Annotated in this window: 859 protein-coding genes, 2 tRNA genes, 7 pseudogenes and 1 riboswitch (1 of these 869 cut by a window edge); of the genes and pseudogenes, 375 read left to right on the forward strand and 493 right to left on the reverse strand. The window is 64.1% G+C overall.

Annotated elements, in window-relative coordinates:
- Window positions 1-49 precede the first annotated feature (49 nt).
- The 9 genes from XH89_RS25840 to XH89_RS25880 all read right to left on the reverse strand — a co-directional run bounded on the left by XH89_RS25840 (window position 50) and on the right by XH89_RS25880 (window position 8768).
- Window positions 50-532 (reverse strand): cytochrome c-type biogenesis protein, encoded by a 483-nt coding sequence (locus tag XH89_RS25840; RefSeq protein ID WP_194463192.1) that lies wholly within the window; start codon window positions 530-532, stop codon window positions 50-52.
- Between the two features lie 4 nt (window positions 533-536).
- The gene (locus XH89_RS25845) at window positions 537-2519 is read right to left on the reverse strand and encodes a heme lyase CcmF/NrfE family subunit (protein WP_194463193.1); all 1983 of its coding nucleotides are present in this window, start codon (window positions 2517-2519) and stop codon (window positions 537-539) included.
- Window positions 2516-3043, reverse strand: coding sequence for a cytochrome c maturation protein CcmE (gene ccmE, locus XH89_RS25850; RefSeq protein WP_194463194.1), 528 nt, complete (start codon window positions 3041-3043; stop codon window positions 2516-2518). The genes XH89_RS25845 and ccmE overlap by 4 nt, the downstream gene beginning before the upstream one ends.
- 37 nt (window positions 3044-3080) lie before the next feature.
- Window positions 3081-4193 carry a c-type cytochrome biogenesis protein CcmI gene (gene ccmI / locus XH89_RS25855; RefSeq protein ID WP_194463195.1) on the reverse strand — a complete coding sequence of 371 codons (1113 nt, stop codon included), beginning with the start codon at window positions 4191-4193 and terminating at the stop codon, window positions 3081-3083.
- Between the two features lie 130 nt (window positions 4194-4323).
- Window positions 4324-4593, reverse strand: coding sequence for a hypothetical protein (locus tag XH89_RS25860; protein WP_194463196.1), 270 nt, complete (start codon window positions 4591-4593; stop codon window positions 4324-4326).
- A gap of 100 nt (window positions 4594-4693) precedes the next feature.
- On the reverse strand, window positions 4694-6097 hold the full coding sequence (locus XH89_RS25865; protein ID WP_194463197.1) for a hypothetical protein: 1404 nt from the start codon (window positions 6095-6097) through the stop codon (window positions 4694-4696).
- A 148-nt stretch (window positions 6098-6245) separates the two neighbouring features.
- Entirely contained in the window at window positions 6246-7622 is a 1377-nt protein-coding gene (locus XH89_RS25870) for a sensor histidine kinase (RefSeq protein WP_194463198.1), read from the reverse strand.
- 106 nt (window positions 7623-7728) lie between these two features.
- Complete coding sequence (locus tag XH89_RS25875) at window positions 7729-8394, reverse strand: response regulator transcription factor (protein WP_063195961.1); 666 nt, start codon at window positions 8392-8394, stop codon at window positions 7729-7731.
- Between the two features lie 218 nt (window positions 8395-8612).
- Window positions 8613-8768, reverse strand: a complete 156-nt coding sequence (locus tag XH89_RS25880; RefSeq protein ID WP_194463199.1) for a hypothetical protein — start codon at window positions 8766-8768, stop codon at window positions 8613-8615.
- A 235-nt stretch (window positions 8769-9003) separates the two neighbouring features.
- On the opposite strand from XH89_RS25880, the gene XH89_RS25885 reads away from it, so the two are divergent.
- The 7 genes from XH89_RS25885 to XH89_RS25915 all read left to right on the forward strand — a co-directional run bounded on the left by XH89_RS25885 (window position 9004) and on the right by XH89_RS25915 (window position 15208).
- Window positions 9004-9990, forward strand: a complete 987-nt coding sequence (locus XH89_RS25885; protein WP_194463200.1) for a Ku protein — start codon at window positions 9004-9006, stop codon at window positions 9988-9990.
- A 58-nt stretch (window positions 9991-10048) separates the two neighbouring features.
- Window positions 10049-10285, forward strand: a complete 237-nt coding sequence (locus tag XH89_RS25890) for a hypothetical protein (RefSeq protein ID WP_194463201.1) — start codon at window positions 10049-10051, stop codon at window positions 10283-10285.
- 188 nt (window positions 10286-10473) lie between these two features.
- Window positions 10474-10656 (forward strand): hypothetical protein, encoded by a 183-nt coding sequence (locus XH89_RS25895; protein ID WP_194463202.1) that lies wholly within the window; start codon window positions 10474-10476, stop codon window positions 10654-10656.
- Between the two features lie 187 nt (window positions 10657-10843).
- Window positions 10844-11008 carry a Flp family type IVb pilin gene (locus tag XH89_RS25900; protein ID WP_194463203.1) on the forward strand — a complete coding sequence of 55 codons (165 nt, stop codon included), beginning with the start codon at window positions 10844-10846 and terminating at the stop codon, window positions 11006-11008.
- 149 nt (window positions 11009-11157) lie between these two features.
- On the forward strand, window positions 11158-12699 hold the full coding sequence (locus XH89_RS25905; RefSeq protein ID WP_194463204.1) for a thymidine phosphorylase family protein: 1542 nt from the start codon (window positions 11158-11160) through the stop codon (window positions 12697-12699).
- Window positions 12696-13616 (forward strand): ribose-phosphate diphosphokinase, encoded by a 921-nt coding sequence (locus tag XH89_RS25910; RefSeq protein WP_194463205.1) that lies wholly within the window; start codon window positions 12696-12698, stop codon window positions 13614-13616. Before XH89_RS25905 ends, XH89_RS25910 begins: the two co-directional genes overlap by 4 nt.
- A complete protein-coding gene (locus tag XH89_RS25915) occupies window positions 13613-15208 on the forward strand; it encodes an MBL fold metallo-hydrolase (RefSeq protein WP_194463206.1) in 1596 nt (531 codons plus the stop codon). The genes XH89_RS25910 and XH89_RS25915 overlap by 4 nt, the downstream gene beginning before the upstream one ends.
- Before the next feature lie 29 nt (window positions 15209-15237).
- Here XH89_RS25915 and XH89_RS25920 read toward each other — a convergent pair whose 3' ends face one another.
- Complete coding sequence (locus XH89_RS25920) at window positions 15238-17766, reverse strand: cation-translocating P-type ATPase (RefSeq protein ID WP_246767623.1); 2529 nt, start codon at window positions 17764-17766, stop codon at window positions 15238-15240.
- A 257-nt stretch (window positions 17767-18023) separates the two neighbouring features.
- Between XH89_RS25920 and XH89_RS25925 the strand changes: the two genes are divergently transcribed.
- The 3 genes from XH89_RS25925 to XH89_RS25935 all read left to right on the forward strand — a co-directional run bounded on the left by XH89_RS25925 (window position 18024) and on the right by XH89_RS25935 (window position 22263).
- On the forward strand, window positions 18024-18458 hold the full coding sequence (locus XH89_RS25925; RefSeq protein WP_371825176.1) for a hypothetical protein: 435 nt from the start codon (window positions 18024-18026) through the stop codon (window positions 18456-18458).
- Window positions 18459-18589: 131 nt separating this feature from the next.
- A complete protein-coding gene (locus XH89_RS25930; RefSeq protein ID WP_194463208.1) occupies window positions 18590-20224 on the forward strand; it encodes a thiamine pyrophosphate-requiring protein in 1635 nt (544 codons plus the stop codon).
- Window positions 20225-20319: 95 nt separating this feature from the next.
- Window positions 20320-22263 (forward strand): GAF domain-containing protein, encoded by a 1944-nt coding sequence (locus XH89_RS25935; RefSeq protein ID WP_194463209.1) that lies wholly within the window; start codon window positions 20320-20322, stop codon window positions 22261-22263.
- A 6-nt stretch (window positions 22264-22269) separates the two neighbouring features.
- On the opposite strand, the gene XH89_RS25940 is transcribed toward XH89_RS25935, so the two are convergent.
- Together XH89_RS25940 and XH89_RS25945 are read right to left on the reverse strand one after the other, a co-directional pair.
- Window positions 22270-23859: an MDR family MFS transporter gene (locus tag XH89_RS25940; RefSeq protein WP_194463210.1), complete on the reverse strand. Its 1590-nt coding sequence runs from the start codon at window positions 23857-23859 to the stop codon at window positions 22270-22272.
- Between the two features lie 161 nt (window positions 23860-24020).
- Window positions 24021-24536: a YcgN family cysteine cluster protein gene (locus XH89_RS25945; protein WP_194463211.1), complete on the reverse strand. Its 516-nt coding sequence runs from the start codon at window positions 24534-24536 to the stop codon at window positions 24021-24023.
- A gap of 295 nt (window positions 24537-24831) precedes the next feature.
- Between XH89_RS25945 and XH89_RS25950 the strand changes: the two genes are divergently transcribed.
- The 5 genes from XH89_RS25950 to XH89_RS25965 all read left to right on the forward strand — a co-directional run bounded on the left by XH89_RS25950 (window position 24832) and on the right by XH89_RS25965 (window position 29828).
- A complete protein-coding gene (locus XH89_RS25950) occupies window positions 24832-27120 on the forward strand; it encodes a transglycosylase domain-containing protein (RefSeq protein ID WP_194463212.1) in 2289 nt (762 codons plus the stop codon).
- A gap of 9 nt (window positions 27121-27129) precedes the next feature.
- A complete protein-coding gene (locus XH89_RS25955; protein WP_194463213.1) occupies window positions 27130-27708 on the forward strand; it encodes a DUF1214 domain-containing protein in 579 nt (192 codons plus the stop codon).
- The gene (locus XH89_RS25960; protein WP_194463214.1) at window positions 27705-28289 is read left to right on the forward strand and encodes a DUF1254 domain-containing protein; all 585 of its coding nucleotides are present in this window, start codon (window positions 27705-27707) and stop codon (window positions 28287-28289) included. The genes XH89_RS25955 and XH89_RS25960 overlap by 4 nt, the downstream gene beginning before the upstream one ends.
- Window positions 28290-28896: 607 nt before the next feature.
- Window positions 28897-29031, forward strand: coding sequence for a hypothetical protein (locus tag XH89_RS41915; RefSeq protein ID WP_256439997.1), 135 nt, complete (start codon window positions 28897-28899; stop codon window positions 29029-29031).
- Window positions 29032-29171: 140 nt separating this feature from the next.
- The gene (locus tag XH89_RS25965) at window positions 29172-29828 is read left to right on the forward strand and encodes a phosphoribosylanthranilate isomerase (protein WP_194463215.1); all 657 of its coding nucleotides are present in this window, start codon (window positions 29172-29174) and stop codon (window positions 29826-29828) included.
- 247 nt (window positions 29829-30075) lie between these two features.
- On the opposite strand, the gene XH89_RS25970 is transcribed toward XH89_RS25965, so the two are convergent.
- Both XH89_RS25970 and XH89_RS25975 read right to left on the reverse strand, forming a co-directional pair.
- The gene (locus XH89_RS25970; protein WP_246767624.1) at window positions 30076-30882 is read right to left on the reverse strand and encodes an extracellular solute-binding protein; all 807 of its coding nucleotides are present in this window, start codon (window positions 30880-30882) and stop codon (window positions 30076-30078) included.
- Between the two features lie 137 nt (window positions 30883-31019).
- Window positions 31020-32192: a TDT family transporter gene (locus tag XH89_RS25975; RefSeq protein ID WP_194463216.1), complete on the reverse strand. Its 1173-nt coding sequence runs from the start codon at window positions 32190-32192 to the stop codon at window positions 31020-31022.
- 319 nt (window positions 32193-32511) lie between these two features.
- On the opposite strand from XH89_RS25975, the gene XH89_RS25980 reads away from it, so the two are divergent.
- Complete coding sequence (locus XH89_RS25980; RefSeq protein WP_194463217.1) at window positions 32512-33429, forward strand: LysR family transcriptional regulator; 918 nt, start codon at window positions 32512-32514, stop codon at window positions 33427-33429.
- A gap of 251 nt (window positions 33430-33680) precedes the next feature.
- Window positions 33681-34688, forward strand: coding sequence for a methyltransferase (locus XH89_RS25985; protein WP_194463218.1), 1008 nt, complete (start codon window positions 33681-33683; stop codon window positions 34686-34688).
- A gap of 88 nt (window positions 34689-34776) precedes the next feature.
- Here the strand turns inward: XH89_RS25985 and XH89_RS25990 are convergent, their stop codons facing one another.
- The 3 genes from XH89_RS25990 to XH89_RS41395 all read right to left on the reverse strand — a co-directional run bounded on the left by XH89_RS25990 (window position 34777) and on the right by XH89_RS41395 (window position 36793).
- The gene (locus tag XH89_RS25990) at window positions 34777-36144 is read right to left on the reverse strand and encodes an NAD(P)-binding domain-containing protein (RefSeq protein ID WP_194463219.1); all 1368 of its coding nucleotides are present in this window, start codon (window positions 36142-36144) and stop codon (window positions 34777-34779) included.
- Between the two features lie 48 nt (window positions 36145-36192).
- Entirely contained in the window at window positions 36193-36510 is a 318-nt protein-coding gene (locus XH89_RS25995; RefSeq protein ID WP_128954971.1) for a helix-turn-helix transcriptional regulator, read from the reverse strand.
- 76 nt (window positions 36511-36586) lie between these two features.
- Window positions 36587-36793 carry a GDCCVxC domain-containing (seleno)protein gene (locus XH89_RS41395; RefSeq protein WP_246767625.1) on the reverse strand — a complete coding sequence of 69 codons (207 nt, stop codon included), beginning with the start codon at window positions 36791-36793 and terminating at the stop codon, window positions 36587-36589.
- A gap of 173 nt (window positions 36794-36966) precedes the next feature.
- On the opposite strand from XH89_RS41395, the gene XH89_RS26000 reads away from it, so the two are divergent.
- The 5 genes from XH89_RS26000 (at window position 36967) to arsC (ending at window position 40211) form a co-directional block, all read left to right on the forward strand.
- Entirely contained in the window at window positions 36967-37611 is a 645-nt protein-coding gene (locus XH89_RS26000) for a hypothetical protein (protein WP_194463220.1), read from the forward strand.
- A gap of 123 nt (window positions 37612-37734) precedes the next feature.
- Window positions 37735-38097 (forward strand): helix-turn-helix transcriptional regulator, encoded by a 363-nt coding sequence (locus XH89_RS26005; protein ID WP_194463221.1) that lies wholly within the window; start codon window positions 37735-37737, stop codon window positions 38095-38097.
- Complete coding sequence (locus XH89_RS26010; RefSeq protein WP_194463222.1) at window positions 38090-38617, forward strand: arsenate reductase ArsC; 528 nt, start codon at window positions 38090-38092, stop codon at window positions 38615-38617. The genes XH89_RS26005 and XH89_RS26010 overlap by 8 nt, the downstream gene beginning before the upstream one ends.
- 2 nt (window positions 38618-38619) lie before the next feature.
- Window positions 38620-39675, forward strand: coding sequence for an ACR3 family arsenite efflux transporter (gene arsB / locus XH89_RS26015; protein WP_194463223.1), 1056 nt, complete (start codon window positions 38620-38622; stop codon window positions 39673-39675).
- 134 nt (window positions 39676-39809) lie between these two features.
- Window positions 39810-40211: an arsenate reductase (glutaredoxin) gene (gene arsC, locus XH89_RS26020; protein ID WP_194463224.1), complete on the forward strand. Its 402-nt coding sequence runs from the start codon at window positions 39810-39812 to the stop codon at window positions 40209-40211.
- Window positions 40212-40456: 245 nt separating this feature from the next.
- Here arsC and XH89_RS26025 read toward each other — a convergent pair whose 3' ends face one another.
- The 10 genes from XH89_RS26025 to XH89_RS26070 form a co-directional block, all read right to left on the reverse strand.
- Window positions 40457-41347 carry a hypothetical protein gene (locus XH89_RS26025; RefSeq protein WP_246767626.1) on the reverse strand — a complete coding sequence of 297 codons (891 nt, stop codon included), beginning with the start codon at window positions 41345-41347 and terminating at the stop codon, window positions 40457-40459.
- A complete protein-coding gene (locus XH89_RS41400) occupies window positions 41295-42683 on the reverse strand; it encodes a hypothetical protein (RefSeq protein ID WP_246767627.1) in 1389 nt (462 codons plus the stop codon). Before XH89_RS41400 ends, XH89_RS26025 begins: the two co-directional genes overlap by 53 nt.
- Window positions 42684-42759: 76 nt before the next feature.
- Window positions 42760-43944 carry a chromate efflux transporter gene (gene chrA, locus XH89_RS26035; protein WP_194463225.1) on the reverse strand — a complete coding sequence of 395 codons (1185 nt, stop codon included), beginning with the start codon at window positions 43942-43944 and terminating at the stop codon, window positions 42760-42762.
- Between the two features lie 3 nt (window positions 43945-43947).
- The gene (locus XH89_RS26040; RefSeq protein ID WP_194463226.1) at window positions 43948-44379 is read right to left on the reverse strand and encodes a hypothetical protein; all 432 of its coding nucleotides are present in this window, start codon (window positions 44377-44379) and stop codon (window positions 43948-43950) included.
- Entirely contained in the window at window positions 44355-44531 is a 177-nt protein-coding gene (locus XH89_RS26045) for a hypothetical protein (protein ID WP_194463227.1), read from the reverse strand. Before XH89_RS26045 ends, XH89_RS26040 begins: the two co-directional genes overlap by 25 nt.
- A gap of 29 nt (window positions 44532-44560) precedes the next feature.
- On the reverse strand, window positions 44561-45157 hold the full coding sequence (locus XH89_RS26050; RefSeq protein ID WP_194463228.1) for a superoxide dismutase: 597 nt from the start codon (window positions 45155-45157) through the stop codon (window positions 44561-44563).
- 54 nt (window positions 45158-45211) lie between these two features.
- Window positions 45212-46156: a DUF1259 domain-containing protein gene (locus tag XH89_RS26055; protein ID WP_194463229.1), complete on the reverse strand. Its 945-nt coding sequence runs from the start codon at window positions 46154-46156 to the stop codon at window positions 45212-45214.
- A gap of 49 nt (window positions 46157-46205) precedes the next feature.
- A complete protein-coding gene (locus XH89_RS26060) occupies window positions 46206-46439 on the reverse strand; it encodes a PepSY domain-containing protein (protein WP_194463230.1) in 234 nt (77 codons plus the stop codon).
- A 33-nt stretch (window positions 46440-46472) separates the two neighbouring features.
- Window positions 46473-46640 carry a hypothetical protein gene (locus XH89_RS26065; RefSeq protein ID WP_194463231.1) on the reverse strand — a complete coding sequence of 56 codons (168 nt, stop codon included), beginning with the start codon at window positions 46638-46640 and terminating at the stop codon, window positions 46473-46475.
- Between the two features lie 521 nt (window positions 46641-47161).
- Window positions 47162-47788: a LysR family transcriptional regulator gene (locus tag XH89_RS26070; protein WP_194463232.1), complete on the reverse strand. Its 627-nt coding sequence runs from the start codon at window positions 47786-47788 to the stop codon at window positions 47162-47164.
- Between the two features lie 130 nt (window positions 47789-47918).
- Between XH89_RS26070 and XH89_RS26075 the strand changes: the two genes are divergently transcribed.
- A complete protein-coding gene (locus XH89_RS26075) occupies window positions 47919-48311 on the forward strand; it encodes a RidA family protein (protein WP_194463233.1) in 393 nt (130 codons plus the stop codon).
- A gap of 45 nt (window positions 48312-48356) precedes the next feature.
- Window positions 48357-49043 (forward strand): L-2-amino-thiazoline-4-carboxylic acid hydrolase, encoded by a 687-nt coding sequence (locus XH89_RS26080; RefSeq protein WP_194463234.1) that lies wholly within the window; start codon window positions 48357-48359, stop codon window positions 49041-49043.
- Between the two features lie 34 nt (window positions 49044-49077).
- Here XH89_RS26080 and XH89_RS26085 read toward each other — a convergent pair whose 3' ends face one another.
- Window positions 49078-49839, reverse strand: a complete 762-nt coding sequence (locus XH89_RS26085) for a hypothetical protein (RefSeq protein WP_194463235.1) — start codon at window positions 49837-49839, stop codon at window positions 49078-49080.
- A gap of 15 nt (window positions 49840-49854) precedes the next feature.
- Window positions 49855-50043, reverse strand: coding sequence for a hypothetical protein (locus XH89_RS26090; RefSeq protein ID WP_194463236.1), 189 nt, complete (start codon window positions 50041-50043; stop codon window positions 49855-49857).
- Window positions 50044-50297: 254 nt separating this feature from the next.
- On the opposite strand from XH89_RS26090, the gene XH89_RS26095 reads away from it, so the two are divergent.
- Window positions 50298-51278, forward strand: coding sequence for a DUF2336 domain-containing protein (locus tag XH89_RS26095; RefSeq protein ID WP_194463237.1), 981 nt, complete (start codon window positions 50298-50300; stop codon window positions 51276-51278).
- Between the two features lie 91 nt (window positions 51279-51369).
- Here XH89_RS26095 and XH89_RS26100 read toward each other — a convergent pair whose 3' ends face one another.
- From XH89_RS26100 to XH89_RS26115, 4 genes are all read right to left on the reverse strand, one after another.
- Window positions 51370-51714: a DUF1491 family protein gene (locus XH89_RS26100; RefSeq protein WP_194463238.1), complete on the reverse strand. Its 345-nt coding sequence runs from the start codon at window positions 51712-51714 to the stop codon at window positions 51370-51372.
- 52 nt (window positions 51715-51766) lie between these two features.
- Window positions 51767-51976: a hypothetical protein gene (locus XH89_RS26105; protein ID WP_194463239.1), complete on the reverse strand. Its 210-nt coding sequence runs from the start codon at window positions 51974-51976 to the stop codon at window positions 51767-51769.
- A gap of 155 nt (window positions 51977-52131) precedes the next feature.
- On the reverse strand, window positions 52132-52854 hold the full coding sequence (locus XH89_RS26110) for a peptidoglycan-binding domain-containing protein (protein ID WP_194463240.1): 723 nt from the start codon (window positions 52852-52854) through the stop codon (window positions 52132-52134).
- Window positions 52847-54691, reverse strand: coding sequence for a PAS domain-containing sensor histidine kinase (locus XH89_RS26115; protein ID WP_194463241.1), 1845 nt, complete (start codon window positions 54689-54691; stop codon window positions 52847-52849). The genes XH89_RS26110 and XH89_RS26115 overlap by 8 nt, the downstream gene beginning before the upstream one ends.
- Before the next feature lie 410 nt (window positions 54692-55101).
- Between XH89_RS26115 and XH89_RS26120 the strand changes: the two genes are divergently transcribed.
- The gene (locus XH89_RS26120) at window positions 55102-55545 is read left to right on the forward strand and encodes a DUF5330 domain-containing protein (RefSeq protein WP_194463242.1); all 444 of its coding nucleotides are present in this window, start codon (window positions 55102-55104) and stop codon (window positions 55543-55545) included.
- A gap of 238 nt (window positions 55546-55783) precedes the next feature.
- Window positions 55784-56212 carry a SufE family protein gene (locus XH89_RS26125; RefSeq protein WP_194463243.1) on the forward strand — a complete coding sequence of 143 codons (429 nt, stop codon included), beginning with the start codon at window positions 55784-55786 and terminating at the stop codon, window positions 56210-56212.
- Between the two features lie 4 nt (window positions 56213-56216).
- Here XH89_RS26125 and XH89_RS26130 read toward each other — a convergent pair whose 3' ends face one another.
- Together XH89_RS26130 and XH89_RS26135 are read right to left on the reverse strand one after the other, a co-directional pair.
- Window positions 56217-56636 (reverse strand): MucR family transcriptional regulator, encoded by a 420-nt coding sequence (locus XH89_RS26130; protein ID WP_194463244.1) that lies wholly within the window; start codon window positions 56634-56636, stop codon window positions 56217-56219.
- Between the two features lie 161 nt (window positions 56637-56797).
- Entirely contained in the window at window positions 56798-57667 is an 870-nt protein-coding gene (locus XH89_RS26135; RefSeq protein WP_194463245.1) for a DUF308 domain-containing protein, read from the reverse strand.
- A 312-nt stretch (window positions 57668-57979) separates the two neighbouring features.
- Between XH89_RS26135 and XH89_RS26140 the strand changes: the two genes are divergently transcribed.
- Together XH89_RS26140 and XH89_RS26145 are read left to right on the forward strand one after the other, a co-directional pair.
- The gene (locus XH89_RS26140) at window positions 57980-59629 is read left to right on the forward strand and encodes a glycosyltransferase family 39 protein (RefSeq protein ID WP_194463246.1); all 1650 of its coding nucleotides are present in this window, start codon (window positions 57980-57982) and stop codon (window positions 59627-59629) included.
- A gap of 193 nt (window positions 59630-59822) precedes the next feature.
- Window positions 59823-60602, forward strand: coding sequence for a class II aldolase/adducin family protein (locus XH89_RS26145; RefSeq protein ID WP_194463247.1), 780 nt, complete (start codon window positions 59823-59825; stop codon window positions 60600-60602).
- A 363-nt stretch (window positions 60603-60965) separates the two neighbouring features.
- On the opposite strand, the gene XH89_RS26150 is transcribed toward XH89_RS26145, so the two are convergent.
- From XH89_RS26150 to XH89_RS26160, 3 genes are all read right to left on the reverse strand, one after another.
- Window positions 60966-62360 carry a M20/M25/M40 family metallo-hydrolase gene (locus XH89_RS26150; protein ID WP_194463248.1) on the reverse strand — a complete coding sequence of 465 codons (1395 nt, stop codon included), beginning with the start codon at window positions 62358-62360 and terminating at the stop codon, window positions 60966-60968.
- Window positions 62361-62385: 25 nt separating this feature from the next.
- Window positions 62386-63714 carry a glycosyltransferase family 87 protein gene (locus XH89_RS26155; RefSeq protein ID WP_194463249.1) on the reverse strand — a complete coding sequence of 443 codons (1329 nt, stop codon included), beginning with the start codon at window positions 63712-63714 and terminating at the stop codon, window positions 62386-62388.
- A 160-nt stretch (window positions 63715-63874) separates the two neighbouring features.
- Entirely contained in the window at window positions 63875-65497 is a 1623-nt protein-coding gene (locus XH89_RS26160; RefSeq protein ID WP_194463250.1) for a helicase HerA-like domain-containing protein, read from the reverse strand.
- Between the two features lie 343 nt (window positions 65498-65840).
- Between XH89_RS26160 and XH89_RS26165 the strand changes: the two genes are divergently transcribed.
- The 11 genes from XH89_RS26165 to meaB all read left to right on the forward strand — a co-directional run bounded on the left by XH89_RS26165 (window position 65841) and on the right by meaB (window position 76356).
- On the forward strand, window positions 65841-66206 hold the full coding sequence (locus XH89_RS26165; protein ID WP_194468637.1) for a DUF2267 domain-containing protein: 366 nt from the start codon (window positions 65841-65843) through the stop codon (window positions 66204-66206).
- A gap of 24 nt (window positions 66207-66230) precedes the next feature.
- Window positions 66231-66638, forward strand: coding sequence for a DUF4332 domain-containing protein (locus tag XH89_RS26170; protein ID WP_194463251.1), 408 nt, complete (start codon window positions 66231-66233; stop codon window positions 66636-66638).
- Window positions 66639-66882: 244 nt separating this feature from the next.
- Window positions 66883-67743, forward strand: coding sequence for a dihydropteroate synthase (gene folP, locus XH89_RS26175; RefSeq protein WP_194463252.1), 861 nt, complete (start codon window positions 66883-66885; stop codon window positions 67741-67743).
- Window positions 67740-68108: a dihydroneopterin aldolase gene (folB, locus tag XH89_RS26180; RefSeq protein ID WP_027533885.1), complete on the forward strand. Its 369-nt coding sequence runs from the start codon at window positions 67740-67742 to the stop codon at window positions 68106-68108. The genes folP and folB overlap by 4 nt, the downstream gene beginning before the upstream one ends.
- Window position 68109: 1 nt before the next feature.
- Window positions 68110-68601: a 2-amino-4-hydroxy-6-hydroxymethyldihydropteridine diphosphokinase gene (gene folK, locus XH89_RS26185; RefSeq protein ID WP_194463253.1), complete on the forward strand. Its 492-nt coding sequence runs from the start codon at window positions 68110-68112 to the stop codon at window positions 68599-68601.
- A gap of 81 nt (window positions 68602-68682) precedes the next feature.
- Window positions 68683-70554, forward strand: coding sequence for a methylmalonyl-CoA mutase family protein (locus XH89_RS26190; RefSeq protein ID WP_194463254.1), 1872 nt, complete (start codon window positions 68683-68685; stop codon window positions 70552-70554).
- Entirely contained in the window at window positions 70551-71015 is a 465-nt protein-coding gene (locus XH89_RS26195; protein WP_194463255.1) for a GFA family protein, read from the forward strand. The genes XH89_RS26190 and XH89_RS26195 overlap by 4 nt, the downstream gene beginning before the upstream one ends.
- 21 nt (window positions 71016-71036) lie before the next feature.
- Complete coding sequence (scpA, locus tag XH89_RS26200) at window positions 71037-73193, forward strand: methylmalonyl-CoA mutase (protein ID WP_194463256.1); 2157 nt, start codon at window positions 71037-71039, stop codon at window positions 73191-73193.
- Window positions 73194-73415: 222 nt separating this feature from the next.
- Window positions 73416-74186, forward strand: a complete 771-nt coding sequence (locus tag XH89_RS26205; protein WP_246767913.1) for an RsiV family protein — start codon at window positions 73416-73418, stop codon at window positions 74184-74186.
- A gap of 107 nt (window positions 74187-74293) precedes the next feature.
- Window positions 74294-75280 carry a tripartite tricarboxylate transporter substrate binding protein gene (locus XH89_RS26210; protein ID WP_194463258.1) on the forward strand — a complete coding sequence of 329 codons (987 nt, stop codon included), beginning with the start codon at window positions 74294-74296 and terminating at the stop codon, window positions 75278-75280.
- Between the two features lie 86 nt (window positions 75281-75366).
- Window positions 75367-76356, forward strand: coding sequence for a methylmalonyl Co-A mutase-associated GTPase MeaB (gene meaB / locus XH89_RS26215; protein WP_194463259.1), 990 nt, complete (start codon window positions 75367-75369; stop codon window positions 76354-76356).
- A gap of 175 nt (window positions 76357-76531) precedes the next feature.
- On the opposite strand, the gene XH89_RS26220 is transcribed toward meaB, so the two are convergent.
- Window positions 76532-77434 carry a haloalkane dehalogenase gene (locus XH89_RS26220; RefSeq protein ID WP_194463260.1) on the reverse strand — a complete coding sequence of 301 codons (903 nt, stop codon included), beginning with the start codon at window positions 77432-77434 and terminating at the stop codon, window positions 76532-76534.
- A gap of 89 nt (window positions 77435-77523) precedes the next feature.
- Here XH89_RS26220 and XH89_RS26225 point away from each other — a divergent pair, with 89 nt between their 5' ends.
- From XH89_RS26225 to XH89_RS26235, 3 genes are all read left to right on the forward strand, one after another.
- Window positions 77524-78129, forward strand: a complete 606-nt coding sequence (locus XH89_RS26225; RefSeq protein ID WP_194463261.1) for a CGNR zinc finger domain-containing protein — start codon at window positions 77524-77526, stop codon at window positions 78127-78129.
- A gap of 82 nt (window positions 78130-78211) precedes the next feature.
- Window positions 78212-78871 carry a pyroglutamyl-peptidase I gene (locus XH89_RS26230; protein WP_194463262.1) on the forward strand — a complete coding sequence of 220 codons (660 nt, stop codon included), beginning with the start codon at window positions 78212-78214 and terminating at the stop codon, window positions 78869-78871.
- A gap of 95 nt (window positions 78872-78966) precedes the next feature.
- Complete coding sequence (locus XH89_RS26235; protein ID WP_194463263.1) at window positions 78967-80337, forward strand: TIGR03808 family TAT-translocated repetitive protein; 1371 nt, start codon at window positions 78967-78969, stop codon at window positions 80335-80337.
- Window positions 80338-80385: 48 nt separating this feature from the next.
- Here the strand turns inward: XH89_RS26235 and XH89_RS26240 are convergent, their stop codons facing one another.
- The 4 genes from XH89_RS26240 to XH89_RS26255 form a co-directional block, all read right to left on the reverse strand.
- A complete protein-coding gene (locus XH89_RS26240) occupies window positions 80386-81066 on the reverse strand; it encodes a TIGR03809 family protein (RefSeq protein WP_194463264.1) in 681 nt (226 codons plus the stop codon).
- A gap of 482 nt (window positions 81067-81548) precedes the next feature.
- Window positions 81549-83231 (reverse strand): S8 family serine peptidase, encoded by a 1683-nt coding sequence (locus XH89_RS26245; protein ID WP_194463265.1) that lies wholly within the window; start codon window positions 83229-83231, stop codon window positions 81549-81551.
- A gap of 16 nt (window positions 83232-83247) precedes the next feature.
- On the reverse strand, window positions 83248-83940 hold the full coding sequence (locus tag XH89_RS26250) for a hypothetical protein (protein WP_194463266.1): 693 nt from the start codon (window positions 83938-83940) through the stop codon (window positions 83248-83250).
- Window positions 83937-84506 carry a sigma-70 family RNA polymerase sigma factor gene (locus XH89_RS26255; RefSeq protein ID WP_164938793.1) on the reverse strand — a complete coding sequence of 190 codons (570 nt, stop codon included), beginning with the start codon at window positions 84504-84506 and terminating at the stop codon, window positions 83937-83939. Before XH89_RS26255 ends, XH89_RS26250 begins: the two co-directional genes overlap by 4 nt.
- Before the next feature lie 441 nt (window positions 84507-84947).
- Between XH89_RS26255 and XH89_RS26260 the strand changes: the two genes are divergently transcribed.
- Window positions 84948-86105 carry a GGDEF domain-containing protein gene (locus tag XH89_RS26260; RefSeq protein WP_194463267.1) on the forward strand — a complete coding sequence of 386 codons (1158 nt, stop codon included), beginning with the start codon at window positions 84948-84950 and terminating at the stop codon, window positions 86103-86105.
- A gap of 63 nt (window positions 86106-86168) precedes the next feature.
- Window positions 86169-87269 (forward strand): DUF2336 domain-containing protein, encoded by a 1101-nt coding sequence (locus tag XH89_RS26265; RefSeq protein ID WP_194463268.1) that lies wholly within the window; start codon window positions 86169-86171, stop codon window positions 87267-87269.
- Here XH89_RS26265 and XH89_RS26270 read toward each other — a convergent pair.
- Window positions 87266-87904, reverse strand: a complete 639-nt coding sequence (locus XH89_RS26270; protein ID WP_194463269.1) for an NrsF family protein — start codon at window positions 87902-87904, stop codon at window positions 87266-87268. The genes XH89_RS26265 and XH89_RS26270 overlap by 4 nt on opposite strands.
- Window positions 87904-88452 carry a sigma-70 family RNA polymerase sigma factor gene (locus tag XH89_RS26275; RefSeq protein ID WP_194463270.1) on the reverse strand — a complete coding sequence of 183 codons (549 nt, stop codon included), beginning with the start codon at window positions 88450-88452 and terminating at the stop codon, window positions 87904-87906. The genes XH89_RS26270 and XH89_RS26275 overlap by 1 nt, the downstream gene beginning before the upstream one ends.
- A 290-nt stretch (window positions 88453-88742) precedes the next feature.
- Between XH89_RS26275 and XH89_RS26280 the strand changes: the two genes are divergently transcribed.
- The 6 genes from XH89_RS26280 (at window position 88743) to XH89_RS26305 (ending at window position 94397) form a co-directional block, all read left to right on the forward strand.
- Window positions 88743-89426: a hypothetical protein gene (locus XH89_RS26280; protein WP_194463271.1), complete on the forward strand. Its 684-nt coding sequence runs from the start codon at window positions 88743-88745 to the stop codon at window positions 89424-89426.
- A 148-nt stretch (window positions 89427-89574) separates the two neighbouring features.
- Entirely contained in the window at window positions 89575-90354 is a 780-nt protein-coding gene (locus XH89_RS26285) for an enoyl-CoA hydratase (RefSeq protein ID WP_194463272.1), read from the forward strand.
- 187 nt (window positions 90355-90541) lie between these two features.
- A complete protein-coding gene (locus XH89_RS26290) occupies window positions 90542-91972 on the forward strand; it encodes a TolC family outer membrane protein (protein WP_371825177.1) in 1431 nt (476 codons plus the stop codon).
- A 25-nt stretch (window positions 91973-91997) separates the two neighbouring features.
- Window positions 91998-92552, forward strand: coding sequence for a hypothetical protein (locus XH89_RS26295; RefSeq protein WP_194463274.1), 555 nt, complete (start codon window positions 91998-92000; stop codon window positions 92550-92552).
- A 51-nt stretch (window positions 92553-92603) separates the two neighbouring features.
- Window positions 92604-93566 (forward strand): amidohydrolase family protein, encoded by a 963-nt coding sequence (locus XH89_RS26300; protein ID WP_194463275.1) that lies wholly within the window; start codon window positions 92604-92606, stop codon window positions 93564-93566.
- Window positions 93567-93767: 201 nt separating this feature from the next.
- Window positions 93768-94397, forward strand: a complete 630-nt coding sequence (locus tag XH89_RS26305) for a LysE family translocator (protein WP_194463276.1) — start codon at window positions 93768-93770, stop codon at window positions 94395-94397.
- Here the strand turns inward: XH89_RS26305 and XH89_RS26310 are convergent.
- The 3 genes from XH89_RS26310 to XH89_RS26320 all read right to left on the reverse strand — a co-directional run bounded on the left by XH89_RS26310 (window position 94394) and on the right by XH89_RS26320 (window position 100334).
- A complete protein-coding gene (locus XH89_RS26310) occupies window positions 94394-97510 on the reverse strand; it encodes an efflux RND transporter permease subunit (protein WP_194463277.1) in 3117 nt (1038 codons plus the stop codon). The two genes, XH89_RS26305 and XH89_RS26310, sit on opposite strands and share 4 nt — an antisense overlap.
- A 33-nt stretch (window positions 97511-97543) precedes the next feature.
- Complete coding sequence (locus XH89_RS26315) at window positions 97544-98788, reverse strand: efflux RND transporter periplasmic adaptor subunit (RefSeq protein WP_194463278.1); 1245 nt, start codon at window positions 98786-98788, stop codon at window positions 97544-97546.
- 151 nt (window positions 98789-98939) lie between these two features.
- Window positions 98940-100334, reverse strand: a complete 1395-nt coding sequence (locus XH89_RS26320) for a CoA transferase (protein WP_194463279.1) — start codon at window positions 100332-100334, stop codon at window positions 98940-98942.
- Window positions 100335-100391: 57 nt separating this feature from the next.
- On the opposite strand from XH89_RS26320, the gene XH89_RS26325 reads away from it, so the two are divergent.
- Both XH89_RS26325 and XH89_RS26330 read left to right on the forward strand, forming a co-directional pair.
- Window positions 100392-100679 carry a hypothetical protein gene (locus XH89_RS26325; RefSeq protein ID WP_194468638.1) on the forward strand — a complete coding sequence of 96 codons (288 nt, stop codon included), beginning with the start codon at window positions 100392-100394 and terminating at the stop codon, window positions 100677-100679.
- 180 nt (window positions 100680-100859) lie between these two features.
- Window positions 100860-101630, forward strand: coding sequence for an SDR family NAD(P)-dependent oxidoreductase (locus XH89_RS26330; RefSeq protein ID WP_194463280.1), 771 nt, complete (start codon window positions 100860-100862; stop codon window positions 101628-101630).
- 181 nt (window positions 101631-101811) lie between these two features.
- Here the strand turns inward: XH89_RS26330 and XH89_RS26335 are convergent, their stop codons facing one another.
- The 3 genes from XH89_RS26335 to XH89_RS26345 are packed head-to-tail and all read right to left on the reverse strand — an operon-like array spanning window position 101812 to window position 107559.
- Window positions 101812-105285, reverse strand: coding sequence for an error-prone DNA polymerase (locus tag XH89_RS26335; protein ID WP_194463281.1), 3474 nt, complete (start codon window positions 105283-105285; stop codon window positions 101812-101814).
- The gene (locus XH89_RS26340; protein ID WP_194463282.1) at window positions 105282-106874 is read right to left on the reverse strand and encodes a DNA polymerase Y family protein; all 1593 of its coding nucleotides are present in this window, start codon (window positions 106872-106874) and stop codon (window positions 105282-105284) included. Before XH89_RS26340 ends, XH89_RS26335 begins: the two co-directional genes overlap by 4 nt.
- Window positions 106771-107559 carry an ImuA family protein gene (locus XH89_RS26345; protein ID WP_194463283.1) on the reverse strand — a complete coding sequence of 263 codons (789 nt, stop codon included), beginning with the start codon at window positions 107557-107559 and terminating at the stop codon, window positions 106771-106773. Before XH89_RS26345 ends, XH89_RS26340 begins: the two co-directional genes overlap by 104 nt.
- A gap of 162 nt (window positions 107560-107721) precedes the next feature.
- Here XH89_RS26345 and XH89_RS26350 point away from each other — a divergent pair, with 162 nt between their 5' ends.
- The 3 genes from XH89_RS26350 to XH89_RS26360 all read left to right on the forward strand — a co-directional run bounded on the left by XH89_RS26350 (window position 107722) and on the right by XH89_RS26360 (window position 112143).
- Entirely contained in the window at window positions 107722-108957 is a 1236-nt protein-coding gene (locus XH89_RS26350; RefSeq protein ID WP_194463284.1) for a putative DNA modification/repair radical SAM protein, read from the forward strand.
- On the forward strand, window positions 108957-110396 hold the full coding sequence (locus XH89_RS26355) for a UdgX family uracil-DNA binding protein (protein WP_194463285.1): 1440 nt from the start codon (window positions 108957-108959) through the stop codon (window positions 110394-110396). Before XH89_RS26350 ends, XH89_RS26355 begins: the two co-directional genes overlap by 1 nt.
- Before the next feature lie 124 nt (window positions 110397-110520).
- Window positions 110521-112143: an inorganic phosphate transporter gene (locus XH89_RS26360; protein ID WP_194463286.1), complete on the forward strand. Its 1623-nt coding sequence runs from the start codon at window positions 110521-110523 to the stop codon at window positions 112141-112143.
- Between the two features lie 77 nt (window positions 112144-112220).
- Here XH89_RS26360 and XH89_RS26365 read toward each other — a convergent pair whose 3' ends face one another.
- The gene (locus tag XH89_RS26365) at window positions 112221-113393 is read right to left on the reverse strand and encodes a M20 aminoacylase family protein (protein ID WP_194463287.1); all 1173 of its coding nucleotides are present in this window, start codon (window positions 113391-113393) and stop codon (window positions 112221-112223) included.
- A gap of 176 nt (window positions 113394-113569) precedes the next feature.
- Between XH89_RS26365 and XH89_RS26370 the strand changes: the two genes are divergently transcribed.
- The gene (locus XH89_RS26370) at window positions 113570-115189 is read left to right on the forward strand and encodes a GMC family oxidoreductase (RefSeq protein WP_194463288.1); all 1620 of its coding nucleotides are present in this window, start codon (window positions 113570-113572) and stop codon (window positions 115187-115189) included.
- 93 nt (window positions 115190-115282) lie between these two features.
- On the opposite strand, the gene XH89_RS26375 is transcribed toward XH89_RS26370, so the two are convergent.
- From XH89_RS26375 to XH89_RS26385, 3 genes are read right to left on the reverse strand one after another with little or no spacing between them, the layout of a single operon-like run.
- Window positions 115283-116509 carry an ABC transporter permease gene (locus XH89_RS26375; protein ID WP_194463289.1) on the reverse strand — a complete coding sequence of 409 codons (1227 nt, stop codon included), beginning with the start codon at window positions 116507-116509 and terminating at the stop codon, window positions 115283-115285.
- Between the two features lie 22 nt (window positions 116510-116531).
- Complete coding sequence (locus XH89_RS26380; RefSeq protein WP_194463290.1) at window positions 116532-117239, reverse strand: ABC transporter ATP-binding protein; 708 nt, start codon at window positions 117237-117239, stop codon at window positions 116532-116534.
- 26 nt (window positions 117240-117265) lie between these two features.
- A complete protein-coding gene (locus XH89_RS26385) occupies window positions 117266-118480 on the reverse strand; it encodes an efflux RND transporter periplasmic adaptor subunit (protein WP_194463291.1) in 1215 nt (404 codons plus the stop codon).
- A 1006-nt stretch (window positions 118481-119486) separates the two neighbouring features.
- Between XH89_RS26385 and XH89_RS41920 the strand changes: the two genes are divergently transcribed.
- The 7 genes from XH89_RS41920 to XH89_RS26415 all read left to right on the forward strand — a co-directional run bounded on the left by XH89_RS41920 (window position 119487) and on the right by XH89_RS26415 (window position 123485).
- Window positions 119487-119609 (forward strand): hypothetical protein, encoded by a 123-nt coding sequence (locus tag XH89_RS41920; protein ID WP_256439998.1) that lies wholly within the window; start codon window positions 119487-119489, stop codon window positions 119607-119609.
- Between the two features lie 15 nt (window positions 119610-119624).
- A complete protein-coding gene (locus XH89_RS26390) occupies window positions 119625-120005 on the forward strand; it encodes a putative quinol monooxygenase (protein WP_371825178.1) in 381 nt (126 codons plus the stop codon).
- Between the two features lie 464 nt (window positions 120006-120469).
- Window positions 120470-121414, forward strand: coding sequence for a metallophosphoesterase (locus tag XH89_RS26395; RefSeq protein ID WP_194463292.1), 945 nt, complete (start codon window positions 120470-120472; stop codon window positions 121412-121414).
- Between the two features lie 13 nt (window positions 121415-121427).
- Window positions 121428-121757, forward strand: a complete 330-nt coding sequence (locus tag XH89_RS26400; RefSeq protein ID WP_194463293.1) for a cupredoxin family copper-binding protein — start codon at window positions 121428-121430, stop codon at window positions 121755-121757.
- A gap of 127 nt (window positions 121758-121884) precedes the next feature.
- Window positions 121885-122433, forward strand: coding sequence for a sigma-70 family RNA polymerase sigma factor (locus tag XH89_RS26405; protein ID WP_194463294.1), 549 nt, complete (start codon window positions 121885-121887; stop codon window positions 122431-122433).
- Window positions 122430-123194, forward strand: coding sequence for an anti-sigma factor (locus XH89_RS26410; RefSeq protein WP_194463295.1), 765 nt, complete (start codon window positions 122430-122432; stop codon window positions 123192-123194). Before XH89_RS26405 ends, XH89_RS26410 begins: the two co-directional genes overlap by 4 nt.
- A gap of 105 nt (window positions 123195-123299) precedes the next feature.
- Window positions 123300-123485 (forward strand): hypothetical protein, encoded by a 186-nt coding sequence (locus XH89_RS26415; protein WP_194463296.1) that lies wholly within the window; start codon window positions 123300-123302, stop codon window positions 123483-123485.
- Between the two features lie 46 nt (window positions 123486-123531).
- Here the strand turns inward: XH89_RS26415 and XH89_RS26420 are convergent, their stop codons facing one another.
- Together XH89_RS26420 and hpnO are read right to left on the reverse strand one after the other, a co-directional pair.
- Window positions 123532-123843, reverse strand: coding sequence for a hypothetical protein (locus tag XH89_RS26420; protein WP_194463297.1), 312 nt, complete (start codon window positions 123841-123843; stop codon window positions 123532-123534).
- A gap of 530 nt (window positions 123844-124373) precedes the next feature.
- Window positions 124374-125765: an aminobacteriohopanetriol synthase HpnO gene (gene hpnO / locus XH89_RS26425; RefSeq protein ID WP_194463298.1), complete on the reverse strand. Its 1392-nt coding sequence runs from the start codon at window positions 125763-125765 to the stop codon at window positions 124374-124376.
- A gap of 142 nt (window positions 125766-125907) precedes the next feature.
- Between hpnO and XH89_RS26430 the strand changes: the two genes are divergently transcribed.
- Entirely contained in the window at window positions 125908-126534 is a 627-nt protein-coding gene (locus XH89_RS26430) for a DUF2147 domain-containing protein (protein ID WP_194463299.1), read from the forward strand.
- On the opposite strand, the gene XH89_RS26435 is transcribed toward XH89_RS26430, so the two are convergent.
- Window positions 126502-129090: an MMPL family transporter gene (locus tag XH89_RS26435; RefSeq protein ID WP_194463300.1), complete on the reverse strand. Its 2589-nt coding sequence runs from the start codon at window positions 129088-129090 to the stop codon at window positions 126502-126504. The two genes, XH89_RS26430 and XH89_RS26435, sit on opposite strands and share 33 nt — an antisense overlap.
- Before the next feature lie 460 nt (window positions 129091-129550).
- Here XH89_RS26435 and ispH point away from each other — a divergent pair, with 460 nt between their 5' ends.
- Both ispH and hpnH read left to right on the forward strand, forming a co-directional pair.
- On the forward strand, window positions 129551-130477 hold the full coding sequence (gene ispH / locus XH89_RS26440; RefSeq protein ID WP_194468640.1) for a 4-hydroxy-3-methylbut-2-enyl diphosphate reductase: 927 nt from the start codon (window positions 129551-129553) through the stop codon (window positions 130475-130477).
- A 35-nt stretch (window positions 130478-130512) separates the two neighbouring features.
- Window positions 130513-131673: an adenosyl-hopene transferase HpnH gene (gene hpnH, locus XH89_RS26445; RefSeq protein ID WP_194463301.1), complete on the forward strand. Its 1161-nt coding sequence runs from the start codon at window positions 130513-130515 to the stop codon at window positions 131671-131673.
- Window positions 131674-132113: 440 nt separating this feature from the next.
- Here the strand turns inward: hpnH and XH89_RS26450 are convergent, their stop codons facing one another.
- The 4 genes from XH89_RS26450 to XH89_RS26465 all read right to left on the reverse strand — a co-directional run bounded on the left by XH89_RS26450 (window position 132114) and on the right by XH89_RS26465 (window position 137199).
- Window positions 132114-133460, reverse strand: coding sequence for a carbohydrate porin (locus tag XH89_RS26450; protein ID WP_194463302.1), 1347 nt, complete (start codon window positions 133458-133460; stop codon window positions 132114-132116).
- Between the two features lie 145 nt (window positions 133461-133605).
- Window positions 133606-134664: an ABC transporter permease gene (locus XH89_RS26455; RefSeq protein ID WP_194463303.1), complete on the reverse strand. Its 1059-nt coding sequence runs from the start codon at window positions 134662-134664 to the stop codon at window positions 133606-133608.
- Window positions 134661-136187: a sugar ABC transporter ATP-binding protein gene (locus XH89_RS26460; protein WP_194463304.1), complete on the reverse strand. Its 1527-nt coding sequence runs from the start codon at window positions 136185-136187 to the stop codon at window positions 134661-134663. Before XH89_RS26460 ends, XH89_RS26455 begins: the two co-directional genes overlap by 4 nt.
- Before the next feature lie 49 nt (window positions 136188-136236).
- Window positions 136237-137199 (reverse strand): sugar-binding protein, encoded by a 963-nt coding sequence (locus tag XH89_RS26465; protein WP_194463305.1) that lies wholly within the window; start codon window positions 137197-137199, stop codon window positions 136237-136239.
- 256 nt (window positions 137200-137455) lie between these two features.
- Between XH89_RS26465 and XH89_RS26470 the strand changes: the two genes are divergently transcribed.
- Window positions 137456-138724, forward strand: coding sequence for an ROK family protein (locus XH89_RS26470; RefSeq protein ID WP_194463306.1), 1269 nt, complete (start codon window positions 137456-137458; stop codon window positions 138722-138724).
- A 63-nt stretch (window positions 138725-138787) separates the two neighbouring features.
- Here the strand turns inward: XH89_RS26470 and XH89_RS26475 are convergent, their stop codons facing one another.
- The 6 genes from XH89_RS26475 to XH89_RS26500 all read right to left on the reverse strand — a co-directional run bounded on the left by XH89_RS26475 (window position 138788) and on the right by XH89_RS26500 (window position 144933).
- Complete coding sequence (locus XH89_RS26475) at window positions 138788-139537, reverse strand: phosphorylase (RefSeq protein WP_194463307.1); 750 nt, start codon at window positions 139535-139537, stop codon at window positions 138788-138790.
- Window positions 139534-141486, reverse strand: coding sequence for a squalene--hopene cyclase (gene shc, locus XH89_RS26480; RefSeq protein WP_194463308.1), 1953 nt, complete (start codon window positions 141484-141486; stop codon window positions 139534-139536). Before shc ends, XH89_RS26475 begins: the two co-directional genes overlap by 4 nt.
- A gap of 51 nt (window positions 141487-141537) precedes the next feature.
- Window positions 141538-142794, reverse strand: coding sequence for a hydroxysqualene dehydroxylase HpnE (gene hpnE, locus XH89_RS26485; protein WP_194463309.1), 1257 nt, complete (start codon window positions 142792-142794; stop codon window positions 141538-141540).
- Complete coding sequence (hpnD, locus tag XH89_RS26490; RefSeq protein WP_194463310.1) at window positions 142794-143633, reverse strand: presqualene diphosphate synthase HpnD; 840 nt, start codon at window positions 143631-143633, stop codon at window positions 142794-142796. The genes hpnE and hpnD overlap by 1 nt, the downstream gene beginning before the upstream one ends.
- Window positions 143623-144507 carry a squalene synthase HpnC gene (gene hpnC, locus XH89_RS26495; protein WP_194463311.1) on the reverse strand — a complete coding sequence of 295 codons (885 nt, stop codon included), beginning with the start codon at window positions 144505-144507 and terminating at the stop codon, window positions 143623-143625. The genes hpnD and hpnC overlap by 11 nt, the downstream gene beginning before the upstream one ends.
- A gap of 189 nt (window positions 144508-144696) precedes the next feature.
- Window positions 144697-144933, reverse strand: a complete 237-nt coding sequence (locus XH89_RS26500; protein WP_194463312.1) for a hypothetical protein — start codon at window positions 144931-144933, stop codon at window positions 144697-144699.
- Between the two features lie 458 nt (window positions 144934-145391).
- On the opposite strand from XH89_RS26500, the gene XH89_RS26505 reads away from it, so the two are divergent.
- Window positions 145392-145889: a hypothetical protein gene (locus XH89_RS26505; protein WP_194463313.1), complete on the forward strand. Its 498-nt coding sequence runs from the start codon at window positions 145392-145394 to the stop codon at window positions 145887-145889.
- A 195-nt stretch (window positions 145890-146084) separates the two neighbouring features.
- Here the strand turns inward: XH89_RS26505 and XH89_RS26510 are convergent, their stop codons facing one another.
- From XH89_RS26510 to XH89_RS26530, 5 genes are all read right to left on the reverse strand, one after another.
- Window positions 146085-146342, reverse strand: coding sequence for a bifunctional 2-polyprenyl-6-hydroxyphenol methylase/3-demethylubiquinol 3-O-methyltransferase UbiG (locus XH89_RS26510; protein WP_194463314.1), 258 nt, complete (start codon window positions 146340-146342; stop codon window positions 146085-146087).
- Between the two features lie 57 nt (window positions 146343-146399).
- Window positions 146400-148766: an RND family transporter gene (locus XH89_RS26515; protein ID WP_194463315.1), complete on the reverse strand. Its 2367-nt coding sequence runs from the start codon at window positions 148764-148766 to the stop codon at window positions 146400-146402.
- A gap of 205 nt (window positions 148767-148971) precedes the next feature.
- Complete coding sequence (gene eutC / locus XH89_RS26520; RefSeq protein WP_194463316.1) at window positions 148972-149757, reverse strand: ethanolamine ammonia-lyase subunit EutC; 786 nt, start codon at window positions 149755-149757, stop codon at window positions 148972-148974.
- Window positions 149754-151340: a B12-binding domain-containing radical SAM protein gene (locus XH89_RS26525; protein ID WP_194463317.1), complete on the reverse strand. Its 1587-nt coding sequence runs from the start codon at window positions 151338-151340 to the stop codon at window positions 149754-149756. The genes eutC and XH89_RS26525 overlap by 4 nt, the downstream gene beginning before the upstream one ends.
- 162 nt (window positions 151341-151502) lie before the next feature.
- Window positions 151503-152885 (reverse strand): ethanolamine ammonia-lyase subunit EutB, encoded by a 1383-nt coding sequence (locus XH89_RS26530; protein ID WP_194463318.1) that lies wholly within the window; start codon window positions 152883-152885, stop codon window positions 151503-151505.
- 308 nt (window positions 152886-153193) lie between these two features.
- Here XH89_RS26530 and XH89_RS26535 point away from each other — a divergent pair, with 308 nt between their 5' ends.
- A complete protein-coding gene (locus XH89_RS26535; RefSeq protein WP_194463319.1) occupies window positions 153194-154924 on the forward strand; it encodes a methyl-accepting chemotaxis protein in 1731 nt (576 codons plus the stop codon).
- A 59-nt stretch (window positions 154925-154983) separates the two neighbouring features.
- On the opposite strand, the gene XH89_RS26540 is transcribed toward XH89_RS26535, so the two are convergent.
- The 3 genes and pseudogenes from XH89_RS26540 to XH89_RS26550 all read right to left on the reverse strand — a co-directional run.
- Window positions 154984-156462: a hypothetical protein gene (locus XH89_RS26540; RefSeq protein WP_194463320.1), complete on the reverse strand. Its 1479-nt coding sequence runs from the start codon at window positions 156460-156462 to the stop codon at window positions 154984-154986.
- Between the two features lie 260 nt (window positions 156463-156722).
- A complete protein-coding gene (locus XH89_RS26545) occupies window positions 156723-157739 on the reverse strand; it encodes a zinc-dependent alcohol dehydrogenase family protein (protein ID WP_194463321.1) in 1017 nt (338 codons plus the stop codon).
- Window positions 157740-157761: 22 nt separating this feature from the next.
- Window positions 157762-158154: pseudogene (locus tag XH89_RS26550) on the reverse strand (cupin domain-containing protein); the annotation flags it as partial.
- A 145-nt stretch (window positions 158155-158299) separates the two neighbouring features.
- Here XH89_RS26550 and XH89_RS26555 point away from each other — a divergent pair.
- On the forward strand, window positions 158300-159208 hold the full coding sequence (locus XH89_RS26555; protein ID WP_194463323.1) for a LysR family transcriptional regulator: 909 nt from the start codon (window positions 158300-158302) through the stop codon (window positions 159206-159208).
- 291 nt (window positions 159209-159499) lie between these two features.
- Here the strand turns inward: XH89_RS26555 and XH89_RS26560 are convergent, their stop codons facing one another.
- From XH89_RS26560 to XH89_RS26570, 3 genes are all read right to left on the reverse strand, one after another.
- Window positions 159500-161065, reverse strand: a complete 1566-nt coding sequence (locus tag XH89_RS26560; RefSeq protein WP_194463324.1) for a cation/acetate symporter ActP — start codon at window positions 161063-161065, stop codon at window positions 159500-159502.
- Between the two features lie 9 nt (window positions 161066-161074).
- A complete protein-coding gene (locus tag XH89_RS26565; RefSeq protein ID WP_194463325.1) occupies window positions 161075-161368 on the reverse strand; it encodes a DUF485 domain-containing protein in 294 nt (97 codons plus the stop codon).
- A 95-nt stretch (window positions 161369-161463) separates the two neighbouring features.
- Entirely contained in the window at window positions 161464-162411 is a 948-nt protein-coding gene (locus tag XH89_RS26570) for a LysR family transcriptional regulator (RefSeq protein ID WP_194463326.1), read from the reverse strand.
- 166 nt (window positions 162412-162577) lie between these two features.
- On the opposite strand from XH89_RS26570, the gene XH89_RS26575 reads away from it, so the two are divergent.
- The gene (locus tag XH89_RS26575; RefSeq protein ID WP_194463327.1) at window positions 162578-163621 is read left to right on the forward strand and encodes a carbon-nitrogen hydrolase family protein; all 1044 of its coding nucleotides are present in this window, start codon (window positions 162578-162580) and stop codon (window positions 163619-163621) included.
- A 37-nt stretch (window positions 163622-163658) separates the two neighbouring features.
- Here the strand turns inward: XH89_RS26575 and XH89_RS26580 are convergent, their stop codons facing one another.
- From XH89_RS26580 to hpaR, 18 genes are all read right to left on the reverse strand, one after another.
- Window positions 163659-164150, reverse strand: coding sequence for a septal ring lytic transglycosylase RlpA family protein (locus XH89_RS26580; protein ID WP_194463328.1), 492 nt, complete (start codon window positions 164148-164150; stop codon window positions 163659-163661).
- A 348-nt stretch (window positions 164151-164498) separates the two neighbouring features.
- Window positions 164499-165725, reverse strand: a complete 1227-nt coding sequence (locus tag XH89_RS26585) for an acyl-CoA dehydrogenase family protein (RefSeq protein WP_194463329.1) — start codon at window positions 165723-165725, stop codon at window positions 164499-164501.
- 165 nt (window positions 165726-165890) lie between these two features.
- Window positions 165891-167102 carry an ABC transporter substrate-binding protein gene (locus XH89_RS26590; protein ID WP_194463330.1) on the reverse strand — a complete coding sequence of 404 codons (1212 nt, stop codon included), beginning with the start codon at window positions 167100-167102 and terminating at the stop codon, window positions 165891-165893.
- A gap of 112 nt (window positions 167103-167214) precedes the next feature.
- A complete protein-coding gene (locus tag XH89_RS26595) occupies window positions 167215-167439 on the reverse strand; it encodes a hypothetical protein (protein WP_194463331.1) in 225 nt (74 codons plus the stop codon).
- Between the two features lie 22 nt (window positions 167440-167461).
- Entirely contained in the window at window positions 167462-168037 is a 576-nt protein-coding gene (locus XH89_RS26600) for an HdeD family acid-resistance protein (RefSeq protein ID WP_194463332.1), read from the reverse strand.
- A 102-nt stretch (window positions 168038-168139) separates the two neighbouring features.
- On the reverse strand, window positions 168140-169663 hold the full coding sequence (locus XH89_RS26605) for an FAD-dependent oxidoreductase (protein ID WP_194463333.1): 1524 nt from the start codon (window positions 169661-169663) through the stop codon (window positions 168140-168142).
- A 32-nt stretch (window positions 169664-169695) separates the two neighbouring features.
- A complete protein-coding gene (gene folE, locus XH89_RS26610; protein ID WP_194463334.1) occupies window positions 169696-170322 on the reverse strand; it encodes a GTP cyclohydrolase I FolE in 627 nt (208 codons plus the stop codon).
- A gap of 111 nt (window positions 170323-170433) precedes the next feature.
- Window positions 170434-171339, reverse strand: coding sequence for an alpha/beta fold hydrolase (locus tag XH89_RS26615; RefSeq protein WP_194463335.1), 906 nt, complete (start codon window positions 171337-171339; stop codon window positions 170434-170436).
- A gap of 47 nt (window positions 171340-171386) precedes the next feature.
- Complete coding sequence (locus XH89_RS26620; RefSeq protein ID WP_194463336.1) at window positions 171387-172214, reverse strand: metal-dependent phosphohydrolase; 828 nt, start codon at window positions 172212-172214, stop codon at window positions 171387-171389.
- A 463-nt stretch (window positions 172215-172677) separates the two neighbouring features.
- Complete coding sequence (locus tag XH89_RS26625; RefSeq protein WP_194463337.1) at window positions 172678-173556, reverse strand: transglutaminase family protein; 879 nt, start codon at window positions 173554-173556, stop codon at window positions 172678-172680.
- Complete coding sequence (locus XH89_RS26630) at window positions 173553-176090, reverse strand: circularly permuted type 2 ATP-grasp protein (RefSeq protein ID WP_194463338.1); 2538 nt, start codon at window positions 176088-176090, stop codon at window positions 173553-173555. Before XH89_RS26630 ends, XH89_RS26625 begins: the two co-directional genes overlap by 4 nt.
- Before the next feature lie 27 nt (window positions 176091-176117).
- Entirely contained in the window at window positions 176118-179387 is a 3270-nt protein-coding gene (locus tag XH89_RS26635) for a DUF2126 domain-containing protein (RefSeq protein WP_194463339.1), read from the reverse strand.
- Between the two features lie 136 nt (window positions 179388-179523).
- Complete coding sequence (locus XH89_RS26640) at window positions 179524-180828, reverse strand: methyl-accepting chemotaxis protein (protein ID WP_194463340.1); 1305 nt, start codon at window positions 180826-180828, stop codon at window positions 179524-179526.
- Window positions 180806-181327 (reverse strand): PAS domain-containing protein, encoded by a 522-nt coding sequence (locus XH89_RS26645; RefSeq protein ID WP_194463341.1) that lies wholly within the window; start codon window positions 181325-181327, stop codon window positions 180806-180808. The genes XH89_RS26640 and XH89_RS26645 overlap by 23 nt, the downstream gene beginning before the upstream one ends.
- A 182-nt stretch (window positions 181328-181509) precedes the next feature.
- Entirely contained in the window at window positions 181510-183033 is a 1524-nt protein-coding gene (locus XH89_RS26650; RefSeq protein ID WP_194463342.1) for a UxaA family hydrolase, read from the reverse strand.
- 168 nt (window positions 183034-183201) lie between these two features.
- Window positions 183202-183978: an HpcH/HpaI aldolase/citrate lyase family protein gene (locus tag XH89_RS26655; protein WP_194463343.1), complete on the reverse strand. Its 777-nt coding sequence runs from the start codon at window positions 183976-183978 to the stop codon at window positions 183202-183204.
- Between the two features lie 114 nt (window positions 183979-184092).
- Window positions 184093-184308, reverse strand: a complete 216-nt coding sequence (locus XH89_RS26660; protein ID WP_194463344.1) for a hypothetical protein — start codon at window positions 184306-184308, stop codon at window positions 184093-184095.
- Window positions 184305-184823: a homoprotocatechuate degradation operon regulator HpaR gene (gene hpaR, locus XH89_RS26665; protein WP_194463345.1), complete on the reverse strand. Its 519-nt coding sequence runs from the start codon at window positions 184821-184823 to the stop codon at window positions 184305-184307. The genes XH89_RS26660 and hpaR overlap by 4 nt, the downstream gene beginning before the upstream one ends.
- A 126-nt stretch (window positions 184824-184949) precedes the next feature.
- Between hpaR and hpaH the strand changes: the two genes are divergently transcribed.
- Genes hpaH through XH89_RS26695 form a run of 6 tightly spaced genes read left to right on the forward strand, consistent with a single transcriptional unit; the run spans window position 184950 to window position 191250 of the window.
- A complete protein-coding gene (hpaH, locus tag XH89_RS26670) occupies window positions 184950-185756 on the forward strand; it encodes a 2-oxo-hept-4-ene-1,7-dioate hydratase (RefSeq protein ID WP_194463346.1) in 807 nt (268 codons plus the stop codon).
- 30 nt (window positions 185757-185786) lie between these two features.
- Window positions 185787-186185: a 5-carboxymethyl-2-hydroxymuconate Delta-isomerase gene (locus tag XH89_RS26675; RefSeq protein ID WP_194463347.1), complete on the forward strand. Its 399-nt coding sequence runs from the start codon at window positions 185787-185789 to the stop codon at window positions 186183-186185.
- On the forward strand, window positions 186178-187716 hold the full coding sequence (gene hpaE, locus XH89_RS26680) for a 5-carboxymethyl-2-hydroxymuconate semialdehyde dehydrogenase (protein ID WP_194463348.1): 1539 nt from the start codon (window positions 186178-186180) through the stop codon (window positions 187714-187716). The genes XH89_RS26675 and hpaE overlap by 8 nt, the downstream gene beginning before the upstream one ends.
- 26 nt (window positions 187717-187742) lie before the next feature.
- A complete protein-coding gene (hpaD, locus tag XH89_RS26685) occupies window positions 187743-188726 on the forward strand; it encodes a 3,4-dihydroxyphenylacetate 2,3-dioxygenase (protein WP_194463349.1) in 984 nt (327 codons plus the stop codon).
- A 3-nt stretch (window positions 188727-188729) separates the two neighbouring features.
- Complete coding sequence (locus XH89_RS26690; RefSeq protein ID WP_194463350.1) at window positions 188730-189599, forward strand: fumarylacetoacetate hydrolase family protein; 870 nt, start codon at window positions 188730-188732, stop codon at window positions 189597-189599.
- 25 nt (window positions 189600-189624) lie between these two features.
- Window positions 189625-191250 (forward strand): thiamine pyrophosphate-dependent enzyme, encoded by a 1626-nt coding sequence (locus XH89_RS26695; RefSeq protein ID WP_194463351.1) that lies wholly within the window; start codon window positions 189625-189627, stop codon window positions 191248-191250.
- Here XH89_RS26695 and XH89_RS26700 read toward each other — a convergent pair.
- From XH89_RS26700 to XH89_RS26710, 3 genes and pseudogenes are all read right to left on the reverse strand, one after another.
- Window positions 191228-192467, reverse strand: a pseudogene (locus XH89_RS26700) (MFS transporter). The gene XH89_RS26695 and the pseudogene XH89_RS26700 overlap by 23 nt on opposite strands.
- 52 nt (window positions 192468-192519) lie before the next feature.
- The gene (gene alkB / locus XH89_RS26705) at window positions 192520-193173 is read right to left on the reverse strand and encodes a DNA oxidative demethylase AlkB (protein WP_194463352.1); all 654 of its coding nucleotides are present in this window, start codon (window positions 193171-193173) and stop codon (window positions 192520-192522) included.
- 9 nt (window positions 193174-193182) lie between these two features.
- Complete coding sequence (locus XH89_RS26710; protein ID WP_194463353.1) at window positions 193183-193929, reverse strand: 2OG-Fe(II) oxygenase; 747 nt, start codon at window positions 193927-193929, stop codon at window positions 193183-193185.
- A gap of 300 nt (window positions 193930-194229) precedes the next feature.
- Between XH89_RS26710 and XH89_RS26715 the strand changes: the two genes are divergently transcribed.
- On the forward strand, window positions 194230-194955 hold the full coding sequence (locus XH89_RS26715; RefSeq protein ID WP_246767628.1) for a transglycosylase domain-containing protein: 726 nt from the start codon (window positions 194230-194232) through the stop codon (window positions 194953-194955).
- A 9-nt stretch (window positions 194956-194964) separates the two neighbouring features.
- Here the strand turns inward: XH89_RS26715 and XH89_RS26720 are convergent, their stop codons facing one another.
- Window positions 194965-195651 (reverse strand): DUF2848 domain-containing protein, encoded by a 687-nt coding sequence (locus XH89_RS26720; RefSeq protein ID WP_194463354.1) that lies wholly within the window; start codon window positions 195649-195651, stop codon window positions 194965-194967.
- Complete coding sequence (locus XH89_RS26725) at window positions 195644-196993, reverse strand: amidase (protein WP_194463355.1); 1350 nt, start codon at window positions 196991-196993, stop codon at window positions 195644-195646. Before XH89_RS26725 ends, XH89_RS26720 begins: the two co-directional genes overlap by 8 nt.
- A 176-nt stretch (window positions 196994-197169) precedes the next feature.
- On the opposite strand from XH89_RS26725, the gene XH89_RS26730 reads away from it, so the two are divergent.
- The 4 genes from XH89_RS26730 (at window position 197170) to XH89_RS26745 (ending at window position 200883) form a co-directional block, all read left to right on the forward strand.
- Complete coding sequence (locus tag XH89_RS26730; protein WP_194463356.1) at window positions 197170-197583, forward strand: Zn-ribbon domain-containing OB-fold protein; 414 nt, start codon at window positions 197170-197172, stop codon at window positions 197581-197583.
- Window positions 197584-197586: 3 nt separating this feature from the next.
- Window positions 197587-198726, forward strand: a complete 1140-nt coding sequence (locus tag XH89_RS26735) for a thiolase (protein WP_194463357.1) — start codon at window positions 197587-197589, stop codon at window positions 198724-198726.
- A 5-nt stretch (window positions 198727-198731) separates the two neighbouring features.
- Window positions 198732-199646, forward strand: coding sequence for an SDR family oxidoreductase (locus XH89_RS26740; protein WP_194463358.1), 915 nt, complete (start codon window positions 198732-198734; stop codon window positions 199644-199646).
- 115 nt (window positions 199647-199761) lie between these two features.
- On the forward strand, window positions 199762-200883 hold the full coding sequence (locus tag XH89_RS26745; protein ID WP_194463359.1) for an SMP-30/gluconolactonase/LRE family protein: 1122 nt from the start codon (window positions 199762-199764) through the stop codon (window positions 200881-200883).
- 124 nt (window positions 200884-201007) lie between these two features.
- Here the strand turns inward: XH89_RS26745 and ppc are convergent, their stop codons facing one another.
- From ppc to XH89_RS26785, 8 genes are all read right to left on the reverse strand, one after another.
- Entirely contained in the window at window positions 201008-203794 is a 2787-nt protein-coding gene (gene ppc / locus XH89_RS26750) for a phosphoenolpyruvate carboxylase (RefSeq protein ID WP_194463360.1), read from the reverse strand.
- 932 nt (window positions 203795-204726) lie between these two features.
- A complete protein-coding gene (locus tag XH89_RS26755; protein ID WP_210345228.1) occupies window positions 204727-205077 on the reverse strand; it encodes an NUDIX hydrolase in 351 nt (116 codons plus the stop codon).
- 187 nt (window positions 205078-205264) lie between these two features.
- On the reverse strand, window positions 205265-205762 hold the full coding sequence (locus XH89_RS26760) for a GNAT family N-acetyltransferase (RefSeq protein ID WP_194463362.1): 498 nt from the start codon (window positions 205760-205762) through the stop codon (window positions 205265-205267).
- Between the two features lie 44 nt (window positions 205763-205806).
- Window positions 205807-206406 (reverse strand): hypothetical protein, encoded by a 600-nt coding sequence (locus tag XH89_RS26765; RefSeq protein ID WP_194463363.1) that lies wholly within the window; start codon window positions 206404-206406, stop codon window positions 205807-205809.
- Between the two features lie 230 nt (window positions 206407-206636).
- On the reverse strand, window positions 206637-207041 hold the full coding sequence (locus tag XH89_RS26770) for a YccF domain-containing protein (RefSeq protein ID WP_194463364.1): 405 nt from the start codon (window positions 207039-207041) through the stop codon (window positions 206637-206639).
- A gap of 49 nt (window positions 207042-207090) precedes the next feature.
- Window positions 207091-208182 (reverse strand): rhomboid family intramembrane serine protease, encoded by a 1092-nt coding sequence (locus tag XH89_RS26775; protein WP_194463365.1) that lies wholly within the window; start codon window positions 208180-208182, stop codon window positions 207091-207093.
- 128 nt (window positions 208183-208310) lie between these two features.
- Window positions 208311-209855, reverse strand: a complete 1545-nt coding sequence (locus XH89_RS26780) for an acyl-CoA synthetase (RefSeq protein WP_194463366.1) — start codon at window positions 209853-209855, stop codon at window positions 208311-208313.
- A gap of 139 nt (window positions 209856-209994) precedes the next feature.
- On the reverse strand, window positions 209995-210804 hold the full coding sequence (locus tag XH89_RS26785) for a crotonase/enoyl-CoA hydratase family protein (RefSeq protein ID WP_194463367.1): 810 nt from the start codon (window positions 210802-210804) through the stop codon (window positions 209995-209997).
- Between the two features lie 104 nt (window positions 210805-210908).
- On the opposite strand from XH89_RS26785, the gene XH89_RS26790 reads away from it, so the two are divergent.
- Both XH89_RS26790 and XH89_RS26795 read left to right on the forward strand, forming a co-directional pair.
- Entirely contained in the window at window positions 210909-211781 is an 873-nt protein-coding gene (locus XH89_RS26790) for an SDR family oxidoreductase (protein WP_194463368.1), read from the forward strand.
- 249 nt (window positions 211782-212030) lie between these two features.
- Entirely contained in the window at window positions 212031-213608 is a 1578-nt protein-coding gene (locus tag XH89_RS26795; protein ID WP_194463369.1) for a fatty acid--CoA ligase, read from the forward strand.
- Between the two features lie 165 nt (window positions 213609-213773).
- Here XH89_RS26795 and XH89_RS26800 read toward each other — a convergent pair whose 3' ends face one another.
- Window positions 213774-215048 carry an acyl-CoA dehydrogenase family protein gene (locus XH89_RS26800; RefSeq protein WP_194463370.1) on the reverse strand — a complete coding sequence of 425 codons (1275 nt, stop codon included), beginning with the start codon at window positions 215046-215048 and terminating at the stop codon, window positions 213774-213776.
- A gap of 213 nt (window positions 215049-215261) precedes the next feature.
- Here XH89_RS26800 and XH89_RS26805 point away from each other — a divergent pair, with 213 nt between their 5' ends.
- Window positions 215262-216041: an enoyl-CoA hydratase-related protein gene (locus XH89_RS26805; protein ID WP_194463371.1), complete on the forward strand. Its 780-nt coding sequence runs from the start codon at window positions 215262-215264 to the stop codon at window positions 216039-216041.
- Window positions 216042-216206: 165 nt separating this feature from the next.
- On the opposite strand, the gene XH89_RS26810 is transcribed toward XH89_RS26805, so the two are convergent.
- From XH89_RS26810 to XH89_RS26820, 3 genes are read right to left on the reverse strand one after another with little or no spacing between them, the layout of a single operon-like run.
- Entirely contained in the window at window positions 216207-216584 is a 378-nt protein-coding gene (locus tag XH89_RS26810) for a DUF6285 domain-containing protein (RefSeq protein ID WP_194463372.1), read from the reverse strand.
- A gap of 2 nt (window positions 216585-216586) precedes the next feature.
- Window positions 216587-217573, reverse strand: coding sequence for a phosphotransferase family protein (locus XH89_RS26815; RefSeq protein ID WP_194463373.1), 987 nt, complete (start codon window positions 217571-217573; stop codon window positions 216587-216589).
- The gene (locus tag XH89_RS26820; RefSeq protein ID WP_194463374.1) at window positions 217570-218358 is read right to left on the reverse strand and encodes an enoyl-CoA hydratase/isomerase; all 789 of its coding nucleotides are present in this window, start codon (window positions 218356-218358) and stop codon (window positions 217570-217572) included. The genes XH89_RS26815 and XH89_RS26820 overlap by 4 nt, the downstream gene beginning before the upstream one ends.
- A gap of 166 nt (window positions 218359-218524) precedes the next feature.
- On the opposite strand from XH89_RS26820, the gene XH89_RS26825 reads away from it, so the two are divergent.
- From XH89_RS26825 to XH89_RS26835, 3 genes are all read left to right on the forward strand, one after another.
- Window positions 218525-219304: an SDR family NAD(P)-dependent oxidoreductase gene (locus XH89_RS26825; protein ID WP_194463375.1), complete on the forward strand. Its 780-nt coding sequence runs from the start codon at window positions 218525-218527 to the stop codon at window positions 219302-219304.
- 31 nt (window positions 219305-219335) lie between these two features.
- A complete protein-coding gene (locus XH89_RS26830; RefSeq protein ID WP_194463376.1) occupies window positions 219336-219716 on the forward strand; it encodes a VOC family protein in 381 nt (126 codons plus the stop codon).
- Window positions 219717-220018: 302 nt separating this feature from the next.
- Window positions 220019-221296, forward strand: coding sequence for an acyl-CoA dehydrogenase family protein (locus XH89_RS26835; protein WP_035709193.1), 1278 nt, complete (start codon window positions 220019-220021; stop codon window positions 221294-221296).
- Window positions 221297-221468: 172 nt separating this feature from the next.
- On the opposite strand, the gene yghU is transcribed toward XH89_RS26835, so the two are convergent.
- Window positions 221469-222350, reverse strand: a complete 882-nt coding sequence (gene yghU / locus XH89_RS26840; protein WP_194463377.1) for a glutathione-dependent disulfide-bond oxidoreductase — start codon at window positions 222348-222350, stop codon at window positions 221469-221471.
- A gap of 258 nt (window positions 222351-222608) precedes the next feature.
- Between yghU and XH89_RS26845 the strand changes: the two genes are divergently transcribed.
- Both XH89_RS26845 and XH89_RS26850 read left to right on the forward strand, forming a co-directional pair.
- Complete coding sequence (locus XH89_RS26845; RefSeq protein ID WP_194463378.1) at window positions 222609-223742, forward strand: nitronate monooxygenase; 1134 nt, start codon at window positions 222609-222611, stop codon at window positions 223740-223742.
- Between the two features lie 202 nt (window positions 223743-223944).
- Window positions 223945-225459, forward strand: coding sequence for an acetyl-CoA acetyltransferase (locus tag XH89_RS26850; RefSeq protein WP_194468642.1), 1515 nt, complete (start codon window positions 223945-223947; stop codon window positions 225457-225459).
- Window positions 225460-225562: 103 nt separating this feature from the next.
- On the opposite strand, the gene XH89_RS26855 is transcribed toward XH89_RS26850, so the two are convergent.
- The 6 genes from XH89_RS26855 to ltnD all read right to left on the reverse strand — a co-directional run bounded on the left by XH89_RS26855 (window position 225563) and on the right by ltnD (window position 235008).
- A complete protein-coding gene (locus XH89_RS26855; protein ID WP_194463379.1) occupies window positions 225563-226759 on the reverse strand; it encodes an efflux RND transporter periplasmic adaptor subunit in 1197 nt (398 codons plus the stop codon).
- Window positions 226746-229925 carry an efflux RND transporter permease subunit gene (locus XH89_RS26860; protein WP_194463380.1) on the reverse strand — a complete coding sequence of 1060 codons (3180 nt, stop codon included), beginning with the start codon at window positions 229923-229925 and terminating at the stop codon, window positions 226746-226748. Before XH89_RS26860 ends, XH89_RS26855 begins: the two co-directional genes overlap by 14 nt.
- Window positions 229926-230169: 244 nt before the next feature.
- Window positions 230170-231861 carry a methyl-accepting chemotaxis protein gene (locus XH89_RS26865; RefSeq protein WP_194463381.1) on the reverse strand — a complete coding sequence of 564 codons (1692 nt, stop codon included), beginning with the start codon at window positions 231859-231861 and terminating at the stop codon, window positions 230170-230172.
- 159 nt (window positions 231862-232020) lie between these two features.
- On the reverse strand, window positions 232021-233298 hold the full coding sequence (otnK, locus tag XH89_RS26870) for a 3-oxo-tetronate kinase (RefSeq protein ID WP_194463382.1): 1278 nt from the start codon (window positions 233296-233298) through the stop codon (window positions 232021-232023).
- Window positions 233295-234077: a 2-oxo-tetronate isomerase gene (gene otnI / locus XH89_RS26875; protein WP_194463383.1), complete on the reverse strand. Its 783-nt coding sequence runs from the start codon at window positions 234075-234077 to the stop codon at window positions 233295-233297. The genes otnK and otnI overlap by 4 nt, the downstream gene beginning before the upstream one ends.
- Before the next feature lie 13 nt (window positions 234078-234090).
- Window positions 234091-235008, reverse strand: a complete 918-nt coding sequence (gene ltnD, locus XH89_RS26880; protein ID WP_194463384.1) for an L-threonate dehydrogenase — start codon at window positions 235006-235008, stop codon at window positions 234091-234093.
- A gap of 105 nt (window positions 235009-235113) precedes the next feature.
- Here ltnD and XH89_RS26885 point away from each other — a divergent pair, with 105 nt between their 5' ends.
- Window positions 235114-235800 carry an aldolase gene (locus XH89_RS26885; protein ID WP_194463385.1) on the forward strand — a complete coding sequence of 229 codons (687 nt, stop codon included), beginning with the start codon at window positions 235114-235116 and terminating at the stop codon, window positions 235798-235800.
- Window positions 235801-235979: 179 nt separating this feature from the next.
- Here the strand turns inward: XH89_RS26885 and XH89_RS26890 are convergent, their stop codons facing one another.
- The 6 genes from XH89_RS26890 to XH89_RS26915 form a co-directional block, all read right to left on the reverse strand.
- Complete coding sequence (locus XH89_RS26890; protein WP_194463386.1) at window positions 235980-236684, reverse strand: ABC transporter ATP-binding protein; 705 nt, start codon at window positions 236682-236684, stop codon at window positions 235980-235982.
- Window positions 236668-237399 (reverse strand): ABC transporter ATP-binding protein, encoded by a 732-nt coding sequence (locus XH89_RS26895; RefSeq protein WP_194463387.1) that lies wholly within the window; start codon window positions 237397-237399, stop codon window positions 236668-236670. The genes XH89_RS26890 and XH89_RS26895 overlap by 17 nt, the downstream gene beginning before the upstream one ends.
- Window positions 237396-238379, reverse strand: a complete 984-nt coding sequence (locus XH89_RS26900) for a branched-chain amino acid ABC transporter permease (protein ID WP_194463388.1) — start codon at window positions 238377-238379, stop codon at window positions 237396-237398. Before XH89_RS26900 ends, XH89_RS26895 begins: the two co-directional genes overlap by 4 nt.
- Window positions 238379-239212, reverse strand: coding sequence for a branched-chain amino acid ABC transporter permease (locus XH89_RS26905; RefSeq protein ID WP_246767914.1), 834 nt, complete (start codon window positions 239210-239212; stop codon window positions 238379-238381). The genes XH89_RS26900 and XH89_RS26905 overlap by 1 nt, the downstream gene beginning before the upstream one ends.
- A 197-nt stretch (window positions 239213-239409) precedes the next feature.
- Window positions 239410-240654: an ABC transporter substrate-binding protein gene (locus XH89_RS26910; RefSeq protein WP_194463390.1), complete on the reverse strand. Its 1245-nt coding sequence runs from the start codon at window positions 240652-240654 to the stop codon at window positions 239410-239412.
- 90 nt (window positions 240655-240744) lie between these two features.
- The gene (locus XH89_RS26915) at window positions 240745-241560 is read right to left on the reverse strand and encodes a putative hydro-lyase (protein ID WP_194463391.1); all 816 of its coding nucleotides are present in this window, start codon (window positions 241558-241560) and stop codon (window positions 240745-240747) included.
- A gap of 119 nt (window positions 241561-241679) precedes the next feature.
- Between XH89_RS26915 and XH89_RS26920 the strand changes: the two genes are divergently transcribed.
- From XH89_RS26920 to XH89_RS26935, 4 genes are read left to right on the forward strand one after another with little or no spacing between them, the layout of a single operon-like run.
- A complete protein-coding gene (locus XH89_RS26920) occupies window positions 241680-242597 on the forward strand; it encodes a LysR family transcriptional regulator (RefSeq protein WP_194463392.1) in 918 nt (305 codons plus the stop codon).
- Between the two features lie 32 nt (window positions 242598-242629).
- Complete coding sequence (locus tag XH89_RS26925) at window positions 242630-243880, forward strand: Zn-dependent hydrolase (RefSeq protein ID WP_194463393.1); 1251 nt, start codon at window positions 242630-242632, stop codon at window positions 243878-243880.
- Window positions 243881-243892: 12 nt separating this feature from the next.
- Window positions 243893-244804, forward strand: coding sequence for an NAD(P)-dependent oxidoreductase (locus XH89_RS26930; RefSeq protein WP_194463394.1), 912 nt, complete (start codon window positions 243893-243895; stop codon window positions 244802-244804).
- Between the two features lie 11 nt (window positions 244805-244815).
- On the forward strand, window positions 244816-245889 hold the full coding sequence (locus tag XH89_RS26935) for a malate/lactate/ureidoglycolate dehydrogenase (RefSeq protein WP_194463395.1): 1074 nt from the start codon (window positions 244816-244818) through the stop codon (window positions 245887-245889).
- Between the two features lie 189 nt (window positions 245890-246078).
- Here the strand turns inward: XH89_RS26935 and XH89_RS26940 are convergent, their stop codons facing one another.
- Window positions 246079-247152 carry a tartrate dehydrogenase gene (locus XH89_RS26940; protein WP_194463396.1) on the reverse strand — a complete coding sequence of 358 codons (1074 nt, stop codon included), beginning with the start codon at window positions 247150-247152 and terminating at the stop codon, window positions 246079-246081.
- 156 nt (window positions 247153-247308) lie between these two features.
- On the opposite strand from XH89_RS26940, the gene XH89_RS26945 reads away from it, so the two are divergent.
- Window positions 247309-248085, forward strand: a complete 777-nt coding sequence (locus tag XH89_RS26945) for an SDR family oxidoreductase (protein ID WP_194463397.1) — start codon at window positions 247309-247311, stop codon at window positions 248083-248085.
- Between the two features lie 49 nt (window positions 248086-248134).
- Window positions 248135-249550 carry an amidase gene (locus XH89_RS26950; protein ID WP_194463398.1) on the forward strand — a complete coding sequence of 472 codons (1416 nt, stop codon included), beginning with the start codon at window positions 248135-248137 and terminating at the stop codon, window positions 249548-249550.
- A 147-nt stretch (window positions 249551-249697) separates the two neighbouring features.
- Here XH89_RS26950 and XH89_RS26955 read toward each other — a convergent pair whose 3' ends face one another.
- Window positions 249698-250801 (reverse strand): amino acid ABC transporter permease, encoded by a 1104-nt coding sequence (locus XH89_RS26955; protein ID WP_194463399.1) that lies wholly within the window; start codon window positions 250799-250801, stop codon window positions 249698-249700.
- A gap of 2 nt (window positions 250802-250803) precedes the next feature.
- Window positions 250804-251991, reverse strand: a complete 1188-nt coding sequence (locus XH89_RS26960) for an amino acid ABC transporter permease (RefSeq protein WP_194463400.1) — start codon at window positions 251989-251991, stop codon at window positions 250804-250806.
- Between the two features lie 87 nt (window positions 251992-252078).
- Here XH89_RS26960 and XH89_RS26965 point away from each other — a divergent pair, with 87 nt between their 5' ends.
- From XH89_RS26965 to XH89_RS26980, 4 genes are all read left to right on the forward strand, one after another.
- Window positions 252079-252951 carry a MurR/RpiR family transcriptional regulator gene (locus XH89_RS26965; RefSeq protein ID WP_194463401.1) on the forward strand — a complete coding sequence of 291 codons (873 nt, stop codon included), beginning with the start codon at window positions 252079-252081 and terminating at the stop codon, window positions 252949-252951.
- Window positions 252952-252955: 4 nt separating this feature from the next.
- Window positions 252956-254305, forward strand: coding sequence for an aspartate aminotransferase family protein (locus XH89_RS26970; protein ID WP_194463402.1), 1350 nt, complete (start codon window positions 252956-252958; stop codon window positions 254303-254305).
- A 12-nt stretch (window positions 254306-254317) separates the two neighbouring features.
- A complete protein-coding gene (locus XH89_RS26975) occupies window positions 254318-255331 on the forward strand; it encodes an amino acid ABC transporter substrate-binding protein (protein WP_194463403.1) in 1014 nt (337 codons plus the stop codon).
- 222 nt (window positions 255332-255553) lie between these two features.
- Window positions 255554-256204, forward strand: a complete 651-nt coding sequence (locus XH89_RS26980; protein WP_194463404.1) for an aspartate/glutamate racemase family protein — start codon at window positions 255554-255556, stop codon at window positions 256202-256204.
- 113 nt (window positions 256205-256317) lie between these two features.
- On the opposite strand, the gene XH89_RS26985 is transcribed toward XH89_RS26980, so the two are convergent.
- Window positions 256318-256965: a TetR/AcrR family transcriptional regulator gene (locus XH89_RS26985; RefSeq protein ID WP_194463405.1), complete on the reverse strand. Its 648-nt coding sequence runs from the start codon at window positions 256963-256965 to the stop codon at window positions 256318-256320.
- A gap of 156 nt (window positions 256966-257121) precedes the next feature.
- Between XH89_RS26985 and XH89_RS26990 the strand changes: the two genes are divergently transcribed.
- The 5 genes from XH89_RS26990 (at window position 257122) to XH89_RS27010 (ending at window position 261934) form a co-directional block, all read left to right on the forward strand.
- Complete coding sequence (locus tag XH89_RS26990; protein WP_194463406.1) at window positions 257122-257331, forward strand: ferredoxin; 210 nt, start codon at window positions 257122-257124, stop codon at window positions 257329-257331.
- 97 nt (window positions 257332-257428) lie between these two features.
- Window positions 257429-258652: a cytochrome P450 gene (locus XH89_RS26995; protein ID WP_194463407.1), complete on the forward strand. Its 1224-nt coding sequence runs from the start codon at window positions 257429-257431 to the stop codon at window positions 258650-258652.
- Window positions 258653-258684: 32 nt separating this feature from the next.
- The gene (locus XH89_RS27000) at window positions 258685-260007 is read left to right on the forward strand and encodes an MFS transporter (RefSeq protein ID WP_194463408.1); all 1323 of its coding nucleotides are present in this window, start codon (window positions 258685-258687) and stop codon (window positions 260005-260007) included.
- A gap of 18 nt (window positions 260008-260025) precedes the next feature.
- Window positions 260026-260685, forward strand: a complete 660-nt coding sequence (locus XH89_RS27005; RefSeq protein ID WP_194463409.1) for a sulfite oxidase-like oxidoreductase — start codon at window positions 260026-260028, stop codon at window positions 260683-260685.
- Window positions 260686-260710: 25 nt separating this feature from the next.
- A complete protein-coding gene (locus tag XH89_RS27010; RefSeq protein WP_194463410.1) occupies window positions 260711-261934 on the forward strand; it encodes a bifunctional alpha/beta hydrolase/OsmC family protein in 1224 nt (407 codons plus the stop codon).
- Here the strand turns inward: XH89_RS27010 and XH89_RS27015 are convergent.
- A complete protein-coding gene (locus XH89_RS27015) occupies window positions 261931-263361 on the reverse strand; it encodes a PLP-dependent aminotransferase family protein (protein ID WP_194468643.1) in 1431 nt (476 codons plus the stop codon). The genes XH89_RS27010 and XH89_RS27015 overlap by 4 nt on opposite strands.
- Window positions 263362-263461: 100 nt before the next feature.
- Between XH89_RS27015 and XH89_RS27020 the strand changes: the two genes are divergently transcribed.
- Window positions 263462-264379, forward strand: a complete 918-nt coding sequence (locus XH89_RS27020) for a DMT family transporter (RefSeq protein ID WP_246767629.1) — start codon at window positions 263462-263464, stop codon at window positions 264377-264379.
- Here XH89_RS27020 and XH89_RS27025 read toward each other — a convergent pair.
- The 16 genes from XH89_RS27025 to XH89_RS27100 form a co-directional block, all read right to left on the reverse strand.
- Window positions 264358-265413 carry a YeeE/YedE family protein gene (locus XH89_RS27025; protein ID WP_194463412.1) on the reverse strand — a complete coding sequence of 352 codons (1056 nt, stop codon included), beginning with the start codon at window positions 265411-265413 and terminating at the stop codon, window positions 264358-264360. The two genes, XH89_RS27020 and XH89_RS27025, sit on opposite strands and share 22 nt — an antisense overlap.
- Window positions 265414-265415: 2 nt before the next feature.
- Window positions 265416-266420 (reverse strand): zinc-binding alcohol dehydrogenase family protein, encoded by a 1005-nt coding sequence (locus XH89_RS27030; RefSeq protein ID WP_194463413.1) that lies wholly within the window; start codon window positions 266418-266420, stop codon window positions 265416-265418.
- 64 nt (window positions 266421-266484) lie between these two features.
- Entirely contained in the window at window positions 266485-267813 is a 1329-nt protein-coding gene (gene paaK / locus XH89_RS27035; RefSeq protein ID WP_194463414.1) for a phenylacetate--CoA ligase PaaK, read from the reverse strand.
- A gap of 33 nt (window positions 267814-267846) precedes the next feature.
- Complete coding sequence (gene paaI, locus XH89_RS27040) at window positions 267847-268296, reverse strand: hydroxyphenylacetyl-CoA thioesterase PaaI (protein WP_194463415.1); 450 nt, start codon at window positions 268294-268296, stop codon at window positions 267847-267849.
- Window positions 268297-268397: 101 nt separating this feature from the next.
- On the reverse strand, window positions 268398-269480 hold the full coding sequence (gene paaE / locus XH89_RS27045) for a 1,2-phenylacetyl-CoA epoxidase subunit PaaE (RefSeq protein ID WP_194463416.1): 1083 nt from the start codon (window positions 269478-269480) through the stop codon (window positions 268398-268400).
- 131 nt (window positions 269481-269611) lie between these two features.
- The gene (gene paaD / locus XH89_RS27050) at window positions 269612-270115 is read right to left on the reverse strand and encodes a 1,2-phenylacetyl-CoA epoxidase subunit PaaD (RefSeq protein ID WP_194463417.1); all 504 of its coding nucleotides are present in this window, start codon (window positions 270113-270115) and stop codon (window positions 269612-269614) included.
- Entirely contained in the window at window positions 270109-270885 is a 777-nt protein-coding gene (paaC, locus tag XH89_RS27055; protein WP_194463418.1) for a 1,2-phenylacetyl-CoA epoxidase subunit PaaC, read from the reverse strand. The genes paaD and paaC overlap by 7 nt, the downstream gene beginning before the upstream one ends.
- A complete protein-coding gene (gene paaB, locus XH89_RS27060) occupies window positions 270885-271172 on the reverse strand; it encodes a 1,2-phenylacetyl-CoA epoxidase subunit PaaB (protein ID WP_008136594.1) in 288 nt (95 codons plus the stop codon). The genes paaC and paaB overlap by 1 nt, the downstream gene beginning before the upstream one ends.
- A 10-nt stretch (window positions 271173-271182) precedes the next feature.
- Entirely contained in the window at window positions 271183-272175 is a 993-nt protein-coding gene (gene paaA, locus XH89_RS27065; protein WP_194463419.1) for a 1,2-phenylacetyl-CoA epoxidase subunit PaaA, read from the reverse strand.
- A gap of 77 nt (window positions 272176-272252) precedes the next feature.
- A complete protein-coding gene (gene paaX, locus XH89_RS27070) occupies window positions 272253-273119 on the reverse strand; it encodes a phenylacetic acid degradation operon negative regulatory protein PaaX (RefSeq protein WP_194463420.1) in 867 nt (288 codons plus the stop codon).
- A 278-nt stretch (window positions 273120-273397) separates the two neighbouring features.
- Window positions 273398-274168, reverse strand: a complete 771-nt coding sequence (locus XH89_RS27075; protein ID WP_194463421.1) for a triacylglycerol lipase — start codon at window positions 274166-274168, stop codon at window positions 273398-273400.
- Between the two features lie 201 nt (window positions 274169-274369).
- On the reverse strand, window positions 274370-275656 hold the full coding sequence (locus XH89_RS27080) for a DUF445 domain-containing protein (protein WP_194463422.1): 1287 nt from the start codon (window positions 275654-275656) through the stop codon (window positions 274370-274372).
- 186 nt (window positions 275657-275842) lie between these two features.
- Complete coding sequence (locus tag XH89_RS27085; protein WP_194463423.1) at window positions 275843-276298, reverse strand: phasin; 456 nt, start codon at window positions 276296-276298, stop codon at window positions 275843-275845.
- A gap of 255 nt (window positions 276299-276553) precedes the next feature.
- Window positions 276554-277147, reverse strand: coding sequence for a GNAT family N-acetyltransferase (locus tag XH89_RS27090; protein WP_194463424.1), 594 nt, complete (start codon window positions 277145-277147; stop codon window positions 276554-276556).
- Window positions 277144-278226 (reverse strand): alpha/beta hydrolase, encoded by a 1083-nt coding sequence (locus XH89_RS27095; protein ID WP_194463425.1) that lies wholly within the window; start codon window positions 278224-278226, stop codon window positions 277144-277146. Before XH89_RS27095 ends, XH89_RS27090 begins: the two co-directional genes overlap by 4 nt.
- Entirely contained in the window at window positions 278223-278603 is a 381-nt protein-coding gene (locus tag XH89_RS27100; RefSeq protein ID WP_194463426.1) for a hypothetical protein, read from the reverse strand. The genes XH89_RS27095 and XH89_RS27100 overlap by 4 nt, the downstream gene beginning before the upstream one ends.
- Before the next feature lie 130 nt (window positions 278604-278733).
- On the opposite strand from XH89_RS27100, the gene XH89_RS27105 reads away from it, so the two are divergent.
- The gene (locus XH89_RS27105) at window positions 278734-279693 is read left to right on the forward strand and encodes an alpha/beta fold hydrolase (protein WP_194463427.1); all 960 of its coding nucleotides are present in this window, start codon (window positions 278734-278736) and stop codon (window positions 279691-279693) included.
- Here XH89_RS27105 and XH89_RS27110 read toward each other — a convergent pair.
- The 6 genes from XH89_RS27110 to XH89_RS27135 form a co-directional block, all read right to left on the reverse strand.
- The gene (locus XH89_RS27110) at window positions 279690-280364 is read right to left on the reverse strand and encodes a spermidine synthase (protein ID WP_194463428.1); all 675 of its coding nucleotides are present in this window, start codon (window positions 280362-280364) and stop codon (window positions 279690-279692) included. The two genes, XH89_RS27105 and XH89_RS27110, sit on opposite strands and share 4 nt — an antisense overlap.
- A gap of 30 nt (window positions 280365-280394) precedes the next feature.
- Entirely contained in the window at window positions 280395-283628 is a 3234-nt protein-coding gene (locus XH89_RS27115) for a bifunctional cytochrome P450/NADPH--P450 reductase (protein WP_194463429.1), read from the reverse strand.
- Between the two features lie 149 nt (window positions 283629-283777).
- Window positions 283778-284773 (reverse strand): alpha/beta fold hydrolase, encoded by a 996-nt coding sequence (locus tag XH89_RS27120; RefSeq protein ID WP_194463430.1) that lies wholly within the window; start codon window positions 284771-284773, stop codon window positions 283778-283780.
- Between the two features lie 23 nt (window positions 284774-284796).
- Window positions 284797-286347 carry a wax ester/triacylglycerol synthase family O-acyltransferase gene (locus XH89_RS27125; protein ID WP_194463431.1) on the reverse strand — a complete coding sequence of 517 codons (1551 nt, stop codon included), beginning with the start codon at window positions 286345-286347 and terminating at the stop codon, window positions 284797-284799.
- A gap of 46 nt (window positions 286348-286393) precedes the next feature.
- The gene (locus tag XH89_RS27130) at window positions 286394-287194 is read right to left on the reverse strand and encodes an alpha/beta fold hydrolase (RefSeq protein WP_194463432.1); all 801 of its coding nucleotides are present in this window, start codon (window positions 287192-287194) and stop codon (window positions 286394-286396) included.
- Complete coding sequence (locus XH89_RS27135; protein WP_128953009.1) at window positions 287194-287451, reverse strand: DUF6489 family protein; 258 nt, start codon at window positions 287449-287451, stop codon at window positions 287194-287196. Before XH89_RS27135 ends, XH89_RS27130 begins: the two co-directional genes overlap by 1 nt.
- Window positions 287452-287812: 361 nt before the next feature.
- On the opposite strand from XH89_RS27135, the gene XH89_RS27140 reads away from it, so the two are divergent.
- The 12 genes from XH89_RS27140 (at window position 287813) to XH89_RS27195 (ending at window position 301689) form a co-directional block, all read left to right on the forward strand.
- The gene (locus tag XH89_RS27140) at window positions 287813-289414 is read left to right on the forward strand and encodes an ABC transporter substrate-binding protein (protein WP_194463433.1); all 1602 of its coding nucleotides are present in this window, start codon (window positions 287813-287815) and stop codon (window positions 289412-289414) included.
- Between the two features lie 100 nt (window positions 289415-289514).
- Window positions 289515-290495: an ABC transporter permease gene (locus tag XH89_RS27145; RefSeq protein WP_194463434.1), complete on the forward strand. Its 981-nt coding sequence runs from the start codon at window positions 289515-289517 to the stop codon at window positions 290493-290495.
- A 1-nt stretch (window position 290496) separates the two neighbouring features.
- Entirely contained in the window at window positions 290497-291459 is a 963-nt protein-coding gene (locus tag XH89_RS27150; protein WP_194463435.1) for an ABC transporter permease, read from the forward strand.
- A gap of 13 nt (window positions 291460-291472) precedes the next feature.
- Window positions 291473-292459, forward strand: coding sequence for an ABC transporter ATP-binding protein (locus XH89_RS27155; RefSeq protein ID WP_194463436.1), 987 nt, complete (start codon window positions 291473-291475; stop codon window positions 292457-292459).
- Window positions 292456-293445 (forward strand): ABC transporter ATP-binding protein, encoded by a 990-nt coding sequence (locus tag XH89_RS27160; RefSeq protein WP_194463437.1) that lies wholly within the window; start codon window positions 292456-292458, stop codon window positions 293443-293445. Before XH89_RS27155 ends, XH89_RS27160 begins: the two co-directional genes overlap by 4 nt.
- A gap of 82 nt (window positions 293446-293527) precedes the next feature.
- Entirely contained in the window at window positions 293528-295333 is a 1806-nt protein-coding gene (locus tag XH89_RS27165) for a gamma-glutamyltransferase family protein (RefSeq protein ID WP_194463438.1), read from the forward strand.
- A gap of 9 nt (window positions 295334-295342) precedes the next feature.
- Window positions 295343-296053 carry a DUF1028 domain-containing protein gene (locus XH89_RS27170; RefSeq protein WP_194463439.1) on the forward strand — a complete coding sequence of 237 codons (711 nt, stop codon included), beginning with the start codon at window positions 295343-295345 and terminating at the stop codon, window positions 296051-296053.
- The gene (locus XH89_RS27175; protein WP_194463440.1) at window positions 296050-297033 is read left to right on the forward strand and encodes an ABC transporter ATP-binding protein; all 984 of its coding nucleotides are present in this window, start codon (window positions 296050-296052) and stop codon (window positions 297031-297033) included. The genes XH89_RS27170 and XH89_RS27175 overlap by 4 nt, the downstream gene beginning before the upstream one ends.
- 175 nt (window positions 297034-297208) lie before the next feature.
- Window positions 297209-298318: an ABC transporter ATP-binding protein gene (locus tag XH89_RS27180; RefSeq protein ID WP_194463441.1), complete on the forward strand. Its 1110-nt coding sequence runs from the start codon at window positions 297209-297211 to the stop codon at window positions 298316-298318.
- Window positions 298319-298340: 22 nt separating this feature from the next.
- Complete coding sequence (locus XH89_RS27185; RefSeq protein ID WP_194463442.1) at window positions 298341-299849, forward strand: ABC transporter substrate-binding protein; 1509 nt, start codon at window positions 298341-298343, stop codon at window positions 299847-299849.
- Window positions 299850-299859: 10 nt separating this feature from the next.
- Window positions 299860-300801: an ABC transporter permease gene (locus XH89_RS27190; RefSeq protein WP_194463443.1), complete on the forward strand. Its 942-nt coding sequence runs from the start codon at window positions 299860-299862 to the stop codon at window positions 300799-300801.
- Window positions 300802-300804: 3 nt separating this feature from the next.
- Window positions 300805-301689: an ABC transporter permease gene (locus XH89_RS27195; protein ID WP_194463444.1), complete on the forward strand. Its 885-nt coding sequence runs from the start codon at window positions 300805-300807 to the stop codon at window positions 301687-301689.
- Here XH89_RS27195 and XH89_RS27200 read toward each other — a convergent pair.
- The 10 genes from XH89_RS27200 to XH89_RS27245 form a co-directional block, all read right to left on the reverse strand.
- Window positions 301686-302432: a hypothetical protein gene (locus XH89_RS27200; RefSeq protein ID WP_194463445.1), complete on the reverse strand. Its 747-nt coding sequence runs from the start codon at window positions 302430-302432 to the stop codon at window positions 301686-301688. The two genes, XH89_RS27195 and XH89_RS27200, sit on opposite strands and share 4 nt — an antisense overlap.
- Window positions 302433-302440: 8 nt before the next feature.
- Window positions 302441-303691 carry an adenylate/guanylate cyclase domain-containing protein gene (locus XH89_RS27205; RefSeq protein WP_194463446.1) on the reverse strand — a complete coding sequence of 417 codons (1251 nt, stop codon included), beginning with the start codon at window positions 303689-303691 and terminating at the stop codon, window positions 302441-302443.
- A complete protein-coding gene (locus XH89_RS27210) occupies window positions 303688-304077 on the reverse strand; it encodes a response regulator (protein WP_128967508.1) in 390 nt (129 codons plus the stop codon). Before XH89_RS27210 ends, XH89_RS27205 begins: the two co-directional genes overlap by 4 nt.
- Window positions 304074-306119 (reverse strand): ATP-binding protein, encoded by a 2046-nt coding sequence (locus XH89_RS27215; protein ID WP_194463447.1) that lies wholly within the window; start codon window positions 306117-306119, stop codon window positions 304074-304076. The genes XH89_RS27210 and XH89_RS27215 overlap by 4 nt, the downstream gene beginning before the upstream one ends.
- A gap of 54 nt (window positions 306120-306173) precedes the next feature.
- Window positions 306174-307154, reverse strand: coding sequence for an ABC transporter substrate-binding protein (locus tag XH89_RS27220; protein ID WP_194463448.1), 981 nt, complete (start codon window positions 307152-307154; stop codon window positions 306174-306176).
- Window positions 307155-307267: 113 nt separating this feature from the next.
- Window positions 307268-310363: a MexW/MexI family multidrug efflux RND transporter permease subunit gene (locus tag XH89_RS27225; protein WP_194463449.1), complete on the reverse strand. Its 3096-nt coding sequence runs from the start codon at window positions 310361-310363 to the stop codon at window positions 307268-307270.
- A gap of 68 nt (window positions 310364-310431) precedes the next feature.
- Window positions 310432-311625, reverse strand: a complete 1194-nt coding sequence (locus XH89_RS27230; RefSeq protein WP_194468644.1) for an efflux RND transporter periplasmic adaptor subunit — start codon at window positions 311623-311625, stop codon at window positions 310432-310434.
- A gap of 2 nt (window positions 311626-311627) precedes the next feature.
- Entirely contained in the window at window positions 311628-312329 is a 702-nt protein-coding gene (locus tag XH89_RS27235) for a TetR/AcrR family transcriptional regulator (RefSeq protein WP_194468645.1), read from the reverse strand.
- 145 nt (window positions 312330-312474) lie between these two features.
- A complete protein-coding gene (locus tag XH89_RS27240; protein WP_194463450.1) occupies window positions 312475-313065 on the reverse strand; it encodes a thiamine pyrophosphate-dependent enzyme in 591 nt (196 codons plus the stop codon).
- On the reverse strand, window positions 313062-313604 hold the full coding sequence (locus XH89_RS27245) for a phosphonopyruvate decarboxylase (RefSeq protein WP_194463451.1): 543 nt from the start codon (window positions 313602-313604) through the stop codon (window positions 313062-313064). Before XH89_RS27245 ends, XH89_RS27240 begins: the two co-directional genes overlap by 4 nt.
- 106 nt (window positions 313605-313710) lie before the next feature.
- Between XH89_RS27245 and XH89_RS27250 the strand changes: the two genes are divergently transcribed.
- The 3 genes from XH89_RS27250 to rocD all read left to right on the forward strand — a co-directional run bounded on the left by XH89_RS27250 (window position 313711) and on the right by rocD (window position 317073).
- A complete protein-coding gene (locus XH89_RS27250; RefSeq protein ID WP_194463452.1) occupies window positions 313711-314931 on the forward strand; it encodes a cytochrome P450 in 1221 nt (406 codons plus the stop codon).
- A gap of 6 nt (window positions 314932-314937) precedes the next feature.
- Window positions 314938-315615, forward strand: a complete 678-nt coding sequence (locus tag XH89_RS27255) for a potassium channel family protein (protein WP_194463453.1) — start codon at window positions 314938-314940, stop codon at window positions 315613-315615.
- Window positions 315616-315858: 243 nt separating this feature from the next.
- The gene (rocD, locus tag XH89_RS27260) at window positions 315859-317073 is read left to right on the forward strand and encodes an ornithine--oxo-acid transaminase (protein WP_194463454.1); all 1215 of its coding nucleotides are present in this window, start codon (window positions 315859-315861) and stop codon (window positions 317071-317073) included.
- 52 nt (window positions 317074-317125) lie between these two features.
- Here rocD and XH89_RS27265 read toward each other — a convergent pair whose 3' ends face one another.
- The 8 genes and pseudogenes from XH89_RS27265 to XH89_RS27300 form a co-directional block, all read right to left on the reverse strand.
- The gene (locus XH89_RS27265) at window positions 317126-317686 is read right to left on the reverse strand and encodes a YbhB/YbcL family Raf kinase inhibitor-like protein (protein ID WP_210345229.1); all 561 of its coding nucleotides are present in this window, start codon (window positions 317684-317686) and stop codon (window positions 317126-317128) included.
- A gap of 63 nt (window positions 317687-317749) precedes the next feature.
- Window positions 317750-319072 carry an MFS transporter gene (locus tag XH89_RS27270; protein WP_194463455.1) on the reverse strand — a complete coding sequence of 441 codons (1323 nt, stop codon included), beginning with the start codon at window positions 319070-319072 and terminating at the stop codon, window positions 317750-317752.
- 69 nt (window positions 319073-319141) lie between these two features.
- Window positions 319142-319909 carry an SDR family NAD(P)-dependent oxidoreductase gene (locus XH89_RS27275; RefSeq protein WP_194463456.1) on the reverse strand — a complete coding sequence of 256 codons (768 nt, stop codon included), beginning with the start codon at window positions 319907-319909 and terminating at the stop codon, window positions 319142-319144.
- Between the two features lie 28 nt (window positions 319910-319937).
- Window positions 319938-321113: a hypothetical protein gene (locus tag XH89_RS27280; RefSeq protein ID WP_194463457.1), complete on the reverse strand. Its 1176-nt coding sequence runs from the start codon at window positions 321111-321113 to the stop codon at window positions 319938-319940.
- A gap of 9 nt (window positions 321114-321122) precedes the next feature.
- Entirely contained in the window at window positions 321123-322064 is a 942-nt protein-coding gene (locus XH89_RS27285) for a fumarylacetoacetate hydrolase family protein (RefSeq protein ID WP_210345230.1), read from the reverse strand.
- Between the two features lie 122 nt (window positions 322065-322186).
- On the reverse strand, window positions 322187-323158 hold the full coding sequence (locus XH89_RS27290) for a LysR family transcriptional regulator (protein ID WP_194463458.1): 972 nt from the start codon (window positions 323156-323158) through the stop codon (window positions 322187-322189).
- A 189-nt stretch (window positions 323159-323347) separates the two neighbouring features.
- Window positions 323348-323765 (reverse strand): annotated as a pseudogene (locus tag XH89_RS27295) (sugar phosphate isomerase/epimerase family protein); the annotation flags it as partial.
- 314 nt (window positions 323766-324079) lie between these two features.
- Window positions 324080-325456: an FAD-binding oxidoreductase gene (locus XH89_RS27300; protein WP_194463459.1), complete on the reverse strand. Its 1377-nt coding sequence runs from the start codon at window positions 325454-325456 to the stop codon at window positions 324080-324082.
- Window positions 325457-325567: 111 nt separating this feature from the next.
- Here XH89_RS27300 and XH89_RS27305 point away from each other — a divergent pair, with 111 nt between their 5' ends.
- Window positions 325568-326479: a LysR substrate-binding domain-containing protein gene (locus XH89_RS27305; protein WP_194463460.1), complete on the forward strand. Its 912-nt coding sequence runs from the start codon at window positions 325568-325570 to the stop codon at window positions 326477-326479.
- 104 nt (window positions 326480-326583) lie between these two features.
- On the opposite strand, the gene XH89_RS42145 is transcribed toward XH89_RS27305, so the two are convergent.
- Together XH89_RS42145 and XH89_RS41410 are read right to left on the reverse strand one after the other, a co-directional pair.
- Window positions 326584-327039 (reverse strand): hypothetical protein, encoded by a 456-nt coding sequence (locus XH89_RS42145; RefSeq protein WP_371825179.1) that lies wholly within the window; start codon window positions 327037-327039, stop codon window positions 326584-326586.
- A 718-nt stretch (window positions 327040-327757) separates the two neighbouring features.
- Window positions 327758-327979: a hypothetical protein gene (locus XH89_RS41410; protein ID WP_246767630.1), complete on the reverse strand. Its 222-nt coding sequence runs from the start codon at window positions 327977-327979 to the stop codon at window positions 327758-327760.
- Here XH89_RS41410 and XH89_RS27315 point away from each other — a divergent pair.
- Window positions 327965-329158: a Spy/CpxP family protein refolding chaperone gene (locus XH89_RS27315; protein ID WP_246767631.1), complete on the forward strand. Its 1194-nt coding sequence runs from the start codon at window positions 327965-327967 to the stop codon at window positions 329156-329158. The two genes, XH89_RS41410 and XH89_RS27315, sit on opposite strands and share 15 nt — an antisense overlap.
- Before the next feature lie 852 nt (window positions 329159-330010).
- Here XH89_RS27315 and XH89_RS27320 read toward each other — a convergent pair.
- The 10 genes from XH89_RS27320 to XH89_RS27365 form a co-directional block, all read right to left on the reverse strand.
- Window positions 330011-330406, reverse strand: coding sequence for a cytochrome c family protein (locus tag XH89_RS27320; protein WP_246767632.1), 396 nt, complete (start codon window positions 330404-330406; stop codon window positions 330011-330013).
- A gap of 70 nt (window positions 330407-330476) precedes the next feature.
- The gene (locus XH89_RS27325) at window positions 330477-331340 is read right to left on the reverse strand and encodes a sugar phosphate isomerase/epimerase (protein WP_194463462.1); all 864 of its coding nucleotides are present in this window, start codon (window positions 331338-331340) and stop codon (window positions 330477-330479) included.
- Complete coding sequence (locus XH89_RS27330) at window positions 331340-332530, reverse strand: dihydrodipicolinate synthase family protein (RefSeq protein ID WP_194463463.1); 1191 nt, start codon at window positions 332528-332530, stop codon at window positions 331340-331342. The genes XH89_RS27325 and XH89_RS27330 overlap by 1 nt, the downstream gene beginning before the upstream one ends.
- A 123-nt stretch (window positions 332531-332653) precedes the next feature.
- A complete protein-coding gene (locus XH89_RS27335; RefSeq protein WP_194463464.1) occupies window positions 332654-333805 on the reverse strand; it encodes a Gfo/Idh/MocA family protein in 1152 nt (383 codons plus the stop codon).
- Entirely contained in the window at window positions 333802-335205 is a 1404-nt protein-coding gene (locus XH89_RS27340) for a hypothetical protein (protein WP_194463465.1), read from the reverse strand. The genes XH89_RS27335 and XH89_RS27340 overlap by 4 nt, the downstream gene beginning before the upstream one ends.
- Before the next feature lie 4 nt (window positions 335206-335209).
- A complete protein-coding gene (locus XH89_RS27345; protein WP_194463466.1) occupies window positions 335210-336058 on the reverse strand; it encodes an ABC transporter ATP-binding protein in 849 nt (282 codons plus the stop codon).
- Entirely contained in the window at window positions 336055-337047 is a 993-nt protein-coding gene (locus XH89_RS27350) for an ABC transporter substrate-binding protein (protein ID WP_194463467.1), read from the reverse strand. Before XH89_RS27350 ends, XH89_RS27345 begins: the two co-directional genes overlap by 4 nt.
- Window positions 337048-337099: 52 nt before the next feature.
- Entirely contained in the window at window positions 337100-337909 is an 810-nt protein-coding gene (locus tag XH89_RS27355) for an ABC transporter permease (protein ID WP_194463468.1), read from the reverse strand.
- A gap of 267 nt (window positions 337910-338176) precedes the next feature.
- The gene (locus XH89_RS27360; RefSeq protein ID WP_194468650.1) at window positions 338177-338836 is read right to left on the reverse strand and encodes a TetR/AcrR family transcriptional regulator; all 660 of its coding nucleotides are present in this window, start codon (window positions 338834-338836) and stop codon (window positions 338177-338179) included.
- 323 nt (window positions 338837-339159) lie between these two features.
- A complete protein-coding gene (locus tag XH89_RS27365; protein ID WP_194463469.1) occupies window positions 339160-340008 on the reverse strand; it encodes a VOC family protein in 849 nt (282 codons plus the stop codon).
- Window positions 340009-340219: 211 nt separating this feature from the next.
- On the opposite strand from XH89_RS27365, the gene XH89_RS27370 reads away from it, so the two are divergent.
- Both XH89_RS27370 and rbsK read left to right on the forward strand, forming a co-directional pair.
- The gene (locus XH89_RS27370) at window positions 340220-341113 is read left to right on the forward strand and encodes a sugar kinase (RefSeq protein WP_194463470.1); all 894 of its coding nucleotides are present in this window, start codon (window positions 340220-340222) and stop codon (window positions 341111-341113) included.
- A 75-nt stretch (window positions 341114-341188) separates the two neighbouring features.
- Window positions 341189-342103 carry a ribokinase gene (gene rbsK, locus XH89_RS27375; RefSeq protein ID WP_194463471.1) on the forward strand — a complete coding sequence of 305 codons (915 nt, stop codon included), beginning with the start codon at window positions 341189-341191 and terminating at the stop codon, window positions 342101-342103.
- Here rbsK and XH89_RS27380 read toward each other — a convergent pair whose 3' ends face one another.
- Entirely contained in the window at window positions 342104-343324 is a 1221-nt protein-coding gene (locus XH89_RS27380; protein WP_194463472.1) for an NAD(P)/FAD-dependent oxidoreductase, read from the reverse strand.
- A 242-nt stretch (window positions 343325-343566) separates the two neighbouring features.
- On the opposite strand from XH89_RS27380, the gene XH89_RS27385 reads away from it, so the two are divergent.
- Window positions 343567-344361: an enoyl-CoA hydratase/isomerase family protein gene (locus XH89_RS27385; RefSeq protein WP_194463473.1), complete on the forward strand. Its 795-nt coding sequence runs from the start codon at window positions 343567-343569 to the stop codon at window positions 344359-344361.
- Between the two features lie 4 nt (window positions 344362-344365).
- On the opposite strand, the gene XH89_RS27390 is transcribed toward XH89_RS27385, so the two are convergent.
- The 4 genes from XH89_RS27390 to XH89_RS27405 form a co-directional block, all read right to left on the reverse strand.
- Window positions 344366-345706, reverse strand: coding sequence for a TRAP transporter large permease (locus XH89_RS27390; protein ID WP_194463474.1), 1341 nt, complete (start codon window positions 345704-345706; stop codon window positions 344366-344368).
- The gene (locus XH89_RS27395; RefSeq protein ID WP_194463475.1) at window positions 345703-346281 is read right to left on the reverse strand and encodes a TRAP transporter small permease; all 579 of its coding nucleotides are present in this window, start codon (window positions 346279-346281) and stop codon (window positions 345703-345705) included. The genes XH89_RS27390 and XH89_RS27395 overlap by 4 nt, the downstream gene beginning before the upstream one ends.
- A gap of 174 nt (window positions 346282-346455) precedes the next feature.
- Entirely contained in the window at window positions 346456-347451 is a 996-nt protein-coding gene (locus tag XH89_RS27400; protein ID WP_194463476.1) for a TRAP transporter substrate-binding protein, read from the reverse strand.
- A 68-nt stretch (window positions 347452-347519) separates the two neighbouring features.
- Window positions 347520-349232, reverse strand: a complete 1713-nt coding sequence (locus XH89_RS27405; protein WP_194463477.1) for an IlvD/Edd family dehydratase — start codon at window positions 349230-349232, stop codon at window positions 347520-347522.
- Window positions 349233-349404: 172 nt separating this feature from the next.
- Here XH89_RS27405 and XH89_RS27410 point away from each other — a divergent pair, with 172 nt between their 5' ends.
- From XH89_RS27410 to XH89_RS27420, 3 genes are all read left to right on the forward strand, one after another.
- On the forward strand, window positions 349405-350091 hold the full coding sequence (locus XH89_RS27410) for a GntR family transcriptional regulator (RefSeq protein ID WP_194463478.1): 687 nt from the start codon (window positions 349405-349407) through the stop codon (window positions 350089-350091).
- A gap of 203 nt (window positions 350092-350294) precedes the next feature.
- On the forward strand, window positions 350295-350729 hold the full coding sequence (locus XH89_RS27415) for a hypothetical protein (protein ID WP_194463479.1): 435 nt from the start codon (window positions 350295-350297) through the stop codon (window positions 350727-350729).
- 138 nt (window positions 350730-350867) lie between these two features.
- On the forward strand, window positions 350868-351551 hold the full coding sequence (locus XH89_RS27420; protein WP_194463480.1) for a nitroreductase: 684 nt from the start codon (window positions 350868-350870) through the stop codon (window positions 351549-351551).
- Between the two features lie 34 nt (window positions 351552-351585).
- On the opposite strand, the gene XH89_RS27425 is transcribed toward XH89_RS27420, so the two are convergent.
- From XH89_RS27425 to XH89_RS27440, 4 genes are all read right to left on the reverse strand, one after another.
- On the reverse strand, window positions 351586-351996 hold the full coding sequence (locus XH89_RS27425; RefSeq protein ID WP_194463481.1) for a hypothetical protein: 411 nt from the start codon (window positions 351994-351996) through the stop codon (window positions 351586-351588).
- A 156-nt stretch (window positions 351997-352152) separates the two neighbouring features.
- Complete coding sequence (locus XH89_RS27430) at window positions 352153-352671, reverse strand: hypothetical protein (RefSeq protein WP_246767633.1); 519 nt, start codon at window positions 352669-352671, stop codon at window positions 352153-352155.
- A gap of 299 nt (window positions 352672-352970) precedes the next feature.
- Window positions 352971-353267 carry a hypothetical protein gene (locus XH89_RS27435; RefSeq protein ID WP_194463483.1) on the reverse strand — a complete coding sequence of 99 codons (297 nt, stop codon included), beginning with the start codon at window positions 353265-353267 and terminating at the stop codon, window positions 352971-352973.
- Between the two features lie 247 nt (window positions 353268-353514).
- Window positions 353515-354339, reverse strand: coding sequence for an NAD(P)-dependent oxidoreductase (locus tag XH89_RS27440; RefSeq protein WP_194463484.1), 825 nt, complete (start codon window positions 354337-354339; stop codon window positions 353515-353517).
- An 89-nt stretch (window positions 354340-354428) separates the two neighbouring features.
- Between XH89_RS27440 and XH89_RS27445 the strand changes: the two genes are divergently transcribed.
- Both XH89_RS27445 and XH89_RS27450 read left to right on the forward strand, forming a co-directional pair.
- Entirely contained in the window at window positions 354429-355406 is a 978-nt protein-coding gene (locus XH89_RS27445) for an SMP-30/gluconolactonase/LRE family protein (RefSeq protein WP_194463485.1), read from the forward strand.
- A 142-nt stretch (window positions 355407-355548) separates the two neighbouring features.
- The gene (locus XH89_RS27450) at window positions 355549-355974 is read left to right on the forward strand and encodes a DUF5071 domain-containing protein (protein ID WP_194463486.1); all 426 of its coding nucleotides are present in this window, start codon (window positions 355549-355551) and stop codon (window positions 355972-355974) included.
- A 175-nt stretch (window positions 355975-356149) separates the two neighbouring features.
- On the opposite strand, the gene XH89_RS27455 is transcribed toward XH89_RS27450, so the two are convergent.
- Together XH89_RS27455 and XH89_RS27460 are read right to left on the reverse strand one after the other, a co-directional pair.
- Complete coding sequence (locus tag XH89_RS27455; protein ID WP_194463487.1) at window positions 356150-357580, reverse strand: aldehyde dehydrogenase family protein; 1431 nt, start codon at window positions 357578-357580, stop codon at window positions 356150-356152.
- 330 nt (window positions 357581-357910) lie between these two features.
- The gene (locus tag XH89_RS27460) at window positions 357911-360274 is read right to left on the reverse strand and encodes a transketolase (RefSeq protein ID WP_194463488.1); all 2364 of its coding nucleotides are present in this window, start codon (window positions 360272-360274) and stop codon (window positions 357911-357913) included.
- Between the two features lie 136 nt (window positions 360275-360410).
- Between XH89_RS27460 and XH89_RS27465 the strand changes: the two genes are divergently transcribed.
- The gene (locus XH89_RS27465; protein WP_194463489.1) at window positions 360411-360872 is read left to right on the forward strand and encodes an Lrp/AsnC family transcriptional regulator; all 462 of its coding nucleotides are present in this window, start codon (window positions 360411-360413) and stop codon (window positions 360870-360872) included.
- Between the two features lie 159 nt (window positions 360873-361031).
- On the opposite strand, the gene XH89_RS27470 is transcribed toward XH89_RS27465, so the two are convergent.
- The 7 genes from XH89_RS27470 to XH89_RS27505 all read right to left on the reverse strand — a co-directional run bounded on the left by XH89_RS27470 (window position 361032) and on the right by XH89_RS27505 (window position 370374).
- Window positions 361032-362111, reverse strand: a complete 1080-nt coding sequence (locus tag XH89_RS27470) for a zinc-binding dehydrogenase (RefSeq protein WP_194463490.1) — start codon at window positions 362109-362111, stop codon at window positions 361032-361034.
- 59 nt (window positions 362112-362170) lie between these two features.
- Window positions 362171-363112, reverse strand: a complete 942-nt coding sequence (locus XH89_RS27475) for a DMT family transporter (RefSeq protein ID WP_194463491.1) — start codon at window positions 363110-363112, stop codon at window positions 362171-362173.
- Between the two features lie 187 nt (window positions 363113-363299).
- Window positions 363300-364139, reverse strand: coding sequence for an aldo/keto reductase (locus XH89_RS27480; protein WP_194463492.1), 840 nt, complete (start codon window positions 364137-364139; stop codon window positions 363300-363302).
- A gap of 353 nt (window positions 364140-364492) precedes the next feature.
- Entirely contained in the window at window positions 364493-367198 is a 2706-nt protein-coding gene (locus XH89_RS27490) for a nitrate reductase (RefSeq protein ID WP_194463494.1), read from the reverse strand.
- Window positions 367199-367212: 14 nt separating this feature from the next.
- The gene (locus XH89_RS27495) at window positions 367213-368430 is read right to left on the reverse strand and encodes an NAD(P)/FAD-dependent oxidoreductase (protein WP_194463495.1); all 1218 of its coding nucleotides are present in this window, start codon (window positions 368428-368430) and stop codon (window positions 367213-367215) included.
- 10 nt (window positions 368431-368440) lie between these two features.
- Window positions 368441-368869, reverse strand: a complete 429-nt coding sequence (locus XH89_RS27500) for a globin family protein (protein WP_194463496.1) — start codon at window positions 368867-368869, stop codon at window positions 368441-368443.
- A 122-nt stretch (window positions 368870-368991) separates the two neighbouring features.
- On the reverse strand, window positions 368992-370374 hold the full coding sequence (locus XH89_RS27505) for an MFS transporter (protein ID WP_194463497.1): 1383 nt from the start codon (window positions 370372-370374) through the stop codon (window positions 368992-368994).
- Between the two features lie 688 nt (window positions 370375-371062).
- On the opposite strand from XH89_RS27505, the gene XH89_RS27510 reads away from it, so the two are divergent.
- Together XH89_RS27510 and XH89_RS27515 are read left to right on the forward strand one after the other, a co-directional pair.
- Entirely contained in the window at window positions 371063-371902 is an 840-nt protein-coding gene (locus XH89_RS27510; protein ID WP_194463498.1) for a formate/nitrite transporter family protein, read from the forward strand.
- Between the two features lie 69 nt (window positions 371903-371971).
- Complete coding sequence (locus XH89_RS27515; protein ID WP_194463499.1) at window positions 371972-373705, forward strand: bifunctional protein-serine/threonine kinase/phosphatase; 1734 nt, start codon at window positions 371972-371974, stop codon at window positions 373703-373705.
- 17 nt (window positions 373706-373722) lie between these two features.
- Here the strand turns inward: XH89_RS27515 and XH89_RS27520 are convergent, their stop codons facing one another.
- Entirely contained in the window at window positions 373723-374640 is a 918-nt protein-coding gene (locus tag XH89_RS27520; RefSeq protein ID WP_194463500.1) for an intradiol ring-cleavage dioxygenase, read from the reverse strand.
- A 155-nt stretch (window positions 374641-374795) separates the two neighbouring features.
- On the opposite strand from XH89_RS27520, the gene XH89_RS27525 reads away from it, so the two are divergent.
- Window positions 374796-376070, forward strand: coding sequence for a serine hydrolase (locus tag XH89_RS27525; RefSeq protein WP_194463501.1), 1275 nt, complete (start codon window positions 374796-374798; stop codon window positions 376068-376070).
- Between the two features lie 156 nt (window positions 376071-376226).
- On the opposite strand, the gene XH89_RS27530 is transcribed toward XH89_RS27525, so the two are convergent.
- A complete protein-coding gene (locus tag XH89_RS27530) occupies window positions 376227-376460 on the reverse strand; it encodes a hypothetical protein (protein ID WP_194463502.1) in 234 nt (77 codons plus the stop codon).
- Between the two features lie 140 nt (window positions 376461-376600).
- On the opposite strand from XH89_RS27530, the gene XH89_RS27535 reads away from it, so the two are divergent.
- Together XH89_RS27535 and XH89_RS27540 are read left to right on the forward strand one after the other, a co-directional pair.
- A complete protein-coding gene (locus XH89_RS27535; RefSeq protein ID WP_194463503.1) occupies window positions 376601-376945 on the forward strand; it encodes a DUF1236 domain-containing protein in 345 nt (114 codons plus the stop codon).
- Between the two features lie 358 nt (window positions 376946-377303).
- The gene (locus tag XH89_RS27540; protein WP_194468651.1) at window positions 377304-378761 is read left to right on the forward strand and encodes a sensor histidine kinase; all 1458 of its coding nucleotides are present in this window, start codon (window positions 377304-377306) and stop codon (window positions 378759-378761) included.
- Window positions 378762-378818: 57 nt separating this feature from the next.
- On the opposite strand, the gene XH89_RS27545 is transcribed toward XH89_RS27540, so the two are convergent.
- The gene (locus XH89_RS27545; RefSeq protein WP_194463504.1) at window positions 378819-379550 is read right to left on the reverse strand and encodes a cytochrome c biogenesis CcdA family protein; all 732 of its coding nucleotides are present in this window, start codon (window positions 379548-379550) and stop codon (window positions 378819-378821) included.
- A gap of 207 nt (window positions 379551-379757) precedes the next feature.
- Window positions 379758-380024 carry a hypothetical protein gene (locus XH89_RS27550; protein WP_194463505.1) on the reverse strand — a complete coding sequence of 89 codons (267 nt, stop codon included), beginning with the start codon at window positions 380022-380024 and terminating at the stop codon, window positions 379758-379760.
- Between the two features lie 471 nt (window positions 380025-380495).
- Here XH89_RS27550 and XH89_RS27555 point away from each other — a divergent pair, with 471 nt between their 5' ends.
- From XH89_RS27555 to XH89_RS27580, 6 genes and pseudogenes are all read left to right on the forward strand, one after another.
- The gene (locus tag XH89_RS27555) at window positions 380496-381545 is read left to right on the forward strand and encodes a LysR family transcriptional regulator (RefSeq protein ID WP_194463506.1); all 1050 of its coding nucleotides are present in this window, start codon (window positions 380496-380498) and stop codon (window positions 381543-381545) included.
- A 29-nt stretch (window positions 381546-381574) separates the two neighbouring features.
- Window positions 381575-381946 carry a helix-turn-helix domain-containing protein gene (locus XH89_RS27560; RefSeq protein ID WP_020608151.1) on the forward strand — a complete coding sequence of 124 codons (372 nt, stop codon included), beginning with the start codon at window positions 381575-381577 and terminating at the stop codon, window positions 381944-381946.
- Between the two features lie 363 nt (window positions 381947-382309).
- Window positions 382310-383671 carry a murein L,D-transpeptidase gene (locus tag XH89_RS27565; protein WP_246767634.1) on the forward strand — a complete coding sequence of 454 codons (1362 nt, stop codon included), beginning with the start codon at window positions 382310-382312 and terminating at the stop codon, window positions 383669-383671.
- A 108-nt stretch (window positions 383672-383779) separates the two neighbouring features.
- Window positions 383780-384595, forward strand: a complete 816-nt coding sequence (locus XH89_RS27570; protein WP_194463507.1) for an enoyl-CoA hydratase — start codon at window positions 383780-383782, stop codon at window positions 384593-384595.
- A gap of 21 nt (window positions 384596-384616) precedes the next feature.
- Window positions 384617-385549, forward strand: a pseudogene (fusA, locus tag XH89_RS27575) (elongation factor G); the annotation flags it as partial.
- Window positions 385550-385679: 130 nt separating this feature from the next.
- Complete coding sequence (locus tag XH89_RS27580) at window positions 385680-385955, forward strand: hypothetical protein (protein ID WP_194463509.1); 276 nt, start codon at window positions 385680-385682, stop codon at window positions 385953-385955.
- Between the two features lie 44 nt (window positions 385956-385999).
- Here the strand turns inward: XH89_RS27580 and XH89_RS27585 are convergent, their stop codons facing one another.
- The 8 genes from XH89_RS27585 to XH89_RS27620 all read right to left on the reverse strand — a co-directional run bounded on the left by XH89_RS27585 (window position 386000) and on the right by XH89_RS27620 (window position 394990).
- The gene (locus XH89_RS27585) at window positions 386000-387079 is read right to left on the reverse strand and encodes an isocitrate/isopropylmalate dehydrogenase family protein (RefSeq protein WP_194463510.1); all 1080 of its coding nucleotides are present in this window, start codon (window positions 387077-387079) and stop codon (window positions 386000-386002) included.
- Window positions 387080-387199: 120 nt separating this feature from the next.
- A complete protein-coding gene (locus XH89_RS27590) occupies window positions 387200-388267 on the reverse strand; it encodes an alcohol dehydrogenase (protein ID WP_194463511.1) in 1068 nt (355 codons plus the stop codon).
- A 79-nt stretch (window positions 388268-388346) separates the two neighbouring features.
- A complete protein-coding gene (locus XH89_RS27595) occupies window positions 388347-389318 on the reverse strand; it encodes an ABC transporter ATP-binding protein (RefSeq protein WP_194463512.1) in 972 nt (323 codons plus the stop codon).
- Complete coding sequence (locus XH89_RS27600; RefSeq protein WP_194463513.1) at window positions 389315-390307, reverse strand: ABC transporter ATP-binding protein; 993 nt, start codon at window positions 390305-390307, stop codon at window positions 389315-389317. Before XH89_RS27600 ends, XH89_RS27595 begins: the two co-directional genes overlap by 4 nt.
- A complete protein-coding gene (locus XH89_RS27605) occupies window positions 390304-391173 on the reverse strand; it encodes an ABC transporter permease (protein ID WP_194463514.1) in 870 nt (289 codons plus the stop codon). Before XH89_RS27605 ends, XH89_RS27600 begins: the two co-directional genes overlap by 4 nt.
- Complete coding sequence (locus XH89_RS27610) at window positions 391160-392110, reverse strand: ABC transporter permease (RefSeq protein ID WP_194463515.1); 951 nt, start codon at window positions 392108-392110, stop codon at window positions 391160-391162. The genes XH89_RS27605 and XH89_RS27610 overlap by 14 nt, the downstream gene beginning before the upstream one ends.
- Before the next feature lie 7 nt (window positions 392111-392117).
- Window positions 392118-393662 carry an ABC transporter substrate-binding protein gene (locus XH89_RS27615; protein WP_194463516.1) on the reverse strand — a complete coding sequence of 515 codons (1545 nt, stop codon included), beginning with the start codon at window positions 393660-393662 and terminating at the stop codon, window positions 392118-392120.
- A 131-nt stretch (window positions 393663-393793) separates the two neighbouring features.
- Window positions 393794-394990 carry a CaiB/BaiF CoA-transferase family protein gene (locus XH89_RS27620; protein ID WP_194463517.1) on the reverse strand — a complete coding sequence of 399 codons (1197 nt, stop codon included), beginning with the start codon at window positions 394988-394990 and terminating at the stop codon, window positions 393794-393796.
- A 203-nt stretch (window positions 394991-395193) separates the two neighbouring features.
- Between XH89_RS27620 and glgA the strand changes: the two genes are divergently transcribed.
- Window positions 395194-396609, forward strand: coding sequence for a glycogen synthase GlgA (glgA, locus tag XH89_RS27625; RefSeq protein ID WP_194463518.1), 1416 nt, complete (start codon window positions 395194-395196; stop codon window positions 396607-396609).
- 175 nt (window positions 396610-396784) lie between these two features.
- On the opposite strand, the gene XH89_RS27630 is transcribed toward glgA, so the two are convergent.
- The 3 genes from XH89_RS27630 to XH89_RS27640 all read right to left on the reverse strand — a co-directional run bounded on the left by XH89_RS27630 (window position 396785) and on the right by XH89_RS27640 (window position 399864).
- Window positions 396785-397735 (reverse strand): oxygenase MpaB family protein, encoded by a 951-nt coding sequence (locus XH89_RS27630; RefSeq protein ID WP_194463519.1) that lies wholly within the window; start codon window positions 397733-397735, stop codon window positions 396785-396787.
- An 85-nt stretch (window positions 397736-397820) separates the two neighbouring features.
- The gene (locus XH89_RS27635) at window positions 397821-398969 is read right to left on the reverse strand and encodes a patatin-like phospholipase family protein (protein WP_194463520.1); all 1149 of its coding nucleotides are present in this window, start codon (window positions 398967-398969) and stop codon (window positions 397821-397823) included.
- Between the two features lie 70 nt (window positions 398970-399039).
- Complete coding sequence (locus tag XH89_RS27640; RefSeq protein ID WP_301267560.1) at window positions 399040-399864, reverse strand: 3-hydroxybutyrate dehydrogenase; 825 nt, start codon at window positions 399862-399864, stop codon at window positions 399040-399042.
- Between the two features lie 189 nt (window positions 399865-400053).
- Between XH89_RS27640 and XH89_RS27645 the strand changes: the two genes are divergently transcribed.
- Window positions 400054-400941 carry a LysR family transcriptional regulator gene (locus XH89_RS27645; RefSeq protein WP_194463521.1) on the forward strand — a complete coding sequence of 296 codons (888 nt, stop codon included), beginning with the start codon at window positions 400054-400056 and terminating at the stop codon, window positions 400939-400941.
- Between the two features lie 5 nt (window positions 400942-400946).
- Here the strand turns inward: XH89_RS27645 and XH89_RS27650 are convergent, their stop codons facing one another.
- Both XH89_RS27650 and XH89_RS27655 read right to left on the reverse strand, forming a co-directional pair.
- Complete coding sequence (locus XH89_RS27650; RefSeq protein ID WP_194463522.1) at window positions 400947-401663, reverse strand: peroxiredoxin-like family protein; 717 nt, start codon at window positions 401661-401663, stop codon at window positions 400947-400949.
- Window positions 401664-401745: 82 nt separating this feature from the next.
- Complete coding sequence (locus tag XH89_RS27655; protein ID WP_194463523.1) at window positions 401746-402030, reverse strand: hypothetical protein; 285 nt, start codon at window positions 402028-402030, stop codon at window positions 401746-401748.
- A 236-nt stretch (window positions 402031-402266) separates the two neighbouring features.
- On the opposite strand from XH89_RS27655, the gene XH89_RS27660 reads away from it, so the two are divergent.
- Together XH89_RS27660 and XH89_RS27665 are read left to right on the forward strand one after the other, a co-directional pair.
- Entirely contained in the window at window positions 402267-402749 is a 483-nt protein-coding gene (locus XH89_RS27660) for a cupin domain-containing protein (RefSeq protein WP_194463524.1), read from the forward strand.
- A 104-nt stretch (window positions 402750-402853) separates the two neighbouring features.
- Window positions 402854-404056, forward strand: coding sequence for an MFS transporter (locus tag XH89_RS27665; protein WP_194463525.1), 1203 nt, complete (start codon window positions 402854-402856; stop codon window positions 404054-404056).
- Here the strand turns inward: XH89_RS27665 and ccoS are convergent.
- The 10 genes from ccoS to XH89_RS27715 form a co-directional block, all read right to left on the reverse strand.
- Window positions 404053-404223, reverse strand: coding sequence for a cbb3-type cytochrome oxidase assembly protein CcoS (gene ccoS, locus XH89_RS27670; protein WP_194463526.1), 171 nt, complete (start codon window positions 404221-404223; stop codon window positions 404053-404055). The genes XH89_RS27665 and ccoS overlap by 4 nt on opposite strands.
- Window positions 404223-406412 carry a cation-translocating P-type ATPase gene (locus XH89_RS27675; protein WP_194463527.1) on the reverse strand — a complete coding sequence of 730 codons (2190 nt, stop codon included), beginning with the start codon at window positions 406410-406412 and terminating at the stop codon, window positions 404223-404225. Before XH89_RS27675 ends, ccoS begins: the two co-directional genes overlap by 1 nt.
- A 10-nt stretch (window positions 406413-406422) precedes the next feature.
- Window positions 406423-406908 (reverse strand): FixH family protein, encoded by a 486-nt coding sequence (locus tag XH89_RS27680; RefSeq protein ID WP_194463528.1) that lies wholly within the window; start codon window positions 406906-406908, stop codon window positions 406423-406425.
- A 15-nt stretch (window positions 406909-406923) separates the two neighbouring features.
- Window positions 406924-408390 (reverse strand): cytochrome c oxidase accessory protein CcoG, encoded by a 1467-nt coding sequence (gene ccoG / locus XH89_RS27685; RefSeq protein WP_194463529.1) that lies wholly within the window; start codon window positions 408388-408390, stop codon window positions 406924-406926.
- A 120-nt stretch (window positions 408391-408510) separates the two neighbouring features.
- Window positions 408511-409383, reverse strand: coding sequence for a cytochrome-c oxidase, cbb3-type subunit III (gene ccoP, locus XH89_RS27690; protein WP_194463530.1), 873 nt, complete (start codon window positions 409381-409383; stop codon window positions 408511-408513).
- Between the two features lie 6 nt (window positions 409384-409389).
- Window positions 409390-409554 (reverse strand): cbb3-type cytochrome c oxidase subunit 3, encoded by a 165-nt coding sequence (locus XH89_RS27695; protein WP_194463531.1) that lies wholly within the window; start codon window positions 409552-409554, stop codon window positions 409390-409392.
- 14 nt (window positions 409555-409568) lie between these two features.
- The gene (ccoO, locus tag XH89_RS27700; RefSeq protein ID WP_194463532.1) at window positions 409569-410303 is read right to left on the reverse strand and encodes a cytochrome-c oxidase, cbb3-type subunit II; all 735 of its coding nucleotides are present in this window, start codon (window positions 410301-410303) and stop codon (window positions 409569-409571) included.
- 10 nt (window positions 410304-410313) lie between these two features.
- The gene (gene ccoN / locus XH89_RS27705; protein WP_194463533.1) at window positions 410314-411963 is read right to left on the reverse strand and encodes a cytochrome-c oxidase, cbb3-type subunit I; all 1650 of its coding nucleotides are present in this window, start codon (window positions 411961-411963) and stop codon (window positions 410314-410316) included.
- 282 nt (window positions 411964-412245) lie between these two features.
- Window positions 412246-412671, reverse strand: a complete 426-nt coding sequence (locus XH89_RS27710; protein WP_194463534.1) for an HPP family protein — start codon at window positions 412669-412671, stop codon at window positions 412246-412248.
- Between the two features lie 61 nt (window positions 412672-412732).
- Window positions 412733-413563 carry a universal stress protein gene (locus tag XH89_RS27715; protein ID WP_194463535.1) on the reverse strand — a complete coding sequence of 277 codons (831 nt, stop codon included), beginning with the start codon at window positions 413561-413563 and terminating at the stop codon, window positions 412733-412735.
- Window positions 413564-413770: 207 nt separating this feature from the next.
- Here XH89_RS27715 and fixL point away from each other — a divergent pair, with 207 nt between their 5' ends.
- From fixL to XH89_RS27735, 4 genes are all read left to right on the forward strand, one after another.
- Window positions 413771-415288, forward strand: coding sequence for a sensor protein FixL (gene fixL, locus XH89_RS27720; protein WP_194463536.1), 1518 nt, complete (start codon window positions 413771-413773; stop codon window positions 415286-415288).
- A gap of 3 nt (window positions 415289-415291) precedes the next feature.
- Window positions 415292-415909, forward strand: coding sequence for a response regulator FixJ (fixJ, locus tag XH89_RS27725; protein WP_194463537.1), 618 nt, complete (start codon window positions 415292-415294; stop codon window positions 415907-415909).
- Window positions 415910-415952: 43 nt separating this feature from the next.
- Window positions 415953-416372 carry a response regulator gene (locus tag XH89_RS27730; protein WP_194463538.1) on the forward strand — a complete coding sequence of 140 codons (420 nt, stop codon included), beginning with the start codon at window positions 415953-415955 and terminating at the stop codon, window positions 416370-416372.
- A gap of 478 nt (window positions 416373-416850) precedes the next feature.
- The gene (locus XH89_RS27735; RefSeq protein ID WP_194463539.1) at window positions 416851-417549 is read left to right on the forward strand and encodes a helix-turn-helix domain-containing protein; all 699 of its coding nucleotides are present in this window, start codon (window positions 416851-416853) and stop codon (window positions 417547-417549) included.
- 40 nt (window positions 417550-417589) lie between these two features.
- Here XH89_RS27735 and XH89_RS27740 read toward each other — a convergent pair whose 3' ends face one another.
- From XH89_RS27740 to XH89_RS27755, 4 genes are read right to left on the reverse strand one after another with little or no spacing between them, the layout of a single operon-like run.
- Window positions 417590-418903, reverse strand: a complete 1314-nt coding sequence (locus XH89_RS27740) for an MFS transporter (RefSeq protein WP_194463540.1) — start codon at window positions 418901-418903, stop codon at window positions 417590-417592.
- Window positions 418904-418926: 23 nt separating this feature from the next.
- Complete coding sequence (locus XH89_RS27745; RefSeq protein WP_194463541.1) at window positions 418927-419448, reverse strand: PRC-barrel domain-containing protein; 522 nt, start codon at window positions 419446-419448, stop codon at window positions 418927-418929.
- Between the two features lie 20 nt (window positions 419449-419468).
- Complete coding sequence (locus XH89_RS27750) at window positions 419469-421673, reverse strand: amylo-alpha-1,6-glucosidase (RefSeq protein ID WP_194463542.1); 2205 nt, start codon at window positions 421671-421673, stop codon at window positions 419469-419471.
- 59 nt (window positions 421674-421732) lie between these two features.
- Entirely contained in the window at window positions 421733-423496 is a 1764-nt protein-coding gene (locus tag XH89_RS27755) for an ABC transporter ATP-binding protein (RefSeq protein WP_194463543.1), read from the reverse strand.
- Between the two features lie 283 nt (window positions 423497-423779).
- On the opposite strand from XH89_RS27755, the gene XH89_RS27760 reads away from it, so the two are divergent.
- Window positions 423780-424850, forward strand: a complete 1071-nt coding sequence (locus XH89_RS27760) for a glycosyltransferase family 4 protein (protein ID WP_194463544.1) — start codon at window positions 423780-423782, stop codon at window positions 424848-424850.
- A 174-nt stretch (window positions 424851-425024) separates the two neighbouring features.
- On the opposite strand, the gene XH89_RS27765 is transcribed toward XH89_RS27760, so the two are convergent.
- The 5 genes and pseudogenes from XH89_RS27765 to XH89_RS27780 form a co-directional block, all read right to left on the reverse strand.
- Complete coding sequence (locus XH89_RS27765; RefSeq protein WP_194463545.1) at window positions 425025-426956, reverse strand: alkyl/aryl-sulfatase; 1932 nt, start codon at window positions 426954-426956, stop codon at window positions 425025-425027.
- Window positions 426957-427066: 110 nt separating this feature from the next.
- Window positions 427067-428350, reverse strand: coding sequence for a TRAP transporter large permease (locus tag XH89_RS42150; RefSeq protein WP_367401024.1), 1284 nt, complete (start codon window positions 428348-428350; stop codon window positions 427067-427069).
- Window positions 428351-428641: 291 nt separating this feature from the next.
- A pseudogene (locus XH89_RS42155) lies at window positions 428642-428959 on the reverse strand (TRAP transporter small permease); the annotation flags it as partial.
- Window positions 428960-429195: 236 nt separating this feature from the next.
- On the reverse strand, window positions 429196-430209 hold the full coding sequence (locus tag XH89_RS27775; protein WP_194463547.1) for a DctP family TRAP transporter solute-binding subunit: 1014 nt from the start codon (window positions 430207-430209) through the stop codon (window positions 429196-429198).
- 200 nt (window positions 430210-430409) lie between these two features.
- Window positions 430410-431180: a methyltransferase domain-containing protein gene (locus tag XH89_RS27780; protein ID WP_194463548.1), complete on the reverse strand. Its 771-nt coding sequence runs from the start codon at window positions 431178-431180 to the stop codon at window positions 430410-430412.
- Window positions 431181-431322: 142 nt separating this feature from the next.
- On the opposite strand from XH89_RS27780, the gene XH89_RS27785 reads away from it, so the two are divergent.
- On the forward strand, window positions 431323-432066 hold the full coding sequence (locus tag XH89_RS27785) for an SDR family NAD(P)-dependent oxidoreductase (RefSeq protein WP_194463549.1): 744 nt from the start codon (window positions 431323-431325) through the stop codon (window positions 432064-432066).
- A gap of 224 nt (window positions 432067-432290) precedes the next feature.
- On the opposite strand, the gene XH89_RS27790 is transcribed toward XH89_RS27785, so the two are convergent.
- Window positions 432291-433352, reverse strand: a complete 1062-nt coding sequence (locus XH89_RS27790) for an isocitrate/isopropylmalate dehydrogenase family protein (protein ID WP_194463550.1) — start codon at window positions 433350-433352, stop codon at window positions 432291-432293.
- Between the two features lie 135 nt (window positions 433353-433487).
- Here XH89_RS27790 and XH89_RS27795 point away from each other — a divergent pair, with 135 nt between their 5' ends.
- Window positions 433488-434876, forward strand: coding sequence for an MFS transporter (locus XH89_RS27795; protein ID WP_194463551.1), 1389 nt, complete (start codon window positions 433488-433490; stop codon window positions 434874-434876).
- Window positions 434877-434884: 8 nt separating this feature from the next.
- On the opposite strand, the gene XH89_RS27800 is transcribed toward XH89_RS27795, so the two are convergent.
- Window positions 434885-437080 carry a hypothetical protein gene (locus XH89_RS27800; RefSeq protein WP_194463552.1) on the reverse strand — a complete coding sequence of 732 codons (2196 nt, stop codon included), beginning with the start codon at window positions 437078-437080 and terminating at the stop codon, window positions 434885-434887.
- A 120-nt stretch (window positions 437081-437200) separates the two neighbouring features.
- On the reverse strand, window positions 437201-438820 hold the full coding sequence (locus XH89_RS27805; RefSeq protein ID WP_194463553.1) for a B12-binding domain-containing radical SAM protein: 1620 nt from the start codon (window positions 438818-438820) through the stop codon (window positions 437201-437203).
- 324 nt (window positions 438821-439144) lie between these two features.
- Here XH89_RS27805 and XH89_RS27810 point away from each other — a divergent pair, with 324 nt between their 5' ends.
- From XH89_RS27810 to XH89_RS27855, 10 genes are all read left to right on the forward strand, one after another.
- Window positions 439145-439594, forward strand: a complete 450-nt coding sequence (locus tag XH89_RS27810) for a (2Fe-2S)-binding protein (protein ID WP_194463554.1) — start codon at window positions 439145-439147, stop codon at window positions 439592-439594.
- Window positions 439595-439606: 12 nt separating this feature from the next.
- Window positions 439607-441793, forward strand: a complete 2187-nt coding sequence (locus tag XH89_RS27815; protein WP_194463555.1) for a molybdopterin cofactor-binding domain-containing protein — start codon at window positions 439607-439609, stop codon at window positions 441791-441793.
- Window positions 441794-441849: 56 nt separating this feature from the next.
- Window positions 441850-443124, forward strand: coding sequence for an NAD(P)/FAD-dependent oxidoreductase (locus XH89_RS27820; RefSeq protein ID WP_194463556.1), 1275 nt, complete (start codon window positions 441850-441852; stop codon window positions 443122-443124).
- 22 nt (window positions 443125-443146) lie between these two features.
- Window positions 443147-443566 (forward strand): sulfur oxidation c-type cytochrome SoxX, encoded by a 420-nt coding sequence (gene soxX / locus XH89_RS27825; RefSeq protein WP_371825237.1) that lies wholly within the window; start codon window positions 443147-443149, stop codon window positions 443564-443566.
- A gap of 8 nt (window positions 443567-443574) precedes the next feature.
- Window positions 443575-444033, forward strand: a complete 459-nt coding sequence (locus XH89_RS27830) for a SoxY-related AACIE arm protein (RefSeq protein WP_194463558.1) — start codon at window positions 443575-443577, stop codon at window positions 444031-444033.
- Entirely contained in the window at window positions 444033-444350 is a 318-nt protein-coding gene (gene soxZ / locus XH89_RS27835; RefSeq protein WP_194463559.1) for a thiosulfate oxidation carrier complex protein SoxZ, read from the forward strand. Before XH89_RS27830 ends, soxZ begins: the two co-directional genes overlap by 1 nt.
- Window positions 444347-445126: a sulfur oxidation c-type cytochrome SoxA gene (soxA, locus tag XH89_RS27840; protein WP_194463560.1), complete on the forward strand. Its 780-nt coding sequence runs from the start codon at window positions 444347-444349 to the stop codon at window positions 445124-445126. The genes soxZ and soxA overlap by 4 nt, the downstream gene beginning before the upstream one ends.
- Before the next feature lie 78 nt (window positions 445127-445204).
- Complete coding sequence (locus XH89_RS27845) at window positions 445205-446530, forward strand: ABC transporter substrate-binding protein (RefSeq protein ID WP_194463561.1); 1326 nt, start codon at window positions 445205-445207, stop codon at window positions 446528-446530.
- Window positions 446527-447465, forward strand: a complete 939-nt coding sequence (locus XH89_RS27850; protein WP_194463562.1) for a carbohydrate ABC transporter permease — start codon at window positions 446527-446529, stop codon at window positions 447463-447465. The genes XH89_RS27845 and XH89_RS27850 overlap by 4 nt, the downstream gene beginning before the upstream one ends.
- On the forward strand, window positions 447462-448286 hold the full coding sequence (locus XH89_RS27855; protein ID WP_194463563.1) for a carbohydrate ABC transporter permease: 825 nt from the start codon (window positions 447462-447464) through the stop codon (window positions 448284-448286). The genes XH89_RS27850 and XH89_RS27855 overlap by 4 nt, the downstream gene beginning before the upstream one ends.
- A 58-nt stretch (window positions 448287-448344) precedes the next feature.
- On the opposite strand, the gene XH89_RS27860 is transcribed toward XH89_RS27855, so the two are convergent.
- The 3 genes from XH89_RS27860 to XH89_RS27870 form a co-directional block, all read right to left on the reverse strand.
- Complete coding sequence (locus tag XH89_RS27860) at window positions 448345-450012, reverse strand: regulator (protein WP_194463564.1); 1668 nt, start codon at window positions 450010-450012, stop codon at window positions 448345-448347.
- A 19-nt stretch (window positions 450013-450031) separates the two neighbouring features.
- The gene (locus XH89_RS27865) at window positions 450032-450721 is read right to left on the reverse strand and encodes a cysteine hydrolase family protein (RefSeq protein WP_194463565.1); all 690 of its coding nucleotides are present in this window, start codon (window positions 450719-450721) and stop codon (window positions 450032-450034) included.
- A 333-nt stretch (window positions 450722-451054) separates the two neighbouring features.
- On the reverse strand, window positions 451055-452008 hold the full coding sequence (locus tag XH89_RS27870; protein ID WP_194463566.1) for a hypothetical protein: 954 nt from the start codon (window positions 452006-452008) through the stop codon (window positions 451055-451057).
- A 162-nt stretch (window positions 452009-452170) separates the two neighbouring features.
- On the opposite strand from XH89_RS27870, the gene XH89_RS27875 reads away from it, so the two are divergent.
- On the forward strand, window positions 452171-455647 hold the full coding sequence (locus XH89_RS27875; RefSeq protein WP_194463567.1) for an indolepyruvate ferredoxin oxidoreductase family protein: 3477 nt from the start codon (window positions 452171-452173) through the stop codon (window positions 455645-455647).
- Window positions 455648-455757: 110 nt separating this feature from the next.
- Here the strand turns inward: XH89_RS27875 and XH89_RS27880 are convergent, their stop codons facing one another.
- The 4 genes from XH89_RS27880 to XH89_RS27895 form a co-directional block, all read right to left on the reverse strand.
- Complete coding sequence (locus XH89_RS27880) at window positions 455758-457482, reverse strand: FAD-dependent oxidoreductase (protein WP_194463568.1); 1725 nt, start codon at window positions 457480-457482, stop codon at window positions 455758-455760.
- Between the two features lie 58 nt (window positions 457483-457540).
- Window positions 457541-458560 carry a S1C family serine protease gene (locus XH89_RS27885; RefSeq protein ID WP_194463569.1) on the reverse strand — a complete coding sequence of 340 codons (1020 nt, stop codon included), beginning with the start codon at window positions 458558-458560 and terminating at the stop codon, window positions 457541-457543.
- Between the two features lie 91 nt (window positions 458561-458651).
- Window positions 458652-459101 (reverse strand): hypothetical protein, encoded by a 450-nt coding sequence (locus tag XH89_RS27890; RefSeq protein WP_194463570.1) that lies wholly within the window; start codon window positions 459099-459101, stop codon window positions 458652-458654.
- A gap of 7 nt (window positions 459102-459108) precedes the next feature.
- Window positions 459109-460707, reverse strand: coding sequence for a GMC family oxidoreductase (locus XH89_RS27895; protein ID WP_194463571.1), 1599 nt, complete (start codon window positions 460705-460707; stop codon window positions 459109-459111).
- A 200-nt stretch (window positions 460708-460907) separates the two neighbouring features.
- On the opposite strand from XH89_RS27895, the gene XH89_RS27900 reads away from it, so the two are divergent.
- On the forward strand, window positions 460908-461696 hold the full coding sequence (locus XH89_RS27900; protein ID WP_194463572.1) for a thermonuclease family protein: 789 nt from the start codon (window positions 460908-460910) through the stop codon (window positions 461694-461696).
- A 214-nt stretch (window positions 461697-461910) separates the two neighbouring features.
- On the opposite strand, the gene cyoD is transcribed toward XH89_RS27900, so the two are convergent.
- Genes cyoD through XH89_RS27920 form a run of 4 tightly spaced genes read right to left on the reverse strand, consistent with a single transcriptional unit; the run spans window position 461911 to window position 465761 of the window.
- Entirely contained in the window at window positions 461911-462300 is a 390-nt protein-coding gene (gene cyoD, locus XH89_RS27905) for a cytochrome o ubiquinol oxidase subunit IV (RefSeq protein ID WP_194463573.1), read from the reverse strand.
- Window positions 462297-462938, reverse strand: a complete 642-nt coding sequence (locus XH89_RS27910; protein WP_194463574.1) for a cytochrome (ubi)quinol oxidase subunit III — start codon at window positions 462936-462938, stop codon at window positions 462297-462299. Before XH89_RS27910 ends, cyoD begins: the two co-directional genes overlap by 4 nt.
- Complete coding sequence (gene cyoB, locus XH89_RS27915) at window positions 462938-464938, reverse strand: cytochrome o ubiquinol oxidase subunit I (protein ID WP_194463575.1); 2001 nt, start codon at window positions 464936-464938, stop codon at window positions 462938-462940. Before cyoB ends, XH89_RS27910 begins: the two co-directional genes overlap by 1 nt.
- The gene (locus XH89_RS27920) at window positions 464928-465761 is read right to left on the reverse strand and encodes a cytochrome ubiquinol oxidase subunit II (RefSeq protein ID WP_194463576.1); all 834 of its coding nucleotides are present in this window, start codon (window positions 465759-465761) and stop codon (window positions 464928-464930) included. The genes cyoB and XH89_RS27920 overlap by 11 nt, the downstream gene beginning before the upstream one ends.
- A gap of 222 nt (window positions 465762-465983) precedes the next feature.
- Between XH89_RS27920 and XH89_RS27925 the strand changes: the two genes are divergently transcribed.
- The 3 genes from XH89_RS27925 to XH89_RS27935 are packed head-to-tail and all read left to right on the forward strand — an operon-like array spanning window position 465984 to window position 468167.
- Window positions 465984-466796 (forward strand): SDR family NAD(P)-dependent oxidoreductase, encoded by an 813-nt coding sequence (locus tag XH89_RS27925; RefSeq protein WP_194463577.1) that lies wholly within the window; start codon window positions 465984-465986, stop codon window positions 466794-466796.
- Between the two features lie 14 nt (window positions 466797-466810).
- The gene (locus XH89_RS27930; protein WP_194463578.1) at window positions 466811-467365 is read left to right on the forward strand and encodes a carboxymuconolactone decarboxylase family protein; all 555 of its coding nucleotides are present in this window, start codon (window positions 466811-466813) and stop codon (window positions 467363-467365) included.
- A gap of 1 nt (window position 467366) precedes the next feature.
- Window positions 467367-468167: an SDR family NAD(P)-dependent oxidoreductase gene (locus XH89_RS27935; protein WP_194463579.1), complete on the forward strand. Its 801-nt coding sequence runs from the start codon at window positions 467367-467369 to the stop codon at window positions 468165-468167.
- Between the two features lie 33 nt (window positions 468168-468200).
- On the opposite strand, the gene XH89_RS27940 is transcribed toward XH89_RS27935, so the two are convergent.
- Window positions 468201-469505, reverse strand: a complete 1305-nt coding sequence (locus tag XH89_RS27940) for a sorbosone dehydrogenase family protein (protein WP_194468654.1) — start codon at window positions 469503-469505, stop codon at window positions 468201-468203.
- Between the two features lie 206 nt (window positions 469506-469711).
- Between XH89_RS27940 and XH89_RS27945 the strand changes: the two genes are divergently transcribed.
- The 7 genes from XH89_RS27945 to XH89_RS27975 all read left to right on the forward strand — a co-directional run bounded on the left by XH89_RS27945 (window position 469712) and on the right by XH89_RS27975 (window position 475055).
- Window positions 469712-470905, forward strand: coding sequence for a urate hydroxylase PuuD (locus tag XH89_RS27945; protein WP_194468655.1), 1194 nt, complete (start codon window positions 469712-469714; stop codon window positions 470903-470905).
- A gap of 147 nt (window positions 470906-471052) precedes the next feature.
- Window positions 471053-471910, forward strand: coding sequence for a VOC family protein (locus tag XH89_RS27950; protein WP_194463580.1), 858 nt, complete (start codon window positions 471053-471055; stop codon window positions 471908-471910).
- 80 nt (window positions 471911-471990) lie between these two features.
- Window positions 471991-472266: a hypothetical protein gene (locus XH89_RS27955; RefSeq protein WP_100179281.1), complete on the forward strand. Its 276-nt coding sequence runs from the start codon at window positions 471991-471993 to the stop codon at window positions 472264-472266.
- Window positions 472267-472445: 179 nt separating this feature from the next.
- Entirely contained in the window at window positions 472446-473405 is a 960-nt protein-coding gene (locus XH89_RS27960) for a lytic transglycosylase domain-containing protein (protein ID WP_194463581.1), read from the forward strand.
- 327 nt (window positions 473406-473732) lie between these two features.
- Entirely contained in the window at window positions 473733-474329 is a 597-nt protein-coding gene (locus tag XH89_RS27965; protein WP_194463582.1) for a hypothetical protein, read from the forward strand.
- Complete coding sequence (locus XH89_RS27970; RefSeq protein ID WP_194463583.1) at window positions 474326-474670, forward strand: HGGxSTG domain-containing protein; 345 nt, start codon at window positions 474326-474328, stop codon at window positions 474668-474670. The genes XH89_RS27965 and XH89_RS27970 overlap by 4 nt, the downstream gene beginning before the upstream one ends.
- Before the next feature lie 28 nt (window positions 474671-474698).
- The gene (locus tag XH89_RS27975; protein WP_194463584.1) at window positions 474699-475055 is read left to right on the forward strand and encodes a response regulator transcription factor; all 357 of its coding nucleotides are present in this window, start codon (window positions 474699-474701) and stop codon (window positions 475053-475055) included.
- A 216-nt stretch (window positions 475056-475271) separates the two neighbouring features.
- On the opposite strand, the gene XH89_RS27980 is transcribed toward XH89_RS27975, so the two are convergent.
- On the reverse strand, window positions 475272-476213 hold the full coding sequence (locus XH89_RS27980) for a LysR family transcriptional regulator (RefSeq protein WP_194463585.1): 942 nt from the start codon (window positions 476211-476213) through the stop codon (window positions 475272-475274).
- Between the two features lie 128 nt (window positions 476214-476341).
- On the opposite strand from XH89_RS27980, the gene XH89_RS27985 reads away from it, so the two are divergent.
- Together XH89_RS27985 and XH89_RS27990 are read left to right on the forward strand one after the other, a co-directional pair.
- A complete protein-coding gene (locus XH89_RS27985) occupies window positions 476342-477307 on the forward strand; it encodes a tripartite tricarboxylate transporter substrate binding protein (protein WP_194463586.1) in 966 nt (321 codons plus the stop codon).
- 8 nt (window positions 477308-477315) lie between these two features.
- The gene (locus XH89_RS27990; protein ID WP_194463587.1) at window positions 477316-478329 is read left to right on the forward strand and encodes a methyltransferase; all 1014 of its coding nucleotides are present in this window, start codon (window positions 477316-477318) and stop codon (window positions 478327-478329) included.
- Window positions 478330-478892: 563 nt separating this feature from the next.
- Here XH89_RS27990 and XH89_RS27995 read toward each other — a convergent pair.
- The 4 genes from XH89_RS27995 to XH89_RS28010 form a co-directional block, all read right to left on the reverse strand.
- Entirely contained in the window at window positions 478893-479429 is a 537-nt protein-coding gene (locus XH89_RS27995; RefSeq protein ID WP_194463588.1) for a hypothetical protein, read from the reverse strand.
- A gap of 150 nt (window positions 479430-479579) precedes the next feature.
- On the reverse strand, window positions 479580-479858 hold the full coding sequence (locus tag XH89_RS28000) for a hypothetical protein (RefSeq protein WP_194463589.1): 279 nt from the start codon (window positions 479856-479858) through the stop codon (window positions 479580-479582).
- 294 nt (window positions 479859-480152) lie between these two features.
- Window positions 480153-481202 (reverse strand): DUF4274 domain-containing protein, encoded by a 1050-nt coding sequence (locus XH89_RS28005; protein WP_194463590.1) that lies wholly within the window; start codon window positions 481200-481202, stop codon window positions 480153-480155.
- 201 nt (window positions 481203-481403) lie between these two features.
- Window positions 481404-481895: a hypothetical protein gene (locus tag XH89_RS28010; protein ID WP_210345232.1), complete on the reverse strand. Its 492-nt coding sequence runs from the start codon at window positions 481893-481895 to the stop codon at window positions 481404-481406.
- Window positions 481896-482198: 303 nt separating this feature from the next.
- Here XH89_RS28010 and XH89_RS28015 point away from each other — a divergent pair, with 303 nt between their 5' ends.
- The 3 genes from XH89_RS28015 to XH89_RS28025 all read left to right on the forward strand — a co-directional run bounded on the left by XH89_RS28015 (window position 482199) and on the right by XH89_RS28025 (window position 484508).
- Window positions 482199-482615 (forward strand): CBS domain-containing protein, encoded by a 417-nt coding sequence (locus XH89_RS28015; RefSeq protein ID WP_194463592.1) that lies wholly within the window; start codon window positions 482199-482201, stop codon window positions 482613-482615.
- A 148-nt stretch (window positions 482616-482763) separates the two neighbouring features.
- Complete coding sequence (locus tag XH89_RS28020; RefSeq protein ID WP_194463593.1) at window positions 482764-484269, forward strand: CYTH and CHAD domain-containing protein; 1506 nt, start codon at window positions 482764-482766, stop codon at window positions 484267-484269.
- Between the two features lie 26 nt (window positions 484270-484295).
- Window positions 484296-484508 carry an avidin/streptavidin family protein gene (locus XH89_RS28025; protein ID WP_194463594.1) on the forward strand — a complete coding sequence of 71 codons (213 nt, stop codon included), beginning with the start codon at window positions 484296-484298 and terminating at the stop codon, window positions 484506-484508.
- An 87-nt stretch (window positions 484509-484595) separates the two neighbouring features.
- On the opposite strand, the gene XH89_RS28030 is transcribed toward XH89_RS28025, so the two are convergent.
- Window positions 484596-486020: a TAXI family TRAP transporter solute-binding subunit gene (locus tag XH89_RS28030; protein ID WP_194468656.1), complete on the reverse strand. Its 1425-nt coding sequence runs from the start codon at window positions 486018-486020 to the stop codon at window positions 484596-484598.
- 270 nt (window positions 486021-486290) lie between these two features.
- Here XH89_RS28030 and XH89_RS28035 point away from each other — a divergent pair, with 270 nt between their 5' ends.
- The 4 genes from XH89_RS28035 (at window position 486291) to XH89_RS28050 (ending at window position 491362) form a co-directional block, all read left to right on the forward strand.
- Window positions 486291-487538, forward strand: coding sequence for an MFS transporter (locus tag XH89_RS28035; RefSeq protein ID WP_194463595.1), 1248 nt, complete (start codon window positions 486291-486293; stop codon window positions 487536-487538).
- A gap of 34 nt (window positions 487539-487572) precedes the next feature.
- On the forward strand, window positions 487573-488778 hold the full coding sequence (locus XH89_RS28040; RefSeq protein ID WP_194463596.1) for a M20/M25/M40 family metallo-hydrolase: 1206 nt from the start codon (window positions 487573-487575) through the stop codon (window positions 488776-488778).
- A 72-nt stretch (window positions 488779-488850) separates the two neighbouring features.
- On the forward strand, window positions 488851-489939 hold the full coding sequence (locus XH89_RS28045) for a mandelate racemase/muconate lactonizing enzyme family protein (RefSeq protein WP_194463597.1): 1089 nt from the start codon (window positions 488851-488853) through the stop codon (window positions 489937-489939).
- Window positions 489940-490213: 274 nt separating this feature from the next.
- Window positions 490214-491362, forward strand: coding sequence for an amidohydrolase (locus XH89_RS28050; protein ID WP_194463598.1), 1149 nt, complete (start codon window positions 490214-490216; stop codon window positions 491360-491362).
- A 37-nt stretch (window positions 491363-491399) separates the two neighbouring features.
- On the opposite strand, the gene XH89_RS28055 is transcribed toward XH89_RS28050, so the two are convergent.
- Window positions 491400-491579: a hypothetical protein gene (locus tag XH89_RS28055; RefSeq protein WP_194463599.1), complete on the reverse strand. Its 180-nt coding sequence runs from the start codon at window positions 491577-491579 to the stop codon at window positions 491400-491402.
- Window positions 491576-491800 (reverse strand): hypothetical protein, encoded by a 225-nt coding sequence (locus XH89_RS28060; protein WP_194463600.1) that lies wholly within the window; start codon window positions 491798-491800, stop codon window positions 491576-491578. Before XH89_RS28060 ends, XH89_RS28055 begins: the two co-directional genes overlap by 4 nt.
- Window positions 491801-492153: 353 nt before the next feature.
- Between XH89_RS28060 and XH89_RS28065 the strand changes: the two genes are divergently transcribed.
- The 5 genes from XH89_RS28065 to XH89_RS28085 all read left to right on the forward strand — a co-directional run bounded on the left by XH89_RS28065 (window position 492154) and on the right by XH89_RS28085 (window position 496524).
- Window positions 492154-492606 (forward strand): Hsp20 family protein, encoded by a 453-nt coding sequence (locus XH89_RS28065; RefSeq protein ID WP_194463601.1) that lies wholly within the window; start codon window positions 492154-492156, stop codon window positions 492604-492606.
- A gap of 100 nt (window positions 492607-492706) precedes the next feature.
- Entirely contained in the window at window positions 492707-493021 is a 315-nt protein-coding gene (locus XH89_RS28070) for a hypothetical protein (RefSeq protein WP_194463602.1), read from the forward strand.
- Between the two features lie 212 nt (window positions 493022-493233).
- Window positions 493234-494658: a sodium:solute symporter family protein gene (locus XH89_RS28075; protein ID WP_194463603.1), complete on the forward strand. Its 1425-nt coding sequence runs from the start codon at window positions 493234-493236 to the stop codon at window positions 494656-494658.
- Complete coding sequence (locus tag XH89_RS28080; protein WP_194463604.1) at window positions 494655-495839, forward strand: exo-alpha-sialidase; 1185 nt, start codon at window positions 494655-494657, stop codon at window positions 495837-495839. Before XH89_RS28075 ends, XH89_RS28080 begins: the two co-directional genes overlap by 4 nt.
- A gap of 4 nt (window positions 495840-495843) precedes the next feature.
- On the forward strand, window positions 495844-496524 hold the full coding sequence (locus tag XH89_RS28085; RefSeq protein WP_194463605.1) for an SDR family NAD(P)-dependent oxidoreductase: 681 nt from the start codon (window positions 495844-495846) through the stop codon (window positions 496522-496524).
- A gap of 69 nt (window positions 496525-496593) precedes the next feature.
- Here the strand turns inward: XH89_RS28085 and XH89_RS28090 are convergent, their stop codons facing one another.
- From XH89_RS28090 to XH89_RS28100, 3 genes are all read right to left on the reverse strand, one after another.
- A complete protein-coding gene (locus XH89_RS28090) occupies window positions 496594-496893 on the reverse strand; it encodes a hypothetical protein (protein ID WP_194463606.1) in 300 nt (99 codons plus the stop codon).
- Window positions 496894-497024: 131 nt separating this feature from the next.
- The gene (locus XH89_RS28095) at window positions 497025-500129 is read right to left on the reverse strand and encodes a DEAD/DEAH box helicase (RefSeq protein ID WP_194468657.1); all 3105 of its coding nucleotides are present in this window, start codon (window positions 500127-500129) and stop codon (window positions 497025-497027) included.
- Window positions 500130-500536: 407 nt separating this feature from the next.
- Window positions 500537-501724, reverse strand: coding sequence for a CaiB/BaiF CoA-transferase family protein (locus tag XH89_RS28100; protein WP_194463607.1), 1188 nt, complete (start codon window positions 501722-501724; stop codon window positions 500537-500539).
- A 172-nt stretch (window positions 501725-501896) separates the two neighbouring features.
- On the opposite strand from XH89_RS28100, the gene XH89_RS28105 reads away from it, so the two are divergent.
- Window positions 501897-502286 (forward strand): hypothetical protein, encoded by a 390-nt coding sequence (locus XH89_RS28105; RefSeq protein ID WP_194463608.1) that lies wholly within the window; start codon window positions 501897-501899, stop codon window positions 502284-502286.
- A 15-nt stretch (window positions 502287-502301) separates the two neighbouring features.
- On the opposite strand, the gene XH89_RS28110 is transcribed toward XH89_RS28105, so the two are convergent.
- Entirely contained in the window at window positions 502302-503174 is an 873-nt protein-coding gene (locus XH89_RS28110; RefSeq protein WP_194463609.1) for a dienelactone hydrolase family protein, read from the reverse strand.
- 264 nt (window positions 503175-503438) lie between these two features.
- On the opposite strand from XH89_RS28110, the gene XH89_RS28115 reads away from it, so the two are divergent.
- Window positions 503439-504326, forward strand: coding sequence for a VOC family protein (locus tag XH89_RS28115; RefSeq protein ID WP_194463610.1), 888 nt, complete (start codon window positions 503439-503441; stop codon window positions 504324-504326).
- A 127-nt stretch (window positions 504327-504453) separates the two neighbouring features.
- The gene (locus XH89_RS28120; protein ID WP_194463611.1) at window positions 504454-504681 is read left to right on the forward strand and encodes a hypothetical protein; all 228 of its coding nucleotides are present in this window, start codon (window positions 504454-504456) and stop codon (window positions 504679-504681) included.
- 111 nt (window positions 504682-504792) lie between these two features.
- Here XH89_RS28120 and XH89_RS28125 read toward each other — a convergent pair whose 3' ends face one another.
- The 3 genes from XH89_RS28125 to XH89_RS28135 are packed head-to-tail and all read right to left on the reverse strand — an operon-like array spanning window position 504793 to window position 511101.
- Window positions 504793-507687, reverse strand: a complete 2895-nt coding sequence (locus XH89_RS28125; protein WP_194463612.1) for an NHLP bacteriocin export ABC transporter permease/ATPase subunit — start codon at window positions 507685-507687, stop codon at window positions 504793-504795.
- Window positions 507684-509843 (reverse strand): NHLP family bacteriocin export ABC transporter peptidase/permease/ATPase subunit, encoded by a 2160-nt coding sequence (locus XH89_RS28130; RefSeq protein WP_194463613.1) that lies wholly within the window; start codon window positions 509841-509843, stop codon window positions 507684-507686. The genes XH89_RS28125 and XH89_RS28130 overlap by 4 nt, the downstream gene beginning before the upstream one ends.
- The gene (locus tag XH89_RS28135) at window positions 509836-511101 is read right to left on the reverse strand and encodes an NHLP bacteriocin system secretion protein (RefSeq protein WP_194463614.1); all 1266 of its coding nucleotides are present in this window, start codon (window positions 511099-511101) and stop codon (window positions 509836-509838) included. Before XH89_RS28135 ends, XH89_RS28130 begins: the two co-directional genes overlap by 8 nt.
- Before the next feature lie 56 nt (window positions 511102-511157).
- Between XH89_RS28135 and XH89_RS28140 the strand changes: the two genes are divergently transcribed.
- Entirely contained in the window at window positions 511158-511772 is a 615-nt protein-coding gene (locus XH89_RS28140; RefSeq protein ID WP_246767635.1) for a hypothetical protein, read from the forward strand.
- A 379-nt stretch (window positions 511773-512151) separates the two neighbouring features.
- On the opposite strand, the gene XH89_RS28145 is transcribed toward XH89_RS28140, so the two are convergent.
- From XH89_RS28145 to XH89_RS28195, 11 genes are all read right to left on the reverse strand, one after another.
- A complete protein-coding gene (locus XH89_RS28145; RefSeq protein ID WP_194463615.1) occupies window positions 512152-512367 on the reverse strand; it encodes a hypothetical protein in 216 nt (71 codons plus the stop codon).
- 164 nt (window positions 512368-512531) lie between these two features.
- Window positions 512532-514031: a tripartite tricarboxylate transporter permease gene (locus tag XH89_RS28150; protein ID WP_194463616.1), complete on the reverse strand. Its 1500-nt coding sequence runs from the start codon at window positions 514029-514031 to the stop codon at window positions 512532-512534.
- Window positions 514032-514044: 13 nt separating this feature from the next.
- Window positions 514045-514512, reverse strand: a complete 468-nt coding sequence (locus XH89_RS28155; RefSeq protein WP_210345233.1) for a tripartite tricarboxylate transporter TctB family protein — start codon at window positions 514510-514512, stop codon at window positions 514045-514047.
- The gene (locus XH89_RS28160) at window positions 514509-515303 is read right to left on the reverse strand and encodes a carboxymuconolactone decarboxylase family protein (RefSeq protein ID WP_194463617.1); all 795 of its coding nucleotides are present in this window, start codon (window positions 515301-515303) and stop codon (window positions 514509-514511) included. The genes XH89_RS28155 and XH89_RS28160 overlap by 4 nt, the downstream gene beginning before the upstream one ends.
- A 14-nt stretch (window positions 515304-515317) precedes the next feature.
- On the reverse strand, window positions 515318-516091 hold the full coding sequence (locus tag XH89_RS28165) for an SDR family NAD(P)-dependent oxidoreductase (RefSeq protein ID WP_194463618.1): 774 nt from the start codon (window positions 516089-516091) through the stop codon (window positions 515318-515320).
- Between the two features lie 11 nt (window positions 516092-516102).
- Window positions 516103-517122, reverse strand: coding sequence for an acyl-CoA dehydrogenase family protein (locus tag XH89_RS28170; protein ID WP_246767636.1), 1020 nt, complete (start codon window positions 517120-517122; stop codon window positions 516103-516105).
- Window positions 517123-517167: 45 nt separating this feature from the next.
- Window positions 517168-517944 (reverse strand): SDR family NAD(P)-dependent oxidoreductase, encoded by a 777-nt coding sequence (locus XH89_RS28175; RefSeq protein ID WP_194463620.1) that lies wholly within the window; start codon window positions 517942-517944, stop codon window positions 517168-517170.
- Entirely contained in the window at window positions 517944-519155 is a 1212-nt protein-coding gene (locus XH89_RS28180; RefSeq protein ID WP_194463621.1) for an acyl-CoA dehydrogenase, read from the reverse strand. The genes XH89_RS28175 and XH89_RS28180 overlap by 1 nt, the downstream gene beginning before the upstream one ends.
- Before the next feature lie 44 nt (window positions 519156-519199).
- The gene (locus XH89_RS28185) at window positions 519200-520417 is read right to left on the reverse strand and encodes an ABC transporter substrate-binding protein (RefSeq protein ID WP_194463622.1); all 1218 of its coding nucleotides are present in this window, start codon (window positions 520415-520417) and stop codon (window positions 519200-519202) included.
- Between the two features lie 57 nt (window positions 520418-520474).
- Entirely contained in the window at window positions 520475-522607 is a 2133-nt protein-coding gene (locus tag XH89_RS28190; protein WP_194463623.1) for an acetate--CoA ligase family protein, read from the reverse strand.
- A 1-nt stretch (window position 522608) separates the two neighbouring features.
- Entirely contained in the window at window positions 522609-523379 is a 771-nt protein-coding gene (locus XH89_RS28195) for an enoyl-CoA hydratase/isomerase family protein (RefSeq protein ID WP_194463624.1), read from the reverse strand.
- Window positions 523380-523554: 175 nt separating this feature from the next.
- Here XH89_RS28195 and XH89_RS28200 point away from each other — a divergent pair, with 175 nt between their 5' ends.
- Window positions 523555-524532 carry a tripartite tricarboxylate transporter substrate binding protein gene (locus XH89_RS28200; protein WP_194463625.1) on the forward strand — a complete coding sequence of 326 codons (978 nt, stop codon included), beginning with the start codon at window positions 523555-523557 and terminating at the stop codon, window positions 524530-524532.
- Window positions 524533-524543: 11 nt separating this feature from the next.
- Here the strand turns inward: XH89_RS28200 and XH89_RS28205 are convergent, their stop codons facing one another.
- Window positions 524544-525218, reverse strand: a complete 675-nt coding sequence (locus XH89_RS28205) for a TetR/AcrR family transcriptional regulator (protein ID WP_246767637.1) — start codon at window positions 525216-525218, stop codon at window positions 524544-524546.
- 98 nt (window positions 525219-525316) lie between these two features.
- On the opposite strand from XH89_RS28205, the gene XH89_RS28210 reads away from it, so the two are divergent.
- Window positions 525317-526201, forward strand: a complete 885-nt coding sequence (locus XH89_RS28210) for an SMP-30/gluconolactonase/LRE family protein (protein ID WP_194463626.1) — start codon at window positions 525317-525319, stop codon at window positions 526199-526201.
- Between the two features lie 8 nt (window positions 526202-526209).
- Here XH89_RS28210 and XH89_RS28215 read toward each other — a convergent pair whose 3' ends face one another.
- Entirely contained in the window at window positions 526210-527127 is a 918-nt protein-coding gene (locus tag XH89_RS28215) for a LysR family transcriptional regulator (RefSeq protein ID WP_194463627.1), read from the reverse strand.
- 120 nt (window positions 527128-527247) lie between these two features.
- Here XH89_RS28215 and XH89_RS28220 point away from each other — a divergent pair, with 120 nt between their 5' ends.
- The 3 genes from XH89_RS28220 to XH89_RS28230 are packed head-to-tail and all read left to right on the forward strand — an operon-like array spanning window position 527248 to window position 529245.
- Window positions 527248-528339 carry an LLM class flavin-dependent oxidoreductase gene (locus tag XH89_RS28220; protein ID WP_194463628.1) on the forward strand — a complete coding sequence of 364 codons (1092 nt, stop codon included), beginning with the start codon at window positions 527248-527250 and terminating at the stop codon, window positions 528337-528339.
- A 54-nt stretch (window positions 528340-528393) separates the two neighbouring features.
- Window positions 528394-528888: a flavin reductase family protein gene (locus XH89_RS28225; RefSeq protein WP_194463629.1), complete on the forward strand. Its 495-nt coding sequence runs from the start codon at window positions 528394-528396 to the stop codon at window positions 528886-528888.
- Window positions 528889-528945: 57 nt separating this feature from the next.
- Window positions 528946-529245: a hypothetical protein gene (locus tag XH89_RS28230; protein WP_194463630.1), complete on the forward strand. Its 300-nt coding sequence runs from the start codon at window positions 528946-528948 to the stop codon at window positions 529243-529245.
- On the opposite strand, the gene XH89_RS28235 is transcribed toward XH89_RS28230, so the two are convergent.
- Window positions 529224-529403 (reverse strand): hypothetical protein, encoded by a 180-nt coding sequence (locus XH89_RS28235; RefSeq protein ID WP_194463631.1) that lies wholly within the window; start codon window positions 529401-529403, stop codon window positions 529224-529226. The genes XH89_RS28230 and XH89_RS28235 overlap by 22 nt on opposite strands.
- Before the next feature lie 190 nt (window positions 529404-529593).
- Here XH89_RS28235 and XH89_RS28240 point away from each other — a divergent pair, with 190 nt between their 5' ends.
- The 12 genes from XH89_RS28240 to XH89_RS28295 all read left to right on the forward strand — a co-directional run bounded on the left by XH89_RS28240 (window position 529594) and on the right by XH89_RS28295 (window position 542530).
- Window positions 529594-530262: an NAD(P)H-binding protein gene (locus XH89_RS28240; RefSeq protein WP_194463632.1), complete on the forward strand. Its 669-nt coding sequence runs from the start codon at window positions 529594-529596 to the stop codon at window positions 530260-530262.
- 28 nt (window positions 530263-530290) lie between these two features.
- Window positions 530291-530749 carry a (2Fe-2S)-binding protein gene (locus XH89_RS28245; protein ID WP_194463633.1) on the forward strand — a complete coding sequence of 153 codons (459 nt, stop codon included), beginning with the start codon at window positions 530291-530293 and terminating at the stop codon, window positions 530747-530749.
- A 2-nt stretch (window positions 530750-530751) separates the two neighbouring features.
- The gene (locus tag XH89_RS28250) at window positions 530752-532995 is read left to right on the forward strand and encodes a molybdopterin cofactor-binding domain-containing protein (RefSeq protein WP_194463634.1); all 2244 of its coding nucleotides are present in this window, start codon (window positions 530752-530754) and stop codon (window positions 532993-532995) included.
- 93 nt (window positions 532996-533088) lie between these two features.
- On the forward strand, window positions 533089-533661 hold the full coding sequence (locus XH89_RS28255; RefSeq protein ID WP_194463635.1) for a TetR/AcrR family transcriptional regulator: 573 nt from the start codon (window positions 533089-533091) through the stop codon (window positions 533659-533661).
- Between the two features lie 88 nt (window positions 533662-533749).
- A complete protein-coding gene (locus XH89_RS28260; RefSeq protein WP_194463636.1) occupies window positions 533750-534577 on the forward strand; it encodes an SDR family oxidoreductase in 828 nt (275 codons plus the stop codon).
- Between the two features lie 81 nt (window positions 534578-534658).
- The gene (locus XH89_RS28265) at window positions 534659-535636 is read left to right on the forward strand and encodes a zinc-binding dehydrogenase (protein ID WP_194463637.1); all 978 of its coding nucleotides are present in this window, start codon (window positions 534659-534661) and stop codon (window positions 535634-535636) included.
- A 109-nt stretch (window positions 535637-535745) separates the two neighbouring features.
- Window positions 535746-536912, forward strand: a complete 1167-nt coding sequence (locus XH89_RS28270; RefSeq protein ID WP_194463638.1) for a trans-acting enoyl reductase family protein — start codon at window positions 535746-535748, stop codon at window positions 536910-536912.
- Window positions 536913-537029: 117 nt separating this feature from the next.
- A complete protein-coding gene (locus XH89_RS28275) occupies window positions 537030-537563 on the forward strand; it encodes a VOC family protein (RefSeq protein ID WP_194463639.1) in 534 nt (177 codons plus the stop codon).
- 10 nt (window positions 537564-537573) lie between these two features.
- On the forward strand, window positions 537574-538752 hold the full coding sequence (locus XH89_RS28280) for a carboxymuconolactone decarboxylase family protein (protein WP_194463640.1): 1179 nt from the start codon (window positions 537574-537576) through the stop codon (window positions 538750-538752).
- A 129-nt stretch (window positions 538753-538881) separates the two neighbouring features.
- Window positions 538882-539379, forward strand: coding sequence for a (2Fe-2S)-binding protein (locus tag XH89_RS28285; protein WP_194463641.1), 498 nt, complete (start codon window positions 538882-538884; stop codon window positions 539377-539379).
- Complete coding sequence (locus tag XH89_RS28290; RefSeq protein ID WP_194463642.1) at window positions 539376-540365, forward strand: xanthine dehydrogenase family protein subunit M; 990 nt, start codon at window positions 539376-539378, stop codon at window positions 540363-540365. The genes XH89_RS28285 and XH89_RS28290 overlap by 4 nt, the downstream gene beginning before the upstream one ends.
- A complete protein-coding gene (locus tag XH89_RS28295; RefSeq protein ID WP_194463643.1) occupies window positions 540362-542530 on the forward strand; it encodes a xanthine dehydrogenase family protein molybdopterin-binding subunit in 2169 nt (722 codons plus the stop codon). Before XH89_RS28290 ends, XH89_RS28295 begins: the two co-directional genes overlap by 4 nt.
- A gap of 166 nt (window positions 542531-542696) precedes the next feature.
- Here the strand turns inward: XH89_RS28295 and XH89_RS28300 are convergent, their stop codons facing one another.
- The 12 genes from XH89_RS28300 to XH89_RS28355 form a co-directional block, all read right to left on the reverse strand.
- Entirely contained in the window at window positions 542697-543740 is a 1044-nt protein-coding gene (locus XH89_RS28300) for a Gfo/Idh/MocA family protein (RefSeq protein WP_194463644.1), read from the reverse strand.
- Between the two features lie 6 nt (window positions 543741-543746).
- The gene (aroQ, locus tag XH89_RS28305; RefSeq protein ID WP_194468661.1) at window positions 543747-544196 is read right to left on the reverse strand and encodes a type II 3-dehydroquinate dehydratase; all 450 of its coding nucleotides are present in this window, start codon (window positions 544194-544196) and stop codon (window positions 543747-543749) included.
- 13 nt (window positions 544197-544209) lie between these two features.
- Complete coding sequence (locus tag XH89_RS28310) at window positions 544210-544956, reverse strand: amino acid ABC transporter ATP-binding protein (RefSeq protein ID WP_194463645.1); 747 nt, start codon at window positions 544954-544956, stop codon at window positions 544210-544212.
- 61 nt (window positions 544957-545017) lie between these two features.
- On the reverse strand, window positions 545018-545845 hold the full coding sequence (locus XH89_RS28315; protein ID WP_194463646.1) for a transporter substrate-binding domain-containing protein: 828 nt from the start codon (window positions 545843-545845) through the stop codon (window positions 545018-545020).
- 51 nt (window positions 545846-545896) lie between these two features.
- Complete coding sequence (locus XH89_RS28320) at window positions 545897-546553, reverse strand: amino acid ABC transporter permease (protein WP_194463647.1); 657 nt, start codon at window positions 546551-546553, stop codon at window positions 545897-545899.
- An 11-nt stretch (window positions 546554-546564) separates the two neighbouring features.
- On the reverse strand, window positions 546565-547233 hold the full coding sequence (locus XH89_RS28325) for an amino acid ABC transporter permease (RefSeq protein ID WP_194463648.1): 669 nt from the start codon (window positions 547231-547233) through the stop codon (window positions 546565-546567).
- Between the two features lie 51 nt (window positions 547234-547284).
- Window positions 547285-548139, reverse strand: coding sequence for a shikimate dehydrogenase (locus XH89_RS28330; protein ID WP_194463649.1), 855 nt, complete (start codon window positions 548137-548139; stop codon window positions 547285-547287).
- Between the two features lie 15 nt (window positions 548140-548154).
- Window positions 548155-548982, reverse strand: coding sequence for a shikimate dehydrogenase (aroE, locus tag XH89_RS28335; RefSeq protein ID WP_194463650.1), 828 nt, complete (start codon window positions 548980-548982; stop codon window positions 548155-548157).
- Window positions 548983-548985: 3 nt separating this feature from the next.
- Window positions 548986-550212, reverse strand: a complete 1227-nt coding sequence (locus XH89_RS28340; RefSeq protein ID WP_194463651.1) for a CaiB/BaiF CoA-transferase family protein — start codon at window positions 550210-550212, stop codon at window positions 548986-548988.
- A complete protein-coding gene (locus tag XH89_RS28345) occupies window positions 550209-550679 on the reverse strand; it encodes a MaoC/PaaZ C-terminal domain-containing protein (RefSeq protein WP_194463652.1) in 471 nt (156 codons plus the stop codon). Before XH89_RS28345 ends, XH89_RS28340 begins: the two co-directional genes overlap by 4 nt.
- 12 nt (window positions 550680-550691) lie before the next feature.
- Window positions 550692-551078, reverse strand: coding sequence for a VOC family protein (locus tag XH89_RS28350; protein ID WP_194463653.1), 387 nt, complete (start codon window positions 551076-551078; stop codon window positions 550692-550694).
- A 4-nt stretch (window positions 551079-551082) separates the two neighbouring features.
- A complete protein-coding gene (locus XH89_RS28355) occupies window positions 551083-552027 on the reverse strand; it encodes a ketopantoate reductase family protein (RefSeq protein ID WP_194463654.1) in 945 nt (314 codons plus the stop codon).
- Window positions 552028-552128: 101 nt separating this feature from the next.
- Here XH89_RS28355 and XH89_RS28360 point away from each other — a divergent pair, with 101 nt between their 5' ends.
- Window positions 552129-553109 carry a LysR family transcriptional regulator gene (locus XH89_RS28360; protein WP_194463655.1) on the forward strand — a complete coding sequence of 327 codons (981 nt, stop codon included), beginning with the start codon at window positions 552129-552131 and terminating at the stop codon, window positions 553107-553109.
- A 319-nt stretch (window positions 553110-553428) separates the two neighbouring features.
- Here the strand turns inward: XH89_RS28360 and XH89_RS28365 are convergent.
- A tRNA-Gln gene (locus XH89_RS28365) sits at window positions 553429-553503 on the reverse strand.
- Window positions 553504-553758: 255 nt separating this feature from the next.
- On the opposite strand from XH89_RS28365, the gene XH89_RS28370 reads away from it, so the two are divergent.
- Entirely contained in the window at window positions 553759-555537 is a 1779-nt protein-coding gene (locus tag XH89_RS28370) for an acyl-CoA dehydrogenase (RefSeq protein ID WP_194463656.1), read from the forward strand.
- 139 nt (window positions 555538-555676) lie between these two features.
- Here XH89_RS28370 and XH89_RS28375 read toward each other — a convergent pair whose 3' ends face one another.
- Window positions 555677-556921: an MFS transporter gene (locus tag XH89_RS28375; RefSeq protein ID WP_194463657.1), complete on the reverse strand. Its 1245-nt coding sequence runs from the start codon at window positions 556919-556921 to the stop codon at window positions 555677-555679.
- A gap of 278 nt (window positions 556922-557199) precedes the next feature.
- Here XH89_RS28375 and XH89_RS28380 point away from each other — a divergent pair, with 278 nt between their 5' ends.
- The 8 genes from XH89_RS28380 (at window position 557200) to XH89_RS28415 (ending at window position 566311) form a co-directional block, all read left to right on the forward strand.
- On the forward strand, window positions 557200-557958 hold the full coding sequence (locus XH89_RS28380; RefSeq protein WP_194463658.1) for an enoyl-CoA hydratase-related protein: 759 nt from the start codon (window positions 557200-557202) through the stop codon (window positions 557956-557958).
- A 155-nt stretch (window positions 557959-558113) separates the two neighbouring features.
- A complete protein-coding gene (locus XH89_RS28385) occupies window positions 558114-559778 on the forward strand; it encodes a bifunctional UDP-sugar hydrolase/5'-nucleotidase (RefSeq protein ID WP_194463659.1) in 1665 nt (554 codons plus the stop codon).
- Window positions 559779-559912: 134 nt separating this feature from the next.
- Complete coding sequence (locus XH89_RS28390; RefSeq protein ID WP_194463660.1) at window positions 559913-560842, forward strand: histone deacetylase family protein; 930 nt, start codon at window positions 559913-559915, stop codon at window positions 560840-560842.
- 74 nt (window positions 560843-560916) lie between these two features.
- Window positions 560917-561168, forward strand: coding sequence for an exodeoxyribonuclease VII small subunit (locus XH89_RS28395; RefSeq protein WP_100179247.1), 252 nt, complete (start codon window positions 560917-560919; stop codon window positions 561166-561168).
- Between the two features lie 587 nt (window positions 561169-561755).
- Window positions 561756-563684 carry a 1-deoxy-D-xylulose-5-phosphate synthase gene (dxs, locus tag XH89_RS28400; RefSeq protein WP_194463661.1) on the forward strand — a complete coding sequence of 643 codons (1929 nt, stop codon included), beginning with the start codon at window positions 561756-561758 and terminating at the stop codon, window positions 563682-563684.
- A 73-nt stretch (window positions 563685-563757) separates the two neighbouring features.
- A complete protein-coding gene (locus XH89_RS28405) occupies window positions 563758-564312 on the forward strand; it encodes a nucleoside 2-deoxyribosyltransferase (protein WP_194463662.1) in 555 nt (184 codons plus the stop codon).
- Between the two features lie 24 nt (window positions 564313-564336).
- The gene (locus XH89_RS28410; protein WP_194463663.1) at window positions 564337-565071 is read left to right on the forward strand and encodes a TlyA family RNA methyltransferase; all 735 of its coding nucleotides are present in this window, start codon (window positions 564337-564339) and stop codon (window positions 565069-565071) included.
- Window positions 565064-566311, forward strand: a complete 1248-nt coding sequence (locus XH89_RS28415; protein WP_194463664.1) for a class I SAM-dependent RNA methyltransferase — start codon at window positions 565064-565066, stop codon at window positions 566309-566311. The genes XH89_RS28410 and XH89_RS28415 overlap by 8 nt, the downstream gene beginning before the upstream one ends.
- Before the next feature lie 4 nt (window positions 566312-566315).
- Here the strand turns inward: XH89_RS28415 and XH89_RS28420 are convergent, their stop codons facing one another.
- Window positions 566316-566906: a hypothetical protein gene (locus tag XH89_RS28420; RefSeq protein ID WP_194463665.1), complete on the reverse strand. Its 591-nt coding sequence runs from the start codon at window positions 566904-566906 to the stop codon at window positions 566316-566318.
- 258 nt (window positions 566907-567164) lie between these two features.
- Between XH89_RS28420 and XH89_RS28425 the strand changes: the two genes are divergently transcribed.
- Window positions 567165-568223: a methyltransferase domain-containing protein gene (locus tag XH89_RS28425; RefSeq protein WP_194463666.1), complete on the forward strand. Its 1059-nt coding sequence runs from the start codon at window positions 567165-567167 to the stop codon at window positions 568221-568223.
- 238 nt (window positions 568224-568461) lie between these two features.
- Here the strand turns inward: XH89_RS28425 and XH89_RS28430 are convergent, their stop codons facing one another.
- Both XH89_RS28430 and XH89_RS28435 read right to left on the reverse strand, forming a co-directional pair.
- Entirely contained in the window at window positions 568462-568626 is a 165-nt protein-coding gene (locus XH89_RS28430) for a hypothetical protein (RefSeq protein WP_246767639.1), read from the reverse strand.
- A gap of 235 nt (window positions 568627-568861) precedes the next feature.
- Window positions 568862-569740, reverse strand: a complete 879-nt coding sequence (locus tag XH89_RS28435) for a DUF1194 domain-containing protein (RefSeq protein ID WP_194463667.1) — start codon at window positions 569738-569740, stop codon at window positions 568862-568864.
- Window positions 569741-569948: 208 nt separating this feature from the next.
- Window positions 569949-570027: riboswitch (Fluoride riboswitch) on the forward strand.
- Between the two features lie 117 nt (window positions 570028-570144).
- Here XH89_RS28435 and XH89_RS28440 point away from each other — a divergent pair.
- From XH89_RS28440 to clpS, 5 genes are read left to right on the forward strand one after another with little or no spacing between them, the layout of a single operon-like run.
- On the forward strand, window positions 570145-571353 hold the full coding sequence (locus tag XH89_RS28440; protein ID WP_246767640.1) for an MFS transporter: 1209 nt from the start codon (window positions 570145-570147) through the stop codon (window positions 571351-571353).
- A 16-nt stretch (window positions 571354-571369) separates the two neighbouring features.
- Window positions 571370-571759: a fluoride efflux transporter CrcB gene (gene crcB / locus XH89_RS28445; protein ID WP_371825180.1), complete on the forward strand. Its 390-nt coding sequence runs from the start codon at window positions 571370-571372 to the stop codon at window positions 571757-571759.
- A gap of 6 nt (window positions 571760-571765) precedes the next feature.
- The gene (gene crcB / locus XH89_RS28450; RefSeq protein ID WP_194463668.1) at window positions 571766-572197 is read left to right on the forward strand and encodes a fluoride efflux transporter CrcB; all 432 of its coding nucleotides are present in this window, start codon (window positions 571766-571768) and stop codon (window positions 572195-572197) included.
- Window positions 572198-572199: 2 nt separating this feature from the next.
- On the forward strand, window positions 572200-572541 hold the full coding sequence (locus tag XH89_RS28455) for a DUF190 domain-containing protein (RefSeq protein ID WP_194463669.1): 342 nt from the start codon (window positions 572200-572202) through the stop codon (window positions 572539-572541).
- Window positions 572542-572586: 45 nt separating this feature from the next.
- The gene (gene clpS, locus XH89_RS28460; RefSeq protein WP_194463670.1) at window positions 572587-572892 is read left to right on the forward strand and encodes an ATP-dependent Clp protease adapter ClpS; all 306 of its coding nucleotides are present in this window, start codon (window positions 572587-572589) and stop codon (window positions 572890-572892) included.
- Window positions 572893-572895: 3 nt separating this feature from the next.
- Here clpS and XH89_RS28465 read toward each other — a convergent pair whose 3' ends face one another.
- A complete protein-coding gene (locus XH89_RS28465) occupies window positions 572896-573849 on the reverse strand; it encodes a LysR family transcriptional regulator (protein WP_194463671.1) in 954 nt (317 codons plus the stop codon).
- Between the two features lie 115 nt (window positions 573850-573964).
- On the opposite strand from XH89_RS28465, the gene leuC reads away from it, so the two are divergent.
- The 3 genes from leuC to XH89_RS28480 are packed head-to-tail and all read left to right on the forward strand — an operon-like array spanning window position 573965 to window position 577327.
- Window positions 573965-575368: a 3-isopropylmalate dehydratase large subunit gene (gene leuC / locus XH89_RS28470; RefSeq protein ID WP_194463672.1), complete on the forward strand. Its 1404-nt coding sequence runs from the start codon at window positions 573965-573967 to the stop codon at window positions 575366-575368.
- Window positions 575365-575967 carry a 3-isopropylmalate dehydratase small subunit gene (gene leuD / locus XH89_RS28475; protein WP_194463673.1) on the forward strand — a complete coding sequence of 201 codons (603 nt, stop codon included), beginning with the start codon at window positions 575365-575367 and terminating at the stop codon, window positions 575965-575967. Before leuC ends, leuD begins: the two co-directional genes overlap by 4 nt.
- A 46-nt stretch (window positions 575968-576013) precedes the next feature.
- The gene (locus XH89_RS28480) at window positions 576014-577327 is read left to right on the forward strand and encodes a 2-hydroxycarboxylate transporter family protein (protein ID WP_194463674.1); all 1314 of its coding nucleotides are present in this window, start codon (window positions 576014-576016) and stop codon (window positions 577325-577327) included.
- Window positions 577328-577370: 43 nt separating this feature from the next.
- Here XH89_RS28480 and XH89_RS28485 read toward each other — a convergent pair whose 3' ends face one another.
- The 5 genes from XH89_RS28485 to fabI all read right to left on the reverse strand — a co-directional run bounded on the left by XH89_RS28485 (window position 577371) and on the right by fabI (window position 581820).
- Entirely contained in the window at window positions 577371-577769 is a 399-nt protein-coding gene (locus XH89_RS28485) for a hypothetical protein (RefSeq protein WP_194463675.1), read from the reverse strand.
- A 40-nt stretch (window positions 577770-577809) separates the two neighbouring features.
- Entirely contained in the window at window positions 577810-579000 is a 1191-nt protein-coding gene (locus XH89_RS28490; protein ID WP_194463676.1) for an adenylate/guanylate cyclase domain-containing protein, read from the reverse strand.
- A 104-nt stretch (window positions 579001-579104) separates the two neighbouring features.
- Window positions 579105-580193, reverse strand: coding sequence for a chorismate synthase (aroC, locus tag XH89_RS28495; protein ID WP_194463677.1), 1089 nt, complete (start codon window positions 580191-580193; stop codon window positions 579105-579107).
- A 193-nt stretch (window positions 580194-580386) separates the two neighbouring features.
- Window positions 580387-580986 carry a histidine phosphatase family protein gene (locus XH89_RS28500; RefSeq protein WP_194463678.1) on the reverse strand — a complete coding sequence of 200 codons (600 nt, stop codon included), beginning with the start codon at window positions 580984-580986 and terminating at the stop codon, window positions 580387-580389.
- 12 nt (window positions 580987-580998) lie between these two features.
- Window positions 580999-581820 carry an enoyl-ACP reductase FabI gene (gene fabI, locus XH89_RS28505; RefSeq protein ID WP_194463679.1) on the reverse strand — a complete coding sequence of 274 codons (822 nt, stop codon included), beginning with the start codon at window positions 581818-581820 and terminating at the stop codon, window positions 580999-581001.
- A gap of 172 nt (window positions 581821-581992) precedes the next feature.
- Between fabI and XH89_RS28510 the strand changes: the two genes are divergently transcribed.
- Complete coding sequence (locus XH89_RS28510; RefSeq protein ID WP_011085414.1) at window positions 581993-582481, forward strand: sigma-70 family RNA polymerase sigma factor; 489 nt, start codon at window positions 581993-581995, stop codon at window positions 582479-582481.
- A 106-nt stretch (window positions 582482-582587) separates the two neighbouring features.
- A complete protein-coding gene (locus XH89_RS28515) occupies window positions 582588-583361 on the forward strand; it encodes an anti-sigma factor (protein WP_194463680.1) in 774 nt (257 codons plus the stop codon).
- Window positions 583362-583683: 322 nt separating this feature from the next.
- Here XH89_RS28515 and XH89_RS28520 read toward each other — a convergent pair whose 3' ends face one another.
- Window positions 583684-584643 carry a DnaJ C-terminal domain-containing protein gene (locus tag XH89_RS28520; RefSeq protein WP_194463681.1) on the reverse strand — a complete coding sequence of 320 codons (960 nt, stop codon included), beginning with the start codon at window positions 584641-584643 and terminating at the stop codon, window positions 583684-583686.
- Between the two features lie 109 nt (window positions 584644-584752).
- Window positions 584753-585181 (reverse strand): RT0821/Lpp0805 family surface protein, encoded by a 429-nt coding sequence (locus tag XH89_RS28525; protein WP_246767641.1) that lies wholly within the window; start codon window positions 585179-585181, stop codon window positions 584753-584755.
- A gap of 92 nt (window positions 585182-585273) precedes the next feature.
- Here XH89_RS28525 and pdxH point away from each other — a divergent pair, with 92 nt between their 5' ends.
- The 3 genes from pdxH to XH89_RS28540 are packed head-to-tail and all read left to right on the forward strand — an operon-like array spanning window position 585274 to window position 587498.
- Window positions 585274-585915 carry a pyridoxamine 5'-phosphate oxidase gene (gene pdxH / locus XH89_RS28530; RefSeq protein WP_194463682.1) on the forward strand — a complete coding sequence of 214 codons (642 nt, stop codon included), beginning with the start codon at window positions 585274-585276 and terminating at the stop codon, window positions 585913-585915.
- A gap of 39 nt (window positions 585916-585954) precedes the next feature.
- Window positions 585955-586707, forward strand: a complete 753-nt coding sequence (locus XH89_RS28535; RefSeq protein ID WP_194463683.1) for an SDR family NAD(P)-dependent oxidoreductase — start codon at window positions 585955-585957, stop codon at window positions 586705-586707.
- A 20-nt stretch (window positions 586708-586727) separates the two neighbouring features.
- Entirely contained in the window at window positions 586728-587498 is a 771-nt protein-coding gene (locus XH89_RS28540) for a class I SAM-dependent methyltransferase (protein WP_194463684.1), read from the forward strand.
- A gap of 83 nt (window positions 587499-587581) precedes the next feature.
- Here XH89_RS28540 and XH89_RS28545 read toward each other — a convergent pair whose 3' ends face one another.
- Window positions 587582-587800, reverse strand: a complete 219-nt coding sequence (locus XH89_RS28545) for a hypothetical protein (RefSeq protein WP_194463685.1) — start codon at window positions 587798-587800, stop codon at window positions 587582-587584.
- Between the two features lie 207 nt (window positions 587801-588007).
- Entirely contained in the window at window positions 588008-588985 is a 978-nt protein-coding gene (locus XH89_RS28550; RefSeq protein WP_194463686.1) for a magnesium transporter CorA family protein, read from the reverse strand.
- 337 nt (window positions 588986-589322) lie between these two features.
- Between XH89_RS28550 and XH89_RS28555 the strand changes: the two genes are divergently transcribed.
- Window positions 589323-590000, forward strand: a complete 678-nt coding sequence (locus XH89_RS28555; protein ID WP_194463687.1) for a L,D-transpeptidase — start codon at window positions 589323-589325, stop codon at window positions 589998-590000.
- 35 nt (window positions 590001-590035) lie between these two features.
- On the opposite strand, the gene XH89_RS28560 is transcribed toward XH89_RS28555, so the two are convergent.
- Window positions 590036-591139, reverse strand: coding sequence for an extensin family protein (locus tag XH89_RS28560; protein WP_194463688.1), 1104 nt, complete (start codon window positions 591137-591139; stop codon window positions 590036-590038).
- A 65-nt stretch (window positions 591140-591204) separates the two neighbouring features.
- Between XH89_RS28560 and XH89_RS28565 the strand changes: the two genes are divergently transcribed.
- The 3 genes from XH89_RS28565 (at window position 591205) to XH89_RS28575 (ending at window position 595246) form a co-directional block, all read left to right on the forward strand.
- On the forward strand, window positions 591205-592833 hold the full coding sequence (locus tag XH89_RS28565) for a fatty-acid--CoA ligase (RefSeq protein ID WP_194463689.1): 1629 nt from the start codon (window positions 591205-591207) through the stop codon (window positions 592831-592833).
- Between the two features lie 171 nt (window positions 592834-593004).
- Window positions 593005-594192, forward strand: coding sequence for an ABC transporter substrate-binding protein (locus tag XH89_RS28570; RefSeq protein ID WP_371825238.1), 1188 nt, complete (start codon window positions 593005-593007; stop codon window positions 594190-594192).
- Between the two features lie 196 nt (window positions 594193-594388).
- Window positions 594389-595246: a DUF1499 domain-containing protein gene (locus tag XH89_RS28575; protein WP_194463691.1), complete on the forward strand. Its 858-nt coding sequence runs from the start codon at window positions 594389-594391 to the stop codon at window positions 595244-595246.
- A 7-nt stretch (window positions 595247-595253) separates the two neighbouring features.
- Here the strand turns inward: XH89_RS28575 and XH89_RS28580 are convergent, their stop codons facing one another.
- The 3 genes from XH89_RS28580 to ribB form a co-directional block, all read right to left on the reverse strand.
- Window positions 595254-596177: an MBL fold metallo-hydrolase gene (locus XH89_RS28580; RefSeq protein WP_194463692.1), complete on the reverse strand. Its 924-nt coding sequence runs from the start codon at window positions 596175-596177 to the stop codon at window positions 595254-595256.
- Between the two features lie 167 nt (window positions 596178-596344).
- Window positions 596345-597559 carry an acyl-CoA dehydrogenase gene (locus tag XH89_RS28585; protein WP_188100342.1) on the reverse strand — a complete coding sequence of 405 codons (1215 nt, stop codon included), beginning with the start codon at window positions 597557-597559 and terminating at the stop codon, window positions 596345-596347.
- A gap of 133 nt (window positions 597560-597692) precedes the next feature.
- Window positions 597693-598769 (reverse strand): 3,4-dihydroxy-2-butanone-4-phosphate synthase, encoded by a 1077-nt coding sequence (ribB, locus tag XH89_RS28590; RefSeq protein ID WP_194463693.1) that lies wholly within the window; start codon window positions 598767-598769, stop codon window positions 597693-597695.
- 272 nt (window positions 598770-599041) lie between these two features.
- On the opposite strand from ribB, the gene XH89_RS28595 reads away from it, so the two are divergent.
- Window positions 599042-599578, forward strand: a complete 537-nt coding sequence (locus XH89_RS28595; protein ID WP_371825181.1) for a DUF3124 domain-containing protein — start codon at window positions 599042-599044, stop codon at window positions 599576-599578.
- A 286-nt stretch (window positions 599579-599864) separates the two neighbouring features.
- Window positions 599865-601097, forward strand: a complete 1233-nt coding sequence (locus tag XH89_RS28600) for a PLP-dependent aminotransferase family protein (RefSeq protein WP_194463694.1) — start codon at window positions 599865-599867, stop codon at window positions 601095-601097.
- On the opposite strand, the gene XH89_RS28605 is transcribed toward XH89_RS28600, so the two are convergent.
- A complete protein-coding gene (locus tag XH89_RS28605) occupies window positions 601094-601369 on the reverse strand; it encodes a helix-turn-helix domain-containing protein (RefSeq protein WP_194463695.1) in 276 nt (91 codons plus the stop codon). The two genes, XH89_RS28600 and XH89_RS28605, sit on opposite strands and share 4 nt — an antisense overlap.
- Before the next feature lie 158 nt (window positions 601370-601527).
- Here XH89_RS28605 and XH89_RS28610 point away from each other — a divergent pair, with 158 nt between their 5' ends.
- Both XH89_RS28610 and XH89_RS28615 read left to right on the forward strand, forming a co-directional pair.
- Window positions 601528-601980, forward strand: a complete 453-nt coding sequence (locus XH89_RS28610; RefSeq protein ID WP_194463696.1) for a hypothetical protein — start codon at window positions 601528-601530, stop codon at window positions 601978-601980.
- A 184-nt stretch (window positions 601981-602164) separates the two neighbouring features.
- Window positions 602165-602386 carry a hypothetical protein gene (locus tag XH89_RS28615; RefSeq protein WP_194463697.1) on the forward strand — a complete coding sequence of 74 codons (222 nt, stop codon included), beginning with the start codon at window positions 602165-602167 and terminating at the stop codon, window positions 602384-602386.
- A gap of 230 nt (window positions 602387-602616) precedes the next feature.
- On the opposite strand, the gene XH89_RS28620 is transcribed toward XH89_RS28615, so the two are convergent.
- Entirely contained in the window at window positions 602617-603588 is a 972-nt protein-coding gene (locus XH89_RS28620; RefSeq protein WP_194463698.1) for an MBL fold metallo-hydrolase, read from the reverse strand.
- 210 nt (window positions 603589-603798) lie between these two features.
- The gene (locus XH89_RS28625) at window positions 603799-604242 is read right to left on the reverse strand and encodes a CBS domain-containing protein (protein ID WP_194463699.1); all 444 of its coding nucleotides are present in this window, start codon (window positions 604240-604242) and stop codon (window positions 603799-603801) included.
- A 285-nt stretch (window positions 604243-604527) separates the two neighbouring features.
- Here XH89_RS28625 and XH89_RS28630 point away from each other — a divergent pair, with 285 nt between their 5' ends.
- Window positions 604528-605991: a M20/M25/M40 family metallo-hydrolase gene (locus tag XH89_RS28630; protein ID WP_194463700.1), complete on the forward strand. Its 1464-nt coding sequence runs from the start codon at window positions 604528-604530 to the stop codon at window positions 605989-605991.
- Between the two features lie 144 nt (window positions 605992-606135).
- Here XH89_RS28630 and XH89_RS28635 read toward each other — a convergent pair whose 3' ends face one another.
- The gene (locus tag XH89_RS28635) at window positions 606136-606954 is read right to left on the reverse strand and encodes an aldo/keto reductase (protein ID WP_194463701.1); all 819 of its coding nucleotides are present in this window, start codon (window positions 606952-606954) and stop codon (window positions 606136-606138) included.
- Between the two features lie 258 nt (window positions 606955-607212).
- On the opposite strand from XH89_RS28635, the gene XH89_RS28640 reads away from it, so the two are divergent.
- Window positions 607213-607434, forward strand: coding sequence for a hypothetical protein (locus XH89_RS28640; protein ID WP_194463702.1), 222 nt, complete (start codon window positions 607213-607215; stop codon window positions 607432-607434).
- Here the strand turns inward: XH89_RS28640 and XH89_RS28645 are convergent.
- From XH89_RS28645 to XH89_RS28660, 4 genes are all read right to left on the reverse strand, one after another.
- The gene (locus XH89_RS28645) at window positions 607431-608996 is read right to left on the reverse strand and encodes an alkaline phosphatase (RefSeq protein WP_194463703.1); all 1566 of its coding nucleotides are present in this window, start codon (window positions 608994-608996) and stop codon (window positions 607431-607433) included. The genes XH89_RS28640 and XH89_RS28645 overlap by 4 nt on opposite strands.
- 317 nt (window positions 608997-609313) lie before the next feature.
- Window positions 609314-609733: a hypothetical protein gene (locus tag XH89_RS28650; RefSeq protein ID WP_194463704.1), complete on the reverse strand. Its 420-nt coding sequence runs from the start codon at window positions 609731-609733 to the stop codon at window positions 609314-609316.
- Between the two features lie 107 nt (window positions 609734-609840).
- Window positions 609841-610842 carry a nitronate monooxygenase family protein gene (locus XH89_RS28655; RefSeq protein ID WP_194463705.1) on the reverse strand — a complete coding sequence of 334 codons (1002 nt, stop codon included), beginning with the start codon at window positions 610840-610842 and terminating at the stop codon, window positions 609841-609843.
- 65 nt (window positions 610843-610907) lie between these two features.
- The gene (locus XH89_RS28660) at window positions 610908-611645 is read right to left on the reverse strand and encodes an SDR family oxidoreductase (protein ID WP_194463706.1); all 738 of its coding nucleotides are present in this window, start codon (window positions 611643-611645) and stop codon (window positions 610908-610910) included.
- Between the two features lie 152 nt (window positions 611646-611797).
- Here XH89_RS28660 and XH89_RS28665 point away from each other — a divergent pair, with 152 nt between their 5' ends.
- Window positions 611798-612262, forward strand: a complete 465-nt coding sequence (locus XH89_RS28665; protein ID WP_194463707.1) for a helix-turn-helix domain-containing protein — start codon at window positions 611798-611800, stop codon at window positions 612260-612262.
- A 219-nt stretch (window positions 612263-612481) separates the two neighbouring features.
- On the opposite strand, the gene XH89_RS28670 is transcribed toward XH89_RS28665, so the two are convergent.
- The 4 genes from XH89_RS28670 to XH89_RS28685 form a co-directional block, all read right to left on the reverse strand.
- Window positions 612482-614095, reverse strand: a complete 1614-nt coding sequence (locus XH89_RS28670) for a DHA2 family efflux MFS transporter permease subunit (protein ID WP_194463708.1) — start codon at window positions 614093-614095, stop codon at window positions 612482-612484.
- Entirely contained in the window at window positions 614092-615255 is a 1164-nt protein-coding gene (locus XH89_RS28675; protein ID WP_194463709.1) for an HlyD family secretion protein, read from the reverse strand. Before XH89_RS28675 ends, XH89_RS28670 begins: the two co-directional genes overlap by 4 nt.
- A gap of 177 nt (window positions 615256-615432) precedes the next feature.
- Window positions 615433-615591: a hypothetical protein gene (locus tag XH89_RS28680; RefSeq protein ID WP_194463710.1), complete on the reverse strand. Its 159-nt coding sequence runs from the start codon at window positions 615589-615591 to the stop codon at window positions 615433-615435.
- A 27-nt stretch (window positions 615592-615618) separates the two neighbouring features.
- Entirely contained in the window at window positions 615619-615993 is a 375-nt protein-coding gene (locus XH89_RS28685; RefSeq protein WP_194463711.1) for a PRC-barrel domain-containing protein, read from the reverse strand.
- A 136-nt stretch (window positions 615994-616129) separates the two neighbouring features.
- Here XH89_RS28685 and XH89_RS28690 point away from each other — a divergent pair, with 136 nt between their 5' ends.
- From XH89_RS28690 to XH89_RS28720, 7 genes are all read left to right on the forward strand, one after another.
- Complete coding sequence (locus tag XH89_RS28690; protein WP_194463712.1) at window positions 616130-617929, forward strand: thiamine pyrophosphate-requiring protein; 1800 nt, start codon at window positions 616130-616132, stop codon at window positions 617927-617929.
- An 8-nt stretch (window positions 617930-617937) separates the two neighbouring features.
- Window positions 617938-618165, forward strand: a complete 228-nt coding sequence (locus XH89_RS28695) for a hypothetical protein (RefSeq protein WP_194463713.1) — start codon at window positions 617938-617940, stop codon at window positions 618163-618165.
- An 80-nt stretch (window positions 618166-618245) separates the two neighbouring features.
- The gene (locus XH89_RS28700; RefSeq protein WP_194463714.1) at window positions 618246-618794 is read left to right on the forward strand and encodes a DUF4142 domain-containing protein; all 549 of its coding nucleotides are present in this window, start codon (window positions 618246-618248) and stop codon (window positions 618792-618794) included.
- 202 nt (window positions 618795-618996) lie between these two features.
- Window positions 618997-619887: an SDR family oxidoreductase gene (locus XH89_RS28705; RefSeq protein ID WP_194463715.1), complete on the forward strand. Its 891-nt coding sequence runs from the start codon at window positions 618997-618999 to the stop codon at window positions 619885-619887.
- A 78-nt stretch (window positions 619888-619965) separates the two neighbouring features.
- Window positions 619966-620550, forward strand: coding sequence for a phosphatase PAP2 family protein (locus tag XH89_RS28710; RefSeq protein WP_194463716.1), 585 nt, complete (start codon window positions 619966-619968; stop codon window positions 620548-620550).
- A complete protein-coding gene (locus XH89_RS28715) occupies window positions 620547-620894 on the forward strand; it encodes a DUF3147 family protein (RefSeq protein WP_194463717.1) in 348 nt (115 codons plus the stop codon). Before XH89_RS28710 ends, XH89_RS28715 begins: the two co-directional genes overlap by 4 nt.
- On the forward strand, window positions 620894-621370 hold the full coding sequence (locus XH89_RS28720) for a hypothetical protein (protein WP_194463718.1): 477 nt from the start codon (window positions 620894-620896) through the stop codon (window positions 621368-621370). Before XH89_RS28715 ends, XH89_RS28720 begins: the two co-directional genes overlap by 1 nt.
- Before the next feature lie 148 nt (window positions 621371-621518).
- Here the strand turns inward: XH89_RS28720 and XH89_RS28725 are convergent, their stop codons facing one another.
- Window positions 621519-621677: a hypothetical protein gene (locus tag XH89_RS28725; RefSeq protein ID WP_194463719.1), complete on the reverse strand. Its 159-nt coding sequence runs from the start codon at window positions 621675-621677 to the stop codon at window positions 621519-621521.
- A 159-nt stretch (window positions 621678-621836) separates the two neighbouring features.
- On the opposite strand from XH89_RS28725, the gene XH89_RS28730 reads away from it, so the two are divergent.
- Window positions 621837-622085, forward strand: a complete 249-nt coding sequence (locus XH89_RS28730; protein ID WP_194463720.1) for a hypothetical protein — start codon at window positions 621837-621839, stop codon at window positions 622083-622085.
- Between the two features lie 207 nt (window positions 622086-622292).
- Here XH89_RS28730 and XH89_RS28735 read toward each other — a convergent pair whose 3' ends face one another.
- Window positions 622293-622502: a hypothetical protein gene (locus XH89_RS28735; RefSeq protein ID WP_194463721.1), complete on the reverse strand. Its 210-nt coding sequence runs from the start codon at window positions 622500-622502 to the stop codon at window positions 622293-622295.
- A gap of 342 nt (window positions 622503-622844) precedes the next feature.
- The gene (locus XH89_RS28740; protein ID WP_194463722.1) at window positions 622845-623039 is read right to left on the reverse strand and encodes a hypothetical protein; all 195 of its coding nucleotides are present in this window, start codon (window positions 623037-623039) and stop codon (window positions 622845-622847) included.
- A 98-nt stretch (window positions 623040-623137) separates the two neighbouring features.
- Between XH89_RS28740 and XH89_RS28745 the strand changes: the two genes are divergently transcribed.
- On the forward strand, window positions 623138-623650 hold the full coding sequence (locus XH89_RS28745) for a DUF4142 domain-containing protein (protein ID WP_194463723.1): 513 nt from the start codon (window positions 623138-623140) through the stop codon (window positions 623648-623650).
- 5 nt (window positions 623651-623655) lie between these two features.
- Here XH89_RS28745 and XH89_RS28750 read toward each other — a convergent pair whose 3' ends face one another.
- Window positions 623656-623952 (reverse strand): hypothetical protein, encoded by a 297-nt coding sequence (locus XH89_RS28750; RefSeq protein ID WP_194463724.1) that lies wholly within the window; start codon window positions 623950-623952, stop codon window positions 623656-623658.
- Between the two features lie 294 nt (window positions 623953-624246).
- Between XH89_RS28750 and XH89_RS28755 the strand changes: the two genes are divergently transcribed.
- Together XH89_RS28755 and XH89_RS28760 are read left to right on the forward strand one after the other, a co-directional pair.
- A complete protein-coding gene (locus XH89_RS28755) occupies window positions 624247-630540 on the forward strand; it encodes a HAMP domain-containing protein (protein ID WP_194463725.1) in 6294 nt (2097 codons plus the stop codon).
- Window positions 630541-630554: 14 nt separating this feature from the next.
- Window positions 630555-632048 carry an HWE histidine kinase domain-containing protein gene (locus XH89_RS28760; RefSeq protein ID WP_194463726.1) on the forward strand — a complete coding sequence of 498 codons (1494 nt, stop codon included), beginning with the start codon at window positions 630555-630557 and terminating at the stop codon, window positions 632046-632048.
- On the opposite strand, the gene XH89_RS28765 is transcribed toward XH89_RS28760, so the two are convergent.
- Window positions 632045-632266 (reverse strand): hypothetical protein, encoded by a 222-nt coding sequence (locus tag XH89_RS28765; RefSeq protein ID WP_194463727.1) that lies wholly within the window; start codon window positions 632264-632266, stop codon window positions 632045-632047. The genes XH89_RS28760 and XH89_RS28765 overlap by 4 nt on opposite strands.
- Window positions 632267-632408: 142 nt before the next feature.
- Between XH89_RS28765 and XH89_RS28770 the strand changes: the two genes are divergently transcribed.
- Entirely contained in the window at window positions 632409-632678 is a 270-nt protein-coding gene (locus tag XH89_RS28770) for a hypothetical protein (protein ID WP_194468666.1), read from the forward strand.
- Between the two features lie 92 nt (window positions 632679-632770).
- A complete protein-coding gene (locus tag XH89_RS28775; RefSeq protein ID WP_194463728.1) occupies window positions 632771-633016 on the forward strand; it encodes a hypothetical protein in 246 nt (81 codons plus the stop codon).
- Between the two features lie 60 nt (window positions 633017-633076).
- Here the strand turns inward: XH89_RS28775 and XH89_RS28780 are convergent, their stop codons facing one another.
- Genes XH89_RS28780 through XH89_RS28790 form a run of 3 tightly spaced genes read right to left on the reverse strand, consistent with a single transcriptional unit; the run spans window position 633077 to window position 633778 of the window.
- Complete coding sequence (locus XH89_RS28780; protein WP_194463729.1) at window positions 633077-633277, reverse strand: hypothetical protein; 201 nt, start codon at window positions 633275-633277, stop codon at window positions 633077-633079.
- Between the two features lie 35 nt (window positions 633278-633312).
- Complete coding sequence (locus tag XH89_RS28785) at window positions 633313-633522, reverse strand: hypothetical protein (RefSeq protein ID WP_194463730.1); 210 nt, start codon at window positions 633520-633522, stop codon at window positions 633313-633315.
- Between the two features lie 34 nt (window positions 633523-633556).
- Complete coding sequence (locus tag XH89_RS28790; protein ID WP_194463731.1) at window positions 633557-633778, reverse strand: hypothetical protein; 222 nt, start codon at window positions 633776-633778, stop codon at window positions 633557-633559.
- Window positions 633779-633893: 115 nt separating this feature from the next.
- On the opposite strand from XH89_RS28790, the gene XH89_RS28795 reads away from it, so the two are divergent.
- The gene (locus XH89_RS28795; protein WP_194463732.1) at window positions 633894-634088 is read left to right on the forward strand and encodes a DUF3072 domain-containing protein; all 195 of its coding nucleotides are present in this window, start codon (window positions 633894-633896) and stop codon (window positions 634086-634088) included.
- Window positions 634089-634212: 124 nt separating this feature from the next.
- Window positions 634213-634482, forward strand: coding sequence for a DUF6496 domain-containing protein (locus XH89_RS28800; RefSeq protein WP_194463733.1), 270 nt, complete (start codon window positions 634213-634215; stop codon window positions 634480-634482).
- Between the two features lie 13 nt (window positions 634483-634495).
- Here XH89_RS28800 and XH89_RS28805 read toward each other — a convergent pair whose 3' ends face one another.
- Complete coding sequence (locus XH89_RS28805) at window positions 634496-634858, reverse strand: hypothetical protein (protein WP_246767642.1); 363 nt, start codon at window positions 634856-634858, stop codon at window positions 634496-634498.
- Window positions 634859-635134: 276 nt separating this feature from the next.
- Window positions 635135-636682, reverse strand: coding sequence for a Do family serine endopeptidase (locus XH89_RS28810; protein WP_194463734.1), 1548 nt, complete (start codon window positions 636680-636682; stop codon window positions 635135-635137).
- Window positions 636683-636892: 210 nt separating this feature from the next.
- Between XH89_RS28810 and XH89_RS28815 the strand changes: the two genes are divergently transcribed.
- Window positions 636893-637729, forward strand: coding sequence for a universal stress protein (locus tag XH89_RS28815; RefSeq protein ID WP_194463735.1), 837 nt, complete (start codon window positions 636893-636895; stop codon window positions 637727-637729).
- Window positions 637730-637752: 23 nt separating this feature from the next.
- Here the strand turns inward: XH89_RS28815 and XH89_RS28820 are convergent, their stop codons facing one another.
- The 11 genes from XH89_RS28820 to XH89_RS28870 all read right to left on the reverse strand — a co-directional run bounded on the left by XH89_RS28820 (window position 637753) and on the right by XH89_RS28870 (window position 650088).
- Window positions 637753-637965: a hypothetical protein gene (locus XH89_RS28820; protein WP_194463736.1), complete on the reverse strand. Its 213-nt coding sequence runs from the start codon at window positions 637963-637965 to the stop codon at window positions 637753-637755.
- 175 nt (window positions 637966-638140) lie between these two features.
- Complete coding sequence (locus XH89_RS28825; protein ID WP_246767917.1) at window positions 638141-640012, reverse strand: bifunctional diguanylate cyclase/phosphodiesterase; 1872 nt, start codon at window positions 640010-640012, stop codon at window positions 638141-638143.
- A gap of 2 nt (window positions 640013-640014) precedes the next feature.
- On the reverse strand, window positions 640015-641166 hold the full coding sequence (locus XH89_RS28830) for an FIST signal transduction protein (protein WP_194463738.1): 1152 nt from the start codon (window positions 641164-641166) through the stop codon (window positions 640015-640017).
- A 178-nt stretch (window positions 641167-641344) separates the two neighbouring features.
- Complete coding sequence (gene rpe / locus XH89_RS28835; protein ID WP_194463739.1) at window positions 641345-642082, reverse strand: ribulose-phosphate 3-epimerase; 738 nt, start codon at window positions 642080-642082, stop codon at window positions 641345-641347.
- The gene (gene cbbX / locus XH89_RS28840; protein WP_194463740.1) at window positions 642079-643011 is read right to left on the reverse strand and encodes a CbbX protein; all 933 of its coding nucleotides are present in this window, start codon (window positions 643009-643011) and stop codon (window positions 642079-642081) included. The genes rpe and cbbX overlap by 4 nt, the downstream gene beginning before the upstream one ends.
- Before the next feature lie 100 nt (window positions 643012-643111).
- Window positions 643112-643519 (reverse strand): ribulose bisphosphate carboxylase small subunit, encoded by a 408-nt coding sequence (locus XH89_RS28845; RefSeq protein WP_194463741.1) that lies wholly within the window; start codon window positions 643517-643519, stop codon window positions 643112-643114.
- Between the two features lie 11 nt (window positions 643520-643530).
- Window positions 643531-644991, reverse strand: a complete 1461-nt coding sequence (locus XH89_RS28850; RefSeq protein ID WP_194463742.1) for a form I ribulose bisphosphate carboxylase large subunit — start codon at window positions 644989-644991, stop codon at window positions 643531-643533.
- 33 nt (window positions 644992-645024) lie between these two features.
- Window positions 645025-646110, reverse strand: a complete 1086-nt coding sequence (gene fba / locus XH89_RS28855) for a class II fructose-bisphosphate aldolase (protein WP_194463743.1) — start codon at window positions 646108-646110, stop codon at window positions 645025-645027.
- A gap of 14 nt (window positions 646111-646124) precedes the next feature.
- Window positions 646125-648146 (reverse strand): transketolase, encoded by a 2022-nt coding sequence (tkt, locus tag XH89_RS28860; RefSeq protein ID WP_194463744.1) that lies wholly within the window; start codon window positions 648144-648146, stop codon window positions 646125-646127.
- Between the two features lie 16 nt (window positions 648147-648162).
- Window positions 648163-649038: a phosphoribulokinase gene (locus XH89_RS28865; protein WP_194463745.1), complete on the reverse strand. Its 876-nt coding sequence runs from the start codon at window positions 649036-649038 to the stop codon at window positions 648163-648165.
- Between the two features lie 12 nt (window positions 649039-649050).
- Window positions 649051-650088: a class 1 fructose-bisphosphatase gene (locus XH89_RS28870; protein ID WP_194463746.1), complete on the reverse strand. Its 1038-nt coding sequence runs from the start codon at window positions 650086-650088 to the stop codon at window positions 649051-649053.
- Window positions 650089-650207: 119 nt separating this feature from the next.
- Between XH89_RS28870 and XH89_RS28875 the strand changes: the two genes are divergently transcribed.
- A complete protein-coding gene (locus XH89_RS28875) occupies window positions 650208-651185 on the forward strand; it encodes a LysR family transcriptional regulator (protein ID WP_194463747.1) in 978 nt (325 codons plus the stop codon).
- Between the two features lie 232 nt (window positions 651186-651417).
- On the opposite strand, the gene XH89_RS28880 is transcribed toward XH89_RS28875, so the two are convergent.
- From XH89_RS28880 to XH89_RS28900, 5 genes are all read right to left on the reverse strand, one after another.
- Window positions 651418-651615 (reverse strand): hypothetical protein, encoded by a 198-nt coding sequence (locus tag XH89_RS28880; protein WP_194463748.1) that lies wholly within the window; start codon window positions 651613-651615, stop codon window positions 651418-651420.
- A 138-nt stretch (window positions 651616-651753) separates the two neighbouring features.
- Window positions 651754-652173 (reverse strand): DUF4118 domain-containing protein, encoded by a 420-nt coding sequence (locus tag XH89_RS28885; RefSeq protein ID WP_194463749.1) that lies wholly within the window; start codon window positions 652171-652173, stop codon window positions 651754-651756.
- A 137-nt stretch (window positions 652174-652310) separates the two neighbouring features.
- Window positions 652311-653504 carry an MFS transporter gene (locus tag XH89_RS28890; protein ID WP_194463750.1) on the reverse strand — a complete coding sequence of 398 codons (1194 nt, stop codon included), beginning with the start codon at window positions 653502-653504 and terminating at the stop codon, window positions 652311-652313.
- A gap of 67 nt (window positions 653505-653571) precedes the next feature.
- Window positions 653572-654126: a TetR/AcrR family transcriptional regulator gene (locus tag XH89_RS28895; protein WP_246767643.1), complete on the reverse strand. Its 555-nt coding sequence runs from the start codon at window positions 654124-654126 to the stop codon at window positions 653572-653574.
- A gap of 456 nt (window positions 654127-654582) precedes the next feature.
- Window positions 654583-655539 carry an N-carbamoyl-D-amino-acid hydrolase gene (locus XH89_RS28900; protein ID WP_194463752.1) on the reverse strand — a complete coding sequence of 319 codons (957 nt, stop codon included), beginning with the start codon at window positions 655537-655539 and terminating at the stop codon, window positions 654583-654585.
- Between the two features lie 243 nt (window positions 655540-655782).
- Here XH89_RS28900 and XH89_RS28905 point away from each other — a divergent pair, with 243 nt between their 5' ends.
- On the forward strand, window positions 655783-656007 hold the full coding sequence (locus tag XH89_RS28905) for a hypothetical protein (protein ID WP_194463753.1): 225 nt from the start codon (window positions 655783-655785) through the stop codon (window positions 656005-656007).
- Window positions 656008-656146: 139 nt separating this feature from the next.
- Here XH89_RS28905 and XH89_RS28910 read toward each other — a convergent pair whose 3' ends face one another.
- Complete coding sequence (locus XH89_RS28910; protein WP_194463754.1) at window positions 656147-660121, reverse strand: hypothetical protein; 3975 nt, start codon at window positions 660119-660121, stop codon at window positions 656147-656149.
- A 396-nt stretch (window positions 660122-660517) separates the two neighbouring features.
- Here XH89_RS28910 and XH89_RS28915 point away from each other — a divergent pair, with 396 nt between their 5' ends.
- Together XH89_RS28915 and XH89_RS28920 are read left to right on the forward strand one after the other, a co-directional pair.
- Window positions 660518-660682, forward strand: a complete 165-nt coding sequence (locus tag XH89_RS28915; RefSeq protein ID WP_194463755.1) for a hypothetical protein — start codon at window positions 660518-660520, stop codon at window positions 660680-660682.
- A gap of 191 nt (window positions 660683-660873) precedes the next feature.
- Window positions 660874-661197 carry a hypothetical protein gene (locus XH89_RS28920; RefSeq protein WP_194463756.1) on the forward strand — a complete coding sequence of 108 codons (324 nt, stop codon included), beginning with the start codon at window positions 660874-660876 and terminating at the stop codon, window positions 661195-661197.
- A gap of 186 nt (window positions 661198-661383) precedes the next feature.
- On the opposite strand, the gene XH89_RS28925 is transcribed toward XH89_RS28920, so the two are convergent.
- Window positions 661384-661460: transfer RNA gene (locus XH89_RS28925), tRNA-Pro, on the reverse strand.
- A 68-nt stretch (window positions 661461-661528) separates the two neighbouring features.
- Here XH89_RS28925 and XH89_RS28930 point away from each other — a divergent pair.
- The 6 genes from XH89_RS28930 to XH89_RS28955 all read left to right on the forward strand — a co-directional run bounded on the left by XH89_RS28930 (window position 661529) and on the right by XH89_RS28955 (window position 667476).
- On the forward strand, window positions 661529-662518 hold the full coding sequence (locus XH89_RS28930; RefSeq protein ID WP_194463757.1) for an L-threonylcarbamoyladenylate synthase: 990 nt from the start codon (window positions 661529-661531) through the stop codon (window positions 662516-662518).
- A gap of 17 nt (window positions 662519-662535) precedes the next feature.
- The gene (locus XH89_RS28935; protein ID WP_194463758.1) at window positions 662536-663963 is read left to right on the forward strand and encodes an FAD-binding oxidoreductase; all 1428 of its coding nucleotides are present in this window, start codon (window positions 662536-662538) and stop codon (window positions 663961-663963) included.
- A 2-nt stretch (window positions 663964-663965) separates the two neighbouring features.
- Window positions 663966-664397 (forward strand): GNAT family acetyltransferase, encoded by a 432-nt coding sequence (locus tag XH89_RS28940; protein ID WP_194463759.1) that lies wholly within the window; start codon window positions 663966-663968, stop codon window positions 664395-664397.
- Window positions 664398-664406: 9 nt separating this feature from the next.
- Complete coding sequence (locus XH89_RS28945; protein ID WP_194463760.1) at window positions 664407-664988, forward strand: NUDIX domain-containing protein; 582 nt, start codon at window positions 664407-664409, stop codon at window positions 664986-664988.
- 317 nt (window positions 664989-665305) lie between these two features.
- Window positions 665306-666247 (forward strand): glycine reductase, encoded by a 942-nt coding sequence (locus XH89_RS28950; protein WP_194463761.1) that lies wholly within the window; start codon window positions 665306-665308, stop codon window positions 666245-666247.
- Between the two features lie 35 nt (window positions 666248-666282).
- Window positions 666283-667476, forward strand: a complete 1194-nt coding sequence (locus XH89_RS28955; RefSeq protein ID WP_194463762.1) for a CaiB/BaiF CoA-transferase family protein — start codon at window positions 666283-666285, stop codon at window positions 667474-667476.
- Window positions 667477-667624: 148 nt separating this feature from the next.
- Here XH89_RS28955 and XH89_RS28960 read toward each other — a convergent pair whose 3' ends face one another.
- Window positions 667625-668185: a TetR family transcriptional regulator gene (locus XH89_RS28960; protein ID WP_194463763.1), complete on the reverse strand. Its 561-nt coding sequence runs from the start codon at window positions 668183-668185 to the stop codon at window positions 667625-667627.
- 105 nt (window positions 668186-668290) lie between these two features.
- Between XH89_RS28960 and XH89_RS28965 the strand changes: the two genes are divergently transcribed.
- Window positions 668291-668710: a Tautomerase enzyme gene (locus tag XH89_RS28965; protein WP_194463764.1), complete on the forward strand. Its 420-nt coding sequence runs from the start codon at window positions 668291-668293 to the stop codon at window positions 668708-668710.
- Window positions 668711-668776: 66 nt separating this feature from the next.
- Here XH89_RS28965 and XH89_RS28970 read toward each other — a convergent pair whose 3' ends face one another.
- Window positions 668777-669547, reverse strand: coding sequence for an SOS response-associated peptidase (locus XH89_RS28970; protein ID WP_194463765.1), 771 nt, complete (start codon window positions 669545-669547; stop codon window positions 668777-668779).
- A 63-nt stretch (window positions 669548-669610) separates the two neighbouring features.
- Between XH89_RS28970 and XH89_RS28975 the strand changes: the two genes are divergently transcribed.
- The 4 genes from XH89_RS28975 (at window position 669611) to XH89_RS28990 (ending at window position 671574) form a co-directional block, all read left to right on the forward strand.
- Complete coding sequence (locus XH89_RS28975; RefSeq protein ID WP_194463766.1) at window positions 669611-670108, forward strand: hypothetical protein; 498 nt, start codon at window positions 669611-669613, stop codon at window positions 670106-670108.
- A 17-nt stretch (window positions 670109-670125) separates the two neighbouring features.
- Window positions 670126-670560, forward strand: a complete 435-nt coding sequence (locus XH89_RS28980) for an NUDIX hydrolase (protein WP_194463767.1) — start codon at window positions 670126-670128, stop codon at window positions 670558-670560.
- 82 nt (window positions 670561-670642) lie between these two features.
- Window positions 670643-671020, forward strand: coding sequence for a TIGR02301 family protein (locus XH89_RS28985; protein WP_194463768.1), 378 nt, complete (start codon window positions 670643-670645; stop codon window positions 671018-671020).
- Window positions 671021-671307: 287 nt separating this feature from the next.
- Complete coding sequence (locus tag XH89_RS28990; RefSeq protein ID WP_092227477.1) at window positions 671308-671574, forward strand: hypothetical protein; 267 nt, start codon at window positions 671308-671310, stop codon at window positions 671572-671574.
- A gap of 44 nt (window positions 671575-671618) precedes the next feature.
- Here the strand turns inward: XH89_RS28990 and XH89_RS28995 are convergent, their stop codons facing one another.
- The 5 genes from XH89_RS28995 to XH89_RS29015 form a co-directional block, all read right to left on the reverse strand.
- On the reverse strand, window positions 671619-671939 hold the full coding sequence (locus tag XH89_RS28995) for a cupredoxin family copper-binding protein (RefSeq protein ID WP_194463769.1): 321 nt from the start codon (window positions 671937-671939) through the stop codon (window positions 671619-671621).
- 9 nt (window positions 671940-671948) lie between these two features.
- Window positions 671949-672482, reverse strand: a complete 534-nt coding sequence (locus XH89_RS29000) for a DUF4142 domain-containing protein (protein ID WP_194463770.1) — start codon at window positions 672480-672482, stop codon at window positions 671949-671951.
- Window positions 672483-672571: 89 nt separating this feature from the next.
- Entirely contained in the window at window positions 672572-673261 is a 690-nt protein-coding gene (locus XH89_RS29005) for an RNA polymerase sigma factor (protein ID WP_194463771.1), read from the reverse strand.
- A gap of 95 nt (window positions 673262-673356) precedes the next feature.
- The gene (locus tag XH89_RS29010; RefSeq protein WP_194463772.1) at window positions 673357-674226 is read right to left on the reverse strand and encodes a sulfurtransferase; all 870 of its coding nucleotides are present in this window, start codon (window positions 674224-674226) and stop codon (window positions 673357-673359) included.
- A 176-nt stretch (window positions 674227-674402) separates the two neighbouring features.
- Complete coding sequence (locus XH89_RS29015; RefSeq protein ID WP_194463773.1) at window positions 674403-675737, reverse strand: dihydroorotase; 1335 nt, start codon at window positions 675735-675737, stop codon at window positions 674403-674405.
- A gap of 101 nt (window positions 675738-675838) precedes the next feature.
- On the opposite strand from XH89_RS29015, the gene XH89_RS29020 reads away from it, so the two are divergent.
- The 6 genes from XH89_RS29020 to XH89_RS29045 all read left to right on the forward strand — a co-directional run bounded on the left by XH89_RS29020 (window position 675839) and on the right by XH89_RS29045 (window position 682343).
- Window positions 675839-676714, forward strand: a complete 876-nt coding sequence (locus tag XH89_RS29020; RefSeq protein ID WP_194463774.1) for a folate-binding protein YgfZ — start codon at window positions 675839-675841, stop codon at window positions 676712-676714.
- A complete protein-coding gene (locus XH89_RS29025; protein ID WP_194463775.1) occupies window positions 676711-677337 on the forward strand; it encodes a DNA-3-methyladenine glycosylase I in 627 nt (208 codons plus the stop codon). Before XH89_RS29020 ends, XH89_RS29025 begins: the two co-directional genes overlap by 4 nt.
- A complete protein-coding gene (locus tag XH89_RS29030; RefSeq protein WP_194463776.1) occupies window positions 677334-677948 on the forward strand; it encodes a YfbR-like 5'-deoxynucleotidase in 615 nt (204 codons plus the stop codon). Before XH89_RS29025 ends, XH89_RS29030 begins: the two co-directional genes overlap by 4 nt.
- A gap of 143 nt (window positions 677949-678091) precedes the next feature.
- Window positions 678092-678598 carry a tyrosine phosphatase family protein gene (locus XH89_RS29035; RefSeq protein ID WP_194463777.1) on the forward strand — a complete coding sequence of 169 codons (507 nt, stop codon included), beginning with the start codon at window positions 678092-678094 and terminating at the stop codon, window positions 678596-678598.
- A gap of 16 nt (window positions 678599-678614) precedes the next feature.
- Window positions 678615-679577, forward strand: a complete 963-nt coding sequence (locus tag XH89_RS29040) for an NAD regulator (RefSeq protein ID WP_194463778.1) — start codon at window positions 678615-678617, stop codon at window positions 679575-679577.
- A gap of 48 nt (window positions 679578-679625) precedes the next feature.
- Complete coding sequence (locus tag XH89_RS29045; protein ID WP_194463779.1) at window positions 679626-682343, forward strand: DUF2339 domain-containing protein; 2718 nt, start codon at window positions 679626-679628, stop codon at window positions 682341-682343.
- Between the two features lie 3 nt (window positions 682344-682346).
- On the opposite strand, the gene XH89_RS29050 is transcribed toward XH89_RS29045, so the two are convergent.
- Complete coding sequence (locus XH89_RS29050) at window positions 682347-684035, reverse strand: methyl-accepting chemotaxis protein (RefSeq protein ID WP_194463780.1); 1689 nt, start codon at window positions 684033-684035, stop codon at window positions 682347-682349.
- Between the two features lie 269 nt (window positions 684036-684304).
- Window positions 684305-684514, reverse strand: a pseudogene (locus XH89_RS41415) (methyl-accepting chemotaxis protein); the annotation flags it as partial.
- Window positions 684515-684554: 40 nt separating this feature from the next.
- Here XH89_RS41415 and XH89_RS41420 point away from each other — a divergent pair.
- The gene (locus XH89_RS41420) at window positions 684555-685004 is read left to right on the forward strand and encodes a hypothetical protein (protein WP_246767644.1); all 450 of its coding nucleotides are present in this window, start codon (window positions 684555-684557) and stop codon (window positions 685002-685004) included.
- A gap of 96 nt (window positions 685005-685100) precedes the next feature.
- Here the strand turns inward: XH89_RS41420 and XH89_RS29060 are convergent, their stop codons facing one another.
- The 5 genes from XH89_RS29060 to XH89_RS29080 all read right to left on the reverse strand — a co-directional run bounded on the left by XH89_RS29060 (window position 685101) and on the right by XH89_RS29080 (window position 690478).
- Window positions 685101-686843, reverse strand: coding sequence for a methyl-accepting chemotaxis protein (locus XH89_RS29060; protein WP_194463781.1), 1743 nt, complete (start codon window positions 686841-686843; stop codon window positions 685101-685103).
- Window positions 686844-687044: 201 nt separating this feature from the next.
- Window positions 687045-687311 (reverse strand): hypothetical protein, encoded by a 267-nt coding sequence (locus XH89_RS29065; protein WP_194463782.1) that lies wholly within the window; start codon window positions 687309-687311, stop codon window positions 687045-687047.
- 165 nt (window positions 687312-687476) lie between these two features.
- On the reverse strand, window positions 687477-688082 hold the full coding sequence (locus XH89_RS29070) for a hypothetical protein (protein WP_194463783.1): 606 nt from the start codon (window positions 688080-688082) through the stop codon (window positions 687477-687479).
- Window positions 688083-688195: 113 nt separating this feature from the next.
- Window positions 688196-689182, reverse strand: coding sequence for an MDR family oxidoreductase (locus XH89_RS29075; RefSeq protein WP_194463784.1), 987 nt, complete (start codon window positions 689180-689182; stop codon window positions 688196-688198).
- Between the two features lie 42 nt (window positions 689183-689224).
- Window positions 689225-690478: an MFS transporter gene (locus XH89_RS29080; protein WP_194463785.1), complete on the reverse strand. Its 1254-nt coding sequence runs from the start codon at window positions 690476-690478 to the stop codon at window positions 689225-689227.
- 329 nt (window positions 690479-690807) lie between these two features.
- On the opposite strand from XH89_RS29080, the gene nadA reads away from it, so the two are divergent.
- The 3 genes from nadA to nadC all read left to right on the forward strand — a co-directional run bounded on the left by nadA (window position 690808) and on the right by nadC (window position 694481).
- On the forward strand, window positions 690808-691911 hold the full coding sequence (nadA, locus tag XH89_RS29085) for a quinolinate synthase NadA (protein ID WP_194463786.1): 1104 nt from the start codon (window positions 690808-690810) through the stop codon (window positions 691909-691911).
- A gap of 70 nt (window positions 691912-691981) precedes the next feature.
- The gene (locus XH89_RS29090) at window positions 691982-693592 is read left to right on the forward strand and encodes an L-aspartate oxidase (RefSeq protein WP_194463787.1); all 1611 of its coding nucleotides are present in this window, start codon (window positions 691982-691984) and stop codon (window positions 693590-693592) included.
- A gap of 10 nt (window positions 693593-693602) precedes the next feature.
- A complete protein-coding gene (gene nadC / locus XH89_RS29095; RefSeq protein WP_194463788.1) occupies window positions 693603-694481 on the forward strand; it encodes a carboxylating nicotinate-nucleotide diphosphorylase in 879 nt (292 codons plus the stop codon).
- A 131-nt stretch (window positions 694482-694612) separates the two neighbouring features.
- On the opposite strand, the gene XH89_RS29100 is transcribed toward nadC, so the two are convergent.
- The 3 genes from XH89_RS29100 to XH89_RS29110 form a co-directional block, all read right to left on the reverse strand.
- Window positions 694613-696073, reverse strand: coding sequence for a cell wall hydrolase (locus tag XH89_RS29100; protein WP_194463789.1), 1461 nt, complete (start codon window positions 696071-696073; stop codon window positions 694613-694615).
- 527 nt (window positions 696074-696600) lie between these two features.
- On the reverse strand, window positions 696601-699564 hold the full coding sequence (gene ppdK, locus XH89_RS29105; RefSeq protein WP_194463790.1) for a pyruvate, phosphate dikinase: 2964 nt from the start codon (window positions 699562-699564) through the stop codon (window positions 696601-696603).
- A gap of 94 nt (window positions 699565-699658) precedes the next feature.
- Window positions 699659-699814: a DUF3096 domain-containing protein gene (locus XH89_RS29110; RefSeq protein WP_128953280.1), complete on the reverse strand. Its 156-nt coding sequence runs from the start codon at window positions 699812-699814 to the stop codon at window positions 699659-699661.
- 226 nt (window positions 699815-700040) lie between these two features.
- Between XH89_RS29110 and XH89_RS29115 the strand changes: the two genes are divergently transcribed.
- Entirely contained in the window at window positions 700041-700394 is a 354-nt protein-coding gene (locus XH89_RS29115; RefSeq protein ID WP_194463791.1) for a DUF1236 domain-containing protein, read from the forward strand.
- A 253-nt stretch (window positions 700395-700647) separates the two neighbouring features.
- Here the strand turns inward: XH89_RS29115 and glyS are convergent, their stop codons facing one another.
- From glyS to XH89_RS29145, 6 genes are all read right to left on the reverse strand, one after another.
- Window positions 700648-702747, reverse strand: a complete 2100-nt coding sequence (gene glyS, locus XH89_RS29120) for a glycine--tRNA ligase subunit beta (RefSeq protein WP_194463792.1) — start codon at window positions 702745-702747, stop codon at window positions 700648-700650.
- Entirely contained in the window at window positions 702747-703679 is a 933-nt protein-coding gene (locus XH89_RS29125; protein WP_194463793.1) for a glycine--tRNA ligase subunit alpha, read from the reverse strand. Before XH89_RS29125 ends, glyS begins: the two co-directional genes overlap by 1 nt.
- 213 nt (window positions 703680-703892) lie before the next feature.
- Window positions 703893-704084 (reverse strand): hypothetical protein, encoded by a 192-nt coding sequence (locus XH89_RS29130; protein WP_128953284.1) that lies wholly within the window; start codon window positions 704082-704084, stop codon window positions 703893-703895.
- 106 nt (window positions 704085-704190) lie between these two features.
- Window positions 704191-705099, reverse strand: a complete 909-nt coding sequence (locus XH89_RS29135; protein ID WP_194463794.1) for a S49 family peptidase — start codon at window positions 705097-705099, stop codon at window positions 704191-704193.
- A gap of 216 nt (window positions 705100-705315) precedes the next feature.
- On the reverse strand, window positions 705316-706083 hold the full coding sequence (locus XH89_RS29140) for a tRNA1(Val) (adenine(37)-N6)-methyltransferase (protein WP_194463795.1): 768 nt from the start codon (window positions 706081-706083) through the stop codon (window positions 705316-705318).
- Window positions 706076-706303 carry a DUF2007 domain-containing protein gene (locus XH89_RS29145; protein ID WP_194463796.1) on the reverse strand — a complete coding sequence of 76 codons (228 nt, stop codon included), beginning with the start codon at window positions 706301-706303 and terminating at the stop codon, window positions 706076-706078. Before XH89_RS29145 ends, XH89_RS29140 begins: the two co-directional genes overlap by 8 nt.
- 131 nt (window positions 706304-706434) lie before the next feature.
- Here XH89_RS29145 and XH89_RS29150 point away from each other — a divergent pair, with 131 nt between their 5' ends.
- The 5 genes from XH89_RS29150 to XH89_RS29170 all read left to right on the forward strand — a co-directional run bounded on the left by XH89_RS29150 (window position 706435) and on the right by XH89_RS29170 (window position 711235).
- Window positions 706435-707442, forward strand: a complete 1008-nt coding sequence (locus tag XH89_RS29150; protein WP_194463797.1) for a polyprenyl synthetase family protein — start codon at window positions 706435-706437, stop codon at window positions 707440-707442.
- Between the two features lie 447 nt (window positions 707443-707889).
- Window positions 707890-708405: a helix-turn-helix domain-containing protein gene (locus XH89_RS29155; protein ID WP_194468668.1), complete on the forward strand. Its 516-nt coding sequence runs from the start codon at window positions 707890-707892 to the stop codon at window positions 708403-708405.
- A gap of 1 nt (window position 708406) precedes the next feature.
- Window positions 708407-709669 carry a beta-ketoacyl-ACP synthase II gene (fabF, locus tag XH89_RS29160; RefSeq protein ID WP_194463798.1) on the forward strand — a complete coding sequence of 421 codons (1263 nt, stop codon included), beginning with the start codon at window positions 708407-708409 and terminating at the stop codon, window positions 709667-709669.
- A 44-nt stretch (window positions 709670-709713) separates the two neighbouring features.
- The gene (locus XH89_RS29165; RefSeq protein WP_194463799.1) at window positions 709714-710346 is read left to right on the forward strand and encodes a LysE family translocator; all 633 of its coding nucleotides are present in this window, start codon (window positions 709714-709716) and stop codon (window positions 710344-710346) included.
- Between the two features lie 13 nt (window positions 710347-710359).
- Entirely contained in the window at window positions 710360-711235 is an 876-nt protein-coding gene (locus XH89_RS29170; RefSeq protein ID WP_194463800.1) for an alpha/beta fold hydrolase, read from the forward strand.
- Window positions 711236-711251: 16 nt separating this feature from the next.
- Here XH89_RS29170 and XH89_RS29175 read toward each other — a convergent pair whose 3' ends face one another.
- The 4 genes from XH89_RS29175 to XH89_RS29190 all read right to left on the reverse strand — a co-directional run bounded on the left by XH89_RS29175 (window position 711252) and on the right by XH89_RS29190 (window position 717038).
- Complete coding sequence (locus tag XH89_RS29175) at window positions 711252-712148, reverse strand: PHB depolymerase family esterase (protein ID WP_246767645.1); 897 nt, start codon at window positions 712146-712148, stop codon at window positions 711252-711254.
- Window positions 712149-712363: 215 nt separating this feature from the next.
- Window positions 712364-713248 (reverse strand): 4-(cytidine 5'-diphospho)-2-C-methyl-D-erythritol kinase, encoded by an 885-nt coding sequence (locus XH89_RS29180; protein WP_194463802.1) that lies wholly within the window; start codon window positions 713246-713248, stop codon window positions 712364-712366.
- A gap of 24 nt (window positions 713249-713272) precedes the next feature.
- Complete coding sequence (locus tag XH89_RS29185; RefSeq protein ID WP_194463803.1) at window positions 713273-715069, reverse strand: tetratricopeptide repeat protein; 1797 nt, start codon at window positions 715067-715069, stop codon at window positions 713273-713275.
- Between the two features lie 307 nt (window positions 715070-715376).
- The gene (locus XH89_RS29190) at window positions 715377-717038 is read right to left on the reverse strand and encodes an electron transfer flavoprotein-ubiquinone oxidoreductase (RefSeq protein WP_194463804.1); all 1662 of its coding nucleotides are present in this window, start codon (window positions 717036-717038) and stop codon (window positions 715377-715379) included.
- A 136-nt stretch (window positions 717039-717174) separates the two neighbouring features.
- Between XH89_RS29190 and XH89_RS29195 the strand changes: the two genes are divergently transcribed.
- A complete protein-coding gene (locus XH89_RS29195) occupies window positions 717175-717984 on the forward strand; it encodes a uracil-DNA glycosylase family protein (RefSeq protein WP_194463805.1) in 810 nt (269 codons plus the stop codon).
- A 121-nt stretch (window positions 717985-718105) separates the two neighbouring features.
- Here the strand turns inward: XH89_RS29195 and XH89_RS29200 are convergent, their stop codons facing one another.
- The 4 genes from XH89_RS29200 to XH89_RS29215 all read right to left on the reverse strand — a co-directional run bounded on the left by XH89_RS29200 (window position 718106) and on the right by XH89_RS29215 (window position 722229).
- Window positions 718106-719614, reverse strand: a complete 1509-nt coding sequence (locus XH89_RS29200; protein WP_194463806.1) for a glycosyltransferase family 39 protein — start codon at window positions 719612-719614, stop codon at window positions 718106-718108.
- A gap of 99 nt (window positions 719615-719713) precedes the next feature.
- Window positions 719714-720499 carry a ribonuclease HII gene (locus tag XH89_RS29205; RefSeq protein WP_194463807.1) on the reverse strand — a complete coding sequence of 262 codons (786 nt, stop codon included), beginning with the start codon at window positions 720497-720499 and terminating at the stop codon, window positions 719714-719716.
- Window positions 720500-720575: 76 nt separating this feature from the next.
- Window positions 720576-721031, reverse strand: coding sequence for a VOC family protein (locus tag XH89_RS29210; RefSeq protein ID WP_194463808.1), 456 nt, complete (start codon window positions 721029-721031; stop codon window positions 720576-720578).
- Window positions 721032-721056: 25 nt separating this feature from the next.
- Window positions 721057-722229, reverse strand: coding sequence for a PA0069 family radical SAM protein (locus tag XH89_RS29215; RefSeq protein WP_194463809.1), 1173 nt, complete (start codon window positions 722227-722229; stop codon window positions 721057-721059).
- Between the two features lie 210 nt (window positions 722230-722439).
- On the opposite strand from XH89_RS29215, the gene XH89_RS29220 reads away from it, so the two are divergent.
- Genes XH89_RS29220 through XH89_RS29230 form a run of 3 tightly spaced genes read left to right on the forward strand, consistent with a single transcriptional unit; the run spans window position 722440 to window position 726198 of the window.
- The gene (locus XH89_RS29220; protein ID WP_194468669.1) at window positions 722440-724824 is read left to right on the forward strand and encodes a phosphoketolase; all 2385 of its coding nucleotides are present in this window, start codon (window positions 722440-722442) and stop codon (window positions 724822-724824) included.
- Window positions 724825-724828: 4 nt separating this feature from the next.
- Complete coding sequence (locus XH89_RS29225) at window positions 724829-726013, forward strand: acetate/propionate family kinase (RefSeq protein WP_194463810.1); 1185 nt, start codon at window positions 724829-724831, stop codon at window positions 726011-726013.
- 32 nt (window positions 726014-726045) lie between these two features.
- Window positions 726046-726198, forward strand: coding sequence for a hypothetical protein (locus XH89_RS29230; RefSeq protein ID WP_194468743.1), 153 nt, complete (start codon window positions 726046-726048; stop codon window positions 726196-726198).
- Here the strand turns inward: XH89_RS29230 and XH89_RS29235 are convergent.
- Window positions 726192-727031 carry an RMD1 family protein gene (locus XH89_RS29235; RefSeq protein ID WP_194463811.1) on the reverse strand — a complete coding sequence of 280 codons (840 nt, stop codon included), beginning with the start codon at window positions 727029-727031 and terminating at the stop codon, window positions 726192-726194. The two genes, XH89_RS29230 and XH89_RS29235, sit on opposite strands and share 7 nt — an antisense overlap.
- A 337-nt stretch (window positions 727032-727368) precedes the next feature.
- On the opposite strand from XH89_RS29235, the gene XH89_RS29240 reads away from it, so the two are divergent.
- Together XH89_RS29240 and XH89_RS29245 are read left to right on the forward strand one after the other, a co-directional pair.
- Complete coding sequence (locus tag XH89_RS29240; RefSeq protein WP_194463812.1) at window positions 727369-727944, forward strand: glycosyl transferase; 576 nt, start codon at window positions 727369-727371, stop codon at window positions 727942-727944.
- 64 nt (window positions 727945-728008) lie between these two features.
- A complete protein-coding gene (locus XH89_RS29245; protein WP_194463813.1) occupies window positions 728009-728938 on the forward strand; it encodes a helix-turn-helix domain-containing GNAT family N-acetyltransferase in 930 nt (309 codons plus the stop codon).
- A gap of 70 nt (window positions 728939-729008) precedes the next feature.
- Here XH89_RS29245 and moaB read toward each other — a convergent pair whose 3' ends face one another.
- A complete protein-coding gene (gene moaB, locus XH89_RS29250; RefSeq protein ID WP_194463814.1) occupies window positions 729009-729572 on the reverse strand; it encodes a molybdenum cofactor biosynthesis protein B in 564 nt (187 codons plus the stop codon).
- Window positions 729573-729735: 163 nt separating this feature from the next.
- On the reverse strand, window positions 729736-730680 hold the full coding sequence (locus tag XH89_RS29255; RefSeq protein WP_194463815.1) for a neutral zinc metallopeptidase: 945 nt from the start codon (window positions 730678-730680) through the stop codon (window positions 729736-729738).
- Between the two features lie 404 nt (window positions 730681-731084).
- Between XH89_RS29255 and XH89_RS29260 the strand changes: the two genes are divergently transcribed.
- Window positions 731085-732215 carry a site-specific DNA-methyltransferase gene (locus tag XH89_RS29260; protein ID WP_301267671.1) on the forward strand — a complete coding sequence of 377 codons (1131 nt, stop codon included), beginning with the start codon at window positions 731085-731087 and terminating at the stop codon, window positions 732213-732215.
- A 327-nt stretch (window positions 732216-732542) separates the two neighbouring features.
- Window positions 732543-733223: a glutathione S-transferase family protein gene (locus XH89_RS29265; protein ID WP_194463817.1), complete on the forward strand. Its 681-nt coding sequence runs from the start codon at window positions 732543-732545 to the stop codon at window positions 733221-733223.
- Window positions 733224-733354: 131 nt separating this feature from the next.
- Here the strand turns inward: XH89_RS29265 and XH89_RS29270 are convergent, their stop codons facing one another.
- A complete protein-coding gene (locus XH89_RS29270; RefSeq protein ID WP_194463818.1) occupies window positions 733355-733798 on the reverse strand; it encodes a nuclear transport factor 2 family protein in 444 nt (147 codons plus the stop codon).
- A gap of 91 nt (window positions 733799-733889) precedes the next feature.
- Here XH89_RS29270 and XH89_RS29275 point away from each other — a divergent pair, with 91 nt between their 5' ends.
- The gene (locus XH89_RS29275; protein ID WP_194463819.1) at window positions 733890-734813 is read left to right on the forward strand and encodes a LysR family transcriptional regulator; all 924 of its coding nucleotides are present in this window, start codon (window positions 733890-733892) and stop codon (window positions 734811-734813) included.
- Window positions 734814-735086: 273 nt separating this feature from the next.
- Here the strand turns inward: XH89_RS29275 and XH89_RS29280 are convergent, their stop codons facing one another.
- Complete coding sequence (locus tag XH89_RS29280) at window positions 735087-735707, reverse strand: glutathione S-transferase family protein (protein ID WP_194463820.1); 621 nt, start codon at window positions 735705-735707, stop codon at window positions 735087-735089.
- A 129-nt stretch (window positions 735708-735836) separates the two neighbouring features.
- On the opposite strand from XH89_RS29280, the gene XH89_RS29285 reads away from it, so the two are divergent.
- The gene (locus XH89_RS29285; RefSeq protein ID WP_194463821.1) at window positions 735837-737114 is read left to right on the forward strand and encodes a flavin-dependent oxidoreductase; all 1278 of its coding nucleotides are present in this window, start codon (window positions 735837-735839) and stop codon (window positions 737112-737114) included.
- A 180-nt stretch (window positions 737115-737294) separates the two neighbouring features.
- Here the strand turns inward: XH89_RS29285 and XH89_RS29290 are convergent, their stop codons facing one another.
- A complete protein-coding gene (locus tag XH89_RS29290) occupies window positions 737295-737714 on the reverse strand; it encodes a PaaI family thioesterase (RefSeq protein WP_194463822.1) in 420 nt (139 codons plus the stop codon).
- Between the two features lie 60 nt (window positions 737715-737774).
- Entirely contained in the window at window positions 737775-738884 is a 1110-nt protein-coding gene (gene mutY, locus XH89_RS29295) for an A/G-specific adenine glycosylase (RefSeq protein WP_194463823.1), read from the reverse strand.
- Between the two features lie 109 nt (window positions 738885-738993).
- Here mutY and XH89_RS29300 point away from each other — a divergent pair, with 109 nt between their 5' ends.
- The 9 genes from XH89_RS29300 (at window position 738994) to XH89_RS29340 (ending at window position 749066) form a co-directional block, all read left to right on the forward strand.
- Window positions 738994-739485, forward strand: a complete 492-nt coding sequence (locus XH89_RS29300; RefSeq protein ID WP_194463824.1) for a DUF721 domain-containing protein — start codon at window positions 738994-738996, stop codon at window positions 739483-739485.
- Window positions 739486-739622: 137 nt separating this feature from the next.
- A complete protein-coding gene (locus XH89_RS29305; protein ID WP_194463825.1) occupies window positions 739623-740279 on the forward strand; it encodes a DsbA family protein in 657 nt (218 codons plus the stop codon).
- Between the two features lie 216 nt (window positions 740280-740495).
- Window positions 740496-743960 carry a chromosome segregation protein SMC gene (gene smc, locus XH89_RS29310; protein WP_194463826.1) on the forward strand — a complete coding sequence of 1155 codons (3465 nt, stop codon included), beginning with the start codon at window positions 740496-740498 and terminating at the stop codon, window positions 743958-743960.
- Between the two features lie 57 nt (window positions 743961-744017).
- On the forward strand, window positions 744018-744995 hold the full coding sequence (locus tag XH89_RS29315; protein ID WP_194463827.1) for a small ribosomal subunit Rsm22 family protein: 978 nt from the start codon (window positions 744018-744020) through the stop codon (window positions 744993-744995).
- Window positions 744996-745130: 135 nt separating this feature from the next.
- Window positions 745131-745691 (forward strand): LemA family protein, encoded by a 561-nt coding sequence (locus XH89_RS29320; protein WP_194463828.1) that lies wholly within the window; start codon window positions 745131-745133, stop codon window positions 745689-745691.
- A gap of 37 nt (window positions 745692-745728) precedes the next feature.
- On the forward strand, window positions 745729-746958 hold the full coding sequence (locus XH89_RS29325) for a M48 family metallopeptidase (protein WP_194463829.1): 1230 nt from the start codon (window positions 745729-745731) through the stop codon (window positions 746956-746958).
- Window positions 746959-747165: 207 nt separating this feature from the next.
- The gene (locus XH89_RS29330) at window positions 747166-747918 is read left to right on the forward strand and encodes a hypothetical protein (protein ID WP_092298592.1); all 753 of its coding nucleotides are present in this window, start codon (window positions 747166-747168) and stop codon (window positions 747916-747918) included.
- A 62-nt stretch (window positions 747919-747980) separates the two neighbouring features.
- Window positions 747981-748649, forward strand: a complete 669-nt coding sequence (locus XH89_RS29335; RefSeq protein WP_194463830.1) for a hypothetical protein — start codon at window positions 747981-747983, stop codon at window positions 748647-748649.
- A gap of 84 nt (window positions 748650-748733) precedes the next feature.
- A complete protein-coding gene (locus tag XH89_RS29340) occupies window positions 748734-749066 on the forward strand; it encodes a GIY-YIG nuclease family protein (RefSeq protein ID WP_194463831.1) in 333 nt (110 codons plus the stop codon).
- 16 nt (window positions 749067-749082) lie between these two features.
- On the opposite strand, the gene XH89_RS29345 is transcribed toward XH89_RS29340, so the two are convergent.
- The 7 genes from XH89_RS29345 to petA all read right to left on the reverse strand — a co-directional run bounded on the left by XH89_RS29345 (window position 749083) and on the right by petA (window position 756872).
- On the reverse strand, window positions 749083-749622 hold the full coding sequence (locus XH89_RS29345) for an adenine phosphoribosyltransferase (protein WP_011085277.1): 540 nt from the start codon (window positions 749620-749622) through the stop codon (window positions 749083-749085).
- Window positions 749623-749741: 119 nt separating this feature from the next.
- A complete protein-coding gene (locus XH89_RS29350; protein ID WP_194463832.1) occupies window positions 749742-751907 on the reverse strand; it encodes an anthranilate synthase component I in 2166 nt (721 codons plus the stop codon).
- 230 nt (window positions 751908-752137) lie between these two features.
- The gene (locus tag XH89_RS29355) at window positions 752138-752743 is read right to left on the reverse strand and encodes a hypothetical protein (RefSeq protein ID WP_246767646.1); all 606 of its coding nucleotides are present in this window, start codon (window positions 752741-752743) and stop codon (window positions 752138-752140) included.
- Between the two features lie 86 nt (window positions 752744-752829).
- Window positions 752830-753255 carry a hypothetical protein gene (locus tag XH89_RS29360; protein ID WP_194463833.1) on the reverse strand — a complete coding sequence of 142 codons (426 nt, stop codon included), beginning with the start codon at window positions 753253-753255 and terminating at the stop codon, window positions 752830-752832.
- Window positions 753256-753371: 116 nt separating this feature from the next.
- A complete protein-coding gene (locus XH89_RS29365) occupies window positions 753372-754046 on the reverse strand; it encodes a dienelactone hydrolase family protein (RefSeq protein ID WP_194463834.1) in 675 nt (224 codons plus the stop codon).
- Between the two features lie 169 nt (window positions 754047-754215).
- Window positions 754216-756279 (reverse strand): cytochrome b/c1, encoded by a 2064-nt coding sequence (fbcH, locus tag XH89_RS29370; protein ID WP_194463835.1) that lies wholly within the window; start codon window positions 756277-756279, stop codon window positions 754216-754218.
- Window positions 756280-756341: 62 nt separating this feature from the next.
- A complete protein-coding gene (petA, locus tag XH89_RS29375) occupies window positions 756342-756872 on the reverse strand; it encodes a ubiquinol-cytochrome c reductase iron-sulfur subunit (RefSeq protein ID WP_194463836.1) in 531 nt (176 codons plus the stop codon).
- A gap of 279 nt (window positions 756873-757151) precedes the next feature.
- Between petA and XH89_RS29380 the strand changes: the two genes are divergently transcribed.
- From XH89_RS29380 to XH89_RS29400, 5 genes are read left to right on the forward strand one after another with little or no spacing between them, the layout of a single operon-like run.
- Entirely contained in the window at window positions 757152-757610 is a 459-nt protein-coding gene (locus XH89_RS29380; protein ID WP_194463837.1) for a tRNA (cytidine(34)-2'-O)-methyltransferase, read from the forward strand.
- Between the two features lie 19 nt (window positions 757611-757629).
- On the forward strand, window positions 757630-758262 hold the full coding sequence (queE, locus tag XH89_RS29385) for a 7-carboxy-7-deazaguanine synthase (RefSeq protein ID WP_194463838.1): 633 nt from the start codon (window positions 757630-757632) through the stop codon (window positions 758260-758262).
- Between the two features lie 14 nt (window positions 758263-758276).
- Complete coding sequence (locus XH89_RS29390; RefSeq protein ID WP_194463839.1) at window positions 758277-758642, forward strand: 6-carboxytetrahydropterin synthase; 366 nt, start codon at window positions 758277-758279, stop codon at window positions 758640-758642.
- A 4-nt stretch (window positions 758643-758646) separates the two neighbouring features.
- On the forward strand, window positions 758647-759546 hold the full coding sequence (gene hemF, locus XH89_RS29395; RefSeq protein WP_194463840.1) for an oxygen-dependent coproporphyrinogen oxidase: 900 nt from the start codon (window positions 758647-758649) through the stop codon (window positions 759544-759546).
- Window positions 759537-760277, forward strand: coding sequence for an HAD family hydrolase (locus XH89_RS29400; protein WP_194463841.1), 741 nt, complete (start codon window positions 759537-759539; stop codon window positions 760275-760277). The genes hemF and XH89_RS29400 overlap by 10 nt, the downstream gene beginning before the upstream one ends.
- Before the next feature lie 156 nt (window positions 760278-760433).
- Here XH89_RS29400 and XH89_RS29405 read toward each other — a convergent pair whose 3' ends face one another.
- The 3 genes from XH89_RS29405 to XH89_RS29415 are packed head-to-tail and all read right to left on the reverse strand — an operon-like array spanning window position 760434 to window position 762853.
- Entirely contained in the window at window positions 760434-760628 is a 195-nt protein-coding gene (locus XH89_RS29405) for a DUF2783 domain-containing protein (protein WP_194463842.1), read from the reverse strand.
- Complete coding sequence (locus XH89_RS29410) at window positions 760625-762286, reverse strand: FAD-dependent oxidoreductase (protein ID WP_194463843.1); 1662 nt, start codon at window positions 762284-762286, stop codon at window positions 760625-760627. Before XH89_RS29410 ends, XH89_RS29405 begins: the two co-directional genes overlap by 4 nt.
- 24 nt (window positions 762287-762310) lie before the next feature.
- Window positions 762311-762853, reverse strand: a complete 543-nt coding sequence (locus XH89_RS29415; RefSeq protein ID WP_194463844.1) for a VOC family protein — start codon at window positions 762851-762853, stop codon at window positions 762311-762313.
- 124 nt (window positions 762854-762977) lie between these two features.
- On the opposite strand from XH89_RS29415, the gene XH89_RS29420 reads away from it, so the two are divergent.
- Together XH89_RS29420 and gstA are read left to right on the forward strand one after the other, a co-directional pair.
- A complete protein-coding gene (locus tag XH89_RS29420) occupies window positions 762978-763469 on the forward strand; it encodes a MarR family winged helix-turn-helix transcriptional regulator (RefSeq protein WP_194463845.1) in 492 nt (163 codons plus the stop codon).
- A 173-nt stretch (window positions 763470-763642) separates the two neighbouring features.
- Entirely contained in the window at window positions 763643-764275 is a 633-nt protein-coding gene (gstA, locus tag XH89_RS29425) for a glutathione transferase GstA (RefSeq protein ID WP_194462122.1), read from the forward strand.
- Window positions 764276-764414: 139 nt separating this feature from the next.
- Here the strand turns inward: gstA and XH89_RS29430 are convergent, their stop codons facing one another.
- A complete protein-coding gene (locus tag XH89_RS29430) occupies window positions 764415-765386 on the reverse strand; it encodes a LysR family transcriptional regulator (RefSeq protein ID WP_194463846.1) in 972 nt (323 codons plus the stop codon).
- Window positions 765387-765486: 100 nt separating this feature from the next.
- Between XH89_RS29430 and XH89_RS29435 the strand changes: the two genes are divergently transcribed.
- The 4 genes and pseudogenes from XH89_RS29435 (at window position 765487) to XH89_RS29450 (ending at window position 770766) form a co-directional block, all read left to right on the forward strand.
- Window positions 765487-766740, forward strand: coding sequence for an NAD(P)/FAD-dependent oxidoreductase (locus XH89_RS29435; protein WP_194463847.1), 1254 nt, complete (start codon window positions 765487-765489; stop codon window positions 766738-766740).
- Window positions 766741-768787: 2047 nt separating this feature from the next.
- Window positions 768788-769419, forward strand: a pseudogene (locus XH89_RS29440) (tyrosine-type recombinase/integrase).
- Window positions 769420-769558: 139 nt separating this feature from the next.
- On the forward strand, window positions 769559-770131 hold the full coding sequence (locus XH89_RS29445) for a hypothetical protein (protein WP_194463848.1): 573 nt from the start codon (window positions 769559-769561) through the stop codon (window positions 770129-770131).
- Window positions 770132-770355: 224 nt separating this feature from the next.
- On the forward strand, window positions 770356-770766 hold the full coding sequence (locus tag XH89_RS29450) for a hypothetical protein (protein WP_194463849.1): 411 nt from the start codon (window positions 770356-770358) through the stop codon (window positions 770764-770766).
- Between the two features lie 146 nt (window positions 770767-770912).
- Here the strand turns inward: XH89_RS29450 and XH89_RS29455 are convergent, their stop codons facing one another.
- Together XH89_RS29455 and XH89_RS29460 are read right to left on the reverse strand one after the other, a co-directional pair.
- Window positions 770913-771146: a hypothetical protein gene (locus XH89_RS29455; protein WP_194463850.1), complete on the reverse strand. Its 234-nt coding sequence runs from the start codon at window positions 771144-771146 to the stop codon at window positions 770913-770915.
- A gap of 192 nt (window positions 771147-771338) precedes the next feature.
- A complete protein-coding gene (locus tag XH89_RS29460; protein WP_194463851.1) occupies window positions 771339-771515 on the reverse strand; it encodes a hypothetical protein in 177 nt (58 codons plus the stop codon).
- Window positions 771516-771832: 317 nt separating this feature from the next.
- Here XH89_RS29460 and hpaD (XH89_RS29465) point away from each other — a divergent pair, with 317 nt between their 5' ends.
- From hpaD (XH89_RS29465) to XH89_RS29475, 3 genes are read left to right on the forward strand one after another with little or no spacing between them, the layout of a single operon-like run.
- Window positions 771833-772678 carry a 3,4-dihydroxyphenylacetate 2,3-dioxygenase gene (hpaD, locus tag XH89_RS29465; RefSeq protein ID WP_194463852.1) on the forward strand — a complete coding sequence of 282 codons (846 nt, stop codon included), beginning with the start codon at window positions 771833-771835 and terminating at the stop codon, window positions 772676-772678.
- A gap of 9 nt (window positions 772679-772687) precedes the next feature.
- Window positions 772688-772852, forward strand: a complete 165-nt coding sequence (locus XH89_RS29470; RefSeq protein WP_194463853.1) for a hypothetical protein — start codon at window positions 772688-772690, stop codon at window positions 772850-772852.
- Between the two features lie 47 nt (window positions 772853-772899).
- Window positions 772900-773118 carry a YodC family protein gene (locus XH89_RS29475; protein ID WP_194463854.1) on the forward strand — a complete coding sequence of 73 codons (219 nt, stop codon included), beginning with the start codon at window positions 772900-772902 and terminating at the stop codon, window positions 773116-773118.
- Between the two features lie 29 nt (window positions 773119-773147).
- Here the strand turns inward: XH89_RS29475 and XH89_RS29480 are convergent, their stop codons facing one another.
- Both XH89_RS29480 and XH89_RS29485 read right to left on the reverse strand, forming a co-directional pair.
- Entirely contained in the window at window positions 773148-774221 is a 1074-nt protein-coding gene (locus XH89_RS29480) for a TauD/TfdA family dioxygenase (protein WP_194463855.1), read from the reverse strand.
- Between the two features lie 106 nt (window positions 774222-774327).
- Window positions 774328-776010: a cytochrome b5 domain-containing protein gene (locus tag XH89_RS29485; protein ID WP_194463856.1), complete on the reverse strand. Its 1683-nt coding sequence runs from the start codon at window positions 776008-776010 to the stop codon at window positions 774328-774330.
- Window positions 776011-776217: 207 nt separating this feature from the next.
- On the opposite strand from XH89_RS29485, the gene XH89_RS29490 reads away from it, so the two are divergent.
- The 3 genes from XH89_RS29490 (at window position 776218) to XH89_RS29500 (ending at window position 778098) form a co-directional block, all read left to right on the forward strand.
- Entirely contained in the window at window positions 776218-776922 is a 705-nt protein-coding gene (locus tag XH89_RS29490) for a YafY family protein (RefSeq protein ID WP_194463857.1), read from the forward strand.
- 51 nt (window positions 776923-776973) lie between these two features.
- Window positions 776974-777342, forward strand: a complete 369-nt coding sequence (locus XH89_RS29495) for a VOC family protein (RefSeq protein WP_194463858.1) — start codon at window positions 776974-776976, stop codon at window positions 777340-777342.
- 279 nt (window positions 777343-777621) lie between these two features.
- The gene (locus XH89_RS29500) at window positions 777622-778098 is read left to right on the forward strand and encodes a hypothetical protein (protein WP_194463859.1); all 477 of its coding nucleotides are present in this window, start codon (window positions 777622-777624) and stop codon (window positions 778096-778098) included.
- Between the two features lie 10 nt (window positions 778099-778108).
- Here the strand turns inward: XH89_RS29500 and XH89_RS29505 are convergent, their stop codons facing one another.
- Genes XH89_RS29505 through XH89_RS29525 form a run of 5 tightly spaced genes read right to left on the reverse strand, consistent with a single transcriptional unit; the run spans window position 778109 to window position 781697 of the window.
- Entirely contained in the window at window positions 778109-778879 is a 771-nt protein-coding gene (locus XH89_RS29505) for a sulfite exporter TauE/SafE family protein (RefSeq protein ID WP_194463860.1), read from the reverse strand.
- Entirely contained in the window at window positions 778876-780129 is a 1254-nt protein-coding gene (locus XH89_RS29510; RefSeq protein WP_194463861.1) for a CCA tRNA nucleotidyltransferase, read from the reverse strand. Before XH89_RS29510 ends, XH89_RS29505 begins: the two co-directional genes overlap by 4 nt.
- 22 nt (window positions 780130-780151) lie before the next feature.
- Window positions 780152-780415 carry a DUF6111 family protein gene (locus XH89_RS29515; protein ID WP_194463862.1) on the reverse strand — a complete coding sequence of 88 codons (264 nt, stop codon included), beginning with the start codon at window positions 780413-780415 and terminating at the stop codon, window positions 780152-780154.
- Window positions 780412-781080, reverse strand: a complete 669-nt coding sequence (locus tag XH89_RS29520) for a CoA pyrophosphatase (RefSeq protein ID WP_371825239.1) — start codon at window positions 781078-781080, stop codon at window positions 780412-780414. The genes XH89_RS29515 and XH89_RS29520 overlap by 4 nt, the downstream gene beginning before the upstream one ends.
- A 5-nt stretch (window positions 781081-781085) precedes the next feature.
- Window positions 781086-781697 (reverse strand): DUF1285 domain-containing protein, encoded by a 612-nt coding sequence (locus tag XH89_RS29525; RefSeq protein WP_194463864.1) that lies wholly within the window; start codon window positions 781695-781697, stop codon window positions 781086-781088.
- A 273-nt stretch (window positions 781698-781970) separates the two neighbouring features.
- Between XH89_RS29525 and XH89_RS29530 the strand changes: the two genes are divergently transcribed.
- The 6 genes from XH89_RS29530 (at window position 781971) to XH89_RS29555 (ending at window position 791768) form a co-directional block, all read left to right on the forward strand.
- Entirely contained in the window at window positions 781971-782969 is a 999-nt protein-coding gene (locus tag XH89_RS29530; protein ID WP_194463865.1) for a MoxR family ATPase, read from the forward strand.
- Window positions 782969-783913, forward strand: coding sequence for a DUF58 domain-containing protein (locus XH89_RS29535; RefSeq protein WP_194463866.1), 945 nt, complete (start codon window positions 782969-782971; stop codon window positions 783911-783913). Before XH89_RS29530 ends, XH89_RS29535 begins: the two co-directional genes overlap by 1 nt.
- Window positions 783910-786723, forward strand: a complete 2814-nt coding sequence (locus XH89_RS29540) for a DUF4159 domain-containing protein (protein ID WP_194463867.1) — start codon at window positions 783910-783912, stop codon at window positions 786721-786723. The genes XH89_RS29535 and XH89_RS29540 overlap by 4 nt, the downstream gene beginning before the upstream one ends.
- Window positions 786724-786730: 7 nt before the next feature.
- Window positions 786731-788794, forward strand: a complete 2064-nt coding sequence (locus XH89_RS29545) for a hypothetical protein (protein ID WP_194463868.1) — start codon at window positions 786731-786733, stop codon at window positions 788792-788794.
- 155 nt (window positions 788795-788949) lie between these two features.
- Window positions 788950-789360: a DUF2946 family protein gene (locus tag XH89_RS29550; RefSeq protein ID WP_194463869.1), complete on the forward strand. Its 411-nt coding sequence runs from the start codon at window positions 788950-788952 to the stop codon at window positions 789358-789360.
- A gap of 179 nt (window positions 789361-789539) precedes the next feature.
- Window positions 789540-791768, forward strand: coding sequence for a TonB-dependent receptor (locus tag XH89_RS29555; RefSeq protein ID WP_246767647.1), 2229 nt, complete (start codon window positions 789540-789542; stop codon window positions 791766-791768).
- A gap of 84 nt (window positions 791769-791852) precedes the next feature.
- Here the strand turns inward: XH89_RS29555 and XH89_RS29560 are convergent, their stop codons facing one another.
- Window positions 791853-794195 carry a bifunctional diguanylate cyclase/phosphodiesterase gene (locus tag XH89_RS29560; RefSeq protein WP_194463871.1) on the reverse strand — a complete coding sequence of 781 codons (2343 nt, stop codon included), beginning with the start codon at window positions 794193-794195 and terminating at the stop codon, window positions 791853-791855.
- 448 nt (window positions 794196-794643) lie between these two features.
- On the opposite strand from XH89_RS29560, the gene XH89_RS29565 reads away from it, so the two are divergent.
- Entirely contained in the window at window positions 794644-795987 is a 1344-nt protein-coding gene (locus XH89_RS29565) for a cytochrome C (protein ID WP_194463872.1), read from the forward strand.
- Between the two features lie 32 nt (window positions 795988-796019).
- The gene (locus tag XH89_RS29570; RefSeq protein WP_194463873.1) at window positions 796020-796349 is read left to right on the forward strand and encodes a plastocyanin/azurin family copper-binding protein; all 330 of its coding nucleotides are present in this window, start codon (window positions 796020-796022) and stop codon (window positions 796347-796349) included.
- 27 nt (window positions 796350-796376) lie between these two features.
- On the opposite strand, the gene XH89_RS29575 is transcribed toward XH89_RS29570, so the two are convergent.
- The 10 genes from XH89_RS29575 to XH89_RS29620 form a co-directional block, all read right to left on the reverse strand.
- On the reverse strand, window positions 796377-796760 hold the full coding sequence (locus XH89_RS29575) for a RidA family protein (RefSeq protein ID WP_194463874.1): 384 nt from the start codon (window positions 796758-796760) through the stop codon (window positions 796377-796379).
- A 24-nt stretch (window positions 796761-796784) separates the two neighbouring features.
- On the reverse strand, window positions 796785-798395 hold the full coding sequence (locus tag XH89_RS29580; RefSeq protein WP_194463875.1) for an amidohydrolase family protein: 1611 nt from the start codon (window positions 798393-798395) through the stop codon (window positions 796785-796787).
- 10 nt (window positions 798396-798405) lie between these two features.
- Complete coding sequence (locus XH89_RS29585) at window positions 798406-799725, reverse strand: MFS transporter (protein WP_194463876.1); 1320 nt, start codon at window positions 799723-799725, stop codon at window positions 798406-798408.
- Window positions 799726-799962: 237 nt separating this feature from the next.
- Complete coding sequence (locus XH89_RS29590) at window positions 799963-800733, reverse strand: IclR family transcriptional regulator (protein WP_194463877.1); 771 nt, start codon at window positions 800731-800733, stop codon at window positions 799963-799965.
- A gap of 68 nt (window positions 800734-800801) precedes the next feature.
- Window positions 800802-801554, reverse strand: coding sequence for a haloacid dehalogenase type II (locus XH89_RS29595; RefSeq protein WP_194463878.1), 753 nt, complete (start codon window positions 801552-801554; stop codon window positions 800802-800804).
- Window positions 801555-801718: 164 nt separating this feature from the next.
- Window positions 801719-802186 (reverse strand): hypothetical protein, encoded by a 468-nt coding sequence (locus tag XH89_RS29600; RefSeq protein WP_194463879.1) that lies wholly within the window; start codon window positions 802184-802186, stop codon window positions 801719-801721.
- Between the two features lie 20 nt (window positions 802187-802206).
- Complete coding sequence (locus XH89_RS29605; RefSeq protein WP_194463880.1) at window positions 802207-802722, reverse strand: GNAT family N-acetyltransferase; 516 nt, start codon at window positions 802720-802722, stop codon at window positions 802207-802209.
- A 113-nt stretch (window positions 802723-802835) separates the two neighbouring features.
- Entirely contained in the window at window positions 802836-803771 is a 936-nt protein-coding gene (locus tag XH89_RS29610) for a glycosyltransferase family 2 protein (protein WP_194463881.1), read from the reverse strand.
- Entirely contained in the window at window positions 803768-804919 is a 1152-nt protein-coding gene (locus XH89_RS29615; protein WP_194463882.1) for a hypothetical protein, read from the reverse strand. The genes XH89_RS29610 and XH89_RS29615 overlap by 4 nt, the downstream gene beginning before the upstream one ends.
- 47 nt (window positions 804920-804966) lie before the next feature.
- Window positions 804967-805458, reverse strand: a complete 492-nt coding sequence (locus tag XH89_RS29620; protein WP_194463883.1) for an NUDIX domain-containing protein — start codon at window positions 805456-805458, stop codon at window positions 804967-804969.
- A gap of 86 nt (window positions 805459-805544) precedes the next feature.
- On the opposite strand from XH89_RS29620, the gene XH89_RS29625 reads away from it, so the two are divergent.
- Window positions 805545-806426, forward strand: coding sequence for a metallophosphoesterase (locus tag XH89_RS29625; protein WP_194463884.1), 882 nt, complete (start codon window positions 805545-805547; stop codon window positions 806424-806426).
- 95 nt (window positions 806427-806521) lie between these two features.
- On the opposite strand, the gene XH89_RS29630 is transcribed toward XH89_RS29625, so the two are convergent.
- The 3 genes from XH89_RS29630 to XH89_RS29640 all read right to left on the reverse strand — a co-directional run bounded on the left by XH89_RS29630 (window position 806522) and on the right by XH89_RS29640 (window position 809138).
- Complete coding sequence (locus tag XH89_RS29630; RefSeq protein WP_194463885.1) at window positions 806522-807076, reverse strand: hypothetical protein; 555 nt, start codon at window positions 807074-807076, stop codon at window positions 806522-806524.
- Window positions 807077-807264: 188 nt separating this feature from the next.
- A complete protein-coding gene (locus XH89_RS29635) occupies window positions 807265-807474 on the reverse strand; it encodes a hypothetical protein (RefSeq protein ID WP_008560963.1) in 210 nt (69 codons plus the stop codon).
- Between the two features lie 29 nt (window positions 807475-807503).
- Window positions 807504-809138 (reverse strand): isocitrate lyase, encoded by a 1635-nt coding sequence (locus XH89_RS29640; RefSeq protein WP_194463886.1) that lies wholly within the window; start codon window positions 809136-809138, stop codon window positions 807504-807506.
- 233 nt (window positions 809139-809371) lie between these two features.
- Here XH89_RS29640 and XH89_RS29645 point away from each other — a divergent pair, with 233 nt between their 5' ends.
- Entirely contained in the window at window positions 809372-810817 is a 1446-nt protein-coding gene (locus tag XH89_RS29645; RefSeq protein WP_194463887.1) for a short-chain fatty acyl-CoA regulator family protein, read from the forward strand.
- 177 nt (window positions 810818-810994) lie between these two features.
- Here the strand turns inward: XH89_RS29645 and XH89_RS29650 are convergent, their stop codons facing one another.
- A complete protein-coding gene (locus tag XH89_RS29650) occupies window positions 810995-811288 on the reverse strand; it encodes an antibiotic biosynthesis monooxygenase (RefSeq protein WP_027575542.1) in 294 nt (97 codons plus the stop codon).
- A 230-nt stretch (window positions 811289-811518) separates the two neighbouring features.
- Here XH89_RS29650 and XH89_RS29655 point away from each other — a divergent pair, with 230 nt between their 5' ends.
- Together XH89_RS29655 and XH89_RS29660 are read left to right on the forward strand one after the other, a co-directional pair.
- Window positions 811519-812331, forward strand: coding sequence for a hypothetical protein (locus XH89_RS29655; protein ID WP_194463888.1), 813 nt, complete (start codon window positions 811519-811521; stop codon window positions 812329-812331).
- 176 nt (window positions 812332-812507) lie between these two features.
- Complete coding sequence (locus XH89_RS29660) at window positions 812508-812861, forward strand: hypothetical protein (RefSeq protein ID WP_194463889.1); 354 nt, start codon at window positions 812508-812510, stop codon at window positions 812859-812861.
- Here XH89_RS29660 and XH89_RS29665 read toward each other — a convergent pair whose 3' ends face one another.
- Window positions 812862-813503 carry a tetratricopeptide repeat protein gene (locus XH89_RS29665; RefSeq protein WP_194463890.1) on the reverse strand — a complete coding sequence of 214 codons (642 nt, stop codon included), beginning with the start codon at window positions 813501-813503 and terminating at the stop codon, window positions 812862-812864.
- 135 nt (window positions 813504-813638) lie between these two features.
- On the reverse strand, window positions 813639-814595 hold the full coding sequence (htpX, locus tag XH89_RS29670) for a zinc metalloprotease HtpX (protein ID WP_194463891.1): 957 nt from the start codon (window positions 814593-814595) through the stop codon (window positions 813639-813641).
- Window positions 814596-814778: 183 nt separating this feature from the next.
- Here htpX and XH89_RS29675 point away from each other — a divergent pair, with 183 nt between their 5' ends.
- The 3 genes from XH89_RS29675 (at window position 814779) to XH89_RS29685 (ending at window position 817972) form a co-directional block, all read left to right on the forward strand.
- Window positions 814779-816080, forward strand: coding sequence for a lytic murein transglycosylase (locus tag XH89_RS29675; RefSeq protein WP_194463892.1), 1302 nt, complete (start codon window positions 814779-814781; stop codon window positions 816078-816080).
- 109 nt (window positions 816081-816189) lie between these two features.
- Window positions 816190-816693, forward strand: coding sequence for a DUF1993 family protein (locus tag XH89_RS29680; RefSeq protein ID WP_194463893.1), 504 nt, complete (start codon window positions 816190-816192; stop codon window positions 816691-816693).
- A gap of 178 nt (window positions 816694-816871) precedes the next feature.
- Window positions 816872-817972, forward strand: a complete 1101-nt coding sequence (locus XH89_RS29685) for an alkene reductase (RefSeq protein WP_194463894.1) — start codon at window positions 816872-816874, stop codon at window positions 817970-817972.
- Window positions 817973-818096: 124 nt separating this feature from the next.
- On the opposite strand, the gene XH89_RS29690 is transcribed toward XH89_RS29685, so the two are convergent.
- The 8 genes from XH89_RS29690 to XH89_RS29725 are packed head-to-tail and all read right to left on the reverse strand — an operon-like array spanning window position 818097 to window position 828135.
- Entirely contained in the window at window positions 818097-819662 is a 1566-nt protein-coding gene (locus XH89_RS29690) for an aldehyde dehydrogenase family protein (protein ID WP_194463895.1), read from the reverse strand.
- Between the two features lie 28 nt (window positions 819663-819690).
- Window positions 819691-820848 (reverse strand): alpha-hydroxy acid oxidase, encoded by a 1158-nt coding sequence (locus XH89_RS29695; RefSeq protein WP_194463896.1) that lies wholly within the window; start codon window positions 820846-820848, stop codon window positions 819691-819693.
- A 7-nt stretch (window positions 820849-820855) separates the two neighbouring features.
- The gene (locus XH89_RS29700) at window positions 820856-821731 is read right to left on the reverse strand and encodes an IclR family transcriptional regulator (protein WP_194463897.1); all 876 of its coding nucleotides are present in this window, start codon (window positions 821729-821731) and stop codon (window positions 820856-820858) included.
- Between the two features lie 15 nt (window positions 821732-821746).
- Window positions 821747-822652 (reverse strand): 4-hydroxy-tetrahydrodipicolinate synthase, encoded by a 906-nt coding sequence (dapA, locus tag XH89_RS29705; RefSeq protein ID WP_194463898.1) that lies wholly within the window; start codon window positions 822650-822652, stop codon window positions 821747-821749.
- 33 nt (window positions 822653-822685) lie between these two features.
- Window positions 822686-824443 carry an ABC transporter permease subunit gene (locus XH89_RS29710; RefSeq protein ID WP_194468671.1) on the reverse strand — a complete coding sequence of 586 codons (1758 nt, stop codon included), beginning with the start codon at window positions 824441-824443 and terminating at the stop codon, window positions 822686-822688.
- Between the two features lie 11 nt (window positions 824444-824454).
- Complete coding sequence (locus XH89_RS29715; RefSeq protein WP_194463899.1) at window positions 824455-825543, reverse strand: ABC transporter ATP-binding protein; 1089 nt, start codon at window positions 825541-825543, stop codon at window positions 824455-824457.
- A 26-nt stretch (window positions 825544-825569) separates the two neighbouring features.
- Entirely contained in the window at window positions 825570-826655 is a 1086-nt protein-coding gene (locus tag XH89_RS29720) for an ABC transporter substrate-binding protein (protein WP_194463900.1), read from the reverse strand.
- 13 nt (window positions 826656-826668) lie between these two features.
- The gene (locus XH89_RS29725; protein ID WP_194463901.1) at window positions 826669-828135 is read right to left on the reverse strand and encodes an FAD-binding oxidoreductase; all 1467 of its coding nucleotides are present in this window, start codon (window positions 828133-828135) and stop codon (window positions 826669-826671) included.
- Window positions 828136-828429: 294 nt separating this feature from the next.
- On the opposite strand from XH89_RS29725, the gene XH89_RS29730 reads away from it, so the two are divergent.
- Window positions 828430-829236: a lipopolysaccharide assembly protein LapB gene (locus XH89_RS29730; protein WP_194463902.1), complete on the forward strand. Its 807-nt coding sequence runs from the start codon at window positions 828430-828432 to the stop codon at window positions 829234-829236.
- On the opposite strand, the gene XH89_RS29735 is transcribed toward XH89_RS29730, so the two are convergent.
- From XH89_RS29735 to glpD, 8 genes are all read right to left on the reverse strand, one after another.
- Window positions 829225-829935 carry a hypothetical protein gene (locus XH89_RS29735; protein WP_194463903.1) on the reverse strand — a complete coding sequence of 237 codons (711 nt, stop codon included), beginning with the start codon at window positions 829933-829935 and terminating at the stop codon, window positions 829225-829227. The two genes, XH89_RS29730 and XH89_RS29735, sit on opposite strands and share 12 nt — an antisense overlap.
- Window positions 829936-830103: 168 nt before the next feature.
- Entirely contained in the window at window positions 830104-831885 is a 1782-nt protein-coding gene (locus tag XH89_RS29740; protein WP_194463904.1) for an ABC transporter substrate-binding protein, read from the reverse strand.
- Between the two features lie 76 nt (window positions 831886-831961).
- A complete protein-coding gene (locus XH89_RS29745; protein ID WP_194463905.1) occupies window positions 831962-832291 on the reverse strand; it encodes a DUF2160 domain-containing protein in 330 nt (109 codons plus the stop codon).
- A 10-nt stretch (window positions 832292-832301) separates the two neighbouring features.
- Window positions 832302-833108, reverse strand: a complete 807-nt coding sequence (locus XH89_RS29750) for a carbohydrate ABC transporter permease (RefSeq protein WP_194463906.1) — start codon at window positions 833106-833108, stop codon at window positions 832302-832304.
- Window positions 833108-834082, reverse strand: coding sequence for a carbohydrate ABC transporter permease (locus XH89_RS29755; RefSeq protein ID WP_194463907.1), 975 nt, complete (start codon window positions 834080-834082; stop codon window positions 833108-833110). The genes XH89_RS29750 and XH89_RS29755 overlap by 1 nt, the downstream gene beginning before the upstream one ends.
- Window positions 834082-835167: an ABC transporter ATP-binding protein gene (locus tag XH89_RS29760; protein WP_194463908.1), complete on the reverse strand. Its 1086-nt coding sequence runs from the start codon at window positions 835165-835167 to the stop codon at window positions 834082-834084. The genes XH89_RS29755 and XH89_RS29760 overlap by 1 nt, the downstream gene beginning before the upstream one ends.
- 14 nt (window positions 835168-835181) lie before the next feature.
- Entirely contained in the window at window positions 835182-836258 is a 1077-nt protein-coding gene (locus XH89_RS29765) for an ABC transporter ATP-binding protein (protein WP_194463909.1), read from the reverse strand.
- Window positions 836255-837805 carry a glycerol-3-phosphate dehydrogenase gene (gene glpD / locus XH89_RS29770; protein WP_194463910.1) on the reverse strand — a complete coding sequence of 517 codons (1551 nt, stop codon included), beginning with the start codon at window positions 837803-837805 and terminating at the stop codon, window positions 836255-836257. The genes XH89_RS29765 and glpD overlap by 4 nt, the downstream gene beginning before the upstream one ends.
- Window positions 837806-838067: 262 nt before the next feature.
- On the opposite strand from glpD, the gene XH89_RS29775 reads away from it, so the two are divergent.
- Both XH89_RS29775 and XH89_RS29780 read left to right on the forward strand, forming a co-directional pair.
- Entirely contained in the window at window positions 838068-838319 is a 252-nt protein-coding gene (locus tag XH89_RS29775; protein ID WP_194463911.1) for a type II toxin-antitoxin system prevent-host-death family antitoxin, read from the forward strand.
- Window positions 838319-838735, forward strand: a complete 417-nt coding sequence (locus tag XH89_RS29780) for a type II toxin-antitoxin system VapC family toxin (protein ID WP_194463912.1) — start codon at window positions 838319-838321, stop codon at window positions 838733-838735. The genes XH89_RS29775 and XH89_RS29780 overlap by 1 nt, the downstream gene beginning before the upstream one ends.
- Window positions 838736-838739: 4 nt before the next feature.
- Here the strand turns inward: XH89_RS29780 and XH89_RS29785 are convergent, their stop codons facing one another.
- Entirely contained in the window at window positions 838740-839585 is an 846-nt protein-coding gene (locus XH89_RS29785; protein ID WP_194463913.1) for a DeoR/GlpR family DNA-binding transcription regulator, read from the reverse strand.
- A 119-nt stretch (window positions 839586-839704) separates the two neighbouring features.
- A complete protein-coding gene (locus XH89_RS29790; RefSeq protein ID WP_194463914.1) occupies window positions 839705-840379 on the reverse strand; it encodes an HAD family phosphatase in 675 nt (224 codons plus the stop codon).
- Window positions 840380-840532: 153 nt separating this feature from the next.
- Between XH89_RS29790 and XH89_RS29795 the strand changes: the two genes are divergently transcribed.
- Window positions 840533-840928: a nuclear transport factor 2 family protein gene (locus XH89_RS29795; RefSeq protein WP_194463915.1), complete on the forward strand. Its 396-nt coding sequence runs from the start codon at window positions 840533-840535 to the stop codon at window positions 840926-840928.
- Between the two features lie 271 nt (window positions 840929-841199).
- Here the strand turns inward: XH89_RS29795 and XH89_RS29800 are convergent, their stop codons facing one another.
- The 10 genes from XH89_RS29800 to XH89_RS29845 form a co-directional block, all read right to left on the reverse strand.
- Window positions 841200-841391 (reverse strand): hypothetical protein, encoded by a 192-nt coding sequence (locus XH89_RS29800; protein WP_194463916.1) that lies wholly within the window; start codon window positions 841389-841391, stop codon window positions 841200-841202.
- A 221-nt stretch (window positions 841392-841612) separates the two neighbouring features.
- A complete protein-coding gene (locus XH89_RS29805) occupies window positions 841613-842023 on the reverse strand; it encodes an acyl-CoA thioesterase (protein ID WP_194463917.1) in 411 nt (136 codons plus the stop codon).
- A gap of 7 nt (window positions 842024-842030) precedes the next feature.
- Window positions 842031-844127 carry a 3-hydroxyacyl-CoA dehydrogenase NAD-binding domain-containing protein gene (locus XH89_RS29810; RefSeq protein WP_194463918.1) on the reverse strand — a complete coding sequence of 699 codons (2097 nt, stop codon included), beginning with the start codon at window positions 844125-844127 and terminating at the stop codon, window positions 842031-842033.
- A gap of 2 nt (window positions 844128-844129) precedes the next feature.
- A complete protein-coding gene (locus XH89_RS29815) occupies window positions 844130-845413 on the reverse strand; it encodes an acetyl-CoA C-acetyltransferase (protein ID WP_194463919.1) in 1284 nt (427 codons plus the stop codon).
- Window positions 845413-847680 carry an acyl-CoA dehydrogenase gene (locus tag XH89_RS29820; protein ID WP_194463920.1) on the reverse strand — a complete coding sequence of 756 codons (2268 nt, stop codon included), beginning with the start codon at window positions 847678-847680 and terminating at the stop codon, window positions 845413-845415. The genes XH89_RS29815 and XH89_RS29820 overlap by 1 nt, the downstream gene beginning before the upstream one ends.
- Window positions 847681-847924: 244 nt before the next feature.
- Complete coding sequence (locus XH89_RS29825; RefSeq protein ID WP_194463921.1) at window positions 847925-848548, reverse strand: flavin reductase family protein; 624 nt, start codon at window positions 848546-848548, stop codon at window positions 847925-847927.
- A 183-nt stretch (window positions 848549-848731) separates the two neighbouring features.
- The gene (locus XH89_RS29830; protein WP_194463922.1) at window positions 848732-849331 is read right to left on the reverse strand and encodes a TetR/AcrR family transcriptional regulator; all 600 of its coding nucleotides are present in this window, start codon (window positions 849329-849331) and stop codon (window positions 848732-848734) included.
- Between the two features lie 33 nt (window positions 849332-849364).
- Window positions 849365-852502, reverse strand: a complete 3138-nt coding sequence (locus XH89_RS29835; RefSeq protein ID WP_194463923.1) for an efflux RND transporter permease subunit — start codon at window positions 852500-852502, stop codon at window positions 849365-849367.
- Between the two features lie 228 nt (window positions 852503-852730).
- A complete protein-coding gene (locus tag XH89_RS29840; RefSeq protein ID WP_194463924.1) occupies window positions 852731-853837 on the reverse strand; it encodes an efflux RND transporter periplasmic adaptor subunit in 1107 nt (368 codons plus the stop codon).
- 243 nt (window positions 853838-854080) lie between these two features.
- Entirely contained in the window at window positions 854081-855412 is a 1332-nt protein-coding gene (locus XH89_RS29845; protein WP_194463925.1) for an MFS transporter, read from the reverse strand.
- Between the two features lie 78 nt (window positions 855413-855490).
- Here XH89_RS29845 and XH89_RS29850 point away from each other — a divergent pair, with 78 nt between their 5' ends.
- Window positions 855491-855970 (forward strand): DUF2809 domain-containing protein, encoded by a 480-nt coding sequence (locus tag XH89_RS29850; RefSeq protein ID WP_194463926.1) that lies wholly within the window; start codon window positions 855491-855493, stop codon window positions 855968-855970.
- Window positions 855971-856016: 46 nt separating this feature from the next.
- Here XH89_RS29850 and XH89_RS29855 read toward each other — a convergent pair whose 3' ends face one another.
- The 3 genes from XH89_RS29855 to XH89_RS29865 all read right to left on the reverse strand — a co-directional run bounded on the left by XH89_RS29855 (window position 856017) and on the right by XH89_RS29865 (window position 857911).
- On the reverse strand, window positions 856017-857177 hold the full coding sequence (locus XH89_RS29855; RefSeq protein ID WP_194463927.1) for a winged helix-turn-helix domain-containing protein: 1161 nt from the start codon (window positions 857175-857177) through the stop codon (window positions 856017-856019).
- 117 nt (window positions 857178-857294) lie between these two features.
- Entirely contained in the window at window positions 857295-857543 is a 249-nt protein-coding gene (locus XH89_RS29860) for a hypothetical protein (protein ID WP_194463928.1), read from the reverse strand.
- 122 nt (window positions 857544-857665) lie between these two features.
- On the reverse strand, window positions 857666-857911 hold the full coding sequence (locus tag XH89_RS29865; RefSeq protein ID WP_194463929.1) for a hypothetical protein: 246 nt from the start codon (window positions 857909-857911) through the stop codon (window positions 857666-857668).
- 379 nt (window positions 857912-858290) lie between these two features.
- Here XH89_RS29865 and XH89_RS29870 point away from each other — a divergent pair, with 379 nt between their 5' ends.
- A complete protein-coding gene (locus XH89_RS29870) occupies window positions 858291-858932 on the forward strand; it encodes an OmpA family protein (protein ID WP_194463930.1) in 642 nt (213 codons plus the stop codon).
- Between the two features lie 63 nt (window positions 858933-858995).
- Here XH89_RS29870 and XH89_RS29875 read toward each other — a convergent pair whose 3' ends face one another.
- Complete coding sequence (locus tag XH89_RS29875; protein ID WP_246767649.1) at window positions 858996-860255, reverse strand: phospholipid carrier-dependent glycosyltransferase; 1260 nt, start codon at window positions 860253-860255, stop codon at window positions 858996-858998.
- Between the two features lie 216 nt (window positions 860256-860471).
- On the opposite strand from XH89_RS29875, the gene XH89_RS29880 reads away from it, so the two are divergent.
- Both XH89_RS29880 and XH89_RS29885 read left to right on the forward strand, forming a co-directional pair.
- Entirely contained in the window at window positions 860472-861173 is a 702-nt protein-coding gene (locus XH89_RS29880) for a FecR domain-containing protein (protein WP_194463931.1), read from the forward strand.
- A gap of 2 nt (window positions 861174-861175) precedes the next feature.
- Window positions 861176-862249: a hypothetical protein gene (locus tag XH89_RS29885; RefSeq protein WP_194463932.1), complete on the forward strand. Its 1074-nt coding sequence runs from the start codon at window positions 861176-861178 to the stop codon at window positions 862247-862249.
- 152 nt (window positions 862250-862401) lie between these two features.
- Here the strand turns inward: XH89_RS29885 and XH89_RS29890 are convergent, their stop codons facing one another.
- The 3 genes from XH89_RS29890 to XH89_RS29900 form a co-directional block, all read right to left on the reverse strand.
- Window positions 862402-862890, reverse strand: a complete 489-nt coding sequence (locus XH89_RS29890) for a VOC family protein (protein WP_194463933.1) — start codon at window positions 862888-862890, stop codon at window positions 862402-862404.
- 26 nt (window positions 862891-862916) lie between these two features.
- A complete protein-coding gene (locus XH89_RS29895) occupies window positions 862917-863345 on the reverse strand; it encodes a VOC family protein (RefSeq protein WP_194463934.1) in 429 nt (142 codons plus the stop codon).
- Window positions 863346-863474: 129 nt separating this feature from the next.
- Entirely contained in the window at window positions 863475-863990 is a 516-nt protein-coding gene (locus XH89_RS29900) for a cupin domain-containing protein (RefSeq protein ID WP_028134790.1), read from the reverse strand.
- 127 nt (window positions 863991-864117) lie between these two features.
- Between XH89_RS29900 and XH89_RS29905 the strand changes: the two genes are divergently transcribed.
- On the forward strand, window positions 864118-864336 hold the full coding sequence (locus XH89_RS29905) for a CsbD family protein (protein ID WP_194463935.1): 219 nt from the start codon (window positions 864118-864120) through the stop codon (window positions 864334-864336).
- A gap of 60 nt (window positions 864337-864396) precedes the next feature.
- Here the strand turns inward: XH89_RS29905 and XH89_RS29910 are convergent, their stop codons facing one another.
- The 5 genes from XH89_RS29910 to ggt all read right to left on the reverse strand — a co-directional run bounded on the left by XH89_RS29910 (window position 864397) and on the right by ggt (window position 870605).
- Window positions 864397-864861: an FKBP-type peptidyl-prolyl cis-trans isomerase gene (locus tag XH89_RS29910; RefSeq protein WP_194463936.1), complete on the reverse strand. Its 465-nt coding sequence runs from the start codon at window positions 864859-864861 to the stop codon at window positions 864397-864399.
- A 62-nt stretch (window positions 864862-864923) separates the two neighbouring features.
- Complete coding sequence (locus XH89_RS29915; protein WP_194463937.1) at window positions 864924-867215, reverse strand: xanthine dehydrogenase family protein molybdopterin-binding subunit; 2292 nt, start codon at window positions 867213-867215, stop codon at window positions 864924-864926.
- Window positions 867216-867217: 2 nt separating this feature from the next.
- A complete protein-coding gene (locus XH89_RS29920) occupies window positions 867218-868195 on the reverse strand; it encodes a xanthine dehydrogenase family protein subunit M (protein ID WP_246767650.1) in 978 nt (325 codons plus the stop codon).
- A gap of 42 nt (window positions 868196-868237) precedes the next feature.
- The gene (locus XH89_RS29925) at window positions 868238-868801 is read right to left on the reverse strand and encodes a (2Fe-2S)-binding protein (RefSeq protein ID WP_194468673.1); all 564 of its coding nucleotides are present in this window, start codon (window positions 868799-868801) and stop codon (window positions 868238-868240) included.
- Between the two features lie 217 nt (window positions 868802-869018).
- Window positions 869019-870605, reverse strand: a complete 1587-nt coding sequence (gene ggt / locus XH89_RS29930; RefSeq protein WP_194463939.1) for a gamma-glutamyltransferase — start codon at window positions 870603-870605, stop codon at window positions 869019-869021.
- Between the two features lie 185 nt (window positions 870606-870790).
- Here ggt and XH89_RS29935 point away from each other — a divergent pair, with 185 nt between their 5' ends.
- The gene (locus XH89_RS29935) at window positions 870791-871618 is read left to right on the forward strand and encodes a rhodanese-related sulfurtransferase (protein ID WP_194463940.1); all 828 of its coding nucleotides are present in this window, start codon (window positions 870791-870793) and stop codon (window positions 871616-871618) included.
- Complete coding sequence (locus tag XH89_RS29940) at window positions 871608-871826, forward strand: SlyX family protein (RefSeq protein ID WP_194463941.1); 219 nt, start codon at window positions 871608-871610, stop codon at window positions 871824-871826. The genes XH89_RS29935 and XH89_RS29940 overlap by 11 nt, the downstream gene beginning before the upstream one ends.
- A 6-nt stretch (window positions 871827-871832) precedes the next feature.
- On the opposite strand, the gene XH89_RS29945 is transcribed toward XH89_RS29940, so the two are convergent.
- Both XH89_RS29945 and XH89_RS29950 read right to left on the reverse strand, forming a co-directional pair.
- Window positions 871833-873734: a diguanylate cyclase gene (locus XH89_RS29945; protein WP_194463942.1), complete on the reverse strand. Its 1902-nt coding sequence runs from the start codon at window positions 873732-873734 to the stop codon at window positions 871833-871835.
- A 174-nt stretch (window positions 873735-873908) separates the two neighbouring features.
- The gene (locus XH89_RS29950; protein WP_194463943.1) at window positions 873909-874124 is read right to left on the reverse strand and encodes a hypothetical protein; all 216 of its coding nucleotides are present in this window, start codon (window positions 874122-874124) and stop codon (window positions 873909-873911) included.
- Window positions 874125-874234: 110 nt separating this feature from the next.
- Here XH89_RS29950 and hemE point away from each other — a divergent pair, with 110 nt between their 5' ends.
- The gene (hemE, locus tag XH89_RS29955; RefSeq protein WP_194463944.1) at window positions 874235-875269 is read left to right on the forward strand and encodes a uroporphyrinogen decarboxylase; all 1035 of its coding nucleotides are present in this window, start codon (window positions 874235-874237) and stop codon (window positions 875267-875269) included.
- A gap of 248 nt (window positions 875270-875517) precedes the next feature.
- Here hemE and ccoG (XH89_RS29960) read toward each other — a convergent pair whose 3' ends face one another.
- The 5 genes from ccoG (XH89_RS29960) to XH89_RS29980 all read right to left on the reverse strand — a co-directional run bounded on the left by ccoG (XH89_RS29960) (window position 875518) and on the right by XH89_RS29980 (window position 880049).
- Entirely contained in the window at window positions 875518-876942 is a 1425-nt protein-coding gene (gene ccoG, locus XH89_RS29960) for a cytochrome c oxidase accessory protein CcoG (protein ID WP_194463945.1), read from the reverse strand.
- Window positions 876943-876951: 9 nt separating this feature from the next.
- Complete coding sequence (locus XH89_RS29965) at window positions 876952-877266, reverse strand: metal-sulfur cluster assembly factor (protein ID WP_194463946.1); 315 nt, start codon at window positions 877264-877266, stop codon at window positions 876952-876954.
- A complete protein-coding gene (locus XH89_RS29970) occupies window positions 877263-877772 on the reverse strand; it encodes a DUF2249 domain-containing protein (RefSeq protein WP_194463947.1) in 510 nt (169 codons plus the stop codon). Before XH89_RS29970 ends, XH89_RS29965 begins: the two co-directional genes overlap by 4 nt.
- Window positions 877773-877782: 10 nt before the next feature.
- Window positions 877783-879120, reverse strand: a complete 1338-nt coding sequence (locus XH89_RS29975) for a hypothetical protein (RefSeq protein ID WP_194463948.1) — start codon at window positions 879118-879120, stop codon at window positions 877783-877785.
- A 167-nt stretch (window positions 879121-879287) separates the two neighbouring features.
- A complete protein-coding gene (locus XH89_RS29980; protein WP_246767652.1) occupies window positions 879288-880049 on the reverse strand; it encodes an FCD domain-containing protein in 762 nt (253 codons plus the stop codon).
- A gap of 221 nt (window positions 880050-880270) precedes the next feature.
- Here XH89_RS29980 and XH89_RS29985 point away from each other — a divergent pair, with 221 nt between their 5' ends.
- From XH89_RS29985 to XH89_RS30005, 5 genes are all read left to right on the forward strand, one after another.
- Window positions 880271-881917, forward strand: a complete 1647-nt coding sequence (locus XH89_RS29985) for an L-lactate permease (protein ID WP_194463949.1) — start codon at window positions 880271-880273, stop codon at window positions 881915-881917.
- Window positions 881918-881930: 13 nt separating this feature from the next.
- Window positions 881931-883085, forward strand: coding sequence for an alpha-hydroxy acid oxidase (locus XH89_RS29990; RefSeq protein ID WP_194463950.1), 1155 nt, complete (start codon window positions 881931-881933; stop codon window positions 883083-883085).
- A 151-nt stretch (window positions 883086-883236) separates the two neighbouring features.
- Window positions 883237-883470, forward strand: coding sequence for a hypothetical protein (locus tag XH89_RS29995; protein WP_194463951.1), 234 nt, complete (start codon window positions 883237-883239; stop codon window positions 883468-883470).
- Window positions 883471-883479: 9 nt separating this feature from the next.
- Window positions 883480-883722: a hypothetical protein gene (locus XH89_RS30000; protein ID WP_194463952.1), complete on the forward strand. Its 243-nt coding sequence runs from the start codon at window positions 883480-883482 to the stop codon at window positions 883720-883722.
- 249 nt (window positions 883723-883971) lie between these two features.
- Entirely contained in the window at window positions 883972-884958 is a 987-nt protein-coding gene (locus XH89_RS30005; RefSeq protein ID WP_194463953.1) for a metallophosphoesterase, read from the forward strand.
- On the opposite strand, the gene XH89_RS30010 is transcribed toward XH89_RS30005, so the two are convergent.
- From XH89_RS30010 to XH89_RS30025, 4 genes are all read right to left on the reverse strand, one after another.
- A complete protein-coding gene (locus tag XH89_RS30010; protein ID WP_194463954.1) occupies window positions 884927-885415 on the reverse strand; it encodes a CDP-archaeol synthase in 489 nt (162 codons plus the stop codon). The two genes, XH89_RS30005 and XH89_RS30010, sit on opposite strands and share 32 nt — an antisense overlap.
- A gap of 89 nt (window positions 885416-885504) precedes the next feature.
- Window positions 885505-886485 carry a hydroxymethylbilane synthase gene (hemC, locus tag XH89_RS30015; RefSeq protein WP_194463955.1) on the reverse strand — a complete coding sequence of 327 codons (981 nt, stop codon included), beginning with the start codon at window positions 886483-886485 and terminating at the stop codon, window positions 885505-885507.
- A gap of 12 nt (window positions 886486-886497) precedes the next feature.
- Window positions 886498-888123: a GMC family oxidoreductase gene (locus XH89_RS30020; protein WP_194463956.1), complete on the reverse strand. Its 1626-nt coding sequence runs from the start codon at window positions 888121-888123 to the stop codon at window positions 886498-886500.
- Window positions 888124-888175: 52 nt separating this feature from the next.
- A complete protein-coding gene (locus XH89_RS30025) occupies window positions 888176-888766 on the reverse strand; it encodes a TetR/AcrR family transcriptional regulator (protein ID WP_194463957.1) in 591 nt (196 codons plus the stop codon).
- Between the two features lie 100 nt (window positions 888767-888866).
- Between XH89_RS30025 and XH89_RS30030 the strand changes: the two genes are divergently transcribed.
- The 3 genes from XH89_RS30030 (at window position 888867) to XH89_RS30040 (ending at window position 891839) form a co-directional block, all read left to right on the forward strand.
- A complete protein-coding gene (locus XH89_RS30030; protein ID WP_194463958.1) occupies window positions 888867-889232 on the forward strand; it encodes a nuclear transport factor 2 family protein in 366 nt (121 codons plus the stop codon).
- A gap of 329 nt (window positions 889233-889561) precedes the next feature.
- Complete coding sequence (locus XH89_RS30035) at window positions 889562-891523, forward strand: bifunctional diguanylate cyclase/phosphodiesterase (protein WP_194463959.1); 1962 nt, start codon at window positions 889562-889564, stop codon at window positions 891521-891523.
- A gap of 70 nt (window positions 891524-891593) precedes the next feature.
- Complete coding sequence (locus XH89_RS30040) at window positions 891594-891839, forward strand: hypothetical protein (RefSeq protein WP_194463960.1); 246 nt, start codon at window positions 891594-891596, stop codon at window positions 891837-891839.
- A gap of 17 nt (window positions 891840-891856) precedes the next feature.
- Here XH89_RS30040 and XH89_RS30045 read toward each other — a convergent pair whose 3' ends face one another.
- The 4 genes from XH89_RS30045 to pgm form a co-directional block, all read right to left on the reverse strand.
- Window positions 891857-892837, reverse strand: coding sequence for a PDR/VanB family oxidoreductase (locus XH89_RS30045; protein ID WP_194463961.1), 981 nt, complete (start codon window positions 892835-892837; stop codon window positions 891857-891859).
- A gap of 10 nt (window positions 892838-892847) precedes the next feature.
- A complete protein-coding gene (locus XH89_RS30050; protein WP_194463962.1) occupies window positions 892848-893600 on the reverse strand; it encodes a GntR family transcriptional regulator in 753 nt (250 codons plus the stop codon).
- Window positions 893601-893603: 3 nt separating this feature from the next.
- Window positions 893604-894635, reverse strand: a complete 1032-nt coding sequence (locus XH89_RS30055; protein WP_371825240.1) for a Rieske 2Fe-2S domain-containing protein — start codon at window positions 894633-894635, stop codon at window positions 893604-893606.
- Window positions 894636-894920: 285 nt separating this feature from the next.
- Window positions 894921-896567 (reverse strand): phosphoglucomutase (alpha-D-glucose-1,6-bisphosphate-dependent), encoded by a 1647-nt coding sequence (pgm, locus tag XH89_RS30060; RefSeq protein ID WP_194463964.1) that lies wholly within the window; start codon window positions 896565-896567, stop codon window positions 894921-894923.
- A gap of 413 nt (window positions 896568-896980) precedes the next feature.
- Between pgm and XH89_RS30065 the strand changes: the two genes are divergently transcribed.
- The 3 genes from XH89_RS30065 (at window position 896981) to XH89_RS30075 (ending at window position 899602) form a co-directional block, all read left to right on the forward strand.
- Window positions 896981-897358 carry a cytochrome c family protein gene (locus XH89_RS30065; RefSeq protein ID WP_194463965.1) on the forward strand — a complete coding sequence of 126 codons (378 nt, stop codon included), beginning with the start codon at window positions 896981-896983 and terminating at the stop codon, window positions 897356-897358.
- Window positions 897359-897501: 143 nt separating this feature from the next.
- Window positions 897502-898659: an acyltransferase gene (locus XH89_RS30070; protein ID WP_194463966.1), complete on the forward strand. Its 1158-nt coding sequence runs from the start codon at window positions 897502-897504 to the stop codon at window positions 898657-898659.
- Between the two features lie 94 nt (window positions 898660-898753).
- The gene (locus XH89_RS30075) at window positions 898754-899602 is read left to right on the forward strand and encodes an MBL fold metallo-hydrolase (protein WP_194463967.1); all 849 of its coding nucleotides are present in this window, start codon (window positions 898754-898756) and stop codon (window positions 899600-899602) included.
- A 6-nt stretch (window positions 899603-899608) separates the two neighbouring features.
- Here XH89_RS30075 and XH89_RS30080 read toward each other — a convergent pair whose 3' ends face one another.
- The 9 genes from XH89_RS30080 to XH89_RS30120 all read right to left on the reverse strand — a co-directional run bounded on the left by XH89_RS30080 (window position 899609) and on the right by XH89_RS30120 (window position 909853).
- Window positions 899609-900499 carry an aldose 1-epimerase family protein gene (locus XH89_RS30080; protein WP_194463968.1) on the reverse strand — a complete coding sequence of 297 codons (891 nt, stop codon included), beginning with the start codon at window positions 900497-900499 and terminating at the stop codon, window positions 899609-899611.
- 233 nt (window positions 900500-900732) lie between these two features.
- Window positions 900733-902046 (reverse strand): UDP-glucose/GDP-mannose dehydrogenase family protein, encoded by a 1314-nt coding sequence (locus XH89_RS30085; RefSeq protein WP_194463969.1) that lies wholly within the window; start codon window positions 902044-902046, stop codon window positions 900733-900735.
- 186 nt (window positions 902047-902232) lie between these two features.
- Complete coding sequence (locus XH89_RS30090) at window positions 902233-903243, reverse strand: NAD-dependent epimerase (protein WP_194463970.1); 1011 nt, start codon at window positions 903241-903243, stop codon at window positions 902233-902235.
- A gap of 142 nt (window positions 903244-903385) precedes the next feature.
- On the reverse strand, window positions 903386-904006 hold the full coding sequence (locus XH89_RS30095; protein WP_194463971.1) for a hypothetical protein: 621 nt from the start codon (window positions 904004-904006) through the stop codon (window positions 903386-903388).
- A gap of 142 nt (window positions 904007-904148) precedes the next feature.
- Window positions 904149-906353, reverse strand: coding sequence for an AAA family ATPase (locus tag XH89_RS30100; RefSeq protein ID WP_194463972.1), 2205 nt, complete (start codon window positions 906351-906353; stop codon window positions 904149-904151).
- 9 nt (window positions 906354-906362) lie between these two features.
- A complete protein-coding gene (locus XH89_RS30105; RefSeq protein ID WP_194463973.1) occupies window positions 906363-906782 on the reverse strand; it encodes a hypothetical protein in 420 nt (139 codons plus the stop codon).
- Between the two features lie 247 nt (window positions 906783-907029).
- Window positions 907030-907650: a transglutaminase-like cysteine peptidase gene (locus XH89_RS30110; RefSeq protein ID WP_246767918.1), complete on the reverse strand. Its 621-nt coding sequence runs from the start codon at window positions 907648-907650 to the stop codon at window positions 907030-907032.
- 97 nt (window positions 907651-907747) lie between these two features.
- Complete coding sequence (locus tag XH89_RS30115; RefSeq protein WP_194463974.1) at window positions 907748-908380, reverse strand: hypothetical protein; 633 nt, start codon at window positions 908378-908380, stop codon at window positions 907748-907750.
- A gap of 78 nt (window positions 908381-908458) precedes the next feature.
- Window positions 908459-909853, reverse strand: a complete 1395-nt coding sequence (locus tag XH89_RS30120) for an O-antigen ligase (RefSeq protein WP_194463975.1) — start codon at window positions 909851-909853, stop codon at window positions 908459-908461.
- A gap of 119 nt (window positions 909854-909972) precedes the next feature.
- Between XH89_RS30120 and XH89_RS30125 the strand changes: the two genes are divergently transcribed.
- The 4 genes from XH89_RS30125 to epsC all read left to right on the forward strand — a co-directional run bounded on the left by XH89_RS30125 (window position 909973) and on the right by epsC (window position 914475).
- A complete protein-coding gene (locus tag XH89_RS30125) occupies window positions 909973-911298 on the forward strand; it encodes a hypothetical protein (protein WP_194463976.1) in 1326 nt (441 codons plus the stop codon).
- Window positions 911295-912407, forward strand: a complete 1113-nt coding sequence (locus tag XH89_RS30130) for an acyltransferase (protein ID WP_246767653.1) — start codon at window positions 911295-911297, stop codon at window positions 912405-912407. Before XH89_RS30125 ends, XH89_RS30130 begins: the two co-directional genes overlap by 4 nt.
- Window positions 912343-913797, forward strand: coding sequence for a lipopolysaccharide biosynthesis protein (locus tag XH89_RS30135; protein ID WP_194463977.1), 1455 nt, complete (start codon window positions 912343-912345; stop codon window positions 913795-913797). The genes XH89_RS30130 and XH89_RS30135 overlap by 65 nt, the downstream gene beginning before the upstream one ends.
- A 180-nt stretch (window positions 913798-913977) precedes the next feature.
- Window positions 913978-914475, forward strand: a complete 498-nt coding sequence (gene epsC, locus XH89_RS42000; protein ID WP_305853200.1) for a serine O-acetyltransferase EpsC — start codon at window positions 913978-913980, stop codon at window positions 914473-914475.
- A gap of 126 nt (window positions 914476-914601) precedes the next feature.
- Here epsC and XH89_RS42160 read toward each other — a convergent pair whose 3' ends face one another.
- Complete coding sequence (locus XH89_RS42160; RefSeq protein ID WP_371825182.1) at window positions 914602-914859, reverse strand: serine O-acetyltransferase; 258 nt, start codon at window positions 914857-914859, stop codon at window positions 914602-914604.
- Window positions 914860-916011: 1152 nt separating this feature from the next.
- On the opposite strand from XH89_RS42160, the gene XH89_RS30150 reads away from it, so the two are divergent.
- Window positions 916012-918560, forward strand: partial view of an RHS repeat protein gene (locus XH89_RS30150; protein WP_194463980.1) — the 5' portion only. It continues 817 nt past the right edge of the window; the window shows 2549 of its 3366 coding nt (coding positions 1-2549); its start codon is at window positions 916012-916014; the stop codon falls past the right edge of the window.

Genomic DNA, 918560 nt, shown 5'->3' on the forward strand with positions numbered 1-918560 from the left:
ACTTGAAGCGTCTAGGAAGACCTGAAGCGTCTAGGAAGACTTGACGCGTCTAGGACGACTTGGCTTCGTCCGACATCAACGCGGCGAGCCGGGCCTCTTCGTCCGGCGTCAGCGGCGGCGTCGGTACATCTGCACCGCTTCGAGAGCGGCGACGATTTTGCCGCCACAGCGCAAAGCCACCACCGGCCAGCAGCAGCGGCGCGAGCAACCACAACAGAATGGTCTGGCGTTCGAAGCGCGGCTTGAGCAGCACGAACTCGCCGTACCGCGCGACCAGGAAGTCGAGCACCTGCGAATTGCTGTCGCCGGCCGCGATCCGCTCCCGCACGAGGAGCCGCAGATCCCGCGCGAGCGGAGCGTCGGAATCGTCGATCGACTGGTTCTGACAGACCATGCAGCGCAGCTCGCGCGACAATTCGCGCGCGCGCGCCTCTTTCGCGGGGTCCGACATGATCTCGTCTGGCTGCACGGCATGCACCGCGGGCAAAGCCAGCAGCATCAGCGCGACGATCGCGGCCATCATGCGGCGCATCAGCTTACTCCGCCGGCTGCAGGCGTTGCTTGGCCCGCGCCGGCTTCGGCGCACCGACCCGCAGGCGCCGGTCGGACAGCGACAGCATGCCGCCGAACGCCATCAGCACCGGCCCCCACCAGATCATGAGCACCAGCGGCTTGTGATAGATGCGCACGGCGATGCCGCCGTCGGCGGTAACGTCGCCGAGCGAGATGTAGAGCTGGCTTGCGCCGCGGGTCAAAAGCGCAGCTTCCGTGGTCGAGGAGCCGCGTGTGGTGAAGCTGCGCTTCGACGGCGTCATGACGCTGAGCGCATCGCCATCGCGACTGACGTTAAATTGCGCGATCATCTCGCGGTAGTTCGGCCCCTGGCGCTCGAGCAGACCGTCGAGCTTCAACTCATAGCCAGCGACCTGCGCGACGTCGTTCGGCTTCATGGTCGCGATATATTCGCTGTTCCAGGTGGTCTCGCAGACGATCCCGATCAGCGCCACCCCGAGGCCGGCATGGGCAAACGCCGTGCCCCAGGCCGAGCGCGGCAGACCACGGGCACGGTGCAGCGTGGTCGCGAACGGCAGACGAAACAGTCCGGTTCGTTCCGCGACATCGGTCATGGCACCGACGATGACGAAGATACCAAGCCCGATGGCGAGCGGCGCCAGCGCGCTGCCGCCACGCGTCCAGGCCCAGACGAGGGCGACCACGACGAGACCCGCAACGCCCGCTGCAAGCAGGCGCTGGGTGACGCCGAGCAGATCGCCCCGTTTCCACGCCAGCATCGGCCCGAACGGCACCGCGAGCAGCAACAGCGCGAACAGCGGCACGAAGCTGAGATTGTAGAAGGGAGCACCGACCGACATCTTGAAGTCGGCGAGCACTTCCATCGCCAGCGGATAGAGCGTTCCGAACAGCACGACCGCACAGGCGACCGTCAGCAGCAGGTTGTTCAGCACCAGAGCGCCCTCGCGCGAAATCGGCGCGAACAGCCCGCCCTGCTTCAACGAGGTCGCACGTCCCGCGAACAGCGAGAGGCTGCCGCCGATGAAAAGGCAGAGGATCAGGAGGATGAAGACGCCGCGGGTCGGATCATTGGCAAAGGCGTGCACGGAGGTGATGACACCCGAGCGGACCAGGAAGGTGCCGAGCAGCGACAGCGAGAAAGTCAGGATCGACAGGAGAATGGTCCAGACCTTCAGCGCGTTGCGTTTCTCCATCACCAGCGCCGAATGCAACAGCGCAGTGCCGGCGAGCCACGGCATCAGCGAAGCGTTCTCGACCGGATCCCAGAACCACCAGCCGCCCCAGCCGAGTTCGTAATAGGCCCAGTAGGACCCCATCGCGATGCCGAGCGTCAGGAAGATCCAGGCCACCAGCGTCCACGGCCGCACCCAACGCGCCCAGGCCGCATCGATCCGTCCCTCGATCAGCGCCGCGATCGCGAAGGAGAACGAGATCGAGAAGCCGACATAGCCGAGATAGAGCATCGGCGGATGCACGGCGAGACCGATGTCCTGAAGCACAGGATTGAGGTCACGTCCCTCGATCGGCGGGTTGGCGATGCGCAGGAACGGGTTCGAGGTGACCAGGATGAAGAGATAGAACGCGCTCGCGATCCAGGCCTGGACGGCCAGCACATGCGCGCGCAGCGACAGCGGCAGGTTGTTGCCGAAGGCCGCGACCAGCCCGCCAAACAGCGCCAGGATCGACACCCAGAGCAGCATCGAGCCTTCATGGTTTCCCCACACGCCGGTGATCTTGTAGATCAGCGGCTTCATGGAGTGCGAATTTTCGTAGACGTTGGCGACGGAGAAATCCGAGTTCACGTGCAAGGTCACGAGCGCAATGAACGAGGCGCCGACGAACAGGAGCTGCGCCAGCGCGGTGGAGCGTGCCACGTTCATCAGCGCGGGATCGCGCAAGCGCGCGCCGATGACAGGCACGAAGGACTGGATCAGCGCCAGCGCGAGCGCCAGCACCAGCGCATAATGTCCGGCTTCCGCGATCACCGCACCGCTCCTTGCGAATTGCCCTGCGCCGTCGTCGCGGCCGGCTTTGCATCACCCGAAGGCTTGGGGCCACCGGAAGCTTGGGCGCCGTAATCATCCTTCCAGTGCCCTTGCTTCTTCAGGGCATCGGCGACGTCCTTGGGCATGTAGGTCTCGTCGTGCTTGGCAAGGACCGTGTCGGCCCTGAACACGCCGGCGGCATCGAGCGCACCTTCGGCGACGACGCCCTGCCCTTCACGGAACAGATCGGGCAGAATGCCCTTGTAGGCGACAGGGAGCTTGGCACCGCCGTCGGCGACCTCAAACGTCACCGCGAGATTTTCGCCGCGCTGGAGCGAGCCCGGCTGCACCAGGCCGCCGAGGCGAAAACGCTTGCCGGGCTGAACGTGCTTCTCGGCAACCATGGTCGGGGTCGAGAAGAACACGATGGAGTCGCGCAAGGCATTGAGCACCAGCGCGGCCGCGAGCGCGAGGACGGCGAGCGAGCCGCCGATGATGGTCATACGTCGCTGCTTGCGCGTCATGGCGTGTCCGTTCTCCGCTCATCTCGTTCGGCGACTGTCATCCGTCGAGTCCGAGATTCTTGAGGCCTTCGTTGAGCTGGCGCAGCCGCTCGGAATCATTGGCGACCGCCTGGCGGGCGTCGGTCGAGGCACCAACCGCCTTGTCGCGGTCGCCCATCACCAGATAGGCGCGCACCAGACGCAGCCAGCCGTCGACGTCACCACCGTTCTGCTTGAGGCGCGTGGCGAGACGTTCGACCATGCCGCGGATCATCGCGTTGCGATCGCCGTCATTCATCTCCTTGGAGGCCGCGATCGTCTCGTCCGACAATGCCGGCATCGAGCCGCCACCGCCGACCCGCGCGAGCGAGGTCTGCACCAGTGGTCGCCACGGTGCATTCGCCGGCGCTTTCGCGAGCAGCGCGCGCCAGATATTGGCCGCGTCGTCCTTGCGTCCGTCCTGCTCGGCGGCGAGCCCGAGGAAGTAGTTCGCCTTGGGATCGTCGGCGTTCAGAGCGTGTGCACGCTCGAACTCGGTCTTGGCTTCCGCCGTCACCACGCCGCCGGCAGCGGCTGCGATCGCTTCTCCGAGATCGGACCTTCGTTCCGCACTCTCACCGTTATAGGTGATCGAATTGCGATAGGCGCGCACCGCTTCGTCGAAGCGGCCGAGCCGCTCCAGCACCGGAGCAAGCACGTTCCAGCCGCGGCCATCGGTCGGGTTTTTCTCAAGGTGTTGCTGAACCTGCGCGACGAGGTTCTCGAGCGACTGCGCCATGCCGGAACCGGAGCCGCGCTCGCGCTGCGCCAGCGGAAAGTCGCGAAGCGCGGGCGAGCCGAGCGGAACGTAGACCGCAGTCGCCCCCAGAGGCAGGCCGACCAGCGCCAGCACTGCTGCCGCCCGGCGCCATTTCAGGCTCGACTTCGGCTCCTGCACCGGCTCGCTGCTATCAGCGGCGAGCAGCCTGCGGCCGATCTCGACGCGCGCAGCCTCGGCTTCCGGTGCCGCGATCAGCCCTGCGGCGAGATCGCGCTCGATCTCGGCCAGCTGGTCCTTGTAGACCGCGACCTCGCTGCCCTGAATTTGATCGCGTCCGTTACGGCCGAGCGGCCAGAGCACGGCGAATATCGCCGCGACGGTCATCAGCGCGAACACGAACCATATCGTCATCTGGCAAGCTTCCGGCAGCGCGTGAACCGCGCCCATGGGTGGCTTTACACCACGGCCGGACGATGCGGCAATTGACAATTGTCAATTCGGCGCGAGCGCACACGGACCGAAACAGTGAAAATCCAACGGCTTAGGCGATCTCGAAGTCCACGCTTTGAGCGGCGTCCTCGCCGTGCCCGTTGAGGGCCCTCAAGAAGTATGTTCCCGGCTCGATGACGTCGGGCAATCTGATGCGCAATGCCCCCACGGGAACAGGCGATGCAACCCTGGTGACGGTTTCAGGCAGCTGCCGACCGCTAGCTTTCGCGACCAGCACCACCTTCGCACCGACCATCAGCCGTTGATATTTGGCGACAATGACGCGGTTTTCAATTTCGATGGAGCTGATAACGGGTTTCATGCGCCCACAGATAGAAATGCCAAAAGCTTGCACCGGGACCGTAGGACCCGCAGCCGGGAGCGTCAACTACAAATTGTGATAACGAAAGGATGCGCTTGAATCAGCTAGCGCGCGTCGATTTGCGCTCGCCGGTCGCCGCGTTCTCCGCGGCGCGGCTCATCAGCGAGGCGTAATCGTCGCCGAACAGGACCTGGCAGAAGCGGATCGCAGCCTGCACCTGCTGCTGCCGGTAGGCGCGGACCTTGTGATCGGCGCCGCGCAACGACTGCACGACCTGCTCGGTCGAGCGTTCGACATATTGCTGAAGGTCGGAATAGGTGCGCAGCGTCACCTCGTTGATCGCCAGCTCGCTGGCGTAATTGCGGCAGGTGGCGACGAAGTCGATCAGCGCGACGGTTTCCTCGACCTCGGTGCTGTCGATCCGCGCCCCCGGCGGAATATCCTTCTCGGGGCGCTGGCGCAGGATGCGGCGGACGCGGCCGGGTACGCTGTCGATCTCCGATTGCAGCGCATTGGAGATGTCGGCCCGGATCGAGGTCAGCTGCTTGCCCCAGGCGGAATCGTTGCGCAGGTCGAGCTCGGTGCGCAGGCCGCGGACGCCGTCATGCAGCGCCTTGAGATTGTCCCCGACGGTCTCGAAATGACCGCGCTTGATGTCCATCCGCAAATTGGCGGCAACGCGGGATAGGTCGTGCAGGGCGATGGTAACGGCGACGCCAAAAGGTGTGGCCGCGACGCGGATCTCGTCGTCGGATGCTGCGATCTTGATCGCGAGGCGGATGATTTGCCACGGCGCAGTCATGCGCTGGACTACCACCGACAGCGCAAAGGGCAGCATCTGCGACGTCTGGAGCACGGGAATATTGAGCGCAGCAGTCACCGAGGCGATCTGGGGATCGCCGAACTGGCGCAGGAAGCGCGGCAGCTTTTCATTGAGGGTGCCGAGGGCCTCGCGGACGGTGAGCACCGCGCCGATCGAATAGAGATCCTCGATCACGTTGGGCGGACCGACGCGGGCGAGCGCCCGCGACTTGTCGCCGCCGCCCGGTCCCGTCAGCTCGAAGATGGCATCCGCTGCCACTGCCTGGAGCTTGAGGGCCAGCGCCTCGACCTGCCCCGCACTGTCCGAAGCCGGCATGCGCGCCAGCGCCGCCTCGAATTCGGCGATCTTGTCTGGAGCACCGTCGCGGCCGAGCCATTGCCAGATCGGCTGCAGCGAGGACCGGCGAATCTGTCCGACCCGGATCGGGGCGCCGGCCTCGACCAGAAACGGTTCCACGATCTGGAACAGCAGTCGCGACAGATCGTCAGTCCGCGGCGGGGGAGCGTCCTCGGCCTCGGTCTTGCGCACGATCTTGCGCAGCTGCTCGAGCACGAGGGTTGCCACGGCCGTGTCCTGGCCTCGCTCGAGCGCGCGCTCGAACTCCCGCATCAGCAGCGCCTGCGCCTGCGGCGGGAGCTGCGCGAGATATTCCCTCAGCCGCTCGATCGATGTCTGGCTCATGCGCCCGGGTAATGCACGGTAAAATGGCGGACGTAGGATGCGTCCTCACCGATCATAGGTGTAGGCGCCTTAAGAAGCCGTTGAGGAAGTTGTTCCGAAACCCCCCGGTTTCGCCCGGAAGCCAAAATAATCGTGTAAGATCAGAGAATTATATTCCTGGCAGCATGAGCTCAGCCCGCAGCCCCCCGATCGGCGCACGGCCGAGCGAGAGGCTGCCGCCATAGAGAGCAGCAAGGTCGGTCACGATCGACAGGCCAAGGCCCGAACCCGGCTTGGATTCGTCGAGCCGCTGGCCGCGCCGCGAGACCTGGGCGCGCTCGGCCTCCGAGAGGCCGCGCCCATCATCATCGACGATGAGCCGCAGCCGGGGGCCTGCCCCCGCCTGGGTCGGCCCCTCCACCAAGACCTCGATGAAGACGCGGGAGGCTGCCCATTTGCAGGCATTGTCGACGAGATTGCCGACCATCTCCTCCAGGTCCTGCCGCTCGCCCCGGAATTTCGCCGCAGGATCGGCCTTGGCCTCGACGACGATACCCCGGCCGCGGTGGATCTTCTCCATGGTCCGCCGCAGCGCTTCGATGGCGGGCGCGACCTCCGTCACGGTGCCGACGATCGAGACCCTGGCTGCGATACGGGCGCGCTCCAGATGATGGGCGAGCTGGTTACGCATCACGTCCGCCTGCTCCATCACCTTGGCTGCGAACGGATCGGCCGCGTGCGAGCCGGCCTCGTTGACGATGACCGAGAGCGGCGTCTTGATCGCGTGCGCGAGATTGCCGACATGGGTGCGGGCGCGCTCGACGATCTCCCTGTTGGCGTCGATCAGCGCGTTGGTCTCGCGCGCCAGCGGCGCGATCTCGACCGGGAATTCACCCTCGAGCCGTTCGGCCCGCCCGGAGCGGATGTCTGCGATGGATTCCGAGATCCGCTTGAGCGGGGCGAGACCGAAGCGGACCTGAAACACCGTCGTCAGCAGCAGCACGATGCCGAGCGCCGTGAAGGTACCGCCGAGGTAATAGTCGAAGCTGCGCGTTTCATCGAAAATCTCGGTGTCGTCGCCGGCGACGCTGACGAGGTATTTGCCGTCGGCGCCGAGATCGACCGGGCGCTCGACCATGCGCAGGTTCTGGCCCTCCGGCCCGTCGACATAGGCGAGGCGAATGCCGGCGGCGGTGAGCTCGGTGCCCTGGTCTTCCAGCTTCGGCAGCTTCTTGTCCCAGAGCGAACGCGACGAGCGGACCTCCGGCTTTTCGGTGTCGGTGCGCGTGATCTGCCAGTACCAGCCGGACAGCGGCAGCTCGAACAAGGGCTCACCGAGCGACTGGAACTGGCGATCCGGCGGCTCGTCGGGGGTGGCGACTTCGGCGATCAGGGTGCGCAGATAAAGGTTGAGCCGGCGGTCGAAGGCGCGCTCGGTCGCGTTCTTGTAGACCGATGACAGCACCACGCCGGTGATGGCCAGGATCACCACGAGCCAGGCGGTCGCCGACAGGAACAGTCGGTTGGCAAGCGAGCTGGCGGGCATCGGAATGATCCCGGGGGCGCGAGGTGGTGGCAAGGCGTCGGCGGTCATGTCAGGACCAAGGCCCGTGCCGGGCCGCCCGTCAAGCCAGGATCCTTCGAAAGGCGCCTCAAGCCGCCGGTGGGGTCAGGAGATAGCCGAGGCCACGAACGGTCTGGATGATGTCGACGTCGAGCTTCTTGCGGATGCGGCCGACGAAGACCTCGATCGTGTTGGAGTCGCGGTCAAAGTCCTGGTCGTAGAGATGCTCGACCAGCTCGGTGCGCGACACGACACGGCCCGAATGGTGCATCAGATAGGCCAGAAGCCGATATTCGTGCGAGGTCATCTTGACGGGGTTGCCGGAGACGCTGACGCGGCCGGTGCGGGTGTCGAGCGTGACGGGACCACAGCTCAATTCGCTCTGGGCATGGCCGGTCGAGCGGCGCAGCAGCGCGCGGATCCGCGCCAGCACCTCCTCCAGATGGAACGGCTTTGGCACGTAATCGTCGGCGCCGGCATCGAAACCCTGGACCTTGTCGCTCCAGCGGTCGCGCGCGGTCAGGATCAGCACCGGCATGGTGCGGCCGTTGCGGCGCCAGGCCTCCAGCACCGAGATGCCGTCCTTCTTCGGCAGGCCGATATCGAGCACCACGGCGTCATACGGTTCGTTGTCGCCGAGATAGTGCCCTTCCTCTCCGTCGAAGGCGCGGTCGACGACATAGCCGGCGTCCGTCAGCGCCTTGGTGAGCTGGCGATTGAGATCGGGGTCGTCCTCAACAACAAGCAGGCGCACGCTTCTCTCCAGAAATAGGCCGCATGAACACCGCCACAGATGAGCAATTCCGGCGTGAACTGAATATGAACGCCGGGAACCGGCCGCGTTACTTTTTGGTCATATACGATGTCTCGCGCGCCGGATACGACGGCGCCCGCCAGACCACCGGCCGGGCCGGGGTATGGCGGGCGCAATGTGCCGCGTGACGCTGTCCGCCCTTCCCGTCGATTCGGCCGTCAGGTCCGGAAGAACACGAACCAGATGACGGCAAGGATCAGGATCGCAAGGCCGGTCGAGATGGCGAGCAGAGCTGCCACCGACGGCCCCGGTTCGCCCTGGCGCGCCTCGGTCGCGGTTTCGACGATCTGATGGTCCTCGCGCGTGGTTGCCATGGTGACCTCAATCTCTGGACGTCGCCTCCCAAGGCCGCGACTCCTCGCGGCCTCGTGTCCTGGGCCAACGCTCGATCCGATTTGATGTTCCGGTTTTCGACCCACCGGATCGGGCCGCCCCGCACAGTCAGCGACTGGTTAACGCAGTTGCAAGATTCCGACCCAACCCGTGTATGATTCGGTGTTCCCCGATGGTATCCTCATAGGTCTGTCCCTGTTGCGTTTGGAGTAGCCCATGGCCCCCCGCGCCAATTGGAAGGGTTTTCTGCGTCTGTCGCTCGTGACCTGCCCGGTCGCGCTGTATCCGGCCACTTCGGATACCGAGAAGGTCTCGTTCAACCAGATCAACCGCAAGACCGGCCACCGGATCAAGTATCTGAAGGTCGACGCCGAGACCGGTGACGAGGTGACCTCCGAGGACATCGTCAAGGGCTACAAGGTCGACACCGACACCTACATCGAGGTCACCAAGGACGAGCTCGACGACATCGCGCTCGACTCCACGCACACGATCGAGATCGACGAGTTCGTGCCGAAGGCCGACATCGACATCCGCTACCTGATCCGCCCCTATTATCTCGTGCCCGACGGCAAGGTCGGCCACGACGCCTATGCGGTGATCCGCGAGACCATCCGCAGCATGGACAAGGTCGCGATCGGCCGCGTGGTGCTGACCAACCGCGAGCACATCATCGCGCTCGAGCCGCTCGAGAGCGGACTGATGGGCACGCTGCTGCGCTACCCTTACGAGGTCCGCAGCGAAAAGGAATATTTCGACGACATCCAGGACGTGAAGCTGACGAAGGATATGCTCGACCTCGCCAAGCACATCGTCGAGAAGAAGTCCGGCGCCTTCGAGCCCGAGCTGTTCGAGGATCATTACGAGACCGCGCTGATCGATCTCATCAACAAGAAGCGTTCGGGCGCGCCGATCGCCGCCAAGGCCGCACCAAAGAGCGGCGGCAACGTCATCAATCTGATGGACGCGCTGAAGAAGAGCCTCGCCAGTGAAAAGGACATGGCGCCCGCTGCGAAGGTCGCCAAGGACACGGCCAAGGAAACTGCAAAGGCCAAGAAGCCGAAGAAGCGCGTCGAAGGCCAGCGCGAGATGCTGCTGCCGATCGCCGGCAAGGGCGGCAAGGACGCAGCAGGCAAGCAGGCGGCCCCCAAGAAGGCCGACAAGCCGGTGCGTGCGACGACGCGCGCGAAGAAGGCCGGCTGACGGCATCGCATCGCCGATCGCGCCGTGACGCCTCCCCTCACCGATCGGGCGGACTGACATGCCCTGGTCGACGCCGTTCGACGACCCGATCGGCTTGCGCGGCGGCGCCAAGCTGCGCACGCTGCAAGAGGCCGCCGACTTCATCATGCAGCTGCCCGAGGCCGAGCAGCAGGAGCCGCGCTGGCAGACCGCGATCGAGATGCTGATCAATGCGGCAGAGGGCGGCGGCGGCTGGTTGATGTTCGCCCGCATCGGCATGCTGCGCGCGTTGAGCACGGATGCCCGACGTCGATGAGGCACCGATCTGCATGCTTGCCGGCCGGTTGACGAACAGCCTCAACAATCCGTTAAGCGGCCCGGTCACTATCGATGCCGCGATGCCATTTTGCCGCACCGGGTATTCCTACGGGACGGCAAATTAACCGTTGATTCCCGTTGCGCGCACCATGGTCCGTCGACCGGAGAACCAGGGGTCGCACGACCGTGCCACAGCAGAACGCCAGAAAGAATTACATCGGTATCGTGAGCGACACGACCGAGGAGCAGCGCATCGCCGACACGGGAATGCAGGCGCAGCCGCACGTCGTGAGCTATCTGGTCGGATGCCTCGCGGCCGCGCTGGGACGCCCCCGCAAGGGCACGCCGGGCCCCACCACCACGAGTTGAGCGCCGCCGGTTTCCGTCCATTTGAATTGGATAATGAAACCTTCGCTTAAGGGCTGTTACCTTAAGACACATCAAGCTGGCTCGGCCGCACCCGACTTTTATTGATGCGCGCAAGCGCCTCGTCGATCACTTTACGACTTTGATAACGCCGCGCGCCTACATTGGACCGGATGAAGAGGAGTTGGCGATGATTTTGCTCAGGTCTTTTCTTGCCGATGAGAATGCCGCCACCGCGATCGAGTACGGCCTCATCGCCGCTGGCATCGCACTCGCCATCGTCACCGTCGTGACCAACACAGGCAGCGTCCTGCTCAGCAACAAGTTCAACTCGATCAGCGCGGCAGCGAAGTAACGCCATCTCGTCATTGCGAGCCGGGGTCGCGGAAGGCGCCGCCCGGCGAGCCCGCAATGGGTCGCCGATCTCGCGGGCCATGATCTGAGTCAAGCGCGCCGGAACGGCGGCCGCTAAGCATAGCAGACCCAGCTTCCTGCGGTCCGCTCATGCATCCAGATCTCTCACGCTCCCAGCTCAAAATACGCCGTGTCCATCTCGATACGGGCCGCGAGAACGTCGTCGTCGTGTCGAGGCGCTCGAAGGCGCTGCGGGCGGACATCTTTCGGGGCTTCAGCCGCGTCGAGCTCAGTCTCGACGACAAGACGCTGCTGGCGACGCTCCTGATCACCGATGACGACGCGTTGGCGGCCCCGGACGAGATCGGCCTCTCCGAGCCTGCCTTCCGCCGCTTCGCCAAGCCGGTCGGCACCCTGGTCACGGTCGCACCGGCCGCGCCTCCGGAAAGCCTCGAAGCGGTACGCGCCAAGATTCGCGGCCAAACGCTCGACAAGGCGGAGATCGGCGCGATCATCAACGACCTCGCGCATTTTCGCTATTCCGACATGGAGATCGCCGCCTTCCTGATCGGCTCGGCGAGCTTCATCACCAGTGATGAGCTCCTCGCGCTCACCGGCGCCATGGCCCAGGTCGGCACCCAGCTGGTGTGGCCGGACCCGATCGTGGTCGACAAGCACTGCATCGGCGGCATTCCAGGCAACCGCACCTCGATGGTGGTGGTACCGATCGTAGCCGCTCACGGCCTGCCGATCCCGAAGACCTCCTCGCGCGCCATTACCTCGCCGGCCGGAACAGCCGACACGATGGAGGTGCTGGCCCGGGTCAATGTCGGCGTGGAGGAGATGAAGTCGATCGTCTCATCCTGCAACGGATGCCTGATCTGGGGCGGGCATGTGAACCTGTCGCCCGCCGACGACGTCCTGATCTCGGTCGAGCGCCCGCTCAGCCTGGACACCCGCGAGCAGATGGTCGCCTCCATCATGTCGAAGAAGATCGCCGCGGGATCGACGCATCTGTTGATCGACATCCCGGTCGGGCCGACCGCGAAAGTGACCACGGCCATCGACGCGATGCGGCTGCGAAAGCTGTTCGAATTCGTCGGCGACCGGTTCGGCCGCTCGGTCGAGGTGATCACGACCGACGGCCGCCAGCCGATCGGCAACGGCATCGGCCCCGTGCTCGAGGCCAACGACGTGATGGCGGTGCTCGGCAACGAAGCCGATGCGCCGCGTGATCTGCGCGAGAAGTCGCTGCGGCTCGCCGCCCATCTGCTCGAATACGACCCGAAGCTCCGCGGTGGCGCCGGCTATGCACGCGCGCGCGAGCTGCTCGAGAGCGGCGCGGCCCTGAAACAGATGCAGAAGATCATCGACGCTCAGGGGCCGTCGAAATGCAGCACCGAGCTCGGCCCCGGCAGTTTCGACATCAAGGCGGCACATGACGGCGTGGTATCGGCAATCGACTGCCTGCGATTGAACCGCCTCGCCCGCACCGCCGGTGCACCGCTCGACAAGGGCGCCGGCATCCGCCTTTTCAAGAAGATCGGTGACCGCGTCGAGCAAGGCGAGCCGCTCTATCGCGTCTACACGTTCGACGGGCCCGAGCATGACCTTGCCGTATCCGCCGCCCAGCAGGAGACCGGTTACGTCCTCAACGGTCATGAGGCGCTTCAGGGCAGGACGCAGTCGTGAAAACGATCGCGCTTCAAACCCTACCTTCGGCGACCGGCGCAGCGAAGCGGCTCGCGGCGCGGCTCGAACTCGCCTGCGACGAGATCGCCCTGCATCGCTTTCCGGACGGCGAGCTGCGCATCACCGTCGCGCCCGCGGCGGACACCACCATCCTCTATGCGCCGCTCGATCACCCCAATGACAAGCTGATCGCCCTGCTGCTTGCCGCGGAGGCGCTGCGGCGCGGCGGCGCCCGGCGGCTGGTGCTGGTCGCCCCCTATCTCTGCTACATGCGACAGGATATCGCGTTTCATCCAGGCGAAGCTATCAGCCAGCGCGCCACGGGGCGTCTGCTCGCGACGCTCGTGGACCGCGTCGTCACGGTGGACGCTCATTTGCACCGCACCTCCGACATCAGGTCCGTATTTCCCGATATCGAGGCGGAGAACCTGTCCGCGATGCCGGCGATCGCAGATGCACTTGCCGCTGGTGGCATCGATCCCGCCACCGTCGTGATCGGTCCCGACGCAGAGTCCGAGCCCTGGGTCGAGGATCTCGCGGCGCGACTGGGCCTGCAGCACACCGTCGCGCGCAAGACGCGGCATGGCGATCGCTCCGTGGACATCGATTTTGCCGATCCCATCCGGCTGCCGGGCCGGCCGGCGCTGATGGTCGACGACATCGTGTCGTCGGGGACGACGCTGATTGTCGCAGCAAGGGCGCTGCGGGCGATCGGCGCAACGGCTGTCGATGCCGTCGTGACGCATGCACTGTTTCCTGCCGCGATGATTGCCGCATTCACCGAGGCCGGGATCCGCTCGATCCGTTCGACCGACAGCGTGCCGCATCCGACCAACGCGATCACGCTCGAAGAGACGCTCGCGGCCGCCTTGTGGTCCGAACTCAGCACGACACATTCGCTGGAGACGACGAGATGAGTATCACCGTTCGCTTCTGCGGGGCTGCCCACACCGTGACCGGCTCCAGCTATCTGTTCCAGACTGCCGCAGGTGCCTTCCTGGTCGATTGCGGCCTGTTCCAGGGACCCAAGACCCTCAAGGAGCTCAACTACGGCGCCTTTCCTTTCCGCCCCGCCAATGTCCGGGCAGTGCTGCTCACGCATGCACATATCGATCACAGCGGATTGCTGCCAAAGCTCGTGCGCGAGGGATTTGCGGGGCCGATCCTGGCGACGCGGGGCACGATCGACCTCTGCTCCTACATGCTGCCGGACGCGGGCAGCATCCAGGAGTCCGAAGTCACGCAGCTCAACCGGCGCAACAAGGCCCGCGGCCGCAAGGAAGTGCAGCCGATCTACACGCAGGCGGATGCAGTGGCGTCGCTGCAATCATTTCGCGCGGTCGATTATGAACATTGGACCGACGTGATCCCGGGCGTCCGGGCGCGCTACTGGAACGCCGGCCATCTGCTCGGCTCCGCCTCGATCGAGCTCGAGATCGCCGAGCAAGGCTCGCCGCGTCCGCTTCGCGTGCTGCTTTCCGGCGACGTCGGCCCGGAAGCAAAGCTGCTGCAGCCCGATCCCGAAGCGCCGATAGACCTCGACTATGTGATCGCCGAATCCACCTATGGCGACCGCTTGCGAGCCGCTACGACCCCTACACTCCGCCGCCAGCATCTCGCTGCGGAGGTACGCGATGCGGCGGCAGCCGGAGGCGCGCTGCTGATCCCGGCCTTCGCGGTCGAGCGCACCCAGGAGTTGATCGTCGATCTCGTCGACCTGATGGAGCACGGCGAGATCCCGACCGCGCCGATCTTCCTCGATTCCCCGCTGGCGATCCGCGCGACCGAAGTGTTCCGCCGGCACGCAGCGAGCCTCGACCCGAGCGTCGACGCCGAACGCCTGCTCAACTCGCCGCATCTCAAATTCACCGAGACCGCCGACGAGAGCAAGGCGATCATGCGTCTCAGCGGATTTCACATCATCATCGCGGCCAGCGGCATGTGCGATGCCGGCCGCATCCGACATCACCTGAAACGCTGGCTCTGGAACGAGCGCGCGACCGTCCTGCTCGCCGGCTTCCAGGCCAACGGCACGCTCGGCCGCTTCCTGCAGGACGGCGCGAAGGCCGTGCGGATCCAGGGCGAGGAAATCCGGGTCGCAGCGCGGATCCGCATGATCGACGAATATTCCGGTCACGCCGATGGTGCCGGCATGGCCGGCTGGATCGCGGCGCGCCGCCCCATCGCCCGCGGGTTGTTCTTGGTCCACGGCGAGGAAAGCGCCATCGCGGGCCTGGCCGAACGCGTTGCCGAACGCATCATTCCGGCCGCCAAGGTCTACCAGCCGATCCTGGACGACATCTATGAGCTCACGGCTGCCGAACCGCGCATGATCGACGTCGATCATCGTCGGCGCCTCGCGCCGGAGGCCGTGACGCACCTCGACTGGCACAACGAGATGTCGGAGCTGACGCTCGACATCAACGACAGGCTTGCAGCGGCCGCCGACGACCGCGCCCGCGGCGTCATCATCCGACGCCTCCGCCGCGCCCTGAACGAGAAGGCATAAGGGTGCCCTACGCATCCGCGCCACGCGGCTCAAGCCGGCCATGAAGTCGGCGCCCGACGACGCAACGGGTATTTCGACAGTTCCAGCAAAATGAGACAGACGAGCGCGACCACGGCCGTGACGGCGAGATCATCCGTATGCAGCGGACCAAAGCGGAACAGGTCCGCCGCGGCCGGCCACACCAGGCTCAGAGTAAGCACTGACGTCACGAACATGACGATGACGACGAGCGTACGGTTCGGCCGGGTAAAGGCTTCGACCAGCGAGCTCGAGAACGAACGGTTGACGAAGATCAGGCTCACGATCACCAGCACCAGCGAGAAGAACGTCAGCGCACGGACCTCGTTCGCCGGCATGCCGTAGCTGTTCGCCGTCACCATCACGGCGCCAGTCAGGAGCAGCGCCAGGCTGCCCTGCAGCGCCGACCAGACCAGCAGCGATCTTGTCAACAGCGGCTCGTCCGGCGAACGCGGCGGCCGCCGCATCACGTCGCGCTCTTCGGTTTCGGCTTCGAATACCAATGAGCAGACGGGATCGATGATCATCTCGAGAAACGCGATGTGAACCGGGCCGAACAGCAGCGGCATTCCTGTGAGCAACGGCAACAGCGCAAGTCCGGCGATCGGAATATGGACCGCGAGGATGAAGCTCATCGCCTTGCGCAGATTGTCGTAGATCCGGCGGCCGAGCCGGATCGCCTTCACGATCGAGCCGAAATCGTCGTCGAGCAGAACGATCGAGGACGCTTCGCGCGCCACGTCGGTGCCGCGACCGCCCATGGCGATGCCGATATGGGCCGCCTTCAGCGAGGGGGCATCGTTGACGCCGTCGCCCGTCATCGCGACGATCTCACCAGCGTCCTTGAGCGCATTGACGATGCGCAGCTTCTGGGCCGGCGCTATTCGCGCGAATACGGCCCGTCCCCGGGCCGCGCCGGCGAGTTCGGCATCGGCCATGGCTTCGACATCAGCTCCTGTCATGACATGTTCGGGATTGAGGCCCGCCCGCGTCGCGATCGCCGATGCGGTTGCGGGATAATCGCCTGTTATCATGACCACGTGAATGCCTGCAGAGCGGCATTCGGAAATGGCGTCCTTGACTTCAGGCCGCGGAGGATCGGCAAAGCCGATCAAGCCGCAAAAGCGAAAAGGAAAACCGCATTGCGCCTCGGGAAGATCGGTCTCGGCCCAGTTCGCCCGCGCCACACCAAGCACACGCAGCCCTTCCCGCGCGAGCGCGTCGACGCGGGCCCGCAATTCAGCCAACTCTTCCGCGTTCATTCCGCACAGCATGCCGATCGTCTCGGGCGCGCCCTTCGCCGCGACAACGCAATCATCGTCCCTTCCGCACCACACGTTCGACATGGCAAGCAGGTCCGGACGCAAGCCGTAGCTCTGCACGAGCCGTCGTCCCGCACCGGCGTCAGAGGCGAGCGAATGCAGCGCCTTCTCCATGGGATCGAACGGCTCCCGCACACAGGCCAGCGCGCCGGTCTCGATCAACCGATTGAAAGCGGGCGCCGCGCGGGCCGCGGTATCAGGCGTGTGCTGCGTTCCGTCAGGCAGCACCAGGCGGGCAACGGTCATGCGGTTTTCCGTCAGCGTGCCGGTCTTGTCCGTGCAGAGCACGGTCGCGGCGCCCAGCGACTCGATGGCCGAGGCGCGCCGCGTCAACACGCGCGCCTGGGAGATGCGCCAGGCCCCCATGGCGAGGAACACCGTCAGGACGACAGGGAATTCCTCCGGAAGCATCGACATGCCGAGCGCGATGCCGGCAAGCACTCCCTCCAGCCAGCCGCCGCGATAGAGCCCATACAGAAGAACGGTCAATCCGATCACGAAGGCGCTGGCGACGGCAACCGTCGCCACCAGCCGCGTCGTCTGCTGTTGCAGGCGAGGCGCTTCCGTTACCAGCGAATGCAGCGATTGTCCGATCTTGCCGATCTCGCTTTGGACGCCGGTCGAGGTCACTTCAGCCATCCCGCTGCCGCGAACTACCATTGTGCCGGAGAACACGAACGGCTGGTCATCGCCGCCGGCATGCGGAGCCGGCAATTTTTCGGGTGACGGCGAGGCCTGTTTCCTGACCGGAACCGATTCCCCCGTCAGCAGCGATTCATCCAGCAGGAGATCGACGGATCGAAGGACCGTGGCGTCGGCGGCCACGCGATCCCCCTCCGAGAGGACGATCAGGTCGCCGCGGGCGACCTCGCGACCGGGAATGCGGATGCGCTCGCCGCCGCGAATGACCAGTGCGCGCGGGCTGGTCAGATCGCGCAACGAGTCGAGAACGCGTTCGGTGCGCGCCTCCTGCACGATCGTGATGACGATGGAGATCGATGCGAACACCAGAAGCAGCAGCGCCTCGCCAAGATCGCCCAGAACGAAATAAATCAGGCCGCCCGCCAGCAAGAGCAGCAGCATGGGCTCGCGCAGCACCTCGACGATGAGGCGCAGGATCGTCCGCCGGCCCGTACGGGGCAACTCGTTGAAGCCTTCGGCCTTCAGCCGGGCCTGTGCTTCGGACGCGGTCAGCCCCTGCATCGCCGGCGATCTCATGGAAGTTCCTAGGAGTCCTTGCACGATGAGGACACGTCATCTCATCACCACCGTCATCATGCCATGCTGCAACCAGCTGCCGGCTTGACGTGGGTCAAACGTTCCACGCGACAAAGCGACATCCCGCTCGGCCCACCCCCATTTCCGTCAACTTTGACGGCCATGTCACGGCTGATATTCTTGTCCACGCGGCTCGATGAGCCCTGGCTGTCAATCGTTGAAATAAGGCTATTTGAAAGATGCAGACGAGACGCAATTTGCTGCTGGCTCTCAGCCTCATCTTGATCGGCACCTGGTCACAGGATGGCGCGAGAGGACGGAACTCGGCCACGCCGCCGGTTTCGCTGGCGCCCCCCAATGCATCGCCGCCGCACGCGGTGGCCAAGAACGCCAAGCCCAGGAGGGAGCCGGCCCTGGTGACCAACGATAGCCGCGCGCCAGCGACGTCCGGCGGAGAGCCTCCGCTGCCTGTGATCGGGGGACCTGCCGTACCGAACCCGGCGGCCGATTACGATGGCTTCAGTGCCAGCACCGACGACAATGACGCACCGAGCCACGTGACGCCGCCTGCGAGGTCACGCGCCGCGAAGGGCTCCAATCGGGATACGACTGGCCTCGACGCGCAGTCATCGATCGATCAGGAAGACGAAGCGTTGAAGCGCAAGCTGACGATTTGCAGGAACTGCAAATAGGACGGGTGGCATCTCGCTGCATGGCTGACCTACCGCGGCGCTTGCCACCTCCGCTTTACGCTCTCTGTTTTTCCTGATCCTCTCTTCCCAATCGGCCGGAGCAACCGGCCTGCCTCAGGGAGAGAGACGCCATGAAGCTCGGCACCGCCATCGCGGAAATCATGCGGCGCGAGGGGATCGAGATCCTCTGCGGTTATCCCGTCAACCACCTGATCGAGCACGCAGCGAAGGTCGAGATCCGTCCCGTGATGGTGCGGCAGGAGCGCGTCGGCCTGCACATGGCGGACGCGATCTCGCGCGTCACATCGGGGCGCACGATCGGGGCGTTCTGCATGCAGCATGGCCCCGGCGCGGAGAACGCGATGGGCGGCGTCGCGCAATGCTTTGGCGAATCCGTGCCCGTGCTGGTGCTGCCGATGGGCTATCAGCGCCGGCTTGCGCATATCGAGCCGAACTTCAATTCCAGCGAGGCGATGAAGCCGTTTGCGAAATCGTCCGAACCGATCATCCTGGCCGCCGAGGTCGCCAACATCTTTCGACGCGCCTTCACCAAGCTGAAAAACGGCCGCGGCGGGCCTGTCATCGTGGAAATCCCCTCCGACATGTGGAACGAGGAGGTGCCGGAGCCGCTGAACTACACGCAGGTGCTGCGCACCCGCTACGGCGCCGACCCCGTGCATGTGAAGGAGGCAGCCGCCCTGCTCGTCAACGCCAAGCGTCCGGTGATCTATGCCGGCCAGGGCGTGCATTATGCGCAGGCCTGGCCGCAATTGAAGCGGCTGGCGGAACGACTGGCCATCCCCGTCACCACCAGTCTCGGCGGCAAATCGTCGTTCCCAGAGACGCATCCGCTCTCGCTCGGCTCGGGCGGCCTCGCCGTGCCGCGCGCGGTGCCGAAATTCCTGGCCGAGGCCGACGTCATCTTCGGCATCGGCTGCTCCTTCACCGAGACCAGCTTCGGCATCGCCATGCCGAAGGGCAAGACCATCATCCACTCGACGCTCGATCCAAACCATCTCAACAAGGATGTCGAGGCGAAGATCGGCCTCGTCGGGGATGCCGGCCTTGTGCTGGATGCGCTACTGGAAGAGGTCAACAAGACCGTCACCACGGATCGCGACGCGTCGGCCATCGCGGCCGAAATCGCGGCCTCGCACAAGGAGTGGCTGGCGAAGTGGATGCCAAAGCTCACCAGCAATGATGCGCCGCTCAATCCCTATCGCGTATTGTGGGACTTGCAGCACACCGTCGACATCGACACCACCATCATCACCCATGATGCCGGCAGCCCGCGCGACCAGCTCTCGCCGTTCTGGAAGGCGGTGACGCCCCTCTCCTATCTCGGCTGGGGCAAGACGACGCAACTCGGCTACGGCCTTGGCCTTGCCATGGGCGCCAAGCTGGCAAAGCCCGACAAGCTCTGCATCAATGTCTGGGGCGATGCGGCGATCGGCTTCACCGGCATGGATTTCGAGACCGCAGTGCGCGAGCGCATCCCGATCATGTCGATCCTGCTCAACAATTTCTCGATGGCGATCGAGTTGAAGGTGATGCCGATCTCGACCGAGAAGTATCGCTCGACCGACATTTCCGGCGACTATGCCGCAATGGCGCGCGCCTTCGGCGGCCATGGCGAGCGGGTGACCAGGCCCGAAGACATCATCCCCGCGATCAAGCGCGGCATCCAGAAGACCAGGGAAGGCGTGCCTGTGCTGCTGGAGTTCATCACCAGCAAGGAGACCGAGGTGTCGCGGCCCGGCACGTGAGGGGAGCGCGAGGCCGCGGACGCTGGCTCCGGCCGCAGGAGATGTGATAATCCGGCTCCGTGCCGCGCCTGTCGCGGCATCAGGCCGGATTGCGAATGATCACCCCTACCAACGAACTCGAACGGCAATTGCAGGCGGCCGCGGCCGAGAATGCTCGGCTGCGCGATCGGCAAAACGCCACCGCCGAGATTTTGCGGACCATCGCGGCGTCGCCATCGGATGCCCGGCCCGTGTTCGAGGCGATCGCATCGAGTTCCAAGCGCCTGCTCGGCGGCTTCTCCGCAACCGTGCTCCAGTTCATCGGCGACGAGCTGCACCTCGTGGCGTTCACGCCGGCCAGTCCGGAAGCGGACGAAGGGCTGAAGTCGTCGTTCCCGCGGCGAATCGAGGATTTTCCGACCTTTGCGCTGGTTCGCGGCGGTGAGACGATCCAGTTTCCCGATGCCGAGGCTGAAGACGTTCCGGAGCTGAACCGGAATCTGGCGCGGTTGCGCGGCTTCCGCAGCGTGCTGTTCATGCCATTGATGAATCGCGGCACTGCGGCCGGCATGATCAGCGTCACGCGCGCCGAGACGGGCGCGTTCGCTCCCGACCTGGTGCAGTTGCTTCAGACCTTTGCCGACCAGGCCGTGATCGCGATCGAGAATGCGAACCTGTTCAACGAAACGAAGGAGACGCTGGAGCGGCAGACGGCCACGGCAGACATCCTGAAAGTGATGGCGGCCTCGCCGTCCGACGTGCAGCCGGTGTTCGACGCCATCGCCGCGAACGCCAACCGCCTGATCGGCGGCTACTCCACCGCGGTGCTGCGCTATATCGACGGCGCCGCGCATCTTGCAGCGTTCACGCCTGGTGATCCCGAGGGCGACCGCGTGCTGCAGGCCTCGTTCCCGGTGCCATTCGCGCAGTTCCCGGCCTTCCAGCTCACGGCCAATGGTGAATCGGTGCAGCTGCCCGACGCCGAGCTCGAGCCGGCGGCACGCGGCGTCGCCCGCGCGCGCGGCTTTCGCAGCATGCTGTTCACGCCGCTGATGAGTGAGGGCGAAGCCAAAGGCGTTATCATCGCGACGCGGCGGACGACCGGTGCGTTCGCCGAACATCATGTGCGGCTGCTGCAGATGTTCGCCGACCAGGCAGTGATCGCCGTCAAGAATGTCAGCCTGTTCAACCAGGTTCAGACCCGCACCATCGAGCTCGCCAGGTCGCTCGACGATCTGCGCGCGGCACAGGACCGGCTGATCCAGACCGAGAAGCTGGCCTCGCTCGGCCAGCTCACCGCCGGCATCGCCCATGAGATCAAGAACCCGCTCAACTTCGTCAACAATTTCGCCGCGCTCTCCACCGAGCTGATGGACGAGCTGAGCGAGGCACTTGCGCCGATCCGCCTCGAAGACGATGTCCGCGGCGAGGTCGACGAGCTGACCGGGATGCTGAAGGACAATCTGCAGAAGGTCGTGCAACACGGCAAGCGTGCCGATTCCATCGTCAAGAACATGCTGCTGCATTCGCGCGAAGGCGGCGGCGAGCATCGCTTGAGCGAGGTCAACATGCTGGTCGAGGAGAGCCTCAACCTCGCCTATCACGGCGCGCGCGCCGAGCAGCCGCAATTCGACGTGACGCTGAAACGCGAGTTCGATCCGGCGGCAGGCTCCGCCGAAGTGTTCCCGCAGGAAATCACGCGGGTGCTCCTGAACCTGGTCTCCAACGGGTTTTACGCGGTGGCAAAGCGCCAGGCGCGTGCCGACGCCAGTTACGAGCCGATCGTGACCGCCACGACCCGCGACCGCGGCGATGCCATCGAGATCCGCATCCGCGACAACGGCACTGGCATTCCCGATGAGGTGAAGGCGAAGATGTTCAATCCGTTCTTCACCACCAAGCCGGCCGGCGAAGGCACCGGGCTCGGACTGTCGATGAGCCATGACATCGTCGTGAAGCAGCACGGCGGCACGATCGACGTCGCGACCGAGCCTGGCCAGTTCACGGAATTCACGATTGTGCTGCCGCGCAAGAGCGGCTTTGCGAATGGAAGCGGCTAGCGCTCCCTACTCCGCCATCTCGACAGGTTGCCCCGTGGAAGGACCGGCCAGCGGCCGCTCCTCCATCATGATCAGGCAGAGCGATGCGGTGGCCATCAACGCGGTCGCGGCCGCAAAGACGTAGCGGAAGGCATGCCGCATGTCTTCAGTGGGGATCGCGGGGATGCTGCCTGCGGCGTGATGCTCGCCTGCCAGCGGAATGTCGGCGCCGAGTGCGATCAGCAGGATCGCGGCGAAGGCCGCGACCGTGAACGAGGACATCAGCGAGCGGAAGAAGTTCATCGCGCCGGTGATGGTGCCGACCTGCGGACGGGCCACCGAATTCTGCAGCGAGACCACACAGACCGGGAAGGTGGTGCCGAGCCCGAGCGCAAACGCGGCCATCAGCGTCAGGAGTCCCCATAGCGGCAGCGTGGTGACCGTGAGGCCGAGCGCGCAGATCGCAGCCCACGACGTGCCGATGATGGCGACGCGCTTGTAGTGCCTGGCGCGCGCCATGGTGCGGCCGGCGATCGCGGCGCCGCATGTCGAGACCGCCGCAAGCGGAATCAGTGCAAGCCCCGCTTCGCTGGCGCTGAGATGGTAGACCGACTCGTAATAAAGCGGCAGCTGCACCGTGAGGCCGGTAATGGCGCCGAGGCCGCAGCCGCCGGCGGTCAGCGCGAATGGCGCGACCGAACCCGAGAGCAACGGCAGCGGCAGGAACGGCTCGTCGGCGCGGCGCGCATGCCACACAAAGGTGAGCACGAGCGCGACGGCGCCGCCAATCATGGCAAGAACGGTCGGCGACAGCCACGGATAGCGCGTGCCGCCCCAGGTCAGCACCAGCATGAACACGACGGCCGATGCCATCAGCAGCACGCCGCCGAGCCAGTCGACCTTGCGCTTGCGGTGGAACACCGGGATCTTCTTCATCTTCGGCAGCAGCAGCGCCAGCGCCGCGGCTGCGAGCGGCAGATTGATCCAGAAGATCATCGACCAATGCAGATGCTCGGCGAATACGCCGCCGATGACGGGCCCCAAAATGCCGCCGACCATCCAGACGCTGGAGAAATAGGCCTGGTACTGGCCGCGTTCGCGTGGGGAAACGACGTCGGAGATCACGGTCTGCACGACCGGCATGATGCCGCCGCCCCCCAGTCCCTGGAGACCGCGTGCCAGAATCAGCATCGGCATGCTCGGCGCGATCGCGCACAGGATCGAGCCGGCGATGAACAGGCTGAGCGAGGTGATGATCATGGCCTTGCGGCCGTAGATGTCGCTCAATGTCCCGAACACCGGCGCGACCGCGGTCGAGGCGAGCAGATAGGCGGTGATCACCCAGGACAGGTTCGAGACGTCCTGGAACTGGCGGCCGATGGTCGGCAGCGCCGTGGCCACGATGGTCTGGTCGAGGGCGGCCAGGAACATCGTCAGCATCAGGCTGATGACGATGGTTCGCACTTCATCTGACGATAGCGGCGCCGGTGGCGAGATCGGGGGCGCGTCGCTGACGCTGATGACCTCGCCCGGAAGGCGGGTCAATTCCTCGGCGATGTCGTCGGGCAATGTCTGGATATCGGCAGACCGGCTGCTCTGCCGTGTGAACTGGTTCATCTCGGGCTGTCAGATCGAGCGTGTTGCGGCGCAAAGCCGCGAAGGATTCGTTCTATGAACCCAATCTAGACAGCAAAGGTCTTCTCAGGCAGGCACCGCGGCGCATGGGTGCGTCCCGCACTGCGGTCATCCCGAACACGTGATCAGAAACGGCGGGCGGATCAGGCCTTGGGACGTCGCTTCAGGCGCGCCCGTTTCGGCAGCTGGCCCGGCCATTGCACCAGGTAGTGCTCCAGTTGGTCGTCCGGGATCTCCTCCTCGCTGCCCGCGACCCGGCCGCGCACGGAGACGCCGGCCTCGTGCACCGTGTTGGGGTCGCCGGAGACCAGAGGATGCCACCAATAGAGATCGCGGCCCTCGGCCACCAGCTTGTAGCCGCAGCTCGGCGGCAGCCATTTCAGGGTCCGGACCGTCGCGGGGGTCATGACCACGCAATCCGGAACGTAGTCGAACCGATTCGCGTAGTCCTTGCAGCCGGCCGAGCAGGAATCGAGCATCTTGCAGCTGACATCGGTGAAATAGATCTCGCCGGTATCCTCGTCTTCGAGCTTGTTCAGGCAGCAGCGGCCGCAGCCGTCGCACAGGCTCTCCCATTCGGCCCGCGACATATCCTCCATCTTCTTGGTTTTCCAGAAGAATCCATCCTGATCCGACGGTGATTTACGAGCTGCGGTCATGCGCCTGTTACTGATCCAAAGAGCTGCGGCCAACGCCATCTAGGGGGTAGCGTCGCAAAGCTGCAAGCAACGCCCTCGAAAGACCCGTAATGAACCGGGGTTCAATTAGGTCTGTTGTTCAAAATTGCGAGCCTGACCATTGGTTTATAGGCCCCGCTCGGCTAGAAGAACAGCAAGTCCGCCTGAGGTGCGCGAAACGGGCGCCTTGGGTTTGCCGCAACAATCCCGCAAGACGTCTCGATGCCGCCCCGGCCGGGTGCTTGAACGCTTTCGAAGCGAGCCTCAAGGGTTCTAGGTGGTCCAGAACACACCATCCAATTGGAAGAGCAGAGTCCGGAACTTCTTCCTGGACCTCGATGCGCGCATCGACTCCTCGCTGTTCTCCTCCGCCAAAGGCATCCGCGAGCTCTACGAGCGCTACTCGACCTTCATGGACCGCTTCTATGTCGGGCGGTGGAAGCGCTGGGTGTTCATCGAGCCGCTGTCGGAAGCCGCCACCATTGGCCTCGGCGGCATGGTGCTGATGCTGGTCCTCGCCATCCCCGCCTTCCGCGAGACCGCGGACGAGGACTGGCTGAAGAAGTCCGACCTCGCGGTGACGTTCCTCGACCGCTACGGCAACCCGATCGGCAGCCGCGGCATCAAGCACAACGATTCGATCCCGCTGGAAGATTTTCCTGACGTGCTGATCAAGGCGACGCTCGCCACCGAAGACCGCCGCTTCTACGACCATTTCGGCATCGACGTCGCCGGCACCGCTCGCGCCCTCGTCACCAACGCCCAGGCCGGCGGCGTCCGCCAGGGCGGCTCTTCGATCACGCAGCAGCTCGCCAAGAACCTGTTCCTGAGCAATGAGCGCACCATCGAGCGCAAGATCAACGAGGCCTTCCTCGCGGTCTGGCTGGAATGGCGCCTGACCAAGAACGAGATCCTCAAGCTCTATCTCGACCGCGCCTATATGGGCGGCGGCACCTTCGGCGTCGACGGCGCGGCACATTTCTACTTCAACAAGTCCGCGCGCGACGTGACGCTGGCGGAAGCCGCGATGCTCGCCGGCCTGTTCAAGGCGCCGACCAAATACGCGCCCCACATCAACCTGCCGGCGGCCCGCGCCCGCGCCAACGTCGTGCTCGACAACCTCGTCGATGCCGGCTTCATGACCGAGGGCCAGGTGTTCGGCGCCCGCCGCAACCCGGCCTTCGCGGTCGACCGGCGCGATGAGGCCTCGCCGAACTATTATCTCGACTACGCCTTCGACGAGATGCGCAAGCTGGTCGACACGTTCCCGAAATCCTACACCGAGCGCGTGTTCGTCGTTCGCCTCGCGATCGACACCAACGTGCAGAAGGCCGCGGAAGACGCCATCGAGAACCAGCTGCGCCAGTTCGGCCGCGACTATCACGCAACCCAGGCTGCGACCGTCGTCGCCGATCTCGACGGTGGCATCCGCGCCATGGTCGGCGGCCGCGATTACGGCGCGAGCCAGTTCAACCGCGCCACCGACGCCTATCGCCAGCCCGGCTCCTCGTTCAAGCCTTACGTCTACACCACCGCGCTGCTGAACGGGTTCACGCCGAACTCGGTCGTGGTCGACGGCCCGGTCTGCATCGGCAATTGGTGCCCGCAGAATTATGGCCACTCCTATTCCGGCTCGGTGACGCTGACGCAGGCGATCACGCGCTCGATCAACGTCGTCCCGGTCAAGCTGTCGATCGCGATCGGCCAGAAGGAACAGCCGAAAGCGCCGAACCCGGCCAAGATCGGCCGCGCCAAGATCGTCGAGGTCGCGCGCCGCTTCGGCATCAAGGCGCCGCTGCCCGACACGCCGTCGCTGCCGATCGGCTCGGACGAAGTCACCGTGCTCGAGCACGCCGTCGCCTATGCGACCTTCCCGAACCGCGGCAAGGCGGTGACGCCGCATTCGGTGCTGGAGGTGCGCACCGGCGCCGGCGATCTGGTCTGGCGCTGGGACCGCGACGGCCCCAAGCCGAGGCAGGCCATTCCTGCGAATATCGCCGCCGACATGGCCGGCATGATGAGCCACGTCGTCAGCGAAGGCACCGCGCGCCGCGCCGCGCTCGACGGCATTCCGACCGCCGGCAAGACCGGCACGACGAATGCGTATCGCGACGCCTGGTTCGTCGGCTACACCGGCAATTTCACCTGTGCGGTCTGGTACGGCAATGACGACTACTCGCCGACCAATCGCATGACCGGCGGCTCGCTGCCGGCGCAGACCTGGCACGACATCATGGTCGCCGCACATCAGGGCGTCGAGGTCAGGGAAATTCCCGGCGTTGGCATGGGCCAGAAGCTGCCGCCGCAGCCGAGGGATGCGCAAGCCAATGCGGCACCGAAGGTGCTGGAGACCAAGCCCGGTCCGCCGCCGGTGCTGACCAAGCGCGGCGCCGATATCCTGGTGCGCGTCGAGAAGATGCTCGACGAGGCCGCCAGGACCGCGACCAAATCGACCGACAACAACAGCCAGCCGGCCAAGCCGGCATCGTCGACGAGCGCGCTTGCCTTCCCGCAGAATTATGCGGCCGAGGAGAACGCCAATGCGTCCACCCCGCGCAAGAACTGATCTGATCCCGTGCGGCTGCTCCTGATCACATTGACGGCCCTCCTGCTCGCGACCGTGGTCGGCGTCGGCGCCACCTGGATGACGACGACGCGCGGCACCGAGATCGGCGCGCTGACCATCGGCGCCTGGACCGCGCGTCCGCGCACCGGCACCGCCGATGTCGATCCCTATTCGCGCGCCACCATCGTGCGCAACGGCGAGCTGCCGATCGGCACCGGCGACGGCGTCGCCTTCACCGCGACCACCGACGACAAGAAGAAGGCGCTCGACGGCCGCTGCGACGTCGTCGTCTCGGGCGTCACGCCGCCGGCCCGGTTCTGGACGCTGACGCTGTACGACCGCAAGGGCCACCTCGTTGCCAACTCGCTCCAGCGCTACGGCTTCACCAGCCAGGAGATCGTGCGCCAGTCCGACGGCACCTTCGAGATCCACATCGCCGCACGCTCGCGTGCCGGCAACTGGCTGCCGACCGGCGGCATCGAGCGCTATGCGCTGATGTTCCGTCTCTACGATACGCCGGTCGGGGTGGCGACGCGCACCAAGCGCGACGCGCCGATGCCCAATATCGCGACGGTGGGCTGCTCATGATCCGCCTGGTATTCACGATTGTTGCCGGTGTGGTGCTCGGCCTCGTGGTCCATCTCGTCAGCGTACTGGCGCTGCCGCGGATCGCAACGCAAGACGCCTATTCGCGGCTGACGCCGATGACCAAGCTCAACGGCGTGACGCAGCTACCGCTCGCCGATCCCAATACGTCGCCGATGCCGTTCATGGACCCGGCCTTTGCGCTCGCGATCTGCCGCTATGACCTTTCGGGCGGTCCGATCAAACTCACCGTGCCGGTGAGCCAGGCCTATACCTCGGTGTCGTTCTACACCCGCAACGAGATCGCCTATTACGCCATCAACGATCGCTCGGCCGGCAAGAAGGTGATCGAGCTCGACCTGATGACGGAAGCGCAGCACAACGCCCTGCCCGAGGACGAAGAGATCACCGCGGCCGACCGCCTGATCATCGATTCCCCGACGACGACAGGCCTGATCCTGATGAAGGCGCTGGCCGCCGAGCCCGGGCTGATGCCGCAGGCGCAAGGCTCATTGCAAGCTGCGACCTGCGCACCCCAGACCGAAGCGCCCGCCAAGGCCGAGACGCCGCGCGGCCGGCGCTGAAGCGCGGGCGTCGAGACGCCCTCAAAGCAACAGCTTCGAAAACAACCCCATGCGCAGTAGCGGGGGCATTGAAGCGACTGGCAATTTCGCGCGTTGCGCCCAAGCAGGCGCTTGCAGCGTCGACGCATCCCCCTGCCCGCCGCATTTTTCCGTTTTGACACGTCGGGCAAAACACTGGCAGAATGCCATCATCGAAAATTCACAGAGCCCGCGCGGAGCAATCCGTCGCGGGCTCTTTCATGTCGGAGCCACAGATTGCCAATCGTTGCTACGCCAAGATTGGGTTCAAGCCGGCCTGCGACGTGACATTTTTCCCGCGGCGTAACCACGGTCCGTAACGTCCGTTTCTGACCTCTTGGCCTGTCCATCGTCAAGACACAGCCTCGGCTATACGCCGTCTGTTTGCCGGATGTCCGGATGTGACCCTTGGCTGACCATCGCAACATGGTGTGCGATGCCAGCTTTTGAACCTCTGGCAGACATCCGCAATTGTTCCTGCCGCTGGTGATCTGTAGAAGTCAGGAGGCTACCGCCTCTTCTGGTGCGTTAGCCGGAACGAACGAGTAGAATGCGGCACTTTAGCGAGCCGGCCTTAGGTGATCGACGCATGGACGATGACGACCGTGATCCCAACATGTACCCACGCTGGATGGAGACAGTCGGACGCGTCATTTTCACCGTTCTGGTGATCCTCGCATTCGCCGTTCAGATTTTTATGCTTGTGCCTTCGCCGCACCGTTGAAGGCCGTCAGTTGGCGCCCATCGGCCGGAGCTGCCATGTCGCCTCATGGACGAAAAGCTGCTATCCCCCAAAACGGCCATTGACCCAAGACCAGGCCATCCTGTCTATTCACCTGAGTTGCTGGCAGCGGGTGTAAGACGATGCTGACGCAAATTTACGAAGTTGCGACCCCAGCGGAAGCTGAGGCGATATCGGCAATCGGCGTGGACCATGTCGGCGTACTCGTTGGCGATGGCGCCTTCCCTCGGGAGCTTCCGGTTCAGAAGGCGCGGGCCGTTATGAAGATGGTGCGGGCGCCGTCCGTACTTTCCGCGCTGTTTCTCTCGGCGGACGTCGCCCTTATCGAGCGAATGGCGGGGGAGCTTGATCCGCCCATCGTCCATCTTGGCGCATCGAGCGAATTGCTTACCCCTGATCGTGTCGTGGCGCTGCGAAAGTCTCTACCAAAGAGGAAATTCATGCGCAGCATACCTGTCACGGGACCTGATGCGGTAGGTGTGGCGCAAGCATATGATGGAGTTGTCGACTGGATCCTGCTTGATAGTCATCGCACAGGTGACGCGCAAATTGGCGCGCAGGGCGTGACGCATGACTGGAGCATCAGTCGACAGATAGTGGAGAGTATTCGTACTCCAGTGATACTTGCTGGCGGCCTCGGACCAGACAATGTCAAAGAAGCTATTCGCTCGGTGCGACCTGCCGGTGTCGATTCGAAAACAAGAACCGATCAGGAGGGTACTCACTCGAAAGACCTGGGGAAGGTAGAAGCCTTCTATCGCGCTGCAACGAGCGGTTAGATCGCACATCTCTTCTTGGCCCTTTCTTCTTCCCTTCTCCGACTCTCGTTTCAGGCCGGATGGCCGCTTTGTGCCAGAACCTGCCCAAGCGAAGGGAAGCAAGACCGGTGCGACGGTGACTCCAAGCGTCATGCCTTCGTGCTGCCTCGCTCAACTTGACCGAATGTCTGCGATCTCAGTACGGAGAGTATTTGCATAAAGGCGGGTACCTCGGAATGGGCACCCGCCTTCCCACTTGGTGCGGTTGCTACCGCACCCAGCCCTCGGTTTTCATAATTTCGGCACCACGAGAGCTGGTGAGGAAATCCAGGAATTGCTTGGCTTGCGGATCAGCGTCGCGCGCCAGCACCACGTTGACGTCACGCCAGATCGTGCGGTTGCTGGCCAACTTCACGATTTCTGCAACGTCCGCGTGGGTGATCGGCCAATCCGGCCAAGTGACCCATGCATCGGCGCCCTTCTCCACGAACATCTTGTAGCTTGGTCCGCTCCCTTTACCGAAACCTACGATGTTATTGCGAAAGCGCGCGATATCCGCGAGGTGACCTTCGCGACCGGCAACGTCCTCCCAGGTCCCCGTACCCGAGGTATTAGCAACACCAGCCCCTTCGGTGACGACTATTTTCATACCGTCCTTCAACAAGTCCTCGAAGCCACGGATGTGCTTCGGATTGCCCTTCTTAACCGCGATAATCGACGGGCGGAGATAAATTGGCGTGACGTCAGCCCAAGCGAAATCCTTGTAGGTCTCCAGTAACGCGGCGATGTCTTCCTCGGCAGTCCCCCACAGGATGTCGGCATCCGCCTGAGCTCTTTGCGACCAAGTCGGCTCGGGGCCGCCAACGACCTCGACCTTCACTCCGGTTTCCTTGGTGAACACTTCAGCGACCCTCTTAAAGGCTGTGTCCGGCCCGCCAGCTCCGTAGAGTCTGACGACGCCGTCACGCGCGTTATGGACGATCGTCGGGTCGGGAACCTCGTGGGCTGTGACTGGCGTCGCCAGAATGAAAGGCAACGCCAAAGCCAAAACTGCTTTCGTCTTGGAGCTAAGCACCGGATTCTCCTTTTCGAATGCTTGTGTCTTTATTTCACGAGATGCCGTTGTTACAGCGTTACCAAGGCTCCTGCGTCGATCGCGATGATCGAACTTTGGATGCAGAGGCCCGCCGCTCAATTCTGCAATCGCTTGCCTCAGACGACGTCGGCTTCGAACTTCGTCGTCCAGTGCGGGCGGCTCAGGCACGGGGCGTTGAACAGCGCCGTCGTGGCTGCACCATTGAGAGTTCGCGCTGCCACAATGATCCAGAACACGGTCAGGCAGATCGTCATGATGCCGGCACCGACAGAGAAGAGTGTAAGCCCTGTGACCCGATACAGCGCGAAAGTCGCGAGAGTGTAGACGGCAAGAGGGAAGGTGAAGCCCCACCAACCCAGATTGAATGGCAGCCCCTCGCGGAGATAACGCAGGGTCTTCAGCGCCGCGAGAGCGAGCCACCATGCTCCATAACCCCAGAGGACGATGCCACCGATGACACCGAGACCAAAAGCCGTGTCGCCGATATTCGCATGGCCGCTCGCCGCAAAGATCACCGGTGCGTCCGCACCCAGGAGCAGCAAACCCAGCGCACCCGTTCCTATCGGCCCGAGGGCAAGCCATGCGGAGGCACCCATATCGCGCTTCGGCAGCTTGTGCAGTGCCAACCGAAGGACCAGCAGCACAAGAATGCTCATCGCCAGCGGGACTGAGCAGGCCCAAAGCACATAACCCAGTACAAGAATGAGCAGCGCTTCAGGCATAACAAGATACGGCGCAAGCAAGCCCGCACTGGCGGCCGCGACTTCGCAAGCCACGATGGGCAGCAACCACACTGCCGTCAGTTTCTCGACGCTGTGTTCCTGACGCGTGAACATGAAGTACGGGATCGCGACCCCACAGACGACAGACATTGCTGCGTCGAGCCACCACAACGCGTGAGCAACCACTATCGCCTGGCCACCAATTAACGCCGGCCCGAACACGATAAAGCCGTTCACTATCGTCGCCAATCCCATCGGAATGGTGCCGAAGAACATCGACATCACGGGATGATCGAAGATGCGTTTCGCTTCGTCGAAAAAGAATATCCAGCGCGCAGTGTACAGCAGGCTGAATAGCGTGAAGAGCGCAATATTGAACAGCCAGAGTCCAACCGCCGCACCGTGCAAACCGGCGAGCGGCAAGGGAAACTGATTGAGAACCAGCGCGAGCGCTCCCGTTCCCATAGTTGCCGCGAACCAGTTCGGCGTAAAGTTTCGCACGATCTCGACGAAAGGTTTTGTGTTATCCACCCTTGTCGGCGCAAATTCTCTGTCAACGTATGTCATGGATACCCTCTCTGATTTGGGTACGGTCTCTTCGCGGCCCAGCGAACCGCAACAGCGATCAATGCGATGATTGTGAAGGCTGGCCCGAGGCCGATCGGCACCCGATCTGCTTGTCGGCGATCTTGAAAACTGCCAACCCACCTACAGGGATGGCTACATCAAGATCGAGATCGGCTTGACGTCGAGCGATGGTCATTGCGACCGCCTTTCGTTCCTGATTTGAAGCTCGTCAGAAACGTACGGCGCCTTGAATCATCATACCAATAGATGTTATTTCTATAATCAATCTTGTTTTTAGATTGATTGGAGAGTCAGGATCATGACGCTCGAACAACTTCGAATCTTCGTGGCGGTCGCCGAGCGACAGCACGTCACCCAGGCAGCACAAGCGCTCAATCTTGCCCAGTCCGCGGCGAGCCATGCCATCGCTGCCCTTGAGGCGCGTCACAATACGAAGCTCTTCGACCGGGTCGGGCGTCGCATTGAACTCACGGGAGCTGGAAGGATTTTTCTTGCCGAAGCAAGATCAATCCTGGCACAGGTCGAGAGGGCAGAGCTGACTTTGAGCGAGTTTGGCAATCTCGATCGAGGCACGCTTGCGGTTCAGGCCAGTCAAACCATCGCAAGTTACTGGCTGCCGCGGCACTTGGTCGCGTTTCGTCGTGCACATCCGCGCCTGGACGTCAGATTGACAGTTGGCAATACCGCCCAAGTTGCCGAAGCAGTTGAGGGTGGAGCTATCGAACTGGGCTTCGTCGAGGGAGTGATCGAAAGCAAGAAGCTGTTAAGCACTCGCGTCGCCCTAGATCAGATGGTCCTCGTTGTCGGCCACGAACATCGCTGGGCAACGGGCAAATCGCCAAGCGTGGCCGACCTTCTTGAAAGCGATTGGGTACTGCGCGAACCCGGATCGGGCACAAGGTCGGTGTTCGAGCAAGCCTTGGCACGCCTCGGAACCTCGCCGGATCGATTGCGCATTGCCATGGAGCTACCCTCCAATGAGGCAGTAAGAGCCGCCGTTGAAGCTGGACTTGGAGCTACGGCACTTTCCGCCTCTGTAGTGGCCTCAAGCATTGAAAGCGGCCTATTATACCCTGTCACTTTCAGGCTGCCGCAGCGAGAGTTTTACGTCATTCAGCATAGCCAACGTCATCGCAGCCGCGTTGCCGACGCACTGCTGAAGCTCCTTGCTCCGCCCGCCAAGCAGAAATCGGCTCGTATTGCTAAATCTCGATGACCAGAGACGGCGCTGGGATGAAGGTCAAAATACTCCGGATGAAGTCAAATAGTTCCTTGAAATGTGCGTGTGGGCTTGTGGCCCTTTTTGGCCTGTCCCGGCACTCGTCATGAGGTCGGGTGTGAGGGGCAGTCCCGACCTGGCTCGTATGAGGCTGAATCGCCGCTGATGCCCCAGAGCGGGCTTGGATAGATGACAAGGCGCTTCACGAAAGGCTAGTGTTCGGCGGTTCTTTCTGCAAGGGAGCGACCATGCCAGCGCAAAGTCCCGCCGTCGAACTCATGAAACTGATCGGCGGCTTTCAAGTCTCTCAAGCCATATCGGCGATGGCGGAGCTCGGCATCGCCGACGTGCTGAAGGGTGATGTCCTGGCGAGCAATGATATCGCCCGAGCGGTCAAATGTGATCCGCCATCTCTGTACCGCTTGCTGCATGCGCTGGCGTCAGCCGGTCTGTTGGAAGAACAGGCAGACCAGCGCTTCCGCCTAACGCCGGTCGGAGAGTGTCTGAGATCGGACTTCCCGGACTCACGGTCGGCGTGGGCGCGGTATGTTGGCCGCCCTTACGTTCGGCAATCATGGGGAAACCTCGCCGATTGCGTGAGGAGCGGAAAGAGCGCGTTCGAACTCTTGCACCAGGCAAATTTGTGGACGTGGCGCGGAGAAAGGCCCGAGGAAACCGCGATCTTCGACGCCGCAATGAGCGAGTTGTCTCGCTCGGGAGGCGCTGCAATTGCGTCCGCTCACGACTTCTCGGCCTACAAGGTGATCGTCGATATCGGTGGCGGACAGGGAGCGTTACTCGCCGCCATTCTCTCGCACCATCGAGATACTCGCGGTATCCTCTTTGACCTGCCGCATGTCATCGCCAAAGCACAAGATCTGCTGGCAGCGGCAAAGGTTGACGACCGCTGCGAGATCGTTGGCGGGGACGTGTTCAAGAGCGTCCCCGGAGGCGGCGATGCCTATGTCATCAAATCCGTCTTGATGGATGAGAGCGACGACAGCGTTGTTTCAATTCTTCGTCGCTGTCGCTCCGTTATGACACCCTCAGCGCGGATCATTGTAATTGAGCACCTCCTCACGCCGCCAAACCAGCCGGAGGTCAATTATAGCGACATGACCATGATGGTGATGACCGGCGGTCGCGAGCGCACACAACGTGAATTTGAAGCGTTGTTTGCCGCTTCAGGCCTGCGCCTGGAGCAAGCCGTGGCCACCCGCTCGCCTTTCACATTGCTAATCGGGACTCAAGCCTGAACCGCGCGACACGCCAGAGCTGCATAGCGAAGAAGACAACGCCGTCGCTGGCATCATACCGGGCACACGTTCTGCGAAAGGTTTGGCCTTACGAACAGCCACACCCTGAAGCGCCGGCCTTCCTGGCCGTTTCGTCGGCGGCACAGCAGGCCGAGGCATCTTGCTTCGCCGGGCCGCCGCAACAACCTGCGGCGCCTGATGTCTCGACGCCGCCGCGCGTGCAGACGCCGGTTTCCGGCAGCACCAGCTCGACCCGCGCCGCGGCCGCCTTGTCGCCGGCGATATCGGCGGCGATCGATCGGACCTGCTCATAGCCGGTCATCATCAGGAAGGTCGGCGCGCGGCCGTACGACTTCATGCCGGCGATGTAGAAACCGGGCTCGTCATGGGACAGCTCGCGTGCGCCGTGCGGACGCACGGTGCCGCAGCTGTGTTCGTTGGGATCGATCAGCGGCGCCAGTGCGACCGGCGCCTCGATGGCCGGATCGAGCCGCAGGCGCAGCTCGGACAGAAACGAAAAGTCGGGACGGAAGCCCGTCGACACGATCAGCTCGTCCACGACCACGCTGCGCGCACCGCAGCAGGCGCCGGCCGATATCTTGAGGCGGCCTTCGGAATCCGACAGATGCGTGACGCCGAACTCGGCCTCGACCCTGATTTTTCCGGACGCGACGAGCGCAGCAAAGGCACTGCCGAGCTCGCCGCGGGCCGCAAGCTTGTCGTTGCTGCCGCCGCCGAAAGCCTTGGCCGGATCGGCGCCGCGCAGCAGCCAGAGGACTTGCGTCCCTGCTACCTCGTCGGCGAGCCGCGCGAGATCGATCAACGTGCCGACCGCGGAATGGCCGGCGCCGAGCACCGCAACCGTCTTTCCGCCATATCGGGAACGCTGCACGCCCCGCACATCGGGCATGCCATAGGCGATGCGGTCACCGCGCTCCGCCTCGCCGATCGCCGGCAGGCCGTTGCTGCCGGCCGGATTGGGGGAGAACCATGTCCCCGAGGTATCGATCACGGCATCGGCGCGCAGAACCTCGGGCCCCTTGCCGTTCTGGTAGCGGATTTCGAAAGGCGCCTTCTCTCGCCCCCTCGTCTTCGCCTTGTCGAAACCGGCGCGGCTGATGGCCGTGACGCGGCTGGAGGTGCGGATCACCTCGCGTAGCGGCGTCCGCGTCGCCAGCGGCTCGAGGTATCCTTCCAGCAGTTCGCCGCCGGTCGGATAGGCCTGGGGATCAGGCGAATTCCACCCCATCGGCGCGAGCAGACGCGCGGCGGCCTTGTCGACGTTGTATTCCCACGGCGAAAACAGCTGAACGTGCTGCCACTGGCGGATCGCATGTCCCACCTCCGGCCCGGACTCCAGAACGACGGGCAACATGCCACGCTCCAGCACATGTGCGGCCGCGGCAAGACCAACAGGCCCTGCCCCGATGATGGCTACCGTCTTTCCGTCGCGCATTGTACTGCTCCCATCCTTCTAGAATCATCGAATAATCTGGCAAAAAAATCAGGCCGCGGACTGAGCGCCCCCGCATCCGACTTCGTCCGCACAGCACTCCGCCGCCAGGAAATCTACCAGCCCCCGCATCGCATCGAAGTTGGCGTGACACACCAGCGTCGTGGATTCGCGGACCTGACTGACGAGCCCGACTGCAACCAGAGACTTGATGTGATGAGACAGCGTCGATGCCGGGATCTTCAGCTTGTCCTGCAAGCGGCCGACCGGCATGCCGGAATGTCCCGCCCGGACAAGGGCGCGGTAAATCTGCAGCCGGGTGCGGTTACCCAAGGCTTCCAGCCGCGCTGCTGCATCATCGATCTTCATGGCATGTACGATGCGCCCATCCAGATCGGATGTCAACGATATTTCTAGAATGTTCGAAATATTAGGCTGGCTCAAGTCAGCCTTGGCAGCACTTTCCGTTTTGCTGGATTGAAGGACAAGGGATAGAGCCATAAGAGCAGTACACGCAGCAATCGCCGCTCTTGGGCTTGAGCCGGATCCCACATCCCTTGCAATCGTAGAAGAACTGGCAGGCGTCGGTCGGCATCGTCTCGACCGCCGCATGATAGCAGACTGGACAGGTAATGATGGACTGCACCTGCATGGACGGCTTCCGCGATCACCAAACACGGCCATTCTAACAGTTCGGGGCAAACGCGGCCAGTTCGGAAAGTCATATTGAGGAGAGCATACAAAGCTCCAAAACAACGATAGAACTGGTTTGATAGTTGTAATTGTCCGGAGTTTGCTGTCGCGACGAGCGCGCGTCCTGGCGGGTTGCTGGGTGCTTTGTATCGGATGCGGCGCCGGAGCATTTGCCGTCAGGAGGCCATCCTCGTCGGCCAAGGCGAAGACAAATCGCAAGATGACAGCGATGCCATGACAGGTGCAGAGACGACCATCGTGGCGGGCCTCGAAATTCCTTCGACCGACCCCTTCTTGCTGGCGGTGGTCCTGGGAGTGCATATCCCCCTGGGCCTGGCATGCGTTGCGACCGGCGCAATCGCGATGTTGAGCGAGAAGCGCCGCGGGCGCCATTCGAGGCTTGGAACGACCTATTTCTGGTCCCTGCTGGCGCTCCTCGCAACCGCGACATTGCTGTCGCTCATGCGCTGGGCCGAAAATTATCATTTGTTCGCTCTCGGCGCCTTGTCATTCACTTGCGCATGGATCGGGCGCACTGCGCTTCGACGCCACTGGCGTTACCGGGTCAGGCTCCATATCGCGGGGATGGGCCTGTCGTACCTCCTGATGCTGGTTGCCTTCTACGTCGACAACGGAAAGCAGCTTCCGGTTTGGCGCGACCTGCCTCATGTCCTGTACTGGCTTATCCCCTTGGCCATTGGTATTCCGCTGATCGTTCGCGCCCTTCTGTGGCCGCCGCTGGCGCCAGCCCGCCATGATCTTCATGTGACGCGGTAATTTACGATGCGCAGACCGATCGAGGTCCTCAAGCCAGTCCTGCCGAATGGTTCCTTCCGACGCGAAACGCGATCGCCGGATTCCCGATTGACGTCGCGCCCATAATTCCATAAGTCTGGATATATGGAAACCGAAGAAGCCGTCCTGGCGCTCGCCGCGCTGTCGCAATCGACCCGTCTGGAGGCGTTCCGGACGCTGGTCAGGCACGAACCCGACGGCCTTGCGGCCGGCGACCTCGCTCGTCTGCTCGAAGTGCCCCAGAACACGCTCTCGGCGCATCTTTCAATTCTCAGCCGTGCGCGCCTCGTGTCCTCCGAACGACAGAGTCGTTCGATCGTCTATCGCGCCAACCTCGCCGCATTTCGCGATGTCGCGGTTTTCCTGCTACGCGATTGCTGCGGCGGACGGCCTGAGGTCTGCGATCCCGTCGTCGACAGCCTGCAAGCCTGCTGCTCTCCCAAGCGAAAGGGGAAAGTCCGTGCCTGACCAGATGTACAACGTCCTGTTCCTGTGCACCGGAAATTCGGCGCGCTCGATCCTCGCCGAGTCCATTCTTCGCAAGGATGGCGCCGGCCGCTTCCGGTCATTCTCCGCCGGCAGCACGCCGAAAGACGCGGTGCATCCACTGGCACTGCGGACGCTGGAAAACATGGACTATCCCGCCGACGGGATGCGTTCGAAGAGCTGGCTAGAGTTCGCCGCGTCCGATGCGCCGGTGATGGATTTCGTCTTCACCGTTTGCGACAATGCGGCTGGCGAAGCTTGCCCGATCTGGCCGGGACAACCGATGACCGCACATTGGGGCATCGAGGATCCCGCCTCTGCCGAAGGCAGCGATCTGGAGAAGCAGGCGGCGTTCAATACCGCATTCCGCTACCTCAAAAACCGGATCGACACCTTCGTGAACCTGCCACTCAAAAGCATCGACAAGCTCTCGCTTGGCACTAGGCTTCGCGAGATCGGCCGCTCCGACGGGGCAACGTCCAACAGAAACGATGTGGCATAGGGATGGGCATCTTCGAACGATACCTTACCCTTTGGGTTGCGCTTTGCATCATCGTCGGCGTCGCCCTGGGGCACGTCATGCCCGGCTTTTTCGGCGCGGTCGCAGCTGCTGAGATCGCCAAGGTCAACTTGCCGGTGGCGATGCTGATCTGGCTCATGATTGTGCCGATGTTGCTGAAGATCGATTTCGGCTCATTGGGCGAGGTGCGGCAGCATTGGCGCGGCGTCGGCATCACTCTTTTCATCAACTGGGCGGTCAAGCCGTTCTCGATGGCGCTGCTGGGCTCGTTCTTCATCGGTCACCTGTTCGCGCCGTGGTTACCGGCTGGCCAGATTCCCTCGTACATTGCCGGCTTGATCCTGTTGGCGGCCGCGCCCTGCACCGCGATGGTGTTCGTGTGGTCTAATCTGTGCGAGGGGGAACCTCACTATACCCTGAGTCAGGTCGCGCTGAACGACGTGATCATGGTTTTCCTGTTCGCCCCGCTCGTGGGGCTGCTGCTCGGAGTTGCCTCGATCAGCGTCCCATGGAGCACGTTGCTGCTCTCCGTTCTGCTCTACATCGTGGTGCCGGTCATCGTCGCGCAATTGTGGCGTAAGGTGCTTCTGCGAGGCGGCACGGACGGCTTCGACCGCGTCATGCGCGTGCTGCAACCTCTTTCGCTTGTTGCTCTGCTCGCGACCTTGGTGTTGCTCTTCGCCTTCCAGGGTGAGCAGATCGTCCGGCAACCCGGCGTCATCGCCATCCTCGCCGTGCCCATTCTCGTCCAGGTTTATTTCAATGCGGGCTTGGCGTACTGGCTGAGCCGACGGTTTGGCGTGGCCTGGTGCGTCGCCGCCCCGGCCGCCCTCATCGGTGCAAGCAATTTCTTCGAACTGGCGGTCGCCGCCGCGATCAGCCTGTTCGGCCTCGAGTCCGGCGCCGCGCTGGCGACTGTGGTCGGTGTCCTCGTCGAGGTCCCGGTGATGCTGTCGGTCGTCCGCATCGTCAAGGCGACCCGGGGCTGGTACGAAGGTGGCGCGACGGAGCTTCCGACGGCCTTGAAGATCGGCCAATGAAGCCGGAACATTGAATCTCGCCATGACCGCTACGCCTTTGTTTTGGCGAAGATGACGAAACCGCCCCCCTGCTGATATGACCTGCTCGGCCGTGCCGACGAGTGCGGCCATGCTATTGTCGCGGAGACCCGATCATGAGCGTCACGATCTATCACAATCCCGACTGCGGCACCTCGCGCAACACGCTGGCAATGATCCGGCAGAGCGGCGAGGAACCTGTCGTCATTGAATACCTCAAGACGCCACCATCGCGCGAAACGCTCAAGCAACTGATCGCGGCGATGGGACTATCCGTCCGCGGATTGCTGCGCGAGAAGGGAACGCCGTACAAGGAACTCGGCCTCGCCGATCCCAGATGGTCCGATGACGAACTGATCGACCAGATGCTGGCGCATCCGATTCTGATCAATCGCCCGATCGTGGTGACGGCAAATGGCACGCGATTGTGCAGGCCCTCGGAGGCGGTCGTCGATCTCCTCGATCGCCCCGTCGGCCGGTTCGTGAAAGAGGATGGCGAGGTCGTCGAAGCGCGATAGACGCTTCAAACAGCGCCAGCACCGTCTTGCGGAAGGTCTCGTCGTCAATCTTCGAACAGCCGGAAACCAGACCACAGGCCGGCGACCATCTGCGCCGGCACCGATCTTCATCGGCGCAAGACAGGTACATCCATAGCTGTTCTCTCGAATGAGGCAGGCGAACACTTGGATGGATATCCATCTGATGAGAAGGTTGCGGATCCCCGGTGCCGCAATGCGCTACGGCCAAGGTCAGGACCGCCGAACTATCTCGGCAAGTCGGACGATCGTTCTCGATGCGAGCCATGCGCCTCGAGCAATGACAGCGGAAATCCGAACGTCAAACCGGCACGGATTTCATTCACCGGGTGGCCGTTCGTCAAGGCGTGACGAATGCCGATGTCGAAGCTGAGATCGTCGTTCACCCGGTAGATCAAGCCGGCAAGGCCGGATATCGTCGCCATCTTGCCGAAGTCGTTCTCGTAGAAGATTTCGGCGACGGGACGGACCGTCCAGGTCGACGGCCCCTCGAGAATGGCGCCCACGAAGACGTCGGCGTGATGATCGCGGGTCAACGCGGTTTCCGCGTTGAGGTGGATCGTTCCCCAATCCCAGCGCTCCGAGACAATGGCGGCGAAGCTTGCGCCCACGCCCGAAGCGCCGGTGCTGTCCGGCAGCAGCACGCCAAATTCGGTCGCAACGCTTGGGCCCGTCTTGTCCTGCAGGCTGCCGGGCACGACCACATGCTTGAGAAACGCGCCTGCCGCCGTCAAGGTGGTCGGTCCGGGCGGAGAAAGGGACGTCTGCCCCTGGCCTTCGAAGACGGCTTCCCAACCCTCGCTCAGGCCATAATTGACGACCCAGGCCGGCGCGATCAGGCTTGTCCCGCTCTCATCACGCAGACGCCCCGCCGGTTGCAGCTCGATCTCCATTTCCCCTTTCTTGGCGACGGCAGCATCGGTGCCGTCGAAGGGGCGATAGGCCGCCGCCGGAGTGGCGAAGCCGCACAGGGCGAACGCGACCATGGCGCAGCGCATGGGATCGCTCACGGATATCCGGCAACGTTGGCTGCGTCGAAACATGCGCCGCCTCCCGAAATCGATGTCAGGGCATTGGCTTGAACACCCAGATCGCCGCCGGGCCAGCCGGGCCCGCACGAACCGCCACGAGCAGGCGGTCGATCTCCGGTACGAAGAGAGAGGTTCGCGCGCCCGTTGCGGTCGGCAAGCGTCCTATCCTTCGATAGTCAGATCCATCGATCTCGAGGACATCGACGTAGCCCGCGCCGCAGCTCACATAAACCCGCTCGCGCTTGGCATCGACGAAGAGATCGTCGACGTCCCCGCAGGTTTCCGTCTTCGCAATCGGTTTGCCATCCAGCGAGAAGACGGCAAGCTCGGCGGGGCGGCGGTACGCCAGGAGAACGCGGCCACGGCTGCGATCGATCGTCATCGCGAAATTGCCACCCTTGTCCAAGGACCAGTTGGCAAGCTGCTTCCCGGAAGCGCCATCCACCACCGCAACCGCGCGCGCGTCAGGCAGATTTACAAAGATGCGCCCGCCGTCAGGCTCGATCTGGAAACTTTCCGGATGCGCCTTCAGCGGGATGTTCCGAACCTTGGCGCGGGCAGACGGGTCAAGCACGGCCAATCCACCATCACCATAGCCCACAACCACGCGCTTGGCCGCCGCGTCGATCCGGATGTTGTCTGCATCGCTGCCGAGTTCGATCCGCCCGATCGCCTTGTACGTGTCGGCTTCGAACAATTGCGCCGATCCATCGCGGGCATTGGCAACATAGAGGGTGTCGGTCGACGGCTCATAGGCGACGCCCTGGGGCTCGTTCAGTCCGGTCACCGTTCGGAGCAGGGTATGTGCGGCCAGGTCGACGACGCCGACGGTGTCGTTGCCAAGCTCGGCCACGAACAATCGCTGCCGTTTCAGATCGACGGCCATGTGATCGATGCGGCCACGCACATCGCCGAGCAAAATCTTCGCCTCGAGCTGGAGTGGCGCGGTGTCTTCGCCCGGTTGGGCCGCCGCCACCAGCGTCGGTATCAGCACGTCGATATGCGCGATAATCTGGTCGCGGGTCGCCTCATAATCATTGATACCCAAGGGAATGCCTGACCAGTAGGTCACATCGGCCCGCCCGCGTTGCTCGGCGGGGATCTGATCGAACGCCACCACCCTGCCCGCCGCGGCCGTGTCGTCCGCGGTCAGTTGTTGGGGCGTGTTGGCTGCTTCCAGACCGTCGAGCGCAAGACCGTCCTGCACCGCCACCGGCACCGTCCGATAAAGGTCGATGCCGCGCGAGACCGCTCGAAACGGCAAACCACGCTCCTGCGAGGCCTTGTTGAAATAGGCCGCCGCCATCTGACTGTTCACCACACCGTGGAGGCAGACGAAGACGATTGTCCCGGCTGCCGTCTTGGCCTCTGTCTTAGTCTCCGTCCTGGCTTCGTCCGCCGGCGCAGGCAGGATCGGGGTCATCAGGATCACGAGGAAGGCGACCGCGAGGTGAAGCCACGCGCGCGTCCGCCATCTCCGTGTCCGCAGCCTCGTCATCTCATTTCAGCCCGCTCAGCACCCATCCAGGCTGCAGGATCGGATAGGCAATCAGCCCGATCACGGCCGTGACCGCAATCAGCATGGGATTGCTGACCTTCCAGCGGAACAGCACCGCAAGCGATCCAAGTCCGACAAGCGCGGTCAGCCAGTCGCCGATCGCGATCTTGCCGAGCAGGAAGCATGCGCCAAGAATGGTCCCGATCGCCGCCGCATAGGCGCCCTTCACGAAACCCTGCACGTTCGGATTCTTGCGATGCCGCGCCAACAAGGGCGCAGCGATCAGAATGAACAGGAATGACGGAAGGAAGATGCCGATCGTGGCGGTGAGCGAGCCCCAGAACCCCGCCACCAGATAGCCGACAAAGGTCGCGGTGATCACGACCGGCCCGGGGCTCATCATGCCGATCGCGACGGCGACCAGGAATTCGCGCTCGTTGAGCCAGCCATATTGCTGCACCAGCCCCTGCTCGAGGAAGGGAACGATCACGAGGCCGCTGCCGAAGGTCAGCGATCCCGCCTTGAGGAAGAACAGCAATAGCTTGCCCAGCGTCGAACCGGTCGCGACCGGCGCGGCCGCGGGCGCAGCCGCCGGTATCACGGCGAGCTGGAGCGCGACGGGAGGCCGTTTGATGTTGCCGTAATAGATGATGCCGACGATGCCGGCGCCGATGAAGAGATAGGCGACCTCGGCTTGCAGGATGATCGTCACGGCCAGACACACCGCCGCGATCACCCATTGCAGCCAGTCTTCCATGCCGAGCTTGGCGAGCCGATAGCAGGAATGCAGGATCAGGGCGATCACGGCCGGGCTGACGCCGTAGAAGATGCCGGTGACCGGCTGCAGATCGCCGAGATAGACGTAGAGCGCGCCGAGGGCGGCAACAATCACGAAGTTGGGGAGGATGAAGGCCCAGCCGCCGGCCCACGCGCCCCAAAAGCCGCAACGCAGATAGGCAATGTAGATGCCGACCTGGATCGCCAGCGGCCCCGGCAGCGACTGGCAGATCGCGATGGCCTCACGCATCTGCTCCTTGCTGAGCCACTTCTTGCCATCGACCAGCTCGCGCTCCATCTGGCCGACCAGCGCCACCGGCCCGCCGAAGCCGAGAAACCCCAGTCGAAGGAAATAGCGCACGAGCTCGCCCATTCCGCCACGTTCACTTGTCGTCGTTGTCGTCGTCATCAATCATCCCCCGTTGCCGTAATATGCCGGCTGCAAAATGCCATCGAGCGAGCCGCCGAGCCCCATCGGGATCAACTCGACCTGCTCGCCGTTCAGCGATACCTGATAACAGCCGTCGTCGTTCTCTCCGAGATAAAGGCAAAGCTCGTCTTTCTCGACGACCCATTTGCCAACCTTCTTCACGCCCATCGCGAAACTTTGCAGCGTCCCATCCTTCTCGTAGACAAGGCGGTAGTGAACCTCGTCCGTAAGCTGCTTCCCGACAAATCGGATGCGAATTTCCGCCCCCGTGAGCTTGCGCGGATTTGCCGCCGCGACGGAGCCGGCGTCGAGGATCGCCGTCCCCCCGACGCCGGTCGCTAGCGCCGCGACGAGACTCTTCGCAAGCAGGCCGTTCAATCTCCCCATCCTCACTTCTTGCAGGCCTTCAGGCACATCTGATACTCGGTCTTGCAGGCCGGACCGGCGTAGTTCTTCATGCAGGCAGCGCGCTGTTCGGCGCAGACCTTGCAGGTCTGCGCTTGCGCTTCATGTTCGCCGCCCAGCAGGCCGGCCAGCACGGACATTGCGACAACCAGGTTTCTCATTTGCCACTTCCCCCTCACCTCATCTTCCCTCAGCTTTCCCTGGCATATTGATCGTAGAGCGTGGAGGCGTTGTCCCAGCGAATGGCCTCCATGTAGATGTCGACATAGCGGGCCGCCGCGGCACCGAAATCCATGTGATAGGCGTGCTCATACATATCGAGCACCAGCACCGGTCGGCCGCCGGCGAGCGTCGTCGTATGATCGGCGGCCCATTGATTGACGAGCCGCCCGTTGCGAGGGGAATAGGACAGGATCACCCACCCCGATCCGCCGCCCTCGGCCTTGCCCATCGCCGCGAACTCCGCCCGCCATCGCTCGATGCTGCCAAAGTCGCGCACGATCGCCTCGGCGAGCGCGCCGCCCGGCCGGCTCGCGCCGCCGAGGCCATCGAAATAGACCTCGTGCAGGATCATCGAGTTCATCGCGACCAGCTCCTCGCGCTTCAGCCCGTTGATCACGAAGTTCGGCGCCTTGGCGAAGTCCAGCTCGGCAAGCTGCGCGCTGATCGCGTTGAGCCGCTTCACCGCGCCGCCGTAATTGTTCTCGTAGTGGCTGACGAGAACCTTTTCGGAGATACCGCTGATCGATTTCGGATCGAACGGCAGCGGTTTGACCTGGTAGGACATTGTCTCGGCTCCTGTGCGTCGTCTGGCCTGTCGTCGGTCCTTGCGACCCTCGCCTCAACTCTTCGTGCTGGCCGTCTTGTCGAGCGCCGCCCGCAGGCCTTCGGCGAGCTTGACGGCATCGTCGTTTGCCCAGAAGTGCATGAAGAACAGCCGCGGCTGCTCGTCCAGCATGTGGCTGTGCAGCGCGGTCACCTCGATGCCGTGCGCCCGCAGCGCCGATATCACCGGGTTCACCTCATCGCCCGTCAGCACGAAGTCGCCCGTGATGGCGGCCTTGCCTCCTCCGGTCGGCTGGAAGTTGATACCGATCGCAACGCCCATCGCACCGACGGGAGTGAGCGGCATCCCCTCCTCCGTGATCGGGTCGCGCCGCTTCACGTTGAACTGGTACACGCCGCCATTCGCCTGGCCCTTCACGCCGATGATCTGGTCGAGCTTGGCCGTGTCGAGATCGACCGCAGGCGGCGGGCTCGCCGGTGCCGCTGTGGTGAGCGGGGTCTTGCTTTCGGCGAGCGCTGTGTGGATCGCCGAGGCGAGCTTGACGGGATCTCCGTGTCCGGCGACGTGCATGTAGAAGGTCGCCGGGGTGGCGCGCAGCAGATGATTGTGCACGGCGGTGATCTCGAGGCCGCTCGCGATCATCTTCGCCATCACCGGGTTGATCTCGGTTTCCAGCAACACAAGGTCACCCATGACCATGGCGCCGCCATGGGCGGGCTTGAACGCAACCCAGCCGCCGAGCGCCAGCGCCGGCTTGATCGTCACCCCGTCCAGAGTCACGGACAGATCCGTGCGGGGAAAACCATAGCGGTGGACATCGTCCGTGACGGCCGCCTTGCGGCCGAGCGTCTCGTCGACTTTCTGCCAGTCGATGCTCTCGGCCGCCTGGGCTGCCGAGACGAATGGCGCGGGCACATTCCGGCCGACCTTTTGGCCATTGGCGTTCAGGATGGCGACGCAGGCGGCTGCGCCGATCAATACAGCGGTCATCTTGCGCATCGGGTGCTTCCTTGGTGATTTCGGGATTGTGGGGTTGGAGCGGCCGATTTCAGTCCTGCTGCTTGATCTGGCCGGCGCTGTCGACGACGAGCCGGACTTGCTTGCCATCCTTGACGGCCTTCGCGGTGATGCCTTCGGCGGTCGATTTGACGTCACTGACCTGCACGTAGCCGGCTGCCTGTATCCGCGCGACAAGCTCCTCCTTGGTCAGGGCCTGCGCGGGTGACAGGCCGGCCGCGATCATCAGCAGCAGGGCCGCCGACGAGATGATTTGCTTCGGCATGATCGTTCTCCTGGTCTTGTCCCTGCCCCAGGTTCAGTGCCGCCCCACTCCTGAAAGTCGCGCGCGCTGCACAGCGCCGGGAATGAGTCGTGGATCGGCCGAGAAATTCTCGTCCAGGCGCGCATCGACGAGCGCCGGCGCGTTGGCCGCGCCGATCAGTGACGACTTGTCGGAGGAGGCTGATGTGTATGATGCTGACACGCTGCGCCCTTGGTGATCAGGACGCGATTCTTGGGCATGTCGCCTCACGGGGAGATCGCAATTCCCCGGAGCGGAACTAAAGGCCCTGATGGCGGGGCTGTCAACCCGCCCGTGCCGAAAGGTGCAAAGAATTCATCCGGGAATTCAGCGAAGAGACGTCACGAAGATTTTCTCGATCGCGTGGAACGAACGGGCAAACGTGAGCCAAGAGTTCCACCAGGCTGTCCGACCGGCCGCGTTCCCGGCGAGTTCATCCCGAACGGAGCTGCGCAAAGAACGATGGGCTGCCTCGGAACAACTTGATGTTTGTTAAGTTGGCCCCTCGCCATCGCAGCAAGGGCCGCATGATGCCTAAGGACGACTTGTCGACGAAGACGGAGCGGGCTCTCGTGACCGTCGCACTGAGCACAATGATGCTCATCATGTGCCTCGGATCGTTGCTGTACAGATAGTCCTTGCAGCTTGGCGGCCTTGCCGGCCTCCGACCCATGTCCATGAGTCCAAGGCGGCAGACGGCCGTATCAACTTCCGACGCCGCCGACCAGCCGTGGACGGCGATTGGCGTGCAGGCTCCCGGTTGCCCGGGCGCGCAGCCATGCGCGAAAACTGACGATCTCGGGACAATCCGCGGTGCCCTCAGGCGCGATCAGCCAATCACCGAGACCAGCTCCCTCGTCGATCCGGTCGCAGCGATAGCCGGGATGATGGCCGAGGCCGCGGGCGATCAGCGCGTCGACCTTGCCTTCGACCATCTCGTGCAGGCCGGCGGGCTGCAGCACGCGCAAACCGATCTCGGTGTGCTCGCTCCGAAACGCCGCCAGATCGAGGCGGCGCAAATCGAAACTGCCATGCACGCCCAATTGCAGCAGGACCGCACCTGCCGGCCGCAATTGCGACGTCGCATCCGCGATGCGGCGAAAGCCATCGGAGATCCCGGGCAGATAGGCCTGCCCTGCCGCGGTCAGGATGAGCTGCTTGTGCAGCCGCTCGAACAGCTGCACGCCGAGGCGCGCCTCCAGCGCCTTCACCTGCTGTCCTACGGCGGCGGGCGTCACGTGCAGTTCGTGCGCGGCCAGCTTGAAGCTGAGATGGCGTGCGGCGGCCTCGAAGGCGCGGAGCGCATTGAGTGGTGGAAGGGTGTAGGTCATCGCGGCGCGAGTTTGACACCGATGAACTGCGGTCTTGCAATAGATTTTCTTGCGCTGAACCGCAGGAATGATGCTTTGCGCCGCAGCGATATTGCCGGATACGGTCGGGACCGCAATCCGGAGACAAACCATGCCTGCCGCTCACATCGTCAGCCACAATCCCGTAGCGGTCCATCCTCCTGCCGGCGGTTACAGCCTGGGCCTGGAGATGACGCAACATCGCCGCCTGCTGTTCATCAGTGGCCAGGTGCCCGAGAGATCAGATGGCAGCGTGCCCGAAGGGTTTGAGGCGCAATGCGAGCAGGCCTGGCGCAACGTCATGGAAGTGCTCGCCGCAGCCCGCCTTGATGTCGCACACCTGGTCAAGGTCACCACGTTCCTGACCGACCGCAATCAAGTCGTGGCGAACCGCACCATTCGTCGCAGGATGCTCGGCGACCATCTGCCCGCGCTGACGGTCATGATCGCCGAGACGGTCGACAGCAAATGGCTGCTCGAGATCGAGGCGATCGCCGCCGAATGAGACCGGCTTCAACGACTTTGCATGACGCAGTGATGCGAGGATCCAATGACTGAAAGTGTCCATCCTTTCTACGAGATGTATCGCGATGCCATGGAGGCGGCGATGCGCCAGCGCCTCGACCTAGCCGAGCCGATGTTGCGCGAGCGCACGCATCTCACCGATATCGACGGGATCAAGCGGGAGGTGATGGACGAACTCGCCATCGTGCTCACCCAGATGCCCTATGTCGGCGGTGCCGCGAGCCGCATGAGCGAGGTCTTCATGCGTCTCACCGGCTTCATGGCCACCAGCCGCGTGCTGCGGCGACACGGCGTGCCGCTGCCTGACATCCGCGACATCGAGCGTGAGACTCACAAGGCGCAGTTGCTCACCGTTCCGGAGGCAGAACGTCTCGCCGCGGGAGATCAATTCATGTCGGCGGAAAACCAGGCCTTCCTGCGCGAGCAGGCGGCGGAAAGCACGACGGAAAGCCATCAGGCCGAATATCCGCAGGACTTCGTCTACGATTTCGTCGAGCCCGGACCGAATGACAGCTTTGAATTCGGCATCAATTACCGGGCATGCGGCTTCTGCAAGTTCGCGGGCCGCCACGGCGACAAGGAGATCCTGCCCAACATTTGCGGGCTCGATTTCGACGCCTATGCGACGCGCGGCATCCGTCTGGAACGGACGCAGACGCTGGCGGGAGGCGCCAGCCACTGCAACTTCCGCTTCTCGAAGATTACACCGTGACGCGTGACCAGAGCCTCGCCCGATCCGCGGTCGCTCACCCCTTCGAGACGACCGCGCGGCCGTAAGGAGACTGCGACTGGACCGGCGGATTGGCGGTCTGGGCCGCGAGTTCGCCGATCAGGCGATCGGCATCGGCGGCCATACCGTCGGGCGCCTGGATCACCAGCCGCTCCAGCGCCCAGCGATAGGACGAGACGCGCTGCTCGAGGGAGATCTGCACCCACTGGATGATCAGCGCGTTCTCCCGCATGCGTTCGACCGCGTCGGTCCTTTCCTGCGGCGAGAGCGCGGAGACCCGCGCCATGCTGGCGTCGCGCTTCTTGTCGAGATCGATGACGCGGATGGCGCTGGCGAAGAACGGCTCGAAGCGGGTGATGTCGTTGCGCACGTCCTCGATGAGCTGCGCATAGCGGGATGAATGCGAGCGGTGCGGCTCGTCGATCAGCGTGCGTCCGTACATGGTGCGGTCGAACACGATCTTCTGGTGCCAGGGCGAAGGGATCGCCTTGTAGTCGCCGAACACGCTCTTCCAGGCCGGGCGCGACAGCGGCGGCTCGATCATGGGATAGGCGAGATCGCGAAGCTGGCGCTCTTCGTCGGTCAGCTGGAATTGCGATGGCTTCAAACCGAGACTGCCGGTGGCCTCGATGCCGAGCCAGCGATGCATGTCGTCGCTGCGCATGTCGGCGCGAGTGCGGCCGAAATCACCGCCGCTGCAGGCGGCGAGCGAGGTGCCCAGGGCTGCGAGCAGGACGGCTGATAGGAGGGGCCTGATCTGGCGGATGACTTCCGGCATTGCAAAAGCCGTCGCTTAACGGCGACGACGACGGCGCCCCGGCGCTGTGCCCGCTTCCGGTCCGCGATCGCCGCTGGTTTCGTCCGCCGCGCGCTCGATGCGGATGACGGGAAGGATCAGAATCGTTCCCATGTCCGCGCGCGGTGTGACGTCCCCCGACGAGCCCACCCGGCGACCGGCCGGAAATTCGATGATGGTCCCCATGTCAGCTCTCTCAATTGCCGCGCGACCAAACGCGCCCCTGCAACATGGGAGTCATTAGGATCAGTTTATGGTTAACGGGGTGTAAACGTGGCCTTCGGACCGTAGCCGCACGGGCGCGCGCAGCCCGTCCCGCAGCGGCACGACATCAGTTGAATTGAGCGGGTTCGCTTCACACCTCGTTTTCCTTAACGAGGCTTTAAAGGAACCCTTGCTAGGCTGCCGGCAACAGTCTCTTCCGAGTTGCGTACGCCTCCATGACCAAGTCGCTGTTTCCCGGATTCGACGGGCTGATGACACTCTCCCGTCGCGAGGGCGTCGATGTTCGCCCCACCCTCCTGCGCGTGCTGACCGATCTGTATGTCCAGGCCAGCACGCACAGCGACGACGAGCAGCGGCAATTCATCGAGCTCGCGACGCGGCTGATCGACCAGGTCGACGACGCGACGCGCGCCGCCGTCAAGGCGCGGCTTGCGGTCTATCCGCAGACGCCCGTCCCGGTGTTGCAGAAGCTCGGGCTGGTCGCGGCCGAGGAAGGCCGCAGGGTGCCGCTTGCGCGCGAAATCCCGCAGCATCCCGCGTCCGCCCCCTCGCCTGCCCGCACGCCGACCGACGCGGAAGCGCGCATGGCCGCCAGCATGGCGATGCAGCCGAAGGAAGCGGCCGAGATCCACGACATGTTCTTCAGCGCGGATGCGAACCAGCGCGCGCTGATCCTGCACAATCTGGCGCAGACCCCGCTGAAGGCCGCGCCGCGGATTCCGACCGTGCGCGCCAAGCGCGCGATCCAGATCCTTGAAATGGCAGCGATCGCCGGCGATGTCGAGAACTTCGCCCTCGAACTCGGCGACAGCCTGATCCTGCCCTCGCGCGTCGCAGCGGAGATCGTCGACGACGCCGGCGGCGAGGCGCTCGCGGTGGCCGCGCGCGCGCTCGACATGCCGAGCCCGAACTTCCAGCGCATCCTGCTGTTCTTCAAGCCCGCGATCGGCAATTCCGTGAACGAGGTCTACCGGCTGTCGCGGCTGTATGACCGCCTCAGCGACCGCTCCGCGCTGGTGATGCTGGCGGCCTGGCGCGGCTCGACACTCGCCGTCACGCGCGCCAAATATCAGCCCTCGCTGCATGACAGCGAGCGGCAGCGCGCCCGCGGCGCGGCCGGCCAGTCGCGGCCGAGCGTGCAGCCTGGCTCGAGCCCGGCGGTGCGCACGGGCTCAGGTGGATCGTCGGAGCGCTAATGCCTCCACCTCGTCATTGCGAGCGCAGCGAAGCAATCCAGAGTCCCTCCGCGGAGGCGTCTGGATTGCTTCGTCGCAATGACGGTTGGAGCTACGTCTTCGCCAATTCGAGAAAGTGCCGTCCGGCGCGGTCTTCAGTCTCCACGATCCAGGCATCCGGGTCGAAGCGGAGCTCCTTGGTCAGGCGCTCTTCCACCGCAGACTCCGGCATCGGCTGCGGGGCGGCCGGCACGAAGAAGCGATCGACCGGACGGCCATCGTCATAAGAGGTCTGCGGCGCAGGCATGTAGAGCATCGCATTGCCATCGAGCAGCGACACCTTGACGAACACCGCGCCCGCCTCCTCCGCGCCGCGATGGCGCACGGCGCCGAACACGCCTTCGGTCTGGCAACGGCGCAAATAGGCCGAGACCCAGATGTTTGATTTCAAACGCATGAGCGCACGATAAGCCAGCGCGACGTGCGCCGCCAGTGTCAGCTCGGGATCGTCATGCCTTGCCGACGCCTTGCCCACCGCCAATCTGGCGCGCGACGAGGTATGACAGTGGCATTGCGAGCGCAAATCCCACAGCGACCGCGTACGGGATGTTCCTGATGGCGTCGGCGGCGAAGCTCGGTACCATCAGCACCACGATGAGACTGACGCCAGCCAGCACCGTGCCGAGCATGATCCAGACGAGAATCGAGACCTTGAACATGACGACCTCTCTGCCTTGATGAGATAGCTGATCATGTTCTCCGCGCGTTCCGGCGGTCATTGATCCCACGCAAATCGTCCCCGCGCGGCTGCAGGGCTGTCGTGCCGAGATGCGGTCTAAAGGATTGACCGGCGTCAATGACGGCGGATGCCGGATTATTCGACGGGATGGCCGATCGCGGCGGCAAGCTCGCGCAGCAGGCGGTCCGACACCTGGCCGGTGACGGGCATCTTGTGCTGGCGTTCGAAGGTCTGGATCGCCGACTGGGTCTCCCCGCTCATCGTGCCCGTGATCTTCAAATTGCCGTAGCCATATTCGGACAGCGCGCGCTGCACCCCGGCGAGGCGACGCGCCGCTGGGCTCTGTTGCACCGGGACTGGCGCCGGCGGACGCGCAACGGCTATCGCATTCGGGGCCGCCGCCGGTGTCGTGGACTTGATCACCAGATTGGTCATGGGATCGCCGGAGCGCGACGTCGAAGCCGTCGTCTCGGCGGGCTTCTCCGGCGCCTTCTCGGCCGGTTTCGGCTCGACGCGAAACTCGGTTGCCTTGGGTTCGAGCGGCGACGTATCGGCCCCAACGGGGCGCGGGCGCGGCATGGGATTGGACAACGACACCGACGACGGCGCGGGAAGATTGATCACGGTGCCGAACATCGGCGCCGGATGCCGGCCGGTCTGGAGGAACAGGGCGTTCGCAACTATGGCGCTGATGGCCGCGGCGGCAATGAAGCCGGCCACCGTGTCCTTCGGGCTGTGCAGGAGCACGCGCATCACGAGATTGCGCTCGGTCTCGACATCGACGACCGCGGCCTTGGCACTGCCCTTGGCGCCACGGCGGCGCGGAGCGGTTTCGTCGTTGGCAGACTTCTTAGGCACTTTTCTTCACCAGAGCGGGTTGGTCCTGAACGTCCTGACGGAGCACCGGGTTGAGTGTCGCGATCTTGCTCTCGGCCGGCTTTGCTTGCGGCGGCGTGTAGACGAGCGGCAGCTTGACCGTGACGGCGGTGCCCTCGCCAAGCTTGCTTTGTACCGTCAATTCGCCGAGATGCAACGCCACCAGGCTCTTCACGATCGAAAGACCGAGGCCCGTGCCTTCGTGGCGGCGCTCATAGGTCTTGCCGCACTGGAAGAACGGCGCGCCGATGCGCTTGAGATCGTCGGGCGCAATGCCGACGCCGGTGTCGCTGATGCGCAGCGTGAGCTGCGAGGCCGATGCCGAGGCCGACACCGTGACCTGGCCGCCGCGCTCGGTGAACTTGATGGCGTTGGCGACGAGATTGAGCACGATCTGCTTGAAGGCTCTGGGATCGCCGGTCATGACGGGCAGATCCTGAGGCGCGTCGGTGATGAGATCGATGCCGTTCTCACGCGCCTTCAGCGCCAGCAAATTGCAGCAATGCATCAGCGAGGCGCGCGGGGCGAACGGCTCCGAGGCGATCTCGAAATTGCCCGATTCCATCTTCGACATGTCGAGGATGCCGTTGACGACCGATAGCAGATGCTGGCCGGACGCATTGATCAGCTCGGCATATTCCTTGCGCTGGCTAGCCGCCAGCATCAGGGTCTGCTCCTGCGCGATCATCTCGGAGAAGCCGATGATGGCGTTGAGCGGCGTGCGCAGCTCGTGGCTCATGGTGGCGAGGAAGCGCGTCTTGGCGGCGTCGGCGGCCTCCGCTGCGCTCCTGGCCTGGTCGAGCGCCTGCTCCGACAGCTTGCGGTCGGTGATGTCGCGCATCACGCCGACGACTTCGGCCTCGTGCGGGGCATCGCCGTAAGGATTCTGGCGGCTCATATCCTGATCGAGCGGACGGCAGCGCATCTCGACCCAGATGAAATCGACCTGTCCGCGCTCGGAACCCGTGGGCTCGCGCCGCAGCCGGAATTCGACGCTGCGCACCTCGCCGCGCGCGGCATCGGAGAGCGCGGTGAGATAGGCCGGACGATCGGCGACATGGACGCGATCGAACAGGCCGTGGCCGAGCAGTTGCGCGACCGGCATGCCGAGCATGGGCTCGGCGGCCTGCGAGATGAACTGCACCGCGCCGTTGCGCTGATGCCGCGAGATCACGTCGCTCATGTTGCGCGCCAGGAGACGGTAGCGCTCCTCCTCGCGCGACAGCAGCGTGACGCTGGTGCGCGCGAGCGACTCGGCGCCGAAGGCAAGGCCCGCGGCATAGAGCGTCGCGGAGGCGACGCCGAACGCCATCATCACCCCGCGCCCGGTCGCGCTGAGCTCTCCAGCCGGCAGCCAACCGAGATGGCCGAGCAGGATCAACAGACCGGCGCAGGACAGTGCGAGCAACGAGGCGAAGGCCGTGACGCGGCGCGAGGCCGCCAGCGCGGCCTCCAGGGGAACCACGACCAGCCAGATCGCGGCGAACGATTCAATGCCGCCGGTCGTGCCGGCGACCGCCATGATCAGGCCGGCGAGCGCCAGTGACGACAGCACATGGGCACCTTCATAGCGGCCGGTGCGCGACAGGAACCAGGACAGCAGGATCGGCGCGATCAGCCAGGCAAAGGCCGCGACCTCGATCGCGCTCGGCGCGCCGCGCAGCACGAGATAGACGGGAAATGCGGCAAAGGCGGCCAGGCTTCCGAGAAGCCGCGGCGCCATGAAGGCCCGATGCCGCGCACGCGTCAGCGCATCGTAGCGCGCGGAGGGATGCAGCAGTGCATCGAGACAATCGCGGATGATACTCAAAACGGTCACGGGTCTCGCGCTTCGGCTCAATCGTCCATAGAAGACGCGCCGGAACGCCTCCTTATCGTTGAGCCACCGTGTCAGAGCGACCTTAAACGAGTGCTAAGGCGGATCGGGCTGCCGCCGAACACCGCGACATCGCGGACATTTTTAGGCGATTTGGAGAGGTCATCATCACAGATGGTGAACACAGGGTTTCACCGTCCCGCTCATGGTTTCAAATTGGTGGATATGCGGGGCCGGACAACCACGGCCGCCGAAATCAATCGAATATTTACGAGACCTCTTCCTGCGAAGATTTTTGCGTAAATTTTCCGCGAATTAAGCTCAAGGCAATGACTTGCGATTTATCGAGAGTTGCTAGGTCGAAACGCGCGCGGACGTCGCCGCGAGCTGGATCTAACGTACAGGTCGATCAGATGCGCTTTTTGCTTCGCATCATATTCTGGCTCGGGCTGGTGCTGGTGCTCCTGCCGCGGGACAAGACGCCCGAATCGGGGAAGCTGCCGAACATCGGCGCTGCCGACGCGGTGCAGGCTGCGACCGCGGCCGTCTCCGACATGAGCCAGTTCTGCAAGCGCCAGCCGGCGGCCTGCGAGGTCGGCGGCCAGGCCGCGACCATCATCGGCCAGCGGGCACAGGACGGCGCGCGCAAGATCTACCAGATCATCAACGACAAGAAAGACCAAATCACCGACGAGAAGAACGAGAAGAGCAATAAGAGCGACAAGAAGGCGCCCGACCATACCGGCTCGATTGCGATGGCCGGCGAAGGCGATGCCGCCGCAAGCGAAGCGCCGCGCGACACGCTGACCCAGGACGACCTCGCGCTGGAATGGCACGGGCCGGAAGCGGCGCATTAGGGCGAGGGCCCTCCGCCATGCAGCCAGAGTTTCGATTCCACCCAAGCTGGACGTTCGGCAGAATGCCCGGCTCCTGATGCTCGGCATCAATTATCGCTTCAACAACGGTCCCGTCGTGGCCAAGTATTGATTTGGACCAGGTATTGAATCTGGACGAGGCCCAAGATTGGGCCTTCGCCCTATCGATTTCGACCCGCCGCGCCCCTATATTGGCCCAAAGAGAGACCATGGGCCATCAATGACTTCGATCGACGACATCAGGGACAATTTCGAGCTTCTGGACGACTGGGACGACCGTTACCGGTACGTCATCGAGCTCGGCCGTACCCTGGAACCGATGCCCGAGGCGGAACATTCGGCCGAGAACAAGGTCAACGGCTGCGTCAGCCAGGTCTGGCTTCAGAAGCTGGTCGAACGCAGCAATGGCGCGCCGATCCTGAAATATCGTGGCGACAGCGATGCGCATATCGTGCGCGGGCTGGTCGCGATCGTGCTGGCGCTCTATTCCGGCCGCACGCCGCAGGAGATCCTCGATACCGACGCGATTTCCGTGTTCAACGAGTTCGGCTTCCGTGACCATCTGACGCCACAGCGCTCCAACGGCCTGCGCTCGATGGTGGAGCGCATCAAGACCGACGCGAAAGAGGCGCTCGCGGAAGCTTCGTGAGGAGCTACTTCCCCTTCTTCCGCTGCTGCTGTCCCAGGCCCATCTTCTTCGCCAGCTGCGAGCGCGCCACCGCGTAGTTCGGCGCGACCATGGGATAATCGGCAGGCAGGCCCCATTTCTCGCGATATTGCTCGGGCGTCATGTTGTACTGGGTGCGCAGATGGCGCTTCAGCGACTTGAAGCGCTTGCCGTCCTCCAGACACACCAGATAGTCCGGCGCGATCGACTTCTTCAGCGAGACGGCCGGCTTTGCCGGCTCGAGCGGCGCGGTTTCGGCACGGCCTGACGACACCCGCGTCAAGGCGCTATGCACCTGGCTGATCAGGTTCGGAATCTCGGCAGCCGGCGTCGGATTGTTGCCGACATAGGCCGACACGATGCTCGCCGTCAGCTCGATGAAATTCTTAGGCCCGGCATCCGACATGGGCGCGCCCTCTTTCCAATCTGCCCCGTCGCCGCATTGGCGACGGTGAAGTAATTTCTGTCAACAATACGTTTGGCCGAAATACGACGACTGGCGAATAGGAGCCGATTACTGATTCTGCCGACAACAGCGAGGAGACTTTACTTGAGCGCGGCCAGTCTTCAGCCGCGCTGGTCGAGATGGGCGCGCAGCTCGTCGATCGAGGCAAAGCGCATCATGCCTTCCGGCATCTGCGCCTCGATCGAGCCGTCGGAATAGAGCGAATAGGCCATGCCGTCGACGATGCCGGATTTCAGAACCGTCACCGGCGGCTGCTCGGGCTGTGGCGGCTCGGGCGGAGCAGATGCGGCAGGCTGCGGCACAGCGGGCTCGAAGGTCGACGACGGGCGTGGCGACGGACGACGCGCCGCGGGCGGCTCGGGCGGGCGCGCGCGGTCAGGTTTCGGCCAGGCGTCGTCGAAGCTCGCGTGCGGAACATCCGGCGCGGCCGGTCCCGCGGGCTCCGTGTGCGCTTGCGATGGCGCGCTCTCGGCGGCCTTGGTCCCCTTGGCCTCGGCGCGCTCGCGCTCCTTGCGCGAGCTCGAGGCGAACATCAAATTGCGCCGGCGCGGCGGCTCAGGCGCGGCGGGCGGCGGCGGAGCTGCCTCCGGCTCAGCTGGAGCCTCGGCGCGCGGGCGCACAGGCGCTTCGGCCTGCCATGGCGGCGCGGGCGGCGATGGCTGCGGATCGACCCGCGTCGCGGGAGCGGGCTCCGGCGCAAACGCACCTGATGCAGCAAGACCGGACGGCAACACCGGCCTGACGCGAACATCCGAAACTGTGGCCATCCCGGCCAGACGGCGGCTGATGGCTCGCAGCTCGAGCAGCACGAGATAGAGGCCAGCCAGTAACATTCCGGAGCAGACGCCAATCGTCCCACTCGTTATGAGCGTGCTGCCGAGGCTGAAATCCCTGATCGAATAGCCAAAAGCGATCGCAAGGAGGCCCGCCAAGACGGCGAAAATCCCTACGATCAACACAGCCAAGCTCATCGAACACACCCCCGGCCGCGCATCCATGCGCGACACCCGCTACGCCACGATACCGTCATCCTGCGTTCCTCGCCAACGACCAATTGCCGCCCCCGTTCCTAAGGGAAAGGATATCAGGGACTTATTCACATTCCCTTCAGCAACGGTCCGCTAGCTGTCATGTGCTCCCATGGGTTGGAAATTGCTGCGTCGCATCAGGAATTTAGCCATAATGCCCAATTACTTGGTAATGGAACTGCGCTATAGGGAGACCGGGGAACAGGCTCGCGCGCACCAGCAGGGTCAAGAGGGCATTCCGGGTCACCAATAGCCATGACATCCATCACGACTTCGGCGATCGACACGCCTCAGGGGCGCTCGGTTGAACGGACTTGCGACGACCTCGCCATGCTGGTGCTGGCTGCCGTCGCCGTCATCGCTGGCCTGACCTTCCGCGACTACGGACTCGGCTGGGACGACTACACCCATGCCGAATATGCCGACCTGCTGTTGCGCATGTACGGTTCCGGCTTCCGGGACACATCCGCCCTCTCCTTCGCCAACCTCTATATGTACGGCGGCGGCTTCGACATGGTCGCAGCGCTGCTGCACAAGATTCTTCCGCTCGAATTGTTCGAGACCCGGCGCCTGGTCGGCGCGATCGTCGGCGTGATCGGACTTGCGGTGACCTGGCGTCTCGGCCGCCGCGTCGGCGGACCGCTGGCCGGTCTTGGTGCGCTGTTGCTGCTGGCGCTCTGTCCGATCTTCTACGGCCACATGTTCATGAACCCGAAGGATGCGCCCTTCGCGGTTGCCATGATCATCCTGATGCTCGGCCTCGTCAGGCTCGCCGAGGAATATCCGCAGCCTTCACCGCGCACGATCCTGATCGTCGGCTTGGGTGCGGGCCTTTCGATCGGCTCGCGCATTCTCGGCGGATTGGCGCTGGTCTACGCGATGATCGGCTTCGTCCCGCTGTTCCTGGAGGAACTGCGCAACGAAGGTGCGCGCGAGGCCATCAGGCGTTTCGCCCATGTCGTCTACGTGCTGCTGCCCGGCCTCGTGCTCGGCTACCTCGTGATGGGCCTGATCTGGCCGTGGTCGATCATGCAGCCCGGCAATCCCTTCGAGGCTTTGACCTATTTCTCGCACTTCTTCGAGAAGCCGTGGAAGGAGATGTTCGACGGCGCGATCGTGTCCGTGCCCGACATGCCGTGGTCATATCTGCCGACGCTGTTCGCACTGCAGCTGCCCGAAGTGATGCTGGTGCTGATGGCCGGCGCCGTGGTCGGCACCCTCGTCATGGTGCTGCGCCGCGAGGCTCCGGCTCGCCGCAAGACCATCATGCTGATGCTGACGCTGGCTGCCACGCTGCCGCTCGCGATCGCGATGGTGAAGCGTCCGGCGCTCTACAACGGCATCCGCCACTTCGTCTTCGTGATCCCGCCGATGGCCGTGCTCGGCGGCGTTGCCTTCGCCTGGACCATGGAACGCCTGCGCACCAACCACCGCGCCTGGCAGCCGGCCGTGCTCGCACTGTTCTGCTTCGGCCTGGCGCTGCCGCTCGCCGAGATGATCCGGCTGCATCCCTATCAGTACACCCACTTCAATCACATCGCCGGCACGGTGCGCGGCGCCGACGACCGCTTCATGCTGGATTATTGGGGCCTTGCGCTGAAGCAGGCCTCGGACGAGCTGCGCGAGCAGCTCGTCGAGCGCCAGGAAGTGCCGCCGCGCAATCGCAAATGGAAGGTCGCGGTGTGTGGTCCGCAGCGCCCGGCCCAGGTCGCGCTCGGCCCCGACTTCACCATCGGCTGGGACTCCCATGCGGCCGATTTCGCCATGACGCTCGGCGAGTTCTACTGCAAGGGTCTCACCGCGCCCGTGATGGTCGAGATCAAGCGCGACGACGTCGTGTTCGCGCGCGTCTACGACATCCGGGGCCGCAGCATCTCCAGCCTGCTGTCGATCCCGGCGCCGTAACGATCGCTGCTTGATCGATCGGCCGCGCAGACGAGACGTCGTCCGGCGGCGCGTAGCCGGTTCTGAAATCCGGAACCTCGCAGCACGCCTCCATGCAGGCGACGCCGAACTGCCGCGCTTGGCGCGCCTTGCTGCCAGCCCCTTGCAAGACTAGGCTCCCTCCCCGCAACAACGAGGTTCGGAGAGATTTGCCATGTCGCCAGCGGAAGCCCGCCTGAAGGAAGTGCCGTCTGATATGACGGAGGCCGAGTGGCAGCAACGGGTCAATCTCGCCGCCTGCTATCGCCTCGTCGCGCTGTACGGCTGGGACGATCTGGTCGACACCCACATCTCCGCGCGCGTTCCCGGCCCCGACCATCACTTCCTGATCAATCCCTACGGGCTGATGTTCGACGAGATCACCGCCTCGAGCCTGGTCAAGGTCGACCTGCACGGCAACCAGCTCTCCGAGAGCGAGTACAGCATCAACCCGGCCGGCTTCACCATCCATTCGGCGATCCACGAGGTCCGCGAGGACGCGATCTGCGTCCTGCATCTCCACACGCTCGACGGCACCGCGGTGTCGAGCAGCGCCGAGGGCCTCCTGCCGCTCAACCAGACCGCCCAGCTGGTCACCCACGACCTCGCCTATCACGACTATGAAGGCATCGCGCTCGATCACGACGAGCGGCCGCGGCTGCAGAAGGATCTCGGCGACCACAACCACATGCTCCTGCGCAATCACGGCACGCTGACCGTCGGTCGCTCGGTCGCCTCCGCCTTCGAGCGCATGTATCACCTCGAGCGCGCCTGCTCGATGCAGGTGCGCACCCGCGCGCTGGGCACGCCCGTCTATCCGGTCGAGGAGATCGCGATCGAGAAGAACACCGAGCTGCTCGCCAACCGCGACAACGCCGAGCTGCGCGCGACCAACCTCGTGTGGCCGCCGCTGCTGCGCAAGCTCGACCGCGAGCTGCCGGGCTATCGGTCTTGAGATTTGCGCGAATTTGAGGTAGTATCTTCGTCGAACTACCTCTGCATGTTCTGGAATGAAACGCCGTCCAATCCCGGACGGCGTTTTTATTTTGGGGCGGTCACCCGTGCCTCCGCCGTCATTGCGAGGAGCTCGCGACAAAATTGCGAAGCAATTTTGCGCTGAAGCGACGAAGCAATCCAGAGTGTTCCCGCGGAGGGATTCTGGATTGCTTCGCTTCGCTCGCAATGACGAGGAGAGAGTCTTCGTAGGCTGGAGGTCTCGTAGGGTGGACAAAGTGGAGCGTGCCCACGTTCTTTCGCAATCATTGAGAGGTGGTGGGCACGGCGCTTTGCGCCTTTGCCCACCCTACCGCAGCTCGGCCTATTTCACCTCGGCCAGCGCCGCGAGGATCCTTGCCCAGGAGCGGATACCCTTCTGGAAGCTGCGCAGATCGTACTTCTCGTTCGGCGAATGGATGTTGTCGTCGTCGAGGCCGAAACCGACCAGCAGCGAGTCGAGGCCGAGCGCGCGCTTGAAATCGGCGACGATCGGGATCGAGGCGCCGGAGCCCATCAGCACGGTCTCCTTGCCCCATTCCTCAGTCAGCGCCTGCCTTGCCGCCGCAAGCGGCTTCATGTTCCAGTCGAGCGCCACGGCCGGTGCGGCGGAATGGTCGCCGAACTCGACCTTGCAGTCGCCGGGAATCCGGGCGGTGACATAGTCGCGGAAGGCTTTGCGGATCTTCTGGGGATCCTGCCCCTGAACCAGCCGGAACGAGACCTTGGCTGAGGCATGCGAGGGGATCACCGTCTTGGAGCCTTCGCCGATGTAGCCGCCCCAGATGCCGTTGACGTCGCAGGTCGGACGCGTGGAGGCCTGTTCGACCATGAGGCGTCCCCTCTCGCCGGCTGGAATCGACAGCCCGACCGGCTTGAGGAACGATTCCGGCGTGAAGTTGAGCTTCTTCCACTGCTCCAGGATTTCCGGCGGCGTGTCCTTCACGCCGTCATAGAAACCGGGAATGGTGATGTGGTTGTCGTCGTCGAACAGGCCGCCGAGAATCCTGGTCAGCACCCGGATCGGATTCATCGCCGTGCCGCCGAACACGCCGGAATGAAGGTCGCGGCTGGCAGCGGTGATCTTCACCTCTTCATAGAGCAGGCCGCGCAGCGCCGTGGTGATCGCCGGCGTTTCCGGGTCCCACATGCTGGTGTCGCAAACCAGCACGTAGTCGGCCTTGAACTCGTCCTTGTTGGCCTCGACGAACGGCACGAAGTTCTTGGAGCCAACCTCCTCCTCACCTTCGATCAGGAAGGTGATGTCGATCGGCAGCGAGCCCGTCACTTTCTTCCAGGCGCGGCAGGCCTCGACAAAGGTCATCACCTGGCCCTTGTCGTCCTCGGCGCCACGCGCGACGATGATCTTGCGGCCGTCGGCATGATCGGTCACGGCAGGCTCGAATGGCGGACGATGCCAGAGGTCGAGCGGATCGACTGGCTGCACGTCGTAATGGCCATAGAAGATCACATGCGGCCGTCCGCCCGCACCGGTCTTGCCGACGACGGCGGGATGGCCGGCAGTCGGTCTCACTTCGGTCGCGACGCCGAGGCTCGCGATGTCCCTGGCCAGATGCTCGGCCGCCGCCTTGCACTCGCCGGCAAAGGCCGGATCGGCGGAGATCGACTTGATCCGCAGCAGCGAGAACAGACGCTCAAGACTGTTGTCAAAGTCCTTGTCGATGTGGTCGAGCACGGATTGAAGCTGCGCGTTGGCCATGGTCGGATGTCCCGCTTTTCGAGTCTCAAGATGGCTGTGGTTTTAGCCCTGCCGCGGCGTCGGAGCTAGCCGCGTCAGGCGGATGCCTTATGTGCCAGGCGAGCGTAACGGCGAGAATCGCCGTGGCGAGGAGATTGTTGCCCCAGGCCTGGAAGGCGTTGGGAAACCAAGGCAGCGACAGCAGCATGAAAATGCCGGCAGCGCCGAGCGCGAGCCAGGTTCCCAGCCGCACCTTCGGCCTGATGTCGAAGGCAGCACGATGCATCAGCACCGTCATCGGCAGGAACAGCCACATGAAGTAATATTGTCGCGCCAGCGGCGAGGCCACCGTCATCAGGCAGAACAGAATGCCGAGCTCCTCGGCGTCCGAGCGCGCGGTTCGCTTGCGCGCCTGCGGCATGACAGCGACAAAGCCGAGCCCGAGCAAGACCGATATCGCGAGCACGATCCAGTTCGCAGTCCTGTAATCGACGTCGATGACATTCATCGTGCGTGGCGGCTTACTGGGATCTTCCAGATTGTAGTTGATCGGCCTGACCAGCCGGTGGGTCACCGCGATGAGGGACTGGTTGACCCACGACCAGTTCTGCTCATCGCGCTGGCCGAACCCCTTTTCCGAGCTCGAGCCGACCATGCCCTGGTACCAGGTGTTGAGCTCGGCGGCGTTGCGCGCGAAGCCGCGGATCGGCGCCGGCACGACATAGAGCAGGATGCCGATGAAAGCGATCATGCTCAGGACGGCCGTCCATTGCCTTCGCCAGACCAGATAAGGCAGCACCGCGATCGGAAACACCTTGATGGCGGTGGCGAGCGCGAACATGAAGCCGGCGAACCAGGACCGCTGATGCTGAAGGCACCAGATGCCGTAGAGCATGATCGCAAGCAGGACGAGGTTCGGCTGACCGAGATCGAACATGTCGAACACGAAGGTCACGGTGACGAACGCCGGCAGTGCTTCGAGCCACGGACCGGGCTTGCGGTCCGCGCCGGTCATCGCATTGGAGAGAATGCCCGTGTACCACCATGCCACCCCGTTCAGGATCGACAGCACGAGGTAGAGCGGGATCTTGCCGAACCAGCTCGGGATCGCCAGCAGGATCGCCGGCAGCGGCGGATAGATGAACTCGAACTGGTGATGGATGTCGCTGGGATAGAGCGGACCGCCATGCAGCACCTGCTGTCCGGCCCAGTACCACAGCGCGTAGTCCTTGGTCTTGCCGTGGCCGAAGATCTCCGGCCCGAGGACATCGGCGGTGAGAACGGCGCAGCAGAGCAGGAAAAGCAGATCGAGCGGCGCGCGCAGCGACGGAAGCCGCAATGCGCGAGGTTTAGCGGACGGAGTCGAGAGTGTCACATTATGTCCAATCGGAAACAAACTGCACGTAGCAGACCGACGGACGCTTGGAGAGTCCCCCCCCGACCCGAATTTGTAGTGTTGCGAGCGATCGCGTCCTGGCCTCGGCCGCCCCGCCCCAGGCTCGCGGGTGAATTTGCCTCAACTGGTGGCTGGCTGCCTATCTTCGCAGCAGTCCGCCAAGCGCGCCGCGGACGAGCGCGCGGCCGACCGAGCCGCCGAGCTGGCCGCCGACCGATTTGCCGAGATCGGCCACCACGCCACCGACCACCTTGTTGGTCACCGTGCGCGTGACGTCGCGCGCGATGCGCTGTCCCGTCGTCAGCCGGTTACGCCCGGTATTGGTGCCGAAGATGGTGCCGACGATCGAGCCGATCTGGCCGAGAATGCCGCCGCCGCTTGCTCCCGCCTGGCCGTCGGCCGTCACAACAGTGCCGGCGATGCGCTTCTGGAGGATCTCGTAGGCGGATTCGGCGTCGATCGCGGTGTCGTATTTGCCCTTGACCGGGCTTGCATCCATGATCGCCTTGCGCTCCTCCGGGCTGATCGGCCCGATACGCGCCGAGGGCGGGCGGATCATGACACGCTCGACCATCGCCGGGGTGCCGTTGCCTTCCAGAAACGACACCAGCGCCTCGCCCTTGCCGAGCTCCATGATCACCTTGGCGGTGTCGAGCTTCGGGTTGGGCCGGAAGGTCTGGGCGGCGGCGGCGACCGCCTTCTGGTCGCGCGGCGTGAAGGCGCGTAACGCATGCTGCACCCGGTTGCCCATCTGCCCGAGCACGCGGTCGGGCACGTCGATCGGGTTCTGCGTGACGAAATAGACGCCGACGCCCTTGGAGCGGATCAGGCGAACCACCTGCTCGATCTTGTCCATCAGTGCCTTCGGCGCGTCGTTGAACAACAGATGCGCCTCGTCGAAGAAGAACACCAGCTTGGGCTTGGGCAGGTCGCCGGCCTCGGGCAATTCCTCGAACAGCTCTGACAGCATCCACAGCAGGAATGTCGCGTAAAGCCGCGGGCTTTGCATCAGCTTGTCGGCGACCAGGATGTTGACCATGCCGCGGCCGTCGCGGTCGGTCTTCATGAAGTCCTTCAGGCTCAGCGCCGGCTCGCCGAAGAATTTGGCGCCGCCCTGGTTCTCCAGCACCAGGAGCTGGCGCTGGATGGTGCCGACGGTGGCCTTGGTGACGTTGCCGAAGCCCTGCGCCGCTTGCCGGATCGGTGCGAGCGGATCCTCCTCCGCGTCCGGCTCCTTCTTGCCGCTGTCGGGCACGATGGCGTCGAGCAACGCCCGCAGGTCCTTCATGTCGATCAACGTCAGGCCATTGTCGTCGGCAACGCGGAAGGCGACGTTGAGCACGCCCTCCTGCACGTCATTGAGATCGAGCATGCGCGCCAGCAGCAGCGGCCCCATCTCGGTGACGGTAGCCCGTACCGGATGGCCCTGCTCGCCAAACACGTCCCAGAACACCGTCGAGAACTGGTCCGGCTGGAACGTCAGTGCCATCTCGGTGGCGCGCTTGACGATGAAGTCTTTTGCCTCCCCGACCTCGGAAATGCCGGAGAGATCGCCCTTGATGTCGGCGGCGAACACCGGAACACCGGCCCGCGCAAATCCTTCCGCCATCACTTGCAGCGTGACCGTCTTGCCCGTTCCGGTCGCTCCCGTCACGAGGCCGTGGCGATTGGCGAGCGCCAGCGTCAGCCAGGCCTGCTCGTCTCCCTTGCCGACGAAAATCTTGTCGTCGGTATCGCCGAGCTTGTTGTCCTGCGCCGTCATCACTCTCTCTATCGTTTGTTTCGCGTATCGAACGCGAGCCCGCCAGTTCCGTAGTTTAATGCATGTCGCAAGTCGAATGAAACCGTTCAAGGCGCCGCCGAGCTGCGACATTGTCGGAGACGACGCGCGCGGCATGCTCCAAAAGTCGGAAGCGTACATTCGCACCGCGGCAATTTTTCACGGATTTGTTCTCCGCCCTTGCATCGCTGCAACACTTTTCGCGTCTTCGAGAATGAATCGGAACGTTGCGTGCGTTCATCGCTTGTATTTCACATCACACCGGCTCAAGATCGTTTTTCGAAAGAATACTCCGGCATGCAAACCGGCTGAGGGGCGGGCCAATATGGACGAGCTGATCGGGCGGCTGGCCACAAACGCCAGCATAGATAGTGCTGTCGCTGAAAAGACCGTCGGCATTATCCTGGGTTTCCTTCGCAGCGAAGGTCCGTCTGACAGCGTGCAGGCCCTGATCGACCAGATTCCGGGTGCAGAAAGGGCGATCGAAGCGTCCAGGAGCGGCGGAGGGCTGTCACGGCTGATGGGCGGCGGCCTGATGGCCGTCGGCACGCGCCTGATGGGCCTGGGACTTGGCATGTCCGACATCCAGACCATTGCTCGTGAACTTTTTCGCTTCGGTCGAGACAAAATCGGAGCGGATCAGATGGGCAAGATCATCGCAGGGACGCCAGGCCTCAGCCAATTCGCCTGAGCTGTCGTATTCATACCGAGCATCATGACATATCCGATTTCCGAGATTGAGGGCCTGCCGGCCTTTGCCGCCAACAAGCTGAAGGCGCACGGCATCCGCACCACCGACGCGCTGCTGGAAGCTGCAAGCACGGCGAAGGGCCGCAAGGCGCTCTCGACCAAGACCGGCATCAGCGAGCAACAGCTGCTGGAATGGGCCAACGTCTCCGACTATATGCGGATTCCCGGCATGGGCCGGGCCAAGGTCGGCCTGGTCCGCGCCGCCGGCGTCACGACGGTGCGCGAGCTCGCCTATCGGAATCCGGCAAGGCTGGCGCAGAGCATGCGCGAGGCGAACGACCGGAAGAAGCTCGTCCGCATCCTGCCGTCGGAGAAGTCAGTCGGCGACATTATCGCCAAGGCCAAGAAGCTGGCACCGAAGATCACGTATTGAGGGCAAGCTCTCTCCCGCATTCTTCCTTCACCGTCATCCTGGGGCGCGAGTGGCGCGATGCAAGGCATCGCGCCGGGAGCCTCGAAGGATGCACGGCCACGCTGCCGCAACACGGAGAGATGGGCCGTCGCCCTTCGAGGGCCGCTGAAGAAGCGGCCACCTCAGGGTGACGGTGATAGAGCAGCGCTCATACACCCCCAATCCCGCCTTGAATCCCCCCTCCCCGACCGCTAAAGCGGGCCGCATGAATGCCTCGCCCTCCCCATCCGTCCCGCCGGCCGGCTCGGCCGGGCCTGATGTGTTGCGGACGCTCGTGGGCCGGCCGTTGCCGGCGGTGATGGGCGTTCTCAACGTGACGCCGGATTCCTTTTCCGACGGCGGCGATTTCATCGCGCCGGACCAGGCGCTGGCGCGGGCGCGGGCGATGATCGCCGATGGCGTCGACATCATCGATATCGGCGCCGAATCCACCAGGCCCTACAAGGGCGCCCAGCCGGTCACGGCGGCTGACGAGCTGGCACGGCTCAAACCGGTGCTCTCAGACATCGTGGCGCTGGCCGTGCCGGTTTCGATCGACAGCATGAAGGCGGAAGTCGTCGCCTTCGCGCTCGACCAGGGCGCGGCGATCGCCAACGACGTCTGGGGATTGCAGCGCGACGCCCACATGGCGCCGCTGATTGCTGCGAGAGGCGTCCCCGTCATCGTCATGCACAACCGCGACAGCGTCGATTCCGCCATCGACATCGTCGCTGACATGAAGGCGTTCTTCCTGCGCTCGCTCGATATCGCCGCTAAGGCCGGTATCGCGCGCAGCAAGATCGTGCTCGATCCCGGCATCGGGTTCGGCAAGACCGCCGAGCAGAGCATGATCGCGCTGGCGCGCTTACACGAGCTCGACATGTTCGGCCTGCCGATCCTGGTCGGTGCCTCGCGAAAACGCTTCATCGCCTCGGTGTGGCCGTCGGAGCCGAAAGAGCGGCTCGCCGGCTCGATCGCTGCGCATCTGATCGCCGCGCAGAAGGGCGCGAAGATCATCCGGACCCATGACGTCGCCGAGACCTTGCAGGCCTTGCGGGTCGCACACGCAATCGAGAGCAAGCAATGACCGATACGATCTTCGTGACCGGCCTGTCGATCCATGCGCGCCATGGCGTGATGGATCACGAAACCGAAGTCGGCCAGCGTTTCGTCATCGACCTCGAGCTCTATACCGATCTGTCGGAGCCTTCGCGCAGCGACCGGCTCGCCGATACCGTCTCCTATGCCGACGTGGTGGCGACCACGACGGCGGCGTTCAAGAACACCAATTACAAGCTGCTGGAGCGCGCGGCGGGTGCCGTCGCCGACGCCATCCTGTCGCACTTTCCGCGCATCCGCGCCGTGAAAATCACCGTGCACAAGCCGCACGCCCCGATCGCCGCGATCTTCGACGATGTCGGCATCATGCTGACCCGCTCGCGGCATCCCTGACATGGCGAGCGTGCTGATCGCTCTCGGCGGCAATGTCGGCGATGTCCGCGCGACATTCAAAAAGGCGATCGCCCATATCTGCGGCATGGCACAGGCCACGGTGGTCGCACGCTCGTCGGATTACGCGACGCCGCCCTGGGGCGATGCGGACCAGGATCCCTTCGTCAATGCCTGCGTCGAGATCGAGACCGATCTTGATCCGCACGCGCTCTTGTTCGTCATGCAGAAGGTCGAACAGAAGTTCGGCCGCACGCGCGACAAGGATCGGCGTTGGGGGCCACGCACGCTCGACCTCGACATGATCGCCTATGACGACGTGTCGCTTCAGAAGCCTGATTTGACCCTGCCGCATCCGCGGCTGTTCGAGCGCGCCTTCGTGCTGGTACCGCTGGCCGAAATCGCAGCCGATCGCGTCATATCAGGCCATCGTGTGCGTGACGGCCTCGCCAGCGTCTCGACGCAAGGCATTGAGCGGCTTCCGGATACCGGTTAACCAAAAACGACCGTTTGCAGGGACGGTCCGGCGTGGCAAATTCGCCTGCGAATATCGAGATGTTCGGGAGCCTTTGGCCGTATGACCTCCGTGACTGACGATCTGCCGCTGGCGGCCGATTTTCCCAAGGCAACCGTCGAGGACTGGCGCAAGCTGGTCGACGGCGTGCTGAAGGGCGCGCCGTTCGAGAAGCTGGTCGGCAAGACCTATGACGGTCTCAAGATCGAGCCGCTCTATCCGCGCGCCAGGGGCGTTGCGCCGGTGGCGGGACGTGCGCCGGCGGCGCCGTGGCAGATCATGCAGCGGATCGACCATCCCGATGCGGCCGTGGCGAACGCACAGGCCTTGCAGGATCTGGAGAACGGGGCCACGGGGCTTGCGCTGGTATTCGCCGGCGGCAGTGGCAGCCACGGTTTCGGCCTGGAACCGACGGCCGGCGCAGTCGCGAAGGTGTTGAAGGACATTCACCTCGATGCGGGCATCGGCCTCGAGCTTCAGGTCGGCCCGCAATCGCGGATGGCTGCGATCCATGTAGCGGAATATTTGAAAAGCAAGGGCCTCGATCCCGCCGCCTGCGCTATCCGCTTCGGACTCGATCCGCTGGCCGGCTGTGCCGCGTGGGGCCACAGCCCTTATAGCTGGGACGAAATCGTTCCGGCGGTGACCGGCGGTATCAAGGGCCTCGCCGCGCTCGGTTTCAAGGGACCGTTCGCGTCGGCCGACGGGCGCGTGATCCACGACGCCGGCGGCTCCGAGGTGCAGGAGCTCGCTTTCGTGCTCGCCTGCGGCGTCGCTTATCTGCGCGCCATCGAAAGCGCCGGCGTTCCGCTGGAAGCCGCCCAAGGCATGGTCTATGCGCGGCTTGCCGCAGATGCTGACCAATTCCTGACCATGGCAAAGTTCCGCGCGCTGCGATTGCTATGGGCGCGCGTCGAGACCGCCTGCGGCCTGACGCCAAAGCCGCTGTTCATTGCCGCCGATACGGCCTGGCGCATGCTGACGCAGCGCGACCCCTATGTGAACATGCTGCGCGCGACCATCGCGACGTTCGCGGCAGGGCTCGCCGGCGCCAACGCGATCACGGTGCTGCCGCATACGCTGGCGCTCGGGCTGCCTGATCCGTTCGCGCGGCGTGTGGCACGCAACACGCAACTTCTGCTGCTGGAAGAAAGCAATCTTGCCAAGGTCAGCGATCCCGCGGCCGGATCCGGCGGCATCGAGACGCTCACGGCGCAGCTCTGCGAGGCCGCCTGGGCGCTGTTTCAGGAGAGCGAGAAAGCCGGCGGCGCCTTTGCTGCGCTTCAGCAGGGGCTGTTCCAGAGCAAGGTCGCGGCGGCGCGAAAGGCACGCGATGCCAACATCGCCAAGCGCCGCGACGTACTGACGGGCGCCAGCGAATTTCCAAACCTGCACGAGAGCGAGACGGCGGTGCTGAAGGCGACGCCGATCGCGCTGGCACCTTATGGCGAGCAGAAGTACAAGTTCGATCCACTGCCGCCGATCCGCCTTGCGCAGCCATTCGAGGCGCTGCGCGACAAATCCGACGCCGCGTTGAAGGCGCGTGGCAAACGGCCAAGCGTGTTCCTGGCCAATCTTGGCACCCCCGCCGATTTCACGGCGCGCGCGACCTTCGCCAAGAGCTTCTTCGAGGCCGGCGGCATCCAGGCCCTCGATAGCGATGGTTTTGCCGATCCCGCCAAGCTGGTGGCCGCCTTCAAGGCCTCCGGCGCCCCGCTCGTCTGTCTCTGTTCCAGCGACAAGGTCTACGCGGACCACGCCGAAGCCGCAGCGAAGGCCCTGCAAACCGCGGGCGCGCGACATATCTATCTGGCAGGCCGCCCCGGGGAAGCCGAGGCGGCTCTGCAGGCCGCTGGCGTTGCGGGCTTTGTCTTCGCCGGTGGCGATGCGCTTGCGACGCTGCAAGACGCTTATGTGCGGATGGAACAGGCATGACCGACGCCAGCAAACCCGTTCTCACCGGCGGCTGCCAGTGCGGCGCAGTGCGCTTCGCCGTCACGGCCACGCCGAACCGGGTTTCGATCTGCCACTGCCGGATGTGCCAGAAGGCGAGCGGCGCGCCGTTCGCCTCCTTTGCCGACATCAACCGCACGGATTTCGCCTGGACCAAGGGCAAGCCATCTGCGTTCCAATCCTCTACGATTGCGATGCGCGACTTTTGTGCGGCCTGCGGAACGCCGCTGAGCTTCCGGCGCATCGATGGCCCGCGCATCGAGATCATGACCGGCACCTTCGACCGGCCAGACCGGCTGGTGCCGACACGGCAATACGGAACTGAATCGCGCCTCGGCTGGGTGGTCGGAATCTCCAACCTGCCGAGCCAGACCACGCAGCAGAATTACGGACCGGAGAAGATGGCGACCATCGTCAGCCATCAGCATCCGGATCATGATTGAGCGTTTATGATGGTTGAAGCCATGAGCCGCATTCCCAATTTCGCCGATGTCGCCTTCGAGCGGACCGCCACCGCCGCGCCATCCGGCAGCGCCGAACCGTGGCTGACGCCTGAGGGCATCCTGGTGACGCCCGCTTACGGCGAGGCGGATATCGCCGGGCTCGATTTCCTCGAGACCTATCCGGGCATCGCGCCCTATCTGCGCGGCCCCTACCCGACCATGTATGTCAACCAGCCCTGGACGGTCCGGCAATATGCCGGCTTCTCCACGGCGGAGGATTCCAACGCGTTCTACCGCCGCAATCTCGCGGCCGGACAGAAGGGCCTTTCGGTCGCCTTCGATCTCGCCACCCATCGCGGCTATGACTCAGACCATCCGCGCGTCGGCGGCGACGTCGGCATGGCCGGCGTCGCCATCGATTCCATCTACGACATGCGCACGCTGTTTGCGGGCATTCCGCTCGACCAGATGAGCGTGTCGATGACCATGAACGGCGCGGTGCTGCCGATCCTCGCGCTCTATGTCGCCGCCGCCGAGGAACAGGGCGTGCCGCCGGAAAAGCTGTCGGGCACCATTCAGAACGACATTCTGAAAGAGTTCATGGTGCGCAACACCTACATCTATCCGCCCGCGCCCTCGATGCGGATCATCTCGGACATCTTCGCCTATACCTCGCAAAAGATGCCGAAATACAACTCTATTTCCATTTCCGGCTATCACATGCAGGAGGCCGGCGCGACGCAGGATCTCGAGCTCGCCTATACGCTCGCCGACGGCGTCGAATATCTGCGTGCAGGCTTGGCGGCCGGTCTCGACGTCGACCGCTTTGCGCCGCGCCTGTCGTTCTTCTGGGCGATCGGCATGAACTTCTTCATGGAGGTCGCCAAGCTGCGCGCCGCGCGGCTGCTCTGGGCGAAGCTGCTGAAACCCTTCAACACGAAGGACCCGCGCTCGCTGTCGCTGCGGACGCATTCGCAGACGTCAGGCTGGTCGCTGACCGCGCAGGACGTCTTCAACAACGTGATGCGCACCACCGTCGAGGCGATGGCGGCGACGCAGGGCCATACCCAATCGCTGCACACCAATGCGCTCGACGAGGCCTTGGCATTGCCGACCGATTTCTCGGCGCGCATCGCCCGCAACACCCAGCTGTTCCTGCAGCAGGAGAGCGGCACCACCCGCATCATCGATCCCTGGGGCGGCTCCTATTATGTCGAGCGCCTGACGCGTGACCTCGCCGCGAAGGCGTGGGGCCACATCCAGGAGGTCGAGGAGCTCGGCGGCATGGCGAAAGCCATCGAAGCCGGCGTGCCGAAACTGCGCATCGAGGAGGCCTCGGCCAAGACGCAAGCCCGCATCGATGCCGGCAAGCAGGCGGTGATCGGCGTCAACAAGTACAAGCCGGCAGACGAGACGCCGATCGACATCCTCAAGGTCGACAACACCAATGTCCGACGCTTGCAGATCGACAAGCTGACGCGACTGAAATCCGAACGCAATCAGACCGACGTCGACGCCGCGCTCGCCGCGATCACGCGCTCGGCCGGCGAAGGCAATGGTAACCTGCTCGCGCTTGCCATTGATGCCGCGCGCGCCAAGGCGACCGTCGGCGAGATTTCTGACGCGATGGAAAAGGTATTCGGCCGGCACCGCGCCGAGATCAAGTCGATCACCGGCGTCTACAAGCGGGAGGCGTCCAGCATGGGCAACCAGGTCGAGAAGGTTCAGGCGCTGATCGACGCCTTCGAGGAGGCGGAAGGTCGCCGCCCGCGCATCCTCGTCGCCAAGATCGGCCAGGACGGCCACGATCGCGGCCAGAAGGTGATCGCCTCGGCCTTCGCCGACATCGGCTTCGACGTCGACATCGGGCCGCTGTTTGCGACCGCCGACGAAGCCGCACGGCAGGCGGTCGAAAACGACGTGCACATTCTCGGCGTCTCCTCGCTCGCCGCCGCCCATCTCACCGCCGTGCCGGAATTGAAGGCCGCACTGAAGAAGCAGGGCCGCGAGGACATCATGATCATCGTCGGCGGCGTGGTGCCGCCGCAGGATTACGAGGCACTCTATGCCGCCGGCGCGGAAGCGATCTTCCCACCGGGCACCGTGATCGCCGATGCGGCCGAGGAGCTGATCCGCAAGCTGAATGCCCGGCTCGGGCATAGCGAGGCAGCGGAGTAAGTCTGCCGCCCCCGGACTTCCGGCATCAAACCCGCGGGCCTGCTGCCGCGACCAATCTTCACGCCCCAGTGTTCGCACCGCGCGTTCTGCGCCGGTTCATCTTGCGATCATTATGTTCATGCAGACATCCGAGCGCCGCAACGGCGGTCGTCGCGACGGCCGTCGGATACAGAGTTGATGGATATTGAAGTGACATATCATCGTGCAAATGTGCGGGCCGGATTGCTCGCGATCCTGTCTGCTGTCGCGACGATCGCCGTAGCCTCCCCCTCCCTCGCTGCCGACCCCAAGCCCGATGCCGTCGTCAAGAACAAGAACATCGACGCGCGCGTTTTTCTCGACGACAAGATCAAGGCCGATGCGACACTGGCCGCCGATTGCCTCGCCGAAGGCAAAAAGTGGCTCGACAAGAACGCAGGCGACGCCGCGGCCTCGCGCAAGCAGGATCCGCAATTCTTCAAGGAGGGCGGCTGGGATTTCGAGCGCAGATACTCGATCCGCTCCGTCGTTGCCGATCGCTATGTCAGCGTCCTGCGCGACGACTACATGGATACCCATGGCGCTCATCCCAATTCGGACGTGAACACGATCTTGTGGGACAAGTCCGAGAACAAACGGATTTCGATCCGCCCGTTCTTCACCGAGACCGCCGATAACGGCGCGACCATGAAAGCGATGGTGAAGGCCATCATCGCCTCGCTCAAGGTCGAGAAAAAGAAGCGCGACAGCAGCGAGACCGCGACCGAGGAATGGTTCAAGGGCCTCACGCCGAGCCTGCTCAAGATCGGCGCCGTGACGCTTGCGCCCTCGACCGAAACAGGCAGGAGCTCCGGTCTCACCTTCCACTACCCGCCCTATGCGGTCGGCCCTTACGCCGAGGGCCAATATGTCGCGTACGTTCCGTGGGAGACGCTGAAGCCCTATCTGACGCCGGAGGGCGCGCGAATCTTCGGCGGGACGCGGCCAAAGGGCGATGCGGAAGAGCCACAATAAGAGGCGGCTCTCGGCGCCGCGAGGCGGCCGCTTGCGACATACGCAAAGCCGCGTAACATGCAGCCTCATAATCAGCCCGATTCCCGAGGGCGCCGCCGGGAACATTAATGTCAGCAATTTCGCGCCGCGCTTTCGCGGCCTCTTCTGTGGCTGCCGCCACATCCGCTCTCCTCTCCCCAGCACGCGGCCAAGCCTATCCGGCGCGGCCGGTGACGGTGATCGTGCCCTGGGGTGCAGGTGGCGGCTCGGATGCGACTGCGCGCATCGTCGCGACGCTGCTGGAGAAGGAGCTCGGCCAGCCGTTCAACGTCGTCAATCGCACCGGCGGCTCCGGCGCTGTCGGCCACGCCGAGATCGCAGCCGCACCACCGGATGGCTATACCATCGGCATGCTGACGGTCGAAATCGCGATGCTGCATTGGCAGGCCCTGACGCAGCTGACGCCGCGAAGCTTCACGCCGCTGGCGCTGATGAACGAAGACCCGCCGGGCGTTCAGGTTTCCACATCCTCGTCGTACAAGACGGCGAAGGAGCTGATGGATGCCATCAAGCTGGCCCCCCCGGGGCGCTTCAAGGCCTCGGGCACGGGACAAGGCGGCATCTGGCATCTCGCCCTCGTGGGCTGGATGCGGGCGATGGGATTGCCGGCAAACCAGGTGGCATGGTCGGCATCGAATGGCGCAGCACCGGCCATGCAGGATCTCGTCGCCGGCAGTCTCGATCTCACCACCTGCTCGGTGCCGGAGGCGCGCGCCACCATCGAAGCCGGCCAGGCGCGCAGCCTTGCGATCATGGCGCAAACGCGCAATCCGGTTTTCCCTGATGTCCCGACGCTGAAGGAGACGCTGGGCGTCGATTATTCCACCAGCTCATGGCGCGGCATCGGCGCCCCCAGGGGCCTCGCTCCGCAGATCGCCGCCCGGCTGACCGCGGCCCTGAAGACGGTGTACGATTCCCCCGCCTTCAAGGACTTCATGACCGGACGCGGTCTTGGCACCGTGTGGCGCGATGCCAGCCAGTTCGAGACCTTCATGGACCAGGCGGATCGCCAGATGGGTCAGGCCATGCGGGCGGCCGGTTTTGCCAAGGCCTGATTTACCAAGGCCTGATTTACCAAGGCCTGACTTACCAAGGCCTGAGGGGCCCTCGCCTGCTTGCTCTCGTCGTTGTAAAGCAGGGCATGGTTGAGAAGAAGACTCCGCTGGACATTACCTCCCTCGCACGCGACTTGCGCGCAGGTCATCGCGCGGCGCTGGCGCGGGCCATCACGCTGGTCGAGAGCCGGCGCAGCGACCATCAGGCGTTGGCGCGCGAGCTGGTGCAGATGCTGCTGCCCGACACCGGCAAGGCGGTTCGCGTCGGTATCACCGGCTCGCCCGGCGTCGGCAAATCCACCACCATCGATGCGCTCGGCACCTATCTGATCGAGCAGGGCAACAAGGTCGCCGTGCTCGCCGTCGATCCGTCCTCCGCGCGCAGCGGCGGCTCGATCCTCGGCGACAAGACGCGGATGGCACGATTGTCGGCGTCCGACAATGCGTTCATCCGCCCCTCGCCGTCGTCGGGCACGCTCGGCGGCGTCGCCGCCAAGACGCGCGAGGCGATGCTTTTGTGCGAGGCGGCCGGCTTCGACGTCGTGCTGGTCGAGACCGTCGGCATCGGCCAGTCCGAGACAGCGGTCTGCGACATGACAGATTTCTTCCTCGCGTTGATGCTGCCCGGCGGCGGCGACGAGCTGCAAGGCATCAAGAAGGGCCTGGTCGAGCTGGCCGACATGATCGCGATCAACAAGGCCGATGGCGACAATCTCAAGCGCGCCAACGTCACCGCTGCCGACTATCGCAGCGCGCTGCATATCCTTAGCCCCCGATCCGAGCATTGGAATCCGCCTGTCGTCACCTATTCGGCGCTCGCCGGCACTGGCATCGCCGAGCTCTGGCAGAAGGTTTTGGATCACCGCAAGGCGATGAACGCATCCGGCGAATTTGCCGCGCGCCGGCGTTACCAGCAGATCAAATGGATGTGGTCGATGCTGGAGCAGCGCATGCTGGCGCGGCTGCGCAGCGAAGCCTCGGTGCGCAGCAAGGTCAGGAAGATCGAGGCTGAAGTCGCCGACGGGCATCTCACGCCGGCGCTCGCCGCCGAGCAGATCCTGGAGTTACTGCATTGAGGCCGCTTCACCTCCCCCGACGGGGAGAAGTGAAGCGAAGTCCGAGCTCTCGCGATCCAACGCGATCTCGTGACGGCCTAGAGCTCCGCTCCGATGGAATCGGAACGGGGCTCTAGATTCTTGTCTTGACGCGTTTTCTTGACGCGAACCGGTATCCACTTCGCCCGAAAACGCTCTAGCTGATCTGCCCGGCCAGCACCTTCGACACGAAACGCGCGGTCGCCTCGCCGACCTCCTGCGGCGCCTCCTCCTGCAGGAAGTGCGCCCCCTTCACCAGGACGGTCTCCTGATTGGGCCAGGCCCTGCAGAACTCGCGCTGTGCGCCGATCAGGAAGCCCGCCGGCTCGGCATCGATGAACAGTTTCGGAATCCGGTTCTTCGACATCCAATCCGCGTAGGCCTCGACGATCGCGACCACATCGGCAGGCTCGCCCTCAATCGGCAATTCGCGCGTCCAGGTCAGCATCGGCTGGCGGCTCGGACCGGGATTGCGGTAGTAGCGCCGATAGACCTCCAATGCGTCCGGCGCGATATGGCGCAGCGGCAGCAGATATTCGATGAACAGGTTCTTCTGCAGGATCAGGTCTTCGCCTCGCGGACTCCGTTGGCCCTGGAAGAAGGCGCGCGTCGCGTCCGGCCATTCGTCCCAGGAGTGGAACGGCCGAACGATGCCTTCCATGTAGACGATCGCCTTGACCCTCTCCGGGTGACGATGGGCCCAGTGAAAGCCGAGCGCCGAACCCCAGTCGTGCACGACAAGAATCACGTTCCGGCTCAGACCCATCGCATCGAACCAGGCATCGAGATAGCGCTGGTGATCGACGAAGCGATACGACCCATTCGGCGCGGCGCCCGAATTGCCCATGCCGACATAGTCCGGCGCGAGGCAGCGGCCATACGGCAGGAGATGGGGGATGATGCCGCGCCAGAGATAAGACGGCGTCGGATTGCCGTGCAGGAATACGATCGGGTCGCCCGTTCCGACGTCGACATAGGCCATCTCGGTATCCAGCACCTCGACGTATTTCCGGTAGGAGACTTCCTCGGTCGAGATCGGCGGACGATTGACGTGCAACATGATGAAACTCCATTTCCTGTCTTCGACACCAGTAAACTATCTATACAGGTTACTTGTTTCAACCAGTAAACAAGATTAAATGGTGTTCCATGTCCAGGGAATCACGCAAGTTCCACGTGCCGGACGCGCTGGCGAATCTCTACGATTTCGCCAACACGCTGGATCTGCGGCACTTCATCCATCACGGCGTCCAGCATAAGCAGGCGGACGAGCTGCAAGATCCGGCCGCGCTCGGCGAATGGATGCACCAGCATGGGCTGATCCAACGTGCCGTTGCGCCATCGCAGAAGACCTTCGAGGCGGCCTTGCGGCTGCGCGCCGCGATCCGCGACTACCTCAAATGCGAGCCGGCGGAGCGCCATCTCAAACAAGCCGTCACCACCCCGCTCAACGCCGCGATGGAGCCGCTTGCACTCAGTGTCGCCGCCATCGGCAAGGATGGTTTTGCACTCAGGCCTGTCACGAGCGATTCGCAAGCGGGCTTGTCGGCGATCGTCGCCGAATTGTATGACGCGGCGTCGGCCGGCACGCTCGCGCGGCTGAAGATGTGCGCCGCCGACGAGTGCCGGCGGGTGTTTTTCGATCGCTCGAAGCCCGGCACGCGGCGCTGGTGCCAATCCACCTTGTGCGGCAACCGCGAAAAGACGCGGACCTACCGCGAGCGCCACAGGGACGATCCCGCATCGGGGATCTGACGATCCGCGAGCTTGGAAGACGACTTATCCCGGTGTTTACTGGATGCCGGTGTCCCCGACAGGATCGAGAGGATCACATCCATTGTCCGACAAGCTCCGCGTTCTCCTCACCGGCTTCGGCCCGTTTCCCGGTGCGCCGCATAATCCGACCCAGCCGCTGGTCGCGCGGCTGGCGCAACTGCGCCGTCCCGCGCTCGATGATGTCGAGCTCTCGCGCCACATCTTTCCGGTGACCTATGCGGCGGTCGAGCGGCAATTGCCTGAGGTGCTCGCGAAAGTGCGGCCGGATGCGCTCTTGATGTTCGGCCTCGCCGCGCGCACACCTTACCTGCGCATCGAGAGCCGCGCACGCAACGCCGTCACGATGCTCTGGCCCGATGCCGCCAACACCCGCTCGAGCAAGCGCGGCATCGCCGGCCATGCCGACGCGATGAATTTCGGTCCTCACACCGCAAGACTGCTGCGCGCCGCGCGCCTCACCGGTATCGATGCGCGGCCCTCGCGCGATGCCGGTGCCTATCTCTGCAACTACTTGAGCTGGCGTGCGATCGAGAACGTCAGGGCCGGCGGACCGAAGCTGGCGGCGTTCATCCACATTCCCCTGCTCGCGCGCAGCGGCGCGGTGCGGCGCAAGGGCGCCCCGCGCATCACGCTGGAGGAACTGGTGGACGCGGGGGAAGCGATGCTGATGGAGCTGGTGGGTTTGGCAAGGAAGGGGCGGAATACGCCGGCCTTGCGGTAAACACTTAACCCTACCGCGAATAATCCCCACCGCCAAAGCCGCCCTGCGCTACCTAACTGTCGCGGACACTTCCCGCGTCCGCCGAAGGACGCGTCATGGACCTCAATCGCCGTCATCTCATCGGAGCTTCGACCGCCGGCATCGCGGGCGCGCTCGCCATGCCCGCGAACGCTGCGCGCGCGGCGCCGCTGACATCGCTGCTCGGACGCGATGCAACCCAATATGGCGTACGGCCCGGCAGCAGCGAAGACCAGACGCGGCTGCTCCAGCGCGCGATCGACGAAGCCTCGCGCGCGCAGATGCCGCTGGCGTTGCCGCCGGGACTCTACCGAACCGGGCTGCTGCGGCTGCCAAATGGCGCGCAGCTGATCGGCGTGCGCGGCGCGACGAAACTCGTCTTTACCGGCGGTGCCTCAGCGATCCAGAGCGAGGGCTCTGACGCAATCGGCCTCGCCGGCATCACCTTCGACGGCGGCGGCATTCCGCTGCCGACGCGGCGCGGGCTGATCCATGTGCTCGGCGGCCGCGACGTCCGCATCATCGATTGCGAGATCGCGTCCTCGGGCGACAGCGGCATCTGGCTCGAGCAGGTCTCGGGCGATATCTCCGGCAACATCTTTACCGACATCGCGGCAACCGCGGTGGTCTCGTTCGATGCCAGAGGCCTCAGCGTGTCGCGCAACACCATCATCGGCACCAACGACAACGGCATCGAGATCCTGCGCACCGCCATCGGCGACGACGGCACTGTAGTCGCCGACAATCGCATCGAGGACATCAAGGCCGGGCCCGGCGGCTCCGGCCAGTACGGCAACGCCATCAACGCCTTCCGCGCCAGCAACGTCATCGTGCGCGGCAACCGCATCAAAAATTGCGATTACTCCGCGGTGCGCGGCAATTCGGCTTCAAACATCCACATTTCGGGCAACAGCGTCAGCGACGTCCGCGAGGTCGCGCTTTACTCGGAGTTCTCATTCGAAGCCGCAGTGATTGCCAACAACACTGTCGATGGCGCCGCCGTCGGCGTCTCCGTCTGCAATTTCAATGAGGGCGGACGTATTGCGGTCGTTCAAGGCAATATCATCCGCAATCTGATCCCGAAGCGGCCGATCGGCACCGCGCCGGACGACGACGCCGGCGTCGGCATCTACATCGAGGCCGATACGTCCGTGACCGGCAATGTGATCGAGAATGCGCCGTCCTACGGCATCGTCGCCGGCTGGGGCAAATATCTGCGCGACGTCGTGATCTCGGGCAATGTGATCCGCAAGGCACTGGCCGGCGTCGGCGTCTCCGTCGTAGCAGGCGCCGGCACCGCCCTCGTCAACAACAACATGATCTCGGAAACCCCACGCGGCGCCGTGGTCGGCCTGGATCACGCGCGGGCGGTGACGTCGGATCTGTTGGCGGAAGGGGCGCAACGCTTCGCGCAGGTGATGATCGGCGTCAATGCCGTCCGGCAGTAGGTCCGCGGTCGGCGGCCCGGCCGCGGCGCGCCTCGGGAGCGTCGGCCCCTAGAACGAATTGCGCAGCAGCGGGTACTTTGCTTCGATGCCGTCGAGGCTGAAGGTGAATTCGACCACGCGCTCGGGGGCCGCGACGATTTCATCGGCAGGCGGCGAGAAGGTCTGAAGGAACGAGGCGATCGACGGTGCAGCCGGAGCGACTGGCGCGATGGGAGCCGCCGGCGCCGTCTTCCGGGCAATTGGCGCAGGCGGAGCTGCCGGCGCAATGCGAGCCGGCCGCGCGATCGGTGCAACGGGGGCGACCGGAGCTATCGGCGCCTCGACGATTTCGGCAAGCACGTCCGGCTTGGGCTCGAGCCTGACCGGAACGGACGTCTCGGGCGCGATGTGCACGGCCTTGGGCTGCAAGATCTGGGGCTGCACGGTCTGGGCCTGCTCGCGCGGAAACACGCGCGGCATCGTCGCCGGCGACCAGCCGAAGGCGGAGGTCACGCTTGCGGCGGCCGCGGCGACGTCTCCGCCAGTCGCAAGCGCGCGCCAGGTCTCGACCGCGCGCTTGGCTTCCTGGATGTTTTCGAGGAATGCGATTTCGCTGTGATAGCGGCGCCAGCGTCCGGTCTCGAACATTTCGGACAGATGCTCCAGCCGCTGTTCGGCGAGAGCGCACCAGCGTGCCGCAATGTCGCGACCTGCAGCCGCGGCACCAACCGACTCTTGGCGATGTGTCATGAACCAGCCCGTCTGGAGAAAAATACGGACGCGACGCAACGCACACGAATCAATTTAGAAGCGACATGAATATTTTGTGGAAAAGATTTGACTTGTCCAGCAACGACACGGCTCTCGTCATGAAATACCGTAGTCGTGCGGAGTTTTCAGGGGTTTGCGAGTCAAGCTCCGCGCAAGCATAGCGGGCTTGCCGCGTAACCGGCGCCGAGTCGTGACGACGATCGCCCCGCGGGCTCAACCGCAAGGTGATCTCAAACGACGCTTCAAGAAACCGGACCCCCAAAAAGGAAAAGACCCGTCCGGGGGGACAACCGGACGGGTCGAGCCATATGGGCGCTTGGGGTGGATGGGCGCTCGCGCCTGATATGACTGATGGGGAGGGATGACCGCTCCCACATCATTTGGTCGTGGCAGCTGGCTGAACGTTCAATCCGGCGTTCGATTATTTAACCATTGGCCGATGCGCAATCTTGACGCGGGCGCTATCGCGCCGCCGGCCTATCCGCCTGAGAAATCGTGGATTTATCGTCCGCGCTCGACAGCGAGGGCTGCTCGATTGCGCGGGCGCCGGGGTCGTCGCGGCGCGGCTGCGCATCTTCACGTTTAGTTGTAGCTGATACAGATGCGACCGGCGTCGCGTTGTTGGCGGGAACGGCCGTCACCGCGGCAAACGCATCCGCCTCGCCGTCGCCGTAGAGATCGTCACGCCCGGGCGAACCGAGGTCACGTGCCGTCTTCGCCAGCGTCATGCGCAGCGCTTCCGGCTTCAGGGCGTAGTTGCGCTCGAGCAGGAGCGCCGCAACGCCGGAGACGTAAGCCGCCGAGAACGAGGTGCCCGACGTCATCTGGTACTTGCCGTCAGGCGCCGGCAGGAAGATATCGACCCCGGGCGCAGCCAGCGCGATGTAATTGCCGCGGTTGGATGCGGCGAACAGCCTGTCCTGCTGGTCGGTCGCACTGACCGCGATCACATTGGGATTGGCGGCGGGATAGAGCGGCGGCGATTTGGGGCCGGCATTGCCGGCGGCCGCGATCAGCACCAATCCGCGCGCCGCGGTCGCCGCGATCGCGCGCTCGATCACCGCGTCCTTGGGACCGGCAAAGCTCATATTGACGATCTGGGCGCCGTGCTCGGCGGCATAATTGAGCGAGCGCAGGATGACGTAGGACGAGCTCTCGGCCCCGCCGGTGGTGCCGCCGAAGGCCCTGATGGCAATGATGCGCGCTTCCGGCGCGCTGCCCATCAGCTTGGCATGCGCCACGATCACCCCCGCAATGCCGGTGCCGTGAACATGGGCCCCCTCGCCGCTGCCGAGCGCATCGAAATTGTCGGCAATGGAATTGGCGAGCTCGGGATGCCTGGCGTCGATCCCGGAATCGATCACCGCGACTGTGACGTTGCTGCCGTGCGCCAGGGTATGCGCCTGCGGAAGGCGCAGCTTCGACAGCGCATATTGCGCCGGATCGCCTTCGGTCGGCACGGCCGGCTTCTGATCCTGAAGCACGTAGCGGAAGTTCGGCTGAAGCGAGCGCACGCTGGCGTCGGCCGCGAATTCGCGCCGCACCGTCTCGTACGGCCGCCCGTCGGTGATGCGGAACAGGCCAACCGTGGCCCCGATCAGCGGGAAATTCTCCGAAGAGACGCGGGTCAGGCCGTGACGTCGCGCAAGCTCGTCGGCTTCGGTCGCCGATAGCGCACTGTCGATCTCCGCGACGAATTCATTGGCGAAGCTGCGCGAGCCGATGGCGACAGGCAGGTTGTTGCCTCGTCCTTTGCCGGCGGTCTTCTTGGCCGATTTGCCGCCGCCGTCGCCGCCACCATTTGGCTGCCCCAGGCACTCGCCGTCGGCATCGCGATATGGGGCGGAGCACGCCGGATAGAGGTTCGGCGAGTAGTGCGCATAGGGCAGCACCGTCGTCGGCGCCAGCCGCGCCGAGATGTGAGGCGTCGGTGCCACGCGAGGGCCGTGATCGACGTTCATGGCTCGCGCCGCGATGTTCGGAGAGATTGTTGGCGTGCGCGAGGGAATGTTGATCGTGGGCGTGCGCATGATCGCCTGGGCGTGGGCGACCTCGATACCGAGGCAGGCGGCGAGCAGGAGCGCGGCTCCGGCCGACGAAGCATGGGCCCCGGCTCGCAATTTACTCTCGGACTTGCGCATCATTGCTGCGAAGGCGCGCTTAAGGCGCCGCCACGGCGAGGTTGACGAACTTCTCGCGCTGCATCCTGCCGAGCAGCGCGGCGAGTTCGTCCTGGCTCATCGCCTTGTCGAACTGGAGGCGGAACATGCCGCCCTTGGCATCGCCGATGATCGAGGCCTGGTAGCTGTCGAGCAGCGCGGTGATGTCGGCGACGCGCGCCTCGGGCGTGAAGCGCACCAGTGCCCGCGAAGGAGCCGCCGCCCCGAGATCACGCGTGATCGGCGCACCGGTCGAGAGCGATGCGGTCTGGAAGGTCGCGGTCTGGGTCTTCATCAGCACGGCGCCGATGATGCCAGCCTGGAGCAAGAGCGCGATGGCTCCCAAGCTCGCCGACCAGGCCAGCGTACGTGGCGAGAGGCTGGCGAAGAAGGTGGCGATACGTGCCGACAGCGGCAGCGAACCGGTCGCGCGCGCCGGCTCGGCGTCGATCGCGGCGAACAGCTTTTGCATCGCGCGCGCCGACGGAGCACCCAGGCTTTCGTTCAGGTGGATGGTCTCTTCATACTCGCCGCGGATCGTCGCATATTGCTTTGCGAGCGCCGGATCGCTGGCAAGCGCTTCCTCGACGCGGCGCGCATCGCGCGCGTTCAGCGTGCCGGCGGCGTGCCAGGGCAGCAGCATCTCGATCTCACTGGGCTCTTGCTCCAGCATCTTCTTGCTCAAAGCCATCATGGCCAGCCTCGCTCAATGCCGGCTGCCTTCAGCAGTTCGGCCAATTTCTTGCGCGCATAGAAGAGGCGCGTCTTCACCGTGTTTTCCGGGATCCCGACGATTTCGGCCACCTCTTCCACTGATTTCTCGTGGTAATAGACGAGGTCGACGATTTCCCGGTGGTCCGGCGAGAGGCCCGTCAGACACTCCCGCAACGCTTCACTGGTATCCTTCTTCTGCACCACCGTTTCCGGATCGTCGGATGAATCCTCGATCGCGTTGGCGGCTTCGTCGTCCAACTCAAAATCCTTTCTGCGCCGAAGCGCAGACAGGGCCTTGAATCGGGTGATTGCCAACAGCCAGGTGGAGACAGCGGACCGACCCTCGAACTTGCCGGCCTGACGCCAGACGTCGAGGAACACCTCGCTGATGAGGTCTTCCGCGGTCTGCTCGTCCCGCACGAGCCTGAGCCCGAACCTGTACACCCTGACATGGTGCCGCCCGTACAGCACCTGCATGGCGAGCCGGTCACCCTGGGCGATCCTGGCGATCAGGACCTCGTCCGTAGCCGCCTGTGTCACGCTCAAAGGCCGTCTCGCAAGGTTGGTCGGGTCGATGCGGCGGACGGTTCGACGGGAGGAGTGAAATTGTTCAACCTACCGCAGTCATACGGGGACCTGTGTGATCTACCCCACATACGCGCGATTTCCTTGTTCCGCCCGTGGCGGCTGGCTGCTTCGCTGCAGAACGGTAACATAATACGGAAACACTCTCTTCGGACTTGCCGTGGGCCGTCACAGGCAGCCCGCTCGAGCTCGGTCCATAACACGGCCCTGTGCACCTTATGTCGCACGGCGCCGGCTTTGGTCCGCGATATCGCCTGCGATGCCTAATTGGCTGCAAAATTCCGCGCCGCCGGAGCCCCTTACCCGCGCAACGTTCCCCTGGCGGATTCGGTTCATAAGGATACCAAACCTAAAGGCTTGCCACGTAGATTTTTTCGGCTGACATCCACCATTGGCGGGACCATGAGTACGGCCGCGACGTCCTTTCCGGAGAGGAGTGCCGCAGAGACCGCGGATATCGTCCTCACGCCCGAGGCGGCCGCGCGGGAGGTGCTGGCCCGTCGGATCCGCCAGCGCCGGCAGATGTATATCGGCCAGGTCGCGAGCTATTCGCTCGCCGCCTTCGTGCTGCTGCTCTACGCCTATGACGGCGTCATTGGCAGCAACGTTCCATCGCTGTTCTGGGTTGGCGGCCTTCTGATCATTGGCATCTTCGTGGTGATGTCGGAGGCCGGCGTCGGCGACAGGCACAACGACCATTATCTCACCGTCTTCCAGATCTCGGCGCATATGGCGCTGCAATTCGTGTTCCTGGTGTCGGTGCCGACGATCGGGATCGCCTTCATCAGCGTGCTGTTCCTGATCTTTGCATTCGGCACGCTGCGCATGAGCTCGGCCCAGGCGATGCTGACCTGGGCAATTGCGACCATCGCGCTCGCGGCCGTGTTCCTCGGCTCCAACCTGCCGATCGGCATGCCGGTCGCGACGCGGCTGCAGCGGACCGCCTCGATGCTGTGCTTCGTGCTGGTGATCGGCCAGTGCGCCTTTCTCGGCCTGTTCGGCGCAACGCTGCGCAAGATCCTGTACCGCCGCAGCATCGAGCTGAAGGCGGCCTATCGGCGGATCGAGGAGCTCGCCGAGCTCGACGAGCTGACCGGTTCCTACAACCGCCGCTGCATCATGCGGCTTCTCGACGCGGAGATGGAAAAGGCGCGGCAGTCGGCCACACCTTGCGCCATCGCGCTGATCGACCTCGACTGGTTCAAGCGCATCAACGATGCCTACGGCCATCCCGTCGGCGACGAGGTGCTGCGGACCTTCGCCATCACCATCTTCGCCAACATCCGGCCCGACGACCGCTTCGGCCGCTATGGCGGCGAGGAGTTTCTGCTGCTGCTGCCCGGCACCGCGATCGAGGCCGCATCGCGCATGCTCGACCGGCTGCGCAGCATCGTGGCCGAGCTCGACTGGAGCGCATTCTCGCCCGGCATGCACGTGACGATTTCCGCCGGCGTCGTGACGCTACGCGACATTGATACTGCAGATACGTTCCTCGCGCGCGCCGACAGCGCGCTGTATTCAGCCAAGGCGCAGGGGCGCAACCGCATTGCTACGAGTTGACCGATTCATTTGCTGCCGGCGCGAGAGAAGGTACCGCCGGTCCGAACGCTCCAGGACAGGGCCATGAGATCCAAATCCGCCAAGTCATCCGAGAATTTGCTCGAGGAATTGCAGAGCGCGCTCGCACACGGCACCGTCGCGCGCCGCGTCGAGACGCTGCGCCGCGTCACCGATCTCTTCGTGGGCAACGCGGTGGATTATTCCGACGACCATATCCGCGTGTTCGACGACGTCTTCCAATGCCTGATCGAGCAGATCGAGACCTCGGCGAAAGCGTTGCTCGCCGACCGGCTCGCGCCGATCGGAGCCGCCCCGCCCCAGATCATCCGCACGCTTGCGCTCGACGACGTCATCGAGGTCGCGGGTCCCGTGCTGTCGAAGTCCGAGCGGCTCGACGAGACGACCCTGATCGAGATCGCACGCAGCAAGAGCCAGGCCCATCTCAAGGCGATCTCGCTTCGACGGATGCTGTCGGAAGCGCTGACCGACGTGCTGGTGTCGCGCGGCAACGAAGACGTGGTGCAATCGACCGCAGCGAACCCGGGTGCACGGCTCTCCGAGGATACTCTCACGAACCTCGTCATTCGTGCCGAACGCGACGACGACCTTGCCGCCTGCATCGGCCTGCGGCCCGACCTGCCGCGGCATCATTATCTGAAGCTGGTCGCCAAGGCCTCCTTAAGCGTGCGCAGGAAGCTGGAGGCCGCCCACCCCGAACTGGCCGCCGAAGTATCGAGCGTCGTGCAGGAAGCGGCGCAGCGGGTTCGCACCGTCGCGATGACCCGGCAGACCGAAATGGCGCGCGCGCTGGTGAAGTCGCTTCACGATGACGGCCGCCTCAACGAACTCCAGATCACGACCTTCGCCGAGCAGGGCAAGTTCGACGAGACGAACGCCGGGCTCGCGGCGCTCGCCGGCGTCGCGGTCGAGACTGCCGAGAATATGATGATCGAGAACCGCACCGAGGGCGTGATGATCCTCGCCAAGGTGGCCGGCATGCAATGGTCGAGCGTGCGCGCGATCATCGCCATGCGCGAAAAACTGTCGGGTGGATCGCAGATCGACATGCTGTCGCTGCGCGATACCTACGAGGCCTTGCGCAGCTCCACCGCGCAGCAGGTGCTGCGCTTCCACCGCATGCAGAGCGCGACGTCGGCGGCTTAATACCTCAAAACCCTCGACCCGACCGCCGCGCCGATCGCGGTTACGAGCGCGGTCGCGATCGTGTACCAGGTCGCGACGAACAGCGGCGAATCGTCGGTGCAGTGCGAAGCGTAGAGCGTGGCGGCGAGCCCGGCCGACAGCAGGCCGGCGAGCGCACCGGCCAGCGCAGGACGCGACGGTGCGCCGTGGCGCAGACCGAACAATGCGCCCGCGAGCAGCGGCAGCGACATCGCGGGGATCGCCGACAGACACGCCCGCGAATTCTTGCCGACGAGCCGCATCGTCATCGGCATGGCCGGCGCCATCATCGCCTCGCTGCCGATCGCCACCGCAAGCAATCCGACGGGAAGCAGCAGCAGCCAGCCCCAGCCGCGCATCAGGGCCTCTGGCCGCGACAGATGCAGGCTGACGATGATCGCGGGGATCGCGAGCGACAGCGTGACCGCGAACTTCATGTCGAAGAACGGATTGTGCATGGCCGTCATCACGTCCGGTCGCACGCCCAGGAACGTCGCGAAAATCAGGATCGACAACGGCGCAGCGACCAGAAGTCCCGTGGTCAGCAGCGCACCGACCCGCGGAGCGCGATGGGCGTTGTCGGCCGCGAGCGTGCGAATGAGTTGGTCGGTATCCATCACGAGTGGTCCCGTAGTTTAGCGGTCAGGGCCGCAAGCCCCCGATGCAGCGCAACCCGCACCGCACCTTCGCTCATCGAGAATTTCGCCGCCGTATCCTTGATCGAGGCGGCCTCGACCGCGATCGACTGCAACACGTCGCGCTGGCGCTGCGGCAAGGTGCTCAGCTGCGCCGAAACCTCACCGGCCGAGGCGGTCTCCTGCGGCGTCTCGCCGGGCAGCGTTTCGGCGAAATCGTCGATGTTGACGAAGACGCGCCGGCCGCGGCGCCTGAGTGCATCGATCAGCTTGTTGCGCGCGATCGCGAACAGCCAGGGAGCGAAAGGCGCTTCGCTGTCCCAGGTGTGCCGCTTCAGATGCACCGCCAACAAAATCTCCTGCACGATATCCTCGGCCTGGTCGGGAGGCTGCCCGGCACGAGCCAGGCCGCGCCTCGCAGCAGCGCGCAATACCGGCGTGACCGCCTTCAACAGGCGATGATACGCCGCATCATCGCCCGCCATGGCCGACCGCATCAGGCCGGTCCATTCGTCCTCACGTCCGCGCACGCGCGCCCCTCACCATTGCAATTCGGCCGCTCTTTCAATTTGTTACGCAGCGACCCAGCCGATCACGAAGTCGTGATCTGCTCTGAGCCGCGGCCCGAAGCAGCCGCATCATTCCGCCACGGCTCTTAACACCGATCGGTCCCTGCCGCATCCGGCGGGCCGATGCGCCCGACCGGTTTGCCCCGGTTTTGCCCCGTGTGGCCCGAAGATTCCCATTTTTTGCCCCGCTGTCGTCATGCGCCAGGGTCTCTGTTCGCTCCCGGGACGGGCGAATTGGGGAGATCGTCAACATGATGAAAGCCAGCGGGCGCGCGGCATTGGTCGTTTTGGCCGGACTATTGCTGCTGTTTGGAGTGACGGCCCAAGCTGCACCAAACTCCGCCGCACCGACTTCTGCCGCAAGCACGAGCACGAGCTCGAGCAAACAGGCCGACGCGGGCAAGCAGCGGCACCGCGCGTCTCGCCACCACTCCGGCAGCAAGACGGCGCAGAAATCCGACGACAAGGCTGACACGGCAGACGTGACGCCGCAGGCCGACGAAACCAAGGCCGGCAAAGAGGCCAGCGCCGACGTCCCGGCCGCGAGCCAGATGCCGCCGGAAGTTGCCAATGCCAATGCGCAGCTCGCGCCCGCCGACACGCCGCCTGCGGCCGCGGCCTCCGCGATGACAGGCCGCGCCAACGACAACGTTCAGGCCGCAGCCGACAATAATGCGGCCCCGGCGGCCAATGCCGACAGCCAGGTGGTCGCGCCCGACCAGCTCAACGACCTCGATCGCGCTCTGCAACAGGATAACTCGCCTGCGCAGAAACCGGTGATCGCCGCAGCCGACCCACAGCCGCGCCCGGCGCCCGTCATGGCGAGCAGTCAGCCAAGCTCCGCCTGGGACCAAAGCTCCCTGATCGGCAAGATCTTCATTGGCGTCGGGACGCTGCTGACGCTGGCCTCTGCCGCGCGCATGTTCATGGCCTGATCTTGGTTCAATTCCCGGCCTGACGGCCCTTTCCGGGCGTGCGTTCTGCGCGCGCCCCGACTTCTCTTGGCCCCCTTGAATCCTGGCCCCTTGAAGCCCACCCCGCCAGCGGGCACATTGCCCGCCCAATCAAAAGTGTGGGTGGAGCATGAGCACGTTCGAACACATCATCGTCGAAAGCAAAGGCGCAGTCGGCATCGTCAAGCTGAACCGGCCGAAGATGCTCAACGCGCTCTCTTTCGGCGTCTTCCGCGAAATCGCCGCAGCCGTGGACGATCTCGAAGCCGATGACGCCATCGGCTGCATCGTCGTGACCGGCAGCGAGAAGGCGTTTGCCGCCGGCGCCGATATCAAGGAGATGCAGCCGAAGGGCTTCATCGACATGTTCTCCGAGGACTTTGCCGCCATCGGCGGCGATCGCATCGCACGCTGCCGCAAGCCGACCATTGCCGCGGTTGCCGGCTACGCGCTCGGCGGCGGCTGCGAGCTCGCCATGATGTGCGATTTCATCATCGCCGCCGACACCGCCAAATTCGGCCAGCCCGAGATCACGCTCGGCACCATCCCTGGCATCGGCGGCACCCAGCGCCTGACGCGCGCGATCGGCAAGTCCAAGGCGATGGATCTCTGCCTCACCGGCCGCATGATGGATGCGGCGGAAGCCGAGCGCAGCGGCCTTGTCAGCCGTATCGTACCCGCCGACAAGTTGATGGACGAGACCTTGGCCGCCGCCGAGAAGATCGCCACGATGTCGCGCCCCGCGGTCGCAATGGCCAAGGAAGCGGTCAATCGCGCCTTCGAGACGACGCTCGCCGAAGGCATGAGCGTCGAGCGCAACCTGTTCCACTCGACCTTCGCGCTCGAAGACCGCTCCGAGGGCATGGCCGCGTTCATCGAGAAGCGCAAACCCGTGAACAAGAACCGGTAAAGTCGACCGGCGGTAAGGCTGGTGTCAGACTACGCCCCTTCCTGCAGAACCCTGTGACGCGCCTGCAACAAGCACGGATTTCATGGGGGATTTCCCCGCGGCAGTTTGCCTGCGCGACCGACGCTGGGTAAACAGTTAAGAGAGCCGCCGTCGGCGGGGGCGGACAGCCGGGGTTTTGCGGGATTACATGATTGGGCGTGCCGCCAGAGCTGGTCGCGTGATGACGCGGCGTCGATCGGGCGCGGGTGCTGTCCTGGCGACATGGACCACGCTGGCGCTTGGTTGCGCCCTGCCCGTCACAGCCTCTGCGGAAGCCCTGCCGGAGGCACTGGTCAAGGCCTATCAGACCAATCCGCAACTAAACGCCGAGCGTGCAAGGCAGCGCGCCACCGACGAGAATGTGCCGCAGGCGCTGGCCGGCTATCGGCCGCAGATCGTGGCGAGCCTCAGCGCCGGCCTGCAAGCGGTGCGTAACCTGCTTCCTGGCAACACCATCCAGACTGCGACGCTGAAACCGTGGACCATCGGGGTCACGGTGTCGCAGACCCTGTTCAACGGCTTCCGGACCGCCAACAGCGTGCGGGTGGCGGAACTTCAGGTTCAGTCCGGCCGCGAAGCCCTGCGCAATGTCGGCCAGGGCGTGCTGCTTGACGCGGTGACCGCCTACACCAACGTGCTGGCGAACCAGTCGCTCGTGGAAGCCCAGCGCTCCAATGTCGCCTTCCTGCGCGAGACTCTCTCCATCACCCAGCGCCGCCTCAACGCCGGCGACGTCACTCCGACCGATACCGCCCAAGCCGAGGCGCGTCTCAACCGCGGCCTTGCCGACCTCAATGCCGCCGAGGTCGCGCTTGCGATTAGCCAGGCGACCTATGCCCAGGTGATCGGCAATGCGCCCTCTGCGCTTCGCCCCGCCGAAGTGGTCGATCGTTATCTGCCGAAGACTCGCGAGGATTCGATCGCGATGGCGATCCGCGAGCACCCGGCGGTGATGGCTGCGAGCTTCGACGTCGACGTCGCCTCGACCAATATCCGCGTCGCCGAAGGCGCGCTGCTGCCCAGCGCCAGCCTTCAGGGCAGCGCCAGCCGCAGCCGCGACAGCGACCAGACGCTCGGCACTTTCGCCACCGACCAGGCCTCGATCGTCGCCAACGTCACCGCGCCGATCTATGACGGCGGCCAGGCCGCCTCGCAGACGAGGCAGGCCAAGGAAGTCACGGCACAGAGCCGGCTCGTGCTCGACCAGATGCGCAACCAGGCCCGTACGGCGGCCGTCAGCGCCTGGGTGGCCAATGAAGGCGCCAAGATCGCGGTCTCGGCCTCGGAGTCCGAGGTGAAGGCAGCAACCGTCGCGCTCCAGGGCGTGCAGCGCGAGGCCGCCGGCGGACAACGCACGACGGTCGACGTTCTGAACTCGCAGGCCGATCTGATCCAGGCCCGCGCCCGCCTGATCGGCGCGCTCCGCGACCGCGTCATCGCCTCCTACACATTGCTCAGCGCCGTCGGCCATCTCGACGTCAAGACGCTGAGCCTGAACACGCCGGACTATCTGCCGGAGGTGCACTACCAGCAGGTCCGCGACGCCTGGCACGGGCTGCGCACGCCATCGGGGCAGTAATCTCCAAATCTTCGGGTCGATACCGATGAAGAGCCGCCGCATCCATCTGATGGGAGCTTCGGGCTCCGGCGTGACGACGCTCGGCCGCGCGCTGGCTGCGCGGCTGGCGCTGCCGCATCACGACAGCGATGATTATTTCTGGCTGCCGACCGCGCCGCCCTACCAGACGACGCGCCCTGCCGCCGATCGTCTGCGCCTGATGCGCGAGATGTTTCTGCCGCGGCTCGATTGGGTGCTGAGCGGAACCGTCACCGGCTGGGGCGACGGGCTCGTCCCATCGTTCGATCTCGTCGTCTTCGTGACCACGCCACGCGAGCTTCGCTTGCAGCGCTTGCGCGCCCGCGAAGCTGCCCATTTCGGTGCTGATGCCGTCGCACGGGGCGGCTGGCGTCATGACGAGACGGAGTCGTTCGTCGAATGGGCTTCACACTACGAAGCCGGCGATCGCGAAGGCCGCAGTCTTCCGAAAGACGAAGCATGGCTCGCAGGCCTGCCCTGCCCCATCGTCCGCATCGATGGCTCGCGTCCCATTTCCGACCTCGTCGAGCTGCTATGCAGCGAAGCACAGCGGCTGCCTTGATCATGTGATATTGTCTCCGCAACAATAGATGAGGCAACAGGGAGAGAAGCGATGCTCAACCGACGCAGTGTCCTGCTTGCCTCCCTCGCCGGCGGAGTAGCCATGACCACCAGAGCCCACGCCCGCGCGTCGCAACCCGCAACGCCGGTCAATTTTGACGTTCCGCCGCACGCCTGCGATTGTCACACCCACATCCACGGCGACGTCGAGAAATTTCCGTTCTTCCCGGGCCGCGTCTACACGCCCGAGCCGGCCTCGCCGGAAGAGATGGCCGCGCTGCACAAGGCACTGCATATCGAGCGCGTGGTGATTGTCACCCCAAGCGTCTACGGCACCGACAATTCCTCGACCCTGTTCGGCATGAAGGCGCGCGGCGCGAATGCACGCGGCGTCGCCGTGATCGACGACAAGACGACGGAAGCCCAGCTCGACGCGATGCAGCAGGAAGGCTTTCGCGGCATCCGTATCAACCTCGCCACAGGCGGCATCAGCGATCCCAATGTCGGCCGCACCCGCTTCATGGCTGCCGTCGAACGCATGAAGTCGCGCGGCTGGCATGTGCAGCTCTACACCACGCTGTCGATGATCTCGGCCATCAGGGATCTCGTGGAGGCCTCGACGGTTCCTGCCGTGTTCGACCATTTCGGCGGCCTCGAGGCCTCGCTCGGGGTCGAGCAGCCCGGATTTGCGGACCTCGTCGCACTGGTCAAATCCGGCAAGGCCTATGTGAAGATTTCCGGCGCCTACCGCTCCTCGAAGCTTGCGCCTGACTATCAGGACATGGTGCCTTATGCTCGCGCGCTCATCGCCGCGAACGCGGATCGCGTCGTCTGGGGTACCGATTGGCCGCACCCGGATTCGAGCCACGTCGAGGGACGGAAAGCCACCGACATCGCACCGCTCTACGCGATCGACGATGGCCGCCTGCTCAATCAGCTTCCGGTGTGGGCACCGGATGCCGATGTTCGCAAGAAGATCCTGGTCGACAATCCCACACAACTCTATGACTTTTGAGTCGCGGCGAATCCGATTGGGTTCAAGCAGAATGCGATCCGGTTCCATGCCGAGCCATGGCATTGTTGTCGCGAGAGCGTAGTGATCCTGACTCACACGATCGTGTTTGCTCGCTCATTTGCTTTTCAGCCTTCCGGTTGAGGCGAGGCGCCGAATTCGCGGCTACGCACACGCACAGATTTCATTTGTTCGTGCGGATGCATGCCCCTATCGCATTCTCTTGCCGCGCTTTTCTCCGGCATTGGAATTGGTTTCACCGTCGCAGCTCCGATCGGCCCCATGGGCCTGCTGTGCATTCAGCGCACATTGACCTCGGGCATGGCTACAGGCCTCGCCACCGGCTTCGGTGCGGCGACGGTGCACCTCACCTACAGCACCCTGGCAGTTTTGGGATTGGGCGCGCTGGCGCGGCCTTGGGTCGAGGCGAATGCCGTTGGCTTCGGCATCATCTCGGCGCTGACGCTGCTGTGGTTTGCGATTCGCACCCACCGCTGCTCCGTCGGACTTCAGAATTCCGGTGAAACCGACAGGGTGCATCTCGCGCGTGCCTATCTCAGCGCCATCGCGCTCGGGCTGACCAATCCGTTGACGGTGATCCTGTTTCTGGCCGCGCTGCATGCGTTCTCCACGCAGGCCGCAGCGGCTCCGCTGATCGCGGGCGTCTTCGTCGGCTCTGCGGTGTGGTGGATGATGCTCAGCACGATCGTCGCGACCGCGCGGTCCCGGCTGACCCCGCGGATGCTGTCACTGAGCACCCGCTTCGCCAGCCTGATGCCGCTCGGTCTCGGCGCCTCGATGCTGCTGCGGATCGCGCAACGCGCGTTGGGCTAGCGCGCCCGGCGCGAGAAGAAGGAGATCAGCACCGGCAGCGTCACCAGGATCACGACCGGCGCCAGCATCATGCCGGTGACGACGACGACCGCGAGCGGCTTCTGCACCTGCGAGCCGATGCCCTCCGAGAGCGCGGCCGGCAGCAGGCCCACGCCCGCGACCACGCAGGTCATCAGCACGGGCCGGAGCTGCAGCTCGCCGGTGCGCACCACCGCACTCATGCGATCCAAGCCCTCTTCGATCAGCTGGTTGAACTGCGAGAGGATGATAATGCCGTCCATCACGGCGATGCCGAACAGCGCGATGAAGCCGATCGCCGCCGAGACGCTGAAGGCGGTGCCGGAGATCAGAAGGCCGAGCACGCCGCCGAAGATCGCCATCGGGATCACGCTCATGGCGAGCAGCGTGTCGGTCATCGAGCCGAAATTGAACCAGAGCAGGATGCCGATCAGCGCCAGCGAGATCGGCACCACGATCGACAGCCGCCGGATCGCGTCCTGGAGATTGCCGAACTCGCCGACCCATTCCATGTGCGAGCCGGGCGGCAGCTGGACCTGGTCGGCGATCTTCTGCTGCGCCTCGCGGATGGCGCTGCCGAGATCGCGCTCACGTACCGAGAACTTGATCGGCAGATAGCGCTCCTGCTGCTCGCGATAGATATAGGCGGCGCCGGAGACGAGGCTGATCGTGGCGACTTCGCTCAAGGGAATCTGGGTGATCGAACCGTTCGGCCCCGGCGCGCCGATCCTGATATTCTGGATCGCCTCGGCGCTGCGGCGATACTCCGGCGCAAGACGAACGATGATCGGGAAGTGACGGTCGCTTCCAGGCTCGTAGAGATCGCCCGCAGTGTCGCCGCCGATCGCAACCTTGATGGTGGCGTTGATGTCGCCGGGGGCGAGCCCGTAGCGCGCGGCCTTGGCGCGATCGATGTCGATCTGCACGGTCGGCTGTCCGAGCGAGGTGAAGACCGCAAGGTCGGTGACGCCCTGTACCGTCGACAGCACAGACTTGATCTTGTTGGCGGTGTCGGTCAGCGCCTGGAGATCGTTGCCGAACAGCTTGATCGAGTTCTCGCCCTTCACGCCGGAGACCGCTTCGGAGACGTTGTCCTGCAGATATTGCGAGAAGTTGAATTCGACGCCGGGGAAGCGGTCGTCGAGCTGCTTGAGCAGCTGCGCGGTCAGCTCTTCCTTGTCGTGCGTGCCCGGCCACTCGCTCGCGGGCTTCAGTGGCGCGAAGAACTCGGCATTGAAGAACCCGGCGGCGTCGGTGCCGTCGTCCGGGCGGCCGTGCTGCGACACCACGGATTCGACCTCGGGTCGAGCGCGGATCAACTTGCGCATCTCGTTGACGTAGGAGTTGCCCTCCTGGAGCGAGATGGTGGGCGGCAGCGTGGCGCGGATCCAGAGATTGCCCTCTTCCAGCTTCGGCAGGAATTCGAGACCGAGCAGCCGGCCGAACACGAGGGTCATCACCACAAGGCCGACCGCGCCACCAAGCACGATGGCTCGGTTGGCGACGGCCCAGTTCAGCACCGGCATATAGAGCCGATGCAGGATCTGCATCACGCGGGTCTCGGTCTCCTCGACGTGCGCCGGCAGGATGATCGCGGATAGCGCAGGTGTGACGGTGAAGGTCGCGAGCAGGCCGCCGGCGAGCGCGTAGGCATAGGTGCGCGCCATCGGCCCGAAAATGTTGCCCTCGACGCCTGATAGTGTGAACAGCGGCAGGAAGGCCGCGATGATGATCGCGGCGGCAAAGAAGATCGAGCGCGAGACGTCGGCGGCGGCGCTGAGGATGGCGTGGCTCTTCATGCCGAACAGCGTCTCGTTCGACATATGCTCGGTTTCCGTCGTCGGCGTGGTCTGCGTCAGGCGGCGGAAGATCGCCTCCACCATGATGACGGTGGCGTCCACGATCAGGCCAAAATCGATGGCGCCGACCGAGAGCAGGTTGGCCGATTCCCCGCGCAGCACCAGGATGATCACGGCGAAGAACAGCGCGAACGGAATCGTGGCGCCGACGATCAGTGCGCTACGGAGATCGCCGAGGAAGATCCACTGCAGCAGCACGATCAAGAGGATGCCCACCACCATGTTGTGCAGCACGGTGTGGGTGGTGAGGTCGATCAGGTCCTTGCGGTCGTAAATGCGCTCGATCCGCACTCCCGGCGGCAGGATGGTCGAATTGTTGATCTGGGCGACCAACTGCTCGACACGACTGATGGTCGGCGTGCTCTGCTCGCCGCGGCGCATCAGCACGATGCCCTGTACGATGTCGTCGGCATCGTCGAGGCCGGCGATGCCGAGGCGCGGCTTCTGGCCGACGGTGACGGTGGCGACGTCCTTCACCAGCACCGGATTGCCATTGGTCTGCGCCACCATGGTGTTGGCGAGGTCGTCGATCGACTTGATCAGGCCGACGCCGCGGACCACGGCCGATTGCTGGCCGATATTGACGGTGTTGCCGCCGACATTGACGTTGGAGTTGCTGACGGCCTGCAGCAGCTGCGGCAGTGTCAGGCCATTGGCGACCAGCTTGTTGTTGTCGACCTGGAGCTCGTAGGTCTTGCTCTTGCCGCCCCAGCCGGTGACGTCGATCACGCCGGGCACGGCGCGGAAGCGGCGCTGGAGGATCCAGTCCTGGATGGTCTTGAGGTCGAGCACGCTGTAGTTGGGCGGGCCGACCAGGCGATAGCGGAAGATTTCGCCGATCGGGCTCAACGGCGAGATCTGCGGCTGCACGTTACCCGGCAGCGGCGCGAGTTGCGCCAGGCGGTTCAAGACCTGCTGCAACGCCTCTTCATAGGTGTAGGCAAACGAGAACTGGAGTTTGACGTCGGAGAGGCCGTAGAGCGAGATGGTGCGGATGGTCGTTAGGTTCTTCAGGCCGGCGACCTGGGTCTCGATCGGGATCGTGATGTAGCGCTCGATCTCTTCCGCCGACAGGCCCGGGCTCTGCGTGACGATGTCGACCATCGGCGGGGTCGGATCGGGATAGGCCTCGATGTTGAGCTGGTTGAACGCGATCAGGCCGCCGATGAACACGGCGACAAACATGCCGACCATCAGGAAGCGCCGGTTGACGGCAAGAGCGACGAGACGGTCCATTCAGGTTTTTCGCAGTTTCTTGGGGGTCGTCGATCAGCTGCCGGACGCCGCGCGGTCGATGAACAGGCTGCCTTTGACGACTATCTGTTCGTCGGGCTTCAGGTTGCTGGTCACCTCGACGAGGTTGCCATTGATGAGGCCGATCTTGATCTGACGGAGCTCGACCGACTTGTCTTCATGTGCGACCCAAATGCGGACCTGGTTGCCTTCGTAGATCAGCGACTGCTTGGGCACCGCAGGCGCCGCGCGATCGCCGGCCGAATAGATCGTGACGTTGGCGAACATTTCCGGCTTGAGCAGGCCGTCCTTGTTGTCGATGGTGGCGCGGACCAGCAGACGGCGGGTGCTGGGATCGATCGCGGCAGCGACGTAGTTGATCTTGGCGGTCAGCGGACGGCCCGGCAGCGCCATCACGTTGACGGTGATATCTTGCCCGACGCTGACCTGAGCAGCATCGCTCTCGCGCACGAAGGCGGTGAGCCAGACCGTGGAGAGATCGCCGATCACGAAGACCGGATCGCTGGCACCGGAATTGACGTATTGGCCGGGACCGATCTTGCGCTGCACGACCGTGCCCGCGATCGGCGCGTAGATCGTGATCTCCGGATTGATGGTGCTCTTGGTCTGGAACGCCTTGATGGTCTCGTCGGTGAAGCCGAGGATGCGCAGCTTGTTGTTTGCGGCCTCCAGCGCCGTCACCGCGGAGCGCATGTCGTTCTGCGCCTGGACCTGGATCGCTTCCGCCTGCTGATAGTCCTTGAGCGGGATGGCGCGGCCCTCGTAGAGATCCTTGGCACGCTTGTACTGGATGTCGGCAAGCTCAAGCGCAGACTTTGCCTTGTTCTGCGACGTCATCGCCGTGATGAAATCGTTCTGGGCCTGCACGGTATCGGCGGCTTCGATCGTGAACAGCGGTTGGCCCTGGGTCACGCTCTCGCCGGGCTTGGCGAGCAGCTTGGTCACCCGGCCTGCATAGGGCGAGAACACCGGCGTCGAGCGGTCCTCATCGACCGCGACCTTGCCTTCGGTGACGTATTCGGCGCGGAATGTCTTGGCCTTGACCGGCTCGATCGTCAATGTCGCCCATTCGGACGGCGTCGGCGTGAAATTCTGGGCGTTCTTGCGTGACTGGCTGGAGACTTCGGAGTTCTTCTTCTCCTTGGCGCCCGCGAACAGGACGCCGTAGGCACCGGCCCCGGCAAGCGCCAGTAAAACTACGGATGTAATCACCCGTCGCTTTGTAAGCACCTGCAATTTCTTGGTATTTTCAGCTACCATGGGGCCCGGTCATGTCTGCGACGATCTCGGCAGACAACTGCCTCATCGATCGCGCTAATAGTGCCGAATTGGGATTTCAGACAACCTAAAAAACGCAGGTCGTCCTTCGGTTTGCGTTAAAAATTTGCGACACGTCAGCTTCACGTCAGCTTCAGCGCGGCCATTGCGGCGGATGACTGCCGAGCGGCATCGCCGGGCGGCTCCAACGCGCCGGCGTCTTCGACAGCACGGCCGAATGGCGCACCGCCTTCAACGTGCCGAAGCCAGATGACATCGTTTCCATGAACGCTGCATGTACGGCCTCGCCCGTAAGATCCGGGGCGTTGAGGCCTCCATCGAGCCGGCCGAGATTCCATAGCCAGCGTCCGGTCTGCGCCAGCGACACGCGCACGTGCCAGCTGCCGCCTTCGCTTGCCTGGCGTGCCTTGGCCATCATCGCGCCGAACGCCATCAGATAGCCGGTGGCGTGGTCGAGCATCTGCGCCGGCAATTCCTTGGGACCATCGACGCCGGCGGCCTTTCCTTCCGCGTCGTTGAAGCCGGTCGTGGTCTGCACCAGCGAATCGAAGCCGCGGCGCTCGGCCCACGGGCCGGCATGGCCGTAAGCCGACAGCGTGACGTAGACGATGCCGGGATTGATCTCCGCGGCCACTTCCGGCGAGAAGCCGAGAGAGGCGAGCGCGCGCGGGCGATAGCCCTGCGAAAAGATATCAGCCTCTTTGAGCAATTCGCGCATCTGCGCCCTGCCCGCTTCGCTCTTCAACTCGATGAAGGTCGTGAGCTTGCCGCGGCCGGTGTCGATGGTGAGCCAGGGAATGGCCGGCAGGTCCGGCCCTGAGACGAGCAGCACATCCGCGCCGTGCGCCGCGAGCGTGCGGCCGGCGACGGGACCTGCGATCACGCGGGAGAGATCGAGCACGCGCAAACCTGAGAGTGGACGATCGCCTTCGGGCCAGGGTTTTGGTGCGGCATCGCCGATCTTCTCGATCGAGATCAGCGGCAATTCGGCAAGCGCGCGTGCCTGCGGCAGTGCGGACCATTCATCGTAGGAGCGCATCAGCGCAACGACACCGCCGGCACCATAGGCTTCGGTTTCAAATTTCTCGCCCTTCCATTGCATCAATGCGGCTTGCACCTTGTCGCGATCCGCCTCACTGACAAGCACGTTGCAGACGGCATCGCGATGATGCGGGAAGTTGGTGTGGCAGCGAACGAAACGGTCATCGCCAGTCTTGTAGACGCCGGCGATGGCGTCCCAGGCCGGCGGCGGCGGCTTGCCGTCGAGGCGAAGATAACGCTCGGAACGGCACTCGGAGACGGCATGGCGCATGTCGACGGCGACGTCCTGCGCCTCGCCGCTGCGCAGTCGCCAGAGCTCGGCAGCGGCAAGACCGGCGGCGGCGATCGTCGTCTGCCCGGCGACGGCGACGCGAAACGAGGATGGGATTTGCGGCTCCTCGCCGGTCAGCTGCACGCGTTCGAGCGCGGCGACATCGCCGCCGGCGGAAGTCCAGATATCCTTGAGGATGTCGATGGGGCTTTGCATGGCCGCAGCTCTCCCTTAGTTTTTTGAGACCATGTCATGAGCGTTGAAAGGATTGCAATGGCCGCCATCGATCCCCTCACCGCAGGCGCCGTATTGTTGGCAACGGCCGCCACCGACGCGGTTTATGTGATGTTCACTTCCGCCGTCGTCGCGCGTAAACGCGTTCCGGCCGCGAGCTGGAGCGCGGTCTGGTATCTGCTCTCGTCCTATGCCGTGATCAGCTACACCGAAAACGCCTTCTATGTGGCGTTTGCGGCGATCGGCTCCTGGATCGGCGCCTACGCCTCGCTGACCTTCCTGCACCGCCCGCCCGGCGGCCCGCCGGTGGGGGCTTCGCCGGAGTGAGGCGATTGCTCCTCTCTCCACGTCATTGCGAGCGCAGCGAAGCAATCCAGATTGTCTCCGCGGAAACAGCCTGGATTGCTTCGTCGCAAGAGCTCCTCGCAATGACGATGTTGGAGGCTTCTGCGCAGCTCCTGAAACCGCTACACTCCCAGGCGACCAACAAAAAGGAAACCCCAACCAATGGATCTCGGTCTCAAAGGGAAGAATGCCGTCGTGCTCGGCGGCACGCGCGGCATCGGGCGGGCGATTGCGGCAACGCTGGCCGGTGAAGGTGCCAATGTCGCGGTCTGCGCGCGCAATGCGGACCAGGTTGCGACGACCGTTGCCGAGCTGAAGGCTGGCGGCATCCGCGCCGCCGGCGGCACGGTTGACGTCACCGACGGCGCCGCGCTGAAGGCGTGGATCGAGGGCGCGGCCAGGGAGCTCGGTGGCATCGATCTGCTGTTCGCCAATGCGGGCGCCATGGCGCAGGGCCATGATCCCGCATCATGGGAGCAGAATTTCCGGCTCGACCTGCTCGGCGCCGTGCATGCATTCGACGCGGCGCGGCCCTTCCTCGAGGCCAGCGGCGCGAGCAGCGGCGATGCGGCCTTCGTCATCATCTCGTCGATCTCCGCGGCGCAGGCGGACACGGCCAGCTCCTACGGCCCGATCAAGGCCGCGCTGATCCACATGGCCAAGGGCCTCGCGCGTCAATATGCCAGGAAGAAGATCCGCGTGAATGTCGTCTCGCCCGGCACCGTCTATTTCAAGGGCGGCGTCTGGGAGATGATCGAGAAGAACATGCCCGAGCGTTACAACGACGCGATGAAGCGTAATCCGACGGGGCGGATGGCGACGCCACAGGAGATCGCGAACGCTGCGGTGTTTCTGGCAAGCCCGGTGTCGGGGTTCACGACGGGGTCGAATCTCGTGGTGGATGGGGCGATCTCGAACCGGGTGAATTTTTAAGGCGGGCAAGCTCCTGCCAATTCCGTCATCCTGAGGTGCGAGCCGCGCGGCGCAACGCGCCGTGCGGGGAGCCTCGAAGGATGAACGGCCGAGATGCAGCCGGGCCGTCGCCCTTCGAGGGCCGCTGAAGAAGCGGCCACCTCAGGGTGACGGGGAGAGATTTGCGCGCATAGACCAAGCCTCAATGGAAATCCCGCGACGGCGGCAGGATGCGGACGTTGCGGGGGTGGCGGATTTTTTGCGCCGGCATATCCGTGAGCGCGCGGGGGTCTTCGTTGAGCGGCTCGACCACAGTGGCGCCTGATGGCACCGGGTGCCTGCGGCTCAAGGCATCGTTGGCGAGACCGACCAGATCATGCGAGCGGTCGATCATGCGCTGGGCGATCAGGTGCGTCACCTTCTCCGGGCTGCTCTGGATATAGCCCTGCACCTCGATAAGACGCGCGCCCATCACTTCTTTCCGGTACTGCTCCATGATCTTGGGCCACACGACGACATTGGCGATGCCGGTTTCGTCCTCCAGCGTCATGAACACGACGCCGCTAGCGCTGCCCGGCCGCTGCCGCACCAGCACCACGCCGGCGCAGCGGACGCGGCGCCGTTCGTTCTCATGGCTGATCTCCTTGCAGGCGACGATACGCTCGCGCGAAAACATCTCGCGCAAGAATTCCATCGGATGGCCTTTGAGTGACAGCCGGATGGTCTGGTAGTCGGCGACGACCTGTTCGGGACGCGGCATCTCGGGGAGCGGCTTGGCATGCTCGTCCGGCTGCTCGCGCGCGATGGCTGCTTCGAACAGCGGCAGTGGCACGTCGTCGGGCAACCGCCGCACCTGCCACAACGCCTCGCGGCGGTCGAGCCCGAGCGAGCGGAACGCATCGGCATCCGCCAGCAGGATCAGCGCGCGCTTGGGCAGGCCGGTGTCGCGGGCGAAGTCTTCGAGCGAAGTGAAGGGCCGGCGGTTGCGGGCGGCGATGATGCGATCGGCCCAGTCGGTTGCTCCGTCATTCCGGGGCGACGCGCCAGCGTCGAGCTCTGATGCGCAATTGCGCATCTGAGAATCCAGACCCATACTCCCTATAGTGGCTATGGATTCCGGGCTCGCGCTACGCGCGCCCCGGAATGACGATTGGATGGTTTTCAGTCTCTCTTCATCCTCATCGAGCCAGTGAAAGCCGTCGATCTGGCGAAAGCCGAGGCGCACGGCGCAATATCTGTCGTCCGTATTCTCCAGCGTGTTCTGCGCAAAGCTGTAGGACACGTCGATTTCGCGCACCTTGACGCCATTCTTGCGGGCATCGCCGACAATCTGCGCTGGTGCGTAAAAGCCCATCGGCTGCGAATTCAAGAGGCCGCAGCAGAAGGCGTCGGGGTGATGATATTTCAGCCACGACGAGATATAGACGAGTTGCGCAAAGCTCGCGGCATGGCTCTCAGGAAAACCGTAGGAGCCGAAGCCCTTGATCTGGTCAAAGCAGCTTCTGGCGAAGTTTGCGTCATAGCCGCGCGCGACCATGTTGCCGATCAACTTCTCCTCGTACTGGCCGATGGTGCCGACATTGCGGAAGGTCGCCATCGAGCGGCGCAGGCCGTTGGCTTCCTCGGAGGTGAACTTCGCCGCCTCGATCGCGATGCGCATCGCCTGCTCCTGGAACAGGGGCACGCCCATCGTTTTGTGTAGCACCTTGTAGAGCTCGTCCTTGTCGCCATGGTCCGGCGACGGAGACGGATAGCTTACCTTCTCCAGACCATTCCGCCGCCTCAAGTAAGGATGCACCATGTCGCCCTGGATCGGACCCGGGCGCACGATCGCAACCTCGATGACGAGGTCGTAGAAGGTCCGCGGCTTCAGGCGCGGCAGCATGTTCATCTGCGCGCGGCTCTCGACCTGGAACACGCCAAGCGACTCGCCGGCGCACAGCATGTCGTAAACCTTGGGATCGTCCTGCGGTACGGTTGCCAGCACAAGGCGCTCGCCCTTGTGGTCCGCGATCAGATCAAAGCACTTGCGGATGCAGGTCAGCATGCCCAGCGCGAGCACGTCGACCTTCATCATGCTGAGCGCATCGACGTCGTCCTTGTCCCATTCGATGAAGGTGCGGTCGTCCATCGCGGCATTGCCGATCGGCACATAGGTGTCGAGCCGGTCCTGCGTCAGCACATAGCCGCCGACATGCTGGGAGAGATGACGCGGAAATTCGATCAGCTCGGTCGCCAGCTCGACCGCAAGGTTGATCATGGGATTCTTGGGATCGAGCCCGGCCTGCCGGACCTGCATGTCGTTGAGGCCCTTGCCCCAGCTGCCCCAGACGGTGTCAGCGAGCGCGGCGGTGACATCCTCGGTCAGGCCCAGCGCCTTGCCGACGTCGCGGATGGCGCTGCGCGGGCGATAATGGATCACGGTCGCGATGATCGCGGCGCGGTGGCGGCCGTAGCGGCGGTAGACATATTGCATCACTTCCTCGCGCCGCGAATGCTCGAAATCGACGTCGATGTCAGGCGGCTCCAGCCGCTCCTTGGAGATGAAGCGCTCAAACAACAGATCGACCTTGGTCGGATCGACCGAGGTGATGCCGAGCACGTAGCAGACGGCCGAATTCGCCGCCGATCCCCGCCCCTGGCACAGAATGTTCTGGCTGCGCGCGTAGTGGACAATGTCATGCACGGTGAGGAAGTAATGCGCGTATTTCAGCTCTGATATCAGCGCGAGCTCCTTCTTGAGCGTCGCGCGCAGTTTGTCGTCGATCTTGCCGCCGAAATATGTGTCGACGCCTGCCCAGGTCAGATCCTCCAGATGCCCTTGCGCGGTCTTGCCCGGCGGCACGGGCTCGTCCGGATACTGGTATTTGAGCTGGTCGAGCGAGAAGTCGATCCTGTCGGCAAAGCGCATGGTCTCAGCGATCGCATCGGGAAAGTCGCGAAACAGCCGCGACATTTCCCGCGGCGTCTTCAAGAACCGCTCGGCATTGGCCTCGAGCTTCCGCCCGATCGCCTCAATCGTGGTCTTTTCCCTGATGCAGGTGAGCACGTCCTGGAGGGGACGCCGGCCGGGATCGTGATAGAGCACCTCGTTGGTCGCGAGCAGCGACACTTTGGCTGTGGCGGCGAGATCGTCGAGCCGTGCCAGGCGGCGCCGATCGTCGCCGCGATAGATCAGGCTCGCCGCCAGCCACACGCCCTCGGCGCGGCTCGCCTTGAGTTTTGCGAGCGTATCCAGCACCTGCGCATCATCGAACCGACGCGGTAGCGTCAGGACAAGGAGCTGGCCTTCCGAAAACTCCAGAAGATCAGCGAATCTGAGATGGCATTCTCCTTTCTCGATCCGTGTGATGTCGTCGCCGCGCTTGCCCCGGGTCAAAAGCTGGCACAGCCGGCCATAGGCGGCCCGGTCGCGCGGATAGACGAAAATGTCGGGCGTACCGTCGATGAAGACGATACGCGCGCCGATCAGCAGTTTGGGCTTATGCAGCACCTTGTCATTATCGAGCTCGTTCCAGGCCCGTACCACGCCGGCCAGCGTGTTGTGATCGGCGATGCCGATCACGGGAATGCCGAGCTTGCTGGCCTGATGCACATAGGCGCGTGGATCCGAGCCACCGCGCAGGAAGGAGAAATTGGTGGTGATGCCGATCTCGGCATAAGCGGGCGTCGTCATGCGAAGAGACCGTGCACATACCAGTTGGGGGATGCGGGCTTGCCGTCGGCGTCGAACACCTCACCCTCGTAAAGACCATCGCGAAAAATCCAGAAACGCAGACCTTCGGCGTCCTCGATGCGGAAATAATCCCGCGTCAGCTGCTTGCCGTCCTGACGCCACCATTCCATCGCGATGCGCTCGGGTCCTTCCACCCGCACCACCGCATGTTTTGCGCGCCGCCAGGTGAATTGATGCGGCGGACCGTCAGGCACGGTCGCAAACGGCACCGTGACCGGCTCCGGCTTGTCGAACAGCCTGAGGGGCCGCAGCGGCGGCTCGCCCTCGGCACGATCTGGCCACTCGGCCTGCATGGCAGCAGTAAGATGATGCTGGGCAGGCGCAGCCAGCACCGCTTGTTCGGGGACATGTGTATCCTGCGGGAGATGCACGACGACGCGCTTTCCGCCGATGCGCGCGGCGATGCGGTCGATCAGCGCGGCAAGCTCGTCATTGTCGTGGACATGGGCATCGAGATCGCGCTGCTCCTGCACCACGATCTCGGTACGGCTTGCCGACAGCCGCACCATGTCGAAACCGAAACCGGGATCGAGGGGATCGGCGAGCGCATCAAGCCGCTCGCGAAACAGCCGGTCGATGACGGCGCTCCGCGTCACCGGACGCCCGGTCTCGACCGTGATCGCACGCACCACGCCGTCGGTGCGGAAGAACGCGGCTTCAAGACGACGCGCGCCCTTGCCCTGCTTCTCCATGGACGCGATCAACGTGTCGGCGAGCCGCGACAGCGTCATCGCGATCATGGTGTCGGTCGCGATCGGCTCGGCAAAGCGCTTTTCCACGATGTAATCGGGCAGCGGCTTGCGCGGGCTGATCGGCGCATCGCCCTGCCCCAGCGCATGCGCAAGCAGCGTGGAGAACCGCGCGCCGAACCGCGCCGTGATTTCGCCCGGCGAACGCGATGCGACATCGCCAATGGTCTTCAGACCGGCACGGCGCAGACCGGTGGTGATCGTCTCGTCCGCACCGAGCGCGGACACCGGAAACCGGTCGATCGCCGCCGCCTCCCCGCCATCGGCGACGATGCTGCCCGTGGCCTGCCGCGTCAGCGTGCGCGCGCAGACCGAGGTGCTGGCAATCGCCGCGCTGACGGCAAAGCCTTGCCGGCCGAGCGCGCGAACCAGCGTCTGCAACAGCGCGGCCTCGCCGCCGAACAGATGCGCGCAGCCGGTGATATCGAGGAACAATCCATGCGGCGGATCGAGCGCCACCAGCGGCGTGAAGCGGTCGCACCAGTCGGCGATGTCGCTGAGCGTTTTTGCATCGGCTACGACATCGGCGTCGAACACTTTTAAATCCGGACACATCGCTCGCGCGTTCGCAAGCGGCTGGCCGATGTACAGGCCGAGACGTTCGGCCGCCTCATCCAGCGCGTGGATCACCAGCGCATTGTTGTTCTTGATAACGACAATGCTTGGTTCATTGGTGTTACCCAGCCCGGCGCTGCTGAAGAACCGCTGGATCCGGTCGATGGGCAGGCGCGGCAGCCACAGGCTGAGGATACGCCGACGGTTCACTGAACTGGCACTCATCACACTTCCATTCCATGATCCACCGGCCGCACGGGCCATGACGATTGCGCAACAGCTCGACATCGAAGCGCGGCGCGCCCCAGGCGTCCCATGCCGAGCCCGGCGGTGAATGCGCCGCGCGCAGCATCCATCGCGTCTCCGCGGTCGACGGCAGCGGCTGTGCCGCCATCCGCAGCAACAGACCGGTGACGCCGGACGACTGCGCCGCCAGCGTCAGCTTGCGGCTTGCCACCAGATCGAACTGCTTGGTCTCGCCCCAGAGCTCGAGCACGACGGCGCCAAGCGCATCGCAGGCGAGCGCATCGGCCGAAGTGCGCAGCGCGCTCTCGACGTCGGCGGCACGCACCATCACCACGCGCCGCGGATCGAGGCCGAGCTCAGCGAGCCCGCTCATCGACAGCGCGCCGGTCTCCACTTCCGAGAAATCCTGTCGCACCCACAGCATCGGCCGCTGCGTCGTGACGCGGCCTGCAAGCCCGGTGACAAAACCCGTCGCGGCCGTGCCCTGGCGCCCTTCGCAAAACACCTCGTGGATCGCCGCGCGCGCAAGCCCACCCTTCAACGCGCGGTCGGCCTCGCTATGGCCGAGCGCGATGCGGTCGTGCTGATGCACGACCTGCGCCGTCTCGATCCGCTCGATCTGGCTGCGCAAGGTCGCAAGCGCGCTCATGCGTGCGCCGCTCATGCTCGCCGCTCCTTCAGAGGTGATTGCCGGAGGCTCTCAAAAAGAGAACCAGCGGCTGGCTCATTTGTTCATGATATGTTCTAATATAAAGCTAACGGGGCGCGAAGAGTCAACCGAATTGCGCTCAATCGGATTCATGAGCTGAATCAAAGGGATTCCAGGATGGACGTACAACGCAAGCTGGAGATCCTGGCGGATGCCGCCAAGTACGACGCCTCCTGCGCCTCCAGCGGCACCGAGAAGCGGGATTCCAGCGACGGCAAAGGCATGGGCTCGACCGCGCCGGGGATGGGCATCTGTCATTCCTACGCGCCGGACGGACGCTGCATCTCACTGCTCAAGGTGCTGCTGACCAACGCCTGCAATTACGATTGCCTCTATTGCGTCAACCGCGCTTCTTCCAACGTGCCGCGCGCCCGCTTCACCATCGACGAGGTGGTCAAGCTGACGCTCGACTTCTACCGGCGCAATTACATCGAAGGACTGTTTCTCTCCTCCGGAATCATCCGCAGCCCGGACTATACGATGGAGCAAGTGGTGAGCGTCGCGCGAAAGCTGCGCGAGGAGCATCACTTCCGCGGCTACATCCATCTCAAGACCATTCCGGAGGCCGACGACGCGCTGATTGCGGAAGCCGGCAGATATGCCGACCGTCTCTCCATCAATATCGAGATGCCTGACGAGACCAGTCTGCAGCAATTCGCGCCGGAGAAGGACGTGCGCGCGATCCGCCGCACCATGGGCCGGCTGCGGCTGAAGCTCGACGAGGCCGAGGAAGACCGAAGCACAAAGACGAAGGCCAAGCCGCAACGTTTTGCGCCCGCGGGCCAAAGCACGCAAATGATCGTTGGTGCCGACAGCGCAAACGATCACACCATTCTCCATACCAGTGCCAATCTCTACGGCTCCTACCGATTGCGGCGCGTCTACTATTCCGCCTTCAGCCCGATCCCGGATGCCAGCCGCGCGCTGCCTCTGGTCCAGCCGCCCTTGCTGCGCGAGCACCGGCTCTACCAAGCCGACTGGCTGATGCGCTTCTACGGTTTCGACGTCGGCGAGATCGTCGACGACAGTGCGATGCTGCCGCTCGACATCGATCCAAAGCTCGCCTGGGCGCTGCGTCATCGCGACCGTTTCCCGCTCGACGTCAACCGCGCCAGCCGCGAGGAGCTATTGCGCGTGCCGGGCTTCGGCACCAAGGCGGTCGAGCGCATCATCGCGACGCGCCGCACCACCACGATCCGCCTGTCCGATCTCGCGCGGCTGCACGTGCCGAAGCACAAGGCGCTGCCGTTCATCGTCCTCAGCGATCACCGCCCTACGCCGCACCACCTCGATGAAGCGCGATTGATCGAACGGTTCAAACCGAAAGCAATGCAACTGGGGTTCGGATTCTGATGCAGTACATCACTCTCGACACCGAAACCGATTTCGACGGCTGGCGCAAAGCCGCACGCAGCCTCGTGCTTCATCATGTGCAGCCCACCGACGTCACCTGGGCCGTGCGGGGCGGCGCTGCCGACTTGTTCGCGCCGCCCGCACCCTCTCCGATCCTCGAAGTGAACGACGGCACGTTCAATGTGTCGGCAAAATTCGTCGATCTCGCAAAATCAGCAATCCTGCATCGCGATGGCGAGCGGTTTGCGATTCTCTATCGTCTGCTCTGGCGGCTGAAGGACAATCACGATCTCATCGAGGTCGCGACGGACCCTGACGTCGCGCAGGTCATTGCGATGGCGCGCGCGGTCCACCGCGACGAGCACAAGATGCACGCCTTCGTGCGCTTTCGCGAGATCGGCAGGGAGCGCGCGGCGCATTACGTCGCCTGGTTCGAGCCGGAGCATCACATCGTCGAGCTCGCCGCTCCATTCTTCGCCAGGCGCTTTGCCGACATGCCCTGGTCGATCCTGACACCCGACCTCTGCGCGCATTGGGATGGCCACGCGCTGTCCTTCACTCCGGGCGTCGCCAAGAGCGAGGCACCGGGCGAAGACCGGCTGGAGGAAACCTGGCGATGCTACTACGCCAGCATTTTCAATCCGGCACGACTGAAGGTGAAGGCGATGCAGACGGAGATGCCGAAAAAATACTGGAGGAACCTGCCCGAGGCTTCGATCATTAAGCCCTTGATCGAGGACGCCGAGCGCATGACCGGCGCCATGATCGCCAATGCTGCAACCGACCCGCACAAGCCTCAGAAGCGGCCGGAGGCTCCGATGAAACGCAAGACCACAGCCAATGATCTCGAAGCGCTCCGCGAGGAAGCCGCGCATTGCCGCGCCTGCCATCTCTACAAGGACGCAACGCAGACGGTGTTCGGCGAGGGCCCGAAGGATGCCACCATCATGCTGGTCGGCGAACAGCCCGGCGACAAGGAAGATCTCGCCGGCCATCCCTTCGTCGGCCCGGCCGGGCAGATGCTCGACCGCGCGCTTCAAGAAGCCGGCGTCGACCGCACGAAGGTCTATGTCACCAACGCGGTGAAGCATTTCAAATTCGTGCCGCGCGGCAAGATCCGCCTGCACCAGAAGCCGACGACGCCGGAGATCAAGGCGTGCCGGCAATGGTACGAGCGGGAAGTTTCGGCAATCCAGCCCGAGCTGATCGTCGCGATGGGCGCGACTGCCGCCCAAAGCGTGTTCGGCAAGATCACGCCGATAGGCAAGACCCGCGGCCGGCTCATAGACCTTCCCGACGGACGCAAGGCTCTAGTGACGGTGCATCCGTCTTACCTGCTGCGACTGCCTGATCCTGAAGCCAAAGTGGTGGAATATCAGCGTTTTGTCGAAGACCTGAAGATCGCCGCCGCGTTGCAGAAGACCTCGCGCGCGGCCTGACGCGGCGCTGGATACTTGCAGCAAGCCGCGGAGAACTCGCGCCATTTCAAGTGCCTGCCTGTCATTTCAACCGCCTGTCACACGCCGCGCGCAAAATCGCGGCCTTGGGACAGGAGAATTTCCAATGAGTGACGTTGTTTTGCCGGGCTCCATCGAGCCCGCTTTGAGCAAGGGGCCCGACCTCAATCGCGGATTCCATCCGCTTACCGGTGTGATCTATATGGGCGTGATCGCCGCCGCATTGCTGTTCGTCGCCTACAGCATCTGGGTCGACGTCGATGCGACCGGCACGCAGGTCAAGACCTTTGCTCCCTTCCTCCTGCTCTTCGTCGCGCTTCTGATCGCGCTCGGCTTCGAGTTCGTGAACGGCTTCCACGACACCGCCAACGCGGTGGCGACCGTGATCTACACCCGCTCGCTGCCCGCTCATGTCGCCGTGGTGTGGTCCGGCATGTTCAATTTGTTCGGCGTGCTGCTGTCCTCCGGCGCCGTCGCATTCGGCATCGTCTCGCTGCTGCCGGTCGAGCTGATCCTCCAGGTCGGCTCCAGCGCTGGCTTCGCGATGGTGTTCGCGCTTTTGATCGCCGCCATCATCTGGAACGTCGGCACCTGGTATTTCGGCCTGCCGGCTTCGAGCTCGCACACGCTGATCGGCTCGATCATGGGCGTTGGCATCATGAATGCCGTCCTGCATGGCCGCGACGGCACCTCCGGCGTCGACTGGTCCCAGGCCACCAATATCGGCAAGGCGCTGCTACTGTCGCCGCTGTTCGGTTTCGCGCTCGCCGCCGGCCTGCTTCTGGTCCTGCGCACCGTGCTGCTGCGCGCCACGCCCGCTCTGTTCGGCGAGCCGAAGGGCGATCAGCCGCCGCCGTGGTGGATCCGCGGCATCCTGATCCTCACCTGCACGCTGGTGAGCTTCTTCCACGGCTCCAATGACGGTCAGAAGGGCATGGGCCTGATCATGCTGATCCTGATCGGCACCGTGCCGACCGCCTACGCGCTCAACCGCGCGCTGCCGGAGAGCCAGATCGCGGCGTTCACCCAGAACTCCGAGGCCGCCAGCAAGATCATCGAAGGCAAGGCCGCCGGCTACAGCGTGATCGGCAATCCGCGCCCCGCCGTGACCAACTATGTCGCGCGGCACGAGGTCAACGGCGGCACGTTCCCGTCGCTCGCCGTGCTCGTGCGCGACATCGCCAAGCAGGTGACCACCTACGGCTCGCTCTCCAAGGTGCCGGCCGAGCTCGTCGGCAACACCCGCAACGACATGTACCTCGTCTCGGAAGCGCTGCGCTTCCTGATGAAGGACAAGGAAGCCGAGCTCAGCGCCGCCGACGTCACCGTGCTCAACGCCTACAAGGGCTCGCTCGACAGCGCCACGAAGTTCATCCCCGGCTGGGTGAAGATCGCGGTCGCCATCGCGCTCGGGCTCGGCACCATGGTCGGCTGGAAGCGTATCGTCGTCACGGTCGGCGAGAAGATCGGCAAGACGCACCTGACCTACGCGCAAGGCGCGTGTGCCGAGATCACCGCGGCCGCCACCATCGCCGCCGCCGATGTTTACGGCCTGCCTGTCTCGACCACCCACGTGCTGTCGTCAGGCATCGCCGGCACCATGGCCGCCAACGGCTCGGGCCTGCAATGGGCGACGATCCGCAACATCGCCATGGCCTGGGTGCTGACCCTGCCGGCCGCGATGCTGATCTCGGGCGCGCTCTACTATCTGTTCTCGCACCTGTTCTGAGCCGCGAGACGGCGCACCAACAAAAAGGGCCCGTGCGGTGCACGGGCCCTTTGCATTTGTAGATCCGCTTCAACGCGTCATGACGCCGCGAGCTGTTCCTCGACCAGCTTGACCCAATAGGATGTGCCGAACACGATCGCCTCGTCGTTGAAATTGTAGGCGGGGTGATGCAGGCCGGCGCTGTCGCCGTTGCCGCAGAAGATGAACGCGCCGGGACGCGCTTCCAGCATGTAGGCAAAATCCTCGCCACCCATCAGCGGCGACATCTCGAGCACATTGGCCTCGCCCGCCACCTGCTTGGCAATGCGCGTTGCGATTTCGGTCTCCGCGGCGTGGTTGTTCACGACGGGATAACCGCGCTTGTAGTGCAGATCGATCTTGGCGCCGGTGATCTGGGCGACGCCCGCCACCACTTCGCGCACGCGCTTCTCGACCAGCTTGCGCACATCAGGCGTCAGCGTGCGGATCGTGCCCCTCAACGTCGCGGTTTGCGGAATGACGTTACGGGCGTTGCCGGCGTGGAATTCGCAGATCGAGATCACGGCCGATTCCAGCGGGTCGACGCTGCGCGCGACGATCGACTGCAGGGCGGTGATCAGCTGCGCGCCCACGAGAACGGAATCGACGCATTTGTGCGGACGCGCGGCATGGCCGCCGAGACCCTCGATGATGAAATCAACCTCGTCGGTCGACGCCATGATCGGGCCGGGCCGGATCGCGAACGAGCCGATCGGAATGCCGGGGCCATTGTGCATGCCGTAGACCTGGTCGATGCCGAAGCGCTCCATCATGCCGTCCTTGACCATCGCCGCGCCGCCGGCGCCGCCTTCCTCGGCCGGCTGGAAGATCACGACGGCCTCGCCGGCGAAGTTGCGGGTTTCGGCGAGATAGCGGGCAGCACCGAGCAGCATCGCGGTGTGGCCGTCATGGCCGCAGGCGTGCATCTTGCCCGGAGTCTTCGAGGCATAAGGCAGGTTGGTCTGCTCCTCGACGGGTAGCGCGTCCATGTCGGCGCGCAGACCGATCGCCTTCAGCCCCTCGCCGGCCGGCTTGTTGCCCTTGATCACGCCGACCACGCCGGTCTGGCCGATGCCGGTCACGACCTCGTCGCAGCCGAATTCGCGCAGACGGTCCGCCACGAATGCTGCAGTGCGGTGAACGTCATATAGCAGCTCCGGATGCTGGTGGATGTCCCGCCGCCAGGCCTGGATATCGGGTTGAAGGTCGGCGACACGGTTCACGATCGGCATGGAGGGTCTCAAGCTTTGTTGAAAATACAGGAGTGTCTACCATGCAAGCGCCAGTCCACCCAACGGCCTCTGGCCGGGGTCTAGCCTGCCCGTCCGGCATGGCCGGGCTTGTCCGGGTCGTCTCCGTCTGCCTATTAGGATGGCAGGTTCTAGAGACCATTCGGAGTGGAAGCAGAATGCCAAGGCGGCTCGAAGGTGAGTTTGACTATATTGTCGTGGGCGCCGGCACGGCCGGCTGCATCGTTGCCAACCGCCTATCGGCCGACCCCAAGAATCGAGTCCTCGTTCTCGAGGCCGGCGGGGACGACAACTGGATCTGGTTCCATATTCCGGTCGGCTATCTCTTCGCGATCGGCAATCCGCGCTCCGACTGGATGTTCAAGACCGAGGCCGAGCCCGGCCTGAACGGCCGGTCGCTCGCCTATCCGCGCGGCAAGGTAATCGGAGGCTGCTCGGCCATCAACGCCATGATCTCGATGCGCGGACAGGCCGCCGACTACGATCACTGGCGTCAACTCGGCATGACCGGCTGGGGCTATGATGACGTGCTGCCGCTGTTCAAGCGGCTGGAAGACCACTTCCTCGGCGCCAGCGAACATCATGGCGCCGGCGGCGGCTGGCGCATCGAGGCGCCACGGCTGTCCTGGGCCGTTCTCGACGCCGTTGGCGATGCCGCAGAAGAAATGGGCATCAAGCGCATTCCGGATTTCAACACCGGCGACAACGAAGGCACCAGCTATTTCCACGTCAATCAGAAGCGCGGACGGCGCTGGTCCTCGGCGCGCGGCTTCCTCAAGCCGGCGCTGAACCGCCCCAATTTGCGGCTCGAGAAGCACGTGCTGGTGGACCGTCTCATCATCGAGCAGGGCCGCGCCGTCGGCGTTCGCTTTAGCCAGAACGGCGAGGTCATCGAGGCGCGCGCCAAGCGCGAGGTGATCCTCTCGACCGGCGCGATCGGCTCGGTCCAGGTGCTGCATCGCTCCGGCATCGGTCCTGCCGACTGGCTATCGCCACTCGGCATCGACATCGTCATGGACAAGCCCGGCGTCGGCCGCAACCTGCAGGATCATCTGCAGCAGCGTGCGATCTACAAGGTCGAGGGCGTGCGCACGCTGAACGAAACCTATTACAATCTGTTCCGCCGCGGCCTGATGGGGCTCGACTACGCCTTCCGCCGCCGCGGTCCCCTCACCATGGCGCCCTCGCAGCTCGGCATCTTCACGCGCTCGGATGCGACACGCGCGCGTGCCAACATCCAGTTTCACGTGCAGCCGCTGTCGCTCGACAAGTTCGGCGATCCCCTGCACCGCTTCCCCGCCGTCACGGTCAGCGCCTGCAATCTCCAGCCGACCTCACGCGGCACCGTGCGGCTGCACGCGGCAACGCCTGACGAGAAGCCGATCATCGCGCCAAACTACCTGTCGACCGACGACGACCGTCAGGTCGCCGCCGACGCCATCCGAACCACGCGCCGCCTGATGCAGCAGAAGGCGCTGGCAAAGTACCGCCCCAGCGAATATCTGCCCGGCCCCAGCGTCGGCGACGACGATGCCTCGCTCGCAAAAGCCGCCGGCGACATCGGCACCACCATCTTTCATCCTGTTGGCACGGCGAAGATGGGCGCAGCGAGCGATCCAATGGCGGTGGTGGACGAACGTCTGCGTTTCTATGGCCTATCGGGTCTACGCATCGTCGACGCCTCGATCATGCCGACGATTACTTCTGGCAATACCAACACGCCCACCGCGATGATCGCCGAGAAGGGCGCGGTGATGATCCTGGAGGATGCGAAGTAGAGACCACGCGCCGCTATTCGACTTTCCGATCGCCGCGAACCGATCACCTCGATCATTCGTCGGTTACCTGCCTGAGACAGCCACGCTGAGCCACTACACAGATCTTAGGACGACGGCCGGGTCCAAACGCGCGGCCCGCTCCGCGGGCAGTAGACCGAAGACGGTCCCGGCAAGACTGGAGCAGCCGATCGCGATCAATGCCATCGCACCGTTGAACTCGATGGGCCAACCCAGCGCCGAAGGGACCACGCGCGCACACGCATAACCAACGATCAGTCCTAACAGACCGCCGATCGTGCAGAGGAGCACTGCTTCCAACAGGAACTGTTGACGGATGTCCCGTGGCCGGGCACCGAATGCCAGCCGAATACCGATTTCACCGATTCGTTCGGTCACCGACACGAGCATGATGTTCATCACTCCGATGCCGCCAACCAGCAGCGAGATTCCTGCAAGCGTGGACACCAGCAACGTGAACTGGCGAAAGGCCCGATCGCGGGTCTGGGCGACCTGAATGAGGTTCTGAATCCGGAAATCGTCGACCTTGCGCCCGACGATCTTGTGACGTTGTCTCAGGACGCGCGCAATCGCGGCTTCTGCCGCAGACATCGACTGGGCGGATTCGGTTTTCACCAATATCGAATGCACGGCGTCGGGATTGGCCTGGCTGCGTCCAATGGCGAAGATTCTCGCCGACGTCAGCGGAATGAACATGACGTCATCCTGGTCTCGGCCGGTGAAATCCTGCCCCTTCTCGGCGAGCGTCCCGATCACGAGATAGGACGAGCGTTCGATGCGAACGAAACGGCCAATCGGGTCCTTGCCTCGGAACAGCTCACGCGCGACGGTACGGCCAATGACGGCTACTTTTGCGGCCGACGCGACTTGATCGTCGTTGAACAGCTGCCCCTCTGCCAGCCTCCACCCGCGCGCTTCAAAGAAAACCGGCGTGATGCCGGCAACGAGCGTCGACCAGTTCAGGTCTCCGGATATCGTCGTCCTCTGCTCGCTGACGAATGGTGCGGCGACAACAACATCGGGCACCTCGCGGGCGACGGCGATTGCATCACCGGTCGTGAGCGAAAGGATGGTGCCCGCTTGCTGTCGTACGCCCTCCGCGAGTTGCGCGCCAGGTTGCACGAGCAGCAGATTTGATCCGAGCGAGCTGATCTGCCGCGAAATCTCGGCCCTGGCGCCCTCCGCCACCGCGACCACGATCAGGACCGCGGCGATACCGATGACGATACCGGTAACTGCGAGAACGGAGCGCAATATGTGCACACGCACCGACCGAGACGCCAGATGGATGTAACTGAACATTCGCATTGAGGCCTCATGCCGGTCAAAGCTCACGAAGTGCCATCACGTCTTGTTCCTGATTGCCGACAATTGTACCGTCCCGCAGCCTGATCGTGCGCCATGCGCACGCCGCAACCTCGGAATCGTGGGTTACGAGCACGATCGTGAGACCTGCGCGCCGCAGTTCACCAAGAAGCGCGAGAATAGCATCGCGCGTGATCGTATCCAGCGCCCCGGTCGGCTCGTCGGCCAGGAGAAGGTCGGGACCGTTGACGATCGCCCGCGCGACGGCTACGCGCTGCTGCTCGCCCCCCGAAAGCTGGGCCGGCACATGGTACATTCGGTCGGCCAGCCCCACCTGCTCGAGCGCAGCGCGTGCCCGAGCCATCGGATTCCGCAGCGGCTCGCGCCGATAGAACAGCGGCAAGCCGACGTTTTCGAGCGCGCTCAGCCGCGGCAGCAAGTTGAAGCTTTGAAAGATGAACCCGATGCGCCGGTTTCGCAGCTGGCTCAAGCGTCCCTTCGACTGAACGAAGACATCTTCGTCATCGAGAAGATAGCGCCCGCGCGATGGATGATCGAGACAGCCGAGGATCGAAAGCAGGGTCGATTTTCCCGATCCCGATGGGCCCATGATCGCAACGAACTCTCCGCGATCGATCTTCAGGCTTACATCCAGCAACGCGTGAACAGTTTGATCACCGCACCGGTGTTGCTTGTGGATATGATCGAGGGTGACGAGCGATCCCATGCGCCTACCGGCCAACCGGCTCCAATCTAGGGCTTGCTCCGATAACCGACGGCAACCTGTTCGCCTATTTTGACGTCTGGCGACCGGATCTCGGTAAGCGAGTCCCCGGTTGCCCCCAGCGACACTGTAGCTGGAGCCAACTGACCCGATTTCGAGCGGACCCAGATCACGCCCTGACCGGCGACGGCGTTGTTTCCCCCATCCCGGGTCGGGCGAAAACTCAGCGCGGCATTGGGGACAACCATCGCGTCCTGATTCTCCTGAACCAGGATGCGGACATCGGCAGTCATTCCCGGAAGCAGCAAATCGTCTGGATTGGGCGCCGAAATCATCACGGTATAGGTCACCACGTTTTGCACCGTCCGTGCTGCCTTCCGAATCTCGAGCACGCGCCCCTCGAATGCACGACCTGGATAGGAATCGACGCCAAAGAAAACACGTTGCCCGGTTCGCACTCCGCCGATATCGGCTTCGCTGACGAATGCATTGACACTCATGTCCGACAGATCACGGGCGATGGTAAAGAGCGTCGGCGCCTGGAGGCTCGCAGCCACCGTCTGGCCAAGCTCGACGCTGCGCCGAATGACGACCCCGTCGATCGGTGACTTGATGGTGCTTCGTTCGACGTCAAGTCGAGCACGTTCGAGGGAAGCACGGGCAGCCATGACTCCGGCCGTCCGTATCTGCTCGCGCGCCTTGGCCGCAGACAGTTCGGCTGCGAGCGATCGAGCCGCCATCTGTGCTCGCTCCGCATCGCGTTGGGAAACACTGCCATTTTTGCTGAGCGACGTCTTGATCTGAAGGTCTCGCAAGGCGTCATCGTAATGTGCTTGTGCACCCTCGATGCTCGCCTTCGCTTCCTCGTATTGTGCCTGGGCGACCGCGAGTGCGGCCTCCGCTTCCCTGAGCGCGACGTCGAAGGTGGCGCTGTCAAGCGCCGCAAGCGGTTCGCCGACCCGAACGCGGGAATTGTGGTCGGCCATCAGCTTGGCGACCTGGCCCGACAATTGTGAGCTGACCTCGACGGTGTCGACGGCTTCGAGCGTTCCGGCGGCCGTGACGTTCTGAACGACGTTATCGCGCGTGATGCTGGCGTAGCGCAGATTGTCGCGGTCCTCCCCGACCGCGGAGAGCGGACTGTTCGGCGCCCACAACGGATACGCAATGGCAATTGCGGCGCCTCCCATTGCTGCGCGCATCAGAAGGCGGCGAGGCAAGCCAGGTTGGTGGTCCCTGCGCATGATGATCTCGCCGCGCAATTTATACGGCGCTCAATGCCAAGACACGCATTACCATTTCCACGGCAGTACCACAGGCGGCGTGATCAGACCGAGAGCCTAAGATATGGTCACGCCGCGTCTCGTGCTCCCGCACGGAGCATCGCGTAAGCCTTCTCGCGTGGCGTCACGCTCAGAGAGCATAATTGCGCCAAGGCTACGGCATATGCAAGCAAGCCACGTCGTATTGGGAAACGGCAGCCGTGGAATTTGCGTTCGCTGTCGATGCTGTGCCCGGATTTCCCGCATAGACATTGCCTGCCTGCCCCACTGGATTGAAGGGTGACCCTGCCGCCGCATTAGCGTTCCCCGGCGTGTTAATGCCTGCACCACTCGTGGTGCAGCTAAACCCGTGATTAGAACCCTGCTGCCCTGTCGTGGGATTTTGAGCAGGTTTAGTGGGCGGGCCGGCGCCCAATACCACGCCCGCTGACTGAAGCAGAAGGCAGGCGCCGATTGCGAGAGTAGCTAACGCGTGTTTCATGTCTGCACTCCCTTTCAAGATTATGTAGCGTATTGAAGACAGTTGTTGGAGACATTGCGCAGAGCGTATCGGTCAATGCGCCACCATTGCCGTCCAGGCGGTTAAGCCCGACCGCTTCCAACAAGATGCTTGAATGCAACTGATCTCCAGTAGTTCCTATGTTTTAGCGCATCGAGGCTCAGATTCCCGAGTTAGTTTCTGACACGGACGTCAGATTCGGCGATTGCCGGGACATCAACACGCCACCCGCGATGATCGCCGAGAAGGATGCGGTGATGATCCTGGAGGATGCGAAATAGCGCGTCGTCGTTTTTGACTTCCCACGTCATCGACTATCCGTCCGCCTGCCGGTACGACGGACCAGATGCAGCGCGGACAAAGTCCGCACCTTCGACCGACGCAGGGAAGGAATCGCACAATGAATTCGTACGCGATGCCGGCAATCGCTTTCGCGCAGTGCCCGGAGCCCGCCGCGAAGGCAACGTCGTGGCCCTCTATTGGGAGATGTTGCCGACTGATGCAGAGACCGTTCTCGGCAAGGGTCTTGAGTTCGTGGTCGTCTCGGATACCGGAAAGATAGTCCAGGACTATCAGTCCTTTCCGGCCTGACGGATCTGCGAACATATGAAAGCGTCAGCCGGGCGCGCGGCTGATTGCGCTGCAATGACCAGCGCGACGAAGGTGGAGTGGATCGTGCCCGTGACATACGTCATCAAATTTCACGTTATCCCCGGCAAGCGGGAGGAGTTCTTGCAGCTCCTCTGCGATGTCCTGGATGCGATGAAAGTCGAGACCACATATCGCGAGGCGGTCCTACACCGGGATCCGGTATCGGAAAACACGTTCATGCTCTACGAGACGTGGGAGAGCCATGATGATGTCGCGAACGTGCAACTGCATCGCCCGTATCGCCGCGCCTGGCACGATGCGCTGCCGAGTATCCTTGCGAGCGAGCGCGAAATCGGCCTGTGGGAACCAATCAAGATAGATCGAAAGCGCACTTAGGAGACCGCGATGGCCGCGGGCGCGTCGTCGGCGCACCCGGCCTGCGTTCTGCTTGCATCTCGTTCGCAAGCTCGACCGTACGCTCGTCCGCTGGAAACAGCATCTCGAGCGCAAGCCCGGCCAAGGTGATGTCGGTCGCGGTGCCGAAGACGGTCACGGGCGTCGGCCATTGCGTGGTCCAGGAGGCATCCGCCGTAATTTTACGGGCCGTCCGGGAATATTCGGCCTAGACGACGGTTCCTCTCACTCGCCCGGGATGGAGTGCAGTGATGCGCTGCAGCTCGGGGGTCCAAACCGTGTCAACAGCATGGGCCCCGGCTTTGCGACGCACCGCCAACAGGCGCTGCGTTGCGGCCGGCCGACGTGCTTTCGCTCACGAAAACGTCATCGCGGTCCCGCGAATAAACCCACCCCTCCCTCAATCACCTCCCCGAAGCCCAATTCCGGGCCAAAGGAGACGTGCGATGAGCGGACACGACCATGGGGACGACGGCGTCAGCCGCCGCAAAGTCTTGGAATGCATGACCTGGGCCGGCACCGGGGTGCTCTGGACCATCACGGGCGGCGTGCCGCGCTCGCTCGGCATCATCGATTCCGCTGAGGCCGCGACCGCCGCCGCGCCCGGCATGACCTTCCTGCAAATCAGCGACAGCCATGTCGGCTTCGACAAGCCGGCCAACCCCAATGCACTGGGCACGCTGGAGGAAGCCGTCAACAAGATCAATGCGATGCCGGCCAAGCCGTCATTCATGATCCACACCGGCGACATCACCCATCTGTCCAAGGCCTCCGAGTTCGACAACGCCGACCGCATCATCTCGCAGTCCAAGCTGGACGTACATTACGTGCCGGGCGAGCACGACTTCCTCGATGAGGAAGTGAAGTTCTATCGCGAGCGTTACGGCCGCGGCACCAAGGGCCAGGGCTGGTACTCGTTCGATGCCGGTGGCGTGCACTTCATCGGCCTCGTCAACGTCGTCGACCTCAAGGCCGGCGGCCTCGGCAATCTCGGCACCGAGCAGCTCGCCTGGCTCGAGGACGATCTCCGCGGCAAGTCGAAATCCACGCCTATCGTCTTGTTTGCGCACATTCCGCTCTGGACCGTCTATCCCGAATGGGGCTGGGGCACCGAGGATGGCGGCCGGGCGCTCGAATACGTCAAGGGTTTCGGCTCGGTCACCGTGCTGAACGGCCACATCCACCAGGTGATGCAGAAGGTCGAAGGCAACGTCACCTTCCATACCGCACGTTCGACCGCCTTCCCGCAGCCCGCGCCGGGCGCCGCCCCCTCGCCCGGACCGATGAAGGTCGAGGACGCCAAGCTCCGCTCGATGCTCGGGGTCGCCAGCGTCAACTTCAAGCAGAACGAGCAGCGGCTCGCCATCATCGACACGCCGCTCCAGGGTTGAAGAGAAGCTGACCATGAAGACGCTCAATCGCCGCGACTTCTCCGTCGCTGTGGCCGCGGCCATCCTGCTGCCCATCACGACCGCCCGTGCCGACGACACGAACATGGAGGTGCATATCGACAATTTTGTCTTCCAGCCGGCGGAGCTCAAGATCAAGGTCGGCACGACCGTGACCTGGACCAACCGGGACGACATCCCCCACACGGTGGTGTCGGCCGGCAAGTTCCGGTCCAAGGCCCTGGACACTGACGACAAATTCACGTTCACCTTCACCGATGCGGGCGACTACAAGTATTTTTGTTCGTTGCACCCGCACATGACCGGGATGATCAAGGTTGAGTAACGTCTCCAACCAAGGCATCTCTGTCTTGCCCGGCCGGTGGTCCCACGCCGGCCGGGCTCGCGTGCCTTCGGGCAGGCCCAATGACGTAACGACGTACAAACCGCAGCAAGAGGCAAAGCGAGAGGCGATGCCCGTCAGCGACGATTTCCAGAAGGCGCAGCGCTTCCGCGAGGCGGCACTGCCCTATCTCGACGACGTCTACACGCTCGCACGCTATCTGCTGCGCGATGCCTCCGACGCTGAGGACGCAGTGCAGGAATGCTATCTGCGCGCACTGAAGCATTTCGACAGCTATCGCGGCCCGGCGATGAAGCCCTGGCTGTTCGCGATCCTGCGCAATGTCTGCAACGCCGAATATGCCAGACGCGCGCACTCGCACGCCGCAATCGAGGACACGCCCGGCGCCGCCGATCAGACCCCGATGTGGCAGGAGAACGAGGCGAGCCCGGAGACTGAAGTGCTGCGCAGTCGCGACGCCGGCACCATTCGCAAGATGATCGACGCGCTCGCCGAGCCGTTCAAGGAAACCTTCGTGCTGCGCGAAATCAACAACCTGTCCTACCGTGAAATTGCAGAAGCCATCGGCGCCCCCGTCGGCACCGTGATGTCCCGCCTCGCCCGCGCCCGCGCCATGCTGCGTGCGGCCTGGATGGCGGAAGAGGAGCATTCGAAATGACCTGCGACGAAGCAAAAATCCTGCTTCACGCGCTGCTCGACAATGAGCTCGATGCCGGCCACGCGCGCGAGGTCGAAGCCCATATCGCCACCTGCCCGGCCTGCACGGCCGAGTTCGCGGCACAGCGCGAGATGAAGCGCGTGCTGGCCGACACCAAGCTGCGCTACAGCGCGCCGGCGACCTTGCGCGCCCGTATCGAGGCGTCGATCCCGCAGGCGCGGCCGCAGCCGAGCCGGCGGTCCGTGCTGCGCGGTTTCGCCATGGGCTCGGCGGTCTCGGCGCTCGCTGCCACCGGCATCGTCGCCGTCGTGCTGCGTCAGGACGATCAGCAGCGCATCCTCTCGGAAGTCGTCTCCGCACATCTGCGCTCACTCCAGGCCGGCCATCTCATCGACGTCGTCTCAACCGACCAGCACACGGTCAAGCCCTGGTTCAACGGCAAGCTTGACGTCGCCCCGCCCGTGATCGACCTCACCGCGCAAGGCTTTACGCTGGTCGGCGGCCGGCTCGATTATGTCGATGCACGCGCCATCGGCGCGGTCGTCTACAAACGCCGGCAGCACATCATCAACCTGTTCGTGTCGCAGACCGCGAGCACCGAGCATCGGCCACCGAAGACGCAGACCATGCAGGGCTTCAACTGCCGCCGCTGGGGCGAGCGCGGCCTGAACTTCTGGGCCGTCAGCGACATCGGCGGCGACGAGCTCACCGAATTCGTCGACAAGTTCGAGGCGGCGATGAAGGCGAATGTGGAGGGGTAATTGCCGGCGCGGACGAAGCTCCGCGCCATGGTTCAGAGAAGTGACGCCTCTCACAGTCCTCGCGAGCGCAATTCGGCAGATTGCAGCTCCACAAGGAGGGCAGACATGGTTCTGTCACTGATTATCTGCGCCACGCTCCCGTCGATGTTCGCGGCGGGCTGCGCTGCATTGCTGGCCTTCAAGGAGCGCAAGCAATGGATTTGGTTCGCGCTCCTGTCCGTCATTGCCGGCTTCGCCGGCCTGATCACGCTCAATATGCTGCATATCTGGGACTACGCCGGGCGTTGCTGAGGCGCCACCAGCCGGGTCCGTCGCGACATATTTCGTTCGCGCCGCGTCAGCCAAGAAAACGCTGGACATCCAGCGTTGCTCCCACGACCACAAAAATCGCAAATACGGCCCAGACTGTTCCTGCAACGAGGCCGGCTATCTTGAGCCTTCTGAAGTTAGCAAGGTATTCCTCCGAGACGAGAGGATCATGCGGATCGTGAGTCCATCGAAAGGAAGCGCGGATCGCCGTCAATGGTCCGACGACACGCGGCCTTGGCACTGAAGCCCTGTACTCGCTGACGCAATGCTGCAAGTAGAAGATTGATGCCGCGCCTGCCAGAAAAAGAAGAAACCCGACAAGCTTGATTGTTGGTCCCATCGATCAATTGCTCCGCGCCGACACCACACTTCGGCTCGCCAAGACGCGAGACCGTGAACAAGCTCGAAGCAGCCTGACCAGGTCACTGCCCCACGCTAACGGACCTCGGATCTGCGCTGCCATTCGGATTCGAGCGGACAGCGTCGATAGAAAAAGTACTGGGTCTGGTCATCCGTCCTGCGGACGCCGAGCTCCGACGGCGAGACCAGCTTGTATCTGGGGTCTCCGAGGATCGTGGATTTGGGGGTCCATTCTTCGTCTGCCGAGCATCGTCGCAGACCGCAAAACCTGATCGCGTAGAGGCTCTCGGCCACACGATCGATCTGGAGACCAAATCGCTCGGCGCAATTCCGCTTCCACGTACCGGAGAGATCGCTCTGAGCCTGCGCGCCATGGCCTGCAGCCAATACCGCGAGTGCCAACATCGGCAATCCTGTAGACCGGATGGAGCGCAGCGCAATCCGGGGACGGCCTCGCCTGTCTTGAGAATCCCGGATTTCGCTCCGCTCCATCCGAGCCTACGGCACCGCCTACGCCGACCGCCGCACCGCGTTGTCCACCAGCGTCTTGCCGAGCGACCAGATCGCGCCGGGGACCTTGTGGCTTCCGGCGATGACGTCGTCGAACGCCTTCTCGATCCAGCTGCAGTCTTCCTCGGTGATGGTGAGCGGCGGCAGCAGCTTGATGGTGTGGCTGCCGTGGCCGGCGACCTGGGTCAGGATCTTGTGATCCTTGAACAGCGGCACCGTGATGAGCTGGCAGAACAGGCCCTTGTTGGCGGCCTCGAGCACGTTCCAGGACGCCCGCAGCCGTAGCGATTTCGGGGGCCCGAACTCGATGCCGATCATCAGGCCTTTGCCGCGGACTTCCTTCATCAGCTCGTAGCCGGGCACCATACGCGTGAGCGCAAGGCGAAGCTCGGCCCCGCGCTTGGCGGCAGCCTCGATCAGCTTCTCCGATTCCATCACGTCGAGCGTGGCGATGCCCGCGGCCATCGCGAGGTCGTTCTTGGAGAAGGTCGAACCGTGCACCACGGCGCGGTCCATCTGGTTAAAAATCTTGTCGAAGATGCTCTTGCGTGTCAGCACGGCGCCGACAGGCACGTGGCCGCCCGAGAGTGACTTCGACAGCAGCACCATGTCGGGCTCGACGTTCCAGTGCTCGACCGCGAGGAAGCGGCCGGTGCGGCCCATGCCGGTCTGGATCTCATCGGCGACGAACAGCGTGCCATACTTCTTGCAGAGCGCGGCCGCGCCCGGCAGGAACTCGTCGGAGGGCATGTTGACGCCCTTGCCCTGGATCGGCTCGACGACGAAGGCAGCGACCTCGCGCGAGGCCAGCGCCTTCTCCAGCGCGGCGAGATCGTTGAACGGAACTGCCGTGCAACCCGGCAGCAACGGCTCGAAGCCGGTGCGGAAGTTCGAATCACCGGTCAGCGACAGCGCGCCATAGGTCAGGCCGTGATAGCCGTGGGAGCAATAGACGATACCAGGACGGCCCGTGGCGCCGCGCGCGAACTTGATCGCGGCCTCGACGCATTCGGCACCGGAATTGGCGAAGAATGCCTTGTCGAGATAGGGAACGTATTTCAACAGCCGCTCGGCGAGCACGCCGGCGAGCGTCGAGACGTCGAACTGGACGAGATTGGGCAGATCTGCATCGAGCACGCTTTTCAGCGCCTCGCGCATGACCGGATGATTGCGCCCGATCGCGAACACGCCAAAACCGGACAAGAGGTCGAGATAGCGCGCGCCCTCGCGGTCGTAGAGGTACTGCCCCTGCCCCTTTTGGAAGCCGACGTCGTAGCCGATGGTCTTGAGAACCCGGACGAACTGCTCGTTCAGGTACCGATTATGCAGGGTGCTGCGCTGGGCCTGACGGTCCGCGAACAACTGGGACATGTCTGGATTTGGACTGTTCATCCGCTACATACTTCGGTTGAGGGCCGCTTCGTCAACTGAAAACGGTCAGCGAACGGAAAAGGATCTGTGCGGCCTTTTGCCCTTTTTCGGACCATCTTCGCAAGCACAGCTTTAGACCATGTTGCACTGCCGAGGAACACATATGCGTTTGGCCATTTACACCGGAATATTACTGGCAGGTGGTTACGCCGGCCTGACACCGGCGCTCGCCGCCGATCCGACCGGCGACTGGCGGGTCGCCGATGGCGTCGCCAATATCCGTGTCGCCCAATGCAATGGGAGCATGTGGGGCGCGGTCTCCTGGGAAAAGCAGCCGGGCGGCCGCGACGAGAACAACCCGGATGTCTCAAAAAAGAACAGGCCGACCCTGGGCATGGCGACCCTGATCAACATGAAGAAGGTGGCCGGCGCCGAGCAATGGGAAGGTCAGGTCTACAACGCCAAGGATGGTCAGATGTATAGTGCGACCATCACGCCTGCCGGCTCCGACCAGCTCGAGATCAAGGGCTGCGTGCTAGGCTTCCTGTGCGGCGGCGAGACCTGGACTCGCGTTGGTCCGCCGATCCCCCCGAGCACCGCCAATGCCATGGCCAAGGGCGGGCCAAAAACCACCGGAGCGGCGCCCAAGGCCGCGCCGAGTGCAGCAGCACCTGCACCGGCGGCCGCAGCCTCCAAGAGCGCCGTTGCGGCCAAGCCCGGTCAGAAAGGCGCCACTGACCCCGTCGGCGACATCTGCCTACTCCCTGAGATTGCGGGGTTTGCCCATTAGGGCGGGCTGAAACAGCAGCACTGCGGCAAGCGTCGTCACCAGCGAGAGTGCGAGCAGCTTGCCCATGCTGGATGTGCCGGGATGACTCGACAACCACAGGCTGCCGAACGCGGTCGCCGTGGTCAGCGCGCTGAAGAAGATCGCGCGGGTCAGGCTGGTCTGAAGCAGATTCGTCCTGCCGGAGCGCCATGCCACGACGTAATAGATCTTGAATGCCACGCCGACGCCGAGCAGCAGCGGGAACGCGACGATGTTGGCGAAGTTGAGCGGCAGGCCGATCAGCACGCAGATCTCGAGCGTCACCGCGCCCGCGACCAGCAGCGGCACCAGCGTCATCGCAACGTCGACCAGGCGGCGCAGCGTGATCCACAGCAACAGGCCGATCACCAGCAGCGCGTAGATGCCGGCATGGATGAACGCCCTCACCACGGTGTCGCCGGATTTCAGGATCGAAACCGGGCCACCGATGGCGGTCGGCTCGGCCTCGAGCACGGCTGCCGCAAACTTGCGCAGCGTATCGTTGTCGTTGGGATCGCCCTTCGGCTGAGCTTCGACGCGGATGATGCCGTCCTTGCTCTTCCAGGCGCTCACGAGATCGGGCGGCAGTGACTTCAGCATGACCGGCTCGGCCTGCATCGCATTCCTGAGCTGGTCGAACACGATCTTCATCGGCGTCACGAACACGTCCTGCGCCTTGTTGCGGGTCGCTTCATCCGAATTGGCGAGCTTCTCAAGCGCATCCGCGAGGCGGCGTGAGGCGACGGCGCCCGGGCCCTTGGCGTCCCCTGCGGTGCGGCGCAGATTTTCGACCGAGGATTTCAGCGATTCGACGTTCTCCTGATCCGTTGGCGCGGCGTCGATCTGATCCGGGTTGAGCGCAGGGTTCAGGATCTTGGCGCCCTGCGCGATCAGCTTCAGCTTCGGCTGCTGGTCCTCCGGCACGAAACTGTCGAGCGACATCACCCGCAGCACCTCCGGCACCTTCTCGAGCTTCGCCTCGACCTGCTTGGCCTGCTCTTCCGACGTGGTCATCACGTTGATGGCGTTGGCGCCGGTGTTGGGGTCCTTGCGCAGATCCAGGAAGGTCGCGATCGATTCCGCGTTGGGATTGCGCAGGTTCATCGGATTGAAGTCGAACTTCATGAAATAGAGCAGCGGCAGGCCGGCGACCGCGAGCAGCAGCGTGCCGCCGACGACCAGCACGCGGTGCTTCTCCAGGAAATGATCGAGCGGCGCCAGGAAGGCGTAGCCAACCGGCTCCTTCTCGCCGGGCGGGTTGAGCAGCTTCAGCAGCGCCGGCAGGACGGTGATCGAGGAGATGAACGCCACCAGCATGCCGACGCCGGCGATCTGGCCCAGCTCGGCGATGCCCTTGTAGTCGGTCGGGATGAAGCAGAGGAAGCCGGCCGCAGTCGCCATCGCAGCAAGTGACAACGGGATCGCGGAGCGCCTGGCAGCAAGCACCAGCGCCTTGCGGAGATCGTCAACCTTGTAACGCTCCGAGCGGTAGCGGACGCTGTACTGGATGCCGAAATCGACGCCGAGACCGACGAACAGCACCGCAAACGCGATCGACAGCAGATTGAGCGAGCCGACCATCATCAGGCCGGCGGCGGTGGTGATCGCAAGGCCAACGAAGAGATTGACGAACACGGCGAAGATGATCTTGGCCGAATGCAGCGCCAGCCACAGGATGAACAACACGACGAGAACGGTGCCGATACCGTTGACGAGGGCGCCTTCCTGGACGGTCGCGTATTCCTCGTTGGCGATCGGCACCGGCCCCGTCAGCCGGACCCGCGCCTGGTATTTTGTCGCAAAATCGAGATCGACCGCAGCCTTGCGGATCGCGTCGGTCGCGCCCTTGCCGGGCTCCAGCGCGTTGTAATCAAGGACCGGCTTGAACTCGATGAAGGCCCGCTTGTCCGAATCCTTCAGCGGCTCGTCGCTGACGAGCTCGCGCCAGGAGAAGCTGGCACTGCCCTTGTTGAGCACGGTCTCGACCGTCTGCGCGATCTGGTTGAAGGGCCGCTCGGTATTGTCGAGCTTGACCTGGCCGCGCTTGACGCCGGCAAGCCCGGTCTCCAGCGCGCCGGTCAGGCCGCGAATCGAAGGATCGCCGGCCATGATCTCGATCAGGGGGGCGGCGGATTCGAACTGGCCGGTGATCTTGCTGACCTCCTCGGTCGGCAGAAACAACAGGCCGTTCTTCTCGAAGAACTCGCCGGTGCCGAGTTGCTGCATCGACTGGAATTCGGTCTTGTTGTCCTTCAGCTTGGCAAACAGCGCGTCAGCAGCCGCGGTGGCCATCTCCGGCGTAGTGGCCTCGACGACTGCGAGAATCGTGGCGTCGCGGTCGAAGGCGCGGTCGAATTGCTGGTCGCGCTGGCGCCAGTCCAGATTCTGGGCAATCAATGAATTGATGTCGGTATTGATGGCGAAGTGCCGGGACGTGTAATAGCCCGCCCCCACCGCCAGCAGGAGCCCGAGAACGACGACAAGGGAGGCAAACCGGGTACAGGCCCTGACGATGGCAACGACTACGCTCTGCAGCACGTCTTTTCTTTCTAGTGTTAACAGCTTGCCGGAAACGCCCGCTGTTTAGCGGAGTTCCCGGGCGAAACCTATTGCCGTTTTGGGTCGTTCCCGCCGGAACAAGGTTCGAGGTAAACGGCGAAAAGACCATGGCAAAATCATGCGGGGCGGCCGGTATAGCCGCCGAGATGAGGCGGTAAAGTGACGAAGGGGTGCAACAAATGCCGCCGCCTTGCCTGCCTGAAAGGGCGGACTATAATACCCGCAATCGACCCCACCCCGGATCTCCGGCCCATTCCGCCTTTCCTTATTGCCGATTTTTTGACACAAAGTGCTGTGCCTGCATGCGCCGGGACCCGAACGGGGTGGTCGGTTACCCGCGGTCGCGAACCAATGGTGCGGATATTGCAACATGCACCCGTATCGGGGTGCCGCCGGGAACAATTGAGCGATTTGGTGCAACTTGCGTGACGGGCGTCCAATGGAAGTTTATCTAGCGCAGCCGCGCGGCTTTTGTGCGGGCGTGGTGCGCGCGATCGAGATCGTGGAGCGGGCGCTGGAGAAATACGGTCCGCCCGTCTACGTGCGCCACGAGATCGTGCATAACAAATACGTCGTCGAGAGCCTGAAGGCCAAAGGCGCCATCTTCGTCGAGGAGCTGTCCGAGGTTCCACCGAAGGCCGTGACCGTTTTCAGCGCCCATGGCGTCGCCCGCAGCGTCGAGGAGGAGGCTGCCGCGCGCGACCTTCCGGTGCTCAATGCCACCTGTCCCCTGGTCACGAAAGTTCACAATCAGGGGAAGCGCTACATCACCAAGGGCCGTACCCTGATCCTGATCGGCCATGCCGGCCACCCCGAGGTCGAGGGCACCATGGGCCAGGTTCCCGGCCCCGTTTTGCTGGTCCAGAGCGTCGAAGAGGCCAAGGCCCTGACGCTTCCGGCAGATACGCCAGTGGCCTACATCACCCAGACCACCCTGTCGGTCGACGACACCAGGGGCATTATTGAGGCTCTTCAAGCCAAATTTACAGATATTCAAGGCCCGGATATCCGGGATATCTGCTATGCGACACAGAACCGCCAATCTGCGGTAAGGGACTTGAGCAAGCTGGTCGACGTGATTTTGGTGGTGGGCGCTGCCAATAGCTCGAACTCGAACCGGCTCCGCGAGATCGGCACCGAGGCCGGTGTCGCGAGTTATCTGATCGCCGATGGCCGCGAGCTCAATCCGGAGTGGTTGAATGGTGCCAAGTCAGTCGGCCTCACGGCCGGCGCCTCGGCGCCCGAGGTGCTGGTGGATGACGTGATCGAAGCGCTGCGGCGGATCGGACCGGTGACGGTCTCGGTGCTCCCCGGCCGCGAGGAAAACATCGAATTCAGGCTTCCGGCCGAGCTGGCTGCAAGCTGACCTACCTGAATTTCAAGCCCAGAAAGAAACGTGTAATGGCAATCCCCTTCTTCAAGGAAATGCGTATCGGCGGCTATTTGCTCAAGCAGAAACTGCTTGGCCGCAAGCGCTATCCGCTCGTGCTGATGCTGGAGCCGCTGTTCCGCTGCAACCTCGCCTGCGTCGGTTGCGGCAAGATCGATTATCCCGATGCGATCCTCAACCGCCGCATGACGGCGCAGGAGTGCTGGGACGCCGCCGACGAGTGCGGCGCGCCGATGGTGGCTATCCCCGGCGGCGAGCCGCTGATCCACAAGGAGATCGGCGAGATCGTGCGCGGCCTCGTGGCGCGCAAGAAGTTCGTCTCGCTCTGCACCAACGCGCTGCTGCTCGAGAAGAAGCTCGATCTGTTCGAGCCCTCCCCGTACCTGTTCTTCTCCGTGCACCTCGACGGCCTGCGTGACCATCACGACAAGGCGGTGTCGCAAGTTGGCGTGTTCGACCGCGCCGTCTCCGCGATCAAGGCGGCCAAGGCGCGCGGCTTCACCGTCAACGTCAACGCCACCATCTTCGACGGCCACCCGGCCGAGGAGATCGCGAAGTTCCTCGACCTCACCGTCGAGCTCGGCGTCGGCGTCTCGATGTCGCCCGGCTACGCTTATGAGCGCGCGCCGGACCAGGAGCACTTCCTCAACCGCACCAAGACCAAGAAGCTGTTCCGCGACGTCTTTGCGCTCGGCAAGGGCAAGAAGTGGAATTTCATGCACTCCGGCCTGTTCCTCGACTTCCTCGCCGGCAACCAGTCCTACGAGTGCACGCCGTGGGGCATGCCCGCGCGCAACATCTTCGGTTGGCAGAAGCCCTGCTATTTGCTCGGTGAAGGCTACGCAAAAACCTTCAAGGAGCTGATGGACACCACCGACTGGGAGACCTACGGCACCGGCAAGTACGAGAAGTGCGCCGACTGTATGGCCCATTGCGGCTACGAGCCGACGGCCGCGACCGCAGCTCTCACCAACCCGCTGAAGGCGATGTGGGTGTCGCTGCGCGGCATCAAGACCTCAGGCCCGATGGCGCCGGAGATCGACATGTCGAAGCAGCGCCCGGCGCAGTACATCTTCTCCGAGCAGGTCCAGAAGAAGCTCTCCGAGATCCGCAAGGACGAAGCCGAGGCCGCAGCGGCGAAGGCCGCACGAAAGGCTTCGACGGCGGCGTAAGTCGCGCCAGTCGGCACGAACGAAAAAGGTCCGGTCGCCGATGGCGACCGGGCCTTTTCTTTGGTTCGCTCTCCCACAAAATGAAAAACAACCCCATGCACAGTAGAAGCGCGATTGCTCGACGGCATGGGGGCTACCCCGTTTAGGTCGTTGCAGCGTCGAGCAAATCAGCAGCAAACCGGCGAGGATCACGGATTTGCGGCGCGGGTTCGTTTTCGTAACCAGCCGCGCCGTCAGCCGACGCGATTCAAGGATGGCCGTCACTCGCCCTAACCTCACCTGATCTGCCGCTAGGCCACGCCTTGACCGACGCGAGCAGACGATCCCAAAGGCAGCCGCCGTTTAATGGTTGCTACGAACTGAAGCCCCCAAAACAAGGAGGCCCGATCGCCATCGCGATCGGGCCTCCTCTTCTGTTCAGCAGACGCGTTGTCGCCCGATCAGAAATGGACCTCGGTGCGCATGCCGAGAACCACGGCGTTGTCGGTCTTCACGCCTGCGGCGTTGAAGCCGCGCCCGCCGGGATTGATCACATATTGCGCGTCGAACTTGAGGTTCATCCAGCCGGTCGCCTGCCATCCGTACCAGACTTCGAGCGGCACTTCGTTGCCGCCGGCGTTGGGTCCGAGCGCGGCCGAATTCACGTGGGTGGTGCCCACGGCGAAGCCGACTTCGTCCATGGGACGCCAGGCGAACGTTCCGGTGTGCTTGAAGCCTCCGGCGATCTGGTAGTCCTGGTACGAGGTGCGATGATCCGCAACGGTGGTATTGAGGAAGGTGTACCAACCCACCGCACCCGGGCCGTCAACAGTCAACCGCTGCACGATCGACTCGTAGACGCCGTAGCGGCCGCGTTGATCGCCGAGATTTTGATCGGGAACGCCACCCGTGCCCGGGATGGTGGAGATGATACCCGGAAGGCCGCCGTCGATGGTCGAGGCGCTGTCATACCAGCCGCCAACTCTCCATGTCCCGTTCAGGGGGCCTTTGGGCGCCCAGACGAGCTCCACCGGCACCAGCACGCCGCTGGCGGGACTCGAGTGAGGGACGCCGGGCAGGAAGTAGACGGTCGGATCGTCCGTCGTCAGATAGTTCGGATTGGCGTCGTAGACGCCGACCGAAAGCGTGAATTCCGGAGCCACCTTGACGTGGGCGACGCCGCCCCACTGGCTCACCGGCCAGTTGTAGATGTAGCCACCCTGGATGTTGCCGGGCTGGCCGCCGCAGAAGGTCAGGTTGATGAACTCGCACAGGCCGAAGAAGAAGTCGGAGCCGACGGGAAGACGGCCGCCCTTGAGCTCGAGGCGGTTATCGAAAAGCATCTGCGAGTAGTAGAGCTGAGTGAGGCGCAGAATATTGCCGCGGCCGAACACTTCGTTGGTCAGCTGCAAGGCGGGAATGCCCGCCTCGGTATTCAGATTCTTGCCAAAGCGGTCGACCAGCGTGAGGCCGACGCTGCCGCCCTGGATGCCCGCGAGCTTGCCCATGTCGAACTTGGCGCCAAACCACAACTGGCCGGCATTGGCCGCGGTGTTCTTGCTTCCGCCCGAGAGGTTGCCGACAGCTTCGTCACCCAGCGTCAGGCCCAGCTCGATGCCCTGCTCCTTCAGCTTCGTCCTGCCGAGATCGCCGAACAGATATGGCCTCGTCCAGAAGTCGTCCTGCGCATAGGGAACAGGCGCAGCTTTCGTTGAAAAATCGGCCGCATGCACTGCGCCGCCCCATAGCGATGTCAACACGATCCCCACACCACACGCCGATGTGGTGTTTACAAACCTGCGCAGCATTTCTTTCGTCCTTCCGCCGTCTCAGGCTTTGTCACTCTTGCCTCACGTCCCCGCCAAGCCCTCGAGCCTGGAACGCGCTCCTTCCCCAGCACACGCAGCCGCACGCCCACAAAGCTGCCTTGTGTCAACTGGAGCCTGGATTCCGTCATGTCTGGTCGCCCGTCCTCACCGGCAGCGCGTCCACGCCGCGCGGTGCTGCGCCCTGCTGTCCTTCAGCTGTCGATCTCGGCGCCGTGCGAGCGAGGCCGGCCAGCGCCATCTTGCGCCGCCGTCGGGCCTGCAGCTGTTGATCCGCCAGCACGCCGATCAGAATCACCGTCCCCATCACCGCAAAGTTCAGGGAATTGGGGATGCCGAGAATATTCACAAGGTTCTGCAGTACCTGCAGCAGCGCCGTGCCCAGCACGATGCCGAGGATGGAGCCTTCGCCGCCGCGCAGGCTGCACCCGCCGAGGACGGCAGCCGCGATCGCGTAGAGCTCGTAGAAATTGCCGAAGGAGCTCGGAGACACCGAGTTCGTGTAGAACACGAACAGGACCGTCGAGACTCCGGCGAGCCCGCCGCTGATGATGTAGGCGGCGGCGATCACGAGATTGGTGTTGATGCCCGAGAAGCGCGCCGCCTCCTCGTTCTTGCCGACGGCATAAAGCCAGCGCCCGTAGACCGAGCGGTGAAGCAGCACGCCGAGGACGAGCGCAAGGACGATCAGAAGGATGAAGGTGTTCGGGATGCCCGCCACATTGCCGGAGGCAATGTTGCTCAGTGTCGCGGCCTCGTCGCCATAGCCGAAGCCGCGTGTCGAGTCCGTCGTGTAGTAGCGCGCGGCGCCGCGATAGATCAGCAGCCCGCACAGCGTCACGATGAACGGCTGCATCTTCAACCGGGTGACGAGGAAGCCCTGAATTCCTCCCAGCGCCAGCCCGCCGAGCAACACGGCCAGCAGCGCCAACGGCCAGGGAACCTCATACGTCGTCAGAAGGTCGATGAACACGACGCCGAGCAGCGCGAACATCGAGCCGAGCGAGAGGTCGATGCCGCCGGTGATGATCACGAGCCCCTCGCCGAGCGCGAACACACCGAACAGGCCGATCAGGTTGGCCATGTTCAGCAGGTTCACGACCGACAGGAAGGCCGGATTGATCGCCCCCGTGACGGCGGAAATCACCAGGAGCAGCAGGCCGAGGCCGAGTTCTTTCTTGTTCATGGCGCAGCCGCTTCCGCGGTCTCCAGCGCCTGGCCGATCGCAAGCTGCAAGACGTTGTATTCGCTGAACTGCCGGCGCTCCAGCACGCCGCTGACGCGCCCTTCATGCATCACCGCGATCCGGTCGGAGACGCCAATGACCTCCTCCATGTCGGAAGAAATCATCACGATCGCGACGCCCTGGTCGGCGAGCTCGCGCATCAAGGCGTAGATCTCGCTCTTGGCGCCGACGTCGACGCCACGGGTCGGCTCGTCGAAGAACATCACGCGCGGCCGCATGGAAAGCCACTTGCCCACCACGACCTTTTGCTGGTTGCCGCCGGAGAGCGTCACGGCCTCCACATCGATGCTCGGCACCTTGATGGAGAGGCGCCTCACCTGCGCTTTGGCGACTACGCGCTCGGCCGGACCGCTGACCAGCCACATCCGTGCGTAATCCAGGAGGCTGGCCAGCGTCACGTTCTCCCGGATCGACAGCTCCAGCACGAGCCCGGATTTCTTGCGGTCCTCCGGCATCAGATAGATGCCTTGCCTGATCGCGTCCCGCGGCGAAGCGACATCGACCGGCGCGTCGTCGATCCTGATCTCGCCGCCCAGCAGCGGATCGATGCCGAAAGCCGCGCGCGCCAGCGAGGTGCGGCCGGCGCCGACGAGCCCCGCCAGTCCGAGGATCTCGCCATGCCGCACGGAAAGATCGATCTGCCGGTCGGGGAAGGCCGACGTCACGAGGCCGACGATGTCGCAGCCGCCCGGCTGCGCCGGCCGCTTCGGCGGCGTGTGCAGCGCTTTCAGGTCGCGGCCGATCATCAGGCGGATCATCGCGGCGTGGCTCAGCTCGCCCCGCGCCAGCTCTCCCACCGTGCGCCCGTCGCGCAGCACCACGACGCGGTCGGCGCAGGTCATGATCTCGCCGAGCCGGTGAGAGATGTAGATCACGGCGATGCCGTGCGCCTTCAGATCGGCAATCACCTCCAGCAGCCGTTCAGTTTCCGAAATCGTCAGACTGGAGGTCGGCTCGTCCATGATGATCACACGAGCGTCGATCGAGAGCGCCTTGGCGATCTCCACCAACTGACGCTCGGCAATCGACAGATTGTCGACCGGCGTGTCCGGGGCGAAATCGGCACCCAGCCGTTCCAGCAGCGGCGTCACGCGGGCGCGCATCTCGGCATTATCCACCAGCTTCAGCGGACCGCCGACAAGCCGCTCGCGCCCGATGAAGACGTTGGCGGCGACGTCGAGGTTTTCGAACAGGTTCAGTTCCTGATGCACGAAGGCGATGCCGGCCTGCGTCGCCTCGTTGACCGTCAAACGGGCGTGGTCGGTGCCGCCGATGCGGATCACGCCCGCGCTCGGCGCGATCACGCCGCCGAGCACGCGCATCAGCGTGGATTTACCGGCGCCGTTCTCGCCGATCAGACCCAACACCTCGCCGCGATGCACACGCAGGCTGACGTCGTCGAGGGCCATGACCCCGGGATAGGACTTGCTGATCCCGGCGAGTTCGAACAGGATTTCCGCCATTCATCTCCTCCCGCAGGACGCCCGGCGGCCGTGCCGCCGGGCGCCGAAGTCACTTCTTCAGGAGGTCCTTCAGGTTTGCGGTGAATTCCGCGACGTTGGACTTGCTGATCACCTTGGTCGGCACGATCAGCTTGCCGTCCGCCGGGATCCAGGACTTGTCACCGTTCAGCGTCTTGATGATGTTGGTGGCGGAGAGATAGCCGAACTCGTAAGGCTGCTGCACCACCGTCGATTCGATCGTGCCGTCGGAAACGCCCCGCAGCGTGCGCTGGTCCTCGTCGAAGCCGACGATCTTCACCTTGCCGGCCTTGCCCGCCGCCTTGACCGCGTCATAGATCAGCGGCGTCTCGTAGCTCCAGAGGCCGGACAGCAGCGCAATGTCGGGATATTTGACGAGCACGTTCTCGATATTCGCCTTGGCCTTGGCGAAGTCGACCTGGTCGGTGTACACGTCGACCAGCTCGACCTTGGTGCCGGCGATCGCATCCTTGATGCCCTGCACCCGCTCGCGGGCATTGTCGGCATCCATCGTGCCGACGAACAGCGCGATCTTGCCACCGTTCGGCAGCGCCTTCTTGATCTCCTCGCCGGCTTGCCGCCCGGCCGCGACGTTGTCGGTGCCGATATAGGCGAGACGCTTGCTCTGCGGCGCATCGCTATCCGTCGTGATCAACACGGTCTTGGCCGCGACCTTGTTGAGCTCTTCGGTCGCGTGCGGCGCATCGTCGACCGAGATGGAGATGCCGGCAACGCCACGCACCAAGAGGTCGTCCAGCTCGCGTCGCTGGCCCGCCGCCGTGCCTTCGTTGGTGACGATCAATTCGATATTGTAGTCCGGGTGCTCCTTCTGTGCCTTTTCAAGCCCACGGCCGGCGATGGTCCAGAAGTCGGCCGCCACGTTGGTGACCAGCGCGATGGTCTTTTTCTGCTGGGCCTGCGCCATCCCCGTCGCCATCGAAAGCGCGGCGGTCGCGAGCAGCGGGATTAGCAATTTCTTCATTGATCCGTTCATGTAAACCTCCCTTTGGCCGCCCTGATGAGGGCTTCACAGCGCTTCTGCGCCTTATTTTATTTACACAGCGAAGAAATGTCGCAGCGCAAAAGCACCCAAAACGGGATGTACTGGCCGCTTCTTCAAGCGGAAATAGTACATGAGGTATGATATTAGTAAATATGGCCACTAACGACGCGTTCCCGACTGTGCCTTTTCAATCACATCTTCCTCACACGGGCTCATTAAATTCATCTCGCGAATTAAAAGGGGCAATATGACTGACCTGATTGAGCCGTCGAGACGCATGTCGACCCTGCTCCGCGGCTCGAACCGTGGCCGACTCGTCGACGTCCTGCGGCGCCAGGGGCCGCTGCCGCGTGTGGAGCTCGCCCGCAGCACGGGATTGAGTTTCCCGGCCGTTTCCGGCCTCACCTCGAAACTGATCGCGGAAGAGCTGCTGTGCGAGACCGAGGCGGCGACGGTCCCCTGGTCCGACGATGCCGACGAAGACGACGCCGAGGGGCTGAGCGGCCGCCGCCGCGGCCGGCCCGCGGTGCTGCTGACCCTGAACCCGGAGTTCGGGCGCATCATCGCGGTCTCGCTGCGCATGAATCTGATCGAAACATTGATCGCCGATTTCAGCGGTACCAGCCTCGCGCAGTCGCGGCTCGAGATCGCGACGCGCAGCCTCAATGCGGGCGCGTTATGCGATCTCGTGATCGCGCAGATCGATGCGATGCTGGAGGCGACGGCGACGCCGCGCCATCGGCTGCTCGGGATCGGGATCGCCCTGCAGGGTATCGTCAACGCCGACACGGGCCGGCATCTGTGGAGTCCGGCGCTCTCCATCACCGACATCGATCTGGCGAACCCGGTGCGCCTGGCCTTCGGCGCCGAAGTCGTGATGGCGAATGACGCTGTCGCGGTTGCGCTCGCTCTCTGCGCCGCGGAGCCGTCACTGGCGCAGGGCCTCTCGGCCACGATCATGGTCGGCCACGGCGTCGGCATGGGCGTCGTCGTCGACGGCGAAGCGCGCTGGGGCGCCGGCGCCAGCAGCGAGATCGGCCATATCAAGCTGGGATCGAACGGGCCGCAATGCCGCTGCGGCCAGCGCGGCTGCATCGAGGCCTATCTGGCCGACTATGCGCTCTACCGCGACGCCCGCACCTTTCTCGATCTGCCGCCGGCAGACTCGCAGCAGCCGTCCGAGGCGCAGATGGCCCTACTGCGCGAACGGGCACTCAGCGGCGACCCGCGCCTCGCGCACCTGTTCCAGCAGGCCGGCCGCGCGCTGGCCGAGGCGGTTGCGGCAACGATCTCCGTGCTGCGCCCGCATCATGTGATCCTCGCAGGGCCCGGCCTGCAGGCCTTCGACATGATGCGTCATGCGTATGAACAGCGGCTCGAGCAGGCGGTGTTGCCATGGCTGCTCAAGTCGACGGCCATTTATCTGCGTCCAAGCGAGTCGGCGGCGATTGTCGAGGGCATGATGCGGCGGACGCTGTTCGTCGTGGACCGAAACCGCATGGAAGCGACCGAGTGAAAACGCAAAAGGCCCGGTTGCCGATGGCGACCGGGCCTTTTTGTTGTCAGGTCGACGATCCGCTCAGATCGTTTCCGCCACCAGCGCCTCGCTGTCGACGAGCTCGGTGCCGATCAGGAAGTCGCGGCAGCCGCGAAGTGAGCGCAGCGCGCGGTTGAAGTCGATGCCGGTCGAGACCAGCGCGTGGAGCGTCGCCGGGTTGCGGACGATGCCGCGGAAGACTGCGGCGAGGTCGATCTGGCCGTTCGGCTTGATCGCGGCGCGGGCGAGCGCCGGCAGCGCGCGGTGGGCGGGGTCACTGATGACGCGGACCGCGGCGAACGGAAGGCCGGCCTCGGCGGCGTAGGCGGCCGCGATGTGGCTTTCCATGTCGACGGCGGAAGCGCCGGTCTCCGAATGCAGCGCCGCCTTGCAGGACGAGCCGGTGACCACTTCCTCGGCACCGGCCAGGGATCCGCGCACGACCCGGCGGCGGCCGGAGGTCAGCTTGTCGATGAGGTCGTCGCTGAGCGACAGGCCGGCGGCCCAGCGGGCGTCGCCCGAGAGCACCTCGGTCGCGACCACGACGTCGCCGGAGCGCAGCGTCGGGTCGAGCCCGCCGGCGACGCCGAACGAGATCACGCCACGGATCGTTTCAGGATCCACCACCGTCAGCAGCGCCCGCAACTGGGCCGGGCTGCTGGATGAACAGATGACCGCCATTCCGGGCCCAGCCGCAATGCGGGCCTCCTGCACCAGGCCAGTCACAATCAAGATCGGCCGCGGGTCGATGGCATTGCCCACGGTAAGATAGTCCCCCGTCCCCAAAGTCACATTCCGACCCCTACCACCCTGCTGTTGGTGTTCCGCAAGTTCCGATACCGCGCCAACGCCCACAGCGGAAAGAACTTTGGGTAACCATGATATCGTAGATAGAACACGCGGGGGAAGCCTGTGGCTGTATACCGCTGCTCGTCCCACAGTCCTTTTTCGTTCTGTGTTGCAATCAGGTACTCCACTCCGCGGGCGACGGCCGGGTGATCAACCTCGCCTGCCGCCATCAGGGCAAGCAAGGCCCATGCCGTTTGCGAGGCGGTCGAGGGGGCGGCTTCCCAGCCCTTGTAGTCGAGGCGGTAGCTGACCGCGTCCTCGCCCCAGCCGCCGTCCTTGTTCTGGATCGAGGCCAGCCAGGCCGCGGCCTTCCGGATCATCGGATCCTTGTGGTCGACGCCGGCCATGTTGAGGGCGCAGAGCACCGACCAGGTTCCATAGATGAAGTTCATGCCCCAGCGGCCGTACCAGGACCCCTCCGGGTGCTGGGTCTTGCGCAAATAGGCGATGCCGCCCGCGACCTGCTTGCTGGTCTTCTCGGTCTGGCCGAGCTGGGCCAGCATCGAGATGCAGCGCGCGGTGACGTCCTCGGTCGGCGGATCGAGCAGCGCGCCGTGGTCGGAGAACGGGATGTTGTTCAGGTAATATTCGAGGTTGTTGACGTCGAAGGCCGCCCAGCCGCCGTCGTCGCTCTGCATGCCCTCGATCCACTCCCGGCCGCGGTCGATCGCGGCATCGTAGCCGGTGGCGCCGTGCTCCCGGCGCATGCGGTCCATCGACATCACCACTACGGCGGTGTCGTCGAGATCGGGGTAATGGGCATTGTTGTACTGGAAGGCCCAGCCGCCCGGACGCACGTCCGGCCGCTTCGCCGCCCAATCGCCCTTCACCTCGAGCTCCTGCTTCGGGATCAGCCAGTCGAGGCCTTGCTTAGCCGCAGGCACGGCCTTGTCGCCGCCGGCCTCCAGCAGCGCGTGCGCGGTCAGCGTGGTGTCCCACACCGGCGAGACGCAGGGCTGGCAATAGGCCTCATCGCCGTTGAACACGAGCAGCTTGTCGATGCCCCGACGCGTGATCGCGCGCGGCGGGAAGTTCTCGTCCTTGCCGAGCGCGTCATACATCATGACGATGTTGGCCATGGGCGGATAGATCGCGCCCATGCCGTCCTCGCCGTTGAGGCGTTCCTCGATGAAGGCGAGCGCGGCATCGATCGCGCGCTTTCGCAAGCTCTTCGGGAACATCGGCTCGACCACGCGCAAGATCGCATCGAGCGCGCGGAACAGCACGAACCAGGCCATGCTCTGGTGCGGCGCCTTCGCCGTCATGCCGATCGAGTGCGGATCCTGCAGGAACAATTCGTCGATGCCGACGCCTAGCGGATTCCTCGCGCGCGGCTTCAGCGCGGCGATCACCATCAGCGGCACCATGGTGGTGCGCGCCCAGTAGGAGATCTTGTTGAGGTGGAATGGCGACCAGAACGGCAGCAGCACGATCTCGATCGGCAGCACCGGCACCGCGCGCCAGGTCACGACGCCGAAGGTTGCGAGCAGGAAGCGGGTGAAGACGTTGCTGTTGATCGCACCGCCGCGGGCGTGGATCGCCTCACGCGCACGCACCATGTGCGGCGCGTCCACGGAATCGCCGATCATCTTCAGCGCGAAATAGGCCTTCACGCTGGCGCTCATGTCGAACTCGCCGTCATGCACCAGCGGCCAGCCGCCGTGAGCGCCCTGGACGCGGCGCAGATAGTTGCCGATCTTGGCCTCGAGCGCGGTGTCGACGGGCTCGGCGAGATAATGGCGCAGCAGGATGTATTCCGCCGGAATGGTGCAGTCGGCCTCGAGCTCGAACACCCAATGCCCGTCGGATTGCTGGAAGCCGAGCACGCCCTGCGTGGCTGACGCAATGCTCGATTCCAAAGCTTCGCGGCTGGTCGCGTTCACGGAATCCATGGCGCTCGATTGCTCCTGATGTCGATTTGCAGATGACCGGGACATTGCCCGTCAGGACCGCTTTGCGGCCAGAACCAGATCGGCGGCGCGATCACCCGACCGCACCGATCCCTCGATCGTCGCTGGCAATCCCGTAGCAGTCCAGTCACCGGCGAGGAACAGGTTTTTCAGCGACGTGACCGGCCCTGGACGCAGGGCGTTCTGCGCCGGCGTTGCCGCAAATGTGGCACGGCGCTCGCGCACGATCTGCCAGGGTGGCAGCTCGCCGGAGACACCACCGGCCGCGCAGACGTCGTTCCAGATCGCCTGCGCCAGCTCCTCGCGCGGCATGTCGACGAGGCGGTCGCCATTGCTGATGGTGACGGATAAGCGGTTCGGGAAGGCGAACAGCCATTCCACGATGCCGCCGATCACGCCGAGGATCGGCGCCGATCCCGACGGCGGCTCAAAGCGGAAATGCGCATTGACGATGGCGCGGAATTCGGTCGGCCCCTTCAGGCCCGGCAGCAGGCTGGTCGCGGCGCGCGGCGGCACTGCCATCACGATCATGTCACCGGCAGCAAGCTGGATGACGTCCTCGCCGCCGAAATTCAGCGCAGTCACTTTGCCGTCAGCGGTGACGAACGAACGCAGCTCATGGCCGAGCTGAACGGTGTGGCCGCGCTCAGCCAAGAACGTCACCGCAGGCTCGATCAGCACGGCGCTGAGGCCGTCGCGCGCGATGAGCGGACGGCAGGCCTGCCCGCCCGCCAGCAGCGTCTCGCGCACGATCGCGCCGGCAAGCCCGGCCGAGCCTTCGGGCGGATCGACGTTGAGCGCCGCAAGCAGCAGCGGCTGCACCAGGCGATGATAGAGCGTGCCTTCGCAAGGAATGGACTTGCCGACCAGCGTCTCTTCCGACGCCCAGATCAGCGGCGCCAGCTTGAGGTAATCGGTGAGACCCGTATCAGGGACGCGGCGCCCCTCATCAAGCACCCAGGTCGGCCACCGGCCGGTGCCGAGATCGATCTGCCAGCGCTGCCCGGTCTTGATGTCGACGAAGGGAAACTGCGCGCTCTCGGGGCCGACCAGGCCGGCCTCGGTGCCGATCGCGCGCGCATAGGCGCGGGCGTGGCTGTTGCCCGACAGCAGCAGATGATTGCCGTTGTCGATGGTGAGATTGGTGGCGCCGTCGAAATAGGAGCGGCAGCGGCCGCCGGCCTGGTGGGTTGCCTCGTGCACGGCGACCTTGTAGCCGGCATTGGCGAGCCGCACAGCGGCGGAGAGGCCGGAAATTCCAGCGCCGATGATGTGAGCTGTGTTTTGCATCAGATGAAAGCGTAGCGGAACAGGATCGCGAAGCGTGTGATCTTCGACACACGCACCGGCTCGCGCGGTGCGGTGAAGCCGCGCGCGATCAGGAGGTCCAGAATGGCGTGGTAGTATTTCGACATGATCCGCGGCGCGCGCACCGCGCGGCGCTTGTTGCGGTTCATGATCTCGTCCGCCTTCTCGAAATGCGCTTTCGCGCGCTGCGTCAGTGGCATGCAGACCTTCGGCAGCGCGCGCTCGGCGATCACGCGGTTCGGATCGTTGGAGGTGATGCCGGCATGCAGCAGCGCCTCCCGCGGCAGATAGAGGCGGCCGAGGCCTGCGTCCTCGTCGATGTCGCGCAGGATGTTGGTGAGCTGGAGCGCGCGGCCGAGGTGGTAGGCAAGCAGGATGCCGTCCTCTTCCGGCAGGCCGAACACCCGCACCGACAAACGGCCCACGGCGCTGGCAACGCGGTCGCAATACAGATCGAGCGTCGCCATGTCGGGCGCGCGGATGTCCTGCGGCACGTCCATCTCCATGCCGTCGACGATGGCGAGGAAATCCTCGCGCTTCAGCCCGAAGGTCTTCACCGAGGCGACATAGTCCTTCAGCCGCGGCGGCGGATTGCCCTGGTAGAGCGCGTCGATGTCGTTGCGCCATTCCTGCAGCGCGGCGAGCCGCTGATCGCGCGGGCCGTCGGAATCGGCGATGTCGTCGACCTGGCGGCAGAAGCTGTAGATCTGGAACATCGCCTCGCGCTGGTCGCGCGGCAGGATCCGCATCGCAGCGTAGAAGGAGCTGTTCGATGCGGACGAGCCATAATTGGCGCTGGGCGCGGTCGCCTCAAGCGTCATGGGCAGTCCCCGGATTTGAGATGGCCTTGCGGCCGATCGCACGGCGGCCGAGTTCTCCGGCGATGCCGGCAAGGCTGAAAATGAGCAGTTCGAACTTGTTCAGATGCACGCGCTCGCGCAGCGGATCGCGCACCTTCAAGAGGCGCACGATACGGTCCGCATAAGCCTGGATCACCGCGACGTCGACGCCGAGGCGGACATCCCTGATCTCCGCAGCCAGCGACCTGCCCTCATTGAGCAGCGCTTCGTTGCGCACCGCGAGCGACTGCAGGCAGGCCAGCATCGCCGGCGGCGACTCGGTCAGCCCGAGCTGCTCGACCGAGGCGCCGCTTGCGGCAAGCGCGTCGCGCGGCAGATAGACGCGATTGAGCTCGCGGAAATCCTTGCCGCAATCCTGCAGATGGTTGTTGATCTGGAGGCCCGCGCAGAGCGCATCCGACGCCGCCCAGGTCGAGGTGCTCTCGCCATGAACGTCGAGCATGAAACGGCCGACCGGCATCGCCGAATAGCGGCAATAGTGAATGACCTCGTCCCAGCTCTCGTAGCGCAGCTTGGTCACGTCCATGCGGAACGCGATCAGCACGTCGAGCGCATGGCGCGGCGCCATGCCGCGCTCGGCCAGCGCACGCCGCAGCGCGACGGCCTCGGCCTGGGTGTCGCCCCTGCCGAGCAGTTCGGCCTCGAGCAGGTCGAGATAGCGAAGCTTTTCGTCCGCCGGCAGGGTCGCGTGGTCGGCGATGTCGTCGGCGGTCCGGACGAAGTTGTAGTAGGCCAGGATCAGCGCGCGATGACGCGGATGAATGATCCAGGACGCGACGGGAAAATTCTCGTCGCGGTCACCCTTGCCGGATCGCAATTCGCTCGCAGAGGTCATCGAGGGCTGATCAACAATCGTTTGGACAGAAAGGGCTTTTGCGCTCGCGGGCTCATGCCGGCGACGCCGCCGCGGCCCCCATATAGGGGAATACGGCCGCAAAACCAATCCTGTCTGTCGATGGCAGCCCTGCCGGATCCGGCCTGGAAAGGCGGCCCCGGGGCCGCCTTTGTGGGCCAGTGGCCGAGCTTACTGGTTGTGGTTCTTCAGGACCTGATCGCAGGCCTGCGAGATCTTGGCCCGGTTCTCCTTGAGGCAGGCCAGGATGGTGAAATCGCCCTGGTCGATAACCGGACGGCAGAACTTCTGCACATCGCGCGTGCAGGCCTTCTGCTCGGTGTCCGTGCCACGCCCTCCCTGCTGGGCGAACGCAGCCGTGGACAGGGTGGCCGACAGCACGGTGAGAGCGACAAGAAGCTTACGCATTGTATTCCTTCATTCTGACGGCAGAATCGCACCAATCCCGGACTGCACAGGGCGGACGACGGGAACAGATTGTTCTGATGGCATGGTGCCGCGGAAACGGCGCACCGGAGAAGCACAAGCGCTGGCAAATGCGGCCAAATTGGCGCCGTGCCACCAGATCCGGGCCTTCCCTGACCCTTCAGTGGCAGATGTAAGGGTTTGATACTACGTCATAATTCTAGCAACCGGTGTTTTACTGCAGACCTGTTGCAGAGCTGCATCTGTTCAACCGGCCATTTCGGCCAGAAACACATGGAAACACGCGGAAATCGGGGGGCTGCGGCCGTGGCGCAAGGCCGCCTGAACCGCCATCTCCGGCAGTCCGGCATTGAACCTGACACTGGCTCGAAACACTAAACTTTCGATGCGGCGAGACGTTCTTTCATGGAAGGACGTCGTTCCAAAACGGGATATTGATGATGAAATTCTTTGAGCGATCTGGACATGCGATCAAGGCGGCCGGCATTGGGGCTGCATTGCTCTTCTCGGTTTCCGCAAGCCACGCGCAGTCGTCCGGACCGTTCGCCGGTTTCGACGGAGCATGGACCGGCAGCGGCACGGTGTCGCTGTCCGACGGCTCGACCGAGCGCATCCGCTGCAAGGCTGATTACAAGGTCGCCGGCAGCGGTCTCGGCCTCAAGCAGGCCCTGCACTGCGCGTCCGACAGCTACAAGTTCGACCTCACCAGCGACGTGACGAGCCAGGGCGACCGCATCTCCGGCAATTGGAGCGAGTCGAACCGCAATATCTTCGGCAATTTGCAGGGCACCGCCGGCGGCGGCCAGATCGACGTGTTCGTCGAAGCCAACGGCTTCGCTGCCAATCTGTCGCTGCGCACCAATGGCTCCAAGCAGACGGTGCAGATCTCGTCCAAAGGTGAGATCCGCGGCGTCAACATCACCATGACGAAGAGCTGATCGCCCTCCCCGGCTTCGAGAGGGAATACGCCCCCGGTCTTCGCAAGCCGGGGGCTTTTTGCTGACATGGACCGCCGGGCCAAGAGCCCGGCTCAGTCCTTGCGCGCAACGCATTCGCATCGGCACCTGAAATAGACCGCGTCCGGATTGCGTCCCCAGGCATCCCCACCCGCAAACGCGGCCTCGATTTCGTCGTCAGTGGCGAGCGCCTTGGCCATGAGCTGTGGTCGCACCCGATTGCGCGGAGAGCTGCCGGGCCGCTGCGATCGCATGCGGCTCGATATCGACGCCGATCGCGGTGCCGACGATCTCCGCAAGCGCAGCCGTGATCGTTCCCGGCCCGCAGCCGATGTCGAGCAGCCTCATGCGAGGCGCCAGGAACGGGACGAAGAAGGCGGCCGCCTCGCCGCTCCGCTTCTGCTGAAACGCCGTGATCGAGCTGTCGTGCCGCATAAGGCCTCCGAACCGCAGCCAATGTGCTGCGATTCGGTGGCCGCCTGATGACCCCGGTCAGATCGCCGGCTTGTCGGAGCCCTGCAGCTTGCCGTGCAAATTGATCAGCCACATCGCCGTCGGCCGCAGGATGAAAAGGTCCGCGACCAGCGCCGCCACCATCGAGAAGGCGCTGAGCCAACCGAACAGCCGCAGCGACGGCAGATCCGAGAACACGGTGACGACGAGGCCGCAGGCCAGCACCACCGTGGTCAGGATCAGCGCCGGGCCGACCAGCACGGTCGCGCGTTCCACCGCGAGCGCCGAACCGACGCCCGGCTTGCTCTCCAAACGGAGACGATTGAGGAAGTGGATGGTTGCGGAGAGGCCGAGGCCGAACGAAACGGTGAGCGCGACGACGCTGGCGAACTGTAACCCCTCGCCCATCGCCCACAGCACCGTTCCCGACATCACCACCGGGAAGATGCCCGGCAGGATGCAGGCGAACATCACCACCCAGGAGCGGAAGGCAAGGCCGATGAAGATCGCCACCAGCGCGAATTCGACGGTGAGGCCGCGGTTCAGCTTCTCGATCATGCCGGCCGAGTTGCGCGCGGCGATGGCGGCAAGACCGGTAACGGCGACCTCGTAGCCGGGATGCTTCTTGCGCACGGCATCGAGCTCGCCGTCGAGCTTGTCGACGATCGGCAACAGCTGGCTGGAGTCCTTGTCCGGCACGCGGCCGGCCACGACCACCGCATCCTGCTCGGCGTCGATGAAACGCCGCACCAGATGCTCGGGGATGACGCCCACATATTCCTTCAGGGTCGCGACGTCGCTGCTGCCGGCCTTTTCCGCCAGCCAGCGGCGCAGCGTCTCCAGCGACCAGACGTTGCCGACGCCCGCCGCCTTCTCGACGGTCGCGTGCACGTCAGCGATGGTTTGCAGCGTCTCCGGCGAGTAGAGCGTTTCACCCTTGGGGAACGTGATCAGCACGTTGACCGGATTGGCGCCGGTCAGCTTGGCGTCGAGCCGGTTGCTGGCGGCCACTGCCTGGCGCTTGTCCGGCACCTGGTCGGCGAGCCGGTAACGCGGCTGAAGATTGGCGTAGACGATGCCGAGGCTGCCGACGAACAGCAGCGCGATCAGGCTGAACAGGCCGGGCCGGCCGACCATGCGCACGGCGATCCAGTAGCAGAAATTGCGCAGCGCCTGCACGCCGGCATCCGCGCTCTGGAACTTGACCGCAAAGACCTTCTCGTTGCGCACGAACAGCACGCCGAACACCGGCACCAGCGACAGCACCGTGATCAGCGCGATGATGGTGGCAGCGAGGCCCGCCTCGCCGAACTTGCGGATCAGGTCGGAGTCGGAGAACTGCAGCGCGATGAAGGAAATGCCGGCGGTGCCGTGCGTCAGCACGCAGGCGGGGCCCACCACCAGCACCGCATTCTTGAACGCGGTGAACTTGTCCTGCCCCGCGATCAGCCGGTCGCGCGCGGCGAAAGTCAGCTGCATCGAGTCCGAGAACGAGATCACCATGATGAGCGGCGTCATCACGTTCAGGAACATGTTGAGATTGAAATTGGCCCAGCCGAGCGCCCCGAGCGCGATCAGGATCGCGATCATCGGCGGGAACGCCGCCACCACCATGAAGGAGATCTTGCGGAAGAAGATGATGGCGATGATGCAGCCGGCGAGAATGCCGAGGATGTTGTAGGTGAGGCCATCGCGCTCGACCGCGTTGCGGATTTCGAGCTGCATCACCGGCACGCCGGAGAGCTGCACGCTGAGCCCGGTGTCGCCGAGATCCTCCTTCATCAGTGCGCGGATATCGCCGACGGTCTTGCCGAGCTTGCTGGAGGCGACCACCTCCGGATCGAGCGAGAGCACGATCAGTGCGAGCGTGCCGTCCTCGGACAACAGCTTGCCGCGGATGATCTCGTTGTTCTTGACCGTCTCGATGAACTGGTCATAGGCCGCGCCCTCGGGCAGCTCGGCCGGGAACAGCGCGGCCGGCAGCTTGCCCGGCGCCGGCGCCTGGCGCGCCGAGAACAGCGAGACCAGACCGCGCGTGCCCTCGACCAGCTGCATGTCGGTGATGAAATCGCGCAGCTTCTCGAGGTTATTCCGCGCCAGAAGCGTCTTGCCCTCGACGACGACGAGGACGTCGAATTCCTCGGCCGGGAACTTCTTCGTCACCTCTTCGTACTGGCGGAATTCGCGGGTGTTGGAGCGGAACAGCTGCGACAGCGAATCGTCGATCTTGATCCGCTCGATGCCGAACACGGCGCCGACGATCAGCGCGACCAAGATGATGCAGGAGACGATCGGCGCCCGGACAGCAATCAGCCCGAGGCGCTCCAGCCCGAAGGCGATGGAGGACGCAGGCCCCTGCTCGACCTTGTCGACATGAACCTCACTCTCGCTGTGCTTTTCGAGCATGCCTTGTCCAGTTCCTAAATCGGCTCTAGCTGTGAGCTTATTGCGCCCCGCGAACGGCTTGAAAACGCCATACCAATGGGAGGCTTGCCCGTTGAAAATGCGCGGAAAATCGCCGGCAGCGGTTTAGCAGGTCAAGCGCCCTTCTCGCAAGCACGCCGGGAGGCTCCGAATCGATCAAGATGCGGCGATTTTGCCGGAATGCCCGTCATTCCGGCAAAGCCGAGCCAATTCGACGCGGCGCGCGGTCGGCGCTCTCGTCCTTGAGCGTGACGCCGGTGACCTGGCGTGCCAGCCCCTCGCGGACCAGCCAGGCGATCTTGCAGGCCGCCTCGTCATAGCTCAACCCAGCCTTGTGGATATTCGACACGCAGTTGCGCTCGGCATCGGTCAGGCCGGGCTTCGGCGCGAAGGTCAGATAGGCTCCGAGGCTGTCCGGTGCTGATAGCCCCGGCCGCTCGCCGATCAGCACCAGAACCATGTGGGCGCCGAGGATGGCCCCGATCTCGTCGCCGAGCGCGACCCGCGCGCCTGAGGCGACGACGACATGGCCGATCGCGACGGCCTCACCCTCGCCGAGCAGCGGCAGCAGGCTTTGCAGCAGCGCGACGGCATGGGCATGGACCGCCGCGGCCGACAATCCGTCGCCGATGACGATCGCAAGCTGGCACGGTGCGCTGGCCCTCTCCGCCAGCGCCGCGGCAGAGCCGGCATCGAGCTGCCGTCCGAGATCGGGCCGGCGCAGATAATCCCCGCGATCGGGGGCCCGGCTGCTGACCTCGGTTGCGGCAAGGCCGAGCGCCCTCACCGCGACAGCCAGATGCGGCGCGTCGAAGGCGGCATGCACGGCATCGCGGGCGCGCGCATGGGCCAGCGTGAAATCGAGCAGCGGCTTTGTCGGCAGGCTCGCGCCACTGCGCCCGAGCGCGACGCGCGCAGGCGTGAACGACCTGAGATCGATGGTCGGGCGCGCCGGAACGGGCTTGTCGCTCATTCGGCGGGAACGGATGCTTCGCGCAGCCGGATCGAATAGTTCGAGGCGTTCTGCTTGCCGCTGGTGGCCGCGCGCGCAAAGGTGATGAGATGATGCGCGATCATGGTGCAGCCGATCAGCCCTTCGATGTCGCCGCGCTTGATGCGCCCCAGCGCAAACTTCCAGAACACGCGCCTGTAATTGCCGAGCACGCCCACCTTCCAGAAGATGTTGCGGAGCATGACCAGGCCGCGCCTGATATTCGGCCAGGTCTTCATCTCGTCCGGCACCGGCATCTTCAGGCGATTCACATAGACGTTGTCGCATTGATACTGGAAGCGGGCGTAGACCTTCTCGGGCTCGTAGGCGACGCTCATGGCGTGCTTCCAGGACGCGACGACCTCGTCATAGGGCAGCAGGAAATCGACGTTGGAATCGCGGCCGTCGTCATCGACCAGACGCCCTTCCTTTTCCAGACGGTCCCACAGCGGCGTCTTCGGCAGCGCCTGGAGCAGGTTGATCGTGAGCAGCGGAATGCGCGATTCCTCGACGAAGCCGAGCAGCGCCTCGGTCGTGTTCGGTTTGTCGGTATCGAGGCCCATGATGATGCCTGACACCACCTCCATGCCGTAGGAGTTGATGGTGCGCACGCCCTCCAGGATCGGGACCATCATGTTGTGGTCCTTGTGCATCGCCTTCAGCGCGTCGGGATCCGGCGTCTCGATGCCGCAGAAGATGGTGATGAAATAGGCCTCGCGCATCTTCTCGAGGATCTCAGGGCGTTTTGCGATGTTGAGCGTCGCCTCGCAGGCGAGCCGCATCACGTAGCCGGTCTTCTTCTGCCATTCGATCAGATGGGGCAGCAGATCCATCGCCGCCTTGCGATTGCCGATGAAATTGTCGTCGACGAAATAGACCGTGTCGGTCATGCCGCATTCGCGCAGGCGATCGAGCTCGGCGATGATCTGCTGCGGCGTCTTGATGCGCGGGTTGCGGCCGTACAGGCCCGGGATGTCGCAGAACTCGCACTGATAGGGACAGCCGCTGGAGTACTGGATACTGCCGAGGAAGTACCGTTTCACGTCCGCAAGTTCATAGGCCGGAATCGGAAACTCCGTCATCGGCACGCGGTCCTTGGTGGTCAGCACCACCTGACGCTCGGGACGCGAGGTATCGCGCGAAAGAATTGCGATCAGCTCGTTGGTGGCGTCGCCGAGCTCGCCGACATGGAGATAGTCGAACGACGGATAATAGTCCGGGCAGGCGCTGACTGAAGGACCGCCGAGCGCGACCGGCAGGTCGAACTCATGGGCGCGGCGGCAGATGTCGTTCATCTGCTGGCGCTGGATGTGCATGCCGCTGACGAACACGGCTTCCGCCCATTCGAACTCGTCCTTGGTCGTCGGGCGCAGATTCTCGTCGACGAATTTGACCTGCCATTCCCTAGGCAGATAGGCCGCGAGCAGCAACAGGCCCTGCGGCGGCATGAAGGCGCGGACGCCGTCCGTCAGCGGATAGGCGTGCTCGAAGGTGCCGAAGGACGACGTGTAGCGCGGGAAAACGCAGAGGATATGCCGGATCGTTCCGTTGCTTTCAGCGCGCATCGAACTTCCCCCAACCACGTTCCACTGATGGTACTGACGAGGTCACCAGACACATAGCGTAACGCTGCGACCGGATTTCCTCAATATTATGGCACCGAACTAATTCGTGAGACGCGCCAATGGTTTCCCGGGTTCACGCCGATGGGCGGAGGTTTTTTCGCACTACGCGATCAGCCGGGAGGCAAAATCGGGCAACAGGCCTGCGTCACCGGCAAGCCGGAAGTCGGCGCCGGCAATCCCCGTCTGCGCCAGCCAGTCGTCGAACTCTGGCGCGCGGGCCGAACCGAAGACGTCGCGGACATAGAGCGCGTCGTGGAACGAGGTGGACTGGTAGTTCAACATGACATCGTCGGCGCCCGGCACCCCCATGATGAAGGTGACGCCGGCAGCCGCGAGCAGCGTCAGGAGGTTGTCCATGTCGTCCTGGTCCGCCTCGGCATGGTTGGTGTAGCAGATGTCGACCCCGAGCGGCAGGCCGAGCAACTTGCCGCAGAAATGATCTTCCAGCCCCGCCCGGATGATCTCCTTGCCGTCGTAGAGATATTCCGGACCGATGAAGCCGACGACGCTGTTGACCAGCAATGGCGCATAGGCCCGTGCCACCGCATAGGCGCGCGCCTCGCAGGTCTGCTGGTCGACGCCGTGATGGGCGCCCGCCGACAGCGCCGAGCCCTGGCCGGTCTCGAAATACATCACGTTGTCGCCGACCGTGCCGCGCTTCTGAGATAGCCCGGCCGCCTGTGCCTCCTTCAGCATGGCAAGATCGATGCCGAAGCTGCGGTTGGCGGCCTCGGTGCCGGCGACCGACTGGAAGACGAGATCGACAGGCACGCCCTGCCCGATCAGCGACAGCGTCGTCGTGACATGAGTCAGCACGCAGCCCTGCGTCGGAATCTTCAGCCGCGCGATGATCTCGTCCAGAAGCCGCAGCAACTGGGCGATGACGGCCGGATCGTCGCTCGCCGGATTGATGCCGATGCAGGCGTCACCGGCCCCGAGCAGCAGGCCATCGAGAATTGAGGCGGTGATGCCCCTGGCATCGTCGAAGGGATGGTTGGGCTGGAGCCGCGTGCTCATCCGGCCCTTCAGGCCGATGGTGTTGCGGAAGGCGGTCGTGACCTCGCATTTCCGCGCCGCCAGGATCAGGTCCTGATTGCGCATCAGTTTTGACACCGCGGCTGCCATCTCCGGCGTGACGCCGGGCGCGAGCTTGCGCAGGACCTCCGGCGTGGCCGCGTCCGACAGCAGCCAGTCGCGGAAAGCTCCGACCGTCAACGAGGAGACCTGCGCAAACGCCCTGGCGTCATGGCCATCGATGACGAGGCGGGTGACCTCGTCGGCCTCGTAGGGGATGACCGCCTCGTTAAGGAATTGACTTAAGGGAACGTCCGCGAGCGCCATCCGTGCGGCAATCATCTGCTTGGCGCTGCCCGCGGCAATCCCGGCCAGCCGGTCGCCGGAACGCGGCGGCGTCGCCTTGGCGAGGAGGTCGCGCAGGTCGGGAAAGGTGTAGGTCGTGGCGTCGATGGCGTGGCGGTAGACCAAAGGCCCCTCCGGGGTTCATCGGCCAGTGGCCGAGTCCAGACGATCTTGAAGGCAATCCCGGCGGCAGGGAATAGGCGCTTGGCGGCCTTCCGTGCTTGCCGATGTCGGAACAAGCTGCGCAACCGCCTGACCGCGACCCGCCGGGAGCCGCTAAGGCTGAGGCAACGGGCTGAAATGACGCGTATTTCCGCGGAGGCCGGCTGCTGCCCGCGTTAACACCACATCCACCTTCGTTCTGCATAATTTTGCATCAGTTTTACATAACCGTGCTCACCGGCCGCCGCTGGCCGTTCCAGGCCCTGAACACCATGACATCAAACCGATCCGGGAATGCCGCCAGTCTGGCTGGGCGTTTCACACTGACCACCAAGCTCTACGCGATCTTCGCGCTATTCGCCGTGCTCACTGCGGCGATCGCGATTCTATCCGATTACAACAGCCGCCGCAGCGCCGATCTGACCAGCGCGATCGAGACGGCGAATGCGGCCGCACTGAACGTCGAGCGCGTCAACTCGCTGGTCTATGCGGTGGTGATGGAATCGCGCGGCGTCTACATGTCGACGGACCCGAAGGTCGTGAAGAAGTTCGGCGACGGGCTGCTGAAGTTCAACGATCAAATCCTGGGCGTGGTCAAAGGCTGGGAGAGCATCGTCAAGGCTGACGACGCCGAGCAATTCGCGACCTTCAAGAAGCGCATCGAGCAGTTCGTCGAGTTCCGCAAGGAGCTGGTGCGCCGCGGCGTCGAGATCAATGCCGCCGCGGGTCGCGAATGGGGCGACAACGACGCCAACCGCGCCGTACGCTCGGCGCTGAACAAGGATCTCGAGGCGCTGTCCAAGGTCTATGCCGAGCGCGCCAAGCAGATCGCGCAACAGACCGAGACCAACCGCACGCTGTCCTTTATCCTGACCTGCCTCGGCGGCGTGGCGCTGGCGCTGGTCGTGATCGGCATCATCATCATCGCCCGCTCGATCGCCCGGCCGCTCGCCGCGATCACGGCCACTATCAAGCAGGTCGCCGACGGCGCCGAGAATGTCGTGGTGCCGCACGCCGGCCGCGCCGACGAGATCGGGGCGCTGGCCCGCGCCATCGAAGTGTTCCAGGGCGCGATGGACCGCAACCGCAACCTCGCCTCGCAGGTCTCGCAGGACTCGGCCACGCGCGAAGAGCGCGCACACCACATCGAGCAATCCGTCGAGGCGTTTCGCGAAGCGATCGGCGCGATCATGCGTGGCCTCAGCGACAATGCCAGTGTCATGCGCGAGACCGCGCAGACTATCACCCGCGTCACGGCGGACGCGAACAGCCGCGCCGGCATGGCTGCCAATGCCACCGAGCGGGCATCGCACAATGTCACCGCGGTGGCGGGCGCGGCCGAGGAGCTGTCCACATCGGTCGAGGAGATCGGCCGCCAGGTGCGGCAGAGCGCGGGCGCGGTCGAGCAGACCGGCCAGCGTACCGAGAAGTCGATCGCCGAGATCGAGAGCCTCGCGGCCGCCACGCAGCGCATCGACGGCGTGCTGACCCTCATTCAGACGATCGCCGAGCAGACCAATTTGCTCGCGCTCAACGCCACCATCGAGGCTGCGCGGGCCGGTGACGCCGGCCGAGGCTTTGCCGTCGTCGCCCACGAGGTCAAGGCGCTGGCGGGACAGACCGCGAAGGCGACCGCCGACATCAGCGAGAACGTCGCGATGATCCAGTCATCCACCCGCAACGCGGTCGATGCGGTGCGCGAGATCGGCGGCGCGGTGCGCGAGATCAACGAGGTCACCACGGCGATTGCCGGTGCCATCGGCCAGCAGGACCAGGCCACGCGCGAGATCTCCTCCAATGCGCAGTCGGCAGCCCAGGGCAACGAGACGCTGGTCGCCAACATCACCTCGCTGCGCGATGCCATCGGCGAGACCGATACGGCGGCAGCGTCCGTGCTGACGGCGGCCAGCAGCCTGACCGCGACCGCGGACACGCTGTCGCGCGAGGTGGAAAAATTCTTCCAGAACCTGCGCGCAGACAACCGCCTCGCCAAGGCGGGATGACAGCACGTCCACCGGCCCTGCAGGGCCGGTGATGCCCCTCGTCGCGTTCGACGTGCCCGTCAACGCACCAGCGAAGGCGCCATCGCCGCCCTGCTCTTGGATTGATCGACGAAGATCCTGACGCGGCCGACGTCTTCAACTTCGCGGTAGCGACTGAGCTCCGCCTGGAGCTCGGGATCCGACTTGGCCCAGGCCAGCCAGTCGAACGGCATCGCATTCAGCAGAACGGTATCCACGAGGATCACGTCCGGCCGGCCGTCCCGCAGGTCCGCGAGCAAGTGCCGCCGCTCGAAATCGATGATGCCGTCCAGCTTTGCCCGCTCGCGTTGAGCGAGCTGCGGGTTCTTCTGCAGCAGTGTCGCGCCGGCCGCCAACACTTGCACGCAGGAATGGCCCACCCAGGTGCCGTTGATCCGGCGGACCAGCGGATGCCCCAACGCCACGTGATCGCCGATGGTGATCAGCCGCGGATGCGGTGCGAGGGCCTCGACGCGCTCGTCCAGCGCCGGAAACGGCCGCACCTCTATCGACAAGCAGGACACGACGAACATGATGAAGGCGAGAGCTCCGATCATGCCCGGCAACCGCAGGGTCTTGGTGCGGGCCAGCAGCAACGGCGCAGCGACCGCAAACATGCACAGTGCAAACGCCGTGTAGGTCCAGTGCTTGCCCTGGAGAACGAAGCTCGCGGCGCCGCCGACTGCCGCGGCCAGCCACGGCGTCGCATCACCGCCCAACTTGAAGTCGCGGGGCGCGAGCAGCCGCAAGAGCGCGATGGAAGCGGCCAGCACGATGACCGGGAATGGAAGCAGATCGCCGAGACTCATCCGCAACGGCAGATACGCGGCCGTGACCATCGGCGCATATGTCAGCAGGTAGTCGGGAAAGACGATGGCGAGGATCGCCCCGTAGCCGATGACGATTGCAGCCGCCGTCAATACTTCCGGAGAGAACAGCGGCCTCGGAGACCGTTGACGGAAGACGGCAAGGAGAACCGGAAGTCCGACGACGAGAGCAAGATGGGGCTTGATGCTCATGGCCAGCCCCGCGCCCAGTCCCGCCAGGACGGCAACCGGTCCAGGTGCAAGACCGCGCCAGCGGATTGCCGTGACGGCGACGAAAGGGGTCAGTGCAATGACGGCGATGTGTTCACGTTGTCCGAACACGCCGCTTGGAAGAATTGCGAACAGGAACGCGAGCAGGCACGTCGCAACGATCCTCTCTCCGGCTCCCAGCTCTGCCGCCGCAGCGGCACGATCGATCATCAGCAGCGCGACAACGATCTCGATCATGATCAGGACGATCACGATGATCTCGGGCGCCATGCCGGTCAGTCGCGCAAGCATCAACGCCGGCATATACAGATAGACCGACAGCGGCGGATTCAGTTCGAAAACGTCGACACCGAGCTTGGCGCCGTCCAGAACCTTCTCGCCTTCGGTCAGCAGGCAGCCCAGATCGGCGTTGAGGATGGCAGGTAGCTGAACGAGCAGCGCGATCGCGAGGATCGCCGCCACGATCGCCCAACGCAGCCTCATGCTGAGATGGTTTACCGGCATACCTAAGGCGTGACCGCTTGTTGTGATGCCGGCAGAAGCGCTCGTCCCGAGCGGAAGCGGTCTGATCTCTTTCAACTGGGTGAACCTGCCGTGGCGTCCTCGGGGCCACTCTCAGCCAGCAGTCGTTACTATTGTGCTACGATGATCGAATGCGTATGGCCCTTGGGTTCCCGGCTGCCCCCGGTCCGATCCGCCGCCGACGTGAATGAATCCGGGGCCTCCGGGAGCGTGCTCCGCCCTCACACCGTGAGCAGCGTCTTGATCGCGCGGCGCTGGTCCATCGCCTTGTAGCCTTCGGCGACCTGGTCGATCGGCAGCGTGAGGTCGAACACCTTGCCCGGCTGGATCCGGCCATTGAGCACCCGATCCATCAGATCGGGCAGGAACCGCCGCACCGGCGCCGGACCGCCCAGCATGCGCCGCTGCCCGAAGAACAACGCCTGGCCATCGAGGGTCACGCCATGGGGAACGCCGACATAGCCGATCGTGCCGCCGGGCCGCGTGCATTCGAGAGCCTGCGACATCGCTTCCTGCGTGCCCACGCATTCGAGCACCGAGTCGGCGCCGACGCCGCGGGTCAGCTCCTTGACGCGCGCAATGCCGTCTGCGCCGCGTTCGACGACGATATCGGTGGCGCCGAACGCCCGGGCGAGATCCTGCCGTGTCTTGTGGCGGCTCATGGCGATGATGCGCGCCGCGCCCATCTCTTTGGCGGCGAGCACGCCCATCAGGCCGACGGCGCCATCGCCGACGACCACGACGGTGGCGCCTTGCTTCACATTCGCAGCATCCGCCGCATACCAGCCGGTGCCGAGCACGTCGGAGGTCGCAAGCAGATGCGGGATGAGATCGCTCCCCGGCATCTCCCGCGTCGCGACCAGCGTGCCATCGGCGAGCGCCACGCGCGCGTAAGGCGCCTGCGCGCCTGACATGAACTCGCGCTGCTCGCATGAGGACTGGAAGCCGAACTTGCAGTGCGGACAGGTGTTGTCCGACAGGCAGAACGAGCCGACGACGAACTGACCGGGCCTGATGGTCCGCACCGCACTGCCGATTTCGACGACCACGCCGCAATATTCATGGCCCATATGTGTCGGCCCGTCCTGCGGTTGCAGGCCGCGATAGGGCCAGAGATCGGAACCGCAGATGCAGGTGGCCGACAGCTTGATGATGGCGTCAGTTGGGTGAATGATCTTCGGATCGCTGACGCTTTCGTAACGGATATCGCCGGGTCCGTGGAGAACGGTTGCTTTCATTGTCATGCTCCTTTGGCGGCGGGGCGCCGTACTGCTCGTCCGTCACCCGTTCCATCCATGTGACGGGGTTGCCGTCGAGCGATTCCTGAATCGCGATATGGCTCATGGCAGGCGTCGCAGACGCGCCATGCCAGTGCTTCTCGCCGGGTTCGAACGAGACCACGTCGCCCGGCCGGATGTGCTCGATGGGCCCGCCCCAACGCTGCACCTGGCCGAGGCCTGAGGTCACGATCAGCGTCTGGCCGAATGGATGGGTGTGCCACGCCGTGCGCGCACCGGGCTCGAAGGTGACGTGATTGCCGGCGACGCGAGAAGGATCTACCGCCGGAAACAAGGGATCGATACGGACCGTGCCGGTGAAATAGTCCGCCGGAGCCCGGGCCGAAGGCTGCGCGCCTGCTCGCCGGATTAGCATCTGTACCTCCTTGGCGCGGGCGATCCTGTCGTGTGCGAATGACCGGGGTCCATGCTCAGGGCCATACGTAGCGCCGCCTGCAGCGTTCGATTAGCCGATATAATTTGCTTGCATTAATCGATCTGGGCCATGAATAGTGACAACCATGGCAGCTCAGGATTTCAACGACCTGCTGGCTTTCCTGGCCGTCGCCCGCGAGCGCAGCTTCACCAGGGCCGCCGCGAAACTCGGCGTCGTACAGTCGACGCTCAGCCATACGATCAAGCGGCTGGAATCGCAGATGGGCCTGCGGCTTCTCACCCGCACGACCCGAAGCGTCGGCCTGACCGAGGCCGGCGAACGGCTCCGGCAATCCGTTGCGCCCCGCATCGATGAGATCGAGCGCGACATCGCCGCGTTGATGTCGCTGCGCGACAAGCCGTCCGGCACGATCCGGATCACGCTGTCAGAGCACGCCCTGACGAAGGCCGTCTGGCCGAAATTGGCCGAGGTCCTGAAGACGTATCCGGACATCAGGGTCGAGTTCGACATCGAGACGGCTTTTCGCAACATCGTCGAGGATGGCTTCGACGCGGGTATCCGCCTCGGCGAGAGCGTCGAGAAGGACATGATCGCGGTCCGCATCGGCCCGGATTGGCGGCTCGTCGCGATCGCCTCGCCCGCATATCTGAAAGAGCATCCGAAGCCGAAGCACCCGCAAGACCTCCTGCAGCACATCTGCATCAAGCGGCGCGCGGCAGCCGGCGGACACTATGTCTGGGAGTTCGCCAAGAACGGTCAGGACCTCAGGGTCCGCGTCGAGGGACAACTGACCTTCAATGAGTCCCACGCGATGATCGAGGCCGCCATCAAGGGCTTCGGCATTGCCTATGTCCCCGAAGACATGGTGACGCAGTACGTCCGGTCCGGCGAGCTCGTCATCGTGCTCGACGACTGGTCACCGACCTTCGACGGCTACTATATCTATTATCCAAGTTCGCGACAGAACTCGGCAGCCTTCAAGGTGATCGTCGACGCACTCCGGCATCACCAAGCGCGAAGAAAGCGCGGCTGACCCCGCTGATCCGCGCATCGACAACGAAAAGCCCCGGCACGCGGGCCGAGGCTTGCGATCCAGCTCGCGTACATCCGGCGAACCAATCGTCGAGGGGAAGACTAGCCGCCAATTTTGAACAGATGATGACGAGATTTAGCCCGACAAAATGTCGCGGCGGGCGGAACCGCATCACTCAATTGCGTCGCGAAGATGAGGATGGGTTGTCGGCTCGTCATGCCTTCATCATCCATCGGCGCGCCCGAGCCTGCAATGGGCGGTCGTATCCAGCGCCTTGGCCGGCGGCCCGGCCTAGTCCTGCCGCGCCGGGACCGGCTGCGCGTTTCCGAACAGGATGCGCTCCTGCATGGCCGCGAAGGTCGCATCCGCATTCGTCTCGGTCGTCAACAGCGAAACCACGATCGCAACAAGGAACGACAACGGCATGCAGATAATGGCCGGGTTGCGCAGCGACACGAACCACCAGGCGTTTTCGACCTGCGCCAGCGACTTGCCGAGGACGTCGACCTGGATGGTCGGCGACAGCACGATGAGCAGCAGCGAGCTCAGCGTTCCCACCAGAATGCTGGCTACTGCGGCCGAGGTCGTGAAGCGGCGCCAGGTGATGGCGAGAACGAGCGAGGGGAAGTTGGCCGCGCACGCCACCGAGAAGGCAAGTCCCGCCATGAAGGCCACATTCTGGCCTTCGAAGGCGACCCCGAGGACGACGGCGAGCAAGGAGATCAGGACGGTTGCGATGCGCGCGACCTTGAGCTGCTCGGTCTCGGAGGCGGTGCCGTTACGCACCACGTTGGTCCAGACGTCGTGGCACAGGGTGGCGACGCCGGACAAAGTGAGACCGGCAACGACTGCGAGCATCGTCGCGAACGCCACCGCGCAGATGAAGCCGAAGAAGGCGTTGCCGCCGACGGCGAGCGCAAGCAAGGGCGCCGCCATATTGCCGCCACCGCCCGCCTTGGTTACGGCCTCGGGGCCAACCAGCACCATCGCGCCGAAGCCAATGATGAACACCATGAGATGGAAGAAGCCGATCAGGCCTGTGGCATAGAGGATCGAGAGGCGCGCCGCTTTGGCGTCGCGCACTGTGTAGGCCCGCATCAACACATGCGGCATCGCGGCCGTCCCGAACATCAGGCCGAGGCCGAGCGAAACCGCATCCCATTGCCCGGAGACCACCCGCGAACCGGGCTGCAGCACTTTTGCTCCGTACTTCTGCGACGCAGCTGCAAACAGTTTCAACGGATTCATGTCGAAATGGGTCAGCACGAGGAAGGCGAGCAGCACGCCGCCCGCCATCAACAGCGCTGCCTTGACCACCTGCACCCAGGTGGTGGCAAGCATGCCGCCGAACAGCACGTAGACCAGCATGACGCTGCCGACCAGCACCACCGACCATGAGTAGGACAGGCCGAACAGCAGCTTGATCAGCGATCCCGTCGCGACCATCTGCGCGATCAGATAGAACAGGATCACCGCGAGCGTCCCGACCGCCGCCGCGACCCGCACCGGCCTTTGCCGCAAACGATAGGCCACCACGTCCGCGAAGGTGAAGCGGCCGACATTGCGCAAGGGCTCGACGATCAGGAACAGGATGATCGGCCAGCCGACCAGCCAGCCGATCGAGTAGATCATGCCGTCGAAACCGTTCGAGGTGACTATGCCGGCAATGCCAAGCAGCGCGCCGGCGCTGAGAAAGTCGCCGGCCAGCGCCCAACCGTTCTGCCAGGGCGTCACCTCGCCGCCGGCCGCGAAGAAATGTTCGGTCGTGCGCGTGCGCCGCGCCGCCCAGTAAGTGATCAGAAGGGTGAGCGCCATGAAGGCGAAGAAGAAACCGATCGAGATCGCGTTGCTGCCCATGTCGTCCCCCTATCGATCAAGATCGCGCAAGGCCGGGTCAAACACCCGGTTGGCCCACAGCACATAGACGAGACACAGCAGGAACGAGCTGACGATGACGAGCGGACCGAGCAGGATGCAGAGCGACAATCCCGGCCCCAGCAACTGGCCCAACAGCGGCTTGTCGAATGCAAACAGCGCCATGAACGTGAAGTAGATGACCATCATCGCGGCGCTCAGGGCGAGCGCGAAGTGGAGCCTCTGTTTCGCCAGCGCGCCGGCTTGCGCCCTCGCCTCAGTCGCCGTGTCAGTCCGTGCGTCCATGGGGACCCCGATGTTGCGCTGCCGGTCTAATGGGCGGGTCAAACGCCGCCGCCGGTTGTTCCAAGCAGCTTCGGGTGCGCTCGCAACAAAGGGAACTACGGATTTTTGCAATCTGCCGTGCGGATCTGCGGCATGGCTGACAGCCCCAGCTGCATGTCCGGGTCGTTCTTCAGCGTGTTGCGCAGAAACGCACGGACGGCGCGGATGCGCGGGGCGAACTGAAGATCGCTGTGCACATTCAGCCAGACCTCGCGGCTGGTCGCGGCAAGACCTGGCAGCACCGGAATGAGGTCCGGCCGGCCGGCGATGGCGAAGCTCGGCAACAGCACGATGCCGAGCCCGCCCGCGGCGGCGTTCATCTGCGCAATCATGCTGTTGGAATGGAAGGCGATACGAGGCTCCTCGACGACATCGTTGAGCCACCGCACCGAATCCACCTGGATCAGGTCCTCGATATAGGAGACGAACCAGTGCTGCTCGAGATCGCGCAGGCTTTCAGGCCTGCCGTGGCTGTCGAGATAGGCCCGGCTGGCATAGAGGCCCAGCCCGAATTTGCCGATCCTTTCCGAAATCAGGCCCGGCCCCGGCGGCTGAAAGAACGACACAAACAAATCAGCTTCGCGCTTGTGGACATAGACCGTCTGCGCCGAGGTCACGAGCTCGACGGTCAATTGCGGCATGGTCTTGCGCAAACCGCTGAAGCGTCGCGCCAGGTACAGCGAGGCAATGCCCTCCATCGTCGCCAGCCGGACTGTGCCAGCGAGCCCTTCGGTGTCGCCGATGCTGGCCTCTTCGTGAATGGCGATGATCGCGCTCTCGACCTTCTCGGCATGGCGCAGCAGCCGCTCGCCAATCTCGTTCAGCTTCAACCCGGTGCGGTGGCGCTCGAACACGGCCGTGCCGAGCGAGGCTTCCATCTGCGCGATGCGCCGGCTCACCGTCGAGTGATCGAGCCGCAACCGCTTGGCGGTCTGGCTGAGATTGCCGGCGCGAGCGGCGTGCAGGAAGACGCGCAAATCATCCCAGTTGAGCGTGTCGAACATCGCGGGCTCCTCGTGAATTCCGGCAGGCGGTGCAATTCCTGTTCCAGATGCGCCGACCGATCCTCTGCAACCGGGCTTGCGATAATTCCTATCTACAGGACCGAATGGACGATGATACCGGACCGGTCGATCAGGACGCCAGGAAGATTCACGTCAGGAAGATCCCATGCTCCCCCGTTTCAAGGCTGCCGCCGTCCACGCCGCACCCGTCTTTCTCGACCGCACTGCAACCACGGAGAAGGCCATCGCGATCATCCGCGAGGCTGCCAGAGCCGGCGCGGAGCTGATCGCCTTTCCCGAGACCTACATCCCGGCCTTTCCGGTCTGGGCCGCGCTCTGGGCGCCGATCGACAACCATGATCTGTTCGTTCGCATGGCCGAGCAATCGGTCCTGATCGACGGCCCGGAGGTCGCGCGGCTGCGCGCCGAAGCGCGGGCGCTAGGGGTGATCGTCTCGATCGGCATCAGCGAGCGCTCGTCGGTCAGCACCGGCGGATTGTGGAATTCGAACCTCTTGATCGGAGACGACGGCGAAATCCTGGTCCATCACCGGAAGCTGGTGCCGACGTTCTACGAGAAGCTGGTCTGGGCGTCGGGCGACGGCGCCGGTCTCAAGGTGGCGGACGGGCGGCTCGGCCGGATCGGCGGCCTGATCTGCGGCGAGAACACCAATCCGCTGGCCCGGTTTGCGCTGATGGCCCAGGGCGAGCAGGTGCACATCTCGAGCTGGCCGCCGATGTGGCCGACGCGTCGGCCGAGCGGCGGCGGCAATTTCAACAACGTTGCGGCCAACCGCATCCGCGCCAGCGCGCATTCGTTCGAAGCCAAGGCGTTCGGGATCATCACCGCCGGATATATGGATGCGCCGATGCGCGCCTTCCTGATCGCGCGGGATCCCACCGTCGCCGAAGTGATCGACCAGACGCCGCGCGCTGCGAGCTTCTTCGTCGATCCGACGGGTGAGGCCTTCGGCGACACGTTCCAGGACCAGGAAGGCATCGCCTACGCAGACATCGATCTCAACAGATGCGTCGAACCGAAGCAATTCCACGATGTCGTCGGCTACTATAACAGGTTTGATATTTTTGATCTCTCGATCGACCGGACGCGGCTTGTTCCGGCGTACTTTTCCGACGAGGCGGCACGGCCGCCAGCCGGGGCCGCGCTGCTATCGACCGATCAAGTCAAAGTCGTGGACGGAGCGCTGTGATCAACTCAACGCGTGCGCCGTCACACCGTCAGAATCGTCAGCCAACCGGCCCCGCCGTCCAATTGTCGCCGGCCAGCGGCCTGACCGTGACGTCGGGAAGCACGCCGCGCTCCATGCTGGGATCGAAATGGCGCATGGTCCGCTCGTTGAGATCGATGATACGTCCGGGCCTGAGCGGCCCCACGTCGTTGATCTTGACGATGACCTTCTTGCCGACGGCCTCGACCAGCGCGTATTTCGGCCGTGCGCCGAATTGAACCCCACCAAATTTCTGCCGCAAGCTCGTCTTGATGGCGGCTGTCCACACCTCTGGATCATATCGCTCGCCGGAGGCTGTTTTCGGTCCACCCTCCTCCTTGCCGGGCTTGAACGGATTATACGAGGAAGCTGCGCCAACGATCTTATCGCCACAGGCGGCGTCGACGAAAGCGCTTGAATGATCCCCAACTGTTTCACTTCGCGCAGCACTGACAGAAACGGCAAGCGCAACCAGGGCGCCGCACATCGCGGCGCTCGAGCGGAACTCCATTACAACTCCTTTGATTTTCCGTCCGGCTCCCGATGCCGCAGACGATGGGCAAGCGAACGCGTCAGCGTTTTCGAACTTGCGCCAATCTCTCGCGGATTCGTGCCACTCCGTGGCCGCGGAACCGTTGCGAGAACCTGAGCAGTTCCCGCGTCGTGTTTTTGTTGTCGCCGTCTAAGACAGAGAATGAGTCAGCAACATGACCCGCTGGGCCGACCCCCGGAGTCTTACGCGCCCAGCTGTGACGATAACTGCGCAATGCCCGTAAAAGCCGCAGTGACGTGACGCTTCAGAACATGGCGCGCCTCGTTGTCGCGCAACAGGCGGCTCTAAAGCGCGATGAGTTCAGCTCTAGCCTCCGCCGACGCCAACGACTCCACCGTGCTTGATCAGCTCCTTGCCCACCGCGGCAAGGTGCACCTGGTCCGGGCCGTCGCCGATGCGGATGAAGCGGGCATAGACATAGGCGCGTGCGAGGAACGTGTCCTGCGAGACGCCGGCGGCGCCGTGAATCTGGATGGCGCGGTCGATGACGCGGGCCGCCATGCTCGGCACCACGATCTTCGCGGCGGCGATCAGATCACGCGCGGCCTTGTTGCCTTCGCGGTCCATCTTGTCGGCGGCCTGCAGCGTGAGCAGCCGCGCCTGCGTGATCTCGCAGAAGGAATGCGCGATGTCCTCACGCACCGAGCCCTGCTCGGCGAGTGGCTTGCCGAAGGCTGTGCGCGACACCGAGCGCTGGCACATCAATTCCAGCGCACGCTGGGCACAGCCGATCAACCGCATGCAGTGATGGATGCGGCCGGGGCCGAGCCGGCCTTGCGCGATCTCGAAGCCGCGGCCCTCGCCGAGCAGCATGTTCTCGGCGGGAACGCGAACATTCTCATAGACGATCTCGGGATGGCCGACCGGCGCGTCGTCATAGCCGTAGGTGAGCATATCGCGGACGATGCGCACACCCGGCGTGTTCCGGGGCACCAGGATCATGGATTGCTGGCGATGGCGGTCGGGATCATCAGGGGCGGTCTTGCCCATCACGATCAGGATCTCGCAATCCTCGTTCATCGCGCCCGAGGTGAACCATTTGCGGCCGTTGATGACGTAGTCGTCGCCGTCGCGCCTGATCGCGCACTGGATATTGGTGGCGTCGCTCGAGGCGACCTGCGGCTCGGTCATCGAGAAGCCGGAGCGGATGCGCCCTTCCAGCAGCGGCTTCAGCCAGCGCTCCTGCTGCGCCTTGGTGCCGTAGTTCGCCAGCACCTCCATGTTGCCGACATCGGGCGCCGAGCAGTTGAACACCTCCGGCGCCCAGAGGATGCGGCCCATGATCTCCTTCACGGGGGCATATTCGAGATTGGTCAGGCCCGGTCCGTGCTCGCCTGACAGGAACAGGTTCCAGAGCCCCTGCTCCCGCGCCAGCCGCTTCAGATCCTGCAATATTTGCGGTGTCTTGTAGCGCGCGGCTTCCGGCTTCACCTGCTCGTAATAGAGCTCCTCGACCGGCTCGACATGCGCGCGCATGAACTGGCGGACGCGCTCTTGCAGCTCCAGCGAACGGGCGGAGTGTTGGAAGTCCATGGCGGTCTCTCCACAAGCACGAAGTATCGTAGGGTGGGCAAGCGAAACGTGCCCACCATCTCTCGCGAATCATGAATAGGTGGTGGGCACGGCGCAAGTGCGCCTTTGCCCACCCTACGATACCGGAGCCAGTGGAGAGCCCGGCGACCAGACTCGCCGCCTGCCTCACGTCCCCTTCAGCAACTCGCTCGCCACCACCCAGTCATTGCCGTCGAACTGCAGCATATAGCCGTCCTTGATCGGGCGGAAATCCTGCGGTGTGGTGTTGAGCGTGATACCGGGCAGCAGCAGCGACAGCGGCACGCTCTTCAGGTTCGAGGCCTGCGCCATGATGTTCTCGCGCGTCAGATCGTCCTTGCACTGCCTCAGCACCACCACCAGCGCTTCGGCGACCGTATAGCCGTAGAGCGCGGCGACGTTGTTGATGTCGGCATTGGGCAGGCGCCGCTTCATGAAGTCGATATAGGCCGACATTGCCGGATCGTCCTTCGGCTCGGCCGTGAACGGTTTGAGCGAGCCGAGCGACAGCACGCCCTTGCCGGCATCGAGGCCGGCCGGCGCCATCACGGTCGCCTTGTTGGCGCAGCCGCTCGCGAGGAAACGCGTCGGCTGCCAGCCGACCTCATGCGCCTTCCGGATCGCCTGCGCGCAGGCGCGCGGCGTCACGGAATAGATCATAAAGACGTCGGCCTTGGTGTTGGCGAGCGTCAGCACCTGGGAATCGACGGTGGGATCGGTGACCTCGAAGCTAGAGGCCATCGCGATCGCCTTGTCCGCGTCAGCACCGAGCGCTTCCTTGACGCCGCGAAAATACTCCTTGCCGGCATCGTCGTTCTGATAGAGCACGGCAAAGCGCGCGTTCGGATTCTTGGCGCGGGCATAGGCAACATCGATCGCGGCCTCGCTGGTGTAGTTCGGCGCCCAGGGCAGCGCCATCGACCATGGCATATTTGTGGGATCGTTCCATTTCGAAGCCGAGCTGATCAGAAAGAGCTGCGGCACCTTGTTGCTGTTGAGATATTTTGCGATCGCCGAGCTCGGCGCCGTGCCCATGGTCGCGAAGATGAAGGCAACGCCCTCGCCTTCGACCAGCCGCCGCGCGGCTTCCATCGTCTTCGGCGGCGAGAAGGCGTCGTCGAGCGAGAGCAGATTGAGCTTGCGGCCGTTGACGCCGCCCTTCTCGTTGACCTCGTCGAAATAGGCCGCGAGCACCCGCCCTGTGATGCCGAGCGGCGAGGCCGGCCCGCTATAGGGCATGGTGTTGCCGATCTTGATCTCGGTGTCGGAAACCCCTGGACCGTAGGATTTTTGTGCGGAGGCAGGCGCGGACAGACATGCGGCAGCCAGCGCTGCGGCCAGGACCAAAGCGGCTTTCATGGTTTCTCCCCGGAGCTTATCGTCCGCGCGAAGCGATTGCGTGGCGTGCTGCGTTTTGCCAGCGCGTCAGCTCAGCGAAGTTCCGCGGGATGGTCTTGCGTCGAGTTGCTGGTTACTCGGCGCCACGCTTCGATCCCGCATAGGAACGCCGCAACAGCGCGAACAGGCTGCCGCCGGTCGCCGCTCCCAGCAGGTAGACGACCAGGGTCTGGACCGCGAGCGGCAGGCTGAGATTCATCCTGAAGAAGGAGATCGTGACCGTCTCGAAATTCTGCGCGGCAAAGATCACCGTCGCGGCAGCGAACAGAACGATGACGGCGATGTAGAGCCAACGCATCGCGTTCCCCTTCCCGTCCCGCCTAGTGCCGCCGTTTCAGGCTGAAGCCCAGGCCCACCCAGCCCGCGCCCGCCATGATCAGGTCGATGCCGAGGAACAGGCCGAGGATGTAGACGCTGTTCACCGGCCAGCGCGCCACGATCAAGAGACCGAGCAGCAGCGTGATGGCGCCAGACAGCGCGACCCACACCCACGGGCTCTCGCGCTTCATGCTGAAGGCGAGAAACAGCCTGACGGCGCCCGACGCGATCAGCGATATGCCGAGAAACAGCGTCAGCAGGACTGCCGCGAACAGCGGATTATCGAAGGTGAGGATGCCGGCGATGACGTAGAGCACGCCGAGCAGCACCCAGACCAGGAACTTGCCCCAGCTCTTCATCTGGAAGGCGCCAATGATCTCGGCGCCTCCGGCAACGATCATCATCGCCCCGACCACGATCACGCTCGCCACCGTCGCCATCACCACGCTGCCGAGCGCGACGAAGCCGGCGATCAGGTAGACGACGCCAAGGGCGACAATCCAGCCCCATTTGCCATGCAGCGCCGCAATCCCGGAGCCCAGGCCGGGGTGGGAAGAGGTATCCGAAGCAGACGTCATGACGCATCTCCTGCATGTGATGCCCCAGAGCACATCTCAGGATAGCACGTGCCGGGACTACAGCCAGCAGAACAGCCCGACGGCCGCCAGCGTTGACGCAGATCAAGCGCGCGACCGCTCCATCTCGAGTTCGGCCTTGAGGTTGTCGAGATCGCGATAAATCGAGGCGACCGCAAGCACCCGGCCATCCTTGCGGTACTTCAGCAGGCAGTCCTTGTCCTTGATGCTGCCGTCGACGTCGATGTCGTCAAAGCTCTCGGCGTGGCCGACATAATTGATCGGCACGTCGTAATGCTGGCTCCAGAAGAACGGCACCGCGTCGAAGCGCTCGCGCCTGCCGAGCATGTTGCGCGCCGCGGTCTGGCCCTGCCGCTCCGCGACCACCCAGTGCTCGACGCGGATGGTCTGCCGCGAATGCGGATCGGGCCAGCGTGCGATGTCGCCGGCAGCGAAGATTCCGGCGACGCTGGTTTCGAGATATTCGCTGACGCTGACGCCGCGATCGGCCGCAAGCCCGGCGTGCTCGGCCAGCGCAAGGCACGGCTTGACGCCGATGCCGACCACGACGAGATCGGCCTCGATCACGGCGCCGCTCTTCAGCGTGGCGCGGATGCCGTCGAGCTTCTCCACGGTGTCCTTGAGGTGAAAGTTGACACCGTTCTCTTCGTGCAGCGCGCGAATGAAGTCGCCCATCTCGGGCCCGAGCACCTTCTGCATCGGCCGCTCCTCGGGCGCGACCACATGCACCTCGATCTTGCGCGCCCGCAAGGACGCCGCGACCTCGAGGCCGATGAAGCTGGCGCCGATCACCAGCGCGCGCTTGGCACTGCCTGCGGCCTTAATGATCGCGCGGCTGTCGGCGACGGAGCGCAGGGTATGGACGTGCGGCTGGTCGGCGCCTGATATCTGGAGCTTCACCGGCTCGGCGCCGGTGGCGAGCAGCAGGCGATCGAACGGAAGCCTGTCGCCATTGCCGAGCGTCACGCTGCGTGTCTTCGGGTCGATCGCCGAGACGTTGGTGTTGAGCCGCAGATCGATGCCGGCGTCCTGATAGTAATCCTCGCCCCGCAGCGGCAGCCAATCCTCCGGCGCGTTGCCGGCAAGGTAATCCTTGGAGAGATTGGGACGATCGACCGGCATCGCGCCGTCATTGCTAAGCATGGTGATGGCACCGGCAAAACCCTCGCGGCGCAGCGTTTCGGCCGCCGCAAAGCCGGCCGCACCGCCGCCGACGATGACGAATTTTTCCGGGGTCGACGCGCTGCGATGGGCTGTCGACGGTTTGGCCGCCTCGCGCTTGCGCGCAACGACGATCCTGTCCCGATCGCGCGTGACATCCCACGCCGCCAGCGCGTTCAGCGCCGGCGGACGCATTGCCTCGCCCGACTGCAGGGAGAAGCAGGCATGATGCCAGGGACAGCGGATGGTGTCGCCAACCACGAGCCCTTCGGCGAGCGGACCATGGTAATGGCTGCAAAGAGGCTCGATCGCAAAGATCTCGCTGCCGGCCTGTACCAGCAGGACATCCTCCCCGCCGACATGGCCGAGCAGCTTGCCGTCCTTGAACGCGCTCAGCGACACGCCCGTGGTCAGGTCGGGACCGCTCGGCTTCTTGTCGTCGGTCATAGTTGCCTCCTTGGCGTTGGCCCCCTATCGGATCAATCATCCGAATTGGCGAGCCCCAGCAGCTCCTGGCGCGTCAGCGCATTGTCGCGGAACACGCCCAGCATGCGGCTGGTGACGAGATCGGTCCCCGGCTTGTGCGCGCCGCGCGTGGTCATGCAGTGATGCGTCGCCTTGATGATGACGCCGACGCCTTCGGGCCTCAGCACATCATTGATCGTATTAGCGATCTGCGCGGTCATCTTCTCCTGGATCTGAAGCCGCTTGGCGTAGATGTCGACGAGACGCGCGAGCTTGGAGATGCCGACCACGCGTCCTTGCGGGATATAGGCGACCCAGGCGCGTCCGACGATCGGCGCCATATGGTGCTCGCAATGGCTCTCGAAGCGAACGCCGCGCAGCACGATCATTTCGTCATAGCCTTCGATCTCCTCGAAGGTCTTTTGCAGGATTTCGGTCGGATCCTGCGCATAGCCCGAGAAATATTCCTCAAAGGCGCGGGCGACGCGGTCCGGCGTCTCGCGCAGACCATCGCGCGCGGGGTCGTCGCCGGCCCAGCGGATCATGGTCCGGATCGCCTGCTCAACCTCCGCCCTGTCAGGCCGATCGCTCGGCGCCTGCGCGACCGCGACGCGTTCCAGCCTGCGCGCTTGTGACGTCATCGAAAACCTCCCCTGCAACGGACCGCACACGGAGGCGGCCCCACAGCTTGGACGGCTGCGGTCGGAAAAGGTTCCCAGGATCGGGAAAAATCGGAGGGGGGCCTCAGATCCTCATCGTGAGGCGCTGGATTCAGCGGCCTTGCGCACGTCGAGCACCGCCTGCGCCCACTCGGCCGGCCGCTCCTGCGGCAAATTATGGCCGGCGCCTGCGAACACGCGCAGCTCGAAAAAGCCCTCGAACTTGCTGGCGTGATGGGCAGTACCGGGAATGACGCCGTCGCTGTCGCCGTCGATCCCGATGGTGGGAACGCGCACCAGCGGCTGCGCAGCGAGCCTGGCCTCGATCGCGGCGTAAGCGGGATCGCCTTCGACCAGCGCGTAGCGGTGGCGATAGGAATGAATCACGACGTCGACGAAATCAGGATTGTCGAACGACACCGCGCTTCGATCGAAGGTTGCATCGTCGAAAGTCCATTTCGGCGACCACATCGACCAGAGCTGCCGGGCAAAGCCGCGGCGGTTGCGCTCCAGCGCACGGCGGCCGCGCTCGTTGTGGAAGAGATATTGGTACCACAGCGCGGCCTCGTGCGGCGGCGAGGCCGGCTCCATCGCGCGCGCGATGTTCTGGATGTTGTAGGAATTGCCGGAGACGAGCCCGACGACGCGCTCAGGATACAGCGCCGAGACCACGCAAGCCGCGCGGCCGCCCCAATCATAGCCGCCGACGACGGCCCGTTCGATTTTGAGCGCATCCATGAAGGCCAGGAGATCGGCGCCGAGCGCCGCCTGCTCGCCGGAGCGCAGCGTCTGAGCTGAGCGGAAGCGGGTCGGGCCGTAGCCGCGCAGCCACGGCACCAGCACGCGCGCACCGGCCTGCGCAAGAATCGGCGCGGTCTCGGCATAGGCATTCACGTCATAGGGAAAGCCGTGACCCATGATGCAGGGCCAGCCATCCGCTGCGCCGTATTCGCGATAGGCGATGTCGAGGACATCCGTGCTCACGGTTTTTTGTTGCATGTTTTGCTCACGGATCTGGAAAGGTCGCGGCCCGGATGGAGCGGGTGCTATTTCTGCGGCCCTGACAGCGAAATGTCGCGCTCGGCGCGGAAGACATTGCTGTAGAGATTGGCGATCCATTGCCGGCCGATCTCGGTCTTGTTGAGATAGCCGATCTCGGTCTGGATGTGCGGCGCGACGCTGTTCCAATAGAATTGTGGATAGCGGTTGACGATGTCGGCAGGCGAGTCGTAGCCGAGCTGGCGGTTGATGCCGACTTCCTCGAACTCGTAATAGAGCGCATTGGCCTTGCGCAGATAGTTGGGATCGCCGAGCTGGCCGATGAAGTCGGCGGCACGCAGGATCGAGGCGTCGTCGTCATAATCCTGGCCTTCCCGGGCAGGAAAGCGTGTCCCCTCGATGGCGCGGGCAATGCGTTCCGGATCGAGCCCGGGAATATGTTGCAGCCGCCGTGTCACATAGAGTTTCGAGCGGTCGACGTGATACATCATCAAGCTCGCATCCGACGCGCCGCGCGGCAGCGAGATCTTGGTGTTGGCGGCATCGATCACGAAGCCGTCGACGTCATCCTCCTCGAACAGGCCACGGACATAGCCGATATCGTGGGCGAGGCAGGCGATCAGGACATGGACGTAGTCCCCAGCGGACAGATGCGCATGGAGACTTCGGCCACAGAGGATGGAATGACCGGCCAGCGTCACCAGCATCGTATGCTCGATGTTGTGGTAGAGCGCATCGCTATTACCGATACATTCCATTGCGGTGCGGGTCGCGCTCTCGACGATACTGGCGGACGTTTCGTCGTACCGGCGGCGCATGAACGTTCCCAGCAACTTCTCCAGGGATTCGGCCGCTAGTCTCGGTAACGTGATCATGGATGCAGCCCCGTCTGTCGGTGGTGTCCCACGTCAACTCCCGACGTCTCGTCTCGCTTTCAACGCAGGTTCAGCATAGCCCAATCTGGGGCGGCTGGCCAAACTCGGGAACAAAAATACGTAAATATGTTGCGATGCCGCCCCGCAGCATCACAATTGCAGCTACCATTCGGCACACCTTCAGGATGGGTCGCGGCCCGGCCAATGGCCGACCGCAAAGCTTCGCCTATGGCTGCGCGAGCCGAGCGTGCACCGCAGTCGGACCACGACGCCTGCACCGCATTGCGGACAGGCGCGTCAATTCCCGTCGGAATAGGCCTTCCGGATCGAGGCCGCAATTACCGGCAAGACGTTCGAGACCGATCCGATCGCGAATGACTCGCAATGACCTGGAATGGGACGGATCAAAAGCTCGGGCGCGCGCAGGCCGCGAGATCGCCGCTACGCGTCGGACGAGCCGCCGTCACTCCACCAACAACACGTCCACGGCGACGCCGAGCTTCTGCTTCGGCGAACCGACGATGATGCCGTCGATCGGCGAGACGTCGGAGAAGTCGCGGCCGACCGCCAGCACGATGTGGTCGTTGGCGACCAAGAGGTCGTTGGTCGGATCGAAATCGATCCAGCCGAGTTCCACCCCGCACCACAGCGACACCCAGGCATGGGTGGCGTCGGCGCCCTGCAAGCGCGGCTGGCCCGGCGGCGGAATGGTGCGCAAGTAACCGCTGACATAGGCTGCGGGCAGGCCAAGCCCGCGAAGCCCTGCGATCATGACATGGGCAAAGTCCTGGCAGACGCCGTGGCGGTTGTCGAACACCTCGCCAAGCGGCGTCGAGATCACGGTGGCCTTGGGGTCGTAGCGAAACTCGGTGCGAATGCGGTGCATCAGATCGGCCGCGCCCTTGAGGATGCCCTCACCGGGCACAAAGCTCGATGCCGCGTAAGCGCTGACGGGACGCAGAACAGGCACCAGGGGGCTCGCAAAGACGTAGCCGACCGGCGAGGACGGCCCAAGGCTCGTGGCTTCGAAGGCGATATCTCGGACGCTCTCCCATGTCGGGCCGAGGGCGTCGCGCGCCGGCACCTGGCGCGACACCGAGACGCGCGAACGGGCATCGATGCGCAAGGTGCGATGCGCGGCGTCGATCACCACGCTCTCCGTCAGCGTGCCGAAGAAGTCGCGGCGAACATTGCGCTCGGACGGACGCGGCCTGATCTCGACCTTGTGCGAGATCAGCTCCTGACCGTTGCCGTTCTTCGGCTCGAGCCGCAGCGTGCAGCGGGCGAAGCTGACCGGGTTCTCATATTCGTAGGTGGTGACGTGCCTGATGTCGTAGATCACGCCAGCCCCGTCAGCTTTTCCGGCCGGCTCGCATTCGGACCATGCGGGAAGTAGTGCAGCCCGATCGCCTCGGCGAGATTGAGCAGATCCTGCTCCAGCGCGAACAGCGTCTTGACCTCGAGCTTCTCGGCCTCGGCCGTGGCGAGCATGGACTGCACCGCCACCGCAAGCCGCTGCGGCCGCTCGATCAGGCCGTGCTCCTTCAGGCTCGGCAAAGCCGCGATATGCTCGTTCAGGGTTGCGACCTGGAACGCCACCGAGCGCGGATTGTAGCTGTCGAGCACCGCAAGGTCGCGCACCGGCGCCAGGATCGGCGCCAGCAGGTAGCGCGAGCGATAGGTGATCTGGGAATCCACCAGCGTCAACAGGATATCGAGGTCTTCGTCGCCGGCCTCGTCATAGGCGAACTGCCGGGCAAAACGCGCCGTGTTGATGGCGCGCTCGGCGCGGCGTCCGATATCGAGAAAGCGCCATCCGGCGGCGCGGTTCATGTTCTCCTGCGCCAGCCCTGCGAAGCTCGCCAGTTCCTGCAAGGTCAGCTCGGCCGCGCTCAGCACGCTGTCGTCATCCTCGACCTCGTAGGAGAGCCGTTCCGCCATCTCGATGATGACCTGCCAGGCATCGGGCGACAACCGCTCGCGCAAGGAGGTCGCGGTGCGCTGCGCCGCGCGCACCAGCGACAGCGCCGAGCCGAAACGCGCCTCGCTCTGCAAGGCTTCGGCGACGATGCGCCCCGGCGCCGCGCGCGAGGTCTGCGAGATCGCGCCCCAGGTCACCAGCAGGCGCTGGATCCGCTCGGCCGATTGCTGCGAGGCCGCGGTACCCTTGTTGGGCCCGCTCGGCGAGCCCAATGCGCGCACCAGCCGCAGCGTCGCTTCGGCGCGTTCGAGATAGCGGCCGAGCCAGAACAGATTATCGGCGGCGCGGCTCGGCAGCACGCCAGCGATGCGGCGGATCCGCACCTTGTCGGTCGCCGGCAGCAGCGAGGCGGTCGAGACCTTCTTCTCCGAGACCACCCAGACGTCGGCGGCGCGCGCGCCGTCGCCCATCGACACCGCGCGCGCGTCCGGCTGCTCGGCGATCCGGCAGAAGCCGCCGGGCATGATGGCCCAGCCGTCCGGTGTCGCGGCCGCAAACACCCGCAGCACGAAGGGACGCGGCGTGAGCTGCCCGTGCTCCCACACCGGCATGGTGGAGAGCCGCACCACCTCCTGGCCGACATAATCCATGCCCCGCGCGCTAATGGCATCGATCAGGCGCTGGTGTCCCGCTGCGTCGAGCTCGCTCGCGAGCACCGGGCCCTTGCTCTCGAAGCCGGGCACGCCGCGCTGGTACGCGCCTTCGATCGCGACCTCGTCGAGCCGCGACAATATTTCGTCGCGCGCCGACTTCTGGCCGCACCACCAGGTCGCGATATGCGGCATCTTCAGCTCTTCGCCGAGCAGACGACGGCTGAGCGCCGGCAGGAAGCCGAGCAGTGCCCGCGCCTCCAGCACGCCCGAGCCCGGCATGTTGGCGACGACGACGCCGTCCTTGCGCAGCACGTCGATCAGGCCGGGCACGCCGAGATGCGAGGACGCATCGAGCTCGAGCGGATCGAGCGAGTTGGAATCGACGCGGCGCAGCAGCACGTCGAGCCGCTTCAGCCCGGCAACCGTGCGGATGTGGATGCGGTTGTCACTGACGGCGAGATCGTCGCCCTCGACCAGGAGGAAGCCGAGATAGCGCGCCAGCGTCGCGTGCTCGAAATAGGTCTCGCTGAAACTGCCGGGCGTGAGCACGCCGATCCGCGGCTCGTCGCGATCGGCACGCGCGCGCAGCGAGTCGCGGAACGCCTCGAAGAACGGCGCGACGCGCGGCACGTTCATGGACTTGTAGAGATCGGAGAAGGCGCGCGACAGCACCAGGCGGTTTTCCAGCGCGTAGCCGGCGCCCGACGGCGCCTGCGTACGGTCGCCGAGCACCCACCAGCGGCCGTCAGGCCCACGGCCGACGTCGGCGGCATAGATCGAGAGGTAGCGCCCGCCCGGCGGCGGCACGCCGCAGACGGCGCGTAGATATTCGGGACTGCCGGCGATCGCACCGGCGGGCAGCGCGCCCTCGGCGACCAGCCGCCCTTCGCCATAGATGTCGCGCAGCACGAGCTCCAACAGCTCGGCGCGCTGGGTGATGCCGGCGCAGAGCTGCTTCCAGTCGGCCTCGTCGATCAGGAGCGGAAGGTGGCTGAGCGACCACGGCCGGTCGGCGCTGTCGCCGGGTGCGCGATAGGTGACGCCGGCCTCGCGCAGATGGCGGTCGGCCATGCCGAAGCGCCGCTCGACCTCGTCAGGCGCGAGCGCGCCAAAAGCGTCGAAGAAGCGGCCCCAGACCGCGCGCGGGGCACCGTCGGGGCCCAGGAACTCGTCGGGGATACCAGGCAGGCGGCTGTAGTCGCGGACCCATTGCGCGAGGCGACGCTGGCCGTCTCGCTGGCTTTCGCGCTGTCCTGGCGCCTTAGCCCCCTTGTCGTCCTGTTCGGCCGCGCCCTCGCCCATGCGCCTCTCCCTGCCCCACCATCATACTCATTGCAGGAGCGGGGTCCGCAAGTCGAGGGTCAGCGGAAATTCACTTGTGCGTTCCTCGGGCGGCGGCTGCATCGGCCCCGGCGTATGGCCGTGGTCCTGGAAGCGCGCCAGCCGCCGCGCCTCGGCCTCGTAGGTATTGACCGGCTTGGTGTCGTAGTTGCGGCCGCCCGGATGGGCGACGTGATAGACGCAGCCGCCGAGCGAGCGGCCGTTCCAGCTGTCGATAAGGTCGAAGGTCAGCGGCGCATGGACCGGAATGGTCGGGTGCAGGCCGGAGGCCGGCTGCCAAGCCTTGAAGCGGACGCCGGCCACGGCCTCTCCCGAGCGACCGGTCGAGGTCATCGGCAGACGGCGGCCGTTGCAGGTGATGACGTGACGCCCCTCGACGAAACCGTCCGCCTTGACCTGGAGGCGCTCGACCGAACTATCGACATAGCGCACGGTGCCGCCGGCCGAGCCTTCTTCGCCGAGCACGTGCCAGGGCTCCAGCGCCTGCCGCAGCTCCATCGTCACACCGCCATGATGGACGCGGCCGAAGGCGGGGAAGCGGAATTCGAGCTGGGCCAGATACCATTCCGGCTCGAACGGATAGCCCGATGTCTTGAGCTCGGAGAGCACATCCTGGAAATCTTCCCAGATGAAATGCGGCAGCATGAAGCGGTCATGCAGCGCGGTGCCCCAGCGCACGAACTTGCCTTGCTGCGGCTCGCGCCAGAACTTTGCGATCAGCGCGCGGATCAGGAGCTGCTGCGCCAGCGACATGCGCGGATCCGGCGGCATTTCGAGCGCGCGGAACTCGACGAGGCCGAGCCGACCGGTCGGCCCGTCAGGCGAATAGAGCTTGTCGATGCAGATCTCGGCGCGGTGCGTGTTGCCGGTGATGTCGACCAGCAGATGCCGGAACAAGCGGTCCACCAGCCATAGCGGGGTCTGGTAGCCCGGCGGCGGCACATGCGACAGCGCGATCTCGAGCTCGTAAATGCTGTCGTGGCGCGCTTCGTCGATGCGCGGCGCCTGGCTGGTCGGGCCAATGAACAGGCCGGAGAAGAAATAGGACAGCGACGGATGCCGCTGCCAATAGAGCACGAGGCTCTTGAGCAGATCGGGCCGGCGCAGGAACGGCGAATCCTGCGGGCTCGAGCCGCCGATCACGACGTGATTGCCGCCGCCGGTGCCGGTGTGGCGGCCATCGACCAGGAAGCGGTTGGCGCCGAGACGCACCTTGCCCGCGTCCTCATAAAGGCCGGAGGTGATCTCGACCGCATCGCGCCAGCTCTGCGCCGGCTGGATGTTGACCTCGATGACACCGGGGTCCGGCGTCACCTTGACGACCTCGACGCGCGGATCGAACGGCGGCGCGTAGCCCTCGACATGGACCTGCAGCTGCATCTCCTCGGCCGTGGCTTCGAGTGCCGCGACCAGCTCGAGATAATCCTCGATGCGCTCGACCGGCGGCATGAAGGCGCAGATCACGCCGTCGCGCACCTCTACCGACATCGCGGTGCGGACCGGGATGGAGGTGTTGAGATGCTCGGGCGCAACGCGCGGCGGTGATTTCGGCCGCGCCGGCGGCGTGAACACCGGCAGCCTGTCGCGCGCCTCCATCGGATCCTGCTCGACGATGTAGGGATATTGATTGGGCGGCACGTAGCCGAGCGAGCCGATCGGCAGGCGCAGGCCGAGCGGTGAATCGCCCGGAGACAGGAACAGATGGCCGCGCCGGAGCTGCCAGCGCTCGCTGCGCCAGCGTGGCGGCGCGTTCCAGCGCTGCACCGGCAGCACGAAGCCGCGCGGAGTGCGGAGGCCCTGGTTGAAGACCCGCGCCATGCGTGCGCGCGCTTCCGGATCGGACAATTGCGAATTGGAGGGATCGACGTTAATCGGAAGCTCGGCTTCTTTCTGAAGCCAGTAGACGGTGTCCTCATAGGCCGGGATGATGTAGCCGGGATCAAGCCCGAGCCGCGCCGCCGTGCCTTCCATGAAGTCCTCGGCGTCCTCGGTCTGGGCGCGCCTGGGATTGTCGATCTTAGCAATGAGGTCGGCGTTCTTCCAGATCGGCACACCGTCCTTGCGCCAGTACAGGCCGAACGCCCAGCGCGGCAGGCTCTCGCCGGGATACCATTTGCCCTGGCCGTAATGCAGCAGGCCACCCGGCGCAAAGCGCGCGCGCAGGCGACGGATCAGATCGTCGCCGAGCGCGCGCTTGGTCGGGCCGACGGCTTCCGTATTCCATTCCGCCGCTTCGAGATCATCCACAGACACGAAGGTTGGCTCGCCACCCATGGTGAGGCGCACGTCCTGGCTTGCGAGATCGCCGTCGACCTGCTCGCCGAGATCGTTGAGCCGCACCCAGGATTCATCCGAGAACGGTTTTGTGATGCGCGGCGCCTCGCGGATGCGCTTCACGCTCATGTCGAAGGCGAACTCGACCTCGGCAAAGCCGGCACCGCCGGAGATCGGCGCGGCCGAGCGATAATGCGGCGTGGCGGCCACGGGGATATGCCCCTCACCCGCGAGCATGCCTGATGTCGCGTCGAACCCGATCCAGCCGGCGCCCGGCAGATAGACCTCGGCCCAGGCGTGCAGATCGGTGAAGTCGTTCTCGACCTCGGGCGGTCCCTCGATCGGATCGATGTCGGGGCGGATCTGGATGAGGTAGCCGGAGACGAAGCGGGCGGCGAGCCCGAGATGACGGAAGGTCTGGATCAATAGCCAGGCCGAGTCGCGGCACGAGCCGGCGCAAGACGTCAGCGTCTCCTCCGGCGTCTGCACGCCGGGCTCCATGCGGATGATGTAGCTGATCTTCTTCTGCAGCTCGCGATTGAGCTCGACCAGGAAGTTGACCGTGTTCGGCGCCTCGCGCGGGATCGAGGCCAGATATTTCGCGAACTCGGCATCGGGCTTGATGGTCTCGAGATACGGCGCGAGCTCGGTCTTGAGATCCCTGGGGTATTCGAACGGAAAGCTGTCCGCGTAAGGCTCGACGAAGAAGTCGAACGGGTTGACCGTCGTCATCTGCGCCGTGAAGTCGACCTCGAATTTCAGCTCGGTGGTCTTCTCCGGGAAGACGTAGCGGGCGAGCCAGTTGCCCTGTGGGTCCTGCTGCCAGTTCACGAAGTGATTGGCCGGGGTGACCTTGAGCGAATAGCTCATGACCGGCGTGCGCGTATGCGGCGCCGGCCGCAGGCGGATGGTCTGCGGTCCCAGGTCGATCGGGCGGTCGTATTTGTAGTGCGTGACGTGGTGTAATGCGACGTAGATCGACACGGGGTACGGTGCTCCAGCAGCTTTTTTGAGCAGAACACCTGATGTGAGTGCGATCAAGCACTAACAACGGGCAGACCGTGCCTATGCAAGGTGCGGGCCGAGTGTGTCCGGGTCGCTATCTGGTGCGCCGGAGGACCTACGCCGCCGAGGTCAGCCCCTGCAAAAACTGCGTCACCTCGCGGCGGAGCGTCTCGACTTCGCCGTGGACGCGCTCGGAGGCGCTGTTGACGCGAGCGGCGACGCGGCCGGTGTCGGCGGCGGCTTCGCTGATGCCGGTGACGTTGGAGGACATCTGCGAGGTGCCGGCCGAAGCCTCCTGGACGTTGCGAGCGATCTCGCGCGTCGCGGCCCCCTGCTGCTCGATCGAGGCCGCAATGCTGGCGGTGATGCTGTCGATCTCCGCGATGGTCTGCGCGATCGCCTCGACGGCCGTGACCGAATTGGTGGTCGATTGCTGCATCTCGCCGACCTTGGCGCTGATCTCTTCGGTGGCTTTCGCGGTCTGGTTGGCGAGACTCTTGACCTCGGAGGCCACGACCGCGAAGCCGCGACCGGCCTCGCCCGCCCGCGCCGCCTCGATGGTGGCGTTGAGCGCGAGCAGATTGGTCTGCTCGGCGATCTCGCTGATCAGTTTGACGACGTCGCCGATCCGCAGCGCGGCGTCCGCGAGGTTTCGTATCTCGCTGCCGGCGCGATTGGCTTCGTTCACGGCGCGACCCGTGCTCGCGGTCGAGCCGGAGACCTGACGGCCGATCTCGGCGATCGAGGATGCGAGCTGCTCGGCGGCACTGGCGACGGTCGCAACGTTACGCGAGGCTTGGTCGGAGGCGCTGAGCACGCCGGAAGTCTGCCGGCTGGTCTTCTCGGCCGCAGCCGCCATCTGGCCGGCATCGGATTCGAGATCGGTCGCCGCGCCCATCAGCGTGCCGGCAACGCCGTCGAGATGCGTGCCGAACTGTCTGGCGAGATCGGCGATCTCGACCACGCGGCGACCCAGGCTGTCGGTGCCGGAATTGATGACGGTGGCCGAACGGCGGAACGAGCCGGGCAGACCGCGGGCGAGGATCTTGCGGAAATACTTGCCGCGGCTGGCATAGTCCATCGACGCCGACGCCTCGCGGACGAAGGCATCGGTGATGTCGAGCATGTCGTTGACCGATTTCTGGATCGATCCGATCCGGCCGGCCTGTCGCTCACTGAGGACGCGTGCCTCGAGATCGCCGCACGAGGCCTTGCGGCACACCTCGGCCACCTCGTCGAGAGCGGCGGCGGTGCGTTGCTGGCCCCACGTCGCGTAGCCGAGCAGCACGACGGTCGCGCCAAGTAGTGCCGCGACGGAAATTCCGGTCACGCCGAGAAGCGAAAGGGCGACCGCAACGATAGCCAGAACACACGCGAGCGCGGTCGCTCCCTGCGCCTTAGAGAGAGAGCACAAATTCATCGTAGCCGACACCCTGTTGCTTCAATAGTCCGACCATCGCCTCGAAGCTCGCGCGCATGCCGTCCTTGGCATTGGCGTGCCGCGCTTCTTCGGCGCAAAGCGTCTTGTAGATCGGCTTGATGCGCTCGATCTGCACGCGATCGGGCTTGCGGCGGTTGGAGTGATAGCCGACGATACTGCCGCGCTCGTCGAAGGTCGGCGTGACGTGGGCGAAGACCCAATAGTGGCTGCCGTCCTTTGCCAGGTTGACGACGTAGGCGAAGATCTCCTGCCTGGACTGGAGCGTGTCCCAGAGCAGCTTGAAGACCGCGCGCGGCATGTCGGGATGCCGGATCAGGCTGTGGGGCGCGCCCATCAGTTCGGCATATGAATACTTCGCCATCCGGAGGAAGACGTCGTTGGCGTAGGTGATGCGGCCCTTGAGATCGGTCTTCGACACGATCAATTCCTCTTCACCGAGGAGGTTTTCCACGCCGGTCGGCCGTATCGCACGCGTCATCTTTGACGAATCCTGTCGAAGGGCGGCGCCCTCGAAGGAGTCGCCCGCATCACCTCACGATTACGGTGCGAAATGTTAATCCCGAGTGACCGCAGCAACTGCCGCGGTCATATGACACCTACGTATCACTACGTAGGTGTCGGCGTTCTGTCATTCCGGCAGCGAGGCGCCATCGCCGCCCGTTACATCGTCGCGCCCAGCACCCAGGGGGCGAACTCCGCACCACCGAAATCGAAGCTCTCGCTCTTGGTCGGCTGGCCGGAAGCAGTCTTCAGGATGAGATCGAAGATGCGCTCACCGCACTGCTGAACGCTCTCCTCGCCTTCGAGGATGGTGCCGCAATTGACGTCCATGTCCTCTTCCATGCGCTTGTACATGGGGGTGTTGGTGGCGAGCTTGATCGAGGGCGCTGGCTTGCAGCCGAACACGCTGCCGCGGCCGGTGGTGAAGCAGACCAGGTTGGCGCCGCCGGCGACCTGACCGGTCGCCGCGACCGGATCGTAACCAGGCGTATCCATGAACACGAAGCCGCGCTTAGTCACGGGCTCGGCATAGCGCAGCACCTCGACAAGATTGGTGGTGCCGGCCTTGGCCATGGCGCCGAGCGACTTTTCCAGAATGGTGGTAAGGCCGCCGGCCTTGTTGCCGGGGCTGGGATTGGCGTTCATCTCGGCGCCTTCGCGCGTCGTGTACTCGTCCCACCAGCGCATCAGATCGACGAGCTTCTCGCCGACCTCGCGGCTCACCGCGCGGCGCGTCAAGAGATGCTCGGCGCCATAGGTCTCCGGCGTCTCGGAGAGGATGACGGTGCCGCCGTGGCGGACGATGAGATCGCTGGCCGCGCCCAGCGCCGGATTGGCCGACACGCCGGAATAGCCGTCCGAGCCGCCGCATTGCAGGGCCACGGTGAGCTCGCTTGCCGGCACCGTTTCGCGCTTGACCTTGTTGGCGTCAGCGAGTGCCTCGCGCACGAAGGCGATGCCGGCTTCCACCGTCTTGCGGGTGCCGCCGACTTCCTGGATGTCCATCGCGCGCAGGCGGCCGGCGAGCTTCTGCTCTTCCATGAGCCCGCCGATCTGGTTCACCTCGCAGCCGAGGCCAAGCACGATGACATGGGAGAAATTGACGTGCCGCGCATAGCCACCCAGCGTGCGTCGGAGCAGCGCCAAGGGCTCGTTCTGCGTCATGCCGCAGCCGGTCTTGTGGGTCAGCGCGACCACGCCGTCGACATTGGGGAAGTCTGCCAGCGGATTGTCGCCGGTGAAGGGATTCTTCTTGAACACGTCGGCGACGAGGCTTGCGACATGCGCGCTGCAATTCACCGAAGTGAGGATGCCGATATAATTGCGCGTGGCGACGCGGCCGTCCGGACGACGAATGCCTTCGAAGGTTGCCGGCAGGTCGAAATTCGGCGTCGGCTTGGCGTCGGCGCAATAGGCATAGTCCTTGGCGAAGTCGCCCATGCCGCAGTTCTGCACGTGCACGTGCTGGCCCGGCGCGATCGCCTGCGTCGCAAAGCCGATGATCTGGCCGTAGCGGATCACCGGCTCGCCGACAGCGATCGGCTTGATCGCGACCTTGTGGCCGGAGGGAATGCGCTCGACCGTGGTCACGCCGTCGGCCACCAATGTTCCCGGCGGCAGGCTTGCGCGCGCGATCAGCACGCCATCAGCGGGGTGCAGGCGGATGACGGGGCTGATGGTCATGGGAGTCTCCTTGGGTCTTCAAAGTATCGTGCCCCGGACGCAGCGCAGCGTGAAACGGTGCGCTGCTGAGCCGGGGCCCAGTTGTTACATCATGTACTTCACTGCCTTCTGGGTCCCGGCTCTGCGGAGCGGCACTGCGTGCCGCACCGCGTCCGGGACACGGACAGCTTAGGCCTTGCCGCCCGACTCCTTGCGGGTCGCATTGACCTGCATCTTGGCGTAGGTGGTCATCAGGCCGACCTCGTTCGAGAGCGTCACCAGCTTGAAGCCCATGTTGATGGCGCGCGCAGCGCCTTCCGCGCCGCTGCAATGGATGCCGGGGTTGAGGCCGCGCTTGCCGCACTCCTTGATGATCTTCTCGTAGATCGCGAGGATCTCGGGTTCGGAGCGATCGAGCTTCGGCTCGAGGCCATAGGAGAAGCCGAGGTCGGACGGGCCGATATAGACGCCGTCGATGCCCTCGACGTCGAGGATCGCTTCCATGTTCTCGACCGCGGTCCTGGTCTCCATCATCGGCAGCAGGATGGTGTCGGCATTGGCGGTCTTCTGGTAGGAGCCCGCGGTGCCGTACATGCCGGCGCGGATCGGGCCGTTGGAACGGACGCCCTGCGGCGGATATTTCGAATAGGAGACGAGGTTCCTGGCTTCCTGCGGCGTGTTGACCATCGGGCAGATCACGCCATAGGCGCCGCCATCGAGCACCTTGCCGATGATGCCGGGCTCGTTCCAGGGCACGCGGACCATCGGGGTCACCGGGTGCTTGTCCATGGCCTGGAAGCACTGCACCATCGACAGATAGTCCTGCACGCCGTGCTGCATGTCGACGGTGACGCTGTCGAAGCCGCATTGCGCGATCATCTCGGCCGAGAAGCCGGAGGGGATAGCGAGCCACGCGTTGACCACGGCCTTGCCCGACTTCCAGATTTCCTTGACCTTGTTCGCCACGTTGCCTTCCTTCTTTGTTGTTTGAGCCTTCGTCACCATGACGAGCGCCGTGACAGCGCCAGCCGGTGTTACCGCCAAAGGGATCGCCGCACTACGCTCGCAATGGCGCAAGACCTATGCGCTCGCCCACGGGATACTGGTTTCAAGGACACCAACCTCGCGGGCGGCGGCCACTATCGCCGTCCGGCTGTCATCCGGCAAGAGGATGCCATTTCTGCTGCGCTTAGAAGCGGTTTTCGCCCCGGGATCGCGGGGAATCAGTACCTTTGACCGAAAAAAGCCGCGGATGTCCATCGCGGTTGTCGCGCGCTCGCGCATATCTGCCGTCATTCCCCGGTACCTGCCTCGTGGTCCGCACCAAGCCCCGCGAGACTCTGCTCCAGCTCTCCCAGCATCTCCTGCAACTCGGCGAGCTTGCGCGCGCCGAAACGCTGCGTGATCTCGGCATAGATCGCCTCTGAGGTCGGCGCCACGAAGGCCATCAGCCGCACGCCCTCCTTCGAGATCGAAACCATGCTCCGCCGCTGATCGGTCTTCGCCGTCTTGCGCTCGATCAGGTTGCGCGCCTCGAGATCGCGCAGGATGCGCGACAGGCTCGGTCCGAGGAGAAATGCGGTGCGCGCGAGTTCCGTGACCTCGGCCGCCTCGATCGCCGCAAGCGCGCGCAGGATGCGCCATTGCTGCTCGGTCAGGCCGTGCTCGCGCAGCGAGGGGCGGAATTGCCGCATCACCGCCTCGCGTGCCCTGAGCAGCGACATCGGCAGCGAGCGCGAAAAGTCGCGCATCGGCACCTGGCGCGCGGCAGGCGCACTTCCGTCGGTGGGATCAGCCGGTCTTTTCGCCATGTCAGCCTTTCAAAGTCGGCCCTGTCGGGCCGCAAAACGTTTGCAGTGCAGCAAGCTCGAATTGTGTTTGACGCATTCACTTAACATGTTAAGTATCTCCGGGCACCACGATTTGTAAGATCACGGATGGCGCTTTCCAAAGACGATATCCAAGCCTGCGCGAGGCGTCTGCACCAGGCGGAGAAGACCCGGACCCAGATCCGGCAGCTGTCGCAGGATTTTTCGGACATCAGCATCGCCGATGCCTACGCGATTCAGAAGGCCTGGGTCGACCTCAAGATCGCCGAGGGACGCCTCGTCAAAGGCCACAAGATCGGCCTGACCTCGAAGGCGATGCAGAGCGCGCTCAACATCGACGAGCCCGACTCCGGCGTGCTGCTCGACGACATGTTCTTTGCCGATGGAGGCCTGGTTCCGACCGAGCGCTTCATCGCCACGCGCGTCGAGGCCGAACTCGCCTTTGTCATGAGCAAGCGCCTTGCTGGCCCGGACTGCACCATGTTCGATGTGCTCAACGCCACCGACTTCGTGGTACCGGCGCTGGAGATTCTGGACACGCGGGTCGAGCGCGTCGATCCCACGACCAAGGCGACGCGAAAAATCTTCGACACCATCGCCGACAATGCGGCGAATGCCGGCATCGTGCTTGGTGGCCGTCCCATCCGCCCGCTCGACGCGGATCTGCGCTGGATCGGCGCGCTCTGTTTCAAGAACGGCCAGTTAGAGGAGACCGGCCTTGCCGCCGGCGTGCTCAATCATCCCGCGACATCAGTGGCCTGGCTCGCCAACAAGATCGCGCCGCTCGGCCTTGCGCTGGAGCCCGGCCAAATCGTGCTCGCCGGCTCCTTCATCCGTCCGATCGAGACCCGCAAGGGCGACACAATTCAAGCCGATTATGGCGCCTACGGCTCGGTCAGCTGCTACTTCGCCTAGAAAGCAGAAGAATACAGGGAGTGAAACCGGATGCCGCATTTCACCATCGAATATTCGGCCAATCTCGACAGCCGGCTCGACATCGGCGCGGTGTGCGAAGTGGTGCGCAAGGCGGCGGTCGAGACCGGCATCTTCCCGCTCGGCGGCATCCGCGTTCGCGCTATCCGCTGCGAGCACTATGCGATCGCAGATGCCCGCAACGACTACGGTTTCCTCGACATGGTGCTGCGCATCGGCGAGGGCCGCGATCTTCCGACGCGCCAGAAAGCCGGCGAACATGTCTTCCAGGCGCTCTCAAAGCATCTCGATCCCGTCTTCGCCGCCAGCAAGTTCGCCCTGTCGTTCGACATGCAGATCAACGACAAGGATACGAGCTGGAAGCGCAACAACATCCACGACGCATTGAAAGTGGAGGCTGCCCATGGATAAGCCCACGCCGAAAGCCGATGTGTTCCAGGCCAATCGCGACCGCGTCGCGCCGCTGCTGCAGAAGCTGAAAGCTGACGGCATCGGCCACATGATCGATGGCAAGATCGTGCCATCGATCTCGGGGCAGACATTCGAGACGAAGTCGCCAGTCGATGGCTCGGTACTCGCAAGAGTTGCCCGCGGCAATGCCGAGGACATCGATGCTGCCGCAACGGCAGCCGCCCTCGCCTTCAAATCCTGGCGCGACATGGGACCGGCGATGCGGCGCAAGCTGCTGCACCGGGTCGCCGACGCGATCGAGGACAATGCCGACGACATCGCCGTGCTCGAATGCATCGACACGGGACAAGCCTACCGCTTCATGGCCAAGGCCGCGATCCGTGCCGCCGAAAATTTCCGCTTCTTCGCCGACAAATGCGCCGAGGCGCGCGACGGCCTCAACACGCCGAGCGACGAGCACTGGAACATCTCGACGCGCGTGCCGATCGGCCCCGTCGGGGTGATCACGCCGTGGAACACGCCGTTCATGCTGTCGACGTGGAAGATCGCCCCTGCGCTGGCCGCCGGCTGCACCGTCGTCCACAAGCCGGCCGAATGGTCGCCGGTGACGGCCGCCATCCTGGCGCGGCTCGTCAAGGAAGCCGGCGTGCCCGACGGCGTGCTCAACACCGTGCACGGGTTCGGCGAAGAGGCTGGCAAGGCGCTGACCGAGCATCCCGCCATCAAGGCGATCGGCTTCGTCGGCGAGAGCGCCACGGGATCGGCCATCATGACCCAGGGCGCGCCGACCCTGAAGCGCGTGCATTTCGAGCTTGGCGGCAAAAATCCTGTCATCGTGTTCGACGATGCCGATCTCGACCGCGCGCTCGATGCCGTCGTGTTCATGATCTACTCGCTCAATGGCGAGCGCTGCACCTCGTCGAGCCGCCTGCTGATCCAGCAGAGCATCGCGGACAAATTCGTGGAGAAGCTGACAGCGCGGGTGAAGGCGCTGAAGGTCGGCCATCCCCTCGATCCCGCCACCGAGATCGGGCCGCTGATCCACGAACGGCACCTCGCAAAAGTCTGCTCCTATTTCGACGTCGCGCGGCGGGACGGTGCGACCATCGCGGTCGGCGGCAAAGCCTATGACGGCCCGGGCGGCGGCCATTATGTCGAGCCGACCTTGGTGACCGGCGCGAGCGGCAAGATGCGCGTAGCGCAGGAGGAAGTGTTCGGTCCCTTCCTCACCGTGCTCCCTTTCAAGGACGAAGCCGACGCCATCGAGATCGCCAACGATATCCGCTATGGCCTCACCGGCTATGTCTGGACCAACGATGTCGGCCGGAGCTTGCGCGTCGCCGATGCGCTGGAAGCCGGCATGGTCTGGCTCAACTCTGAGAACGTCCGTCATCTGCCAACGCCGTTCGGCGGCATGAAGGCTAGCGGCATCGGCCGCGACGGCGGCGACTACTCGTTCGACTTCTACATGGAAACCAAGCACGTTTCGCTGGCGCGGGGCACGCACAAGATTCAGAAACTGGGCATTTAGGGAAACGGGCCGAGAGGGGAAACGCAATGCCGGTACCGCAACACGTCTTCGAGCCGCCGTTCAACATCATCCGCTCCAGCCATGTCGTGCTCGACGTGACCGATCTGAAGCTGAGCCGCGAGTTCTACGAGACCACCGTCGGCCTGCATGTCGAGGATGCCGACGACAACGTGGTTTACCTGCGCGCCGCCGAAGAGCATCAGCATCACTCGCTGGTGCTGCGCAAAGCCGCGGCGCCGGCCTGCGCTCGACTCGGCTTCAAGGTTGGCAATGACGGCGACCTCGATAAGGCCGCGAAATTCCTTTCCGAGAATGGCCTCGCTTATGCGTTCGCCGACCAGCCGTTCCAGGGGCGCACCCTGCAATTCACCGATCCCTTCGGCTTCCAGATCGAGCTCTATGCGTCGATGGACCGGCGGCCGCATCTGCTACGCCGCTACGACCTCTACCGGGGATGCCACCCGCAGCGGCTCGACCATTTCAACGTCTTCGCGGCCGAGGTGCAAGATACCGTCGACTTCTATGCGCGGCTCGGCTTCCGCCTCACCGAATATGCCGAGGAGGACGGGCCGAACGGTCGGATAGCTGCGGCCTGGATGCATCGCAAGGGCAACGTCCACGATTTCGCGATCACCAACGGCAAGGGCCCGCGGCTGCATCACTTCGCCTACTGGACGCCGACGGCGATGAACATCATCCATCTCTGCGACGTCATGGCCTCGCAAGGCTTTGTGAAGAACATCGAGCGCGGTCCCGGACGCCACGGCATCTCGAATGCGTTCTTCCTCTACGTGCGCGACCCCGATGGCCACCGCCTGGAGCTCTACACCAGCGATTATTTCACCGGCGATCACGACCACGAGCCGCTGCGTTGGTCGCTGCGCGATCCGCGCCGCCAGACGCTGTGGGGCGCGCCGGCGCCGCGTTCCTGGTTCGAGCAGGGCTCGCCCTTCACGGGCCAGGCCGTGCGTGAGCCGAAATTCGTGGCCGACGTTCTGGTGGCGGATTAGGCGATGAAGCTCCCTCGCCTCGCCACCTATTCCGTCAAGGGTGAAGCCCGCTACGGCGCCGTTCTCGAGGGCGGCATCGTCGATCTCTCCGCGCGCTACGCCAAGGACTATCCAACGCTGCGCGAGGTGATCGCCGCCGGCAAGCTTGTGCCCCTTGCCGAGGAGGCCGCCAGCCGCACGCCGGTTCACGCGCTCGGCGAGATCACATGGCTGCCGCCGGTGCCCGCGCCGGAGAAGATCATCTGCATCGGCGTCAACTATCCCGATCGCAACGCCGAGTACAAGGACGGCCAGGAGGCGCCGAAATATCCGAGCATGTTCATGCGCTCGCCCCGCTCCTTCGTTGGCCACGACACGCCTCTGGTGCGCCCGCGCGCGTCCGCGCAGCTCGACTATGAGGGCGAGATCGTGCTGGTGATCGGCAAGCAGGGCCGGCACATCAAGGAGAGCGATGCCCTCGACCACATCGCCGCGCTCACGCTCTGCAACGAGGGTTCGGTGCGCGACTGGCTGCGCCACGCCAAGTTCAACGTCACGCAGGGCAAGAACTTTGATTCCAGCGGCAGCCTCGGACCATGGCTCGTGCCGTATGTCAAGGAAGCGCAGCTTGCCGACATCAGGCTGACCACGCACGTCAATGGCGAGCTCAGGCAGGACGAGCGCACCAGCCGGCTGATGTTTCCGTTCCGCTATCTCATCAGCTATATCTCGACCTTCGCAACGCTCGTGCCCGGCGACGTCATCGTCACGGGCACGCCGACCGGCGCTGGGGCGCGGTTCGATCCGCCGCGATACCTGAAGCCCGGCGACGTCATCGAAGTCGCGGCCGAGGGCATCGGCACTTTGCGCAACGGCGTCGTCGACGAAGCCTGAACAATAACACGAATGGAATGATGCAATGACCACCCTCACCGGCGGCGAAGCGATCGTAAGCGGGCTCGTCGCCCATGGCGTCGACACCGTGTTCGGCCTGCCAGGCGCGCAAGTTTACGGCCTGTTCGACGCCTTCCACCAGGCCCAGCTCAAGGTGATCGGCGCGCGGCACGAACAGGCCTGTGGCTATATGGCGTTCGGCTATGCGCGCTCCAGCGGCCGGCCCGGCGTATTCAGCGTGGTGCCCGGCCCCGGCGTGCTCAACGCCAGCGCGGCACTGTTGACCGCCTATGGCTGCAACGAGCCGGTGCTGTGCGTCACAGGCCAGGTGCCGACGCAGTTTCTGGGCAAGGGCCGCGGGCATCTGCACGAGATGCCGGACCAGCTCGCGACGCTGCGCACCTATGTGAAGTGGGCCGATAGAATCGAACATCCCGGCAATGCTCCGACCACCGTGGCGCGCGCCTTCCAGGAGATGACCTCTGGGCGGCGCGGCCCCGCCTCGGTCGAGATGCCATGGGACATCTTTACGCAACGGGCGGATACGGCCCCAGCGCAGGTGCTGGAGCCGCTGCCCGCGCCCTTACCCGATCCTGACATGATCAAGCAGGCGGCCGCGCTGATCAAGGCCAGCAAGGCGCCGATGATCTTCGTCGGGAGCGGTGCGATCGAGGCAGGCGAGGAAATCCTCGAGCTCGCCGAGATGATCGATGCGCCGGTCGTCGCCTTCCGCAGTGGCCGCGGCATCGTCTCCAATGCGCATGAGCTCGGCCTCACCATGGCTGCCGCCTACAAGCTGTGGCCGAACACCGACCTGATGATCGGCATCGGCACGCGCCTGGAATTGCCGACTATGTCGCGCTGGCCGTACCAGCCCGACGGCCTCAAGAGCATCCGCATCGATATCGATCCGGTCGAGATGCGGCGCTATCCATCGAACACGGCGATCGTCGCCGATGCCAAGGCCGCAACCGCCGATCTCACGGCTGCCGTGCGCAAGGCCGGCTACAGCAAGACCGCCGGCCGCCGCGCCGCGATCCGCGAAGCGACCACGAGCGCGCTGACGGAGATCCAGCGCGTCCAGCCACAGATGGCGTATCTCGACATTCTGCGTGAGGTCCTGCCGGCGAACGCGATCGTGACCGACGAACTGTCGCAGGTGGGTTTTGCCTCCTGGTACGGCTTTCCGATCTACCAGCCGCGCACCTTCATCACCTCAGGCTATCAGGGCACGCTCGGCTCTGGCTTCCCGACTGCGCTCGGGGCCAAGGTCGCCAATCCCGACAAGCCCGTGGTGGCAATCACCGGCGACGGCGGCTTCATGTTCGGCGTGCAGGAACTGTCGACCGCCGTGCAGTTCAACATCGGCGTGGTGACGCTGGTGTTCAACAACAACGCCTACGGTAATGTCCGTCGCGACCAGCGCGAGCGCTTCGACGGCCGCGTGGTCGCGTCGGATCTGGTCAACCCCGATTTCGTCAAGCTCGCGGAGTCCTTTGGCGTGGCGGCAGCGCGCGTCACCGCGCCGGATCAGTTCAAGGCGGCGATGGACAAGGCGCTCGCGCATGGCGGGCCGTATCTGATCTCGATCGAGGTGACCAGGGACTCCGAGGTGAGCCCTTGGGCGTTCATCCACCCGCCGAAGCCTTGAGGTGAATGCCGCCCTGTAGCCGCGCGGCCGCGATCGCCAGCAATCCGACGCCTGCAACCGCCCAGCAGGCGACCGGCGCCCAGTGCAGCAGCGGCGCGTATTCGGGGATCTTTTGCAGACCGCCGGCGACTGCCGCCATCCGCGCGAAGGTGCCTAGCGCCAGTGCGGAGAAGACGAGGCCCGTCACCTTGCCTTCCGCACCGGTCGAGCCGATCGCAAGCGCAGCCGAGATGGCGCTCATCAGCATGCAGCCCCACGCAGCTCCGGCGAGGAACTGCGCGGCAACAAGCGCGTTGAGGCTGCCGGCGAATTCCCCCGCGGCGATCGCGAGCGCACCGAACAGTCCCGCCGCCCCCATCACGATCAAGCCACCGCGATGCTTGACGACGAGGCTCGCCGGAAACATCGCGATATTGAAGCCGATCCAGAACACCGGCATCAGCCATGCCAGCTCATCGGGCTTGGCAAAGCGCAGATAGAGCGGCGCACTGTTCACGGCAAAGTGCAGCTGATAGCCGAGCGCCAGCGCGATCGTCGCGACGATGAAAATGATCGAAATCATGCCGAGCGGCTTTGCCGCCTGATCGGACGCCGGCGGCGCATCCTGCGCAACATCATGTTCGATCCGCGACAGCCCGAGCGCCGTGAGCAGCACCACCACGCTGGAGATCACGAACGGCAACCGCGCATCGTGCTCGCGCAGCACGACGCCGAGATAGGGCGAGATTGCGCCGGCGACGCCATATCCGAGCATCGCGACCGCCGCGAGAAACGGCACTTGCGGCTTGGCGCGGTATTTTCCGAGCAGGGTCAGCGGCGGCGCGCGCAGCGCCGACGAGGTGACCGCCCAGATCACGATCAATGCGATGAACCAGACTTGCGCGGCGCTGCCCGCTCCGGCAACGAAGGGCAGCGCGACAAACGCAGCGCAGGAGATCGCGGTCACCCCCCCCAACGAACAGGCCGAGCCTGCCGGCATAGGGCGCAAGTCTGTCGGCTGCGATCCCCATCGCGGTGTCGGCGATGGTGAAGATGGCCTGGTCCAGCATCAGGATGAGGATGACGGCGGATGGCGCGATGCCGACCTCGGCGGCGAGCCTTGGCAGGTAGATGACGTAGGTCGTCCAGCCCAGCGTGAACACCAGTTGCAGCACGGCCAGATAAAGGCCCGTGCGATTGGCCGTTCCGGCGTCCGTCGAGAGCTGAGCTGTCGTCATGTCGCCGCCTCCCCCGCTTGCAGCTTAGCCGAGCGAGGCCCGCGAGAAAACGTCAGCGCGTGCGGCGGAAGGTCAAATTGATCCTGATGCGGCCGAGCAGCGCATGCTCGCCGTCCGCGAGTGGCGCCACGCCGTGATAGGCGAGCCGTGATGGGCCGCCCCAGACCACGACATCGCCATGCACAAGCCGGAAGCGCCGAGGCTTGTCGCTGCGCGCCAGACCGCCGAACAGGAAGGTCGCGGGCAGGCCGAGCGAGACCGAGACGATCGGCGCCGAGTAATCCAGCTCGTCCTTGTCCTGATGCAGCGACAGCCGGGTGCCGGGCTCGTAGCGGTTGACCAGGCAGGCATCGGGGGCGAAGTCTTGAAAGCCGCCCTGCTCCGCGGCGCGGCGGGCCAGATCACGCAGCACCGGCGGCATCGCCGGCCACGGCGCGCCGGTTTTGGGATCGATGGGATCATAGCGATAGCCGGTGTGATCGGTGATCCAGCCGCGCTCACCGCAATTGGTCATCGCCACCGACATCAAATGGCCGCCGGGCGTGGTCATGCGGCGGAACGGCGATTGTGCCACGATGGCGCGAACGGCTTCGATCAGCTCGCGCTCGATCGCCCTGACGAAGCCGCGCAACAGCACGGCGCCGTCGGCGATCTCCTCGCGCGACGGCTGGGCCTCGGCAACGCTGTCGAACAGATCAGCCGTCAATGGCTCCGCTCATTTGGCATCATGAAAGATCACACCCACCGTATGGCGCTGGCCGGACCTGATCCGGCTGACACCATGACGGAGATTAACGCGGTAGGTGCCGCGTGTCCCCTGCACCGGCCGGTGATGCACAGCGAAGGCGACGGCGTCGCCCTGCATGAGGGGAACGACCTCAGCGCGGGATTGCATGCGCGGACGTTGTTCCGTCAGCACGAACTCGCCGCCGGTGAAGTCGCGCCCCGGCTCGGACAAGAGGATCGCGACCTGGAGCGGGAACACGTGCTCGCCGTAGAGATCCTGATGCAGACAGTTGAAATCGCCGGCCTCGTATTGCAGCAGCAACGGCGTCGGCCGCGCCTGCCCCGCCTCGTGACAGCGCTTCAGGAACGCCGCGTGGCTTGCGGGATAACGGATGTCGATCCCCATCGCCTCGTTCCAACTGTTAGCGACGCCTTGCAGATGCGCGTAGAGAGCCGGACGCAGCTCCGCGATCACATCGGGCAGCGGATAGGAGAAATATTTGTACTCGCCGCGGCCAAAGCCGTGGCGGCCCATGACGATGCGGCTGCGGAAGTGCGCATCGTCCGGATAGAGCGCAGAGATCGTGCGGCATTGGTCCGGCGTGAGCAGGCCCTTGAGGACGGCGCAGCCTTGGGAATCGAGCTCGGCCGTGATCTCAGGCCACGGGAGCATGTCGACATGGGTAGCGAGCTCAGTTCCAGCGTCGGATGCAGCAATACGTTTGGCGATGGCCATAGCGATATCCTATCCACATCGTCATTCCGGGGCGCGACGCACTCGCGAGCTATGATGCGCAATTGCGCATCTGAGAATCCATAACCACGATCGGGAGTATGGATTCCGGGCTCGCGCCAAGAGGCGCGCCCCGGAATGACGGAAGGTGGGTGTGGCAGATCGTGGCTCGAACGGCCACCCGATTTCCGTGAGGCCAACCCGCCCCAATTCCGTCCGGTTCCACCGCGAGGTTCAACGCACCCGTCCCGCTCCCTCAGCCTGCACCCGATGCGCAGATTTCTCGTCATTTCCGCCAAGACGGTGCTTGCCCTGGTCTCGCTCGCGGTCATAGGCCTGCTGGCCATCTCCGCCTGGCTGGTCTGGCACTACGGTTACAGCTTCGGACTTCCGACCGAAGCCCAGCTCGCAGCGGTTTCATCGACGGGCTCGGCGTGCAGGACCGATCCCGGGCGCACCACCATTCCCCTCGCCGATATGCCGCCCCTGCTCCGGGACGCCGTGATCGCCTATGAGCAGCCTGACTTCTACGATACCTGGTCGTTGAATCCGATCGCCGAGATCGCGTTGGGTCTGGGCACCGGCCGCGGCCCAAGACCGTTCGGAATCATACAATCTGTCGCGCACTGCCTAAGATTGCTTAATCCGGGGAATGACCGGCAGATCGATCCGATCGCCACGATCTACTTCATGCAGCGCGTCACCCGCAGCTTGTCCCGTAACAGGATCCTCGAGATCTATCTCAATGAAGGCTATCTGGGCCGCGATGCCTATGGCATGGCAGCCGGGGCGGAGGCCTATTTTGGCAAGCCGCTCGCGGACCTCGATATCGACGAAATCGCGTTCCTCATGACGCGCGCACGACGGCCATATCCCAGTCGAACATTCGATACGGACTCGCGAAACCACGCCATCGATCGGATGCAGACGGCCGGATTGATCAGCGATGCCCAGGCGGCAGCGGCCAAGAGCCGGCCGCTGCTCCTCAAGGACGTGCCAGGCGCGCAAGCCAGGCCGATCAACCAATGACGACGCCGGTCAGCCCCGCACCGGCAGCGTGACCACGTCGTAGCCGTGCTTGATCGTCCGCTTCAGCACCGGGTCTTCCAGCTCGAACTCGAAGCGCTCCGCGGGCCGGATGCCGCCCTTGGCAGCAAATGTGCCGCCGAACATGGCGCAGCCGTCGGGGAATTTGCCGCCCGCAAAGCCGCGCGCGATGAGGTCGTCGACCGGCAGCATCGCGTCCAGCGTGCCCTCCTGGTAGAGCACGCGCTCGCCCTTGATGGTGGCATAGGAACGCAGGATCATCTTGTCCCAATGGCCGACGACGTCTTCGAGCTCCCATAGCGTCGAGGCGATCGGCTTGTCGCACATCTGCTTGGACACCGTGACATTGTAGGCCTCGACCTTGCGGTCGGTGTGGTCGGAGCCGCAGCCGACGAAGACGCGGCCCTGCCAGCCGATCAGGACGAACTCGACCTCGCCCGAGGAATCGCCGCCGGTGCATTCGATGCTGTCTTCCTGCGTCAGCCGCCGCGCCGAGGCGCGGTAGTAGATCGGCGTCGAGGCCGGCGGGGCGATGCCCATCTCCTGCAGCTCGGCGATGTGCTTGTCGCGCGCGACGGGATCGCGACCGGTCCAGCCGGCGATAACCATCTGGTCGATCGCCAAGGTCAGCGGCGTGGTGGTGTCCTGAGCGTCGACGGTGAATGTGAGGTCAAACACGAATGACGGCCTCCATGCCGGCGGCAAGTTCAAAGATGCGGCGATCGGAGCCGCCCGCGCCCGCCAGCATCAGGCCGACGGGAACGTCGCCCTCGCGATGGGCGGGCAGCGAGATGGCGCAGCCGTCGATCATGTTGATCAGCGTGCAATTGCGCAGCGCGCGAAGGTTTTGCGTCGTGAAGGCCTTGTCGTCGGCGAGATCGGCGATCTTCGGCGGTGTGTTGGCGGTGGTCGGCAGCAGCAGCGCGTCATAGGGCGCGATGTGCGCATTGACGCGGGCGATCAGCGAGCGGCGCTCGTTGAGGAGATCGATGTAATCGGCCGCGCTCTGCGCCTCGCCGCGCATGATGCGGACCAACACGCGGGGGTCGTAGACATCGCCCTTGGAGGTGATGAGGTAACGGTGCCAGGCATAGCTCTCGGAAGCGGCAAAGCCGCCCTTGGCGTTCATCGGACCGATGTCGTGGAATTCCGCCATCTCGATGCGCTCGATGATGGCGCCGTGATCGGCGAGCGATTTCAGTGCGCGCTCGAAGGTCGCGGCAACCTCTGCATCGAGGTCGTCGAGCGCGATCGTGGTCGGCACGGCGAGCCGCGTGCCCTTCACCGGACGTGGCCTCGGCGCCGTGATCGGCTCGTTGGCGAGCACCGCATCGAGAATGGCACAACAGCTGACCGATCGCGCCAGGGGGCCGATACTGTCGAGCGAGAAGGACAGCGGCACCGAGCCGTCGAGCGGCACACGCCGCTGCGTCGGCTTGTAGCCAACGATGCCGTTATAGGCCGCGGGAATGCGGCAGGAGCCGCCGGTGTCGGTGCCGAGCGCACCATGCGCCATGCCGTCGAGCACGGAGACCGCAGCGCCCGAGGACGAGCCGCCGGGCACGTGGCCCTCGGCCCGGTTCCAGCCACCCTTCGGCGTGCCGTAATGCGGATTGATGCCGATGCCGGAATAGGCGAACTCGGTCATGTTGGTGCGCCCGATCACGACAAAGCCGGCCTTGCGCAGCCGCGCCACCGTCGCGGCATCCTGTTCGGCCGGCGAGGAATCGTCGAGCGCGCGGGAGCCGGCGCGCGTCACCTGGCCCTTGATGTCGAAGAGGTCCTTGATCGAGACCGGGATACCGGCATAGCGCGACGGCGCAGCCTTGGCCTTGCGCAAGCCGTCCATCGCGTCCGCCGCCGCGAGCGCAGCGTCCTTGTCGACATGGATGAAGGTGCGCTGGCCCTCGCCTGAGGGGTCGGCGATCCTGGCGATGCAGGCCTCGACCAGTTTTCGGGAGGTGGTGCGGCCGCTTTCGAGGTCCTCGGCGAGCTTCGCCAGTGTCGGGAAATCGGGCATGTCTGTCTCACGGAATATTGCGCGCGCAATCTATAGCGCCGGCGCAGTTCGACACAAGCATTGTGCGCATGATGGCATGCATGCTGCCGGCTGGACCGTTGACGCACGATAGCCGATTGTCGCATCAAGTTCGAAACAGGCGAGTGTAAAGCCTGTCCTTTGGGAGGTTTTCCGAGATGGCCGAACCGCAGCGCGCGCGACCAAAACCGACACCGGAAACCCAGCATTTCTGGGACGGCACGAAGGTAGGCGAATTGCGCCTGCAGCGCTGCGATGGCTGCGCGCATGTCTATTTTCCGCCGCGCCCGTTCTGTCCCTCCTGCGCCTCGCGCAAGGTCTCTGTCTTCAAGGCGAGCGGCAAGGGTTTCCTCTACAGCTACGTGATCAACCACCGCCCGGCCGCGCCGGGCTTCACGCCGCCTTACGCGATCGCCGTGGTCGAGCTCGACGAGGGGCCGCGGATGATGAGCAACATCATCGATTGCCCGCAAACGCCCGAAGCGCTCGAGCTCGACATGAAGCTCGAGGTCGCGTTCCAAGAGCTGGACGACAAGATCACCCTCCCCGTCTTCCGTCCGGCGAAGGGGTAGACCATGCGCAAGAACCAGGTTGCCGTCGTCGGCGCGGCCGAGACCACCGAGCTCGGAATCATCCCCAACGCCTCGCAGCTCCAGCTTCACGCGGATGCAGCACTCAATGCCATCGCCGATGCCGGACTGAAGCTCTCCGACATCGACGGCTTTGCCACGGCGGTCGAGACGCCGCAGCAGGTCTGCCACTATCTCGGCATCAAGCCGACCTGGGTGGACGGCACCTCGGTCGGCGGCTGCTCCTTCATGCTGCACGTCCGTCATGCCGCGGCGGCGATCGAGGCCGGCCTGTGCAAGACCGTGCTGATCACGCATGCCGAGAGCGGCAAGTCGATGATCGGCAAGGCGCCACGCTCGATCCCCGCCGACAGTCTGCAGGGCCAGTTCGAAGCGCCCTATGGCGTTTACGGCCCGCCCAGCATGTTCCCGATCCCCGTGCTGCGCTTCATGAAGACCTACGGCATCACGCACGAGCAGCTCGCCTCGGTCGCCGTCGTGCAGCGCGAATGGGCCGCCAAAAATCCGCGCGCGATGATGAAGGACCCGATCACGGTCGCCGACGTGCTCAACTCGCGCATGATCGCCTATCCGTTCCGGCTGCTGCAGTGCTGCCTCGTCACCGACGGCGGCGGCGCGCTGATCCTGACCTCGGCCGACCGCGCCAGGGATTTTCCGAAGAAGCCCGTCTACATCATGGGCACCGGCGAGAGCGTCGAGACGCCGATGGTGAGCCAGATGGAGACGTTCAATTCCTCGCGCGCCTTCAAGACCGCGGGCCCCCTCGCCTTCAAGGAGGCCGGCATCGCGCACAAGGATGTCGATCATCTCATGATCTACGATGCCTTTGCGCATCTGCCGCTGTTCGGCCTCGGCGACCTCGGCTTCATGCCGTACGAGGAAACTGGCAGGTTCATCGCCGACGGCAACACGCGGCCCGGCGGCAAGCTGCCGCTCAACACCAATGGCGGCGGGCTCTCCTACATGCATTCGGGCATGTACGGCATGTACGCGCTCCAGGAGAGCGTGCGGCAGATGCGCGGCATTGCGCCGGCGCAGGTGCCGAACGCGAAGATTTCGGTGTGCCACGGCGTCGGCGGCATGTTCGCCGCGTCAGGCACGATCGTGTTTACGAACGAGAGGTAATCGACATGAGCAAATCACTGCAGGACAAGGTCATCATCGTCACCGGCGCAGGCCGCGGCATCGGGCGCGAGATCGCGCTGCTGTGCGCGGCCGAGGGCGCCAAGGTCGTCGTCAACGATCCCGGCGGGGCCGCCGACGGCGCCGGTTCGAGCGCCACGCCCGCGGAGGAAGTGGTCGAGGAGATCAAGAAGCGCGGCGGCACGGCGGTTGCCAATTTCGAGTCTGTCGCGGAAGCGATCCCCGCCAGCAAGATCGTGAAGACCGCGACCGATGCCTTCGGCAAGCTCGACGGCGTCGTCAACAATGCCGGCATTTTGCGCGACATGATCTTCCACAAGATGAGCGTGGAGGCGTTCGAGGCCGTCATCAAGGTGCATCTGATGGGCTCGTTCTATGTCAGCCACGCCGCCGCGCGCATTTTCCGCGAGCAGGAGAGCGGCTCCTTCGTCCACTTCACCTCGACCTCCGGCCTGATCGGCAATTTTGGGCAAGCCAACTATGCCGCCGCCAAGCTCGGCATCGTCGGGCTATCGAAGTCTATCGCGCTCGACATGGGCCGCTTCAACGTCCGCTCGAACTGCGTCTCGCCGTTCGCCTGGACGCGCATGATCGGCACCATCCCGACCGAGACCGAGGCGGAGAAGGCGCGCGTCGAGAAGATCAAGCAAATGGGTCCGGAGAAGATCGCGCCGATCTGCGCCTATCTGCTCTCCGATGCCGCCAAGGACGTCAGCGGTCAGATCTTTGGCGCGCGCATGAACGAGCTGTTCCTGTTCAGCCAGAACCGTCCGCTGCGTTCGGTGCATCGAAGCGAAGGCTGGACCCCGCAATCGATCGCCGATCACGGCATGCCGGCGCTGAAGGGCTCGTTCTACAAGCTCGATCGCTCGGCCGACATCTTCCCGTGGGATCCCGTCTAGCCGTATTTTAGCAACCCTGTGCCGCGATCTCTGGTTGTCTCATCCAGAGATCGCCCCGCTTTATGCCTGAATGCGGGCGAATGGTGTCCTCCCAACACAATCTTGGGAGGAAACCATGACAAGAATACTGACCAACTCCAACGATACCTCTTCGGCAACAGAACCGGGCGGCCTCGGCCGCCGCGATATTTTGAAAGGCGCGGCAGTGCTTGCTGCGTCCACCGCCTTCGCCTCGCGCAGTGAGGCCCGCGATTACGGCGCCAATGCCGAGCCGCAACGCTATCCCGACCCCGACATCGTCGTCATCGATCCCAAACGCTTCAAGGCCAAGGTCGGCAACACGTCGATCAAACGGCTCTACACCGGCTGCCTGTGGGCGGAGGGACCTGCGTGGCATGCGCAGGGCCAATACCTCGTCTGGAGCGACATCCCGGCCAACCGGCAGCTGCGCTATCTCGACGACGACGGCCATATTTCAGAGCAGTTCCACAAGCCGTCGAACGAGGCCAACGGCAATTCGTTCGACACCGAGGGACGCCAGATCAGCGCCGAACGCACGCGCCTCGTCCGTTACGAGCATGACGGTTCGGTGACGACGCTGGCGGAACAGGCCGATGGCAAGCCGCTGAACGGCCCCAACGACATGGTCGTGCATCCCAACGACAAGTCGATCTGGTTCACCGATCCCGGCTATGGCGCGATCAGCATCTACGAGGGCAAGCTCGCCAATACTGGTTCGCTGCAGCCCTACCAGAAGGAAGCGGTCTATCGCCTCGACGCGCAGTCCGGCCAGCTGACGAAGGTCGCGGACGAGCCGTTCAAGCCGAACGGCATTGCGTTCTCGCACGACTACAAGAAGGTCTATGTCTGCGACACCGGCATCACACATTATCCGCAAGCCGAGAACGTGGTGTGGTCCTACGACCTCGACGGCCAGAAGCTGTCCAACCCGAAGCGGCTGATCGACATGAAGCTCGACGGCAAGTCAGGCTTTCCGGACGGCATGCGCGTCGACACTGAAGGCAATATCTGGGTCGGCGCCGGCTGGGTCGGACCGGGCTATGATGGCGTGCAGGTGTTTGCGTCGACCGATGGCGCACGCATCGGCCAGATCATGCTGCCCGAGACCTGCGCCAACCTCTGCTTCGGCGGCAAGAAGCGCAACCGCCTGTTCATGACCGCGAGCCAGTCACTATATTCGGTCTATGTGGAGACGCAGGGGGCGCATTTCTGTTGAGCAAGCGCCCTCCGCGTCATGGCCGGGCTTGTCCCGGCCATCTACGCCTTGACTCCTGCAAAGAACGTGGATGCCCGGGACAAGCCCGGGCATGACGACTGAGTGTGCCGCGCTTTCGCAGCCCTTACCCCGTATTCCGCAACCCCGCCGAGATGCCGTTGATCGTCAGCTGAATCCCGCGCAGCACCTGCTCGTCAGGGTTCTGCGCGCGATGCTCTCGGAGCAGCTCGACCTGCACGTGGTTGAGCGGATCGAGATAGGGGAAGCGGTGGCGCACGGAGCGCTCCAGTAGCGGATTGCCCTGCAGCAGGCGGTCCTGTCCCATGATGTCGAGCAACGTCTCGATGCAGGAATGCCATTCGCGGCGGATGCGGCCGAAGATTTTTTCGCGCAGGGCCTCATCCGGCACCAGCTCGGCATAGCGCGAAGCGATCGCGATCGAGCTTTTCGCCAGCACCATGTCCATGTTCGACAGCAGCATGCGGAAGAACGGCCATTCCTTGTAGAGCTCTTTCAGGAACGGCATGCCCTTGTCGGGATGCTCCGCGATCCATTGCTCGACCGCGCTGCCGAAGCCGTACCAGCCCGGCAGCATCAGACGACACTGCGCCCAGGAGAACACCCAGGGAATCGCGCGAAGATCCTCGATGGCGCGGGTCTTCTTGCGCGAGGCCGGCCGGCTGCCGATGTTGAGCGTCGCGATCTCGTTGATGACGGTCGAGGACCAGAAATAATCGACAAAGCCATCGGTCTCGTAGACAAGGCCGCGATAGGCCTTGAAAGCGAGGTTCGACAATTCGTCCATCGCCGTCAGATATTCGCGGCGCGGCGCGCTCTGGCTCGGCTGCAACAGGCTCGCATCCAGCGTCGCAGCGGCCAGGATTTCGAGATTGTTGCGGCCGACTTCGGCGTTGGAATATTTCGACGAGATGATCTCGCCCTGCTCGGTGATGCGGATCTGACCGTTCACCGCCCCGCCCGGCTGCGCGACGATGGCGTCATAGCTCGGGCCGCCGCCACGACCGACCGAACCGCCGCGGCCGTGGAACAGGCGCAGCCGCACATGGTGGCGCTCGAACACGCCGACGAGGCCGATCTCGGCCTTGTAGAGCTCCCAGCCCGAGGTGACGAAGCCGCCATCCTTGTTCGAGTCCGAATAGCCGAGCATGACCTCCTGCACGCTGCCGCGGCTGTCGACCAGGCGGCGGTAATCGTGCAGCGACAGCATGCGATCCATGATGCCCGATGACGCCTGTAGATCCTCGATGGTCTCGAACAGCGGCACGATGTTGATGGCGCTGCGCCCGGAGGGATGGACGAGACCGACCTCCTTCAGCAGCACCGCGACCTCGAGCATGTCGGACATGCCCTTGCACATCGAGATGATGCACTGGGGAATGGCGTCCGAGCCGAACATCGCATGCGCTTCCGCGGCGGCATGGAAGACGTTGAGCTCGCCCATGGTCTCGTCGCTGTATTTGACGAAGGGCGACACCAGCGCACGCGTCGAGCGCAACTCGTTGGTGAGCAGCGAAATGCGCGCGTCCTCACCGAGCGCGAGATAGGACATGCCGGGGTTGGCGGCGTCCATCAGCTCCGCGACGGTGCGCTCATGCACTGCCGAGTTCTGGCGGATGTCGAGCCGAGCCAGATGGAAGCCGAAGCAATCGACCGCCCGCCGCAGCAACCGCAGCCGGCCACGGGCGATGACGCGGGCATTGTTGGAGATCAGCGAGCGGTGCAGCACGTCGAGATCGGCCTGGAACTCCTTGACGCTCTCGTAAGGCGCGCCCTTGCCGACCGGCCGGCGCGTGATCTCGACCTCGAGCTTTTCGGCCGTGGCCGTGAGGCGCGCATAGATGCCGGAGACCGCAAGGCGATAAGGCTCGCCGCTCCGGTGCGGCGAGGTATCCGGCGAGCGCTCCGCCAGCGTGCGCAGCTCTTCCGAGACGTCGGCGAGATGCGCTGCGATCGACAGCTCGGAGCCGAGCACGTGAAGCTCGTTGAGATAGAACTGCATCACCCGGCTCGACTGCAGCCGCAACGTGCCGCGCATCACGTCGGCGGTGACGAAGGGGTTGCCGTCGCGGTCACCGCCGATCCAGCTTCCCATGCGCAGGAACGAGGCGAGCTCGCTGGCGGCCTGCTCGCCGCCCTCCTCCAGCTGGTCTTCCAGCACGTTGACCAGCCGCGGCACCTCGCGCAGGAAAGTGTAATCATAGAACGACAGGCCGTTGGCGACCTCGTCGAGCACGGTGAGCTTGGTCCGGCGCAAGAGATTGGTCTGCCACAGCGTCAGCACCTCGCGGCGGAGCTGCTCGTCGCTGGCCGCGGCCTCCTCGGCGGTCAAGGCAACCCGCTCGCGACGGTCGAGCAATGCCGCGACCTCCATCTCGCGGTCCATGGTGCTCTTGCGGCGGACTTCGGTCGGGTGCGCCGTCAGCACCGGGCTGACAAGCGCGCTCCTGAAGAAATTACGCAGCGCATCAGCGCCGATTCCCGCGACCCTGGCCTTGGCGAGCGTTTCCACCAGGACGCCGGAGCCGCCGCCCTTTCCGGCGCGCATCTGGCGGATGTTGTTCTGGTCCTCGGCGATGTTGGCGAGGTGGGAGAAATAGCTGAAGGCGCGGACGATCCGCACCGTTTCCGAGGTCGACATGCTGTCGAGGATCTGCTCGAGCTCGCGGCGGGCCAGCCTGTCCTCGTCGCGGTGGAACCGGATCGAGGTCTGCCTGATACGCTCGACCAGGTCGAACACGTCGGCCCCCTCCTGGTCGCGCACCGTGTCGCCCAGGATGCGCCCGAGCAGTCGGATGTCGTCGCGCAGCCGGGCGTCCGCCTCCAGAGCCTGGATGTCCTCAGGCCGGTTGGCGCGTTGATCGCTGGCGTCAGATACGGTCTGGAGGGACATGGCTCGCTCCCCTGTTCGAGCTCCCAACGGCTCCTCGGTCCCGCAGAGTGTGCGATATTTTTCTACCGCAGTGCAAGATGAACTTGGTGGCGGCGCGGTAACATCGCCGGTCATGGGCGGATATGCGTCCTCGGTCTCGCGGCGCGGGCGCCCGAGCTTTGCTGTCCGTTTCGCCCTCGTCGAGAAGAAAGGGCGCAGGGAAGGCCGGGCGCCGGCTGGCACCCAAGGTCCGCACGCGGAAAACGCACGCGGGGGTGACCACAGGTGATGCCGGGACATCCCGGCCTTCCCTGCGCAATGGTTTTACGGCTTATGGCGCGCTCTCCCCGGGGAGCGATGCACTATTGCCCCCGTCGCCTTGCGGATGATCGATGCGCGCGCCCGGTCGGGCCGCTTCACCACCGCAAGCCTTGACGCACAGACTCCGGGCGCCAGGACCACACGCTTTTGCCGTCCGCGGACGTCCCTCCCAGACGTCCGGAAGCTCGCGCGTGCTCGCTCCCGGGGGCCGAAAGAAACGCTGTGACCGCACCGTGTCGATCCCGCGGATCGCGATGGCTCACGGTTTCGCCCGCCCTGCCATCCCGTCACGCGCCGGCGCTGCCGCGTCCATCGCATCCCGGCCTACGTGTCGTGACGATCGCGAAACGCCCCTTTGGCGGGCTGGGATGTCTTGCGGTTTACCCGAAACGATAAATTCGGTCAATCAGAATATTTGGCACCCGGTCATTGACCTGCATGTAGTGTGATTTGCCGGTCGCGTATCGCGAGACATGGCGTGTGCGGCATCGCCTGGCCGTGCCTAGCATGGCAAGGGATGTCCTCATCGACTGCACAAGCCGCAACCCGAGAAAAGCACGCGCCCTGCATTCTGGTTTTGCCACCGACAGCCGGCGAAACGGACGAATGGAAATCAGGCCAACCCTCGTGCATTACGCTCCTATCGCCCGCAGCGCCTTGTAGCCGGCGGCAACTGAAGACATGGATTTTATTTCTCCGCTTTCGAGCGCTTCAACTAAGTCCTGCTGCGACAGCTGGACTACTTCGAGGCCTGACGCAGTTTCCAGCTCGTCAAGACATTGCTTTCCTCCCAGCACGCAACCGCTCGCGAGGAAGATATGCACGAGATTTGTATTCTTGCTGGAATCGTCAAAGCAGGTTCCTAAGCTCTCGATACTGCTCGACCAATAGCCTGTCTCTTCTTCAAGCTCCCGCGCTGCTGCCATCTCCGGCGATTCCGACTGGAAGGTACCAGCCGGAGATTCCAACGTGATTGACTGCACGCCATGCTTGTATTACCGAACGAGGACAAATTTACCCTCTGCGGTGAGCGGCACCGCAAGAGCCACATTGGCCCTTTCAGAGACAAAGTAGTCGTCAACAACGCGCCCATCAGGCAATCTAACGGTGTCTCGCCGCAGCCTGTACCATTAAAGGCGATTTCGCTCGACAATAGCGTCCAGGGCCGAATCACGAATCTTCCTCGCTCGGTGCATCGGCGGCTGAGTTGACTGGCCAGTTTCGGCTGCGCACCTCGAAGTAGGTTTTTCCCCCGCGTTGAAAGCCGGCGCCCTCGTAGAAGCGCAGGGTCGCCTCCCGCTTCGAGCCTGTCGCCAAATGGACTTTGTAACAATCGGCCCGCGCGGCAATATCGAGTGCGTGAGCGAGAACCCGTCGGCCAAGTCCCAGCTTACGATACTCAGCGTGAGTGACCACATTCTCGATCACCCCGTACGATCTACCGCCCCGAGAAAGGTTAGGCACGATTGCAAGAGTGCACGAAGATACAAGCAACTCTGCCGTTTGGGCCACGATCACCGTCATGAAGCCAGATGCAAGCAAAGTCATCCAAACCTGATTAGCTCTGGCCGCCTCCGGTGGAGGCTCATGCGGATGGAGGTGCTGATAAAGTTTCAACACCATAGGAAGATCGTCTTGCGTGGCAGATCGAATAATGGCTTCGTTCATTTAGTAAATCCATGGATCAAATAGACTAAGGGACTTTACCCTTATCAGCACGCCGCAAGGCGAAAGCGCGCCAATATCTCGGACTCCAGCGACGGGTACCTGGTCTCGCGCACAAGCAAGATTTCCGAAATCCGGATGTCGAGCGCGCTGGCGCTGACAAGAGAGTCGGGACGCCCGTGTTCGGCGACGTCCAGAGTTCCGTACCTGAAGAGCGAGGTGTGCGCGATGTTTGGCACGCTCACCGCTCTGGGCAACGCCAACTCGCTAACGATCATTCTCCGAAGTGTTTGAAGGCTCCCGCAGCTTGCCGTCATCAGCACGATCGCCGTATCGAGCGCCTTGACCGTATTGAGGCTCAGCGACACGGGTTGGGTCGATGCGCAAACTTGCAAAAGACCACGAGCCCATCCCTCTCGATTTCGCGCCCACGCCTCATCCGCTTCGAGTCCCATCCGCCAATGTAGAAGAGTTATCACAGTCAAGTGGATGGCCGGCTGCGGAACACGCCGCAGGCCCCCCACAGCGTTGTCCAACTTGTCCTGCATGGCCGAAATATGCCGAAGGGCGGCATCGGTAAATCGATATTGGAGGTGGTAGGCCGAACAAGGCTGGCCCCACATCGGATCAACGCGATAGCTCAGCATCGAATACCACTTCTGCTTCGGGCTAACAGGCGATCTATAACAGACCGTGCGTGGAAGGCCGCCTACCGAAATCCGGCCGTCAGAATTGCTTGGAAGATTCGGGTGTCGCTATTCTCCAAGGCTGCATCAGCCGGGCGGAAATAGATCAGCTTCGGGTCACATGCGCCAATGAAGATCAAGCGAGGCAACCTCCGCTCTGCCCCCGGAAAGCTGAAGCCTCCCAACGGAGCCTAAGCCGGCACGATCACCTTGCCGATCGGCCAGAGCGCGATGCCCGCAAGCTTCAGGTGGGCCCATGCGAAGGGGATGCCGATGATGGTGATCGCAAAGAGCACCGCCGTCAGCAGGTGGCCGAGCGCCAGCCACCAGCCGGCCAGCATGAGCCAGATGATGTTGCCCATCACCCCAAGCGGGCCGGTGCCGACATCGCTCATGCCGGTGACCTCCTCGCGGCTCACCGCGCGCGAGCCGAACGGCAGCAATGTGTAGATGGCGATGTTGAACGCCGCCCGGGCCCAAGGCAGGCCGATGATGGTGATGGCCATGATGAGTGAGGCCACCAGCCAGCCGAATGCCATCCAGGCACCGCCGATGAGAATCCAGATGATGTTAAGCAGGATGGAAACTGGGGACATGGGATGATCCGGAGGATTGATGAGCCCTCTTATAGCACGACCTCCGCGCTCATAGTCCATGACGCCTGTTGCGTTCAGCCCGCAGCGATGTGCCGACAAATCCGACATCCTCGATTCCGCGCGAAATCTCCTTCGCGCAGAGCCAAAGCGTCAGCGCAGCAACGCCGATCGCCGATAGCCCCGAGATGAGAACAGGATTGGGACAGAATATGACGAGAAGATTATCGAGTGGAACGGATCCGGTCGGCCAGCGCGGCGCGCAATAAGTTCCCAGAGCCCAGCCCAAAAGCATCACCGCGGCCGCGTTCGCTGCGGCCAGCACCGTCACGACGATCGCGAGACCCTTGGTCATGGAGAGCGCAAGATCAACCATCTTCACGACGGCACAAGCTGCGACCACAATTACGATGGCCAGGCCCCAGCCGGAAACTGCGGCGGCGATGGCCTGGGCCTGACCGCTCCAGGCCCAGAACGCAGCAACGCCGGCAAGCAGCGTCAGATTGACCTTCACGGCTTCCGGAAACTTGCAGCGGAGCACGTAAGGATTGGTCTTCTCGACGAGATCGAGCACCGCGCAGGCGATCAACCCGGCCGCAAACCCGCCGAGATGGACGCCCCAGTCGATCCGCGAATTGCCGAGCGCAAACGCAATGTTCAATCCGATATTGATCGCGAAGAAGTCGAACCTGACGTCGAGCTTGCCGAGGATCCACAGGCAGAGCAGCGCGCCCAGGATGCCCGACGTCGCACCGGACGCGCCGACCGTCAAATAGGGCGTGGCGTGGATGCCGTTGCCGATGATCGCGCCGAACACCATTGCGCAGAGATAGATGATGAGGAAGTAGGCCGGTCCGACCCGCCGCTCCAGATGCCCACCCCACAGCACGAGGCACAACATGTTCATGGTGAGATGGACGAAATTGACGTGCAGGAAGCCATAGGCGACCAGGCGCCAATATTCATGCCGCACGATGGCGTTCGAATACATGCCGCCGTAGCGATAGAGCATCTCCGCCGGCGCTGCGGGGCCTCCCGCCTGGATAAAGCAAAATCCCGACGCGAGGACGGTTATCGTCATCAGCGCGTAGACAGCGGCATGGGGGACTTCGAAGAAGCCGGGACTGGCACGGTATGAGGACATCGGCGATCGCAAGCGGCAGGAAACGGGACCGCAACCTAGCCGAGCCGATCGATGATTGCTACTCCTGCGTGTGACATTGGCATTTCCAGTGTCCCCGAAAGGCACAAGGCAATCCAGACAACAGTCCGTCAGATCTTGCGCCCCGCCTGTTCCCAATAGGGATCGCGCAGGCGGCGCTTGAAGATTTTTCCCGAATCTTCGCGCGGCAATCCGGTGCGGATCTCGATATGCTTCGGCACCTTGTAATCGGCGAGCGAGTTCTTCAGCCGCGCACGGATACCAGCTGCATCCAGCGTGATGCCTGCCTGCGGCTCCACTACCGCCATCAGCGCCTCGCCGAATTCGGCATCGGGGATGCCGAACACGGCGCAATCATGCACGCCTGATATGGCGTGCAGGACCGACTCGATCTCGGCCGGATAGATGTTGACGCCGCCCGAGATCACCATGTCGCGCTTGCGGTCGCAGATGAAGACGTAGCCGTCTTCGTCGATATAGCCGACATCACCCGAGGTGATGAAGCCATCGCGGTCGATCTCGGCGCGCTTCTCCGGCTTGTTGTGGTAGGTGAAATCAGCCACCCCGGCCATGCGGGAATAGATCTCGCCGATTTCCCCGACGCCGAGCACACGGCCGTCGTCGCCGATGAAGCGCAGCTCGGCGCCGGGTGAGATCTTGCCGACCGTACCCGGCTTCTTCAGCGCGTCCTCTGAGGTCGCGAACGTCACGGCACTCGATTCGGTCGAGCCGTAGAATTCATAGATCACCGGCCCCCACCATTCGATCATGGCGCGCTTGACGTCCGCCGGGCATGGCGCTGCAGCATGGATGATGTGGCGGAGCGAGGAGACATCGTACTTTTTGCGGACCTCCTCCGGCAGCTTCATCAGGCGGATGAACATGGTCGGCACCATGAAGATGGTGTCGATTTTGTACCGCGCGATCAACTCCAGAAACTCCTCCGCCTCGAAGCGTGGCATCAAGACCAGGGCGCCGCCGAGTTTTCCCGCGCGGATGCCGAACGAATTCGGCGCGGAATGATAGAGCGGCCCCGGCAGCAGCGCGCGGGCACCGGGCTTGAGGCCATAGATCATCGCCCGCATGCGCTCGCCGGCGGCCTGCTGGTCCGGCGTCGGCGCATTGCGGCGGACGCCCTTGGGATGGCCAGTGGTGCCTGACGTGTAGATCATGTTCATCGGCTGCGGCACGACCGGGCCGTCATAGGGCTCGAATTGCGCGAGCCAGGATTCGAAGTCGATCGCGAAGTCCGGCGCCTTGAGGCGATCGAGATCGATCTTGTAGGTCTTCAGGATCTCCGGCGGCGTCGGCACGCTGAGCACGGTGACGCCGTTGGGGATCGCATCGCGCAAGTCATGCAGCATGTCGGCATGGCCGATCAGTACGGAGGTGCCGGTGTCGCCAAGGATGTAATTGATCTCCTCCGGCTTGAAGTGCCAGTTGATCGGCACGCCATAGGCGCCGAGCCGCATCGCGGCGTAGGCCGCCTCGAGAAAGGCGATATCGTTGCGCATCAGCATGCAGACGCAATCCCCCTGCTTGACACCGATCTTGGCGAGACCTGACGCGATGCGATCGGCGCGGGCGGCGACATCGGTATGGGCCCGGCGGCGCTCGCCGGAGACGATGCCGAGGAAGTTGGACGTTTCACTCATTTTTTGTTCTTCTTTGTTGTTCAGCGACGGGCTTAGTTATTCGTCATCACCGGGCTTGTCCCGGTGATCCACGTTCTTGCTTCGCCGCCTGGATCAAGAACGTGGATGGCCGGGACAAGCCCGGCCATGACGGAGAGCCTCAATCCACATAGTTCGCCGCGCGCTTCTCCAGATTGGAGCGCACCGCTTCGGTCTGGTTCGGGCTGCCGATCAGCTTCTGCTGCTCGACCGACTCGGCAAGCAGCGCGGGCCCCGGATCGAGCGAGAGATTGTTCAGCAGTCGCTTCGCGGCGCGGATCGCATCGGGGCTCTTGCCGGCGATCTCGCGCGCGACTTCGAGCGCCGCAGCGCGCGGATCATCGCAGATGCGGGTGGCGAGGCCGTAAGCCATCGCCTCCTGCGCGGAGAAGATGCGCCCCGTGTAGGTCAGATCGCGCAGGATGTCGTCACGCACGAGCGAGGCCAGGATCGGCGTGCCCGCCATGTCAGGCACAAGGCCCCATTTGATTTCCATGATCGACATCCGCGCATCGGGGCTCAGGAAGCGCATATCGGCGCCCAGCGAGAGCTGGAAGCCGCCGCCGAAGGCAACGCCGTGCACGGCCGCAATCACCGGAACAGGAAGCTGGCGCCAGCCCCACACCGCCTGTTGCGGAAAATTCGCCTGGCCATGCGTACGCTTGGTCAGATCGCGATTTTCGCCACCCGGAATTCCGTTGCCGCCCTTCTCCTTCATGGCGGCAAAACGCCCCATGTCGAGACCGGCGCAGAAAGCGCGGCCCTCGCCCGACAGTACGACGACGCGCACGCCTTTTTCCTTCGAAAGCCGCTCGGTCGCCGCGACAAGGGCCTCGAACATGGCTTGATCGAGCGCATTCATCTTGTCGGCGCGCACCAAACGCACGTCGGCGACGCCTTCCGAGATCGAGATCGAGACGCGCTCTTCCATGGATCAATTCTCCCTGTTCTTGTTCGGTGCCGCTTTACAGAAAGCTGACGGCCGGATTTAGTCAATCGACCAATTAACTGACGATACGTACGGGAGAAACAGCCATGTTCAAGGAAAATCTTCTGGCTGGGCGGAGCATTCTCGTGACCGGCGGCGGCACCGGGCTCGGCAAATCGATGGCGGCGCGCTTCCTCCAGCTTGGCGCCGAGGTTCACATCTGCGGACGACGCAAGATCGTTTGCGACGAGACCGCGATTGAGCTGATGGGTGAGTATGGCGGCCGGGTCACCAGCCACGGCGTCGACATTCGCAACGCGCTCGCCGTCGAGGAAATGATCGAGACCATCTTTCGCGACGCGCCGCTGACCGATCTCATCAACAACGCGGCCGGCAATTTCATCTCGCGCACGGAGGAGCTGTCGCCACGTGGCTTCGATGCCGTCGCCAACATCGTCATGCACGGCACGTTCTATGTGACACAGGCTGTCGGCAAGCGCTGGATCGCCTTGAAGCAGCCGGGCAACGTCGTCTCGATCACCGTGACCTGGGTGCGCAACGGCTCGCCCTACGTCGTGCCGTCGGCGATGAGCAAGTCTGCAATCCACGCCATGACGATGTCGCTCGCGACCGAATGGGGCCGCCACGGCATCCGCCTCAACACCATCGCGCCGGGTGAGATCCCGACCGAGGGCATGAGCAAGCGCATCAAGCCGGGCGATGAGGCCGGCGCGCGCACCAAGGCGATGAACCCGATGGGCCGCGTCGGCACCATGGAGGAATTGCAGAACCTCGCGGTGTTCCTGATCTCCGGCGGCTGTGACTGGATCAATGGCGAGACCATCGCCATGGACGGCGCGCAGGCGCTCGCCATGGGCGGCAATTTCTACCAGCTCCGCGACTGGAGCGACGACGACTGGAAGACCGCGCGCGAGAGCATCATGGCGCAGAACGAGAAGGACCGGGCGAAGCGGGGGTGATCTCTTTGCAACGGAAGCTGCTCCGCACTCGATCGTCGTCCCGGCGAAAGCCGGGACCCATAGCCACCGAATTGGATTTGGCGAAGACTGGCAATGATCAGTCTTCGCTAAATTGCGTTTAGTGGTTATGGGTCCCGGCTTTTCGCCGGGACGACATTCGTGAAACGCTCGCGCCCCTCCTCTATCTTGTCTTCGCCCACGGATGACGCCACACTCCACCGCACAAAAACAAAACGCTACGGGAGAGACATGTCCACACAGCCATTGGCTGATCTCGCCGACATGGTGCGCGAGCGCGCGGCGAGCCGCGGCAACGCGATCGCTTTCGAGTTCGAGGGCCGCGTCACCAGCTTTGCCGAGTTCGACGTCAAGACCAACAAGGTCGCCAACGCGCTCTTCGCGATGGGCGTGACGAAAGGCGACCGCATCGCCTATCTCGGCAAGAACAGCGACCTCTATTTCGAGCTGCTGATGGGCGCGATGAAGGCCGGCGTGGTGATGGCGCCGGTGAACTGGCGGCTCGCCGGGCCCGAGGTCGCCTTTATCGTTTCGGATTGCGGGGCGCCGGTGCTGTTCGTCGGACCGGAATTCATCACGCTCGCTCGCCAGATCAGGGACCGGCTGCCCGGCGTGCGCACCATCATCACGACCGAAGGCGGCGCCCCGGAGTGGCAGGATTTTGCGGCCTGGCGCGATGCGCAGAGCGACGACGATCCCAGAGTGCCGGTTGACACCAAGGACATCGCGATCCAGCTCTACACGTCGGGCACGACGGGCAAGCCGAAGGGCGCGATGCTGAGCCACGCGAGCTTCCTCAACCTCGTGCAAACGGGCAATGCCGAGGACAAGCCGGAGTGGAACCGGTGGTCGACCGATGACGTCTCGCTGGTGGCAATGCCGATCTTCCATATCGGCGGCTCCGGCTGGGGCGTGATGGGGCTTTATCACGGTGCTCGCGGCGTCATCGCGCGCGAGTTCGATCCGACCAAGGTGCTGGATTTCTTCGAGCAGTCGGGCATCACAAAGCTGTTCATGGTGCCGGCGGCGATGCAATTCGTGGTGCGGCAGCCGCGCGCGAAGACGGTCGATTTCTCCCGGCTGAAATACATGCTGTACGGCGCCTCGCCGATTCCAGCGGCGCTGCTGAAGGAATGCATCGAGGTCTTCAAATGCGGCTTCGTGCAGATGTACGGCATGACCGAGACAACGGGCACCATCGTCGCGCTGCCGCCCGAGGATCATGTCGAGGGGCTGGAGCGGATGCGCTCGGCCGGCAAGGCGCTGCCGGGCGTCGAGCTCGCGATTTTGGATGTGGACGGCAAACCGCTGCCGCCGCGCCAGGTCGGCGAGATCGCGACGCGCTCGGGCTCCAATATGGCGGGTTACTGGAATTTGCCCGAAGCGACCGCCGCGACGCTGCGCGGCGATGGCTGGCTGCGCACCGGTGATGCCGGCTTCATGGACGAGGACGGCTATCTGTATATCCACGACCGCATCAAGGACATGATCATCTCCGGCGGTGAGAACATCTACCCCGCCGAAGTCGAGAGCGCGCTGTGCGATCACCCCGACGTCGCCGAAGCTGCCGTGATCGGCGTGCCCGACGATAAATGGGGCGAGGCGGTGAAGGCCGTCGTGGTGATGAAGCCCGGCAAACAGGCGAGCGCCACCGACATCATCAACTTCACCCGCGAGCGTATTGCCGGCTATAAGACGCCGAAGAGCGTGGAGTTCTTGCCGGCGCTGCCGCGCAATCCGAGCGGCAAGATTCTGCGGCGGCAGTTGCGCGAGCCGTATTGGGCGGGGAAGGATCGGCGGGTGAATTGATTCCGCTCTATCCGCGTCGTCGTCCCGGCGAAGGCCGGGACCCATAGCCACAAGATTGAGTTTGGCGAAAATTCGGAGTTGCCATCTCGCGCAACGACTCCTCCCTGGGGTGATGGGTCCCGGCCTTCGCCGGGACCACTCGGGGAGAGAGAGCGCGGCGCAAGCCTAATGCTTCCCCGGCCCCATATATCCAAACAGGAACCCCGCAACCTTGCGCATCTGGATCTCCTCGCTGCCTTCGGTGATGCGATAGCGGCGGTGGTGGCGGTAGATGTGCTCGAATGGCTTGTGGCGTGAGTAGCCCATGCCACCATGGACCTGCATGGCGCGGTCGGCGGATTCGCAGCAGAGGCGGTTTGCCCAGTAGTTGCACATCGAGACGCGGTCGGAGAGCGTGCGCTCGATCTGCTCCTCGGTGAGCTGGTCCATCTCCCAGGCGGTCTTGCGGATCAACAGACGCAGCATCTCGGCTTGCGTCGCGAGCTCCACCAGCGGGAACTGGATCGCCTGGTTCTCGGCGAGCGCCCTGCCGAACGGCTTTCGCTCGCGAGCGTATTTGACGCTCTCGTTGATGCAATAGACGGCGGCGCCGAGCGAGCTCGCGGCCTGGCGGATGCGGTTCTGATGGACAAAGCACTGCGCCAGCGACAGGCCGCGGCCGACCTCGCCAAACTGGGCATCCTCGGGCACGAACACGTCGGTGAAGCTGACGCGCGGATGGTCGGTCGGCATGTTGAAGGTCCACATATACTCTTCAACCTTCACGCCGTGGCTCTTGGCCGGCACCAGGAAGCAGGTGATACCGCGGGCATCGCCGTCATTGCCCGAGGTACGCGCGAACAGCGCGCAATGCGTTGCCACATGCATGCCTGTGGTCCACATCTTCTCGCCGTTGATGATCCAGCCCTTGACGTTGTCTCTGACAGCAGGCACCGCACGCGTCTCCATGTGGGTCGCGTCCGAGCCGTGATGCGGCTCGGTGAGGCCAAAGGTGATGCGGTACTTGCCCTTGATCGAGCCGTCGATCATCGCCTTCTGGTCGTCACGGCCGTAGCGGTCGAGCATGGTGACGACGGGGAAATTGCCGACGATCGAGTGCTCGTTCTGCAGGTCGTTGTGCAGGCCGAGCCCCTTTGCGGCAAAATGCTCGCGGATCACGGCCATCCAGAGGTTGGAGCCGTCCTTGCCGCCATATTGCTTGGGCACCGGAAAGCGCAGATGACCGGCGGCGTCCGCGAGATCCTTGGCCTTGCGCAGCAGCGCTTCCCATTCATGACGCGGCAGGCCGCCGTTCTCGAAATCGGTGCGCGCCCATTCGCGGCGATGATCGAAGAAGCGGATGTTGTCGTCGGCCTCCTCCAGCGGCTTGATCTTGCGCTCAATGAAGCGATCGAGTTCTCCGAGATAGGCGACGAGGTCGGCAGGCAATGAGAAATCCACAGGTTCTCTCCCGGATTGATCTTATCGTTTTGCGTTAAGGCGCTAGGCGCATTCTTGCTTGGCTCGATTAAGGTGAGAAGAGCACGCGCAAGTCAAGCAAGCCGAGGCGCGTGAGAGGCGCAAGGCGCACCCGCGCAATTCGATGGTGCCGTGACGCCGGCGCGCGGTAGTATGACGGCAATAGTCCCTGGGGAGAAAATGCGGGAGCGCGCGATGGAGCTGAAATTCTCAAAGGTGGAACGCAAAGGGCCGATCACGGTCGTCACGCTGTCGCGGCCCGAAGTCTACAACGCGCTGCACACCGACGCGCATTTCGAGTTGCAAAAGGTGTTTGATGATTTCGCTGCCGATCCCGAGCAATGGGTCGCAATCGTTACAGGCGCCGGCGACAAGGCGTTCTGTGCCGGCAATGATCTGAAGTGGCAGGCGGCGGGCGGCAAGCGCGGCTGGGACAAAGGCGGCTTTGCCGGCCTTACCGCGCGCTTCGACTGCGACAAGCCGATCGTTGCCGCGGTGAATGGCGTTGCCATGGGCGGCGGCTTTGAAATTGCGCTGGCCTGCGATCTCATCATTGCCTCCGAGAATGCGACCTTCGCCTTGCCCGAACCGCGCGTCGGTCTTGCTGCGCTCGCCGGCGGCCTGCACCGCCTGCCGCGCCAGATCGGTCTCAAGCGCGCCATGGGCATGATCCTCACCGCACGCCATGTCAGCGCCAAGGAGGGCCAAGAGCTCGGCTTCGTCAACGAGGTGGTGCCGCAGGGCGAGGCACTCGCCGGCGCGCTGCGCTGGGCAGAGATGATTACCAAGAACTCGCCGATGTCGATCCGCGCCTCGAAGCAGGCGATCCAGAAAGGGCTCGGCGTTTCGCTGGAGCAGGCGATCGAGGAGCAACGGGAATATCCCGCGGTGAAGGCGATGGTCGCCTCGCAGGACTATATCGAGGGCCCGAAGGCGTTCTCGGAGAAGCGGCCGCCGAAATGGGTGGGGAAGTAGGGCGCGCCATTTTCGGGGCACGCCTGCCTCGAGATCTCAGCCGTCATGCCCCGCGAAGGCGGGGCATCCAGTACGCCGCGGCTTCTCGATCAAACCACAGCCGTCTCGGAGTGCTGGATCGCCCGCCTTCGCGGGCGATGACAGCGAATATGGAGTAAGACGTCCCTACCCGTCTCGCCCCAGCTCCCGCTTGTAAGAGGCGTAGTTCGGCTGATCGACGGCGAGCTTGTCCATCGTGGTCGCCCATAAATGCTCTGCAAGGCCGGGCGTTGTGAGATCCACCTCACCCTTGGTTATACGATCGGCGAGCGTGCGGTTGAGCTCGGTCACCGAACCGTCCATGCCGAGCAGCGCACGCAACCGCTCTACTTCTCTCGCATCACTCCCCTCCTCCTGTGTCAGCTGGCGCGTCACGAGATCGAGGATGTTGATCGCCACCCGCAGCTTGAACGATTGATGGCCCGAGATCAGCGGCGTGATGTCGTTGCGGAGGAAATCGGCGACTGCCTTGGTCAGCTCGATCGGCGTCGGTTCGTCCTGCATGGTCAACTCCCGCGCGGCGCGATCAGCCGCAACAGATCAATCTCGGTCTCGGACGCGCGACGACCGATCATCGCACGCTCCATGGAATGATCAGGCCCTTCGCGAAAACGCTGCATCATGCCGCCACACATGATGCCCCAGCGCAGCGTGCCCATCACTTCCCAGAATTTGACGCGTGCCGGATCGACCTTCCGCCCCGCCGCCTCATAGCCCGCGAACAGCTCCTCGCGCGAACCAAAGCCGCCGACGGGCTTGTCGATCTCGCCAAAGCGCCAGGAGTTGACGCAGACCCACCCGAGATCCTCCATGGGATCGCCGAGATGAGCGAGCTCCCAGTCCAGCACGGCACGGACGCCGTCGGCGCCGATGATGAGATTGCCGTTGCGGAAATCGCCATGCACCAGCGTCACTTCAGTCGACGGCCCGGGATCGTGGTCGCGCAGCCAGCGCAGCGCCAGCTCGAATACGGGCTTTGGCCAATTCAGGCTGCGATAGTCGCGGTCGAACTCGGCGATCTCCTGTGTCGCCGACCTGCTGCGCAACACGGGCAATTTGTCCTGAGGCAGCTTGTGCAACTCGGCAAGCACGCCACCGATCTGCCGTGCGAGAAGCGGTCGCGCCGCCGCGAATTCGTCATCGCGAAGAATCTTGCGGGCGATGGTTTCGCCCTCGACCCGCTGCATGATGAAGCCGATGCCAAGATCCTCGTCCGGCGTCAGCACATGCAGCACCCGCGGTGACGGCACGCCCGCCTCGTAGGCGAGCTGCATCAGCTGCGCTTCAGCTGCGAGACCCGCTGCGCGCGTCGGCGCTGCGCCATACCCCTTCGGCGAGCGGCGCAGGATCGCGCCGATCAGGCCGTCGGGATGGGTGATATCGAAACGCCAGGTCTCCTGGCTGGCGCCGCCCGACAGCTTTGCCGCGCCGGTGACGCCGGTCGCGCCGGGACACCAGCGCTGGACGCTGCGGGAAAGCTCTGCCTCGATCATTTGCCTTTGAACTGTGCGGGCCGCTTTTCCAGGAACGCACCGACGCCCTCCCGGAAATCTTGCGTGTCGCCGGCGCGGAGCTGGCACTGGAATTCGAGATTGAGCTGGTCCTCGAAGGAGTTTTCGGGGCTATCCCAATAGAGCTTGCGGATCAGCGACAGCGCCACCGTCGGGCCGCTGGCCAGCTCACGCGCAAGCTTCATCGCTTCTTCCATCAGCACGCCATCGTCATACACGCGGTTGACGAGGCCCCATTCCAGCGCCTTCTCCGCCGGCAGCCGCTCGCCCATGAGCGACAGCTCGATCGAGCGCGCCTTGCCGATCAGACGCGGCAACAGCCAGGTCGAGCCGCAATCCGGCACAAGGCCGATGCGGCGGAAGGCTTGCAGGAAATAGGACGAACGCGCGCACAGGATCATGTCGCCGAGCAGCGCGAAGCTCATGCCGGCGCCTGCCGCCGGTCCGTTCACCGCCGTGATGATGGGACAGTGCAGATTGCGGATACGGCGCAGGAAGGGATGAAAGCCAGTCTCCAGCGTCAGGCCGGCCTTGGTCTTCTTCGACTGGTTGTTTCGCCCTTGCAGATTCGCACCGGTGCAGAACGCGCGCCCCGCGCCCGTCAGCACGACACAGCGCACTTCATCCTTCCTCTCCTCGATCGCATCGAGCGCCTCGGCGAGCCCACCCAGCATATCCACGGAGACCGCGTTCATCACCTCCTGATGGTCGAGCTTGAGGATCGCAACCGAACCATCGAGATCGAGCGTGACGTGTTTGAACTGCATGGTTTCCTCGTCAGTTGCAGCCTGCATCAATTTCGCAGACCGGAATTCGTTTTGCCGGGGCGCATATTTGATTTTTGGCGCGGTCTTGTCCATGGTGATCGGAGCATAGCAAGCAATCTTGTGCGCAGCGGCTGATGAGCCCCGTGCCAAGAACAGGAAACGCGCCATGAACCTTTTCGACCTCACCGGCCGCGTTGCCGTGATCACCGGCGGCAATGGCGGCATCGGGCTCGGCATCGCGCAGGCGCTCGTCGGCCAGGGCTGCAATGTCTCGATCTGGGGCCGCAATGCTGACAAGAACAAGGCTGCTGCCGCGAGCATGGCGGGGCTATCAGGCAAGGTCGACACCCGCGTCTGCGACGTCACCGATCCCGCTTCCGTGAATGCAGCTATGAAGGCAACGCTCGACGTTTTCGGCCGGGTCGATGGCTGCTTCGCCAATGCCGGTATCGGCGGCGGTGGCCGCAGGTCCTTCATCGAGCGCACCGAGGCGGAATGGCACACAATGTTTGCGACCAATCTCGACGGCGTGTTCCACGCCTTCCAAGCGGCCGCCAAGCACATGACCGATCGCGCCAATGCCGGCGATCCCTTCGGCCGGCTGGTCGCAACTTCGAGCCTCGCTTCGATCTTCGGCACCGCGCGCAACGAGCATTACGCCGCAACCAAGGCCGCCATCAACGCTCTGGTACGCGCGCTCGGCGTCGAGCTCGCCCGCCACGGCGTCACCGCGAATGCGATCCTGCCCGGCTGGATCAAGAGCGACATGACGGCGGGTCTGATGGGCAATGAAAAGTTCGTCGCCAACGTGATGCCGCGGATTCCGATGCGGCGCTTCGGCGAGGCATCCGATTTCGGCGGCATTGCCGTGTACCTGATGAGCAAGGCGTCGTCGTATCACACAGCGGATACGTTCGTGATCGACGGCGGCTATACCGCGTTTTAAGTCTGGTAATCAGAACAGGAAGGGGCAAACGATGTTCTCGCACGTCATGATTGGCACCAACGACCTCGACAAGGCCAAGGCCTTCTACGACAGCCTGCTGAGCACGCTCGAAGTGCGGCCGGCGCGGGTCGATGGCCACCGCATCTTCTACATCACCAAGACCGGCGTGTTCTCGGTGTCGAAGCCGATCAACGGCGAGCCGGCAACGTGTGCGAACGGCGGCACCATCGGCTTTGCTGCCAATTCGCCCGAGCAGGTCGAGGCCTGGCATGCGGCCGGCATCGCGGCCGGAGGAAAGCCGATCGAGGATCCGCCCGGCATGCGCGAGGGTTCGGGCGTCAAGCTCTACCTCGCCTATTTGCGCGATCTCGACGGCAACAAGATCTGTGCGATGCATCGGATGCCGAACTGATTCAGCCGCAACCACCGCTGTCATGCCCCGGCTTGACCGGGGCATCCAGTACGCCGCGGCCCATCGGGTTCTATCGCTGCGGCCTCTGGAATACTGGATCGCCCGGTCTTCGCCGGGCGATGACAGCGGAGAGTGAGGCGCGCACCCGCTGCCTCCTCCGCCGCCATTCAAACAACATTTCAAACGCCCTCGCGATATTCCATCGCATGGCATGGCGCGCGCGGGAAAATACGCGCTCGCACTTTCGTGGCGCTGCGACTATTCTCCCGGCCAATACGATCTCTGACGTCCCGGGAGGAACAATGACAAAGCACACCTATATTCCCCGCACCACCAACTACACGCTCAATCCCGGCGATGAGCTCAATGATCTCAGGATGTCGGACCAGGTCCGGCCGCTCTACGATCACGTCAAGAAGTTCATCCGCGACACCGTCGAGCCGATGTCGATCGAATTCGCCAAGGCCGGCGAAGGCAAGGAGGATCGCTGGAGCTTTACGCCGAAGCAGCTCGAGGTGCTGGAGAAGGCCAAGAACAAGGCCAAGCAGGAAGGCCTCTGGAACTTCTTCCTGCCCGATGACGAGACCGGCCAGGGCCTGAAGAATCTCGACTACGCCTATATCGCCGCCGAGCTCGGCAAGAGCCCGCTGGCCTCTGAGACCATGAACTGCTCGGCGCCCGACACCGGCAACATGGAGGTGCTGGAGCGCGTCGGCACCAAGGAGCAGAAGGAGAAGTGGCTGAAGCCGCTGCTCAACGGCGAGATCCGCTCCGCCTATGTCATGACCGAGCCGAACGTCGCCTCCTCCGATGCCAAGAACATCTCGACCACCGCAAAGCTCGTCGGCGACGAATGGGTCATCAACGGCGAGAAGTATTACATCTCCGGTCTCGGCGATCCCCGCTGCAAGATCCTCATCGTGATGGTGAAGACCAATCCCGACGCGGCGCCGAGCAAGCAGCAGTCGCAGATTCTGGTGCCGCGCGACACGCCCGGCGTCGAAGTGCTCGGGCCCATGTACGTGTTCGGTCAGGACCACGCGCCGCGCGGCCACATGCATATGCGCTTCAACAATGTGCGCGTGCCGAAGGAGAACATGCTGCTCGGCGAAGGCCGCGGCTTCGAGATCTCGCAGCTCCGCTTAGGGCCGGGCCGCATCCATCACTGCATGCGCACCATCGGCAAGGCCGAGAAGGCGCTCGATTTGATGGTGCAGCGTGGCCTCACCCGCGAAGCCTTCGGCAAGAAGATCGCCCATCTCGGCGGCAACATGCAGATCATCGCGCAGGCCCGCTGCGAGATCGAGGCGATGCGGCTGATGGTGCTGAAGGCCGCCAAGGCCATGGATGTGCTCGGCAACAAGGAAGCCCGCGTCTGGGTCTCCATGGTCAAGGCCATGGTGCCCGAGCGCGCCTGCAAGATCATCGATCAGGCAATCCAGATGCACGGCGCCACCGGCATCTCGCACTGGACCCCACTCGCGGAAATGTACCAGGACGTCCGGCACCTGCGCTTCGCCGATGGTCCGGACGAGGTACACTGGATGGTGGTCGGCCGCCACGAACTGAGCATGGCGTGAAGGTCTCTGCTCTTCCCACTCGGGAAGAGCCGTAGGGTGGGCAAAGGCGCGCACTTCGCGCGCCGTGCCCACCATCCTGCCTAGGCGAGAGGTGGTGGGCACGCTTCCGCCTTCGCTCTTCGAGTGAGCTACGGCGGACAAGTCGCTTTGCCCACCCTACGAGATCTGCGAGTTAGGCAGTCTTCGCGGCCTCAATCTTGTCCTGCGTCCTGGTCTCGAAGTCACTCGCGTCGTGCCGCTCGTGGAGCTGGCTGGCGGGATCGCCGGAGACGCGATTGACCATGCGGCCGCGCTTGACGGCGGGACGCTGCGCGATCTGGTCGGTCCAGCGCTGCACGTTCTTGTAATCCTGCACCGACAAGAATTCGCCGGCGCCGTAGACCAGCCCCTTGGCGAGCGCGCCGTACCAGGGCCACACGGCAATATCGGCGATGGTGTACTCCTTGCCCGCGAGATATTCGTGATCGGCGAGGCGACGGTCGAGCACATCGAGCTGACGCTTGGTCTCCATCGCGAAGCGGTCGATGGCGTATTCGATTTTGAACGGCGCGTAGGCGTAGAAGTGGCCGAAGCCGCCGCCGAGATAGGGCGCGCTGCCCATCTGCCAGAACAGCCAGGACATCGCCTCTGTGCGGGTCTTGATATCCTTGGGCAGGAAGGCACCGAACTTCTCGGCCAAATAGAACAGGATCGAGCCGGACTCGAACACCCGGATAGGCTCCGGACCCGAGCGATCCATCAGTGCCGGAATTTTCGAGTTCGGGTTGATGTCGACAAAACCGCTGCCGAACTGGTCGCCATTGCCTATTCTGATCAGCCAGGCGTCGTATTCGGCGCCCTTGTGGCCCAGCGCCAGAAGCTCCTCCAGCATCACCGTGACCTTCACCCCGTTCGGCGTCGCCAGGGAATAAAGCTGCAGCGGGTGCTTGCCGACGGGCAGCTCCTTGTCGTGGGTGGGGCCAGCGATCGGCCGGTTGATGCTGGCGAATTGGCCGCCATTCTCCTTGTCCCAGGTCCAGACTTTGGGCGGCACGTAAGCGGGGGCGTCGGTCATGCGAGGGCTCCGGCGGAAAGATGCGTGTGCATTAATTAGCCCGCGCATGGCCGATGGCAAGCCCCGCCCGCTCTGCGTCCGGCGCGGGCCTGAGGCCGGCGTCATGCATTCGGTGAACCTCGCTCGACAGCGCATCGGTGCGGCCGGGATGGCCCATCGCACCACGTGACGCCTGCACGCAAGATGCGCGCGGGAATCCGGCATGGCATCGCACATGACGATGGGCGCAGCCGCGTCGAGACCCGCCGGGAGAGAACCATGAAATCGCCGATCTGCGACATGCTGGGAATCGAGTTCCCCCTGCTCGCCTTCAGCCATTGCCGCGATGTGGTCGCGGCCGTGAGCCGCGCCGGCGGCTTCGGCGTGCTGGGCGCCACCGTGCACACACCTGACACGCTCGAACGGGAACTGAAATGGATCGACGATCACGTCGACGGCAAGCCCTACGGCATCGACGTGCTGATCCCGGAAAACATCTCCACCGCAGGCGAGAAGCACGTCACCTGGAAGAGCCTGGAAGCGCGCGTACCGCAGCAGCACCGCGCCTACACGCGCGACCTCCTGAAGAAATACGATATCGAGCTGACGACGACAGAGGTGGACGACAACCAGCCCCAACCGTTCGACGCCGAGACCGCGCTGGAGCTGCTAAAAGTCTCTTTCAATCATCCGATCCGCCTGATCGCGAATGCGCTCGGCGTGCCGCCGAAGGCGATGATCGAGATGGGCAGGAAACACAACGTGCCCGTCGCCGCGCTCGTCGGCGCCAAGGAGCACGCGCTGCGCCAGGTCGCGGCCGGCGTTGACATCCTCGTGGTGCAGGGCACCGAAGCCGGCGGCCATTGCGGCGAGGTCTCGACCATGGTGCTGGTGCCGGAGGTGATCAAGGCGATCAAGAAGGTCCGCGACGTGCCGGTGCTGGCGGCCGGTGGCATCATGACGGGCCGGCAGATGGCGGCCTGCATGGCGATGGGTGCGGCCGGCGCGTGGACCGGCTCGGTGTGGCTGGCGACGGTCGAATCGGAGACCAGCGAAATCTTTCGCGAGAAGATGATCGCGGCCTCATCGCGCGATGCGATCCGCTCGAAGGGGCGCACCGGCAAGCCGGCGCGGCAGCTGCGCTCGGTCTGGACCGATGCCTGGGATCGCGCGCCGGAAAGCCCCGGCGCGCTGCCGATGCCGCTGCAGAGCATCGTCAGCCGCGACGCCTTCCACGCGATCGACCGCGCGGCGGCCGCCGGCAACGCCAAGGCGCGCGACCTCGTCAGCTATTTCGTCGGCCAGGGTGTCGGATTGATCGACAGTGTGAAATCGGCCGGCGCCGTGGTGCAGGAGTTCAAGGAGGAGTTCGCCGAAGCCGTCGAGCACATGAACGCGCTGGTCGCGGAGTGAGCGCCGTGTGGCTGGATTCGAGTTCGCGGCCCATCCTTCGAGGCTTGCCCGACGGCGCGTTGCGCCGCCGACCTCGCACCTCAGGATGACGCTGTCCCCGTAGCCGTCATCCTGAGGTGCGAGCAGCACGGTGCGCAGCACCGCGCAGCGAGCCTCGAAGGACGACGGCGTGCTACGGATTTTGAGAGTGAAGCAAGAAGAAATGACCAAGACCAACATCCCCGAAGACCGCATCCCCGTCATCGTCGGCATCGGCGAGATCGTCGACCGCCCCAAGGAGATCGCCGAGGGCCTCGAGCCCCTCGACCTGCTCGAACAGGCCTTGCGGCGGGCCGAGGCTGACGCCGGCGCAAAGCTGCTTGGCGAGATCCGGTCGCTCGACGTCGTCAACTTCCTGAGCTGGCGCTATCGCGATCCGGAGAAGCTGCTGGCGCAGCGCCTCGGCGTCTCGCCGACGCATTGCTATTACGGCCCGGTCGGCGGTGAGAGCCCGATCCGCTACATCCACGAGGCGGCAAAGCGCATCGCGCGCGGGGAGTGCACCGTGGCGGCCGTCTGCGGCGCCGAAGCGCAATCGACTGCGACGAAAGCCGATCGCGCCGGCGTCAAGCTGCCATGGACGCCGTTCGCGCATGATGTGGCGGAGCCCAAGCGCGGCGCCGCGTTTCAGAAACCGCTCGCCGTGAAGCTCGGCGTGTTCCGTCCTGTCACGGTCTATCCGTTCTACGAAGCTGCCTCCTCCGCGCATTGGGGCCAGACGCCGCGCGAGGCGATGGCAGAATCGGGAACGCTGTGGTCGCGCTATTCGGACGCCGCCGCGCAAAATCCCAATGCCTGGCTGAAGCGGCGCTATGCCCCTGAGGAGATCACGACGCCGACGGCCGACAACCGGCTCATCGCCTGGCCCTACAACAAGCTGATGGTGGCCAACCCCAGCGTCAACATGGGCGCCGCGCTGTTGCTCACCAGCCTTGCCAAGGCGCGCGCGCTCGGCGTCGCGGACGACAGGCTGGTGTATCCGCTCGGCGGCGCGTCTGCCGAGGAGCCGCCTGATTACCTCTTGCGCGACCAGTTCTACGAGAGCCATCCGCAGAATGCGGTGCTGAAGGCCGCGATGAATCTCGCCGGCGGGGACGGAAAACAGTTCGACGCGATCGAGCTCTATAGCTGCTTCCCCTGCGTGCCAAAAATGGCGCGACGGACGCTGGGCCTTTCCGCCGACGTGCAGCCCACCGTAACCGGCGGCCTCACTTTCTTCGGTGCGCCGCTCAACACCTACATGACGCATGCGGCCTGCGCGATGGTGCGTCGGATTCGCGATGGCGCCGGACTTGGCCTGCTCTACGGCCAGGGCGGCTTCGTCACCAAGCATCATGCGTTGGTCGTCTCCAAGACGCCGCCGCGCGAGGCGCTGGCGCAGGAGACGAGCGTGCAAGGAGAGGCTGACCGCAACAAGCGCGCCGTTCCGGAATTCATCACGGAGATCTCGGGCAAGGGTAAGGTCGAGAGCTTTACGGTGCTCTATGGCCGTGGCGGCGATGTCGAGCACGGCGTGGTGATGCTGCGCACGGAGGATGGCCGGCGCACGCTGGCACGGATTCCGGCGAGCGATAGTGCAACGCTAGGGCATTTGCTGAACATGGATCGCACGCCGGTGGGCTCGCTCGGCGAGATCACGATGGCTGCGGATGGCGTGCCGGAGTGGCGGGTGGCGTAGCTCTTGTAGGGTGGGCAAAGCGAAGCGTGCCCACGTTTTGCTTATTTGATGAAAAGACGTGGGCACGGCGCAAGAGCGCCTTTGCCCCCCTACAAGACCGAACCTAGCTCTTCGGCGGCTGCTTCTCCGACGCGGTCGCCGGCTTGCCGCCGGCGCCGACGACGCGCACCTGATCGCCGTCGGACAGGCCGTCCGGCGGGGCGGTGATGATGCGGTCATCTGCTGCAATCCCCGAGGCAAGCTCGATCTCGCGGCCAAGATCACGGGCGATGGTCACGGTCTTGAACTGCACCTTGTCGTCGGCGCCTACGGTCGCGACGCGCAGGCCGCTGCCGTTGAAGATCAGGGCGCTGGCGGGAATGCTGAGCGGCGCGGAATCGCGCTGGAGGCTCAGCTTGACACTGGCATAGCCGCCCGGCATCAGCTCGCCGCTCGAATTGTCGAGGCCAAGCTGCATGCGCGTAGTCCCCGAGGCGACATCGACGGCCTGAGAGGACGCCTCCACCGTGGCCTGGAAAGTCCGGTTCGGATATTCCGGCAGCGAAATGGTGGCCTTGGCACCGAGCTTGATCGCCGGCACGTAGTTCTGTGGCACGTTGACGTAGACGCGCAGCTTGGTGATATCGGAAACCACGAACATCGCCGGGCCCGAGCTGCCGCCGGCGTTGATCAGCGCGCCGACGTCGGTGTCGCGCGCGGTCACCACGCCGTCGAACGGCGCGGTGATCTTCTTATAACCGGCGAGCGCCTCAAGCCGCTCGACATTGGCCTGGCCGGACTTGACGGCGGCGTTCTTGTTGGAGAGATCGGCGCTGCGTTCGTCGATTTCCTGCGCCGAGACGAAATTGGAGGCGACCAGCGTCTTGCGCCGGTTCAGCGTGGCTTCCGACAGCCTGGCGCTCGCCTGCTGGCTGGCGAGATCGGCGCGGGCCTGCAGAAGCTGCTGGTCGAGATCGGGCGCCTCGATCTCGGCGATCACCTGCCCTGCTTTGACGCGGGCGCCGATGTCCGCACTCCAGCCCTTGAGATAGCCGGAGACGCGCGCGAAGATCGGCGCGCGGTAATAGGCCTCGAGCCGGCCCGGCAGATCGATGGTGGCGTTCAGGGTCTTGGCGTTCGGCAGCGTCACCGCCACGCTTGGAATGGCCTGGTCGTCGGTCCATTCCTTCAGCTTGGAGTCCTGCTCCTCGCGAGCGCGGATGCCGGAGCCGACCACGAGGCCCGCCGCGATCAGCGCCGCCACGCCGAAAATGCCCAATTTCCGGTGCGACACCGGGGAGCGGGGTTCAGTGGGCAACATGCGGAGTCTCCAAAGGGGCGGCGGCTTTGGCGCCTTGTTTCTTGTGTACCATGCTGAACACCACAGGAACAAACATCAGCGTGGCGAAGGTTGCAAAGATCAGGCCGCCGATCACGGCGCGGCCGAGCGGCGCATTCTGCTCGCCGCCCTCCCCTAACCCCAATGCCATTGGCGCCATGCCGATGATCATGGCGAGCGCGGTCATCAGCACCGGGCGGAAGCGGACGAAGCCAGCCTCGAGCGCCGCCGCGATGGGGTCGCCGAGCTCCTCATAGCGCTCGCGTGCGAACGAGATCACGAGCACGCTGTTGGCGGTGGCGACGCCCATGCACATGATGGCGCCGGTCAGCGCCGGCACCGACAGCGTGGTCTGTGTCGTGAACAGCATCCAGACGATGCCGGCGAGCGCGGCCGGCAGCGCCGTGATGATCACGAAAGGATCGGACCAGGACTGGAAGTTCACGACGATCAGGAAGTAGATCAGCACGACGGCCCCTAACAGGCCGAACAAGAGACCCGTGAAGGCGCTATTCATGGTCTGCACCTGACCGAGCAGCACCACAGAGGAGCCTTTCGGCACCTCCTTGGCAGTATCGGCGATCAGCTGACGGATGTCGGCGGATACCGCACCGAGATCGCGGCCCGAGGTGGTCGCAAAGATCTGAACCATGGACTGGATATCGTATTGCGACACCACCGCGCTCGACACTGAACGCTTGATGTCGGCGATGCCGCCGAGGATCGGCGACTGCGAATTGCCTGATGCGGTAATCGGCAGTGTCTGCAGCGCGCTGAGCGAGTCGATCTGGTATTGCGGTGTCTGCATCACGATCGAATAGGACACGCCGTTGTCAGGGTTGAGATAGTAGGTCGGCGCGACCTGCGAGGAGCCAGCAAGATTGACCACAAGGCTGTTGGTGACGTCGCGCTCGGTCAGGCCGACATATTGCGCGCGGGTCCGGTCGACGTCGATGTTGAAGGTCGGGTTGCTCGGCGATTGCTGGATGCGTGCATCGGCAACACCCGGAATCCGGCGGACCTTGGCCAGCAGATCGTTGGCGTAAGCGAAGTTCGCGCCGAGATTGGCACCGCGGATCTGCAGGTCGATCGGCGCCGGCGCACCGAAATTCAGGATCTGGCTGACGATGTCGGCGGGCAGGAACGCGAAGCTGACGCCTGGAAACATGCGCGGCAATTGCTCGCGCAACACGCGCACATGCTCCTCGGTCGGCTTGTGGCCTTCCCTGAGCTTGATCTGGATGTCACCGTCCTGTGGACCGATCACACCGGTGTTGTTGTAGGTCATGTTGATGCCGGAAATCGGCATGCCGATATTGTCGGTCATGGTCTCGATCTCGCCCGGAATCAGCTTGCGCACCGCCTTCTGCACGTCGGCAAGCTGGTTGGCGGTCTCCTCGACGCGGGTGCCGACCTGGGTGCGGACATGCATCAGGATGTTGCCGGCATCGACCGCGGGGAAGAAGTTGCGGCCCAGGAACGGCACCAGCGCGAAGGACGCGCCGACCACGCAGAGGAAGCCGACGACGAACACCATGCGATGCGCCAGCGCGAGGCCCAGGAGGTTGTGATAGAAGCCGCGAATGCGCTCGAAACGCTTCTCGAAACCGCGCTGGAACCAGACGAGCGGATTGCGCGACTTCGGCGGCTCGCCCTCGTGATGGACATGCGCGTGCAGCAGATAGTTCGCCATGGTCGGCACCAGCGTGCGCGACAGGATGAACGACCACATCATCGCGAACATCACCGCTTCCGCCATCGGCACGAACAGGAAGCGCGCGACGCCGGTGAGGAAGAACATCGGCACGAACACGATGCAGATACAGAGCAGCGAGACGAAGGCCGGCGTCACGATCTGGTTGGCGCCGTCGAGGATCGACTGCTCGACCGGCTTGCCCTGCTCGAGATGGTAATTGATGTTCTCGATGGTCACCGTGGCGTCGTCGACGAGGATGCCGACCGCGAGCGCGAGACCGCCGAGCGTCATGATGTTCAGCGTCTCACCGATCGCCGACAGCATGATGATGGCGCCGAGCACGGAGAGCGGGATGGAGACCGCGATGATGACCGTCGATCGCCAGCTGCCGAGGAACAAAAGGATCATGACGCTGGTGAGCAGCGCTGCGATGACACCCTCGAAGGCGACGCCCTCGATCGCGCCGCGGACGAACACCGACTGGTCGCCGATGAAGCCGATCTTCAGCGCATCCGGCATCTGGTCCTTGACGTCGATCACCTTCTGCTTGATGCCGGCAATGATGTCGAGCGTCGAGGTCGCTCCCGCCTTCAGCACCATCATCAGCACCGAGCGGTTGCCGTCGACATGGACGATGTTGGTCTGCGGTGGATTGCCGTCCCTGACGGTTGCGACATCGCGGACATAGACCATCGCGCCGTTGACGGTCCTGATCGGCAAATTGCCGAGCTCGTCGATCTTCAGCGGCGAGTTGTTGAGCTGGATGTTGTACTCGAACTGGCCGATCTTCTGGGTGCCGACCGGCGTGATCAGGTTTTGCGCCGCCAGCGCATTGGCGACGTCCTGGCCCGATAGCCCGCGCGCCTGGAGCGCGGTCGGGTCGAGGTCGATCTGGACCTGGCGCAGCTTGCCGCCGAAGGGATACGGGATCGCGGCGCCCGGCACGGTGACCAGCGGCGTGCGGAGCTGGTTGATGCCGATGTCGGCAAGGTTCTGCTCGGTCAGGCCGTCACCGGACAGCGCGACCTGGATGATCGGCACGGTCGAAGCGGAGTAGTTTAGGATCAGGGGCGGCGTCGCGCCCGGCGGCATCTGCTTGATCAGCGTCTGCGAGATCGCGGTGACCTGCGCGTTCGCGGTGCGGATGTCGACGTTGGGCTGGAAGAAGATCTTGATGATACCAAAGCCGTTATAGGAATTGGCGGTGATGTGCTCGATGTCGTTGACGGTCGTCGTCAGCGCCCGCTGGAACGGCGTGGTGATGCGGCCGGACATCTGGTCGGGCGGCAGGCCCGTGTACTGCCAGACCACGCCGATGACGGGGATACGGATGTCCGGAAAGATGTCAGTCGGCGTCCGCAGTGCCGCCAGCGGTCCGATGATCAGAAGCAGGAGCGCCAGCACGACAAACGTGTAGGGCCGGCTCAGGGCAATGCGGACCAGAGCAATCATTCGTCAGGCAATTCCAAATACGGGGACACGGAACACGCCCCCGCGGTTCCTATTGCCATTTACCCGAACATCGCGGAAATGGCCAACGACAGCGTCTCACGCGCGGTCACTTCCCTGCTATCGCACTGCGAAATCGCATTCCAGATATGCAGCCTCGCGTTCGGAAGACCGCGGAGCGCGCCTCTTCAGCGCGCAAAAAAGCAGCGCCCGAAGGCGCCGCTTTCAAACCTGCACCGTCTTGGGCCTACGCTGCGCGAACCGAGCCCAAGAACTTGCTGACCTCGTTCTTCAACCGGCTCGAATCGTTGGACAGCATTTGCGCCGCCGACAGCACCTGAGAGGAGGCCGTGCCGGTCTCGGTCGCTCCGCGCTGCACGTCGGTGATGTTGGAAGAGACCTGCTGGGTGCCATGCGCGGCCTGCTGCACGTTGCGGGCGATCTCCTGGGTCGCTGCGCCCTGCTCTTCAACGGCCGCTGCAATCGCCGACGAGATCTCCGAGAGGCGCTCGATGGTCGAGGAGATTTCCTTGATCGCTCCGACGGAGTCATTGGTCGCAGCCTGGATGCCGGAGATCTGCTGACCGATCTCGTCAGTCGCCTTCGCGGTCTGCTCGGCGAGCGCCTTCACTTCGGAGGCGACCACGGCGAAGCCGCGACCGGCTTCACCGGCGCGCGCCGCCTCGATGGTGGCGTTCAGCGCCAGCAGGTTGGTCTGGCCGGCGATGGTATTGATCAGTTCGACGACATCGCCGATGCGCGAGGCGGCCTTGGACAGCTCGCTGACGCGCTCGGTGGTGGCGCGCGCCTGGACGACGGCGTCACCCGCCATCCGCGCCGATTCCTGCACCTGACGGCTGATCTCGCCTACCGACGACGCCATCTCCTCGGTCGCCGAAGCCACCGACTGCACGTTGGTCGAGGCTTCCTCCGAGGCTCCGGCAACGGTGGTCGCCAGCCTTTGGGAGCGGTCGGCGGTCGACGTCAGCGTCGAGGCGGAGGCCTCGAGCTGGGTCGAGGCCGACGACACGGTCTGAACGATTTCGCCGATCATCGTCTCGAATTCGCGGGTGATGTTGTCGACGCGGCGTCCCCGCTCGATCTTGGCCTCGGCGTCGGCCGCAGCAGCCTCGTCGGCAGCCTGCTTCGCGATCAGGGCTTCCTTGAAGACCTGAAGCACGTCGGCCATCGCGCCGATCTCGGTCTTCTCACCCCGGTGCGGGACCTCGGCGGAGAGGTCGCCGTGGCCCAGCGCCTGCATTGGCCGGGTGATCGAGTCGATGCCGGCTGAAACGTCCCGGACGAGGTAGAAGCCGACGCCGATGCCGGCCATCACGGCAGCACCGAGAATGATCGCGACCAGCATGAACGCGAAGGAATAGCTGTCATCGGCATCCCGGGCGGCCTGGTCGCCGCCCCTGGTGTTGAGCTCGATAGCTTTCGCCAGGACCTCGTCAGACTTCAGACCGATCTTGTTGACGGTCTTGGTGTTCAACTCATGTGCCGCGTGCGGGACCTTGCCAAACGCGTTGCGCGACAATTCCATGACGTCTTCGGCGCCCTTCTGATATTCGGCCCACAGTGTTGACCACTCCTCATAGAGCGCCCGCTCTTCCGGCGAAGTGATCATGGCCTCGTAGGTCTTTCGGGTTTTGCCCAGCGCCTCGGTCACAGTCGCCGCAGTCGTTTCAGCCGCCAACTTGTCATCCAGGGTCTCGGACAGCATGTGCTCGCGAAGGACGTTGCGATAGGTGATGACGCCAGCCCGCAGCTCGCCAAGCACGCGCACGCTGGGCATCCAGCTCGTGGTGATGTCGACGGTATTGGCGTTCATCGACCGCATCTTCATGACGGCGAGCAGGCCCATGCCGGTCATGGCAAGCAGCAGGAACGCCAAGACGCTGATGATCTTGGCGCGGATGGAGATCTTGGCGAGCATAATCAGGTCTCTCGTGCTGGCGCGGGCGTGCGTCCGGACGTCTTGGGAATCAACCAAAGGGAGCTGCGCCGGCATCCAGCCACAGGGCAGATGCAAGCGGTGACTCCGTACCGGTACGGAACCCGAAAGAGATGAACAGCGCGCTAAGATGCCCTGCGCTCAGTGCATGAGTCTCATCGCATCCGAGAAAAACTCCGGCCCGCCGAAGTTGCCGGACTTCAGCGCCAGCAACATCTCGCCGGCCGCAGCGCCTACCGCACGCAACACCGGGACGCCCGCGGCGATCTCCGCTCCGACGAGAAATCCGGGAATCTTCAGCCGATCAACGACCGCTCCGGATGTCTCACCACCTGCGACGATCAGCCGCCGCACGCCTGATTTCACGAGATTTTCGGCGATCTCGGCCATCATCTGCTCGATCGCGTGCCCGGCAGCGTCGCGGCCGTGGCGCGCCTGAAGCGCGGCAACGTCAGCCGGCGTCGCGCTCGACGCAATCAGCACAGGACCTTGGGCCAACCGCGGCGCCGCCCAGTCCAGCACGCGCTGCGTTTCATTTTCCCCCGTAAGAATACGGTCGGTGTCGAGATGCAACACCGGCATGACGCGTTCGGCGTTGGCGATCTGCTGCAGGGTGGCCTGCGAACAGCTGCCGGCGAGGCACGCCACCTGTCCGCCGACGGCGGCTCCCTGCTGGCTGCCGGCTGCGGCCGATTTGACCTTGCCGGTCGACACCAGCGCGCGGGCGAGCCCAAGGCCGATGCCGGAGGCGCCGACCGAGAGCCGGTGCTCCGCCGCCACAAGGCCGATGGTCTCGAGGTCGCGGTCGAACACGGCGTCGATGATCGCAGCGCCAATGCCCTTGGCCGAGAGTTCGGCAAGCCGGCTCCGCACGGCCTCCGACCCGCGCGAGAGTGTCGCGAGGTCGATAAGGCCGACCTGCGTCTTGCTCTGGCGCGCCAGAACACGCACCAGGTTGGAATCGTGCATCGGATTGAGCGGGTGGTCCTTCAGCGGGCTTTCGTTCAGCGGCACGGCGCCGACGAACAGATTGCCCTGATAGACAGTGCGGCCGGTCTCGGGAAAGGCCGGCGTCACCAGCACGACGGCCTCGCCGCAATCGGCGCGCAGCGCGTCCATGACAGGGCCGATATTGCCTGCATCGGTGGAATCGAAGGTCGAGCAGATCTTGAACAGCACATGGCGCGCGCCGCGGCCGCGCAGCCATGTCTCGGCCGCACGGGAGCGCGACACGGCAAGCCCCGCCTCGATCGAGCGGCTCTTCAGCGACACCACGACGGCATCGACCTCGGGCAGCGCCAGATCATCGGCGGGCACGCCGATGGTTTGCACCGTGCGCAGGCCCGCGCGCGTCAGCGTGTTGGCGAGATCGGAGGCGCCGGTGTAATCGTCGGCGATACAGCCCAATGCAAGTGTCACGGCTTCACTCCCGCATAGGGCTTGAACCAGGCAAGACCGTCGGTGGTCTTGCCGCGCGGATTGTATTCGCAGCCGACGAAACCGGCATAGCCGAGGCGGTCGAGCTCGTCGAACAGGAACGGATAATTCAGCTCCTCGCCATCGGGCTCGTTGCGCGACGGGATGCTGGCGATCTGGATGTGGCCGATGATCGGCATCATCTCGCGCAGCCGCATGGTGACGTCGCCATGAATGATCTGGCAGTGATAGATGTCGAACTGGAGCTTCAGGTTCGGAAGCCGCAGCTCCTGGATCAGGTCACGCGCGAAGCCGAAATCGTTGAGGAAGTAGCCGGGCACGTTGCGGGCGTTGATCGGCTCGAGCACGATGTCGATGCCGTGCGGCCCAAAGAATTCCGCGGTCCACGCCACCGATTTGTAGAAGGCCTCGATCGCGACGCGCTCGCCGCGATTGGCAATGCCGGCCATCAAATGCAACCGCTTGACGCCGGTCGCCTTGGCGTAAGGCAGCGCGGTCTCCAGGCTTGCCTTGAGATCATTGAAGCGCGAGGGAAGCGCGGCAAAGCCTTTCTCGCCCGCGCTCCAGTCACCCGGCGGCAGGTTGAACAGCGCCTGGGTCAGGCCGTTGCGCTTCAGCCGCTCGCCAACCGCTTCGACCGGATGATCATAAGGAAAGAGAAACTCGACGGCGGTGAACCCGGCCCGCGCAGCGGCATCGAAGCGATCGAGGAACGGCACCTCGGTGAACATCATCGAGAGGTTGGCGGCAAAACGGGGCATTGGAAATCCTCTCCTACTTGTCGCCGGGAAGCTTGACGCCGGTCACCTGCGCGTACATGCGCGCGACCGAGGCGTCGTCATCGCGGCCCATGCCGGCGGCAGCCGTCATCAGGAACATCTGGAGCGCCGCGGCCGAGACCGGCACCGGAAATCTGGCGCTGCGCGCCATGTCCTGGATGATGCCGAGATCCTTGACGAAGATCTCGACGGCACTGCGCGGCGTGTAGTCCCCGTCGAGCACATGCGGCATGCGGTTCTCGAACATCCAGGAATTGCCGGCCGATGCCGTGATCACCTCATAGACCTTGCGAATGTCGAGGCCCTGCTTGGCGGCAAACGCCATGGCTTCGCTGGCGGCGGCGATATGCACGCCGGCGAGCAGTTGGTTGATCATCTTGAAGGCGGCGCCCTGCCCTGCGGCATCGCCAAGCTCGTAGAGCTTCGCGGCCATGGCATCAAGCGCCGGGCGCGCCTTGGCGAACGCTGCCGGGCTGCCGGAAGCAAGGATCGTCAGTTCGCCCTGGGCTGCCCGCTGCGCGCCGCCGGAAATCGGGGCATCGAGATAGTGTCGACCGGTCGCCTCCAATTGCTTGGCGAGGCGACGCGCAACGTCCGGGTCCATGGTGGCGGAGGAAATGAAGACGCTGTCCTTCGGCATGGCGTCGGCGGCGCCATCCTTGCCAAACAGGATCGCTTCGGTCTGCGCGGCATTGACGACCACGCTGACAACGATATCGGCGTCCTTGGCCGCCTCGGCCGGCGTTGTTGCGCCGGCGCCGCCGTCCTTCACAAAAAGAGCGACCGTATCGGCCGAAAGGTCGCAGCCGGTGACGGCATGGCCGGCGCGCTTCAGCGAGGTCGCCATGCCGTATCCCATCGAGCCGAGCCCGATGACGGCGATGCGCTGGTTTTGTGAGGTGGAGGCGGACATACAACTAACCCTTGCGAACGTTTCCTGGACGGCCGGCCTTTGCGACGGCTCGCGATCTCGCATAACACGGCTTGGCCACGCTGCCAAAGCGTGAGACAAGCGGGCATGACGGCCATGAGAACTGAGACGAGCAACGAGACAAGGCTGCGCGAGGATATCTGCCGGTTCGGACGGTCGCTGTTCGAGCGCGGGCTGACGCCGGGCTCCTCCGGCAATATCAGCGTCCGCCTGGACGGCGGCGGCTGGCTGGTGACGCCGACCAACGCCTCGCTCGGCTTCCTCGATCCGGCAAAGCTGTCCCGGCTGGACGATCAAGGCCGGCTGGTGTCGGGCGATGCGCCGACCAAGGAAGTTCCACTACACACTGCGCTCTACGACACGCGCGGAAGCGCACGGGCAATCGTGCATCTGCATTCAACGCACTCGGTCGCGCTCTCGATGCTGCCCGAGATCGACCCACGCGCCGCGCTGCCGCCGATGACGGCCTATTATCTGATGAAGTGCGGCGCCACCGCGCTCGTGCCCTACTACCGTCCGGGCGATCCTGCGGTCGCGGATGCGATCAAGGGACTGGCGGGAAAATATTCGTCCGTGCTGCTCGCCAATCACGGCCCCGTCGTTGCCGGCGACACGCTGGAAGCGGCGGTGTTCGCGACCGAGGAGCTGGAGGAGACGGCGAAGCTGTACCTGCTGCTGCGCGGGATGAACCCGCGATATCTGTCACCGGAGCAGGTCGCAGATTTGGTGAAAGTGTTCGGGGTGACGTTGCCGGAGCATGGGCACGGGCATTGACGGCGCGCGCTGCTGGGCCGACCAATGCCACCTCGCTCTCCGTTGTCATTCCCCGCGAAGGCGGGGAATCCAGTACGCCGCGGCTCATCCGAACCTCTCTGACGTCTCTGGAATACTGGATCGCCCGCCTTCGCGGGCGATGACACCGAGTATGTTGCGCGAATGCGCGCCCAACACTTCTACAGCCCCAGATACGCCTTTCGCACGTCCGGGTTGCCCTTGATCTCCGCCGACGGGCCCTGCATCAGCACCCGACCGGTCTGCAGGATATAGGCGCGATCGGCGATCTCAAGGCACTCGGCCATGCGCTGCTCGACGATCAGCACGGTCATGCCGGCATCGCGGATGCGCAGCACCGCCTGAAAAATCTCGTCGACGAGCTTGGGCATGATGCCCTGCGACGGCTCGTCCAGCATCAACAGCCGCGGGCGCGTCATCAGCGCGCGGCCGATCGCGAGCATCTGCTGTTCGCCGCCGGAGAGCGTCTCGGCGCGTTGGTCGAGCCGTTCGGACAAGCGCGGAAACAGCTTGAAGACGAGCTCCAGCGGTCCCTCGCGATCCGCCTCGCCGCGATAGAGATAGCTGCCGAGGCGCAGATTGTCGCGCACGGACAGGCGCGGGAACAGGCGGCGATTCTCCGGCACGTAGGCGATGCCGGCCGCTGTGATGTGGTGTTGCGCCATGCCGTTGAGCTGCTTGCCATCGAAGGTCACGGTGCCCGAGCGCGGCCGCTCGGCACCGGCGATCGACTTCAGCAACGTCGACTTGCCGGCCCCGTTGGCGCCGGCGACACAGACGATCTCGCCCTTGGTGACCTCGATGCTGACCGCGGAGATCGCGACCAGGCCCTGATAGGCGGTCGTGACTTCACGCACGCTGAGCATGACGATCTCCCAGATATGCGCTGATCACCTTGGGGTCGCGGACGACCTCGGTGGGCTTGCCCTCGACCAGCACCTTGCCGAGGTCGAGCACGATGGCGCGATCGACCAGCGGCATCACGATCTCCATGACGTGTTCGACCATCAGCACCGTGATGCCGGCATCGCGGACCTTTCGCACCAGCGCCACGCCGGTCTGCGCCTCGGTCGGCGTCAGGCCGGTGAGGACTTCGTCGAGCAGCAGCAGCTTCGGTTCGGTCGCGAGCGCGCGGGCGACTTCGAGGCGGCGCTTCTCGGCCGGCACGAGATCGCTCGCGAGCACGTCGGCGCGCGCGGCAAGCCCGGTGAATTCCAGCACCTCATAGGCCTTGCGGCGCGCCTCGCGCATCACCGTATTGCGCACGAGAGCACCGACGATGACGTTGTCGATCACGGTCATGGTCTCGAAGCTCTTGACGACCTGGAAGGTGCGCCCCACCCCGCGCTGGCAACGCTCGGCCGCGGGCATGTGGGTGACATCCTCGCCATCGAACCAGATCGAGCCCTGCGTTGGCGGCAGGACGCCGGCGATGAGATTGAACAGCGTCGACTTGCCGGCACCGTTCGGGCCGATCAGGCCGACGATCTCGCCGCGGCCGACCGAGATCGAGACGTCGCTGTTGGCGACGAGGCCGCCGAAGCGCTGCCAGACGCCGCGGGTTTCGAGGAGCGCAGTCATCGCGTCGCCCCCGTTTTCTTCGCGCGTGAGAACAGGCTCACCAGACCCTGTGGCAGAGCCAGCGAGATCGCCACGATCAACGCGCCGTAGACAATGAGGTCGACGCCGCGCCCCGTGCCGCCGAACTTGTAGCGCGTCAGTTCGGTCAGCGGGATCAAGATGGCGGCGCCGAGCACCGGCCCCCACAAGGTGCCGATGCCGCCCAGCACGGCGGGCAACGCCATCAGCAGCGAGAACTGGAATCCCATGACGCTTTCCGGATCGATGTAGGAAACGAACTGGGCGTAGAAGCTCCCGCCCACCGCGACCAGGAAGGCGGAGACGGCGGCCGCGCCCATCTTCGAATTGAACACGTCAACACCGAGGCTCTCGGCTGCGTCCGGATTATCCTTCACCGCACGCCACCAGAAGCCCCATTTGGAATCCTCCAGCCACCAGGTGACGAACCAGGCAAGGCAGCACAGCACCAGCGCGAAATAGAAGTACGGCAGCTTGGTGCGCGGGAACTGGAATTTCAGCCAGCTGTCGCCGCGGATTGGGATGGTGATGCCCATCGCCGCCCCCGCCCAATCCCAGTTCTGGAACAGCAGCAGCCCGATCTCTGCGATGACGATGGTCGCAATCACGAAGTAATGGCCACGCAGGCGGAAGAAGGGATAGCCGAGCCCCATCGCGATGACAGCCGCGATCATGCCGCCGGCGAGCATGCCGAACCAAGGCAACACGCCGAACTTGGTGAACAGGAGCTCGGTGGTGTAGGCGCCAATGCCGAAATAGAGCGCGTGCCCCAGCGAAATCTGTCCGCAATAGCCGGACAGGATGTTCCAGCTCTGCGACAGTCCCGCATACATCAGCGTCAGGATCAGGATGTTCTGGACGACGACGTCCTTCACGAACAATGGCGTCAGCGCGGCGATCACGGCGAGCACCGCGGCGATAATGAGGTCGCGGCGGCGCCGCGCGGCAAAATTCTTGTCCATCACATCGACCCGAACAGGCCACGCGGCCGGATGAAGACCACGAGCAGGTACACGGCATAGATGCCGACCGACTTCAGCGAGGGCGGCAGCATCAGGGCGGTCATCGCTTCGACCAGGCCGACGATGATGCCGCCGGCGAAGGCGCCGAACACGCTGCCGAAGCCGCCGAGCGCCACGGTGACATAGGCGATCAGCGCAAAGGACGCGCCGACGTCAGGATAGATATAGAAGAACACCGCCATGATCGCGCCGGCGAGACCGACCAGCGCGGCACCGAGACCCCAGCCGAGCGCGAACACGCGGTTCTTGTCGATGCCGACCAGCGCGACCGCGCCAGGGTCTTCGCGGGTCGCTTCCAGCGCTCGCCCGAAGTCGGTGCGATGGATGAAGACATAGAGGCCGGCAAAGGCAAGGATCGAGACCAGCGCGCCGATCAGCTGCGGCTCCGGCAGGAAGATTCCGGCGACCGAGATGGTCTTGCTGCCGAGCCAGGACTGCGGAATGCTGCGATAGTCCGGCGTAAAGAAGAACTGCGCAAGGCCCCTCATCACGATGGCGAGGCCAAAGGTGGAGAAGATCTGCACCATGCCTGCATTGGTCTTGGCCCGCATGGCGAAGCGCACGATCAGCAGGTAGACCACCGCTCCGAGTACGAAGAGCGCGGCGGCAACCAGCGGCGCCGACAGCAACGGATCGATGGCAAAGAACGTGAACAGGAAGAACGACACGTACATCGCGATCATCAGGAACTCGCCATGGGCGAAGTTCACGACGTCCATCAGGCCGAAGATCAGCGCGAGGCCGACCGCGATCAGTCCATAGAGCAGGCCCATCAGCAGGCCGCTCGCGAGACTTTGAATAATGGCTTGGGCTGTCACCGCATCATCCCCACACTCAGACCTCATCCTGAGGAGCGCGCCCTCGGCGCGCGTCTCGAAGGATGGCCCACCCTCGTCCTTCGAGACGCGGGCTGCGCCCGCTCCTCAGGATGAGGGTGGGAGCTAGCGTCGTTGCTCCCGCTTCGAAGCGCCTACTTCATCGGCCAGGTCGCTTCGGCGATCGCGGCCTGCGGCGGGAAGATCGTGACGAACTTGCCGCCGACATACTGCAGCAGCACGGGGTCGGCGTCGTTGTTCTGGCCCATCTCGTCGAACTTCACGCGCTTCCAGGGCATGATGGTCTGCTCGCCCGGGATCTCGGTGGCGGCCAGCGCGTCGCGGATCTTCTCGCCATCAGTCGACTTGGCGCGGTTGATGGCGTCCGCGAGGATGATCAGGCCCATGAACTGGCGCGAGGTGAGATCGTTGAAGTCCTTGCCAGAACGGGCCTTGAACATCTCGTTGATCTTGCCGACCATCGGACGCTTCTGCGCGAGATCGAGCGAGAAGGTGCCGCGGGAGATCACGCCTTCGAGCTTGTCGCCGACCGCGTCATAGAGCGCCTTCTCGGAGAAGCCGGCGTCCTGCGCCACGATCGCGTTCGGCTTGTAGCCGAGCTCGGCCATGGTCTTGACCAGCAGAATGCCGTCGGTTGTGTAGCTCGAGGGCATCAGCACGTCTGCATTTGCGGTCTTGAGCTGCTGCACCTCGGCCGAGAGCGAGGGCGAGTTGGCGCGGTACTTGATGTTGGAGACGATCTTGTAGCCACGCTCGCCGGCGATCTTGGCCTGGGCGTTGCCGGAGTCGGTGCCGAAGATGGTATCCTCGTGAAACAGCGACAGCGTCTCGATCTTGATGCCCTTCTTCTTCATGGCGTCGAAGAAGTCGAACATCGCCGCCGAGTACATCTCGTCATGCGGCGCGGCGCGGAAGTAATATTTCAGGCCGTTGCGATGCAGGCTCGGCGAGGAGTTGTCGGCCGAAACGAACGGGATCTGGTAGCGTTCGCAGATCTGGCTGACGGTGACGGCGACTGCACTCTGATAGGTGCCGATGATGGCGGAGACCTTCTCCTGCGTGATCAGGCGCTCGGCTTCGGCGCGGCCCTTCTGCGGATCGGCCTGATGGTCGGCGAACACGAGACGCACCTTGGCGCCGCCGAGGCCCGGCAGGCCCTCGCCCTTGGCCAGCGGCAGATCGAAATCGGTATCCTTGTTGATGACCTCGAGCGCGGTCTCGTAGGCCTTCTGCGCGTCGACGCCCTGCTGCGCGCTGCCGCCGGAGAACGGATAGATCACGCCGATCACGACTTCGGAGGTCTGGGCACGCGCGGCGAGCGGCACCAGCGCGGCAGTGGCGGTAGCGCCGAGCAGAACATCGCGGCGAGAGATCGTCATGGCAGAGTCCCCTGTTACTAAATTTTGCGCGTATCGAATGAAGCGATTGACGAAGAGCGTAAAGCCTGAAGAAGCAGCAAATGCTGCCCGCTAGATCACGGCCATGTTCCTGTTCTTCAGATCCGTCACCAGCATCAGGCCGGGCGAGTGCGTGATCGCGAACGGAACCTTGGCGGCATTGATGACCGATTGCGGCGTGACGCCGCAGGCCCAGAACACCGGGATCTCGTCATCGGCGACAGGCACGGGATCACCGTAATCCGGTTTGGCGATGTCCTTGATGCCGATCAGATGAGGATGACCGAGATGCACGGGCGCGCCGTGCACGGCGGGATAGCGCGAGGTGATCTGCACGGCGCGGATCGCATCCGCCGGCTTGAACGGGCGCATCGAGACGACCATCGGTCCCGCGAACGGGCCTGATGCGCCGCAGGCGATGTTGGTGCGGTACATTGGCACGCGCACGTTCTGCTCGATGTGGCGGATCGGCATGCCCTCGTCGAGCAGCGCCTCCTCGAACGAGAACGAGCAGCCGAGCACGAAGGTCACGAGGTCGTCGCGCCAGTAGCCGGTGATGTCGGTCGGCTCGTCGACCACTTCGCCGTCGCGCCAGACGCGGTAGCGCGGCACGTCAGTGCGAATGTCGAGATCGGCGCCAAGTGCAGGGATGTAGGGACTGCCGACATCGGACATACCGATGATCGGGCACGGCTTCGGATTGAGTTGGCAGAAGCGGTGGAAGGCACTGGCGTAGTCCGCCGGCAGGATCGCAAGATTGCCCTGGACGAAGCCGGGGGCGATCCCCGCGGTAGAGCCGACCTGGCCGCTGCGATAAGCGAGCCGTGCCTGGCGGCTCGGGAGCGTGTCGGGTGTTTCAGTTTGCTGCACTGCCACCAAAACAGTCATGCGATCGACCTGCCTATAAACTCGACAAAGACAGCCAACACCAAGCGTGCTATAAAGTCTAATCTTCCTTTCTAATCGATATCGATAAATCTAATTTATCGAACGGGAAAATCCTTCCAATGCTGGACTTCAGGTCGATCGAAACCTTCCTCTGGGTTGTGAAGCTCGGCAGCTTCCGAGGCGCCGCAGCACGGCTCAATACGACCCAGCCGGCGATCTCCCAGCGCATCGCCCAGCTCGAACGCGAGATGGGCGTCAAGCTCCTGAACCGCGATCATCGCGTGGCCTCGCCGACGCCGAGCGGTCGGCAGATGATGGTCTATGCAGAGAAGCTGATCGGCTTGCGCGCCGCGATGATGGCCGAGATCGGCGACGCTTCCGCGATGCGCGGCGTGATGCGGCTCGGCGTCGCCGAGACCATCGTGCATACCTGGCTGCCGCGGCTGGTGAAGAGCGTCAACGAGATCTATCCGAACCTTTCGCTGGAGATCGAGGTCGACATCACGCCGAACCTCACCGCGCGCCTGCTTGCGCAGGAGATCGAACTTGCTTTCGTGGTCGGACCGCTGTCGGCCTCGGGCGTACATAACCGGCTGCTCGCCGACTATCCAATCGGCTTTCTGGCGAGCCCATCGCTCGGGCTCGGCAAAGGCCCGGTGACGCCCACCGATCTCGCGCGGTTTCCGATCATCACCTTCCCGCGCAAGACCAGGCCCTACGAGGTCGTGCGCGAGCTGTTCGATCGGCCGGATCTGCCGCCAATCCGCCTGCACGCCTCCGCGTCGCTTGCGACTGTGATTCACATGGCCGTGGAAGGGCTCGGGATCGCCGTCATCCCCGACGCCATCGTCGAGAACGAGCTCGCCGATGGCCGGCTGCAATTGCTCGATACCGATCTGAAGATCGCGCCGCTGACATTCACGGCAAGCTGGCTCGCCTCGCCTGACGTCGTCGCGGTGCAGCGCGTCGCCGAGCTTGCATGTCAGATTGCGCAGAGCAGCCTCGCGGTTGACGCGCCCGCGCCGGCGCGTCATTGAAAAAGGCGCCGGACAAACGAGAGAGCCAACGCATGAGCCGAGCCGCGACCAACCTGCAAATCGATTCCGCCCGCCTCTGGGGCTCCATCCACGAGACCGCGCAATTCGGCGCGACGGCCAAGGGCGGTGTGCGGCGGCTGACGCTGAGCAGCGAAGACAAGCAGGTTCGCGACTGGTTCCGAAAAGCCTGCGAGGACGCCGGCCTCGAAGTGCATACCGACGCACTCGGCTCGCAATTCGGCCTGCGCAAGGGCCGCGACATGTCGAAGCTGCCCGTCGGCATCGGCTCGCATCTCGACACCCAGCCGACCGGCGGCAAGTATGACGGCATTCTGGGTACGCTCGGCGCGCTCGAAGTGATCCGCACCCTGAACGATGCCGGCATCGAGACCGAGGCGCCGATCTGCGTCGTCAACTGGACCAATGAAGAGGGCTCGCGCTTTGCCCCGGCGATGATGGCCTCCGCCGCTTACGTTGGCGATTTCACCACCGACGACATCCTCTCGCGCAAGGACATCGAGGGGACGAGCGTCGGCCAGGCGCTCGACAGCATCGGCTATCGCGGCGACAAGCCGGTCGGCTTCCAGAAGCTCGGCTGTTTCGTCGAATTGCACATCGAGCAGGGTCCGATCCTGGAAGCCGAAGGCAAGACCATCGGCGTGGTCGATTCCGGCCAGGGCGTGCTCTGGTACGACGGCAAGATTTCCGGCTTCGAGAGCCACGCCGGCTCGACGCCGATGCCGCTGCGGCGCGATGCGCTCGCGACGCTGTCCGAGATCGTGCTGGCGATGGAGGCCATCGCCAAGAAGCACGGACCGAACGCGGTCGGCACCATCGGCGAGGCCGTGATCGCCAATCCCTCGCGCAACGTCATCCCCGGCGAGATCGCCTTCACCATGGACTGCCGCAGCGCCGACGGCGCCATCATGGATGCGCTCGATCGGGACTTGCGCGCCGCGATCGCCGAGATCGCCGCGCGGCGCAAGGTCGACGTCACGATTGATCTCGTCTGGCGCAAGCCGCCGACGCATTTCGATCCCAAGCTCATCGCAGCGGTCGAGAACGCCGCAAAGACGCTCGGCTATTCGTCCCGGCGCATCACCTCCGGCGCCGGCCACGACGCCTGCAACCTCAACACGATCATGCCGGCGGCGATGGTGTTCGTACCGTGCAAGGACGGCATCAGCCATAACGAGCTGGAGGATGCCACGCAGCCCGATTGCGCCGCTGGCACCAACGTGCTGATGCACACCGTGCTGGCGATCGCCGGCGTCGCATCCTGATCGGAGACAGACATGCGCGGAGTATTCGTCGACGCCAATGAAGCGCTCGCCGTGATCATGGAGCGGCTGGAGAAGCCCGGTGATCCCAAGGTCCGGATCCACCGGGACCCCGACATCAAGCCCGAACAATACCCTGAGATCCTCGACGGCGCCGAGATCGCGATCGTCGATCACACCGCGTTGCCGACCGAGGTCGCCAAGAAGTGCTCGGGCCTCAAGCATGTCGTGTTTCTCGGCACCGGCGCGCGCAGCTACATGAACCCGGAGGAGATCGCCGAGCTCGGCATCTCCGTGCATCTGATCAAGGGCTATGGCGACACGGCGGTGGCGGAATCCGCGATCGCACTGATGTGGGCTTCGGCCCGCGTCATTGCGATGATGGACCGCGAGATGCGCGCCGGAAACTGGCTGCGCGAGGACGGCATGCAGCTCACCGGCAAGACGCTCGGCCTGATCGGTTTCGGCGGCATCGCCGCCGAGGTCGCGCGCATTGCGTCGGGCAGCGGCATGAAGGTGATTGCCTGGAACCGCTCGCCGAAGAGCCATCCGGGCGTGGAATTCACCGATCTCGATACGCTGCTGGCGCGGAGCGACGTGGTGTCGCTGCATCTGCTGCTCAACGACGAGACCCGTGGCATGATCACGCGCGAGACAATCGCGAAAATGAAGCCCGGCGTCGTTTTCATCAACACCGCGCGCGGCGCCATCGTCGACGAGCAGGCGATGATTGATGCCCTGAAGTCGGGCCATATCCGCCATGCCGGCCTGGATGTCTTCAACATCGAGCCGCTGCCGGCGGACCATCCGCTGACGAAGATTCCGAACGTGACGCTGTCGGCGCATTCCGCCTTCCGCACGCCGGAAGCCAGCGAGAATCTGATTGAAGCGGCCTTGATCCACTGCCGCCGGATCGTGAAAGGATAAGAGCAACAACAATGGCCGACTATCGCACCATCAAGGCAGAGGCGCTCGCCAACGTCGTCCGCGCCATCGTCAAGGCCGGCGGCTCCACAGACCGCGAGGCCGACCTCGTCTCTACCAACCTCGTCGAGGCCAATCTCAAGGGGCACGACTCCCACGGCGTCGGCATGATCCCGCGCTATGTCCAGAGCGTCGTCAATGGCGGCCTCGCCGTGAACGCGCACGTCAAGATCGTGCTCGACACCGGTCCGCTTCTCACCCTCGACGGTCTCACCGGCTACGGGCAGGTGATCGGCCATGAAGCGATGGAGCTGGCGGCCGCGCGGGCCAAGAGCAACGGCGTGTGTCTCGTCGGTCTCTCCAACGCGCACCACATCGGGCGCATCGGCCACTGGGCCGAGCAGTGCATCGACCACGGTCTGGTCTCGATCCACTTCGTCAACGTGATCTCGCGCCCGATCGTGGCGCCCTGGGGTGGCAGCGATGCGCGCCACGGCACCAATCCGTTCTGCGTCGGCATCCCGCGCCAGGGCAAGGAGCCGATCGTGCTCGACTTCGCCACCAGCAGGATCGCGCAAGGCAAGACCCGCGTCGCCCACAACAAGGGCGCCGAACTCGAGCCCGGCACCATCATCGACAATGAGGGCAAGCCGACCGTCAATCCGCGCTACACCGTGATCCCGCCCTACGGCGCCATCCTGCCATTCGGCGAGCACAAGGGGTCGGGGCTCGCGCTGGTGTGCGAAATCCTCGGCGGCGCACTCTCCGGCGGGCAGGTGGTCAAGGGCCCGTCCGACGGCAAGCACAACGTCATCAATGGCATGCTCTCGATCATCATCGATCCGGGTAAGCTTGGCACCGGCGAAAACCTCGCGCGCGAAGTCGAAAGCTTCGTCGCCTGGCACACCGGCTCGCCGCCCGGCCCCGGGGTCGACAAGGTCAAGATCGCCGGCGATCCCGAACGCGAGACCAAGAAGAAGCGTCTCGCCGAAGGCATCCCGGTCGATCCGACCACCTGGCAGGAGATCATCGAGGCCGGAAAGAAATTCGGGCTGGATCAGGTGGCGATCGAGAAGATCGCGGGTTAGGCGGATACGCAGCAATCACAACCGGTGTCGTCCCGGACAAGCGCGCCCTAAGCGCGCGCCGATCCGGGACCCATAACCAACAGGAAGTGATTTGGCGAAGACCCGCGGTTAGCAGCTTGTGCGACGACCTCTCCCTGGGGGTATGAGTCCCGGCCTTCGCCGGGACGACCCTGTGGTTGATAGCCCGTCCTAATCCACCATATCCGCAACAGCCTTGCCGCAGGCCGTTGTGTCGGCATTGCCACCGAGGTCCTTGGTGCGCAACGTGCGCTCGGCCAAGGTCCGCTCGATCGCCTCGACGATCGACTTGCCGGCTTCCTTCTCGCCGAGATGCTCGAGCATCATCGCGCCCGACCAGATCATGCCGATCGGATTGGCGATGCCCTGCCCCGCGATGTCAGGCGCCGAGCCGTGCACCGGCTCGAACACCGACGGGAAGTTGCCCTCGGGATTGATGTTGCCAGACGGCGCGATGCCGATGGTGCCGGTGCAGGCCGGGCCCAAGTCAGAGAGGATGTCGCCGAACAGGTTGGAGCCGACGACGACGTCGAACCAGTCCGGATGCAGCACGAAATTCGCGGTGAGAATATCGATGTGATACTTGTCCCACTTCACGCCGGGGAACTGCTTGGCCATCGCCTCCACGCGCTCGTCCCAATAGGGCATGGTGATGGAGATGCCGTTGGACTTGGTCGCCGACGTCAGATGCTTCTTCGGCCGCGACTGGGCGAGCTCGAAGGCGAACTTGAGGATGCGGTCGACGCCGGTCCGGGTCATCACCGTCTGCTGGGTGACGAACTCGCGGTCGGTGTCGGGGAACATGCGGCCGCCGACGGAGGAGTATTCGCCTTCGGTGTTCTCGCGCACGACCCAGAAATCGATATCGCCGGGCTTGCGACCCGCCAGCGGTGACGGCACGCCGGGCATCAGGCGGACGGGACGCAAGTTCACATACTGGTCGAACTCGCGCCGAAACTTGATCAGCGAGCCCCACAGCGAGACGTGATCCGGAATCTTTGCCGGCCAGCCGACCGCACCGAAATAGATCGCGTCGTGCTTGCCGATCTTCTCCTTCCAGTCGTCGGGCATCATCTGGCCGTGCTTCTCGTAATAGTCCCAGGACGAGAAGTCGAAATGATCGAAATGCAGCGACACGCCGTGCTTCTTCGCAGCTGCCTCCAGAACACGCTGGCCTTCGGGCATCACTTCCTTGCCGATGCCGTCGCCGGGAATGACTGCGATCCGGTATTGTTTCTTGCTCATCGAGAACGTCCTTGGTTGGTCCGGCAGCCGCCGCCTTTTTGATCGCACTGCAATGGACCAAACTCGGCAACAGTGCAACGCTGCACTGCAATGTTGACCATGGCGCAATCGAGCGCCTACTGATCTCATCTTGTACCCATTCTGCGAGTATCCCTCATGGATCTGCATCTGCGTGGCAAGCGCGTCCTGATCACAGGCGCGTCCAAGGGCATTGGCGCCGCCGCCGCCGAGGCGTTTGCCGAGGAAGGCGCAAACCTCCTGCTCGCCGCCCGCAGCGGCGATCAGCTCAAGGCGCTGGCCGACCGCCTGCGCTCGGCGCACCAGATCGATGCCACGACAAGTGTCGTGGATCTGCGCAAGGAAGAGGATGTCGCCCGGCTCGCCCAGGAGGCCGCCGACATCGACGTGCTCGTCAACAATGCCGGCGACATCCCCGGCGGCTCCATCGACAAGATCGACGAAGCGACCTGGCGGCACGCGTGGGAATTGAAGGTGTTCGGCTATATCAACCTGACGCGGCAGGTTTACGCGCAGATGAAGGCGAAGGGCGGCGGCGTCATCGTCAACGATATCGGCGCCGCCGGCGAGAAGTTCGACGCCAATTACATCTGCGGCAGCGCCGGCAATGCCGCGCTGATGGCCTTCACCCGCGCGCTCGGGGGAAAGAGCCTCGCCGACAATATCCGCGTGGTCGGCATCAATCCCGGCCCTGTCGGCACCGACCGCCACGTCACGCTGCTGAAGACGCGGGCAAAACACCAGTTCGGCGACGAGAGCCGTTACAAGGAATTCCAGAAGGGCCTGCCGCTCGGCCGCCCCGCGCATGCGCGCGAGATCGGCGACCTCATGGCGTTCCTGGCGTCGGATCGCGCGGGCTATACGTCTGGCGTGATCTATACGGTCGACGGCGGCATCAGCGCCGGGTGGGGCTAAATTCGATCCTCGTCGTTACGAGCGAAAAGTAAGCTTAGGAGTCATAGACTTGTCTCAAGACCTGATCCGCCAATCCGCCTGCACCGTCGTCGACATCTTGCGCTCCGGCGACGTCTCTCCACTTGAGCTGCTGGACGTGGTGGAAAAGCGCGTCAAGGAGGTCGATAGCAAGGTCAATGCGCTGCCGACGCTGTGCTTCGATCGCGCGCGGATGCACGCGAAGGCGCTGATGCAGAAGCCGGCCGGCGCACGCGGCCTGCTCGCGGGCCTGCCGGTGCCGATCAAGGATCTCACTGATGTCGCGGGCGTGTTGAACACCCAGGGCTCGCCAATCTTCAAGGACAATATCCCGACCAAGTCCGACCTCATGGTCGAGCACCTCGAAGCCAATGGCGCTGTGGTCTATGCCAAGTCCAACACGCCGGAATTCGGCGCCGGCGCCAACACCTTCAACGAAGTCTTCGGCGCGACGCTCAATCCCTGGGATACGACGAAATCCGCGGCCGGCTCGTCCGGCGGCGCCGCGGTGGCGCTCGCCACCGGCATGGCCTGGCTCGCCCAGGGCTCCGACATGGGCGGCTCCTTGCGCAGCCCTGCGGCTTTCTGCGGCATCGTCGGCATGCGCCCGAGCATCGGCCGTGTCGCCCATACCCCCAAATCGGGCATCGATCGCAATCTCGGCGTCGTCGGGCCGATGGCCCGCAATGTCGAGGACCTCGCGCTGCTGTTAGATGCGATGAGCGGCGACTATGCGGACGATCCGCTGTCGCTGCCGGCGCCCATGACCTCGTTCCTGTCGGCGGCTCAGTCCGGCAAGAAGCCGAAGCGCATCGCCTATTCGCCCAATCTCGGCATCACACCTGTCGATCCCGAAGTGAAGGCGATCACGCAAAAGGCTGCCGAACGCTTTGCCGAGGCCGGCGTCATTGTCGAGGAGGCTCATCCGGACTGGCGCGAAGCGCATGAATGTTTCCACGTCTTGCGCGCTTTCGACTTCGCGATCACCAAGGCCAATCTGCTCCGCACCAAGCGCGACCTGCTCAAGCCCGAGGTGATCTGGAACATCGAGGAGGGCCTCAAGCTCACCGTCGATCAGCTCGCACGCGCCGAGGCCCAGCGCGTCGGCATGACCGCGCGCGCGATCGAGTTCTTCAAGACCTACGACCTCCTGCTGACGCCGACCACGATCGTGCCGCCCTTCCCGATCGAGCACCGCTATGTCGCGGAATGCGCCGGCAAGAGGTTCGAGAATTACGTCGAATGGCTCGGCATCGTCTATGCCATTACGCTCGCCTGCTGCCCGTCGCTGTCCCTGCCCTGCGGCTTCACGGCCTCAGGCCTGCCGGTGGGTGTCCAGGTCGTCGGCGCCCCGCGTGCGGATGCCCAGGTGATCGCCGGCGCGAAGGTGCTGGAGGATATTCTGGGTCTGCGCGGCCAGACGCCGATCGATCCGCGGGTGAAATAACCGCTCTCGTGCCCCCGGACGCGGCGCAACGCGCCTTCGCGGTGCGCTGCAGAGCCGGGGCCCATCTCTCCGAGACCTCCCGTGTAGCCCTGGGTCCCGGCTCTGCGCAGCAACGCTACGCGTTGCAGCGCGTCCGGGACACCGGCATCACCTTCCCCTCGCCTCCAGGCTCCGGCTGTAGCGCGACATCGCGAAGCAGAAGACGAAATAGATCGCGGCAACGAAGATGTAGACCTCGACCGAAAACTGCTGCCAGGCCGGATCGATGATCGCGGTCTTGGCCGTCGTCAGCAGGTCGAAGATGCCGATGATGAGCACCAGGCTGGTGTCCTTGAAGAAGGCGATGAAGGTATTCACCAGCGGCGGGATGACGTGACGGATCGCCTGCGGCAGCACGACCAGGCGATGCTTGCGCCAGTAGGACAGCCCGAGTGCGTCGGCGGCCTCATATTGGCCACGCGGCACGGCCTGAAGACCGCCCCGGATCACTTCGGCCAGATAAGCTCCTGCGAACAAGATGATCGCGATCTGCGCGCGCAACAGCTTGTCGATATTAAACCCGCTCGGCATGAACAACGGGAACATCACACTCGCCATGAACAGCAGGCTGACCAGCGGCACGCCGCGGATCAGCTCGACATAGAGCACCGAGAGCGAGCGGATCGCCGGCAGCTTTGAGCGCCGGCCGAGCGCAACCAGGATGCCGAGCGGAAAACCGAACGCCAGTCCGAACGTCGCCAGGATCAGCGTCACCGGCAGGCCGCCCCAGCGGTCCTGCGAGACGAACGACAGTCCGAACACGCCGCCCCACATCAGCACGCTGATCAACGCGAGCGCGCCGATCCAGAGGAAGGCGAGCTCGCGCCGCCACAGGGCGCGGCGGGTCGAGAGAAAGTACAGCGCGATAAATAGCAGCACCGCCAGCGCCGGCCGCCATTGCTCGTCGAACGGATAGGTGCCGAACAGGATGAAGCGGTACTTTTCAGGAATGATCGCCCAGCAGGCACCCAGGCCGCGCACCGCCTTGCAGGCGCTGGAATCGTTGGCCGGCGTGAGCCAGACCGCGTTCGCAATGCCCCATTGCACGAAGCCGATCACGCCCTTGGCCAGCACCGCCAGCAGGACGATGGTCAGGATGCCATTAGGAATCGACGAGAACAGGTTGGTGCGCAGCCAGCGCAGCACCGGGTTGCCGATTTGCGGGCGGCGCGCGGCGCGCGGAAGATCCGGCATGTCGGTGATCGCGGTCATCCTCAGCGCTCCGCCAGCGCGATGCGCGCATTATACCAGTTCATGAAGAAGCTGATGCCGAGACTGATGGTGAGGAAGACGGCCATAATCAGCGAGATCACCTCGATCGCCTGCCCGGTCTGGTTCAGCGTGGTGTTGGCGACCGAGACCACGTCCTGGTAGCCGATCGCCACCGCGAGCGAGGAATTCTTGGTCAAATTGAGATACTGGCTCGTCATCGGCGGCACGATCACGCGCAACGCCTGCGGCAGGATGATCTGCCGCAACATGAAGCTGCGGCGCAGGCCGAGCGCGCTGGCGGCATCCCACTGCCCGCGCGGCACCGACTGGATGCCGCTACGCACGATCTCTGCGATGAAGGCCGAGGTGTAGGTGACGAGCGCAACCAGCAGCGCGAAATATTCAGGCGCGAGCGTCAGCCCGCCGACAAAGTTGAAGCCGCGCAGTTGCGGCCATTCGATCGTCCAGGACACGCCAAGCAGCAGCGACACCGCGAGCGGTAGCACGACGATGAGACCGAGCGCAAAGGGCCACGCCGGCCGCGGCTTGCCGTCCCGCATCTGCTGCGTGACCAGCCAGCGCCTGACGACAAGGAATGCAACGAAGCCCAGCACGGCCGTGCCGAGCACCCAGAGCTGTGCCGCGCCGATCGGGATCGCCGGCAGGATCAGACCGCGATTGGAGAGAAACACGCCTTCGACCGGCCGCCACGCCGCGCGCGCCGCCGGCAAACCCTGCATCAGCACGTACCAGAACAGCAGCTGAAGCAGCAGCGGGATGTCGCGCAGGGTCTCGACATAGACAGCAGCGAGCCGCGACAGCAGCCAGTTCGCCGACAGCCGCGAGATGCCGATCAGCGTCCCCAGAATGGTCGCAAGCACGATGCCGATCACCGCGACGCGCAGGGTATTGGCGACGCCGACGACGAAGGCCCAGAGGTAGCTGTCCCTCGGACTATACGCGAGCAGGCTGTCGGCAATCGGCATGCTGGCCTCGCGGCCGAGAAAGGCAAAGCCGGTGGTGATGCGGCGGGCCGAGAGGTTGGTGACGGTGTTGGACCAGAGGAAGACGACGACAGCGACCACAATGCCGACCACCAGCACTTGCCAGAACAGGCCCTTCAACTCGTTTGGTCCGAGTGCGCCGAAAAAGCTCCGGCGCGGCGGCGGCCTGGGATCATCTGAGGTCACAGCACAAAAATCCTTCCTGAAAACAGCGATTTCCGGCAGCGCGCATCAACTGTTGCACCAAATGCGCATTCATGCAACAAATGTTTCATGGCCGTATCAGCGAAATCCTCGCCGTTGAGCGAACTGCGCATTGCGTTGCCATCGCTTCCCCTGCGCCTGCAGGAGGTCGGGCGTTTCGTCGCGGCCAATGATTACGACGCCACCACCCGCTCCATGCGCGATCTCGCGGCCGAAGCCGGCGCCGACCCCGCCGCGTTCACCCGGCTTGCGAAGGCCATCGGCTATTCCGGCTGGGACGAATTGCGCGCCGCGCTGACCGAGGCACGGCGGCCGTCCCAGACCTCGCCCTTCTCGGCCCGCGCCAGGAGCCGCCGCCACGGTCCGAACGCCGATGTCGCGCTCATCACCGACAAGCTCGAAGCCGAGGCCGCCGGCCTCCCGCGTATCTCCGCCCACGCGATTGCGGATGCGGCCCGCACGCTGCACGACGCTAACAGGATCTGGATTGCCGGTTATCGCAGCTGCCGCAGCGTCGCGGAACTCTTGAACTACGAGCTCCGGCTGTTTCGTCCCGAGCAGGTGCAGATCGTAGGTGCATCCGGCCCCGATGATCTCGATCTCGGTGCGTTCCGCCCCGGCGAGGCCGTCATTGTCATCGGCTTCATGCCCTATACCAATGCGAGCGTCCGGGTCGCGCAGGCCGCCTATCGCGCCGGCTCCACGCTGATCGCCATTGCGGACAGCGTTGCCGCACCGATGGCCGAGGGCGCCGATCACGTGCTGCTGTTCGAAGCGGCTTCCTCGCCGGGCTTCTTCCCGAGCCTCACCGGTGCACTGGCGATTGCGCAATCGCTGGCCGCGGTGACGTTCTCGCTCGGCGGCACGGCCGCCAAGAAGCGGCTTCAGGATACCGAGGCGCGGCTCGCCGCAGCTTCCACCTACGTTTCAGAGAAAGGTTGATCCCATGAGCACCCGCACCAGCCGCGTGCTGCATCGCTCGCTGCGTGAGACGCCGCCCAAGGCGATCGGCGGCGAAGGCGTTTATCTCATTGCCGAGGACGGCCGTCGCATCATCGACGCGTCCGGCGGCGCGGCGGTGTCCTGCCTCGGCCATCAGCATCCCCGCGTGATCGCGGCAATGGCGAAACAGGCTTCGACGCTCGCCTACGCCCACACCGCCTTCTTCTCGTCCGAACCGGCCGAGGCGCTCGCCGAGACGCTGGTGGGCGCCGAGCCGGGCGGCCTCGCCTACGCCTATTTCGTCAGCGGCGGATCGGAGGCGATCGAGGCGAGCATCAAGCTCGCGCGGCAGTATTTCATCGAGCGCGGCGAGCCGCAGCGGCAACACTTCATCGCGCGGCGGCAGAGCTATCATGGCAACACGCTCGGCGCGCTCGCCGCCGGCGGCAATGCCTGGCGCCGGGCTCCCTACGCGCCGCTGCTCTCGACCGCGTTCAGCCATGTGACGCCGGCCTTCGCCTATCACGAGAAGCTCGACGGCGAATCCGATGCGCAATTCGTGGCGCGTCTTGCGGCCGAGCTCGAAGCCGAGTTTCAGCGCCTTGGCCCCGACACCGTGGCCGCATTCCTGGCCGAACCCGTCGTCGGCGCCACCGCCGGCGCGGTGACCGCACCGGACGGCTACTTCAAGGCCATGCGCGAGATCTGCGACCGGCACGGCGCTCTTCTTATCCTCGATGAGGTCATGTGTGGCATGGGCCGCACCGGCACCACGCATGCCTGGCAGCAGGAAGGCATCGCGCCCGATATCCAGGCCATCGCAAAAGGTCTCGGCGGCGGCTACCAGCCGATCGGTGCGATGCTGGCAAGCAGAGGAATCATCGACACCATCCGCGCCGGCTCCGGCGCGTTCCAGCACGGCCATACTTATCTCGCGCACCCGCTCGCCTGCGCGGCCGCGCTCGCGGTGCAGAACGTGATCCGCGAGGACAATCTGCTCGAACAAGTGAAGCAACGCGGCAAGCAGCTCGAGCAGCGGCTCACCGAGCGCTTCGGCAATCACCGCCATGTCGGCGATATCAGGGGCCGCGGCCTGTTCTGGGCGATCGAGCTCGTCGCCGATCGCGCCGCCCGCACTTCGTTCGATCCGGCACTCAAGCTGCACCAGAAGATCAAGGCGGAAGCCTTCGCCAATGGGCTCGGCTGCTACCCCGGCGGCGGCACCGTGGACGGCGTCCGCGGCGACCATGTGCTGCTGGCACCGCCCTATATCTCGTCAAGCGACGAGATCGACCAGATCGTCGACAAGCTCGGCACGGCCGTCGACAACGTGTTGCGTAGTGTCAATCACTGAGGGGAGAGTAGTATGATGAGGAAAGTGGTTATCGCGGCGAGCGTGCTCGCGGCATCGACGGTTGTCGCATCCGCGGCGACGCTCGACACGGTGAAGAGCCGCGGCACGCTGGTGTGCGGCGTCAGCGCCGGCTTTGCCGGCTTCTCCGCGCCGGACTCGCAAGGCAATTACAAGGGTCTCGACGTCGACTATTGTCGCGCGCTCGCCGCTGGCGTGCTCGGCGATCCCAACAAGGTACGCTATGTCGCGCTGACCGCGCAGAACCGCTTCACCGCGCTGCAGTCAGGCGAGATTGACGTACTCTACCGCAACTCGACGCAGACCTATCTGCGTGGGGTCACGCTAGGTTTGCGCCAGGGCCCGATCAATTTCTACGACGGCCAGGGTTTTGTCGTGAAAAAAGACCTCGGCGTGAAGGAACTCAAGGACCTCAAGGGCGCAACCGTCTGCGTCGCGCAGGGTACCACGCACGAGGTCACGCTCGGCGATTACGGCCGCGCGAACGGCATCGACTGGAAGCCGCTGGTGTTCGACCGCGTCGACACCATGTATCAGACCTTCTTCGGCGGCCGCTGCGACGCCATGACCCAGGACGCCTCCGCGCTTGCAGGCGCGGTGACGACCGCGGCGCCGAACCCGGCCGACTACGTCGTGCTGCCGCAGACCATCAGCAAGGAGCCGCTTGGGCCTTTCACCCGCAACGGTGACGAAGTCTGGAGCGACATCATCACCTGGCTGCATTACGGGCTGATCGAGGCCGAGGAACTCGGCGTCACGCAGGCCAATGTCGACGAGATGACGAAGTCGCAGACGCCCGCGATCCAGCGGCTGCTGGGCGCTTCCGGCGACCTCGGCTCGCGGCTCGGTCTCGACAACAAATGGCTGGTCACGGTGATCAAGGCCACCGGCAATTACGGTGAGATCTACGAGCGCAATGTCGGCAAGGCGAGCCCGCTCAAGCTCGAGCGCGGCCTCAACGGCCTCTGGACCAGGGGCGGCTTGATGTACGCGGTGCCGTTCAAGTAGACATCTCCCCGTGTCCCGGACGCGCTGCGGCGTTCCCGGCGATGCGAAGCATCGTCCGGCACGCCGCTGCGCAGAGCCGGGACCAGGAGGTAACCGTTTGTGACGCTCTAAAAGGATGGGCCCCGGCTCAGCAGCGCATCACCATAGCGCGTCGAAGACGCGCGTAGACGCGCTTATGGTGCTGCGCTGCGCCCGGGGCACGAGACCGGATAGCTACGCTCAATGACGCCCCCCATGCGCATCGCCCTGATCCACGCCCTCAAGCACTCCATCGCCCCGATCGAGGCGGCGTTCGCGCAAGCCTGGCCGGAGGCGCGGCTGATGAACCTGCTCGACGACAGCCTGTCGGCGGATCTGGCGCGTGACGGCCGGCTCAACGACGCCATGACCGAACGCTTTCTGGCGCTCGGCGACTACGCCGCAGCCACGGGAGCGAAGGCGATCCTGTTCACCTGCTCGGCCTTCGGACCCTGCATCGAGGCCGTCGCACGTGCGCACGCGCCGATGCCCGTGCTCAAGCCAAACGAAGCGATGATCGAACGCGCTGTGACGATGGGCAAGAAGATCGGCCTGCTCTCGACCTTCCCCCCAACGCTGGTCTCGATGCCGCCCGAATTTCCCGCCTCCGTTCAGATCGTGCCGAAGCTTGCCGAGGGCGCGCTGGCGGCGCTCGACCGCGGCGACCGCGCCACCCATGATCGGCTGATCGTCGAGGCATCGAAGGATCTGCGCGATTGCGACGTCATCGCCCTGGCCCAGTTCAGCATCGCGTCGACCGCGCCGCTGGTCGCAGAAGCCACCGGCCGGCCCGTCGTCACCACGCCGGACAGTGCGATCGAGAAGCTGATGCGGCTGCTGAAGGCGAAGGCTTAGAGCATGATCCGGAAAAGTGCGCAGCGGTTTTCCCTCGCGACAAACGCGGAACGCTTTTGCGCGGAGATCATGCTCAAACAATAACCTAAAGCGCGATGAAATCGCATCGCGCTTTAGGCGCCGGCCTTTTTTCCGCGCTGCGCGTCCTTGATCGCGACCGCGAGCGCCGCCTTCGTTTCGTTCACAAAGTCCTCGACCAATTCCTCGCGCGTGGCATGCGCAGCCTCGCCGGTGAAAAGACCCTGCTCGGCCAGCATCACCACGCCGTGCAGCGCCGCCCAGATCTTGAGCGCCTGCCGCTCGCGCAGATAGCCGACCGCAGGCGCTTCCAGGGCCTCGATCACGAGATCAAATGTCTCGCGGGTCGCTTCGTGCAGTTCGCTGTCCTTGGCCGCGCATGAGACGGTGCGGGACGCGAACATCAGGCGATAGATGCCGTTACGCCGGAGGCCAAAATCGAGCGTCGCCTGCGCCAGCCGCGACAATTTCGACTGCTTCGACGGCTTCGCCATCGCCTCGCGCAGCATCGCGCTGAACTGGCGGAACGCCTCTGCCGTCACCGCGGCAAGCAACGCCTCACGGTCAGCGAAATGGCGGTACGGAGCCGGTTGCGAGACCCCGAGCTGCTTTGCCAGCGCCTTGATGCTGATCGCTTCCGCGCCGCCCTGCTCCGCCTCACGCAACGCGGCCTTGATCAGGGCGCCGCGGAGATCGCCATGGTGGTAGGTGTTTTCGGGCTTGCGAGCGAAATGTGAACGCATGTTACGGCGGAGCCTATAAGTTTGCGCTTGACAGGGGAAGCCTGCCGCGAATGTAATAGCATATAACTTAAAGCTCGCGGCAAATGCCGCGGATAAGACTCTTATGGGGAACGCGCGCCGCCTTTCCGGCCCGCGCATACGACCGAGGAAGCCACCATGGCAGAGCGACTGAGAGTTCACGTCGATCCCGACAAGTGCCAGGGCCACGCGCGCTGCAAGGCGCTGGCGCCGGAATTGTTCGAACTCGACGAATACGGCAACGCTCACGAGGCCGGAGACGGCACGATTCCTCCTGGTCTCGAAGACAAGGCCTGGCTTGCCAAGTCCAACTGCCCGGAAATCGCAATCGACGTGATCGAAGAATAACGCGGCCCCCTGCCCGCGCCCCGGCGTGCCTTCAGCGAACACGAGCCCCAAGGTAGCCCAAGGGAGCTCCAAGGGATATTCAAGGGATTTTCCTGCCATGTCCGACGTCAGCCAGCCTGCCGCCCATCCGCCCGTGATCGATTGGGTCAACGATTTCGATCACACCGATCCGCAATGGACGGAAGACCCGTTTCCGATCTGGGAAGAGCTGCGCGCCGCGAGCCCGGTCGTGCACACCGAGCGGTTCCTCGGCTGCTACATGCCGACGACTTATGAAGCGGTGCGTGAGATCGCCAACGACACCGAGCATTTCTCCTCGCGCCGCATCATCGTGCGCGACATCCGGCCGGAGATCACCAGCAGGAATGTCGCTCCTCCGATCACCTCCGATCCGCCCGTGCACAAGCCGGCCAAGCAATTGCTGCTGCCGCCATTCACGCCTGATGCGATGAAGAAGCTGGAACCGCGGATGCGCGCGATCTGCAACGAGTTGATCGACGGGTTCATCGCCGACAGCAAGGTCGACGCCGCGGCGCGCTACAGCAAGTACATCCCGGTTCAGGCGATCGCACACATGCTCGGCATTCCCGAGAGCGACAGCGATCTCTTCATCAACTGGATCCACATGATCCTGGAGCTGGGCATCAAGGACGAGAACAAGCTGCTCCAGGCCGTCCAGGAAATGAGCGCCTATTTCATGGCGCATATCGAGGAGCGCCGGTCGAAGCCGACCGACGATCTGATCTCCTATCTGATGAATGCCAAGGACAAGGAGGGGCAGCCGCTGGAGGAATCGCACGTGCTTGGCTCGCTGCGGCTGCTCCTGATCGCCGGCATCGACACCACCTGGAGCGCAATCGGGTCCTCGCTGTGGCATCTTGCCCGGACGCCGGCCGATCGCGAACGCCTGATTGCCGAGCCCGGCCGGATCCCGACGGCCGTGGAAGAATTGCTGCGGGCCTATGCGCCGGTGACGATGGCGCGCGAGGTGGTCAAGGAAACGACGATCTCCGGCTGCCCGGTCAAGGCGGGCAACATGGTGCTCTTGTCGTTCCCGGCTGCCAATCGCGACCCGAAGATGTTTCCGGACGCCGACAAGGTCGTGATCGACCGGCGCGAGAACCGGCACGCCGCCTTCGGCCTCGGCATCCATCGCTGCGTCGGTTCCAACCTGGCGCGGATGGAGATGCAAGTTGCGCTGGAGGAATGGCTGAAGCGGATTCCGGACTTCCGGCTCGATCCAGCAGGCACCGTGACCTGGTCGCAAGGCACGGTGAGAGGCCCCCGCCAGTTGCCATTTCTGCTTGGAAAGGCGATGTAGGCCTTTCCAAGATCAGCGGAGAGAGGCCGGACGTGACAGAGCAAGCAACCCATCCGGCCTCCGAACGCTTCGACATTGCCGACGCCGAGCGGAGGATCAAGGCGATCTTCATCGGTTCCGTCGGCAACCTTGTCGAGTGGTACGACTTCTACGCCTACACGGCGTTCGCCCTCTATTTCGCCCCTGCTTTTTTCCCCGGCAACGACCCGGTCGTCCAGCAATTAAATGCAGCCGTGATATTTGCTGCGACCTTCCTGATGCGCCCGCTGGGCGGCTGGTTCTTCGGCTATCTTGCGGACCATTTCGGCCGCCGCATCTCGCTCACATTGTCGGTCGTGTTCATGTGCTTCGGCTCGCTGATCATCGCGCTGACGCCGACCTATGCCACGATCGGCTTCGCCGCACCGGTGATCCTGGCGTTGGCTCGCGTGATCGAGGGCCTGAGCCTCGGCGGTGAATATGGTGCCAGTGCCACTTATCTGAGCGAGGTCGCCGATCCCAAGCACCGCGGCTTCTATTCGAGCTTTCAATACGTCACGCTGATCGGCGGCCAGCTGACCGCCATCATCGTGCTGTTGCTCCTGCAAAAGGTCTTCCTCACGTCCGATCAGCTGAAGGCGTGGGGCTGGCGTATTCCGTTTGCGATCGGCGCGGCGCTCGCGATCTTTGCCGCGGTGATGCGGCGCAACCTGCACGAGACCGAGGCCTTCGAGGAAGCCAAGAAGGTGGTGAAGCCGACCGGCTCGATCACCAATCTGCTGCGTTACCCGCGCGAACTCCTGCTGGTGGTCGGCCTCACGGCCGGCGGCACCGCGGCGTTCTACACCTTCACCACCTACATGCAGACCTTCGTCAAGCTCTCGGTGGGCCTGACCGAGGACCAAACCACCTTCGTGATCTTCGGTACGCTGATTTTCGCAACCATCCTGCAGCCGATCTACGGCGCCATCTCCGACAAGATCGGCCGCAAGCCGCTGCTGATCTTCTTCGGCGTCGCCGGCACGCTCGCAACCGTGCCGCTGCTGATGACGCTGAAGGAGACCAAGTCGCCGTTCATGGCCTTCATTCTGATCTGCTGCGCCTGGCTGTTCGTCGCCGGCTACACCTCGATCAACGCGGTGGTGAAGGCCGAGCTGTTCCCAACCAATGTCCGCGCACTTGGCGTCGGCCTGCCCTATGCGATCACCGTCTCGATCTTTGGCGGTACCGCGCCGGCCATCGCGCTCTATTTCAAGACCATCGGGCATGAGGACTGGTTCTATTATTATCTCGCCGGAATTATCTGCCTGTCGCTGATCATCTATTCCACCATGCGCGACACCAAGCACGCTTCCGCAATGCACCGCCACGAGTAGTCCATTTTCGGGTAGATCATGGCCGACGAGACGCCATCCGACAGCAAGCTGACGCGGACCAAGGAGAAATGGGCGCGCGAGGGCCGGTTTCTCACCGGCAAGGCGACGCGCCCGGAAGATCAGCGCCTGCCGCCCGGCCAGCATCTGACAAAAGACTGGCCGGTGCTGGACCTCGGCGTCGTACCACCGGTGTCGCGCGAGCGCTGGCGGCTCGACGTCTACGGCGCGGTCGAGCATCCCATATTCTGGACCTATGCCGAGTTCGCAGCGCAGAAGCAGGACCGCTTCACCTCCGACATCCATTGCGTGACGACCTGGTCGCGTTACGACAACGAATGGGAGGGGCTCGCAACGCGCGAGCTGCTGGCGGCCTGCCGGCCACGCGACGATGCGCGCTTCGTCGTGCTTCACGCCTATGACGGCTACACCACGAACCTTGCGCTGGACGACTTTGCCGCCGAGGACGCGCTGCTGGCCCATAGCTGTTCGGGTCAGCCGCTGACCGAAGAGCACGGCGGTCCGGTGCGGCTGGTGGTGCCGCATCTCTATTTCTGGAAGAGCGCGAAATGGCTCCAGGCCATCGAATTCCTGACCGATGACTCCCCTGGTTTCTGGGAAGTCCGCGGCTACCACAACCGCGGCGATCCCTGGGCCGAGCAGCGCTATTCAGGAGACTAGGCTCGAGCAAACAAGGGGGAGCCCCATGCGGACAGAACGCTTCCAATTCACGGGTGAAGGCGGTCATCAGCTCGCAGCCGCGCTGGAGCTGCCGGACGGCGAGCCCGCAGCCTATGCGCTGTTTGCGCATTGCTTCACCTGCGGCAAGGACACGCTGGCGGCCAAACGCATCTCGGTGGCGCTTGCTGCGAGGGGCATTGCGGTGCTGCGCTTTGACTTCACCGGGCTCGGCTCCAGCGAGGGCGATTTTGCCAACTCGACATTTTCCTCCAATGTCGCCGATCTCGTCCGCGCGGCCGATCATCTGCGCGCAACGCGCAAGGCGCCATCGCTGCTGATCGGCCACAGCCTCGGCGGCGCGGCGATCCTCGCCGCAGCCGGCAAGATTCCGGAAGCCACGGCGGTCGCAACCATCGCGGCTCCCTCCGATCCCGCTCACGTCACCGGTTTGTTCAAGGAGCATATCGAGAACATCCGCACACAGGGTGAAGTCGAAGTCCTGCTCGCAGGGCGTCCGTTCCGGATCAAGCGCGAATTCCTCGATGACATCGCCGAGCATGAACTGATGAAGGACATCACCGGCCTGCACAAGGCGCTGCTGATCATGCAGTCGCCGATGGACGACACCGTCGGCATCGACAACGCCACCAGGATCTTCGTGTCGGCAAAGCACCCGAAGAGCTTCGTCTCGCTCGACCAGGCCGACCATCTGCTGAGCAAGGCGGCCGACACCCTCTACGTGGCCGACGTGATCGCGACCTGGGCGAGCCGCTACATCGACACGGCACAGCCCGGCAAAGCGATGGATCTTGCCGAGGAAGCGCGAAAGGTCGTGGTCCAGGAGACCCGCAAGAGCAAGTTCGACCAGACCATCACCGTCGGCCCGCATCGTCTGGTCGCGGATGAGCCGGTCGCGGCCGGCGGCGAAGATGCCGGCCCCGGCCCCTACGATTTCCTGCTGGCCGGCCTGGGGGCCTGCACCTCCATGACCATGCGCCTCTATGCCGACCGCAAATCGTTGCCGCTCGACCGCGTCACCGTCACGCTGAAGCATTCCAAGATCCACGCCACGGACTGCGCGGAGTGCGAGACGCGCGAGGGCATGCTCGACCAGATCGATCGCGACATCGCGATGGATGGCGCGCTCGATGCCGAGCAGCGCAAGAAGCTGATGGAAATTGCCGACAAATGCCCGGTCCACCGGACGCTGACCTCGGAGATCCGCATCGTGACCAAGGCCGTGGACTAGAAGCACGACGCCATCGTCCGCACCGCCGCGCTGATTTCGCTCTCCCGCCAGGCCGCAAAGCCGAGCAGCAGGCCATGATCGCGCGGCCGGGCAAGGGCCAGACTGGACAGGGCCCGCGTTTCGACGCCCGCAGCTACCAGCCGCTCGACCGCCGCCTGATCGGCCCGGCCTCGCTTGAGGCGAGCAACGAGCTGGATCCCACCCGATGGCACCTCGACCGACATCACCTCGCCGAGATGACGCTCCAGTCCTTCGACCAGGTGATCGCGCCGCGCATGGTAGAGCCGGCGCATCCGGCGCAGATGCGCGAGGAAATGTCCGTCGGCGATGAACTCGGCGAGCGCCTCCTGAATGTGGCTGGAAGCGATCAAGCCGATGTGGCGCTGCGCGATCTCGAACGTGCCGACCAGCGCCGGAGGCACGACAAGATAGCCGAGCCGGATATCCGACGTCATCGCCTTCGAAAAGGTGCCGACATAGAGCACACGACCATGGCCGTCCAAGCCCTGCAGGGCCGGCACGGGTCGGCTGTCGTAGTGGAATTCGCCGTCGTAATCGTCCTCGACGATCCAGGTCTTGCCGGGCCGGCTGAACCGCAGAAATTCGGTGCGACGCGCAAGCGACATCAGCCGCCCGGTCGGATGCTGGTGCGACGGCGTCATGAAGATGAGCTTCGGCGCGGCCAATCCAGGCATCCGCTGCATGCCCTGCTCGTCCAGCCTGATGCCGGTCACGCGCGCACCGGATGCGCGAAAGGCGGCTGCGGCGCCGGGATAACAGGGATCCTCGACCCAGACCGCATCGCCTTTCGAGATGAGAACGGCTGCGATCAGCGTCAGTGCGGCCTGCGCGCTCGGCAGGATCATGATCTGGTCCGCCGTGGCGCGAACGCCCCTGCTGGTCGCCAGGTAATGCGCCAGCGCCTCACGCAGGCGCGCGCGGTTGACCGGACCAAGCTCGCGTTTGGCAGCGCGCACGGCGCTGCGGCGCAGGCAGCGCGCCCAGACCTCGTTCGGAAACTCGCGTGCATCGCCATGCCCCGGACGCAACGGCTTGAGCGGCGCCTGATAGGACATCGGCCAGTCAGCCTGCTTGAGCTTCGAGGCCCAGGGCGACAGCCGCGGCCTGGCAGAGTTGACGTTCGAAGCGAGGCCGCCAGCGGCTGCAACGCGCTCTCCACCGTCGACCGTCGCCACAGGACGGCGTCCGTGTGACGCGTCGAGATATCCCTCCGCGGCAAGCTGCTCGAAAGCATAGGTGACGGTGTTGCGCGAGACGCCGAGATCGCTGGCAAGCCGCCGGCTCGACGGCAGCGCGCGGCCTTTGCCGATACGACCGGTCGCGATCAGGCTGCGAAGCTGGCTCGTCAATTGCGACACCAGCCCGTCATCGCCGGCCCGGTCGAGCTCGATCAGCGCAGAAATCATCGCTTCGGAAACTGGCACCTTATTCCTTTCCGATCTGGCACTTTTTTAGGTGCCAATCGCGATGCTATCCACAGCGATGGAATGCTTCAAGGACCTTGCGATGGACTCGTCCCTTTCTCCCCGCACAGCGGTTGGCCTTTTCCTCATCGTCGTGCTCGCCTGGGGCGTGAACTGGTCGGTGACGAAGCAGCTCGTCCAGTTCCTGCCGCCGCTGTGGACTGCCGCCATCCGCAGCTGGATCGCGCTGGCCGGATTGTTCGCAATCCTCGGTCTCAGCAAAAACCTGGTGATCCCGGAGCGGCGCGACATTCCCGTGGTCCTGAGCGTGGCGCTGCTGCACATGACGCTGTTCTCGGTCCTGGTTGCGACCGGCGTGCGCTTCCTGCCCGCGAGCAAGGCCATCGTGCTCGGCTACACCACGCCGCTCTGGGTCGCGATCGCCGCACCTTTGCTGGGACAGGATACGCTGACCGCGCCAAAGCTCGCCGGCGCATTGCTCGGACTGATCGGCCTTGCCGTGATCCTGAACCCAACGTCGATTGACTGGACCAATGTGAACGTCGTGGTCGGCGCCGGCATGGTGATCCTGGCTGCGATCTCCTGGGCCGTGAACATCATCTATATCCGCGCGCACCGGTGGATTGCATCTCCGCTCCAGCTCCTGATCTGGCAGGTGCTGGTCGCGACCATCGTGCTGACAGGGTCGGCGCTGATCGCGGATGGTCTACCGCACGCGAAATGGTCGTGGCGGCTGGCTCTGCTGTTCCTCTATTCCGGCCTGATCGGGACAGCGCTGGCCTATTGGGCGATGTCGATGGTCAACAAGAGCATCTCGGCGCTGACGACATCGCTCGGCACAACGGGAACGCCGCTGGTCGGCATCGCTGCCGCCGCTGTCCTGCTGGGTGAACCGATCGACAAGAGCCTTGTCATCGCGGCCGGGCTGATTGTGACCGGCATCGGCCTTGCGACGCTAGGCGATCGGCTCGTGCGTCGTCAGGCCACCGCGAGCGGCTGAACCCGCAACGCGCCGCGCAGGCCTGCCGCCGTGCCGAGCAGGATGCCGGCGACCGCGATGAACGAGCCCAGCGCAAGCGTCGAGATGCCCGTGAGTCCCTGCCCGATCGAGCAGCCGAACGCCATCACGCCGCCGATTCCCATCAGCGCCGCGCCACCGGCCGAGCGCAGCATGTGTCGCGGCGAGGAATAGCCTTCGAGGTGAAAGCGGCCGGTCGCGAGCGCAGTCAGCAGGCTGCCGGCAAACACACCGGCAACGGTTGCGATACCGAAATTGAGCGTCAGGCCGGTCGAGAGCATCGCATATTGCAGGCTATCGGCGATCGGCGCGATGAAGGTCAGCGAGGCCACCGGGATGGGATTGAAATCGTCGGCACCGAGATAGCCGGTGACGTACCAGCCACCGGCGACGAGCAGACCGATGATGGCGCCGGCCGCGATCTGGCCCGGCGAGCGGCGGAACGCCGGATGCGCGAAGGCAAACAGGAGCAGCGCGATGACAATCGCGGCTGCGGCCAACGCGCGCGCCATCGCACCAGCTGGACCGAGCGTCGCCAGCAGCGACGGCAACGAATTCGCGTTCACAGTCATTTGCGATGCCTGGACCAGCGCAATACGCGCCGGTGCGATCAGGCCCTTGAGCGTCATCTGCGCGGCGATGGCCAGCACGATCACGACGACGAAGGAACGGAGATTGCCGCGCCCGAGCAGCACCAGCGCGCGCGAGCCGCAACCGTTCGACAGCACCATGCCGTAGCCGAACAGCAGCCCGCCCAGGAACAGCACCGGCGCCGAAAACGTCTGTTGCAGATAGATCGACTTGCCGAGATCGACCATCCCCTCGCCGGCGAGGAACTGGCTGGCCGCGACCGCAACCGCAACCGCCAGCGCATAGCTCCGCACCAGCCGCCCGTCGCCCTCCGCCAGCCAGCCGCGCAGGCTGCTCATCAGGCAGAAGCCGCTGAGCAGGCCGACAACGCCGTAAACCAGGCCAATGACGAGGCCGGCGAGGATGACGAGTTGGGTGGATTCCATGATTACGGCTTCAGGATCACGCGGTCGCGCGACGAGCCGGCGACCGCCGCATAGGCGTCCTTCGCGCGCTCCAGCGGATAGATCGCACTCGCCTTGATCGGAAACGGCTTCAAATGGCCGCTCGCAAAGCCCGGCCCGAGATCGCGCAACACCGCGGCGGTTGCGGCAGACGACAGGCCGAGCGTGTCGATGCCGACATAGGTGTGCTGTCCGCGATAGAATTCGAGGATGTTGAACTGCACGATGCGGTCGATCGCCGCGATCAGGATCTGCCGACCGCGAAGGGCCAGCGACTTGTGCGCCGCCTGAAAGTAGGGATCGCCGACGGTGTTGAAGACGATGTCGGCGCCCTTGCCGCCGGTCAGTTCCCGCACGCGTGTGGCGACATCGACGGCGGATGCGTCGATCACCTCGATGGGCGCATTGCTGTGGCCCTCATAGGCCTCGGCCTTGCGTACAACGCCGATGACGCGCGCGCCCTGCCAGGTCGCAATCTGCACCGCAGCCTGGCCGACCTTGCCGTTGACGCCGAACACCAGCACCGTTTCGCCGGCCTTTGGAATGCCCGCACGGCGAAAACCTTCCATGGCGGTGACGAAGGGCACGCCGATGCCGGCGGCCTCCTCCCAGGACACTGTCTTAGGCTTCTCCACCACGGCATCGGTTTCGACGACGAGATGGCTCGCGTGGGTGCCGTCGCGGCGGATGCCGAGATCGCCTGAAGAGCCGAACACCTCGCGGCCGATCATGCCGACGGGGCCGTCGATCACCACACCGGCGTAATCGCGGCCCGGCGTGCGCGGGAACACGGCATAGGGCATCAGCCCGGTCGCCGCCTTGACGTCGGAGGGATTGACGGAAGCGGCCTTCACCTCGATCAGCAGATCGTTCGGGCCACGCGCGAGCGTGTGACGCTCGACATCAGGCGCGAGCGCAGCCGCGTTTTCCGCCTTGGCATTGAGGCGAACGCAGCGCGCTTCGACAGTTTTGGGATCGGCTGGCGACATGGAAAGACCCGGGATTTCTCGCGGGCCTTGTCGCCTTTGGAGCCAGTCAAGTCAATCCGTCAGATCAGTCCTTGGGCCGCTTGTCGTAGAGCCGCTTGGCCTTGCCGAGCGAGCGCTCCAGCGTGGCTGGCGCGACCACCTGGACCCTGGAGCTGACGCCGATCGTGTTCTTGATGTGGGTCGAGATCCGGTCGGCATGGTCGACAAGGCCTCGGCCGTCCCAGCTTTCGGGCCGCGCCTCGGCGATGATGGTTAGCTCGTCCATGCGGCCTTCGCGGGTCAGCTCCAGGATGAAGTGGCCGCCGCACCAGTCGGTCGCGAGTAGCACCTCCTCGATCTGGGTCGGAAACAGATTGACGCCGCGCAGGATGATCATGTCGTCGGAGCGGCCCGTCACCTTTTCCATGCGCCGCATGCCTGGCCGGGCGGTGCCCGGCAGCAGCCGCGTCAGATCGCGGGTGCGATAGCGGATCACAGGGAAAGCTTCCTTGGTCAGCGAGGTGAACACCAGCTCGCCCTTCTCACCGTCAGGCAGCACCGCGCCGGTCTCGGGGTCGATCACTTCAGGATAGAAATGGTCTTCCCAGATGTGCAACCCGTCCTTGGTCTCGATGCATTCCTGCGCGACGCCGGGGCCGATCACCTCGGACAGGCCGTAGATGTCGGTTGCGTCCATGTCGAAGGCGTCCTCGATCTCGCTGCGCATCGCGTTGGTCCAGGGCTCGGCGCCGAAGATGCCGACCTTGAGCGAGCACTGGCGCGGGTCGAGCTTCTGGCGCTTGAACTCGTCGAGGATCGCCAGCATGTAGCTCGGCGTCACCGTGATGATGTCAGGCCGGAAGTCGTTGATGAGCTGCACCTGCCGCTCGGTCATGCCGCCGGAGATCGGAACAACCGTGCAGCCGAGCTTCTCGGCGCCGTAGTGCACACCGAGCCCACCGGTGAACAGGCCATAGCCGTAGGCGTTGTGGATGATCATGCCGGTGCGGCCGCCGGCGGCACGGATCGAGCGCGCCATCACCTGCGACCAAGTGTCGATGTCGGCTTGCGTATAGCCGACGACGATCGGCTTGCCGGTCGTGCCCGAAGACGCATGCACGCGCACCAGCTTTTCGCGCGGCACGGCGAACATGTTGAAGGGATAATTGTCGCGGAGATCCGTCTTCACCGTGAACGGAAACTTTGCGAGATCGGAAAGCTCGCGGAAGTCGGACGGGTGCACACCGGCCTGGTCGAAAGCCCGGCGATAGTGCGCGACGTTGTCGTAGGTGTGCTTCAGCGACCAGGCCAGCCGCTGCGTCTGCAGCGCCATGATCTCGTCGCGTGACGCGCGTTCATGCGCGTCCATCTCGGCCTTATAGACGTGACCTTCCTTCAGCTTCGTCGAAGCCATCAGCATTTCCCCACATTGATTTGTTCTTCTCTTTTATTGGTCTTGCGCCGGCAACCACGTGCCAGGAATGACACGTGAATGCCCGCGGAATTCCGCGATGACGGTGTCGCCTGCGCTCACGCGCACGTCATAGATGCCGGAGCGGCCGCCGCGGCTAACCTCCCGCGCCTCCGCGACAAGGCGATCGCCGAGCCTGCCCGGCTTGATGAAGGTGATCTGCCCCTGCGCGGCCACCACGCGCTCGTTGTGCGAGTTGCAGGCGAACGCGAAGGCGGAATCGGCGAGCGTGAAGATGAAGCCGCCATGGGCGATGCGCTGGCCATTGACCATGTCTGGCCGCACCGTCATGGCGAGCGTCGCAAAGCCCGGGCCGATTTCGACGATCTCCATCCCGAGACCTTTGGAGGCATCGTCCTCCGCCCACATCGCATCGGCGCAAGCACGGGCGATATCTTCAGACGACAAGGCGGCTTTGACGTTCACGCGTTTCTCCCGGCCAATTGTTTGCACAAGATGTTCTGCCGCTTGGCTCAAGCTGTCAAATAATGCGACGCATTTGCATTGTCGGGCACTGATACGCCTGATCAGACATGGTCGTAATCGACCACGACCCGCTCCGAGGACGGCTTGGCCTGGCAGGTCAGGACGAAGCCGGCCTTGAGCTCCCACGGTTCCAGCGAATAGTTGATATCCATCGGCGCTTCGCCCTCGACCAGCTTGGCACGGCAGGTCGAGCACATCCCGCCCTTGCAGGCGAAAGGCAGATCGACGCCGGCGCGCAGCGCAGCATCGAGGATCGCCTCGTCCTCGGCGACCGGCACGTCGCGGCGCTTGCCGTCGATGATCAGGGAGGCGATCGCCTTCGGCGGCGCATCGGGTGCCACAATCTTTTTCGGTCGCGGCTTGCCACCGAATTCGGAGACGAAGCGCTCGACGTGAATGCGATCATCGGCAATGCCGAGCTCGCGGCAGGTCGCCTCGATCTCCTCACTCATGCCCAATGGACCACAGATGAAAACATGATCGACGCTTCCCGCTGGCACCAGCGAGCGCAGCAGCAGCCTCACCTTGTCGCTGTCGAGTCGGCCATGCAGGATCGGGATATCCTGCTCTTCGCCCGAGATGACGTGGAAGATCGAGAGGCGATCGATGAAGCGATCCTTCAGCTCCTCGAGCGCCTCCAGGAACATGATGTTGTCGGTCGCGCGGTTGCCGTAGAACAGGAAGAAGCGGCTGTCCGGCTCGCGCGCCAGCACGCCCTTGACGATCGACAGGATCGGCGTGATGCCGGAGCCCGCGGCAAAGCCGACATGAATGCGCCCGGCCTCGGCCGGAGGGACCACGCCAAAACGGCCCGTCGGCGTCATCACGTCGAGCTCGTCGCCGCGCTTCAGCTCATCGGCCGCCCAGCTCGAAAACGCGCCGCCATCGACCTTCTTGACCGCGATGCGGATCTCACCGTCATCGGGTCCGGAACAGATCGAATAGGAGCGGCGCACCTCCTCGCCATCGAGCGTGGTGCGGAGCGTGAGATACTGGCCGGGCGTGAAGGCGTAATCGCCGGCAAGCTCGCCCGGGATAGCAAAGGTCATCGAAATGGCGTCCGACGCCTCGCGGCGGAGGTCGTTGACGGCCAGGCGGTGAAAGCGCGGTGCGGCTGCTGACATTACGGATACCCTAGATTTGAGCCACGGCCGTCATTGCCAGCGAAGCGAAGCAATCCAGAATTCCACCGCAGAGACAGTCTGGATTGCTTCGCTGCGCTCGCAATGACGATGGGGTTGGCATCGTGCCTCTCTCAGTGACACTTGAAATAGTCGAACGGTTCGCGGCAAGACTTGCAGCGCCAGAGCGCCTTGCAGGAGGTCGAGCCGAATTCGGACAGCAGCTCGCTCTTGCCAGAGCCGCATTGCGGACACGTCACCATCTGTTCGCCAAATAGCGCGCGGCGCGAGTGTGAAGATTGCGGCGGCGCGATGCCATAAGCGCGCAGCTTCTGGCGGCCTTCCTCGCTCATCCAGTCCGTGGTCCAGGCCGGCGACAGCACGGTCCGCACTTTTGGTCCGCGGAATCCCGCACGTTCCAGCGCGATCTCGATTTCGAGCGCGATCATGTTCATGGCCGGGCAGCCCGAATAGGTCGGCGTGATCGCGACCTCGACATGGTCGCCGTCGACGGTGACATCGCGCAGCACGCCGAGATCGGCGATGGTCAACACGGGGATCTCGGGGTCGACCACGCTCGCCGCGGCGTCCCAGGCGCGCTGGCGCAGCTCGCTGTCGCGCTCCAGCACCGTCACCATGTCTGCCCCGGGAAGGTGCGCTGCATCGATTGCAGCTCGGACAGGAGATGGCCGAGATGCTCGCTGTGGCGACCGGCGCGGCCGCCCTGCTGCATCCAGTTGTTCTCAGGCAGTCGAAGCGTTGCTTCGCTGACGACATCGGAGAGCGTCGTCAGCCAGCGGCCGCGCAAGGTGCCGGGATCGACGGCGATACCGGCATAGATCAGCGCGCGCTCGCCGTCATCGGCGGCGAACATCTCGCCGGTGAAGGCCCAGAGATGATCGATCGCGGCTTGCGCGCGGGCGTGGCTTTCGTCGGTGCCGTCACCAAGCCGGATGATCCATTCCGAGGCATGGTGCAGATGATAGGCGCTCTCCTTCTCCGACTTCGCGGCGATGGCAGCGAGCGTCGTATCGCGCGAATTCACCATCGCGCGCCAATAGAGATCGGCGAAGGCGGAATAGAAGAACTGCCGCACCAGGGTCTGGGCGAAATCGCCATTGGGCTGCTCAACCAGCAGCAGATTGCGGTACTGCCTGACGTCGCGCAAATAAGCGAGCTTGTCCTCGTCGTTATCCCCGCCTTCGGCCTTGGCGGCGTAGCTGTAGAGCTCGCGGGCCTGGCCGATGAGGTCGAGCGCGATGTTGGAGAGCGCCATATCCTCTTCCAGCATCGGCGCGTGCCCGCACCATTCCGACAGCCGATGGCCGAGGATCAGCGCATCGTCGGCGCGACGCAGGGCGTAGAGCACCAGTGGCGTTTCGGAGACCTGGATGTTGGCGGCAACCATCACATGTGTCCCACTTCTTCCGGCACCTCATAAAAGGTCGGATGCCGGTAGATCTTCGATTCCGCCGGCTCGAACATCATGCCCTTCTCGGCGGGATCGCTCGCGGTGATCGCAGTGGACGGCACGACCCAGATCGAGAGGCCCTCGCCACGGCGGGTGTAGATGTCGCGGGCCGCCTGCAGCGCCATCGTCGCATCGCTCGCGTGCAGCGAGCCGACATGCTTGTGCGCGAGCCCGTTGCGGCTGCGAATGAAGACTTCCCACAGCGGCGTGTTCGGCGTGGCCATATTGATCTCCCTATTCCGCAGCTTGGGCGGTCTGACGCTGCGCGCGCTTGGCCGCATAGGCGGCGGCGGCTTCGCGCACCCAGGCGCCCTCATTGTGCGCCTTGCGGCGCGCGGCCATGCGGTCGCGGTTACACGGGCCGTTGCCGGCGAGCACCTGCTTGAACTCGGTCCAGTCGATCTCGCTGTAGCGCCAGTGCCCATCGGCATCCTGGGTCATGCCGGGATCGGGAATGGAAAGGCCGAGATATTGCGCCTGCGGCACGGTCGCATCGACGAATTTCTGGCGCAGCTCGTCATTGGAGAAGCGCTTGATCTTCCATTTCGTCGAGGTGTCGCTGTGCTGGCTGGTCGCATCAGGCGGACCGAACATCATCAGCACCGGCCACCACCACCTGTTCAGCGCATCCTGCGCCATCGCCTTCTGCTCATCCGAGCCGCGGCACAGCGTCACCATGATCTCGTAGCCCTGGCGCTGGTGGAACGACTCTTCCTTGCAGACGCGGATCATCGCGCGCGCATAAGGTCCGTAAGAGCAGCGGCACAGCGGGATCTGGTTCATGATCGCAGCGCCGTCGACCAGCCAGCCGATGGTGCCGATGTCAGCCCAGGTCAGCGTCGGATAATTGAAGATCGAGGAGTACTTTGCTTTCCCCGCGAGCATGGCGTCGACCAGCTCTTCGCGTGAGCTGCCGAGCGTTTCGGCGGCGGCATAAAGGTAGAGCCCGTGGCCGCACTCGTCCTGCACCTTGGCCAGCAGCGCGGCCTTGCGGCGCAAGGTCGGCGCGCGCGTGATCCAGTTGCCCTCGGGCAGCATGCCGACGATTTCGGAATGGGCGTGCTGGGAGATCTGACGGGTGAGCGTCTTGCGATAGGCCGCCGGCATCCAGTCATTCGGCTCGATGCGCTCCTCGGCATCGATGCGGGCCTGGAACTGCGCGGCTCGGCCTGCGTCCTCGAGACCGCGGTCGTCGGTCTCGGCCGTGTTCAGCGCCTGGGTATACATGCGCAATCCTCCCCGTTTGTTGGGAGGCAATATATAACAAAAATTACGTCATGCAAGATATTTCTGTAACATGTAGATCAAGCCTCGAACCTCCTTTCCAGGAGCTTTCGCGCCGGCGGCAGCGGGCCTTTCTCATTGGTCCCATGGCCATCAAGCCATTGTTCCGATGGAGCAAGCAGCGCACGATAGATTTCGCCGCAGAGCGTGCGGGCCGCCCTGCCCGGCCAGTCTGCCGACAACAGGCTTTCGGGCAGCAGCGGATCGCGCAGCACGACACGGCGGTAATAGTGGATCAGCAGGATGCGCGCCGTGAAGGCGTCGGCCTCGGACAGATCCGTGCCGCGCGCGAGTGCGGCGCGCAGCGGCTCAAATGTCTTGATAAATTTCAGATAGGCATCCGCCGTGCGCTCCAGCGGCCAGCTCGCGCTGAGCAGGCGACGGCCGCTGTCATCCTCAGCCGAGACCTCGAGGCGGATCGCGCCTGCCGCCTCTTCCGGCACCGGCACGCCTGATGGCGCCACCCACACGCCCGGCAGCGGGCTGCCGAAGCCGGCGTTGCGCAGCGCCTCGCGCGAAGCATCACGATCTTCGCCATTGCCGATCAGGAGCAGCTCGAAGCGGCCGGTCCAGTTCGACGGCGGCGGATCATAGATGTGGCGCGTCGCGGCTTCGAACGTCTCGCGGCCTTTCTCGGCGAGGCGATAAAAGCTGTTGCGGCCGACCTTCTCGCGCGTCAGCCAGCCATCGGCAGCAAGACGTGACATCGCCGTGCGCACCACGCTGCCATCGATGTCGAGGCGCTCGAAGAATTCCAGCAGCGTACCGAGCCACACCGAACCGCCGCGCGGCACGATGGCATCACCGAACATGGTGATGACGATGGAGCCAGTGCGTGACGGCTCACGCTTGAGCTGATCGATAATGCGAGAGAGCGGATGCGCCATGCGCGAGGCATAGCGCGTTTGGTGCAGCCGCGACAATGGACGGAAGCGACGCTTCCTCTTCTCCCACTCCCCTGGTCGCACGCCTCGTCCTTCGAGACGACCGCTTCGCGGTCTCCTCAGGATGAGGCTAAACGGGCATCGGCGCCCGCTAAAACAGCTGCCACACACTCAGGCCTCATCCTGAGGGCCCGCCAGAGGCGGGCGTCTCGAAGGATGTGCCACAGGGGAGCCGTTCTCAAAAGCGATTGTCCTGCCGCAGGCGGGGAGAGGCGACGCGACTACCGATGCGGATCGGGATAGGCGAGGCTGCGCCAGCCGCTGCGGTCGAAGGGGCGCCACTGGCCCTCCTTCTGCGCGAGGCGGTCGGCCACCGCATAGACGACGGCGGGATGGTGGCCCATGCCGCAATGGCTGCTCTCGACCTCGATGCTCTCGGTCTGCAGGCCCGTCTTCTCCATGCAGCCCTGCCAGGCGCAGACGCCGTCGGTGCGGCTGAAGATGGCGGTGGTCGGCACCGGCGGCGGCACCGCGAGTTCGCCACCGAAGCGCGGGTCAACTTCGTCGGACTTCCGTCCGCTCGCCCATTCATAGACGCGCCAGGCATTGGTCGACCGGGGATGGCCGGCAAAGGGGCTGCCGAGCGTGATCACCTGGCGCACGCGCTCCGGCATCATCTTGGCGAGTTGGCGTGCATAGAGACCACCGAGGCTCCAGCCGACCAGGCTGATCTTGCGGCCGTGCTTGTCGCTCAGCTCCTCGACCAGATCGACCATCGCATGCTGCACGCCCTCACGCAGGCCGTAATTGCGGCCCTGGCGCCAGCCGCTCACCGCATAGCCCTTGCTGGTGAGAAAGCTGCGCAGCGCGCGCGTGGACACGTCGGAGGCCACAAGGCCCGGCAGCACCAGCACCGGATGCCCGTCGCCGCGCGGCGCGAGGCTCAGCAGCGGCAGCGCGCCGAGGAATGCGCCGAACTCGTGGATCGCGCGCCCTTCCAGAAACATCAGAGTACGGGACGGCGGACGCAGCGTCTGGGCAGTAGCGGTCATCAATGGATCCCCTTGGAAGAATTCCCGAAGAGCCCGCCGGCTGCGATGCCGGCAATGGGCATGAATTCCAATACGCCGGCTTCTTGATCGTTCCGCAGCGCAACATGAATCAGCTAGGCGGCCGGTTCCACGCATTCAAGCGGGAGAGACGCGAGGCGACAATAGGCCCGCGCGTTAATGCTGACGGGCGTGACGCAAAAGTCACAACAATCGGAGCAGGAATTCTACGGAGTAGAGCGCCAATCCCGCCAGTCCACCGATCAGCGAGCCGTTGAAGCGGATGTATTGCAGGTCGCGGCCGATGTTGATTTCGATCAGCGAAATCAGCTGCGCCATGTCCCATGCCTTGACCTGGTCGGAGATGAAGGTCGAGACGCCGCTCTTCTGGTCGGCGACGAAGCTGCGCAGCACCGTCACCAGACCCTGGTTGATCTCGCCGCGCAGCTCGGCATCGCCGGCGAGTGCATCGCCCGCCGAAACGAACATGCCAGCGAGATGATGCTGCAGCACCTGCGTCTCACCTGATGCGCTGCGTTCGATGAAGGAGCGCGTGTTGGCCCAGACGGTGCGGGCGAGATCGGCAAGCTCGGGCCGCGCCAGGAAATCGCGCTTCAAGCCGTCGATGCGGTCGATATAGGCCTGGTCGGTGCCGAGCCGATCGACGAAGCTGAGCACCATACGATCGAACTCGCCGCGGAACGGATGCTTGGGATCGCTGCGCACCTCGTTGAAGAAAGCCGTTGCCGACGAGACGATCTTGTTCACCAGAAACTTGTCGGCGCGATAGAGGTTGAGCAGCGTCGGCAACTCCGCGCGCACCTTGTCGCGGATCATCGCCATGGTCTCTTTCTGGGTCAGCGTCTCGTGCATCACGCGCAGCAGATCGTCGAACAGGATCTGGTGCCGCCCCTCCGCGACGAAGCCGCGCAGCGTGCCGGCCGCGAGTGGCGCGAGGTCGATCGCCTGGATTTGTGTCGACATGCGGCGGATGATGAAGGTCATCAGGCCGGAGCTTTCCGTCGCGGACACGGCCTCCGGCAATAGCCGCAGAGCAAAGCGCGCAAGATCATCGCTGCGCTTGCGGTCGCGCAGCCAGTCGGCGACGAAGGAGCCGAAATCGATCTCCTTCAGCTTGGCCTCGACGGGGCCGGCCTCGAGGAAATGGACCTGGATGAACTCGCCGAGCTTGTCGGCGATGCGGGCCTGATTGCTCTGGATGATCGCGGTATGCGGTATCGGCAGGCCAAGCGGCCGCTTGAACAGCGCGACCACGGCATACCAGTCGGCGAGCCCGCCGATGGTCGCGGCTTCCGCGAAGGCGGCAATGAAGCCGAACACGGGATGCACCGGCAGCAACCATTTTGCGACGACGAACAGTGCCAATGTCGACGCCAGCACCAGCGTCGCCAGCGCTTTGACGCGGCGCAGCTCGACCGCGCGTTCGGCATCGCCGGGGGAATCGAAGGAGAAGGTGGCGGGTGCGTTCATGGCTGCATCACAGTACTCGTCATTGCGAGCGAAGCGAAGCAATCCAGTCTGCCTCCGTAGAAAGACTCCGGATTGCTTCGTCGCAAGGGCTCCTCGCAATGACGACGGAGACGATCACGACGGCAGCGCAAACAAAAGGCCCGCCGAAGCGGGCCTCAAATTTCAGTTTGGTCTTAAGGAGCCAGATCAGGCGGTCTTGTTGTAGACCTTGGCAAAGTTGTCCTGAGCGGACTTGGCACCATTGGCGGCGAGCTTGCCGAGATAGTCGGCGGTCGCCTTGGTACGCGAGACGAACGCTTCGCCGCGGGCGCGGAGCAGGCTCGACTGGATCTCGACGGCTTCGCTGAACGACTTGGCGGACGCGAGCTTGTCGATACCCGAGAAGAACGCCTCGGCGTCCTCGTAGATCGCCTGCTGGATGTTGCGGCTGATCTTGCCGGCTTCAGTGACGGACTCGGTCACCGCGTTCTCGACGGCGGCGGTCACGCGCTCGGAGCCAGCGAACACCTCGGCAGCACGGTCCTTGGCGGTGTTGGCGGTCTTCTTGACGAATTCGCGGGCAGCCTCGGGAACTTCCAGGTTCTGGATGTTCTTGAAAGCGTCTTTGAAGCCCTCGAAGGCGGTGTTGGTTTCGGTGGTCATGGGGTTCTCTCCATCCTCATCGGGTTGAGCTATGGGCTCACCCCGTCCTCGATGGCCCGGGGCACGGCTTATATGGCACAGTTAATTGTGCGATGCAATATTCATGTTGCACCGCGATATCACGAAATCGTGAACAGCCTTAATGAGAGGCAATCGGTTGCCTTCCTGGCCCGCCGCCTACTGTGCATGGGCTTGTTTTCCGGTTTTTGGTCGCCGGCTAGCGCGACGGCGCTTTTTAGTGCTGGACGGCGTTCTTTAGTGCTGGACGGCGCCTGGCAGCCCATAGGCCTCCATCTGGGCCTGGACCTGCGCGATGTTGTGGCCGAGCACGACGATGTCGTGGGTCTTGCCATCGACATCCCGGACATGGTCCCGGAGTAGAGCCTCGGCCTTGAAGCCGAGGCTCTCGAACAGCGCGATCGCCGCCTGCTGGTCGACCGTCATCTGGACCGAGAGCTTCTCCAGCCCAGCCCCCAGCGCGAGCGCAAAGGTCTCCTGCGACAGCGCCTTCCCCACCCCCTTCCCGCGCACGTCCTGCGACACCACCATGCGGATCTCGCCGACATGGGGCGACCAGGAATGCGGGTCGCGCACCAGGGTGCCGCAGCCGACGACCTTGCCGTCTTTCACCGCGAGCAGGCTTTGAATGGCGCCGCGCTCGATCTCCTTCACCCAGGCGGAGAGCACCTTCGGCTCGCTGATGTTGCGCGGCAGGAACAAGAGGTCATGGGTCGGCAGGCCCTTGCCGAAGGCGAGCACAGCCGCTTCGTCGGCAGGCGACATCAGGCGGATTTCGATATCGCCGGCGTCGGTCTTGACGTGGCGCGGATAGGAACGCTGCTCACTCATGTCGATCTTGTCCCCAGCCAGGAATCCAGTTTCGGCCACAGTCGTTTTATTGCGTTGGCGCCGGCGACCAGTGAGACGTGACCGCCTTTCAGCATCACCTCTTCCTTGTCCGCCGAGCCGATCTTGGCGATCAGATGTTTGGCCGCATCATAGGGCACGATGTGATCGTGCTCGGCGACCGCATGCAGGATCGGCACCTTGATGCTCGCGAGCTTCGCTGGCCGCCCACCGACCGACATGGTGTCGTCGTAGAGCTTGTTGTCCCACATCAGGTCCTTGGTGATGGTGCGGAAATACTCGCCCGCCAGCGGCAGCGTGTCGGTCGCCCAGCGGTCGAACATCCGGTAGGATTTCACGAACTCATCGTTCCAGATGTTTTCCCAGAGCTGGATCTGGCTGACCGTGCGCGAGGCCGGACGCAGCATCTCGAATGACGACAGGATCATCTCCGGCGGCACGTTGCCGACGCTGTCGACGAGGCGGTCGACGTCGAAATAGCGGCGGTCGGAGAAGTTCGAGAACAGCTTCATCTCGCGAAAGTCGATCGGTGTGGTGAAGCAGATCAAATTCTTCATCGGCCCGTCCGGGAAGATCGAGCCGTAGAGCAGCGACAATACGCCACCGAAGCAATAGCCGATCACGGAGACGTCCTGCTCGCCGGAATCGGCCTGCACGCGGCGGACGCAATCCGGGATGAAATCGAGGACATAGTCCTCCATGCGCAGGCTCTTCTCCTCCGGCCGCGGCGCGCTCCAGTCCAGCATGTAGACGTCGTAGCCGCGCCGGAGCAGGAACTCGATGAAACTCTGGCCCGGCACGAGGTCGAGGATGTAGCCGCGATTGGTGGTCGCCATCACGATCAGCACCGGCACGCGGTAGACCTCGTCCGACATCGGCCGGTAGTGATAGAGGCTCATCGTGCCGCGCGAATGCAGCACGTCCTTCGGAGTCGATCCGAGCGTGGGACCCGAGGTCGAGAAATATTCGACGCCCTTGATGCTGCGCTGGATGGCGCGCTGCACCTCGGCCTGGATGCGCTCCGGGATTGCTGCGAAATCGAGTCCCGTCGGCGCGTTCATTTTGGCCCTCCGCCTTCGGACGGCGGACGTTTGGTGCGCGGCGGCCGCGGTGCGGCATCGATCGGCGATCCGCTTGAGGCCGCCGACATCTGGCTCAGCATCGACTTGATCTCGCCAATCTGCCCCTCGATGGCTTGCAGGCGCTCGGCGATGCCGGTCATCTGCTCGCGGCTCGGCAGGTTCATCGAGAGCAAGTATTTCTCCATGAGATCGCCGAACTGCTTCTGAGCACCCGCAGCAGCGCCGCCGGCGCGATTCATGGCCTGCGAGAATTCGGGCGTCTCCATCGCCTTGGTGGCGAAGGAGTTGAAGCCCTTCTCCATCTCGCCAACCATCTTCTGCCACAGGGCGACAGGGTCGGTGATCTTGTCGGTCATCGGCGTCCTCCAGGTCACGAGGGCTTCCTGCGCCCTTCTTTTGTCGCCATACCACACCGTTGCGACGGGCCGGTCAACGGCTAAGCGACAGGGCGATGTCGCACGCACGGCTTCTTTGCGGCGGCAAACCATGCGATACAATTCCGGCCTGCCACAGGGGAACAATCCGGTGAACGCTTCCGCCCATCAGCCGCCGCAGACCGTCCGCGCCAACGGCATCGACATCTGCTACGAGATCTTCGGCAACGACAATGCCGAGCCGCTGCTGCTGATCATGGGGCTCGGCGCGCAGATGATCCATTGGGACGATGCGTTCTGCGAGCAGCTCGCCGCCCGCGGCTTTCGCGTGATCCGTTTCGACAATCGCGACATCGGCAAGTCGAGCCACCTCACCGGTGGCAAGCGCCTGACGCCGCTCGAGCTGATGAAGCTGCGCTTCCTCAGGATTCCGGTCGCCGCGACGTACAAGCTGATCGACATGGCCAAGGACACGGTCGGCCTGATGGATGCACTCGGCATCAAGTCGGCGCACCTGGTCGGCGCCTCTATGGGCGGCATGATCGCGCAGGAGGCGACGCTGTCGTTCCCGCAGCGCGTACGGTCGCTGACCTCGATCATGTCGACGACAGGCAATCCGCGTGTGCCGCCGCCGACACGCGAGGCCGCAGCGATGCTGATGGCACCGCCACCGCGCAGCAAGGAGGAGTTCATCACCCGCTACGGCCAGACTTGGAAGGTGCTGCGTGCCGGGTCATTTCCGGAAGAAGAGGCGCTCGATCCTGGCCGCGCGGAGCGCGTCTTCGCCCGCGGGCTCAATCCGGCCGGCGTCGGCCGGCAGCTCCGTGCCGTGCTGGCCTCCGGCAACCGCAAGGAACGGCTGCATGCCGTAAAGACGCCGACGCTGGTGATCCACGGCACGGTCGATCCGCTGGTGCGTCCAGAGGGCGGCAAGGACACCGCGGAGTCAATTCCGGGCGCAAAGCTGTTGATGATCGAGGGCATGGGCCACGCGCTGCCGGCGCGGTTCTGGCCGGAGATTATTGGCGCCATCGACGCGCATGCGCACGGCGCCGCCGCGCAGGCTGCTTAAGCCTTCTTCGCGATCCAGATCACGTGACGCGCGCCGCCGCCTCTGCCGGTTGCGCGGACGTTGACCTCGTTGACGTCGAAGCCGGCACGGCCGAGACGCTTGGCAAAGGCGGGGTTCGGTCCCGACGACCAGACAGCGAGCACGCCGCCGGGCCGTAGCGCCGCCTTCGCGGCCGCCAATCCGCTCGCACTGTAGAGCGCATCGTTGCCCTTTCGCGTCAGCCCTTCCGGCCCGTTGTCGACATCGAGCAGAATGGCGTCGAAGGCCGAACTCTTCGCCCGGACGATCTCGCCGACGTCGATTTCCCGGATGCTCACCCTGGCGTCTTCGAGACTGTCGCCGAAGACCTCCGCCATCGGCCCGCGCGCCCACGCCACCACCGCCGGCACCAATTCAGAGACCACGATCTTTGCCTTGCTTCCGAGCACGGCGAGCGCCGCGCGCAGCGTAAAGCCCATGCCTAGGCCACCGATCAGAACGGCAGGCTTTGTTACTTTCTCGATCTGTTTCGCCGCCAGCGTTGCGAGCGCGGCTTCGGAGCCCGACAGGCGGTTGTTCATCAGCTCGTTGGTGCCGAGCTTGATCGAAAACTCCTTGCCCCGCCGCATCAGGCGGAGCTCCTCATCGGAGCCGGGGATTTTGGCGGTGTCGATTTTTTCCCAGGGAATCATGCCTGACGTTTAGCACGATTGGGCTGGCGGTCACCCGCCGGCCCAGACGTCCAGCACATAGCGGTTCTTCGTACCCATCTCATCGATCCAGCGGGCGCCCGCGGCAGCATCGCTACCGCTCTTCTCGCGGTAGATCGCAACGAGCGCCGCCTTCACATCGGGCTCCATCCTGCTGCCGTCGCCGCAGACATAGATGATCGCGCCCTGCTCGATCAACGGCCAGACCTTGTCCTTCTGCGCGGCGAGCACGTGCTGCACATAGGTCTTCGGTCCCTCCGCCCGCGAGAACGCGGTGAACAGCTCGGTGATGCCGCTTGCAGCCAGCGCCTTCAGCTCCTCCGCATAGAGGAAGTCCTGGTCGGGATGGCGGCAGCCGAAGAACAGCATGGATGGTCCAAGGTTGGCGCCCTTGGCCTTGCGCGCGGCGCGCTCCTGGAGGAAGCCGCGGAACGGCGCGAGCCCCGTGCCCGGGCCGATCATGATGATCGGCACGGATGGATCGTCGGGCAGCCGGAAGCCGGCCTTGGTCTCGCGGACAGTCGCGTAGACCGTATCGCCCGCGCGCCGGTTGGCGAGATAGTTCGAGCAGATGCCCTTGTAGGTGCCGCGCCCCGAGGCCGCCGGTCCTTCGACCACGCCGACGGTGACGCTGCAACGCGCTGGATCGACCGACGGCGAGGACGAGATCGAGTAATAGCGCGGCGCCAGCAGCGAGAGCATTTCCAGATAGACGTGGAATGGCAGTTCGCAGGCCGGATATTCGAGCAGCAGATCGAACACCGATTTGCGCTTGCCCAAGATCTCGGTCCGGTAGCGCTCGAGCGGCTCAGGCTCCTCGCCGACAAAGGCCAGCAGCTTCGGCTTGGTGACCGGGCAGCGGGTGTGCTCGGCCATGGTCTGGATCTGCTTCCGCGTGGCCACCTGCTGCAACTCGACGAACTCGCTGAGCAGCCGTCCGACCGACACGGCATTGCCGACCGGCAATTGCGCACGGCGGCCTTCGGCCACCTGAAGCCTGATCTGGTCGGCCGGCAGGAAGCCGAAGCGGCGGGCGACGGAATCCACCAGCGTCGGATCGTTGCGCGGAACGATGCTCAAGTGATCCCCGACGCGGTAGGTGATGTTGGTCGGCAGCTGCACCTCGATATGGCGTGTCGAGCGCTCCGACGGATTGGCACCTGACTTGTTCTGAAGCTCGTCATTGGCCAGCACCTTCATCGCGACAGCGCCGCCCTGGGCAACGATGGTGTTGACGGCGGTCACCGCAACCGGCTCGATCGCGTAGAGCGGATCATCTTCCGCAGTACGGGTGAAATTCCAGTCGATGCCGAATTCCTTGGTCGCGACCTGAGCAGCCGCCGGGAACCATTTCTGGAACTGGCCGTCGAGATCGCTGCGCGCATCTCCCTCGCCGCGCGGATAGACCGCCCGCGCACCATGCGCCGACAATTGCTCGTCGATGAAGCGGGGTACGGATTGATAGGTCGCGGCCCAGTCGCTGTTGCCGCAGCCGAACACGGCATAGCGCACGCCGGCGAAGGCATCCTTCGGCAGATCCTCGCCGAGCCATTTTACGAATTGCGTCGCATTGTCGGGTGGGGCGCCGTTGTAGGAGGCGCAGATGATCAGCACGCCTCCCTCCTGTGGCAGCTTGCCGACGTAGTCGTCGAGCGGCCCGAGATGCACGGCAAAGCCGTTGATCTCGGCAAGATCAGCCATACGCGTGGCAAGCTCCTCTGCGGTGCCGAGATTGGAGCCGTAGAGCACCAGCATCGGTGTGTTGTGACCGGGCCGCGTGGTCGGCTGGCGCTGCGTCTTTGGCGCCGCAGCCGCTGCAACAGGCCCGCCATAGGCGCCGCGCTCGCGATCGGCGCGCGGACGAACCTTGATCTTGAAGCCCTCCGGCTTCATCGTCAGCGTTTCCTTCAGGTGCATCTGATAGCGCTGATGGTCGATCAGCTTGAAGCGCTGCAGGATCATACCGAGCGCAAGTGCCGCCTCGTGCATGGCAAAGCCGCGACCGATGCAGGCGCGCTGGCCGTTGCCGAACGGCTTCCAGGCATTGATCGGCCGCTTGGCCTCGGCTTCCTTGCTGAAGTTTTCGGGATCGAACGCATCGGGATTGGGTCCCCAGACGCTGGGATCGCGATGCAGTGCAGTCACCAGGATCGTGATGAACGTGCCTTTCCTGAGCTTGTACTTGCCACCGCCAATGGTCTCGTCGCTCAGCGGCGAGATGCCATAGGCGGGCGCCGGCGGCCACAGCCGCAGCGCCTCCTTCAGGATCTGCGTGATGTAGGTGAGCTGCGTCACCTGCTGATAGGTCGGCCTGGCGTTGACGTCGGGGCCGAAGACGCGGTCGACCTCGTCATAGGCTTTCTTGAGAATGTCCGGCTGCTTAAGCAGCGCGTAGAGCGTGTAGGACAACAGGCCGCTGGTGGTCTCATGCCCCGCGATCAGAAACGTGTTGATCTGGTAGCGTATGTTGACGTCGTCGAGCTGCTCGCCGGTCGACCGGTCGACGCCGGTCATCATCGCAGCGAGCATGTCCTTCTTGTCGTCGATGCCTTCGGCGCTCTTGCGGCGTTCGGCGATGATCTCGTCGACCATCTTGTTCATGAAGGCGACGTCCTCGCCGAGCGTTTTCCGCCGCTTCTGCATCCAGAGCTGCTCGAACGGCAGGCCGCGCGTCATCATGATGGTTTCGAGCGAGCGCACCAGCGACTCGACGAAGGGATGGTAATCGCGCCGGTAGAACGAGTTGAAGCGGTAGTCGAAACCGCAAAGGCCGATCGTGTCCAACGTCAGCGCCGTCATGTCGTGAACGACATCGATCTCGTCGTCGGCGTTCAGACGCTCCCATTTCTGAACGAGCTGCTCGGCGATATCGACCATGCTCGGATGGTAGGACTGCATGGCGCGATTGCCGAAGGGCTGCAGCAGGATGTTGTGCGCCTTGCTCCAGTTCGGCTCCTTGGTGTCAGCCGTGAACAGGCCGTCGCCGCCGACCGCACGCACGCGCCGCAGCGCGCCGCGCACCGTCTTGTCGAAGCGCTTCTCGTCAGAGAGCTCGTCGACGAGATCGTGGCCGGAGACGACGACGATCGGCGAGCCCATCATGTCGAGCCAGAAGATCGGGCCGAGCTCCTTGGCAAGCCGCGTCAGGTGCTGCACGGGAGCGGCCGAATCCAGTGACAGCATGTTGCCGACCACCGGCTTGGTCGGCGGCTGCGGAATCGGGTCCAGACGGTTCTTCGATGACATTAAAAGTGCTTCCCCCTGCCTCGATCGTCAACGTCGTCATTGCGAGGAACTCGCGACAAAATTGCGAAGCAATTTTGCGCTGAAGCGACGAAGCAATCCAGACCGTCTCCGCGGATGCATTCCTTGATCGCTTCGCTCGCGATGACGGATTAGCCAAACCGCCTTCTACGCCATTCGATCAAGATGGCGCTGACCTCTTCCGGCTTTTCCTGCTGCGTCCAATGGCCGCTGTCCTTCACCAGATATTTCTCGAGGTCTGCCACCAGTCTCTCCATGCCGTCGGCCGCCGACGGCGGCAGCACCGCATCGTTCTCGGCCATGATCATCAGCGACGGCACGGTGATGTGGTGATCCAGCCCCTTCGAGCGCTCCCAATTGCGGGTGAAATTGCGGTACCAGTTGATGCCGCCCGTGAAGCCGGTCTTGGTGAAGGTATCGACGAAGACTTTCTTCTCGTCTGCGGACAAGATCGGCGTGCGCGGATCGACCTTGGCGTCATAGGCCGCGATCATCTGGGGGAAGGCCAGATTGGTCTTTGATGAGGCGCCGACGCCGGCGATCGGCTCCTCTCCCGATTTCTCTGCCGGCCGCGGCAGCGGCTTGCGCATGAAGGCATCAAACGTCTGCTCGACGCGGCTACCGAAAATCCTGTCCGGCTCGCGCGCGGGATCCTGGAACTGGACGATGTACATCTGGTCGCCGAAGCGCTGGCGGAACAGCGCAATCGGATCCATCGGCGCACGGTCCCAATGCGGCGTGTTGACGCCAACGACGCCGGCAACGCGCGCAGGATGCCGCAGCGGCATCTGCCAGACAACGAAGCCGCCCCAATCGTGGCCGACGAAGATCGCCTTCTCGATGTTGAGATGATCGAGCAACCCGACGAGATCGCCGGTCAGGTGCTCCATGTCATAGGCCTCGACCGCCTCAGGCCGGTCGGTTGCGCCATAGCCGCGCTGATCGGGCGCGATCACGCGGATGCCGGCTTCGCTCAGGGCCTTGATCTGGTGGCGCCAGGAGAAGGCGAGTTCGGGCCAGCCATGGCACAAGACAACCGGCGGCTTGTCGGTCACAGGGCCCGCCTCGTAATAGCCCATGCGGATTCCGTTCGTCTGCGCGAACTTGAGCGGCGGCATTTCGATCATTACAAAAATCCTGACCAGCTTCCCTATTCGGCCGCGCCCTTGATGTCAGACGCGGGCGGCGCATAGGCCGCTTCGAGTGCGGCAAACTCCTCCGGCAGCATGTCGCACATCACCTGCACATGCGGGATGATGTTTGCGCCGACGATGAAGCCGAAATCGAGCTGGTCCCGATAGCTCTGCACCGTGATGTTGAGCGCCTGCCCGTGGGTCGAGATCGACACCGGGAAGGTGTGCAGTAGCTCGGCACCGGCCGCGTAGAGCGTCTGCCGCGGCCCCGGCACGTTGGACACAGTGATATTGGCGGCCGGCGGCAGCACATCCGACAGATTGGAGCGGCTGTAGAGCAGCGCCAGGATCTGCACCATGATCGGCGCGCCCAGCATCGAAATGTTGGAAACCTGCGGCATCAGGGCACGCAAAGGATGCGACATCTCCTTGGACTTGGTCGATTGCGCGATAATGGCCTCAAGCCGCGCTTTGGGATCTTCGACATTGGTAGCGATCGAGCAGATCATGCCGAACACCTGGTTGTTGGCCTCGGTGTTGCCCTCCTCGCGCAGCGAGATCGGCACGGCCGCGGTCAGGGATTTCGCGGGTAGCGTGCCATATTGCAGGAGGTAGCGGCGGACCACGCCGGAGGCGAGCGCCAACACGACGTCGTTGAGCTTGCCGCCGGCCTGTTTGGCCAGCGCCTTGGCGCGCGACAGTGAGATCGACACGCCGGCAAAGCTGCGCTCCGACGAGATCGTCTTGTTGAGCATGGTCGGCGGCGACACCATGCTGGCGAGGCTTTCGCGCGATTTGGGATCGGCGACCTTGCCGAGCACGTCGGACACGCTTTTGAGCACGGTCGGGATGTTACCGGCAAAGCGCACCGCGCTCTCGATCTGGTACATCGCATTGTCGAACAGGATCGAGCCGATGTCGCTCTTGCCGGTGCGCGGCAGTTGCAAATTCCTGGCGGCCTGCGAAGCGTCAAGTGGCTGAGAGAAGAGCTGCTGATACGAATCGAGCAGGTTCGCGGCGATGTCGCGCGGCTCCTGCCCGGGCTTCGAACCAGCCGTCGGCGGATCGACTTTGCGCGGAATTGGCGAGACGTCGTAGATCATGCTGGTCAGGGCCGCACCGGCACCACCGTCGATGGCGGCATGGTGCATCTTGGAATAGAGCCCGACCTCGTTGTCCTTCATGCCCTCGAACACGTAGAACTCCCAGAGCGGGCGGGCACGGTTCAGGAGCTTGGCGTGCATCCAGCCGACGATGCGCTCGAGCGTGGCGCGGTCGCGCGGGGCCGGCAGGCTGGCGCGGAAGATGTGACGGTCGATGTCGAACTGGTCGTCCTCGACCCAGGTCGGATGATCGATGTCGAGCGGCGCCTTCTCCAGGCGCGCTTTGAGGATCGGCGCGATGTGCAGCCGCGAGACGATCATCGCCTTGAAGTCTTCGAAGAAGTCGCCCTTGTAGTCGTCAGGCAGGCGAAAGATCGCCATGCTGCCGACATGCATCGGCATCTCAGGCGTTTCCAGATAGAGAAATGACGCGTCCAGCGACGACAGTTTCTTACCGTCAGCCATAGTTCCCTCCACTCATATTCGACTGGCGCCTTGCTGGCGCTTCTCGTCAGACCGATATTGCCCGCTCCGGCGGGGCATATGCAATGGCAAACGGCCCGGCCCGATCAAATGGCCAGAACTCCCCCTCCGGTTGCGCCAGGCGATCCGCCACGGCCCACAACGCCGCGGGGTTCACCCCGAGCCCGATATGGCTGGCGAAATACACTTCGATGTTCTCGGCCCGGTCGGAGGGGCGCAACAGGCAGGTCCGCCAATTCACAACGCCATCGGCGCGCGAATAAATCGACGTCGCGGGCACCTTGAGATCACCCGCGATCGCCTCGCGCAGCTCGGCAAAGTCCTCGACCCGTTCGCCTGATAACGCCTCGTATAGCGCGGTCGCATTGGTCGCCCGCACATCATTGGCAAAAGGGCTGCCGAGTGTGATGACATAACGGACCAACTCGGGCGCCTGAAGCGCAAGATCGCGAGCATAGACACCGCCAAGGCTCCATCCGACCAAGCTGACTTTCCGCCCGCTTGCAGCGTGGATTTCGGCGAGGCGGCCGCGCAGGGCTTCCCGCATCCGCGCCAGCCCGCCGAGATTGCGGCCCATCCGCCAGGCATGGGTCTCATAGCCGAGCTCGCCGAGATAGCGCCGCATCGGCGCCATCGACAGATCGCTGGCGAGAAAGCCCGGCAGCGCCAGCACCGGATGGCCGTCGCCCCTGGGCGCACGCATCAACAGCGGCGACAGCAGGAGGCTGGCGTTGAATTCGAACAGGCCGCGCGCCTCGGCGAGCAGCAGGCCGAGGGCCGGCGGGCGAAGCCGGTCCGAGCCCGGCGCCCCGTCGCGCGTATCAGGCATTATTTCTTCTTGTCGCCGCTACGCGGGGCGCCGAGACCAGCCATGGTCACGAACATGTCCTGAAACCGTTCCGCCAGCTTGGGATCGAAGGTGAACCAGCTCTGGATCAGCGATTCCGGCGAAACCTTCTCGATGTTGCTCAGGACCTGCTGCTGGAGCTTGTCCATCACCGCCGTCTGCATCGGCGACACATCCGGCAATCCGAAGAACTGGCGGGCCTCGAGGGGGGTGCAGTCGATTTCGATGTTAACTTTCATGTCCCCTCCGGATGAGATTCGAGCGGCGTCAGACAGTATCGCCGCGACACGGTGTGCGACGCAAGCGACCTGAGGCGGGGACCGGACGCCGGCTTCCCCAATCGGCGGATATGGTCAATCAAATTGGCGGCGGCGGACCGTTTCCACCCTCATTTTCGAAGCCTGGCCGGGCCAAAAGTCCAATGTCGCTCGCACGCCTCTCTCCCCTAGAAGCTGGTCAGCATTGCTGCACAGCGGTGCAACTTGGCGCGTTCCTTGCTGGAATGGCGCTTGCACGGGTCGAGAACTCTGGGCAACATGGATCGATCAGCCCCGCCGAACAATCAAAAATCACGGCGCGGGCGAGTGGAGAGGGTCAAGAATGTCAGTCGGACGAAGTTTGTTTGCGGCGACGCTCGCCGGTGCGCTTGCGTTGGCGGCCTCGCCGGCGTCGAGCCAGACGCTGCGCTACGCCAACCAGGGTGAGCTGAAATCGCTGGATCCCTACACCTTGAACGAGTCGACCACCAGTGCGCATCTCGGACATGTCTATGAGGGCCTGGTCGCCCGCGACAAGGACCTGAAGATCATCCCGGCGCTCGCCGAGAGCTGGGAGACGCCCGAGCCGACACGCTGGCGCTTTCACCTGCGCAAGGGCGTGAAATTCCACAACGGTGACCCCTTCACCGCCGATGACGTGGTGTTCTCGGCCGAGCGCGTGCGGGCGAAAGGCTCGAATTTCCAGAGCCGCGTTCCCGCCGATGCAAAGGTCGTCAAGATCGACGATTACACCGTCGATTTCATCCTGACCTCGCCCAATCCCATCCTGACGGCGCTGTGGGCGACCTGGTACATCATGGACAAGAAATGGGCAGAGGCGAACGATGCAGTGGCACCGACGCCCGCGGCCGCGACGACCCCGAGCTATGCCTCGCTCCATGAAAACGGCACCGGCGCTTTTACCATCGAGAGCCATCAGCCAGGCGTGAAGACCGTCTTCAAGGCCAATCCGAACTGGTGGCGCAAACCGGAACATAATCTGAAGGAGATCGTCTTCACGCCGATCGCAAACCCGGCCACGCGTGTCGCGGCCCTGCTGTCGGGCGAGGTCGACGTGATCGAGCCGGTTCCGGTCCAGGACATCGAGCGCGTCAAGGCGAGCCCCAACGCCACGGTGCTGACGGGACCCGAGCTCCGCACCATCTTCGTCGGCATGGACCAGGCGCGCGATGAGCTCCTGTACTCCAACGTCAAGGGCAAGAACCCGTTCAAGGACGTTCGCGTCCGCGAAGCCGTCTACCGGGCGATCGACGTCGACCTGATCAAGAATCGCGTCATGCGCGGGCTCTCCACGCCGTCCGCATTGATGGTCGCACCGGAGATCTTTGCGATGTCGAAGGACTTCAAGCGACCGAAGCTCGATCCCGACGCCGCCAAGAAGCTTCTGGCGGACGCTGGCTATCCGGATGGTTTCGAGGTGACAATGGACTGCCCGAACGATCGCTACGTCAATGACGCCGCGATCTGCCAGGCGATCGTCGGCATGCTCGCTCGCATCAACATCAAGGTGGATCTGCTGGCGCAGCCCAAGGCCCAGTATTTCGCCAAGGTGCTGAAGCCCGGCGGCTACAAGACTTCGCTGTTCTTGCTGGGTTGGACCCCGGATACGCTCGACTCCCACAATGTGCTCCACGACATCATGGGCTGCCGGGACGATCCCAAGGATCCCAACCGCGGCGAAGCCAATCTCGCCGGTTATTGCAACAAGCAGTTCGACGAGCTCGCGGACAAGGTTCTCCTGGAGCCCGATCCGACCAAGCGCGATCTCCTGATCAAGCAGGCCTTCGAGCTCTCGATGAAGGACTGGGCCTATATCCCGCTGCATCAGCAGGCGCTCGCCTGGGGCGTGTCGAAGAAAGTGAAGCTGACCCAGCGCGCGGACAATCAGGTCCTGCTCTACTGGGCGACCAAGCAGGACGAGTAGTGTAGACAAGTTGTGAAGTCCCGGAAGCTCTGGCTTCCGGGACTTGCCGTTTCGGGTTAACGCAATGATGCGTGCTGCTGAAGAGATGTGAAAGGAACAGATGCTCGCTTTCACACTGCGCCGAGCCATCCAGGCCATCGGTGTCATGATCGCCGTTGGGGTCATCGCCTTCTCGATGTTCCGCTTCGCCGGCGATCCCGTGAACCAGATGGTGGGGATGGATACGTCAGGCGCCGAACGCGCCGCGATCCGCAAATCGCTCGGTCTCGACGATCCCATCATCGTGCAGTTCGGCCGCTATGTCGGCAACGCTGCGCAATTCAAATTCGGCGTGTCCTACCAGTTCCGCCTGCCGGTCACGAACCTGCTGATGGAGCGGATGCCGGCGACGCTCGAGCTGGCCATCGTTGCCACGATCTTTGCGATGCTCAGCGGCATCCTGATGGGCGTCTACTCCGCGCTACGCCGCGACAGCTGGCTCGCGCACATATTCCAAGCCGTGTCGCTGATCGGCATTTCGCTGCCGACCTTCCTGATCGGCGTTCTCATGATCTACCTGTTCTCGGTGACCCTCGGCTGGCTGCCCTCGTTCGGACGGGGCGACGTCGTGCATATCGGCTGGTGGACGACGGGCCTGCTGACGCTGTCGGGCCTGAAAGCGCTGATCATGCCTTCGATCACGCTTGGCCTGTTCCAGATGACGCTGATTATGCGGCTGGTGCGCGCCGAGATGCTGGAAGTGCTGCGGACCGACTACATCCGCTTCGCCCGCGCCCGCGGGCTGACCACGCGGGCGATCCATTTCGGCCACGCGCTGCGCAACACGCTGGTTCCCGTGATCACCGTGGCAGGCCTGCAATTCGGCTCGGTCATTGCTTTCGCGATCATCACCGAAACCGTGTTCCAATGGCCGGGCATGGGGCTCCTGTTCGTGCAGGCCGTTCAGAACGTCGATATCCCGATCATGGCGGCCTATCTGATGATGGTCTCCCTGATCTTCGTCACCATCAACCTCGTGGTTGATATCCTCTACACCATCGTCGATCCGCGGCTGCGCTCGACGGTCAGCCGGGCACACTGACATGAGCGAAGCCGTCGTTCCCCACCCGACCGAAAAGCGCCCTGCGGCCGCGCCTGGCTGGTTCAGGCGCGCCCTCGACAGCGACCTGTTCTATTCGTTCCGCCGCTCCAAGATCACGATGATCGCGGCGGGTGTGACGCTGCTGTTCTTCCTGATCGCGATCTTCGCCTCGGTGTTGTCAGTGCAGAATCCGTTCGACCCGGGGCAGCTCCAGCTGATGAATTCGCGCATCTCGCCGCTCTGGACCGCCGACGGCCAGAGCCCGTTCCTGCTCGGCACCGACGAGCAGGGCCGCGACGTGCTGTCGGCGATCCTCTACGGCCTGCGCATCTCGCTGCTCGTCGGGGTGCTCGGCGTGGTCCTGTCCGGCGCGATCGGCATCCTGCTCGGCCTGACGGCGGGCTATTTCGGCGGTGCCGTCGATGGGCTGATCATGCGCATCGCCGACGTGCAGCTTTCCTTTCCGGCTATCCTGATCGCGCTTCTGATCAATGGCATCGCCAAATCGGTCTTTGGCAACAAGCTCGACGAGATGAGCATGCTGGCGGTCCTGGTCTTCGCGATCGGCCTGAGCTTTTGGGTGCAATATGCGCGCACGGTGCGTGGCTCGGTCCTGGTCGAGAAGAACAAGGATTATGTCGCGGCCGCGCAATTGATCGGCCTGCCCGCGCCCGTGATCATGCTGCGCCACGTGCTGCCGAATACCACGGGGCCGGTCCTCGTGATCGCCACCATCAACCTCGCGCTCGCCATCATCACCGAGGCAACGCTGTCGTTCCTCGGCTCGGGCATGCCCGAGACCATGCCGTCGCTCGGCACGCTGATCCGGATCGGCAACGGCTATCTGTTCTCAGGCGAATGGTGGATCGTCGCCTTCCCCGGAATCGCACTCGCAGCACTGATCCTGTCGATCAATCTGCTCGGCGACTGGCTGCGCGACGCGCTCAACCCCAAACTCCGATGAGTCCACAGCGTTCATGACCGACCCCGTTCTCTCCGTCCGCAATCTCAAGGTCGAGTTCGCCTCCCGCCGCGGCACGCTGCGCGCGATCGACGGCGTCTCCTTCGACATCGCCAAGGGCGAAGTGCTCGGCGTGGTCGGCGAATCCGGCGCCGGCAAATCCGTGACCGGGCTTTCGGTGATCGGGCTGATCGACCCGCCCGGCCGCATCGCTGGCGGCGAGATTCGCCTCGCCGGCCTGCGCATCGACAATCTGCCGCCCGAGGAAATGCGCCGCGTGCGCGGGAAGCGCATCGGCATGATCTTCCAGGATCCGCTGACCTCGCTCAATCCTCTGTACAAGGTTGGCGACCAGATCGTCGAGACGATCCGGACCCATCTCAATCTCTCCGAACAGGCTGCGCGCCGCCGCGCCATCGATTTGCTCGCCGAAGTGGGTATCCCTGCCCCCGAGAAGCGTATCGACGGCTACCCGCATGAGTTCTCGGGCGGCATGCGCCAGCGCGTGGTGATTGCGCTCGCAATCTGCGCCGAGCCCGAGCTGATCATCGCGGACGAACCGACCACGGCGCTCGACGTCTCCGTGCAGGCGCAGATCATCTCGCTGATCAAGCGGCTCGGCCGCGACCACGGCACCGCCGTGATGCTGGTGACGCACGACATGGGCGTGATCGCCGAGACCTCGGACCGCGTCGCGGTGATGTATGCCGGCCGCGTCGCCGAAATCGGCCCGGTGCAGGACGTCGTGAGAAACCCGCTGCACCCCTATGCCAAGGGCCTGATGGGCGCGATCCCGACGCTTGCCGGCGACGACAAGCGCCTGGTGCAGATCCCCGGCTCGATGCCGCGGCTCTCGAACATCCCGCGCGGCTGCTCGTTCAACCCGCGCTGCGCCTCGGTTTTCGATCGTTGCCGGGTGGACCGGCCGGAGCCACTGTCGCGCGGCGCGCAATCGGTCGCCTGCCATCTCTATGACCCCGCGTCGGCGGAGACCGCGGCATGAGCACCCCTTTCGTCCAGGGCACAAATCTGCGCCGCGTCTTCGACGTTTCAAAGCCTTGGCTCAACCGCGTGCTCGAGGGCGGCCAACCCGAATATCTCAAGGCCGTCGACGGCGTCACCTTCGACATCAAGAAGGGTGAGACCTTTGCGCTGGTCGGCGAGTCCGGCTCCGGCAAGACCACGGTGGCGCGCATGGTGGTCGGCCTGTTGCCGCCGAGCTCCGGGGATGTGCTGATCGACGGCATTTCCATGACCGATCCCCGGCAGGCGCCGGCGCGGCGCAAGCTGCGTCGCCGCATCCAGATGATCTTCCAGGATCCCTATGCGAGCCTGAATCCGCGCTTCCGGGTCGATGCCATCATCTCCGAGCCGATCCGCGCCTTCGACCTGATCGAGGGCGAACGCGACATCCAGGCCCGCGTCGGCGAGCTGCTCAGCCTCGTCGGCCTGCATCCCGACGACCGGCTGAAATTTCCGCACGAATTCTCCGGCGGCCAGCGCCAGCGCATCGCGATCGCGCGGGCGCTCGCCTCAGACGCAGAGTTCATCGTCTGCGACGAGCCGACCTCGGCGCTCGATGTCTCCGTGCAGGCGCAGATCCTGAACCTGATGCGCGACCTCCAGGACAAGTTCGGCCTGACCTACATGTTCATCAGCCACAACCTCGCCGTGGTCCGCCACATGGCGAGCCGGGTCGGCGTGATGTATCTCGGCCGCATCGTCGAAATCGCGGAAGGGCGCGAGCTGTTTGCCCGCCCGCGCATGCCGTACACCAAGATGCTGCTGGGCGCCGTGCCTGATCTCGCTATGAGCGGCCGCCAGCGCATTCCGGTGAAGGGGGAGATTCCGAACCCGATCAATCCGCCGTCGGGCTGTGCCTTCAATCCGCGTTGCCCGCTGGCGTTCGAGCTTTGCCGCAAGGAAGTTCCAAAGCTGATCGACGGCGTCGCCTGCCATGCCGTGAACACCGCGCCGGTCCCGGCATAACGCGCGCGTGCCATGCGGCCTGTGCATTTGGCATCCCAGCGCCTGATGTGATCAATTGCGCGCGCCGCAAATGAGGTAGCCTATGGCCAGCAACGTCAATCCGGACCCCTTCACGACGCGCCCCGAGATCGAGGGCACGTTCGGGGTCGTCGCGTCAACGCACTGGATCGCGACCGCCGTCGGCATGGCCATCCTCGAAAAAGGCGGCAACGCGTTCGACGCCGGCGTCGCCACTGCCTTCACGCTTCAGGTCGTCGAGCCGCATCTGAATGGCCCTGGCGGCGATGTCCCGATCATCGTGCACGACGTGAAACATGGCCGCACCGAAGTGATCTGCGGCCAGGGCCCGGCCCCCGCGCGAGCCACCATCGCGCACTACAAGAGCGAAGGCCTCGACATGGTGCCAGGCACCGGCCTGCTCGCGGCCTGCGTGCCCGGCACTTTCGAATCCTGGATGATGCTGCTGCGCGACTACGGCACGATGCGCGTGCGCGACGTGCTGGAGCCCGCGATCTCCTACGCGCGCGACGGCTATCCGCTGGTCGAGCGCGCCTGCGCCACGATCCAGACCGTCGAGCAATTGTTCCGCAAGCACTGGCCGACCTCGGCCGCGGTCTACCTGCCGAACGGCGAGGTGCCGAAGCCGGGCACGATCTTCACCAACAAGACGCTGGCTGCAACCTACACCCGGATTCTGAACGAGGCGGAAAGTGGCGCCGGTGGCCGCGACGCCGAGATCGAACGTGCGCGCAAGGCCTGGTCGCAAGGCTTTGTCGCCGAAGCCATCGACAAGTTTTGCCGAACGCAGGAGGTGATGGACGTCAGCGGCTCCCCGCATCGTGGCGTGCTCTCCGCCGACGACATGGCGCGCTGGCAGCCGACCGTCGAAGCACCGCTCACCTACGATTATGGCCGCTACACCGTCTGCAAGGCCGGCGTCTGGAGCCAGGGTCCGGTGACCCTTCAGCAGCTCGCGCTGCTCAAGGGCTTTGCGCTCGACGGCCTCGATCCGACCGGGCCGGAATTCATCCATCTCCAGATCGAATGCGCGAAGCTTGCCTTCGCGGACCGCGAAAAATTCTACGGCGATCCCAAGTTCTCCGACATCCCGATCGCGACATTGCTGTCAGATGCCTACAACGACCAGCGCCGCAAGCTCGTCACCGACAAGGCATCGCTCGATTTCGTGCCTGGCACTGTCGAAGGCTTCGGCGGCGTGGTCAAGCTGCGTCGCGCCGAAGGCCAGCGCGAGGCGGTCGGCGCACTCGGCGCCGGCGAGCCGACGGTCGGACGCTTCGGCGAGGTGCGCGGCGATACCGTGCATTTCGATATCATCGACAAGGCCGGCAACATGGTGTCCTCGACACCGTCAGGTGGCTGGCTGCAATCCTCGCCTGTCATTCCTGAGCTCGGCTTCTGCCTCGGCAGCCGCGCCCAGATGTTCTGGCTGGAGGAAAACCATCCCGGCTCGCTCGCCCCGGGCAAGCGGCCGCGCACGACGTTGTCGCCGACCATCGCACTGCGCGACGGCGAACCGTATCTGGCCTGGGGTTCGCCCGGCGGCGATCAGCAGGACCAGTGGATCACGCAGTTCTTCCTGCGCCACGTCCATTGCAATCTCAATCTCCAGGAAGCGATCGACGCGCCGGCCTGGCATTCCGAGCATTTCCCGATCTCGTTCTGGCCGCGCACCGCGCGTCCCGGCGTACTCGTGGTCGAGAACCGTGTGCCCAAGGCAACGATCGAGAATTTGCGCGAGCGCGGGCATGTCGTCGAGGTCGGACCCGACTGGTCGGAGGGCCGCCTCACCGCGGCCTCGCGCGTCGGTATACGTCGCCGCGCCGCCGCCAATCCGCGCGGCATGCAGGGCTACGCCGCGGGACGCTGAAGGCAGCACATGACCTGGTCGATCATCGCGCGAGATCCTGCCACCGGCCAGTTCGGCATTGCGGTCGCGACGCGATTCTTCGCCGTCGGCGCGCGCGTGCCCTACATCGCGGCCGGCCTCGGCGCCATCGCAACCCAGGCCTTCGTCAATCCCTATTACGGCATCGACGGCGTCAAGCTGCTCCGCGACGGCCTGAACGCACATGACGTGCTCGCCGCGCTGCTCGCGACCGACGACGGCCGCGAGAGCCGGCAAGTCCATATCATGGATGCCAGCGGCGCGATCGCGGCGCATACCGGGCGCGACTGCATCGACTGGTGCGGACATATCGCAGGCAGCGGCTTCTCGATCGCTGGCAACATGCTGGCCGGCGCCGACGTGCTGGCCGAGACGGCGAAGACCTACATCGCCAATGACAGCCTGCCCTTCCCGCGTCGGCTGCTCGCGGCAATGCGCGCTGGCGAAGCTGCCGGTGGTGACAAGCGCGGCAAGCAATCCGCGGCACTGCTGATCCACGGCGAGGAGGAATGGCCGGCGCTGGACATCCGCGCCGACGACCATCCCGACCCGCTCGGCGAACTCGAGCGGCTCGAACGGGTCAGCCACGAGCTCTGGGTCCACTTCCGCCCGTCCATGCCGACCCGACAGAACCCGGCCGGCAACACCGATCGCAACGTGATTGACGCCAGCATCGCTGCGGCCCGGGCAAGACAAGCATGACCCCTCTCATCGAGATCAGGGGCCTGCGTATCCGCTTTCACGGCGACGACGGCCGTATCACTCATGCTGTCGACAGCATCGATCTTAGCGTCGCCAATGGTGCGACGCTCGGTCTCGTCGGCGAGTCCGGCTGCGGCAAGAGCGTGACGTCGCTGGCGATCATGGGCCTGCTGCCGAAGCAGACGACGGAGATTACAGGGTCGATCCGCTTCGAGGGTTTTGACCTCTTGCAGACGCCCGATCAGACCCTGCGGGACCTCCGCGGCAACCGGCTCGCGATGATCTTTCAGGAGCCAATGACGTCGCTCAACCCGAGTTTTACGATTGGCGACCAGATCATCGAGACGATCCTGCGTCACCGCGGCGGATCGCGGAAGAGCGCGCGCGAGCGGGCGATCGAGCTGCTGCGGCGCGTCCACATCCCCTCGCCCGAGCGGCGTATCGACGAGTATCCGCACAAGCTCTCCGGCGGCATGCGCCAGCGCGTCATGATCGCGATGGCGCTTGCCTGCGATCCGCAGCTGCTGATCGCGGACGAGCCGACGACCGCACTTGACGTCACCTTGCAGGCGCAAATCCTGGAGCTGATGCGGGAATTGAAGGCGGCGAGCGGCGCGGCGATCATCCTGATCACCCACGATCTCGGCGTCGTCGCAGAAGTCTGCGACGACGTCGCGGTGATGTATGCCGGCGAAATCGTCGAGCGCGCGCCGGTGGATGAGCTGTTCTCCGCGCCGCAACATCCCTACACCGTCGGCCTGCTGGGCTCGATCCCGCGACTCGACCATCGCGCCGAGCAGCTTGCCACCATCGAAGGCATGGTGCCGAACATGGCGCAGCCGCCCGCCGGCTGCCGCTTCGCTGCGCGCTGTCCATTCGTGCTGGAGGCCTGCACCAGGGCGCCGCCGCCACTGATGGCCATCAGCCCCGGCCATGCCTCGCGCTGCATTCGCGCGCCGCTCGAATTGTTGGTGTCATAATGGCGCGGCTCTCTCCTCTCGTGCCCCGGGCGCGGCGCAGCACAAGCAAAGCGCCGTGGTGCGCTGCTGAACCGGGGCCCACGCGGCGGCAAGCTGGGTCCCGGTTCAGCGTCGCAACGCTTCGCATTGCGCCACGCCCGGAACACGAGACCAAGCTTTTTGGAGAGCACGAACGATGACCGCGCTGCTCGAGGTCAATGGCCTGGTGAAGCATTTCGTCGCCGAGCGCTCGTTGCTCGGCCGGGCGCGGGCGCATGTCAAAGCGGTCGATGGCGTGTCCTTTTCGCTCGAGGCCGGCAAGACGCTGGCGCTGGTCGGGGAGTCCGGCTGCGGCAAATCCACCGTCAGCCGCCTGGTGCTGCGGCTGATCGAGCCGGATGCCGGAAGCGTGCGGTTCGACGGCCGCGACCTGCTCTCGCTCGATGCCGATGCGCTCAGAAAATTCCGCCGCGAGGCGCAAATCATCTTCCAGGATCCCTACGCCTCGCTCAATCCGCGCATGACGGTGGGCCAGATCCTGACCGAACCGCTGGCGCTGCACGATCTCGTTCCGCCGGCGCAGCGGCGCGGGCGCGTCGCGGAGCTATTGCGGCTGGTCGGGCTGGAGCCGCGGCTGGCGCGGCGCTATCCCCACGAATTCTCCGGCGGCCAGCGCCAGCGTATCGCCATTGCCCGGGCGCTTGCGGTCGAGCCGAAACTGATCATCTGCGACGAGCCGGTGTCGGCACTCGACGTCTCGATCCGCTCGCAGATCCTCAACCTCTTGCGCGAGCTTCAGGACGGGCTTGGCCTCGCCTATATCTTCGTTTCGCATGATCTCGCGGTAGTCAAGCACATCGCCGACCGCGTCGCGGTGATGAATCTCGGCTGTATCGTCGAAGAGGCGGATGCCGATGAATTGTTCGCCCAGCCCCGCCATCCCTATAGCCGCGCGTTGCTGTCCGCGATTCCCCTTCCTCAGCCCCACGCCAAGCGGACGAAGGTCGTGCTGCAAGGCGAGATCCCGAGCGCGCTTAATCCGCCGGCTGGTTGCCGCTTCCACACCCGCTGCCCCTTCGTGATCGACCGCTGCCGCACTGAGGCGCCGGCGCTGGTGGCCGATGGCGGTGGCCACGCCACTGCCTGCCATCGCGTCAGCGAACTGCCTCCGGCCAACGCGATCCTGCCTGCAGCGGCCGGATTTTCGCCGGCACTGGCAAAATTAGTCGCAGCTTTCAGCCGAAAGACGGAAGGCGCGAACCCGGTCGGTGTTGGTATACAGAGTGCAAGGCCTACAACGACGTAGCCGGAGCAATGGGGACTGTCCGATGAAGATGTTTCGCCTGGCCGCGACGGCTGCCGTCGCCCTACTGACGCTTGGAGCCGCCCAGGCCCAGACCACGCTGCGAATTGGGCTTGCCGAGGATCCTGATATCCTCGATCCCACCATGGCGCGTACCTATGTCGGCCGCATCGTGTTCGCCGCCTTCTGCGACAAGCTGTTCGACATCGACGAGAAGCTCAATATCGTGCCGCAGCTCGCACTGTCGAGCGAGACGGTCGATGACGGCAAGGGCCTCATCATCAAGCTCCGGCCCGGCGTGAAATTTCACGACGGCGAGCCGTTCGACGCGGAGGCCGCCAAGTTCTCGCTCGAGCGCCACCTGAACTTCCCCGGCTCGTTCCGCAAGCCGGAGCTCGCCTCGGTCGACCACATCGATGTCATCGATCCCCTCACCATCAAGATGGTGTTGAAATCGCCGTTCTCCCCGCTGCTCGCCCAGCTCACCGACCGCGCCGGCATGATGGTGTCGCCAAAGGCCGCGAAGGAAGCCGGCGACAAGTTCGGCCTGCATCCGGTCTGCGCCGGCCCCTACAAATTCGTCGAGCGCGTGCAACAGGATCGCATCGTGTTCGAGAAATTCGCCGACTACTGGAACAAGGAGAACGTCTTCATCGACAAGATCGTGTTCCAGCCCATCGTCGACGGCACGGTACGGCTGGCGAATTTGAAATCCGGCGGCCTCGATCTGATCGAGCGCGTGCTCGCCACCGACCTCAAGGAGGTGCGTAGCGATTCACGGCTGAAGGTCGCCACCGCCATCGAGCTCGGTTATCAAGGTATCACGCTCAACATCGGCAAGGACAAGGCCAAGGGGCCACTCAGCCAATCCGCCAAGGTGCGGCAGGCACTCGACCTTGCTATCGACCGTGAAGCGATCAACCAGGTCGTGTTCAACGGCGAGTTCCAGGTCGGCAATCAATGGGTCAATCCCGATCATCCCTATTATCAGAAGAGCCTGCCGATCCGTGCGCGCGACGTTGAGAAGGCCAAGGCGCTGCTGAAGGAAGCCGGCGTGAAGCCACCGGTCAGCGTCGATTTCCTGGTGCCGAAGGGCGTAGAGACCGAAACGCCGGCGCAGGTCATTCAGTCGATGGCGGCCGAGGCCGGGTTCGACATGAAGATCCGCGTCACCGAGTTCGCGACCGGACTGAAGCAGGCCGAGTCCGGCGACTATCAGGCCTTCATGCTCGCCTGGAGCGGCCGCGTCGATCCTGACGGCAACAGCTACATCTTCCTGCACAGCAACGCGCCTCAGAATTACGGCGATTGGAACAATCCGCGGGCCGACAAGGCACTGGAAGACGCGCGGCTCGTGACCGACCCCGCCAAGCGCAAGGCCAGCTACGAAGTTCTGGCGAAGCTGGCTCAGGACGAGGAACCGATCCTCTACCTCTACCATCGCCGCATCATCATCGCGCACACCACCAGGCTCGAGGGTTACAAGCAGATGCCCGACGGTCTCGTGCGCATCGTCGGCCTCAAGCTGAAGTGACTCCAAGCGGATGCTGAACTTCCTCGCCCGCCGCATCGCGCAGATCATACCGACACTGTTCTTCGTGTCGGTACTGATCTTCTCGCTGCAACAGCTGCTGCCGGGTGATCCCGCACTGGTGATGGCCGGAGAGGAGCGAGATCCGGCCGTGATCGCGCAGATCCGCCAGCAATACCGGCTCGATCAGCCGTTGCCGGTGCAATATGCTTACTGGGCCAAGGGCGTACTATCAGGCGATTTCGGCGAATCGCTGCGCATCAAGGTGCCGGTACGTGAGCTGATCGCGCAAAAGTTGCCGGTGACGCTGCAGCTCGGTTCGATGGCCATCATCATCGCGTTCCTGATTGGCATCCCCGCCGGGATCGTCGCGGCCGTGAAGAAAGGAACGGCCTGGGACTACGGCGCCAATTTCTTCGCGCTGTGGGGTATCTCGACGCCGAACTTCTGGCTCGGCATCATGCTGATCTTCCTGTTCTCGATCAAGCTCGGCTGGTTGCCGGCTTCGGGCTATGTGCCGCTGACCGAGAACTGGCGCGCGAGCCTGGCCGCCACAATCATGCCGGCCTTCGTGCTCGGCAACGCCATTGCCGCGGTCCTGATGCGGCATACCCGCAGCGCCATGCTCCAGGTGCTGGAAAGCGACTATGTCCGCACCGCGCGCGCCAAGGGCCTCTCCGAGCGCTCGGTGATCCTCAAACATGCCATGCGCAACGCGCTGACGCCCATCATCACGCTCGGGGCGCTCGAACTCGGCACGCTGTTGTCCGGCGCGGTGCTGACGGAGCAGATCTTCTCCATCCCCGGCTTCGGCAAGCTCATCGTGGACGCCGTGTTCAACCGCGATTACGCCGTCGTCCAGGGTGTGGTGATGGTCACCGCCACGGTCTACATCACGCTCAATCTGGTCGCCGATATCGCCTATATCCTCGTCAACCCGCGGCTGAGGGGCTAGGCCATGACCGACGCCGCCTTGTCCGTCCCCCTTGTACAAGCCGAAGAGCTGGACAGCCCGGCGCGCCGTGCGCGTCGGCGGCTGTTCAAGCGCAAGGCGGCGGTGTTCGGGCTCATCGTGCTCACGATGTTCATCGCTGTTGCAGTCCTTGCGCCGCTCATCGTGCCCTATGATCCCATCGCAACGAGCTGGAGCCTGGTCCGCAAGCCGCCCACCAGCGCGCACTGGTTCGGCACCGACGAACTCGGTCGCGACGTCCTGAGCCGCATCGTCTACGGCGCCCGCGCCTCGCTGCTGGCAGGCCTGATCTCGGTCGCGATCGCGCTCGGCATCGGTGTGCCGCTTGGCCTCCTCGCCGGCTATCGCGGCGGCTTCGTCGACGCGCTGATCAGCCGGATCACGGATGCAATGCTGGCTTGTCCGTTCCTGATCCTGGCGATTGCGCTGGCCGCGTTCCTCGGTCCGAGCCTCGGCAATGCCATGATCGCGATCGGCATCTCGGCCACGCCGGTCTTCATTCGCCTGACCCGCGGTCAGGTGTTGAGCGTCAAGGCGGAAGACTATGTCGAGGCGGCGCGCGCGCTCGGCAATCCCGGCTGGCGGATCGCGTTCTCGCACATCCTGCCGAACATTCTGCCCGCGCTGCTGGTGCAGGCGACGCTGTCGATTGCCGCTGCCATCATTGCCGAAGCAGCGCTGTCGTTCCTCGGCCTCGGTCAACAGCCACCGGCGCCGTCCTGGGGCAGCATGCTCAATGCGGCGCAACGTTTCCTGACCCAGGCGCCGTGGATGGCGATCTGGCCCGGGCTCGCCATCTTCCTCGTGGTGCTGTCGCTGAACCTGCTCGGCGACGGCCTGCGCGACGCGCTGGACCCGCGCCAGCGCTAGATGACGGTCTCGCGCATCACGCGGCGGCAATCCATCTCGAATTCGAGATCGACCACCGGCGGTCGGGCAAAGTGCCAGGTCAGTCCGGAGCGAAGCGCGCCGCGCCGAACCAGCTCATCGACCAGCGCGTGGTGGAAGTCGTGGACGGAATAGGCCTGGACGGCGGTGGTGTCCTTCCAGCCGAAGCCAAACGCCGTCATCCGGTTCTCCATCTGCGACGTCGTCGTGAAGCGCACTTTCTCGCGCAAACCCTCCGGACTGAGGTCACGATAGCGCACCGTACGCTCGACATAGGTGCCGCCTCCTTCGAGCGCCTCGGCGCCGCCGGCGATCACGAAGGACTGCGCCTTCGATCTCGACGGTCGCGTGAACGAGAACGCGTAGAACGACGGTTCGGACGGCGGATCGATCTCGGGACAGACATTGCTGCGCGCCACCGGATTGGTGGTGCCGTCGAAGATGCCCCACTCCGACAGCGTCTTGACGTAATGCAGATTGAAGGCGCGGAAGCCCTCCTCGCTGAAGGCCGCCGGTGAGCGCAGCTCGCAGGCACAAAAGGCCGTCAGCGGTCGCCCCGCCTCCTGGATGAACTTCGCAGCCAGCGCAAACCCTGCCGCGAGCGGCACCAGGCGATCAAACCTGACACGCTCGATCTCATAGTCGTCATCGGCAGCAGCACCCGCCGAATACTGGAATACGGATGGAATGAAGCGATAGTTGCCGGCCGAGAATTCACGCGTCATGTGGACCCCTATTCCAGTTGCATGCGGATGCCCTTGCCGCCGTTGAGCAGGCGCTTCAGGTGAAAGCCGGCGAGAGGATCATCGGCATGCATGCCGACCAGCGCGGCAAAGGCCGGCATGGCCGCGGCGTCGCCGGCCTCCATCTTGGCAAAGGCCTCGGAATATCGCGCTGTCGCGGGCGCCTCGAATTTCTCCAGTGGCAACGGCTCGAACGCGCGCAGCGGTTCGCTGCGTCCGCGCAGCACCAACTCGCCGACGGGGCGGCCCTGAAAATTCTCGGCGCGCTCCGCGACGCTGGCACTGACGCAGATGCGGGTGCCGAGATGCTTGTTGGCGGCCTCCAACCGGGCCGCGGTATTGATGGTGTCGCCATAGGCGGTGTAATCGAAGAAGCGGTTGCCGCCGAAATTTCCGACCAGGGCCGGCCCGGCGTGAATGCCGATCCGGGTGGTGCCGAAATTCACCCCCCTGGCCTTCTGTCGCGCGCAAAACTCCTGTGCCCAACGATCGAGATCGTGTGCGCAGGCCACTGCACGCGTCGCATAGTCCGGTTGATCGCCGGGCGCATTGAACAGCACCTGGATTGCATCGCCGATGATCTTGGCAACCGTCCCCTCATGCGCGAACACGACTTCGGTCATGCCACCGACATATTCGTTGAGGAGCTCTCCCAGCGTCTCGGGTGCCGCGCTCTCGACCAGCGACGTGAAGCCGGTGATGTCGGTGAAAATGGTCGCGACGTCGCGCCACTGGACCGCGATCCCCTCGCCTTCGCCGCCCGCCGCCAGGCGCTTGGCGAGCTCGGGCGAGAAATGACGCGACAGCGCCGCATGCGCGCGCTCGGCCTCCATCTGGCGCCGCCGCACCTCGCGCAACATCTCGATATGGCGGACGGTCTTCTGGATCGTGGCTTCCAGGTCGAGGAAGTCGATCGGCTTGGTCAGGAAGTCGAACGCACCGCGGTTCATAGCGGTGCGGATGTTGCTCATGTCGCCATAGGCGGAGACGATGATCGTCGACTTCTTGTCCTCGGCCTCCTGGAGCTTCGCGAGCAGCGACAGCCCATCCATCCGCGGCATGTTGATGTCAGACACCACGAGGTCGACGAGCGGATTCTGCTCGATCGACTCCAATGCCTCGACGCCGTCGCGCGCGAAGATGAAATTGACCAGCCCGTCACGGATCTGCCTGCGGAATTTTTGCAGGATCAAGGCTTCCAGATCCGGCTCGTCGTCGACGAAGAGGATGGTCGGAATCATGCCGCCTGCTCGAGCCTGGTATCGATCTCCTGGCGCAATTGCGCAAAGTCGATCGGCTTGGTGAGGAGCCCCGTCGCGCCACCTTCGATCGCCTTCCTGCGCGTCTCGACGTCGCCATAGGCCGTGATCATGATGACCGGGACATGCGGATGATCGGCCCGCACCTTCGGTAGCATGTCGAGCCCGCTCATGCCGGGCATATTGATATCGGACAGGATCAGGATCAGCGAGGGATCCCGCACCTCGGCGGCGCGCTTGATCGCGTCGGGTGCCGAGAGCGCGAATTCCATATGGAAGCGACCGGCGCGCAGGTCGCGCCGGAACTGCTGGCGGAACAACGCCTCGACATCGGGCTCGTCATCGACGACAAGGATGTAAACGTTCACGTCTTGCCTCCGGAAGGTCCACCTGCGGCCATCACGCGCGGCAGGGTAATGATGAATTCGGTGAATACGCCAGGCTCGGTGCTCACGTCGATCGTGCCGCCGTGCTGCTTCGCGACGATGTCGTGGCTCATGGAAAGGCCGAGCCCGGTCCCCTCGCCGGCCGGCTTGGTGGTGAAGAAGGGGTTGAACATCTTCTCCTTCACCTCGGGCGGAATGCCTGTGCCATTGTCACGGATCCGGATCTCGACCCTGCTGCCGAGATTTTTCGTCGCGGCACTCAGGGTCGGCTCGAATCCATCAGCGGCGCTCTCCTTGCGCTTGGCTGCCGCATAGAAGCCGTTCGAGATCAGATTGAGGAAGACGCGGGTGATTTCCTGCGGATAGACGTCAACCATCCCAGCGGTCGGGTCGAGGTCCCGCGCAAGCGTGACGTTGAATGACGGCCTCTCGGCGCGCGCGCCGTGATAGGCCAGATTGAGGCTCTCTTCCACGATCGCGTTGATGTCGGCAGGCCGATGCTCGCCGGATCCTTCGCGCGAATGCAGCAGCATGTTCCTGACGATGGAATCGGCGCGCTTGCCGTGCTGCACGACCTTCTCCAGGTTCCCCCGCAGCATGCCGGTCAGCTCGTCCACCTCGTCCTTCGTCTTGTCGTCGAGAGAAGCCGTTTGCAGGACCTCGTTGAGCTCGTCGATCAACTCGGTCGATACCGAGGAGAAATTATTGACGAAGTTGAGCGGGTTCTTGATCTCGTGGGCGATGCCGGCCGTGAGCTGGCCGAGCGAGGCCAGCTTCTCGGTCTGAACCAGGCGGTCTTGCGCAGAGCGCAGATCGTTCAGCGACTGCCTGAGTTCTGCGGTTCTCTGTTCGACCTTGTTTTCGAGGTCGGCGTAGGATTCTTGCAAGCGCGAGCCCATGTCATTGAACTGATCGGCGAGTCCCTCCAGCTCGTCGCCAGTCTTGATCGAGATACGCTGGGAAAAATCGCCGCCGCCGATCCGCTCGGCGCCGCTGCGCAGCGCCTGGATCGGGCCGACCATACGGCGCGCCAGGAAGATTCCCGCAAGCACCGCGAAGACCGATGCCGCCAGCAGCACGATCGCGAGCCGCTGCAACGACGCATAGAGCGAGGCGTAGGCCTCCTCGACCGGCAGCTCGACGAACATGGTCCAGTGCAGCGGCTCGATCGGGGCCACTGCGGTCAGAACCTTCTGGCCCTGGATGTTGACCGCCTCCTGGAGCGCATCGGGCATGACGCCGCCGCCGGCCTGAGCGGCGCGCACCTGCGCCAGGCCCGACATGTCGGTGTTGCGCAGCACGAGGCTGATGTCGGGATGCGCGATCAGGCGCCCCTCAGGATCGACCACATAGGCGTGCCCGTGTGCGCCGACCTTGATCTGCGAGACAATGTCCCAGATCAGCTTCAAATTCACTTCCGCGATGCTGACGCCGGCATCCTTGCGGGCGCCGGCGAGCGCCAGCGTCATGTAGGGCTCGGACTCGCGGCGAAAATAGACCGGCCCATAATAGACCTTGTGCGCAACGGCTTCCGTGAACTTTGGATCGCTCGACAGGTCGACGCCGCTGTCGATCGCATCCATCGCCAGCCGCGAGACGCGCAGGCGCTCCCTGCCGGTCGAATCCACCTGCGCGAGCTCGGTGATGGCAGGCACCTGCCGCAACAGCCGCAACGCGTCGAACCGGCGCGGCTCGATCGATCCGCCGGACCAGGGCAACTGCGTGGTCCAGCCCAGTTGGCTCTCGATCTGCTTGACGAACTGGCTGATCTTGGCCGCGGCCGCCTCAGCCTGCTCGTGCTGGACCCGGATCAGCGAGGCCTTGTGCTCTCGATAATAGAAGAGGACCTCGAACAACCCATTGGCGAGCAACGCGACGGCGACGACGGCCACGAACAGCGCGACATATTTGGTGAACAGCCGGGTCCTGATTCCCCGCCCCGTCTCAGCGGACGCGGCGCCGCTCCCGGCCGCGCTCGGCAGGGTCCCGGTCTGCGGGGTGTCGGGATGGACGGAAATGCTCATTTCCCGGAGCCTAGCAAGAAGGCCGGACCTTGTCTCTCGCCGCCGCGCTCAGGGTTACTCGATGACCTCGTCGGCAAGGGCCAGCAGGGTCGGCGGAATTTCAAGTCCGGTTGCCTTGGCCGTCTTGAGATTGATCACCAGGGGATAGCGGGTCGGCAGCTCGAATGGCAGATCGCCGGGGTTGGCCCCGTTGAAAATGCGGGCGACGAGCGCTGCCGCCCGCTCGAAGGATTCCGGCACATCCGCTCCGTAGGACATCAACCCTCCGTCGCGGGCAAGGTCAGCATTTTCGTAGATCGCCGGCAATTTCCGGAGAGCGGCGAATTCGTACACGCGCCTGCGGTTGAGAATGGTGAGCGCATCGGCCACCATCAGGATGCCGTCCGGCGGATCGCCATTCATCACGGAGAAAGCCTCTTCGAAATCGTCGGGTTCGCGGACGCCTAGCGCCTGCACGGTCAGCCCGAGCGCCTGAGCGGCCTTCGCGGACGCCTGGTAGCGCATCGTCATGCCGAGGTCGTCCTTGTTCCAGAGCATCGCGACCTTGGTCAATTTCGGCGACATGTCCTTGAGCAGCGACAGCCGCTTGGCGCTGAGTGTCGCTGCGACGTCCGAAATCCCGGTGATTTTGCCGCCTGGATGCGCCAGGCTCTCGATCAGCCTGGTCTCGACGGGATCACCGATGCCACTGGCCGCCACGGTGGGAATGTCGGCCGCCTTGGCCGCCATTGCCGTCGGGTAGCCGATGATCACGACGGCATCGACTTTCGCGGCCTTCAGCTCTGCGATCAGCGCGGGAAGCTTGGCGACATCGCCCGAGGCGCCGCGCGCTTCAAAGATCAAGTTCTGGCCAAGCTTGAAACCGCGCTCGCCGAGCACTTTCACCAGGATCTTGCCGCCCGGACTGATCTCCGTGATCGGCGCGATCGGCGTCAACGTGCCCAGACGGAACATCCTGCCGCTCTGAGCCGCGGCCGGGCACGGCCCCAACAGCGAGACACTACCGAGCCCTGCCAGGAATTCGCGCCGTCTCATTATGTTTCCCTGCCTCTGGCGCAACAGCGCGCCGGACAAGTCTAGCACGGGACAAGAAAAAAGCGGCAATGGCGATGGCCATTGCCGCTCCGCGATCTTCGCTTCGGACGGGCTCAGGTTGGCCGCAGCGCCTTGGCACCGAGGTCGAGCTCGTTGACCTGCTTATTCCGCTCGGAATCTGCGGCCGCACGATGGTCGGTCGCCAGGACGACGTAAACCGCCGGCAGCACGAACAGGGTGAACAGCGTGCCGATCGACATTCCGGCGACGACCACGAGGCCGATGGAAAAGCGGCTGGCCGCACCGGCGCCAGAGGCGGTCAGCAACGGGATCAGGCCGGTGACCATCGCAGCCGTCGTCATCAGGATCGGCCGGAGGCGGATGCGGGCCGACATTTCGATGGCCGAACGGCGGTCGAGCCGTTCGTTAACCTGGAGCTCGTTGGCGAACTCCACCATCAGGATGCCGTGCTTGGTGATCAGCCCGACGAGGGTTAGCAGGCCGACCTGCGTATAGATGTTCATGGTCGCCACGCCGAAGAACAGCGGGATCAGCGCACCCACGATCGCCATCGGCACCGAGATCATGATCACGAACGGATCACGCAAGCTCTCGAACTGCGCCGCCAGCACCAGGAAGATGATGATCAGCGCGAATCCGAAGGTGATCGCGAGCTGATTGCCTTCCTGCACGTACTGCCTGGAATCCGCGAGATAGTCGTGGCTGAAGCCCTGCGGCAGCTTCTTCGCCTCGCCCTCGAGGAAGTCCACCGCGGCACCGACGGTCACGCCGGGCATCGGCACGGCCGAGAACGTCGCCGAGTTCAGCTGATTGTAGTGCGTCAGCGAATTCGGATCGGTCTTGGTCTTGATCGAGACCACGGTCGACAGCGGCAGCTGCTGCCCGGTGTTGGTCGTCACATAGTAGCCTCCGAGCGATTCCGGCGAGAGGCGCTCGCTGCGCGGCACCTGCGGGATCACCTGGTACGAACGGCCCTGGAGATTGAAGCGGTTGATGTAGTTGCCGCCGAGCAGAACCGCGAGCGTCGAGCCGAGGTTCTGCATGTTGACGCCGAGATCCTGCGCCTTGGTGCGGTCGATCGTGACTTCGACGTTCGGCTGGTTATAGGCGAGGTCGCTGTCGGAGACGATGAACATGCCGCTCTTGCGCGCTGAATCCTTCAGCTTCTCCATTTGCTCGTAAACGGTCTGGAAGCCCGCGGTGGAGCTGATGACCATCTGCACCGGCAGGCCGCCCGGCCCGCCCGGCAGCGGCGGCAGGTTGAACGCGAAAGCCTGCACGCCCTCGATCTTGGAGAGCTCGGCCTGGACCAGCGGCTTCAGCGCGATCGACGAGCGCTTGCGCTCCTCCCACGGCTTGAGCAGCATGCCGGCGATGCCGCCCTGCGGGCCGTTGATGCCGTTCAGCACGAAGCGCAGATCGGTCTCCGGGAAGCTTTGAAACTTCTTGTCGAGCTTGTCGCCGTAGAAATCGACATAGTCGATGTTGGCGTATTTCGGCGCCTTGGTCACCGCGAACACGATGCCCTGGTCTTCCTCGGGCGCCAGCTCTTTCGAGGTGTGCAGGTAGAGGAAGCCGACCAGCCCGAGGATCGTCACCGCGAACAGGCCGGTGATGGCCTTGTAGTCGAGCGAGCGGTCGAGCCGGCGGCCGTACCACCGCGTCAGCGCGCCGAACACCCTGTTGACGAGCTTGGCAAAGCGGCCCTCCTCGGTGTTCTTGAGGAGCACCGAGCACATCATCGGCGACAGCGTCAGCGCGATCACGCCCGACACGATCACCGAGCCGGCGAGCGTGAAGGCGAATTCGCGGAACAGCGAACCGGTGAGGCCGCCGAGGAAGCCGATCGGGGCATACACCGCCGCGAGCGTGATGGTCATCGAGACGACGGGGCCGACGATCTCGCGTGCGCCTTGTAGCGACGCCTGGACCGGCGTCTTCCCTTCTTCGAGATGGCGGTGGATGTTCTCCACCACCACGATGGCGTCGTCGACCACGAGACCGATCGCGAGCACCATCGCGAGCAAAGTCAGCAGGTTGAAGCTGAAGCCGAGCGCCAGCATCAGGGTGCAGACGCCGATCATCGACAGCGGGATGGTGACGACAGGGATGATGACCGAACGGAGCGAGGCCAGGAACAGGAAGATCACCACGATCACGATCATCACGGCTTCGCCAAGCGTCTTCTCCACCTCGTCGATCGAGGATTGGATGAACTTGGTCGAGTCATAGGCGACCTTCATCTTCATCGACGGCGGCAGATTGCGCTCGAGCTCGGGGAACAGCGCGCGCACGCCCTTCACCAGCGTCAGCGGATTGCCTTGCGGCGTTGCCTGCACGCCGATGAAGATCGCATGCTCGCCGTTGAAGGCCACGCTCGCGTCCGTGCTTTGGGCGGCAAGCTCGACGGTGGCGATGTCCTCCATGCGCACAAAGCCGCCGTCCTTGGCCTTGACGATCATCTTCTTGAACTGATTGACGTCGGTCAGGCCCGTGTTCGTCGAGATATTCGAGACGATCAGATAGCCCTTGGTCTGGCCCGCCGCCGACTGGAAGTTGTTGGCAGTGATCGCGGAGGCAACGTCCCCCGGCGAAACGTTGCGTCCGGCCATCTTCACGGGATCAAGCCAGAGCCGCATCGCGAAGGTCTGACCGCCCAGGATGTCGGCCGAAGCCACGCCATCGACGGTCGACAGCACCGGCTGCACCACGCGCGTCAGGTAATCCGAGATCGCCGAGCCCGACAGCTCCTCGGATGAAAAGCCGAGATACATCACGGCCGTGGTCTGGCCCGTGGTCTTGGTGACGATCGGATCGTTGGACTCCTTCGGGATCAGGTATTTGACCGAGTTCGTCTTGGCCAGCACTTCGGTGAGCGCCTGGTTCGGATCAAAATTCAGCTTGATGTAGACCTGGATCGTCGAGGTGCCGAGCACGGAGGACGAAGTGATGTAGTCGACGCCTTCGGCGGAGGCGACCGCCTGCTCGATCGGCGTGGTGATGAAGCCCTGGATCAGATCCGCCGACGCGCCCGGATAGACGGTCGTGATGTTGATGACCGTGTTCGACAGCTTCGGATACTGCCGGATCGGCAGCACCATCGCCGCGCGCAGTCCGATCAGCAGGATCAGCAGGCTGACGACGACCGACAGAACCGGGCGCTTGATGAAAATATCAGTAAAGGCCATCGCGGCGATCTCGATTTCTTTGTCTCAAGACACGTGATCCGGCATTGCCAGATCACGTGAGCGTATTGTCAGTAGCGCGGCGGCTGCGCCGGGATCTGCGGCGCCGGGTCGGTCGAAATCGCAACAGCAGCGCCCGACTGCAGCTTGAGCTGGCCGACGGCAACGACCTTGTCGCCCGGCTTGACGCCCTTGATGATCTCGACACGACCATTGCCCCGGTTACCGGTCTGCACGAACGTGCGCACCGCGCTCAGCGTGGTCTTGCCGTCCGCTTCCTTCTTCTCGGTGATCACGAACACCGAGTCGCCGTACAGCGTGTAGTCGACCGCCGTCTCCGGAACGGTGATCACGGCCGGCTTGTCCGGCAGCACCACCGTGGTGGTCACGAACATGCCGGGCTTCAGGATTTTCTCCGGATTGGCGACGGTCGCTTGCACGCGAATGTTACGGGTGTCAGCCGCGACCTGCGGCTCGATCGTGGTGATCTTGCCATCGAAGGTGCGGCCCGGATAGGCGTCGACCTTCAGCCGGACCGGCTGGCCAACCTTGAGGTTGGCCGAGTCCTTTTCGGTCACCGTGAAGTTCGCCCACAGCTCCGACAGATCGGTCAGCGAGACAATGGCGGTGCCAGCGGTGAGATATTGGCCGACCTCGACCTTGCGAACGCCGAGATCGCCGGAGAACGGCGCGCGGACGAGCTTCTGCGAGATCAGCGCTTCGGTCTTGGCGATGCCGGCCTGCGCCTGGTCGTAAGCGGCCTGCGCGGAATCGACGGTCGCCTGCGGACCGAACTGGCGCGCGGCCAGTTGCTTGGCACGATCGAGCGACAGCTGCGCGACGGTCGCCTGCGCCTTGTAGTTGGCGAGATCGCCCTGATCCGGTGCGTCGAATAGCTGCACCAGCGGCGTGCCGGCCTCGACATGAGCGCCAGGCTCGAATTTGATCTCGGTGACGCGGCCGTTGACGTCGGCGGTAACGTCGACCTGGTGCACGGCGGCAAGGCCGCCGACTGCTGTGAGCAGGTTCGGCACCACCTCGGACGTCGCCTCGGCCGCGCTGACCAGGGTTGGCGGCGGCTTGTTGTTGGCGAAGAACTGCTTGATCATCTGGCCACGGAAATAGTTGAACCAGACAAGACCGCCGACGAGCACGCCCAGCAGCGTGCCGACGATGATGAACCAGAGCACCGGCCGGACCGGACGCTTGGGAGCCTTGCTGTCGATCGGTTCGCCCGAAATCTTGTGTTCGGTTACGATGTTCATTGTCATGCGCTTTCTGCAATCGCCGCTCTGCCGGCACCCGCGGCCTGATCGTGGCCCAGATGCGAAGCAATTGCGGCGTCGTTAAGTCCGATACCTCTCAGGAGAAACTCACAGAGCTGCCGCTCCAGATCGCTCGCCCTGCCGTAAGCAAGACAGGGCACAGAGGGCAGCCTGGTCAGCGCAGCGGTCATCACCGTGTGATGCGCAAACCAGAACAGATTGAGCGGTTCACTGCCACAGGCACGCGCATCGCCGGCGGCGACCGCGCGTTCGAGCGAGGCGACGAAGACCGCTCCGATCAGCGTCTCGATCTTGGCATATAGCAAACGAGCGAATTCGCCGTCATCCAGATGACTGGTGGCCATCAGTCGCAGGCGCTGGGCCTCTTCCTGGTCGGGCCCGTCGGCAATGTTGAGAAAATGCTGGACCATGCTGCGGATCAGCTCGACCAGGGTGGCCGTCGACGGCTCCCGCTCGAGCAGTTCCATCAGCGCCGGGTCCGCCTCGCATTCGTCACTCAGGATTTCGGCGTAGAGCGCCGCCTTGGACGGGAAATGCTTGAACAGCAGAGCCTCGGAAATGGCAGCAGCGGCCGCCACGCTCTTGGTCGTGGTGCCGTTATAGCCATGTCGGGCAAAGCATCGCTTGGCGGCTCCGAGGATCAGCTGACGCCTCAGGTCGCTCGTCATACGCAATGAGCTCATGCTAGTGAGTAAGCACTCACTAGCGCGAAAGTCAAGCCAATTGCTGCGGCGCAACTTAAATGCGTACCAACCTGTTGAGAATTGGTCACAGGTTACCGTTGTGGGGGCGAACGGCGCCCCAGCGGGAACCACCTCGGGACCGGCGTCAAATCGGCAGGAAGCCGAGGTCGCCCCGGATCCGGTTGACGATGTAAGTCCCGTCCCGGCTTGGCAAAATCCGCTCGACGCCGGCGCTGTCGATCTTCACATTGGCAAAGCGTGGGCCCGCGGAGAGGTCGTGGACGGCATTGGCGAAGGCCTCGACCTCGACCATGGTCGAGATCGCCCTGCTATCGGCGATGCCGCAGGCCCTGGCGACGCCGACGAGGTCGGCCGCAGCCGAAGTGTGGCTGGTCTGGCCGCCAGTCTCGCCATCGGCCTCGTTGTCGAGCACTGCGATCGAGAGATTGGGCGGCTTCTGCAGGCCGATGGTGGCAAGGCTCCCCATGCCCATCAGCATCTCGCCGTCACCGGTGATGACCAGCACCGGCAGTTTTGGCTGCGCCAGCGCCAGGCCCAGCCCGATCATCGCAGCTCCGCCCATGCCGCCCCAGAGATAGAAGTTGCGGGCGTGGTCGCCGGCGGCGGTGATGTCGTTGGTGGAGGCGCCGAGACCGCCGATCGCAACCACATCCTTCCGGTTCGCAAGCAGCGCGGACACCACCTGGCGGCGGTCGAGGAGATTGGCCTTGCTCATTTGGTGAAAACCTTGGCGCCGATCAGGCGCTGCGACAGCAGGACGGCGGTGGGCGTGAGCGCGTTGTAGGCCTGGGCCACTGCCGCCTCCAGCACCGCCGGCACTTCGGCAGCATTCGAGGCGCGCAGCACCTTGACGCCCGAGAGTTCGAGCACGCCTTGCGTGGTCGATCCCATCGGCACCTGCCACGGATTGAACTCGCCCCACTCGCCGCGCATGGTCACGAGGGTGAGGAACGGAAAGCGTAGGATCGGGATCAGCGACAGCATGTTGATGCAATTGCCGACGCCGCTCGACTGCATCAGCAGCACGCCCCGCTGGCCGCCAGTCCAGGCGCCGGCGAGCAGCGCCACGCCCTCCTCCTCCGTCGTCAGCGGAATGCCGCGCATGGTGGACGAGGCCAGCACGCGCTGGATCAGCCTCGAATGGCCGGCGTCCGGCACGTAAGGCACCTGCCTGACGTCGAAGCGTTGCAGGGTCGCGAAAATGTCGTCAGGCCAGGTTGGGGCCGTGTCGGAAGCGTCAGCGCGGGCGTGCATTTTCCTGTCCGGTCGGCTTGCAAATCACGGCATGACTGTAGACGGTGACCCGCAAAGCTCGAAAGAGCGAAAACGGCATATCGGTGTCATCAGGCGAGTATGGCGGATGAACGCAAGTGCGAAAGAATTGGCGGCCAGTTTCGATCTGGCGAAGCTGACCAGCGACTTCTACGACGATCCCTATCCGACCTATCGTGCACTGCGGGAGAACGAACCGGTCAAGCGGCTTGCGAGCGGCACCGTATTCCTGACGCGTTACGACGATCTCGTCACCACCTACAAGAACACGAAGTCGTTCAGCTCGGACAAGAAACGCGAGTTCGCGCCGAAATATGGCGACACGCCGCTCTACGAACACCACACCACGAGTCTCGTCTTCAACGACCCGCCGGCGCACACCCGCGTGCGGCGGCTGATCATGGGCGCACTTTCGCCGCGCGCGATTGCCGGGATGGAGGGCGACCTCGTCAAGCTGGTCGATGGTCTGCTCGATAAAATCGCCTCGAAGGGCCATTGCGAGCTGATCGAGGATTTTGCCGCCTCGATCCCGATCGAGGTGATCGGCAATCTGCTCGACGTTCCCCATGAGGAGCGCGCGCCGTTGCGCGACTGGTCGCTGGCGATTCTTGGGGCGCTCGAGCCGGTCGTATCGACCGAGGCGGCCACGCGCGGCAACAAGGCGGTGACGGATTTCCTGGCCTATCTCGAAACACTGGTCGCCCGCCGCCGGCAAAAGCCGGGCAATCCTGATCGTGACGTGCTGACACGGCTGATCCAGGGGGAGGAGAACGGCGAGCGGCTGACGGAGAAGGAGCTGCTGCACAATTGCATTTTCCTGCTCAATGCCGGCCATGAGACCACGACCAATCTGATCGGCAACGGCCTCGTCGCGCTGGATCGGAATCCGGACCAGAAGCAGCGGCTGATCGACAACCCTGACATGATCAAGACCGCGGTCGAGGAGATCCTGCGCTACGAAAGCTCGAACCAACTCGGCAACCGCATGACCACCGAGCCGGTCGAGCTCGGCGGTGTCATGCTCGAGCCCGGCACATCGGTGACGCTGTGCATTGGAGCTGCCAACCGCGACCCTGCGCAGTTTCCCGACCCCGAACGCTTCGACGTCGCGCGCACGCCGAACCGGCATCTCGCCTTTGCCACCGGTGCGCATCAATGCGCCGGCATGGCGCTGGCGCGGCTCGAGGGCGCAATCGCGATCTCGCGGTTCCTGGCACGTTTTCCGAACTACGCCGTGAGCGGCCAGCCGGTGCGCGGCGGCCGCGTCCGCTTCCGCGGCTTCCTGAGCGTCCCCTGCGCGATCGGCTGAGGCACCATGACCATCGATCAATTGCGCGAGCGCTGGGCCGATCCCGCCCTGACGGTGCTGACAGTGCTGATGGTGATCATGATGTTCGTGGTCGCGCCGCTGCAGGCGCTGGGGTTGTTTGCGTTCCAGGTGTCCGAGCTCGTGCTGGCGCTGCTGCTCGTCGTCGGCATCTTCGTGATATCAGGCAGCCCGGTCGCGGTCATCGGCATGCTGATCGCCCTCGGCATGATCGTGACAGGCGCGATCTTGCGGATCAGATCGCCATCCATCCTCGACCTCAATCTGTTCGCAGGTTCCTGGTTCATCGTGGGAACGAGGATGGCCTGGGCGGTGGCGCGCCAGACCTTTGCGCCGGGACGGGTGACCTATCATCGCGTGATCGGCGCCGTGCTGCTCTATCTGACGGTCGCCGTCATCTTCGCGGCGCTCTACACCTTCATCGGCTCGCTCGATCCGGCCGCCTTTGTCAGCATGAAGGTGGAGGATAGTCCGAGGCTCGCAAGCGAGGTCATCTATTTCAGCTTCGCCACAATGACCACGACCGGATACGGCGACGTCGCGCCGCTTCATCCCGTCGCGCGCAGCCTGTGCAACATGGAAGCGATTTTTGGCCAGCTCTATCCGGCGACACTACTGGCGCGCCTGGTCACGCTCGAGATCGAGCATCGCAGGCAGGACTCGTAGATCACCGCCGCCGACCAAAAGTCGAAAACGACCCCATGCACAGTAGAACATGGGTCGGCGGAAGATCGCTTGTGGATCCACCGAACCATTTGACTTGGCACTCAAATCAGCGCCGGACGCGCAATCGCCCGGCCGCGCCCGCCATCGGCACTTGCAGGCTTCCACCCGGACAGGCTGATACCTACATCAGCTTGAGCACGGCCGCCGCTTCTGCCCCGGCGCGCAGCAATGGAGTGACGACAGATGAGCTCGTCGGTCATTGATCTCCTCGCCACGGAAGCACGCTTTGGCGCCCATAATTACCAGCCGATCGGGGTCGTCCTGACGCGCGGCGAAGGTGTCTGGGTCTGGGATACCGAAGGCAACCGTTATCTCGATTGCCTCTCGGCCTATTCGGCGGTCAGCCAGGGTCACTGCCACCCCAAGATCCTGGCGGCGATGGTGGAACAGGCACACCGGCTGACGCTCACCTCGCGGGCCTTCCACAACGACCAGCTCGCCCCGTTCTACGAAGAGATCGCAGCGCTGACCGGCTCCCACAAGGTTCTGCCGATGAACAGCGGTGCCGAGGCGGTCGAAAGCGCGATCAAATCGGTGCGCAAATGGGGCTATGAGGTGAAGGGCGTGCCGGACGGCCAGGCCGAGATCATCGTCTGCGCCAATAATTTCCACGGACGCACGCTGGGCATCGTCGGCTTTTCGACCGACCCCGAGACACACGGACACTTTGGGCCGTTCGCGCCCGGCTTCAAGATCATCCCGTTCGGCGACGCCGCGGCGCTGGAAGCGGCAATCACGCCAAACACCGTCGCCTTTCTGGTCGAGCCGATCCAGGGCGAAGCCGGCGTCATCATTCCTCCTTCAGGCTATTTCACGAAAGTGCGCCAGCTCTGCACCGCCAGCAACGTGATGCTGGTGCTCGACGAGATCCAGACCGGGCTCGGCCGCACCGGCAAGCTGCTCGCCGAGCAGCACGAGGGCATCGAGGCAGACGTGACGCTGCTCGGCAAGGCGCTGTCCGGCGGCTTCTATCCGGTGTCGGCCGTGCTCTCCAACAACGACGTGCTCGGGACATTGAGGCCCGGCCAGCATGGTTCGACCTTCGGCGGCAACCCGCTTGCCTGCGCGGTGGCGCGCGCGGCGATGCGCGTGCTGGTCGAGGAAGGCATGATCGAGAACGCGGCCACGCAGGGCGCGCGCTTTCTCGAAGGCCTCAAAGACATCCGCGCCAACACGATCCGCGAGGTGCGCGGACGCGGCCTGATGCTGGCGGTCGAGTTGCATCCCGAGGCCGGGCGCGCCCGCCGCTACTGCGAGGCGCTCCAGGCCAAGGGCATCCTCGCCAAGGACACCCATGAGCACACGATCCGGATCGCCCCGCCGCTGGTGATCACCAGCGACCAGGTCGACTGGGCGCTGGAGCGGTTTGCGACGGTCCTGACGCAGGATTTCTCTTGAGGATGACCGCGCCGGAAGCGCGCAATGCCCGCGGCGGCTCGACCGACCCGATCTACGGACTTTCGAAACGCGCAACGGTCCCTGCGGCCCCCTTCGCATGTCCTTTCAGCTCGCGGAGGAGCTCTTCCCGCGTTAGTCCTGGAGCAAGGGCGGAACGGTCGAGATCTGTTGCAATCAGCGTGATGACGTAGTGATGCTGCCCGGTGCCGCGGGCGGGACACGGCCCTAAATAGACGGTGGTTCCCAGAGTATTCTTACCCCCTACAAACTTGTCAGAAGCAGAGCCGAGCTCACCTTCCGCGAAGCCGGTCAGCGACGGTTCGATGCCGTACACGACCAGGTGCGACACGCCGAGACCGTTCATGCCCTGCTGGTCGTCCATCAGGGCCACAAGGCTTTTCGTTCCAGCGGGGACGCCAGACCAGCTCAGCGGCGGTGAAACGTTGTCGCCGATGCAGCTTGGAACATTGGGATTCTTCCCCGCATTTTTCGTCAGAAGTTTGCCGTTGTCATCGAACGCCGGCGACCTCAGCTCAAACAGCTCTTGGGCGAGAACCGAATCGACCGACGACAGGCAGAGAATGGCAACCGCGAACTTGGCAAAGATCGTCAAGGTGCTTCTCCCTTCATCTGCGCTTGGCAGGCCACGTTCCGCGCAATGCGAAATAGAATCGGGTCACTCCAGCGCTTTTCGCGAATTTTCGGGTGCGAGGAACACGCCGAGCAGGGCTAGACAGGCGATCACCTCGAAGTACAGGATCACCGGTGTGAAGCTCGTGCTTGAGCCCATCAGAGCGGTCCCGATCAGAGGCGCCAGTCCGCCTCCGAGCACAATCCCGACCTGCTTTCCCAGCGAGCTGCCGCTGACCCGAACCCTGGTCGGGAACAGCTCTGCCGTGAACGCCGCCTCCGGTGCGAACATCAACGCATGGACAAGGCCGAGCGACACGACGAAGCCCGCCACGATCGCCAGCGGTTCTCTGGTCAGCAATATCTGGAAGAAGACCGGATACCACGCGGCGGCGACCACGATGCCGAGAATGATAAACGGTCGGCGGCCGAGCTTGTCGCTGAACCCTGCGATCAACGGAACGGCGCACATCTCCACGATATTGGCGACCGTCACGCCCGATGTGATCGACGATTGGGGCATGCCGAGGGTCTTGACGGCATAGCCGAGCACGAAAACCGTGCTCATATAATTGAACGAGCTGTGCACCATATTGACGAGGCATGCCAGAAGGACCGGCTTCTTCCAGGACCTGAGAATCGTCAGCAGAGGAGTCCGGTCGTCTTCCGCTTTGGCATGGGTGGCGAGAAACAGCGCTGATTCATCCACCTGTGCGCGCACATAGGTGCCGATCAGGACCAGAGCCAGACTCAGGGCGAACGGCACCCGCCAGACCCAGTTCGCAAAGTCCTCCCGCGAATAAAGGAATCCGAGAAGAGCGATGAGGCCAGAGGCCGCAACGACGCCCACGGGACCCGAGGCATTGATCCAGGATGCGAAGAAGCCGCGCCGCGCAGACGGCGCGTTCTCGAGCGTCAGAGACACCGCATTCATGTATTCGCCACCGAACGCGAAGCCCTGGATGAAGCGAAGAACCACAAGTCCTGTTGGCGCCAGGAGCCCGATTGAATCGTAGCTCGGCAGGCAGCCGATGAGAAAGCTGGCCATGCCCATCAGCAGGAACGTCATCATCAGCATCGCCTTGCGGCCGACGCGGTCTCCATAGTGGCCGAAGACAATTCCTCCAAGCGGACGCGCAACAAAGCCGACGGCGAACGTCGCATAGACGGCCATCGTGCTCGCGACGGAGTCCATTTTTGGGAAAAAGAAGCGGTCGAAGACGATGGGAGCGGTGAACGCGTATACGAAGAAGTCATAGTGCTCGATAGCCGAACCAAGCGACGAGGCGATCGCCAGTCGCCTGAAGGCCGGCGACGATTTGGTCGGCAACGACGTCTCGATCACGCTTCCCTGGTCTACGGCCGTCATGTTTCTCTCCCTTTGTCGTTCCCCCGCGGCGTCGATTTCTGTTGTTCGACTGCCGCCAGTATCGTCCTGCTAGGCGCCCACCATCGCAAGCCCGCCATTGCAGAGCAGGAATTGTCCGGTCATGTGCCGCGAATCGTCCCCTGCCAGGAATAGCGTCGGGCCGATCATGTCTTCCGGCGTCGCGATCCGGCCGAGCGGCGTCTGCTTCAGGATCTCGTCGCGGCGGCCGTTCTTCCAGTCGTACCGGTTTTTCAGCGCCTCGGTCTCCATGAAGGCCGCGCCCAGCGTGTTCACCCGCACCTTCGGTGCCAGCGCCCGCGCATATGACTTGGTCAGGCCGATCACGCCGTACTTGGCCGCGGCGTATTGCGGCGCGCGCGGGCTTCCTGCGATCACCACCTGGGAGCCGATGTTGACGATCACCCCGCCCGCTCCGTCGAGCATTCGCGAGCCGACTTCATGGATCATGAACATCGTACCCTTGATGTCGACGGCCAGCGTGTGATCGATCACCTTCTCGTCGAACTGGCGCCAGGACACCTGGTCCAGCGCCATGTCCCCGACATTGTTGACGAGAATATCGAGGCCGCCCAAAGCCTCGAAGGAGGTTTTCGTGATGTGCAGGACGTCTGCATGGCTGGAGATGTCGCCCCTGACAATCGCGGCCTTTTGCCCCAAAGCCCGAACTTCGCCGGCAACCTCCTCCGCACCCGCGGCTGAGCTGTTGTAGTGCACGACAACGTCGGCACCTTCGCGAGCGAAAGCCAGCGCCAGGGCGCGGCCAAAGCCGCGACCCGCGCCGGTCACCAGGACTTTCCTGTCAGCGAATTTCTTCATCGGCGTTTCCAATCAAGATTGAGCGCGGTCACGAGACCTGCCGGGCGAGCTCCAGGAATTCCGCATCGCTGACCAGCCGCTGCTTCGCCATGGCGAGTTTTTTCACTTCCGCCAGAAGTCTGGCATGCGCTCCTGGGGGAGCTTCGATGCCAAGCTCCCTGCACTTGATGGCGATCGAGGCGGCGCCGCTCTTCTTCCCGAGCACGATGCCTCGCGACGTGTTCAAGAGCTCAGACGAATAGGGCTCGATTGCCTGCGGAATGTGAAACTGCGCCGCCACCGCACCGGTTTCGCGGATGAACAGGTTGCGGCCGACGGCCGCCTTCCACGGCTCGAGCTCATATGAGGCGATTTGGCGCAGACGTTTTGATGCATCGCGGACGCGCGCGAGATCAATGCCCGTCGAGATTCCGTAGAGCAGCTCCAGCGTCAGCGCGATCTCGGGCAGATTGGCGTTGCCTGCTCTCTCGCCGATGCCGTCGATGGTGCCGTGGATCCAGGACGCACCCGCGTTAATCGCCGCAACAGCGCAGGCAGTCGCGAGGCCGAAATCGTTGTGGCCATGAAAATGCACCGGAACGGTGCCGGCCCACGACTTTACCTGGCGGACCAGGAAGTCCACGGCTTCCGGACAGGCGATGCCAAGCGTGTCGACGATCGCCAGCTCTCTCGCGCCGGCCTCGATCGCCGTCTTATAGGCGGTCTCGAAGAACTCCAGATCCGCGCGCGTCGAGTCGACACCGAAAAACGCAACATTGAGGCCGTTCTTTGCGCCGAAGGCGACCGCATCTTTGATGCGCTTTAGCACGGTCTCGCGCGCAACCTCGAGAGCGCCGAGCTTCGCGTCGGAAATCGGAGCCTCGATCACCAGATGCTTCAGCCCGAGATCGGCGACCGCGGCGACATCCTCGATGATCGCGCGCGCAAAGCCCCAGAGCTCCGCTTTCAGACCGGCGGCGGAAATCGCCCTGATGGCCTCTTTATCTTCGTCGGACACGCGAGGGAAACCAGCCTCTATCCGTCCGACCCCGAGCCCGTCCACCAGTTTTGCGATTTCCAGCTTCTGCTCGACGCCGAACACCACGCCGACCGCCTGCTCCCCGTCGCGCAGTGTCGTGTCATAGAAGCCCGCGGATGGCTTGGGCCTGCCGGCAAGAGCCGTTTCGTTGAGAGAGCCGGTCCATATCCTCGATCTATCAATCATGCCCACACCTCAGAACTTTTGGAACTCGGGGGCAGGCGCGCCGTGCCCCTCTTCCCAGGAAATCACCCGGTTGCGGAGCATGCCGATTTTCTCGATCTCGGCTTCGATGACGTCGCCGGGTTTGAGATACCAGGCCTGCGGGTTGGCGCTGAACGCGGCAACGCCGGAGACCGTGCCGGTGGTAAGGATATCGCCCGCGGAAAAACCTGCCGGCGAGAACTTGGACAGCAGTTGGGGCAGGGTCACCGACATGTGGCTGGTGTTCGACACCTGCCGCTTCTCGCCGTTGACGCGCAGTTCGATGTTCAGATTGTATGGGTCAGGTATCTCGTCGGCGGTGACGATCCAGGGCCCAAATGGGCAGAACGTGTCGATCGACTTGGAGAAGCTGAAATTCGCCGACTCCATCTCGCGCCGCTGGATGTCACGGGCGGTAATATCGTTGAAGATCACGTAGCCGCCGATGTAGTCCTTGGCCTCGGCTTCGCTGAAATGTTTGCCGGACCTGCCGAGCACGACACAGAGCTCGATCTCGTAGTCGAGTTCCTTGGTCAGATGCTCGGGGTAGATGATCGGATCGTCTGGTCCGATGATCGCATCGACGTTCTGGAAGAAAACAATCCAGGGCTTGATCGCCGCCACCCAGTTCGACCGATCGCCTTCGTGCGCGTGCTCGGCGTAATTGCCTGCGGTGTGGAAGATCTTCTTTGGAATTATCGGCGCCTGAAGCATCACATCTTTTAAGGCGAAACGGCGCGTCGTCTTGGCGCGCTCGGCAAACTCCTGAACCGGCGCCCCCATCTCGAACAACGCTCGCATGTTGGGCACATTGAGGACGACCACCTCGTCCCCTTCCAAGGCGCCAACGAGCTGCTCCTGCCCCACTTTGAATGTCGTAAGCTTCATAAAATCGATCTCCGCACGACCAAAACCGGCGGGCCAGATGTTCAAGATCGCAGCGGGATTGGTATCCCGCGTGTTCGGCGATCTTGTTCTCCTCCCATGGGCAGAGACCGTAGTCAGCGGCTATCTATGCGTCCAATACGATCTTTTTCGAAAACCATGCATTTTTGTTATACAACTGGGCGACCGCCCTGCTTGGGCAAGTCCACGCGCTTTCGGACGGCGAACTCGTCCTTCGAGATCCTGCGCAGGATTTCGAGAACGCGCGCAGCTACCGGTGAGAGGGTTTCGTTGCGTCTCCACATCACGCCGACCGGCCGCTGGTTCTCGACGCCTTTCAGCGGGGTTATGCACAAGCGACGAGCCGCCACCTCGACCCCGACGAGTTCTCGCGCCATGAGCGACACGCAATCCGTGCTCATGACGATGGCTTTGATGGCGAGGATCGAGTTCGTGTTGATACTCTGCGTCGGCCAGCCGAGATTTGAACTGGCAAACACGCGCTCCATTTGCTGCCTGAATGCACTGCCGCCGGCGGGCAGCACCCAGCGCACGTCTCTGAGATCCGAGAGCCGGACGCTCGCACGCCTCGCGATGGGATGATCCGGGCGGGTGATAAGTCCCCAGTCGGAGCGAAAGAGTTCTTCTTCCGCCAACTCCTGATAAGCCGATCCGCCCCCGATCCTGCTCACGACAAGATCGACATGGCCGCGCCGCAACATTTCGGCGATTTCGCTGTCGAGGCCTTCGGTCACGGAAACGTGGATCTTTGGCGCGGCCTTGACCAGGATTTCGAGCGCGCGCGGAACAATTCCGGCGGCGGTGATGGGTGTCACGCCGAGCTTGACTGCCCCTTCGAGGCCCAGGCTTCTCAGACGTGTATCTTCCCGAGCGCGTTCCAGAAGCGCTTCCAACGCTTCGGCATGAAAGACGAGCGCCGTCCCCATCGCGTTCAACTGCGCGCCCTGTCGGCCGCGTTCGAGCACCTTCGCCCCAACCTCCCGTTCGAGCAAAGCAATGCTGCGCGACAGCCCGGGCTGGGAGACGTTCAACGCCGCCGCGGCAGCGCTGAACGAGCCGTGTCTTGCCACGGCGAGGAGATCAAGAAGACGGCGAGGATCGATCCTGACGTGAGGTGCCATTTAACTGCTCGCTAGCTGGAGCCGACCTCGCCACTATGGCATGATTCCGCCGCTACACTTCGCGTCTTGAAACGATGAGTCTCGCCTGCGAGCGCTGGGATTCGAGCAGCGTCCGCAGCTGACGGCGCGCCTCTCCCCACGGAGAGGTGAACCGCCGCTAGGCATGGATTTAACCCAAACTCATACGTTTTAGACCACCGTCTTGTGCCGCTCGATGCAGGTGCGCAGCACCTCATCCATCGGCCCACCAGTCGTTCGAGAAAATCTCGATCTCCGAGAAGCCGGTATAGCCCTGCGCCTCGACGGCGGCGCGCACCGATTTGATGTCGATGACGCCATCGCCCATCATGCCACGGTCGTTGAGGATGTCCCTGGTCGGGACCAGCCAGTCGCAGACGTGGAACGCGAGCAGCCGGTCTTTACCTGCGCGCGCGATCTGATCCTTCAGCTCCGGGTCCCACCAGATGTGATAGACATCGAGCGCGACGCCGAGCATGCCGCTGAGCCGTTCCGGATCGAGGCGATCGCAGATGTCGAGCGCCTGCTTGGTCGTGTTGACGCAGGCCCGGTCGGCCGCATAGGCGGGATGCAACGGCTCGATCGCCAGCGAAGCCCATGACAGCGCCACCCGCCGTCATCAGGAAAAGACCAATCAGCGCCACACGCTTGGCTCCGAGCTTTTGACCGAGCATCCCGCCTGGTACGGCAATCGCCACGCCAGGCAATGAGTGCAGTCCAATCAAGAGCCCAAGCGCTGCATAATCGATCGCCAGCGCCACGACAAGGAAAGGGCCAGCGGAGGCCACCGCCTGGAACTGAATTGCGAGCGCTGTGCGAGCGAGAAAAAGGACAAGTAGAATGAGCCATCGCCTGTCAGGCATATACGACATCGTCCCATTTTGACCGCCAACACGATTTCAGTCAGACCAATGGCCTGATATTTTGATTCATGCGGAAAAAGTTCTTGGGATCGTACTTGTTCTTCAGCTCGCGAAGACGACGGTAATTTGGCCCGTAGGCGGCGGGAATGGGATCGATGCCTTCATCATCCCCGAGATAGTTCACGTATCTGGCTGTCGCGGCGAAGGGCTCCATCTGTGCGTAGGTATCGCGGGTCCAGGCAATGCATCGATCGGTCATCTCAGCATCCAGCCATTGGGTCAGGATCAGGAAGTTGTAGCCCTCTTGTCGATGCGGGAATGCCGTTTCATCGACGCCGACGCGCACTGCGGCGCCGTGAACGTGCTCGACAAGAAGCTGGCCCATCGGAGTCGGGCAGCGGGCGAAACAGGCGATCATGGTCCCTATCGCGTCATCGCTGAGTTCTCGCAGGAAGGTAGATTTCCAGTAGTTGAATGCGCCCTTGGGATAGCCTGCGTCCAGCATGCTGTTGAGCTCGCAATAGTCCATGGGACCGATCCCGTCCAATGCCGGAGTACCGAATTGCTTGAGCGGACGCACCGCCAATTCGCCGGCCGCAAGCGGACCGCAATGACACGTCACCATCGCCGCCAGTTTCATGCCCGAGCCATCAGGTGCATGAGCCAACGTGGCGATCAGAATCTGCTCATCCGGAAGCGACGATGTGCTTTCGCGGAACAGCGACAGCACGTCACGGCTACGATCGAACGGGTGCGCGATCAGACCGCCCGTGATGCTGGGCCCTATTGGGTGAAGCTGATATTCCAGCGTGGTGGCGATACCAAAATTGCCGCCGCCACCACGAGCAGCCCAAAACAGGTCCGGTTCGTCCGTTTTGCTGGCGCGCATCAATTCGCCCTCGGCGTTGACCAACTCGAGCGAGGACAGGTTGTCGAGAGCCAGACCATATTTGCCCATCAGCCAGCCGAGCCCCCCGCCAAGGGTCAACCCTGCGATTCCGGTGCTCGAAACGACCCCTCCGGTGACCGCCAGGCCGTGCCGCTGGGTTTCGCGATTGAGCTCTGCCCAGGTGACACCGCCCTGTGCGCGCACCGTTCGACGTTCGGGGTCGACGCGGATTGCTTTCATCCGAGAGAGATCGATCATCACGCCGCCGTCGATCGTGGCACGTCCTGCCACGTTGTGACCACCGCCACGCACCGCAACCTCGAGCCCAAGCCGTTGGGCGAGCCTCACCGCATCGGTGACATCGGATATATCGCGGCATTGCGCGATGAGCGCTGGCCGTTTGTCGACCAGCCCATTGTGGACTTTTCTTGCCTCCTCGTAGCCCGCATCACCAAGCTGCATCAGTGAGCCGCGGAAGGTCTTACCAAACTCCGCCGCCTCAGCGGCAACCGATCGGACGGTCGTCATGGTGCGCTACCCCTTCGTTGTTCATCGTCTCTAGTCACGCGCTCATTGCGGTTGGAAGGCAAATTCAAAGAATTTGGCTTGAAGATGAATATAATTCATCTAGGCTGGGGCATGACCAAGTTGCCGCCGCTAATCGAACTACGGGCGTTTGAGGCTGCCGCGCGCCACCTCAGCTTCAAGAAGGCTGCCTCCGAACTCGGCGTCACGCCGACTGCGATCAGCCACCAAATTCGGTTACTGGAGCAATATTGCGGAAAGGCACTGTTTCGGCGCAGACCGAGACCACTATCGTTGACAGAGGCCGGCGCTCGGCTGTTTCCGGTCGTGCGGGATGGTCTCGAAGGCTTCGCCACCGCTCTCGGCAAGATCAGGCGCAAAGACGATCGGCAGGCCCTTCGTATCACGACAACGAACGCATTTGCCGCGCGATGGCTCGTGCCACGTCTGCCGCACTGGAGAAAGCAGCGCCCGGATGCGCCGCTAGATATTATCGGCACCGACAGCGTTCTTGACTTACCTGCGGGGGACGCGGACGTCGCGATCCGCTATGCCACGTCCCGCCAAGCGCCGCGGGAGGGCATCGCAGAAGAGTTTTTGAGCGACACGTATTGGCCCGTGTGCAGCCCTGACTTGCTTCCCGCCGGAGGCCGGCTGAAGAATGCCGCCGATCTTCGAAAGCAGGTCCTCGTTCACTCCTATTGGTTTCCGTCTGACATCGACCCACCTAGCTGGCAGCGATGGCTCTCCGTCGCCAGGCGCAGGTGGCGCAACCTGCCCAACTTCGCTGACATGCAACATCTGAGTTTCCGAGAGGAGCTTCACGCGATCGAGGCGGTCGTCGCCGGCCAGGGCGTCGGGATCTTTAGCGATGTGCTCGTGGCAGCCGAACTCGCCTCCGGCGCACTGGTAAAGGCATTTGATCTCAGTTTGCCCGGATACCAGTTCTACGTCGTCCGCAGACCAAGCCATCCGCGCGAAAAGATCATTCGAGCATTCTCCGCTTGGCTGCTATCAGTGCGATAGCCTCGGAGTGCCCCGCAATAACAGAGAGAACCTGTATGTCCGGGCCGCTCCGCTCTGCGAGAAGTGCGGCGGAATGGAATTCAGGCGACAACCTCTTTCTGACTTCACACCGCGGAAATCGTCTTCCGCCCCGTGTCATTCGCGTTTGTGGTCCCTTGAGTCCGCTCGATCTCGTTCGAAGTGACGGCATTGCATTGCTGGAAGTAAGAAGACAACTCAAGTTCAGCAAGGTGATCCCAATATTCTGCCTCAGCGAGCAGCTTCCACTTGTTCATGCTGTTATATGCGGCCTGTTGGCGGCACAGTGAGCTCATCGCACGCAAGCGTCGCACCTTCTCCACTGCGAACCTCCCTTCGCGCTTGCTTGGCTTACAAGCGCATTTATTGTCACAGCTTCGCAGATTGAATTGACGCGTGCTAGCCCGGTGTTTGACGGTCATCGATGATAGCGCAATCGTCTGACTTTTCGCCGGACAATCGGGCCGAATGATACTTCCATCGGCACCGGCAAAAGGCGCTTCGCAAAATATCAGCGCGTCCGGGCCGACCGAGAGCCCCATGGGCGCATGGCATTCGTCTGGAGAATTAACGGTTCCAGCTCCGCCGATCGAAACGATTTTGCTTTATCCGAAGCGCATAGCTTCAGCCTGAGGGCAATGTTGAGTTCTCAGCGCCGCAGCCCATTCGGCCAGCGCTGTGCGCGGGCGTACGACATGACTCGCATCGGACGACAGACTCCCACGTCGCAGGGGCTTGCCTGCGTCGGAAGATCGCAGGGCGGCAGTCAACAACGAACCGTTTCGTCGGCTGCGCGTTGAAAATTGTGGGCGATTACGAGCTGGGAGCGACAACATGCTTCCGCGTTGCGTTTGCCTTACGGCTGTTTTAGTTGGTGTCTCGATGTTGACGGCGAGCGCCGGTGCGCTTGCCCAAGGGCCCGGGCAAGGTCATGGCAAAGGCGGGCCGCCCGGTCCGGCCGCAGCGCCGGCAGTACGGCCAGCAGCGCCACCCGCCATGGCCCGGCCGGCGGCACCGCCCGCCATGGCTCGTCCCGCCGCGCCGGCATTCCATCCCCCGGCCATGCCGCAGCGACCGGCCATGGCACCACACCCGGCGCCGCATATTGCCTCGCCGCCGCCGCGTCCGACCCCACATTTCGCTGCGCCGCCGCGAGCGGCCCCGCACGTGGCAGCACCACGGCCAGAATTCCATCGCTCGCCGGCGGCGCCGCAACGCCCGGCGATGGCGCCCCGGCCGACGCCGCACATCGCCGCCCCCTCAGGCCCGGTTGCATCGCCGGCCGTAAACGAGCGGCTTTCGCGGCGGGATCAGATCGAACAGCGCGCGCAACAGCGCCAGCAGATGGTGCAGCAGCGGCAGCGCGAGATGCTGTCGCGCCAGACCACGGAACGCCAGACCCGGATCGATCGCCTGCAGCAGCGCGTGCAGCAGCTCCAGTCCCAGAAACCGGAAGGCGCGCGGGCGTTGCGCGCGCAGCAACGGACGCTCCAGACGCAGAACCGCCTGCTCGAGCGTGAGCAGCGCGCGCAGCAGAGCGACCTGGCGCGACAACAGCGGCTCGGACTACAAGCTCCGGCCGCGCCGGCGACAGCGACCGCCGCTGCTGCCCAGGCCGCCCAGCGCGGGCGGTTTGCCGAGCGCTTCCGCGAGCAGGCCCCTGCGCAAGCCCAAGCGGCGCTCACCACCCGCCAGAGCGGCTGGGCTCCCCGGCAGGCCTGGCGACATCGGCATCCCGCGGTGTTCGTCGCGTGGCTTGGGCCGGTGTTCTGGCCTTACGCCTATTCAGACATTTTCGACTACACATTCTGGTCCTATGCCTACGAGCCAGGCTATTGGGCGTACGCCTATGACGACTTCGTCGACACCGTGTTCTGGGGGGGTGACAGCCCCTACTCTGCATATGCCAGCACCAACCCGTCTGACTATCCGCAGGCTGGCGGCGGCTACCGCGCGCGCCAGCGCGCCAGCGCGAGTCCACAAACGCTCCAGCAATTGTGCGGAACACCGGACAAAGGCGTGACCGCCTGGCCACTTGCGGATATCGCACGAGCCGTGCAGCCGACACCAGAGCAGCGCGCGCTGCTCGACGAATTGAAGACCGCGGCGGCGAAGGCTGCCGATATCTTCAAGGATTCCTGTGCGGAGACCTATGCACTGACGCCACCTGGCCGCCTGCGCGCGATGATGAACCGCATCAGCGCGACGCTGGAAGCCGTCAAGATCGTGCGACCGGCACTGGAGAATTTCTACAACTCGCTGAGTGACGAGCAGCAGGCGCGCTTCAACGCGCTCGGCCCCAATGTCGGAGACCGCTCGCAGCAGCAAGCCAGCGCCGAGAACTGCGGCGATCCGAAATCCGGCCTGACCGAATTTCCGATCCAAAGGATCGAGGCTGTGCTGCATCCCGCCGGCAAGCAGAAAGAGGCGCTCGATCGCCTCAGCGAAGCGACGGCAAAGGGCGTCGAGGGCCTCCAGGCGGCCTGTCCGAACGATGCGCCGCTGACGCCGGTCGGACGGCTGGAGGCGATGCAGCAGCGGCTCGAGGCCATGCTGTCGGCCGCCAAGCTGGTCGAACCCGCCCTGGACGAGTTCTACGCAACGCTGAGCAGCGAACAGAAGGCGCGCTTCAACACGCTGCAACAGGTCGCAAGCCCGTGAGGGTGGCGCGACACGCCCTCGTTGCTATTTTCGCACCGGCCGAACGACATCGGGTGCTTTCCGCCGCGCCCGTTGATCGTTGACGCCACTGACTACCGCATTCGATCTGGCGCAGACCGTGGCAAGGCTGCGGCATCGCGATCATCCTGCTTGGATGCTGACGGCTCTCTACCCCTCGTTGGTGGTACTCCATCAGAGACGTCGCCGGGCAGAGCCTTGAAATGCAGCGATGGCTTTTTGCCGGTTCAACCCGGCGTCAGTTCGGCATCGCGAAAGTGCAACGGCGCTGACCTTTCACAATTCGATTGAACCTTTGCGAAATACCTCGGACCAATGGTTAAGGAGTTCACATGGCTCCAAGTGGGCAGGGATTATCGTAAGCATGGAATTGCGGTGGGAATATCTCTAATCCAAGAGGGGAAATCCCATGAAAAGAATGTTTCTGATAGTGACCGCCATTTCGAGCATTGGAAGCGTGACGGTCAATCACGCCAACGGATGCGCACTACAGCGCCCAACTTTCGAAGTTACAGGCTTCCCGATCTCCCGGCATCAGGTAGCGGTGCTGGGCTCGGCCCAGGTGGAGGAGAGTGCGGCTACACCAACGCTCATGTTAGCTGGGATGCCGGCTTCTCCCAATCAGATTGCGATTCTGACGCCACGCCCGAAAGCACTGAAAATAGCCGACGCTTCAGCAGATGACAGTCTCCTCACCGTTGGTATGACGAGACCGAGCTCGCGCGTTAGCACTGCAAAGGCATCGTGCGGCTCCGAGTGATCTGCGCGAATCACCCAATATCTTGCGCCCCGCCTTCGGGCGGGCTTTTTTTTGCTTGGACGTGAGCGACAGCCTTATTGGGATCGCATCGATTGCAGAAAATGCACGATCTTTTTCCGATCTTCAACGGACGCAAGGCCTCCGTAGGGAGCCATTTTATTTCCAGGAACGACATCATCTGGATTGGCTATGAAGCCCGCGAGTTTTGCTTCATCCCAGATGAAATCACTGTCCCTCATCGCTGACGAATAATTATACTCCGCCAGCGACCCTGCTTTTCTTCCAATGATCTGGTGCAAGTTAGGACCGAGACGATTGTCGTCCTTTTGGGTCGAATGGCAAGTTCGACAAGCGTTGTTGAACAACTGCTGCTCCGCGCCTGTCGAGAGAACATCCTGAGCCGAAAGCGAGGACGACGATAGCAACATTGCGCTCGATATCACGAGGCCCGGCCAGCCGATACGCTTCATGCCAACCTCCCATCGCCTCCGAAGGGGCGCGCTTCAACACGCCAAGCCCGCGAGGTAGCGCCCGTAGAAGCTAAACCACCGTCTTGTGCCGTTCAATGCAGGTGCGCAGCACCTCGTCCATCGGCTTGTTCCACCAGTCATTGGAGAAGATTTCGATCTCCGAATAGCCGGCAAAGCCCTGTGCCTCGACAGCGGCGCGCACCGATTTGATGTCGATGACACCATCGCCCATCATGCCGCGGTCGTTGAGAATATCTCTCGTCGGCACCAGCCAGTCGCAGACGTGGAACGCGAGCAGGCGATCATTGCCTGCGCGCGCGATCTGGCCCATCAGCTCCGGGTCCCACCAGATGTGATAGACGTCGAGCGCGACACCGAGCATGCCGGTGCGATCAGGGTCGAGCCGGTCGCAGATGTCGAGCGCCTGCTTGGTCGTGTTGACGCAGGCACGGTCGGCGGCATAGGCCGGATGCAAAGGCTCGATGGCCAGCGGAAGCTTTGCCTGTTTGGCATAGTCAAGCATCTCGGCGAGAGCCTCCTCGACCTGCCCGCGCGCTGCCGCAATATCCTTCGACGCCTCGCTGCCGGGACGCGAATATTGCGGCAGGCCGCCCACGACCAGCACGATGCAGGGCGCGCCGAGCGCCTTGGCCTCGTCCACACAGCGGCGGTTGTCGTCACGCACTTCGGTGCGGCGCGATGCATCCGAGGTGAACATGCCGCCGCGGCAATAGCCTGACAGAGCAAGGCCGGCGTCGCGCACCGCGTGCGCCGCGCGGTCGAGGCCGACGGCGGCGACCTGATCGCGCCAGGGATCGATGGCGCGGATGCCGTGCCTGGCGCAGGCGTCGATGATCTGGAGGAGATCACCCTGCTTGCGGACCGTCGCCGTGTTGAGCGACAGCCAACGATGATCGGACGAGAAATCGCGCATCAGTCTTCCAATCCGTGCGAGGCGAGCACAGTCTTCATCCGCCGCGTCGCCAGTTCAGGATTGGCGAGCAGGCCGGCCTGATCGGCAAGCCGGAACAGTTCGGCCAGATGCAGCATCGAGCGGGCGCTCTCCTGCCCGCCGACCATGGTGAAATGGTCCTGGTGGCCGTTGAGATAGGCCATGAAGACGACGCCGGTCTTGTAGAAGCGTGTCGGCGCCTTGAAGATGTGGCGCGACAGCGGCACGGTCGGTCCCAGGACGTCGTGGAAGCCGGCCTCGTCGCCGGTCGCCAGCCGCGACAGCGCATAGGACGCCGCCGGCGCAATGGCATCGAAGATGCCGAGCAGCGCGTGTGAAAAGCCCTGGTCATCGCCGGCGATCAGCTCCGCGTAATTGAAATCGTCGCCGGTGTACATCTTGATGCGCTTGTCGAGGCGGCGGCGCATGTCGATCTCGCGCTGTTTGTCGAGCAGCGAGACCTTGACGCCATCCACCTTGCCGGCGTTGCCGTTGATGATGGCGACGGCCGTATCCATCGCCTTGTCGAGATCTTTGGTGCCCCAATAGCCCGTCAGCGCCGGATCGAACATGTCGCCGAGCCAGTGAATGATGACGGGCTCGCGGACCTGCGAGAGCACGCGGTCATAGACCTTCGCGTAATCATCGGCATTGCGGCCGAGCTTGGCCAGCGCGCGCGACGCCATCAGGATGATGCGGCCGCCGACCTTCTCGACTGCCGCGATCTGCTTCTCATAGGCGCGGATCACGTCGTCGAGACTTTTGGCGTCCTCGACCGCGAGATGATCCGTCCCGGCGCCGGAGAACACCAGCGCGTTGCGCCGCTTGGCGGCGCCAACCGAGCGTGTGATCAGTTCCAGCGAGGTCGGCCAGTCCAGCCCCATGCCGCGCTGCGCGGTGTCCATGGCCTCGGCGACGCCGAGGCCGAGATCCCAGACGTGCTCGCGAAAGGCGATGGTCTTGTCCCAGTCGACGGCGACCGAAAGCCAGGGATCGTTGTCGGCGAAGGGATTGGCGACGGTGTGCACGGCCGAGAAGGCGATGCGGTTCAGCGGCCCTTCGAGCTTGGCGGGGAAGGTACGCGAGGCCGCGAGCCGATAGGTCTCGATCGAGCGATCGGCTTTGGGCAGCTTCAGCGACAGGGACGACATTGGCAGGACGGGTTTGTTCATGATCTCGGACCTCTCTCCGTCATTGCGAGGAGCGAAGCGACGAAGCAATCCAGACTGCATCCGCGGCAAGATTCTGGATTGCTTCGCTTCGCTCGCAATGACGAAATGATTAGCATTGGAATCTCACGCCTTGATCGGGGCGACGTCGATCCAGCGCCGCTCCTTCCAGCTCTTCAGCGCGCACTCGGCGAGCTGCACGCCCTTGGCGCCTTCGAGCAGCGTGAACTTGTAAGGGGCATCCTCATAGACGTGGCGGATGAACATCTCCCACTGCTCTTTGAAGCCGTTGTCGTAGGTGACGTTATCAGGCAGCTTCTGCCAGTCGCCGTAGAAATCGTGCAGCCGCTTCTCGTCGGGATTCCACACCGGACGCGGCGTTGCCTGTCGCGCCTGGATCATGCAGTCGGTGAGGCCGGCAACGGCCGAGCCGTGGGTACCGTCGACCTGGAAGGTGACGAGGTCGTCGCGATAGACGCGGGTGACCCAGGACATGTTGATGTGGGCGATGACGCCGCCTTCGAGCTGGAAGGTCGCGTAGGCGGAATCGTCCGCGGTCGCCTTGTACGGCTTGCCCTGCTCGTCAAAGCGCTCGGGAATGTCGGTGTTGCCGATGCAGACCACGCTCTGGACGTTGCCGAACAGGTTATCGAGCACGTAGCGCCAGTGGCAGACCATGTCGAGGATGATGCCGCCGCCATCCTCGCTGCGGTAATTCCAGGACGGCCGCTGCGCCTCCTGCCAGCCACCCTCGAACACCCAATAGCCGAACTCGCCGCGCACCGAGAGGATGCGGCCGAAGAAGCCGCTATCGCGCAGGAAGGCAATCTTCTTCAGCCCCGGCAGGAACAGCTTGTCCTGCACCGTGCCGTGCTTGACGCCCTTGGCATTGGCGAGCTTGACGACTTCGAGCGCCTCCTCGAAATTCGTCGCGATCGGCTTCTCGCAATAGACATGCTTGCCGGCATTGATCGCGTGGGTCAGCAGGCCGGGCCGGGCCTGGGTGGTCGCGGCGTCGAAGAACATGGTGTCGTTCTTGTCGGCGAGCGCCGCATCGAGATCGGTGGTAAAGCGCGTGATATTGTAGCGCCTGGCGAGCGCCTCGACCTTCTCGGCACTGCGCCCGACCAGGATCGGATCGGGCATGACGCGGTCGCCGCTCTTCAAGCGAACGCCACCCTGCTCGCGGATCGCGACGATCGAGCGGATCAGATGCTGGTTGAGCCCCATGCGGCCGGTAACGCCGTTCATGATGAGGCCGAGGCGTTGGGTGGTCATGCCAGATGCTCCTGAAGTGATGTAGGCTGTTCGAGCGGACGAAGCGCCGACCAGTCCGGATGGACCGACGTGGCAAAGCCCGCAGCGTGAAGCGATCCCGTCAGGAGATCGCCGTCGTGAATCTTGAGGCGGATGCCCTGCCCTGTAGCGGCGTAGAGATCGGGATGCGCGGCGGCGAAGGCCGCAGCTTCGGCGGCCGGCGCATCGCCGAAGCCGTCGACATAGTGGTGACCGTTACGTTCGGCATGTTCGAGGCAAAGCAGCGCGCCAAGCGCCAAGTCCTGCTGAAGACCCAGTCCCGGCTGACACGTCAAATCTTCGCCGGTGACGATACATTCCGCCCCGTCCTCGTTCAGCTTGGCAATCCGCGTAAAGTTCACGATCGACTTGTAGATGCCCTTGCAGGACTTCGAGGATACGCCGCTATAGCCCAGCCTGTACGCCGTCGGCCAAGCATCATAGGAGTCGTCGGCCTCGTCGATAATGAAGTCGCGGCGACGGAGAGCGCCGAGCGGCGTCCGCAGGGCGATATCGCGCGGCAGCGGCTGCTCGATATAATGCAACCCTCCCCTGATGGGATCGAGCGCGCTATCGCGCTCCAGTCGGTCGACCAGCGCTTCAAGGGCACTCAGATCGGCGTACTGCTCGTTGCCGTCGAGCGTGACACCGTAACGGCGTGGCAATGTTGCAAGTTGGCCGCCAATCCGGATCAGTCGTGCGGCGTCAGCTTCCGGATTTCCACCGAGCTTGAGCTTGAAATAACGCGCGCCGAAATTTTCGCGCGGATCAGCAACACCGCCCTCGCCTTCGACCTTGTCGTCAAGACCAACGGTATGACGGATCGCGACACGTTCGGACCGGTGTTGGTTCGCAAGCCCGAGATACCGCTCGATATCGCCCTCATCAAGGTCAGGCGACAACCGCGCATCGATGCCGGCGATGTTGCCAGCCATGCCGTCAAAGAAATTGGTCTCCACGCCGCGCAGTAGCGCATCGAGGATCGCCTTGTCGATTTCCGCGGGACCATAAGCGGCGGCAAGCGATGGAATGTTCTCTTTGGCGCAAGCCGCGACCTGGGCACCGATGCAGGAGGCGTGCAGACCGAACGCCGTCTGGAACTCGCTCTGCGCCAGATAAAGCCCGCGCGCAATCTGAAGCGATCGTCGCAAGCCATCGACCGTCTGCGCCGGCGACAGCTCCGGCCTCTTGTCGAACCATTTTGGCACCAGCAGCTCGGCGCTGGCACCGACGGCTGCTCCCCTGCCCTCGACCTCGATGTCGACCCGCACGAACAGTTGCGGCGTCGCGTTGATGGTCACCGTGCCAAAGCGGAACGGCCGCGCGAACTGCACGGGACGTTCAAAGAAGGCGATATCTCGCAGCTTCAGGCGCGGCGCCATGGTTTCAGTCCAGCGAACCTTGCGAGAAGAAATGCTTGCGGATGCGTTGCACCAGCTCGGTGAAGATAGGATCGGCCATCACGTCGAGCGAGCGCGGCCGCGACAGCGGCACATCGTAGATCGCGGCGATCGCACCGGGCCGCTCGGTCATCACAAGCACGCGGTCGGCGAGAAACACGGCTTCCGGAATCGAATGGGTGATCAACAGCACGGTCTTCTTCGTCTCGCGCTGGATCCGCATCAGCTCGACATTCATGCGTTCGCGCGTCAGCGCATCGAGCGCGCCGAACGGCTCGTCCATCAGCATGATCCTGGGATCGTGCACCAGGGCCCGGCAGATCGAGGCGCGCTGCTGCATGCCGCCGGAGAGCTGCCAGGGCAGCTTCTTCTCGAACCCTTCCAGCCCGACCAGCTTGAGCAGCGCCTTGGCACGGGCGAGATATTCGTCGCGCGGCAACCGCTTCATGTCGATCGGCAGCATCACGTTGGAGAGGATATTGCGCCAGGGCAGCAAGAGCGCGTTCTGGAAGACGATGCCGACATTGCCGTGCGGCTTCGTCACCGTTTCGCCTTCGACCAGAACCTCGCCCGCGGTCGGCGGCAGCAGGCCGGAGATCAGCTTGAGCAGCGTGGACTTGCCACAGCCGCTTGGGCCGACCACGACAAAGAATTCTCCGTCATTGATATGGAAGTCGAGCGGCCGCAGCGACGGCACATCGCCGTCACGCGTCCGGTAGGTTTTCGACACGCCTGACAGCTTGATGCCCGACGCATCGCCGGCAGCTCGGTCGCTCACCAGTCTCAGATGCGCGGCCGGTTGCACGGTTTCGCTCACGATCGTCGCAGGTTTCACGTGCCACTCTTCGGCAGATAGTCGTTGGTGTAGAACGCCTTCGGGTTCTCCTTGGCCTTGGCATCGAGGCCGCCATATTCGACCATCAGGTTGACGCTATCGGTCATGTTCTGGTCGGTGACCTGGAACGGCCGCTTGCCCTTGGTCTCGGCGGTCCGGTAGAGCGGAATGGTCAGCTCAAAACCCTGCGTGAGCGTGTCGATCTTGCCGCCCTTGGGGTTGGCATCGAGGATCGACTGCGCGGCCGCCTTCGGCTCCTTCTCGGCGGCTTCGACCGCCTTGGTCGTCGCCGACATGAAGCGGCGGACGAGGTCGGCGTTGGCCTTGACATAATCGGTGTTGGCGATGATGCCTGACGAGACCATGTTGATGCCGTAGTCGGCGAACTTGATCGGGTAGACGTCCTTGCCGGTGGCGTCCTTGATCTTCATCGATTGGTCCATGACGTAGCCGAGCAGGAGATCAGCCTGGCCGTTGATGACAGCGTTGAGCTTGGTCTGGCCGTCGCCGGCAACCGTCTGGAAGTCGCTCTCCTTCAGACCGGTCTTCTTCAGGAACAGCGGCCAGATCTGGGTCATCGAATCGGCCGGCGTGATCGCCACCGTCTTGCGCTTGATGTCCTCCGGCTTCCTGATGTTCTTGTCGGCAAAGCCCATCGCGGACATCGGCGAGGTCTGCAGCAGCACGCCGGTCGCAATCACGGGCGCGCCCTTGATCGCGGCGCGCATCATGGTGGGCACGTCGACATAGCCGAAATCGGCGGTCTTGGCGGCGACGGCCTGGGTGGTCGCGGCCGAGCCGCGGCCTTCCTGGATCTCGAGGTCGATGCCTTCGGCGGCATAGATGCCCTTGGCCTTGCCGTAATAGAACGGCGCGTGCTCACCATAGACGTACCAGTTGAGCATCAGCACGACCTTGTCGGCTGCCTGCGCCGGCGAACCTGCAAGCGCCATCAGCGCCGCTGCAACAGCCCCAATCCACCGCTTCATCGTCACTCTCCCTTGTCGTTCTATTTCGGCCGTTAATGGCCGTTGCCTAAATTTAGGAGGCGAAGATCACCTCTTCGCGCTGGCTGACGTGCCAGGGAATGATCAGCTTCTCGATGCGGTCGACGATCCAGAACAGGATGACGCCGAGCAGGGCGAGGATGACGAGCGCTGCAAACATGGTCGGCAGGTCGAACGTGCCGATCGAGCGCTGCATCACGTAGCCGATGCCGGAATTGGAGCCGACGAACTCACCGACGACCGCGCCGACCACGGCGAGCGTCACCGACACCTTGAGGCCGGAGAAGATCGCCGGCAGCGCGTGCGGCAGGTTCACCGCGCAGAACACCTGGAAGCGGCTGCCCTGCATGGCGCGGGCGAGATCGACCATGTCAGGATCGACCGATTTGAAGCCCTGCACCGCCGAGACCACCACGGGGAAGAAGCCGAGCAGGAACGCGGAGATCACTTTCGGAATGATGCCGAAGCCGAACCAGACCACGAACAAGGGCGCGATCGCGATCTTCGGCACCGATTGCGAGAACACCAAGAGCGGATAGACGTAGCTCTCCACCGTCTTCGAGCCCGCGATCAGCATGGCGACGGGAATGCCGAACAGCGCCGACAGCAGGAAGCCGCAGACGGTGGCATAGGTGGTCGGCCAGCACTGGCGCAGCAGTTCCGGCCAGTCGGAGCGCAGCACCGCGACGACGTCGGCCGGCGCCGGGATCTGGTAGGCGGGAATCCTGAACAGCCGGATCGAAAGATCCCAAGCCACGACGATGAAGACCAGGAACAAGAACGGCCGAACCCAGGCCGCATTCAGCAATCTGGACAGCGCATTTTGCGGCTTCGGTTCGGCCAATTTTCACTCCCGGCAATCTTCTTCGTTATCGGGAGAAATTAACCCGTTGGATAAATACTGTCTAGAGGATTCGATCCGTCATCCTGGGGCGCTCGCGCAGCTCGCACCTCTGGGTGACGGTTAAATGGTTGAGCCCGCGGCAACATCCTCGTCATTGCGAGCGCAGCGAAGCAATCCAGAGTTCCTTCGCGGAAAGATTCTGGATTGCTTCGCTGCGCTCGCAATGACGGAACAAGGTGCGAGGGGTTACCGCCTCGCAGCTACGGGCTACGCCGTCTGTGCCACCGCGGCGCGCGGCTTCGGCGCTTTCGCGATCTCGAACAGCGCCACCGACTTTCCCGTCAGCGCGGCCAGCACGAGGCCGACCATGTGTGCGAGGCGCTCGTCCTTGGCGTCCTTGGCCATCAAATCACGACCAAAGATCACGCTGAGTGTCGCCGAGTTGGAGAGATAGAAGAAGCTGAGCGCCGCGATCGAGATGTAGAGCTGCACCGGATCGACTGCGACCTGGAAATCGCCGGACTCGACGCCGCGCCGCACCACGGTGCGGATCATCTCGACGAAGGGCGAGTGCATCGACTTGACCTTGGTCGAGCGCTTGAGGTGCTTGGCGCGGGCGAGGTTCTCGGTCTGGAGCAGCGACAGGAACTCGGGATTGCGCAGGAAGTAGCCCCAGGTGAACTCGATCAGCCGCCTGATCGCCTCGGGCGGATCGAGATGCTCGAGGTCGAGCCCCCGCTCCTCGCTGCGGATCTTGTCATAAGCGCCTTCGAGCACTGTGAGGTAGAGCTCGTCCTTGTTGCCGACGTGATAATAAAGCATGCGCTTGTTGGCGCCGGCCTTGGCGGCGATGCGATCGACGCGGGCGCCGGCGAGGCCGTGGGTGGCAAATTCCTGCTTGGCAGCCTCGAGAATGCGCAGCCGCATCCCCTCGGGGTCGCGCTGCCATTTCAGAGTTCGCTTTGCGGTTGCCTTCGCCAAACCGGGTGCTCGCTGGGTGCTTACGGTATGCCATGTACCACGCCCCCGTCGTCATTGCGAGGAGCGAAGCGACGAAGCAAGCCAGACTGCTCCCGCGGTGGGATTCTGGATTGCTTCGCTCCGCTCGCAATGACGGAGGAGAGAGCTTCGTAGGGTGGGCAAAGCGCAGCGTGCCCACGTCTTCGGTCCTTACGGAGAACACGTGGGCACGGCGCAAACGCGCCATTGCCCACCCTATGGGAGTCTTCGGGAGGCGAGAGTTCGCCGCCCTACTCCTCCGGCTTCGGCGAGCGCTCCAAGAGCACGGTCTGGATCCCGCAGGTGCCGCTTCGCACGGTCATGATGCGCGTGCCGGGCTTGCGGCCGTTACGCACTTCGCTGACGTCGAGGCCGGCAGCGATGAGGCGGGCGCGGGTGGCGTCGATGTCGGCGACGCGCCAGCTCAGGCCCCAGAGACGGTCATGACTGACATCGCCGCCCGCGACGGGGCGGCGCACCACTTCGACGATGAGATCGCCGCAGCGGAAGAACATCAACTGGCCCCAGTCGTGGTGGGAGCGGTCGAGCGCGAGATCGAGCCCGAGACGCGCGCCGTAGAGCGCGGCGGCGCGATCGGAATCCTCCGATGTGATCACGACATGATCGAGCCCCTCGATCGGAGCGATGTCTGACGCAACCGACTTCGGGCGCTCCTCGGCAAGCTCGAGGAAGAACATGCGCACGCCGCGCGTCAACTCGGTCGTGGCCCGCGTACGCTTCCAATGCAGCACCGCACCTGATACGTCGTCGCTGCTCTCGACCTCGGTGACGGGATCGGGTTTCAGCGCCACCCGGTCCAGCCGCCGGTGCATCTTGCCGATGTCTGCGACACGAAAGCACAGGCTGGCCAGCATGCCCTCCTGGTCTTCGAGCAGCGCGCGCATCCGGTCCGCCGTTGCGGTGAAGCCGCTCGGCGCCATCAATTCGATGGTCATGTTGTCGAGGGTGAACAGCACGCGGTCGGCGCCCTCGCCGGAATTCTGCCAGGCCGGCGCGCGGGCGAGCAGCGTCTGGTAAACCGCCTTGGCCGCTCCGATATCCTTGACCAGAACAACGATATGATCGAGGCCGGTGATCATGTTTGTCCCTTTTGATCGACCTGGAACCGTGGAGGCCGGAAAAACGGCAATTGCCCGGGCTTGGCATGGGGCTGACATGGTCGTATTCCGGCCACATGCCGACCTCAAGCGCTTCGGGCCGGTTTTGTGAATAATTTCCGCGTCCTTCGCGCGGAACCGGTGCTAGAGTAAGTGCGCCGGCCGGGACCACCCAGCGCATCACGGACAAGCAATGCAGGCTCTCTTTATCGGACAGACCTATATCGACGTCGTCTTCATCACCGACCACATGCCGACCGGCGACGAAAAGCACGTGGCTTCGGACTACGCGGTTTCCTTCGGCGGCAACGCGGTGACGGCGGCGTTCTGCTGCGCCAAGCTCGGCATCGTGCCCGACCTGATCGCGACCGCGGCCAATGACTGGCTGGGACGCATGTTCCAGGACATGTGCGCGAAATACGCGATCTCGCTGCACGGACGGAAGGTGAACCAGTCGTCGCTGTCCTTCATCATGCCGAAGGACGGCAAGCGCGCCATCGTCCGCTGCCGCGACGACGATCACATCCACCCGTTCCCGATGCTCAATCTCGGCGGCTGCCGCGCGCTGCATGTCGACGGCCACCAGCCGGATGCGGCGATCCATTACGCCAAGGTGTGCCGCGAGGCCGGCATCCTGACCTCGCTCGACGGCGGCGGGCTGCGCACCAACACGCATGAACTCCTGGAGTTCATCGACGTCGCGATCGTCGCCGAGCGGCTGTGCGAGCAGATGGACCTGACGCCGGAGAAGATGCTCGATTACCTCAAGAGCCGCGGCTGCAAGATCGGCGGCGTCACCATGGGCGAGAAGGGCCTGCTCTGGTACGACGAGACCGGGACGGTGCAGGTGATGCCAGCGATGCCGATCCCGCGCGAGCGCGTGATCGACACCAACGGCGCCGGCGACGTCTTCCACGGCGCCTATGTCTATTCTTATTTGGCCCATCCTGGCAAAAGCTGGCGCGAGCATTTCGACTTCGCCCGGGCCGCCTCGACCTTCAAGATCCAGCGGCTTGGCAACGAGGCGGGACTTCCGACCCTTGTGGACATCGCCAAAGTCAGGCACGAGTTCGAAGTTCGAGTCTAAGGATTCTTTGTTTGAGCATGATCTCTTCGGAAAACCGCTTCACACTTTTCCGGATCATGCTCTAAGGGGCATATCATGGGGCGCGTCTTCGTCGCCGGCAGCATCAACATGGATGTGGTGGCGACCGCCGATCGCCATCCCAAGGTCGGCGAGACCGTCGCGGGCCGCGAGGTGCTGTATTTTCCCGGCGGCAAGGGCGCCAACCAGGCAGTCGCGGCATCCAGGCTCGGTGCGAACACGACGCTGATCGGACGTCTGGGCAAGGATGCGTTCGGGGCCGAGCTGAGGGCGTTCCTCGGCGCGCAGGGCGTCGATCTTAGCTCGGTGCGCGAGGCCGACACGCATAGCGGCACCGCGATCATCACGGTCGCGGCCTCCGACAACACCATTGTCGTCATTCCCGGCAGCAATGCGCTGGTCAGCGCGGACGACGTTGCGGCCGCACCGCTGGCAAAGGGCGATGTCGCGGTCAGCCAGTTCGAGATCCCGCTGCCGACCATTGCCGCGTTCTTCTCGCGCGCCCGCGACGCTGGCGCCACGACGCTGCTCAACCCGGCACCGGCGCAAAAGATGTCCGCCGAGCTGCTCGCGCTGGTCGACATCCTCGTGCTGAACGAGACCGAGCTCGGCTTTCTCGCCGGTGTTGAGCTGACCGAGAGCGACGAGGCAGCGAAGATCATCGCCGTCGCGCGAAAACTTCAGGCCCGCGCGGACCAGATCATCTGCATCACGCTCGGCAAGCGCGGCGTCCTCGCGCTCGCCGGCAACGAGGAATTTGCAGTGCCAGGCCGCGTAGTGAAGGCGGTCGACACCACAGGCGCCGGCGACTGCTTCGTCGGCGCGCTCGCCTCGCAGCTGGCCGATGGCGCGCCCCTGCGCACCGCCCTCGCCTTCGCCAACGCCGCCGCCTCGATCAGCGTGCAGCGCATGGGCGCGGGGCCGTCGATGCCGACGGCCGCGGAAGTGGCAGCGGTGCTTGGCGCTGGCTGATCAGGCCAGCGCGCTCTTCAGGTCGAAGCTTTCATCGGCGGCCTGCTCCGGCGTGATCGAGCGGTCCATCGCCTGCAGGCGGCGGCCGAACATGTGATCGCCGGCGCGGTTGATCGATTCGATGCCGAGCAGCCGGTCGCCGTGATAGCAGAACGCGGAAAACGCCTTCTTGGCGGGGCTACCGCGCAGCACGACGCGGTCGTAGCCGGTGGTGAGGCCGGCGATCTGCAGCTTGTCGTCGCCCTGGTCGCTCCAGAACCAGGGATGGCCGTCATACGGCTTTTTGTCGCCGGTCAGCCGCGCCGCGAGGCAGCGGGCGTGATCGGTGGCGTTCTGCACCGATTCCAGCCGCAGCGAGCCGCCGAAGCGCGGGCTTGCGAACAGCGCGCAATCGCCGATCGCGGAGATGTTGGGATCGGCCGTCGACAGATATTCATCGACGATGATGCCGGCGGCAACCGGCAGCCCCGCCTCGGCTGCCAGCTCGATGTTCGGCAGCACGCCGACACCGACCACGACGAGATCGGCAGGCAGATGGCGGCCGTCACTGAGACTGACGCCGGTGACCTTGCCGTTCTCGGCCTCGATCGAGGTGGCCTGCACGCCGAGATGAATACGGATGCCTGCCTCGCGGTGGCGTTGTTGAAAATACTCCGAGACCTCAGCCGTCACCGCGCGCGCCATCACGCGCGGTGCGAGCTCGAGCACGTCGACTTCCAGCCCCTTGATCCGCGCGGTGGCGGCGAATTCGAGGCCGATGAAGCCGGCGCCGATGATCACGGCGCGCGTCTTCGACGGCATGATCTGCCTGAGCGACTCGCTCTCGTCGAGGATGCGCAAATATTTCACGTCAGGTAGATTGGCGTTGGGCAGATCGAGCAGCCGGTTGCGCGCGCCGGTCGCCAGCACGAGGTGGCCGTAAGCCAGCGCCTCGCCGGAAGCGAGCAGAACTTTTCGCGCGGCGCGGTCGATCGAGACGGCCCGGCCGGCGACCAGCTCAATCTTCTGGTCCTGGTAGAACTTTTCGGGGCGGAACATCAGGCTCTCCGGCCCCGCCGAGCCCTTGATGTAGGCCTTGGACAGCGGCGGCCGCTGATAGGGCAGATGCGCCTCGTCATTGATCAGGCAGATGCGATTCGAAAAGCCCGCCTGCCGCAGGGATGCCGCGACCTGGTAGCCACCATGGCCGGCACCGACAATGATCATCGGACCTTCCGTCATCGGACAGCCCATTTCTGCAAGACACGAGCGTCACCCATGTCGTCTCCTCTCGCTAAAGATGGCTTGGCTAGCCTAGGAGGAGCCGGCGCTCGTGTCCGTCCCTAAACGAAGGCGCCCCCATTTGAGCCTATCGTTCCGCCGGACGCAAGAGTGGCCCGCTGGGCATTGACGGCCGGGGATTGTCACCCCTGCCCTTCTGCGATTTAGTTGCAGCAACGAACCTCCAGCCGGGGATTTCAAAAATGCCAGCTCCCGTCTCAAAGCCCGACGATCCCGCGCTGCTGCGGATCGAGGGTGCGATCGCGACCATCACGCTCAACCGCCCCGCCGCATTCAACTCGGTCAACCTCGCCATCGCGCAGAAGCTCGAACAGCTTGCGGCCCATATCGAGGGCGATGACGCCATCAAGGTCGTGGTGATCGAGGGCGAAGGCCGCGCCTTCTCGGCCGGCGGCGATCTGCAGACGATCGGGGCCGCGGCCGAGGCCAACACCGTGACACCGGTGGTTGGCGAGCTCTTGAAGCATTATCATTCCTTCATCGAGATCCTCAGGCGCATGCCGAAGATCTCGCTGTCCAGCGTCCACGGCTCCGCGGCCGGCGCCGGGATGGGCCTCGCCTTCGTCACCGATCTCTGCATCGCCGCAGAGGATGCCAAGTTCACGCCCGCTTACGCCAAGATCGGCGTGTCGCCGGATGGCGGCTCGACGGTCGGGATCGTCGGCACTGTCGGCTCGCGCCGCGCGCTGCAGATTTTCCTCACTGAAGACAATTTTACCGCGCAGCAGGCCTATGAATGGGGCTTGGTCGCCAAGACCGTTCCCGCAGCGGAGTTGAAAGCCGCCACGCGACAGCTCGCCGAGCGTCTGGCGCAGAACCCGTCGGCGGCGATATCAGGCACAAAATCCCTCGTGTACCAGGCTGCCACCACGCCCGTAAAACAGCAGCTCGATGCCGAGGAGCACAAGATCATCATGGCGATGAACACGGAGGAGTTCCGCGTTGCCGTGAAGAAGTTCACGAGCAAGAGCAAGTAGCGTGCTACTGAGGGCAGATGTAACCCGTTCCCGCCGGCGACTTGAAGCAGCCGACCGATTCCGGCAGCACGTGCCGTGGCAGCCACAGCACCACGCTCGGAAAGTAGATCGCAAAGGCGATGGTGGCGAAGAACACCACATAGATCGGCAGCGCCGCGCGCAGCGCTTTCGCGAAGCTGATGCCGACGAATTTCGACGCCATCAGCAGCACGAGGCCATAAGGCGGCGTGATCAGGCCGAAGGCGAGCGTCGCGATCAGCACCACGCCCATGTGGACGCCGTTGATGTCGCCCGCTTCCGTCAGCGTGTTGACCAGCGGCATGAAGATGATGATGGTCGGGACCGGCTCGATGAAATCGCCAACCACGGTGAACAGCAGCACCATCAACAGCATGATCAAATGCGGATCGTGGCCCGCGATCGAGGTGATCAAGTCGGCGATGTAGCTGGCGCCACGTAAGTAGGCGAGCATCCAGCCGAAGGCGTTGGCAGCGCCGATCGTGATCAGCGGCAGCGAGAAGATCAGGCCGGCGAGACAGAAATCGTACGGGATCTTCCTGAAGTGCCCGCGATTGAGCGCGGGGATCACGACCAGGATGATCCAGACCACGGCGACGACGCCGGCCTCCGTCGGCGTGAACCAGCCGGTCAGAATGCCTCCCAGCAGGATCACCGGGATCATCAGCGGCAGGGCCGCATCGCCCGCCGCGAACACCACCTGGCGCAATGGCGCGCGCGGCTTGCGCAGGCCCGACGGGCCGAAGAAATAGCAATAGATCATCAGGCCGAAGCCGATCATCAGCCCGGGCACCACGCCCGCCATGAACAGGCCGGCGATCGAGACGTTGCCGACCGCACCATAGACCACGGCCGTGATGCTCGGCGGCACCAGCGCCGCAATGGTCGAGGCCGACGCAATAATCGCGGCGATGAAGGCGGGCTCGTAGCCTTCGCGCTTCATCGGCCCGCCGAGCGCGCGGCTCATCACGGCGACGTCGGCCGTGGTCGAGCCCGACATCTCCGAGAAGAACATGCTGAAGACGACGACGACCTGCGACAGCCCGCCCCTGATATGCCCGACCAGCGACACCGAGAGATTGGCTATTCGCACCACCACATTGGCCGAGCTCATGAGCTCGCCGACCAAGAGGAAGAACGGGATCGCTAGCAGCGCCTCGGAATCGACGCCGTCAAAGATCTTCTGGATGATCGCAGCCAGCGAGACGTCGGATAGGACGGCGCCGATGAAGACGCCGGCCATCAGCGAGAACGGCACGGGCACGCCGAGATAGCCGAACGACAGGAAGCAGATCGACATCAACGCAAGGACAATGGGTGCGCTCACGGCTGCGCCCTCATTTGCGCTTCGGTCACGACGGGCGCGGCATCTTCATCCGGCGGCTCAGGATGGTCAAAGCCGTTGCGCAGGCCGTTGACGAGCTGCTCGATCGTGAACAGGCCCACCAGGATGCCGGACAGCGGAATGATGGCGTAGAGCGAAGCGATCGGCGTACCCGACGGCAGGCGAAAGCTGCCGAAACCGCGAAGATAGTTCTGGTAGCCGTACCAGATCAGGCAAAACGCAACGCCGAGCACGATGAGGCGGATGATGATTTCGACGATCAGCCGCGGCGTGCCGTGCATCGCCTCGGAGATCGCGGTGAGATAGAGGTGGTCGTTGCGCCGCGTCGCGACCGCCGTGCCGATGAAGATCGCGTAGATGAACAGCGTCGAGGTGACCTCCTGAAGCCATAGCCAGGGATGGCCGATGGTGCGAGTGACGACGTCGGCGGTGACCGACAACGAGAAGCCGAAGCACAGCACGCCGCACAGGATCATCAGCGCGAGCTCAAGCCAGTCGAGCCAGCGCCATTTCAGGTGGCGCTGGCGTTGCACCAGCAGTTTGTCGGCGATGGACATTGTTCTCCCCGGCTGCGCTTGGTTTCACCTCTCCCGCTTGCGGGAGAGGTCGGCGCGGCGCGCCGGGTGAGGGTTCTTTCCTCTGGGGGATTGTCCCATTGCGGAGAGACCCTCTCCCCCGCCCTCTCCCGCAAGCGGGAGAGGGAGCGCACCGTCTTCTGCCGTGCAAGCGCCCTAATTAATCGACCGGATCAGATCCTTGATCTTCTCGGCATGCGGGCCGAGCTCCTTGGCGAGCTTGTCGAGATAGGGATCGGCGATCGCGGTAAAACTCTTCTTGTCGACGTTATCCACGACCTTGACGCCCATCTTCTTCAGCTTCTCGGCAGCGCTACGCTCGAGGTCGAACGCCATCTTCGGCTCCTTGGTGCTGATCTCGTTGGCCGCAGTCTGCACCCAGCCCTTCTGCTCGGCCGAGAGGCTCTGCCAGAGCTTGTCGGAAACGAACACCAGCGCGTTGTTGGCCTCGTGCTCGGTGATGTTCAGCACCGGCGCGACCTCATAGTGCTTGTTGACGAGATAGACGTTGATGCTGTTCTCGGCGACGTCGACGACGCCGGTCTGTAGTGAGGTGTAGACGCTGCCGAACGGCATGTGCACGGTCTGCGCGCCGTAGGCCGGGAACATGGTGTCCTCGGTGGCGGTCGCCTGCACGCGGACCTTCAGGCCCTTAATGTCAGCCACATTGTGGATCTCCTTCTTGGAGTACATGTGGCGGACGCCCTGCGATCCCGTGCCGATGAGATGCAGGCCCTGCGTGGTCTCTTCAATCATGGTCTTGAGCGCTTCGAACACGCGGGGGTCGGCAAGCCCCTTGATCACGTGGTTCTCGTCGCGGAACAGATAATGCAGCGACATCACGCCGGCCTGCGGCGAGATCGTCGCGGTGTTGGCCGATGAGACGATGGAAAATTCGACGTCGCCGGCCTTCACGAGCTGGAGCACCTGCGGCTCCTGCCCGAGCTGCGCGCCGGGATACTGGTCGATGATCATGGCGCCTTTGCTCAATTCCTTGAGCTTGTCGGCAAAGAGGTCGCCGGCGATGGAGTAACCGGTGTTGCGGGGCTGGTCGTAGGCGAAGCGATAATGCTTCACCTCCTGCGCGCCGGCGCCCGTGACGAACAGCATGGCGGCCGCGGCCACCAACCCACGCAAGGATCGTGCAATCATCGTCTCCCCCTGTTTTTATCGCCCGCCGCTTTAAGCGGTCTGGCGCTCGTTCAAGTGTTGATCAGCCCTTACTCTGTCTTCTTCCCAGTCCTCTGCATAAAGTCGAAGTCGCAGCCCTCGTCGGCCTGCATGATGGTCTCGTTGAACAGCCAGGCGTAACCGCGCCGCGCTTCCTCGGGCGCTGCGGCCGGCTTCAACGCAGCATGCCGCCGCTCCAGCTGGGCGGCATCGACCAGCAGCTCGATGCTGCGCTGGGCCACATCGAGGCTGATCATGTCGCCGTTCTGCACCAGGGCCAGCGGCCCGCCGACGGCGGATTCCGGCGTGATGTGGAGCACGATGGTGCCGAACGCCGTGCCGCTCATGCGCGCATCCGAAATCCGCACCATGTCCTTGGTGCCGCCACGCGCGAGCTTCTTCGGAATCGGCAAGTATCCCGCCTCGGGCATGCCCGGTGCGCCTTTGGGGCCGGCATTGCGCAGCACCAGCACGTCGTCGGCAGTCACGTCGAGATCGGGGTCATCGACGCGCAAGGTCATGTCCTCGACGGATTCGAACACCACCGCACGCCCGGTGTGCTTCAGCAGCTTCGGGCTCGCAGCGGACTGCTTGATAACCGCACCGCGCGGCGCGAGGTTGCCATGCAGGACGGCGAGGCCGCCTTCCTTCTTGATCGGATTATTGCGCGAGCGGATCGCGTCCTGGCCCGGCACGTCCTCCGCATTGGCGACGACATCGCGCAACGCCTGGCCCGAGATCGTCTTCGCATCGAGATCGACGAGATCGCCGAGCTGCGCCAGCAATTTCGGCACGCCGCCGGCGTGATGGAAATGCTCCATATAGTGCTCGCCCGACGGCTTCAGGTCGACCAGCACGGGCACTTCGCGGCCGATCTGGTCGAAGACCTCGAGATCGAGCCGGTGCGGCGAGCGATGCGCCATCGCGGTGAGGTGGATCAGGCCGTTGGTCGAGCCGCCGATCGCCTGCAGCACGACCTGCGCATTTTTGAAGGAGGAAGGCGTCAACAGCTCGCTCGGCTTCGGCCCCTTGGTCTTGGCCATCTCGGCGGCGACCTTCCCGCTCGCCTCGGCCAGACGGAAACGCTCGGCATGCGGCGCCGGAATGGTCGCGCTCATCGGCAGCGACAGGCCCATGGCTTCGATCATGCAGGCCATGGTCGAGGCGGTCCCCATCACCATGCAGGTGCCGACCGACGGCGCGAGACGGCCGTTGACGGCCTCGATCTCGGCATCGTCCATGTCGCCGGCGCGATATTTCGCCCAGAGGCGGCGGCAGTCGGTGCAGGCGCCCAGCACCTCACCCTTGTGATGGCCGACCACCATGGGACCCACAGGAATGACGACGGTCGGCAGATCGGCGCTGATCGCGGCCATCACCTGCGCCGGCAGCGTCTTGTCGCAGCCGCCGATCACGATCACCGAATCCATCGGCTGGGCCCGGATCATCTCCTCGGTGTCCATCGCCATCAGATTGCGCAGGTACATCGAGGTCGGATGCGCAAAGCTCTCGGCGATCGAGATGGTGGGGAACACGAACGGCATCGCGCCCGACAGCATCACGCCGCGCTTGGCGGCCTCGATGATCTGCGGAACGTTGCCGTGGCAGGGATTGTAGTCGCTATAGGTGTTGGTGATCCCGACGATCGGGCGCTCCAGCGCGTCGTCGGAATAGCCCATGGCCTTGATGAACGCCTTGCGCAGGAACAGCGAGAAGCCGGCATCGCCATAGCTCGTCAGCCCTTTGCGCAAACCACTCGTCATCACGTCACTCCTGAAGCTGCCATTGTGGTACAGCCTGCCCCTCGATTGTCAATAAGACAGGCGTTGATCTCATCATTTCTGGACCACCGCACCGCAAACAGCCCAGATTATTGACAATCCGCCCCTTCCCTGCTCCCTAAGGGCGAACCGGCAGGCGCCGGAGGCCGAGGGCATGTCCAACATTCACACCGCAGACGCCATGCCTGCCAGGCGCGACGATCCTGATAACGTCGTCACACGGCTGGAGGAAGACATCATCTTCGGCCGCCTCGCGCCCGGCGCGCGCCTGACCGAGGACGCGCTGATGTCTCGATACGGCACCTCGCGCCATTTTGTGCGGCAAGCGCTGGTGGATGCCGAGCGCCGCGGCATCGTCCGCCGCGAGAAGAACGTCGGCGCCACCGTGCGGTTCTATGCGGCCGAGGAGGTCCGGCAGATCTACGAAGTCAGGGAGATGCTGACGCGGCAGGCCGCGCTGATGATCCCCCTGCCCGCGCCGCAAGCGCTGATCGACGAACTGACCGCGCTACAACGCGACTATTGCGCCAAGGCCGACCTGCGCGACCTGCGCGGCATCCACGAGGCCAACGATGCCTTCCACGTCGCGCTGTTCTCAGCCTGTGGCAATCCCTACCTGGTCCGCTCGCTGCAGGACTACATGAACCTGACGCTGCCGATGCGTGCGAAAAACCTCGCCGACCGCGAGGGGCTGGCGCAATCGCGACGCCAGCACGAGCTGATGATCGAGCTCTTGAAGGGGCGCGACAGCTGGGCGCTGGCGCAGCTGTGCGTGGATCACATGCAGTTCAGCAAGGCGGATTATCTGGCGAGGATTGCGGGGGAGGAGAGCAAGCGCTAGAGCGCTTGAGCGGCCAATCACGACTGACACCCCCTTGGTCGATTCGTCATCATACGAGAGCCGATCCGTCGCTTCGTCGAATGACCCATCTCAATTTCAAAAAAGCATTCCGCAAAATGGATAAATCTACGTGAAGTTGTGCCTTCGGTTGCCTACTGCTATGAACAAGACTGCAATCTATTGAATGCGGATCGGCAAGAACCATGGCTAGCGAGGGTCTGGAGCGAGTGGGTGTAGCGCCCCGCCCGGAGAGCGTCGTGTGGTATGAGCGGCTTGCTTGGGCCGCATTCGCAATTGGTCTTGCATCGGCCGCCTCGAGCCCCTCGACGCTCGTCAAGTACTACAAGCTGTACTCGATCGGCTATCTGATGATGATCGCCCTTTCCCTTGCAGGCCAGCTGGTCTGGATTTGGCTGGTTGCTCGCAAGCGGCAGAACTGGGCGCGATGGATCAGCCTCATCTTGATGTTGCTCAGCATCCCGAACACCATCTGGGACATGGAAGAACGTTTCCGGCTCAATCCCCTCGCATCTGCCTTCTATTACACCGCATTCGTTGTCATGCTCATCTCCGTCATGCTGCTTTTCCGCAGTGACGCCCGCGAATGGTTTTCCCGAAAGCGCCCTTTGGCGATCTAGCTTCGGCCTGCTTGATCATCGCCTGCTGCACGTGGTGAACGGGAAAACGGCCGGGCTGCCCCCTCTTCAAAAGACTATGGACATGATCAAGGCCGTGAGGGAGAACGCGGCATCATGCCAATTTCAGGATGCCGCAAGATGGAATTTGATGATGTCATTCTCGGCCGGCGAAGCATTCGCGGCTACAAGCCCGACCTTGTCCCGCCGGAATTGATCAAGGAAGTCCTGGCGCTGGCCATGCGTGCGCCATCGTCGATGAATACCCAGCCGTGGAATTTCTACGTCATCACCGGAGCACCGCTGGATCGTATCCGTCAGGGCAATACCGAGCGCAATCTGGCAGGCGTGCCGCACTCGCGCGAATTTCGAACCGGCCAGGCATTCGAGGGCGTGCATCGCGAACGCCAGATTGGCGTTGCCAAGCAGTTGTTCAGCGCCATGGGAATTGCGCGAGATGACAAGCAGCAGCGGCAAGAATGGGTGCTGCGCGGCTTTCGCCAGTTCGACGCGCCAGTGTGCGTGATTATCACATACGATCGCCAGTTGGCCTCCAGTGACGACACGGCCTTTGACTGTGGCGCCGTGGCGACCGCGCTCGTCAACGCGGCCTGGTCGCGGGGGCTTGGGGCCGTGATCAACAGCCAGGGCATCATGCAATCCCCCGTCGTGCGCGAACATGCCGGAATCGCGGACGACCAGGTGATCATGAAAAGCATTGCGCTCGGCTGGCCTGATCACAGCTTTCCTGCCAATGCCGTCGTATCCGAGCGCAAGTCGGTCGATGAAGCGACGACTTTCGTTGGATTTGCGAGTGGAGCCTAGAAGCAGACTTTGTCAATCAAGGCTTGTCACCCGTTCAGTAGCGTCGCAGCAGGCCGCGGTCCACGCTGGCCTCGCCATACGCGGCGCAGGCGCTGTTCGGACTCCTGATCAAATCCGTCCGGACGCGCTTGAACGTCTTGCTCGCCGTCTCGAGCACTTCAGGGCGGAATTTGCCGGGATCGTAGCTCTCGCCATCGCGGGCCTTGATGGCTGCCGAATACGCGTCGATCATCGCCATCGCTGCATTGGGGCTGCCGAGCATCCGTGCGCCGAGCTGAACGGCGCCGGCGCCATCGACCTCGTAGCCGACGCATCGCTGTTCGAGCACCACGGATGCCGTGACGAGCTGGTCGAGGAACGTCGCTTCGGCGTCGCTGAGTGGTGCGGCTCGCGTGGGCGCTGAGACGATCATCGCGAGCAACGCAACAGCTGGCATTGCTTTCATTGTCGCGGTTCTCCCTGTGGCCATCCGCGACCGAAGCTCCGCTGCGAGTTGCGGTCGCGCGACCAGCTTCCTTGGGGCATCAGCTCCGCAAAAGCAGCGTTGATCCAGATCAATGGGTAGAAAGCCACCAACGTCCCAAGGCCGGGCGAGGCCCAGTCAGTGAGAGAAGACGCGCGTGCCGGGAGCCCATGCCCGCGGATTTCCGAGGGGGCTGGCTCCAATTTCCCAGCCCGCGCCGCCCCACAGGGCGTCAACCACGCCGAGATCGCCCGCGCCGTCGCGGACAAAGAACAGGTTCGGAACGGAGCTGGTCTGCAGCGCCCCGCCTTCGCCGTTGGCCTGCAGCTTCAACAGACACCAGACATCGGCGAGTTTGCTCTCGGCGCGAGCGCCCAGCTCATCGGCGATCTGCGCGGCACTTGCAGGATTGTTCAGGACACGTGTCTGCAGAGACGTGTCGTCCGCGGCTTCGATCTTGACGGCGAACCGGCGCATGAAGGTCGCGCCGAGCCACGAAATCTTGACGCGCGCGGTCGGCGCAATGTCCTCCTTGAAATACTCGCTGGCGACGAAGGAGTCAGTCGAGGGGATGGCGGCCGTTGACGGGGGGTCGAGCGGTTCACCGGGCTTGCGCTTGAGCGAACATTCGATCTTTGCACGCGGAGCGAGCGTCACCGAACTGTCGCGATCGGCCTTGGTCTCGTCGGCGTACACGCTGAAACCCGATGCCGCCAGAACAATCACGAGACATGGGCTGAGCGCTAAGCGGCGCATTTGTTGGCGTCCTTGAATGACCGATTCAAGAACAAGGTAAACTGTAGATTGCAGCTGTAAATCGAGGATTAGGTTTCTGGTTAAGCTTAAAGCAAGGAACTTATTTGAGGGAAATGCGAGCTATCTGCGGAACCATGTGCGTCCAACTGGCACAGCGCGATGCAGTCGACACTTCAAAACCGGATGGTCACGCGACGATTTTACCTGCTTGCCAGGCGCGCGATCGCTTGACTCGCCGGAGGAACCTGCGAGCCCGGTTCGGCGATTGGCCGCGGCGCGGCCCGGCAACATCTTGCCTGTGCGCGCAACGGATCTGTCCACATCCAGCGCACGCTCCAAGCTGGATTGTGGGCGTAGGCCGGAATACGCCAGAACCAGATCGTTTCGTAGACGCTGTCCCCGAACAGCTCCACATCCGGGCGCGGCGTCGGCCAGGATACCGCCGCAACGAGCACTACCGTCAATACCGCGGCCCCTGAAAGAACCCTCTTGCGCATTTTGCTTTTCCACAATCGCTAGAATGAAAAGGCGGTCACGTCCGCGCGAAGCAATGGATAGAAGAAACGCTCATGTGTTCCGACAATAGAACGCCTATTTCCGAAAACGGAAATCCGGAACTTTACGGTGTGAATTCAGACGTTCGACGCAAGGGGCCGTTCAAACCCCCGCCGTCATCGCGGTCGTGCGCCCGCTCCCGGCCCCGCAAGCCGCACCGGGAGCGCACCTGCATTCCAGACGTCGACGCTAGCGCTTGGTCCAGTCGATGATGCGGCTCGTGTCGCCATCGAACTCGTTGCTGCAGAACGCGCCGCCCTGGAAATGGTCGCCGACCGGGTCGGGCTTCAGCTTGGCCTGCTCGGCCATGGCGTGCGCGACGTGGTCCTCGGAACGTCCTGTCGGGCGATAGCCGAATTGGTAGGCGCGGCTGTTGTCCCACCAGGCGCGCTCGTTCAGCGAGGCGCCATAGAACACCTCGAAATGGACGTCGGGATGCTCGAGGCCGATCTGGCAGAGTTGCACGAGGTCTTCGGGCTTCAGCCACATCGCGATGCGGCGATGATCGAGCGGCTTCTCGTCGCAATTGCCGATGCGGATGCAGGTGACCTTCAGTCCGTGCTTGTCGGCATAGAGCGCGCCGACCGCTTCGCCGAACACCTTGCTGACGCCGTAGCGGCCATCGGGGCGCACGGTGACGTCGGTGCCGATCTTCTGGTGGCGCGGATAGAAGCCGACGACGTGGTTGGACGAGGCGAACACCACGCGCTTGACGCCCTTGCGATAGGCGGCCTCGAACAGATTGTAACCGCCGATGATGTTGGCCTGGAGGATGTCGTTCCAGGGACCTTCCACCGAATAGCCGCCGAAATGGATGATGCCGTCGACGCCCTCGCAGATCGCCTCGCATTGCGCGAGGTCGGACAGGTCGGCCGCCTTGAACTGCTCGTTTGGCCTGAGATCCTTCGGCGGGCGGATGTCGGAGAGCAGCAGGTCCGGATAGATCGGCGGCAGCAGTTTGCGCAGGCGCGTTCCAATTCCGCCCGAAGCTCCCGTCATCAAGATGCGCGCCATGTCTTTCCTCGTCTTTGGCGACCAATTTGCGGTCATAGGTCTCTAATGATAGCAGGATTGTCCAGAGGGAACGAAACGAGAGAACCGACATGAATGAGGCATCGTCCCGCACCCAGGAGCGGCCAGGCTGGCGGCCGGCGACCTATTATCCCGATCCGGCAATCAAAGCACTCGATCCCCGCTTCGAAAAATATTGGCTGAAGCTGTCGGCCGTGGAGCGGCTGGCGACCGGCCTGCGCTGGGCCGAGGGTCCGGTCTGGTTCGGCGACGGGCGCTATCTCTTGTGCAGCGACATCCCGAACCAGCGCATCATCAAATGGGAGGAAGAGACCGGCGCGGTCAGCGTGTTCCGAAAGCCCTCCAATTTCGCCAATGGCAACACGCGCGACCGCCAGGGTCGCCTGGTGACCTGCGAGCATGGCGGGCGCCGCGTCACCCGCACCGAATATGACGGCGAGATCACCGTGCTGATGGATCAATTCAACGGCAAGCGGTTGAACTCGCCGAACGATGTGGTTGTTAAATCGGACGGCTCGATCTGGTTCACCGATCCGATCTTCGGCATCCTCGGCAATTACGAGGGCTACAAGTCAGAGCCCGAGATCGACATGAACGTCTACAGGCTCGACCCGGAGACCCGCAAAGCCACCGTCGTCGCCGAAGGCGTGCTCGGGCCGAACGGGCTCGCCTTCTCGCCGGACGAGAAAATCCTCTACCTGATCGAATCCCGCGGCGTGCCGACCCGCAAAATTCTCGCCTATGACGTCTCGCCTTCCGGTGACAAGCTTTCGAACAAGCGCGTCTTCGTCGATGCCGGCCCCGGCACGCCGGACGGTTTCCGCGTCGACATCGACGGCAATCTCTGGTGCGGCTGGGGCATGGGCGATCCCGAGCTCGACGGCGTCGTCGTGTTCGCACCCGACGGCGTCATGATCGGGCGTATCGCATTGCCAGAACGATGTGCCAATCTCTGCTTCGGCGGCGTCAAGCGCAACCGCCTGTTCATGGCCGCGAGCCAGTCGATCTATGCGTTGTATGTGAACACGCAAGGGGCGGTCGGCGGTTAGCACCGCCCTCGTAGGGGGGCAAAGCGAAGCATGCCCACCACGTCTTGATGGTGGGTACGTCGCTTCGCTCCTTTGCCCACCCTACGGGACCGTCTTCGGAGCGGAGCACACGTCCGCCACTCCCTGAAATGATTGCTAAACGATGGACCACCTCAAGGATCTCATTCCAACCGGGAAAGCCGACCTGGAGCGTGCTCGCGCTGCGGTTAGTGCCAGTTATCCCGAGGTGGCCCCGATCCTAGGCGAACTCATTGGCTGGCTGCGCGACGGCAATTGGCCGGTCGCGCGCATCCTGGCGCCGTTCCTGGCCTCGCTTGGGGCGCCACTCGTCCCGCACATTCGGGACGTCCTGATATCTGACGACGATGTCTGGAAATACTGGGTGATCAGCATTCTAGTCGATGCGCTGCCAAAGGCCGATGCCGCACAGCTTCGCCCGGAGCTCGAACGTCTCTGCCATGCGCCCGGACCGCACGAAGCCGCGGAGGAGCTCGACGAGCAGGCTCGAAAGATACTTCAGAAGTTTGGCTGGCTTCGAGGCGAGCCCGCAAAGCGCCAATTGGATTGATTGGTCTCTCCTCCGTCATTGCGAGCGAAGCGAAGCAATCCAGACTATTTCTGCAGAACGATTCTGGATGCTTCGCTTCGCTCGCAATGACGAAGAGGAAGTGACGGCGTCAACAAGAACAAAAACGCCGGAGCGGTTTCCCGCTCCGGCGTCCTGTTCGTTCACGCGCTAAGACTTACGCCGCGTTGAAGCCGGCGACGGCCTTCACCTCGAGGAAGTCTTCGAGGCCGTACTTGCCCCATTCGCGGCCGTTGCCCGACTGCTTGTAGCCGCCGAACGGCGCGGTGCGGTCGTTGGGCACGCCCTGGAGGTTGACATTGCCGGCGCGGATCTGGCGACCGACACGCTTGGCATCTTCAACCGACGGGCCCGAAACGTAGCCGGCAAGGCCATACGGCGTGTCGTTGGCGATCTTGACGGCGTCGGCTTCGTCCTTGGCGCCGAGGATGGTCAGCACCGGTCCGAAGATCTCTTCGCGGGCGATGGTCATCTCAGGCGTGACATCGGCGAAGATGGTCGGGCGGACGTAGAAGCCCTTGTTGACGCCTTCGGGCAGGCCCGGGCCGCCGGCGACGAGCGTTGCGCCCTCGTCGATGCCCTTCTTGATCAGCGCCTGGATCTTGTCCCACTGGCCGCGGTTGACGACCGGCCCGATGGTGGTGCCATCGGCGCGCGGATCGCCTGCCTTGGTCTTGTCGGCGACGGCCTTCGCGATCGCGGCGACTTCCTTCATCTTCGACAGCGGCACGATCATGCGCGAGGGCGCGTTGCAGGACTGGCCGGAGTTGTTGAACATGTGCATCACGCCGCCGGTCACCGCCTTGGTGAGGTCGGCACCTTCGAGGATCACGTTCGGCGACTTGCCGCCGAGCTCCTGGCTGACGCGTTTCACGGTGGGAGCGGCGCGCTTGGCCACATCGATGCCGGCGCGGGTCGAGCCGGTGAAGGAGATCATGTCGATGTCGGGGTGCTCGCTCATGGCGGCGCCGACCTCGGGGCCGAGGCCGTTGACGAGGTTGAACACGCCCTTCGGCACGCCGGCTTCATGGAGGATTTCCGCAAAAATCAAAGCCGAGGTCGGCGTGAACTCGCTGGGCTTCAGGATCATGGTGCAGCCGGCGGCGAGCGCGGGCGCGACCTTGCAGGCGATCTGGTTGAGCGGCCAATTCCAGGGCGTGATCATGCCGACCACGCCGATCGGCTCGCGCAGCACCATGGCGGTACCGACCGGCTCCTCGAAATGATAGTTCTTGAGCACGTCGAGCGTGGTCATGAGATGGCCAAGGCCGGCGCCGGCCTGCAGTTTCTCCGCCATCGGCAGCGGCGCGCCCATCTCGTCGGAGACGGCGGCGCCGATCTCCTTGATGCGGGTCTTGTAGACCTCGATGACTTTGCTGAGCAGCGCGACGCGCTCCTCGCGGCTGGTCTGGGAGAAGGTCGCAAAGGCGCGCTTGGCGGCGGCAACGGCCTTGTCGACATCGGCCTTGGAGCCCAGCGCAACCTCATACATCGCCTCTTCCGTCGCGGGATTGACCACGGCGGTGGACTTCTTGACGGCGGGATCGACCCAGGCGCCGTCGATGTAGAATTGCATGCGATTGACCATCGTTAACCTCTTCTTGGGGCTTGGGGGGCGTTTCGGCAGGCATCCTTGCACGAAAGCGCCAGCAGTTGAACCCGCCATATGCGGGGCCAGCGTTGCGGCGGACGGGCGGAATATGGGACGCGACAGGGAGCGAAGCAAGCGGCATGGGTCCCGGCTCTGCGCAGCAGCGTTGCACGCTGCGGCGCGTCCGGGACACGAAATTAGGAGGAGTACAAATGCTCGCGTGCCCCGGACGCCATCAGCGCGTTTACGCGCGTCTTCGACGCGCTATGGCAGCGCCTCTTCAGCGCTGCGCTGCTGAGCCGGGGCCCATGCCGCCGTTTACTTCGCCTAAACAGCCATCTTCCGGTGCAGCACAGGCGCGCCGGTGGTGAGGCTTTCGGCCGCATCGATGATGGCGTTGGCGTCGATGCCGTAGTGCCGATAAAGGTCGGCGATGCTGCCGGTCTGACCGAACTGCTCGACGCCGAGCGCCTCGACGCGATGGCCGCGGACGCTGCCGAGCCAGCCGAGCGCGGAGGGGTGGCCGTCGATCACGGTCACGATGCCGCAGTCGCGCGGGAGCGGCGCCAGCAATTGTTCGATATGGCTGAGATGCTGCACGCCGCGCCGATCGCGCCGCAATTTCCGCGCGGCGGTCCAACCCGCATGCAGGCGATCGGCCGAAGTGATCGCGAGCAGGCCGATGTCGCGCCTGTTCTCGCCGATGAAGCCGGTGGCTTCGATCGCTTCCGGCGCCACCGCGCCGGTATAGGCGATCACGAGTTCGGCATTCGGGCCGGGCTTGCGCAGCCAATAGGCGCCGTCGGTGATGCCCTGCTGCAGCTCCGGTGTCATGATGCGCTGGGCCTGCTCGATCGAACGTGTCGAGAGCCGCAAATACACCGAACCGCCCTCGCCCGGGTCGCGCTGCATGTACTCAAAGCCCCAGCCCATGATGACCGCGAGCTCGTCGACGAAGGCTGGCTCGAACGAGGCGAGCCCGTCCTGCGCCATGCCGATCAAGGGCGTTGCGATCGACTGGTGCGCGCCGCCCTCCGGCGCGAGCGTGATGCCCGACGGCGTTGCGGCCACCATGAAGCGTGCGTCCTGGTAGCAGGCATAGTTCAGCGCATCGAGACCGCGCTCGATGAAGGGATCGTAGAGCGTGCCGACCGGCAACAGACGCGCACCGTTGATCTGGTGCGACAGGCCGAGCGCCGAGAGCATGATGAACAAGTTCATCTCCGCGATGCCGAGTTCGAGATGCTGCCCCTTCGGGGAGAAGTCCCAATTGTAGGTCGAGGGAATTTTCTCGCTGCGGAATAAGTCGGCCTTCGCGGCGTTGGCGAACAGGCCGCGCCGGTTCACCCAGGGGCCGAGATTGGTCGAGACGGTGACGTCGGGCGAGGTCGTGACGATGCGCTTGGCCAGCTCGCTGTCGCCGCGCGCGATCTCGTTCAGCACGAGGCCAAAACCCTGCTGCGTCGACATCTGCGGCGACGGCTTGAAGGCGAGCGGCGTGGGCACCTCGACGACGGGCGCCGTCAGCCGGCGGCCATCCCGATTGAACGGCACGCGCGCGAGGAAGGCATCGAGCTCGGTGGCGCTCTGGGTCAGGCCTTCGTACTTGTCCCATTCGTGGCCGGGGCGGATGTTCTGGCTCTCGCGGTATTTCTCCATCTGCGCGACCGTCATCAGGCCGGCATGGTTGTCCTTGTGGCCCTGGAACGGCAGGCCGACGCCTTTGATGGTGTAGGCGATGAAGCAGACCGGGCGATCATGGTCGATGGACTCGAACGCCTCGACCATGCTCGCCATGTCATGGCCGCCGAGATTCGACATCAGCGCCAGCAGCTCCTCGTCGCTACGCTTGTCGATCAGCTTCGTGATCGGGCCCTGGTCGCCGATCTCGTCATGCAGATGCTTGCGGAAGGCCGCGCCGCCCTGGAAGCACAGCGCCGCGTAGAGCGCGTTCGGGCAATTGTCGATCCAGGTCTTCAGTGCCTCGCCGCCTGCTTCCGCGAACGCCTCGCGCATGAGGCGGCCGTATTTCACGATGACGACGTCCCAGCCGAAATTGCGGAACATGGTCTCGAACTTTTCCCAGAGACCTTCGCGCACCACGGCGTCGAGCGACTGCCTGTTGTAGTCGACCACCCACCAGGTGTTGCGCAGGCCGTGCTTCCACCCCTCCGCGAGCGCCTCGAAAATGTTGCCCTCGTCCATCTCGGCATCGCCGACCAGGGCGATCATCCGCCCCTCGCGGCGATCCTTCATCCAGCCATGCGCCTTGACGTAATCCTGCACCAATGAGGCGAACAGCGTCTGCGCAACGCCGAGGCCGACCGAGCCGGTGGAGAAATCGACGTCGTCGACGTCCTTGGTCCGCGACGGATAGGACTGCGCGCCCTTGAAGCCGCGGAAGTTCTCAAGCTTCTCGCGGCTCTGCCGGCCGAACAGATATTGGATGGCGTGAAACACCGGGCTCGCATGCGGCTTCACCGCGACGCGATCCTCCGGGCGCAGCACGTGGAAATACAGCGCCGACATGATAGTGGCGAGCGAAGCCGACGAGGCCTGGTGACCGCCGACCTTCAAGCCGTCCGCATTGGAGCGGACGTGGTTGGCGTGGTGGATGGTCCACGACGACAGCCACAGCGCCTTGCGGGCCAGCGCGGTCAACGTGTCGAGGCGGGCGGAATCGACGGGCATGGCAAATGCTCCCGGGAAAACAGGTGAGACCATGATACGCCTGCGGCCGCCGCCAAACTTCTCAATTTTTCGCGCCATACCCACAGATATTGGGATATTTTACCAATATACCCCGACAAAAACAGGTTTCATCCCAATGCCCGAGCTCGACGCCATCGACCGCAAGATCCTCAGCTACCTCCAGACCGACAGCCGGCTGACCATGCAGGAGCTCGCCGACAAGGTCGGCCTCTCGGTCTCGCCCTGCCATCGCCGGGTGAAACTGCTGGAGGAGCGCGGCGTCATCTCGCGCTACATCGCGACCGTGGACCAGAAGGCGCTGGGCTTGCATGTCAGCGTCTTCATCTCGATCAAGCTGGCGCGGCAGAAGGAGGAGGACCTCAACCGCTTTGCCCGCGCGATCTCGAAATGGGACGAGGTGCTGGAATGCTACCTGATGACCGGCAACCGCGACTATCTGCTGCGCGTCGTCGCGGCCGACCTCGCCTCCTACGAGACGTTCCTGAAGACCAAGTTGACCCGGCTCGACGGCATCGCCTCGATCGAGTCGAGCTTTGCGCTCAGCCAGGTGAAATATTCGATCGCGCTGCCGGTGTGACGTGCGGCGGATCAACCTCTCCCGCTTGCGGGAGAGGTCGGCGCGCAGCGCCGGGTGAGGGCTCTCTCCTTTAGGGGATTGTCCCGTTGCGGAAACACCCTCTCCTCAGCCCTCCCCCGCATGCGGGGGAGGGAGCGCACCGCCGCCGCGGCCGTACCGTCACCGCCACGGCTGCACAATGATCTTGGTGTGCGCCTCAGGGTTGGCGAGATCGACAAAGGCCTTGGCGACGCCGTCAATGCCAACCTCCGCCGTCACCATCGCCGCGGCATCCACCTCTCCTTCAGCGATCAGGCGCAGCGAGGCCGCAAATTCCTCCGGGGTGTAGCCGAGCACGTACTGGACGTTGAGCTCCTTCATGATGCCGAGCATGGGCTCGTTTCTGTCACTCTCCATGCAGACGCCGACCACGACGATCCTGGCATCGCGCGGAGCGCCCTCGAACACCTGCTGCAGCAGGCCGGGCACGCCGACGCATTCGAAGATGATCGCGGGCTTCAGCGCCGGCAGCATGGCCTGGAACGGCGGACGTGCCGCCTTCTCGGCCTCCGACATCTGCGCATGCTCGGCCCAGGTCGCATAGGGCTGCGACACCTTGGGATCGACGACGATGTCGGCGCCGAGCTTGGCGGCGAGCGCGCGTCGCGCCGGCGAGTAGTCGGCGGCCACGATCGGATGCAGGCCCTTGATCCTGAGCGCGGCGATCACCGCGAGCCCGACCGGACCGCATCCGATCACCAGCGGCACCTCGCCGCCGCTTATATTGGCTTTTTCGACTGCATGCACGCCGACCGCGAGCGGCTCAGTCAGCGCCGCATGCTCCGGCGCCAGGCCGTTCGGCACCTCCAGCAGCAGCGGCTCACTGAGCAGCATCTGCTCCGCATAGCCCCCGACAAAGTCGTTGGAATAGCCAATGCCCTTGATGCCCTCCGCCGTCAGCAGCGCCGGCAGCGAACACACATGCGTGCCGGGCTTGAGCTTGCGCGTCGTGCCGGGGCCGTAATCGACGATCTCGCAGCAGAATTCATGTCCGAACACGACGTCGCGCGACAGGTCCATCGGCGGTCGGCCGGTCTTCTTCGCCATCTCCACCATGCGGGGCGCGTGCTGGCGCGCGTGCAGGTCGGAGCCGCAGATGCCGCAGGCGAGCGTCTTGACCAGCACCTGGCCGGGGCCGGGCTTCGGCTCCGCCATCTGGCCAACGACAATCTCACCGTTCCTGAAAATCGCAGCGCGCATCCGGTTCCTCCCTATCGTTGGAGCCGTTGATAGCACAAAGCAGAACGCGTGAACTTGCGTCAGGGGTTCGGAGAACGCTCTTCCAGCACCAGGAGCTGGGCGCGGCGGACGCGCTCGCGATGGGCGATGTAGAGACCGCTGGCGACGATGAAGGCCGCGCCGACGATGGTCCAGACGTCGGGCAGTTCACCGAAGATGAAGAAGCCGAGGATACTGACCCAGAGCAGCTGAGTGTAGGAGAACGGCGCCAACACCGAGGCATCGCCATAACGATAGGCCAGCACGATGATCCACTGCCCGACGGTCGAGGCAACGCCGATCACGATGCCAAATCCAATTGCGCTCCAGCTCGGCGTGACCCAGACGAACGGCACCATCACGCTGAGGATCGCAACACCCGTGAGGGCGGAATAGGCCATCGTGGTGAGAACGGCTTCGCGCCCGCTCATCATGCGCGTCAGGATCAGCGCAGCGGCCCAGCAGAACGCAGAGACGATCGGAAAGAACGCGGCGACATGGAACGCGCTCGAACCCGGCCGTAGGATGATCATCACGCCGGTCAGGCCGATCGCGGTCGCGATCCAGCGGCGCAAGCCGACCTTCTCGCTGAGGAAGATGATCGACAGCGCGGTGACGAACAGCGGCGAGACGAATCCGGTGGCGGAGGCTTCCGCAATGGGGAGGAAGCGCAGGCCGGTGATGAAGAACAGCGAGGAGCCGAGCAGTGCCGCGCCGCGCATCAATTGCAAGCGGAGCCGCTCGGTGCGCATCGCGTGGAGCGGCGAGCCGGGCAACATCACCGGCGTGAACATCAGCGCGAAGGTGACGAAACGGATCCAGGTGATCTCGATCGATGGCAGGCTGCTCGAAAGATATTTCGCGGTGACATCGGAGCAGCCGAGAAACACCGTGGAGAGCAGCACCAGCGCGATACCCTTGAAGGGATGATCGACGCGAGCAGGCGCGCGGCGAGCCTCCTGCTTCTTCTGAGGCACGGACATGGAAATACTGTCGAGCCTTGCGGCTACGGCGGGCGGCGGTGTCACTGTAGGAACCCGGCAAGATGCGAATCGAGGACGTTCGATAAAAACGATAAATGCGCCGCGTTCACAACTTCCGAAAACAGGATGCCGATATGCGCTCACGTCCGCGCGCGTCAATACTCCATTAATAATGGCCCTTTGTGCACTACAGCATGGGCAGGCCGCGCGGCTTCGGGCCGCGCGGAAACGCCGCATCCAGCGCCGAAATCTCCTCTTTCGTCAGCACGAGATCGCCGGCGGCCGCATTTTCGCCGGAGTGTTCCGCCGATGACGCCTTCGGGATCGCGAACACCGTAGTCGCACGGGTGAGGAAGCTCAGCGCGACCTGACGTGGCGTCGCGCGACGCGCCTCCGCGATGCGCGCGAGCACAGCGCCGCCCTTGCTGCGCTCATCGGGGAAATCGTCATGCCCGAACGGGGAATAAGCGACGACCGCAACGCCATGCCGCTCGCACCACGGGATCACCGCATGCTCGATCGCGCGCTCCTTGAGATGATAGAGCACCTGATTGCAGGCGATCCTGCCTTCGCCTGAGACCTCCAGAATTTCATCGAGATCGTCGGCATCGAAATTGGAGACGCCCCAGGATTTGATCTTGCCTGCTTTCACCAGCTCCTCGAACGCCGCGACGGTGTCCCCAAGCGGATAGGAACCGCGCCAGTGCAACAGATAACAGTCGAGGCTATCGGTCTTCAGCCGCTTCAGCGAGCGTTCGCAGGCGGCGATGGTGCCGCGGCGTGAGGCGTTGCTCGGCAGCACCTTCGACACCAGGAACACCTCGTCACGGCGGCCCGCGATCGCATCGGCAATGACGAGCTCGGCATCGCCATACATTTCGGCCGTGTCGATATGGGTCATGCCGAGATCGAGCCCACGCTGAAGCGCCGCGATCGCACGCTTGCGATCGCCGTGGTCGAGATACCAGGTACCCTGCCCGATCACGGAGACATTGGTGCCGGTCTTGGCGAAGGATTTTGTGTTCATGTTTGGCTCCGATGCCGCTCTTGGCTCAGGCAACCGCCATCGCGTTCAAGAGTTCAATCCGCTGATGCTTCGATCAGACGCAGCGGCGTTTCCAGGTTACATCGTGGTTTTTGTGGCGGCTGAGGACAGCGCGGCACCATAGGGCACAATCGCGGACGCGTCGATTGGCGCGGGTATGGGCCAGCGTCACGCCACTCCCGTGTCCCGGACGCGCTGCAGCGTGAAACGCTGCTGCGCAGAGCCGGGACCCAGAGAAGCCAAGCACGCCGTGGTTGGATGGGCCCCGGCTCTGCAGCGCATCACTTCGTGCTGCGCAGCGTCCGGGGCACGGGCCTGATTGCTAGGTCGGAGCCTTAGCTCGCCGCCCCAGCGACCTTGGCCTGCTTCGCCGGCGCGACTTCCGTCGTCGCGATCAGGCGCTTCAGCTCGGGGATGCAGGAGCCGCAATTGGTGCCAGCCTTGAGCTTGGCGCCGATCTCGGCGGCAGTACGCACGCCGCCAGCAATGGTGTCGCAAATGGTGCCTCGGCCGACGCCGAAGCAGGCGCAGACGATCGGACCGGTCGAGGCGGCACCTTCGCTCGACTTGCCTGACAGCAGCATGCGGCGTTGATCGTCGGTGACGCGATCGGCCGCGAACAGGCTCTTCACCACTTCCCAGTCGCCGGCATCGTGTGCGGGGCCGACGAACAGGCAGGTCTCGATGCGGTCGCCCACGAACGAGGCCGCCCGATAAACGCCGCCGCCAAAATCGCGGTAGTCGGCGACGTCCTCGCCAGCGAGGCGCTCGAGCCAGGCCGGCCAGCGCGACAGATCCGCATTGTCGGCGAAGAGATAGCCGAAGCCGCCCGCGACCGTGACGCGGGTCCACGACAGGTTTGGCGGCAGATCGAGCTGCTTGCGCGACAGCGCGAAACCGCGGAAGACGAATTCATAAGGCGCGATCGCCGCGGGGGTCGCCTTGGACTCCGGCTGCCCCGAGAACGGATCGGTGAACGATGCGACCAGCGCGCCGACGCGGCCGTGCGAAGCGTTCATCGCGCTCCAGTGGATCGGCACGAACAGCGCGCCACGCTGCTGGCCTTCGCTGACGACCGCCTTCAGGATGCACTGGCCATAATCGGTGGTGATGCGGGCATAGCCGTCATGAACAATGCCATATTTGCTGGCATCGTCAGGGTGGATCTCGACGAACGGCTCGGGCAGATGCGCGCCGAGCCGCTGGCTCAGGCCCGTGCGCGTCATGGTGTGCCACTGGTCGCGGATGCGTCCGGTGTTGAGCCGCAGGGGCCGTGACGGCCCGGTCTCGCTCCTCAGCGCCGGCACCTCCGGCGCGACGAAGCGGCCCTTGCCGTCATTGGTGTAGAAGCCGCCCTTAGCAAAGAAGCGCTCGCCCGGCGCCTCGCCTTCGCGCGCCGGCCATTGTATCGGTTTCAGGGCATCGAAGGCATCATCGGACAGCGAAGTCAGCGCGCCGATGTCGAAGTCGCGGTTGCCGTCGTTCTCGAACGCCGAGAGCGCAGCATGCTCGCGGAAGATCTCGGCGGCGGATTTGTAGTTGAAACTGTCGCCGAAGCCGAGACGTTTTGCGGTCTCGCTCAGGATCCACCAATCCGGTCGCGCCTCGCCTGGCGCCGGCAGGAACGAACGCTGGCGCGAGATGCGGCGTTCGGAATTGGTCACCGTGCCCGACTTCTCGCCCCAGGCCAGCGCCGGCAGCAGCACATGCGGGCCGGCCTCAACCGTGTCGTTGGACAGCACGTTCTCGGAGACCACGAACAGCTCGAGCTTCTTCAGCGCCTGGCACACCATATCCGCATCGGGCAGTGACACCGCGGGATTGGTGCCCATCACCCACAGCGCCTTGACCTCGCCGCGGTTGATCGCCTCGAACAGTTGCACCGCCTTCAGCCCCTCGTGGGTGGCGATGCGCGGCGCCTTCCAGAACCGCCTGACGCGATCGATGTCCGGCGGCGTGAAGCCCATATGGGCGGCGAGCATATTGGCGAGACCGCCGACCTCGCGGCCGCCCATCGCATTGGGCTGGCCGGTCAGCGAGAACGGCGAGGCCCCCGGCTTGCCGATGCGCCCCGTGGCGAGATGGCAGTTCAGGATCGCGTTGACCTTGTCGGTGCCCTGCGCCGACTGGTTGACGCCCTGGGAATAGAGCGTGACGACGCGGGGCGTCTCGCGGAACATTCTGAAGAAGGTGGCGACGTCCTGTTCGGACAGGCCAGTGGCCAGCGCAGTCGCAGTGATGCTCCCGGCGATGTTGCGAGCGCGTGCCAGCGCATCATCGAAGCCCGCCGTGTTCTGCGCGATGTAGTCCTGGTCGAGCGCGCCGTTGTCGGCGAGATGCACGAACAGGCCGGAGAACAGCGCGGTGTCGGTGCCGGGCTTGAGGCCGAGGAACAGATCGACATCGCTGGCGGTGTCGGTGCGGCGCGGATCGATCACGATCATGCGCGCGCCACGCTCCTGCCGGTTCTTCAGCATGCGCTGGAACAGCACCGGATGGCACCAGGCCGCGTTCGAGCCGACGAACACGAGCAGATCGGCCTGATCGAGATCCTCGTAGCAGCCGGGCACAGTGTCGGAGCCGAAGGCGCGGCGGTGGCCGGCGACCGAGGACGACATGCACAGCCGCGAATTGGTGTCGACGTTCGCCGTGCCGACAAAACCCTTCATCAGCTTGTTGGCGACGTAGTAATCCTCGGTGAGGAGCTGCCCCGAGAGATAGAATGCGACCGCGTCGGCGCCATCGCGCGCGACGATGTGCTGCATGCGGTGGGCCACATGGTCGAGCGCATCGCTCCAGGCGACACGTTCGAGCACGCCCTTGCAGCGGATCATCGGGTACAGCAGCCGGCCTTCGAGCCCGACGGTCTCGCCGAGCGCAGAGCCCTTCGAGCACAGCCGGCCGAAATTGGCGGGATGATCGGGATCGCCTGCAATGGCCGCCCCGCCCTTGCCGTCCGGCGTCGCCAGCACGCCGCAGCCGACGCCGCAATAGGGACAGCTCGTTCGGGTTGCGCGGAGCGTGGGATCCATTGCCGTCATTTCAAACTGCCTTATCAAGCCGCCCTGGAAGGATGCGCCAGCGCGCGGCCGAACATCATGTCGGTGCGGATCGCCGCGACCTTTTCGCGATTGCGGATCAGCTCGAGATACCAGAGTGCATCGACGGTATCGCCGATCAGCACGGCACCGGTGAGCCGGCCGTCGGCGATGACGAGCTTCTTGTAGGTGCCGCGCCTGCGATCTGTGAGAACGAGGCTCTCGCTGCCGTCGCCCCCCATGAAGTCGCCGGCAGAGAACACGCTGACGCCGGAAACCTTCAGATTGGTCGAGACCACGCTGCCCTGATAGGCGGCGGGCCGGCCGGCAAGATGACGCGCCAGCACCCTCGCCTGCTCGTAGGCGGGCTCGACCAGGCCATAGCAGGTGCCGCGATGCTCGGCGCATTCGCCGAGCGCGTAAATGTCTGATGATGCGGTCTGCATCACATCGTTGACGACGATGCCGCGGTTGATCGCGATGCCGGCTTCCCTGGCCAGCGCGACGTTGGGCCTGATGCCGGCAGCGAAGATCACGGCGTCCGCGTCGATGCGGCTGCCGTCGGCAAGCTCGACGGCTTCGACGCGGCCGTCGCCATGGATGCGGGCCGTGGATGCATTCAGCATGATGCGAATGCCCTTGCGTTCGACCAGCGTCTTGAGCAGGTCGGCCGCTGGCGCATCGAGCTGGCGCTCCATCAGCCGGTCCATCAGATGCAGCAGCGTCACCGGCGCGCCGGCCTTCGCCAGGCCATAAGCCGCCTCGAGCCCGAGCAGGCCACCGCCGATCACGACGACGCGCTTCCGGGCGGCAGCGAGCGTCAACAGCAGGTCGACGTCGCGGCTGTCGCGGAAGGTGTGCACGCCGGCGAGATCCGCACCCGGCACGTTGAGCCGCAGCGGCGTCGATCCGGTGGCGAGCACGAGCTTGGAATATTCAATGCTCTCCTCACCTTCGATCTTGAGCTCGCGGCGGCCGGTGTCGACCTCGGTGACGCGATAGCCGCAGCGCACGGTCACGCCGCGGTCGCGCCACCAGTCAGCCGGCTTGAGCTCGATCTCGTGCGAGCCGGTCTCGCCGGCCAGCACGGAGGAGAGCAGCACCCTGTTGTAAGCGAGCCGCGGCTCCTCGCCGATCACAGCGACCGCGTAGCGGCCGAGCGCGGTCTTGGCGAGCTCGTCGACCAGGCGAGCGGCCGCCATACCGTTACCGACGATGACGAGCGGTTCACTCACAAGACATCTCCTATTCGGCGGCCTGCGCCTGTAGGCCGTAGGCCTCGGAAATCATGTAACCGGACAGCACGCTGTAAGCGTCGGTCCAGGCGGCGGCGAGTTCGGGCGTCCAGGCTTCGCCAAGGCCCTTCTCCAGGGTCCAGAGCAAGGTCGCGCCGACCACGGGATAGTGCTCGGCTTTGGCGCCATAGGCGACGTGACGCTTGGCCAGCGCCGACGCCGCAGGAAGAATCGTTTCGAGATTCGACAGGCCGCCGACGACGGCGGCGAGCATGCCCATCAGCTTCTTGCGCTGCTCGGTCATGTCCTCGGGAAACATCGCGCGCACCGACGGGGCCACCTCGAACAGGCGGTCGTAGAACAGCTGTGAGGCTGTTTCTGAAATCGGCGCGACCTTGGAAAAGCTCTGCTGCACGAGGGCGATCTGCTGAGGAGTCATGATGTTGTCCTGTCTGTTTCGGTCTGCCTTTGTCCGCGCCGTTGCGGAAAAAGTTCATGGGTCAAACGTCACCAGAGAGGCTTCTCCCCGCGTACGGGGAGAAGCGATTTTGGCACCAGGTGTCAGACGCGCGCCTCGGCGAGGCTTGGTGCGCCTTCACCCTGCTGGCTGCGACGCAGGTAGAACCACCAGGTCAGAGCAAGGCATGAGGCGTAGAACACGAGGAAGATCGCGAGCGCGAGCTGCGGACCGCCGGTCGCTGCGATCGACTTGCCGAAGCTGCTCGGGATCAGATAGCCGCCGACGGCACCGACCGCGCCGATGAAGCCGACCGCCGCACCGCTCTCGATGCTCGCCGTCTTCAGCGCCATCGCGCGCGCCGCGTCGCCCTTGCCGCGCACCTTGAACAGGTTCTCTTCGCGGAAGATCGACGGGATCATGCGATAGGTCGAGCCGTTACCGATGCCCGTCGTCAGGAACAGGATCAGGAACATCGAGAGGAAGCCGGTGAAGTCCTTCTGCCCGACGAAGTACAGCACGCCGATCGTGGCCGCCGCCATCGCGATGAAATTCCAGAAGGTGATGATGGAACCGCCGACCTTGTCGGCGAGCCAGCCGCCGAACGGGCGCGCCAGCGAGCCGACCAGAGGCCCGAGGAACGCGATCGAGATCGTCACCGTGGGAAACTGCGTCTTGAGCAGCAGCGGGAACGCGGCGGAGTAGCCGATGAACGAGCCGAACGTCCCGATGTAGATGAAGGCCATGATCCAGGTATGCTTGCGCTTGACGATCGCGAGCTGGTTCTTCACCGACGACTTGGCCGAGGTCAGGTTGTTCATGAAGAAGACCGCGCCGAACACCGCGATCGCGATCGGCAGCACCCACATCAGACCCGCGTTCTGCAGGTAGACACCGCCGACCGGCGTCGCCTGGAACAGGTTGATGACGCCAAGGGTCATCAGGATCGGGGTCAGCAGCTGCACGCTGGAGACGCCGATATTGCCGCCGGCGGCATTGATGCCCAGCGCGGAGCCCTTCATCCTATCCGGGAAGAAGAACGAGATGTTGGTCATGCTGGAGGCGAAATTGCCGCCACCGAGGCCCGCCGTCGAAGCGATCAGCAGCATCAGCCAGAACGGGGTCTCGGGCTGGCTCACGAAGTAGGCGAGCGACAGCGTCGGAATGAACAGCACCGCTGCGCTGAAGATGGTCCAGTTGCGGCCGCCGAAGGTGGTCACCGCAAACGTATAGGGGAAGCGCATCAACGCGCCGATCAGGCCCGGGACGGCCACGAGCTGGAACAGCTCATCGGTCGAGTAATGGAAGCCCGCCTGCGGCAGCTTGGTCGCGACGATGCTCCAGATCAGCCACACGGAGAAGCCGATGTGCTCGGCCACGATCGACCAGATCAGGTTACGCCGGGCGACGACCTTGCCGCCCGCATTCCAGAACGCCTCATCTTCGGGGCGCCAGTCAGAAATCCACGTCGGATTGCCTTCCTTCATTGGAAATAGTCCCTTTCGTTAGGAAGCGGGACACGGCCTGGCGCGGAGGCGCAAAGTTGCACGCTCGGGGAAGCCCCCGTTTTCGGCGGTGTCACGATTTGAGTGATTTGCTCGGTGACGGCGTCGATGGCGTCAAAACCTTTAATTCAAGCTCCGTGCCAAATCGGTTCGCGCGAAAAATATCAGTATTAGCAGCATCTTATGACGCTTGATGAAAATATAATCACGCCTATAATTGCATCAAAAATTTGCTTGCCGCTCATTTCTTGAATGCCGATTCGCCCGTTGATTGTGCGTCGCACACGCCTTGGGCAGGAGCCCGTTCTCGCGCCAGCCCGGCCGGGCAAGCGCTCAAATGCGACCGTTTCGGGGGACTGTCCCGTTCCAGCGCGGGCAAATTCGGCGCCCGGAATGTGCCCGCCGCAGCCAGTTCCGTCTGGCACATCGATTGCTTCCATCCTGTCTAGTCAACGATGACTGACAGTGAGCCGGAGCATCAAGCCACCGAAGGCCACTGGGAAGCCTGTTCGCTGGTCCGCCAAGGCGCGGTCATCGTGACACTATCCCTTTGCGCGTGGTCCTTCTCCGGTACCACCCCCTCTACGGGACGCGAAAGCTCACTGGTCTGACAGAAGCGTCGATCCGGCACGGGCCGGCTCGATCGAGCACATGAGCAAGGGAGCTGTTGATGTCGTATCTCGCGCCTTCGGAATTCGTCACCAAGATGGTGGACGCCGGCGAATCCAAGATTTTCATGTCCACCCGGGATACGGTCATCCGCGCCTATATGGCGGGCGCCATCCTGGCACTCGCGGCCTGGTTCGCCGTCACCATCAACGTCAATACCGGCCAGCCCATCATCGGCGCGCTGCTGTTTCCGGTCGGCTTCTCCATGCTTTATCTGCTGGGCTTCGACCTTCTGACCGGCGTCTTCGTCCTCTCGCCGCTCGCGCTGCTCGACAAGCGGCCCGGCGTGACGCTGGGCGGGGTCTTGCGCAACTGGGGCCTCGTCTTCATCGGCAACTTCGCCGGCGCGCTCACCGTGGCCTTCATGATGGCCTTTGTCACGACCTTCGGCTTTACCCAAGACCCCGACAAGGTCGGCATGACGATCGGAAACATCGGCGAGGGCCGCACGCTCGGCTACGCCGCCCACGGCGCGGCCGGCATGGCGACGCTGTTCATCCGCGGGATGCTCTGCAACTGGATGGTCTCGACCGGCGTCGTCGGCGCCATGATCTCCACCACGGTCCCCGGCAAGGTGATCGCAATGTGGATGCCGATCCTGGTGTTCTTCTACATGGTGTTCGAGCATTCCGTCGTGAACATGTTCCTGTTCCCGTCCGGGCTGATGCTTCACGCCAAGTTCTCGATCATGGACTATTTCATCTGGAACGAGATTCCGACCGTGCTGGGCAACCTCGTGGGCGGGCTCGCCTTCACTGGCCTGACGCTCTACACGACGCATGTGCTGACCAAGCCGAAGCGCCAGCCGGCTGCCAATTCGTCGACCCGCGCTGCGGCCTGATCGATTTGGTTCGAGCAACAAGGGAGCTTCGCCTGATAAGGTGAGGCTCCCTTTGTTTTGGTGGCGAGAATGGGCCGGGGCTTGCAAGTTTCGATCGGGCAGCATTCCGACAAGGGACGCAAGCCGATCAACCAGGACTTTCACGGCGCGCTGATCCCGGCGGAGCCGCTGCTGAGCCTGAAGGGAATCGCCATCGTCCTGGCCGACGGCATCTCGAGCAGCACGGTGAGCCAGGAGGCGAGCGAGTCGGCGGTCAAGAGTTTCCTGACCGACTATTACTGCACCTCGGAATCCTGGACGGTGAAGAATTCGGCGCGGCGCGTGCTCGAAGCCACCAACTCGTGGCTCCACGCCGAAACGCGGCGCAGCCAGTACGCCTATGATCGCGACAAGGGCTACGTCTGCACCTTCACTGCAATGGTCGTGAAATCGACCATGGCGCACATCTTCCACGTCGGCGACTGCCGGATCTACCGTATCGCCGGCAAGGCACTCGAGCAACTCACCGAAGATCACCGGATCATCGTCTCGGCGGAGCAGACCTATCTCGGCCGCGCGCTTGGAATCAACCAGCAGATCGAAATCGACTACCAGGCGATCGAGATCGAGAAAGGCGACATCTTCCTGCTGGCGACCGACGGCGCTTACGAGTTCGTCGACGATCGCTTCGTCGCGAGCGCGCTCGCAGCGCACGTGCACGATCTCGACGCGGCGGCAAGATCCATCGTCGAGGAGGCCTATCGGCGCGGCAGCGACGACAACATCACCGTTCAGGTGCTGCGTATCGACGAGCTGCCGCAGACTGGGTCATCCGACATTTTGGCCGGCACGGCGGAGCTGCCGCTGCCGCCGCTCCCCGAGCCACGGGCGCTGTTCGACGGCTATCGGATCGTGCGGGAAGTGCATGCCAGCAGCCGCAGTCACATCTATCTCGCCGTCGACACCGAGAGCGGGGAGACGGTCGCGCTGAAAATCCCCTCGATCGATCTGCGCGACGACCCCGCCTATCTGAAGCGTTTCCTGATGGAGGAATGGATCGCGCGCCGGATCGACAGTCCGCATGTGCTGAAGCCGCGGTCGCGATCCAAGAAGCGCAACTATCTCTACGTCGCGACCGAGTTCATCGAGGGGCAGACGCTGAGGCAGTGGATGCTGGACAATCCGCGTCCCGACCTCGAGACCGTGCGCGGCATCGTGGACCAGATCGCGGCGGGCCTGCGCGCCTTCCATCGCATGGAGATGCTGCATCAGGACCTCAGGCCCGACAATATCCTGATCGACAAGACCGGTACCGCGAAGATCATCGACTTCGGGGCCGTCAAGGTTGCGGGCGTCGTCGAGGCGGCGCCCAATCCGGCCGACGCCGAAATTCTCGGGACAGTGCAATATACCGCGCCGGAATATTTCCTCGGCGAAGGCGGCTCGCCGCGCTCGGACATGTTCTCGCTGGCCACCATCTGCTACCAGATGCTGACCGGAGAGCTGCCTTACGGCGCCCAGGTCGCCCGCATCAGGGGACGATCGGATGCGTGGAAGCTCCGATATCGTCCGGCCAGCCACGACGACCGCGCCGTCCCCGTCTGGATCGACGGCGCGCTGCGCAAGGCGCTGCATCCCGATCCCTACAAGCGCCACGAAGATCTGTCCGAATTCACCTTTGAACTCAGGACCCCCAACCCGGCCTATCTCAGCACGGCGACCACGCCGCTGATCGAGCGCAATCCGCTGCTGTTCTGGAAGCTGACCACGGTGATCCTGGCCTGCGCCGTCGTCGCCCTGCTCGCCCTGCTGCACGCACGCTAGCAGGGCCGGTCCCCCGATCAGGCCGGCTCCGCCGCCTTGGTCCCGAGCGGCCTGGGCGCGATGCCGCCGCCGGGCTTGAGGTGGAATTCGTAGGTCATCAGGTGCCACGGCCCGTTCGCCTTGCCGCCGTCGGGCATCTCAGGGTCGTTGCGCGGCTCGACCTTGGCGATAAGGTCGTCCTTGACCCCGAACACGACGTCGGAATCGAGATATTTGTCGCCATCCATGAAGACGTGGGTGATCAGCGGCTCATAGCCCTTGGCGTTGACCAGGAAGTGCACATGCGCGGGGCGCATCGGATGACGCCTGGTCTGCACGATCATCTCGCCGACCGGCCCATCGGTCGGGATCGGGTAGCTGCACGGCAGGATGGTGCGGAAGAAGAAGCGGCCGTCGCTGTCGGTAATAAAGCGGGCCCGCGCCGAGGCGCCGACCTCGTCATAGTTCGCCTTCTGGGAATCGTAGAAGCCATCATCGTCGGCGTGCCAGACGTCGACCGGGACATTGGCGAGCGGCTTGCCCTTGAGATCGGTGACGCGGCTCTGCACGAACATCCGCTCGCCGGTGAGATTGTTGGGCGAGATGTCGGTGCCGTGCGCGGTGACCTTGTGCTCGCCGACATAGAACGGGCCGAGCACCGTGGTCTGGGTCGCGCCATCGCGGTCGCGATGGTTGACCGCGTCGACCAGCATGGAGACGCCGAGCACGTCGGAGAGCAGGATGAACTCCTGGCGGGTGTCGGTACACTTCTGGCCGGTGCGGGTTAGGAAATCGATGGCGTATTCCCATTCCTCGAAGGTGAGACCGGTCTTGCTCACGTAATCGTGCAGCGACTTCACCAATTCCTGCAGAAGGAATTTCGCGCGCGGGTCAGGGGCCTGGTCAAAGCTCCGGATGACGGCTTCGGTGAGTTCAGTCTCGTTGAATTGGGTCATGGTGCGTTTGCCCTCGCATTTTCTCGTTGGCCCGACGGGGCTCCCTGGAGGCCTCAGCCTACACCAGCCGCCCAGGCGCCGTTAAGCGCGACCGGCTTGGACTGGGCTCCCCATTTCGGCTATCACCCTCTGACAAAACGGCCCCGGAGGAACTGATGCTCGCCCCCACCCCCGCCTCGCCCGAATCCGTCGGCATGTCCAAGGCCGCGCTCGACCGCGTCGATGCCCACCTGAAGAAGCGATACATCGATGCCGGCCGCTTCCCCGGCACGCACCTGCTCGTCTACCGCCGCGGCAAGATCGCCCACAGCTCGGTGCAGGGCCTCGCCGATGTCGAGCGCAAGGTGCCGGTCAAGGACGACACCATCTACCGCATCTATTCCATGACCAAGCCGCTCACCAGCGTCGCTTTCATGATGCTGGTCGAGGAAGGGCTGGTCGCGATCGACGAGCCGGTCGCAAAGTACATTCCGGAATGGAAGAATCTCGGCGTGTTCGTCGCCGGCACCTCACCGGCGTTCCTGACCCGGCCGCCGTCGCGGCCGATGCTGATCGTCGACCTCCTGCGTCACACCGCCGGCCTCACCTACGGCTTCCAGCAGCGCTCCAATGTCGATGCCGCCTATCGCGCAGAGAAGATCGGCGAGGTCGAGAAGTCAGGCACGCTCCAGACGATGATCGAAGCGCTCGCCAAGATTCCTCTCGAATTCTCGCCGGGCGAATCCTGGAACTACTCGGTCGCGACCGACGTGATCGGCTATCTCGTCGGCAAGATCTCGGGCATGCCGTTCGAGCAGTTCCTCAAGACGCGCATTCTCGATCCGCTCGGCATGACCGATACCAATTTTCACGTGCCGGCCTCGAAAGCGCATCGCTTCGCAGCCTGCTACTCGGCCGATCCGGGTGGTGGCATGACCTTCCATGCGGGCCAGCGCCGCGAGGGCCTGACGCTCCAGGACGATCCGACCACGAGCTCATTCCTGTCGCCGCCCTCCTTCATCTCCGGTGGCGGCGGGCTCTGCTCGACGATGGCCGATTATCTCACCTTCTGCCGTGCGCTTCTCAACGGCGGCGAGCTTGGTGGTGTCAGGCTGATCGGGCCGAAGACGCTGGCGCTGATGACCAGCAACCACATTCCGGGCGGACAGGCGCTCCCGGAAGTGTCGCGCTCGCTGTTTTCAGAGGCCGCTTACAACGGCATCGGCTTCGGCCTCGGCTTTGCGGTGACGATGCGGCCCTCGGAGACGCTGATCGCAGGCAGCCCCGGCGAATACAATTGGGGCGGCGCGGCAACGACCTCGTTCTGGATCGATCCGGCCGAAGAGCTGATCACGATCTTCATGACGCAGGTGCTGCCATCGAGCGCCTACCCGCTCCGCCGCGAATTGCGCAGCATGGTCTATGCCGCGATCACCGAGAGCAATCTCTGACGTTCCCAACATTTGTTGCAACGGGCTCCGCGCCTCGGCACGGAGCCCGTTGCTTTTCCGGCCTCAGTGGAAATGGCCGATCAAATAGATGCCGCCGCCAATCACCAGCACGGCCGGCACGGCCCACAAAATCAGGACTGGCATTTGTCATCCTCCTCAGTTTGACGTGCAGACCTTGACGGTCTTCATGCTGCTCTCAGCCTCGGTGCGCGACTTGTAGATCGTGCCTGACGGACTGACGACGGTCATGGACGTGTCCGTCGGCTTCTTGTCGACGACGGTGCACTTCTTCGTCTTGACGTCCTGCACGACGTAGAACTCGTCGGCCGCGAACGCCGGCAGTGAAAACGCAGCCACCATCAGGGCTGCGGTTGCAATCCTCAGCTTCATTCTCTCCTCCTCCAATTGCCGGACGTTCCGCGCCCGGTCGATTCCGAGAACGGGAAAATCTAGCAATTTGTTCCTATGGGCTGGGAACGTCGCCTTTGCTGGGATGTTGGTGCGGCGCCAAGCTCGAGGAGGAGGACAAGATGAAGAAGCTATTCCTGATTTCCGCAGCAGCGCTGATGATCTCGACCGGCGCGTTCGCGCAATCGACCGTGGTGACCACGACAGGAACCGGCCACGCCGCAGCGATTCAGATCGAGCCGCAATACCGGACGCGGATCAAATCCTACGTCACCGAGCATCACCTGCGGCCGGTGACAACAAAGGAGAAGATCGTCGTCGGCGCGACGGTTCCGAGCGATGTCGAGCTCGAGGCGGTCCCGGCCGATTGGGGTCCGTCGCTCACGCAATATCGCTACGTCTACTCCGGCGAACGCGTGATGCTGGTCGATCCCGGCACACGGACGGTCGTGCAGGAAGTCGATTGAGGCGCGTCGGACGGGCGGCCGCATCGCAGGCGGCTGCCCTCTCGGAATTGAACAGATGACACCGCATCGAGAAGCCCGCATCGCCGGGCTCAGCCTGGCGGCCGTGTACGCCGTGTGCCTGCTGCTCACCGCAATCAGCATGAGCTGAAGCGACGGCATCCGCGCTGGCGTCGTCGACCGCGCTGCAAAATTCCTGCTCTGGCCGCTCGCCCAATGCGAAAATCGTGGCGCCGCGCAAGTCCTGCCCGTATGGTTCTCTGCAAAATCATAATCCGGCGCAAAGGCGCCGGAACCGGGACGCCCGCGTTTGTCAAAGCTCACCCTGCCGGTCCGGCTCGCTCTCCTCGTCACGGGAACGATGTTGCCGTTGATCGTGTTTGCGGTCGGCATCGCTGTCTACAATTACAAGCAGGCCCGCGGCGATGCGACCCGCCGCGTGCTGGAGAATGTGCGCAGCATGCGCCTGGTGCTGGATTCCGAGGTGCAGCGGATGACCGGCGGCTTGCAGGTGCTGGCGCTGACCAATTCGCTGCGCAACGGCGACTTCGTCAGTTTTCGCCGGATCGCGCTCGGCTTTCTCGAACAATATGGCAAAGGCGGCCTGGTGCTGATCTCCGACAGCAAGGGCCGCATCCTGTTTTCCTCCGCGACGGAAGATACGGCGAGCCTGCCGCCGCGCAGCAACGTGGCGATGGTCGACAAGATCTTCTCGGCCAAGGCGCCGCAATATTCCGACCTGTTCCCCGGTGTCTATAACCATCGGCAGGTCCTCACCGTCGAGGTTCCGGTCTTTCGCGACGGCGAGGTGGTCTACGATCTCTGCTTCAGCCCGCCTGTCGGCATCTTCCAGAACCTCGTCGAGAAGCAGCGGCCCGACAAGGAGTGGACGGTCTCCCTGCTCGACACCACGGGCACCGTGTTCGCGCGCGTGCCCAATCCGGGCGAAACCTTCGGCAAGCGCGCCTCGCCCTCGCTCTACACGGAAATGTTTCGCAGCGACGAGGCTGCGCTTTCGTCGGTCTCGCTCGACGGCATTCCACTCGCGGCTGCCCATACGCGATCGCATCTGACTGGCTGGACGGTCGCCGCCGGCGTTCCGGAGAGCTCGCTGGTCGCCCCGCTCTGGCGCAACATTGCGATCACCAGCCTGATCGGCGGCGTGCTGCTGCTGATCGGCCTGACCTTCGCGGTCCGGATGGCCACCACGATTGCGCGCGGCGAGATGCTGCATAATTTGCTGATCGAGGAGCTCAATCACCGCGTCAAGAACACGCTGGCCTTGATGCAGGCGATCGCGGTGCAGACTTTTCGCAGCGCAAGCCGCGACGAGCGCATCAAGTTCGAGGGGCGGCTCGGCGCGCTCGCCGAGGCACACAATCTGCTCAGCCAGGAGAAGTGGGCAGGCTCCGAGCTCAGGGACGTGATCGCGCGCGCGCTCCGGCCCTTCCTGCTTGCAAATCCCGATCGCATTCGGATGGTTGGGCCCGCGGTGCCGCTGTCGCCGCGGCTTGCAGTCGTGCTGTCGATGATCGTGCACGAGATCGCCACCAACGCAGCAAAATACGGCGCGCTCTCCAACGAGTCCGGCCGGGTGGCGCTGGAATGGGACGTCATCGCCGACACGCCGAAGCCGCGGCTGCGGCTGATCTGGACCGAGACCGGCGGCCCGCTGGTGACGGCGCCGGTACAGCGCGGCTTCGGCTCGCGTCTGATCGAGCGTAGCGCGCGCGACCAGCTCGGCGGCGAAGCCACGGTGGACTTCCTGCCGCGCGGCGTCGTCTGCACGGTCACATGCGCGCTGGACGGGGAACGGTGAACGAGGCTGCCGCGATAGAGGCGACAAGCGTTCGCGGCCAGGAGGAGCGCGGCCGCTCTACCCGATCGTCTGCAACGCCGGAAACGTCTCCAATAGCCAGATGCTCACATTGGAGACGGCGCCGGTGAGAAAGCCGATGCCGGTAATGACCATCAGCACGCCCATGGCGCGCTCGACATTGACGAGGTGACCCTTCATGCGCGCGAACAGTTTCGAGAACTGTTCGATCATCAGGGCGGCAATCAGGAAGGGAATACCGAGGCCTGCGGAATAGACCGCAAGCAGGCCCGCCCCTTTGGTGACCGTCGCTTCCGCCGCTGCGATCGAGAGGATCGCGGCGAGGATCGGGCCGATGCAGGGCGTCCAGCCGAAGGCGAAGGCCAGCCCCATCAGATAGGCGCCCCAGAGTCCGACAGGTTTGGGGATCGGCAGCCGCCCCTCGCGCATCAACAGGCCGATACGTGTCAGGCCCAGGAAGTGCAGGCCCATCAGGATGATGACGAGGCCCGCAAGGATCGACAGCTCGGCCGACCAGGCGCGGATCAGCCCACCGACCAGCGAGGCGCTGGCGCCGAGCGCTACGAACACCGTCGAGAAGCCGAGCACGAACAGCAATGCCGACATCATGATCGCGCGCTTCGAGGCCGAAGCCGGTTCGTCGCTCTCGACATGCTCGATCGTGGCGCCCGTCAGGTAGACCAGATAGGGCGGAACCAGCGGCAGGACGCACGGGGAGAGGAAGCTGACGAGGCCGGCAATAAGCGCCGCCGGGATCGAAACATTTTGCATGATGCAGTCGGGGCCATCTCAGGCTCGCATGTCGCACGCGGGGAGTGCGCGCGGACTGGAGCCACACTGGCTCTGGTGTAGCCGATGGCCGGGAATGCGCAACAGAGGCGCGATCAAACCAGGGCTCCTCCCGATGCCATCTGCGATCACAGATGCGGCATCGGGACGCACACAAATCTCGCCAAAAAGCGAAATTCGGCGGCGCGGCTACTTCACCACGCGGAGCAGCGGACGCCGGGGCTGGTCCTGCGTCAGCTTGGAAGGCGGCGGCGGCTCGCTGGCAGCGCTCCGCAGCATTTCGTCGCACAGCGCCTTGAGATCGGCACTGTCAATTCCTTTGAGCTTCATCCTGATATCGAGGATAGCGATCGAGAGCAGCTCGGCCGACTCGCGGCTATTGCTCTCGTTGAGGACCTTCCGGCACTCTTCAAGCGTCTCGAGCACCGACTGCAACTGTTCTTCTGAATGCGACACCGGCGTTCTTTCCGTTAGTTCGGCCCGCGAGACGTGCTTGGAACAATCCCCTCGGCCCCCAAAGAGACACAAGGATAGCACGAGGAATCTGTGCCCTCGAAGACGATTTCGATGTGTTTCTGCGTCGAGAACCCGGTTCCAGACGGCATCGCCCCGCGGCGTAAATCGGAACGGTCATGGGTGAAACGCGTGAGCCGGCGCTGCAGATCCATTCCACGGGAGCGCGCGGCATCGCGCATGCCGTGCTCCGGTCCACATGGACCCGGCAATCCCGCAGCCATTCTAAGGCTCGCAACGGAACGCACGCCTACCCCTCTTCCGGGCTGAAACTAGCCCGCTTCCCCAACCCAGGCACACCCAAATACCATCTCAGGCGCGGTAAGTATGGCGTTCAAAACTCACCGCTCCCCAACCCGTCGTGGTTGTGGTTTGCGCTAGATTCTGCCAGTTTAGCGGTCCGAAGGGACTTGTATGCACTCCTTGGCGGAAAGGGGCGTTCCGTTGGAGGAACGCCTAAAAACAAATATCAGCGGCCTGTCCGACTGGGATGCGGCCCGCATATTCCTGGAAGTCGTTCGATGCGGAAGTTTCCGCTCGGCGGCCGAACGCTTGTCGCTATCGATCAACGCTGTCCGTCGCCGAATCGACGATTTCGAACGCCAGACCGGCACCACCCTGTTCACGCGCGACGTCCACGGAACCCATCTCACCGATGAAGGCGCGATGGTGGTCTCCGCCGTCGAGCGCATGGAGGCGGCCGCCTTCGACGTGCTGCGCGCCAGCGATTCGACGGCCAATGCTCTCACCGGCGAGGTTCGCGTTGCCGTGACCGAGGGATTGGGTACGTTCTGGCTCGCCCCGCGGCTGGTCGAATTCCAGCAGGCCTATCCGAAGGTCCTGGTCGATTTGCACTGCGCGATGCGCTCGGCCGACGTCTCCCGCCACGAGGCCGACGTCGCCATCCATCTGTCGCGCCCCTCCGCCCTCGACGTCAAGCTGGTGCGGCTCGGCCGCATGCATCTGATGTTCTGGGCTTCGGAAAAGTACCTTGAGAAATACGGCACGCCGCGCACGGCCCACGAATTGATCAAGCACCGCCTGGTGCTGCAATTCGCCGACCAGCTCGCCGCCAAGGAAACCTTTGAGAGCTTCTTCCCGGGCGTTTCGGAACGTGACCTCCTGGTCATGAAGACCAACGTCTCAAGCGCCAACTATTGGGCGGTCGCGAACGGCGCCGGGATCGGCGTCTTCCCGAGCTACGCCATTGCGCTTGGCGGGAAGTTGATTCCACTGGAGGTCGAGTTGAACCGACCGCTGGATATCTGGTTGTCCTACCATCCCGGTAGCGGCCGGATTCCCCGCGTGCGGCATATGATTGACTGGCTGATCGAGGCTTTCAATCCGGGTCGCTTCCCGTGGTTTAAGGAAGAGTTCGTGCATCCGCATGAATTCAAGGACTCGTATATGGGCGAACCCCTGACCCAGCTCTTCGGGGGATTTTCAACCGAAGAACAAAGGTGAAAACTAAAATGAAAGCAGCGGCGAAGAGAATGAAGCAGCGCAGTGCCGGCAAGCCGGACATCGAGCTTGGCAAGCGAATCCGCTTGCGGCGCGTCGAGATGAAGATCTCGCAGGCCGAGCTCGGCGAAAAGCTCGGCGTGAGCTTCCAGCAGGTCCAGAAATACGAGAAGGGCGTCAATCGCGTCGGCGCGGCTCGGCTGCAGCAGATCGCCTCCGCCCTCGACGTGCCCGTGACCTTCTTCTATGACGGCGACAACAAGGCCCGCGAAGTCGAAAGCCTCCTGTTCCTGGACTCGGCTTTCAGCCTCCGCCTGCTGCGCGCCTACAGCAAGATCAAGGATCAGACGGTGCAGCGTCAGCTCGTCTCGCTGATGGAATCGATCGCGGCGAACGAGAGCTGAGCCGACCTGCGGTCCGGCCTGTCCGGCCGACGTTCAATCCGCCGCGTCACGGGGGCGCGGCCGGGTTGGACGAGAGCCGGCGGCTTCGATCTGGCCTGCGCGCATCCGCGCGCGGTCTTGGTTTGCAGTCTTGGCTTTTCGGGGCGGCTTTGCCGCCCCTTTTTCTTGGCCGCCCTTTTTCTTGGCGTATCGCCACGTTTGGTCCGAACCGGCCCCCACCTTGTTGCGACCTAATCGAGAGCTCCCGCATTGGACGCGCGGGGTCTCGACGCGCCGTGCTTAATGGGACCGCAACCCCGATGCCTTAGCTTCCGGCCGATTTCGCGAATCGGCGCCTGCAGCACAGCGGCCGGGAATTGCCTGATGGGGAAGACCAGACAGATGTTGAGACGCCATGCCGTGATCGTTGCCGTCAGCCTGCTTGCTAGCGGCGCCGCGCACGCGCAGACCGAAACCACAGGTCAGGCCAATCCCAAGCCCGCTATTCCGTCCAGCACGGCGCCTGCGACCGCCAACCCGGCGCACGCGGCCGCCAAAGCCGCAACAGCACCGGCGTCGACGGCCGAAAGCCGTTCGGCCGCAGCGCTCGCGCTGACGCATGAGCCGACCTATGACGAGGGCACTGCCCAGCGGATCAAGGACGCGGCACTGAGCTATTCCGATCTCGCGGTGCGCGGCGGCTGGCCGACGATTCCCGCGGAGGCCAAGTTCGCACTCGGCGTCCAGGGCGCCAATGACGACCTCCTGCGCAAGCGGCTGATCCTCTCCGGCGACCTCGCCGCCGACAAGGCGAGCGGCGTTTTCGACCAGGATCTCGCCGATGGCGTGAAGCGCTTTCAGGCCCGCCACGGTCTTGCGCCGACCGGCATGATGACGCCGCGCACGCTCGCGGCGATGAACGTCCCCGTGCAGAAGCGCATCCGCCAGCTCGAAGCCTCGCTCGAACGGCTCGAGAACACCAATTTCAGCTTCGGCCAGCGCTATGTCGTGGTCAACATCCCCGCCGCCTTCGCCGAGGCGGTCGAGAACGACGTCGTGGTGCGGCGCTATCGCGTCATCGTCGGCAAGACCGAGAAGCCGTCGCCGACGCTGACGGCCCAGATCACCGGTGTCGTGCTCAACCCGACCTGGACGGTGCCCTCCTCGATCGCCAAGACCGAGATATCAGCACATATGCGCAAGGACCCGACCTATCTGTCGCGCATGCACATGGAGGTGCTCGACGCCCACGACAATCCGATCGATCCGCATTCAGTCGACTGGTCGGGCACGCACACGCCGAACTTCACCGTGCGCCAGCAGAACGGCAGCTTCAACGCGCTCGGCGCGGTCAAGATCGACATGCCGAACTCCTATTCGGTCTATATGCACGACACCAACCAGCGCAGCCTGTTCAGCGACGACTACCGTTTCGATTCCCACGGCTGCTCCCGCGTCGACAATGTGCGCGATCTCGCCGCCTGGCTGCTCAAGGACCAGCCGAAGTGGACGCGCGCCGCAATCGACGCGGAAATCGCCACCGGGCAGCACCTCGAAGTACCCATGGCCAAGAAAGTGCCGGTGGCGTGGGTCTATCTCACGGCCTGGATGACCAAGGACCAGACCATCCAGTTCCGCAACGACGTCTATAACCAGGACGAGCAGTTGCTGGAGGCGACGGCCGAAGAGGCCGCGTTCTTCAGCAATGCCGGCAACCATCCGTTGACCGCGCATATGGCGCAGTAGGCATGCAATCGCGGCACGGGCGGATGCAGGGCCGCATCCCCGCCGCGGTTGACCCGTCCCTCGCCGAAGTCGCACATTGCGTCTCGCCAAACGACGAGCGAGCGCGCGATGCCTGATCTGTCCCAAGATACTCCCTACGCCGACGGCAAGATCCTCAAGCAGGTCACCGCCGGCGTCGGCGTGATCACCTTCAACAATCCCGACAAGCGCAACGCGATGTCGCTGGAGATGTGGGAGGGATTTGGCGAGGCGCTGACGGCCTTGCGCGATGACGATGCGGTGCGCGTCGTGATCCTGCGCGGCGCCGGCGGCAAGGCGTTCGTCTCGGGCGCCGACATCAGCCAGTTCGAGAAAGTCCGGCACAATGCTGCGGCGTCCGAAGAGTACGGCAAGCGCAGCGCTGCCCAGCGCGCGCTGCTCGCCGCTTACCCGAAGCCGACGATTGCCTGCATCGAGGGCTTCTGCCTCGGCGGCGGCATGCAGGTCGCGATGCTCGCCGATATCAGGCTCGCCGCGCATGGCAGCCAGTTCGGCATTCCCGCGGCAAAGCTCGGCATTGCCTATGGCTATGACGGCCTGAAGCATCTGGTATCGCTGGTCGGCCCGTCCTGGGCGCGGCTGTTGATGTACACGGGCATGCGCATCGACGCCGCGGAAGCGCTCCGCATCGGTCTCGTCGAGCGCCTGTTTCCGGAGGGCGAGCTCTGGGGGGAGACGATGGCGATCGCGCAGACCATCTCCGAGAACGCGCCACTCGCAATCAAGGCCGCCAAGATCACCATCGCAGAAGTGCTCAAGGACGAAAGTGCCCGCGACATGGACGCGATCAAGGCAATCGGCACCGCCTGCATGGACTCGGCGGATTTCCGCGAGGGCCGGCAGGCCTTCATGGAGAAGCGCAAACCGCAATTCCAGGGGAAGTAGCCACCGGCGTGTGGTGCGTTGAAGTCCGGCGATACCAGAATCAATCCGTATGGCATGAGGAGCGACATGCCCTTGCAGCCGAGACTGGTCGAGATCGCAATCGAGCCGAAATCGAAGGCCGATGCCGAGAAGCTTGTCGCTGCGCTGGCAAAGCTCGTGGCCGAGGATCCTGCGTTCGAAACCTCGACGGATCGCGAATCCGGACAGACCATCCTCAAAGGCGTGAGCGAACTCCATCTCGAGGCCAAGCTCGATCTGCTCAGGCACAGCTACGACCTCGATCTCAGCGTTGGGGCGCCACAGGTGGCGTTCCGTGAGCGCATCACCCAGCCGGCCGAAGTCGAATATGCCTACAAGAAACAGTCGGGTGGCACCGGTCAGTTCGCAGCCGTCAAGCTGCGTGTCGCGCCAAACGCACCCGGCCAGGGCTACCGGTTCGAGGCCAGGATCGCCGGCGGCGCGGTGCCGAAGGAATATATCCCCGGGGTCGAGAAGGGAATCGAGAGCGTGCTTCCTTCGGGCGTGGTGGCCGGCTTTCCGGTGGTCGACATCACGGTCGAACTGATCGACGGCAAGTATCATGACATCGACTCGTCAGCATTCGCCTTCGAGATCGCCGCACGCGCGGCGTTCCGCGAGGCGCTCCAGAAGGCGGGACCGTTGCTGCTCGAGCCGATCATGACCGTGGAGGTGGTCACCCCCGAGGACTGTATCGACGTCGTCATCGGAGACTTGAATATGCGGCGCGGGCAGATCCTCAGACAGGACAGGCGCGGCGGTGCCGCCGTCGTCAACGTCCGTGTGCCACTCATGAACATGTTCAGTTACGCCAATGACCTGCGCGCGATGAGCCAGGGGCACGCAAGCTTCACCATGCAATTCGATCATTATGCTCCGGCACCTCCGCCCGAGAACGATCCGCCATTTAGGCCCGCGATCGGGATGCGTGCCTGAACGACGCCCTACGACGGCGCCGTTCCTGTGAACACCTGTTCAGGAAGATTAAATTCCTCGCAGCCCTGCGCTGCGATAGCAACCAATTGATCTGCCGCAAGTTCTCCCGCCACCAACGAGGGAGATCGCGATGAAACTCAAACTTGCTGTTCTTGCTTTGGCTGCCCTGGGCAGCGCGGCGCTGGCGTCGGGACAAGCGCTCGCCGCGATGCCGAATGGGATTCCGCAGGCCGATCAGGTCGCAAGCGGTCCGGCCGCGAATGTCGACCAGGTGCGGATGGTCTGCAACGCCTGGGGCCGCTGCTGGTGGCGTCCGAACTATTACGGCGCCTACGGCTATTATGGCCCGCGCCCGTTCTATGGACGTCCCTGGGGCTGGCGCCACCGCTATTGGCACCGCTGGTAAATAATGAAGGGGCCGCAAGGCCCCTTTTCATGGGTGCAATTCGACTACAGCGCCCCGAGCACTGCCCTCGTGATGTCGGCCGTACCGTTGCTGCCGCCGAACTCCATCGGCTTGAGGCCGCCAGCATAGACCTGGTCCACCGCGCGCTCGATTCTTTCGCCAGCTTCAGTGGCGCTCTCGATGCCATGCTTGTCGGCGAGCCAGTCCAGCATCATCGCCGCCGACAAGATCATGCCGGTCGGGTTGGCCTTGCCCTGCCCCATGATGTCAGGCGCGGTGCCGTGGCACGGCTGAAACACCGCGTATTTGTCGCCGATGTCGGCCGACGGCGCCATGCCGAGGCCGCCGATCAGGCTCGCGGTGATGTCGGAGACGATGTCGCCGAACATGTTCTCCATCACCATCACGTCGAAATCCCAGGGACGCTTGACTAGCATCGCCGAGCAGGCATCGACATAGAGCCGATCGGTCTTCACGCCAGGGTGCTTCGTCGCGATCTCATCGAAAATGCCGCGGAAGAACGCAAAAGCCTTGAACACGTTCGCCTTGTCAACGCAGGCAAGCGATCCCGGCTTGCCGCGCGCCTTGCGCCGCTCGGCGAGGCGAAACGAGAAATCGAACAGCCGTTCGGACGTCTTGCGCGTGATCACCATGGTCTCGCGGGCATCGTCATGCGTCACCACGCCCTTGCCCATCGAGGCGAACAGACCTTCGGTGGATTCGCGGATCACGACGAGGTCGATGCCGCGCTTGTCGGCGCCGACGATCGGGCTCGGCACGCCCGGGATCAGCCGCGCAGGCCGCACGCCGGCATAGAGATCGAAGATGAAACGCAGCTCGATCTGCGGCGCGATCTCGGTATTGTCAGGATAGCGCACCGACGGCAGGCCGCAGGCCCCGAGCAGGATAGCGTCCGCCTCCTCGCAGAGCTTGATGGTCGAGTCAGGCATCGACTTGCCGGTGGCAAGATAATTGTTGGCGCCGGCCGGTGCCTCGGTGAAGCGGAAGCTCTGGCCGGATTTGTCGCCGACCTTGCGCAACACTTCGAGCGCTGGCGCCATGACCTCGGGACCGATGCCGTCACCGGCGAGCACGGCAATGTGGAAGGCGTTGTTTGCGGACATATGTTCCTACTCTCGTCATGCCCAGGCTTGACCCGGGCATCCACGTCTCGATACCAACTCCGTGGCAAGACGTGGATGGCCGGGTCAAGCCCGGCCGTGACGACGAACCAACAGTTGTGACTACGGCGTCAGCACCGTGCGGCCAACCACCGCGCCCTGCTGCAACTGCAGCAGCGCGTCGTTGGCCTTATTGAGCGGTGCCTTTGTCACCGGGATCGGCGGCACCTTCTTCGCACGTACGAGATCGAGCAGTTCCTGCGTCTCGCGCAGATTGCCGACATAGCTGCCCTGGATCGTCACGGCCTTGATCGGGATCAGCGGCAAGGCCCAGGTCGCGCCGCCGCCGAACAGGCCGACGATGACGAGCTTGCCGCCCTTGGTGAGGCAGTCGAAGCCGAGTTGCGTCGTCGCGGCATTGCCGACGAGATCGATCACGGCGCGGATCGGACCACCTGCTTTCTTCGCCAACTGCTCAAGTGCATCCGGTGCCTTGGGATCGACCGTCGCGAGCGCGCCAGCCTTCTCGGCGGCCTCGCGCTTCCTGGCGTCGATGTCGACCATGATCGCGCCCTTGCCGCCCATCGCCTTGAGCAGCGACAGCGCCATCAGGCCGAGGCCACCGGCGCCGAACATCACGATCGGTGTGTCAAAGTGCTGCTCGACCTTCTTCAGCGCGCTGTAGGTTGTGACGCCCGAGCAGGCGTAAGGCGCGGTCGTTGCGGGATCGAGCCCCTTCAGATTGAGCAGATAGCGCGGATGCGGCACCAGCATATGATCGGAATAGCCGCCGTCGCAATAGACGCCGAGCGAGCGCGGCGTCAGGCACATGTTCTCGTCACCCGCGAGGCACGTCGCGCATTTGCCGCAACCGATCCAGGGATAGACCAGGCCTACATCGCCGAGCTTCAGATCACCCTGGTCGGCCGGCTTCACATCCGGTCCGAACGCGAGGATCTCGCCGACAGTCTCGTGCCCCATGGTCAGCGGCAGATTGATGCCGCGGTCCTTCAACGACAGCGGCTTGCGGCCATGGCCGAGATCGTAGCCGCCTTCCCAGATGTGCAGGTCGCTGTGGCAGACACCGGCCGCCTTGACCTTGATCAGCACCTGCGTGCCCGACGGCTGCGGCGTCGCCTCGTCGAACTCCTGCAGCGGCGCCTTGAAATCGGCGACCTTGAAACTCTTCATGGCGTCCTCCCGGCATGCTTGTTGTCGCGCCACCATGCCATGGGCGGCGGGGCGAGACAAACCCGGGAGAGGTCTTAAGTTAGGTCAGCGGATGATGGCAAGCCGCGAACTGCCCGATTGCGACCTCGCGCAACTCCGGTATCTCCGCGCTGCATCGCTGATCGGCGCGCGGGCAGCGGGTGCGGAAGCGGCAGCCGGACGGCGGCGCAATCGGCGATGGCGGCTCGCCGGCTGCGACACTCTCGGCGGGACGCACGTCGGGATCGGGCACCGGAATCGCCTGTAGCAGGAGCGAAGTGTAGGGATGCGCGGGTCGAGCGAACAATTGCTCGGACGGACCGACCTCGCAGAGCCGGCCTAGATACATCACTGCGACGCGATCACTGACGGCTTTCACCACCGCAAGGTCATGCGCGATGAACAGCAGCGTCAGCCCGAAGCGCGCCTTCATCGCCTCCAGCAGGTTGAGGATCTGCGCTCGGATGGAAACGTCGAGCGCCGAGACCGGCTCATCGCAGACGACGAATTCCGGATTGAGCACCAGCGCCCGCGCGATGCAGATGCGCTGGCATTGGCCGCCGGAGAATTCGTGCGGCAGGCGGCCCGCGACGAGATCGGGATCGAGCCCGACCGCCGACAGCACCTCGTGAACCCTGCGCTTGCGTTCGGCGGCATCCTTGACGCCGGCGATGATGAGCGGCTCGGCCACGATATCGCCGATGCGCCGGCGCGGATTGAGCGAGGCGATCGGGTCCTGGAAAATGAGCTGCACGCGGCGGCGCATCTTGCGCAGCGCTTCACCCTCCATCGCGGTCAGGTCCTCACCGTCGAACAGCACGCGGCCGGATTTGGCGCGGCGCAATTGCAGCACCGCGCGCCCCAGCGTCGACTTGCCGCAGCCCGATTCACCGACCAGCCCCAGCGTCTCGCCGCGCGCGACATCAAGGCTGACGCCAGAGACGGCATGGACGGTCCTGTTGCCGAGACCATATTCGACGACGAGATTGTCGACGTTCAGCAGCGGCTCCCCGCGCATGGCAGGCTGCATCATGCGCCAACCCCTTCCGCCATCTGGATCGGATGGAAGCAGGCATAGAGATGCCCTGATATCTCCGCGCTCTTCAGGTCCGGCTTGGCCTCATGGCAACGCCCCGTAGCATAGCGACAGCGCGGCGCGAAGGAGCAGCCCTTCAGCGGCCGTGTCGGATCGGGCGGACGGCCGGAGATGGCGGGCAGCGGCGTGTGCGGCGCGGTGTCCAGCTTCGGGATCGCCGCCAGCAGCGCCTCGGTGTAGGGCATATGCATGCGCTTGAACAAGGCTGGCGTCGGCGCGCGCTCGACCACCCTGCCCGCATACATCACCGCGACTTCGTCGGCGCGGCCGGCGACCACGCCGAGATCGTGGGTGATGATGACCATTGCCATGTGGCGGCGGCGCTGCTCGCGCGCCAGCAGATCGAGGATCTGGGCCTGGATGGTGACGTCGAGCGCGGTGGTCGGCTCATCCGCGATCAGGAGCTTCGGCTCGCAGGACAGCGCGATCGCAATGGCGATGCGCTGGCGCATGCCGCCGGAACATTGATGCGGATATTGTGCGAGCCGCTGCTCGGGTGCTGGAATGCCGACCGCCGCCAGCAGCTCGATGCTGCGTTTCCGCGCGGCAGCCGCCTCGAGTTCGAGATGCTCCTGGATCGTCTCCATCAACTGGGTGCCGATCGTGAACACTGGATTGAGCGACGTCATGGGATCCTGGAACACGACCGCGAGATCTCGCGCGCGCAGGCGCCGCAGGCTTTCGGGCGCGAGCCGGACCAGATCCTGGCCGTCGAACATCACGCGCCCGGAGAGTTTTGCCTTCTTCGGCAGCAGCTGCAGCACGGCGCGCGACAGCATGGTCTTGCCGCAGCCGGATTCACCGACGATGCCGAGCGTGCGGCCCGCCTCAAGCGAGAGATCGACATGGTCGACCGCCCGCAAGATCCCGCGCGGCGTCGGCAGCTCGACCGCGATGTCCTCGATGGTCAGCAATGGCGTACTCACAGCGCCCCCTGACGCGGATCGGTCAGCGCCCGCATGGTGTCGCCGACGAGATTGAACGCCAGCACAGTCAGGAACAGTCCGGCCGCCGGCAGGAAGGCGAGGCGCGGCGCGACGTCGAGGCTGTCGCGCCCCTCGCCGATCATGCTGCCCCAGCTCGCCATCGGCGGCGGCACGCCGAGCCCGAGGAAGGACAGCGCGCCCTCGACCACGATGGTGACGGCGACACCAAGCAGGAAGAACGCCAGCAGCGGCAGGATCACGTTCGGCAAGAGCTCGCGCAGCAGGATGCGCGCATGGCTGGCCCCGAGCGCCTCGGCTGCGATCACGAATTCACGCCGCGCCAAGGACAGCGTTGCCGCGCGCGCCACCCGCATGAAGGCGGGAATGCCGAGCACGCCGAGAATCACGGTGAGATTGGGAATGGATTGGCCGAGATAGGCGGTTACCGCGAGCGCGAAGATCAGCGGCGGAAAGGCAAGCAGCACGTCCATGCTGCCGACCACCAGCGTCTCGAACCTGCCACGGAAATAGCCGGCGAGCAGGCCCAGGGCGCCGCCGAGCGTCAGGCCGATCATCGGCGCGATCAGCCCGACGGTCAGCGACACGCGCGCGCCAAAAATCAAGCGCGCAAGCTCGTCACGGCCGAGGCCGTCGGTGCCGAGCCAGTGCTCGCTCGAGAACGCAGCGCGGCGCTCCAGCATGTCCATGTCCACAGGGTTTTGCAGTGGCAGCAGCGGTGCAAGGATCGCGACCGCCAGGATCACGGCGAGCCACGTGATCGCGATCCAGAACAGCAGCCCAAGCTTGCGCTTGCGCCTGACCGGCGCCGACACTTCGTCCCGCAACGAGAGCTCAAGCGTGGCCATGGCGGATCCTCGGATCGAGCACGGCGTAGAGCATGTCGACGATGACGTTCACGATGACGAAGCCGCAGGCAACCAGCAGCACCACGCCCTGGAGGATGACGAGGTCGCGGGTGTAGATCGCGCCGACCAGCAGCCGGCCGATACCGGGCAGCGCAAAGATGGACTCGACGATCAGCGTGCCGCCGAGCAGGCGGCCGATATTGATGCCTGTCACCGTCACCAGCGTCAGTGACGAGGGCTTCAGCGCATGCACGAACAGGATGCGCGAAGGCTTCAGGCCTTTGGCCTTGGCCAGCGCAATGTAGTCCTCCTGCAAGGTCGCGATCATGTCCGAGCGCAGCACGCGCATGATGCCCGGCCATTCCGCCAATGCCAGTGTCAACGCCGGCAGCACGAAGAAGCGCAAATTGGCGAGCGGCTCCTCGGTGAACGGCACATAGCCCGTCGCCGGCAGCCAGTGCAGCTCGACCGCGAACAGATAGATCAGGAGGATCGCCATCAGGAAGGACGGCATCGACAGCATCGCAAAGGCGCTGCCGGTCATGAAGCGGTCGAATGCCCCGCCGGCGCGCGCGGCACAGGCGATCGCGAGCGGCACGCCGATCAGGAGCCCGATGAACTCGGCCATCAGCATCAGTTCGAGCGAGACCGGGATGCGTTCGCCGACCGCTTGCAGCACCGTCTGCCCGGTGCGGAACGAGCGGCCGAGATCGCCCTGCAGCACGTGGCCGAGCCAGCTCAGGTAACGCCACCACAGCGGCTGGTCGAGCCCCATGTCGTGGCGCAGCGCTGCGACGTTCTCCGGCGTCGCCTGATCGCCGAGGATGACCATGGCAAGATCGCCCGGCAGCAGCGAGGCGATCAGGAACGTGAGCAGCGAAACGGCAAGCAGAACCGGCAGGATGGCCAGCAACCGCCGCACGAGGAAGTTCAGCATCACCAGGTCATTCCAGCCAGGTGTTCGAGACGTCGATCACACTGTTATAGATTTTCGGAAAACCCTTCAGCTTGGTGCTCGACAGCGCGTAATAGGTGTTCTGGAAGGTCCAGAACCAGATCGCCTCCTTGTTGATCAGGCGGCTGATGGCGCAATAATCCTCGGTGCGCTGGCCGAGATCGGCGGTGACACGGGCGTGATCCAGAAGCCGGTCAAGCTCGGGATTCGAGAAGCCGGCGAGTGCCAGCGGGCTGCCGGTGTGGAAATTCGCGTACATCTGCGGATCGGGGTCGGCGAGATCGACGATGCGCCACGGCGTCAGCTGGAATTGACGCGTGAAGGCACGCGAGGGAATGGTCGCCTGATCGACCTGCTCGATCTCCATGTCGGCGCCGACGCGCTTCCAGAACTGCTGCAGCACCTGGCCGATCATGCGACCGCGGGGCGTCGCGGTCACCAGCATCTTGAACTCCACGGGCTTGCCGTAGTCTTTGAGCAGCGCCTTGGCCTTCTCGACGTCGTAAGGCAGCGCGCCGTCGTCCTTGCACTTGACCCAGGAGCCGTCGCCGTAAGGGTTGCTCGCGGGCCGGCTCAGACCGTTGCTGATCGCCTGCGACATTTTTGGACGGTCGATCGCCATCACCAGCGCCTGACGCACGCGGACGTCGTCGAACGGCGCCACCTTGGTGTTGAAGGCATAGACCTGCGCGCCCGAGCCCTTGTAGGTGTGCACGGCCAGCTTGGGGTCCTTTTGCGCCTTCATGATGTTGTCGGCGTCGTTCTCGTCGTCCCAGATGATGTCAGCCTCGCCCGACTGCAGCGAGGCAAAGCGCGACTGCGCATCGGGCAGCGGCTTCAGGATGATGCGGTCGAGATAGGGACGGCCCTTGTCCCAGTAGTTGGGGTTCTTCTCCAGCACCATGCGGTCGCCGGCGGTCCATGATTTCAGGATGTAGGGGCCGGTGCCGACGGGATTGCGGTTGTAATCGTCCCCCTTAGTCTTCCAGGCCGTCGGCGAGTGTATCGCGTTGTTCTGGCTCTGGATGGTGATCACCGCCGGCAGGTTCACGCTAGGATCGGTCAGCTTGTAGACGACGGTGTATTCGTCCGGCGCCAGCACCTCCTTGACGTTGGTGATGTAGAAGGCGCAGCGGCATTTGTTGGCGGGATCCTTCTGCCGGTCGAAATTCTCCTTGAAGGCCTGCGCATTGAACGGGGTGCCGTCATGGAATTTCACGCCCTCGCGCAGCTTGAAGGTCCAGGTCATGTAATCGTCGGAATGGGTCCAGGACACCGCGAGCTTTGGTGCGGCCTCGCCCTTGTCATCCAGCGTGGTGAGCGTGTCGAAGATCGCGGCAGCCGCCGTGAAGGTCGAGGTGTCGTAGACGCCGACCTTGAGCGGATCGAAGCCGGGAATGTCCAGCTCCTGGCCGACGGTGATGCTGCCGCCGGATTTCTGCGCCTGCACTGGCGTGGCCAGTGGAAGGAGCGCAAATGCCGCAACAAGGAAAATCGGCGCGTGCCTGCGCGCCGCCGCAGCAATGTTGGTCATGGTTCCTCCCGGGATCCTCGTCCGATGTTTCGGATCGTTGAATGACTCGGGAGCGAGATTGGCGACAAATGCCCGTCACGGCAAGAGGAACGCACGAGGGATCAATTGCCGCATGCGGCGGCGCAATGCACTCAGTTCGCCGCTTCTATTTTGCCTGACGGAATTGGCGCGTCATTGCCGAGGCCGATCTCCTCGCGCAGTTCGCGCGTATGCTCTCCGAGCACAGCCATGGTCTTGCCCGGTGTCGTATCGGCACCCGTCATCCGGAACGGCAGGTTGATCACCCTAAACGAGCCGCCCCCGTCCTCCACCGACGAGAGCGCCTGCCGATGCGCGAGCTGCGGATCAGCAAGGGCTTCCCTGATGGTGCGATAGGCCGAGGCGGGCACGCCGGCCGCGCCCAGGGCGACGAGGCATGATTCAGTCGAGAGCTGCCGCGACCAGGCCTCGACGCCGTCCATCATGTCGGCCCAGTTCTCGCGCCGTGCCGCGTAAGAAGAGAAGCGCGGATCGGCAATCCATTCGCGGCGGCCGATCACGCCCATCAAGGCCTGGAACGTCTTCTCGCTCGCGACGGTGATCATGACATAGCCGCTCGCGGTCTCGGTCGGGCCGAACATCGGGCGCGGCGGCGGCTTCACGGCGAATTGCGAGCTCTGCAATTCGATCACCGTCAAGGTCAGCATCGATTCCAGCATGGAGACGTCGATGTGCTGACCAAGCCCGGTCACCGTGCGCTGATACAGCGCCGAGGCGATCGCGCCAAAACCGTAGGTGCCGGTGACGACGTCGGCATGGTAGATGCCGCAATAGTCCGGCCTGTTGCGGCCCGGCTGGTAGGCGAGATGCGCCATGTCGTAGCCGGAAGCCGCGTGGATCACCGGCGCGTAGGCCGGCAGCTCGGCCGAGGGTCCGGTCTGGCCGTAGCCGGAGATCGAGCAGTAGACCAGCCTCTCGTTGACCGGGCGCAGGCTGTCGTAGTCGAGCCGCAGCCGGCGCATCACGCCGGGGCGGAAGTTCTCGACCAGGATGTCGGCGGTGGCGGCCAACCGCCGGACCGCCTCCCGCCCGTCCTCGGACTTGAGGTCGAGCACCACGCTCTTCTTGCCGACATTGAGCTGGCCGAACACGGTGCTGCAGCCCTTGCGCAGCGGCGGCCGCGTCCGCATCGTCTCGCCGCCGTCGGTCTCGATCTTGATGACCTCTGCCCCCATATCGGCTAGCATCCGTGCGCAATGGGGGCCGGCGATGGTGGTCGAAAAATCCAGGACCCTCAGGCCCGCGAAGGCCTTTGTCGTCGTCCCCTCATGCTTATCTGCTAGCTGCATGCGTGCTGCGCCCCTGCCGAGTCCCCGGTCGAATAGGAACCATCGTTCTTTCGTCTTGTTGGTGCGCCGACCCTAGAGGGCGGCGGCTGAGTAGGAAAGTCTTTACCGAACCGGCGCTTCGCGTAGGGGGGCTTGAGATTTCCAGGGGCAACTGGACCCGATCTTGCATAGCAGCAATCGGGATCGGAAGAGGGCATCAGTTCTTGAGGGTCTTGTTCGTCACGACAGAGATGGACGACTTCGTCCGCGTCGGCGGACTCGGTGCCGTTTCCGCTGCCCTCCCCAGAGCGCTCCGCCCCTTCGCCGATATCCGGATCATGCTGCCCGGCTATCGCGACATCATCGAACAACTCACGCATATTCAGATCGTTGGGCGCTGTCCGGCACTTGCGGAAATGCCGTCCTGTTCGCTCGGCCGCGCCGCCACCAAGGACGGAATGCCGGTCTATGTGCTGTTGTGCTCCCAGCTCTACGACCGTCCCGGCAACCCTTACGGCGACGAGTCCGGGCACGACTGGCCTGATAACGACATCCGCTTCGCGCGCTTCGCCTCGGCGGCGGCTGAGCTGGCCATGGGCAAGCTGGACAAGAATTGGGCAGCAGACCTGATCCATGCCAATGACTGGCAGGCCTCGCTCGTGCCGGCCTACCTCGCCTGGCGCGGCGCCAAGCTGCCGTCGATCCTGACCATCCATAACCTCGCCTATCAAGGTCTCTTCCCGAAGGAGTCGCTGCGGCGGATCGGCGTGCCCGAGAGCTCCTTCCATATCGACGGCGTCGAGTTCTACGACCAGCTCTCCTTCCTCAAGGCCGGCCTCGTCTACGCCTCGCATCTCACCACCGTGAGCGGCACCTATGCGCGCGAGATCACCACGGAGGAATTCGGCTGCGGCCTCGAAGGCCTGCTGCGCGTCCGCTCCGAGGCATCCGAGCTCACCGGCATCCTCAACGGCATCGACGAGAGCTGGGACCCGCGCTCTTGCGCCCAGCTTGCGCAGCAGTTCGGCGCCGGCGACTGGATCGGCAAGAAGGCCAATGCGGATTACGTGCGCAAGCAGTTTGGCCTTGCGGTCTCGCGCGGCCCGATGTTCGGCATCGTCGCCCGCCTCGTGCATCAGAAAGGTATCGACCTCGTCTTGGCGGCGGCCGACGAGATCGTCGATGCCGGCGGACAGATCGTGGTGACCGGCTCCGGCGAGCCGGCGCTCGAGCAGGCGCTGGTCGATGCCCATCGCCGCCGTCCCGACGCCATCGGCGTTGCCATCGGCTTCAACGACGCCCAGGCGCGCCGCATTTTTGCCGGCAGCGATTTCACCTTGATGCCCTCGCGGTTCGAGCCGTGCGGCCTCAGCCAGATGTATGCCCAGCGCTTCGGCTCGCTGCCGATCGGCCATCAGACCGGAGGCCTCGCCGAGACCATCACGGACGGCGAGACCGGCTTCCTGTTCTCAAGACCCTCGCACGACTCTTTCCTCGGCGGCGTCCGCCGCGCCTTCTCGGCCTTCATGGCGCAGGACCAGCTCGATACCATGCGCCGCAGCGCGATGGGACGCTCCTTTTCCTGGAGCGTCTCGGCGGGCAGCTACAACAAGCTGTATCGGAAGCTCGCCGCGGTGTGAGGCCGAGGCCGCCACTCCTTCTTCCGTCACCCTGAGGTGGCCGCTTCTTCAGCGGCCCTCGAAGGGCGACGGCCCGGCTGCAGCAGCGGGGCCGTACATCCTTCGAGGCTCCCGGCGCGATGCTTTTGCATCGCGCCACTCGCACCTCAGGATGACGGGTTAAAGGCCAAGGCCCTCACCCCTTCCCGCGCACATCCATCTGCGACCGGCCGATCCAGGCGCGGTTGAGGCAGCGGGTCATCCAGTCCGGCTGCGGCTCGCCGCGGAGCCGGGCCAGCGCCTCCTGATAGGGACCGACATAGCGCAGCCGGTCGGGCAGTTTCGGATAGACGCGTCTGATCCATCGCAGCGCATAGTCCGCGGATCTCTCATCGCGCGCGTCGAGCTCGAAGCCAAAGTCTGCGCGCAGACGTTCCGGCAGCAGGCGCGCGGTGAGCGCGCGGTACCATCGCGGCGGCCGCAGCCACGGACGCGCACCGCCAAAAATCTGCGCGGCGATCATGCGCGCGGCCGGGCTGACGGTCAGCGTGTCCGACTGCACCATCGCTGCGGTGTAGGCGGCAAAGCCCGCCCAGTCGGCCGGCAAATCATTCGCCGTCAGTCCGAACAGCGCGCCAAAATTCCGGCTCTCGGTCCAGTAACGCTCGCGCTCTTCTACCGAGAACGGCGGCAGAACCAGATCGTGCGCCATCAGCGCGGTCTCGACCAGCGTCGCATGAACCCAGCGCAGCGACGGGATGTCGTTAGCGCAATACTGCGAACCTGCCGCGAACGGACCCACGGTCTGCGGCATCTCGCCGACGATCATGCTGTGGCGCCGGTGCAATTGCCGGGACGACGAAAGCGCATGGTCGAGCGAGCCGAACACCATGGCAAAGACGATGTCGAAGGTGCGATGAAAGCGCCCGATCGGATCGGCCAAGGTTTTGGAATGTTCGGCGATGGCGGCCGCGACCCAGGGATGTGCGAGCTGAAGCAGCAGCGCACGGCCGGCGCCGAGAAAGATGACGGCCTCGCGGTCGATCCGCCAGGTCACCGTGTCAGGACCGAACACGCCGGTGACCGATGCCGCGGCGTGAGCGCGGACCTGATCGAGCGACAGTTCCAGGTCGTCGCCGGACACCACTTGCAGGACCCTTTAGACTTCGGACGACGGCCCACGATCGGCAAAGCCTGTGGCAATTCGATGAAGCGAACGGTGGCCCGCCACGCTATTCCGCGGCCATCGGCATCTCGTCCATATGCTCGTGTAGCACCACGCCCGACAGCGGATCGAATTCGCCGGTCCACGGCTTTCGCTCGAGCACCGACCTCGTGTGAGCATAGCCCGCATCCCAGCGCTGCATGATACCGGACGGGCTGAAGTCGATGTCCTTGGTGTGGCTCTCGCGGTCCAGCTGGGGCGCGAGCAGCCGCACCACATGCATCCGGGTCGAACAACCGTAGCTGATCAGTTCCTTCACCATGGGATCACCGCGCTCGCTGTCCGGCAGACGCTCGGCGAGCTGCTTGATGACGTGGCGGAGACGATGGGCCTGCTGCTGGCGAGCGATCTGGCTCGCGATGCGGCTGGAGTACTGCACGTCCTTATGACGGTTCAGCACCTCCGCCATCGTGGTCGGCTCCGGCCCGACGGGATTCCACAGATGCACCGCGAAGATCAGCGAGTCTCTGCGCGGATTGTCGTCGAAGACCGCTTCGGTTGGCGTGTTCGACAGGATACCACCGTCCCAATAGAGCTCACCGTCGATGCGCACCGCCGGAAACGCCGGCGGCAGAGCACCCGAGGCCATGACGTGCTTCACCGTCAACTCGCCGTCGCGGCTGTCGAAATAGCGCATCTGGCTGCTGCGGACATGAGCAGCCCCGACCGTCAGCCGCGGGGCGCAGCGATTGACCAGGCTGAAATCGACGAGCTCGTGCAACGTCTTCTCCAGCGGAGCGGTCGAATAAAAGCCGGCGTGATCGGCTCCCAACGGGTAGGAATCGCCCGCATGCGCCAGCGGATTGGGACGGAAGAACCCGGGGATACCGTTGGTCACTGTCGACCAATAGGCCAGCTTTTCGTTGAAGCCGGGAAACGCGCTGCGCAGATTCCACACCGGATTCTGCTCCATCCGTTTCCAGAATTCCTTCAGGCGCGCCAGGCGCTGGCCGGGCTCATTGCCCGCCATGAGGCTTGCGTTGATCGCACCGATCGAGGTGCCAATGATCCAATCCGGCTCGATCCCGGCCTCGTGCAAGGCCTGGTAGACCCCGGCCTGGTAAGATCCGAGCGCACCGCCGCCCTGAAGCACCAAAACGACCTGGCCCGGCAGATCCGTGCCTTTGCGCTGGGTATTGTCCTGCATGCCATTCATGGTTCGCTCCTGGCGAGCTTGCACTGCTCGAATATTCGCCGCCGGCCGCGAGTTGTTACGCCGGCCCATCTCAATGCGCGGTCCAGCCGCCGTCGACCGGAAGCGCAATGCCGGTGATCGAGGCGGCCGCATCCGTCGCCAGGAACACGGCGAGCGCGCCAAGCTCCTCGACGGTGGCGAAGCGCTTGTTCGGCTGCTGCGCGAGCAGGACCTCGCGGATCACCTGGTCGCGGGAGATGCCGTGCGCCTTGGCCTGGCCGTCGATCTGCGCCTCGACCAGCGGCGTGTAGACGTAACCCGGGCAGATGGCGTTGCAGGTGATACCCTGCTCCGCGGTCTCCAGTGCCGTCACCTTGGTGAGACCGACGATGCCATGCTTGGCGGCGACATAGGCCGACTTGAAGGGCGAGCCGACCAGACCGTGCGCAGACGCGATGTTGATGATCCGGCCGAAGCCATTCTGCCGCATCGCCGGCAGCGCCAGCCGCGTGGTGTGGAAGGCCGAGGACAGGTTGATCGCGAGGACCTGGTCCCACTTCTCGACCGGAAACTGGTCGAGCGGCGCGACATGCTGGATGCCCGCATTGTTGACGACAATGTCGAGCCGTCCGGATTCGGCAATCGTGGCCGCGATCATCTCGGCGATGGACTTCGGCTTCGTCATATCAGCCGGCGAGTAGCTTGCCTTGATACCGAACTGGGCGGCGATCTGTTCGCGCGTCCGGCCAATCTCGCTGGCGACGCCGAGGCCGTTGAGCACGATATCGGCGCCGGCAGCAGCCAGCGCACGCGCGATGCCGAGACCGATGCCACTGGTGGAGCCCGTGACCAGCGCGACCTTTCCGGCCAGCGTGTATCCAGGCTGTGACATCTGCGGCTTTAGCGGCATGTTCATGACGAGACCTCCATTGGATCGCCAACCCTCGGGACCGGGGGCCGGCTTTCACACGACCCTGACGGATCGCCTGTCCAAACGGAAATACCGTCCGGCTTCCGAATCCATACGCACGCGCTATCGCGGACGGGATGTCATTTCCCACGCCGGTCGGGTAGATTTCCGTCGATCCTGCTGGGGAGCCGATCCATGGAAATGCACCAGGTCCGCTATTTCCTCGCGGTAGCGCAGCTGCTCAACTTCACGCGCGCCGCCGAGGAGTGCAACGTGACGCAGCCTTCGCTGACGCGCGCCATCAAGCAGCTCGAGGCCGAGCTTGGCGGCGACCTGTTTCGCCGCGAGCGGCCCGCGGCGCAATTGACCGAGCTCGGCCAGCGCATGCATCCGCTGCTGAAGCAGTGCTACGATGCCGCCACAGGCGCGCGCTCGCTCGCCTCCTCGTTCAAGAGCGGCGAGATCGGCGCACTGCGCATCGCCCTGACGCATTCGGTCGACCTCGCATTGCTGATCCCGCATTTGAACGAGATCAAGCGGCAGTTCAACCGGCTCGAATTTCGCTTCCTGCGCGGAACGAGCCGCGAGGTCAGCGACTTCCTGAAGAAGGGCGAGGCCGAGCTCGGCATCGCCGCCGAAATCGACGAAGCCTGGGAGCGGCTCGACGTCTGGCCGCTCTTCACCGAGTCTTTCGATCTCGTCGTCAGCCGGGAGCACCGCCTTGCCGGCCAGGATACGATCGAGCCGGACGATCTGCGCGCGGAGCAACTGCTCGGCCGCAATTATTGCGAACATTCCCGGCGCATCGCCGCAAGCCTGCGCGAATTCGGTATCGAGGGCGATCACGGCCACGAGATTTCGAGCGAGCGCGACCTGATCGAACTGGTGGAGGCCGACATCGGCATTGCCATGATGCCGCACACCTCACCGGTGCCTGATAGCCTGAAGCGCGCCGCGGTCCCTGGCCTCGATGCGCGCCGCACTGTCAGTCTGTACGGTGTGGCGGGCCGCCAGAGGACAGCCGTGGCCAACACCGTAATGCGGCTGCTGCGCGGCGCCGACTGGCGGGAGATTGCGGGGTAGCTGCGTTAGTGTTCCCGGCTCGCGCCTTCCAGCGCCGCGAGCAGGTCGTCGATCTCCATGCGCTTGCGGAAATCGGGATCGACGAAGCGCGCCTTCACGACCCCGTCGCGGCCGACGACGAACACGGCCGGGATCGGCAACATCCAGCCCTCATTGCCGTGGAATTTCGTCATGTCCTGGTACGACAGCAGGCTCTGAATCTCGGCGCCGAGCCAGATCGCGAGATTGAGCGACAGGGCATAGCCGTTGTCGAGATCGGTCAGGATGGGAAACGGCGCGCCGGATTCGGTCTTGAGCTGGCGGGTAAATTCCTGCGTCTCCGGCATGATCGCCACGATCCGCGCGCCTATGGCCTCGATACGATCCAAGGCCTGAACGACGGCGCGAACGTTCAGCCGGCAATACGGACACCAATGGCCGCGGAAAAACATGATCACGACCGGACCGTCCTCCAGCAGCGCCGGCAAGGTGACGAGATGCCCGCTTTCGTCAGGCAGCATGAACGGCGGCATCACGTCGCCCGGATGCGGCGCGGTCTCGCCGCCGCCATTCCCGTTCAATCGCGTCACCAGGCGATCGACCGCCTCGCCATAGGCCGGGAAGACCGCCCGGCTCGCATCGGCATAGGCCCGGAGCTGTTCGTTCAACGTGCCCTCCATATCGCGGCAACGTTGGAAGGCGAGCCTGAGCCGTTCGGCGTCGGCTGGCGAGAGAGAGGTCATCATCTGCTCCGGCGGTCCTGAGGCGAATATTAGATTCCCGGTTCGGCCGCCCGCAAGAGGCGGCCGCGGTGCCGGGACCGGTTCAGTTCACGTAGAAATTGCCGGTCGGATCCAGCCGGCCGGGCGTGTAGTACAGCGAGCCGTTGTCCATGAAGAAGACGGTGTTGTCGGGCACCTTCTTGGCGCTCTTCATCATCGCCTCATGGTTCTTCTCGGCCGGGGCCATGGCCATCGCCGACATCTTGCCGGGCCCGCCATAAACATAGGCCATGCCCGCCTTGAAGTCCCAGGCGGCCTCCGAGAAGGCGGACGTGGCGATCACCGCGAAGGCGGCAGTGGCGATCATGGTCTTGGACAATTTCGTCATGGAATGCTCCTCCGGATTGACGTGGACGCCCGCCAACCGGGCGTGCGGCCATCGGACGCCGGATGCTGCAGAAGCGGAAATGCCGATCCGCAATCGGTTCGATAGCCACCGTACATCGACATAGCGCAGGGCTATCGCATCGAGAGCAAGCCGGCATTTCCCGATCGCCACGCACTCGACCAAGTTCCTGGCATAGCCGACGACCAGCGAGGTTGCGGCCAACACAGGAGACTCCCATGTTCAAACACCTCACGTCATCGCGCGCAGCCTGGCTCGGCCTTGCCGTCCTTGGCGCGCTGTCCCTGGCCGCGCAGCCGGCTTTGGCTGGCGAATGCCCGGCCGACAAGGTCAAGCCGAACGCCCAGCAGATGGTCGACTACAAGCCGGTCGGCGTGACCGACGTCACCCTCGGCGCCATCGACCTCGGCAAGCAGCCGGCGCATCTCGAAGGCCGCGAGCTGCGTTTCCGCAAGCTGACGATCGAACCCGGCGGCATCGTGCCGTGGCACAGCCACGACGATCGCCCTGCCCTGATCTTCGTGCAGCAGGGCGAGATCGTCGAATACGCCTCCAATTGCGCCGATCCGATCGTGCACAAGGCCGGCGACCTTCGCCCCGAGGTCTACGGCACCTCGCATTGGTGGAAGAATCTCGGCAAGGAAACGGTGATCCTCTACGTCGGTGACGTCCGCAAGGATCCGCACGACCACAACATGTAACGAGCCCGCAGCCCCATCGTGCTCGTTGCCGGATGTGGCGTCCGGAGTCCCCCATGCTGCCCGGCATTGCCGGATGCCACATCCCTTACAGGAGACGTCACGCCATGACCGATCTTTCCGCGATGATCAAACCGGCCGCGATGAGAACGGATGAACACTCCCCGGGCCTCATCCTGCGGTCGCTCGTCATTGGACTGACCGCGTTCCTGACCGTCGTCGATCTCTTCGCGACCCAGGCGATTCTGCCCTCGCTGACGCGCCATTATGGTGTCACGCCCGCGGCGATGGGTTTTGCCGTCAATGCCAGCACCTTCGGCATGGCCATCGCCGGCCTCGTCGTCGGCTTCTTCAGCCCGCACATCAACCGGCGGGCCGGCATCCTGCTGAGCCTGATGCTTCTCGCCATCCCCACCAGCCTGCTGGCATCCGCGCCAAATCTCACCGTCTTCACCGCCTTGCGGGTGATGCAGGGCCTTTGCATGGCATCTGCCTTCGCGTTGACGCTCGCTTATCTCGGCGAGCAGTGCAGCGCGATGGACGCTGGCAGCGCGTTCGCCGCCTACATCACCGGCAATGTTGCCAGCAACCTTGTCGGCCGGCTGATCTCCGCGGCGGTCGCCGACGGCCTTGGGCTGGCGTGGAATTTCTACTTCTTCGCAGCCCTCAATCTGGCGGGCGCGGCGCTGGTCTATCTCACGATCAAGCGGGTGCAGCCGGTGCACACGACGATGCCGGCGGGATCGCCGCTTGCCGCCATGATCGCGCATTGGCGCAATCCGCAGCTGCGCGCTGCCTTCGGCATCGGCTTCTGCATCCTGTTCGCCTTCATCGGCACCTTCACATTCGTCAATTTCGTTCTCGTCCGGCCGCCGCTGTCGCTCGGCATGATGGACCTCGGCTTCGTCTATTTCGTCTTCCTGCCCTCGGTTGTGACGACGTTGCTGGCAGGCAAGGTGGCCTCGCGCATCGGGACGCGACCGACGATCTGGGTCTCGCTCGGCCTCGCCGCGGCGGGTCTTCCGCTGATGCTGGCCACTCACTTGGGCGAAGTGCTCGCCGGCATGGTTCTGGTCGGCGTCGGGACCTTTTTCGCGCAAGCTGCGGCCACCAGCTACGTCGGGCAGATCGCAGCCGACAACCGTGGCGTTGCCAGCGGCACCTATCTTGCGTGCTATTTCTCCGGCGGACTGGCCGGCACAGCCGTGCTCGGCCGTCTGTTCGACGCCTTCGGCTGGTCCGCGTGTGTCACCGGGGTCGGGGTGGCACTTGGGGCAGCTGCCCTGCTCACTCTCGCCTTGAAGCGCTAGCGCTTCGCCGGCGCCTCCTGCGGCGGCGGGTCGTCGTCGGCGATCGCTCGCCAGGCGGCGCCGTCGAGATCGTCGTACTGGCCGCTGCGCAGCGACCAGAGGAAGGCTGCGAGGCCCGCGCCTCCGAGCAGCAGCGCCAGCGGCACCAGGAAGACCAGGATTTCCATCACACGATCTCCCGCGAGGCGCTGCGGGCGCGCAGCGAGTTCAGCATCACCACGATCGACGATCCGCTCATGGCGGCCGCTGCGATCAGGGGCGTCACGATGCCGCTGATCGCGACCGGCACGGCCAGCAAATTATAGCCGATCGCCAGCCAGAGATTTTGCCGCATCAGATGCAGCGCCTTGCGCGCGGAATCGATCGCGGCGACGACAGGGGCCAGCGGCCGGCCGAGGAAGACGAGATCGGCGGTGGCCTGGCTGAGATGCGCGGCCGAGATCGGCGACATCGAGACGTGGGCGGCCGCCAGCGAGGGCGCATCGTTCATGCCGTCGCCGACCATCAGCACCTTTGCGCCGCGCCGCTTCAGCTCCTCGATCCGCGCGATCTTGTCGGCCGGCGTGACGCCGGCGCGCCATTCGGGGATGCCGAGCGCATGCGCCGCCGCGATCACCGCGGGCTCGCGGTCGCCCGAGAGAATCTCGACGCCGATATTGCGCGCCTTCAGCGCTGCGATCACGGCCTGCGCATCCGGCCGCAGGCCCTGGCGCACCGAGAGAATGTACTTTTCGGACCCCTTGCTGAAGGCCACGACGGACGCCTCGGCATCCAGCGCGGCGCTGCCGACCAGCGCCTCGGCGCCGCAGAAGGACGGACGGCCGAGCCGGAGCTCGACGCCATCGACCACGGCGCGGACGCCCTGCCCGGCCTCCTCGGCCGCACTGAGGATCGGCGACTTCGCGCCCGCGGCCTGCGCGACTGCAGCGGCGACCGGATGATGGCTCGACAGCGCGAGGCGGCCGGCAAGATCGAAAACGTCGGCAGGGATATCGGCTGCATTCGTGACTTCGAGATCCGGCAGCGTCAGCGTGCCGGTCTTGTCGAAGATGACATGGTCGGCTTCGGCCAGCCGCTCGATGGCGTCGCCCGCATTGAGCAACACGCCGGCTTTGAACATCGCGCCCGCAGCCACCGTCTGCACCGTCGGAATCGCGAGCCCGAGGGCGCAGGGACAGGTGATGATCAGGACGGCAACGCCGGTGATGATCGCATCATGCCAGCCGGCGCCCGCGATGACCCAGCCGAGAATCGTGATGAGCGCAGTCGCATGCACCACCGGCGCGTAGAGCCGCGAGGCGCGGTCGGCGAGCCGCATGTAGCGCGAGCGCGCGGCGAGCGCATTGTCGAGCAGCCGCGTGATCTCGGCGAGCAGCGTGGCTTCCGACGCCGCGGAAACCCGCAGCCGCAAGGTGCCGGAAATGTTCATCGAGCCGGCATAAACAGGCGTGCCGTGCTCGGCCGTGACATAGAGCGTCTCGCCGGTGATCAGGCTCTGGTCGATCTCGGAACGGCCCTCGATCACGGTGCCATCGACCGCACAACGCTCCCCGGGCCGCAGCAGCACGATGTCGCCGGGATGAATCGCGGCGACCGGTACCTGCGAGATTTCGTCGGGGCCGACGAACTTCGCGGCCGTCTCTGCCTTCAGCGCCGCAAGATTGCCGGCGACCGCGCGGGTCCGCCGCCGCATGTTCTGGTCAAGGAAGCGGCCGACGAGCAGGAACGTGAGCAGCATGATCGCTGCGTCGAAATAGACGTGCTCGGCGTGGTTGATGGTCTCGACCACGGACATGCCGAGCGCAAGGCACACGCCGATCGAGATCGGCACGTCCATATTGGTGGTCTTGTTCGACAGTGCGCGCCAAGCCGAACGAAAGAACGGCTGGCCGGCATAGGCAGCCGCGGGCAATGCGATCAGCGCCGACAGCCAGTGGAAGAAGTCGCGCTGCTCCGGCAGCATGTCCGAGACGTTGCCCGACCACACCGGGATCGACAGCATCATCACGTTCATGGTGGCGAAGGCGGCGACACCGAGGCAGCGCAGCAGGAAGCGCGATTCGGCAACCTCGGTCGCCTCGGCGCTCTCGGTTTCGTAAGGATAGGCCTTGTAGCCGAGCTCCTCGAGGCGATCGATGAAGCGGGCGGGATCGAGCGTGCCCTCCTTCCATTCCAGCGCGACGCGCCGGTCGGTGAGGTTCACGCGTGCCAGCGTGACATCGGGGATGGCCGACAGTCCGCGCTCGATCTTGGCCATGCAGCCGGCGCAATGAACGCCCTCGACCGCGAGATCGATGTGCTGAACGCCTGCGCCCGCGGCGCGGACGTAGTGAGAGAAATCGCGTGTCACCTGCATGACGAGATCCTCAGTTCAGGATCACGCGGTTGCGCGACAGGAACACGCGCTCACCCCTGGCGTCGCCCTCGATAACGAGGTCCCACTGGCCCGGTGCGACCGAGGCGGCGTTGCCGCGATAGATGCCGCTGCCGGCCTCCGCGAGTTCGACGGCGAGATCGGCGCGCTTGTCGGTCGGCCGCTCCAGGCGGCCGCCGAATTTCAGCCCGGTCACCGGCTGGCCCGCCGCATCGCGCGCCTCGACCTGCAGCACGGCATTGCCGTCGGCGCGCCGCTCGATATGAGCACTGACCTTCCATTTGCGCGCGGCCTGTTCCTGCGCCGCCGAGATCTCGCGGTCGTAGACGAGGCCCGCGGCATAGGGGCTGTCGACGTCGGTGCCGGGCAGCGTCGCGATGGCCAGCTTCATCATGGTGACGTTGACGCCGATTACGACGCCGAAGAAGGCGACCAGCATCAGGAACACCTTGGTTCCGGTCAGCGGCTTGGCGGCCATGGCGATCTCCTGAACTTACGGTGCGACGAAATTGTCGGTGGTGGAGGCGACCTCGCCGAGCCCGATATCGGTGACGTGGAAACGGACCGGGATCGATTTCTCGGGATTGTTCTCGGCCGGCGCGGTGACGAGCAGACGCAGCTCGCTGGTGGAGTCGCGCGGGATCACGATCATCGGCCGATCCGGAGTCACGGAATCGGCGCCGACGACGTGGATGATCGAATTGGCCGGGCCGTCGATATCGATCGCGATGACGCGGTCATGTCCGCTCTTGTTCAGAAGCCGGGCGGTATAGGCATTGCGGATCGAGCCGTCGCTGAGCTTGACTGCAACCGGGTTGCGGTCGTGCAGCACGTTGATGTCGAGCAATGTACGTGTCGCCAGCACGTAGATCATGATGCCGCCGACCGCGGCGATGATCGTGCTGTAAACGACAGTCCGGGCCCGGACGATGCGATAGATCGGCGCCTTGCCTTCCTGGCGACGATGGATGTTGATGTCGTTGTCATAGCCGATCAGCCGCTTCGGCCGGCCGATCTTGGTCATGACGTTGTCGCAGGCGTCGATGCAGAGCCCGCACTGGATGCATTCGAGCTGCGGCCCGTTGCGAATGTCGATGCCGGTCGGACAGACCGCGACGCATTGGTAGCAGTCGACGCAATCGCCGACCTGCTGGCCGAGCGCACGCAGCTCCGCGGCCTTCTTGACCGAAGTGCGCTTCTCGCCGCGGTCATAGCGATAGGTGACGTTGAGCGCCCATTCGTCGGTGAGCGCGGCCTGGATGCGCGGCCACGGGCACATATAAGTGCAGACCTGCTCGCGCATGTAACCGGCCAGCAGGTAGGTCGTGGCGGTGAGGATGCCGATCCAGATATAGGCGATCATGGGTCCCTGGAAGGTGACGAGCTCCTTCACCAGCGTCGGCGCATCGTTGAAGTAGAGCACCCAGGCGCCGCCGGTCCACCATGCGATCAGGAGCCAGATCGAATGCTTAAGCACGATCTCGGAGATGCGCTCGAGCTTCATCGGATCGGACGATCTGTCCTTCTTCATGCGCTCGCGCCGGTCGCCCTCGATCAGGCGCTCGACGGCGTAGAACAGGTCGGTCCAGACCGTCTGCGGACAGAGATAACCGCACCAGATGCGGCCACCGATCGAATTCATCAGGAACAGCGCCACCGCGGCAATGATCAAGAGGCCCGTGAAGTAATAGACCTCCTGCGGCCACAGCTCGATGAAGAAGAAGTAGAAGCGGCTGTTGGGGAGATCAATCAGAACGGCCTGGCTGGGGGCGCCAAGGCCGCGATTCCAGCGCACGAAAGGCAAGAAATAATAGACGCCGAGGCAGAATGCCATCAGGCTCCATTTGATGCGGCGGAACGTGCCGGAGACGCTCTGGGGGTAGACCTTCTTGCGGGCGGCGTAGAGCGGCGCGTTGTCATCAACCGGCGTGAGATCTTTCGGATTTACGGTCTTGTTCATCGCTCAGCGCTTCCTAGGAGGTGCGATTGAACCTAGACTCCACGGCCGCGAGCCAATTGATCCAACGCAAACGGGGGCGGATTTCTTCGCCCCCGCTGGAACCCGTTGACTGTCGATCGGCTATTTGCCGCCGCCCAGCGAGTGAACGTAGACCGCCATCGCCTTGATGGTGGCGGGGTCGAGACGTCCCTCCCAGGCCGGCATGACACCGGCACGACCGTTCGTGATGGTCTCGATCAGGACCGCCTCGTCGGAGCCGTAGAGCCAGATTTTGTCGGTCAGGTTGGGCGCCCCGAGCTCCTGGTTGCCCTTGCCGCCATCGCCGTGGCAGGCGACGCAATTGTCGGCAAAGATCTTCTCGCCCTTGGCGGCGTCATAGCCTTTCCGGGTCGGCAGGCCCGACAGCGAGCGCACGTAGTTGGCCACCGTGACGATCTCGTCCGGCTTGAGCACGCCGTCCTTGCCGAAGGCCAGCATCTGGCCCTCATGGGTCTTGGCGTGGCCGGAACGCGCGCCGAACTGGATCGTCTGCATGATCTGCTCGAGCGTGCCGCCCCACAGCCAGTCGTCATCGTTCAGGTTCGGAAAGCCCTTGGCGCCGGCCGCGCCGGAGCCGTGGCAGGGCGCGCAATTGTCGCCGAACACGGTCTTGCCCTTGGCGCGGGCGAGCGCCAGCAAGGCCGGGTCCTTCTCGATGTCGGTGAGGGAGGCCGCACCGAGCGCCACCATCTTGTCACCCCGGATCTTCTCGAGGTTGGCAAGCTCGACCGCGACGTCGGCACGCGACGAATAGCCGAACAGGCCCGTCGTGTTGCTCGATATCAGCGGCCAGGCCGGATAGACGACCCAGTAAGCGATGGCCCAGATGATGGTCAGGTAGAAGCAGGTCACCCACCAGCGCGGCAACGGCGTGTTGAGTTCCTTGATGCCGTCCCATTCATGCCCGGTCGTGGCCCTGCCGGTGACGGAATCGATTTCACTATGGTCGGTCATGATCTCTCACTCCTCCCGCAGCGGCAGGCTGGCCGCTTCGTCGAATGCCGTCTTGTTGCGGGGCCAAAACGCGTAGGCGATGATCGCGAGAAAGATCGCGACGAAGACCGGCGTCCAGATCGTGGTCACGAGACCGGACGCGAGATTGTCGAGTGTCAGGATGGCTTTCATCGGTGGATGCCTTCTCAGCGAAGATTGGCTTTCTCGTTGTAGAGCTTGAAGTCGACCAGCGTGCCGAGCATCTGCAGGTACGCGATCAGCGCGTCCATCTCCGTCGGCGTTCCGGCCTTGCCGTCGAAATTGCGCACGACGGCCTTGGCGTAGCGCTTGGTGAAGGCATCAGCGCCGGCATTGTCCGGGTCGGCCTGGGCCTTCATGTCGGCGGCCGCGTTGGCGATCTGGTCGTCGGTATAGGGCACGCCGACGGTCCGCAGCGTACGCATGTGGTCGGCGATCGTGTCCGGATCCACCTCGTTCTGAGCCAGGAACGGATAGCCCGGCATCACCGACTGCGGCACGATCGCGCGCGGATTGGTCAGATGGGTGACGTGCCAGTCGTCGGAATATTTGGCGCCGACGCGGGCAAGGTCAGGACCGGTGCGCTTCGAGCCCCACTGGAACGGGTGGTCGAACATGCTCTCGGCGGCGAGCGAGAAGTGGCCGTAGCGTTCGACCTCGTCGCGCAAGGGACGGATCATCTGCGAATGGCAGAGATAGCAGCCTTCGCGGACGTAGACGTTGCGCCCCGCCAGCTCCAGCGGCGTGTAGGGCCTGACGCCGTCGACCACCTCGATCGTGCTCTTGAGGTAGAACAGCGGCGTGATCTCGACGAGACCGCCGATCGCGACCACCAGAAGGATGCCGACGACCAGGATGATCGAGTTCTTTTCGAAGACTTGGTGGCGTGTCCAGAACGACATGGGAAGCTCCTCACTCCGCCGGCTGAAGAGCGACGGGCATCTGGACTTCCTGCTCGCCGACGCGAACCGTCATCCAGAGGTTATAGGCCATGATCAGCGCGCCGATCAGGAACAGGGCGCCGCCGGCGGCGCGGATGATGTAGAAGGGATGCATCGCCTCGACGGTCTCGATAAAGGAATATTCGAGGAAGCCGAGCGAGGTGTAGGCGCGCCACATCAGGCCCTGAAGGATGCCGGACACCCACATCGCCGAGATGTAGAGAACGATGCCGAGCGTGGCGATCCAGAAGTGCCAGTTGACGAGCTTGAGGCTGTAGAGGCCCTTGCGATTCCAGACCCATGGCACCAGGCAGTACAGCGCGCCGAAGGAGACGAAGCCGACCCAGCCGAGCGCACCGGAATGCACGTGGCCGATGGTCCAGTCGGTGTAGTGGCTGAGCGAGTTCACCACCTTGATCGACATCATCGGGCCTTCAAAGGTCGACATGCCGTAGAACGCGACGGAGACGACGAGCATGCGCAGCACGGGATCGGTCCGCAGCTTGTCCCAGGCGCCCGACAGCGTCATCAGGCCGTTGATCATGCCGCCCCAGGAGGGCATCCACAGCATGATCGAGAAGGTCATGCCGAGCGTCTGCGTCCAGTCCGGCAGCGCCGTGTAGTGCAGATGGTGGGGACCCGCCCAGATGTAGAGGAAGATCAGTGCCCAGAAGTGGATGATCGACAGCCGGTAGGAATAGACCGGCCGCTCCGCGCGCTTCGGAATGAAGTAATACATGATGGCGAGGAAGCCGGCGGTCAGGAAGAAGCCGACCGCGTTATGGCCGTACCACCACTGGAACATGGCGTCCTGGATGCCACCCCAGGCGATGTAGGACTTCGAGCCGAAGAACGACACCGGCAGCGCGGGGTTGTTGCCGAGATGCAGGACGGCGATGGTCACGATGAAGGCGAGATAGAACCAGTTCGCGACGAAGATGTGCGGTTCCTTGCGCTTGATGATCGTGCCGAGGAAGACGAGCAGGTAAGTGACCCAGACGATGGTGAGCCAGAGATCGGCGTACCATTCGGGCTCGGCATATTCCTTGGACTGGGTGACGCCGAGCAGATAGCCCGTGCCGGCGATCAGGATGAAGTAGTTGTAGCCGAGCACGACGAACCAGGGCGCGAGGTCGCCGGCAAGGCGGGCGCGGCAGGATTTCTGCACCACGTAGAAGGACGTGCCGATCAGCACGTTGCCGCCGAAGGCGAAGATCACTGCGGAGGTGTGCAGCGGCCGCAATCGGCCGAACTGGATCCAGGGGAGATCGAAGTTCAGCGCGGGCCAGGCCAGCTGCGAGGCAATGATGAGCCCGACCAGAAAGCCCGCGATGCCCCAGAACATCGCCATGAATGCGGTGAACTTGATCGGGCCCAGATTGTAGTTGGGCCGACCGTTGATCTCCTGCGCCGGCAATGCCGCTGGGCGATCGTAGTAGCGGTTGATGATGAAGAACACTGCGGCCAGGCTCGCCGCCGCACTGAGCGCGGCATGGAAGGCGAAGGGCGCATCGAGCGCCTTGGCCGAAGCCACCAGGCACAGGAAGGCAGTGACCGCGAATATAAGCGCCAGGCCGCTTTCGCCTGTCGTCATGGTTTTCGAGATGGAGGGCTGGGGCATCGCGGATTCTCTCTGAAAGAACACGCTGCCAGAAACCACATTCATCCTCGCGGCGAATTGATTGAAATCAAGATAGATGGATTTCTGTTAATGCGAGGCAGGAGCCAGCTGAAGTGCCCTCTCCCCTTGTGGGAAAGGGCAGCGACGACAGTGCGGCAAGCTCGCTTGGGTGAGGGGCTGGTTCCGCAGCGAAAGTCTCTCTCCCACAAGGGGAGAAGGGAAGAAGAAGCTTCCCGTGGAATCACGGAACCGGAGATCGCAGTGTTTTGCAGATGACCCCCGTCAGTCGTTCGCAGTCGCCTTCAGCGCCGCGATGACGTTCTCGCGCGCAACGATTCCCACCAGCTTCTGGGCGCTGTCGAGCACGATGATGCTCCGGATACGGTGCTCGACCATGATCTGGAGCACGCGCGTCAGCCGCGTATCGGGGCTGACATAGATGAACTCCGGCGTCATGACGTCGCCGACCTTGCGGCTCATCAGGTCGTGATAGCGCGGCAGCATCTGGCTCGGCGTGAACGCGAAGCATTTCAGGATGTCGAACTTGGTGACGATGCCGACGACCTGCCCGTCGTCCTCGACCGGATAGGAGTTGAAATCGTCCTGCTCGAACATCTCGCTGAGAGAAAGGAGATTCTGGTCACGCTGCACCGTCCTGACGTTGCGCGTCATGTAACCTTCGACGGTCTGCTCAAGGAATTTGTACACGGCGCGTCCTCATCGATCGTTCTTAGCCGGCCAGACCTTCAATGACTTGTCGGTCTTGCCGTCAGTGCGACAACAGCACGCAGCGGGCGGTCTGCGTGACCAGATATTCAGTGACGCCGCCGAGAATCAGCTCGCGGAAGCGGGAATGACCGTAGGCACCAGCGACGATCAGGCCGGCACCGACCTCGCCGGCGATCCTCTCCAATTGCGCAGCGGCACCTTCGTTCCTCGTCTCCGGGACGTGCGCCGTCGCGGTGACGCCGTGGCGGGCGAGCCAGGCGGCGACGTCGCTGACATGGGTCATCACCGCCGAGTGGTCATCGTCCGCTTCCGGAATCTCGACGACGACGACGTCCTTGGCCTTGCGCAGCATCGGCAGTGCGTCGGCCACCGCCCGCCGCGCCTCGGGCGTGTCCTTCCAGGCCACCAGCACGCTGCGCAAGTTGAGCCAGTTGGTCCGGTCGGGCACGAGCAGCAGCGGCCGGCCGATCTGCATCACCAGGTCCCGGGGGCCGACCTGCGAAAAAGCGTCGGAGAAGGTCCGGCTCTGGCCGCCGCTGACGACGATGTCGGCGCAACGCGCCTGCGCCAGGACGTATCGCGCGGGAAAATCCATGGCACTGCGCCATTCCGCACGCCCGCTGCGCGTCCTGGTCGCGGCGCGGAATTCCGCCTCCAGATCGGCAAGGTGCCGCTTGACGGAGCCCTCCTCCTGATCGATCAGCCGCTGGGCCTCGGCACCGTCAGTGAAATAAAGCGGCGGAGCGAATCGCGCGGCAGCGATCCCGACGATCGCCGCCTCGAATCGTTCGGCGAGTTCGCCGGCGACCTCAAGGCGTGCATTGTTGGGCTGATCCAGCGCCAGGCTGACCATCACGGTCGCGTATGTCATCGGAATCTCCCGGGCAGTGAGCTTTGATGGAAATAGTAAGCCCGCGGCAGCCCGGCAGAATGAGATAGATCAAACCGCCCCGCACCGCGGCTTCGGAAATTCGCCAACCAAATCAGGCATCGGAACTTGCCTCCGGCGCAGCGTTGGGCGAAAATTACCGGCAAGTTGGCGACACCTTGGTCGCAGCTGCAAAATGGGAGCCAGGATTTGTCGCCGACCCGCGTCACGCATCCGCCAGACGACCATCGCGGCGAGCATTTCCGGGTCCGGATCGAGGGATTCGGCGTCGGCACGTGGGATCTCGACCTCACGACGCGCGAGCTGGAATGGTCGGAAACCGCGCGGATGCTGCTCGGGGCCGAGCAGGGCCAGCCGGCGAGCTATCCCCTGTTCCTATCTCGTCTCGAACCCGCGGATCGCGACCGCGTCGAGACGGCGATCAAGCAGGTCGCCGGGCATGGCGGCGGTTTCGACGTCTCCTTCAGGATTGCCGGGACGTCCGACCGCGGCAAATGGATCAGGGCCCGCGCCGGTCTGATCCGGGACGAGGCCGGCGTCGCCCGGCATCTCAGCGGCATCTTCCTCGACATCGACGAGGAGAAGCAGGTCGAGGAAGCGCTGCGGACGCGCGAGACCCATCTCCGCTCCATCCTTCACACCGTGCCGGATGCCATGATCGTCATCGACGGCCGCGGCATCATTCAGCTGTTCAGCACGGCGGCGGAGCGACTGTTCGGCTGGTCCGAGCACGAGGCGATCGGCCAGAACGTCAGCATCCTGATGCCGGAGCCGGACCGCACCCGCCACGACAGCTACATCGCGCGCTATCGCAGCACGAACGATCCGCACATCATCGGCATCGGCCGCATCGTGACCGGCAAGCGCCGCGACGGGACCACCTTTCCGATGCACCTGTCGATCGGCGAGATGCAGTCGGGTGGCGAGCCTTATTTCACCGGCTTCGTCCGCGACCTCACCGAGCACCAGCAGACCCAGGCGCGGCTCCAGGAATTGCAGACAGAGCTCATGCATGTCTCGCGGCTGACCGCGATGGGCGAGATGGCCTCCGCGCTCGCCCACGAGATCAACCAGCCGCTGGCGGCGATCAGCAACTACATGAAGGGGTCGCGGCGACTGCTCGCCGAGAGCCAGGACCCGAACACGCCGAAGATCGAAAGCGCGCTGGATCGCGCCTCGGAGCAGGCGCTGCGTGCCGGCCAGATCATCCGGCGGCTGCGCGATTTCGTCGCCCGCGGCGAATCCGAGAAGCGGATCGAGAGCCTGTCGAAACTGATCGAGGAAGCGGGCGCGCTCGGGCTCGCCGGTGCACGCGAGCAGAACGTTCAGCTCCGCTTCAATCTCGATGCCAACGCCGACCTCGTGCTCGCCGACCGGGTGCAGATCCAGCAGGTGCTGGTCAATCTGTTCCGCAACGCGTTGGAAGCGATGGCACAGTCGCCGCGGCGCGAGCTCGTCGTCGCCAACAGATGCATCGGTGGCGACATGATCGAGGTGGAGGTGTCGGACACCGGCCCCGGCTTCCGGGACGACGTCATTCCAAACCTGTTTCAGACCTTTTTCACCACCAAAGAGACCGGCATGGGCGTGGGATTGTCGATCAGCCGCTCGATCATCGAGGCTCACGGCGGCCGCATGGTGGCCGAGAACAACGCCTCGGGCGGCGCGACATTCCGCTTCACCCTGCCAGCAGCCGACGAGACCTGAGCAATGACGACCAAGGGACATGTTTACGTCATCGACGACGACGAGGCGATGCGGGACTCGCTCAACTTCCTGTTGGATTCGGCGGGCTTCGGCGTCGCGTTGTTCGACAACGCGCAAGCCTTCCTCGACGCCCTGCCCGGCCTCGCCTTCGGCTGTGTCGTCTCCGACATCAGGATGCCGGGCCTCGACGGGATCGAACTCCTGAAGCTGATGAAGAACCAGAACTCGTCGTTTCCGATCCTGATCATGACCGGCCACGGCGACGTGCCGCTCGCCGTCGAGGCGATGAAGCTTGGCGCCGTCGACTTCCTGGAAAAGCCGTTCGAGGACGACCGCCTGACCGCCATGATCGAGACCGCCATCCGCCAGGCTGAGCCTGCGGCCAAGAGCGAGGCCGTCGCCCAGGACGTTGCCGCGCGCGTTGCCTCCTTGAGCCCAAGGGAGCGTCAGGTCATGGAGGGGCTGGTCGCCGGACTCTCCAACAAGCTGATCGCCCGCGAGTACGACATCAGTCCGCGCACCATCGAGGTGTACCGGGCCAATGTCATGACCAAGATGCAGGCCAGCAGCCTCTCGGAATTGGTGCGACTGGCCATGCGTGCCGGCATGTTGCGGGATTGAGACAGGTCAAGGCTGTCTTCTCCCGGCGTGATACTCGATTGAAATGATCGAGACCGGCTCCCACACCCGGCGGCTGCCAATGGCAGCGCCCGCACGACCCGTCGTCTACGTGGTAGACGACGACGACGCCGTGCTGGGATCCCTGCGCTTCCTGCTGGAAACCGACGGCTTTGCGGTGCGGACCTTCCGGAGCGCCACGGCACTGCTCAACGCGACGAGCTCGTCGCGCGCGGACTGCTACGTGATCGACTACAAGATGCCGGGTATCAACGGCATCGATCTCGCCGGCCGGCTGCGTCAGTTCGACGCCGACACTCCGGTGATCCTGATCACCGGCTATCCGGACGGCAATATCTCGGCCCGCGCGGCGGCGGCAGGGATCAAAGAGGTGATTTTGAAGCCTCTTCTCGACGAAAACCTGCTCAAGCGCATCCGCAGCGCCATCCAGGATCGGCCGCGGTAACGAGGCACAGCCTCAGAACGCGCTTCTGTACTGCGAAATCTGGCTGCGAGGACCGTAAATCCACATCGGCTCGCCGCACGCGCTTGGACCGTGATCGGTCATGCAGGCAGCGCTCCAGGGCGGCGCTGCGATCTGGCGACCCTCGATCGGGTCTGCATGCGAATGGACCGCGATGGTGTTGATTCGAGGCCGGACGGTCGTTGCGGTGGCGAGTTGCGGCATGAGCAACAGCGCGACCAGAAGAGGTGGGATGGATTTCGATATCATCGGGCGTCTCCGCTGGCTGAAGGCTTCCGATGACCAGACTTGCGTTGGCGACCCGATATTTCCCGGACACTGAATAGTGAGAACAGCGGTATTTCGGCCTGCGGGCGAGCTACGGGATTCTACGTAGGTAACCCCCCTTAAGATATCTCGCGAAATTTTCGAAGCACCCGGTACCGCGTAGAAAAGCGTCATCACAACGGAGATGGCGCAGATGCTGACCCAGACGCTCAACACCCAGGCGATCAACACTCAGATCGGTGGCAAGATTGCCCCCGTCCATCCCGTTTCCGACCAGTTCGGCGCGATCACCGGCCATGTCGGCCTGGTTGCCACCGAGTTCTCCTACCGCAAGGACGAAGAGATCTACGGCGAGGAAGAGCCGGCGGAATATGTCTACCAGGTCGTCTCCGGCGCAGTCCGCAGCTACAAGCTTCTCTCCGACGGCCGCCGCCAGATCGGCGCCTTCCACCTCTCCGGCGACGTGTTCGGCCTCGAATCCGGCGCGACCCATCGGCTCGCCGCCGAAGCCATCATCGACACCACGGTGCGCCTCGTGAAGCGGACCAGCCTCGAGAAGGCCGCCGGCACCGACGTCGTCGTCGCCCGCAAGCTCTGGGCCATGACGGCCGGCGAGCTGCGTCACGCCGAGGACCACATGCTGCTGCTCGGCCGCAAGACCGCGATGGAGCGGGTTGCGACCTTCCTGCTCGAAATGGACCGCCGCCTCGCCGTTGCCGGCATGATGGCGCTGCCGATGTGCCGCCGCGACATCGGCGACTATCTCGGCCTCACCCTCGAGACCGTCTCGCGCGCGCTGTCGCAGCTCCACAGCCAGGGCATCCTCGGCTTTTCCGGTGCCCGCCAGATCGTGCTGCGCAACCGCCAGCGCCTGCACAATCTCGACGCCTGATCTTTTCGTCCTCCCTACCAACTTGGCCGGCTGAATTCGTTCAGCCGGCCATTTCTTTTGCAGCGGTCATGCCCGCGCGCCGGGTCTCCGGCATCACGAAGAGAATCAGCAACAGCCCCGTCGCGGCGATGCTTGCCAGGCCGAAGAAAGCCGTGGCATTGCCAAACTTGTCGCTGACATAGCCGCCAAGCGCGGTGCTCAGGGACGCACCGATGCCGGTCGCGGTGCCGACAATGCCCTGCGCCAGGTTGAAATGCCCGCTGCCGAAGGCGACATCGGCCACGATCAGCGGAATCATCACGGCGAACACCGCGGCCGTGAAGCCGTCGAACACCTGCACCGCGACCAGCAGATACGGATCGCGCACGGTCGCAAACAGCAGACCGCGGATCGTCAGGGCACCGAACCCGATCAAGAGCAGCGGCCGCCGGCCCCAGATCTGGGCCTGACGCCCGACCGAAGGCGACAACAGCGCCACGATCGCCTGTGGGACGATGATGCAGGCGGCCACCAGCACCGTCGCCCACTGGCTCGATCGCGCCGTCACCGCGCTTGCCATCAGCGGCATCATCGAGGCGTTGGCAAGTTGCAGCAACAACACGCTGAGCGCAAAGACGATGAGCGGTCGCTGCCGGACCAGATGCCAGATATTGGTGTCGCCGGGCTCAGGCGCCTCGCGCGGCATCTCGCCGTGGCAGCGCGCGATGTCGACTTCCTCCTCCCGGATCCGCGACAGCGCGATCAGGGTCGGGATCGCGAGCAGGAAGGTGACCAGGAACACCGAGCGGCTCGACAAAAGATATCCGGCCGTGCCCATCACCGCGGCGGCGACGCCGTTGCCGAGCGAGGCAAAGCGGGCGTTGCGGCCCAGCCGCTCGCCGATCGCGAGCGGGCCGACGAGGCCCAGGCTGATCGCGGCAATCGCCGGGCCCAGCACGCAGCTCGCCGCCGCATGCAGCGTAGCCGCCGTCACCACGACGGGGAAGAGCGGCATCGCCGCGTAGGCGAGCGCACAGCAGCCGATGGTCGCGATCGCGAGCGCCGCGACCAGCCGCTCCGATTTCGCGGCGTCAATGATGGCGCCGCCCGGCATCTGGCCGATCAGCGCGACGATGCCGCCGATCGACAACACGAAGCCGATCTCGACCTGCGTCCATTTCTGCGTCGTCAGATAGACCGCGATGAAGGGGCCAAAGCCGGTCTGCACGTCGGCGAGGAAGAAAATGAACCAATCGAGGCCGCGCAGGCTGCGGCGGGAGGGCGCTGGAATGCCCGCAAGGACGGGCACGGCGACGTTGTCCTGTTCAACGCGTCCTTCGCGCTTCTCATGATGAGGCTTCCTCGACAAGAGCACAGGCGGTCAGCCCTCCCCCCTCCTCACTGGATGGCTTGCAACGGTTGGAGACTGCCGGACGCACCTAACACGACCATCGGCGTGTCTTCCTTGTATTCCGGCGCGGCCGCGACCTGCGCCTTGGTCAATTCCAGCGTGATACTGTCCTTCTTGTTGGTGATCTTGCCGAAACGAAGCGCGTTCCAGTCCACCACGATCTTGCGGCTGCCGACGCCGAGGAAGCCGCCGAAATCGATCACGGCGGCGCGCACATGGCCGTTGAGATCGACGATGACGTCGACGATGTGGCCCATGTCCTCGTCCGCGGCGCTGCGCACGTCGCGGCCGAGCACGCCGTGGGCGTCGCTGGCGCCGATGATGGTCACCGATGGCGGCGGTGCGGCATCCTTCGGCGTCACCGGCACGACCGAAGCCGGCGCTTGCACCGTCGGCGGCGCGTTCGCCTCGTTCGTCGGCGCGGGCAGCTCCTCCGCGGCACGCGATATGGCAACCGTCAATCCCGCAACGATCGCCACGCTCAGAACTGTCCATCCGGCGGTACGCATGAACCCTCCTCGCAAGGCTGCTAATGCGCCAGCACGATCGACACCTGGATCCGGCCCCGCGTGCGCAGCACCTCCAGCGCCACGTCGTGACCGTGGCGGCTGATGCGCAGATCGACGCTGGACTCGCTTAGGCGCAGATCGCGCAGGATGACCTCGTTCAGGAACGCCGGCAGATGCGGATTGCGCAGGCGAATCTCGCAGCGCTCGACGTCGAACTCGATGCCGAGCGCCGCCTCCAGAAGCGTGAACGGCGTCGCGCTGGCCCAGGCCTGCGGGGCACAGGCGACCGGATAGAGCGTCGGGCCGCGCCGCTTCTCACGGCGAAAACCGCAGAACAATTCCGGCAGCCGGCGCAGATCCATGTAGGTCGCGGCGTCGAACAGGCCCTTGAACACATGCGCGACCGAGTGCTTGAGCCCGTAATGCGCGAGGCCGAGCGCGATCAGCGCGTTGTCGTGCGGCCAGATCGAACCGTCGTGATACGACATCGGATTGTAGCGCACCTCACCGCGCGCGACGGTGCGGATGCCCCAGCCCGAGAAGAAGTGCGGCCGCATCAGATCGGCGGCCACGAGACGGGCGCGGTCCTGGCGAATCATGCCGCTGAACAGCACCTGCCCGGCATTCGAGGTGCGAACCTCGCAGCGCCTCTTCTGACCGTCGAGCGCGACGGCATAGGTGCCAAGTTCCTCGCACCAGAATGCCTGTTCGAAGCGTTCGGCAAGCGCCCTGGCCTCCGTCTCGAGCTTGCTGGCGAGATCGGCCTTGCCCAGCTTCACCGCGCATCGCGCGGCGAGCTGCTTGGCCATATAGACATAGCCCTGCACCTCGGCGAGCGCGATATTGCCTTCCGCGAGCTTGCCGTCGGCGTGGAAGATGGCGTCGTAAGAGTCCTTCCAGCCCTGGTTGGCGAGTCCCTTTTCGGTCGCGCGCTGGTATTCGACGAAGCCGTCCTGGTCGGGGTCGCCGGGTCCGTCGATCCAGGCGAGCCCCGCCTCGATCGCAGGCCACAGCTCGACCAGCGTCTGCTCGTCGCCGGTGCGCTCGAAATAGCGCCCCGCCAGCAGGACGAACAAGGCGGTCGAATCCACGCTGCCGTAATATTGCGAGAACGGCACCTCGCGCAGCGCCGCCATCTCGCCGCCGCGCATCTCGTGCAGGATCTTTCCCGGCGCGGCATCGGCGAGGGGATCGACGGCCTTGGCCTGGAAATGCGCAAGCCGTCGCAGCACGCCCTTCGCCACCCGCGGATCGACCCACAGCATCTGGAGCGCCGTGATCAGGCCGTCGCGGCCGAACGTCGTCGAGTACCAGGGGATCCCGGCATAGGGATAACGCCCCTGCGGCGTCTCCGTCATCAGCATGTTGAGGTCGGCCATGGCCTGGCACAGCACCTCGTTGAAGATGTTGTTGGAGGTCTCGATGTTCGCAGCGCCGATCGCCGATCGCCGCATCTCGCGGCGATGCGCCAGCAATCCCCTGAAGAACCTTGCCGGCTTCTCCGCGACCGGCCGGTTGCAGGACACGGCCACGAACAGCGATTTGGCCTCGTGCGGATCCAGCTCGAGTTGCCAGGTCGCGGCATTGACCGAGAGCCGCGTCGGACGCGGATCGAAGTGCAGGCCGGTGGTGCGTTCGGCGTCGTCGAGACCGCGATATTCGAACAGCACGTCGGTCGGCCCGAGCAGCCTGCTGGTGCCGGTCCCGCGGCGCGGCCGCCGCTCGCCGCGGACCTCGAACAGATCGGCAAAATCATTGTCGAACAGCAGCGTCAGCTCGAAGCCGGCACGCTGCTCGCCGTGGTTCTGCAACCCGATGCGCTGATAGGCGGTGCCGCGCCACAGGAAGATCGTGCGCACGATGTGCAGCAGGTCCTTTTGCAGCACGATGCGGCCCTGCCGGTAGATATCAGGGTTGGTGAGATCGACCGTCAGGCCCGAATTGTCGTCGCGCAGGTTCGAGCCGAGCAACAACGGCTGGAGATCGTCGAGCACGAGCTCCAGCCGCGCCAGATAGCGCGTGTCGTGGTTGAACAGGCCATCCGGACCACCGGCCGAGGCGCCGATGTCGCCATGGCTGTCCAGCACGATGAAAGTATCGTCGTGCTTGAGCGAACGACGGGGCCGCGCGGCGGGTCCCGTCATGGGAATGTAGAACGGCTGCTCTGCGACGGCCTCTACCGTCTGCGATACCGAAATGATCTTGGTGACGGCTTCGGCTGCCATGAGCTGCTCCCCTGCGTCTTGTTTTGCGAACGCGGCCAACGCAAACGCAACTATCGGGTCTACGCGGCGAACTTCGCGAGCCGGCTCATTTCCTGCGTCACCAGCTCACGATACGGACCGTGGCCCTGCATCAGCCGATCAGGCGCGCCATCCTCGATGATCTTGCCGTTCTTGAGCACGACCACGCGGTCGAAATTGCGCAGCGTCGCCAGGCGATGCGCGATCGCGATCACAGTACGGCCGCGCATCAGCCGGCTCAAGGCCTCTCGGATCGCCTCCTCGGATTCGCTGTCGAGCGCGGCGGTCGCCTCGTCGAGCAGCAGGATCGGCGCATCCTTGAGGAAGGCACGCGCGATCGCGATGCGCTGGCGCTGGCCGCCCGACATCTTCACGCCGCGGTCGCCGACCATGGTGTCGAGCCCTTCCGGCAGGCTGTCGATGAAATCGCAGCGCGCCGCGATCGCCGCGCGCAGCACCTCGTCGTCGGTGGCGTTCGGCCGGCCGTAGCGGATGTTCTCTCTGATCGAGCGATGGAACAGGGATATGTCCTGCGGCACGACGGAGATCGCCTCGCGCAGGCTCTGCTGCGTCACCATGGAAATGTCCTGGCCGTCGATCGTCACGCTGCCCTCGTCGACGTCGTAGAAGCGCTGCAGCAGCGTGAACAGGGTCGACTTGCCGCCGCCGGACTGGCCGACCAGGCCGACGCGCTGGCCGGGCTGCAAGCGCAGGCTGAAGCGCTCGAAGATCTTTTCGCCGCCGGGATAGCCGAAGGTGACGTTGTTATAGGCGATCGCTGCGCCGCTCTTGACCAGCGGTTCGGCCTCAGGGTGATCGCGCAATTCATGCGGCACCAGCAGCGTGGCGATCGCCTCGGTCAGGCGCGCGACGTGCTGGGTGACGTCGACCAGCGCGACCGCAAGGTCTCGCGTCGCATTGAGAATGGACAGGCCGAGCGTGCAGACCAGCACGACGTCACCGGTGGTCGCCTCGCCCTGCTCCCACAGCGTGATCGCCCAGCCCATCAGCGCCACGGTCAGAATCACGGTCACGCCGGCGTGAGTAAGCCGCAGTTTCTCCAGATAGCGCAGGCTGCGCCCCCGTGCGGTGAGCTCCCGGTTCACCGTCGCGTCGAACCGCTCGTGCTCGTGGCCGATACCGCAGAAGGCACGGACCAGCGGCATGTTGCTGATGACGTCGATCATCTCGCCGTCGACGACGGCGGCCTTATCGGCAAAATCGTCATGCAGCGGCTTGCCGGCGGCGGCCAGTCGAAACATCGCAATCACCATCCCGCCGGCGATCACGATCAGGCCCGCCGCCATGTAGGGGCTCACGGTTCCGATCAGCATGATCGCCGCAACTGTGGCGATGCAGGGCGGCAATACGTTCCAGACGAACATGTTCTCGACGGTGAACACCGCGTTCGAGGTCGCCGTGATACGACTTGTCAGCATGCCCGGCATGCGATCCGAGAAGTAGCTCGGCGCATGCCCGGTCAGATGACGAAATATGTCGCGGCGTAAATCGCCCGTGACACGAACGAAGGTGAAGCTCGCGGTCCAGCTCGCGATCCGCCACAGGAAATTGTCGGCTGCGATCAGTGACATGAGCAGAATGAATGCCAGCCATACGCTGCCGCCATGCGAGGTTCCCGCCGACAGACTGTCGACAAGGGATTTAACGCCGTACTGCGTGCCTACCGAGCAGGCAACGGCTGCCACGACAGCGGTCAGGATCACCAGATGCGACGTCAGCCTGCGCCGCAGGTAGCGCAAGACAAAGGCAAATGGCCTGCGCGCGTATCCAGAAAGATGATCCATGTGACACTCGACCCCGTCGTGATGACTTCAATTGTTCTTACTGGCCGATTGAACATCGACCCGTTCGCCTCGGTTCCCGGGCAATGTGATCACGACATGCGGATGCGGACGATCTGAGAAGAGGTGATGGCAGCATCGAGACGCACGCGCGATGTGTCGAATAAGTAACGTTTGTTGAGAGGAACTTCGCAACTGCGGGAACGTTCCCTTGTTGGCATGCCGGTGCCCGATACACGGCGGGGGTTTCAACGTACGTTCACATGATCGCAGAGGAGATGGTGAGATGCGCATCGCGCAGGTAGCTCCGTTGACGGAGGCTGTTCCACCCAAGCTGTATGGCGGCACCGAGCGGGTGGTGCATTGGTTGACGGAGGAGTTGGTTGCCCTGGGCCACGACGTGACATTGTTCGCCAGCGGCGACTCGCAAACATCGGCGAAGCTGGATGCCTTGTGGCCGCGGGCACTCCGTCTCGACGGTTCCGTGCGCGATCCCAATGCGCTGCACATGGTGCTGCTGGAGCGCGTGCGGCAGAAATGTGACGATGAGGAGTTCGACTTCCTCCACTTCCATCTCGATTACTATCCGTGGTCGCTGTTCTACCGCCAGCCGACGCCGTTCCTGACCACGCTGCATGGCCGGCTCGATCTGCCGGAGCATCAGCCTGTGTTCAACACCTTCTCCAAGATGCCCGTCATCTCGATCTCGAACGCGCAGCGGCGGCCGGTGCCGCAGGCGAACTGGGTGACGACGATTCACCACGGCCTGCCGGAAAATCTGCTGACGCCGAAGCCTGCCAAGCAGGAGTATCTCGCCGTGCTCGGCCGCATCGCGCCGGAGAAGGGCGTCGATCGCGCCATCAAGATCGCGACCCATTGCGGGATTCCGCTGAAGATCGCGGCCAAGGTCGATCGCGCCGACCAGGATTACTATGACGAATTGATCAAGCCGATGATCGTGAACAACCCGCTGGTGGACTACATCGGCGAGATCAGCGACAACGAAAAGTCGGACTTCTTGAGCGGCGCGCTCGGCCTGCTGCTGCCGATCGACTGGCCCGAGCCGTTCGGCCTCGTGATGATCGAAGCCATGGCCTGCGGCACCCCGGTGGTCGCCTTCAACCGCGGCTCGGTGCCTGAGATCATCGATGAAGGCCTCACCGGCTTCGTGGTCGAGGACGTCCTCAGTGCCGCCGGCGTGGTGGGACGTCTTGCGCAACTCGACCGCACGGCCATCCGCAAGCAGTTCGAGAAGCGCTTTACCGCACGGCGGATGGCGCTCGACTATCTCGCCGCCTATCGCGGCCTGACCGAAGAGCAGGCGCCGCGGATCAAGCTGGTGAGCAGCGCGGAATAAGGAGCGCACTGTCGCATCAAGGCACGCTGTCATGCCCCGGCTTGACCGGGGCATCCAGTACGCCGCAGCTTCTCGGTTCAAACATTGCGGTCTCTGGAATACTGGATCGCCCGGTCAAGCCGGGCGATGACAGCGGAGTGTGTGGCTATAGCGGAGGGCGAGCGGCGGCGATGACTACCCCACCACCGCCCGCTTCGGCTCGACGATCTCGAACATCCGCGGAAACTCGTCCATCAGACCCATCAGTTCGGCGAGCTTCATCGGGTTGCCTGACAGCTTCACCTTCCCTGCCGCAACCGCTTCCGGAAAGCTCGTCAGCTTCGCGATCACCTCGTCGAGCGTGGCGCGCGCCAGCGTGAAGCTGGCGTCGGCGTTCGCGGCCTGCACGCCTTGCGCATAAGTGAGCGCGCAATTCTCGAGGTTGAGCACGAACGTCTCACCGGTGTCGGAAAAGCTCCAGTTCAGCACGATGTGCTTGCCTTCCGCCTTCGGGCCGTTGAGACGGATGCCGAGCACATCCCAGAGCTGCTCCGTGCGCAATGCCGCCAGGGTCTCGCGCGGCATCGGCGGACGCGGCGGGGTCTTCGGCATGCCCTGCCGCAGCTCCTGCGCGCCGAACAGATAGGCGTTGCGCCAGGTCGAGCTCTCCGCCGCGTAACCAAGCTGCTCCAGCGTATCGGCCAGCAACGCGCGCGCCGCCTGATTGTCCGGCTCGGCAAAGACGAGATGGCCGAGCGCCTGCGCCACGAAGCGGAATTCGCCCTTGGCAAAGTCGGCGCGCGCCCGCGTCAGGATCGCATCCGCCCCGCCCATATACTCGACATACTTCTTGCCCGATGCGACCGGCGGCAGCGGATCGAGATTGACCGGATTGGCGTCGTACCAGCCGAGATATTTCTGGTAGATCGCCTTCACGTTATGCCTGACGTGGCCGTAATAGCCACGGCCGTGCCAGGCGCCTTCCAGGCTCTTCGGCAGCTGGATCGTCTCGGCAATCTCCGCGGCAGTGAGGCCGTGATTCATCAGGCGGATGGTCTGGTCATGCGCGAACTTGTAGAGGTCACGCTGCTCGCGGATCATGGTGTCGATCCGCTCAGCTCCCCACACCGGCCAGTGATGCTGCCCGCACATCGCCTCGGCCTTGCCGCCCCATAGCTGCAGCGCCTCGCCCAGATATTTCGACCAGGCCAGCGCATCGCGCACGTCGGCGCCGCGGAACGGCAGCAGATTGTGGAAATTATGCGTGCAGTTCTCGGCGAGGTTCAAGAGCTTGTAGCGCGGAAGGAAGAAGTGCATCTCCGCCGGCGCTTCGCTGTTCGGCGCCATCTGGAATTCGAATTCGACGCCGTCGATGACACGCTTGTCGCCGGTCGCCATGATCAGATCAGTCGGGCGCAGCAGCGCGACCGCCCCCGCCGCCATGGTCTTGCCGAGGCCGCAATCGACCTGCCCGCGCACGCCCTTGGCCAGGAACGGCCCAAACTGGTATTGGGCCCGGCGCAGCATCGCCGGCCCCGCGATGATGTTCTCGGAGACGGCGTGCTCCATGAACAGGTTCGGCGCGATGATGGGCACGCTGGCCCTGGCCAGCGCGTCCTCCTCGAGCACGCCGCGCGCGCCGCCCCAATGGTCGGTGTGGGTGTGGGTGAAGATCACGGCTGCGACCGGCTTCAGGCCGCGGTGCTTGAAGTAGAGATCGAGCGCGGCGCGTGCGCCTTCGATCGAGGTCAGCGTGTCCACGACGATGACACCGCTGTCGCCCTCGATCAGCGTCATATTGGCGATGTCGAGCCCGCGCACCTGATAGACGCCGGGCACGACCTCGAACAGGCCGTGCTGCATGTTGAGCCGCGACTGCCGCCACAGGCTGGGATTGACCGTCGGCGGCGCCTGTTCGGAGGAGAGAAAGCCGTAGGGCTCGAGGCTCCAGACGGTCCGTCCTTGCGGGTTCGCGATCTTGGCGTGCTCGATCGTGCCAAGGAAGCCGCGCGCGGCGTCGTCGAAATCCCGCGTGTCGGAAAACGGCAACGCATTCAGCATTGCCTGATGCTGCGCAATGACGGACGGCGTTGCGTCCTTCGGTTCGCTGCTGGAAATCTCGGTCATCGGGATGGCTCCTCCCCCTGCTCTGGTTGAAGCCATCTAAACCCATTCGCGCAGTGGTTCCAACAGTCGACGACCGGTCATGCCGGTCGCCGAAACTCGTGAAGCCGGCTCTAATGCATCCCCAGCACCCGCGGCAGCCATAGCGTCAGATCGGGCCAATAGGTCACGATGACGAGGAAGCCGAGCATGGTGAGCAGCCACGGCATCACCGCCCCCGCAAGGTCGGTGATGCGCATTCGCGCGATCATCGAGGCGACGTAGAGGTTCAAGCCGACAGGCGGATGGCAGAGGCCGACCTCCATGTTGACGTCCATGACGATGCCGAAATGGACGAGATCGATGCCGAGCTTCTTGGCCGCGGGCGCCAGGATCGGCGCCATGATCAGGATGATCGAGTTCGGCTCCATGAAATTGCCGGCGAGCAGCAGCAGGACGTTGACCAGCAGCAGGAAGCCGACCCAGCCGAGGTTCTGCGCCGCGATCCAGTCGGCGAGCGTCGCCGGCAGGTTCTCGTTGGAGAGCACGAAGGAGAACAGCACCGCGTTGGTGACGATATAGAGCAGCATCGCGCTGGTGTTGGCGGCACGGAGCAGCACCCGCGGCACGTCCTTCATCCCGATCGCCCTATAGACGAACACCGAGATGAAGAACGAATAGACCGCGGCCATCGCAGCCGCTTCGGTCGCGGTGAACAGGCCGCTATAGATGCCGCCGATGATGATGACGACCAGCATCAGGCCCCAGATGCTCTCGCGGAAGGTGCGCAACGTCTCGCTCCAGGTCGCCTTCGGCAGCCGGGGATAATCGCGGCTCCGCGCGAGCCACCAGGTGACGACGCAGAGCATCGTCGTCAGCAGGATGCCGGGGAGCAGACCCGCGACGAACAGCGCGCCGATCGAGGTGTTGGTCGAAACCGCGTAGACGATCTTCGGGATCGACGGCAGCATCAAAATGCCGAGCGAGCCGGCGACCGTGATGATGCCGGCGCCGAAGCGCATCGGATAGCCGTGCCGGACCATCTCCGGCAGCACGATGGCGCCGATCGCGGCGACCGTCGCCACGCTCGAGCCGCACACCAGCGCGAACATCGCGCAGGCGACGATGCCGGCGAGGCCAAGGCCGCCGTGCCAGTGCCCGATCAGCGAGGTCGCGAAATTGATCATGCGCCGCGCGACGCCGCCATGGGTGAGGAAATTGCCGGCGAGGATGAAGAACGGGATCGCCATGATCTCGAAGCCCTCGATGCCGGTGAAGAGCTTCATCGAGACGGCTTCGATCGGCACGGCCGTGAGCGTGAACAGGAACGTCATCACGGTGAGGCCGAGCGCGATCGAGACCGGGATGCCGGTCAGCATCAGCGCGATCAGCAGCGCGAACACGGTGGCCGCGCGCATCCAGTGCGGCAGCACGATGAAGCCGGTCTTCTCGCCAAGGCACAGCGCGAAGATCAGGATCGGCGCCAGGATCAGGATCACGCCAAGCGGCGAGACTTTTCGCGCAGCGGCCCTGGTGGCGGCGCCGGCGGGCTGCGGATGCAGCGCCGGCGAAGCGTCCGCTTCCACGCCCTCGACATGAGACTCGTCATGATGCGGCAGCTCGCCGGTCCAGAAATAGAACCAGGAGACCTGCAGGAATCGGAAGCACATCAGGCCCGAGCCGAGCGGGATCGCCAGATAGACGAACCACATCGGCGCTTCCAGATCGTTGGATTGCTGCCCGGTGTGGAACATCTCGCGGACGAAGGAGGCGCCGAAGGTGGCGATCATGCCGGTGAACAGCGCGCCGCACAGCAGCGAGAACAGGATGACGTGCTTGCGCGAATGCTCCGGCAGGCGGTTGACGAGCAGATCGACGCCGACATGGATGCCGGTGCGCACGCCATAGGCCGCGCCGAACTTCGCCATCCAGATGAACATGTAGATGCAGAGTTCCTGCGCCCAGGACAGGTCCAGCTCGGACATGAAGGTGAACACCGCCATCGACGCCGATGCGAGCCACGTCATGCCGTGCGCCGCCGCCCATCGCGACAGGTTGATCGATTCGCCTGCACCGTAACGGTGCACGACGGCGATGAAGATCAGTCCGGTTGCAGCCGCAATGAGCGTCGCGATCAACCACTCTTCGAGATGATTGAGCGCCTGGTTGAGCACGCGAAGCAAATCAAAGTCCCCCTATCGATGCGAAACGGCCGGGAGTGCATGCACTCCCGACCGTTCGTCTTGTTCCCCCGGACAACGCGTCAGTTCATCTTGACGTCGAGTTCCTTGGCGATGAGATCGAGCACTTCCTGCCCGACCCGGCCCTTGGCCCATTTATAGGTGGGCTGCATCGCCTCCTGCCAGGCCTTGCGGTCGGCGTCGGTCAGATAGTGCAACGTGGTCTTGCCCGACTTCTTGATCTCCGCCAGCGCGTCTTCGTTCTCCTGGTGCGCGATCTGGTTGGTGTAGTCGGTTGCGTCCGCCATCGCCTTCTCGAGCTGGGTGCGGATATCGGGCGGCAGGCCGGACCAGAATTTCGAATTGACGATGACGGCGTATTGCAGATGCGCGTGGTAGGACACGGTGATGTCCTTCTGCACCTCGTAGAACTTCTGCGTCAGATAGTTCGACGCGGTGTTCTCGCAGCCGTCGACCACCCCGGTCTGCAAGGCCTGGTAGACTTCCGAGAAGGCCATGATCTGCGGGATCGAACCCATCAGGCGGAAGTACTGGTCGGCAATCTTCGAGCCGGAGATGCGGAACTTCAGGCCCTTGAAATCCTCCGGCTTCGACAGCGGGCGATTCGACGACACCATGTGGAAGCCGTTGTCCCAATAAGCGAGCCCGGTGATTCCCTTGGCTTCGAGCTTCTGGAACAGCCATTTGCCGACGGTGCCCTTCATCGCGGCGGAATAGGTCGCGTCGTCCTTGAACAACCAGGGCAGGTCCAGCGCCTCGAACTCCTTGATGCCGAGCGGGGCGAATTTCGCGGTCGAAGGCGCGAGCATCTGCACCGAGCCGAGCTGAAGCGCTTCGATCTCCTCCTTGTCCTTGTAGAGCGAGGAGTTCGGATAGATTTCGACCGTGACCTTGCCGTTGGTGTACTTCTCGGCAAGTTCCTTGAACTTGAGCGCGCCCTTGCCCTTCGGAGTATCGTTGGCGACGACGTGGCTGAACTTGATGATGATCGGGCTCTGGGCCTGAGCCAGGTCCGAAGACAAGACCGGAGCCAAAGCGAACGCGGCCACAGCGGCCGCAAGCAAGAGTTTGCGCATGAAGGACCTCCCCAACAACCGAAGAAACCGGTTTCTTTTTGTTTTTACGGTTTCAGTAGTGGCAGCAATCGGCACCCTGAACAACTAGACCTAAGCCCAATTTGCCGCAGGCGAAACTAGCTTGACCGCGGTCGCAGGCGCAACCCTGCGCCCGCTCCAGCCAAGGAAGCGAGCGCTTATGTCGCATTGCGGAAACGCGGTTAACCTTTGCGCTGGGCGACCATGAACAGCCGCCGGAACGGGAACAGCGTCTGGCCCGCTTCATTCTTCGGATAGGCCTTTGCGACCCGCGCGCCATAGGCCGCTTCGAACGCCGCCTTCTCGTCGCCCTCGAGCACGTCGAGATAGCGGGTCAGCCAGGTGCCCTTGGTCCATTCCTTCACGGGATTTTCGCCTTGCAGCACCTGGAGATATTCGGTCTCCCAGATGTCGATGTTCGCAGACAGCGGCGCCAGAACATCGTGATAGAACGCCGGCCCCTCGACCGGCGGTGGCGTGACGAGGTGCTCGACCTTGGACCGCCACGGTCCATCTAGGGCGGTCTCGCCGATCAGGACATGCGATGGCGCCAGGAAGTTGCGCGGCATCTGCACTGCAAGTATCCCGCCCGGCGCGACCTTCTCCATGACCGACGGAAAGAGTGCCGCATGATTGGGCAGCCAGTGCAGTGCGGCATTGGAGTAGACCACGTCATATTGCCTGGCGGGGCGCCAATGGCCGAGATCTTCATGTGACCATTCCACCTCGGGCGCGGCCTTGCGCCCGGCAGCGACCATCTCGGCCGAGCCCTCGACGCCGGTCACCGCCGCTGACGGCCAGCGCTCCTTGATGAGCTTCGTGACATTGCCGGCGCCAGCGCCGAGGTCGGCGACCGTGCGCGGACCGATGTCGGGGATTCGCATCAACAGGTCGACCGCGGGCCGGAGCCGGTGGCCGGAAAACTTCAGATATTGCTGCGGATCCCAGACCATTGGTCGAGCCTTTTTGTTTTTCGTGTTTCTTTCGCGATGCCTCTTGGTTACCACTGCTCGTCCCGCTCAGGCAATTCGCCAGCCGCGCGGGACGGGCGGGACACCAAAGCAAAAGAAGACCCAACCAAGAGAGCGTGCGACCATGGACCTCGGGCTGAAATCGAAAACCGCAGTCGTCACTGGAGCCAGCATCGGCATCGGCCGCGCCATCGCCAAGGGCCTCGCTGCCGAAGGCGTGCGCGTCGTCGGCGTCGCGCGCCGAACCGACCTGCTCGCCGAGCTGGTGCAGGAGGTCGGCGGCGGGCTGATCACGCCGTTCGAGCAGGACGTCATGGCCAAGGACGCAGCCGAAAAGATCGCCGCGTTCGCGCTGAAGGAGCTCGGCCATGTCGACATCCTCATCAACAATGCCGGCGGCAGCCGCCCCCTTCCCGTCGATGCGCCCGACAGCAAATGGGACGAGGCGATCGCGCTCAACTTCACCAGCTACCGCCGCATCGCGCATGCGCTCTTGCCGCAGATGATCGAACGCAAATGGGGCCGCATCGTCAACATCACCGGCAAGTCCGAGCCGGAAGGCCTCAACGCCGCCTTCGCAGCAAAGGCCGCGGTGCACGCCTGGGCCAAGGGCCTTTCGCGCGAGATCGGCGAGCACGGCATCACCATCAACTGCATCCCGCCCGGCCGCATCATGAGCGAGCAGATCCGCCGCAACTACGCGCCTGATTATCGGGAGCGTTTCGCCGAGGAAGAAATTCCGGTCGGCTATTGGGGCGAGCCGGAGGACCTCGCGGTGCTCGCGGTGTTCTTGGCCTCACCGCTGGCGCGCTACATCACGGGCACGGTGATCCCGGTGGACGGCGGCTTGAGGCGGTATCAGTTCTAGCTTCCCGCACAGTGTCCCGGACGCGCTGCAAGCCGCGCCGCCCACCCACTGCCGCCATGATAACATCGTGCTGGTGTTTTGCCCGACGTGTCAACTTCACCGTGTCACGACGACGCTGTTCGGCGCAGCCCGAAAAACCTCTTGCCGATCAACGGGCGTTCTACTGTGCATGGGGTTGTTTTCGAGCCGTTTCCTTCAGGGCCCGAAAGAAAAAGCAGACAAGCTCACTCGGCCTGCAGGATCTCCGCGATTGCAGCGCCCGCTGCGATCGTGCCGAGCCTGCCGCCGACGTCGCGCGTCGCTCTGCCCTCACCAAGCGCCGTCGCTACCGCCGCCTCGATCGCGCGCGCCGCTTCCTCGTAGCGAACCGCGCCGCTCCTCTCGCCATGCCAGGCGAGCAGCAGCGCGGTCGACAGGATCAGCGAGACCGGATTGGCGACATCCTGCCCTGCGATATCAGGCGCCGAACCATGCGCGGCCTGCGCCATGGCGTAGCGGTCGCCGACATTGAGCGAGCCGCCAAGGCCGAGGCTCCCTGACAGCTCCGCCGTGAGATCGGAGAGGATATCGCCGAACATGTTGGTGGCGACGACGACGTCGAAACGATCGGGGCTCCGCACCACATGCGCCATCATGGCGTCGACCAGGATGTCGTCGACTTCGAGCCCGGGATAGTCCTTCGCGGCCGCGCGGCAGATGTCCAGGAACATGCCGTCGCCGATCTTGAGCACATTGGCCTTATGCACGATGGTGAGGTGCTTGCGGCGCTTCATCGCCAGGCGGCAGGCGGCGTGTGCGATACGCTCGCAGCATGCCCGCGTGATCCGGCGCAGCGAGATCGCAACGTCAGGCGTGACCAGCAGTTCGCCATTGCCCTGCTCCATGTTGCGATCGGCGTAAAAGCCTTCCGTGTTCTCGCGCACCACGACGAGGTCGAAGTCACCGATGCGGCCGGGTCTGCCGGCATAGGTGCGCGCGGGCCTGATGTTGGCATAGAGGTCGAGGTTCTTGCGGAAGTGGCGCGACGGGTTGATCTCGCCATGCGCCTCGTCCTTGAAGTCGAAGGTCGCGGTCGGTCCCAGGATCAGGCCGTCGGCGGCGCGGACGATGTCGAGCAGCTCGGGACGCACCGTGGTGCCTGAGAGCTTCAGGCTCGCGTGCCCGACCGCATGCTCCTCCAGGCGCAGATTGAGCTGGAAGCGCTCGGAGGCGGTACGCAGCACGCCCGATGTCGCGGCCGTGATCTCCGGTCCGATGCCGTCTCCCGGCAGAACGACGATGTGCATGATGATCCCCTTTCGAGAGCGGCACCGACCTTCGCGCATACAATGCATGCAAGCATATGCCTGTGGAAGCCGCCCCAAGCGTAGTACATGCCGGAGATCATCGAAGCCAGACCGCCGGAGCAAAGCGCTGAGGCAATGACATCAACGTTACCTGCCGCTGCGCGCGAGCCCGATCACCCCAAAGCCGATGGCCTGCCGGCCGAGCAGCGTCGCTGGGCGATCGCCGCCATCTTCACCGCGCTGGCGATGGCCTCGCTCGACACCGCGATCGCCAACATCGCGCTGCCCGCCATCGCCGCCGATCTGCATGTCAGTCCGGAGCAGTCGGTCTGGGTGGTCAACGTCTACCAGATCGCGCTGGTGACGACGCTGCTGCCGCTCGGGGCGCTCGGAGAGATCGTCGGGCACCAGCGCATCTATCTCGGCGGTCTAATCCTGTTCACTGCGGCCTCGCTGCTCTGCGCGGTGGCGTGGTCGCTGGACAGCCTGCTGGTCGCACGCACCCTGCAGGGCCTGGGGGCCAGCGGCATCATGAGCGTCAATACGGCGCTGGTGCGCTTCGTCTATCCCGGCCGGATGCAGGGTCGCGGCTTCGGCCACAATGCGCTGGTGGTGGCGACCGCCTTCACCTTCGGCCCCTCGATCGCGTCTGCGATCCTGGCGGTCGGCCCATGGCCCTGGCTGTTCGCGGTCAACATCCCGTTCGGCCTCGTCGCCACCGGCATCGGCTTTGCGATGCTGCCGAAGACGCCGCGCGCCGATCACGGTTTTGATTTTGTTGGCGCAGCTCTCGCCGCAATCTGCCTCGGCCTGTTCATCACCGGCATCGGCAGCGCCGCGCATAACCTGTCACCTGTCCTCGTGGGCATCGAGCTGATCGCCGCGCTCGCGCTGGGCTTCGTCCTGACCCGACGTCATGCCGAGCACCCAGCGCCGATGCTGCCGATCGATTTGTTCGGCCGGCCGATGTTCGCGCTGTCGGCGGCGACCGCCGTCTGCTCCTTCGCCGTGCAGGGCCTCGCCTTCGTTTCGCTGCCGTTCTATTTCGAGGACGTGCTCGGGCGCTCGCAGGTCGAGACCGGCTTCTTCATGACGCCCTGGCCGCTGGTGGTCGGCATCATGGCGCCGATCGCCGGCCGCCTGTCCGATCGCTACGCGGTCGGCCTGCTGGGCGGCATCGGACTTGTGCTGCTCGGCCTCGGCATGGCGCTGCTCGCGCTACTTCCGGCGAGCCCGAGCATTCCCGATATCGTCTGGCGGATCATGATCTGCGGCATGGGGTTCGGCTTCTTCCAGGCGCCGAACATGAAGGCGATCATGTCAAGCGCGCCGCCCCACCGCGGCGGCAGCGCCTCGGGCATCGTCGCCACCGCGCGCCTGACCGGGCAGACCACCGGCGCGGCCCTCGCCGCGGCCTGCTTTGCGCTTGCCGGTCACAACGGCGCCACCGTGGCGCTGGCGCTCGGTGCAGGCTTTGCCGCGCTCGGCAGCGTGATGAGCTTCCTGCGGCTGGCGGTGAAGTGAGCCGGCTTTCACGGCGCCTTCTGCGCGATCGGCCGGCTCACGACGGAGGCGGCATCGAGCGGTTCGCATGTGATCGTCCGTCTCAGTTTTGGTGGACCGTTCCAACCCGCAGTGTCGCTCACGGGCGTAAATGTATCTCCTTGCGGTGCCAGGATGATCGGCTCCGACTTCAGACAGGCATCGGGAAACGCGATGGCGTGGCCCGCGCTCTTCGAGAAACGCCCGACCAGCATTTGGGAGGCCTGCATCCGCGCAGCCGGCGAGGCCCGCATCGAACGATCGGGATCGAACGCGCGATAGCAGGACCAGTCGGTGTGGTGAGGCGCGAACTCATAGGTGATCCGGCACGTAGCGCCGGCTGATTTCACGAACGGCGCATCCGAGGGCGCCGCGGCGTCACGCTCGAACACCAGCGTTTGCAGCGTCAACGCTTCCGTCGTTGCGTCGGGCAAGACCGGCTTGTCAGGATCGATCGCGATTTCGCCGCGCGAGAACACCAGCTTGGTCTTGGCTTGCGCATCCCGGGTCTCCAACACCATCATGGGCCTCGCCGCCCATGAGCGATCCAGCTCCACATCACCGCCGCCTATTGTCAGCCTGATATTGCCGATGGCGGGATTGTCCTTGGCGAAATCGATCTGCCGAAGGCGCACGGTCTCTTTCGACGCTTCCAGGCTCAGAAAGCGCAAATCGTCGACCTTGCGCGAGATCGGCATCATCGGATCGAAGCGATCGTCGATGTTGAAGCGGACGATCTTCTTCAGCCTGGCCGAAGCCGGCCCTTTGGGTATGGCCGGCGGCGCGACGTCGATCACGAGCAGCGCGCCGCCCGGTGAAAAGGTGTCGCCAAACGCGCGCTGCCAGATCGCCGTCAGCGGCGAGGTCGTTCGCTGATCGACGTCCCGCGCGAAGACGATCTGTTGTCCGGGACGGATGACCGGAAAATCCTGGAATGCACCGAGGGCTGCACCCTTTCTGACGTCGTCGCCGGAGAAGTTGATGCATGCGGACCGGTCGTCGTTCCCGGACCGATCGACCGGCCGGGATGCCGAGCGCGAGCAGAAGCTGAGATCGTTGTCGATCGTCTTCTGCGGGCTGATGGCCGTCGCATAGATCGGGTCCGGCGCGCCTGGAATTTCCATCGGCAGCGGCGACGTCGCGAACATGTCGACCTCCACCATGGTCAGCAACGACCCGGAATCGGCGGAGCACAGATCCCGCCGCGGCAACGTATTGGTCAGAAGCCGCGCGGCATCGGCCCCAACGATGCAGGACATGGTGTCCTGCGGATTATTCCGGCTCATCCAGATCAGATGGTCCTTGCCGGCAGCATCGACCAGCAAATGCGGCGCCGCATGATGGCGACGCGGCGGCAGCCAGATCGGAACGGTTTCCGACAACATCGGCTCGCGCTTGAGCAACGCCTCCGGCAACTTGGTCACGCCGACCGAGCGCAGTTCCGCATCGACCGCGTTCGGGTCCTGCGTGTATTCGAACACCGGATGTTGTCCGCAGGTCATGCAGGTGACGGCGATATCGGATCGAACGTTCTCGAACGACAGGATGACCTGATCGGGATCGTCGCGATATTTGACGGGATCGACGGTCTTGAACGGATGATCCACCACCCGGCTGGCCTGGAAGGCGACTGAGCGGAATGGATCGGATTCGAACTCGAAATAGGTCGATCGATCCCAGCCGCGAAAGGCGTTGTATCCACCCATGCTGACGCCGGCCAGGACCATCTTCGAGTCGGTCTGGCACCGCGTCGCACTGCCGGTCCCGCTGCCGTTGCGGATATAGGTGCAGAGCCGGAACGCGGCGTTCTGCAGGATGCGATCGCAATCGTTCTGGTTATAGCCGTAGGTGGCGAGGCCGTGGCGGTAGCAGAGGTCGTGGAAGACGCACGCCTGTCGGAAGCGCTGCAGCACGAGATGGCGTTTGCCCCGAGAGTCCTTGCTTCCGTCGAAGAAGAGGTTGGTCAACGCTGGAAGGCTGCAATTCAGCCCCTCCCCGCTGCCGCCGATCGTGCTGACGACATCCGGTCCCGATTCGAAAGACGTGATGGTGGCGGGCATCTCCCCGTCGGTGATGTCGTCGACGTTCTTGTAGAGGGAATCGGCGACGAACGAGGGCAGATAGTTGAAGAGCAGAAAGATCGCGGCGATCGCCGCGATCGACCAACCGACCACCTTCCTGGACATGCCGCACCCCGCTGCCGCTGCAATCTGGTGTTATCCGAAGAACGATCACCTCCAGGTTGTTGCGCTGTCAAGCGGCGGGCTCACAATCGGGGCCAGGAATTTCAGCGGCCGCGTCGGATGTCAGGTCAGAGTCCGCGCTGCGGTCCCGCCGCTGGTAACGACCGGAACGGGCATTTGCTCATCCAGCGCGGCGAGGCGCGCATCAATGGCATCGATGACCTTGCGCGAGAACGGACCGAGATGGGCATAGGCCGCGATCATCTGCACTGCGATCCGCGCCGACGAGGTGTCGCGCTTGGCGCAATTCATGAAGGTCTGCCAGAGCGGTCCGCGTGCTTCGGGAATCGCGGTGACGACGCGATGTACGGTCTCCATCGCGCCGACTCGCGCGCGGATATCGCCTTCGGCAAGCTCGTGGCGCTGCCTCGAACGATCCAGCAGCGTCATCAATTTGTCGACGCGGCCCGCATAGGCGGCCGGGCTGTAGATGCGCTCCAGCACCGTCTTGTAGTCCATCAGGATGTCGCGCAGCGGCCGCACCGGATCGAAATTGATGCCGCCGGTGCACTGGTCTCCGCCCGTGGTCGAAGCCAGATCGTGATCCGCGTGTAGCCGGCCCTCCTTCGCAAGCCGGCGTGTGAGTTGCGTGTTCGGCAACGCATAGAGCAGGCCGACCATGGCGACGGGAATCGCGGCTTCCTCGATGAAATCGACCATGGCTTCTGCCATCGAGACCTTCTCGTTGTCGAAGCCGACGATGAAGCCGGCGGTGACGAGCATGCCGGCGGCATAGATCTTGTGAATGCTCTCGGCGATGTTGCGCCTTGTGTTCTGCTTCTTCCGCATCGCGACCAGGGTTGCCGGATCGGGGCTTTCGATGCCGACGAAGATGCCGAAGAAATTCGCCGCCCCCATCAGCTCCAAGAGCTCGGGATCGTCCGCCAGGTTGACCGACGCTTCGGTCGACAGCTCGAAGGGATAGCCGTGCGAGCGCTGCCATTCGGCGAGCTGGGGCAGGAACTGTCGCAGCGACTTCTTGTTGCCGATGAAATTGTCGTCGACGAAGTCGAGATGGCCGCGATAACCCATCTGGTAGAGCCGCTCGAGCTCGACGAACATCTGTTCAGTCGTCTTGGTGCGCGGCACGCGGCCGTAGAGCTCGATGATATCGCAGAACTCGCAGGTGAACGGACAGCCGCGCGAATACTGCACACCGAGATAGAGATAATCCTCGAATTTGAGCAGATCAAAGCGCGGCACCGGCGTCTTGGTGACGTCGGCCTGGAATTTCGGCGCAGTGAAGACGCCGGAGCGCCTCCCGCTCTCCCAGGCCGCGATGAATTCGTCGATGACGCCTTCGGCCTCGCCAAGCACCTGAAAATCGGCACTTGCGTAGATGTGGGGGCTCGACGTGGGATCCGGACCGCCGACCACCACCGGCTTGCCCACGGCACGGCACATCTCGATCAGCCGCAGCGTGTCGGCTTGCTGCGGCAGCATCCCGCCGGTGAAGACCACGTCGGCCCAAGCGAGATCGTCATCGCCGAAAGGCTGCGTGTTGCAGTCGATCAGCTTGACCATCCAGCTCTCAGGCAACATTGCCGCAACGGTGATCAGGCCAAGCGGAGCTGCCGGACGCCGGACGCCCATCAATTTGCAGGATTCGCCAAAGCTCCAGAAGGACTCCGCGGTGAACAGCGGATAGAGCATAAGTACGTTGCAGGATTGCGGCACGTTCACGGAACTCCCAGGGAACCTTCAAGCGCTTTGACCCAGTGTAGCAAAGCATCGCGGCCTTGCACCCCGGCAAAAAGGACAAAACTGTCGCTCACACTCAGGGCGCGGACGTCGCCTCAGGCCTGCCAATGACGTTCGGAGAGATGCCGCGAGCCGGGCGCCGGCCGACCCTTCAAGGCGCGCACAACACCGCCCCATCCGAAATCTTCCCTTAGCCGCGAGATTCTTCGATGGCTGCCCTCGGACTCTTGATTTGAATGGTTCCAGCTCGGCGGACACATTGCGCCCCTGAGTCCATCGGTGGATGGGCCAATCAGGGGACTTGCGATGGCAAACCTAACAATCAACGGAAAAACCTTCACACTCGATGTCGAGCCGGACACCCCGCTGCTCTGGGCAATCCGCGAGAATGTTGGCCTGACCGGCACCAAATATGGCTGCGGCATTGCACAATGCGGCGCCTGCACCGTTCACATGGATGGGGCCGCCACGCGCTCCTGTGGGATCTCGGTCGGCGAGGCCGAGGGCAAAAAGATCACCACGATCGAGGGCCTCGCGTCGGGCAGCACGCTGCATAAGGTGCAGCAGGCCTGGATCGCCAACGACGTCCCGCAATGCGGTTATTGCCAGAGCGGCATGATCATGGCCGTAGCGGCATTGCTCAACGAGAAGCCGAAGCCGACCGACGCCGACATCGACGAGGCCATCACCAATATCTGCCGCTGTGGCACCTTCCAACAGGTGCGCGAAGCGATCCACACGATCGCAAGCGCGTAAGGGAGCCGGCACATGAACAAGCACGTTTCTCCCAAGATGAACCGCCGCGCCTTCGTCATTGGCACAGCCGCGGTCGGCGCCGGCCTCGCCATCGGTCTCGACATTCCCTTCGGCGGCCCCGCCGTGGTTCGCGCGGCCGACGGCTCGCCCGAGGTCAATGCCTGGGTCGTGATCAGGCCCGACGACACCGTGGTGATCCGCATCGCCCGCTCCGAGATGGGCCAGGGATCGCTGACCGGCCTCGCCCAACTCGTCGCAGAGGAACTCGAATGCGACTGGTCGAAGGTCACGACCGAATACCCGACCCCTGGCCAGAGCGTGGCCCGCAAGCGCGTCTGGGGCGATTTCTCCACCGGAGGCAGCCGCGGCATCCGCTCCTCGCAGGACTACGTGCGCAAGGGCGGCGCCACCGCGCGCATGATGTTGATCCAGGCCGCCGCGGACGAGTGGAAGGTTCCCGCCTCCGAGTGCACCGTCGACAAGGGCGTCATCTCCCATAAGGCTTCGGGCAAAGCGACAACTTACGGAAAGGTCGCCGAGGCCGCGGCAAAGCTGACGCCGCCGGCCGATGTCAAGCTGAAGGACCCCAAGGACTGGACCATCGCCGGCAAGGGCCTGCTCCGGCTCGATACGACCGACAAGACCACCGGAACGATGGTCTACGGCATCGACATCAAGCTGCCGGGCATGCTGAACGCGGCGATCAAGGATTGTCCGGTGTTCGGCGGCAAGGTGAAGAGCTTTGACGAAGCCAAGGTCGCCGGCATGAAAGGCGTCAAGAAGGTCATCAAGGTCGGCGATAGCGCGGTCGCGGTCGTTGCCGATACCTGGTGGCACGCCAAGACGGCGCTGGAAGCAGTGCCGATCGTCTGGGACGAAGGGGACAACGCAAAAGTCTCGAGCGAGACGATTGCGAAGTGGCTGGCCGAAGGCCTCGACGACGCGCAGCCGGCCTATGTCGGCAACAAGAACGGTGATGTGAAGGCGGCAATTGCCGGCGCTGCGAAGAAGGTCGAGGCCGTCTACAACTATCCCTATCAGAACCACGCCACCATGGAGCCGATGAACGCCACCGCGCTCTACACGGCGGACAAATGCGATGTCTGGTGCGGCACGCAGAATGGCGAGGCGGCCTTCGCGGCCGTGCTGGAAGCGTCAGGCCTGCCGGCGGAGAAGTGCGACGTGCACAAGGTGATGCTCGGAGGCGGCTTCGGCCGGCGCGGGCAGACCGACTATGTCCGCCAGGCCGTGCTGATCGCCAAGCAGATGCCGGGCACGCCGATCAAGCTGTTGTGGTCGCGCGAAGAGGACATGGCGCACGGCAAGTATCATCCGATCACCCAGTGCAAGATGACCGGCGCCTTCGATGCCGACAATAATCTGGTCGCGCTGCATTACCGTCTGTCAGGCCAGTCGATCCTGTTTTCGCTACGTCCGGAAGCGCTTCAGAACGGCATGGATCCGGCGGCGTTCCAGGGTGTCGCCCAATCAGGCGAGGCTGCATTCGGGTACTCGATCCCGAACCTGCTGATCGAACATTCGATGCGCAACCCACACGTTCCGCCGGGCTTCTGGCGTGGCGTGAACGTCAATCACAACGCGATCTACATGGAATGCTTCATGGACGAGCTCGCCCATGAAGCAGGCCAGGACCCGCTCGAATTCCGCCGCAAGCTGATGGGCAATCATCCCAAGCATCTGGCCGCGCTCAACGCCGTGGCCGAGAAGATCGGCTGGACCACGCCGGCACCGCAAGGAGTCCATCGCGGCATCGCGCAGATCATGGGCTATGGCAGCTATGTCGCCGGCGCCGCCGAGATCTCGGTGACCGATGGCAGCAAGATCAAGGTGCATCGCATCGTCGCCTCCACCGATCCGGGCTACGTCGTCAACCCGGCGCAGGTGGAGCGGCAGATCGCGGGCTCCTTCGTCTATGGCCTCTCGGCGCTATTCTATGGCGGCTGCACCGTCAAGGACGGCAAGATCGAGCAGAGCAACTTCGACACCTACAACTCGATGCGCATCAACGAGATGCCGAAGGTCGAGGCGGTGATGGTGCCGAGCGGCGGATTCTGGGGCGGCGTCGGCGAGCCGACCATCGGCGTCGCAGCGCCGGCCGTGCTCAATGCCTATTTCGCGGCGACCGGCAAGCGTGTCCGCTCCGTGCCGCTGCGCGATCAAAACATCACCTTCGCCTAACAAATGCCGCGGTGGTCACAACGGCCGCCGCGGCAATTTTGCCTGGATGACTTGAGATGACCTCGCGCCCGATGACACGGCGAACTGCCGTGCTCGGCATCACCGCTGCGACCGCGATATTGGCGCGGCCATCGGTCTTGCGCGCGCAATCGACAGGCCGCGTCGTCGTGGTCGGTGGCGGCTTCGGCGGAGCAGCCTGCGCCCGCGCGCTCGAGCGCGCGCAAGGCGGCTTGCAGGTCATCCTGATCGAACCCAACGCGGTCTTCACCTCCTGCCCCTTCAGCAACGAGGTGATCGCCGGCCTGCGCGACATCGAAGCCCAGCAGTTTGGCCATGACAGGCTCGGCGCCGAGGGTGTCACGGTGATCGGCCAGGCCGTGACCGCCATCGAACCGCAGCAGCGCAGCGTCCTGACGGCCGATGGCGTCGCGCTGCCCTATGACCGTCTCGTGCTCTCGCCCGGCATCGACTTCCATTTCGACGCGATGCCCGGCTATGACGAGGCCGCATCGGAAAAAATGCCGCACGCCTGGAAGGCCGGAGCGCAGACGCTGCTGCTGCGCAGGCAGCTGGAGGCGATGGACGACGGTGGCACGGTTGCCATCGCGGTCCCCGCCAATCCCTCGCGGTGCCCGCCGGCACCTTACGAGCGCGCCAGCCTGATCGCGTATTATCTGAAGACGAAGAAGCCGCGCTCGAAAGTGCTGATTCTCGATGCCAAGGACAATTTCCCGCAGCAGCGGCTGTTCGAGACGGCGTGGAAAGAGCTGTACGGCGACATGATCGAGCGCATCGGCTTGTCGCAAGGCGGCCGCGTGACATCGGTGGATCCTTCGACCAGGGCCATCATCACCGAGTTCGGCAATTACACCCCTGACGTCACCAACGTCATTCCGCCGCAGCGCGCCGGGCGCATCGCCGAGATCGCGGGCGCTAGCGATGCGACCGGCTGGTGCCCGATCGATCCCGTCACCTTCGAGTCAAAGCTCGTCAAAAATATTCACGTCGTCGGCGACGCTTGCCTTGGCGGCGGCATTCCCAAATCGGCGTCGGCCGCGAGCGCGCAAGGCAAGGCTTGCGCTGCGGCGATCATTGCCATGCTCGCCGGACGCGCGCCGGAAACGCCACGACTCACCGGCGTCTGCTACGACACGGTCGCGCCCGGCTACGGCTTCTCGCTCGCCGGCAATTACCAACCCAGGGGCGATATCTTTGCCGAGGTCGAGGGCGGCGCGACGAGCCCGCTCGATGCACCGCGCGAGCTGCGCGCTCGCGAAGCGGCCGAGGCGGAGCGCTGGTTTCGAACCATCACGGCGGACACTTTTGGCTAGATCGAAGGTCTACATCGTTGCAATGCTCGCCAGTCTCGCATTCGCCTCCTCCACGCGGGGCGACGGACTCGCACCCTTCAAGATCGTCGGTGACGGCATCGCCGATTCGCTGACAGGCGCCCCCGGCGATGCCGCGCGCGGACGCGCCCTGGTGCTGGCGCGCACAACGACGTGCATCCTCTGCCATTCCGGCCCCTTCCCGGAGACGCGGTTCCAGGGCGACCTCGCGCCTGATCTCACGGGCAGCGGGAACCGCTGGTCGACCAGCCAGTTGCGGCTTCGACTGGTTGACGCCTCGCGTTTCAACCCGGACACCATCATGCCGTCCTATTATCGCAATGACGGCCTCGTCCGGGTCGGACGCAACTTCACGGGCAAGCCGATACTGTCGGCCACGGAGATCGAGGACATCGTGGCCTATCTTGCAACACTTCGAGACTAGGACTGGTCATGCCAACGACGCGACGACAATTCTTGACCCTGGCCAGCGGCGCTACGGTTCTCCCGATCGTCGCGCTACGCCCCCTCGAGGCAACGCCCGCGATGCTCAACGCCGCCATCCGCAACGTTGTTGGTGAGGCGCCAATTCGCACCGGCAAGGTCAAGCTCGACATTCCGCCGCTGGTCGAGAACGGCAACACGGTGCCGATGACGGTGAGCATCGCAAGCCCGATGACGGCGGACGACTACGTCAAGAGCATCCACGTCTTCAACGAGAAGAATCCGCAGCCGAACATCGGCAACTTCTATCTCACACCTTCTTCCGGCCGCGCCCAAATCTCGACGCGGATCCGGCTTGCCGACACGCAGAAGGTGGTGGCGATCGCCCGCCTCTCCGACGACAGTTTCTGGCAGGTTGCCGCCGATGTGGTCGTGACGCTGGCCGCCTGCACCGAGGAGATGAACTGATGGCCGCCCTGATCAACGTTCCCGCCAAGGCCAAACGAGGCGACACCATCGAGATCCGAGCGCTGACTTCGCACATCATGGAAACCGGCTTCCGCCACACAATGGACGGCGTTCTGGTGCCGCGCGATATCATCACCAGCTTCACGTGCCGCTACAACGGCGCCGAGATCTTTCGCGCCGACCTGTTCCCGGCCATCGCGGCCAATCCCTATTTGTCGTTCTTCACGATCGCCAAGGAGAGCGGCAAGTTCGAGTTCGAATGGGTCGGCGACAACGGCTATTCGTCCACCGCATCTGCATCGATCACGGTCGAATGAGTTTGTGGCGCGCGATAGCGGCGGCAACGCTGTTTGCTGCTGCCCCAGCCTTGCTCGCCGGCGAAGTCCCGCCCGAAGCGCGCCGCTCCGGCTATTCCTTCATGGGCCCCGACACGCGCGCGATGCAGGATGACGACACGTCCAACCCGGGCATGCTGTTCGTGCTCGACGGCGAGACCCTGTGGACGAAGAAGACCGGCAGCGTCGACAAGGCCTGCGCGGATTGTCACGGCGATGCGCGGAGCAGCATGAAGGGCGTCGCAGCACGCTATCCTGCTTTCGACAAGGCGCTGGCGCGCCCAGTCACGCTCGACCAGCGCATCAACCTCTGCCGCACCAATCACCAGCGGGCGAGCCCGCTGCCCTATGAGAGTCGCGACATCCTGTCGCTGTCCGCCTTCGTCTCGCACCAGTCCCGCGGCGTCGCGATCACCGCAGGCGACGATCCGCAGCTTGCACCCTTCGTCGAACGGGGCCGCAACCTCTTCATGCAGCGCGAAGGCCAGCTCAACCTCGCCTGCACTAATTGCCACGACGACAACTTTGACAAGCGCCTTGCAGGCTCGCCGATCACGCAAGGACAGCCGACCGGCTATCCGATCTATCGCCTGGAATGGCAGACGCTGGGATCGCTGGAGCGGCGCCTGCGCAGCTGCATGACCGGCGTCCGCACCCAGGCCTATGATTACGGCGCGCCCGAGCTGGTCGCGCTCGAGCTCTATCTGATGTCGCGGGCGCGCGGCATGCCGATGGAGACGCCGGCCGTGCGGCCCTGATTTCGCAGATTAGGACTAGGCAGACGCGGCACGGCCGCTAGTATCCCCCCAAATTGAGTCAGAGGGAGGGACCCAAAAGTGGCTAACCACAAAATCTCGCGTCGTGCGCTCTTGACAGGCACTGCCGCCGCCGGCGCGCTCAGCCTGACCGGGCTGCCGGCCCGCGCCGAGGTCAACTGGAAGAAATACGCCGGGACCAAGCTCGAGGTGATTCTTGCCAAGGGGCCGCGTGGCGACAATCTGCAAAAATACGTCAAGGAATTTACCGAGCTCACCGGCATCCAGGTCGAATCCGAGCAGATTCCCGAGCAGCAGCAGCGCCAGAAATGCGTCATCGAGCTGACGTCGGGCCGGCCGAGCTTCGACGTCGTCCATCTCAGCTATCACGTGCAGAAGCGGCAATTCGAGAAGGCTGGCTGGCTCGCCGACCTGACGCCCTTCATGAAGGATCCAACACTGACCGCGCCCGACCTCGTCGAGAGCGATTTCTCGGCCGCCGGTCTGCAATATGCCAAGAACGACAAGGGCCAGATGCTGTCGCTGCCCTGGTCGGTCGACTATTTCATCCTCTACTATAATAAGGAGCTGTTCCAGAAGAAGGGCGTCGCGGTGCCCAAGACGCTGGACGAGATGGTTGCAGCCGCCGAGAAGCTGACCGATCCCAAGGAAGGCACCTTCGGCTTCGTCGGACGCGGCCTGCGCAACGCCAACATGACATTGTGGACCAACTTCTTCCTGAACTACGGCGGTGAATTCCTCGACGCCAAGGGCAACATCCTGACCGACGGCCCGGAAGCCATCGCGGCAACCAAGCTCTATCAGACGCTGCTGACGAAGGTCGCCCCGCCCGGCGTCGCCGGCTTCAACTGGATGGAGTCGATGGCCTCGTTCACGCAAGGGCGTTCGGCGATGTGGATCGACGGCGTCGGCTGGGCGCCGCCGCTGGAGGATCCGGCTGCCTCGCGGGTGGTCGGCAAGGTCGGCTACACCGTCGTCCCTGCAGGACCGAAGGGGCAATACTCCGCCACCTACGGCGACGGTGTGGGCATTCCAGCCGCCAGCAAGAACAAGGAAGCTGCCTATCTGCTCTGCCAGTGGATCGTCTCGAAGCAGCAGGGCGCCCGGCTGCTGCAGGCCGGCGGCGGTGTGCCGTTCCGCAACTCGATCCTGAACGACCCCGAAATCCAGAAGGGCGTGAAGATGCCGAAGGAGTGGCTGCAATCGGTGATCGATTCAGCCAAGATCAGCAAGCTCGGTCTGCCCGTGGTGATCCCGGTCGCCGAATTCCGTGACATCGTCGGCGCCGCTCTCACCGCGACGTTGTCGGGCGCCGACCCTGCGACCGAACTGAAGAAGGCCAACGATCAGTATCGGCCCATCCTGGAGCGCAGCGAAAAGGCGTGAGTGCGTTGACACAATCGGCTCCGGGCGCGGCACAGTCTGATGCCGCGCCGGAGAAGGAGTTGCGGCCGCCGTCCTACTGGCCGTTCGTGGTGCCGGCGCTGGTCGTCGTGCTCGCGATCATCATCTTCCCGTGGGTCTTCACGATCTGGATGAGCCTGAACGAATGGAAGGTCGGCTCGCCGACCACCTTCGTTGGCTTCTCCAACTACGTTCGCCTGACCAGCGATCCCCGCTTCATCGAAGCGATCGGACATACGCTGGTCTACACCGCGTTGTCAGTGCTGCTGCCGCTGGTACTTGGCACCTTCGCAGCCGTGGTGTTTCACCAGAAATTCGCCGGCCGCGGCGTCCTGCGCGGCATCTTCATCATGCCGATGATGGCAACGCCGGTGGCGATTGCGCTGGTCTGGACCATGATGTTCCACCCGCAGCTCGGCGTACTCAACTATCTGCTGTCGCTGGTCGGGATTCCCGCGCAGCTCTGGGTGTTTCATCCAGCAACGGTGATCCCCTCGCTGGTGCTGGTGGAAACCTGGCAGTGGACGCCGCTGGTGATGCTGATCGTGCTCGGCGGGCTCGCCGCGATCCCGACCGAGCCCTACGAGAGCGCGCAGATCGATGGCGCCAGCCTGTGGCAGGTGTTCCGATTCATCACCCTGCCGCTGATCATGCCGTTCCTGTTCATCGCCGGCATGATCCGCATGATCGACGCCGTGAAGAGCTTTGACATCATCTTCGCAATCACGCAGGGCGGACCCGGCTCGGCCTCGGAGACGATCAACCTCTATCTCTACAGCGTCGCCTTCACCTATTACGACCTCGGCTACGGCTCGGCGATCGCGGTCGTGTTCTTCCTGCTGATTGTGCTGCTTGCGGCGGTGATGCTCTACGCCCGCCAGCGCATGCTGTGGTCCGAGATCGCGAGCGGCGCATGACACCACGTCAAATCATCAGCAAGATTAGCCTGTGGTTAGCGGTGCTCGTCATCGTGTCGCCGGCCATCCTGTTCTTCCTCTGGATGCTGTCGCTGTCGCTCAAATTCGAGGTCGACAACGCCGCCTACCCGCCGGTGTTCATCCCCGAGCATTTCGCCTGGAAGAACTATGCGGACGTGCTCGCCTCCAACCGGTTCGTCACCTATTTCTTCAACAGCCTGATCGTGACGGGCGGGGCGACGGCGCTCGCGCTGATGGTCGGCGTCCCCGCCGGCTACGGCATCGCGCGCATGGCTGCGCACAAATCCGCCATCGTGATTCTGATCGCCCGCATCACGCCCGGCCTGTCCTACCTGATCCCCCTATTCCTGCTGTTCCAGTGGCTCGGCCTGCTCGGCACGCTGGTGCCGCAGATCATCATTCATCTCGTGGTGACGGTACCGATCGTGATCTGGATCATGCTCGGCTATTTCGAGACGACACCGCTGGAGCTGGAAGAAGCCGCGCTGATCGATGGTGCCGGCCGCTGGCAGGTGTTCCGGCACGTCGCGCTGCCGATCGCCAAGCCCGGCATCGCGGTCGCCTTCATCCTCGCGGTGATCTTCTCCTGGAACAATTTTGTGTTCGGCATCGTGCTGGCGGGACGCGAGACGCGCACCCTTCCGGTCGCGGTCTACAACATGATCTCGTTCGACCAGCTGAGCTGGGGGCCGCTCGCCGCCGCCGCGCTGATCGTCACGCTGCCGGTGCTACTGCTTACAGTGTTCGCACAGCGGCAGATCGTCGCCGGGCTCACAGCTGGGGCCGTCAAGGGCGGGTAACGAATGAAGCGGCCGGGCGACTTCACGTCGCCCCGGCCGCTTCTGTTACAATCTGGCCCTACTCCGCCGGCGCTGCATGCATCTCCGGATGCGCGGCATAGTGTTCGGTGGCGCCGAGCTTGCTCGCGGCGAACAGGCCTGCTGCCATCACGGCATAGGCGAACGCCACGGCAGGCGTGACACCAAAGCCGCCGCCGATACCGACGGCTTCGCCGTGCATGAAGCCGAAATAGGTCAGCACGGCGCCAACCAGCGCGAAGGCCGACGCCTTTTCGAAGTCACGCTCGATGATGAAGACGCCGATTGCGCCGAGGATGAGGCCGCCGAGGATGGAGCCGCCGCCCATTACTTCCAGCCCGTGGTAGAACACGCCCTGCTGCGGCAGTGCTGCGATCGCAGCGGCTTTGACCGCGTCGGCCTTGTCGGCGGCCATGCCACCGACCGTTGCCGCCGCATTCATGGTCGAGCCCAGCATGGTGTCGATCTGGAGCTTGGCCCAGGCGGCGAGATGCGGGGTCAGCGCCAGCACGATCGCGGGCGCATGCTTGACCGGCGTGGTCTGGAACGCCTGCGCGCCGATCAGCATGCCGATATAGAGCAGGATCGGCGAGATCGCGACCACGGGCACGAGCGCCAGCAGCACCGAGATGATGCCGAACCAGGCCAGCACCACCACCATGATGCCGGTCGCCGCCGAATAGCCGATGCGGCCGCCCATCGCCTTCCAGCCGGGATGGCCGATATAGACCGCGTTGATGAAGGGATTGCCCATCAGGCAGCCGATCAGGCTGACGACGCCGTCGGCGGTGAGGACGCGCGTGGTCGGATATTCGTCGCCGGCGGCTTCCGCGCTCTCGACATTGTCCATGGCCTCGACGAGGTCGTAGATGCCGAACGGAATGGCGGTCACCAGGATGACGCCGAGATATTCGAAGCCGGAGAAGACGTAGCCCACGGCGGGAAGCGGCACCGAGAAGCCGAAATTGGAGAAGGCGGCGCCAACGCCTTTGAGGCTCAATCCGCCGAGACCGAGGCCGAACAGGTTCGAACCCCAGGCGATGATCATGCCGGCCGCGATGGCGACGAGGCCCGCGGGAATGCCCTTCGGATACTTCACGCCGCCGAACCAGCTCACCAGGATGATGGCGAAGCAGACCAGCCCGATCTGCGGCGTCATGTACATCTCGAGCGCGGGCCGCATCGAGATGAAGGTGACGGAGACGCCGGCCAGCGTGCCAAGCAGCGCCGCGCGCGGCGTGATCTTGCGGATCAACGGCGCGATGAAGCCGCCGATCATCAGGATGAAGCTCTGGAAGAATACCCAGACCAGGCCCGCCGACCAGCCCTTGAGCGGATCGCCGGTCTTCAGCGTGATCGGCAGCATGATCACGAAGGTGACGATGAACATGTGCGGCACGCTGACGCCTGACGGCAGCGCGCAGACGTCGCTGCGGCCGGTCTTTTGGGCGAGACGATAGGCGAGAAAGGCGTAGTAGAAGGTGGAGAGGCACATCATCAGCCCGAGCGCGGGCAGGATGCGGCCGAACACGAGACTGTCAGGCATCTTCAACACGAAACGAAGCAGGCCCGTGAGCACCAGCATGTTGACGAGGATGTTGGTACCGAAGCCGAAAAACGCGTTCCAGTCGCCCGATGTCCATAGCGCCGGTTTAAACTCGGACGTATTGCTTTCAGATTTGCCGACCGTCCCCGTCAATGTGCTCATGAGAGTACCCCTGTGTGGTCTAGACCTTCATTGCCTCCAAGACTGCGGCTGAGGTTGCGACCCAGCCGAAGATGCCGCCCTGGGCCTTGATCATCTTCAGGCCCATCTCGTGAAACTCGGGAAAGTAGGATGCACAGCCATCCGAGATGACGACGCAGCGATAGCCGCGGTCATTGGCCTCGCGCACGGTGGTGTTGACGCACACCTCGGTGGTGACGCCGCACACGAGCAGATTCTCGATGCCGTATTTCTCCAGCACATCGGTGAGCTCGGTGGCGTAGAATGCGCCCTTGCCGGGCTTGTCGATCACGACCTCGCTGTCGAGCGGATAGAGCTCGGGGATGATGTCGTGACCGGCCTCGCCGCGAATGAGGATGCGGCCCATCGGGCCGGGATCGCCGATACGCAAGGACGGCGCGCCGCGCTCGACTTTTGCCGGCGGCGCATCGGACAGATCAGGCAGATGTCCCTCGCGGGTATGGATCACCAGCATGCCGGTGTCGCGTGCGGCCTTCAGCACCGCGCCGATCGGCTTTACCGCGCGCGCAAGCTGGCTGACGTCGTTGCCGAGCGTCTCGCCGAAGCCGCCTGGCTCCATGAAGTCGCGCTGCATGTCGATGATCACGAGCGCGGTCGACGACCAGTCAAGCTTGATCGGCTCGGGCTCGGCGCTGATGACGCCCAGTGTTGGCTTGGTTGAGTTCAACATGACGCAGGCCCCGCGAGAACTCTCTTTGAGGAGAGTTCTGCAAGCGTCGTGCCATTGTGTACAATTGCAGGAAGGCGTGGGCGGCGAGCGAATTTGCTTTTCAGTCAGACAGTTACGCCGGTGATCGACGTCTGCTTATTCCCTGTGCGACGGCTTTGCGACGTGCATTTGCTTAAAGGATGAGCGGCGGTCGTGCACTCTCCACCCGTCATTCCGGGGCGCGACAAAGTCGCGAGCCCGGAATCCATACTCCCGATCGTGGTTAGGATTCCGGGCTCGACGCTTCGCGTGGCCCCGGAATGACGAGCGGAGTAATTGGGCGAAGCTTTGCCCCTACCGCCCCGCCCCATACAGCCGCCGATGCTCTTCTTCATACGGCGCGTAAGAGTCCTTCAGCGTCGCCATGTTGAGCAGCATGGTCGCGACCATCGCACCTGCCTTGTCGAACACCCGCGTCTTCACCCAGGCACTTTCGGTGCGACGGCTGCCGGACAGTGCGACGACCTCACGCTCGACCTCATACTCTTCGTCCACGAAGAGTGGCCCCTTCGCCAGCCGGATCTCCTGGTCGGCGAACAGTCCGACGGCCGGTCCCTTCGCCGGCAGCGGATCGTCCTTGGAGCGATATTGGAAGAGCACGCTCAGCATTTCCATCGGGATGATGGCCCTGCCCCACGGATTGTCCGCGGCGGAATAGTAAGGCGAGTTTTCGGTGATGACAGCGAGCTTTTGCCTGAGGGAGAACGGATAGAGGTCGCCCATGTTCTGGTCGAACGCCATCCGCACCGGCTGCCGCTTGCTGGTCTGCGCCACCTTCACCTCGCGCAGGATCACGGGATCGGTGAGCGGCTTGAGCTCGGTGAGGCGCGTCTCCAGCGCCGTCGCGGCGTGGGGGTCGCCGACCGAGGCCGTACCGCGCAGCACTTCGGTGCCGTCGCGCTTCACCATCTGGATCTGGCATTGGCTGGTGCCGGGCAGCGGCTTCGACAGGATCGCCTGCACGTCCTCGCCTTCGAAGCAGGCGTTGCGATAATGCGCAGAGAGACAACCGCTCTCGAACCACGTCCGTCCCCACAGCCGCGCGCCGAGCGGCGCGAACTGGCTGAAATGCGTGGGCCCCTCGATGGTGCCGCCCTTGAACCCGAGCTTCTGCGCGGTGGCATCGTCATGGATGGACGCATGCGCATCGTAAACCTGCGCGTGCAGCATCTGGCGCGGCTGACGCCACGGGCCGATCAACGCCTCGGCGGTTTCGGTGATCTCGGTATTGAACGCGTTCGCTGTCATAGGCTTCTCCACAGGCAGCCATGACTAGCAGGCCCGCCACGGATGCGGCCAGCGATATTGACTTCGGTGCTCCATGCTTTTGACTGCCGCATCCGCTTCGCAAGTCGCCGATCTTTCCGCGGCGCAAAATTCCCACCTGATGCGACGACAAGGACTCCCGAAATGACGCTGTTGCAGGTCGAGCTGGATGATAAATACCGGCTCGAATCGAAGCGGATCTTCCTGTCCGGCACCCAGGCCCTGGTCCGCTTGCCTATGTTGCAGCGCGAACGCGATCGGCTCCAGGGACTCAGCACCGGCGGCTTCATCTCCGGCTATCGCGGCTCCCCGCTCGGCATGTACGATCACGCGCTGTGGCGCGCGAAGTCGCATTTGCAGCAGCACGACATCGCCTTCGTCCCGGGCCTCAACGAGGATCTGGCAGCAACCGCCGTCTGGGGCAGCCAGCAGGTCGGCCTGTTTCCCGGCGCCAAGGTCGATGGTGTGTTCGGCATCTGGTACGGCAAGGGCCCCGGCGTTGACCGCTCAGTCGATGCACTCAAGCATGCCAATGCCGCCGGCACCTCGCTCAATGGCGGCGTGCTCGCGCTCGCCGGCGATGACCACGGCTGCCAGTCCTCGACGCTGGCGCATCAGAGCGAGCAGGTGTTCGCGGCGGCACTGATCCCCGTCATCAACCCGGCAACGCTGCAAGATTATCTCGATCTCGGGCTCTACGGTTTTGCACTGTCGCGATTTTCCGGATGCTGGGTCGGCTTCAAGGCGATCAGCGAGACCGTCGAGAGCTCGGCGTCGATCGATAGCGACCCCGAACGCATCAAGATCGTGCTCCCCGGAGATTTCGAGATGCCGCCCGGCGGCCTCAACATCCGCTGGCCCGATCCGCCGCTGGAGGCCGAGAAGCGCCTGTTCGGCCCGAAGATGGCGGCGGTGCAGGCCTTCGCCCGCGCCAACCGGCTCGACCGCATCGTGCTCGATTCCAAGCCGGCCCGGCTCGGCATCGTCGCGACCGGCAAGGCGTATCTCGATCTGCGCCAGGCACTCGCCGACCTCGGCATCACCGACAAGGACGCGCAAGATCTCGGCTTGCGCATCTACAAGGTCGCGCTGACCTGGCCGCTGGAGGAAAGCGGCGCCAGGCGCTTCGCCGAAGGCCTGCAGGACGTGCTGGTGGTCGAGGAGAAGCGTGGCTTCATCGAAGACCAGCTGATGCGCATTCTCTACAATATCGACGCGTCGCGGCGTCCGACCATCACGGGCAAACGCGACGAGCGCGGCGCGCCGCTGCTGCCGAGCGAGGGCGAGCTGACGCCGACCATCGTCGCGGGCGCGCTGGTGGCGCGGTTGCGCAAGCTCGGCCATCACAGCCCGGTGCTGGAGCAGCGCCTCGCCCGGCTCGAGGCTTTCGACAATCCTGTTACGACAAGCACCCAGATCAAGCTAGCGCGCACGCCGTTCTTCTGTTCGGGCTGCCCGCATAACACATCGACGCGCGTGCCGGAGGGCAGCCGCGCCATGGCCGGCATCGGTTGCCACGGTATGGCCCTGAGCATGCCGACCCGCCGCACCGATCTGATCTCGCATATGGGCGCCGAGGGCGTGAACTGGATCGGCCAGTCGCCCTTCACCACCGAGAAGCACATTTTTCAGAATCTGGGCGACGGCACCTACACCCACTCGGGCTTGCTCGCGCTCCGCGCCGCCTCCGCCGCCGGCATCAACATCACCTACAAGATCCTCTACAACGACGCCGTCGCGATGACCGGCGGACAACCGGCCGAAGGCGCCTTCAACGTCGCGCAGATCGCGCACCAGGTCTGGGCCGAGGGCGTCAAGCGGCTCGCGATCGTCTCGGACGATCCGACCAAGTACCCTGAAGGCAATTACTTCCCGCAAGGTGCCACCATTCATCACCGCCGCGAGCTCGACGCCGTGCAGCGCGAGCTGCGCGACATCAAGGGCCTCACGGTCGTGATCTACGACCAGACCTGTGCCGCCGAGAAGCGCCGCCGCCGCAAGCGCGGGCTCTATCCGGATCCGGCCAAGCGCGCCTTCATCAATGAGCTGGTCTGCGAAGGCTGCGGCGATTGCTCGCAGGCGTCCAACTGCGTCTCGGTGCAACCGCTGGAGACCGAGTTCGGTCGCAAGCGCCAGATCGACCAGTCCAATTGCAACAAGGACTTTTCCTGCGTCGAAGGCTTTTGCCCCAGCTTTGTCACCGTGCACGGCGGTTCGCTGAAGCGGATGAAGACTTCGGCGGTCGATTCCGGGCAGCTGTTTGCCGATCTGCCGCTGCCGCCAGCGCGTGAGCTCGACGGGCCCTACAACATCCTCGTCACCGGCATCGGCGGCACCGGCGTCATCACCATCGGCGCCCTGCTCGGCATGGCCGCCCATGTCGACGGCCGCGGCTGCTCGGCACTGGACTTCACCGGCCTGTCGCAGAAGAACGGCGCAGTCATGAGCCATGTCCGCATCGCCCCGACGCCCGAGGACATCTCGGCGGTCCGTATCAGCACCGGCGGCGCGGATGTGATCCTCGGCTGCGACATGATCGTCTCGGCCGGCCCGACGGCGCTCAGCCGCGCCGAGCGCGGCGTGACCAAGGCCTATATCAACGCCGATCTGCAGCCGACCGCGAGCTTCGTGCAAAACCCCGACATCGATTTCGAGATGGGCACGATGCAGACCGTGCTGCGCGACGCCGTCGGCGACAACAACCTCGACATCATCGACGCCACGGGCATTGCCGCCGCGCTGATGGGCGACAGCATCGCGACCAACCCCTTCATGCTCGGTTTCGCCTTCCAGAAGGGCGCGATCCCGCTGTCGCTGGAGGCCCTGCTCCGCGCCATCGAGATCAATGGTGCCGCGATCGAGATGAACAAGCTCGCCTTCACCTGGGGCCGCCTCGCCGCCCACGACATGTCGCGCGTGCGCAGCGTGCTGCAGTTCAAGAGCCGGGCCTCCGCGCCGACTAAGTCGCTCGACGACATCATCGCCACGCGTGCCGAGTTCCTGACCGGCTATCAGGACAAGGCCTATGCGGACCGGTATCTCGCCGCCATTGCCAAGGTGCGCAAGGCGGAAACGGCCGCTTCGCCCGGGTCATCGGAGCTGACCGAAGCGGTGGCAAAAAACCTGTTCAAGCTGATGTCCTACAAGGACGAGTACGAGGTCGCGCGGCTCTACACCGACGGCAGCTTTGCCAAGAAAGTGTCCGAGAAATTCGACGGCGACTTCACGCTGAAGTACCATCTGGCACCTCCAATCTTCGCAAAGCGCGACAAGACGACGGGACGGCTTCAGAAGCAGGAATTCGGCGGCTGGATGATCCACGCGTTTCGCGTGCTGGCGAAGATGAAATTCCTGCGCGGCGGCGCGTTCGATCCGTTCGGCCGCACCGAGGAGCGCCGGACCGAGCGGAAGCTGGTTGAGGATTATCTCGGCATGATCGACCAGCGGGTGGCGGGCCTGAGGGCGGATCAGATCCCGCTGCTGACGCGGCTCGCGCGTGTTCCGGAAACCATCCGCGGCTTCGGGCATGTCAAGGAAGCCAACATCAAGCTGGCTGCGGCCGAGAGGGCCCGGCTGGAAGCGGAGCTGGAAAACAGCCGGTTTGCTGCGGCGGCGGAGTAGAGGTCAGAGCACACTCTCTCCACGCGTCATTGCGAGGAGCCCTTGCGACGAAGCAATCCAGGCTGCCTCCGCAGAGGGATCCAATGACGTGGATGAGGCGAACGCGCCCTTCATACAGCCGCCTTCGCGGTACTCGGCGCTATCGCCGCCCCCTCCGCCAGATGCCGCCCCGCGATATACCCGAACGTCAGCGCCGGTCCGAGCGTGATGCCCGGCCCCGGATAATTCCCATTCATGATCGAGCCCATGTCGTTGCCGCAGGCGTAGAGCCCCGCGATCGGCGTGCCGTCCTCGCGGAGCACGCGCGCCTGCGTATCGACCGTCGTGCCGATCGCCGTACCGAGATCGGCCGGATAGATACGCATCGCGAAGAACGGCGCGCAGAGGATCGGTGCGACGCAGGGGTTTGGCTTGTGGGCGGCGTCGCCAAGGTGCCTTTGGTAGATCGTGCTGCCACGACCGAACTCGGGATCGCGGCCATCCTTTGCACCATCGTTGTAGGCCGCGATGGTCGCCGCGAGCACAGCGGGCTTGATGCCGATCTTGGCCGCGAGTTGCGCAATGTCAGCCGCCTCGACCAACTCTCCGCTCGCCACGTACTGCCCGACACGGCGCGTGAACGGCTTGATGCGGCCGAGGCCGTAGCTCCACAGGAAAGGACGGTCGCAGATCAGGTAGAATGGCCTCTCAGGTTCGCCATTGCCGTCGCGCAGCATGGCCAGCACGAACTCATGGTAGGACAGCGCCTCGTTGACGAAGCGCCGGCCGGCGCCATTGACGGCGATCACGCCGGGCTTGGCGCGATCCGTCACCGTATGCGGAAACACGCCACGGCTGCCATCGGCGCGGCGGAACAGCGAGGCTGGTACCCAATAGGCCGGGCTGGTCGCGTCCCTGTTGAGCGTCCCACCGCTTGCGATTGCCAGGCGAATTCCATCGCCCGTGCCTGCGCTGTTGGTTGCCGAGACCAACCCGGCTGCCGCAGGGAAGAAGCGCTTGCGCAAGATGGCATCGTGCGAGAAGCCGCCGGTCGCGAGCACCACGCCGCGGCGCGCGGTGATGAGGCGATCGCGCGAGCCGTGACGGATTGTGATCCCTGTGACGCGATCGCCCTGCATCGACAGGTCTCCGACATCGACGCTGAAGAGAACCTCGACTTGCCGAGCCAGCAACGAAGCATACAGCCGCGCGGCGAGCGCATTGCCGAGATGCAGCGTCGCGCCGCGCGGGCTGCGGAGCCGCTGCAACGCGTATTCGGAGACCAGCCGCGCCGCGCGCAAGGTCGAGCGCAGCGATTTTCCGATCCGGCGCAGATGCGGGATGTCGAGCCTGTTCACCATCATTCCGCCGAACAGCGTGAACTCGGGGAGTGGTGGTCGCAGTCGCGCAAAAGCCCTTCCGAGCCGCGTGCCGTCGAACGCAACCGGCTCAAGCACGCGCCCGCCTGATGTCGCGCCCAGGCGCTCTGGATAGTAGTCCGGATAGACCTTCACCGGCTGGAGACGGACTTCGGTCTTGGCCTCGAGATAAGCGACTGCCTCCGGTCCTCGCGCAAGGAAAGCGGCGCGCAAGCCCGCATTGGTGGGCTCGGGCACGGTGCTCGACAGGTATTGGACGGCATCCGTGATGCTGTCCGATAGCCCCACCTCTTTCATTTTGCCATTGGCGGGAATCCAGACCATGCCGCCGGACCACGCCGTGGTGCCACCGACAAAGGCGGTTTTCTCGATCACCAACACGCGCAGACCTTCGGCGGCCGCGACGGCCGCCGCGGTCATGCCGCCGGCGCCCGCGCCGACGACAATGACGTCGTAGGTTTCATGTGCCGGCATCATGCGGCGAGGGTCCGAAGGCAAGGCATGACACCGTCATACCCCGCCAGAAGGCCCGCAGCTAGCGGCCCGGCTTACGCTCGATCGGATCGATATCGATTGCCCGCAGGCGGCCGAGCCGCAACACGTCCATGGCGAGCCGTCGGCCGATCCGGTCGCGATCGAGCACGCGGATCAGATCGTCGACACCGTTGATCTCAACACCGTCGAGCCTGATGACGACGTCGCCGGGCACCAGGCCGGCCTTCGCCGCCGGGCCGTCCTGCTCGATCTGCATCAAGAGCGCGCCCATCTTGTTCTCGACGCCGGCCAGCACCGCGTGCCGCCGTAGGACCGGCGCGGTCTGCCCGGCAACCCCGATGAAGGCGCGGCGGACGTAACCGTGGCGGATGATCTCCGACAGCACGAATTGCGCGGTGTTGCTGGCGACCGCGAAACAGATGCCTTGCGCGCCGTTGATGATCGCGGTGTTGATGCCGATCACCTCGGCATTCGACGACACCAGCGGCCCGCCGGAATTGCCGGGATTGAGCGCGGCATCGGTCTGGATCACGTCCTCGATTGTGCGGCCGCTGACCGAGCGGATCGAGCGCCCGAGCGCCGAAACCACACCGGCGGTGACGGTCGATTCAAAGCCGAGCGGATTGCCGATCGCGATCACGAGCTGGCCGCGCCGCAGCGTCTTGGAATTGCCGAGGGCAGCATAGGGCAAATCGCGCACGCCGTTGGCGCGCAGCAGTGCGAGGTCCGTATCGGGATCGACGCCCAGCACTCGCGCATCGCCAACATGACCTTCGACGTCCCGCAGCCGGATCTCCTTGGAGGAGCCGACCACGTGGCTGTTGGTGAGGACGAGCCCGTCAGGCGAGATCACGATGCCGGAGCCGAGCCCGCCGCGCTCGCGGCTATTCGGCGTCTTTGGCCCGGTCTCGACGCGCACGACCGCGGGACCGACGCGGTCGGTCACATCGATCACGGCATTGGAATAGGCGTCGAGCAGGGCCCGGTCATCGACCGGGGCAGATTCTGTCGTTCGCGATGACGGTGCGTCATCGACGATATCTGAAGTGAAATCCAGCATGGCAAAAGTCCTTGAGGCTCACACAGATGGTGGCCTGTTCCACCGGGCGCAAGGTGCCTGCCCGGGGGGCAAGGCTGGACTGCCCACATGGCTAGGGCGCGCGCCGCAGTGTGCCGCCTCTGGCCTTGACCGGATCGAGCAGCGACCAGTCGCCGTCCGGCAGCACGTGGCCCTTGGGAAACGGCGCACGCAATTCCAGCCCGAGCGAGCGCAGCACGCGGTCGTCGCGGTAGTAGCATTGCAGCACCACGCGCACGAGCGTTGCCGCGGCCGCGCCGCCGCGCTTGCGAAATTCCTGCGCGACCGCATCGCGCCTGGCGGCATCAAGCTCCGCGAGCGGCTGACCCGCCAGCCGCGCCAGATAATCCAGCGCCGCCGCCACCGGCCTGGTATCGCGGCCGAGCGTCGCCAACATGTCGGCCTGGATCGCAGGATCGTCGGCGCCGGGCACCTTGTACGCGTCGCTGGCGGGCACGATCATCGCGGCGATGGTGCGGAGGTCGTCGCGTTGAGCGCGCGTCAGTTGATTGTCAGCGGTCATGGCGGCCTCAGTCGAACAGATTGGCGAGGCGCTGCTTCATCTGGTCGGCGATGTAGAGCGCAAGGGCTTGGATGGTGGAGGTCGGGTTCACACCGCCCGAGGTGACGAAGATGCTGCCGTCGACGATGAAGAGGTTCTTGACGTCGTGCGTACGGCCCCATTCGTTGACGACGGAGCGCTTGGGATCTGTGCCCATCCGCGCCGTGCCCAGTAGATGCCAGCCGCCCCAGGGGATCGGCGAATTGACGCAGATGTCGGTCGCGCCCGCCATCTCGAGCACCTCCCGGCCGCGGGCGAGCGCATGCTCCATCATCTTCCGGCTGTTCTCGGAGATCGTGTAGTCGATCTTCGGCGCGGGAATGCCGTGGGCGTCCTTCAGCACCGGGTCGAGCGTGACCTGGTTATGCTCCTCCGGCAGGTCCTCGCAGATCGCGGAGAAACCGAGCCGATGACCGTTGAGCTTGCGGAAGACGCGGTGATGATCCTCGCCCCACGGCAGAATGCCTTTCTGCTCGCTGACGACGGCTTCGAACACCGGCCCTGCCCCGCGCACGAACTGAACGCCATAACCGCGCACGAAGCCGCGCGACAGATCCGTATCGTACCACTGCTTGCTCCACAGGCAGGTCGGCGGCGCGCGATTGGAGTCGGTCGGCTCCTTCACATAGCCGTAGATCTGCGCGTAAGGGTGGAACATCAGGTTCTTGCCGACCAGCCCGGACGAATTGGCAAGGCCGTTCGGGAAACGGTCGGATTTCGAGTTGAGCAACAGCCGCGGCGTGCCGACGCCATTGCAGGCGATGATCACGACATGCGCGGGCTGGAACTGCTCGACGCCGTCCTTGTCGTAATAGACCACGCCCGAGGCCATGCCGTTCTCATCAGTGGTAATCTCACGCACCCGGCAATGCGTGCGCAGCTCGACACCGGCGCGGACCGCATGCGGCCAATAGGTGATGTCGGTCGAGGATTTTGCGCCCTGCGCGCAGGCCGGCGTGCAATGGCCGAGATTGATGCAGCGCGCGCGCCCCTCATAATCCATGGTCGCGACCGTCGTGTCCGATGGCCACCAGTGCCAGCCGAGCTTGTTCATGGCCTTGGCGACGATGGCGCCGGACAATCCCATCGGCTGCTGCGGCATCGGCGGATGCGTCAGCGGGGACAGCGGATCCCCTGACAGGCCCGATGTCCCCATCATCCGGTCGTTCTCTTCGAAGAACGGGGTCAGGGCGTCGTAGTCGATCGGCCAGTCGTCGGCGACGCCGTCGAGCGTCTTCACCTTGAAATCGGAAGGATGCAGGCGCGGCCAGTGCGCGGTGTACATCACCGTCGAGCCGCCGACCGCATTGTAATTGACGACCTTGATCGGCGAATTGTCGTCGTTAACAGGATAGTCCTCGGGCCTGCCGCGGACATTGGGGCTCGACGACCACTCGCCGAAGAACTTGGCCTCCCAGTCCCGGCCCGTGCTCGGATATTCCGCCGGGTTCATCCAGCCGCCCTGCTCCAGGCAGAGAATGTGCATCTTGGTCTCGGCCAGCGACCACGCGACCGCGGCGCCCGATGCGCCGGCGCCGATGATCAGGACGTCCACGGGGTCTTTCATCGAAACGCCTTCCTCCCGCCCTCGCCACTTCCCGGGCGATTCGGCCATCACGGCTCACAAAGCCTGAGAACGATAGGGGCAGACCGACCGGCGAGTAAAGGCTGGCGCGCGAATGTCGCACTTCGCACAGCGCAGACCATTGGTCTGACGACCTTCGGATGCTAGGAACGAGGGGCAAGAGCAATCGATGGCGAGAAATTATGTCCTCAAGGAATTCATTGGCCGCCGCCCGCGCCTTGGCGCTCGCTGTGTTTCTCGCTCTGTCCGGATTCCTGGGGACTTCCAGCCCCGCCACCGCGCTGACCGCGGCTGCGACGGTCCGGGACGCCAATTCGATCCAGCTTGGCGATGTCACCTACCGGCTCGACGGCGTCGATGCGCCGGAGCTCGACCAGGTCTGCATCGACGACCACGCCGATCCCTGGACCTGCGGCATCGAGGCCCGCGACCAGCTCACCAAGCTGATCGGCGGAAAGCAAGTGCGCTGTGACGACGTCGGTCCCGAGAAGAATTTTGGCAAGCGCCACCGCGCGATCTGCACGGTCGAGGGCGACAAGGTCTCGTTGAACGAGCAAATGGTCAGGCTGGGCTTTGCCATCGCGCGTGAGCCGCTCAAGGCCAACGTCAAGCCGGCAGCCGCCGAGGCCAAGGCGGCCTCTGCGGGCATCTGGAAAGGGTGCTTTGTTGCACCGCAAGAATTCCGCACCGGCAAGAAGGACGGCGCTCTGCTCGGCGCCGCCTGCCGCCCCGACCGCGACAAGGAGATTCGCGCGGTGCTGTTTCCGGAGGAGCTGACCGCGCCGCCGAGCTGCGCCATCAAGGGCAAGCTCGCGGTGCGCGCCCGCGTCACCGGCAACATCGGCATCTATCACTTGAGGGGCTGCCCGAGCTATGCCGCGACCACCAAGCCGGACCGCTGGTTCTGCTCGGAGGACGACGCCCAGGCCTCGGGCTTCCGCAAGGCCTATAATTGCCGCCGGCCAAAGTGAACTTTTGGTTCACGCACCCGTGAGTGGTAGTCCGAGACCGTATTGATCCGGAATTGAACTGAAACGCGAGTTGCTGCACCTATATGTGTACGCAAGCGCTTCGCGCGAGCGTTTCCTTGGCAGACGATCCTCATCGGATTGTCCTTGCTCGGGCGTTTCCTCCCTAGACTTGGGCCGCTTGTCACAACAAGCGGCTCTTCTTTTTTGTGCAGCGCTAGCTGTGCATCCGGATGAACTGATCCATCGGCGGCATGTTCTGGTTCAGATGCGCCATGATCCAGACGGTGCCACCGACCACCAGGAAGACGACCAGCAGACCGAAGGCCAGCGCCAGCACATTGTTGGTGTTGTCAGGCCCCGTGGTGATGTGCAGGAAGAACACCAGATGCACCCCCATCTGCGCGATCGCGAGCACGACCAGCGCGACCGGGATCGACGGCTGCCAGACCAGATCGGTACCGGCAATGAAGAACGAGGTCGCGGTGAGCAGCAGCGCCAGACCCAGACCAACGACATAGCCGAGGATGCGCTCGCCGACGCTATGTTGCTCTTCGTCTCCCGGGGCGATGTCATGTTCGACATGCATATGCGTCTGATCACTCATGCGCCACCTCCGAGCAGGTAGACGACGGAAAAGACCCCGACCCAGATGATGTCGAGCGCGTGCCAGAATAGCGCAAAGCACATCATCCGACGCAGAACGTCGGCGCGAAAGCCCTTGGCAAAGACCTGAGCCATCATGGTGAGCAGCCAGAGCACGCCGGCCGACACATGCAGGCCATGGCAGCCGACCAGCGAGAAGAACGCGGTCAGAAAGGCACTGCGCGACGGACCATAGCCGCGGGCGACGAGGTCGGCGAATTCCCTGAACTCGATGGCGAGGAAGATCAGCCCGAGCACGCAGGTCACGGCCATGCCGAGATAGAACCAGAACCGGTTGCGTACGTCGGCGGCGATGCCGGCCATGCCGCAGGTAAAGCTCGACAGCAGCAGGCAAACCGTCTCGATCGCCACGTTGTGGGGCTCAAAAATCTCCGAACCCTTGGGGCCGTCGGCGGTCTGGCTGACCAGCACCGCATAGGCCGCAAAGAAGCAGGAGAACATCACGATGTCGGAGAGCAGGAACACCCAGAAGCCGTAGGCGGTCACGATCCGTTTCGGCGCGGGCCCGGGATGCTCGATGACGATACCAATGTGATGGGGATCGGCGTGCGCATGGCCGACGGTCGCGGTCATCGACATCAGATCGCTCCCGCCATGCTGACGAGGCTGCGCCGCTCCTCGAGATTGATCCGATCGATGCGGGCGACCTCATCGGCGGGAATGATGTATTCGTCATGGTCGCGCCAGGCGAACACCACGAAGGTCGCGAACGCGCCGATGCCGCCCAGGATCACCATCCACCAGATGTGCCAGATCAGCGCAAAGCCCATGATGCTCGCGAAGAACGCGCAGATGAACCCGGTCGGCGAATTCCGGGGCATTTCGATGTCGTGATATTCGGGCACTTCATGCTCGAACGATTGCTGCTGAGCGTGGCTCTTCATGTCCCAATAGGCGTCCTCACCCCGGACATCGGGATAGAAGGCGAAGTTGAACACAGGCGGCGGCGAGGACGTCGCCCATTCCAGCGAGCGGCCATCCCAGGGATCGCCGGTGCGGTCGCGCAACGCCTCGCGATTGCGGATGCTGACCACGAGCTGCATGATCTGGCAGATCACCCCGATCGTCAGCACGGCCATCCCGAGCGCTGCCACGACCATCCACGGTCGCCACTCCGCAACGTCATAATGCTGCAAGCGCCGCGTCATGCCGAGCATGCCGGCAGCATAGAGCGGCACGAAGGTGATATAGAAGCCGGTGAAGGTGAACCAGAACGCCAGCTTGCCCCAGCGCTCGTCGAGACGGAAACCGAATGCCTTGGGAAACCAATATTCAAAGCCGGCAAAGGCACCGAACAGCACGCCGCCGATGATCACGTTGTGGAAATGCGCCACCAGGAACATGCTGTTGTGGAGCATGAAGTCCGCGGGCGGCACCGCGACCAGCACGCCCGTCAGTCCGCCGATGATGAAGGTGACCATGAATCCGACCGCCCACAACATCGGCGTCGCGAAGCGGATGCGGCCGCCATACATCGTGAACAGCCAGTTGTAGATCTTCACCCCGGTCGGCACCGCGATGATCATGCTGGCGATACCGAAGATGGCGTTGACATCAGGGCCTGCGCCCATCGTGAAGAAATGATGCAGCCAGACCATGAAGGAGATGACGCAGATCGCCATGGTCGCGAGCACCATGGAGCGATAGCCGAACAACGCCTTGCCAGAGAAGGTCGAGACCACTTCGGAGAAGATGCCGAAGGCCGGCAGCACCAGGATGTAGACCTCGGGATGCCCCCAGGCCCAGATCAGATTCATGAACATCATGACGTTGCCGCCGGCTTCATTGGTGAAGAAGTGAAAGCCGAGATAGCGGTCGAGCAGCAGCATCGCGAGGGTTGCGGTGAGGATCGGGAACGCCGCGACGATGAGGAGGTTCGATGCCAGCGTGGTCCAGCAGAACATCGGCATTCGCAGATAGTTCATGCCCTTGGTGCGCAGCTTCAGCACGGTCGTGACAAGGTTGATCCCGGCGACCAAGGTGCCGACGCCGGATATCTGCAGCGACCAGGCATAATAGTCGACACCGACACCCGGCGAATAAGATAGTTCCGACAACGGCGGAAAGGCGAGCCAGCCGGTGCGCGCGAACTCACCGATCACGAGCGACAGATTGACCAGCAGCGCGCCGGTCGCGGTCAGCCAGAAGCCGACGGAGTTGAGCGTCGGGAACGCCACGTCGCGGACGCCGAGCTGGAGCGGCACGACGAGATTCATCAACCCGATCACGAATGGCATCGCCACGAAGAAGATCATGATGGTGCCGTGCGCCGAGAAGATCTGGTTGTAGTGTTCCGGCGGCAGATAGCCCTGGGACTGATAGGCGATCGCCTGCTGGATCCGCATCATGATGGCATCGCTGCCGCCGCGCAGCAGCATCACCGATGCCAGCAGGATGTACATGACGCCGATGCGCTTGTGATCGACGCTCGTGATCCATTCGTGCCAGAGATAGGGCAGATGGCCCTTCACGATGACCCAGATCAGCACCGCAAGGATCGCGACCAGCACCACGGCGCCAGCAATGAGCGGAATGGGCTGATCGAACGGAATGGCCGACCAATCGAGCTTACCGAGCATCAACGCCTCCATTGTGGGCACGGCCGGCATCGGACACGCGTTCCGGGCCGGGCCCCGGCGGAATGTGCTGGGTTGTGATCAGATCGAACAGGCGCGGATCTTCCAAACGATAGCTCGGCCTGCCCTTCTCGGTGCCCTGCTGCATCAGCTTCTTGTAGCTGTCCTCGTTCAGCACGGCGTCGGTCTTGGCGGTGGACGCGACCCAGTCCGGAAATGACAGCGGCGAGATCACGTTGACGTCGAACATCATGTCCGGGAAGCCGTCGCCGGAGAAATGCGCCGACAGGCCCTGCAGCTTGCCCTCATTGTCGGCGCGCAGGTTCAGCTTCGTCACCATGCCATTCATCGTGTAGATCATGCTGCCGAGCTGCGGGATGAAGAAGACGTTCATCACGCTCGACGACGTCAGCTGAAAATTCAGCTCGGCGCCGGCCGGCACCGTCAGCGCGTTGACCGTGGCGATGCGCTGGTCCGGATAGATGAAGAGCCATTTCCAGTCGAGCGATACGGCTTGAATCCGCACCGGACTGCCGGTGCCCGGCACCGGAGCTGCCGGATCAAGCTGATGCGAGCCGATCCAGGCAACGCCGCCGAGCAGGATCACAGTCAGCGCGGGGATCGCCCACACCACCATTTCGACGCGGCCGGAATAGACGAAGTCGGGCTGGAAGCGCGCTTTTGGATTCGACGCCCGAAACCAGAACGCAAAGGCCAGGATCGCGACAATGGTGGGCACCACGATCGCCAGCATGATGAAGACAGAATCGACCAGAATGGTGCTGTTGGCCGCAGCCACAGGGCCTTGTGGATCGAGCAGATTCATCGGCAAGCCACTGGCGGTTGGGAGCCCCGGGATTGAGCCTAGCGTGGGAGAAGACTCCGCAACAAACGCGATCGCGTGAGGTCGGTTCCTTCAGGCACGTGGGCAATCTCGTCCGGCGGCATGCAATTCCGTGCGATGTCAATGACATCGGCGCGGGGCGACCGGCCTTCTCACCTCTGCACGCCATTGCTAGTTTGCTCGAAAATATCGGGATGGCACGAGATGAACGGCCCTGAGGACGATGCCGGCCTCGCCGGCAGGGTGGCGATGATCAGCGGCGGCGGCGCCGCAGGCGACGGGATCGGTAACGGCCGCGCTGCAGCAATCCTGCTCGGCCGCGCTGGCACCAAAGTGCTGGTCGCCGATCGCGACATCAAGCTCGCCGAGCGCACTGTCGAGATGATCACGGCCGATGGCGGCACGGCCGCAGCCCATGGCGGCGACGTCACCAGCGAAGCCGATTGCCGGACATTGGTCGAAGCCGCGCTCGACCGCTGGGGCCGGCTCGATTTCCTTGACAACAATGTCGGCATCGGCAGCCGCGGCAGTGTGGTCGACGAGGCGGTGGAGCAATATCGCCGTATCATGCAGGTCAATGTCGAGACCATGTTCCTGTTGTCGAAGCATGCGATCCCCGCCATGATCAAGACCGCCAAGGGCGGCGCGATCGTCAACATCTCGTCGATCTCGGCGCTGCGTCCGCGCGGGCTCACGACCTACACGACCTCCAAGGCCGCCATCATCGGCCTCACGCGCGCGATGGCGGTCGATCACGGCCGCGACAATATCCGTGTCAACTGCATCTGCCCGGGACCGATGTACACGCCGATGGTCTATGCCCGCGGCATGAGCGAGCAGGCCCGCGCCAACCGCGCCAAGGCCTCCCTGCTCAAGACCGAAGGCACCGGCTGGGACGTCGGCCACGCCGTCAAATTCTTGCTCAGCAACTTTGCCCGCTACATCACCGGCCAGGTGCTGGTGATCGACGGCGGCGTGACGTTGCAGGCACCCGAGCGCGAGTCACAAGAGCACTAGAGGAAACAAGGAAAATGGCCCGCCTGCCCTATCTCGAGGCCGACCAGGTCGCGCCCGAATATCGCGACATGCTCAAGCGCAACACCAATCTGCACAAATTGCTGGTCAACTCGCCGGAGATGGCGCGGGCCTTCAACGGCGTTGGCGGCTATATCCGCTTCAAGAGCAAGCTCGATCCGCGCCTGCGCGAACTCGCCATTCTCCAGGTCGGATGGATGGAGAAATCGGAATACGAATTCACCCATCACGTGAAGATCGGCAGGGAGTTCGGCGTCACAGACGAGGACATCGCCGGCCTGATGGCGGAGACTGCCGACAAGCCATCAAAGCTCGAGCCGCTCGCCAAGGCCATTCTGAGAGGCGCCCGCGAGATGGTGGGCGATCTCGCAATGTCCGAGGCGACCTTCGCCGAGATCAAAGCACACCTCTCCGACGAGCACATGGTCGACCTCGTCCTGACCATCGCTTTCTATTGCGGCGTGGTGCGCGTGCTCGCCACCATGAAGATCGACAATGAGCCGTATTACAAAGAGGTACTCGAGCAGTACCCGATCCCGGGAGTGAACTGACATGCGCTTGAAGGACAAAGTTGCGATCGTGGTCGGCGCCGGCCAGAGCCCCGGCGAAGGCATGGGCAACGGCCGCGCCACCGCGCTCACTTTCGCCCGAGAGGGCGCCAAGGTGCTGTGCGTCGATCATCACATGGAGTCGGCGCAGGAGACCGTCGCGATGATCGCTGAGAAGGGCGGCGCCGGCGCGGCCTTCAAGGCGGACGTGACCAAATCTGCCGACATCAAGGCGATGGTCGCGGACGCGCAATCGCGCTGGGGCCGGATCGATATACTGCACAACAATGTCGGCGTCAGCCTGTCCGGCGGCGATGCCGAGCTGCTTCAAATCACCGAGGAGGCGTTCGACCGCGTCGTCGCCATCAACCTGAAGAGCTGCATTCTCGCAGCGAAGGAAGTCATCCCGATCATGCGTACGCAGCGAAGCGGCGCCATCATCAACATCTCCTCGATGGCGGCGATCACCACCTATCCTTACGTTGCCTACAAGGCCACGAAGTCGGCGATGATCGCGTTCACCCAGCAGCTCGCTTACCAGAACGCCGAATACGGCATCCGCGCCAACGTCATCCTGCCGGGCTTGATGAACACCCCGATGGCGGTCGACACCCGCGCCCGCGAATGGCACAAGACCCGCGCCGAGGTCGAGGCAGAGCGCGACAGCAAGGTGCCGCTGCGCAAGAAGATGGGCACGGCGTGGGACGTCGCCAACGCCGCGCTGTTCCTGGCCTCGGACGAGGCGAATTTCATCACGGGTGTGACGCTGCCGGTGGATGGCGGGGCGAGTGTGAGGCGGGGGTAGCTCCATCTTCTCTCCTCGAAGGCTGAAGCCACATCAGTGCGTCACCCGCCATATCGTGCCGCCGGTATCTTCGGAGATTAGCAACGATCCATCCTTCGCCACCGCGATCCCGACCGGCCGTCCCCACACCTGGGTGTCGTTCACGACAAAGCCCGTGACGAAATCCTCGTACTCTCCGGTCGGCTTGCCGTCCTTCATCCTGATGCGGATCACCTTGTAGCCGGTTCGCTTCGAACGGTTCCAGGAGCCGTGCTCGGCCGCGAAGGCGTCGCCCTGGTATTCGGATGGAAATTGCGTGCCCTGGTAGAAGGTCATCCCGAGTGAGGCCGAATGCGGCTGCACCAGCACATCCGGCACCGTCACCTTGTCCTTGAGGTCCGGTCGCGCGCCGGCATGACGCGGGTCTTCATTGCTGCCGATGTAGAACCACGGCCAACCGTAGAAGGCGCCCTCCTTCACGCTGGTGACATAGTCGGGCACGAGATCGTCGCCGAGGCCGTCGCGCTCGTTGGTGGAGCACCAGGGCAGCCCGGTCTGCGGCTGGATCGCAAGGCCCACGCAGTTGCGGATGCCGGTGGCATAGAGCTTGCGGTCCTTGCCATCCGGATTGAAGGAGAGCACCGCCGCGCGTTCGGCCTCATAGCCCCAGGACGCTCCGAGCGCCTGCGTACGCGACCAGGACTCCAGCCCACCGGGCGGGCTCCCCATGCCTTCGGCGACATTGCTGGCGGAGCCGACCGACACCAGCATGCGCTTGCCGTCCGGCGTGAACACGATATCGCGGGTGGAATGCCCCCACCCTTGCGCGAGGTTCGCGACCACGATTTCGGGCTTGCCCGACGCCTTCAGGTCGCCGGCGTGATAGGGAAAGCGAACGACGTTGCCGGCATTGGCGACATAGACCCATCGCGGATTGTCGCCGTCCGGGAAGAAGGCGATGCCGAAAGGACGGCTGAGCCCGCTGGCAAAAACTTCGTTGGTCGCAACCTTGGTGCCGTCCTCCCCGAGACGTAGCACGCGAATGCGCCCGGGTCCGGTCTCTGCAACGAAGATGTCGCCGTTCGGCGCGACGCGCAGCACGCGCGCATTGGACAGGCCGTCAGCCAGCAGATCGATCTTGAAGCCTTCGGGCACCTGCGGCGTCGCACTGCCACGTGCGGTTAAGCGCGTGGGATTGGAGACCGAGGGCGAGGCGCCCGGTCTAACCAAATCCTGCGGGCGGATCAGCCTGACGGTGCCGGGCTTGTCAGCCTGCCAGCTGCCATAGGCATCCTTGCCTTGCAGCACGGTCTCGGCTTGCGCGCCGACGCAAGCGGCCAAGAGCCATGCGGGCACCATCATGCGCGAAACGCGAGATATCACGTCAGCTTCCTCCCGGACTTCATTTGCCAAATCCCAAGTCAGCTCGTGCCCGCACGATGTGCAGATGGTGCGACCCATCGTACTGGAAAACGGCGCGGATCGGTGCAACACATTGTAAGGGCACGACCGCCGGTTGCGGTCATCAAAGCTGCGGCACCGACGTCGCGATTGATGGGATGACTATGTGGGGATCGATCGTATCGGAATGGGCGAGCCTGCTGCTGCGCTGGCTGCACGTGGTGGCGGCGATCGCCTGGATCGGCAGCTCCTTCTATTTCATCGCCCTTGACCTCAGCCTCAAGCCCAACAGCGACCTGCCCGATGGCGTGCAGGGCGAGGCCTGGCAGGTCCATGGCGGCGGCTTCTACCGGATCATGAAATATCTGGTGGCCCCCAGCCAGGTGCCGGACGAGCTGACCTGGTTCAAATGGGAAGCCTACACCACGTGGCTGTCCGGCTTCGCGCTCATGGTGGTGGTGTACTATCTCGACGCCGATCTGTTCCTCATCGACAAATCGGTCCTCGACTTGACGCCGGTCCAGGCTGGATTGTTCAGTTTCTGCAGCCTCGCGCTGGCCTGGCTGCTTTACGAGACCGCCTGCCGCACGGGGCTGGCACAGCGCGAGCTGCCCTTCGCCATCGGCGGCTATCTGTTCCTGGTGGCGCTCACCTACGCCTTCACTCATGTGCTGAGCGGCCGCGGCGCCTTCAACCAGATCGCCGCAATCATCGGCACCATCATGGTCGCCAACGTCTTTGCGGTGATCATCCCGAACCAGAAGAAGATCGTCGCGAGCCTGATCGCGGGCCAGGCCCCCGATCCGAAGCTCGGCAAGACCAGCAAGGAGCGCTCGGTCCACAACAACTATCTGACGCTGCCGGTCGTCGTGCTGATGATCAGCAATCACTACCCCCTGCTCTACGCAACCCGCTTCAACTGGATCATCGTCGCAATCGTGCTGGCGCTGGGGCCGGTGATCCGCCACTTCTTCAATGAAGGGCATGCCGGGCGCAAATCGCCGTGGTGGGTATGGGGCATCGCGGCAGCCGGCGCGATCGCGATTCTTTTCCTCTCGGCAGCCGGACCGCGCGAGGTGAAGAGCGGCGCGCTGTCGGCGCAGCCGACCCTCGCCAATGTCGAGGAGATCGTGATGTCCCGTTGCAGCATGTGCCACGCGGCCGAGCCGGTCTGGGCCGGCATCGTCACCGCGCCGAAGGGCATTTTGCTCGACGCCCCCGAGCACATCCACCGCAACATCCGTCTGATCGGCCGTGTCGCGGCCTGGTCCAACGCGATGCCGCCGGGCAACGTCACGGAAATGACCAGCGAGGAGCGCGCCGTCCTCGCCGCCTATATCGGCGAGCAGGATCGCTGACCCCGAAAGCGCGCCGCTGCGGCATTTCGCGGAATGAAATTCCGGATCTTTCGCCGATTTGAAAATGACTTGATCGTCCATCCGGCGTAGACAGGACGAGCGGCTGCGCGGGCCGTCCAAAGTCATTTTGCATTCGGGGAAGTCACAGTGGCCCTCAAGAACATCATCGGTATCGACCACGCCGTAGTCATGGTGAAGGACCTCGACAAGGCCGCCGAAAACTATCGCCAGCTCGGCTTCACGCTCTCTCCGCGCGGCACCCACAGCGCGCATATGGGCACCGGCAACTACACCATCATGTTCGATCCCGACTATATGGAGCTGCTTGGCGTGCTGGCGCCAACCGAACACAACGCGCCGGCGCGCGCTTATCTCGAGCGGCAGGGCGAGGGCATCGAGCGCATCGCCTTCACCGCGGTCGATTCCGCTGCAGGCGCCGAGGAGATCCGCGCGCGCGGCCTGACGCCGATCGGTCCGACCGATTTCGAGCGGCCGGTGACCTTGCCTGATGGCGCGGTCTCGGCCGCCAAATTCCGCACCTTCATGTGGCCGACCGCGGAAGCGCCCGGCGGGGTGCGCATCTTCGCCTGCCAGCACAAGACGCGCGAGACGGTGTGGATCCCCGAGCTGATGAAACACGCCAATGCGGCCAAGCGGATCAGCCAGGTGCTGATCGCAGCGCCCGAGCCCGCAGCGGAAGCCGCGCATCTAGCGCGGCTGATCGATCGCGAGCCGAAGGCGGCGGCCGACGGTGCGGTCACGGTGACATCAGGCGGCGGCCGCGCCGATTTCGTCTATCTGACGCTGGAGCAGCTCGGCCAACGCTATCCCGGCGTGCCGCTCGCTGGCCTCTCGGGGCGCGGCGGTGCGGCCCTCGTGCTCGTCAGTGGCGATCTCGCAGCGACCGAGAAGGCCCTCGGCCCGGCCGGTGTCCGCGGCGGCGCTGCCATCGTCGTGCCTCCAGCCAAGGCCAACGGCACCCTGCTCGCCTTCATTGCCGGCTGATTGGAAGCAATTCTTTAACGCGCGTTTACCTGGCGGCTCTAGGATTCCCCCCGAAGTCCAAGCCGCCCGGGACCACGCTCATGTTCAAAGAGGGATCGCCGATCGCTTACGACGCGCCGGCCGAGCTGAAGAAGTGGCCGTCGCTGAAGGGCGAGCGGCAGAAGGACCGCGGTCCGCCCTATCTCGTCTACAACGGCACGCTCGCCGATTGCGTCCGCGAGCTCATGGGCAAGCCCATCAAGGGCATCTCGCTGTACGACATCATGACGAAGCCGCAAGCAGCCTTCGACCAGACCGTGCTGTCGCCCGGCGATGCCGCCGAGATCGCGATGCGCAAGGATTTCCCCAAGGCGTAAGCGCCCGCCTTCTTCAAGACCGCTCCCAACCGCGGAACCCGATTGCGTTCCCACGGCCGGAACACCGTACTAACACCTGCTCTCCCGCGGAATCGCAGCTTCGCCGCAATTACGGTTAAGAAGTCCTTGTCACCGGCACCCGCTGGTCGTTCTCCCACAGTTCGAGGACTCTTACCGAGATGCGATTTCTCGTCGCGGCTTGCGCTGCGTTCCTGCTTCTGATGTGCGACGTCAGCCCGGAGCCAACCTGGCAACCTTCCAGCTTCGAGATCGCAACGCCCAAGGCCGATCGCGCGCCTTCGCTGGTTCCTCTGGTCGAGATGTTTCTTGCGAGCGTGCAGGCCATCGAGCTCGCCAATGCGCGCGCCTCGTATGAAGAAACGATCGAGCCGGAGCCCGCAGTCGAAGCTGCCGTAGAGCCTCCGCCCTCACCGACCGAGCAATTCTGCCGTGCCCTGAAGGAAGCGGCCGAGGAGAGCGGCATCCCCGTGCCGTTCTTCGCCCGCCTGCTTTGGCAAGAGAGCCGCTTCAAGTCGAACGAGGTCAGCCAGGCCGGCGCGCAAGGCGTTGCGCAGTTCATGCCGGAGACCGCTGCTGAAATGGGGCTTGATGATCCCTTCGATCCCATGAAGGCGCTGCCCGCATCGGCAAAGTTCCTGCGCAAGCTCCGCGACGATTTCGGCAATCTCGGCCTCGCCGCGGCCGCCTACAACGCCGGCCCTGGCCGCATCCAGAAATGGCTCGCCAAGGAGAGCGAGCTGCCGCGCGAGACGCGCGACTATGTCCGCATCATCACCGGCACCAAGGCCGAGGACTGGATCGAGCGCTCGGACGCGCTGGCGATCCGGATCGACCTGCCGCGCGAAGCGCCCTGCGAAGGCGTCGGCAGCCTCTCCAAGACGAGGGATGTCGCCTGGGTCCCCGCGAACCTCGCACCCTCCACCGCCATGATCATCCGCAAGGCCGAGCAACTGGCGGCGCGGCTCTCGGCCAATCGCGCCCGCAAGCGCCTCGTCTCCCTGCTCCGCAAGAACGCGTCGAGCCGTGGCAAGGCGCGCAGCATGATCGCGACGCGCGCAGCAAAGGGCGCCAGGTCACGCGTCATCCGCGTCGCGGCGCGTGAACGGTCGTCGGGCTAGCTCGGCCTCGGGAGGCTGGGCGCCCCGCCATCCCAAAACGCGAAAACAACCCCATGCACAGTAGCCGGCGCCCCCGTCAGAGCGGCGCTTGCGGGCGGGCGACTGCTGAATTTCAGAAAATCATTTTGATTCGTCGGGCAAAACAGGAGCATGATGGCATCATCGCGCCATCAGCCCGTGTCCAGCCCCGCCCGATGATGGGCGCGCTCGACCCGGCAGTGCGACAACGCCTCATCACAACCTGAAAATCTCAACCGCCGCGACAGCAGGCGCGCGATCGGCTTCGCGCCGCAAGCCCGAGCCTGCGCCGGCAAAAGGACACTTCGCATGACGACATTACCAACGACTATCGAGACGATGCCCATCGCGGTCGACGACCGTGCCGCCCTCATCGCAAGCCCGAAAGTCAGGCTCCGCCGCAACCGCATCGTGATCGACCATCCCGATGCGCCGACCGGCGAAAAGCTGCTGGCGGAGGCGCTCGGCGCGGCCGACCGCGACGCGCTGCACGGCATCCTGAGCCAGTTGGTGAAAGCCAGCGCGGTCGCGCGCAAGCCCGACCAGGGCAATCTCTCCTTCATGGTCTCGATGCTGAAGAGCATCGCGCCAAAGGACTCGCTCGAATCCATGCTGGCGGCGCAGATGGTGAGCATCCAGATCGCGACAATGCGCTGCGCCTGCCGCCTCGCCTGCACCGACGACGTGACGCAGCAGGAGAGCCTGACGCGCGCGCTGACCCGGCTGGCCCGCACCTATGCAGCCCAGGTCGAAGCCCTGAACCGTCATCGCAGCAACGGCGCCTGCGCGATCACGGTGCAGAACCTGTCGGTGCAGGACGGCGGCAAAGCGGTGGTCGGCCATTTCACCCAACACGCCAGCTTGATCGCAGCGCAGCCGGGCCTGGCTGAAGTGGCCACCGCATGAGCCACCCGCGCAACGTCGCCACAATGCGGTCCAGTCCACGCTGCGGCGCGCAAACGCGCAATGGTGAAGCTTGCCGCGCCCCGGCGCTGCGCGGCAGGATGCGTTGCCGCATGCACGGCGGCGCATGGGGATCGGGGGCGCCGTGTGGAAACAGCAATGCCGTCAAGCACGGCTATTTCACCAGCGAGGCGATCGAGGAGCGGAGGTTCGTGCGCACCGTGCTTGAGGACGCTGAGGATCTGCTGCGCAGGCTGCCGGCGGCTTCGGACACCATCCGCAACCCACGCGAGAGCGAAACCGGATGCACCACGCCGGGAACGGATTCGCCCCTTCGCACTTAACAAATGATAGTGCCAGAGAGGTGCAATCATGGGCCAGTCAAAGCCGATCCGGCCGACCGCGCTCGTCGTCGAAGATGACGACATTCAGCGCGAGATGCTCGCGCTGCTGCTCGAGGAGAGCAATTTCGAGGTGCTCCAGTGCGAGGATGCTCAGACCGCCGCCTTGGCACTCAAGGCACGGCACCCATCCCTGGTCGTCACCGACATCAATCTGGTCGGGGACATGGATGGGGTGGAACTGGCGCACCTCGCCCAGCAGCAGAACGCCAACACGCGGATCATCGTGATCTCGGGTCGTCCGCTACCCCGGCCGCTGCCGCCCGGCGCAAAGTTCCTCACCAAGCCGGTCTACCCGACAGCGCTTCTGGCGGAAGCGAGACAGTAGAGACGTTTTGCTGACATCGCGTGCAGGCGTTGTCCTTGGATCCGGCCAGACGCCGGCTGTCGGCGCAGCGTCTCGACGGGGGGCTGCTTGAACGAACGCGATTTCGAACCGCAACTCAGGGACGATGGCTATCAAGAGATCGCGTATCAGAGGCTCGATTCCCGTCCGGACAAAGCAAGGCGTCAGGTCCGCTTATGAACAGTCCGCTCGGACCAATCAGCTCACTCCAACCAGCGCCTTGCAGACCTCCCGGCTGGCTTCTTGGAACAATTTGACGGCACCTCCGGCCCGTCGTCCCTTCAAGGTGATTGAGGCTATCGGGGCGGAAGTATCACCAAGATCGACGTTCAGCGCGCGCAGCCATGCGCTACTCGATCGCATTCTGAGTATCTGCATGGGCAATAAGGTTATAAACCGGCTGCTCGCCAACAGATTCAACCGCATGTAGATTGAAATCGTGGTGACGGTCGTTGGCGGAAGCGGCAGGTTATGTCGCCGAAATAGCTCGACGCCGGTACGGCCCAAAAAAGAATCGGGCGGCGAGAGCGTCCATTGCTCTTGCATAAGTTCTGCGAGCTTCAACTTCTTCCTCGATCGCAGGAGCGGATGCCGTCGCTCCGCCATCACCGCAAGGGAGGATCTAAACAGCACCTCCGCAGACAAATCATCCGCGACCGGCAACGGCGACCAGCGCGTTATGGCCAGATCAAGCGCTCTCTGGCGGAGAGCATGCTCCAGCGCATCCCGGTCGCCTATCGTGATATGATACCTGATGCCAGGATACCGGCGGACGAGATGTCCGATGATTTCTGTAACGATGGCGGTGACCGGCTCGGTTGTACCGATCGCAACGAGCCCTTGCGCCGGATCTGACCTTTGCACAATGTCGGTAACACCTAGCTTTATTTCGTCGAAAACGACGCGCGTGCGATCGACAAGAAGGCGACCACACTCAGTGAGTTCGACCCCGCGCGAGGTGCGATCCAGCAGCGCAGCCCCGACGGCGTGCTCCATGTCGGTGATGGCTTTGGAGATCGCAGGCTGCGACAATCCAAGGCGATGAGACGCTTTGGCCATGCTGCCGACCTCTGCGACGGTCTGCAGCGTATGCAGATCCTTGAGGCGCAGGCGTCGGCCGATGCGGTCCTGCCATTGCATGAGTGTTCACCTCACGTTATAGCCCGATAGGAAATTGCGATTTCAAGTTATACCGTTGTTGCCTCAGCATAGCGAGAAGGAAAGCCGGCCGGATCATTGCGTGCTGTCCGAAGCACATGGAGAACGCCATGCAGCTTTACTCGCGTCGCGCCATACTGGGCGGGTTTTCGGCTCTGGCTCTTCCGCTCCCCGTTATTGCTGCCGACCAGCCGCTGAAGATCGTATTTCCGTTTCCGCCTGGCGGGTCGGGAGATTCGATCGCCCGGCTGTTTGCCGACCAACTCCAGACAAGGCTCGGCAAGGTGACCCTTGTGGAGAACCTTGCCGGCGCTGGCGGGCGCATCGGCGCTCGGGCGGTCAAGAATGCGGCACCGGGAGAGGAGGCGGTGCTGTTTGCTTCCGCTTCGCAATTCACACTCCAGCCGCATCTCTTCAGGAGCCTGGGATATGATGCAGAGCGCGACTTTGTGCCACTCTCGCAGGTGATGACGGTCGATCTGGCTCTGGCGGTCAGCGGGAAGCTGCCCATCCATTCGGTGCACGAACTCATCGACTGGATGAAGGCCAATCCCGAACAGGCCGTGTACGGCTCGCCGGGAGCAGGTACAGCACCTCATTTCATCTGCGACGAGTTTGGCCGGATCACAGGCCTGAACCTGCGCCACACGCCGTACAAAGGTACGCCTGCTGCCCTCCCGGATGTGCTGGCCGGCAGGGTCCCGATGTATATGGCGTTTCTTTCCGAACTCCTGGAGCAACATGGAGGCGGTGGCATACGCATCATCGCCACCACAGCCGCTGCGCGATCTTCCTTCCTGCCCCAAACCGCGACTCTCAAGGAGAGCGGGATCGATATCGATGCGTCCGGATGGTTCGCATTCTATGCACCAGCCCATTCTTCCCCTCAGTTCGTTGAGCGCCTGGGAAAGGAGATCATTGCAATCGGGAGCGATCCCGAAATTCGCGCAAAGATTCATGCCATGGGGTGCGAGCCAACAGGAACGACATCGGACGAACTTAAGCATATTCAGCGCGCCGAGTTCGAACGCTGGGGACCGATCGTCAGGGCGTCAGGATTCCCGATCGAAGACTAGGGCGGCACATGACCACCAATCCCCCCGAACAGTTGTTGGACCTTGTTCAATCGCACCGCGTGACGGCTGTGATCTATGTCGCTGCCAAGCTGGGGCTGGCCGAATTGCTGCGCGATGGACCGCGAACGGTCGAAGAACTCGCGAGTCGAACCGACGCGGACCGGGACGCACTGGCCCGTTTGCTCGTCGCTCTCTCGACCGTCGGCATTTGCTCTCGCGTCGGCGAAGGCCGCTACTTGCTAAACGAACTGGGGGCCGGGCTCGACGGTGCTGCTGAACGATCGTTCAAGAACTGGGTCATCTTTGAAGGCTCCATGCTGGTCAGGAGGTGGGATGGTCTTCTGGATTCGATCATGTCGGGGAAGACGGCTGCCCAACTCCAGGACGTCGACGACAATTTCGATCTGATGGCGCGCATGCCGGAGCATGTGCGGATATTCAATGAAGCGATGACAGACCTGACACGGCTGGTCACGCACGATGTGCTGCAGGCCTACGACTTTGGCACGATCTCCCACTTGATGGATGTCGGAGGCGGCTCCGGGGAACTCATGGGCGCCGTGGCGAGAGAATATTCGAATATCAAAGGAACGGTTTTCGATCTGCCGAGGTGCGCCGACGCCGCCAACCAGCACTTCGGGCACCTCGGAATCTCCGACCGCATCGAGTTTGTTGCAGGCGATTTCTTTCACGCGGTGCCTGCAGTGGCCGATGCGATCATCTTGAAAAGCATTATTCACGACTGGGATGATGAGCGCAGCCGCATCATTTTGGGAAACTGCCGCAAAGCGCTTCCCCAAAAAGGCAGACTGCTGTTAGTCGAACGCGCGATGCCGGAATTGCCCGGTACCGATGACGCGGGCAGGTCGTGCGCGATGAGCGATTTAAACATGCTGCGCGGTCCAGGTGGACGGGAACGGACCGAAAGGGAATATTATCGGCTCCTGACCGAGAGTGGCTTCCGTCCCATCGCGGTTCTCCGCGCCGGCCGCTTTAATCTGACCGAGTCGCGACTTTGTTGAGACTTGGAACCCGGCGCCGGCTATGTGGCGATGCGCCAGAGGCGGACAAGCACGCCGCAAGGATTAGGGGCGTGCTATTCGATGACATCATCCCGGTGCCAGCATCGGCGGCACGCCACCCGGCACCGCCCTGACGCCCGGCACTCGATAAGCGGCCATGCGGTCGTGGAGCGTTTGACACTCATGAGGGTCGTCCTTCTCCACGACCCTCGTCTTGAGGCACGCGGCGACATCATCGATACGACGTTGGATTTCTGGCGAGGGCATCGTCTGAGCCACAATCTCTTCTGGTTGAAAGCATAGTCCGGCGACGCATAGCAATGCGGCCAACAGGCGTAATCGCGACACAATCATCGGTTGCCCTCGTTTATGGCAATCGACCTTAGCTTAGTCGACCGCGTAAGCGGGAAGATTCTGCAATTGGCCCATCTGCGAAGTTGCGCCTCGGCGGCCGGAAGTCCGCTCGTTGAGCCAGAGCGGACCAGAATTGCTCAACCTGAGTTCTTCGCTGTTTGCCCCGAAGCGGACCTTGGTCAGCCTGTCCGCGTCTCCGCTGCCATAACTCAGGAGGGCCGTCCGGATTGCTTAATGCGCATCTCAGTCGCCCACTCCGTCAGGCACTGCTCGGCATACCGCAGGCCTTTATTGACCCGCTCCAAGCGGTCCCGTCCGGCATCGCTTTCGGGGCCTAGCGCAAGGGCTTCAACGATGTACTGCCCGGCCGTCAGGACACCCTTGCTTACCTCGTCAAGAGCAAGGATGCAGTCACGTTGGCGAGCTTGAGCTTCTTCGGTCGCGGGCTTCACTTTCTTTGCGATGGCCTGTTGAGCCGCTGTTCGAAGAGTTAATCGGCCATGCAGGCTGCACAACTGTCGCACGTGTTCTGGCGCACTGTGCAGGTCGAAGCGGTTAAATAGTTCCAATATCTGGGCATTCCAGGAGACGAGCTCAGCGAGCGCCTTCGCCACAGCGCGGGCACCGGTCTCGGTTAGCGTGTAGACGCTTGTTACGTCCGGTATCGACAGCGTGTCTGCCGTGATCCGCTGTGTCCAACCTGCATGCTCCATCTGCGACCACAACGCATCGTTGGCGCTGCCCACTCCCGTTACCATCGTGCTTCCGGGACGAGCCGCAGCGCCTTCATTGACGGACAAATCACCGGCCGAAAGGGTCGCCAGCCAGAGGCGAAGCTGAAGGCTGTCGAAGCCTGCTGAGTTGGGAGAGTTGCTCAGGTGGGGCCTATTGGTTGCCTATACGGGGTAGCGCCATTTCAACGCGCGCCGCAGGAAAAGCAAAGCCACGATGATCATAAGGGCGGCGAACCAAAGGAAAGCTGGAACTGGCGATTGATTGTGAATGTGGGCGATGTACAGCACCAGCGCTAGAAGGATGGCAACCAGCGCGTTCGACACCCAGTACAACGGTGAACGCAAAATTCCTGTTGCTGCGAGTTCAGCAGTACGTTCGTGCGCTCGTGCTACGCGCCACCAACAATAGCCGAAGAACGCAAGGGCAATGATCCAGTCCATCCCCAGCCTGTTCCCATATAATTTTGTAAATAGTCTTGTTCAAACGGCTCAAATTAGCTGCATCAGACCATCTTGCGGCCGAACGCCAGACTTCGCCTATTGGCCCTCCTCTCCGACAAATTCCGCCTTCGCGCCGCTCTTTGAGGACAAGCGGACATCGATTCACGCGGTTAATTCATGAGTACGCGGCCTCGTCAGATGCGTTGTCTCTCCCGAGAGCCCTGCCATGGGCACGGCATGATGACGCCCTGAATTGGTCGCCATTTGCGAGCTGCTCGGGAGGAACGATCGGGCCTAGTTGACGGTCGCCAACATGGCGCGGCATTCCCCGAACTTGTCGTCCTTGCTGTCCTTCAGGTCGCGGCCTGGAATCTTCTGTCCGGCCTTGAGCGGAAAGAAACTCTCGGCCAAGGCCCTGTCGTCCGGTGTCTGCAATGCCCGATTGATGTAGGACATATGCTCCTCGCCATCGAAGGCGATTTCGGATCGCTGGTAAAATCCCCGCGCAAGTCGTTGACGAAGCTCCGCCAGAAAATCGAACATCTCGAGGTTGCGGGGCGGGACGGATGAACGATCCTTGGCCCATCGGAAATAATAGATCGGGTCCGCCAGGAAGAAGATTTCAAGCGTGGTCGCAATATCGCATTTCTCTTGCCGGATGATCCATAGCAGCGGCGCGTGGCTGTAATCCCAATTCCAGCTCGTCGCCACGATATGCCAGACATCGGGATCGGACGTTGTCATGAGCCAACGGGCAAACCTGACAAATTTCTGGGGCGGGTCATCGGTCCAGGGCGAACAATGCTCGGCCCAGCTCAGCAGCATCTCATCGGCGTTCTCGACGGATTTCCAGATGTTGGCGAGTTCGCGCTTGCGATCCGTTCCGGCCCTTCGTTCGGCCTCTTGCCGTTGCCGCCGCGCCCACGCCTCGTCGAGGTCAACGCGATACAGGCTGAATGAATACACCTCCCCATTCTTTATGGAGATGTCGATTCTCACATTCAACGCGGCTGGTTTGACCTGATACCTGATAAACCCGTGCTCGTCGGGCTTGCCTGTCTGGCCGTCCGCCAAACGCAGATCAGGCAGTGCCTTCCGCAGGGCGTCGACCGTCATGCCGATCTGTACGCCGCACACCGCCACGTCACGGGGGAACATGGCCGAATACAAGATGGAATCGATGACCCCATCTGCATGTGAAAAATTGACCGACACGCCGGTGGTTCTTTGAAAGCCGCTGAACATATCCAGCGCCCGCTTCTTTTCCTCCGGCCCAAGCAGCGCTTCAATCTCGGCAGGGATCATCAGAGGACGGAGTTGCGACAATTGCTGAGCGAGGGACATCGGCCAGGCCTCGTAATGGACGGAAATATACGGCGATTTCTTGGGCCAAAATAATGGTTGAAGCGTTACGCCAATTCGTAACATTAGCCGCGGCGCTCGAATAGCTGAACCCGCGAAGGCTAACCCTTTGCTAACGCGCTTCAGTTCGCCAATGCCGCGTGGCGTTTTGCCGTTCATGCCCCAAAGGCGACATCAGCCGCTTCAAGCCGGGGAGCCCGATATTCCAAAACATTTGGAAAGACAGTACCGCTGAAAGAATGCCATTGGCGGAGCAACGAGGGCATAGGGAATGGCGAGAAGCACCAGCCCGAAGGCGAACCAGATCACGAAGCCCAGCGGCGACAAGATGAGGAACAAGGGGTTGATCCTCCAGACAGGGAGGACGATCAATGAAACAACACAGAAGACGATCATGATCTGCGCAATGATCGCGCTAACGATACCAAATGTCACGCCGACAAGCATCAGCGTTTGGCGGAACGAGTAATCTTGTTGACGAAAGATGATCACGTACCAGCAGGCAGGATACACAATCAGGCCCGGACTCGCGAAGAAGACCATTTTTGCGAGCGTAGAATTCGGGTTCTTGTCGCCTAAGCCCACAAACAGCAAAAGAAACATTCCAACGAGCGTCAATGCTGCAACAGCAATGGCGCTGACTATGCCTGTCCAGAGAAATCGGGCCGACCGCATGACCTGGTACACTCTGCCAGATACTTAAATGCATCCTATAAGAGCAGTTTAAAGTTGTCTGTTTCCGGCCCTGCTCGGAAGTCCGACAATGCCCGCTTTCGCGCCGCTCTTGGGGGACCAGCGGACATCGCTTCACGTGGTCAATTGATGAGCACGCAGCCTCGTCAGAAGCGTTGTCTCTCCCGAGAGTCCTGCCATGGGCACGGCATCATGATGTCGTGAATTCGTCGCGATTTGCGACCCGCTCGGGAGGAACGACCGCCGGCGATTTGTGTTGGCGGGTATCCGCGATGGAGATTCACAATGAGAGTTGGCGACGCAATGACGCCCGACGTGCAGCTTTGCACCCCACAGGACAGCATCCGCGATGCAGCCGAGGCGATGGCGACGCTCAAAGTGGGCCTGTTGCCCGTGGCTGAAAATGACCGCTTGGTCGGAATGATCTCGGATCGCGATATCGCCACGCGAGGCGTTGCGATGGGCCTGGGGCCGAACGCGCCGGTCCGGAACGTCATGACCGCAGACGTCAAATATTGCTTCGAAGACCAGGAGATCAATGAGGTCACGAGCAACATGGCGGATATCCAGGTGCGGCGGCTCCCCGTGCTCAACAGGGACAAGCGGCTGGTCGGCATCATCGCACTCGGCGACATTGCCGTGTGCGGGCCGGGCGACGGCGCCGGGAAGGCGCTGCATGGGATTTCGCTGGCTGGCACATAGCACGCGCGGTCACGCGGCAGGCGTGCCCGCTGCGAGTTCCGTGACGTCTCAATGACGTGCAGTTCCCTGCCCCCGGATTGAATTGCTCGCAACAGCGGGGAACTTCCCGCGCCTGCACCACTTTGGTTGGGCAACGGAAGAGCTTGCCATGAACGCAGAGACGGAACTGAAATTCCGGATTCCGCCGCGACAGATGGCGTCGGTCTTGTGCAATCATCGCCCGCGCGGCGCCACGTCCCGGCAGACGCTGGTGTCGACGTATTTCGACACGCGCAAACACAAGCTCGGACGACATGCCCTGACGCTTCGGGTCCGCGAGGTCGAAGGTCATTTTGTGCAGACCGTGAAGGCGGACGGCTCCGGAAGCATGACGCGTGGCGAATGGGAGAGCGACGTTGCCGGCGCGAGGCCCGATCTCGGCAAGGCGAGCAATTCCCCGCTTCACCGCTTCACCGCCAAGAAGCTTGCGCGCAAGCTGAAGCCGATGTTCCGGACCGAAGTTCGTCGGACCGCTCAGGCCAGACGGGTTCGAAACAGCCGGATCGAGCTCGCAATCGATCACGGTCGGATTGCATGTGGACGCCGGTCGCGGCCCGTTTCCGAGCTGGAGCTGGAATTGAAATCCGGGCGCATCGCAGATCTGTTCCGGCTGGCGCGGAGACTCGAACGCAGCACGCACGCCGAGCTCGACCTTCGTTCTAAATCCGAGCGAGGCTTCGAGCTGGTCGCGGGAAGCGGCGGCGGCGCGCATCATGCCGAGCCGATCGCGCTGAAGCATGCCCTGTCTCCGCGCGATGCATTTGCCGTCATCGCGCGTTCGGCGCTGCGGCAGATCACGGCGAACGCCGATGCCGTGCGCGCCAAGGAGCCCGAGGGAATACACCAGATGCGCGTCGGCTTGCGGCGGCTGCGCGCTGCCATCTCCCTGTTCAGGGAGCTGCTGCCGCGCGCGAGCACCGCGCGGATCAAAGCCGAGCTCAAATGGCTCACGAACGAGCTGGCGCCGGCGCGCGAGCTCGACGTGTATCTGACGCAGAGCATCGCGCCGGCTGCCGATCAGGGCGTTCCGAAACGCGGCGTCCGCGCCATCCGCAGCAGGTTCGAAACGCAGAAAGAGGAGGCTTTCGCCCGCGCTCGTGACGCCGTCGGATCGGCCCGCTACCGCCGCATGCTGATCGACGTCATGGAGTGGATCGAAAGTGGACGTGCTCGCGCAGGCGATGACCGATCGATCGCCTCCTATGCCGCCGAGGTGCTCGACCGGCGGATCGGGAAGGTGCGCAAGCAGGGCAAGCAATTGGGCGAGCTCGACCCGCGGCAGCGGCACAAGCTGCGTATCCGGATCAAGAAGATCCGCTATGCGGTCGATTTCTTCGAGAGCCTCTATCGCGATCGTGACCAGAGCACGCTGGCCTCCCTGTCGGATCGGCTGAAGCGAATCCAATCCGCGCTGGGATCGCTCAACGACTTCATGGCACATCGCACGTTGGCGACGGAGGCAGCCCTGTCAGCGCCGCCGGCAAACCGGCGCGCGCAGGCCTTTGTGTCGGGCTTCATCGTCGGCCGGGAACGCAAGGCGGCTCACGGCCTGATGCAGGACGCCGAAAAGGAGCTGCATCGGCTGCATCGGCTTAACATCGCGCCCGGCAAATGAACTTCAAATGACCTTGGAGAACCGGCATGGCATGGCTTGGCACCTCATGGGTTGGTACTTGGCGAAATCAGTTCGGCTCGATCTTGCGGATCGTCAGCGACGCGGAGGGCCGCATCGAAGGTAATTTCGAGACCGCGCTCGAGGACAGCGGCGCCCGCGAAGGCGATCCCGCCAAGCTCAAGCCGTTGAACTGGTGGCGGGCCGTGAGCACCAACGTCGACACCTTCGAGCGGACCTGACGCCCCTCGCTTCGCGCCCGGATGATCTTTCGCGCGGATGGTCTGAAGCGCGATGCGATCGGGATGAATTGCCGTCGCGCTTCAGGTTTACGTGCCGCCCGATCCTCGCGCCATCGATGTCGGTCCTCGAACGGGCTCGACATTGGCACGCTGCAACGTGGCGCGCCTCTCGGCGATGGCGTTGCTGAGCAGCTCCAGCACCAGCCCGAATGCCGCGAGCTCCTCTTCCTCGATTGCGCCGTCATCGAAGCACGCGAGTGTTTCCCGGATGATCCCGTCGGCTTCTTGCTGGAGGGCCACGAGCTGCTGGTTGGACTCCGCGGTCCGCGCGCTGGACACCATGGCGAGGACTCGCTTGCGATGGCTGGTGTTTTCCTCCCTTTCGTCGCGGTTCAGATAGCGCCGCAACCAGGCGGCGGCCGAGCCGATACCGGAGAGAAGCAGCAGCCCGAACCAGAAGTAATCGCCGTAGCGGTCGAGAAAGGTTCGTTCGTTGCCGTCGATCACGGCCGCCGCGCCGCGATGGACCGGCAATTCGGTGTCCTTTTCGAGATCCGGCTTGCTGATGTGAGCGGCACCGGGGACCTGCTTTGCGATCGCCTGACGAACGGCAAAGAGCTGCCGAAAGAAAGCGGCCACGGTGGTTTCGGACAGGGTCTTTCTCGCCACGATGAGGTGGCTGACGCTGACCGTCTCGACCTTGTCATCAGGCCAGGCCGGATCCGCATTGAAGACGCTCGGCGGAATTTCCTCGGATTCGTAACGGGGGTGCTTCAGGGCAATCGCTTCCGATGTCTCGACGGCGAGAAACTTCGGCGCGCCGCGCAGCCGCGCCGTCGCAGCGATGGCATCCGATGTGATCTTGCTGTCGAGCGGCCCAACCGCCATGAAGGCATCGAGGTGGGGATCGCGCGCCAAATCCTCGAGGCGGTCCGTGCCAAAATGCGTCACCGCGACCTTGTCCGCGTCCACCCCGGAGGCGCCCAGGATGACCCGCAGCAGCGCGGCATTGGCCGGGGTCGTCCCGATGATGCCGACGTGACGTCCTGCGAGATCGGCAACCTCCTTGATTTTCGGCGTCTGCTTTCGTTTCGCGGTCTTGGCCGCAAGTCCGGAGGGCGCCCACAGCACGACGAAGTTCTTGCGCACGACCGCGACTTCCTGCGCCTCGGCGGGCATGTCGAGGTCGCCGCGGCCAACGGCCAGATCTGCCTTGCCGGCCCCAAGCAGGGCAAGGGACTGCGCCGCCCCCTCGGTCCTGATCGGCGACAGCCTGACGGTTCGGCTCTCGTTCGCGAAGGCATCGGCCATCGCCTGAATGACCTTGTCGTCGTCGCTGCCCACCGGCCCCACCGCGATCCGGAGCGTGGCCGGTTGCAGCACGTAGTAGAGCGCCCCCGATGCGGCGCCAAAAACAAGAAATCCGACCGCGAGAACCAACAGAAAGGAACTGCTTCGTCTCCGCTCCCGGCGGGCCGCATCACCGGTCGTCTGGCTCTCTGACAAGGACATCGCCACTACCAACTGCAGATCAGGAAGCGCCTGCTTCCATACCACGTTTTCCCGAGAACAACGTCTTGACGGCCGAGCCGGTTCATCGGCCCGAGGCCTGAATTGGCCGGCCTCGACACCCGGGGCCGACCGTCGCGGAACGGCGCAAACGCGTGGCTGGCGTGATCTGTCCCCAGGTCTGGCCCGCCCTGCGCCAACGCCTCCCTCCAGCTGTTGGCACGGGCCGTCCGATCGTGTACGGCACGAAAAAGCTCGCTGGGACGAAACGCGATGAGTGCGGTTGCCACTGAAGAGGCGGGACATGGCACCCGCGCGCTGCTGCTTGCGCTGGTCGCGCTCGCCTGCGGGCACATGCTCTCGACCTTGCTGCGCACGATCCCGGCGCTGAGCCTCGATTTGATGGCGGCGGATTTCCGCATTGACCCGCAGGCGCTGGCGAGCCTCACCTCGATCTATCATTTCGCCTTTGCCGCCTCGCAGATCCCGGTCGGCGCGGCGATGGACCGTTTTGGCGTACGGCCGGTGTCGCTGAGCCTGCTGGCGGGCACAGTGATCGGCGCCGTCGCGTCGGGCTTTGCGACGGGGCCTTCGAGCTTTGCCTTCGGGCAATTGCTGCTGGGCATTGCCACCTCGGGCATGCTGATGTGCCCGATGACGCTGGCGGCCAAGCAATTGTCGGCGGCACGCTTCGGCCTGTGGTCGGGCGCGATCCTGTCGATCGGCAATATCGGCATGCTGCTGTCGTCGAGCCCGCTCGCCTTCGTGGTCGACACTTACGGCTGGCGCGCCGGATTCTGGATCGCCGCAGCCGGCGGCATTGCGGTGGCGCTCGTGGTGTTCGCGCTGGTGCCGAACCAGCCGGCCGAGCACAAGGACGAAACCTCGGCGCTGACGCAGATGATCGAGGTGATCAGGCTCGGCCTGTCGCGCCCGTTGCGCGGCCTGATCGCGCTGGCGCTGGTGTCACTGGCGACCTCGCTGGTGCTGCGTGGTCTGTGGGGCGGGCCATGGCTGATGCAGGTGAAGAGCCTGTCGCGGGTCGAGGCCGGCAACCAGCTCGGCGCCTATACGCTGGCGCTGATCGCAGGCCCGCTATGCATGGGCATGATCGACCGCAGGATCGGCCGCCGCAGGGAGCTCGTGGCCGGCACGCATGCGCTGGCGGCGTTGCTGGTGGTGCTGATGGCGCTGGGCGCGCCGCATTATGTGGTTGCATGGCTGTTCGGCGTGACGGTCATGCCGCCGCAATATGACCTGATGCTGTTCGTGCTGATTGGCTTGGCGAGCTCGGCCCAGCCTTTGCTGTTCGGCATGTGCCGGCAGCTGGTGGACGCGCAGACCGCGGGCAAGGCACTGGCCGCCGTGAACCTCGCCTTCTTCCTCGGCACCGCCCTGATGCAATCGATCACCGGCGCGGTCGCGGCGGTCGCGGGGCTGCCGGCGGTGCTGCTGTTCATGGCGGCGATGCTGCTCGTCGGCGTGATGATCTTTTTGACTTACACCTCGTCGCATTCGTAAGGTGGGCACCTCGCATCTCAAGGGAATTCAGTTCATGCCTGTCGACACCAAAGCCGCCACCGACCGTCTCATGCGCTTCCTCGCCGTGGAAGGCGTCACCGGACAGGAGGCGGCGATCGGGCGTGAGCTCACCGCCGCGCTGAAGGAGAGCGGCGTGCCCGCGAAGGCGATCCGGCTCGACGATGCCAACAGCCGCATTCCGGTGCCGACCGAGACCGGCAACCTCATCGTCGACCTGCCGGGCCGCGGCGCGCTGCACAACCAGCCGCGCATCATGTTCATGACCCACATGGACACCGTGCCGCTCTGCGCCGGTGCCAAGCCGAAGAAATCCGGCCGCAAGATCGTCAACGAGGCCAGGACCGCGCTCGGCGGCGACAACAGATGCGGCTGCGGCGTGCTGGTGACGCTGGCGGCCGAGCTCGAAAAGCAGAAGCTCGACCATCCGCCGATCACGCTTCTGTTTTGCGTGCGCGAGGAGAGCGGGCTCTACGGCGCCCGCCACGTCAAGCTGGGCGAGCTCGGCTCGCCGGTGATGGCCTTCAACTATGACGGCGGCTCGGCCTCCAACGTGGTGATCGGCGCTGTCGGCGCCGACCGCTGGACCGTCGAGATCTTCGGCCGCGCCTCGCATGCCGGCGTCGCGCCGGAGCGCGGCATCTCCTCGACCATGATCATGGCGCTGGCGCTCGCCGACGTGAAGGCCGGCGGCTGGTTCGGCAAGGTGGTGAAGGGCAAGGGCGCGAGCGCGCGGCAGGGCACCAGCAATGTCGGCCCCGTCACCGGCGGCGAGGGACGCCCCGCGGGCGATGCCACCAACGTCGTCACCGACTACGTGCATGTGCGCGGCGAATGCCGCAGCCATGATGGAAAGTTCTTCAAGGAGATCACGAAGGCCTACAAGGCCGCGTTCGAGAAGGCGGCGAAGAAGGTGACGAACGCGCAAGGCAAGTCCGGCAAGGTCAAGTTCAAGGCCGAGACCGACTATTATCCGTTCCGCATGAAGGAGAATCTGCCCGTCGTCAAACGCGCGATCGAGGCCGTGTCCGCCGTCGGCGGCACCCCGAACGTCCGCGCCGCCAATGGCGGGCTCGATGCCAACTGGATGGTCCGCCACGGCATTCCGACCGTGACCTTCGGCGCCGGCCAGAACGAGGCGCACACGATCGACGAGTGGATCAATCTCGACGAATACGACCGGGCGTGCGCGCTTGCCGTGCAGCTCGCGACGATGCGGTGAGGTGCCCTGCGCTGCTCGTGCTTGCCGGGCAGCGCACATCGGCCTAGCCTGCAAAGAAAACAGGGAGGCCACATGCCGGGCGTTGCTGATATCGAATCCGCCCTCTACCGGATTCCCCTCCCCGTCACGCTGTCCGACTCCACCCATGGCGAGATCGCGGCGTTCGAGCTGATCACCTGCCGCATCCGTGATGCCGATGGTGCGGAAGGCGTGGGCTATACCTACACCGTCGGGCGCAATGGCGGCGCGGTCGCCGATATATTGAAGCGCGAGATTCCGCCGCTGGTCGAGGGACGCGAGGCCGATGACACCGAAGCCGTCTGGCACCATGTCTGGTGGGGCCTGCATTATGGCGGGCGCGGCGGGCCCGCGGTGCTGGCGCTTTCCGCGCTCGACATCGCGCTATGGGACCTGAAGGCGCGGCGCGCGAAATTGCCGCTGTATCAGCTGCTCGGTGGCTTTGATGCGCATGTGCCGTGCTATGCCGGCGGCATCGACCTCGACCTCTCCGTCGAAGCGCTGCTCAAGCAGACCGACGGCAACCTGGCAAAAGGCTTTCGCGCCATCAAGATGAAGGTCGGCCGGCCCGACCTCAAATCCGACGTCGCCCGCGTCGCGGCGATGCGCAAACATCTCGGCGACGGCTTTCCGCTGATGGCCGACGCCAACATGAAGTGGACGGTGGAGGAAGCGATCCGCGCCGCACGCGCGTTCGTGCCGTACGACCTCACCTGGCTCGAGGAGCCAATCATTCCCGATGACGTCGCCGGACACGCGCGCATCATGCAGGCCGGCGGCGTGCCGATCGCGGCGGGCGAAAATCTGCGCTCTCTATGGGAGTTCAAGAACTACATCACATCAGGCGCGGTATCCTATCCCGAACCCGACGTCACCAATTGCGGCGGCGTTTCCGCCTTCATGAAGATCGCGCGGCTGGCGGAGGCCTTCAATCTGCCCGTCACCAGCCACGGCGCCCACGACATCACCGTGCATCTGCTCGCCGCCTGCCCGAACCGCTCCTACCTCGAAGCGCACGGTTTCGGACTGGACAAATACATCGAGCATCCGCTGGTGCTCGAGGACGGCAAGGCGCTGGCCCCGGCCCGCCCCGGCCACGGCATCAGCTTCGACTGGAAGGGGCTGGCGAAGCTTCTGCCGTAGGGCGAGCTGCGACTGCAAAGGAGGTGCGCTCCCTCTCCCGCTTGCGGGAGAGGGTTGGGGAGAGGGTGTCTCCGCAGTGGGATCCCCGATGACGAACGAGCCCTCTCCCGGCCTCTCCCGCAAGCGGGAGAGATGAAGAGGAGCGCGCGGCGCGACCTACCCCAGCAATCGCCGAGCCGCATTGCTGCACGCTAGGCATTCGCTGGCACTGGGTGCACGGCGCGGATAATCGGCTAGAGTGGCGGCAACCGTCACCACCAGAGAGAGCCACGCCTTGCCCCCTGAACTGCACCAGAAACTGACCGCGTGGCGCCAGCATCTGCATGCGCATCCCGAGCTGTCCCTCCAGGAAAAGGCCACCGCCGCCTTCGTGCAGGAGCGGCTCACCGAGCTCGGCATTCCCTTTGTGTCAGGCATCGGCGGCCACGGCGTGGTCGCCACCCTGACGCGCGGGTCGGCCGCGGGGCGCGTCGGCCTGCGTGCCGACATGGACGCGCTGCCGATCACCGAGGACACCGGCCTCAGCTACGCCTCGAAAAATCCGGGCGTGATGCATGCCTGCGGCCATGACGGGCACACCGCCTCGCTGCTCGGCGCGGCCGCGCTACTCGCCGCCGATACCAGTTGGAGCGGCACGGTCGACTTCATCTTCCAGCCGGCCGAGGAAGGTTTTGGCGGCTCGCGCGCGATGGTCGGGGCCGGGCTGTTCGAGCGCTTCCCGATGGAGCGCGTGTTCGGCTTCCACAACTGGCCGGGCCTGGAGGCCGGAACCATCGCGGTCCATGACGGCGCGGTGATGGCATCGGGCGGACGCGTCACCATCACCATCGAGGGCCATGCGGGGCACGCCGGCATGCCGCATCTGACCCGCGATCCCGTGATGGCGGCCGGCCACCTGATCGTGGCAATGCAATCCGTCGTTTCGCGCGGCGTCGATCCGCTCGACACCGCCGTGCTTTCGCTCTCGACGATCGAGGGCGGCACCGCGCCCAACCAGATCGCCGGCAAGGTCGTGATCCGCGGCACGCTGCGGCATCACCGCAACGAGGTGAAGGACATCATCCTGGCGCGCATCGCCGAGATCTGCGCCGGCATCGCCACGAGCTTCGGCGTCAAGGTGACGCCTGACATCGTCATGGGCGTCGGCGTGACGATCAACACGCCGGAGGAAGCTGGCCTCGCACGCATGGCCGCGGATAAGGTGCAGGCCAAGGTCAGGCGCGATCTCGCGCCCAGCATGGCCGGCGAGGATTTCGCGTTCTATCTCAAGCACCGGCCCGGCGCGTTCGTCTGGATCGGCAATGGTCCCTCGCGCGACGGCGCCGAGCTGCACGGCCCGCGCTATGATTTCAACGACGCGATCCTCCCCGTGGCATCGAGCTGGATGGCCGAGGTCGCCAAGACGGCGCTGTCGGCGAATTGAGACATCGCGGGCCCTCGACGCGGCCCGCGATGTGGTCTCATGCTGCCGAGCGATCCGGGATTGCGTCTCGCAACGTATCAAGCAGACGCTGCTCGCGCTCGATCCGGGCGCGATAGCATTCGCGTTCGGCTTCGGTCCTGGCGTTCGTCAGCAGAACGCGATAGTGCCCGATCACCTTCTCGCTGCCGCGGATCAGCAGATGCCGGACATCGCTCATGGTTCGGCTCCCCGCATGCTGGAGGCCGACGAAGGTCTCGGAACTGTAAATGCGACGGGAAAGGCATCGGCCGCGAGAGCCTCGAGGGCGGCCTGCTCTTCGGCGAGGCGCCGTTCGATGAATTGACGCTCAAGGTCCGACAGCTTCGTCTTCAGCAAGCGTCGATAGCGGGAGAGGTTATTTCTGTGCGTGCGAATTCGGGCGAGATCCAGATCGAGCATCGTCGTCACTCCAGACGGTCTTTCAGGGTCCTTTTCGGTTGTCTGTGATGGAAGAGCAGCGCCTTCCGGTGCAAAAAATATTCGGGCGTTTTGCGCTGTCAAGATGCCGCCCCGTCGCGGGTTCAAGGCATCAGGCGGACCGGGGACCGCTTCAAGGCGCGCCCTCAATTTTTTTGCATCCCCTCTTGAAGAGCTCTTCCATCGCTCTAAGTCCTTTTTTGCCGCGAGAGCGGTGTGCCGGATGCCCGCCAGGGGTCCGGTGCGGGCGCCGGGCCGGAGTCTTTAAGGAGATTCGCGCCTAGACCCCAGTCTTGCGCTCGTTCTTAACCATCTTGCTCTTTGGAGGACCTGGTATGAGGACCACGTTTGATTTCGCGCCGCTGTGGCGCTCCACCATCGGCTTCGACCATCTGGCGGATCTCGTGGACAGCGCGATGCGTCAGGCCAGCGAAGACAACTATCCCCCTTACAACATCGAGCGCTCGGGTGAAGACCTGTACAGGATCACCCTCGCCGTGGCGGGCTTCGGCCCCAACGACATCACGGTGATTGCCGAACAGAACACGCTGACCATCGAGGGCAAGAAGCCCGAAACCGCCTCCCGCGAGTATCTGTACCAGGGCATCGCGGCCCGCCCGTTCCGTCGAGTCTTCAATCTCGCCGACTACGTTCAGGTCAAGCAGGCCGCTTTCCAGGACGGCCTGCTGATCGTCGACCTCTTGCGCGAGATTCCCGAAGCGATGAAGCCGCGCCGCATCCAGATCGTGAGCGCGGCACCGCAGATCGAGCAGAAGAAGGCCGCTTGAGCCCGAACGCTTCGGCGCAGCCTGCCAACCGGCGGATGGCGAGGAATCGCCGTCCGCCCATGAAACTTCCCTTTGAAAGGAGTGTAGAGGGAGACGACCGATGGATGCGAAAGCGAATGTGAGCGGTTTCAACCCGCTGTTTCGTCCCGCGGCACATTATCCGACCGTGAGCGTCGTTCTCGACGACCGCAATCTGTCAACGCCGGAAAAGCGGATCATCCTGTCCTCCTGGGCTTCGGACATGTACGCCGTCGAATCCCGGCCGGCGTTGCGCGAAATCCCCGGCATCGACCATCCGATCCGACTCGCCGATATCCTCGCCGCGCTTCGCAAGCTCGACGACGACGACCCGCCGCCCCGCGGTGGCGCGGCGATGCGGCTGCGGCGGCCTTCCGCCGCAGCGTCGGACCATTAGCCCATTCACGATATCCCCCCTCAACAGGCAGAGCGGTGAGACTGTCCAGCCGGAACAGCGGGGCCGCGGACTTGCCTGCCCGCGCTTGACGCAGGGCGCCCGGCCGGCTTTAATGGATTTCAACAACAATTGTTCGTATTCCGAACATTTTGCCGCCGGGCAAAAGCGGGCTCACAACACCGCGCCCCGCGCCACCAGAGGAAACGTCACCGATGCAAGCCATCCTCACCGGCGACAGCACGCTCGTCATCGCGATGATCGTCGCCTATATCGCCTTCACCTCCTGGCTCACGTTCAAGCTGCGCAGCCGGACCAGCGACCAGTTCATGACCGCCTCGCGCGCGATGCCGGCCGTGGTCGTCGGCGTGCTGCTGATGAGCGAATTCATCGGCGCCAAATCGACCGTCGGCACCGCACAGGAGGCGTTTCAATCCGGCATGGCGGCCGGATGGGCCGTGCTCGGCGCCTCGATCGGCTTTCTGCTGTTCGGCTTCTTCATGGTGAAGAAGCTCTACAATTCCGGCGAATACACCATCTCGGCGGCGATCGCGCAGAAATACGGCAAGTCGACCATGCTCACCGTGTCGGTGATCATGATCTACGCGCTACTGCTGGTGAATGTCGGCAATTACGTCAGCGGCGCCGCCGCCATTGCCACCGCGCTGCATGTCAGCCTGCCCATTGCGATGTGCATCATCGCGGTGGTTTCGACCTTCTACTACGTGTTCGGCGGGCTGAAGGGCGTCGCCTGGGTGACGATCCTGCACAGTGCCATCAAGGTCGTCGGCGTCATCATCATCTTTGCGGTCGCGATGTCGCTGACCGGTGGCATCGCGCCGATGCAGGCCAAGCTGCCGGCCCATTATTTCAGCTGGGATGGCAAGATCGGCTTTGCCACTATCTTTGCCTGGACCTTCGGCACCGTCGGCGCGATCTTCTCGACGCAGTTCATCGTGCAGGCGATCGCCTCGACGCCGAGCGCAAATGAGGCTCGGAAGGCGACCTACTATGCCGCCGCGTTCTGCCTTCCGCTCGGCTTCCTGCTCGCGCTGATCGGCGTTGCCGCCAAGTATCTCTATCCCGACATGAACAGCCTCTACGCGCTACCGGTGTTTTTGGAGAAGATGCCGCCGCTGGCCTCCGCCTTCGTGACGACTTCGCTGGTCGCCTCGATCTTCGTCAGCGTCTGCACCGTTGCGCTCGCGATCGCTTCGCTTGTGGTGCGCGATTTCTACGTGCCTTATTGGAAGCCGACGCCGGAGCGCGAATTGAAGATGACGCGCGTGTTCTCGATCGTGATCGCGATCGTGCCCTTGGTTTTCGTGTTCTTCATTCCCGAGATCCTGAAACTGTCGTTCTTCACGCGCGCCTTGCGGCTGTCGATCACGATGGTGGCGATGCTGGGCTTCTATCTGCCGCTGTTCGCCAGCAACCGCGGCGCCACCGCAGGTCTGATCGGCGCCGCGGTTTCGACCACGGTCTGGTACCTGCTCGGCAATCCCTTCGGCATCGACAACATGTATATCGCCGCAGTGACGCCGCTGGTGGTGATGGCGCTCGAGCGCCTGGTGATGGGTGCCGCGCCCGCCGCCCCGGCCGCACAACCCAATGCCTTGATGGAAAGGACTTCGACATGACCACCGACATCGAGATCGCCGCCGACGGCATCGTTCGCCAGGCGGCCGGCGATCCCGATAGGTTCGACGCTTTCATTCCCTCGCCCTGCGTGCAGAACCACGCCGCAAATCTGATGCCGCTTGCCGATGGCGATCTTGCCTGCGTCTGGTTCGGCGGCACGCAGGAGGGTATGTCTGACATCTCTGTGTATTTCTCGCGGCTTCCGCGCGGGGAGACGCAATGGTCCACGGCCGAAAAGCTGTCCGACGATTCCGACCGTTCGGAGCAGAACCCGGTGCTGTTCCCTGCCCCTGACGGCACGCTGTGGCTGATGTGGACGGCGCAACTCGCGGGCAACCAGGACACCGCCATCATCCGCCGCCGCCTCTCGCGCGACAACGGCAAGAGCTGGGGCCCGATCGAGACGCTGTTTCCCGAACATCGCGGCCGCGGCACCTTCATCCGCCAGCCGATCGTCGTGCTCGACAATGGCGACTGGCTGCTGCCGGTGTTCTATTGCCACAGCACGCCGGGCAAGAAATGGAACGGCGACGAGGACAGCAGCGCGGTGAAGATCTCGTCGGATGCCGGCAGAACCTGGCGCGACGTGGATGTCCCCGGCAGCCGCGGCTGCGTGCATATGAGCATCGTGCGCCTCGACGACGGCTCGCTGCTGGCGATGTATCGCAGCCGCTGGGCCGACAACATCTATCAGAGCCGCTCCACCAATCACGGCCGGACCTGGTCGGCACCCGAAGCGACCGCGCTGCCCAACAACAACTCCTCGATCCAGCTGACGCGGCTTGGCAACGGCCATCTCGCGCTGGTCTTCAACGATTCCAGCGCCAAGGATGCGACCGGGCGCCGGCTCTCGCTCTATGACGAGATCGAGGACGACCTTCCGCCCGTGCTCGCCGGCGACGGCAGCAAGACAGACGGTCGCACCGCGTTCTGGGGCGCGCCGCGCGCGCCGATGACGCTGGCGATCTCGGCCGACGGTGGAAAGAGCTGGCGCAGGCGCAACGTGGAAATTGGCGACGGCTATTGCATGACCAACAATTCGCGCGACCAGACCAATCGCGAGCTCTCCTACCCCTCCGTCAAGCAGACCGCCGACGGCGCGATCCACATGGCCTTCACCTTCCATCGCCGCGCGATCAAATACGTCCGCGTGACCGAGCCGTGGGTGAAGCGGGGCTGAGGCGATGGATGAGCGGCCGCACGCGCTCGTCACGGGCGCCAGTTCCGGCATTGGCGCCGCGATCGTCGAGCGCCTGCTGCGCGACGGCTGGCGCGTCACCGGGATCAGCCGCCGGCCTGTGACGTTCGACCATCCGGCGTTCGCGCATTTGTCACTCGATCTCGCTGATGTCGACTCCATTGCCGCCGCGGTCGCTGATCTCGCGCCGACGGCCCTCGTTCATGCTGCAGGCCTGCTGAAGGTCGCCCCGCTCGGCTCGCTCGACCATGCCGACGGCGCCGCGATGTGGCGGCTGCATGTCGACGTCGCCGAGCGCCTCGCCGACGCGCTGGCGCCGCGCCTGCCGAAAGGCGGCAGCATCGTCTTCATCGGCAGCCGCACCGCATCGGGCGCGCCCGGCCGCGGGCAATATGCGGCAACCAAAGCGGCGCTGGTCGCACTGGCGCGATCCTGGGCCAGCGAGCTCGCGCCGCGCGGAATCACGGTGAATGTCGTCGCGCCCGCCGCGACCGAGACGCCGATGCTGAAGGACCCGACGCGCGCCACCATCGCGCCAAAGCTGCCGCCGATCGGCCGCTTCATTCAACCGGCGGAAGTCGCCGCCGCCGTAGCATTCCTGCTCTCGGACGAAGCCGCCGCCATCACCGGACAGCAGCTCGTGATCTGCGGCGGCAGCTCGCTTTAGGCTATGGCGAGCTGTCATTAAGCGGCGAGCCGACTGATATCCCGTTTTCGCTTTCCGTCGGTCGCCGCTTCAATCCCGGTCCATCGCGGCGATGGCGCCAACAAACCAGCCGCTGAAGAAAGAGGCGCCAAGCATCATGAGATTGGTCGTTGCGGAGGGACCAAGCATGTCTTGAACATGATCAAACCCAATCAGCACCAGCAGGGTAAAAATGATACCGCAGAATGCGGGCCAAAGTGCCCGCCGCCGCGCGACGAGCCGCTGGGCCGGGGCAGCTCCCCGAGAGTTCCGGGATAGCGTCCAGGTTCGACGGAACGAAACCTCGAAACTGACGACGACCACGATCAGACAGGCGGCGAGGAAATACATTGACATCATCCTTCGTGCCTGAACGCTTTATCAGCTCGTTCCAAACAATGACTTGCCAGGCAGATCGAAGTTTATCGATTGCGGTATAGGTTCCGTAACTGGACGCGATGTGGACGACCACACGCCTCGGTTCACGACTCGTCCAGCAACTCCAGCAATTCCTCGACCCGCTCGAACGGGGCATCGCGCATCGGGCTGTGATAGACCACGCGGTCGCCATCGCGTTGCAGCGACTTGCCCTTGGACTTGCGCAGCCGTCCTGGCAGGAACGTCGCAGCCACCGCGCTTTGCCCGACGTCGAGGCGAATGATGCCCCGGCGCTTGCAGTCCAGCCGCAGTCGAGCAGCGGCAAAGAAGTCGCGGGCGGCCTGCGGCAAGGGTCCGAAGCGGCGCGACGTCTCCTCCTCGAGATCTTCGAGATCCTCCTCGCTGGCGCAGCGCGCGGCGCGGGCATAGAGCTCCAGCCGCACGGGCGCGGATTGCACGTAGCTCGCGGGCAGCATGTCAGCGACCGGCAGATTGAGGTCGGGCACCCACACCACGGACATGCCGTCATCGACCTTCTCCGAGGCCATCTTCAGGAGGTGGCTGTAGAGCACCGGGCCGAACACCTGGACGTGGCCGGATTGCTGCTCCGAGAACAGATCGCCCGCGCCGCGCAGATCGAGGTCGCGCTCGCTGATGGCAAAGCCCGCGCCCGGCCGGCTGAACTCTTCCAGCACCGCCAGCCGCTTCTCGGACTGCCCCGAGGCCGACTCGGTCAGGAGATAGGCGAAGGCGCGGATGCCTCCACGGCCGACGCGCCCGCGCAGCTGGTGCAGCTGGGCCAGACCAAAATTTTCCGGCCAGCACACCACGATGGTGTTGGCGCGCGGGATATCGAGGCCGCTCTCGACGATGTTGGTGGCCAGCAGCACGTCGGCCTTGCCCTCGACGAAGGTCATCATGCGCTCGTCGATCTCGTCGGCCGGCAATTTGCCGTGCAGGCAGACGATCTTGAGATCAGGCGCCACCGCCTGCACCCGCGCCAGCATCGGTTCGAGATCCTGGATGCGCGGGCAGATCAAAAAGCTCTGCCCGTGCCGCCGTTGCTCGCGCAGCAGGGCCGAGGCGATGGCGGCATCAGATAACGGCGCGATCTTGGTCGCGACCGGAAGCCTGTGCACCGGCGGCGAGGCAATGACGCTGAGATCCCTGAAGCCGGCAAGGCCGGCGGCGAGCGTGCGCGGAATCGGCGTGGCACTCATCCAGAGCGTATGTGCATTCTTGGCAAGCCCGGAGAGCTTTGCCTTCTCGGCAGCGCCGAAATGCTGCTCCTCGTCGATGATGACGAGGCCAAGATCGTCGAACTTCACGTCCTTCGAAGTGAGCGCCTGCGTGCCGACCACGACCTTGATCCGGCCGCTGCGCAGGCCTTCCCTGGTCTCCCGCACCTCAGCGCCCGAGGTCGCGCGCGACAGGCTGCCGACCTCGATATCGAGGGGCGCAAAGCGTTTGCGGAAAGTCGCGACATGCTGCCTCGCCAGCACGGTCGTCGGCACCGCGATCGCGACCTGCTTGCCAGACAGCACCACGGCCGCCGCCGCGCGCAGCGCCACCTCGGTCTTGCCGAAGCCGACGTCGCCGCAGATCACGCGGTCCATGGGATGGCCGGAGGCAAGATCGTCCAGCACGTCGTGGATCGCCTTGGCCTGATCGATCGTGGTGAAATAGGGAAAGCGCGCGACGAATTTCTCGTAGGCCGATCCGGGCGGGATCAGCTTTTCGGCGCGCCGCCGCTTGCGCTGGCTGATGTGCTTGGCGAGGACCTTGCCGGCGGCCTGGATCTCCTGCTCGGCCTCGCCGCGGCGGGCCCACCATGTGCTGCCATCCGCCTTGTCGAGCGCCAGCTTGCCGCGCTCCGTCGAATAGGGCCACATCTGCGCCAGATCGGAGGGCGGCACCAGGACCGCATTGTCGCCCGCAAAGGACAGGCGGACCAGCTCGCGCATCGCGCCGCCGCCGGTGTTCACCGTCTGCAAGCCGTCGAGGATCGCAAGGCCGCGCTGAAGATGCACGACCACCGTGCCCTGCTCCGGGACATCGGCGTGATCGAAGGCCGCGCTCCAGCTTCGCGCCATCGGCTGCGGATGATGCGCACGACTGCCGAGCACGTCGGTCGCCGTCAGCACGACGGCCTTCTTCCCGGGAATGACAAAGCCGGCGTCGAGGTCGGCGAGCAAGGCCACGTCGCGCTGGCGCGCGCCCTCGGCCTCCGCCCAATCCGCGACGCGTTCCGCCCGGACGCCGCCCATCCGCTCCATCACGCGCAGGTCTTCCTCCTGCGCCGCGACCAGGATCAGGCGCGAGCCGGCGCGCCTGATCTCCTCGACGAAGGCGCGCAAGGCCTTCCTCGCGGATGTCAGCTTGGAGAATTCCGGCGTCGGCTGGAACGGCGCATTGCGCGGCAGCACCTTCATGCCGCGCGTTGCCTGCTTCCAATCGCTCCGCCCGAGATATTCGCGCTCCCTGTCGGCGCGGCCCGCGGCCTCCTCGATCGTGCTCAGCCAGGCATCGGCGTGCACGGGAACGCCGGTATCGGCGATCCACTTTGCCTTTCCGCAATAGTCGAACAGCGTCGCGCGCCGCGCCCGTGCGCCCGACATGGCCGTTCGTTCCGACATGGGATCGACGAGCAGCTCCTTGGTCTCGAAGATGATGTCGTGCTCTTGCGGGTCGAACGCCACGATCCGCTTGATCGCGCGCCCGGCATGTTCCACCCGGAACGGACCGAGCGCGCCCGCGGGAAATATCTCGAAGGTCTGGCCGTGAAACAGGACGCCGCCCGGATAGTCCGGCTCGTCGTCGAGATCATAGCCCAGCTCTTCGAGGCGGACGCGAAGCTCGGCTTCCGAGAACGCGCCGCCGACCTTCAAGCCTATGTTCAGACGCAACAGGTTCGCCGGCGGCGGCAGGCGCTCCATCACCGCTTCCGCCGTCGAGACCAGAAAGATCGGCTTTTTCGCTTTCGCAAGGCGGCGCAGCACCGAGGCCCTGCGGCCCGCAATCTCGCGCGACGGATCCAGTTGATCGAACGGCAGCGTGTTCAGCCGCGGAAACACCAGCACTTCGCAGGACGGATCGAGCGCATGGATGACGCTGCCGAGCCGCTCCGCCCTGTTCTCGCTCTCGGCGAGGAACACGAGACCGTTGCGACCGGCCTCCTTCCATTGCGCCAGCAGATGCAGCGCCATCATGCCGAGCGGCGACGACGACGAGATCGTGGCGCGTGGCGAGCCCTTGCTTTGCTTCGGAGACGCCTTGCCTGGCGAACGCCGGCTTGTCGGGCGCTTGGCAAGCGCGCGCTTTTTATTCTTGACTGCCGCGTTCTTGACTGCCGCGTTCTTGGCTGGCCGCAATTTCTTGGAATGACGCACGTGAATCCGTTTCTCGTCGTAAGCAGTCGTCAATGCCGCGCGCAGCCGAGCCCATGTTGATTCGGTCGCGAATGGACATGCAGATGGGACGGGGCGCCCGAACGCGCCTCCCCCAAAACCTCATGCGACGTAAGAGGTCGCCGGCAAACGCTGGACTGCGCGAGGACAAGCCGCCCGTCGTCTAGCAGACGCGCAGGCCTATTTCCACTCTTGTGATCGCGTCGCGGCTAAATGATGCCGCCCTGCCGGAGTGCTGCAATCGCGGCCGTGTCGTAGCCGAGTTCCGCCAGCACGGTATCGGTATGCTCGCCAAGCGTCGGCGGACGCGCTGCGATCGCACCAGGGGTTTCCGACAGCCGAATCGCGGCGCGGGCAACCGGGGCCTGTTTCGGCAAGCCGGGATAGTCGACATCCTGCAGGAATCCGGCGGCGCGAATGTGCGGATGGTCCAGCGCCTGCTGCGGGCTCAAGACCGGGCCGGTCGGGATCATCGCCTTGCCGAGTGTATCCACAGCCTCCTGCGTGGTGCGCTCGGCGCACCAGCGCGCCATCCGCTCGCTGATCACGGCGCCGTTGTTGCCGCGGCTGATGTCGTCGGCAAAGCGCGGGTCGTTGAGCCACTGCTCTTCCTCGCCCATCAGCCTCGCCCAGCGCTTGAACAGCGGATGGCCGGTGACCTGGCACAGCACCCAACCATCTTTCGTGCGGTAGATATCCGCAGGTGCGGCGGTCTGGCCGAGATTGCCGGTGGGAACGCGGTTGACGTTGATGACGGCCTGCTCGATCAGCGTCGCATTGGTGAAGGACAGCGCGGTCGCCAGCAGCGCGCCCTCGACGATCTGCCCGCGACCGGATTTGCCGCGCTCGATCAGCGCGGCGAGCGTCCCGAAGGCGCAATGCAGCGCGGTGCCGAAATCGACCCAGTTCACCGCCGCGCGGTAAGGCGGATCGCCGGCGCCAGTCATATAGACCGAACCCGACATCACCTGCCCGACGCCGTCGAAGCCGACGCGGTCGGACCATGGGCCCGGGCCGCCGAACGCGGTCGCCGTCGTCAGGATGATGTCCGGCTTGATCGCCTTCAGCTGCTCGTAATCGAGCTTCATCGCGCGCAAGGTCTGCGGCGGCAGATTGGCGACGACGACGTCGGCCGTCGCGATCAGGCGGCGCATCACCTCCTGGCCTTCCTCCGTCATCGGATCGAGCGTGATGCATTTCTTGTTGCGGTTGACCTGCAGGAACAGGGCGCCCTCGCCGCCCTCACCGACTGGCGCAACGAAGCGATCCTCGCTGCCGTCGCGCTTCTCGACCCTGATGACCTCGGCGCCGAACTCGGCCAGCAATGTCGCGCAATATGGCCCCGCGATATAGCGCCCGAAATCAAGGACGCGCACGCCTTCCAGAACTCCCCCCATCGACCTCATTCCTTTTCTATTTCCGGTCAGATTACAGGGAATGGGTGACGCAGCAAAGGCGCATAGTACAGTGTTTACGACCGCGCAAACCGGTTTCAGAACGCATTGGCGCGACACCGGCGCGCGTACCGGCTAATGCTCAAATGTCGGATCGTTTAGCCCGGAGCCCCCGATGAGACGTTTTGCGGTCTTTGCGATCTTGTTTCCCCCGCTCGCCTTCGTGGTGGCTTTTTGGGGAATGCTGCAGATCCTGACCTTGGCCCTCGGCGACAAAAGCACCATTGAATTTGGGCAATTGGTCTTGCTGCCGCTGGCCTATGCGCTCACCCTCGTGCCAGCGGTGCTCACGGCTCTGGTGGACGCTATCCTGGCGAAACGCAAAACGCGCTACCGCATCCTATGGACGGCCTTTGCCGGTTACGTGTTCATCTTCCTTCCGCTGGCGATCTCAATGTTGCAGGGTTCAATCCACGGACCCTACCTGGTCCTGTTCGGAATCATTGGTGCGGTGCCTGCGGCCATCTGCTCCTGGCTGGCGGGGCACAGAAACGTCGATGTGTGACCGGGAGCGGCGCGCCTACTTCCGGGCGGCATTCACAATCGCGATCACCCGCGACATCGCGTCAGCCTTGGCCGCGACATTGCCGGGAACGGACTGACGCTTTTCGCCGGGGTCGTCGAAGTCATGCGTGGCTCCCGGATAGAGGACCGCATCGATCGGAGTGCCGGCCGCGCGCGACCGCTCGGCCACGTGCTGACAGATGTCCGGCGAGACCTCCTCGTCATCCGATCCGAGGAACATCGTGATAGGCGTGCTGGTGGTAACGGCAGGTTCGAGCAAGGCCTCCTTTCCGCAACCAGGGTAGAACGCCATCGCCGCGCGAAAACCCGGGCGCGCGCCCTGCCGGATCATCACGTTGAGCGTCGTGCTGCCGCCATTGGACCAGCCCTGAAGAAAAACGAGGTTTGGGACAACGTCGTTGCGGGCCAGCAAATACGCCAGCGCGCCCTCGGCATCGAACGGGCGCACCGTCAACTCGTTGACGCTGTCGCGGTCGGGATCGTGATGGGTGAACCGGCCAAAGCCATGTGCCTTGCCACGCGGCCCGAAGCTGTCGGGCAGCAACGCGATGTAGCCGCGATCGGCCCAGTATTGGCCCCACATCTGATGGCGCATCGACAAGGTGGCCGCGTTGCAGGGCGAGGTTACCGAGCGTGCGACGAAGGTACAGCCCGCATTGTCGTTTGCGGAATAGGGGCCGGCGCGGCCATGCAGCATGACGACGGCGGGACGGGGCCCGCGCGCGGCCGGCTTGAACAAATAACCGACGATTTCAGCCGTTCCATCCGCGCTCTTGAAATAAACGGTTTCGGGGACGGCAGCCGCCGCCGACACCAGGAGCAGTTGCGCCCCGACGCAGCCCAGAATGCAACGCCAAAGCGCGATCATGACATCCACTCTTCACTTCGCTCCCGCGCGCATCGCAGGACGGCGGACATTGGCAAGGTCTCGGCTGCAGGCAGAAGAACGCGGGATCGAGAGCGAAGGCGCGGCTCCCTCGCCTCGTTCCCACAATTACAGGGAAAGCCGGTCCCGGCAAGATGACATTGCATGTCATGCCATGCGGCAGGAATTGATTGGCAGCGCGCTTGGCCGCCGGCCATTTTGCTCTAGAATGATGACAGCAAACCCGCCAGCGAGAAGCGCACAGCCATGCCGCAACAATTCGACCGATCCGCAGAAGATCTCGGCAACGCCATCCATTTCGAGCACGTCAACATCCAGGTTCCGGACCAGCGCCTCGCCACGCTGTTCTACGTCACCGGGCTCGGGCTCACCCGCGATCCCTATCTGATGGTGTCCGACACCAACATGTGGATCAATGTCGGACGGAGCCAGTTTCATCTCCCGAGCGGCAAGCCGCAGGTGCTGCGCGGGCGCACCGGGCTCGTCATCGAGGGTCGCGAGGCGCTGCTGGCGCGATTGGCTTCGGTTAAGAGCAAGCTCGACGGTACGGCCTTTGCCTATGCCGAGCACAATGACTATGTCGAAGCGACCTGCCCGTGGGGCAACCGCATCCGCATCCATGAACCCGACGCCGCGCGCTTCGGGCGCATCACGCTCGGCATTCCCTATGTCGAGTTCGACGTGCCGGCCGGATCGGTGCAGGCGATCTGCGCCTTCTATCCTGAGATCATGGGCATGCCCGCGAGCCTTCGCAACGGCGACGGCAAGGTTGCGGCGGTGAAGACCGGCCGCGACCAGCATCTCTTGTTCCGCGAGACCGACCGGCCGCAACCCGGCTATGACGGCCACCATGTGCAGATGTACATCACCGATTTCTCCGGCCCTTACCGCAAGCTGCTGGCGCGCGATTTGATCTCGCGCGAAGATAATCAGTATCAGTATCGCTTCTGCGACATCGTCGATCTCGACAGCGGCAAGCCGCTCTTCACCGTCGAGCACGAGGTGCGTAGCGCGACGCACCCGATGTTCATGAGGCCGATGGTCAATCGCAATCCCGTCGTCAACAACCGCAACTACGCCTACGGACACGATCAGGCGTCATGGGCGATGGGGCCGGATCAATACGACGGGTAGGACTCTAGCGACGAAATGAACGACAGAGAGAGCAACGTGATACCGGTCACGGCGCGGGTCTGATGCATACGACATGCTGTCCGCCGTTGCGGGGATGATCCCGCGGCATCAAGACAGGAGAGACAACATGACCCATCAGATCAACGACAACAGCATCAATTGCGAACTCTCGATGGAGCAGCTCGACGGCGTCGCCGGCGGCGGCTGGTTCAGCAGCCTCGTGCATGGCATCGAGCACGGGCTGAAGTCGTTCTTCACCAACCCGGTCGTCGCAGGGGTTGCCGCCGGCATTATCCTGGTCGGCGGGATCGTCACCGGCGCCGGCGGTGGCAACCCGCCCCAGAGGCTGAACTAAGGCCAGCCCGCAGGGCGGCCTCTCATCGGCCGCGTTAGCAGCTCTACGAGGAAACTCCCGGACAAAGCCGTCCGGGAGTTTTCTTTTGGGATCACCAGACAGACGAAGCGCTCAGAGCATCTGCCGCCGCGCGAACGCGGCGAACATGCCGGAGGCCGCATTCAGCTCGGCGAACGTTCCAGTCTCGACGATCTTGCCGTCGACCAGCACGATGATCCGGTCGGCGCGCTGCACGGTGCTGAGGCGGTGCGCGATCACGATGCGGGTCACGTTGAGGTTTTCCAGCGCGTCGCTGACGATGGCCTGGGATCGATTGTCCAGCGAGCTCGTCGCCTCGTCGAACAACAGGATGCGTGGCCGCCGTGCAATCGCCCGCGCGATCATGATGCGCTGGCGCTGTCCGCCGGATAGCGTGCTGACGCCCTCGGACACCTGGGTGAGCATGCCCATCGGCATCGCCTTGATATCGTCTTCGATGCCGGCGAGGCGCGCGGCCTCCCAGGCCTGATCGAGCGGCAGACGGACGCCGCCGCAGATATTCTCGTAGATGTTTCCGTTCGCGAGCTTGGCGTTCTGCAGGACCACGCCGAGCTGACGCCGCAACGCGCTCGCATCCAGGGTCTCGATCGACTTGCCGTCATAGAACACCGCGCCCGCCTCCGGGCGCTCGAACCCGAGCAGCAGCCGGAACAGGGACGATTTTCCGCTACCTGACGGACCGACCACCGCGACATATTCGCCCGGCGCGATCTTCAAGCTGACATTGTCGAGCACCAGGGGCCCGTTCTGGAGATAACGGAACGACACCCGCGCGAGCTCGACCGATCCGGACAATTCGCCCGGCGATTTACGATCGTCGGGGATTTCGCTCGGGCTCGCAATTAGAGGCCGCAGCCGAAGCAGCGGCGGGATGGCAATCAGCGCCTCGCTGACGCCGGCCGCCCAGGAGCCGACCGATCCCATCGATTGACCGAAGGCGGAAAAGAACGCGAAGAAGGTACCGATGTCGGAGAGCAGACCGCTGCTCGAATACGACGCGTACGCGTAGATGATCAGCGTCGCGATGGTGGGAAACGCGGTCTCGAACGCACCGAGGCCGTTGCCCGCCACCTGCGACGACACGAAATACTGCTTCTGGGTCGCAAACTGCTTCGACCAGATCGCGAGCGCGCGCGACGTCGCCGCCGACACGCGCAACTTGCCGACGCCGGTCAGGAGCTGGAGCACGAACCCGCTGACCTTGCCCTGCTGGTTGAAGTGCTTGCTCTCGTAATGCAGCCGCACCAGATTGGTGCCGATGATGGCCGCCGCCCGGACAGATGTCAGTGCCACCGCGACCAGTGCCAGCTTGAGATTGTAGTAGAGCATCAAGCCGAGGCTGAACAGGCAGAACAGGCCGGCGATCATGCCGCGCAAGGCGTGCCCGGTCAGGGCCCGCCGCGCGGCATCAATGCCCATGGCGCGGTCGACCAGTTCGCCCGCGGTGAACTCGCGGAAGATGGCGGTCGGCAACCGCAGCAGACGGTCGATCATCGCCGACTGCAGCCGCCAGTCGATCGTTGCCTCCATCCGCAGCATGACAAAGCCCTGCATGACCTGGACACCGGCCACCGACAGGCCGGCGAGAACCAGCGCGAGCGCGCAGAAGCCGAGCTGATCCAGCTCCGATCGCGGAATGATCGAGCTGATCAGGAGATTGGTGACGAACGGCGTCACCAGCGACAACAGGCCGATCAGGACGACCGACAGCGCGATGCGCAGCCCGCTGCCGCGGGCATGGCGCAATGAGAATTGCAGAAGGTCGGTGAACTTCAGAGTGCGCGAGGGCAGAGGCGGATAGAACGTCGCCGCCTCCGGCGCGATCTGCGCAGCGACGGCCCGGTCGACCGGCCGGCGCGCCTTGCTGCGCGGGTCGATCATGACGTATCCGCGACGCGGCTCGAAGACGAGCGCTATCGGGGCCGCTGTCTCACCGAGCCAGCCGACCATCGGACCCGCGTCGAGCTTCCACCAATCCGACCGGAGCAGGACCTGGCGCAGCCGCAGGCGCGCAGACTGCGCGATTGCGACGAGGCCGGCAAAATCCTGCGCACTGCCGTCAACGCGGCCGGAGATCACGATCGGCGCGCGCATCGCGCTACCGACGATCTGGCAGGCGCCGGCCAGCCTGTCGGACCAGGATGCATCGACCGCATCGTGATCGAAGCGCCGCACGATGATGCCGGACAGGCGGTCGAAGGCTTCCACGGCCTGCGTCGCGGCGAGCCCGGTTCGACTCACCAGACGTTCGCTCTCGTTCAGGGAGTCGCGGGCCAGCATGTCCCGCACACAGACAACGAAGCTGAGATGGAATTGATCGACTGCCGGCCAGATCAAGCCGTCGGCCGGCGCGACGCTGGTTGCGCTTAATGCGCATCCCTCTGCGCCCGCCTCGACCCACAAGCCCGACGTCAGCGGCAGCGGAGGGCTTCCCGCGGTGCAGGCCGCACCGGTTCCGATCAGACGAAGCGCACCACGCGCCACATTGAGCCAGAGCAGCCCGCGCATCGGTCCGCGCCGGGGCTCGCCCGCGATCAACTCGACTTCGCCGTCGGGCAGTTCGGCCATTTGCCACAATGGCGCCGGCCCCGCCACGAAGCGCGCAAGCCGCTCGATCCAGCGCACCGCCTGCTCCGGCGCCAGATCGGTCCTGGGAACGACGGATACGCGCGTGTCCTGCGCGCCGACCGCGATGAAGCGCAAGCCGTCCGGAGACGAGAAAGGCAATGGCGGAAGGTCAGGAATGATGCCGCCGCGTTCGATGCGGAACAGGTGATGGCGGAGGCCGGACTTGCCGTCCCGGACATCGACGGCAAAGATGTCGGCGTGACCGGCGGCGATTTCGAAGACGTAGCCATGATGATCGAGCAGGATCGGCCGGCGGCCGTCGATCGTCATCTCGCGCGGCAATTCCAGCGCCGCGACGAGCGCTGCACCGGATACGATATGGTCGATCCGACCGGTCATTCCTTCGACACCAGTCTGGCATATTCGCCGTTCAGCGCGAGCAGCGCCTCGTGCGTGCCGCGCTCGGCGACCTTGCCTTGCCGCAACACGATGATCTCGTCGCAATCCCTGATCGTGCTGAGGCGATGGGCGATGATGATGCAGGTGCAGCCGCAGCGGCGGAGATTGTCGTCGATGGCCTTCTCCGTCACGGGGTCGAGCGCAGCCGTTGCCTCGTCGAGCACGACGATGGAGGGATGGCCGACCAGCGCGCGGGCGATCTCGATGCGTTGGCGCTGGCCGCCGCTGAAATTGGTGCCGCCCTCGCTGACATAGGAATCGTAATTGCCGGCGCGGATCGCGATATCGTCCTGGATCTCGCCGTCCTTGAGCGCCCTTGTTAGATCGATGTCGGGGATGGTCCGGTCCCAGAGCGTGAGATTGTCGCGCACCGTTCCCTCGAACAGGAAGATGTCCTGGTCCACATAGGCGATGGAGTTGGCGAGGATATCGGGCGGGATCTCCGCAAGCTTCGTCCCGTCGATCAGGATCTCTCCGGCCCAGGGCTTGTAGAGCCCGCAGATCAGGCGGCCGAGCGTGGATTTGCCACTGCCTGAAGCGCCGACCAGCGCCACCCGTGACCCGGGATTGACGGTGATCGAGAGATCGGAAATGAGCGGCGGCTCGAGCAGCGAATAGCCGAACTGCACGTCGCGAAACTCGATCCGTCCATCCAGCTTCGCCGGGAAGGCTTCGTCCGATGCGCGTGCGGGATCGCCGAGCGGATAGTTGTAGACGTCTTCGAGGCGATCGAGCGCGCCCTTGATCAGCTGAAAGCTGCCGGCCTGGTTGACCAGTGTCGCCACCGGCTCGGAAAAGCTCGCCATCAGCGACTGGAAAGCAACGAGGCTGCCGAGCGTCAGCGAGCCCTCGATCACCCGCAGGCCGCCGAGGATCAGGATCGCGGTCATGGTCAGTCCGGCGATCAGGGTCGGGATCATGTCGAGAATGATCGACGACGACGCCAGATCGCGCTCGGCGTTCAGCACCTTGGCCTGAACGCCCGACCATTGCCCAAAGGCCTCGTCCTCGAGCCCGCTCGCCTTGATGGTCTCGATCGACCTTACGATGCTGACGACGGCCCCGAGCAGCTTGCCGCGCTCCAGCGAGAGCCCGCGGCTGAGGTCCTCCCGGCGTCGCATCGAAAGTCGCAAGGTGAGAACATTGAGCAGCGACAGGCCGATGCACACCGCAGCCAGCCAGTGATCGTAGACGATCATGGCGAACGCAAAGAACGCCACGGAAGTGAGGCTGAGCGCATTCGCGGCGATGCCACCGGCCAGCAGGCGTGCAATCTGGTCATTGGCGCCCACCCGCGCGGCGATGTCGCCGGCGTGGCGCTGGGTGAAGAACTCGATCGGCAAGGCCATCACCCGCCAGAGAAAGCGGCTGATCATCACCACCGAAAGCTTTGTCTGGAGCCGTAGCAGCAGGGATTGCTGCAGCAGCGTCAGGATGGTGCGGATCAGGGCCGTCACCCCCATGCCGATCAGCAGCGGACGCAGCCAGCCGTCCAGATGCTGAATCAGGATGTCGTCGATGAAGATCTTCGAGAAGCTTGCGGCGACGAGACCGGGAATGACCATGACGAAGCTGAGCAGGATCAGCAGCCCGACCGCAGCCTTGGAGCCGCGCAATTCCCGCAACAGCAGCCGCAATCCCGCCGGCTTGGCCCCTGACGGCGCAAATCCGGGCGCCGGCTCCATGGTGAGGACGACGCCGGTAAAGCTGCGGTCGAGCTCGTCGATGCCGACCTGCCGTCGCCCGAAGGCCGGATCGTTGATCGAGGCGGACTTGCCCTTGATGCCTTCCAGAACGACGAAATGGTTGAAGTTCCAGTGGATGATGCATGGCGTCGGCGCCGAGCCGAGCGCCGCGAGGTCGAGCCGAAATCCCTTGGCGTTCAGCCCGAAGCGCTTCGCGGCCCTGACGACATTGCTGGCCTTGCTGCCGTCGCGGGAGACGCCGCATTCGACGCGAAGCCGCTCGAGCGGCACCCACGCCCCGTAATGCGCCAGCACCATGGCGAGGCAGGCGGCACCGCATTCGGCCGCTTCCATCTGCAGGATCGTCGGCGTGCGCTTGACGTCTGCGGTCGGCGTAACAGGGCTAGCCATCGATCCCCGTCCACTTCCTGAGAAGGGGGACAACAAGGTCGATCGGGCGCCGGCTCCTGGTGGTAATCTCCGCCTGCGCCAACGTGCCGCTGGTGAGATGCACCTGCGGCCCCTTGCCGACTGCCCAGCGATATCCGCTCGCGGTCGACAGATCCTGCTCCAGCGACACCGTGACCGCATAGGGCGCGCCGTCGTGGGAGAACACCTTGACGAGCTGATCGTTATGCAGCACGGCGGTCATGCCCTGCGGCGTCACCGGAAATTCGGAGACGCTCGAGACCACGCCGATCATCGTGCCGAATTCCTCGCGTTTGACGGTGCTCGGCGCCACCCGCACCTGATAGCCCGGCTTGACGCTCTTGCCTTGCTCTGCGGGGATGTAGACCACCGCCTCGAGCCGCGCGCCCTCGTCCTCGATGAGCACGACCGGGGTTCCCACGGCGAGGACCGAGCCGGAGGACGTCTTGATCTCCAGGACGCGTCCGGCAATCGGGCTGAGCACCTGCGAATTTCGGCCCAGCGTGCCCGCGAGCGCCTGCATCTCGCGGCGCGCATTGTTCGCGGCAAATTCGGCCTGCTGCAATTCGCGTGCGCGCTGGGTTTCGAGATCGGTCTTCTGCGCGTGAAGCTTGAGAATCTCGTTTTGCGAATCCGTCCGGCGCTGCTGCGCCTCGGTCAGTTCGAGACGGCGGTCCTCGAGCGTCTTCCGTGTCGTCAGGCCCTTGATCATCAGCTGTTCGAGATTCTTGACGTCGACGTCGAGCGACTGAACGCGCTGGCCGGTGGCCTCGATGACCTTGTTGAAGGCCGCTTCGAGCTTGTCGAAGTTGGAGGCCTTGACCGCGAGTTCCGCCGCGACTTTCGTGGCCATGTCGTCGTGCTCGCGCTGGCGCTCCTTGTAGGTTTCGACGGCGTTGCCGTATTTCTGCTCGATCTCGGTCTGCGAGATCTGGGCGATCACCTGCCCGCGCTCGACATGGTCGCCGACCGAGACACCGAGCGAGGCGAGCCGTCCTTCGGCGGCGGAGACCGCATCGACGACGCGGCCGCTTCCGACCAGAATCCCCTGCCCCGACACGCGCGACGGAATCCGGCCGTAGATGCCCCAGATCAGCGCGGCGACCATCGCGGTCGTCACGATCGCGGCGAGGATCCAGTCGGCCGGCTTGGTGATCGCAACGAGATGATCAAGCTCCTCCGGCGAGGCCGCGCGCTGCAACGCGCTGGCGCGGAAGATTTTGTCAGCGCCATCGGTCACACCGCACTCCCTCGCAAGACATTGCGGCGCAATCGTCCGCACGGACGAGGCCGAGAATGGGATTGAGCGAAATTGTGGGCGGGGCTAAGCTCACATCGAGAACGAGCTGCATCCGTCGAAGCAGAGGACATCGGACGCACCAGATGAATTGGCAAGCGGATCGCACCACGCTCGTCGCAACGGCCCGCGCGTTGACCGCCCGGCTGGCGTGGCCATGCCTTGGTTTGCTGGTCGCCACGAATGTGTGCCTGGCCGGCGTGCTGAGCCAGGCCGATCTGAAGAAGGTCGAAGACCTCAGGCCGATGTTCGCGAACCTGATGGGCGATCTCGTGCAGACCTCGAAGCGGCCCGACATCTCCGCCGTCGATGCGGATTGCGTGAAGTCCACGATCCAGAATCTTGTCGAGATTTCTCAAGAGCTGTCCAGTTTCGAATATCTGATCACGATCGAGAAAGAGCTGACCAATGTCAGCGAGAATGACCCGACCCGTGACGTCGTGAAATTTGCCGTCGAGCAGTCGACCAATATTCTGACCAGCCAGCGCAAGAAGATCGCCCAGCTGCCCGATCAGTGCATGAGGTCGCCTCTCGCCTTGGCCAAGTCTCAACAGGCTCTGCAAGTCGTCGACGCGACGACCGGAATTTTGAGTTCTATTCGCTCTCGACTTTGAAGGAATTATAGCCGGTTACGATGTCCGGACAAGCGCTCGCGACTGGGCGGGCTCACCGACATCGTCGTTGGAGCTTATCGGGTGTTGGATCGAAAGCGGTCATCCGAACGGACGACCGTTTCGGATTGGCGCCTGCGCCGGACTAGATGTCGGTTTCGCACGTCCTCAATCTGGTCATTGCCCATCTCCTGCTTGGCCTTGGGGGGACTGTCCCTCTTGATGAGTGGCCACAAATGTAGGACTTCCGCCTGGGTCGGGGCTGTGAGGGCAGTCACATAGGAACTTGTGCTGGAATGGGCGACAAGATTTTGGCCCCTCGATCGTCCCGGGCCGAACGCCCGGGAAGGCAAGTCGGACAAGCGGCAGATCTGCCCGGTCGTCAGGACATCTTATGCGGGGGATGGGAGTTGTAGATCGGGCCGCCCAGCACCTTCTCAAGGGCCGAGACCGCGCTTCCCGCATTCCTCTCGATCCAGTGCAGGGCGTCGGATGCTTCGTGCTTGATCCAGCCCCACAGGCCGCCGCCAGCGACAGCCTCGAGCTCGACGAGGGAGAGCTCGCAATTGGCAAAATCGTTGTTGGTCGGAACCGTCATCGTCATGTCTCCCGTTGGCGCTGCGAGCCGATCCCGCAATCGCGGACACCATGCCGACGCGCAACAGAAGCCGCTGTGACGGCTGTCACCTCGGGCAAACCTGCGGCCTCACCGCCTCGAAGGCCGCAGGTTCGCGGATCACGGCAAACGCCTTCCGACGGGTCTCATTCCTGAAGCGCCTCCTCGCGCCGGGCGCGGATGGTGGGGAGCATGATCAGGATGATGGCGATGGCGGCCGCGGCCAGCAGGCTCGCGGACAGCGGCGAAGTGAGCAGGACGGTGACGTCGCCGCGCGACAGCACCATGGCGCGTCGAAAATTCTCCTCGATGGCCGGGCCGAGAACCAGACCCAACAGCAGCGGCGCTGCCGGCAGCTGCAGCTTGATCAGGACGTAGCCGAACACGCAGAACACCGCGGCCTCGTAGACCTCGAACGTGCCGCTGTTGATCGAATAGACGCCGATCGAGCAGAACACCATGATCGCGGGAAACAGATAGCGATAGGGGATGGTGAGCAGCTTCACCCACAACCCGACCAGCGGAAGATTGAGGACCAGCAGCATCAGATTGCCGACCCACATCGAGGCGATCAGGCCCCAGAACAGGGTCGGGTTTTTCGTCATCACTTCCGGCCCGGGATGGATGTTGTGGATGTTCATGGCACCGACCATCAGCGCCATCACGACATTGGAGGGAACCCCGAGCGTCAGCAGCGGAATGAACGAGGTCTGGGCGCCGGCATTGTTCGCGGACTCCGGGCCCGCGACGCCTTCGATGGCGCCCTTGCCGAACGCTTCGGGATGCCGCGACAGCTTCTTCTCCAGCGTATAGGACGCAAAGGACGAGAGCACCGCACCGCCGCCGGGCAACACGCCAAGCAGCGTCCCCAGCGCGGTACCACGCAGTATCGCCGGCACCATGCGGCGGAAATCGTCGCGGGTCGGAAACAAATTGGTGATCTTCTGGGTGACCAGCGACAGCTTGTCGTCCTGCTCGAGATTCTTGACGATCTCGGCAAAGCCGAAGATGCCCATCGCCAGCGGCACGAAATCGAGGCCGTCGAACAGCTGTGGAATGCCGAAGGCAAAGCGCTGGCTGCCGCTGCTGAGGTCGGTGCCGACGAGGCTGAGCAGCATGCCGAGCACGACCATGCCGATGCCCTCGATGAACGGTCCGCTCGACAGCACCGAAGCGAGGATCAGGCCCAGGATCATCAGCGCGAAGAATTCCTTGGGGCCGAACAGCAGCGCGGTCGCAGTCAGCGGGCCCGCGAGGGCCGCCAGCGCCAGCGTCGCCACGCAGCCGGCGAAGAACGAGCCGATGGCGGCGGTGGCGAGCGCCACGCCGGCGCGGCCCTGTTTCGCCATCTGGTAGCCGTCGATCGTGGTGACGACGGACGAGGACTCGCCTGGAAGATTGACCACGATCGCCGTGGTCGAGCCGCCATATTGTGCGCCGTAGTAGATTCCGGCGAGCATGATCAGCGCGGCGTCCGGCTCGAGCGCATAGGTGATCGGCAGCAGCATCGCGATGGTCGCGAGCGGACCGAGGCCGGGAAGCACGCCGATCAAGGTGCCGAGCAGGCAGCCGAAGAAGGCGTAGAGCAGATTGACGGGCTGGGCCGCTGTGGCAAAGCCGATCGCCAGATTGTGGAAGAGGTCCATCGCCCGGCTCGTTTCAATTGAGAAGGGATGGCCAGACGGGCAGTTGCAGCCCGAGACCGTAGACGAAGACGGCCAGGCACAGCGCGATGAGCACTGCCGCGTTCGCCAGCGCACCCGTCCAGCTGAACTCGGGACTGGCCCGGCTCGATACCATGACGAGGACGAACAGGGCGCCGACCAGACCGAGCGGAAACAGCAGAGCGCCGAACAGGACCACGGAGCCGACGATCCAGGCGAGCCCCTTGAGATCCCACTGGCGCAGCACCTGCGCCTCCGCGGTCGGCTTCATCGCACCGAGGAGCACGATGAGACCGATGGCGGCGAGCACGATCGCGAGCAGGCGCGGGAAATAGCCCGGCCCCATCCGCGCGGCTGTACCCGCCGGGTATTGCAGCGCCGTCACGAAGAAGAAGACCGCGAATGCGAGGAACAGGACACCCGACGCGAACGCCCTGTGATTGCGGATCGCCACGCCCTTCATTGTCCTGCTCCGTTCTCATCCGAAGCGGCCTTCGAGGAGCGCTCCTCGAGAGCCTCCATCAAAACCGGAACGCCAACGGCGCAGGCGTGCACGCCGAGATGCGCGGTCATCTGGAGAACCTGGCGGATCTCCCGCTGATCGACGCCGAACCGCAGCGCCCGCTTGATCTGCACGCGCAATCCATGGGGATCGAGCGCGGTGAAACAGGCATTCAACGCGATCGAGATCAGGCATCGCGAGCGCTGGTCGAGACCGCCTCCTGCATGCCGGTCCGCGAGGAGATCGAGCAGAACGGCAAAATAGCCGGGATCGGAGCGCAGCCATTGCTCGCAGAAATCCGGCCAGTCGCCGAATTGCGCGACATAGGCATCACGCAGCGCGCGCTGCTCGCGCGTCAATTCGGAACGATCGACCTCCACGCCCGCGCTCGCCAGTTCTTCCGCAAGTATCCCGATGCCGAGATTGCAGCCATCCAGCCCCTGGGCCGTTGCCAGACGAAACACGTCGATGATCTCCCGCGCCGTCGCGCCGGCCTTAAGCGCAAGGCGCAGGTGCAGCGCGAGGCCCGAGCGGAACAGATGCGTCGCCGATCCATCGAGCGCGACGTAGATCAGCTCGCACATCTTGGGCGACAGCGGCCCTTTTTCCGCGGCATAGCCCGCATATCTGCCGTAGGCCTGGAGAAACGCCGGATCAAGCCGCAACAACCCCTCGGTCCAGGGCCGCCAATAGCCCCGCGCCTTGACGTAGGCCTCTTTCAGCACCTGCTGTTCCGGCGTCAGATCGGACATCGCGCTGGTTCCCGTCAGGCTATGTTGGTGAGGACGATGCCGCCATCGACGGTGAGCACCTGCGCCGTGATGAAGCCGCTCTCGTCGCCGGCGAGGAAGCAGATCGCCTTGGCGATGTCGTCGACGGTACCGAGCCGGCCCAGCGGCGTTCTCGCCACACGGCGCGCGTCGAGCTCGGCATTGCGATTGCGCATGGTTCCCTCGGTCGGGATCGCCGAGGGCGCGACCGCATTGACGCGGATGTTGCGCTCGCCAAGCTCGGCCGCGGCCGCGCGCGTGATGCCCATGACGCCGGCCTTGATACCGCTATAGACGATGCTGTTCTTGGCCGAGATCAGGCCGGCGACCGAAGCCACGTTGACGATGGCGCCGCCGCGCTCGGCGTCCATGACCTCCGCGGCGGCCTGGATGCCCCAAATGATCGCCTTGAAGCCGATGTTGAGCATGCGGTCGACGGTCTCAGGCGCGATGTCAGGGACGGATTGATAGCGGACCCACGCCGCGTTGTTGACGAGGATGTCGAGACGTTTCTGCCCTTCCGCTACGCCAAGAACGGCCTGGCGCATGCCGTCGCGGCTGGAGACATCCTGCGTGACGGCAACCGCGCGACCGCCTGCAGCCTTGATCGCATCCACCGTGCCGTTCACGAACTCCGGCTTCAAATCATTGACGCCGACGATCGCGCCGCGTGACGCCAGCTTGAGCGCGGTCGCGCGGCCGATGCCGTTTCCGGCGCCGGTGACGAGTGCGACGCGGCCGGCGAGCGTCTGGTCTCTGGTTTCGGTCATCTCTGTCTCCCTCACGCTCCTGCCTCGGCAAACGGAGCAACTTCCGATACGTAACGGCGGCCAAACACGTTGATCAGGCCGCTGGCATCACCCTGTGCGTGCAGCGTGCGGATGCGGCGCAGATGACGATGCACCGGCACGTCCCAGGTAAAACCCATGCCGCCATGGATCTGCAACGCGCCCTCGCTGATCGCGCTGCCATAGGTCGCGGCGGCAAGGAAGGCGGCATCGCGCTGAACCGGACCGCCGTCACTCGACAGGCTGCGCGTGATCGCATGACGGATGCTCTCCAGACCGAGCTTCTGACGTGCCAGCGCGTGGCGAATGGCCTGGTTGTAGGACAGGGCGTGGCCGAACTGACGGCGCGTCGATGCGTGCTCCTGCGCCAGCGACAGGCATGCTTCGGCCGATCCGAGAATGGCCGCGGCGCGGAGCACGTTGGCGTCCGAGTTCAGGAGATCCCAGGTGCCCGCGGGCAGGATGGAGCCGATCGGAATTTCGACCTTCTGCAGCCGGATCGTATGCTCCGGCACCGTCAGATCGAGACCGGCCGCCTCCTCGACCACAACGCCTTCAGCATCGACCGGGATCAGCACGGCGGCGCCGTCGCTCATCCGCACCAGGATATGGTCAACCTCCGCCGCGCCAGGCGCACGCCCGAGCGAGCCGCTCAGCATCAGGAGCCCGCCCTTCCGTTCGGCAAGAACCTCACCCTGCCAGGCGATGGTTGCCAGTTTCTCGCCGGACACGATCGTGGCGGCGAGACGCGGCAGCGATGAGTGCAGCAGGCGGCCGACGAGAATGGTCTCCAGCAGCGGAAAGGCGAGCAATCCGGAATGCGCGGTGGCGATGACAGGCACCGCGAAACGGAGCGGCAGGGCCAGTCCGCCTACTTCCTCATTTGCGATGACCCCGAGCAGACCGTCACCGGCGAGATTTTGCGCCTGCTCGCGGATGCCCAGCCCCGCGCAAGCCGTCACTGCGCGCGCCGCGGTTGCCGCGAACTCGTCGGGCTGAAGTGCTTCGGCCATGCTCATCATGATCCTCTTCGAAAACCTTGCGACACCAATCGTTCACTAGGCGAGATAACCGCCGTCGACCGGCAGGATGACGCCGTTGACATAGGACGCCATCGCCGAGGCGAGAAAGACCACCGGCCCGGCGATCTCATCGGGCTGTCCGACGCGCTTCATGGGGGAGCGCGTCATCAAACCAGAGAGCCTCGCCGGATTGTCGCGGGTGATTTCGCTCATCTCGGTCGCGATGATGCCGGGAGCGACGGCGTTGACCCTGATGCCATCGGGCGCGAGATCGCGAGCCAGCGCCTGCGTGAACAGCCTCACCGCCCCCTTGGACGGCGAATAGCCGAGCGCACCATTCATGCCGCCGAAGCCCGCAACCGAGGCGATGTTGATGATGCAGCCCCGGGTCTTGCGCAGCGCCGGAATGAAAGCATGAACCACGTTGAAGGTGCCGTTGACGTTGACGTCGAACACCTTGCGCCAGTTCTCGTGAGCGTGCGGGCTGTCGATCGGCTCGCGGATGATGATCCCGGCGTTGTTGACGACGACGTCGGCGGGACCAATCTCCTCGTCGACGCGCCTTGCCACGTCACTGCATGCCGCGGCATCGGTCACATCGAGCGCATAGGCGGCCGCCTCCTTGCCTGCGTCCCTCAACTCGCGCGCGGCGGATTCCGCCCCGTCCTGCCGCAGATCGGTCACGACGACCCTCGCGCCGGCCGCGGCGACGCCGAAAGCGATGGCGCGTCCGATCCCCTGGCCCGCTCCCGTCACCACGACGAGACGCTCCTTCAGCAGGCCCGTCGGGTACCCCTTTTCGTCGGATACCATCACTTGCCCCTCGACAGCTGCAGGATGCGATCGGCGATGATGCCGAGCTGAATCTCGGTCGTGCCGGCATAGATGGTCTCGGCGCGCGCCTGGAGGTAGATGGCCTCAAAGCGTTGCCGCGCGACCTTGATCGCCGGGTTCTGCGGCAGCGAAGCCTGTGCGAGCAGTTCGAGCGCAAGCGCGGCAAAGCGCTGATGCGATTCGCTCCAATAGAGCTTTGCAAGGCTGCCGCGCGCGCCGATCTTGTCGCCGCTCGCGAGCGCCTCGACGGCGGTCTCGACATGCGCCTTCAGCACCTCGATCTCGACGGCGACCTCGCCGAGCCTCACCGCGTAGTGCCGGTCCGCGACCATCGCCGACAGCGCGGGGTCCGCCTTGCAGGCCGAAATCAGATGGCGCAGTTCGTTCTCGAAGCGCCAGGCGCGATACATGCGGTTGGTCGCCCGCTCGATCTCGAGCACACGGATGGCTGCAGCCCAGCCCTCGTCGGGCGCGCCGATCGCGTCAGCCTGGGCCACCTCGACCTCGTCGAAGAAGACCTCGCAAAAGCTCTCGCGACCGTCGATCGACTTGATGGTGCGCACGCGCACGCCGTTGGCATCGAGCGGCACCGCGAACATGGCAAGGCCGCGGTGGCGATCCTCCAGCGGCCCGGTGCGGGCGAGCACGAGGCAGCGCTGGGCCCGATAAGCGCCGCTGGTCCAGATCTTCTGGCCGTTGATCCGCCAGCCGTCCCCGCTTCGCGTGGCACGAGTGCGGAGGCCGGCTAGGTCGGAACCCGCTTCCGGCTCGGAAAAGCCCTGGCACCAGATGTTGCGCATCTCGAGGATCGCCGGCAGGAAGCGTCGCTTCTGCTCCTCGGTGCCGACGGCCAGGATGATCGGACCGGCGAGCTCCTTGCCGATCGAGTTGACGCTCTCCGGCATCGCAAGCCGGCCGATCTCTTGATTGGCAATCAGATGTTCGCGCAAGGAGCGGCCATGCCCGCCATAGGCTTGCGGCCAGGTGATGCCGGTCAGGCCGGCGCGGTACATCGCCGCCTCCCAGGCGACCGATTGCTGGAGCGCGGGCGGCGTGAATGCGGCGCTGTCGCTGCAGAAGCTGCCCGGCAGATTGGCCTGCAGCCAGCGACGCATCGCGTCGCGATAGGCCTCTCCCGACAGGTTCTCTCCCGCAACAGCCTGCATCGATACCGCTTCAACCACACTCATCGCCCGCTTCCTGCTTTCGCCATAGTGCCGCCAAGTCCCGCTCTTCACTGCGACTTGAGAAGATCGCAGGCGCTCTCCGAGGCCGGCCGCCACGCATCCTCCGGCGCGATCGTGCCGGTGATCTCGTAATAGTCGTAGGTGTATTTGGATTCCGCCGGCGCCTTGATCCGCGCGACATAAAGCGGACGCATGACCTGGCCGTCGGCCCTGATGCTCACGTTCTTCATCTCGAAATCGTTGATCGGCGTGCTCTTCATCTGGCGCATCACGGCATCGCCATCGTCGGAGCCTGCGGCGGCGATCGCCTTCAGATAATGCGTGATGGCGCTGTAGGTGGCCGCCTTGCCTTCATTGAGAAGCTGTCCGCCGGTCGCCTCGGCATAGCGCTTGGCAAAGGCGCGGCTGTCCGGCGTCATGTCCCAGTAGAACGGCGTCGTCAGCCGGACGTTCTGCAGGTCCTTAAGGCCAATGCCGTGGGTCTGGCTGATCATCAGCCCGAGCGGAACGAGCAGTTGCGACTTGGTCAGTCCGAACTCCTGCGCCTGCTTGATCGCATTGGCGAAGTCCGAGCCTGAATTGGCGAGCGCAATCGCCTTGGCGCCGCTGGCCTGTGCCGTCAGCAGAAACGAGGAGAGATCCGACGAGTTGAGCGGGTGCAGCACCGAGCCCAGCACCTTGCCGCCACCCGCCTCGATGAACTTCGTCGCATCGGCCTGCCAGGCTTTGCCGAAAGCATAGTCGACCGTCAGGAAGAACCAGCTGTCGATGCCCTGCGCGAGCAGCGCCTTCACGGTCGCCTTCGGCTGCGCATAGGTATCGACCACCCACTGCGTCGTCATCGGCGAGCATTTGTCGTTGGTGAAGAACGAGCCCGCCGTGCCGGCCAGCATGTAAGGCTTCTTGCGGGTCTTCATGATGTCCTGCACCGCGAGCGCAATCGACGAAGCCGAGCAGCCGACGATGGCATCGACGCCTTCGTTGTCGACCCAGCGCAGCGCGATGGCGACGCCGACATCGGGCTTGTTCTGGTCGTCGGCGATCACGAGCTCGATCTTCTTGCCGGCAACCATTCCGCCGAAATCGGCGACCGCCAGCTTGGCGGCCGCGACCGAGCCGGGGCCACAATTGTCGGCATAGGGACCGTTCTGGTCGTTCATGATCCCGATCTTGACGACGTCGCCCGAGATGCCCTGCGCGGACGCGGGCGCATTCGTGAGCAGCAAGGCAATTATGCCGAGCGCAGTGACCGTCGATCTCTTCACCGTTTCCTCCTTTGTGCGTTTCCTCTCGACCGGCTTCGGCCGGTTCTCGTCATTTTCTCAGTGTCGATGCTGGTTCTGTCGTTCTCCATGCGGGATCAGCAGCGCATCCAACGCCACGGCGCCCTCGCCTTCGGCACGCAACAGCAGCGGGTTGACGTCGATCTCCGCGACCGTGTCGGCATGCGCGGCGGCGAAGTGCGACAGCGCGGCGACGGCCCGGGCCGCGGCGTCGAGATCGGCGCGCGGCCGGCCGCGCGCACCATCGAGCACCGCGAACGCCTTCAGCGATTTCAGCATCGCCATCGCCTGCGTCTCGCTGACCGGCGCCATCTGCACGGCGGAATCCTGGAGGATCTCCGCGAAGATGCCGCCGAGGCCGACCATCACCACCGGCCCGAACACCGGATCGATGCGGCTGCCGAGAATGAGCTCAGCGACGCCCTTGGCCATCGGCGCCACGATCACGCCGTCGATCGTTGCACGCGGCGCCCTGGTGGCGACGCGATCAATCATCTGGGCATAGGCCCGCCGCACCTCAGCTTCCGAGCCGACGCCGATGACCACCCCGCCGGCCTCGGTCTTGTGCGGCAGATCGGGCGAGGCGATTTTCAGCACCACGGGATAGCCGATCTCGGTGGCGGCACGCGCTGCCGCATCCGCATCCTGCACCAGACGTTCGGCCAGGACCGGAACACCGGCGTCGGCCAGCACGCGCTTGGCGCCGAGCTCATGGCGGAAGGCGTCGGGGGGAAGCGGAGCTGCACGATCGACGGCCGGAGCCTGCTCCCTGGCACGCGTCGACACGGCTTGCAACCGCGCCAGCGCAGCGACAGTCGCGCAGCAGCCGTCGAAGCTCTCCACCGTCGGAAATCCGAGCCCATGCAATTCGGTGAGCGCATCCTCTGGCCCGTCGACGCAGAGGATAATGGGGCGGCTCGGAAACTCCGCGCGAATGTTGCGCAGCGTCTCCATGTAGATAGAGCGCAGTCGCGGCAGATGCAGCGAGAATGGAAGCGGCACGATCACCGCATCCGTACGTTCGTCCGCCACGACGGCGGACATGATCTTTTGCAGAAGATCAGGCCGGCTCGACATCTGCGCGGTGGCGTCGACCGGATTGCGCGCCGACGCAAACGGCACCAGCTCCAGAATCTTTCGCTGCGTCTCCTCGCCGAGCTCAGGCAATGACAGGCCAACGCTCTGCGCCGCATCCGCGAGCAGCACGCCAAATCCGCCGGACGCCGTCAGGATCGACACACCAAATCCCTTCGGCAACCGGTCCGGCAGAAGGATCGATGCGGCGTGGCCGACGTCGATGAGCGCGTCGATGCTATGAACTCGCACTGCGCCGGTGCGCGCAAACAGCGCATCGAACACCGCATCCGACCCGGCCATCGCTCCGGTGTGCGAGGCCGCGGCGGCTTGCCCGGCCTCGGATGTTCCGATCTTGATGGCGATGACGGGCTTGCCGGCATCGCGCGCCTCTTCGAGTGCAGCGATCAGCCGGCCGGCGTCGCGACAGGTTTCGAGAGCACAGAGAATGACCTTCGTCGCGGGATCGCGCGCCATCCAGGCGATGCCGTCGGCGATGTCGACGTCGCACTCATTGCCGGTGGTGATGAAGCGGCTGACGCCGGCGCCGCGCTCGCTGGCGAGGCGCATGGTGTAGCTGCCGAGATTGCCGCTCTGCGACACGATGCCGAGCGTGCCTGCCGCCGGCATGCTGTGCTCGAGCACGATCGAGAAGGTCGCGATGCTCTTCTCGGCGATGCTGACCGCGCCGAGGCAATTCGGCCCCAGTAGACGCATGCCGCTGTTGCCCGCGGCGACGCGCAGCCGCTCCTGCATGGCGCGACCCTGCTCGCCGAGCTCGGCAAAGCCCGAGGAGAACACGACGACGCTGCGGACGCCACGGGCGGCGCATTGCTCCACAGCCTCGCCCGCCCGCTCCGCATCGACCGCGATGATGGCAAGATCAGGCGCCTCCGGCACCTCGGCGACGGACGCGTAGGCCTTCAGGCCCTGCACCGTCGCGGCCTTCGGATTGACCGGATAGATCCGGCCGGCATAGCCGTGACGGCGCAGCAGGTCGACCGGCCGGCCGCCGATCTTGGTCGCTTCCTGCGAGGCGCCGATGATCGCGATCGAACGCGGCGACATCAGCGCGTCGAGACCTTCTCCCGGCCGCATCTCAGCGCCCCTTGAACACCGGCGCACGCTTCTCCAGGAACGCCATCCGCGCTTCCTTGGCATCCTCGGTCTTCGACAGGGCCATGGTGATGTTCTGCTCGAAGCGATAGGCATCGCGCGGCGGCATCAGCTCGACCATGTTCGCCGCGTTCTTGGCATATTCCATCGCAATCGGACTCTTCGAGGCGATCTCGCGGGCGAGCTTCATCACCTCCGGCATCAGGTTTTCCTTGGTGGTGCAGGCCTCGATGATGCCGAGGCGGTAGAGCTCGGCGGCCGGCACGCGATAGCCGGTGAAGAACATGCGCCGCATCAGGGAGCGGCCGAACAGCGTGTTCAACATCGCCGCGCCGCCGGCGAGGCCGACATTGATCTCGGGCATGCCGAACACGGCCTCCTCGCAGGCATAGAAAATGTCGCAGGAGGCCATCAGGCCGACACCTGCCCCCAGCGCGACGCCATTGATCGCCGCGATGACCGGCTTCGAACATTCGCGGATACAGTTGCCGGTCTCGCGCGTGATGCGGTTGTGGCTGTGAAACGCGCCGATCTTCGCGGGATCCGGACGATCCTTCAGGTCCGCACCGCTGCAAAACACCTTTCCGGCGCCGGTCAGGATCGCGACCCGGACGTCGCTGCGCTCGGAGATCTCGTCGAACACGCTGACGATGCGGTCACGCATCGCACGATCGAGCGCGTTCACCGGAGGACGGTTCAGCGTCACCAGCGCGATGTGATCGGATACTTCGAGGGTGACGATATCTCCTGACATGGCTTCCTCCTGGACTTCTGTTCGTCTTAATTGTTGCCCTGACCGATCGGTCAGCTTTTTCCGCTGATAGCACCAAGGACTGCATCTGGCAATATCCTGCTGATCGACTATTGACTGACCGATCGGTCAGTCAATAGATTCAGGACAAGCAAGAACGAACCTTGAGGAGGACTCCATGCCCCGGATCAGCCGGCGCCAGGCGACAGCTCTGATTGCCGGCGCTCTCGCCGTGCCGCTTGGCGCGCCTGCCATCGTGAGGGCCCGCCCCTCGCAGATCTTCATCATCGTGCCCTATGCGCCTGGCGGTTCGATCGACAGCCTGATGCGCTCGATCGCGAAGGCCATGGCGGAAAACCTGGATCAACCGGTCCTGGTCGACAACAAGCCCGGCGCCAACGGCATCGTCGGATCGCAATATGTGGCGCGCGCGCCGAAGGACGGATCGGTCCTCCTGGCCGGCGGCACCGGCCCGATTTCGCTGAACGTGCTGCTGCGCAAGAACCTGCCTTACAAGCTGGAGGATTTCGCCTCCGTCGCCATGCTCTGCAACGGGCCGCTGTCGCTGACCGTGAACGCGCGAACGCCCGTCACCGACGTGAAGAGTTTCGTCGCTTACGCCAAGGGACGCGACAAGCCGCTGTTCTACGCCACCCTCGGTCCCGGCAGCGTCACGCATCTGTTCGGGATCATGATGAGCAAGTCGATGGGATTTGCCGTGACCGACGTCGCCTATCGCAACAATCCGGCCTCGATCATGGAAACGCTATCGGGGGAATGCGACCTGAATTTCGCAACGCCTGCAGCGGTCATCGAGCACGCGCGCAGCGGCCAGCTCCGCATCCTCGCGCTCTCCTCGGAGAAGCGCATGGCGAGCTTTCCCGAGATACCGACGCTGACCGAATCCGGCTATCCCGAACTCACAGCCTCGTTCTGGACCGCGCTGCACGCGCCCGCGGGCACGCCGGGCGACGTCGTCGCGCGACTGAACGCGGCAGCCAACGCTGCGATGCAGAAGCCCGAGATCGCAAAGCAGCTGGAGACCGACGGCCTGATCGTCGATACCGGCGCGCCGGAACGGCTCGACGCTCAATTGACCAGGGATGCCGCGCTCTGGGGACCGGTGATCAAGGCGCAGAACATCGTTCTGGAATGAGGCGCCGCCGGTCAGCGTGACCTGCGCCGGCCTGCCTTGGGTGGCTCCGGCGTCGGAAGCTCGACCAGCTCGCCGCTTCGCAGGCCGTTGAAGATCATGTCGAAGAAGATGTCGGCGATCTGCTCGGGGGTCGCGGACTTGTTCGGATTGTACCAGCGATGCATCCAGTTGAGCGAGGAGAGGATCAGCCGGCCGGTCATGGGAACGTCGACCTTGCGGATTTCACCGGCGTCGATCGCTTCCTGGATCAGGCCACGCAGAAAGTTCTCGAAACGGTCGCGGCGCGTCAGCCGTTCCTTGTGCCGGTGGCGGTCGGGATCGTTCCAGAAGGCGGTCGTGGAGGCGATCCAGGCCCAGCGATAGCGCCGGAAATACTCCGCCGTGGCGACCATGAAGGCGCGAATCTTCTGCGCGGGCGGCCCGTCCGGAATGCGATCGCGCACGAACAGGTACAGCTCGAGCGTGGAACCGACTGCCACGCGCGCGTAGATCTCGTCCTTGTTGGAGAAGTGATGATAGAGCAGCGACTTGGAGATACCGCAGGCAACCGCGATGTCGCGCATCGACGTCCCTTCGAATCCCTTGCTCGCGAACAGCCGCCCGGCCTCGGCGAGGATCTGCAGCACGCGGTCCGAGGCCTCGGCCTGGTTCGCAACGCCATCCTTCATCGTTGACAGTTCAGTCATGAACTCCGCAATCCACCCGTCAGCCCGAGAGTCTCTGGAATGAAACTAGTTTTTCATCGACCGATCGGTCAAGCCCGGCGATCCCTGGAGGTGTCGCAATGAGTGCAACCCGGATCACGCGCATCGGTACGACCAGGGACCAGCTCGGCGAGAGCCCGGTCTGGGACGAACGCCGCCAGCGCTTCTATTGGATCGATGCACTAGCCGGATCGATCCAAAGGCTCGATCCCGCCACGGGTGCGGTCGACACGTTCAACGCGCCCGCGCCGATCGGCTCGCTGGCGCTGCGGGGCGACGGCGGTGCGGTGCTCGCCCTGCGCGATGGATTTGCGCACTACGATTTCGCCACGCGCGTCCTGACGGAAGGCGCGGCGATCGGGCTCGGCCATCCGAAGGTGCGGCTCAACGACGGCAAGGCGGATCCCTATGGGCGCTTCATAGCTGGCACGATGCACAGCGATCGCGCTCCTGACGAAGTGCCTCAGGGTGGTCTCTATCGCCTGGATGCCTCGGGCGCGGTGGAACTGCTGGAGACGGATCTCGCGGTGAGCAACGGACCGTGCTTCAGCCCTGACGGGCGAACGTTCTACCTCGCGGACAGTGCCAGACGGATCATCTGGGCCTATGAGTACAGCCAGGACGGCCCTCTCGCGAACAAGCGCGTCTTCGTCGACACGGAGGCGCAGCAGTCGGGTTGCGACGGCGCAACGATGGATTCGCAAGGCTACCTTTGGTCCGTCCTCGTACGCATCGGCAAGATCGCGCGGTTTGCGCCTGATGGGACGATCGAACGCATCGTCGATATGCCGACGCGTCATCCGACCAGCATCACGTTCGGCGGGCCCGAGCTCGAAATTCTCTACGTGACGTCAATCTCGCGCAGCCACGCGCTCAGGGATGACCATCCGGATGCCGGCGGCCTGTTCACGGTGGAAGGCCTCGGCGTTCGCGGATTGCCGGCGCACCGGTTCGCCCCGGGCTAGCTCCCTGTCTACCGCGCCGATCGCTTGATCTGCTTCGGCACGTTCTCGGCCATGTAATCCACGAAGACCCGAATCTTCTCCGGCAGATAGCTGCTCTGGAGAAACGCTGCGTAGATCCCTTCGTCGAAGGTGGAGTTCGTCACCCGGAAGCCGGGCAGCAAGCGGATCAGGCGCCGGCTCTTCAGCTCCTCCGCCACAGTGTAGTCGTCCAGCAGCGCGATCCCTTGCCCGTTGACGGCGAGATCGCACAGAACCACGCCGTTGTTGCTGGCGAAGGATGAAGGCACGACGATCTCGCGCAGCCTGTTCTTGCGCATGAATTTCCACACGACGTCGTCAGGGCCCATCCAGTAGGTCAGGCAGTTGTGCCGGGTGATGTCCTCCGGCTCGCGCAGCTTCGGCATCCGTCCGACATAGTCGGGCGAGGCCACGAGAATCCGCTCGCTCCGCAGCAGCCGTCGCTGCATCAGGCCGGGATCCTTTGGCGCCTGGATCTGGAAGTCGACGTCGAACTCGTCCTCGCGGATCTGGGCGTGTCGCTCGGACAGGCGCAGCTGCACCTTCAGCTCCGGATAGAGCTGCTGAAAGCCCGGGATCAGCGGCGAAAGCACCTTGATGCCGAACAGCGTGCGCGAGTGCACCCGCAACGTCCCGCGCGGGGCGGTCTGGAGCGAGAGCGCCGCAGCTTCGGCATCCTCGATGCCGTGCAGCACCTGCTCGGTGCGCTGGAAGAAGATCTTGCCGGCGTCCGTCAAGCCGAGATGGCGCGTGCTGCGGTTCAAAAGCTGCACGCCGAGCTGCGCCTCGAGCTCGCCGATATAGCGCGACACCGACGCCGGAGAGAGCCCGACGCGGCGTCCGGCCGCCGAAAAGCTGCCTTCCCGGACGGCGCTCACGAACAATTCCATGGCCTGGAGACGGTTCATCGATCTTTTCAGATTCTGCAAAGGACATGCTCAGATTACGTCAATTGTTCGAAAAAGCTCAAGGCCATAACGTCATGAGAACGCGTCGCAAGAGCGACCGATCAACGGGAGAAACAACCGATGGAATTCGGCGTATTCATTCTGGCGCAGCAGCGCGGCTATCATCAAACCTCGCAGCAGGTCATCAACAACGCCGTCGAGCAGACGGTTGCCGCCGAGCACGCCGGCTTCGATACGGCCTGGTACGCCGAGCATCATTTCAACAATTACAGCCTGTGCCCCTCGCCGCTGATGATGGTCGCGCATTGCGCGGGCCTGACCAAGCGCATCCGTCTCGGCACCGCCGTCTGCGTGCTGCCGCTGTATCATCCGGCGCGGCTGCTCGGCGAAATCGGCTTTGCCGACACGGTCTCGAACGGGCGCCTCGATCTCGGCATCGGCTCCGGCTACCAGAAGTTCGAGTTCGACCGCTTCGGCGTCGAGCTCGACGATTCGCACGCGCTGTTCGCCGAATTCTACGACGTGCTCCACGCCGGCATGCAGCAGCGCATCTTCTCCTATTCCGGCGAGCACCTGAAAATGCCGCCGACCGCGATCGCCGTGCGGACGGTGCAGAAGCCGATGCCGCCGATCTGGGTGACGTCGGGCCATGGCGAGACGCTCGGCCGCGCCATCCGCGACAACCACAATCTGTTCGTCACGGCGCTCTTGAACGGGACCGATGCCATCAAGGCGCTGCGCGAACGACTGGAAGGGATTGCCGCCCAGGAAGGCCGCTCCATCGACGACACCCGGTTCGGCTTCCTGCGTTGCGCCTATGCCAGCGACAATGACAGCGAGATCCAGTCCTATCTGGACAATGCGCGCTTCCAGCGCCGGCTCTCCGAAAGCCTGAAGTTCCGGCGCGCCCAGAGCGATGACGGCTATCTGATCAAGGAAGAAGCCGGTCCGAACGACATGAGCCTGGAAACGATGCGCAGCAATTTGCCGGTCGGCAGCGTCAACCAGGTGATCGACCGCATGCTGGAGGAGATCAGCATCCTCAAGCCGACCCACATCGCGCTGCAGACCCAGCTCGGCGATTTCGATCAGCGCACGATGCTGCGCCAGATCGAGACGTGGGGCAGCAAGATCATTCCCGCGATCCGGAAAGAGCTGAAATCAACAGGGGCCGGACGCAGCAAGGTCGCGGGCGAAGCGGTTTCGGCCTAGCCCAGGCGCCGGCACGAGCCCGAAAGGCACGTCATGGGATGTCAGATGTCTCAAATGACCGATTTCCGTTCGGTCGAAGCCGCTGAATTCCGGCTCGCCATGCGCAACCTGGCGAGCGGCGTTGCAATCGTGGCGACGGGCAGGCAGGCTACGCGGCGCGGATTGACGGTCAGCTCCGTCACCTCGCTCTGCATGGAGCCGCCCTGTCTGCTGGTCGGCATCAATGCGAGTTCCGAAACGCATGCCGCCATCCTCGCCAACGGCTGCTTCGGGATCAGTCTCCTCGGCAGTGGACAAGAGGATCTGGCGCTGCGTTTCGCCGGCGGCGCCAAAGGTATCGACCGCTTCGCGACGGCACCGTGGGTGCAAGGCATGCTCGACGTGCCGTTGCTTGAACCCGCGATCGGCACGCTGGAATGTGTGCTGCATCATCACCAGGTCGTCGGCACGCACGGTCTCTTCATCGGCCGGATCGTCGCCACAAGCGGCGGCAACGGCGATCCGCTCGTCAATTTTCGGGGCGCGCTGCGGGCCCTGCCGCAGGCATAGCCGGCCAGTGTAGTACTGAGCCAGCATCGCCAGGAACGTCAGAACAGGAGCGGCGGCGTGATCATCGAATGTTTCGGCGGCGGCATCGTCCGGCTCGGCGAGCCACTCGACTTCCGCCGCTTCAAGCTGGTGCTGCATGCCGATGCCGCCCCCGGAACGGAGGCCTGGCCGGGCATCACGCTGCTCGACGACCGTGATGCGCTCGTCTCAATTGACCTGGTCCCCACCCTGGCAGGACGGCCTGATGATGCCGGCTGGGACCAGCGTTATGCCGAGATGGTGGACAAGGCCCGCGAGCACGGCTGGATCGATGCCGAACGGCACGCGATCCGGGCTCATGTTGAACGAATGTCCTGAGGCGGCCGCTCGGATTCTGGTCCAGCAACGACGTTCTTCACTGCGCCTTCGATCGTCTTCGCGTCGATGGCCTCGTCCTCGACCGCAACCAGGGCCTCGACAATCCGTCGATTGCCGCAGCTGATTGCAAGCGGAGCGTTGTTCTCGAAACCCGGCATTGCCGCAAGCTATGTGGTGCCCAATGGCCGCTTGGCGCCCAGAGCCAAGCCGCACACCCATGGAAAAAGGCATGGAAACTCGCCCCTTGTAAGCGAAAATTTTTTCGCTTAAGTTCGACGGAGCAGACAGCCCTGGCGCGGCGTAAGGCTGAGGCGTGGGCAAAGGCTGCTCGTTGGAGGGAGTCGTTGAATGGCTAGCCGAACCGCGATCGTTGCGGGCGCAACCGGCTTGGTGGGCAAAGAGATTCTTGAAGGTCTTCTGGCCGATCGCACGGTGGTGGCGGTGCACAGCCTTGGTCGCAAAGCGCCGGCTATCCGGCATCCCAATCTGACGGCCCATGTCGTCGACTTCGCCGCACTGCCTTCCCTGCCACCCGCAGACGAGGTGTACCTGGCGCTGGGAACGACGATCAAGGTCGCCGGAAGCCAAGCCGCATTTCGGGCCATCGACTATGACGCGAACCTCGCGGTGGCGACGGCGGCGCTGGCCGCAGGCGTCAGGAAGGCTGGCCTGGTCAGTGCAATGGGAGCCGATTCCAACTCAAGGATCTTCTACAGCCGCGTGAAGGGCGAGCTCGAGGACGCATTGGCGCGAATGCCCTTCGAGGGGCTCGTCATCGCGCGTCCGTCGATGCTGGTCGGAAACCGGGAGGCTCTCGGACAACCAACCCGTCGCGGCGAGCTGCTGGCATCTGCGCTCGGGAATACCATCGGCTTTCTCATTCCCGACAACTACAAGCCGATCAATGCCTCGGCCGTCGCATCGGCGCTGCTCACTTCAGTCCCATCAGCGGAAGGCAAGACGGTGTTGCTGTCAGGTTCGATGCGACGCGCGGCGCTGGCGCGCAGGAGCATCTGAATCCCATTCGCGTCATCACGGAGTAGGCATGAAGCTGAACGTGAACGGACGCGACCACGAGGTCGATGTCGAGCCCGAGATGCCGCTGCTGTGGGTGCTGCGGGACGAATTGCGCATCACCGGGCCCAAATATGGCTGCGGCGTTGGCTATTGCGGCGCCTGCACCGTGCACATCGGCGGCGCGGCGGTTCGCTCATGCTCGATGCCCGTCAGCGCCGTCACCGCACCGGTCGTGACGATCGAAGGGCTCGGCAAACCTGGAGCATTGCATGCGGTGCAGAAGGCATGGGTCGAGCACCAGGTCGCGCAGTGCGGCTACTGCCAATCGGGCCAGATCATGACCGCGGCGGCCTTCCTGGCCACGGCCCCCTCGCCCACCGACGAGCAGATCGACCAGGCGATGGCCGCCAATCTGTGTCGGTGCGGCACTTACCCCCGCATCCGCGAGGCGGTGAAGACCGCCGCGAAGACGCTGAAGGGGGCATGATCATGGGTCGTGTCGCAACCATCGCACGTCGCACGTTCCTGATCGGCTCCGCTGCCATCGCCGGCGGTGTCGCGTTCGGCATCTATGAGGTTCGCAAGCCGCATCCCAATCCGTTGCTCGGGAGCCTGAAGCCGGGCGAGGCCGCGCTCACCCCGTGGGTTCGAATTGACAAGGACGCGGTCACGCTGATCACACCGCAAACCGATCTCGGCCAGGGGGCCTACTCGGTGCAGGCAGCCCTGATCGCCGAGGAACTGGATATCGAGTTTGGTCAGTTTCGCATCGATCCCGGCGTGCCTGCGGCAGCCTACTACAACCGCGTGGTATCGGATGAGCGGGTGCCTTTCAGCGCACACGACACGAGCTGGCAGGCCGAGGCCATGCGCGGCGGGATGAGCGGACTGTTCAAGCTCCTGGGTGTGATGGTGACCGGTGGGTCATCGACGGTGCCCGACAGCTTCGTCAAGCTGCGCGAGGCTGGCGCCATAGCGCGCGAGACGCTCAAGCTTGCCGCATCGCGCAAGACCGGGGTGCCTGTTGCGCAACTCCAGACAGCACGCGGCGCCGTGCAGCTGCCCGATGGCACGGAACTGAAATACACCGAACTGGCCGAGATCGCCGCGACCTTGGAGCCCGTGCGCGATGTGACGCTGCGCGAGCCTTCTGCGTGGCGCCTGATCGGCAAGCCGATGCAGCGATTGGACATCCTCGCCAAGTCCACCGGCACGCTCCGCTACGGCATCGACCTGACAGTGGACGGGATGTTGCATGCCTCCGTGAAGGTCAACCCGCGCCAGGGCGGCAAGCTGAACCGCTATGACGACGCCAAGGCGAAAGGCCTGCGTGGCGTGAAGAAGATCCTCCCCGTGACCAACGGCATCGCCGTGGTGGCCGACAACACCTGGCGTGCCATCCAGGCCGTCGACGCGATCGCGTGCGATTGGGGCCCCGCGCCCTATCCGGCAGAGATGAAGGATCACTGGGCCGCGGTCGCCGCGAGCTTCACGCCGGAGCGGCTCAACAAGGAGTGGCGGCACGACGGAGATGCCGACCAAGCCCTGGCGCAAGGGCCTGTGATCGAGGCCGAGTACCGCGCCCCCTATCTCGCCCACGCGCCGCTGGAGCCGTTGAACGCCATCGTCAAGGTGAGCACGGACGGCGTCGACGTATGGGTCGCGCACCAGTTGCCGCGCTTCGTGCAGCAGAAGGTGGCAGCGATCACCGGCTTCAGGCCCGAGCAGGTGCGCTATCACCAGCAATACGCGGGCGGCAGCTTCGGCCATCGGCTGGAGTTCGAGAACGTCACGCTGTGCGCCGAGATCGCCAACCAAGTGCGCGGCACCGCGGTGAAGCTCACCTATTCGCGCGAAGAGGATTTCGCGCATGACTTTCCGCGCCAGATCGGAATGGCGCGCGGCAGGGGCACGGTGAAGGACGGCAAGGTGCATGCTTTCGACTTGCAGGTCGCCACGGTCAGCTCGTCGGCGTCATCGGCGTCGCGCTTGGGCCAGTCCGGGCCACCCGGGCCAGACGGGCAGATCGGCGCCGGAGCCTGGAACCAGCCGTTCGCCGTGCCGCATTTCCGCATGCGTGCCTACAAGGTGCCGGAGCTTGCCCCCACCAGTTCGTGGCGCTCGGTGGGCGCCTCGACACAGGGCTTCTTTGCCAACGCGTTTCTGGATGAACTGATCCAGCAGGCCGGCGCCGATCCGCTGCAGGAACGGCTGCGACTCTGTAATCACGATGTCTCACGCAAGGTGCTAGAGACGGTCGGCGAGATGTCGAACTGGGGCTCGAAACTTGAGGCGGGTCGCGGCCGCGGCCTTGCCTTCGTCGACAGCTTCGGCGTGCCTGTGGCCGAGGTGGTGGAGGTCACAAAGACCGATGGCGGCATTCGTATCGACAAGGTGTTCGTGGCGCTGGATGTGGGCCGTATTGTCGACCCGATCAACTTCGACAACCACGTCAAGGGCGCCGTGGTGTGGGGCCTGGGCCACGCGATGAACTGCGAGATCACCTACTCCGACGGTATCGCGCAGCAGACGAACTTCCCGGACTTTCAGGGCATGCGGCTGGACCAGTGTCCGCATATCGAGGTTCGCGGCATGGAGAACGCGCCGCGCATCCGGGGCGCTGGAGAACCAGCGGTGCCCCCTGCTGCACCGGCACTGGCCGCTGCGATCTTCGCAGTCTCCGGTAAACGTTTGCGCGAGATGCCGTTCAGCAAGTTCGTTGACTTTGCCTAGTAGACCAAGGCTCCCCGGAGCCCCTTCGTGTGGCCGCTAGAGCCAAAGGAACTTTCCCTTGAAAGAAAAGACATTCCGCTATAGTGGCGGTCCATGAAGCCCAAAGACGACAAGAAACTGGATGCGGTGATTGCCGCGACCTGCCGCCTCGCCTCCGAGCAAGGCCTGTTCGGCCTGACCCTGACCGAAATTGCCAAGGCGGCCGGCATCGGCACCAGCACGCTCTATGTCTATTTCGCCGACAAGGAGGCGCTGTTCAACGAGGTGTACCGCCGCGCCAAGCGTGAGGCGGTGGACTTCTATGGCCACGAGATCGATCCCACCGCGCCACTCAAAGGGCGGGTGCGGAGTGTGTGGAACAAGATGCTCGATCATCGCCTGCGCCGGTACGACCAGGTCAGCTTCATGGAGCAATTTGTCGGCTCTTCGTTCATGAGCGAGGAAAGCCGCGCCTATACCGCGCGGATCGGCGAGGGGCTGATGCAGCTCGTCTCCGAGGGGCAAGACGCCGACCTTTTGAAGGTGGTGCCGGCTCATTTCCTGACCTCACTGTTCATCGGCTCGGTTCGCGAGACCGCACGGTTGATCCGCGCTGGATCGATCACCGACAGTGAGGAAAATCGTGCGGTCGCCTTCCAGCTCTGCTGGGACGGCATCCGGTCCTGACCGATCTCTCCGTTTTGTGACTTGTTAGCCGAATATAATTTCGGCTATATCATAAGCGAATAAATTTTCGCCAAAGGGAGAGACCCCCATGCCTGCTGAAGCTCCACCCGTCGTTTTGATCACCGGCACCTCCACCGGAATCGGTAAGGCCACGGCCGATCTATTCGCCGAACGCGGCTGGCGCGTCGCGGCCACGATGCGGAAGCCGCCCGATGGAACCGCACCCCCCCAGCATGAGCGGATCAAGGTGCTGCCGCTCGACGTAACCGATCAAGCTTCGGTCGACGCGGCCGTCGCGTCAACGCTGCAGCAGTTCGGCCGCATCGACGTGGTCGTCAACAATGCCGGCTATGGCCTGTTCGGTCCTTTCGAAACCGCGACCGACGAGCAGATCCGCCGCCAGTTCGCTACCAATGTCGATGGCGTCTTTGCCGTGACCCGCGCGGTCCTCCCGACAATGCGACGCCAGGGCTCGGGCACGATCATCAATGTCGCCTCGCTCGGCGGCCTGATCACCCTTCCCTTTTTCTCTCTCTATTGTGCGACGAAATTCGCCGTGGTCGGCTTTACCGAGTCGCTTGCCTTCGAACTCGCGCCGCTCGGCATCCACGCCAAGTTCATTGCGCCGGGCGGCGTGGCCACCGATTTCACCGGTCGATCGCTCGCGCGGACATTCACCGATGAAGATCACGCCTATGGTGACACTTTGTCGAAGGCCATGGCGGCGATGAGCGCGCGTCGCGGCAATTATTCGAGCCCCGCCTCGATCGCCGAGATCATTTTCACCGCGGCAACCGACGGCTCCGGCCGGGTGATGTATCTCGCCGGTGCGGATGCCGAACAGATTTTCAAGTTGCGACAGAGCCTGCCGGAAGCGGAAAGGCTCGCCATGGTGCGGCAACATTCCGGCCTGTGATCCTTCGTACGCCGGCTTCGGCGGGCCAAGGCCGGCAACAACCAATCACATACCACCAACCAACCCTTGAGAACCTGATCCATGCGCAGCGCAATCCATGCCACCTTTGGCGATCCCGCCAGCGTCCTCGCCTTGGGCGACAGCCCGGTGCCGCAGCCCGAAGCAGGGCAAGTGCGAATCCGAACGATCCTCGCGCCGATCCACAATCACGATTTGTGGACCGTCTGGGGCCAGTACGGATACAAGCCTACCCTGCCCGCCATCGGCGGCTCCGAAGCGGTGGGTATCGTCGATGCCCTGGGAGACGGAGTGCAGGGTGTCGAAGTCGGACAACGGGTTGCCGTGGCGTCCGTGCATGGGACCTGGGCGGAGTATTTCCTCGCGCCGGCCCAGGGGCTTCTGCCCGTACCTGACAGCATCGCCGACGAAGTGGCGGCCCAACTGATCGCCATGCCGTTCAGCGCGATCTCCCTGCTGGACTTCCTGCACGTCGAACGGGGCGACTGGATCATCCAGAACTCCGCCAATGGCGCAGTCGGCAAGACCCTGGCGGCTCTTGCCAAGGCGCGCGGAATCAATGTGGTCAATCTGGTGCGGCGTGATGCAGGCGTGGATGAACTCGCAGTGGTCGGCGTCGGTCACGCCGTATCCACCGCGCAGGACGGGTGGCAGGCGCGCGTGCGCGCGATCGTCGGCGATGCGCCAATCCGCGCAGCCGTTGATTCCATCGGTGGCAAGGCAAGTGGCGACCTGCTCGCACTGCTGGGCGAAAACGCTCTGCTGGTGTCCTTCGGCGCGACGGCAAACGAACCGATGCCAGTGTCTCCCCGAGACCTCATTTTCAAGCAGGTCACAGTCAAAGGCTTCTGGGGCAGCAAGGTCGGCGCCAGCATGCCCGCCGAGACCAGACGGCAGTTGATTGGAGAGCTGCTTCGCCTCGCCGCAACGGGCGAGCTGAAGCTCCCCGTTGAGGCCGTGTACAGCCTCGCTGACATTGCCCAGGCCGCGGCCGCGAACGCGCGACCCGGACGCAAGGGCAAGGTGCTGCTGCGTCCATGACCGGGCGCCGACACCGCAGCAAGTCGCGCGGTCGCCTCGCCGCTCTGCCGGAACAGCTGCCGTTGCTGAGTTTGTCGCAACAAACGAAATCCCAAGGGGGAAACCGATCATGGCCGATGCGCGTGAGTACGAAGTGATCGTCTACGGAGCCACCGGCTATACGGGCCGACTGGTCGCCGAGCATCTGCTCAAGACCTATGGCGCCCATGGCAACTTGGCCTGGGCCATGGCCGGGCGGAGCGAGGCCAAGCTGAACGAGGTTCGCGGACTGATCGGCGCTCCGGGCACCTTGCCGCTGATCGTCGCTGACGCCGCCGCCGATCCGACCTCGTTGCAGGCGATGGTGAAGCGCACCCGCGTGATCCTCACGACCGTCGGTCCTTATCAGCTTTACGGCACGCCCTTGGTCGCGGCCTGCGCCGCAGCCGGCACCGATTACGTGGACCTCGCCGGCGAGTCCCATTGGGTCGCGGCGATGATCGGCGGGCACGATGCTGCGGCAAAGCAGTCGGGAGCGCGAATCGTCTTTGCGTGCGGCTTCGACTCCATTCCGTCCGACCTTGGAGTCTACTCGGTGGAAAAGCGGGCCAAGGAAGCCTTTGGCGCAGCTGCGCCGCGGGTGCGTGGCCGGGTGCGGCGCATACGTGGAGGTCCGTCCGGCGGCACTCTCGCCAGCGGCATGACCACAATGGAAGCGATCAGAAGGGATCCGTCGATTGGCGCCCTACGAGCCAATCCCTTCGCGCTGACGCCGGGCTTTCAGGGACCGGCCCAGCCGGAAGAGAGCGTCTACGAGGACAAGGTCACCGGCTCCTGGGTGGCCCCCTTCATCATGTCGAAGACAAATACCAAGGTGGTCCATCGCTCCAACTTCCTGATGGGCCATCCCTGGGGGCAAGACCTGCAGTATGACGAACTGCTCATGCTCGACGGACCGCCCAAGGACGGCCAATCGCCCAGCGTCGGTTTCGAGGGAAGCGCCCTCAAGCCTGGCGAGGGCCCCAGTAGGGAGGAGCGCGAGGCCGGGTTCTACGACATCCTGTTTATCGCCGAGACGGCCGATGGGCGCACAGTGCGCACGGCGGTCAAGGGCGACATGGACCCGGGCTACGGCTCGACGTCGAAGATGCTCGGCGAGAGCGCGCTTTGCCTCGCTCGCGACGTGCCTCGCTCGATCACCCCAGGCGGCTGCTGGACGACCGCATCGGCCATGGCCGAGCCGCTGATCAAGCGCCTTGAGGCCAACGCAGGCATCACCTTCACCGTGGAGAGCTGATCCGCGCGCCGCAACGCGTGGGCCGGAGAAGCGCAACCACGCTTGATCTGGAAAACGGAGCGACAGCGGCAGGAGTTGGCGATTGGCATCAACATCAAGGTCGAATAGGAGAGCCACATGAGCCGCATTTTCGGTTCCGTCTGTCAGAACGGCTATGTCGTCCGCAACATTCGCGAGGCGATGGATCACTGGATCAACGTCATGGGCGTCGGTCCCTGGTTCTACGTCGAGCGGGGACGGCCCAGCCATTTCCGCCATCGCGGCCAGGACTCCGCGATCGAGGTAAGCATCGCGCTTGCCAATTCCGGCAATCTGCAGATCGAATTGATCCAGCAGCTCAATGATGCGCCCTCCATGTACAAGGAGTTTATCGACTCCGGCTGCGAGGGCCTGCATCACATGTCCTACTGGACCACCGACTATGATGCCCTCTACCAGCGCGCCCTCTCGCTCGGCTACAGGATCGGCGACGAGGGTGCCGGGCCGCGGGGCCGCTTCGCCTATTTCGACACGCAGTCCCATCCGGGCACCGTGATCGAGCTCTCCGACATCAGCAGCGGCAAGGCGCAACACTTCGAACGGATCCGGCAAGCGGCCATCGACTGGGACGGCTCGGAGCCGATCCGCCAGATGGGCGGATCGAAACAATAGGACGGGCGCGATGCCGCCGCACAGCACGCAAGCAGACCCGTTTACGCCCCGCCTCACGACGCCCCGTCTCGAACCGCTTGCGCCCGAGGATCGCAATGAAGCGCAGCGGGCGATGCTCGCCAAGCGCGCCGACTACAACATCTACAAGACGCTCGCGCATCACCTCGAGTTCGTCCGCGCGTTTGGGGCGATCGGCGGATTCACGTTCCAGGGCTCCAGCCTGCCGCCGCGCGAGCGCGAGATCATCATGTTGCGGATGGGCTGGCTATGCCAGGCCGAGTACGAGTGGTCGCAACACGCGCGCATCGCGAAGTCCAGCGCGGGCTTGACCGATGGGGACCTGCACCGGATCGCCGAAGGGCCGGCCGCGCCAGGCTGGAGCGACTTCGAAGCTTCGCTCCTGCGCATGGTCGACGAGCTGCGTCATGACGCCATGATCAGCGACGTAACCTGGCCGGCACTGCACGCCCAATATTCCGATCAGCGGATCATGGAGGCGCTGTTCACCGCCGCGCAATACCAGCTCGTGTCGATGATGCTGAACAGCCTCGGCATACAGCTGGATCCCGGATTGCAGGATCGCCTGCCGCGCGATCTGCCGCTTCCCGCGCCCGCCGCGCGGCCGACGGCACAGCGTCTGGTGACGCCACGCATCAAGGCGCTGACGGAAGCCGAAATGACGCCGGAACAGCGCGATCTCGTGAAGCCGCAAGCTCGCAACGGCGCGGTGCCGAATCTCTACGCGACGATGGCGAACCATCCGAAGCTTTACGGCCCGCGCCTGGCGTTGGGCCGCTACCTGCAGCGCGGCTCACTCCTGCCTCCGAAGGCGCGCGAACTGCTGATCCTGCGCACCGCCTGGAACATTCGCGCGGAATACGAATGGTCCCATCACGTTGAAGCCGCAAAAGCTGCCGGCTTCACCGACACAGATGTGGCACGAATCGTCGCCGGCCCATCGGCAAGCGGCTGGAGCGAGGAACATGCGGCGCTGCTGCGCGCGGCCGACGAACTGCGTCGCGAGGCTTTCATATCGGATGCCACATGGCAGACGCTGCTCAGACACTACGACATGAAGCAGATGATCGACATCGTCGGCACCGTGGGTGGCTACACGATGACAGGCCTCGCGATCAACAGTTTTGGCATCCAGGCGGAGCCGGGCTACCCGGCGATGCCGAAAGACTGAGCTTCTCGCGGTGGCGCTGACCGCGTCCCGTCAGCGTGGTAGGTATTGCCAATCCTAGGATAATACCACGCCTTCCAGGCCTCCGTGAGTGTGCCATAGTCACAGCAGATATCCTAGGGAAGGCAATTCATGAGCGGCCCAATACATGCGGAAGATCCGATCCCGGCACAGCGCATCGCGCTTTCGATCACCATTAACGGCGTGCGCCATGACCTCGATATCGCTCCAGCGGCGACCCTTCTGGACGTCATCCGAGATGAGCTTCGCCTGACCGGCACCAAGAAGGGATGCGACATGGGCGGCTGCGGCGCCTGCACGGTTCTCGTCGCGGGCCGCCGCATCGCCTCGTGTCTTGCGCTCGCCGCCACCTTCAGCGACGCGGTCGTCACGACAATCGAAGGTGTCGGAACCGCCGACTGCCTGCATCCCTTGCAAGCCGCCTTCATCCGGCACGATGCACTTCAGTGCGGCTACTGCACTCCGGGTCAAATCCTGTCCGGCATTGCGTTGCTGTCGGAAGACCCGCAGTCGGTCGAGGACATCCGTGAGGGCATGAGCGGCAATCTGTGCCGCTGCGGGGCTTATCCCAACATCGTCGCGGCGATTGCCGAGGTCGCCGGATTATGAGCGGTCCCTCGTTTGGTTATGTCCGTGCCACGGAGCTCGATGACGCTGTCGCGGCCGGCGCGCGGCCCGGTGCAACCTATCTGGCTGGCGGAACCGATCTGCTGCCGCTCTGGAAAGCGGGACTTGCAGCGCCGCAGCATGTGATCGATATCTCTCGGCTGTCGCTCGCCGACATCTTCCTTGATGGCAGCACACTGGTCCTGGGCGCACTTGCGCGATTGAGCGACGTCGCCGCTCATCCGGACGTGAAGACTCGCCACCCGTTGGTTTGCGAAGCAATCCTGGCCAGCGCGAGCGGACAGGTGCGAAATCTGGCAACCATCGGCGGAAACCTGCTGCAGCGGACGCGATGCCCCTATTTTCGCGACAGAGATTTGGCCTGCAACAAGCACGATCCCGGCTCAGGATGTGGCGCCCGGCACGGCGAGAACCGTCATGCGGCACTGTTCGGCGCCAGTGCAGGCTGCGTGGCAACGCATGCCTCGGATCTCGCCGTGGCGCTCGCAGCGCTCGACACGGAAATCGAGGTCACAAACGCCGTCGGCGAACGACGCCTGGCGCTGCAAGAGCTCTACCCGCTCCCGAGCGCGACCACCGCGCCCGATTCTTCGCTCGCCGCCGGCGACATCATCACCGCCATACGCCTCTCCGACATGTCAAGGTTCGCGCCCCGATCGACTTATCTGAAGATACGGGATCGCGCCTCATTCGAATTCGCTGTGGTCTCCGTCGCGGCCGCCCTGCGGATCGAGGATGGCGTCATCGCCGAGGCGAGACTGGCGGCTGGCGGGGTTGCTCCCTTGCCCTGGCGACTTCGCCCGAGCGAAGCGGCGCTGGTCGGTCGCGCGCCAACAGAGCAGGCGTTCGTCGCGGCCGCCGAATTGGCGATTGAAGGCGCCAGCCCTTTGGAGAAGAACGCGTTCAAGATTCCCCTGCTGCGCAACGCCGTCATTCGCGCCCTGGAAACGGTCGGAGGCCTATCGTGAATACCGGATCGTTCGAGCGCTACGAAGGCGTCCTCAAGGTCACCGGCCAGGCCCGCTACGAAGGCGAGATCGCCCCCGAAGGCATGCTGCATGCAGCGCTGGTCGAATCGTCTCTCGCCAGCGGCGAATTGCAGGGCCTTGATGCGTCGCAGGCCGCAGCGCTTCCGGGATTCGCAACAATCGTCACACACGCAGATGGCGCCTCGCTCCAGCCATCGGCGGCAAGTGCTTTGATCCGTGAAAAGGCCATCCATTTTCACGGCCAGCCCGTGGCGCTCGTCGCGGCAGCCACCTTGGCGGAGGCGCGTGAAGCGGCGCGCGCCGTTCAGGTGTCGATCACGGCAGGGCCTGCGGTGACGGATATGGACCAGGCCTTGAACTCGGCCTATGCGCCCGCAACCGTCGGGCGATTTCCGGCCGCGAGCCGCCGCGGCAATTCCTCCGACGCGTTAGGTCAGGCCGAGCTTGTCGTTCGAAACCGCTACGCCACGGCCGTCAACAACCATCATCCGATGGAACCTCACGTCGTCGTATGCTGGTGGGAAGACGGTAAAGCCGTGGTCCACACGTCGACCCAAGCTGTCTTCGGCACACGCGCGGTCATCGCCCAGGCGTTCGACATGCAAGCCGCCGACATTCGCGTGCTGTCGCGATTTCTGGGTGGCGGGTTCGGGTGCAAGGGGCAGCTCTGGTGGCCATGGATGCTCTGGGCGATGCTGGCATCGCGAAAAGCGGGTCGTCCGGTGCGGCTCGAACTCTCCCGCGCCCAAATGTTCACCCTGGTTGGGCGGCGGCAACAGACAACACAGGATCTCGCTCTCGGTTTCGTCGATGGCCGTCTGACGGCGATCGAGCATGATGCTGTCGCTCAAACCTCCACCCACGCCGAGTTTTCGGACTCGACCGCCGTCTATACCCGGTTTCTTTACGCCTGCCCCAACGTGAGCACGCGCCACCAGCTCGTCCGCACCAATGAGCCCCAGCCGGTGCCGATGCGCGCGCCAGGGACGGCGCCGGGCACGTTTGCGCTGGAATCGGCCATGGACGAAGCGGCGGAGCTTCTCGGGATCGATCCGCTCGAATTGCGCGTGCGCAATTTTGCCAATCACGATCAGGAGACCGGCCGGCCCTGGAGCAGCAACAGCCTTCTCGAATGTTATCGTATCGGTGCGGAGCGCTTTGGCTGGGCAAATCGCCACGCTCGGTCGGCAGCCAAGCGCGATCGCTGGAAAATCGGCTTCGGCATGGCAACCACGCTCTATCCGGCGATCCGCCAGGCGTGCCGCGCACGTGTGTCGTTGAGCCGTGACGGATCGCTCCTGGTCCAATGCGGCACTCAGGACATGGGGTCTGGCACTTACACAGCGCTCGCCCAGATTGCGGCCGACGCACTCGGTGTGCCCATGGAAAAAGTGACCGTCGAGCTCGGCGACACTTTTTTGCCGGATGGACCTTTTTCCGGCGGCTCGCAGGTCACGGCAAGCATATTTCCCGCGGTCGAGGCCGCCACATCGAAATTGCGCGCAGCATTGGCGAGCGCCGCTATTGCCAACCCGGCCTCGCCCCTCAGCGGCAAGTCGCCTGATGATCTCGAGTTCAGAGGCGAAATGATCGGCAGTCGCTCAAGCAACGCCGGCGAAAGGCTGATCGACGTGCTCGCACGCGCGGCGCCGGACGGCCTCGAGGCGGAGGGCGAAAGCGCCGCGACCGATCACAAGAATCTTGCGGCCACCGGGATGGGATATGGCGCGATCTTTGTCGAGATTGGCGTCGACCCCGGCCTTGGTGAGGTGCGCGTGCGGCGCGTCTGCGGCGCTTTCGCCGCCGGGCGTATCGTCAATCCGTTGTTGGCCAGGAGCCAATACATCGGCGGACTGATCGGTGGCATCGGCATGGCGCTGCATGAGCAAACGGTGACCGATCGGGGCACGGGCTGCATCCTTGGCAAGTCCTTCACGGACTATCTCATCCCCGTTCATGCCGACATGCCCGAATTCGACGTCGCCATGATCGAGGAGGATGATCCGCATCTTCCCGGTGGCGTGAAAGGCATCGGCATGTTGGGCACCGCGGGTATCCAGGCAGCGATCGCCAACGCCGTCCATGACGCAATCGGCAAGCGCGTTCGCAGCCTGCCAATCCGGATTGAAGACTGTCTGGTGTAGGCCCTGATGATCGATTTGGAGATGCGGCCGGGATCGGGCAGTCGCGCGAAGAGCGAGCGCGAGAGCAATACGGATGGGAGTTGGCGAGGCGTGCTTTGTCAGAGCTTCTGCAACGCGACTTCCATAACAATATCGACGCGTTTGTTTCCAAAAATGAAAAGGGACCTTACGAATTTCGCACCGACACGAGATCTCCGGTCTCCGCCGCGCGTTTGACAGCATCGATCACTCTGAGGGTTTTCAGCCCTTCAAGCCCGCTCACCAGGGGCTCGGCCGTACCGCGGATAACCCCACAGAAGTTGGCGATCTGCCGGCCAAGCGGGTCTTCCTTCTCGTAGCTCAACCGCTCGCGCTCGATCGGCGCCCACCAGCTGGCCTTGCTTGGGTGATGCCATAGATCGAGTTGCGGAATGGCCAGCGATGCCCTCGTGCCACCGATCTGGTAACACGCCTCCTGCGTATGGCTGTAGGCTGGATTCTCACCGGCGGTGAATTCCCAGCTCCAAGGCGACTGGATGGTATCGGAGACATTGACCGTTCCCAGCGCGCCCGAGGCGAAGTGCAGGATGATCACCGCGGTCTCTTCGACCGCATTTCTACGGAGCCGATTGGATTGAGCGGCTTGCACCGCGACGATATTCCCACACAGGTACCGCAGCAGGTCGACGTCGTGGATGAGATTCAGGAAAACAGGCCCGGCCCCTTTTTCGCGACGCCAAGCCACATCAAAATAATCGTCCGGCTTGATCAGCCAGAACATGCCATGCACCGACACGATCTGGCCGAGCCGACCGACGTCAATCTCCGCCCTGGCGCGTTGGATCATCGGGTTGTGGCGGCGGTGATGGCCGGTAAGCAGCGGCACGCCCGCCCGCTCGGAGGCTTCGACCAGGGTCTGAGCAGCGACGACTTCATCCGCTAACGGCTTCTCGATGAGCGCCGGGATGCGAGCTGCGATACAATCCATGCCGTTGGCCACGTGCATCTGGTTGGGGGTGGCAATAACCACCCCTTCCGGCCGATTTCCGGAGAGCATGTCCTGAAAGGACGGAAACCAATCCACCTTCAGCGAAACCGCCAACTCTCGGGCCGAGGGCATCGGATCGACGATTGATGACAGTATCGCCTCAGGCCGCGCGAAAATGTGCTCGATATGTCGCTTGCCGATGAGACCTGCTCCCATCACTGAGAGGCGGACGGGTGCACTCATGCGATACTATTCCTTCTGCTCATCAAGCAGCTTGGCCACACGACGCAAGCCGAGCAGATAACCTTGCGTGCCGAAGCCCGCAATGACCCCATCAGCTCTTTTGGAGACAAACGAGTGATGGCGGAATTCCTCGCGCTTGTGCACGTTGGAAATATGCACCTCGATCACGGTCCCTTCGAACGTGTTCAAGGCATCAAGGATGGCGACCGACGTGTGGGTGAAAGCCGCCGGATTCATCACGATCCCGGCAGCCGTCTCGCGCGCCTCGTGGATCCAGTCGATCAGCTCGTATTCCCGGTTGGATTGATGGAAGCGAAGCTCCAGGCCAAGCTCCTTGGCCAGCGCCCGGCAATCCCGCTCCACGTCCGCAAGCGTCTCGTGGCCATAGATGTGGGGCTGGCGCTTGCCGAGCAAATTGAGATTTGGTCCGTTGAGGACATAGACAAGGCGACTCATGGAAGAACTCCGTTCAATGATGGGCAAGGATCTCGCCGAGGAACTGCCTGGTGCGGGCGTGTTGGGGATTGCGGAAGAATGCGTCGGGCGCGCCTTCTTCGATGATCTGGCCTTCGGCCATGAAGATGACGCGATCGGCAACCTGGCGGGCAAAGCCCATCTCGTGGGTGACGCAAATCATGGTCATGCCGTCGTTGGCAAGGCCGATCATCGTATCGAGCACCTCCTTGACCATCTCAGGATCGAGTGCCGAGGTCGGTTCGTCAAACAGCATGACCTTGGGCTGCATGCAGAGCGCACGCGCGATCGCGACGCGTTGTTGCTGACCGCCCGAAAGCTGAGCCGGATACTTCTCAGCCTGGTCACCGATGCGCACGCGCTCGAGGTATTTTCGCGCAATCGCCTCCGCCTCGGGCTTGCCGATGCGGCGCGCGCGGATGGGCGCGAGCATGCAGTTCTGCAAGACCGTCATATGCGGAAAGAGATTGAAGCTCTGAAAGACCATGCCGACGTCCTGACGTACGACATCGATGGCCTTGATGCTGTCGTCCAGCCGATGACCGTTCACCACGATGCTGCCCTGCTGGATCGCCTCGAGACGGTTGATGCAGCGGATCAGCGTTGACTTGCCCGAGCCGGACGGACCGCAGAGCACGATCTTCTCGCCCTTGCGCACGGTGAGATCGACGTCGCGGAGAGCCTGGTACCCGCCGTACCACTTCTGCACGCCCTTCATTTCGATCAGGATATTGTCCTGCATGGATTCGGCTCCGCTATTGGACAGCGGCCGACGCGGATCGTGCGCCGGCCGCTCGCAGTGGCTACTGAACTGTGAAGGGAACGCCGGCGACCGCCTCCGGGAAGACCGGCACGGGCGCCTTCATCCACTTGGCGTAGAAGCTGGCCAACTTGCCGTTCGACTTGATCTGGTCGATGAACTTGTTGGCCGTCTCGTTCCACTCCTTGTCCCCGAGGCGCGTGCAGGCCCCGTTATACAGCGCGGTGAAGTGAAGCTTGGGCTCGAACCCAAGTTCGGGCTTTGCGGCGTTCAGACGCTGCGGGTAGAAGCTGTTTGCGCCGACGGCTTGCACCTGCCCGGACAGCAGCGCCTGGATCGTCGCAGCATCATCATCAAACCTGCGGATTTCAGTGCCCGCGGGAGCACTATTGGTGACCTGGGTATCCTGTGTGGAGGATCTCGGAACGCCGATAACGAATTTGCCCATATCGGCATTGCTGTTGATCGGCGTCGCCTGGGCAGCGACAAGCGTGATCTCGTTGGCGACGTAAGGCTTGGAATACTGCACCGCCTTTGCTCGCTCGGGCAGCATGGCCATGGTCGCAAACAGAATGTCCACGCGACCTGTGGTCAGCGCCGGAATGCGATTGGCCACCGCCAGCGGTACGAACTCGGCCTTCACGCCGAGATAGTCAGCGAAGGCCCGCCCCATATCGGCATCGATGCCATCCTGCTTTCCCGAGCTGTCGACATAGCCCCAGGGAGGATTGTCGCCCTGAATGCCGATGACGACAACGCCCTTCTTCTTCACGTCTTCCAGAGTGCTCGCCTGCGATTTGCCTCCGATGACGATAGCCGCCAATGCCAGCAGCGCGATGCCGAACTGGCGACGATTAGATGAAAACAACATGAGTATCTCCTCCTGGTGATGGCTGTTTGTGATTGAGTAGGTGCGCCGTTCCTACCTTTGACTGGCCAGAGCGAGCCTGGCCTCCATCCGGCTGCCCCACCACGAAAGTGGCCAGCAGAGGATGAAATACATCGCGCCGACCACGCCGAAGACGAGCAACGGCTGGAAGGTTTGGTTCGATACGATTTGACCGGCGCGGGCGAGTTCGATGAAGCCGACGATCGCGGCGAGCGACGTGCCCTTGATGAGCTGCACGAGATATCCGATGGTTGCGGGCAGCGAGATGCGGATTGCCTGCGGCAGCACGATGTCGCGCATGCGGGACGAATAGTGCAATCCAAGCGCCATCGCCGCTTCGATCTGGCCACGCGGCACGGCCTGGATCGCTCCGCGCCAGATCTCACCGAGGAACGCGGAGGCATTCACGGTGAAGCCGATCGCCACCGCGACGAACGCGTCGAGCTTCAGCCCGGTTAGCGCCAATCCGTAGTACACGACGAAAAGCTGCAGCAGCAGCGGCGTGCCTTGGAATATCCCGATGTAGATGCGGGTGATCCATTCCACGCTCCTGTGACCAGAGGTGCGCAGCAATGCAACCGCCAGCCCAGCCGTGCAGCCACCGACAAACGCGACTAGCGTCAGCAGCACCGTCCATTGCAGCCCGCGCAACAGAAAACCGAACTCGGGAAGGCCAAAATGCGGTGTCATGATCGCCCCCGTCAGCGCGTCGGATATGAGAAGAAGCGGTGAGAGATGACCGCAAAGCCCAGCATCAACAGCCAGGAGATCGCGAGATAGAGGAAGGTGACCGAGAAATAGACCTCGAAACTACGGAATGTGTCGCTTTCGATGCGCTGGGCAACCGACGTCAATTCGTAAGCCGATACCGCCGAACAGATCGAAGAGGTCAGCGTCAGCATGATGAACTGCCCCGTCAGCGAGGGGTAGATCGCGCGAAGCGCTGGCTTGAGCACGATGAAGCGGAACACCTGCCCTTTGTGCAGTCCGAGCGCGTAGCCGGCCTCCACCTGCCCCTTGTGAATGGATTGCACCCCGCCGCGGATGATCTCGATGGCGTAGGCGCCGCCATTGACACCGAGTGCGATAATGGCCGTGGCAGTCGGATTGAGCTTCAATCCGATGAGCGGCAGGGCGAAGAACAGAAAGAAGATCTGTACCAGGAAAGGTGTATTGCGGACGATCTCGACGAATCCGATCACGAAAGCACGCAACCAGGCCGCCTTCGAATCGCGTGCCGCGACGCCGGCGACTCCGATGATCATCGCGAGCGTCATGCCGGCAAGCGCCAAGCCCAACGTACCCACGCATCCCCACAGCAGCGCGGGCATAGCCTGCCAAACCACCGAGAAATCGAGCGTGTAGCCCATCTTGCGTTTCCTCTCGGGCGTTGTACCTGCCGCTCGCCCATCGGCCTGACGTCACCCTCCCAGGGATGCAAAAGTGGCGAAGAAGACGTCTGGATCAGGTGAGATGCCCGTGAACAGGCGAAATGCCTCGGTCCCCTGGAAGATCGCCATGCCGCCGCCATCGACGGTGCGGCAGCCCAGGGTACGCGCCGCGCGCAGCAGTGCGGTTTCCAGCGGGAAATAGACGATCTCGGCGACCCACAGATCGCGACGCAGCAAGGCCGTCGGCAGCGGCGTGCCCGGATACTTGTCCATGCCGATCGGCGTCGCGTTGACAATTCCGTCGGCGGCAGCGACGGCCGCCGCGACATCCTGGCCCACCCTCAAGCGCCCTTCCGCAAATCGGGGGGACAAGCTATCCACCAAACGCTGCGCTTTGGCTAAGTCGACGTCGGTGATGGTCAGTTCCTGCACGCCGAGCTTCATGAGCGCGAAAGCAACTGCCGCGCCTGCGCCACCGGCGCCGAATTGGATGACACGCCCCAGCGACGCACCCTGCATGTTGCGGCGAAAATTCTCGGCGAAGCCGAACCAGTCGGTGTTGTGGCCGGTCATTCGACCGTTCCTGATGACCACGGTGTTCACGGCGCCAAGCGCCTCCGCGTCGGGCGAAAGTTCGTCCAGGAGCGGAAGAATTGCCTGCTTGCAGGGATGGGTCACGTTCAGCCCGTCAAAGCCCATCCGCTTTGCGGCCGTGAGCAAGTCCGGCAGCGCTTCGGCACCAAGTTTCAACTCAGTCAGATCGATCTTCTTGTAGAGATAGCGGATGCCCGCTGCGTCAGCGGCCGCTTCATGCATGGGCGGGGTGCGGGACGCAGCGATGCCGCTGCCGATCAGACCGACGAGAAAGCTGGATTTGGGATGCATGCCCGGCATCGCGCGTCAGCTCAAGGGGACGGTCAGTTCGGCGATGACCTGAGCCGTGCTCGGTCGAACGCCACGCCACCAGGCAAAAGCTTCCGCCGCCTGTTCCACCAACATGCCGACGCCATCCGCCAGCTTGGTTACGCCTTCGACGCGGGCCGCTTGCAGAAAGGGAGTGAGCCCCTTGCCGTAGGCGAGCTCGTACGCCAGCTCAGCACCGCGGAAGACATTGCCTGGAAGCGGCGGCATCTCACCGCGCAGGCTGGCCGAGGTCGCATTGACCACGACGTCGTAGCCCTCGGCGAGATCGGCGAGTTCAGCGTAGCCGCTGACGATCAGCGGACCACAACCGGCAAACTCTTCGGCCAATGCCACGGCCTTCGATAAGGTACGGTTGACGAGAACCAACTCGGACGGCTCTTGGCGCAGGAACGGCAGCAGCGCGCCACGCGCTGCGCCCCCGGCACCGAGCATCAGGACGCGCCGGCCGGCCATCTTGACGCCGAGATTGATGGTGATGTCTCGCACGAGGCCTATCCCGTCGAAATTCTCGGCAATGATCCGATCGCCCTCGAACTTCAGGCAGTTTGCGGCGCCAGCTCGGTCGGCGCTCTCTGAAAGTTCGTTTGCGTAAGCGAAAGCATCGAGCTTGAACGGGGCCGTGATGTTCAGCCCCTTGGCGCCCTCGGTCCGGAATTGACCAACTCGTGCGTTGAAGCCATCGAGTGGGGCCTCGATCGCCTCATAGACAACGTCCTGTCCCGTCATCTTGGCGAAAGTACTGTGGATGAGGGGTGATTTGCTAAAGCCGATCGGATTGCCGATCACCGCGTAACGATCGCTCATGGCTCACTCCTGCATCGCGGCTTCGTTGTAGAGGACGCCGTCGCGCACCATCGCCTCAATGAGCTCGGCCGAGAGTCCCAGCGACTCTGCAATGCGGCGATTGTCCTGGCCGAGCAGCGGGGCCGGAATCCGCACCGTGGTGTCGCAGTCGGAGAAGCGGAACGGCAGGTCCGGCAACGTCACCTTGCCTAGGACAGGATGCTCCTGCTCGACCAGCATGCCGCGCGCATGGATCTGCGGATCCTTCACGACCTCTTCGATGGTCTGCACGGGAGCGGACGGCACACCTGCTGCCTCAAGTGCCGCAAGACAGGCGTCCCGAGATGGTTGCGACTGCGTCCAGGTGCGCACGATCTCCATCGCTTCAGCATAATGGGCGTTGCGCGCAGCAGGCGTAGTGAAGCGTTCGTCGGATGCCAACGTGTCTCCCCCGATCATGCTGGCCAATCGCCGCCACGCATCATCAACTTGCGCGGCGATGACGAGATTGCCGTCCCTGGCCGGAAAGACGCCGTAGACGGTCGAGTCTGGCTGTCCGCTTCCAGTCTGCTTCGGCAGGTCGGTACCGCCGGAAAGGAAGTAGCGCTGCACCGCATAGTCGTGCATCGAAACCATGCAATCGTACAGCGCCAGATCGATGTGTTGACCGCGCCGGGACGACGCGCGGCCGACCAGCGCGGCATTGATGGCAGCCACGCCGTGAATGCCGGTGTACATGTCGGCCAATGGCATGCGCAGCAGCGGCGGCGCTTCACTGGGATTACCCAGTTGCGCCAGAGCGCCCGACATCGCCTCTGCGATCAGGCCGAAGCCCGGACGGTCGGCATAGGGACCGGTGTGACCATAGGCGGAGACCGAACAGTAGATCAGTTTGGGATTGCGCGCCGACAGCGCCTTGTAGCCGAGCCCGAGTCGATCAAGGGCGCCGGGGCGGTAGTTCTCGATGAAGATATCGGCTGTCTCGACCAGCTTCATCATCATGTCGAGGCCACGCCTGTCGCGCAGGTCGATGCACAACCCCTGCTTGCCCATGTTCTGCTGCAGGAAGTAGCCGGATTGTCCGTCCTTGAAATAGCCATGGGCGCGGCCCGCATCGCCTTCCCTGGGACGCTCCACCTTGATGACTTCCGCACCCATCGCGGCGAGGCAGCGGCCCATGAACGGGCCCGCCAGGAAATGGCTGTAGTCGATGACGCGAATGCCTTTGAGCGGCAGATCTTGCGCGGTCATGCCTGCTCTCCCGCGGCGCTGGTCTTCGGGCGCATCGGGATCATCAGCCGGTGCTCGCCGAGCTGCACCACTTCGCCGCGCTGATTGATCAGCTCCGAGGGCAGCACCACGATGCCCCACCCATCACGCTTGGTGGTGCGTATCGAGCCAACGCGGAACTTGACGTGCACGGAGTCGCCGAGCTTGATCGGCAATTTGAAGTCCCACGTCCAGCCCAGTGACATTCCGGGAAGGAATCGGTAGTCGGCGCGGGTCTTCAGACCGTCGGCCAGCGACAGACCAAACAGCCCGTGCGCGACGCGTGTACCGAATGGTGTGGTCTTGGCGTATTCCTCGTCGACATGGACGGGCGTGAAATCGCCCGTTAGCTCGGCGTAGGCATTCACCATTGCTTCGGTGACCGTTACCGAAGAGGTAACGCATTCGTCGCCGACCTTGGCATCGTCCCAGTAGCGCTCATCCGTCATGTCGCGTGTTCCTCAGGCCCGTGGATTGATCGCCAGCGCCGCTTCCACGGCACCCACACTGGCTTGCAAGATTTCGACGTTCAGGCCGCCGGGCAGCTCGAGCCAGTTCGGGCCAGCGGGCAGTGCTTTGGCGCCCCACGCGGCGGCACGGGCGAGCACACCTTCGTAATCGTCGACCATGATGCCGAGATGGGCGAGACGGCCCTCCGGTCCGACGAAGTTCGGATCCTCGATGAGCTGCACGCTTCCGAGCACCCATACCTGACGCGGGCGCGGGCCATCGGCGGGTTGCTCGTCGCGGATGGTGAGACCAAGCACCTTGCGAAAGAAGTCGGCGTGACGATCCACGTCCGGCACGCGAATCGCGACGTGCTCGACATAAGCGCGGGGCAACGACATCGTCTCAGGCCTTTCCTGGATAATCGCTGCGGGCGTATTCGAGCCCTTTGATCAACGCGACGAGGGTCGAATTGACGGGGGTCGGGACATTGAACTTGGCGCCCCAACGCACGACCGAGCCGTGAATGTAATCGACCTCGGTCAGATTGCCGGACTGCAAGCTCTGCAACATCGAGGTCTTGAACTCGGGCGGCAGCCCAGCGGACGCCATCGTCCAAGCGCGCCGAGGGTCGGCAATCGAGATCTTGACGCCGGCGGCCTGCGCGACGGCGATGCCCTCCGAGATTGCGGCCAGCGCACACTCTTCCAGGACGGGCAGTGAATACAGGCCGCCATAGGTCAGCCCGGTAACGGCGGTAATTCCCCCACCGGCGACGTTGACGAACAACTTGTCCCACATCGTGCCCAGGATGTTGTCGCTGAGCAGCGTGAGAATGCCGGCACGATTGAACGTCTCGGAAATCCGCTGTGCGCGTTCCGTCACGCGTCCATCGATTTCGCCGATGATGGTTTCCTTGCCGACTACTCCGGAGCGAACATGACCGGGGCCAAGCAGCACGCCGCCAACGTAGGTCTTGCCTGCCATGACCCGGTCACCACCAACTTCCTCCGAAAGGATGTCCTCGTGCCCAAGACCGTTTTGAAGCGACATCACGACCGTGCGCGCCCCGATGATCGGCGCTGCCGCCCGGATAGCTTCCCGCGTGTGGTAGGATTTGACGAGGACGATGACGAGGTCCGCCACCATGCCGACCTCGGCCGCGGAGGTGCACGCAGAGAGCTTTACAGTGGCCTCAGCGCCACCCTCGAGCATCCGCAAACCGCTGGCATTAATCGCGTCGACATGAGCCTGAAACGGATCGATCAACCAAACCTCGGCACCGCCGCGTGCCAGCGTGCCGCCGATGGTCGAGCCCAAGGCCCCCGCTCCGATAAAGCAGATCCTCATCCGAACGTTTCTCCAGCGCCTTTTTGGCGTTGGAGGCGTGGTAGCAGTCCGCCCTTTATTCGGATATGCTATGATTCTTATATTCATTATTGTAGATCGCAATGAAGCACCGGGACCTCTCCGAGACGAACCTGCTCGACCCGCGCCTGCTCCGGCTGTTTGACGCCTTGTTCACCACGGGCAGCGTCACCAAAGCGGCTGAAAAGCTCGGTCAAAGCCAGCCGACCATTTCGATCTGGCTGGCACGCCTGCGAAAGGAACTCGACGATCCGCTCTTCATCCGGTCGGCGGGGGGGATGCTGCCGACTCCGCGCGCCGAGGCTCTCATCGGCACGGTCAGACAAGCGTTGGAGATGCTGCGCCGTCTGGCTGAGCTTCGCCCTGAGTTTGATCCGGCGACCGCAAAGCGCCGCTTCGTCATCTGCATGACGGATGCGAGCCACATCACGCTGCTTCCCGCCATCCTCGCTCACGTTCGTCGTGTTGCTCCGGGCATCCGCATTGAAGCAGCACAGATCGGCGCGGACACCCCACGAATGCTGCAATCCGGCGAAGCCGATCTGGCGCTCGGCTACATCTCGGATCTCGATTCGGGTCACTTCCAGCAGGCGCTGTTTCCGCAGGATTGGGTCTGCCTAGCGAACGCAAAACATGTTCGGATCGGCGACCGCATCACCGCAAAGGATTTCAGGCGTGAGGCGCACGTCCTCATTCGTTCCGGCACCGGACATCAATTGCTCGCCGACGCGCTGAAGGAGCAGCAGATAGTCCTTGATGTCGCGCTTGAGCTGCCCGGCTTCTTGGGGCTACCCGCAATCGTCGGGACGACTGACCTGATCGCCACTCTTCCAAGGCACATTGGCGAAACGCTGGCGCACTATTACGGACTGCGCGTGCTCGAATGCCCGCTGGCGATCGCCGGCTTTACGGTGAAGCAATATTGGCACGCCCGCTTCCATCACGACCCGGCAAGCCAATGGCTGCGTGGCGTGTGCAGTGAGCTCTTTCAACAGCAGGAAGTGAGAGGCCTCCATCGTTCCGGTCGGCCAAGGAAACGAAGGCCACGCGATTTGCGGTCGTAATGGTCCCCGGCAGCGGGGCAACAACCGCCCCCCGAGTCCGCGGCTAGGCGGACTGCGGCACGGCTGCAATTCCGCACAAGCGCATCTCGACCGGTTGTCCGCTTCGTTCGCCGTAGCACCCTATTCTACGATGAGGGCAAAACAGACCTGCCCGAGCGGCTTCCGCAGTATATGTTCGGTTGGAAGCCTCGGATAAGCCAGCATGGCCACGCCGTTTAGTTCGTTCTGGACCGAGCCATAGAATCTGTTTTTCCAAACGCGCCCAAAAGACCTGATTGGGATGAAACTGCTTACCGAATGAACTCAACAGCTTGAGCGCTGGCTGGGGCGGGAGGGATCGAACCTCCGAATGGCGGAATCAAAATCCGCTGCCTTACCGCTTGGCTACGCCCCATCAGGCGACGAGGGGAACGGGGAAGCACCAGCTACCGCAGATTCCCTCTGGTCGCAGCCGGTCTATAGGGAGCGGCGCGGCATTTCAACCGCCTGGAGGGGCAAAATACCGCGGGCCGCCGGGATCGGTCGCACCACACCTTATTATGGGCATTATGGGCCCGGACGAGAGCCCGGTGCGGTACCGTATCGCGGCCATTGAGACCTGCGGCGTTTCATGGGAATACGACACCAAACCTGTCTTCGGGAGTGAGCCATGACCTACCGCGCGCCGATCTCTGACATGCTGCTGTCGCTCAACCACGGCGCCGGCCTCAAGGCCGCCGTGGAAGCCGGCCATTATGGCGAATTCGACGGTGATATCGTCGCGGCCGTGTTGGAGGAAGCCGGCAAATTCGCAACCGATGTGCTGGCTCCGCTCAACAAGGTCGGCGACGAGCACGGCATCAAGCTTGACGACGGCAAGGTCACGACCGCGCCCGGCTGGCCGGATGCCTACAAGCGCTGGATCGACGGCGGCTGGAACGCGGTGTCAGGGCCGGAAGATTTCGGCGGCCAGGGCCTGCCGATGGCGATCAACGCCGCCTGCACCGAGATCTGGAGTGCCGCCAACGTCGCCTTCGGCCTCTGCCCGCTGCTGACGGCCTCCGCCATCGAGGCGCTGGATGCGCATGGCAGCGACGAGCTGAAAAAGATCTACCTGGAGAAGCTCGTCACCGGCGAATGGACCGGCACGATGCAGCTGACCGAGTCGCAGGCCGGCTCCGATGTCGGCGCGCTGCGCACCCGCGCCGAGAAGCAGGCCGACGGCACCTATCGCATCAAGGGGACGAAAATCTTCATCACCTATGGCGAGCACGACATGACCGACAATATCGTGCATTTCGTGCTGGCGCGTCTACCCGATGCGCCTGAGGGCACCAAGGGGATCTCGCTCTTCCTCGTGCCGAAATTCATGGTCAATGCCGACGGCTCGCTGGGGCAGCGCAACGACATCTTCGCCAGCGGCGTCGAACACAAGCTCGGCATGCACGCCTCGCCGACCTGCACCATGACCATGGGCGATCATGGCGGCGCGATCGGATTCCTGATCGGCGAAGAAAACCAGGGCATGCGCTGCATGTTCACGATGATGAACCAGGCCCGCCTCGGCGTCGGCCTGGAGGGCGTCGGCGTCGCCGATCGCGCCTATCAGCTGGCGCTGTCTTATGCGCAGGAGCGCAAGCAAGGCCGCGCCGTCGGCAAGAAGGGCGCCGGGTCGGATGCGATCTTCGTGCATCCCGACGTCAAGCGCATGCTGATGCGGATGCGGGCGCAGACGGCGGCCGCGCGCACCATCTGCTATGCGACCGCGGTCGCGCTCGACGTCTCCATGCGCGCCAAGGATCCCAAGGTTCGCGCCGATGCGGCCGCACGCGCGGCACTGCTGACGCCGATGGCAAAAGGCTATTCCACCGACATCGGCAACGAGGTCGCCTATCTCGGCGTGCAGGTGCATGGCGGCATGGGTTTCATCGAGGAGACCGGCGCCGCGCAGCATTATCGCGATGCGCGCATCACCGCGATCTACGAGGGCACCAACGGCATTCAGGCGATCGACCTCGTCACGCGCAAGCTTGCCGCCAATGGCGGCGCTTCGGTGTGGGCGCTGATCGACGAGCTTTCCGCCACGGTCAAGCAGGTCGAGGCCTCCAACGATCCCGCCTTCGGCACTACGGGCGTGAAGCTGCGCGAGGCGCTGGAGGCTTTGAGGCGCACCAGCAAGTGGCTGCTCGAACGCGTCACGTCAGCGCCGAACGAGGCGCTCGCGGGCGCCACGCCCTATCTGCAGCAGTTCGGCGCGACGCTCGGTGGCTGCATGCTGGCCTCCGAGGCGCTCGCCGCGAAGGCCGACGGCAACGCCGAGGCGGCGCGCTACGTCTCGCTCGCGCGCTTCTTCGCCGAGAACATCACCGTGCAGGCAGGCGCGCTGGAGCGAACCGTGACGGAAAGCGCGGAGTCGGTCGCGGCGGCGGATGCGGTGTTGTTGGGGTAAGGGGCGGCCTGCCGCCAACCCGTCATCCTGAGGTGTGAGGTTTGAGATGCGCAAGCATCGCAAGCCGAGCCTCGAAGGATGAACGGCCGGGATCCAGCGTGGCCGTCGCCCTTCGAGGCCTACGCTTGGCTCCGGCACCTCAGGGTGACGGTGACAGATTTCGCTTCTCGGTCCCTCTCCCCGGCCGCCACAGCACGACGCCGGCGGCGACGATATCGAGCACCACGCACATCGCAAACGCCATCGTGTAGTCGCCGCTCACGCTGCGCACGAGGCCGACGATGCCGGGGCCAAAGGCGCTGACGATGCCGCTGATCGACGTCCCCAGCCCCATCGCGGCCGCAAAGGCCGTGCTGCCGATCTCGCGCTGGATGATCAAGGGTGGAAACGTGATCATGTTGCCGATCGAGAAGCCGTAGGCCGCACAGCATGCCAGCAGCACGCTCGGGCTCTGGCTTTGCAGAAGGACCAGCAGCGCGGCCGCCTGGCTCGTCATTGACGCCGCACAGGCAAGCCGCGGATCGAGCCGGTCGACGAACAGGCCGAGCGACAGCCGTCCGACCACCGCCATCGCCGCCATGATGGTCACCGCGAGGCCCGCGCTGGCGCGGCCGATCAGCGGCTCGAGAAACGTCACCTGATGGATGATGAATCCCATCTGCGCCAGCAGCGCAATCGCGATCGGCAGCACCATGGTCCAGAACTGTGCGTTGGTGAGCAGCGCCCGGCGCGAATGACGCGCGTCATTGCCGCCGGAGGCGCCTGCTGCCGATTTCAGCGACGTATCGACTGGCCACCCGGTAAAAACGACAACCACCGGCAACACCAGTACCACCATCACGACGGTGGCCCCCAGCATGGCCGAGCGGAAGCCGATGCTTCCGCTCAGCGCCAGCAGCACCGGAACGAGAACGATGCCGCCGCAGGTGGCGCCATTGAAGGCAAGGCTGAGCGCAAGCCCTCGCCGCCGCTCGAACCAGGAATTGAGCACGGTCGCAATCACCACGGTGCCCATCCCAGTCCAGCCGACCGACATCAGCGCATAAGCGAGATAGAGCTGCCAGGGCGCCTGCATCAGTCCCAGCAGCGCCGTAGAAGCGCCAAGCGCGGTCAGCCCGCACAGGATCAACGCCCGGAGCCCGATCCGGGCGAGCAGATCATCGGTGAAGATGACGAGAATGGAGGTCAGCAGGAACGAGAAGGTGCTGGTCCCGGATACCAGCGTGCCCGGCCAGCCGTGGGCGCGCTGGAGCTCGGCAAGATAGACGCCCTGCCCGTACAGGCCGAAGCCGAACATGAAGAAGGCCATCAAGAAACAGGCCAGCACCACGCGCCAGCCACGATAATGCAGCGAGGATTCGTCAACGCCCGTTGCGGCAATCATCGATCAAGTATTGGCTTAATGGAACGAGACGGACAATCGTGCCGCACAACTCCCGGTTTTTCAAATGAAACATTGTAGCCAATTGTTGCAACGCGCAAAACGCCGCAAGATATCTGATGAAGCTTCGCATCACGGTTCCCCGGACAAATGCGACCATCGGACGGGGCATCATGGCCGAAATGGTTGAATCGTAGCATTGGCACGTCTGCGGGATCATGTAGGCTAAGTCTCGCAAGACTCGCCGCCGGCAGACGCCGCGGCGGCCGCAGGGAGTGCTCATGCCGAACGGCAACATCATCGTCACCGACGAACGGGCCACGCGCGTCATCACCTTGCGCCGTCCGGGAAAGAAGAACGCGATCACCCAGGACATGTATCGCGAGATGAGCCGCGCGATCGACACCGCACAGAACAATCCCGACATCCGCTGCATGATCATCACCGGCGGCTCCGGCGTGTTCACGGCCGGCGACGACATCGACGATTTCACGAAGGCCGACGCTTCGCGTCCCGAGACGCTGTCGGATGGTGCCAAATTCCTCTATTCGCTGGCGCTCAACGTCAAGCCGATCATCGCGGCCGTCGACGGCGCATCGATCGGCATGGGCACCGTGATGCTGTTTCACTGCGACTACGTGCTCGCCTCCAACGCCGCAACCTTCTCGGCGCCGTACATCAATCTCGGGCTCGTTCCGGTCGGCGCCGCCAGCCTCTTGATGCCGAGCACCATGGGCTACCAGCGCGCCTTCGCCATGCTGGTGATGGGACGCAGCTTCACCGCCGCCGAGGCCCACGCCGCCGGCTTCGTCAACACTGTCGTGTCGCCGGGGCATACCGAGGTCGAGGCCCGCAAGGTGGCGCGCGATATCTGCCGCCTGCCAGCCGAAGCGGTCGCAACCTCGCGCAAGCTGCTACGCAGGCCGCCGGAAGAGCTCACCCGGCGCATTGACCAGGAAGGCCATCTGTTCGGCGAGCGGCTGAAATCGGATGAGGCGGTCGCCGCGTTCAATGCGTTTGCGAACAGGAAGAAGCGGTAGGGCTGTCCAGCGCCTCATCCATCCGTCGTCATTCCGGGGCGCGTAGCGCGAGCTATGGTGCGCAATTGCGCACCATAGCTCGCGACTTCGTCGCGCCCCAGAATGACGGCAAGATGCTTCGTGAAATCTTCGCGCGGAACGACTAATCTTGTTCTATGCGACATCTTCTACGCCTGATCAGCTTCGCCTTCGCCCTCGCACTCCCCACCCTGCCAGCCGCGGCCCAGACCGCGGCCCCCGTCGAGCTGCGCATTCTCGCGATCAACGATCTTCACGGCAATCTCCGTCCGCCGCCAGGCGGCATCCGCATCAATGACCCTGAAGACAAGACCAAGAAAGTGACGGTGGCCGCCGGCGGCGCCGAGTACATGGCGACGCTGGTCAAGCAATTGAGCGAGGGGCACAAGAACACCATCTTTGTCGCGGCCGGAGATCTGATCGGGGCAAGCCCGTTGTTGTCGGCGATGTTTCACGACGAGCCGTCGATCGAGTCGCTCTCGATGATGGGGCTTGCGATCACCTCGGTCGGCAATCACGAATTCGACGAGGGCAAGACCGAGCTGCTCAGGATGCAGAATGGCGGTTGCCATCCGGAAGATGGCTGTCAGGGACCGCATCCCTTCACGGGTGCGAAATTCCACTATCTGGCGGCCTCAACCGTCGAGGCTGCCACCGGCAAAAGCATCTTGCCGCCCTACGAGATCAGGGAGTTCGAAGGTATCCCCGTCGCCTTCATCGGGCTGACCTTGAAGGAGACCGCAGGCATCGTCTCGCCCAAGGGCATCGCGGGCCTCGAATTCCGCGACGAGGCCGAGACCGTGAACGCGCTGGTGCCGCAGTTGAAGGCAAAAGGCGTCGAGGCCATCGTGGTACTGATCCACCAGGGTGGTGAGCCCTCAGGCGACTACAATGAATGTCCTGCCATCACCGGACCGATCGTCGATATCGTGAAAAAGTTCGACCGTGCGGTTGATGTCGTCATCAGCGGCCACACCCATCGCGCTTATGTCTGCGATATTGACGGCCGGCTGGTGACCAGTGGCGACAAATACGGCACGCTGGTCACCGCGATCGACCTCAAGCTCGATCCCGTAACCCGTGACATCGTCGGGGCCAGGGGCGAGAACATCATCGTCGCCAACGCTTCGCTGGCCAGGGATCCCGAGCAGACCGCGCTGATCGACGCCTACGACAAACTTTCAGCACCGATCGCCAATCGTCCGGCCGGATCGGTGACGCAGGCACTCTCGCGCCTTCCGAACGAGGCCGGCGAGAGTGCACTCGGCGACGTCATCGCGGATGCCCAGCTGGCCGCAACGAAGGATGCCAAGGATGGCAGCGCTGTCATCGCGCTCACCAATCCCGGCGGCATCCGCACCGACATCGTCCCGAAGGAAAACGGCGCGGTGTCCTATGGCGAGATATTCGCGAGTCAGCCGTTCCGCAACCGCCTCGTCACCATGACGCTGACAGGCAGCCAGCTGAAGGACGTGCTCGAGCAGCAATGGCTCGATCCGAAGCGGCCTCGGATCCTCCAGGTATCGAGCGGGTTCAGCTACACCTGGGATGCATCGAAGACGATCGGCGAGCGCGTCGTGGCCGACAAGATGACGCTCAACGGCAGGCCGATCGAGCCGGCGACCGGCTATCGTGTCACCCTCAATGATTACCTCGCCGTCGGCGGCGACGGTTTTACCATCGCCAGGCAGGGCGCCTCGCCGCAATATGGCGGCTACGACGCCGATGCGCTGTTCGCCTTCTTTAAGGCGCATGGTCCGATCGGTCCGTTGCCGCCGACCCGCATCCTGCGCGTCAATTGATCCGGATCAAACGGGCCGTCGCGGGACGACCCTTTGCCAATTGCTGCGGAACGCATAGATTGGGTTTTGCATTGCGTTTTGGCGCCGGATGCGCCAAGCGACGTCGAGAGTTCGTTCCCCGTGAGGCCGACCTGATGAGCACGCTTCTTCTTTCCCACAAGGCCTGCCTCGACCACGTCACGCCGCCGGGACATCCCGAGCGCCCGGACCGCCTGCGCGCGGTCGAGGAAGCGCTGTCACACGAGCGTTTCCAGTTCCTGGTGCGCGATCTGGCACCGGAGGGCGATCTCGATCTCGTCACGCTGTGCCACAACGAGCATTACGTCACCGAGCTACGCCACATCGCGCCGACCAGCGGCCAGGTCTATCTCGACGGCGACACCTCGATGTCCCCCGGCACGTGGGAAGCGGTGATGCGCGGCGTCGGCGGCGCAGTGGCCGCAACCGAAGCGGTGATGAACGGCGAGCACCGCAACGCCTTCGTCGCGGTGCGCCCGCCGGGCCATCACGCCGAGATCGGCAAGCCGATGGGCTTCTGCTTCTTCGACAATGTCGCGATCGCCGCGCGCCACGCGCAGCGCAAATACGGCATCAAGCGCGCGGCCATCGTCGATTTCGACGTGCATCACGGCAACGGCACCCAGGACATCTTCTGGTCCGACCCGACCGTGATGTACTGCTCGACCCACCAGATGCCGCTGTTTCCGGGGACCGGTGCCAAGGGCGAGCGTGGCGACCACGACACCATCGTCAATGCGCCGCTGGCCTCGGAAGACGGCGGGCCGGAATTCCGCTCCGCGTTCGAGAATTTGATCCTGCCGCAGCTCGAAAAATTCAGCCCCGAGTTGCTCATCATCTCCGCGGGCTTCGATGCGCATTATCGCGATCCGCTGGCTTCGCTGAATTTGCGCGCCGAGGATTATGCCTGGGTGACGCGCAAGCTGATGGATCTCGCCGACAAGTCCGCCGGGGGGCGCGTTGTTTCCGTGCTCGAAGGCGGCTACGACCTGCAAGGACTGAAAGAATCTGTTACGGCGCATGTCGGCGCCCTGATGGGTGCCTAGACAGGCCCGCCACATTACGCCCGCAAAACTCTGCTGTTTTGCATCAGAAGCGAATCGGGCAATCGGAAACGGATATGGCCGAAAATACCCAAGTCGACGTCTCCAGGCTCACCTTCGAGCGCGCGATCGAGGAACTCGAAACGATCGTGAAACGGCTCGAGGACGGCAAGGTGCCGCTCGAGGAATCCGTCTCGATCTACGAGCGTGGCGAGGCCCTGAAGCGCCGGTGCGAGGAGCTTTTGCGCCAGGCCGAGGCGCGCGTCGACAAGATCACGACGGACGCCAGCGGTCAGGCTGCCGGCACCGCTCCGCTCGACGTGCAGTAGGACGCCGTCCGAAGCTGCCCGTTTCGAGCAACGGCCGCCTGCTCTTTTTCAAGATCGCACGCCGGCCTCTCGCACTCGCGAAGGCCGGTGGCGGTATCAGAATTGAAGATTTTTTTGCCGGCGCCCCTTCGGCCCCGCGAATCCCACTAAAATGTCCGTTCTTTCGCCCGAAATCCTGCCAAGGAACCAGGCAGGATTGGGAACCCCACCCCGGCGCCGCGATTAACCAAATTGGCCCGCCGGTTGCACCTGCATACCCCTAATCGGTCCGGCGGGTTGGCTTTGGCCCAAGCTTTGGTGTAAAGCTGCGCGGAGTGTGGCTTTTTGTTAGCCTTGACGTGGGGACCGATGACCGACGACAAGCGCTTCAAATCGCTAATGAAATTGGCTTGGACGGACGAAGCCGATCTACGTGACAGGGATCACAGAGACTGAACCGGAGCGCACTTAGGCTCACCTAAGCTTGAAGACGGGGCATTGCCCCATGCAGGTGGCTCCGACGGTTTAAGGACTCGCGCTGCGCCGATATTGTGCAAACCCATCGCGCACCGGAATGACCTTCCGGCGCTGAAAAATTGGAAATCGCCGTGAACGCATACAGCAAGACGCCGCTTCTTGACACCATCCGGACACCGGAAGACCTGCGCAAGCTCAAGGTCGAGCAAATTCGCCAGGTCGCCGACGAATTGCGTCAGGAGACCATCGATGCCGTCTCGGTCACCGGCGGTCACTTCGGCGCAGGTCTCGGCGTGGTCGAGCTGACCACCGCGATCCACTATGTCTTCGACACGCCGCGTGACCGGCTGATCTGGGACGTCGGCCATCAGGCCTATCCCCACAAGATCCTCACCGGCCGCCGCGACCGCATCCGCACGCTGCGCACCGGCGGCGGCCTGTCCGGCTTCACCAAGCGCAGCGAGAGCGATTACGATCCGTTCGGCGCGGCGCACTCCTCGACCTCGATCTCGGCCGGCCTCGGCATGGCGGTGGCGCGCGACCTTTCCGGCGGCAAGAACAACGTCATCGCCGTCATCGGCGATGGCTCGATGTCGGCGGGCATGGCCTATGAGGCGATGAACAATGCGGGCGCGATGAACTCCCGCCTGATCGTCATCCTCAACGACAACGACATGTCGATCGCTCCGCCGGTCGGCGCGATGAGCGCCTACCTGTCGCGGCTCTACTCCGGCAAGACCTACCGCACGCTGCGTGAGGCGGCCAAGCAGATCAACAAGCGTCTGCCGAAGATCATCGCCAACCGCGCCAACCGCGTCGAGGAATATTCCCGCGGCTTCATGATGGACGGCGGCACCCTGTTCGAAGAGCTCGGCTTCTATTATGTCGGCCCGATCGACGGTCATAACCTCGACCATCTTCTGCCCGTGCTGAAGAACGTCCGCGACATGGAGACCGGCCCGATCCTGGTCCACGTCGTGACGCAGAAGGGCAAGGGCTACGGTCCGGCGGAAGCCTCCGCCGACAAGTACCATGCCGTCGTCAAGTTCGACGTCGCGACCGGCACCCAGGCCAAGGCCAAGCCGAACGCGCCGGCCTACCAGAACGTGTTCGGCCAGAGCCTCGTCAAGGAAGCGCAGAAGGACGACAAGATCGTCGCCATAACCGCGGCGATGCCATCAGGCACCGGCGTCGATATCTTCAACAAGGCGTTCCCGGACCGCACCTTCGACGTCGGCATCGCCGAGCAGCACGCGGTGACCTTTGCCGCCGGTCTTGCGACCGAAGGCTACAAGCCGTTCTGCGCGATCTACTCGACCTTCCTGCAGCGCGGCTACGACCAAATCGTGCATGACGTCGCGATCCAGAACCTGCCCGTGCGCTTTGCCATCGACCGTGCCGGCCTCGTCGGCGCCGACGGCGCAACGCATGCCGGTTCGTTCGACAACGCCTATCTCGGCTGTCTGCCGAACATGGTGATCATGGCCGCGGCGGACGAGGCTGAACTCGTCCACATGGTGGCGACCCAGGTCGCGATCAACGACCGTCCGAGCTCGCTGCGCTATCCGCGCGGCGAGGGCCGCGGCATCGAGATGCCTGAAGTCGGCATTCCGCTCGAGATCGGCAAGGGCCGCATGATCCGCCAGGGCAACAAGATCGCCCTGCTCTCCTTCGGCACGCGCCTGGCCGAATGCGAGAAGGCGGCCGACGAGCTCGCAGCCCATGGCCTGTCCACCTCGATCGCGGATGCCCGCTTCATGAAGCCGCTGGACACCGAACTGGTGCTCAAGTTGGCCCGCGACCACGATATCCTGATCACGATCGAGGAGGGCTCGATCGGCGGCTTCGGCTCGCATGTCGCGCAGTTCCTGACCGATCAGGGCGTGCTCGACACCGGCATGGTCAAGTTCCGCACAATGGTGCTGCCCGACGTGTTCCAGGACCACGACACGCCGGCGGCGATGTACGCCCGCGCCGGTCTCGACGCCAAGGGCATCGTCGCCAAGGTGTTCGAAGCGCTCGGCAAGGACGCCAAGACCGAGACCGTCAAGCTGGCCTAACCGCTGCCGCCTCGACCTCTCCCGCTTGCGGGAGAGGTCGGCGCAAAGCGATCCAAATTTTCGGCTTTGGTCCATGAAGATTTATCTGGCAGGTCCCGACGTGTTCCTGCCGGATGCGGTTGAGATCGGCCGCAGCAAGGGCGCGATCTGCGCTGCTCACGGCCTCACCGGCCTCTATCCCCTCGACAACATGATCGACCTCACTGCGCCCGACGCCTCGCGGCAGATCTTCTGCGGCAACGAGGCGATGATGGATGAGGCCGATGCCATCATAGCCAACCTCACCCCTTTCCGCGGCGCCGGCGCCGATCCCGGCACCGTCTACGAGCTCGGCTACATGGCCGGCCGCGGCAAGTTTTGTCTGGCCTATTCCAACGATCCCGCCACCTATGCCGACCGCCTCAACCGCTTCATGGACGCGACCTCCGAAGACGGCCGGCTGGTCGATGCGCAAGGGTTGACGGTCGAGGATTTTGGCCTCGTCGACAACCTCATGATGATCCACGCGCTGGAGCTGCATGGCTGCCCGCTGGTGACGCCGGCAGCTCAGCCTGTTGACGTCTGGCACGATCTTGCCGCGTTCGAGACTTGCGTCCGGATGGCGGCCGCGCGATTGATCGCTACATAGCGCTTCAGTCGCCCCGGAGTGATCATGTCCCCTGCCCGCAAGCGCGCAGATATTGTGTTGGTCGAGCGCGGCCTGTTCGAGAGCCGGGCGCGGGCGCGCGCGGCGATTGAGGCCGGGCTCGTCACGGCGGATGACAAGCAGGTCGCCAAGCCATCGGAGACGATCGCCGAGGACGCGGTGATCCAGGCGGAGCCGGCGCATCCCTACGTCTCGCGCGGCGGCGTCAAGCTCGCGGGCGCGCTGGAACGATACCCGATCGAGATCGAGGACCACGTCTGTCTCGACGTCGGCGCGTCCACCGGCGGCTTCACCGAGGTGTTGCTGGCCAACGGGGCGAGCCTGGTGTTTGCGGTGGACGTCGGCACCAGTCAGTTGCACGCCTCGCTGCGCGGTCATCCCAAAATCGTCTCGATGGAGGAGACCGACATCCGCGCCTATGAGGGCAGGCGACTGCCCGTACGGCCCGATGTCGTCGTCATCGACGTCAGCTTCATCTCGCTCAAGACGGTGCTTCCCGTGGCGCTGTCGCTGGCGGCAGCACCGATGAGCCTGCTGGCGCTGATCAAGCCGCAATTCGAAGCAGATCGGAAGCACAACAAGAAGGGCATCGTCCGCGATGCCGCCGTGCACCAGGAGATCTGCGACGACATCGCGGCCTTTGCCGCATCGCTCGGCTGCACCGACATCGAGATATTTCCCTCCTCGATCGCAGGCGGCGACGGCAACATCGAGTTCTTCTTGGGTGCGCGCCGTGGTTGAACGCATCACGATCGATCACGTCGGCCATCGCGGCGACGGCGTCTCGCTGACGACGGGCGAGGCGATCTATGTGCCCTACACGCTTCGAGGCGAGAGCGTCGAGGTCGACCATGTCGCCGGCCATCATCCCGACCGCCGCAAGCTGCTGGCGGTCGACGTCGCGAGCCCGGAGCGCATCGAACCGTTCTGTCCGCATTTCGGCATCTGCGGTGGCTGTGCGATCCAGCACTGGGCGGCGGAGCCCTATCAGGCCTGGAAACGCAACATCGTGGTCGAGACGCTGGCGCAGGCCGGCATTACTTGCGAGGTGGCGCCGCTGATCGATGCCCATGGCGTGGGCCGCAGGCGCGTCACGTTGCACGGCCGCTTCGGTACGCATGATATCCTGAAGGTCGGCTTCTCGGCGGCGAGCTCGCACGACGTGATCCCGATCCACCGCTGCCCGATCCTCGACCCCGCGCTTGAAGGCGCGCTCGACGCCGCTTGGGCGCTCGCCGAGCCGCTGACGTCGAAAATGGCGGTGACGAAGCCGCTCGATATCCAGGTGACCGCCACCGTCAACGGCCTCGATGTCGACGTGCGCGGCTCGGGCCCGCTGCCGACGCCGCTGGTCACCGCGCTGTCGCGCGTCGCCGAGCAGCATCACCTGGCGCGACTGACAAGACATGGCGAACTGGTGCTGCAACGCCTGCCACCGACGGTAAAGATGGGCCGCGCCGAGGTGACGTTGCCGCCGGGATCGTTCCTGCAGGCAACCGTCGCGGGCGAAGAGACTCTGGCAGCGCTCGTTGCTGAACGCCTCGGCAAGGCCAAGGAGGTTGTCGATCTCTTCTGCGGCGTCGGTCCGTTTGCTCTACGGCTTGCGGAGAAGGCGCGCATCACCGCTTATGACAATGATGCCGGTGCCATTGCTGCGCTCGCGAAGGCTGCGCGCACGCCGGGGCTGAAGCCGATCAGGTGCGAGCCGCGCGATCTGTTCCGCCGTCCGCTGGTACCGCCCGAGCTGCGCGACTTCGACGCGGTGGTGTTCGATCCGCCGCGCCAGGGCGCGCAGGCGCAGGCGCTGAAACTCGCCGCGAGCAAGGTGCCGGTCGTGATTGCAGTGTCCTGCAATGTCGCCACCTTCGCCCGTGACGCGCGACTGTTGATTGACGGTGGCTACAAGATCGACGCGGTGGTCCCGGTCGACCAGTTCCGTCACACGCCACATGTGGAATTGGTCGCGCGGTTTACGCGATGAAGCTTCAGCGCCGCAGCTGGCCCAGCGCCGGTGACTCGCCGGGCAGCATGTTCGACCTGATATCGCTGTCCATGCGGCCGCCGTCCTGCTGGGTGAACCCCGCCCCGAACGACAGGCTGAGGTTGGAAGTCGGCTTGAACTCGACGCCCGCAAATGCGCCGTAGCCGGGCGCGGCGCTAGAGGTCAGCGGCGCAACCGAGCTGCCGATACCGTTGCCGTATTTCAGCGTGTCGAATCCGGCAAAGAAGGTCACGGGCGAGCCGCCCGCGGTCTTCATGTTGTAGCCGAACTGCGTGCTGTCGTAGGAGAGCGCGCTGAAATTCCCCGAAGATCCTGCCTGGCTGAAACCGCTCAAGCCGAGACTGCCGCGTTGGCTTCCGACAAAGAAGCCGGGGCGAAAATCGTAGCCACCATTGGCCTCGCCAGCATTGAAGCTTGGAAAGTTGCCGTAGCTCTCAGTGCTGCCGCCATAACCGAAAGCCCCACCCGGAATCCAATACCGCAAGGGCGCGACTTGCGCATGAACCGGCGCTCCGCCGAGGCACAACACCGCGAAGAGAGTTACGAGACCACAGGAGCGCAGAAGGCTGGACATTCACATAACCGTCAGGATAGTGGACGAATTATACGCCGGAGCTCGCCCCAATACCAGCGATGCGATGCCGCCGGTCGCGCCGTCCGGTTCCGGATCACCTCCTTCTGACGCTTTGAACCTCCTCCGTGGCGGATTGACCCATTGAGAGGACGCGTAAGTTCAGGCCTCGGCTTTGACTGCAAAAAGGCTTGGCAAGGTCCGATCACTGCGCGATTGCACAGACCTTTTGAAAATGCCCGACATTGCATGGAGGCTGTCATGGAGGTCAATTCCGACAGGTTGAATGCCTTTATGGGCAAGATGATCACCGAGGTGGGGGCGGCGATGAACGCATCGCTCGTCCTCCTGGGCGACAAGCTCGGGCTCTATCGCGCCCTCGCCGCCAAGGGACCGATGAACTCCGCCGAGCTCGCAAAAGCCACCGGAACGACAGAACGCTACGTCCGCGAATGGCTGGCGAGCCAGGCGGCATCCGGCTACGTCGAATACGATGCCGGTTCAGGAAAGTTCTCAATGCTGCCGGAGCAGGCGATGGCGCTCGCCGACCCGGACAGCCCGGTCTTCCTCGGCGCGGTCGGCAACGTCATTGCCGCAGCGTTTCTCGACGAGCCGAAGATCACGGACGCCTTCAAATCCGGCAAGGGCGTCGGCTGGAACCGGCGCAGCGACTGCCTGTTCTGCGGCACCGCCCGTTTCTTCCGCACCGGCTACATGCATCATCTGGTGCAAGAGTGGCTGCCCGCGCTGGACGGCGTCGTGGACAAGCTGAAGCGCGGTGCCAAGGTCGCCGATGTCGGCTGCGGGCACGGCGTCTCGACACGGCTGATGGCGGAGGCCTTCCCGAATTCGCGCTTCTATGGCTTCGACTATCACGAGGGTTCGATCGAGGCGGCGCGCAAGGCGGCAGCCGAGGCCAAGCTCGGTGATCGCGTGAATTTCGCCGTTCACTCAGCCAAGACCTATCCGGCCGAGAACTATGATCTCGTCTGCTTCTTCGATTGTCTGCACGACATGGGCGATCCCGTCGGCGCCATCAACCACGTACGGCAGACCATGGCAGAGGACGGCACCTGCATGCTGGTCGAGCCGTTCGCTGGCGACCGCCTGGAAGACAATCTCAATCCGGTCGGACGCGTCTATTACGCAGCATCGACCATGATCTGCACGCCGGCCTCGCTCGACCAGGAGGTGGGCCTTGCACTCGGCGCGCAAGCCGGCGAGGCAAGGCTGCGCAAGGTCGCCAGCGAAGGCGGGTTGTCGCGCTTCCGCCGCGCCGCGGAAACACCGTTCAACCTGATCCTGGAGGCACGGATCTGATCTTCACCGGGCGCCGCGGCCGACGTGTCAAGTCGCGGCGTCCGTTCCCCTCCCGAATGTGAGCCGATTGCCGGGCACGTCGCGGCAATAGGCGAGCCTCGCGTCGATGTCGGAGACGACAAGACGGTCGCGGCACCAACCATCATCCGATGCTCGTCGGTCATCGGATTCTCCTTCGCTGCGCTCGCAATGATCGTGTAAAAACAACGTACGCAGCAGGAAAGTCTGTCGCAGATGGCTACGCCGTCCTGTCCACAGACGACGACGAATCCGCCGGTGGATATTTCGTCACCGGCACCGTGAAGGATTTGGTGCCGACCTGGTAGATGATCTTGCCGTTCTGCCCGTCGTTCACGACCTTGGAGCCGACGGCCTGGTTATTGTCCGCCCAATTGCCTTCCAATCGCCCAGCAAAGCGCTCTGGTGATACGTCCGCTCATTGGCGGGCGAAATCTGGTTGGTGCTTTGTGTGACGGTGGCCAGCTTGCTCGGCGAATGCCCCGACGCACTCGCCTGCTTCGAGCATCGGCAGTCGGCGTCAGCCACATTCAGACATCGACTGGGCCATGCCGCGGGTAATGAGGGGTTAATCCCGGACGCCTGACACATGAGGCGAACGGCATCATCGTGATGAGCCGTTAGCGGCCCCAGCGATCCGACCAGATCTTCTCGCCGATCAGGCAGTTGACCCGCGGCTCCTTGTCCTTCTCGGCAACGTGCATCACCGGACGCTCGGGCGTGCGGCCGGCGACCTCCATCAGAAGCTTGGTACGGATCGCCTCCTTGAACTTCTCGCGATCCTTGATCGCGATCACGAAGGAGCCGGGGCCGCCCACGACGCAATCCTCGTAGTAGTAGTCGAGATTGTCGATATCCATGGTCGAATACGACGGTTCCTTCACCATGATCGGCAGGCCGTTGATGATGATGCCCTTCTCGAGCGCGGTGTCGCGCGCCACGGTGACCGGGCCGCCATTGTTGTTGGGACCGTCGCCGGAAATGTCGATGACGCGACGAAGCCCGTGATAGGGATCCTCATCGAACAGCGGCATCGCAAATCCGATCGCACCCGAGATCGAGGTGCGCGAGGCGCGACGGATCGGCGTCTTCAGGATCTCGGCCGCAACCGCATCCGCCGTCTCCGGCCCGTCGATGAGCCGCCAGGGGATGATGATCTTCTGATCGCTGGACGCGGCCCATTCGAAATAGGTCACCGCGATCCTGCCATTGGGGCCGACCTTCAGCGCCTGCAAGAACTCCTTCGACTGGATCGCCTGCGCGTAGCCCTCGCGCTGGATCGCGAGCTCATCCATATCCATGGAGTAGGAGACGTCGACCGCGAGGATCAGTTCGATATCGACCGACTGCGCATCGCCGTCGGCCACCAGTCGCTGCTGTCTTGACGGTTCGAAGTTCGGCGATTCAAATTTAGGACCTGGCGCCGCAATGCCCGCAACGTCCCCTCCGGCAAGTATGCCGGCCGTCAACATAGCCCCGATCGAGAACAGCAAGCGCATCGCGGCCTCCCGTCGTATGACGCGATGGTGACATGCAAACGTCCTGCCGCAAAGCGCGAAGATCGCTTGTGCTTCACATTCGAGTTAGAGTTTTCACGGGCCAGCGCGAAACCGCCGCCATGTCGCCACGCTTGCGCCGCCACGTGTTCGCGCCACGGGACAGCGCAGCCACCCCACTTGTTCCTTGCGATTTCCATGCTAGGCTTGCCGCACAGATGGGGATGGAGTCCCCCGACAACCGCCCGGTGGTCGAATGACCCTAGTGGGCTGATGGCTCCTGCTTGAGGCGAGGCAATCATTGGGCCTCTGCCTTTGGCGGGAGCGTGGACAAGCCCGCCAATGGCGGGTTTTTTGTTGCCCGAAAACGAGGGCCAAGGGGATGTCCAGGACGTGAAGGCCACGATGTGACGACCATACAGAATGCTGCCCGCCCCAAGCTGCCCAGGGGAATCTGGGTGCTCGGCTTCGTCTCGATGCTGATGGACATCTCTTCGGAGATGATCCATGCGCTGCTGCCGGTCTATCTCGTCACGGTGCTCGGCGCCTCCACGCTCACCGTCGGCTTCATCGAGGGCATCGCAGAGGCGACCGCCGCGATCACCAAGATCTTCTCCGGCGCCCTGTCGGACTGGCTCGGCCGCCGCAAGCTGCTCGCCGCCCTCGGCTATGGCCTCGCCGCCCTGACCAAGCCGTTATTCCCGCTCGCGCCCAGCGTCGGCTGGCTGGTGGCGGCGCGCTTCATCGATCGCGTCGGCAAAGGCATTCGCGGCGCACCGCGCGATGCGCTGATCGCCGATATCTCGCCGGCGGGTCTGCGCGGCGCGAGCTTTGGCCTGCGGCAGTCGCTCGACACGGTCGGCGCTTTCGTCGGACCGCTTGCCGCGATCGGCCTGATGTGGTGGACGTCAGATCATTTTGTCGCTGTGTTCTGGATGGCGGTCGCACCGGCATTCCTGTCCTTTGGACTGATCACGTTCGCGGTCGATGAGCCAGAGCCGGATCCGAGCCGGGATGTTGCGAAGAACCCGCTCAACACCGCGGCGATGCGACAGCTTGGACCCGTGTACTGGCGCATCGTGGCGGTCGGGGTCGTCTTCACGCTCGCCCGTTTCAGCGAAGCCTTTCTGATCCTGCGCGCCCAGAACATCGGCCTCAATGCGATGTGGGTTCCGGCGGTGCTGGTGCTGATGAACATCACCTACGCGCTCTCGGCCTATCCGGCCGGCGTGCTGTCGGACCGGATCAATCGCCCTGCCCTGCTCGCGCTCGGCCTCGTCGTTCTCGCCGGCGCCGATCTCGCTCTCGCACTGCTGCCGAATTTGATCGGCCTTGCGCTTGGTGTCGTGCTGTGGGGGCTGCATATGGGACTGACGCAAGGGTTGCTCTCGGCCCTTGTCGCAGATACTGCACCGTCGGCGCTACGCGGCACCGCGTTCGGCTATTTCAATCTGTTCACGGGCCTTGCGATGCTGGCCGCGAGCGTCATCGCCGGCGCGTTGTGGGACGCCTTTGGTCCGATGGGGACGTTCCTCGCTGGACTCGGCTTCACGCTGATCGCGCTGGTGGGACTGCTTGCCGTCAGCGACGGCTTGACGGCGGAGGACAAGGGATGACGGGGAGCTGTTCGTCGTGCTGAGCGGAGTGATCGCAATCGTGGTCGGCAGCGCTTTGGGTGGCTGCGCCCGCTATTTCCTCTCCGGCGCGATCGCGCGGCGGCTGGGCGAGACCTTTCCCTGGGGCACCATGACCATCAACGTCACCGGCGCCTTCCTGATCGGTATCTTTGGCGCACTGGCGACCCATCCCGGCTCGGCGTTTGCCTCGCCCAATCCGTGGCTGTTCGCGGTGACGGGCTTCCTCGGCTGCTACACCACGGTGTCCTCGTTCAGCCTGCAAACGCTGACCCTGGCGCGCGGCGGCGAGCCGGTGCACGCAATCGGCAATGTCGTCCTCTCGGTCGGACTGTGCCTTGCGGCCGTGAGTTGCGGCTTCCTCCTCGCGGACAGTCTGGGAGGCTAGCGGCAGATGAAGCCCTCCGCTGCCGCTGCCGACCGCTGGCGCACGGCGATGCTCTACGCCTGGGTTTCCGCCGGTAGCATCGTCGGCGGGCTGACGCGCTATCTGGTCGGGCTCGTGCTCGATACAGGTTCTGGCTTTCCCTTCGCGACGCTGTTCATCAACGCGACGGGTTCGCTCATCATCGGCTTCTATGCGACGTTGACCGGCCCCGACGGCCGCGTGCTGGCCCGCCCTGAGCATCGGCAGTTCGTGATGACCGGATTCTGCGGCGGCTACACCACCTTCTCGACCTTCAGCCTCGAGACCTTCCGGCTGTTCCACGGCGGCATGAAATACACCGCACTCGGCTACGTCGCGGCATCCGTCGTCTGCTGGCTGGTGTCCGTGTGGACAGGGCATATGATCGCGAGCCGCTACAACCGCTTGACCAGGAGCTGATCATGCAAATCCCCAATCAGGCAGTTTCGCTGCGGATCTTCATCGGCGAGAGCGACCATTATGGCGCCAAGCCGCTCTATGAAGCCATCGTGCTGGCCGCTCGCGAGCGACATCTCGCCGGCGCCACCGTGCTGCGTGGCCCGATGGGGTTCGGCAAGTCCAGCCGGCTGCACACCTCGAAAATCCTGCGGCTCTCGGAAGACCTGCCGCTCCTGATCGAGATCGTCGACAGCGAAGACAACATCAACGCATTCCTGCCCATCCTGGACGGCATGATGTCGAGCGGCCTGATCACCTTGGAGAAGGTCCAGGTCCTGCAATATGGTACCAAGGCCCCGGGCTGATCGCTCGGGCCGAGGAACACGAGCCCGCCGTGTCCGGGAGGCGGAATGAGCGACACCGTTACCAAGCCGAAAACCAGGACGAAGACCAAGGTCGAGCGGCCGAAGCTGCACAAGGTCATCCTGATCAACGACGACTACACGCCACGTGAGTTCGTCACCATGGTGCTCAAGGCCGAATTCCGCATGACCGAGGATCAGGCCTACAAGGTCATGATCACCGCGCACAAGCTCGGGGCCTGTGTCGTCGCCGTCTTCACCAAGGACGTCGCCGAGACCAAGGCCACCCGCGCCACCGATGCCGGCCGCGCCAAGGGCTATCCGCTGCTGTTCACGACCGAGCCGGAGGAATAGGCGCTAGCTCCGGCGGGCGCGAGCCGCCTTGCGCGAACTGCTCACCGGCGGACGCTCCTGAACATGGGTCCAGAACGCTTCTGCGGCCGGCGTCAGTCGCGACCTCGGGCGGAACACCCGGATCTCGATCGGGATCTCCCACTCCTGTCCGCCGGCTTTCACCAGCTCGCCGGAGGCGAGTTGATCGGCAATCAGGCTTTGCGGCAGCCAGGCCATGCCGCGGCCAGCCTGGACCATGGTGACGAGAAGCTTTGCAAGATGCGAGGTGAATGCCGGCTTGAGCTTCGCCTTGAGCGGCGAAGTCGCGCGGACGGCCTCGAGGATCGTTCCCATGCCTGACTCGGAGCGGTAGCTCAGGAACTGCACTGGCGCGGCCGCCGTTCCTGGCAGCCTGAAGCGCGGCGCCTTGCTTGATCTGGAGACCGGCACAGACGCCGGAATCAGGCAATCATCGCCGACATGGGCCGAGCGGAATTGCGACGTCGTCAGCGCAGTGACCACGGAAGGATGATGGTGGCAGAGCAGGAAATGCACCTCGCCCGCCAGCAGCATGCGCTCGCAGGCTTCCATGTGGTTGGCGACAAGCTGGACGTTCGGCACGAATGACAGCGTCGCCTCGACCTGGCGCAGCCAGTCCGGAAAGAATGTCAGCGACAGCGCGTTGGTCGATGCGAATTTCAGCACGTCGGATGAACCGCGCGCCAGTTCCTGGGCTTCCAGGCGGCCGGCGGACAGGCGGCGGATGATATCCTCCGCGGTGAGGCGAAACGCATCGCCTGCAGCCGTCAGGCTCACCGCGTGCGTCGTGCGCTCGAACAGCGCGGCGCCCGCCCAGATTTCCAGCGCCTTGATCCTGCGGCTCAGCGCGGGCTGCGATGAATTCCGTTGTTCGGCTGCGCGCGAAAAGCTGCGCGTTGACGCCACCGCGATGAAATCGTGCAGCCAGTTGATCTCCATGCCATCCGCCCTGCTTATGCAAATTCTGCATAATAATATCATGAGGTGACATTGGATTTCCACCGGCCCGGCCTGCACCCTCGACGAAAGTCAAATTCCTCTCTGGGGAGGCCTGATGTCAGGGCGCACGCTCTACGACAAACTGATCGACGCGCATGTGGTTCGCAAGCTCGACGATGACGGGCTGGTGCTGCTCTATGTCGATCGCACCGTGCTCAACGAATACACAAGCCCGCAGGCCTTTGCGGGTTTACGCGCAGCGGGGCGGAAAGTGTGGAATCCCTCCGCCGCCCTGATGGTGGTCGACCACGTCAATCCGACCGCGGCCCGTCGCACGCGGCAGATGCCGGATGCCGACGCCGCGCGGCAGGTCGACTATTTCGCCGACAACGCGCGCGATTTCGGCATCGAATATTTCGACGTCCTTGATCCGCGCCAGGGCATCGAACATGTCGTCGCCCCCGAACAGGGACTGGTGATGCCGGGCATGGTGATCGCTGCCGGCGACAGCCACACCACGGCCTACGGTGCCTTCGGCGCGCTCGGCTACGGCATCGGCACCTCCGACATCGAGCATTATCTGGCGACCTCAACGGTGCGTTACCGCCGGCTGAAGGCGATGCGCATCAACGTGACCGGACGCCCGCCGCTCGGGGTGACGCCGAAGGACATCGTCATGGAGATCATCCGGCGCATCGGCGCCGATGGCGCCACCGGCTATGCGGTGGAGTTCGCTGGCCCTGCCATCACCGAGATGAGCGTCGAGGGACGCATCGTGATGTCGATCATGATCGTCGAGGCCGGCGCGCGCGGCGTCGTCATCGCGCCCGACCAGAAGGTGCTCGACTATCTCAAGGGCCGCCCCCGCGCGCCCAAGGACGAAATGTGGGATCGCGCCACCAAAGCCTGGTTGCAGCTTCGCTCGGATCCCGATGCCTGTTTCGACCGGGAGATGACGATCGATGCCGGCGACGTGGCACCTCTAGTGACATGGGGCACGAGCCCGGACCAGGCGATTGCCGTGACCGGTTGTGTCCCCAATCCCGACAGCCATGCCGCCACGCGCGCCCTCGCCTATATGGGCCTGACGCCGGGAATGTCGATCCAATCGGTGCCGATCGACCTCGCCTTCATCGGCTCCTGCACCAACTCGCGCATCGAGGATCTGCGCGACGCGGCCAAGATCTTCCGAGGCCGTCGTGTTGCATCGGGCGTTCGCGCCATCGTCGTTCCCGGATCGACCCAGGTCCGCGTCCAGGCCGAGGCAGAGGGGATCGCGCAGATCCTGATCGATGCCGGCGTGGAGTGGCGACAGTCCGGCTGCTCGATGTGCCTTGCGATGAACGACGATGTTCTTGCGCCCGGCCAGCGCTCGGCCTCCTCGACCAACCGCAATTTCGAGGGCCGCCAGGGGCCCGGCGCACGCACGCATCTGATGAGCCCGGCGATGGTCGCGGCCGCTGCCGTCACGGGCCACATCACCGACGTGCGCGATCTGATCGGAGAATATCTGCCATGACGCCATTCCATCGTGTCTCCGGCGCCGCGGCGCCGATGATGACGCCCAATATCGACACCGACGTGATCATGCCGAAGATGTTCCTGAAGGGCGTCGATCGCAGCGGCCTCGGCGAAGGCGCCTTCAACCTGCTCCGCTTCACTGCAGGCAAGCCGAATCCCGATTTCGTGCTGAACAGAGAGGGCTATCGCAACGCCTGTTTTCTCGTCGTCGGGCCGAATTTCGGTTGCGGGTCGAGCCGCGAACATGCCGTCTGGGGACTTCAGCAGCTCGGCATCCGCGCCCTGATCGGCACCACCTTCGCCGGGATTTTCAACGACAATTGCGCCAATAACGGCCTGCTGACGATCGGCCTCGATGCCGCAACCGTCGGCCCCCTCGCCGGCATCGTCGCAAGCCCAGCCAGCAACCGCCTCACCATCGATCTCGAAGCGCAAACAATCCGCATCGAAGGCGGCGGCACGATCCCGTTCGCGATCGAGCCGGCGCGGAAAGAGGCGTTCCTCACCGGCCGCGACGCCATCAGCTCGACGCTGGCCTTTGCCGACGACATCCGCGCCTTCGAGGCGCGGCACCGGGCGGACAATCCCTGGTTCTAAGGACGCGCAAGCAAGCAAAAGCACGAAACGACAAAGGGAGGTATTCTTGACCGACACGACCATGAAGCTCGCGGACACCACGCAGCCATCCGCACTCGCAGCACTGAAAATCGGCCCGCTGCCGATCACCGTCTACGTTCCCGCAGCACTCGTCTGTACGGCCGCGGTCTATTCCGGAAAGCTGCCGAATGATGTGATCGGCGGGCTGTCGGTGCTGATGCTGCTCGGCTTCCTGCTCGGCAAGCTCGGCCAGACCATCCCGGTGGTGAATCGGATCGGCGGCACGGCGATCATGTGCCTGTTCGTGCCGGCCGCACTGGTCGCCTACGGCCTGATGCCGGAGACGGCGCTGAAGGCGATCACGACGACGTTTCGCACCGCCAATTTCCAGTATTTCTTCATCGCCTGCCTGGTCGCGGGCTCGATCCTCGGCATGCCCCATCGCGTCCTGGTGCAGGGATTCATCAGGATGTTCGTGCCGCTGTTGATCGGCACGCTCAGCGCCATCGCGATCGGCGTCACGGTCGGGCTGCTGTTCGGCCACAGCCCGAAGGAGACGTTCTTCTTCGTGATCATCCCGATCATCGGCGGCGGCCTCGCCGAGGGCGTGCTGCCGCTGTCGATCGCCTACGCCGAAATGCTGCACCGGCCGCAAGGAGAGCTGGTCGTGCAGATGGTGCCGGCAGCGCTGCTCGGCAACGTCGTTGCCATCGTCGCGGCCGGACTTCTTGCCCGTCTCGGCGAAAAACGGCGCGACCTCAGCGGCCAGGGCATGCTGGTGAAGTCTGGCGATGACGACATTCTCGGCCCGACGCAATCGGATCACCCGATTGAGTTCGGCCTGCTCGGTGCCGGCATCGTGCTGTCCTGCGTGCTGTTCGTGCTCGGCATGGTGCTCGCGCCCACTACCGGCATTCCCGGCCCGATCCTGATGATCATCGCCGCGGTCGCGCTCAAGCTGACAAAGCTGCTGCCGGCCGAGATGGAGCTCGGCGCCTACCAGATCAACAAATTCATGTCGACCAACCTCACCTTCGCGATCCTGGTGGCGATGGGAGCGTTGCTGGTGTCATGGCAGCAGCTCGTCGCCTCGTTCAATCCGGGCTACATCGCGATCTGCACGACGACGGTGCTGGCGATGGTCGCCTCCGGCTTCTTCGTCGGCAAATGGCTTAACATGTATCCGGTCGAGGCGGCGATCGTCACCGCCTGCCATTCCGGGCTCGGCGGCACCGGCGACGTCGCCATCCTCGGCGCTGCGGACCGTATGGGCCTGATGGCCTTCGCCCAGATCGCAACCCGCGTCGGCGGCGCCATCATGATCGTGATCGCGACGCTGGCGATGAAGGTTGCGTATTGACTCTCGCGGTCGGCAGCCGGCGTTCTCCGCAACGCCGGCTACGTTACTTCAATTTTGCAAAGACCTTACTGAACTCCGGCAGCCTCAGTCTTTGTTTCTCCTTCCGGTATTCAGCTTCATTGAAGGGTCCGCTCACGGAGACCCGGACCGCAACGTCCCATTCATTTTCTTTTCGCGAGATATAATAGAACTCCGTGACCGAGCGGTCTGGTTGCTTTCCCCATTTCCAAGGATGGCGCGCGAACACGATGTAATGGGCGTTCGCGCCGGCTTGAAAGACCGTGGGCTCCGGAAGGCCATCGCCAACGCAAGTCCCATCCGTCCCGACGGAACGGCAAAGCGTCATGTTCTCATCCGTGTCGATGGCGACAAGGCGATAGGGTCCGTCAATCGCTTCGTCCTGAACGAAGCCGCAGGCAGGCAGACACAGCAAGAGTGCCAAGCAAGCCCACCGTCTCACGTGTGGGATCATGGCTCGGCTTTCACGCCATCACTACCGGCGTCTCCTCGGCGAGCCCGAACACGCGCTGCGCCTTGGAGAATCCCGCGATCGGAAAATCGCCGAGGTCGCGCCAATCGTGATGGCAGACGTTTGCGAAAACCTCCGAGGCGACGACGGTCCGCCCCAGGCGCCCCGCGATCTTCTCCATCCGCGCCGCGAGATTGACGGCCGGCCCTATGCAGGTGAAGTCGAGGCGGTTGCCGCCGCCAATATTGCCGTAGAGGATGTTGCCGACATGCAGCGCGACGCCGAAGCGGAAGCGCTCGACGACATCGCCGACCGGGTGCGCCAGCGCCTCGACGCTGGCACGGGATTCGCGCGCCGCTTCCAGCACGCGTGAACAGACATGGGCGGCATCACCGACATATTCGTCGATCGGGAACACCGCGAGCAGGCCATCGCCCATGAATTTCAGGACCTCGCCGCCATGGCCGCGGATCGCGGTGACCTGACAGTCGAAATAGCGGTTGAGGATATCGACCACCATCTCGGCCGGCAGCCGGTCGGACAACGCGGTGAAGCCGCGCAGGTCCGACAGCCAGATCGCGGCCTGCATCGTGTCGTTGTGGCCGCGGCGGATCTGGCCGGCGAGGATGCGCTCGCCGGCGCGATTTCCCACATAGGTGTCCAGCAGTGTCGCAGCGGTGCGGCGCAGGGTGACGATTTCGCTGACGCGCGCGAGCGGCGCCACGATGGAGCGGATCGTCGCAATGTCGTCTTCGCTGAAGCCGCCGGGATGCCGGGTGGTCCAGCTGATGGCATGGATCGAACCGTCGAGAAACCGCATCGGCGTCGCGATGTAGTCGGTGACGCCCTCGGCACGCATGTCGTCCAGGAACGGAAAGCGTTTGCTGTCGGGGTCATCCATGCGCCCCCTCACCTCTAGCCCCTCCTCGAACACGATCCGAAGCGGGCTCCGGGCAAATTCAGGCGTGGCGAGAATCTCGAAATCGACGGTGCCGATCTCGACTTCCTCGCCCTGCCGCCAGATGAAATTGCGGCCGTAGATCTCGGGATGCAGGGTGCGGATAAAGACACCGAACCGCCACAGCGGCAGTCCGGCCGCAACCAGATGCTCACAGGCGTCTGCAATCATCTCGGCCGGGCCCCGTGACGACCTGGCGCCGTCGATCAGCCAATTGATGATGCGCTGGAGCTCGGAGCTTTCCATGGCCGCATTTGCCGACGAAGTTGTGGGATCGTCAAGCTGCGCGGTGGGCTGGTACCGCGACGCTGGGCGTACTCACCTCTCCCCGACGGGGAGAGGTGAAGAACTCAGCGTCCGACCTGCCCGCGGTCCCGCAGGAAGTGGTCGGCGAGCACGCAGGCCATCATGGCTTCGCCGACGGGGACAGCGCGGATGCCGACGCAGGGGTCGTGGCGGCCTTTTGTCATGATCTCGGTGTCGGCGCCCTGGCGATCGACGGTGAGGCGCGGCTGCAGGATCGACGACGTCGGCTTCACCGCGAAACGCACCACCACCGGCTGTCCGGTGGAGATGCCGCCCAGAATGCCGCCGGCGTGATTGGACAGGAAGCGCGTGCCGTCATTGCCGGTGCGCATCTCGTCGGCATTCTCTTCGCCGGTGAGCTCGGCGGCGCCAAAGCCGGCGCCGATCTCGACGCCCTTCACGGCGTTGATGGTCATCATCGCACCCGCCAGATCGGAATCGAGCTTGGCGTAGATCGGCGCGCCGAGGCCCGCCGGCACGCCTTCGGCGACGATCTCGAGTACCGCGCCGATCGAGGAGCCGCTCTTGCGGATGCCGTCGAGATAGGTCTCGAAAAACGCGGCCTTGTCCTTGTCCGGGCAGAAGAACGGGTTCTTGGCGATCTCGTCCCAGTCCCACTTCCCGCGGTCGATCTTGTGCGGCCCCATCTGCACCAGCGCGCCGCGCACCTTCACATCGGGCAGCACCTTTCGCGCAATCGCACCGGCGGCAACGCGCATCGCGGTCTCACGCGCAGACGAGCGGCCGCCACCACGATAGTCGCGCAGGCCATACTTCGCTTCATAGGTGAAGTCGGCATGGCCGGGACGAAACTTGTCCTTGATCTCGGAATAGTCCTTCGAACGCTGGTCGGTGTTCTCGATCAGGAGTCCGATCGGGGTGCCCGTCGTCACCTGCACCCCCGTCTCCGGATGCGCCATCACGCCGGACAGGATCTTGACCTGGTCCGGCTCCTGGCGCTGGGTGGTGAAGCGCGACTGGCCCGGCTTGCGGCGATCGAGGTCCCGCTGGATGTCGGCCTCGGTGAGCGGGATCATCGGTGGGCAGCCGTCGACCACGCAGCCGATCGCCACCCCGTGGCTCTCGCCAAAGGTGGTGACGCGGAACATGTGGCCGAAGGTGTTGAAGGACATCAGTCTCTAGCTCGTAGGTCAGTTCTGGCTTTTGTCGTAACGCGCCCTGAAATGAGCGTCAAATACCCGCCAAGCTCGTCATGGCCGGGCTTGTCCCGGCCATCCACGTTCCTGGTCACCGCAGGCAAGAAAGTCCGTGGATGCCCGGGACAAGCCCGGGCATGACGGCGGGAGGGCGGACGATGAGCCGGGCCTAACTATATTTATCCAGCCGGCCGTCGCGAAACACATAGACCGCGCCCTGCTCGATATAGAGCTCGGCGGCGCTTACAGGCGTTTCCAGGCCGAGCGAAACCATCAGCGCCCGGCAGGTCCCGCCATGGGCAACCGCGACGGTGTCGGCCTTGAGCTCGTCGTACCAGGCGCGCACGCGGACCTGCACGTCGGCGTAAGTCTCCCCGCCCGAGGGGCCCACCTTCCATTTGTCGGCGAGACGCCTGGCATAGATCTCTGGATCTCTCGCCTCGCTTTCGGCCAACGTCAGCCCTTCCCAGACGCCGTAGCCGATCTCGCGCAGGCGGTCGTCCAGCGCATAGTCGGTCACAGGCAATTCGAGCTTGCCGCGTGCCAGTTCCATGGTCTGCCGCGCGCGGCCGAGCGGGCTCGACACATAGGCCAGCGCCGCCCGATCGCGGCCGTCGCGCCTGAGGAGATCGGCCAGAATGAGGCCTGCCTGCACGGCCTGGTCACGGCCGCGCGCATTCAGCGGAATGTCCCTGGTGCCCTGAAGCCTGCCGAGCGCATTCCACTCGGTCTCGCCGTGGCGAAGATAATAGATCGTGGGCACGGCCATTTCGGGTGGTGATCAGTCCTTCGGCGCCGCGCCCGATGCCTCGGGCCGGCCCATTCCCAGCACGTTGTAACCGGAGTCGACGTGATGGATCTCGCCGGTGACGCCGCGCGACATGTCGGACAGGAAATACACCGCGCTGTCGCCGACCTCCTCGATCGTGACGTTGCGCCGCAGCGGTGCGTTGATCTCGTTGTATTTCAGCAGCAGGCGGGAATCAGAGATGCCGGCGAAGGCAAGCGTCTTGATCGGCCCTGCCGAGATCGCATTGACGCGGATCGCCTTCTCGCCGAGGTCGGCGGCAAGATAGCGCACGCTCGCTTCAAGCGCGGCCTTCGCCACGCCCATCACGTTGTAGCGCGGCATCCACTTCTCGGCGCCGTAATAGCTGAGCGTGAGGATCGATCCGCCGTCGGTCATCAGCTTCTCGGCGCGCTGTGCGAGCGCGGTGAGCGAATAGCAGGAGATCAGCATCGACTTGGAGAAGTTTTCCGCCGTCGTGTCGACGTAGCGGCCGTCGAGCTGCTCGCCATAGGCGATCGCGTGCACGACGAAATCGATCTTGCCCCACTTCTCCTTGAGGGCATCGAACGCAGCGTCGATGGTCGCAGCGTCGGTGACGTCGCAATGACCGAGCACAAGCGCGCCGAGCTCGGCGGCCAGCGGCTCGACCCGCTTTTTCAGCGCATCGCCCTGATAGGTGAGCGCGATCTCGGCACCGGCCGCCTGGCATGCCTTGGCGATGCCCCAGGCGATCGAGCGGTTATTGGCAATGCCAAGGATGACCCCGCGCTTGCCCTGCATCAATCCTTGCATCAGACCTGAATTCTGCGCCATTTGCTAACGTCCTGTAGCTCTCGTTAAGGTCTGGAGGTACACCAGCCCTCCCCTGCGGTACAGTCCTAATACGCGGCGTTAACGCTGTTTCCGGCACCGGAATAGCCGTTCCATTCGGGTGTTATGATCGCTATGGGCGCTCGCGCCTGATGTGAAGGACGTCAAGACGGCAATGAGTGCGTTTCGCCAGAGCGTGGAAGCCATGATCCCGGCGTTGCGCCGCTACGCTCGCGCGCTGACGCGCGATGCGGACGCGGCCGACGATCTGGTGCAGGACACGCTGGTGCGCGCACTGCGTTCGGAGCGATTGTTTCTCGGAGGCGACGTCAGGAGCTGGCTCTATACGATCCTGACCAACCTCAACAAGAACCGGCGCCGCTCGCTGGCCAGGCGGCCGCAATTCATGCAGCTGACGGAGAACAACCCGGATGCCAGCGGGACGGAGGCTGAGGGACGCGACATCGAGAAGGCGCTCGCGACACTGGTCGAGGAGCAACGCTCGGTGCTGCTTTTGGTGATGCTGGAGGGCATGAGCTACCGCGAGGTCGCCGACATCCAGGGCGTGCCGATCGGCACCGTGATGTCGCGCCTGGCACGCGCCCGCGCCCACGTCAAAGCCTCGCTGGAGGGTGAGCGCCCCGCGCTCAGGCGGGTGAAATGATAGCAGTATTGATGCATCGCGCGGGCCGCCTCCCCTGCACGGAGAGAGAAGCAGCGCAATTGAACCGCGTCAGATATTTTAGGCCACAGAGCCAGAGACGACCGATATGAACGACCGCAATATTCCCGTGACCGAAGACGAATTGCACGCCTTTGTCGATGGCGAGCTGCCGGCCGAGCGCCGCGCCGATGTCGAGGCCTGGCTTGCCGCGCACCCCGAAGATGCCGAGCGGGTGCAATCCTGGCGTACCATGGCCGAGCTGCTGCATGCCCGGTACGACAGCGTCGCCCAGGAGCCGGTGCCGGCCCGGCTGGAGCTCGAGCGACTGGAGCGCCGTCCGCGGCAATGGCTCTACGGTGCGGTGGCGGCCACGCTGGTTGCCTTCGTCGCCGGCGGCACGGCCGGCTGGGTCGCGCATGGCGCCGCCAACGCGCCTTCGACCTTCCAGAGCTTTACCGAGGACGCGCTCGACGCTCACCGCCTTTATGTCGTCGAGGTCCGCCATCCGGTCGAAGTGCCCGGCAACGAGCGCGACCACCTCCAGGCCTGGCTGACCCGGCGCTGCGGCTGGACCGTGTTCGCCCCCAACCTGGAGGCGAGCGGGCTGAAGCTGGTCGGTGGCCGGCTGCTGCCGGGGCCGAGCGGGCCGGCCTCGTTCCTGATGTACGAGGGCGCCTCGGGCGAGCGCTATACGATCTACACCGCCAAGACCGAAACCGGCGAGACGCAGATGCGATACGCCAAGACGGACAAGGATGGAGCGCTGTTCTGGGCCGAGCGCGGCGTCGGCTACGTCGTCAGCGGTGGCGGCAGCGACCGTGACCGGCTGACCAAGGTGGCGCAGGCCGTGTACGACCAAGCCGAGAAAAACGGCGGCTAGGCAACCGCGCAAATGCGGTGCCTCGATTCCGTCATTGAAAATTTGGAATCAGGACATCGGCGCGTCTCATTATCGCACCGGATGCTCACGCGAAAATGAGCAGCGTTCGATCCGCCGATCGACGCGGGCGGCCTCGATTGGGGTTTTTGGTACCGCGCTGGTCCCCCTCTCGAGGCCGCACCTTTTTATCGGCTGTCCCGCCGGACAGTCGACGCGTCTCAAATGTCGACGTCGAAGCGCCATCCGCGCTTCAGGCGTATGTTGAGCATCATCCTGTCGGGAAGAGAATGCTCCGATCGTCGAGGTGAACTCGGATAGCGCCCTAGCCGAGCCCGCTTCGCGGATTATAGGGATGTTGGTCCCGCCACTTTTCCATCAATGCTTCAAGCTCGGCGTCGTTCCCGTCCGGTAGCATAATCCTGATGGTGACGAAGAGATCCCCGGTTCCGCCAGATTTCGGCAAGCCCTTACCTTTGAGGCGGAAAGTCCGGCCGCTCGAGGTGTTTTTCGGGACCGACAGTTCCACGGCATTACCGAGCGTGGGCACGCGGACCTTGCCGCCGAGCACAGCCTCGTAAAGCGTGACAGGCAGATCGATCCTGAGGTCCGCCCCCTCGATCTTGAAGAAGGCATGAGGCGCGATGCTGATGGTGATCAGGAGATCGCCGGGCGGATGACCCTGAGCGGTCTCGCCCTGTCCTCGCAGCCGGATCTGCTGGCCCTCAATGACGCCAGCCGGAATCTTGACGTTGAGTTCCTTGCCATTCGGCAACCGAACGCGCTTCTCGCCGCCCTTGACCGATTCTTCCAGCGAGACGGACATGGCGACGTTGACGTCGAGATCGAGCCCGATCCCGCCGGTGTCGAATTCGAACTGACCACCGCCCCCGGCCCCAGGCCGCGCGCCGCGCATCCCGCCGCCAAACATGCTGTTGAGGATGTCCTCAAAGGCACCTGCGCCGGGGCCCGCACCGCCGCCACGGAACGAGTACTCGAAGCCGCCGGGACCCGCGCCCGCGCGACCGCGTGGGCCGCCGCCCGGAAAGCCCTGGAAGCGCGGCTTGCCCTCGGCATCGATCTCGCCGCGGTCGAATTGCTTGCGCTTGTCCTCGTCGCCGATGATCTCGTTGGCTGAATTGATCTCGGAGAAGCGCTCGGCGGCCTTGGGATCATCCTTGTTGCTGTCGGGATGATGCTTCTTGGCCAGCTTGCGATAGGCGCTCTTGATCGCGGCAGCGGTAGCGCTCCGCGGCACCCCCAAGACCTCATAGGGGTCGCGCATCCGTCACGTCTCCTTCAAGAAATCGAATTGTTCAAAGGGCTCCCCGCCCCACCCGCGATCCATGTGGGGGCGGAGTGGCATTTTTGCAACTAGTCAGGCCAGCCGAATCCTAACTACGCCACGGCTTTAGCGTATGAATCTCCCAACGGCCACGGCTGCTTTGGCAGCCGGCACCCTGGAGCCAGCTTTCGGTGGTGCCGTTGACATAGCTCGCCAGGAAATCGCGGCACTTGCGGCCGTCCTCGGCGGCGTAGGATTGCGCGATCGGCGTCACCGAGCCACGCGCGCCGGTTTCCGGATTTTCCCAGTGCTGGCTGGCGTCCTTGTCGCCCATGCTCAGCACGTCGGAGGCAGCATTGCGGGCGAAGGCGAGATCGGTCTCGGTGGGCGGCGTCTCCTTCGCCGGCCGCGCGATCGAACCGGTGAGGTCGCTGTCATCGGCCTTGGCGTAGGCGCCAAGGTCGGTGCGAGACAGGCTGCAACCGCCGGCGCCAAGCCCGATCAGAATCATTGTCAGGACGAGGGCGGATGGCCGCATCGCCGATAGGCCAACGCGTCCCCATGCCCTATATAGGGCAGCAGCAGACAAAAGCGCGCTTTGGGCCGCGGGACGCAATTCGGACTCCAGACATGACCGACACGACCTCGATGAAACACCAGACACCCTTAACATCCGGTGATTTCACCGCCGCCGATGAGCCCTTTGCATTGTTCGAGGCCTGGCTGAACGAGGCGATCAAGAGCGAGCCGAACGATCCCAACGCGATGGCGCTCGCAACCGTCGATCCGGATGGCCTGCCTGACGTGCGCATGGTGCTGATGAAAGGCTTCGATACCGAGGGTTTTGTCTTCTACAGCCACATCGCCAGCCAAAAGGGCCGCGAACTCGCCGCAAATCCTAAGGCAGCTTTACTTTTTCACTGGAAGTCGCTGCGCCGTCAGGTCCGCATCCGCGGCAACGTGACGCCGGTGACCGATGCCGAGGCCGACGCCTATTTCGCCACCCGCCCGAAGCAGGCGCAGATCGGCGCCTGGGCGAGCAAGCAATCGCAGCCGCTCGAGAGCCGCTTCGCCTTCGAGCAGGCGATCGCCAAGGTCGCCGCCAAGCACGTCATCGGCGAGGTGCCGCGGCCGCCGGGCTGGAGCGGCTGGCGCATCACGCCCGTGCGGATCGAGTTCTGGCACGACCGCCCATTCCGTCTGCACGACCGCATCGAATTTCGTCGTGACGCGGCCGGCCAGCCGTGGTCCAAGACGCGGATGTATCCCTAGAGCCTTTTCTCGATCTTTGGGCCGACCTGAAAGATGTCCATGCCGCATTCGTCCAATGCGCCGCGCCGCACGCTGCTCCTGACCGGAGCGAGCCGCGGTATCGGCCACGCCACCGTGATCCGCTTCTCCTCGGCGGGCTGGCGCGTCATCACCTGCTCGCGGCACCCCTTCCCCGAGGACTGCCCGTGGGATGCAGGCCCCGAAGACCACATCCAGGTCGACCTCGGCGATCCCGAGGACACCGCACGCGCCATCAACGAGATCCGCAACCGGCTCGAAGGCGGCACGCTGCATGCACTCGTCAACAACGCCGCGATCTCGCCCAAGGGCCCGGGCGGCTCCCGCCTCGGCTCTGTCGACACCGACCTCGACACCTGGACGCACGTCTTCCACGTCAACTTCTTCGCGCCGATCATGATGGCGCGCGGATTGATCGAGGAGTTGAAGGCGGCCAAGGGCTCGGTCGTGAACGTCACCTCGATCGCGGGCTCGCGCGTGCATCCCTTCGCGGGCGCCGCCTATGCCACCTCGAAGGCGGCGCTTGCGGCGCTGACGCGCGAGATGGCCTCGGACTTCGGCCGCGTCGGCGTGCGCGTCAACGCGATCGCGCCGGGCGAGATCGACACCTCGATCCTGTCCCCGGGCACGGAGAAGATCGTGGAGCAGCAGATTCCGATGCACCGCCTTGGGACGCCGGACGAAGTCGCCAAGATCATCTACGTGCTGTGCACGGATACCAGCTCTTACGTCAACGGCGCCGAGATCCACATCAACGGCGGCCAGCACGTCTAGGCCAGTTCACAAGGTGACGCATGGGCCGGTTTGCCAGTACGGCGTCGCTCTACGAGCATTTGCGGCCGCCTTACCCCCGCGAATTTTTTCGCACCGTCGCAAACAAGCTCGGCCTCACCAGAGAGAGCAGCCTGATCGATCTCGGCACCGGGCCTGGCCTGCTGGCACTTGGCTTCGGCCCCTATGTCGGGCGCGTCGTCGGTGTCGATCCGGAGCCTGCGATGCTTGAGGCCGCCCGGCTCGCCGCGTCGCGCGCAGGGCGACATGTCACGCTGATCGAAGGCAAGGCAGAGACACTTCCCCCCGAAATCGGCGCATTCGACATCGTCACGATTGGCCGTGCGCTGCATTGGATGGATCGCGATGCCACGCTTGCGCGGCTCGACGAACTGGTGGCCTGTGACGGCGCGATCGTGATCTGCGCCTCCTTCTCGGTCACCGACGGCCGCAACCCGTGGCTCGACGGTTACAACGAGATCCGCCGTCGCTGGTCACCCGAGAAGCTGTGGGAGGAAGCCGGCAAGGGCTCGCGCACCCACCGCGACTTGCCCGCGTTCTTTTGCGGCAGCCCGTTCCAGCCCACAGAACTCATCACAGTCGAGACCAGCCATCTGGTCGGTCTGCACGATTTGGCAGAACGCACTCTCACCTACTCATCAACCTCGCGAGAGGCCTTGGGCGAAAACGTCGAGGCCATGTTGCGCGATGTCGGAACGCATCTCGTCTCGTTCCACCGCGACGGCGCAATCGCCGAGACCTTCGTCTCGACGGCACAAATCGTGAAACGCTAGGTGATTTGCCGCGAAAGGGGAAAGCAAGGCGATCCAGACAACGCCGCCGCAAGACTGGATCGCCCGCCCTTCCTTTCCGCTCCTCAATCCAGGCGAATTCGGCGCGACCGGTCGCGCAGCCGCGGTGCGGCTGCGTTGAAGGCAGTCGAACAGTCGTCATCGTTCTCGCCATCGAGCAGCGGAGCACCACAGTGCCGGCACATGCGCGCCGACAACGACGGCGCCTTGCCGCTCGCCACGCTCTGACGATAGCTCGTCAAGTCGATGACGTTGCGGGGCGTCGTTATGTGTTTTTCAACCATGGTTGTTCCTCGCGGCTAACCCGTTGCTTATCGCAGACAAGTTTCGCGCAAACGTTCAGCCCACCGCTCAAATTTTACCGGAGGAATTGGGGCACGGCACACGCATCACAGCGCAGCCGCAATGACGATCTATTCTGCGACACCATCAACCCTGTCTGTGCGACCGGCGTAAGGTCTCGGTCACTATTTTCGAAAGCGAAAGGCCCCTCAGAGCCACTTCTTCCATTTGAAGATCCAGTACGGAACAATCGCCGCGATCACCATCATCACGATGGCCATCGGATAGCCGTGCGCCCATTCGAGTTCCGGCATATCCTTGAAATTCATGCCGTAGATCGAGGCGATCAGCGTCGGCGGCATCAGGACAACGGCCATGACCGAAAACAGCTTGATGATGTTGTTCTGCTCGAGATTGACGACGCCGAGCATGGCATCGAGCACGAAGGTGATCTTGCTCGAGAGGTAGGAGGCGTGGTCGGTCAGCGAAGCGACGTCGCGCTGCATGGTCTTGAGCTGCTCGCGCATGTCCTTGGACCATTTCACCCCCTCGACCACCGCGGACAGGAACGTGACGACGCGGCCGATCGACACCAGGCTCTCGCGAACCTTGGAGGTCAAATCGCCCTTGCGGCCGATCGAGATCAGGATCTGCGAATATTGCTTGGCGTGGCCATGGCGCTCGCTCTCCGGCTCGAAGATGTCGTGGCTGACCTGGTCGATCTCCATGCCGCAACGTTCCAGAATGTCGGCGCAGCGGTCGATCACGGCGTCCAGAAGCTCCATCAGCACCATCTCGCCCGTGATCGTGGGGGTGCAGGACCGGCCCAGCTTGGCCTCGACCAGGGCGAACGGCTTGGGCTGGTCATAGCGCACCGTCACCAGACGGTGGTCGCCGAGGATGAAGGTCACCGCCGTGGTCCGGGGCATGTCGGTGTCGGAATGGCACATCAGGGTCGCAGTCATGTAGCGCGCGCCGTTCTCGATATAGAGGCGGCTGGAGATCTCGATCTCCTGCATGTCCTCCCGGGTCGGGATCGCGATCCCCAGCAGCCGCTCTACGGCCTTGTCCTCTGCCGCGGTGGGATTGACGAGATCAACCCATACCGCGTGGTCCGGCACCGCCCCAAGATCCTCGACAACGGCCTTCTTCAGGGAGGAGTCGGACGGAACGAACACAGAAAACATGAACAACTCCAGGAGAGGGCCTGCGACACAATGACAGCCCTTAGCGCGATTCTGACAAGTTCAGGATGACAACCACATTAACGGAGCGTTTGCATTTGTGGCGGCAGCGCGGCCTAACTGTGGCGCGGAATCGCCAGCTGTGCTTTTCGCGCCAAAAAACCACCCCGAGTCCGCAAAACTTGCGGCAAAAAAGCCACAGGTTGGGTCTCGCAGCGCGGGAAAAGCCCCTGAACGCTGGAATTGTGGCAGATTTCAACGATAATGAAAGCAACGGAGTCGAGGGCCTTGGGCACCATGCTCAGGACCTGCGCGGTATTGTTTTGATTGGAACCAAACCATGTCGTCGCTGAAAGTTATGTTGGGGATTCTTGCTGCCGGCTTCATGCTGTCGGGCTGCATGCAGGCCACACATTACGAGGCCACCAACACCCAGAATTTCAAGCCGAAAGACAAGGAGCTCCTTGCCAAGATCCGGTACGAGAATACGCCGGTGGCAGAACCGTTCCGTCGGGCCATCGTCGACTATCACCGCAAGGAAGCGCCGGGCTCGATCGTGGTCGATTCCGACAACCACTACCTCTACTACGTGATGGATGGCGGTAAGGCGATCCGCTACGGCATCACCGTCGGCGAAGAGGCCATGGCCTGGTCCGGCATCGCCAAGGTTGGCAGCATGACCGAGTGGCCGGCCTGGCACCCGACCCCGGGCGAGATCTCGCGCCTTGGCGTGCCGACCTACGTCGCCCCCGGTCCGGACAATCCGATGGGCTCGCGCGCGATGTATCTCTACTCGGGCGGCAAGGACACGCTGTTCCGCATTCACGGCACCAACCAGCCTGAATATATCGGCGCTTCGATCTCGTCGGGCTGTATCCGCCTGACCAACGAGGACGCAATCGACCTCTACAGCCGCGTCAAGATCGGCACCATCGTCGTGGTGCTCGAGCCGAAGCACGGCGACTCGCCCTACAATTCGCGCCTCGCGCTGCAGGGCGGCGGCACCGGTTCTTACTAGGCGAACTTGCCTGAAGCTTTTGAAAAGCGCCGGTCTCACCGGCGCTTTTTTTTTGCTGGCTTGCTCTTGCCGGAATCGACGGCGGACTTGTCGGTCGGCACCGCAGGCTTCGCCTTCTCCTGATCCTCAGCTTCATCCTTGCTCCCATCCTTGGCACCCTCGGATTTGGCAGCCACCTCACGTGGCGGGGCCTCTTCGGGGCGCTCCGCCGGCAGCAACGGCGCGACGTGGGGCAAGGGATCCCAGACGTTCCATTGGCAGATCCGGTAGTCGTTGCGCCGTTGCGCCAGGTCGAGATGGATGTGATCCTCGTGGTACCAGTCCGAGCCGGGACCGAGCACGGTGGAGAAGCGCGAGCAGACCGAATGCAGCACGCGCTCGCGGACGTCACGAGCAATGGTGCGGTCGGTCAGGCCGATCGACTGCCCGTTGGCGAGCTTGAGCGAGCGCACATCGAGCGCGTTGGCCTTGCCGTGCTCGGACAGCAACGCGCCGGCGACGCGGTTACGGCCACGGCACTCGAAGCTGTCGAAATTGTCGAGGTCGGTGATGGTCGAACCGAGGCTCGTGGCCAGCGGTACCATGTCGGTGCGCACCCAATCGGCGATCGCTGACGCCATCGTGCAGCGGAGGATCGCCGCCGGCTTCAGCGCGACCTTGCGCTTGTCGGGCAGCACGATGGCTTCAAGCCGCACCAGATCCACGCCGCCGCAGGCGCCGGGACCGCGGATATCTGGAATGGACGGCGCGATCGCGATCTCCTCGGTCAACGCGAGACGGCACGCCGAAGGCTGTTTCTCGGGAGGTGGCGCAGCCTCGGCTGGCTTGTCCGGGGAAGGCTTATCCTGGGAAGGCTTGCCCTCGGCCTCCGGCGCGGCCTCGTCCGTTGCCTTGCCCGTTGCTTTGGGGGCCTCCTCGGGGCGAGGCTTTGGTAGCGGTATCTTGACGGCGTGAACGCTCCGGTGGGGGCGTGGTGTGCCAAGACCAAAGATATCGAGCGGCGCAGCATAGTTTCGCGCATGCGCAGGCCCAGACACCACGAGCGCCAGGCCAAGCCCAGCGGTAACCATTGCCGCGCCAGCGGACATATTGCCGCGACAAGACCATTTGCGGCGAAAGTCCGGCAGGCTAAAACTCATGACAATTCTTTGGCCCTGCGCTGAGAGCGATAATGCGCCCAGCGATTTCTCGGAGGAACGTCTGAATGCTCGGTTTGATGCAAGATTGGCCCCTGCTCTGCCACCGGATCATCGAACACGCCGCCAGGATTCACGGCAAGCAGGAGGTCGTCACGCGATCGGTCGAGGGACCGATCCATCGCACCACCTATGCCGAAATCCACAAGCGCGCGCTCAAGGTCTCGCAGATGCTGGAGCGCGACGGTATCAAGCTCGGCGACCGCGTCGCCACGATCGCCTGGAACACCTGGCGCCATCTCGAAGTCTGGTACGGCATCATGGGCATCGGCGCCATCTGCCATACCGTCAATCCCCGGCTTTTCCCCGAACAGATCGCCTGGATCATCAACCATGCGCAGGACCGCATCGTGATGGTCGACCTCACCTTCGTGCCGGTCGTTGAGAAGCTCGCCGACAAGCTGCCGAGCGTCGAACGGTACGTCATCCTCACCGACAAGGCGCATATGCCCGAGACCACGTTGAAGAACGTCGTGGCCTACGAGGACTGGATCGCCGAGGCCGACGGCGAATTCAAATGGAAGGACTTTGACGAGAACACGGCGGCCGCGATGTGCTACACGTCAGGCACGACCGGCGACCCCAAGGGGGTGCTGTATTCGCATCGCTCCAACGTGCTGCACGCGCTGATGGCCAACAATGTCGACGCGCTCGGCACCAGCGCCTCGGAGACGATGCTGCCGGTGGTTCCGCTGTTCCATGCCAACAGCTGGGGCATCGCCTTCTCCGCGCCCTCGCAAGGCACCAAGCTGGTGATGCCCGGCGCCAAGCTCGACGGCGCCTCGGTCTACGAGCTGCTCTCGACCGAGAAAGTGACGCACACCGCCGGCGTGCCGACGGTTTGGCTGATGCTGCTGCAGCACATGACCGCCAATAACCTGAAGCTGCCGCATCTGAAGATGGTGATCTGCGGCGGCTCGGCGATGCCGCGCTCGATGATCAAGGCCTTCCTCGACATGGGCTCGAACGTGCGCCACGCCTGGGGCATGACCGAGATGAGCCCGATCGGCACCGTCGCGGCGCTGAAACCGCCGTTCCAGGATGCGACCGGCGAGGCCCGGCTCGACGTGCTGCAGATGCAGGGTTATGCGCCCTTCGCGGTCGAAATGAAGATCACCGACGATGCCGGCAAGGAGCTGCCCTGGGACGGCCAGACCTTTGGCCGCCTCAAGGTCTCGGGACCGGCCGTCGCCAAGGCCTATTATCGGGTCGATACCAACATCCTCGATGAGGAAGGTTTCTTCGACACCGGCGACGTCGCGACCATCGACGAGGGCGGCTATATGCGGATCACCGACCGCTCCAAGGACGTGATCAAGTCCGGCGGCGAATGGATCTCCTCGATCGACCTCGAGAATCTCGCGGTTGGCCACCCGGCCGTGGCGGAAGCCGCTGTGATCGGCGTCTTCCATCCCAAATGGGATGAGCGGCCGCTCCTGATCGTGCAGCTCAAGCAGGGCCAGCAGGCCACGCGCGAGGACATCTTGAAATTCATGGACGGCAAGATCGCCAAATGGTGGATGCCCGATGACGTCGCCTTCGTCGACGGCATCCCGCATACCGCGACCGGCAAGATCCTGAAGACCGCGCTACGCGACCAGTTCAAGGAATATCGCTTCCCGAACGCGGCGGCGTAAGGCCCGACGAGTGCCAAGTCGAATTCGGCCCCTGCGCCATCGCGCAGGGGCCTTTTCGTTTGCAGCCACGCGACCAAAGACCAATTGGAGCCGCCCCGGCGCCTCCCTAACGTCGCGCCGCACTCCAGACCAATAAGAGGAACGTTCAAGATGAAAATATCTTCGCTGCGAATGCTGCCGTGGCTGCTGGCCGCCTCGATGGCGGCCATCACCGCCGCAAAAGCGGCTGATAACAAGGTCGTGATCGGCGATATCGACGATATGTCCGGCCTCTACGCCGACGTGATCGGCCCTGGCGGCGTCGAAGCAGCCAAGATGGCGATCGAGGATTTCGGCGGCAGCGTCCTCGGCAACAAGATCGAGTTCATGGTCTCGGATCATCAGAACAAGCCTGACGTCGGTGCGCAGAAATTCCGCGAATGGGCCGACCGCGATGGCGTCACGATGATCCTCGGCGGCTCGAACACCGGCGTCAGTCTGGCGATGAACAATGTCGCCAAGGAGAAGAAAATCCCCTTCATCGCGATCGGCGCCGCTGGTGCGTCGCTGACCGGAAAGGACTGCACGCCCTACACCGTGCACTACGTCTACGACACCACGGCGCTGGGCAACGGTACCGCCAAGACCATGGTGAAGCAGGGCGGCAAGACCTGGTTCTTCCTGACGGCGGACTATGCCTTCGGCACGCAGCTGCAGGAATCCGCCTCGAAGGTCGTGGAGGACAATGGCGGCAAGGTGGTCGGCGCGGTGCGCGTGCCGCTTTCGACTTCCGACTTCTCCAGCTATCTGCTCCAGGCCCAGAACTCGGGTGCGCAAGTGCTCGGCCTCGCCAATGCCGGCAACGACTTTACCAACTCGATCAAGTCCGCCGACGAATTCGGCATCGGCAAGACGATGAAGCCGGCCGCGTTGCTCGCCTTCATCAGCGACATCCACAGCCTCGGGCTGAAGACCGCGCAAGGCCTTTATCTCACCACCGGCTGGTACTGGGATCTCAACGACAAGACCCGCGCCTTCGCCAAGCGTTACTATGAGAAGACCAAGCGCGAGCCCACCATGAACCAGGCGGGCTACTATTCGGCCACCACGACTTACCTCAATGCGGTCAAAGCTGCCGGCACGACCGACGCCGACAAGGTGATGGCCGAGCTCAAGAAGATGAAGATCGACGACATGTTCACCAGCAACGGCAAGATCCGCGCCGACGGCCTGATGGAGCATGAGATGTACATCATGCAGGTGAAGAAGCCCGACGAATCCAAGCAGCCTTGGGACTACTACAAGCTGGTGCAGACCATGTCCGGCGAGGAGGCCTTCGGCAAGCTGTCGGACTCGGCTTGCCCGCTGGTCACGCACTGAAGCCTGGCCCCAAATCAGCAGTTGCATGAGAGGCGCACTTGCGGTGCGCCTCTTTCTGCTGGTAGGGCTGCCCCGGCCTTTCACGGGTTCAGAACAGGGGATAAACCGCTTCACAGGCCTGCGGAAAATGGGTTAGGTCAACTTACTCCCGTCGCCCGTGCCCTCAACCGGCGACTCACATCGGTGATGGAACGACATGGCCCGCAGGTTTTCCGCTCCCTATCAGTCGGAGCCCGTGTCCAGCCTCGCCACCTGGGCGCGCAATCTGGCCGTGTTCGCGGTGGTGACGGTGGTGGTATCGATCATCATCGTCCGCTTCGACTTCCTGGAGATGAAGCCGGCGCTGGCCACCTTCTTCGGCGGGCTGGCGATCGCCGGGCTGTCCATCCTGTTCGGGCTCGCCGGCTTTGCTGCGATCTGGCAGAACGGCTCGCGCGGCATGGCGCGCATCCTGCTCGCTTTCCTGATCGACGGGGCGATCCTCGCCTATCCCGCTTATCAGGCCATGCTCTACAACAAGCTGCCGCATATCTACGACATCACCACCGACCCGATCGACCCGCCGCGCTTCGACGCGTTGTCGCGCCTGCGCACCGGGGATGGCACCAACACTGCCGTTTATGCCGGTCTCTATTCGGCGGAGCGGCAGCGCCAGTTCTATCCTGATATCGAGCCGATCGAGCTCGAGATCCCCGTCGACCGCGCCTATGCGATCGCGCGTCAACTCGTCATCAAGCGCAAATGGACCATCATCGACGAACGCGAACCGCAGCCACCGCGCCGCATGGGCCGGATCGAGGCGGTGGCGCGTACGCCGATCATGGGGTTTCGCGAGGACATCTCGATCAGGGTCGTGCCTGATGGCGACGATTCCCGCGTCGATATCCGCTCGGCCTCCCGCTATTTCGACAGCGACCTCGGCAGCAATGCCGCGCGCGTGACGAAATTCACCGACGATCTCAACACCGCAGCCGATGCCGATGCGTTGAAGCCGGCGAAGAAGACCCCGGTGGCGCCGCCGCCCAAGGCGCCGGCGAAGACCGTGAAGAAGTGACGGCGAGCTAGACGTTCGCCATCCGGTAGGTCCCGCCAATCACGGGATCGCCATCCGTCGCGACAATTCCGCGCGCGACGAGATCTTCCAGATGCGCCAGCACGGAATAGCCGGCGGCCGTGGTCAGCCTGGGATCGATACCGATATAGATCGCGCGGACCATGGTCGGGATGTCGGCCTCGCCCTTGGCGAGGCGGTGCAGGATCGACGCCTCGCGCGCCTTGCGGTGGCGGACCAGGAAGCGCACGAAGCGCTGGCCCTCAGGAATCTCAGGTCCGTGGCCGGAGAAATACAGATCCTCCTCCCGCGCAGCGAGCCGGTCGAGCGAGTCCATATAGTCGATCATGGAGCCGTCGGGTGGCGCTACGATCGAGGTCGACCACCCCATCACGTGGTCGCCGACGAAATTGAACTTCCGCTCGGGCCAGGCGAAGGCGAGATGATTGGCGGTGTGGCCAGGCGTCGCCACGGCCTCCAGCCGCCAGCCGTCGCCTTCGACGACGTCGCCATCGGCGATCCTGATATCGGGCGTGAAGTCACGGTCGGAGCCGGATTCCGGATTGTGCTTCTCGCTCTCGAAGCGCGGGCGCGAGGCGCGGTGCGGGCCCTCGGCATAGACAGGCGCGCCGGTTGCCTGCTTGATCCGCGCCGTGTTGGGCGAGTGGTCGCGGTGGGTGTGGGTGACGAAGATGTGGCTCACCGTCTCGCCCCTGACAGCGTCGAGCAGCGCGGCCGCATGGGCCTCATCATCAGGACCTGGATCGATGATCGCGACATTGCCGGTGCCGACGATGTAGCTGACCGTGCCGGTGAAGGTGAACGGGCTCGGATTGTTACAGAGCACCCGCCGCACGCCGGGGCGGACTTGTTCGACGACGCCGGCCTTCAGCGGAAAGTTGCGGTTGAACGGGACGTCGTCGTTGTCGGACATGAGACTTCCTATGCGTACCGCTCCGCCCTTCGTCATACCCCGCGAAAGCGGGGTATCCAGTACGCCGCAGCGGTCGATACGAAGGCGAGGTCTCTGGGATGCTGGATCGTCCGCTTTCGCGGACGATGACAGCGGAGCATATCAACCACGTCGGCATTCCGGCGCGCTCAGAAAAACGCCTGAATGCCAGTGATCGCGCGCCCGAGGATCAGGGCGTGGACGTCGTGGGTGCCCTCGTAGGTGTTGACCGTCTCGAGGTTATGGACGTGGCGCATCACGTGGAATTCGGCCGAGATGCCGTTGCCGCCGTGCATGTCGCGGGCAACGCGGGCGATGTCGAGCGCCTTGCCGCAATTGTTGCGCTTCATGATCGAGATCATCTCGGGCGCGAACTTGCCCTCGTCCATCAGGCGGCCGACGCGCAATGAGCCCTGCAGGCCGAGCGCGATCTCGGTTTCCATGTCGGCGAGCTTCTTCTGCACCAGCTGGGTCGCGGCGAGCGGCTTGCCGAACTGCTTGCGGTCGAGCGTGTACTGGCGGGCGCGATGCATGCAGTCCTCGGCGGCGCCGAGCGCGCCCCAGGAGATGCCGTAGCGGGCGCGGTTGAGGCAGCCGAACGGGCCCTTGAGGCCGGAGACGTTGGGCAGCAGCGCGCTCTCGGGGACCACGACGCCGTCCATCACGACCTCGCCGGTGATGGAGGCACGAAGCGAGAGCTTGCTGCCGATCTTCGGCGCGGAGAGGCCCTTCATGCCCTTCTCCAGCACGAAGCCGCGGATCTGGTTGTCGTGCTCGGCCGACTTGGCCCAGATCACGAACACGTCGGCGATCGGCGCGTTCGAGATCCACATCTTGCTGCCGGTCAGGCGATAGCCGTCCGAGACCTTCTCGGCGCGGGTCTTCATGCCGGCCGGGTCGGAGCCGGCGTCGGGCTCGGTCAGGCCGAAGCAGCCGACCCACTCGCCGCTGGCGAGCTTCGGCAGATACTTCTTGCGCTGGTTCTCGTCGCCATAGGCGTAGATCGGATACATCACCAGCGAGGACTGCACCGAGTTCATCGAGCGATAGCCCGAGTCCACCCGCTCGATCTCGCGCGCGACTAGGCCGTAAGCCACGTAGCTTGCGTTGGCGCAGCCATATTCCTCGGGGAGCGTGATGCCGATCAGGCCGAGCTCGCCCATCTCGTTGAAGATCTCGCGGTCGGTCTTCTCTTCCAGATAGGCCTTGGTGACGCGCGGCAGCAGCTTGTCCTGGGCGTAGGCGCGCGCCGTGTCGCGCACCATGCGCTCGTCTTCGGTGAGCTGCTCGTCGAGCAGGAACGGATCGTCCCACTGGAAGGAAGCCGCAGCCGGCTTGTCCTTGGTCTGAGGGCGCACGCTCATGAAACGTCCTTTCGGGTCTGGTTCCGTCTAAAAATTGCCGGACAAATTAATGCGCCGCGGCAACAAGTGCAAATGCATCCTGGTTCGGTCATTCCGCGGCGCGCAAAGCGCGAACCCGGAGCGACACGCCGTCTCAGCTTTCAAGCTGCTCGTTGGCGACGATCTCGATGCCGAAGCCCGACAGGCCCTTGTAGTCGTGCACCGAGGAGGTGAGATGGCGGATCGAGGTGACGCCGAGATCGCGCAGGATCTGCGCGCCGACACCGACCTCGCGCCACTGGCGGTTGCGGTCGGCTTCCGTCGCCGTCTCATCCGGCAACGGCGAGACGGGAACGCCGGCGGCGCCATCGCGCAAATACACCAGCACGCCGCGGCCCGACTTCTTGAAGTGCTCGAGCACGGCCGCCATGCGCTTGTGGCCCGTAAAGGTGTCCTTGACGATGTTCGGCTTGTGAAAGCGCGTCAGCACGTTCTTGCCGTCGCCGACGCCATTATAGACGAAGGCGACGTGGGCGATGGAATCGAACGGCGAGCGGTAGGCATAGCCCTGAAGCGGCCCGATCGGGCTATCGGTCGTAAAGGTCGAGACCCGCTCGATCAGTTTCTCGCGCGCCTGACGATAGGCGATCATGTCGGCGATGGTGACGTGCTTCAGCTTGTGCCTGGCGGCGAACTGGGCGACCTGCTCGCCCTTCATCACGCTGCCGTCGTCGTTCATCAATTCGCTGATGACGCCGACCGGCGGAAGCCCTGAGAGCTTGCAGAGATCGACCGCGGCCTCGGTATGGCCGGAGCGCAAGAGCACGCCGCCATCCTTGGCGATCAGCGGGAAGATGTGGCCGGGGCGGGCGAAGTCGTTGGCGCCGGCATTGGGATTGGACAGCGCGCGGCAGCAGGAGGCGCGTTCCTCGGCCGAGATGCCGGTGCCCCCGTCGGGCTTGTAGTCGATCGAGACCGTGAATGCCGTGGTGTGGGCGGAATCGTTGTGGGCGACCATCGGATCGAGCCGCAGCCGGCGCGCATCCTCGGTGGTGATGGGCGCGCAGACGATGCCGGAGGTGTGGCGGATGATGAAGGCCATCTTTTCCGCCGTGCAGAATGAGGCGGCGACGATCAGATCGCCCTCGCCCTCGCGGTCCTCGTCGTCGGTCACGACGACGAGCTCGCCCTTGGCAAAGGCCTGCAAAACTTCCTGGACGGTATCGGGCATGTCCCAATCTCTTGATGGTGTGGGCGGGAGGCTTAGCCGGACTCCGATCCGTGCGCTAGTGCCCTGGCCGCAACCGCATATGCCGTCCGGACCGGCCCTAGACCCTGTACCGCGGATACCAGCCATATAGGCGCGGCCGGGGCGCGCGGAAGGTGTCCGAGCCTTCCCCTGGCCCAGACCCGCCCCGCGCCGAATGGAGCTGTGCAATCCCCGGCAATAGGGTAGTCAGGACCATGGCTGCCGGACAAATGACGCGAAGGGTGAAACGGACAATGCACCAGATGAGATTCCTCGCTCTCCTCGCGGGCCTCCTGTGCCCGCTTGTCCTGGTCATGCCGGCGCGCGCACAGGGCAAGGTCGATATCGAACAGATCTCCGCCGGCTCGCTCACGGCCATGCCGAAGGACGAGCTCGCGGTCTCCGGCGGCTTCTACGTGCCGGCCTATTCCAGCGTCGCGATGAGCCAGGGCAAGCTGCGGGTCGATTTTTCGGTGACCCTGAGCGTCCACAACGCCTCGGAGACGCAAGCACTGGTGATCAGGCGCATCGCCTATTTCGACACCGCCGGCAAGCAGGTCGAGAGCTATCTGAAAGCGCCGGTCGCGCTGAAGCCGCTCGCCACCATCACGGTCGTCATTCCGACCGACGACGTGCGCGGCGGGACCGGCGCCAATTTCATCGTCGATTGGGCCGCCACAGGCGAGATCGCCGAGCCCGTGGTCGAGGCCCTGATGGTTGGCGGCGTCGCCAATGCGCATTACGCTTTCATCAGCCAGGGCCGTCCAACGAGGACTGTCGGCAAGAAGTAAAGCAGGTCCGAAGCGGCCCGCATCGAGGACGTCGGCCGCGGCTTTGAGCCAGCGTTGTCGCGACCTCGAATCGAAATCGCGAAAACAACCCCATGCACAGTAGCCGTGCCAGTCAAATCAAGGCCCTGTTGATACGCCCGATAAAGATACGGATTTTACGAATTCCGTTTGACGCGTCGGGCAAAACACTGGCATGATGATATCCTCGACATCGCGCCGCCCGGCCGGCACCAGGCCGACCGCCCAATAAGAACAACGCTCAATAAGAACAACGAGGAGCGCTCCCATGACGTCCAGCTTCGATTTCGCGCCCCTGTTTGCTGCAGGGCTGCCGGCCCCTTCCGCGCGCTGGACCGGCCTTGCCAAATACAGCTTTGTCGGCGGCAACAACGATTCCGAGCAGGTTCCGCTCGACGAGCTGATCGAGGCCGCCAACCAGGCCCTGCAACGCGAGGGGCGCTCGCTCGCCACTTACGGGCTGGCGCATGGCCCGCAGGGGTACGTTCCCTTGCGCGAATTCCTGGTGACAAAACTGAAGCGCGATGCCGGCATCCGCTGCACGGTCGACGATCTCATGATCGTCTCCGGCTCGCTGCAGGCGCTCGACCTCGTCAACAGCACGCTGCTGTCGCGCGGCGATACCGTGATCGTCGAGCAGGAGACGTATCAGGGAGCGCTGCAGCGGCTGACGCGGCTGGGCGTCAACACCGTCGGCATTCCCCTCGACGAGGACGGCATGCGGATGGATGCGCTGGCCGCCACGCTCGCCGACCTGAAGGGCCGCGGTATCCGGCCGAAATACATCTACACCATCCCGACCGTGCAAAACCCGACCGGCAGCATCATGCCGGAGAGCCGCCGCACCGAGCTGCTGCGCCTGTCGGCCCAATATGGCGTGCCCATCTTCGAGGACGATTGCTATGCCGATCTGGTGTGGTCGGGACAGCGGCCGCCCGCGATCTACGCGATGAGCCAGCATGGCGGCGTGATCCATATCGGCTCGTTCTCGAAGTCGATCGCACCGGCGCTGCGCGTCGGCTTCATCGTGGCGCCCTGGGACGTGATGTCGCGGATGCTGGCACTGAAGACGGATGCGGGATCCGGCGCGCTGGAGCAGATGGTGCTCGCCACCTATTGCCATCCGCATTTCGCCAGCCACGTGCCTGTTCTGACCAGGGCGCTGCGCACCAAGCTCGACACGCTGATGGAGGCCCTCAACGAGCAATTCGGAACTTCAGCCGAATTCGAGGAGCCCAAGGGCGGCATCTTCCTGTGGGTCAAGCTGCCGGCTCAGGTCGACACGCTCAAGCTCTACCAGGCCGCACTCGCCGCCGGCGTCTCGATCAATCCCGGGCCGGAATGGTCGACCAACAAGGGCTATTCAAGCTCGCGCCTGCGGCTGTGCTTTGCGAGCCCCTCGCATCAGCAGATCCGAGATGGCGTGGCCGTGCTGGCCGAAGTCTGCCGCAAGGAGTTCGGCGTGCCGGCCCGCAGTGCCAATGTGGAGAAGCGGGCCTAGGCTGCTGCCTGTGGCTGGCTACCGTGGATCGCGGAGGCCAGTCGCAGCAGCAGGACGATGGAAACGTTGCCCTTGCCGGCCTCGATCTGGGCGATATAACGCTCCGAAATCCCGGAGCGGCGGGCGAGCTCCCGGCGTGACAGCTCGCAGCGGGCACGCGAGGATCGCAAACGCTCGCCCAGTTCGGCCAGAAACGCGGTCTCGGAATAAGGCGGCAGCGCATGGCTACCCGGCAGCACCTCGCCCGCGAAATCCATCACTTGGTTCAGCATCGGTCTATCCACGTTCCGCTTCGGAAGGCGCCATCCTACCGCAGAAGCGTACGGGCTCATTGACGCGGATCAAATTCGGGCGCGATCGCGAGCCGCCGTGGACGAGTGCAACCGGGATGCTACAGTTGGAATTCTTCGAGGCGGGGCCTTTTTAGAACATGACGCGTTGTTTGAGCCGCTGGACTGCGGCGGTGGTGCTTTGGATTGCATTCAGCCCCCTTGGGCATGCCGACACGCTCGCGGCGACGGTCGAGCAATGGGGCCTGCTCGGCTCATGGGCGGTCGACTGCGCAGCCCGCCCCGACCGCGACAAGGGCGCGCTGCTGACTTACGAAATCCGGAAGGACGGCCGAGTGATGTACCGGCGCAATTTCGGCGACGCCAGGGATGAGAACGAGGTGGTATCCGCGACGGTGAACGCCGAAGGCCTGCTCAATGTGATGGTGTTCTTCCCGTCGCTGCATCAAACGCGCGAATTCGGACTGATGCTTTCGAAGAACGGCGATCTGCGCGCGATCTACAATCGCAGCGAGCGCGGCGAATACACGATCCGAGACGGCAGATACGTCAAGACCGGCGCGCCGACACCTGCTCAACAACGCTGCGACTGAGGATCGTTATTGATCATGATCTCCGCGCAATCGCGTTCCGCGTTTGTCGCGAGGGAAAACCGCTGCGCACTTTGCCGGATCATGCTCCGATCCTGAATATCCATTCAGAATTCTCTGCCGGTTTCTCCGGAACGTTCCCGCGAATGCGCGGTTTAAGTTTGCATTCGATTGGAGGAGGACAGTCATGAAGAAGCTTGGTTATGTCGTTGCCGCTTTGGGTGCGCTCGCGGTTGCGGCGCCGACACTGGCGAGTGCTGAGACCGTCGTGGTCAGGCACGGCCATCACGGCCTGTACGGCGCGCGCGCCGAATTCCGCGAACATCGCGACTATGGCTGGCATCGCGGCTGGCATCATCACGACCGGGTCGTTGTGATCAGGCACGGCCATCACCACATGGACTACTAATGCGCAACGCAAATGGAAATGGCCCCTCGCGGGGCCATTTCTTTGCGTTCAATTCGACAGAGACGACGAGGCATGTACTCATGAGCCGCCGCGTCCGCTCCAATAGCGGCCGAACAGCGGACATCGATCTACTTCGGCTATGGGCCCAAGAGCTGACTCAGATGCCGACCGGTTCTCCGCTACGAGCAGCAGTCGTGTTCCAATTGCCAACAGATAGTGTCGCGGGAATATTACCCTTCGGCTACGAATACGTACCTGCTGCCATCCTTCGCCAGCGTGCCGGCGTTCGGCATCAGCCAGTGAGTACCCGAAATGGTGAGCTTGTCGGCGACCGCGCGATCGAAGATCTTCCTTCGCGTTTCGACAGCCATTTGCGGATCCTGGTCGATAGCGAGCTGCCACTCGGGATTTGTTGCAATGTGTGGCGCAAGATTGACGACGTCAGCGCTGATCAGGAACTGTTCGCTGCCGGAGGCGACCAGATGCGCGACCATTCCCGGGCTATGGCCGGGCGCCTGAACGGCGTGCACACCGGGCAGGAGTTCTGGTTCTCCCTCAAAGGTCCTGACGTTTTTCCAAGTCGCCACCGTGGCCTGAATTCGCCGGGCGAGTCCTTTGCGCGTCGGTCCGAGATCGATCGACTCGACCCCCGGGCGCGTCCACCAGTTCAATTCCGCAGCAGGCACTACGATGTCGGCATCCGGGAAGACCTGCGCATCGCTCTCATTGTTCATGAGGCCATAAATGTGGTCGCCGTGGAGATGGGAGATGAGGATCGTCTTGACTGCCTTGGGGTCAAGGCCCGCCGCCGCCATGCTCTCGAATAGCCGGCCGTTCCCCTCACCATAAATCGAATGACCGCCCGTACCCGAGTCGATCAGGACCACTTGATCGCGCAGCTTGAGCGCCGTGACGATAAACCGCAGGGGCGCCTGATTGTCGGGAAAACCGGCACCACGCAACACGGTCTTGACCTGTTCGACGCTGACATTCCTGACCATGCCCTCCCGCAGCGGAACGTCACGCATGCCATCGATCAGAGAGAAGATTTCAATGTCGCCGACCCGGTATTTGCGGAAAGGTTGGGTGACGGACTGGTGAGCGTGAGCCGCGTCGACAAACGTGATCGGCTTGTCGAGTCCAAACGCGGCATAAGCACCGGCTGCGCCAAGTGTCCCGTCCCGACGCGAGATATCGGACATCGTTCGGCCCCCCGCGGACTGAATGGATCGAGCATATCAATGGGGATGTGCACTGCACAAGGTCGGCTTTGGGGTCACAAGCGGCGGTCGAGGCAAGCACGGCCCGCGTCCGGTTCGCCGCCGATCACCGACGTCATGATAGCCTCAGGCTTGTTCGGCTAAGGGCCCACAAGCAGGCATACGCGGGGGGGCGGCACCGCGGTTCGCCTGTTACCCCCCGGGGCCGTCTTTCATGATGTAGCCCATCAGGTCGTCCACGTTGTGCTCCAAATCCCGGATGATGTTCTTGACGACGTCTCCGACCGAGATCACGCCCACGACCTTGCCCGCGTCCAGCACTGGCAGATGGCGAAAACTGCGCTGAGCCATCATTGCCATGCAGCCCTCCAACGGATCGTCCGGCCTGACCGTCACCGGGTTGCCCGTCATCACCTGGCCCACCGGCGTCTGCTTCGCATCGAGCCCGGGCAGCAGAACTTTGATGGCGCAGTCACCCTGGGTCACGATACCGACCAGCACGTCGTCGTCGATGACCAGCACCGACCGGACCCTGCTGTCGCGCATCAGGCGCAAGGCTTCGACGACCATGTCGCCGGAACGAACATGGATCAGGGCCCCACTCTTCTGGGCCAGAGCGTTTTTTACCGTGCTCATTGATCTCCTCTCGTGGACCCTGTCCTGCCCCGCCCTGATGGTCCGCATTGAAGGATAGTCGAAATATCCTGCCTCGTCAGCACCGCGCCGATGTCGCCGGCAGGGCGGGGGCAGTTCGCCTATGGGCCAGTACGAAAAGACAGTGAAATCCGCCAAGACGCTTGATCCGCGTCAAGACGCAGGGGTTGAAACCGATCAGCCTGCCTCATCGGTCGGGTTGGTGAACGCGCCAGTGAATGCTTCGAATTCACGCGAAGAGATTCCAGTCCCTTGGTCATGAGACGAGTGTTTTGGACTTTCGTCGGGCTGGCTTTCGGGCTCATCGTGACGAGCGCGCTCGTCGTGGTCGTCCGTACGTTCCAAATGACCAGCACACCAGTGGCTGAGCCCGGCGAGCCGATAGCGGTGGACGCCGCAAGCGCCGCTAATCACCTCGCTGGGGCCATCGCTTTCCGGACCATAGCGCAGGATGATAGCTGTGCCGCTTTCCAAGGCCTCGAGGATTTCCTGAGCCGCACCTACAAGCTGACGCATGAGCGCCTCGCCCGCCAGAGGGTCGGCAAGTATGCGCTCCTGTACGAGTGGATGGGAAGAGATCGCAGCAAATCACCGATCGTCCTCATGGCGCATCTGGATGTCGTTCCGGTTCTTTCCGGTTCGGAAGCAACCTGGAGCTACGCGCCCTTTTCCGGGACGATAAGTAACGGATATGTTTATGGTCGCGGCGCGCTCGACGACAAGAGCGCCGTGATCGCACTCTTCGAGGCCGCGGAGCAGTTGCTTCAGACGGGGTACAAACCCGAGCGCACGATCTACTTCGCCCTTGGTGACGACGAGGAGATTGGTGGCGAGCATGGTGCGAAAGAGATCGTCAAGCTGCTGCGGTCGCGCAAGCTCGGCGATCCAGCACTGGTGCTGGACGAAGGCGGAGCCGTCGTCGAGGGCCGGCAGCTCGGGCTTGCGACGGCTGCCGCGATGATCGGCATCGCGGAAAAGGGCTATGTCTCGTTGGAGCTCTCAGCGCACGGGTCAGGCGGTCACTCATCGACACCAACGTTCCCCACCCAGATCGGGCGCCTTGCGCGCGCGATTGCGGCACTGGAGGCGAACCAGTTTCCAACCCGCCTCGATGGCGCAACCCTTGAGATGCTCACCACGATCGCACCGACCCAGCCCTTTGGCACCCGGCTCGTGATGGCGAATTTGTGGCTGTTCCGGCCGCTCGTCATTCACCAGCTTCTTAGCGACCCCAGAATGGCAACCTTCGTGCGCACAACGACGGCGCCGACGGTCATAAGCGGCGGCAATACGGAAAACGTCCTCCCAGACGAAGCGAAGGCCGTGGTCAATTTCCAAATCCTACAGGGTGACACGATCAACAGCGTGCTCGAACGGGTCCGGGAGGTGATTAACGATACGATGGTCGAGGTGCGGCTCCTGAGTGGAATTCAATCCGATCCCTCGCCAATTTCTGATGTATCCAGCCCCGCTTTTGCGGCAATCGCGAAGAGCGTTCGGGAAAGCATCGGCCCAAACCCACCCCTCGTAGTGCCATTCCTCACTGGACCGACCGATTCGCGCCATTGGTCGGCGACCGGCGCCAGAAATGTCTTCCGCTTCACGCCGTTCGCCTATGAGCAGGACTGGATGTTGCGAGCACACGGCACAAATGAGCGCATTTCGGTGCAGGCGCTCGCGGACGGCGTTCGATTCTACACGCAGCTCATCCGGAACACGGAAGGGCTTTGATGCGAAAGGTGGGATGAACCACGTCGTCAGGATCACGAATTTCGTAACGTCCGCCTTGGAGTCACAAGCAGAAATGTCCTGATAAAGCATGGGATTTCTGCTTGTCGCCGAAAGCCAACATGAGCGCTCTCATGGGTACACGCTCTAGTCCCAGGCCGGCGCGAAGCCGGGATTGACGCAGCGCCGGTCCTTCGGAAGCGCTGCGATCTTCTTGCGATCGGCATCATCCAGCGTGATCTTCAGCGCATCCAGATTGGCCTGCTGGCTCTCGCGGCGCGAGGCCTTCGGGATCGCGGCGACGCCGTCCTGGTCGAGCAGCCATTTCAGCGCGACTTGCGCCGCGCTTGCATTGTGCTTGGCGCCGATCTCCGCGAGCACCGGGTCGGTCGCAATCCGCCCCTGTGCTAGCGGGCAATAGGCGACGAGCGGGATCGATCGCGCCTTGAGATAAGCCAGCACCTTCGATTGATCGAGCATCGCGTGATATTCGATCTGGTTGCAGGCGATCGGCGCCTTGACGTCCTCGACCGCGATCTTGAGCAGCGCCGTGGTGAAATTGGCCACGCCGATCGCGCGCGTGCGCCCCTCTTCCTTCAACTTCATCAGGGTCTCGAACACCGCGCCCCAGTTTGCCGAACGCGACGGCCAGTGCACGAGATAGAGGTCGACGTGGTCGAGCCTGAGCTTCTTCAGGCTGGCATCGAAGGCGCGGCGGATCGCATCCGGCACCAGATTCTCATGCCAGACCTTCGTCGTGACGTGCAGCTCGCCGCGCGACACGGAGGCTGCTGCCAGCGCGGCGCCGATCGCCTCCTCGTTGGCATACATTTCGGCGGTGTCGATGTGGCGGTAGCCGATCGACAGTGCGCTCTCAACCGCAGCACGGCAGACATCTCCCTGCATGCGGAAGGTGCCGAGGCCGAGCTTGGGCATGCTGATGCCCTGTGTTTTCAAATTGTCCATTGAACGGGCTCCCTGAGGTATTTCAACCCGCCGGGTGCGCGCGGCGATGCCGCGTGAGCAGACTCTCTGGTGATGGAAAAGAGGTGGCGGGAGCGGACTTTATAGCGCGCGGCCCGGACAAGGCCAAATCAAGATCAGGTCAGCAGGATAGCCGGCGGGCATCACCGCCACAGCCAAACGGCATTTCAGATCATCGCTGTCCCCTGTCACCATCTCGCCATCGCGGTCAGTCCGGCCGTACGGGACCAGGAGACGATCATGAGGACGATTTTGACGATGGCCACGCTGGCGGCAGCGCTCGCCGGTGCAGCTCCGGCGCACGCCGACGGCTTTGCCTATACCGGCTCACCCAAGCAGGGTGAGTTCTTTGTCAGGCAGCCGGCCGCACCGCGAGCACCTGACTGGATGAACGCGCGCGCAGAGGCCCCGCAGCCTGCCGCCCGGCCCGTGCGCGGCGGCATCGGTCTGCGCATGCCCTAGGAATGCTGCGCCACCACGGCCGGGCGCGCCTGCGGCTGCGGCGCCAGATCGACTGACCAGAGGTCGCGGTTGTCGACGTCCTTCAAGGTCACAGTCATCACGCCGCTGGCGCCGTCGATGTCGACGCGGCCGAAGAACTGCAGGCCGAAGCAGGGCGCGAGATTCTCGCCCTGGGCTTCGCTGCAGCCGTTCCTGTACATCGCGACGGGGCCGAACGTGTTGTCGAGCTCGCCCGGTCCCCAGGTGCCGGCATGCAAGGGGCCCGAGACGAACTCCCAGAACGGCTCGAAATCCTGGAATTGCGCCTCGTTCGGGTCGTAATAGTGCGCGGCGGTGTAGTGCATGTCGGCGGTCAGCCAGACGATGTTGCGGACACCCGCATGCTTGATCGCGCTCAGGATGTCGGCGATCTCATGCTCGCGCCGATCAGGCGGACCATCGCCGAGCGCGACAGCATCGAGGCTGATCAGCCCGATCGGCAGGTCGGCCGCGATCACCTTCCAGGTCGCGCGCGAGGCAGCGAGCTCCCGCTTCAGCCAGCCGAGCTGCTCGGCGCCGAGAATCCAGCCGCGATGATCGTCGCCCGTGTTCCAGGTCCCGTCGCGATAGCTGCGCATGTCGATCATGAAGACGTCGAGCAGCGGCCCGTAGGCGATCTTGCGATAGACCCGGCCGTGGCGCGCGCCGACATCCCGGATCGGCATGAAATCGAAGAAGGCGCGGCTGGCGCGCGCGACCAGGCGCGGCGTGCCGTCATCCTCGTAGCCGGCCGCGTCATAGCTGCCGGTCGGCGACCAGTCGTTGGTGACCTCGTGGTCGTCCCATTGCGCGAACATCGGCACTTGCGCGTGGAAGGCGCGAAAATGCGCGTCGAGATGGTTGTATTTGTAGTTGCCGCGGAACTGGGCCAGCGTGTGCGCGACCTCTGATTTCTCCTCGGTCACGACATTGCACCAGACCTCGCCGTTCGGCAGCTTTTGCTCGGACGGGATCGTGCAGTCCGCATAGATGTGATCGCCGGAATGGATGAAGAAATCCGGACAGTTGGCGAGCATGGTGCGATAGCTGCGATAGCCGCCGCGCGAGAGGTCGATGCCCCAACCCTGCCCTGCGACGTCGCCGGACCATACGAACGAGACCGACTGGCCGGCAACCGGCGTCGTGCGGAAATGGCCGATGCGGCTTTCACCCGCGATGCTGGTCGCGATGTCGTCGAAGCGCACACGATAGAAGATGTCCTGCCCGGGCGGCAGAGCGTCGAGCTGCAGCTTGGCGGTGAAGTCCGCATCCGGCAGCGCATCATGCGACGCGGACGCGATGATGGTCTTGAAACTCTCGACGGTCGAATACTCCACCCGCATCCGCGCGGGCCGGTCGGCACGCGCCCAGATCACGGCCGAGCCATCCGAGACGTCACCGGACTGGATGCCGCCCGCGATCTGCGGACGGTCGGCGGCGCGGCTGATGCCGGGCTTTGCGAGCGCAGCGATGGCGAGGCTGGAGGTGGAACGGACCAGGAATTGCCGCCGGGTCCATGCGCGCGAAGCGCGGTGCGTTGCCATCAAGGAGACCTTCGTCGAATCGCGACGGAAGGTGCCTGCGCCGTTTGACGGCTGGCTTACGTTTCCTTGACTCCAGGCCTACGGTTTTGCGACGCGGAGGTGACGGGCGAGATGTGGCGGCGGCTTCTTGGCGTCTGCCAGGAGCAAGCGCCTCGTCCTTCGAGACGACCGCTCCGCGGTCTCCTCAGGATGAGGCTAAGCAGCATTGACTCCGCTTAAATTGCAGCCGCGTGCTCCGCCCTCATCCTGAGGGCCCGCCATCGGCGGGCGTCTCGAAGGATGGGCTGCAAGCGAGATGAAGCGACCGAGTGCTGTTCTTAGTGCTTCCAGTTGCAGATGCCGCCGGAACGACACGGCCAAGTCTGGATGCGGGTGTCCATCGCCTGCGCGTCGAGCGGATTGCCATGGCGATGCGCGAGCTTGGTGCGGGCTGCGCCGCGCGGCTGGATGCTCTTAGTGTGAGCGAGTTTCGGCTCCGGCGTGCGCACGCGTTCGGACGCGACCTTCTTCGGCACGTCGATCGGCTCGGCGCGAGCTTGCGCCTCGCTGCCGTCCTTTGCTTCCATCGCAATGGGAGCGAATTGCGTTTCCGGTCCGAGCCGCTTCGGCGACAGCACGGCCTTGGAGAGATCCAGGCTGAGATATTCGTCAGGCTTGTAGTCGTCAGCGCGCGCGATACCGCCCACTGCGAGCACGAGGGCAATGGCAACCGCACACGGAACGCTTTTCAGGACCACGGACGCCTCCTGAAATTGATTGTTAAGGAGTAATTTACTCCTATTTAGGAGGCGCCGCGTGCATTTCCAGCGGCCAAATGCGGCCGTGGTTAAGAAGTTAGGCGGTGTCAGGCGACCTTTCGCGTCGCACCCGTCCCATCCAGGAACCCGATCAGCCTGTTACGGATGATCTGTTCCGCTTCCGCCATGATGCGGTCGATGAGTTCCTTGCAGGAGGGAATGTCGTGGATGAGACCTGCGACCATGCCGCAGCTCCAGGCGCCGGCATCCATCTGCCCCTCCAGCATGATCCTGGGATAGACGCCCGCGACCTGGTCGTGGATGTCGTCGATGGTGAGCTTATCGCCCTTGGCATGCTCGATCTCAAGCAGGCGGTCGACATTGGCGTTCTTCAGAACGCGCTCGGTGTTGCGCAGGGCCCGCATGATCAGGCGGGTGTCGAGCTCGGTCGCGGAGACCAGCGCGTTCTTCACGTTCTGATGCACGGGGGCTTCCTTGGTGGCGATGAAGCGCGTGCCCATGTTCATGCCGGCCGCACCCAGCGATAGCGCCGCGACCAGGCTGCGCCCGTCGGCCATGCCGCCGGAGGCGACGAACGGGATCTTCAATTCCTCCGCCGCGCGCGGCAGCAGGATCATGTTGGGAATGTCGTCCTCGCCGGGATGGCCGCCGCACTCGAAACCGTCGACGCTGACGGCGTCGCAGCCGATCCGCTCGGCCTTCAGCGAATGACGCACGGAGGTGCATTTGTGGATCACCTTGATACCGGCCGCCTTCAATGCGGGCATGTATTGCTCAGGACTGCGGCCCGCGGTCTCCACCGCCTTGATGCCGCCCTCGACGATGGCGGCGATGTATTCCGGATAGGGAGGCGCCGCGAAGGTCGGCAGGAAGGTCAGGTTCACGCCGAACGGCTTGTCGGTCATGTCGCGGCAGCGCGCGATCTCCTTGGCGAGCAGCTCCGGCGTCTTTTGCGTGAGGCCGGTGATGATGCCGAGGCCTCCGGCATTGGAGACAGCGGCGGCCAGCTCGGCAAAGCCGACGAAATGCATGCCGCCCTGGATGATGGGATGCTCGATGCCGAACAGCTCGGTGATCGCGGTCTTCACTTCATTCTCCTCCCCGGAATTTCGCTTGATGTTGCGCTCAGTCTAGTCGGACTTTTGCGCGGCAGTCACCATTTCTCACCGAACGGGCGGATCTCCATCTCGAAGGTCCAGGCGCTCTTGGGCTGCTGGTAGAGCTGCCAATAGGAATCCGCAACCGCCGATGGCGGCATCAGCAGATCAGGATTGTCGAGTGCGTTCGGCCCGAGCGCCTCGAGCCTGCGCTGCCGCACCCATTCGGTGTCGACGCCTGAATCGATGATGAGATGGGCAACGTGGATGTTCTTCGGCCCGAGCTCGCGCGCCATCGCCTGCGCCACGGCGCGGAGGCCGAACTTGGCGCTGGCGAACGCGGCAAAGCCGCTGCCGCCGCGCAAGGACGCCGTCGCACCGGTGAAAAAGATGTTGCCGCGACCGCGCGGCAGCATCAGCCGCGCCGCCTCGCGGCCTGCGAGGAAGCCGGAATAGCAGGCCATCTCCCAGACCTTGCGGAAGACGCGCTCGGTGGTGTCGAGGATGGGGAAATTGACGTTGGCGCCGACATTGAAGATGCAGACCTCCAGCGGCGCGTGGCTGTCGGCATCGTTGAGGAAGGAGATGACCTCCTCCTCTTTTCGCGCGTCCAGCGAGCGCGCATGGATCTCGCCCCCGGCTGCCTCGATGTCCTTCACCAGCGGTGCGAGCTTGTCGCCGTTGCGACGGCCCGCATAGATCGAAAAGCCTTCGGCGGCGAATTTCTTGGCGATCTCGGAGCCGATGAAATCACCGGCCCCGATCACGGCCGCGGTCGCATGTCGCTTGGGCAAGGTCGCCTCCTCCGGTGAGAGCGTGGTTGGGCCGGAGGCTATAGTTCTAAAATAGAACTGTCAAATGATCGGCCTGAGTGCTAGCTTACGGCAGAAATTGCGTTTGTCATTCAAATCAGTTCCTTTTTCAGACTTAGGCCGGAGACAGGATCATGAAGTGGGATACGCTGGATGAGGAGTCCTGCTCGCTCTCCCGCACCGTCGCGGTGGTCGGCGACCGCTGGACGCTCTTGATTTTGCGCGACTGTTTTCTGCGGGTGCGCCGCTTCGAGGCGTTCCAGTCCTCGCTTCAGATCACGCGGCATCTGCTCTCGGAGCGGCTGAAGAAGCTGGTGCGCTTCGGCATCCTGCGCCGCGTCCCCTATTCCGAGTCGCCGAAACGCTACGAGTACATCCTGACGCAGAAGGGGCTCGACCTCTATCCTGTCATCATGGCGATGGTGCATTGGGGCGACACCCACATGGGCGACGAGCGCGGCCGCCCGCTGCTGCACGAGCACAAGAGCTGCGGCAAGCTGTTCGACCCGGTGATGGTATGCTCGGAATGCGGCGAAGTGCTGCACGCGAAGCAGGTGCATGTGCATGCGGGGCCGGGGCGGAAGGGAGCGGTGGGGTGACTGGCGCCGAGTCCAGGCCGCAAGCTCCGTCATCCTGAGGTGCGATCCCAGTGGCGCAGTCGCGCCGCTGGGTGAGCCTCGAAGGATGAACGGCCGAGATGCAGCCGGGCCGTCGCCCTTCGAGGCTCCCGGCGCGATGCGATGCATCGCGCCGCTCACACCTCAGGGTGACGGGACAAAAATAGTAGCTGCGGTGACACCGATCCACACCGTCCCCGCTCAATGTCCCCGCGCTGACGCGCCGAGATCGATCGGGCGCAGCACGGCCGCGGTCGGGATCATCAGCACGGCGACGATCGCGAGTGTCCAGAACACGTCGATATAGGCGAGAAAGTCGACCTGCTGCTGCAGGGTCCTGCCCACCCAAGCGACCGCCTGCGAGGCGGCATCGCTGGCATTCGAGCCCTGGGCCTGGAAGTAGCGCGTCATCGTATCGATGCTCTGCTGATAGCCGAGGTCGGATGGCGCTGCGTGTTCGATCAGGCGGCTCTGATGGAATTGCTGGCGCTGCGCCAGGATCGTCTGCGCCAGCGCCACGCCCATGGAGCCGCCGATGTTGCGGGCGACGTTGATCAGCGCCGAAGCCTGGTTGGTCTTGTCAGCCGGCACGCCGTCATAGGAGGCCGTCGTCACCGGCAGGAACAGGAAGGGAAGGCCGATCGCAAGGAAGATGCGGGCCAGCGCCGCGTAGCCGTAGGTGATGTCGCCATTGAGCCCCGTCAGATGCCACATCGAGAATGCCACCACCGCGGCGCCGAACATGATGAGATATTTCGGTTGCACCGAGCCGACCAGCCGGCCCACGACCGGCATCAGCATCAGCGTCGCGATGCCGCCGGGCGACAGCGCAAGACCGGCCAGCAGCGCCGTGTAGTTCAGCTCGGTCTGGAGCAGTTGCGGCAGGAGCTGCGTGGTCGAGATCAGCACCGCGCCGGTGCCGAGCATGACCAGGAAACAGGCGCCAAACTGCCGCCGGCCGAGCAGGCGGAGATCGATGATCGGCTCATCGCGCGTCAGCTCCCATGGGATCAGCGCGAGCAGCGACACCGCCGACAGCACCGCGAAGGTGACGATCATGTTGGAGCCGAACCAGTCGTTGCGCTGGCCTTCATCCAGCACGTATTCGAGCGAGCCGAGCCCGATCGCGACCAGTGCGAAGCCGACATAGTCGACGCGCAGGCCTTTGCTCAGCAGCTTCTCCCGCTCCTCCTCCGCGCCCGATGGCTCCTTGACCAGCGTGCCGACCAGGAACAGCGAGAGCAGCCCCATCGGCACGTTGATCAGGAACACCCAGTGCCAGCTGTAGGTGTCGGTGATCCAGCCACCGAGCGTCGGACCGATCACCGGCGCGACGACCACGGCGACGCCGTAGATGGCAAAGGCCTGGCCGCGCTTTTGCGGCGGAAAGGAGTCGGCCAGGATCGCCTGCTCGCTGGTGGCCATGCCGCCGCCGCCAAGGCCTTGCAGGATGCGGAACAGCACCAATGCCTGCAGATTCCATGCGAAGCCACAGAGCAACGAGGCCACCGAGAACGTCGCCACGCACATCATGTAGAAGCGCTTGCGGCCGATCACGGTCGACAGCCAGCCCGAGATCGACAGCACGATGGCGTTGGCGACGAGATAGCTGGTGATGACGTAAGTGCTCTCGTCGATACCGACGGCGAGACCCCCGGCGATGTGGCGCAGCGCGACATTGGCGATGGTGGTGTCGAGCACCTCCATGAAGGTCGCGATCGAAACCACGAAGGCGATGAGATAAGGATTGTGTCCGCCTGCGGCCGAGCGTTCCGGCGACCAGCCGCCGGCGGGTGCTTGCGTCGTGTCGGTCATCGCACCCTGGTCCAGGGCACGACCGACATGCCGGGACCGACGGGCAAATCAGCCGGCCAGTTGTCGACCACGATCTTCACCGGCACGCGCTGCACCACCTTGACGTAGTTGCCGGTGGCGTTCTCCGCCGGCAGCAGGCTAAAGGCGGTGCCGGAGCCCGGCTGGACGGAATCGACATGGCCCGTCAGCTTGCGCCCGGGATAGGCATCGATGCGGATCTCGACCGGCTGACCCGGCCGCATGTCGGCGAGCTGGGTCTCCTTGTAGTTGGCGACGATCCAGACATCGTCCGGCACGAACATCATCAGGCTCTGGCCTGCCGTGACGAACGTGCCCTTCGCCCCTGATAGCTTGACGACGCGGCCGGACTGGGCTGCGGGAACACTGGTGTATTGCAGGTTCAACCGGGCCTGGTCGAGTTGCGCCTGCGACTGCTGGAGCTGCGCCTTGGCGCCTTCGAGCTGCGCCTGCAGCGTCTTGATCCCGACCTGGGCAACGGCCACCGCGGTCTTGCTACGCTCGGTGTTGGCTTGTTGCGACTGGAGGTCGGAGCGGGTCTGCTGCTGACGCTGCACGGTGCCGGCGCCCTTCTCGACCAGATCCTGTGCGCGGTTGAACTCCTCCTGCGAAAACTGGAGCTGGGCTTGGGCCTGTTCGAGCTGCGCCTGCGCCTGCTTGATCTGCTCCGTTTGGGAATCGATCTGCGCCTCGACATTGGCGATGTTGGCCTTGGAGACCTCGACCTGCGCCAGCGCCTGATCGACGGCGATGCGATAGTCGCGCTGGTCGATCCGGGCGAGGAGATCGCCGGCATTGACATGCTGGTTGTCGCTGACCGGAATATCGGTGACATAGCCGCCGACCTTCGAGGCCACGGAAAAGCTGCGCGCGGCGACGAAGGCATCGTCCGTGGATTCGTAGTGCCGGACCTGGAGCCAATAGATTAGCCCGCCGACCAAAGTCGCGATCAGCACAATAGCGCCGACCGTTGCGAGCAGCCAGTGCTCGGAAATCTGCTCACGCAGCGTCAGAGCCTTGTCCGGCTTCTGCTCCTTGCTCTCGTGCTTGGTCTGGTCCTTGGCATCAGGCGAAGTCTTTGGAGCTTCCACCTTCTGCGGCTGCTCCGCGGACGGCCCACGCACCCGGGTTTGAGCATCCACTGCGAATACCTCGATCGGGATTTTTGACTGGCGCCATGCGCACACGCCGACAGCCCAACCGCAGCCTCAATGCATGGTTCCGGCTCGCGGGAGCACCACTCTCATTCGTGAAGGCATTGCATGGAAAGATGCGCAGCACTGTTCCTGCCGCGCTTCACCAATGGCATGCGCGCAGGCTCAATGCGTTTTGGTCTCGTGCCATTTCTCCAGATCCGGCTTTTTGTCGCCGGACTTCTGCTCCTTCTCCGGATTGCCCTTCCAGGGCTTGTCCGTCTGGGCGTGCGATCCCCAGTCATTTTGCTGCCGGGGATCGTCGGTGGGCTTTTCCTTGCTCATCAGGTCTCCCTTGTCTGTAACGAGGCTTTAAGCAAAGGGAACGCCGTAATAGGCGTTGACACCGCGCATGGCGGCGTCATCGCCCCAGTTCCAATCGCTGCGCTCGCCATATTTCGGCGCTCCTTCGAGCGCCTTGGCGGTGATCCCGGTGACATAGCCACCGAGCTCGGTGTCGTATTTCAGCGACTGCCAGGGCAAGGGGTAGTGATCGTTGCCGAGCCCTAAAAATCCGCCGAAACCGAGCACGGCGTAGGACACCTTGCCGCTGACCTTGTCGATCATCACACGCTCGATCGAACCGATCCGGTTGCGATCGAGACCATAGACCGATGTTCCCTCGACCTTGTCGCTGCCGATCAGCCGGCCCATCTCGCTGCGATCCAGCTCGCCTTGATTCAACATATCTGTTCTCCACTCAGCCAACGTATGAACCAACTTGCCGGTCGGGGTGATCGTTCCAGACGCGACCCGCGGCCTGACAGGAACATCGCCGGGAACGCACCGTTCTTGATTTTCAGGAAACCAGGAGCCGCCCGCGATGTCCCAGACCGTCTCCGACTTCATCGTTCAGCGTCTGCATCAGTGGGGCGTCCGCCACATCTTCGGCTACCCCGGCGACGGCATCAACGGCGTGTTCGGCGCGATGAACCGCGCGGAGGCCAAGGCCGAGACCAGGATCGGCTTCGTGCAGGCCAGACACGAGGAGATGGCGGCGTTCATGGCATCAGCCTATGCGAAGTTTTCCGGCGAGCTTGGCGTTTGTATCGCGACGTCGGGCCCCGGCGCTTCGCATCTCATCACCGGGCTCTACGACGCGCTGCTCGATCACCAGCCCGTGCTGGCGATCGTCGGACAGCAGGCGCGAAGCGCGCTCGGCGGGAGCTATCAGCAGGAACTCGATCTGGTCTCGATGTTCAAGGACGTCGCGGGCGCGTATGTCGCGCAGGCCTCCTCACCGGCGCAGGTGCGGCACCTGATCGACCGCGCGGTGCGCATCGCGCTGGCACGGCGGACTCCCACCGCCATCATCCTGCCCAACGATCTGCAGGAAGAGCCCTATGAAGGACCGTCGCGCGCGCATGGCACGCTGCATTCCGGCGTCGGCTACAGCGCCCCGCGCGTGATACCGCGCGAGGCCGAACTCGATCATGCCGCAGAGGTGCTCAACGCCGGCAAGAAGGTCGCGATGCTCATCGGCGCCGGCGCGCTGCAGGCCACGGACGAAGTGATCGCGGTCGCCGACCGCCTATCCGCCGGCTGTGCCAAGGCGCTGCTCGGCAAGGCGGCACTGCCGGACGATTTGCCATGGGTGACGGGCCCGATCGGCCTGCTCGGCACCGAGCCGAGCTACAACATGATGATGGAATGCGACACGCTGCTGATGGTCGGTTCCGCGTTCCCTTACGCCGAATTCCTTCCAAAGGAGGGCGCCGCGCGCGGCGTGCAGATCGACATCGATGCCGGCATGACATCGATCCGCTTTCCCATGGAAGTCAGCCTCGTCGGCGATGCCGCGGAGACCCTGCGAAGCCTGCTGCCGCGGCTCGCCCCCAAAAGCGACGGCGCCTGGCGCAAGGGCATCGAGGCGGACGTCGCAAAATGGTGGACGACGCTGGACGAGCGTGCGCATCAGCCCGCGGCGCCGATCAATCCACAGCTCGTCGCCTGGGAGCTCTCGCCGCGCCTGCCCGACCGCGCCATCGTCACCAGCGATTCCGGCTCCTGCGCCAACTGGTTTGCGCGCGACCTCAAGATGCGGCGCGGCATGACGGCCTCGCTCTCGGGCGGTCTCGCCTCGATGGGCGCTGCGGTCCCTTACGCGCTCGCGGCGAAATACGCCCACCCGGACCGGCCGGTGATCGCGCTGGTCGGCGACGGCGCCATGCAGATGAACAACATGGCCGAGCTGATCACCGCGGCGAAATACTGGCGATCCTGGCGCGACCCGCGCTTCGTCGTTTGCGTTTTCAACAACGAGGATCTCAACCAGGTCACCTGGGAGCAGCGCATCATCAATGGCGATCCCAAATTCGAGGCCTCGCAGCGCATTCCCGACGTGTCCTATTTCCGCTTTGCCGAGATGATCGGCCTCAACGGAATCTTCGTCGACAGCCCGCAACTGCTCGGCTCGGCCTGGGAGCAGGCGCTGGCGAGCGAGACGCCGGTCGTGCTCGAGGTGAAGACGGATCCCGAGGTGCCGCCGCTGCCGCCGCATATCACCTTGCAGCAGGCCAAGAATTTCTCGCTCGCGCTGCTGAAGGGCGACCCCAACGAGAGCGGCATGATCAAGGGAGCGGCGCGGCAGGTGCTCGAAAAGATCCTGCCAGGAAAGGAGTGAGGTGAACCATGAGCGATTTCCGTGACATTCAGCATGGCGTCAACGATCCCGTCGACGGCGTCGACGTAAAATACCGGATCAACACCAACCAGACACCGCATGAGCGAGCACAGCGCCATGCCGACGTGCGCGCCGATCCCTCGGCCTCGCCGTCAGAGCCGTTCCTCCCCGAGCGGTTGCGGCGCAAGCCGACCGATCCGATCAATCCTCGCACGGGCCGCAATCCGACGGATTAGGAACCTCGCTCGCGAGGCCGTGTTGATCGCCGCAAAGATCCGCGCGGCAAGAGCCGTGCGGCCAATCAGAGGGACAGATCATGAAACGTACCGTCATCGCGTTTGCTTGCGCGCTCATCGCAGGCCCGGCGCTCGCCCAGTCGATCGGCGAGAAGACCGGTGTCAACTCCGCGCTCGGCGTCGCGCCGGCCACCGCCGATTTCGTCAAGGAGGTCGCCATCAGCGACATGTTCGAGATCGAGTCGAGCAAGCTCGCCGAGCAGAAGGGCAACGCACAGGAGAAATCCTTCGCACAGCAGATGGTGACCGACCACACCAAGACCAGCGGCGAATTGAAGGCCCTCGTCAATGGCAAGGTGCAGGCAACCCTGCCGACGGCGCTCGACAGTTCGCACCAGAGCAAGCTGGACAAGCTCAAGAATGCCTCGGGCAAGGATTTCAGCTCGGACTACAATTCCTATCAGGTCAGCGCCCACGAAGACGCGATCTCGCTGTTCGACCGCTATGCCAAGGGCGGCGACAATGCCGCACTGAAGGACTGGGCCGACAAGACGCTGCCGGCGCTGCGCCATCACCTCGACATGGCCAAGGAGCTTGGCAGGGCGCCAAGCGTCGGACAATCGAAGTAGCACCTTTCGAGGGCGTCGGCTTTGCCGGCGCCCTCTGATAGCAACGATGCTTTTCTCCGTGGGTTGGGACTGCAAACTCGCGGAGCCTCTCATGGCACATCAAGACAGGCCTTCCGTATCCCGCCGGCACGTCGTCCACGCGGCAAGCGCTGCGCTTGCTTCGGCTTCGCTGGCATCCTCGACAGCGAAGGCAAGCACAGACATGACCGAGCAAGACCTGATCAATCCCGTCACCCGCTATCCGAAGCCGCCGTTCAAGAAACAGTCGCAGCCCTGGCCCGGCCTTGCCGGCAAGATGGAGCCGCGCCCCGATCACGGCGAGACCAGCTACAAGGGCTCCGGCCGGCTCGCCGGCCGCAAGGCGCTGATCACCGGCGGCGATTCCGGCATGGGCCGGGCAGCTGCGATCGCCTATGCGCGCGAAGGCGCCGACGTCGCCATCAACTATCTGCCGGCGGAGGAGCCGGATGCGCAGGAGGTGATCGCGCTGATCAAGAAGGAAGGCCGCACCGGCCTCGCAATCCCCGGCGACCTCATGGACGAAGCGTTCTGCAAGAAACTGGTCGCGCAAGCCATACAGGGTCTGGGCGGGCTCGACATCATCGTCAACAACGCGGCCCGGCAGCAGACGCGCGCCTCTGTCCTCGACGTCTCGTCGGAGGATTTCGACGCGACCATGAAAACCAACATCTACGCGCCATTCTGGATCATCAAGGCGGCGCTGCCCCATCTCAAGCCGGGATCCTGCATCATCGGCACGACATCCGAGCAGGCCTACGATCCCTCACCGGATCTCTACGATTACGCACAGACCAAGGCCGCGACGATGAGCTACGTGAAGTCGCTGGCGAAGCAGCTCGCCTCCAAGGGCATCCGCGTCAACGGCGTCGCACCGGGACCGATCTGGACGCCGCTCCAGGTCTCGGGCGGCGCCACGATGGAAAAGCTGGAAAAATTCGGCGAGATGACGCCGCTCGGTCGCCCCGGCCAGCCAGCCGAGCTTGCCTCGATCTATGTGCAGCTGGCGGCGGCCGATGCGAGCTATGCCACCGGCCAAGTCTATGGCTCTGCGGGCGGCGCGGGACAACCGTAACACCTCGGTTCAGGAACGAACGGCGGCGCTCGGCTTTTACAAAACTGTCGCGGAGACCCTTACGTTATTCCTGGATCAATGGCGTTTGTAACAGTCAAACCTACACAGATCGATGTCGCGATCGCCAATGAGATCGCAGACCACACCACCCCGGAAGTCGAGGAGACGGCCGAAGCGCTGACGTGGGGCGCGGATGAGCATGTGCTGCTCGCCCTCGCCGTTGCGGGCTGGCTCTACGCCAGGAAACGACCCACTGAAGAACGCCTTGCGGCCAACCACATCCTCGCAGTGTCCCTCGTGACGGCGATACTCCCCCACGTCCTGAAATCGGTATTCGATCAAACCAGGCCGGACCGGGTGACGGTGCAAGGCCATCGCCGCGGCGTTCCGATCTCGGGACGGGCGCGCGATGCCTTTCCGTCCGGACATGCCGTCCATATGGGCGCGCTGGCGTCCGCCGCCGGCCTGCTACCACCCGCCCGGCGACGCCTCGTACGCACGATCGCGACAGCCCTGTCCTTGACGCGCGTCGCGCTGCTCGCGCACTGGGCGAGCGATGTGGTCGCGGGCTTCACCCTGGGCATCGTCGTCGAGCGGATGCTGAGACCGTGGACGCTTGCAGGGCGCAGCCGCGCTGCCGCGGATCGACGAGCACGGCCATGACCGAATATATCCTCCGCTTCATCGCCGGCGGCGTGATCGTGTCCGCCTTCGCAATCCTCGGCGACATGTTGCGGCCCAAGAGCTTTGGCGGCCTCCTCGGCGCTGCGCCATCGGTGGCGCTGGCGACGCTGAGCATCGCAGTCGTCCAACACGGGGCGCAATATGCGGCGGCGGAAAGCTGGACCATGATTTATGGTGCAGCAGCCCTCGCCTGCTACAGCCTTGCCGTCTGCCATCTCCTGATGAGATTTCGTTTCGCGGCGCTTCCTGCCACCACCGTTGCGTTCGTCGTATGGCTTGCGGTTGCCTTTGCCCTGCTCGCAGGTTTCGGGGGTGCCGCCTGATGCCGGTCAAGCTGTCATTGTCGGCCCTGAAGCGGACGCGGTGGTACGAGTACGGTGTCCGCTTCCTGCTCGGTGGACTGGCGACGGTTTTCACTGGCGTCATTGGCGCACGTTTTGGCGTCGCCGTCGGCGGACTCTTCCTTGCGCTCCCTGCCATCCTCTGTGCCAGTGCGACGCTGATCGAGAGCCATGAGCGTCGCGCCAAGGAGAAGGTGGGTCTGCGCGGACAGCGACGCGGGCAGCAGGCCGCAGCATTGGACGCCGCAGGTGCTGGTCTCGGAAGCATGGGCCTCGCTGCATTCGCGGCCGTCTTCTGCGCGACGGTACCGGCCAGCGTCATCGGCGCCTTTGCAGCCGCGATCCTGGCTTGGACCGCGGTGTCCGTGTCGGCTTGGTTATTGAGGCGGAAGCTTCGCTTCACCATGCGCCACCAGGGCGCAGCGAAATCAGTGAGAGGCCGCGGTCGTCTCACGTAGCATCAGGAAATCGTACATTTCCGCAGCAGTCTGAAGCTGCTCGAGACGCGTCGCGATGGCGTTCCGTTCGCTACCATCCGGCAGACGCGCCAACTCGTGTTCGAGACGCAGTCTCTGTGCGTCGAGACGTTGCTCGAATGTATGGGGCTCAGATCGTCTTCGCATCATCTGTCCTTGGTGGTTGCAGGCCGGGGCTGTTGGCCCAGCGCTCGAGCTGGTCGATGACTTTCTGATGGCTTGGACGCACCGGCTTCGGCGCTTCAGGCTCTTCGGAAAGTTTACGGGGTAACCTGACTTCGTCCGTCATGGCGGCTCTCCCTTTGCAGGAGAATGCGCCAGGCAGCGAGTCGTTTCAATATAACTTATTGATTTTACTGGGTATTTTTACTCATTTGGGGATTTTGTCGATTCCTGCGGAACTCGCGTTGAGCAAGCTACTCAACTTACTCACTTTGTGTGATCGACCATGAATGACCTTCGCGCCGAGCGCCTCCAGGTCATGCTTTCTCCGGAAGAGCTGGCCGCGGTTGACGATTTCCGGTTCAAGCACCGCATGCCGACCCGCGCCGCAGCGGTCCGCGAACTGCTCAAGTTTGGGCTCGCCGGCGCAGGCGTTGACGCAGCGGCAGGGATCAAGTCGAGCAGCTTCGGCGTGTTCGGCCGCGGGCCTGAGGGCCATACCCAGGGCGAACCTGAAAGCGGCAACGAAGACTGATCCGAACGCCACCGCGCCAAGCAAACGACCCCGGCACGGGGGGTGCCAGGGCCGTCCTTGGAGATTGCTTCCGGCTCACCGGGGGCATGACAACCGGAAGCAATCAGTCGACTCTCCGCGCGGGCATTCGTTCCTCACGCTGTCCTTCGATCTTTTCGTCCGTTGATCCTTTCGGAAAAACCGCTACGCATTCTTCCGGATCATGCTTTAGCCGCTCGGCGCCGAACCGGAATCATCCGGCGTCATGCCCGAGCCCGGTGTCTTGCTATCGTCGTTGAGCTTGGGATCGCGCGTCCCCTCACGCGACGGCGAGCCTTTTTGTTGGTTCGTCTTGTGCACCGTCTGTGCACGCTGCTTATCGCGCGGCTGTTCCTCCGCGCGCTTGTCCCTGACGATGCCGTGGTCGGAATGTGCCATGTTATCCTCTCGCCTCTTTCGATGCTTCACGGCGCTTACGCTCCGGTGCGCCGAATGTTCCGAAATGGGCGAGACGAGAGGAATGCAGCGCTAGCTATGGGCCGCGTGCATCGCGATAGATGCGTTTTCCTGATGGACCTGCCGGACCGTCGTGACCGTCGCGAACGCGACCGAAACGCCAAAGGCGACAATGAGTGAGAGAAGTGCCAGACGTGGAGCCATCGCAAAACCTCCTTCTGGAATCAAAAAATCAGCGCGATCAGCTATTCCCCGAATGATCGTTGATTGGTCTCGCTCCTTCCGTGAGCGGTCTCACACGCGGAGTCACGAAAAAGCGAGTGGTCAGACGCCCTGGCCGCGCAGAACGGTGACCTGAACGGGCGGGACTTCGCCATCGAGCCAGTCCTGCTCTTTCGCCAGTGCCGTCCAGGCATCCGCCATGCGCGAATAGCGATTATAGGCGGGTTGCCCTTCCGAGCGTTCGGCCAATTGCAGGCAGTTCTCGGCGTTGTCCCTGAAGATGTCAGACTGTTTCATGGACAAACACGTGGGTACGGAACTCCCCGCCTGCAACCGCCCTTACCGGATCGTAACTTCCACCGGAACCTAGCATCGCCGTCGGTCGTTGAACAGTCATGCGGATCCTTGTCGCGATCGTCCTGGCCTTCATCAGCACCGCAGCGCTTGCCGACAGCACGGGCGAGCAGATGCGCGGCGACCGCGCGCCCGACGCGACGGACGTCATCAGCGGTCTCTACGCCTTCAGCCGCTTCCAGCAGGGCCTGTTGGAGAGCACCGACCTGAAAGGCAACGCGGAGGTGAAGAACCTCGCCGCCCTGCGCGCCGAAGAGGCGGCCAAGCGCGACAAGGCGTTGAAGGCGATCCAGAACGCGATCGGGACCGAGCCGCGGGTGAGCAAGACGGCGACAACAGCCGCCAGCCTCGCCAAGCCCGATGATCTGGACGGGCCAGCCTATGTCAGAAGCTTCTATGCCGCGCAGATTCCCGAATACGAATCCACCATCACCCTGCTCGAACGCTATCTCAGAACGCCCGACAATCCCGCGCTCGCCGCCTTCGCACGCGAGCACCTGCCGGTGCTCCGCGCACAGTTGAAAGACGCCGAGCGCACCATGGCCGACAAGTAGCTGCCTTACTTATCCTGTGGATGATGCTGCTGGTCCAGCGGCCGCACGGTGCGATCGCTCTCCGGCATCTTGTCCCGGCCGGCATCGCCATTGGCATCCTTGCCACCCGAGGTCGAGGTGCCGCTGCCGCTGGGGTTCGACTTTGTGGCGGTCCCCGTGGTCTGCGAATCCGCCTGCGGGGTGGCCGAGCTTGCGGCGGGATCGCCGGTCACGGCACCGCGCCCGCTCGGCGCGCCGGCCTGTGCCAGTGCCGATCCGGTGGCGAATAATGCGGCGATAAAGACGGCCAATCCGGCTTTCATATGCGCTCTCCCTGTGTTCGCGGGCTAACCTCAGGGCCTGTCCCGGCGTTCCTAGTGGTCGATGGGGAGTTTCGAAATTGGAACAATGCGAGGCCCCTCCTAAGGGCTGAGAAATTTTACGTAATCAGGTGGAACTCTCGATAGCTTTGCTCGTTATTGTGGCCGGGCTGAGCACGGCAGGTTCCAATTCCTCGCGTCGCAACCTTGGCGCTTGATTTCGAATTTGGCTGACGCTCTATTTTGATCAGACGCGTCACGCCATAGGATTCGGCCGACGCCTGCGGGGGAATCAGTATGAGCGACCTCGATCCCGGAACAGCATCACGCTCCGGTCGTCGCGTCCCAAAACCCAAACCCAACGGCACGTCGGAGCCGGATTCCCGGGCCGAACTGCTGCTCGCGCTCCAGGCGATGCGGAGCGGCGATTTCTCCGTGCGCATGAGCGGCGACTATCTCGGCATCGACGGCAAGATCGCCGACACCTTTAACGAGATCATCGCGGCCAACCAGCGCATGGCGCAGCAGCTCGAGCTGGTCGGCCAGGTGGTCGGGCGGGAAGGCAAGACCCGCCAGCGCGTGAAGTTCGGCCTTGCCTCTGGCTCCTGGGCCGACATGGAAGGCTCGGTCAATACCCTGATCGACGATCTCTTGTGGCCGACGCGCGAGGTGACGCGCGCGGTCGCGGCGGTGGCGCAAGGAGATCTGCTTCAGACCGTCAAGCTCGATGTCGACGGCCGCCCCTTGCGCGGCGAATTCCTGCAGTCGGCGAACATCGTCAACACCATGATCAAGCAGCTCGGCGTGTTCACCTCCGAGGTGACGCGCGTCGCGCGCGAGGTCGGCACCGAGGGCAAGCTCGGCGGCCAGGCCCAGGTGCCCGAGGTGACCGGCGTCTGGAAGGACCTGACCGAGAGCGTCAACTCGATGGCGAACAACCTGACCAACCAGGTTCGCAACATCGCCGAGGTGACGATCGCGGTCGCGAACGGCGACTTGTCCAAGAAGATCACCGTCGACGTCCGCGGCGAGATCCTTCAGCTCAAGGAAGCCATCAACACCATGGTGGACCAGCTGCGCTCCTTCGCCTCCGAAGTGACGCGCGTCGCACGCGAAGTCGGCACCGACGGCAAGCTCGGCGGCCAGGCCATCGTGCCCGGCGTCGCCGGCACCTGGAAGGACCTGACGGACTCGGTCAACGCGATGTGCGGTAACCTCACCGCACAGGTCCGTAACATCGCCAACGTGACCACCGCCGTGGCGCGCGGCGACCTCTCGCGCAAGATCACCGTGGACGTGCGCGGCGAGATCCTGGAGCTGAAGGACACCATCAACACCATGGTGGACCAGCTCAACTCGTTCGCCTCCGAAGTGACGCGCGTGGCGCGCGAGGTCGGCACCGAAGGCAAGCTCGGCGGCCAGGCCCAGGTGCCCGGTGTGGCCGGCACCTGGAAGGACCTGACCGACAACGTCAACTTCATGGCCTCGAACCTGACCGCGCAGGTCCGCAACATCGCCGACGTTGCGACCGCCATCGCCGGCGGCGACTTGTCGAAGAAGATCACGGTGAACGTCTCGGGCGAGATCCTTCAGCTGAAGGAAACGCTCAACACCATGGTCGACCAGCTCAACGCCTTCGCCGGCGAAGTCACCCGCGTCGCGCGCGAGGTCGGCACCGAGGGACGACTGGGCGGCCAGGCCAACGTGCTCGGCGTCGCCGGCACCTGGAAGGACCTGACGGAAAGCGTCAACTCGATGGCGTCGAACCTGACCGCGCAGGTTCGCAACATCGCCGAGGTGACGACGGCGGTCGCCGGCGGCGACTTGTCCAAGAAGATCACCGTGGACGTCCGCGGCGAAATCCTGGAGCTCAAAGACACCATCAACACCATGGTGGACCAGCTCAACGCCTTCGCCGGCGAAGTCACCCGCGTCGCGCGCGAGGTCGGCACCGAAGGCAAGCTCGGCGGCCAGGCCCAGGTGCGCGGCGTTGCAGGTACGTGGAAGGATCTGACGGACTCGGTCAACTCGATGGCCTCGAACCTGACCGGCCAGGTCCGCAACATCGCCGAAGTCGCGACCGCGGTCGCCAAGGGCGATTTGTCGAAGAAGATCACGGTGAACGTGTCGGGCGAAATCCTTCAGCTGAAGGAAACGCTCAACACCATGGTGGACCAGCTCAACGCCTTCGCCGGCGAAGTCACGCGCGTCGCGCGCGAGGTCGGCACCGAAGGCAAGCTCGGCGGTCAGGCGCAGGTGCCTGGTGTCGCCGGTACCTGGAAGGATTTGACCGACAACGTCAACTCGATGGCGGGCAACCTCACCGCCCAGGTCCGCAACATCGCCGAGGTCGCGACCGCCATCGCCGGCGGCGACCTGTCGCGCAAGATCACGGTGGACGTGCGCGGCGAAATCCTTCAGCTCAAGGATACCCTCAACACGATGGTCGACCAGCTCAACCGCTTCGCGGGCGAGGTGACGCGCGTGGCGCGCGAGGTCGGCACCGAAGGCCGTCTCGGCGGCCAGGCCAACGTGCCCGGCGTCGCCGGCACCTGGAAGGACCTGACGGACAGCGTGAACTCGATGGCGGGGAACCTCACCGCCCAGGTCCGCAACATCGCCGAAGTCACCACCGCCGTGGCGCGCGGCGACTTATCCCGCAAGATCACCGTGGACGTGAAGGGCGAAATCCTCGAGCTGAAAAACACCATCAACACCATGGTGGACCAGCTCAACGGCTTCGCCGGCGAAGTCACGCGCGTCGCCCGCGAGGTCGGCACCGAGGGCAAGCTCGGCGGCCAGGCCGAAGTGCCCGGGGTTGCCGGCACCTGGAAGGACCTCACCGACAACGTCAACTTCATGGCCTCGAACCTGACGGCCCAGGTCCGCAACATCGCCGAGGTCGCGACCGCGATCGCCGGCGGCGACCTCTCCAAGAAAATTACGGTGGACGTCCGCGGCGAGATCCTGCTGCTGAAGGACACCCTGAACACCATGGTGGAGCAGCTGCGCTCTTTCGCCGCCGAAGTGACGCGCGTGGCGCGCGAGGTCGGCACCGAAGGCCGGCTCGGCGGTCAGGCCGTCGTGCCCGGCGTCGGCGGCACCTGGAAGGACCTCACCGACAACGTCAACCTGCTGGCGGCGAACCTCACCACGCAGGTCCGCAACATCGCCGAAGTCACCACGGCGGTGGCGCGCGGCGACTTGTCGCGCAAGATCACCGTGGACGTGAAGGGCGAAATTCTGGAGCTGAAGAACACCATCAATACCATGGTGGACCAGCTCAACGCCTTCGCCGGCGAAGTCACCCGCGTCGCCCGCGAAGTCGGCACCGAAGGCGAGCTCGGCGGCCAGGCCCAGGTGCCCGGCGTCGCCGGCACCTGGAAGGACCTCACCGACACCGTCAATTTCATGGCGGCGAACCTGACCGAGCAGGTCCGCGGCATCGTCAAGGTGGTGACCGCGGTCGCCAACGGCGACCTCAAGCAGAACCTCACCGTGAAGTCGAAGGGCGAGGTCGCGGCGCTCGCCGACACCATCAACAACATGACCGAGACGCTCGCGACCTTCGCCGACCAGGTGACGTCGGTGGCGCGCGAGGTCGGCGTCGAAGGCCGTCTCGGCGGCCAGGCCGACGTGCCCGGCGCGGCCGGCACCTGGAAGGACCTCACCGGCAACGTCAACCTGCTCGCGGCCAACCTCACCTCGCAGGTGCGCGCGATCGCGGAAGTCGCGACCGCCGTGACCAAGGGCGATCTGACGCGATCGATCCAGGTCGACGCCCGCGGCGAGGTCGCGGAGCTGAAGGACAACATCAACACGATGATCACCAATCTCCGTCTCACGACGGAGCTGAACACCGAGCAGGACTGGCTGAAGACCAACCTCGCCAAGTTCACCAACATGCTGCAGGGCCAGCGCGATCTCGCCACCGTCGGCCGGCTGCTGCTGACCGAGCTGTCGCCGCTGGTGAACGCCCACACCGGCGTGATCTACCAGGTCGAGAACGAAGACAATCCGCAGCTTTTGCTGCTCGCCTCCTATGCCGGCGACGGCGTCTATCCCTATCAACGCGTGCTGCAATTCGGCGACGGCCTGATCGGCCAGTGCGCGGTCGACCGGCGCCCGCGCGTGGTCGCCGACATTCCCGCCGACGTAGTGCCGATCAACTCGGCGCTGATCCGTGTCGCACCGAAGAACCTCGTGGTGCTGCCGGTGCTGTTCGAGGGCCAGGTCAAGGCGGTGATCGAGCTCGCCTCGCTCACCTCGTTCACGACCTCGCAGATGACGTTTCTGGAGCAGCTCACCGACTCCATCGGCATCGTGCTCAACTCGATCGAAGCGACGATGCAGACCGAAGGCCTGCTCAAGCAATCGCAGCAGCTCGCCGGCGAACTGCAGACGCAGCAGCGCGAATTGCAGCAGACCAACGACCAGCTCGAGCAGAAGGCGCAGCAGCTCGCCGAACGCAACGTCGAGGTCGAGCGCAAGAACCAGGAAATCGAGCAGGCCCGCCGCGCGCTCGAGGAAAAGGCAACCGAGCTCGCGCTGACCTCGAAGTACAAGTCGGAATTCCTCGCCAATATGAGCCATGAGCTGCGCACGCCGCTGAACTCGATCCTCATTCTGGGCCAGCAGCTCACCGACAACCCGGACGGCAACCTCTCCGCCAAGCAGGTCGAATTCGCCCGCACCATCCACGGCGCCGGTACCGACCTGCTCAACCTCATCAGCGACATTCTCGATCTGTCCAAGATCGAGTCCGGCACGGTGACGGTCGACGCCGAGGAAATCCTCACCGCCAACCTGCTCGAGACGGTCGGGCGGCCGTTCCGGCACGAGGCGGAGAACCGCAATCTGTCGTTCAAGATCGACGTCGATCCGAACCTTGCCCGCAGCATCGTCACCGACTCCAAGCGCCTGCAGCAGGTGCTGAAGAACCTGCTCTCCAATGCTTTCAAGTTCACCGCCGAAGGCGAAGTGCGGCTGCAGGTTGCCGGCGCGCTCGGCGGCTGGGGCACTGACCATCCGGTGCTAAATTCGGCGCCCGCCGTGATCGCCTTCGAGGTCTCCGACACCGGCATCGGCATTCCCCTGGAGAAGCAGAAGCTGATCTTCGAGGCGTTCCAGCAGGCCGATGCCGGCACCAGCCGCAAATATGGCGGCACGGGACTTGGCCTTGCCATCAGCCGCGAGCTCGCGAGCCTGCTCGGCGGCGAAATCCATCTGCGCAGCGCGCCCGGCAAGGGGTCGACCTTCACGCTGTATCTGCCGCTGAAATATTCCGGCCCGACGCTGGCGCCGCGCACGGCACCGGCGCCGCAGTATAATCAGCCGCCGGCCCTACAGCCGGCCGCACCGGAGCAGCAGCGCGTCATCGAGCAATTGCCCGACGACCGGCTCAATCTGGAGCCCGGCGACAGCATTCTCCTGATCGTCGAGGACGACCCGCATTACGCGCGCATTCTGGTCGACCTCGCGCGCGACAAGGGTTTCAAGGTGCTGGTCGCCGCACGCGGCGCGGAGGCGCTCGAACTCGCAAAACAGTATCAGCCGAGGGCCGTCTCGCTCGACGTGTTCCTGCCCGACATGCTCGGCTGGACGGTGCTGAGCCAGCTCAAGCACAATCCGCTGACGCGCCACATTCCCGTGCAGATCATCACGCTCGACGAAGACCGCCAGCATGCGCTGGCCCGCGGCGCCTTCTCCTTCGTCAACAAGCCGACGACGACCGAAGGGGTCTCTGCCGCGCTGACGCAGATCAAGGAATATGCCCGGCCGCGGCGCAAGCGGCTCTTGATCGTCGAGGACAACGAGGCCGAGCAGCTGTCGATCCGCGAACTGCTGCATCACGACGACATCGAGATCGTGACCACAGACACCGGTGCCGGCGCGCTCTCGATGCTGCGCGAGGCGCCCTGCGATTGCGTGGTGCTCGATCTCAGGCTGCCGGACATGAGCGGCTTCGAGGTGCTGGACGAGATCCGGCGCGACGATGCGCTGTCGAACGTTCCCGTGGTGGTCTTCACCGGCCGCGAGCTCTCGGCCGAAGAAGACGCCGAGCTCCACACCATGGCGCGCAGCATCGTGGTCAAGGGCGTGGAATCGCCGGAACGGCTGCTCGACGAGACCGCGCTGTTCCTTCACCGCGTCATCACGGAGCTGCCGGTCGAGAAGCAGCGCATGCTGGAGAAGCTGAACAGTTCCGACGAGGATCTGATCGGCAAGACCGCGCTGCTCGTCGACGACGACGCCCGCAACATCTTCGCGCTGTCGAGCGTGCTGGAGCGGCGCGGCATGAAGGTGCTGACCGCGACCACCGGCCGTGAGGCGGTGACGCTGGTGGAATCCAACCCGGAAATCGCGATCGTGCTGATGGACATCATGATGCCGCAGATGGATGGCTATCAGACCATCGGCGTGATCCGGGAGAACCCGGCCTTCCTCCGCCTGCCGATCATTGCACTGACGGCGAAGGCGATGAAAGGCGACCGCGAGAAATGCCTGGAGGCAGGCGCCTCCGATTATCTCGCCAAACCCGTCAACACCGACCAATTGCTGCTTGCGATCCGCATGTGGCTGCACCGTTGAGTTTGGATCCGAGAATGGACCACGAAAAGGTCAACATCCTCCTCGTCGACGACCAGCCGGCCAAGCTGCTCGCCTACGAGGTGATCCTGAAGGAACTCGGCGAGAACCTCGTGGTCGCCTCGTCCGGCCGCGAGGCGCTGGAGGTGCTGCTCAAGACCGAAATCGCGGTGATCCTGGTCGACGTCTGCATGCCCGAGCTCGACGGTTTCGAGCTCGCCGCGATGATCCGGGAGCACCCGCGCTTCCAGAAGACCGCGATGATCTTCATCTCGGCGATCCAGGTCAGCGACATCGACCGGCTGCGCGGCTACGAGATGGGCGCGGTCGATTACGTGCCGGTGCCGGTCGTGCCGGAGGTGCTCCGCGCCAAGGTCAAGGTCTTTGCCGAGCTCTATCGCAAGACGCGTGAGCTCGAACGCCTGAACCAGGATCTCGAGGATCGCGTCCGCGCCCGCACCGCGGAGCTGGAGAATTCCACCGCGAAGCTGCGCGAGAGCGAAGAGCGGCGCAGCATGGCAATTGCCGCCGGCAAGATGGGATCCTGGGATTGGGACTGGGTCAGCGGCGACTGGATGTGGGACGACGGGCAATATCGCATCTTCGGCGTCGATCCCGAGAACTTCGAGGTCAATCCGGCCAACGTTCAGGCACTGCTGCATCCAGACGACGTCGATCAGCTGCGCAAGGCCATCGCCGAATTCAACAAGGGAACGCGCGCCTACGAGACGGAATTCCGCATCGTCCGGCCCGACGGCGAGGTGCGCTGGTGCGTCGGCACGGCGGCCGCAACCGCGGATCCGAATGGTCGCGTGGTGCGGGTCAGCGGCGTCACCGTCGACATCACCGAACGCAAGCGCGCCGAGGAACGGCAGAACCTGCTGGCGCGCGAAGTCGATCACCGCGCCAAGAATGCGCTGGCGCTGGCGCAGTCGATCGTGCGCCTCACCCGCGCCGACGAAATGAAGGCCTATGTCAATGCAGTCGAAGGGCGCATCAATGCCCTTGCCCGCGTGCACACCATCCTGTCGTTGTCGAGCTGGCAGGGCGCCGAACTCTCCAGGCTGATCGACGAAGAGCTTGCGCCCTATTCGCCCGGCGGACAGATCAAGCTGGCAGGTCCCGAAGTGCAGTTGCTGCCCGCGACCGCGCAGACGCTGGCGCTGGCACTGCACGAGCTCTTCACCAATTCGGCGAAATATGGCGCGCTCTCGACCCGGTCGGGACGGCTCGTGATCGGCTGGCAGGCCGAGAACGATCTTCTCACGCTGACCTGGGAGGAGACCGGAGGACCACAGGTCAGGACGCCGAAATCGCGCGGCTTCGGCACGAGAAGCCTGCTGGCCAGCGTCGAATCCCAGCTCGGCGGACAGGCGCAATTCGATTGGCGTTCAGAGGGACTGTTGTGCCGCCTTGAGGTGCCGCTGACCCGCAAGAGCGCGCCAACGTCGGCCGCGCAGGACAAGTTCGAGGCCAGCACCTCCCCCGAACTGCAGCGTGCATCGGGCTAGCGCGACGCCGCGACTTTCAGCCGTTGCATCGGCTGCGGTTCATCAGCGACACGCCCTTCGAGCCAGGCTTCCGTTTTCGCCAGATCGCGCAACGCTTTCGCGTAGCGGCGGGCCGCGCTGCGCTCCACACCGTGCGGGAGCCTGCGCGCCTTGCGTAACATGTCGGCCGCTGCGTTACGGTAGGCCAGCGAGCGATAGAGAAAGACCACCTTACCCATAGCGAATATTTCCCGTGTTGACGGCGCTCACCCTCGCAAATTGGGCATGAACGTCGGATGAAGCGGCTGTTGACGATTCCTTCATGCGAGTTGGAACCGGAGGTCAGGGCACGCGTTGGCCTGCCATATCTATGGCAGTTCCATGCGCACAAAAAAGTCGCCCAACAAGTTGCCAAGCCTGATCTCTCCCACGGGCGTTATCAAATTGATGACGCACGCAATGATGGGCGCCGCACTCGGTCTGATCTTCACGCTCGCACTCCTTCTGGCCAATCCTGCGGTCGCAGAATTGCTGAACCACGGCGGCAGCGGGGCCGCCTTCGTTTTCGTGGTCACGATGGTGACGACATTTGCCATCGGTGCCGCGCTGACGGGCGTCGTGTTCATCCTCAACGAGGACAAGGAATCTTGAAGCAGGTGAACGACCGCGACGCTTTCTTGGGAACTCCTGAGGCAAATAGCGGTTGGCTGCCTGCGTCAATTCAACCCAGGGAGTTCCCCCACATGAAGACGACCAAGCTCGCTCTCGCCGTGATGTTGGCAACCGGTCTCGCCGCCGCGCCGTTCGCCGCGCAGGCCAAGTCCCACAAGAAGCATCACTCGATGTCGCAGACGACGACGGGGTCGCAGACGACGGGCGCCAACATGAAGTCCAAGGGCAGCGATGCGTCTGGACAGGGCGGCTCCGGCCCCGGCTCCGACCAGGGCGGCACCATGAACAACAAGAACGCCCCGAGCAACACCAAGTAAGTTTCACGGGAAGAAAAGGCTCCGCGGCAGCGGGGCCTTTTGCTTCGGGCTCAAATCTTCTCAGGGCCACATGGTCGGTGCACGGATCAGAGCATCCCGCCCGGCCTGCTTCAAATCGTCGACCGAGCAGCGCCCCGACCGAATGCGGTTGCTCAGTCTCGCGGCAACGCGCTCGCGCGTCGCTGTATCGAACGGGGCAAGGTCCGCGCAGACTTCATCAAGAACCGCCTGCAGCAGTGCTGCCATTTCGGCATCCGGCATCGACGAGCTCCGGCATGTCGCGTTGCGCGACCGCTTTAGCTGCGTCGGATGTCAGTGATGTTAAGGCAGCTGCCCACGGAGCCCCTCTTCACGAGGTGGTCGAGCTGGGCCCGCTTGCGCGCGATCAGGAGCTGGGCCGCGGCATCGTCGAGGCCCTCACGCTGCAATTGGCGGATCGCGGAGCCCAATTCGAGGATCTCGGCGCGCAGCTTCAGGATCCGGTAGGTGTCCGGGTCTTCCTCCACCGCCAGCCTCCATCCGCTGCGGGCGCAATCTTTCTCAGCGACGTGCGGCCGTGCCGGCCGCCCTCGTCTCATTCCTCAACGGCCGAAGACGCATCCGGTCGCGGATGTCGGGCAAGACCTCGCCCCCGCCAGCGGCCTTCCATTCACCGATCAGCAGATTGATCTTGCGGCGCAGATTCATCTGAGCCTGGACTTGTTCGGTACAGTCGCGATCGCGGTTGACGAGATCGCGCACGGACGCCTCGACGTCGGCCATCTCCAGCCTCAAGACGCTGATTTTACGTCGAATTTCATTAATTCTGTTGTCCATGGCTTGTTAGAACAAAATAAGAACATATAGTCAAGCCAGGAATTCACGACGGAGCGCGAACATGCAGGTTCAGGGTAAATACGACGCCAAGGCTTTTCTCATGGAGCAGATGACCCGGGCGCAGGGGCTGCGGCTGAAGCGGTTGAGCGAAGAGGCCTACCAGCCCGCGCAATATGATCGGGGTCTTTCCTTTGCCGAAGCCGCGCGCCGCATCCAGGCGCTGGAAGCGGAGATCGAACTGGCGAACTCGTTCTAGAACGCGCCGGGCCGGCGCTTTTGTTAAGACGCGCCGGCTGGCGCTTTTGCTGAGGCGTGCAACCGGCGCGTTGGAACGTTGCGTCAGCACTCCTGTTCTCTTCCTGGGCCAAGGGAGAGAGTCGATGGCACGCAAGGCAAAGAAGCGCCGCTACTCACGCAGCTCAGGCAGTGACGTCGAGAGCGAGATGCGACGCTACAAGAAGGGGACCGCGAAGAGCGGACGAGGCGGTCGCGGCGGACGCGTGAAGAGCCGCAAGCAGGCGATCGCAATCGGCCTGTCGAAGGCGCGCAAGAAGGGCAAGAAGGTGCCGAAGAAGGCATCGAAGCGGAAGACGAGCAAGAAGAAGACAAGCAAGAAGAAGAGCTCGAAGCGCAAATCCAGCAAGCGGTAACGCCGACCGCGCGTCAGATCATGCTGCCGGGCATGAAGCAGCGGATCGAAATGCCGAACACTGTCTTGACCGGCCAGACCATGGTGCGGCCGGCGCGATTCGGTTCAGTGATCACGGCTTCGTCGGGGACCTCGACCCACTGCCCGTCGAGGCGAACGCGATAGTGTCCATTGAACGATTCCCAATCAGGATCGGCCACCGCGACGCCATCGGCATCCGAGCAGCATGGACCGAGATGGCTGCGCAGGCTGTCGAACCAGGGCTTCAGGGGCGAATCCTTGAAGCGGCCGTCGTCACGCCCTATGGCGCTTCCGGTCGGCAGCATCAGAGGTGCCGCCAGCAGCACAAGCCTCAGCGAGAGCTTCAATCGATCCATGTCGGCACCGATCAAATGCGAACCACGGCCGGTTCCACAAAGCGGCCGGACGTCCGAAAGTTCCACCCTGCAGTTTGCCTCGGCGGCTTCATTGCCGCCAAAGTACAGCACGCAACTTCGAAGTGTGACGCGCGAACGCGGCTTTTTCGGACGAACCCGTCATCATTGCTGCCGTTAACGAGAATGTTATCGGCGATCTGTGGGTATCTCGCAGCCGCACAGGAAAAAGGCGGCCCGTGAGGCCGCCTTCTTTGAAGTTGCTACCGGACTGGGCAATCAGGCGAGCGGCACCGCGACGAACCGGGTCGCCTGCGCGTTTTTCACCTGTAACAGCACGCTGTTCTTGCCGGACGATTTGGCCTGCGCCAGCTCGGAGCGAACATCGCCGACATTGGCGACAGCCTTGCCGCCGACGTTGAGGATGACGTCGCCGGTCTGGATGCCGCGCTGCGCTGCCGGTCCCTGCGGATCGACCTCGGTGACCACGACGCCCGTCTGTCCGGCCCCCTGGACCTCGCCGGCCGGTGCCAGGCTAAGGCCGAGACGCGGCATGCCGGGAGCCTGCTGCGTCTTGCCGTCATCAGCCTTGCCGTCATCAGCTTTGGCCTGCCGCTCGTTCGGCAGCTCGCCGAGAGCGAGCGTCACCGTCTTGCTGTCGCCCTTGTGGACGACATCCAGCTTTATGGACGTGCCCGGCGCCAAGGTGGCGATGGTGCGGGCGAGATCGCGCGAGTCCTTGATCGCGCTGCCATTGACCGCGGTGATGACGTCTCCCGCCTCGATGCCAGCCTTCGCCGCCGGGCTGCCATCCTGCGGATTGTCGACGATCGCGCCGCGTGCCGCCTTCAGGCCGAGGCTGTCGGCGATCTCCGCGGTCACCGGCTGCACCTGGACGCCGAGCCAGCCGCGGGTGACGGCGCCCTTGTCCTTGAGCTGCGCGACGACGAGCTTTGCGGTCGAGGCCGGAATGTCGAAGCCGATGCCGACCGATCCGCCCGAGGGCGAATAGATCGCAGTGTTCACGCCAATGACGTTGCCATTCATGTCGAAGGCCGGACCGCCGGAATTGCCCTTGTTGATCGGCGCATCGATCTGGATGAAGTCGTCATAGGGGCCGTTACCGATGTCGCGGCCGCTGGCCGAGACAATGCCGGCCGTCACGGTGCCGCCGAGGCCGAACGGATTGCCGACCGCGACCACCCAGTCGCCGATCCGCGGCTTCTGGTCGGAGAATTTCACGAACGGAAAGTCCTTCTTGCCGTCGACCTTGATCAGCGCGAGATCGGTCTTCGGATCGGTGCCGACCACCTTCGCGGTGTAGATCGTGCCGTCGTCCATCGTCACCTGCACGGACTCGGCGTGATCGACGACATGATTGTTGGTCACGGCATAGCCGTCGGCGGAGATGAAGAAGCCGGAGCCCTCGCCCGTGATCACCTGGTGCCGCTGGTGCGGCATGCCGTTCATGCCCGGACCGCGGAAGCCAAACTGCCGCGAGAACTGGTCGAACGGAGAATCTTCGTCCTGATCCATCCGGTTCTGTTGCAGCATCGCGCTCTTGTCGTTGTCCTGGTCGATTTTCACCCGCACCGAGATGACGGCCGGCTTGACCTTGCTGACGAGGTCGCCGAAGCCCGGCGGCGTCGCAGTGCTTTCAGCGGCCTGGGCAGGCGAAATCAGGGAAGCCACGCCGAACGACGTTGAAGCGGGAGAAGCCGCCAGCACGGCCGCGCCAAGCGCGGCCACGGTGCCGAGCAGCGCCAGCCGGCGCGGCCTTAGAATTTTGCGGGACGTGCTGGTGTCGGAATTGACGCGATCGATCATGTCGAAATGTCCATGTTGGGTAAGTCGCCTTGCCCCCAACATGGCCATCGTCACCTTACGGCGCTCCGTCCATCCGATTAAATCTTGGCAAAGAAGGTTCGTCCGGCGGACGCAGGGCATCGTCCCCGCCACAGATTTGATGCAGCTCAACGCGAACCTTTTGCATCGTGAAAGGCTGCGCCGATCGAATGACCCATTGGAGGCGACGCCATGTACAAAGACATTCTCGTCCATGTCCCGACCGAGCGGCCGATGCGGGCGGTGGTCGAAGGCTCGATCTCGCTTGCGGCCAGCCTCAATGCCCATGTCGATGCGGTCGCAGTCGGCTATGTCGCAAGCAGCACAGCCTATGTAATGGAGGGCGGTGCTGCCGTAGCGGCCGTGTTCGAGATGGAACGCGAGCGTGCGGTGGAGCGGGCCGAGGCAGCACTCGCGGTGTTCAAGACCGAAGCGGCGAACGCCGATATCTCCTATACCTGCTATCCGCTTGGCGCGATTCCGGTGGATGCAGCCGGCTCGCTCGGCGAGATGGCGCGGCTGCACGATCTCAGCGTCGTCCTTCAGCCGGATCCCGAGCAGGTCTCATTCGACAACGACGTACCCCGCGAGATCCTGTTTCAGGCGGGCGGCCCGGTTCTGTTCCTGCCCTATACGTTCCGCGGAACCTTCAGGGCGAAACGGATCGGCATCTGCTGGGATGGTAGCCGCGTTGCGGCGCGGGCACTGCGCGATGCAGCGACATTTCTGGCGCGCGCCGAGGATATCGTGATCATCGCCATCAACGAGTCCGACACCGTCTCCGGTGAGGTCTCGGCGAACAATCTCGCCAAGCATCTCGGACGGCGCGGCCTGTCGACTCGCACCGTCAGTCTCTCGGCCACGCGCGCCGATGTCCAGCCGACCATCCTGTCACTGGCGGCCGACGAGAATCTCGATCTGCTGGTGATGGGCGGCTACGGCCATTCGCGATTGCAGGAGCGTTTTCTCGGCGGCGTTACCCGCGCCATGCTCGAGGCTATGACGATCCCGACCCTGATGTCGCATTAGCGAAGGCGGAAGGGGAGACGCGATCACGCTGCGGCAGGTGTCTCCCAAGACTCGGCTTCGACAGCGTCTTCCTGGCGTTGCGTATTGCATGCATCGAAATGCGCCTTCAGCGCGACCTCGGCAAGATGTTCGAAATGTTCGGCCTGGCCGAGGAGTTGCCAATTCTGGAGCGGCCGATAGGCCGCCTGCTGACGACAGAGGGACGCCAGCGCGCGGTAGCGACGTACGTTCTCCATGAGACCCTCCCTCGCATTCACTCGGGCTTATTGCCCTAATTTACGTCAGGCCGATGGCGGTTATGCAAAACATTTTTTGCTCATCCAGCCCACTTAACACAGGTTAACCTTTGGAAAATGCGCCGACGCACAATAGTTCCTGTTGGTAACCGTCTCGGAACCTGCAGTGCTATCCTTAGGCGTAACGGCGGCGTTCCACGTTGATGCCAATCAAATTGGAATACCGTTCGATCGGTTCGGGGCGCCCGATCAGATAGCCCTGCATCTCCTCGCAAGCCTCACCTTCCAGGAAGGCGCGCTGCGCCTCCGTCTCCACCCCTTCGGCAACGACCGGGATTTGCAGCGCGTGCGCGAGGCTCAAGACCGCGCGGACGATCTCGGCCGATTGCGGCGTTGCCTCGAGGTCGGAAATGAAGCTGCGGTCGATCTTGATTTTGTCGAACGGGAACGACTGGAGATAGGACAGTGATGAGTACCCGGTACCGAAATCGTCCATTGCGATGCGGATGCCGAGCGCTTTGAGCCGCCGCAGCAGATTGAGCGCGCGGGTGAAATCGCCGATCAGCACGCCCTCGGTGATCTCGACCTCGAGCCGCGTGGGCGAAAGTCCCGTCTCCAGCAGGATTTGATGGATGGACCGTTCGAGATCGCCGGCCTTGAATTGGATCGGTGACAGGTTGACCGCGACCTGCAGCGGCCGCGGCCAAGACGCCGCCTCGCGACACGCCTCGCGCAACACCCATTCGCCGATCTCGATGATCAGCCCGCTCTCTTCGGCCAGCGGAATGAACTGGTCGGGCGGCACAAGGCCCCGCATCGGATGGTTCCAGCGCGCCAGCGCCTCGAAGCCGATGATTTCTCCGTCCATTCGCGCCTGCGGCTGGAAATAGACCTCGAGCTGATTCTGCTCCAGCGCGTGGCGCAGATCGTGCTGCAACAACCTGCGATCTCGCAGCTCCCGGTCCATCGCAGTCTCGAAGAAGCAGACCCTGCCCCGGCCTTCGCGCTTGGCGCGATAGAGCGCCGAATCGGCGTTCGCAAGCAGCGTCGCCGCATCGATGCCGTCGTCCGGATAGACTGCGATACCAACACTGAGGCCGACATGGGAAAGATAGTCGTCGACCTCGAGCTCCCTGCCAATCGTCTCGACCAGACGCTCGGCGAGCGAGAGCACGTCTTCACGCCTGATGTCGTCGGACATCAGGATCATGAACTCGTCGCCGCCGATGCGAGCGACGAAAGCGCCATCGGACTCCGCAACAAGACGCTCGGCGGCCGCCCGCATCATCATGTCGCCGACGGGGTGGCCGAACACGTCGTTGACGTCCTTGAAGCGGTCGAGATCCAGACTGAGGACCGCAAAGCTGGCGGAGGCTTCCTCGGCCCGCTCGAGCCGCTCGTCCAGCGCCGCATTGAAAGCGCTGCGATTCGGCAAGTCGGTCAAGGCGTCATGGTGGGCGAGATGGCTGATCCGCGCTTCATTCGTGATCCGCTCGGTGACGTCCTCGATCACGCCGACCAAATATTGCGGTGCGCCGTTGCCGTCCCTGACGAGCAGTTTGCGCGAATTGACGACGCGATCGCGGCCCTTGACCCCGGCCTGGAGCACATGCCCTTCCAGGAGCATCGGGGTGCCGCTGTCGACGACGCGGCGGTCCTGCTCGTTGACGACGCGGGCAATATCGTCGGGAAAGATCTGCTCCGGAGTCCGGCCCAGCATGTCCTCGCGGGGCATGCCGTAATAGTCTTCGCCGGCCCGGTTGAGCAGGATGTATCGCGAATCCGCCGCATCCTTGGCGAACACCGCAATCGGAATGTTCTCGATGATGCTGTCGAGAAATTCGCGCGCCCGCAACAGGTTCTGCTCGGCGCACTTGTGCGTCTGCTCGAGCTCTTCGATCATCAGCTTGATCGCGCGGTCGGTGCGCCGGCGATCGCCGTCGCTCTCCTCGTAAGCTGCGCTGACGAGCTCGCCGAGCCTGGCCAGATCGACCTGCCCGGCCTCGTCCGTCGACTGCCTGATCTGCCTTGCCAACAGGCGATGCATGGTCACCCCGCCGCCTCCGCGATGACAGTGACCGTCATGGTCTGGTTGTGCAGCTCGCAGCGACCGGAGGCCGCCGGAGGCGCGATCTCGCCGTAAGAGTAGAAGCCGATACGGGTGACGTCGTCGCCGAGCTCGGCGGCAACCGCGTCGAGCTCATCCTGCGTTCGTTGCCCCATGACCTTGCGACGGCCCGTGCAGCTGACCAGGATCGCGAGCTTATCACCTGCGATCTCATCTGCCAGCGCGCTGCGCGCCTGCCGGACGGCTTCGCCCGCGCCTGCCGCGAGACTGTCGAAATTGGCGCGCATCAACTGCGCGGTACATCCCTCCGGAATGTCGGCAGCGAAGGTCAGCGTGCGGGCACTGCGATCCACGGCGAAGACGGAACGCACGATCTGCCGGTCTGGCTCGGACTCGTCGTGGATCCGCAGCGGAAACGCGAGGCCCGAACCGGGCATCGCAGCGGCCTCTTCCTCGCCGAGATAGCGCGTGTAGAGATCCAGCGGCGGATCGCCGTCGAGCTCCTCCACCACGGGACCGCTCGACTTCGTGACCTTGCGCCTCGGGCCGAACACGTCCCAGCCGCCGGCGCAGCCATGCGTGAAGCGAAAGGAGGTGCCATAGAATCCGATTGCCGCAACGCGATTCGGCAAAGGCTCATCATCAGCCCCGACCAACGTCTGTTCGAACTGAGCGCCATCGCCGGCAAGGCCGCCGGTGACCGGCAAATCCGGTCCGAGCAACTCGGTCATGCCGGCGAGCAACTCGCCACCGTTCACGACCAATCCGTCGGACAGGACGAACAGCCCCGCCAGATCCTCTGCCATCATCTGGCGGGCGAGACGCGCGCCGCAAGCCCGCGACGCCCCGCGCGATTCAACGACTTCGTTCACCACCCTCACCTGCGTACGGGCAAAATGCAGGGCGACCGCCACCATTTCGTCGTCGCTGATGTCGTCGCCATGGATCTGCCCACCGGTGCTGCATCCGACGATGTGACTGTCGGGGTAGAGATCACGCAGCTCGCGATAGCGCGCGCCGCTCGCCAAGCCCTGCCGGCTGCCGAAATAAAGCACGAGCTGGGCAGGTTCCCGCAAAGCGCTCGCTCCGCGCCAGCCATGGGCAGCGTTCCAGTGGCGATATTGAATCTGCATCCCGCTCTCTCTGCGATCCTTGAACCACAGATTGGGCGGCGGCGCATTGCGTCGCCGTTAATCGAACGCCTGCTTCACCACCGTTGGTTACCCCGGCATGAAGGGTATTGCCGATTCCCGATCGATCTTCCGTAGGACCCCGGGGAAGCGTCGCACCGCTGCGCAACGCCCCCGTAATCTACCGGGCCCGCGCAAATTCGCCGGCGCGCATTGGCTGCGCGGAACCACCTTGCAGACTCGGAACCCAACCAGCCTCGGCAGCAATGCGAATGGCTGCGATGTTGCCGGCATAGTTGGCGCTGCTCTTGCCTCGAAACACGGCGGATCCCGCCACGAGCGTATCGGCGCCTGCGGCAGCAACCGCCGCGGCATTGTCGCGCGTCACGCCGCCATCGACCTCGAGCCGGATCGGCCGCTCGCCGATCATGGTTCGAAGCCGCGCGATCTTCCCGAGCTGGGATTCGAGGAAGGACTGGCCGCCGAAGCCCGGATTGACCGTCATCACCAGCACGAGATCGAGCCGATCGAGCACATATTCGATCACGCTTTCGGGCGTCGATGGACACAGGCTGACGCCCGCCTTCTTGCCGAGCGCGCGGATCGCCTGGAGCGAACGGTCCAGATGCGGGCCCGCCTCGGCATGCACGGTGATGACGTCCGCACCTGCCTTCGCGAACGCCTCCAGATAGGGATCGACGGGCGCGATCATCAGATGCACGTCGAAGACCTTCTTGGTCAGCGGCCGGATCGACCTGATGACGTCGGCGCCAAAGCTGATGTTCGGCACGAAGTGGCCGTCCATGACGTCGCAATGGATCCAGTCGGCGCCGGCCGCGTCGATCGCCGCGACCTCCTCGCCGAGGCGCGCAAAATCCGCCGCAAGGATCGAGGGAGCAATCAGGATGTCCCGCGTCATGGCTGCGCGCTCCGCGCGTCAGCGCCACCGCTGAAGACGCGGCTTGCCAACACATCAGCAGGATCGATCGTTTCGAGATCGGCGACATCGAGCAGGCGATCGAGATCGGACACCAGGCGATCGGCCTGCCGCAGGCGGATGCGGTCGACGGCGTTGCGGATCGAGCGCGCATTGGAGAAGAACGGCTGCGTCCGCCGCAATGCGATGTATTTCTCAAACGCTTGGCGAGCCGCCGTCGAGAAACGGTAGCCGCGCTCTCTCAGCATCAGCTCCGCGATGACCAGCAGCTCGGCTTCCGCATAGTCAGGAAACTCGATGTGGTGGGCGATGCGCGAGCGGAAGCCGGGGTTGGAGGCAAAGAAGCTCGTCATCCGCTCGCCATAGCCGGCGAGGATCACCACGAGGTCTTCGCGCTGGTTTTCCATGACCTGGAGCAGGATCTCGATCGCTTCCTGGCCATAGTCGCGTTCGTTGTCGGGCCGGTGCAGATAATAGGCCTCGTCGATGAACAGCACCCCGCCCATCGCCTTTTTCAGGATTTCCTTGGTCTTCGGCGCGGTGTGGCCGATATATTGCCCGACGAGATCGTCACGCGTCACCGAGATCACCTGTCCGCGTCGCACGAAGCCGAGGCCGTGCAGGATCTTTGCCATGCGCAGCGCCACCGTGGTCTTGCCGGTGCCGGGATTGCCTGTGAACGACATGTGCAGGGTCGGCGGCGCTGATGCGAGGCCGGCGCGCTGGCGGATGCGCTCGATCAGCAACAGCGAGGCGATCTGGCGCACGCGGCTCTTGACCGGCTTGAGCCCGATCAATTCCTGCTCGAGCTGTTGCAGCGTCTCGGTGATCCCGGCCGCCTCGGCCTCCTTGCGGAGATCGAAGCTGGTTTCGTTGGGCTCTGATGTCGTTGCGTGGGGAACGTCGAGCATGGCTACCCTCGAAGAAAAGAGCTTCGCCGCGGGGGAAGCGGCGAAGCAGTGGTCCGCCAAGGATACGGAGCAGGGAGCGCTCCGTGCGGAAAGGGAACAGCTATTGCGAGGCGTGAGTGACCGCCTTGCGAACGGTGCTGTATCGGATCGCGCGACCGCCGACCTCCTGCCGCACCAGTTCGAACTCGGCCTCCTGCTTCGGCCGGTTGACGAGGAAGGAGATCCGCACCGATTCCCAGCCATGGCTGGAATCGAAACCGCTAATTCGGATGTAGCGGTCGCCATACACCCTGCGGCACTCGGCGAGCTCCATCATCACGCCGGCAGCGTCCTGGAGATCGAACATCGGCAGGCCCCACATCTCCCAATAGGTGTTGCGGGGATGCGGGTCGTCGGTGAACTCGATGTTCACAGCCCAGCCATTGGCGAGGCAATATTGCACCTGCTTATAGATCTGATCGTCGGTCAGATCAGGCAGGAACGAGAAGCAGCCCTGGGTCAGTTTCATGTCTCATCTCCTCAAACGGTTTCCAGCGCTGTCGGCACGAAGTCCGGCGTATCGGTGGATTGATAGTTGAAGGTGACGTCCTTCCAGACCTCGAGCGCGGCCTTCAGCGGCGTGCAGGTCTGCGCGGCTTTGGCCAGAATCTCAGGACCTTCGTGGACGTAGTCACGACCCTCGTTGCGGGCGAGGATCACCGCTTCCAGCGCCACGCGATTGGCGGCGGCGCCGGCCGCGATGCCCATGGGATGGCCGATGGTGCCGCCGCCGAATTGCAGCACGACGTCCTCGCCGAGCAGATCGAGCAGCTGGTGCATCTGGCCGGCATGAATGCCGCCGGAGGCCACCGGCATCATCTTGTTCAGGCTCGCCCAGGACTGGTCGAAGAATATGCCGTGCTCGAGCTTGGTCGGGTTGAAGTCCTCGCGGCAGACGTCGTAGTAGCCCCGCGTGGTGTTGGGATCGCCTTCGAGCTTGCCGACCACCGTGCCGGCATGGATGTGGTCGACACCCGCGAGCCGCATCCATTTGGCGATGACGCGGAACGACACGCCGTGGCTCTTCTGCCGCGTATAGGTCGAATGGCCGGCGCGATGCAGATGCAGGATCATGTCGTTGCGCCGCGCCCACTTGGCCATCGACTGAATCGCGGTGTAGCCGATCACGAGGTCGATCATGACGATGCACGATCCGAGCTCCTTGGCGAACTCGGCGCGCTCATACATGTCCTCCATCGTCGCTGCGGTGACGTTGAGGTATGTGCCCTTGACCTCGCCGGAGGCGGCCTGCGCGCGGTTCACCGCCTCCATGCAATAGAGGAAGCGGTCGCGCCAATGCATGAAAGGCTGCGAGTTGATGTTCTCGTCGTCCTTGGTGAAGTCGAGCCCGCCCTTCAGCGCCTCGTAGACCACGCGGCCGTAGTTGCGCCCGGAAAGACCGAGCTTCGGCTTCACGGTCGCGCCGAGCAGCGGCCGGCCGAACTTGTCGAGCCGTTCGCGCTCGACCACGATGCCGGTCGCCGGTCCCTGGAACGTCTTCACATAGGCGACCGGGAAACGCATGTCTTCCAGACGCAGGGCCTTGAGCGGCTTGAAGCCGAACACGTTGCCGATGATCGAGGCCGACAGGTTCGCAATCGAGCCCGGCTCGAACAGGTCAAGGTCATAGGCGATGTAGGCGAAATACGAGCCCGGCGTGCCCGGGACCGGGTCGACCCGGTAGCACTTGGCACGATATTTCTCGGCCGCGGTCAGGCGATCAGTCCACACCACCGTCCAGGTCGCGGTCGAGGATTCGCCGGCAACGGCCGCCGACGCCTCGATCGGGTCGACGCCCTCCTGCGGCGTGACGCGGAATAACGCGATGACGTCGGTGTCCTTCGGCGTGTATTCGGGCTCCCAATAGCCCATGCGCTTGTATTCCATCACACCCGAGCGATAGCGCTCCTTGCCGCGGACCGTTCCAGCATGTGCGTTCATGGCTCTCTCTCCTGCTCTTCTCTCTCTGAATGATTAGGCGGCGACCGGCTCGCGGGCGCCGATCCGCGGATCGAGCTCGCCGGTGCGGTAGCGCCGCGCCATCTCGCTCAAGGGAACGACCTTGATCCTGCTGGCGTGGCCCGCAGTGCCGAATTGCTCGAACCGCTCGCGGCAGAGCTCGCGCATCGCATCCATCGCGGGTTTGAGGAATTTGCGCGGATCGAATTCATTGCGGCTTTGCGCGGCCACCTTCCTGAACACCGCCGTCATCGCCAGGCGGCAATCGGTGTCGATGTTGACCTTGCGCACGCCGCTCTTGATGCCGCGGACGATCTCCTCGACCGGCACGCCCCAGGTCTGCGGCATCTCGCCGCCGAACTGGTTGAACATGTCCTGCAGCGGCTGCGGCACCGAGGAAGAGCCATGCATGACGAGGTGCGTGTTCGGCAGCCGGCGGTGAATCTCCTCGACCACCCGCATCGCCAGGATGTCGCCGTCGGGCTTGCGGCTGAACTTGTAGGCGCCGTGGGACGTGCCCATCGCGATCGCCAGCGCATCGACCCTCGTCGCACGGACGAAATCGACGGCCTGATCAGGGTCGGTCAGCAGCTGGTCGTGACTGACCTTGCCCTCGACACCGTGGCCGTCCTCCTGCTCGCCGCCGCCATGCTCGAGCGAGCCAAGCACGCCGAGCTCGCCTTCGACGGAGGCGCCGACCCAATGGGCGAGATCGACGACGCGGCGGGTGATCGCGACGTTGTAGTCGTAGTCGGCGGCCGTCTTGGCATCGGCCTTGAGCGAACCGTCCATCATCACCGAGGTGAAACCATGGGCGATGGCGGAGGCGCAGGTCGCCTCGTCATTGCCGTGGTCCTGGTGCATGCAGAGCGGAATGTCCGGATAGGTCCGCTCCAGTGCGTCGATCATGTGCGAAAGCATGAGATCGCCGGCATAGCTGCGTGCCCCGCGCGAGGCCTGGATGATGACGGGCGCATCGACCTCGGCCGCCGCCTGCATGATCGCGATGCCCTGCTCCATGTTGTTGATGTTGAATGCCGGCACCGCATAGCCGTGGGATGCAGCGTGATCGAGCAATTGGCGAAGGGTGATACGGGCCACGACAAATCCTCCTGTTATTGCTTGCTTGCGCGGGCGATCGCCCGTCGGGCGGCCTCATTGACGCTTTGCGGCGTGATGCCGAATTCTCGGTAGAGCACGGGTGCCGGCGCCGAGGCACCGAAGCCGCGCATGCCGACGAACTCGCCGTCACTGCCGATCCAGCGGTGCCAATCACCGGCCACCGCCGCCTCGATGCCGACGCGAGGAGCGGTCCCGAGAACGGCGGCGCGATAGTCATCCGGTTGCTCCGCGAACAGGGCGAAACAGGGTGCGGATACGACAGCGGCGCGGACATGCTCTGTTGCAAGCAGGCGCGCGGCTTCCAGCGCGATCGAAACTTCCGAGCCTGATGCCATCAGCGTCACATCGCGGCCGCCGTCGGGCGAAACAATCAGGTAGGCGCCGCGGGCGACGCGGTTTCGGCCGCGGACATCGCTGCGGAACGTCGGCAGCGCCTGGCGCGACAGGCACAGCACGGACGGACGATGCTCAGCCGTCAGCGCACAGTCCCAAGCCTCTAACGTCTCGACCGCGTCGGCGGGACGAAACACCAGCAGATTCGGGATCACGCGCAGCGCCGCGAGATGCTCCACCGGCTGATGCGTTGGCCCATCCTCGCCGAGCCCGATGGAGTCGTGCGTCATCACGTGGATGACGCGGAGCCGCATCAGGGCTGCAAGGCGGATCGCCGGCCGGCTGTAGTCGGAGAAGGCGAGAAACGTGCCGCCATAGGGAATGAAGCCGCCGTGCAGCGCGAGGCCATTCATCGCGGCGGCCATGCCGTGTTCGCGGATGCCGTAGTGAATGTAGTCGCCGGCGAACCCATCACGCTTGACGGGCGTCTGGGCCTTGGCGTGCGTCAGGTTCGAATGCGTCAGGTCCGCAGAGCCGCCGACAAATCCGGGAATCGTTGCCGCAATGCCGTCAAGCACCTGTTGCGAGGCCTGCCGGGTCGCAAGTCTTGGACGCTCCGAGGCGAAGCGCTCGCGCAATTTCGCCGAGGCCTGGGCATAGGCGTTCGGCAGGGCAACCGGCTTACCCTCGATGAACAGATCGCGCTGCGCGGGCGTCGCGTTTTCGTAGCGATCGAGCCAGGCGAGGCGAGCCACCTGCCCGCGCTGTCCAATCATCCGCCACGCCTTCACGACGGTGACAGGCACGACGAAGGGCTGGTAGTCCCAACCGAGCGCCCGCCGAGCCGCCGCGGCCTGCTCAGCGCCGAGGGGCGCGCCATGCGCCTTCTCGGTGCCCTGCCGATCAGGCGCGCCATAGCCGATGACGGTGCGGCAGGCGATCAGCGACGGTTTTGCGGTCTCGCGTTCTTCAGCGATCGCCTGCGCAACGGCTTCGGGATCATGACCATCGACGCGACGCACCGACCAGCCGGAGGCGGCGAAACGTGCGAGTTGATCATCCGACGTCGCGAGCGACGTCGGCCCGTCGATGGAGATGCCGTTGTCGTCGAACAGCACGATCAGGCGGCCGAGCCCGAGATGGCCGGCGAGCGAGATCGCCTCCTGGCTGATGCCCTCCATCAGGCAGCCGTCACCCGCGATCACATAGGTGAAGTGATCGACGAGGCCATCGCCGTGCCGCGCGTTGGCCATGCGCTCGGCGAGCGCCATGCCGACCGCGGTGGCAATCCCCTGCCCCAGCGGGCCCGTCGTGGTCTCGACACCAGGCGTATGACCATATTCGGGATGGCCCGGCGTTTTCGAGCCCCACTGCCTGAACGCCTTGATGTCGTCGAGGCTGACATCGCCGCCGGTAAGATGCAGCAGCGCATAGAGCAGCATCGAGCCATGGCCGGCCGAGAGCACGAAGCGGTCGCGGTCCGGCCAGTTTGGATGGGCCGAGTCGAACTTGAGGAAGCGCTGGAACAACACGGTCGCGACATCGGCCATGCCCATGGGCAGGCCAGGGTGGCCGGACTGCGAGGTCTCGATGGCATCGACCGCGAGGAAGCGGACGGCGTTGGCGAGATCATGATGCGTGACTGCCGTGAGATCGGCCTCGGCGTGGACGGAGATATTCATCGGATTCTCTCCTTGTTCACTTCAAGCTGCGCTTGCGTTCGATCAGCTGCATGATCAGCGGCGTCAGGATCAGCTGCATTGCGAGGTCGAGCTTGGCGCCCGGACACACGATCGAATTCGCGCGCGACATCCAGCTGTGCGGCAGCATCGACAGCAGATAGGGAAAATCGATACCGCGCGGGTTCTTGAAGCGGATCACGACCATTGATTCATCCGGCGTCGGGATCCAGCGCGCGATGAACGGATTGGAGGTGTCCACCGTCGGCACGCGCTGGAAGTTGATGTCGGTCTCGGTAAATTGCGGGCAGATGTAGTGGATGTAGTCAGGCATCCGCCGCAGGATGGTGTCGGTGACGGCCTCAGTCGAATAGCCGCGCGCGCTGCGGTCGCGATGCAGCTTCTGGATCCATTCGAGATTGATGACCGGCACGACGCCGATCTTGAGATCGGCATAACGCGCGACGTTGACCTTGTCGGTGACGACGGCGCCGTGCAGGCCTTCGTAGAACAAGAGGTCCGAATTTTCCGGCAGTCGCTCCCATTCGGTGAAAGTGCCGGGCGCGGCGCGATGCAGCGCAGATTCCTCGGCATCGTGGACATAGTGCCGCGTCACCGCGGTGCCGGTCTCGCCATAATCGCGAAATGCGCGCTCCAGCTCCTCGAACAGGTTTGTCTCGGGGCTGAAATGGCTGAAATGCTTGTTGCCGCGCTCCGCTTCCTTGGCCATCTGCGTGCGCATCTCGGCACGGTCATAGCGATGGAACGCATCACCCTCGATGTAGACGGCGTTGACCTTCTCGCGAAAGAAGATCTGCTCGAAGGTCTTCTTGACCGAGGTCGTGCCGGCACCGGAGGAGCCGGTGATGGAGATGATCGGATGCTTCCTGGACATACGATGCCCTCCTCACAGCCGGAAGAAACCGCGCCGTGCGAACAGCGGCGCCGAGACGCTCGCCACCAGCAACGGATCGCAATGCAGCTCGGCGACACGATGCACCTCGTTGCTCGAGCCCATGATCAGCGGCACGCGCTGATGCAGGGTTTGCGCCGAGAGATCGAGGATGCGCTCGCGGCCGGTCGAGGCCGAGCCGCCGGCCTGCTCGATGATCATGGCCATCGGGTGCGCCTCATAGACGAGACGCAGGCGGCCGTCGCCATAGCCGGGCCGCGCGTCCGAAGGGTAGAGAAACACGCCGCCGCGGGTGAGGATGCGATAGGCTTCCGCGACCAGCGAGCCGATCCAGCGCATGTTGAAATTGTGGTTCGCAGGCCCTTCGACACCGGCGAGGCATTCGTCGATGAAGGCGCGCACCGGCGTGTCCCAGTGCCGGCGGTTGGAGGCGTTGATCGCGAACTCCTCGCAGGCCTCGGAGATCTGCACACCGCTCCGCGCGAGGCGGAAACAACCAGCTTTGCGATCGAGGGTGAAGATGTCGACGCCCTCGCCGAGCGTCAGCACCAGCGAAGTCTGCGGACCATAAGTGATGAAGCCTGCCGCGAGCTGTGCCGATCCGCGCTGGTGGAAGGCGAGCGCGAGATCCTCCGGCGAAGGCAGGATCGAGAAGATCGTGCCGACGGTCATGTTGATGTCGATGTTGGAGGAGCCGTCCAGCGGATCGATCGCGACGCAGATCTTTGCCTGGCGATCGCAGATCTGAGGTTCGCGCATCTCCTCGGAGGCGAGCGCTGCGATCGGCTGCTTGCTGAGGCAGCGGCGCAGGATCGCATCGGCCTGCACGTCGAGATCGCGTTGGAGATCGCCGTCGCTGTTGCGTCCTGCGGTGAGGCCCGAGGCATCCGCAAGATCACCGGTGGCGATCAGGTCGGCGATCTCGATCGCCGCTGCGGCGATGGCGTCGACTGCGGCCGCGACGGTGAGCGCATGCGGCGCGGTCTCGGAATACCGTTGAAGGTGGTCGTCCAGCCTGAGTTGCCCGGTCATCTGCGTCCATCCCCTGGGCCGGCGCCGCATCCGTTCCCTCCCCGGCGGAGGTCGGTGCAGTCAGTCCCGGCATCAGAAGATTGACAGGGCTCGTTTAATAAGGAAAATTTCTATTCATAATGAGCGTCAAAGATTTTTCTTATAATGGCCCCGGCCATGCGGCGGCACAGCTCCGGCACCTGACGATCCGGCAGCTGCGGTCGCTTGCGGCGCTCTCGGCCAAGGGCAGCGTCACGGCGGCCTCCAGCCATCTCGGGCTGACCCAGCCGGCTGTCACCCAGCAGCTCCGGCAGCTGCAGGACCTCGCCGGCCTGCCGCTGGTGCAGCGGACCGGCGACGGCATGCTGCTGACGGAAGCCGGCCGCGAGGTGCTGACGCTCGCCGAGCGCGTCGAAGCCGCGATCACGGACTGCCAGGGCGCGCTCGACCTTCTCGCAGGGAAGACCGGCGGCACGGTGCATCTTGGCGCGGTCTCGACCGCCAAATATTTCGTGCCGCACGCGATCGCGGCGTTCTCCAAGCGCTCACCGAAGATCGAGATCAAGCTCACCATCGGCAACCGCGAGGACATCCGTGAAGCCATGCACGGCTACGACCTCGATTTCGCGGTGATGGGTCGGCCACCGGCCGATGTCAGCGTCGACGTCCGCCAGCTCGGGCGCAATCCGCACATCATCGTCGCGCGCAAGGGGCACTGGCTGGAGAAGGATTCAGGCCTCAGCCTGACCGATCTCGTGCACGAGACCTTCCTCACCCGCGAGCCCGGCTCCGGCACGCGCACCCTGATGGAGGGGATGTTCCAGAAGTCGGATCTCGAGCCGATCATCGGCATGGAGATGAGCAGCAACGAGACCATCAAGCAGGCGGTGATTGCCGGGCTCGGCATCGCCTTCATCTCGGCGCACACCGTGGCACATGAGCTGGCCGAAGGCCGCCTCGTCGTGCTCGACGTCGCCGGGCTGCCGATCGTGCGGCAATGGTACGTGATCCGACGCAGCGACAAGGTGCTGCTGCCGCCGGCGCAGGCGATGTTCGATTTCCTCGGCTCGGAAGGAGCGAACTATCTACCTGAGGTTCCCGAACTCGGCGGACGTTAACCGGATGGCGCTCAAGCCATCAATTTCATTGCGATCGTCGCTGCCAGGATGACGATGATCTGAAGCAGACGTTCTGTCGTGAAAATGCGATTGAAGGTCGTCATCGCGGGTCCCGGCCGTCGTGAGGGAGATGAGGCATGTTGCTAGCACAGAGAAGCGCCAGGGTAACTCCGTAGTCGCCACGAGTTCTGCTTGCGACCGCTTCGCTGACGTCGGCTCGGATGGTTAACGCTTACGCAGCGAGCGGCGCGGCGTGATCGACGCGCGCGGCGAAATAGGCCTCCAGCTCCGACAGGGCGCGGGCTTCCCACTCGCTGGCCTGCTCCAGCAGCGACCAGCGCTGGCTCGGCCGGAACGCCGCGGTCTGGCGATAGAGCGATGCGATACCGCGGTAGCGGCGCACATTCTCGAAAATGGCGTGCCCGTTCATGACGACAACTCCCTCGTATTTCCGCGGGAGAAATTGCGGCCAAATCTTTTTTGAAAAGTTAGCGGCGTGAGGCATGCGCGCGGATGGTTGCCGGACTGTTGCGCAAGCGCAACGCGCCCGCTCCGCGCAAGCACCTGTTTATTGCGAATTCGTTGCCGCGCTCTCGCCCCGCGACTCCAGTCCACCGCTTCTGTTGATGGTCATGGTCACGCGGCAGAGATCGCCAAGGCCGATCAGGAGCACGGCGAGCAGGCAAAACAGGTTGACGGAATCCGCATTCGCGCTCGACAGCGGCGTGAACTCGAAGAAGGGCGGAATGAACGCCCACCACACCAAGGGAATGGTGAGCAGCGCGGCGAAGATGGCCGCCGGTGCACCCGCGACAAAGCCGAGCACGAACAGGCTGGGCAGGAACGCAGCGAAGTAGAGCTTTGCGCCGAGCGCGACGCAGATGCCTTGAATCGTAGCCGACACTGCGACGACAACAAATCCGAGCAGAAACGCCTGCCACGACCATGGCCGTACTCGCGGTACGCCATACAGTCCCGCACGCCTCATAGAGCCTCCCCTGCCGCCATTAACCAGGCCGCTTGCGACCAAAGTACTACAGCTGCAGGGAAATCGCGAGGCGGAATCTGCACGATCCAAACCGTCCGATCCGGCGTGGTAAACCGCAACGCCGCACAATCGTACCGCTATTCGGTTGTCGCATAGAGCAGGCTGCCGACCGGCAACGCAAGGCCGATGGCCGAGGCCAGCATCCAGCCACCTTGTGCGAATGCCCAGGCGCCGAGCGCCGATCCGGCGGCGCCGGCCGCAAAGAACGTCGCCATATAGAGCCCGTTGAGCCGGCTGCGGTGCTCGTGCCCGAGCACGAAGATAGCGCGGAAGCCAAGCACGACATTGCCCTGCACACCGAAGTCGATGGCGATCGCGGCCGCGACGAGACAGACGAGGTTGAGCATTGATCCGGCCGCGCCGACATGCGTCACCAGGAAGCCCAGGGCGACGAACAGCATCGCGGCGATCGTGGCGATGCGGCTGTGGCCGCGATCGGCGAGCCGTCCGGCGATCGGGGCGGCGAACACGCCGGACACGCCGGCAAGCGCAAACAGCGCAATGCCGCGCTGGGTGAAGCCGAACTGGCTGGCAAGCTGCAGCGGCACCACCGTCCAGAACAAGGTGAAGGCGCCGAACAGGCCCGACTGGTACAGCGCGCGACGCCGGAGCAGCGGCGTGGTGCGCACCAGATGGGGCATCGACAGCAGCAGTGCGCCGTAATGCATGCGCGCCACCGGCTTGCGCTTCGGCAGCGTGAAGCGAAGCACGATCGTGAGTGCGATCATCAACGCCGCCGAGCAGAAGAACACCGCGTGCCACGACAGCGCCGCGGTGACGAAACTGGAGACCGGCCGCGCCAGCATGATGCCGAACATCAATCCGGTCGAGACGTTGCCGACGACGCGGCCGCGAATGGCCTCCGGCGCGAGATGCGCGGCATAGGGAATGATGATCTGCACCGCGACCGAGCCGAGGCCGATGAACAGCGCAGCGATCAGGAACGGCAGCGCGTGCGTCGCGAACGCGGCCGCGAGCAGCGCCGCCGCGCCGAGCGTGATGATGGTGCAGATCACCGTGCGGTTCTCGACGAGATCGCCGAGCGGCACGATGAACAGCAGCCCCGTGCCGTAGCCGATCTGCGTCATGGTCACGATCAGGCCGGCGGCTGCGTGCGACAGGCCGAGCGCCGCGCTGATCGGAGCGATCAGCGGCTGGGCATAATAGATGTTGGCCGCGACCATGCCACAGGCCGCGGCAAGCACGAAGGTCAGTCGTTGCGACACCGCATCCGTCTCCGGCGCGGCGTCGATGGTGGCATTCATCGTCATTCCAGACTCTCCAGCACGTCAAAGTTTCCATATATAGGAAACGTTCATTTCCTAATTTGACAAAGGTTCAAGACAGCAGCTTCAGCGCGACCTCGACCAGGCGCTGACCGTCGAGCGGCAGGCGCGCCTTGCCGACCACGCGCAGGCCCTGCGTCATGCAGATCATCAGCCGCGCGGTGTCGTCGGCATCGACATGGCGGGGAATCGAGCCGTCGGCCTGGCCCTCGCCAATGAGGCCGACGATGAAGCTCTCGTTGGCCTTGAGCTGCGCCGTGACGCGTGCACGCATCACTGGATCGACCGCCGACAGCTCGACCGCACTGCCAACCACGATGCAGCCGCGCCGTCCCTCGCTGCCCTGGGAGTGCTCGACATAGGACAGCAGGACATGGCGTACCCGCTCGCGACCATTCGCGCCGCGCGCGGCCGCGCTGCGGGTCTGCTCGCCCCGCACCGCGGCGTAGCGCTCGAAAGCGGCGAGGAAGACGGCATGCTTGTCGCGAAACGCCTTGTAGACGCTGCCGGTGGCAAGCCGCATGGCCGCGGTGAGGTCCCCGATCGAGGTGGCATGATAGCCGCGCTCGCAAAACACCCTGATTGCGCCGTCCAGCGCAGTGTCCATGTCAAACTCCCGGGGGCGACCGGGGGAATGGGCAGATGGCTCAGATTTTCGGGCGGCTTTTTGCATCGCGGCACAATAGGGAATGATCGTTTCCGAATAAAGACACGTGGTTGTGATTGATGGGGCTCATGATGACGACAGCCAGTTCCGTCATCCTGAGGTGCAAGGCGTGGGACGCAGCGCGTCCCACGAGGAGCTTCGAAGGACGCACGGCCGAGCCGATGCAGCGGGGCCGTCGCCCTTCAAGGCTCGCCCTGCGGCGCGTTGCGCCCCAGGGCGCACCTCAGGGTGACGGTCATGGATTGGTGCCATGCTGCCTCAACCTCGTCATCGCGAGCGCAGCGAAGCAATCCAGAGTCTTTTCGCGGAGGGATTCTGGATTGCTTCGCTGCGCTCGCAATGACGGCGTATGATGTGACAGCTTCGCTCTTCCCGACGTTCGCCAGGAGGAGACCGCTACTTCCGCTGCACCGGCGTCCCATCGGCCATGGTCGCCACGCCCTTCCGCTCCACGATCATCCCATAGGCCCGCGGCTGGCGGTGAACGTCGAAATTGAAGGTCGTGCGCTTGTAGGATTGGCAGAGATCGAGATCGCAGCGGGCGAGCGCGAGCTCATCGCCCTTGGTCGTGCATCGCGCGATGATCTCGCCTGATGGTGCGATGATGCAGCTGCCGCCGATGTGGTCGACGCCTTCTTCGACACCGGCCTTGGCGACACCCACCACAAAGGTGCCGTTCTGATAGGCGCCGGCCTGCATCACCAGATGATTGTGGAACAGCGAGAGGTCGTCATGCTCCGGCGCGGGTGGGTTGTGGACCGGGGTATTGTAGCCGATCATCACCATCTCGACGCCCTGCAGGCCCATCACCCGATAGGTCTCGCTCCAGCGGCGATCGTTGCAGATCGCCATCCCCATCACGCCGCCGAACGCATCGACGACGCCGAAGCCAGATCCCGGCTCGAAATAGCGCTTTTCCAGATGCTGAAACTTGCGCCATGGCTCGTGCTCGGCATGGCCAGGCAGATGGACCTTGCGGTATTTCGCAACGATGGTGCCGCTTTTGTCGACGAGAATCGACGTGTTGTAGCGATGGACGATACCGGCCTCGATCGTGAGCTCGGCATAGCCAAGGTAAAATCCGATGCCGCTGTCGCGCGCGAGATCAAACAGTGCCTGCGTCTCTGCCCCCGGCATCTCGCGCTCGAAGAAGCTGTCGATCTCGGCCTGGTCCTCGAAGTACCAGCGCGGAAAGAACGTGGTCAGCGCGAGCTCGGGAAAAACGATCAGGTCGCAGCCATTGGCCTTGGCCTGGCGCATCAGCGCCATCAGCCGCGCCACGACATCCTTCCTCGCTTCAGCCCTCGCAATCGGGCCGAGCTGGCCGGCCGCGACAGTTACAAATCTCGCCACGAATCTGCCCTCGTTCGTTTCGCGGGTTGACCGCCCCGCCCCCCTGCTCGCGCATCGGATGATGGCGCATATGCAGGTTCTGCGCCGATATCCGAGGATGGTCCAGCGCGCCGGCGGTATTCCAGGAACTTTCGTTGCCAATCTGCAACGGTTCCCAACGATCTAAGACCGGCCAAAAGAAACGCCCATTGCGGCCACGAACCCTGCTCACAACGCCGTGAGACAATTTACGGGGAAACCACGATGCGTGCACAACGCGTTTGGAACGTGACGGGGGCCGCCAGCATCGGGCAGCTTCAGTCCAGGTTGGACGATTTGAACAAGCGCCTCAGCCAGCTCGAGAGCCAGCATCCCGAGAGCGGCAAGATCGACGAGCTGAAATCGAGCGCGCTCAGCCTGTCGCGCGAGATCGACGACATCCGCTGCGCCGAGGCGACGGCAGCATTGCGAGAGTTGTTGCGGAAGTAGCCAGACCCCGACGACTCGCGGGGGCCCCGGGGGCCAACGCCAAGCCTCGCCATGCCGAGCCAGGCGCAAAACCAGGAACGGCCGCCTCACGCGAGTTTCCTCGCGCGGGGCGGCCGGTGTGTTTCCAGCCTCGTCCCGACTACGCGAACATGAAGTATTCGCTGTGGAGGTTCGCGACCGTGGACGCCTTGATCAGGATCGTATCGTGGCTGTCCAGCGTGATCAGGACGTCCGAACCCTGCTGGGCCATGTGTAGATCGTTGAAGCTTGCAGCAAGCGACGAACTGATCGAGATCTTGTCCGTTCTGGCGGTGGTGGCATCGGTGTTGAAGCTGTAGACCGTGTCATTGCCGCCCTGATAGGCGACCGTGCCGCCATTGGTGGAGCGGAAATAGAACGTGTCGTTGCCCGTGCCGCCAGTGAGATTCAAGTTGTCGGCATAGGCATAGACTTCGTGGGCCCCGCTGGTATGGGTATATTCGCGCATCGTCAGGTTGTTGCTGGCATCCGACGTGTCGGTGCGGATATCGCCGGTCCCGTCCTGGCTGTAATAGTCCACGACACGGGAGCCGTCAGCCTTGATGAGCGAGTGGTTCAGGATGGCGCCAGCGCTGGAGTAGTTGGAAATGTCCTTGCTGCCATCCGTATTGTGCTTTTCCAGATAGTCGTAGCTGCCGTCGGAGTGGAAGCGTTCGAGCAGCGTGAGATTGCCGCTGGTGTCATTGGCCTGATGCGTCGAGGTGTAGGTCTGACCGGTGATTTGATAGGCATAGACATCCGTCGAGCCGTCCTTGTGAAGGATGCTGTCTTTTGTCAGCACGCCGCTCGTGTAGGATTTGTTCTCGGCGCTACCGTCCACGTTGGCCGTATATTCGGTCAACTTGTTGCCGGACAAGGTGTCGTAAGTGCTGGTGGTCGTGCCGGTCGAGGTGGCCGAGACCTCCGTGCTCAATTTTCCGGCGCTGGTGTAGTAATCATAAAGCTTCGAACCATCCGAGTGGTAGGCGGCCTTGTAGTCGTAAGTGCCGTCGGAGTGGAAGCGTTCGACAAGCGTGACGTTGCCGCTGGCGTCACTGGCCTGATGCGTCGAGGTGTAGGACTGACCTGTGATATTGTAAGTGTAGACCTCGGATGAGCCGTCGCTGTGAAGGACGTTGTCCTTCATCAGCACGTCGTTCGTATAGGTCTTGTTGTCGGCGCTGCCGTCCGTATTGGCCGTATAGACGCTGAGCTTGTAGCCGGTCGCCGTGTCATAGGTCGTCGTGATGGTGCTGGTCGACGTAACGGCTATTTCGGAGCTGTGAGCTCCCGCGGTCGTGAAGTAGTCGAAAACCTTGGAACCGTCCGCGTTGTAGGCCGCCTTGTACTGATAGCTGCCGTCGGCGTGGAAGCGCTCGATCAGCGTCACCTTGCCGCTGGCGTCCCCCACCTGGTGCGTCGAGGTGTAGGACTGGCCGGTGATGTTGTAGACGAAGACTTCGGACGAGCCGTCGGTGTGAAGGACGTTGTCCTTCATCAGCACGCCGCTCGTATAGGCCTTGTTGTCGGCACTGCCATCCGTATTGGCCGTATAGACGTTGATCTTGTAGCCGGTCGTCGTGTCATAGGTCGTTGTCGTGGTGGCGGTCGACGTGGCGGCAATTTCGGAGCTGTGAGCCCCCGTGCTCGTGTAGTAGTCGTAGACCTTGGAACCGTCCGCGTTATAGACCACCTTGTACTGATAGCTGCCGTCGGCATGGAAGCGCTCGATCAGGGTCACCCTGCCGCTCGCGTCAGCCACCTGGTGCGTCGAGGTGTAGGACTGGCCGGTGATATTGTAGACGTAGACTTCGGACGAGCCGTCCGTGTGAAGGACGTTGTCCTTCATCAGCACGCCGTTCGTATAGGTCTTGTTGTCGGCGCTGCCGTCCGCGTTGGCCGTATAGACGGTGAGCTTGTAGCCCGTCGTCGTGTCATAGGTCGTCGTCGTGGTGGCGGTCGACGTGACGACCACGTCGGAGCTGTGAACGCCGGTGCTGGTGTAGTAGTCGTAGACCTTGGAACCGTCCGCGTTGTAGACCACCTTGTACTGGTAGCTGCCGTCGGCGTGGAAGCGCTCGACCAGCGTGACCTTGCCGCTCGCGTCGGTCACCTGATGGGTCGTCGTATAGGCCTGGCCGGTGATGTTGTAGGCGTAAACCTCGGACGAGCCGTCCGAGTGAAGGACGTTGTCCTTCATCAATACGCCATTCGTATAGACCTTGTTGTCGGCGCTGCCGTCCGAATTGCTGGTATAGACCTGGAGCTTGTAGCCGGTCGAGGTATCGTAGGTCGTCGTAACCGTGCTGGCGGACGTCATGCTGACTTCCGTGCTCAGCGCACCGGTGCTGCTGTAATAGTCATAGACCTTGGAACCGTCGGCATTGTAGGCAGCTTTGTACTGGTAGCTGCCGTCGGCGTGGAAGCGCTCGATCAACGTGACCTTGCCGCTCGCGTCGTACGCGGTGTGGTCTGACGCGTAGGATTGGCCGGTGATGCCGTAGTGGTAATAGTCGACCCGCCCGTCCGCCAATGTAATGCTTTTCGAGATGATCGCGCCGCTGCTGCTGAGCCCCCAAACGGTGGTCTCGGTCAGGGTACCGCTGGCGTCGAAATCCTGTTCCTCGGTCCAGCCGGCGCCACCCCAGGTAATGGAGAAGGAATAACCGCCGTCGATCTTCGACAGAAGACTGCCATAGTGGGCAATGACGTACTGCATGGTTTCGGGCGACGAGACCGCCAGAACGTGCGAGTCGCTCAAGGTCACCTTGTCCAATCCGGTGACATTCACCAGCGTGTCCATCTGAGCGACGAACTGGGCCGATGTCATCGTGAGATCGGGATTCACCGCTCCCGGTCCTTCGGCCACCGCGGATGTCGCACCGACTTCGATGACCAGCGGGTGATCGCTGAGACCGATCTGGATCGAGCTGGTGTTGTAGTACACCGCAATCGGGGACGTCCCCTTCAGCGGATCATAGACGTAGATGGTGTTTTCCACCTGCCCGAACTGAACGGTGACGGTCGTTGTCGGCGTATTGATCTCGGTCTGGGTCGTATTGTCCCATTTGAGCGTATCGGCCCAAACGACGAGGTCGCTGACGGCGCCGGACTTGTTCATCACCATCGTATGGGTGTTGCTGGGCGCATTGGACAGCGTGAAGCTCAGATCCGGGCCGGTATAAGCGGTGCCATTGTCACCGTGGCCCAAAATGGTCGTCAGATTGTGGACCGCGACAGCGGCTTCCTTCGGCGTTCCGTCGGCATTGAAAAGACCGAAATGGGCTTCCTTGTCGCCACGAGACGCCGAGGATGGCGAGTCGAACAGTTCGTAAATATAGGTGGCGGAAGATCCGTCTTCATACGCCAGAAGCAGATTGGAGAGGACAAGCTTCGCCTGCGCGTCTTCGTTGACGCCGATTCCGCTGGTGCTCGACAGCGTCGTGTAACCGGTCTCCGTCACGAAGACCGGATCGTTGGTCGAGATGTTTTTCGCCAGAGTGAGGTCTTGTTCCACCTGACCATCGGCAAGCGCGCCCGTCTGCACATAGACATGTGCATTGGCCGCGTCCGAATAGGCGGTCATGTCGCCAACCTGGGCGTTCATCGCATCGGTCTGGTTCCCGATGCTGAAATTAACGACGGTGACATCGCTGAGAACGGCGTTGGCCTTCACGGCGGCGTAAAGAGCCTCCTGAAATGCCGCCGCGCCTTCAAGCGAGGTCATCCCGTTATAGGAGAAGGTATTCAGATTGGCTTCATTGATGCCTTCGATGGACAAGACAGCGCCCGGGTGCTCCGTCTTAAACTCCGCAAGAGCAGTGATATAGCTGGCCAGTCCGCTGCTGCCCGACCCAGGCAGAGCGTAGCTCACGCGAAAATCGAAAGAGATACCCGCATTGGCAAGCGCCTCGACGACAGGGCTTGCGTGGCCGAATGCGTTGAAGGAGTCGCGAACGTGACTGATGCCCAGATAATCCAGACTGCTGATGATCAAGCTGGAATTTGTGTACGCATCAACATAGCTGCCCGCATTGGTATTGATACCGAGCGCGTTCAAGAAGCTCGATGCAGTGGTGACAGTCGCGTTTGACATGTAAGAAAGTTCCCCATTGGCCCTGAGCGCAGACTGGCAGCGAGTTCTAAAGAACTCGCTTCAAGAAACCTTAAATTCTCCGGCTTTCCCCAATCTTCGACGGCTTGCTCGACATCGTCGATGATCGCGTCTTCATCAAGACGCAGTCGAAACAAAAACGAGGCAGCGACGCGGGAACTGTTGCGGAAATAAGATGAAGCCGCGGCGACAGAGTCATGATCGACTGAAGTGCCCCTCTTCTGTGCACGCGCATCTTGATTTGCTCGTTACGTGCGCGACGTCTTTTTTTGCGGAACGAGCGGCGCGGCCGAAATTGGCGACTTGCAAACTGACTGACCCCCGCAGAAATACGGAAACACGATCGCACGTCGCTGACCAAATCATGAGCATTGCGACATGACGGACATCTTCAGACCGATGAGAAGCATCGACATCGCGAAGGCGCTCGCCAGTCGCGACCCAAACCATCTGTCCGTCATCGCCATCACGATCGATGCGCTCGCGACGTCACCGGGTTTTTGCGGGGCTCGGGAACATCATCGTGCTGATCGTCGCGAATGATTCGGCGAGGGGCGCAGGAACCAACGACAAGCCCCGCCATTTTCATGGTGAGCATGGAGCAAATCATGTCCAGGCACCTGACGCGAACCCATTTCGCGCGCGGTGTGGCCGGCGCGGTTTCCACGCTGGTCCTGTGCGCGACGGCGGCCTTCACCATCGCGTACCACTTCGCGCTGTGAGGAAAGATTTCCATGATGCCCGACCCAGAGGAGTCGGTAAGGCTGCAAGGCTACGGCGAGATGACGCTGCGCACGGCGGTCGCGACGGTGATGTTGCTTGCCCCGAACGAACGCGCGGATGCCGCGATCTTCCGCGTCCGTGACGGCGAGCGCCTGGCCTCAAGCGAGATCGCCGAACTCGCTTCGCAGTGGAACATCGCACCGGCCGTCATCAGGTCGCCAAGACTCGTGCCCGGGCCGCACTGGTCAGACATCGTCCGCGGCATGGTGCGTGAGGCGCCGCTGCCGTCGCTGATGGTGGCATTTCTGCTAGGCGTGCTGGTGACCCGGAGGTAGGCCTCTGACCTAGCCGCAACGCCGGACCGTAGATGCCGGCTCACGAAGAGCTATGCCGCGCGCACAGCCCGCCCTGCGAGACCCAAATCGGCCGTGGACCCGCTCTCAAAATCGTTGCAAAAAGGCGCCCAGAGGCGCTGGCGGCCAGTCCGCCAAGCCTTTGGAAAACGTCAACTTTTGGAAGAATGGTCGGAGTGGCAGGATTCGAACCTGCGACCCCTGCGTCCCGAACGCAGTGCTCTACCGGGCTGAGCCACACTCCGACAAGAGGCCGGCTTATAGCGTCGGGTTTGGCGCACCGCAAGCGGCCGAGCTGAGGAATTTTGTCCCTGTGAAGACAGGTCTTGAAACACTGGTTTTATCGGCCGGCCGCGCCGCCGCCGAGGCCGCCGCCCGGACCCTGGCTGCCGGCGGGCTGGTCGCGTTTCCGACCGAGACGGTCTATGGGCTCGGCGCGGACGCCGCCAATGCCACCGCGGTCGCCCACATCTACAGTGCCAAGGGCCGGCCGGCCTTCAATCCGCTGATCGCCCATGTCCCGGACCTTGCGGCCGCGCGGCGGATCGGTCGGTTCGATGCACGCGCCCTGAGGCTTGCCGAAGCGTTCTGGCCGGGGCCGCTGACGCTGGTGGTGCCGAAGAGCGAGGGCTGCCCGGTCTCTGATCTCGCCACGGCGGGCCTCGACACCGTCGCGATCCGCATCCCCGCCCATCCCGCGGCAGAGGCGATCCTGCGCGCCTTTGGCGGGGCCGTGGTGGCGCCATCGGCCAATATCTCGGGCCACGTCTCGCCGACGCAGGCCGCGCATGTCGAGAGCGACCTTGCAGGACGGATCGACCTGATCGTCGATGGCGGGCCAGTTACGGTCGGCGTCGAATCCACCATCGTCGGGTGCTTCGAGGCGCCGCTGCTGCTGCGGCCCGGCGGGCTTTCGCGCGAACGGATCGAGGCGGTGCTGGGCATGCCCTTAGCGCGACCGCCGGTAGACACCGAGAGCGACGACAGTCAGCCGCTGGCACCGGGCATGCTGGCCTCGCATTACGCGCCGCGCGCGACCGTGCGGCTTCACGCGCAGGACGTCGCGCCCGGCGAGGCCCTGCTGGCTTTCGGCCCCGATCGCGTGCCCGGCCAGGAGGCCGCCGCCGCTGTCATGAATTTGTCGCCCGCAGCCGATCTCGATGAAGCCGCCGCCAATCTGTTCGGCTATCTTCGCAACCTCGATGCGAAGGCGCCGAAGGCGATTGCCGTGATGACGGTTCCGGACGAAGGTCTGGGCGAGGCGATCAACGACCGACTGCGGCGAGCTGCGGTGGCAAGATAAGAAGTAGAGACGAGACAATGAACATTAATCAATCCGCCACCCCGCCACTTGCGCCCGAGCTGATCGACCAATTCCGCAAGATCGTCGGCGACAAGCACGCCATCACCGATGCTGCCGACATCGAGGCTTACGTCACCGAGGAGCGTAATCTGTTCCACGGCCGCTCGCCGCTTGTGCTGCGCCCGGGCTCGACGGCGGAAGTGTCCGCGATCTGCAAGCTCGCCTCCGAGCATAAAATCGCGCTGGTGCCGCAGGGCGGCAATACCGGTCTCGTCGGCGGTCAGACGCCGCACAATGGCGAGGTGGTGGTGTCGCTGCGTCGCCTGGACAAGATCCGCGAAGTCGACACCGCCTCCAACACCATGACGGTCGAAGCCGGCGTGGTGCTGCAGATCGCGCAAGCGAAGGCGTCCGACATGGACCGGCTGTTTCCGCTGTCGCTGGGCGCGGAAGGGAGCTGCACCATTGGCGGCAATCTCTCGACCAATGCCGGCGGCACCGCGGCGCTCGCCTATGGCGTGGCGCGCGAGATGGCGCTGGGGCTGGAAGTGGTGCTCGCCGACGGGCGCGTGCTCAACGTGCTGTCAAAGTTGAAGAAGGACAACACCGGCTACAATCTGCACAACCTCTTCATCGGCGCGGAAGGCACGCTCGGCATCATCACCGCAGCAACGCTCAAATTGTTTCCGAAGCCGCGCGCGATCGAGACCGCCTATGTCGGGCTGAAGTCGCCGGCGGCGGCGCTGAAGCTGCTCACGATCGCGCAGAGCGAAGCCGCCAATGCGCTGACCAGCTTCGAGCTGCTCTCGGAGATGGCGGTGGACTTCTCGGTCCGCCACGGCATTGACGTGCGCGATCCCCTCAGCGAGAAACATCCCTGGTACGTGCTGATGGAATTGTCCTCTCCGAGCGACGACGCCCGCACGCCGCTGGAGACGATCCTGACCCGCGCCATGGAGGAAGAGATCGTCGACGATGCCGTGATCGCGGCCAACCTCACCCAGCGCAGCAATTTCTGGAAGCTCCGCGAGGAGATGTCGGCGGCGCAGAAGCCCGAGGGCGGCTCGATCAAGCACGACATCTCGGTGCCCGTCGCCGCGGTGCCTGCGTTCATCGAGGAAGCGAACGCCGCTGTGGTGAAGCTGATCCCGGGTGCGCGGCCGGTGCCGTTCGGCCATCTCGGCGACGGCAATCTGCATTACAATGTCAGCCAGCCGATCGGCGCCAATACCGCGGATTTCCTCGCGGGCTGGCACGAGATGAACGCTGTCGTGTTCGAGATCGTCTTGCGCATGGGCGGCTCGATCTCGGCCGAGCATGGCATCGGCGTGCTCAAGCGCGACGAGCTGCCTGAGGTGAAGGACAAGACCGCGATCGAGCTGATGCGGTCGATCAAGGCGATGCTCGATCCGCTGGGCATCATGAATCCGGGGAAAGTGCTGTAGGCATGTCCGCTCTCAAGATCGATGCGATCAACGATACCGATGTCGAGCTGGTGGTGACGCTGTGGCAGCGCTGCGGCCTGACACGCCCTTGGAACGATCCGCATGCCGATATCGCGCTGGCACGGCGGCGCGAGAACTCGACGGTGCTTGTCGGCCGCGACAACGGCGCGATCGTGGCGACCGTCATGGTCGGCCATGACGGTCATCGCGGCTGGGTCTATTACGTCGCGGTCGACCCCGATGGCCGCAAGCGCGGCTATGGCCGCGCGATCATGGCGGCGGCGGAGGACTGGCTGCGCGCCGCCGGCATAGCCAAGCTGCAGCTGCTGGTCCGCCGCGAGAATGCGCAGGCCAGTGCGTTCTACCAGTCGCTGGCGTTCGAGGAATCGACCTCGGTGATGTTCCAGAAGTGGCTCGACGGCCGCGAACACTGAAAGACAGCAATGACCATTTCCGATCGCGTTCGCATCAAGGACGTCCGCGTGCTCTCGAACGGCTGGACCACGCTGAAGAGCACCACGTTCGACTACCGCCGCGGCAATGGCGAATGGCAGACGCAGAAGCGCGAGACCTATGAGCGCGACAACGCCGCCGCTATCCTGCCCTACAATCGCGTCGGGCGCAGCGTGATCCTGGTGCGCCAGTTCCGCCTGCCCGCTTTCATCCGCGGCTACGACGATCTGCTGATCGAAGCGGCCGCCGGCGTGCTGGACAATGCTTCGCCGGAGGAGCGTATCCGTGCCGAGGCCGAGGAAGAGACCGGCTATCGGCTGCACGACGTGCACAAAGTGTTCGAAGCCTTCATGAGCCCGGGCGCCATCACCGAGAAGCTGCATTTCTTCGTCGCCGAGTATGAGCCGCACATGCGGGTTGGCGACGGCGGCGGCCTCGAGCACGAGGGCGAGGACATCGAGGTGCTGGAGCTCGGCATCGACGAGGCGCTGGCGATGATCGCCGACGGCAGGATCATCGACGCCAAGGCGATCATGCTGCTGCAGTATGTGGCGCTGCACGTGTTCAGGTAGGCGTGCTGTTCACCCTCCCCTGGAGGGGGAGGGTCGATCGCGCGCAGCGCGAGCGGGGTGGGGTGATCTCTCCACTCGGGCACTGTTGGATGCGAAGAGACCGTCACCCCACCCCATCTCTCATTTCGCTACGCTCAATGTGAGCCGACCCACGGGCGAGCTACGCTCGTCCCGGACCCCTCCAGGGGAGGGTAAGAGGCGTTCGCCGCGCGGCACCATCCTCATCTGCAATTCAGACCTGCGCCGCCGCTCCCCCGGTTGAGCAACCTCAAAACTATCTCTAGTCTGGCGCTAACCAAGAACCAGGAGACGCGCCCATGTCCGCTGATGAGTCCGCTCCGCGCGACGACGAATTCGGCTTTGCGCCCGATTATGATTCCCCCATCCCCTATATGCAGCGCACGCGGGATTATTACAGCGCGATCGGCTACACCACGCCGTATCGCTGGGCGCATTACACCGCGGCGCCGTTCCAGCCGCTGAAGAAACCCCTGGCGAAGTCTCGCGTCACCATCATCACCACGGCCGCGCCTTACGATCCGGCCAAGGGCGACCAGGGCCCGGGCGCGGCGTATAATGGCAGCGCGAAATTCTACCGGGTCTATGACGGCGACACGTCGAAAGCGCATGATCTGCGCATCTCCCATATCGGCTACGACCGCAAGCACACCTCGGCAACCGACAACGGCACCTGGTTTCCGCTGCCGCAGCTTCTGAAGGCCGCCGCTGCAGGTCGCATCGGCGAAGTTGCGCCGCGCTTCTTCGGCGCGCCGACCAACCGCAGCCACCGCATCACGCTGGACACCGACGCGCCGGAGATCCTGGCACGCTGTCTCGCTGACAAGGTCGACGTTGCCGTGCTGGTGCCGAATTGTCCGGTCTGCCACCAGACCACCGCGCTGGTGGCGCGGCATCTCGAGGCCAATGGCATTCCAACCGTGATCATGGGCTGCGCCAAGGACATCATCGAGCACGCCACGGTCCCGCGCTTCCTGTTCAGCGATTTCCCGCTCGGCAATTCCGCCGGCAAGCCGCACGACGTCGCCTCGCAGGCGCAGACTCTGGAGCTCGCGCTCAAGCTGTTGGAGAGCGCGAGCGGCCCGCAGACCACGATGCAGTCGCCGCTGCGCTGGAGCGGGGACGCGTCCTGGAAGCTGGACTACAACAACGTCGCGCAGCTGTCGCCGGAGGAGCTCGCCCGCCGCCGCGCCGAATTCGACAAGCAGAAGGAGATTGCGCGCGGCAACCGCGCCGCCTGACATCTTCCAATAACAACAAACAAGGGGAGAGCGACGTGACGCGACCGTTCGAAGGCGTGAAGATCCTGGACTTCACGCAAGTGCTGGCCGGCCCCTATGCGAGCTATCAGCTCGCGCTGTTGGGAGCCGACGTCATCAAGGTCGAGCGGCGCGAGGGCGAGGACATGCGCCGCACGCCGCTCAGCCGCGAATGGGCCGAGCGCGGGCTGGCGCCGGCGTTCCAGGCCATCAATGGCAACAAGCGCAGCCTGACGCTCGATCTGCAAAAGCCCGACGCGATCGCGATCGTGAAGAAGCTTGCCGCGACAGTCGACGTCGTCATGGAGAACTTCCGCCCGGGCGTGATGGACAAGCTCGGCATCGGCTACGAGGCGCTGTCGGCGATCAATCCGAAGCTGATCTATTGCGCGGTCTCAGGCTTTGGCCAGACCGGCCCCGATCGCTTGCGGCCCGGCTACGACGGCAAGATGCAGGCGCTGTCGGGCATCATGGCGATCACCGGTCACCCCTCGACGGGCCCGACGCGCGCCGGCTTTGCCGTGTGCGACGTGCTGTCGGGCGCAACGGCCGCGTTCGCGGTATCGAGCGCGCTCTACCAGCGCGACCGCACCGGCAAAGGCCAACTCGTCGACGTCTCCATGCTGGAGGCAACGCTGGCGTTTCTCTCGGGACAGATCGCGGACTGGTCGGTCGCCGGCCATCGGCAGCAGCTATCGGGCAACCAGGCCGTCAGCCGCAAGACCACGGCCAATCTGTTCAAAGCGGGTGACGGTCATATCCTGCTCGCCGTCAACAACGAGAAGCAGTACCGCGCGCTGATGGCCGCGCTCGGGCGAGAGGACACGCTGTCAGATCCACGCTTCGCCGACTGGTTCTCCCGCAACGAAAACGAACCGGCGCTACGCGCCATCATCGAGGAAGCGCTGGCGAAACGGCCCGCGCGCGAGTGGGAGACGATCCTCGAGGACGCCGGCGCACCCTGCGCCAGCATCTGGAAGGTCGAGGAGGTGATCGACCACCCGCAGATCAAGGCACGCGGCGCGATCCAGGAGCTGGATACGCCCTACGGCCGCCTGCGCTTTGCCGGCAGCGGCTTCAAGCTCGCCCATGGCGGCGGCAAGCTCGACCGGATGGCGCCGGTGCTGGGGGCGGATACGGATGCGGTGCTGGGCGAGCTGGGCTTTGAGGCGACAGAGATCGCGGCGCTGAGGGCGCGAGAGATTGTTTGAGGCAGCGCGACAAGCTCCGCGACCGTAGGGTGGGCAAAGCGAAGCGTGCCCACGCATTTTTCGCGATCGAGAGAGATGGTGGGCACGGCGCTTTCGCGCCTTTGCCCACCCCACAATATCGAGATCGTCCAAGCGCCTGCGAACTAAATTAGATCGCCTTCGCCGCGACTTTGGCCGCGGCGAGGATCTCGCGCCTGATGGCATCGTCCTTCACCGCACGCGCCATGTCGGCCGCGCCGGTCAGGATCGCCAGCAGCGCCAGCGCGCGCTGGCGCGCGTGCATGCCGCGAAAACCTTGCGAGACGAGGTCCGCGAGGCGCTCCAGCTCCCCCTGATAGACAGCGCGCGTTGCGGCATCCGAGCGCGCGACATCGGAGGAAAAGCTCGGCAGCGCGCAGGCTTCATCGAGGCCGACCTCCATCCGCTCACCGAGATAGAAATCGATGAACGGATCGCGCCAGCCGCTGCCATGTTGCGCCTGAAACTGGGCGATGCCGCCGCGCAGGAAGGCGAGCCCGTCCGCAACCGCGAGCCGGAACGCATCGGCCTTGGAGTCGAAATGGGCGTAGAACGCGCCCGAGGTGAGGCCCGCTCCCTTCGCGAGCGCGTCCACACCGGCGCCGCCGAACCCGCCGGTGCGGAAGCCGCGCCCGACGGCATCTGCCAGCCGCGCGCGCGCGTCGCCATCGCTCTTCTTCGGTCGTGCCATTGAAGGTCACCTCTCGATAGCGATCGTTATATTACGCTTGACGAGATAACGATCGTTATGTTTTGTATAACGACCGTTATATTACGGTTCAAAGGGAGACCTCACATGCCTATCCAGATCATCGTTCCCGAAGGTGCGCTGACGCCATCAGGAGAAGCCGAGGCGTTCGGCAAGCTGACCGAACTGCTGCTGCGGCTGCACGGCCTGACCGGCAACCGCTTCATGACGCCGAACGTCATCGGCGAAGTCACCGTGGTGCCGAAGCGGCGCACCTATTCCGGCGGCAAGCCCGCCGACATCGCGGTGTTCGAGCTCAAGGTGCCGTCATTCGTGCTGCCGACGCAGGAGCTGAAGGACGCCTGGATATCGGAGGGAACGGCCATCATCGAGAAGGCCGCCGAGGGACGCATCAAGCGCGAGCACATTTTCGCCAATGTCAGCTACGCCGTCGACGGCGGCTGGGGCATCGGCGGCGAGGCGTTCAGCAACGCCGCGCTTGGATCGGCGGTCGCCGCGGCGGCTTGAGTCAAATCATGGGACAGATGGTGGGCAAGGCGCGTTGCGCCTTTGCCCACCTTACCGCAGCGGTGCCTAGAACAACGACCCCTGCCCGTCATCGGCCGACGCGCCTGCCGTCTTCCGCGCGATCTTCTTCGGCTTCACCACCTCCGCCTCCGCCTCCGCCTCCATCTCCTCCGCGCTGATCGGCAGCAATAGCTGCTCGTCGTCATTGGCGACGCGGTTGACGCGGCTGGAGACCGGGTGCCAGGCGAATTCGCCGATCCTTGGTGCGCTCATCAGCGGCAGGATCACGTCGATCTCGTCACCGCGACAATCGAGCCAGCGCTCGAAATCGCGCGGGCTGATGGTGACGGGCACGCGGTCATGCAGCGCTGCGAGGTCCTCGCCTGCGGCCGCCGTCACGATCGCCACCGTGTGGAGTTCCTCGCCGTTCGGCCCGATCCAGGTCTCGAACACTGCGGCAAAACCGAGCGGCGAACCGTCGGCGTGATGGATGAAGAACGGCTGCTTGCGGCCGCCCTCGGCCTTCCATTCATAATAGCCGTCAGCCGGGATCAGACCGCGCCGCCGGCGAATCGCCTTTTTGAACGCCGGCTTCTCCAGCACCGTCTCGGAGCGGGCGTTGATCAGGAGCGTAAAGCCCCTGGGGTCTTTGACCCAGCTCGGCAGCAGGCCCCAGCGCATCAGGCGAAAATGGCGTGCGCCGTTTTCGACCAGGACGACCGGAATCGGTTGGGTCGGGGCGACATTGTACCGGGGCGGGAAATTCGGCTGCTCGATATAGCCAAACAGTTGCCGCAAAGCCGCCGGGGCCGAAGTTATGACGAAGCGTCCACACATCTTGGGGCGTCTATATAGGGTCCGTTGAGGTCCTTTTAACCCCGAACGTTAACACTGCGGCCGATGAGCTCAATGGCCTCCCAACCCGCAACGCGCGCACAGACGGGCCCCGAGGCCGCGGCCTGGGCTGAGCGGCTGCGCGTGGCCAATATCAACCCGCGGACCGGGCTTGCCACTGACTATCTCAACCATTTCAATGAAGCCGTGATGCTCCTGGAGATGGTTCCGGATATGCCGGAATGCGCCGAGGATTTTCTGACCTGGTCGCCGCTGTCCTATGCCGAGCATTTTACGGCCTCGAACTTCAAGGCACGCGATCTGGCAATTGAAGCCTATGAGAAGGCAGAGCCGTCCGTGCGCGCCCAGTTCGACCACATCACCGACACCATGACCTCGATCCTGACCGCGGTTGGCTCGGCCATGCGCGAGGTCGAGAAAGACACGACCCGCGTTCGGCTCGCCGAGCAGGCGACGGCTTGGGTCAAGCCGCTGATCGCAGCCTGCGGCGGCATCATCAATGGCGGCGCGGAAGCCGACGTCGACACCATTATGGCGAATTGAGCCAGGTCGTTAAGAATATGGCGTCCGTTATCCAGCCTACCCACCCCCAGATTGCCGTCAGCGCCGCGATTTTCCGCGACGGCAAGGTGCTGCTGACCCGCCGGGCCCGCTCGCCCGCCAAGGGGTTCTATTCCCTGCCTGGCGGCCGGGTCGAATTCGGCGAATCGCTGCATCAGGCGCTCAAGCGCGAGGTCGACGAGGAGACCGGGCTCGCCATCGAGATCGTCGGCTTGGCCGGCTGGCGCGAGGTGCTGCCGGCCGCACCCGGCTCCGGCCATTACCTGATCATGTCGTTTGCCGCCCGCTGGGTGGCCAGGGAACCGGCCCTGAATGACGAGCTCGACGATTTCAGGTGGATCGCCCCGGACGCCCTGGGCAGCCTTGGCGACGTCAAGATGACCGGGGGGCTGGAGGAGATCATCCAGTCCGCCCACCGCCTGATCAGCCCATGAGTCCCGCCGCAGGGCGGGAGGACCATACCGCCGGGGCGGCTCGCCTTGCTTCCCCGGCCTCGACGGGGCATACAGCCCGCCGATGTCGACGCGATTTCTGGCCATTTTTGTCCTGATTCTCGCCTGCGCTTCCGCGCCCGCCCGGGCCCAGGACGTGGCGGCGCCGTTCGATGCCGATCTGCAGCGTCTGGCCGAGATCCTCGGCGGATTGCATTACCTGCGCGGCATCTGCGGCTCCAACGAAGGCAACAAATGGCGCAGCGAAATGCAGGCGCTGATCGATGCCGAAACCCCTTCCGGCGAGCGGCGCACCCGCATGATCGCGGGCTTCAACCGCGGCTATAACGGCTTTCAGCAGACCTACCGGAGCTGCACGCCGGCCGCGACGGTCGCGATCCGCCGCTACATCGAGGAGGGTTCGAAGATCTCGCGCGATCTGACAGCGCGCTACGCGAACTGAGCTCTCTCCGTCAGCCGAATCCTGAACAGGAAATCCCTCATCCTGAGGAGCGCGGAACGCGCGTCTCGAAGGATGAAGGCCCGGCTGCAGCAGCGGGGTCTCTATGGTTCGAGACGCGTGCTTCGCACGCTCCTCACCATGAGGAGCGGCGGCGGGAACTCTGTCATCGACTTTGTTCACAGCCGTTAACCGTTCTTAAAGATGTGGCCTAGCGGTCGTTAATGCGCGTGCTACACCTCATCTGCAGCGCATCGCCGTGGATCGCGCCCCAGCCCTGATCGAGTTTCATGAGCCAGCCGATTTCCTACGCCCCCGCCCGCGCGCCACTGCCCGATCACGAGCAGAAACAGGCCGCCTTGAGCTATCTGAACGAGGCCTGGGCCGAAGCACGCCATGACGGCGTCGATGGCGACTGCCTGGCACAAGCGAGCCTGTTTGCGGCACTCGCCGAGCTCGTTGGCACCTATGGCGAGGACGCCGTGGCAAAATTCGTCGAGGGCTTTCCCGCCCGCATCCGCAACGGCGAATTCTCGGTCTGCCTGGCAAGGCAGTAAGCCCGCTTTCGAAAATGACCCCGCCACATAAGCGGGGTCCTTCATCAAGGCTCGATCTTGAGCGTCGCTTTCATGTTGGGATGATAGCGGCAGTAATAATCGACCGCTCCCGCCCTCTTCAGGATCGAAGTCGCCGACTTGTTCGGCGGCAGCGTCACGTCGAAATCGCCGTTCTTCGCGGTGGCGGTGTGGGCGAAGACGTCCTTGTTGATCCATTGGATGGTATCGCCGACCTTCGCCGACACCTCGGCCGGCGAGATCACGAGATTCTCCATCGTGATCTCGATGGTCGCAGCGTGCGCCGGGACTGATATCGACAGGAAGGCAATCGCGAGCCCGACCGAACCGAGGCGTCCCGGCTTCATCGCACGCTCCTATTTCAGCTCGGCCGCGACATGTTCGGCATGCTGCTCATGGCCCTGAAAGATCTTCAGGCCGGTCTGCAACAGGCCCTTCAGCTCGGCATTGCTGGCGGACGGAATGAGCTGGGTCTCCAGCGCGCCGTTGACCGTCTTGTGATAGGCGACCTCGTTGGCGACATAGGCCTTGTCGAACGCTGCGCCGTCCAGCTTGTCGAGCTCCGCCAGCTTGTCGCTCGCCTGCTTCGACAGCGCCTTGCTGGTGTCGTTGTCTTCAGGGGTGACGTTCAGCTTCTTGACCAGCGCCAGCGCCTGCTTGTTGACCGCCTCGTGGTCGCGCAGCATGTCCTCGGCAAACGCCTTGACGTCCTTGTTCTTGGCTTTCTTCTGCGCCTGCTTGGCCGCGTTGATGTCGATCACGCCCGCGGTGTAGGCGATGTGTGCGATCTGCGGGTCGGTGAGCTTGTCGGCAGCGCGTGCGCCTTGCAGCAGCACGGGGCTGGACAACAGAATGGTGGCGGCGATCGCCGCGCCCCAACGAATGGACATGGTCTGACACTCCTGTGCTGCCGGGTGCTCTGCCGGCGTTGCTTCACAGGAATTGGATGGGCGTTTCGCGCAAACGTTCCCGAAAAATTTCAGCCGCCGATTCCCAGCCGCTTCAACACCGAATCAGTCAGGCGCTCGCAGCGCCAGCCGGCGAACGGAAACGCATCCATCATCACAGGGCCGATCTCCTTCTCGACATTCTCGCGCAGCATGGTGCGGGCACGATGCAGCCGTGTCTTCACGGTCTCCGGTTTCACGCCGAGCAAGTCGGACGTCTCCTCGATGGTCATCCCCTCCATCACGCGCGCGACGAAGACCATGCGGAAAACATCCGGCAACTCGTCGATGGCGCGTTCGACGACGCGCTGAATTTCACGTTGGGCCATGGTCCTTTCCGGATCGCCTGCGGGAGAAACGGGAAATTTGATGATCTGCGCCTCGAGCGCCTCTTCGCCTATCGCGCCGAGCTCGACATGCGGTTTTGCACTTCTCGCCCGGCCAAGCGCCTCATTGATGGCGATGCGCGACAGCCAGGTCGACAGCGCGGACTCGCCCTTGAAGCCGTCGAGATGGGTGAAGGCGCGGACATAGGTTTCCTGCACCACGTCCTCGGCCTCGCTGTCGCTGCGCAAGATTCCGCGCGCGAGGCGATAGAGCCTGCGGTTATTGGCCTGCATGATCTCGCGGAGCGCGGCCTCGTCCCGGCCCCGCGCCCGGTCGATCAGCTCGGCTTCCGATGGTCTGACACCGGCGGACAGGCCGGCTGCGGTCCGTTGCATGGTGGTCACCTGTCTCCATTGGTTCCGGACATTGGATGCAGGCTGGCAGAAAAGGTTCCCAACTTTCTGCGCCCCTTGGGAGGTAAGATTTTCTCCTAGTCCGTTTCGACCGGGAGCGCTGGATCCCTCGCCCATTCGCCCATGGAAGCATCATAAAGCGTCAGCCGGTCGTAGCCGAGCTGCGTCAGCATCAGCAAATCGATCGTCGCCGAGATACCACCGCCACAATACAGGATCACGTCCTTGTCGCGCGTGACGCCTGCCGCGGCGAATTTGGCTTCGGCGTCGGCCAGCGTCGTCAGCGTCTTGTCGGGCTTCACAAGGGTGGCAGCCGGCACGTTGACGCTGCCGGGCACGCGGCCCGGCCGGCCGTAGCGGCTCGGCTCGAGGCCTCCATGAAATTGCGGCCCGAGCGCGTTGACGGTAACGGTCGAGGGATCGCCGATCCGCGCCTTCACAAAGTTCTTGTCGACGAAGAAGCCCGCGCGCGGCGTGGCCTTGAAAGTTGCCGCCGGATAGCCCTTCGGCGCGCCGGTCTCGACAGGACGCCCCTCGTCCTTCCATTTGTCGAAGCCGCCATCGAGCACGCGCGCCTCGACGCCGAGCGAACGCAGCATCCACCAGAACCGCGTCGCCCACATCATGGTGCCGATGCTGTAGAGCACGATGGTCTTGCTGGCATCGAGGCCATGGCGGCCGAAGGCAGCTTCGAGCTGGGCCACCTCAGGCATCATGAAGAATTGCTGCGCGAAGGTGTCGGAGAACTCTCCTTGCAGGTCGAGAAAATCGGCGCCAGGGATGTGTCCGGCCGCGAAGGTCTTCTCGCCGGGAACGGCGCGATAGGGCACGTCGCTGCCGGACGGCGCGGGTTCAAGATAGGTCGTGCAATCGTAGAGGCGGAGATTGGGATCGCGGAGAATGGCAGCGAGTTGCCCGGTGGTGATGAGGGCGGTGAGCTGGGACATGCGATGACCTCTCCAACGTCGTCCCGGCGAAAGCCAGGATCCATTACCACCGCATTATCTGGCTGCAGGCAAACGTGGCCACAAGTCTTCGCAACAACATCCGGTCGGGGTTATGGGTCCTGGCGTTCGCCAGGACGACACCCAACGTGTGGCGCGCGTTTGCCGATCATCCCCCCTTACTGCTTCAGCGTCTCCAGAAATCGCACTGCCTCGCCCTGCGACGGCGTCACCAGCTCGCCCTGCCACATCACGCGCTTGCCGCGCACGAACGTGCCCACCGGCCAGCCCGTCACGCGCACGCCGTCATAAGGCGTCCAGCCGGCCTTCGACGCCACCCATTTGTTGGTGATGGTTTCGCTGCGCTTGAGATCGACGATCGTAAAGTCGGCGTCGTAGCCGGCGGCGATGCGGCCCTTGCAGGCCATGTTGTATAGGCGCGCGGGGCCGGCGCTGGTGAGATCGACGAACCTTGCCAGCGACAAGCGGCCGGCGTTGACGTGGTCGAGCATCAGCGGCACCAGCGTCTGCACGCCGGTCATGCCGGAGGGCGAGGCCGGATAGGTCTTCTGCTTTTCTTCCAGCGTGTGCGGCGCGTGATCGGAGCCGAGCACGTCGACGATGCCTTGCTCGATGCCGCGCCAGATGCCGGCGCGGTGATCGGCACCGCGCACCGGCGGGTTCATCTGCGTCAGCGTGCCGAGCCGCTCGTAGCATTCCGGCGCGACCAGCGTGAGATGGTGCGGCGTCGCCTCGCAGGAGGCGACGTCCTTGTGGTCGCGCAGGAACTCGATCTCTTCCTTGGTCGAGATGTGCAGCACGTGGATGCGCTTTCCCGTCTCGTGCGCGAGCTTGACCAGGCGCTGCGTCGCCATCAGCGCGGCGGTCTCGTCGCGCCAGACCGGGTGCGAGCGCGCATCGCCCTCGATGCGCAGCGACTTGCGGTCGTTGAGGCGATACTCGTCCTCGGCATGGAACGCGGCGCGGCGGCGGATCACCTGGAAAATGCGGCGCAGGCTCTCGTCATCCTCCACCAGCAGCGCGCCGGTCGAGGAGCCGATGAAGACCTTGACGCCCGCGCAACCCGGCGCGCGCTCCAGCACTGGCAGGTCCTGCACGTTCTCGCGGGTGCCGCCGATGAAGAAGGCGAAATCGCAATGCATGCGGTGATGGGCGCGCTTCACCTTGTCGGTGAAGGTGGCCTCCGTCACCGTGAGCGGCGAGGTATTCGGCATCTCGAACACGGCGGTGACGCCGCCCATCACGGCGCTGCGCGAGCCGGTCTCGAGATCCTCTTTGTGATCCAGCCCGGGCTCGCGGAAATGCACCTGCGTGTCCATCACGCCGGGCAGGATATGCAGGCCCTTGCAGTCGATCACCTCCGCCGCGGAGCCTTGCGACAGCGGGCCCAGCTCGGCGATGCGACCATCGGCGATGCCGATGTCGCGAATGGCCTCGCCGTCCTGGTTGACGACGGTGCCGCCTTTGAGGATCACATCGAAGCGCTGGGTCATGGCTGAGGGCCTCTCTCATCCCCAAGCGCAGGGCTCGAGGTCTTGTCGTTTATGCCTTGCGGGCTTACGTTCCGGAGCAACATGTCGCAAGAGATTTTCGCATGAAATCAGCGTTTCTTCCGGACCGGGGCGTGATCAAGGTCGCCGGCGAGGACGCACGCAACTTCCTCAACGGCCTCATCACCACCGATGTCGACAGGCTCAAGCCGGGGCTTGGGCGATTCGGCGCGCTGCTGACGCCGCAGGGCAAGATCATCGTGGATTTCCTGATCACGGAAGCCCCTGGCGGCCATGGCGGCGGGTTCCTGATCGACTGTCCGAAGCCGCTGGCCGATGGCCTCGCCACCAAGCTGAAATTCTACAAGCTGCGCGCCAAGGTGACGGTGGACATCCTCGATCTCGGCGTGCTCGCGGCCTGGGATGGCCAGCTTGCGGCGCAACCGGACCTCGCCTTTGCCGATCCCCGCAATGCCGAGCTCGGCACGCGCATTCTGATCCCCGAGGATCTCAAGCAGAAGCTGTCCGACCTGATCGGCGCCGAGCTGGTCGATGCGGCCGACTATGAGGCGCACCGCATCGCGCTCGGCGTGCCGCGAGGCGGGCTCGATTTCACGTACAGCGACGCGTTCCCGCACGAGACCAACATGGACCGCCTTGCCGGCGTCGATTTCGACAAGGGCTGCTATGTCGGCCAGGAGGTCGTCTCGCGCATGCAGCATCGCGGCACCGCGCGCACCCGCAGCGTGAAGGTGCTTCTCGACGACCTCTCGCCGGAGGTCGGCGTCAGCGTCATGGCTGGCGACAAGCCGGTCGGCACCATGGGCTCGTCGGCGCGAGGCAAGGGCATCGCGCTGGTGCGCATCGACCGCGTCGCGGACGCGCTTGATGCCGGCCAGCCGCTGACCGCTGGCGGATTCACGCTGAAGCTGGCAGACCCCGAAATCGTCCGCATTCCCGCAAAGCAGCCCATCGCATGAGCCGCGCTCCCCGCCTGCATCCCGACGGAAAGACTCGCTGCCCGTGGCCCGGCGAGGATCCGCTCTATGTCGCCTATCACGACACCGAATGGGGCGTGCCTGAATATGACGACCGCGCGCTCTATGAAAAGCTGATCCTCGACGGTTTTCAGGCCGGCCTGTCCTGGATCACGATCCTGCGCAAGCGCGACAATTTCCGCAAAGCCTTCGACGATTTCCAGCCGGAAAAGATCGCGCGCTACAGCGAGAAGAAGGTGCACGCGCTGATGAACGACGCCGGCATCGTGCGCAACAAGGCCAAGATCGACGGCGCGATCCTCAGCGCGAAGTCCTACCTCGACATCATGGAGAAGGGCCCCGGCTTTTCGAAGCTGTTGTGGGACTTCATGGGCGGAAAGCCCAAGGTCAATAATTTCAAGACCACCGCGAGCGTGCCGGCCTCAACGCCGTTGTCGGTGCAGATCTCCAAGGAGCTGTCCTCGCGCGGCTTCAAATTCGTCGGCCCGACCATCGTCTATGCCTTCATGCAGGCGACCGGCATGGTCAACGACCATCTCATCGACTGCCATTGCCACGCGACCTGCAGCAAGCTGCAGCGCAAGCCGCGCCTCAAGGCCAAATGACGGCCAGGAAGACCGCGCGCTCAGTAGAGTCCCGCGCCTGGCAGCGCATGCTGTCGGGCCGGCGGCTCGACCTGCTCGATCCCTCCCCGCTCGACGTCGAGATCGCAGACATCGCACATGGGCTGGCGCGCGTTGCGCGCTGGAACGGGCAGACCACAGGGGCGCATATCTTCTCGGTGGCGCAGCACACGCTGTTGGTGGAGCTCGTGCTGCGGCACGAGATGCCCAACGTCGACCAGCGCATGCGGCTGGCCGCGCTGCTGCACGATGCGCCCGAATATGTGATCGGCGACATGATCTCGCCGTTCAAGGCGGTGCTTGACGGCCATTACAAGGCGGTAGAGAAGCGCCTGCTCGGCGCGATCCACATCCGCTTCGGCCTGCCGCCGGTGCTGCCTGACGAGATCACGCAGGCGATCAAGGCCGCCGATCGCGGCGCGGCCTATCTCGAGGCGACCGAGCTCGCCGGTTTCAGCCAGAGCGAGGCCAAGCGCCTGTTCGGCAGGGATCCGGGCCTCTCTGACAGTATCCGGCGCGACTATCTGACGCCCTGGACGGCGGCGCGGGCCGAGAAGCAGTTTCTGGAACGGTTTGGCGCCGTGTTTGCGTAGGTCTTGTGGTAGATCTCGTAGGGTGGGCAAAGGCGCACTTGCGACGTGCCCACCATCCCCTTCGCGCTTGCGACAAAAGTGGTGGGCACGCTTCGCTTTGCCCACCCTACGGCGATCGTTATAATCGCCCCAAAAGGTCCGCCATGATCCACGTCTGCTCGCTCGCCGCTCTTCCTGAAACCGTTCGCCGCACCGGGGCCAGCCATGTGCTGACCGTGATGGCCAATGTCGAGCAGGTGGCACGGCCGGTCTCTGTGCTCCCGGCCAATCATCTCAAGGTGTCGATGGACGACATCACCGAGGAGATGGACGGCTTCGTCGCGCCATCCGAGGCGCATATCGACCAGGTGTTGAATTTCGTGCGCGGCTGGGACCGCGCTGCGCCGCTCGTGGTGCATTGCTATGCCGGCATCAGCCGCTCCACCGCGAGCGCGTTCGCCGCCGTCTGTGCGCTCAATCCCGACCGTGACGAGATCGAGATCGCCAAGAAGATCCGCGCCGCCTCCCCGATCGCCTCGCCGAACCGGCGCATTGTCAGCCTTGCCGACCGCGCGCTCGGGCGCAATGGCCGCATGCTGCGTGCGCTCGACGAGATGGGTCCGGGCGAGATGTTGGTCGAGGGCCGCCCCTTCGTGATCGAGCTCGAATGACAGCAGCGATCTTGGGATGAGCGACAAGCTGCTGACGCCGATCGAGATCGGCCTGACTGCCGCGATCGTCGCGATCGAGGATCACGAGCCGCTGGTGCTGACCGCGCGCGGCGCCGACGGCCTCGTTGGCCTGCCGTTCGGTCCATTCGATGCGCCGAGCCATCGCACCTTCGAGATCGGCCTGCGCGCCTGGGTCGAGGAACAGGCGGGATTGCGGCTCGGCTATGTCGAGCAGCTCTATACGTTCGGCGATCGCGGCCGTCATGCCGAGGCCGGCGACACCGGCGCGCATATGGTGTCGATCGGCTATCTGGCGCTGACGCGCGGCGCCGAGGGCGCTGCGAATGCCGCGAGCTTCGATCCCTGGTATCGCTTCTTCCCCTGGGAAGATTGGCGCGAGGCGCCGCCCGCGATCATCGCCCGTGACATCATTCCGGCGCTGACGAGATGGGCCGAGGAAGAGACGCCCGAGACAACGCGCGCGCTGGCGCGCAAGGATCGCGTGCGGTTCTACTTCGGCCTCGAAGGTGCTTCCTGGGACGAGGAGCGCGTGCTCGACCGCTACGAGCTGCTCTACGAGGCCGGCCTTGTCGAGGAGGCCCGGCGCGACGGCCGCCCTGCGGCACTGGCGCGCAAGACGCTGCCAGCCCTCGGCACCTCCATGCGGTTCGACCACCGCCGGATCCTCGCCACGGCGATCGCCAGGCTGCGCGCAAAGCTGAAGTATCGTCCTGTGGTATTTGAACTTTTGCCCGCCGAGTTCACACTCACTGAGTTGCAGTATACGGTGGAGGCGATCTCCGGCCGGCACCTGCACAAGCAGAATTTTCGCCGTCTGGTCGAAACCGAAGCGCTGGTCGAACCGACCGGCGTGATGTCGACACAGACGGGCGGGAGACCGGCGGCACTCTATCGCTTTCGCCGCGACGTGCTCCAGGAACGGCCGGCGCCGGGCTTGCGCGTACGCTCCCGGCGCTAGATCAAAGATTGCGGTCGGCCCCTGCCTGCCGATTTGCCAGGAGGCCCCATGTTCGACGCCCCGTTCGACGTCTTTGCAGTGATCTTTGCGATCGTCGCGTTCCTGATCGCGCTGAAGGCGTCGAACCAGACGACCGAGCTGCGCCGGCGCCTGGGCTCGCTGGAGGCCGCGCTGCAGGCGCAGCGACAGGTCCGACCACCCCCGCCGCTGCCTGTGCAGGAGCAGGTGAGCACGCCCGCAACAGAGCCGCCGCCGCTTGTGCCCGAGCCCGAGGCAGAGGTCGCCGCACTGCCGCCGACCGTCACCGAAGAAGCTTCACCGCCCCCGCTGGAAGCGACCACCGAAGCAAGCACCTCAGCCGAGGCGCCGCCGCTACCGTTGCCCGCGCCTGCCCCCGGTTTCGAGGAAAGGCTCGGCACGCGCTGGGTGGTGTGGATCGGCGGCCTTGCGCTCGCGCTCGGCGGCTTCTTCATGGTGCGCTATTCGATCGAGGCCGGCCTTCTCGGCCCCGGCGTGCGCGTGTTCCTCGGCGGCCTGTTCGCGGCCGCGCTGCTGGGCGCCGGCGAGTGGACGCGGCGCAAGGAGAGCATCTCGAGCATTGCAGCGCTGCCGATCGCCAACATTCCCGCGATCCTCACCGCGGCTGGAACAGCGGTCGCGTTCGCAACCGTGTATGCGGCCTACGCGCTCTATGGCTTCCTCGTGCCCGCCACCGCCTTCGTGCTGCTCGGCATCGTCGCGATGGGCACGCTCGCGGCAGCATTGCTGCACGGGCCGGCGCTCGCCGGCCTTGGCGTGGTCGGCGCCTTCGCGACGCCGGTGCTCGTCTCCAGCGGCAAGCCGGACTATTGGGCGCTTTATGTCTATCTCGCCATCGTGACCGCCGCGAGCTTTGGTCTCGCCCGCATCAGACTGTGGCGCTGGCTCGCGGTCACGTCCATCGTCTTCGCCGTGCTCTGGATCTTCCCGGGACTCGATACCGGTGACCTGCACGTCGCGCCGCATGCGTTCCATGTGATATCAGGCTTCGTGCTGGCCGCACTGCTCGTGGTCTGCGGCTTCATGTTCGGCCCTGATATCGAGGACGGACAGATTGAGCCGGTCTCGTCGAGCGCGCTCGGCGCCTATCTGTTCGGCGCGATGCTGATCGTATTGTCGAGCGCGCATGCCGATCTTTCGCTGATTGCCTTCACCCTGCTTGTTGCGGCGACGCTGTTCGTCGCCTGGCGCGCGGACGCCGCGGTTGGCGCGCTGGGTGCTGCTGCCGCAACCGTGTTCATCGTGTTCGCCGAATGGGCCGTCCGCGCCAATCCTGATATGCTGGTGCTGCCGGGCGGCCCGATGCCGGGCATCACGCCGACCGCGATCGATAGCGCCGTGACGCAGCACCTTGTAATGGCCGCGATCTTTGCTGCCGGCTTCGGCACCGCCGGCTTCTTCGCGCAAGGACGCTCGCATTCGGCGATCATGCCCGTGGTGTGGTCGGCAGCAGGTGTCGCGACGCCAATCGCGATCCTCATCGCGCTCTACGCCCGCATTGCCCATCTCGACCGGTCGATCCCGTTCGCGATTCTCGCCGTGCTGCTCGCCGCCGCCTTTGGCTTTGCGACGGAAACACTGACCCGCCGCGAAACCCGGCCGGGCCTTGCGATCTCGACGGCGCTGTTTGCGACCGGCACGCTCGGCGCGCTGGCGCTGGCGCTGACCTTCGCGCTGGAGAAGGGCTGGCTGACCATCGCGCTGGCGCTGATGTCGCTCGGCACCGCCTGGATCGCGCTGCAGCGGCCGATCCCATTCCTCCGCTGGCTTGCCGCGATCTTCGCCGGCATCGTCACCGCGCGCATCCTCTATGATCCGCGCATCGTCGGCGATGCCGTCGGCACCACGCCGATTCTGAACTGGCTGCTGTGGGGCTATGGCGTGCCCGCGGCCTCGTTCTGGGCGGCGAGCCACTTCCTGCGCCGCAGGGGCGACGATGCGCCGCTGCGCATGGTGGAATCCGCCGCGATCCTGTTCACCGCGCTGCTCGCCTTCATGGAGGTCCGCCATTTCGCAACCGGCGGCGATATGATCGCATCGCCCTCACTGCTCGAAGCCGCGCTGCAGGTCTGCGTGGCGCTCGCGATGGCGATCGGATTGGAACGTTTGCGGCTACGCAGCCACAGCATCGTGCACAATGTCGGGGCGATCGTCCTCACGGCGATCGCCGGGCTCATCAGCGTGTTCGGCCTGCTGATCCTGGAGAACCCGCTGCTGTGGCGCATCGATGTCGGCGGCGTCGTGTTCAACCTGTTGCTGCTCGGCTACGCGCTGCCGGCTGTGCTGATGCTGCTGCTCGCCTACGCCGTAGCCGGCGAGCGCGGCAAGGTCTACGCGAATACGATCGCGGGCGCGGCTCTCGTGTTTGCGCTGGCTTACGTCACGCTGGAGATCCGCCGCTTCTATCACGGCCCGTTCCTCACCAGCGGCGAGACCACGGGGGCGGAGCAATACACTTATTCGATCGGCTGGCTCGCTTTCGGCGTCGTGCTGCTCGGCACCGGCATTCTCGTCGGCTCCGAGCGGGCCCGGCTGGCCTCTGCCGCCGTGATCGCATTGACGATCCTGAAGGCCTTCGTGATCGACATGTCGACCCTGACAGGCGTCTATCGGGCGCTGTCGTTCATGGGCCTCGGCATCGTACTGGTCGCGATCGGCTGGCTCTACCAGCGCATCCTGTTCCGGCGGCATGTCACGCCACCGCCGGCTCCGCAGACGGGCAGTTGACCATCAGGCCGCGCGGACCGATTCCAGGAATTGCGCGACCTCGACCTTGAGGCGCGTGCTGTCGGTCGCCAGCGATTTCGCCGCCGAGAGCACCTCACCCGAGGCCTCGCCGGTCTCGATCGCACCGCGTTGCACGTCGGTGATGTTCGAGGAGACCTCCTGGGTGCCGACCGAGGCCTGCTGGACGTTGCGGGAGATCTCCTGCGTCGCCGCGCCCTGCTCCTCGACTGCGGCGGCAATCGCCGCCGATACCTCGGACAACCGTTCGATGGTGCCGCCGATCTCCTGGATGGCACTGACGGATTCCTGCGTTGCGGCCTGGATGCCCGAGACCTGCGCCCCGATCTCGCCGGTCGCCTTCGCGGTCTGCTCGGCCAGCGCCTTGACTTCGGACGCGACCACCGCGAAGCCGCGGCCGGCTTCGCCGGCGCGCGCCGCCTCGATGGTCGCGTTCAGCGCCAGCAGATTGGTCTGGCCCGCGATGCTGTTGATGAGCTCGACGACATCGCCGATGCGAGCGGCGGCCTGCGACAACTCGTTGACGCGCGCGTTGGTCCGCGTTGCCTGTTCCACGGCCTCCGCCGCCATCCGTGCGGAGTCCTGCACCCGTCGGCTGATCTCGGTGATCGAGGAGGACAGTTCCTCCGAAGCGGATGCCACAGCCTGCACGTTGGTGGATGCCTCTTCGGAAGCTGCGGCCACGACGGTCGCCAGCTCTTGTCCGCGCCGCGCCGTGTTGGTCAGCGTCGATGCGGAGGCCTCGAGCTCGGTCGAAGCCGACGACACGGTCCCAACGACCTCGCCGATCATCGCTTCGAACCTGCGGGTGATGGCATCGACGCGGCGGCCGCGTTCGATCTTGGCTTCAGCGTCGGCTGCGGCGGCCTCGTCGGCGGCCTTCTTGGCGATCAGCGCCTCCTTAAAGATCTGGAGGGCATCGGCCATCGATCCGATCTCGGTCTTCTCGCCACGATGGGGCACCTCGGCCGAGAGATCGCCCTCGCCGAGCGACTGCATCGGCTTGATGATGGACGCAATACCGCGCGAGACGTCGCGGACGAGATAGTAGGCAGCGCCAATCGCGATCACCACCGAAAGAACGATGATGCCAACCAGCACGCGGAAGATGGTGGCGTAGCTGTCAGCGGCCTGCTTCGTTTCCAGCTCGGCGCCGTGGTTGTTCAGTTCGATGCCCTTCTGGAGCAAGGGATCCGCCGCTTGGGCCATCTTCGCGACTTTGGTCTGTAACATCTCGTTGGCCTCGGTCGGGAACTTGCCGGGGCTCTTGCGCGACAGCGCCATCGTCTCCTGAACCCCGATCAGGTATTCCGCCCACGCCTTGGTCCACTGTTCGTAGATCGAGCGCTCCTCTGGCGAGGTGATCAGGCCTTCATAGCTCTTGCGGGTCTTCTCAATGCGCTCGCGCAGCGGAGCCATGCGCTTCTCCGCGGCGTCCTTGCCCTCAATGCTCTCCTGCATCAGGTGTAGACGAAGGACAACGCGCAGTTCGTTGATGTCGGCGCGCATCGAGCCGAGCGCGCGCACGCTCGGCAGCCAGCTCTCGGCGATCTCGACAGTATGGGAATTGATGTTCTGCATCGTGCCGATCGCCACGACGCCGACACCGGCGAGCGAGAGCACGAGGACCGACAGCACGGTTAGAAGTTTGAAGACGATCGACAACTTCGACATCACGACAAATCCCGATGATACGCACAAATCAGCCGCGCCGCGTCCGCTAAGACGGACGGAGGCGGAAATCATTTCCGACAATCCTGGCTGGTTCTTATCCGGTAAGATTGCGCCCATAGTTGCAAACAGGCGTTAACAAGAACCTAGAGGAACTACGGATTTGCCGGTCTCTTAGCTTGGCTGCAACCATTCGCTGCAATTGCCCGGGCGTCGCGCAATGGCACGCACCAGCACACCGCGCCGCAGCGCAACATTGGCGCAGGCGGCGCTCAGGCCGCACGCACCGAATCCAGGAAACGCGCGACCTCGCTCTTCAGCCGGTTGCTCTCCTGCGACAGCGATTGCGCCGCCGAATGCACCTGCGCCGAGGCCGCCCCGGTCTCGCCCGCGCCGCGCTGGACCTCGCCGATATTCGCCGACACGTCCGAGGTGCCCTGCGCGGCATGCTGGATGTTGCGGGAGATCTCCCGCGTCGCCGCGCGCGACGAGATCTTCCAGATGCGCCAGCACGGAGCCCTCATGGGCCTGCTTCGTCTTGTCGGACAGAACGCCCATACCGCCGCCCGTCATCAACCGCTCCATCTCATCGAAATCGCGATTGATCGGGCCGACCAAGTCGGCATGCGCCTTGGCATAGCTCTCGTTGTGGCGCTGCTCAAAATTCTTCTCGTCGCGACGGGCCTCCAGCATCTCGATCGTGAGCTGCTTGTTGAGGTCGGTGATGGCGCGAGCGCGGTTGGCAACATCTCGGGAAGCGTCCTGGGAGACAGTGCCCATCTCGTAGATCGCACCGAAGGCGATCAGACCGACGAGGCCGAAGCGTCCGATCGCCATGACCTTGTGGGTCAGACGGATGGAAAGGCCCCTCATGAAGGTGCTCCACAACGCTCAAGACGCAATACAGATGGGCGAATCAGTGCCCCGGAATATTGCGGGGATCATGCCTGCGGCGCTTTTCCGGAAGGTTAACCCTGCGTCGTCGTGGTCGCGGCGCCGCAATATGCCGGCGCCATCTCCGCACAATCGCGCGGCGATGCAGATTCGTGTCTGTCGAGCATATCGCCGTCAGGCGGCGCGAACAGTGCCGAGAAACTTGTCGACCTCGAGCTTGAGGCGATTGCTATCGCCGGACAGCATCTGGGCCGCCGATAGCACTTGCGACGACGCCGAGCCAGTCTCGCTCGCCCCGCGCTGCACCTCGGTGATGTTGGACGACACCTGCTGGGTACCCTGGGCAGCCTGCGCCACGTTGCGGGAGATCTCCTGCGTCGCTGCGCCCTGCTCCTCGACGGCAGCGGCAATGGTCGAGGAAATCTCGGACAGTCTTTCGATGGTGTCGCTGATGTCCTTGATGGCGCCAACCGATTCCTGCGTTGCGGTCTGGATGCCGGCGATTTGCTGACCGATCTCGCCGGTGGCCTTCGCCGTCTGCTCGGCCAGCGCCTTGACTTCGGAGGCGACGACGGCAAAACCTCTGCCGGCTTCGCCTGCGCGCGCCGCCTCGATCGTGGCGTTGAGCGCCAGGAGGTTGGTCTGACCCGCAATGGTATTGATCAGCTCGACCACGTCGCCGATGCGCGTCGCGGCCTTGGACAATTCGCTTACGCGCTCGGTGGTGGTGCGGGCCTGGCCGACCGCCTCGCTCGCCACGCGCGCGGATTCCTGCACCTGACGGCTGATCTCCGTGATCGAGGACGACAGCTCCTCGGTCGCAGAAGCCACCGACTGCACATTGGTGGAAGCCTCCTCCGAGGCCGCCGCGACCACGGTGGTGAGCCGTTGTGCGCGCTCGGCAGTCGAGGTCAGCGTCGTGGCGGAGGCTTCCAGTTCGGCCGAAGCCGACGAAACCGTGCCGACGATCTCGCCGACGGCACCTTCGAAGCCGTCGGCGAGCCTGTGCATCTCCAGCTTGCGCTGCTCGGCCGCGATCTGATCCTGCCGCATCTTGGCTTCGGCCTCCTCGCGCGCCTTCCGCTCGGACACGATCTTGAATTTCTCGACGGCACCGGCAACCTCGCCGACCTCGTCCTTGCGGCCTAGTCCGGGCAACACCACGGAGAAGTCGCCCCCGGCGAGCTTCTCCATCGCGACCGTCAGCGCGCGCATGGGCCGTGCAATGCTGAAGACGGAGAAGATGCACGCACCGATCAGGAGCAACGCGACCAGCACGCCCGTGACGAACGACGTCTGCGCGACCGAGGCGGCTTCTGCTTCCGCCGCGGCTCGAGCATTGGCGCTACTCTGCTTGGCAAAATTGATGATCTGGTCAGCCAGCACGGAGATCTCTTCGTTGATCGGCGCCAGCGTTTCCTTGCGGATACGATCGACCTCGGCGCTCAGCTTGGCGAATTGCGCGGCCGCTTCGCCGTCCTTCTTGCCGTCGATCGCCAGCTCCTGCTTGCGGATTGCCTCGATCTGCTGTTCGCCCTTGCCGAAATTGCCGACGAGCTCGGTCAGGCGATCGATCCGCTTGCGGTTTTCCGCCGAGCGCGAGAGCTTGGCCATTTCGGCCGCGAACTGCAGCGCCGCAGTGCGGCGATCGTTGAAAAAGGTGGCGGCCTTCTGCATCTCGGCCGGCGATGATGATGTCAGAATGTCGCGAATGCCGATCTGCATCCCGCGCACCGACGCCTTCGCTTCGGCGGCATTTTGCGCAATCGTCTGCTGTCCCGCTGCTCCGTTGCCGAGCTTCTGGACCTCGGCACCTCCGCGCATCTGGAGGACGATCATCAGCGCCACGAGACAGATGGTGAGCGCCGAGGTGACGGCGAGCTTGGTGCCAATTCGCAGATTCTGGATGAACATCATTGCAGTATTCCCCGGATACGCATTGCCGCGCCAAAGCACGTCAAGATCCTGGGAAAGCTAATCCGCAGGTACCTCATTAAGGTTAAACGCCTGCGCTCGCGCGTCGGTAGAAATACGGACAATGCTGCCGGGATCGCCGAATTTGCACAGCTCTCGCGTGCAAGGAATTGCCGTTTCGCGGATCTGCTGAGAACGTCTTCGTTAACGCTGGTCCGCCTTGGCGTTCGTGTCAGTGCAGCACAGGGCCTCGCCGACCAGGCTGATGCGAAACACCGGCTCCTTGCTCTCGTCGAGCAGCTCCATGCTCCACTTCGCGTTCGGCTTCAGATTGCGCGCGATGCTCCCGAGCAGATTGGCACAGACCTCTGTCATCTCGGTCCAGGCCGCGATGCGATCCTCGAATTCGTACGGCTGATCGGCGGCGCCGGAATAGCGACCAGAGCTGATGCGGAAGAAATACAGCGACATCGTTGAACCCTTGCGTAGGGCCGCCCCCCGGCCGTCACGCAGGCTGGGGCGCCAGTCGCTACCAAGGCATAAAAACCGCAGGCCGTATGACTACGGCGCCGCGGCTTCGCCGTGCGATGCGTTCGTCAAGGACGGGTAAATTGGGCGCGCAGTTGCTGCTGCACGTCACTCGGTCGAGCGGCGCAATTCCAGCGGGCTTTCGTTCTTCGCCGGCTCGGACTTCGCTCCCGACTTCACAGGCTCGATCCGGCTGCTCTCGACCCGCGGCGTCTCGACGCGCGCGGCGACTTCGGTGCTCGGGGCATTGATCGAACCGGTCTGCTCGGGCGCCCGCAGCGAGCGGGGGCGCGCAACCGCGCGCGCCATCAGCATCTGGTTGCCGCCCTGGTGATGGAAGTCGCAATAGGCGAAGCCCATGCCGGACACCGAGCCGCGGAAGCTGCGATCGTCGGTCTTTTCCAGGTTGAAACAAGGCTCGAACGGAATGCCCTTGATCGAGGCGCAGACGCTCTGGCCGCGGATCTGGAGCGTGTTGCCGGGCAGGCGGAGATGGCGCACGGGGCCTGAGCCGGAGAATTGCACCGCGCCGGCGGCGCCGAGATCGTCGAGGATCCGGCCTGCACCGCGGGTGCCGTCGAAACAGGTGAAGGCGAACACTTTGCCGGCGACGAAGCGTCTTGCCTCATCCGCGTTCATACTGCCAGCCAAGGCGACGGCCGGCGCAAACGTCACGACTGCCGTGACAGCCCCCAACACAATACGCGCAAGCATGCTCAACTCCGAACTAACCCCCGCAGCGGGCGATGCCTTATCTCTTTACCCGCTGCTTACCATACTAACCATGGCGACATTGAAGCAGCTTGGTTGGTAAAGTCTGAACGCCGTTAGACAATTTTTACTACGATGCGGCCGCGGACCTGGCCGGCCAGGATTTTCGCGCCCCATTCCGGAACTTCGCCGAGTGGAATTTCCGTAGTAATTTCAGATAGTTTTGTCCGATCAAGGTCGGAGGCGAGGCGCTGCCAGGCGGCTTTTCGCGGTGGAAGCGGGCACATCACGGAATCGATGCCGAGAAGGCACACTCCGCGCAAAATGAAGGGTGCGACGGAAGACGGCAGGTCCATGCCGGCCGCGAGACCGCACGCGGCGATGGCGCCGCCGTACTTGGTCATCGACAGGAGATTCGCAAGCGTGGTCGAGCCGACGCTGTCGACGCCGCCCGCCCAGCGCTCTTTAGCAAGGGGCTTTGCTGGGCCCGACAACTCGTTGCGGTCGATCACCTCGGCTGCGCCAAGGCTCTTCAGGTAATCGGCCTCGGAGGCGCGGCCAGTCGAGGCGATGACGTGGTAGCCGAGCCGGGACAGAACGGCGATGGCGACCGAGCCGACGCCGCCGGCCGCGCCGGTCACGACCACCGGGCCGCTCTTCGGCGACAGGCCGTGCTTCTCCAGCGCCAGCACCGAGAGCATCGCGGTGAAGCCGGCGGTGCCGATCGCCATGGCATCACGCGCCGACAGGCCCTGCGGCAGGGCGACCAGCCAGTCACCCTTCACCCGCGCCTTCTCGGCATAGGCGCCGAGATGGGTCTCGCCCATGCCCCAGCCGGTGCAGACGACCTTGTCACCCGCCTTCCACGCGGGATGGGAGGATTGCTCGACCATACCGGCGAAATCGATACCGGCGATCATCGGGAAGCGGCGCACCACCGGCGCCTTGCCTGTCAGCGCGAGGCCGTCCTTGTAGTTCAGCGTCGAATATTCCACGCGGACGGTGACGTCGCCCTCCATCAGCTCGGCTTCGTCGAACTGCGTGAGCTGCGCGGTGGTGCCCTTGTCCGCCTTGTCGATCCTGATCGCCTTGAATGTGGCCACGGCTTGAACTCCCTGACTTGTTTGACCGGGATGTTTAGCCGATCAGGCAGGCTGTGCAACCGCTCGTGCGACCGGCTTCTCCACGATGGGGAGGTTGATCAGCGCCGAGAGCACGCCGAACAGGATCGAGAGCCACCAGATCGGCGTATAGGACCCGAATTTCTCGAAGACGATGCCCCCGAGCCAGACGCCGAGGAAGCCGCCGACCTGATGGCTGACGAAGGCGAAGCCATAGAGCGTGGCGAGCCAGCGCGTGCCGAACATCAGCGCCACCAGCGCGGAGGTCGGCGGCACCGTCGACAGCCAGGTCAGGCCGGAGATCGCGCCGAATGCGATGGCCGAGAACGGCGTGATCGGGAACGAGATGAAGGCGAGCGTTGCCAGCGCACGGGTGAAATAGATGGTCGAGAGGATGTAGCGCTTCGGCAAGCTATTCTGCAGATAGCCGACACTGAGCGAGCCCATGATGTTGAACAGGCCGATCGCCGCGATCACCCAGCCGCCGGTTTGCGTCGAGATGCCGCGATCGACCAGGAACGCCGGCAGATGCACGGTGATGAAGGCAAGCTGGAAGCCGCAGGTGAAGAAGCCGAGCACCAGCAGCACGTAGGAGCGGTGGCCGAAGGCTTCTGCCAGCGCCTTGGTGATGGTCTGTTCATCCGCAGGCGCCGCGTTTGTCGTGCTCGTGACCGGCGGCGTCGAGATTACCAGCGACAGCGGAATGATCAGGAGCATCAGGAAGCCGAATACGGTGAGCGCCTGCTGCCAGCCGAAATTGTCAATCAGCGCGACGCCGATCGGCGCGAACAGGAACTGGCCGAGCGAGCCCGCCGCAGTGCCGGCGCCGAGCGCAAGGCCGCGCTTCTCAGCCGGCAGGAGCTTGGTGAACGCCGACAGCACCAGGTTGAACGAGCAGCCGGCAAGACCAAAGCCGACCATGACGCCCGCGCCGATGTTGAGCGACATCGGCGTCGACGAATAACGCATCAAGAGAAGACCACCGGCATAGAGCAGCGCGCCGACGCACATCACGCGGAACAAGCCGAAGCGATCGGCGACCGCGCCGGCGAACGGCTGGCCCAATCCCCACAACAGATTCTGAAAGGCGATGGCGAGGCCGAAAACGTCGCGGCCCCAGGAAAATTCATGGCTCATCGGCTGCACGAAGAAACCCAGCGCCGAGCGCGGACCGAAGCCGAGCATGCCGATCGCGCAACCGCAGAAGATGATGACGGCCGGGGTGCGCCAGTTGGAGGAACGTGAGGCCGGACCGAGTTCGCCCGCTTGTATCGACATGGTGCTCCTCCTCGCCCTCTTGCGGACTGCAAATCGGCGGCCGCCGTTGAGCCGTTTAATGCAAATGCATGAAAATCAAAAATCAAAAATGATTGCGTTCCACGAAGGGCTCCTGCGGGAGCTTTGCGTTTCACGGTGCTGTCCGGCGCAACTGGACCTGACGAAATTGTGTGCGGCGAGACCTAGCGGGTTTTCGAACCGCGTGTTATCTTGGATTTGCTCAGATTGAGTATATATAGCCCAGGCGAAACCCTCCGGCCTTTCGGCGGGATTTCTCAGGCGTCATATATACTCACAATGAGCATAAATGACACGCGCGGGAGGCTTCGATGCCAATCATTGAAATTTACGGCCCTGACGATCTTGCAGACCGGCCGCCGGGCCAAACCACCTCTTCCCCTGCCGCACCGGCGCGAACCGGACCCGCGCGACAGATGCCCTCGCTGGAATGGACTCCAGAGGTGGAGCGGGCCACCGCGCCGATCTACGAGCGTGTCAGGCACGTGATCCCGCCGATCGAGTGGCCGCTGATGGCGCCGACGATCCACGCAATCAACCAGCTCAAGCGCGCGCGCAACGCGGTCATCCTCGCACACAACTACCAGGCGCCGGAGATCTTTCATGGCGTCGCCGACATCGGCGGCGATTCGCTCCAGCTCGCCGTCGAGGCCACCAAGGTGAAGGCCGACATCATCGTCCAGTGCGGCGTGCACTTCATGGCGGAGACGTCGAAGCTGCTCAACCCGGACAAGACGGTGCTGATCCCTGATACACGTGCCGGCTGCTCGCTGGCCGCCAGTATTACCGGCGCCGACGTCCGCCTCCTCCGCGAAAAATTTCCCGGCGTGCCTGTGGTCGCTTACGTCAACACCTCCGCGGAGGTGAAGGCCGAGGTCGACATCTGCTGCACGTCTTCGAATGCGGTGCAGGTGGTAGAGAGCCTGAACGCGCCAAGCGTGATCTTCCTGCCCGACCGCTATCTGGCGACCTATGTCGCCTCGAAGACCGACGTGAAGATCATCGCCTGGAAGGGCGCGTGCGAGGTGCATGAGCGCTTCACCGGCGAGGAGCTGCGCGCCTTCCGCAACGCCGATCCCTCCGTGCAGATCATCGCGCATCCGGAATGCCCGCCTGATGTGCTGGCGGAGGCCGACTTCACCGGCTCGACCGCGCACATGATCAACTGGGTCCGCGCCAGGCGCCCGAAGCGCCTGGTGATGATCACGGAATGCTCGATGGCCGACAATGTGCGCGCCGAGCTGCCCGACGTGGAGATGCTGCGTCCCTGCAATCTCTGCCCGCACATGAAGCGCATCACCCTGTCCAACATTCTCGAGAGCCTGCTGACGCTGGGTGAGGAAGTCACGATCGATCCGGCGCTTGCGGAACGGGCGCGGCGCTCGGTCGAGCGGATGATCAATTTGAAGAATTGAGGGCGAGCAACACACACAGCCGTCGTCCCGGCGAAGGCCGGGACGACGGCTGAGAAACTTGGAAAGAGCCATGACAACAACCAACATCCACAACCTCACCCGCTCCACCGACGACGTCGTCATCGTCGGCGGCGGCCTCGCCGGATTGTTCTGCGCACTGAAGCTTGCGCCGCGGCCGGTGACGCTGATCTCGGCCGCACCGCTCGGACAGGGCGCCTCCTCCGCATGGGCGCAAGGCGGAATCGCGGCCGCTGTGGCCGAAGGCGATACTCCCGAAGCGCATGCCGCGGATACCATCGCGGTCGGCGGCGGCATCGTCGATGAAGCGGTCGCGCTTGGCATCGCGCGCGAGGCGGGCGTGCGGATTCACGATTTGCTCGCCTATGGCGTGCCGTTCGACCGCGATCTCGAAGGCCGGCTTGCCGTGGGACGGGAAGCCGCGCATTCGGCGCGCCGCATCGTGCATGTGCGCGGCGACGGCGCGGGCGCGGCGATCATCGCCGCGCTGAGCGAGGCCGTGCGCCGCACGCCGTCGATCCGCTTGATCGAAGGTTTTGTCGCCGAAGCGCTGCTGACCGAGGACAGCGCGGTCACCGGACTTCATCTGCGCGAAGCCGGCAAGTTTGCAGCAAAGCCGGTGGTGATCGCCTCGCGCGCGGTCGTGCTCGCGACCGGCGGTATCGGCCATCTCTACGCCGTCACCACCAATCCGGCCGAGGCCAATGGATCGGGCCTTGCGATCGCAGCCCGCGCCGGCGCCGTGATTGCCGATCCCGAATTCGTGCAGTTCCACCCGACCGCGATCATGGTCGGCCGCGACCCGGCACCACTCGCAACCGAGGCACTGCGCGGCGAAGGCGCCACGTTGATCAACAGCGAGGGCGATCGCTTCATGCGCGCGCAGCATCCGCTCGCCGAGCTCGCACCACGCGACATCGTGGCCCGTGGCGTCTTCGCCGAGATCGCAGCAGGGCGCGGCGCCTTCCTCGATGCGCGGCAAGCGCTCGGCACACGCTTCGCCGAGAAATTCCCGACGGTGCATGCAAGCTGCATCGCCGCCGGTATCAATCCGGCAACGCAAATCATCCCGATCGCGCCGGCCGTGCATTATCACATGGGCGGCATCGCGGTGGACGCACGTGGCCGCAGCTCGATCGACGGGCTCTGGGCCGGCGGTGAGGTCTCGTCCACCGGCATGCATGGCGCCAACCGGCTTGCGTCGAATTCGCTGCTCGAAGCTGTGGTCTATGCCGCGCGCATCGCCGACGACATCGCTGGCCGGGCGATCCCCTCGCCTGCCCGCCTCCCCGAAGCGCTGGTGACGCCGCGCGGCGGTGCGCCGGATGCAGCCACACTAAAGCATCTGCGCATGATGATGAGCGCGCATGTCGGCGTGATCCGCGATCGTGACGGGCTTGCGGAGGCCGTACGCAGCTTCGCCGCACTCGAGCACACGGCCACCAGCACCGTCGTCCGCAACATGGCGACAGCGGCACTGCTCGTGGCATCCGCTGCGTGGAGCCGGCGCGAGAGCCGCGGCGCACACTTCCGCTCTGACCATCCTGCGGATGTGCCCGCGCTGGCACAGAGAACGATGACGACGCTCGCAGCCGCGCGCGAGGTTGCGGATGAACTCACTGCCCGTTCAGCACCGCGAATCGCGCAAACGATGATTGCCTGAAGGAAATCCCATGATCACCCCGACCTCCCTGCTCTATCCCGACGCCTTCCTCTCGCCCCTTGCCATCGACGAAGCCGTGCATCGCGCACTCGATGAGGATCTCGGCCGCGCCGGCGACATCACATCGTTCGCGACGATCCCTGAGGCGACCAAGGCGCAGGCGGTCCTGGTCGCGCGTCAGGCCGGCATCATCTCCGGCCTGCCGCTCGCGCTGGCGACGCTGCAACGACTATCGCCCGACATCGAGGTGCGCGCGCATGTCCGCGACGCCGCGCGCGTGGTCCGCGGGCAGCAGGTGCTCACGATCTCCGGCCCCGCTCGCGCCATTCTCACCGCGGAACGGACCACACTGAATTTCGTCGGCCGCCTCTCGGGAGTCGCCACGCTCACGGCCGACTACGTCGCACGCACCGAGGGCACCAAGATGCGCATCTGCTGCACGCGAAAGACCACGCCTGGATTGCGCGCGCTGGAGAAATACGCGGTGCGTTGCGGCGGCGGCTTCAACCACCGCTTCGGTCTCGACGATGCCATCCTGATCAAGGATAATCACATCGCGGTCGCCGGCGGCATCCGCCCCGTGCTGGAGCGCGCCCGCGCCCATGCCGGCCATCTGGTCAAGATCGAAATCGAGGTGGATACGCTGGCGCAGCTGCGCGACGTGCTCGCCACGGACCTCGCCGATGCGGTGCTGCTCGACAACATGGACATCGCGACGCTGCGCGAGGCTGTGCGAATGGTGGAGGGCCGCCTGAAGCTGGAAGCCTCCGGCGGCGTCACGCCGGACTCGATTGCGGCAATCGCCGCGACCGGTGTCGACTACGCTTCATCGGGCGCGCTGACGCATTCGGCGCCGAATTTCGACTGCGCTCTGGATATCGAGATGTGAGAGGAGGAGGCACCGAAGCTTCCTCAGCGTCATGGCCGGGCTTCGTCCCGGCCATCCACGTCTCGCCACGCCGCACGAAGAACGTGGATGCCCGGGACAAGCCCGGGCACGACGACCGTTTGCTAAGACGCCTACCGCCGCTCGGTCACGCCCATCTCGGCAGAGCTCTTGGCCTCCTGGACGAGCTCGGCCGAGAGCGCGGCGGTCTGCGCCGGCGTGCCCCAGCTCGGCTCCTCGCTACCGTCGCCCCAATTGCGCGGCCTGTAGAAGGTGTGCACGCCGAATTTGTACATCTTCTTCATCTCGGCGACCCAGGACGGGCGCACCCAATAGGCGTGGTAGTGCGTCGACTTGCCGACCTCGGGCAACCAGATCTGGCCGTCGAGCATCGCCTTCGAGATCTTCTTGGCGCGCTCCCACATCTCGGGCTCGCGGATCACGTCGGGATTGTTGTCGCAGGCGAAGGTGAACTGGCAGGCGAAGTGACGATACTTGTTCTGGTAGACCACGCCGCACACCGTATCGGGATATTTGCCGGAAAATACGCGGTTCATCACGACCTGAGCGACCGCGATCTGGCCACGCACGGCCTCGCCGCGGGATTCGAAATAGACCGCCTCGGCAAGGCACTTTTCCGACTTCGCACGTGACTTCTCGTCCAGCGCCAGGCGCTCGGCCGGCGATTTGGAACGCTGGTTGTCGGCGTTGACCTCGCCCTTCGGCGCAACGCTCTCGCCGCTCTCGGTCGCGTTTCCGACATCCTCGTTCGGCGGCGACAGCGAGGTCAGCTTCATGTCGGGATCGGGCATCACGATCAACGGCTCGGCGCCCGGCTGCCAGCTCTCGATGCTCTCGATGGCGCCACCGAGCGAGGAGCTGCCGAAGAACAGGTTCGAGGTCTTGACGCTGAAAGGATCGCGCGGCGGAGCGGCGACCGCCGCCTGCTTCGGTGCGTTGAGCGGCTGGGCTGCGAAGGACAGCGCATTGTCGTCGGCCTTCGGCGGATTGGCATATTGCGGCAGCGGCGGTGCGCGCATCGCCTCCTGGAGCTCCGGGTCGAGCGCTGCTGCGGATTCCGGCGACATCGCCTGCGGCTGCGCGACGGGGAGCTGAACGGTTTTGGCGCCGAACACGGAACTATTCGAGGTCGCGGGATCCTGCTGCGCGGGCACATCGGCCGGCGCAGGCGTCTCCGGCACTGGCGCCGGCGTCACGATGGCGAGACGGTCGCCCTTCAGCGCGCGATCGACCTTGGGGAAATCGGAGGCCTGGTAGCGCGTCGGCGTCTGAAGCGCCGGGTTACGCGGGATCGAGCCGGTGACGTCGCGGCCATCGAGGCTTGCGAGACGCACCATCGCGCTTTGCGGCGCAGACGTCCCGATCGGGCGCGAGAAACTGTAAGTAGCGAGTTGGATGGACGAAGCCGCAGAGAACACCTGCTTCTGCCAGCGCTCGGCGACGCCGGGCTGACGCGCCAGCAGCGAGCCTATGTCCTGATAGCCGATCTCTCGCGGCATCAGCGCGAAGACCAGGAGACCTAGTCCGAAGGACGCGAACCGCGCGCCCTTCGGATGGTTACGCAACACTGACATCGATACGCTCACGCTACGCTTACGCCAGTTTCGACCGAACCCAGTGCATCCGTGCAATTCGATCTTTATCGTGAGTATCTAATTTAGGTTGCTGGGGCGTTAATCGGCGTTGCGCGCAGGGCACACTCAAGCGACGTCAGGTGTTTTCACGGAGCGATGCTGCGCATTGGTAAATGCGGGCTCATCTGAAGCGGTAAACAATCGGTCAACGCGAATGGTGAAGGAACTCTAGATGGCGCGTATCAATACGGGACGCGCGCGGTTCCCTCCTTTGTCATTGCAAGCAGACGCCTGTATTTCACCGTCACCCTGAGGTGGCCGCTTCTTCAGCGGCCCTCGAAGGGCGACGGCCCGGCTGCATCTCGGCCGCTTCATCCTTCGAGGCTCCCGACACGGCGCTGCGCACCGCGCCGCTCAGGATGACGGAGCAAACAGCTGCGCGAACTCAATCACCGTGTGATCGCCTCAAATGAAAAGAGGCGGAGCCAAGCCCCGCCTCTTCCGCATCTCGTGTATATCGCCTCGGCTTACGCCTGGCTCGCAATCGCCTTGCCGAGCGCAGCCTGCGCCGCGGCAAGCCGCGCGATCGGCACGCGGTAGGGCGAGCAGGAGACGTAGTTGAGGCCGATGTTGTGGCAGAACGCGACAGACGCCGGATCGCCGCCGTGCTCGCCGCAGATGCCGACCTTGAGCGAGGGCCGCGTCTTGCGACCGCGCGCGACGCCGATCTTGACGAGCTCACCGACGCCTTCCTGGTCGAGCGCGATGAAGGGATCGACCGAGAGGATGCCCTTCGCCACGTACGGACCGAGGAAGCTCGCCGCATCGTCACGGCTGATGCCGTAGGTCGTCTGCGTCAAATCGTTGGTCCCGAACGAGAAGAACTCAGCGCTCTCCGCGATCTCGGCCGCGAGCAGGCACGCGCGCGGCAGCTCGATCATGGTACCGACCTGATAGGCGATCTTGGTGTTGGTCTCGCGCATCACCGACTTCGCGGTAGCATCGATCCGCGCCTTGACCAGATCGAGCTCGGCCTTGGTCGCAATCAGCGGCACCATGACCTCGAGGCCGACAGCCTTGCCGGTGCGCCTCTCGGCTTCGACTGCAGCCTCGAAGATCGCCCGTGCCTGCATCTCGGCGATTTCAGGATAGGCGATCGCGATGCGGCAGCCGCGGAAGCCGAGCATCGGATTGAACTCCGACAGCTCGCGCGCACGGTCGGCCAAACGCCGCGGATCGGTGTTCATGGCGCGCGCCACTTCCTCGACCTCGGCATGGGTGTGCGGCAGGAACTCATGCAGCGGCGGGTCGAGCAGACGGATCGTGACGGGCAGCCCCTTCATGATCTCGAACAGCTCGACGAAGTCGGCGCGCTGCATCGGCAGCAGCTTGGCCAGCGCCGCACGGCGCGACTGCTCGTCCTCGGAGAGGATCATCTCGCGTACCGTGCGGATGCGGGTCTCCTCGAAGAACATGTGCTCGGTGCGGCAGAGGCCGATGCCTTCGGCGCCGAACTTGATCGCGGTGCGGGCGTCGTCAGGCGTGTCGCCGTTGACGCGGACGCCGATCTTGCGGACCTGGTCGGCCCAGTTCATCAGCGTGCCGAACTCGCCTGACAATTCCGGCTCGATCATCGGCATGCGGCCGGCCAGCACCTGACCGAGCGAACCGTCGATGGTGATGACGTCGCCGGCCTTGAAGGTGCGCGAGCCGATGCTCATGGTGCCGCGGCCGTAATCGACGCGGATGGTGCCGCAGCCGGAGACGCAGGGCTTGCCCATGCCGCGCGCGACCACCGCCGCGTGCGAGGTCATGCCCCCGCGGGTGGTCAAAATGCCTTCGGCGGCGTGCATGCCATGGATGTCTTCCGGGCTGGTCTCGATGCGGACCAGAATCACCTTGCGCCCGTCGCCCTGGAGCTTGGCGGCTTCGTCCGACGAGAACACGATCTCGCCGGAGGCCGCACCAGGCGAGGCCGGCAGGCCGGTCGCGATCACGTCGCGCTTGGCGTTGGGATCGATGGTCGGATGCAAGAGCTGGTCGAGCGAGGCCGGGTCGATCCGCGTCACCGCTTCCTTCTTGCTGATCAGGCCCTCATTGGCGAGCTCGACCGCGATGCGCAGCGCCGCCTTCGCGGTGCGCTTGCCGCCGCGGGTCTGCAGCATCCACAGCTTGCCCTGCTCGACCGTGAACTCCATGTCCTGCATGTCACGGTAGTGCTTCTCGAGCAGCGTGTAGATCCGCGTCAGCTCCTTGAAGGCCTCGGGCATTGCCGATTCCATCGACGCCTTGTCGGAGCCCGACTCTTTCCGCGCCTCTTCGGTGATGTCCTGTGGCGTGCGGATGCCCGCCACCACGTCCTCACCTTGTGCGTTGATCAGGAACTCGCCGTACAGCTTGCTCTCGCCGGTCGAGGGGTTGCGGGTGAACGCGACGCCGGTCGCCGAGGTCTCGCCCATGTTGCCGAACACCATGGCCTGCACGTTGACCGCGGTGCCCCAGGATTCCGGAATGTCGTGCAGCTTGCGGTAGGTCACCGCGCGCGCGTTCATCCAGGACGAAAACACCGCGCCGACCGCGCCCCAGAGCTGGTCGTGCGGGTCCTGCGGGAATTCCTTGCCGGTCTCGCGCGCAACCGCGTCCTTGTACTTGCCAACCAGCTCAACCCAGTCCTCGGCCGACAGGTCGGTGTCGAGCGTGTAGCCCTGGCTGTCCTTGAAGGTGTCGAGGATTTCCTCGAAGTGATGATGCTCGAAACCGAGCACCACGTCGGAATACATCGTGATGAAGCGGCGATAGCTGTCATAGGCGAAGCGACGGTCACCTGACAGTTCCGATAGTGCTTCCACCGTCTGGTCGTTGAGACCGAGATTGAGCACGGTGTCCATCATGCCCGGCATCGAGGCGCGCGCGCCTGATCGTACGGAGACGAGCAGCGGGTTCTTGGTGTCGCCGAACACCTTGCCGGTCAATTTGCCGACATAGTCCAGCGCCTTCTCAACCTGCGACTGCAATTCCTTCGGATAGGATTTGTCGTGGGCGTAAAAATAAGTGCAGACCGAGGTCGGGATGGTGAAGCCCGGAGGCACTGGCAGGCCGAGATTGGCCATCTCGGCGAGGTTCGCACCCTTGCCGCCGAGCAGGTCACGCATCTCCGTGCGGCCCTCGGCCTTGCCATCGCCGAAAGTGAAGACCCACTTATTGGCGGGAATCTTGGCTGCTGCGCTCTTGGCTGCTGCGCTTTTGGCCGGAGCAGCTTTCGCGGCGACCTTCGGCGCGGCCTGCTTGGTCGCAGCCTTCGCAGCCGGCTTGGCCGCCGGCTTCGAGACCGGCTTAACAGCCGGCTTGGCACCGGCCTTGGCTACCGGCTTCGGAACGCTCTTCACGGCGCTCTTGGGGAGCGCCTTGCGCGCCGCCGGTGCGGCTTTCGCCTTGGCGGAGGGCTTTGATTTCGCTGCAGTTTTATTCGGCTTCGAGGCGGCTTTGGCCATAGCTTGCACACAACCTGCGAGAGGGACGGGAAATTGCGGGCCTTACACCATTTTGGGCGGGCCCGCGCAAGTCAGAGTTCCGGAAAATGAAGGCCTAGAGATGGAGCCACTTCAACAATCCGAGCCCGATCGCACCATTGAGGATGAGAAAGATCGCCACGATGAAGTTGAGAAGGCGCGGCATGATCAGGATGAGAACGCCCGCAAGCAGCGACAGGAGCGGCGAGATGTGGGCGACGGTGAGGTGCATGAATTATCTTTCCGTGGGATGAGGCGAATCGCGGCGGGATGATAGCGGAGCCGGTTTCGCCCGTAGAGACGCACAAGGACTGATCCCGGTTCCCGGCTTCGCGAAAACTGCCCGAAATTGCCGCGTATGCGGCAAGGCTTTTTCCGGAACATCACGCGCAGCGCAGCATTGGCAACCGGTCGCGCCAGTGGCGCTTCCCCGTCAAGCCACGTCGAAGGAGTTGTCCATGCGAAACAGGATTCTCGCCCTTGCAGCGCTCGCGGCCGCGATTGGCTCGCCCGTCGCAGCGCAGGCGCAAACCGGGATCACAGTGGGACGCGCGCCGGCTGTGGTCGATAGCGGTCCGACGATTGCAGTCGAGCAGCGGCCGGCTTTCCGTGACTATGTCATCGAGCAGCGAGTCCCTGCCTTCAGCATTCCCGATCGCGTCGTGGTCGGTGCCACCTTACCTGAAACCGGCATCACCTATTATGACGTGCCGCAACGTTTCGGCGCCACGACCTATCGCTACACGGTCGTGAACGGCGAGACGGTGCTGGTCGAGCCGCGCTCGCGGCGCATCGTCGAGGTGATGGACTAGGACATGTTGCCGTTCAACTAGATGTCCGGCGCGCCACATCAATCAGGCTGGCGCTAGCAGTGTAATCGGACATCAGGCCCCGCCCGGTCTTCCCCCCGCCGGGCGGGGCATTTTTTTGTGTCCCGGGCAAGCAAAGCGCGACCCGGGACCCAGAAGCCGCGAGCAAGCGGCCAGCATGGGCCCCGGCTCTGCAGCGCACCGCTCAAGAAGCGCTGCGCTGCGTCCGGGGCACGAGAGCGTCTCTTACCGCGCCTCAATCCTGGATCTTCGAGAAGTCCGCCACCGCACGCGTGGCGCTGCGGATCTCGTTCAGCAGCTTCAGGCGGTTCTCGCGCACCTTGGCATCGTCGTCATTGACGCGGACCTTGTCGAAGAACGCATCGACCGGCGAACGCAACTTCGCCATCGCGCTCATCGCTGCGGCAAATTCTTCCTTGGCGACGGCGGCACTCGCTTCCGCCTTCACCTCGCCGATCGCCTTGGCCAGCGCCTTCTCCTCACCAAGACTGTAGAGCGCGGCATCCGGCGCGCCGTCGAACGTGCGCTTGTCCTTCTTCTCCTCGATCGAGAGGATGTTGCTGGCGCGCTTGGTGCCGGCGAGCAGGTTCTTGCCGTCGTCGGACTCCAGGAGCTTGCCGAGCGCATCGACGCGGCGGACGATCATCAGCAGGTCGTCCTGGCCGCCGAGTGCGAACACCGCATCGACGAGATCGTGGCGCGCGCCCTGCTCGCGCAGCTGAACTTTCAGGCGGTCAGCGAAGAAGGCAAGCAGATCGCTCGGGAGCTTCTCGGCATCCGCAGCTTTCACTGCCAGGCCGGCGAGCGCAGACGCAGCCATCTTCATCAGTGACAGACGCAGCGCGTTCTCGGCGATCAAGCGGATGACACCGAGCGCCGCACGGCGCAGCGCATACGGGTCCTTCGATCCCGTCGGCTTCTCGTCGATGGCCCAGAAGCCGACGAGTGTATCGATCTTGTCGGCGAGCGCCACGGCAACGCTGACCGGGTCGGTCGGCACGCGATCCGCAGGCCCCTGCGGCTTGTAGTGCTCCTCGCAGGCGGCGGCGACCGAAGCGTCCTCGCCCTGGGCCAGCGCGTAGTACCTGCCCATCAGGCCCTGCACCTCAGGGAATTCGCCGACGACTTCGGTGAGCAGATCCGCCTTGGCGAGATGCGCGGCGCGCGTGGCCTTGGCGACATCGGCACCGACCAGCGGTGCGATCCCGGCAGCCAATCGCTCGATGCGCATGATGCGCGCGGCCTGGGTGCCGAGCTTTTCGTGGAACACGATCTGCTCGAACTTCGGCAGCCGATCCTCGAGCCTGGTCTTCAGATCGGTCTCGTAGAAGAATTTCGCGTCCGACAGCCGCGCGCGGATCACGCGCTCGTTGCCGCCAATGATGGTCTTGCCGCCGTCGGTGGCCTCGATGTTGGCGACCAGGATGAACTTGCTCGCGAGCTTGCCCGTCTTGGGGTCGCGCACCACGAAACATTTCTGGTTGTTGCGGATGGTGGCGCGGATCACCTCGCCGGGCGTCTTCAAGAACTCCGGCTCGAACGAGCCCATCAGCACGACCGGCCATTCGACGAGGCCCGAGACTTCGTCGAGCAGGTTCTGGTCCTCGACGAGCTCAAAGCCTTGCGCGAAGGCAAGCTGCTTGGCGTCGGTCAGGATTGCGTCCTTGCGCCTGTCAGGATCGAGCACGACCTTGGCGTCGAGCAGCTTGGCCTCGTAATCCTCGAAGCGGCGCACCGAAATCGCCGACGGCGCCAGGAAGCGATGGCCGTAGGTGGTCTGGCCGGCCTCGATCCCGTCCACCGAGAATTTTACGACATCGGGCTCTTCGGTCTCGAGGCCGAAGGTCGCGGTGATCGCGTGCAGCGGACGCACCCAGCTCAGCGAGCCGGGCTTGCCCGAGCGTGCGCCCCAGCGCATCGATTTCGGCCAGGGGAAGGTTCTGATGATCACGGGCAGGATTTCCGCGAGCACGTCGATCGCATCGCGGCCGGGCTTCTCGATCAACCCGATGTAGAAATCACCCTTGGGGTCGCGCTGGATCTTGGCTTCGTCCAGCGATTTCAGGCCGGTCGCTTTCAGAAAGCCTTGCACGGCCGCATCCGGCGCGCCGACTTTCGGGCCACGGCGTTCGGTCTTCAGATCAGGCTGGCGCGCGGGAATGCCGTGCACAGTCAGCGCAAGACGGCGCGGCGTCGCGAAGGCTTTCGCGCCCTCATAGACCAGGCCTTCGGCGACGAGCTTGTCGGTGACCAGGCGGCGCAGATCGTCGGCCGCCTTGGCCTGCATGCGCGCGGGGATCTCTTCCGAGAACAGTTCAAGCAAAAGATCGGGCATCAGGCCACTCCGCCCGCTTCAGTATGGGTCCAGGCTTCGCCACAGGCCTTGGCCAGCTCGCGCACGCGAAGAATGTAGCTCTGTCGCTCGGTCACGGAGATCACGCCGCGCGCGTCGAGCAGGTTGAAAACGTGGCTCGCCTTGATGCACTGATCATAGGCGGGAAGCGCCATCAGGTGCTCCTTGCGGTTACCTTCGCGCCAGCCGGATTCGAGATATTTCCGGCAAGCGGCTTCCGCCATCTTGAACTGCTCGAACAGCATCGCGGTGTCGGCGATCTCGAAATTGTGCCGCGAATATTCGCGCTCGGCCTGCAGGAAGACGTCGCCATAGGTGACCTTCTGGTCACCGTCGCGGCCATTGAAGTTGAGATCGTAGACGCGGTCGACACCCTGCACATACATCGCGAGGCGCTCGAGCCCGTAGGTGAGCTCGCCCGCAACAGGCGCGCATTCGAAGCCGGCGACCTGCTGGAAGTAAGTGAACTGGCTCACTTCCATGCCGTCGCACCAGCACTCCCAGCCGAGACCCCAGGCACCCAGCGTCGGGCTCTCCCAATCGTCCTCGACGAAGCGGATGTCATGAACGGCGGAATCGATGCCGATCGCGGCGAGCGACTTCAGGTACAGGTCCTGAAGGTTCGGCGGCGACGGCTTCATGATCACCTGGAACTGGTAGTAGTGCTGCATCCGGTTCGGGTTCTCGCCGTAGCGGCCGTCCTTGGGCCGGCGCGAGGGCTGCACATAGGCCGCGTTCCAGGGCTTCGGGCCGAGCGCGCGTAGCGTGGTCGCCGGATGGAAGGTACCCGCACCCATTTCCATGTCGTAGGGCTGCAGGATCACGCAGCCCTGCTCGGCCCAGAACCGCTGGAGCGCGAGGATGAAGCCCTGGAACGAGCGTTCCGGGCGCATATGGTCGGGCAAGGAATCCATCGTCAGATCAGGCTCTCGCGGGGGGTTTGAATCGCGCGGGACCGTATCGACGGCGGGGATGGGAATCAAGGCAAAGGGGGCGGATTCGGGCCGATCCTGGCAGAAGGCCGTAGGGTGGGCAAAGGCGCCCTTGCGCCGTGCCCACCATCTTTCCGGGACTTTCCGATGCTGGTGGGGTGGGCACGCTTCGCTTTGCCCACCCTACGGCACCTGTTACCCCGGCCTATACGCTCCGGTCACGGGGTCACGCTTCAGCGTCTGGATATTCCCCATATGGGCGGCCTCGGCGACGCGCGACAGGCGCATCTCCTCGAGCTCCTCGTTGATCCTGAGTGCGGTCTTGTAGGCCCAGCGGACCACGGCAAGCCCGCCCAGGACGCCCGCGAATGCGACGAACGGCGGCATCGGTCGATCCTTGTGTAGTGCTCTCAGCCCCCACGCGCATATTCGCGCAGTCCGGGCTGCGCCGCAATTGGCTCGGCACGGACCAAATGGCGCGGGAAGACTGAACCTAGAACCCGAATTTCGCCCAAATCGCCCGTGTCTCGACCGCCGAGATCAGCTCATCCGGCAACCCGGCCATTGATTCCATGGCCGAAAGCTGACCCGCGCCGGGCGATTTCCGCCCGAGCAGGCTGGACAGCAGCCCGGTCGGCTGTGCGATCACGGGGGTGAGAACCTTCTCACCATAACGGGCACGAAGAGTTGAGCGGAGATCGCCGATGCCATCGGCGAGCCCAAGCGCGATCGAGGTCTCGCCGGCCCAGTACTCGCCGGTGAACAGGGTGTCGTCGGCGCCCTTCAGCCTGGTACCGCGGCTCTCCTTCACCAGCGCGATGAAGATCTGGTGGATCTCGCGCTGAAGTGCCTTCAGCTTGGCGACGTCATCAGGATTTTCGGGCAGGAACGGATCGAGCATCGCCTTGTGGGCGCCGGCCGTGTAGAGGCGCCGCTCGATGCCGAGCCGCTTGATCGCCTCCTGGAAACCGAAGCTGCCGCCGACCACACCGATCGAACCGAGGATCGAGCATGGATCGCAGAAAATCTCGTCGCCCGCGCAGGCGATCATGTAGCCGCCGGAGGCCGCGACGTCCTCGACGAACACCAGCACGGGCAGCTTCTTCTCCGTCGCGAGCTGCTTGATGCGCAGATAGATCTGGCGCGACTGCACCGGCGATCCGCCGGGCGAATTAATCACCAGCGCGACCGCCTTGGCGTGCCGGTATGAAAACGCCCGCTCCAGCACGCGGGCGACGCCCGCCAGCGTCATGCCCGGACGCAGCGGCGTCACCGCGCCGATGACACCTGACAGTCGCACCACCGGCACCACCGCGGCACCGGGGCGGAAGCGCGCCGGCAGATATTGCATGAGCTTGTCGGCCAGGCCGGAATTCTCGCGATCGTTTAATTGTTCGGCCATGCCGTCACCTCTGGTTAACCTTTATTTATCACGCGACTGTCATTGCTGGTGCCTGGAACGTGTTTTGCAGAATGCCCGTTGGGAAGCTGCAATGAGGCAGCGGAGGAAACGACATGAAGATCTATCTGCTGTTGATGCTGATGGGCGCGCTTTTTACGGCGATTCGCTTTACGTCCCAGCCAGAACAGCAGTCGGAATCGCTTCCCCAGTAAGCCGTCACGGCTCCGCCAGCGGCAAGACCGCTCTCCCTTCCAGAATATTCCGCACCTCTTTTTTGGGCACGCGTGACTCATTATTGAGCATGAGGCCCGGGAGTAATCGCGTCGGCGCCCGTCCGCCCTTGACCGCGCGCACCAGCACGCGGATCGCAGGACGTCCCGCTTCACCATGAACCGGCAGGATCGACACGCTGCCGAAGCCGCGTGACAGCGCTGCCAAGACGTCCGCGATGCCATCCGCACGCCAGATCAGCGTGAGCGCACCGTTCGATCGAAGGATACGCCGCGCTGCATGCACCCACGCATGCAGCGTCTCCCCGGTCGCAACATGGGCGGTGTGCCGGGCCTGATCCGGCGAGCCACGATGTCGTGCGGGATCGTTAAAGGGCGGGTTCATCACCACACAATCCACGCTGTCGGGCATGAGCCCATGTGCCGCGAAAGCCTGTGCATCATCAGTGACGTCGAGCACGATCACATCAGCGGCAATCGCGTTCGTGGCGGCATTGCCGCGCGCGAGTTCGGCCAGTTCCGGATCAATCTCGACGAGGCAGAGATCGATCCCGGCCACGCGCCGGGCCAGCGCCAGCCCGGCCGTGCCGATGCCGGCGCCGAAATCGACCACACGGTCGCCTTCGCGGGCCTCGGTCGCCGCCGCGAGCAGGATGGCGTCGTGACCGGCGCGGTGGCCGGATCGCTTCTGCTTCAGCAGCAGCTGCCCGCCGAGAAAGGCGTCCTCGGTGAGATCTGTGACGACGTCAATCATCGCCGCGCAGTTCGTGGCTCAGCCCGGCCTCGGTCAGGAGCGCCCTCGCCTCGATGGCATCGTCCTCATGGACCAGGATCCGTCGCGGCAGGACGCCGAGCGAGCCCTCGATGACGCTCATGTTCTGGTCCAGCACCAGATGATGGATGTTGGCGCCGTCGAGCAGCGCGCCGATCGCAGACACCAGCACGATATCGTTGGTCCGAACCAGTTCTCGCAAAACGAGCCTCCTGCCTGAACGGGGGTGAGCGGCAAATGTCAATGGTTCCACAGGCCCTTGCCGCATCCCCTTCCAGTTTCTATTGTCTTTCCGTCAGAATAGCCCCTCCGGGGCAAATGTTGGAGACCGGCGTGGCCGTCATCGTACCTTTCGAAACTCCCGGCGCGTCGATCGAAGAGCTGGTTGCCCTTGTCGCCCCTGACATGGAGCGCGTCAACGCCACGATCCTGTCGCGGACCGGGTCTGACGTGACCATGATCCCGGAGGTGGCCAACCACCTGATCTCCTCCGGTGGTAAGCGGCTGAGGCCGATGCTGACGCTCGCCATGGCCAATCTCGCCGGCTACACCGGCGACGGCCATATCAAGCTCGCCGCCTCCGTCGAGTTCATGCACACCGCCACCCTCCTTCACGACGACGTCGTCGACGAGAGCGAGATGCGCCGCGGCAAGCTCTCGGCGCGCATGCTCTGGGGCAACGAGGCGAGCGTGCTGGTCGGCGACTTCCTGCTCGGCCAGGCGTTCCGCATGATGGTCGAGGTCGGCTCGCTCCGCGCGCTCGACATCCTCTCCGCGGCCGCCGCCACCATCGCCGAAGGCGAGGTGATGCAGCTTGCCGCCGCCAAGAACACCGCGACCACCGAGGACGAATATCTTGCCGTGATCCGCGGCAAGACCGCCGAGCTGTTCGCCGCCGCCTGCGAGGTCGGCCCCGTCATCGCCAACCGCCCCAAGGCCGAGCAGACCGCCTGTCGCTCCGTCGGCATGAATCTCGGCATCGCCTTCCAGCTCGTCGACGACGTGCTCGACTATGGCGGCAAGAGTGCCAAGCTCGGCAAGAACACCGGCGACGACTTTCGCGAGGGCAAGATCACGCTTCCGGTGGTGCTCGCCTTCCGCCGCGGCAACGACACCGAGCGCGCCTTCTGGATCAAGGCGCTGGAGCGCGGCGAGATCGGCGATGCCGACCTCGACCATGCCATCGGCCTGATGAACAAGCACCGCGCACTCGAGGACACGCTCAGCCGCGCCCAGCACTACGGCGCCATGGCGGTCGACGCGCTGGCGCTGTTCCCGTCCTCGCCGATGAAGAGCGCGCTGGAGCAGGTGGTGGCGTTCTGCCTGGCAAGGTCGCACTGAGCGCGACGACCGGCTTTCCGATTTCCCAGCGATTGTTGGCCCCGTCATCCTGAGGTGCGAGTGGCGCGATGCAAAGCATCGCGCCGGGAGCCTCGAAGGATGCACGGCCCAGATGCAGCCGGGCCGTCGCCCTTCGAGGCTCGCCGAACAGGCGAGCACCTCCAGCGACAACGGCTTCGCCGTTGTGCGGGGGTGACGGCGATAGCTTTGAGCACGCTGCTCCCACACCGTCATTGCGAGCGCAGCGAAGCAATCCAGAATCCCTCCGCGGAAACAGTCTGGATTGCTTCGCTGCGCTCGCAATGACGGAGCAAGGGGCGCGAGCACCGTCATAAACTCACGTCCAGACCTCAGCCACTGCTTCGAAGTCTCGTGGCTCCCCTCCGCGGCCACGACATTTCCGATAGTAACTTGCATTTTGAAAGCCACTCCCCTACCTTCCTCGCCATGCAGCCCAAATCCCCCTCCATCCTGGAATGCCCGGTCGGCCGTGCCGTGGAGACGGTCGGCGAGTGGTGGAGCATCCTGATCCTGCGGGACGCGCTTCAAGGCTCGACGCGGTTCGACGAGTTCGAGCGCAATCTCGGCATCGCGCCGAATATCCTGTCGCGTCGCGTCGCCCATCTCACCAAGACGGGCATGTTCGTCCGCCGCCGCTATCATGAGCGGCCACCGCGTTACGAATATGTGCTGACGGACAAGGCGCGGGACTTCTTCCCCGTGATCGCGACGCTGCTCGCCTGGGGCAACAGGCATCTGGCGCCGAAGGGCGAATCCATTCTGCTGGCGAGCCGGGACGAGCGTCGGCCGCTCGAACCGGTCGTGGTCGACGCTGCCGACAGGCAACCGATCACGCTGGCCAATGCGGTCGTGATCGCAGGTCCTGCCGCGAGCCGCCTGATGCGGCGGCGGCTCACCTCGCTCAAAGCCATGAACCCGGCGATCGCGCCGACTGGAGACTGACATGCGTCGTATCGTCGTGACGGGCATGGGCGCGGTGTCGCCGCTCGGCTGCGGTGTCGAGATATCCTGGCGCCGGCTGCTCGCCGGTCAAAGCGGACTGCGCCCACTGCCGGAATGGTCGCAGGCGCTGCCTGCGCGCATTGCCGGTCTCGTGCCCGACAAGGCCGACGATGCGGACGGCGGCTTCGATCCGTCCGAGGCCGCCGCGCCGAAAGACCAGCGCAAGATGGACCGCTTCATTCTGTTCGCGCTGCTCGCCGCCGCAGAGGCGGTCGCGCAGGCCAAATGGGCGCCGCAGGATGCATCTGCGCTGGAGCGAACCGCGACGATCATCGCCTCCGGCGTCGGTGGTTTTCCGGCGATGGCGGAGGCTGTACGCATCACCGAACAGCGCGGCCCGCGCCGGCTGTCGCCGTTCACGATCCCCTCTTTCCTCGCCAACCTCGCCGCCGGCCATGTCTCGATCAAATACGGCTACAAGGGCGCGCTGGGCACACCGGTCACGGCGTGCGCCGCCGGCGTCCAGGCGATCGGCGATGCCGCACGCATGATCCGCGCGGGCGAAGCCGATGTCGCGATCTGCGGCGGGGCGGAAGCCTGCATCGACATCGTCAGTCTCGGCGGCTTTGCCGCGGCCCGCGCACTGTCGAGCGGATTCAACGACGAGCCCGCCCGCGCCTCGCGTCCGTTCGATCGCGACCGCGACGGCTTCGTCATGGGCGAAGGCGCCGGCATTCTGGTTGTCGAGGAACTGGAACATGCGCTGGCGCGAGGCGCGGCGCCGATTGCCGAGATCGTCGGCTACGGCACGACGGCGGACGCCTATCACATGACATCAGGTCCGCCGGACGGCGAAGGCGCCCGCCGCGCCATGGAGATCGCGCTGCGGCAGGCAAAGCTTGCGCCCGCGGATCTGCAGCACCTGAATGCGCATGCGACCTCGACACCCGCCGGCGACGAGAGCGAGCTCGGCGCGATCGGCGCGCTGTTCGGCCGCAACCGCGGTATCGCCGTGAGCGCGACCAAATCGGCCACCGGCCATCTGCTCGGCGCCGCCGGTGGCCTCGAGGCAATCTTCACCATCCTCGCATTGCGCGACCAGGTCGCGCCGCCGACGCTCAATCTGGACAATCCCGACGCGAACGCTGACGGCATCGACATCGTCGCGGGCAGCGCGCGGCCGATGCCGATGCTCAACGCCATCTCCAACGGCTTTGGCTTCGGCGGCGTGAATGCCAGCGTGATCTTCCGCCGCATGGTCTAGGTACAAGGGCTTGCAATCGCGCCTAGCATCGCTACCAAAGCAGGATGAGCGAACCGAATTTCTGGCTATTCCTTGCTGCGGCATTTCTCGTCGCCGCCATTCCCGGCCCCGGCATCTTCTACGTCGCGGCGCGCAGCTTGTCGGAAGGACGCGCGAGCGGCTTTGCGTCGACCGCAGGTACGGCGCTGGGCGGACTGGTTCATGTGGTCGCGGGCAGCCTCGGCATCTCCGCGATCATCCTCGCCAGCGCCGAGCTGTTCGCCGCAGTCAAATTCGTCGGCGCGCTCTATCTGGTCTGGCTCGGCATCAAGACGTTTCGTAGCGCCGGCCGCATGCTGTCGCTGAAGAGCGAGTCCGTCGGCGACAAGCGCGCCTTCTGCGACGGCGTGCTGGTCGAGGCGCTGAACCCGAAGACCGCGGCGTTCTTCCTCGCCTTCATTCCGCAATTCCTCGATCCCGCGGGAGCAAGCCCCACGCTGCAGTTCATCATGCTCGGCGCGATCTCGGTGGCGCTGAACACGTCAGCCGATGTCGTCGTGGTGCTGATGGCATCCGCAACGCGTACGCAGCTGATCGGACGGCCCCATCTGATGCGTCGTCTCACCCAAGGCTCCGGCGTCTTCATCGCAGGGCTCGGCCTGTCGCTCGCGCTGGCGCGGCGGCCGGCGAATGGATAGCGGATCTCAAGCGATGCTCCTCCCCCAAAGCCGCTTCTATGAATCGCACGGCCTGCGCCTGCATTACGCCGATTGGGGCAACGAGAGCGCGCCGCCCCTCCTCCTGGTTCACGGCGGCCGCGATCATTGCCGGAGCTGGGACGCCATCGCCCGCTCGCTGCAACCGCATTTCCACGTGATCGCGCCCGATTTGCGTGGCCACGGCAATTCCGACTGGACGAAGGGCGGCAGCTACGCGCTGACGGAATATGTCTACGATCTCGTCCAGCTCGTCCGCAGCATTGCGGCGCCTCGCGTGACGCTCATCGGCCATTCGATGGGCGGCATGGTCAGCCTGATCTTCTCGGGGGCGTTCCCCGAACTGGTCGAGAAGCTCATCGTGCTCGACGGCGTGACGATGCTGCCTGATGCACCCAAGCCGCCGGTGCATGAGCGCATCGGCAAATGGGTCGGTCAGCTCGACAGGCTGCACGATCGCACGCCGCGCCGCTATGCGAGCATCGAGGACGCCGCCGCGCAGATGATGCTGCACAACAAGCGGCTCTCTCGCGACCTCGCGCTGCACCTCGCCACGCATGGCGCGCGGCAGAATGCGGACAGCACCTATAGCTGGAAGTTCGATCCCTACCAGCGTGCATCGGCGCCGCACCGGCTGTGGCCGGACGATCACGTCGCGCTGTGGTCGCGCATCGCCTGTCCGACGCTGCTACTGAACGCCGGCGAAAGCTTCCTGGCGGGAGCAAAGGCTGCGGGTCTGGAGCGTTATTTCCAGCAGGCGCGGGTCGAGACCATCGCCGGGGCCGGGCACTGGCTGCAGCATGACAAGCCGCAGGAAGTTCTGGGTGAGATCCGGCGCTTTCTTGGGCTAGCTGAAGAGAGTGCGAGCTAGCCTTGCCAGGCGCGGGCTAGAGCGGCCGATCGAGCTCGAATGCGTCGAGAATGACGTCGGCACTTTCAATGTCGAAATTGCTGCGGCCTAGCAGCCGCGGCGCAAGCGAGCGACGGCCCGGAAGGGCGTGGCCGCCTCCCTCGACGCGATAGAGGGTGACACCGGCATTGACCCGGCAATCGCGCCAGGAGATCCGGGTGACCGAGGTGCCTTCGGCATTGCTGCGGCTCGGCAACGCGACGGCGGTGCTCTGGCTGCATCCATCGCGACGGGCGAAGAACTCCGCTGTCTTGCGCACGCTCCAGACTTCGCCCCGCCCGCCGCGAAAGCCAACGCCGCCGCCGTTGTAGGGCACCATCGGGTCTGCGGTCCCATTGATCATGACCACAGGCACAGGCTTGGCCGGACAGGACTCGATGCCCGCGGGCATGTTGGCGATCACAGTTCCTACGCCGGCAAACAGCTCCGGAGCCTTGCAGAGCAGCGTAAAACTCATCATGCCGCCATTCGAGATGCCGGCAAGATAGATGCGATCGCGATCGGCGAGGTGGTCTGCGATGAGACGACCGACAAGACTCCTGATGAAGCCGACATCGTCCGGTCCTGCGGGCCCGCCGGCGCGGCCATCATGCCATTTGCGATCGAGCCCATCGGGAAATACCGCAGTGAAGCTGTGGCGTGCAGCAGCTTCGGCAAAGCCCGTCAGCCGCGCAGTTCCCGCGCCAGTGCCAAGAGCTCCGTGCAGCACGATCACGGTTGGATGGGGGCCGTCCCCGGCCGGCATCACCAAGGCGTGGCGAGGACCGTCGCGGGTGTCGACAAAGATCTCTGTCGTGAAGGCGCGCGCCGGCAGAGATAGCGAAATCAGCGCTGTCACCCAGATGCAAGCGACTGCGAGACGGGACGACCTCATCGAAAGCTCCCTACCGGCCATCCTCAAAACGTGCCGCGCATCGCGGCCTGGCGCCAGGATTGCATCTTGAACGACCGAGCCTCCTTCCATGTAGAGGTCCGGTACCGTTTGATCTCAGTTGGTCGCTTGCCTGTCACGGAATGTAACATGTGAGCGCACCAAGCCGGCGCGGCGAAACAGGCGCGGCTGAGCGCTCCGATAATGCGGTGAATGCGCTAGCTCAACGTCCCCGCATGCACCCACCAGCCGGGATGATCCCCACGGATCTTTTCGGCGGCGGCATGGGCATCGGTGGAGGCACCATAGATCGCAAAGCAGGTCGCGCCGGAGCCGGACATGCGCGCCAGCTTGACGCCGTTGGATTGGCGGAGTGCCTCCAGCACCTCGCCGATGACAGGCTCGATGCGCAGCGCAGGCGCTTCGAGGTCGTTGGCCACCGTTTCGAGAATATCGACCCAGTCGGCGATTGACGCGCCCTCCTCCGGCCAGGCCGGCGCCTCGATCACATCGCTCGCGCCGACCAGCAGCTCACCATTGCGCAGGCCCAGCGCCTGGAACACGTCCTTGGTGGCAACGGGCACGCGCGGATTGACCATCACGCAGGGCATGCTCGGCAGCTTGAGCGGCAGCAACTGCTCGCCGACGCCGGTCATGTCGCAGGCGCGCGAGAGCAGGCACACCGGCACGTCGGCGCCGGTTGCCAGCGCGACCTGCTGAAGACGGGGATCGTCGAGCGACAGATTGTTGAGACGCGCCAGCAGGCGCAGCGCCGCCGCTGCATCGGCCGAGCCGCCGCCGATGCCGGCTGCAACCGGCAAGACCTTGTCGAGCGCGAAGGCGCCGAGCTTCAGGTCCGGAACGGCATCTGCCAGCAGCTTGGCGGCCTTGAACACGAGATTGTCCGAGGTCTCGCCGCAGGCCGCCGCAAGCGGCCCCGTGGTCGCAAGCCTGAGCTCGCCACCCGGCTCCAGCGTGAGCCGGTCGGCACAGTCGGCGAACGCAACCACGCTTTCGAGATCATGATAACCGTCAGCGCGACGGCCAATGACGCGAAGGCTCAAATTGACCTTCGCGCGCCCTTCTTCAACCAACGCCGACATTGGCGATGCCCCCTCGACGCAACTTTAGCCGCCCTTGTCGTCGTCTTTCTTCTTGTCCGCCTGCGCGGCCGAAGAGTTCGAGATGTCGTCGCTCATGCCGTTCGCGATCTTGGCCTCGATCTTCGGCAGATCATCCGGCTCGGGCTTCAGATCGCGGGCATGCGCCCACTGGAATTTGGCCTCCAGCTTGCGGCCGACGCGCCAATAGGCGTCGCCGAGATGGTCGTTGATGGTGGGATCCTCGGGCTTGAGGTCGATCGCGCGCTCGAGGTTCTTCACCGCCTCTTCGTAATTGCCGATGCGGTAATAAGCCCAGCCGAGGGAGTCGACGATGTAACCGTCGTCGGGGCGCTGCTCGACGGCACGCTTGATCATCTTCATGCCCTCGTCGAGGTTCACGCCCTGGTCGATCCAGGAATAGCCGAGATAGTTCAGGACATGCGGCTGGTCGGGCTGGAGCTCCAACGCCTTCTTCATGTCGGCTTCGGCCTTGGCCCACTCCTTGGAGCGCTCCTCGCAGATGCCGCGATAGTAGTACCAGACGCTGTTTGCCTTGTCGTTGCCCTCCGGCAGCACGTCGATGCCTTGCGAATAGGTCGCACCGCAATCGCCGAACTTCTTGCGGCCGCGCTCGAGATTGCCGAGCGCCATGATGGCTTCGAGATCCTTGGTGTCCTCGGAGATCACGCCCTTGAGGATCTTGATCGCCTCGTCGCTGCGGTCGGCGGAATCCAGATCAATGGCGAGCTGGATCTGCGCATTGCGCTTTAAGGGCGAAGACGACGGCACCCGCTCATAGATCTTGATGGCCATCTGCGGCCGCTTCACCGATTCATAGAGGTCGGCGAGCGAGAGCAACGCCAGCGGATGACTGGGCTGGAGATAGAGTGCGAGCTGGAGATAGACCAGCGCGAGATCCTCGCCGCCGCGGCGGGTGAGCGTGGCGCCGATGCCGTAGAGCGCCTCAGCCGCACCGGCCTGCGCGGAATCGACCAGCGACGGCATCTTCTTGCCGGCCTTGGTCTCACGCAGACCTTCCACGATCAGCGGATGGCGGGCGAGCTTCTTGTCGAAGGCTTCATAGATCGCGCTCGCCGAGGCGGCATCCTTGTTGCGCGACAGCCAGCGCGCATAGGCCTCGCTGACGCGGAGCATGGAATCGTCGAGCTTGTAGGCGCGCTCGAAGCGGACCCCGGCATCCTTCTCCTTGCCGGCGTTCTCGAGGATCATGCCGGCATGCAGATCCTTGAACAGCGGGTACCATTCCGGGCCCGCCAGCTTGTCGATGGTCGCAACCGCGCCCTTGGTATCGCCCGCTCCATAGGCGGCCCAGCCGGACAGCAGCGTCGCGACGAGATCGGTGATCGGTCCGCGAACCGACTGGTTGATGTTGCTCTGCGCGCTCGGATATTTCTTCAGCTTCAGATCATGGACGCCGACCACGAGGCGCGCGATGCGGTTGGTCTTGTCGATGGTGAGGATGCGCTCGGCGAGCTTGACCGCTTCCTCGATGTCGCCATCGTCGACCGACGAGATGAAGGCGCGGTCGAGAAGCTCGTTGTTCTTGGGATCGGTCCGCAGCGCGGAGCGGTAGAAGGCGGCTGCCGAGGTCGCGTCGCGCTCGACGCTGGCATGACGGGCAGCGAGATAGCTGCCGGCTGTGGTGAGCGACTTCAAATCGTTTCGGGTCGGAAACTGCGCCGCAGTGTCGGCCGGATGATCCGGCGTCTGCGCCAGCACCCCGCCCGGGACCGCCACGATCGCAGAGCCGACAAGGGCGATGGCAGCAGCAGTCCAGCGGTTGAAACGATTTGAAAACATCAGGGCTCGCCTTGAGTTGGTAGTGCCTGGGTTTGGAGCAAAAGGCCGTCTCGCGCACAAACGCGGCCGGCGACATCGGGACCCGGAACCGTCGGGTCCGGACAATGCCGCTTTTGGCGCTTCACCGCAAGGATTCGGACCGGGCGATCCCCTCCGCACGCCCCAAATCGGCCCCTGAGTCGGTCAAGTGACCGTCAAGACCGCCCCAAGACGCCGCTACTATGGCCTTATCGTGACGGCGGCGGCTGCCCGCCGCCGGATGCTCACGCGAACGTGCGCCAGATCACCCTCTGGGACCCAGCGTGCCCTACATTGCCTCGTAGTTCGGTCCGCCGCCGCCCTCCGGGGGAACCCAGGTGATGTTGCCGTTCGGGTCCTTCACGTCGCAGGTTTTGCAGTGGACGCAGTTCTGCGCGTTGATCTGGAAGCGCGGGCTGCCGCCCTCCTCGATCCATTCATAGACGCCAGCCGGGCAATAGCGATTCGACGGGCCCGCGAAGACGTCGTGCTCCGAGGTCTTTTGCAGGTTCATGTCCGTAACCTTCAGGTGGACCGGCTGGTCCTCCTCATGGTTGGTGTTGGACAGGAACACCGAGGACAGCTTGTCGAACGAGATCTTGCCGTCGGGCTTCGGATAGGCCTTCGGTGCGTGGCTCTTGGCCGCGTCGAGCGTGGCGCGATCAGGTTTTGCGTGAGACACCGTGCCAAACAGCGAGGCGCCAAACAGCGTGTTGCACCACATGTCGAAAATGCCGAGCCCAGCGCCGATGAAGGTGCCGAACTTCGACAGGAGCGGCTTGGCGTTGCGGACGGGATAGAGGTCCTTGCCGACGACGGAGTCGCGCCAGGCGTTCTCGTATTCGACGAGCTCGTCATTGGCGCGGCCGGCACCGAGCGCTACGGCAACATGCTCAGCTGCGAGCATGCCGGTGCCCATCGCATTGTGCACGCCCTTGATGCGCGGCACGTTGACGAAGCCGGCCGCACAGCCGATCAGCGCACCGCCCGGAAAGCTCAGCTTCGGCACCGACTGGTAGCCGCCTTCGGTGATCGCGCGCGCGCCATAAGCAAGCCGCTTGCCGCCTTCGAGCGTGGCGCGCACGGCGGGATGGCTCTTGACGCGCTGGAACTCGTCGAACGGCGACAGATAGGGATCGTTGTAGTTGAGGTGGACGACGAAGCCGATCGACACCAGGTTCTCGTCGTAATGGTAGAAGAACAGGCCGCCGCCGGTGTCGTTCTTGAGCGGCCAGCCGACGGCATGCTGGACGAGGCCCTTCTGATGCTTGGCGGGATCGATCTGCCAGACCTCCTTGAGGCCGATGCCGAACTTCGGCGGCTCGCTCTTGGCGTCGAGCGCGAACTTGTTGATCAGCTGCTTGGACAGGCTGCCGCGCGCGCCTTCGGCGAACAGCGTGTACTTGCCGAGCAACTCCATGCCACGGGTAAAGGAGTCCTTGGGCTTGCCGTCCCTCCCGATGCCCATGTCGCCGGTGGCGATGCCCCGCACCGCGCCCTTGTCGTCATAGAGCACTTCGGCCGCCGCAAAGCCCGGATAGATCTCGACGCCGAGCGCCTCGGCCTTGCGCGCCAGCCAGCGGCAGACATTGCCGAGCGAGCCGATGTAGCAGTGATGATTGTTCATCAAGGGCGGCATCAGGAAGTTCGGGATCTTGAATGAGCCCGTCTCGGTGAACCAGAAGAAGCGGTCGTCCTTCACCTGGGTCTTGAGCGTGCAATCCGAATCCTCGCGCCAGTCGGGGATCAGCTTGTCGAGCCCGGCTGGATCGATCACGGCGCCGGAAAGAATGTGCGCACCGACCTCGGAGCCCTTCTCCACCACGACGACGTTGAGGTCGGCGTTGAGCTGCTTCAGCCGGATCGCCGCGGCCAGGCCCGAGGGGCCGGCGCCGACGATGACGACGTCAAATTCCATGGATTCGCGCGGGGGAAGTTCTTCGGTGCTCATCTGATCTCAGCCCTTGAGACGGTTCCTTATCATTTGCGCCCCCTTGTTTCCGATTTTTCCGGGTAGGACAACCACGGAAATGCGTTCCGCTGGGATGCAAGGCGTCTTAAGATGAACTAATAGTCTGACTTTCCCAATGATCCCCGAGCCCGCACCCACCGTCCGAGAGCTGCTCGCCTTCTATCTGGAGGCCGGTGTCGACTGCGCGCTTACGGAGGAGCCGATCGACCGCCTGGCGGAATTAGACACCCCGCCACCGGCCCCTCGCGCAGCGCCGGTCGAGACAGCGAGGCCTGTCGCGGCGCCGGCAGTGATGCGCGGCGAGGCCGCCCCGGCACCCGACGTCGCGATTGCCTCGGCCCGCGATGCCGCGCGCACCGCGCCGACGCTCGAGGCACTCCGCGAGCTCATGCAGAACTTCGAGGGCTGTGCGCTCAAACATACCGCGACGCGGCTGGTGTTCGCCGACGGCAATCCGCAGGCGCGCATCATGTTCGTCGGCGAGGCGCCGGGCCGCGACGAGGACATCGAGGGGCTGCCGTTTGTGGGCCGCAGCGGCAAGCTGCTCGACCTCATGATCGGCGCGATCGGACTGAACCGGACCACGGCCTACATCACCAACGTCATTCCCTGGCGACCGCCGGGCAACCGCACGCCGACGCCGCAGGAAACGCAGATCTGCCTGCCCTTCATCCAGCGTCATATCGAGCTGGTGAACCCCGACGTGCTGGTGACCCTCGGCAATCCCTCGACGCAGACATTGCTGTCGACGCGCGAAGGCATCATGCGCACGCGCGGGCGCTGGTTCGACTACGACACCGGCCAGCGCACCATCCGCGCGCTGCCGACGTTCCACCCGGCGTACCTCTTGCGCTCGCCGTCCTACAAGCGGCTGGCCTGGCAGGATCTGCGGTCGATTGCGAAGGCGCTGGCGCAAGGCTCGTGAGAGACAGAACGGCCTATCCCCGTCATTGCGAGCGCAGCGAAGCAATCCAGAATCTTTCCGGAGTGAGACTCTGGATTGCTTCGTCGCAAGGGCTCCTCGCAATGACGACGGAGAGAGTTCGCTACGTCCCCTTCGGCCGGACGATGGCCCAGCCGATGCGCAACAATCCCTGACGGCCGGTTACCAGCCATTCGAACGCGCGCGGCACTTCCGGCACGATGCCGGGGAAGCGCTTCAGAATCTCGGGCGGCGGAGTACCGGCGGTATCGGAGGCGCGCCAGACCACGACGCCACCGCTCTCGCTGAATTTGGCCGACGACATCCACGGCGTGCGTGCAGGGTCGGCATCGATGAAGAGATGCGGCCGACCGGAATGCAGCGTGATCAGGCTCGCAAGTTGCGTCTCGCCGGCGACCGCACGCAGGCGATGATTGGTGCGGCGGGCGAAGCTGTCGTCGAAGAAATCCGAGATCGCGCGAGCCGGCATCGAGGTCGCGATCTCGCCGATGCCGGTCCAGGGCATGAACAGCACGGCCAGCACGACGCCGGCGGCGGGCGCCACCACGGCCGCCGCCCACACCGTGCGCAAAATCCGCGCGCTGCGCATGGCGATCAGGTCACCGGCCGCTACGACCATAGCGAGGCCCGACATGACAAGAACGACGCCAGCACCGCCAACGACCGCCTCGAAACCGAACAGACCGGAGATCAGGACCGCACCGAGCGCAGGCGCGAGCGCGAAGAAGTAGACGAAATTGCGCGCAAGCGGCTCGACCGGCGGCCGGTAGATGATCGGCGCCTCCTCGCTCTTGCCGGCAAACAGGGGTGTGTTGAGGAAGCTCAGCACCGGGACCGCGACCGCGCCGAGCACGAGCCCGCCGAGCAACCAGGCGGTGTGGACCGCACGGGCACCGAGGTCAGCCACTTGCGGCAGGGCCGGCAGGACAAGAGTTTGGGCGCGCATCAGCCAGACCGCATAGGGCAGCGCCAACACGGCGACGACGACAAGCGCAAACAGCGGATCGAGCGCGCGCAAGGTCCGGCGTCCGCCGGCGGTCGACAGTGCAAAGATGACGAGCAGCGCGAGCAGGAAGATCGCGGCCGGCGTGGTCAGGAGCAACAGGCCCGCTTCGATCGACCAGGCAAACCAGGCATTGCCGCGACGCTGGCCGATGATCTGCCAGGAATGCAGCAGCAGCAGCGCCCACAGCGGCCGCGCGAGGACCAGGGGACTGAAGTCGAGCGCGGACGAGGAGAACGCCAGCACCGTCATGGTCAGCAGCACGGCAAGGACCGCCTGCTGGGTGCCGACCACGGCGCGCGCGAGGTGATAAAGCGCGATGAAGGTCGCGACCTCGCAGAGCTCGGCGAGGAGATAGACGCCGAACATGTGGCCACCGGCGATGCGGTAGGCGATGTCGGCGAGCCAGATCGATAGCGGCGGGCCAAGATCAGTGCCGACCTGGTACTCGCGGCCGAAGGCCAGCAGGGTCGCGAGGCCGCCGGGCGGGCTGCGGTAGAACAACAGCGCCACCAGCAGCCACATCGCGGCCTGCAGCAGCACGGCAATCCAGACGATCAGCCGCGGCCGGGCGCGAATGAGCTCGATGACCAGGGAGGTAAACCGCATGCAACGCCCGCAAGATGCAGCCAACCCGTCCAGCCGGCCCTATTCGCTCACATCTGTTTTGATAAAGGGCGCCACGCGTCGTGGCAACGGCAGTCTACTTTAGAGGCCTGCCGAAGCATCGATTTCAACCGTCGTCTCCACCAGCACCTCGACCTCGGCGACTTCGAACAGATCCCGCACCGGCTCGACGGTCCAGGGCATATGCTTGGCGCGGGCGGCAGCGACGGGGGCGAAGAAGCTGCGGTGGTGGATGGTGGGACCGAGGCGGTCCAGAGCGTCGAGATGCTCGGGCACGCCATAGCCCTTGTGCTGCTCGAAGCCATAGCCCGGACAGTCCAGCGCCAGCGCGCACATCAGCCGATCGCGCGTCACCTTGGCGACGATGGAGGCGGCGGCAATCGAGAGCACGATGCCGTCGCCGCCGATCACGGCCTCGCAGTCGCAAGACGTGTCGAGGCGGTCGCGGCCGTCGACGAAGACGTGGCGAGGCGGCTCGGGCAATGCGACGATCGCGCGCTTTAGCGCCCAGAGCGAGGCGCGCAGGATGTTGTCGCGGTCGATTCGCGCTGGGGACGCGACCGCGACCGAGACCTGCGCGGTGGCGCATATCTTGTCGAACAGCTTCTCGCGCTCTTCCGCCGTCAGCCGCTTGGAATCGTCGATGCCGCGCGGGATGCGGTCGGGGTCGAGAATCACGGCAGCCGCAACCACGGGGCCCGCGAGCGGCCCGCGGCCGGCCTCGTCACAGCCTGCGATCGGCCAGACGCCGCGCTTGATCAGCGCACGCTCGCGGCGGAAGCTCGCCTTGGCAGGTGCGGCCTTCTTCTCAGCGGCCTTCTCTGGCGCGTCCTTGGCCGGCTTCTTGGCAGACTTGTCCCGAATCATGGCCGGGATCGTGCGCAAGCGGCCTCCCTTGCGCAACCGGGAACCCCGGACAATTCCCGTTATTCAGACGATCCCCCTACTCCGCCAGATGCACCCGCCGGTCGTCCCCGACCTCGATACCGGGCGCGACCACGACCTCCCAGGGGTGGCCGTCGGGATCGGCAAAATAGCCGGAATAGCCGCCATAACCGGTCTCGTGTGCGGCCTTCAGCAGCGTGGCGCCATGACCAAGCGCAAACGCCAGCACGGTATCGACCTCCTCCCGTGACGCGCAGTTCCAGGCGAGCGTGACGCCGCGGAAGGTCGTGGGTCTCGGCTGGTCCGGCAAATGAGCGTCGCCCGCGAGCTGGTCCCAGGGAAACAGGCCGAGCACCGGCCCGCCAGTGTCGTAGAACGCCACGGCTTCGCCGGTCGCCTTCAGCCGGCGCGAAAAGCCCAGCGCGTCGTAGAAGGCGATGCTGGCGCGGATGTCGCTGACGCCCAGCGTGATCACCGTCAATCGCGGTACCGGAGTTGGCACTTGCTGACTCATTTACACACCTCATCCAGTCCGCGCTTCAGAACAGGCTGAGCTGCTCGCCGTTCTGTTTCGGCCGCGCAAAGTGATCCGTGGTCAGCTTAGAGCGGCGCTTGTTGAGACCGAGCCTGTCGCAGGCGATCTCGAAGCGGCGGCCGATGGTCCAGGCCATCGGGCCCGTGCCCTTCATCCGCTCGCCCCATTTCGAATCGTAGTCGCGGCCGCCGCGCATGTCGCGGATCAGGGTGAAGACGTGGCGATAGCGGTCGGGATAGTTCGCCATCAGCCATTCGCGGAACAGGTCGCGCACCTCGAGCGGCAGCCGCAGCAGTACGTAGGAGGCTTCCTTGACACCGGCATGCGCGGCGGCATCGAGGATGCGCTCGATCTCGGAATCGTTCAGCGCGGGAATCACGGGCGCGACCATCACGGTGGTGGGAATGCCCGCCTCCGAAAGCTGCTTCAGTGCCTCCAGCCGCTTCGGCGGCGTTGAGGCCCGCGGCTCCATGGTGCGCGCCAGCTTCGGATCGAGCGAGGTCACCGAGATCGCGACCTTGGCGAGGTTGCGTTTGGCCATGCGCGCGAGAATGTCGATGTCGCGCGTCACCAGCGCGGACTTGGTGACGATGCCGACGGGATGGCCGGTGCTCTCCAGCACTTCGAGAATGCCGCGCATGATTTTGCGCTCGCGCTCGATCGGCTGATAAGGATCGGTGTTGGTGCCGATCGCGATCATCCGCGGCTCGTAGCCTGATGCGGCGAGTTCCTTCTCGAGCAGAACAGGCGCCTCGGGCTTGGCGAACAGCTTCGACTCGAAGTCGAGCCCCGGCGACAGGCCGAGATAGGCGTGCGTCGGCCGCGCGAAGCAATAGACGCAGCCATGCTCGCAGCCGCGATAGGGATTGATCGAGCGGTCAAAGCCGATGTCGGGCGAATCGTTGCGGGTGATCACCTTGCGCGAGGTGTCGACGCCGACGCTGGTCTTGAACGGCGGCAGCTCCTCCAGGCTCTGCCAACCATCGTCGAAGGCGACACGGGCCTCGGCCTCATAACGGCCGCTGGCATTGGACTGCGCGCCACGCCCTCGCCGGCGCGCGCGGTCGATGGCGACGCCAAGTTCGGGGAAATCGGCAGGGAAATCAGAAGGCGCACCCGCCGGCTCGGAGGGCGCCGTGACCGGCGGGTGCTTGAGAGCAGAAGAAGCTGGACTCATGCACTCAAGATAGCACGACAAAGGAACAAATCAAGAACAAGAATCAAGAACGCGAAAACAACCCCATGCACAGTAGCGCTGCCCAAACTTCGCGCGCGGTCCCTTGACCTCACGCAACACCGCGTGAGCCCGCTCCCGTTTGATGCCGCGGAAGGATCGATCTCGCCGGAACCCGGTTGATGACGATCCCCTGTGAAGGTCGGCATGATCATGACATTTCAACGACAATCGTCCGCAGCAAGCAGCGATCTCGATCTGCTTGATCGCTACTGGCGTGCAGCCAACTATCTCTCGGTCGGGCAGATCTATCTGCTCGACAATCCATTGCTGCGCGAACCCCTGCGGCCCGAGCACATCAAGCCGCGCCTGCTCGGCCATTGGGGTACGACGCCGGGGCTGAACTTCATCTACGCGCACTTCAACCGCGTCATCCGCGCGCTGGACCTGAACGTGCTCTATATCTGCGGTCCCGGTCATGGCGGTCCGGGCATGGTTGCGAACACTTATCTCGAAGGCAGCTACAGCGAGATCTATCCCAACATTCCGCGCGATGCGGACGGATTACGCAAGCTGTTCAGGCAGTTCTCTTTCCCCGGCGGCATTCCGAGCCACGCCGCGCCGGAAACGCCGGGCTCGATCCATGAAGGCGGCGAGCTCGGCTATGCGCTGGTGCACGCCTATGGCGCGGCGTTCGACAACCCCGATTTGATCGTCGCCTGCGTCGTCGGCGACGGCGAGGCCGAGACCGGCCCGCTCGCGGCCTCCTGGCATTCCAACAAGTTCCTCAATCCCGCGCATGACGGCGCGGTGCTGCCGATCCTGCATCTCAACGGCTACAAGATAGCCAATCCGACCGTACTCGGGCGGATGCCCGACAACGAAATCCGCGATCTGTTCCGTGGGCTCGGCCATGAGCCGCTGTTCGTCGAAGGCGACGATCCCAAGGCGATGCATCAGGCCATGGCTGATGCGCTCGACGTCGCGATCGCCAGCATCCGCTCGATCCAGCAGAACGCCCGCGACGGACGCAAGATCGAGCGACCGCGCTGGCCGATGATCGTGTTGCGCAGCCCGAAGGGCTGGACCGGCCCGAAGGAGGTCGACGGTAAGAAGGTCGAAGGTTTTTGGCGCGCGCATCAGGTGCCCGTCGCGAACTGCCGCGAGAACCCCGCGCACCTAGAGATCCTTGAAGACTGGATGCGCAGCTACGAGCCGGACAGACTGTTCGACGCGAGCGGTGCGCTCATTCCCGAGCTTCAGGCCCTTGCGCCGCAAGGCGATCGCCGCATGGGCGCCAACCCGCACGCCAATGGCGGACTGCTCAAGAAGGAGCTGAAGCTGCCCGACTTCCGCAGTTTTGCCGTTGACGTGCCGCAGCCCGGCGGCGTGACCGGAGAAGCCACGCGCGAGCTCGGCAAATTCCTGCGCGACGTCATCCGCCTCAACGCCGGGGAGCGCAACTTCCGCATCATGGGTCCCGACGAGACCGCATCAAACCGGCTCGATGCCGTGTTCGACGCGACCGAACGCGTCTGGATGGAGCCGATCGAATCTTACGATGTGCATCTCGCACAGGACGGCCGCGTGATGGAGGTGTTGAGCGAGCATCTCTGCCAGGGCTGGCTCGAGGGCTACCTGCTAACCGGGCGGCACGGCTTCTTCTCCTGCTATGAGGCCTTCATCCACATTGTGGATTCCATGTTCAACCAGCACGCCAAATGGCTGAAGGTCACGCGGCACCTGCCGTGGCGGCGCCCGATTGCCTCACTGAACTATCTCCTGACCTCCCATGTCTGGCGCCAGGACCATAACGGCTTCAGCCACCAGGACCCGGGCTTCGTCGATCTCGTCGCCAACAAGAAGGCCGACATCGTCCGCATCTATTTCCCGCCTGACGCCAACACGCTGCTGTGGATCGCCGATCATGCCTTACGCACCTACAACCGCATCAACGTCATCGTCGCCGGCAAGCAGCCGGCGCCGCAATGGCTGTCGATGCAGGAGGCAGCGACGCATTGCGATGCCGGCATCGGCATCTGGACCTGGGCCGGCAACGAGGACGCAGGCAGCGAACCCGACGTGGTGATGGCCTGCGCGGGCGACGTGCCGACGCTGGAGACGCTCGCGGCCGTCGATCTCCTGCGCAAGGCGCTCCCGGATCTGAAAATCCGCGTCGTCAACGTCGTCGACCTCATGACGCTGCAACCGCAGGAGCAGCATCCGCACGGCCTTTCCGATCGCGACTTCGATAGCCTGTTCACGAAGGACAAGCCGGTGATCTTCGCCTATCACGGCTATCCCTATCTGATCCATCGGCTGACCTACAACCGCACCAACCATGCCGGCCTGCATGTGCGTGGCTTTGCCGAGGAAGGCACCACGACGACGCCATTCGACATGGTCGTGCTCAACGGCCTCGACCGCTATCACCTCGCGATCGAGGCGATCGAGCGCGTGCCCGGTCTCGCGACCAAGGCCGCGCCGGTGAAACAGCAACTCCGCGACAAGCTGATCGAGCATTCGGCTTACGTCCGCGAGCACGGCGAGGACATGCCTGAGATCCGCGACTGGGTCTGGCCGGGCAAGACGGGTTGATCCGATGCCGGCGCCAGAAGTGGTCCTCGTCCTGAACTCGGGTTCATCGAGCATCAAGTTCGGCCTGTTCGATATCTCTGCAGCCGAGCCCGCCCTGCTCTGCAAGGGCCAGTTCGACGAGCACGAGGACAAGCCTCGCCTCGTCGTGACAGACCCTACGGGCGAAAAGCTGTTCGAAAAGCGAAAGGACGAGGCCGATGCCGAAGGCGGCCATCTGTTCGCCGATGTGCTCGCCTTTGTCGACGGCCGGTTCGGGCAAGGCAGGCTGCGCGCGGTCGGCCACCGCGTCGTCCATGGCGGGCCGGATTATTCAGGCCCGGTCGAGCTGACGGACGGCGTCATGACAAGGCTTGCGGCGCTGACGCCGCTGGCGCCGCTGCACCAGCCGCGTTGCCTGGAGCCTGTCCGCGCCATTTCGGCAATCCGACCCGCTCTGACGCAGATCGCCTGCTTCGACACGGCCTTTCATCACGGCCTCGCGCCGCCGGCGAGCCGCTTCGCCATTCCCAGGCGCTATGAAGAGCGCGGCATCCGGCGCTATGGTTTTCACGGGCTCTCGTTCGAATATGTTGCAGGCCGTCTCGCCGCGATCGCGCCGCAGCTGACGAGCCGGCGCATCGTCATCGCGCATCTCGGCAACGGCGCGAGTCTCTGCGCGTTGCGCGACGGACGCAGCATCGACACCACGATGGGCCTGACGCCGCTCGATGGCCTTGTGATGGGCACGCGTTGCGGCACCATCGACCCCGGCGTCCTGCTCTACCTGCAACAACACGAGAGAATGTCGGTCGACGCCGTGCAGCACCTGCTCTACCACGAGTCCGGCCTGCTCGGCGTCTCCGGCATCTCTGCGGACATGCGCGCGCTGCTCGCAAGCCGCGAGCCCGCCGCGAGGGAAGCGATCGATCTCTTCACCTTCCGCGTCGCGCAAGAGGTCGCGGTCATGGCCACCACGCTCGGCGGATTGGATGTCCTGGTGTTCACCGGCGGCATCGGCGAGCACGCGCCGGACATCCGCAGCGAGATCGGCGATCGTCTGGCCTGGCTCGGCGTGCGGATCGACGCTGCGGCCAATGACGCGGCGCATGAGCGCATCAATGCCAATGACAGCGCTGTGGATGTCCTCGTGATCTCGACCAATGAGGAGTTGACGATAGCACGGCACTGCGTCGCGGTATTATCGCGTTGAGCATCGGTTGTTTTGCCATCTCTTGCGCGAAGGTGGGAGCGATCGAGGGCGATGCGGGACAACTCTATCTCGGACGCAGCCAGACGGTGGAAACCCGGCCCGAGGCCGAGCTCGCCGAGATCGCGACCTGGCAATCGCGAACCGGCGACCATGTCCCGCCATCGCCCACCGCTGCAATTCAGTGAATGCCGGCAAAGATCTGGAAACAGCCGATCGCGACCTCGATCACGATCAGCACGACCACCGCGATTTCGAGCCTTAGCGAGCGCTGGGTGTCGATGATGTCGGTGAGCGCATCGGCCGTCTCCGCGACGACCGTGAGCTTGCGCTCGAGCGTGTCGAGACGTTCCTTCAGCTCGTACTCGTCTTCGAGGCGCGCATAGAGGCGGTCGAGCTGCGGCTTCTCCCAGAGCGCATCGGGTTTTTCGGCGACCGCGACGCGGCCGGCGACACGCTGCTGGACCAGCAGCGCATTGCCGATCAGTTGCAGAATGCCCTTGCGCCGCCGCGACGTACGGCCCTGCTCGGCGAGCTCTCGCGCAAAGGGCTCGATGACATCGAAGACCGCAGCCACACGCCGCTCGTCGCGCGCCAGCGATGTGCTCTTGGCAAGAGCGTCCGCGATCAACAGCAGCCGCTCGTCGGAAAATTTCGAGAGGTTGATCGGCCCGCCGGGCTGGATCGCTTCGGCGCTTTCGTCATGGCAAAGCTGGGCCTGCGCGGTCTCCTCCTCATAGGGACTGAGCTCGCCGGTCACGCGCGACTTGAGACTGTCGATGACGATCTTCTCCTCCGAAGGAAGGAGGCCGATCAGCACCACGACGCCATAGCGGAAGATCACGGCAAGCCCGCCGTGGACGCGGAAGGCGGCCGGCGTCGAGGACACCAGTGTGCCGATCTCGAGTCCCGACGGGTTGATACGTTCGCCGAGCATCACGGCACGGATCCGCAAGGTCGGTGCGGCGTCCGGTTTCGGCGATGTTGGCGTCGCGCCAACGGGAAGTTGATCGGCGTTCATTGCATATGTCTCGCTTGGCGCCTCGGCCGGTTGCGCGTTCTTCCTTGCGCAAGAGCCATGCCGGAGCGCCAATGTAGCCCTGCCGAAAGCGCGGCCCCACCCCGGTGATATCGGCGGAGGAAGGCACTGTTTGAAGCTCGCCAAGCCGAGATTTCGCCGAAACATTCGGCAACATTGCCACCCCGCGCGCGACATATTCGGCTGCGATGGACGGGCAGCGATTTACCATCGCACGCCGGAGCGCCGCCGAAAAGTTGCACTCGGCAGCTCCCCATGTGTATGACAATATCATTACGAGCTCCGCTTCTCCCGAATTGCAGACACCGAAGCCTCGATCATGCTGAGCGTTATTATTCCGACCGAAGGCGTCGAGCAGACGGCGGTCGCAACCCTGGCCGCGCTGGTACCCGGTGCCGCCACGGGGATCATCAAGGAAGTCCTGCTGGTCGACGCCACCCGCAATGGCGTCATCGAGCGCGTTGCCGACGTCGCAGGCTGCCGTTTCATCGGCTATGAGGGATCCTCACAAGGCGCGGCCCTCGCCGCCGGCGCGCTTCAGGCCCGTTCCCCCTGGCTGATGTTCCTTCCCGCCGGCGCAGTGCTGGAAACCGGCTGGATCGAGGAGACCACCCAGTTCATCCAGGCCGTCGCAACCAGCGGCCGGGATCGCGCGGCCGTATTTCGTTACAGCCGTTCGCCTTATGCCGATACCGGCTACCGCGATGTGCTGCGGTCCGTGGTGCGCAAGCTGGTCGGCCCCTTCGGCGATCAGGGGCTTTTGATCTCACGCGATCATTACGACCGGGTCGGAGGCTATCCGCCCCAGGCTCGCCGTTCCGAGGCGCGGCTGCTCAGGCGGCTTGGCCGGTCCTCCCGGACAATGCTGCGCAGCCGGATCGTCATGGTGGGTTGAAGCGCATCTAATACTTGCCAAAGTCAAATAACTATTTGACAATGGCAAGTATCGAGGTGTCCCCATGCCTGACAACGATACCGACGACCAGATCGCCGCGGTCCGCGCCTTCAACCGGTTCTATACGCGCAAGCTCGGTGTGCTCGACCAGCACCTTGGCAACAGCCCGTTTTCGCTCAGCGAGGCGCGTGTGCTCTATGAGCTCGCGCATCGCGAGGACGTTTCGGCCAAGGAGATCGGAAACGAGCTTGGCCTTGACGCCGGCTATCTCAGCCGCATCGTCCAGAACTTCGACGAAACGGGGCTGATCACGCGCAAGCCCCTGCCCGCGGATCGCAGGCAATACCAGCTCAGCCTCACCGCCAAGGGCCGCCAGGCCTTCGCCAAGCTGAACCTCGGCTCGCAAAACGAGGTCGCCGCGATGCTGGCGCAGCTTCCAGCCGGCGAAGCAGCGCGGCTTACGCAGGCGATGGCAACCATCGAGGCCGTGCTCGAGCAGCGACGAAGCCAGCCCGCTTCCGTCGTGCTGCGCAGCCATCGTGTTGGCGACATGGGCTGGGTCATCTCACGGCAAGGCGCCGCCTATGCCGCGGACTACGGCTGGGACATCAGCTACGAGGCGCTGGTCGCCGAAATCTGCGCACAGTTCATCAGGAGCTACGATTCCGCGCGCGAGCATTGCTGGATCGCGGAATTAGGTGGCGAGCCGGTCGGCTCGATCTTCCTGGTCAAGGCCAACGACGAGGTCGCCAAGCTCCGCCTGTTGCAGGTGGAGCAGAAAGCACGCGGGCTCGGTGTCGGCCGCGCCCTCGTCGAGCAATGCATCCAGGGCGCCCGCGAGCGGGGCTACAAAAGGATGACGCTATGGACGCAGAGCATCCTGGTCGCGGCACGCGGCATCTACAAGAGCGCCGGCTTCGAGCTGGTCGCGACCAAGCCGCATCACAGCTTTGGGCACGATCTGATGGGCGAGACCTGGGAGATGGATCTCTGATCATTTCGCAACGAGCGAGATCCGGCGCTTAGCGCCACCTTCCCCCACAAGGGGGAAAGGAAGAAAGAGATCACACCGTCGCGCCCTGGGCCTTCGGCCGGCGCAGGTGTTCGTCCAGCCGCGGCATGATCTCGACGAAATTGCAGGGGCGCGTGCGATAGTCGAGCTGTGCGGCGAGGATGCCGTCCCAGCCGTCGCGGCAGGCGCCGGGCGAGCCGGGCAGGCAGAAGATGTAGGTCGCACCGGCAACGCCCGCGGTCGCGCGGCTCTGGATCGTCGACGTGCCGATCTTGGCATGGCTCAGCATGTGGAAGGCGATGGAGAAGCCGTCCATGCGCTTTTCGAACAGCGGCTCGATCGCCTCGGGCGTGACGTCGCGGCCGGTGAAGCCGGTGCCGCCCGTGGTGATGACGACGTCGACGCCGCTATCTGCAATCCAGCGGCGGACGACGGCGCGGATCGCCTCGACATCGTCGCTGACGATCTCGCGCGCGGCCAGATGATGGCCCGCCGCCGTGAGGCGGTCGACGAGGGTCTGGCCGGATTTGTCATCGGCGAGCGTACGCGTGTCGGACACGGTGAGCACCGCGATGTTGAGCGGAATGAATTGTTTGGATTCGTCGATGGAGGCCATTGGTGCTTCCTCTTGTGTCCCGGACGCGATGCAGCGCGTCAGCGGTGCATCGCAGAGCCGGGACCCATTCTAAAACGCCCGGCGCGGCAAACGTTGTAGGCCCCGGCTCTGCAGCGCACGCGTCAGTGCGCGCTGCGCTGCGTCCGGGGCACGTGACCTGCAACTACGGCCCGCCGCCGCCGAACGTATTGCAGGCTTGCAGCGACCCCTGCTGATAGCCGGTCATGAACCACTGCTTGCGCTGCGCGGCCGAGCCGTGAGTGAAGGAATCGGGCACGACGCGCCCCGTGGCCTGACGCTGCAAGGTATCGTCGCCGATCGCGCTCGCCGTGGTCAGAGCCGCGTCGATGTCGCCAGCTTCGAGGAAGTTCGGACGCTTCTTCGACTCGCGGTTGACCCAGATGCCGGAGAGACAGTCGGCCTGCAGTTCGATCTTCACCTGGAGCGCATTCGATTCGGCCTTGCTTTGCGCCGCCTGCTGCAATCGCGTCACCTTCGGGATGATGCCGAGCAGGTTCTGGATGTGATGGCCGGCCTCATGCGCGATGATGTAGGCGGTGGTGAAATTGCACGCCGACTTGCCGGAGCAGCCGCGGAAGCGCGTCTCGACCTCGCGGAAGAACGCGGTATCGAGGAAGATGGTGCGATCCGGCGGGCAGTAGAACGGCCCCATCGCCGACTCGGCCCGGCCGCAACGGCCGCCATTGGTGACATTGCGGAACAGCACGACCTTCGGGCCGGTGTAGGACTGGCCAGAGGCCTGGAAGATCTCGCTCCAGCGATCGTCGATTTCGCCGAGGATGCCCGAGATCATGCTGCCCACCTCGTCGGTCGGCGCGCCGCGCCTGGCCTGGGACGACGGACGGTCGGTCTGATAGCTCGGCGCCTGGCCGCCGCCGCCGAGGATCTCGGCACCGCCGATCAGGATGCGCGGATCGATGCCGAAGGCATAGCCGATCAGGCCGAGCACGATGATGGTGCCGATGCCGAGCCCGCCGCCGCCCATCGGCAGACCGAACCCACCGCCGCCACCGCCGCCAAATCCCCCGCCGCCATCGTCGCGACGATCCTCGATATCGTCGCTGCGGCGGAAATCATCGTAGCGCATGGCGGGCTTCCTTTAAGTCCTGGTGGCGTCAATCGGGCAGCGCAGAAACATTGTGGCTCAACGCGCCACATACGTAAAATTTCCGTTGCCGTTATCAATATCGTGGCCGGCAAAAATTGCCTAGTGCGACAGCGCCGCTGCATCAGCAATTTTTTCCGAGGGTCGTGCATTTTTTTCCGAGAGAGATTTGACCGCCGCAAGGTCTGCGCAGCGCGAGAAAACTCCGAACACACTGCAAAACACGGCAATTGCGTGCAATCACCGGCTCGCACAACGCGATTGACGACCTGCTCACGGAAGCGGCGGGTTAAGTCGATTTTTACTTTGCCGCTCCAATGTAACGGTCAGTCGGTTGTTTGGTCCCGCGTCGCCGACAGCGTCGCCTGAGTCAGAGTTCTTGAGTCATGGTAGTGTCGCGTCGCGGGGCGTCTGCAAAGGCGCCCCGCACAAATTTTGAGTCTGCCTCGCACAGCATCATTCTCGGCGATTGCGTCGCCGAGATGTCGAAGCTTCAGGCGGGTTCGGTCGATCTGGTGTTCGCAGATCCGCCCTACAATCTCCAGCTCAAGGGCGATCTCAAGCGCCCCGACGAATCCCATGTCGATGCCGTCAATGACGACTGGGACAAGTTCGATTCATTCTCCGCCTATGACGATTTCACCCGCGCCTGGCTCTTGGCCGCACGCCGCGCGATGAAGCCGTCGGCGACGATCTGGGTGATCGGCTCCTATCACAACATCTTCCGCGTCGGCGCGATCATGCAGGACCTCGGCTTCTGGCTCCTGAACGACATCGTCTGGCGCAAGACCAACCCGATGCCGAACTTCCGCGGCCGCCGCTTCACCAACGCGCACGAAACCATGATCTGGGCCGCGCGCGACGAAAAGGCCAAGGGCTACACCTTCAACTACGAGGCGCTGAAGGCGGCCAATGAGGACGTGCAGGCGCGCTCCGACTGGCTGATCCCGCTCTGCACCGGCGAGGAGCGCCTCAAGGGCGCCGACGGCAAGAAAGTGCATCCGACGCAGAAGCCGGAAGGCCTGCTCGCGCGCGTGCTGCTGTCCTCGTCCAAGCCCGGCGATCTCGTGATCGATCCGTTCAACGGCACCGGCACCACCGGCGCCGTCGCCAAGCGCCTCGGCCGCTCCTATATCGGCTTCGAGCGCGACAAGACCTACGCCAAGGCCGCCGAAGCGCGCATCGCCGCGGTCGAGCCGCTGCCGGAAGAGAGCCTCGCCCCTTTCATGACCGCGCGCGAAGCACCGCGTGTTGCGTTCTCCGAGCTGATCGAGCGCGGCATGATCATGCCCGGCACGAAGCTGTTCGACGCCAAGAAGAAGCTTGGCGCGCTGGTGCGTGCCGACGGCGCCATCATGCTCGGCGACAAGGTCGGCTCGATCCACCGCATTGGCGCGGTGGCGCAGGGCGCGCAGGCCTGCAACGGCTGGACCTTCTGGCACGTCGAGACCAAGAAGGGCCTCAAGCTGATCGACGAGCTCCGCGCCGAGATCCGCGCCGGCATGGCGGCGGAATAGCCGCAGCTTCCGCTCTAGTAGGGTGGGCAAAGGCGCGAAGCGTCGTGCCCACCGTCTCTCCAAGATTTGATGGAATTCGTGGGCACGCTCCGCTTTGCCCACCCTACGGCACCGCGCCCGTGGCCACGGCCTTGGCCTCTACGGCAACGATCGGGCCTTTGTTACGCCGGCCGCTCTGCGCCGCGCGCAGGTACCGCACGGCAATCTCGCCGGTTGCCCTCCCGGACATGGTTCAGGCAAGAGAAGGCCGTCGCAGCAATGATGCTGCGTCCGCTCTTGACGACAAACCGCGTTCGCTGTCGGCCACCAACATCGGGGAGATGATTGATGCTCAAATTCTATTTCAACGGATCGCCGAATCCGACCAAGGTCGCGCTCTTCCTCGAGGAGGCCGGCCTGGCTTACGAGCCGGTGAAGATCGACACGCGCAAGGGCGAGCAGTTCACGCCGGACTATCTGAAGATCAATCCGAACGCCAAGGTGCCGGCGATCGACGATGGCGGCACCATCGTTTTCGATTCCAACGCCATCCTGCTCTATCTCGCCGAGAAGACCGGCAAGTTCCTTCCCCAAAACCGCGCCGAGCTGCTGTCCTGGCTGATGTTCGTGGCGACGGGGGTCGGCCCGTATTCGGGCCAGGCCGTGCACTTCAAGCATTTCGCGCCAAAGGACCAGAACCACGACTACGCCCATAACCGCTACCAGTACGAGACCGATCGCCACTACAAGATTCTCGACGCGCATCTCGAAGGCCGCCGCTACATGGTCGGCGACGCCTATTCGATCGTCGACATGGCGCTGTGGGGCTGGGCGCGGATGGTGCCGTTCAAGCTGGGCGACGACGCCTTTGCGCACTACCCGAACGTGAAACGGCTGGTCGACGAGATCTCGGCGCGGCCGGCGGCAGCGCGCGCGATCGCGCTGAAGGACAAGTTCACCTTCAAGGCCGAGATGGACGACGAGGCGCGCGCCAACATGTTCAAGCACATGACGACGAAAATGGCCTGATCACACCGCTTCGCGATGAAAGGCCACGCGCACGCGCGTGGCCTTTTGTTTTAGCTCTTTGTTTGCGCATGATCTTCCGGAAAGCCGTTTCGCACCATGTCGGATCATGCTCAGGCGGCACGTCCTGCCCTTCAGCTCGCGGCCTCCTTAGCCACTTGCGGAAACGGGCCGAGCGCCTTCTCGGTCAGCACCGAGTCGCAATACTCGCGGATCTCCTTGATCTTGCCGTTCTCTAACCGGAACACGAGACAATAGTCATTGTCGTAACGCACGCCTTCGGGCGTGACGTTGTCGCCCTTGGCTTCCACCACGACGATGTCGCCGTCGGCGACGAAGCGCTCGGCAACCGTTCGCGTCCGGTCGCGCAGGCGGGTGCGCACATAGCCGTGCAAGTCATTCATGATCGCCTCCTTCCCCATGAAGGTGCGCGACCACGAATACTGCCCGGTGACGATCCATCTGGCGTCATCGGCAAGGCTTGCGACGAACAGCGAGCGGTCGCGAACGGCCGGATCGGGGCTGGCGGCAGCGGCGAAAATCTCCTGCATCAGTTTCTTGTTGGCGCTCGCGCTCATGGCGGCATCTCCTTGTTGTGGCAACACGGAGATGATCGCGTCACGAAGAGAATTCTTCAAATCGATAGCAAATATGATATCTATTCACCTGATGAATTTGAATTCGCTCGATCTCAATCTATTGAGCGCGCTCGACGCGCTGCTGCGCGAGGCCAATGTCAGCCGCGCCGCCATGCGCATCGGCCTGTCACAACCCGCCACGAGCCACGCGCTGCAACGGCTACGCGATATCTTTGGCGACCCGCTGCTGGTGCGGACCGGCGCGCGGATGGAGCTGACGCCACGCGCACAGGCGCTGCGTGCCCCGCTGGCGCAGGCGCTCGACCAGGTGCGCGGGCTGTTCGTGCCCGAGGCGTTCGATGCCGCGCGCAGCGAGCGCGCATTTCGCCTGATGATGCCGGATCTGGCGGTCGAACTGCTGATGCCGCCCTTGATGGAGAAGGTGACGCGCCTAGCGCCCAATGTCCGCATCGATGTGGTGCCGTGGCGGGGGCCGGCGATCTTTCACGCCGAGTTCGCCCGCACCATCGACCTCGTGATCTCGATCGGCAACGCCTTCAAGGGCTTTCACCGCCAGCTGCTCTATACCGACAGCGACGCGCTGGCAGTGCGGCGCGGCCACCCCATGGGCGCAAAGCTGAAGCGGCGCGAGGCGTTCCTGGCCGCGCGCCATGTCGGCGTGATCATTCGCGGCAATGCTGAGGATCTGATCGACACCTGGCTGCGAACAAAGGGCATCGAGCGGCACATTGCGCTGGTGGTGTCGGGCTATCTCGAAGCCCTGCACGTCGCCGCCCGCACCGACCTCGTCGCCTTCGTGCCGCGGCGGCTGATCGCGGCGCTGTCGAAACAGCTCGGCCTCGTCGCGGTCGCGCCGCCGCTCGATCCCGGGATCGACGAGCAGTTCCTGTTCTATCCGACGCGGGCGCAGATGGACCCGGGCTCGATCTGGCTGCGGCGGCTGATGCTGGAGACGGGACGGGAGCTGGAGCAAGCCAGGCGCAAGCTTTGGTAGGGTGGGCAAAGCGAAGCGTGCCCACCATCTGTCGCCGCCATGAAGAGATGGTGGGCACGGCGCTTTGCGCCTTTGCCCACCCTACAAGACCTCGCGTTAGGTGAGATGCCCTCTCACCATAGTCGGTGTCGTCCCAGCGAACGCCGGGACCCATAGCCACAGGGAAATGTTTGGCGAAGACCCGAGGTTCGGTACTCCTACCGAACACCACCGATAGATTCCGCGGTATGGGTCCCGGCCTTCGCCGGGACGACGCCGGAATTTGTATCGCCCCTACGCCTTCTGCGCGTCCATCACCTTGCGGATCGCCGGACGATCCATCATCCGTTTGAAATGGTCTGCGATCTTCGGCGTCGCGTTGATGTCGACGCTGTCGCCTTCGAGCCAGTGCGAGAGCGTGTGGAGATAGGGATCGCAGATCGTGAACTGGTCACCCATCACCCAGGGTCCCTTGAACATCGTCTGCTCGATCAGCTTGAAGCAGGCGCCCATGGTCTGCGGCACCATCGCCTTCATGTCGGCAAACGAACTCTCCTGCGTCGCCCAGCGCGCGCCGCGCATCTTGTGGGCGTGGTTGATGTGCACGGTCGAGCAGAGGTAGGAGTTGAACGACTGCACTTGCGCGAAGTCGAAGGGATCGTCGAGCGGCGCGAGTTTCGCCTTCGGGAAGGTCTGCGCGATATAGGCCAGCATCGCCGGCGTCTCGGTCAGGACGCCGCGGTCGGTCACCAGGGCCGGGACGCGCCCCTTCGGGTTGATGGCGAGATAGGCCGGGCTGTTCTGCTGATTGTCCTTGAAGCTCAGCCGTTCGGCCGTGTAGTCGGCGCCGGCCTCCTCCAGGGTCATGTAAGTGGCGAGCGCGCAGGTGCCGGTGGCGTAGTAGAGCTTGAGCATGTCGGACCTCATGGGAAAGCTGGAAACTAACGGCTGTCGCCCCCGAGGTCTATAGCACGACATCTTCTTCGCAGTTGCCCACATCCGCCCGCCTGTGCCAAGACGCCCACAATCGGAGGGGGTTTTGTCATGACGGTCCTTATCGCCGGCGGCGGCATCGGCGGACTGACGCTTGCGCTCAGCCTGCATCAAATCGGCGTTCCCGTAAAAGTGTTCGAGAGCGTCGCAGAATTGAAGCCGCTCGGCGTCGGCATCAACGTGCTGCCGCATGCGGTGCGCGAGCTGATCGAGCTCGGGCTATTGGACAGGCTGGATGCCAGCGGCGTCCGGACCCGCGAGCTCGCTTATTTCTCCAAGCACGGCAAACCGATCTGGAGCGAGCCGCGCGGGCTGGAAGCGGGCTACAAATGGCCGCAATTCTCGATCCATCGCGGCACGCTGCAGCAGCTCCTGCTCGACACCGCGATCGAGCGGCTCGGCCGCGAGAACATTTTGACCAGCCATCATCTGACCGGCTGGACCGAAACGGCGAGCGGCGTGCGAGCCGACTTCATCGACAAGGCGACCGGCAAGGCCGCCGGCACCTACGAAGGTGCGATCCTGATCGCCGCCGACGGCATCCATTCCGCCGTGCGAGAAAAGCTCTATCCCAACGAGGGACCGCCGATCTGGAACGGCCGCATTCTCTGGCGCGGCGTGACCCCGGCAAAGGCTTTCCTCACCGGCCGCACCATGATCATGGCCGGCCACGAGATCCTGAAATTCGTCTGCTATCCGATCTCGAAGGAGCCGGACGCTGCAGGCAACCATTTGATCAACTGGGTCGCCGAGCGGCACATGCCGCCGACCTATCAGTGGCGGCGCGAGGACTATAACCGCACCGCGCGGCTGGATGAGTTCCTGCCCTGGTTCGAGAGCTGGACATTCGACTGGCTCGACGTGCCCGGCCTGATCAGGAGCTGCCCGCACGCCTATGAATATCCGTTGGTCGACCGTGATCCGGTCTTGCAATGGACCTTCGGCAAGGTGACGCTGATGGGCGACGCCGCGCATCCGATGTACCCGATCGGCTCGAACGGCGCCTCGCAGGCGATCCTCGATGCCCGCACCATCACGCGCGAGATCCTGGCACACGGCCCGACGACCGCAGCGCTGCTCGCTTATGAAGCCGAGCGGCGGCCCGCGACCACCAACCTCGTCCTGCTCAACCGCAAGAACGGCCCCGAACAGGTGATGCAGTTGGTCGAAGAGCGTGCGCCTGATGGCTACAAGGTCGTCACCGACGTGCTGTCGCAGCAGGAGCTGGAGGACATCGCCGCAAACTACAAGCGCGTCGCGGGCTTCCAGGTCGAGGCACTGAATGCGAAGCCGCCGATCGTGAGCAAGGACGCGCGGGCTAGCCAATAAGCCAGCCGCGGGCTCCCTCTTCACCTCGCCCCGCTTGCGGGGAGAGGTCGGATTGCATCGGAGATGCAATCCGGGTGAGGGGGTACAGGTCTCACGGCAATCTCACTTGCGGAGAGAAGCCCCTCACCCCACCCTCTCCCCGTAAGAACGGGGCGAGGGAGAGAGAGTGTGTTGCTCGCCTTACTTCACCACCCTCGCCGCCTCCAGCAGCCGCTCGCTGGCGCTTGCCGTCGCCAGCACCGTGCCGTCCTCCGTCGTCAGCTTCGCCTCGACGAACGCGATGGTCTCGCCGAGCTGCGTGACCTCGGCTTCACCGATGATCGGACCGGGCTTTGCGGGGCTGAGAAAATTCACGGTCATGCTGATCGTGGTGGTGTAGAGCCGGCCCTCGCTCATCACCAGCACAGCGGGTCCCATGGTGTCGTCGAGCATGGCGGAGAGCATGCCGCCCTGGATGAAGCCGGCCGGATTGCAGAACTCGGGCCTGCCTTCGAAGACGAGCTTGATCCAGCCTTCGTCTGGTTTTGCATCGAGCAGGCGCCAGCCGAGCAGCTTCGCGCAGGGCGGCATATTGAAATCGTCGAGCGCGGTCTTGACCATTGGAAGCCTCCGTTCGGCTTCTCCTAGCGCAGCCCTGCTGACAGCGTGCTGTCAGGAAGGTCACCCCGATGAAGGGTCCAGCGCGTGCGCAATCACCTTGCGCATGACGTTGGGCAGCGCCTCATCGGCAAGCGTCGCAATCGGAACCCAACGCATGCTCGCTGGTGCGCGCGTGCGGGCTTCGGCTCTGGCTGTGTAGACCACCAGCTCCAGCGGAAAATGCGTGAAGACGTGGGTGACCACGCCGACCTTGCGCTGCCAGCGCGATAATCCCTTCAGCGCCGGTGCCTGCTGTTTCGCCGTCGCGTCCTCTTGTCCTGCGAGCCAGTCCGAACCCGGCACTTCGGTCATGCCGCCGAGCAACCCCTTCTCGGGCCTTGAGCGAACCAGCAGCTCATCGCCGCGCGTGATGACAAAGGCGGCGCCACGCCGCAGCGTTCCGCTCTTCTTCGGTGCCTTGCGCGGAAACGTCTCTTGCGTACCTTGTGCGCGCGCGGTGCAATCCTCGTTCAGCGGACAGAGCGAGCAGGCCGGCTTCTTCGGCGTGCAGATCGAGGCGCCCAGATCCATCAGGGCCTGCGCACTGTCGCCGGCGCGGGCGTTGGCAAGCAGTGTCGCGGCCAGTTGCTGGATCAGCGGTTTTGCTTGCGGCAGCTCCTCCTCGACCGCAAACAGCCGCGACACCACACGCTCGATATTGCCGTCGACGGGCATGGTGTGGCGGTCGAAGGCGATCGCCGCAATCGCCGCCGCAGTGTAGGGACCGATGCCCGGCAGCGCGCGCAGTCCTTCCTCCGTATCGGGGAAGGCGCCGCCATGCTCACGCGTCACCGCGACGGCGCAGGCGTAGAGATTGCGCGCACGCGAATAATAGCCGAGCCCGGCCCACATCCGCAGCACGTCGTCCAGCGAGGCCTGCCCCAGGGCCATGACATCGGGCCAGCGCACCACGAACTTCTCGAAATAGGGTCCGACCGCCTTCACCGTGGTCTGCTGCAGCATGATCTCCGAGAGCCAGACGCGATAGGGATCGGACGTCTCGCCGGGCATCGCGCGCCAGGGCAGCCTGCGGCGATGGCGGTCGTACCATTGGAGGAGCAGCGTCGGACGCGACGAGGTCTCCGGTCGAACTGGTTCCGATTTCGCCTTCAGCGCGGATTTGGGGCTCATACCTTCACTGTAGCGGCGTCACGCCGATCTCTCCACGTCATGCCCGCGCTGGTCGCGGGCATCCACGTCTTTCTTCGTGGCAGCCCACCCGCAGTGCTATAAGGCCCCCATGGCCAAATTCCCCCCCAAACCCGGACCCATCAGCGCCAAGCCGCTCGGGATCCTGCTCGACGATGTCTTTGCCGAGGCCTATGCCAAGCAGGGGTTTGCGGCGCGCGAGCTGGTGACGCGGTGGGCGCAGATCGCCGGGCCTGAAATTGCCGCCCATGCCGAGCCGCTGAAGATGCAATGGCCGCGGCCGGTCGAGGGCCAGCCGCAGGACCCGGCGACGCTGGTGCTTCGTGTCGAGGGTCCGATGGCGCTGGAGATCCAGCACTCCGCCGACGTGATCCTGGAGCGGGTCAACCGCTTCTTCGGCTGGAGTGCGGTCGGCAAGCTCGCCTTCCGCCAGGCCCCCCTGTCGCGGCCACGGGCCCGGAAGCGGCCCGGCCCGCCGGACCCCACGGCCGTTGCCAAGGTGGCGGAGAGCCTGGGCGAGATCGAAGATGACGAATTGAAGTCGGCGCTGGCGCGCCTGGGAGCCGCCATCAAGCGAAATTGAGCCGTATTCTGCGGCCAATCTGGACCCCATCTTGTCGCCTGCCATTGCCTCAAACCACGTTTCAAGCTAGCGACAGGCCGCCCGGGAACCTTTGATATGAGCCTCGGGGCGAGACCACGCCAATTCGGGAGCCGACCTTGATCATCACCCGCCGCGCCTTCACCACGATGCTGTCGCTGACCGGTCTTGCCGCGCTTGCCGGGCTCTCGCCGCTGCGGTTCATCTCGGAGGCGATGGCGCAGGCCGCCGCCGACGTGGCTAAGCCCGTCTCGCTGCCCGACATGGCGCTCGGCCCGAAGGACGCCGCCGTCACCATCACCGAATTCGCCTCGATGACCTGCCCGCACTGCGCGGCCTTCAACGAGCAGGTCTTCCCCAAGATCAAGTCTGAGTACATCGACACTGGCAAGATCCGTTACATCTTCCGCGAGTTCCCGCTCGACATCAAAGCCGCCGCCGGCTCGATGCTGTCGCGCTGCATCGCCAATGGCGACGCGCCGAAATACTTCGCCGTTACCGACATGCTGTTCCGCCAGCAGAACGACTGGGTGGTGAAGAACACCACGGAGACCCTCACGCGGATCGGCAAGCAGGCGGGCCTGACCCAGCAGCAGGTGGAAGCCTGCCTGAAGGACCAGGCGCTGCTCGACAAGATCGCCGCCGACCAGAAATACGCCAGCGAGGTTCTGAAGGTGGATTCGACGCCAACCTTCTTCATCAACGGCGAGAAGATCAAGGGCGAGGCCTCGTTCGAGGAGTTCGCCAAGAAGATCAATCCGCTGCTGAAGAGCTGATTCGCTCGTCAAGATCCTGATTCGCATCTCGAAAGCCGTATCTTTCCCGGCATAAATCCCTTGGGAAAAGCGGCTTTCGCTGGTTGCCCTCGCGGCGCGCCGCGGCCATTGTCCGCCGCATGAGGCGCCCCGCGCGACTCGCCCAGACAGCGACATTGCCTTCCATGGTATTGTCCGGGCAGGGGGATTCGCGCCTGCCAACAGAGATGCGTGCTTATGAAAATCACCCGCCTGCGCCTTCACGGCTTCAAGTCTTTCGTTGAGCCCACGGACTTCGTCATCGAGCCCGGCTTGACCGGCGTGGTCGGACCCAACGGTTGCGGCAAGTCGAATCTCGTCGAGGCGCTGCGCTGGGCGATGGGTGAAACGTCGTACAAGAGCTTGCGCGCCGCCGACATGGACGCGGTGATCTTCGCCGGCTCCGGCAACCGTCCCGCGCGCAACCACGCCGAAGTGACGATGACGATCGACAATGCCGATCGCACCGCCCCCGCGGCGATGAACGACAGCCAGCTTCTGGAAATCTCCCGCCGCATCGAGCGCGAAGCGGGCTCGGTCTATCGCATCAATGGCCGCGACGTGCGCGCCCGCGACGTGCAGATCCTGTTCGCGGACGCCGCAACCGGCGCCCGTTCGCCCGCGCTCGTCCACCAGGGCAAGATCGGCGAAATCATTCAGGCCAAGCCCGAGCAGCGCCGCCGCGTGCTGGAAGATGCCGCCGGCGTCGCCGGCCTGCACGCCCGCCGCCACGAGGCCGAGCTGCGGCTGAAGGCGGCCGAGACCAACCTCACCCGCGTCGAGGACGTGATCGGCCAGCTCTCCGGCCAGATGGAAGGCCTGAAGAAGCAGGCCCGTCAGGCCGTGCGCTATCGCGAGGTCGCGGCCAAGGTCCGCAAGGCCGAGGCGACGCTGTTCCATCTGCGCTGGATCGGCGCCCATGCCGACGTCAATGAATCCGGCCAGACCCACGATCTCGCCGTGCGCGAGATGGCCGAGCGCACCCAGCACCAGGCCGAAGCCGCCCGCATCCAGGCGATCCGCGCCGCCGAAATGCCGGCGCTGCGCGATGCCGAAGCGCGCGCCGCTGCGGGCCTTCAGCGCCTGACCAATGCCCGCGAGCTGCTCGACCGCGAGGAAGAACGCGCCAAGGAGCGTGTCGCCGAGCTCGAGCGCCGTCTCGCCCAGTTCGAAGGCGACATTTCCCGTGCGCAGCAACAGACGATGGACGCAGACGTCGCGCTGCAGCGGCTCGACACCGAAGACGCCGAGCTGAAGGAAGAGATCAAGTCGCGCGTCGAGAAGCGCTCCGGCGTCGACGAGCGCGTCGGCGAGGCCGAGGCGGTGCTGACCGAGACCGAGCAGCAATTCGCCGAGCTCACCACTGCGCTCGCCGACCTCACCGCCAAGCGCAACCAGCTCGAGGCCAACGTCCGCACCCACCGCGACAAGCTCGCCCGTCTCGACCAGGAGATCGCGAATGTCACGGCGGAAGAGCAGAAGCTGGCCGCCGACACCGGCGGCTTCGGCGATCTCGACGAGCTGACCGCCGCGGTCGAGACCGCCGAGCAGACGCTGGCGGCTTCGGAAGCCGCAGCTCAAGCGAGCGAAGCCGCGCATGTCGCCGCGCGACAGACGCTGGAAGCCTCGCGCTCCCCGCTGGTCGAAGCCGACAAGCGCGTGCAGCGGCTCGACACGGAAGCGCGCACGATCTCCAAGATCGTCAACGGCGAGACCAAGAATCTGTGGCCGCCGATCATCGACGGCATCACCGTCGACAAGGGCTTTGAAAAGGCGATCGGCGCTGCGCTCGGCGACGATCTCGATGCGCCGATCGACCCCTCGGCGCCGATGCGCTGGACCAATGTCGGACACGCCGAAGGCGATCCGGAACTGCCCGAAGGCGTCACCCCGCTTGCCAACCACGTACAGGCGCCGGCCGAGCTGACGCGCCGCCTGGCGCAGATCGGCGTGGTGCCGCGCGAGCGTGGCGCCGAGCTGGTCTCTCAGCTCAAGACCGGTCAGCGGCTGGTCTCGCCCGAGGGCGACGTCTGGCGCTGGGACGGCTTTGTTGCCGCCGCCCACGCCCCGACCGGCGCTGCACGACGCCTCGCCGAGCGCGCCCGCCTCGTCGACATCGAGAACGAGCTCGAGCAGGCCCGCATCGACGCGCAGATCAAGCGCCAGGCGCTCGAGAATGCCGAGTCCGAATTGCAGATGGCGGCCAGCACCGAAGGCGCCAGCCGCGAGGCCATGCGTGCCGCGCAGCGCGAGCTGAACGTCGCGCGCGAGCGCCACGCCGCCGCCGAGCGCGAGATCAGCCGCCACGCCGCCCGCAAGGCGACGCTGTCGGAAGCGCACAGCCGTCTCGCCGCCGACCGCGCCGAGGCCGAGGCCGCCTACGAATACGCCGAGGCCGGCATCAGCGAACTGCCGTCGAGCGAGGATACCGAGACGCGTCTTGCCGCCGTCCGCAGCGACATCGAAAACCATCGCCGTATCGCCGCCCAGGTCCGCGCCGAGGCGCAGGCCCTGGCGCGCGAGGCTGAGCTTGCTGACCGCCGCGTGCAGGCGATCCTCGCCGAACGCACCGAGTGGCAGAACCGCAAGGAGAGCGCGGCCTCCCACATCGACACCATCCAGGCGCGCATCGCCGAACTCACGATCGAGCGCAGCGAACTCGAGAACGCGCCTGCCGTGTTCGCCGAGAAGCGCAGCGCGCTGATCACCGAGATCGAATACGCCGAGAACGACCGCCGCATGGCGGCTGATGCGCTCGCAACCGCCGAGACCGCGATGGCCGAGACCGATCGCGTCGCCAAACTGACGCTTGAAGCGCTGTCGAGCGCGCGCGAGGCCACCGCCCGCGCCGAAGAGCGCATGGAAGGCGCCCGGCGCCGGCTCGAGGACATCGAGCGCGAAATCCGCGACATGCTCGAAGTCGAGCCGCAGGCGGTTGCCGGCCTTGCCGAGATCGAGCCCGGCGCCGAGCTGCCGCCGCTGCACGACATCGAGGAAGACCTCGAAAAGATGCGCCGCGACCGCGAGCGCCTGGGTGCGGTGAATCTGCGCGCCGAGGAAGAGCTGCGCGAGGTCGAGACCCAGCACACCGGCCTCGTCACCGAGCGCGACGACCTGGTCGAGGCCATCAAGCGGCTGCGCCAGGGCATCCAGAGCCTCAACAAGGAAGCGCGCGAGCGCCTCTTGACCTCGTTCGAGGTCGTCAACAACCACTTCAAGCGCCTGTTCGTCGAGCTGTTCGGCGGCGGCGAGGCCGCGCTGCACCTGATCGAGAGCGACGATCCGCTGGAAGCCGGTCTCGAAATTATCGCCAAGCCGCCGGGCAAGAAGCCGCAGACGCTGTCGCTGCTGTCGGGCGGTGAGCAGGCGCTGACCGCGATGGCGCTGATCTTCGCGGTGTTCTTGACCAACCCCTCGCCGATCTGCGTGCTGGACGAAGTCGACGCGCCGCTCGACGACCACAACGTCGAACGGTATTGCAACCTCCTGCACGAAATGACCGGCTCGACCGACACGCGCTTCATCATCATCACGCACAATCCGATCACGATGGCGCGGATGAACCGCCTGTTCGGCGTCACCATGGCCGAGCGCGGCGTCTCCCAGCTCGTCTCGGTGAGCCTCGCCGAAGCTGTGGACATTCTCGACCAGAACGTGGCGTGATATCTCTGCCGTCATTTCGCTCTTGCCCAGCAGAAAGCGGAATGACGGTAGGTCAACATGATCACACCCAACCTCCCCGCCGAACTGAAAGCCGCGCTCGACGGCAAGCTGCAGGGCTTCTCCCGCACCGACGCCGCGCAGCGCTCGCAAAAGATCTCGACCACCTATCGTTCAGGCGGGGGCTCCGGCACGATCAAGTCGGAAGCGGATGCGCTGGCCTATGCGCTGGCGCGGATGCCGGCGACCTACGCGGCCGTGGCGGCCAGCCTGAGCGCGCTCGCCGAGATTGCCCCCGACTTCGTGCCGGAGACGCTGCTCGACGTCGGCGCAGGTCCCGGCACGGCGAGCTGGGCCGCGGCGGAGGCATTCTCTTCGTTACGAGATTTTACCCTGCTCGATGCCAACGCCACCTTGAGCCGGCTCGCGCTCGAGCTAGCACGCGACAGCACACGCCTGGCTGACTGCCGCTATTTGCCCGGCGATGCCGCCACCAACCTCGCCGAGGTCTCGCAGGCCGATCTTGTCGTCGCAAGCTACATCATCGGCGAGCTCAGCGAGAGCGATCAGCGCAAGCTCGCGGAGACGATGTGGACCAAAGCGCGCCACGCGCTGCTCGTGATCGAGCCGGGCACACCCGCCGGCTACGACCGCATTCTCGCGCTGCGCCAGCAGCTGATTGCGCTAGGTGCTTATGTCGCCGCGCCCTGCCCGCACGAAAAGCCCTGCCCGCTCGTCGCGCCCGATTGGTGCCATTTCAACCAGCGCCTGCCGCGCTCGCAGGCGCACCGCCAGATCAAGGGCGCCGAAGTCCCGTTCGAGGACGAACGCTTCATCTACGTCGCCTTGACCCGCACGCCGCCGGCGGCGCGTGCCGCGCGCGTGCTGGCGCCGCCGGATGTCGGCAAGGCTGAGATCACAGCCAAGCTCTGCACCGAGAACGGCGCGGGCGTCACCAAGGTGCCGCGGCGCGACAAGGCCGCCTACGCAGACGCAAGGCGGTGGCGCTGGGGTGATGCTGTTCTGCCCGAAAGTTAACCTCGTCGCCCGCTTTTCCCTTGAACTCGGACGGCCCTCGATCCGACCAAGTCTTACCTTCCCTCCGCGCGGGGCTCTCCCCCGGCTCCATTTTAGTTTAGGCTGTCCGCTCCAATTCCCTTTCAGGAGTTCTCCATGTCGACCGGCTGGATCGTTCTCGGCGTCATCGTCGTCCTCGTGCTGTTCGCCTTCAGCGCCTACAACCGGCTGGTGGCGTTGGGCCAGCGCGTCAGCCAAGCCTTTGCCGACGTCGACGTGCAGCTCAAGCAGCGTCATGACCTGATCCCGAACCTGGTCGAGACCGTGAAGGGCTACGCCTCGCACGAGCGCGGCACGCTCGACGACGTCATCAAGGCGCGTAATTCGGCGATGTCGGCGCAGGGACCTGCGCAGGTGTCCGCCGCCGAGAACCAGCTCTCCGGCGCGCTCGGCCGGCTGATCGCGCTGTCGGAGGCCTATCCCGACCTCAAGGCCAATGCCAACTTCCAGCAGCTTGCGAGCGAGCTCTCCGACCTCGAAAACAAGATCGCGGCGAGCCGCCGCTTCTTCAACAACGCGGTCCAGGAATACAACACCGGCATCCAGCAGATGCCCGCCGCTTTGTTCGCCGGCATGTTCGGCTTCACCAGGAAGGACTTCTTCGATCTCGGCACGAGCCGCACCGAGGTCGAGGCCGCGCCTCAGGTGAAGTTCTGAGCTGAGCCGACAGGCTGACCTGACAGGGCAACGCGTCATGGCCGCGTATGGTCTCTACACGCACATCGCCTCGAACAAGTTTCGTTCGATGCTGCTGCTCGGCGGCCTGTTCGCGCTTGTCTACGTGCTGGTCTATGCCGGCGCTCTCGTTGCCGAGGTCGTCATCAACGGCAACGGGACCGTCGCCTATTATCTGACCCGCGCCTTCCACGATTTGATCGTCGCCGCGCCCGTTGCGACGATCGTGACGGCCGCCTGGATCGTGATCGCCTATTTCTTCCACCAGTCGATGATCGACGCGGTGACCGGCGGCCATGACGTCTCGCGGCAGGAGGAACCGCGGCTCTACAACCTGCTCGAAAACCTCTGTATCTCGCGCGGCATCACCATGCCGAAGCTGAAGATCATGGACTCTCCGGCGCTGAACGCCTTCGCGACCGGACTCAACCCGCGGCAATATTCCGTCACCGTCACCACGGGTCTCCTGAATGCCCTGAACGACCAGGAGATCGAGGCGGTGCTGGGCCACGAACTGACCCACATCAAGAACGGCGACGTGCAGCTGATGGTGGTCGCCGTCATCATCGCCGGCGTGGTCGGCTTCTTCGGCGAATTGTTCTTCCGCCTGTTCACAAATTTCAGCTGGAGCTCGGGCGGCGGATCGTGGTCGTCCGGGTCTTCCTCGTCCCGATCGTCCTCGTCGAGCGACAACAAGAACTCCGGCAGCGGCGCGGTGATCGTGATCATCATCGCGGTCGTGCTGATCGTGGTGGCCTGGCTGATGTCGCAGGTGGTGAAGCTCGCACTGTCGCGCTCGCGCGAATACCTTGCCGATGCCGGCTCCGTCGAACTGACGAAAAACCCCGACGCCATGATCTCGGCACTGCGCAAGATCGAAGGCCGCGGCGAGCTGCCGGGTGCGACCTCGGCGGTGATGGAGCTCTGCGTCGACAATCCGCGCGAAGGCTTTGCCGATCTGTTCGCAACCCACCCCTCGGTGCAGTCCCGCGTCGACGCGCTGGTCAAGTTTGCCGGCGGCCATGATCCCGGTCCGCTGCCGCCGCCCGCTGAGGAAACGGAGCAGCCCGAGAGCGACGCCTCCGAGGCACAGGCCGACGCGCAGGATGCTCCACCTCCGGTCCCGCATGGCCCGTGGAACGATCCAGGCGACTCGCCGGCTCCACCGCCCGTGCCAGCGCCAAGCCCTGCCGGAACCGCAAGCGGTAATCCACTGGGCAATCCCATGGGTCCCTGGGGCCGCCACTGAGCGTGCAAGCTGCCCCGTCTTCGGCTGATTTCACGGCATCCGGGAAAAACCTCAGGAATTGCCGCAACCGGAGCCTGCGGAATTGAATTCTCCCTTGTTTCTGCCATGTTCGCGCCCAACAGCAGACTCGGGACCATCCTTGAGACATCGATTTGGGGCCCGGCCGATTGCGACCTTGCAATCGGGGGCGCGCGTTAGGGGACAGCAATGGCAAAGCCGGCAGTGGTAGTGGTGGGCGCGGATAAGGGCGGGGTCGGCAAGACCACGGTGTCGCGCACTTTGCTCGATTATTTTTCCGCCAACAACGTGCCGACGCGCGCGTTCGACACGGAGTCGCCGCGGGGAACGCTGAAGCGCTTCCACCCCGAGATCACCGAAATCGTCGACATGACGACGACGGCCGATCAGATGAAGATTTTTGACACGCTCAACGCCGTCAGCCCTTCGGTCACTGTCATCGACGTCCGCGCCGGCCTGCTCTCGCCCGCACTGGCCTCGCTGCGCGACATCGGCTTCCTCGACGCCGCCAAGGCCGGCCAGATCACCTTCGCGGTGTTCCACATCCTGGGCCCCTCGATCGCCTCGCTGGAGGAGATCGCCGAGACGGCCGGCTTCATGACCGGCGCGAAATATTTCCTGGTGAAGAACTTCATCAACGATACCCAGTTCTTCCAGTGGGACCAGGCGACCTATAATTCCTACTTCCACCGCATCAAGGACGCGACCGAGCTGACCATCCCGAAGCTCAACGAAATGGCCTATGAGCAGGTCGAGGTGTCCTCGGTCCCGTTCCTGAAATTCGTTGCCAACAAGGGGATCAACGACGAGGCCGCCAACTACTCCTTCGTGCTGCGCGGCTATGTCCGGCACTGGCTGGCCAATGTCTGGAGCGAATTCGACCGCATTCGCTTGACCGACATCGTCGGTTCGAAGCCCGTGACCCGCAACAGCGAAAAATAGTTGCAGAGCCCGAGCTGATACGGCTGGATTGGGCTGTAAGTTGGCTCAGATAATAGCCTGTGATGCCCGCGACGCCCGTCTACATCATCTGCTCGCCACGCCCGCAGGTCGGCAAGACGCTGCTGGCGCGGCTGCTCACGGAATTCCTGCTGCTCAAGAACGGCAACGTCGCGGCCTTTGACGTCAATCTGAAGGAGCCATCGCTGCTCGATTACCTGCCGAAGGTGACCGAGACCGCCGACGTGATCGACACCTACGGCAAAATGCAGCTGATGGACCGCGTCATCGTCGATGACGGCCTCGCCAAGGTCATCGACCTCGGCTTCCACGCCTTCGACGAGTTCTTCAAGATGACCGACGAGATCGGCCTGCTCAAGGAAGCAGCGCGCCGGCACGTCGCGCCACAGATCCTGTTCATGGCCGACACCGACCGCGTCTCGGCCCGCGCCCATGAGATGCTGCGCCAGCAGCTCCCACGGATGAACCTGATCACCGTCGACAATGAGTTCGTCATCCGCGGCGAGCTGCCCCCCGCGATGGAAGGCGGCCGGCTGTTCCGCCTGCCGGCGCTGCCCGGCTTTCTCAAGACCTATATCGACCGGCTGAACTTCAGTTTTACCGGCTATCTGCGCCAGGAGAAGGATTCCTCGACCGAGCTGCACCAGTGGACCCGACGGAATTACCTCGCCTTCCGCGAGCTCGAGCTCAACCTGATCCTGCAGCGATCCTGAAATATTTTATCCGGGTAATATTGACGCCGAACGTCGCAGCCGCTACAGGGCTTGGGCAACAGCGTCCTTAGCAAGGCCCCTCCCGTGAGCACCGACCGCAAAGCAGCCATCGCCGCCTACAAGGAGCGGAAGACGATTGCCGGCATCTATGTCGTGCGCTGCGCCGCCTCCGGCGAGGTCTGGGTCGGCCAAGCCCCGAACCTCGAGACCATCCAGAACCGCACCAGCTTCACCCTGCGCCAGGGCAGCCACCCCTGCCGCAGCCTCCAGGCCGCCTGGAACATACACGGCGAGGCCGGCCTGACGTTTGGCGAATGCGAGCGTCTGGAGGATGAGGAGAGCGGCTATGTCAGGAACGCGCTGCTGAAGGAGCGCGTGGCGCATTGGCGCGCCGAGTTGAAGGCGGAGGCGATCTAGGGATCGCCGCGACTTCTCAATGCCCCTCGAACGTCATCAGCGTGCGCACCGGCACGTCCATGGCGCGCAGCTTGGCGGCGCCGCCGAGCTCGGGCAGATCGATGATGAAGCAGGCGGCGACGACGTTGGCGCCGATCTGGCGCAGCAGCTTCACCGCGCCTTCCGCGGTGCCGCCGGTGGCGATGAGATCGTCGACCAGGATGACGCGCTCGCCGGGCTGGATGGCGTCGACATGCATCTCCATCTCGTCGATGCCGTATTCGAGCGAATAGGCGATGCGCACGGTGGTGTGCGGCAGCTTGCCCTTCTTGCGGATCGGCACGAAGCCGGCCGAGAGCTGATGCGCGACGGCGCCGCCGATGATGAAGCCGCGCGCTTCCATCCCGGCGACCTTGTCGATCTTGTTGCCGGCCCAGGGATTGACGAGCTCGTCGACCGCGCGGCGGAAGGCGCGCGCATCCGCGAGCAACGTCGTGATGTCGCGGAACATAATCCCCGGCTTGGGATAGTCGGGAATGGTGCGGACGCTCGCCTTCAGATCGTGGTCAAAGGTCATGGTGATCTCGCTTTGGTTTTTCCACCGTCGTTGCGAGCGAAGCGAAGCAATCCAGATCTTCTCCGCGGCAGCAGTCTGGATTGCTTTGTCGCTTCGCTCCTCGCAATGACAGCCCTCACTCAATTCATCCCCGCATCCAGCCGGAACGCATTCTCGACAATACGCAAGCCCACCTCGCCACCGAGCGACATCAGCGATTCCGGGTGGAATTGCACGCCGGCGACCGGCAGGGTCTTGTGCTCCAGCGCCATCGCGACGCCGTCCTCGGTGCTGGCGGTGACGCTCAGGACGTCCGGCATACTATCGCGCTCGACAAAGAGCGAGTGATAGCGGCCGATGACGATCTCGTTCGGCAGATTACGCATCAACCTCCCGCCGCGAACCTGTACCCGCGAGGGCCGGCCATGGGCGGGATGGGTGAGCTGGCCGAGCTCGCCGCCGAAATATTCGCCGATCGCCTGCACGCCGAGGCAGACGCCGAACACCGGCAGCTTGTTCTCCAGCGCCGCGTCGATCGTCTTCTTGATCCCGAAATCCTCTGGCCTGCCCGGACCGGGCGACAGCACCAGCAAATCCCACCTCTTTTGCTTGAGCATGTCCAGCGCATGCACATAGCGGACCACGGTGACGCTGGCGCCGACCTGGCGGAAATAGTCGGCGAGCATGTGGACGAAGCTGTCGTCATGGTCGATCAGCAGCACGCGCTTGCCGGAGCCGGTCGCATCAGGCGCGAAGCTCGACAGCGGCTTCGGCGGATCGCCGCGCAGCGCCTGGAACAGCGCCGCGGCCTTGACCTGGCATTCACGGTCTTCCGCGGCCGGATCGGAGTCGAACAGGCAGGTGGCGCCAACGCGCACCTCGGCAAGACCGTCCTTCATGCGGATGGTGCGGATGGTGAGGCCGGTGTTGATGCTGCCGTCGAAATTCACTGCGCCGATCGCGCCGGCATACCAGCGCCGCGGCGAGCGTTCGTGATCCTCGACGAACTGCATCGCCCACAGTTTTGGCGCGCCTGTCACGGTGACGGCCCAGGCGTGGGTAAGGAAGGCATCGAGCGCATCGAAGCCGGGGCGCAGCATGCCCTCGACATGGTCGACGGTGTGGAAAAGCTTCGAGTAGGTCTCGATCTGACGGCGTGCCAACACCTTGATCGTGCCGGGCACGCAGACGCGCGCCTTGTCGTTGCGATCGACGTCGGTGCACATGTTGAGCTCGAACTCGTCCTTTTCCGAGTTCAGGAGCTGGCGGATCTGCTCGGCATCTCCGATCGCATCGGTGCCGCGCGCGATCGTGCCCGAGATCGGGCAGGTCTCGACGCGGCGTCCGTCGGAGCGCACGAACATTTCCGGTGACGCCGAGACCAGGAATTCGCCCTCGCCGAGATTCATCAGCGCGCCATAGGGCGACGGGTTGATGACGCAGAGGCGTTGGAACACTTCGGCCGGCGAGCGCTCGCAGGGCTCGGCGAAGAGTTGGCCCGGCACGGCTTCGAACAGGTCGCCACGGGCGAAGGCGGCGCGCGCGGTCTCGACGGTGGCCTGATATTCGCCGGGGGCATGATCGGCAAAGCCCTGGCGATCCGTCTTCACATACGGGCTCTCGGCTGTCTCGCGCGGCAGGCCTTCGGTCGACTTTCCCTTCCAGGCGAAATCGTAGGAGAGCACGACGCCACGCCCGGTGGCGCGGTCATAGGCGAGCAGGCGGTCCGGGACATAGAGCACGATGTCGCGCTGGTCGTGCTCGCGCGCACGCTTCTGCACCAGGTCCTCGATCTGGAACACGAGGTCATAGGCGAAGGCGCCGAACAGACCGAGCAACCCGTCGTCATTGGCGGAGAAGGCGGCAATGATGTCGCGCACCAGCGACATCACGCTGGCGCGCCGCGTGCGCTGGTCCTCCTCGACCGGCGCATCACCACGGATAATGTGACCGGCAAGACGCGTGGCGCTCTTCTCGGAGATCACGACGCAGGGTTCGCGCAGGACCTCACCAAGGAAGGCGATCAGCACCTCGCCGCGAGCGTTCAGCGCTTCCAGCTTGAAATTGGTGCCCACGGTCTCGAGCTTGAGCGGCGGGTCGGAGAAACCGAGGTCAAAGCTCTCGTAGCGGCCCGGCACGGTCGTGCCCGAGGACAGCACCACGCCGCGGCGCCGGTCGAGCAGGTTGATGAGATCGTCGAGCCGGTCGGCATGACCGGTGAACTGCTCGGCCACGCGGGTGATCGCAAGACCCCCGCGGGTGACGTAGTCGCTTCTGGGCGGAAGAGCAAAGACTGTCCTGTTCATGGGGTCCTCTTACGAAACTTGCCGAGGGAACGCCACACAGGACAAACGATCAGGCCGCCGCGCTGTGCAGGCGACCTCAGACGATTTTGGGAGAATAAATCGCACCGGCCACCTCTTAGGAGGTGCGCCACCAACGACGGGATGGGCGGGCTGCGGTGCTCATGGGGCGGATACTCACCATGGCCGGGGGACGGCGTCAAGGGCCGCCGCCTTCGGTCGCCGGCTTTTGGCTATTGCTCGACCGGGTCCGGCTGCCAGCCGAATTTGCGCTTCTTCCGGTCCCATTTCAGGACCGAGAAGTTATCGCACTCCATACACGCCCAGGCAACGATGCTGTTGTCGTCACCCTTTTGCAGGGCACCGAATTGGTGGTCCGTCCGCAAGGCATTCACGAACCGGATCTTTGGCTTCCCTTCCGCCGATTGATCGAGGATGAGAATAAATCTGCCCTTTTGACCTGAGCACTCCTCGAAGACGCCGACCAACGCGACCTGCTTGGTCGCCGTGCCGTCGAAGCGCCCCTCGATGGCGAAGGACATGTTGGCGGCTGCCATCGCATCCGCACCGCCCTCGAAGAGCAACTCCCTTGGAATGAGGTCTTTGCGGAATTCAGTGGCCTTGCACCAGCTCTTTCTTATCTCCCTCGCCGGAATCCCGCGAACCTCCGTCGTGAACGGATGGAAGTCGGCAAGGACCCACCAGGCGATACTCTTAAGGTCGCCCTCAATCGTCACAAATGCCGGCTCGGCCCGGGCGGGCGCAATCATGACGAACAAACAACTGCACAAAGCAATGGTCCATCGTCCGGGACGGACGAACACGCCAGCCGCAAGCACGCCTCTCACTCCTTCAACCAGAAGACCAAAGAATCTGGCTTGTGCTTCTGCAGGTCTTCAACACACGGCCCCAGCGTGCGGTCGCCCTAGTATGCGCCGACCTCGTATCCAATCGCCCGAAACCCACCCTCAGGAAGATATCGGAATTCAAACGTGAACTCGGAGTTCGCATCGTGCCAAGTCAGCGCACAGCGGCCGTCGGGCAACGACAGCAGCTTTGCTGAGTGCAGGTGCTTGCGCATGAAGGACGTGAACAAGGTGTCATAACGTTGCAGGAACTCGGTCTCGCCTTTGACCGGCCCGCTCTGAACGTCGTGCTTGGCTTCCGCCGACCAGTACTCGACGGGGAAGGAGATCAACTTGACGATACGATTCCTGTCGTTCGCATTCGCGGCGCCTTCGAAGTCGTTGCGGAAAGCCTGAAACTCAGGCCCGTTGCACCCGGGATCCTTGGCCCAACACGGCGCCGCAAGGCCGGTTGTGAGCAATGATGCGATCAGGAAGGCTTTCATAGGTATTGCCCCGGCGCCAATCTGTTGGCTCCGACGCGGCAAGGTGCGCGACCGCGCCAAAGCGGTCGCCCAATACCGGGCGACCACCTTTGTGTCGCATCAGCGCGCCGCTGCGTTCACCCCAAATGCTTCCTGAAAAACTCCGTCGCCCGGCCCCAGGCGAGCTCGGCGGCTTCGCGGTCGTGCACGGCCTGGCGCTGCTCGTTGACGAAGGCGTGCTCGGCATCATAGCGGAACAGCTCGATCGACTTTCCGGCGGCCTTCATGGCCTTTTCGAAGCCGCTGACCAGCTCCGGCGTGCACCAATCGTCCTTGTTGGCGAAATGGGCCTGAAGCGGGATCTTGACGTCGGCGGGCTTGGCCGCCTGCTCCGGCGGGATGCCGTAGAACACGACCCCGGCGGCGAGCTCCGGCACATGCACCGCGCCGATGATCGTAACGGCGCCGCCGAGACAGAAGCCGGTCAGCCCAACCTTGGCACCGTTGCGCGACAGATATTGCGTGGCGCCGCGCACCGTCTGCGTGGTGGCGTCCATGAAGTCGAGCGAGTTCATCTCTTTGCCGGCCGCGTCCGTATCGTGATACGGCACCACCTTGCCCTTGTAGAGATCGGGCGCCAGCGCATCGAAACCGGCGAGCGCGAAGCGGTCGCACAGGCCCTTGATCTGGTCCGACAGGCCCCACCATTCCTGGATCACGACCACGCCCGGTGCGTTGCCGCGTGCGGCATTGGCGAGATAGCCCGAGGCATCCTTGCCGTCCGGACGCTTGAAAGTGACGCTGGTTCCCATGGTGTCCTCCGACGCGTTTCTGGGGAGAGGTTGGCGGTATTTTGGCCGCTGTACGCGCGATAGGCAATCGCGCCGGACAACACACTCTCGTGCCCCGGATGGGACACGAGACCAACAAAAAAGCCCCCTTGCGGGGGGCTTCTTCATTTTTCGTATCGCGTCGAACCGCTCAGTGCGAGTCGGCCCAGACCTTCTTCTTGGTGAAGTACATCAGGAACGCGAACAGGATCAGGAACACGAACACCTGGAGACCGAGGCGCTTGCGCGCTTCCATGTGCGGTTCGGCGGTCCACATCAGGAACGTGGTGACGTCCTTGGCGTATTGCGCCACCGTCGCCGGCGAACCGTCGTCATAGGTCACCTGGCCGTCGCTGAGCGGCTTCGGCATCTTGATGGCGTGGCCCGGGAAGTACTTGTTGTAGTACGAGCCCTCCGGGATGGTCACGCCTTCCGGCACCTTGTCCTCGAAGCCCTGAAGCACGGCGGCGACATAGTCCGGACCCTGCTCCTGATACTGGCTGAAGAAGTCGATGATGAACATCGGGAAGCCGCGGCCATAGGAACGCGCCTTGGTGATCAGCGACAGGTCGGGCGGGGCCGCACCGCCGTTCGCCGCGCGAGCCGCCTGCTCGTTCGGGAATGGCGAGGGGAAGTAGTCGGCCGGCCGGCCCGGGCGCTCGAACATCTCGCCCTGGTCGTTCGGACCGTCCTTGATCTTGTAGTCGGAGGCAAACGCCGCCGCTTGCGCCACCGAATAGCCGGGTCCACCGGCTTCCGCGAGGTTGCGGAAGGCGATGTAGGACAGGCCGTGGCAGTTCGAGCAGACCTCCTTGTAGACCTTCAGGCCGCGCTGGAGCGCGCCGCGGTCATACTTGCCGAAGGGGCCCGCGAAGGACCAGCTGTTGCCCGGCGGCTTGGTGCCACCTTCCTCGGCTCGGGCGTCCTGCAACGAACCGACGAACAGCACGCCGGCGGCGACGAGCGCGACCACGATCGAGGCCACGGCCTTGCCGCTCTTGGCAAGGATCGCCTCCGAAATCGAGTTCGGCACCGGCCGCGGCTTCTCGATGCGCGAGAGCAGCGGCAGCACGATCAGGAAGTAGGCGAAGTAGCACACCGTCAGAGCCCGGCCGGCATAGACGTAGATGCCTTCCGGCGGCTGCGCGCCGAGATAGCCGAGCAGGATGCAGACCACGACGAATATCCAGAAGAACTGCTTGGCCAGCGGACGATACTTCGACGACCGCGTCCTGGCGCTGTCCAGCCAGGGCAGGAAGCACAGGATGATGATCGCCGAGAACATCGCGATGACGCCCGCGAGCTTGTTCGGGATCGAGCGCAGGATCGCGTAGAACGGCAGGTAGTACCATTCCGGCACGATGTGCGGCGGCGTCACGCCCGGGTTCGCCGGAATGTAGTTGTCGGCATCGCCCAGATAGTTCGGCATGTAGAAGATGAACCAGGCGTAGAGCAGCATGAAGCAGGCGACGCCGAAACCATCCTTGATGGTCGCGTGCGGCGTGAACGGCACCGTGTCCTTTTCCGTCTTCGGCTCGACGCCGTCAGGATTGTTCTGGCCGGCGACGTGCAGCGCCCAGACGTGCAGCACGACGACGCCCGCGATCAGGAACGGCAGCAGATAGTGCAGCGAGAAGAAGCGGTTCAGCGTCGGGTTGCCGACCGAATAGCCGCCCCACAGCAGCGTCACGATGCTCTCGCCGAAATAGGGAATGGCGGAGAACAGGTTGGTGATGACGGTGGCGCCCCAGAAGCTCATCTGGCCCCAGGGAAGCACGTAGCCCATAAAGCCCGTCGCCATCATCAGGAGATAGATGATGACGCCGAGGATCCAGAGCACCTCGCGCGGCTCTTTGTAGGAGCCGTAATAGAGGCCGCGCAGCATGTGGACGTAGACCGCGAAGAAGAACATCGACGCGCCGCAGGCATGCATGTTGCGCAGCAGCCAGCCGTAATTGACGTCACGGACGAGCAGTTCGACCGACTTGAAGGCGAGATCGGCATGCGGCGTGTAGTGCATCGCCAGGATCACGCCGGTCAGGATCTGCATCCCCAGCATGAAGGAGAGGATGGCGCCGAAGGTCCACCAGTAGTTCAGGTTGCGCGGGGTGGGATAGACGACGAAGGAGGAATGGATGAGACCAATGATCGGCAGGCGCCGCTCGATCCATTGCAGGGCCGGATTGCTCGGCTGGTAGTCGGATGGTCCGCTCATGATGCGATCCTGAGGAAATAAAACGACGAGACGGCGCGAGGCTTCGGACGCGGGTCCGAAGCTCAGCCGATCTGGATTTTGGTGTCGGAAACGAAAGTGTACGGCGGCACCGGCAGGTTCGCGGGCGCGGGCCCCTGGCGGATGCGGCCGGACGAATCGTACTGCGAACCATGGCAGGGGCAGAAGAACCCGTCGTAATTGCCTTCATGGGCGATCGGGATGCAGCCGAGATGGGTGCAGATGCCGATCACGACCAGCCACTGATCATGGCCCGACTTGACCCGGGCCTCGTCGGACTGTGGATCGGGCAGGCTCGCCACGGGAACGGCGCGCGCCTCGTCGATCTGCTTCTTGGTGCGGTGGCTGATGTAGATCGGCTTGCCGCGCCAGAACACCTTGATGTCCTGCCCCTCGGCAACCGGGCTCAGATCGACCTCGATCGGCGCACCGGCGGCGATGGTCGAGGCATCCGGATTCATCTGGGAAACGAAGGGCCAGAGCGCAGCCGCGCCCCCTACTGCTGCAGCCGCCCCCGTTGCAACGAATAAGAAATCACGGCGTGTCGGATGGTCCGCCGAAGACGCTGTCGTCACGATTCCAACCCTTTCTTCTTATGCGACCGGTGGAACCGCTCCAGGAGCCCCCAAGGTCCCCGGAACAGTGCTGCCGGCGCCCGCGGCCCCCCGCGGCGGCAGAACTTGGCTTGTCGGCGCCAAAACAAGGCGAAAACAGCAGTCCAGAATCGTTCTATTGGCACCCTTGCAGGGCGAGCGCAAGCCCGCTAACGGCGCGGGAGCGTGCAATGCACGAATTCCCGGGCATGCGATGTTTTATTGAGACATTTCCGGCCCACAACCACCCCTGTAACGCTCATGCAGATCGCACTTTTCCAGCCCGACATCCCCCAGAACACCGGCACGATTCTCCGCCTGTGCGCCTGCCTGGGTATCGCCGCCCACATCATCGAACCGGCGGGCTTCCCGGTCTCCGATCGGCATTTCCGCCGGGCGGGAATGGATTACCTCGACCATGTCAGCATCCTCAGGCACGATTCCTGGTCGAAATTCGAGGAGTGGCGCAGAGGCCAGGGTAGCCGCCTGCTGCTGTTCACCACCAAAGGCGCCACCGACTACCGCGATTTCCGTTACCAGACGTCGGACATCCTGCTATTCGGGCGCGAGAGCGCCGGCGTCACCGACGCGGTGGTCGAGGCCGCAGATGCGCGGCTGGTAATTCCGATCACCGAGGGGCTGCGGTCGCTCAATGTCGCCATGACCGCGGCGATGGCCGCAGGCGAAGCGCTCCGGCAGGTCCGGAACCCGCAAGTTTGAAGACGTTGAGGAGAGACCAGTGAGTTACGCGGTCAAGGAGATCTTCCTGACCCTGCAAGGCGAAGGCGCCCATGCCGGACGCGCGTCGGTGTTCTGCCGTTTTGCCGGCTGCAACCTCTGGAACGGCCGCGAGGCCGACCGCGCCTCTGCGACGTGTCAGTTCTGCGACACCGATTTCGTCGGCACCGACGGCACGCTCGGCGGCCGCTATGCGACGGCTACGGAACTCGCCGACACCATCGCCGCGCAATGGACCGGCCCCGCCGCCAACCGCTATGTGGTGCTGACCGGCGGCGAGCCGCTGCTCCAGGTCGACGCCGCCCTGGTCGAGGCGCTGCATGCGCGAGGCTTCGAGATCGGCGTCGAGACCAACGGCACGGTCGAAGCGCCTGAAGGACTCGACTGGATCTGCGTCAGTCCCAAGGGCGGCAGCGAACTGGTGCTGCGCCAGGGCCACGAGCTGAAGCTGGTCTATCCGCAGGCCCTCGCCGCGCCCGAAGCTTTCGAGCGCCTCGCCTTCGAGCGCTTCTCGCTGCAGCCGATGGACGGGCCCGAGGTCATCGAGAACACCGCGCGCGCGATCGATTATTGCCTGCGCCACCCGCAATGGCGGCTGAGCGTGCAGACGCATAAATCGCTCGGTATCAGATAGGACTGAACGAACAGATGTGGGAATTGACGAAATCGTTCCGCTTCGAGGCGGCGCATACGCTGAAGGGGACGACCTTTGGTGCGGCCAGCGAAGAGATCCACGGCCACTCCTTCCGCGCCGAGGTGACGGTGCGCGGCACGCCGGACCCTGCGACCGGCATGGTGGTCGATCTCGGCCTGCTGCAGCGCGCGATCGAGGAAGTGCGCTTGATGCTCGACCACAAGTTCCTCAACAAGATCGAGGCGATCGGCACACCGACGCTGGAGAACCTGTCGCGCTTCGTCTGGGAACGACTGGCGCATATCGGCAAGCTCACCCGCGTCAGCATCCACCGCGACAGTTGCAACGAGAGCTGCACCTATTACGGTCCGCAAGGCTAACGGCATGACACCGACATTGGACCCGACCGTCATCGAAGATCGCAAGGCCCGCGCCCGCGCCTGGTTCGAGCATCTGCGCGACGACATCTGTGCAAGCTTCGAGCGGCTCGAGGACGAGGCGCCGCAGAGCCTTTATCCCGGCGCGGCCGGCCGCTTCGTCCGCACGCCCTGGCAGCGCACCGATCACTCAGGCGCGGCCGGCGGCGGCGGCGTGATGTCGATGATGTCGGGCCGGCTGTTCGAGAAGGTCGGCGTGCACTGCTCGACCGTGCATGGCGAGTTCGCCCCCGAATTTCGCGCGCAGATTCCGGGCGCGGCCGAGGATCCGCGCTTCTGGGCCTCCGGCATCTCGCTGATCGCGCATATGCGCAATCCGCACGTGCCGGCCGTGCACATGAACACGCGCTTCGTCGTCACCACGAAGGCCTGGTTCGGCGGCGGCGCGGACCTGACGCCGGTGCTCGACCGAAGGCGCACGCAGGAAGACGCGGACACCCTCGCCTTCCACGCCGCGATGAAAGAGGCCTGCGACCAGCAGAACGGCGTTGCCGATTACGACAAGTACAAGAAGTGGTGCGACGAGTATTTCTATCTGCCGCACCGCAAAGAGGCGCGCGGCATCGGCGGCATCTTCTATGACTGGCACGACAGCGGCGACTGGGACGCCGACCTCGCCTTCACGCAAGATGTCGGCCGCGCCTTCCTGAAGATCTACCCCGAACTCGTCAGGCGCAATTTCGCGACGAGCTGGACCGCTGACGACCGCGAGGAGCAGCTGATCCGGCGCGGGCGCTATGTCGAGTTCAATCTGCTCTACGACCGCGGCACCATCTTCGGGCTCAAGACCGGCGGCAACGTGGATTCGATCCTGTCGTCGCTGCCGCCGGAGGTGAAATGGCCATGAGCGCAATGAAACCCCTCCCCCGCGCCATGCTGATCGACATGGACGACACCATCCTGTCGGCCTATGGCCGGCCCGAGATCGCCTGGAACACGATCGCAGAAGAATTCGCCGAGGAGCTCGCGCCGCTGCCGCCGGCCCAGGTCGCCACGGCCGTGCTGGCCTATGCGCGGCAGTTCTGGTCGAAAGCGGGCGCGGAGTGGCGCATGAAGCTTGGCGAGGCGCGCCGCCTCACGGTGCGCGGCGGCTTTGCTTCGCTCGCAGAAAGCGGCCACCGCGCCCTGCCCGACGATCTCGCCGATCGCCTCGCCGACCGCTTCACCACCTATCGCGAGGAAGCGATCTTCGTCTTCCCCGGCGCCCATGATGCGATCGACGCGTTCAAGGCCCATGGCGTCAAGCTCGCGCTGGTCACCAACGGCGCCGCCGACATGCAGCGTGCCAAGGTCGAGCGCTTCGAACTGACGCATCGCTTCGATCACATCCAGATCGAGGGCGAGCACGGCTTCGGCAAGCCCGAGGAACGCGCCTATCTGCACGCGATGGAAGCGCTCGGCGTCACCGCTGAAGACACCTGGATGATCGGCGACAACCTGGAATGGGAAGTCGTCACGCCGCAGCGCCTCGGCATCTACGCGATCTGGCTCGACGCGCATGGCGAGGGTCTGCCCGAAGGCTCGACCGTCAAGCCCGACCGCATCATCCGTTCGCTGACCGAGCTCGTGCCGGGCTAAATCTCGAAAACAACCCCATGCACAGTAGGCGGCGCCTGCAAATTCAGGCGCTTGCGGATTTTACGAAAAATCGTTGACCGTCGGGCAAAACAGGCGCATGATGTCATCCTCGGGATGCGCAGCGCGATCGGAGCTTGAGGCGAGGCCAATGATTATCTAGCCTCCAGACGCGCGAGCGCAGGTGATCGCCTCGGTCAGCACCTTCCGGTCACCGATATGATTGGCGAGCAGCAGGATCAGCCGGGCGTTCATCCGCAGCGCCTGCTCCTCATCGAGGTCGCGCTGGCTGTTGATCAGCTCGGCGTAGAAGTCGTCGGGATCGGCGATGTTCGGGGCGAGGTTGAGCATCATGCCGCAAGCTCCTTCTGGCCGGCGCCGGGTTGGGCACTGGGGTGGGCACTGTCCTGGCCGGTGGCGCGCAACATCGCCTCGATGATCTTTGCCTCGTCGAATCCGGTCCAGCGGGCGGCGACATATTGGTCGGGCCGGAACAAATAGGTGGTGCCGGGGGATGCGGCATAGCGGGCGGCAAGCAAGCCGGTCGGATCCTCGACGTCGCGCCCGACGCGAATGATCCTGGCCGCGAGAGGACCAATCGCAATCTCGGTCTTGTCGGTGACCTTGCCGAAGGTCACCACCGTGAATCCATCGCCAAGGCAACGGAGGAACCACGAAGGCTTGCCGGCAATGGAAATCGGCGCATCGGCCGCATTGGTGCCGGGCCGCATCTCGCCAATGGCGAGGTCCTCGTCGGGCGTATTGAGGGCCGAGGACGCATAAGGCGTCGGCACCGACAGGCGGCCGCTGTTGACCAGCGGTCGCGCGAAGGCGTGATGCTGGGCCAGCTCCAGCACGGCGTCACGGAAATGGCGGCTCACCTTCGTCTTCGGCGTAATGAAATCGGTCGCTCGGGTCGAGTTCAGGATGTTGTCGTCGGCCGCATAAGCCCGCTCTTCGTGATAGCTGTCGAGCAATGCTTCCGGCGCTTCGCCACGCAGCACCATCGCGAGCTTCCAGGCGAGATTGTCGATGTCCTGAACGCCGGTATTGGCGCCGCGCGCGCCGAACGGCGAGACCTGATGGGCGGCATCTCCGGCAAACAGCACGCGCCCCTGGCGGAAATTGTCGATGCGCCGGCAGGCGAACTGGTAGATCGAGACCCATTCGAGCGCGAACTGCGCCTCGTCGCCGAGCATCGCCCGAATGCGCGGGATCACCCGCTCCGGCTGCTTTTCCGCATCGGCATCGGCCCCCCAGCCGAGCTGGAAGTCGATACGCCAGATGTTGTCCGCCTGCCGGTGCAGCAGCACGGACTGGCCGGGATGGAACGGTGGATCGAACCAGAACCAGCGTTCGGTCGGGAAATCCGCTTTCATGGCGACGTCGGCGATCAGGAAGCGGTCCTGGAAGAACTGCCCCGTGAACTCGGCACCGACCATCTTGCGCGTATCGGAGTTGGCGCCGTCGCAGGCGATCACCCATTCCGCCTCCATGGTGAAAATGCCGTCGGGCGTCTCCACCGCGAGCGTCGCATGGTCGCCGGGCTGCTTCAGGCTGATCAGGCGGTGCTTCCAGCGCAGGTCGATCAGCGGATTGGCCCTGCATTTGGCGACCAGGATCTCTTCCAGGTGATATTGCTGCAAATTGATCATGGCCGGCCATTGGTGGTCGGATTCCGGCAACAGATCGAACTGGTAGGACAGCTGGTCGCGGAAGAAGACCTTGCCGACCTTCCAGCTCACGCCGCGATCAACCATGGGCGCCGCGCAGTCGAGCCGGTCCCAGATCTCAAGCGGACGCTTGGCGTAGCAGACCGCGCGCGAGCCGATCGAGACGGTGTCGTTGTCGTCAAGCACGACAACCGGCTGGCCACGCGCCGCGCAATCGAGCGCCGCGGTGAGGCCGATGGGACCCGCGCCGATCACCACGATCGGATGCCGCTTCACGATGCCGTCCGCCTGCTCCTTCGAGCGCAGATAGCCGAACTTCGGATAGATATGGTTCGTCATGTTCGCTGTCCTGCTGAGTAGAAGCTAATGGGCGTCCGCGAACTCCTTCTCATGCATCCAGGCGGTATGGCGCGGCGGGCGCTTGGTCCGCGACCATTCCTCGACCATTTCATGCGCCACCGATTTCATCCGGTCGATCTGCTCCGGCGTGGCAGTCCAGGCCGCGATCTCCAGGCGATGGCCGCTGGGATCGCGGAAATAGATCGACTTGAAGATGGTGTGGTCGGTGACGCCGACGACGTCGAGGCCGGCTGCCTCGGCCCGCCCCTTGGCTTCCTCGAGCTCGGCGAGGTCCTTGACCTGAAAGGCGATGTGCTGGGTCCAGTCCGGCGTGTTGGGATCGCGGCCCATCGGCGGCGAGTTCGGCAGTTCGAAGAAGGCGAGGATGTTGCCGTTTCCGGCATCGAGGAAGATGTGCATGTAGGGATCCGGCGCCTTGGTTGAAGGCACCCGGTCCTCGGCGATGGCGCCGAGCAGATCCATGTTCATGACCTTCTTGTAGAACTCGACCGTGGCCTTGGCGTCGACGCAGCGATAGGCGACGTGATGGATCTTCTCGATTTTCATGGCGTTTCGCTCCCTGGATTTGCGATTGCCAATTTCGTATCAAATGTTACGATCTGCTGGATTTGATCTGGATCAATGGGGCCGGAGAAATTTTTCGGCCCTCGATGCGCGAGTGGACATGGCGATGGGACGTTCGGGCGAGGCGCGGCGCGGCGAAACGACTGGCCGCGCCACGGCGCAGGCGGCGGTCGAGCTCAACCTGCAGCAATATTTTCCGTATCGGCTGGCGCGCCTCGCCGAGCAGGTGTCGCTCGCGATTGCCGAGGTCTATTCAGAGCGTTTTTCGTTGACGCGGCAAGAGTGGCGCGTGCTGGCGATTCTCGGCGCGCGTCAGGAGATTGCGACCAAGGAGATCGGTCCGCTCACGACGCTCGACAAGATGCAGGTGAGCCGCGCGGTCCAGGGTTTGGAGACGCGCGGCATCGCCAGCCGCAAGCAGCATCCCGACGACCGCCGGGAGTTGATCGTCTCGCTGACGTCAGCCGGCCGCGCGCTCTATCGCAAGATCGTCCCCTATGCACGCGAGCGGGAGACGGCGCTGCTGGCGGTGCTCACCACCGAGGAGGTCGAAGTGCTCGACCGCGTGATGCGCAAGATGTCGGCGGCTTTGAGCTAGGGCATGTACTCATTAGGCGCCTGCGAGCGATGTCCGGTTCTCCCCCGATAGCAGCTGAAAAACAGGGATTGCGTGACTTCCGGGTTGGGCCAATTCCAGACGTTCATCTTTCTTGGGTCGAGGCGTAGTATCATATCGTTCGATTTGGCTTTTCTAGCGTTGGTGGCCGCCTCATGAAATTGTATTTCGCCCCCGGCTCATCATCCCTTCTCCCGCACATCGTCCTTCACGAAGCGGCGATCCCTTTCGAGCCCATCAAGATCGACGAACACACTAAAGCCATCTCGGGCGGTGGCGACTACAGAACCGTGAACCCTCTGGGCTACGTACCCGCTCTATTGCTTGACGACGGAACGTTGCTCACGGAAGGAGCGGCGATCGTCCAATACGTTGCCGACCTTGTTCCGGGAAAGAAGCTCGCTCCACCGAACGGCACGATCGACCGCGTAAGACTACAAGCGTGGCTCAATTTCTTCGCGAGCGAGATGCACAAGGGTGGTTTCTCGCCGCTATTCTATAAGGGAATGCCAGAGCAAGGCCGAGATGTTTTCCGCGCTCGTCTGAGGGCTCGTTTCACCCATCTCGATGGGCATCTTTCATCGAACGAATATCTGATGGGACGTGACTATTCGGTGGCAGATGCGCATTTTTTTGTAATATCGAACTGGGCAAGTTGGGTGGATTTCGATCTATCGTCGTATAGCGCCGTGGTCGCGCATCGCCAGCGAGTAGGGTCTCGCCCTGCCGTTGTTACTGCCCTGACAGCCGAAGGACTTGTGCCTTGGCCGGCCAAGCAGCCTCATTGAGGCTGCACCCTGAAGGTCAGCTTCGGGTCAATCGCGACGATTTGGCTCGGTTTAAGTTAGGTCGGGTCTGCCCCTGACAGCCGACATATCCTCGGCCGTGGGATGAGGCAGCGATGGGCCACAAGCCGACATTTCCCTGCTAGCGCCCAATCTGCGTTTTGATCTCCTTGGCAACGGCGCGAACGCAACCGATGAACACGTCCACGACCGGGCTAGGCGTGCGCTTCTTCAGGGTGACGATCGTCACCGGTCGCGCCGTTGCGTTACGCCCCAGATCGATCGGCAGAATCCTGACCGTGTCTCGCTTGGCATTCAGGACGGGCACAGCGGACGCCGCGACAATGGTAAGGTAATCTCCCGTCATCATCAGCATATCGCGTAGCTGAAGCGAATAGCCCAGCACTATCGCATGCGGGAAGCTTAAACCCTGCTCGCGAAACGCCTGCTCGATGAAGATTCCCGGTGTTCGATCCGGAGGATACAATATCCATCTCTCGTCGACGAGGTCGGCCAAAGCCACCTTGCGCCGGCGCGCCCATTTGCTCTGGACCGGTGCGACGACGACCATCGGGTCGCGATAGAGGATCTCCGAATGCACCTCTTCGCCGAACGGCGGCCCTAGCCGGCCAAACATCAGATCGACGCTGCGATCGAGCAATTGCCTGACGTCGGGCAGGACAGGATTGGTTTGCTCGATGTGCAGTCTAATCCCCGGGTGTTGAGCGGATAACCGTTCCAGCACCGGCGGCAGCAGGGTTGCGGCCAGTGTATCAGGACAACCCAGTCGGACCTCGCCGATCCTTGGATCGGCCAGAAACTCAATCTCGCTGACGCCCTGCCGCAGCTCATCGAAGACCGCCAAGCCGCGCCGCTCGAAAGCCTTGCCGTAGTCCGTCGGTGCGACGCCCTGCGGGCCGCGATCCAGCAGCTTCACGCCGAGCGCAAATTCCAGATCCGCGACAGATTTCGATATCGCGGGTTGCGTCACGGACAGCTGTTGCGCCGCCCGTGCCATGCTGCCGCACTGCGCGACTGTCAGAAATACATGCACATCGCGCAGTCGAATACGCCGACCAATTCGGGCGTCCCAGTTCTCGCGCTTTGCGGACATAACCGTTTCCTCATGACGATAGGCCAAATTAGTCCATTCCCTTTATAGCTTGCCCAAATAGTCTGACAACGGTTCTCCCCAGTCGATAAACGGTGATTGAATGCCCGAGGCTATCGAGACGATCGTCATTGGCGGCGGCCAGGCCGGCCTCGCCATGAGCTATCACCTGACACAGCGCGGACGGTCGCATGTCGTGCTCGAACGCGGTCGCGTTGCCGAGCGGTGGCAGAGCGAACGTTGGGATTCCCTCGCCTTTCAGTTTCCCAACGCGATGCTTCGTTTGCCCGGCCACGCTTATTCGGGGAATGCGCCCGATGGCTTCATGGGACGAGACGGCGTCGCTCGCTTCATTGCTGACTACGCCATGAAGATAGCTGCTCCGCTCCGCTGCGGCGTTGTGGTGAGCTCGGTACGTCCCACGAATCGCGGACGATTTGTTGTGCAAGCGGGGCAACACATGATGGAAGCAGCAAATTTGGTTATTGCGACCGGCCCATATCAGCTTCCGTCCGTTCCGCCGTGCAGCGCATCGTTTCCCCCCGCGGTTCATCAAGTCACGGCGAACCGCTATACGCGCCCCTCGGACCTTCCGCCCGGCGCCGTGCTGGTGGTCGGATCGGGCGGCTCCGGATGCCAAATCGTCGAGGATCTTCGAGGGGCCGCGCGCGAGGTGTTTTACGCCACTCGCCGACACCGGCGATGGCCGCGCCGCTACCGGGGACACGATGTCGGCTGGTGGATCGAAGAGAGCGGCATGACCAACATGACCGGCGATCGCATGCCGCCGGAATGGCGCAACTTCAAAGCGCCTTTGATAACGGGCGTGGGCGGCGGCCACACGATCGATCTTCGCCAGATCGCAAGTGAAGGGGTCACGCTGCTCGGCAGTCTGCTCGATCTTGTCGATGGCCGCCTGCACCTCGCGAACGATCTGAACGCCAACCTGAAAGCCGGAGACGACACGTTCGTACAGTTCGTTCGAACGATCGATGAGTTCATCGAAACGAAGGGACTTGAAGCGCCAGTCGAGGAAGGTTTCGATCCCTATTTGCGCGCGGTGCCAGAAGTATTGCCTGAGGTCGACAGGCTTGACCTGCACGACGCGAAGGTCACGACGGTTATCTGGGCGACAGGATATCGCTACGATTTCGAATGGATAAATTGCCCAGTCTTCGACAAGCAGGGAGCGCCTATCCAGCAACGCGGCGTGACGGCCATTCCCGGTCTTTATTTCCTTGGCCTGCCACGCATGCACAAGGTGAAATCGGCATTCCTATGGGGCGTTGGTGAGGACGCCGAATATCTTGCAAGCGAGATTGCGGCCAGAGCGACAAATCGGTCTGCAGGACGATAGAGCCCACCGGTGAGTCTGCTCTGGGTCAAAGGGTGCCCTCGTCGTCTCCACGACAGGTTTCTGCTTCTCCCTCGGAAGCGGACGGTGCGAGGCTGAGAGCGGAGGTCAGCCACGGGCCACAGCACAGAAGCGGACTCGAAATGCGAGCTATTCCCCTAACGATCATTTAGCAATTCTAAGGTGATCTCAATTTTCGACGCCGCTATGAACTGGCCGGCCGCTTAACGATTTTCCGGGGCGCCGCTTGCACATTTCGTCCTCATTCATTCTCTAGGCGGTGTCAGCTGAGATGGCGTCATGACAGGCCAGAAAGTCAGAATGCCGCGCGGAACCAATGCGATGATGCGAAAGGCCAGATCGGCTGCGGCGTGGAGTCTGCTTGCAGCGTTATGGCTGCTTCTTCTTGCTGAGGTTTTGTCCGCCGTTTTTACAATGCAAGTATTTTACGGAGGTAGGTTCACCCCCCTACATTGGGTGAGTTATCAGGCTGAACCAGGTTTATTCAGTTTCGTGCTGATCGGCTCGCTTGCAGGGACCTGCTTCTCTGGCTGGGTTCTTTTGAGGCTCATTCCCAAGCGGTGCTGAAGGCGCAGTGCCCACTCCAGCTTTGGGTCAAACTGCGACTTCAACCTCGCTTCAGGGCTAGTCCGTCTATGCCGGATAGCGGAAGCTGCGGTGGTCTGCGTCAAGGTCAGCAGCGGGCCAACAGGCGTCATCGCGAGATTGGCCTGATACGATAGAGGCCGCTAACTGAAGCGCCTCACGGGAGGGGCTAGGACATGCCGGACTGGCTTCTTGCGCCCATCTGCCTAATCGTCCTTGTCGGCTTTCTCTGGTTCGCCTTTAGGCAAGGGTTAAAGGTGAAGCCCGACAGGGAGAACCGCGACAACTGGGATCGCTTTGGCGGACCGCCCGACAGTCATCCGGGAAGTCCAAGCTGGGAATTAGGGCGCTGCGGGTCAATCGCAGACATTAGGCTGCTCGCCAATCAGTGGGATTTCAGATCGCGCCGCTCTTTGAACTTGCGTCCGACCAGGTATCCCACAGATGCGATGGCCAAAATCGGCGGCAGTGCAAACACTGCGGAATAGGCAAGCAGCTCGATCAAACTCGGAGAGTGACGGAAGCCTTGCTGAACGCGCGTAAGAGCGAGGAGCGCTATCGCGGCGGCATAGCTGAGAAGGACGCACAGAAACCATCGTCCCACAAGCCGCCCAATTGCTGCGCCAACAATCAGGGCAGGAATAAAGGAGAGTAACGCTACGCTACCCCATAAGTAGACTAGGTCTCTAAACAATCGAATATCCCACACCGGAAACCTCCGCGTCTCCTAACGCGAACAATGAGCTACTGCGCTGCGTAGCCGTGCCCGTCCGGTTAAAAGCTGCCATCCGGTCGCGGAAACCCTCGCCCCTTCGGAGGTGCTTGTTCGACACAGGTCTTCGCCCGTGCGACAATTTCCTTCGGTGATAGCTCATTGAGAATTCGATCGCGTTCCTTTCCAAAGATGAAAGCAAGCTCCATCAGACGTTCACGCTCACCTTCAGGCTCACGTGTGTCTAACCTTCGGAAAGTCGCAGAGGCGTTCTGATGGTTGACCTCAGCGTCATTGGCTTTTTGTCGTAGCGCAGGGTCAGTGGGGACTTTGCCAGTTTCCATAAGCTTGTCCGCGACAAAAATAGTCGTCGCACAGGTGAGATGGGCGTCCTCCTGGGGAGAACAAGCGCCCAGATATAAGCTCGCAGCAACAAGTTGAGCCGATACTGCGGTTTTGCAGAGAGGTTTCACGGCACACCTGGGTTCGGAGCGGGTGATAAATGACCTGAGACGCGCAAGTCCACTTGTCGGTTGCAGAGGAGCGCTCCGTCAACCGAGATCACAGTGAATGCTCAATTTTCCCTAAACAGAGGAAGTCCGCTCTGGGTCACAATCGGTCCTGTCATCGCTCGAATTGGTCCCAAGTACGTCTCCAATCGTCTCAAAGCGGGCGTGGGATCGGAAGGGCTCCGGCTGAAAATGACCAGCCTCACTAGATGAGGAGGTCAACATGACCGACATCCCAAGCACCATCCCTGCCATCTCGAGACACGTTCCTTGGAACAAGGGGAAGATCATCGGCGCAAAGCCGCCGCTCCGTCCCAAGCACGTCTGGTCAATCCGAACCAAGCTACAGGTCGAAGGCCGAACGCGTGATCTGGCGCTGTTCAACGTCGCCATCGATAGCAAGCTGCGCGGCTGCGATGTCGTCGCATTGAGAGTCGATGACGTTGCGCCGGGCGGGTATACGGCGGATCGCGCGGTCGTCCGACAGAAGAAGACCGGCCGGCCAGTCAAGTTTGAACTGACGGAATCAACCCGGCAGGCAATCGACGACTACCTGCGGTTTGCGGGCAAGAAGCCAGGAGAATACCTGTTCACCGGGCGGCGGCTGAGTAGACATATGACGACCCGCCAGTATGCCCGCCTCCTATCCCGATGGCTCGCCGACATCGGATTGGATCCGCATCTGTTCGGGACGCATTCCCTTCGCCGGACCAAGGCGACCTTGATCTATCGCCGAACCGGCAACCTGCGGGCCGTACAGCTCCTTCTGGGGCATACTAAGATCGAGAGCACCGTTCGATATCTCGGCATCGAGGTAGACGACCCCTCGCGATAGCAGAACAAGTTGACGTCTGATTTTGGGGGCAGAGCAGACAGGCTCTGCTCTGCCCTTACTGGCGGCTTCGGGCCAGAAGGAGACATTCTCTACTTAGGACATTCTTCCTTTAACCTGATATGAATAGAGGCCAGCCAACTGAAGCGGCGGTATCGTTCAATGAGCGGTGAAATTGTCATCCCCCCAGAACAGCGTATCAAAGTTGTTGAACGTGAAGACGGGAAAGCCCGTCTCGTTATCTTCTCGCAACGGCCAGAGACCTACCAATTCGCGGTTGAGACAGATTGGGAAGACGAGGGCTACGCTTGGAAGGTGATGTCCGGAGTATCTGGTATTTACAGCAGTCCAGAGGACGCCGAACGTGACGCGAAGCAAGAAATTCGATGGGTTCGCGATCAGTTGGCAAAAGACAACCCGACTAAAGGCGCCAACGAGGTCCCGGCGTTCTTTGTGAAAGCACCCCGCTCCATGGCACTCCGCGACTTTGCCGAGCATCTTGCGAAATTAGCACAGTCGGACCGGTGGGAAGAGCGAGATAGTGTAAACTACCCCGATGGCTATTACTTTCGGCAATGCTTTGGTCAGCTAGAGATCGTCGCGCAAATTGCGGACGGTACCGAATTCTCAGATGCTGATTTTTTGATTTGGGTCCGCAAGGGCGAAGACATGGATAGGCGCACGGAAGCGCTGGCGAACATGCTCGTTCAATCCGGTTACGTACTCATCGGCTAATCCGTACTTGCTCGCAGGTTGTCTGCTTCGGGTCACGAACTGAACTCAGTAGCCCGCATAACGAAGGTCGCCTTACCTTCGGGAAGCAGACATCGACTCATATTTGGGCGCAGGCCAGCAACGGGCCAAAGGCTGACATTGCAGGCATAGTTTGATAGAGTAGCGAACTGCACCTATAGTACACCTTAGGTGGCTTCAATGAGGGCAAGCGTGGGATTTCGAAATTGGCAGGTATCGCTCCCGAGAGTTTGGCGCGTCTTCGACGCCAGTGGTTCGGCTCCGTCTATGAGATTGCGGATTTAGGCTATCAGCGCCGAACTTGGCTCACGCCGCCAACCAGCAGTCCGCATTGGTCGTATGTAGAGTTTTGCTGCTCATATCCTGACGCTGATCAGCTTCAGTTTGCGCGGGACCATGGACATCTGAGTTCCAAAGAATTCGACCTCTTGTCCGCCCTCGGTGAGGCGATCATCTCCCATAAAGCGAACGATGACTGCGACGACGGCGCAATCTTGGAAGACCCTGACTGGCATGCAGTGGTCGCAAAGGCCGAAACTGTTCGACAGCAGCTGCTTGCCATCATAGCGGACACGGTCGAGCGCAATTATCTGACAGGGGATATGGGTGCCGCGTGATCCGCAAGATGACTGCTTCGGGTCACGAACTGAACTCAGTAGCCCGCATAACGAAGGTCGCCTTACCTTCGGGAAGCAGACATCGACTCATATTTGAGCGCAGGCCAGCAACGGGCCACAAGCCGACCTTGTGCAAGACGGTCAAATCAGATTCTTGCCCTGGCCTCGTATCGCCCCGCCACACACTTGTAGCGATCGATGTGCCAATCGTCGGACCGGTAGATTGGATGGTTCGCCTTCCATTGCGCCAAGGACGCCTGGCCGCCGATCATGCAGCTTTGAAATGTGACGCCCGCATCTAAGGAGGAGTTTGTGACGAGCACCTCAGTACAGTCTGAAGCGGACAAATGGCAAAGCACGGCAACGACGGTGACGAACATGATTTGATATCCGGAATTCATAGTCGTCTGAAATCGAAAGCAATATGCATGTAATCTAGCAGATAAATTTCACGGATGCCAAGAACCGCGAGGCCCTCATTTCGACGGCTGGGTCGCAAGCTCGGGGTGGCCAGCAGCAGAAGTCAACGTGGGCTGAAATGAAAGGGGCCGCCCACTGAGGCAGTCCCACTCTCAACCTTGGCCTTGAGTAAGTTGCTGCAAGATCTGTTGAAACATCTGGGCCGGGACGTTCTGACCGCCAGATGTTGGTTCTTTACGGCACACCCCCTCAACGGCCCCTTTGACGCCGCCGCCACTCACATTCGCCAACTCGGCGAAGCTCAGTTCGCGATTGTTGCTGCTCATCATGGTCCGGCTCCTTGCTTGGCGTTTGGCCATTGATCTTGAACGAGCATGCCTGTTGGCTCGCACCAAAACCATGACGGGCGTCACATTCCAAAACAGGCCAGTGGAATTATCAGACCAAGCCACTGAGGTCGGACACAGGCAGTAATGCTCTGGTCAAGCATGGAATTTCTGCTTGACGCCGAAAGCTGACATTGGCGCATCTCTGAGTACACGCCCTGGCGAGCGAAGCCGTAGCGTCGATTTGACCTGAATCAATTGTCGCCGGGATCTCAATTACTACGATCGCAGCAACGATAAATCAGGGAAGGGAGGCCTCCGTGGGAGAGATCGTGCTGGCCGCCAAGATCGCGCACGTCCCCTCGATCATGATTTCCGAACGGGAAGGTCCCCTGAAGGGGAAGCGCGCTGCCGCGATTGCGGCCCTGCGCGAGATCGGCAGGCGGGCGCGCGAGCGAGGCGCCGACACATTTCTGGTGTTCGACACGCACTGGATTTCAAATTTCGGCTGTCACATGAACGCGAATGCGCGTCATCGCGGCGTCTACACCAGCCATGAAGCTCCCCACATGATCCAGAACATGGCGTACGATTATCCGGGCGATCCCGAGCTTGGCGATGCAATCGCGGCAGAAGCCGCCAAGGACGGGCTTCAGGTGCTGGCACACAAGGTCGAGACCTTGCCGCTCGAATACGGGACCATCGTGCCGATGCACTACATGAACGAACGCGGCTGGGCCCGCGTCCTCTCGGTCGCCGCGCCGATCTTCGCCACCGTCGAGGAGAACCGCAAATTCGGGGCCGCTTGTGCCAGGGCGATCGCGGCGTCCGATCGCAAGGTCGCCGTGCTCGCGTCCGGCTCGATGTCGCACAAGCTCGTATCCAACGAGCAGGTCGGCGATGGACAATGGGAACAAATTGGCAGCGAATTCAACCGGCAGATGGACCTGCGGGTTCTCGACCTCTGGAAGGAGCGGCGCTATGCCGAATTCGTCCGCATGCTTCCGGAGTATTCGACCAAGTGCAACGGCGAAGCCTTGATGGCGGACACGCACATGATGTTCGGGCTGCTGGGATGGGACGGCTACAGGGGGGAAACCGAGTTGCTGTGCCCCTACTTCCCGTCGTCAGGCAGCGGCCAGATCATTGCTGAACACCATCTCTGAGGAAAGCCCTTGCTCGTCTTTCTGTTCCTCATCTTCGCACCGCTCGCCGCATTCGCGATGAGATATCTCCGGCTGGCCGATATCAGCGGAGACTGGCAGACGGCCGACCGCTCGAGCGCCGGCCTGCTGCAGCCCCTCGCCCCGCCCGAGCCGGCCGTGTTCGGCGTGTCATGACAGGTTGCTAGCTTCGCATCCGGTCGATCAACACGAAAGGACAATCCATGGAATTGAAAGCCGGCGACATCGTCATGCTGAAATCGGGCGGCCAGCCGCTGACCGTCGCGGAGGTCAAGGGCGAGGACGTGCTCTGCCTCTGGATGGGCATGGAAGGCGACCTCTTCCGCGAGACGCTGCCGCTCGCCACCCTCATTCAGGTGGAAGAGGAAGAGGATGAGGAGGAGGACGAGGAAGAGGAAGAGGACGACGAGGACGATGAGTAGGCAGCACCGGACTTCGTGCGCCGCAAACGTCAATCCAGCGGCACGTTCAGCCTGGTGCCTTTGACGACGATGCCGCCGCGGTTGCCGATCTCGATCGAGCCATAGCGCTGCCTGAAGCAGTCGGGCAGCGGCCGGTCGCCCTCCATGCTGAGCCAGAGGCGCAGCAAATGGCGCTTCTGGCTTGCATCGGGCCAGTCGCGGAATCCGGTGCGGTCGTGCAGCAGCGCGTGATTGTAGACGAACTGCATGTCTCCCGGCTGAAGCCGCATGGCGACATGCAGATTGGGGTCATTGGCGAGCGCATCGAAGAGATCGAGCGCCTCGATCCGATCAGGCGTCAGTCTCGGCGCATCGGGAAAGCGCTGCGCGCTGTCGATATATTGGCGCTGATAGAACCCGGTGAGGAATCCCGCATGCCAGTTCAGCACCGGGATTTCGAGATAGGGCTTTTCGTTCTCCGGCACCTCGCCGCGCCGGTCCGTCGCGATCGGCTCGAACAGGAGAGCGGCAAGGTCGGGACGCCTGGCGAACATCTTGTTGTAGATGGTCGAGGTGCTGACGAGGAGAGAATCCCCTCCCTCCATCGCCTCGCGAATGCACAACAGGCCGACAACGTCGGACGAATCCGTGTGGAACGTCTGTCGTTCCGACGTCTGGTAAATCCTGACGTTCGGATCCCCCGCGTCGGCACCGATGTCGCGGACATGACCGAGAATGTGCCCCGCTGCATTCTGCGACCGTGCCGATCCCAGATGCGCGCCCACCCCGCAAAAGATCGTCGCGGCAAACTTTTGGCTGTAGTTTGCCACCAGAAGGCCGCGGATCACTTCGAAGCCCAGGCCCGTCAGGAGCCTGGACTTGAGCTCCTCCAGATGGGCGCTGAGGCGAGGAAGCGGAAAGCTTTCCTTGGTGATCTCGGCGATCTCCTTGCCGCTGCCAAGATAGGCTTCAGCGGCACTCTCGAGTTCAGCTATCTCGCTGGCAGAAAGCGACACCAGCCATCGCTCAGGATGGACGCTCATCTCCTTGCCCAGCCAGGCAGACGGGATGTCGACCTTGCCCGCAGGGCGATTGATCCCACGGGGCACCGAGATCGCATTCATGGTGTTGGCTCCTGGGAAGATTGGTCGTCAGATGAGGGGGACTTGCCAACGATATTGAAGTTTGCGCGCCACGCAAGCTGACGCTTCGTGGCCTTCGCCCAACCACTCATGGCAAGGTGGCTGGCGCCTCGACGAGGTCGCCGATGCAGAAGTGTGCCATATGCGCGACGGCCTCAGCGCTGTGGTAGTCGCCGAATTCGGCGGTGGCTTCCTTGCCGGCATACATCCGGGCGATGCCGGCGCCACCGGGATGATGGGGTGCCCACTCGGTGATGTCGTAGACTCTTCCCCGAATGATTACCCAGCAATCGTCCCGGCTGTTGTGCCGGGCGACCTCGGCGCGCGTGACGGGACGCCGATCCCTGGCGGGGGCCGTTGGCGTCCAGAGCGTGCGGGTGATCGCGGCATAATTGGCCTTGGCAGCGCCGCGGAAGTCCCACGGCCCCAATCTCTTGGGCGGCAGCTCGGTGCCGATCTTGCGGGCGTCGTAGGCGTAGATCCAGGAATCGTCCTCGCCGCCGCGCTTGTCGTGGGCGAAGGCCGGGCTCACGCGCTCGTCGAGCTTCTCCAGCAGCGCCTTCTGCTCGGCGGTGTCCCTGGCTCGCAGATGATCGAAGGCGAATTTGGAGCCGAGCTGGAAGCGGGTCGCGCGGTAGTGCCGCACGCGTTCATAGTGCAACATCGCCGTCGCCACGTCGTCCTTGTGCAGGGCGAAGGCGCAGCCGAGTGCGGCGGCGTCCTCGAACGACTGCGCGGCGCCCTGGCCAAAGGTGGGAAGCATCGGATGCGCCGCGTCGCCAAGCAGACAGATGCGACCCTGCAACCAGGTTTCGAGCGCGTCACGATCGTAGAGACCCCACTTCGTCGGACGAACGATCGCGCCGGCCAGAGCCAGCAAATCGTCTCTGCTGGGGTGCCCGGTGAATGCCTCGCCCACCTCGCGAACGATCTCCTCCCGACCGACCGGAAACCAGTCGCCTTCCTCCTTCTCGAACGCGGCAGAATCGGGCTCGTAGCGGGCGATCCACACGTTCAACAATTCGCCGCCGCGCACCCAATACGTCGTCGCTCCGCTCTTGTCGTTGCGATGGCGGTCCATACTGAAGGAATCGATGGGGTTGTTGTCGAGCGCGCTGCCGTCGGTCTTGCGAAGCGCGGCGACCACCGTCCGCGGAATCAGTCCGCGAAAACAGGTCACCTCGGTCCAGCGCTTGGGGCGGGGGTTCGGCCAGGCCAGTTGCAATGTGGCGGAGTTGATTCCGTCGGCTCCCACGAGAACCTCTGCGGTGGCGGTCCGGCCATTCGCGAATGTCGCCGTCACCTCGCCCTCGGTCTGACGCAACTGGGTCAGCCGGCTGTCCATGTGCACTGTGATCGGGCACGGCGCCCCGCTGGCGGGACCGAACTCGAACACCCGCTTGTAGAGGCACATCAACAGGTCGAGCCGGTGCATGTGATGAAACCCGGCGCCATCGCCGGCGGCGGTGACATGATCGAACGGCCGCTTCGTCACGCTGCCATCCGCGTTGAACTGCCGCGTCGATTCCAGAATGGCCGCCCGGCCGCCGTCGATCGCCCCATCGGGCCCCTTGGGATCCCCGCCATCGAGGTCGACGCCGAGCCAGCGACAGATCCGCGCCCCGTTGGGCGGAATGTTCAACCCGGCGCCCGCGGTGCTGGGCACCTTCGTCTGCTCGTAGACATCGATCGATGCGAAGACGCCGGATTGCCGCAGCGCCAGTGCGGTCATCAACCCGCCCATTCCGGCGCCGATGATCACTGCCCGCATCCTGTCATCCTTCCGGAACACACCGATTCCCGTCTCGCGGCGGAGCTAAAGGTGGATGTCGTCTGAACAGATGGATCGAGACTAGCCGGGGGCGGACCGGCAATAAAGCGGCATCTCGCTGGAAGGGAACGAGCGGACGCCATGATCGCAGCCGAGCTGGAAACTAATGCTGACAGAATCTGGCAGCAGGGCGTGATATGAGCCGGCATGTCGCGCGCTCAACGCCTTCTTGATGTGATCCAGCTCTTGCGAAGTCATCGTCGGCCCGTGGCGGCAGGCCGGCTGGCCGAGGAGCTCGGCGTCTCTCTGCGGACGATCTATCGGGACATCGAGACGCTGAAGGGCCAAGGGGCCCACATCGATGGCGAGGCCGGCATCGGCTACGTGCTGCGGCCGGGCTTCATGTTGCCGCCTCTGATGTTCTCGGAAGAGGAGATCGAAGCGCTGGTGCTGGGCGGCCGGTGGGTCGCCGCACAGCCGGACGAGCCGCTCGGAAAGGCCGCCAATAACGCGCTTGCCAAGATCGCCGCCGTGCTGCCTGATGACCTGCAGCGGAGCCTGGAAACGTCGGGCCTGATGGTCGCTCGCCGCGATCCGGCGGCAGGCGATGCCGAATTGCCGATCATTCGCGCCGCCATCCGCAACGAGCGCAAATTGCGCATCACCTATAGCGACGAACGGGACAACCGCACTCATCGCACGATCTGGCCGATCGCGCTCGGGTTCTTCGATTCTGTACGCATGGTGGCGGCCTGGTGCGAGAGCCGCGGCGACTACCGCCATTTCCGCACCGACCGGATCCTGTCGATCACGCTCACGGAGCGCCGCTACCCGCGACGCCGCACTGACTTGCTGCGGGAGTGGAAGCAGCGGGAATGCATTCCGGAAACTGATCATGCTGACAAAAACTGACAGCACCGTCCTGTAAGCCACGGCCATCGCCAAGCTGAACAGGAGATGCAAATGGCCGATTTCAATCTCGTGGTGCTCTATGTCGACGACGCGCAAGCGAGCTCCACTTTCTATCAGACCCTGCTGGGGTGCCCCGTCGCGCAATCGTCTCCCAAATTCGTGGTTCTGCCGCTGGGGCACGGCACCATGCTGGGCCTGTGGCAGCGGGACGCCGTGGCGCCGCCGTCTGCTTCCGAGGGCGGCAGCAGCGAGATCTCATGGGCGGCCGCGAACGAGGAAGCAGTGCGCGCGACCTACGACACATGGCTGACCCGCGGGGTGCGGATTGCGCAGCCTCCGACCGCAATGCCGTTCGGACATACCTTCGTTGCGCTCGATCCCGACGGTCATCGCCTGCGCGTGCTGGCAACCGCCGCTTAAACGGTATCCGCCAGCAGTTTTCGGCTCGCTCAACTCAAGCGACCGAAGCCGAGTGCCGGACTGCTGCGCCTGAGAGGCTGAGCGTTTGGCCCAGCCTCTCTGTCGCAGAACCTCGACGGGGCCCCCCTATGCATGCCGATCGCCAAAGCGCCAATTGCGCGGGGCGAAAAGGCTGACTAGGAAATTCGGATGAATTCCGAATCGCCTCCCAGCTGGCCCGTCGTGGAGCCACCGCCTTTCCTTCCAGCGTCGCGCCGCCGGTGGCCGCTTGCGCTCCTCGTGGCCGTCGTCCTTGCGCTCGCAGGCGCAGGCGCCGGTTACGTCTGGCTGAACCCGGGATTGTTCATTCAGTCCGCCGGGCGCGAGGCTGCGGATGCCGAGACCAGCGCCAATGACAAAGCGGTCATGACGGACTTGCTCGCCGCGCAGCAAAAGACGGCTGACGATGTGGCCGCGATCGAAAAGGCTGTTGCCGATCAGCAAGAGCAGCTGAAGGCGATCGTGAGCCAGCTCGCCGACCTCAGTTCGAAAATCGATGCACTGAAGAGCCCGGCCCCGCAGCCACCGATCGCCCCCTCTCCGGCGCCCGGGCCTGTTGCGTCGATGCCGCCGGCTCCAGCGCCTGTTGTCGCGCCGGCTCCAGCAGCGCGCACCGCCCCACGGCCAAAGAAGCCGCCGCGTGTCGCGACCCCGTCGGGTCCGATCTCGGTCGGGGGAGCGCCGCTGAACGTGACGCCCGGCACAACCGCGCGCTGAACAAGCCCCTTCAAGCGATCAAATGCTTCGCCGCCGCCGAGATCATCACGAGACCGCCGGTGATCACGGCGACGTCGAGGATCGCGGTGTGGATGTGTACCGGCATCCGCTCGACGAAGGCCTTTGCCAGGAACGCGCCGGGGATGGCGATGCCGCCGATCAGCAGCGCGAAGGCGAGCACCTGCGCGGTCACGGCGCCGGCGAGGCCGAACACCGAGATCTTGATCAGGCCGGTGCCGAGCGAGATCATCGCATCGGTCGCGATCACGGCGGCGCCCTCTAAGCCTGCGGCCATCAGCAGCGAGAGCAGGATCACGCCCGAGCCCGACGTGCCGCCGACCAGGACGCCGTAACCGACCGAGCCCGCCGCAAGTCCGGTGTCGCCGATCTTGACCTCGCGGCGCCGTAGCACGCGGCGCAGCGGCACGCTCAGGATCAGCATGGTGCCGATCACGATCGCGGCGCCGGCATTGGTGAGGCGGGTATAGCCGTAGGCGCCGAGCGCGGTGGTCAGCGCGGCGCAGGCCAGCACGATCAGCGCACGGCGGCGGTCGGCGTGACGGAGATAGGCAATTGCGCGGCTTGAATTGGTGAACAGCGCCGAGATCGCGATGATCGGCACCACCGGTTCGGCGCCGACCAGCGGCACCAGCACCAGCGGCATCAGGGCGCCGGTGCCGTAACCGGCGAGACCACCGATGATCGAGGCAAACAACGCCATCATCGCGACCAGCAGCAGCTGGAAAATCGAGATGTCGGCGAAGCCTGAGACGATGGTCAATTTCTCTCGCGAGTGGCGCGTGCTGCGGCTTGATCGGCGATGGAAGCGAGTGCGGCTTCCTCTAGTGGAAAATCCGCCGCAAGCCAAGCGTCCTCGGCGAGCGTCAACACATGTCCGAGCGCGGGTCCTTCAGCCATGCCGCGTGCGATGAAGTCGGCAGCGCGAAGCGGAAATTTCGGTGCGGTCCAGCGCTGCGGCAGCTCGGCGAGCTCGCGCCAGCGCGACGAATTCGCATCAACGCCGCTGCGCGCCCAGGCCAGCAACACGCGATCGTGATAGCGCTCGGGGCCGAGCCGGTAGAGCAGCCGCCGTGCACGAGCCTCGTCCATGGCTGCGAAGCGCCACCAGCGATGGCCCATCGAATCCAGCGCCTTGGCTTCCGCATTGGAGAGCCGCAGGCGCGTCGCGACCCGCTTGGCGTCCTCGGTGACGGCGACGGTGAGCGCGGCGAGACGGAGCGTGCTGCTGGGCACCAGACCGCGCGTCTGCTCGATCGCGATCATCGCGGTCAGCGGCCCGGTATAGGCAACGCCGCCGATCATGGCTTGCAGCAGGCCCGCGTCGGCCATCGCGAGCGCCGCGGCGGAGGCGCCTTGCGCCACCAGCAGTTTCAGCATCTCCATGCGCACCCGCTCGGCCGAGAGCGTCGCAAGCCCCGCGCGTCCGCGGATGCAGGCGAGCGTGCCGTCGCGGTCGGGCTCGCCGACGCCGAACGCGGCATGGATCCGGAAGAAGCGCAGGATACGCAGATAATCCTCGGCAATGCGCTGATCGGGCGCGCCGATGAAGCGGACGCGCCGCGCCTTGGCATCCGCGATGCCGCCGACATAATCGTAGACGACGCCGCTGGCGTCGACCGACAGGCCGTTCATGGTGAAGTCGCGCCGCTCGGCGTCCTTCACCCAGTCGCGGCCGAACGCGACCTTGGCCTTGCGGCCGAAGGTCTCGGTGTCCTCGCGCAGCGTCGTGACTTCATAGGGCGCGCCGTCGATGACCAGCGTGACGGTGCCGTGGTCGATGCCGGTCGGCACACATTTGATGCCGGCGGCTTTCGCGCGTCGCACCACCTCCTCCGGCAGCGCCGTGGTGGCGATATCCATATCGCCCGGCGGCAGGCCGAGCAACGCGTTGCGCACGGTGCCGCCGACCACGCGCGCTTCCTCGCCATCCGCGTTGAGCAGTTGCAGGACGCGCGCCGTCCCGCCTGCGGTCAGCCAGGGCGCATCCGCGAGTATCGGCTCCGCGCTCATCGTCCGGCCCTTATCTTTCCATTCAGCTGTCCCTGCCCGGCACGAGCTTGCCGTTCTCGATATGGGCGGGAATGTAGGTCGAGTTCGGCGCGGCGCCGGAGAAATGCGCAAGGCCAATCAGCCCGGCGATGACCAGCACCAGCGCCACCAGCACCAGACGCGCGACGATAGTGACCGGCCAGGACGATTGCACGAACAGGCCGGACCGCGTCGCGGCCAGGAACAGCGCATAGACGGCAAAAGGGATGAGGAAAATTCCGATCTCGGTCAGAACCGGCCGGATCATGACGAATAGATCCGCTCATAAAGCACACGCAGCATTCCGGCCGTCGCGCCCCAGATGTAGCGCTCCGCAAACGGCATCGCATAGTAAAACCGCTCCATGCCGCGGAATTCCTTGCTGTGGACCTGGTGGTTGGCCGGATTCATCAGGAAGGATAGCGGCACTTCGAATGCATCATCAACCTCGGAATGGTTGATCGTCAGTTGAAAACCGGGGCGGACCCTCGCGACCGTCGGCAGGATGCGGAAGCCGAACGCGGTGCCATAGAGATCGAGATAGCCGATCGGGTCGACGAAATCCCTGCTAAGCCCGACCTCCTCCTCGGCCTCGCGCAGCGCGGCATCGAGCGGGGAGGAATCGATCGCGTCGATCTTGCCGCCGGGAAAGGCGATCTGGCCGGCGTGATCGTTCAGGTGCGCCGAGCGCTGCGTCAGCAGGATGGTCGGCTCGGGATGGTCGACCACCGCGATCAGCACGGCCGCGGGCCGCACCGGCTGCTCGCGCGCGACGATCTCGAGCATCTTGTCGGTGCCGGGATCGCCGGAGGCCGGAATGATGTTGGGATCGTAGAGGCCGGGCGGCACGTCGAAGCCGAGCTTTGCCTTCGAGCGGGCGAAGAAATCCGCCGCGCGGAACGCGGCGGGCTCGCTCTTCTCGTTCTTGATCAGCTTGTTCAAAGCGCGGCCCTCACCTGCTCCGCGTCGGCCATCGCGAAAAATTCGCCTGATGATTCGACGCCGAACATCGGCTGGCCATCGACCATCCGCTCTTCGCCCATGTCAACCAGATCGTAATAGAGCGCGCGGGTGACCTTGGCCCAGAGATCGGCGCGGACGTGCAAATATGGCGTCAGCCCGCCATCCGCCGCCTGCTCGAAGCGCAGCCGGTGCGTGGCATCGCAGGTGACCCAATCATCGACATTGGTGCGAAAGTTCAGCACGCGATGGTTGTCCTCGCCGCTGGTCAGCATCTCCACCGCCATGAACGGCGCGTCGTCGACGCGGATGCCGACCTTCTCCACGGGCGTGACGAGGAAATGCTTGTCGCCCTCGCGCTTCAGGATGGTGGAGAACAGGCGCACCAGCGCGTGACGTCCGATTGGCGTGCCCATGTAGAACCAAGTACCATCGGCGGCGATTCGGATGTCGAGATCGCCGCAAAACGGCGGATTCCACAGATGCACCGGAGGCAGGCCCTTCTTGGCACCTTCGGCATTGGCAGCACTTTTGGCGGCGGCAGTCAGCCCCTCGAGACCGCGATCGGCGCTCTGCCCTTGGTTCGCCATGGTTTGCCCTGACTTTGTCCGTTGGCACGATTGGTGCAGGTCTACGTTGTACGTAACTGTACGGTTCCACCCCGTGCAAGTCCGGTGTGGAGGTCTCCACTTCGTGATGCCGTACATACCCCGAAGCCGATAAGGTGGGGATAGGTTAATTCAACGAATACATGGCCTTCCTGCAAGTCTAGCATAGGGCCCATGACCGAAGCTGATGACGCAACTTGATGCGATTATCAGACGACGCAGGAAAGCCGCGTGGCGGGCTTAAGGAGCTAACGGATGGCGGAAAGTGTCGAGAAGCTCGAAGACGGCATCGTCCGTTCGGCCGAGCAGGTGTCTGCCCAGGTGCGCGCGGCAAAGGACGCGATCGCATCGGTGATCTTCGGCCAGGATCGCGTGATCGAGAACACGCTGGTTACCATCCTCTCCGGCGGACATGCGCTCTTGATCGGCGTGCCCGGCCTTGCCAAGACAAAACTGGTCGAGACGCTCGGCGTCACGCTCGGTCTCGATGCCAAGCGCATCCAGTTCACGCCTGACCTGATGCCGTCGGACATTCTCGGCGCCGAAGTGCTGGATGAGAGCACCGCGGGCAAGCGCTCGTTCCGCTTCATCTCCGGTCCTGTGTTCGCCCAGCTGCTGATGGCCGACGAGATCAACCGCGCCAGCCCCCGCACGCAATCGGCGCTGCTGCAGGCGATGCAGGAGCAGCACATTACCGTCGCCGGCGCGCGCCACGATCTGCCGAAGCCGTTCCATGTGCTGGCGACGCAAAACCCGCTGGAGCAGGAGGGCACCTATCCGCTGCCCGAAGCGCAGCTCGACCGCTTCCTGATGGAGATCGACGTCGATTATCCCGATCGCGAGGCCGAGCGCCGCATCCTGTTCGAAACGACCGGCGCCGAGGAGACGCTGGCCAAGGGAGCGATGACGGCAGATGCGCTGATCACGGCGCAGCGGCTGGTGCGCCGCCTGCCGGTCGGCGATTCCGTGGTGGAGGCGATCCTCTCGCTGGTGCGCTCGGCGCGCCCGGGTCCTGACAGCGGCGAGGCCGGCAAGTTCATCGCCTGGGGCCCCGGCCCGCGCGCCAGCCAGTCGCTGATGCTGGCGGTGCGCGCCCGTGCGCTGATCGACGGGCGTCTGGCGCCCTCGATCGACGACGTGCTCGACCTCGCCGAGCCGGTGTTGAAGCACCGCATGGCATTGACGTTCCAGGCACGCGCGGAAGGGCGGACGATTCCTGATGTGATCAGGCAATTGAAGACGCGGATCGGTTGATGGCAGCAGAGAACGGGCACACGGCGAAGGAGATCATCGCGATCCGACGTGCCGATGGCGAAAGCCGCACGCTCGCCGCGTCCTTGCCGCGCCTGGTGCTCGAGGCCCGCCGTATCGCCGCCAACGTCATCCATGGTCTGCATGGACGGCGTCGCGCCGGCTCCGGCGAGAATTTCTGGCAGTACCGCCGCTTCGTCTCCGGCGAGCCGTCGCAGAATGTGGACTGGCGGAGATCGGCGCGCGACGACCATCTCTATGTCCGCGAGCTCGAATGGGAGGCCTCGCACACGGTCTGGATCTGGCCCGACCGTTCGCCGTCGATGGCGTTCGCCTCGAAGACCGCGCGCGAGTCCAAGCTGGAGCGCACGCTGATCGTCGCCTTCGCGCTGGCCGAGCTCTTGGTTGCGGGCGGCGAGCGTGTCGGCATTCCCGGATTGATGGCACCGACCGCAAGCCGCAGCGTCATCGACAAGATGGCGCAGGCGATGCTGCATGACGATGCCATCAGGCTGAGCCTGCCGCCGTCCTTCGTGCCCGCGGCGCTGGCCGAGACCATCGTGCTGTCGGATTTCTGGTCGCCGCTACAGGAGATCCAGGCGACGCTCGCAGGTCTGTCCGGCTCCGGCGCGCACGGCACCTTGGTGCAGATCGTCGATCCAGCCGAGGAGAGCTTCCCCTATTCCGGCCGCGTCGAGTTCGTCGAGCCGGAAGGGTTCGGCGTGATCACCGCCGGCCGCGCCGAGAGCTGGGTGCAGGATTACACCACGCGGCTTGCGCTGCACCGCGACCAGATCCGCGCCGAAACCAACAAGCTCGACTGGCTGTTCACGACCCATGCGACCGACCGCTCGGCCGCCGAGCTGCTGCTGTTCCTCCATGCCGGCATGCAGGTGAGCAAGTCGGGCGCCCGCACCACCTCGATCAAGGCAGGGCCGGCCGCATGATGGGATTGCCGCTCGCCTTCACCGAACCGCTGCTGCTGATCGGCCTCGTCAGCCTCCCTGTACTGTGGTGGCTGCTCCGCGTGATGCCGCCGCGGCCGCGCCGCATCGAATTTCCGCCGACCCGCCTGCTGTTCGACATCGCGCCTCGCGAAGAGACGCCTTCACGGACCCCATGGTGGCTGACCGCGCTGCGGCTGCTCGCCGGGGCGCTGGTGATCTTCGCCGCGGCCGGCCCGATCTGGAATCCGCAAGTTGGCCTCGCCGCCAGCAAGGCCCCGCTGATGATCATGTTCGACGACGGCTGGAGCGCCGCCTCGAACTGGGACATCAGGATCCGGGCCGCCGACGAGCTGATCGCCAACGCCGACAACGACCGCCGCGCCATCGCGCTGGTGCCGCTGTCCGAGCCGAACCGCGACATCACCTTGATGCCGGCCGGCGCGGCGCGGGTTGCGCTGCGGCAGATCGTGCCAAAGCCCTATTCGATCGACCGCGTTGAAACTCTCACCGCGATTGATCGTTTCCTCAAAGCAACCGGCGATTGCGAGATCGCCTGGCTGTCCGACGGCGTCGACACCGGCCGCGGCGAGGAGTTCGTGGCTGGTCTCGGCAAGACCATAGGGGATCGCAGCTTGACGCTGTTCGAAGGCGGCACCTCCTCCCCGCTCGCTCTGGTCGCGGCGGAGAACGCGGCTGCGAAGATGACGGTGAAGGTGCTGCGCACCAACAGCGGCATTCTCGCCGGCACCGTGCGGGCGCTGGACCAGAAGGCCTCGCCGATCGGCGAGGCACGCTTCACCTTCGGAATGCAGGACAAGGAAGTCGAAGCCGCCTTCGACCTGCCGGTCGAGCTGCGCAACGACATCTCCAGGCTCGAAATATCAGGCGAGCGTTCGGCCGGCGCGGTGCAGCTGCTCGACAAGCGCTGGCGCCGCCGCGCCATCGGCATCGTCTCGGGCTCGACCAGCGAGACCGCACAGCCGCTGCTGGCGCCGACCTTCTACCTCACCCGCGCGCTGGCGCCATTTGCCGACGTGCGGCTGGCCGACAAGGGCTCGCCGCAGCAGGGCATCACACAATTCCTGGATCAGAAGCTGCCGATGATCATCCTGGCCGATGTCGGCACCGTCGCGCCTGAATTGCGCGAGCGCCTCAACGCCTGGATCGACCAGGGCGGTGTGCTGGTGCGGTTCGCGGGCCCCAGGCTGGCGCAGGCCGAAGACGATCTCGTGCCGGTCAAGCTGCGCAAGGGCGGCCGCACGCTCGGCGGCAGCCTGACCTGGGAGAAGCCGCAGCATCTGGCCGGCTTTGCCGCCGACGGTCCGTTCGCCGGCGTCGCCGTCCCCAAGGACGTCACCGTGAGCCGGCAGGTGCTGGCCGAGCCCGATGCGGTGCTCGCCACCAGGAGCTGGGCCTCGCTCGAAGACGGCACGCCGCTCGTGACCGGCGAGCATCGCGGCAAGGGCATCGTCAGCCTGTTCCATGTCAGCGCCGACATGCGCTGGTCGGATCTGCCGATGTCCGGCACCTTCGTCGAAATGCTCCGGCGCGTCGTCGACATGTCCGGTTACACGTCCAAGCCCGGCCCCGGCGTCGCCACCGAGGCAAACGCCGAGACGCTGGCGCCGCTGCACATGCTCGACGGCTTCGGTGCCTTCGCGCCGCCGCCCGCCACCGCCAAGCCGCTGACGGCTGATTATCGCGACCGCGCCACGCCGGACCATCCGCCCGGCTTCTACGGTCCGGCAGAAGGACCGCTCGCCGTGAACACGCTCGCCAGCGCCGACCGCATCGCCGCCCTCAACACCGCGCCCCTGCGCGCCCGGCACGCCACCTACACCAATGCCGAGCCGCGCGACCTGCGCGGCTGGCTGCTGTCGACCTCGCTGGCGCTGTTCTTGATTGACGCCCTCATCGTCGCGCTGCTCGGTGGCGGTCTCGCTGCGCTGCTGCGCCGTCGCGCCGCGCCCGCCATGATTCTGCTCGGCGTCATGCTCGCAGGCGCCGCGATGCTCTCGCCGACGCCGTCCCGCGCCGACAGTGCATCAGACGAGTTCGCGATGAAGTCGACGTCGCAGACCCGTCTCGCCTATGTCGTGACAGGCAATGCCGACGTCGATTCCATCGTCAAGGCCGGCATGTCCGGCCTGACGCTGTTCCTGGCGCAGCGCACTGCGCTTGAGGCCGGCGATCCCGTTGGCCTCGATCCCGCGCGCGACGAGCTTGCCTTCTTCCCGCTGATCTACTGGCCGATCGTGCCGGGCCAGCCAAAGCCGCCGCAGGACGCCATCAACAAGATCGACGCCTATATGAAGCAGGGTGGCACCGTGATCTTCGACACCCGCGACGCCATCGAGGCACCGCCCGGCGACAACGGCGCCTCGCAGACGCCGGGCATGCAGGCCTTGCGCGAGATCCTGTCCTCGCTCGACGTGCCCGAGCTCGAGCCGGTGCCACGCGAGCACGTGCTGACCAAGACCTTCTATCTGCTGCGCGACTTCCCCGGCCGCTTCAACTCGGGCCAGACCTGGGTGGAGGCGCTGCCGCGCGAGGATGACGACGAGAGCGCGCAGCGCCCCGCACGTGGCGGCGACGGCGTCTCGCCGATCATCATCACCTCAAACGACCTCGCAGGCGCCTGGGCGCTCCGTCCCGACGGCCAGCCGATGCTGCCGCTCACACCGGGCGAACCACGCCAGCGCGAATTCGCCTACCGCGCCGGCGTCAACATCGTGATGTACACGCTGACCGGCAACTACAAGGCCGACCAGGTGCACGCGCCGGCCCTGATCGAACGGTTGGGGCAATAGGATCGACATGAATTACGGCATCGCGTTCACGCCGCTTGTCCCCGCGATCGTCCTCTGGATCGCGCTCGCTGCGATTGTCCTCATCGCCATCGTGCTGCTGGTGGCGCGGGCGCGCGGTGCGGCCGTGCGCGTGGCGGCGCTGGCGCTGTTCCTGCTGGCGCTCGCCAATCCCTCCTTCACGCGCGAGGACCGCGATCCCCTCACCTCGGTCGCCGCCGTCGTCGTCGACAAGAGCCCGAGCCAGAATTTCGGCAAGCGCAACCAGGAGGCCGCCAAGGCGCAGGAGGCGCTGGTCGACACCCTGAAGAAGATCAAGGGACTCGAAGTGCGCGTCGTCGATGCCGGACAGGCGGACGGCGAGACCGACGGCACCAAGCTGTTCGGCGCGCTGGCCTCCGCGCTGTCGGACGTGCCGGTCGACCGCGTCGCCGGCGCCTTCCTCATCACCGACGGCCGTGTCCACGACATCCCGGCGAGCGCCGCCGCGCTCGGCTTCCAGGCGCCGGTGCAGGCGCTGATCACCGGACAGAAGGACGAGCGCGACCGCCGCATCGCGATCACGGCGGCGCCGCGCTTCGGCATCGTCGGCCAGAACCAGACCATCACCTACAAGCTCGACGACCAGGGCGTCACCGGCGAGCGCGCCAAGGTCACGGTGCGCCGCGACGGCGAGGTCATCAACGAGCGCACGCTGACAAGCGGCCAGAGCGCAAGCGTCGACGTCGAGATCAAGCATGCCGGCCAGAACATCGTCGAGATCGAGGCCTCGCCGCTCGAAAGAGAATTGACCCCTGTCAACAACCGCGCCGTCGCCGCCATCGACGGCGTGCGCGACAAGCTGCGCGTGCTGCTGGTCTCAGGCGAGCCGCATTCCGGCGAGCGCACCTGGCGCAACCTCTTGAAGTCCGACGCCAGCGTCGACCTCGTGCATTTCACAATTCTGCGGCCGCCGGAGAAGCAGGACGGCACGCCGATCAACGAATTGTCGCTGATCGCGTTTCCGACGCGCGAGCTGTTCCAGCAGCACATCAACGAATTCCAGCTGATCATCTTCGACCGCTATGCCCGCCAGGGCGTGCTGCCGATCCCCTATTTCGAGAACATGGCACGCTATGTGCGCGGGGGCGGCGCGGTGCTGGTGTCGGCGGGCCCCGACTATGCCTCGACCAGCAGCATCTGGCGCACGCCGCTGGACTCGGTACTGCCGGCCGAGCCGGTTGGCGTCACCGAGAAGCCGTTCTATGCGCATCTCTCCGACATCGGCAAACGCCATCCGGTCACGCGCGGGCTGGAAGGCTCGGCGTTCGAGCCGCCGCACTGGAGCCGCTTCTTCCGCACCGTCGAAACCCGCAACGCGGTCAACCCGCCTGTGATGACCGGTGCGGACGGCAAGCCGCTGCTGTTCCTGTCGCGCTTCGGCGAGGGCCGCGTCGCGCTCCTGCTGTCCGACCACATCTGGCTGTGGGCGCGCGGCTATGAGGGCGGCGGTCCGCATCTCGATCTGCTCCGGCGGATGTCGCACTGGCTGATGAAGCAGCCCGATCTCGACGAGGAAGCGCTGCGCTTGCAGGTGCAGGGCAAGGATCTCGTCGTGGTGCGCCAGACCATGGCCGACAGCGTGCAGCCGGTGAGCGTGACCTCGCCTTCCGGCGTCTCGCATGATCTGACGCTCTCCGCCGGCGATCCCGGCGAGTGGCGCGCCAGCCTTCCCGCAAACGAGCTCGGCCTGTGGCAGGCGACCGACGGTACGCTGAAGGCGCTGATCAATGTCGGCCCGACCAATCCGAAGGAATTCTCGGAAGTCACCTCCACCACCGAGACGCTGAAGCCGCTGACGCAGGCGACCGGCGGCAATTCCGTGCGGATCGCCGATGGCGGCAGCGTCGAGCTGCCGCGCATCGTCCCGGTGCGCTCGACCAGCGTCTTCGCCGGCGACGGCTGGATGGGCGTGCGGATGCGCGATGCCAGCGTGGTGAAGGGCGTCGGCGTGCTGCCGATCTTCGCCGGCCTGATCGGCCTGTTGCTGCTGCTCGGCGCGTTTGCCGCGACCTGGGTGCGCGAGGGGCGGTAGAGCGCGACGATCGCGTTGCCCGGACGCCACATCGGATCGACCGCTTGCGCACGCAGCCTCGCCTGCCGTTGACATCAGCTGACCGATTGCGCGATGTTACATTGTAACATCGCGGCGCCCGGTCGGCGTCTCGCGATGCGGGGTACGTTTTCCAGATGAAGTGGTTCCGGTCGAATATCAGGCACGGTGCCCGGCTCGCGATATTTGCGATGCTGGTGCAGTTCGCGCTGACCTTCGGCCACAGCCATTGGTTCGCACAGGCTGCACCGCTTGCTCAGTCCCAGCTGAGCGATCACGCCAAGACCATTGCCAAGAGCATAGCGTCGCCCGATAGCGCGGCGGTCCAGAAGCAGTCGCCGGCAAACCCTGATCGCGAGCAGCCTGATAACGACAATTGCGCGATCTGCGCATTGGTCGCGATGGCTGGCACGGTCGTGTTCGCAACGCCCCCTCTGCTGCATTTGCCGCAGGCGGTCGAGCTGCTCTACCGCACCACCGATGCCGAATTCATCCACCTGGAATCGGCAAAGCACGCGTTCCAGCCGCGCGCCCCTCCCGCCTCCTGATCTCCATCGATTGAGCTGCCTTCGGCATCGGCCGCACATGCGCGCCGATTGCGCCGGGCTATCCAAAACGATCCGTCGCGCGTCGACGGCGCGTGCTGCCTGCATGTGCTCTGAAGAGCCGCGGCGGCGCGCGAGTGGAAATCAGGACAATGGTGTCTTCAAAAGCAAGATTGGCAGGCTTGAGCCTCGCCGCACTCACGACGTTTTATCCCGCCGCAAGCCTCATGGCGCAGACGACGGCTCCCGTCACGACGCTGCCGACCGTCGAGGTCGATGCGCCCAAGCAGACGCAGGCGCCGCGCCGTCCAAAAGTTCGTGTCGCTGCCGACAAGCGACGTTCAACGTCGCAGACGCGGCCGCAGACCGAGGCGCCTGCCGCCGTCGAAGGCCAGGGCGAACGGCTGGATGCCGCGCGCGAATCCGTGCTGCCGCCCGGCGGCGCCGCCACCCACACGCTCACGCACCAGGCGATCGAGGCACTCCCGCAGGGCTCCAATGCCACGCTCGACAAGGTGCTGCTGCAATTCCCCGGCGTCACCCAGGATTCGGCGGCGAGCGGCGACCTGCATATCCGCGACGAGCACGCCAATCTGCAATATCGCATCAACGGCGTGATGCTCCCTGATGGCGTCGGCGCGTTCGGGCAGATCCTCGACACCGGCATCGTCGGCAGCCTCAGCCTGCTTACCGGCGCGCTGCCGGCGCAGTATGGCCAGCGCACCGCCGGCGTGCTCGACATCCAGACGAAAGCCGATGCCTTCAACAATTCCGGCCTGGTCGGCGTCTATGGCGGCAGCAATGGCACCATCTCGACCAATGTGGAATATGGCGGCACGATCGGGCAGATGCAGTATTTCCTGTCGGGGCGCTTTCTGCAGAACAATCTCGGCATCGAGAATCCGACGCCGTCGGTCAATGCGATCCACGACCGCACCAACCAGGAGAAGGGATTTCTCTATCTGTCGGCGATGATCGATCCAACGAGCCGCCTCACCTTCATGAGCGGCGCGTCAAATGCGACGTTCCAGATCCCGAACAATCCCGGCCAGGCGCCAGTCAACACGGCGTTCGGCGTCTCGAATTTCGACTCGTCCCGTCTCAACGAGCACCAGAACGAGTTCAACCAGTTCAACGTCGTCTCCTACCAGACCTCGAACGGCGCCTTCGACACACAGACCTCGTATTTCAACCGCACCAGCCTGCTGCACTTCTACCCTGATCCGGTCGGCGACCTCGTCTTCAACGGCGTGTCTTCGGACGTCTACCGCCAGAGCGTGGTCAACGGCATCCAGCAGGATACCGCATGGCGCATCGGCTATGCCCACACGCTGCGCTTCGGCCTATCGTTGAGCGCGGAGCGAACGTTGGTCAACAGCGGGACGACGGTGCTGCCGCTCGATCCCAGCGGTACCGGCACGACCGACAATCCGTTCTCGCTGTTCGATTCCAATGCCAAGACCGGTTGGCTGATCGGGACCTATCTTCAGGACGAATGGAAGATCACCAACAATCTGACGCTCAACGCCGGCCTGCGCTTCGACCAGATGTACCAATATTTCGATGCGAACCAGCTTAGCCCGCGCGTCAGCCTGACCTGGAAGCCGTTCGACGGCACCATTTTCCACGCCGGCTATGCGCGCAACTTCACCCCGCCCTCGCAGGTGATCGCTAGCCCTGTCAATCTTGCGCTGGTGACCCCGCCCGGCGCGCCCGCCAACACGCAGACACCGGAGGTCGGGCAGAACAGCCCGGTGCTGCCCGAGCGCTCGCACGTGTTCGACGTCGGTGTGACCCAGAATATCCATGCGATCCCCGGCCTCGAGATCGGCGCTGACGCCTATTACAAGAAGGCGCGCGACCTGCTCGACGACGGCCAGTTCGGCGCCGCCTATGTGCTGAGCGGCTTCAATTACGATCGCGGCGAGAATGTCGGCGTCGAGCTAAAATCGACTTACAAGAACGGCAATTTCAGCGCTTACGCCAACCTCGCCTGGGCCAAACAGATCGCGACCAACGTTATCTCGAACCAGTATCTGTTCGGCGCGGACGAGCTCGCCTATATCGACGGCCATTACATCTACACCGACCACGCGCAGATGGTGTCGGGGTCCGCCGGCGCTTCCTATCTCTGGGACGGCACGCGCTATAGCGTGTCGATGGTCTATGGCAGCGGCTTGCGCTCGGGCTTTGCCAACACCGATCACCTGCCCGGCTATACGCAGGTCAATCTCGGCCTGTCGCACGATTTCACCATCGTCGCACCAAACAAGCCGACGACGGTGCGCTTCGACGTGGTCAATGTGTTCGACACGATCTACCAGATCCGCGACGGCTCCGGCATCGGCGTGTTCGCCCCGCAATACGGACCGCGGCGCGGGTTCTATTTCGGCGTCTCGCAGCGATTTTAGTCGTGCGGTTTTGTCGTGACGCATCCTTCGAGACGCCCGCCTCTGGCGGGCCCTCGGGCCCGCGCCGACGGATCGGCGCCGCGCTCAGGCCGCGGTCTGGGCGCGGTCGCGAAAGCCTGACAGGACCGAGCCGATCTCGCTGGCGGGCACTGGACGGCTGTAGAAATAGCCCTGCACCTCGGTGCAGCCTTCGATGCGCATCTGGTCCAGTTGCTCCTGGGTCTCGACGCCCTCCGCCGTGGTCGTGACGCCCATGCTCTTTCCGAGGCCAGCGATGGCGCGAATGATTCCGATCGAGTCGGGATTGTCGATGAGGTCGCGAACGAAGCTCTGATCGATCTTGATCTTGTCGAATGGAAAGCTGCGAAGATAGCTCAAGGACGAATAGCCGGTTCCAAAGTCGTCCATCGAAATCCGAACGCCAAGAGCCTGCAACTGATGCAGCGTCGCCAGCGTCTCCTCGTTGTTGAACATCAGCACCGTCTCGGTGATTTCGAGCTCCAGCCGACTGGGGAGCAACCCGGAATTGGCGACCGCCGACGTTACCATGGAAGCCAGTCCCTTGGCGCGGAATTGCACGGGCGAGACATTGACCGCGACACGCAGGTCTGACGGCCATGTCTTGGCCTCAATGCAGGCCTGGCGGATCACCCACATGCCGATCGACGTAATCAGCCCGGTCTCCTCTGCCACCGGAATGAATTCGCCGGGTGGCACCCTGCCGCGTGTCGGATGATTCCACCGCAGAAGGGCCTCGAAGCCCGTAATCCTGTCCTCAGCGAGATTGACGATCGGCTGGTAGAACAATTCGAATTCTCCCGAGCCGATCGCCTTGCGAAGATCGAGCTCCAGGAGACGACGGCTCTGGGCCTTGACGTCCATTTCCGGTTCGAAGAAATGGAATCGTCCGCGTCCCTCGCCCTTGGCGCGATACAGCGCCATATCAGCGTTCTTCAACAGCTGGTCTGCATCGCCGCCATCGTCCGGTGCCATTGCGATGCCGACGCTCACTCCGATCACGACGGTATGGTCGCTGATGTCGAACGGCGCGCTCAGGGTTTCAACAATGCGGGACGCGAGGCCGCCCACGGTCTCTGCAGAAAGCTCGTCGGCCGACTGCACGATGGCGAACTCGTCGCCACCCGTCCGCGAGACCAGGTCGCCGGCGCGCAATACCTCCTGCAGCCGTTCGGCGACCGCGCAAAGCAGGGCGTCGCCGATCGAATGCCCCAAGGTGTCATTCACGGCCTTGAAGTTGTCGAGGTCGAGGCAAAGGATGGCCGCCTTCCCGCCGCGCTCGACGTTCCCAAGCGTTTTCTCGATGTGCTCACGCAGTTGAACGCGATTGGCCAATGCCGTCAGCGCGTCGTGGTGCGCCAGGAATGCGATCTTCTTCTCCGAGGCCCGCTTCTCGGTCACGTCCATATGGATGGCGATGCTGCCACCTGTATTTAGCGGAGCCTTGATCAGGGAGATGATGCGGCCGTCCTGCAATTGCTGCTCGAACGTCAAGGTGGTCGGTTGCGCCGCCTGGCTGAGCTTCTCCGAGACGAAATCCTCCGAACCAACGGTCGCCGACCCATGCTTGGCCCGATAATCCAGAATGGCACCGAGGGACGTGCCGGGCTGCGTGAGCTCGGCGGGAAGATTGTACATCTCCGCATATTGTGCGTTGCAGACGATCAGTCGCAGACGATCATCGACCAGGCTGAGGCCTTGCGGCATTCCCTCGAGCGCCGCCTGAAGATGATCGTTCGAACGCCGCTTCATCGAGCTGATCATGCGTTGCATGACAAGCAGCACGAGCCCCGCGAGGATGATGCTGGTAAAGATCGAAGCGAACAGAAACAGATCGGCCTTCAACGACAGGTCTTCGATGTCGTCACGGGCCTTCAGGCCGACGTCGGAATTGCGCTGCCGCAGCCGTTCCATCTTTTGGCGAAGCGCGATGATCCGATCCTCGAGGCTCGGGTCCCCGACCGCCACGTCGTGCAGCTCGGCGAGCCTGTCCCTGACGTCGCGCCCCGCGGTTCGGATCGCGGCGGAACTCGCCCGTTCGATCGCAACGTCCATGTTGTCCAGCACGTCGTCGAGCAGCTCGTTCGCCTTGGCTGTCTCGGCCTCGCTCGCAGCGCGCGTACGCTCGTCGACGTAGTGCTGGAAGGCGATTTGCGCGAGATTGACGTAGTTCGTGGAGACGAACGCGGTATCGTAGGTGTTGATGGCGTGGTTGATGACGGCGTGCTGCTGATGACGCGCAAACAGCCCGATGGCGAGGTTGACGATCAGAAGGATGATGGTCAATGCGTGGAACCGGCGGCGAAACGAGATCGCATAGCGATCGCTTGCCAGCGCGGCCGGAATATCACCGCGAGCCAAGTCGTTCGTCGCTTCCATACCCATGTCAGCCGAGGCGGCCTGATCCACGTTTGCCCCCAAATCGTCGACGATCCCGGGCAAGGATAGGCTGCTTGTCTTAAGGTCGGGTGTGGAGGATCACGTCAGCCGCGCACCGTCCGGCAGGGGAACCGCGATGCTTGCGATGCAGTCCGATCGCTTTGAATGGGCCCCGCGAGCTTGGCGAGCGCGGCGCTTTAATCAGTCGTTCACCCCGGCGCAGAAGCTGAGTCCATCTTTTGAGCAGAAACACGAGAACGACGCGAAGCCGGCGCGGGGTTTCCCCGGCGCATCCGTAATCCAACGGAGACTGCCGTAACGAGGCGCCATATGTCGGCAATCAGAGTCCTCGCCAGCCGGGGCACCACACGAGGACGGATTGACCGAATATTAACCATAATCGGATGTCGTGAGCCATTGCTGGATCGGGATTGGGCTCGATATGCCGAAGGCAGGCGGGGGCATGAGGCGGAACTCGGTGCTTTCGCTTCATGGGTGCGCGTGGTCACTGGTCGCTTCGTTCGCCGCGTTGCTCGTCGTTCTGACGATCAGCCAGCCGGCGCGGGCGCTCCCGTCATTTGCGGTCCAGACCGGGCAACCCTGCGCCGCCTGCCACATCGGCGCGTTCGGTCCGCAGCTCACGCCCTATGGGCGGGACTTCAAATTGCACGGCTATGTCGCAAGCGACGGCAATGACCACGGACTGCCGCTGGCATTCACGACGCAATTCTCGTTCACTCACACCGCGCAGCCCCAGGATGGGGGAGCCGCGCCGGGTTTCAAGCCGAACGACAATTTTGCCGTCGATCAGTTGTCGCTCTACTACGCCGGAAAAGTGACCTCGAACCTCGGCGCGTTCGTCGAGTTGAACTTCGACGGGGTGGCTCAACAGGCCAAGCTGAACAACATGGACGTTCGCTACGCCAAGGAAGGTGAATTGTTCGGGCAGGAACTGCTCTGGGGCATCACGGCCAACAACAGCCCGACCGTGCAGGATCCCTGGAATTCCACCCCGGTCTGGGGATTTCCCTACAACAGCTCGCCGCTGGCACCGACCCCGATGGCCACGACCCTCGTCGACAATTCGCTCGGTCAGCGCGTCCTCGGCGTTGGCGCGTATTCGGTCTGGAACAACCTCCTGTATCTGGAAGGCGATGTCTACAAGGGGTTGGACCGAGGCGTGTTACGGGCAACGGGCCAAGTGCCTGACGACAGCGACCAGACCTCATCCTTCCTTCCCTACGCGCGCGTGGCATTGCTCAAGGACTGGGAGCGTCATCACGTCGAGGTGGGCGCCTATATGTTGTCGGGAAGCGTGGTTCCGGGGGGCGGCCAGACCCTGGGCCTTCCGGTCCGGAAAACAGACGTCGCGCTCGATGCAACTTACCAATTCATCACCGACGCGGCCAAGGTGACCAGCGACCGCTTGTCGGCGCACGCCACCTACATCCATGAGACTGCCTCGATGGCGGGCAGCGACGCGCTGGCGCTGGGAGCGCTACCGAACCATTGGCTCGACGTCATGCGCGCCGACGTCTCCTACAGCTTCGCTGCGACCGTCACGCCATCGGTGCAGTATTTCCGGACCGCCGGAACGTCCGACGGCAACTATTGGGGCACTGCAAACGGAAGCCCCAACTCCGATGGCATGATCTTCGAGGTGGCCTACGTGCCCTGGGGCAAGCCGGATTCGCCGTTTCCAAACATGAACCTGCGATTGGCGGTGCAATACGTCAATTATTTCAGGTTCGACGGCACGACCGCAGGCGCCAGCAGGAACAATAATTTCTATTTCAGCCTGTGGACCGCCGTGAAATTCTAGCTGGTATCGCCATGCAAGCTCGGAAAGTTCCAATGTCCAATCGCCTCGCCATTGCCATTGCCATCTTGCTCGGCTTCACCGTTGCCGTGTCGGCGGCGGGCACGCTGAAGGTGATTCAGCGTGGATTGGCCTTGACTCCGGATTCCGCCACGATCGCAAAAGGCGATCGGCTGATCTTCACCAACGACGACGATGTCATCCACAACATCCATGTTTTCGGGCCGGGCGGTGAAGACGACAGTGTCGACCTTGGCCTTCAGAAGCCAGGCAAGACTCTCACTTACAAATTCGACAGGCTGGGCAGCTACAGGGTCCGCTGCAACATTCATCCATCCGTCAAGATGTCGGTGCAGGTCAAATAACAGGTGTGGATTGGCGCCTGGCATCGGTCAGCCGCGATAGGCGACGCAGTCGATTTCCACCTTGCAATCCACCACCATGCTCGACACCACGCAGGCCCGCGCCGGCGGATTGGCGCCGAAATATTCGGCGAAGACCTTGTTGAAGCTCTGGAAGTCCCGGGGGTCGTCGAGCCAGACGCCGCAACGCACGACGTCTTTCGGCTCGTAGCCGGCTTCAGTCAGGATCGCGAGCATGTTGCGGATGGCCTTGTGCGATTGCGCGATGATGCCGCCCTCGATCACCTCGCCATTCTCCATCGGCGTCTGGCCGGAGACGTAGAGCCAGCCATCGGCTTCCACCGCACGGGCAAACGGAAGGTGCTGGCCGCCGGTGCCGGTGCCGCCGGCCGCGCCGTATCGTTTCAACGTCATTGCATGATGTCCTGTGTGTCGTGATTACGTCAGAGCCCGGCCCGGCCGCGCGAAGGTGCTGCGGCCGTCTGCGACTACGGCTTCCCCGGCGACGAAGACCGCACGGATGCCTGCAGGCATTTCCGTCGGCGTCTCGAACGTCGCCTTGTCCATGATGGTCTCGTCGAACAGCGTGAGATCGGCGATCATGCCCGGCCGCAGGATGCCGCGATCGGACAGGCCGAAGCGCTGCGCCGGCATCGCGGTCATCCGCCGCACGGCATCCTCCAGCGTGAACCAGCCCTGCTCGCGCGTGAGCCGGCCGGCGACGCGCGGGAAGCTGCCATAGGCGCGCGGATGCGGCTTGGTACCCGGGCGCGGAATGCCGTCAGAGCCGACCATATGCAGGCGATGGGTGAAGGCGGCGCGCAAGTCCGCCTCGTCGAGCTGAAACATGATGATGCCGGTCTGGCCCTGGTCCTCCTCGATGCAGCGGACCATCAGATCGAACGGCGAGATGCCGAGCTCGCGCGCGGCATCGACCATCGACTTGCCCTCGAGCGGCTTCAGCGCGGGATTGGCGGTGGCGGAGATGCGCACATTGTGCCAGCCGATCAGCACGATCTTGGACTGCGCCGCATGCGGATCGGGATCGCCCTCCTCCACCAGGACGCGCAGCGCCTCGCGCTTGGCGGGATCACGCAGTCGCGCAAGCAACGCGTCGATGCCACCCTCGAGCGCCGCCGGCGGCAGCAATTGCAGCATGTAAGAGCTGCCGGCGGGATAGGGATACATGTCGAAGGAGATGTCGACGCCTTCCGCGCGCGCGGCCTCCAGCCGGTCGAGCGCTTTGGGGATGGCGCCCCAGTTCGGCTTTCCCGCCGATTGCAGATGCGACAGCAACCCGGCCGCGCCTGAGGCGCGCAGGATCGCGATGAACTCGTCGATGGATTGCAGGAGGCCCGCTTCGTAGCTGCGGACATGCGCGGTGAGCAGCTTACCGTGCGCGCGCACGGTCTCTGCCAGCGCGTTGAGCTCGTTGCTGTCGGCATAGGCGCTCGGCGGGTAGACCAGACCGAGCGAGAGGCCGGCCGCTCCTTGCGTGAGCTGCTGCGCCAGCAGCGTCTGCATCGAAGCGATCTCCTCGCGGCTCGCCGCGCGGCGCTCGTAGCCGAGCACGGCGAGACGGATCGCGGCATGCCCGACCAGGGAGACGAGGTTGAGTGCCACGCCCGGCCCTTCCAGGGCCTGCTTGTAACCATCAAAGCTGTCGAAGACTTCGGTCGGCCTGACTTCGCCGGCAAGCCCTGAGAAATGCAGCCGCACCATCTCGGCAGAGCCTGCGGTCGCCGGATAGAGCGAGAAGCAGCAATTGCCGACGACGAGCGTGGTCACGCCCTGCAAGACCTTCTCGGGCCTGTCGGGCTCCCGCAAACAGATCAGATCGTCGTGGCAATGGGCGTCGATGAAGCCGGGCGCGAGATAGCACCCGCGCGCGTCGATGATGTCGGCATCCTCCGCCGGCAGGGCGGCGCCGATCGCCGCGATGCGGCTGCCGCTGATGCGCAAGTCGGCCTCGAACCACGGCGCACCGGTGCCGTCGATCAGACGCGCGTTGCGGATCAGTGTGTCCTTGCTGCCGGAATTCTGGGGCATGCCCCTCTCCTCAGTGAATAGGCACGGCGCCGGGCAGTGAGACCTCTTCGTAATCGGGGATCGACTCGATCCGTCCGAGCACCACGACATAGAAGAAGATGCCGATCAGCAGCACGACACCGGCGATCATGAAAGCGCCGGCAAAGGATTGGGTCCAGTCGACTACGATCCCGGTCACGATCGGCGCGAGCACGCCCATCATGTTGTTGGTGAAATTCAGGATGCCGCCGACGGTTCCCGCGCCGCCCTTGGGCGCGATCAACGACACGATCGAGGAGCCGACGGGCGCGGCGGCCGACAGGCCCGCGATCGCGATCGACAGCCACAGCAGCGCCCAGCCCGGCTTCACGGTGAAGGCGGCGCCGATCACGGCGAGCCCCATGAGCATGCCGACAATGATCACGGACTGGCGCACCCGCGTCGAGTCGTAGCCGCGCGCGATCAGGTGATCGACCAGGAAGCCGCCGATCAAGAGGTCCGACAAGCTCGCGAAGATCCAGGGAATGGTCGAATAGCCCGCGGCCGACATCAGGTTCATATGCATGGTCTGGGCGAGATAGCCCGGCAGCCAGGTCAGGAAGAGATAGAAGGTGTAGCCATAGGCGGAGAAGCCGATGGTCAGGCCCCAGACCTTGCGGTTGCGCAGGAGGTAGCCGAGCATGCGGCTCTGTCCGGCCGTGGCCGGACCTTCCGGCGTGCCGCCACCGGCGATGATGTAGTCATGCTCAGCCTTCGAGAGCTTCGGATCCTCGCTCGGATTGCGATAGATGACATAGTAGGCGACGAAATAGAGGAAGCTCAGAACCGCGGTGACGCCAAAGCCCCAGCGCCAGCCGTAGAGGAAGATCACATAGGCGACCAGCGGCACGCCGATCACGTTGGAGAACTTTGCGGCGGAATCGAAGATCGCGGTCGAGCGCGCGCGCTCGTCGAGCGGAAACCAGTGGCCGGTCGCCTTCTGGCTGGCCGGAAAGGCCGGCGCTTCCGCGACGCCGAGCAGCAAACGCGCGGCGGCGATGCCCCAGAGACCGCTGGCGAGCGCGGTGATGGCGGCGGCGACCGCCCAGAGGAAGCTGCTGGCACGGCCAACCATGGTGACGCCGAAACGGTCGAGCACCATGCCGCCGGGAACTTGCAGCAGCGAATAGGTCCAGAAGAACGCGCTGCCGAGCAGGCCGATATCGGTGGCGGTGAGGCCCAGCTCCTTGGTGAGCTCGGGCGTCGCGGCGGAGAGCCCGACGCGATCGATGTAGTTGATGAGAATTCCGACGCCGAGAAGACAACCGATCAGCCAGCGTCGCCCGGGTACCTGTTGGCCTGCCTTCGCCATTTCGAATCCTCGCTCGGAAAACGCAGGATCGCGTCTCTCGCCCCCGAGAGGGGGCAGGAGACTGTCGCGACGCCTGCAATGACATTGTCTCTTATAGTGGACAATATTATCTTATAGCGTCACGTTAGATATCGGGGCGGCGTCATGTCAAGCCCTGGATGTCGAGCCTTGGCCGCGCGCCGACGCGCGCCGATGCGGATGCATCGGTCGCGACACGGCCGGTCGGCTCAGGTCAACTCAGGGACGATCCGAGAGTTCGGTTGCGGTAGCGACGAGGTCGTCGAGCAGCGCGGTCCTGCGTTCCTTCAGCGAGTCCGCGGGAATGACGAAACAAAGCGTCGCGACCGCGACACCCTTCTTGTCGCGAATGGGGGCGGCAAGACACGACGTGAACCGATCGGACAGTGCCGTTGTCACGCATTTGCCGTCGCGCCTCGCGCGCGCGATATCCTTGATGAAATCATCGACATCGAGCACGCGGCCGTCAGGAAGGCGAAAATCCTCTCTGGGAACGAACGCGCGAATTTCCGCCGGGCTCATATGATCCAGCAGCAGCCTGCCGGATGCCGTCCATGGCAGCGGCACCTCGATGCCGACATCCGTCGTGATCCGAAACAGGCCCGAGCCGTCCCTGGTATCGACCACCACATATTTGCGGCCACGCAGGGCGCAGAGCTGCGCAGTGGCGCTGTGCTGGGTCGCGAGCCGGTTAAGCGCTTCGCGGCACCGGCGGTGCAAGGGGTTCGCTTCCGCATAGGCCCGACCGTAGAGATGCACCGCCTTACCGAAATAGACCTGGCCGCCCTCGCCGACGCTCTCCAGCAGATCCGCCTCGATCAGGCGGTTGGCGATGGCATAGACGGTCGATCGCGGCGCGCCCATCTGCTTGGCGAGATCGCTGAGCTTGGAGGGCGCACGCAAATGCAGCAGCGCTTCCAGGAGATCGATGGTCCGATCAATCCCGTTCTGGCGTTCCGCGGGCGAGGTGCCCTTCTTGGGTGCGGCCAAACTTCAAAAATCCTTCGTCAGCTTCGCGCCAGCGGTTTTGGCATAAATGGCGCCGACGGTATAGCGTGTCAGCCGGAAAGAAAGTGCACCAGGTCCATCATGCCTTGCCCCCCACCATCAGGAATGGCGTCCAGTTGCTCGCGCGGTTGCTTCTGCCTGTTGACCCAGAACGTGGGATAGCCGAACAGTTTTGCGCCGGAGGCGTCCCAGCCGGCGAAAGCGGCAAACAGAATCTCCTCGCGCTTCAGCCCGAATGCATCCACGCCCATCTGGTAGGCGCGCGGATCGGGCTTGTAGGCCCGCACCGCATCCGTGCTCAGCTGAAATTCGAAAGCACCCTCAAGCTCGGTCCCGCGGATATTGCCGTCGAACATGGCGGGCGAGAAATTGCTCAGGAATGCCAGCCGCAAGCCGGTTTCCTTCAACATGGACATGGCCGGCAGGACGTCGGGCCAGATTGGCATTTTAAGATAGCCCTCGACCAGCGCACTTCGCTTGACAGCGGTCAGTTCAAGATCGAGCGACTTGCAGGCAAACACCAGGGCATCGTCGATGACAGCAAGAAAGTCGCGATAATGCCCTGTCATGGTGCGGAGCCAAGTGTACTCGAACTGCTTCGTTCGCCAGACGCTTGACAGCTCGGCACCGCGTCCCGGAAACAGGTTCTCGGCGAGAGCGAAGATCGGACGCGGATCGAAGATCGGAAAGCCGTCGAACGCAATTGCTTTGATCGGCGTCGTTGCTCCCGGGGACGAGCTTGCAATTCCGGATACGGCAGCAAGCGACGTGATCGCGAGAAGTTGGCGACGGCTGAAGGGCATCTGGGCGTTCTCATGCGGGGGACGATCCGAATTCGGGCGCGACGTGTCCGGCATCGGCCGAACACGTCGCGGCGATCATGATTGTCCATCCGCCTGCAATATTCCCGGCTGCATCGGATCAGAGCCGCCACGCGCACGAGGGCTCACACCCTGGTGCAGGCAGATCAGGACCCCTGCATATAGCGAACCGGGTTTTCGGGGTCGGCTCTGAAGATGCCGGCAACTTCCGCGAAGAGGGTCGATACTGCATCTTGCTTGAGATCGTCGAAGCGCTCGAAACTGAAGTTGTTGCCGCCCACGCGCAATTCGCCGAGTTTGCCGGCGTAGCGGGATACGACCGGCGCGCCTTGCCTCGTCACCGCCACATACACGCTGATGTAGTTCTTCTGGAGCGCAACACCGATCACCGGCCAGTCCGTGCTCTTTCCTGATTTGATGGCGTAGCGAAACTTGCCATAGCCGATTATCTTCATGCGCATGCCTGCCTCTCCGGCCGGCGTTCCCTGATGGAAATGGCGCTTGAGGGCCGGTGCGGCCGAGACAATCAGCTTGTGCAACGCGATCAGGTCGCGCTTTCGCTCCGGATCGAAATCGAGATAGGCCTGCAATGTATCGGCGGTGACGCGGAACATGTGAGCCTCGAGTTGGTGCGCTACTCCCGCGCCTTGCTCCAGTCAGGGGCCACCGTGCCCGAGACGCCTTCGAAGGCGCCGTCGACGAGCTCGAATACGAGGACGCGCGCGGCATCGACCGGGCCCGGCATGGTGACGCGGCCCTTCGGGACAAGCTTGAAGCCGACGCGGCTGTAATAGGGCTCGTCGCCGACCAGCAGCACGATGCGGTGCCCCTTGTCCCTCGCATCCTTCAGGGCCCGCTCCATCAGCATGCGGCCGATGCCACGGCTGCGGAACGGAGGCTCGACCGTGAGGGGGCCGAGCAGCAGCGCCGGCGTCTCGCCGATCATCACAGGCAATTGCCTGACCGAGCCGACCAGCAGCGTGCCGATGCGGGCGGTGAAGGAGACGTCGAGCAGATGGTCGACGTGCTCGCGGATGCGATAGGCGCTGAGCACGAAACGGCCGGGGCCGAACGTGCGCTCGTGCAGCCGCTCGATCGCCTGGGCGTCGCCCGGGGCTTCCGGGCGGATGGTGATGGAGAGATCGTTCATGTCATCAAAGCGTTTTCAAGCGAAGTGGATCCCGGTTCGCGTTAAAGAAAACGCGTCAATAGAGGATTCCGAGTAGCATCTTGACGTCGTGCCGTCCATGGGAGCGCACCACGTCAGTTCCTTTTCGGCGCCGGCTGGGACAGGTAGGCCAGCATCTTCATCTCCCGCCGGCCCCGCGTCACGGTGTCGAGCACGAGGCCCGACGAGACCGACAGCATCGCCATGATCATCAGGCCCATCGACAGGATCGCGGTCGGGAAACGCGGCACGAGGCCGGTTTCGACGAAGGTGATCACGATCGGGATCGACAGCAAGACCGACACCACCGCCAGCAGGACGCCGATGGCGCCGAAGAAGCGCAGCGGCTTCTCCGCGCGATAGAGTTTCAGCATGGTGCCGAGGATGCGGAAACCGTCGCGCCAGGTGTTGAGCTTGGAGAACGAGCCCTCGGGCCGTGCGTAATAAGGCGTCTCGAGCTCCGCGACCGGCAGCGACAATTCCAGCGCGTAGACGGCGAGCTCGGTCTCGATCTCGAAACCGTCCGACAACACCGGGAACGATTTGACAAAGCGGCGCGAGAACACGCGATAGCCGGACAGAATGTCCTGGAAGTCGCGACCGAAGGTCCAGGCCAGAAATCCGGTCAGCATGCGGTTGCCGGTGCGATGGCCGAGGCGGTAGGCCGCCTGCGACTGGTCGATGCGAAGGCCCACCACCATGTCGAGATGCTCGTCGAGCAGCTTGTCGATCATGCCAGGCGCGCTCGGCGCGTCGTAGGTGGCATCGCCGTCCACCAGCACGTAGATGTCCGCCTCGACGTCGGCGAACATGCGGCGCACGACGTGGCCCTTGCCCTGCCGCCGCTCGCTGCGCACGATCGCGCCAGCCTCGCGCGCGACGATCACGGTGCGGTCGCGCGAATTGTTGTCATAGACATAGATCTCCGCTGCCGGCAGCGCGGCGCGGAAATTGGCGACGACGGTCGCGACCGCCGCCTCCTCGTTGTAGCATGGCACCAGGACGGCGATGCGGGGTTGTGCCAATGTCATCGCGGCAGCGCCTCCAGGCTGGCCGGCTCGCTGCCCGCCGGTGCAGCTTCGTGCACCGCGGCCGGCCGAAGCAACGGGGCGAACGACAGCGTCCACAGCGACAGCATCGCGATCGGGACGACGTAGTATGGCGTGAAGATCGGATGGCTCATGAAGAAGCCGAGATTGACGACGAGGTTGCCGGCAACGACGAGCGCGGCTTGCCGCACATGGCTCTCGCCGGATCGCAACAGCAAGAGCGTCGCGCCGATCGCCAGCACGATCAGCACGAACTGCATGTCGCGCAGATACTGGCCGAATACCGCAAGATCAAATGCCGGCGCGACCACATCGGCGCTGCCATAGGTCGTCGCCAGCGCGCTGCCGGCGTTGATGGCCTGGGCGGACAGGGTCGGCGCCATGCCGACAAGCACGCCGGCCCCGAAGGCAAAGCCCCGCACGAATGTCGCGAGCGAGCGCGTCCACAGGAACGGAATGCCGAGGAACAGGAAATAGCCGGCCGCGAGCAGCGCGTTCGGCAATCTGAAAGTGACGGATACGCCGAGCAGCAGGCCGATCAGCGCGATCAACAGGACGCTGCGCTTGTCCCTGGACAGCCACAGCGCGGTCAGGAAGCCCGTGACGGCGCACAGCGCCATGGTCGGCGCGACCGAATAGCTCGCCTTGGCCGGATTGATCATGAGATAGATGGCAAGCGCACCGAATACGCCTGCAGCTGATATCGACAGCGGCGTTCGCGCCAGGAAGATACCGAGCAGCGCAAGCCCGCACACGATCAGGCTCGCGGCGATGTAGAGCGGCACGACCTGGTGGCCCTCCGGAAACAGCGCCAGCAGGAAGCCGGTGCCCGGCGGATATTGCATCACGACCTTGCCGCTGGGCATCGGATTGTGGCAGGGCCAACGGATCGGATCCCTCCATTCGGCAAAGGCGATCTCCTTCATCCTGCCTTCGAAGTAGCGATCGTCGTCCCTGATCGCATTGGTGTCGAGGCCGCCGGCGCCGAAGCGCTGGAACAGATGCGCCTGCCTGAGATAACAGATGTCGTCATAGACCCCGCGCGCCTCGCTCCAGCGCGACATTGTAAAAATGTTGCCGGCGAGGATCGCGAGACAGATCAGGCTGAAGGCGAGTTTTGCAGCTTTCATCAGGTTTCCGTGGCGTCCGTGCGGACCCGTACTAGCACAGCCCGCCCTCAGCGCCACGTCGCCATCAGGGCCTTGCCATCGAGCACTTCCGCAATCCGCAGCCGCGTGCCGGGCGTCACCCCCTCCGGCAGCGCGGCGGTATCGAAGAACCCGCATTCGACGATCTCGTGATTGGGCGCAGGCAGCCGATCCTGCCGGAAATGCCTGACGACATAGACCGCGACATGGTCGCGTCGGGAGACGTGGCTGTTGAGGAAGATGCCATGCAGCACGGCTTCCCCGGTGAGCTCGATATCGCCCTCCTCCTTGAGCTCACGGCGCATCGCCTGTTCCATGCTCTCGCCGTGATCGACGCCGCCGCCGGGCAGATACCAGCCGGTGACGTAGCTGTGCTTGACCAGGAACACCTTGTTGTCGGCATCGAGCACGACGGCGCGGACGCCGAGCGTCATGCCGCGAACCACCAGGAAATAGGCGTGGAAGACGCGCCGCAACAGCGGCTCGCATGTCCGTCGGATCCGGTTCAGGCGCTCTCCCATCAGCTCAGGCTTCCCTTGCACGATGGGCGCGACCTTGCCATTACAGCGAGGGAATAGCGAGGCAATCGCGCGCGATGACATCTTTCATGGCACCTTTCACGCTCGCCCACCTGTCCGATCCGCATCTGCCGCCGCTGCCGAAGCCGCGGCTGATCGAGCTCGCCGGCAAGCGCGCGTTCGGCTACGTCAACTGGACGCGCAACCGCCACAAATACCAGCGCCGCGAGGTGCTCGACGCATTGGTCGCCGACATCAGGGAGCAGGCGCCCGACCACATCGCGGTGACCGGCGACCTCGTCAATCTGGCGATGGAGGCGGAGTTCGCGCCGGCGCGCGCCTGGCTCGACAGCGTCGGCCCGCCCGACCGCGTCACCACGATTCCCGGCAATCACGACGCCTATGTGCGCGCGACGTTTCAGCGCTTCGGCGAGACCTTTGCGCCCTATATCGCTGACGACGGCGGCAGCATCGGCTTTCCGGCCGTTCGGCGGCGCGGACCGGCCGCGCTGGTCAGCCTCTCCAGCGCGGTACCGACGGCGCCGTTGATGGCAACGGGCACCCTCGGGCGTCACCAGCTCGATGCGCTCGAACAGGTGCTCGACCAGCTCGCGACCGAGGACGTCTTTCGCGTGCTGCTGGTGCATCATCCGCTGAAATCCGATGCGCGCCAGAAGCGGCTGACGGATTCCGCAAGCCTGCTGGCGCTGCTGAAGCGCCACGGCGTCGAGCTGATCCTGCACGGACACGACCACATTCATTCGACGATGTGGTTCGAAGGCCCCAACGGCAACATTCCCGCGGTCGGCGTGCCGTCGGCCTCCGCGCTCGCGCACGGGCGCTATCCGGCGGCGGCCTACAATCTGTTCCGAATCGAGAAGGACAATGCCGGCTGGCGCTGCGAGCAGATCGTGCGAAGCATCGGGGCCGGATTTCAGGTCCAGCAGATCAAGCATGTAAGGTTGGTGTAGTTTGTCGTCATTGCGAGCGAAGCGAAGCAATCCAGAGCTTCTCAACGGAGACATTCCTGGATCGCTTCGCTTCGCTCGCAATGACGGAAACAGCGTCACCAGCTGCGCAACGCCGCGAGCACCGCGACACCGAACAGCGCGGCGGCGCCGAGGATGAAGCCGAGCACGAACGGCCAGAGGCGCGAACGGCGCGGCGGCTCGACGGCCTCCGGCGTCGGCTCTGGCGGCACCACCATGGCGTGCTCGCGCTCGATCATGCGGCGGGCGACGTAGTCGGTCACGGCGTCGACGATGACAGCCGTGTCGTGCGATTCGGCGAGCACGATGCGGCCGAAGCGGGTGTCCTGGACGAAACGATACATGCGCTTGTCGCGCCCCATCATGATGTGGGCGACGACGTCGATCCAGAGCCGGGGCGTATCGCCCTGGCTGATGCCGCGGTCGAACAGGTCGATCTTATCAGGCACCTGCACGAACAGCGGGTCGAGCGCGTCGTTGAGGATCTCGAGCCGGGCCACCTCGGCATCCCTGAGATCGACGACCACGCCGGTCCGGTCGGCGGCCTCGATCCGCGCACGAAGCAGCGCATCACGCAGCCGCACAGGGCGTGGCTGGCTGGGATGGGTCCCGCTGCTCTCGGGCTCTGACATTGTCGGCCTCGTCCTCACTCAACGGCGTTAACCTATCAGCAACCAAACCGTCCGCAAAGGCCCATCATTCCAGATACTTACGGTGCCCACAGACCGTTCGCCTGTACCAAAAACAGACGATCCCACCCGGCTCGCGCCGGATGGGACCCTCCGTCCTTGGACGTTTCTTAGAGTTTGTCAGGCAGCCGTCAGGCCGAGACCCGCGACGGCTCTTCCACGATCGAGAAGCGAACGCCGGCCTTGTGGCGGCTCTCTTCCGACACCTCGCGCCAGCAGTCCTCGGCCTCCTTGCGGGTCTTGAACGGACCTTTGACCTGGGCCGAGCCTTCGACGAGCTTGTGGAAGTTCATCGAGCCGAACTCGCCGCCGATCACCCAGAAATTGCTGCCTTTGGTCATTGTCAGTCTCCTGTCGAAGTCGAGATTCGTTAGCCGAACTGGTTCATGGTGTTGTGCGCGCCGCCCGCCTTCAGGGCAGCTTCGCCTGCGAAATATTCCTTGTGGTCGTCGCCGATGTCGGAGCCGGCCATGTTCTGGTGCTTGGCGCAGGCGATGCCCTGACGGATCTCCTGGCGCTGGACGTTCTTCACGTAACCGAGCATGCCCTGCTCGCCGAAATATTCCTTGGCGAGGTTGTCGGTGGACAGCGCGGCCGTGTGATAGGTCGGCAGCGTGATCAGGTGGTGGAAGATGCCGGCACGCTTGGCCGAATCCGCCTGGAAGGTCCGGATGCGCTCGTCGGCTTCAAGCGCCAGCGGCGTCTCGTCGTATTCCGGCTTCATCAGGTCGGCGCGGTTGTACTTGCTGACATCCTTGCCGGCTTCCTTCCATGCATCGTAAACCTGCTGACGGAAGTTGATGGTCCAGTTGAACGACGGCGAGTTGTTGTAGGCGAGCTTGGCGTTCGGGATGACCTCGCGGATGCGGTCGACCATCTTGGCGATCTGCTCGATATGCGGCTTCTCGGTCTCGATCCAGAGCAGGTCGGCGCCGTTCTGCAGCGAGGTGATGCTGTCGAGCACGCAGCGGTCCTCGCCCGTGCCGGGACGGAACTGGTAGAGGTTCGAGGGCAGCCGCTTCGGACGCATCATCTTGCCGTTGCGGTTGATGATGACGTCGCCGTTGCGCGCGTTCGCCGCGGTGATTTCCTCGCAGTCGAGGAAGCTGTTGTACTGGTCGCCGATGTCGCCCGGCTTGTGGCTGACGGCGATCTGCTGCGTCAGGCCGGCGCCGAGCGAGTCGGTGCGGGTGACGATGACGCCGTCTTCAACGCCGAGCTCGAGGAAGGCGTGGCGGCAGGCGCGGATCTTCGCGATGAACACCTCGTGCGGCACGGTGACCTTGCCGTCCTGGTGACCGCACTGCTTCTCGTCCGAGACCTGGTTCTCGATCTGGAGCGCGCAGGCGCCCGCCTCGATCATCTTCTTGGCGAGCAGATAGGTCGCCTCGGCGTTGCCGAAGCCGGCGTCGATATCGGCGATGACGGGGACGACATGGGTCTGGAAGCCGTCGATCTTCGCGATCAACTCCTTCTCGCGGGTCTTGTCGCCTTCCTTGCGCGCCTTGTCGAGCAGACGGAAGATGTCATTGAGCTCGCGGGAATCGGCCTGACGGAGGAAGGTGTAGAGCTCTTCGATCAGCGCCGGCACCGCGGTCTTCTCGTGCATCGACTGGTCGGGCAGCGGGCCGAACTCGGACCGCAGCGCCGCGATCATCCAGCCGGAGAGGTACAGATAGGTGCGATCGGTCTTGCCGCCGAAATGCTTCTTGACCGAGATCAGCTTCTGCTGGGCGATGAAGCCGTGCCAGCAGCCCAGCGACTGCGTGTACTTGGTCGGGTCGTTGTCATAGGCGGCCATGTCGGCGCGCATCAGCGCCGCGGTGTAGCGGGCGATGTCGAGGCCGGTCTTGAAGCGGTTCTGCAGGCGCATGCGTGCGACAGCCTCGGCCGTCACGCCGTTCCAGGTCGGCTGGGTCTTCAGGAGCGCCTGGGCTGCCTCGATCTCGCTCTGATACGAGGACGGACCCTGCAGGGTGCTGATGCCACGGGGCTGGTAGTTCATGAGCCTGATCCTTTTCGCTGACGATGGCGATGGCGAGCCATCGACATTCTTGACACTGCATTGCGAAATGCGTGCTCAGAGCTAAACGCGAAAACGGAAACTTCGTATAGATGGCTTGTATTTTATTGGTGATGTCATGTAACATAAGAACATGTAACAGATGTTATTTTGTAAAAAAATATAAAAATATAGGTCAGCAAAGCTATCCTTGATGCACACGGAGATTCTGAGACATGGCCGCCGAGTCCGGGAAAAAGCTGTTCGTCGGCCCGCGCTTCCGGCGGATCCGGCAGCAATTGGGGCTGTCGCAGACCCAGATCGCCGAGGGGCTCGGGATCTCGCCGAGCTACGTCAATCTGATCGAGCGGAACCAGCGGCCGGTGACCGCGCAGATCCTGCTGCGGCTCGCCGAAACCTACGACCTCGATCTGCGCGATCTCGCCACCGCCGACGAGGACCGCTTCTTCGCCGAGCTCAACGAGATCTTCTCCGATCCGTTGTTCCGCCAGATCGACGTGCCCAAGCAGGAGCTGCGCGACCTCGCCGAGCTCTGCCCCGGCGTCACCCATGCGCTGCAGCGGCTCTACGCGGCCTATACCGAAGCGCGGCAGGGCGAGACCCTGGCCGCCGCCCAGATGGCCGACCGCGATGTCGGCACGCGCTATGAGGCCAATCCGGTCGAGCGCGTCCGCGAGCTGATCGAGGCTAACAGGAACTATTTTCCGGAGCTGGAACAGGCCGCAGAAGCCTTGCGGGACGAGCTGAACGTGCCGGCGGAAGGGCTCTATGCCGCTCTCGCTGCGCGCCTACGCGAGAAGCATTCGGTCCAGACCCGCATCATGCCTGTCGACGTGATGCGCGAGACGCTGAGGCGCTTCGACCGCCACCGCCGCCAGCTGCTGATCTCCGAGCTGGTCGACCCGCCCGGCCGCGCCTTCCAGCTCGCCTTCCAGCTGGGCTTAGGCGAATGCGCGCAAGCGCTGGAGACCATCATCAGCCGCGCCGGCCCGCTCGACGACGCGCCGCGGCGGCTGTTCCGGATCACGCTCGGCAACTACTTTGCCGCGGCCGTGATGATGCCCTATCCGGCCTTCCTCGCCGCGGCCGAAGCGCTCAATTACGACATCCACGTGCTGGCGCAGCGCTTCAATTCCGGCTTCGAGCAGGTCTGCCATCGCCTCACCACATTGCAACGGCCGAACGCGCGCGGCATTCCGTTCTTCCTGCTCCGCGTCGACAATGCCGGCAACGTGTCGAAGCGGTTTTCGTCCGGCACCTTCCCGTTCTCGAAATTCGGCGGCACCTGCCCGCTCTGGAACGTGCATTCGACCTTCGACACGCCGGACCGCCTGCTCAAGCAAGTGATCGAGCTGTCCGACGGCACGCGCTATTTCTCGATCGCGCAGATGGTGCGGCGGCCCGTGGCGCCGCACCCGCTGCCGCAGCCGCGCTTCGCCATCGGCCTCGGCTGCGAGATCCGCCACGCCGCGCGCCTGACCTACGCGGCCGGCATGGACCTGGAGAAGACGGAAGGCACGCCGATCGGCGTCAACTGCCGCCTGTGCGAGCGCGAAAACTGCGCCCAGCGCGCCGAGCCACCGATCACGCGCACGCTGATTCTGGATGAGACGACGAGAAGGGTGTCGAGCTTCGCGTTCTCGAATGCAAGGGAGCTGTGAGGGGGTGCGGTGTAGCAAGCCACAACGTCCATGTCGTCCCGGCGAAGGCCGGGACCCATAACCACGAGATTGAGTTTGGCGAAGACAGGTAGCTCCGATCTCGCGCCACAACTGCTCCCTGGGGGTATGGGTCCCGGCCTACGCCGGGACGACGCGAGGAAAGAGCTCGCGCCTATCCTACGCCAGCGTATGCACGATCACCGGTCCCGCCGCGGCGCTCGCGTGGCCTGCCAGCAGCGGGCCGAGATCCTTCTCGATCCAGGCGATGGCGCGCTTGTTCGCCTCCTCGGCCTGCTCGAACTTGTCGAAGATGGAGATCGCGGTCACCGTGTCGTCGCCGGCATAGACGACGTAATAGGCCCTGAAGCCGTCGACGTCGCTGATGATCGGAACGGCACCGTCCTTGATCCGGCGCGCCAGCTCTTCGGCGCTTCCGCTCTTCGCCTTGGCCTGACGGATGGCGGCATACATGGGCATCCTCCCTTCCGGCTCGTGATCTGGGCATCGCGCCCGTGGGAGATGTTACGCCGAAGCGCGCCGCCGATCTACGGCTTGGTTAACCCTGCCCTAACCCACTGCCGTGATCTGCAACCCAGGATTAAGCGCGCCTCAACATCGGCGCCTTAGTCTCGCCCCACTCACTTTTCGCAAACAAGAGCAGCCTGTCCTGCCGCGTGAAGTGACATCAGGGGGTTTTCATCATGCGCATTGCGTTGCTGCTGACCGCGACCATTGCCGGCGCGCTGTTCGCCACTCCGTCCAACGCCGGCTCGCTCGACGTCGCATCCGCCGATGCCGCGAAGGCGCTGCCGCCCGGCTTCCAGAGCTACCGCGGCTACATGTTCGACATGTCGGAGGCGTCCGATCGCAAGGACCTCGACAAGCTCACCGACAATCTCAAGCAGCAGATCGACGTCGTCGAGGCCGCCGGCCTGTCGCCGCGCGTGATGCGCTTCTTCCGCACCGTCCCGATCATCGCGAGCGAGCTCGCCTGCCTCGACGAAGGCGCCGCGACCGCGTGCTACGGCCGGGTCACGCCTGACGTCCAGCGCACCACGCCGCGCACGCTCACCGTGTGGGACCACGACAAGCAGCGCTGGACCAATCCGAATGCCGTCGACCTCGCGGTCGATTCCGGGCTTGGCGTGATCATGGTCCGGCCGGACATGATGCGTTACGAGAAGGAGGCCGTGCTGCTCCACGAGATGCTGCACGCCTATCATGCGCGGCTGCTGCCCGACGGCTACGCCAACAAGGGCGTGATCAGCTATTACGCCTACGCCAAATCCAAGGACCTGTTGCCCAAGGAAGCCTATGCGATGAAGAATCACATGGAATTCTTTGCGGTGACCGCCAGCATCTTCCTGACCGGAAAGAGCGACTACCAGGACCCCAAGACCCGCGACACGCTCAAGGAGAAGATGCCCGACTATTACAAATATCTGGTCGGTGTGTTCGGCTTCGACCCCGATCCCGCGGCAAACGCGAGCGGACCGGTTGCCTCGCTGAAATAAGGCCGAGACCGCGCTCCAGCGCCAGACCAATGCCAAAAGCCGCGCGAAAATGCGCGGCTTTTCCGTTTTGGCAGCCGGAAGCTGCGGATGACGGCCTTCCGGGAATTGCCAAGGAGGGGGCTGATCTGCATAGTCCCGCCGCATCGATTGAGACTGTTTCGAAGAGGATGGAAGACATGGCGGACGCCGACCTGGATGTCGTGATCCGGCAACTGGCCAGACAGCTGCATGCGGGCCTGATGTCCCGCGCCAAGGAGCGGCGCGATCGCTTCACCGGCCTTGCGGCCAAGGCCAAGGGCAAGGAGACCGGCACCCGCTTCAAGATGATGGCCAAGGTCACCATGGAGCAGGCCGCCGCTGCCGCAAGGCGCCTGCAGATGTCCGCCGACAACGTCGCCGACAGCTACGCTCGCGCGATGCGGCTGGCGGCCAGCACGCCTGTCGAGGTGAAGGCGGAGAAGCCGGCCAAGGAAAAGCCGGTCAAGAAGGCTGCGAAGGCGAAGAAGGCCAAGGCCAAGAAGGCCAAGTAATCACCGCAGCGGTGTGGCGACCTGGGTCGGTTCGGCGTGCGTCAGCTCGGCGAGCTTGGCGCGCGCGGCATCGCGTGCGCGACCGTCCTTGCCGGGAGGCAGCGCGAGGGCGGCTTCGAAATCGGCGCGCGCATCATCGGCCTGGCCGCGGGCGAGGAATGCAAGACCGCGATCGAGGCGGGCCTGCGGGTCTGACGGATCGAGACGGACCGCCGTGCTGTAGCTCAGGATGGCGCGGTCGAGATCGCCCTTGGCGGCGAGCGCGAGCCCACGCTCGCGATAGGGCGCGGCGGGCTTGGGATCGAGCGCGATCGCCTCGTCATAATCGGCAATCGCAAGATCCAGTTCACCGTTTTGCCGGTAGGCCAGCGCGCGGTCGCGATAGAGCGAGGCGCGGTTGGGATTGAGGTGGATGGCTTCATTGAAATCGGCGACCGCCCGGCCACTGTCGCCGTGACGCAGCGCGATCCGTCCGCGCCCCTCATAGGCGAAGGCGATCAGGGAGCCGCGAAACGGCGAGAAGCCGATCACGGCCGAGCAGATGTCGGGCTCATCCTCATCGCCGCAATTCACGACCGTATGGGTGGACAGGCCGACGGCCACGCCCAGGACGATCAACAATGACATTGCGGCTTTGGTCATCTTCGACGGTGACCGGCGACAAGCCGGCCACGCATCCCCTTTCGAAGGAACATTCTCGGTGAGGTGTTAACACCGGCCGGGGTGGTTCTCTGTGCGCCAGGTCACAAAGCCGGGCAAAATCCGACCGGTTCCGCATCAGCCCCAAGGCCCGCGTGAGGATCCGTTGGAGGGACCGCGCGAGGACGAGCGGCCCCAGGGTCCCTGCGGCGGATAGTTCTCGTTGGCACCGACCGACGGCGCGGCCCGCGGCCCCAGCTCGGCCGCGAGCTGGTGGAGTGCAGCGATGCGATTCTCGGTCGAGGGGTGGGTGGCGAAGAGATTGTCGACGCCATGGCCCGACAGCGGGTTGATGATGAACATATGCGCGGTCGCCGGATTCCGCTCGGCATCGAAGTTCGGCACCTGATGCGCGGCGTTGTCGATCTTCACCAGCGCCGACGCCAGCCACATCGGCTGGCCGGCAATGCGCGCGCCGAGATTGTCGGCGGCGTATTCGCGGGTGCGGCTGATCGCCATCTGCACCAGCATGGCCCCGAGCGGGGCGAGAATCATCATCAGGATCGAGCCGACAATGCCGGGCCCATTGTTGTCGCGGTTGCCGCCGAAGAACATGCCGAACTGCGCCAGCATGGAGATCGCGCCCGCAATGGTCGCGGTGATGGTCATCAGCAGCGTGTCGTGGTTCTTGATATGGGCGAGCTCATGCGCGATCACGCCGGCGAGCTCCTCGCGGCCGAGCTGGTTGATCAGGCCGACGGTGACGGCGACGGCGGCGTTCTCGGGATTGCGGCCGGTCGCGAACGCGTTGGGCTGCGCCTCGTCCATCACGAACACGCGCGGCATCGGCAGGCCGGCGCGGCCCGCAAGCTCGGCAACGAGCCCGACCAGCTCCGGCGCGCTTTGGCGGTCGACCTCATGGGCGCCGTACATCGAGAGCACCGCGCGGTCGGAGTTCCAGTAGGTCAAGAGATTGGTCGCGGCGGCAATGACGAGCGCGATCATGGCGCCGCCCGCGCCGCCGATCAGATAGCCCACGCCCATGAACAGGGCCGTGAGGCCTGCAAGAAGCATTGCGGTACGAAGATAATTCATGGCCGTCTCCCGGGCCGGTCACGAGCACTGGGGCGTTGATGTCCGGCAGACATGAGGTAGGAATGACCCCGGCCGGCCTGCAAGGTTTCAGGGTGCGTCGCGGAGCCGCGGCACTGGTTTGGACCGGATCATTCCATTAAACTTCGTCCAGAATCCAAGCGTCTCCTCCCTTCCGGAAACCTCATGTCCAAGACCCGATTTGTGATCGCGGCCGCCGCTCTTCTCACGCTCTCCCTTCCGGCCTCCGCCCAATTCGCCCCACCGCCCGCACGGCCTGCCGCGCCAAAGGCCACCGCGCCCTCGCCGCGCGCAGCATCGTGCCACGCCGGAGCGAGTTTCGATCGTTTCCTCGCCGACGTGAAACAGCAGGCCGTTGCCGCGGGCGTGTCGCAACGAACGATATCGGAGGCTTCGCCCTATCTCATCTATGACCAGGGCATCGTCAACCGCGACCGCGGTCAGCGCGTGTTCGGCCAGCTCTTCACCGAATTCGCCGGCCGCATGGCCGCGCCCTATCGCATGCAGAACGGCCAGCAGCACATCAAGCACCACGCATCAGCATTCGCACGTGCCGAGAAGGAGTACGGCGTGCCGCCGGCGGTGATCGCCGCCTTCTGGGGGCTGGAGAGCGACTTCGGCGCCAACATGGGCAATCTGCCGACGCTGAAATCGCTGGTGTCGCTGGCCTATGACTGCCGACGTTCCGAGATGTTCGTGAACGAGACCATCGCGGCGCTGAAGATCATCGATCGCGGCGATCTCACGCCCGACGAGATGATCGGCTCCTGGGCCGGCGAGCTCGGCCAGACGCAGTTCCTGCCGACGCACTACGTCAACTACGCCGTCGACTATGACGGCGACGGGCGGCGCGACCTCCTGCGCAGCGAAGACGACGTGATCGGCTCGACCGCCAACTACATCGCCAACGGATTGAAATGGCGGCGCGGCGAGCCCTGGCTGGAAGAGATCAAGGTGCCGCAAAACCTGCCATGGGATCAGACCGACCTCAGCGTGCAGCTGCCGCGCTCGAAATGGGCGCAGTTCGGCGTCACCTATCCCGACGGAAGGCCGCTGCCGAACGACAATCTCGCAGCGTCCGTGCTGCTGCCGATGGGACGCTTCGGACCGGCCTTCATGGCCTATGCGAATTTCGCGGCCTATACCGAATGGAATAACTCGCTGATCTATTCGACCACCGCGGGCTATCTCGCCACCCGCATTGCCGGCGCGCCTCCGATGCGCAAGGCCAGCGGGCCGGTCGCGCAACTGCCGTTCAACGAGCTCAAGGAATTGCAGCAGCTCTTGGTGCGCGCCGGTTTCAATGTCGGCAAGATCGACGGCGTGCTGGGCCAGCAGAGCCGCACCGCCGTAAAAGCGATGCAGATCAAATACAGCCTGCCGGCCGATTCCTGGCCGACCGCCGAGCTCCTGGCCCGCATGCGCGGCGGCACGGCACAGGTGCAGCCCCAGGCGACGGTGCGGTAGAATTTTCGCACCGCACAAGCCATTTTCGCGATTGTATTATTCCATGAGGCTCCCATGTGAGTGGCTCAGGTTTTCGCCTGAGATCTCCCATCATTGAAGCGAGCATCACATGTCCTTCTACGACGCCGTCGTCCCCGCCTATTTGCAAATGCTGAACAGCTTGACCGGCCTGCTCTCCAAGGCCGAGGCGCATTGCGCGGCCAAGAAGATCGACCCGAGCGTCATGCTCGGCTCGCGCCTCTTCCCTGACATGCTGCCGCTGTCGAAGCAGATCCAGCTTGCCAGCGATTTCGCTGCCAAGGGCTGCGCCCGGTTGACTCATAGCGAGCTGCCTTCGATGCCCGATACGGAAAAGACGTTCGAGGAGCTGAAGCAGCGGCTCGCCAGGACCATCGACTATGTGAAGTCGTACAAGCCGGAGCAGTTCGAGGGCGCCGACACCAAGGACGTGACCTTCCCGGCGGGACCGGACCGGACCATGACACTCAAGGGCCAGCAGTTCTTCAGTGGAGTCTCGCTACCGAACTTCTATTTCCACGTCACGACCGCTCACGGCATTATGCGCCACAACGGCGTCGAGATCGGCAAACGCGATTTCCTCGGCGCCAACTGATTTGCTGGATCGCACGACCGCGTAGCGGAATTCTGCTGCCGCGGCCGAAAATGCAGATGAATCATGCTGCGCGGTGCCTGCCGCGCAGCTCGCCTGCACTTTCCGAATGGCTCATCCCTTGCGCCTGATGTCGCAATGCACAAGTGTTCCAGACCTCTTAACCCCTGGAAGCACATCAATGAGCCGTCCGACCAAATTGTTTGAGACCTACAAACTCGGCCCGATCACGCTGGCCAACCGCCTCGCGATGGCACCGCTGACGCGCAACCGCGCCGCGCCCGGCACCTTCGTCCCCTCGCCGCTCGCGGCCGAGTACTATGGCCAACGCGCTTCCGCGGGCCTCTTGATCACCGAAGCGAGCCAGGTCTCGCAGCAGGGCCAGGGCTATCAGGACACTCCCGGCATCTACAGCAAGGATCAGGTCGCCGGTTGGCGCAAGGTGACCGACACGGTGCATGAGCGCGGCGGCAAGATCTTCATCCAGCTCTGGCATGTCGGCCGCATCTCGCATGTCGACCTCCAGGCAGGTGGCGCAGCCCCGGTGGCGCCGAGCGCAATCCGCGCCAAGGGCAAGACGTTCGTGAACGGCACCTTTGCCGATGTCTCCGAGCCCCGCGCGCTCGAGCTCTCCGAAATTCCCGGCATCATCGACGATTTCAAGCGCGCCACCAGGAATGCGCTCGAGGCTGGCTTCGACGGTGTCGAGATCCACGGCGCCAACGGCTATTTGCTCGACCAGTTCGCCAAGGACGGCGCCAACAAGCGCACCGATGCCTATGGCGGCTCGATCGAGAACCGCGCGAAATTGATGCTGGAAGTCTCCAGGGCCGTCGCGGCCGAAGCCGGCGCCGATCGCACCGGCATCCGCATCTCACCGGTGACGCCCGCCAACGATATTTCGGATTCCAACCCGCAGGCGCTGTTTGACTACATCACCGACGGCCTCAACGCGTTGAAGCTCGTCTATCTCCACGTTGTCGAAGGCGCCACGGGCGGCCCGCGTGACTTCGCGCCGTTCGATTATGGGTCCTTGCGCAAGCGCTTCTCCGGCACCTACATGGCCAACAACGGTTACGATTTCGATCTCGCCAGCAAGGTACTGGACGCCAACGCCGCCGATCTGATCGCCTTCGGCAAGCCGTTCATCTCCAACCCCGATCTGGTCGAGCGGCTGAAGCAGGGCGCAACGCTGAACGATTGGGACAAGAACACGTTCTACGGCGGCGGCGCCAAGGGGTACACCGATTACCCGACGCTGGCGGCCGAGCCGGCGGAGTAGGTCCACGTGATCGCTGTCATGCCCCGCCTAGTTGCGCAATTGCGCACGGGGGCGGGGCATGACAGTACGCCCCGGCCTCGCATAGCGGCGATGCGTATGCGCTCCAGATGCACTTTTGGATCGGTCACACCACGTCGAACTTGACGCCTTGAGCAAGCGGGAGCGTGCGGCCGTAATTGATGGTGTTGGTCGCTCGCCGCATATACGTTTTCCACGCGTCGGATCCGGACTCGCGTCCGCCGCCGGTCTCCTTCTCGCCGCCGAAGGCGCCTCCAATCTCCGCGCCGGATGGGCCGATATTGACGTTGGCAATGCCGCAATCGGAGCCACGCGCCGACAAAAATGTTTCCGCTTCGCGCAGATCGTTGGTGAAGATAGACGACGACAGCCCCTGCGGAACCGCATTGTGCAATTCGAGCACGGCATCGAAATCGCGATACTTTATCACGTAGAGGATCGGCGCAAAGGTCTCGTGCTCCACCGGTCCGGTCTGCGCCGCGATTTCGACCAGCGCCGGGCGGACATAGTAAGCGTCAGCCGCCCCTTCGATGGCAATGCGCTCGCCACCCTGGACTTGCCCTCCGGCAGCGTTCGCAGCCTCGAGCGCACTCTGCATCGCGCGATAGGCCGCGCCGTCGATCAGCGGACCGACCAGGTTACCGCCTTCCAGTGGAGAGCCGACGGTCACGGATGCATAGGCCTGCTTCAGGCGCGGCACAAAGCTGTCGTAGACGCTCTCGTGGACGAAGAGGCGACGCAACGTCGTGCAGCGCTGTCCCGCCGTTCCCATCGCGGCAAAAGCAACGCCACGCAGCGTGAGATCGAGGTCGGCCGTCGGCGCGACGATCGCCGCGTTGTTGCCACCGAGCTCGAGCAGCGCCCGGGCGAACCGGCTGGCGAGCCGCGGACCCACCGCACGTCCCATCGTCGTGGAGCCGGTGGCCGAGACCAGCGGCACCTTCGCATGGTCGACGAGCACCTCGCCGATCGCACGGCCGCCGAACAGCACCGCCGCGAGACCCTGCGGCGCGCCTCCGCCGGCGTCATTGAAGCGTTTGAGCGCGCGCTCAAACAGGGCGTGTGTCGCAAGCGCGGTCAGCGGTGTTTTCTCCGACGGCTTCCAGACGAGGCTGTTGCCGCACACGAGCGCCAGGGCTGCGTTCCAAGCCCACACGGCGACAGGAAAATTGAACGCAGAGATGATGCCGGTGACGCCAAGCGGATGCCAGCTTTCCATCATGCGATGCTCGCCGCGCTCAGTCGCGATCGTCAGGCCGTAGAGCTGCCGCGACAGGCCGACCGCGAAATCACAGATGTCGATCATTTCCTGAACCTCGCCGAGACCTTCGGAGACAATCTTGCCGACCTCGATCGACACCAGTCGGCCCAGAGCCTCTTTGCTGGCGCGCAGTTCCTCGCCGAACAGCCGCACGAGCTCCCCTCGTTTGGGTGGCGACACCAACCGCCAGCCGAGGTACGCCGCGTGCGCCTGTTCGATCACGCCGCCAGCTTTGGCTGCGCCGATCTCCATGACGCGGCCAATGATCCCGCCGGTGATCGGCGTACGAACGACGAGGGTGCCCTCGGTATAGTCGGAGCGCTTGACGCCGAGCGCGGCGAGAAGCCTGTCGACTTCGCCGGCAAGATCGGGATTGGCGGTATGCGTCTGCGGTGCTGATTTGACGGACATGGCGGTTTTCCAAATGTTGCAGTTGATCTTAGTTCCGTAGCGCGATCGCGCGCCCATTCCGCAAGGCCGGAATGCAATGTGCTCCCAGGAAAGCCATGGCGGTATCCATCTCGCACAGGACCATGCGCAGGACGGCTTCGGCGCCCGCCTCTCCGCCGGCCGCAAGACCCCACAACGGCAAGCGGCCGAGAAGCACGGCTTCCGCGCCCAGCGCAAGATATTTGAGGACGTCGGTGCCGCGCTGGACGCCGCTGTCGGCCAGAATCGTCAGACGCCCCTTCACCGCGCCGACAATCGCCGGAATGCAATCCACGGGGGCTGGCAGACAATCGAGATTGCGCCCGCCATGGACCGAGACCACGATGCCATCGGCACCGATCTCGACCGACTTTTCGGCATCCTCCACCGCGAGCACGCCCTTGATGGTGAGCTTGCCTGGCCAGATCTCGCGCAGCCAGCGCATGTCGTCCCAGCTCAGCCGAGGCTCGAGCCGGACCGCCTCGGCGATATCAACGCGGGTGATGGCGGTGCGAAATGCGTCCGGATAGTGACCGTAGCTCGGCACGCCCTCGCCCATGAGATAGCGCGCGAGGACCCCGAACAGCCAACCTGGATGCAGTGCCACGTCAATCATGCTGCGCAGCCTCGGCTTGAAGGGAATGCCGAAACCGTTGCGAGCATTATACTCCCGGTTCGGCGAGACCGGCGTATCGACGGTGACGAGCAGGTTGTCGCAACCGCAGGCGCTCGCACGCTCCAGGAGGCGTGCGGTCAAGGCGCGATCGCGCCAGACATAGAGCTGGAACCAGAGCAAGGCATCCGGCGCGCCGCGCCGGATCGTCTCCACTGATGTCACCGATTGCGTCGAGATGCAGACGGGAATGCCGACGCGCGAGGCGGCGCGAGCAAGCTTCGTCTCTCCATCATGCGAAACGAGACCGGCGAGCGCCGTCGGCGCGACAACGAGGGGCGCGGCGATCCTCCGGCCGAACAACACCGTGTCGAGATCGCGCCGGTCGTGCCCCGTCAGCACCGCGGGCAGCAAGGTTATGGCGTCAAGCGAGGCACGCAGGCGCGTCAATGCGGTTTCGTCCTCCGAGCCGCGATCGATGTACTCGAACAGCCCGCGCGGGAGGAATCGTCGCGCGCGGCGGCGATAATCGCTGGCATTGAGGAGCATCGACATCGGCGTTTCAGGCCGCGTAGCGTTTGAACTTGGACTTGGAGATCGAGGTTGCGGCGACGTGAACGTGCTGAACGAGCTCGGCCTCGACACGCTCCGTGGTCCAGCGCGTCGTAGGCACGGAGATGTTGACCGCGGCGATAGGCCGCCCGTGCTCGTCGATGATCGGCGCCGCAACGGAAATATCGCCCATGACGCTTTGGTTGATCTGGATCGAATAGCCGCGCTTGGCGGCGAGACGCACCTGCTCCGTGAGCTTACCGGAATCCGTGATCGTATAGGGCGTAAGTGGCTCAAGCCGCGTACGCTTCAAGAGGTTCTGTTGCTCCGCCTCAGGAAGGGCCGCCAGGATTGCGATGCCGGAGGCCGTGAAATAGGCCGGCAGCCGGCTTCCGATCACGAAATCGATATGGATCAGGTGCTGCCCGGGAAAGCGCGCCACGAACACGACCTCGTGGCCGTCGAGCTCATGCAGGTTGCAGGTCTCGCCGAGATTACGGCTCATGTCGAGCAGATAAGGCGAGGCTTTGTCGATGAGCTCGTTGGCCTTGAGATAGCTGTGCGAGAACTGCAGCACTTTCGATGTGAGGCCGTAATTGCGCGTGCCCTCGATCCGCTTGAGATAGCCGAGCGTCTCCAGCGTATAGACCAGGCGCTGGGTGGCGCTACGGTCGAGTTCGGCGGCGCGCGCAATATCGGCGAGCGTCATGTAGCGCCGCGGCCCGTCGAAGGCATGCAGAACCTGGAACGCCTTCTCGGTCGAGCCGACGAACAGGGACGAGCGTGCCGGTTCGATGCCCTTCTCGATGCGCTTTTCTGCGCGAGATTTATCCGAGCTCTTGGCTTTTACAGCCTTCCTTGATCCGCCCTGGCCGCTACGCGCCATGTCGTCGTCCTTTCGTCACCCAACGTTTTCGGTGAGCGCCAGCTGCTTCTTCAGCTCAGCACGGAATGCCGAGACCAGCGCCGGCGCCGGCTGTACCAGCGGGGCCAGCATGCGCGGTGCGTCGACGCCGATCATCTCCATCACCGCCTTCATCGGCCCCGGATTGGTTTCGGCAAACGCCATGTTCATGAACGGGATCAGGCGCCGGTGCAGGCGCAGCGCCTCTGCCGTGCGACCCGCAATAGCCGTCTCGTAGATCGCGCGCCAGGCGCGCGGCAGAAGACATGCGGTGACGACGATGCCGCCAGTCGCGCCCGCCGCCAGATGCAGCGGAAACAGGCTGTCCTCGCCGCTCAGCACCGCAAAGCTCTCGTCGACACCCGCCACGACCTGAAGGAAATGGTACATGTCGAGATTGCACGCCTTCATACCGATGATGTTGGGATGCCTGGAGAGCTCATGCAGGATCCTGGGCTCGATCGCGATCCGGGTGCGATAGGGAATCTCGTAGATCAGGACAGGCACCGGCGAAGCATCGGCATAGCGCAGGAAATAGTCGCGAACGCCCGCCTGAGTCGGGTTGGTATAATATGGCGTAAGAACCAGCAGGCCGTCCACGCCCTCGGCTGCGAATTCACGGCCCGCCTGCAAGGCATCGTGGAAGCCGGTGTCGAGCACGCCCGCGATGACCGGGCCCTTGCCCGCCATCGCCTTCACCGACAGGCCAGCCATCTTGATCCGCTCGGCTCTGGCCAGCGCGCCGTATTCGCCGGTGCCACCGAGCGGCACCACGCCGTCGATGCCGTGCTTGTTGAGCCAGTCGAACATAGAAGACACCGCGCCGGCATCGATGGTGTCGTCGGCCTTGACCGGGGTCGGAACGGCCGGGAACAGGCCGCGGAGATTGATGGCAGTGAGCATGACGCGAGAACCTCTGGTTGAACGGCGGCGCTTCTATCTCGCGGCGGCACGCCGGCGCAGGCGTTCGGCGACGAAGATGAGAAGCCCCATGAAAACGAACAGGCAGGTCGAGACGGCGGCGATCGTGGGTGAGACCTGAAGCGTCACCTCGTCCCAGAACTGTTTCGGCAGCGTCGCGTTGAGACCGCCGGTGGCGAACAGCGCGATGGTCAATTCGTCGAACGAGGTCGCGAACGCAAACAGGAACGACGACATCATGCCGGCGCCGAGGATCGGGAAGGTAACGAAGCGCAGCATCGCGAACGGGCGCGCTCCAAGGCTCTGCGCGGCCTGATCGAGCCGCGTGTCGTAATTGCGCAGCACGGCCATCATGGTCATGACCACGTAAGGCACGGCGACGACGGTGTGGCCGAGAACGAGGCCGACGGCGCTGCCGACGAGGCCGATGCGCGCGAAGACGTAGAACAGGCCGACCGCGATGATCATGCGCGGCACCACGATCGGCGACAGGATGAAGGCGAGCCACGCCGCCTTGCCGCTGATATCGCTTCGCACCAGCAGGAACGCGGCCGGCGTGCCGATCAGCATGGCGAGCAGGCCGGTGCCGATGCCGACCAGAAGAGAGCGCAGCAGGGCCTGGGTCCAGACCGGCGAGTTCAGCACCGTCTCGTACCAGTGCAGAGTAAAGCCCTGCGGGGGCCAGTTCAGGCCGCCGGTGCCGAATGACAACGGAATCATCAGAATCGTCGGGGCGCTGATGATGAGCAGCATGGTCCAGACGAAGGCCTGCAAGCCGAGGCCAGCCTTGTCAGGGTTGCGGTCGCGGCGGCGCGACGGCCACAGCAGAATGATCCGGTCCGAGATGGCGCCGAGCAACGTGAGCAGCGCATCGCCCATCTTCGTGACCGGTCCTGACAAACGCGACGGCTTTGCAGTGCGGGCTGCGGATGCGCCGGTCATGGTCGACAGGCCGAGCAACCGGTCATAGGCGGCAAAGACGACGAGGACGACGACCAGCAGCAGCACCGAGATCGCACCGGCGAAGCCCCAGTTCATGGTCTGCTGGACCTGGTCGATGATGAGCTGCGTGATCATAGTCTCGCGGCGTCCGCCGAGCAGCGCAGGAACGATGAAGAAGCCGATCGCGGTGACGAACACCATGATTCCGGCAGCGGCAACGCCGGGCAGCGACAGCGGAAAATAGATCTTCCAGAACGCCATGCCCGGACGCGCCCCGAGCGTGGCGGCGGCGCGCGGCAAATTGCGGTCGATATTCTCCATCACCGAGAGCATGGTCAGCACGGCAAGCGGCAGCAGCGCATTGACCATGCCGACGAGGACGCTGCCGAAATTGTAGAGCAGGCTCGCAGGGCTCGAGATGATGCCGAGCGAGAGCAGCAGCTTGTTGATGACGCCGTTCCGGCCGAGCAGTACGATCCAGGCGAAGGCGCGAACGAGAAAGCTGGTCCAGAACGACAGCAGCACCCAGAACAGCAGCGTCGCCTTGCGCTCCTTGCCGACGACCGAGATCAGATAGGCAATCGGATACCCTGCGACGACGCAGACCAGCGTGGTGGCCAGCGAGATCTTCAGCGTGATCAGGAGAACGTCGAGATAGACCGTTGAAGCAAAGAGCTGGCGATATGGCGCCAGCGTGAAGCCATTGTCGCCATAGACGCTGAGCAGCAGCAGCTGGCCGACGGGATAGATCAGGAACAGCACGAGCAGCAGCACCAGCGGCGCGCCCATCGCGACCCGCGTCCAGGCCAGCCTCTGCGATATCGCGCGCATGCCGGCCAAGCTCAGATCCCCCTCCCGTCATGAATGGCGACGGCATCCGCCGCGTGCCACCCGAGCGACAGGCGCTGACCGATCTCGTAAGGCGCAGATCCGCTGCGGGTCGGATGCGCAGCCACGAGCTGCGGCAGGCCCGCGGTCTCCGGCGCGATATAGAGCCGCGTCAGGCTGCCGCTGATCATCACGTCGGTAAGCCGGCCGGACAGCTGGCCGCCCTCGCCGACCACGAGGTTCTGCGGGCGCACCATGACCTTGACCGGCTCGCCGGCGGCGAAACGAGAACCATTGCCGACCGCGCGCGAGGACGCGAGCTGCTCGGTGAGGACGATGTCGAGCTCCTCGCCATCGACGCTGTGCACCGTGGCGCTGAGCAGATTGGACTCGCCGAGGAAGTCGGCAACGAACACCGAGCGCGGCCGGAAATAGAGATCCTGCGGCGTGCCGAGCTGCTCGATCGCGCCCGCATTCATCAGGCAGATGCGATCCGACATGGTCATCGCCTCTTCCTGGTCATGGGTGACGTAGACGATCGTGGTGCCGAGCTCGCGATGGATGCGCTTGATCTCGAGCTGCATCTGGTCACGCAGCTTCTTGTCGAGCGCGCCCAGCGGCTCGTCCATCAGGATGATGGCGGGGCGATAGACGATGCAGCGCGCCAGCGCGATGCGCTGCTGCTGACCGCCGGACAATTCGCGCGGATAGCGCTTTGCGACATGCGGCAGGCGCACCGTCTCCAGCGCCTCCGCTGTGCGGCGGCGCGCCTCGGTATCGGAGACTTTCCGCATCTTGAGGGGAAACGCGATGTTGTCCTCGATCGTCATGTGAGGAAACAGCGCGTAGTTCTGGAACACGACACCGATGTCGCGGTCATAGGCGGCGCTATGCGTGACGTCGGTGTCGTCGATCAGGATCTGTCCCTCGTCGGGATGGGCGAGACCCGCGATCAGGCTGAGCAGCGTTGTCTTGCCCGATCCGGACGGGCCAAGCAGGGTGAGGAATTCGCCCTTGGCGACGTCGAGGCTGGTCGGCGCAAGCGCGACGAAATCGCCATAGCGCTTGCACAGCTCACGAATGCGCAGGCTCGACGAGACCATGGGCCGCTCCGATCCGGTCGAGCCGCTCAAGCCAGGATCCAGCTGTTGAAGCGCTCGATGACGGCGGCCTGGTTGTCGTACCAGTACTTCGCATCGATCTTCAGCCCGGCCTTGATGTTATCAGGATAGGTCGGGCAGTTCTTGGCGACCTCCGGCTTGACGTAGTTGAAGGCCTCCGGCTGCGTGAGGCCGGCCGGGAAGAATTCGACGAGCGCCGCCTGCCGCTTCGGATCGGAGGCGAACTTGATGAACTCGCGGCAGGCATCGGCGTTCGGCGTGCCTGACAGGATCGACCAATTGTCGGCGCCCCAGATACCCTGGTTCCAGACGATCTCGACGGGCGCACCCGCTGCCTGCGCGGCCTGCGCGCGCGACACCCAGGTCGGGAGCATCTCGATCTCGCCCGAGGTCAGCATCTGCTCGACCTGCGCACCGCTGGTCCACCACACCGCGACCTGGGACTTGATCTTGTCGAGCGAGGCGAAGGCCTTGTCGAGATCGCAAGGGTAGACCTGCGCGGTCGGCGCGCCTGCACCCATCAGCGCTTCCTCGATCGTGTCGAACGGATGCTTGCGCACCGAACGACGTGCAGGGAAGTCCGTCACGTTCCAGAAATCCGACCAGGATTGCGGCGCCTTGCGTCCCTTGAAGGCGTCGGTGCGATAGGCCAGCACCGTGGTGTAAACGTTGGTGGCAACTCCGTAGGGCGAAGCGTATTCGGCCGGGAGCGACTTGACCACCGGCTCCGCTTCGAGGCCGTGCTTCTCGAGATAAGGCTTGCCGCCGGTAGTCAGGATCTGGATCGCGGGCCAGGAGATCTTGGCCATGTCCCAAGTATAATTCTTGGTGTCGACCATGGTCTTGATCTGCGCGACCGGCTCGGCATTGGCCTGCACGCCGACGACCTCGATTCCGGTCGCTTCGGTGAACGGACGGTAGAACACCGCACCATAGGCCTTGGTGTAGATGCCGCCATCGTCGCGCACGACGATGCGTTTTCCAGCAGCGCGGGACGGCGACCAGACGGACGGCGCGGCAAGCGCGACGGCGCCGGCTCCGGCGCCGAGCAGAAGGCGGCGGCGGGAAGTGATGAGCTTCGATGCGTTGGTCATGTCAGTCCCCTCTCTACGATGTTGGATTGGTCGGCGAAGTTGGGGCCCCCTCAGTCGCCGATGACGGCGGCAGAACGCGGCCAGGATTGAACAGACCGGACGGGTCGAATGCCTGCTTCACCGCCCGCATGAGAGCGAGCTCGACCGGCGGCTTGTAGCGGGTCATTTCGCCCGTCAGCGTGCGCCCGACGCCATGCTCGGCACTGAAGGTGCCGCGCAGGGAACTGGCGACATCGTTCATGACGCGGCGGATCCTTTGCGCTGTCTCGTCGCGCTCCGGCAGTGCGTCCCATTCGGCAAAGCTGAAGAAGGGGATGAAATGGATGTTGCCGTCGCCCATGTGGCCGACGATGACGAATGTCAGATCCGGCACGATCGCGCGCACCGCCGCCATGGCCTGATCGATGAAAGCAGGCACGTTGGAGACCGGCACGGCGGTGTCCGACGTCAGGCCGACACCGGCCTTCTTGTTGGCTTCCGACACGCTGTGACGCACAAGCCACATCGCCTTGCGCTGTGCCTCGCTCGACGCGACGACGCCGTCGCTGACGAGCCCAGCCTCCAGCGCCTGTTCGAGCACCGTCTGCATCGTCGCGGCGAGCGCGGCGGCATCGCCGGTGTCGGAGAGTTCGATAAGCACGTGCCAGGTGTTGATCTCCGCGACCGGACAACGCCGGCCCGGCACCTGCTCCAGTACGAGCTCGATCTGCTTCGCATTCATCAGCTCGAACGCGGACAGCCGCGAGTTGCAGGCCGCCTGGAACAGGCCGAGCACCTTGAGCGCCTGATGCGGACTGTCGACCGCGAGCCAGGCGACGGCTTCCGCCGTCGGCAGCGGATGCAGCTTCAGCACCGCGCCGGTGATGATGCCGAGCGTGCCCTCCGAGCCGATAAAGAGATGCTTGAGGTCGTAGCCGGTGTTGTTCTTGCGCAGCGCGTAGAGGCCATCCCAGATCGAGCCGTCCGGAAGCACGACCTCGAGACCGAGCACATTATCGCGCGTGTTGCCGTAACGCAGCACGCCGGTGCCGCCGGCATTGGTGCCGATATTGCCGCCGATCTGGCACGAGCCTTCCGCGCCGAGGCTGACCGGATAGAGCCGGCCGGCGGCCGCCGCAGCTTCCTGGATGGTTGCCAGCACGCAGCCGGCATCGACCACCATGGTGTTGTTGACGGGATCGAGCGAGCGGATCCGGCGCATGCGCGTCAACGCGACGATGACAGGCGGCTTACCCTGTCCTGACGGCGTCGCGCCGCCGCACAGGCTGGTGTTGCCGCCCTGCGGCAGCACCGGCGTTTCATGAGCGACACAGAGACGGACGATCGCCGCGACCTGCTCCGTGGTCGAGGGCAGGACCGCACAGAGCGCCGGCGCGCGAAACCGGCCGCGCCAATCCTCGGTCAGGCCCGCGAGATCCTCCTCGCGCGTCAGCACGGCCGTGTCGCCCAGCAGCTGCCTGAACGCCTCGATCAATGCCATTCACCCGCCTCCGGAACGGACCGACGCCAGCCAATTAGCCCTAGCGCAAATAATCGAAATGCGATTACTTCGATCGCATTATGCTGATCATGAATTCAGCATGACAGGGAGTCAAGCGGGGTGGCGCGCCGTCATGTCCCGCGAAGGACCCTCGCGACCAAGAGCGCGAGGGGTATGCTCCCTCGATTGTGGAAAAAGCGAATCAAGCACGCCGTCACGAACCAAGCTTGATCGATCAGCCGCGAACAGGTGCCCCGTATTGCTGGGCCCTCGCATCCTTGCTCTAATGCGGCGATGGATGACAGCGAGACACTCGTTCGCCGCGCGACTGAAGCGTTCAATGCGGGCAAGCCGGACGAAGCGCAGCGTCTGTGCGAAAAAGGCCTTGCACGCGCGCCTGCCGATCCGGTGCTGCATCATCTGCTGGCCGCCGTGTTGTTCTCCAGAGGCGTCCTGGCCCCGGCCCATGCGCATATCGACGTCAGTCTTGCCAAGCGGCCCAACAACGCGCCAACCCGGCTGCTGGCCGCCCGCATCGCGCGCAGCGAAGGCCAATTCGACGCCGCGCTCGAACATCTCGATGCCGCGATCGCGACCAGCCCGCAGCGTGAGATGTTCATCGAGAAGGCACGAACGCTCGATATGGCCGGACTGCGAGACCAGGCGCGCGGCGCCTGGCAGGCGATCCTCAAGGTCATCCCTGGTCATCAGGAAGCAACGGCCCGGCTTGGACGGCTGACGTGGGAGGATGGCGATGCCGCCACCGCCGCAAACCTGCTCGCGCAAGCGGTCGCAGCGAGCGCACCGGCTTCGGTGTGGTTCGATCTCGGCGTTGCGCGGCAGGATCTGCGCGATCACGCCGGCGCTGCCACCGCCTACCGCAAGGCGCTCGAGATCAAGCCCGATCATGCCGAGGCCGCACTCAATCTCGGCATTGCCCTGCAGGAGGGTGGAGACGTCGACGCCGCCATGGGTGCCTTTGCCCAGGCCTATCGCCTGCGTCCACAGCTGTTCGGTTCGATCGCAATGGCGCTGACGTCGGCCTCGCACGGCCGTCTATGGCTCGACGAGGACGGGCTGCGGCGCGCTCTAGCGCGTTAGCCGGCCACGTTTCGCGCGAAACTGCTTGCGGTAGACATTGGGCGCAGCCAGAACGTCGGCGACGACCTTCGCGTAGGATTGCCGGTGCGCCTCGTCGAAGGGCTCGAACACCAGCTCGGGCGCCTGCCGCGGAACGGCAAAGCATTGCGCAATCGGCGTGCCCTTTTCCAGGACACCAGAGAATTCAGGCTTGATCCAAACGGCCGGAAAATTGATGCCGCCATCGTGGAAGCGGTCGGCGTCGACCAGACCCGACACGAGGCGGAACGGCAGATCATCCCGGTTGACGGGATGCGTTGCGAACAGCGACCAGCCGGGCTCGAGCTCGATGGTCCAGAAGCTGTTGAACTTGATAGCGGAGCGTCCGTTCGCGAAAGGCGCAGCAGCAAACTGCGCGGCGGGATGGAAGCTCAGAGGCGCACGCGGATGCCCCGCCGTTTCAGGCTCGGGGACCTCCCAATCCCACGAAAATTCGCCGGCCTCGATCCTGATGTCGCACGGCAGCGGAATCATGACACCGTAGGCCATCGCATCGACGAAGGGCGGGCATTGCTTGACCGTGCGGATGTCCCGGCCGTGGATGTCCGAATGCGCCGTCGCCGGCATGGCCCGCAGCCAGTCTGGCAGGGCGCTGCGTGCGGGAAACGGCCGCAGCAGATGACCGGCCAGCTTTGGATCGCAACGGAAAATCATGCGCATGGCGAAGTCTCGCGTCTGGATCCGAGTCATTCAGAACCGGATTTTGGCCAATTCAGATCACCGCCGCCGATAAGGCAATAGCCAATAAGACAAAAGGCCGGGATTGCTCCCGGCCTCCTGCTCTCATGAACGGACGGGACGAGCCCGCCCATCATGATGTCTCGCGAATTACTTCGCTTCGGCGCGCTTCGGCGGCGACGCCGGCCACGACTTGATCAGCGTGTCGTAGTCGACGGTTTCGCCCTTCGGCTTCTCGTTCGCCAGCTTGCGCTGGGGAGCGATGTTGCCGTCCTTGGCCGACTTGTCGTACCAGAATTCGGCCGTCTTCTTCGGGTTGAGCTTCGGACCGCAGGCACCCTGCACGCCCGACTTCTCGAGACGCTCCATGACCGAGTCCTGAGCGGCTGCCAGCGCATCCATCGCCGCCTGCGGCGTCTTCGCACCGGACGACGCATCGCCGATGTTCTGCCACCAGAGCTGAGCAAGCTTCGGATAGTCAGGCACGTTGTTGCCGGTCGGGGTCCACTGCACGCGCGCGGGCGAGCGGTAGAACTCGATCAGACCGCCGAGCTTCGGCGCGCGTTCCGTGAAGGACTTGTCCCAGATGTCGGATTCACGGATGAAGGTCAGACCGACATGGCTCTTCTTCAAGCTGACCGTCTTGGAGACGATGAACTGGAGATAGAGCCAAGCCGCCTTGCGGCGATCGACCGGGGTCGACTTCAGCAAGGTCGCCGATCCCACGTCCTGGTAGCCGAGCTTCATGCCGTCCTTCCAGTACGAGCCGTGAGGCGACGGAGCCATACGCCACTTCGGCGTACCGTCCGCGTTCATCACGGGCAGACCGGGCTTCACCATGTCGGCGGTGAAGGCGGTGTACCAGAAGATCTGCTGGGCGATGTTACCCTGCGACGGAACCGGACCGGACTCCGAGAAGGTCATGCCCTGTGCCTGCGGCGGAGCATACTTCTTCATCCAGTCGAGATACTTCACGATCGAGTAGACCGCCGCCGGACCATTGACGTCGCCGCCGCGCTCGACGCTCGAGCCGACGGGACGGCAGCCTTCCATGCGGATGCCCCATTCGTCGACCGGCAGACCGTTCGGAATGCCCTTGTCGCCGTTGCCGGCCATCGACAGCCAGGCGTCGGTGAAACGCCAACCGAGCGACGGATCCTTCTTGCCGTAATCCATGTGACCATAGACACGGGTGCCGTTGATTTCCTTGATATCGTTGGTGAAGAACTCAGCGATATCCTCGTAGGCCGACCAGTTCACGGGAACGCCGAGATCGTAGCCATACTTGGCCTTGAACTTGGCCTTGTAGTCGGGGTTGGTGAACCAGTCGTACCGGAACCAGTAGAGGTTGGCGAACTGCTGGTCGGGCAGCTGATAGAGGTGACCGTTCGGCGCGGTCGTGAACGACTTACCGATGAAGTCGTTGACGTCAAGCATCGGGTCGGTGACGTCCTTACCGTCCTTCGCCATCCAGTCGGTCAGGTCGACGGCCTGGCCATAGCGGAAGTGCGTTCCGATGAAGTCGGAGTCGTTGATCCAGCCGTCATAGACGTTCTTGCCGGACTGCATCTGGGTCTGGATCTTTTCGACGACGTCACCTTCCTGGATGATGTCGTGCTTGACCTTGATGCCGGTGATTTCCTCGAACGCCTTGGCGAGCGTACGGGATTCATATTCGTGGGTGGTCAGCGTCTCGGAGACGACGTTGATCTCCATGCCCTTGAAGGGTTCAGCGGCCTTGATGAACCACTGCATTTCCTTCAGTGCGTCGTCCTTCGACAGGGTCGACGGCTGGAATTCGCTGTCGATCCACTTCTTGGCGGCGGCTTCGTCCGCGCGCGCCGGCGCGGCGATCGTCACTGAGGCCGCAATCAGCGCGACCGCGCTGGTCATGGTCAGAAGACTGTCCTTGGTCGTTCGCAAGTGTCGCATCTAATTTCCTCCGGTTGCAGCGACAAACTAAAATCCAGGCCCGGGTAGACCCCGGATCTGCTCTTTCTCGCCTGGCTCAGACGGTGCGAAAAATCACCGCGCCTGAGACAAGCGAAATCACGGTTGCGAGCCACAGGCTCGTAATCTCAAACCCCTCCTCTCCGATCGGAATCGTCGCGATCGGGTCAGTGCCGACCAGACCGATCCACACCAGGTGGATCACGGCGGCCACGATCAGCGAGATGAACAGCCGGTCGCCGCGCGTCGTCGGGATGCGCAGAATCCCGACACGCTCGGCCTCGGGATAGGTGGCGGCGAGCCAGGTCATCACGGCCAGGGTGCAAGCCAGCGCCGCAAAGAAGATCGCGGTCGGCAGCGTCCAGGCCATCCATGCAATGGATTCCATCGTTGCCCCCTTACACCCGGCCGAGCGCGAAGCCGCGCGCAATGTAGTTGCGGACGAACCAGATCACGAGCGCGCCCGGAATGATGGTGAGCACCCCGGCCGCCGCCAGCAGGCCCCAATCCATGCCGGCCGCCGATACCGTGCGCGTCATCACTGCGGCAATCGGCTTGGCGTTGACCGATGTCAGCGTGCGCGCCAGCAGCAATTCGACCCACGAGAACATGAAGCAGAAGAAGGCGGCGACGCCGATACCGCTTGCAATCAGCGGCACCAGGATCCGGACGAAGAAGCGCGGGAAGGAATAGCCGTCGAGGAAGGCGGTCTCGTCGATTTCGCGTGGCACGCCGGAGACGAAGCCTTCCAGGATCCACACCGCCAGCGGCACGTTGAAGATGCAGTGCGCCAGCGCGACCGCCCAGGGCGTATCGAACAGGCCGATCGCCGAATAGAGGTTGAAGAACGGCAGCGCATAGACCGCCGCCGGCGCCATGCGGTTCGACAGCAGCCAGAAGAACAGATGCTTGTCGCCGAGAAAGCGATAGCGCGAGAATGCGTAGGCCGCAGGCAACGCCACCGAGATCGAGATCAGGGTGTTGATAACGACGTATTCCAGCGAGTTGATGTAGCCGGAGTACCAGCTCTCGTCGGTGAAGATGCGCTTGTAGTGCTGCAACGTCGGCGCATGCGGCCACAGGGTCATCGTCGAGACGATCTCGCCGTTGGTCTTGAAGCTCATGTTGACGAGCCAGTAGATCGGCAACAGCAGGAAGATCAGGAACAGCCCCATGACGAGGCGGCGGCCGGGGATCGAATGCATCAGGCCACTCCTTCCTTCGGCTTGAGCGCGGGCGCGGGCTGGAGCACGCCTGCAGGCTTGGGCTCCGCCGCCGGCTCCTTCTCCGTCTGTGCCTTACGCTCGACGCCTGCATTGGTCATGACGGTGTAGAAGATCCAGCAGACGATCAGGATGATCAGGTTGTAGACCAGCGAAAGCGCGGCGGCCTTGCCGAGGTCGAACTGGCCGAGCGCGATCTTGACGAGCTCGATCGACACGAAGGTGGTCGAGTTGCCGGGCCCGCCGCCGGTGACGACGAACGGCTCGGTATAGATCATGAAACTGTCCATGAAGCGCAGCAGCACCGCGATCAAGAGCACGCGGTTCATCTTCGGCAGCTGGATCGCCTTGAACACGGCCCAGCGCGAGGCGCCGTCGATCTGGGCGGCCTGGTAATAGGCCTCGGGGATCGACTTCAGGCCGGCATAGCAGAGCAGTGCGACGAGGCTGGTCCAGTGCCAGACGTCCATCACGATGACGGTGACCCAGGCGTCGATGTCGTTGGAGACGTAGTTATAGTCGAGCCCGATGTGGTTGAGGACATAGCCGAGCAGGCCGATGTCGGGCCGGCCGAAGATCTGCCAGATCGTGCCGACCACGTTCCACGGAATCAGCAGCGGCAGCGCGAGGGTGACGAGACAGGCGGCGACTGTCCAGCCCTGCCGCGGCATCGACAGCGCGACGACGATGCCGAGCGGCACCTCGATTGCAAGGATCACCAGCGAGAAGAACAGATTGCGGCCGAGCGAGGCCAGGAAGCGGCTGCCGAGATCGGTCGAGGGATCGAGCAATTCCTTGAACCAGCCGACGCCGTTCCAGAAGAACTGGTTGTTGCCGAAGGTGTCCTGCATCGAATAGTTCACCACCGTCATCAGCGGCAGCACTGCCGAGAAGGCGACGACCAGGAACACCGGCAGCACCAGGAGCCAGGCTTTTTGATTGACGGTCTTGTCCATCAGGCGGCTCCTTCCACCAGAAGGCTGTCGGCATAGACGTGGATGTGTGCCGGATCGAATTTCAGACCGGCGTTGCCGTCGGCGCCGGTAAAGCCTGCGGGCGCGCGCGCCGCGAGCTTGGCCTCGCCGAGCCGCGCACGCGCAAAGCGGATGCGGCCGAGATCGTCGATGCGCTCGATCTTGGCGGTGAGCAGGCCGGGTCCGGGCGCGACGACCTCGACGAATTCCGGGCGCACGCCGATCTCGATCTTGGCGTTGGCCGGAAGGTTGTCGTAAGCGCGGTTGAGCCCAATGACATGGCCGCCAATCCGCGCCTCGCGCCCCTTCACGTCGGCCGGCAGGATATTCATGCCGGGCGAGCCGATGAAATAACCGACGAAGGTGTGGGCGGGCTTGTCGAACAGCTCGGCCGGCGTGCCGCTCTGCACCACCCGGCCATCGTGCATGACGACGACGGTGTCGGCGAAGGTCAGCGCCTCGGTCTGGTCGTGGGTGACGTAGATCATCGTGAGGTCGAGTTCGCGATGCAGCGCCTTCAGCTTGGAACGGAGCTGCCATTTCAATTCAGGGTCGATCACCGTCAGCGGCTCGTCGAACAGCACGGCGGCGACGTCGGAGCGGACCAAGCCGCGGCCGAGCGAGATCTTCTGCTTGGCATCGGCCGTGAGCCGCGTCGCCTTGCGGTTCAGATAGGGCTCGAGGTCGAGCAGGCGGCCGATCTCGGCGACGCGCTTGTCGATCTCGGCCTTCGGCATGCCGCGGTTCTTCAACGGAAACGCCAGGTTCTGCCCCACCGTCATGGTGTCGTAGATCACCGGAAACTGGAACACCTGGGCGATGTTGCGCTTCTGGGTTGACAGCGGTGTGATGTCCACCCCGTCGAACATGATCTTCCCACGCGACGGCGTGATGATGCCCGAGATGACGTTGAGCAGCGTGGTCTTACCGCAGCCGCTTGGGCCGAGCAGCGCATAGGCGCCGCCCTGCCGCCAGGTCATGGTCACGGGCTTCAGCGCAAAGGTTTCCTGGGGCGCATCATTGCCGCCGTAGGAATGGGCGAGATCGACGAGGTCAATGCGGGCCATATCGCATTTCCCCTTTACGAGCTCGGCGCGGCGACCAGACGGTCAGCCGCATCGAAGACGAAGACATCATTGGGATCGAGCACGGCATCCAGCGTCTGGCCCGGCTCGAACTCATGCACACCGTGCAGCACCGCAACCCAGTTCGATCCGTCGCGGGTCAAATGCACGAAACTCTCCGAACCGGTGATCTCGGTCACCGTGACCGTGGCATGGAAGGCATGACGGTCGGCCTGGCCGTTGGCGAGACCGAGCTGATGCGCGCGAAAACCGACGCGATAGGCGCCGTCGGCGAGTGAGGAATAGAGGCCAGAAGCGGGTGCAGCCGCGCCACCGGCATAGGCGACCTGCCCGTTCTTCTTCTCGATGCCGACCAGGTTGAGCGGCGGATCGGAGAAGACCTGGGCAACACGCAGCGTCTGCGGCCGGCGGTAGACGTTGGCGGTCTCGCCCATCTGGAGCGCCTGCCCCTCCCACATGCAGACCGTGTTGCCGCCGAGCAGCAGCGCCTCGGTCGGCTCTGTCGTGGCATAGACGAAGATCGCGCCTGATGCCTCGAAGATGCGCGGCAACTCGGCGCGCAGCTCCTCGCGCAGCTTGTAGTCGAGATTGGCAAGTGGCTCGTCGAGCAGCACGAGGTCGGCGTCCTTGACCAGGGCGCGCGCGATCGCGGTGCGCTGCTGCTGGCCACCGGAGAGCTGGAGCGGCGTGCGCTTCAGGAACGGCTCGAGCCGCAGCAATTTTGCGGCTTGCGCCACGCGCGCCTCGATCTCCTCGCGCGGCTTGCCCTGCACGCGCAGGGGCGAGGCGATGTTCTCGTAGACCGTGAGCGAGGGGTAGTTGATGAACTGCTGATAGACCATCGCGACCGATCGCTGGCGCACGTCGGCGCCGGTGACGTCCTTGCCGTTGACCAGCAGCTTGCCGGTGGTCGGCTTGTCGAGGCCGGCGAGCAGCCGCATGATCGAGGTCTTGCCCGACAGCGTCGGCCCGAGCAGCACGTTGAGCGTGCCGCTCTCGAGCGTCAGCGAGACATCGCGGATGTGCTCGACACCCTCGACGGTCCGGGTCACGTGATCGAGTGTCACGCTCATGAGCGTCCTCCTGCTTCCAGCAGCGGACTTTGCGACACGGCGTGGGTGCTGATCCAGTCGTCCAGGGCGGCAATTTCACCGGCAGATAGTCGCAGACCGAGCTTGGAGCGGCGCCAGACGATATCCTCAGCGGTCACCGCCCATTCGTTGGTCATCAGATAGCGAACCTCACGTTCGGTCAGAGTTGCGCCAAAGGCCTGGCCGAGATCGGCGGCCGACTTTGCGTCACCGAGCAGCTTGATGGCACGGGTGCCATAGGCGCGCGCGAGGCGCCGCGCATGCTCATGGGTCAGGAAAGGATAGCCGCGCTGGAGTTCGGCGATCAAACCATCGACGGCCGACACATCCATGTCGCCACCGGGCAGCGGCCATTTGCCGGTCCAGCCTTCGCGCGCCTTCGCGCTGCGAAGATAAGGTGCGAGCCGTTCCAGCGCCTCTTCGGCGAGCCGGCGATAGGTCGTGATCTTGCCGCCATAGATCGAGAGCAGCGGCACCCCGCCGGGGGTGTCGAGTTCGAAAACATAATCGCGGGTCGCGGCCTTGGCTTCGCTGGCGCCGTCGTCATAGAGCGGCCGCACGCCGGAATAGGTCCAGACCACGTCCTCTGATGTCACCGGCTTGGCGAGATATTCGCTAGCGGCCGCACAGAGATATTGGATCTCCTCGGCCGTCGCCTTCACCTTGGAAGGATCGCCGTCATAGTCGCGGTCGGTGGTGCCGATCAGCGTGAAATCATCCTGATAGGGGATGACGAAGATGATGCGGCCGTCGGCGTTCTGGAACATGTAGGCGCGATCGTGATCGTAGAGCTTCTTGACCACGATGTGCGAGCCCTGCACCAGCCGCACCTTTGCCTTGGCGTTGACGCCGGCACCGCGCCCGAGCACGTCCTCGACCCAGGGGCCGCCGGCATTGACCAGCGCACGGGCCTGAATCTGCGAGCGCGCGCCGGTCAGCGTGTCGATCATGCTGACGGTCCAGACACCATCGGACTGCGTGATGTCCGTCGCGCGGGTGCGAGTGCGGATCTCGGCACCCTTGTCGGCCGCATCACGCGCATTGAGCACGACCAGGCGGGCGTCATCGACGAAACAGTCGGAATATTCGAACGCGCGGCTGTAGCGATTCGGGATCAACGGACGGCCGACCTCGTCGCGCCGCAAATCGACGGAGCGCGTCGCCGGCAACAGATGACGGCCGCCGATGTGATCGTAGAGGAAGAGGCCGAGGCGCAGCAGCCAGGCCGGGCGCAGGCCGGCGTGATGCGGCAAAACGAAACGCAGGGGACGGATGATGTGGGGCGCGATGCCCCAGAGGATCTCACGCTCGATCAGGGCCTCGCGGACCAGGCGGAACTCGTAATATTCGAGATAGCGCAGGCCGCCATGGACCAGCTTGGTCGACCAGGACGACGTCCCGCTCGCCAGATCGTTCATTTCGCACAGGAAAACCGTGTTGCCGCGGCCCACAGCATCGCGCGCGATGCCGCAACCGTTAACACCGCCTCCAATGATGGCGAGGTCGAAAATACGCTCCAACAGACGCATCCCCCGGCGAGCGCCCGTTCAGTCGAGCGCCTACTTTCGTTTTTGATTAGATCACACCGAAAAACGAAAGCAAGATGAAAGAGAGACGAAAGGAAGCGAAAGCGGAACTTTTTCTCCATCAAGGTGGCGCGGAAATCAGCAAGCAGATGGGCGATTTCCGAGGCATTGGGCACGATTGACCGGCACGCTCGCCCCCTGGCTTGAATGGTAGCAACATAGCTACATATACTTTTCAAGGGCGCCGCACCCGGGAGCGATGACGATGGTAACCACCCTCACCAGCCGAGAATTCAATCAGGACACCGGCGGCGCCAAGAAAGCTGCATCGCAAGGACCTGTCTTCATTACGGATCGCGGTCGTCCGGCCCATGTGCTGCTGACGATCGAGGATTATCTACGTCTGAGCGGCGGACATATGAGTCTTGCCGAGGCCTTGGCGCAAACGAGTGCGGACTTTGATTTTGATCCGTCTCGCATATCCGGCGGCGTGTTCAAACCCGCCGACCTCGATTGATGTTTCTGCTCGACACCAATGTCATTTCAGAGCTTCGGCGACCGGATAAGGCCGATCGCAATATCGTCGCCTGGGCCAATGCAGTTCCTGCTGCGAATTTCTTCATGTCCGTCATCTCGGTTCTCGAGATCAAGCTTGGCGCGCGCTTGGTCGAGCGCAAGGACGCGGCACAAGGCGCCATCTTGCGCACTTGGATCGACGCTCAAGTCTTGGCGCGCTTCGAGGGCCGCATCCTGGCCATCGACACGGCTGTGGCGCAGCGTTGCGCGCAACTTCACGTTCCTAATCCGCGAGCTGAACGGGACGCTCTCATCGCAGCGACCGCGCTCGTTCACGGCTTGACGGTTGTCACGCGTAACGTGAAGGATTTCGAACCGACGGGCGTTCCGCTGCTCAACCCGTGGGACGGCGCGTAAGCCCCTACCGCAGCCGCACCACCGGGGCTGCTTCAGGCGCGGCGTCCTGCACATCGGCCGGAGTCTCGTCGACGTCAGCCCCCTTCGGCATCGCCTCCACCACTTCAATGCCCTTGCTGTGGCAGATGGTGGCGAGGCGCTCGGGCAGCTCCTGGTCGGTCACGAAGGTCTGGATCTGGGTCATATGCGCGATCCGGACCGGCGCGCTGCGGCGAAGTTTTGTGGAATCGGCCACCAGCATGACGCTGCGGGCATTGGCGATGATGGCTTGTGCCACCTGCACCTCGCGATAATCGAAATCGAGCAGTGCGCCCTCCTCGTCGATCGCGGAGGCGCCGATGATGGCGTAGTCGACCTTGAACTGGCCGATCAGCTGCGTCGCGGTCGAACCGACCACGGCGCCGTCTGCACGTCGCACCGTGCCGCCGGCGACCACCACCTCGATCCGGGGATGGCGATAGAGCAGCATGGCAACGTTGAGATTGTTGGTGATGACCAGCAGGTCTTCATGCGAGGTCAGCGCGCTCGCGACCTCCTCCGTCGTGGTGCCGATGTTGATGAAGAGCGAGCAGCCGTTCGGGATCAGCGAGGCGGCGGCGGCTCCAATCGCCTTCTTCTCGTCGGCGGCGACGAAACGGCGCGCCTCGTAGGCGAGGTTTTCGACGCCGGAGGCGATGATCGCGCCGCCGTGGATGCGGGTGAGCGAACGTCGTTCGCAGAGATCGTTGAGGTCCTTGCGGATGGTCTGCGCCGAGACTTCGAAGCGGCGCGCCAGCTCCTCGACCATGACGCGGCCCGAGGCGCGGGCAATGTTGAGGATTTCAGCTTGGCGATGGGTCAATCCGGTCACGGCAATGGCCTCAAATTAGAATGATGCATGGTGCGGCTTCTCGTCCGCGCGGTCAATGCGCGCGCCGATCACGGTTAATGGATGAAACCCTCCCCACGCCGTTTCTACCAAGTCATCTCTTACCAATTCAAGGCGCGCGCGAGCCGCGCGAGCAGCTCGGGATCGTCGAAGGCGCTGGCGGAAGCGACCGCCCCTGCTCCAACCAGGTCAGCATCGCTGAGGCTGGTCCGGATGCCGATCGTCGCGATACCAGCGGCGGTCGCCGACCGCACGCCGGAGCGGGAATCTTCAAAGGCAATCGAGGCGGCTGCGCCGGCGCCGACGAAGCGCAACCCCTCCTGGTAGGGCAGCGGATGCGGCTTGCCGTGCGGCAGTTCGTCGCCGATCACGAGGGCCTTGAAGCGGTGCGTGATGCCGAGGCCGGACAGCAGCAGCTCGGCATTGAGACGCGGCGCGTTGGTCACGGCGACCATGGGAATGCCGGCGCCATCCGCACGGTCGAGCAGCGCCATCAGGCCGGGCAGCGGTTCGATCTGCCCCGCCACCAGCGTTCGGAACACTTCTTCTTTCTCACCGAGGATCTCGGCGCGGCGTTCCAATGTCTCGTCAGGCAGGAAGCGCTCGCCGATCGACAAATTGGCAAAGCCTTGCAGTTCCCTGGAGAAGCGCGCGTGGTCGAAGACGTGACCGCGGGGACCGAGCACCTGGTTGAACGCCTTCAGGTGCAGCGGGTCGGTGTTGGCGAGCGTGCCGTCGATGTCGAACAGCAATGCTTTGCCCAGTGCCTGCATCATTTCGTGATTCCTCTCGCGCGCGGCGCAGCGATACGCGAGGCGTATCAATTTGCGCCGGCTGGCGCAATGTCGCGCATTGTGGAGGTGGCGACCTGACGCTCGACAAACTCGAATGCGGCTGCAACAGTAGACGCAAGATCAAGAACGGAGGATATGATGACACTTAATCGCGATCATGTGGCCCCGGCAGACGAGAAAGCGATGGCAGAAAAAGTCGAGGCCTTTCGCCTCGCCCAGATCGCAGCCGATCCAAAGGCGCTCAGCGCGCTGTGCGCGGACGATCTGAGCTACAGCCATTCCAACGGCTTCCTCGAGGACAAAGCGGCCTTCGTCGCCAATGCCACAGACGGCAAGACGACATTCCTGTCGATCGCGTACAAGGATCCGACCATCAAGATCGTCGGCCCTGCCGCGATCGTACGCTTCCACTGGATGGCCGAGATGATGACCGACGGAAAGAAAGTGGCAAACAGCCTTCACATCCTGATGAACTGGCAGAAGCAGGGCGACGAGTGGAAGCTGCTGTCGCGCTCGGCGACGAAATTGTGACGATGGCTCTTACCCTCTCCCTTGTGGGAGAGGGTGGCATAGGCGGCCTTTGGCCGCCGTTCTTAAGAACGCCGATGCTCTGCATCGGCTATGGCATAGCGGCGAGACGGGCGAGGGGTATCTCTCCTCGCGAACGATCTTGCGAGTTGGAGAGCTACCCCTCATCCGGCGCTTCGCGCCACCTTCTCCCACAAGGGGAGAAGGAAAAGGCAGCGGCATCAAGGGCTGCAAAAAATTCCGACCGCGCTCCGCGCGCTTGGAATGAAGGCCGCTATGCCGCCTCTCTCACATCGCCATTCACCAGCTTGCGCGCAGCGCGCTCGGCTTCGCGGGCATTGCGGAAGAGCTGTCCTTCGAGGCGATTGAATTGGTGGGACGAGGCGAAGAAGCGGTAGCCTCCGTCGCCGCGAACGACGATGCCCGCGGTCTCTGAATTGACTTCGATGATGTAGCTGTCCGGCATGGCCCGTGGATTCCTCAGTGCGGGCAAATAACGGCAAGTCTGCCCAAAGGTTCCTAGGCAAATCAGCCGGTTTCCACCCCGAATCGACGCGCAACTGAGTACGCTCGGACCTCATCCGTTTTATGACCCGTTCTTGGCAAAGACGCGACGTGTTGAGGGAGCGGCGTCGCGCTTCGCTGTGCTGCAAGTCTTCGTGAGATGAGACAGAGCGCCGCGCGCGATTACGTCGCGATCGGCGGATCATTTCGCTGGATCGCTTGCGGATGGCCGTTGTCGTCGATCGAGACGTAGGTGAAATTACCGTCGGTCACGAGAAGCGGCCGGAGCTCACGCCGCCGCAGCGCCCAGGCTTCGAGATGGACCGTCATCGAGGTACGGCCGACGCGGACGAGATGGGCATAAACCGAGACCAGATCGCCGACATAAACCGCTTTTCGAAAATTCATCGCGTCGATCGCAACGGTGACCGTGCGCGACTTCGCGACCTTCGAGGCGAACACACCGCCGCCGACGTCCATCTGGCTGAGCAGCCAGCCGCCGAAAATGTCGCCATTGGCATTGGTGTCGGCGGGCATCGCCAGCGTGCGGATGCAGAGGTCGCCGCTCGGCTCGGCGTCGGGCTTTTCGGTCATGTGTCGCTCACTTGAAATTGTCCCAGCCCGGATCGGGCGCGAAACGCCCGCCGAATCGCTCGGCAAGCCCGCGCAAGGTGGATACAATATTTTCCACGCCGCGCGTGCGCGCATAGTTCAGCGGACCGCCGCGGAACGGCGCGTAGCCGGTGCCGAAGATCATGGCGCCATCGACGGCATCGGGGTCGTCGACGATGCCTTCCCGCAGAGCCGCGACGCAGACATTGGACATCGGCAGCACCAGGCGGTCGATCATCTGGTCGGTGACGCGCGGGCCGGTCTCGGGCAGTGGCGCCTTCTCCGCCTTGCCGTCCTTCCAGGTGTAAAACCCTTTGCCGGTCTTGCGGCCGAGCTCGCCCTTGGCGACCTTGTCGCGCAGCCAGGCCGGCGTCGGCGGCAGGAGATCGCCGAACCTGGTACGCAGCATGTCGCCGACGTCGAGGCAGATGTCGAGCCCGACCTGGTCGGCCAGCTCGATCGGCCCCATCGGCATGCCGAACTGTTCGGCCGCGGCATCGATCAGGCGCTGGTCGGTCTTCTCGTCCAGCATCACCATCGCTTCCAGCATGTAGGGCGTCAGCGCGCGATTGACGAGAAAGCCGGGTGAGCTCTTCACGGCGAGCGGCAGGCGGTCGATCGCGCCGACGAAGGCGAGCGCCTGCTTCAGAACTTGCGCATCGTTGCCGTCGTGGCTGACGACTTCGACGAGCTGAAGCCGCGACACCGGATTGAAGAAATGCAGACCGACGAGGCGCTCCGGCCGCGTCAGGGTGGTGCGCAGATCCTGAAGCGGGATGCTCGACGTGTTGGTCGCGAGGATCGCGCCCGGTTTCATCTTCGGCTCGAGGCCGGCATAGACCTTCTGCTTGAGCTCCAGCTTTTCTGGCACCGCCTCGATGATCAGATCGGCGTTGCGAACGCCCTCTCCGTCCATATCAGGGATCAGTCGATCGAGCGCATCGCGTACTTCGGTGGGTTTGCGGATGATCTTGCCGTAGAGCTCGGCGGCGCGCTTCACCGCGCCTGCAATCGGCTCCGCCTTCATGTCGGCGAGCGAGACGCGCAGCCCCTGCCCCGCTACCCAAGCCGCGATGTCGCCGCCCATGGCGCCGGCGCCGATGACGTAGACGTGCTTGATCGTGTTGCCGGGGCCCGCCGCCTTCTTCATCTGCTCGCGCAGGAAGAACACGCGGATCAGATTCTGCGCGGTCGGCGTCACCATCAATTTCGCGAACGAAGTCTGCTCCGCCTTTAACATCGCGGCCTTGCTGCCGCCATGCGTCTCCCAGAGATCGATCAGCGCGTAAGGCGCCGGATAATGCTCGCGAGGCGCGGCCTTCGCGGCCTCGGTGCGCATGCGCTTGGCAAGCAGCCCGCGCACCGGGCCGAGATTGGCCGCGCGGGTGAGCAGGCCGGGCTTGGCCCGCTTCAGGCGGCCGAACAGCACATCCTTCACCGCGCCCCGGACGTGACGCTCCTGCGTCACGCTGTCGACGAGGCCGAGGGCTTTGGCGCGGCGCGCATCGATGGTGCGCCCTGTCAGCATCAGCGCCATCGACTGGGTTGGATTGACCAGCGCGGTGAAGCGCGCCGTGCCGCCGAGACCGGGATGCAGGCCCAGCATCACCTCCGGAAAGCCGAAGCGCGCGCCATCGATGGCGATACGCGACTGGCAGGCGAGTGCGACCTCGAGGCCGCCACCGAGGCAGAAACCGTGTATGACCGCGACCGTCGGCAGCTTGAGCGCTTCCAGATGGTCGACCACCGCATGCGCGGCACGGATGCGGGTTTCGACCATTTCGGGATCGGACGCGCCGCGAAACTCGTTGACGTCGGCGCCGGCAATGAAGCCGGACGGCTTTGCCGAGCGAATCACGAGGCCAGCGGGACGCTCGGTCTCGATCGCGGCGAGCGCTGCGTCGAACTCCTCCATCACGTCGGCGGAGAGCGTGTTGGCGCTGGAATCGGCGCGGTCGAACAGCAGCCAGGCGACGCCGTCGGCATCGCGCGTCAGCTTGAAATGCTTGTACGGACCGTCAGCCGCCGGCTGGGGTCCAAGCGAGAGCACGCGGTCGCCGAGCGCGGTCATGATCTTGGAATCCATGGTCACACCGCCTCGATCAGCATGGCGCCGCCGAGCCCGCCGCCGATGCATTCGGTGGCAATCCCGCGCCGCGTGCCGAGCCGCTTCATCGCGTTGACGAGATGCAGCACGATGCGGTTGCCTGATGTGCCGACGGGATGGCCGAGCGAGATGGCGCCACCGTCGACATTGAGTTTTTCGCGGTCGATCTCACCTGCCGCACCGTCGAGCCCCAGGATCTCGCGGCAAAATTTGTCGTCGTTCCAGGCAGCAAGGCAACCGAGCACCTGCGTCGCGAACGCCTCGTTCAGCTCCCAGGTCTCGACGTCCTTGACGGTGAGGCCATTGCGCGTCAGCAGCGGTGTCGCCGACATCACAGGACCGAGGCCCATGATGCTGGGATCGAGCGCAGCCCAGTTGCTGTCGACGATCGCGGCCTTGGGCGTCAGTCCGTGCTTTGCGACAGCCGCGTCGGAGGCGAGGATCACCCAGGACGCGCCGTCTGTGATTTGCGAGGAATTGCCCGCGGTGACCTGCCCCCACGGACGCTCGAACACCGGCCTCAACTTTGCCAGTGTCTCGGCTGTCGAGTCCGGGCGCACGCCGTCGTCATGGTCGAAGAATTTTCCGTCGCGGGAGAACGCGGTCTCGACCTCGCCTTTCAGAAAGCCCTCCGCCTGCGCAAGCGCAAGCCGGCGATGGCTCTCGGCGGCGTAGGCGTCGGACTGGGCGCGGGTAATGCCGAAGAGATGGCCGACGACCTCGGCGGTCTGCCCCATGTTGAGTTCGGTGATGGGGTCAGTGAGCCCACGCTCCAGGCCAATGATCGGCTTGAGATAGCGCGGGCGCAGCCTGAAGGCGGCGGCGAGCTTGGCAGCCACGCCCTTGGCGGTGGCAAGGCCGGCGAACCAGCGCACGCCGGAGTTCGGCCAGACCAGCGGCGCGTGGCTGAGCGCCTCGGTGCCGCCGGCGAGGATCATGTCGGCATGGCCTTCGCGGATGTAGCGGTAGGCAGTATCGATCGACTGCATGCCGGAGCCGCAATTGATCTGCACCGTGAAGGCGACCATGTCCTCGCCCATGCCGAGCCGGAGCGCCGCAACGCGGGCCGGGTTCATCTCGTCGGCGATGACATTGACGCAGCCGAGGATCACCTGGTTGAAATCATCAGGTGAAAACGGCTGGCGCGCCAGCAGCGGCCGGCCGCATTGCACGGCGAGATCGACAGGCGTGAACGGTCCCGGTCCCGAGCGTGCCTTCAGAAACGGCGTCCGGCTGCCGTCGATGATGAATACCGGTCGCGCCATCAGCTCGCCGCCCTCTGCTCACCGAGTTCCTGGAAGAACTGATGCACATCGCCGGTTTTCTTGTAAATCGGCGACAGCGCCTCGGGCGCAAAATCGTCGACCGCGATCACCTTTGTGACGGCTTCGTGCGCTGCCGCCAGTTGCTCGCCTTCGGCCTGCGTGATCACGCCCATGGTGACGGCGGCCTTCCAATCGCCGATCTGCGCGGCGCGCATGCGCCTAGCGATGGCGTCGGCCCCCACGACCAGCTTGAATGCACGCTCCAGCCGGGCGAAGCCGCTGTCGTCGTCGACATAAGCGAGATCCGGCGTCAGGCGCTCGCGCGCGGCCGACGGCTCCAGCACCAGGCTCGCGCATTGGTGCACGACGCGGTCGGACGGGCCGAGCACGCGGGCGCCGAACGGCTGAACCACGAGCTTGAGAATCGCAGCGACAAAGCGATTGGGCAGATTGGCGAGGATTTCGGCAAGCCGGATCTCTATCGTCTTGAAGCCGGTGGCCATGCACCATTCCAGCGCGGCAAAATCCTCCTTCTGCCGGCCCTCGTCCTGCCAGCGCTTGAGCGCGGCCGACAGCAGATACAGCTCGGAGAGGATGTCACCGAACCGCGCCGACAGCATCTCCTTGCGCTTCAGCGCGCCGCCGAGCGTCAGCAGCGCCATGTCGGCGCAGAGCGCAAATGCCGCGGAGTAACGCGAGAGCTGGCGATAGAACGGCGTGGCATCGCCCGCATCCGGCGCAAGTGCGAAGGCGCCAAAGGTCCAACTGCGGCCAAGGGCGCGGAACAGAGTTCGGAAGCTGTGACCCACATGCTTCCAGAACGCCTTGTCGAACGCGGTAAGCCCGCGCGCGCGATCGGTGTCGGCCAGCGCATTCATCTCGTCGAGCAGATAGGGATGGGCGCGGATCGCGCCCTGCCCGAACACGATGAGGTTGCGGGTGAGGATGTTGGCGCCCTCGACCGTGATGCCGACAGGCACGGCGCGATGCAGATTGCCGATGTAGTTTTGCGGTCCGTCGATCACCGCCTTGCCGCCATGGATGTCCATGGCGTCGTCGATCGCAACCCGCATCCGCTCGGTCGCGTGCAGCTTCATGATGCCGGAGATGACGGCGGGATGGACGCCGGCGTTGAGCGCTGCGCAGGTGAGCCGCCGCGCCGCATCGAGCTGATAGGCGGTGGCGACGATGCGCGCGAGCGGCTCCTCGACACCCTCGAATTTGGAGATGGAGATGCCGAATTGCTCACGGATCCGGGCATAGGCGCCGGTGGTGCGCGCGGCATAGGCGGCGCCGGCGGCAGAGAGCGACGGCAGCGAAATGCCGCGTCCAGCGGCGAGTGCCGTCATCAGCATCTTCCAGCCTTGGCCGAGGCGCTCCTTGCCGCCGATCACATAGTCGAGCGGAATGAAGACATCGCGGCCCCGGTTCGGGCCGTTCTGGAATACCTGCATCGACGGCAGATGACGGTGGCCGATCTCGACGCCGGGCAGATTGGTCGGGATCAGCGCGACCGTAATACCGAGCTCTTCCTGATCGCCGACCAGATGATCGGGATCATAGGCCTTGAAGGCGAGGCCCAGCAGCGTCGCGACGGGACCGAGCGTGATGTAGCGCTTGTGCCAGTTGAGGCGGAGGCCTGTGACCTCGCGCCCCTCGAAATTGCCTTTGCAGATGATGCCGGTGTCGACCATCGAGGCGGCGTCGGAGCCGGCTTCCGGGCTTGTGAGCCCGAAGCAGGGAATGTCGCGGCCATTGGCTAGCCGCGGCAGCCAGCGTTCCTGCTGCTCCTGCGTGCCGAAGCGCATCAGGAGCTCGCCGGGGCCGAGCGAGTTCGGCACCATCACGGTGACGGCCGCCGCGATCGATCGGGTCGAGATCTTGCGGACCACTTCCGAATGCGCATAGGGCGAGAAGCCGAGGCCGCCATAGTCCTTCGGGATGATCATGCCGAAGAATTTTTCGCGCTTGATGAAGGCCCAGGCCTCCTGGGGAAGATCACGCCATTCCCAAAAGATCTTCCACTCGTCGAGCATGGCGCAGAGCTCGTCGACCGGACCGTTGAGGAAGGCCTGTTCCTCGTCGGTCAATTTCGCCTGCGGGATCTTGAGGAGCTTCGACCAGTCGGGATTGCCGGTGAAGAGATCGGCATCCCACCAGACGTCGCCGGCCTCCAGCGCCTCGCGCTCGGTGCCGGACATCGACGGCAGCACGCCGCGCGCCCAGGCGAAGATCGGTTTTGTCAGTTTGTCGCGGCGGAAGCTCATGGCGGACCTCATGCAACGGCGCGGTGACAGGCATTTTAGCGGAAAGTGGCCGGGGTGAGTGAACATCTCCGCGGCAAAATGATGCGAATTGACGCGGCCGGGCGGCCGCCCCCCGGGGACCATAACGGCCCGGGCGTGGTGGCAGTTCCGGGAGGGGGCATGGGTACAATGTCTCCCCACGTCATTCCGGGGCGCGCCTCTTGGCGCGAGCCCGGAATGACGGTGTGGAGAGAATACGGCCGGCCTAATCCGGCCGGACCATCTCGAACATGTTTTCCGGCTTGATCTCGAAATAATCGCCGCGGCGCCCCGCGCGCGTGATCGGACGGGCCGCAGCGGTCTGGTAGACGCCGTCCTTGATCATGGCCTTGTCGATGTGGACGGCGACGACCTCGCCGAGCGTCAGCCAGGCATTCGCCTCCTTGCCGTCGGCACCCTTGAGGCGGATGATGTCGGAGACCTTGCACTCGAAGGCGACGGGGCTCTCGCCGACGCGCGGCACGTTGACGAGCTTGCCCGGGACTGCCGTCAGCCCTGCGAGCTTGAACTCATCGACTTCGGGCGCAACATGCGCCGCGGTCGCGTTCATTTGCTTGGCCAGATCCATGGTGGCGAGATTCCAGACGAACTCGCCGGTCTGCTGGATGTTCTCGACCGAGTCTTTCCAATGGGTGGAGGAGAAGCCGATGATCGGCGGCACGTAGGCGAACGCGTTGAAGAAGCTGTAGGGCGCCAGATTGACGTGGCCCTTGGTGTCGCGGGAGGAGATCCAGCCGATCGGCCGCGGCGCGATGATGGCGTTGAAGGGATCGTGCTTGAGGCCGTGGCCCTTGGAGGGCTCGTAGAAGTGCAGGTCTTTCTCGGTCACGCTGGCTTTCCCGTGCTCGTCATTGCGAGCGAAGCGAAGCGATCCAGAATGCCCCCCGCAGAGACAGTCTGGATTGCTTCGCTACGCTCGCAATGACGGAGTGTGTTGATCCGTCCTGGCCCGCCACCGGTCGGTCAGCCCCGGGGCGACTAGCCTGCTTATAGGAGGAAACCCGCCCGCCCGTCAGTGGCGCGGCGACAGACCCGCGATGACGAAATCGATCATCTGGTCGATGGTCGGGCCCGGCTTGGTGGCGCACTGGGCAATCATCTGGGGGTGGAAGAAGCGCATCATCGCTGTGCAGGCGCACAGCGAAGCCAGTTGCAGGTCCGGCGCCTCGAACTCGCCGGAGGCGACGCCCTGCGCGATCATCTGGCCGACCACGCCGGCGATGCACTCCATATGGTTGACACAGACCTCCCAGTCCTCCTGCATCGCGATCTCGACCATCTCGTGCAGCTTGTTGTCACCGACATAGCGCTCGGTGTTCATACGATGGACGGTGGTGAGCAGTTCGCGGAAGCGCTCCTTGACCGGACCGGGCCTCGCCACGATCCGCTGCGCTTCGAGCTCGACCTCGCCCATCAGGCCCCGCGCCACCGCCTGGTGAATCGCCTTCTTCGATTCGAAGAAGCGATAGACGTTGGCGGGGCTCATCCGGAGCTCCTTGGCGATGTCCCCGACCGTGGTCTTCTGATAGCCGATCTGGCGGAACAGCCGCTCGGCCACCTCGAGGATACGATCCCGGGTGTCGCCTTCGATATGTTCCGCAACCAGTGTCATGGATCAGGACTCGTTCGTCTGTAGTCTTCTCATTTATTCAGCCGCTTCAGCAAGCGGAATTGCGCGCTGCTCATCGCTCCCATGCTGCGGCGCGGCAGGCTGTTCCGGCGTGCCCGCCTCGTCCAGGCTCTTCCTGAACCACAGGGCGTAGAGACCCGGCAGGTACAGAAGCGTCAGGAAGGTCGCGACGAACAGTCCGCCCATGATGGTGATCGCCATCGGGCCCCAGAAGGCCGAGCGCGACAGCGGGATCATGGCGAGGATCGCGGCGAGCGCCGTCAGCACCACCGGACGGGCGCGACGGACGGTCGCCTCCACGATGGCCTCGCGCCGGGTCAGGCCGTGGCTGACGTCGGTCTCGATCTGGTCCACCAGAATGACCGTGTTGCGCATGATCATGCCGGCGAGCGCGATCAGGCCGAGCAGCGCCACGAAGCCGAACGGCTGGTTGGCGACATTCAGACCGAGCGAGGCACCGACGATGCCGAGCGGCGCGGTGAGGAACACCAGCGTCAGGCGCGAGAAGCTCTGCAGCTGGATCATCAGCAGCGTCAGCATCACCATGACCATCACCGGGAAGAGGATGAAGATCGAGGCATTACCCTTGGCCGATTCCTCGAACGCGCCACCCGGCTCGATGCGGTAGGCCGGCTCGAGGTAGTCCTTGATCTGCTGCAGCTTCGGCGTGATCTGGTTGGTGACATCAGGTGCTTGCACACCGTCGACGACGTCGGAGCGCACGGTGATCGCCATGTCGCGGTTGCGCCGCCACATGATCGGCTCCTCGTGCGAATATTCGATCTTGGCGATCTGCTGCAGCGGCACGGCGACGCCGTTCTTCGAGGTGATGGTGAGATCACCGACGCCACCAAGGTCGAGGCGTTCGGACGGGATGGCGCGGGCGACCACCGCGACCTTCTCGATGCCGTCACGCACGGTCGTCACCTGCGCACCGGAGATCAGCATGGACAGCGCCTGGGAGACATCCTGCGGCGTGAGACCCATGGCACGAGCACGATCCTGGTCGACGACGAGCTTCAGGTAGGGCGACTGCTCGTTCCAGTCGAGCTGGACGTCCTTGACGTTCTTGTTCTGCCGCATGACGTCGCGAACCTGGTAGGCGATCTCGCGCACCTTGTTGGCATCGGGGCCGATCACGCGGAACTGCACGGGGAAGCCGACCGGCGGACCGAAATTGAAGCGGTCGACGCGGACGCGCGCTTCCGACAGGAAGCCTTCGGCCGCCGCATTCTCGATCTTGGCCTTGACGCGCTCGCGTGCCTCGACGCCCTTGGCGACGATGACGATCTCAGCGAAGGCCTCGTTGGGGAGCTGCGGGTTGAGACCGAGCCAGAAGCGCGGCGACCCCTGGCCGACATAGGACGTATAAGTCTGGATGTCCGTGTCGTCCTTGAGCAGCGTCTCCGCCTTCTTCACGGCCTTCTCGGTGACGTTGAAGGCGGTGCCCTCGGGCAGCCGCAGCTGGAGGAACAATTCGGGCCGCTCCGACAGCGGGAAGAACTGCTGCTGGACGTGACCGAAGCCGACGATCGAGGCGACGAAGACGCCGACGGTCGCGGCCACCACGGTGATGCGGTGATTGACGCACCATTGCACGATGGCGCGCAGGCCGCGGTACATGCGGGTCTCGTAGACCGCGTGCGGATCGTGATTGTGATGCACCTTCATCTCAGGCAGCAGCTTGACGCCGATATAGGGCGTGAAGATCACCGCCACGAACCAGGAGGCGACCAGCGCGATCGCCACGATCCAGAAGATGCTGCCGGCATATTCTCCGACCGCCGAATTGGCAAAGCCGATGGGGAGGAAGCCAGCGGCCGTGACCAGCGTTCCCGTGAGCATCGGAAACGCAGTGGATTCCCAGGCAAAGGAGGCCGCACGCATGCGGTCCCAGCCCTGCTCCATCTTCACCACCATCATCTCGACCGCGATGATGGCGTCGTCGACGAGCAGGCCGAGCGCGATGATCAGCGCACCGAGCGAGATGCGGTGCAGATCGAGCGACATCGAGTTCATGACGATGAAGACGATGCCGAGCACCAGCGGCACCGACAGCGCGACGACGATGCCGGTGCGCCAGCCGAGCGCGAGGAACGAGACGAACAGCACGATCCCGAGCGCTTCCATGAAGGAGTGCACGAACTCGCCGACGGCGTGCTCGACCACCTTGGGCTGGTCGGCGATCAGCGAGACATCGATGCCCTGCGGGACCGCCTTCATGAACTCCGCGGTCGCCTTCTCGACGTCCTTGCCGAGCTCGAGGATGTTGGCGCCCTTGGCGGTGACGACGCCGATGCCGATCGCGGCCTTGCCTTCCTGGCGGACGACGAAGCTCGGCGGATCGACATAGCCGTGGGTGACGGTGGCGATGTCGCCGAGGCGGAACACGCGGCCGTTGCTCTCGACAGGGGTCTCGGCCACGGCCTTGACGCCGTCGAGCGCACCGGTCACGCGCAGCGGCACGCGCTGCGACGAGGTCTCGACCGTGCCGGCGGGGGTCACATTGTTCTGCTTGGCGAGCGAATCAAACAGCGCCTGCGGCGTAATGCCGAGGGTAGCGAGCTTCGCATGCGAAAACTCGACAAAGATGCGCTCGTCCTGGTTGCCGTACATGTCGACCTTGGTGACACCAGGCACCTTGAGCAGGCGCTGGCGGAAACCTTCGGCGACCTTCTTGAGCTGGGCGTAATCGGCGCCGTCGCCGGTCATCATGTAGAGGATCGAATCGACGTCGGAGAACTCGTCGTTGACGACCGGCCCGAGAATCCCTGCGGGCAACTGGCCCTGCACGTCCACCAGCTTCTTGCGCAGCAGATAGAAGAGATAAGGCACGTCCTTCGGCGGCGTGGAATCGCGGAAGGTAACCTGGAGCGCTGTGAAGCCCGGCTTCGAATAGGTCTGCACCTTCTCGAAGTAGGGCAGCTCCTGGATCTTCTTCTCGATGGGATCGGCGACCTGGGCCTGCATCTCCTGCGCGGTCGCGCCCGGCCACAGCACCGAGACGTTGACGACCTTCACGGTGAAGAACGGATCTTCGGCGCGGCCGAGCTTCTCGTAGGAGAAGAAGCCGGCGACGCCGAGCACGAGCATCAGGAACAGGACCAGCGTCGGATGGCTGACGGCCCAGGCCGAAAGGTTGAAGCGCTTCATCGCACTCTCCGAAAGAAAAGATCCAATTGCCCAAACGACAGCCGCTCTGTTCAAACCGTCGTCGCGAGGCAGCGAAGCAATCCAGGGGGCTGGGCAGGTTCTGGATCGCTTCGCCGCTTCAGCCTTTGCGTAGGGGCAAAGGCAGAAGCTCACCTCACACGACGTAGCTCGTATTGTTAGGCATGACCCTTACGGAAAACCGCTGCACACTTTTCCGGGGTCATGCCTTTAGAAAGACAGTGACGACACGACCCGCACCTTCTGGCCGGGATCGAGCTTTTGCACACCGAGGGCGACGATCTTGGCGCCCTCGTCAACACCACCGGTGATGACGACGTCATTGCTGTCGTAGGCCTTCACGGCGACCGGCTTCAGCGCAACCGCACCGTTGTCGTCGACGACATAGAAGGACGGCTTGCCGCCTTCGTTGAACAGCGCCGACAGCGGCAGCCGCGCGACGCGCTCGGTGGCGGCGTCCGACAGTGTCAGCGTCGCGGTCATGCCGAGCGCGACCTTGTCGTCGGCCTCAGGCAGCGAGAATTTTGCCAGATAGGTGCGCGTGGCCGGATCGGCGGCCGGCGCGATCTCGCGCAGCTTCGCGACGTATTTCTTGTCCGGCTCGGACCAAAGAGTGACGCTGGCGACGCCCGACTTGGCGCGTCCAACCAGCGTCTCAGGGATCGCGACGACCGCTTCCTTTTCGGCAAAGCGGGCGACACGGATCGAAGCCTGGCCCGCGGCGACCACCTGGCCGGGCTCGATCAGCGTTGCGGTGACGACGCCACGGGCGTCGGCAACGAGCGTCGCGTAGGAAAGGGAATTCTTGGTCAGCTCGACCGAGCGGACGGCGCGGTCGAGGCGCGCGCGGGCTTCGTCGGCGGCGGCGCGGCTCGAATCCATCGCGGCGTCCGTGGTCCAGCCCTTGGCTTTCAGATCCTTGGCGCGCTGCTCGGCCGCGGCGGCCTGGGCCAGCACGCCGGTTGCGGCGGTCTGTTCGGCGACGGCCTGCTCGGCCTGGAGCTTCAGATCGACCTCATCGAGGGTGGCGAGCGGCTGGCCGATCTCGACGGTCTGGCCGACTTCAACGAGGCGCTTGTCGACCTTGCCTGCGACGCGGAAGCCGAGATCGCTCTCGATGCGGGGCCTGATGCTGCCGACGAAGCTGCGCTCCGGGGTCTCGGCATCATAATGGGCTGTTGCGACCAGGACCGGGCGCGGCGGCTCGGCCTTTTGCGCCACGGTATCATTGCATCCGGCCAGCGCGGCGGCCATCAGGGCCAGCGACACACCCGCCAAGAGCCTGGAATAGCTGGACAAAACGGACCGAACGAACATCGGAGGACACTCCTGCGTCTGCATGAGAGGAATGTCGACTAATCACTGATAAAAGTCAATAATCGTCAGTCATCAGGAATGCGTGATCGCTAAGGGGTGGTAAGAATGGCAGGACAGTAGTCAGGAAGGTGCTATCGTAGGGTGGGCAAAGCGTAGCGTGCCCACGCATTTTTCGCAGTCGTGAGAGATGGTGGGCACGGCGCAAGAGCGCCTTTGCCCACTCTACGAGACCGTTTGCTCGGCTTACCGCCCCTGTTCGGCGAACTCGTGCTTGGTCTCGTGGCGACCGACGAAGACCAAAATGCCAGCGAGGAGCGGCAGCACGGCGAGCACCAAGAGGCCTGTCGAGGTCTGACCGGTGGCCTCCTTGACCCAGCCGATCAGGTAGGGGCCGCCGAAGCCGGCGAGATTGCCGATCGAGTTGATCAGCGCGATGGCGCCGGCGGCTGCCGTGCCGGACAACCAGGCGGTCGGCAGGGTCCAGAACACACCGAAGCAGCAGAACACGCCGATCGCGGCGACCGTCAGCACCACCATCGTCAGAGTGGGGTCGGTGAGATAGGAGGAGACGCCAAGCGCAATGGCGGTGAGCAGCAGCGGCGCACCGACATGCATGACGCGCTCGCGCGTTGAGTCCGAATGGCGCGCCCACAGGATCATGGCGATGGTGCCGAACAGATAAGGAATCGCGGTGACGAAGCCGGTCTGGGCGTTGGTGAGGCCGAACGCTTTGACGATCTGCGGCAGCCAGAACTGCATGCCATAGAGCGCGCCGACGAAGCCGAAATAGATCAGGCTGAGCGCGATCACCTTCGGCGAGGACAGCGCCTCCCCGAGCGAGACGTGCTTCACCGCCTGCTTGGCCGCGATCTCCGCATCGAGCTTCGCCTTGAGCCAGGCCTTCTGCTCGGCCGAGAGCCAGTCCGCCTTCTCCGGTCTGTCGGTGAGATAGAACCAGGTGACGATGCCGAGCAGCACCGAGGGGATGCCCTCGATGACGAACAGCCACTGCCAGCCTTTCAGGCCCATTGCGCCGTCGAGCCCGAGCAAGAGGCCCGAGACCGGCGCACCGATCACGGTCGAGACCGGCACAGCGATGGCGAAAGCCGCGAGGAACCGGGCGCGATACTCGGCCGGGTACCAATAGGTGAGATAAAGGATGATGCCGGGGAAGAAGCCGGCCTCGGCGACGCCGAGCAGGAAACGCAGCACATAGAAGCTCGTGACACCGCTGGTCAGCGCCATCAGCGCCGAGATGATGCCCCAGGTCACCATGATGCGGGCAATCCAGCGGCTAGCGCCGAACTTCTCCAGCGCGAGGTTGCTCGGCACCTCGAAGATGAAATAGCCGATGAAGAAGATGCCCGCGCCCCAGGAGAAGATCAGCGGGGTGAACTTCAATTCCGCGTTCATGGTGAGCGCGGCGAAGCCGAGATTTACGCGATCGAGATAGGAGAAGAAGTAGGCCAGCACCAGGAACGGAATCAGGCGCCGGGAGATGGCGCGGATGGTCGAGGTCTCGATTTGGCTCCTGGTTGTACCGGCCGAACCGGCATAAGTCGTGGTCTGGCTCATCGCTTCCCCCCGGGTTGTTGCTTTTATGGGCTGATTGCGGTTTTCAGCATCGCGGACAAAGAGTCAATGGAGCAAGCAATGCACGGGACGCAACCGGCCAACACCGTTGCACCGCTCCAGGCATCGCTGATCCGCCTCGCCTTTGCGCTGGTCGTGATCGCCTGCGGCCTCTCCTTGCGCTGGTACGGCTTTCCGCTCGGCCTGCCCGCCGTCGTGGTGAAGTACGGCGGCTCGCTGCTATGGGCGACGATGGTGTTTCTGCTGGTCGGGGTGTTGCTGCCGCGGCTGACACGAACGCAGCTTGCGGCGATCGCAATGCTGATCGCGATCGTGGTCGAGTTTTCACGGCCGGTGCACACGCCGTGGCTCGATGCGTTCCGGCTGACGACGGCCGGGGCGTTGTTGTTGGGACGGATCTTCTCGCTGTGGAATGTACTAGCGTATGCCGTGGGGATTGCGTTCGGCGTTTGGATTGATCGGCTCTCGACGACGCACGGTCTCGTAGGGTGGGCAAAGCGAAGCGTGCCCACCACAAGCAGATGGTGGGCACGGCGCTAACGCGCCTTTGCCCACCCTACGAGACCGACGCCGCGGCGAGTAGCCTTCACTCCGCCAGCTGAAACCGCTCGAAGCGATCCAGCTCGTCCTCGATCACGCGCTTCAGCTCCTTGCGCCCTGCCGTCTTCTTCCCCTGCCCGACCCACGTCCACTTCTGCATCAGCACCTTCTTCGCCTGCCGGTCGGTCTTGAGATCGAGCGCGGCGACGATCTCGTCGCCGACAAGCACCGGCAGCGCAAAATAGCCAAGCTTGCGTTTGGCCTTCGGCACATAGGCCTCGAACAGATGGTTGTAGCCGAAGAGCAGATTGGTGCGCTTGCGCTGGATGATCAGCGGATCGAACGGCGAGAGGATGTGGACGAGATCCGGCGGCGCCTCGGCGGGCTCAAGCGCCGCAGGCGCGGCCCAATGCTCCTGCCTGCCGGCGCCGTCGATCGCGACAGGCACGAGCTCGCCGCGCCGGACGCGCGCAGCGATCAGGCCTGCGACCGCCTTCTTGCTCGGCGCATCGAGATGGCAGACCGAATCGAGGCTGACGACACCCTGCGAGCGCAATGCGCGGTCGAGCAGATAGGCCGTGATCTCCCTGGGCGAGGCCGGCTTGGGCAGCCTGTCCCAGCCGAAATGCCTGACCATCAGATCGTAGGTCTTGAGCATACCCTGGCGCGCGCCGATGGTCACGACGCCCGTGTAGAAGGCAAGCTGAAGCGCGCGCTTCGAAGGCTTGCGGCTCTGCCAGAGATGCTCCTTCTCGGTGAGCACGTCGTCCTCGATGTCGCGGATGGTCAACGCACCGGCGCGCAACAGTCGCATCACCTTGCGCATGTCGGCCGGCGTCACCGAGGCATACCATTTATGCCCCTCCCGCTTGTGCTCGCGCATGGCCGGCAGGAAGAAGCGAAAATCATCCGACGGAATATAGGACAGTGCGTGGGTCCAGTACTCGAACACGCTCTTGTCGACGCTCTGGGCATGACGCAGATCGGCGCGGCGGTAGGACGGGATGCGGCTGAACAGGATGTGGTGATGGCAGCGCTCGATCACGTTGATGGTGTCGATCTGCACATAACCGAGATGGGCGACCGCATCCGTGACCGCCTGCGACCCCTCCCCGAACGGTGCGCGCGTATCGAGGCGCTGGGCCCGCAGCCAGATCTGCCGGGCTTGTGTCGTCGGGAGCGGGAGGGGTTTTGGTGCGCGGGGCATTGCGGGAGCAATGTAGCGGGATTCGCGCCGATCAGAAGAAGAACGAACGAAAGACAGGGTAGAGGAAAAGCCGCGCTGCCGTCTGCTGACAGCGCGGCTGGACGGCGAGGCCGAGGCCTATTTCATCATCATCGCCTTCTGCGCCTTCATGTAATGCATGCAGGCGCCCTTCATCTTGCCATTGCTCATGTCCGTATTGGCCATGGCCATTTCCTTGTTCGCCGCCATCTTGGCGGGCGTGTCGGCCGGGCCGGTCATCATGGCCGTCGACTTCATCATGTTGTCGCTGGTGCACGCCATCATCGCGGCCGACGCGGGAGAAAAGGCGAACGCGACAAAGGCTGCGGCGGTGAGCAAGGTCTTCATCGAGAAGTCTCCTTAAATAAAGCGAAACCGGCGTCATGCCGGCATCCGCAGTTACGCATTCTCTGGCGAGAACGTTTCGCGGAGAAGACATTTTTCTTGCTGCAATGCGAAGCGAGACGACGTCAGCGACTGTCGCTCGGCGCCTTGGGCCGGTCGCTGAGGCTGCCGGTGGCGATGTCGGGCTCACAAATGGCCTTGCCGCGCCCCTCCGCCTGGCAGCGATAGACGCTGCCGGTGAGGCGGTCCACCAGCCACACGTTCTCGTCGGTCGGGGCCTCGAGGCCGACATAGCGGCTGGTGAGGCCCGTGATCAGCGTCGAGAGCAGGATCGCCACCGCGATCATCGCCGCACCGATATAGATGGGCATGGCGTTCAGAGACACAGTCCGATCCGGCGGGCCACTGCGATAGAATTGGTAGTCACGCTGAAAGTCACCTGGCCTCGGCACTGGACGGAACTCGGCTCCCCTTCGTCTACGATTGTCGGATGAAGCTGTTGCTAGGCGCGCATCTGGCCGAAAGCTTGTCCACGGGCGGACCATGCCGCGACCGCTTTGCGACGAACGGTGTACACAGGTTTCAGCCATGCCTCCCGCGGCTCACTTGAGGCGCAGCGGTTCCCCAAGAGGACCAGCGTAACCGGAAGCCCCGGGCTACGAACGTGATGAAGATCACATCTGAGCCTTTGAACCTTCCTTATCCTCGCAGCATCAAATCGCCATCAGGCGTCACAGCGAGGATACGACAATGACCCATTTCAATAAGTCTTTTGGACTGAAGGCGATCACGCTCACCGCCGCGCTGTCGTTGACGGCCGGCCTGGCTTTCGCCGGCGATACCAACGTCTCGTCCAGCCAGATCCTGGATGCGTTGAAGCCGAAGCCGATCACCCGCGGCCTGTCGGCCGGTCCGCAAGCCGACCCGACGGCGCAGGCCAAGGAGACGACGTTCCTGAATACCGTGCGCAACCGGCCGACCCGTTCGCTCTCGCTGGGCGAGCGCCAGGAGATCGCCGAGCTCGCGGCAACCAAGCCGAACATCGATCTCGAGATTCAGTTCGACTACAACTCGGCCGACATCGCCAAGACCTCGGTGGCGTCGGTGCAGGCGCTCGGCAAGGCGCTGTCCGATCCGTCGCTGAAGGGCTCGACCTTCGTGGTCGCCGGCCACACCGATGCGATCGGCACGGAGGAGTATAATCAAGGCCTCTCGGAGCGCCGCGCCGACACGATCAAGAAGTACCTGGTGCAGAACTACGGTCTCAGCAGCAACGATCTCGTCACCGTCGGCTATGGCAAGACCAAGCTGAAGGACACCGCCAACGGTGCCGACCCGATCAACCGCCGCGTCCAGGTCGTGAACATGGAAACCAAGACGGCGTCCAAATGATCTGAAAAGCAGCCGCGACAATCGACAAACCGCCTGCCGCGAAAGCAGGCGGTTTTCTCTTTGTCAGATCCAGCTCTGAAACAGCATCAGCCGGTTGAACGTCTGCATCGAGGTGCCGACGAAGGCGGCTGAAATCGGCAGCATCACCGCAAAGCCGATCGCGGTGAGGCCGACATAGAACCACAATGCCCACCGCGGAAGGCCCTTGCGCAGCACATAGACGAGCGCGAGCGAGACTGCCGTTGCGGCCGGCAGATAGTAATAAATGAAGCCCAGCGTGCGCGGCAGCAGCGCCCAGGCGAGCCAGGAGCCGAAATAGAATGCCCCGATCAGGAACGCATCCCAGCGACGCGCGACGATGAAGTCGCGCAGCACCATCACGAGCGCGAGAAGCGCCGGCCATGCGACCAGCGGGTTGCCGAGAAAAACGATCGCGGCGATGTTGTCGTCGGTTGTCTTGTCGAACAGGAACCACACTGGCCGCGCCAGCAGCGGCCAGGATGGCCACGAACTCATATAAGTATGGCCTGCGATCGCGGTGGTGGTGTTGTCGGCAAAGATCCGGCGCTGTGCCTCGAGCAGGTCAGGCAGTGACAGCCCGTAAAGCGGAACAAAAGCGGGGAGATAGGTTGCGGCCGGCAACAGCACGAAGCAGAGCACGGCATGGTGCGCCCTGAATTCGGGCCAGAGATCGGGTCGGTACCAGTCTCCGGGCTTCGGATCGGCAAACAGCGTGTGCCAGCCCTGCATCAGGCGGATCACGACCACGATGACGATGCAGACACCGAGCGGAAACAGCCCGCTCCATTTGCAGGCGGCCGCGAGACCGAACAGGCTGCCCGCGAGCGCGAACAGCGCCTGCGGCCGCTGTCGTCGAAAGCCGTGCATGAAGGCTGCAATTGCAAGCAGGCCGAAGCCGAGCGCGAAGATGTCGAGCATCGCGATGCGCGCCTGCACATAGAGCATCTGGTTGAACGCTGCGATCAGCGCCGCGGCGATCGCAGGCTCCTGCGATCCGAACAGCGCGAGGCCGCACAGATAGACCGCCACGATCGCGAGCGCGCCGAACAGCGTCGCCGGATAGCGCCAGCCGAACGCATTGTCACCGAACGCTGCGATCGACGTCGCAATCAGCTCCTTCGCCAGCGGCGGATGCATCGGATTGAGCATCGGCTGCGACGGCGTGGCGCCCAGCATCTGGCGCGCCGCCGGCACGTAATGCACCTCGTCGAAGACGAATTTTTCCGGCGTCGCCAGCCCGATCAGCAGCGCGAGATGGGAAGCTAGGAAGATCGCGACAGCGATCACGGCGCTTCGCGACACCTTCGGAACCGCCTGTGCTTCGCGCGACTGCTGTGGGACTATTTTGCGTGGCAAATCTGCGTCACCGCGAATAAAAACAAACTCAGCCGATCCATTGAACGCATTCTGCCGCAACTGTCACTAAGCTAACGCTCGTCCCGCGCCGTTTGTGATAATTCTGCCACAACACAACCGTGCGCGATCCGGTACGATCAGGGACCCTCGATCGGTTATGAAATGAATTTACGTTTTCTGCTTTTCCCCATCCTGCTGTCGGCCGCACTATGCGCTGCGCCTTGTGCGCAGGCGCAGACGCGCGTCGGCGAAGCCGTCCTTGTCCAGAAGGAGGTGGTCCGCGTCGCCGCGACCACGACGCCGATCAGCGTCGGCGACAGTATGCTGCGCGACGAGACCGTGCGCACTGGCGCCGACAGCGCCGCGCGCTTCGTGATGGCCGACAGCACCAATCTGTCGCTCGGACCGAGCGCGACGCTGAAGCTCGACCGCACCGTCTTCAACGACGAGCACAGCTATCGCGACGTCGCGATCCGGATGGCCACCGGCGCCTTCCGCTTCGTCACTGGACATTCGGAGAAGACCGCCTACAAGATCACCACGCCGCTCGCCACCATCGGCGTTCGCGGCACCACGCTCGACATCCTGTCCCAGCGCGGTCGCTCGGTCGTCGTGCTGCAGGAAGGCGCAGCCAGCGTGTGCACGCTGAACTTCCAGTGCACTCAGTTGACCCAGCCGGGCGACACCGCCGTCATCACCTCGACTGGCGGCAAGGTCTCGATCACCAAGACCAACACGCCGCCCTGGACCTTCGCCGCCAATTGCGCCGCGAATGCCGGCCTTTGCGCGGTCAATCAATACGCCGACGCCTCACCGACCGTCACCCCCGCTGTCCATGACGACGGCATGCTGTGCGGGCGCTGACGATGATGAAGCCCGGCTTCAAAAGGCTCGCCCTCGCCGGCGCATTGGCCGCAACCGCCGCGCTTGCGCTATTCACGTTCAACACACGTCCGGCCTCTGCCGCGAGCTCCTGCGGGTCGGATTGCGATGGGCCGCCGACGCCTTACCCGTCGCCGAGCCCGCTACCGAGCCCGCCGCTGACCGGCGCCGATTCCAGCGGCAATTCGATCGATGGCCTCGCGGGCCAGCGCTTCAACCAGATGATCACCAACCGGGTGCTGGGCACGGTGCTGCTCGGCGTCAACGAGCAGATCAATTGCAGCGACTGCGTCAGTGCGTTCGGCTCGGCCGGCTCGTTTTCGGCCGGCATCCACGGCCGCAAGGAGCTGACGCCGAACCTGTCGCTGCTCGCCGGCATCGCCTACACGCAATACAGCGAGGGCGGCTACCACATCACCAGCGCACCGATCGGCGCCTTCGCGTTGCGTTATGACTTCACCGTTTGGGGCTCGTCGCGTCCGTTCTTCGACGTCGGCGCGATCCTGACGCCGTGGGAGAAGGCGAGATACACCCGCAGCTACAACACCAGCCTCGGCCCGGTCAGCGTGACGGGTTCGACCAACGCCGCGAACTACGCCGTCTACGGCCGCGCCGGCTGGATGAGTCGTCTGTCCCCGCGCGACGAGGTCGCGGCCTCCGTCGAGGTCTGGCAACTCTGGCAGCGCGTGTCAGGCTATGCGGACAACACCGTCGCGTTCAATCCGTTCGACGCCACCATTGCTGACGGCACCGACCGCACCAGCCTGGTCAAGATCGGCGGCCAGTGGACCCATCTCTTTGCCGGCAATATCGAGACCAACATCAACGGCGGCTGGGTGCAGTCATTCGCAAGCCACAGCGGTATCGTCGCCACCGTGACCGGCGACGGCACGGTGGTGCCAACGATGGGCAACCAGGGCTGGTTCGAATATGGCGGGCGCCTCGGCTTCCGCGTGCAGAAGGGCTGGATCGTGGACCTCTTCGCCAACGGCACGCTCGGCCCGCAGCCGGTTGGCAACACCATCCACGGCGGCGTCGGGCTGAGGATCAATTATTAGCGGTAAGATCTAGGCTGGATCTTGTTGGGTGGGCAAAGCGCAAGCGTGCCCACCGCCTGTCTCAAGCGGAGAAAGACGGTGGGCACGGCGCGGTGCGCCTTTGCCCACCCCACGGCACCTGTGTTGCCGTCACGACTGCACTTATGTTTGCGTCACGCCGCAGACTTCCCCTCGAACGCTCGCCGCAGGACCTCCACGTCCAGCTTCACCATCTTCATCATGGCCTGCCAGGCGCGGGCGGCGGCAGCCTTGTTGGGGCTCGACAGGTACTCGAACATCACCTTCGGCACCACCTGCCAGGCCACGCCCCAGCGATCCCTGAGCCAGCCGCACTGCTCTTCCTTGCCGCCATGGGCGAGGAACGCATTCCAGACGCGGTCGACCTGGGCCTGGTCGTCGCATTGGATCATCAGCGAGATGGCGTGCGTGTATTCCATCTTCATGCCGCCATTGAGCGCGACCAGGGGTTGCCCGGCCACCATGAACTCGACGACCAGCACCGAGCCCTCCTTGCCGGACGGCCCGTCCGAAACGTTGCGCTGAACGTGCGTGATCTCCGAATTCGGAACGAGCGAGACGTAGAACTTTGCGGCCTCCTCGGCATCGCCGTTGAACCACATGCAGGGCACGAGCTTGGACATTGCGAATGCTCCTCTTCAGCTTTCGATCAGGCGTTCGCCATGGCGGGCTTCGGAGGGACAGCCGCCATGTCCAGCCAGTTCACGCCCCACATATGACCATCCGGATCCTCAAAGCTGCGGCCATACATGAAATCATATTCGTCAATCGGGCTGGGATCGGCCACCCCACCGGCAGCCGCGGCCTTGCCGACGATCTCGTCGACCTCGCGCCGGCTATCGGCGGAGAGGCAGAACAGCGCCTGGTTCGAGGTCTTGGCGTCAGCGATCGGCTTCGGCGTGAACTGACGGAATTTGTCGTGCGTCGTCAGCATCGCGTAGATGGTCTCGGAAAAGACCATGCAGCTTGCCGTGTCGTCACTGAATTGCGGGTTCCTGGTCGCGCCGATCGCCTCGTAGAAGGCGGTCGCACGCTTGAGGTTGGTCACCGGCAGATTGAGGAAGATCATCCTGGGCATCGAGAGCTCCTTGGGCGGGGTTTCTGCCCAAGGACGGATGGCTGGGCCGCCATCCGACACCGCTTTCGAATTTTTTGACGTTCGCCTGCGGGGTTCTGTCGCATCGACCCCCACGCGGGGATCCCGGCCTTACTTCTTCTCGTTCGGATCCCGATGAACAGGGTCGATCCACAGCACGGTTTCGGGCTTCTCGACCGGCTCGATGTCGAGATTGATCGCGACCGCCTCGCCGTCGCTGCGCACCAGCACGCATTCCAGCACCTCGTCGGGGCTGGCATTGATCTCCTGGTGCGGCACATAGGGCGGCACGAAAATGAAGTCGCCCGGACCGGCCTCCGCGGTGAATTGCAGGCTCTCGCCCCAGCGCATCCGCGCCTTGCCCTTCACGACGTAAATCACGCTTTCGAGGTGGCCATGGTGATGCGCGCCGGTCTTGGCATCGGGCTTGATGCTGACGGTGCCCGCCCATAATTTCTGCGCGCCGACGCGGGCGAAATTGATCGCAGCCGCGCGATCCATGCCCGCCGTCGACGGCACATTGGTATCGAGCTGATTGCCGGGAATGACGCGCACGCCGTCATGTTTCCAGCGATCGTCGTGATGATCGTGGTCATGGTGGGAATGACTGTGGTCATGGCCGGTCATTGATCTTGCTTTCTGTTGGTTCCGTGCGCGGCAAGCTAACCAAAGCCGGCCTATCAAGCCATACCAAAATCGGAACCCTCATAGTCGCCAGATGTTGTCTTCGCGAGCAATCTCGAAGGAGAGTTTCATGGGTAGCACCAGCGACAAGATCAAGGGCAACGCCAACGAAGCCATCGGCAAGGCGAAGCAGGGCATCGGAGAAGCCGCCGGTTCCGAGCGCTTGCAGGGCGAAGGCGCCGTGCAGGAAGTGAAAGGCAAGGGCCAGAAGGCCATGGGCGATGCCAAGGACACCGCGAAGGAAGCAATCGATCGCGCCGCTGCGGCGGCCCGTCGCACAACCGAGTAACATGCGTTCGACTGAAAGCGAAAAGACCGGCCGCAGGGCCGGTCTTTTTTGTTTGTGCGATTATTTCACGCCGAGCAATTCGACGTCGAACATCAACGTCGCGTTCGGCGGGATCACGCCACCGGCGCCGCGCGCGCCGTAGCCGAGCTGCGGCGGGATGATCAGCGTGCGCTTGCCGCCGACCTTCATCGTGGCAACGCCCTCGTCCCAGCCGGCGATGACGCGGCCCTTGCCGATCGGGAATTCGAACGGCTCATTGCGGTCGACGGACGAGTCGAATTTCTTGCCCTTCTGGCCGTTCTCGTAGAGCCAGCCGGTGTAGTGCATCACGCAGATCTGGCCGGGTTTCGGCGAGGCGCCGGTGCCGACGACGCTATCGGTGATCTGCAGTCCTGAAGCTGTGGTCATGGTCTTTCCTGCGGTCTGGGCCGAGGCCGTGGTGGAAACGAATGTCGACGCATTGCCGATCAATGTGATCGCGAGCGCCGACATGATGGCAAGGAGCACGCGCTGGAAACGCTGCATAAAACACCTTCCGTTTGAGGCGGAAGGTGTCTAGCGCAACGAGCATGCGGTTTCCACCCCCTTTAGACCTCGATATTTTCCAACCGCACCGGCAGCTTGCGAATACGCTGGCCGGTGGCGTGGAAGATCGCATTGCAGATCGCCGCATTGGTGCCGACATTGGCGAGCTCGCCGAGCCCCTTTGCACCGGCCGGGTTGATGTGATCGTCCTGCTCGGAAAGCAGGATCACCTCGACATCAGGCACATCGGCATTCACGGGCACGAGATAATCGGCAAAATTGTCGTTGACGTAGCGCGCGGTGCGCTCGTCGATCTCGGTCGCCTCCAGCAGCGCCGAAGACATGCCCCAGATCAGGCCGCCCATGAGCTGGCTGCGCGCCGTGCGCGGGTTCATGATGCGGCCGGCAGCAAAGGCGCCGACCAGGCGAGGGCAGCGAATCTCGTGCGTGAAGCGGTTGATGCGAACCTCGACGAACTCGGCTCCGAAAGCGTAGGCGATCTTGTCCTTTATGGCCGCGCCGCCGACCAGGCGCGCGTGACCGCTGTGCATGGCCTTGAAGGAATCCAGCGGCGCGCCTTCCGGTTTCCACTCGCCATATTCCTCGACCACGCCGACGCTGAGCGCGTCGAATGCCTTCTCCAGATCGAGGGGACGGTCACTCTTCGCCGCCTGGGTCGTCGGCGTCTGGCCGATGCCGACGGTTTCCTTGGCCTTATCCGTCAGACTTTCGTTGGGCGTGACCGCCTTGAACAGACGCTGGCGGATCTGGTCACACACCATCATCACGGCCGAACAGGTGCTGGCCGTCGAATTGGAGCCGCCCGCGACCGGCGCCGGCGGCAAGTCGCTGTCTCCAATAAAGACAGAAACCTTCTCGAGGGGTACGCCGAGCCGCTCAGAAGCGGTCTGGGCGATGATCGTGTAGGCGCCGGTGCCGATCTCGTGGCCGGCGATCTCGACCCGGGTCCGGCCGTCGCGCTGGAGACGCACGCGCGCGGCCGAGGGCGCCATCTGTGTCGGGTAGCAGGTGGCGGCACACCCATAGCCGATCAGCCAGTCGCCGTCGGACATTGATTTTGGCGCGGCCGAGCGCCGCGCCCAACCGAAGGCCTTCGCGGCTTCGTCGAAACACGCCATCAGCGACCGCGACGTATAGGGCTTGCCGCCGATCGGTTCATTGGTGGTGTCATTGATGCGGCGGAGTTCGACCGGATCCATGTTGAGCTTCGACGCCAGCTCATCCATCGCACTCTCCAGCGCGAACAGATACGGCACCTCCGGCGGCGAGCGCATGAAGCCCGGCGTGTTGCGGTCGGCGCGCACGATCGACACGAGACTGTCGACATTGGGACAGGCATAGAGGCGCGTCGTGGTTTTAGTCCCGCCGACGCAGTAGGGGTCGGCGCGCGACGACACCTCGGCGCCCTCGTGCCTGAGCGCAACCAATTTGCCGTCACGGTTCGCACCGAGCTTGATCTCATGACGCGTCTCGGCGCGATAGGTCGCAATGGTAAACCCCTGATCGCGGGTCGGGATCAGCTTGATCGGCCGGTTCAGGCGCCTGGCGATGCCGGCAATAATGGCGGTGCGCGGCGTCATCGAGCCACGTGAACCAAACCCGCCGCCGACATAAGGATTGACCACCCTCACCTTGTCGGCGTCGATGCCGAGCTGCTCGGCAACGCCATTCTTCAGGCCATAGACATATTGGCTGGGCTCGTAGATGACGAGATTGTCGCCCATCCAGGCGCAGCTCGTCGAGAACAGCTCCATTGGATTGTGGTGCTGTGTCGGCGTGTCGTAGGACGCGGTGAGCTTGACCTCGGCCTCCTCGAACGCCTTGGCGAAATTGCCGACCTGCGGATCTTCCTTGAACTGCGCATTCTGGCCTTTTGCGGCGGCTTTCGTCGTTCCCGGCGAATCGAAACTGGCGCTTGGCGTCATCGCCGTGTAACTGACCTTGACGCGATTGGCGGCCTCGCGCGCGGCTTCGTAGCTCTCCGCGACGACCACTGCGATGATCTCACCGTCATGGGCGATGTCGGCCGACTTCAGCGGCTGGATCGTGGTACCGGCATAGCCGCCATTGCTGAAGAGTTTTGACTCCTTCAGATCAGGCGCATTCTCGTGCGTGACGATGTCGATGACGCCACGGACGTGTTTGGCATCGTCGAGATCGAAGCTGTTGATGCGCCCCCTGGAAATCGCACTGGTGACCAGGAATGCATAGGCCGGGTTGTCCAGCGGCATATCGGACCCGTAGGTCGCCCGTCCCGTGACTTTTGCAGTCGCATCATAGCGCGGCACGGGCTGGCCCATATTCGCCTTCGGCTCGGGAGCGGCAGCGGTCATGGTCAGATCTCCATCGTTACGGCCTGCTGGAGCGCGCGAGCCACAACGCGCTTGCCGAGCGCGATCTTGAAGCTGTTATGCTGGCGTCCCTTGGCGTCGGCAAAGGCGGCATCCGCGGCGCGCTGCGCCAGACTGTCGTCGAATTTTTGTCCCCTGAGCTGCGCTTCCGTCTCTCGCGCGCGCCAGGGCACCGTGGCGACGCCACCAAGCGCGACACGCGCGTCCCGAATGGTGCCGTCCTGCACATCGAGCGCGACAGCAGCCGACGAAAGCGCGAACTCATAGGATTGCCGGTCGCGCGCCTTCAGATAAACCGAGCGCGGCCAGCGGCCCGAAATGACGAAGGCGGAGATCAATTCGCCCGGCTGAAGCGTGGTCTCGATTTCCGGCGTATTGCCCGGCGCCTTGTGCAGTTCGGCAAACGGCATGCTGCGAGTCCCGGACTTGCCGGTAATCTCGACCGTGGCGTCCAGCGCGATCAGCGACTGGGCGAAATCGCCTGGATAGGTCGCGATGCACTGGTCGGATGTGCCGAGCACCGCATGCATGCGGTTGAAGCCATCCATCGCGGCACAGCCGGAGCCCGGATTGCGCTTGTTGCAATTCGCGTAGGAGACATCGCGGAAATAGCTGCAACGCGTCCGCTGCATCACGTTGCCGCCAAGCGTTGCCATATTGCGCAGTTGGGCGCTGGCCGCGAGTTTCAGGGAATTGGCGATGACCGGATAGTTGCGCTGGATCTCATCATGTGCGGCAACATCCGACATCTTCGCGAGCGCGCCGAGACGCAGGTTACCCTCGCCGGGCCAGATCGCCGACCAGCCCTGCGCCAGCGGATTGATGTCGACGATCGCAGCCGGCCGCATCACGTCGAGCTTCATCAGGTCGATCAGCGTGGTGCCTCCGGCGAGCGGCTGTGCCGTCGCCTGCGTCAGCGGATTGTTGGCGGCCGCGGCGACGCCGAGCGCCTGTACGGCCATGTCAGGGTCTGTCGCCCTCTGATACGAGAACGGTCGCATGGGCTAGCCTTTCAAGATCTCGGGCGCAGCCTGCTTCACGGCGGCGACGATGTTCGGATAGGCGGCGCAGCGGCAGATGTTGCCGCTCATATATTCGCGGATGTCCGCATCTGTACCGGCATGTCCCTCCTTCACGCAGGCGATCGCCGACATGATCTGGCCGGGCGTGCAATAGCCACATTGGAAGGCATCGTTATCGACGAACGCCTGCTGCATCGGGTGCAGCCGGTCGTTGGTCGCAAGGCCCTCGACGGTCGTGATCTCCTGGCCCTCGGCCGCGAGTGCAAGCGTCAGGCAGGAGACGACGCGGCGGTCGCCGATCAGCACCGTGCAGGCGCCGCACTGGCCGTGATCGCAACCCTTCTTGCTGCCGGTCAGTCTGAGATGTTCGCGTAGCGCATCCAGCACCGTGGTGCGCGCGTCGAGACTGAGGCGCTTGTCCTGACCATTGACACGCAACGTGACGTCGACGGGAAGCGCGGGATCCTGGGCCGCCGGCATTCGCGCTTCACGCGCGGCCGCGCGCGCAGCGAACGGAACAAGGGCGCTGCCTGCGGCACCGGCCATGAAGGCGCGCCGGTCGAATCCGGATGGTCGGGAACTTGAATGATCGGGCATGGACGGCCTCCGCCGCTTCGAAAACAGAGCGGCGCACGCCTGCACTGCTCACGACCCACCAACTTGGGGCCATGAGCTCCGTTCCGAACGGGAAAGGGCGACGCAGCCCGATGCCACGTCGCCCCTCCGTCAACTTTTCCTGAACTCTTCGCCAGGAACCGCGCGATCAATAGCCCAACGCGCAGCCGTCCTTGCGCGGATCGGAACCGCCGGTGAGCGTACCCTTGTCCCAGTCGATCCAGATCGCCTGGGCCCCGCCAAGCGGACCGACCACGCTGGTGGTCTTGTGGCCGAGCTTCTTCAGGCCCTCGACGATCTCAACCGGCACGCTGTCCTCGAGCTGGTACTGGCCCTCGTAGTGCAGGCCGCGCGGCATGTCGATCGCCTCCTGCACGTCGCAGCCATAGTCGAGGATGTTGGTCAACAGATGGGTCTGGCCGGTCGGTTGATACTGTCCGCCCATCACTGCGAATGACATTGTGGAACGGCCGCCCTTGGTGAGCAGCCCCGGCATGATCGTGTGCAGCGGACGCTTGCCACCTTCGATGCAGTTGGGATGGCCCGGCTGAATGCGGAAGCCACCGGCGCGATTTTGGAACAATACGCCGGTCTTGTTGGAGACGATCGCCGAGCCGAAAGAGTGCGCGACCGAATTGATGAACGAGCAGACGTTGCGATCCTTGTCCACGACCGTGATGTAGATGGTCGAGGGATTCATCGGCGGCGCGACATTGGGCAGGTCGAGCGTGCCGTCCATGCGGATCTTGCTGATGTACTCGTCGGCAAAGCCCTTCTCGAGCATCTCGGCGACGTTGATCTTCATGTGCTCGGGAGAGGCGACATGCATCTCGCGATTCATGTAGGCGATGCGCGCAGCTTCCGCCTCGAGATGGAAGCGCTCGACGCTGACGGGCGCATAGTTGGTCAGGTCGAAGCGCGAGAGGATATTGAGCATCAACAGCGCGGTCACGCCCGGGCCGTTCGGCGGGCACTGCCAGACGTCGTAGCCCTTGTACATGGTGCCGATCGGCGTCGTCGTTTCGGTGGTGTGCGCGGCGAAATCGTCGAGCGTGTGCAGGCCGCCGATGCCGCGCAGGGTCTCGACCATGTCCTCCGCGATCTCGCCCTTGTAGAAGGCATCGCGGCCGTCCTTGGCGATCGCCCGCAGCGTCTTGCCAAGCTCGGCCTGGCGGATGACGTCGCCGGCCACCGGCGGCTTGCCGCCCGGCAGCAGGTAGCGCACGGTGTTGGTGCCGTTCTTCAGCTTCTCGAACTGGTTCTTCCAGTCGAACGCGATGCGGGGCGCAACGACATAGCCTTCCTCGGCCGCCTTGATCGCCGGCTGCAGCAGCCGGTCGAAGCCGAACTTGCCGTGGTCGCGCAGCACGGTGGCAAACGCATCGATCACGCCGGGGATCGAGACCGCATGCGCGGAGGTCAGCGGCACGGAATTGATCTTGCGCTCGAGATACCAGTCGGCATTCGCCGCCTTTGGCGCACGGCCGGAGCCGTTATAGGCGATGATCTTGCCCTCACCGCGCGGCTGGATCAGCGCGAAGCAATCGCCGCCGATGCCGGTCGATTGCGGCTCGATCACGCCGAGCAGCGCCGAACCCGCCACCGCCGCGTCCACCGCCGTGCCGCCCTCGCGCAGCACCTCGATCGCGGCAAGGGATGCCTGCGGATGCGAGGTCGCCACCATCGCATTGGTGGCGTGGACCGTGGACCTGCCGGGGAAATGGAAGTTTCTCATCGAATTCTTGCTCTTTCTCAGACCGTGGGCGCGGATGGCACGCCATCCCGGAAAAACCCGGCTTACATGACACATTCCGGCCCACCCGGGCAATGCTGGCATGCCACGGAAATGGCTGCCATCCGCCGGGAATAGAGCTGCTGGTTGCGGGTTTTCTGGGCGCCGGCCGCCTGCTAAACGGGCGCATGATTTACAAGGTCTGCGCGTTCTACCAATTCGCCGCCCTGCCCGATTACCGCGAGCTGCGCGAGCCGCTGCGCGCGTTCTGCGCCGACCTGTCCCTGAAGGGCAGCGTGCTGCTGGCTCAGGAGGGCATCAACGGCACGATCGCGGGCTCGGGCGAAGCGATCGACGCCTTCGTCCACGAACTGGCGCACGGGGCGATGTTCGGCGGCAGGCTCGACCATCTCGAACTGAAGTGCTCGACCGCCGAGGCCATGCCGTTCGGCCGGCTCAAGGTGCGGTTGAAGAAGGAGATCGTCACGCTGGGCGACCCCGCCGCGGACCCGACCCGGCAGGTCGGCATCTATGTCGAGGCCGCCGAATGGAACGCGCTGATCTCCTCGCCCGACACGCTGGTGCTCGACACCCGCAATGCCTTCGAGGTTGCGATGGGCACGTTCGAGGGCGCGGTCGATCCCGACATCAAGAGCTTTGGCCAATTCAAGGAATTTGCCGCGGCAAAGCTAGACCCCGCGAAACACAGGCGTATCGCGATGTTCTGCACCGGCGGCATCCGCTGCGAGAAGGCCAGCGCGCATCTGCTGGCGCGCGGCTTCGCCGAGGTCTACCACCTCAAGGGCGGGATTCTGAAGTATCTGGAAGAGGTGCCGGAGGCACAGAGTCGCTGGCGCGGCGAATGCTTCGTGTTCGACGAGCGCATCGCACTTGGTCACGGATTGCGCGAGCGGGGCTTGCGCGAACAAGTCATGTGCGAACAAGACATGTGCGAACAAGACATGTGCGAACAAGTCATGTGCGAACAAGTCATGGGGCAGGCAAGTGACGAGTGAGATCAAGACGCTCGCCGAGCGCATCGACACGCTGGAGACGCGCCTCGCCTATCAGGACGACACCATCGAGGCGCTGAACCAGACCATCACCGCGCAGTGGAAGCAGATCGACACGCTGACGCGCCAGCTCGCGCAGCTCAGCGAGCGGCTGCAAGAGGCCGAGGCGAATGCGCCGGGGCCCGCCAACGAGCGCCCGCCGCATTATTGAGCGGAACTACTGGCCGGATGCCTTGGGCAGCAGGGTCGTGACCTCGCCGGACATCATCAGCCGATCGCGACCGCCATCCTTGGCGGCATAAAGCGCCTGGTCCGCAGCCTCCACCAGCGAATCCGTGCCCGCGGTACGTTCGAAGGCCGGTCGGCAGGCTGCGCCGCCCACCGAGAGGGTGACACATGCAGCCGGATTGGAAGCGTGGACCAGACCCGCATCGTGAACGGCGCTGCGGATCCGCTCGCCGACGCGGGCACAGCCGGCGGCATCGGTGTTCGGCAGCAGCATGGCGAATTCCTCGCCGCCATAGCGGGCCGCAAGATCACCTGTCCGCTGCACCTCGGCCGCGATGACCTTCGCCACCACGCGCAAGCAGGCGTCGCCTGCGGGATGGCCATATTCGTCGTTGTAGGATTTGAAGTGATCAACGTCGATCATCAGGAGGCCGAGGCTGGAACGGTCGCGATAGGCACGCGCCCATTCCTCCTTCAGCCGCTCGTCGAAACGGCGGCGGTTGGCAAGGCCGGTGAGACTGTCCTCGATCGCGAGCGTCTCGAGCCTGGTCTCCAGATTCTTCTGCTCGGTGATGTCGCGCGAGATCGCGACCACGCCGTCGACAGTGCCGTTGTCCTTGCGCGTCACCCGCATGGTCGATTCCAGCCAGACCTCGGACTTCTGCCGGTGCACGTTGCGGTAAGTGAGGCGCGCTTCGTCCATGTCGCCGCGCTTCATGGCGTCGACGATCGCCTGCACATGCGGCCGGTCTTCCGGATGGATGCCGGCGAGCGCGTCGGTGCCGATCAGCTGATTGGGGCGCCAGCCGACGACGCGGTTGGACGACGGCGAGACGTAGCGCAGCCGCTCGTCGAGCCCGATGCGGGTGACCATGTCGCTGGAACCTTCCGCGAGCAGGCGGAAATGCGCCTCCTTCTCGACCAGTGCCGCCGCCATGCGCTGGCCGCGTTGCAACTGCCGCACCAGCACCGCGCCGATGATCGCGATCAGCATCACCAGCGCGACCACATACAGCATGCGGGAGATCGCTGCGGCCCGCCACGGAGCGAGCAACTCGTCCTGGTCGACAGTGGCGAGCACAAGGAGCGGGTAACGGCCAGAGCGCTTGAAGAAGCTGACGCGTTGGGCGCCGTCCAGCGGCGATTTGAAACGATAGGCGCCGCTCGGCCGTTGCAGGCTCGGGTCGCGGAACAGCGGCGCGTCGGCGACGCTGCGTCCGACGAACCGCTCGTTGTTCGGATTGCGCGCGATGATTAGGCCGTCGCCATGCACGAGCGCGACCGAGCTGTTGCGCCCGATCTCGAACTGCTCGTAGAAGTGCGAGAGATAGCCGGCGCTGATGGTTGCGAGCACGACGCCGCCGAAGCTGCCATCCGGCTTGTTGAAGCGCCGTGACAGCGTGACGACCGATTGCCCGTCGAGCACGCTCTTCACGGGGTGTCCGACATAGGCGTCGCGCTTCGGCGAGAGCTGATGGTGACGGAAGAACGTATCGTCGCTGAGCGTCGATGCGATGGTCCCGGGCGAGGTCAGCCAGTTACCCTGGTCATCGATGATGGCAAGGCTGTGGATGCGCGCGACCGCCGTCTTGCGGGCTTCAAGGACCTTGCCGAGCTTGGCGATGGTGGACGGGCCGGTGCCGTCCATCTCCAGCCGACTGACGACACCGACGACGCCGGAATCCAGGAGGTCGAGGCTGTCCTCGGCATGCTGCGTCAACGAGCGCGCGACGTTCGCCATCTCGGTTTCGGCGCCCTTGAGCACCGCGTCCCGCGCCGCCCATTCACGCCAGCCGCTGACGCCGAGGATTGCGACGCAAGTGAGCACGACAAAAGCTGCCGCGCGCAATGGCAAGCGGCTCAGTCCGGCTCTCTGTGAGGCGAGGCTCATGCGGCAGAAGTCTCCAATAGCCGGAAACTCTGCCGCTTCTGTTATTGAACCCTGAAGCATCCGCCCGGATTCGCATTCATCTACGGGTTTTCCCGTACTCCTACGGACCGGGGCTTCTGCAGATCGCTAACAAGGTCTTATCAAGACTATCGGAAACTGGCGGCCTCCCGCTCGCTAGCTGAAGATCGACTTGACCTTGTCCCAGAGCGAAGGATGGTCGGCCTCTGCGTCCGCCTTCGACGGCGTCGGCTGCGTGGCACTCACGGGATCGGAGGCGGGAAAGGTATCTTCCAACCCGGTATCGAGCTTGGCGTGGCGGTCGGCCGCAAGCGCTTCGTGCAGATTTTCGGCGTGCTTGTCATGCGGCGCGGGATTGAATGTCTGAGCCATGGAATCCTCCTCCATTGGCGGGTCAACGCGACGCATTTGCGCTGGTTCCCCTGTTCCGCTTCTGCCCGCGGCGGTGTATCAGGAACCCCGGATCTGCATCAGGAAGTCTCGTGCCCCAAACTGCAACAAAGCCTTTCATCGACGTCCTCGCCGGCCGACGGCAAACCATCCCGCCGATGTGGATGATGCGGCAGGCCGGCCGCTATCTGCCTGAATATCGCGAGGTCCGGGCCAAAGCCGGTAGCTTCCTCGATCTCTGCTTTAACCCGGAGCTCGCCGCCGAGGTCACGCTGCAGCCGATCCGACGGTTCAGCTTCGATGCGGCGATCATCTTCTCCGACATCCTGGTGATCCCCTACGCGCTCGGCCGCTCCGTCCGGTTCGAGGTCGGCGAAGGTCCGCGGCTCGAGCCGCTGGACGATCCGGCCAAGGTCGCAACGCTCGCCGCGCAGGCGGACTTCGGCACGTTGCAGCCGGTGTTCGACGCACTCAGGATCGTGCGCGGCGCGCTCGATCCTGAGGTCGCGCTGATCGGCTTCTGCGGCGCGCCGTGGACGGTTGCGACCTACATGGTCGCGGGCCAGGGCACGCCCGACCAGGCGCCGGCGCGGATGATGGCCTACCGGCATCCGGAGGCGTTCTCGAAAATCATCGACGTGCTGGTCGAGACCTCGATCCGGTATCTGCTGGCGCAGCTCGAGGCTGGCGCCAACGCCTTGCAGATCTTCGACACCTGGGCCGGCGTGCTGCCGCCGGCCGAGTTCGCGCGCTGGTCGACCGAGCCGACACGGCGCATCGTCGAGGGCGTGCGGGCGAAGGTGCCGGATGCCAGGATCATCGGCTTCCCCCGCGGCGCCGGCGCGCAATTGCCTGGTTACGTCGAGGCGACCGGTGTCAATGCCGTCAGCATGGACTGGACCGCGGAGCCCGCCTTCATCCGTGAGCGCGTGCAGAGCCGCGTCGCGGTGCAGGGCAATCTCGATCCGCTGGTGCTGATCACGGGCGGCGATGCGCTCGACCGTGCGGTGGACGATGTGCTGGCGAACTTTGCCCAAGGTCGCTTCATCTTCAATCTCGGCCACGGCATCCAGCCGGCGACGCCGATCGCCCATGTCGAGCAGATGATCAAGCGGGTGCGTGGATAAGATACTAGCGGACGCTCCATGTCGTCATGGCCAGGCTTCAACGAGCGGAGACCAAAACCGCGAAAACAACCCCATGCACCGTACAAATCGTTGGGGGATTTCGCATGATGCGGTCATGCGATTTTTCCGAAGATCATTTGACCCGTCGGGCAAAACAGGCGCATACTGCGATCGTCACCCGGGTGGCCCCTGACGCTCGGCCCAACGCAGCGAATCGCGAGATGAGCGCCGGGACTTGATCGCGCGCGTCACCGCTCGATGAAGCGGTCCGTGGCAGAGAGCGCGCGGCCGGTCTCGTCACGGGCGGTGAACACAACGTCCCCCTGCCCGGCGTCCGCTGCCGTCAAGGTCACGCGCAGAGATTCCGATGCGTCGGCGGCGATCTCGATCGGAGCGAGGCCCTCGTTACCGACGATGGACAGCCTTCCGTCGATGCCGCTGACGGACAGCGTGTAGCGATGAGGGCTCGACGATTTGTTGAGCAGCTTCACCGTGTAGGCATTGCGCAGGGAACCGTCCGACAGGCGAACGGCGACGGGATCGCGATCGTGTTGGACCGACAGGGTCGCGGTGGTCTTCATCGCGAACGCAACGCCGATCGTTCCGGCCAGTGCAAGGCAGGCCGCCGTAAGGCCGAGCGTCTTCGGCCGCAGCAGACGGTTGCGAGGAGGCTCCTTGCTGCGCCCCCGTTCGATATTGGCCCAGCTTTCGTAATCGATCAGACCGCGCGGGCGCCCGAGCTTCGCCATCACGCCGTCGCATGCATCGACACAGAGGCCGCAATTGATGCATGCGAAATTCGGACCCTCCCGGATGTCGATGCCGATCGGACAGACCGCGACACACTGGCCGCAGTCGACGCAATCGCCTGCCGTCTCACCGCGCAGGCGCAATTCGGCCGCCTTCTTCGCGGAGGTCCGCTGCTCGCCGCGGTAGTCGCGATAATTGACGGTATAGGCCTCCGGATCCCAGATCGCGCCCTGCAGGCGCGGCCAGGGACACATGAAGGTGCAGACCTGCTCGCGCGCAAAACCCGCAAGCCCATATGTCGTGCCCGTGAACACCAGGATCCAGGTCAGGGCGTTGGCCGACAGATTGCCGACAGCCAAGCCGCGCAGCAGGTCCGGCGCGTCGGTGAAGTAGAAGATCAGCGTGCCGCCCGTCACCAGCGAGATCAGAAGCCACGCCGCGTGCTTGGCGACGGTCTGGGCAACCCGCTTGGGCGTGAGGGGCGCTCCGATGTTCTTGAGACGCTGGCGTCTGTCGCCTTCGATCAGGCGCTCGACGAGCAGGAACAGATCGGTCCACACCGTCTGGGGACATGCGAAGCCGCACCAGAGACGTCCCGCCAGCGCGTTGGTGAGGATCAGGAGCGTCGAGGCGAGCACCAGGAGGCCGGTGACCAGATAGAGATCCTGAGGCCAGATCTCGACGAAGAACGCGTAGAGGCGCCCGTTGGCGAAGTCGAGCAGCACGGCCTGGTCGGGCGCGTTCGGCCCGCGATCCCAGCGGAGGAACGGGGTGACGTAGTAGATCGACAGAGTCAGCAGCAGGATGGCCCATTTGATCCTTCGGATGGGACCCTTGGCGACCTGCGGAATGACGGGCGAACCGGCAGCGGCTGCTGCCTTGGCCCGGGTCTTCGCGTGATTGATCTCGATGGTGATGGCCATGACGCGCGGTCAATTCACGGCGGCGAAGCCGAGCGAGGCGCGGACCCCGGCCTTCATGAGATCGGGGGTCCAGGCCGGCTCGAAGGTCATCGTCACGTCGACGGAAGCGACCCCTGCAACGGTCGACGCCGCCGCCTGCGCTCCTTCCTTCAGGAAGGACGTCGCGGGACAGCCGGGCGTCGTCGCCGTCATCGTGATGCGGACCGCCCCGTCTGCGACTGCGATGTCGTAGATGAAACCGAGATCGACGATGTTTTCGCCGAGTTCAGGATCGATCACGACGCGCAGCGCGCCGCGGATGTCGTCGACCAATCGGTCCGTCATAATGGCGCCCTCACGGTCAGTTCGTAGGTGGCGCCGTCAGGGCGAAATCCACCGAGCCAGCGAAAGCCCCGCTTCTCGAGCTGAGGAAACAGGAACACCGGCTCTCGCCGCAGAAGAGACGTCAGCGTCTCGCCAGGCCCGAGCTTTTCAGCCGCAGCGAGGATCCGGACCATGGGCTCGGGCGGATCGAGGTCGCGGTTGTCGAGCTCCACGACGGGCTCGGGCCAGGGTACGAAGGGCGAATTGCTTGCGACGATCGATGTGGTTTCCGGCTCGGCTCCGACAGGCGTGAACAGCACCTCCCATTCACCGCCTTCGAGTTCGCTTGCCGAATGAGCGAAGCCCTTGTCGGCCATGACGGTGAACAAAGGGACCGGCTTGAACGGCGCGTAAAGGCGCAGACCCTGCCCCTGTTGGAGACCACCGACCGCGGCCATGATGACCGAGAACGGCTCGCCTCCGGCACGCAGGATCGGACGGGCATCGACATCCAAATAGTCTGTCATTGCGAACTCCTCAGGTTTTGGCGAACAGCAGGTGCGGCGCAACGGCGCCCGCCGGCAGGCGCAACGGCGAGGCGACATCTTCCAGCCGCCGGATCCGAACGATTTCGCGGACGATCCCGACGACCCCGACGGTCATCGCGGCCGCGGCCATCCGGAACGCGCCCGGCTCTGCCGCCAGCAGAGCGAGCGTCCCCATCCAGACGGAGACGTAGTAGATCGTGAACCACTTGCTCGCCCTGCTTTCCGCGACCAGGTCCTGGACGCGGGGCGTCGGCGCGCGCCCCATCACCGGTCCGTAGGTCTCGAGCCAGGTGAGAAACGCGACGATCTTGTAGAGCTTGGCCAGGACCAGCCCCGACAACCAGCCGAACGCCACCAGGAAGGCAAAGGCACCCAAATAGAGCGGCAGTGTTCGCGTCGAAACGAGCACGATTCCCAGCAGCCCCGTAGCCGCCAGACTCGCGAATGACAGCATCGCCATCCGCATGTTGAGTTCGAGATGGCGCCGCTTGCGGCTGCGGAAGATGGCGGCGATGTCCCGCCCGTAGAGAGCGGCGCAAGCCAGGCCGAAAAGTGCGGCGATCGAGAGCACAGTGTTCAGCCCCAGCTGGAAGCCTATGGCAATGGCACCGCCGCCGACGGTCGCCGCGATCGCGAGCGCGCCGGCGGCGAGCGTGAGGCGGCTCTTCCGGTCCTCGACGTCAGGCGCCAGCATGAACATGGACAGCAATCGGTAGCTGACGCCCATGGCCGTCAAGGTCAGCCAGCCGCCGAGCCCGGCCACCGCATGCAGCGGGATGCCCCGCGCCAGGACAGCATCGCCCATCCGCCCGGCCCATCCGGCCAATGCGAACGCGAACACCGCGCCGAATGCGGCCGTTGCGCAAAGCGAGGCCAGGCCAACCAGGACGAATCGTGCCGGTCCCGTCGGCCGCCGCCAAGCCGTTAGACCGAGATCGACCACGACGAGGCCGAAGCCGACGACCAGCAGCACGGCCCCGAGCGGCAGCAGCCATGGCGCGGACGGCAGGCGGGCGCCCAAAGCCATGAACCCGGCGAGCAGCGAGACCAGTCCCGCCGTCAACAGGACCAGGGCAGGCAGGGCCCATCGTTCGCAGAACAGAGGCTGTGCCACCAGGACAGGCACGAATTGGAAAAGCGCTCCGCACATCGCGATGCTCAGCCAACCGATGCAGACCACATGCACCAAAACCAGCGTGTCCGGTGCTGCCAGATCCGCAGCTGGGTGTCCGATGCCCGCGACCATCAGCGCGAGCGCGACCAGCAACCAGGTCAGCGCCGCCGCGAAGTAGGTCATCGTCCATCGGGAAATGCTGCCGCCGATCATGATCGTCTCGTCATCCCAGCCCAAATCGCGGCGCGATCGGTCGCGCCCTCGCCACACGTAAGCTTTCCGGGTTCCATGACGGGAAGCCTACCCGGGCGGGCCGCTGAGATCTTTGTGATGTCGCAAAGAAAGCAATATATCGCAGCGCGATACGGCCGAAGACCCTATCAGGCGAGGAAATCGCTGCGATTCACCCGGCTGAGCGAGGTTTCGAGCCGGAGATCGTCGCGCCTGATCTCTTCGACCGTCTCGAAGGTGAAACGGATGTGCTCGGCCGCTGCCGCTTCAGCCTCCTTGGTCTTGCCTGCGATCACGGCGTCCGCGAGCGCCAGATGTTGCTCCAGCAGCTGGTCGCGGACGCCCTCGCGCAAATAGAGCTGCGCGCGGCTGTAGAAGATGTTGTTGCGCAAGAGCTCGGCGAGCGCACGCATGACGTGGAGCAACACCACATTGTGGCTCGCCTCGTAGATGAGGAGGTGAAGGTCCACGTCGGCGTCGCCCTCCTGGGTCGGATCTTCAAGCTTGTGGGCCTTTCGCATCCGATCGGCGCAATCCCGGATCGCCTGACGGTCGAGATCGGTGGCACGCAGCGCGGCGAAGCGGGCGGCGTGCGCTTCCTGAATCCTGCGAAATTCGAAATAGTCGGCCGTGACACGCGGCTTGTCCTGCAACAGCGTAGCCAGCGGCCGCAACAGCGGCGACAGGAACTGGGCGACGAACGTCCCCGAGCGGGTGGTGGCGAGCAGGCCGCGCTTTTCAAGGATTTGCAGCGCCTCGCGCAGTGAGGGCCGGGAAATCTCCAGCTTCTCGGCGAGATCCCGCTCGGCCGCGAGCTTTTCTCCCGGCCGCAATACGCCTTCGAGGATCAGCTTCTCGATGTGATCGGCCATCGCTTCCGCGATTTTCGGGGTCCGGACGACGTTGCTCAAGGCGGCACCTATCCCTTTGGCGAAACGCGCAGATTCGTCGTCCGAGTATGGGGCTTTCGCACCCTCGGTCAAGCATACGCCCCACCGCCGATATCGGATGAACAATACTTCCCAATTGACAATTCTGGTTAATTAATTTTACCAAATCGCTCATCGGACAATATAGATGCCCAAGACCGCGAACCAGCGGCGGCAGATGAGGACAACGCGAGGAGATTTTCGTGGCGTGGAACCAGGCTTACGACCCCTTTAACAATCCATGGCTCTCGACCGCCGCGGCGGCGTTGCCGGTCATCGTGCTGTTGAGCGCGATTGCGATTTTCGAGATCAAGGCGCATTGGGCGGCGGCCCTTGGCCTCGTCACCGCCCTCGGCGTTGCGGTGTTCGCGTTCGGCATGCCGGCGGGCATGGCCGGGATGGCCGCGATCTACGGCGCGGGCTTCGGACTCCTGCCGATCGGCTGGATCATCATCAACATCATCTTCCTCTATCAGCTTCTGAACGAGAAGGGCGAGTTCGCTGTCCTGCAGCACTCCGTCTCCTCGATCAGTGACGACCGCCGCCTGCAGCTGCTTTTCATCGCGTTTTCGCTAGGTGCGTTCTTCGAGGGCGCAGCAGGGTTCGGCACGCCGGTTGCGGTCACCGCCGCGATGCTGATCGGACTTGGCTTTTCGCCGCTCGCCGCGTCGGGCCTGTCGCTGATCGCCAATACCGCACCGGTCGCCTATGGCGCGCTCGGCACGCCCGTGATCGCGCTCAGCGCAGTGACCGGGCTCGATCTCCAGCAGCTGAGCGGGATGATCGGACGGCAGCTGCCGTTCTTCTCGCTGCTCGTGCCGTTCTGGCTGATCTGGGCCTTCGTCGGCTTCCGCAAAATGCTCGAGATCTGGCCGGCGATTCTGGTGGCCGGCGTCTCGTTCGCCGTTCCGCAATATCTGGTCTCGAACTTCCATGGCCCGTGGCTGGTCGACGTGATTGCCGCAGTGGTGTCCATGGCAAGCCTCGCGCTGTTCCTGCGCGTCTGGCGGCCCGCGCATGCGATGAAGGAGATGCCGGCGCGCTATGGCACCCCGCTGTCCGGTGAAGCTCCCGCCGGCAAGACCACGAAGGCGGCGGTCGCCAAGGCATGGACGCCCTGGCTGATCTTCTCGGCCTTCGTCTTCGCCTGGGGCACGCCGCAGGTGAAGACCTGGCTCGATGGCATCTGGATCGCGAAGTTTCCCGTCCTCGGGCTGCACAACCTCGTGCTGAAGGCGCCGCCGGTCGTGGCCAAGCCGGTCGCAGAGGGCGCGGTCTATGTGCTCAATCTGCTCTCGGCGGCCGGCACCGGCATCCTCCTGTCGGCGATCATCTCGGGCCTGCTGGTCGGCTACGGTCCGTTCGGTCTGATCCGGATGTATGTGCGCACGCTCTATTTGACGCGCTATTCGCTCGCGACCATCGCCTGCATGCTGGCGCTCGGTTTCGTCACCCGCTACTCCGGCACGGATGCCACGCTCGGGCTCGCCTTCGCCAAGACCGGGGCGCTCTATCCGTTCTTCGGCGCGCTGATCGGCTGGCTCGGCGTCGCTCTGACGGGATCGGATACGTCCTCGAATGTGCTGTTCGGGGGACTCCAGCGCATCAGCGCCGAACAGATCGGCGTGAGCCCGGTGCTCATGGCCGCCGCCAACAGTTCCGGCGGCGTCATGGGCAAGATGATCGATGCGCAAAGCATCGTGGTCGCCTCCACCGCCACCAAATGGTACGGCCACGAGGGCACGATCCTGCGCTTCGTCTTCTTCCACAGCTTCGCGCTCGTCATTCTCGTCGGCATCCTGGTGCTGGGCCAGGCCTATATCTGGCCGCTCAAGCTGCTCGTGCCCTGATCGGAGGCTGGCGATGCGCTTGTCACAGTGTCACAATTTTCACGACTTCCGGCGGCTGGCGCGTTGCCGGCTGCCCGGGCCGATCTTCGATTACATCGACGGTGGGGCGGACGATGAGGTCACCCACCGGCGCAACACGGCGAGCTTCGAGCAATGCGACCTCGTGCCCAACGTGCTGCGCGGCGTGCAAGAGGTCGACCTCTCGGTCACCGTCATGGGGCAGAAGCTTGCGCTGCCGTTCTATTGCTCGCCGACGGCCCTGCAGCGGCTGTTTCACCATCGGGGCGAGCGCGCCGTCGCTGCGGCCGCGGCGCGCTACGGCACCATGTTCGGCGTCTCCTCTCTCGGCACGGTCAGCCTCGAGGAGCTGCGCAAGGCCCATGATACACCGCAGGTCTATCAGTTCTATTTCCACAGGGATCGCGGCCTCAACCGTGCGATGATGCAGCGCGCCAAGGAGGCCGGTGTCGAGGTCATGATGCTGACGGTGGACAGCATCACCGGTGGAAACCGCGAGCGCGATCTGCGGACCGGATTCAGCATTCCCTTCCGTCTGACGCTCGCCGGCATGCTCCAATTCGTGATCAAGCCGCAATGGGGCATCCAGTATGTCACCCACGAGAAGTTCAGGCTGCCGCAACTGGAGGAGCATGTCGACATGAGTGGCGGCGCGGTGTCGATCGGCCGCTATTTCACCGAGATGCTGGATCCGTCGATGAACTGGGATGATGTCGCCGAGATGGTGCGAAGCTGGAACGGGCCGTTCTGTCTGAAGGGGATCATGTCGCCGGCCGACGCGCGCCGCGCGGTCGAAATCGGCTGCGCCGGGATCATCCTGTCGAACCATGGCGGCCGGCAGCTCGACGGTTCTCGCTCCGCCTTCGACCAACTCGCGGAAATCGTCGATGCCGTCGGCGATCGCATCGACGTGATGATGGATGGCGGCATCCAGCGCGGGACCCACATCCTCAAGGCGCTCTCGCTCGGTGCCAAGGCCGTCGGCCTCGGGCGATCCTATCTCTATCCGCTGGCAGCGGCCGGCCAGCCCGGGGTGGAGCGGGCCCTCGGCCTGTTGCGGGCCGAGCTCGAGCGCGACATGAAGCTGATGGGATGCACCTCGCTCGGCCAGCTCTCGCGCGCCAATTTGCGCTTCAAGTCAGCGGCGTGAAACGCCGGCGCGACGGCGCATCAACGGGAGGCGGTCATGAGCAGCCCCTCCCGTCTTCTCCGTATATCCCCCTAGGGTGTCGACCTGAATTTTCTGATGTTTCGTCTCCTGCTATTGGGTGAGCGTGCCCTGCTGATATGGGAGTTGGAACATGACCGACGTTTATTTCCATTACTCCAATGCGGGCGGCTTGTTGATTGATCGAAGCGGCACTGCCGTGGACGACTTGGTGGAGGCATGCGAGCGCGCAGATGGTGTAGTGCGATCGCTCATCATGACAGCGAGCGCGGAAGATTGGCGCAGTTGGGTTCTCCACGTTACCGACAATGACGGCGATCAAATCTTCGACGTGCCGTTCGCAACAGTGCTCGGCAAGCCGCATTAGGAGGGCAACATGCTCGCGCGCACCGGATGCCACTTCGGCGATATTAAATTCATGTTGGACGCTGCAACTCTGCGCGAAGATCTTGCCGTTATGGAAAAGCAAATTCGTTTCAATCCCAACGACCGCGACCTCATCAACAAATATCTGACTTATTCTCGCAAGGTTCGTGAAATTGAATATCGCGAGAACGGTTATGTAACTGCACGGAAATCAGCCAACTCAACAACGCAGCCCGCCAAATCGGCTGCTTAGACAGCTATGACTGCTCTCATTGTCAGAGCTGGCGCGGCGCTCGCCGGAGCTATCTTGCCGGACCTTCACCGTCGCTTTGCTGTTCTCGAGGCTTATCACCTGCCCTGCGCGTGCTAGTCTGGTCATCCCAATCGGGATGCGTGACGCCACTTGCGACAATCGCAGCAACCGCAAAGACAACGCCTTTCGGCTGCAAACGATGCAGTGGCCTGCTGTGCGCGGGCCGAGCCGAGTTGAAAGGGATTGCCCTTGGAACCCTCACAACCCTCCGTCGTTAGCCTTCTCGAGAAGCGACTTGGCAGGCTTCATGCCAGGCAGAGGCTGGGAATCGAGGCCGACCACGAGGCTCAAATATTCGGTCAAGGCCTCAATTTCTTCCATATCGAGAACTGGTATTCGGTGCATTCCCTCATTCGTGGCGTGTTCAAGCTTTCCGGCCTCTACTGGCGCGGGGTGAAGAATGCGGCTGACGTTCGGGTCAACGAGACCGATCTCGTGTTTGCCTCATTACCAAGGGCATTCGAGGGCTTCACTCTGCTGCACATCAGCGACTTGCATGTGGACATGAACAATGCCGCGATGCAGCGCCTGGCGGAGCTTCTTCCGTCGCTCGCGTACGACGCCTGCGTGCTCACGGGCGATTTCCGCGGTGCCACGTTCGGTCCGTTCGATGCGGCCCTGGAGGGTATGGCGAAGATTTGTGCACTGCTGAGAGCGCCAACCTACGGCGTTCTTGGCAATCATGATACGATCCGAATGGTTCCGGCACTGGAGGACCTGGGCATAAGGATGCTCTTGAACGAGTGCGTGCCGATCTCGCGAGGCGACGAGCAGATCTATCTTGCCGGCATCGACGACGCTCATTTTTATCGGGTCGACAGCATTGAGAAGGCTGCCTCGGCCATTCCTCCCGACAGTTTCACAATCATGCTGTCGCACACTCCGGAAATCTATCGTCACGCAGCCCATGCCGGCTTCGACCTGCTCTTGAGCGGTCATACGCATGGCGGGCAAATCTGCCTTCCGGGATCGGTGCCGATCACGCTGGATTCGATGTTGCCCAGGCGGTTTGGGGCGGGACTTTGGAATTATCACCAGATGACCGGCTACACGTCGGTCGGGGTCGGCTCCTCCGTGGTGCCGATCCGGCTAAACTGTCCGCCTGAAATAACACTGCACCATCTTCATTCAGCTCACGCCGACATCAATAAGGGCGATCGCGAATATGCAGCCTGAACATTAGGCGGGAAAGGACAATTTCGCCCAGGAAGAATACGGCGACCACGACGACCACGTCGGTGGTCGATAGCGACAAACGTTTCCAACACATGAGCGCCGGTAGCAACGACTCCGGTACTTGATCGAGCCCCGTGGCCCTGCCGCTTGGCTTTATGCCAAGTCGACGTTTTGTGAAACTCGAAAGCAAGTCTCCGACCATCGCGCCTAGCCCGACTAGAAAGGCGGATGCGAAGTCCAGGCCAAGCAATGGGGACACGGCAGTGGTGACAACAATCGAAAGCAGCAAGCCTCGCAACGTCTTTGAGGCGCCGAACAGCGGGCGCCCGTCAATGAAACGATCCCCTCCGTCAAGAGCGCAGGCGAGGCGGCCTCCAAAGAGGCGCTTTGCAAGCACGGGCACACCATTGGCAACGGCAAGCAAGGTCAGCAACTTGAAAACGGGGAGAATCTGCATCCCAATGCGTATCCTTCCATCCAAGGCGGGTATTCACCCGCTCTTGAGCAAGCACATGGGCCCACGTACCGGGTTGATCAGGTCGTGCCTTACCGCGGCCGGCTACGCTCGATGATCCCGGCGGCCCCTTTGCCCAAGAGGTCCAGTCCGACGCTACGGCCGAGCTCGCGCGGACGGTTGGCGGGGCCTGTGCGCGAGGCTTCGATGATGGTGTTGCCGGAGAGGTCGAGCACGGAGGCGGTGAGCGACATCTGATCGCCCGCGATGGTCGAGAAACCCGCGACCGGCGAGTTGCAATGACCGTTCAGCACCCACAGCACCTCGCGCTCGGCGTCGGCAGAAGCGTGCGCGGCGGGATCGTCGATCGCTGACAGGATTTGTCGGGTCGGCCAGTCCAGCGCGGCGCATTCGACCGCGACGATGCCCTGCCCTGCTGCGGGCAGCATCTCCGCCGCGGTGAACTCATAGGCGATACGGTCGGCGAGACCGACGCGGTCGAGACCCGACCGCGCCATGATCAGCGCGTCGGCCGGCCCGACCGCGCCGCCGTCCGGCAGGCGCTGCTTTTCGCCATTGTCGAGCTTGCGCACGCGCGTGTCGGCGGCGCCGCGGAAGTGGATCACCTCGACCTCCGGAAACAGCCGCCGCGCATAGGCGGCACGGCGCACGGCGTTGGTGCCAATTTTAAAACCTTTGCCGCGGGACTGGCGCAGCGCTTCCAGCGTGACGCCCTCGCGCAGCACCAGCGCGTCGGTGGGCGGATCGCGCGACAGCGTGGCGCCGATGACGAGGCCGGGCGTGTCCTCATTGCCCGGCATGTCCTTCAGCGAATGCATCGCCGCCTGGAGTTCGCCGGCCAGCACCGCGGCGCGGATCTGCGCGACGAAGGCGCCGCCCTTGCCGCCATGGGGCAAGAGCTTGCTGGTCTGGTCGAGATCGCCCGTGGTGTCGAACTTGACGATCTCGACGTCGAGACCCGGCACGGCTGATGTCAGGCGGCGCGCGATCTCTTCCGTCTGGGCCAGCGCCATCGCGCTCTTGCGGGTGCCGATCTTCAGTCGCGTAGCCAAGTCCAAGTGCTCCTATTTCGCGTCCTGCAATATCATATCGGAGGCCTTCTCCGCGATCATGATGATCGGCGCGTTGGTGTTCCCCGAGACGAGGTCCGGCATGATCGAGCCGTCGACGACGCGAAGGCCCTCGAGCCCCCTCACCTTCAGCCGCTGGTCGACCACCGCGAGCGCGTCATTGCCCATACGACAGGTCGAGGTCGGATGGTAGATGGTGCTGCCACGGTCGCGGCAATAATCCAATATCTCGGCGTCCGTGGATACCTTCGCGCCGGGATCGTATTCGCTGACCACGAACGGCTTCAGCGCCGGCGCATTCAGGATCTTGCGCAGGATCTTGATGCCTTCGACGTTGGTGGTGCGGTCGGTCTCGGTCGACATGTAGTTGATGCGGATCTCCGGGGGCACTGACGGGTCCGCGCTCCGGATGCGCAAGGAGCCGCGGCTCTCGGGCCGGAGCTGGCACACCGAGGCGGTGAAGCCGGAGAAATCATGCAGCCGCTCGCCCATCTTGTCGGTCGAGAACGGCAGGAAATGCACCTGGATGTCGGGCGAAGCCAGCCGCGGACTGGTCTTGAAGAACGCTCCGGCCGTGCCGGCCGCGATCGTCAGCCAGCCTTTCCGGAACAGCGCATAGCGCGCGCCGGCCAGCGTGCGGCGGAGCGGATGGTTGACGGTGTCGTTGAGCGTGATCTTCTGCGAGCAACGCATCACGATGCGGACCTGCATGTGGTCCTGCAGGTCGTGGCCGACGCCGGCTGCGTCGAGCACCACCTCGATGCCGTGCTGGCGCAGGAGATCGGCTGGGCCTACGCCGGAGAGCTGCAGCAGCTGCGGCGAGTTGTAGGCGCCACTCGACAGCACGACCTCTTTCCGCGCCCGCGCGCGGCGCACTTGCGCACCTTGCCGGTACGCGACGCCGACGGCGCGGCGGCCCTCGAACAGCACGCGCTGGCCGAGTGCTTCGGTCTCGACCTTGAGATTGCCCCGCGCCTTCGCCGGGCCGAGATAGGCCACCGCCGTCGAGGCGCGGCGGCCGTTGCGCGTCGTGGTCTGGAACAGGCCGACACCTTCCTGCGTGGCGCCGTTGAAGTCGGGGTTATAGGGCAGACCGGTCTCGACCGCGGCATCGATGAAGGCCTTCGACAGCGGATCGGTCACGACCATGTTGGACACCGGCAACGGGCCACCCGCGCCGTGATAGGGATCGGCCCCACGCGACTGGTTCTCGGCCTTCTTGAAATAGGGCAACACGTCGTCATAGCCCCAGCCGGTGTTGCCGAGCTGGCGCCAGCGGTCGTAGTCCTCATGCTGGCCGCGCACGTAGAGCAGGCCGTTGATCGAGCTCGATCCGCCCAGCGTCTTGCCGCGCGGCTGGAACACTTGCCGGCCCTTGAGCTCGGGCTCGGGCTCGGTCTGGTACATCCAGTTGACGGACTTCTCCTTGAACAGCTTGCCGTAGCCGAGCGGCACGTGGATCCAGATGTTGGAATCCTTCGGTCCCGCCTCGAGCAGCAGCACGCTGTGCTTGCCGCCCGCCGACAGCCTGTTGGCGAGCACGCAGCCGGCGGAGCCGGCGCCGACGATGATGTAGTCGAACTCGGGATCAGACGGGGCGAGAGAGGGAGTTGCGTTCATGCGCTGTTTCTTCTTGTTGGCGTGGGCGTTTCCGTTTTCGTCACTAGCACAATCATTCCCGCAGACGCAGCGCCTCGACCAGCGACTTGAACGCACGGGCATATTCCGCGCCCGCCCTTGCGATATCGGCGCGTCCGGCGCAGGCGACCGCGGCCTCCGTCACCGCACCGAGCAGCAGCCGCGCCAGCGGCTCGACCGGCTGCCTGGCGATCAGGCCGGCGTCCATGGCGGCGGCAACGGCGCGCGGCATCTTGCCGCCAAAGTGTTTGGCGTCGATCTCGCGCCAGCGCTCCCAGCCGAGCACGGCCGGCCCGTCGCGCAAAATGATCTGGCCGGTCGGCCCCCGGGCGGTCGCGGCGAAGTAATGCTGCGTGCCGGCGACCATCGCGGCCAGCACATCCTTCTCGGTGCGCGCCGCGCTGTCGATCTCGGCGACGAGATCGCGGGAGACCTGGTCGAACACGGCTTCGAACACCGCCTCCTTGGTCTTGAAGTGATGATAGACCGCGCCCTTGGCAACGCAGGCGGCCTCCGCGATCTCGTCCATGGTGGTGGCAGCAAAGCCTTGCGTCCCGAACAGCCGCCGCGCCGCCGTCAGGATCGCCTCCGATGTCGCCGCCCGCCGCTCCGCCTGTTTCGCCATGGATTTGGTCTAATCGAATTCGCTTCGGGCGGCCAGTTGACTTTTCGACTGGCGGTCGGTATTTACCGACCAACAGTCGGTTTTATCGAGAGGTGCCGCCATGCCGAGCCGTGACGTCGTTGAAGCCTTTGCAAGGCGGCTGGAGAACGGGGAGTTCGTCGAAGCGATCGAGCAGTACTACACGCCCGATGCCGCGACCTATGAGAACAACGCCGCGCCAACGGTCGGCCGCGACAAGCTCGTCGCCAAGGAGCGGGGCGTGCTGGCGGCTTCCAAAGAGGTCAAGGCCGTGCGCGTCGGGCCAAGCCTGATCGAAGGCGACAATGTCGCGAGCCGCTGGATCTTCAGCTTCACCAACGCCGAAGGCGTTACGCGCACGCTGGAGGAAATCGCCTGGCAAACCTGGCGCGGCGACAAGCTGGTCGAGGAGCGGTTCTTCTACGACCCGAAGCAGCTTGGGCGGTGATGACCTCTCCCCGAACACAGGTGTCATCGCCCGGCTTGACCGGGCGATCCAGTACGCCGAGACGTTCGTGATCGAACCGAGACGCCGCGGCGTACTGGATGCCCCGGTCAAGCCGGGGCATGACAGCGGCGTTTCGCGGCGCCATTACGTCGCAGCCTCAACCTGAGACTCCGCATTTATATCGATTTGTTATCGATACCAGCAATTGAACACGCAGAAGTGGTCACAGGACCCGCCGCAAGCGGCGATAATTCATAGTTCGTCAAAGGTTTGCGGCGAATTTTCCCGAGCGAGCCGGACAAACGGCCCATGCTGCTGCAGGCCCTGGAATGCGGACTCAACTGACCAACTATGTCGCGCGGCTGTTCGCCGGCGATCTGTCAGCCTTTGGCGGTCCCGCAACCGACGAAACCGTCGCTGGCCATATCCGGGCCGAACAGATGTCGCTGCTGCTCGGCTATTCGGTCGGCATCATGCTGGCCAATGCCTGCAATGCCACCGTGCTCGCGATTGCGCTGTGGCAATCGCCGAACCGAACCTTCGCATTGATCTGGGCGGTCATCGTGGCCGGCGCCGCGATCGCGTTCGGCCTGCAATCCCATGCTTCGCGCCGGATCACGAAACCGCAATTCGTCTCCCGCCGCGCCATCCATCGGCTGGTGCGCAACGCCTTCGTTCTCGGCGTCGCCTGGGGCATCGTCCCCGTCGCCTTCTTCGCAGAGGCGTCCACCGGCGGCCAGCTCGTCATCACCTGCCTGTGCTCGGGCATGCTGGCCGGCGGCGCGCTGGCCTTTGCCACCATCCCGATCGCGGCCATCGCGTTCACGGCTCCGATCTTCGTTGGCATCGCCATCTGTCTCAGCCGAAACGACGATGTCGCCTTCCTGCTGATCGCCTTTCTCGTCGTGGTCTATGGCAGCGTGCTGCTGCGCGGCGTGTTCGTCAATTCGTTCGCTTTCGCGCGGCGGGTGATGCGCCAGATCGAGGCCGAGCGCACGGTGCGGCGGGACGCGCTGACGCAATTGCCCAACCGCGTCGCCTTCAACGAGACGCTCGATGCCGCCTTGAAACGCCTTGCGCTATCGGGCGAGGAATTCGCCGTGCTGCTGCTCGACCTCGATCGCTTCAAGGAGGTCAACGACCGCTTCGGCCATCCCGCCGGCGACGAATTTCTGGTCCAGGTCGCAAGCCGCCTGCAGCGCTGCACCCGCGCGGCCGAGCACGTCGCGCGCATCGGTGGCGACGAGTTCGCGCTGGTCATGGCCAATCTGACGCGGCCCGAAGATGCGCTCGAGATCGCCGAGCGTTTCGTCGCTGCCTTCAACGAGCCGCTCCTGATCGAGGGCTGCGAGATCTCCGGTGCGACCAGCGTCGGCATCGTGCTGGCACCGCGCGACGGCAACACGCAACTCGACATCATGAAGAATGCGGATGCCGCGCTGTATCGGGCCAAGAAGGCCGGACCGGGCACGATCTGCTTCTTCGAGGAGACCGACGACAAGGCCTCGCGCGACCGCAAGGCGCTGCAGGCGGACCTCGCAGGCGCCGTCGCGCGCAACGAGCTGTTCCTGGTATTCCAGCCGTTCCTTGATCTCGGCGCAAACCGCATCACCGGCTTCGAAGCACTGCTGCGCTGGCAGCATCCCTCGCGCGGCCTGGTGCCGCCGAGCGAGTTCATCTCCATCGCGGAGGAAACCGGGCTGATCCACGAGATCGGCGAATGGGTGATCCGGCGCGCCTGCGCGACGCTGGCCGACTGGCCGGACGACATCCGCGTCGCCGTGAATTTCTCGGCGGCGCAGTTTCACAACGCGAGCATTCTCCAGACCATCGTGCAGGCGCTGGCCGATGCCAAGGTCGCTCCGCGCAGGCTCGAGATCGAGATCACCGAATCGATGCTGCTGTCGAAATACGGTTCGGCCGTATCGATCCTGAACGCGCTGCTGGAGCTCGGCACGACGGTGGCGCTGGACGATTTCGGCACCGGCTTCTCGTCGCTCACTTACCTGCGCAAGCTGCCTTTCAGCCGCATCAAGATCGACCAGTCGTTCATCCGCGACATGCTGGTGCAGCCGGACTGCGCGGCGATCGTGAAGTCGATCATTTCGCTGGCACGGGACCTCAACATCGACGTCGTCGCCGAAGGCGTCGAGACCGCCGACCAGCTCGACTATCTCAGGCAGATCAATTGCGATGAGGTGCAGGGTTATCTGATCGGCCGGCCGGTGTCGGCAGATGGCGTGGAGGCGCTGCTCAAATCGAAAAAGCTGCGGGCGGTTTTCGCGGCGTAGCAAGTGACCCGTTACGGGCCTTCACGGAGTCTGCTAAACTCCTCGGGGCCGCGCATGATGGAGGCATCATATGCAACGTCAGGCCCAATACTGGTTTCCTGCAAAGCGCTACGGTTGGGGTTGGGGCTTGCCAATCACCTGGCAGGGCTGGGCGATCCTGGTCGCCTTCATACTTCTGATCGCCATCGGCGCGGCCATGATCCTCAAGCACTCATTGGCGGAGTTTATTGCCTATGTTGCCGTGCTGACCGCTCTCTTCGCCGGAGTTTGCTGGTGGAAGGGCGAGCCACCGCGATGGCGGTGGGGCGATGAATAGCGTACGCCTCCGCTCCCTCAAACCGCATCCGCCCGCAGCAGCGTGTCCACCGTGATCGTGCCCCGCGCGCGGGAGACGCAGGCACAGATCTTTGCATTGCTCTGCTTCTGGTGGTCGCTGAAGAAGACGTCGCGATGGTCGATCTCGCCGTCGACGGCGACGACGTCGATGGCGCAGAGGCCGCATTCGCCGCGCTTGCAGTCGGATATCACCTCAAAGCCAGCGGCGTTGAGCACGTCGAGCATGGAGCGCTCGCGCGGGATCTCGAGCTCGACGTCGGAGTCCTTCAGGCGCACGCGAAAGGTTTCGGTCGGCAGCGTGCCGCTGGAGCCGAAGGTCTCGTAGCGGAGATCGGCGAGCGGATGACCGGCGCCGATCCAGGCGTGGCGGGCGGCATCGAGCATGCGCATCGGGCCGCAGAACAGCGTCAGCGCGCCTTTCGGCAGCGATGCGAACAGGGCATCGAGATCGAGACGCTTGCCTTCATCGCTGGCATGGACGACCAGCCGGTCGCCGAGCATATCAGCGAGATCGTCGAGATAGGCGGCATCAGCGCGGCTACGCACGGCGTAATGCAGCATCACATCCGCACCACGGCGCGCGAGAGCCTGCGCGGCGCCGAGGATCGGAGTGATGCCGATGCCGCCGGCGATCAGGCAATAGTTTTCACGCTCCCAGTCCACCGCGACGAGCGAAGCCGGCCGGGTAATGTCGAGGCGCGCGTCCGGCGCAAGCTGCCACATGTAGCGCGAGCCACCGCGGGAATCGTCGGCGCGACGCACGGCGATCCTGAAGCCGTGCGGCGAGGCTTCGCCGACCAGCGAATAGGACCGCGTCTCCGGCAGGCCGTCGATGGTGACGCTGACATTGATGTGGCTGCCAACCGGATAGGCGGCACCATCGAACTGGTCGGGCCGGATCAGGAATTCGCGGATGCCGGGCGAAAGATCGCGGGTCGACACCAGCGTTGCGGGAATCCAGGTTTCGATGAAGCGCATGGCGTTGCCCTCAATCGGTTGCGGTCTTGATCAGCGCAAGCGCCGGCAAGAGGTCGAGATGGGTTCGGTTGCGCAGTGCCAGCCGCAGGTTTCGCACCGCAAGCCGGGCATGCTCGCGCATGACAGCTTCAGCGCGCGCGCCCTCGCGGTTCTCGATGGCGTCGATCACCACGCGATGATGCTCCTGCCCGATGATCAGAATCTGCTGCGCCTCAGGCAGCGCCGATTGCGCCATCACGAAACCGCTTGGGGAGGCGAACGGCAGCGCCGAGGCGCGGTCGATCTGCCGGATCAGCGGCGGGCTGCGCGACAGTTCAGTCAGAAGTGCGTGGAAGCGCGCGTTCAGCGTGACATAGGTCGAGAAGGCTTCGATCGAGATCGGCACCTGCCGCAGCAATTCGTCGATTGCGGCGAGACACTCCTTCAGCGGCTCGAGCTCGCGCGCGGAGACGCCGCGCTCGGCGGCAAAGCGCGCGGCGAGGCCTTCCAGCGTGCCGCGCAGCTCGATGGAATCGGAGATGTCGCGCTCCGAGAATGCCTTGACCATGAAGCCGCCGGAGGGAATCGCTTCCAAGAGCCCCTCCTCCTCCAGCCGCACCAGCGCCATGCGCACCGGGGTGCGCGAGGCGCCGGTGGTTTCCACAGCCTGGAGCTCGGAGATGCGCTCGCCCGGCCGCAGACTGCCATCCAGGATCTGGTCGCGCAGCGCCAGCTGCGCCTTCACCGTCTGCGAGACGGAGCGGTCGACCTCACGATCGGCCATGCTCTACTCCGCAGCCTGGAGATGCGTCGGCCCATTTTCCTTCGCCACCATCCTGTCAATCAGCTTGCGCGTCCACATCGCGCCGGCGTCGATGTTGAGGTTGTAGAAGATGCGATCGGGGTTCTCGTCCATCGCGCGCTGCTGCGCTTCGAGGATCAATTCGTCCTCGCGGAAGATGCCGGAGACGCCCTCGCGGATCTCGGTCGTGATGCGCTGCTCGCCGATCTGGTAGTTGCGGACGAAGGCCCAGAAATAATGGCAGGTCTTCTCGGTCTCCGGCGTGATGGTGTTGAGCACGAAGCCGTTGACGCCCTGCGAGCGGTCGCCCTCGGGCGCCCCGGTGCCTGTCGGCGCCACGCCGACGTCGATGGCGATGGTGCACGGCGCCTCGAAGCGGATGATCTGCCAGCGGTCGACGAGGCCGGGCTTGCCGAGCTGCTTGGCCCAGAATGGCGGCGCCTCGATGCCGCGCATCCAGCGCGTCACGGTCACCGTCTTCTCGCCATGGGTGACGTCGAACGGCGCTTCGGCCACCGCGTCATTGCCGATGGAGGAGCCGTGCACGAAGGTCTCGTGGGTGAGGTCCATGAGATTGTCGAGCACGAGGCGATAGTCGCAGTTCACACGAATGGTCTTGCCGTCGCCGGCCCAGGCCGGATCGTGGTTCCAGTGCATGTCGGGCACGAGCGCGGGATCCGCGAGTGCAGGATCGCCCATCCAGAGCCAGATGTAGCGATGGCGCTCGACCACGGGATAGGCGCGCACGCAGGCCGACGGATTGATGGTCTCCTGCGAGGGCATGAAGGTGCAGCGTCCCTGCGCATTGTATTTCAGGCCGTGATAGCCGCAGACGACGGTGTCGCCTTCCAGCCGGCCCTTGGACAGCGGCACCAGGCGATGCCAGCAAGCATCCTCCAGTGCGGCCACCGAGCCGTCGGCTTTGCGATACATCACGACGTGCTTGCCGCAGATCGTCCGCGGCAACAGCGCCGGCTTCACCTCGGCATCCCAGGCGGCGGCGTACCAGGCATTCATGGGAAAGGGTTTTGTCACCGGCGATCCTCCTGAGCTTCTGTATGCGTTCTGTATACAATATAGGAAGGTGAGAATCTTTCAAGACTGGTTTTTACGTACTATAACACCTACAACCTATAATATGTATACATTCCGACAAAAAACTGGGGAGGCAATGTCATGGCCGGGCTTGTCCCGGCCATCCACGCATCGCCGCCTGGCACCAAGAACGTGGATGCCCGGGACAAGCCCGGGCATGACAGCCTCTCGCGAGTATAGAGATGGTGCGGTTCTGCGCGTCGGCAGTTACGCCCCGAACACCTTCGCCAAACCGGCCTGGGCTTCTTCCTGAATCCGCTTCAGGTGATCGGTGCTGCGGAAGCTTTCCGCGTAGATCTTGTAGACATCCTCGGTGCCGGAGGGGCGTGCCGCGAACCAGCCGAAATCAGTCTCGACCTTGATCCCGCCGAACGGCTGGCCGTTGCCGGGCGCCTTGCTCAGCGTTGAGCGGACGGGATCACCGGCGAGGTCCTTGAGGCCGAGTTGTTCGGGCGTGACGGATTTCAGGATGTTCTTCTGCGGCCCGGTCGCGGCAACGTCGATGCGGGCGTAGTGTGGCATGCCGAACTCGGCGGTGAGATCATTGAACAGCTGGCTCGGATCGCGGCCGGTCTTGGCCATGATCTCGGCTGCGAGCAGGCCGAGGATGATGCCGTCCTTGTCGGTGGTCCACACAGAGCCGTCGCGGCGCAGGAACGAGGCGCCCGCACTCTCCTCGCCGCCGAAGCCGAAGCTGCCCGTGAGAAGACCGTCGACGAACCATTTGAAGCCGACCGGCGTCTCGACCACCTTGCGGCCGAGCTTCTTGGCAACGCGGTCGATGATCGAGCTCGACACCACGGTCTTGCCGATTGCGGCGTCCTTGCGCCAGTTCGGGCGGTGCGCGAACAGATAGGAGATCGCGGTCGCCAGATAATGGTTGGGATTCATCAAGCCGCCGGTGCGCGTCACGATGCCGTGGCGATCGGCGTCGGTGTCGTTGGCGAAGGCGACGTCGAAGCGGTCGCGCATCGCGATCAGGCTCGCCATCGCGTAAGGAGACGAGCAATCCATGCGGACCTTGCCGTCCCAGTCCACGGTCATGAAGCGGAAGGTCGGGTCGATCGCCTCGTTCACCACGGTGGCCTTGAGGCCGTAGCGCGCGATGATCGGATGCCAGTAATGCACGGCGGCACCGCCGAGCGGATCGATGCCGATGTTGATGCCGGCGGATTTGATCAGCTCGAGATCGACGACATTGCCGAGATCGGCGACGTAAGGCGTGATGAAGTCGTAGGCATGGACGTTCGACGATTTCAGCGCCTTGGCGTAGTCGATGCGCTTCACGCCCTTGAAGCCGTCGGCGAGATAGGCATTGGCGCGTTTTTCGACCACGGAGGTGGCGTCGGTGTCGGCCGGGCCGCCATGCGGCGGATTGTATTTGTAGCCGCCATCCTCGGGGGGATTGTGCGAAGGCGTGATGACGACGCCGTCGGCAAGGCCTGACGTACGGCCCTTGTTGTGGGTCAGGATCGCATGCGAGATCACGGGCGTCGGCGTGTAGCCGCCGTCCTTGTCGATCATGACCTCGACGCCGTTCGCCGCGAACACTTCCACGGCGCTGGCAAGCGCCGGCTCGGCCAGCGCATGGGTGTCGATGCCGATGAAGAGCGGACCGGTCAGGCCCTTCTCTTTTCTGTAGTCGCAGATCGCCTGCGTAGTGGCGAGAATATGGCCCTCGTTGAAGGTATTCTTGAGCGAGGTGCCGCGGTGGCCTGATGTCCCGAACGCCACCCGCTGCGCCGGATCCGACACGTCCGGCTTGTTGGCGAAATAGGCCGTCACCAGCCTTGGAACATTGGCAAGCGCGCTCGGTGCAACCGGCTTACCCGCCGCGGGATCGACTTCTGCCACTTCAACTCTCCGTCCTTCAAACGACAGCCTGGAGCTTTTCCGTTCCGACAGAATCGGAACGGAAGCTCTAGATTCTTGTTTTGACGCGTTTTCTTCGCGCGAACCGGTATCCAACTCGCTGGAAAACGCTTCAGAACACCATACCATCGACCGGCTCATCGCCAAGCCGCTTGCCGGACCGGGGCGATGTCACACTTCGGTCAAAGTCCCACCGACAACGCCCATCCTGCACAGGACGATCCATCGCGATTGCAGAAGACGGCCTCGTACTTTGGTGCCGGATGGCCATTGATGCAGAACAAAGAATCCCCGCGTGCGCTGAGGCACGCTGCCTCCCGTTTGATCAAAAAGCCAGTGCTTGCAGGAACAGGCTTGCAGGGCAGTCGGCGGATTTCGCTGGGGAGTAGCCAAAGATGACTGGACGTCCGATCGTGCTCATGCTGGCCCTAGCCGCATCATCCTTGACCCTGACGCCGGCCTCCGCCGCAGATTCGGCCGCGGGCAAGGCCATCTTCGAACGAACCTGCGAGAATTGCCATGCGGTGGTGATCGGCGTGAACAAGGTCGGCCCAAGCCTCTGGAATGTCCTCGACCGCAAGCCAGCCGCCATCCCTGACTTCGCCTATTCCGATGCAATGAAGGCCAACAAGCAGCCCTGGACCTCGACCGCGCTGGATACCTACCTCGCCGACCCCCGCGGCGACGTCCACGGCGTCAAGATGTTCTTTAAGGGGCTGCCGAACGCCGCAGACCGCGCCAACGTCATCGCCTATCTTCAGACGCTGAAATGAGGTGTCGCGGCGGACGCCGGAGAATCGTCCGCCGTAAAGGCTGGTTAACGTAAAGAAAGGCTTTCGCTTCGGTTTGGCCGGCTGCGCCTCTATGGTTTTCGCATCGCAAGCGCGAGAGAAACGCGAGACCCAGGAGCGGCGTGATGCAGGGGCAGACCCGATTGGCTGCCGGCCGGACCGACACAGGCGGAACGCCGTTCGGTCGTTCGCACAGCCTCGACTTCCTGCGCGGTCTTGCCATCCTCGGCGTGATGGCGATCCACGTTTCGCAATCCTTTCCGTCAAACATCCACGCCGTCGATTACGCCTTCTTGTGCGGCTGGACCGGCGTCAACGTGTTCTACTTCGTCAGCGCCATGACGATGTGCCTGATGTGGACGCAGCGCAGTGAGGCGAACCCGACGCGCAAATTCTACATCCGCCGCTTCCTGCGGATCGCGCCGCTGTTCTGGCTCGCGATCCCGGTCTACCTGTTCATCAACGGCACGGGACCGAGCTACAATGCGCCTGACGGCATCGGGCCGCATCAGATCATCCTGACCGCGACATTCTTGCACGGCTTCTGGCCGGACAGCATCAACAGCGTCGTGCCGGGCGACTGGTCGATCGCGGCCGAGATGATGTTCTATCTCGTCTTCCCGTTCGTGATCATCGCATTCGGGTCGCGCCGGCACCTGTATCTTGCCCTGGCGATCGTGCTGCATCTCGTCAATGTCTGCCTGTTCAAGCCGTTGGCGTTCGCGCTGTTCTCTGCCTATTACGGGCCCGGCCACGAAGCCTTCGTCTGGAACGCCCTGCACATCAGCTTCCTGAACCAGCTGCCGATCTTCCTGGTCGGCTGCGCGCTATTCTTCGCGCTGCGCGACGGCTTTGCGAGGTCCGATGCCGCGTTCCTGGCCGCCTTCATCGCACTGTCCTTCGTGGCCGACCGCGCGACCGGGTCGCACGAGTTCAACTATCTCGCGATCAATCTCGTGCTCGGCGCATGCGTGTTCTGGTGCATCCGCCTGGCACTCCGCCTGCAGCCGATCGAGGCGCTCGGCCGCAATTCCTATTCGATGTATCTGTCGCATTTCGCGGTGATCTACGGTCTGCATCACGTGTGGCCGTTAGCCGACGGGCTGGCCTCGCTGCTGCTCGCCTATGTGGTTACTGCCGCGCTGAGCTATCTCGTCGCGCGCGCGACCTGGCATCTGGTCGAACGGCGCGCCCAGGATCTGGCGCATCGCCTGACGTCGCCCGGATCGATCCGCCCGGCCATCCAGCCGACCATGGCCGCACACGCGACAGGCCTGCGCTGAGCGCGCTGTTCCCGCGGCCCGATCCGGCTTGCCTGGCGGCTGACTTCGAACCTAGTGTGACTCAAATCGAAGGCTTCACACTGGAGTAGACGCCATGGAAGTCATTCTGCTCGGTACCGGCGGCCCGCGCCCGGACCCGCGTCGCATGGCGACGACCACGCTGATCAGGCTCGGCGAGGAGAACATCCTGTTCGATGCCGGCCGCGGCGTCATGCTGCAGCTGAGCAAGGCCGGCGTGCCGCTCGGTGCCATCAACACGGTCTTCCTCACGCACCACCATTTCGACCATATCGGCGACCTCTACGACGTGATGCTGAATTCGTGGATGCACGGCCGCAAGGACGCTCTGCGCATCTTCGGGCCACCCGACACCGAACGGCTCGTCAACACGCTGGTCACGCAGGTCTACGACAAGGACATCGCCTGGCGCGACCAGGGCGAGCCGACCTTCGGCGGCTGGAAGCCGGTCGTCGCAACGGACATCATTCCCGGTCCCGTCCTCGACACCGGGCGCTGGAAGATCAGCGCCGAGCTCGTCTCGCATGGCGACGGGCTCGACATGTCGCCGGCGTTTCTCGCGCGCTGGATGTGTCTCGGCTACCGTTTCGAGGCGGACGGCAAGGTCATCGCGATTTCCGGCGACACGGTCCCCTGCCCCGGCCTCGAGCGGCTGGCCGAGGGAGCCGACCTGCTTGTGCAGGTCTGCTTTCTGGCCACGCCGGAGATCAACAACGACCATTTGCGCCGGCTTGCGAAATTCACGATCGCCTGCGGCGACACGGTCGGCAAGATCGCGGCCAAGGCCGGCGTGAAGAAGCTCGCGCTGACCCATCACCGGCCGCGCACCGACGATGCCATGCTGGAGGCACTGCTTGCCGATGTTCGCAAAGACTATTCGGGTCCCGTCATCATTGGCGAGGACCTTACGCGGATCGAGGTCTGAGCGCCGTCAGGACGATCCAACCTCGATCCGGAACGACAACTGCTCTTCAGCGCCGGGCGCAATGTGCATCAGGCCCGGCTTGTCGATGAATTCGCCGTCAAAGCCGGCGGGGCTGGCATAGCCGCGCCAGGGCTCGATGCAGACGAACGGCGCGCCCGACGGTTTCGACCAGACGCCGAGCTCGCGAAAGCCGCGCCATGACATCTTGAGCCAGGGCCCGGTCGACGCCCCTTCCACCGCGGCGTAGCGGACCGTGTTGCTCTCGATCCGGTCGAAGATGATGGCATCATCGACGAACAGGGCTTCGGACAAAGGCAATACTGTGCCTTTGACCGGGCTTGGCTCGGCTGCCGCACGCAGCAGCCCGCCATCGAGACGCCGAACCGGAGCGGCCTCCGCCTTCGCAAAGGTCAGCGCGTAGCTTTCCTTGGGCGCGCCGGGCTGCGCCGGCCAGTTGAAAGCGGGATGGCCACCGAGCGAGGCCGGCAATGTCTCCTTGCCGGTGTTGGCGATCGTCAGCGCAAAATCGAGACCGGTGTCATCGATCGCATAGCTGGCCGTCAGGCGGAACGCGAACGGATAGAGCGCGCGTGTCCTCTCGTCGTCTTCGAGCACCAGCGCGCAACGGTTTTCGCCGCGCTCGGTCCACGCAAAGCGGCTGTCACGCGCAAAGCCATGCTGCGTCATCCGGTACGTCTTGCCCCGGTGCCTCAACTCGTCGTTGGCGAGACGTCCGACGATCGGAAACAGCAGCGGCGCGTGGCGCGGCCAGGCCGGCCCCGCCTGCCAGATGAACTCGGTGCCGCCGCCATCCGTCAGCGAGCACATCTCCGCGCCCTCCGCCTTGATGGTCGCGGCAAGCCCGCCACTGCGGATCGTGTGCGTGTCGTCGGTCATGACCGTCTCCATTGCGGCAACAAGGCCGACGGCCCGAAGGACCGTGGCTTCATGCGCATGGACCATACCGCATGACAAACCGTTTCGCTCGCCTGGAAACCAGCGAAAAGTCGCAGCTCAGCAGCGCAGCGTAGCGCTAAAGCGTGATGCGATCAGGATGAATCGTCATCGCGCTTTAGGTTATTGGTTGAGCATGCTTCGGAAAACCGCTGCGCACTTTTCCGGATCATGCTCTAGGCTTGAGACGACCGCCCCACGCTCTCATAAATGAAGCCGGCTGCAGCCATCTCTTCGGGGCGATAGATGTTGCGAAGATCGACGACGACGGGCTGCGCCATGGTCCCCTTCAACCGGTCGAGATCCAGCGCGCGGAACTGCACCCATTCGGTGACGATGACTATTGCGTCGGCGCCTTGTGCGCAGGAATAGGCATCTTCGCAATAGGTGATGTTGGGCAGCTCGCTCTTGGCCTGCTCCATGCCGACCGGATCGAACGCCTTCACCTTCGCGCCCATGTCGAGGAGGCCTGTGACCAGCGGGATCGACGGCGCATCGCGCATGTCGTCGGTGTCGGGCTTGAAGGTGAGGCCGAGCACCGCGATGGTCTTGCCGCGCAAGGAGCCGCCGAGCGCCTGGCTCACTTTGCGCGCCATCGCGCGCTTGCGGTTCTCGTTGACCGCCAGCACGGATTCGACGATGCGCAACGAGACGTCGTAGTCCTGCGCGATCTTGATCAGCGCTTTGGTGTCCTTGGGGAAACAGGAGCCGCCGAAGCCGGGACCGGCGTGCAGGAACTTGGTGCCGATGCGATTGTCCAGGCCAATGCCGCGCGCGACCTCCTGCACATTGGCGCCGACCTTCTCGGAGAGATCGGCGATCTCGTTGATGAAGGTGATCTTGGTCGCCAGGAAGGCGTTGGCGGCGTATTTGATCATCTCGGCGGTGCGGCGCGCGGTGAACATCAGCGGCGCCTGGTTCAGCGACAGCGGCCGATAGACGTCGCCCATCACCTTGCGGCCGCGCTCGTCGGAGGTGCCGACCACGACGCGATCGGGGAATTTGAAGTCGCGGATCGCCGCGCCCTCGCGCAGGAACTCGGGATTGGACGCGACCACGACGTCCGCCTTCGGATTGGTCTCGCGGATGATGCGCTCGACCTCGTCGCCGGTGCCGACAGGCACGGTCGACTTCGTCACCACCACGGTGAAGCCCGACAACGATTGCGCGATCTCCTTCGCGGCGGCGTAGACATAGGAGAGATCGGCATGGCCGTCGCCGCGGCGCGAGGGCGTGCCGACGGCGATGAACACGGCATCGGCATCCGCAACCGGCTGCGACAGATCAGTGGTGAAGCTCAGGCGCTTGGCCTTGACGTTGGTCGCGACCAGTTCGTCGAGGCCCGGTTCATAGATCGGGATTTCACCGCGATGAAGCGCCGCGATCTTCCTCTCGTCCTTGTCGACACAAACCACGTCGTGGCCGAAATCAGCAAAGCAGGCCCCGGACACCAGTCCCACGTAACCCGTGCCGATCATCGTGATGCGCATGAAAAACTCTTTCCGTTGAAGACGGATGTTCCACCGAACACCCTAGACCAATTCTCTATCCGGTCGCACGCCCAACATTAGGGCAGACTGCTTCGCGAACCGAATAAACCTTAGCCGCCGCGAATGACGAGCGAACTACTCCGGCCTCGGGCCGAGCAGCTTCTGCCTAGCCGTTCGATTGGGCGACTACACGCGGTGATACTTTCGATACCATTCGACGAAGCGGGCGAGGCCTTCCGCGATGGGCGTCGACGGTGCGAAACCGACGTCGCGCTGGAGCGCGGAAATGTCGGCGCGTGTTTCCAGGACGTCACCGGCCTGCATCGGCAGGAATTGGCGGATCGCAGGCTTGCCGATGAGCTTCTCCAGCGTCTCGACGAACTCGAGCAACTTGACCGAGCGGTTGTTGCCGATGTTGTAGACACGATACGGCGCATAGCTCGACGAGTTTTCCGGCCGTTCGGCGTTCCACGCAGGATTTGGCGCGGCGGGCCGATCGAGGGTGCGGATCACGCCTTCGACGATGTCGTCGATATAGGTGAAGTCACGCCACATATCGCCATTGTTGAAAATCTTGATCGGCTCGTTCGCGAAGATCGCGCGCGTGAACAGATAGGCGGCCATGTCGGGCCGGCCCCAGGGACCGTAGACGGTGAAGAAGCGAAGACCGGTCACCGGCAGCTTGTGAACATGCGCAAACGTATGCGCCATCAGCTCGTTGGCCTTCTTGCTGGCGGCATAAAGGCTGACCGGATGGTTCACCGATTGCTCGGTCGAATACGGCAAGGTGCGATTGGCACCATAGACGGAACTCGACGAGGCATAGACCAGATGCGCCAGACCGTGGCGCCGGCCGGCCTCGAGCACGGTGACGAAGCCGTCACAATTGGCGCGGATGCTGGTGATGGGATCGTCGATCGAGGCGCGGACGCCGGGTTGCGCCGCGAGGTGCACGACGCGATCCGGCGCAGCTTCGTCGAAGACGCGAGTCACCGCGGCAAAATCCGCAAGGTCGATCTCGTGAAAGCTGAAGCCGGGAAGATGCTTGAGCTTTTCGAGGCGCGCGCGCTTGAGCGCCGGATCGTAATACGGCGTGATCGCGTCGATACCGACGACCTGTTCGCCACGCGCCAACAGCCGCTCACAAACGTGCATTCCGATAAAGCCGGCAGCGCCGGTCACCAGCACAGGGGCCAAGGCCACACTCTCCGCTGTTGCGTTCTTCTGCACTGCAATGCCAGACTGGACCAGCAGAGGCAAGGCTTCAAACCTGCGCGAGCCGCGCCTTCGGCAATCGTGACAGAGTCACGAAGACGACGCGTCGGCGCCGCACCAGAAGTCAGGCGCGCTGGCCTGAGGGAACAGGAAAGCAGGGATGCGAAATCGTGAGTCCGCGATCCCCAGCGTAGCGGCGAAACACCAGCCGCACCTCTTCCGGCTGGCTGCACATCCTGCCCAGCAACACCGCCTGCGTCGACGACGAGGCGGCCTGATAGATGACAACGGCCGTGGTGAGCTGTCGGGCATCGACAATATCGACGAAATCATCGAGCGTCTGTTGCTTGAGCTTTTCAGGCAGGAAGCCATACGCCCGCAACGCAAGAGGCGCGCGGAACAGCTGCACCCACATCTCGTGTGGCGCAAAAGCGTAGGACTGGGTCAAATAGGAAATCGCCTTTGGACCAAAGCCGAGCGTGCGGGTTTCCGCCCAATAGAGCGCCAACCAGCCTATCGATTCCGAAGGTGAGCAGGCGATCAGCTGCTTGGCCGCATCCGTGACGTTCGGCAGCCTCACATCCATGGCGGCCGCGTCGCCGGCTTCGAAGGCATTGCTCAGCAGCCGCAGCTGAATCAAAAGCACATTGCGTCTCAGCTTCGGATCGCAGAGCCCGCCCGCATCGTTGCTGACACGGGCCACGATCTGGTCGAGCGCCGTGCCTTCGTAGCGCTCGCCGCGCATCAGATGCGACGCAAGATCCTGCAAGGTCGGGCGGAACGTATAGCTTGCGATCGATGTCAGCCAAGCCAGCGCCATCACCACGAGGACGGCGTTCAGAATGGCGACCGAGATCACCACCGGCCGTCGCCCGACAGGCGGTACGTCAGCTCTTCTCAATGTAGTAGTCGGAATAGTGGCGCCCCTTATACGACTCAATCCGCTTCAGTGTTTTCGGATTGGCTCTATTGAGGACGATTCCGACGATCTTGCTCTTGAAGACTTCCAGGTCCATGAGCGACTCGTGGACCGCAGCCCGGCGCGTCTTGCCCCATTCGACGACGTAGACGATGGCATCGATCAAATGCCCAGCCGCCTTGACGTCCGTCACCGGCAGCACGGGCGCCAGATCCACGAAGATATAGTCATATTGCTTGCGGGCGGACCTGAGGAAATCGGCCATCGCGGAAGAAGCGAGCAGATCGGCGGAATTGACCAACCTTGCCTGCACGACCGAGGGCAGGAAATTGAGCTTCGAGTGGCGGTCGACCTGGACGTGCCGCTCGAACTGGTTTGGCTCCGAAAGAGCCTCGACCAATCCGGTCTTGGCGCCGGGCGCAAGCTTGCGCGTCAGAGCTCGCGTGTGCAGGTCGCCGTCGATCAGCAGCGTGCGGTGTCCCGTGAGCGACGCCAGATGAGCGAGGTTGGCCGCGACCGTCGTCTTACCTTCCTTCGGAAGCGACGACACAATCGCGATGACATTGGTCTCTCTCGACAAGCGCGCGAGGTCGACCGCCGTCTTCACGTTCCGCAGCGTCTCTGCATAGCGCGAGAACGGGTGCTCCAGAGCATATCGGGCGAGGGCTGCATCCGAAGAGGAACCATCCAGCCTGTCCGAATGAATTTCGGGCAGCGTTCCGAGGCACTGGAGCGCGGTCTCGCCTTCCACTTCCACGGGGGTTCGCAGCACCTCGGTCAGCAGCTCCTTGGCGACAGCCCCACCTACGCCGAAACACAACCCACCGACCAGGCCGCCGAGCAGGAGCAGACCGATCCTCGGCCAGCTCTTCTTGTCCGGCTTTTGCGCCGTGCTGATGATTCGCGCTTCACTGATCGGGAAGCTCTGGTTCTGCGTGGCTTCCTGGAGTTGCTGGAGGAAGTTGTTGTACAGGGTCCGATAGGTATCGGCGGCGCTTTCGAGATTGCGCAGCTTCACCTGGGCCTGGCTCGCGCTGCTGGATTCGCTGACGAGCTTGTTCAGATCGCCTTCGAGAGAGGTCTCTCTGCTTCGCGCGATCTCGTAATCGCTCTTGTAGGCATCGGCGATCCGCTTGACTTCGTCCTTGATGGCCCGCCGCAGCTCCTGCATCCGCGAAGCCAGGTTGACCGATGCCTGGTGGTCCTTGCCGTACTTGCTGGACCAGTCGGCATATTGGGCGGCGAGATCGAGATATTGTGCCCGCAGACGCGTGATCACCGTATTGTTCAGCGCATCGGTGACGGTGGGCTGAGCGAGATCCTGATCGGTGATCGCATTGATCCGGTCGAGGCGCGCCTTGGCCTCGGCCGTCGCGGCCCGGGCCTGAATCAGCTGAGTGTTGACGTCGGACAATTGCTGCTCACTCATGAGCCCCTTGCTGGTTCCGACGATATTGTTCTCGGCCTTGAAGGTCTGGACCGCGCGGTCGGCGTCCATGGCCTGCTGCTGCAGCTCGGCGCTTCGCCGCTGCAACCACTCGCTCGCCCGTTTCGTCGACTGGTACTTGGCTTCCAGAACGCTGACCATGTAGGCGTCGGACAGACCGTTGGCGATACGCGCCGCCTTGTCCGGATCCGTGGACTTGAACGACAGGGTCAGAACATAGGTCACGCCGACCCGCTCGACCTTCAGATTCTTCTTCAACGCGGCGACGACCATCCGCTTGACGAAGTCCGTGGACTCGGGCTCGGCAAGCCCGAGCGCGCTGATGACGGCGCCGATGATGTGAGAGAATATGTCGCCTTCAACATATTCCGGGTCGCTCGTCAGATTCATGGAATCGACGATCGACCGGACGAGATCGTCGGACTGGAGAATTTCAACCTGGCTTTCCACGAATCCGGGATCGATCAGGGTGCTATTGGCGTCCGTGGACTTGCTCAGAAGCTGCGCCTGGCGTGTATCCACCAGAATGCTGACCGAGGCCGTGTAGTAAGGGGTGGCCGTCAGCGAGTACGCCACAACCAGGGCGAGACAGCAGCCGACAACGGTGGCAATCAGCGGCCACTGCCGACGCACGATATCCACCGCGCGCTCGAACGTTAGCACGGCCGTATTGAACTGGAGCGTCAGAGGCTGGCCAGGCTCAAAGTTATTGCGAGGCTGATACATGTTTCACTTTTATCGCGGAATCTCGAGAGGAAGCGGAACGGGAGCGAATGGGTCGGCGACGTCGGTACCCCACTCACCGTCGAACAATGGATTGGACCGATTCACGGGCGGGCTCTGCACGGGAATCTGGGGCGTCGTCTCGGAATCGACCGAAGCATAGCCCGCGCTCACCGAGGAATCCTGCAAGCTTCGCGTGAAGTCGATGATGTTTTGCACCGCTTTCGGATCGACAGGGCCGCAATGCTGAGCGGCGCGGGCCATGCCACTGCCAATCGCGGCGCGATTTGTCGTCGGCGTGAGCTGCACCAACTTTTTGATCGCGGGCAGAAGATCCGGATCACTCGCCAGATACTCGGTCACCTTCTGCTCGATCTTTGATCGATCATTCTTCGCGTACTTCAACAAATGTTCCGGATCGTCCGCGAACAAGCGGAGCTCCAGGGACGGAGTTCGCAACAGAAGCGGCAAACAGCCAGCCGCCGTGGCCGGCGAAAGACCGACCACGGCGAACAAGAACGCTAGCACAAAGCGTGCCATCATGAGGGCTCACCCAAAGTGAGCCAGGATCGACAGCTCCAAGACGCCAATTGATCTCACCGTAATATCTGTCCGAGGACGCTCGTTACCGGACAAATACGGCAAGTCTTTGTGCGATGCAAAAAGATTTGCGTCTTGTCTAGTTTGAGCCGTCCTTCGCGCTTCCGAGTTCCGCAAAATCGCGGCGATCCTGCTTGGCAATGGATACCCAGAAGCGAGGATTTTCACCCGACTCCATCGACACCCACTGGTAGTCCACGCCGGACCATTTGCGAACGTCCGAGGCAAGATTGTCTAAGATGTAGTCGCCGTCTTGCAGTCGCGCGACCAACACCAGATGGCCTCCGGCCGGTGCATAGACGACCGCCAGACGCAGCGCGCTGGCAGGCCAACCCTTCGCAATGAGCATATGCCGCTTCGTCACGGCATAGTCGTTGCAGTTTCCCGATGTCGGCGAGATCGCCCAACGCGCCTGCATCGGATTCGTCGATTTGGCGACCGGGTGAATGCTCTCGTTCACCGTCGCATTCACCTCGGTCAACATCGCGAAGGCCGCATCCCGCGCCGGCAGCTGGGCCTCCGGCGAGCTCAACTCGCACTCGGCGGGATTGTTCATGCAGAACTTCACGAACTGGAGCGGAGCCAGAACGTTCTGCGCTTCCTTCAGGAATGAAGGGGCCGTCGCCTGCTCTGCCGCGTAGCACGGCATTGAAAGCCCAACGACGAGCCACGCCGCAATCAGATGCCGTTTCATCACCACCTCCAACGAAACAATTCGATGGATCGACCGTAGTGCCGAAACTTCTCAGCCCGATTGCGCAATTTCGTAAAATTGCACCTAAACGAACGATCGACCCTCAGTTTGTCGGGCTGATTGAGGAAAGTGCGTTGGTCGAAGTGCTCGATGCGGCGGTGAAGAAAGTCGTCGTCGCCGGCACCGAGGCCCTCGAAAAAGTGGTGGTATCGGAAGTGCTTACACCTCCAGACGACTGGCTCGCCACTGTTCCGCGACCACCACCCACGACCGATTCACCGTTGGGGTCCGACCCGGGAACGGCATTGGTCGGAACATCACCGGTGATGCTTTCGAAGGACTGAATGAGATCAGCATTCTCGGTTTTGAGAACCGCCTCCTGGATCAAGGTTGCGGTTGCCGGATGCGATATGACGCAGGTTGAGGCAGCCGTCCCGAGCCCCGCGCCGATCGCGCGATTCTGGCTGGGCGAGCCGGCGCCCGACAGCGACCGCATTCCTTCCAGCGTTTCGGGGCGCATGGTCGCAAAGTCCCGAATGGTTGCTGAAAGCTTACCCTCGTCGCCCTCGGGAAAGGCACTCAGCAATGCCGACGGGTTGTCGAGAAATTGCGTTGCACGCTCGGCAGTTATCCCCCCGGCGAGAGGCGCGCATGAAACATCGACCGCAGTCGCTGCGCGGGACAATGATGGCTCAAGCAAAAAGGGAACCAAGAGCAGCCATGCTCCAACCTTCATTTTGGCAACCTCTTTTCAAAATTTTTCCGCGCCTTGAACGCATTCGTATAAGCGATTTCCTTAACGGGGTGAACACATTTAAGAAATGTTGAACTGTCCGACACCGCTGCGGCGTTTCTTGCTCGATATCGACTGAGCCAGGCCGCAGCCCACGACCGCCGCGAATAGCACTGCAAACCCCGTTACTTGCACGGAGAAATCGATGCATGAATGCAATGCTCCGAGCAGAAACACTGCAGCACCCGTGGCTGGCATATAATTGTCACGCCGCCTGGTAAGACTGCCCAGTATCATTCTTCCGAAGAAGAGGACTGCGAGACCGCACACAAGAATTGTCAAAGGGATGCCGGCGGAGACCAACATCTCGAGCGGAGTACTGTGGGCCTTGTCCCAAATTCCCTGGCTTCCAAGATCTGCGGCCCGGAACGAAGGAAATGCTGCCTCGAAATTGCCCAATCCCCAACCGAATAGCTCGTGACCGCGCAGCATCTCCAATGACGTTCGATAGACCTCAAGCCGCCGCGGGTCCCCCACCCCGAACATGCCGACGCGGCTGCTTGCCATTCCACCGATCACAAAAAAAACCATGATGGCAGCGACAGTGACGGCTCCAGCGACGAACCAGTAGCGCCTCAATTGGTCTCGATATTGCATCAAGTGCAAATTGGCCAAGAAGGCGAGACAAAGGAGAGTTAGAAGTACGCCGGCGCGAGATCCTGTCATGCCAACAGCCGTGAGACATGCAAGAAGGCCCGAGCAAAGAACGATGGGATGATCGGCAATCGAATGCCGAATCCTCCGGGGACGCTCGGCGAACCATGTGTCGGATGACAATGCCAACAACATACCGAGGAACAAGACCGCACAGCAGCCCCAGAAAGCCGCCGCTGTATTTCGATTGACGAATGTTCCAGTGGCGAACGAGAGATAATACTCCTTGGTCCGCCACAAGAGCATCCCTGGAGCGAGAAGCTGTGTAGCGATGCCATAGACAGCATAGGCGAAACCAGCATATGCAGTCGCCTTCAGCAGCGATCTGGCAGCCTCTTCGTCCGTTGCGATCAAATAGGCCCGCGCAAGCACCAGGGCGAAGAGCAAGCAAGGGCCAAACGCGACCCACGGAACCGAAGCCGTCACGGAAAGGCGATCCGGCAGCGTCAGCCCGGCAACATTCCTGGCCATGTCCCATGCCGGATTGGCGATTGCGAAGTCGATTCCGGGCCAGACTTGAAATATCGCCAATGCGCAGGTGAACAGCAGGATGACGACCGTCGAACCCAAAACCAAGAGATCTGCGCGACACAGGCGCGACAGGTCGGCTGTCATCAGGCTGACGACCAGGAGCGCGGTCCAGATCCAGACCCAGATCAGATCGACGGAGCCGAACGGCAGCGGCGCCACCAAGACAACGAAAAGTGCGATAAACTGAGATATCCGGTGCACAGAAATAATTTCTCTTTGGAGGCCGGGCAATCGGCCAACAGCCGGTCATGCTTGCCGCACAGAATGAACAAGATTGACACAATGTGCCACCTAGTGCCCCAGACGCATCCGTCGTTGAAGACACGAAGTATTTAGCGGAAGCCTTCGCGATGGATCAACCGACGACGCAATTCGAAGATCAAAAGGCCGCACCACCTGCGGCCTGGGCCTGGACCCTCCCAACGCTGGAAGGTCTCGCGGTAACGCTTTATTTCGGGCGCGACGCTTTCGCCGGCGTGGTTCGCTACTACGCGAGTCTCACCCACCTCGACCCGCTCTGGTTCGTCCCGGACGTCTTCGCGTTCGCCTGCATTGGCGCGTTCGTCTACAGGTACGCCTTCAAGAGAACCAACGTCCTTGCGATTCTCTTCCTCTTGTATGTCGTGTTTGCGCTGTTCCTGGGTTACGTCTTCCTCGGTGAAGCCAAGGGACTGGCTTCGTCCATCAAAATGATCGCGCCAGCCTTCGTCGGCTTCTGCTTTTGCGGCCGCGAGTTCAAGGATCAGAAATTCCTTCTGGGGTTCATCTACTTTCTGCTTTTCGCCTCCATCATGGGCCTGATGTGGTCCGCTCACTCACGCTTGCCGTGGGTCGCGTTCTCGTACGAGTCTTTCGGCGCGACGCGAACAGCCGCGCGACTCTGGTGGACCGGCGGCGAAAGCCGCGTCTCCGGATTTGCTGCCGATAGCACCATGGCCGCATATTTCGTCTTGATCACCTACGTCTTCACCTCGGTTCGAAAGAGCGTCCTGTGGTGCCTGCTCTGGGCAGGGCCGGCCTTTTATGCGATCCATCTCTCGACGAACAAGACGGCGATCGGCGTGCTGGCGATCTATGTCGCCGCCCTGCTCTTCGTCCGTGCATTCAACGAGAGACATCGGTTTTCCGCACTTCGCGCGATCGCGCTGTGGTCTTTCACCTGCATCCTGCTTCCCCTGGTGCTGATGGCGACGCTCAGCGGCACGAACATGGCCCGCATCGCAAAGGGCCTCTACAGCCTGCAGGATCGCATCAACAACAGCTGGCAACTGCCGTTCGTATACATGAACGATCTGATGCCGCTCGGCTATTTCACGGGCTGCGGATTGGGATGCTTCAACTACCCGCAGCAGCTGTTTTCGAACAAAGTCGCCTATTACGTGCCCGTGGACAATTTCTACATCGGCACGTATCTGATGTTTGGTCCGATCTTCGTGCTTTTCATGGTGTTCGTGATACTCGCCGTGGCAAGGACACGAGACATCTACAAGCTCACCGTGATCTTCGTCATGAACTTCTACACGATCACGGTTTTGGGCTACGGACCCGCGAGCGGCCTGCTGGTCATCACCATGGGATTCAGCGAAGTATTCGGACCGAAGCTGAATCCACGCACGTTCAGCGCCGAACCCAACGCTATCGGACGGCAGCCGGTTCTGCGCGTGGCGAGCGGATGATGATGCTCTCCCGAGAGCCCGACGAGCGGGTGGATCCCGTCAAGGCGACATTTCCCGAGGGGGCGCCTCGCGCGCGCACGCAGCGATTCGAACCCTCAATCCAGGGCTTGCGCGGCTTGGCGGCCTTCAGTGTCTTGCTGGTCCACCTCTACGACATGCCGATGCTGGCCGGTTTCCTTCCGGCGATCCCGTCGTGGCTGGACGCGACCGTGGGAACCTTCGGCCGCGGGGTTGAAGTGTTCTTCATGATCAGCGGCTACCTCATTCCCGCGAGCCTGGTTCGGCACAAGTTGGTCTCGAAATTCTTCTACGACCGGTGCCTGCGCATTCTTCCGGTGTTCGTGACCTTCCACCTCATCCTCTTCGCCGTTGGTCCTTTGGTCGGATACAAGTTCTTCAAGGACATCGACGCGCTGAACTATCTGAAGATCTTCTTCGCCAATCTGTTCTTTCTTCCGGACCTGCTGAATCTTCCCTTCGGCCAGCAGAACGCCTGGACCCTCACCTATGAGTGGGCCTTCTACATATGGTTCGCTCTTGCCTATTATTTCGCCCCGCGCTCGCTGGCAGCCACGGCGCTCGTGGTGCTGGCAGGCTGTGTCGCCATGTTCTACTTTCCCATCACCGCCTACTTCCTCATCGGTCTCGTTCTCGGGGCGATCGAGCTGCGCGTCAGGGCGCCGGGCTCGCTTGGGCTGGCATTCAGTGTCGCATGCCTGGCATTAATGTATGCTCTGCTGGAGTACGTTCATCCGTTCGCAGGACTGATCCCTGCGTTTCTTCTGTTTTCGGCCGTCTTGAACCCCGACTCAGCGATCGCGCAGCTGCTATCGAAGGCCGCGCCGCAATTTGTCGGCAAGATCAGCTACAGCCTCTACCTCGTTCATCCCTTTGCGCTCTATCCGCTCCAGGTCATCGGGAGCAAACTGATTGCGCATGGATATTCACCGTGGGCCGTCTGGCCGATGTTCGTGGCGGTCGGCTTGCCGCTGTCGTTCGTCGCTTCGACCATTACGTACGAACTGATCGAAGTCCGAATGAGAAATGCCATCGTGGCGTTTCTTAGAGATTCCAACCAAAGATCCCTCGCCGAAGCCCGGAATGACTAGCCGCGCGAATGAAGCGCAGGCGGCGTTGGTCCAAGCGTCGCCGCCCCTGTCACCTTTGACAGGGTTTGCGCGATATGCTTCGCCTTGGCGATCGCGGATGATGACGGTCCTGACAATGCGCATTCCCCGGAAAATGATCGCCCTGACAAATGTCCTCATTCGATCGGCGACGTTAGGGCTCCGTTTCTTACTTTCCTTCTACATCATCAAATATCTCGGTTACGACGCGGCGGGCGTCTACGGGCTGACGGTTGGCGTGACAGGCATTACTCCAGCCTTGATCGGCTGGGGACTGAACTATTTCGTCGCCCGCGAGGTCGTCGGCATGTCTCCGCCCGAGGCGGCGTTGCGGATCCGGAATCGTCTGCTCATCACCATCGCCTCGCTGACATTGGCGACGGTGGTGATGATCCTGTTCTCCGTCTTTGCCCACCGAACGAGTGCCGCGCTGTTCGTGTTGATCGCCATACTTGCATGGCTCGAAACGATTGCGCTCGACCTGCACTTGCCGCTGATCGGCCTTGGCAAAGCCCTGGAAGCGAACATTCTCGTCTTCATACGTTCCGCCGCGTGGGTCCCCTTCATCGTTGGCCTTGGCCTGGCTTTTCCGCAGCTTCGCTCGATGGAAGCGCTGTTGGCGGCCTGGATCGTCGCCAACGCGATGGCGCTCGTCCTGCTCGGCGCCATGGCGCGGAAATGGGACGTGGGCAGGATACTCAGCTCGCAAATTGACTTCGACTGGATCATCAACCGGCTTCGACGATCCTGGCACATCTATATCAGCGACGTCAGCCTCGTCGGGCTGATGTATCTTGATCGATATATCGTTGGAATTTTTCTTGGGTTGTCGGCGACCGGCATCTACACCTTCTTCTGGTCGCTCAGCAATTCATTGCAGACACTGGTCTCGACCGCTGTCGTCCAGACGGCCCTGCCAACTCTGGTGAAAGCCTTCTCGAGTGAAGATCGCTCCGCCTGGAAAAATGCCATCACGGTCGAGTTCTACAAGGTGATCTCGATCTCCGTCGGAATGGCACTCGTGATTTTCGCGGCGAGCGAAGTCGCGCTGCGCTACATGTCGATGCAGGGCCTGAGCGAGCATCGCGGGCTCTTCCTGCTGCTTCTTGCCGCGTCCGTTCTGCGCGCGTGTTCGGATCTTGGAAATGTCGCAATGCTGAGCACGCAAAAGGACACCTCATACGCCGCCATCAACATCATCGGGGTGTTTCTTTCGACCGCCATGACCAGCCTTGGCGTCGCATTCTACGGCCTCTCCGGCGCGGGCGTGGCGATCTTCACCACCGCGATCATCCTCTTGCTGATGCGGGTTTGGCTGCTCGCAGGCCTGCTTCGGCCCGCTGCATCGCCCCGCGCCGGCGGAAAAATCTGACGCAGATCAAACGGCCTTGCGCTGCAAAAGAAAGACCTTAAGCTTGCCGGTAGCCAGTGCCGCATCGCGGAGCAACTCTCTATGACTCGGACGACAAGAATTGCGGACAAGATCAGGGAGGATCTTGCACATTACGCCCTGCGGGAACACACCGGCGTCAGCGCTGCCTTTGTGGCGCGCATGTTTCTGTTGACCCCGGGATTTCAGTTCGTGCTGGCCTTGCGCTTCCAGGAAGCACTGTTTCGGATACCGCTCGTCGGCAGACTTCTGCGCCGCATCGCCTGGTGGGCCTCGTGCCTCTTCTTCGGATCAGAGATTGCCATGGCCGCCGACGTGGATGGCGGACTTTACGTCCCCCATCCCTACGGAATCGTCGTCGGCGCCAGCGACATCGGAAAGCGCGTCACATTGCTGCAACACATCACGATCGGCCGAAAGGACCACACCGATCGAGGTCGCCCCCGGATCGGCGATGGGGCCTCTCTGATGGCAGGCTGCGTCGTGGTCGGAGACATCACGATCGGCAGCGGTGCAATCATCGGCGCCAACTCCGTCGTCCTGAAGGACGTCCCGGCAGATTCCGTGGCAATCGGCGCTCCGGCCAAAATACTGCGGCGCGCCGACGCTCCGATCAACGCCGCAGACGAATTGCAGGACGCCAGATCTCAGGTCGCCTAAAGCGCGATGCGATCAGGATGAATCGTCATCGCGCTTTAGGTTATTGTTTGAGCATGATCTTTTCGGAAAACCGCTGCGCACTTTTCCGGATCATGCTCCAGGATTGCGCAACGCGCGACGTGCGGCTCAACCGGCCTTGGCTTTCGATTTGTCTGCCCCGACGATCCGGGCGGGAGCCCCTGCCACGCAGGCATGATCGGGAACGTCGGCCAGAACGACTGAATGGGCCGCAATGACGGCGTTACGCCCAATCCTGATCCCGCCGAGCAGCGTTGCGCCAGTGTAGATCACGGCTCCGTCTTCGATCATCGGGTATGCCGCGACATCCTGCGAAATGCGGCCGAGCGTCACCCCCTGATAGATCGTCACGTCGTCCCCGATCACACTCCCCTCACCTATGACAACGCCGATCGGGTGCGGCAGACATAGGCCGGAACCCAACCGGGCCGTGGATGCAATGTAACATCCATACGACGTGACCGTCCCTCGCCAGACAAGCCGCGACAGAACTCTGGCGATCTTGCCGCCACCATTCAGCCAAGTGGCGACCCGCGCGCGCATGACGACACAGAAACCCGGCGATGTGACGAGGGCGATCGCGGCGCCCAGCCAACCCTCGCGTCCGGCGTTTCGCGAGAGATCTCGCCTCCAAGTGCTCATTCGTAGCCTCATATTCTTCGATCGACTGGGATTTAACGAGTTTCCCAAGCGCACGTCACGCCCCGTCATCACTCACGAGTACCCTCTAGCATTGTCGTTTGCCATCTTTGTAGCGTAGTCCGTAACCAATCCGCGGTTGATCCCACCCCGGATGATATCAAACCCGATCGGCAGGGAGCTCCTCTCATCTTGAGCCAGCTGGGCGAACGACTTGCCTAAATTGAAGGCGCGAACCAAACCCGCCAAGCGGGGCAAGGCTCTGACAATGATGCCTTAACGATAGCAAAGTGATGTCTGCCGTCGTTTCGACGCTCGGGTTCGCGGTCCGCGCGTTCAATGTCATTTGACGAGCGCGGATCCGGAGGGCTCATCCCTCCGGAACCCGATAAAGCGCTCCATTGGCAGGGGCGCCTCCAACGAACGGATAAGGCGAAGCCCCCAACCGAATGATCGGAACAACGATGACCTGCCATCATCGAACCGTGGAACAAAGGGTTTTCCTCCGCTCGGATCCGACAAGACCGTTCTAAAAGACTCGTTAGTGATCGCGTTTCGTCGTCGACGCCGATCTCGCGCAGCATGGTTCGCAACAAGCTAACGACGCGCCGCCGAAGCGCATTGCCCTACAATTCAGCAGAAGCAGACAAACGCATCCGAAGTTCTACGGAAGCAAGAGACATTCATCTCGCGCAGATGACGGTGCTGATGACAACAGAGGCAATCACCATCGAGGGAAGCGCGCGCTGGTTCCAAGAGCGATGACAACAGTTCCGCATTCACACATGTGACGTCGCAAATTTTAGATTGTGCACGCACGGAAAATTCCAACTTGGGTGAGACACATCACAAAACACTCAAGCTTGGAAACAAGTCACGATGGCAACGACCAGCACATCCTCCGCCGTCCTCTCGGCTCAGGCGTTTGTTGACTCGATCGCAGTCAACGCTCACTCCGCTTATTCGAGTTCCTCGGCTTACGCCTCTTACGGCAACTCGAGCTTGATCCTCGACGACCTGCACTATCTCGGCGTCACCACGATCCGCGATGCGCTGCCGACGGATCCGAATGCCGCCCCCGTGGTCAATGCGCTCGCCGCCGCCGGCGTGAAGTTCGACTTCGTGGTCTCGTCCGAGCTGCCGGCGTATGGAGCGGCCGGAATTGCGCAATTCATCGCATCGCTCGACGGCTTCGTCGCGAAATACCCGAACAGCATCGTAGCGATCGAGGGCCTCAACGAAGCGAATATCCAGTCCTTCAGCTACAACGGCAGCTCGTCGATGGCGGCGGCCGCCCAGTTCCAGAAGGATCTCTACACAGCGATCAAGGCTGACGGACACCTCGGCGGCGTCTCTGTCTACAATCTGACGCTGGGCCTGAACGACTCGGCGGCCTACGCACAGCTCGGCGACCTTTCCAAATATTCCGACTATTCGTCGTCACACGCGTATGTCGCCACGACGACACCGGAAAACTACGGCATTCAGTACGGAGTCAACGTTGCCGCGAGCAGTTCGCCGGGCAATCCCTCCGTCATCACCGAGACCGGCTACACCACGCTTGCAAGCTACTCCGGCCTCGGCGTCGACCAGGTCGTGCAAGCCAAATCGATCCTGAATTCTCTGGTCGACGCCTTCAAGGACGGCGTCAGCAAGACCTACCTCTACGAGCTGCTCGATCACGGCAGCGGTTCCGATCCGGAAGGAAGCTTCGGTCTGTTCAACGTCGACGGCACTCCGAAACTGGCCGCGACGGCGGTTCACAATCTCACGGCCATTCTCGCCGACGACGGGAGCGGCGGCCGGACGCCGACGACGCCGCTCGCCTACACCATCGACAATCTGCCGACGAGCGGCAACAGCATGGTGCTCGCCAAGAGCAACGGCGCGTACGAACTTGTCGTCTGGGCCGAGCCGCAACTTTGGAACGACGCAAAGGACACGGAAATTTCCAATCCGACCATGCAGGCCAAGGTGCACCTCGGAAGCGTGCACCAGACCGTCACGGTTTACGATCCGTTGAACACCAGCAAGCCGATCGCGACCTACACCAACGTCCAGGATTTCACGCTCCCCGTCAGCGACCACCCGCTCGTCATCGAGATCGATGCGCCGACCGCGACGATCACGCCGGCCGGCCCGACAGATATCGTCGCCACCTCGGCGGCTGTCGTGGCCGAACTGTCGGATCTCAATGCGGCCGGCACCGTCAAGTCCATCACATTGACCGATACGCACGTGCTGTCGGTGTCGTCCAAAGCGACGATGGACTACATGATGTCGCACTATGCGGGCGTGCTTTCCACGATCAAGGGTGGGTATTCGTTCGCCGTGACGACCTCGGCTCCCACCTGGAGCCTCACCGAGAACTACAGCTCGATCGGCGCGCTCACCTCGACCGATCAGACCGCCTACGTGAATGGCGTAACCGTTTACGAACTGGTCACCTATGCCGATGGCACGACCGCCGCTTCCAACTTCGCCAACGGCGTCAAGACGCAGACCACGGTGACCCATCCCGACGGCTCCAAGGAGGTCACCGTTTACGGGATCACCGGACAATCCTACGTAACGATGACCACGTACACGAACGCATCGGGGGCCGTCGTTGAAAAGACCTATATCAGCGCCGATGGAAGCTCGATCGACGATCACTTCAATTCTTCGGGCGCGCTCGTTTCGGAAACCAAGGCCAACGCGGACGGCTCATCGAGCACGACGCTGTTCACGAGCGGCGTGAAGACGGCCGCCTTTGTCACCAATGCCGATGGCAGCAACGACAACTCCTTCTACGGCATCAAGGGGCAGAGCTATACGTCGGAGGTCCAGCACGTGAATGCCGGCGGATCGGTCACGTCGGTGGTCCGCAGCTACGCCGACGGAACGACGGCCTACACCGAGACCCACAGCTCGGATGGCACCATCACGTCGACGAACTACGACGCAAAGGGTGTGAAGACCGCAAAAGCCGTCACGCATACCGACGGAACCAAGGACATCTACGCACTCAACATCCAGCAGAAGTGCTACGCGTCGGAGCACAGCCACTTCGATGCCGCGGGCAACCTCACGCTGTTCGAACGCTTCCACGCGGATGGAAGTTACGCTCAGAAGTCCACGATACTCGGCGGCACGACCGTTTCCGACAGCTACGATTCGAATGGCGCGCTCGTCAGCGAATTGACGGTTGGCGCCGACGGCTCGACGTCGACATCGCTATTCTCCGGCGACGTCAAGACGAAGATGTACGTCACCCATGCCGACCACAGCCAGGACAACTACGCCTATAACGTAACCGGCCAGTCCTTCGCCAACATCGTGCAGCACGTCAGTGCCTCCGGCCAGCTGACCTCGATCATCCGCATGCATGCCGACGGCTCTCTGGAATACACCCAGACGGTTGCTGCGGACGGAACGAAAACCAGCAC

Source organism: Bradyrhizobium sp. CCBAU 53340, assembly GCF_015291645.1.
GTDB lineage: Bacteria > Pseudomonadota > Alphaproteobacteria > Rhizobiales > Xanthobacteraceae > Bradyrhizobium.

Excerpts from the sequence above, each read along its gene's own strand:
- XH89_RS29345 (WP_011085277.1), bottom strand. The coding sequence starts at position 749,622 with ATGACCTTTGACCACGATCTGAAGGCGAGCGTCCGCACCATTCCCGAC.
- eutC (WP_194463316.1), bottom strand. The coding sequence starts at position 149,757 with ATGAGCGACAAGCCCGTTCCGGCGCGCCCGACCATCGATCTCAGGTCG.
- XH89_RS26560 (WP_194463324.1), bottom strand. The coding sequence starts at position 161,065 with ATGGGCAGCAACGCGATCTCGATCGGTTTCTTCTTCGCCTTCATGGCG.
- XH89_RS29765 (WP_194463909.1), bottom strand. The coding sequence starts at position 836,258 with ATGAGCGTGACACTCGATCACGTGACCCGGACCGTCGAGGGTGTCGAG.
- XH89_RS41420 (WP_246767644.1), top strand. The coding sequence starts at position 684,555 with ATGGGCCTGCTTCGTCTTGTCGGACAGAACGCCCATACCGCCGCCCGT.
- XH89_RS29390 (WP_194463839.1), top strand. The coding sequence starts at position 758,277 with ATGTGGGAATTGACGAAATCGTTCCGCTTCGAGGCGGCGCATACGCTG.
- XH89_RS29125 (WP_194463793.1), bottom strand. The coding sequence starts at position 703,679 with ATGGATTCCTTGCCCGACCATATGCGCCCGGAACGCTCGTTCCAGGGC.
- XH89_RS29380 (WP_194463837.1), top strand. The coding sequence starts at position 757,152 with ATGCAGATCGCACTTTTCCAGCCCGACATCCCCCAGAACACCGGCACG.
- XH89_RS26375 (WP_194463289.1), bottom strand. The coding sequence starts at position 116,509 with ATGTTCAGTTACATCCATCTGGCGTCTCGGTCGGTGCGTGTGCACATA.
- XH89_RS29335 (WP_194463830.1), top strand. The coding sequence starts at position 747,981 with ATGCCCGCGACGCCCGTCTACATCATCTGCTCGCCACGCCCGCAGGTC.
- XH89_RS25980 (WP_194463217.1), top strand. The coding sequence starts at position 32,512 with ATGACGCTCGAACAACTTCGAATCTTCGTGGCGGTCGCCGAGCGACAG.
- XH89_RS27005 (WP_194463409.1), top strand. The coding sequence starts at position 260,026 with ATGGCCGACGAGACGCCATCCGACAGCAAGCTGACGCGGACCAAGGAG.
- XH89_RS27570 (WP_194463507.1), top strand. The coding sequence starts at position 383,780 with ATGCCTGATCTGTCCCAAGATACTCCCTACGCCGACGGCAAGATCCTC.
- paaB (WP_008136594.1), bottom strand. The coding sequence starts at position 271,172 with ATGGCCACGCCGAACACGCCGCTGTGGGAAGTCTTCATTCGCAGCCGC.
- XH89_RS41395 (WP_246767625.1), bottom strand. The coding sequence starts at position 36,793 with ATGCAGGTGCAGTCCATCATTACCTGTCCAGTCTGCTATCATGCGGCG.
- XH89_RS27875 (WP_194463567.1), top strand. The coding sequence starts at position 452,171 with ATGACGCTGTTGCAGGTCGAGCTGGATGATAAATACCGGCTCGAATCG.
- paaA (WP_194463419.1), bottom strand. The coding sequence starts at position 272,175 with ATGTATACCCAGGCGCTGAACACGGCCGAGACCGACGACCGCGGTCTC.
- paaE (WP_194463416.1), bottom strand. The coding sequence starts at position 269,480 with ATGTCAGCAGCCGCACCGCGCTTTCACCGCCTGGCCGTCAACGACCTC.
- XH89_RS27775 (WP_194463547.1), bottom strand. The coding sequence starts at position 430,209 with ATGCGCAAACTCTTGCTTGCGGCCGCTGTGGCCGCGTTCGCTTTGGCT.
- XH89_RS29550 (WP_194463869.1), top strand. The coding sequence starts at position 788,950 with ATGAAGTGGTTCCGGTCGAATATCAGGCACGGTGCCCGGCTCGCGATA.
- XH89_RS26555 (WP_194463323.1), top strand. The coding sequence starts at position 158,300 with ATGGCAGCTCAGGATTTCAACGACCTGCTGGCTTTCCTGGCCGTCGCC.
- XH89_RS29995 (WP_194463951.1), top strand. The coding sequence starts at position 883,237 with ATGACCGACGTTTATTTCCATTACTCCAATGCGGGCGGCTTGTTGATT.
- XH89_RS30125 (WP_194463976.1), top strand. The coding sequence starts at position 909,973 with ATGGATCAACCGACGACGCAATTCGAAGATCAAAAGGCCGCACCACCT.
- XH89_RS28975 (WP_194463766.1), top strand. The coding sequence starts at position 669,611 with ATGAGCTCAATGGCCTCCCAACCCGCAACGCGCGCACAGACGGGCCCC.
- XH89_RS29545 (WP_194463868.1), top strand. The coding sequence starts at position 786,731 with ATGAATTACGGCATCGCGTTCACGCCGCTTGTCCCCGCGATCGTCCTC.
- XH89_RS29320 (WP_194463828.1), top strand. The coding sequence starts at position 745,131 with ATGTCGACCGGCTGGATCGTTCTCGGCGTCATCGTCGTCCTCGTGCTG.
- XH89_RS25960 (WP_194463214.1), top strand. The coding sequence starts at position 27,705 with ATGATCCGCCTGGTATTCACGATTGTTGCCGGTGTGGTGCTCGGCCTC.
- XH89_RS28525 (WP_246767641.1), bottom strand. The coding sequence starts at position 585,181 with ATGCGGCCATCCGCCCTCGTCCTGACAATGATTCTGATCGGGCTTGGC.
- cbbX (WP_194463740.1), bottom strand. The coding sequence starts at position 643,011 with ATGCTCGACGTTCCCCACGCAACGACATCAGAGCCCAACGAAACCAGC.
- XH89_RS28285 (WP_194463641.1), top strand. The coding sequence starts at position 538,882 with ATGAGCGGCCCAATACATGCGGAAGATCCGATCCCGGCACAGCGCATC.
- XH89_RS29060 (WP_194463781.1), bottom strand. The coding sequence starts at position 686,843 with ATGATGTTCATCCAGAATCTGCGAATTGGCACCAAGCTCGCCGTCACC.
- XH89_RS27620 (WP_194463517.1), bottom strand. The coding sequence starts at position 394,990 with ATGCAGCTAGCAGATAAGCATGAGGGGACGACGACAAAGGCCTTCGCG.
- XH89_RS28265 (WP_194463637.1), top strand. The coding sequence starts at position 534,659 with ATGCGCAGCGCAATCCATGCCACCTTTGGCGATCCCGCCAGCGTCCTC.
- XH89_RS29400 (WP_194463841.1), top strand. The coding sequence starts at position 759,537 with ATGGCCATGAGCGCAATGAAACCCCTCCCCCGCGCCATGCTGATCGAC.
- XH89_RS30030 (WP_194463958.1), top strand. The coding sequence starts at position 888,867 with ATGCCGAGCCGTGACGTCGTTGAAGCCTTTGCAAGGCGGCTGGAGAAC.
- XH89_RS26920 (WP_194463392.1), top strand. The coding sequence starts at position 241,680 with ATGCTGGACTTCAGGTCGATCGAAACCTTCCTCTGGGTTGTGAAGCTC.
- XH89_RS29820 (WP_194463920.1), bottom strand. The coding sequence starts at position 847,680 with ATGAGCTTCCGCCGCGACAAACTGACAAAACCGATCTTCGCCTGGGCG.
- XH89_RS27735 (WP_194463539.1), top strand. The coding sequence starts at position 416,851 with ATGCTGACCCAGACGCTCAACACCCAGGCGATCAACACTCAGATCGGT.
- XH89_RS28720 (WP_194463718.1), top strand. The coding sequence starts at position 620,894 with ATGCCGGTCAAGCTGTCATTGTCGGCCCTGAAGCGGACGCGGTGGTAC.
- XH89_RS29180 (WP_194463802.1), bottom strand. The coding sequence starts at position 713,248 with ATGTCGGCGTTGGTTGAAGAAGGGCGCGCGAAGGTCAATTTGAGCCTT.
- epsC (WP_305853200.1), top strand. The coding sequence starts at position 913,978 with ATGTTTCTGTTGACCCCGGGATTTCAGTTCGTGCTGGCCTTGCGCTTC.
- moaB (WP_194463814.1), bottom strand. The coding sequence starts at position 729,572 with ATGGCCTCCATCGACGAATCCAAACAATTCATTCCGCTCAACATCGCG.
- ccoO (WP_194463532.1), bottom strand. The coding sequence starts at position 410,303 with ATGTCGTTCTGGACACGCCACCAAGTCTTCGAAAAGAACTCGATCATC.
- XH89_RS42145 (WP_371825179.1), bottom strand. The coding sequence starts at position 327,039 with ATGGGGCTCTCGGTCGGCCCGGACGCGCTGATATTTTGCGAAGCGCCT.
- XH89_RS29915 (WP_194463937.1), bottom strand. The coding sequence starts at position 867,215 with ATGACCGCTGCCGCTCCCGAGCCGAAGGCGAATATGGGCCAGCCCGTG.
- XH89_RS28730 (WP_194463720.1), top strand. The coding sequence starts at position 621,837 with ATGAATGACCTTCGCGCCGAGCGCCTCCAGGTCATGCTTTCTCCGGAA.
- XH89_RS28865 (WP_194463745.1), bottom strand. The coding sequence starts at position 649,038 with ATGTCCAGGAAGCATCCGATCATCTCCATCACCGGCTCCTCCGGTGCC.
- XH89_RS26780 (WP_194463366.1), bottom strand. The coding sequence starts at position 209,855 with ATGAGTGAAACGTCCAACTTCCTCGGCATCGTCTCCGGCGAGCGCCGC.
- ispH (WP_194468640.1), top strand. The coding sequence starts at position 129,551 with ATGGAAGTTTATCTAGCGCAGCCGCGCGGCTTTTGTGCGGGCGTGGTG.
- tkt (WP_194463744.1), bottom strand. The coding sequence starts at position 648,146 with ATGAATATCTCCGTCCACGCCGAGGCCGATCTCACGGCAGTCACGCAT.
- XH89_RS26060 (WP_194463230.1), bottom strand. The coding sequence starts at position 46,439 with ATGCCGAAGCAAATCATCTCGTCGGCGGCCCTGCTGCTGATGATCGCG.
- hpaE (WP_194463348.1), top strand. The coding sequence starts at position 186,178 with ATGGATAAGCCCACGCCGAAAGCCGATGTGTTCCAGGCCAATCGCGAC.
- XH89_RS27440 (WP_194463484.1), bottom strand. The coding sequence starts at position 354,339 with ATGGCGCGCATCTTGATGACGGGAGCTTCGGGCGGAATTGGAACGCGC.
- XH89_RS27425 (WP_194463481.1), bottom strand. The coding sequence starts at position 351,996 with ATGAAAGCAATGCCAGCTGTTGCGTTGCTCGCGATGATCGTCTCAGCG.
- XH89_RS27450 (WP_194463486.1), top strand. The coding sequence starts at position 355,549 with ATGGACCACCTCAAGGATCTCATTCCAACCGGGAAAGCCGACCTGGAG.
- XH89_RS27420 (WP_194463480.1), top strand. The coding sequence starts at position 350,868 with ATGGAATTTGATGATGTCATTCTCGGCCGGCGAAGCATTCGCGGCTAC.
- XH89_RS27505 (WP_194463497.1), bottom strand. The coding sequence starts at position 370,374 with ATGAAGGAAGGCAATCCGACGTGGATTTCTGACTGGCGCCCCGAAGAT.
- XH89_RS30135 (WP_194463977.1), top strand. The coding sequence starts at position 912,343 with ATGCCATCGTGGCGTTTCTTAGAGATTCCAACCAAAGATCCCTCGCCG.
- XH89_RS27455 (WP_194463487.1), bottom strand. The coding sequence starts at position 357,580 with ATGGTCAATCGCATGCAATTCTACATCGACGGCGCCTGGGTCGATCCC.
- XH89_RS27540 (WP_194468651.1), top strand. The coding sequence starts at position 377,304 with ATGTTGCCGTTGATCGTGTTTGCGGTCGGCATCGCTGTCTACAATTAC.
- XH89_RS28710 (WP_194463716.1), top strand. The coding sequence starts at position 619,966 with ATGGCGTTTGTAACAGTCAAACCTACACAGATCGATGTCGCGATCGCC.
- XH89_RS26645 (WP_194463341.1), bottom strand. The coding sequence starts at position 181,327 with ATGACGCGTGCGATACGGCCGACCGGCGTGGAAAACCTCCTCGGTGAA.
- XH89_RS30040 (WP_194463960.1), top strand. The coding sequence starts at position 891,594 with ATGCAACGTCAGGCCCAATACTGGTTTCCTGCAAAGCGCTACGGTTGG.
- XH89_RS26150 (WP_194463248.1), bottom strand. The coding sequence starts at position 62,360 with ATGGCCAACGCGCAGCTTCAATCCGTGCTCGACCACATCGACAAGGAC.
- XH89_RS28395 (WP_100179247.1), top strand. The coding sequence starts at position 560,917 with ATGGCCGAAAATACCCAAGTCGACGTCTCCAGGCTCACCTTCGAGCGC.
- XH89_RS29610 (WP_194463881.1), bottom strand. The coding sequence starts at position 803,771 with ATGACATTGGCACAACCCCGCATCGCCGTCCTGGTGCCATGCTACAAC.
- XH89_RS27365 (WP_194463469.1), bottom strand. The coding sequence starts at position 340,008 with ATGATCACCGGCCTCGATCATATCGTTGTTCTGGTCAAGGATATCGGA.
- XH89_RS28130 (WP_194463613.1), bottom strand. The coding sequence starts at position 509,843 with ATGGCTAGCCCTGTTACGCCGACCGCAGACGTCAAGCGCACGCCGACG.
- XH89_RS27785 (WP_194463549.1), top strand. The coding sequence starts at position 431,323 with ATGGACCTCGGGCTGAAATCGAAAACCGCAGTCGTCACTGGAGCCAGC.
- XH89_RS26675 (WP_194463347.1), top strand. The coding sequence starts at position 185,787 with ATGCCGCATTTCACCATCGAATATTCGGCCAATCTCGACAGCCGGCTC.
- XH89_RS27975 (WP_194463584.1), top strand. The coding sequence starts at position 474,699 with ATGGGCCAGTCAAAGCCGATCCGGCCGACCGCGCTCGTCGTCGAAGAT.
- fabI (WP_194463679.1), bottom strand. The coding sequence starts at position 581,820 with ATGGCGCAGAATTCAGGTCTGATGCAAGGATTGATGCAGGGCAAGCGC.
- XH89_RS26885 (WP_194463385.1), top strand. The coding sequence starts at position 235,114 with ATGACGGCCATGAGAACTGAGACGAGCAACGAGACAAGGCTGCGCGAG.
- XH89_RS28165 (WP_194463618.1), bottom strand. The coding sequence starts at position 516,091 with ATGACCGAAACCAGAGACCAGACGCTCGCCGGCCGCGTCGCACTCGTC.
- XH89_RS26855 (WP_194463379.1), bottom strand. The coding sequence starts at position 226,759 with ATGTTGCCCACTGAACCCCGCTCCCCGGTGTCGCACCGGAAATTGGGC.
- XH89_RS26570 (WP_194463326.1), bottom strand. The coding sequence starts at position 162,411 with ATGTTCGACACGCTCAACTGGGATGATTTGCGCGTCTTCCTGCACGCC.
- XH89_RS26630 (WP_194463338.1), bottom strand. The coding sequence starts at position 176,090 with ATGGGCGAGGGCGCGGCCGAACAGGACGACAAGGGGGCTAAGGCGCCA.
- XH89_RS26095 (WP_194463237.1), top strand. The coding sequence starts at position 50,298 with ATGACCAAGTCGCTGTTTCCCGGATTCGACGGGCTGATGACACTCTCC.
- XH89_RS28260 (WP_194463636.1), top strand. The coding sequence starts at position 533,750 with ATGCCTGCTGAAGCTCCACCCGTCGTTTTGATCACCGGCACCTCCACC.
- XH89_RS29460 (WP_194463851.1), bottom strand. The coding sequence starts at position 771,515 with ATGATGAGCAGCAACAATCGCGAACTGAGCTTCGCCGAGTTGGCGAAT.
- XH89_RS27865 (WP_194463565.1), bottom strand. The coding sequence starts at position 450,721 with ATGTTGAACTCAACCAAGCCAACACTGGGCGTCATCAGCGCCGAGCCC.
- XH89_RS26835 (WP_035709193.1), top strand. The coding sequence starts at position 220,019 with ATGACAAAGCACACCTATATTCCCCGCACCACCAACTACACGCTCAAT.
- XH89_RS29015 (WP_194463773.1), bottom strand. The coding sequence starts at position 675,737 with ATGACCCAGCGCTTCGATGTGATCCTCAAAGGCGGCACCGTCGTCAAC.
- XH89_RS28320 (WP_194463647.1), bottom strand. The coding sequence starts at position 546,553 with ATGACACCGCATTTTGGCCTTCCCGAGTTCGGTTTTCTGTTGCGCGGG.
- XH89_RS28745 (WP_194463723.1), top strand. The coding sequence starts at position 623,138 with ATGCGGATCCTTGTCGCGATCGTCCTGGCCTTCATCAGCACCGCAGCG.
- XH89_RS27135 (WP_128953009.1), bottom strand. The coding sequence starts at position 287,451 with ATGAAAGTTAACATCGAAATCGACTGCACCCCCCTCGAGGCCCGCCAG.
- XH89_RS29805 (WP_194463917.1), bottom strand. The coding sequence starts at position 842,023 with ATGACCGAAAAGCCCGACGCCGAGCCGAGCGGCGACCTCTGCATCCGC.
- hpaR (WP_194463345.1), bottom strand. The coding sequence starts at position 184,823 with ATGGCGAAAAGACCGGCTGATCCCACCGACGGAAGTGCGCCTGCCGCG.
- XH89_RS27025 (WP_194463412.1), bottom strand. The coding sequence starts at position 265,413 with ATGGAATCCACCCAACTCGTCATCCTCGCCGGCCTCGTCATTGGCCTG.
- XH89_RS28580 (WP_194463692.1), bottom strand. The coding sequence starts at position 596,177 with ATGTCCGACAACGACGACGTCCCGTTCAACCGCAACTTTCCGCTGAAG.
- XH89_RS28100 (WP_194463607.1), bottom strand. The coding sequence starts at position 501,724 with ATGGGGGGAGTTCTGGAAGGCGTGCGCGTCCTTGATTTCGGGCGCTAT.
- XH89_RS30100 (WP_194463972.1), bottom strand. The coding sequence starts at position 906,353 with ATGTATCAGCCTCGCAATAACTTTGAGCCTGGCCAGCCTCTGACGCTC.
- XH89_RS27490 (WP_194463494.1), bottom strand. The coding sequence starts at position 367,198 with ATGACGGCAATGGATCCCACGCTCCGCGCAACCCGAACGAGCTGTCCC.
- XH89_RS29220 (WP_194468669.1), top strand. The coding sequence starts at position 722,440 with ATGACATTTCAACGACAATCGTCCGCAGCAAGCAGCGATCTCGATCTG.
- XH89_RS27465 (WP_194463489.1), top strand. The coding sequence starts at position 360,411 with ATGCCCGAGCTCGACGCCATCGACCGCAAGATCCTCAGCTACCTCCAG.
- XH89_RS26285 (WP_194463272.1), top strand. The coding sequence starts at position 89,575 with ATGAGCACGTTCGAACACATCATCGTCGAAAGCAAAGGCGCAGTCGGC.
- meaB (WP_194463259.1), top strand. The coding sequence starts at position 75,367 with ATGGTTGAGAAGAAGACTCCGCTGGACATTACCTCCCTCGCACGCGAC.
- XH89_RS29570 (WP_194463873.1), top strand. The coding sequence starts at position 796,020 with ATGTCCAATCGCCTCGCCATTGCCATTGCCATCTTGCTCGGCTTCACC.
- XH89_RS29360 (WP_194463833.1), bottom strand. The coding sequence starts at position 753,255 with ATGAAAGCCTTCCTGATCGCATCATTGCTCACAACCGGCCTTGCGGCG.
- rocD (WP_194463454.1), top strand. The coding sequence starts at position 315,859 with ATGAGCTCGTCGGTCATTGATCTCCTCGCCACGGAAGCACGCTTTGGC.
- XH89_RS28360 (WP_194463655.1), top strand. The coding sequence starts at position 552,129 with ATGAAGCACCGGGACCTCTCCGAGACGAACCTGCTCGACCCGCGCCTG.
- XH89_RS29650 (WP_027575542.1), bottom strand. The coding sequence starts at position 811,288 with ATGTATGCCGCCATCCGTCAGGCCAAGGCGAAGAGCGGAAGCGCCGAA.
- XH89_RS27870 (WP_194463566.1), bottom strand. The coding sequence starts at position 452,008 with ATGACAGCGAACGCGTTCAATACCGAGATCACCGAAACCGCCGAGGCG.
- XH89_RS28695 (WP_194463713.1), top strand. The coding sequence starts at position 617,938 with ATGAGCGATTTCCGTGACATTCAGCATGGCGTCAACGATCCCGTCGAC.
- XH89_RS28815 (WP_194463735.1), top strand. The coding sequence starts at position 636,893 with ATGTACAAAGACATTCTCGTCCATGTCCCGACCGAGCGGCCGATGCGG.
- XH89_RS26710 (WP_194463353.1), bottom strand. The coding sequence starts at position 193,929 with ATGGCCATCGCCAAACGTATTGCTGCATCCGACGCTGGAACTGAGCTC.
- XH89_RS29080 (WP_194463785.1), bottom strand. The coding sequence starts at position 690,478 with ATGTCGATACAAGCGGGCGAACTCGGTCCGGCCTCACGTTCCTCCAAC.
- XH89_RS25890 (WP_194463201.1), top strand. The coding sequence starts at position 10,049 with ATGCCCTGGTCGACGCCGTTCGACGACCCGATCGGCTTGCGCGGCGGC.
- ccoG (WP_194463529.1), bottom strand. The coding sequence starts at position 408,390 with ATGAACAAGACCGTAAATCCGAAAGATCTCACGCCGGTTGATGACAAC.
- XH89_RS26940 (WP_194463396.1), bottom strand. The coding sequence starts at position 247,152 with ATGAGCAAGAAACAATACCGGATCGCAGTCATTCCCGGCGACGGCATC.
- XH89_RS29040 (WP_194463778.1), top strand. The coding sequence starts at position 678,615 with ATGAGCGACAAGCTGCTGACGCCGATCGAGATCGGCCTGACTGCCGCG.
- XH89_RS28910 (WP_194463754.1), bottom strand. The coding sequence starts at position 660,121 with ATGTCAAACGCGACTGTCACCACTGCATCGAGCTTCTTGAACGCGCTC.
- XH89_RS26845 (WP_194463378.1), top strand. The coding sequence starts at position 222,609 with ATGAAATCGCCGATCTGCGACATGCTGGGAATCGAGTTCCCCCTGCTC.
- XH89_RS27180 (WP_194463441.1), top strand. The coding sequence starts at position 297,209 with ATGACCGCGCTGCTCGAGGTCAATGGCCTGGTGAAGCATTTCGTCGCC.
- XH89_RS27545 (WP_194463504.1), bottom strand. The coding sequence starts at position 379,550 with ATGCAAAATGTTTCGATCCCGGCGGCGCTTATTGCCGGCCTCGTCAGC.
- XH89_RS28990 (WP_092227477.1), top strand. The coding sequence starts at position 671,308 with ATGAGCCAGCCGATTTCCTACGCCCCCGCCCGCGCGCCACTGCCCGAT.
- XH89_RS29455 (WP_194463850.1), bottom strand. The coding sequence starts at position 771,146 with ATGTTCGTCACCGTCGTTGCCGTGCTTTGCCATTTGTCCGCTTCAGAC.
- XH89_RS27665 (WP_194463525.1), top strand. The coding sequence starts at position 402,854 with ATGACCGATCTTTCCGCGATGATCAAACCGGCCGCGATGAGAACGGAT.
- XH89_RS27680 (WP_194463528.1), bottom strand. The coding sequence starts at position 406,908 with ATGGCCGCCAAGCCGCTGACCGGAACCAAGGTGTTCCTGATGCTGGTC.
- XH89_RS27480 (WP_194463492.1), bottom strand. The coding sequence starts at position 364,139 with ATGAACACAAAATCCTTCGCCAAGACCGGCACCAATGTCTCCGTGATC.
- XH89_RS28800 (WP_194463733.1), top strand. The coding sequence starts at position 634,213 with ATGGCACGCAAGGCAAAGAAGCGCCGCTACTCACGCAGCTCAGGCAGT.
- XH89_RS26770 (WP_194463364.1), bottom strand. The coding sequence starts at position 207,041 with ATGTCCCCAGTTTCCATCCTGCTTAACATCATCTGGATTCTCATCGGC.
- XH89_RS29475 (WP_194463854.1), top strand. The coding sequence starts at position 772,900 with ATGGAATTGAAAGCCGGCGACATCGTCATGCTGAAATCGGGCGGCCAG.
- XH89_RS27240 (WP_194463450.1), bottom strand. The coding sequence starts at position 313,065 with ATGAGCAAGGCCAATCTCCTCGACCGCCGCCAGGTGGTGTCCGCGCTG.
- XH89_RS27580 (WP_194463509.1), top strand. The coding sequence starts at position 385,680 with ATGAAACTCAAACTTGCTGTTCTTGCTTTGGCTGCCCTGGGCAGCGCG.
- XH89_RS26380 (WP_194463290.1), bottom strand. The coding sequence starts at position 117,239 with ATGGGATCGCTCGTCACCCTCGATCATATCCACAAGCAACACCGGTGC.
- XH89_RS28570 (WP_371825238.1), top strand. The coding sequence starts at position 593,005 with ATGCTGCCGTGGCTGCTGGCCGCCTCGATGGCGGCCATCACCGCCGCA.
- XH89_RS27205 (WP_194463446.1), bottom strand. The coding sequence starts at position 303,691 with ATGATTCCGACCATCCTCTTCGTCGACGACGAGCCGGATCTGGAAGCC.
- XH89_RS26955 (WP_194463399.1), bottom strand. The coding sequence starts at position 250,801 with ATGACCGCGATCACCGACATGCCGGATCTTCCGCGCGCCGCGCGCCGC.
- XH89_RS26165 (WP_194468637.1), top strand. The coding sequence starts at position 65,841 with ATGGACGAGCTGATCGGGCGGCTGGCCACAAACGCCAGCATAGATAGT.
- XH89_RS28120 (WP_194463611.1), top strand. The coding sequence starts at position 504,454 with ATGACCCATCAGATCAACGACAACAGCATCAATTGCGAACTCTCGATG.
- XH89_RS29155 (WP_194468668.1), top strand. The coding sequence starts at position 707,890 with ATGCAGCCCAAATCCCCCTCCATCCTGGAATGCCCGGTCGGCCGTGCC.
- XH89_RS28575 (WP_194463691.1), top strand. The coding sequence starts at position 594,389 with ATGGCCCGCAGGTTTTCCGCTCCCTATCAGTCGGAGCCCGTGTCCAGC.
- XH89_RS26315 (WP_194463278.1), bottom strand. The coding sequence starts at position 98,788 with ATGGTAGCTGAAAATACCAAGAAATTGCAGGTGCTTACAAAGCGACGG.
- XH89_RS28890 (WP_194463750.1), bottom strand. The coding sequence starts at position 653,504 with ATGACGATGAATGCCACCATCGACGCCGCGCCGGAGACGGATGCGGTG.
- XH89_RS28690 (WP_194463712.1), top strand. The coding sequence starts at position 616,130 with ATGTCCCAGACCGTCTCCGACTTCATCGTTCAGCGTCTGCATCAGTGG.
- XH89_RS28680 (WP_194463710.1), bottom strand. The coding sequence starts at position 615,591 with ATGAGCAAGGAAAAGCCCACCGACGATCCCCGGCAGCAAAATGACTGG.
- XH89_RS27395 (WP_194463475.1), bottom strand. The coding sequence starts at position 346,281 with ATGTCCATCGCCGACAAACTGCTGGTGCAACGCCAGCGCCACCTGAAA.
- XH89_RS27565 (WP_246767634.1), top strand. The coding sequence starts at position 382,310 with ATGGGGAAGACCAGACAGATGTTGAGACGCCATGCCGTGATCGTTGCC.
- XH89_RS26590 (WP_194463330.1), bottom strand. The coding sequence starts at position 167,102 with ATGAAAGCCGCTTTGGTCCTGGCCGCAGCGCTGGCTGCCGCATGTCTG.
- XH89_RS29830 (WP_194463922.1), bottom strand. The coding sequence starts at position 849,331 with ATGACACTGGTTGCGGAACATATCGAAGGCGACACCCGGGATCGTATC.
- XH89_RS27925 (WP_194463577.1), top strand. The coding sequence starts at position 465,984 with ATGAACGGCCCTGAGGACGATGCCGGCCTCGCCGGCAGGGTGGCGATG.
- XH89_RS29935 (WP_194463940.1), top strand. The coding sequence starts at position 870,791 with ATGATTTACAAGGTCTGCGCGTTCTACCAATTCGCCGCCCTGCCCGAT.
- XH89_RS28995 (WP_194463769.1), bottom strand. The coding sequence starts at position 671,939 with ATGAAGCCGGGACGCCTCGGTTCGGTCGGGCTCGCGATTGCCTTCCTG.
- XH89_RS28375 (WP_194463657.1), bottom strand. The coding sequence starts at position 556,921 with ATGATTGCCGCAACGGGCGTTGACGAATCCTCGCTGCATTATCGTGGC.
- XH89_RS25880 (WP_194463199.1), bottom strand. The coding sequence starts at position 8,768 with ATGGCAACCACGCGCGAGGACCATCAGATCGTCGAAACCGCGACCGAG.
- XH89_RS25975 (WP_194463216.1), bottom strand. The coding sequence starts at position 32,192 with ATGACATACGTTGACAGAGAATTTGCGCCGACAAGGGTGGATAACACA.
- XH89_RS27165 (WP_194463438.1), top strand. The coding sequence starts at position 293,528 with ATGGCCAGCAACGTCAATCCGGACCCCTTCACGACGCGCCCCGAGATC.
- XH89_RS29905 (WP_194463935.1), top strand. The coding sequence starts at position 864,118 with ATGGGTAGCACCAGCGACAAGATCAAGGGCAACGCCAACGAAGCCATC.
- XH89_RS29780 (WP_194463912.1), top strand. The coding sequence starts at position 838,319 with ATGTTTCTGCTCGACACCAATGTCATTTCAGAGCTTCGGCGACCGGAT.
- XH89_RS27015 (WP_194468643.1), bottom strand. The coding sequence starts at position 263,361 with ATGATTTCTGCGCTGATCGAGCTCGACCGGGCCGGCGATGACGGGCTG.
- XH89_RS28560 (WP_194463688.1), bottom strand. The coding sequence starts at position 591,139 with ATGAGTTTTAGCCTGCCGGACTTTCGCCGCAAATGGTCTTGTCGCGGC.
- crcB (WP_194463668.1), top strand. The coding sequence starts at position 571,766 with ATGAAGCCCTCCGCTGCCGCTGCCGACCGCTGGCGCACGGCGATGCTC.
- chrA (WP_194463225.1), bottom strand. The coding sequence starts at position 43,944 with ATGACGACGACAACGACGACAAGTGAACGTGGCGGAATGGGCGAGCTC.
- ccmI (WP_194463195.1), bottom strand. The coding sequence starts at position 4,193 with ATGACGATATGGTTCGTGTTCGCGCTGATGACCGTCGCGGCGATATTC.
- XH89_RS27100 (WP_194463426.1), bottom strand. The coding sequence starts at position 278,603 with ATGACCGACAAGATCACCGACCCTGTCGCCCTGTGGCAGAAGATGGTT.
- XH89_RS29090 (WP_194463787.1), top strand. The coding sequence starts at position 691,982 with ATGACAACAACCAACATCCACAACCTCACCCGCTCCACCGACGACGTC.
- XH89_RS29065 (WP_194463782.1), bottom strand. The coding sequence starts at position 687,311 with ATGTCGCTGTATTTCTTCCGCATCAGCTCTGGTCGCTATTCCGGCGCC.
- XH89_RS29615 (WP_194463882.1), bottom strand. The coding sequence starts at position 804,919 with ATGAAAGCTGCAAAACTCGCCTTCAGCCTGATCTGTCTCGCGATCCTC.
- aroE (WP_194463650.1), bottom strand. The coding sequence starts at position 548,982 with ATGAGCGATCGTTACGCGGTGATCGGCAATCCGATCGGCTTTAGCAAA.
- XH89_RS29515 (WP_194463862.1), bottom strand. The coding sequence starts at position 780,415 with ATGATCCGGCCGGTTCTGACCGAGATCGGAATTTTCCTCATCCCTTTT.
- XH89_RS29490 (WP_194463857.1), top strand. The coding sequence starts at position 776,218 with ATGTCGCGCGCTCAACGCCTTCTTGATGTGATCCAGCTCTTGCGAAGT.
- XH89_RS29225 (WP_194463810.1), top strand. The coding sequence starts at position 724,829 with ATGCCGGCGCCAGAAGTGGTCCTCGTCCTGAACTCGGGTTCATCGAGC.
- XH89_RS26370 (WP_194463288.1), top strand. The coding sequence starts at position 113,570 with ATGCCAAGGCGGCTCGAAGGTGAGTTTGACTATATTGTCGTGGGCGCC.
- ccoG (WP_194463945.1), bottom strand. The coding sequence starts at position 876,942 with ATGGCCATCACCATCGAGATCAATCACGCGAAGACCCGGGCCAAGGCA.
- XH89_RS27525 (WP_194463501.1), top strand. The coding sequence starts at position 374,796 with ATGCTCGCCCCCACCCCCGCCTCGCCCGAATCCGTCGGCATGTCCAAG.
- XH89_RS26690 (WP_194463350.1), top strand. The coding sequence starts at position 188,730 with ATGAAGCTCCCTCGCCTCGCCACCTATTCCGTCAAGGGTGAAGCCCGC.
- yghU (WP_194463377.1), bottom strand. The coding sequence starts at position 222,350 with ATGACCGACGCCCCCGCTTACGTGCCGCCCAAAGTCTGGACCTGGGAC.
- XH89_RS26810 (WP_194463372.1), bottom strand. The coding sequence starts at position 216,584 with ATGCAGGACGAACCGACGCCGATCGAGCTGACCAAGGCAGTCGCCGAT.
- XH89_RS27010 (WP_194463410.1), top strand. The coding sequence starts at position 260,711 with ATGCGGACAGAACGCTTCCAATTCACGGGTGAAGGCGGTCATCAGCTC.
- XH89_RS28420 (WP_194463665.1), bottom strand. The coding sequence starts at position 566,906 with ATGTCCAGCCTTCTGCGCTCCTGTGGTCTCGTAACTCTCTTCGCGGTG.
- paaC (WP_194463418.1), bottom strand. The coding sequence starts at position 270,885 with ATGGTTGCCGCCAACATCCAGGTCTCCGAAACGCCACTGGTGCTCTAC.
- XH89_RS29115 (WP_194463791.1), top strand. The coding sequence starts at position 700,041 with ATGCGAAACAGGATTCTCGCCCTTGCAGCGCTCGCGGCCGCGATTGGC.
- XH89_RS28180 (WP_194463621.1), bottom strand. The coding sequence starts at position 519,155 with ATGAGTGTGGTTGAAGCGGTATCGATGCAGGCTGTTGCGGGAGAGAAC.
- XH89_RS28850 (WP_194463742.1), bottom strand. The coding sequence starts at position 644,991 with ATGAACGCACATGCTGGAACGGTCCGCGGCAAGGAGCGCTATCGCTCG.
- XH89_RS29045 (WP_194463779.1), top strand. The coding sequence starts at position 679,626 with ATGTTCGACGCCCCGTTCGACGTCTTTGCAGTGATCTTTGCGATCGTC.
- XH89_RS25990 (WP_194463219.1), bottom strand. The coding sequence starts at position 36,144 with ATGCGCGACGGAAAGACGGTAGCCATCATCGGGGCAGGGCCTGTTGGT.
- hpnD (WP_194463310.1), bottom strand. The coding sequence starts at position 143,633 with ATGACGCTTGAGGCGACCGCGCCCAGCGCCAATTATGGCTCGTCCGCA.
- XH89_RS28725 (WP_194463719.1), bottom strand. The coding sequence starts at position 621,677 with ATGACGGACGAAGTCAGGTTACCCCGTAAACTTTCCGAAGAGCCTGAA.
- XH89_RS29410 (WP_194463843.1), bottom strand. The coding sequence starts at position 762,286 with ATGACGAACCATATCTATCCGAAGTTCGGCTATCTGCGCTCGAAGGAG.
- XH89_RS29215 (WP_194463809.1), bottom strand. The coding sequence starts at position 722,229 with ATGAGTCCAGCTTCTTCTGCTCTCAAGCACCCGCCGGTCACGGCGCCC.
- XH89_RS27880 (WP_194463568.1), bottom strand. The coding sequence starts at position 457,482 with ATGATGCCGGCACATGAAACCTACGACGTCATTGTCGTCGGCGCGGGC.
- XH89_RS28780 (WP_194463729.1), bottom strand. The coding sequence starts at position 633,277 with ATGCCGGATGCCGAAATGGCAGCACTGCTGCAGGCGGTTCTTGATGAA.
- hpnO (WP_194463298.1), bottom strand. The coding sequence starts at position 125,765 with ATGAACAGTCCAAATCCAGACATGTCCCAGTTGTTCGCGGACCGTCAG.
- XH89_RS29625 (WP_194463884.1), top strand. The coding sequence starts at position 805,545 with ATGGCACCTTTCACGCTCGCCCACCTGTCCGATCCGCATCTGCCGCCG.
- XH89_RS28775 (WP_194463728.1), top strand. The coding sequence starts at position 632,771 with ATGAAGACGACCAAGCTCGCTCTCGCCGTGATGTTGGCAACCGGTCTC.
- XH89_RS29735 (WP_194463903.1), bottom strand. The coding sequence starts at position 829,935 with ATGCGCATGATTTTCCGTTGCGATCCAAAGCTGGCCGGTCATCTGCTG.
- XH89_RS28605 (WP_194463695.1), bottom strand. The coding sequence starts at position 601,369 with ATGCTGAACCAAGTGATGGATTTCGCGGGCGAGGTGCTGCCGGGTAGC.
- XH89_RS27755 (WP_194463543.1), bottom strand. The coding sequence starts at position 423,496 with ATGGATCATCTTTCTGGATACGCGCGCAGGCCATTTGCCTTTGTCTTG.
- XH89_RS26120 (WP_194463242.1), top strand. The coding sequence starts at position 55,102 with ATGCGCTTTTTGCTTCGCATCATATTCTGGCTCGGGCTGGTGCTGGTG.
- XH89_RS29690 (WP_194463895.1), bottom strand. The coding sequence starts at position 819,662 with ATGTCCGTCAAATCAGCACCGCAGACGCATACCGCCAATCCCGATCTT.
- XH89_RS27530 (WP_194463502.1), bottom strand. The coding sequence starts at position 376,460 with ATGAAGCTGAGGATTGCAACCGCAGCCCTGATGGTGGCTGCGTTTTCA.
- ccoN (WP_194463533.1), bottom strand. The coding sequence starts at position 411,963 with ATGCCCCAGCCCTCCATCTCGAAAACCATGACGACAGGCGAAAGCGGC.
- XH89_RS27655 (WP_194463523.1), bottom strand. The coding sequence starts at position 402,030 with ATGACGAAATTGTCCAAGACCATGATCGCCACTGCCGCCTTCGCGGTG.
- XH89_RS26975 (WP_194463403.1), top strand. The coding sequence starts at position 254,318 with ATGATGAGGAAAGTGGTTATCGCGGCGAGCGTGCTCGCGGCATCGACG.
- XH89_RS25920 (WP_246767623.1), bottom strand. The coding sequence starts at position 17,766 with ATGAGATCGCCGGCGATGCAGGGGCTGACCGCGTCCGAAGCACAGGCC.
- nadA (WP_194463786.1), top strand. The coding sequence starts at position 690,808 with ATGCCAATCATTGAAATTTACGGCCCTGACGATCTTGCAGACCGGCCG.
- XH89_RS27795 (WP_194463551.1), top strand. The coding sequence starts at position 433,488 with ATGACATCAACGTTACCTGCCGCTGCGCGCGAGCCCGATCACCCCAAA.
- XH89_RS26195 (WP_194463255.1), top strand. The coding sequence starts at position 70,551 with ATGACCGACGCCAGCAAACCCGTTCTCACCGGCGGCTGCCAGTGCGGC.
- XH89_RS28380 (WP_194463658.1), top strand. The coding sequence starts at position 557,200 with ATGCCGAACGGCAACATCATCGTCACCGACGAACGGGCCACGCGCGTC.
- XH89_RS29885 (WP_194463932.1), top strand. The coding sequence starts at position 861,176 with ATGATGAAGCCCGGCTTCAAAAGGCTCGCCCTCGCCGGCGCATTGGCC.
- XH89_RS29635 (WP_008560963.1), bottom strand. The coding sequence starts at position 807,474 with ATGACCAAAGGCAGCAATTTCTGGGTGATCGGCGGCGAGTTCGGCTCG.
- XH89_RS26765 (WP_194463363.1), bottom strand. The coding sequence starts at position 206,406 with ATGCTGAGCTATCGCGTTGATCCGATGTGGGGCCAGCCTTGTTCGGCC.
- XH89_RS26500 (WP_194463312.1), bottom strand. The coding sequence starts at position 144,933 with ATGCGTAAGCTTCTTGTCGCTCTCACCGTGCTGTCGGCCACCCTGTCC.
- XH89_RS27360 (WP_194468650.1), bottom strand. The coding sequence starts at position 338,836 with ATGCGGCTGCGCATTCTCGAGGCTGCCAAGCAGGAATTTGCCACCCAC.
- XH89_RS29675 (WP_194463892.1), top strand. The coding sequence starts at position 814,779 with ATGTCCAAGACCCGATTTGTGATCGCGGCCGCCGCTCTTCTCACGCTC.
- paaK (WP_194463414.1), bottom strand. The coding sequence starts at position 267,813 with ATGGCTTCGACGAAGCTGAAGGAAGGTCACGTCTATAAGGCCGAGATG.
- XH89_RS26405 (WP_194463294.1), top strand. The coding sequence starts at position 121,885 with ATGCCCGTCAGCGACGATTTCCAGAAGGCGCAGCGCTTCCGCGAGGCG.
- XH89_RS27650 (WP_194463522.1), bottom strand. The coding sequence starts at position 401,663 with ATGACCTCTCTCTCGCCAGCCGACGCCGAACGGCTCAGGCTCGCCTTC.
- XH89_RS27150 (WP_194463435.1), top strand. The coding sequence starts at position 290,497 with ATGAGCGAAGCCGTCGTTCCCCACCCGACCGAAAAGCGCCCTGCGGCC.
- XH89_RS26640 (WP_194463340.1), bottom strand. The coding sequence starts at position 180,828 with ATGAATTTGTGCTCTCTCTCTAAGGCGCAGGGAGCGACCGCGCTCGCG.
- XH89_RS26320 (WP_194463279.1), bottom strand. The coding sequence starts at position 100,334 with ATGCAAAGCCCCATCGACATCCTCAAGGATATCTGGACTTCCGCCGGC.
- XH89_RS28345 (WP_194463652.1), bottom strand. The coding sequence starts at position 550,679 with ATGACGGATGAGCGCTACTGGGACGATGCCAAGGTCGGCGACGAATGC.
- XH89_RS29210 (WP_194463808.1), bottom strand. The coding sequence starts at position 721,031 with ATGAGTCAGCAAGTGCCAACTCCGGTACCGCGATTGACGGTGATCACG.
- XH89_RS27970 (WP_194463583.1), top strand. The coding sequence starts at position 474,326 with ATGAGCCACCCGCGCAACGTCGCCACAATGCGGTCCAGTCCACGCTGC.
- XH89_RS27415 (WP_194463479.1), top strand. The coding sequence starts at position 350,295 with ATGGCTAGCGAGGGTCTGGAGCGAGTGGGTGTAGCGCCCCGCCCGGAG.
- XH89_RS27370 (WP_194463470.1), top strand. The coding sequence starts at position 340,220 with ATGCAGGCTCTCTTTATCGGACAGACCTATATCGACGTCGTCTTCATC.
- XH89_RS28985 (WP_194463768.1), top strand. The coding sequence starts at position 670,643 with ATGTCGACGCGATTTCTGGCCATTTTTGTCCTGATTCTCGCCTGCGCT.
- XH89_RS28370 (WP_194463656.1), top strand. The coding sequence starts at position 553,759 with ATGACCTACCGCGCGCCGATCTCTGACATGCTGCTGTCGCTCAACCAC.
- XH89_RS28515 (WP_194463680.1), top strand. The coding sequence starts at position 582,588 with ATGAACGACCGCAATATTCCCGTGACCGAAGACGAATTGCACGCCTTT.
- XH89_RS27860 (WP_194463564.1), bottom strand. The coding sequence starts at position 450,012 with ATGAGCACATTGACGGGGACGGTCGGCAAATCTGAAAGCAATACGTCC.
- XH89_RS26660 (WP_194463344.1), bottom strand. The coding sequence starts at position 184,308 with ATGACGGCAGATATGCGCGAGCGCGCGACAACCGCGATGGACATCCGC.
- XH89_RS26400 (WP_194463293.1), top strand. The coding sequence starts at position 121,428 with ATGAAGACGCTCAATCGCCGCGACTTCTCCGTCGCTGTGGCCGCGGCC.
- XH89_RS26265 (WP_194463268.1), top strand. The coding sequence starts at position 86,169 with ATGAGATCCAAATCCGCCAAGTCATCCGAGAATTTGCTCGAGGAATTG.
- XH89_RS29600 (WP_194463879.1), bottom strand. The coding sequence starts at position 802,186 with ATGTTCCGCGTCACCGCCGATACATTGCAGGCCTATCTCGATTTCGAT.
- XH89_RS26280 (WP_194463271.1), top strand. The coding sequence starts at position 88,743 with ATGATGAAAGCCAGCGGGCGCGCGGCATTGGTCGTTTTGGCCGGACTA.
- XH89_RS27895 (WP_194463571.1), bottom strand. The coding sequence starts at position 460,707 with ATGAAAGACCCCGTGGACGTCCTGATCATCGGCGCCGGCGCATCGGGC.
- XH89_RS29865 (WP_194463929.1), bottom strand. The coding sequence starts at position 857,911 with ATGCCCATCTATATCGGTGCGGCGATGATCGCGGTGGCGATCCTGCTC.
- XH89_RS29630 (WP_194463885.1), bottom strand. The coding sequence starts at position 807,076 with ATGTCAGAGCCCGAGAGCAGCGGGACCCATCCCAGCCAGCCACGCCCT.
- XH89_RS27245 (WP_194463451.1), bottom strand. The coding sequence starts at position 313,604 with ATGCACGCCCGCGCTGACGCTTCCGACACGGCCCCAACCTGGCCTGAC.
- XH89_RS26160 (WP_194463250.1), bottom strand. The coding sequence starts at position 65,497 with ATGACGGCGCAGGACAACAAGCTCGGCGATACCGACGACAAGATTTTC.
- aroQ (WP_194468661.1), bottom strand. The coding sequence starts at position 544,196 with ATGAGTCGCCTTGTCTATGTCCTCAACGGACCAAATCTCAATTTGCTC.
- XH89_RS28700 (WP_194463714.1), top strand. The coding sequence starts at position 618,246 with ATGAAACGTACCGTCATCGCGTTTGCTTGCGCGCTCATCGCAGGCCCG.
- XH89_RS28935 (WP_194463758.1), top strand. The coding sequence starts at position 662,536 with ATGAACATTAATCAATCCGCCACCCCGCCACTTGCGCCCGAGCTGATC.
- XH89_RS29480 (WP_194463855.1), bottom strand. The coding sequence starts at position 774,221 with ATGAATGCGATCTCGGTGCCCCGTGGGATCAATCGCCCTGCGGGCAAG.
- XH89_RS28895 (WP_246767643.1), bottom strand. The coding sequence starts at position 654,126 with ATGGACACTGCGCTGGACGGCGCAATCAGGGTGTTTTGCGAGCGCGGC.
- XH89_RS28805 (WP_246767642.1), bottom strand. The coding sequence starts at position 634,858 with ATGGATCGATTGAAGCTCTCGCTGAGGCTTGTGCTGCTGGCGGCACCT.
- scpA (WP_194463256.1), top strand. The coding sequence starts at position 71,037 with ATGAGCCGCATTCCCAATTTCGCCGATGTCGCCTTCGAGCGGACCGCC.
- XH89_RS28845 (WP_194463741.1), bottom strand. The coding sequence starts at position 643,519 with ATGAAACTGACCCAGGGCTGCTTCTCGTTCCTGCCTGATCTGACCGAC.
- XH89_RS29595 (WP_194463878.1), bottom strand. The coding sequence starts at position 801,554 with ATGCCCTTCAGCCGTCGCCAACTTCTCGCGATCACGTCGCTTGCTGCC.
- XH89_RS28095 (WP_194468657.1), bottom strand. The coding sequence starts at position 500,129 with ATGATGGCGCTGCATCTGCTGGCGCAATGGAAGGAGGCCGGTCGCAAC.
- XH89_RS28510 (WP_011085414.1), top strand. The coding sequence starts at position 581,993 with ATGAGTGCGTTTCGCCAGAGCGTGGAAGCCATGATCCCGGCGTTGCGC.
- XH89_RS29205 (WP_194463807.1), bottom strand. The coding sequence starts at position 720,499 with ATGATTCGGGACAAGTCTGCCAAGAAGCCGGCCAAGGACGCGCCAGAG.
- XH89_RS28565 (WP_194463689.1), top strand. The coding sequence starts at position 591,205 with ATGCTCGGTTTGATGCAAGATTGGCCCCTGCTCTGCCACCGGATCATC.
- XH89_RS27235 (WP_194468645.1), bottom strand. The coding sequence starts at position 312,329 with ATGAGCTCATTGCGTATGACGAGCGACCTGAGGCGTCAGCTGATCCTC.
- XH89_RS26240 (WP_194463264.1), bottom strand. The coding sequence starts at position 81,066 with ATGACACATCGCCAAGAGTCGGTTGGTGCCGCGGCTGCAGGTCGCGAC.
- XH89_RS28755 (WP_194463725.1), top strand. The coding sequence starts at position 624,247 with ATGAGCGACCTCGATCCCGGAACAGCATCACGCTCCGGTCGTCGCGTC.
- XH89_RS27945 (WP_194468655.1), top strand. The coding sequence starts at position 469,712 with ATGTGGGGATCGATCGTATCGGAATGGGCGAGCCTGCTGCTGCGCTGG.
- XH89_RS27645 (WP_194463521.1), top strand. The coding sequence starts at position 400,054 with ATGGAAATGCACCAGGTCCGCTATTTCCTCGCGGTAGCGCAGCTGCTC.
- XH89_RS28640 (WP_194463702.1), top strand. The coding sequence starts at position 607,213 with ATGAGGACGATTTTGACGATGGCCACGCTGGCGGCAGCGCTCGCCGGT.
- XH89_RS26080 (WP_194463234.1), top strand. The coding sequence starts at position 48,357 with ATGACTGAAAGTGTCCATCCTTTCTACGAGATGTATCGCGATGCCATG.
- XH89_RS28880 (WP_194463748.1), bottom strand. The coding sequence starts at position 651,615 with ATGAACGGGCACGCCATTTTCGAGAATGTGCGCCGCTACCGCGGTATC.
- XH89_RS27470 (WP_194463490.1), bottom strand. The coding sequence starts at position 362,111 with ATGCGCGCTGCGATTTTCAGGAACGGTGAGATTGTCGTTGGCCAGATG.
- XH89_RS26055 (WP_194463229.1), bottom strand. The coding sequence starts at position 46,156 with ATGCGCAAGATGACCGCTGTATTGATCGGCGCAGCCGCCTGCGTCGCC.
- XH89_RS26005 (WP_194463221.1), top strand. The coding sequence starts at position 37,735 with ATGGAAACCGAAGAAGCCGTCCTGGCGCTCGCCGCGCTGTCGCAATCG.
- XH89_RS28330 (WP_194463649.1), bottom strand. The coding sequence starts at position 548,139 with ATGCATCCCAAATCCAGCTTTCTCGTCGGTCTGATCGGCAGCGGCATC.
- XH89_RS28175 (WP_194463620.1), bottom strand. The coding sequence starts at position 517,944 with ATGGTATCCGACGAAAAGGGGTACCCGACGGGCCTGCTGAAGGAGCGT.
- XH89_RS29365 (WP_194463834.1), bottom strand. The coding sequence starts at position 754,046 with ATGGGAACCAGCGTCACTTTCAAGCGTCCGGACGGCAAGGATGCCTCG.
- XH89_RS28350 (WP_194463653.1), bottom strand. The coding sequence starts at position 551,078 with ATGTCGTTGCCCCGCGCTTATGTCGAGCACGTCGCGATTCGCGTGCCG.
- XH89_RS26305 (WP_194463276.1), top strand. The coding sequence starts at position 93,768 with ATGCCCCTATCGCATTCTCTTGCCGCGCTTTTCTCCGGCATTGGAATT.
- XH89_RS28425 (WP_194463666.1), top strand. The coding sequence starts at position 567,165 with ATGGAGGTCAATTCCGACAGGTTGAATGCCTTTATGGGCAAGATGATC.
- XH89_RS28255 (WP_194463635.1), top strand. The coding sequence starts at position 533,089 with ATGAAGCCCAAAGACGACAAGAAACTGGATGCGGTGATTGCCGCGACC.
- XH89_RS27790 (WP_194463550.1), bottom strand. The coding sequence starts at position 433,352 with ATGCACATCGTCGTTCTGCCGGGAGACGGCATCGGACCGGAGATCACG.
- XH89_RS28245 (WP_194463633.1), top strand. The coding sequence starts at position 530,291 with ATGAAGCTGAACGTGAACGGACGCGACCACGAGGTCGATGTCGAGCCC.
- XH89_RS30115 (WP_194463974.1), bottom strand. The coding sequence starts at position 908,380 with ATGAAGGTTGGAGCATGGCTGCTCTTGGTTCCCTTTTTGCTTGAGCCA.
- XH89_RS26970 (WP_194463402.1), top strand. The coding sequence starts at position 252,956 with ATGAGCACCCGCACCAGCCGCGTGCTGCATCGCTCGCTGCGTGAGACG.
- XH89_RS26045 (WP_194463227.1), bottom strand. The coding sequence starts at position 44,531 with ATGAGAAACCTGGTTGTCGCAATGTCCGTGCTGGCCGGCCTGCTGGGC.
- XH89_RS28960 (WP_194463763.1), bottom strand. The coding sequence starts at position 668,185 with ATGGCACGACCGAAGAAGAGCGATGGCGACGCGCGCGCGCGGCTGGCA.
- XH89_RS27555 (WP_194463506.1), top strand. The coding sequence starts at position 380,496 with ATGCACTCCTTGGCGGAAAGGGGCGTTCCGTTGGAGGAACGCCTAAAA.
- XH89_RS29815 (WP_194463919.1), bottom strand. The coding sequence starts at position 845,413 with ATGGCGCGACCGGTATTCATCATCGACGGCAGCCGGACGCCGTTTCTG.
- XH89_RS27075 (WP_194463421.1), bottom strand. The coding sequence starts at position 274,168 with ATGACCGCTACTGCCCAGACGCTGCGTCCGCCGTCCCGTACTCTGATG.
- XH89_RS28270 (WP_194463638.1), top strand. The coding sequence starts at position 535,746 with ATGGCCGATGCGCGTGAGTACGAAGTGATCGTCTACGGAGCCACCGGC.
- XH89_RS29950 (WP_194463943.1), bottom strand. The coding sequence starts at position 874,124 with ATGGCTCAGACATTCAATCCCGCGCCGCATGACAAGCACGCCGAAAAT.
- XH89_RS28385 (WP_194463659.1), top strand. The coding sequence starts at position 558,114 with ATGCGACATCTTCTACGCCTGATCAGCTTCGCCTTCGCCCTCGCACTC.
- mutY (WP_194463823.1), bottom strand. The coding sequence starts at position 738,884 with ATGAGCCCCAAATCCGCGCTGAAGGCGAAATCGGAACCAGTTCGACCG.
- XH89_RS28545 (WP_194463685.1), bottom strand. The coding sequence starts at position 587,800 with ATGGTTGAAAAACACATAACGACGCCCCGCAACGTCATCGACTTGACG.
- folK (WP_194463253.1), top strand. The coding sequence starts at position 68,110 with ATGGCGAGCGTGCTGATCGCTCTCGGCGGCAATGTCGGCGATGTCCGC.
- XH89_RS27730 (WP_194463538.1), top strand. The coding sequence starts at position 415,953 with ATGATCGAGACCGGCTCCCACACCCGGCGGCTGCCAATGGCAGCGCCC.
- XH89_RS26415 (WP_194463296.1), top strand. The coding sequence starts at position 123,300 with ATGGTTCTGTCACTGATTATCTGCGCCACGCTCCCGTCGATGTTCGCG.
- arsB (WP_194463223.1), top strand. The coding sequence starts at position 38,620 with ATGGGCATCTTCGAACGATACCTTACCCTTTGGGTTGCGCTTTGCATC.
- XH89_RS27980 (WP_194463585.1), bottom strand. The coding sequence starts at position 476,213 with ATGCAATGGCAGGACCGCATCGGCCGACGCCTGCGCCTCAAGGATCTG.
- XH89_RS29020 (WP_194463774.1), top strand. The coding sequence starts at position 675,839 with ATGAAATCAGCGTTTCTTCCGGACCGGGGCGTGATCAAGGTCGCCGGC.
- XH89_RS29845 (WP_194463925.1), bottom strand. The coding sequence starts at position 855,412 with ATGAGCCAGACCACGACTTATGCCGGTTCGGCCGGTACAACCAGGAGC.
- ccmE (WP_194463194.1), bottom strand. The coding sequence starts at position 3,043 with ATGACGCGCAAGCAGCGACGTATGACCATCATCGGCGGCTCGCTCGCC.
- XH89_RS28315 (WP_194463646.1), bottom strand. The coding sequence starts at position 545,845 with ATGTTGTTTTCATCTAATCGTCGCCAGTTCGGCATCGCGCTGCTGGCA.
- XH89_RS28765 (WP_194463727.1), bottom strand. The coding sequence starts at position 632,266 with ATGGGTAAGGTGGTCTTTCTCTATCGCTCGCTGGCCTACCGTAACGCA.
- XH89_RS25965 (WP_194463215.1), top strand. The coding sequence starts at position 29,172 with ATGCTGACGCAAATTTACGAAGTTGCGACCCCAGCGGAAGCTGAGGCG.
- XH89_RS27230 (WP_194468644.1), bottom strand. The coding sequence starts at position 311,625 with ATGAACATCGTAACCGAACACAAGATTTCGGGCGAACCGATCGACAGC.
- XH89_RS28040 (WP_194463596.1), top strand. The coding sequence starts at position 487,573 with ATGCCTGTCGACACCAAAGCCGCCACCGACCGTCTCATGCGCTTCCTC.
- XH89_RS27930 (WP_194463578.1), top strand. The coding sequence starts at position 466,811 with ATGGCCCGCCTGCCCTATCTCGAGGCCGACCAGGTCGCGCCCGAATAT.
- XH89_RS26525 (WP_194463317.1), bottom strand. The coding sequence starts at position 151,340 with ATGCGCGCTGAAAGCAACGGAACGATCCGGCATATCCTCTGCGTTTTC.
- XH89_RS26540 (WP_194463320.1), bottom strand. The coding sequence starts at position 156,462 with ATGAGGCTGCGTTGGGCGATCGTGGCGGCGATCCTCGCGATCGCGCTG.
- XH89_RS25840 (WP_194463192.1), bottom strand. The coding sequence starts at position 532 with ATGCGCCGCATGATGGCCGCGATCGTCGCGCTGATGCTGCTGGCTTTG.
- XH89_RS29535 (WP_194463866.1), top strand. The coding sequence starts at position 782,969 with ATGGCAGCAGAGAACGGGCACACGGCGAAGGAGATCATCGCGATCCGA.
- XH89_RS26140 (WP_194463246.1), top strand. The coding sequence starts at position 57,980 with ATGACATCCATCACGACTTCGGCGATCGACACGCCTCAGGGGCGCTCG.
- XH89_RS27820 (WP_194463556.1), top strand. The coding sequence starts at position 441,850 with ATGACCTCGCGCCCGATGACACGGCGAACTGCCGTGCTCGGCATCACC.
- nadC (WP_194463788.1), top strand. The coding sequence starts at position 693,603 with ATGATCACCCCGACCTCCCTGCTCTATCCCGACGCCTTCCTCTCGCCC.
- XH89_RS26460 (WP_194463304.1), bottom strand. The coding sequence starts at position 136,187 with ATGGCGGAAATCCTGTTCGAACTCGCCGGGATCAGCAAGTCCTATCCC.
- ltnD (WP_194463384.1), bottom strand. The coding sequence starts at position 235,008 with ATGTCCGCCTCCACCTCACAAAACCAGCGCATCGCCGTCATCGGGCTC.
- folB (WP_027533885.1), top strand. The coding sequence starts at position 67,740 with ATGACCGATACGATCTTCGTGACCGGCCTGTCGATCCATGCGCGCCAT.
- XH89_RS28215 (WP_194463627.1), bottom strand. The coding sequence starts at position 527,127 with ATGAACCGTCTCCAGGCCATGGAATTGTTCGTGAGCGCCGTCCGGGAA.
- XH89_RS28240 (WP_194463632.1), top strand. The coding sequence starts at position 529,594 with ATGGCTAGCCGAACCGCGATCGTTGCGGGCGCAACCGGCTTGGTGGGC.
- XH89_RS29175 (WP_246767645.1), bottom strand. The coding sequence starts at position 712,148 with ATGAGGTCGTCCCGTCTCGCAGTCGCTTGCATCTGGGTGACAGCGCTG.
- XH89_RS28435 (WP_194463667.1), bottom strand. The coding sequence starts at position 569,740 with ATGCGCTTGCTGTTCTCGATCGGGGCTATGTTGACGGCCGGCATACTT.
- XH89_RS29170 (WP_194463800.1), top strand. The coding sequence starts at position 710,360 with ATGCTCCTCCCCCAAAGCCGCTTCTATGAATCGCACGGCCTGCGCCTG.
- XH89_RS26420 (WP_194463297.1), bottom strand. The coding sequence starts at position 123,843 with ATGGGACCAACAATCAAGCTTGTCGGGTTTCTTCTTTTTCTGGCAGGC.
- XH89_RS27300 (WP_194463459.1), bottom strand. The coding sequence starts at position 325,456 with ATGACGACCGTCCGATCGGTTGCCGCTGAGGCGGCGGAGTTTGGTAAG.
- XH89_RS26105 (WP_194463239.1), bottom strand. The coding sequence starts at position 51,976 with ATGTTCAAGGTCTCGATTCTCGTCTGGATCATGCTCGGCACGGTGCTG.
- XH89_RS29140 (WP_194463795.1), bottom strand. The coding sequence starts at position 706,083 with ATGATTGACGTCGTCACAGATCTCACCGAGGACGCCTTTCTCGGCGGG.
- XH89_RS27275 (WP_194463456.1), bottom strand. The coding sequence starts at position 319,909 with ATGAAGAAATTCGCTGACAGGAAAGTCCTGGTGACCGGCGCGGGTCGC.
- XH89_RS25905 (WP_194463204.1), top strand. The coding sequence starts at position 11,158 with ATGCATCCAGATCTCTCACGCTCCCAGCTCAAAATACGCCGTGTCCAT.
- XH89_RS29655 (WP_194463888.1), top strand. The coding sequence starts at position 811,519 with ATGCGCATTGCGTTGCTGCTGACCGCGACCATTGCCGGCGCGCTGTTC.
- XH89_RS26245 (WP_194463265.1), bottom strand. The coding sequence starts at position 83,231 with ATGATGCGCAAGTCCGAGAGTAAATTGCGAGCCGGGGCCCATGCTTCG.
- XH89_RS27160 (WP_194463437.1), top strand. The coding sequence starts at position 292,456 with ATGAGCACCCCTTTCGTCCAGGGCACAAATCTGCGCCGCGTCTTCGAC.
- XH89_RS28065 (WP_194463601.1), top strand. The coding sequence starts at position 492,154 with ATGAGGACCACGTTTGATTTCGCGCCGCTGTGGCGCTCCACCATCGGC.
- XH89_RS28965 (WP_194463764.1), top strand. The coding sequence starts at position 668,291 with ATGCCTATCCAGATCATCGTTCCCGAAGGTGCGCTGACGCCATCAGGA.
- XH89_RS26965 (WP_194463401.1), top strand. The coding sequence starts at position 252,079 with ATGGCCGTATCAGCGAAATCCTCGCCGTTGAGCGAACTGCGCATTGCG.
- XH89_RS29110 (WP_128953280.1), bottom strand. The coding sequence starts at position 699,814 with ATGCACCTCACCGTCGCCCACATCTCGCCGCTCCTGTCGCTGCTTGCG.
- XH89_RS29540 (WP_194463867.1), top strand. The coding sequence starts at position 783,910 with ATGATGGGATTGCCGCTCGCCTTCACCGAACCGCTGCTGCTGATCGGC.
- otnI (WP_194463383.1), bottom strand. The coding sequence starts at position 234,077 with ATGCCCCGTTTTGCCGCCAACCTCTCGATGATGTTCACCGAGGTGCCG.
- XH89_RS29755 (WP_194463907.1), bottom strand. The coding sequence starts at position 834,082 with ATGGACAAGACCGTCAATCAAAAAGCCTGGCTCCTGGTGCTGCCGGTG.
- XH89_RS27380 (WP_194463472.1), bottom strand. The coding sequence starts at position 343,324 with ATGACGGAAGGTCCGATGATCATTGTCGGTGCCGGCCATGGTGGCTAC.
- XH89_RS27640 (WP_301267560.1), bottom strand. The coding sequence starts at position 399,864 with ATGAACATGCCGCTAAAGCCGCAGATGTCACAGCCTGGATACACGCTG.
- XH89_RS28205 (WP_246767637.1), bottom strand. The coding sequence starts at position 525,218 with ATGACTGAACTGTCAACGATGAAGGATGGCGTTGCGAACCAGGCCGAG.
- soxX (WP_371825237.1), top strand. The coding sequence starts at position 443,147 with ATGCTCGCCAGTCTCGCATTCGCCTCCTCCACGCGGGGCGACGGACTC.
- XH89_RS28950 (WP_194463761.1), top strand. The coding sequence starts at position 665,306 with ATGTCCGCTGATGAGTCCGCTCCGCGCGACGACGAATTCGGCTTTGCG.
- XH89_RS28105 (WP_194463608.1), top strand. The coding sequence starts at position 501,897 with ATGAGACGTTTTGCGGTCTTTGCGATCTTGTTTCCCCCGCTCGCCTTC.
- soxZ (WP_194463559.1), top strand. The coding sequence starts at position 444,033 with ATGGCCGCCCTGATCAACGTTCCCGCCAAGGCCAAACGAGGCGACACC.
- XH89_RS27215 (WP_194463447.1), bottom strand. The coding sequence starts at position 306,119 with ATGAGCATTTCCGTCCATCCCGACACCCCGCAGACCGGGACCCTGCCG.
- XH89_RS30070 (WP_194463966.1), top strand. The coding sequence starts at position 897,502 with ATGCAGGGGCAGACCCGATTGGCTGCCGGCCGGACCGACACAGGCGGA.
- XH89_RS29255 (WP_194463815.1), bottom strand. The coding sequence starts at position 730,680 with ATGCGCTACGATGATTTCCGCCGCAGCGACGATATCGAGGATCGTCGC.
- XH89_RS26395 (WP_194463292.1), top strand. The coding sequence starts at position 120,470 with ATGAGCGGACACGACCATGGGGACGACGGCGTCAGCCGCCGCAAAGTC.
- hemF (WP_194463840.1), top strand. The coding sequence starts at position 758,647 with ATGACACCGACATTGGACCCGACCGTCATCGAAGATCGCAAGGCCCGC.
- XH89_RS27325 (WP_194463462.1), bottom strand. The coding sequence starts at position 331,340 with ATGCGCGATTTCTCGTCCGATCATCGTTGGCTGTCGCTCAACACGGCG.
- XH89_RS26980 (WP_194463404.1), top strand. The coding sequence starts at position 255,554 with ATGACGCCCCCCATGCGCATCGCCCTGATCCACGCCCTCAAGCACTCC.
- XH89_RS27125 (WP_194463431.1), bottom strand. The coding sequence starts at position 286,347 with ATGGCTGACGGTAAGAAACTGTCGTCGCTGGACGCGTCATTTCTCTAT.
- XH89_RS29240 (WP_194463812.1), top strand. The coding sequence starts at position 727,369 with ATGCTGAGCGTTATTATTCCGACCGAAGGCGTCGAGCAGACGGCGGTC.
- XH89_RS27330 (WP_194463463.1), bottom strand. The coding sequence starts at position 332,530 with ATGAACAAACCCGTCCTGCCAATGTCGTCCCTGTCGCTGAAGCTGCCC.
- XH89_RS27110 (WP_194463428.1), bottom strand. The coding sequence starts at position 280,364 with ATGATTCCCTGGGAAAAAATCGACACCGCCAAAATCCCCGGCTCCGAT.
- XH89_RS26605 (WP_194463333.1), bottom strand. The coding sequence starts at position 169,663 with ATGACCGACGACAAGAAGCCGAGCGGTCCCGACCTGACCACGGGCGTG.
- XH89_RS28035 (WP_194463595.1), top strand. The coding sequence starts at position 486,291 with ATGAGTGCGGTTGCCACTGAAGAGGCGGGACATGGCACCCGCGCGCTG.
- XH89_RS28060 (WP_194463600.1), bottom strand. The coding sequence starts at position 491,800 with ATGCTCGATCTGGATCTCGCCCGAATTCGCACGCACAGAAATAACCTC.
- XH89_RS29350 (WP_194463832.1), bottom strand. The coding sequence starts at position 751,907 with ATGAACAGGACAGTCTTTGCTCTTCCGCCCAGAAGCGACTACGTCACC.
- XH89_RS27410 (WP_194463478.1), top strand. The coding sequence starts at position 349,405 with ATGTCCAACATTCACACCGCAGACGCCATGCCTGCCAGGCGCGACGAT.
- ccoS (WP_194463526.1), bottom strand. The coding sequence starts at position 404,223 with ATGGAAATCCTGGTCTTCCTGGTGCCGCTGGCGCTGCTGCTCGGAGGC.
- XH89_RS25900 (WP_194463203.1), top strand. The coding sequence starts at position 10,844 with ATGATTTTGCTCAGGTCTTTTCTTGCCGATGAGAATGCCGCCACCGCG.
- XH89_RS26915 (WP_194463391.1), bottom strand. The coding sequence starts at position 241,560 with ATGACTGTTTTGGTGGCAGTGCAGCAAACTGAAACACCCGACACGCTC.
- XH89_RS27595 (WP_194463512.1), bottom strand. The coding sequence starts at position 389,318 with ATGATGCAGCCTGCCATGCGCGGGGAGCCGCTGCTGAACGTCGACAAT.
- XH89_RS25945 (WP_194463211.1), bottom strand. The coding sequence starts at position 24,536 with ATGACCGCAGCTCGTAAATCACCGTCGGATCAGGATGGATTCTTCTGG.
- XH89_RS27155 (WP_194463436.1), top strand. The coding sequence starts at position 291,473 with ATGACCGACCCCGTTCTCTCCGTCCGCAATCTCAAGGTCGAGTTCGCC.
- XH89_RS26900 (WP_194463388.1), bottom strand. The coding sequence starts at position 238,379 with ATGGACAAGAATTTTGCCGCGCGGCGCCGCCGCGACCTCATTATCGCC.
- XH89_RS26850 (WP_194468642.1), top strand. The coding sequence starts at position 223,945 with ATGACCAAGACCAACATCCCCGAAGACCGCATCCCCGTCATCGTCGGC.
- XH89_RS25940 (WP_194463210.1), bottom strand. The coding sequence starts at position 23,859 with ATGAACCAGTTCACACGGCAGAGCAGCCGGTCTGCCGATATCCAGACA.
- clpS (WP_194463670.1), top strand. The coding sequence starts at position 572,587 with ATGAGCGACACCGTTACCAAGCCGAAAACCAGGACGAAGACCAAGGTC.
- XH89_RS29855 (WP_194463927.1), bottom strand. The coding sequence starts at position 857,177 with ATGCCCCGCGCACCAAAACCCCTCCCGCTCCCGACGACACAAGCCCGG.
- XH89_RS26270 (WP_194463269.1), bottom strand. The coding sequence starts at position 87,904 with ATGGATACCGACCAACTCATTCGCACGCTCGCGGCCGACAACGCCCAT.
- XH89_RS26510 (WP_194463314.1), bottom strand. The coding sequence starts at position 146,342 with ATGCGGCACGACAGCTCGATCACGGCGTTTCAGCAGAAGCGGAGCGGC.
- XH89_RS29665 (WP_194463890.1), bottom strand. The coding sequence starts at position 813,503 with ATGACCAAAGCCGCAATGTCATTGTTGATCGTCCTGGGCGTGGCCGTC.
- XH89_RS26250 (WP_194463266.1), bottom strand. The coding sequence starts at position 83,940 with ATGATGGCTTTGAGCAAGAAGATGCTGGAGCAAGAGCCCAGTGAGATC.
- XH89_RS28310 (WP_194463645.1), bottom strand. The coding sequence starts at position 544,956 with ATGCAGGACAATATCCTGATCGAAATGAAGGGCGTGCAGAAGTGGTAC.
- XH89_RS28625 (WP_194463699.1), bottom strand. The coding sequence starts at position 604,242 with ATGAGCACGGTAAAAAACGCTCTGGCCCAGAAGAGTGGGGCCCTGATC.
- ribB (WP_194463693.1), bottom strand. The coding sequence starts at position 598,769 with ATGCCCGATACCGTCCAGGAAGTTTTGCAGGCCTTTGCCAAGGGCGAG.
- XH89_RS29895 (WP_194463934.1), bottom strand. The coding sequence starts at position 863,345 with ATGCCCAGGATGATCTTCCTCAATCTGCCGGTGACCAACCTCAAGCGT.
- XH89_RS28200 (WP_194463625.1), top strand. The coding sequence starts at position 523,555 with ATGCCCCGGATCAGCCGGCGCCAGGCGACAGCTCTGATTGCCGGCGCT.
- XH89_RS26830 (WP_194463376.1), top strand. The coding sequence starts at position 219,336 with ATGTTCTCGCACGTCATGATTGGCACCAACGACCTCGACAAGGCCAAG.
- XH89_RS25995 (WP_128954971.1), bottom strand. The coding sequence starts at position 36,510 with ATGAAGATCGATGATGCAGCAGCGCGGCTGGAAGCCTTGGGTAACCGC.
- XH89_RS28645 (WP_194463703.1), bottom strand. The coding sequence starts at position 608,996 with ATGGCAACGCACCGCGCTTCGCGCGCATGGACCCGGCGGCAATTCCTG.
- XH89_RS26650 (WP_194463342.1), bottom strand. The coding sequence starts at position 183,033 with ATGACCATCAGCCCCGTCATCCGCCTGCACCCCGCTGATGGCGTGCTG.
- ccoP (WP_194463530.1), bottom strand. The coding sequence starts at position 409,383 with ATGACCGACCATAGTGAAATCGATTCCGTCACCGGCAGGGCCACGACC.
- XH89_RS28025 (WP_194463594.1), top strand. The coding sequence starts at position 484,296 with ATGGCATGGCTTGGCACCTCATGGGTTGGTACTTGGCGAAATCAGTTC.
- XH89_RS26410 (WP_194463295.1), top strand. The coding sequence starts at position 122,430 with ATGACCTGCGACGAAGCAAAAATCCTGCTTCACGCGCTGCTCGACAAT.
- XH89_RS29840 (WP_194463924.1), bottom strand. The coding sequence starts at position 853,837 with ATGTTCGTTCGGTCCGTTTTGTCCAGCTATTCCAGGCTCTTGGCGGGT.
- XH89_RS26385 (WP_194463291.1), bottom strand. The coding sequence starts at position 118,480 with ATGCGCAGGGACCACCAACCTGGCTTGCCTCGCCGCCTTCTGATGCGC.
- XH89_RS28735 (WP_194463721.1), bottom strand. The coding sequence starts at position 622,502 with ATGGCACATTCCGACCACGGCATCGTCAGGGACAAGCGCGCGGAGGAA.
- XH89_RS28920 (WP_194463756.1), top strand. The coding sequence starts at position 660,874 with ATGATGCCCGACCCAGAGGAGTCGGTAAGGCTGCAAGGCTACGGCGAG.
- XH89_RS27500 (WP_194463496.1), bottom strand. The coding sequence starts at position 368,869 with ATGACTCCTCAGCAGATCGCCCTCGTGCAGCAGAGCTTTTCCAAGGTC.
- XH89_RS28075 (WP_194463603.1), top strand. The coding sequence starts at position 493,234 with ATGCAAGCCATCCTCACCGGCGACAGCACGCTCGTCATCGCGATGATC.
- XH89_RS26390 (WP_371825178.1), top strand. The coding sequence starts at position 119,625 with ATGAAAGCGTCAGCCGGGCGCGCGGCTGATTGCGCTGCAATGACCAGC.
- XH89_RS28615 (WP_194463697.1), top strand. The coding sequence starts at position 602,165 with ATGAAGAAGCTTGGTTATGTCGTTGCCGCTTTGGGTGCGCTCGCGGTT.
- XH89_RS28275 (WP_194463639.1), top strand. The coding sequence starts at position 537,030 with ATGAGCCGCATTTTCGGTTCCGTCTGTCAGAACGGCTATGTCGTCCGC.
- XH89_RS26905 (WP_246767914.1), bottom strand. The coding sequence starts at position 239,212 with ATGGGCCTGCTCTATGGACTGATCGCGGTCGGCCTCGCGCTGATCTTC.
- XH89_RS29130 (WP_128953284.1), bottom strand. The coding sequence starts at position 704,084 with ATGCCGCCGTTCGTCGCATTCGCGGGCGTCCTGGGCGGGCTTGCCGTG.
- XH89_RS30130 (WP_246767653.1), top strand. The coding sequence starts at position 911,295 with ATGATGATGCTCTCCCGAGAGCCCGACGAGCGGGTGGATCCCGTCAAG.
- XH89_RS28620 (WP_194463698.1), bottom strand. The coding sequence starts at position 603,588 with ATGTCCGATATCTCGCGTCGGGACGGGACACTTGGCGCAGCCGGTGCT.
- XH89_RS26360 (WP_194463286.1), top strand. The coding sequence starts at position 110,521 with ATGAGTGACGTTGTTTTGCCGGGCTCCATCGAGCCCGCTTTGAGCAAG.
- XH89_RS29720 (WP_194463900.1), bottom strand. The coding sequence starts at position 826,655 with ATGACCAACGCATCGAAGCTCATCACTTCCCGCCGCCGCCTTCTGCTC.
- XH89_RS29640 (WP_194463886.1), bottom strand. The coding sequence starts at position 809,138 with ATGAACTACCAGCCCCGTGGCATCAGCACCCTGCAGGGTCCGTCCTCG.
- XH89_RS28905 (WP_194463753.1), top strand. The coding sequence starts at position 655,783 with ATGCGTGCACAACGCGTTTGGAACGTGACGGGGGCCGCCAGCATCGGG.
- XH89_RS27830 (WP_194463558.1), top strand. The coding sequence starts at position 443,575 with ATGCCAACGACGCGACGACAATTCTTGACCCTGGCCAGCGGCGCTACG.
- XH89_RS28600 (WP_194463694.1), top strand. The coding sequence starts at position 599,865 with ATGACGTCCAGCTTCGATTTCGCGCCCCTGTTTGCTGCAGGGCTGCCG.
- XH89_RS26300 (WP_194463275.1), top strand. The coding sequence starts at position 92,604 with ATGCTCAACCGACGCAGTGTCCTGCTTGCCTCCCTCGCCGGCGGAGTA.
- XH89_RS28770 (WP_194468666.1), top strand. The coding sequence starts at position 632,409 with ATGCGCACAAAAAAGTCGCCCAACAAGTTGCCAAGCCTGATCTCTCCC.
- XH89_RS26795 (WP_194463369.1), top strand. The coding sequence starts at position 212,031 with ATGTCCACACAGCCATTGGCTGATCTCGCCGACATGGTGCGCGAGCGC.
- ppc (WP_194463360.1), bottom strand. The coding sequence starts at position 203,794 with ATGTCCCTCCAGACCGTATCTGACGCCAGCGATCAACGCGCCAACCGG.
- XH89_RS28940 (WP_194463759.1), top strand. The coding sequence starts at position 663,966 with ATGTCCGCTCTCAAGATCGATGCGATCAACGATACCGATGTCGAGCTG.
- XH89_RS27225 (WP_194463449.1), bottom strand. The coding sequence starts at position 310,363 with ATGGCCTTTACTGATATTTTCATCAAGCGCCCGGTTCTGTCGGTCGTC.
- XH89_RS27535 (WP_194463503.1), top strand. The coding sequence starts at position 376,601 with ATGAAGAAGCTATTCCTGATTTCCGCAGCAGCGCTGATGATCTCGACC.
- XH89_RS27920 (WP_194463576.1), bottom strand. The coding sequence starts at position 465,761 with ATGAATCTGCTCGATCCACAAGGCCCTGTGGCTGCGGCCAACAGCACC.
- XH89_RS27195 (WP_194463444.1), top strand. The coding sequence starts at position 300,805 with ATGACCGACGCCGCCTTGTCCGTCCCCCTTGTACAAGCCGAAGAGCTG.
- XH89_RS29315 (WP_194463827.1), top strand. The coding sequence starts at position 744,018 with ATGATCACACCCAACCTCCCCGCCGAACTGAAAGCCGCGCTCGACGGC.
- XH89_RS27250 (WP_194463452.1), top strand. The coding sequence starts at position 313,711 with ATGAACGCAAGTGCGAAAGAATTGGCGGCCAGTTTCGATCTGGCGAAG.
- XH89_RS27765 (WP_194463545.1), bottom strand. The coding sequence starts at position 426,956 with ATGACCGAGATTTCCAGCAGCGAACCGAAGGACGCAACGCCGTCCGTC.
- XH89_RS27090 (WP_194463424.1), bottom strand. The coding sequence starts at position 277,147 with ATGAGTGAGCAGCGTTCCTATCCGCGCCACGTCAAGACCGACGCCGGC.
- XH89_RS26210 (WP_194463258.1), top strand. The coding sequence starts at position 74,294 with ATGTCAGCAATTTCGCGCCGCGCTTTCGCGGCCTCTTCTGTGGCTGCC.
- XH89_RS25915 (WP_194463206.1), top strand. The coding sequence starts at position 13,613 with ATGAGTATCACCGTTCGCTTCTGCGGGGCTGCCCACACCGTGACCGGC.
- XH89_RS27080 (WP_194463422.1), bottom strand. The coding sequence starts at position 275,656 with ATGAACGCACCCGCCACCTTCTCCTTCGATTCCCCCGGCGATGCCGAA.
- XH89_RS26585 (WP_194463329.1), bottom strand. The coding sequence starts at position 165,725 with ATGGACTTCCAACACTCCGCCCGTTCGCTGGAGCTGCAAGAGCGCGTC.
- XH89_RS29900 (WP_028134790.1), bottom strand. The coding sequence starts at position 863,990 with ATGACCGGCCATGACCACAGTCATTCCCACCATGACCACGATCATCAC.
- XH89_RS29645 (WP_194463887.1), top strand. The coding sequence starts at position 809,372 with ATGGCCGCCGAGTCCGGGAAAAAGCTGTTCGTCGGCCCGCGCTTCCGG.
- XH89_RS27335 (WP_194463464.1), bottom strand. The coding sequence starts at position 333,805 with ATGACCACCCAACGCCTCGGCCTCATCATGAACGGCGTTACCGGCCGC.
- XH89_RS28160 (WP_194463617.1), bottom strand. The coding sequence starts at position 515,303 with ATGTCCGATCTGACGCCGGAACAGCAGGTGCTGAAAGAGGCCTACGTC.
- XH89_RS30075 (WP_194463967.1), top strand. The coding sequence starts at position 898,754 with ATGGAAGTCATTCTGCTCGGTACCGGCGGCCCGCGCCCGGACCCGCGT.
- XH89_RS26070 (WP_194463232.1), bottom strand. The coding sequence starts at position 47,788 with ATGACCTACACCCTTCCACCACTCAATGCGCTCCGCGCCTTCGAGGCC.
- XH89_RS27660 (WP_194463524.1), top strand. The coding sequence starts at position 402,267 with ATGTTCAAACACCTCACGTCATCGCGCGCAGCCTGGCTCGGCCTTGCC.
- XH89_RS27750 (WP_194463542.1), bottom strand. The coding sequence starts at position 421,673 with ATGGCAGCCGAAGCCGTCACCAAGATCATTTCGGTATCGCAGACGGTA.
- XH89_RS28875 (WP_194463747.1), top strand. The coding sequence starts at position 650,208 with ATGAGCGTCAAAGATTTTTCTTATAATGGCCCCGGCCATGCGGCGGCA.
- XH89_RS27940 (WP_194468654.1), bottom strand. The coding sequence starts at position 469,505 with ATGGTGCCCGCATGGCTCTTGGCCGCTTGCGTCGGCGCGCAAGCCGAG.
- hpaD (WP_194463349.1), top strand. The coding sequence starts at position 187,743 with ATGCCGGTACCGCAACACGTCTTCGAGCCGCCGTTCAACATCATCCGC.
- XH89_RS26310 (WP_194463277.1), bottom strand. The coding sequence starts at position 97,510 with ATGGACCGTCTCGTCGCTCTTGCCGTCAACCGGCGCTTCCTGATGGTC.
- XH89_RS27955 (WP_100179281.1), top strand. The coding sequence starts at position 471,991 with ATGTTCAAAGAGGGATCGCCGATCGCTTACGACGCGCCGGCCGAGCTG.
- XH89_RS30045 (WP_194463961.1), bottom strand. The coding sequence starts at position 892,837 with ATGCGCTTCATCGAAACCTGGATTCCCGCAACGCTGGTGTCGACCCGC.
- fabF (WP_194463798.1), top strand. The coding sequence starts at position 708,407 with ATGCGTCGTATCGTCGTGACGGGCATGGGCGCGGTGTCGCCGCTCGGC.
- XH89_RS28190 (WP_194463623.1), bottom strand. The coding sequence starts at position 522,607 with ATGCGGCCGGGAGAAGGTCTCGACGCGCTGATGTCGCCGCGTTCGATC.
- XH89_RS29850 (WP_194463926.1), top strand. The coding sequence starts at position 855,491 with ATGCACGGGACGCAACCGGCCAACACCGTTGCACCGCTCCAGGCATCG.
- cyoB (WP_194463575.1), bottom strand. The coding sequence starts at position 464,938 with ATGCTCGGTAAGCTCGATTGGTCGGCCATTCCGTTCGATCAGCCCATT.
- XH89_RS28210 (WP_194463626.1), top strand. The coding sequence starts at position 525,317 with ATGAGTGCAACCCGGATCACGCGCATCGGTACGACCAGGGACCAGCTC.
- XH89_RS29135 (WP_194463794.1), bottom strand. The coding sequence starts at position 705,099 with ATGGCCGAACAATTAAACGATCGCGAGAATTCCGGCCTGGCCGACAAG.
- XH89_RS28810 (WP_194463734.1), bottom strand. The coding sequence starts at position 636,682 with ATGATCGATCGCGTCAATTCCGACACCAGCACGTCCCGCAAAATTCTA.
- XH89_RS26130 (WP_194463244.1), bottom strand. The coding sequence starts at position 56,636 with ATGTCGGATGCCGGGCCTAAGAATTTCATCGAGCTGACGGCGAGCATC.
- XH89_RS26330 (WP_194463280.1), top strand. The coding sequence starts at position 100,860 with ATGGATCTCGGTCTCAAAGGGAAGAATGCCGTCGTGCTCGGCGGCACG.
- XH89_RS28340 (WP_194463651.1), bottom strand. The coding sequence starts at position 550,212 with ATGACCGCGCAAGATCTGCCGCTCAAAGGCATTCGCGTCATCGACTAC.
- XH89_RS28455 (WP_194463669.1), top strand. The coding sequence starts at position 572,200 with ATGCAAATCCCCAATCAGGCAGTTTCGCTGCGGATCTTCATCGGCGAG.
- XH89_RS27985 (WP_194463586.1), top strand. The coding sequence starts at position 476,342 with ATGCAGCTTTACTCGCGTCGCGCCATACTGGGCGGGTTTTCGGCTCTG.
- XH89_RS27935 (WP_194463579.1), top strand. The coding sequence starts at position 467,367 with ATGCGCTTGAAGGACAAAGTTGCGATCGTGGTCGGCGCCGGCCAGAGC.
- XH89_RS29260 (WP_301267671.1), top strand. The coding sequence starts at position 731,085 with ATGGTAGTGTCGCGTCGCGGGGCGTCTGCAAAGGCGCCCCGCACAAAT.
- XH89_RS26985 (WP_194463405.1), bottom strand. The coding sequence starts at position 256,965 with ATGCGTTCACATTTCGCTCGCAAGCCCGAAAACACCTACCACCATGGC.
- XH89_RS28045 (WP_194463597.1), top strand. The coding sequence starts at position 488,851 with ATGCCGGGCGTTGCTGATATCGAATCCGCCCTCTACCGGATTCCCCTC.
- XH89_RS26740 (WP_194463358.1), top strand. The coding sequence starts at position 198,732 with ATGAGCAAATCACTGCAGGACAAGGTCATCATCGTCACCGGCGCAGGC.
- XH89_RS26325 (WP_194468638.1), top strand. The coding sequence starts at position 100,392 with ATGGCCGCCATCGATCCCCTCACCGCAGGCGCCGTATTGTTGGCAACG.
- XH89_RS28500 (WP_194463678.1), bottom strand. The coding sequence starts at position 580,986 with ATGGCCGTGCCCACGATCTATTATCTTCGCCACGGCGAGACCGAGTGG.
- XH89_RS27610 (WP_194463515.1), bottom strand. The coding sequence starts at position 392,110 with ATGCTGAACTTCCTCGTGCGGCGGTTGCTGGCCATCCTGCCGGTTCTG.
- XH89_RS28610 (WP_194463696.1), top strand. The coding sequence starts at position 601,528 with ATGACGCGTTGTTTGAGCCGCTGGACTGCGGCGGTGGTGCTTTGGATT.
- XH89_RS27190 (WP_194463443.1), top strand. The coding sequence starts at position 299,860 with ATGCTGAACTTCCTCGCCCGCCGCATCGCGCAGATCATACCGACACTG.
- XH89_RS29810 (WP_194463918.1), bottom strand. The coding sequence starts at position 844,127 with ATGGATTCCAAGATCATGACCGCGCTCGGCGACCGCGTGCTCTCGCTT.
- XH89_RS28740 (WP_194463722.1), bottom strand. The coding sequence starts at position 623,039 with ATGAAACAGTCTGACATCTTCAGGGACAACGCCGAGAACTGCCTGCAA.
- XH89_RS26340 (WP_194463282.1), bottom strand. The coding sequence starts at position 106,874 with ATGAGTGCCAGTTCAGTGAACCGTCGGCGTATCCTCAGCCTGTGGCTG.
- XH89_RS29530 (WP_194463865.1), top strand. The coding sequence starts at position 781,971 with ATGGCGGAAAGTGTCGAGAAGCTCGAAGACGGCATCGTCCGTTCGGCC.
- XH89_RS30050 (WP_194463962.1), bottom strand. The coding sequence starts at position 893,600 with ATGGCCGATCGTGAGGTCGACCGCTCCGTCTCGCAGACGGTGAAGGCG.
- XH89_RS28825 (WP_246767917.1), bottom strand. The coding sequence starts at position 640,012 with ATGCATCGCCTGTTGGCAAGGCAGATCAGGCAGTCGACGGACGAGGCC.
- XH89_RS28125 (WP_194463612.1), bottom strand. The coding sequence starts at position 507,687 with ATGACCGGTCGGATCGACCATATCGTATCCGGTGCAGCGCTCGTCGCG.
- XH89_RS29680 (WP_194463893.1), top strand. The coding sequence starts at position 816,190 with ATGTCCTTCTACGACGCCGTCGTCCCCGCCTATTTGCAAATGCTGAAC.
- XH89_RS26430 (WP_194463299.1), top strand. The coding sequence starts at position 125,908 with ATGCGTTTGGCCATTTACACCGGAATATTACTGGCAGGTGGTTACGCC.
- XH89_RS29750 (WP_194463906.1), bottom strand. The coding sequence starts at position 833,108 with ATGCATTCGATCCCCGGCCGCCGCCTCGTCATGGGGCTGTTCCTGATC.
- XH89_RS26565 (WP_194463325.1), bottom strand. The coding sequence starts at position 161,368 with ATGGACGCACGGACTGACACGGCGACTGAGGCGAGGGCGCAAGCCGGC.
- XH89_RS28005 (WP_194463590.1), bottom strand. The coding sequence starts at position 481,202 with ATGTCCCTCGCTCAGCAATTGTCGCAACTCCGTCCTCTGATGATCCCT.
- XH89_RS27605 (WP_194463514.1), bottom strand. The coding sequence starts at position 391,173 with ATGGCCACGCTTGAGCTCTCGTTGCGGGACGAAGTGTCGGCGCCGGTC.
- XH89_RS27510 (WP_194463498.1), top strand. The coding sequence starts at position 371,063 with ATGTCGTATCTCGCGCCTTCGGAATTCGTCACCAAGATGGTGGACGCC.
- XH89_RS29300 (WP_194463824.1), top strand. The coding sequence starts at position 738,994 with ATGGCCAAATTCCCCCCCAAACCCGGACCCATCAGCGCCAAGCCGCTC.
- XH89_RS28355 (WP_194463654.1), bottom strand. The coding sequence starts at position 552,027 with ATGAGGATCTGCTTTATCGGAGCGGGGGCCTTGGGCTCGACCATCGGC.
- XH89_RS29435 (WP_194463847.1), top strand. The coding sequence starts at position 765,487 with ATGCCCGAGGCTATCGAGACGATCGTCATTGGCGGCGGCCAGGCCGGC.
- XH89_RS27615 (WP_194463516.1), bottom strand. The coding sequence starts at position 393,662 with ATGACCAACATTGCTGCGGCGGCGCGCAGGCACGCGCCGATTTTCCTT.
- XH89_RS26615 (WP_194463335.1), bottom strand. The coding sequence starts at position 171,339 with ATGCAACAAAAAACCGTGAGCACGGATGTCCTCGACATCGCCTATCGC.
- XH89_RS28150 (WP_194463616.1), bottom strand. The coding sequence starts at position 514,031 with ATGGACCTCTTCCACAATCTGGCGATCGGCTTTGCCACAGCGGCCCAG.
- XH89_RS25985 (WP_194463218.1), top strand. The coding sequence starts at position 33,681 with ATGCCAGCGCAAAGTCCCGCCGTCGAACTCATGAAACTGATCGGCGGC.
- folE (WP_194463334.1), bottom strand. The coding sequence starts at position 170,322 with ATGACGTCACAAGCGCGCAGGCTGGAACGCGTCGCGGTCGCGCAGGCG.
- XH89_RS29775 (WP_194463911.1), top strand. The coding sequence starts at position 838,068 with ATGGTAACCACCCTCACCAGCCGAGAATTCAATCAGGACACCGGCGGC.
- XH89_RS27675 (WP_194463527.1), bottom strand. The coding sequence starts at position 406,412 with ATGCAGGTGACACGCGATTTCTCTCACTACGTCCGCGCCGCGGGCGCA.
- XH89_RS27405 (WP_194463477.1), bottom strand. The coding sequence starts at position 349,232 with ATGACGAGTGGTTTGCGCAAAGGGCTGACGAGCTATGGCGATGCCGGC.
- XH89_RS28705 (WP_194463715.1), top strand. The coding sequence starts at position 618,997 with ATGACCGAGCAAGACCTGATCAATCCCGTCACCCGCTATCCGAAGCCG.
- XH89_RS27635 (WP_194463520.1), bottom strand. The coding sequence starts at position 398,969 with ATGAATGGCATGCAGGACAATACCCAGCGCAAAGGCACGGATCTGCCG.
- XH89_RS29685 (WP_194463894.1), top strand. The coding sequence starts at position 816,872 with ATGAGCCGTCCGACCAAATTGTTTGAGACCTACAAACTCGGCCCGATC.
- XH89_RS28250 (WP_194463634.1), top strand. The coding sequence starts at position 530,752 with ATGGGTCGTGTCGCAACCATCGCACGTCGCACGTTCCTGATCGGCTCC.
- XH89_RS28055 (WP_194463599.1), bottom strand. The coding sequence starts at position 491,579 with ATGAGCGATGTCCGGCATCTGCTGATCCGCGGCAGCGAGAAGGTGATC.
- XH89_RS30035 (WP_194463959.1), top strand. The coding sequence starts at position 889,562 with ATGCGGACTCAACTGACCAACTATGTCGCGCGGCTGTTCGCCGGCGAT.
- XH89_RS29325 (WP_194463829.1), top strand. The coding sequence starts at position 745,729 with ATGGCCGCGTATGGTCTCTACACGCACATCGCCTCGAACAAGTTTCGT.
- XH89_RS25935 (WP_194463209.1), top strand. The coding sequence starts at position 20,320 with ATGATCACCCCTACCAACGAACTCGAACGGCAATTGCAGGCGGCCGCG.
- pdxH (WP_194463682.1), top strand. The coding sequence starts at position 585,274 with ATGACCGACACGACCTCGATGAAACACCAGACACCCTTAACATCCGGT.
- XH89_RS27800 (WP_194463552.1), bottom strand. The coding sequence starts at position 437,080 with ATGTCCAGGAAGGTGGTCGGTTGGTCGATCGCGGCGATCGCCGCGATC.
- XH89_RS26355 (WP_194463285.1), top strand. The coding sequence starts at position 108,957 with ATGCAGTACATCACTCTCGACACCGAAACCGATTTCGACGGCTGGCGC.
- arsC (WP_194463224.1), top strand. The coding sequence starts at position 39,810 with ATGAGCGTCACGATCTATCACAATCCCGACTGCGGCACCTCGCGCAAC.
- htpX (WP_194463891.1), bottom strand. The coding sequence starts at position 814,595 with ATGAATTATCTTCGTACCGCAATGCTTCTTGCAGGCCTCACGGCCCTG.
- XH89_RS28635 (WP_194463701.1), bottom strand. The coding sequence starts at position 606,954 with ATGGACAATTTGAAAACACAGGGCATCAGCATGCCCAAGCTCGGCCTC.
- rpe (WP_194463739.1), bottom strand. The coding sequence starts at position 642,082 with ATGACGCGGGACATCCTGATTGCTCCCTCGATCCTTGCGGCGGATTTT.
- dapA (WP_194463898.1), bottom strand. The coding sequence starts at position 822,652 with ATGCTCACTGCCATCAATCTCCGCGGCCTGTTCCCGGCCGTTCCGACC.
- XH89_RS27400 (WP_194463476.1), bottom strand. The coding sequence starts at position 347,451 with ATGATTGCACGATCCTTGCGTGGGTTGGTGGCCGCGGCCGCCATGCTG.
- XH89_RS28885 (WP_194463749.1), bottom strand. The coding sequence starts at position 652,173 with ATGAGGCGTGCGGGACTGTATGGCGTACCGCGAGTACGGCCATGGTCG.
- XH89_RS27435 (WP_194463483.1), bottom strand. The coding sequence starts at position 353,267 with ATGCGCAAGAGGGTTCTTTCAGGGGCCGCGGTATTGACGGTAGTGCTC.
- XH89_RS26290 (WP_371825177.1), top strand. The coding sequence starts at position 90,542 with ATGATTGGGCGTGCCGCCAGAGCTGGTCGCGTGATGACGCGGCGTCGA.
- XH89_RS27305 (WP_194463460.1), top strand. The coding sequence starts at position 325,568 with ATGACCAAGTTGCCGCCGCTAATCGAACTACGGGCGTTTGAGGCTGCC.
- XH89_RS27560 (WP_020608151.1), top strand. The coding sequence starts at position 381,575 with ATGAAGCAGCGCAGTGCCGGCAAGCCGGACATCGAGCTTGGCAAGCGA.
- XH89_RS29575 (WP_194463874.1), bottom strand. The coding sequence starts at position 796,760 with ATGACGTTGAAACGATACGGCGCGGCCGGCGGCACCGGCACCGGCGGC.
- XH89_RS28225 (WP_194463629.1), top strand. The coding sequence starts at position 528,394 with ATGACCGATTTCCGTTCGGTCGAAGCCGCTGAATTCCGGCTCGCCATG.
- XH89_RS26345 (WP_194463283.1), bottom strand. The coding sequence starts at position 107,559 with ATGAGCGGCGCACGCATGAGCGCGCTTGCGACCTTGCGCAGCCAGATC.
- XH89_RS27965 (WP_194463582.1), top strand. The coding sequence starts at position 473,733 with ATGACGACATTACCAACGACTATCGAGACGATGCCCATCGCGGTCGAC.
- aroC (WP_194463677.1), bottom strand. The coding sequence starts at position 580,193 with ATGTCCTTCAACACCTTCGGCCACATGTTCCGCGTCACCACCTTTGGC.
- XH89_RS26085 (WP_194463235.1), bottom strand. The coding sequence starts at position 49,839 with ATGCCGGAAGTCATCCGCCAGATCAGGCCCCTCCTATCAGCCGTCCTG.
- XH89_RS30010 (WP_194463954.1), bottom strand. The coding sequence starts at position 885,415 with ATGCAGATTCTCCCCGTTTTCAAGTTGCTGACCTTGCTTGCCGTTGCC.
- XH89_RS29100 (WP_194463789.1), bottom strand. The coding sequence starts at position 696,073 with ATGTCAGTGTTGCGTAACCATCCGAAGGGCGCGCGGTTCGCGTCCTTC.
- XH89_RS27695 (WP_194463531.1), bottom strand. The coding sequence starts at position 409,554 with ATGAAAGCCATCCTGACACTCGACAATCTCGCGTCCGGTCTCGTGACC.
- glyS (WP_194463792.1), bottom strand. The coding sequence starts at position 702,747 with ATGCCCGATCTTTTGCTTGAACTGTTCTCGGAAGAGATCCCCGCGCGC.
- XH89_RS28970 (WP_194463765.1), bottom strand. The coding sequence starts at position 669,547 with ATGTGTGGACGCTTCGTCATAACTTCGGCCCCGGCGGCTTTGCGGCAA.
- XH89_RS28665 (WP_194463707.1), top strand. The coding sequence starts at position 611,798 with ATGAAGTGGGATACGCTGGATGAGGAGTCCTGCTCGCTCTCCCGCACC.
- XH89_RS26775 (WP_194463365.1), bottom strand. The coding sequence starts at position 208,182 with ATGTCCTCATACCGTGCCAGTCCCGGCTTCTTCGAAGTCCCCCATGCC.
- XH89_RS28715 (WP_194463717.1), top strand. The coding sequence starts at position 620,547 with ATGACCGAATATATCCTCCGCTTCATCGCCGGCGGCGTGATCGTGTCC.
- XH89_RS27105 (WP_194463427.1), top strand. The coding sequence starts at position 278,734 with ATGCGATACAATTCCGGCCTGCCACAGGGGAACAATCCGGTGAACGCT.
- XH89_RS29495 (WP_194463858.1), top strand. The coding sequence starts at position 776,974 with ATGGCCGATTTCAATCTCGTGGTGCTCTATGTCGACGACGCGCAAGCG.
- XH89_RS29265 (WP_194463817.1), top strand. The coding sequence starts at position 732,543 with ATGCTCAAATTCTATTTCAACGGATCGCCGAATCCGACCAAGGTCGCG.
- XH89_RS26995 (WP_194463407.1), top strand. The coding sequence starts at position 257,429 with ATGTCCGACGTCAGCCAGCCTGCCGCCCATCCGCCCGTGATCGATTGG.
- leuD (WP_194463673.1), top strand. The coding sequence starts at position 575,365 with ATGACGCCATTCCATCGTGTCTCCGGCGCCGCGGCGCCGATGATGACG.
- XH89_RS30080 (WP_194463968.1), bottom strand. The coding sequence starts at position 900,499 with ATGACCGACGACACGCACACGATCCGCAGTGGCGGGCTTGCCGCGACC.
- XH89_RS29835 (WP_194463923.1), bottom strand. The coding sequence starts at position 852,502 with ATGAAGCGCTTCAACCTTTCGGCCTGGGCCGTCAGCCATCCGACGCTG.
- XH89_RS27085 (WP_194463423.1), bottom strand. The coding sequence starts at position 276,298 with ATGACCACCGAAACCAACACCGCCTTCGAGGGCTTCAAAGACGCTTTC.
- XH89_RS30020 (WP_194463956.1), bottom strand. The coding sequence starts at position 888,123 with ATGAACGCAACTCCCTCTCTCGCCCCGTCTGATCCCGAGTTCGACTAC.
- XH89_RS28685 (WP_194463711.1), bottom strand. The coding sequence starts at position 615,993 with ATGTTGAATCAAGGCGAGCTGGATCGCAGCGAGATGGGCCGGCTGATC.
- XH89_RS29700 (WP_194463897.1), bottom strand. The coding sequence starts at position 821,731 with ATGGCGCGTAGCGGCCAGGGCGGATCAAGGAAGGCTGTAAAAGCCAAG.
- XH89_RS30085 (WP_194463969.1), bottom strand. The coding sequence starts at position 902,046 with ATGCGCATCACGATGATCGGCACGGGTTACGTGGGACTGGTGTCCGGG.
- XH89_RS29195 (WP_194463805.1), top strand. The coding sequence starts at position 717,175 with ATGATCCCCGAGCCCGCACCCACCGTCCGAGAGCTGCTCGCCTTCTAT.
- XH89_RS26505 (WP_194463313.1), top strand. The coding sequence starts at position 145,392 with ATGAAATTCTTTGAGCGATCTGGACATGCGATCAAGGCGGCCGGCATT.
- XH89_RS28915 (WP_194463755.1), top strand. The coding sequence starts at position 660,518 with ATGACGGACATCTTCAGACCGATGAGAAGCATCGACATCGCGAAGGCG.
- XH89_RS27900 (WP_194463572.1), top strand. The coding sequence starts at position 460,908 with ATGTCCTCAAGGAATTCATTGGCCGCCGCCCGCGCCTTGGCGCTCGCT.
- XH89_RS29185 (WP_194463803.1), bottom strand. The coding sequence starts at position 715,069 with ATGTTTTCAAATCGTTTCAACCGCTGGACTGCTGCTGCCATCGCCCTT.
- XH89_RS28110 (WP_194463609.1), bottom strand. The coding sequence starts at position 503,174 with ATGATCGCGCTTTGGCGTTGCATTCTGGGCTGCGTCGGGGCGCAACTG.
- XH89_RS28945 (WP_194463760.1), top strand. The coding sequence starts at position 664,407 with ATGACCATTTCCGATCGCGTTCGCATCAAGGACGTCCGCGTGCTCTCG.
- XH89_RS27910 (WP_194463574.1), bottom strand. The coding sequence starts at position 462,938 with ATGTCGATGACCGCGACCGTCGGCCATGCGCACGCCGATCCCCATCAC.
- fbcH (WP_194463835.1), bottom strand. The coding sequence starts at position 756,279 with ATGAGCGGACCATCCGACTACCAGCCGAGCAATCCGGCCCTGCAATGG.
- XH89_RS26945 (WP_194463397.1), top strand. The coding sequence starts at position 247,309 with ATGGATCTGCATCTGCGTGGCAAGCGCGTCCTGATCACAGGCGCGTCC.
- XH89_RS26135 (WP_194463245.1), bottom strand. The coding sequence starts at position 57,667 with ATGAGCTTGGCTGTGTTGATCGTAGGGATTTTCGCCGTCTTGGCGGGC.
- XH89_RS27185 (WP_194463442.1), top strand. The coding sequence starts at position 298,341 with ATGAAGATGTTTCGCCTGGCCGCGACGGCTGCCGTCGCCCTACTGACG.
- XH89_RS27175 (WP_194463440.1), top strand. The coding sequence starts at position 296,050 with ATGACCCCTCTCATCGAGATCAGGGGCCTGCGTATCCGCTTTCACGGC.
- XH89_RS26865 (WP_194463381.1), bottom strand. The coding sequence starts at position 231,861 with ATGCTCGCCAAGATCTCCATCCGCGCCAAGATCATCAGCGTCTTGGCG.
- XH89_RS28030 (WP_194468656.1), bottom strand. The coding sequence starts at position 486,020 with ATGTCCTTGTCAGAGAGCCAGACGACCGGTGATGCGGCCCGCCGGGAG.
- XH89_RS27170 (WP_194463439.1), top strand. The coding sequence starts at position 295,343 with ATGACCTGGTCGATCATCGCGCGAGATCCTGCCACCGGCCAGTTCGGC.
- XH89_RS26235 (WP_194463263.1), top strand. The coding sequence starts at position 78,967 with ATGGACCTCAATCGCCGTCATCTCATCGGAGCTTCGACCGCCGGCATC.
- XH89_RS27855 (WP_194463563.1), top strand. The coding sequence starts at position 447,462 with ATGACACCACGTCAAATCATCAGCAAGATTAGCCTGTGGTTAGCGGTG.
- XH89_RS28490 (WP_194463676.1), bottom strand. The coding sequence starts at position 579,000 with ATGGAAAGCTCCGAGCTCCAGCGCATCATCAATTGGCTGATCGACGGC.
- XH89_RS26190 (WP_194463254.1), top strand. The coding sequence starts at position 68,683 with ATGACCTCCGTGACTGACGATCTGCCGCTGGCGGCCGATTTTCCCAAG.
- XH89_RS29860 (WP_194463928.1), bottom strand. The coding sequence starts at position 857,543 with ATGAAGACCTTGCTCACCGCCGCAGCCTTTGTCGCGTTCGCCTTTTCT.
- XH89_RS29280 (WP_194463820.1), bottom strand. The coding sequence starts at position 735,707 with ATGCTCAAGCTCTACTACGCCACCGGCACCTGCGCGCTCGCCACTTAC.
- XH89_RS29290 (WP_194463822.1), bottom strand. The coding sequence starts at position 737,714 with ATGGTCAAGACCGCGCTCGACGATTTCAATATGCCGCCCTGCGCGAAG.
- XH89_RS28405 (WP_194463662.1), top strand. The coding sequence starts at position 563,758 with ATGAAGATTTATCTGGCAGGTCCCGACGTGTTCCTGCCGGATGCGGTT.
- XH89_RS26515 (WP_194463315.1), bottom strand. The coding sequence starts at position 148,766 with ATGCTCGAAAAGCACAGCGAGAGTGAGGTTCATGTCGACAAGGTCGAG.
- XH89_RS26295 (WP_194463274.1), top strand. The coding sequence starts at position 91,998 with ATGAAGAGCCGCCGCATCCATCTGATGGGAGCTTCGGGCTCCGGCGTG.
- XH89_RS29235 (WP_194463811.1), bottom strand. The coding sequence starts at position 727,031 with ATGAACGCCGATCAACTTCCCGTTGGCGCGACGCCAACATCGCCGAAA.
- XH89_RS26535 (WP_194463319.1), top strand. The coding sequence starts at position 153,194 with ATGACATCAAACCGATCCGGGAATGCCGCCAGTCTGGCTGGGCGTTTC.
- XH89_RS26075 (WP_194463233.1), top strand. The coding sequence starts at position 47,919 with ATGCCTGCCGCTCACATCGTCAGCCACAATCCCGTAGCGGTCCATCCT.
- XH89_RS28790 (WP_194463731.1), bottom strand. The coding sequence starts at position 633,778 with ATGGCCGACGTCGAGGCGTCCGTGCGCGATCTCGTCAACCGCGATCGC.
- XH89_RS27460 (WP_194463488.1), bottom strand. The coding sequence starts at position 360,274 with ATGCCCGTCGATTCCGCCCGCCTCGACACGTTGACCGCGCTGGCCCGC.
- XH89_RS29725 (WP_194463901.1), bottom strand. The coding sequence starts at position 828,135 with ATGGCATTGATCGAGGCGTTCAGGCAGCTGCTGGGCGACACGGCCGTG.
- XH89_RS28760 (WP_194463726.1), top strand. The coding sequence starts at position 630,555 with ATGGACCACGAAAAGGTCAACATCCTCCTCGTCGACGACCAGCCGGCC.
- XH89_RS26465 (WP_194463305.1), bottom strand. The coding sequence starts at position 137,199 with ATGAACGGATCAATGAAGAAATTGCTAATCCCGCTGCTCGCGACCGCC.
- XH89_RS28020 (WP_194463593.1), top strand. The coding sequence starts at position 482,764 with ATGAACGCAGAGACGGAACTGAAATTCCGGATTCCGCCGCGACAGATG.
- XH89_RS26470 (WP_194463306.1), top strand. The coding sequence starts at position 137,456 with ATGACTGACCTGATTGAGCCGTCGAGACGCATGTCGACCCTGCTCCGC.
- XH89_RS29910 (WP_194463936.1), bottom strand. The coding sequence starts at position 864,861 with ATGCAGCGTTTCCAGCGCGTGCTCCTTGCCATCATGTCGGCGCTCGCG.
- XH89_RS28280 (WP_194463640.1), top strand. The coding sequence starts at position 537,574 with ATGCCGCCGCACAGCACGCAAGCAGACCCGTTTACGCCCCGCCTCACG.
- hpnC (WP_194463311.1), bottom strand. The coding sequence starts at position 144,507 with ATGACCTCTGCGAGCGAATTGCGATCCGGCAAGGGTGACCGCGACGAG.
- XH89_RS26450 (WP_194463302.1), bottom strand. The coding sequence starts at position 133,460 with ATGCTGCGCAGGTTTGTAAACACCACATCGGCGTGTGGTGTGGGGATC.
- XH89_RS25865 (WP_194463197.1), bottom strand. The coding sequence starts at position 6,097 with ATGAGCCAGACATCGATCGAGCGGCTGAGGGAATATCTCGCGCAGCTC.
- XH89_RS27815 (WP_194463555.1), top strand. The coding sequence starts at position 439,607 with ATGAACAAGCACGTTTCTCCCAAGATGAACCGCCGCGCCTTCGTCATT.
- XH89_RS26580 (WP_194463328.1), bottom strand. The coding sequence starts at position 164,150 with ATGGAGTTCCGCTCGAGCGCCGCGATGTGCGGCGCCCTGGTTGCGCTT.
- XH89_RS27270 (WP_194463455.1), bottom strand. The coding sequence starts at position 319,072 with ATGACGGCCGTAGACCAGGGAAGCGTGATCGAGACGTCGTTGCCGACC.
- XH89_RS29405 (WP_194463842.1), bottom strand. The coding sequence starts at position 760,628 with ATGATGCTCAACCTCGCCCCGAACATCGCCGATCCCGACGACTTCTAC.
- XH89_RS27590 (WP_194463511.1), bottom strand. The coding sequence starts at position 388,267 with ATGAAGAGTTTCAAGGTCGCCGATTTCAAGGCGCCGCTGCAGGAGTTC.
- XH89_RS28220 (WP_194463628.1), top strand. The coding sequence starts at position 527,248 with ATGGAATTCGGCGTATTCATTCTGGCGCAGCAGCGCGGCTATCATCAA.
- XH89_RS29795 (WP_194463915.1), top strand. The coding sequence starts at position 840,533 with ATGATGACACTTAATCGCGATCATGTGGCCCCGGCAGACGAGAAAGCG.
- XH89_RS28085 (WP_194463605.1), top strand. The coding sequence starts at position 495,844 with ATGGATGAGCGGCCGCACGCGCTCGTCACGGGCGCCAGTTCCGGCATT.
- XH89_RS27885 (WP_194463569.1), bottom strand. The coding sequence starts at position 458,560 with ATGCTGGATTTCACTTCAGATATCGTCGATGACGCACCGTCATCGCGA.
- ggt (WP_194463939.1), bottom strand. The coding sequence starts at position 870,605 with ATGAGAAACTTCCATTTCCCCGGCAGGTCCACGGTCCACGCCACCAAT.
- XH89_RS27475 (WP_194463491.1), bottom strand. The coding sequence starts at position 363,112 with ATGTCCGTGCCTCAGAAGAAGCAGGAGGCTCGCCGCGCGCCTGCTCGC.
- XH89_RS27095 (WP_194463425.1), bottom strand. The coding sequence starts at position 278,226 with ATGAACGCGCCGACGGGACTCGATTTCGCAGCAATCCCGGAGCGCATC.
- paaD (WP_194463417.1), bottom strand. The coding sequence starts at position 270,115 with ATGGTGACGGTGCTGGAGCGCGACAGCGAGCTGCGCCAGCGCGCCTGG.
- XH89_RS27780 (WP_194463548.1), bottom strand. The coding sequence starts at position 431,180 with ATGGTCTGGGATCCGCAGCAATATCTGAAGTTTTCCGGCCACCGGCTC.
- XH89_RS29005 (WP_194463771.1), bottom strand. The coding sequence starts at position 673,261 with ATGCAACGGACCGCAGCCGGCCTGTCCGCCGGTGTCAGACCATCGGAA.
- paaX (WP_194463420.1), bottom strand. The coding sequence starts at position 273,119 with ATGGCGCATCCGCTCTCTCGCATTATCGATCAGCTCAAGCGTGAGCCG.
- XH89_RS26990 (WP_194463406.1), top strand. The coding sequence starts at position 257,122 with ATGGCAGAGCGACTGAGAGTTCACGTCGATCCCGACAAGTGCCAGGGC.
- XH89_RS30000 (WP_194463952.1), top strand. The coding sequence starts at position 883,480 with ATGCTCGCGCGCACCGGATGCCACTTCGGCGATATTAAATTCATGTTG.
- XH89_RS29050 (WP_194463780.1), bottom strand. The coding sequence starts at position 684,035 with ATGTCGAAGTTGTCGATCGTCTTCAAACTTCTAACCGTGCTGTCGGTC.
- XH89_RS29745 (WP_194463905.1), bottom strand. The coding sequence starts at position 832,291 with ATGGAATCCATTGCATGGATGGCCTGGACGCTGCCGACCGCGATCTTC.
- XH89_RS29430 (WP_194463846.1), bottom strand. The coding sequence starts at position 765,386 with ATGTCCGCAAAGCGCGAGAACTGGGACGCCCGAATTGGTCGGCGTATT.
- XH89_RS29870 (WP_194463930.1), top strand. The coding sequence starts at position 858,291 with ATGACCCATTTCAATAAGTCTTTTGGACTGAAGGCGATCACGCTCACC.
- XH89_RS28000 (WP_194463589.1), bottom strand. The coding sequence starts at position 479,858 with ATGGACTGGATCATTGCCCTTGCGTTCTTCGGCTATTGTTGGTGGCGC.
- XH89_RS27130 (WP_194463432.1), bottom strand. The coding sequence starts at position 287,194 with ATGCCTGATACGCGCGACGGGGCGCCGGGCTCGGACCGGCTTCGCCCG.
- XH89_RS29030 (WP_194463776.1), top strand. The coding sequence starts at position 677,334 with ATGACGGCCAGGAAGACCGCGCGCTCAGTAGAGTCCCGCGCCTGGCAG.
- XH89_RS26620 (WP_194463336.1), bottom strand. The coding sequence starts at position 172,214 with ATGATCACGTTACCGAGACTAGCGGCCGAATCCCTGGAGAAGTTGCTG.
- XH89_RS29525 (WP_194463864.1), bottom strand. The coding sequence starts at position 781,697 with ATGGCGAACCAAGGGCAGAGCGCCGATCGCGGTCTCGAGGGGCTGACT.
- XH89_RS29605 (WP_194463880.1), bottom strand. The coding sequence starts at position 802,722 with ATGAACGATCTCTCCATCACCATCCGCCCGGAAGCCCCGGGCGACGCC.
- XH89_RS28010 (WP_210345232.1), bottom strand. The coding sequence starts at position 481,895 with ATGCGGTCGGCCCGATTTCTCTGGACAGGCATAGTCAGCGCCATTGCT.
- XH89_RS28070 (WP_194463602.1), top strand. The coding sequence starts at position 492,707 with ATGGATGCGAAAGCGAATGTGAGCGGTTTCAACCCGCTGTTTCGTCCC.
- XH89_RS28980 (WP_194463767.1), top strand. The coding sequence starts at position 670,126 with ATGGCGTCCGTTATCCAGCCTACCCACCCCCAGATTGCCGTCAGCGCC.
- XH89_RS27745 (WP_194463541.1), bottom strand. The coding sequence starts at position 419,448 with ATGCGTACCGCCGGATGGACAGTTCTGAGCGTGGCGATCGTTGCGGGA.
- XH89_RS29010 (WP_194463772.1), bottom strand. The coding sequence starts at position 674,226 with ATGTCCCAGCTCACCGCCCTCATCACCACCGGGCAACTCGCTGCCATT.
- XH89_RS28235 (WP_194463631.1), bottom strand. The coding sequence starts at position 529,403 with ATGCCGGGTTTCGAGAACAACGCTCCGCTTGCAATCAGCTGCGGCAAT.
- XH89_RS29790 (WP_194463914.1), bottom strand. The coding sequence starts at position 840,379 with ATGATGCAGGCACTGGGCAAAGCATTGCTGTTCGACATCGACGGCACG.
- XH89_RS26090 (WP_194463236.1), bottom strand. The coding sequence starts at position 50,043 with ATGGGGACCATCATCGAATTTCCGGCCGGTCGCCGGGTGGGCTCGTCG.
- XH89_RS27020 (WP_246767629.1), top strand. The coding sequence starts at position 263,462 with ATGGACTCGTCCCTTTCTCCCCGCACAGCGGTTGGCCTTTTCCTCATC.
- XH89_RS28555 (WP_194463687.1), top strand. The coding sequence starts at position 589,323 with ATGTCGTCGCTGAAAGTTATGTTGGGGATTCTTGCTGCCGGCTTCATG.
- XH89_RS29070 (WP_194463783.1), bottom strand. The coding sequence starts at position 688,082 with ATGCTTGCGCGTATTGTGTTGGGGGCTGTCACGGCAGTCGTGACGTTT.
- shc (WP_194463308.1), bottom strand. The coding sequence starts at position 141,486 with ATGGATTCCGTGAACGCGACCAGCCGCGAAGCTTTGGAATCGAGCATT.
- XH89_RS27990 (WP_194463587.1), top strand. The coding sequence starts at position 477,316 with ATGACCACCAATCCCCCCGAACAGTTGTTGGACCTTGTTCAATCGCAC.
- XH89_RS27520 (WP_194463500.1), bottom strand. The coding sequence starts at position 374,640 with ATGACCCAATTCAACGAGACTGAACTCACCGAAGCCGTCATCCGGAGC.
- XH89_RS29245 (WP_194463813.1), top strand. The coding sequence starts at position 728,009 with ATGCCTGACAACGATACCGACGACCAGATCGCCGCGGTCCGCGCCTTC.
- XH89_RS29585 (WP_194463876.1), bottom strand. The coding sequence starts at position 799,725 with ATGGCGAAGGCAGGCCAACAGGTACCCGGGCGACGCTGGCTGATCGGT.
- XH89_RS26860 (WP_194463380.1), bottom strand. The coding sequence starts at position 229,925 with ATGATTGCTCTGGTCCGCATTGCCCTGAGCCGGCCCTACACGTTTGTC.
- XH89_RS28300 (WP_194463644.1), bottom strand. The coding sequence starts at position 543,740 with ATGAGTGCACCCGTCCGCCTCTCAGTGATGGGAGCAGGTCTCATCGGC.
- XH89_RS29970 (WP_194463947.1), bottom strand. The coding sequence starts at position 877,772 with ATGACAGACTATTTGGATGTCGATGCCCGTCCGATCCTGCGTGCCGGA.
- XH89_RS28290 (WP_194463642.1), top strand. The coding sequence starts at position 539,376 with ATGAGCGGTCCCTCGTTTGGTTATGTCCGTGCCACGGAGCTCGATGAC.
- XH89_RS26925 (WP_194463393.1), top strand. The coding sequence starts at position 242,630 with ATGAGCCGAGCCGCGACCAACCTGCAAATCGATTCCGCCCGCCTCTGG.
- XH89_RS28550 (WP_194463686.1), bottom strand. The coding sequence starts at position 588,985 with ATGTTTTCTGTGTTCGTTCCGTCCGACTCCTCCCTGAAGAAGGCCGTT.
- XH89_RS30065 (WP_194463965.1), top strand. The coding sequence starts at position 896,981 with ATGACTGGACGTCCGATCGTGCTCATGCTGGCCCTAGCCGCATCATCC.
- XH89_RS29920 (WP_246767650.1), bottom strand. The coding sequence starts at position 868,195 with ATGGCCGTACAGGCGCTCGGCGTCGCCGCGGCCGCCAACAATCCGCTG.
- XH89_RS28830 (WP_194463738.1), bottom strand. The coding sequence starts at position 641,166 with ATGCAGATTCAATATCGCCACTGGAACGCTGCCCATGGCTGGCGCGGA.
- XH89_RS26545 (WP_194463321.1), bottom strand. The coding sequence starts at position 157,739 with ATGAAAGCAACCGTTCTCCACGGACCCGGCGATATCCGTTACGAAAGC.
- soxA (WP_194463560.1), top strand. The coding sequence starts at position 444,347 with ATGAGTTTGTGGCGCGCGATAGCGGCGGCAACGCTGTTTGCTGCTGCC.
- XH89_RS28535 (WP_194463683.1), top strand. The coding sequence starts at position 585,955 with ATGCCGCATTCGTCCAATGCGCCGCGCCGCACGCTGCTCCTGACCGGA.
- hpaH (WP_194463346.1), top strand. The coding sequence starts at position 184,950 with ATGGCGCTTTCCAAAGACGATATCCAAGCCTGCGCGAGGCGTCTGCAC.
- XH89_RS28585 (WP_188100342.1), bottom strand. The coding sequence starts at position 597,559 with ATGAGCGTGCGCCCTCAGACCAAGGACAAGCCGGCTGCGGCTTCCTTC.
- XH89_RS26365 (WP_194463287.1), bottom strand. The coding sequence starts at position 113,393 with ATGCCGATCGTGAACCGTGTCGCCGACCTTCAACCCGATATCCAGGCC.
- XH89_RS26725 (WP_194463355.1), bottom strand. The coding sequence starts at position 196,993 with ATGCCCGATTTCCCGACACTGGCGAAGCTCGCCGAGGACCTCGAAAGC.
- XH89_RS28115 (WP_194463610.1), top strand. The coding sequence starts at position 503,439 with ATGCCGCAACAATTCGACCGATCCGCAGAAGATCTCGGCAACGCCATC.
- XH89_RS28390 (WP_194463660.1), top strand. The coding sequence starts at position 559,913 with ATGAGCACGCTTCTTCTTTCCCACAAGGCCTGCCTCGACCACGTCACG.
- XH89_RS27030 (WP_194463413.1), bottom strand. The coding sequence starts at position 266,420 with ATGTCGCCAGCCGATCCCAAAACTGTCGAAGCGCGCTGCGTTCGCCTC.
- XH89_RS26125 (WP_194463243.1), top strand. The coding sequence starts at position 55,784 with ATGACTTCGATCGACGACATCAGGGACAATTTCGAGCTTCTGGACGAC.
- XH89_RS28145 (WP_194463615.1), bottom strand. The coding sequence starts at position 512,367 with ATGACGGTTCCGACCAACAACGATTTTGCCAATTGCGAGCTCTCCCTC.
- XH89_RS26145 (WP_194463247.1), top strand. The coding sequence starts at position 59,823 with ATGTCGCCAGCGGAAGCCCGCCTGAAGGAAGTGCCGTCTGATATGACG.
- XH89_RS27145 (WP_194463434.1), top strand. The coding sequence starts at position 289,515 with ATGCTCGCTTTCACACTGCGCCGAGCCATCCAGGCCATCGGTGTCATG.
- XH89_RS29190 (WP_194463804.1), bottom strand. The coding sequence starts at position 717,038 with ATGAGCACCGAAGAACTTCCCCCGCGCGAATCCATGGAATTTGACGTC.
- XH89_RS29000 (WP_194463770.1), bottom strand. The coding sequence starts at position 672,482 with ATGTCCATTCGTTGGGGCGCGGCGATCGCCGCCACCATTCTGTTGTCC.
- XH89_RS28540 (WP_194463684.1), top strand. The coding sequence starts at position 586,728 with ATGGGCCGGTTTGCCAGTACGGCGTCGCTCTACGAGCATTTGCGGCCG.
- XH89_RS29200 (WP_194463806.1), bottom strand. The coding sequence starts at position 719,614 with ATGCGGTTTACCTCCCTGGTCATCGAGCTCATTCGCGCCCGGCCGCGG.
- XH89_RS26260 (WP_194463267.1), top strand. The coding sequence starts at position 84,948 with ATGAGTACGGCCGCGACGTCCTTTCCGGAGAGGAGTGCCGCAGAGACC.
- XH89_RS29270 (WP_194463818.1), bottom strand. The coding sequence starts at position 733,798 with ATGAGCGCGAGCGCCAACAAGAAACTGATGCAGGAGATTTTCGCCGCT.
- XH89_RS29760 (WP_194463908.1), bottom strand. The coding sequence starts at position 835,167 with ATGGCCCGCATTGACCTCGTCGATCTCGCCCATTCCTACGGCGGCAAT.
- XH89_RS26790 (WP_194463368.1), top strand. The coding sequence starts at position 210,909 with ATGTTCAAGGAAAATCTTCTGGCTGGGCGGAGCATTCTCGTGACCGGC.
- XH89_RS26595 (WP_194463331.1), bottom strand. The coding sequence starts at position 167,439 with ATGCGTTGGCTCTACATCGCCGTCATCGTTCTGTTCGCTGCCGCGACG.
- XH89_RS27445 (WP_194463485.1), top strand. The coding sequence starts at position 354,429 with ATGAATGAGGCATCGTCCCGCACCCAGGAGCGGCCAGGCTGGCGGCCG.
- glpD (WP_194463910.1), bottom strand. The coding sequence starts at position 837,805 with ATGCGTCTGTTGGAGCGTATTTTCGACCTCGCCATCATTGGAGGCGGT.
- XH89_RS29330 (WP_092298592.1), top strand. The coding sequence starts at position 747,166 with ATGGCAAAGCCGGCAGTGGTAGTGGTGGGCGCGGATAAGGGCGGGGTC.
- XH89_RS41915 (WP_256439997.1), top strand. The coding sequence starts at position 28,897 with ATGGACGATGACGACCGTGATCCCAACATGTACCCACGCTGGATGGAG.
- XH89_RS29510 (WP_194463861.1), bottom strand. The coding sequence starts at position 780,129 with ATGAGCGCGGAGCCGATACTCGCGGATGCGCCCTGGCTGACCGCAGGC.
- XH89_RS28795 (WP_194463732.1), top strand. The coding sequence starts at position 633,894 with ATGCAGGTTCAGGGTAAATACGACGCCAAGGCTTTTCTCATGGAGCAG.
- XH89_RS26785 (WP_194463367.1), bottom strand. The coding sequence starts at position 210,804 with ATGGAAGAGCGCGTCTCGATCTCGATCTCGGAAGGCGTCGCCGACGTG.
- XH89_RS26805 (WP_194463371.1), top strand. The coding sequence starts at position 215,262 with ATGGAGCTGAAATTCTCAAAGGTGGAACGCAAAGGGCCGATCACGGTC.
- XH89_RS28870 (WP_194463746.1), bottom strand. The coding sequence starts at position 650,088 with ATGACCGGGCAACTCAGGCTGGACGACCACCTTCAACGGTATTCCGAG.
- XH89_RS29695 (WP_194463896.1), bottom strand. The coding sequence starts at position 820,848 with ATGTCGATGCTCCTCAATGCCAGCGATTATCGCCGCCGCGCGCGACGA.
- XH89_RS26890 (WP_194463386.1), bottom strand. The coding sequence starts at position 236,684 with ATGCTCAGCGTGCGTGAAGTCACGACCGCCTATCAGGGCCTGGTCGCG.
- XH89_RS29285 (WP_194463821.1), top strand. The coding sequence starts at position 735,837 with ATGACGGTCCTTATCGCCGGCGGCGGCATCGGCGGACTGACGCTTGCG.
- XH89_RS27140 (WP_194463433.1), top strand. The coding sequence starts at position 287,813 with ATGTCAGTCGGACGAAGTTTGTTTGCGGCGACGCTCGCCGGTGCGCTT.
- XH89_RS28155 (WP_210345233.1), bottom strand. The coding sequence starts at position 514,512 with ATGAAGGGCGTGGCGATCCGCAATCACAGGGCGTTCGCGTCGGGTGTC.
- XH89_RS28080 (WP_194463604.1), top strand. The coding sequence starts at position 494,655 with ATGACCACCGACATCGAGATCGCCGCCGACGGCATCGTTCGCCAGGCG.
- XH89_RS25930 (WP_194463208.1), top strand. The coding sequence starts at position 18,590 with ATGAAGCTCGGCACCGCCATCGCGGAAATCATGCGGCGCGAGGGGATC.
- XH89_RS26825 (WP_194463375.1), top strand. The coding sequence starts at position 218,525 with ATGAACCTTTTCGACCTCACCGGCCGCGTTGCCGTGATCACCGGCGGC.
- XH89_RS27890 (WP_194463570.1), bottom strand. The coding sequence starts at position 459,101 with ATGACCGCTGACAATCAACTGACGCGCGCTCAACGCGACGACCTCCGC.
- XH89_RS26760 (WP_194463362.1), bottom strand. The coding sequence starts at position 205,762 with ATGAACGAAGCCATTATTCGATCTGCCACGCAAGACGATCTTCCTATG.
- hpnH (WP_194463301.1), top strand. The coding sequence starts at position 130,513 with ATGGCAATCCCCTTCTTCAAGGAAATGCGTATCGGCGGCTATTTGCTC.
- XH89_RS26895 (WP_194463387.1), bottom strand. The coding sequence starts at position 237,399 with ATGACTGCGCTCCTCGAAACCCGCGGCGTCTGGCAGCGCTTCGGCGGC.
- XH89_RS29965 (WP_194463946.1), bottom strand. The coding sequence starts at position 877,266 with ATGACGGACCGATTGGTCGACGACATCCGCGGCGCGCTGCGCGTCGTG.
- XH89_RS29710 (WP_194468671.1), bottom strand. The coding sequence starts at position 824,443 with ATGCGCGCGATATCGCAGAGGCTGGCCTGGACGCGGGTCGCGATGGGC.
- XH89_RS25885 (WP_194463200.1), top strand. The coding sequence starts at position 9,004 with ATGGCCCCCCGCGCCAATTGGAAGGGTTTTCTGCGTCTGTCGCTCGTG.
- XH89_RS28465 (WP_194463671.1), bottom strand. The coding sequence starts at position 573,849 with ATGGAGATCAACTGGCTGCACGATTTCATCGCGGTGGCGTCAACGCGC.
- XH89_RS26170 (WP_194463251.1), top strand. The coding sequence starts at position 66,231 with ATGACATATCCGATTTCCGAGATTGAGGGCCTGCCGGCCTTTGCCGCC.
- XH89_RS28410 (WP_194463663.1), top strand. The coding sequence starts at position 564,337 with ATGTCCCCTGCCCGCAAGCGCGCAGATATTGTGTTGGTCGAGCGCGGC.
- XH89_RS25860 (WP_194463196.1), bottom strand. The coding sequence starts at position 4,593 with ATGAAACCCGTTATCAGCTCCATCGAAATTGAAAACCGCGTCATTGTC.
- XH89_RS27120 (WP_194463430.1), bottom strand. The coding sequence starts at position 284,773 with ATGATCGAAATGCCGCCGCTCAAGTTCGCGCAGACGAACGGAATCCGC.
- XH89_RS28595 (WP_371825181.1), top strand. The coding sequence starts at position 599,042 with ATGCACCAGATGAGATTCCTCGCTCTCCTCGCGGGCCTCCTGTGCCCG.
- XH89_RS26220 (WP_194463260.1), bottom strand. The coding sequence starts at position 77,434 with ATGTTGCACGTCAATCGTCCGCCGATCTCGACCGAGGAAGTCTCCTAC.
- XH89_RS26730 (WP_194463356.1), top strand. The coding sequence starts at position 197,170 with ATGGCCGAACCGCAGCGCGCGCGACCAAAACCGACACCGGAAACCCAG.
- XH89_RS30095 (WP_194463971.1), bottom strand. The coding sequence starts at position 904,006 with ATGCGCGGCGAGCGCTACGAAGGCACGGCGCTCGACCAGATCGTGGCC.
- XH89_RS29275 (WP_194463819.1), top strand. The coding sequence starts at position 733,890 with ATGAATTTGAATTCGCTCGATCTCAATCTATTGAGCGCGCTCGACGCG.
- XH89_RS29800 (WP_194463916.1), bottom strand. The coding sequence starts at position 841,391 with ATGCCGGACAGCTACATCATCGAAGTCAATTCAGAGACCGCGGGCATC.
- XH89_RS29880 (WP_194463931.1), top strand. The coding sequence starts at position 860,472 with ATGAATTTACGTTTTCTGCTTTTCCCCATCCTGCTGTCGGCCGCACTA.
- XH89_RS27385 (WP_194463473.1), top strand. The coding sequence starts at position 343,567 with ATGCCAGCTCCCGTCTCAAAGCCCGACGATCCCGCGCTGCTGCGGATC.
- XH89_RS29740 (WP_194463904.1), bottom strand. The coding sequence starts at position 831,885 with ATGCGACACTTGCGAACGACCAAGGACAGTCTTCTGACCATGACCAGC.
- XH89_RS29580 (WP_194463875.1), bottom strand. The coding sequence starts at position 798,395 with ATGCCCCAGAATTCCGGCAGCAAGGACACACTGATCCGCAACGCGCGT.
- XH89_RS29025 (WP_194463775.1), top strand. The coding sequence starts at position 676,711 with ATGAGCCGCGCTCCCCGCCTGCATCCCGACGGAAAGACTCGCTGCCCG.
- XH89_RS28820 (WP_194463736.1), bottom strand. The coding sequence starts at position 637,965 with ATGGAGAACGTACGTCGCTACCGCGCGCTGGCGTCCCTCTGTCGTCAG.
- XH89_RS29730 (WP_194463902.1), top strand. The coding sequence starts at position 828,430 with ATGGATGACAGCGAGACACTCGTTCGCCGCGCGACTGAAGCGTTCAAT.
- cyoD (WP_194463573.1), bottom strand. The coding sequence starts at position 462,300 with ATGAGTGATCAGACGCATATGCATGTCGAACATGACATCGCCCCGGGA.
- XH89_RS29165 (WP_194463799.1), top strand. The coding sequence starts at position 709,714 with ATGAGCGAACCGAATTTCTGGCTATTCCTTGCTGCGGCATTTCTCGTC.
- XH89_RS28090 (WP_194463606.1), bottom strand. The coding sequence starts at position 496,893 with ATGTATTTCCTCGCCGCCTGTCTGATCGTGGTCGTCGTCAGTTTCGAG.
- leuC (WP_194463672.1), top strand. The coding sequence starts at position 573,965 with ATGTCAGGGCGCACGCTCTACGACAAACTGATCGACGCGCATGTGGTT.
- XH89_RS26100 (WP_194463238.1), bottom strand. The coding sequence starts at position 51,714 with ATGCGTTTGAAATCAAACATCTGGGTCTCGGCCTATTTGCGCCGTTGC.
- XH89_RS25870 (WP_194463198.1), bottom strand. The coding sequence starts at position 7,622 with ATGCCCGCCAGCTCGCTTGCCAACCGACTGTTCCTGTCGGCGACCGCC.
- XH89_RS28015 (WP_194463592.1), top strand. The coding sequence starts at position 482,199 with ATGAGAGTTGGCGACGCAATGACGCCCGACGTGCAGCTTTGCACCCCA.
- XH89_RS29975 (WP_194463948.1), bottom strand. The coding sequence starts at position 879,120 with ATGATCGGCGGCAGCATTTCCCGATGGACGATGACCTACTTCGCGGCG.
- XH89_RS26335 (WP_194463281.1), bottom strand. The coding sequence starts at position 105,285 with ATGACGACGCCCGCTTATGCCGAGATCGGCATCACCACCAATTTCTCC.
- XH89_RS29890 (WP_194463933.1), bottom strand. The coding sequence starts at position 862,890 with ATGTCCAAGCTCGTGCCCTGCATGTGGTTCAACGGCGATGCCGAGGAG.
- XH89_RS28670 (WP_194463708.1), bottom strand. The coding sequence starts at position 614,095 with ATGACCGACACGACGCAAGCACCCGCCGGCGGCTGGTCGCCGGAACGC.
- XH89_RS27515 (WP_194463499.1), top strand. The coding sequence starts at position 371,972 with ATGGGCCGGGGCTTGCAAGTTTCGATCGGGCAGCATTCCGACAAGGGA.
- XH89_RS26225 (WP_194463261.1), top strand. The coding sequence starts at position 77,524 with ATGTCCAGGGAATCACGCAAGTTCCACGTGCCGGACGCGCTGGCGAAT.
- XH89_RS29660 (WP_194463889.1), top strand. The coding sequence starts at position 812,508 with ATGGCGGACGCCGACCTGGATGTCGTGATCCGGCAACTGGCCAGACAG.
- XH89_RS26935 (WP_194463395.1), top strand. The coding sequence starts at position 244,816 with ATGGCCGACTATCGCACCATCAAGGCAGAGGCGCTCGCCAACGTCGTC.
- XH89_RS26695 (WP_194463351.1), top strand. The coding sequence starts at position 189,625 with ATGACCACCCTCACCGGCGGCGAAGCGATCGTAAGCGGGCTCGTCGCC.
- XH89_RS27280 (WP_194463457.1), bottom strand. The coding sequence starts at position 321,113 with ATGATTGATAGATCGAGGATATGGACCGGCTCTCTCAACGAAACGGCT.
- XH89_RS26455 (WP_194463303.1), bottom strand. The coding sequence starts at position 134,664 with ATGAACAAGAAAGAACTCGGCCTCGGCCTGCTGCTCCTGGTGATTTCC.
- XH89_RS27200 (WP_194463445.1), bottom strand. The coding sequence starts at position 302,432 with ATGACGCGTGAATTCTCGGCCGGCAACTATCGCTTCATTCCATCCGTA.
- XH89_RS27320 (WP_246767632.1), bottom strand. The coding sequence starts at position 330,406 with ATGAAGCGTATCGGCTGGCCGGGCCTCGTGATATCGAGCGCAATGTTG.
- XH89_RS27715 (WP_194463535.1), bottom strand. The coding sequence starts at position 413,563 with ATGACATACGCGACCGTGATGGTCAGCCTGGCGCTGGATCAGCCCAAC.
- XH89_RS29445 (WP_194463848.1), top strand. The coding sequence starts at position 769,559 with ATGAGCGGTGAAATTGTCATCCCCCCAGAACAGCGTATCAAAGTTGTT.
- XH89_RS28520 (WP_194463681.1), bottom strand. The coding sequence starts at position 584,643 with ATGCGCGACCCCTATGAGGTCTTGGGGGTGCCGCGGAGCGCTACCGCT.
- gstA (WP_194462122.1), top strand. The coding sequence starts at position 763,643 with ATGAAATTGTATTTCGCCCCCGGCTCATCATCCCTTCTCCCGCACATC.
- XH89_RS26820 (WP_194463374.1), bottom strand. The coding sequence starts at position 218,358 with ATGCAGTTCAAACACGTCACGCTCGATCTCGATGGTTCGGTTGCGATC.
- XH89_RS30025 (WP_194463957.1), bottom strand. The coding sequence starts at position 888,766 with ATGGCGAAACAGGCGGAGCGGCGGGCGGCGACATCGGAGGCGATCCTG.
- XH89_RS26350 (WP_194463284.1), top strand. The coding sequence starts at position 107,722 with ATGGACGTACAACGCAAGCTGGAGATCCTGGCGGATGCCGCCAAGTAC.
- hpnE (WP_194463309.1), bottom strand. The coding sequence starts at position 142,794 with ATGCAAAACACAGCTCACATCATCGGCGCTGGAATTTCCGGCCTCTCC.
- XH89_RS27350 (WP_194463467.1), bottom strand. The coding sequence starts at position 337,047 with ATGAAGCGGTGGATTGGGGCTGTTGCAGCGGCGCTGATGGCGCTTGCA.
- XH89_RS29715 (WP_194463899.1), bottom strand. The coding sequence starts at position 825,543 with ATGGTCTCGTCGAGCCTGCGCATTCGTGAGCTGTGCAAGCGCTATGGC.
- XH89_RS29415 (WP_194463844.1), bottom strand. The coding sequence starts at position 762,853 with ATGAAAATCGAGAAGATCCATCACGTCGCCTATCGCTGCGTCGACGCC.
- XH89_RS29990 (WP_194463950.1), top strand. The coding sequence starts at position 881,931 with ATGCGCTTGTCACAGTGTCACAATTTTCACGACTTCCGGCGGCTGGCG.
- XH89_RS27255 (WP_194463453.1), top strand. The coding sequence starts at position 314,938 with ATGACCATCGATCAATTGCGCGAGCGCTGGGCCGATCCCGCCCTGACG.
- XH89_RS27220 (WP_194463448.1), bottom strand. The coding sequence starts at position 307,154 with ATGAGACGGCGCGAATTCCTGGCAGGGCTCGGTAGTGTCTCGCTGTTG.
- folP (WP_194463252.1), top strand. The coding sequence starts at position 66,883 with ATGAATGCCTCGCCCTCCCCATCCGTCCCGCCGGCCGGCTCGGCCGGG.
- XH89_RS27810 (WP_194463554.1), top strand. The coding sequence starts at position 439,145 with ATGGCAAACCTAACAATCAACGGAAAAACCTTCACACTCGATGTCGAG.
- rbsK (WP_194463471.1), top strand. The coding sequence starts at position 341,189 with ATGGGGCGCGTCTTCGTCGCCGGCAGCATCAACATGGATGTGGTGGCG.
- XH89_RS27960 (WP_194463581.1), top strand. The coding sequence starts at position 472,446 with ATGCGATTTCTCGTCGCGGCTTGCGCTGCGTTCCTGCTTCTGATGTGC.
- XH89_RS28325 (WP_194463648.1), bottom strand. The coding sequence starts at position 547,233 with ATGGGCTACACGCTCGATTTCTCGGTGGTTTGGCAGGCTATGCCCGCG.
- XH89_RS29620 (WP_194463883.1), bottom strand. The coding sequence starts at position 805,458 with ATGGGAGAGCGCCTGAACCGGATCCGACGGACATGCGAGCCGCTGTTG.
- XH89_RS26910 (WP_194463390.1), bottom strand. The coding sequence starts at position 240,654 with ATGACGATCTCTCGCCGCGATGTTCTGCTCGGCGCTACCGCCACTGCC.
- XH89_RS27585 (WP_194463510.1), bottom strand. The coding sequence starts at position 387,079 with ATGTCCGCAAACAACGCCTTCCACATTGCCGTGCTCGCCGGTGACGGC.
- XH89_RS26815 (WP_194463373.1), bottom strand. The coding sequence starts at position 217,573 with ATGATCGAGGCAGAGCTTTCCCGCAGCGTCCAGCGCTGGTGTCCCGGC.
- XH89_RS30055 (WP_371825240.1), bottom strand. The coding sequence starts at position 894,635 with ATGAATGCCTGGTACGCCGCCGCCTGGGATGCCGAGGTGAAGCCGGCG.
- XH89_RS29925 (WP_194468673.1), bottom strand. The coding sequence starts at position 868,801 with ATGGCCGGTGCCGCAGGCAGCGCCCTTGTTCCGTTCGCTGCGCGCGCG.
- XH89_RS29420 (WP_194463845.1), top strand. The coding sequence starts at position 762,978 with ATGGGACGTTCGGGCGAGGCGCGGCGCGGCGAAACGACTGGCCGCGCC.
- XH89_RS26050 (WP_194463228.1), bottom strand. The coding sequence starts at position 45,157 with ATGTCCTACCAGGTCAAACCGCTGCCGTTCGATCCGAAATCGATCAGC.
- XH89_RS28195 (WP_194463624.1), bottom strand. The coding sequence starts at position 523,379 with ATGTCAGGAGATATCGTCACCCTCGAAGTATCCGATCACATCGCGCTG.
- XH89_RS26930 (WP_194463394.1), top strand. The coding sequence starts at position 243,893 with ATGCGCGGAGTATTCGTCGACGCCAATGAAGCGCTCGCCGTGATCATG.
- XH89_RS26600 (WP_194463332.1), bottom strand. The coding sequence starts at position 168,037 with ATGACGTCTGCTTCGGATACCTCTTCCCACCCCGGCCTGGGCTCCGGG.
- XH89_RS27340 (WP_194463465.1), bottom strand. The coding sequence starts at position 335,205 with ATGGCGCCGCGCCTGAAGCTGCGAGATATCGCCTTCTTTGAACGTCCC.
- XH89_RS28750 (WP_194463724.1), bottom strand. The coding sequence starts at position 623,952 with ATGAAAGCCGGATTGGCCGTCTTTATCGCCGCATTATTCGCCACCGGA.
- XH89_RS26735 (WP_194463357.1), top strand. The coding sequence starts at position 197,587 with ATGCGCAAGAACCAGGTTGCCGTCGTCGGCGCGGCCGAGACCACCGAG.
- fixJ (WP_194463537.1), top strand. The coding sequence starts at position 415,292 with ATGACGACCAAGGGACATGTTTACGTCATCGACGACGACGAGGCGATG.
- XH89_RS27760 (WP_194463544.1), top strand. The coding sequence starts at position 423,780 with ATGCGCATCGCGCAGGTAGCTCCGTTGACGGAGGCTGTTCCACCCAAG.
- XH89_RS26575 (WP_194463327.1), top strand. The coding sequence starts at position 162,578 with ATGCTCCCCCGTTTCAAGGCTGCCGCCGTCCACGCCGCACCCGTCTTT.
- XH89_RS28140 (WP_246767635.1), top strand. The coding sequence starts at position 511,158 with ATGGGATTGAGCGAAATTGTGGGCGGGGCTAAGCTCACATCGAGAACG.
- XH89_RS27115 (WP_194463429.1), bottom strand. The coding sequence starts at position 283,628 with ATGTCATCGAAGAACCGTCTGGACCCGATTCCGCAGCCGCCGACCAAG.
- XH89_RS42150 (WP_367401024.1), bottom strand. The coding sequence starts at position 428,350 with ATGCGCGCGGCCACCGTGTTCGCGCTGCTGATCGCGCTGATGCTGACC.
- XH89_RS41400 (WP_246767627.1), bottom strand. The coding sequence starts at position 42,683 with ATGACCCCGATCCTGCCTGCGCCGGCGGACGAAGCCAGGACGGAGACT.
- ppdK (WP_194463790.1), bottom strand. The coding sequence starts at position 699,564 with ATGGCCAAAGCCGCCTCGAAGCCGAATAAAACTGCAGCGAAATCAAAG.
- XH89_RS29485 (WP_194463856.1), bottom strand. The coding sequence starts at position 776,010 with ATGCGGGCAGTGATCATCGGCGCCGGAATGGGCGGGTTGATGACCGCA.
- XH89_RS27290 (WP_194463458.1), bottom strand. The coding sequence starts at position 323,158 with ATGGCACCTCACGTCAGGATCGATCCTCGCCGTCTTCTTGATCTCCTC.
- XH89_RS28170 (WP_246767636.1), bottom strand. The coding sequence starts at position 517,122 with ATGGCCGAAGCACTTCAGCCCGACGAGTTCGCGGCAACCGCGGCGCGC.
- smc (WP_194463826.1), top strand. The coding sequence starts at position 740,496 with ATGAAAATCACCCGCCTGCGCCTTCACGGCTTCAAGTCTTTCGTTGAG.
- XH89_RS29945 (WP_194463942.1), bottom strand. The coding sequence starts at position 873,734 with ATGAGCCTCGCCTCACAGAGAGCCGGACTGAGCCGCTTGCCATTGCGC.
- XH89_RS29035 (WP_194463777.1), top strand. The coding sequence starts at position 678,092 with ATGATCCACGTCTGCTCGCTCGCCGCTCTTCCTGAAACCGTTCGCCGC.
- XH89_RS26745 (WP_194463359.1), top strand. The coding sequence starts at position 199,762 with ATGACAAGAATACTGACCAACTCCAACGATACCTCTTCGGCAACAGAA.